General features: G+C 51.4%; 828 protein-coding genes, 4 tRNA genes, 5 rRNA genes, 1 other RNA gene, 36 pseudogenes and 3 riboswitches (2 of these 877 running past the window's edge). Of the genes and pseudogenes, 429 read left to right on the top strand and 445 right to left on the bottom strand.

What is annotated here, in order from left to right:
• The 3 genes from EL645_RS23590 to EL645_RS23585 form a co-directional block, all read left to right on the top strand.
• A protein-coding gene (locus EL645_RS23590; RefSeq protein WP_126552772.1) for an ATP-binding cassette domain-containing protein crosses the window boundary here: on the top strand, nucleotides 1-1,190 show its 3' portion. Its footprint begins 472 nt before the window's first position; 1,190 of the gene's 1,662 nt are visible here — the last part of the coding sequence; its start codon lies off the left edge, out of view; it ends in the stop codon at nucleotides 1,188-1,190.
• A complete protein-coding gene (locus EL645_RS39495) occupies nucleotides 1,187-1,339 on the top strand; it encodes a hypothetical protein (protein WP_161977626.1) in 153 nt (50 codons plus the stop codon). Before EL645_RS23590 ends, EL645_RS39495 begins: the two co-directional genes overlap by 4 nt.
• Nucleotides 1,340-1,496: 157 nt before the next feature.
• The gene (locus tag EL645_RS23585) at nucleotides 1,497-2,357 is read left to right on the top strand and encodes an SDR family oxidoreductase (protein WP_218031984.1); all 861 of its coding nucleotides are present in this window, start codon (nucleotides 1,497-1,499) and stop codon (nucleotides 2,355-2,357) included.
• A 62-nt stretch (nucleotides 2,358-2,419) separates the two neighbouring features.
• Here the strand turns inward: EL645_RS23585 and EL645_RS23580 are convergent, their stop codons facing one another.
• The 3 genes from EL645_RS23580 to EL645_RS23570 form a co-directional block, all read right to left on the bottom strand.
• Nucleotides 2,420-3,457, bottom strand: coding sequence for an MFS transporter (locus tag EL645_RS23580; RefSeq protein ID WP_161977625.1), 1,038 nt, complete (start codon nucleotides 3,455-3,457; stop codon nucleotides 2,420-2,422).
• Nucleotides 3,409-3,702, bottom strand: coding sequence for a hypothetical protein (locus EL645_RS23575; protein ID WP_126552768.1), 294 nt, complete (start codon nucleotides 3,700-3,702; stop codon nucleotides 3,409-3,411). The genes EL645_RS23580 and EL645_RS23575 overlap by 49 nt, the downstream gene beginning before the upstream one ends.
• A gap of 79 nt (nucleotides 3,703-3,781) precedes the next feature.
• Nucleotides 3,782-4,609, bottom strand: a complete 828-nt coding sequence (locus EL645_RS23570; RefSeq protein WP_126552766.1) for a ribbon-helix-helix domain-containing protein — start codon at nucleotides 4,607-4,609, stop codon at nucleotides 3,782-3,784.
• A gap of 268 nt (nucleotides 4,610-4,877) precedes the next feature.
• Between EL645_RS23570 and EL645_RS23565 the strand changes: the two genes are divergently transcribed.
• Together EL645_RS23565 and EL645_RS23560 are read left to right on the top strand one after the other, a co-directional pair.
• Complete coding sequence (locus EL645_RS23565) at nucleotides 4,878-5,744, top strand: MerR family transcriptional regulator (protein WP_126552764.1); 867 nt, start codon at nucleotides 4,878-4,880, stop codon at nucleotides 5,742-5,744.
• Between the two features lie 245 nt (nucleotides 5,745-5,989).
• A complete protein-coding gene (locus EL645_RS23560; RefSeq protein WP_126552762.1) occupies nucleotides 5,990-6,577 on the top strand; it encodes a GNAT family N-acetyltransferase in 588 nt (195 codons plus the stop codon).
• Nucleotides 6,578-6,876: 299 nt separating this feature from the next.
• On the opposite strand, the gene EL645_RS23555 is transcribed toward EL645_RS23560, so the two are convergent.
• From EL645_RS23555 to EL645_RS23540, 4 genes are all read right to left on the bottom strand, one after another.
• Nucleotides 6,877-7,119 carry a DUF2795 domain-containing protein gene (locus EL645_RS23555; RefSeq protein WP_126552760.1) on the bottom strand — a complete coding sequence of 81 codons (243 nt, stop codon included), beginning with the start codon at nucleotides 7,117-7,119 and terminating at the stop codon, nucleotides 6,877-6,879.
• A 161-nt stretch (nucleotides 7,120-7,280) separates the two neighbouring features.
• Nucleotides 7,281-7,793, bottom strand: a complete 513-nt coding sequence (locus tag EL645_RS23550) for a DUF4188 domain-containing protein (protein WP_126552759.1) — start codon at nucleotides 7,791-7,793, stop codon at nucleotides 7,281-7,283.
• 28 nt (nucleotides 7,794-7,821) lie between these two features.
• Nucleotides 7,822-8,388 carry a PadR family transcriptional regulator gene (locus EL645_RS23545; protein WP_126552758.1) on the bottom strand — a complete coding sequence of 189 codons (567 nt, stop codon included), beginning with the start codon at nucleotides 8,386-8,388 and terminating at the stop codon, nucleotides 7,822-7,824.
• A gap of 172 nt (nucleotides 8,389-8,560) precedes the next feature.
• Entirely contained in the window at nucleotides 8,561-9,076 is a 516-nt protein-coding gene (locus EL645_RS23540; protein ID WP_126552757.1) for a hypothetical protein, read from the bottom strand.
• Between the two features lie 501 nt (nucleotides 9,077-9,577).
• Between EL645_RS23540 and EL645_RS23535 the strand changes: the two genes are divergently transcribed.
• The 4 genes from EL645_RS23535 (at nucleotide 9,578) to EL645_RS23520 (ending at nucleotide 13,133) form a co-directional block, all read left to right on the top strand.
• Nucleotides 9,578-9,985: a P-loop NTPase family protein gene (locus EL645_RS23535; protein ID WP_126552756.1), complete on the top strand. Its 408-nt coding sequence runs from the start codon at nucleotides 9,578-9,580 to the stop codon at nucleotides 9,983-9,985.
• Nucleotides 9,982-10,362, top strand: coding sequence for a hypothetical protein (locus EL645_RS23530; RefSeq protein WP_126552755.1), 381 nt, complete (start codon nucleotides 9,982-9,984; stop codon nucleotides 10,360-10,362). The genes EL645_RS23535 and EL645_RS23530 overlap by 4 nt, the downstream gene beginning before the upstream one ends.
• Before the next feature lie 101 nt (nucleotides 10,363-10,463).
• Complete coding sequence (locus tag EL645_RS23525) at nucleotides 10,464-10,892, top strand: PPOX class F420-dependent oxidoreductase (RefSeq protein ID WP_126552754.1); 429 nt, start codon at nucleotides 10,464-10,466, stop codon at nucleotides 10,890-10,892.
• Nucleotides 10,893-10,985: 93 nt separating this feature from the next.
• Entirely contained in the window at nucleotides 10,986-13,133 is a 2,148-nt protein-coding gene (locus EL645_RS23520) for a WD40 repeat domain-containing serine/threonine-protein kinase (RefSeq protein WP_126552753.1), read from the top strand.
• Between the two features lie 71 nt (nucleotides 13,134-13,204).
• On the opposite strand, the gene EL645_RS23515 is transcribed toward EL645_RS23520, so the two are convergent.
• Nucleotides 13,205-13,999: an alpha/beta fold hydrolase gene (locus EL645_RS23515; protein ID WP_126552752.1), complete on the bottom strand. Its 795-nt coding sequence runs from the start codon at nucleotides 13,997-13,999 to the stop codon at nucleotides 13,205-13,207.
• Nucleotides 14,000-14,247: 248 nt separating this feature from the next.
• Here EL645_RS23515 and EL645_RS23510 point away from each other — a divergent pair, with 248 nt between their 5' ends.
• A complete protein-coding gene (locus tag EL645_RS23510) occupies nucleotides 14,248-14,442 on the top strand; it encodes a hypothetical protein (protein ID WP_126552751.1) in 195 nt (64 codons plus the stop codon).
• Between the two features lie 79 nt (nucleotides 14,443-14,521).
• Here the strand turns inward: EL645_RS23510 and EL645_RS23505 are convergent, their stop codons facing one another.
• Nucleotides 14,522-15,340 carry an SDR family NAD(P)-dependent oxidoreductase gene (locus tag EL645_RS23505; RefSeq protein ID WP_126552750.1) on the bottom strand — a complete coding sequence of 273 codons (819 nt, stop codon included), beginning with the start codon at nucleotides 15,338-15,340 and terminating at the stop codon, nucleotides 14,522-14,524.
• A gap of 91 nt (nucleotides 15,341-15,431) precedes the next feature.
• Here EL645_RS23505 and EL645_RS23500 point away from each other — a divergent pair, with 91 nt between their 5' ends.
• Nucleotides 15,432-16,721: a helix-turn-helix transcriptional regulator gene (locus EL645_RS23500; RefSeq protein ID WP_246035450.1), complete on the top strand. Its 1,290-nt coding sequence runs from the start codon at nucleotides 15,432-15,434 to the stop codon at nucleotides 16,719-16,721.
• Nucleotides 16,722-16,998: 277 nt separating this feature from the next.
• Here the strand turns inward: EL645_RS23500 and EL645_RS23495 are convergent, their stop codons facing one another.
• The 8 genes and pseudogenes from EL645_RS23495 to murD all read right to left on the bottom strand — a co-directional run.
• Entirely contained in the window at nucleotides 16,999-18,351 is a 1,353-nt protein-coding gene (locus EL645_RS23495) for a M20/M25/M40 family metallo-hydrolase (protein WP_126552749.1), read from the bottom strand.
• Between the two features lie 265 nt (nucleotides 18,352-18,616).
• A pseudogene (gene pckA, locus EL645_RS23490) lies at nucleotides 18,617-20,190 on the bottom strand (phosphoenolpyruvate carboxykinase (ATP)).
• A 740-nt stretch (nucleotides 20,191-20,930) separates the two neighbouring features.
• Entirely contained in the window at nucleotides 20,931-21,593 is a 663-nt protein-coding gene (locus EL645_RS23485; protein ID WP_126552748.1) for a response regulator, read from the bottom strand.
• Nucleotides 21,594-21,695: 102 nt separating this feature from the next.
• Nucleotides 21,696-22,724 carry a sensor histidine kinase gene (locus EL645_RS23480; RefSeq protein WP_161977624.1) on the bottom strand — a complete coding sequence of 343 codons (1,029 nt, stop codon included), beginning with the start codon at nucleotides 22,722-22,724 and terminating at the stop codon, nucleotides 21,696-21,698.
• Nucleotides 22,664-23,233, bottom strand: a complete 570-nt coding sequence (locus EL645_RS23475; protein WP_161977623.1) for a sensor histidine kinase — start codon at nucleotides 23,231-23,233, stop codon at nucleotides 22,664-22,666. The genes EL645_RS23480 and EL645_RS23475 overlap by 61 nt, the downstream gene beginning before the upstream one ends.
• Nucleotides 23,170-23,490, bottom strand: a complete 321-nt coding sequence (locus EL645_RS23470; protein ID WP_126552745.1) for a hypothetical protein — start codon at nucleotides 23,488-23,490, stop codon at nucleotides 23,170-23,172. Before EL645_RS23470 ends, EL645_RS23475 begins: the two co-directional genes overlap by 64 nt.
• Nucleotides 23,491-23,634: 144 nt before the next feature.
• Complete coding sequence (locus EL645_RS23465; RefSeq protein WP_126552744.1) at nucleotides 23,635-24,165, bottom strand: hypothetical protein; 531 nt, start codon at nucleotides 24,163-24,165, stop codon at nucleotides 23,635-23,637.
• Between the two features lie 216 nt (nucleotides 24,166-24,381).
• Nucleotides 24,382-25,689, bottom strand: a pseudogene (gene murD, locus EL645_RS23460) (UDP-N-acetylmuramoyl-L-alanine--D-glutamate ligase); the annotation flags it as partial.
• Nucleotides 25,690-26,154: 465 nt separating this feature from the next.
• Between murD and EL645_RS23455 the strand changes: the two are divergent.
• Nucleotides 26,155-28,902, top strand: a complete 2,748-nt coding sequence (locus tag EL645_RS23455; protein WP_126552742.1) for a PAS domain-containing protein — start codon at nucleotides 26,155-26,157, stop codon at nucleotides 28,900-28,902.
• A 4-nt stretch (nucleotides 28,903-28,906) separates the two neighbouring features.
• Nucleotides 28,907-29,665, top strand: a complete 759-nt coding sequence (locus EL645_RS23450) for a response regulator (protein ID WP_126552741.1) — start codon at nucleotides 28,907-28,909, stop codon at nucleotides 29,663-29,665.
• A gap of 66 nt (nucleotides 29,666-29,731) precedes the next feature.
• On the opposite strand, the gene EL645_RS23445 is transcribed toward EL645_RS23450, so the two are convergent.
• On the bottom strand, nucleotides 29,732-30,217 hold the full coding sequence (locus EL645_RS23445) for a DUF1349 domain-containing protein (RefSeq protein WP_126552740.1): 486 nt from the start codon (nucleotides 30,215-30,217) through the stop codon (nucleotides 29,732-29,734).
• A gap of 367 nt (nucleotides 30,218-30,584) precedes the next feature.
• On the opposite strand from EL645_RS23445, the gene EL645_RS23440 reads away from it, so the two are divergent.
• Complete coding sequence (locus tag EL645_RS23440) at nucleotides 30,585-31,586, top strand: hypothetical protein (RefSeq protein ID WP_126552739.1); 1,002 nt, start codon at nucleotides 30,585-30,587, stop codon at nucleotides 31,584-31,586.
• Nucleotides 31,587-31,666: 80 nt separating this feature from the next.
• Here the strand turns inward: EL645_RS23440 and EL645_RS45685 are convergent, their stop codons facing one another.
• The gene (locus EL645_RS45685) at nucleotides 31,667-31,807 is read right to left on the bottom strand and encodes a hypothetical protein (protein ID WP_371865754.1); all 141 of its coding nucleotides are present in this window, start codon (nucleotides 31,805-31,807) and stop codon (nucleotides 31,667-31,669) included.
• Between the two features lie 284 nt (nucleotides 31,808-32,091).
• On the opposite strand from EL645_RS45685, the gene EL645_RS23430 reads away from it, so the two are divergent.
• From EL645_RS23430 to EL645_RS23420, 3 genes are all read left to right on the top strand, one after another.
• Nucleotides 32,092-32,619, top strand: coding sequence for a PadR family transcriptional regulator (locus EL645_RS23430; protein WP_126552738.1), 528 nt, complete (start codon nucleotides 32,092-32,094; stop codon nucleotides 32,617-32,619).
• 133 nt (nucleotides 32,620-32,752) lie between these two features.
• Entirely contained in the window at nucleotides 32,753-33,481 is a 729-nt protein-coding gene (locus EL645_RS23425) for a DUF7779 domain-containing protein (protein ID WP_126552737.1), read from the top strand.
• Complete coding sequence (locus tag EL645_RS23420) at nucleotides 33,466-34,017, top strand: tetratricopeptide repeat protein (protein WP_136625273.1); 552 nt, start codon at nucleotides 33,466-33,468, stop codon at nucleotides 34,015-34,017. Before EL645_RS23425 ends, EL645_RS23420 begins: the two co-directional genes overlap by 16 nt.
• 253 nt (nucleotides 34,018-34,270) lie before the next feature.
• Here the strand turns inward: EL645_RS23420 and EL645_RS23415 are convergent, their stop codons facing one another.
• A complete protein-coding gene (locus EL645_RS23415; protein ID WP_161977621.1) occupies nucleotides 34,271-35,170 on the bottom strand; it encodes an NAD-dependent epimerase/dehydratase family protein in 900 nt (299 codons plus the stop codon).
• Between the two features lie 903 nt (nucleotides 35,171-36,073).
• Between EL645_RS23415 and EL645_RS23410 the strand changes: the two genes are divergently transcribed.
• The 3 genes from EL645_RS23410 to EL645_RS23400 all read left to right on the top strand — a co-directional run bounded on the left by EL645_RS23410 (nucleotide 36,074) and on the right by EL645_RS23400 (nucleotide 39,032).
• Nucleotides 36,074-36,604, top strand: coding sequence for a response regulator transcription factor (locus EL645_RS23410; RefSeq protein WP_161977620.1), 531 nt, complete (start codon nucleotides 36,074-36,076; stop codon nucleotides 36,602-36,604).
• Nucleotides 36,605-36,631: 27 nt separating this feature from the next.
• Nucleotides 36,632-36,820 carry a hypothetical protein gene (locus EL645_RS23405; RefSeq protein WP_126552733.1) on the top strand — a complete coding sequence of 63 codons (189 nt, stop codon included), beginning with the start codon at nucleotides 36,632-36,634 and terminating at the stop codon, nucleotides 36,818-36,820.
• A gap of 1,159 nt (nucleotides 36,821-37,979) precedes the next feature.
• Nucleotides 37,980-39,032: an FTR1 family iron permease gene (locus EL645_RS23400; RefSeq protein WP_218031983.1), complete on the top strand. Its 1,053-nt coding sequence runs from the start codon at nucleotides 37,980-37,982 to the stop codon at nucleotides 39,030-39,032.
• A gap of 85 nt (nucleotides 39,033-39,117) precedes the next feature.
• Here the strand turns inward: EL645_RS23400 and EL645_RS23395 are convergent, their stop codons facing one another.
• The 3 genes from EL645_RS23395 to EL645_RS23385 are packed head-to-tail and all read right to left on the bottom strand — an operon-like array spanning nucleotide 39,118 to nucleotide 41,857.
• Entirely contained in the window at nucleotides 39,118-39,372 is a 255-nt protein-coding gene (locus EL645_RS23395) for a hypothetical protein (protein ID WP_126552732.1), read from the bottom strand.
• 14 nt (nucleotides 39,373-39,386) lie between these two features.
• Nucleotides 39,387-41,120 carry an acetoin utilization protein AcuC gene (locus tag EL645_RS23390; RefSeq protein WP_126552731.1) on the bottom strand — a complete coding sequence of 578 codons (1,734 nt, stop codon included), beginning with the start codon at nucleotides 41,118-41,120 and terminating at the stop codon, nucleotides 39,387-39,389.
• 26 nt (nucleotides 41,121-41,146) lie between these two features.
• Complete coding sequence (locus EL645_RS23385) at nucleotides 41,147-41,857, bottom strand: CBS domain-containing protein (RefSeq protein ID WP_126552730.1); 711 nt, start codon at nucleotides 41,855-41,857, stop codon at nucleotides 41,147-41,149.
• 296 nt (nucleotides 41,858-42,153) lie between these two features.
• Between EL645_RS23385 and EL645_RS23380 the strand changes: the two genes are divergently transcribed.
• Nucleotides 42,154-44,526: a S9 family peptidase gene (locus EL645_RS23380; protein WP_126552729.1), complete on the top strand. Its 2,373-nt coding sequence runs from the start codon at nucleotides 42,154-42,156 to the stop codon at nucleotides 44,524-44,526.
• Between the two features lie 97 nt (nucleotides 44,527-44,623).
• Here the strand turns inward: EL645_RS23380 and EL645_RS23375 are convergent, their stop codons facing one another.
• On the bottom strand, nucleotides 44,624-45,115 hold the full coding sequence (locus EL645_RS23375) for a group II truncated hemoglobin (protein WP_218031982.1): 492 nt from the start codon (nucleotides 45,113-45,115) through the stop codon (nucleotides 44,624-44,626).
• A gap of 663 nt (nucleotides 45,116-45,778) precedes the next feature.
• On the bottom strand, nucleotides 45,779-45,994 hold the full coding sequence (locus EL645_RS23370; protein WP_126552727.1) for a hypothetical protein: 216 nt from the start codon (nucleotides 45,992-45,994) through the stop codon (nucleotides 45,779-45,781).
• A 554-nt stretch (nucleotides 45,995-46,548) separates the two neighbouring features.
• Between EL645_RS23370 and EL645_RS23365 the strand changes: the two genes are divergently transcribed.
• The 5 genes from EL645_RS23365 to EL645_RS23345 all read left to right on the top strand — a co-directional run bounded on the left by EL645_RS23365 (nucleotide 46,549) and on the right by EL645_RS23345 (nucleotide 51,455).
• Nucleotides 46,549-47,583, top strand: a complete 1,035-nt coding sequence (locus EL645_RS23365) for a DNA methyltransferase (RefSeq protein WP_126552726.1) — start codon at nucleotides 46,549-46,551, stop codon at nucleotides 47,581-47,583.
• 145 nt (nucleotides 47,584-47,728) lie between these two features.
• Nucleotides 47,729-48,538, top strand: a complete 810-nt coding sequence (locus EL645_RS23360) for an inositol monophosphatase family protein (RefSeq protein WP_126552725.1) — start codon at nucleotides 47,729-47,731, stop codon at nucleotides 48,536-48,538.
• A gap of 129 nt (nucleotides 48,539-48,667) precedes the next feature.
• Nucleotides 48,668-49,801 carry a L,D-transpeptidase gene (locus tag EL645_RS23355; protein ID WP_126552724.1) on the top strand — a complete coding sequence of 378 codons (1,134 nt, stop codon included), beginning with the start codon at nucleotides 48,668-48,670 and terminating at the stop codon, nucleotides 49,799-49,801.
• A 44-nt stretch (nucleotides 49,802-49,845) separates the two neighbouring features.
• Nucleotides 49,846-50,724 carry an alpha/beta hydrolase family protein gene (locus EL645_RS23350; protein ID WP_126552723.1) on the top strand — a complete coding sequence of 293 codons (879 nt, stop codon included), beginning with the start codon at nucleotides 49,846-49,848 and terminating at the stop codon, nucleotides 50,722-50,724.
• A 68-nt stretch (nucleotides 50,725-50,792) separates the two neighbouring features.
• On the top strand, nucleotides 50,793-51,455 hold the full coding sequence (locus EL645_RS23345; RefSeq protein ID WP_126552722.1) for a hypothetical protein: 663 nt from the start codon (nucleotides 50,793-50,795) through the stop codon (nucleotides 51,453-51,455).
• Between the two features lie 6 nt (nucleotides 51,456-51,461).
• Here the strand turns inward: EL645_RS23345 and EL645_RS23340 are convergent, their stop codons facing one another.
• The 10 genes and pseudogenes from EL645_RS23340 to EL645_RS23295 all read right to left on the bottom strand — a co-directional run bounded on the left by EL645_RS23340 (nucleotide 51,462) and on the right by EL645_RS23295 (nucleotide 61,268).
• The gene (locus tag EL645_RS23340; RefSeq protein WP_126552721.1) at nucleotides 51,462-51,707 is read right to left on the bottom strand and encodes a hypothetical protein; all 246 of its coding nucleotides are present in this window, start codon (nucleotides 51,705-51,707) and stop codon (nucleotides 51,462-51,464) included.
• Nucleotides 51,704-52,942 (bottom strand): serine hydrolase domain-containing protein, encoded by a 1,239-nt coding sequence (locus tag EL645_RS23335; RefSeq protein ID WP_126552720.1) that lies wholly within the window; start codon nucleotides 52,940-52,942, stop codon nucleotides 51,704-51,706. Before EL645_RS23335 ends, EL645_RS23340 begins: the two co-directional genes overlap by 4 nt.
• A gap of 102 nt (nucleotides 52,943-53,044) precedes the next feature.
• Nucleotides 53,045-55,933: a hypothetical protein gene (locus EL645_RS23330; RefSeq protein WP_126552719.1), complete on the bottom strand. Its 2,889-nt coding sequence runs from the start codon at nucleotides 55,931-55,933 to the stop codon at nucleotides 53,045-53,047.
• A gap of 29 nt (nucleotides 55,934-55,962) precedes the next feature.
• The gene (locus EL645_RS23325; protein ID WP_126552718.1) at nucleotides 55,963-56,349 is read right to left on the bottom strand and encodes a hypothetical protein; all 387 of its coding nucleotides are present in this window, start codon (nucleotides 56,347-56,349) and stop codon (nucleotides 55,963-55,965) included.
• Between the two features lie 785 nt (nucleotides 56,350-57,134).
• Nucleotides 57,135-57,704: a M3 family metallopeptidase gene (locus tag EL645_RS23320; protein WP_246035448.1), complete on the bottom strand. Its 570-nt coding sequence runs from the start codon at nucleotides 57,702-57,704 to the stop codon at nucleotides 57,135-57,137.
• Between the two features lie 35 nt (nucleotides 57,705-57,739).
• A pseudogene (locus EL645_RS23315) lies at nucleotides 57,740-58,516 on the bottom strand (RNA-guided endonuclease InsQ/TnpB family protein); the annotation flags it as partial.
• 15 nt (nucleotides 58,517-58,531) lie between these two features.
• Complete coding sequence (gene tnpA, locus EL645_RS23310; RefSeq protein WP_126554330.1) at nucleotides 58,532-58,927, bottom strand: IS200/IS605 family transposase; 396 nt, start codon at nucleotides 58,925-58,927, stop codon at nucleotides 58,532-58,534.
• Nucleotides 58,928-59,312: 385 nt separating this feature from the next.
• Nucleotides 59,313-59,705, bottom strand: a complete 393-nt coding sequence (locus EL645_RS23305; protein WP_126552716.1) for a hypothetical protein — start codon at nucleotides 59,703-59,705, stop codon at nucleotides 59,313-59,315.
• A 178-nt stretch (nucleotides 59,706-59,883) separates the two neighbouring features.
• Complete coding sequence (locus tag EL645_RS23300; RefSeq protein ID WP_126552715.1) at nucleotides 59,884-60,696, bottom strand: hypothetical protein; 813 nt, start codon at nucleotides 60,694-60,696, stop codon at nucleotides 59,884-59,886.
• Entirely contained in the window at nucleotides 60,693-61,268 is a 576-nt protein-coding gene (locus EL645_RS23295) for an RNA polymerase sigma factor (RefSeq protein ID WP_161977619.1), read from the bottom strand. The genes EL645_RS23300 and EL645_RS23295 overlap by 4 nt, the downstream gene beginning before the upstream one ends.
• Before the next feature lie 262 nt (nucleotides 61,269-61,530).
• On the opposite strand from EL645_RS23295, the gene EL645_RS23290 reads away from it, so the two are divergent.
• Nucleotides 61,531-62,073 (top strand): GNAT family N-acetyltransferase, encoded by a 543-nt coding sequence (locus EL645_RS23290; RefSeq protein ID WP_126552713.1) that lies wholly within the window; start codon nucleotides 61,531-61,533, stop codon nucleotides 62,071-62,073.
• Nucleotides 62,074-62,091: 18 nt separating this feature from the next.
• Here the strand turns inward: EL645_RS23290 and EL645_RS23285 are convergent, their stop codons facing one another.
• The 4 genes from EL645_RS23285 to EL645_RS23270 all read right to left on the bottom strand — a co-directional run bounded on the left by EL645_RS23285 (nucleotide 62,092) and on the right by EL645_RS23270 (nucleotide 64,113).
• The gene (locus EL645_RS23285) at nucleotides 62,092-62,451 is read right to left on the bottom strand and encodes a type 2 periplasmic-binding domain-containing protein (protein WP_136625272.1); all 360 of its coding nucleotides are present in this window, start codon (nucleotides 62,449-62,451) and stop codon (nucleotides 62,092-62,094) included.
• Entirely contained in the window at nucleotides 62,433-62,936 is a 504-nt protein-coding gene (locus EL645_RS23280; RefSeq protein WP_161977618.1) for a PstS family phosphate ABC transporter substrate-binding protein, read from the bottom strand. The genes EL645_RS23285 and EL645_RS23280 overlap by 19 nt, the downstream gene beginning before the upstream one ends.
• A gap of 62 nt (nucleotides 62,937-62,998) precedes the next feature.
• Nucleotides 62,999-63,562, bottom strand: coding sequence for a hypothetical protein (locus EL645_RS23275; protein WP_126552710.1), 564 nt, complete (start codon nucleotides 63,560-63,562; stop codon nucleotides 62,999-63,001).
• A gap of 284 nt (nucleotides 63,563-63,846) precedes the next feature.
• A complete protein-coding gene (locus tag EL645_RS23270) occupies nucleotides 63,847-64,113 on the bottom strand; it encodes a hypothetical protein (RefSeq protein WP_126552709.1) in 267 nt (88 codons plus the stop codon).
• A gap of 605 nt (nucleotides 64,114-64,718) precedes the next feature.
• Here EL645_RS23270 and EL645_RS23265 point away from each other — a divergent pair.
• The 12 genes and pseudogenes from EL645_RS23265 (at nucleotide 64,719) to EL645_RS23210 (ending at nucleotide 74,476) form a co-directional block, all read left to right on the top strand.
• Nucleotides 64,719-64,991 carry a HypC/HybG/HupF family hydrogenase formation chaperone gene (locus EL645_RS23265; protein ID WP_126552708.1) on the top strand — a complete coding sequence of 91 codons (273 nt, stop codon included), beginning with the start codon at nucleotides 64,719-64,721 and terminating at the stop codon, nucleotides 64,989-64,991.
• A 38-nt stretch (nucleotides 64,992-65,029) separates the two neighbouring features.
• On the top strand, nucleotides 65,030-65,323 hold the full coding sequence (locus EL645_RS23260) for a HypC/HybG/HupF family hydrogenase formation chaperone (RefSeq protein WP_126552707.1): 294 nt from the start codon (nucleotides 65,030-65,032) through the stop codon (nucleotides 65,321-65,323).
• A 36-nt stretch (nucleotides 65,324-65,359) separates the two neighbouring features.
• Complete coding sequence (gene hypD / locus EL645_RS23255; protein WP_126552706.1) at nucleotides 65,360-66,484, top strand: hydrogenase formation protein HypD; 1,125 nt, start codon at nucleotides 65,360-65,362, stop codon at nucleotides 66,482-66,484.
• 20 nt (nucleotides 66,485-66,504) lie between these two features.
• Nucleotides 66,505-67,617, top strand: coding sequence for a hydrogenase expression/formation protein HypE (hypE, locus tag EL645_RS23250; protein ID WP_126552705.1), 1,113 nt, complete (start codon nucleotides 66,505-66,507; stop codon nucleotides 67,615-67,617).
• Between the two features lie 134 nt (nucleotides 67,618-67,751).
• Nucleotides 67,752-68,105 carry a hydrogenase maturation nickel metallochaperone HypA/HybF gene (locus EL645_RS23245; protein ID WP_126552704.1) on the top strand — a complete coding sequence of 118 codons (354 nt, stop codon included), beginning with the start codon at nucleotides 67,752-67,754 and terminating at the stop codon, nucleotides 68,103-68,105.
• A gap of 11 nt (nucleotides 68,106-68,116) precedes the next feature.
• Nucleotides 68,117-68,611, top strand: coding sequence for a bidirectional hydrogenase complex protein HoxE (hoxE, locus tag EL645_RS23240; protein WP_126552703.1), 495 nt, complete (start codon nucleotides 68,117-68,119; stop codon nucleotides 68,609-68,611).
• An 8-nt stretch (nucleotides 68,612-68,619) separates the two neighbouring features.
• A pseudogene (gene nuoF / locus EL645_RS23235) lies at nucleotides 68,620-70,278 on the top strand (NADH-quinone oxidoreductase subunit NuoF).
• On the top strand, nucleotides 70,275-70,982 hold the full coding sequence (gene hoxU, locus EL645_RS23230; RefSeq protein WP_126552702.1) for a bidirectional hydrogenase complex protein HoxU: 708 nt from the start codon (nucleotides 70,275-70,277) through the stop codon (nucleotides 70,980-70,982). Before nuoF ends, hoxU begins: the two are co-directional and overlap by 4 nt.
• A complete protein-coding gene (locus tag EL645_RS23225) occupies nucleotides 70,979-71,509 on the top strand; it encodes an NADH-quinone oxidoreductase subunit B family protein (protein WP_126552701.1) in 531 nt (176 codons plus the stop codon). The genes hoxU and EL645_RS23225 overlap by 4 nt, the downstream gene beginning before the upstream one ends.
• Nucleotides 71,510-71,615: 106 nt before the next feature.
• Entirely contained in the window at nucleotides 71,616-73,037 is a 1,422-nt protein-coding gene (locus EL645_RS23220; RefSeq protein ID WP_126552700.1) for a Ni/Fe hydrogenase subunit alpha, read from the top strand.
• Nucleotides 73,021-73,482, top strand: a complete 462-nt coding sequence (locus EL645_RS23215; protein ID WP_126552699.1) for a hydrogenase maturation protease — start codon at nucleotides 73,021-73,023, stop codon at nucleotides 73,480-73,482. The genes EL645_RS23220 and EL645_RS23215 overlap by 17 nt, the downstream gene beginning before the upstream one ends.
• Nucleotides 73,483-73,618: 136 nt before the next feature.
• Complete coding sequence (locus EL645_RS23210) at nucleotides 73,619-74,476, top strand: DUF72 domain-containing protein (RefSeq protein WP_126552698.1); 858 nt, start codon at nucleotides 73,619-73,621, stop codon at nucleotides 74,474-74,476.
• A 4-nt stretch (nucleotides 74,477-74,480) separates the two neighbouring features.
• On the opposite strand, the gene EL645_RS23205 is transcribed toward EL645_RS23210, so the two are convergent.
• From EL645_RS23205 to EL645_RS23195, 3 genes are all read right to left on the bottom strand, one after another.
• A complete protein-coding gene (locus EL645_RS23205) occupies nucleotides 74,481-76,865 on the bottom strand; it encodes a lanthionine synthetase LanC family protein (RefSeq protein WP_126552697.1) in 2,385 nt (794 codons plus the stop codon).
• Nucleotides 76,862-78,088: a hypothetical protein gene (locus EL645_RS23200; protein WP_126552696.1), complete on the bottom strand. Its 1,227-nt coding sequence runs from the start codon at nucleotides 78,086-78,088 to the stop codon at nucleotides 76,862-76,864. The genes EL645_RS23205 and EL645_RS23200 overlap by 4 nt, the downstream gene beginning before the upstream one ends.
• 154 nt (nucleotides 78,089-78,242) lie before the next feature.
• A complete protein-coding gene (locus EL645_RS23195) occupies nucleotides 78,243-78,611 on the bottom strand; it encodes a hypothetical protein (RefSeq protein ID WP_126552695.1) in 369 nt (122 codons plus the stop codon).
• Between the two features lie 565 nt (nucleotides 78,612-79,176).
• On the opposite strand from EL645_RS23195, the gene EL645_RS23185 reads away from it, so the two are divergent.
• Genes EL645_RS23185 through EL645_RS23175 form a run of 3 tightly spaced genes read left to right on the top strand, consistent with a single transcriptional unit; the run spans nucleotide 79,177 to nucleotide 82,140 of the window.
• The gene (locus EL645_RS23185; protein ID WP_126552693.1) at nucleotides 79,177-79,467 is read left to right on the top strand and encodes a hypothetical protein; all 291 of its coding nucleotides are present in this window, start codon (nucleotides 79,177-79,179) and stop codon (nucleotides 79,465-79,467) included.
• Between the two features lie 13 nt (nucleotides 79,468-79,480).
• Nucleotides 79,481-79,810, top strand: a complete 330-nt coding sequence (locus tag EL645_RS23180) for an ATP-binding protein (protein ID WP_126552692.1) — start codon at nucleotides 79,481-79,483, stop codon at nucleotides 79,808-79,810.
• Nucleotides 79,811-79,842: 32 nt separating this feature from the next.
• Nucleotides 79,843-82,140: a LuxR C-terminal-related transcriptional regulator gene (locus EL645_RS23175; protein ID WP_126552691.1), complete on the top strand. Its 2,298-nt coding sequence runs from the start codon at nucleotides 79,843-79,845 to the stop codon at nucleotides 82,138-82,140.
• A gap of 59 nt (nucleotides 82,141-82,199) precedes the next feature.
• Here the strand turns inward: EL645_RS23175 and EL645_RS23170 are convergent, their stop codons facing one another.
• From EL645_RS23170 to EL645_RS23130, 10 genes are all read right to left on the bottom strand, one after another.
• Nucleotides 82,200-84,800 carry a type 2 lanthipeptide synthetase LanM family protein gene (locus tag EL645_RS23170; protein ID WP_246035581.1) on the bottom strand — a complete coding sequence of 867 codons (2,601 nt, stop codon included), beginning with the start codon at nucleotides 84,798-84,800 and terminating at the stop codon, nucleotides 82,200-82,202.
• The gene (locus EL645_RS42970) at nucleotides 84,704-85,465 is read right to left on the bottom strand and encodes a hypothetical protein (RefSeq protein WP_246035447.1); all 762 of its coding nucleotides are present in this window, start codon (nucleotides 85,463-85,465) and stop codon (nucleotides 84,704-84,706) included. The genes EL645_RS23170 and EL645_RS42970 overlap by 97 nt, the downstream gene beginning before the upstream one ends.
• A gap of 141 nt (nucleotides 85,466-85,606) precedes the next feature.
• Nucleotides 85,607-85,798, bottom strand: a complete 192-nt coding sequence (locus tag EL645_RS23165; RefSeq protein ID WP_161977616.1) for a mersacidin/lichenicidin family type 2 lantibiotic — start codon at nucleotides 85,796-85,798, stop codon at nucleotides 85,607-85,609.
• 24 nt (nucleotides 85,799-85,822) lie between these two features.
• The gene (locus tag EL645_RS23160) at nucleotides 85,823-86,026 is read right to left on the bottom strand and encodes a mersacidin/lichenicidin family type 2 lantibiotic (RefSeq protein WP_126552689.1); all 204 of its coding nucleotides are present in this window, start codon (nucleotides 86,024-86,026) and stop codon (nucleotides 85,823-85,825) included.
• Between the two features lie 102 nt (nucleotides 86,027-86,128).
• A complete protein-coding gene (locus EL645_RS23155; protein WP_126552688.1) occupies nucleotides 86,129-86,314 on the bottom strand; it encodes a bacteriocin in 186 nt (61 codons plus the stop codon).
• A 211-nt stretch (nucleotides 86,315-86,525) separates the two neighbouring features.
• Nucleotides 86,526-87,350: a lanthionine synthetase LanC family protein gene (locus EL645_RS23150; protein WP_246035580.1), complete on the bottom strand. Its 825-nt coding sequence runs from the start codon at nucleotides 87,348-87,350 to the stop codon at nucleotides 86,526-86,528.
• A gap of 32 nt (nucleotides 87,351-87,382) precedes the next feature.
• Complete coding sequence (lanM, locus tag EL645_RS23145; RefSeq protein ID WP_126552686.1) at nucleotides 87,383-89,584, bottom strand: type 2 lanthipeptide synthetase LanM; 2,202 nt, start codon at nucleotides 89,582-89,584, stop codon at nucleotides 87,383-87,385.
• Between the two features lie 147 nt (nucleotides 89,585-89,731).
• Nucleotides 89,732-89,908, bottom strand: a complete 177-nt coding sequence (locus EL645_RS23140; RefSeq protein WP_161977615.1) for a mersacidin/lichenicidin family type 2 lantibiotic — start codon at nucleotides 89,906-89,908, stop codon at nucleotides 89,732-89,734.
• Between the two features lie 215 nt (nucleotides 89,909-90,123).
• On the bottom strand, nucleotides 90,124-92,331 hold the full coding sequence (locus tag EL645_RS23135) for a peptidase domain-containing ABC transporter (protein ID WP_126552684.1): 2,208 nt from the start codon (nucleotides 92,329-92,331) through the stop codon (nucleotides 90,124-90,126).
• 3 nt (nucleotides 92,332-92,334) lie between these two features.
• Nucleotides 92,335-92,922 (bottom strand): hypothetical protein, encoded by a 588-nt coding sequence (locus EL645_RS23130; RefSeq protein WP_126552683.1) that lies wholly within the window; start codon nucleotides 92,920-92,922, stop codon nucleotides 92,335-92,337.
• 416 nt (nucleotides 92,923-93,338) lie between these two features.
• Between EL645_RS23130 and EL645_RS44460 the strand changes: the two are divergent.
• Nucleotides 93,339-94,726: pseudogene (locus EL645_RS44460) on the top strand (FAD-dependent oxidoreductase).
• Nucleotides 94,727-94,970: 244 nt separating this feature from the next.
• Here the strand turns inward: EL645_RS44460 and EL645_RS23120 are convergent.
• From EL645_RS23120 to EL645_RS23110, 3 genes are all read right to left on the bottom strand, one after another.
• Nucleotides 94,971-96,473 carry a peptidoglycan-binding protein gene (locus EL645_RS23120; protein ID WP_281276413.1) on the bottom strand — a complete coding sequence of 501 codons (1,503 nt, stop codon included), beginning with the start codon at nucleotides 96,471-96,473 and terminating at the stop codon, nucleotides 94,971-94,973.
• A 722-nt stretch (nucleotides 96,474-97,195) separates the two neighbouring features.
• The gene (locus EL645_RS23115; RefSeq protein WP_126552681.1) at nucleotides 97,196-97,765 is read right to left on the bottom strand and encodes a hypothetical protein; all 570 of its coding nucleotides are present in this window, start codon (nucleotides 97,763-97,765) and stop codon (nucleotides 97,196-97,198) included.
• Nucleotides 97,766-98,283: 518 nt separating this feature from the next.
• The gene (locus tag EL645_RS23110) at nucleotides 98,284-98,643 is read right to left on the bottom strand and encodes a hypothetical protein (protein WP_126552680.1); all 360 of its coding nucleotides are present in this window, start codon (nucleotides 98,641-98,643) and stop codon (nucleotides 98,284-98,286) included.
• A 351-nt stretch (nucleotides 98,644-98,994) separates the two neighbouring features.
• Between EL645_RS23110 and EL645_RS23105 the strand changes: the two genes are divergently transcribed.
• A complete protein-coding gene (locus tag EL645_RS23105) occupies nucleotides 98,995-100,245 on the top strand; it encodes a WD40/YVTN/BNR-like repeat-containing protein (RefSeq protein WP_126552679.1) in 1,251 nt (416 codons plus the stop codon).
• A gap of 93 nt (nucleotides 100,246-100,338) precedes the next feature.
• On the opposite strand, the gene EL645_RS23100 is transcribed toward EL645_RS23105, so the two are convergent.
• The 7 genes from EL645_RS23100 to EL645_RS23070 form a co-directional block, all read right to left on the bottom strand.
• Nucleotides 100,339-101,460, bottom strand: coding sequence for a winged helix DNA-binding domain-containing protein (locus tag EL645_RS23100; protein ID WP_126552678.1), 1,122 nt, complete (start codon nucleotides 101,458-101,460; stop codon nucleotides 100,339-100,341).
• A gap of 81 nt (nucleotides 101,461-101,541) precedes the next feature.
• Nucleotides 101,542-102,114: a DinB family protein gene (locus EL645_RS23095; protein ID WP_126552677.1), complete on the bottom strand. Its 573-nt coding sequence runs from the start codon at nucleotides 102,112-102,114 to the stop codon at nucleotides 101,542-101,544.
• Nucleotides 102,115-102,539: 425 nt separating this feature from the next.
• Nucleotides 102,540-104,069 (bottom strand): PQQ-binding-like beta-propeller repeat protein, encoded by a 1,530-nt coding sequence (locus EL645_RS23090; RefSeq protein ID WP_126552676.1) that lies wholly within the window; start codon nucleotides 104,067-104,069, stop codon nucleotides 102,540-102,542.
• A gap of 2 nt (nucleotides 104,070-104,071) precedes the next feature.
• The gene (locus EL645_RS23085; protein ID WP_126554328.1) at nucleotides 104,072-104,611 is read right to left on the bottom strand and encodes an RNA polymerase sigma factor; all 540 of its coding nucleotides are present in this window, start codon (nucleotides 104,609-104,611) and stop codon (nucleotides 104,072-104,074) included.
• Nucleotides 104,612-104,775: 164 nt separating this feature from the next.
• Entirely contained in the window at nucleotides 104,776-105,564 is a 789-nt protein-coding gene (locus EL645_RS23080; protein ID WP_126552675.1) for an ATP-binding cassette domain-containing protein, read from the bottom strand.
• Nucleotides 105,564-106,589, bottom strand: coding sequence for an ABC transporter permease (locus tag EL645_RS23075; protein ID WP_218031979.1), 1,026 nt, complete (start codon nucleotides 106,587-106,589; stop codon nucleotides 105,564-105,566). The genes EL645_RS23080 and EL645_RS23075 overlap by 1 nt, the downstream gene beginning before the upstream one ends.
• A gap of 326 nt (nucleotides 106,590-106,915) precedes the next feature.
• Nucleotides 106,916-108,013 carry a sugar ABC transporter substrate-binding protein gene (locus EL645_RS23070; protein ID WP_371865697.1) on the bottom strand — a complete coding sequence of 366 codons (1,098 nt, stop codon included), beginning with the start codon at nucleotides 108,011-108,013 and terminating at the stop codon, nucleotides 106,916-106,918.
• Nucleotides 108,014-108,388: 375 nt separating this feature from the next.
• Here EL645_RS23070 and EL645_RS23065 point away from each other — a divergent pair, with 375 nt between their 5' ends.
• Nucleotides 108,389-110,221, top strand: a complete 1,833-nt coding sequence (locus tag EL645_RS23065; RefSeq protein WP_126552674.1) for a glycoside hydrolase family 15 protein — start codon at nucleotides 108,389-108,391, stop codon at nucleotides 110,219-110,221.
• A gap of 172 nt (nucleotides 110,222-110,393) precedes the next feature.
• Here the strand turns inward: EL645_RS23065 and EL645_RS23060 are convergent, their stop codons facing one another.
• Nucleotides 110,394-111,515, bottom strand: a complete 1,122-nt coding sequence (locus tag EL645_RS23060; RefSeq protein WP_161977614.1) for a DUF3626 domain-containing protein — start codon at nucleotides 111,513-111,515, stop codon at nucleotides 110,394-110,396.
• A gap of 509 nt (nucleotides 111,516-112,024) precedes the next feature.
• Here EL645_RS23060 and EL645_RS39490 point away from each other — a divergent pair.
• From EL645_RS39490 to EL645_RS23040, 4 genes are all read left to right on the top strand, one after another.
• Nucleotides 112,025-112,162 (top strand): hypothetical protein, encoded by a 138-nt coding sequence (locus EL645_RS39490; RefSeq protein WP_161977613.1) that lies wholly within the window; start codon nucleotides 112,025-112,027, stop codon nucleotides 112,160-112,162.
• A 94-nt stretch (nucleotides 112,163-112,256) separates the two neighbouring features.
• Entirely contained in the window at nucleotides 112,257-112,475 is a 219-nt protein-coding gene (locus EL645_RS23050) for a hypothetical protein (protein ID WP_136625271.1), read from the top strand.
• Between the two features lie 353 nt (nucleotides 112,476-112,828).
• Entirely contained in the window at nucleotides 112,829-113,218 is a 390-nt protein-coding gene (locus EL645_RS23045) for a hypothetical protein (RefSeq protein WP_126552670.1), read from the top strand.
• A gap of 412 nt (nucleotides 113,219-113,630) precedes the next feature.
• Nucleotides 113,631-113,834 carry a hypothetical protein gene (locus EL645_RS23040; RefSeq protein ID WP_126552669.1) on the top strand — a complete coding sequence of 68 codons (204 nt, stop codon included), beginning with the start codon at nucleotides 113,631-113,633 and terminating at the stop codon, nucleotides 113,832-113,834.
• Nucleotides 113,835-114,045: 211 nt separating this feature from the next.
• Here EL645_RS23040 and EL645_RS44455 read toward each other — a convergent pair whose 3' ends face one another.
• Entirely contained in the window at nucleotides 114,046-114,177 is a 132-nt protein-coding gene (locus tag EL645_RS44455; RefSeq protein WP_281276355.1) for a hypothetical protein, read from the bottom strand.
• A 226-nt stretch (nucleotides 114,178-114,403) separates the two neighbouring features.
• Here EL645_RS44455 and EL645_RS23035 point away from each other — a divergent pair, with 226 nt between their 5' ends.
• Both EL645_RS23035 and EL645_RS23030 read left to right on the top strand, forming a co-directional pair.
• Nucleotides 114,404-115,276: a methyltransferase domain-containing protein gene (locus EL645_RS23035; RefSeq protein ID WP_161977612.1), complete on the top strand. Its 873-nt coding sequence runs from the start codon at nucleotides 114,404-114,406 to the stop codon at nucleotides 115,274-115,276.
• Between the two features lie 333 nt (nucleotides 115,277-115,609).
• Nucleotides 115,610-116,206, top strand: a complete 597-nt coding sequence (locus tag EL645_RS23030) for an HNH endonuclease (RefSeq protein WP_126552667.1) — start codon at nucleotides 115,610-115,612, stop codon at nucleotides 116,204-116,206.
• On the opposite strand, the gene EL645_RS23025 is transcribed toward EL645_RS23030, so the two are convergent.
• Nucleotides 116,203-117,000: an alpha/beta fold hydrolase gene (locus EL645_RS23025; RefSeq protein ID WP_126552666.1), complete on the bottom strand. Its 798-nt coding sequence runs from the start codon at nucleotides 116,998-117,000 to the stop codon at nucleotides 116,203-116,205. The two genes, EL645_RS23030 and EL645_RS23025, sit on opposite strands and share 4 nt — an antisense overlap.
• 155 nt (nucleotides 117,001-117,155) lie before the next feature.
• On the opposite strand from EL645_RS23025, the gene EL645_RS23020 reads away from it, so the two are divergent.
• A complete protein-coding gene (locus EL645_RS23020; RefSeq protein ID WP_126552665.1) occupies nucleotides 117,156-117,791 on the top strand; it encodes a PadR family transcriptional regulator in 636 nt (211 codons plus the stop codon).
• Nucleotides 117,792-117,798: 7 nt separating this feature from the next.
• Here the strand turns inward: EL645_RS23020 and EL645_RS23015 are convergent, their stop codons facing one another.
• From EL645_RS23015 to EL645_RS23000, 4 genes are all read right to left on the bottom strand, one after another.
• Nucleotides 117,799-118,209, bottom strand: a complete 411-nt coding sequence (locus tag EL645_RS23015; RefSeq protein WP_126552664.1) for a cupin domain-containing protein — start codon at nucleotides 118,207-118,209, stop codon at nucleotides 117,799-117,801.
• 514 nt (nucleotides 118,210-118,723) lie between these two features.
• Entirely contained in the window at nucleotides 118,724-119,566 is an 843-nt protein-coding gene (locus EL645_RS23010) for an AlkZ-related protein (protein ID WP_126552663.1), read from the bottom strand.
• 125 nt (nucleotides 119,567-119,691) lie between these two features.
• Nucleotides 119,692-120,624, bottom strand: coding sequence for a helix-turn-helix transcriptional regulator (locus EL645_RS23005; RefSeq protein ID WP_161977611.1), 933 nt, complete (start codon nucleotides 120,622-120,624; stop codon nucleotides 119,692-119,694).
• A gap of 129 nt (nucleotides 120,625-120,753) precedes the next feature.
• Nucleotides 120,754-122,733, bottom strand: a complete 1,980-nt coding sequence (locus tag EL645_RS23000; protein ID WP_126552661.1) for a YjhG/YagF family D-xylonate dehydratase — start codon at nucleotides 122,731-122,733, stop codon at nucleotides 120,754-120,756.
• Nucleotides 122,734-123,059: 326 nt separating this feature from the next.
• Here EL645_RS23000 and EL645_RS22995 point away from each other — a divergent pair, with 326 nt between their 5' ends.
• Together EL645_RS22995 and EL645_RS22990 are read left to right on the top strand one after the other, a co-directional pair.
• Nucleotides 123,060-123,326 carry a heavy-metal-associated domain-containing protein gene (locus tag EL645_RS22995; protein ID WP_126552660.1) on the top strand — a complete coding sequence of 89 codons (267 nt, stop codon included), beginning with the start codon at nucleotides 123,060-123,062 and terminating at the stop codon, nucleotides 123,324-123,326.
• Entirely contained in the window at nucleotides 123,307-124,086 is a 780-nt protein-coding gene (locus tag EL645_RS22990) for a DUF2182 domain-containing protein (RefSeq protein ID WP_126552659.1), read from the top strand. The genes EL645_RS22995 and EL645_RS22990 overlap by 20 nt, the downstream gene beginning before the upstream one ends.
• A gap of 197 nt (nucleotides 124,087-124,283) precedes the next feature.
• Here EL645_RS22990 and EL645_RS22985 read toward each other — a convergent pair whose 3' ends face one another.
• The 3 genes from EL645_RS22985 to EL645_RS22975 are packed head-to-tail and all read right to left on the bottom strand — an operon-like array spanning nucleotide 124,284 to nucleotide 126,974.
• On the bottom strand, nucleotides 124,284-124,748 hold the full coding sequence (locus tag EL645_RS22985) for a response regulator (RefSeq protein ID WP_161977610.1): 465 nt from the start codon (nucleotides 124,746-124,748) through the stop codon (nucleotides 124,284-124,286).
• A 43-nt stretch (nucleotides 124,749-124,791) separates the two neighbouring features.
• Nucleotides 124,792-125,682, bottom strand: a complete 891-nt coding sequence (locus tag EL645_RS22980) for a sensor histidine kinase (protein WP_126552657.1) — start codon at nucleotides 125,680-125,682, stop codon at nucleotides 124,792-124,794.
• Nucleotides 125,682-126,974: a PAS domain-containing protein gene (locus EL645_RS22975; protein WP_126552656.1), complete on the bottom strand. Its 1,293-nt coding sequence runs from the start codon at nucleotides 126,972-126,974 to the stop codon at nucleotides 125,682-125,684. The genes EL645_RS22980 and EL645_RS22975 overlap by 1 nt, the downstream gene beginning before the upstream one ends.
• 164 nt (nucleotides 126,975-127,138) lie before the next feature.
• Between EL645_RS22975 and EL645_RS22970 the strand changes: the two genes are divergently transcribed.
• Nucleotides 127,139-127,342, top strand: coding sequence for a hypothetical protein (locus EL645_RS22970; protein ID WP_161977609.1), 204 nt, complete (start codon nucleotides 127,139-127,141; stop codon nucleotides 127,340-127,342).
• A gap of 115 nt (nucleotides 127,343-127,457) precedes the next feature.
• Nucleotides 127,458-127,661 carry a hypothetical protein gene (locus EL645_RS22965; protein WP_126552654.1) on the top strand — a complete coding sequence of 68 codons (204 nt, stop codon included), beginning with the start codon at nucleotides 127,458-127,460 and terminating at the stop codon, nucleotides 127,659-127,661.
• Nucleotides 127,662-127,931: 270 nt separating this feature from the next.
• Here EL645_RS22965 and EL645_RS39485 read toward each other — a convergent pair whose 3' ends face one another.
• Nucleotides 127,932-128,069, bottom strand: a complete 138-nt coding sequence (locus EL645_RS39485; RefSeq protein WP_161977608.1) for a hypothetical protein — start codon at nucleotides 128,067-128,069, stop codon at nucleotides 127,932-127,934.
• 161 nt (nucleotides 128,070-128,230) lie between these two features.
• Here EL645_RS39485 and EL645_RS22955 point away from each other — a divergent pair, with 161 nt between their 5' ends.
• Nucleotides 128,231-129,328 (top strand): serine hydrolase domain-containing protein, encoded by a 1,098-nt coding sequence (locus tag EL645_RS22955; RefSeq protein WP_126552652.1) that lies wholly within the window; start codon nucleotides 128,231-128,233, stop codon nucleotides 129,326-129,328.
• A gap of 74 nt (nucleotides 129,329-129,402) precedes the next feature.
• Here the strand turns inward: EL645_RS22955 and EL645_RS22950 are convergent, their stop codons facing one another.
• Entirely contained in the window at nucleotides 129,403-130,659 is a 1,257-nt protein-coding gene (locus EL645_RS22950; protein WP_126552651.1) for a glycosyltransferase family 4 protein, read from the bottom strand.
• A gap of 1,147 nt (nucleotides 130,660-131,806) precedes the next feature.
• Between EL645_RS22950 and EL645_RS22945 the strand changes: the two genes are divergently transcribed.
• Genes EL645_RS22945 through EL645_RS22940 form a run of 3 tightly spaced genes read left to right on the top strand, consistent with a single transcriptional unit; the run spans nucleotide 131,807 to nucleotide 132,473 of the window.
• On the top strand, nucleotides 131,807-132,022 hold the full coding sequence (locus EL645_RS22945) for an alpha/beta fold hydrolase (RefSeq protein ID WP_126552650.1): 216 nt from the start codon (nucleotides 131,807-131,809) through the stop codon (nucleotides 132,020-132,022).
• Between the two features lie 5 nt (nucleotides 132,023-132,027).
• Entirely contained in the window at nucleotides 132,028-132,321 is a 294-nt protein-coding gene (locus EL645_RS45680) for an alpha/beta fold hydrolase (RefSeq protein WP_371865696.1), read from the top strand.
• Nucleotides 132,228-132,473: a hypothetical protein gene (locus EL645_RS22940; protein WP_126552649.1), complete on the top strand. Its 246-nt coding sequence runs from the start codon at nucleotides 132,228-132,230 to the stop codon at nucleotides 132,471-132,473. The genes EL645_RS45680 and EL645_RS22940 overlap by 94 nt, the downstream gene beginning before the upstream one ends.
• Nucleotides 132,474-134,090: 1,617 nt before the next feature.
• On the opposite strand, the gene EL645_RS22935 is transcribed toward EL645_RS22940, so the two are convergent.
• Nucleotides 134,091-135,149: a sugar ABC transporter substrate-binding protein gene (locus EL645_RS22935; protein ID WP_161977607.1), complete on the bottom strand. Its 1,059-nt coding sequence runs from the start codon at nucleotides 135,147-135,149 to the stop codon at nucleotides 134,091-134,093.
• A 94-nt stretch (nucleotides 135,150-135,243) separates the two neighbouring features.
• The gene (locus EL645_RS22930) at nucleotides 135,244-136,758 is read right to left on the bottom strand and encodes a cache domain-containing protein (protein ID WP_126552647.1); all 1,515 of its coding nucleotides are present in this window, start codon (nucleotides 136,756-136,758) and stop codon (nucleotides 135,244-135,246) included.
• 1,031 nt (nucleotides 136,759-137,789) lie between these two features.
• On the opposite strand from EL645_RS22930, the gene EL645_RS22925 reads away from it, so the two are divergent.
• Genes EL645_RS22925 through EL645_RS22915 form a run of 3 tightly spaced genes read left to right on the top strand, consistent with a single transcriptional unit; the run spans nucleotide 137,790 to nucleotide 140,105 of the window.
• Nucleotides 137,790-138,290: a TetR/AcrR family transcriptional regulator gene (locus tag EL645_RS22925; RefSeq protein WP_161977606.1), complete on the top strand. Its 501-nt coding sequence runs from the start codon at nucleotides 137,790-137,792 to the stop codon at nucleotides 138,288-138,290.
• A complete protein-coding gene (locus EL645_RS22920) occupies nucleotides 138,287-138,466 on the top strand; it encodes a hypothetical protein (protein ID WP_161977605.1) in 180 nt (59 codons plus the stop codon). The genes EL645_RS22925 and EL645_RS22920 overlap by 4 nt, the downstream gene beginning before the upstream one ends.
• On the top strand, nucleotides 138,453-140,105 hold the full coding sequence (locus EL645_RS22915; RefSeq protein ID WP_161977604.1) for an FAD-dependent monooxygenase: 1,653 nt from the start codon (nucleotides 138,453-138,455) through the stop codon (nucleotides 140,103-140,105). Before EL645_RS22920 ends, EL645_RS22915 begins: the two co-directional genes overlap by 14 nt.
• Before the next feature lie 110 nt (nucleotides 140,106-140,215).
• Here EL645_RS22915 and EL645_RS22910 read toward each other — a convergent pair whose 3' ends face one another.
• Together EL645_RS22910 and EL645_RS22905 are read right to left on the bottom strand one after the other, a co-directional pair.
• On the bottom strand, nucleotides 140,216-140,746 hold the full coding sequence (locus EL645_RS22910; protein ID WP_126552643.1) for a hypothetical protein: 531 nt from the start codon (nucleotides 140,744-140,746) through the stop codon (nucleotides 140,216-140,218).
• Nucleotides 140,740-141,933: an ArnT family glycosyltransferase gene (locus tag EL645_RS22905; protein ID WP_126552642.1), complete on the bottom strand. Its 1,194-nt coding sequence runs from the start codon at nucleotides 141,931-141,933 to the stop codon at nucleotides 140,740-140,742. The genes EL645_RS22910 and EL645_RS22905 overlap by 7 nt, the downstream gene beginning before the upstream one ends.
• A 566-nt stretch (nucleotides 141,934-142,499) precedes the next feature.
• On the opposite strand from EL645_RS22905, the gene EL645_RS22900 reads away from it, so the two are divergent.
• The 6 genes from EL645_RS22900 to EL645_RS45675 are packed head-to-tail and all read left to right on the top strand — an operon-like array spanning nucleotide 142,500 to nucleotide 146,106.
• On the top strand, nucleotides 142,500-142,886 hold the full coding sequence (locus EL645_RS22900) for a FixH family protein (RefSeq protein ID WP_126552641.1): 387 nt from the start codon (nucleotides 142,500-142,502) through the stop codon (nucleotides 142,884-142,886).
• Nucleotides 142,883-143,971 carry a sensor histidine kinase gene (locus tag EL645_RS22895; RefSeq protein WP_161977603.1) on the top strand — a complete coding sequence of 363 codons (1,089 nt, stop codon included), beginning with the start codon at nucleotides 142,883-142,885 and terminating at the stop codon, nucleotides 143,969-143,971. Before EL645_RS22900 ends, EL645_RS22895 begins: the two co-directional genes overlap by 4 nt.
• 7 nt (nucleotides 143,972-143,978) lie before the next feature.
• On the top strand, nucleotides 143,979-144,710 hold the full coding sequence (locus tag EL645_RS22890) for a response regulator transcription factor (protein ID WP_126552639.1): 732 nt from the start codon (nucleotides 143,979-143,981) through the stop codon (nucleotides 144,708-144,710).
• A gap of 25 nt (nucleotides 144,711-144,735) precedes the next feature.
• Nucleotides 144,736-145,374, top strand: a complete 639-nt coding sequence (locus EL645_RS44450; protein ID WP_126552638.1) for a glycoside hydrolase family 32 protein — start codon at nucleotides 144,736-144,738, stop codon at nucleotides 145,372-145,374.
• On the top strand, nucleotides 145,347-145,898 hold the full coding sequence (locus EL645_RS44445) for a glycoside hydrolase family 32 protein (RefSeq protein ID WP_126552637.1): 552 nt from the start codon (nucleotides 145,347-145,349) through the stop codon (nucleotides 145,896-145,898). The genes EL645_RS44450 and EL645_RS44445 overlap by 28 nt, the downstream gene beginning before the upstream one ends.
• Before the next feature lie 31 nt (nucleotides 145,899-145,929).
• Nucleotides 145,930-146,106 carry a GH32 C-terminal domain-containing protein gene (locus EL645_RS45675; protein ID WP_371865753.1) on the top strand — a complete coding sequence of 59 codons (177 nt, stop codon included), beginning with the start codon at nucleotides 145,930-145,932 and terminating at the stop codon, nucleotides 146,104-146,106.
• Nucleotides 146,107-146,173: 67 nt separating this feature from the next.
• On the opposite strand, the gene EL645_RS22870 is transcribed toward EL645_RS45675, so the two are convergent.
• The 7 genes from EL645_RS22870 to EL645_RS22850 form a co-directional block, all read right to left on the bottom strand.
• Nucleotides 146,174-146,737, bottom strand: coding sequence for a GNAT family N-acetyltransferase (locus tag EL645_RS22870; RefSeq protein WP_126552636.1), 564 nt, complete (start codon nucleotides 146,735-146,737; stop codon nucleotides 146,174-146,176).
• Between the two features lie 12 nt (nucleotides 146,738-146,749).
• Complete coding sequence (locus tag EL645_RS45670; protein WP_371865694.1) at nucleotides 146,750-147,100, bottom strand: IS66 family transposase; 351 nt, start codon at nucleotides 147,098-147,100, stop codon at nucleotides 146,750-146,752.
• Nucleotides 146,997-147,794: an IS66 family transposase gene (locus tag EL645_RS42945; RefSeq protein ID WP_371865693.1), complete on the bottom strand. Its 798-nt coding sequence runs from the start codon at nucleotides 147,792-147,794 to the stop codon at nucleotides 146,997-146,999. Before EL645_RS42945 ends, EL645_RS45670 begins: the two co-directional genes overlap by 104 nt.
• On the bottom strand, nucleotides 147,755-148,234 hold the full coding sequence (locus EL645_RS42940; protein ID WP_246035444.1) for a DUF6444 domain-containing protein: 480 nt from the start codon (nucleotides 148,232-148,234) through the stop codon (nucleotides 147,755-147,757). The genes EL645_RS42945 and EL645_RS42940 overlap by 40 nt, the downstream gene beginning before the upstream one ends.
• A 192-nt stretch (nucleotides 148,235-148,426) precedes the next feature.
• Nucleotides 148,427-148,972, bottom strand: coding sequence for a GNAT family N-acetyltransferase (locus tag EL645_RS22860; RefSeq protein WP_126552635.1), 546 nt, complete (start codon nucleotides 148,970-148,972; stop codon nucleotides 148,427-148,429).
• Between the two features lie 556 nt (nucleotides 148,973-149,528).
• On the bottom strand, nucleotides 149,529-151,841 hold the full coding sequence (locus EL645_RS40350; RefSeq protein WP_126552634.1) for a glycosyltransferase family 39 protein: 2,313 nt from the start codon (nucleotides 151,839-151,841) through the stop codon (nucleotides 149,529-149,531).
• A gap of 270 nt (nucleotides 151,842-152,111) precedes the next feature.
• Nucleotides 152,112-153,440, bottom strand: coding sequence for a sialidase family protein (locus EL645_RS22850; RefSeq protein ID WP_126552633.1), 1,329 nt, complete (start codon nucleotides 153,438-153,440; stop codon nucleotides 152,112-152,114).
• Nucleotides 153,441-154,332: 892 nt separating this feature from the next.
• On the opposite strand from EL645_RS22850, the gene EL645_RS45665 reads away from it, so the two are divergent.
• Nucleotides 154,333-155,022 (top strand): CPBP family intramembrane glutamic endopeptidase, encoded by a 690-nt coding sequence (locus EL645_RS45665; RefSeq protein WP_126552632.1) that lies wholly within the window; start codon nucleotides 154,333-154,335, stop codon nucleotides 155,020-155,022.
• Nucleotides 155,023-155,099: 77 nt separating this feature from the next.
• On the opposite strand, the gene EL645_RS22840 is transcribed toward EL645_RS45665, so the two are convergent.
• Complete coding sequence (locus tag EL645_RS22840) at nucleotides 155,100-155,444, bottom strand: antibiotic biosynthesis monooxygenase family protein (RefSeq protein ID WP_126552631.1); 345 nt, start codon at nucleotides 155,442-155,444, stop codon at nucleotides 155,100-155,102.
• A 102-nt stretch (nucleotides 155,445-155,546) separates the two neighbouring features.
• On the opposite strand from EL645_RS22840, the gene EL645_RS22835 reads away from it, so the two are divergent.
• Nucleotides 155,547-156,482 (top strand): LysR family transcriptional regulator, encoded by a 936-nt coding sequence (locus EL645_RS22835; protein WP_126552630.1) that lies wholly within the window; start codon nucleotides 155,547-155,549, stop codon nucleotides 156,480-156,482.
• A 19-nt stretch (nucleotides 156,483-156,501) separates the two neighbouring features.
• On the opposite strand, the gene EL645_RS22830 is transcribed toward EL645_RS22835, so the two are convergent.
• The gene (locus EL645_RS22830; protein ID WP_126552629.1) at nucleotides 156,502-157,533 is read right to left on the bottom strand and encodes an energy-coupling factor transporter transmembrane component T family protein; all 1,032 of its coding nucleotides are present in this window, start codon (nucleotides 157,531-157,533) and stop codon (nucleotides 156,502-156,504) included.
• A 788-nt stretch (nucleotides 157,534-158,321) separates the two neighbouring features.
• Between EL645_RS22830 and EL645_RS22825 the strand changes: the two genes are divergently transcribed.
• Nucleotides 158,322-158,675: a hypothetical protein gene (locus EL645_RS22825; protein ID WP_126552628.1), complete on the top strand. Its 354-nt coding sequence runs from the start codon at nucleotides 158,322-158,324 to the stop codon at nucleotides 158,673-158,675.
• A gap of 28 nt (nucleotides 158,676-158,703) precedes the next feature.
• Here EL645_RS22825 and EL645_RS22820 read toward each other — a convergent pair whose 3' ends face one another.
• The 14 genes and pseudogenes from EL645_RS22820 to EL645_RS45660 all read right to left on the bottom strand — a co-directional run bounded on the left by EL645_RS22820 (nucleotide 158,704) and on the right by EL645_RS45660 (nucleotide 169,618).
• The gene (locus EL645_RS22820; RefSeq protein ID WP_126552627.1) at nucleotides 158,704-159,492 is read right to left on the bottom strand and encodes a TIGR01458 family HAD-type hydrolase; all 789 of its coding nucleotides are present in this window, start codon (nucleotides 159,490-159,492) and stop codon (nucleotides 158,704-158,706) included.
• Nucleotides 159,493-159,767: 275 nt separating this feature from the next.
• Nucleotides 159,768-160,676, bottom strand: coding sequence for an energy-coupling factor transporter ATPase (locus EL645_RS22815; RefSeq protein ID WP_126552626.1), 909 nt, complete (start codon nucleotides 160,674-160,676; stop codon nucleotides 159,768-159,770).
• Nucleotides 160,669-160,953 carry an energy-coupling factor ABC transporter ATP-binding protein gene (locus EL645_RS41315; RefSeq protein WP_218031977.1) on the bottom strand — a complete coding sequence of 95 codons (285 nt, stop codon included), beginning with the start codon at nucleotides 160,951-160,953 and terminating at the stop codon, nucleotides 160,669-160,671. Before EL645_RS41315 ends, EL645_RS22815 begins: the two co-directional genes overlap by 8 nt.
• Nucleotides 160,920-161,546, bottom strand: coding sequence for an ATP-binding cassette domain-containing protein (locus EL645_RS22810; RefSeq protein ID WP_218031976.1), 627 nt, complete (start codon nucleotides 161,544-161,546; stop codon nucleotides 160,920-160,922). Before EL645_RS22810 ends, EL645_RS41315 begins: the two co-directional genes overlap by 34 nt.
• Nucleotides 161,531-162,283 carry a YybS family protein gene (locus EL645_RS22805; RefSeq protein WP_126552625.1) on the bottom strand — a complete coding sequence of 251 codons (753 nt, stop codon included), beginning with the start codon at nucleotides 162,281-162,283 and terminating at the stop codon, nucleotides 161,531-161,533. The genes EL645_RS22810 and EL645_RS22805 overlap by 16 nt, the downstream gene beginning before the upstream one ends.
• Nucleotides 162,284-162,464: 181 nt before the next feature.
• On the bottom strand, nucleotides 162,465-162,752 hold the full coding sequence (locus tag EL645_RS22800) for a hypothetical protein (RefSeq protein ID WP_126552624.1): 288 nt from the start codon (nucleotides 162,750-162,752) through the stop codon (nucleotides 162,465-162,467).
• Entirely contained in the window at nucleotides 162,743-163,690 is a 948-nt protein-coding gene (locus tag EL645_RS40280; protein ID WP_174845312.1) for a transposase, read from the bottom strand. Before EL645_RS40280 ends, EL645_RS22800 begins: the two co-directional genes overlap by 10 nt.
• Nucleotides 163,691-164,418: 728 nt before the next feature.
• A complete protein-coding gene (locus EL645_RS22790) occupies nucleotides 164,419-164,799 on the bottom strand; it encodes a hypothetical protein (RefSeq protein WP_136625269.1) in 381 nt (126 codons plus the stop codon).
• A 165-nt stretch (nucleotides 164,800-164,964) separates the two neighbouring features.
• Nucleotides 164,965-165,867: a CPBP family intramembrane glutamic endopeptidase gene (locus EL645_RS22785; RefSeq protein ID WP_126552622.1), complete on the bottom strand. Its 903-nt coding sequence runs from the start codon at nucleotides 165,865-165,867 to the stop codon at nucleotides 164,965-164,967.
• Nucleotides 165,864-166,259, bottom strand: coding sequence for a transcriptional regulator (locus tag EL645_RS22780; RefSeq protein ID WP_218031975.1), 396 nt, complete (start codon nucleotides 166,257-166,259; stop codon nucleotides 165,864-165,866). Before EL645_RS22780 ends, EL645_RS22785 begins: the two co-directional genes overlap by 4 nt.
• Before the next feature lie 85 nt (nucleotides 166,260-166,344).
• Nucleotides 166,345-166,884, bottom strand: coding sequence for a hypothetical protein (locus tag EL645_RS22775; RefSeq protein WP_126552621.1), 540 nt, complete (start codon nucleotides 166,882-166,884; stop codon nucleotides 166,345-166,347).
• A 359-nt stretch (nucleotides 166,885-167,243) separates the two neighbouring features.
• A complete protein-coding gene (locus tag EL645_RS41310; RefSeq protein WP_218031974.1) occupies nucleotides 167,244-167,558 on the bottom strand; it encodes a DUF1269 domain-containing protein in 315 nt (104 codons plus the stop codon).
• A complete protein-coding gene (locus tag EL645_RS41305; protein ID WP_218031973.1) occupies nucleotides 167,501-167,737 on the bottom strand; it encodes a hypothetical protein in 237 nt (78 codons plus the stop codon). Before EL645_RS41305 ends, EL645_RS41310 begins: the two co-directional genes overlap by 58 nt.
• Nucleotides 167,738-168,889: 1,152 nt before the next feature.
• Nucleotides 168,890-169,618, bottom strand: a pseudogene (locus EL645_RS45660) (DUF7873 family protein).
• Between the two features lie 151 nt (nucleotides 169,619-169,769).
• Between EL645_RS45660 and EL645_RS22760 the strand changes: the two are divergent.
• Nucleotides 169,770-170,231, top strand: a complete 462-nt coding sequence (locus tag EL645_RS22760; RefSeq protein ID WP_126552620.1) for a hypothetical protein — start codon at nucleotides 169,770-169,772, stop codon at nucleotides 170,229-170,231.
• An 18-nt stretch (nucleotides 170,232-170,249) separates the two neighbouring features.
• Here EL645_RS22760 and EL645_RS22755 read toward each other — a convergent pair whose 3' ends face one another.
• From EL645_RS22755 to EL645_RS22745, 3 genes are all read right to left on the bottom strand, one after another.
• Nucleotides 170,250-170,627, bottom strand: coding sequence for a GNAT family N-acetyltransferase (locus EL645_RS22755; protein WP_371865752.1), 378 nt, complete (start codon nucleotides 170,625-170,627; stop codon nucleotides 170,250-170,252).
• 37 nt (nucleotides 170,628-170,664) lie between these two features.
• Complete coding sequence (locus tag EL645_RS22750; RefSeq protein WP_126552618.1) at nucleotides 170,665-171,297, bottom strand: hypothetical protein; 633 nt, start codon at nucleotides 171,295-171,297, stop codon at nucleotides 170,665-170,667.
• A gap of 229 nt (nucleotides 171,298-171,526) precedes the next feature.
• The gene (locus EL645_RS22745; RefSeq protein ID WP_126552617.1) at nucleotides 171,527-172,066 is read right to left on the bottom strand and encodes a hypothetical protein; all 540 of its coding nucleotides are present in this window, start codon (nucleotides 172,064-172,066) and stop codon (nucleotides 171,527-171,529) included.
• Nucleotides 172,067-172,405: 339 nt separating this feature from the next.
• Here EL645_RS22745 and EL645_RS22740 point away from each other — a divergent pair, with 339 nt between their 5' ends.
• Nucleotides 172,406-173,431, top strand: coding sequence for a CPBP family intramembrane glutamic endopeptidase (locus EL645_RS22740; RefSeq protein WP_161977600.1), 1,026 nt, complete (start codon nucleotides 172,406-172,408; stop codon nucleotides 173,429-173,431).
• A 57-nt stretch (nucleotides 173,432-173,488) separates the two neighbouring features.
• On the opposite strand, the gene EL645_RS22735 is transcribed toward EL645_RS22740, so the two are convergent.
• The 4 genes from EL645_RS22735 to EL645_RS22725 form a co-directional block, all read right to left on the bottom strand.
• Entirely contained in the window at nucleotides 173,489-174,307 is an 819-nt protein-coding gene (locus EL645_RS22735) for a hypothetical protein (RefSeq protein WP_126552615.1), read from the bottom strand.
• A gap of 562 nt (nucleotides 174,308-174,869) precedes the next feature.
• A complete protein-coding gene (locus EL645_RS45655) occupies nucleotides 174,870-175,133 on the bottom strand; it encodes a carboxymuconolactone decarboxylase family protein (RefSeq protein ID WP_174845311.1) in 264 nt (87 codons plus the stop codon).
• 84 nt (nucleotides 175,134-175,217) lie between these two features.
• Nucleotides 175,218-175,421, bottom strand: coding sequence for a hypothetical protein (locus tag EL645_RS45650; RefSeq protein ID WP_174845310.1), 204 nt, complete (start codon nucleotides 175,419-175,421; stop codon nucleotides 175,218-175,220).
• A complete protein-coding gene (locus EL645_RS22725) occupies nucleotides 175,418-175,759 on the bottom strand; it encodes a carboxymuconolactone decarboxylase family protein (protein ID WP_126552614.1) in 342 nt (113 codons plus the stop codon). Before EL645_RS22725 ends, EL645_RS45650 begins: the two co-directional genes overlap by 4 nt.
• 297 nt (nucleotides 175,760-176,056) lie before the next feature.
• Between EL645_RS22725 and EL645_RS44440 the strand changes: the two genes are divergently transcribed.
• Complete coding sequence (locus EL645_RS44440) at nucleotides 176,057-176,275, top strand: FGGY family carbohydrate kinase (RefSeq protein ID WP_126552613.1); 219 nt, start codon at nucleotides 176,057-176,059, stop codon at nucleotides 176,273-176,275.
• 14 nt (nucleotides 176,276-176,289) lie between these two features.
• Nucleotides 176,290-177,351, top strand: a complete 1,062-nt coding sequence (locus EL645_RS44435; protein WP_126552612.1) for an FGGY family carbohydrate kinase — start codon at nucleotides 176,290-176,292, stop codon at nucleotides 177,349-177,351.
• On the opposite strand, the gene EL645_RS39480 is transcribed toward EL645_RS44435, so the two are convergent.
• On the bottom strand, nucleotides 177,318-177,476 hold the full coding sequence (locus tag EL645_RS39480) for a hypothetical protein (RefSeq protein ID WP_161977599.1): 159 nt from the start codon (nucleotides 177,474-177,476) through the stop codon (nucleotides 177,318-177,320). The genes EL645_RS44435 and EL645_RS39480 overlap by 34 nt on opposite strands.
• Nucleotides 177,477-177,572: 96 nt before the next feature.
• On the opposite strand from EL645_RS39480, the gene EL645_RS22710 reads away from it, so the two are divergent.
• The 3 genes from EL645_RS22710 to EL645_RS22700 all read left to right on the top strand — a co-directional run bounded on the left by EL645_RS22710 (nucleotide 177,573) and on the right by EL645_RS22700 (nucleotide 181,917).
• Complete coding sequence (locus tag EL645_RS22710) at nucleotides 177,573-177,941, top strand: hypothetical protein (protein WP_126552611.1); 369 nt, start codon at nucleotides 177,573-177,575, stop codon at nucleotides 177,939-177,941.
• 90 nt (nucleotides 177,942-178,031) lie between these two features.
• Nucleotides 178,032-179,510, top strand: coding sequence for a hypothetical protein (locus tag EL645_RS22705; protein WP_126552610.1), 1,479 nt, complete (start codon nucleotides 178,032-178,034; stop codon nucleotides 179,508-179,510).
• Nucleotides 179,511-179,643: 133 nt separating this feature from the next.
• Nucleotides 179,644-181,917 (top strand): ATP-dependent helicase, encoded by a 2,274-nt coding sequence (locus EL645_RS22700; RefSeq protein ID WP_126552609.1) that lies wholly within the window; start codon nucleotides 179,644-179,646, stop codon nucleotides 181,915-181,917.
• 105 nt (nucleotides 181,918-182,022) lie between these two features.
• Here EL645_RS22700 and EL645_RS22695 read toward each other — a convergent pair whose 3' ends face one another.
• Nucleotides 182,023-182,610, bottom strand: a complete 588-nt coding sequence (locus EL645_RS22695; RefSeq protein ID WP_218031970.1) for a hypothetical protein — start codon at nucleotides 182,608-182,610, stop codon at nucleotides 182,023-182,025.
• 483 nt (nucleotides 182,611-183,093) lie between these two features.
• A complete protein-coding gene (locus EL645_RS22690) occupies nucleotides 183,094-183,576 on the bottom strand; it encodes a DinB family protein (RefSeq protein ID WP_126552608.1) in 483 nt (160 codons plus the stop codon).
• 646 nt (nucleotides 183,577-184,222) lie between these two features.
• Here EL645_RS22690 and EL645_RS22685 point away from each other — a divergent pair.
• The 3 genes from EL645_RS22685 to EL645_RS22675 are packed head-to-tail and all read left to right on the top strand — an operon-like array spanning nucleotide 184,223 to nucleotide 186,977.
• Nucleotides 184,223-185,311 (top strand): ABC transporter substrate-binding protein, encoded by a 1,089-nt coding sequence (locus EL645_RS22685; RefSeq protein ID WP_126552607.1) that lies wholly within the window; start codon nucleotides 184,223-184,225, stop codon nucleotides 185,309-185,311.
• Nucleotides 185,312-185,323: 12 nt separating this feature from the next.
• Nucleotides 185,324-186,190, top strand: coding sequence for an ABC transporter ATP-binding protein (locus EL645_RS22680; RefSeq protein WP_126552606.1), 867 nt, complete (start codon nucleotides 185,324-185,326; stop codon nucleotides 186,188-186,190).
• Nucleotides 186,171-186,977 carry an ABC transporter permease gene (locus tag EL645_RS22675; RefSeq protein WP_218031969.1) on the top strand — a complete coding sequence of 269 codons (807 nt, stop codon included), beginning with the start codon at nucleotides 186,171-186,173 and terminating at the stop codon, nucleotides 186,975-186,977. The genes EL645_RS22680 and EL645_RS22675 overlap by 20 nt, the downstream gene beginning before the upstream one ends.
• A gap of 191 nt (nucleotides 186,978-187,168) precedes the next feature.
• On the opposite strand, the gene EL645_RS22670 is transcribed toward EL645_RS22675, so the two are convergent.
• The 8 genes from EL645_RS22670 to EL645_RS22635 all read right to left on the bottom strand — a co-directional run bounded on the left by EL645_RS22670 (nucleotide 187,169) and on the right by EL645_RS22635 (nucleotide 195,731).
• Complete coding sequence (locus EL645_RS22670) at nucleotides 187,169-187,858, bottom strand: type II toxin-antitoxin system HicB family antitoxin (RefSeq protein ID WP_126552605.1); 690 nt, start codon at nucleotides 187,856-187,858, stop codon at nucleotides 187,169-187,171.
• 101 nt (nucleotides 187,859-187,959) lie between these two features.
• Nucleotides 187,960-188,859 (bottom strand): LysR substrate-binding domain-containing protein, encoded by a 900-nt coding sequence (locus EL645_RS22665; protein ID WP_126552604.1) that lies wholly within the window; start codon nucleotides 188,857-188,859, stop codon nucleotides 187,960-187,962.
• A gap of 368 nt (nucleotides 188,860-189,227) precedes the next feature.
• On the bottom strand, nucleotides 189,228-190,055 hold the full coding sequence (locus EL645_RS22660) for a M55 family metallopeptidase (RefSeq protein WP_126552603.1): 828 nt from the start codon (nucleotides 190,053-190,055) through the stop codon (nucleotides 189,228-189,230).
• A 209-nt stretch (nucleotides 190,056-190,264) separates the two neighbouring features.
• Nucleotides 190,265-190,759 carry a methyltransferase domain-containing protein gene (locus EL645_RS22655; RefSeq protein WP_161977598.1) on the bottom strand — a complete coding sequence of 165 codons (495 nt, stop codon included), beginning with the start codon at nucleotides 190,757-190,759 and terminating at the stop codon, nucleotides 190,265-190,267.
• Nucleotides 190,713-191,009 (bottom strand): class I SAM-dependent methyltransferase, encoded by a 297-nt coding sequence (locus EL645_RS44430; RefSeq protein ID WP_126552601.1) that lies wholly within the window; start codon nucleotides 191,007-191,009, stop codon nucleotides 190,713-190,715. Before EL645_RS44430 ends, EL645_RS22655 begins: the two co-directional genes overlap by 47 nt.
• 184 nt (nucleotides 191,010-191,193) lie before the next feature.
• Nucleotides 191,194-191,661 carry a nitroreductase/quinone reductase family protein gene (locus EL645_RS22645; RefSeq protein ID WP_218031968.1) on the bottom strand — a complete coding sequence of 156 codons (468 nt, stop codon included), beginning with the start codon at nucleotides 191,659-191,661 and terminating at the stop codon, nucleotides 191,194-191,196.
• Nucleotides 191,662-191,844: 183 nt separating this feature from the next.
• The gene (locus tag EL645_RS22640) at nucleotides 191,845-194,346 is read right to left on the bottom strand and encodes a valine--tRNA ligase (RefSeq protein WP_161977597.1); all 2,502 of its coding nucleotides are present in this window, start codon (nucleotides 194,344-194,346) and stop codon (nucleotides 191,845-191,847) included.
• 764 nt (nucleotides 194,347-195,110) lie between these two features.
• Nucleotides 195,111-195,731, bottom strand: a complete 621-nt coding sequence (locus EL645_RS22635) for a class I SAM-dependent DNA methyltransferase (protein ID WP_126552599.1) — start codon at nucleotides 195,729-195,731, stop codon at nucleotides 195,111-195,113.
• Between the two features lie 447 nt (nucleotides 195,732-196,178).
• Here EL645_RS22635 and EL645_RS39475 point away from each other — a divergent pair, with 447 nt between their 5' ends.
• Together EL645_RS39475 and EL645_RS22630 are read left to right on the top strand one after the other, a co-directional pair.
• Nucleotides 196,179-196,340, top strand: a complete 162-nt coding sequence (locus EL645_RS39475; protein ID WP_161977596.1) for a hypothetical protein — start codon at nucleotides 196,179-196,181, stop codon at nucleotides 196,338-196,340.
• A gap of 18 nt (nucleotides 196,341-196,358) precedes the next feature.
• Nucleotides 196,359-197,099 (top strand): aminoglycoside phosphotransferase family protein, encoded by a 741-nt coding sequence (locus EL645_RS22630; RefSeq protein ID WP_126552598.1) that lies wholly within the window; start codon nucleotides 196,359-196,361, stop codon nucleotides 197,097-197,099.
• A 51-nt stretch (nucleotides 197,100-197,150) separates the two neighbouring features.
• On the opposite strand, the gene EL645_RS22625 is transcribed toward EL645_RS22630, so the two are convergent.
• The 6 genes from EL645_RS22625 to EL645_RS22600 form a co-directional block, all read right to left on the bottom strand.
• On the bottom strand, nucleotides 197,151-197,522 hold the full coding sequence (locus tag EL645_RS22625; protein WP_126552597.1) for a DUF4180 domain-containing protein: 372 nt from the start codon (nucleotides 197,520-197,522) through the stop codon (nucleotides 197,151-197,153).
• 244 nt (nucleotides 197,523-197,766) lie between these two features.
• Entirely contained in the window at nucleotides 197,767-199,017 is a 1,251-nt protein-coding gene (locus tag EL645_RS22620; protein ID WP_126552596.1) for a glycosyltransferase family 4 protein, read from the bottom strand.
• 3 nt (nucleotides 199,018-199,020) lie between these two features.
• Complete coding sequence (locus EL645_RS22615) at nucleotides 199,021-200,826, bottom strand: oligosaccharide flippase family protein (protein WP_126552595.1); 1,806 nt, start codon at nucleotides 200,824-200,826, stop codon at nucleotides 199,021-199,023.
• A gap of 3 nt (nucleotides 200,827-200,829) precedes the next feature.
• Nucleotides 200,830-202,281 (bottom strand): O-antigen ligase family protein, encoded by a 1,452-nt coding sequence (locus EL645_RS22610; protein WP_161977595.1) that lies wholly within the window; start codon nucleotides 202,279-202,281, stop codon nucleotides 200,830-200,832.
• 43 nt (nucleotides 202,282-202,324) lie between these two features.
• Entirely contained in the window at nucleotides 202,325-203,986 is a 1,662-nt protein-coding gene (locus EL645_RS22605; protein WP_126552593.1) for a polysaccharide biosynthesis tyrosine autokinase, read from the bottom strand.
• Between the two features lie 32 nt (nucleotides 203,987-204,018).
• The gene (locus EL645_RS22600) at nucleotides 204,019-205,482 is read right to left on the bottom strand and encodes an exopolysaccharide biosynthesis polyprenyl glycosylphosphotransferase (protein WP_126552592.1); all 1,464 of its coding nucleotides are present in this window, start codon (nucleotides 205,480-205,482) and stop codon (nucleotides 204,019-204,021) included.
• Between the two features lie 180 nt (nucleotides 205,483-205,662).
• On the opposite strand from EL645_RS22600, the gene EL645_RS22595 reads away from it, so the two are divergent.
• From EL645_RS22595 to EL645_RS22575, 5 genes are all read left to right on the top strand, one after another.
• Nucleotides 205,663-205,998 carry a DUF2171 domain-containing protein gene (locus EL645_RS22595; RefSeq protein WP_126552591.1) on the top strand — a complete coding sequence of 112 codons (336 nt, stop codon included), beginning with the start codon at nucleotides 205,663-205,665 and terminating at the stop codon, nucleotides 205,996-205,998.
• Nucleotides 205,999-206,590: 592 nt separating this feature from the next.
• Nucleotides 206,591-207,589, top strand: a complete 999-nt coding sequence (locus tag EL645_RS22590; protein ID WP_246035443.1) for a sigma-70 family RNA polymerase sigma factor — start codon at nucleotides 206,591-206,593, stop codon at nucleotides 207,587-207,589.
• 206 nt (nucleotides 207,590-207,795) lie between these two features.
• On the top strand, nucleotides 207,796-209,544 hold the full coding sequence (locus EL645_RS22585; RefSeq protein WP_126552589.1) for a glycosyltransferase family 39 protein: 1,749 nt from the start codon (nucleotides 207,796-207,798) through the stop codon (nucleotides 209,542-209,544).
• Nucleotides 209,545-209,547: 3 nt separating this feature from the next.
• A complete protein-coding gene (locus EL645_RS22580; protein WP_126552588.1) occupies nucleotides 209,548-210,702 on the top strand; it encodes a mannosyltransferase family protein in 1,155 nt (384 codons plus the stop codon).
• A gap of 101 nt (nucleotides 210,703-210,803) precedes the next feature.
• Nucleotides 210,804-211,946: a mannosyltransferase family protein gene (locus EL645_RS22575; protein WP_126552587.1), complete on the top strand. Its 1,143-nt coding sequence runs from the start codon at nucleotides 210,804-210,806 to the stop codon at nucleotides 211,944-211,946.
• Between the two features lie 84 nt (nucleotides 211,947-212,030).
• On the opposite strand, the gene EL645_RS22570 is transcribed toward EL645_RS22575, so the two are convergent.
• Nucleotides 212,031-213,455 carry a glycosyltransferase 87 family protein gene (locus tag EL645_RS22570; protein ID WP_126552586.1) on the bottom strand — a complete coding sequence of 475 codons (1,425 nt, stop codon included), beginning with the start codon at nucleotides 213,453-213,455 and terminating at the stop codon, nucleotides 212,031-212,033.
• Between the two features lie 274 nt (nucleotides 213,456-213,729).
• Here EL645_RS22570 and EL645_RS22565 point away from each other — a divergent pair, with 274 nt between their 5' ends.
• From EL645_RS22565 to EL645_RS22545, 5 genes are all read left to right on the top strand, one after another.
• Entirely contained in the window at nucleotides 213,730-214,431 is a 702-nt protein-coding gene (locus EL645_RS22565; RefSeq protein WP_126552585.1) for a DedA family protein, read from the top strand.
• 266 nt (nucleotides 214,432-214,697) lie between these two features.
• Nucleotides 214,698-216,269: an FHA domain-containing serine/threonine-protein kinase gene (locus EL645_RS22560; RefSeq protein WP_126552584.1), complete on the top strand. Its 1,572-nt coding sequence runs from the start codon at nucleotides 214,698-214,700 to the stop codon at nucleotides 216,267-216,269.
• 217 nt (nucleotides 216,270-216,486) lie between these two features.
• Nucleotides 216,487-218,142, top strand: a complete 1,656-nt coding sequence (locus EL645_RS22555) for an MDR family MFS transporter (RefSeq protein WP_126552583.1) — start codon at nucleotides 216,487-216,489, stop codon at nucleotides 218,140-218,142.
• 92 nt (nucleotides 218,143-218,234) lie between these two features.
• Entirely contained in the window at nucleotides 218,235-218,897 is a 663-nt protein-coding gene (locus EL645_RS22550) for an HlyD family secretion protein (protein ID WP_126552582.1), read from the top strand.
• A gap of 60 nt (nucleotides 218,898-218,957) precedes the next feature.
• Nucleotides 218,958-219,653, top strand: coding sequence for a hypothetical protein (locus EL645_RS22545; RefSeq protein ID WP_126552581.1), 696 nt, complete (start codon nucleotides 218,958-218,960; stop codon nucleotides 219,651-219,653).
• Nucleotides 219,654-219,810: 157 nt separating this feature from the next.
• Here EL645_RS22545 and galK read toward each other — a convergent pair whose 3' ends face one another.
• The 3 genes from galK to EL645_RS22530 are packed head-to-tail and all read right to left on the bottom strand — an operon-like array spanning nucleotide 219,811 to nucleotide 222,575.
• Nucleotides 219,811-221,046, bottom strand: coding sequence for a galactokinase (galK, locus tag EL645_RS22540; RefSeq protein WP_281276410.1), 1,236 nt, complete (start codon nucleotides 221,044-221,046; stop codon nucleotides 219,811-219,813).
• A gap of 44 nt (nucleotides 221,047-221,090) precedes the next feature.
• Nucleotides 221,091-222,005, bottom strand: coding sequence for a galactose-1-phosphate uridylyltransferase (galT, locus tag EL645_RS22535; RefSeq protein ID WP_126552579.1), 915 nt, complete (start codon nucleotides 222,003-222,005; stop codon nucleotides 221,091-221,093).
• A gap of 18 nt (nucleotides 222,006-222,023) precedes the next feature.
• Nucleotides 222,024-222,575: a hypothetical protein gene (locus EL645_RS22530; protein WP_126552578.1), complete on the bottom strand. Its 552-nt coding sequence runs from the start codon at nucleotides 222,573-222,575 to the stop codon at nucleotides 222,024-222,026.
• Between the two features lie 683 nt (nucleotides 222,576-223,258).
• Here EL645_RS22530 and EL645_RS22525 point away from each other — a divergent pair.
• From EL645_RS22525 to EL645_RS22445, 16 genes are all read left to right on the top strand, one after another.
• Entirely contained in the window at nucleotides 223,259-223,570 is a 312-nt protein-coding gene (locus EL645_RS22525) for a hypothetical protein (protein ID WP_126552577.1), read from the top strand.
• Between the two features lie 84 nt (nucleotides 223,571-223,654).
• On the top strand, nucleotides 223,655-224,404 hold the full coding sequence (locus tag EL645_RS22520) for a class I SAM-dependent methyltransferase (protein ID WP_126552576.1): 750 nt from the start codon (nucleotides 223,655-223,657) through the stop codon (nucleotides 224,402-224,404).
• A 703-nt stretch (nucleotides 224,405-225,107) separates the two neighbouring features.
• Nucleotides 225,108-226,091, top strand: a complete 984-nt coding sequence (locus tag EL645_RS22510) for an A/G-specific adenine glycosylase (RefSeq protein ID WP_126552574.1) — start codon at nucleotides 225,108-225,110, stop codon at nucleotides 226,089-226,091.
• 89 nt (nucleotides 226,092-226,180) lie between these two features.
• Complete coding sequence (locus tag EL645_RS22505; protein WP_161977593.1) at nucleotides 226,181-226,999, top strand: PIG-L deacetylase family protein; 819 nt, start codon at nucleotides 226,181-226,183, stop codon at nucleotides 226,997-226,999.
• A 255-nt stretch (nucleotides 227,000-227,254) separates the two neighbouring features.
• Complete coding sequence (locus tag EL645_RS22500) at nucleotides 227,255-228,754, top strand: protein kinase domain-containing protein (RefSeq protein WP_126552572.1); 1,500 nt, start codon at nucleotides 227,255-227,257, stop codon at nucleotides 228,752-228,754.
• Nucleotides 228,751-229,083, top strand: a complete 333-nt coding sequence (locus EL645_RS22495) for a hypothetical protein (protein WP_161977592.1) — start codon at nucleotides 228,751-228,753, stop codon at nucleotides 229,081-229,083. The genes EL645_RS22500 and EL645_RS22495 overlap by 4 nt, the downstream gene beginning before the upstream one ends.
• Nucleotides 229,084-229,188: 105 nt before the next feature.
• Nucleotides 229,189-229,755, top strand: coding sequence for a 2-amino-4-hydroxy-6-hydroxymethyldihydropteridine diphosphokinase (folK, locus tag EL645_RS22490; protein ID WP_218031967.1), 567 nt, complete (start codon nucleotides 229,189-229,191; stop codon nucleotides 229,753-229,755).
• Between the two features lie 322 nt (nucleotides 229,756-230,077).
• On the top strand, nucleotides 230,078-230,437 hold the full coding sequence (rsfS, locus tag EL645_RS22485) for a ribosome silencing factor (RefSeq protein ID WP_246035442.1): 360 nt from the start codon (nucleotides 230,078-230,080) through the stop codon (nucleotides 230,435-230,437).
• Nucleotides 230,438-230,464: 27 nt separating this feature from the next.
• Nucleotides 230,465-230,647, top strand: a complete 183-nt coding sequence (locus tag EL645_RS22480; RefSeq protein WP_126552569.1) for a hypothetical protein — start codon at nucleotides 230,465-230,467, stop codon at nucleotides 230,645-230,647.
• A gap of 176 nt (nucleotides 230,648-230,823) precedes the next feature.
• Nucleotides 230,824-231,774 carry a hypothetical protein gene (locus EL645_RS22475; protein ID WP_126552568.1) on the top strand — a complete coding sequence of 317 codons (951 nt, stop codon included), beginning with the start codon at nucleotides 230,824-230,826 and terminating at the stop codon, nucleotides 231,772-231,774.
• Nucleotides 231,775-231,999: 225 nt separating this feature from the next.
• Nucleotides 232,000-233,370 (top strand): family 4 glycosyl hydrolase, encoded by a 1,371-nt coding sequence (locus tag EL645_RS22470; RefSeq protein ID WP_161977591.1) that lies wholly within the window; start codon nucleotides 232,000-232,002, stop codon nucleotides 233,368-233,370.
• Between the two features lie 285 nt (nucleotides 233,371-233,655).
• Nucleotides 233,656-235,071: an FAD-linked oxidase C-terminal domain-containing protein gene (locus EL645_RS22465; protein ID WP_371865751.1), complete on the top strand. Its 1,416-nt coding sequence runs from the start codon at nucleotides 233,656-233,658 to the stop codon at nucleotides 235,069-235,071.
• Nucleotides 235,072-235,118: 47 nt separating this feature from the next.
• Complete coding sequence (locus EL645_RS22460; RefSeq protein ID WP_126552565.1) at nucleotides 235,119-236,453, top strand: FAD-binding oxidoreductase; 1,335 nt, start codon at nucleotides 235,119-235,121, stop codon at nucleotides 236,451-236,453.
• Complete coding sequence (locus EL645_RS22455) at nucleotides 236,450-237,826, top strand: SAM-dependent methyltransferase (RefSeq protein WP_126552564.1); 1,377 nt, start codon at nucleotides 236,450-236,452, stop codon at nucleotides 237,824-237,826. The genes EL645_RS22460 and EL645_RS22455 overlap by 4 nt, the downstream gene beginning before the upstream one ends.
• Nucleotides 237,827-237,854: 28 nt before the next feature.
• The gene (locus EL645_RS22450; protein ID WP_126552563.1) at nucleotides 237,855-239,420 is read left to right on the top strand and encodes a (Fe-S)-binding protein; all 1,566 of its coding nucleotides are present in this window, start codon (nucleotides 237,855-237,857) and stop codon (nucleotides 239,418-239,420) included.
• Nucleotides 239,421-239,608: 188 nt separating this feature from the next.
• Nucleotides 239,609-240,211 (top strand): hypothetical protein, encoded by a 603-nt coding sequence (locus EL645_RS22445; RefSeq protein ID WP_136625268.1) that lies wholly within the window; start codon nucleotides 239,609-239,611, stop codon nucleotides 240,209-240,211.
• Nucleotides 240,212-240,268: 57 nt separating this feature from the next.
• On the opposite strand, the gene EL645_RS22440 is transcribed toward EL645_RS22445, so the two are convergent.
• The 3 genes from EL645_RS22440 to EL645_RS22430 form a co-directional block, all read right to left on the bottom strand.
• On the bottom strand, nucleotides 240,269-241,288 hold the full coding sequence (locus EL645_RS22440) for an aminoglycoside phosphotransferase family protein (protein ID WP_126552561.1): 1,020 nt from the start codon (nucleotides 241,286-241,288) through the stop codon (nucleotides 240,269-240,271).
• A 318-nt stretch (nucleotides 241,289-241,606) separates the two neighbouring features.
• Nucleotides 241,607-244,566: ribosomal RNA gene (locus tag EL645_RS22435) — 23S ribosomal RNA — on the bottom strand.
• A 274-nt stretch (nucleotides 244,567-244,840) separates the two neighbouring features.
• Nucleotides 244,841-246,321: ribosomal RNA gene (locus tag EL645_RS22430) — 16S ribosomal RNA — on the bottom strand.
• A 473-nt stretch (nucleotides 246,322-246,794) separates the two neighbouring features.
• Between EL645_RS22430 and EL645_RS22425 the strand changes: the two genes are divergently transcribed.
• Complete coding sequence (locus tag EL645_RS22425) at nucleotides 246,795-246,995, top strand: hypothetical protein (RefSeq protein WP_126552560.1); 201 nt, start codon at nucleotides 246,795-246,797, stop codon at nucleotides 246,993-246,995.
• A gap of 63 nt (nucleotides 246,996-247,058) precedes the next feature.
• Nucleotides 247,059-247,175: ribosomal RNA gene (gene rrf / locus EL645_RS22420) — 5S ribosomal RNA — on the top strand.
• A 114-nt stretch (nucleotides 247,176-247,289) separates the two neighbouring features.
• Here rrf and EL645_RS22415 read toward each other — a convergent pair.
• Nucleotides 247,290-248,300 carry a hypothetical protein gene (locus EL645_RS22415; protein WP_126552559.1) on the bottom strand — a complete coding sequence of 337 codons (1,011 nt, stop codon included), beginning with the start codon at nucleotides 248,298-248,300 and terminating at the stop codon, nucleotides 247,290-247,292.
• Nucleotides 248,301-248,569: 269 nt separating this feature from the next.
• On the opposite strand from EL645_RS22415, the gene EL645_RS22410 reads away from it, so the two are divergent.
• Entirely contained in the window at nucleotides 248,570-249,175 is a 606-nt protein-coding gene (locus tag EL645_RS22410) for a hypothetical protein (RefSeq protein WP_126552558.1), read from the top strand.
• A 403-nt stretch (nucleotides 249,176-249,578) separates the two neighbouring features.
• Entirely contained in the window at nucleotides 249,579-251,096 is a 1,518-nt protein-coding gene (locus EL645_RS22405) for a serine/threonine protein kinase (RefSeq protein ID WP_161977590.1), read from the top strand.
• Nucleotides 251,097-251,205: 109 nt separating this feature from the next.
• Here EL645_RS22405 and EL645_RS22400 read toward each other — a convergent pair whose 3' ends face one another.
• Together EL645_RS22400 and EL645_RS22395 are read right to left on the bottom strand one after the other, a co-directional pair.
• Nucleotides 251,206-252,372, bottom strand: a complete 1,167-nt coding sequence (locus tag EL645_RS22400; RefSeq protein WP_136625267.1) for a hypothetical protein — start codon at nucleotides 252,370-252,372, stop codon at nucleotides 251,206-251,208.
• 184 nt (nucleotides 252,373-252,556) lie between these two features.
• Nucleotides 252,557-252,910, bottom strand: a complete 354-nt coding sequence (locus tag EL645_RS22395) for a hypothetical protein (protein ID WP_126552555.1) — start codon at nucleotides 252,908-252,910, stop codon at nucleotides 252,557-252,559.
• A 391-nt stretch (nucleotides 252,911-253,301) separates the two neighbouring features.
• Here EL645_RS22395 and EL645_RS22390 point away from each other — a divergent pair, with 391 nt between their 5' ends.
• Entirely contained in the window at nucleotides 253,302-254,714 is a 1,413-nt protein-coding gene (locus tag EL645_RS22390; RefSeq protein WP_126552554.1) for an ATP-binding protein, read from the top strand.
• An 83-nt stretch (nucleotides 254,715-254,797) separates the two neighbouring features.
• Here EL645_RS22390 and EL645_RS22385 read toward each other — a convergent pair whose 3' ends face one another.
• Nucleotides 254,798-255,706: a class I SAM-dependent methyltransferase gene (locus tag EL645_RS22385; protein WP_126552553.1), complete on the bottom strand. Its 909-nt coding sequence runs from the start codon at nucleotides 255,704-255,706 to the stop codon at nucleotides 254,798-254,800.
• Between the two features lie 103 nt (nucleotides 255,707-255,809).
• On the bottom strand, nucleotides 255,810-258,023 hold the full coding sequence (locus EL645_RS22380) for a glucosidase family protein (RefSeq protein ID WP_126552552.1): 2,214 nt from the start codon (nucleotides 258,021-258,023) through the stop codon (nucleotides 255,810-255,812).
• Nucleotides 258,024-258,310: 287 nt separating this feature from the next.
• Between EL645_RS22380 and EL645_RS22375 the strand changes: the two genes are divergently transcribed.
• A complete protein-coding gene (locus EL645_RS22375; protein WP_126552551.1) occupies nucleotides 258,311-258,919 on the top strand; it encodes a DJ-1/PfpI family protein in 609 nt (202 codons plus the stop codon).
• Between the two features lie 866 nt (nucleotides 258,920-259,785).
• A complete protein-coding gene (locus tag EL645_RS22370) occupies nucleotides 259,786-260,901 on the top strand; it encodes an MFS transporter (RefSeq protein ID WP_126552550.1) in 1,116 nt (371 codons plus the stop codon).
• A 427-nt stretch (nucleotides 260,902-261,328) separates the two neighbouring features.
• Here EL645_RS22370 and EL645_RS22365 read toward each other — a convergent pair.
• From EL645_RS22365 to EL645_RS22335, 7 genes are all read right to left on the bottom strand, one after another.
• Nucleotides 261,329-264,286 (bottom strand): 23S ribosomal RNA (locus EL645_RS22365).
• 419 nt (nucleotides 264,287-264,705) lie between these two features.
• Nucleotides 264,706-266,184 (bottom strand): 16S ribosomal RNA (locus EL645_RS22360).
• Between the two features lie 742 nt (nucleotides 266,185-266,926).
• A complete protein-coding gene (locus tag EL645_RS22355) occupies nucleotides 266,927-267,526 on the bottom strand; it encodes a hypothetical protein (RefSeq protein WP_161977589.1) in 600 nt (199 codons plus the stop codon).
• An 11-nt stretch (nucleotides 267,527-267,537) separates the two neighbouring features.
• Nucleotides 267,538-267,921, bottom strand: coding sequence for a thioesterase domain-containing protein (locus EL645_RS22350; protein ID WP_126552548.1), 384 nt, complete (start codon nucleotides 267,919-267,921; stop codon nucleotides 267,538-267,540).
• Nucleotides 267,922-267,990: 69 nt separating this feature from the next.
• On the bottom strand, nucleotides 267,991-269,235 hold the full coding sequence (locus tag EL645_RS22345) for a cytochrome P450 (RefSeq protein ID WP_218031966.1): 1,245 nt from the start codon (nucleotides 269,233-269,235) through the stop codon (nucleotides 267,991-267,993).
• Nucleotides 269,236-269,283: 48 nt separating this feature from the next.
• Entirely contained in the window at nucleotides 269,284-271,236 is a 1,953-nt protein-coding gene (locus EL645_RS22340; protein WP_161977588.1) for a non-ribosomal peptide synthetase, read from the bottom strand.
• Between the two features lie 273 nt (nucleotides 271,237-271,509).
• Nucleotides 271,510-271,989: a hypothetical protein gene (locus EL645_RS22335; RefSeq protein ID WP_126552546.1), complete on the bottom strand. Its 480-nt coding sequence runs from the start codon at nucleotides 271,987-271,989 to the stop codon at nucleotides 271,510-271,512.
• 574 nt (nucleotides 271,990-272,563) lie between these two features.
• Here EL645_RS22335 and EL645_RS22330 point away from each other — a divergent pair.
• From EL645_RS22330 to EL645_RS22240, 22 genes and pseudogenes are all read left to right on the top strand, one after another.
• Nucleotides 272,564-273,697 (top strand): DegT/DnrJ/EryC1/StrS family aminotransferase, encoded by a 1,134-nt coding sequence (locus EL645_RS22330; protein WP_126552545.1) that lies wholly within the window; start codon nucleotides 272,564-272,566, stop codon nucleotides 273,695-273,697.
• Nucleotides 273,688-274,185 carry a Gfo/Idh/MocA family protein gene (locus EL645_RS22325; RefSeq protein WP_126552544.1) on the top strand — a complete coding sequence of 166 codons (498 nt, stop codon included), beginning with the start codon at nucleotides 273,688-273,690 and terminating at the stop codon, nucleotides 274,183-274,185. Before EL645_RS22330 ends, EL645_RS22325 begins: the two co-directional genes overlap by 10 nt.
• The gene (locus EL645_RS22320) at nucleotides 274,182-274,730 is read left to right on the top strand and encodes a Gfo/Idh/MocA family protein (protein WP_126552543.1); all 549 of its coding nucleotides are present in this window, start codon (nucleotides 274,182-274,184) and stop codon (nucleotides 274,728-274,730) included. Before EL645_RS22325 ends, EL645_RS22320 begins: the two co-directional genes overlap by 4 nt.
• A 2-nt stretch (nucleotides 274,731-274,732) precedes the next feature.
• Entirely contained in the window at nucleotides 274,733-276,142 is a 1,410-nt protein-coding gene (locus EL645_RS22315) for a nucleotide sugar dehydrogenase (protein WP_126552542.1), read from the top strand.
• Between the two features lie 14 nt (nucleotides 276,143-276,156).
• A complete protein-coding gene (locus EL645_RS22310; protein WP_126552541.1) occupies nucleotides 276,157-277,449 on the top strand; it encodes a glycosyltransferase family 4 protein in 1,293 nt (430 codons plus the stop codon).
• On the top strand, nucleotides 277,449-278,138 hold the full coding sequence (locus EL645_RS22305) for a hypothetical protein (protein ID WP_126552540.1): 690 nt from the start codon (nucleotides 277,449-277,451) through the stop codon (nucleotides 278,136-278,138). The genes EL645_RS22310 and EL645_RS22305 overlap by 1 nt, the downstream gene beginning before the upstream one ends.
• A complete protein-coding gene (locus EL645_RS22300; RefSeq protein ID WP_126552539.1) occupies nucleotides 278,086-278,958 on the top strand; it encodes an exopolysaccharide biosynthesis polyprenyl glycosylphosphotransferase in 873 nt (290 codons plus the stop codon). The genes EL645_RS22305 and EL645_RS22300 overlap by 53 nt, the downstream gene beginning before the upstream one ends.
• A gap of 348 nt (nucleotides 278,959-279,306) precedes the next feature.
• Nucleotides 279,307-281,010, top strand: coding sequence for a tyrosine-protein kinase domain-containing protein (locus tag EL645_RS22295; protein WP_126552538.1), 1,704 nt, complete (start codon nucleotides 279,307-279,309; stop codon nucleotides 281,008-281,010).
• Entirely contained in the window at nucleotides 281,000-282,577 is a 1,578-nt protein-coding gene (locus tag EL645_RS22290) for an O-antigen ligase family protein (protein ID WP_161977587.1), read from the top strand. Before EL645_RS22295 ends, EL645_RS22290 begins: the two co-directional genes overlap by 11 nt.
• A complete protein-coding gene (locus tag EL645_RS39470; RefSeq protein ID WP_161977586.1) occupies nucleotides 282,577-282,771 on the top strand; it encodes a hypothetical protein in 195 nt (64 codons plus the stop codon). The genes EL645_RS22290 and EL645_RS39470 overlap by 1 nt, the downstream gene beginning before the upstream one ends.
• A complete protein-coding gene (locus EL645_RS22285) occupies nucleotides 282,720-284,180 on the top strand; it encodes a D-glucuronyl C5-epimerase family protein (RefSeq protein WP_161977585.1) in 1,461 nt (486 codons plus the stop codon). The genes EL645_RS39470 and EL645_RS22285 overlap by 52 nt, the downstream gene beginning before the upstream one ends.
• 44 nt (nucleotides 284,181-284,224) lie before the next feature.
• The gene (locus EL645_RS22280; RefSeq protein WP_246035441.1) at nucleotides 284,225-284,746 is read left to right on the top strand and encodes a glycosyltransferase family 4 protein; all 522 of its coding nucleotides are present in this window, start codon (nucleotides 284,225-284,227) and stop codon (nucleotides 284,744-284,746) included.
• A gap of 98 nt (nucleotides 284,747-284,844) precedes the next feature.
• A complete protein-coding gene (locus EL645_RS22275; protein WP_126552534.1) occupies nucleotides 284,845-286,092 on the top strand; it encodes a lipopolysaccharide biosynthesis protein in 1,248 nt (415 codons plus the stop codon).
• Between the two features lie 63 nt (nucleotides 286,093-286,155).
• Nucleotides 286,156-286,320, top strand: coding sequence for a hypothetical protein (locus EL645_RS39465; protein WP_161977584.1), 165 nt, complete (start codon nucleotides 286,156-286,158; stop codon nucleotides 286,318-286,320).
• A gap of 108 nt (nucleotides 286,321-286,428) precedes the next feature.
• The gene (locus tag EL645_RS22270; protein WP_126552533.1) at nucleotides 286,429-286,959 is read left to right on the top strand and encodes a glycosyltransferase; all 531 of its coding nucleotides are present in this window, start codon (nucleotides 286,429-286,431) and stop codon (nucleotides 286,957-286,959) included.
• Nucleotides 286,960-286,985: 26 nt separating this feature from the next.
• Entirely contained in the window at nucleotides 286,986-287,687 is a 702-nt protein-coding gene (locus EL645_RS22265; protein WP_161977583.1) for a glycosyltransferase, read from the top strand.
• A 142-nt stretch (nucleotides 287,688-287,829) separates the two neighbouring features.
• A pseudogene (locus EL645_RS44425) lies at nucleotides 287,830-288,168 on the top strand (glycosyltransferase family 4 protein); the annotation flags it as partial.
• Complete coding sequence (locus EL645_RS22260; RefSeq protein WP_281276409.1) at nucleotides 288,160-288,822, top strand: glycosyltransferase; 663 nt, start codon at nucleotides 288,160-288,162, stop codon at nucleotides 288,820-288,822. The pseudogene EL645_RS44425 and the gene EL645_RS22260, both read left to right, overlap by 9 nt.
• 12 nt (nucleotides 288,823-288,834) lie before the next feature.
• Nucleotides 288,835-289,560, top strand: coding sequence for a hypothetical protein (locus EL645_RS22255; RefSeq protein ID WP_126552530.1), 726 nt, complete (start codon nucleotides 288,835-288,837; stop codon nucleotides 289,558-289,560).
• Between the two features lie 136 nt (nucleotides 289,561-289,696).
• A complete protein-coding gene (locus tag EL645_RS22250; protein WP_126552529.1) occupies nucleotides 289,697-290,320 on the top strand; it encodes a hypothetical protein in 624 nt (207 codons plus the stop codon).
• Nucleotides 290,321-290,367: 47 nt separating this feature from the next.
• Nucleotides 290,368-290,760, top strand: coding sequence for a hypothetical protein (locus tag EL645_RS22245; RefSeq protein WP_126552528.1), 393 nt, complete (start codon nucleotides 290,368-290,370; stop codon nucleotides 290,758-290,760).
• A 129-nt stretch (nucleotides 290,761-290,889) separates the two neighbouring features.
• Nucleotides 290,890-291,345, top strand: a complete 456-nt coding sequence (locus tag EL645_RS22240) for an endonuclease III domain-containing protein (RefSeq protein ID WP_126552527.1) — start codon at nucleotides 290,890-290,892, stop codon at nucleotides 291,343-291,345.
• A 91-nt stretch (nucleotides 291,346-291,436) separates the two neighbouring features.
• Here EL645_RS22240 and EL645_RS22235 read toward each other — a convergent pair whose 3' ends face one another.
• Both EL645_RS22235 and EL645_RS22230 read right to left on the bottom strand, forming a co-directional pair.
• Complete coding sequence (locus tag EL645_RS22235) at nucleotides 291,437-292,081, bottom strand: hypothetical protein (RefSeq protein WP_126552526.1); 645 nt, start codon at nucleotides 292,079-292,081, stop codon at nucleotides 291,437-291,439.
• Nucleotides 292,082-292,149: 68 nt separating this feature from the next.
• Nucleotides 292,150-293,487 (bottom strand): recombinase family protein, encoded by a 1,338-nt coding sequence (locus EL645_RS22230; protein ID WP_126552525.1) that lies wholly within the window; start codon nucleotides 293,485-293,487, stop codon nucleotides 292,150-292,152.
• Nucleotides 293,488-293,828: 341 nt separating this feature from the next.
• Between EL645_RS22230 and EL645_RS22225 the strand changes: the two genes are divergently transcribed.
• Entirely contained in the window at nucleotides 293,829-294,284 is a 456-nt protein-coding gene (locus tag EL645_RS22225) for a hypothetical protein (protein WP_126552524.1), read from the top strand.
• A 161-nt stretch (nucleotides 294,285-294,445) separates the two neighbouring features.
• Nucleotides 294,446-294,817 (top strand): hypothetical protein, encoded by a 372-nt coding sequence (locus EL645_RS22220; protein ID WP_126552523.1) that lies wholly within the window; start codon nucleotides 294,446-294,448, stop codon nucleotides 294,815-294,817.
• 23 nt (nucleotides 294,818-294,840) lie between these two features.
• Here EL645_RS22220 and EL645_RS22215 read toward each other — a convergent pair whose 3' ends face one another.
• Nucleotides 294,841-295,041 (bottom strand): hypothetical protein, encoded by a 201-nt coding sequence (locus tag EL645_RS22215; protein ID WP_126552522.1) that lies wholly within the window; start codon nucleotides 295,039-295,041, stop codon nucleotides 294,841-294,843.
• 631 nt (nucleotides 295,042-295,672) lie between these two features.
• Here EL645_RS22215 and EL645_RS22210 point away from each other — a divergent pair.
• A complete protein-coding gene (locus tag EL645_RS22210) occupies nucleotides 295,673-296,602 on the top strand; it encodes a serine/threonine-protein kinase (RefSeq protein ID WP_161977581.1) in 930 nt (309 codons plus the stop codon).
• A 591-nt stretch (nucleotides 296,603-297,193) separates the two neighbouring features.
• Here the strand turns inward: EL645_RS22210 and EL645_RS22200 are convergent.
• Entirely contained in the window at nucleotides 297,194-297,787 is a 594-nt protein-coding gene (locus EL645_RS22200; protein WP_126552519.1) for a hypothetical protein, read from the bottom strand.
• Nucleotides 297,788-298,257: 470 nt separating this feature from the next.
• Between EL645_RS22200 and EL645_RS45645 the strand changes: the two are divergent.
• The 4 genes and pseudogenes from EL645_RS45645 (at nucleotide 298,258) to EL645_RS22180 (ending at nucleotide 305,662) form a co-directional block, all read left to right on the top strand.
• Nucleotides 298,258-300,631: pseudogene (locus EL645_RS45645) on the top strand (type I restriction-modification system subunit M).
• Nucleotides 300,625-301,860, top strand: coding sequence for a restriction endonuclease subunit S (locus tag EL645_RS22190; RefSeq protein WP_126552518.1), 1,236 nt, complete (start codon nucleotides 300,625-300,627; stop codon nucleotides 301,858-301,860). Before EL645_RS45645 ends, EL645_RS22190 begins: the two are co-directional and overlap by 7 nt.
• Nucleotides 301,857-304,945 (top strand): annotated as a pseudogene (locus tag EL645_RS22185) (type I restriction endonuclease subunit R). The gene EL645_RS22190 and the pseudogene EL645_RS22185 overlap by 4 nt, the downstream one beginning before the upstream one ends.
• 1 nt (nucleotide 304,946) lies before the next feature.
• Nucleotides 304,947-305,662 (top strand): annotated as a pseudogene (locus tag EL645_RS22180) (M48 family metallopeptidase).
• A gap of 73 nt (nucleotides 305,663-305,735) precedes the next feature.
• Here the strand turns inward: EL645_RS22180 and EL645_RS22175 are convergent.
• Entirely contained in the window at nucleotides 305,736-306,065 is a 330-nt protein-coding gene (locus EL645_RS22175) for a hypothetical protein (RefSeq protein ID WP_126552517.1), read from the bottom strand.
• Nucleotides 306,066-306,112: 47 nt separating this feature from the next.
• Here EL645_RS22175 and EL645_RS22170 point away from each other — a divergent pair.
• Nucleotides 306,113-307,223, top strand: a protein-coding gene (locus tag EL645_RS22170; protein WP_371865631.1) for an IS3 family transposase whose coding sequence is annotated in 2 segments (ribosomal slippage) — nucleotides 306,113-306,391 and nucleotides 306,393-307,223 — 1,110 coding nt in all. Because the reading frame shifts where the segments join, the coding sequence is not laid out codon by codon here.
• Between the two features lie 40 nt (nucleotides 307,224-307,263).
• Here EL645_RS22170 and EL645_RS22165 read toward each other — a convergent pair.
• A complete protein-coding gene (locus tag EL645_RS22165) occupies nucleotides 307,264-311,535 on the bottom strand; it encodes a dsDNA nuclease domain-containing protein (protein WP_126552516.1) in 4,272 nt (1,423 codons plus the stop codon).
• A gap of 496 nt (nucleotides 311,536-312,031) precedes the next feature.
• Here EL645_RS22165 and EL645_RS22160 point away from each other — a divergent pair, with 496 nt between their 5' ends.
• The 7 genes and pseudogenes from EL645_RS22160 to istB all read left to right on the top strand — a co-directional run bounded on the left by EL645_RS22160 (nucleotide 312,032) and on the right by istB (nucleotide 318,327).
• On the top strand, nucleotides 312,032-312,436 hold the full coding sequence (locus EL645_RS22160) for a recombinase family protein (RefSeq protein ID WP_126552515.1): 405 nt from the start codon (nucleotides 312,032-312,034) through the stop codon (nucleotides 312,434-312,436).
• Between the two features lie 351 nt (nucleotides 312,437-312,787).
• Nucleotides 312,788-313,246, top strand: coding sequence for a hypothetical protein (locus tag EL645_RS22155; protein WP_136625265.1), 459 nt, complete (start codon nucleotides 312,788-312,790; stop codon nucleotides 313,244-313,246).
• Nucleotides 313,243-313,875 carry a relaxase/mobilization nuclease domain-containing protein gene (locus EL645_RS22150; protein ID WP_126552513.1) on the top strand — a complete coding sequence of 211 codons (633 nt, stop codon included), beginning with the start codon at nucleotides 313,243-313,245 and terminating at the stop codon, nucleotides 313,873-313,875. The genes EL645_RS22155 and EL645_RS22150 overlap by 4 nt, the downstream gene beginning before the upstream one ends.
• Nucleotides 313,872-315,749, top strand: coding sequence for a type IV secretory system conjugative DNA transfer family protein (locus tag EL645_RS22145; protein ID WP_126552512.1), 1,878 nt, complete (start codon nucleotides 313,872-313,874; stop codon nucleotides 315,747-315,749). Before EL645_RS22150 ends, EL645_RS22145 begins: the two co-directional genes overlap by 4 nt.
• 59 nt (nucleotides 315,750-315,808) lie before the next feature.
• Nucleotides 315,809-316,216 carry a hypothetical protein gene (locus tag EL645_RS22140; RefSeq protein WP_126552511.1) on the top strand — a complete coding sequence of 136 codons (408 nt, stop codon included), beginning with the start codon at nucleotides 315,809-315,811 and terminating at the stop codon, nucleotides 316,214-316,216.
• A gap of 70 nt (nucleotides 316,217-316,286) precedes the next feature.
• Nucleotides 316,287-317,537, top strand: coding sequence for an IS21 family transposase (gene istA / locus EL645_RS22135; RefSeq protein WP_126548761.1), 1,251 nt, complete (start codon nucleotides 316,287-316,289; stop codon nucleotides 317,535-317,537).
• Nucleotides 317,534-318,327: pseudogene (istB, locus tag EL645_RS22130) on the top strand (IS21-like element helper ATPase IstB). Before istA ends, istB begins: the two are co-directional and overlap by 4 nt.
• Here istB and EL645_RS44420 read toward each other — a convergent pair.
• The gene (locus EL645_RS44420; RefSeq protein ID WP_281276353.1) at nucleotides 318,274-318,402 is read right to left on the bottom strand and encodes a hypothetical protein; all 129 of its coding nucleotides are present in this window, start codon (nucleotides 318,400-318,402) and stop codon (nucleotides 318,274-318,276) included. The pseudogene istB and the gene EL645_RS44420 overlap by 54 nt on opposite strands.
• A gap of 3 nt (nucleotides 318,403-318,405) precedes the next feature.
• Between EL645_RS44420 and EL645_RS22125 the strand changes: the two genes are divergently transcribed.
• Entirely contained in the window at nucleotides 318,406-319,014 is a 609-nt protein-coding gene (locus tag EL645_RS22125) for a hypothetical protein (RefSeq protein WP_126552509.1), read from the top strand.
• 103 nt (nucleotides 319,015-319,117) lie between these two features.
• Nucleotides 319,118-320,170: a HEAT repeat domain-containing protein gene (locus tag EL645_RS22120; RefSeq protein ID WP_126552508.1), complete on the top strand. Its 1,053-nt coding sequence runs from the start codon at nucleotides 319,118-319,120 to the stop codon at nucleotides 320,168-320,170.
• A gap of 66 nt (nucleotides 320,171-320,236) precedes the next feature.
• On the opposite strand, the gene EL645_RS22115 is transcribed toward EL645_RS22120, so the two are convergent.
• Nucleotides 320,237-320,716 carry a hypothetical protein gene (locus EL645_RS22115; protein ID WP_126552507.1) on the bottom strand — a complete coding sequence of 160 codons (480 nt, stop codon included), beginning with the start codon at nucleotides 320,714-320,716 and terminating at the stop codon, nucleotides 320,237-320,239.
• A 9-nt stretch (nucleotides 320,717-320,725) separates the two neighbouring features.
• Complete coding sequence (locus tag EL645_RS22110) at nucleotides 320,726-321,385, bottom strand: DUF6304 family protein (RefSeq protein ID WP_126552506.1); 660 nt, start codon at nucleotides 321,383-321,385, stop codon at nucleotides 320,726-320,728.
• Between the two features lie 120 nt (nucleotides 321,386-321,505).
• Between EL645_RS22110 and EL645_RS22105 the strand changes: the two genes are divergently transcribed.
• Complete coding sequence (locus tag EL645_RS22105; protein WP_126552505.1) at nucleotides 321,506-322,072, top strand: hypothetical protein; 567 nt, start codon at nucleotides 321,506-321,508, stop codon at nucleotides 322,070-322,072.
• Nucleotides 322,073-322,335: 263 nt separating this feature from the next.
• Here EL645_RS22105 and EL645_RS44415 read toward each other — a convergent pair whose 3' ends face one another.
• Entirely contained in the window at nucleotides 322,336-322,464 is a 129-nt protein-coding gene (locus EL645_RS44415) for a hypothetical protein (protein WP_281276352.1), read from the bottom strand.
• Nucleotides 322,465-322,910: 446 nt separating this feature from the next.
• Here EL645_RS44415 and tnpC point away from each other — a divergent pair, with 446 nt between their 5' ends.
• Genes tnpC through EL645_RS22090 form a run of 3 tightly spaced genes read left to right on the top strand, consistent with a single transcriptional unit; the run spans nucleotide 322,911 to nucleotide 330,407 of the window.
• Nucleotides 322,911-324,398, top strand: a complete 1,488-nt coding sequence (tnpC, locus tag EL645_RS22100; protein ID WP_126548577.1) for an IS66 family transposase — start codon at nucleotides 322,911-322,913, stop codon at nucleotides 324,396-324,398.
• A gap of 59 nt (nucleotides 324,399-324,457) precedes the next feature.
• A complete protein-coding gene (locus EL645_RS22095; protein ID WP_126552504.1) occupies nucleotides 324,458-327,994 on the top strand; it encodes a hypothetical protein in 3,537 nt (1,178 codons plus the stop codon).
• Nucleotides 327,995-328,022: 28 nt separating this feature from the next.
• Complete coding sequence (locus tag EL645_RS22090; RefSeq protein WP_136625264.1) at nucleotides 328,023-330,407, top strand: hypothetical protein; 2,385 nt, start codon at nucleotides 328,023-328,025, stop codon at nucleotides 330,405-330,407.
• A gap of 284 nt (nucleotides 330,408-330,691) precedes the next feature.
• On the opposite strand, the gene EL645_RS22085 is transcribed toward EL645_RS22090, so the two are convergent.
• Genes EL645_RS22085 through EL645_RS22065 form a run of 5 tightly spaced genes read right to left on the bottom strand, consistent with a single transcriptional unit; the run spans nucleotide 330,692 to nucleotide 335,790 of the window.
• Nucleotides 330,692-333,172: a VirB4 family type IV secretion system protein gene (locus tag EL645_RS22085; protein ID WP_126552502.1), complete on the bottom strand. Its 2,481-nt coding sequence runs from the start codon at nucleotides 333,170-333,172 to the stop codon at nucleotides 330,692-330,694.
• Nucleotides 333,173-333,177: 5 nt separating this feature from the next.
• A complete protein-coding gene (locus EL645_RS22080) occupies nucleotides 333,178-333,558 on the bottom strand; it encodes a PrgI family protein (protein WP_126552501.1) in 381 nt (126 codons plus the stop codon).
• An 11-nt stretch (nucleotides 333,559-333,569) separates the two neighbouring features.
• On the bottom strand, nucleotides 333,570-333,806 hold the full coding sequence (locus EL645_RS22075; protein WP_126552500.1) for a hypothetical protein: 237 nt from the start codon (nucleotides 333,804-333,806) through the stop codon (nucleotides 333,570-333,572).
• Nucleotides 333,807-333,841: 35 nt separating this feature from the next.
• Complete coding sequence (locus EL645_RS22070) at nucleotides 333,842-334,525, bottom strand: CHAP domain-containing protein (protein ID WP_126552499.1); 684 nt, start codon at nucleotides 334,523-334,525, stop codon at nucleotides 333,842-333,844.
• Between the two features lie 11 nt (nucleotides 334,526-334,536).
• Nucleotides 334,537-335,790 carry a hypothetical protein gene (locus EL645_RS22065; protein ID WP_126552498.1) on the bottom strand — a complete coding sequence of 418 codons (1,254 nt, stop codon included), beginning with the start codon at nucleotides 335,788-335,790 and terminating at the stop codon, nucleotides 334,537-334,539.
• 589 nt (nucleotides 335,791-336,379) lie between these two features.
• On the opposite strand from EL645_RS22065, the gene EL645_RS22060 reads away from it, so the two are divergent.
• Entirely contained in the window at nucleotides 336,380-338,368 is a 1,989-nt protein-coding gene (locus tag EL645_RS22060) for a DUF262 domain-containing protein (protein ID WP_126552497.1), read from the top strand.
• Between the two features lie 826 nt (nucleotides 338,369-339,194).
• Here EL645_RS22060 and EL645_RS22055 read toward each other — a convergent pair.
• The 5 genes from EL645_RS22055 to EL645_RS22035 all read right to left on the bottom strand — a co-directional run bounded on the left by EL645_RS22055 (nucleotide 339,195) and on the right by EL645_RS22035 (nucleotide 342,913).
• Nucleotides 339,195-339,542 carry a hypothetical protein gene (locus EL645_RS22055; RefSeq protein WP_126552496.1) on the bottom strand — a complete coding sequence of 116 codons (348 nt, stop codon included), beginning with the start codon at nucleotides 339,540-339,542 and terminating at the stop codon, nucleotides 339,195-339,197.
• Between the two features lie 157 nt (nucleotides 339,543-339,699).
• The gene (locus tag EL645_RS22050; protein ID WP_126552495.1) at nucleotides 339,700-340,065 is read right to left on the bottom strand and encodes a hypothetical protein; all 366 of its coding nucleotides are present in this window, start codon (nucleotides 340,063-340,065) and stop codon (nucleotides 339,700-339,702) included.
• Between the two features lie 155 nt (nucleotides 340,066-340,220).
• Nucleotides 340,221-341,156, bottom strand: a complete 936-nt coding sequence (locus EL645_RS22045; RefSeq protein ID WP_126552494.1) for a WD40 repeat domain-containing protein — start codon at nucleotides 341,154-341,156, stop codon at nucleotides 340,221-340,223.
• A 73-nt stretch (nucleotides 341,157-341,229) separates the two neighbouring features.
• The gene (locus EL645_RS22040; protein ID WP_126552493.1) at nucleotides 341,230-342,396 is read right to left on the bottom strand and encodes a HEAT repeat domain-containing protein; all 1,167 of its coding nucleotides are present in this window, start codon (nucleotides 342,394-342,396) and stop codon (nucleotides 341,230-341,232) included.
• Nucleotides 342,397-342,580: 184 nt separating this feature from the next.
• The gene (locus tag EL645_RS22035; RefSeq protein ID WP_126552492.1) at nucleotides 342,581-342,913 is read right to left on the bottom strand and encodes a helix-turn-helix domain-containing protein; all 333 of its coding nucleotides are present in this window, start codon (nucleotides 342,911-342,913) and stop codon (nucleotides 342,581-342,583) included.
• 391 nt (nucleotides 342,914-343,304) lie between these two features.
• Here EL645_RS22035 and EL645_RS45640 point away from each other — a divergent pair, with 391 nt between their 5' ends.
• The 5 genes from EL645_RS45640 to EL645_RS22010 all read left to right on the top strand — a co-directional run bounded on the left by EL645_RS45640 (nucleotide 343,305) and on the right by EL645_RS22010 (nucleotide 348,458).
• On the top strand, nucleotides 343,305-343,772 hold the full coding sequence (locus EL645_RS45640; protein WP_126552491.1) for a helix-turn-helix transcriptional regulator: 468 nt from the start codon (nucleotides 343,305-343,307) through the stop codon (nucleotides 343,770-343,772).
• Complete coding sequence (locus tag EL645_RS22025) at nucleotides 343,697-346,153, top strand: NACHT domain-containing protein (RefSeq protein WP_126552490.1); 2,457 nt, start codon at nucleotides 343,697-343,699, stop codon at nucleotides 346,151-346,153. Before EL645_RS45640 ends, EL645_RS22025 begins: the two co-directional genes overlap by 76 nt.
• A gap of 252 nt (nucleotides 346,154-346,405) precedes the next feature.
• Nucleotides 346,406-347,233 (top strand): 4a-hydroxytetrahydrobiopterin dehydratase, encoded by an 828-nt coding sequence (locus tag EL645_RS22020; RefSeq protein ID WP_126552489.1) that lies wholly within the window; start codon nucleotides 346,406-346,408, stop codon nucleotides 347,231-347,233.
• Nucleotides 347,234-347,355: 122 nt separating this feature from the next.
• The gene (locus EL645_RS22015; protein WP_126552488.1) at nucleotides 347,356-347,697 is read left to right on the top strand and encodes a hypothetical protein; all 342 of its coding nucleotides are present in this window, start codon (nucleotides 347,356-347,358) and stop codon (nucleotides 347,695-347,697) included.
• A 53-nt stretch (nucleotides 347,698-347,750) separates the two neighbouring features.
• Nucleotides 347,751-348,458, top strand: a complete 708-nt coding sequence (locus tag EL645_RS22010; protein WP_126552487.1) for a hypothetical protein — start codon at nucleotides 347,751-347,753, stop codon at nucleotides 348,456-348,458.
• Between the two features lie 73 nt (nucleotides 348,459-348,531).
• Here EL645_RS22010 and EL645_RS22005 read toward each other — a convergent pair whose 3' ends face one another.
• The 5 genes from EL645_RS22005 to EL645_RS21985 all read right to left on the bottom strand — a co-directional run bounded on the left by EL645_RS22005 (nucleotide 348,532) and on the right by EL645_RS21985 (nucleotide 352,574).
• A complete protein-coding gene (locus EL645_RS22005; protein WP_126552486.1) occupies nucleotides 348,532-349,215 on the bottom strand; it encodes a hypothetical protein in 684 nt (227 codons plus the stop codon).
• 103 nt (nucleotides 349,216-349,318) lie between these two features.
• Nucleotides 349,319-349,609 carry a hypothetical protein gene (locus EL645_RS22000; RefSeq protein ID WP_136625263.1) on the bottom strand — a complete coding sequence of 97 codons (291 nt, stop codon included), beginning with the start codon at nucleotides 349,607-349,609 and terminating at the stop codon, nucleotides 349,319-349,321.
• A 207-nt stretch (nucleotides 349,610-349,816) separates the two neighbouring features.
• Nucleotides 349,817-350,509 carry a hypothetical protein gene (locus EL645_RS21995; RefSeq protein ID WP_126552484.1) on the bottom strand — a complete coding sequence of 231 codons (693 nt, stop codon included), beginning with the start codon at nucleotides 350,507-350,509 and terminating at the stop codon, nucleotides 349,817-349,819.
• Nucleotides 350,506-351,072: a flavoprotein gene (locus tag EL645_RS21990; RefSeq protein ID WP_126552483.1), complete on the bottom strand. Its 567-nt coding sequence runs from the start codon at nucleotides 351,070-351,072 to the stop codon at nucleotides 350,506-350,508. The genes EL645_RS21995 and EL645_RS21990 overlap by 4 nt, the downstream gene beginning before the upstream one ends.
• A gap of 8 nt (nucleotides 351,073-351,080) precedes the next feature.
• Nucleotides 351,081-352,574 (bottom strand): helix-turn-helix domain-containing protein, encoded by a 1,494-nt coding sequence (locus EL645_RS21985; protein WP_126552482.1) that lies wholly within the window; start codon nucleotides 352,572-352,574, stop codon nucleotides 351,081-351,083.
• 56 nt (nucleotides 352,575-352,630) lie between these two features.
• On the opposite strand from EL645_RS21985, the gene EL645_RS21980 reads away from it, so the two are divergent.
• The 6 genes from EL645_RS21980 (at nucleotide 352,631) to EL645_RS21960 (ending at nucleotide 355,786) form a co-directional block, all read left to right on the top strand.
• A complete protein-coding gene (locus EL645_RS21980; protein WP_126552481.1) occupies nucleotides 352,631-352,858 on the top strand; it encodes a hypothetical protein in 228 nt (75 codons plus the stop codon).
• Nucleotides 352,851-353,111 (top strand): hypothetical protein, encoded by a 261-nt coding sequence (locus EL645_RS21975; protein ID WP_126552480.1) that lies wholly within the window; start codon nucleotides 352,851-352,853, stop codon nucleotides 353,109-353,111. Before EL645_RS21980 ends, EL645_RS21975 begins: the two co-directional genes overlap by 8 nt.
• 233 nt (nucleotides 353,112-353,344) lie before the next feature.
• On the top strand, nucleotides 353,345-353,608 hold the full coding sequence (locus EL645_RS21970) for a hypothetical protein (protein WP_126552479.1): 264 nt from the start codon (nucleotides 353,345-353,347) through the stop codon (nucleotides 353,606-353,608).
• On the top strand, nucleotides 353,608-354,609 hold the full coding sequence (locus EL645_RS21965; protein ID WP_126552478.1) for an MvdC/MvdD family ATP grasp protein: 1,002 nt from the start codon (nucleotides 353,608-353,610) through the stop codon (nucleotides 354,607-354,609). The genes EL645_RS21970 and EL645_RS21965 overlap by 1 nt, the downstream gene beginning before the upstream one ends.
• On the top strand, nucleotides 354,606-354,869 hold the full coding sequence (locus tag EL645_RS39460) for a hypothetical protein (protein ID WP_161977579.1): 264 nt from the start codon (nucleotides 354,606-354,608) through the stop codon (nucleotides 354,867-354,869). Before EL645_RS21965 ends, EL645_RS39460 begins: the two co-directional genes overlap by 4 nt.
• Entirely contained in the window at nucleotides 354,785-355,786 is a 1,002-nt protein-coding gene (locus EL645_RS21960) for an rRNA adenine N-6-methyltransferase family protein (RefSeq protein ID WP_126552477.1), read from the top strand. Before EL645_RS39460 ends, EL645_RS21960 begins: the two co-directional genes overlap by 85 nt.
• 467 nt (nucleotides 355,787-356,253) lie before the next feature.
• On the opposite strand, the gene EL645_RS21955 is transcribed toward EL645_RS21960, so the two are convergent.
• The 3 genes from EL645_RS21955 to EL645_RS21945 all read right to left on the bottom strand — a co-directional run bounded on the left by EL645_RS21955 (nucleotide 356,254) and on the right by EL645_RS21945 (nucleotide 361,074).
• Nucleotides 356,254-357,489 (bottom strand): hypothetical protein, encoded by a 1,236-nt coding sequence (locus tag EL645_RS21955; RefSeq protein ID WP_136625262.1) that lies wholly within the window; start codon nucleotides 357,487-357,489, stop codon nucleotides 356,254-356,256.
• A 66-nt stretch (nucleotides 357,490-357,555) separates the two neighbouring features.
• Nucleotides 357,556-358,776, bottom strand: a complete 1,221-nt coding sequence (locus tag EL645_RS21950) for a nuclease-related domain-containing DEAD/DEAH box helicase (RefSeq protein ID WP_126552475.1) — start codon at nucleotides 358,774-358,776, stop codon at nucleotides 357,556-357,558.
• A gap of 363 nt (nucleotides 358,777-359,139) precedes the next feature.
• The gene (locus EL645_RS21945) at nucleotides 359,140-361,074 is read right to left on the bottom strand and encodes a DUF4268 domain-containing protein (RefSeq protein WP_136625261.1); all 1,935 of its coding nucleotides are present in this window, start codon (nucleotides 361,072-361,074) and stop codon (nucleotides 359,140-359,142) included.
• A gap of 492 nt (nucleotides 361,075-361,566) precedes the next feature.
• Here EL645_RS21945 and EL645_RS21940 point away from each other — a divergent pair, with 492 nt between their 5' ends.
• Complete coding sequence (locus tag EL645_RS21940; RefSeq protein WP_126552473.1) at nucleotides 361,567-361,842, top strand: endonuclease III domain-containing protein; 276 nt, start codon at nucleotides 361,567-361,569, stop codon at nucleotides 361,840-361,842.
• A 32-nt stretch (nucleotides 361,843-361,874) separates the two neighbouring features.
• On the opposite strand, the gene EL645_RS21935 is transcribed toward EL645_RS21940, so the two are convergent.
• Entirely contained in the window at nucleotides 361,875-362,207 is a 333-nt protein-coding gene (locus EL645_RS21935; protein WP_126552472.1) for a hypothetical protein, read from the bottom strand.
• Between the two features lie 186 nt (nucleotides 362,208-362,393).
• Nucleotides 362,394-362,969: a TetR/AcrR family transcriptional regulator gene (locus EL645_RS21930; RefSeq protein ID WP_218031961.1), complete on the bottom strand. Its 576-nt coding sequence runs from the start codon at nucleotides 362,967-362,969 to the stop codon at nucleotides 362,394-362,396.
• Nucleotides 362,970-363,268: 299 nt separating this feature from the next.
• Between EL645_RS21930 and EL645_RS21925 the strand changes: the two genes are divergently transcribed.
• From EL645_RS21925 to EL645_RS21910, 4 genes are all read left to right on the top strand, one after another.
• Nucleotides 363,269-364,264 carry an aldo/keto reductase gene (locus EL645_RS21925; RefSeq protein ID WP_126552471.1) on the top strand — a complete coding sequence of 332 codons (996 nt, stop codon included), beginning with the start codon at nucleotides 363,269-363,271 and terminating at the stop codon, nucleotides 364,262-364,264.
• A 386-nt stretch (nucleotides 364,265-364,650) separates the two neighbouring features.
• The gene (gene fxsT / locus EL645_RS21920; protein WP_161977578.1) at nucleotides 364,651-367,269 is read left to right on the top strand and encodes an FxSxx-COOH system tetratricopeptide repeat protein; all 2,619 of its coding nucleotides are present in this window, start codon (nucleotides 364,651-364,653) and stop codon (nucleotides 367,267-367,269) included.
• 449 nt (nucleotides 367,270-367,718) lie between these two features.
• Nucleotides 367,719-368,240 (top strand): Dps family protein, encoded by a 522-nt coding sequence (locus EL645_RS21915; protein ID WP_246035438.1) that lies wholly within the window; start codon nucleotides 367,719-367,721, stop codon nucleotides 368,238-368,240.
• A gap of 114 nt (nucleotides 368,241-368,354) precedes the next feature.
• Nucleotides 368,355-368,888 (top strand): DsbA family protein, encoded by a 534-nt coding sequence (locus EL645_RS21910; RefSeq protein WP_126552468.1) that lies wholly within the window; start codon nucleotides 368,355-368,357, stop codon nucleotides 368,886-368,888.
• Nucleotides 368,889-368,959: 71 nt separating this feature from the next.
• Here EL645_RS21910 and EL645_RS21905 read toward each other — a convergent pair whose 3' ends face one another.
• The 5 genes from EL645_RS21905 to EL645_RS21885 form a co-directional block, all read right to left on the bottom strand.
• Nucleotides 368,960-369,226 (bottom strand): UBP-type zinc finger domain-containing protein, encoded by a 267-nt coding sequence (locus tag EL645_RS21905; protein ID WP_126552467.1) that lies wholly within the window; start codon nucleotides 369,224-369,226, stop codon nucleotides 368,960-368,962.
• 85 nt (nucleotides 369,227-369,311) lie between these two features.
• Complete coding sequence (locus EL645_RS21900; protein ID WP_126552466.1) at nucleotides 369,312-370,142, bottom strand: alpha/beta fold hydrolase; 831 nt, start codon at nucleotides 370,140-370,142, stop codon at nucleotides 369,312-369,314.
• A 111-nt stretch (nucleotides 370,143-370,253) separates the two neighbouring features.
• A complete protein-coding gene (locus tag EL645_RS21895) occupies nucleotides 370,254-371,204 on the bottom strand; it encodes a ring-cleaving dioxygenase (RefSeq protein ID WP_126552465.1) in 951 nt (316 codons plus the stop codon).
• 236 nt (nucleotides 371,205-371,440) lie between these two features.
• Nucleotides 371,441-374,131 carry a helix-turn-helix domain-containing protein gene (locus EL645_RS21890; protein ID WP_126552464.1) on the bottom strand — a complete coding sequence of 897 codons (2,691 nt, stop codon included), beginning with the start codon at nucleotides 374,129-374,131 and terminating at the stop codon, nucleotides 371,441-371,443.
• A gap of 65 nt (nucleotides 374,132-374,196) precedes the next feature.
• Nucleotides 374,197-375,132 (bottom strand): DUF5996 family protein, encoded by a 936-nt coding sequence (locus EL645_RS21885; RefSeq protein ID WP_126552463.1) that lies wholly within the window; start codon nucleotides 375,130-375,132, stop codon nucleotides 374,197-374,199.
• Nucleotides 375,133-375,522: 390 nt separating this feature from the next.
• Here EL645_RS21885 and EL645_RS45635 point away from each other — a divergent pair, with 390 nt between their 5' ends.
• The gene (locus EL645_RS45635) at nucleotides 375,523-375,681 is read left to right on the top strand and encodes an iron-sulfur binding domain-containing protein (RefSeq protein WP_371865750.1); all 159 of its coding nucleotides are present in this window, start codon (nucleotides 375,523-375,525) and stop codon (nucleotides 375,679-375,681) included.
• A 114-nt stretch (nucleotides 375,682-375,795) separates the two neighbouring features.
• Here EL645_RS45635 and EL645_RS21875 read toward each other — a convergent pair whose 3' ends face one another.
• The 3 genes from EL645_RS21875 to EL645_RS21865 all read right to left on the bottom strand — a co-directional run bounded on the left by EL645_RS21875 (nucleotide 375,796) and on the right by EL645_RS21865 (nucleotide 379,260).
• Nucleotides 375,796-376,455 carry a response regulator gene (locus EL645_RS21875; protein WP_126552461.1) on the bottom strand — a complete coding sequence of 220 codons (660 nt, stop codon included), beginning with the start codon at nucleotides 376,453-376,455 and terminating at the stop codon, nucleotides 375,796-375,798.
• On the bottom strand, nucleotides 376,448-378,178 hold the full coding sequence (locus EL645_RS21870) for a sensor histidine kinase (RefSeq protein WP_126552460.1): 1,731 nt from the start codon (nucleotides 378,176-378,178) through the stop codon (nucleotides 376,448-376,450). The genes EL645_RS21875 and EL645_RS21870 overlap by 8 nt, the downstream gene beginning before the upstream one ends.
• Nucleotides 378,179-378,420: 242 nt before the next feature.
• The gene (locus EL645_RS21865; protein WP_126552459.1) at nucleotides 378,421-379,260 is read right to left on the bottom strand and encodes a YhfC family intramembrane metalloprotease; all 840 of its coding nucleotides are present in this window, start codon (nucleotides 379,258-379,260) and stop codon (nucleotides 378,421-378,423) included.
• Between EL645_RS21865 and EL645_RS39455 the strand changes: the two genes are divergently transcribed.
• Nucleotides 379,251-379,406 (top strand): hypothetical protein, encoded by a 156-nt coding sequence (locus EL645_RS39455; protein WP_161977577.1) that lies wholly within the window; start codon nucleotides 379,251-379,253, stop codon nucleotides 379,404-379,406. The two genes, EL645_RS21865 and EL645_RS39455, sit on opposite strands and share 10 nt — an antisense overlap.
• A 316-nt stretch (nucleotides 379,407-379,722) precedes the next feature.
• Here the strand turns inward: EL645_RS39455 and EL645_RS21860 are convergent, their stop codons facing one another.
• Complete coding sequence (locus tag EL645_RS21860; RefSeq protein WP_126552458.1) at nucleotides 379,723-380,103, bottom strand: MerR family transcriptional regulator; 381 nt, start codon at nucleotides 380,101-380,103, stop codon at nucleotides 379,723-379,725.
• A gap of 313 nt (nucleotides 380,104-380,416) precedes the next feature.
• Here EL645_RS21860 and EL645_RS21855 point away from each other — a divergent pair, with 313 nt between their 5' ends.
• Nucleotides 380,417-381,877 (top strand): MFS transporter, encoded by a 1,461-nt coding sequence (locus EL645_RS21855; protein WP_218031960.1) that lies wholly within the window; start codon nucleotides 380,417-380,419, stop codon nucleotides 381,875-381,877.
• Between the two features lie 14 nt (nucleotides 381,878-381,891).
• Nucleotides 381,892-382,485 (top strand): isochorismatase family protein, encoded by a 594-nt coding sequence (locus EL645_RS21850; RefSeq protein WP_126552456.1) that lies wholly within the window; start codon nucleotides 381,892-381,894, stop codon nucleotides 382,483-382,485.
• A gap of 157 nt (nucleotides 382,486-382,642) precedes the next feature.
• On the opposite strand, the gene EL645_RS21845 is transcribed toward EL645_RS21850, so the two are convergent.
• Nucleotides 382,643-382,834, bottom strand: a complete 192-nt coding sequence (locus tag EL645_RS21845) for a hypothetical protein (protein ID WP_136625260.1) — start codon at nucleotides 382,832-382,834, stop codon at nucleotides 382,643-382,645.
• Nucleotides 382,835-383,102: 268 nt separating this feature from the next.
• Here EL645_RS21845 and EL645_RS21840 point away from each other — a divergent pair, with 268 nt between their 5' ends.
• Nucleotides 383,103-383,732, top strand: coding sequence for a P-loop NTPase family protein (locus EL645_RS21840; RefSeq protein ID WP_126552454.1), 630 nt, complete (start codon nucleotides 383,103-383,105; stop codon nucleotides 383,730-383,732).
• Between the two features lie 36 nt (nucleotides 383,733-383,768).
• Here the strand turns inward: EL645_RS21840 and EL645_RS21835 are convergent, their stop codons facing one another.
• Together EL645_RS21835 and EL645_RS45630 are read right to left on the bottom strand one after the other, a co-directional pair.
• A complete protein-coding gene (locus EL645_RS21835) occupies nucleotides 383,769-384,377 on the bottom strand; it encodes a DUF899 domain-containing protein (protein ID WP_126552453.1) in 609 nt (202 codons plus the stop codon).
• Between the two features lie 566 nt (nucleotides 384,378-384,943).
• Nucleotides 384,944-385,126 carry a DUF1731 domain-containing protein gene (locus EL645_RS45630; protein WP_371865749.1) on the bottom strand — a complete coding sequence of 61 codons (183 nt, stop codon included), beginning with the start codon at nucleotides 385,124-385,126 and terminating at the stop codon, nucleotides 384,944-384,946.
• On the opposite strand from EL645_RS45630, the gene EL645_RS42920 reads away from it, so the two are divergent.
• Nucleotides 385,064-385,264: a hypothetical protein gene (locus tag EL645_RS42920; protein ID WP_246035437.1), complete on the top strand. Its 201-nt coding sequence runs from the start codon at nucleotides 385,064-385,066 to the stop codon at nucleotides 385,262-385,264. The two genes, EL645_RS45630 and EL645_RS42920, sit on opposite strands and share 63 nt — an antisense overlap.
• 2 nt (nucleotides 385,265-385,266) lie before the next feature.
• Here EL645_RS42920 and EL645_RS21825 read toward each other — a convergent pair whose 3' ends face one another.
• From EL645_RS21825 to EL645_RS21815, 3 genes are all read right to left on the bottom strand, one after another.
• Nucleotides 385,267-385,920 (bottom strand): NAD-dependent epimerase/dehydratase family protein, encoded by a 654-nt coding sequence (locus EL645_RS21825; protein WP_126552451.1) that lies wholly within the window; start codon nucleotides 385,918-385,920, stop codon nucleotides 385,267-385,269.
• 134 nt (nucleotides 385,921-386,054) lie between these two features.
• A complete protein-coding gene (locus EL645_RS21820) occupies nucleotides 386,055-386,669 on the bottom strand; it encodes a TetR/AcrR family transcriptional regulator (protein WP_126552450.1) in 615 nt (204 codons plus the stop codon).
• Between the two features lie 335 nt (nucleotides 386,670-387,004).
• Nucleotides 387,005-387,634 carry a GNAT family N-acetyltransferase gene (locus EL645_RS21815; protein WP_246035436.1) on the bottom strand — a complete coding sequence of 210 codons (630 nt, stop codon included), beginning with the start codon at nucleotides 387,632-387,634 and terminating at the stop codon, nucleotides 387,005-387,007.
• A 437-nt stretch (nucleotides 387,635-388,071) separates the two neighbouring features.
• Here EL645_RS21815 and EL645_RS21810 point away from each other — a divergent pair, with 437 nt between their 5' ends.
• Together EL645_RS21810 and EL645_RS21805 are read left to right on the top strand one after the other, a co-directional pair.
• Complete coding sequence (locus EL645_RS21810) at nucleotides 388,072-388,749, top strand: helix-turn-helix domain-containing protein (protein ID WP_126552449.1); 678 nt, start codon at nucleotides 388,072-388,074, stop codon at nucleotides 388,747-388,749.
• 89 nt (nucleotides 388,750-388,838) lie between these two features.
• Nucleotides 388,839-389,411 (top strand): dihydrofolate reductase family protein, encoded by a 573-nt coding sequence (locus tag EL645_RS21805; RefSeq protein ID WP_126552448.1) that lies wholly within the window; start codon nucleotides 388,839-388,841, stop codon nucleotides 389,409-389,411.
• Between the two features lie 110 nt (nucleotides 389,412-389,521).
• Here the strand turns inward: EL645_RS21805 and EL645_RS21800 are convergent, their stop codons facing one another.
• From EL645_RS21800 to EL645_RS21760, 10 genes are all read right to left on the bottom strand, one after another.
• Nucleotides 389,522-390,193, bottom strand: coding sequence for a Type 1 glutamine amidotransferase-like domain-containing protein (locus EL645_RS21800; protein WP_126552447.1), 672 nt, complete (start codon nucleotides 390,191-390,193; stop codon nucleotides 389,522-389,524).
• Nucleotides 390,194-390,504: 311 nt separating this feature from the next.
• A complete protein-coding gene (locus EL645_RS21795) occupies nucleotides 390,505-391,461 on the bottom strand; it encodes a zinc-dependent alcohol dehydrogenase (protein ID WP_161977576.1) in 957 nt (318 codons plus the stop codon).
• Between the two features lie 20 nt (nucleotides 391,462-391,481).
• Nucleotides 391,482-391,835, bottom strand: a complete 354-nt coding sequence (locus tag EL645_RS21790; protein WP_126552445.1) for a hypothetical protein — start codon at nucleotides 391,833-391,835, stop codon at nucleotides 391,482-391,484.
• Between the two features lie 76 nt (nucleotides 391,836-391,911).
• Nucleotides 391,912-393,090 (bottom strand): pyridoxal phosphate-dependent decarboxylase family protein, encoded by a 1,179-nt coding sequence (locus EL645_RS21785; RefSeq protein WP_246035575.1) that lies wholly within the window; start codon nucleotides 393,088-393,090, stop codon nucleotides 391,912-391,914.
• Complete coding sequence (locus tag EL645_RS42915; protein WP_246035435.1) at nucleotides 392,994-393,383, bottom strand: hypothetical protein; 390 nt, start codon at nucleotides 393,381-393,383, stop codon at nucleotides 392,994-392,996. The genes EL645_RS21785 and EL645_RS42915 overlap by 97 nt, the downstream gene beginning before the upstream one ends.
• A gap of 12 nt (nucleotides 393,384-393,395) precedes the next feature.
• Nucleotides 393,396-394,007, bottom strand: coding sequence for a helix-turn-helix domain-containing protein (locus tag EL645_RS21780; RefSeq protein ID WP_126552444.1), 612 nt, complete (start codon nucleotides 394,005-394,007; stop codon nucleotides 393,396-393,398).
• 157 nt (nucleotides 394,008-394,164) lie between these two features.
• The gene (locus EL645_RS21775) at nucleotides 394,165-394,539 is read right to left on the bottom strand and encodes a PNPOx family protein (protein WP_126552443.1); all 375 of its coding nucleotides are present in this window, start codon (nucleotides 394,537-394,539) and stop codon (nucleotides 394,165-394,167) included.
• 140 nt (nucleotides 394,540-394,679) lie between these two features.
• Nucleotides 394,680-395,081: a hypothetical protein gene (locus EL645_RS21770; protein ID WP_126552442.1), complete on the bottom strand. Its 402-nt coding sequence runs from the start codon at nucleotides 395,079-395,081 to the stop codon at nucleotides 394,680-394,682.
• A gap of 160 nt (nucleotides 395,082-395,241) precedes the next feature.
• A complete protein-coding gene (locus EL645_RS21765; protein WP_126552441.1) occupies nucleotides 395,242-396,042 on the bottom strand; it encodes a hypothetical protein in 801 nt (266 codons plus the stop codon).
• A gap of 55 nt (nucleotides 396,043-396,097) precedes the next feature.
• The gene (locus tag EL645_RS21760) at nucleotides 396,098-397,099 is read right to left on the bottom strand and encodes a glycoside hydrolase family 113 (RefSeq protein WP_126552440.1); all 1,002 of its coding nucleotides are present in this window, start codon (nucleotides 397,097-397,099) and stop codon (nucleotides 396,098-396,100) included.
• A 33-nt stretch (nucleotides 397,100-397,132) separates the two neighbouring features.
• Here EL645_RS21760 and EL645_RS21755 point away from each other — a divergent pair, with 33 nt between their 5' ends.
• Nucleotides 397,133-397,453, top strand: coding sequence for a hypothetical protein (locus EL645_RS21755; RefSeq protein ID WP_126552439.1), 321 nt, complete (start codon nucleotides 397,133-397,135; stop codon nucleotides 397,451-397,453).
• On the opposite strand, the gene EL645_RS21750 is transcribed toward EL645_RS21755, so the two are convergent.
• The 7 genes and pseudogenes from EL645_RS21750 to EL645_RS21720 all read right to left on the bottom strand — a co-directional run.
• Nucleotides 397,412-397,960: a glycosyltransferase family 2 protein gene (locus EL645_RS21750; protein WP_126552438.1), complete on the bottom strand. Its 549-nt coding sequence runs from the start codon at nucleotides 397,958-397,960 to the stop codon at nucleotides 397,412-397,414. The two genes, EL645_RS21755 and EL645_RS21750, sit on opposite strands and share 42 nt — an antisense overlap.
• 83 nt (nucleotides 397,961-398,043) lie before the next feature.
• Entirely contained in the window at nucleotides 398,044-398,628 is a 585-nt protein-coding gene (locus tag EL645_RS21745) for a hypothetical protein (RefSeq protein ID WP_126552437.1), read from the bottom strand.
• A 170-nt stretch (nucleotides 398,629-398,798) separates the two neighbouring features.
• A complete protein-coding gene (locus EL645_RS21740; RefSeq protein ID WP_126552436.1) occupies nucleotides 398,799-399,371 on the bottom strand; it encodes an ABC-2 family transporter permease in 573 nt (190 codons plus the stop codon).
• 690 nt (nucleotides 399,372-400,061) lie between these two features.
• Complete coding sequence (locus EL645_RS21735) at nucleotides 400,062-400,292, bottom strand: hypothetical protein (RefSeq protein WP_126552435.1); 231 nt, start codon at nucleotides 400,290-400,292, stop codon at nucleotides 400,062-400,064.
• A gap of 225 nt (nucleotides 400,293-400,517) precedes the next feature.
• The gene (gene fumC, locus EL645_RS21730) at nucleotides 400,518-402,026 is read right to left on the bottom strand and encodes a class II fumarate hydratase (RefSeq protein WP_126554308.1); all 1,509 of its coding nucleotides are present in this window, start codon (nucleotides 402,024-402,026) and stop codon (nucleotides 400,518-400,520) included.
• A pseudogene (locus EL645_RS21725) lies at nucleotides 402,023-403,740 on the bottom strand (NAD-dependent malic enzyme). The gene fumC and the pseudogene EL645_RS21725 overlap by 4 nt, the downstream one beginning before the upstream one ends.
• 200 nt (nucleotides 403,741-403,940) lie before the next feature.
• A pseudogene (locus tag EL645_RS21720) lies at nucleotides 403,941-404,171 on the bottom strand (oleate hydratase); the annotation flags it as partial.
• 58 nt (nucleotides 404,172-404,229) lie between these two features.
• On the opposite strand from EL645_RS21720, the gene EL645_RS21715 reads away from it, so the two are divergent.
• Nucleotides 404,230-405,594 carry a GNAT family N-acetyltransferase gene (locus EL645_RS21715; protein WP_126552434.1) on the top strand — a complete coding sequence of 455 codons (1,365 nt, stop codon included), beginning with the start codon at nucleotides 404,230-404,232 and terminating at the stop codon, nucleotides 405,592-405,594.
• Nucleotides 405,595-405,683: 89 nt separating this feature from the next.
• On the opposite strand, the gene EL645_RS21710 is transcribed toward EL645_RS21715, so the two are convergent.
• A complete protein-coding gene (locus EL645_RS21710; RefSeq protein WP_170207740.1) occupies nucleotides 405,684-405,977 on the bottom strand; it encodes an MmyB family transcriptional regulator in 294 nt (97 codons plus the stop codon).
• Entirely contained in the window at nucleotides 405,890-406,870 is a 981-nt protein-coding gene (locus EL645_RS21705; RefSeq protein WP_126552433.1) for a LysR family transcriptional regulator, read from the bottom strand. The genes EL645_RS21710 and EL645_RS21705 overlap by 88 nt, the downstream gene beginning before the upstream one ends.
• A 144-nt stretch (nucleotides 406,871-407,014) precedes the next feature.
• On the opposite strand from EL645_RS21705, the gene EL645_RS21700 reads away from it, so the two are divergent.
• The 4 genes from EL645_RS21700 (at nucleotide 407,015) to EL645_RS21685 (ending at nucleotide 410,983) form a co-directional block, all read left to right on the top strand.
• On the top strand, nucleotides 407,015-407,569 hold the full coding sequence (locus tag EL645_RS21700) for an SDR family NAD(P)-dependent oxidoreductase (RefSeq protein ID WP_126552432.1): 555 nt from the start codon (nucleotides 407,015-407,017) through the stop codon (nucleotides 407,567-407,569).
• A gap of 283 nt (nucleotides 407,570-407,852) precedes the next feature.
• Nucleotides 407,853-408,734, top strand: coding sequence for a TIGR03560 family F420-dependent LLM class oxidoreductase (locus tag EL645_RS21695; protein WP_126552431.1), 882 nt, complete (start codon nucleotides 407,853-407,855; stop codon nucleotides 408,732-408,734).
• A 301-nt stretch (nucleotides 408,735-409,035) separates the two neighbouring features.
• Nucleotides 409,036-409,938 carry an RNA polymerase sigma factor gene (locus tag EL645_RS21690; protein ID WP_126552430.1) on the top strand — a complete coding sequence of 301 codons (903 nt, stop codon included), beginning with the start codon at nucleotides 409,036-409,038 and terminating at the stop codon, nucleotides 409,936-409,938.
• 142 nt (nucleotides 409,939-410,080) lie between these two features.
• Nucleotides 410,081-410,983 (top strand): ABC transporter ATP-binding protein, encoded by a 903-nt coding sequence (locus EL645_RS21685; protein WP_126552429.1) that lies wholly within the window; start codon nucleotides 410,081-410,083, stop codon nucleotides 410,981-410,983.
• Nucleotides 410,984-411,331: 348 nt separating this feature from the next.
• Here EL645_RS21685 and EL645_RS21680 read toward each other — a convergent pair whose 3' ends face one another.
• Nucleotides 411,332-411,970, bottom strand: a complete 639-nt coding sequence (locus EL645_RS21680) for a TetR/AcrR family transcriptional regulator (RefSeq protein WP_161977574.1) — start codon at nucleotides 411,968-411,970, stop codon at nucleotides 411,332-411,334.
• A 475-nt stretch (nucleotides 411,971-412,445) separates the two neighbouring features.
• On the opposite strand from EL645_RS21680, the gene EL645_RS21675 reads away from it, so the two are divergent.
• Nucleotides 412,446-412,796 carry a nitroreductase/quinone reductase family protein gene (locus EL645_RS21675; RefSeq protein WP_126552427.1) on the top strand — a complete coding sequence of 117 codons (351 nt, stop codon included), beginning with the start codon at nucleotides 412,446-412,448 and terminating at the stop codon, nucleotides 412,794-412,796.
• 525 nt (nucleotides 412,797-413,321) lie between these two features.
• Nucleotides 413,322-413,690, top strand: coding sequence for an iron chaperone (locus EL645_RS21665; RefSeq protein ID WP_126552426.1), 369 nt, complete (start codon nucleotides 413,322-413,324; stop codon nucleotides 413,688-413,690).
• A gap of 10 nt (nucleotides 413,691-413,700) precedes the next feature.
• Here the strand turns inward: EL645_RS21665 and EL645_RS21660 are convergent, their stop codons facing one another.
• The 4 genes from EL645_RS21660 to EL645_RS21645 form a co-directional block, all read right to left on the bottom strand.
• Nucleotides 413,701-417,405 (bottom strand): NACHT domain-containing protein, encoded by a 3,705-nt coding sequence (locus EL645_RS21660; protein WP_126552425.1) that lies wholly within the window; start codon nucleotides 417,403-417,405, stop codon nucleotides 413,701-413,703.
• Nucleotides 417,406-417,700: 295 nt separating this feature from the next.
• Nucleotides 417,701-418,975: an MFS transporter gene (locus EL645_RS21655; protein WP_126552424.1), complete on the bottom strand. Its 1,275-nt coding sequence runs from the start codon at nucleotides 418,973-418,975 to the stop codon at nucleotides 417,701-417,703.
• Between the two features lie 104 nt (nucleotides 418,976-419,079).
• The gene (locus EL645_RS21650; protein WP_161977573.1) at nucleotides 419,080-420,249 is read right to left on the bottom strand and encodes an RNA polymerase sigma factor; all 1,170 of its coding nucleotides are present in this window, start codon (nucleotides 420,247-420,249) and stop codon (nucleotides 419,080-419,082) included.
• Nucleotides 420,250-420,498: 249 nt separating this feature from the next.
• Nucleotides 420,499-421,443 carry an AraC family transcriptional regulator gene (locus EL645_RS21645; RefSeq protein ID WP_126552422.1) on the bottom strand — a complete coding sequence of 315 codons (945 nt, stop codon included), beginning with the start codon at nucleotides 421,441-421,443 and terminating at the stop codon, nucleotides 420,499-420,501.
• A gap of 181 nt (nucleotides 421,444-421,624) precedes the next feature.
• On the opposite strand from EL645_RS21645, the gene EL645_RS21640 reads away from it, so the two are divergent.
• From EL645_RS21640 to EL645_RS21615, 7 genes and pseudogenes are all read left to right on the top strand, one after another.
• Nucleotides 421,625-422,008: a DUF2255 family protein gene (locus tag EL645_RS21640; RefSeq protein ID WP_126552421.1), complete on the top strand. Its 384-nt coding sequence runs from the start codon at nucleotides 421,625-421,627 to the stop codon at nucleotides 422,006-422,008.
• Nucleotides 422,009-422,233: 225 nt separating this feature from the next.
• On the top strand, nucleotides 422,234-423,154 hold the full coding sequence (locus tag EL645_RS21635) for a formate/nitrite transporter family protein (RefSeq protein WP_126552420.1): 921 nt from the start codon (nucleotides 422,234-422,236) through the stop codon (nucleotides 423,152-423,154).
• A 127-nt stretch (nucleotides 423,155-423,281) separates the two neighbouring features.
• Nucleotides 423,282-423,881 carry a methyltransferase family protein gene (locus tag EL645_RS21630; protein ID WP_126552419.1) on the top strand — a complete coding sequence of 200 codons (600 nt, stop codon included), beginning with the start codon at nucleotides 423,282-423,284 and terminating at the stop codon, nucleotides 423,879-423,881.
• A 368-nt stretch (nucleotides 423,882-424,249) separates the two neighbouring features.
• Nucleotides 424,250-425,347: an ABC transporter substrate-binding protein gene (locus tag EL645_RS21625; protein WP_246035433.1), complete on the top strand. Its 1,098-nt coding sequence runs from the start codon at nucleotides 424,250-424,252 to the stop codon at nucleotides 425,345-425,347.
• An 11-nt stretch (nucleotides 425,348-425,358) separates the two neighbouring features.
• The gene (locus EL645_RS42910) at nucleotides 425,359-425,598 is read left to right on the top strand and encodes a hypothetical protein (protein WP_246035432.1); all 240 of its coding nucleotides are present in this window, start codon (nucleotides 425,359-425,361) and stop codon (nucleotides 425,596-425,598) included.
• A gap of 99 nt (nucleotides 425,599-425,697) precedes the next feature.
• Nucleotides 425,698-426,636, top strand: a complete 939-nt coding sequence (locus EL645_RS21620) for a carbohydrate ABC transporter permease (RefSeq protein WP_126552418.1) — start codon at nucleotides 425,698-425,700, stop codon at nucleotides 426,634-426,636.
• Nucleotides 426,637-426,638: 2 nt separating this feature from the next.
• Nucleotides 426,639-427,561: pseudogene (locus tag EL645_RS21615) on the top strand (carbohydrate ABC transporter permease).
• Between the two features lie 21 nt (nucleotides 427,562-427,582).
• On the opposite strand, the gene EL645_RS21610 reads toward EL645_RS21615, so the two are convergent.
• A complete protein-coding gene (locus EL645_RS21610; RefSeq protein ID WP_136625258.1) occupies nucleotides 427,583-428,107 on the bottom strand; it encodes a DUF5808 domain-containing protein in 525 nt (174 codons plus the stop codon).
• A gap of 344 nt (nucleotides 428,108-428,451) precedes the next feature.
• On the opposite strand from EL645_RS21610, the gene EL645_RS21605 reads away from it, so the two are divergent.
• The 6 genes from EL645_RS21605 (at nucleotide 428,452) to EL645_RS21595 (ending at nucleotide 432,592) form a co-directional block, all read left to right on the top strand.
• Nucleotides 428,452-429,141, top strand: a complete 690-nt coding sequence (locus tag EL645_RS21605) for a hypothetical protein (RefSeq protein WP_126552416.1) — start codon at nucleotides 428,452-428,454, stop codon at nucleotides 429,139-429,141.
• 960 nt (nucleotides 429,142-430,101) lie between these two features.
• Complete coding sequence (locus tag EL645_RS42905) at nucleotides 430,102-430,644, top strand: MFS transporter (protein WP_246035430.1); 543 nt, start codon at nucleotides 430,102-430,104, stop codon at nucleotides 430,642-430,644.
• Nucleotides 430,560-431,132, top strand: a complete 573-nt coding sequence (locus tag EL645_RS42900; RefSeq protein ID WP_307720584.1) for an MFS transporter — start codon at nucleotides 430,560-430,562, stop codon at nucleotides 431,130-431,132. The genes EL645_RS42905 and EL645_RS42900 overlap by 85 nt, the downstream gene beginning before the upstream one ends.
• 84 nt (nucleotides 431,133-431,216) lie before the next feature.
• On the top strand, nucleotides 431,217-431,471 hold the full coding sequence (locus EL645_RS42895; RefSeq protein WP_246035429.1) for a PucC family protein: 255 nt from the start codon (nucleotides 431,217-431,219) through the stop codon (nucleotides 431,469-431,471).
• Nucleotides 431,472-431,630: 159 nt separating this feature from the next.
• Entirely contained in the window at nucleotides 431,631-432,059 is a 429-nt protein-coding gene (locus EL645_RS39450; RefSeq protein ID WP_161977572.1) for a hypothetical protein, read from the top strand.
• Nucleotides 432,056-432,592 carry a CPBP family intramembrane glutamic endopeptidase gene (locus EL645_RS21595; RefSeq protein ID WP_161977571.1) on the top strand — a complete coding sequence of 179 codons (537 nt, stop codon included), beginning with the start codon at nucleotides 432,056-432,058 and terminating at the stop codon, nucleotides 432,590-432,592. The genes EL645_RS39450 and EL645_RS21595 overlap by 4 nt, the downstream gene beginning before the upstream one ends.
• Before the next feature lie 212 nt (nucleotides 432,593-432,804).
• On the opposite strand, the gene EL645_RS21590 is transcribed toward EL645_RS21595, so the two are convergent.
• The gene (locus tag EL645_RS21590) at nucleotides 432,805-433,488 is read right to left on the bottom strand and encodes a cyclase family protein (RefSeq protein ID WP_218031958.1); all 684 of its coding nucleotides are present in this window, start codon (nucleotides 433,486-433,488) and stop codon (nucleotides 432,805-432,807) included.
• A gap of 443 nt (nucleotides 433,489-433,931) precedes the next feature.
• On the opposite strand from EL645_RS21590, the pseudogene EL645_RS21585 reads away from it, so the two are divergent.
• The 5 genes and pseudogenes from EL645_RS21585 (at nucleotide 433,932) to EL645_RS41260 (ending at nucleotide 439,252) form a co-directional block, all read left to right on the top strand.
• Nucleotides 433,932-435,037: pseudogene (locus tag EL645_RS21585) on the top strand (amidase).
• Nucleotides 435,034-435,948 (top strand): FAD binding domain-containing protein, encoded by a 915-nt coding sequence (locus EL645_RS21580; protein ID WP_126552414.1) that lies wholly within the window; start codon nucleotides 435,034-435,036, stop codon nucleotides 435,946-435,948. The pseudogene EL645_RS21585 and the gene EL645_RS21580 overlap by 4 nt, the downstream one beginning before the upstream one ends.
• Nucleotides 435,949-435,961: 13 nt before the next feature.
• Nucleotides 435,962-436,492: a (2Fe-2S)-binding protein gene (locus tag EL645_RS21575; protein ID WP_246035428.1), complete on the top strand. Its 531-nt coding sequence runs from the start codon at nucleotides 435,962-435,964 to the stop codon at nucleotides 436,490-436,492.
• A gap of 341 nt (nucleotides 436,493-436,833) precedes the next feature.
• Nucleotides 436,834-437,981: pseudogene (locus tag EL645_RS41265) on the top strand (molybdopterin cofactor-binding domain-containing protein); the annotation flags it as partial.
• Nucleotides 437,982-438,145: 164 nt separating this feature from the next.
• Nucleotides 438,146-439,252 carry a molybdopterin cofactor-binding domain-containing protein gene (locus tag EL645_RS41260; RefSeq protein WP_246035573.1) on the top strand — a complete coding sequence of 369 codons (1,107 nt, stop codon included), beginning with the start codon at nucleotides 438,146-438,148 and terminating at the stop codon, nucleotides 439,250-439,252.
• 526 nt (nucleotides 439,253-439,778) lie between these two features.
• Here the strand turns inward: EL645_RS41260 and EL645_RS21560 are convergent.
• The gene (locus EL645_RS21560) at nucleotides 439,779-440,951 is read right to left on the bottom strand and encodes an oxalate decarboxylase family bicupin (protein WP_126552412.1); all 1,173 of its coding nucleotides are present in this window, start codon (nucleotides 440,949-440,951) and stop codon (nucleotides 439,779-439,781) included.
• A 191-nt stretch (nucleotides 440,952-441,142) separates the two neighbouring features.
• Between EL645_RS21560 and EL645_RS21555 the strand changes: the two genes are divergently transcribed.
• From EL645_RS21555 to EL645_RS21530, 6 genes are all read left to right on the top strand, one after another.
• The gene (locus EL645_RS21555) at nucleotides 441,143-442,993 is read left to right on the top strand and encodes an RNA polymerase sigma factor (protein WP_307720583.1); all 1,851 of its coding nucleotides are present in this window, start codon (nucleotides 441,143-441,145) and stop codon (nucleotides 442,991-442,993) included.
• Nucleotides 442,994-443,380: 387 nt separating this feature from the next.
• Entirely contained in the window at nucleotides 443,381-444,391 is a 1,011-nt protein-coding gene (locus EL645_RS21550) for a hypothetical protein (RefSeq protein ID WP_136625257.1), read from the top strand.
• Nucleotides 444,392-444,913: 522 nt separating this feature from the next.
• Nucleotides 444,914-445,627, top strand: coding sequence for a TetR/AcrR family transcriptional regulator (locus EL645_RS21545; protein WP_126552409.1), 714 nt, complete (start codon nucleotides 444,914-444,916; stop codon nucleotides 445,625-445,627).
• Nucleotides 445,628-445,785: 158 nt separating this feature from the next.
• A complete protein-coding gene (locus EL645_RS21540) occupies nucleotides 445,786-446,715 on the top strand; it encodes an ABC transporter ATP-binding protein (protein WP_126552408.1) in 930 nt (309 codons plus the stop codon).
• The gene (locus EL645_RS21535; RefSeq protein ID WP_161977570.1) at nucleotides 446,702-448,351 is read left to right on the top strand and encodes an efflux permease Rv1217c-related protein; all 1,650 of its coding nucleotides are present in this window, start codon (nucleotides 446,702-446,704) and stop codon (nucleotides 448,349-448,351) included. Before EL645_RS21540 ends, EL645_RS21535 begins: the two co-directional genes overlap by 14 nt.
• Nucleotides 448,352-448,662: 311 nt before the next feature.
• Entirely contained in the window at nucleotides 448,663-449,121 is a 459-nt protein-coding gene (locus tag EL645_RS21530; protein WP_126552406.1) for a hypothetical protein, read from the top strand.
• 42 nt (nucleotides 449,122-449,163) lie between these two features.
• Here EL645_RS21530 and EL645_RS45625 read toward each other — a convergent pair.
• Nucleotides 449,164-449,543: pseudogene (locus tag EL645_RS45625) on the bottom strand (DUF4334 domain-containing protein).
• 507 nt (nucleotides 449,544-450,050) lie between these two features.
• Here EL645_RS45625 and EL645_RS21520 point away from each other — a divergent pair.
• The 3 genes from EL645_RS21520 (at nucleotide 450,051) to rbp (ending at nucleotide 452,718) form a co-directional block, all read left to right on the top strand.
• Complete coding sequence (locus EL645_RS21520) at nucleotides 450,051-451,262, top strand: PLL family lectin (RefSeq protein WP_126552405.1); 1,212 nt, start codon at nucleotides 450,051-450,053, stop codon at nucleotides 451,260-451,262.
• A gap of 324 nt (nucleotides 451,263-451,586) precedes the next feature.
• A complete protein-coding gene (locus EL645_RS21515; protein ID WP_161977569.1) occupies nucleotides 451,587-452,147 on the top strand; it encodes a dihydrofolate reductase family protein in 561 nt (186 codons plus the stop codon).
• 250 nt (nucleotides 452,148-452,397) lie between these two features.
• Entirely contained in the window at nucleotides 452,398-452,718 is a 321-nt protein-coding gene (gene rbp, locus EL645_RS21510; RefSeq protein WP_126552403.1) for an RNA-binding regulator, read from the top strand.
• Between the two features lie 110 nt (nucleotides 452,719-452,828).
• Here rbp and EL645_RS21505 read toward each other — a convergent pair whose 3' ends face one another.
• From EL645_RS21505 to EL645_RS21495, 3 genes are read right to left on the bottom strand one after another with little or no spacing between them, the layout of a single operon-like run.
• Entirely contained in the window at nucleotides 452,829-453,632 is an 804-nt protein-coding gene (locus EL645_RS21505; RefSeq protein WP_126552402.1) for an ABC transporter permease, read from the bottom strand.
• A 9-nt stretch (nucleotides 453,633-453,641) separates the two neighbouring features.
• Nucleotides 453,642-454,502 carry an ABC transporter permease gene (locus EL645_RS21500; RefSeq protein WP_126552401.1) on the bottom strand — a complete coding sequence of 287 codons (861 nt, stop codon included), beginning with the start codon at nucleotides 454,500-454,502 and terminating at the stop codon, nucleotides 453,642-453,644.
• A gap of 40 nt (nucleotides 454,503-454,542) precedes the next feature.
• The gene (locus tag EL645_RS21495; protein WP_126552400.1) at nucleotides 454,543-455,625 is read right to left on the bottom strand and encodes an ABC transporter ATP-binding protein; all 1,083 of its coding nucleotides are present in this window, start codon (nucleotides 455,623-455,625) and stop codon (nucleotides 454,543-454,545) included.
• Between the two features lie 668 nt (nucleotides 455,626-456,293).
• Between EL645_RS21495 and EL645_RS21490 the strand changes: the two genes are divergently transcribed.
• Nucleotides 456,294-457,124 (top strand): SGNH/GDSL hydrolase family protein, encoded by an 831-nt coding sequence (locus EL645_RS21490; protein ID WP_126552399.1) that lies wholly within the window; start codon nucleotides 456,294-456,296, stop codon nucleotides 457,122-457,124.
• A gap of 1,000 nt (nucleotides 457,125-458,124) precedes the next feature.
• The gene (locus EL645_RS40265) at nucleotides 458,125-460,347 is read left to right on the top strand and encodes a hypothetical protein (protein WP_174845309.1); all 2,223 of its coding nucleotides are present in this window, start codon (nucleotides 458,125-458,127) and stop codon (nucleotides 460,345-460,347) included.
• Nucleotides 460,348-460,442: 95 nt separating this feature from the next.
• Here the strand turns inward: EL645_RS40265 and EL645_RS21480 are convergent, their stop codons facing one another.
• The 8 genes from EL645_RS21480 to EL645_RS39445 all read right to left on the bottom strand — a co-directional run bounded on the left by EL645_RS21480 (nucleotide 460,443) and on the right by EL645_RS39445 (nucleotide 468,228).
• Complete coding sequence (locus EL645_RS21480) at nucleotides 460,443-461,114, bottom strand: TlpA family protein disulfide reductase (RefSeq protein WP_126552398.1); 672 nt, start codon at nucleotides 461,112-461,114, stop codon at nucleotides 460,443-460,445.
• A 22-nt stretch (nucleotides 461,115-461,136) separates the two neighbouring features.
• The gene (locus EL645_RS21475) at nucleotides 461,137-462,138 is read right to left on the bottom strand and encodes a heme o synthase (RefSeq protein ID WP_218031953.1); all 1,002 of its coding nucleotides are present in this window, start codon (nucleotides 462,136-462,138) and stop codon (nucleotides 461,137-461,139) included.
• A gap of 91 nt (nucleotides 462,139-462,229) precedes the next feature.
• On the bottom strand, nucleotides 462,230-462,958 hold the full coding sequence (locus tag EL645_RS21470; protein ID WP_126552397.1) for an SCO family protein: 729 nt from the start codon (nucleotides 462,956-462,958) through the stop codon (nucleotides 462,230-462,232).
• Between the two features lie 12 nt (nucleotides 462,959-462,970).
• Nucleotides 462,971-463,864 (bottom strand): cytochrome c oxidase assembly protein, encoded by an 894-nt coding sequence (locus EL645_RS21465; RefSeq protein ID WP_161977568.1) that lies wholly within the window; start codon nucleotides 463,862-463,864, stop codon nucleotides 462,971-462,973.
• Nucleotides 463,865-464,171: 307 nt separating this feature from the next.
• Nucleotides 464,172-464,762, bottom strand: coding sequence for a hypothetical protein (locus EL645_RS21460; protein WP_126552395.1), 591 nt, complete (start codon nucleotides 464,760-464,762; stop codon nucleotides 464,172-464,174).
• Between the two features lie 22 nt (nucleotides 464,763-464,784).
• Complete coding sequence (locus tag EL645_RS21455) at nucleotides 464,785-466,740, bottom strand: cytochrome c oxidase subunit I (RefSeq protein WP_126552394.1); 1,956 nt, start codon at nucleotides 466,738-466,740, stop codon at nucleotides 464,785-464,787.
• Nucleotides 466,737-467,516, bottom strand: coding sequence for a cytochrome c oxidase subunit II (locus tag EL645_RS21450; RefSeq protein ID WP_161977567.1), 780 nt, complete (start codon nucleotides 467,514-467,516; stop codon nucleotides 466,737-466,739). Before EL645_RS21450 ends, EL645_RS21455 begins: the two co-directional genes overlap by 4 nt.
• Nucleotides 467,517-467,526: 10 nt before the next feature.
• The gene (locus tag EL645_RS39445) at nucleotides 467,527-468,228 is read right to left on the bottom strand and encodes a hypothetical protein (RefSeq protein ID WP_161977566.1); all 702 of its coding nucleotides are present in this window, start codon (nucleotides 468,226-468,228) and stop codon (nucleotides 467,527-467,529) included.
• Between the two features lie 538 nt (nucleotides 468,229-468,766).
• Here EL645_RS39445 and EL645_RS21445 point away from each other — a divergent pair.
• The 4 genes from EL645_RS21445 to EL645_RS21430 all read left to right on the top strand — a co-directional run bounded on the left by EL645_RS21445 (nucleotide 468,767) and on the right by EL645_RS21430 (nucleotide 472,301).
• Nucleotides 468,767-469,978, top strand: a complete 1,212-nt coding sequence (locus tag EL645_RS21445) for a YncE family protein (RefSeq protein WP_126552392.1) — start codon at nucleotides 468,767-468,769, stop codon at nucleotides 469,976-469,978.
• 559 nt (nucleotides 469,979-470,537) lie between these two features.
• Nucleotides 470,538-471,497: a glycoside hydrolase family 43 protein gene (locus EL645_RS21440; RefSeq protein WP_126552391.1), complete on the top strand. Its 960-nt coding sequence runs from the start codon at nucleotides 470,538-470,540 to the stop codon at nucleotides 471,495-471,497.
• A gap of 152 nt (nucleotides 471,498-471,649) precedes the next feature.
• Nucleotides 471,650-472,012 carry a hypothetical protein gene (locus EL645_RS21435; protein ID WP_126552390.1) on the top strand — a complete coding sequence of 121 codons (363 nt, stop codon included), beginning with the start codon at nucleotides 471,650-471,652 and terminating at the stop codon, nucleotides 472,010-472,012.
• Nucleotides 471,993-472,301, top strand: coding sequence for an MFS transporter (locus tag EL645_RS21430; RefSeq protein WP_161977565.1), 309 nt, complete (start codon nucleotides 471,993-471,995; stop codon nucleotides 472,299-472,301). Before EL645_RS21435 ends, EL645_RS21430 begins: the two co-directional genes overlap by 20 nt.
• Before the next feature lie 23 nt (nucleotides 472,302-472,324).
• On the opposite strand, the gene EL645_RS21425 is transcribed toward EL645_RS21430, so the two are convergent.
• Together EL645_RS21425 and EL645_RS21420 are read right to left on the bottom strand one after the other, a co-directional pair.
• On the bottom strand, nucleotides 472,325-472,678 hold the full coding sequence (locus EL645_RS21425) for a hypothetical protein (protein WP_126552388.1): 354 nt from the start codon (nucleotides 472,676-472,678) through the stop codon (nucleotides 472,325-472,327).
• Nucleotides 472,679-472,903: 225 nt separating this feature from the next.
• Entirely contained in the window at nucleotides 472,904-473,476 is a 573-nt protein-coding gene (locus EL645_RS21420; RefSeq protein WP_126552387.1) for a hypothetical protein, read from the bottom strand.
• Between the two features lie 466 nt (nucleotides 473,477-473,942).
• On the opposite strand from EL645_RS21420, the gene EL645_RS21415 reads away from it, so the two are divergent.
• Nucleotides 473,943-474,254, top strand: a complete 312-nt coding sequence (locus EL645_RS21415; protein WP_126552386.1) for a hypothetical protein — start codon at nucleotides 473,943-473,945, stop codon at nucleotides 474,252-474,254.
• Nucleotides 474,255-474,334: 80 nt separating this feature from the next.
• On the opposite strand, the gene EL645_RS21410 is transcribed toward EL645_RS21415, so the two are convergent.
• Entirely contained in the window at nucleotides 474,335-474,736 is a 402-nt protein-coding gene (locus EL645_RS21410; protein WP_126552385.1) for a class I SAM-dependent methyltransferase, read from the bottom strand.
• Between the two features lie 205 nt (nucleotides 474,737-474,941).
• Between EL645_RS21410 and EL645_RS46340 the strand changes: the two genes are divergently transcribed.
• The gene (locus EL645_RS46340) at nucleotides 474,942-476,111 is read left to right on the top strand and encodes a heavy metal translocating P-type ATPase (RefSeq protein ID WP_281276351.1); all 1,170 of its coding nucleotides are present in this window, start codon (nucleotides 474,942-474,944) and stop codon (nucleotides 476,109-476,111) included.
• Complete coding sequence (locus EL645_RS46335) at nucleotides 476,102-477,346, top strand: heavy metal translocating P-type ATPase (RefSeq protein ID WP_281276350.1); 1,245 nt, start codon at nucleotides 476,102-476,104, stop codon at nucleotides 477,344-477,346. Before EL645_RS46340 ends, EL645_RS46335 begins: the two co-directional genes overlap by 10 nt.
• 323 nt (nucleotides 477,347-477,669) lie before the next feature.
• On the opposite strand, the gene EL645_RS21400 is transcribed toward EL645_RS46335, so the two are convergent.
• From EL645_RS21400 to EL645_RS21370, 7 genes and pseudogenes are all read right to left on the bottom strand, one after another.
• On the bottom strand, nucleotides 477,670-478,467 hold the full coding sequence (locus EL645_RS21400; protein WP_126552384.1) for an MBL fold metallo-hydrolase: 798 nt from the start codon (nucleotides 478,465-478,467) through the stop codon (nucleotides 477,670-477,672).
• Nucleotides 478,468-478,509: 42 nt separating this feature from the next.
• On the bottom strand, nucleotides 478,510-479,748 hold the full coding sequence (locus EL645_RS21395) for a macrolide family glycosyltransferase (protein WP_126552383.1): 1,239 nt from the start codon (nucleotides 479,746-479,748) through the stop codon (nucleotides 478,510-478,512).
• Nucleotides 479,749-479,952: 204 nt separating this feature from the next.
• Nucleotides 479,953-480,108 (bottom strand): annotated as a pseudogene (locus EL645_RS45615) (permease); the annotation flags it as partial.
• A gap of 243 nt (nucleotides 480,109-480,351) precedes the next feature.
• Entirely contained in the window at nucleotides 480,352-480,573 is a 222-nt protein-coding gene (locus EL645_RS21385) for a heavy-metal-associated domain-containing protein (protein ID WP_126552382.1), read from the bottom strand.
• Nucleotides 480,574-480,626: 53 nt separating this feature from the next.
• Nucleotides 480,627-480,893, bottom strand: coding sequence for a metal-sensitive transcriptional regulator (locus EL645_RS21380; RefSeq protein WP_126552381.1), 267 nt, complete (start codon nucleotides 480,891-480,893; stop codon nucleotides 480,627-480,629).
• 218 nt (nucleotides 480,894-481,111) lie between these two features.
• Entirely contained in the window at nucleotides 481,112-481,336 is a 225-nt protein-coding gene (locus tag EL645_RS21375) for a GNAT family N-acetyltransferase (protein WP_126552380.1), read from the bottom strand.
• A complete protein-coding gene (locus tag EL645_RS21370; protein ID WP_126552379.1) occupies nucleotides 481,276-482,097 on the bottom strand; it encodes a GNAT family N-acetyltransferase in 822 nt (273 codons plus the stop codon). The genes EL645_RS21375 and EL645_RS21370 overlap by 61 nt, the downstream gene beginning before the upstream one ends.
• An 867-nt stretch (nucleotides 482,098-482,964) precedes the next feature.
• On the opposite strand from EL645_RS21370, the gene EL645_RS21365 reads away from it, so the two are divergent.
• Nucleotides 482,965-483,930 (top strand): WD40/YVTN/BNR-like repeat-containing protein, encoded by a 966-nt coding sequence (locus EL645_RS21365; protein WP_126552378.1) that lies wholly within the window; start codon nucleotides 482,965-482,967, stop codon nucleotides 483,928-483,930.
• Nucleotides 483,931-483,960: 30 nt separating this feature from the next.
• On the opposite strand, the gene EL645_RS21360 is transcribed toward EL645_RS21365, so the two are convergent.
• Together EL645_RS21360 and EL645_RS21355 are read right to left on the bottom strand one after the other, a co-directional pair.
• Nucleotides 483,961-484,323 (bottom strand): VOC family protein, encoded by a 363-nt coding sequence (locus EL645_RS21360; RefSeq protein ID WP_126552377.1) that lies wholly within the window; start codon nucleotides 484,321-484,323, stop codon nucleotides 483,961-483,963.
• A gap of 142 nt (nucleotides 484,324-484,465) precedes the next feature.
• Nucleotides 484,466-485,398, bottom strand: coding sequence for a helix-turn-helix transcriptional regulator (locus EL645_RS21355; protein WP_161977564.1), 933 nt, complete (start codon nucleotides 485,396-485,398; stop codon nucleotides 484,466-484,468).
• Nucleotides 485,399-485,499: 101 nt separating this feature from the next.
• Here EL645_RS21355 and EL645_RS21350 point away from each other — a divergent pair, with 101 nt between their 5' ends.
• Nucleotides 485,500-486,756 carry a toll/interleukin-1 receptor domain-containing protein gene (locus EL645_RS21350; protein ID WP_126552375.1) on the top strand — a complete coding sequence of 419 codons (1,257 nt, stop codon included), beginning with the start codon at nucleotides 485,500-485,502 and terminating at the stop codon, nucleotides 486,754-486,756.
• A 296-nt stretch (nucleotides 486,757-487,052) separates the two neighbouring features.
• Here EL645_RS21350 and EL645_RS21345 read toward each other — a convergent pair whose 3' ends face one another.
• The 3 genes from EL645_RS21345 to EL645_RS21340 all read right to left on the bottom strand — a co-directional run bounded on the left by EL645_RS21345 (nucleotide 487,053) and on the right by EL645_RS21340 (nucleotide 490,253).
• Nucleotides 487,053-488,087 carry a phosphotransferase family protein gene (locus EL645_RS21345; protein ID WP_126552374.1) on the bottom strand — a complete coding sequence of 345 codons (1,035 nt, stop codon included), beginning with the start codon at nucleotides 488,085-488,087 and terminating at the stop codon, nucleotides 487,053-487,055.
• A 963-nt stretch (nucleotides 488,088-489,050) separates the two neighbouring features.
• Nucleotides 489,051-489,206, bottom strand: coding sequence for a hypothetical protein (locus EL645_RS39440; RefSeq protein WP_161977563.1), 156 nt, complete (start codon nucleotides 489,204-489,206; stop codon nucleotides 489,051-489,053).
• Between the two features lie 294 nt (nucleotides 489,207-489,500).
• On the bottom strand, nucleotides 489,501-490,253 hold the full coding sequence (locus tag EL645_RS21340) for an IclR family transcriptional regulator (protein WP_126552373.1): 753 nt from the start codon (nucleotides 490,251-490,253) through the stop codon (nucleotides 489,501-489,503).
• A gap of 229 nt (nucleotides 490,254-490,482) precedes the next feature.
• On the opposite strand from EL645_RS21340, the gene EL645_RS21335 reads away from it, so the two are divergent.
• The 7 genes and pseudogenes from EL645_RS21335 (at nucleotide 490,483) to EL645_RS21305 (ending at nucleotide 500,129) form a co-directional block, all read left to right on the top strand.
• A complete protein-coding gene (locus tag EL645_RS21335) occupies nucleotides 490,483-491,781 on the top strand; it encodes a formimidoylglutamate deiminase (RefSeq protein ID WP_126552372.1) in 1,299 nt (432 codons plus the stop codon).
• Nucleotides 491,782-491,907: 126 nt separating this feature from the next.
• Complete coding sequence (gene hutU / locus EL645_RS21330) at nucleotides 491,908-493,563, top strand: urocanate hydratase (RefSeq protein ID WP_126552371.1); 1,656 nt, start codon at nucleotides 491,908-491,910, stop codon at nucleotides 493,561-493,563.
• A 124-nt stretch (nucleotides 493,564-493,687) separates the two neighbouring features.
• A pseudogene (hutH, locus tag EL645_RS21325) lies at nucleotides 493,688-495,213 on the top strand (histidine ammonia-lyase).
• Nucleotides 495,214-495,234: 21 nt separating this feature from the next.
• On the top strand, nucleotides 495,235-496,494 hold the full coding sequence (gene hutI / locus EL645_RS21320) for an imidazolonepropionase (protein WP_161977562.1): 1,260 nt from the start codon (nucleotides 495,235-495,237) through the stop codon (nucleotides 496,492-496,494).
• A gap of 221 nt (nucleotides 496,495-496,715) precedes the next feature.
• The gene (locus EL645_RS41245) at nucleotides 496,716-497,942 is read left to right on the top strand and encodes a transposase (RefSeq protein ID WP_218031778.1); all 1,227 of its coding nucleotides are present in this window, start codon (nucleotides 496,716-496,718) and stop codon (nucleotides 497,940-497,942) included.
• Nucleotides 497,943-497,973: 31 nt separating this feature from the next.
• The gene (locus tag EL645_RS21310) at nucleotides 497,974-498,576 is read left to right on the top strand and encodes an HD domain-containing protein (RefSeq protein ID WP_161977561.1); all 603 of its coding nucleotides are present in this window, start codon (nucleotides 497,974-497,976) and stop codon (nucleotides 498,574-498,576) included.
• A 161-nt stretch (nucleotides 498,577-498,737) separates the two neighbouring features.
• Nucleotides 498,738-500,129 carry an outer membrane protein assembly factor BamB family protein gene (locus tag EL645_RS21305; RefSeq protein WP_126552368.1) on the top strand — a complete coding sequence of 464 codons (1,392 nt, stop codon included), beginning with the start codon at nucleotides 498,738-498,740 and terminating at the stop codon, nucleotides 500,127-500,129.
• A gap of 243 nt (nucleotides 500,130-500,372) precedes the next feature.
• Here the strand turns inward: EL645_RS21305 and EL645_RS39435 are convergent, their stop codons facing one another.
• Nucleotides 500,373-500,534 (bottom strand): hypothetical protein, encoded by a 162-nt coding sequence (locus EL645_RS39435; RefSeq protein WP_161977560.1) that lies wholly within the window; start codon nucleotides 500,532-500,534, stop codon nucleotides 500,373-500,375.
• 36 nt (nucleotides 500,535-500,570) lie between these two features.
• On the opposite strand from EL645_RS39435, the pseudogene EL645_RS45610 reads away from it, so the two are divergent.
• Nucleotides 500,571-501,181 (top strand): annotated as a pseudogene (locus EL645_RS45610) (Tm-1-like ATP-binding domain-containing protein).
• Between the two features lie 136 nt (nucleotides 501,182-501,317).
• The gene (locus tag EL645_RS21290; RefSeq protein ID WP_126552365.1) at nucleotides 501,318-502,061 is read left to right on the top strand and encodes a sugar phosphate isomerase/epimerase family protein; all 744 of its coding nucleotides are present in this window, start codon (nucleotides 501,318-501,320) and stop codon (nucleotides 502,059-502,061) included.
• A gap of 12 nt (nucleotides 502,062-502,073) precedes the next feature.
• Here the strand turns inward: EL645_RS21290 and EL645_RS21285 are convergent, their stop codons facing one another.
• The 6 genes from EL645_RS21285 to EL645_RS21260 all read right to left on the bottom strand — a co-directional run bounded on the left by EL645_RS21285 (nucleotide 502,074) and on the right by EL645_RS21260 (nucleotide 508,054).
• Nucleotides 502,074-502,427, bottom strand: a complete 354-nt coding sequence (locus EL645_RS21285) for a YceI family protein (protein ID WP_161977559.1) — start codon at nucleotides 502,425-502,427, stop codon at nucleotides 502,074-502,076.
• Entirely contained in the window at nucleotides 502,411-502,602 is a 192-nt protein-coding gene (locus EL645_RS39430; protein WP_161977558.1) for a YceI family protein, read from the bottom strand. Before EL645_RS39430 ends, EL645_RS21285 begins: the two co-directional genes overlap by 17 nt.
• A 676-nt stretch (nucleotides 502,603-503,278) precedes the next feature.
• Nucleotides 503,279-504,124 (bottom strand): L,D-transpeptidase family protein, encoded by an 846-nt coding sequence (locus EL645_RS21275; RefSeq protein ID WP_161977557.1) that lies wholly within the window; start codon nucleotides 504,122-504,124, stop codon nucleotides 503,279-503,281.
• A gap of 110 nt (nucleotides 504,125-504,234) precedes the next feature.
• Nucleotides 504,235-505,071, bottom strand: a complete 837-nt coding sequence (locus EL645_RS21270; RefSeq protein ID WP_126548740.1) for an IS5 family transposase — start codon at nucleotides 505,069-505,071, stop codon at nucleotides 504,235-504,237.
• A 308-nt stretch (nucleotides 505,072-505,379) separates the two neighbouring features.
• Nucleotides 505,380-506,606: a transposase gene (locus EL645_RS41240; protein ID WP_218031778.1), complete on the bottom strand. Its 1,227-nt coding sequence runs from the start codon at nucleotides 506,604-506,606 to the stop codon at nucleotides 505,380-505,382.
• A gap of 173 nt (nucleotides 506,607-506,779) precedes the next feature.
• Nucleotides 506,780-508,054, bottom strand: a complete 1,275-nt coding sequence (locus EL645_RS21260; RefSeq protein ID WP_126552361.1) for a phospholipase D-like domain-containing protein — start codon at nucleotides 508,052-508,054, stop codon at nucleotides 506,780-506,782.
• Nucleotides 508,055-508,455: 401 nt separating this feature from the next.
• On the opposite strand from EL645_RS21260, the gene EL645_RS21255 reads away from it, so the two are divergent.
• From EL645_RS21255 to EL645_RS21230, 6 genes are all read left to right on the top strand, one after another.
• Complete coding sequence (locus EL645_RS21255; RefSeq protein ID WP_126552360.1) at nucleotides 508,456-508,713, top strand: bacteriocin; 258 nt, start codon at nucleotides 508,456-508,458, stop codon at nucleotides 508,711-508,713.
• 210 nt (nucleotides 508,714-508,923) lie between these two features.
• The gene (locus EL645_RS21250; RefSeq protein ID WP_126552359.1) at nucleotides 508,924-509,481 is read left to right on the top strand and encodes a hypothetical protein; all 558 of its coding nucleotides are present in this window, start codon (nucleotides 508,924-508,926) and stop codon (nucleotides 509,479-509,481) included.
• 5 nt (nucleotides 509,482-509,486) lie between these two features.
• Complete coding sequence (locus EL645_RS21245; protein ID WP_126552358.1) at nucleotides 509,487-511,223, top strand: peptidase domain-containing ABC transporter; 1,737 nt, start codon at nucleotides 509,487-509,489, stop codon at nucleotides 511,221-511,223.
• On the top strand, nucleotides 511,207-511,926 hold the full coding sequence (locus EL645_RS21240; RefSeq protein WP_161977556.1) for an ATP-binding cassette domain-containing protein: 720 nt from the start codon (nucleotides 511,207-511,209) through the stop codon (nucleotides 511,924-511,926). The genes EL645_RS21245 and EL645_RS21240 overlap by 17 nt, the downstream gene beginning before the upstream one ends.
• A gap of 132 nt (nucleotides 511,927-512,058) precedes the next feature.
• Nucleotides 512,059-512,508: a serine/threonine protein kinase gene (locus tag EL645_RS44395; RefSeq protein WP_126552356.1), complete on the top strand. Its 450-nt coding sequence runs from the start codon at nucleotides 512,059-512,061 to the stop codon at nucleotides 512,506-512,508.
• A complete protein-coding gene (locus EL645_RS21230) occupies nucleotides 512,409-514,202 on the top strand; it encodes a protein kinase domain-containing protein (RefSeq protein ID WP_161977555.1) in 1,794 nt (597 codons plus the stop codon). The genes EL645_RS44395 and EL645_RS21230 overlap by 100 nt, the downstream gene beginning before the upstream one ends.
• A 198-nt stretch (nucleotides 514,203-514,400) precedes the next feature.
• Here the strand turns inward: EL645_RS21230 and EL645_RS21225 are convergent, their stop codons facing one another.
• The 3 genes from EL645_RS21225 to EL645_RS21215 are packed head-to-tail and all read right to left on the bottom strand — an operon-like array spanning nucleotide 514,401 to nucleotide 515,712.
• The gene (locus EL645_RS21225; protein ID WP_126552354.1) at nucleotides 514,401-514,757 is read right to left on the bottom strand and encodes a hypothetical protein; all 357 of its coding nucleotides are present in this window, start codon (nucleotides 514,755-514,757) and stop codon (nucleotides 514,401-514,403) included.
• Nucleotides 514,754-515,512 carry a serine/threonine-protein kinase gene (locus EL645_RS21220; protein WP_161977554.1) on the bottom strand — a complete coding sequence of 253 codons (759 nt, stop codon included), beginning with the start codon at nucleotides 515,510-515,512 and terminating at the stop codon, nucleotides 514,754-514,756. The genes EL645_RS21225 and EL645_RS21220 overlap by 4 nt, the downstream gene beginning before the upstream one ends.
• Nucleotides 515,491-515,712: a hypothetical protein gene (locus tag EL645_RS21215; RefSeq protein WP_126552352.1), complete on the bottom strand. Its 222-nt coding sequence runs from the start codon at nucleotides 515,710-515,712 to the stop codon at nucleotides 515,491-515,493. The genes EL645_RS21220 and EL645_RS21215 overlap by 22 nt, the downstream gene beginning before the upstream one ends.
• A 379-nt stretch (nucleotides 515,713-516,091) precedes the next feature.
• Here EL645_RS21215 and EL645_RS44390 point away from each other — a divergent pair, with 379 nt between their 5' ends.
• From EL645_RS44390 to EL645_RS39425, 3 genes are all read left to right on the top strand, one after another.
• On the top strand, nucleotides 516,092-516,631 hold the full coding sequence (locus tag EL645_RS44390; protein ID WP_126552351.1) for a LacI family DNA-binding transcriptional regulator: 540 nt from the start codon (nucleotides 516,092-516,094) through the stop codon (nucleotides 516,629-516,631).
• Between the two features lie 8 nt (nucleotides 516,632-516,639).
• Entirely contained in the window at nucleotides 516,640-517,149 is a 510-nt protein-coding gene (locus EL645_RS44385) for a LacI family DNA-binding transcriptional regulator (RefSeq protein ID WP_281276349.1), read from the top strand.
• A 117-nt stretch (nucleotides 517,150-517,266) separates the two neighbouring features.
• Nucleotides 517,267-517,440 (top strand): hypothetical protein, encoded by a 174-nt coding sequence (locus EL645_RS39425; RefSeq protein WP_161977552.1) that lies wholly within the window; start codon nucleotides 517,267-517,269, stop codon nucleotides 517,438-517,440.
• 14 nt (nucleotides 517,441-517,454) lie between these two features.
• Here EL645_RS39425 and EL645_RS21200 read toward each other — a convergent pair whose 3' ends face one another.
• Nucleotides 517,455-518,600 carry an AI-2E family transporter gene (locus EL645_RS21200; RefSeq protein ID WP_126552349.1) on the bottom strand — a complete coding sequence of 382 codons (1,146 nt, stop codon included), beginning with the start codon at nucleotides 518,598-518,600 and terminating at the stop codon, nucleotides 517,455-517,457.
• 187 nt (nucleotides 518,601-518,787) lie between these two features.
• Between EL645_RS21200 and EL645_RS44380 the strand changes: the two genes are divergently transcribed.
• Nucleotides 518,788-519,186: a beta-eliminating lyase-related protein gene (locus tag EL645_RS44380; RefSeq protein ID WP_218031951.1), complete on the top strand. Its 399-nt coding sequence runs from the start codon at nucleotides 518,788-518,790 to the stop codon at nucleotides 519,184-519,186.
• A complete protein-coding gene (locus EL645_RS21195; RefSeq protein ID WP_218031950.1) occupies nucleotides 519,116-519,883 on the top strand; it encodes a GntG family PLP-dependent aldolase in 768 nt (255 codons plus the stop codon). The genes EL645_RS44380 and EL645_RS21195 overlap by 71 nt, the downstream gene beginning before the upstream one ends.
• Nucleotides 519,884-520,034: 151 nt before the next feature.
• Here EL645_RS21195 and EL645_RS39420 read toward each other — a convergent pair whose 3' ends face one another.
• Both EL645_RS39420 and EL645_RS21190 read right to left on the bottom strand, forming a co-directional pair.
• Nucleotides 520,035-520,175, bottom strand: coding sequence for a hypothetical protein (locus tag EL645_RS39420; protein ID WP_161977551.1), 141 nt, complete (start codon nucleotides 520,173-520,175; stop codon nucleotides 520,035-520,037).
• Between the two features lie 135 nt (nucleotides 520,176-520,310).
• Nucleotides 520,311-520,652: a gamma-butyrobetaine hydroxylase family protein gene (locus tag EL645_RS21190; RefSeq protein ID WP_126552348.1), complete on the bottom strand. Its 342-nt coding sequence runs from the start codon at nucleotides 520,650-520,652 to the stop codon at nucleotides 520,311-520,313.
• Nucleotides 520,653-521,343: 691 nt separating this feature from the next.
• On the opposite strand from EL645_RS21190, the gene EL645_RS21185 reads away from it, so the two are divergent.
• Nucleotides 521,344-521,556 (top strand): hypothetical protein, encoded by a 213-nt coding sequence (locus tag EL645_RS21185; protein WP_126552347.1) that lies wholly within the window; start codon nucleotides 521,344-521,346, stop codon nucleotides 521,554-521,556.
• 122 nt (nucleotides 521,557-521,678) lie between these two features.
• Here the strand turns inward: EL645_RS21185 and EL645_RS21180 are convergent, their stop codons facing one another.
• Nucleotides 521,679-522,644, bottom strand: a complete 966-nt coding sequence (locus EL645_RS21180) for a GNAT family N-acetyltransferase (protein WP_126552346.1) — start codon at nucleotides 522,642-522,644, stop codon at nucleotides 521,679-521,681.
• Nucleotides 522,645-523,031: 387 nt separating this feature from the next.
• Between EL645_RS21180 and EL645_RS21175 the strand changes: the two genes are divergently transcribed.
• The 14 genes and pseudogenes from EL645_RS21175 to EL645_RS21115 all read left to right on the top strand — a co-directional run bounded on the left by EL645_RS21175 (nucleotide 523,032) and on the right by EL645_RS21115 (nucleotide 532,647).
• On the top strand, nucleotides 523,032-523,781 hold the full coding sequence (locus EL645_RS21175) for a pentapeptide repeat-containing protein (protein WP_218031949.1): 750 nt from the start codon (nucleotides 523,032-523,034) through the stop codon (nucleotides 523,779-523,781).
• 448 nt (nucleotides 523,782-524,229) lie between these two features.
• The gene (locus EL645_RS21170) at nucleotides 524,230-524,817 is read left to right on the top strand and encodes an IS4/Tn5 family transposase DNA-binding protein (RefSeq protein ID WP_161977550.1); all 588 of its coding nucleotides are present in this window, start codon (nucleotides 524,230-524,232) and stop codon (nucleotides 524,815-524,817) included.
• Nucleotides 524,818-524,985: 168 nt separating this feature from the next.
• Entirely contained in the window at nucleotides 524,986-525,198 is a 213-nt protein-coding gene (locus EL645_RS21165; RefSeq protein WP_126552344.1) for a hypothetical protein, read from the top strand.
• A complete protein-coding gene (locus EL645_RS21160; RefSeq protein ID WP_126552343.1) occupies nucleotides 525,180-525,665 on the top strand; it encodes an IS4 family transposase in 486 nt (161 codons plus the stop codon). Before EL645_RS21165 ends, EL645_RS21160 begins: the two co-directional genes overlap by 19 nt.
• A gap of 192 nt (nucleotides 525,666-525,857) precedes the next feature.
• Complete coding sequence (locus EL645_RS21155) at nucleotides 525,858-526,085, top strand: SDR family NAD(P)-dependent oxidoreductase (RefSeq protein ID WP_126552342.1); 228 nt, start codon at nucleotides 525,858-525,860, stop codon at nucleotides 526,083-526,085.
• A 170-nt stretch (nucleotides 526,086-526,255) separates the two neighbouring features.
• Nucleotides 526,256-526,599, top strand: a pseudogene (locus EL645_RS42880) (SDR family NAD(P)-dependent oxidoreductase).
• A 29-nt stretch (nucleotides 526,600-526,628) separates the two neighbouring features.
• Nucleotides 526,629-527,224, top strand: a pseudogene (locus tag EL645_RS45605) (3-oxoacyl-ACP reductase family protein).
• A 104-nt stretch (nucleotides 527,225-527,328) separates the two neighbouring features.
• A complete protein-coding gene (locus tag EL645_RS21140) occupies nucleotides 527,329-528,198 on the top strand; it encodes a class I SAM-dependent methyltransferase (protein WP_126552341.1) in 870 nt (289 codons plus the stop codon).
• Nucleotides 528,199-528,317: 119 nt separating this feature from the next.
• Complete coding sequence (locus EL645_RS41230) at nucleotides 528,318-528,731, top strand: hypothetical protein (protein ID WP_218031948.1); 414 nt, start codon at nucleotides 528,318-528,320, stop codon at nucleotides 528,729-528,731.
• Nucleotides 528,732-528,745: 14 nt separating this feature from the next.
• Complete coding sequence (locus EL645_RS41225; protein WP_218031947.1) at nucleotides 528,746-529,114, top strand: hypothetical protein; 369 nt, start codon at nucleotides 528,746-528,748, stop codon at nucleotides 529,112-529,114.
• Between the two features lie 17 nt (nucleotides 529,115-529,131).
• Nucleotides 529,132-529,338, top strand: a complete 207-nt coding sequence (locus tag EL645_RS21130) for a hypothetical protein (RefSeq protein WP_126552340.1) — start codon at nucleotides 529,132-529,134, stop codon at nucleotides 529,336-529,338.
• A gap of 224 nt (nucleotides 529,339-529,562) precedes the next feature.
• Entirely contained in the window at nucleotides 529,563-530,552 is a 990-nt protein-coding gene (locus tag EL645_RS21125) for an SDR family NAD(P)-dependent oxidoreductase (RefSeq protein WP_218031946.1), read from the top strand.
• 206 nt (nucleotides 530,553-530,758) lie between these two features.
• Nucleotides 530,759-531,802 carry a GAF domain-containing protein gene (locus tag EL645_RS21120; protein ID WP_126552338.1) on the top strand — a complete coding sequence of 348 codons (1,044 nt, stop codon included), beginning with the start codon at nucleotides 530,759-530,761 and terminating at the stop codon, nucleotides 531,800-531,802.
• Nucleotides 531,803-531,936: 134 nt separating this feature from the next.
• Complete coding sequence (locus EL645_RS21115) at nucleotides 531,937-532,647, top strand: hypothetical protein (RefSeq protein ID WP_126552337.1); 711 nt, start codon at nucleotides 531,937-531,939, stop codon at nucleotides 532,645-532,647.
• Nucleotides 532,648-532,697: 50 nt separating this feature from the next.
• Here the strand turns inward: EL645_RS21115 and EL645_RS21110 are convergent, their stop codons facing one another.
• Nucleotides 532,698-533,306, bottom strand: a complete 609-nt coding sequence (locus EL645_RS21110; RefSeq protein ID WP_307720563.1) for an ATP-dependent Clp protease proteolytic subunit — start codon at nucleotides 533,304-533,306, stop codon at nucleotides 532,698-532,700.
• 23 nt (nucleotides 533,307-533,329) lie between these two features.
• Nucleotides 533,330-533,611, bottom strand: coding sequence for a hypothetical protein (locus EL645_RS21105; protein ID WP_126552336.1), 282 nt, complete (start codon nucleotides 533,609-533,611; stop codon nucleotides 533,330-533,332).
• 262 nt (nucleotides 533,612-533,873) lie between these two features.
• Here EL645_RS21105 and EL645_RS21100 point away from each other — a divergent pair, with 262 nt between their 5' ends.
• On the top strand, nucleotides 533,874-534,272 hold the full coding sequence (locus EL645_RS21100; protein ID WP_126552335.1) for a helix-turn-helix domain-containing protein: 399 nt from the start codon (nucleotides 533,874-533,876) through the stop codon (nucleotides 534,270-534,272).
• A 272-nt stretch (nucleotides 534,273-534,544) separates the two neighbouring features.
• On the opposite strand, the gene EL645_RS21095 is transcribed toward EL645_RS21100, so the two are convergent.
• From EL645_RS21095 to EL645_RS21060, 9 genes and pseudogenes are all read right to left on the bottom strand, one after another.
• Nucleotides 534,545-535,366, bottom strand: a complete 822-nt coding sequence (locus EL645_RS21095) for a phosphatase PAP2 family protein (RefSeq protein WP_161977549.1) — start codon at nucleotides 535,364-535,366, stop codon at nucleotides 534,545-534,547.
• A gap of 120 nt (nucleotides 535,367-535,486) precedes the next feature.
• Nucleotides 535,487-535,867 carry an ACT domain-containing protein gene (locus tag EL645_RS21090; RefSeq protein ID WP_126552333.1) on the bottom strand — a complete coding sequence of 127 codons (381 nt, stop codon included), beginning with the start codon at nucleotides 535,865-535,867 and terminating at the stop codon, nucleotides 535,487-535,489.
• 19 nt (nucleotides 535,868-535,886) lie between these two features.
• On the bottom strand, nucleotides 535,887-536,603 hold the full coding sequence (locus tag EL645_RS44375) for an IS66 family transposase (protein WP_281276347.1): 717 nt from the start codon (nucleotides 536,601-536,603) through the stop codon (nucleotides 535,887-535,889).
• An 86-nt stretch (nucleotides 536,604-536,689) separates the two neighbouring features.
• Nucleotides 536,690-537,373, bottom strand: a pseudogene (locus EL645_RS44370) (DUF6444 domain-containing protein); the annotation flags it as partial.
• 346 nt (nucleotides 537,374-537,719) lie between these two features.
• Nucleotides 537,720-540,281: a polynucleotide kinase-phosphatase gene (locus tag EL645_RS21080; RefSeq protein WP_126552332.1), complete on the bottom strand. Its 2,562-nt coding sequence runs from the start codon at nucleotides 540,279-540,281 to the stop codon at nucleotides 537,720-537,722.
• 15 nt (nucleotides 540,282-540,296) lie between these two features.
• Nucleotides 540,297-541,790: a 3' terminal RNA ribose 2'-O-methyltransferase Hen1 gene (locus EL645_RS21075; protein WP_126552331.1), complete on the bottom strand. Its 1,494-nt coding sequence runs from the start codon at nucleotides 541,788-541,790 to the stop codon at nucleotides 540,297-540,299.
• A gap of 516 nt (nucleotides 541,791-542,306) precedes the next feature.
• Nucleotides 542,307-545,258: a CHAT domain-containing protein gene (locus tag EL645_RS21070; protein WP_126552330.1), complete on the bottom strand. Its 2,952-nt coding sequence runs from the start codon at nucleotides 545,256-545,258 to the stop codon at nucleotides 542,307-542,309.
• Nucleotides 545,259-545,501: 243 nt separating this feature from the next.
• Nucleotides 545,502-546,314 carry a hypothetical protein gene (locus EL645_RS21065; RefSeq protein ID WP_126552329.1) on the bottom strand — a complete coding sequence of 271 codons (813 nt, stop codon included), beginning with the start codon at nucleotides 546,312-546,314 and terminating at the stop codon, nucleotides 545,502-545,504.
• A gap of 277 nt (nucleotides 546,315-546,591) precedes the next feature.
• Nucleotides 546,592-547,347, bottom strand: coding sequence for an RNA polymerase sigma factor (locus tag EL645_RS21060; RefSeq protein WP_126552328.1), 756 nt, complete (start codon nucleotides 547,345-547,347; stop codon nucleotides 546,592-546,594).
• A 394-nt stretch (nucleotides 547,348-547,741) separates the two neighbouring features.
• Here EL645_RS21060 and EL645_RS21055 point away from each other — a divergent pair, with 394 nt between their 5' ends.
• Together EL645_RS21055 and EL645_RS21050 are read left to right on the top strand one after the other, a co-directional pair.
• Nucleotides 547,742-548,374 (top strand): DUF4388 domain-containing protein, encoded by a 633-nt coding sequence (locus EL645_RS21055; RefSeq protein ID WP_126552327.1) that lies wholly within the window; start codon nucleotides 547,742-547,744, stop codon nucleotides 548,372-548,374.
• 24 nt (nucleotides 548,375-548,398) lie between these two features.
• A complete protein-coding gene (locus EL645_RS21050; protein ID WP_126552326.1) occupies nucleotides 548,399-549,931 on the top strand; it encodes a PDC sensor domain-containing protein in 1,533 nt (510 codons plus the stop codon).
• A 77-nt stretch (nucleotides 549,932-550,008) separates the two neighbouring features.
• On the opposite strand, the pseudogene EL645_RS45600 reads toward EL645_RS21050, so the two are convergent.
• The 5 genes and pseudogenes from EL645_RS45600 to EL645_RS21025 form a co-directional block, all read right to left on the bottom strand.
• Nucleotides 550,009-552,456: pseudogene (locus EL645_RS45600) on the bottom strand (aldehyde dehydrogenase family protein).
• Between the two features lie 15 nt (nucleotides 552,457-552,471).
• Entirely contained in the window at nucleotides 552,472-553,425 is a 954-nt protein-coding gene (gene deoC / locus EL645_RS21040) for a deoxyribose-phosphate aldolase (protein WP_371865748.1), read from the bottom strand.
• 134 nt (nucleotides 553,426-553,559) lie between these two features.
• The gene (locus EL645_RS21035) at nucleotides 553,560-554,570 is read right to left on the bottom strand and encodes a phosphotransferase enzyme family protein (protein ID WP_126552324.1); all 1,011 of its coding nucleotides are present in this window, start codon (nucleotides 554,568-554,570) and stop codon (nucleotides 553,560-553,562) included.
• Nucleotides 554,571-554,875: 305 nt separating this feature from the next.
• Complete coding sequence (locus tag EL645_RS21030; protein WP_126552323.1) at nucleotides 554,876-556,246, bottom strand: cytochrome P450; 1,371 nt, start codon at nucleotides 556,244-556,246, stop codon at nucleotides 554,876-554,878.
• 179 nt (nucleotides 556,247-556,425) lie between these two features.
• Nucleotides 556,426-558,705, bottom strand: coding sequence for a winged helix-turn-helix domain-containing protein (locus EL645_RS21025; protein ID WP_126552322.1), 2,280 nt, complete (start codon nucleotides 558,703-558,705; stop codon nucleotides 556,426-556,428).
• A 183-nt stretch (nucleotides 558,706-558,888) separates the two neighbouring features.
• On the opposite strand from EL645_RS21025, the gene EL645_RS21020 reads away from it, so the two are divergent.
• Entirely contained in the window at nucleotides 558,889-559,686 is a 798-nt protein-coding gene (locus EL645_RS21020) for a ribonuclease HI (protein WP_161977548.1), read from the top strand.
• Between the two features lie 362 nt (nucleotides 559,687-560,048).
• Nucleotides 560,049-560,708 (top strand): DoxX family protein, encoded by a 660-nt coding sequence (locus EL645_RS21015; protein ID WP_126552320.1) that lies wholly within the window; start codon nucleotides 560,049-560,051, stop codon nucleotides 560,706-560,708.
• Nucleotides 560,709-560,799: 91 nt separating this feature from the next.
• On the opposite strand, the gene EL645_RS21010 is transcribed toward EL645_RS21015, so the two are convergent.
• The 10 genes and pseudogenes from EL645_RS21010 to pyk all read right to left on the bottom strand — a co-directional run bounded on the left by EL645_RS21010 (nucleotide 560,800) and on the right by pyk (nucleotide 569,807).
• On the bottom strand, nucleotides 560,800-561,291 hold the full coding sequence (locus EL645_RS21010) for an LURP-one-related/scramblase family protein (RefSeq protein ID WP_126552319.1): 492 nt from the start codon (nucleotides 561,289-561,291) through the stop codon (nucleotides 560,800-560,802).
• Between the two features lie 115 nt (nucleotides 561,292-561,406).
• Nucleotides 561,407-562,108 (bottom strand): hypothetical protein, encoded by a 702-nt coding sequence (locus EL645_RS21005; protein WP_126552318.1) that lies wholly within the window; start codon nucleotides 562,106-562,108, stop codon nucleotides 561,407-561,409.
• Entirely contained in the window at nucleotides 562,105-563,025 is a 921-nt protein-coding gene (locus EL645_RS21000) for a diacylglycerol/lipid kinase family protein (protein WP_126552317.1), read from the bottom strand. The genes EL645_RS21005 and EL645_RS21000 overlap by 4 nt, the downstream gene beginning before the upstream one ends.
• Nucleotides 563,026-563,237: 212 nt before the next feature.
• Entirely contained in the window at nucleotides 563,238-565,103 is a 1,866-nt protein-coding gene (locus tag EL645_RS20995; RefSeq protein WP_126552316.1) for a transketolase, read from the bottom strand.
• Between the two features lie 578 nt (nucleotides 565,104-565,681).
• Nucleotides 565,682-565,924 (bottom strand): hypothetical protein, encoded by a 243-nt coding sequence (locus EL645_RS20990; protein WP_126552315.1) that lies wholly within the window; start codon nucleotides 565,922-565,924, stop codon nucleotides 565,682-565,684.
• Between the two features lie 422 nt (nucleotides 565,925-566,346).
• A complete protein-coding gene (locus EL645_RS20985) occupies nucleotides 566,347-566,577 on the bottom strand; it encodes a hypothetical protein (protein WP_126552314.1) in 231 nt (76 codons plus the stop codon).
• 210 nt (nucleotides 566,578-566,787) lie between these two features.
• Nucleotides 566,788-567,345, bottom strand: a complete 558-nt coding sequence (rimM, locus tag EL645_RS20980) for a ribosome maturation factor RimM (protein ID WP_126552313.1) — start codon at nucleotides 567,343-567,345, stop codon at nucleotides 566,788-566,790.
• A gap of 120 nt (nucleotides 567,346-567,465) precedes the next feature.
• A complete protein-coding gene (locus EL645_RS20975; RefSeq protein ID WP_126552312.1) occupies nucleotides 567,466-567,696 on the bottom strand; it encodes a KH domain-containing protein in 231 nt (76 codons plus the stop codon).
• 45 nt (nucleotides 567,697-567,741) lie between these two features.
• Nucleotides 567,742-568,035 (bottom strand): 30S ribosomal protein S16, encoded by a 294-nt coding sequence (gene rpsP / locus EL645_RS20970; RefSeq protein ID WP_126552311.1) that lies wholly within the window; start codon nucleotides 568,033-568,035, stop codon nucleotides 567,742-567,744.
• Between the two features lie 324 nt (nucleotides 568,036-568,359).
• A pseudogene (pyk, locus tag EL645_RS20965) lies at nucleotides 568,360-569,807 on the bottom strand (pyruvate kinase).
• 384 nt (nucleotides 569,808-570,191) lie between these two features.
• Between pyk and EL645_RS20960 the strand changes: the two are divergent.
• Complete coding sequence (locus EL645_RS20960) at nucleotides 570,192-571,355, top strand: pyridoxal-phosphate-dependent aminotransferase family protein (protein WP_126552310.1); 1,164 nt, start codon at nucleotides 570,192-570,194, stop codon at nucleotides 571,353-571,355.
• A gap of 31 nt (nucleotides 571,356-571,386) precedes the next feature.
• Entirely contained in the window at nucleotides 571,387-573,087 is a 1,701-nt protein-coding gene (serA, locus tag EL645_RS20955; protein WP_126552309.1) for a phosphoglycerate dehydrogenase, read from the top strand.
• Nucleotides 573,088-573,192: 105 nt separating this feature from the next.
• Here the strand turns inward: serA and EL645_RS20950 are convergent, their stop codons facing one another.
• On the bottom strand, nucleotides 573,193-573,534 hold the full coding sequence (locus tag EL645_RS20950; RefSeq protein WP_126552308.1) for a GlsB/YeaQ/YmgE family stress response membrane protein: 342 nt from the start codon (nucleotides 573,532-573,534) through the stop codon (nucleotides 573,193-573,195).
• A 436-nt stretch (nucleotides 573,535-573,970) separates the two neighbouring features.
• On the opposite strand from EL645_RS20950, the gene EL645_RS20945 reads away from it, so the two are divergent.
• Both EL645_RS20945 and EL645_RS20940 read left to right on the top strand, forming a co-directional pair.
• The gene (locus EL645_RS20945) at nucleotides 573,971-575,161 is read left to right on the top strand and encodes a spinster family MFS transporter (RefSeq protein ID WP_126552307.1); all 1,191 of its coding nucleotides are present in this window, start codon (nucleotides 573,971-573,973) and stop codon (nucleotides 575,159-575,161) included.
• Entirely contained in the window at nucleotides 575,136-575,318 is a 183-nt protein-coding gene (locus EL645_RS20940) for a hypothetical protein (RefSeq protein WP_161977547.1), read from the top strand. Before EL645_RS20945 ends, EL645_RS20940 begins: the two co-directional genes overlap by 26 nt.
• Before the next feature lie 47 nt (nucleotides 575,319-575,365).
• On the opposite strand, the gene EL645_RS20935 is transcribed toward EL645_RS20940, so the two are convergent.
• A tRNA-Gly gene (locus tag EL645_RS20935) sits at nucleotides 575,366-575,438 on the bottom strand.
• Between the two features lie 151 nt (nucleotides 575,439-575,589).
• Between EL645_RS20935 and EL645_RS20930 the strand changes: the two genes are divergently transcribed.
• The 3 genes from EL645_RS20930 to EL645_RS20920 all read left to right on the top strand — a co-directional run bounded on the left by EL645_RS20930 (nucleotide 575,590) and on the right by EL645_RS20920 (nucleotide 577,954).
• On the top strand, nucleotides 575,590-575,937 hold the full coding sequence (locus tag EL645_RS20930) for a hypothetical protein (RefSeq protein WP_126549266.1): 348 nt from the start codon (nucleotides 575,590-575,592) through the stop codon (nucleotides 575,935-575,937).
• Nucleotides 575,885-577,114, top strand: coding sequence for an ISKra4 family transposase (locus EL645_RS20925; protein WP_126549265.1), 1,230 nt, complete (start codon nucleotides 575,885-575,887; stop codon nucleotides 577,112-577,114). Before EL645_RS20930 ends, EL645_RS20925 begins: the two co-directional genes overlap by 53 nt.
• Nucleotides 577,115-577,264: 150 nt before the next feature.
• Nucleotides 577,265-577,954: a PspA/IM30 family protein gene (locus tag EL645_RS20920; protein ID WP_218031943.1), complete on the top strand. Its 690-nt coding sequence runs from the start codon at nucleotides 577,265-577,267 to the stop codon at nucleotides 577,952-577,954.
• A gap of 72 nt (nucleotides 577,955-578,026) precedes the next feature.
• Here the strand turns inward: EL645_RS20920 and EL645_RS20915 are convergent, their stop codons facing one another.
• From EL645_RS20915 to rdgB, 5 genes and pseudogenes are all read right to left on the bottom strand, one after another.
• A complete protein-coding gene (locus EL645_RS20915; RefSeq protein ID WP_126552305.1) occupies nucleotides 578,027-578,383 on the bottom strand; it encodes a hypothetical protein in 357 nt (118 codons plus the stop codon).
• A 636-nt stretch (nucleotides 578,384-579,019) separates the two neighbouring features.
• Complete coding sequence (locus tag EL645_RS20910; protein ID WP_126552304.1) at nucleotides 579,020-581,197, bottom strand: molybdopterin-containing oxidoreductase family protein; 2,178 nt, start codon at nucleotides 581,195-581,197, stop codon at nucleotides 579,020-579,022.
• A 19-nt stretch (nucleotides 581,198-581,216) separates the two neighbouring features.
• A complete protein-coding gene (locus tag EL645_RS20905; protein WP_126552303.1) occupies nucleotides 581,217-583,523 on the bottom strand; it encodes an ATP-dependent DNA helicase in 2,307 nt (768 codons plus the stop codon).
• Complete coding sequence (locus tag EL645_RS20900; RefSeq protein ID WP_126552302.1) at nucleotides 583,430-584,287, bottom strand: 3'-5' exonuclease; 858 nt, start codon at nucleotides 584,285-584,287, stop codon at nucleotides 583,430-583,432. The genes EL645_RS20905 and EL645_RS20900 overlap by 94 nt, the downstream gene beginning before the upstream one ends.
• A gap of 57 nt (nucleotides 584,288-584,344) precedes the next feature.
• Nucleotides 584,345-584,958: pseudogene (rdgB, locus tag EL645_RS20895) on the bottom strand (RdgB/HAM1 family non-canonical purine NTP pyrophosphatase).
• 243 nt (nucleotides 584,959-585,201) lie between these two features.
• Between rdgB and EL645_RS20890 the strand changes: the two are divergent.
• A tRNA-Thr gene (locus tag EL645_RS20890) sits at nucleotides 585,202-585,273 on the top strand.
• A 208-nt stretch (nucleotides 585,274-585,481) separates the two neighbouring features.
• Here EL645_RS20890 and EL645_RS39415 read toward each other — a convergent pair.
• From EL645_RS39415 to EL645_RS20860, 6 genes and pseudogenes are all read right to left on the bottom strand, one after another.
• Nucleotides 585,482-585,838 carry a hypothetical protein gene (locus tag EL645_RS39415; protein WP_161977546.1) on the bottom strand — a complete coding sequence of 119 codons (357 nt, stop codon included), beginning with the start codon at nucleotides 585,836-585,838 and terminating at the stop codon, nucleotides 585,482-585,484.
• A 528-nt stretch (nucleotides 585,839-586,366) separates the two neighbouring features.
• Nucleotides 586,367-587,752: a serine/threonine protein kinase gene (locus EL645_RS20880; protein WP_126552301.1), complete on the bottom strand. Its 1,386-nt coding sequence runs from the start codon at nucleotides 587,750-587,752 to the stop codon at nucleotides 586,367-586,369.
• A gap of 174 nt (nucleotides 587,753-587,926) precedes the next feature.
• Nucleotides 587,927-588,475 (bottom strand): DnaJ family domain-containing protein, encoded by a 549-nt coding sequence (locus EL645_RS20875; protein ID WP_126552300.1) that lies wholly within the window; start codon nucleotides 588,473-588,475, stop codon nucleotides 587,927-587,929.
• A 54-nt stretch (nucleotides 588,476-588,529) separates the two neighbouring features.
• Nucleotides 588,530-589,735, bottom strand: a complete 1,206-nt coding sequence (gene larC2 / locus EL645_RS20870) for a nickel pincer cofactor biosynthesis protein LarC2 (RefSeq protein ID WP_136625256.1) — start codon at nucleotides 589,733-589,735, stop codon at nucleotides 588,530-588,532.
• 143 nt (nucleotides 589,736-589,878) lie between these two features.
• On the bottom strand, nucleotides 589,879-590,769 hold the full coding sequence (locus EL645_RS20865) for an RNA polymerase sigma factor (protein ID WP_126552298.1): 891 nt from the start codon (nucleotides 590,767-590,769) through the stop codon (nucleotides 589,879-589,881).
• Nucleotides 590,770-591,111: 342 nt separating this feature from the next.
• Nucleotides 591,112-592,484, bottom strand: a pseudogene (locus EL645_RS20860) (glycogen synthase).
• Between the two features lie 549 nt (nucleotides 592,485-593,033).
• On the opposite strand from EL645_RS20860, the gene EL645_RS20850 reads away from it, so the two are divergent.
• From EL645_RS20850 to EL645_RS20835, 4 genes are all read left to right on the top strand, one after another.
• Nucleotides 593,034-593,444, top strand: coding sequence for a class I SAM-dependent methyltransferase (locus EL645_RS20850; RefSeq protein ID WP_126552295.1), 411 nt, complete (start codon nucleotides 593,034-593,036; stop codon nucleotides 593,442-593,444).
• Between the two features lie 199 nt (nucleotides 593,445-593,643).
• On the top strand, nucleotides 593,644-593,808 hold the full coding sequence (locus EL645_RS39410; protein ID WP_161977544.1) for a hypothetical protein: 165 nt from the start codon (nucleotides 593,644-593,646) through the stop codon (nucleotides 593,806-593,808).
• Between the two features lie 30 nt (nucleotides 593,809-593,838).
• Nucleotides 593,839-594,906, top strand: coding sequence for an alpha/beta hydrolase (locus EL645_RS20840; RefSeq protein ID WP_126552293.1), 1,068 nt, complete (start codon nucleotides 593,839-593,841; stop codon nucleotides 594,904-594,906).
• Between the two features lie 67 nt (nucleotides 594,907-594,973).
• Nucleotides 594,974-596,332 carry a cytochrome P450 gene (locus tag EL645_RS20835; RefSeq protein WP_126552292.1) on the top strand — a complete coding sequence of 453 codons (1,359 nt, stop codon included), beginning with the start codon at nucleotides 594,974-594,976 and terminating at the stop codon, nucleotides 596,330-596,332.
• 54 nt (nucleotides 596,333-596,386) lie between these two features.
• Here the strand turns inward: EL645_RS20835 and EL645_RS45595 are convergent.
• Nucleotides 596,387-597,171 (bottom strand): annotated as a pseudogene (locus tag EL645_RS45595) (crotonase/enoyl-CoA hydratase family protein).
• Nucleotides 597,172-597,656: 485 nt separating this feature from the next.
• Between EL645_RS45595 and EL645_RS20825 the strand changes: the two are divergent.
• Together EL645_RS20825 and EL645_RS20820 are read left to right on the top strand one after the other, a co-directional pair.
• On the top strand, nucleotides 597,657-598,208 hold the full coding sequence (locus tag EL645_RS20825; protein WP_126552291.1) for a phosphate-starvation-inducible PsiE family protein: 552 nt from the start codon (nucleotides 597,657-597,659) through the stop codon (nucleotides 598,206-598,208).
• A gap of 119 nt (nucleotides 598,209-598,327) precedes the next feature.
• Nucleotides 598,328-599,503: an aminotransferase class V-fold PLP-dependent enzyme gene (locus tag EL645_RS20820; RefSeq protein WP_126552290.1), complete on the top strand. Its 1,176-nt coding sequence runs from the start codon at nucleotides 598,328-598,330 to the stop codon at nucleotides 599,501-599,503.
• A 238-nt stretch (nucleotides 599,504-599,741) separates the two neighbouring features.
• Here EL645_RS20820 and EL645_RS39405 read toward each other — a convergent pair whose 3' ends face one another.
• Nucleotides 599,742-600,764 carry a CHAP domain-containing protein gene (locus tag EL645_RS39405; protein WP_161977543.1) on the bottom strand — a complete coding sequence of 341 codons (1,023 nt, stop codon included), beginning with the start codon at nucleotides 600,762-600,764 and terminating at the stop codon, nucleotides 599,742-599,744.
• Between the two features lie 1,048 nt (nucleotides 600,765-601,812).
• On the opposite strand from EL645_RS39405, the gene EL645_RS20800 reads away from it, so the two are divergent.
• The 4 genes from EL645_RS20800 (at nucleotide 601,813) to EL645_RS20785 (ending at nucleotide 606,116) form a co-directional block, all read left to right on the top strand.
• Nucleotides 601,813-602,439: a hypothetical protein gene (locus EL645_RS20800; protein WP_126552286.1), complete on the top strand. Its 627-nt coding sequence runs from the start codon at nucleotides 601,813-601,815 to the stop codon at nucleotides 602,437-602,439.
• Between the two features lie 177 nt (nucleotides 602,440-602,616).
• Nucleotides 602,617-603,798, top strand: a complete 1,182-nt coding sequence (locus EL645_RS20795) for a WxL protein peptidoglycan domain-containing protein (RefSeq protein WP_126552285.1) — start codon at nucleotides 602,617-602,619, stop codon at nucleotides 603,796-603,798.
• 345 nt (nucleotides 603,799-604,143) lie between these two features.
• Nucleotides 604,144-604,770: an FG-GAP-like repeat-containing protein gene (locus EL645_RS20790; RefSeq protein ID WP_126552284.1), complete on the top strand. Its 627-nt coding sequence runs from the start codon at nucleotides 604,144-604,146 to the stop codon at nucleotides 604,768-604,770.
• 11 nt (nucleotides 604,771-604,781) lie between these two features.
• Nucleotides 604,782-606,116 (top strand): FG-GAP-like repeat-containing protein, encoded by a 1,335-nt coding sequence (locus tag EL645_RS20785; protein ID WP_126552283.1) that lies wholly within the window; start codon nucleotides 604,782-604,784, stop codon nucleotides 606,114-606,116.
• A 194-nt stretch (nucleotides 606,117-606,310) separates the two neighbouring features.
• Here the strand turns inward: EL645_RS20785 and EL645_RS20780 are convergent, their stop codons facing one another.
• From EL645_RS20780 to extP, 6 genes are all read right to left on the bottom strand, one after another.
• Nucleotides 606,311-607,552: a cytochrome P450 family protein gene (locus EL645_RS20780; RefSeq protein WP_126552282.1), complete on the bottom strand. Its 1,242-nt coding sequence runs from the start codon at nucleotides 607,550-607,552 to the stop codon at nucleotides 606,311-606,313.
• 375 nt (nucleotides 607,553-607,927) lie between these two features.
• A complete protein-coding gene (locus tag EL645_RS20775; RefSeq protein ID WP_126552281.1) occupies nucleotides 607,928-609,313 on the bottom strand; it encodes a hypothetical protein in 1,386 nt (461 codons plus the stop codon).
• 107 nt (nucleotides 609,314-609,420) lie between these two features.
• The gene (locus EL645_RS20770; protein WP_126552280.1) at nucleotides 609,421-610,401 is read right to left on the bottom strand and encodes a cupredoxin domain-containing protein; all 981 of its coding nucleotides are present in this window, start codon (nucleotides 610,399-610,401) and stop codon (nucleotides 609,421-609,423) included.
• A gap of 203 nt (nucleotides 610,402-610,604) precedes the next feature.
• The gene (locus tag EL645_RS20765) at nucleotides 610,605-611,291 is read right to left on the bottom strand and encodes a Rieske (2Fe-2S) protein (protein WP_126552279.1); all 687 of its coding nucleotides are present in this window, start codon (nucleotides 611,289-611,291) and stop codon (nucleotides 610,605-610,607) included.
• Between the two features lie 24 nt (nucleotides 611,292-611,315).
• Nucleotides 611,316-611,858, bottom strand: a complete 543-nt coding sequence (locus tag EL645_RS20760) for a cytochrome b family protein (RefSeq protein ID WP_126552278.1) — start codon at nucleotides 611,856-611,858, stop codon at nucleotides 611,316-611,318.
• 47 nt (nucleotides 611,859-611,905) lie between these two features.
• Nucleotides 611,906-612,715 (bottom strand): selenite/tellurite reduction operon b-type cytochrome ExtP, encoded by an 810-nt coding sequence (gene extP, locus EL645_RS20755; RefSeq protein ID WP_126552277.1) that lies wholly within the window; start codon nucleotides 612,713-612,715, stop codon nucleotides 611,906-611,908.
• Between the two features lie 507 nt (nucleotides 612,716-613,222).
• Between extP and EL645_RS20750 the strand changes: the two genes are divergently transcribed.
• A complete protein-coding gene (locus EL645_RS20750; protein ID WP_161977542.1) occupies nucleotides 613,223-614,311 on the top strand; it encodes a sensor histidine kinase in 1,089 nt (362 codons plus the stop codon).
• A gap of 57 nt (nucleotides 614,312-614,368) precedes the next feature.
• Nucleotides 614,369-615,019 carry a response regulator gene (locus EL645_RS20745; RefSeq protein ID WP_126552275.1) on the top strand — a complete coding sequence of 217 codons (651 nt, stop codon included), beginning with the start codon at nucleotides 614,369-614,371 and terminating at the stop codon, nucleotides 615,017-615,019.
• Nucleotides 615,020-615,171: 152 nt separating this feature from the next.
• Here the strand turns inward: EL645_RS20745 and EL645_RS20740 are convergent, their stop codons facing one another.
• The 6 genes from EL645_RS20740 to EL645_RS20715 all read right to left on the bottom strand — a co-directional run bounded on the left by EL645_RS20740 (nucleotide 615,172) and on the right by EL645_RS20715 (nucleotide 623,568).
• On the bottom strand, nucleotides 615,172-615,465 hold the full coding sequence (locus EL645_RS20740; protein ID WP_136625253.1) for a hypothetical protein: 294 nt from the start codon (nucleotides 615,463-615,465) through the stop codon (nucleotides 615,172-615,174).
• Nucleotides 615,466-616,048: 583 nt separating this feature from the next.
• Nucleotides 616,049-617,818: a zinc ribbon domain-containing protein gene (locus EL645_RS20735; RefSeq protein ID WP_161977541.1), complete on the bottom strand. Its 1,770-nt coding sequence runs from the start codon at nucleotides 617,816-617,818 to the stop codon at nucleotides 616,049-616,051.
• A 230-nt stretch (nucleotides 617,819-618,048) separates the two neighbouring features.
• A complete protein-coding gene (locus EL645_RS20730) occupies nucleotides 618,049-619,284 on the bottom strand; it encodes an NAD(P)/FAD-dependent oxidoreductase (RefSeq protein WP_126552272.1) in 1,236 nt (411 codons plus the stop codon).
• 324 nt (nucleotides 619,285-619,608) lie between these two features.
• Nucleotides 619,609-620,805, bottom strand: a complete 1,197-nt coding sequence (locus EL645_RS20725) for an Nramp family divalent metal transporter (protein ID WP_161977540.1) — start codon at nucleotides 620,803-620,805, stop codon at nucleotides 619,609-619,611.
• A 256-nt stretch (nucleotides 620,806-621,061) separates the two neighbouring features.
• Nucleotides 621,062-621,748 (bottom strand): metal-dependent transcriptional regulator, encoded by a 687-nt coding sequence (locus EL645_RS20720; RefSeq protein ID WP_126552270.1) that lies wholly within the window; start codon nucleotides 621,746-621,748, stop codon nucleotides 621,062-621,064.
• Between the two features lie 413 nt (nucleotides 621,749-622,161).
• Nucleotides 622,162-623,568: a sugar porter family MFS transporter gene (locus EL645_RS20715; protein ID WP_126552269.1), complete on the bottom strand. Its 1,407-nt coding sequence runs from the start codon at nucleotides 623,566-623,568 to the stop codon at nucleotides 622,162-622,164.
• A 256-nt stretch (nucleotides 623,569-623,824) separates the two neighbouring features.
• Between EL645_RS20715 and EL645_RS20710 the strand changes: the two genes are divergently transcribed.
• The 3 genes from EL645_RS20710 to EL645_RS20705 all read left to right on the top strand — a co-directional run bounded on the left by EL645_RS20710 (nucleotide 623,825) and on the right by EL645_RS20705 (nucleotide 626,798).
• Nucleotides 623,825-625,735 (top strand): serine/threonine-protein kinase, encoded by a 1,911-nt coding sequence (locus tag EL645_RS20710; RefSeq protein WP_161977539.1) that lies wholly within the window; start codon nucleotides 623,825-623,827, stop codon nucleotides 625,733-625,735.
• Nucleotides 625,736-625,776: 41 nt separating this feature from the next.
• Nucleotides 625,777-625,908 carry a hypothetical protein gene (locus EL645_RS44345; RefSeq protein ID WP_281276344.1) on the top strand — a complete coding sequence of 44 codons (132 nt, stop codon included), beginning with the start codon at nucleotides 625,777-625,779 and terminating at the stop codon, nucleotides 625,906-625,908.
• 152 nt (nucleotides 625,909-626,060) lie between these two features.
• Nucleotides 626,061-626,798, top strand: a complete 738-nt coding sequence (locus EL645_RS20705) for an endonuclease III domain-containing protein (protein ID WP_126552267.1) — start codon at nucleotides 626,061-626,063, stop codon at nucleotides 626,796-626,798.
• A gap of 127 nt (nucleotides 626,799-626,925) precedes the next feature.
• Here EL645_RS20705 and xylB read toward each other — a convergent pair whose 3' ends face one another.
• From xylB to EL645_RS20670, 7 genes are all read right to left on the bottom strand, one after another.
• Complete coding sequence (xylB, locus tag EL645_RS20700) at nucleotides 626,926-628,464, bottom strand: xylulokinase (protein ID WP_126552266.1); 1,539 nt, start codon at nucleotides 628,462-628,464, stop codon at nucleotides 626,926-626,928.
• A gap of 565 nt (nucleotides 628,465-629,029) precedes the next feature.
• On the bottom strand, nucleotides 629,030-629,545 hold the full coding sequence (gene crcB, locus EL645_RS20695; protein ID WP_126552265.1) for a fluoride efflux transporter CrcB: 516 nt from the start codon (nucleotides 629,543-629,545) through the stop codon (nucleotides 629,030-629,032).
• Nucleotides 629,546-629,932: a fluoride efflux transporter CrcB gene (gene crcB, locus EL645_RS20690; protein ID WP_126552264.1), complete on the bottom strand. Its 387-nt coding sequence runs from the start codon at nucleotides 629,930-629,932 to the stop codon at nucleotides 629,546-629,548.
• A gap of 69 nt (nucleotides 629,933-630,001) precedes the next feature.
• Nucleotides 630,002-630,082, bottom strand: a riboswitch (Fluoride riboswitch).
• Nucleotides 630,083-630,431: 349 nt separating this feature from the next.
• The gene (locus EL645_RS20685) at nucleotides 630,432-631,184 is read right to left on the bottom strand and encodes a hypothetical protein (protein ID WP_126552263.1); all 753 of its coding nucleotides are present in this window, start codon (nucleotides 631,182-631,184) and stop codon (nucleotides 630,432-630,434) included.
• Nucleotides 631,185-631,469: 285 nt separating this feature from the next.
• Nucleotides 631,470-631,706: an Hsp20/alpha crystallin family protein gene (locus EL645_RS20680; protein WP_126552262.1), complete on the bottom strand. Its 237-nt coding sequence runs from the start codon at nucleotides 631,704-631,706 to the stop codon at nucleotides 631,470-631,472.
• Nucleotides 631,679-631,864: an Hsp20/alpha crystallin family protein gene (locus EL645_RS20675; RefSeq protein ID WP_126552261.1), complete on the bottom strand. Its 186-nt coding sequence runs from the start codon at nucleotides 631,862-631,864 to the stop codon at nucleotides 631,679-631,681. The genes EL645_RS20680 and EL645_RS20675 overlap by 28 nt, the downstream gene beginning before the upstream one ends.
• A 96-nt stretch (nucleotides 631,865-631,960) precedes the next feature.
• Nucleotides 631,961-632,338, bottom strand: a complete 378-nt coding sequence (locus tag EL645_RS20670) for a hypothetical protein (RefSeq protein WP_126552260.1) — start codon at nucleotides 632,336-632,338, stop codon at nucleotides 631,961-631,963.
• A 271-nt stretch (nucleotides 632,339-632,609) separates the two neighbouring features.
• On the opposite strand from EL645_RS20670, the gene EL645_RS20665 reads away from it, so the two are divergent.
• The 7 genes from EL645_RS20665 to abc-f all read left to right on the top strand — a co-directional run bounded on the left by EL645_RS20665 (nucleotide 632,610) and on the right by abc-f (nucleotide 642,237).
• Nucleotides 632,610-633,935: an SWIM zinc finger family protein gene (locus tag EL645_RS20665; RefSeq protein WP_161977538.1), complete on the top strand. Its 1,326-nt coding sequence runs from the start codon at nucleotides 632,610-632,612 to the stop codon at nucleotides 633,933-633,935.
• A gap of 11 nt (nucleotides 633,936-633,946) precedes the next feature.
• Nucleotides 633,947-635,494 (top strand): DUF5691 domain-containing protein, encoded by a 1,548-nt coding sequence (locus EL645_RS20660; RefSeq protein ID WP_126552258.1) that lies wholly within the window; start codon nucleotides 633,947-633,949, stop codon nucleotides 635,492-635,494.
• Nucleotide 635,495: 1 nt separating this feature from the next.
• Nucleotides 635,496-636,620, top strand: a complete 1,125-nt coding sequence (locus EL645_RS20655) for an ATP-binding protein (protein WP_126552257.1) — start codon at nucleotides 635,496-635,498, stop codon at nucleotides 636,618-636,620.
• Nucleotides 636,621-638,933 carry a DUF5682 family protein gene (locus tag EL645_RS20650; protein ID WP_126552256.1) on the top strand — a complete coding sequence of 771 codons (2,313 nt, stop codon included), beginning with the start codon at nucleotides 636,621-636,623 and terminating at the stop codon, nucleotides 638,931-638,933.
• Nucleotides 638,923-640,092: a VWA domain-containing protein gene (locus EL645_RS20645; protein WP_126552255.1), complete on the top strand. Its 1,170-nt coding sequence runs from the start codon at nucleotides 638,923-638,925 to the stop codon at nucleotides 640,090-640,092. The genes EL645_RS20650 and EL645_RS20645 overlap by 11 nt, the downstream gene beginning before the upstream one ends.
• Before the next feature lie 466 nt (nucleotides 640,093-640,558).
• Nucleotides 640,559-640,813 carry an ATP-binding cassette domain-containing protein gene (locus tag EL645_RS44340; RefSeq protein ID WP_126552254.1) on the top strand — a complete coding sequence of 85 codons (255 nt, stop codon included), beginning with the start codon at nucleotides 640,559-640,561 and terminating at the stop codon, nucleotides 640,811-640,813.
• Complete coding sequence (gene abc-f, locus EL645_RS20635; protein ID WP_218031940.1) at nucleotides 640,810-642,237, top strand: ribosomal protection-like ABC-F family protein; 1,428 nt, start codon at nucleotides 640,810-640,812, stop codon at nucleotides 642,235-642,237. The genes EL645_RS44340 and abc-f overlap by 4 nt, the downstream gene beginning before the upstream one ends.
• Nucleotides 642,238-642,321: 84 nt before the next feature.
• On the opposite strand, the gene EL645_RS20630 is transcribed toward abc-f, so the two are convergent.
• The 5 genes from EL645_RS20630 to EL645_RS42830 form a co-directional block, all read right to left on the bottom strand.
• Nucleotides 642,322-643,533 (bottom strand): hybrid sensor histidine kinase/response regulator, encoded by a 1,212-nt coding sequence (locus tag EL645_RS20630; protein WP_126552253.1) that lies wholly within the window; start codon nucleotides 643,531-643,533, stop codon nucleotides 642,322-642,324.
• A 25-nt stretch (nucleotides 643,534-643,558) separates the two neighbouring features.
• Entirely contained in the window at nucleotides 643,559-644,698 is a 1,140-nt protein-coding gene (locus EL645_RS20625) for a sensor histidine kinase (RefSeq protein WP_126552252.1), read from the bottom strand.
• Complete coding sequence (locus EL645_RS42840) at nucleotides 644,689-645,237, bottom strand: PAS domain-containing protein (RefSeq protein ID WP_246035422.1); 549 nt, start codon at nucleotides 645,235-645,237, stop codon at nucleotides 644,689-644,691. The genes EL645_RS20625 and EL645_RS42840 overlap by 10 nt, the downstream gene beginning before the upstream one ends.
• A gap of 62 nt (nucleotides 645,238-645,299) precedes the next feature.
• Nucleotides 645,300-645,593: a PAS domain-containing protein gene (locus tag EL645_RS42835; protein ID WP_246035421.1), complete on the bottom strand. Its 294-nt coding sequence runs from the start codon at nucleotides 645,591-645,593 to the stop codon at nucleotides 645,300-645,302.
• On the bottom strand, nucleotides 645,586-645,828 hold the full coding sequence (locus EL645_RS42830; protein ID WP_371865687.1) for a hypothetical protein: 243 nt from the start codon (nucleotides 645,826-645,828) through the stop codon (nucleotides 645,586-645,588). Before EL645_RS42830 ends, EL645_RS42835 begins: the two co-directional genes overlap by 8 nt.
• Nucleotides 645,829-646,304: 476 nt before the next feature.
• Between EL645_RS42830 and EL645_RS20615 the strand changes: the two genes are divergently transcribed.
• The 7 genes from EL645_RS20615 (at nucleotide 646,305) to EL645_RS20580 (ending at nucleotide 650,933) form a co-directional block, all read left to right on the top strand.
• Nucleotides 646,305-646,384, top strand: a tRNA-Leu gene (locus tag EL645_RS20615).
• A gap of 403 nt (nucleotides 646,385-646,787) precedes the next feature.
• Nucleotides 646,788-647,264 (top strand): aminoglycoside phosphotransferase family protein, encoded by a 477-nt coding sequence (locus EL645_RS45590; protein WP_126552251.1) that lies wholly within the window; start codon nucleotides 646,788-646,790, stop codon nucleotides 647,262-647,264.
• Nucleotides 647,251-647,670 (top strand): protein kinase family protein, encoded by a 420-nt coding sequence (locus EL645_RS20605; protein WP_126552250.1) that lies wholly within the window; start codon nucleotides 647,251-647,253, stop codon nucleotides 647,668-647,670. Before EL645_RS45590 ends, EL645_RS20605 begins: the two co-directional genes overlap by 14 nt.
• Nucleotides 647,671-647,807: 137 nt before the next feature.
• Entirely contained in the window at nucleotides 647,808-648,344 is a 537-nt protein-coding gene (locus EL645_RS20600) for a dihydrofolate reductase family protein (protein WP_126552249.1), read from the top strand.
• 655 nt (nucleotides 648,345-648,999) lie between these two features.
• Nucleotides 649,000-649,866: a hypothetical protein gene (locus EL645_RS20590; protein ID WP_126552247.1), complete on the top strand. Its 867-nt coding sequence runs from the start codon at nucleotides 649,000-649,002 to the stop codon at nucleotides 649,864-649,866.
• A gap of 260 nt (nucleotides 649,867-650,126) precedes the next feature.
• Complete coding sequence (locus EL645_RS20585) at nucleotides 650,127-650,585, top strand: alpha/beta fold hydrolase (protein WP_126552246.1); 459 nt, start codon at nucleotides 650,127-650,129, stop codon at nucleotides 650,583-650,585.
• 21 nt (nucleotides 650,586-650,606) lie between these two features.
• Nucleotides 650,607-650,933 (top strand): hypothetical protein, encoded by a 327-nt coding sequence (locus EL645_RS20580; RefSeq protein WP_126552245.1) that lies wholly within the window; start codon nucleotides 650,607-650,609, stop codon nucleotides 650,931-650,933.
• Nucleotides 650,934-651,343: 410 nt separating this feature from the next.
• Here EL645_RS20580 and EL645_RS20575 read toward each other — a convergent pair whose 3' ends face one another.
• Together EL645_RS20575 and EL645_RS20570 are read right to left on the bottom strand one after the other, a co-directional pair.
• Entirely contained in the window at nucleotides 651,344-652,465 is a 1,122-nt protein-coding gene (locus tag EL645_RS20575; protein ID WP_126552244.1) for a hypothetical protein, read from the bottom strand.
• 224 nt (nucleotides 652,466-652,689) lie between these two features.
• Nucleotides 652,690-653,598 carry a LysR family transcriptional regulator gene (locus EL645_RS20570; protein ID WP_126552243.1) on the bottom strand — a complete coding sequence of 303 codons (909 nt, stop codon included), beginning with the start codon at nucleotides 653,596-653,598 and terminating at the stop codon, nucleotides 652,690-652,692.
• A 185-nt stretch (nucleotides 653,599-653,783) separates the two neighbouring features.
• On the opposite strand from EL645_RS20570, the gene EL645_RS20565 reads away from it, so the two are divergent.
• Nucleotides 653,784-654,584, top strand: coding sequence for a class I SAM-dependent methyltransferase (locus tag EL645_RS20565; protein WP_161977536.1), 801 nt, complete (start codon nucleotides 653,784-653,786; stop codon nucleotides 654,582-654,584).
• Nucleotides 654,585-654,694: 110 nt separating this feature from the next.
• On the opposite strand, the gene EL645_RS20560 is transcribed toward EL645_RS20565, so the two are convergent.
• The 3 genes and pseudogenes from EL645_RS20560 to EL645_RS20555 all read right to left on the bottom strand — a co-directional run bounded on the left by EL645_RS20560 (nucleotide 654,695) and on the right by EL645_RS20555 (nucleotide 658,147).
• Nucleotides 654,695-655,960, bottom strand: a complete 1,266-nt coding sequence (locus EL645_RS20560) for an ATP-binding cassette domain-containing protein (RefSeq protein WP_246035569.1) — start codon at nucleotides 655,958-655,960, stop codon at nucleotides 654,695-654,697.
• 2 nt (nucleotides 655,961-655,962) lie between these two features.
• Nucleotides 655,963-656,472, bottom strand: a complete 510-nt coding sequence (locus EL645_RS42825; protein ID WP_246035420.1) for a hypothetical protein — start codon at nucleotides 656,470-656,472, stop codon at nucleotides 655,963-655,965.
• Nucleotides 656,469-658,147, bottom strand: a pseudogene (locus EL645_RS20555) (ABC transporter ATP-binding protein). The gene EL645_RS42825 and the pseudogene EL645_RS20555 overlap by 4 nt, the downstream one beginning before the upstream one ends.
• A gap of 848 nt (nucleotides 658,148-658,995) precedes the next feature.
• Between EL645_RS20555 and EL645_RS20550 the strand changes: the two are divergent.
• The 3 genes from EL645_RS20550 (at nucleotide 658,996) to EL645_RS20540 (ending at nucleotide 663,006) form a co-directional block, all read left to right on the top strand.
• Nucleotides 658,996-661,539, top strand: a complete 2,544-nt coding sequence (locus EL645_RS20550) for a DUF4012 domain-containing protein (protein ID WP_126552241.1) — start codon at nucleotides 658,996-658,998, stop codon at nucleotides 661,537-661,539.
• A gap of 427 nt (nucleotides 661,540-661,966) precedes the next feature.
• The gene (locus EL645_RS20545; protein ID WP_161977535.1) at nucleotides 661,967-662,794 is read left to right on the top strand and encodes a glycoside hydrolase family 3 N-terminal domain-containing protein; all 828 of its coding nucleotides are present in this window, start codon (nucleotides 661,967-661,969) and stop codon (nucleotides 662,792-662,794) included.
• A gap of 23 nt (nucleotides 662,795-662,817) precedes the next feature.
• Nucleotides 662,818-663,006, top strand: coding sequence for a hypothetical protein (locus tag EL645_RS20540; RefSeq protein WP_246035419.1), 189 nt, complete (start codon nucleotides 662,818-662,820; stop codon nucleotides 663,004-663,006).
• A 521-nt stretch (nucleotides 663,007-663,527) separates the two neighbouring features.
• Here the strand turns inward: EL645_RS20540 and EL645_RS20535 are convergent.
• Complete coding sequence (locus tag EL645_RS20535) at nucleotides 663,528-666,248, bottom strand: RICIN domain-containing protein (RefSeq protein ID WP_161977534.1); 2,721 nt, start codon at nucleotides 666,246-666,248, stop codon at nucleotides 663,528-663,530.
• Between the two features lie 493 nt (nucleotides 666,249-666,741).
• Between EL645_RS20535 and EL645_RS20530 the strand changes: the two genes are divergently transcribed.
• The gene (locus EL645_RS20530) at nucleotides 666,742-667,878 is read left to right on the top strand and encodes a substrate-binding domain-containing protein (protein ID WP_126552237.1); all 1,137 of its coding nucleotides are present in this window, start codon (nucleotides 666,742-666,744) and stop codon (nucleotides 667,876-667,878) included.
• Nucleotides 667,879-667,980: 102 nt separating this feature from the next.
• On the opposite strand, the gene EL645_RS20525 is transcribed toward EL645_RS20530, so the two are convergent.
• The 3 genes from EL645_RS20525 to EL645_RS39400 form a co-directional block, all read right to left on the bottom strand.
• The gene (locus EL645_RS20525; RefSeq protein ID WP_126552236.1) at nucleotides 667,981-670,110 is read right to left on the bottom strand and encodes a hypothetical protein; all 2,130 of its coding nucleotides are present in this window, start codon (nucleotides 670,108-670,110) and stop codon (nucleotides 667,981-667,983) included.
• Nucleotides 670,111-670,189: 79 nt separating this feature from the next.
• Nucleotides 670,190-671,029, bottom strand: coding sequence for a ferritin-like domain-containing protein (locus tag EL645_RS20520; RefSeq protein ID WP_161977533.1), 840 nt, complete (start codon nucleotides 671,027-671,029; stop codon nucleotides 670,190-670,192).
• A gap of 507 nt (nucleotides 671,030-671,536) precedes the next feature.
• Nucleotides 671,537-671,689 carry a hypothetical protein gene (locus EL645_RS39400; RefSeq protein WP_161977532.1) on the bottom strand — a complete coding sequence of 51 codons (153 nt, stop codon included), beginning with the start codon at nucleotides 671,687-671,689 and terminating at the stop codon, nucleotides 671,537-671,539.
• Between EL645_RS39400 and EL645_RS20515 the strand changes: the two genes are divergently transcribed.
• Together EL645_RS20515 and EL645_RS42820 are read left to right on the top strand one after the other, a co-directional pair.
• A complete protein-coding gene (locus EL645_RS20515) occupies nucleotides 671,688-672,062 on the top strand; it encodes a hypothetical protein (RefSeq protein ID WP_126552234.1) in 375 nt (124 codons plus the stop codon). The genes EL645_RS39400 and EL645_RS20515 overlap by 2 nt on opposite strands.
• 463 nt (nucleotides 672,063-672,525) lie before the next feature.
• Nucleotides 672,526-673,053, top strand: a complete 528-nt coding sequence (locus EL645_RS42820; protein ID WP_307720582.1) for a pentapeptide repeat-containing protein — start codon at nucleotides 672,526-672,528, stop codon at nucleotides 673,051-673,053.
• Nucleotides 673,054-673,178: 125 nt separating this feature from the next.
• Here EL645_RS42820 and EL645_RS20505 read toward each other — a convergent pair whose 3' ends face one another.
• Nucleotides 673,179-674,267, bottom strand: a complete 1,089-nt coding sequence (locus tag EL645_RS20505) for a DUF4179 domain-containing protein (RefSeq protein ID WP_126552232.1) — start codon at nucleotides 674,265-674,267, stop codon at nucleotides 673,179-673,181.
• A gap of 271 nt (nucleotides 674,268-674,538) precedes the next feature.
• Between EL645_RS20505 and EL645_RS20500 the strand changes: the two genes are divergently transcribed.
• Nucleotides 674,539-674,937 carry an FHA domain-containing protein gene (locus tag EL645_RS20500; protein WP_161977531.1) on the top strand — a complete coding sequence of 133 codons (399 nt, stop codon included), beginning with the start codon at nucleotides 674,539-674,541 and terminating at the stop codon, nucleotides 674,935-674,937.
• Nucleotides 674,880-677,645 (top strand): ATP-binding cassette domain-containing protein, encoded by a 2,766-nt coding sequence (locus EL645_RS20495; protein WP_126552230.1) that lies wholly within the window; start codon nucleotides 674,880-674,882, stop codon nucleotides 677,643-677,645. Before EL645_RS20500 ends, EL645_RS20495 begins: the two co-directional genes overlap by 58 nt.
• Nucleotides 677,646-677,708: 63 nt before the next feature.
• On the opposite strand, the gene EL645_RS20490 is transcribed toward EL645_RS20495, so the two are convergent.
• Nucleotides 677,709-678,062 carry a hypothetical protein gene (locus tag EL645_RS20490; protein ID WP_126552229.1) on the bottom strand — a complete coding sequence of 118 codons (354 nt, stop codon included), beginning with the start codon at nucleotides 678,060-678,062 and terminating at the stop codon, nucleotides 677,709-677,711.
• Nucleotides 678,063-678,230: 168 nt separating this feature from the next.
• Between EL645_RS20490 and EL645_RS20485 the strand changes: the two genes are divergently transcribed.
• Nucleotides 678,231-678,566 (top strand): hypothetical protein, encoded by a 336-nt coding sequence (locus EL645_RS20485; protein WP_126552228.1) that lies wholly within the window; start codon nucleotides 678,231-678,233, stop codon nucleotides 678,564-678,566.
• Between the two features lie 17 nt (nucleotides 678,567-678,583).
• Nucleotides 678,584-679,021 (top strand): hypothetical protein, encoded by a 438-nt coding sequence (locus EL645_RS20480; RefSeq protein WP_136625252.1) that lies wholly within the window; start codon nucleotides 678,584-678,586, stop codon nucleotides 679,019-679,021.
• A gap of 122 nt (nucleotides 679,022-679,143) precedes the next feature.
• Here the strand turns inward: EL645_RS20480 and EL645_RS20475 are convergent, their stop codons facing one another.
• The 3 genes from EL645_RS20475 to nifJ form a co-directional block, all read right to left on the bottom strand.
• The gene (locus EL645_RS20475) at nucleotides 679,144-679,671 is read right to left on the bottom strand and encodes a hypothetical protein (protein WP_136625251.1); all 528 of its coding nucleotides are present in this window, start codon (nucleotides 679,669-679,671) and stop codon (nucleotides 679,144-679,146) included.
• A gap of 465 nt (nucleotides 679,672-680,136) precedes the next feature.
• Nucleotides 680,137-681,141 (bottom strand): dihydroorotate dehydrogenase-like protein, encoded by a 1,005-nt coding sequence (locus EL645_RS20470; protein WP_126552225.1) that lies wholly within the window; start codon nucleotides 681,139-681,141, stop codon nucleotides 680,137-680,139.
• A 20-nt stretch (nucleotides 681,142-681,161) separates the two neighbouring features.
• The gene (nifJ, locus tag EL645_RS20465) at nucleotides 681,162-684,779 is read right to left on the bottom strand and encodes a pyruvate:ferredoxin (flavodoxin) oxidoreductase (RefSeq protein ID WP_126552224.1); all 3,618 of its coding nucleotides are present in this window, start codon (nucleotides 684,777-684,779) and stop codon (nucleotides 681,162-681,164) included.
• Between the two features lie 538 nt (nucleotides 684,780-685,317).
• Between nifJ and EL645_RS20460 the strand changes: the two genes are divergently transcribed.
• Nucleotides 685,318-686,349 (top strand): universal stress protein, encoded by a 1,032-nt coding sequence (locus tag EL645_RS20460; protein WP_126552223.1) that lies wholly within the window; start codon nucleotides 685,318-685,320, stop codon nucleotides 686,347-686,349.
• A gap of 96 nt (nucleotides 686,350-686,445) precedes the next feature.
• Here EL645_RS20460 and EL645_RS20455 read toward each other — a convergent pair whose 3' ends face one another.
• From EL645_RS20455 to EL645_RS20445, 3 genes are all read right to left on the bottom strand, one after another.
• Nucleotides 686,446-686,922 (bottom strand): universal stress protein, encoded by a 477-nt coding sequence (locus tag EL645_RS20455; RefSeq protein WP_281276342.1) that lies wholly within the window; start codon nucleotides 686,920-686,922, stop codon nucleotides 686,446-686,448.
• 20 nt (nucleotides 686,923-686,942) lie between these two features.
• Nucleotides 686,943-687,485 (bottom strand): universal stress protein, encoded by a 543-nt coding sequence (locus EL645_RS20450; RefSeq protein ID WP_126552221.1) that lies wholly within the window; start codon nucleotides 687,483-687,485, stop codon nucleotides 686,943-686,945.
• A gap of 185 nt (nucleotides 687,486-687,670) precedes the next feature.
• Nucleotides 687,671-688,390, bottom strand: coding sequence for a response regulator transcription factor (locus EL645_RS20445; RefSeq protein WP_126552220.1), 720 nt, complete (start codon nucleotides 688,388-688,390; stop codon nucleotides 687,671-687,673).
• Between the two features lie 290 nt (nucleotides 688,391-688,680).
• Between EL645_RS20445 and EL645_RS20440 the strand changes: the two genes are divergently transcribed.
• Together EL645_RS20440 and EL645_RS20435 are read left to right on the top strand one after the other, a co-directional pair.
• On the top strand, nucleotides 688,681-689,262 hold the full coding sequence (locus tag EL645_RS20440) for a hypothetical protein (protein WP_126552219.1): 582 nt from the start codon (nucleotides 688,681-688,683) through the stop codon (nucleotides 689,260-689,262).
• Entirely contained in the window at nucleotides 689,240-690,934 is a 1,695-nt protein-coding gene (locus EL645_RS20435) for a PAS domain-containing sensor histidine kinase (protein WP_161977529.1), read from the top strand. Before EL645_RS20440 ends, EL645_RS20435 begins: the two co-directional genes overlap by 23 nt.
• Nucleotides 690,935-690,943: 9 nt before the next feature.
• On the opposite strand, the gene EL645_RS20430 is transcribed toward EL645_RS20435, so the two are convergent.
• Both EL645_RS20430 and mgtA read right to left on the bottom strand, forming a co-directional pair.
• Nucleotides 690,944-691,639: a VIT1/CCC1 transporter family protein gene (locus tag EL645_RS20430; RefSeq protein ID WP_126552217.1), complete on the bottom strand. Its 696-nt coding sequence runs from the start codon at nucleotides 691,637-691,639 to the stop codon at nucleotides 690,944-690,946.
• A 155-nt stretch (nucleotides 691,640-691,794) separates the two neighbouring features.
• Complete coding sequence (mgtA, locus tag EL645_RS20425) at nucleotides 691,795-694,368, bottom strand: magnesium-translocating P-type ATPase (RefSeq protein WP_126552216.1); 2,574 nt, start codon at nucleotides 694,366-694,368, stop codon at nucleotides 691,795-691,797.
• A gap of 359 nt (nucleotides 694,369-694,727) precedes the next feature.
• Between mgtA and EL645_RS20420 the strand changes: the two genes are divergently transcribed.
• The 12 genes from EL645_RS20420 to EL645_RS20370 all read left to right on the top strand — a co-directional run bounded on the left by EL645_RS20420 (nucleotide 694,728) and on the right by EL645_RS20370 (nucleotide 705,607).
• Nucleotides 694,728-695,105 (top strand): hypothetical protein, encoded by a 378-nt coding sequence (locus EL645_RS20420; protein WP_126552215.1) that lies wholly within the window; start codon nucleotides 694,728-694,730, stop codon nucleotides 695,103-695,105.
• Between the two features lie 99 nt (nucleotides 695,106-695,204).
• Nucleotides 695,205-696,185: a universal stress protein gene (locus tag EL645_RS20415; protein ID WP_126552214.1), complete on the top strand. Its 981-nt coding sequence runs from the start codon at nucleotides 695,205-695,207 to the stop codon at nucleotides 696,183-696,185.
• A gap of 50 nt (nucleotides 696,186-696,235) precedes the next feature.
• Nucleotides 696,236-697,219: a universal stress protein gene (locus tag EL645_RS20410; protein WP_126552213.1), complete on the top strand. Its 984-nt coding sequence runs from the start codon at nucleotides 696,236-696,238 to the stop codon at nucleotides 697,217-697,219.
• A 151-nt stretch (nucleotides 697,220-697,370) separates the two neighbouring features.
• On the top strand, nucleotides 697,371-697,865 hold the full coding sequence (locus tag EL645_RS42815; RefSeq protein WP_246035418.1) for a hypothetical protein: 495 nt from the start codon (nucleotides 697,371-697,373) through the stop codon (nucleotides 697,863-697,865).
• Nucleotides 697,754-699,403 carry a heavy metal translocating P-type ATPase gene (locus tag EL645_RS20405; RefSeq protein ID WP_307720581.1) on the top strand — a complete coding sequence of 550 codons (1,650 nt, stop codon included), beginning with the start codon at nucleotides 697,754-697,756 and terminating at the stop codon, nucleotides 699,401-699,403. The genes EL645_RS42815 and EL645_RS20405 overlap by 112 nt, the downstream gene beginning before the upstream one ends.
• Nucleotides 699,404-699,563: 160 nt before the next feature.
• On the top strand, nucleotides 699,564-700,568 hold the full coding sequence (locus EL645_RS20400; RefSeq protein ID WP_126552211.1) for a universal stress protein: 1,005 nt from the start codon (nucleotides 699,564-699,566) through the stop codon (nucleotides 700,566-700,568).
• 66 nt (nucleotides 700,569-700,634) lie between these two features.
• On the top strand, nucleotides 700,635-701,510 hold the full coding sequence (locus tag EL645_RS20395; RefSeq protein WP_126552210.1) for a hypothetical protein: 876 nt from the start codon (nucleotides 700,635-700,637) through the stop codon (nucleotides 701,508-701,510).
• Nucleotides 701,441-702,442 carry a bifunctional aminoglycoside phosphotransferase/ATP-binding protein gene (locus EL645_RS20390; protein ID WP_126552209.1) on the top strand — a complete coding sequence of 334 codons (1,002 nt, stop codon included), beginning with the start codon at nucleotides 701,441-701,443 and terminating at the stop codon, nucleotides 702,440-702,442. The genes EL645_RS20395 and EL645_RS20390 overlap by 70 nt, the downstream gene beginning before the upstream one ends.
• Before the next feature lie 37 nt (nucleotides 702,443-702,479).
• Nucleotides 702,480-703,520, top strand: a complete 1,041-nt coding sequence (locus tag EL645_RS20385) for a universal stress protein (RefSeq protein WP_126552208.1) — start codon at nucleotides 702,480-702,482, stop codon at nucleotides 703,518-703,520.
• Between the two features lie 176 nt (nucleotides 703,521-703,696).
• On the top strand, nucleotides 703,697-704,641 hold the full coding sequence (locus EL645_RS20380) for a universal stress protein (protein ID WP_126552207.1): 945 nt from the start codon (nucleotides 703,697-703,699) through the stop codon (nucleotides 704,639-704,641).
• Between the two features lie 226 nt (nucleotides 704,642-704,867).
• A complete protein-coding gene (locus EL645_RS20375) occupies nucleotides 704,868-705,104 on the top strand; it encodes a hypothetical protein (RefSeq protein WP_126552206.1) in 237 nt (78 codons plus the stop codon).
• A gap of 23 nt (nucleotides 705,105-705,127) precedes the next feature.
• Nucleotides 705,128-705,607 (top strand): aminoacyl-tRNA deacylase, encoded by a 480-nt coding sequence (locus EL645_RS20370; protein WP_126552205.1) that lies wholly within the window; start codon nucleotides 705,128-705,130, stop codon nucleotides 705,605-705,607.
• Nucleotides 705,608-705,760: 153 nt separating this feature from the next.
• Here the strand turns inward: EL645_RS20370 and EL645_RS20365 are convergent, their stop codons facing one another.
• The gene (locus EL645_RS20365; RefSeq protein ID WP_126552204.1) at nucleotides 705,761-706,894 is read right to left on the bottom strand and encodes a site-2 protease family protein; all 1,134 of its coding nucleotides are present in this window, start codon (nucleotides 706,892-706,894) and stop codon (nucleotides 705,761-705,763) included.
• 471 nt (nucleotides 706,895-707,365) lie between these two features.
• Between EL645_RS20365 and EL645_RS20360 the strand changes: the two genes are divergently transcribed.
• From EL645_RS20360 to EL645_RS20330, 7 genes are all read left to right on the top strand, one after another.
• Nucleotides 707,366-707,728, top strand: a complete 363-nt coding sequence (locus tag EL645_RS20360; RefSeq protein WP_126552203.1) for a TraR/DksA family transcriptional regulator — start codon at nucleotides 707,366-707,368, stop codon at nucleotides 707,726-707,728.
• Between the two features lie 305 nt (nucleotides 707,729-708,033).
• Nucleotides 708,034-708,264, top strand: coding sequence for an Hsp20/alpha crystallin family protein (locus EL645_RS45585; RefSeq protein WP_126554296.1), 231 nt, complete (start codon nucleotides 708,034-708,036; stop codon nucleotides 708,262-708,264).
• Nucleotides 708,265-708,415: 151 nt separating this feature from the next.
• Nucleotides 708,416-709,450, top strand: coding sequence for a universal stress protein (locus EL645_RS20350; protein ID WP_161977528.1), 1,035 nt, complete (start codon nucleotides 708,416-708,418; stop codon nucleotides 709,448-709,450).
• A 221-nt stretch (nucleotides 709,451-709,671) separates the two neighbouring features.
• Nucleotides 709,672-710,088 carry a nitroreductase family deazaflavin-dependent oxidoreductase gene (locus EL645_RS20345; protein ID WP_126552201.1) on the top strand — a complete coding sequence of 139 codons (417 nt, stop codon included), beginning with the start codon at nucleotides 709,672-709,674 and terminating at the stop codon, nucleotides 710,086-710,088.
• A gap of 399 nt (nucleotides 710,089-710,487) precedes the next feature.
• Nucleotides 710,488-710,976, top strand: a complete 489-nt coding sequence (locus tag EL645_RS20340) for a MarR family winged helix-turn-helix transcriptional regulator (protein WP_126552200.1) — start codon at nucleotides 710,488-710,490, stop codon at nucleotides 710,974-710,976.
• A complete protein-coding gene (locus EL645_RS20335) occupies nucleotides 710,973-712,703 on the top strand; it encodes an ABC transporter ATP-binding protein (protein ID WP_126552199.1) in 1,731 nt (576 codons plus the stop codon). The genes EL645_RS20340 and EL645_RS20335 overlap by 4 nt, the downstream gene beginning before the upstream one ends.
• Nucleotides 712,700-714,628 (top strand): ABC transporter ATP-binding protein, encoded by a 1,929-nt coding sequence (locus tag EL645_RS20330; RefSeq protein ID WP_126552198.1) that lies wholly within the window; start codon nucleotides 712,700-712,702, stop codon nucleotides 714,626-714,628. The genes EL645_RS20335 and EL645_RS20330 overlap by 4 nt, the downstream gene beginning before the upstream one ends.
• 193 nt (nucleotides 714,629-714,821) lie before the next feature.
• On the opposite strand, the gene EL645_RS20325 is transcribed toward EL645_RS20330, so the two are convergent.
• From EL645_RS20325 to EL645_RS20295, 7 genes are all read right to left on the bottom strand, one after another.
• Nucleotides 714,822-715,586, bottom strand: coding sequence for an enoyl-CoA hydratase/isomerase family protein (locus tag EL645_RS20325; RefSeq protein ID WP_126552197.1), 765 nt, complete (start codon nucleotides 715,584-715,586; stop codon nucleotides 714,822-714,824).
• A 45-nt stretch (nucleotides 715,587-715,631) separates the two neighbouring features.
• Nucleotides 715,632-716,831, bottom strand: a complete 1,200-nt coding sequence (locus EL645_RS20320; RefSeq protein WP_126554294.1) for a thiolase family protein — start codon at nucleotides 716,829-716,831, stop codon at nucleotides 715,632-715,634.
• A gap of 43 nt (nucleotides 716,832-716,874) precedes the next feature.
• Nucleotides 716,875-717,396 (bottom strand): 1,2-phenylacetyl-CoA epoxidase subunit PaaD, encoded by a 522-nt coding sequence (paaD, locus tag EL645_RS20315; RefSeq protein WP_126552196.1) that lies wholly within the window; start codon nucleotides 717,394-717,396, stop codon nucleotides 716,875-716,877.
• 20 nt (nucleotides 717,397-717,416) lie between these two features.
• Nucleotides 717,417-718,232: a 1,2-phenylacetyl-CoA epoxidase subunit PaaC gene (paaC, locus tag EL645_RS20310; RefSeq protein WP_126552195.1), complete on the bottom strand. Its 816-nt coding sequence runs from the start codon at nucleotides 718,230-718,232 to the stop codon at nucleotides 717,417-717,419.
• A gap of 5 nt (nucleotides 718,233-718,237) precedes the next feature.
• The gene (locus EL645_RS20305; protein ID WP_161977527.1) at nucleotides 718,238-718,831 is read right to left on the bottom strand and encodes a hypothetical protein; all 594 of its coding nucleotides are present in this window, start codon (nucleotides 718,829-718,831) and stop codon (nucleotides 718,238-718,240) included.
• 35 nt (nucleotides 718,832-718,866) lie between these two features.
• The gene (gene paaA / locus EL645_RS20300; protein WP_126552193.1) at nucleotides 718,867-719,808 is read right to left on the bottom strand and encodes a 1,2-phenylacetyl-CoA epoxidase subunit PaaA; all 942 of its coding nucleotides are present in this window, start codon (nucleotides 719,806-719,808) and stop codon (nucleotides 718,867-718,869) included.
• 334 nt (nucleotides 719,809-720,142) lie between these two features.
• The gene (locus EL645_RS20295) at nucleotides 720,143-720,796 is read right to left on the bottom strand and encodes a TetR-type transcription factor C-terminal domain-containing protein (RefSeq protein ID WP_161977526.1); all 654 of its coding nucleotides are present in this window, start codon (nucleotides 720,794-720,796) and stop codon (nucleotides 720,143-720,145) included.
• Nucleotides 720,797-720,942: 146 nt separating this feature from the next.
• Here EL645_RS20295 and EL645_RS20290 point away from each other — a divergent pair, with 146 nt between their 5' ends.
• From EL645_RS20290 to EL645_RS20260, 7 genes and pseudogenes are all read left to right on the top strand, one after another.
• Nucleotides 720,943-722,436: an aldehyde dehydrogenase family protein gene (locus EL645_RS20290; RefSeq protein WP_218031939.1), complete on the top strand. Its 1,494-nt coding sequence runs from the start codon at nucleotides 720,943-720,945 to the stop codon at nucleotides 722,434-722,436.
• A gap of 54 nt (nucleotides 722,437-722,490) precedes the next feature.
• Nucleotides 722,491-722,787, top strand: a complete 297-nt coding sequence (locus EL645_RS20285; RefSeq protein ID WP_126552191.1) for an EthD family reductase — start codon at nucleotides 722,491-722,493, stop codon at nucleotides 722,785-722,787.
• Between the two features lie 132 nt (nucleotides 722,788-722,919).
• Nucleotides 722,920-724,026 carry a pyruvate dehydrogenase (acetyl-transferring) E1 component subunit alpha gene (gene pdhA, locus EL645_RS20280; RefSeq protein WP_126552190.1) on the top strand — a complete coding sequence of 369 codons (1,107 nt, stop codon included), beginning with the start codon at nucleotides 722,920-722,922 and terminating at the stop codon, nucleotides 724,024-724,026.
• Nucleotides 724,023-724,997, top strand: coding sequence for an alpha-ketoacid dehydrogenase subunit beta (locus tag EL645_RS20275; protein ID WP_126552189.1), 975 nt, complete (start codon nucleotides 724,023-724,025; stop codon nucleotides 724,995-724,997). Before pdhA ends, EL645_RS20275 begins: the two co-directional genes overlap by 4 nt.
• 66 nt (nucleotides 724,998-725,063) lie before the next feature.
• On the top strand, nucleotides 725,064-726,401 hold the full coding sequence (locus tag EL645_RS20270) for a dihydrolipoamide acetyltransferase family protein (RefSeq protein ID WP_126552188.1): 1,338 nt from the start codon (nucleotides 725,064-725,066) through the stop codon (nucleotides 726,399-726,401).
• A gap of 37 nt (nucleotides 726,402-726,438) precedes the next feature.
• Nucleotides 726,439-726,884: pseudogene (locus tag EL645_RS20265) on the top strand (thioesterase family protein).
• A gap of 131 nt (nucleotides 726,885-727,015) precedes the next feature.
• On the top strand, nucleotides 727,016-728,347 hold the full coding sequence (locus tag EL645_RS20260; protein ID WP_126552187.1) for an NAD(P)/FAD-dependent oxidoreductase: 1,332 nt from the start codon (nucleotides 727,016-727,018) through the stop codon (nucleotides 728,345-728,347).
• A gap of 100 nt (nucleotides 728,348-728,447) precedes the next feature.
• On the opposite strand, the gene EL645_RS20255 is transcribed toward EL645_RS20260, so the two are convergent.
• The 4 genes from EL645_RS20255 to EL645_RS20240 all read right to left on the bottom strand — a co-directional run bounded on the left by EL645_RS20255 (nucleotide 728,448) and on the right by EL645_RS20240 (nucleotide 736,325).
• Nucleotides 728,448-728,960 (bottom strand): pyridoxamine 5'-phosphate oxidase family protein, encoded by a 513-nt coding sequence (locus EL645_RS20255; protein WP_126552186.1) that lies wholly within the window; start codon nucleotides 728,958-728,960, stop codon nucleotides 728,448-728,450.
• Between the two features lie 156 nt (nucleotides 728,961-729,116).
• Nucleotides 729,117-731,051 (bottom strand): WD40 repeat domain-containing serine/threonine protein kinase, encoded by a 1,935-nt coding sequence (locus EL645_RS20250; protein ID WP_126552185.1) that lies wholly within the window; start codon nucleotides 731,049-731,051, stop codon nucleotides 729,117-729,119.
• Between the two features lie 40 nt (nucleotides 731,052-731,091).
• The gene (locus EL645_RS20245) at nucleotides 731,092-732,288 is read right to left on the bottom strand and encodes a hypothetical protein (protein WP_126552184.1); all 1,197 of its coding nucleotides are present in this window, start codon (nucleotides 732,286-732,288) and stop codon (nucleotides 731,092-731,094) included.
• On the bottom strand, nucleotides 732,285-736,325 hold the full coding sequence (locus EL645_RS20240) for a HEAT repeat domain-containing protein (protein ID WP_126552183.1): 4,041 nt from the start codon (nucleotides 736,323-736,325) through the stop codon (nucleotides 732,285-732,287). The genes EL645_RS20245 and EL645_RS20240 overlap by 4 nt, the downstream gene beginning before the upstream one ends.
• A gap of 404 nt (nucleotides 736,326-736,729) precedes the next feature.
• On the opposite strand from EL645_RS20240, the gene EL645_RS20235 reads away from it, so the two are divergent.
• The 5 genes from EL645_RS20235 to aat all read left to right on the top strand — a co-directional run bounded on the left by EL645_RS20235 (nucleotide 736,730) and on the right by aat (nucleotide 741,199).
• Nucleotides 736,730-738,277, top strand: coding sequence for a glycoside hydrolase family 3 protein (locus EL645_RS20235; RefSeq protein ID WP_126552182.1), 1,548 nt, complete (start codon nucleotides 736,730-736,732; stop codon nucleotides 738,275-738,277).
• A gap of 11 nt (nucleotides 738,278-738,288) precedes the next feature.
• Nucleotides 738,289-738,729 (top strand): hypothetical protein, encoded by a 441-nt coding sequence (locus EL645_RS20230; protein WP_136625250.1) that lies wholly within the window; start codon nucleotides 738,289-738,291, stop codon nucleotides 738,727-738,729.
• Nucleotides 738,730-738,739: 10 nt separating this feature from the next.
• Nucleotides 738,740-739,861, top strand: a complete 1,122-nt coding sequence (locus EL645_RS20225; protein WP_126552180.1) for an MATE family efflux transporter — start codon at nucleotides 738,740-738,742, stop codon at nucleotides 739,859-739,861.
• Nucleotides 739,744-740,547 (top strand): lipopolysaccharide biosynthesis protein, encoded by an 804-nt coding sequence (locus tag EL645_RS20220; RefSeq protein WP_126552179.1) that lies wholly within the window; start codon nucleotides 739,744-739,746, stop codon nucleotides 740,545-740,547. The genes EL645_RS20225 and EL645_RS20220 overlap by 118 nt, the downstream gene beginning before the upstream one ends.
• 64 nt (nucleotides 740,548-740,611) lie before the next feature.
• The gene (aat, locus tag EL645_RS20215; protein WP_126552178.1) at nucleotides 740,612-741,199 is read left to right on the top strand and encodes a leucyl/phenylalanyl-tRNA--protein transferase; all 588 of its coding nucleotides are present in this window, start codon (nucleotides 740,612-740,614) and stop codon (nucleotides 741,197-741,199) included.
• A 12-nt stretch (nucleotides 741,200-741,211) separates the two neighbouring features.
• On the opposite strand, the gene EL645_RS20210 is transcribed toward aat, so the two are convergent.
• Nucleotides 741,212-742,087 carry a cytochrome c oxidase assembly protein gene (locus EL645_RS20210; RefSeq protein ID WP_126552177.1) on the bottom strand — a complete coding sequence of 292 codons (876 nt, stop codon included), beginning with the start codon at nucleotides 742,085-742,087 and terminating at the stop codon, nucleotides 741,212-741,214.
• A 225-nt stretch (nucleotides 742,088-742,312) separates the two neighbouring features.
• Here EL645_RS20210 and EL645_RS20205 point away from each other — a divergent pair, with 225 nt between their 5' ends.
• On the top strand, nucleotides 742,313-743,464 hold the full coding sequence (locus EL645_RS20205) for a glycerate kinase (protein ID WP_126552176.1): 1,152 nt from the start codon (nucleotides 742,313-742,315) through the stop codon (nucleotides 743,462-743,464).
• Nucleotides 743,465-743,708: 244 nt separating this feature from the next.
• Complete coding sequence (locus EL645_RS20200; protein ID WP_126552175.1) at nucleotides 743,709-743,909, top strand: hypothetical protein; 201 nt, start codon at nucleotides 743,709-743,711, stop codon at nucleotides 743,907-743,909.
• On the opposite strand, the gene EL645_RS20195 is transcribed toward EL645_RS20200, so the two are convergent.
• Both EL645_RS20195 and rnpB read right to left on the bottom strand, forming a co-directional pair.
• A complete protein-coding gene (locus EL645_RS20195; protein WP_136625249.1) occupies nucleotides 743,899-744,123 on the bottom strand; it encodes a hypothetical protein in 225 nt (74 codons plus the stop codon). The genes EL645_RS20200 and EL645_RS20195 overlap by 11 nt on opposite strands.
• Before the next feature lie 238 nt (nucleotides 744,124-744,361).
• An RNA gene (rnpB, locus tag EL645_RS20190) (RNase P RNA component class A) lies at nucleotides 744,362-744,741 on the bottom strand.
• Between the two features lie 608 nt (nucleotides 744,742-745,349).
• Here rnpB and EL645_RS20185 point away from each other — a divergent pair.
• The 3 genes from EL645_RS20185 to rpoN all read left to right on the top strand — a co-directional run bounded on the left by EL645_RS20185 (nucleotide 745,350) and on the right by rpoN (nucleotide 747,680).
• Nucleotides 745,350-745,781: a ribonuclease III family protein gene (locus EL645_RS20185; RefSeq protein WP_126552173.1), complete on the top strand. Its 432-nt coding sequence runs from the start codon at nucleotides 745,350-745,352 to the stop codon at nucleotides 745,779-745,781.
• Complete coding sequence (locus EL645_RS20180) at nucleotides 745,757-746,029, top strand: putative dsRNA-binding protein (protein ID WP_161977524.1); 273 nt, start codon at nucleotides 745,757-745,759, stop codon at nucleotides 746,027-746,029. The genes EL645_RS20185 and EL645_RS20180 overlap by 25 nt, the downstream gene beginning before the upstream one ends.
• A gap of 166 nt (nucleotides 746,030-746,195) precedes the next feature.
• Nucleotides 746,196-747,680 carry an RNA polymerase factor sigma-54 gene (gene rpoN / locus EL645_RS20175; protein ID WP_126552171.1) on the top strand — a complete coding sequence of 495 codons (1,485 nt, stop codon included), beginning with the start codon at nucleotides 746,196-746,198 and terminating at the stop codon, nucleotides 747,678-747,680.
• On the opposite strand, the gene EL645_RS20170 is transcribed toward rpoN, so the two are convergent.
• Nucleotides 747,660-749,642, bottom strand: coding sequence for an Rqc2 family fibronectin-binding protein (locus EL645_RS20170; protein WP_126552170.1), 1,983 nt, complete (start codon nucleotides 749,640-749,642; stop codon nucleotides 747,660-747,662). The two genes, rpoN and EL645_RS20170, sit on opposite strands and share 21 nt — an antisense overlap.
• A 315-nt stretch (nucleotides 749,643-749,957) precedes the next feature.
• On the opposite strand from EL645_RS20170, the gene gmk reads away from it, so the two are divergent.
• Both gmk and glpX read left to right on the top strand, forming a co-directional pair.
• Nucleotides 749,958-750,602 (top strand): guanylate kinase, encoded by a 645-nt coding sequence (gmk, locus tag EL645_RS20165; RefSeq protein WP_126552169.1) that lies wholly within the window; start codon nucleotides 749,958-749,960, stop codon nucleotides 750,600-750,602.
• Between the two features lie 21 nt (nucleotides 750,603-750,623).
• Nucleotides 750,624-751,628: a class II fructose-bisphosphatase gene (glpX, locus tag EL645_RS20160; protein WP_126552168.1), complete on the top strand. Its 1,005-nt coding sequence runs from the start codon at nucleotides 750,624-750,626 to the stop codon at nucleotides 751,626-751,628.
• Nucleotides 751,629-751,735: 107 nt separating this feature from the next.
• On the opposite strand, the gene EL645_RS20155 is transcribed toward glpX, so the two are convergent.
• Both EL645_RS20155 and topA read right to left on the bottom strand, forming a co-directional pair.
• Nucleotides 751,736-752,821: an isocitrate/isopropylmalate dehydrogenase family protein gene (locus tag EL645_RS20155; protein ID WP_126554290.1), complete on the bottom strand. Its 1,086-nt coding sequence runs from the start codon at nucleotides 752,819-752,821 to the stop codon at nucleotides 751,736-751,738.
• A 105-nt stretch (nucleotides 752,822-752,926) separates the two neighbouring features.
• The gene (gene topA, locus EL645_RS20150) at nucleotides 752,927-755,353 is read right to left on the bottom strand and encodes a type I DNA topoisomerase (protein ID WP_126552167.1); all 2,427 of its coding nucleotides are present in this window, start codon (nucleotides 755,351-755,353) and stop codon (nucleotides 752,927-752,929) included.
• An 836-nt stretch (nucleotides 755,354-756,189) separates the two neighbouring features.
• On the opposite strand from topA, the gene EL645_RS39390 reads away from it, so the two are divergent.
• The 4 genes from EL645_RS39390 to EL645_RS20135 are packed head-to-tail and all read left to right on the top strand — an operon-like array spanning nucleotide 756,190 to nucleotide 759,426.
• Nucleotides 756,190-756,351, top strand: a complete 162-nt coding sequence (locus EL645_RS39390; protein ID WP_161977523.1) for a hypothetical protein — start codon at nucleotides 756,190-756,192, stop codon at nucleotides 756,349-756,351.
• On the top strand, nucleotides 756,330-757,868 hold the full coding sequence (locus EL645_RS20145) for a MurT ligase domain-containing protein (RefSeq protein WP_126552166.1): 1,539 nt from the start codon (nucleotides 756,330-756,332) through the stop codon (nucleotides 757,866-757,868). Before EL645_RS39390 ends, EL645_RS20145 begins: the two co-directional genes overlap by 22 nt.
• 4 nt (nucleotides 757,869-757,872) lie before the next feature.
• On the top strand, nucleotides 757,873-758,760 hold the full coding sequence (locus tag EL645_RS20140) for a type 1 glutamine amidotransferase (protein ID WP_126552165.1): 888 nt from the start codon (nucleotides 757,873-757,875) through the stop codon (nucleotides 758,758-758,760).
• Nucleotides 758,761-758,790: 30 nt separating this feature from the next.
• Entirely contained in the window at nucleotides 758,791-759,426 is a 636-nt protein-coding gene (locus EL645_RS20135; protein WP_126552164.1) for a ClpX C4-type zinc finger protein, read from the top strand.
• A gap of 89 nt (nucleotides 759,427-759,515) precedes the next feature.
• On the opposite strand, the gene hpf is transcribed toward EL645_RS20135, so the two are convergent.
• On the bottom strand, nucleotides 759,516-760,130 hold the full coding sequence (gene hpf, locus EL645_RS20130) for a ribosome hibernation-promoting factor, HPF/YfiA family (RefSeq protein WP_161977522.1): 615 nt from the start codon (nucleotides 760,128-760,130) through the stop codon (nucleotides 759,516-759,518).
• A gap of 463 nt (nucleotides 760,131-760,593) precedes the next feature.
• On the opposite strand from hpf, the gene EL645_RS20125 reads away from it, so the two are divergent.
• Nucleotides 760,594-760,872 (top strand): DUF6788 family protein, encoded by a 279-nt coding sequence (locus tag EL645_RS20125; protein ID WP_126552162.1) that lies wholly within the window; start codon nucleotides 760,594-760,596, stop codon nucleotides 760,870-760,872.
• A gap of 83 nt (nucleotides 760,873-760,955) precedes the next feature.
• Nucleotides 760,956-761,486 (top strand): transcriptional regulator NrdR, encoded by a 531-nt coding sequence (nrdR, locus tag EL645_RS20120; protein WP_126552161.1) that lies wholly within the window; start codon nucleotides 760,956-760,958, stop codon nucleotides 761,484-761,486.
• A gap of 94 nt (nucleotides 761,487-761,580) precedes the next feature.
• Here the strand turns inward: nrdR and EL645_RS20115 are convergent, their stop codons facing one another.
• Nucleotides 761,581-762,006, bottom strand: a complete 426-nt coding sequence (locus EL645_RS20115) for a Crp/Fnr family transcriptional regulator (RefSeq protein ID WP_126552160.1) — start codon at nucleotides 762,004-762,006, stop codon at nucleotides 761,581-761,583.
• A 300-nt stretch (nucleotides 762,007-762,306) separates the two neighbouring features.
• On the opposite strand from EL645_RS20115, the gene EL645_RS20110 reads away from it, so the two are divergent.
• The 10 genes and pseudogenes from EL645_RS20110 (at nucleotide 762,307) to EL645_RS20065 (ending at nucleotide 776,058) form a co-directional block, all read left to right on the top strand.
• Nucleotides 762,307-764,556: a tetratricopeptide repeat protein gene (locus EL645_RS20110; RefSeq protein ID WP_126552159.1), complete on the top strand. Its 2,250-nt coding sequence runs from the start codon at nucleotides 762,307-762,309 to the stop codon at nucleotides 764,554-764,556.
• Between the two features lie 432 nt (nucleotides 764,557-764,988).
• Entirely contained in the window at nucleotides 764,989-765,531 is a 543-nt protein-coding gene (locus tag EL645_RS20105) for a hypothetical protein (protein ID WP_136625248.1), read from the top strand.
• Nucleotides 765,532-765,583: 52 nt separating this feature from the next.
• Complete coding sequence (locus EL645_RS20100; RefSeq protein WP_126552157.1) at nucleotides 765,584-766,417, top strand: hypothetical protein; 834 nt, start codon at nucleotides 765,584-765,586, stop codon at nucleotides 766,415-766,417.
• Nucleotides 766,414-767,031, top strand: coding sequence for a hypothetical protein (locus tag EL645_RS20095; RefSeq protein ID WP_161977521.1), 618 nt, complete (start codon nucleotides 766,414-766,416; stop codon nucleotides 767,029-767,031). Before EL645_RS20100 ends, EL645_RS20095 begins: the two co-directional genes overlap by 4 nt.
• Nucleotides 767,032-767,354: 323 nt before the next feature.
• The gene (locus EL645_RS20090) at nucleotides 767,355-769,103 is read left to right on the top strand and encodes a peptide ABC transporter substrate-binding protein (RefSeq protein WP_126552155.1); all 1,749 of its coding nucleotides are present in this window, start codon (nucleotides 767,355-767,357) and stop codon (nucleotides 769,101-769,103) included.
• A gap of 546 nt (nucleotides 769,104-769,649) precedes the next feature.
• A complete protein-coding gene (locus tag EL645_RS20085) occupies nucleotides 769,650-771,374 on the top strand; it encodes a peptide ABC transporter substrate-binding protein (RefSeq protein ID WP_126552154.1) in 1,725 nt (574 codons plus the stop codon).
• Between the two features lie 552 nt (nucleotides 771,375-771,926).
• On the top strand, nucleotides 771,927-772,886 hold the full coding sequence (locus EL645_RS20080) for an ABC transporter permease (RefSeq protein ID WP_126552153.1): 960 nt from the start codon (nucleotides 771,927-771,929) through the stop codon (nucleotides 772,884-772,886).
• A gap of 8 nt (nucleotides 772,887-772,894) precedes the next feature.
• Complete coding sequence (locus EL645_RS20075; RefSeq protein WP_126552152.1) at nucleotides 772,895-774,040, top strand: ABC transporter permease; 1,146 nt, start codon at nucleotides 772,895-772,897, stop codon at nucleotides 774,038-774,040.
• Nucleotides 774,041-774,061: 21 nt separating this feature from the next.
• Nucleotides 774,062-775,039, top strand: coding sequence for an ABC transporter ATP-binding protein (locus EL645_RS20070; RefSeq protein ID WP_126552151.1), 978 nt, complete (start codon nucleotides 774,062-774,064; stop codon nucleotides 775,037-775,039).
• A 15-nt stretch (nucleotides 775,040-775,054) separates the two neighbouring features.
• Nucleotides 775,055-776,058: pseudogene (locus tag EL645_RS20065) on the top strand (ABC transporter ATP-binding protein).
• 37 nt (nucleotides 776,059-776,095) lie between these two features.
• Here EL645_RS20065 and EL645_RS20060 read toward each other — a convergent pair.
• On the bottom strand, nucleotides 776,096-776,491 hold the full coding sequence (locus tag EL645_RS20060) for a response regulator transcription factor (protein WP_126552150.1): 396 nt from the start codon (nucleotides 776,489-776,491) through the stop codon (nucleotides 776,096-776,098).
• Between the two features lie 206 nt (nucleotides 776,492-776,697).
• A complete protein-coding gene (locus EL645_RS20055; protein ID WP_126552149.1) occupies nucleotides 776,698-777,144 on the bottom strand; it encodes a response regulator transcription factor in 447 nt (148 codons plus the stop codon).
• A gap of 362 nt (nucleotides 777,145-777,506) precedes the next feature.
• Here EL645_RS20055 and EL645_RS45580 point away from each other — a divergent pair.
• A pseudogene (locus EL645_RS45580) lies at nucleotides 777,507-778,525 on the top strand (ThiF family adenylyltransferase).
• A gap of 133 nt (nucleotides 778,526-778,658) precedes the next feature.
• Nucleotides 778,659-780,389 (top strand): methionine--tRNA ligase, encoded by a 1,731-nt coding sequence (gene metG / locus EL645_RS20045; RefSeq protein ID WP_281276398.1) that lies wholly within the window; start codon nucleotides 778,659-778,661, stop codon nucleotides 780,387-780,389.
• A gap of 259 nt (nucleotides 780,390-780,648) precedes the next feature.
• On the opposite strand, the gene EL645_RS20040 is transcribed toward metG, so the two are convergent.
• From EL645_RS20040 to EL645_RS20005, 8 genes are all read right to left on the bottom strand, one after another.
• Nucleotides 780,649-781,260, bottom strand: a complete 612-nt coding sequence (locus EL645_RS20040; RefSeq protein ID WP_126552147.1) for a GNAT family N-acetyltransferase — start codon at nucleotides 781,258-781,260, stop codon at nucleotides 780,649-780,651.
• A gap of 65 nt (nucleotides 781,261-781,325) precedes the next feature.
• On the bottom strand, nucleotides 781,326-782,336 hold the full coding sequence (locus EL645_RS20035; RefSeq protein ID WP_126552146.1) for an ROK family protein: 1,011 nt from the start codon (nucleotides 782,334-782,336) through the stop codon (nucleotides 781,326-781,328).
• A 6-nt stretch (nucleotides 782,337-782,342) separates the two neighbouring features.
• Nucleotides 782,343-783,524 carry a tRNA (adenosine(37)-N6)-threonylcarbamoyltransferase complex transferase subunit TsaD gene (gene tsaD / locus EL645_RS20030; protein WP_126552145.1) on the bottom strand — a complete coding sequence of 394 codons (1,182 nt, stop codon included), beginning with the start codon at nucleotides 783,522-783,524 and terminating at the stop codon, nucleotides 782,343-782,345.
• Nucleotides 783,525-783,577: 53 nt separating this feature from the next.
• A complete protein-coding gene (gene rimI, locus EL645_RS20025; RefSeq protein WP_218031935.1) occupies nucleotides 783,578-784,186 on the bottom strand; it encodes a ribosomal protein S18-alanine N-acetyltransferase in 609 nt (202 codons plus the stop codon).
• Between the two features lie 10 nt (nucleotides 784,187-784,196).
• The gene (tsaB, locus tag EL645_RS20020) at nucleotides 784,197-785,018 is read right to left on the bottom strand and encodes a tRNA (adenosine(37)-N6)-threonylcarbamoyltransferase complex dimerization subunit type 1 TsaB (protein ID WP_161977520.1); all 822 of its coding nucleotides are present in this window, start codon (nucleotides 785,016-785,018) and stop codon (nucleotides 784,197-784,199) included.
• Nucleotides 784,999-785,553, bottom strand: coding sequence for a tRNA (adenosine(37)-N6)-threonylcarbamoyltransferase complex ATPase subunit type 1 TsaE (tsaE, locus tag EL645_RS20015; protein ID WP_218031934.1), 555 nt, complete (start codon nucleotides 785,551-785,553; stop codon nucleotides 784,999-785,001). Before tsaE ends, tsaB begins: the two co-directional genes overlap by 20 nt.
• Before the next feature lie 244 nt (nucleotides 785,554-785,797).
• Entirely contained in the window at nucleotides 785,798-786,325 is a 528-nt protein-coding gene (locus EL645_RS20010) for a zinc ribbon domain-containing protein (protein ID WP_161977519.1), read from the bottom strand.
• A gap of 67 nt (nucleotides 786,326-786,392) precedes the next feature.
• Entirely contained in the window at nucleotides 786,393-786,800 is a 408-nt protein-coding gene (locus tag EL645_RS20005; protein ID WP_246035414.1) for a YraN family protein, read from the bottom strand.
• A gap of 495 nt (nucleotides 786,801-787,295) precedes the next feature.
• Here EL645_RS20005 and EL645_RS20000 point away from each other — a divergent pair, with 495 nt between their 5' ends.
• The 4 genes from EL645_RS20000 to EL645_RS19985 are packed head-to-tail and all read left to right on the top strand — an operon-like array spanning nucleotide 787,296 to nucleotide 789,260.
• Complete coding sequence (locus EL645_RS20000; protein WP_126552141.1) at nucleotides 787,296-788,066, top strand: YebC/PmpR family DNA-binding transcriptional regulator; 771 nt, start codon at nucleotides 787,296-787,298, stop codon at nucleotides 788,064-788,066.
• 43 nt (nucleotides 788,067-788,109) lie between these two features.
• On the top strand, nucleotides 788,110-788,652 hold the full coding sequence (gene ruvC, locus EL645_RS19995; protein WP_126552140.1) for a crossover junction endodeoxyribonuclease RuvC: 543 nt from the start codon (nucleotides 788,110-788,112) through the stop codon (nucleotides 788,650-788,652).
• Nucleotides 788,653-788,700: 48 nt separating this feature from the next.
• Nucleotides 788,701-789,072 (top strand): Holliday junction branch migration protein RuvA, encoded by a 372-nt coding sequence (gene ruvA, locus EL645_RS19990; protein WP_126552139.1) that lies wholly within the window; start codon nucleotides 788,701-788,703, stop codon nucleotides 789,070-789,072.
• A complete protein-coding gene (locus EL645_RS19985; protein ID WP_126552138.1) occupies nucleotides 789,045-789,260 on the top strand; it encodes a Holliday junction ATP-dependent DNA helicase RuvA in 216 nt (71 codons plus the stop codon). Before ruvA ends, EL645_RS19985 begins: the two co-directional genes overlap by 28 nt.
• 41 nt (nucleotides 789,261-789,301) lie before the next feature.
• Here EL645_RS19985 and EL645_RS19980 read toward each other — a convergent pair whose 3' ends face one another.
• The 6 genes from EL645_RS19980 to EL645_RS19965 all read right to left on the bottom strand — a co-directional run bounded on the left by EL645_RS19980 (nucleotide 789,302) and on the right by EL645_RS19965 (nucleotide 791,171).
• The gene (locus tag EL645_RS19980) at nucleotides 789,302-789,667 is read right to left on the bottom strand and encodes a thiamine-phosphate kinase (protein WP_126552137.1); all 366 of its coding nucleotides are present in this window, start codon (nucleotides 789,665-789,667) and stop codon (nucleotides 789,302-789,304) included.
• A gap of 5 nt (nucleotides 789,668-789,672) precedes the next feature.
• The gene (locus EL645_RS19975; protein WP_126552136.1) at nucleotides 789,673-789,921 is read right to left on the bottom strand and encodes an AIR synthase family protein; all 249 of its coding nucleotides are present in this window, start codon (nucleotides 789,919-789,921) and stop codon (nucleotides 789,673-789,675) included.
• Nucleotides 789,914-790,129 (bottom strand): hypothetical protein, encoded by a 216-nt coding sequence (locus EL645_RS45575; protein WP_443090042.1) that lies wholly within the window; start codon nucleotides 790,127-790,129, stop codon nucleotides 789,914-789,916. Before EL645_RS45575 ends, EL645_RS19975 begins: the two co-directional genes overlap by 8 nt.
• Before the next feature lie 125 nt (nucleotides 790,130-790,254).
• Entirely contained in the window at nucleotides 790,255-790,908 is a 654-nt protein-coding gene (locus EL645_RS19970; protein WP_371865746.1) for a thiamine-phosphate kinase, read from the bottom strand.
• A complete protein-coding gene (locus tag EL645_RS45570) occupies nucleotides 790,871-790,960 on the bottom strand; it encodes a hypothetical protein (RefSeq protein WP_371865745.1) in 90 nt (29 codons plus the stop codon). Before EL645_RS45570 ends, EL645_RS19970 begins: the two co-directional genes overlap by 38 nt.
• A 4-nt stretch (nucleotides 790,961-790,964) precedes the next feature.
• The gene (locus tag EL645_RS19965; RefSeq protein ID WP_126552134.1) at nucleotides 790,965-791,171 is read right to left on the bottom strand and encodes a hypothetical protein; all 207 of its coding nucleotides are present in this window, start codon (nucleotides 791,169-791,171) and stop codon (nucleotides 790,965-790,967) included.
• Nucleotides 791,172-791,370: 199 nt separating this feature from the next.
• Between EL645_RS19965 and EL645_RS19960 the strand changes: the two genes are divergently transcribed.
• Complete coding sequence (locus tag EL645_RS19960) at nucleotides 791,371-792,045, top strand: antibiotic biosynthesis monooxygenase family protein (RefSeq protein WP_161977517.1); 675 nt, start codon at nucleotides 791,371-791,373, stop codon at nucleotides 792,043-792,045.
• A gap of 91 nt (nucleotides 792,046-792,136) precedes the next feature.
• On the opposite strand, the gene EL645_RS19955 is transcribed toward EL645_RS19960, so the two are convergent.
• Both EL645_RS19955 and EL645_RS19950 read right to left on the bottom strand, forming a co-directional pair.
• A complete protein-coding gene (locus EL645_RS19955) occupies nucleotides 792,137-792,568 on the bottom strand; it encodes a hypothetical protein (RefSeq protein ID WP_126552132.1) in 432 nt (143 codons plus the stop codon).
• A 68-nt stretch (nucleotides 792,569-792,636) separates the two neighbouring features.
• Nucleotides 792,637-793,710, bottom strand: coding sequence for a GGDEF domain-containing response regulator (locus tag EL645_RS19950; protein ID WP_126552131.1), 1,074 nt, complete (start codon nucleotides 793,708-793,710; stop codon nucleotides 792,637-792,639).
• A gap of 1,204 nt (nucleotides 793,711-794,914) precedes the next feature.
• On the opposite strand from EL645_RS19950, the gene EL645_RS19945 reads away from it, so the two are divergent.
• The 4 genes from EL645_RS19945 (at nucleotide 794,915) to EL645_RS19930 (ending at nucleotide 798,905) form a co-directional block, all read left to right on the top strand.
• Complete coding sequence (locus EL645_RS19945) at nucleotides 794,915-795,586, top strand: alpha/beta hydrolase (RefSeq protein ID WP_126552130.1); 672 nt, start codon at nucleotides 794,915-794,917, stop codon at nucleotides 795,584-795,586.
• 42 nt (nucleotides 795,587-795,628) lie between these two features.
• On the top strand, nucleotides 795,629-797,341 hold the full coding sequence (locus EL645_RS19940; RefSeq protein ID WP_126552129.1) for a DNA repair helicase XPB: 1,713 nt from the start codon (nucleotides 795,629-795,631) through the stop codon (nucleotides 797,339-797,341).
• Nucleotides 797,342-797,464: 123 nt separating this feature from the next.
• Nucleotides 797,465-797,800, top strand: coding sequence for a thioredoxin family protein (locus EL645_RS19935; protein ID WP_126552128.1), 336 nt, complete (start codon nucleotides 797,465-797,467; stop codon nucleotides 797,798-797,800).
• A 46-nt stretch (nucleotides 797,801-797,846) separates the two neighbouring features.
• Nucleotides 797,847-798,905, top strand: coding sequence for a type I phosphomannose isomerase catalytic subunit (locus EL645_RS19930; protein ID WP_161977516.1), 1,059 nt, complete (start codon nucleotides 797,847-797,849; stop codon nucleotides 798,903-798,905).
• A 2-nt stretch (nucleotides 798,906-798,907) separates the two neighbouring features.
• Here the strand turns inward: EL645_RS19930 and EL645_RS19925 are convergent, their stop codons facing one another.
• Entirely contained in the window at nucleotides 798,908-799,357 is a 450-nt protein-coding gene (locus tag EL645_RS19925) for a hypothetical protein (protein WP_126552126.1), read from the bottom strand.
• A gap of 180 nt (nucleotides 799,358-799,537) precedes the next feature.
• A complete protein-coding gene (locus EL645_RS19920; RefSeq protein ID WP_126552125.1) occupies nucleotides 799,538-801,526 on the bottom strand; it encodes a glycosyltransferase family 39 protein in 1,989 nt (662 codons plus the stop codon).
• A 7-nt stretch (nucleotides 801,527-801,533) separates the two neighbouring features.
• On the opposite strand from EL645_RS19920, the gene EL645_RS41185 reads away from it, so the two are divergent.
• Nucleotides 801,534-801,812 (top strand): hypothetical protein, encoded by a 279-nt coding sequence (locus EL645_RS41185; protein WP_218031933.1) that lies wholly within the window; start codon nucleotides 801,534-801,536, stop codon nucleotides 801,810-801,812.
• 146 nt (nucleotides 801,813-801,958) lie between these two features.
• On the opposite strand, the gene EL645_RS41180 is transcribed toward EL645_RS41185, so the two are convergent.
• The 9 genes from EL645_RS41180 to ftsH (EL645_RS19875) form a co-directional block, all read right to left on the bottom strand.
• Nucleotides 801,959-802,837: a pyridoxal-phosphate dependent enzyme gene (locus tag EL645_RS41180; RefSeq protein ID WP_218031932.1), complete on the bottom strand. Its 879-nt coding sequence runs from the start codon at nucleotides 802,835-802,837 to the stop codon at nucleotides 801,959-801,961.
• A complete protein-coding gene (locus EL645_RS19910) occupies nucleotides 802,788-803,078 on the bottom strand; it encodes a homoserine kinase (RefSeq protein WP_126552124.1) in 291 nt (96 codons plus the stop codon). The genes EL645_RS41180 and EL645_RS19910 overlap by 50 nt, the downstream gene beginning before the upstream one ends.
• The gene (gene thrB, locus EL645_RS19905) at nucleotides 803,051-803,815 is read right to left on the bottom strand and encodes a homoserine kinase (RefSeq protein ID WP_126552123.1); all 765 of its coding nucleotides are present in this window, start codon (nucleotides 803,813-803,815) and stop codon (nucleotides 803,051-803,053) included. Before thrB ends, EL645_RS19910 begins: the two co-directional genes overlap by 28 nt.
• 600 nt (nucleotides 803,816-804,415) lie before the next feature.
• Nucleotides 804,416-805,594 (bottom strand): 2-isopropylmalate synthase, encoded by a 1,179-nt coding sequence (locus tag EL645_RS19900; RefSeq protein ID WP_126552122.1) that lies wholly within the window; start codon nucleotides 805,592-805,594, stop codon nucleotides 804,416-804,418.
• Nucleotides 805,595-805,787: 193 nt separating this feature from the next.
• Nucleotides 805,788-806,810 (bottom strand): ketol-acid reductoisomerase, encoded by a 1,023-nt coding sequence (ilvC, locus tag EL645_RS19895; protein ID WP_126552121.1) that lies wholly within the window; start codon nucleotides 806,808-806,810, stop codon nucleotides 805,788-805,790.
• Nucleotides 806,811-806,867: 57 nt separating this feature from the next.
• A complete protein-coding gene (ilvN, locus tag EL645_RS19890; protein WP_126552120.1) occupies nucleotides 806,868-807,416 on the bottom strand; it encodes an acetolactate synthase small subunit in 549 nt (182 codons plus the stop codon).
• Nucleotides 807,409-809,199, bottom strand: a complete 1,791-nt coding sequence (ilvB, locus tag EL645_RS19885) for a biosynthetic-type acetolactate synthase large subunit (protein ID WP_126552119.1) — start codon at nucleotides 809,197-809,199, stop codon at nucleotides 807,409-807,411. The genes ilvN and ilvB overlap by 8 nt, the downstream gene beginning before the upstream one ends.
• Before the next feature lie 1,187 nt (nucleotides 809,200-810,386).
• Nucleotides 810,387-810,968, bottom strand: a complete 582-nt coding sequence (gene thpR / locus EL645_RS19880; RefSeq protein WP_126552118.1) for an RNA 2',3'-cyclic phosphodiesterase — start codon at nucleotides 810,966-810,968, stop codon at nucleotides 810,387-810,389.
• Nucleotides 810,965-812,812 carry an ATP-dependent zinc metalloprotease FtsH gene (gene ftsH / locus EL645_RS19875; RefSeq protein ID WP_126552117.1) on the bottom strand — a complete coding sequence of 616 codons (1,848 nt, stop codon included), beginning with the start codon at nucleotides 812,810-812,812 and terminating at the stop codon, nucleotides 810,965-810,967. The genes thpR and ftsH (EL645_RS19875) overlap by 4 nt, the downstream gene beginning before the upstream one ends.
• A gap of 624 nt (nucleotides 812,813-813,436) precedes the next feature.
• Between ftsH (EL645_RS19875) and fdnG the strand changes: the two genes are divergently transcribed.
• From fdnG to EL645_RS45565, 8 genes and pseudogenes are all read left to right on the top strand, one after another.
• Nucleotides 813,437-816,580 (top strand): formate dehydrogenase-N subunit alpha, encoded by a 3,144-nt coding sequence (gene fdnG / locus EL645_RS19870; RefSeq protein ID WP_126554284.1) that lies wholly within the window; start codon nucleotides 813,437-813,439, stop codon nucleotides 816,578-816,580.
• A gap of 18 nt (nucleotides 816,581-816,598) precedes the next feature.
• Entirely contained in the window at nucleotides 816,599-817,597 is a 999-nt protein-coding gene (locus EL645_RS19865) for a 4Fe-4S dicluster domain-containing protein (protein ID WP_218031929.1), read from the top strand.
• 13 nt (nucleotides 817,598-817,610) lie between these two features.
• On the top strand, nucleotides 817,611-818,774 hold the full coding sequence (nrfD, locus tag EL645_RS19860) for an NrfD/PsrC family molybdoenzyme membrane anchor subunit (RefSeq protein WP_126552116.1): 1,164 nt from the start codon (nucleotides 817,611-817,613) through the stop codon (nucleotides 818,772-818,774).
• Between the two features lie 137 nt (nucleotides 818,775-818,911).
• Nucleotides 818,912-820,666, top strand: a complete 1,755-nt coding sequence (locus EL645_RS19855) for an AAA family ATPase (RefSeq protein ID WP_218031928.1) — start codon at nucleotides 818,912-818,914, stop codon at nucleotides 820,664-820,666.
• Nucleotides 820,630-821,598: an ATP-binding protein gene (locus EL645_RS41170; RefSeq protein ID WP_218032057.1), complete on the top strand. Its 969-nt coding sequence runs from the start codon at nucleotides 820,630-820,632 to the stop codon at nucleotides 821,596-821,598. The genes EL645_RS19855 and EL645_RS41170 overlap by 37 nt, the downstream gene beginning before the upstream one ends.
• Before the next feature lie 456 nt (nucleotides 821,599-822,054).
• On the top strand, nucleotides 822,055-822,432 hold the full coding sequence (locus EL645_RS19850) for a hypothetical protein (RefSeq protein ID WP_126552115.1): 378 nt from the start codon (nucleotides 822,055-822,057) through the stop codon (nucleotides 822,430-822,432).
• A gap of 9 nt (nucleotides 822,433-822,441) precedes the next feature.
• Nucleotides 822,442-823,710, top strand: coding sequence for a histidine kinase dimerization/phospho-acceptor domain-containing protein (locus EL645_RS19845; RefSeq protein ID WP_126552114.1), 1,269 nt, complete (start codon nucleotides 822,442-822,444; stop codon nucleotides 823,708-823,710).
• A 13-nt stretch (nucleotides 823,711-823,723) separates the two neighbouring features.
• Nucleotides 823,724-824,244: pseudogene (locus EL645_RS45565) on the top strand (sensor histidine kinase).
• Here EL645_RS45565 and EL645_RS19830 read toward each other — a convergent pair.
• From EL645_RS19830 to EL645_RS19820, 3 genes and pseudogenes are all read right to left on the bottom strand, one after another.
• Entirely contained in the window at nucleotides 824,236-824,760 is a 525-nt protein-coding gene (locus EL645_RS19830; RefSeq protein ID WP_126552111.1) for a hypothetical protein, read from the bottom strand. The pseudogene EL645_RS45565 and the gene EL645_RS19830 sit on opposite strands and share 9 nt — an antisense overlap.
• Nucleotides 824,761-824,908: 148 nt before the next feature.
• Nucleotides 824,909-825,549, bottom strand: a pseudogene (locus tag EL645_RS19825) (protein-L-isoaspartate(D-aspartate) O-methyltransferase).
• Between the two features lie 126 nt (nucleotides 825,550-825,675).
• A tRNA-Val gene (locus tag EL645_RS19820) sits at nucleotides 825,676-825,747 on the bottom strand.
• A gap of 159 nt (nucleotides 825,748-825,906) precedes the next feature.
• Between EL645_RS19820 and EL645_RS19815 the strand changes: the two genes are divergently transcribed.
• From EL645_RS19815 to EL645_RS19805, 3 genes are all read left to right on the top strand, one after another.
• Nucleotides 825,907-826,785, top strand: a complete 879-nt coding sequence (locus EL645_RS19815; RefSeq protein ID WP_126552110.1) for a slipin family protein — start codon at nucleotides 825,907-825,909, stop codon at nucleotides 826,783-826,785.
• Between the two features lie 304 nt (nucleotides 826,786-827,089).
• A complete protein-coding gene (locus EL645_RS19810; protein ID WP_126552109.1) occupies nucleotides 827,090-827,494 on the top strand; it encodes a hypothetical protein in 405 nt (134 codons plus the stop codon).
• Nucleotides 827,495-828,184: 690 nt separating this feature from the next.
• Nucleotides 828,185-828,412 carry a hypothetical protein gene (locus tag EL645_RS19805; protein ID WP_126552108.1) on the top strand — a complete coding sequence of 76 codons (228 nt, stop codon included), beginning with the start codon at nucleotides 828,185-828,187 and terminating at the stop codon, nucleotides 828,410-828,412.
• A gap of 95 nt (nucleotides 828,413-828,507) precedes the next feature.
• On the opposite strand, the gene EL645_RS19800 is transcribed toward EL645_RS19805, so the two are convergent.
• Nucleotides 828,508-830,097 carry a GxGYxYP domain-containing protein gene (locus EL645_RS19800; protein ID WP_126552107.1) on the bottom strand — a complete coding sequence of 530 codons (1,590 nt, stop codon included), beginning with the start codon at nucleotides 830,095-830,097 and terminating at the stop codon, nucleotides 828,508-828,510.
• A gap of 272 nt (nucleotides 830,098-830,369) precedes the next feature.
• On the opposite strand from EL645_RS19800, the gene EL645_RS19795 reads away from it, so the two are divergent.
• Nucleotides 830,370-831,977 (top strand): class I adenylate-forming enzyme family protein, encoded by a 1,608-nt coding sequence (locus tag EL645_RS19795; RefSeq protein ID WP_126552106.1) that lies wholly within the window; start codon nucleotides 830,370-830,372, stop codon nucleotides 831,975-831,977.
• A 170-nt stretch (nucleotides 831,978-832,147) separates the two neighbouring features.
• Here the strand turns inward: EL645_RS19795 and EL645_RS19790 are convergent, their stop codons facing one another.
• Nucleotides 832,148-833,122 (bottom strand): hypothetical protein, encoded by a 975-nt coding sequence (locus EL645_RS19790; RefSeq protein WP_126552105.1) that lies wholly within the window; start codon nucleotides 833,120-833,122, stop codon nucleotides 832,148-832,150.
• Between the two features lie 444 nt (nucleotides 833,123-833,566).
• Here EL645_RS19790 and EL645_RS19785 point away from each other — a divergent pair, with 444 nt between their 5' ends.
• Nucleotides 833,567-835,522: a protein kinase domain-containing protein gene (locus EL645_RS19785; protein ID WP_126552104.1), complete on the top strand. Its 1,956-nt coding sequence runs from the start codon at nucleotides 833,567-833,569 to the stop codon at nucleotides 835,520-835,522.
• A 46-nt stretch (nucleotides 835,523-835,568) separates the two neighbouring features.
• Here EL645_RS19785 and EL645_RS19780 read toward each other — a convergent pair whose 3' ends face one another.
• The 5 genes from EL645_RS19780 to polA all read right to left on the bottom strand — a co-directional run bounded on the left by EL645_RS19780 (nucleotide 835,569) and on the right by polA (nucleotide 844,635).
• Nucleotides 835,569-836,885 (bottom strand): sensor histidine kinase, encoded by a 1,317-nt coding sequence (locus tag EL645_RS19780; protein ID WP_126552103.1) that lies wholly within the window; start codon nucleotides 836,883-836,885, stop codon nucleotides 835,569-835,571.
• A 187-nt stretch (nucleotides 836,886-837,072) separates the two neighbouring features.
• Nucleotides 837,073-837,750 carry a response regulator transcription factor gene (locus EL645_RS19775; protein WP_126552102.1) on the bottom strand — a complete coding sequence of 226 codons (678 nt, stop codon included), beginning with the start codon at nucleotides 837,748-837,750 and terminating at the stop codon, nucleotides 837,073-837,075.
• A 129-nt stretch (nucleotides 837,751-837,879) separates the two neighbouring features.
• Nucleotides 837,880-840,048 (bottom strand): amylo-alpha-1,6-glucosidase, encoded by a 2,169-nt coding sequence (locus EL645_RS19770; protein WP_126552101.1) that lies wholly within the window; start codon nucleotides 840,046-840,048, stop codon nucleotides 837,880-837,882.
• Nucleotides 840,049-840,289: 241 nt separating this feature from the next.
• Nucleotides 840,290-841,390, bottom strand: a complete 1,101-nt coding sequence (locus EL645_RS19765) for an aminotransferase class I/II-fold pyridoxal phosphate-dependent enzyme (protein WP_218031925.1) — start codon at nucleotides 841,388-841,390, stop codon at nucleotides 840,290-840,292.
• Nucleotides 841,391-841,536: 146 nt separating this feature from the next.
• Entirely contained in the window at nucleotides 841,537-844,635 is a 3,099-nt protein-coding gene (gene polA, locus EL645_RS19760; RefSeq protein WP_161977513.1) for a DNA polymerase I, read from the bottom strand.
• 357 nt (nucleotides 844,636-844,992) lie between these two features.
• Between polA and EL645_RS19755 the strand changes: the two genes are divergently transcribed.
• Both EL645_RS19755 and EL645_RS19750 read left to right on the top strand, forming a co-directional pair.
• A complete protein-coding gene (locus EL645_RS19755; RefSeq protein WP_246035413.1) occupies nucleotides 844,993-845,253 on the top strand; it encodes a helix-turn-helix domain-containing protein in 261 nt (86 codons plus the stop codon).
• Nucleotides 845,254-845,675: 422 nt separating this feature from the next.
• Nucleotides 845,676-846,683, top strand: coding sequence for an NAD-dependent epimerase/dehydratase family protein (locus tag EL645_RS19750; protein ID WP_161977512.1), 1,008 nt, complete (start codon nucleotides 845,676-845,678; stop codon nucleotides 846,681-846,683).
• Nucleotides 846,684-846,743: 60 nt separating this feature from the next.
• Here the strand turns inward: EL645_RS19750 and EL645_RS41160 are convergent, their stop codons facing one another.
• The 4 genes from EL645_RS41160 to EL645_RS19740 all read right to left on the bottom strand — a co-directional run bounded on the left by EL645_RS41160 (nucleotide 846,744) and on the right by EL645_RS19740 (nucleotide 849,590).
• Complete coding sequence (locus tag EL645_RS41160) at nucleotides 846,744-847,439, bottom strand: phosphohexomutase domain-containing protein (protein WP_218031924.1); 696 nt, start codon at nucleotides 847,437-847,439, stop codon at nucleotides 846,744-846,746.
• Nucleotides 847,406-848,245: a hypothetical protein gene (locus EL645_RS41155; RefSeq protein ID WP_218031923.1), complete on the bottom strand. Its 840-nt coding sequence runs from the start codon at nucleotides 848,243-848,245 to the stop codon at nucleotides 847,406-847,408. Before EL645_RS41155 ends, EL645_RS41160 begins: the two co-directional genes overlap by 34 nt.
• Nucleotides 848,245-849,243: a nucleotidyltransferase family protein gene (locus tag EL645_RS41150; RefSeq protein ID WP_218031922.1), complete on the bottom strand. Its 999-nt coding sequence runs from the start codon at nucleotides 849,241-849,243 to the stop codon at nucleotides 848,245-848,247. The genes EL645_RS41155 and EL645_RS41150 overlap by 1 nt, the downstream gene beginning before the upstream one ends.
• A 158-nt stretch (nucleotides 849,244-849,401) precedes the next feature.
• A complete protein-coding gene (locus EL645_RS19740; RefSeq protein ID WP_126552098.1) occupies nucleotides 849,402-849,590 on the bottom strand; it encodes a hypothetical protein in 189 nt (62 codons plus the stop codon).
• A gap of 1,321 nt (nucleotides 849,591-850,911) precedes the next feature.
• Between EL645_RS19740 and EL645_RS19735 the strand changes: the two genes are divergently transcribed.
• The 8 genes and pseudogenes from EL645_RS19735 (at nucleotide 850,912) to EL645_RS19700 (ending at nucleotide 862,410) form a co-directional block, all read left to right on the top strand.
• Nucleotides 850,912-851,706 carry a biotin--[acetyl-CoA-carboxylase] ligase gene (locus EL645_RS19735; protein WP_307720580.1) on the top strand — a complete coding sequence of 265 codons (795 nt, stop codon included), beginning with the start codon at nucleotides 850,912-850,914 and terminating at the stop codon, nucleotides 851,704-851,706.
• Nucleotides 851,707-851,797: 91 nt separating this feature from the next.
• A complete protein-coding gene (gene greA, locus EL645_RS19730) occupies nucleotides 851,798-852,262 on the top strand; it encodes a transcription elongation factor GreA (protein WP_126552096.1) in 465 nt (154 codons plus the stop codon).
• Between the two features lie 339 nt (nucleotides 852,263-852,601).
• Nucleotides 852,602-854,083, top strand: coding sequence for a lysine--tRNA ligase (gene lysS / locus EL645_RS19725; RefSeq protein WP_126552095.1), 1,482 nt, complete (start codon nucleotides 852,602-852,604; stop codon nucleotides 854,081-854,083).
• Between the two features lie 161 nt (nucleotides 854,084-854,244).
• Nucleotides 854,245-854,961 carry a ComF family protein gene (locus EL645_RS19720; protein WP_126552094.1) on the top strand — a complete coding sequence of 239 codons (717 nt, stop codon included), beginning with the start codon at nucleotides 854,245-854,247 and terminating at the stop codon, nucleotides 854,959-854,961.
• A gap of 296 nt (nucleotides 854,962-855,257) precedes the next feature.
• Entirely contained in the window at nucleotides 855,258-857,267 is a 2,010-nt protein-coding gene (gene ftsH, locus EL645_RS19715; RefSeq protein ID WP_126552093.1) for an ATP-dependent zinc metalloprotease FtsH, read from the top strand.
• 519 nt (nucleotides 857,268-857,786) lie between these two features.
• Complete coding sequence (locus EL645_RS19710; protein WP_126552092.1) at nucleotides 857,787-858,902, top strand: CPBP family glutamic-type intramembrane protease; 1,116 nt, start codon at nucleotides 857,787-857,789, stop codon at nucleotides 858,900-858,902.
• A gap of 288 nt (nucleotides 858,903-859,190) precedes the next feature.
• Nucleotides 859,191-860,413: pseudogene (locus EL645_RS45560) on the top strand (aspartate aminotransferase family protein).
• 428 nt (nucleotides 860,414-860,841) lie between these two features.
• Complete coding sequence (locus tag EL645_RS19700) at nucleotides 860,842-862,410, top strand: APC family permease (RefSeq protein WP_126552091.1); 1,569 nt, start codon at nucleotides 860,842-860,844, stop codon at nucleotides 862,408-862,410.
• Nucleotides 862,411-862,484: 74 nt separating this feature from the next.
• Here EL645_RS19700 and EL645_RS19695 read toward each other — a convergent pair whose 3' ends face one another.
• Entirely contained in the window at nucleotides 862,485-864,044 is a 1,560-nt protein-coding gene (locus EL645_RS19695; RefSeq protein WP_126552090.1) for a HEAT repeat domain-containing protein, read from the bottom strand.
• 270 nt (nucleotides 864,045-864,314) lie between these two features.
• Nucleotides 864,315-864,402, top strand: a riboswitch (ZMP/ZTP riboswitch).
• A gap of 55 nt (nucleotides 864,403-864,457) precedes the next feature.
• Here EL645_RS19695 and EL645_RS19690 point away from each other — a divergent pair.
• Together EL645_RS19690 and EL645_RS19685 are read left to right on the top strand one after the other, a co-directional pair.
• Entirely contained in the window at nucleotides 864,458-865,993 is a 1,536-nt protein-coding gene (locus tag EL645_RS19690; RefSeq protein WP_126552089.1) for a glycine hydroxymethyltransferase, read from the top strand.
• A gap of 109 nt (nucleotides 865,994-866,102) precedes the next feature.
• Nucleotides 866,103-867,278 (top strand): phosphoribosylaminoimidazolecarboxamide formyltransferase, encoded by a 1,176-nt coding sequence (locus EL645_RS19685; RefSeq protein WP_126552088.1) that lies wholly within the window; start codon nucleotides 866,103-866,105, stop codon nucleotides 867,276-867,278.
• Between the two features lie 117 nt (nucleotides 867,279-867,395).
• Here EL645_RS19685 and EL645_RS19680 read toward each other — a convergent pair whose 3' ends face one another.
• From EL645_RS19680 to holB, 5 genes are all read right to left on the bottom strand, one after another.
• Nucleotides 867,396-868,637 carry an MFS transporter gene (locus EL645_RS19680; protein WP_126552087.1) on the bottom strand — a complete coding sequence of 414 codons (1,242 nt, stop codon included), beginning with the start codon at nucleotides 868,635-868,637 and terminating at the stop codon, nucleotides 867,396-867,398.
• Nucleotides 868,638-868,973: 336 nt separating this feature from the next.
• On the bottom strand, nucleotides 868,974-870,293 hold the full coding sequence (alaS, locus tag EL645_RS19675) for an alanine--tRNA ligase (RefSeq protein ID WP_126552086.1): 1,320 nt from the start codon (nucleotides 870,291-870,293) through the stop codon (nucleotides 868,974-868,976).
• Nucleotides 870,294-870,918: 625 nt separating this feature from the next.
• A complete protein-coding gene (locus EL645_RS19670) occupies nucleotides 870,919-871,857 on the bottom strand; it encodes a hypothetical protein (RefSeq protein WP_126552085.1) in 939 nt (312 codons plus the stop codon).
• Between the two features lie 6 nt (nucleotides 871,858-871,863).
• On the bottom strand, nucleotides 871,864-872,661 hold the full coding sequence (locus tag EL645_RS19665; protein WP_126552084.1) for an enoyl-CoA hydratase/isomerase family protein: 798 nt from the start codon (nucleotides 872,659-872,661) through the stop codon (nucleotides 871,864-871,866).
• A 79-nt stretch (nucleotides 872,662-872,740) separates the two neighbouring features.
• The gene (holB, locus tag EL645_RS19660) at nucleotides 872,741-873,814 is read right to left on the bottom strand and encodes a DNA polymerase III subunit delta' (RefSeq protein ID WP_126552083.1); all 1,074 of its coding nucleotides are present in this window, start codon (nucleotides 873,812-873,814) and stop codon (nucleotides 872,741-872,743) included.
• A gap of 672 nt (nucleotides 873,815-874,486) precedes the next feature.
• Here holB and EL645_RS19655 point away from each other — a divergent pair.
• Complete coding sequence (locus tag EL645_RS19655) at nucleotides 874,487-875,296, top strand: RNA polymerase sigma factor (RefSeq protein WP_126552082.1); 810 nt, start codon at nucleotides 874,487-874,489, stop codon at nucleotides 875,294-875,296.
• 152 nt (nucleotides 875,297-875,448) lie between these two features.
• On the top strand, nucleotides 875,449-877,230 hold the full coding sequence (locus tag EL645_RS19650) for a hypothetical protein (RefSeq protein WP_126552081.1): 1,782 nt from the start codon (nucleotides 875,449-875,451) through the stop codon (nucleotides 877,228-877,230).
• A gap of 91 nt (nucleotides 877,231-877,321) precedes the next feature.
• Here EL645_RS19650 and EL645_RS19645 read toward each other — a convergent pair whose 3' ends face one another.
• The 7 genes and pseudogenes from EL645_RS19645 to mtnA form a co-directional block, all read right to left on the bottom strand.
• Nucleotides 877,322-878,470, bottom strand: coding sequence for an acyl-CoA dehydrogenase family protein (locus EL645_RS19645; protein WP_126552080.1), 1,149 nt, complete (start codon nucleotides 878,468-878,470; stop codon nucleotides 877,322-877,324).
• Nucleotides 878,471-878,646: 176 nt separating this feature from the next.
• Entirely contained in the window at nucleotides 878,647-879,897 is a 1,251-nt protein-coding gene (metK, locus tag EL645_RS19640; protein WP_126554280.1) for a methionine adenosyltransferase, read from the bottom strand.
• Nucleotides 879,898-880,064: 167 nt separating this feature from the next.
• Nucleotides 880,065-880,175: riboswitch (SAM riboswitch) on the bottom strand.
• Nucleotides 880,176-880,476: 301 nt separating this feature from the next.
• Nucleotides 880,477-881,744: pseudogene (ahcY, locus tag EL645_RS19635) on the bottom strand (adenosylhomocysteinase).
• A gap of 268 nt (nucleotides 881,745-882,012) precedes the next feature.
• Nucleotides 882,013-882,732 (bottom strand): PfkB family carbohydrate kinase, encoded by a 720-nt coding sequence (locus tag EL645_RS19630; protein WP_161977510.1) that lies wholly within the window; start codon nucleotides 882,730-882,732, stop codon nucleotides 882,013-882,015.
• Nucleotides 882,733-882,737: 5 nt separating this feature from the next.
• Nucleotides 882,738-882,863 carry a hypothetical protein gene (locus EL645_RS44325; RefSeq protein ID WP_281276339.1) on the bottom strand — a complete coding sequence of 42 codons (126 nt, stop codon included), beginning with the start codon at nucleotides 882,861-882,863 and terminating at the stop codon, nucleotides 882,738-882,740.
• Nucleotides 882,864-882,953: 90 nt separating this feature from the next.
• A complete protein-coding gene (locus tag EL645_RS19625) occupies nucleotides 882,954-883,586 on the bottom strand; it encodes an HD domain-containing protein (RefSeq protein ID WP_126552077.1) in 633 nt (210 codons plus the stop codon).
• Nucleotides 883,587-883,612: 26 nt separating this feature from the next.
• Entirely contained in the window at nucleotides 883,613-884,506 is an 894-nt protein-coding gene (mtnA, locus tag EL645_RS19620; protein ID WP_246035563.1) for an S-methyl-5-thioribose-1-phosphate isomerase, read from the bottom strand.
• 615 nt (nucleotides 884,507-885,121) lie between these two features.
• Here mtnA and EL645_RS19615 point away from each other — a divergent pair.
• The 6 genes from EL645_RS19615 (at nucleotide 885,122) to EL645_RS19590 (ending at nucleotide 891,407) form a co-directional block, all read left to right on the top strand.
• The gene (locus tag EL645_RS19615; RefSeq protein ID WP_126552076.1) at nucleotides 885,122-885,658 is read left to right on the top strand and encodes an RNA polymerase sigma factor; all 537 of its coding nucleotides are present in this window, start codon (nucleotides 885,122-885,124) and stop codon (nucleotides 885,656-885,658) included.
• Nucleotides 885,655-886,098: an anti-sigma factor family protein gene (locus EL645_RS19610; RefSeq protein ID WP_126552075.1), complete on the top strand. Its 444-nt coding sequence runs from the start codon at nucleotides 885,655-885,657 to the stop codon at nucleotides 886,096-886,098. Before EL645_RS19615 ends, EL645_RS19610 begins: the two co-directional genes overlap by 4 nt.
• A gap of 575 nt (nucleotides 886,099-886,673) precedes the next feature.
• The gene (locus EL645_RS19605; RefSeq protein WP_161977509.1) at nucleotides 886,674-888,590 is read left to right on the top strand and encodes a GAF domain-containing protein; all 1,917 of its coding nucleotides are present in this window, start codon (nucleotides 886,674-886,676) and stop codon (nucleotides 888,588-888,590) included.
• A 41-nt stretch (nucleotides 888,591-888,631) separates the two neighbouring features.
• Nucleotides 888,632-889,186, top strand: a complete 555-nt coding sequence (locus EL645_RS19600) for a sensor histidine kinase (RefSeq protein ID WP_126552073.1) — start codon at nucleotides 888,632-888,634, stop codon at nucleotides 889,184-889,186.
• 109 nt (nucleotides 889,187-889,295) lie between these two features.
• Nucleotides 889,296-889,694 (top strand): response regulator, encoded by a 399-nt coding sequence (locus tag EL645_RS19595; RefSeq protein WP_126552072.1) that lies wholly within the window; start codon nucleotides 889,296-889,298, stop codon nucleotides 889,692-889,694.
• Nucleotides 889,695-889,901: 207 nt separating this feature from the next.
• Nucleotides 889,902-891,407 carry a leucyl aminopeptidase gene (locus EL645_RS19590; RefSeq protein ID WP_126552071.1) on the top strand — a complete coding sequence of 502 codons (1,506 nt, stop codon included), beginning with the start codon at nucleotides 889,902-889,904 and terminating at the stop codon, nucleotides 891,405-891,407.
• Between the two features lie 99 nt (nucleotides 891,408-891,506).
• Here the strand turns inward: EL645_RS19590 and EL645_RS19585 are convergent, their stop codons facing one another.
• The 3 genes from EL645_RS19585 to EL645_RS19575 form a co-directional block, all read right to left on the bottom strand.
• Nucleotides 891,507-892,238 carry an IMP cyclohydrolase gene (locus tag EL645_RS19585; RefSeq protein ID WP_246035411.1) on the bottom strand — a complete coding sequence of 244 codons (732 nt, stop codon included), beginning with the start codon at nucleotides 892,236-892,238 and terminating at the stop codon, nucleotides 891,507-891,509.
• Between the two features lie 258 nt (nucleotides 892,239-892,496).
• Entirely contained in the window at nucleotides 892,497-893,930 is a 1,434-nt protein-coding gene (locus EL645_RS19580) for a phytoene desaturase family protein (protein WP_126554279.1), read from the bottom strand.
• 273 nt (nucleotides 893,931-894,203) lie between these two features.
• On the bottom strand, nucleotides 894,204-894,932 hold the full coding sequence (locus EL645_RS19575; protein WP_126552069.1) for a DUF4126 domain-containing protein: 729 nt from the start codon (nucleotides 894,930-894,932) through the stop codon (nucleotides 894,204-894,206).
• A gap of 157 nt (nucleotides 894,933-895,089) precedes the next feature.
• Between EL645_RS19575 and EL645_RS19570 the strand changes: the two genes are divergently transcribed.
• From EL645_RS19570 to mntA, 3 genes are all read left to right on the top strand, one after another.
• On the top strand, nucleotides 895,090-895,338 hold the full coding sequence (locus EL645_RS19570; protein ID WP_126552068.1) for a MoaD/ThiS family protein: 249 nt from the start codon (nucleotides 895,090-895,092) through the stop codon (nucleotides 895,336-895,338).
• Entirely contained in the window at nucleotides 895,338-895,751 is a 414-nt protein-coding gene (locus EL645_RS19565; RefSeq protein ID WP_218031920.1) for a molybdenum cofactor biosynthesis protein MoaE, read from the top strand. Before EL645_RS19570 ends, EL645_RS19565 begins: the two co-directional genes overlap by 1 nt.
• 179 nt (nucleotides 895,752-895,930) lie before the next feature.
• Entirely contained in the window at nucleotides 895,931-896,767 is an 837-nt protein-coding gene (mntA, locus tag EL645_RS19560) for a type VII toxin-antitoxin system MntA family adenylyltransferase antitoxin (protein WP_161977508.1), read from the top strand.
• A 96-nt stretch (nucleotides 896,768-896,863) separates the two neighbouring features.
• On the opposite strand, the gene EL645_RS19555 is transcribed toward mntA, so the two are convergent.
• From EL645_RS19555 to EL645_RS39385, 13 genes are all read right to left on the bottom strand, one after another.
• Nucleotides 896,864-898,309: a tetratricopeptide repeat protein gene (locus EL645_RS19555; RefSeq protein WP_126552065.1), complete on the bottom strand. Its 1,446-nt coding sequence runs from the start codon at nucleotides 898,307-898,309 to the stop codon at nucleotides 896,864-896,866.
• Between the two features lie 249 nt (nucleotides 898,310-898,558).
• A complete protein-coding gene (locus EL645_RS19550) occupies nucleotides 898,559-899,539 on the bottom strand; it encodes a tyrosine-type recombinase/integrase (RefSeq protein WP_126552064.1) in 981 nt (326 codons plus the stop codon).
• Nucleotides 899,540-899,549: 10 nt separating this feature from the next.
• On the bottom strand, nucleotides 899,550-900,296 hold the full coding sequence (locus tag EL645_RS19545) for a hypothetical protein (RefSeq protein ID WP_126552063.1): 747 nt from the start codon (nucleotides 900,294-900,296) through the stop codon (nucleotides 899,550-899,552).
• Entirely contained in the window at nucleotides 900,251-901,039 is a 789-nt protein-coding gene (locus EL645_RS19540; RefSeq protein WP_126552062.1) for a hypothetical protein, read from the bottom strand. The genes EL645_RS19545 and EL645_RS19540 overlap by 46 nt, the downstream gene beginning before the upstream one ends.
• 80 nt (nucleotides 901,040-901,119) lie before the next feature.
• The gene (locus EL645_RS19535; RefSeq protein ID WP_126552061.1) at nucleotides 901,120-901,446 is read right to left on the bottom strand and encodes a hypothetical protein; all 327 of its coding nucleotides are present in this window, start codon (nucleotides 901,444-901,446) and stop codon (nucleotides 901,120-901,122) included.
• A 9-nt stretch (nucleotides 901,447-901,455) separates the two neighbouring features.
• Nucleotides 901,456-902,442 carry a TOTE conflict system archaeo-eukaryotic primase domain-containing protein gene (locus EL645_RS19530; RefSeq protein ID WP_126552060.1) on the bottom strand — a complete coding sequence of 329 codons (987 nt, stop codon included), beginning with the start codon at nucleotides 902,440-902,442 and terminating at the stop codon, nucleotides 901,456-901,458.
• A gap of 94 nt (nucleotides 902,443-902,536) precedes the next feature.
• Complete coding sequence (locus EL645_RS19525) at nucleotides 902,537-903,316, bottom strand: hypothetical protein (RefSeq protein ID WP_126552059.1); 780 nt, start codon at nucleotides 903,314-903,316, stop codon at nucleotides 902,537-902,539.
• Between the two features lie 20 nt (nucleotides 903,317-903,336).
• Entirely contained in the window at nucleotides 903,337-903,669 is a 333-nt protein-coding gene (locus EL645_RS19520; RefSeq protein ID WP_126552058.1) for a hypothetical protein, read from the bottom strand.
• Nucleotides 903,670-903,767: 98 nt separating this feature from the next.
• The gene (locus EL645_RS19515) at nucleotides 903,768-903,968 is read right to left on the bottom strand and encodes a hypothetical protein (protein ID WP_126552057.1); all 201 of its coding nucleotides are present in this window, start codon (nucleotides 903,966-903,968) and stop codon (nucleotides 903,768-903,770) included.
• 21 nt (nucleotides 903,969-903,989) lie between these two features.
• Nucleotides 903,990-904,181, bottom strand: coding sequence for a hypothetical protein (locus EL645_RS19510; protein WP_126552056.1), 192 nt, complete (start codon nucleotides 904,179-904,181; stop codon nucleotides 903,990-903,992).
• Nucleotides 904,182-904,190: 9 nt separating this feature from the next.
• Entirely contained in the window at nucleotides 904,191-904,469 is a 279-nt protein-coding gene (locus EL645_RS19505) for a hypothetical protein (RefSeq protein WP_126552055.1), read from the bottom strand.
• Between the two features lie 23 nt (nucleotides 904,470-904,492).
• Nucleotides 904,493-904,684, bottom strand: a complete 192-nt coding sequence (locus tag EL645_RS19500; protein WP_126552054.1) for a hypothetical protein — start codon at nucleotides 904,682-904,684, stop codon at nucleotides 904,493-904,495.
• A gap of 99 nt (nucleotides 904,685-904,783) precedes the next feature.
• Nucleotides 904,784-904,948, bottom strand: a complete 165-nt coding sequence (locus tag EL645_RS39385) for a hypothetical protein (RefSeq protein WP_161977507.1) — start codon at nucleotides 904,946-904,948, stop codon at nucleotides 904,784-904,786.
• A gap of 199 nt (nucleotides 904,949-905,147) precedes the next feature.
• Here EL645_RS39385 and EL645_RS19495 point away from each other — a divergent pair, with 199 nt between their 5' ends.
• Nucleotides 905,148-905,957 (top strand): helix-turn-helix transcriptional regulator, encoded by an 810-nt coding sequence (locus EL645_RS19495; protein ID WP_126552053.1) that lies wholly within the window; start codon nucleotides 905,148-905,150, stop codon nucleotides 905,955-905,957.
• Nucleotides 905,958-906,194: 237 nt separating this feature from the next.
• On the opposite strand, the gene EL645_RS19490 is transcribed toward EL645_RS19495, so the two are convergent.
• The 4 genes from EL645_RS19490 to EL645_RS19480 form a co-directional block, all read right to left on the bottom strand.
• Nucleotides 906,195-906,818, bottom strand: a complete 624-nt coding sequence (locus tag EL645_RS19490; RefSeq protein WP_246035562.1) for a GntR family transcriptional regulator — start codon at nucleotides 906,816-906,818, stop codon at nucleotides 906,195-906,197.
• The gene (locus tag EL645_RS44320) at nucleotides 906,812-906,937 is read right to left on the bottom strand and encodes a hypothetical protein (protein WP_281276422.1); all 126 of its coding nucleotides are present in this window, start codon (nucleotides 906,935-906,937) and stop codon (nucleotides 906,812-906,814) included. The genes EL645_RS19490 and EL645_RS44320 overlap by 7 nt, the downstream gene beginning before the upstream one ends.
• Before the next feature lie 272 nt (nucleotides 906,938-907,209).
• The gene (locus EL645_RS19485; protein WP_246035409.1) at nucleotides 907,210-907,452 is read right to left on the bottom strand and encodes a thioredoxin family protein; all 243 of its coding nucleotides are present in this window, start codon (nucleotides 907,450-907,452) and stop codon (nucleotides 907,210-907,212) included.
• A gap of 159 nt (nucleotides 907,453-907,611) precedes the next feature.
• Nucleotides 907,612-908,379, bottom strand: a complete 768-nt coding sequence (locus tag EL645_RS19480) for a Bax inhibitor-1/YccA family protein (protein ID WP_126552051.1) — start codon at nucleotides 908,377-908,379, stop codon at nucleotides 907,612-907,614.
• A gap of 164 nt (nucleotides 908,380-908,543) precedes the next feature.
• Here EL645_RS19480 and EL645_RS19475 point away from each other — a divergent pair, with 164 nt between their 5' ends.
• Entirely contained in the window at nucleotides 908,544-908,792 is a 249-nt protein-coding gene (locus EL645_RS19475; protein WP_126552050.1) for a hypothetical protein, read from the top strand.
• A gap of 96 nt (nucleotides 908,793-908,888) precedes the next feature.
• Here the strand turns inward: EL645_RS19475 and EL645_RS19470 are convergent, their stop codons facing one another.
• The 4 genes from EL645_RS19470 to EL645_RS19450 form a co-directional block, all read right to left on the bottom strand.
• A complete protein-coding gene (locus EL645_RS19470; RefSeq protein WP_126552049.1) occupies nucleotides 908,889-909,635 on the bottom strand; it encodes a hypothetical protein in 747 nt (248 codons plus the stop codon).
• Between the two features lie 334 nt (nucleotides 909,636-909,969).
• Nucleotides 909,970-910,233 carry a 4Fe-4S dicluster domain-containing protein gene (locus tag EL645_RS19460; protein ID WP_126554278.1) on the bottom strand — a complete coding sequence of 88 codons (264 nt, stop codon included), beginning with the start codon at nucleotides 910,231-910,233 and terminating at the stop codon, nucleotides 909,970-909,972.
• Nucleotides 910,234-910,400: 167 nt separating this feature from the next.
• Nucleotides 910,401-912,122, bottom strand: a complete 1,722-nt coding sequence (locus EL645_RS19455) for a serine/threonine protein kinase (protein WP_161977506.1) — start codon at nucleotides 912,120-912,122, stop codon at nucleotides 910,401-910,403.
• Between the two features lie 289 nt (nucleotides 912,123-912,411).
• Nucleotides 912,412-913,458: an aminopeptidase gene (locus EL645_RS19450; protein WP_126552046.1), complete on the bottom strand. Its 1,047-nt coding sequence runs from the start codon at nucleotides 913,456-913,458 to the stop codon at nucleotides 912,412-912,414.
• A gap of 366 nt (nucleotides 913,459-913,824) precedes the next feature.
• Here EL645_RS19450 and EL645_RS19445 point away from each other — a divergent pair, with 366 nt between their 5' ends.
• Nucleotides 913,825-914,460, top strand: a complete 636-nt coding sequence (locus EL645_RS19445; protein ID WP_126552045.1) for a YbjN domain-containing protein — start codon at nucleotides 913,825-913,827, stop codon at nucleotides 914,458-914,460.
• 73 nt (nucleotides 914,461-914,533) lie between these two features.
• On the opposite strand, the gene EL645_RS19440 is transcribed toward EL645_RS19445, so the two are convergent.
• Nucleotides 914,534-915,361 carry a QcrA and Rieske domain-containing protein gene (locus EL645_RS19440; protein ID WP_126552044.1) on the bottom strand — a complete coding sequence of 276 codons (828 nt, stop codon included), beginning with the start codon at nucleotides 915,359-915,361 and terminating at the stop codon, nucleotides 914,534-914,536.
• Between the two features lie 35 nt (nucleotides 915,362-915,396).
• Nucleotides 915,397-916,701, bottom strand: a complete 1,305-nt coding sequence (locus tag EL645_RS19435; protein WP_161977505.1) for a serine/threonine protein kinase — start codon at nucleotides 916,699-916,701, stop codon at nucleotides 915,397-915,399.
• Nucleotides 916,702-917,183: 482 nt separating this feature from the next.
• On the opposite strand from EL645_RS19435, the gene EL645_RS19430 reads away from it, so the two are divergent.
• Nucleotides 917,184-918,488, top strand: coding sequence for a DUF1015 domain-containing protein (locus EL645_RS19430; protein WP_126552042.1), 1,305 nt, complete (start codon nucleotides 917,184-917,186; stop codon nucleotides 918,486-918,488).
• Between the two features lie 14 nt (nucleotides 918,489-918,502).
• Entirely contained in the window at nucleotides 918,503-919,795 is a 1,293-nt protein-coding gene (locus EL645_RS19425) for an NAD(P)/FAD-dependent oxidoreductase (protein ID WP_161977504.1), read from the top strand.
• Nucleotides 919,796-919,868: 73 nt separating this feature from the next.
• Here EL645_RS19425 and EL645_RS19420 read toward each other — a convergent pair whose 3' ends face one another.
• Nucleotides 919,869-921,524: a HEAT repeat domain-containing protein gene (locus EL645_RS19420; protein WP_126552040.1), complete on the bottom strand. Its 1,656-nt coding sequence runs from the start codon at nucleotides 921,522-921,524 to the stop codon at nucleotides 919,869-919,871.
• A 423-nt stretch (nucleotides 921,525-921,947) separates the two neighbouring features.
• On the bottom strand, nucleotides 921,948-922,746 hold the 3' end of the coding sequence (locus EL645_RS19415) for a virginiamycin B lyase family protein (RefSeq protein ID WP_136625245.1). The gene runs 1,046 nt beyond the window's last position; 799 of the gene's 1,845 nt are visible here — the last part of the coding sequence; its start codon lies beyond the right edge, outside the window; its stop codon occupies nucleotides 921,948-921,950.

Genomic DNA, 922,746 nt, shown 5'->3' with positions numbered 1-922,746 from the left:
GCATGGCGATTGCGCTGCTCGGCTTGCTGTTCCTCCTGGGGCAACTACAGCCACTATTGCCGCTGCTCCTGCTGCTGGCGGGTATTCCCCACATGCTGGCGGAGCGGCGCAACAGGCGGGCCGAATGGAAATCGATGGCTGATCGCTCGCGGCCAGCTCGTGAGATGGCGATGTATGTGGGGCTACTCACCGAGCCAGCCACCGCCAAAGAGATACGTGTCTTCGGGCTAGGAGATTTTTTTCTGGGCCGCTTCCGAGCACGAGCCGAGCAAGCCCTGCGCGAACTGACACATATCCGGCTCACTCAGATCCGCTATTCCTTGCTCTGCGGCACACTCTACATCCTGGTCCTGGGCGGCGGCTTCTGGTATGTGGCGGCCCAGACGGCGGCCGGTCGCCTGACGCCGGGGGATATCGCCCTCTACCTCAATGCTATCATCCAGGCCCAGGGACGACTGGTCATCGTAGCGGCGGTCGGGGGCGAGCTCTACTCATCCATCCTCTGGATACGCCGCCTGTTTGCCTTTGTGGATCAGGCTCAACCGGCCATCCCCCTGGCCAGCCCCGGGCAAAACGCACCAGATGTTCCTGCGACAGGCATCCAGCTCCAACAGGTCAGTTTTAGCTACTCAGACAAGGCGGCGCCAGTACTACAAGAAATCGACGCCCTGCTACCAGCAGGCAAGCTGACCGCGCTGGTAGGAGCCAACGGGGCAGGCAAAAGCACACTGGTCAAGCTCCTGACGCGCCTGTACGATCCTGCTAGCGGCATAATCCTCCTGGATGGCCAGGACCTGCGCGCCTACCAGCTCGCCTCCCTGCGCAGCCAGATCGGTACGGTCCCGCAGGACTTTACGCGCTTCTCCCTCAGTCTACGCGAGAACATCAGTATCGGCAGTCTGGCCAGCAAACAGCAACCGCTCTCGGTCGAGGAGGCCGCACGCTGCTCAGGAGCCGACGAAGTCGCACGCAAACTAGCGGACAGCTATGATACCCAGTTGACCCGGCTCTTCGAGGGCGGCAGCGAGCTCTCAGGCGGCGAATGGCAAAAGATCGCCCTGGCCCGCAGCTTTATCCGCCAGGCCCCCTGCTCATCCTCGACGAGCCCAGCTCCGCCCTGGATGCGGATGCCGAACACCAGCTCTTCGAGCGCATCAAAACCCTGGCCAAAGGCAAGACCACGCTCATGATCAGCCATCGCCTCTCCACTGTACGTCAGGCCGACCAGATCCTGGTACTGGACAATAGCCGGCTGATTGAAGCTGGCACCCACGACCAGCTCATCGCCGCCAACGGCCACTATGCCACACTCTACGCCATGCAAGCCAGCCGCTTTTAAATATAAACCATTCCTCCAAAAGCAGCGAGGATCGGGAATAGAATGCAAACGGTAACGCTTATTATATGTGGAGTTATACTCATTAATTTATGTAACCATTTTTCAAGCCAGAACGGCACGCACAAACAGTATAAAACAAATAGCGAAAGGATGCACGATGGCGAATATAGATATGCAAGGAAGGGTCTGCCTGATCACAGGGGCCAACAATGGCATTGGTAAGGTAACGGCTCTGGAGCTGGCCAAACGCGGAGCGACCGTGATTATGGTTAGTCGCAACCGGGCCAAAGGCGAGGCCGCGCAGGCCGAGGTCAAGGCACAGAGCGGAAACGATAAGGTGGACCTGCTGACCGCTGATATGTCTTCATTGGCTTCGGTACGCCAGTTATCACAAGAGGTCCATGAAAAGTATCCACAACTGCATGTCCTGCTCAATAACGCAGGCGGCATGAATAATAAACGCGAGGTCTCGGTTGATGGTATCGAGCGCACCTTCGCCACCAACTATGTTGGCCCATTCCTATTAACAAATCTGCTGCTCGACCTGCTCAAGGCCAGTGCCCCCGCCCGCATCATCAACGTGAGCTCAACGGCCCACAAAATGGGGAGCATTGACTTCGACGATCTCCAGAGTGAGAAACGCTATCGCGCCTTCCCAGTCTATGGGACCTCTAAGCTGGCCCTGACCCTCTTTACCTATGAACTGGCTCGCCGCCTTGAGGGAACCGGCGTTACCGTCAATAATTTACATCCAGGAGTTGTAGGAACCAGTTTCTTCGGCGATGGCCTGCTCGGTCGCCTGAGCAAGCTCGTCATGCTCACGCCTGAGAAAGGAGCCCAGACCTCAATCTATCTGGCCACATCACCCGAGGTCGACAACGTCACGGGCAAATACTTTGATAAAAGCAAAGCCACCCCTTCCTCCAAAGCCTCATATGATGAGCAAGCCGGCAAAAGACTCTGGCAGGTCACCGAACAGCTGATCGAACAGAAATCCAATCAGGGCGTCACCGCATAAACATAGCGATAAACCCGAAGGAGCCTCACGCTTATCTGTGCGTGAGGCTCCTTCATGCTTTCTCAAGCCGACTGAACGTCTGGCCGGCTCTCTTTTAAAGCGAACCAACCGTACACACCAGCCAGGATAATCAGGATGCCACTGCCGCTAAAGATCCAGCTGATGGGGAGGAATTGGCCCAGATAGCCTGCCAGGCCAATCGAGACCAGGGTGGCTCCGGCCGAACTGACATCAAGGATCGCCTGGGCACGGCCCATCATCTCAGCGGGCGTGTTACGGATGAAAAGTGGTCCAAAGCCAACCTGAAGTCCACCCTGAGGAGCGAAGATCACAAAGGCAAGGATCAGCGCGGTTATATACCAGGTCTGGAGCGAGTAGATGAAGATGCCCACACCGATCAGGAACATGCTCCCCGTCAACAACCGGGTGGCGCTGATGCGCCGGACCAGCAGGGCAGCCAGCAAGGTCCCACCCAGCATGCCTACCCCCACCGCCGAGTTCAAAATGCCGTAAAAAGCGGGCTGCGCATGCAGGTTCCTGCTCACAAAGACCACATCCAGCGCATTGATGGCCCCGGCCCCCAGCATGGCCACCAGGATCATGATGACCAGGGCCAGCAGGGTGCGCGAGGTCGCCACAAACTTTAGACCCGCCCCCAGTTCCTGGAAGACACTTTTTACGCTGCTCGCGCTCGTGCCGCCTCCTTGCGCGGCATAGGGATGCATAGCGGCACGCGGGGCGCGGATCAAGAAGATACATAGGGCGGAAACAAGGTATGAGACGGCATTGATCAGTAGCGCCACGGAGGGACCAGCCGCGAAGTAGAGCGGCGCCGAGAGGGCTGGTCCAAGGACCAGCGCAATGGCGGCCAACGATTGGCTGATTGAGGAGGCCTGCACCTGCTCTTTCCCTGGAACGATGGCCTGCAAAACGCCACTTTTGGCCGGCATAAAGAAGCGACCAAAGGCCATAATCAGGAAGACACTGGCGTAGATCGCTGGCAGGCGTAGCTCGGCCGGTGCCAGCAGCGGCAGCAGCGCGACGATGGCCCTCACACTATCAGAAACCAGCATAATAGTACGCCGATTCCAGCGATCCACAAACACACCCGCCAGCGGCCCAGCACAAACATCGGGATACTTTCAGCCAGTAGAACTCCACTGACAGCGGCAGCTGATTTAGTCATGCTGAAAACCCAGACCAGCAGCGTCATCGTATATACAAAGTCACCGATATTAGAGATGACCTGGCCGATAGCTAAAAGAGCGAAATTACGATTGATCCAGAATGGAGCCTTTGTCGAGTCATCCGGATGTACGGCTGACGATATTTCCTCGTTGAGCATGTGCATTCCCCCTCCTGTTGGGATGTTCGGCGCTATTTTATACTATTGCTTTTTATTTTTTATAACACAAGCCTGCTTCCTACGAGCGCTTATGCTCCAATACCTCAGCGACGGCAGGCGAAGCATTGAGCTTTCCAACCAATGTCAGCTTCTCAACGGCAAGCTCAGCCAGTTCGGGCTCGACATCGTTAGCGAACACACACATACCCACAACCCAAAGCCTTAAGCGCTTACCTTCAGCCACCAGATTCTCTAGCTCAGCCCTACTATAATGGAGGACGCCAACTACCTGCGATGAAACAATCCTGGAGGCTGCGGAGGTCGTAGCTTTTTCCATCTCAAACTCCCTTTGCAGCTCATTTGACTTTGGATACAACATAAACATTCCCTGCAATACCTCTCCATCACCGTTATTGCCACGATCCTCATAGGGTTGGAGCAAGGCAAAAATTTGCTCGGAGAGCGCGGTCATTTCTTCATGAGTGGCACGCAGCTGAACCAGGCGCAGCAGAACATTATCCAGATCATTCTTCCGTTCCAGGGACTGCCTGGCGCTACGCAAAAAGTCAGCCTTGGACTGCTCAAGCATATCACTTAATAATGAGAACACCTCATCAGGTGGACTGGAGAGCAAGATCTCAGATGAAACGCTAAAATTGCGAGCCACCGGCTGATAGTATTTTTCCAGAATGCCACCCTTTTCACGCGTCTCCACCAGCTGGACCAGGCCCACCCTCTCCAGCTCACGCACATGATAATGCACTTTGGCGGGCGCCAGTTCCAGCCGGTCCCCCAATTGCTTGGTGGTCATGGCCTGGTCACGCAACACATGCAGGATCGTTACCCGTAACTGATCGGAGATGGCCCGCAATTGTTCAAGGCTTCCTATAATATAAGTATCTTCCATATCATCTCTTTTGATCGATTAAATTTTTTTGATCATGTAAATACAATAAACCATACAATATTTTTTGTCAATGCATTTCGTGGGCAATTTTGTCGCTCGCCTCGATATTTGGCAAATTAAACGCTTTGGCGCAAGCAAAACCAGACCAATCAAATTTGCGATATGTTCAAGATACTAGAACAAACGTCTTGACTCTCAAGCCACATTAGGGTTTATACTTTGATCAGTATCAATAAATCGAGACAATACGCATCAAAACAGGTGTGAGATGTTTAAAATTGGTGAATTCTCAAAGCTGGTGCAGGTCCCAATTCCTACGTTGCGCTATTACGATCAAGTAGGCTTACTAAAACCTGTCGAGGTGGACGGCAGTACTGGCTACCGCTACTATGCCGCCAGCCAGCTGCCCAGGTTGCATAGAATCCTGGCACTAAGGGGTCTCGGCTTTTCATTAGAGCAGATAGCTACCGTGCTGGCCGAGGGGTTAACACCCGAACAGATGCGTGGCATGCTGCGCCTGCGTCACGCACAGATTAACCAGCAGCTTGCCGAGGCACAAAGCCAGCTGGTAGAGGTTGAAGTCCGTTTACAACAGATCGAGCAAGAGGAGCAATTATCAACGTATGATGTGATTTTGAAACAGGTCGAACCCTTGCTGGTTGCTTTGGTGCGGTCAATTCTTCCCAACCACAGCGGATGTGGTCCATTATTTAATGAAGTTTACCAGGCATTGGGTCCTCATGCGGGCAAAGCCCTGGGTCCAAAACCAGGCGAAGATGGACAAACACTGGTGCTCTGGTACGATACAGAGTTTAAAGAAACTGACGTGGATGGTGCAGCTGCGTTTATACTGCGCTGCCATGTTCCAGATAGCGGCCGGATGCACGTCTACGAGCTACCTGCCACTATGATGGCTACCACCGTTCATCATGGTTCCTACAATACCATCGGTGCAGCACATGAGGCAGTAATAAAGTGGATCGAAGCAAAAGGCCTTGTGTGGGATAAATGGGAAACGGCGGACGGCGACGCGTTCGGCGCACGCATTGAGTCTTACCTGACCGATCCGGCGGAAGAGCCAGATCCAGCTAGATGGGAAACAGAGGTTGCGATCCGACTGGCAGTTAAGCAGTAATCCAGACAAAACCAGGGCTATGTAATGTTCGTCCAGAGAATGTACATCTTTCAGGTGTGGAGTGTGTATGGTGACGGCCGCAGCCGTCCACCATACACACTCCACACCCCCAACCCGGCGCCGCAGGCGCCAAAGAGAAACATTAAATAGCTCTGAGACAGAACAGTTACAGTTGCAAGGCTGCAACTGTTATGCGATAATCCTTCTAACAGGTGCCGCTGCATATATAGTTAGGAGGATTATTAATGCAAGATAACGCTTTAAAAACCACACAACACATTCTACTCAAAAATAATCTTCAACTCATATTGCGTCCAGCGCGACCAGAGGATGCCGAGCCACTGCTGGCTTTTGTAGAACAGATAGCGGGCGAGAGCGAGAATATCACCTTTGGTCCTGGTGAGTTTGGGATGAGCGTGGAGGAGGAACGGGCCTTTCTGCGCCAGGTCGCCATGACGCCGACCAGCCTCTACCTGATCGCGGAGATCGATGGTGAAATTGCCGGAACCCTGACCTTCAGTACGGGAAAACGTCCTCGCATCCAACATGCAGGCGAATTTGGGATCAGCATCTTACGTAAATACTGGAACCTCGGCATCGGTAGCCAGTTGCTGGCATACTTGATTGCCTGGGCCGGGCGGACCACGATTATTCGGAAGATCAACCTGCGCGTACGGGTTGATAACCTGGCTGCCATTCATCTCTATGAGAAGTTCGGTTTCGCCCACGAGGGCCGTATCAGCCGTGAATTTCATATACGCGGCCAATTTATCGACGCCTACCACATGGGACTGGCGCTCGATCCATCATCTGAAACAGCGACAGCCAGGTAAAGCACAACCGGTACCTGCCCTTCACCATGCAACCAATAACGCGCTCAGCACATTTCCGCATGCGGTGTGGTAGATAAAATTTTTGCATTTATACGTAAATCAGTAAAAGAGAGACGTCGCAAATAAAGAGAGACCTTTTATGTAACAAAGTTTGGGTTACACAAAAAGTCTCTCTTTATCAAAACATCTCTGACTCAGAGCTTCTCTCAGAGACACCAGGTAAATGCATTATTATACATTCACCCGGCACTAACAGAGAAATTTCAGGGATGTACTCAGTTCAAAAGATAGATCAGGGATTAGTGCTGATTGCGTGAACCAGCGCGGTTCTGATCGCCCTGGCCCTGGCTCTGGCTGGAACCGAGAGCACGCACAACTTCGCTAACCGAGTTGTATGACTGATCTGAGATGCGGCGCAACTGACTGACAGCCTGGTCATCAGCACCCTGGCGCTGTGCAAAGGCTACAATCTCTGAACGATTTGCTGGCCATTTCATGTCTTTTAACCAGCCCTCGATATGTGTTGATTCTACGTTAGCCATAGGAAATCCTCCTTGTACAATAAGCTCATTGCTGCGTCATCACACCAACGAGCATCTTCATTTCCTTTTCACTATACTCTCGTAAACAACAACAACATTTCCACGTACGAATAAACAATTTTGGGCTGGTATTATAAAGTTACTAATCGTCGCATTTTGGGTTAGAGGGGTTGGGCGGGTGTTTCGACGGCTGGCTTGTTTTCGCCACCCAGACGCTGGCGGGCCGTTTCGCGGCGACCAACGGCAGGAACATGTTGGGTGGCAGCCGCCAGGCCGAATACAGGCATGTTGCCATAGACCGCTTCGTATTTGCCTGCCTCAACCATATAGGTCTCATGCCAGATACCAACGCTACCATCGGTACCAACGGCTTTGTTGAAGCGCCTCCAGGCACTCAAGTGTGGCTCTTCTTTGGAACGGGCAAAACGTTCCAGATCCTCAAAGGAGCGCCAGTATTGGATCAGCACTGGCCCACGCAAGCTAAAGTAGAACTCAGACCTTAAAAATCCGCTCTCAGGATGCTGATAGAGTGATCTCAACATAGGGCCCATCGCCCGGGCAGTGGGAATCCATTTGCGTAAGGCCAGGAATTTGTTGATGCGCATACCGATTAAGAAAACAACGAAAGGGTGGTCTACTTGAGCCGCAAAGCGTCCTGGAACAACGGTAGCCATAGCGAAATCCTTTCTTTTCGAACAGGTTCTAATCAGGTGCCTCTTCGTCCGCAAGTGCTTGTAAAGCATTTAATGTTTCATCACACCAGTCTAATAGAGCCAGGCAGCGGTGGATGCCATAGCGCACGGTAATCAATGAATAAACCTGATCAGGCTGTTCAGTACATTCGCGTTGGAGATACTCTTCAATACCTCGATATTTAGCCAACAACTCAACATTTAGTTGTCGATAGCGCCGCACATGCTCAAGGTTATCCGCAAGCCGGGCCCGCTGACCAAAGAGCAGTTTCAATAATAGTTCATTCCGCTCCGTGCTATACTCGATCGGCTCGGCCAACCATTGGGTAAGCTCCTGCTGACCGCGCTTCGTCAACGTATACAGATAACGCTCAGGCTTGCCTTCTTGCTTCTCTGTATGGCTGACGGCCAGGCCTTCATCCACCAGCTTTTTCAGCATTGGATAGATCTGTCCATAGCTCTCGTTCCAGAAATTACTGGTACTCTGCTGCATAAACTTCTTGATGTCATAGCCCGAACCGGGAGAGATGCTGAGAATACCCAGCATGGCATATCTGCTCTTATTTTCCTTTGGCATGTGTAACTCCTAGATATATATCTATAAGATATATATCAGATAGTTGGTAAGATGTCAAGGCATTTAGCCTGGATTTTGTGGGGGGAGAAGTTTTAACGGCATAAAAAGAGGAGTACAGCTGCTGCATATATGCAAAACAGCCGTACTCCTCTTTTTATAGAGTTGTTGCCTTCTATTGTTTGTCGCTACCGCCTGTGGGAGGCTCACCACCCGTTTCATTGATATCGGAAGCAGAGACTGAGCCACGGTCACGCGAGTTGACTTCTCCGGCATGGGTGGCGTTCCCGCTACCAGCGGTAACCGTACTATCGCTCGTGCTGGGACCGCCTGTGCTGGCGCCCTGATTTTCCTGCTCGCGTCCAGGCACACCACCAAGATTTATCTGCGTACCCTTGCCTTCGGGACGCTTATCGTCCTGCTGCTGCGCCTCCTGCAAGTTATCCTGGGCAGTATCCGTGACGGCGGTAGCTGGCTGCTCTTGCTCGCCTCTGGGCTCAGGAGTCTGGGGCTGCGCCACCTGCTCCCGATTCTCAGGCATATTATCCGTATCCGCTTCTTCCTCTATAGGTGCGGGAGGCTCTTCTTCGTGGATAGGACTACTAATGCTAGTATTCCTCTTTAAAGCTTCCTCAACATATTTGCCTTTACGAATTTCTTCATCTAATCTATGATTTAAGTCCGACATCATTATCACACTTTCTTAAAAGCATCCAGTAGTCATTAAAGAAACAATGGTCTATTATTCTTTCATCACGGATAGCTATTCCAAAAAGTTTCCCAGTTCGCTAAAAATCGATATTATTGCACTTCTTGACTTTGCGGCTGCTTTTAGATATCCTGTAGACGTAACAAGTATTCTTCATCAAGGAGAGAGATATGCCCGATCATCGCTAACGTATGCCAGAACGTATGGCAGGAAAGCACGACTGTCGCTGTCAAGGACGCGGCAGCGGTTTGTTTTGTCCTGATATTCCATATGGCAGAGCGTTAGCAACTTCTCCACAGAGATCGGCATCTTGTTCTCGCTATCCATCCATCTTCGATCCGCCATTTCCACAGAAGTTGTCACCCGTTGCAGAGCCGGGCGCAGGTGCTTTTTGCATACATTGCTGGCAGTTCTTCAATACTTCCTGTTGATAAGGAAAAGAAACGCAACTATGCTAATAATGAAAAGAGACGGGAAAACACTATGCTCAAAGTACATATTCTTGGTGGCTCTGGTAGTGGAAAGACCACGCTGGCCGAACTGCTCTCCGCCCGCTTCCATATTCCCTCCTACGATCTGGACAAGATTGGCTGGAAACATGGGATGGCACCGCTGGCAGCATATGTAGAGGAAGCACTCGCAATTATCGAGCAACCAGGCTGGGTTACTGAAGGGATCTATCTATTCTGGACCGACGCGCTGATGCATGAAGCTGATTGTATCGTCATGATGGATATCCCCTGGTCCGTGGCCGTCTGGCGCGTGCTGCGCCGCCATGTCGTCAAGACCCTCAACGGGACCAATCCTTATGCCACCAAATGGCTCTGGCCGCTCTTGAAAGGGATGCACAGCTTATATGATCGCGCGGACCTCCCTCCAACGAGTTCGTGACGCGCTACCTGGATCTCTATCGCCAGGTTACAGAGATACCCGCCAGTGGCCTGGGTGGCAATTTCGCGTCACACTACCTGGATCTCTACCGCCAGATCAGCGAACCACCGGACGAGGAATTTGCGCAGTGGTATCAGGAGACATATCCGGACGATACGGCCGCGCCCGCACTCGACTTTTTGCGTATGCATCACAAAAAGTTCAGAGATATGGTCGAGCTCCATTATACTAAGGGTTTCATGTTTAGATACCTCGCAAAGTATCAGGAGAAAGTCTATGTCGTTAAAAATAATGCCGACCGCGCTCGCCTGCTCCAACACCTGAATGAACTCGATCGGCGTCAAACTACAGATAGCGCGAACTTATTCACTGAGTAAACAATCAAAAATATAGTCTGATAGTACCATAATGAGTGCTAGATGGTTTACAATATAAGAAGTTATCTAGCACTCATTAGCAGAAAGGATAGAATTTCGCTATGTCAAATACAACAACTGATTCCATAAAGGATGTCTGGGCGCCGTTGCGCTCTTCCAGAACTGCGCTGCTGACCACCTTCCGCCGCAATGGCCAGGGGGTAGGGACGCCTATCACGATCCTTATTGAGGGAGAAAAAATCTACTTCACCACCTGGACGACGACTGGCAAAGTCAAGCGCATGACCCATACGCCGCGCGTGACGCTGGCAAGCTGCACCCAGCGTGGCAAGGTCACCGGTTCTACCGTCGAAGGGACAGCGCGCCGTCTCAGTGAGAGCGAGAGCAACTATGTCCGCCAGCATATAATCAAAAAAAGTTTTATGGGTGAGTTGTGGCGCCTGATTTATCGGCTGCGCAAGTTGGAGCCGGTAATGTTTGAAATCACATCCATCCCGGTTGAGAATCCAACCGAGGCCACCCCACAATAATTATCGGTCACAACGTTTATTGTCTATCTATGAATGTAGGCCTCAGTACCTCATAAACTCAATTGAAATTAGATAGAACGGATAAACAGCGATATGGCCAGTGTAAAATTACGCTGTGGAGCCTGCGGCGCGGATAATCAGACAGATGCCACCTTCTGTTATCAATGCGGACAGGCGCTCTCTCCCACAGCTACCACAAACAGTCCACAGACGCAGTTATTGCTGGACGATAGCTTGCTAAACGATCGCTACCACATCCTGGATCGAGCGGGCACAGGTGGCTTTGGGGCGGTATATAAAGCAGCCGATACGCGTTTTGGGGGTCGCCTGGTCGCGATCAAGGAGATGGGGCAAAAGGGACTTAGCAACCAGGAATTAGCCGAGGCGGTAGAGGGTTTTAAACACGAGGCCCTCTTGCTGGCCGGCCTGCACCATCCCCACCTGCCACGCATCTATGATCATTTTAGCGATGGCGGCCGCTGGTACCTGGTCATGGATTATATCGAAGGCGAGACGCTGGAGGCCTATCTGGAACAGGCCCCCATAGACCCTGACACGGGCCACAAGAAGCTCTCCGTCGAAGAGACGCTAGCTATCGGCAGGCAGCTCTGCACGGTACTGGACTACCTGCATACGCGCCGCCCTCCCATAATCTTCCGCGACCTCAAACCCGCCAACGTCATGCGCACCTCCGACGGACACCTCTACCTGATCGATTTTGGCATTGCGCGCCACTTCAAGCCGGGACAGGTCAAAGATACGATGCCGCTGGGTTCGCCCGGCTATGCAGCACCCGAACAATACGGCAAAGGGCAGACTACACCAGGCGATATCTATAGCCTGGGTGTGATGCTGCACCAGCTCCTCTCCGGCCAGGACCCGACCCTGACTCCGTTCCGCATGGCTCCCCTCCACCTGACCGGGCAGCCAGCGCTAAGCAGGCTAGAGACGCTCATACAGCAAATGGTGGATATGGATGAGCAGCGCCGGCCCGCCACAGCAGCCGTTGTCAGGGAAGAGCTCGGCCAGATCGCCGCCAACCTGACCAACAACCGGGTCCTGTATGCGCACCCTGAACGACGTAACCAGGACATTTATCATGCCCCTACCGATGAGCACGAAGAGAAGAGGGCACAAGCGGGAAGCCGCCAAAGCATGGCCGAGCCCGAACAACGCGAGCGCCAACGGCCTCGCGGGCCATCGCGCCGCACTTTTATCATCGGTGGCATCGCCAGCCTGGTTGGCCTGGCCGGCGCAGCAGCCTTCACTGGCTTATACAGAAGCAATGACACGACACCAGATAAACATATAATCATCAGGGAGACACCAACTGCAACCGACATAAAAACGCTCCTCTATCAAGATCATAAAGATGCAGTCTACTCGGCCGCCTGGTCGCCCGATGGCCGGAGCATCGTCTCGGCCAGCGCAGACCAGACCGTACGAATCTGGGATGCCAGCACGGGCCAGACGCACTTTACTTATCAGAAGCAGGGCAGCCAGAGCTATCAGGCCCTCTGGTCACCCGATGGAAAATACATTATCTCAGGCGGTCCCATCAGTGTGCAGCAATGGTTGGCCAGCAATGGGCAACATGGCTTCACATATAATGTAGCGCCAGCCCAGCCCAGCCATGACATAGCCCTCTCACCCGACGGCACCTACCTGGCCGTCGCTCCCTATACCGATACAGGTAAGAGTTCAGTCCAGGTATGGAACACCAGAAATGGCAATCTCGTCAACACATACAATACCATCTACGTATACTGCCTGAACTGGTCGCCAGATAGTAAAAGCCTGGCGATTGGCAGTGCAGACACCAATATCCGTATCTTGAACATCACGACCGGAGATACATCCCTGATCCTCACCAACAAGGACATGGGCATGCCACGTGATGTCGCCTGGTCGCCCAATGGACGACGGCTGGCCGCGACTGGCACAGATGGCAAGGTCCATAGCTGGGATACGAACAGTGGCGAACAGCTCCCGACCCTGAACGATCCTAGCACCAATGGCCACATGCACTCCCTGGCCTGGTCACCCAACGGGGCATATATCGCCACCGGCAGCACCAATGGCTCGGTCTACCTCTGGCAGACCGACACAGGCAAGCTACTGGCCTCCCACGGCGGACAGAAGGGCATGATCACCAAACTGGCCTGGTCGCCCGACGACAAAGCCATCGTCTCCAGTAGCCTCGACCACACAGTACAGATCTGGACCATACCTATGCTATAATTGCTTTATATATTGAGAAAGCCGCCCCGCATTTTGCAGGATAATTGTGCTCAATTCTTTCTCTCTGAAGATCAACCAAGGAAGAATTCTTTCAAGGCGGGAGCAAGCACATCGTCAGCCGGGCCGTGGTCCTGACCTTCCAGGGTGCGACGTTGCGCCTCGGGGAGGATGGTGGCAATCTCTTGCGCCCCGTGGTGCATAAACACATGACTTACTCCGCCATCCATTACGAGCGTGGGGACCATGACAGATGCCCATTTCCTGAGCGGCAATGGGTCACCGCGCATGGTGTTTCCCATGATGATGCCGTCGTAAACGATGGTGGGCGCTACTTCCTCTAATCCCGGCCACATGGGAGATTGCCGCATCTGGGCAACCATTTCGGCCGGAACGCCCACAGCATCTACCATGAAGTATTCAACCGCCTCGCCACGGCGATCCGCTGAGATCAGTTCAATGAGGTGCGGCACATAATCCTCTGGTGCAGGAGAACGGCTGTCGTCAACGATAAAGGGAGGCTCGTATAGCGCCAGCTTCGTGATTTTGGTGGGAAGCAGGCGCGCAGCCTCAAGGGCCAGAACAGCACCCGAGGAATGACCAAAGACGAACGCAGTTCCACCAGCTTCGTTGATCAAGGTATCTATATCTTCGACCTCGCGCTCGACCGCGTAAGGCGCTATATCCCCACTATCACCACGACCACGCCGGTCATAGGCGAACACGGTAAAATAGGGTGCCAGGGCCACGACCAGCGAGGTTGCAGCCAGGCGCGTGGAAGTCGCACCACCCACCAGAATGAGCGCGGGACCCTCGCCTGATTGATCGAACGCGATAGGAGTACCATCCTTGGAAATAACTTTTCTCATTATGTTCTCTCTCCTATAGGTCATATTCTGTTTTCCTTTTCTATATAGGAGCAGTTTATCACCCAGAGCAGAAAAGAACTTCTCCTACCTTGCTCTTCTTATCACACAGAACTCCTACCACACGGCGCCAAACGGGCTCTAAGAAAAATGTAGCCCTTCTCTCATCTTATGAATTACTTATATCTTCCTAACACACATTATGGTAAAATACACCTGTATATATTTATGTATGACAAGGAGCTCTATTCATGCAGCCAGCCCGTACACTCAACATCATTAAGAGCTTTGCACAAAAACAGCAAGGCTATCGCTTCTCGATCTCGATGGATAATGGAAAGACGCTGGTGGACACGCCTTTTTATGCAATCGTCATACTACTCGGTGTGGTACTCTTTGTGATTGGTACCTTGATCAAGCTACTGCTGGAATCGGTTATCAATTAAAGGGATTTGACTATCAAAAACGACGGTCAATTCCCTTTTTTCTATCTGCACACCTGTTTCACCCGGCATCGTTGCGGTATTATATAACCGAACGAATCGTGCCGCCATCGACGCGGATAGTCGCGCCACTCACATAATCAGCGATCGGGCTGGCCAGATATGCAACTGCTGCAGCGATCTCCTCAGGCCGACCGAAGCGGCCTACGTCATTGGGGGCGATGTTCTGCGTAGCGTTGTATTCGATTTCCTCCCACGTCTCACCCCAGCCATGAACCTGTGCCAGATGGGTAAACATTGGCCGAGTTGCCTCCGCCAGGATTGCGCCGGGAGAGACGACGTTTGATGTCACGCCGGTGTCCTTTAGTTCACGTGCGAGGGAGACCGCAAAGTTGTGGCGAGCCGCCAACGACGCATTGTAGTCCGGCCCACCAGCCTGAGGCTGTTGCGACAGACCACCACCAATCTGGATCACCCGACCCCAGTGTCGCTCGCGCATCTGCGGTACCAGGCGCTGGATCATCCGCACGCCAGAAATCACGTTGCTGTTGTATATCTGAGCCCAGTCCGCAGCCGTCGCCTCCGTCCATGAGAGGAAGCCGACGACTCCGACATTGTTAAAGACTCCGGCATTGTTGACCAGAATATCAAGAGGTCCGCCAGCTAGCGCTGCGGCGGCAACCGCGTCGGCTCCGGCATCGGTGGTGAGATCACCAAGCGCGAGCTCGGCTTTCCCTCCTCCGGCGCGGATCGCTTCGGCTACAGCGTTGGCCCGGCTTTCGTTGCGACCATGCACCACGACAACAACGCCCTCAGCAGCGAGCAGTTTCACGATCGCCTCGCCTATCCCCGAGCTCGATCCGGTCACCAGTGCCCTCTTGCCTGCTAATCTTAAATCCATGTTGTTATACCTTATCTTTCATTTACTGATTGCGGGCTCTTTACCCGCGTATCTACGATAGATGGTATACTAGAGGAGATCCTAGAACAAGATGAGCAATGATCATAGGAATTCCCCTCCTCTGTTTCAAGAGGTGTTCTTTTCAGATACCAGGATGAAAGGGGTTGGCATGGTCAGCCAGCAGCAACAGCAAGAATATCGTTTACAGGAGCTTGGAGATTTTCTGCGTACGCGCAGGGCAAGGCTTACGCCTGAAGATGTGGGACTGCCGCGAGGAAGCAGGCGCAAAACACCTGGACTCAGACGAGCGGAAGTGGCACAACTGGTGGGGGTGAGCGTGGATTGGTACACCTGGTTAGAGCAGGGACGTTCTATTACCCCTTCAACGCAGGTCTTAGAGCGCCTGGTGCAGACGTTGCGCCTGGATGCGAATGAAAGGAACCATCTCTTCCTCTTAGCCCAGCAACAGGCACCTCCGGCTCTTGCGCCGGAAACCGAGATCGTGAGTCCAGCGTTGCAACATTTCCTTGATCAGTTTGGCACTCGTCCAGCCTTTGTGTCAGGAAGACGATGGGATATCCTGGCCTGGAACGATGCCGGATGCGCAATCTTTGGCGATTACCGCCGGATGACCACCCCCCGCGAACGCAATACCATCTGGGGCATCTTCACCAATCCCCTGTCCCGGCAATTCATCGTCGATTGGGAAGAAGATGCGCGACAGCTCTTAGCACAATTCCGGAGCAGTTGTGGTCGCTATCCTGGAGACGCCCAATTGACCGAGTTGATCCATGATCTCATGCTCGCCAGTCCTGAATTTCGCGCCTGGTGGCCTGATCATGAAGTACGGAGTGGACAAGAAGGGCGGAAAACGCTCAACCATCCACAGGTGGGGCATCTGCTGTTTGAACGTCTCACCTTTCAGGTCTTTGACACGCCAGATCTCAAACTCACCGTGTATACCCCGTTGGAGGGAACAGACACGCTTCGTAAAGTGGAGCAACTGCTGGCGCAGTGGTATCAAAAAGAGGGGCAGGGGCCACATCCTTCCCAAGCGATCCACCAGCTTCCACAGACCCGGCGATCAGGACAAGATGCGGTTGAATTATGGCTGGCAGATTGCGGTAAAAGGGTGGAAGGGGCGTGGGTAGCGAACAGCGACATCATGATCTCCTATGTAAATTGGTGCGAGGCACATGGATACGAACCGAAGAAGGCCAAAGGCTTAGCGCAATCGTTAGCGGCCCATGGCCTGGAGGTCGGTGTTCGCCAATGGGTCTATACAGGTCCAGGGATACGCACAAAAACACGAGGAGTTCGCGGCCTACGTGTACAAGATGGCTCTCAGACGCCGAAAACAAGTGGGGACGAATTGTCATAACTGCACATCTGTCCCCAGCTGTAGATCAGTTTCTCAAGCAAGTTTGCTGCCATTGCGCATTCCTTCGAGGAGAGCACTGGAAAGAGCAGAGAGTTCGAGAAACTTCTCCCCCTTTTTTATTGACACATTATCGGGCTTTCCGGCCCCATCTGTCCCCAGGTCGCTGAATAAATAAAAAGGAACGCGCCGCTGTTGCGTTTGAGTACACCTCCGTATAGCCGGGCAGCCTCTTTAAACGCGGAGGCCGCCCCGGCCGGGCAATCATAGTGGCAAAGGTTTAGGCTGGCTTCTGTGTGGTCCCGAGATCATGGAGGAAGTATGCTTCGGCCAGGGCCGCGCGCTCCAGTTCGGCGGGATCGACGCTCTCGTTGGGGGCATGAATGTTGGCGCTGGCATCCTCCGCACCCCAGAGGATGATTTCGGCCTGTGGGAAGACACGGGCAAAGGCGTTGATAAGGGGGATCGAGCCGCCACTACCGACCTCTGAGGCCTCTTTCCCATAGGCGGCCCGCAAAGCACGATAGGCAGCGGTATAGGCTGGTCCATCGGTCGCGGCCGCGTGGCCTTCACCGGATTCCTGCTCGGAAAACGCAAGCTGTACATTCCAGGGAGCAACCACTTTGAGATGTGCGGTCAACAGTTCCAGGGCCTCCTTCGCGCTGCGTTCAGGTGGAACGCGGACACTGATTCGGGCCCGAGCCACATCGATCAGCGCGTTGCGCGATCCCTGGACCGCGGGCGCATCCAGTCCAACGACATTGATTGAGTAGCTTGAACAGACACGCGTAGCAATCGAGTCGGTACCCATCAGATCGACGCCCGGCAACACACCGGCCAGGTAGCGGAACTCGGCTTCCGAGATATCGGTACCACTCCAGGACTGGCCTTGCATACCAGTGACGGCAACATTCCCCGGAGCATCATGCAGGGTAGCAATCATGCGAATCAAAGCCACCAGGGCATCAGGGGTCGGGCCACCAAAGGCTCCGCTATGCACCGGACCCTGCAGGGTGCGCACCTCAACCACCAGCGAGGCCTCGCCCCGCAGCGTGGTGGTCAACAATGGCTCGCCCACCCGGTTATTGCCAGCATCGGCCACCACCACCACGTCGGCCTGAAACAGGTCTGCATGGTCGAGCAGATAGGCCTCCAGGCTGCTTCCAAACTCCTCTTCACCCTCGACGATGATTTTCAGGCCGACAGGTGGTTGACCGGCAAAGCTACGCAGGGTAGCCAGATGGATCGCGATACCAGACTTATCATCAGCGGCCCCACGGCCATAGAGGCGACCATCTTGCCGGGGCGTCAGCTCAAATGGCGGCGTCTCCCACGCCTCAACCGCTCCCGCGGGCTGGACATCATAGTGAGCATAGAGCAGCACAGTTGGTGTTCCCGCAGGGCCAGGAATCTCACCATAGACAGCTGGATAGCCGGTCGGTATATCTAACAGGCGCACATCCTGAAAGCCGACACGCTGTAAAATATCCCTGGTGGCGTGGGCAGCCTCCAATACCGGCTCCTTTGAGAAACCCTCGGCAGCCACTGATGGGATGCGCACAAGCGTTGCCAGATCATCAAGCGTCGCAGGCATGGCCTGATGCACAGCCTGGCGCAGATCTTCACGAGACATTAGGACCCCTCCCCATAATTCTCTATATATAGAGTGTTATTTCTATGCATAATTCTTGAGAATATACATAGATGTCGTTATACCAGACAGGCGATGGTTGGGTCAATAGATGTGGAGTCAGAAGCAGATGACCATGAGATCTTGCAGGTCATCACGGAAGGGAACGGGTGGAGAGAATGAATGGTAATAACTTGCGGGTAAAGCTGTCTACCATTCCCCATGAGACAACTTTACCCGCAAACACAAAGCAAAAAGAGGGGTCAGTCTAGCGTGGACCCGCCTGCCGAATGTCATCACCAGGTATCTCAAACTGTTCGAAGTTCTTTTTGAAGAGCCCAGCCAGTTTGCTTGCCTGTTGATCATAGGCGGCAGTATCCTCCCAGGTATCGCGTGGCGACAATACCGAATTGGGTACATCGGGACAGAAAGTTGGGACCTGGAAACCGAAGACTGGATCAGCCACCATCTCAGCCTTATCGATTTCACCGCTGATAGCAGCTCGCACCATAGCGCGTGTATAGTTGATATTGATGCGCGAGCCCACCCCATAGGGTCCCCCGGTCCAGCCGGTGTTGATCAGGTAGCAGCGTACATTATGCTTCTCGATGCGCTCACGCAGCAGGTTGGCATACTCTCCTGGACGTCTTGGCAGGAAGGCCGCGCCAAAACATGAGCTAAACGTCGCTTGCGGGGTCGTCACACCTGATTCTGTACCTGCCAGCTTGCTGGTATAGCCCGACAGGAAATAATACATCGCCTGTTCGGTCGTTAACCTGGAGATTGGAGGCAACACACCAAAGGAGTCTGCCGAGAGAAAGATCACGGCGTTTGGATGTCCGGCCATCCCGGAAGTGACCACATTATCAATAAAATCGATCGGGTAAGCCACACGTGTATTTTCTGTCAGCGAGCCATCGGCATAGTCGGGGACGCGCGTCTTCGGGTCCAGAACCACATTTTCATACACAGACCCAAAGCGGGCCGCGTTCCAGATCTGTGGCTCATATTTCTCCGACAGGTTGATGCATTTAGCGTAGCAGCCACCCTCGAAGTTAAAGACCCCATTCTCACCCCAGCCATGCTCATCGTCACCCACCAGCTGGCGACTGGTATCAGCCGAGAGACTGGTCTTACCGGTGCCAGAGAGGCCAAAGAAGAGCGCCACGTCGCCATCAGCACCAACGTTAGCTGAACAGTGCATCGGCAACACGCCCTGGGCAGGAAGGATAAAGTTCAAGACGGTAAAAATGGACTTCTTCATCTCACCGGCATACTGGGTCCTGCAATCAAAACCAGGCGTTCTTTAAAATCAATGATAATAGCGGCATCGGAACGAGTTCCGTGGGTACGAGGATTGGTTTTAAAGTGAGGGACACATAGGATGGTAAAACCAGGACGGTCAGTGGTGAGATCATTCTCGGTCGCACGTAAGAATAATTGACGGGCAAACAGATTATGCCAGGCTAGCTCGGTAATAACTTGAATCGGCATACGGTATTGTGGATCAGCACCGGCCGCTGCGTCTAATACATAGACATCCCTACCCTGCAAATAATCGGCCAGACTTCTGCGCACAATCTCAAACGTCTCAGGTGTCATCGGGTGATTATTCTCGCCCCACCAGATCCGCTCAGTCGACTCTTCATTGGAAACAATAAACTTATCTTTCGGGGAACGCCCGGTATGTACGCCAGTCGTAGCGCTTAAGGCTCCATTGGCCGCCAGTAATCCTTCTTGCCGTGTCAATGCATGCTCGATCAGTACAGCAGGTGAAAGATTCCAATTGATGGTGCCAAGGTTGACCAACCCGTACTCTTCAAGGGCCTTCCTGCTCATCATCATCGTCATAACACATTCTCCTCTGGGGTTTTTCATGAAATCGCGCTGCCCTCAACTTTAAATGGTAAGAAGCTCTTTCGCTGAACTTCATTCAACGCGTCAACCCCGAACAACCGTTAGTTTAACAAACCTGCGCCATATGTGCAACCCACCCTATAAAACATACTCGTACTATGTAACTTTCGAATATATAGAATATTCAATTCAAACCTACATTTTTCAAAAGGCCTGGGATGTTTTAAAGTGCGTATAGTGTCATGGAACTGTTCTATTGTGTCTCTTCATAGATTGTATTGTACCATCTATGCAGTTGAATACCAGCTCAACAGCTATGGTTTTGGTATTTGTTTTATTTATAGCTTAGATAGAAACTGCTGATATAAAGATTTTTATGGGTAGTTGTTATGCTGCCATAGGTTCTCCGTCCTTCCGGGGGAAGGACGGAGAGGGTGGGTGGCGAGGACACCTCGCGCTCCGTCAGGGGCTGCCGCCCCTGCACCCCGCTTTCCCCCTAAAGGACATAGGCCCCTGCCATATCCATTGCGTGCGTGCGATGATGCCCCCGACCTGTTTTTATCAGGTGGTGCGAAAATGCCTTAAACGCATTTTTCGCACCACCTGATAATTTTTTAGGAGAGATCGGCTGCATTTATTTATTTTTTATTTATCTAGACACAATATAATTAATAAATTTCTTTTTTATTTACTGGAGTATTATGTAGTGTACAACGGGTAAAATATTATGGCAAGTCGATCTCATCGATGGAGATAAGGCCTTTTTTGAGGGCATAGATGACGGCCTGGGTGCGATGAGCGAGTTGGAGTTTGGTGAGGATGTTGCCGACATGGGTCTTGATGGTCTCTTCGGTGACGGTGAGGGCTTCGGCGATTTCCCGATTGGTGCGTCCCAGGGCGAGCTGGCGGAGGACGGTCTGCTCACGCTCGGTCAGTTCAGCCTGGGGCTTGTTGCCACGTAGCAGCAATTCTTGCATGAGCGCTCCCGCGATGGCGGGATCGAGCAGAGATTGCCCTTTGGCGGCGGCGCGGATCGAGCTGAGGAGTAGTTCGGGGTCGGCCTCTTTCCGGACATAGCCAATGGCACCGGCACGCAGGGCGGCCAGGACGCGAGCATCATCGGCATAACTGGTGAGGACCACTATTCTGGTATGGGGCAGCAGTAACTGGATGCGCCGGATAGTCTCGATCCCGTCCATACCACCCGGCATCAACATATCCACCACCACCACATCCGGCATCCACTGCTCAATATGCTGCAGCGCCTCCTCACCACTGGATGCGTCGCCCACAACCTGAATATCAGCAAAGGCATTGAGAAAGCTCAATAAGCCACGGCGCACAATCCGATGGTCGTCTACCAGGACAACCTTGATCTGCTCAGCCATAGTGTTTATCCCCACTTGAGATATATTTTATGCATTTCAATAGCGCTCATCGTTGGCGACCACAGGATCATAGCAGGTCACGGGCGCCAGTTTCAACCTTTATCAACCAGATCGAAGCTTAATATCAGCGTCGGAGACCTGGTCCAGTTGGGCCAATGGCAACATTTCACGTTGGAAGTAACGTGTTTCTAATAGTATCAGGCCTCCCCATATCAGCAGGACAATGCCCACGGCATAGTCCAGAATCTGCAGGGGTGCTCTGGGAGGCCAGAGGACACTATGCATACTGACAGTAAAGAGCAGGTAGAAACCTAAACCTAGCAGCCAGCGCTTAAAGCGCATGCGCAAAGTCGCCTGCATGTGCGCGATCTCCCATTGGGCCTGTGCAGCTGGCAAGAGGGCATAGTAGGCCTTGCGCTGGCGGGCAGTAGAGATACGCTCGACAGAGAAGAGCACTAAAAAGAGACAGGCCAGGACAATCAGTAGCCAGGCCACTGATTGATATTGCAAGCCATTAAAGGCCTGCGTGAGATACCAGATGACCAGGGCGGCCAGGCGCAGGGCCCAGAAACGCCAGCCTCGTAATCTGATACGGAGATCCTGCACTTCGAGATCCTGAACGCCACGATAGAATACGACCCTGGTCAGGGCGCTATTGGCCTGCAGAAAACCGGTGGCAGTAGCGCAGATGCCAAAGATCACCAGCAAGATAAAGATGATCGTGCTGCCAAAGCTGTAAAAACTCAGACCGATGATCATCAGCGCAATAGTCATCCAGGCATATAGCTCGCCCGTCTGCACACCACTATAAACGCGCGCGATGTCGCGCTTGACGATCAGGATCTGTTGCTGCTGCTGCGCCTGCTCCTCAGGTGGTGACAACAAAGGGATGCGTACAGAGATAGACGTGCCTGCGCCTGGCTGGCTCTCCAGTGTAAGGGTTCCGTTGAGGGCTGCGGCCCGCTCGGAGAGATTGACTAAACCCATGCCGCGTTGCACGGTGGCGGGATCAAATCCCTGGCCATCATCGCGTATCTCTAGCAGTAGGACGCGCTCTTGCTGCTGCAGGGTCACCCAGATCGCGTGGGCCCGGGCGTGGCGCGCGATATTGGCCAGCGCCTCCTGTACCATGCGAAATATAACTTCTTGCATTGGGCGCGACAACAGGTCGGCGCTCGGTAGCTCACCGAGCGTAAGGTGAACCTGTGCCCGGTACGATAGCCCAATGCTTCGGCCTGCATCCGCAACGCCTCGCGCAAGGTAGTATGCTCCAGAGCCACCGGGCGCAGTTGCTGCAGCAACGCCTGCATCTCTACCTGAGCCTCCCTGGCCGTCTGCTGTATATCCTCAATCGCCTCCATCGCTTCGGGAGCCAGGTGACCAGCGCGCGCATGGGCCCGAGCGGCCGCGGCACTGATACTCATACTAAAAATCTGTTGCTTGATCGAATCATGGAGATCACGAGCGATACGATTGCGCTCCTCCTGGGTCGCCTCTTCGCTGGCCTGCTGCCGCAAGCGGGCCCGATACTCGTTGCCCAGCCGGGCCTGCTCAGCCAGTTGCTCGATACGCTGGCTCAGCGCCTGCAAAGCCGCCTGGAACTGTCCCGATGGCCAGTGAGACCAGCGGCTACCCTGCAATTGGAGGGAGATCCCTCAGCCAGGCGCTGCAGGGCCAGCTCCAGCAAGAACAAGCCATGCTGAATATTCCAGGTTAGCGCCCACCCCAGAGCTCCACCCGCGACGATCGCCACACCAATGATCACTGATAAAGGCAAGCCAAGGGAGAGCAGCCAGGCAGAGATTGCGAGCACGATGCAGCCAACTAAAGCATGGCTCAGCCCTAACTGTAAGGACACGCCCCGATGTGCTAGCTCCACATGTTCTTTCCCAACCATAACACTCACCCTTTCTTTCTTGCCGCTATCAGAATAAAAAGACAAGCGCGTATTTCTCGCTTACCAGTACTATGCACGGCCCTGAATGAAAAGCGGAAACTTCTCATGCCCAATTTTTTCAGACATGCCAAACCCGTTTACAGGCTACCAGCGGACAGACTCCATCGGCGCCGCGACAGGTTCCCCAACAGTTGAGAGAACCTGCATACGCAGATAGACGGTCAGCCGCTCGCCCAGGAGATTTCCCATGAAAAGCGTGGTGCCAACGGCCGTGAATAGCGCCCAGAACAGCGCGTGCTGGTCCCAATTCTGGTAGTATGAAACGATCGCCACGATCCGTATAGCCAGGACACTCAACCAGATCAAGCCACTGAACAGGCTCATCTTGGCATACGTATTCTGTGTCTGCCGATCAAAGCGCAAGCGTGCAAACAGCCCACGCAAAGAGCCAATCCCAGCTCCAGCCCCTAATCCCAAAACCAGGCAAACGACCAGCGTAACCATATCCGCCTGCGGCCGATTGAGCTCGGAGGCAATATTAGTATATGTATAATAAGCAATTAAAATGGGGAGCACCAGGAACCAGCTACGCGTGATTGCCTGCTCCCGAAATTGCCGCACCACCATATAGATTACAATGCCTGCGACCAGCACTAACATAATATATGACGACATTCTAACTCTCTCCTTTTAGCATAAACGAATATATACCGCAGTGTTTCTGGAGGTAAGTGTAGTAGAATGTCGGCATAAACACATCGCTGGGAAGCAGCATTTTTCACTCCCTCTTTTGGGGGAGACAACGCCGGGATAGTCAAGCAATGCGGGAGGAAGAGGGCTGGTTTGACACCTCACAACTTCCTCCCAGAAAGCTCACACTATACAATGCTCTTAGAGGGCGCGCACGTAGGCGACAAACTTATCGCCACGGTCAAACTCGTTGAGAAACATGCCAAAGCTGGTGAAGCCAGGAGAGAAGAGGAAGACGTCTCCAGGCCGGGCCAGTTGGACAGCGGCCGCGAGGGCCTGCTGGTAATCAGTGAAGATACCGCGTACGGGATCGCTGGCTCCCTGGCGCTGCACCTCCTGCTGAATCGCTGGCACTAGCTCATCGGTGCCGCTTCCCGCCAGCAAGATAACGTCTCGGCAGCGCTGGACGATGCGCTCAGGCCAGGCTTCCAGGGGTAGGTGCTTGGTATTGCCGCCGGTCACCAGGACGATGGGGGCATCAAATGCCTCCAGGGCTACCTGGCCAGCTACCGGAGATGTGCTGGCACTGTCATTGATATAGCGTACACCGCCTACTTCGCGCACATCTTCAAGTCGATGGGGGACGCCCTGAAAACGCCGCACCGCCTCAGCAATCACGTCATCAGAGACCCCAAGCAGGCGAGCAGTAGTCGTGGCCAGCAAAATATTCTCTAAGTTATGGCGGCCAGCCAGCGGCGTCTCGATAAAGATAAAGGGATCAACCTGCGTTGAGTTACGGGCAAAGCTGCCGCCCCGTTCCAGGCTGGTAAACCAGGTTTGACCGGGCGCCTCATCCCCAAAACGGCGCGTCCAGGGATTATCATAGTTAAACACGGCCACATCGTCCGGTTTCTGGTGACGGAAAATATTGGCCTTCGCCTCCGCGTAATCTTCCATGCCCGTGTACGTATTGAGGTGGTCAGGATAAATATTGGTCATCACAGCAACGGAGGGACTGATTTTATGGGGGGCCAGCCCTTCAAGTTGCCAGCTCGACAATTCCAGCACCACCAGCGTCTCCGGGGTAATTTGTGGCAGCAGCGAAAGCGTCTCCACACCAGCAACGTTACCACCAATCAGCGTATGGGCGCCGCTGGCACGCAGGATCTCATAGATCAGGCTGGCAGTCGTAGTCTTGCCACGCGTCCCCGTGATACCAATCACACGCCCCGGACAGGCCAGCAAGAAGAGCGCGATCTCCATCTCGATGCGTGCCCCATGTTCTTGAGCCAGGCGGATATACGGCGACGTCCAGGGGACACCAGGATTGCGAATCACGATCTCCGCCCAGCGAAAATCCTCTTCCCGATGTTCTCCCAGGATAAACTCGATCGGCAGACCGGCCAGGGCCTGCACACTGGGAGCCAGCACCTCCGGCGACTTCATATCCGTCACCCGCACCAGCGCCCCCTGCTGGGCCGCATAGCGCGCCGACGCCATCCCCGATCCCTGGAGCCCAACCCCATCACCAGAACTCGTTTCCCACGTAAATCCATCTTAGAGACCTCAATTTCCACAGATTTCACATTAAAAAGCCATACTCTCGAATGGCATAATAGCAGAATTTGAGCCTGGATACAAACAGTTGGGGTTTAGGGGCAGTGCCCCTAACGCCCTTTTTCTTTTTTTGTGCCGCCGAACGGCAGCACAAAAAACCAAAAAACCACAAAGACAGTAATAAAAAAACCAGGTATAATAGTTTTAGACCCTGAAAACGGCGATCATGCTTTTGATGCAAAATTTTTATATAATATATAGAGGGCGCTATCATTTATAGGCAATCTATATAAAAGGCTAAGACATAGTTTATTGCCCCTTGATATTTCAACTAGAAAGATAGCGCAACCAGCATACATCAATGTCTTAAAATTACGACAAATGATACCACGATAGGTATTTAGAAATAGGATAGAGATGGATTCTGGAAACAGTGAACAACTCGAATATATCCTGGACACCTTGTCGATTGGTGTGGTGCTGCTGGATAGCAGCGACTTCCGCATTCGCTATATCAATCCCTACCTGCAAACATTGCTGGCCGCCTTCTGGCAGCAAGCAGAGATCATTGGCCGCACCGCCGCAGAGCTGCTACCCGGTACGGTCCATACTGCGATTCTGCCCCTATTGCAGCAAGTGGCAACGAACGGCAAGCGCATAGAGCTGGCTGAGGTGCCATTTGAGGGCTTTCTAGAGATTCGCGGCCGCACTTATTGGCGCATCGTGATCGAAGAACATAGGGTCAGTGGACAGCCTGGTCAATTACTGGTGACACTGCAGGATATCACAGATGCTGTACGAGCCCAATTGCACATCCAGGCCGTACACGCCATATCATCCGCCCTGGCAGGCCCAAGCTCACTACCATTGGTCCTGGAACGCATTTTAAGCGTGCTACAGGAGACCTTTGGCTCCAAGCGCTGTGCCATCATTTTGCTGGATAACTCGGTACCAGCCATCGAGCCGCGCCTGGCCGATCTAGAGGAGGGTATTCCCGAGAAGAGCGATACCCCACAAACGGCCCGTGTAGTTGCTCAACTGGGGCTGCATGAGGTCTCCCAGAACTGGCAGGCAACCTTAGATGAAAAGATCTTGCTCGAAACGGTGACGCGCCAGCATCGCACACGCATCATCACGGACACCAGTACCACACCTCAATATAACTTCCCTTACCTGAACCACCTGGGAGAGCCGCACCGCCCCGGTTCGGTCCTCTGTGTCCCGATTTTTGAGCCCCATACCGATGATCCACGCAGCCAGGCAGAGGCCAATAACAGCAGCCGCACCGTCTTCGGTGTGATAGAGGTGTATCACTTGCGCGCCCGTGGCTTTCCAGCGGAAGAGGTGTCGCTGCTCGAACAATTTGCCCAGCAGGCGGGGCTAGCCATCCAGAATGCACGTCTATTCCGTCGCATCGACCGCCTGGCCAGGACCGCTAGCCGCAATGTGCGCCAGAAGGAAAACATCATGCAGGCCATGCCAGATGGGGTGATTATTTTTGATCCTCGCTGGCGCATCGCCGATGTCAACCAGGCCGCGCGCGACCTGATGGGCTGGAATGAAAATGTGCTTGGGCAGGGACTGCGCGAGGCATTCGAACAGAGCGACGTTCGCTGGCAGCAGATCCCATGGAGTTACGACAATGTGATTGAGGAACTGGAACAGCGGGCCCTGGCGGGCAATAGTGATGAGATCAAGCTAACCGGCGCCAACGGCAGGGCTTATACCATCCAGACCTCCTATACCCCCATTCGGGATGAACTGGGCGACATCTTTGCGTTTATTGTGATCTATCACGATGTCACTGAGCAGGTCGCCGACCGCGAACGCATCGAGGCACAGGTTATCGCCCGTACCACTGAACTGAAACAGCGCAACCAGGCCCTGCAAGAGGCCCAGGAGGCCCAGGCCATCACCAGTGCCCGCATGACTGTGCTGCTCGAACGCTTGCCAATCGGAGTGATCCTGGTAGCAGCCGAGAACAAACATATCTCGGTTATCAACCGCCAGGCAGTCGAGCTGCTACAACGCCTGGGAGCGCCACTGGCGCCGGCCAATGATCCTGAGGAGGCCGTGCTACGGGCCATCAACCAGGATTGCGCCCAGCTCTTACAGGCGCTGCCGATGCTGGGCCCTTCCGGCTCCCTGGTTCCCTATGAGGAACATCCACTTGCTATCGCACTCATGCAGGGTGAGAGTAACGAAGCCGAGCTGCATATACAAACTAGCGATGGACAGACCATCTACCTGCTACTAAACGCGGCCCCGCTGAGGGCGCTGGATGGGAGCATCGAAAGCGCGATTCTGGTGTTGCAAGAAATCAGCCGCATCAAGCTGCTGGAGCGTGCGCGCGAGGATTTCTTTACCACCATGGCCCATGAGTTGAAGACCCCGCTGGCCAATATTCGGGCCCATTTGAGCGCGCTGCTGGCCCCCGACCTGCACTGGACCAACGAAGCGCAGCTCGACTATCTGCAGACCGCCGATCAGCAGGTTGATCGCCTGGTTGGCATGATCAACCACTTCCTGGATGCTTCGCGCGTCGAAGCCGGGGCCCTACGCCTGGAGCGCGAGCCCATCCTACTGCCAGAATTGTTTGAAGATGTCCAGGAGCGCCTGGAGGCCCTTATCAACTCGTCCCACCGCACACTGCAGATCCAGGTGCCAGAACAGCTTCCCGCCGTCCATGGTGATTATGAGCTGATCATCAGCGTACTCACCAACCTGCTCAGCAACGCCTTTCGCTATGCACCTGATGGAGACGCCGTCCAGTTGCTGGTCGAACCGATCCAGGATGGGCAAAAACAGAAAGCACAAAGCGTTAGAATTAGCGTCATTGACCATGGGCCCGGCATCAGCCAGGAGCAGCAGACGGCCCTGTTCACGCGTTTCAGTACCTTCGCCGCCTTAAATCGCCCCTCGGTTGATAGACCAGGACAACCCGAGCCGGCGCGCCGTCAGAAGGCTACGCGCTGGAGTCCGGCGAGTGGATTGGGCCTCTATATCAGCCGTGGTATCATTGAAGCACATGGTAGTCAGCTTGAATTGGCCAGCAGCCCGGGCCATGGCGCTACTTTCGCTTTTACGCTACCTATCTTTAAGGGCAAGCGCAGGCTCACGCGCCCCACCGAGCCACCAGGCACCGCACTCACCAAGGGAGAGTAAAGACATGTCGACTACAGATAAAAAGATACGCATCCTTTGCGTCGAAGATGATCCACAGATGCGCACGTTCCTGCTCGCGCAACTCAAGGCCCGTGGCTATCACTGCCAGACGGTCCGCGATGGCGCACAGGCTGTGGATATGGCGGCCATCTTTCAACCGCAACTGGTCTTGCTGGATCTCTCCCTGCCCTCGCTGGATGGACTGAGCTTTCTGCGTCGCTTCCGCGAGTGGAGCCCGGCGCCAGTGATTGTACTCTCGGCCCATGATGAAGAGCCTGTAAAGATCAAGGCCCTCGACGTGGGGGCCGATGATTACCTGACCAAACCGTTTAGCATCAATGAGCTCCTGGCCCGTGTTCGCGTCGCACTCAGACGGGCAGAGGAGACCGAGCGGCTGCGCAATAGCGCCAGCAACAAAGAAGGTCAGCGCCCACTCTACCGCTGCGGCGGCGAGAACGGCCTGATCGTCGATTTCGCCCACCGCCATGTCAGCTCAGGCGGCAACGATGTCCACCTCACTCCCACTGAGTATGATCTGCTCTGCGAGCTCACACGCAACGCCGGCAAGGTCCTCACGCATCGCGAACTTCTCCAGCGCGTCTGGGGACCGGACTACAGCGGCGAGAACACCTACCTGCGTACTTTTATGCGCCATCTGCGCCGCAAGCTGGAGCCCGATCCCTCGCAGCCACGCTTCTTACGCAACGAACTCGGGGTCGGCTACTATGTTCCCCCACCCGACACCGAAAAAAGCCTGACCTGAACCGATCAGACGGCCCGCAGCCTCCAGAGCCGAGTGGGCGCCCGATCATCCTGAGAAATCAAGCCGTTAAAGGCTCTGGATACGCAAATACTCAAATTTACTGGAAAAGCCGGACCCCTGCGGGGCGGCGCACATAAGACCAACATCCAGGGTCGGCACGGTAGTCAGGTAAGCCTGGCGTAGGAGCTGATAGTTGCGGCCATCGAATCCGTATGAGATTTCGATGGTCGGACCCTGGCGCTGCACGCGCAACCAGAAGGAAGCCGGGCTATTATGCAGGCGTACAATCGACCAATCCGAATAATCGCGCGTCACCACAGCGCTCGCGTGCTGGAGACCATCCACAAATTCAATGCCGCACTTGATCCAATTGGCCTCATCCAGGCGCACCATCAGGCCAGCCTGATCATACAGCGCCCGGTAATCGCCACTGATTTTCACATCAGCCTGGAAGTCGCCTGTTTGCTGCTGATAATAAAAATGTCCAGTATCATGAACCGTACCATCGTGCGTCACGCGCCAGAAATCAGTGCCAGGCGCCGACTGTATCATCACCACATCCCCCGAGCCGACCATTTGGGAGCTTCATTATACCAGTCCATACCTGCATTCCTTCCTCAGTTGCTTAGAAATGAAGTCGATGCCCTCAGTATAGTGGAGAACCGAGTTTTCGGCAATATGCGCATATCCACCACGACAAAGTACAGTTTTATGTTCAAGTGCAAGACATACTCATCCCCCAAAAGAAAGAGCAACACAACTCTGGCTAAGCCCAAAAGCTAGTAAGTATTGAAATAATCCTTTTCTGTATCAACTACTTGACACAAAGAAACCATGACTGTATCATAAATATGATACAGTCATAAAACGTTTTATAAGCATCTTGTTATCTTCCTCTTCAAATTAGAAGGAAACTACTATGATTATTCTCGAGATATGTCTGACTATAGTAACCAGTATTGCGCTTCTCGGTCTGGGCTTTTATGGACTCAAGCATAATTTTCCATTGATTGCCACTGAAGAGCAGCTACAGAAGAGTCTGAATCGGTGGCAGGTTTTTGCTGAGGTCCAACCGTCACCAAAAATGCTAGCAGACATAAAACAAAGTTGGCGCTATCTACGTGCCATAACGCTAATTGGTGGAGGTCTGGGGCTAATATTGATGTTGATCGGCGTGGTGATAATTTCATTACTAACGACAGGAACAGTAGATGGCAGCGATGCCGGGGATAGTGCGTTTTTTACGGCTATTACCTATGCTAGCCTCTTCGTAGGATTTGGCATTGGAGGCATATTCGCGGTCTGGCGCTTGCGTAAAGCCGCACAAAGCCATATTACCTATGCAGACCTGCATCAGCGACGACTGTCGGACTATCGGAACGGACTCATTCACTGGCTGCTGGCGCTAGGACTGGTCGAAACAATAGCGTTTAGCTGCTTCTTTGCGCCACATCTGGGATCAACATTACGGCTCCTGCAGAGTAATGGTGCCCCGCTCGATATACCAAATAATCTCTGGATCCTCAGTATCGTGCCGGGTGCAATAGTTGTGATATCTATCGTGGCAGAGCTTTTAATGCTACGTATCGCGCACTTATCGCGCTTATTGGTCACTTCTGATCCAACGGTCTCGCAACGTGCCGATGACATGCTACGAGCGAACGTGATAGGAATGGTGCAGATCTATGCGCTAATCACAATATTCTATCTTGGCCTGCTACAAAATACGTTGATCATACGCAGCCTCTGGGCAGCGGGCTACTGGAAGATGAGCGACCGTCCTTATAGTGCAATTTCCTCCCTTTTCTATTTCTTATTCTTCCTCACATTAGGCCTCGGTGGAGTTTTGGTGGCAACTTATGGGCCTCCGAGAGGGAAAAATTCGGGGCGGCCCTGGCAAACGAAACGGATCAACCAATGAGCAACCTGCTGCTGGGAAGCAACCAGCAAGGCCGGGCAGGCAAACCAGGCAGTGTACCTGTCCGACCCGGTGCAAGGCAGTTAGCTGAGAATTTTGCCTGTATAATAAGCAATCTGTCCAGGGGTCTGGGACTGCTCACGACTGGCGCCACCATGGTGCTGCTTGAAGAGATCGTTCTTAGTGTACTCGTCGAGGGCCTCTTTGGACTCCCAACGTGACACAGCCAGGACGGTATTGTCATCGGCCACCCACAACTCCAGGCCAGGAAGCCTTTGAACTGCTTCATGGCAGGAGCGGCATGCTCGAAACCCTTCATCATTGCCTCCTGCTGCTCAGCAGGAACGGTCACTTTATTTACAGCAATAAACATTGAAATTCTCCTTGGTTATTAATCATTACCGATTAGTCGTATACGACTATCTGACAATATCAATCATACAACCTTTGACCAGAATAGTCAAGGTCGACTATAATATACATACAAGAAATGAGGTGGAAAAACAAGATGGACGAAAGAAGCCTGCTCTTGCTGGGCATGTTGAAATCGCAGAGCCAGCATGGTTATCAAATAAATGAATTTATTGAAAAAAATTTAAGTCGCGTCATCAACATGAAGCGCTCTACAGCCTATACCCTGCTCGATCGCCTATGCGAACAGGGCTATGTGGAACTGCGTATGGAGCAGGAGGGCAATCGTCCGGCCAGGAAAGTCTACACCTTGACGCCCCAGGGGGAACAGAAATTTACCGACCTCCTGCGCGAGATTCTGGAACAGGCCGATCCGATGAGCTCACCTTTTGATGTCGGGCTGATGTTTCTGGATCATATCACCCATGAAGAGCTATTGTCAGCCTTGCAACTGCACTTACAGCGCACCAGCCAGCAAGTGGCCGCTTATGAAGCGGCACCAATGCATGGCTTTGGCAAAGGTGTTGATATCGCCATGCAGCATCGCCTGGCCCTATTGAAGGCCGAACAGAGCTGGCTACAACAAATGCTCACCCAACTCCAGCAGAGTGAATCGGCCGTATAAGTCTTCTTCATAGCAATAGACACAAGCCGTTTCAAGAAGAAACCGTTTCAGGCATTTTGATCCACAAAGATCTATACGAAAAACTTGTATGCCAGCAACGTTCATAAGGTGATTCATTGACAAAGGATTGAACATGAAGTTTCGCCTGAAGCATCTATTTTCGCTGGCAATGCTCAAACAAGCGTTTTTGTTTGTGCATCGCCCCCGTCTGCCCCGTCTCTTCAGAAGAATCGTTCATATTCCCTATGAGACCTTGCTGGCCTATAGACAGGCCAGTGGCTATATCCGGATCGCGCCCACCAGTCCAGCAACTTACCGGGAACTCTATCGGGTCCAGAAAAGCAAGCTTGCACAGGGAGAAAATGAGTTTATCAAAGAGCACCTGCTGCTCGCCACCACGACCACGCTGGCCATCGATCGCCTGCGCCAGCGTTATCCTGAGGCCGTTGAGCTGCTCATCCTCTGTGCATTCATGGGGCCCGATGCCATCCCTGAAAAGATTATCTTTCAATGCGCCCACTACCTCCCAACCTCACTACGCACACTCACCCATAACCAGACACGCTGGCGAATGAGTACGGCGACCCTGCGCAACTACGTCCTGCTGCGCCGCCATGCCCACACGGGCACACTCACCATGCCCAGACTTATACAGGAATTGATACGCGCCACCCAGACACAGGCTGAGCAGGTACGCTGGGCCGAATATATTATCAACCTCACGGCCAGCAGCTTCTCCAACGAGCGACAGGCATCCAGCATGCTCAATCGCTTAATCTTCCCCACGCGCTGCAAGCTATCGGCTACATCAAAGACTGGCACTTCCAATCCTTCGAAGCCTGCACCTTGCTCAATAAGATGAGCTTCTACGCGCAAGATACGGGAGATTATGAGACGGCCATCATCCTGGTCAGGTACGCCCTGCGTATCATCGAAGAACAACTGGGGCCCGATCACCCCAATACGGCTGCCATCTTAAATAACCTGGGCGTCCTCTATCAAGAACAGGAAAAGTTTGAGGAGGCCGAGGCCCTCTACTTACAAGCGCTAACAATCATCGAGAATCAACTACACGCGGATAACGCTCTGCTTGTTACGCGCCTGAAACGCCTGGCGCAGCTCTATCAGAAACAGGGCAAGATCGATCAAGAGCTACCAGTGCGCCAGCGCATCCTCTCGATCCACGAAAATACGCGGGGCCTTGAGCATCTGGATACCGCCAGTAGCCTGCATAGCCTGGCTGACTGCTATCAGGAATTAGGGCAACGCCAACGGGCTAGATTTCACTATGAGCGTGCCCTGCATATCCGTGAGCGCCAGTTGGGCTCAGAACATCCCGATACCCGACAATCACGCCTGCAGATAGAGAAACTGCTTCACGATCAGCCCGGCGAATAACGGTGCGGGAAGGATCAATCGCATTAAGAGGGCATATGCAACAATAAAAAAAGAAATGTACGTGCGGGTCTTGTCCCCGCTTTTAATCTCCCCGCTCAAAAAAGCTGCAAGAAGAGGATTTTGAAGCTATTTGATTGAGCGTATAGCATTGTTATTGTTGCTTTTTCGGGCGGGATCGAATTAAGCGGGGACAAGCCCCGCACGTACATTTCTTTGTTATTGATGCTTTTCGGTGCATAGGCTATCTAAACGGTTAGTCGGTGAGGCGATAGCGTGGAGCAAAGCCGAAGGTGCGCCGCGCCTTGTCGATCGAGAGTAAGGATTCACGTCCATGAAAAGGTTGTGTCAGGACGGAGAGCAGATCGGGGCGAAAGCGCTCTAGCAACTGGACGGTCGGCTCAGGGCAGCAGGTGTCGCTGGCACACAGATTATAAGCACCAAAGCCGGGCAGGTCGGCACATTCCAATGCTTGCTCGATGCCTTCGACCGCATCCTGTATGTGCAACCAGCTAAATAAATCGTCATGCCACACGGCCGTAGGAGGCAGAGTGACAAGGGCCCGCTGATATTGCGCTTCTGACCACACATAGGTGAAGCGCAGGGCAGCCGTTGTCATCCCATAAGCGCGATGAAAGGCCGCACAGGTCTCCTCATTCACCAGCTTACTCAAGCTATAAGGATCTTCGGGTGCGGGCGGATAATCTTCATCCAGGGGCAAACGCGTATAAGGGATGGGATGACGCTTCAAGCGCCAGTAAAAGGTGCCAAAGGCGTTGACGCTGGAAGCGCAGATACAGCGCTGGATGCCCGCCTTGCGCGCCTCATCCAGGACCACAAAGGTCCCCAGGGCATTGGTACGGAAGATAGCGGTCCCCTGATCTGGATTGCCATGGGGAATACCACCCAGATGCACAACGGCATCCATATCCTTTACCGCCTGCGCCACTACTACAGGATCGGTGACCTCCCCGCGCACAAACTGCCAGTTTAACTTGACGGCCTGCGTTACAGCCTTATCCTGTATTTGATCAAAGATCGGAACTGCGGCCGGATCAGCTATGTCCAGCAAGCGCAGCTCATGCCCACGTTGTCCAAGATACTCCGTTAAAGCGCGACCAATAAAGCCCAGGGCACCGGTGATCAATATTTTCATGTAATGGCGTCCTTCCATTCTCGGTTTTTATCAGGAAATGCAGACAATGTAGCGCTTATGGAAAAAAGCAGCTTGCTACAGTGCAGCCTCGCGAATATAGGAAAAGAGGGTCATAGAAAAAACAATAAACTTAAAAATGATCAATAACTCTCAATAGCGGAGCATCGCCCGTCAGTGGACGATGATGGCACATGATAGAATGCGAGGGTGCATCCCACCATAAGATCTACATTGATGAAAGAAGACGGCGCATCTCTGGACCAGGGACGTCAGAAATATACATATAGTGTGGGTCCTGAATGTCCAACCTATCTACATTTATATAGTCAGTATACGAATAAGCGGAAAGTATGTCAATAGAGCAATTTAAGCAAGCCTGAGATCTATGATTTTTTATGAGTTGTGGTAGAAAATGTGTAATGCACATTTTCTACCACAACTCATAAAACGGGTTCGGGTGCGGCAGCGCACGTACGCAAATGAGTAAAATAATATTACCGTTTTTGGGGGTTGCCTGAGAATATTATATTAGAAGGTAATGAGAAGTGGCAAGTAATTTCCACTAAAAACACAGCAAAACAAGAAAGATGCAACTGAGTAACTCTTCAGTGACTGAAACAAGATACGCTTTATGCAGTTATTACTGCTGGTCAGACTGTGAAAAATGAGCAAAATGAAAGATTTTCACACAATTTTCACACAACTGCCTGGATATTCACGCGTTTCTCACTCGTAATCGGGTAAGCTGTGCTTATAGAAAAATAGCGTATCATTCTGGACATACTTTCTTTTCTCCGTCGCACCGGCGGCGATCTCAGTCTGAAAAACGCAATTAGTTGTGCAGAGAGCGTTCTGCCCGGCTGGTTGAAAGGTAAGGTAGCTAGCGGAAGCAGGATGCCCGTCATGCATGACCACAGTGCTGCGAACGATCAGTCGTCGGATAGTGGCCAGATGAATAAGATGGATGGGTCGCCTGCTGATGAGCGATCACAGCCAGTACGTTTTTCGGATACTGTCGTGCCCAACCAACAACCGGGCGGAGGGCCAAAACACATATATAATATCCTGGTGGTTGAAGATGATCCAACACTCGCCACATTGGAAACCGATACATTAACTGCGCAGGGCTATACCGTTGTCACCGTACCTAGTGGTGAGCTTGCGATTACAACTCTCCATCATGCGATTCCCGATCTCGTAGTGCTTGATCTTGAACTTACAGGTGAAATTCATGGCTGGGAAGTATTACAAGTAGTGCGCTCACTGGCACCTATCCCTGTATTGATCACTTCGAGTTCAGTCACCCGCGCACGGCTATATATGCGCCAAAGTGGAGAGACGCGCCTGACTTTGGATCATTTGCCAAAGCCATACCCTTTACAGGCACTTCTTAAGCGCATTCAGCGCATGCTGCCAATCTCACCTACTCACTAATTCTTCTTAGTACCAAAGGAGGCACATATGGACCGCTACGAAGATCGTGATATTCTACGTAAGGGTGGATTTGCCGAGAATGAGGTTGTTCAACTAAGCAAACTTCGTAAAGACTATACAGAAAAAGAGAAGAGCCAGGCTCAGATCATCAATCGCCGTCTGGAGTTCATTCGCTGGCTGGTTTCAACCGGTAAGCTTTCCGATCAGATTGCCTAGTTGTTGAGCGTATACGACCTGGAGATCGGGCGTTTATAGCTGCTCTATAAAGATATGATATGGCGACAATCGTACAGGTTGTCGCTTTTTTGTGGTGTGTCGCCCTCAATCCTCAACATATTCACCCCATCAGCCTTCAATAAGTGCATGTCACCACTTCCACACCATCCTACCCACAATGCAATCTAAGACTGGTTAAGAAGGCTCTTTGTCATCATACCAGACGACCATGCCTTCTTGATCTTTGAAGGAGGCTTCGCGCTGTAATTTCTGCATCTGCTGTGGGGATGGCAGTTTTGACACAGCCCCATGATGCGTGCCACCATATCAGCTGGCGGATCGCAATGTTCTAATTTAGAAAATAGTCGATCGACATCCTCAAAATTGTCAGCATCGTCATCGCTTCGAAAATCGACAGGTGAAACATTCTGCATGTGCATTCCCTCGTTTATCATTCGTATCGGCTACAACTATAGTACGGATAATCAGAGAAAGAGGTTTCAGTTTTTTCCAAGCTTTCTTATCTAATTCTTGTCTAAAACGATTATTTCTAAGCAACTGATAATGCTGCTGAAGCATTTTTCGCTAAAAATGTGAGAAAAAAAGCGGCAAGCTATTGCTAGCTCGCCGCTGCCTGTAAATGCAACCGGGCCACGCCCTGGCGCAAATACCGGTTGCACGGCAGATATTTATGTATATACAGAAACTACCAGACGGTGTACAAAATGTTAGCACTACAGCTTGGCACTAAAATGAAGCACACTACGAATTGATGTTCTCTGGTGTTAACAGACCGCTTTGTGACCGCAGTGCTGTTACCTTTTTTATACTTGATATTTCTGTGCGCTTCAAGTGGATTAAAAGGGATAGGGCCGCCTGGGACCTGACAGCAGGCTTACTTCGGCTACGACAAAAGTACCAGACCCATACCCGGAACTTTTGTGGTTACGCTCATACAATGGGATGTATGGCTGCATGATGAATGGGATCAAGATTACAATTTAACACTGCTCTTGACAAAATACATTAGGGTGCCCTAATATCTTAGTAGCCAGGTCGGATATTAGGTTACCCTAATATCGATGTTTATTTTAAAATTTTTTGTGTGGGAGGCATACGATGCGCTCTCTCCGGTCTTGAGCAGAAAGGATTTAACTTCGTGAGGAAGACGCTCTCTTCATCGATAGCACGCCCCACTCTCCTTGCGGGACGAATTGTACTTATTCTTGGTGCGGTTGTGGTAGCGGCGATTTTAGTATGGCAAGGTATTACGGCGAATGGAAACCCCGATCCGGCAGCCGCCCATATTACTCCAGAAGCGGCCATTGTGAATACGGGTATCCTTGTCTTCCGCGAAGGTCTGGAGTGTATTCTGGTTTTGATGGCGATTACGGCCAGTATGATGGGTAAAAATCAGGGTTATCGCCGCCCAATCGCGATTGGCTCGGCCATTGGTTTTGGCGCTGTACTGTTGACGTGGTTCGCAGTGGTAGGTATTTTGAGTGCGCTTTCCAACAACCTGCCGGCACTGGATATCCAGGCAGCAACAGGGCTGCTGGCCATTATTGTGCTCCTGGTGATTATGAACTGGTTCTTCCATAAGATCTACTGGACAGGCTGGATCTCTATGCACAATAAGCGCAAGAAAGAGCTCCTCAGCCAGAAAAATGAAGAGGGTGCTTCACAGTCACGCCTGATGTCTGGTCTGATCTTGCTAGGTTTCGCCTCCGTCTATCGCGAGGGCTTCGAGGTCGTCCTATTCCTGCAGACCCTGAGACTCCAGGTTGGCTCGCTAATCGTGCTGTATGGTGTATTGATCGGGCTCGCCCTGACAGCCATCGTAGGCTCGCTTACATTCGTACTGCACCACCGACTCCCCTACAAGAAGATGCTCGTACTGACCGGCGTTATGCTGGGAGTGGTCCTGCTGGTAATGGTTGGTGAGCAGGCGCAGGAAATGCAGCTGGCCCACTGGATCTCGACGACCCCGGTTAACCTGCCCATTCCTGCATGGATGGGACTCTGGTTCGCCATCTTCCCAACGGTCGAGACCCTGGTCGCCCAGGCCCTGGCCGCCATCCTGGTCATCGGGTCCTACTTCCTGGCCCGCTACCAGACGGTCCTGCTACCACGCAAAAAGGGAGAGAAGCCCGCAGAGCGTCCCGAGGCTCCTCCCACGGCAGTAGCCGAGCCCAGCCAGGCCTCGGCGTAATCCTTTCGGACCATAACAAAAAAGAGAAGAAGCGGCATACATCGCTTCTTCTCTTTTTTGTTTTTAACGCTCCTTTAGTTATCAATCAAAAAGAGGTGAAGGCGGTCGAGCGGATCAGGCGGTTCAGGAATTGGCTGGAGACGCGCTGATCTACGCGATCGCCGATACGGGCCACCAGGACATTGGCGAGCTCCATACTGACATTGGGTTCGGTGGTGGAATATTCTATAAAGCCCTGCGTCCCAAAGAGGTGCTTGATCAGCTCACGGTAGCGGAACGTGGAGATGCCCAGTCCTTCGGCGTCCCAGTGCCAGGAGAGGCCGATGGCGAAGAAGATCATATCTTCTTTAGCATCTAACTCCAGGGCAAAGGCCAGCGCCTCGCGCGCGATCCCAGGCCGCGCCAGTCCGAACTTACCTCGATAGCCACTTCATAGAGATTTTCTACGCCCTCCCACCATTCATCGGCGGGCGCGATAGTGACCTGACCGATGATCTCGCCAGCCGGCGTGTGGGCTACCGTGAGGGCACAATCGGGGCTACGAGCGATATCCAGTAGCAGTTGATGCTCACGCTCAGGCAGACGAGCAAACGAGCTCAGGCCCCGGTCGGCGCGCAGGCGCTCAATCAACGAGGGCGGGCTGAAATCCCGCAGCAAGACTGGACCACGCATTGTCTGTAGCGTGCGGATGCGCGAAGGCGTGGAGGTACGATTAAGGTGCAACAGGTCAAACAGGTCCGAGAGCGGCGAGCGATGGCGGGCAATCGGAAAAGCCTGGCGAATAGAGGACGGAATCAGGAAGTGGCGCACCTGGCCCACGGTCTGCCGATTGGTATAGTTGATCTCCCAGCGCCGAGGCTGGGGCGGGAAAAGCTCTGCATTATCCATGAATGTGGTCGGGAAATCATCATGGCTGAGCTCCTTGCCCATGATTTGTTGGCCCAGTTGCTCACGCTCCAGCGCGGCCTCCCAGACTGGTTTCCAGCGCTCCCGCCATTCCTGCGGCAGCTGTTCAGGGACCGGCTGCTCAGACATCTCAGCCCACAATATACTCCAGGCGCGCGGCACAACGCTGTAGAGGGCGTAGCCCCCACCACCCAGGGCCACCCAACGGCCATTACAGTAGGTGTGGGCCAATTTATGGGCCAGCTTGATTTGCGCGCTAATGCCCCGCATGGTCAGGCTAAGGTGCGTCAACGGGTCCCATGCATGCGTATCACAGCCATGCTCGGTCACGATAACATCGGGCGCGAAGGCCGTCACCAGTTGCGACAGCAGCGGGTCCATGGTCTCGATATAGCTATCGTCCTCGGTGAAGGGCTCCAGCGGCACATTGACCGAATAGCCACGGCCACTACCATTCCCCATTTCAAGCACATCGCCACTGCCCGGGAAGAGATAGCGTCCCGTTTCATGGATAGAGATGGTCATGACGCGCGGATCATCATAAAAGGCACGCTGTACCCCATCGCCATGATGGGCATCAAAATCAATATAGAGGATTTTAGCCTCGCTCGCCTGCAACACATGCGCGATCGCCACCGCCGCATCATTATAGACGCAGAAACCCGAAGCACGGTCGGACCAGGCATGGTGCAGCCCACCCTGGGGATGAAAGACGTGCAGGGGCCGCTCATCTTCAGAGGCGAAGGTGCCACCTTCAGGCAGGCCCATCACCGCGCTGAGCGCAACCAGCGAGCCACCCGCGATTACGGCCGAGACCTCATGCATCTGCGGGACCGCCGGGGTATCGCTATCCCCGAAACCATAACGTTGCGCCAGCTCGCGCCGCTCCGCCTCCTCCTCAGGACTGATGGTGGGCGAAGGCGGTTCACTGAGCCGCTGCACGGCCGCAATATAAGCGGGATCGTGGATCAGGCTCAGGTCATCAAGCGAGGCCGGGCGCAGATTCATGCGCGTCTGCTCATCGTTGGCATCCCATAATTCACTACATCCCAGCAGATCTACCAGCGCACGCAACCGACCGGGATTCAAAGGATGTTGCTCACCAAAGTCATAATTCAATTCCATCGGATCAAATATCAGGCGAGCTCGGTGATTTGGAAATGAAGGATGTTGCTCAGTCATATCTTAGCGACCTTCTCTCTGCTTACTCAATTGGACGCCAGTAGGGGACTGCCAAACGAGTACTGAATGCCTTCTTCTTTCAGGCGGACCAGTAAAGGTGTGGGGTTGATGGTACCCAGGCGCATCGTGGCCACGGTCAAAGTACCGTTGCTCTGTGGGGCCGCCAGCACACTACGAATATGGACACGCAGCTCCGAGGCCAATAAGAGCGTACGAGCCAGGGGTGTCATATCACTATTGGGGAGCGCAATATCTAGCTGCATACCCGGTTCAAAGGCACCCATCGAGCGCGAGAGCGCAATCAACAGGTCGCTGCGGGTCAGCAGGCCAACCAGGATGGCCCGTGTCTCGCTCTGCACTAACTTATATTCCACCACAGGCAAACAATTTAAACCACGCTCAACCAGCAATTGGGCCGCAGCCGCCACACTGGCCGTAGGCGTCACACGAACAGCGGCGCTATGCATAACCTCCACCACACGCCGTTCCTGCCAGGGCTGCTTGCGCTGGTCCTCTCCCTCCGCCACCGCCGCCGCCAGGTCGATATCCTGGGCATACAGTAGCCCTTCACACGTCAACAACGTCACCTGCACCCCCGCACCATTCGATTGATGGACCCGGCGCGTCACCGGCAAATGATGAAAACCATACTGACGAAACAGGTTTGCCGCATGGGCCAGCGTATCATCGGGCTCAACTGTCGTTAATTTTGTGGACATAATTTCGCGTACAATCATGGATCACCTCCCAGAAAGCATCATGCATCTGGCAAATTCCAGAAGCGAATGAACCCAGAGACTATAGCTGGAGCTGATTGTATGATAGCACATTATACTCATGAATTGCCTCTTAACGATGGGGTCCGCAATACAAACAACCATTACACTTGTCCCCTCCTGTCGAGCACGACACGCGCAACACAGCATAGAGACACCCGGAGGGTGTATTTCCAAACCTATATTCCATCTGGCGCGTATAATTTTGTGTAAGATCAACACAAAAATTATACTCTATTGTATTGAAGGGATATGTTATGAGTACGCTAGAGAACGAAGAACCAACCACACAACGACCCCAGGCCGTGGAACAGGATGATGAACCTACGACTCAATTTCCATCCCAGCCCTCCCAACATCCTGACGCTCCCAAGGCGCAAACGCCAATCGAGCAGCCAGGCGATAAACAGACAGCAGAGGAAGCAGCCGCACAGCCCCAGCCTGCCCCAGCAGAGGCGGAGACTGAAACTGCAGCGCAACCACAAGAGACAGTTGGGCCTGCCAGCCCCGATGAGCAGATCCCAGAACAGGAGCCCACCAGCCCCGATGAGGCCACGGCAGAGCCCATTGCGCAGCCTGAACCAACGTTTCCAGGCACGCAGGCCAGTACCATCCAGGTCCCGATTGAGCAGCTGCCACCCCGAGTAGCGCAATCGGCCCCGTTAGAGGCGAGCATCCCGGTGATACCTCCGATGGAGCCCGAGGACCTGCTGTCGCTGAAGATCGCCGCCGATCCACAGATCTCACCCGACGGCCGCTTGATCGCTTATACGCTCCTGGAATGTACTACCGAAGACAACACAACCCATAGCGCGATCTGGCTCGTTGAAAGCGCTGCCGGCAAGGCGGCCGCACCCCGAAAACTGAGCAGCGGCAGCTATCACGATAACATCCCTCGCTGGTCGCCTGATGGACAGAGTCTGGCCTTTCTGAGTAATCGTTCAGGCATATCCCAGATCTATTTATTAACGTTGAATGGCGGTGAAGCCCAGCAGGTCAGCAACCTACCACAGGGTGTCACAGAATATAGCTGGCATCCCAATGGCCAGATTTTGCTGGCCCATAGCGCCTGGAAGCCACAGGACGAGCAGATCGGCGCAGCCCCCGAACGTTTCCTGAACGTCTATACCCGACTGGGAAACCAATGGGATGGCGCAGGCTACAACCATGGCCGCCACCAGCAACTCTGGCTCATCCCGCTCAGTGGTAACGCGCTGCGCCTCACATCCGAACCTGTCGATCTTGTGCAGTCCTGCTGGTCGCCCGATGGACAAGAAATCGTCTTCTGCGCCAATCGCCGCCCCAACCCGGATTTAAGCGTGAGCATGGCGCTATGGGTCCTGACCCTTTCAAGCGGGCAGATGCGCCGCCTGACGCCTGAAGAAGGGCTGGCCCAGAAGCCTGCCTGGTCACCCGATGGTCGCCAGATTGCCTATCTCTATACCCCGGATCAGACCGAGGCTGGAAATATCGTGCCCTGGATCGTCGATGCACAGGGGGGCACGCCCCGGCTCGCGGTCCCTGGTGCCGACGCCTACACGTGTCAATCCTGGATCATCGACGAGCTGCGCGACGAATATCTGACCGCGCCTCAATGGTATCCTGATAGCCAGGCCCTGCTCGTACCGGTACAGGAGCGCGGCCAGCTCCACCTCTACCGGCTCAATCTCGGTCAGCAAACAAGTGAGCGCCTGACCAATGGGAATGGACGCTATATCAGTCCCCAGCTCAGTGAAAACGGCCAGGCCATTGCCTTTGTGCGCGCCGACTGGTTCACGCCCGGCGATATCTGGTGCATGGATAGCACGGGCAAACAGCCACGCAAGCTGACCCGCGTCAACGACACTATCCTGCAAAGCCACCGCTTGAGCCGCCCGAAACGTATCCACTGGCAAAGCTTCGACGGCCTGGAGATCGAGGGCTGGCTCTATCTGCCCCAGTTGCCCGAAAACGTCAAAGCCCCCTTGATCGTATGCCCGCATGGTGGTCCCTCGCTGGCCTGGGGCGATAGCTATGTCCACGAATTCCAGGTACTGGCTGGGCATGGCTATGCCGTGCTGGCCCCCAACATTCGCGGCAGTGCCGGCTATGGTGAGGCCTTCACCCGCAGCGTCCTCAACGACTGGGGCGGAGACGACTTCAAGGACCTGATGGCGGGCATCGACCATGTCATCGCCACCGAGGCCGTCGATGGCGAGCGCCTGGGTATCAGTGGCCTCAGCTATGGCGGCTACATGACCAACTGGAGCATCAGCCAGACCACACGCTTCAAGGCGGCTGTGAGTCGCAACGGCATCAGCTACATACCCAGCGCCGCCCTGCTCTCCGACCAGACCATCTGGTTCAACCTCTCTATGAAAACGTGGGCGCGCCAGCACGAACGCTCCGCCCTCACCCGAGTCGAGGCCATCGAGACGCCGCTCCTGCTCCTGCATGCCGAAAACGACCTGCGCTGTCCCTTCAACGAGTCGCAACAGCTCTTCGTGGCGCTACGCAAACGCAAGCAGCCAGTCGAACTGATCGGCTACCACGAAACCAGCCACCTGATGGACTGGCCCGCAGTCGGGGCACCACAACAACGCCTTGATCGCCTGCGCCGAACCATCCAGTGGTTTGAGCGCCTCATCTAATAGATACCAATTTGCGGCAGCCCGGTGGCAACTTTGGCCGGGCTGCCGCAAATTTACGTAAAAATGAGTAGATCCGGGTATGCTCTAGTTAGCATAATTACGCAGGCTCTTCTATTTTAGCGGTGGCATATTCTGGAGGGATAGCCTGGCCCCAGCCCCAGTGGGGCATCGGTTCAGGCTTTTCAGGGAGTTCCATGCCCGGCTGCGACATGATCACAGCAATGCGCGTGCCCCATTCGATATAGGCCACGAAGGCCGAGCGAAACTCAGGATCGGTGGGCAGGCCAGCCTCATCGGCGGCGGCGGCAATCATATGCGTCCAGCGCACACGCTGCTCCTCGGTCAGGTGACGGCCGAGATGTTTCGACATCATAGACTGGTGGCTACCGCCATATGGGCCGGTATAGGCGGCAGGTCCTCCAAAGACCTCGGCCAGCCACCAGGCCACATGTTGCGGATGGTCGGCTGGCATATTGGCAAAGATCGGCTGCAACAAAGGGTCTTTTAGCACGTGCTGGTAAAAAACAGTCGTCAGCCGCTCGATAGCTGGCATTCCGCCTGCCCATTCGTAAAGGGTTGGAACTGGCATTTCTCCTCCATCTCTCATATCTATGGGATTCAAATCGCTCTTGTGCGGACGTGCGCTGCCGCGCCCGCACCCGTTTTATTATAGGTTGTATAAAATGTGCGCTGCACATTTTATACAACCTATAATAAAAATTATGAGCTTTCACGCGCAGGAACTCATACAAATTTTCTGGTGTGGTGCAAAAGTGCACACTATTTTCATCACACACATGAGTAGAAGATTTCTTGAGCATCAAAGGCGCTCAAGATTTTTTCTGGTGTGGTGCAAAAGTGCGCCGTGCGCACTTTTGCACCACACCAGAAAAAAAGCTCGGGCGCGCCAGCGCACGTCCGCGCAAGAGCGGCACGCATCCCATGATGATGGGCATCAGACGCACTCGAATATCTAGCAAGCTTAAAATGCTCATGTAATTAAAAAGCGCGTAAAAATAATCCTATACCACTTTTATAACATATCATTTGTAGTTTACAGCCCATATAAACTACTTGTTTCACCCTGTACATTCCTACAGGTTTTTGCGAGGGGACAGTCCTTAGAAACGATGGATCAGGGTGATTGAAGAAGATTATTCTTTCGAAGAACAAGTATAGTGGATGCGAAAAGGAGCCCGCCTACATTCACATATAGACGGGCTCCTATTTAAAATTGAAGAGGAATAGCGCTTTAAGCTACAAAGAGTTGAATCATATAGTAGACAGCGGCAACAGCCAGGCAGATACAATAAATGCCTGCCACGATCTGAGAAATCTTGTTGGTACCAGCCGCATACCTGGGACGCAGACTGAACATGGCCAGGCGAGCCGTGATCAGCAGTACCCCTATAAGTAAGAGAAAATCAATAATTTTAATGACAATATTCGCATTAAAGACTGCATACATAATGACAATGCCCCAAAAGAGAGGATGGCCCCAAGAATATCGGCGGCCGCAATCGCCATAAACAACCCCTCATCATAGGATCGTGCAAGCAACATTGGCGTTGTCTTTAACATAATGTACAGTCCAGCGATGTATCCGATTATACTGAATAAGACCCATAGAACATTTGACATGTACTTTTATCCCCAAAAAAAATTTTTGAGCACGCACTCTCTCCTGCTGCCCATGCAAGATACACATAGCGTACTGATACAAACCTGATGCAGCGTCTGCGTTACCTGCGCCATCATTATACCATGCTATTCAATCATCTAAGCGAAACCACCGGAAAGATAAACGGCGCCCGCGAGCGGAAATAATTAGCATTTATTGTTGCTTTTTCGGCCGGCGAGGAAGTAAGCGCCCGCAAGGGGCGCACGTACAGTGGATATTTTAGCTTGCATATGCTACGAGGAAGTAAGCGCCCGCAAGGGGCGCACGTACAGTGGATATTTTAGCTTGCATATGCTACAGTGTGCGCAAATAAAAACTCAAGCAGGGGGTGTACTGAGCAGATGGTTGAATTGGTTTGGAAGGGGAAGATGGTACCGGTTTACGATCCTGCTGGAGTGGCGTTGGGTACGGATGCTTGCTATGAACCTGGGGACGTTGAGGCTCGAACGCCGTCTGTGGCCGGGCTTGATGGCTGGTATAATCGCTTGATCCATGCTGATAGAGGGCTGGCTCTACCGCAGTTGTTGCCTGAATTCAGGGGCGCCGCCAATTTGATCTATATCGACCCACCGTTTATGACGGGACGCACCTTTAAGGCCGGGGCGCAGATTCTGACGGTGGACGGTATCTCCTATCGCGATATCTGGAATAATAATCTCGACACATATCTACAATGGCTGTATGAGACATTTCACTATCTCTATCAATTGCTGGCCGAGGACGGCAGCCTCTATGTCCACCTCGATTGGCGCGCCACCCACTATGCGCGCATACTACTAGATGAGATTTTTCAGGACGGCCCGCGCCATAGTGGGGCCGGGCTCAAAAATGAGATCATCTGGCATTATCAATCCGGGGGTCGAGCCCAGAAATCCTTTGCCCGCAAGCACGACACGATCCTGCTCTACACAAAATCACGGCACTATCACTTTCATGCTGAACGCGTAGGAAAAGTCAGGGGCCATGAGAAACGCAACCACATGCGCAAAACCACCGGACCCGATGGGCAGCCCGCCTGGACGATCCGCACGGGAGGGAAGATCTATACTTATACTGCCGAGAGCTTGATGGCCCTGGACGACGTCTGGAGCGACATTAGCCATCTGCACCAGAAAGATCCGGAGCGCACCGGCTACGCGACCCAGAAGCCTGCCGCGCTCCTGGAACGCCTGCTCCTGGCCTCATCCGAGGAAAACGACCTCGTACTGGACTGCTTTTGTGGGAGCGGTGTCACCCCTGTGGTGGCGGAAAAGCTTGGTCGGCGCTGGCTGGCCTGCGATCAAAGCGAGGTCGCCATCTCTGTCACGCGCACACGCCTCCTGCAGCAGGTTCGCCGCAACATTTTTGCATTGCAAAGCGTTAAGAAAGTAGAATAAGAAAGATTGCAACGAATGCAAGACAAGAAATGTGGCATTCAGAGACCCAGTGCAGGTAAATCTTTGCATGTACCGCAGAAATGCTGATATGATACATCTATAACCCATTTTTGGAATGTATTATCAGAGATAGGCGAAAACAGCAATGTTAGAACTTCTAGAACAACTCTTTCGACAAGTCCGAGCATATACACAGGCAGAACGTTACGATCGCAAGCAGGTCTACGCCCAATCATCCAAGCACACAACCATGCAATTTGACCGTGATGCCGAGGATATAATTATCAATGGTCTCTCAGAAAGTGGCCTGGGGTTTGAAATCATTACAGAAGAACGTCCAACCTTCGCCACATCCGAACATCCGCAATATTGTATTGTGGTGGACCCCATCGATGGCTCAACCAATGTCGAACGAGGCATCATGGTTGCCGCAGTCGCCCTGGCCGTCCTCCCGATCGATGCACCTGTCCTGCCAGAAAATGTGCAGTGGGCGCTGGTCGGCGAACTGTTTACCGGGACCGTCTTTGAAGCCCAGAAGGGCGGCGGCGCATTCCGCAATGGTCGCCGTTGCCAGGTGAGCACGACCAGCCATATTAAAAATTGTGTGGCGGGCCTCAACCTCGATGGCCGCAATGGCGATACGCTGCGTTCATTGCTGACCGAGAGTCCACGCCTGGGTTTTGTACGGCGCACCGGCAGCTCGGCCATCGATAGCGTCTATGTAGCCAGCGGGACTTACGATGCCTACATCGATATTGGCGATGAGATTACCGGTGAGTCTTTCCTGGCTTCAGCCAGTATCGTTCTGGAAGCTGGCGGTATTGTCACCGATCATGAAGGCAACGCCCTGCGCCCCATCACCACGCTCAACGATAAATTTTCCCTGGTAATGGCCGGTAACAAAAAGCTGCACCAGGACATTTTGGCGAAGATCCAGAAGGGTGGCCTGGCATAAACGAACTGGATATTTGACAACTACGCGGGAGGATATATTATTATAATTTGTGCAGGAATAAATAAGGCGTTATTACACAATCATCCATAGAAAGTGCTTGTCACCATTCAACAATAAAGGACTTTATCTATGCATACGACGCGGAGCACATCCACCTCTTCTATGCGGCGCGTACGGCTGCCGTATCTGCTGTGTGCTCTGACATTCTGCTTGCTTCTCAGTGGGTGTCAGGTGCCGGGTTTCGGCGGCAATGCCAGCACGAACAGCAATACAACGCAGGTCCCGACACCGACACCAACACCAGAGATCAGCGCCAGCCTGAAGAACCAGGGGAACATGGAGCTACAGACCCTGCAGCAGTGGATCAGTACGCTTAAGCAATATGGTGGCCAGGCTGATAGCTATCAGCAACAATATACCAGCGACCAGCAGGCATTGCAGAATGCACATAGCGCTGATACTTATCAGGCCGCACTCAATACTACCCGCGACCATGTCAATACCATTAAAATGCCTGCCATCAAACAGGAACAACAAAGCCTGCAGCAACAATTACAGCAACAGGCATCCGATTGGGAAAATACCCACCCCCATTTAGATACATTTAACAATAAAACCTATAAAATGGGCTTTGAATACGACGATCAGACCGGTATCGGCACCTGGATTAAGGATGACCTTAGTACCGCCAAAACCTTTGCCGACTATCAGCAGATCGTCGAAAACACCAATATGTTTATGATCAACCTCAAAGCTATGATGGAGAACGCCAACGACAAAACACCTTACAACCAGCCGCACCAGGCCGATCTGAAGCTGCTACAGACATATAACAAGACCGATAAGCTGGTCATGGTTGTCTCGCTGAGCGAGCAAACGATGCGCATCTATGACCATAGCAAGCTGATCAAGACCTTGCTGGTAACGACTGGCCAGCCGGAGAAGCCAACACCGCCTGGAAGCTGGTGGGTGGAGAGCCATCAGACACACATAACCTTTAAGTCTATCGCCCCCAAAGGCGATCCTTACTGGTATCCCGATACCCCGATCAACTTTGCCATGCAGTATCACAGCGACGGCTACTTTATCCATGATAGCTGGTGGCGCGCCGAATATGGTCCAAATACACAATTCCCCCACCAGGATGTCACCGGCGACTCGGGTGCGGATGTGGGTTCACACGGCTGCGTCAACCTCTCGAAGAGCGACGCTCAATGGGTTTATGATCATGTCCAGCTCTTTACCGGCATTATCATCTATTAAGCGTGCGGATATAATATAAAAAATATACAAAGGAATAAAAGCGGATGGTACAACAATTGTCATTCACGGAAGAAGAGATTGTTTACCCGGGTGATGGGATACAGCTAGCGGGCACATTATTATTGCCAGCCACGTCACAGCCCTGCCCCGCAGTAGTCTGTGTGCATGGGTCAGGACCCGATACGCGCACAGGATATCGCTGGATCGGAGAAAGCTTTGCCCGCCAGGGGATCGCCGCCTTGATCTACGATAAACGCGGCACCGGCTTATCAGGCGGCAATTGGAAACGGGATAAGTGGTCCTTTCGCGAGCTAGCCAACGATGCGCTGGGCGGGATTCGCTACCTCAAACAACGCCCAGAGATCGATGGCCAGCAGGTGGGGCTCTGGGGCATCAGCGAAGGTGGCTGGGTCGTCCCCATGGCCGCAGCCTCCTCACAGGATGTCGACTTTGTCATTACCATCTCGGCGGCAGGCATAAGTCCACTCGAGCAAGAACGCTACCGGCGGGGTCTACAGGATCGCGAGAGCAGCCATTCGGCAGTAGAAAGACTATGGAAACAAACCCTCACCAACCTGCTCTTCATGACCCTGGCTCTGCCTCCCTTGAAACTACTGTCCGGCATCCCTGGCTTTAGCGCCCGTACGTTTCCGCATGATCCGCTACCAGACTGGCGAAAACTTACACAGCCCGTCCTTGCCATCTGGGGAGAAGCCGACAAGGCCGTCCCGCCACAGGTTAGCAAAACGATGGTTGAGCAGGCACTCAAGGCTTCGGGACACCATAACTATACCCTGCGCACCTTCCCAAACGGTGACCATGGCCTGGGGTATATGAAAGCCGAGGGAACGGGAGAACCCGTCTGGACACATGTGCCAGGCTATAGCGAAGCCCTGACCGACTGGATACACAACTTAACATAAGACCAGATACACTCGAAGCTTTTGCGAGCAACAATGAAGTTATTACATACAAAGAAGGTATGATAGAGATGCAAGAGTTCAATATAGACTTTATACGTCATGAATGGGAGTACATTAGAAGGCGTATCAGGACCGTCCCAGGCGGAGCCAAAGTCGCGGCCCTGCTAGCAGGCTGTAGCCTGATCGACCTGGACGAAAGCTATGTTCCCCCACTCCTGATTATTCGTGCGCAAGCAGATTTTCATTACCGTAACCTGCTACCATTTATCGAGGAAGACGTGCTAAGCTGGGCGATAGAGATGACGATGGGCGTTCCCTGCCAGGTCAACCTACTCCCGCCAGCCAGCAAGCCTGCTACAAAAACGGAAACGGGGATCCAACCAGCAGACGGACAGGTTATCCCTTTCACACAGGAGGTGATTAAAATTCCTCCCGCCAGGCCCCTGAACTGGTCGGAGCCCCTAAATCTGTTGCGCATTCAGAAAGAATGGAAACAGATTAAAGGGCGGGTCCGTGAGGAGCATGATGGGGTTGAGATTGCGGCAGCGCTGGCTGGTTGCCAGCCGATCGCGCTGGAGGTGGATGAGTATCCGCCAACGCTGGTCTTGCAGGCAATCAGCCCAACCGACCAGACAACGCTAGCCAGCTATGCTCTTGATGGCAGCTTGATGCTGGCCATGCTCAACGCGCTCGGCCATGTCTGCCGCATGAAGATCCTGGCCCCCGGCTAAATTATTTCAAGGCTCTTTTCTCAGCTCGGTCCAGTAGCTCAGGGCATTGCCTACGCGTCCCCCCTGAGCGCCGCCGCCCCGATCATCAAGGGTAAGCGCGACGGTGGCGCCGGTGAGTACGTCTTCCCGTAGCTTGAGGTCCAGGTGCAGGTAATGAGGATAGCGATTCGCATCTGGTGTGCCGATGGTTCCCAGCATATTGCCTGTCAGGGACTGTTGCTCAAACTGTGCCTCATTGAGCAGGGTCTTCAACTGTGATCCAAGCTGAGCATGGATATCACCGCTCTCTTTAAACCAGAGAGTAAGGGGGATATCACCCTCGTAGGTGTGCACATGCCCTCCCACTGTCCCAGCAGATGCGCGTCGGGCCGAAAGTCCGCTTCAGACTTGTCGGCCTGCGCTTGCTGCCGCTGCTCTTCGGCCCGGGCACGTTTCTCGCCATAAGCAGGCTGCAGGACGGAGAGGATATCGACCGCGACCTGATTCACCAGGTGTGTGGGGGTCTCACTGGTATTGGTGAGCACCACGACCACGGTCTGTGACGCGGGCAGCATACGCAGCAGGGTACTGACGCCACCCATGCCACCACCATGGCCGACAATATAATGATCAGGAATACCATCATAGATACTCCAGCCAATGCCATAGCCATCGACGTCGCTCGAATGCGCGCTGGCCACCTGCATCTCATCCAGGGCCTCATCCGAGAGGATCGCTTTCTGGTCGGCCAGATGCTGCTTCAGGTGAAACATGCCAAAACGCAGCAGGTCATGGGCGCTACAATAGACAGACGATGCGCCGGGATGGTCGCAATCGTAAAACGGATAGAGCGATCCATCTGACTCGTAGCGCCGGGCCTGAAACTCCTCTAAACCGGCACCGATATCGACGGACGCCCTCAGCATACCAAGCGGAAGAAAGACCTCCTCGCGCAGAAAGTCCGCGTAGCTTTTCCCGGAGAGCCGTGCGATCACCTCGCCAAGGATGCCGTACCCGAGATTGGAATACTGATAGCGCTCACCAGGCTCGGTCACCAGGTAGCCATAGCGCCGAATCGTCTCGTCCATTGAGGGCGGCAGATACGGTTCATCTTGATAGAAAAATTGATAATGGAGCGGCAAGCCTGCAGTGTGATTGGCCACACGGCGCACGGTGGCCTGCTCGGGACTGCCCGCGCCGGCCCGCAGCTTGCTATCGCCCAGGTAGTCGTTGATGGGATGATCGAGATGGAGCAGACCGCGCTCCTTGAGGATCATCAGCCCGGTGGCAGTGATGGGTTTGGAGATAGAGGCCAGTGAATACATGGTATGAGGGGTCGCCGGAATGCGGCGCTCGCGATCAGCCCAGCCAAAGCTCTCTTCCCACAGAATCGTCTGTCCCTGTGCCACAGCGACCGAGAGCGAGGGAATATTATGCTCAAGCAGGTCCCGCTCAATACGCCCTCGCACCCGATCAAAGCGTCCATGTTCTGACGATGTTTCAAGCATAACATTCCTCCTTATAGTTGAATATCTATATAACCAAACACTACTATAGTAACGCACTAAATTCTTAGTATCACCCGATCAATTGCTATGCACGCCTGCCCGTTACGCTTCTCGCGGCTCAGGGAAGATGGTAAGGGCAGCCTCAAGGACCAGCGGCGATGGATCAGACTGGTATCTGTACAGGCGCGCGATTAAAGCTGGAGTCCAATTGCTGGAATAATGTTGTGCGTGGGCCTGGGCAGTGAGGGCCGCCAGGGCCACACGCCGGAGCCGCTCATCAGGATGCTCAGCCAGCGCAGCCTGCACAGCTTCCAGGTCATCCGTGGTCACTGTACGTGAATGCTGGAGCCGCTCACAGGCATCCACCAGGACTTCGGGGTACAGCTGGTCGGCCTCGGCAAGTTGCTTGAGTACCTCGATGATATCCGCCATTGATAGGAGCTTAAATGCGTTGTCCAGGCGTACCTTACTGGTGGCCGGGTATTCGGCCAGCACGGCCAGCAAGGCCAGGGCCAGCTTGCGCTTGCTTTTTAATTTGCTAGCTGAGAGATCCCGGTAACGGTGATATCTCGGTGAGCTCCATAACGAGAAACAAGGCAACAGTTTAAACAGACGGCGGCGGTCGCGGCAGAGGATGCGCACGTTCTCCTGCAGTTGAGGGATATCCCGATCGGTACAGATAGTCATGAAGGCGGTAATCGCGCTCTCAGCCTCGGCCGTGGTTGGAGAAAGCATCGCGCTCAACAAGGCGGGCGTCAGGATACGTTGCGTATCGCGCAGGGTGAGTCGCGCAATATTTTGCAACAATTCCAGCCGCGCCTCCGACGTTGCATGCTGCAATGCCGTGTGGAAAAGCCGCAGCAACTGTTGCAGCTCCTGAGGTGCGAGCTGCTCGGACAGGATATGGCCGATCTTGAAGGCCGTACTACTGCTGGCGGCGCGAGCGGCCTGCTGCAGGATCTCCCAGGTCTGGGGCCGGTCCAGGTGATTCCAGAGCGCCCGCACTCCTGCCGCTTGCAGATCGGGATGCAGTTCGGGCCGCGTTTGCAGTTGTAAGAGATACTGATAGGCCGCGTCCAGAGATAATCGCCCGATCAAAAATGTAATCTCTTTTTGCAGCGTCAATTGCGTAAAGGTATGCGAGGTCAGGAGCCGAAAGGCCTCAGCTTCGGGCATGCGCCGCAGGGGTCGCCACAAGGCAGCCATAAGAGAATGCCCCATGGAGGTCGCGCCATCTTTTTCCGCCTGCTCACGCAACAAGGAAAAAATGGTCTGCGCCGCCAGCGAGGTATCCAGCTTTGACAACGCATTGATGGCGGCCTGCCGCTGATAATAATTATGTTTATCCTGATCCTGGATGAAGGTCAGCAGGCGTTCGGGCAAGATAGCCGGCAAGGCAGCCAATTGCAAACCTATCTTCTTGGGAACGCGACGCCCGCGCTCACCCACCATCGCCTGTTCCAGGCGCCCGGCATAGCGCTCTTGCTGGGATTGGGTCAAGCTAAGAGGAGATTCAACCTCGAGCAGAAAACTGGTCTCTTCGAGGCTGAAACGCCCCTGGATCGTGGTTCGCGCCAGAAAAGCAGCCAGCAGATCCTGGCGATAGCGCTGCAGATATTTTTTAACGGCCGGGGCCAGTATCCAACTAGGATCTTGCTGCACCAGCGTGGGGATGAGGGTGTTGGTAAGCGCCGGCTGCCACCTGACAAGCAACTTCAAAATGCGCTGGCCAGCTTCGATTGTCTGCACCTTCGGCAAAGCCTGGGCAAGTAGCTGCGCCAATTCGGGGAAGCTACGGAGCTGACTAGCGAAGGCCTCCGCGCAGTCCATCAGGGCCTCATACTTATCCTGCTGCAACCAGGCGCTCAACACTGGCAGCAAAAGCGGGGCCATGCTGCGAATATGCTCTGCCCGCAGGTACTCTTCGAGCGGCGAGACGCCATAAAAGTACACAGAGAGTGGGGAAGTGCCGTGTGTCTGTAAGATAGCGGCTATCTGCTCAGCGGCCCATTGGGGATGGAAAGCGGCGAGACGAATCAAAAAGCTCACGAGATGCACTAATGTCCCATGCGAGAGGTCGCTCGCCTCTAAGCTTATGCGCAGCAATTCGGCCAGCCCAGGTAGCTGCTCAGTCCGCCAGGCGCTGGGTGGCAGCTCCTTGAGACCATCAAACATGGATAGGCGCGCTGGATCTGGCTCGTTGCGATGCTCCAGGAACAGTGCCAGCAGCTCCGGCAGGCGCTCGCGCTGATAAGCCACCACGCCAGCCAGGATCTCCAATGCCTGGGCACGCCGCTCTACATCCGCGTGATGCAATTCATAGTCCAGCTTCTCAAGCGCCTCCGGCCAGGGCAGCAAACTTGCATACTGGCGACGTAGCTCCAATTGATGCAACGAAAGATCGGTAAGAGACCAGACACGCCGTGCCTCCTGCTCACGCTGCTGCCGGGGTAAGAGGTCCAGGATATCCAGTGGCACAAATCCCTCGGTGGCCATATGTTGCAGTTGCGCCTCAAAAAACGCCACCCGCTGCTCAGGCGACAGTATCTTCAACCACTGATCGATTGAAGCATTTATGTTATATTGTCGTGCTAGAAGAGATAAATGCTCGGGAGTGAGACGACGATAAACAGCGTACTCATCCAGGTCGATACGGACGTGCGTCGCGAGCACCAGCTCAAGCAGATCATCGGGGCGCTGGCGCCAGAGTTCTTTCAGTTCAAGACTGGCCAACAGATCAACCAGGAGGGGCGAGCGCAATAAGGCCAGCAGGGCATCTGGACGCGACCGGGTCAGGATGGGGATAACGGCATTAAAGTGACGAATGAATAAATCTTCCTGCTCAGCCAGGTTGTCCAGACGCTGTTGGAGGGCCGCCAGCGCCAGATCCGGCTGTAAGCGGGCCAGGCGCCGCCATTGAGCATGATTAAACTTCTGCGAGACCTGCGGCAAATACAGTGCCACCAGTTCAGGCGAACCAAACGCGAGCAAGCTGGCAAACGATCTATCAGCCTGACTGGCTAGCTGATGTAAGAAGACATCAATGGGGCCTGCAAATCGTGGTGGAGCAGCGAACGAATGAGCGAGGCCCGCAGCTCACGCGGCACAACCTGTAAGGCCTGCTGCTGCTGCTCCTGATTACACGTCAGCGCCACCAATTTCACAGCCAGGCGACGCATACAGGCCGATGGATCTGACAAAGAGGTGAAAACCAGCGCTCCATCACGGCTACCGTAGCAAGCCTGTAGAGCCAGGAAACGCTCATAAAAAGGACCGGCCGCCAGATCGGCCAGGGTCTGGGCCAGCTGGGGATCAGTTAGAGAAAGACGACCAAAGTCAACCATCCGACGAGAACATTGCGCGAAGGTAAGAGCTTCCACTTCCTGGAGAAGTTGTGCTTTATTCATGCAGAAAAGAGCGCCCTATATTATTTGGCACGGGCAACATGCACATGTTAGAGGATTAATGGGGTGATTCCAACTATTTCATCTACTACCAGACAGAGTATAATCGATGAAATTGCACCTGTCAACTCTCTGAAATATAATGCCAGGGTCGCTCCGCTTTCTCCCCTCCTGCTCGAAAAATTAGCAATAATAGAAATTTGTACGTGCGGGTCTTGCCCTAATGCCGTTGAGATACGAAGAATTTGAGCTCAAACATGGGATTGGGGGCCTGCTCCCCCTTTTCCCTTCCTGTACGAAAAAGCGACAAGAAAGACGGTGCTCATAGGTTCGGGCCTCAGCGCCCGATTGCCGCCCCGGTAGGGCGGCCCGGTCTCCTCGCCGCTCGGTCTCTTGTCACCGATCCCTCGACCTACGCGGTGCCCAAACGCATGGTCCGTGTTTGGGCACCGCGTGAAGGAAGGGCAAATACCACGGGGTGCCTCAGCGCTAAGATACCGGGCCGCCCTACCGGGGCGGCAATCGGGCGCTGAGGCCCGAACCTATGACATCTCTTTTCTTGTTGCCTGGTCGTATGGGAAAGGGAGGGAGGGCTTGTCGTCCGATCGCAATCACCATGTTTGAGCTCAAATTCTTCGTATCTTAACGGTATTGGGGCTTGCCCCCGCTTTTTAACCTTCCCGCTCGCAAGAGCAGCATTATTATTATTGATTTTTCGAGCAGGGACGGATGAAGCGGGGGCAAGCCCTGCACGTACAATTCGTTATTATTGTTGCTTTTATGCGTGGTCAGGCTTGCAGCTGGGTTAGCTGTTGCAGGGTGAGGTCGCGCACAAGTTCAAGGATTTGAGTGTTGCCTGTGAATTTAGCGCCGGCGGCCTCGTAGAGCTCTGGTAGACTGCGGGTGGCTCCGAGCGAGAGGGCGTGGCGGTACTGCTGCAGGGCACGCTCAGGGTCGCGCAGATAGTTATTCCAGACCTGGTAGGCACCGATGGCCGCAAAGGCGTATTCGATATAGTAGAATGGCTCGTCAAAGAAGTGGCCGATCCAGAGCCAGCCCATGCCCAGTTCGTCTTCGAGCCCGCTCCAATCGATAGCTGGCTGATAGCGTTTGGTCAATTCAATCCACTTTTGGGCACACTGGTCCGGGTCCAGGGCCTGCTCAAAGTTCTCATACGCCCAGTGCTGGAAGGCATCGCCACGCATAATCGTTGGTAGATAGCCTGTGAGCATGTTCTCCAGGTGCTGGATGCGCAGGAGGCGCGCCTCTTCTTCGCTACAGAGTCCGGCCTGTTGGAGATGCATGGAGCCGATAAATTCCATACTGGTCGAAGCGACCTCGGCAAACTCAATCGGCACAGCCCCTCCTGGCGCTGCTGAATATAGGGAAGCGCAATCGTTTCAACCTGTTTGCGGGCAAAATCTTCACGCTGCCTTTGCACTTTCAAATGGGCCTTGGCCAGCCGCTTGCGAGCTTTCTGGCGGTTGTTGCTCTTCTTCTGCGTACGAGAAAGACGACGGTGGAGATGCTTCAATCGCTTCTCGGCTTTGCGGAGATAGCGGGGGTTGTCAACCGTGTTGCCGTTGGAGTCCGTGGTGTAGGCGTTCAGGCCCACATCAATGCCCACGATAGCACCCGTTGGGAGATGTTCAATCACCCGATCCGCTTGTACACAAAACTGGATGTAGTAACCGTCAGCCCTACGCAGGAGCCGGACGCGCTTGACCTGCTTGATCGGGAAGGTTTCAATCGCACGTGTCCCGATCAGACGTAATCGGCCAATGCCACAGCCATCAGTGAAGGTGATATGGCGGCCATCCGACGCTAATTTCTAGCCTGACTTTTTATACTCGACACTCCGTGTCTGCCTGGCGAATTTCGGGCAGCCTTTCTTACCTGGTTTCTTGGCTTTGCAGTTGGCGTAGAAGCGGGAAATAGCAGTCCAAGCGCGGCCCGCCGCTACTTGACGAACAGTGGAATTGAGGTGATCGGCGAACGCGTATTCTTTGGCAAGGACAGCACAATACTTCTGCAAATCATTTTGGGATGCGTGATCATCCATCCAGAGACGCACACACTTGTTCCGAATGAACTGACACACACGAATCGCTTCATCAATGGCAGCGTATTGCGTTTTCGAGCCATCCAGTTTGTATTCGTAGATCAGCATGGCGTCATTGCCTTTCTATGATGTTGATTGTCGCTCGATATAGCGGCTGATGGTTTCTTGACTGACGTGCCCGGCAGTCGAATAGAAGGTCGAGCGGGTCCACAACGAAGGCATTCTCATGAGGTGCTCAAACTCTTCACGCAACACATGCGAAGAGCGTCCCTTGAGAAGACGGGCAATGTCGGTCGGTGCTGTGTAGGGGTTCGTCTGAAGGAACAGGTGCACATGATCGGGCTGAATGGCGAGACGTTCAATATGCCACGCGTGTTCCTCTACCACCGCTTCAATAATCTGCTTGAGACGGTCATGAACGGGACCAACCAGTATCTTGCGCCGTCGCTTCGGACAGAAGATGATGTGGTAGAGAATGTGGTGAACCGCATGTTGTTCATGAATATAGGTGTCGCTCATGTAGGTAATTACAGTCGATACGAGATAGGTTGTCAACACTTTTCCCAGTGCCTCGGCTCCCAACAAGGAACGGCGATTCATCCCCGTTTGAAAACAGGGGGCTTTCTCGCTCGATTTCTGTAATGTTATTCGCTATTCCATCTGATATTGCATCGATTATAATTGATAAAATTGCACCTGTCAATCATTTTAATGAGGCCCCAGGGCTATTTCATGTTTCTCTTTGGCGCCCGCGGCGCCGGGTTAGGAGTGTGGAGTGTGTGTTGGGCGGCCGCAGCCGCCCAACACACACTCCACACCTGAAAGATGTACATTCTCTGGACGAACATTAAATAGCCCTGATGAGGCCCGTTGCGCCACCACAGCAAGGAAGGGAGCGGGCGCTTTAAGCGAGCGCCCGCATATCGTAGACTTCGAGATCAGCGGCGAAGTGACGACGATAAATGTAGACTTCGTTGACGATATAGGTCAGGGGCAGGACCAGGTATTCTACGGAATCCTGTGTGCCGCTGGGACGAGCACTGAGCGTGCCATGCTTGCACAGGTGCATCGCCAGCAGTTCGTCAGGATCAATGATCCCGATATGGTGATAATCATGATAAATGGACCAGGGCACGGCGGTCGTATTGCGCAACAGGAGCAGATCATCATCGCTCCCCAGGTCAAGGCCAATGCGCGGTCGCGGTTTAAGCGACCAACCGCCACGCTGCCGTCTGGGTTCGGTCCTGGTGGGCTCGACAATCGGGTCATCAACTGCGGGTAAAAGTATGCGCGACATCTTTCTCACCTGATGGATACTAAAACAGGATATCGAATACAACTCACTCAACACAGCATATTTAAGCACCGGGACGAGCTGCTACACGCCTTACGATTATAAACGCACTATGAATAACAATAACATATTTTTCAGCTCTATCATAGCTAAAAAAATTAAGACGTGCGTGACTCAGATACTAGCGAGCCGTGGTTAGCCGTTCAATATCAAGCGACACGGGCAGGTTGCAAACGCGCCGCGCACGAGCGGCCAGCGAGGGCTCTCCCCAGCCAGCTCGCCTGGGATGGGCGCTGCGAGCCATCAAGCCATGTAGCCCCTGGCAGGTACGCTCGCGTCCCAGCCAGTGGGCAACCTCGGCATCGGCCAAAAACGCCAGCCGACATTTGTGCCAGCCAAGCAGCACCAGAGAGCTCAACGTCACGGCGAGGGCGAGCCAGAACAGCCAGGAGAAGGACTGCCGCCAGGCCATCACTACCAGTGAGAAGCTGGCGACGAGGGCCAGCAAAGTACATAGCCAGGAAACAATACGCTGTCCAGGCTTCAGGTAGTAGAGATAGCGTGCCAACCCGCTGGCCAGCACAACATCCAGCTCGTTCTGGTCCAGGATACGCTCAAAACTGCGATTGGCGGTCACGTGAATAGCGGAGGGCCACCAGAGCGAGACGCTCGTGGTCGGCAACATTCGGCGCCGACGCGGATGATAGCGCAAACGAGGATGAGGGACGCGACTCTGAATGTGGGCCTCCCGGACGACATTGCTCAAAGCCTCTTGCAGATAAAACGGTACGGGGCGAGCCGGGCGACGTCCACGCGCCAACCAGCTCGAAGCCGACCAGCGCCGCTGCCGCGACAGTTGCTGCTGCACATGCATCCAGGACGTAGCCGACAAAGGCTGCTCCTCAAGAGGAGGACCATAATAGTCTGTGAGCAGCTGCTCCAGATCGCTAACCGGCTGCTGTTTAGGCGAGTTGTCAAAAGAATTATGCGTCACAGACTGCTCCCTCCTCTGGTATCATCTAAATAGCACCGCAGCTGCTCGCGGGCACGATTTAAGCGCGACTTGACCGTCCCAATCGGCCAATCCAATACGTTGGCGATATCGCTCTCAGTTAGATCGGCACCATAGCGCAGAGCAATCACGCGGCGCTGCTCGGCATTGAGGCGAGCCAGCGCCTGGCGTACCTCTTCACGCTGCGCCACCAGCTCCTGCAGATCGCGCTGCTCCTCACCATATCCCATCCCTGAAAGGGATTCCTGCTCCAACACATCGTGCAAGGGGAGCGGCTGCAAATGCAACCGCTGCTTCTCCATCACATCCAGGGCATGGCGATAGAGGATGCGCATCAACCAGGGACGAAACGGGCTACCGGCCTGAAAGCGAGGCAAACCACGCCAGGCCAGCAAAAAGGCGCCCTGGGTAATCTCTTCAGCCAGCGGCCGCTGATGGCACATCCTGAGTGCCGCAGCCATTGCCACGCCATGATGCAGCTCCCATAATTGCTGGAACGCCCGCTGGTCCCCATGGCTCGCCTGCTCAACAAGGTCAGCTTCACAGATAGACACACCATTCCTCCCTTCTAACTGATACATACGGGAGGAGCATGCCAAAGGGTTCCACCAGTTCAACTATCCGCGCAAACGCCTGTAGGTCAGCCATGATGATAGTGGTCAACAAGCCAACACCACGCACAAAAACAAGACATTTAGATGCTATAATAATAGAGTATGGTGCAAGCAGAAAGCTCTTTCGCCATCTATTATAACGAAAGGATGCGCCAGACTCTATTTATCGCATAGATGTCGGCGAATATAAAAAATACTCTTTATGGCCCTGGCAACATGGTGGAGAAATGATCCACTACCCGAGCTCCCCGCGCTCCCACAATTTACTGCCAATCGAACCACAGATAAAGCATTAGTGGCACAGGTAGCGCAGTTAACCGAGCAAGAAGTGACTACGCGTATCCAGACGGGCAGCGAGCCATATATCGCCTATCTAGACCAGACGCCGGTGGCCTACGGTTGGATAGCTTCACAGGTAGGAGAAGTGGTCGAAATTATGCTGCGCTTCAGCCTGCCGCCGCGCCAGCTCTACCTGTGGGACTTCGCGACCCTGCCCGAATGGCGCGGAAACAGCATCTACCCCCATCTCTTACAGGAGATAGTGCGCCAGCACATGGACAGGATAGAGCGCTTCTGGATCCTCTACGCCCCCGGCAACGCCGCTTCAGAGTCTGGGATTCACAAAGCTGGCTTCCAGTCGGTCCTCGACTTCAGCATCGAAAACGCATCCTTCAGCGGCCACCCCCTGGTCGACGATGAACGCGCGAAGATTGGCGCGGACCTGCTGCAGATCCCGCTGGTTTGATCATAACTCTAACCAGACTTAGAGATGTTTTCGCAGGATGCTGGCAGGAACATCATCATAGCTAAGGTAATATTTCTCGTCCTTCACCTTTTTCTTGACATAGGACACAAATGATGTGGCCAGCGCACTACTATCCTTTGGCGTATACATGTATTCGACCGCCCAGAAACGATAGCGATCCGTCTTAATATTATCCAGGGATGCCTCTGCATTATCAATTTTGATGATCTTAAACTGTGACTCGGCAATATGATCCTGGGCCGTCTTCAAATCCACATAGCCAATAGAGCCTGCCGTCTGTTGCACCTGAGTAACGACGTTGTCGGTAGTATCAACGGCTATAATATCAGGTCTCAGTATCAGGCCAGGCCCCAGCACAAATTGTTCAAACGCGGTACGCGTACCAGAGGATGGCGAGGCACGCCCACCGCCTTCACCGGCAGGTCAGGCCCATTCAACTGCTTCCAATTAGTTACAGAACCTGAATAAATTTTCTGCAATTGTGTAGAAGTGAGACTGTCGATACCCACAACAGCCGTATGTACAATGACGACAAAGGGAATAATCCCGATCGATGTGGCATTCAGATCGGTTTTGGCCAGCTGACGCGCCTGGGCAATCGGCAGTTCAGCGTTCGCAATCTGAATTTTGCCATCGACCAGGTCATTGATGCCTTTGCCACTACTATCTTCTTGCAGGCTAATGGCGGCAATGGGACAACTGGCCTGATAATCCTGGGCCGCCGTGGTCGCTGTGGCATTGAACGCACTGGAGCCACCAACGGTGATCGAGCCGAGCGCGCAATCGCCATGCACAAACGCTCCGATCGGCGAGATGGCACGCGAAAGCAAGAGGCCCGCCACAAAGAGACCCACACCGGCCAGCAGCCGGCGGCGCGTCCAAAAACGCTGGGTTGGCTTCGCCTCTACGATCGTGCCCCCGTGATGCGGCCCGTCACCTTCATCGGCACCCGGCGCCGGATCACGATCTTCATCGTAATCGAATCCCGTGGATTCAACATCAAGGGCGTCAGCTCCACATAGCGTTGCTTCAGTGGATCAATGCTTAATGCCGTCTTCCAATCATCGACATCTATCAATCCAGGCGGGTTGGTGGCCTGGATACCGCAACGCAATACCGTATGTGGCTCAAATTCAAAACGAAACTTATAGATCTCATCGATATCAATTGGCGCATTACCGATATGCACCAGGTGTATCACCAGGATACGCGCATCCTGGGCCGCCTCGCCATCCTCCAGGGTAACCGTGATCCGTTCACCAAAGTCTTTCACCACATTCACAATCGAGGCATTTGAGAGCAGTTCGTAGCTAAGCACTTTCTTTTGCTTGCCACGCAAATAGAACCAGACACTGAGTATCAAGCTAATGACTGCGATCAGTAACGAAATCACACCGATCCAGAACTGACCCTGCGGCTGAGTCGGGTCGAAGGGGAATATGTCGGCGAGAAAATTTATGCCAAACACTGCCGTTAATGTCCTCTCATTGTAATATACCAGGTCTATTTAACAGTGACATTACACTTATTTAACATATAATTAACTTTATTGTTATGTGGTATTTTTATAGCTCTATAAATATCCTATAATTAATTTATACCCCAAAAATAGTAAAACTACAACAGAAAAACAGGCGTATTATTATCGCCTATAGAAACAGAGTAAAACAGAGAGTGAGATGCAATATAAAAGGGCACCTGCCTTGATGGGCAGGTACCCCTTTAGTCGTTAAAATGTCTCTGTCGTATCAATTAGATGTGGTCATCCACGGCTGAGGTAATATCAACGATCGCCTCAACATCGGCCGCCCTCAAATTGAGTGATTCTTCTTCTTCCTGCACTTCTGCCAGCACCATAGCATCATAGCCAGCCGGAAGTGGCACGAGTTGAAATTGAAGCACCTTGATCACTTTATAGCCGGGCTGGCCGGGAACCTCTCTGCCAATGAGATCGTTGGCCCAGGAAGCTACATCCAGAACCGTTTCGGCACGTTCGTGACCTAGCAAGCGTGTTTCCATAAAACAAACCTCCATTGACCCTGAGGAGAGAAGAGGCCCACGCCAGGTATTCATTATAAGGTTGATAGCTCTCCCCTATCCCGTACAGTACCTATAAAACACCTGCACCTGGTATAGAGAGTCGGCGCGACCTCAAATCTCCTGCTGCCTCCAGTAATATATATAACACGATGCTGGCGCCACTAAAGATCCCGCCCGCCGCCCTACTGGATATTTAATGCTTTCTCGTTCCTGGCAATGCTTGCTTGTTTATATTAAGATAAAAATCGGGTATAATTCTTCTTAGAAGCATAAGAAGAAAAATATAAATGCCAATGATGTACAGGCATCTAAGTGTGCCTTACGCCCATCAGCATGGGAAGCGTGCTGCTCTTGCGCGGACATGTGCTGGCGCGCCCGCGCTTTTTTTCTTGTGTGGTGCAAAAAGTGCGACTGCGCACTTTTTGCACCACACAAGAAGGCTTCTTGAGTCAAACACCTCTTCGATATCCAGCCCGAGGGCATCGTGCCCGATCTCCACAAGGTCCCACCCAACGATGGTGGATTGAGTCTGGGTCAAGCTTTAATAGGAGCAGCTCGACTGCATATAGATCAGGAGGACAACAATGTGTCTTGGCATTCCAGGTCAGGTTGTAGAAATCGTGGATGAAACATTGCAAATCGCTAAGGTAGATGTTTCCGGCATCAAGCGCGGTGTGAATATCGCGTTGCTGGCTGAGGAGGGTGTCGCGCCCGGCGACTGGGTCCTGATCCATGTTGGTTTTGCGATGAGTAAGATCGATGAGCACGAGGCCCAGGAGACCATGCGGATGTTAGAGGCCATGGGCAACACTTATACCGATGAGCTAGAGATGCTGCAGCAAAGCCAGATTGAATAAGATGCTGTAAATTGAACAGCATATTGGGGAGAAACGATATGAGGAAGTCACAGCAGGAACAATCGAGGGCAGAGCGCCCCGCAGCATTACCCATCAGTTCCGCCCGCACGGACAGCTACGTTTGTAGCCATGAGGAGGATGGAGGTTGCATCACATGTTCTGATCAGGCGATCTCGGTCAAGGTTTTGCGCATCAATCATGAGGCTGGTCTGGCACTGGTGACAGCGGGCGAGGAAACGGAGGAGATCGATATCACGTTGGTGGAGGAGGTCACGCCCGGCGATATGTTACTGGCACATGGAGGGGTCGCGATTGCGCACCTGAATAGATGAGAACGGCAATTATGGATACACCTTGGAGCAAAGCTCATGAAATTTGTTGATGAATATCGCGATGCGGCGCTGATCAACAGTCTGGTGAAGGAAATTACTCGACTGAGTGAGGGGCAGTCTATTAAACTGATGGAGGTTTGTGGCGGGCATACCCATACTATTTATAAACACGGCATCAGTGACTTGCTGCCAGACACGATTGACCTGGTACATGGACCTGGCTGTCCCGTATGTGTACTGCCGATGGGGCGTGTCGATGACGCCATCGCTATCGCACGTACCAAAGACGTCATCTTCACCACCTTTGGCGATATGATGCGTGTGCCCGGCTCTACCGGTAGCCTGCTTGATGCGCGCGCGGATGGAGCTGACGTGCGTTTTGTGTATTCACCCCTGGATGCGCTCAAGATGGCCCGCCAGTATCCAGAGCGCCAGGTGGTCTTCTTCGCCATTGGCTTTGAGACGACCGCACCTTCGACCGCGGTGACGCTGTTACGAGCACAGGCAGAAGGTATCAAAAACTTCTCTATCTTCTGCAACCACGTCAACGTTATCCCTGCGATTAAAGCCATTCTTGATGAGCCTGACCTGAGCTTGAACGGCTTCGTCGGACCGGGACACGTTAGCATGGTTATCGGCACGCACCCCTATACCTTCATCGCCCGCGAGCACGCCAAACCTATCGTTATCTCCGGCTTCGAGCCACTCGATATTATCCAATCTGTGTATATGCTGGTGAAGCAGCTCAGCGAGGGGCAGTCGGAAGTAGAGAACCAGTATACACGTGTGGTACAGCCCGCGGGCAATGTGAAAGCGCTGCAGGCGATGGCGCGCACGATGGAATTACGCCCCATCTTCGAGTGGCGCGGCATGGGCTTTATTGCGCATAGCGCGTTGAAGTTGCGCCCAGAGTTTGCTGAGTGGGACGCTGAATTACGTTTCTCCGTTCCGGGCATTCGCGTGGCCGATCCGCAAGCCTGTCAATGCGGCGAAGTGTTGAAGGGGGCGATCAAGCCCTGGCAGTGCCAGGTCTTTGGCACCGCCTGCACACCTGAAACGCCCATTGGAACCTGCATGGTTTCTTCAGAGGGAGCTTGCGCGGCTTATTACAATTATGGCCGCTTCCTACGGACAGCCAGGAGCGGCGAAGTGCCAGTGTAATCACCGGAGGAGAAACCCTTATGGACCCAGACACAAACAAGCCCAACGGACAGGCTGCACAGGCGCTGGAAAAGATTGTGCGCGTACGGCAAGCGCGCCGCAATAAATTCTATCTGCGTGAAGAACGTATTACGCTCAGCCACGGCAGTGGCGGCAAGGCCACCCATAATCTCATCGAAGGCATCTTCGCGCCCGCCTTCGCCAATCCTTTGCTTGATCGTATGGATGATGCCGCCACGTTTACCACCGGTGCTGGAACACAACGGCTGGCTTTTACCACCGATACCTACGTGGTGAGCCCGTTGTTCTTTCCTGGCGGCGATATTGGAAAACTGGCTGTTCACGGCACCATTAACGACCTGGCCATGGCCGGGGCCGAGCCTTTGTATCTCTCGGCCGGTTTTATTCTGGAGGAAGGCTTTCCTATCGCTGACCTGCGCAACATCGTTGCCTCTATGGCTGCGGCGGCCAGAGAGGCAGGCGTCATGATCGTGACAGGTGATACGAAAGTCGTTCAGCGAGGCAAAGCCGATGGCCTTTTCATCAATACTAGCGGGATAGGTCTTGTTCGCGCGCCGGGAACACTGGGGCAGGACCAGTTGCAACCGGGTGACCAGGTCCTGCTCAGTGGCCCGATTGGTGATCATGGGATCGCCATTATGCTGGCCCGCGAAGCGCTCGATATCGAGAATGACATTCAGAGTGATAGCGCGCCACTGCACACGCTGGTCGCCAGCATACTTGAGGCGGCAAAGCAAAACGTCCATTGCTTGAAGGACCCGACACGTGGCGGCGTAGCTACGGCATTGAATGAGATGGCTATCGCCTCTGAGATCGCCATTGTGCTCGAAGAAGGAGCCATAGCGGTGCGCCCCCAGGTACGTGGCGCCTGTGAGATTCTCGGGCTCGATCCGCTGACGATTGCTAATGAGGGCAAGCTCGTGGCCGTCGTCGCTCCAGCAGCAGCAGAGGCTGTGTTGCAAGCTATGCGCGCGCATCCTTTAGGACGGGAGGCCGCCATCATCGGCTCTGTGCAAGCTGAACCACGATCGATGGTTTTTGTGCACACAGATATCGGCGGCAAACGTGTATTAGATATGCTGGTGGGCGATCCATTGCCGCGCATTTGCTGATGCTATTTTGTTATGTCATTGTGACATTTTCCAGTATGTTTATGATGCTCCTGCATGGTAGATAATATATACTTTCATGTGGAAGATGCACCTCTTCCATTCAGAGGACAATAAAGAAGGCAGGTTTATAATACATGCATGAAGGAGCTGTAATGCAAGGAATCGTTCACACGATACTGGCTTCTGCCCAACAGGCGGGTGCGGTCCGTGTGACCAACGTGCAACTGGAGTTGGGAGTCTCCGGACATTTCACAGAAGAGGCTGTGCGCCAGTATTTCCAGATTCTGACCGAGCATACCGCCATTGAAGGGGCTACGCTGACACTTTCATGGCTTCCAGCCGCCTACCAATGCCTATCTTGCCAGCGGCGTTTTGAGAGCACCTCGTCGGCGGCGACATGTCCTCAATGTGGCGATGTCGCATTGGAAATCTCTCACCAGGATGAATGCTCCATCCGTGCGATTGACGTGGTTCTGCCAGATCAATAAGGAGCTTTACAATGAAACCATCCGCACCCCCGCTCTCAGCAGATGAAAAAAGACGGCGCATGATCATTGGGACGATGCGCAAAAATGGCTATGCACCAGATGCGCTCATCGAGACATTGCACACGGTACAGAATGTGTATGGCTATCTAGACACTGACGCGCTGCGTTTTGTGGCCCGCGAGCTACATGTTCCCACCAGCCAGGTCTATGGAGTCGCCACATTCTATCATGCGTTCACCCTCAAACCGGAAGGACGCCATCGCTGTGTGCTGTGCCAGGGAACCGCCTGCTATATCAAAGGTGGTCAGGCTATCCTGAATGCAGTAACAAAGACCTATCACATTGCCCCCGGAGAAACCACAGAGGATGGCGAACTATCGCTCCTGACGGCTCGCTGCCTGGGCGCGTGCAGCATGGCTCCCGCCGCTATCATGGATGAGAACGTCGTTGGCTACCTGACGCCTGAACGTACACTCTCAGCATTAGATGGATGGACAAAATCATGACGCAACATATGCTACAATCTCTCACCCCAGAGGATCTGCCCAGGGTAGCTGAAGCTGAAAGCGCGGCAGCCGCAACCTTTGAGCATACAATCCATGTCTGCGTGGCGGCAGGCTGCCTATCGCAACACAGCGATCAAATCAAACAAAATCTAGAACAGCAGCTTCAAGAAGGAGGCTTGAAACATTGCAGCGTCAAAGGGGTTGGCTGTATGGGACTCTGTAGCGCTGGCCCCTGGTATCCGTTCGCCCAGAAAAAACGCTTTATCAGCTGGTTACCCAGAGGACGCGCCGGCCATCGTTGGGAGCCTGGGCGCGCAACCAGTGGAGCGCCTCGTCTGCCCCACCAATCGACCATTCTTTACCCAGCAAACCAGGATTGTGCTGGCCAATTCAGGCGAGATCGATCCCGAGCGCCTGGAAGATTATATTGCCGTCGGCGGTTATCAGCAATTGGCCCATGTGTTGAATGATTTGACCCCGGCTCAGGTGGTTGAGCAGGTCTCCCGCAGCGGCTTGCGCGGTCGTGGCGGCGCGGGCTATCCCACCGGCTTGAAATGGGGCACCGTCGCCAAAGCCAGCGGACCAGGGAAATATGTCATCTGTAATGCCGATGAGGGCGATCCTGGCGCTTTCATGGATCGCAGCGTGCTGGAGAGTGACCCCCATCGCGTGCTGGAAGGCATGGCTATCGCCGCCTATGCCGTTGGTGCCAGCGAGGGCTATATCTATATTCGCGCCGAATATCCTCTGGCCATCAAGCGCTTACAAACAGCTATCCACCAGGCGGAACGAGCGCAGCTATTGGGAAAAAGTATTCTGGGCACTGCCTTTGCTTTCCATATTCACATTCGCTTAGGTGCGGGGGCCTTCGTGTGCGGCGAGGAGACGGCACTTATTGCCAGCATCGAGGGCAAGCGCGGTCAACCCCGCCCACGCCCACCCTTCCCGGCCGAGAGCGGACTCTGGCGTGCTCCGACGCTGATCAATAATGTTGAGACGTATGCAAATGTGGCACCCATCCTTGCGCATGGGCCTGAATGGTTCGCGGGCATTGGCACTGAGCGCAGCAAAGGGACCAAAGTCTTCGCGCTCGCAGGCAAGATCGTCAATACCGGCTTGATTGAGGTACCGATGGGAACCCCCCTGCGCACTATCATCAATGAGATCGGTGGGGCATCCCAGGAGGGTTTCGCTACAAAGCGGTCCAGACCGGCGGACCAAGCGGTGGCTGTATCCCAGTCGAGTATCTGGATACGCCCGTCGATTATGAATCACTTACCGCTCTGGGATCGATCATGGGCTCAGGTGGGATGATCGTGATGGATGAACATTCGTGTATGGTCGATGTGGCTCGCTACTTTATGGAATTCTGTATGTCTGAGTCATGTGGCAAGTGTGTACCTTGCCGGGTGGGGACAGCGGAGATGTATGAGCTACTCTCACGCATCGTACAAGGGCGAGCCAATAGCGCCGATATGGCGCTACTGCAGGAGTTGTGTGAGGTGGTCAAATATACGAGCCTGTGTGGATTAGGACAGGCCGCTCCCAACCCCGTACTGAGCACCATAAAATACTTCGAGCCTGAATATCTGGCCCATATTGTTGATCATGTCTGCCCGGCTGGACAATGTCAGTTCGAGGCTGTAATACAGGAGGTACAATCATGACCGTGAAAACGCTCATCATCGATGGCCGGGATGTCAGCGCACGCGAAAACGAGACGCTTCTGGAGGCAGCCCAGGAAGAAGGCATCTTCATTCCTACCCTGTGTCGTTTGGAAGGATTGTCTGAAGTCGGTGCCTGCCGCCTCTGCCTGGTTGAGGTTAAGGGGGTCAACAAATTGCTGCCTGCGTGCGTGACCAGAGTGGAAGAAGGCATGGAGGTGAATACACACTCCGAACGGCTCGATCGCTATCGACGCACCGTGCTCGAATTTTTGTTTGCCGAAGGGAACCATATCTGCGCGGTCTGTGTCGCGAATGGTCACTGTGAGTTGCAATCAATGGCGCAACGACTGGGCATGGATCATGTACGCGTCCCCTATCTCTCACCGCGCCGCCAGGTTGACGCTTCACACGCACGCTTCACGTTCGATGCCAATCGCTGTATCCTCTGTACGCGTTGCGTGCGCGTCTGTGATGAGATCGAAGGCGCGCATACGTGGGATGTCATGGGACGAGGTATCGCGAGCCGCGTCATTACCGATCTGAATGAGCCGTGGGGAGATTCGACGACATGCACCAGTTGCGGCAAGTGCGTGCAGGTTTGTCCCACAGGGGCATTGATCGAGAAAGGGAAAGCGGTCTCGGAATCCGTGAAGCATCCAGAGTTTCTGCCTTACTTGAAGAGAATGCGAGGGCGCCAATCATGAGCACACAACCCACCACAAAAGTCTCGGTCGCGACCGTCTGGCTGGACGGCTGCTCGGGATGCCATATGTCGTTCCTCGATATGGATGAGCGCTTAATCGAACTCGCATCCTCCATCGATATCGTGTATAGCCCTCTTGTGGATACGAAGATATTTCCAGAGCAGGTAGATCTGACGCTGGTCGAGGGCTCGGTCAGCAGCGAGGATGATCTGGCTAAGATCAAAAATATTCGTGAGCATACCCGTCTGCTGATATCCATGGGTGATTGCGCCGTGACCGGCAATGTGCCCTCCTTGCGCAATCCATTGGATCCCGAGAGAATGTTGCGGCATATCTATCTGCAACATGCCCCCTCCGAGATCGTCCCCAGGATGTTGCCGCGTGTGCTGCCAGTCCACCAGGTCGTGGCTGTTGATGCGTTCTTGCCTGGCTGTCCACCTTCTGCCGATGTGCTCTACTTCGCGCTGACAGAACTCCTGGCCGGTCGCCTGCCCGATGTCCATGCTCTTACCCGCTTTGGCAAGTAAGAGCCAATCAATTATTTATAGTGTCCGTTTGGTTCAGGAATCTGTATAACGGATACGCTAGCTAAATCGGTCCCCGCGACGGTTTGCCCGTGAAAGTGAGGAAGCGATGTCACAACACATTACAATAGATCCGGTTACACGCATAGAGGGCCACGCCAAAATTACGCTGCAACTAGATGAGGCAGGGAAGGTGCAAGATGCCCATTTTCATGTGACCCAGGTGCGAGGCTTTGAAAAGTTTTGTGAGGGACGCCCCTTTACTGAGATGCCCTCACTGATGGCGCGCATTTGCGGCATCTGTCCTGTCAGCCATCTCATTGCCTCTAGCAAAGCATGCGATGCCCTGCTGGCCGTAAGCATTCCGCCGACAGCCATCGCATTGCGCCGCCTGATAAATCTTGCGCAGATCTTGCAATCACACGCGCTCAGCTTTTTCTATCTGTCCGCCCCCGATCTGCTCCTGGGCATGGATGCCGATCCGGCTGAGCGCAACCTCTTCGGCATCCTGGCACAGCATCCTGAAATAGCGCGTGGCGGCATTCGGCTGCGCTCAGCCGGGCAGCAGATCATCGAGTTGCTAGGCGGCAAGCGCATTCATCCTGCCTGGGTCGTGCCCGGTGGGGTAAGCGAACCTTTGTCGGCGGAAAAGCGCGACCTGATGCTGGCGCTGCTCCCGGAGGCCAGGGAGACCACCCTGCGCACGCTGGCATGGTTCAAGCACTCATTGACGCAGTATCGCGAGGAGATTGCCAGCTTCGCGAATTTTCCCTCGTTATTCCTGGGATTGGTCAATGATGCGCATGAGATGGACACGTATGATGGCTCCTGGCGCATCGTCGACTCAGATGGACGCGTCGTCGCTGACCGGCTCGATCCACACCAATACCAGACATATATTGAAGAGAAGGTCGAAAATTGGACGTATCTCAAATCACCCTTTTATAAACCATTGGGCGAACAAGAGGGAATGTACCGCGTCGGGCCTCTGGCTCGCCTCCTGGTCAGTGAGCGCTACGGCACGCCCGAGGCAGATCGTGAGCGCGCAGAATTCTTGAGTACATATGGCGAGAGCCGCACCAGTTCGTTTTTCTATCACTATGTACGGCTCATCGAGATCCTGTATGCTTGCGAGAGTATGGAAATGTTGTTGAATGATCCGGATATCCTGAATCCACGCGTGCGCGCACATGCTGAACCGAACCAGTTGGAGGGTATTGGCGTCGCGGAAGCGCCACGTGGCACCCTTATCCATCACTATACCATTGATGCCAATGGCTTGATCCGTTCGGCTAACCTGATTATCGCGACCGGCCACAACAACCTGGCGATGAATCGTGGTGTGCTACAGGTGGCACAACATTTCATTAAGGACGCACACGTGACGGATGGCATGCTCAATCGCATTGAAGCTGTGATACGTGCTTTCGATCCGTGTTTGAGCTGCTCCACACACGCGCTGGGTGAGATGCCACTACATGTGCAAGTATTCAATGCAGCTGGAGCGATGGTAGATGAACGCGTCCGCTAGGCTTCATGCGCTGATCATTGGCATTGGCAATCCGCTGCGGAGCGATGATGGATTGGGATGGGCCGTAGCGGAACAGCTTTCCCAGGACGGCGACATGGGTAGCGCGATCCATACAGTACACCAGTTGACGCCAGAGCTGGCGCAGTGGATTGCGGCCGCAGAACTGGTTGTCATGATTGATGCCAGCCACGAAGGAGAGCCAGGCGAATTGCACATTCGCCCCGTCTCTCTTTGCGCCCAACCTGGCGCGGTAGGCTCTCATCACACGACCCCAGAAGAACTTGCGGCGTTGACCGCAGGCCTCTATGGTCATTGTCCACCCATAGCGGTTGTCACTATGACCGGCGTAGACTTCAGCCTTGGCGAGCAACTCTCAGCACTTGTCTCCCAGCGACTCCCCCTGGTGAGCAAGGCTGTACGCCAGCTATGCACTCACGGCCTTTGATTCATTTCAGGAGAATAGTGTCTCACTTGTGAGCCTCAGCAAGCTTGCTGGCTTTTGGTAAAATAGAAGAACCACCTGGAACACAGTTTATCATCGTTTACCTGGGATGATATTGGCAGAAGGAGCACCATACGCGATGTTTTATATCGGTTGCCCGATGTGGGGATATAAAGAGTGGCTGGGAAATTTCTTCCCGGCCCGTACGCCCGCGAACGATTTTCTGCGGCTCTACAGTCAAAAACTGACGACCGTCGAGGGCAACACGGTTTTCTACGCCCTGCCCTCGGCGGAGACGGTGGCGCGCTGGGCGCAGGAGACGCCGGACAGCTTCCGCTTCTGTCCCAAGGTGTTGCGCAGCATCAGCCACGAGGGATTGCTCTCGCAGCAGAAGAAGGAGACGCTGGCCTTTATCGAGCGTATGCAGGGCTTTGGCGAGCGCCTGGGACCAATCTTCTTGCAACTGCCACCATCCTTTGGCCCCTCGCAGATCGATCAGCTACAGGCGTGGCTGGACTTCTGGCCTGAAGAGGTGCGGCTGGCCGTCGAGGTGCGCCATCCTGACTTCTACCAGGAACCGCAGGCTAGCGCGCTGGATCAACTGCTGCGGGAGCACCGGGCCGCCCGCGTCATCATGGATACGCGGCCGATCCGCACCGGGCCGCCAAAGGAGCAGAAGGAGCTGCAGGCCCGCGAACGCAAGCCCCATCTGCCCGTGCACATCAGCACCACCAGCGACTTCGCCTTTGTGCGCTACATCGGCCACCCCAAGATGGAGGTCAACGAGCCATTGCTTGATCACTGGGCGCAACAGCTCGCCGACTGGTATAAACAGGGCTTAACGATCTACGCCTTCTGCCACTGTCCCTACGAGGTGCACTCGCCCGAGATCTGCTACCAGCTCTACCAGCGCGTACGCGCCCTCATTCCCCTGCCAACCCTCAACTGGCAGCCCGAAGAGCCAGACGCAGGACCCGAGCAGATGCGCCTCTTCTAATTATTCACTCCTTGCCCCAATCATGAATAATTGACTCGAAAAGTGGCATGGCTGCTGTCAATGGATGCTTGAGATCCTCGGTAAGTACGGCTACCCCGACAGCACCTTTATACAGTGAGTCCAGAAAAAAGTGCTCCGATGTATCAACGGCCGCGCGACGCGTAACGGTACGAGCACGTTCTAGCCAGCGTTGCGAGCCTGTGACTCGATATGCTGCCAGACAGGCATAGCCGATACCAGCTAACCCACAGCAGAGGCTTCCTAGCCGTGTGTCTGTTACCCAGGCGCATTCAGCTGCATGCTGAACAAGTTCGGCAAAGTACGCTTCGTGAAGAACATCGTACGCCAATGCAAAGAGGAGCGCATAACCGGCGGTGCCGTTACACCAGCTATCCATAAATCTTGGGGGTCTTGTCGCGTTGTGCACAGGCCACCATAAACCTCCTCCGTGTGGCTCCGCCAGCGATGCAAGTTCGTGGAGTTTTTCGGCTATAATGCTCTGTGGTTCTGCTTTTGTCGCCCTGCTCCAGCGCAGAAGCGCAAAAAGGATGCCCGCCCATCCATGGGCTATGCCAAGGGATGGCATGCTCGTTGACGTGTCAATTGTGCTTGATGCAAGCATCTGGAAAAGTTCATCCGCGAGCTCCGCGCCACGGCTTCGTATCATCTCAAGGCTACTGTGCCACTCAATAGGAAACGCCTCGACGAGTTCGGCACAGCCGATAAGCAGACTCGCAATCCCAAGCGTTGCATCCGCGCTTTCACAAGGGCGCTGTGAATGGGCGACAAATGCGTGCATTGCGAGATGACTGCCATTTCTGTCCCCAAACGCCATGCTAACAAGGGCGCGCACACAATGCAGGCCAGATAGCGAATGGAACAGGGACACTTCTCCGGTAACCTGCGGCTCAACCCCCAGATCGGGATTATGGAAAGCCTGTTCATGTGACGAGAGCGCGTATGCTTTTTGTATCCAGATATCGGCAAGCGCGAGAAGATGAGCATCGCCTCGCCGTTGTGCTATCCGATAGAGTGCATAGGCTATGCCTGCAGCGCCGTAGTTGATGGAAGCAAAAGGAGCATTCACCAGACCTTCATGTAGGCCAGCCGCGCCAATCTCGTAGCGGCTCAATACACGCTGGAGCACATCTTCTTCATAAGCATGCTCGTTTCCACGCTCCATTGCCTGTTGAGTGCGCATCTGTGCTGCTGGTAGGAGTTCACGTAACGCTTGAGCGAAGGCTTCCATACTTTCAAACCGGCATTCAGGTCTTTTGTGGAGCGCACGACGCAACGTTTGCTCAAGCGCGGACCAGGGAGGGATACGGCGCGTGGCAAATGGCATGGGTTCCTCCGCTATAATTTGATGGAGCATCTCATTGCGTTCAAGCTTCCAATCAACATAGTGAGCTCCCGTCCAGAGGTGATACAAAAGTGATGCAACAGAATATTGCTCTCCCGCCGCAGTGAGCGGCGCGTGCTTATTGCGTAACAGCGCTTCGGCCAACTGGGGATCGAAGTAGAAAGCCACACCTCCGCGAGCGCCAGAGCTCTCTGCCTGTTGCTCAATATCCTGTGCAAGCCCGAAGTCGATCAGCCGTACGCGGCCCGATGGCTCTAAAAGGATGTTGCGAGGATGGACGTCTCCATGGAGAACGCCAGAGGCGTGAACTTCCGCAAAAGCATTCACGACCTCAATGCACAATGCGAGGAGGTGTTCCTCATGGCGTGGTTCACGTCGACCACGTATACCCTCGGCGGCGTTCGCAATATCTAATCCAGATATCCATTCGCTCATGAGCGCGAGACCTCCATCGATAGGAGTCTGGCCCAATACCATAGGTGCTCGTTGGCCCCGGATACGGCGCATCATCCTTGCCTCGTGTTTGATCGCCTGCATCACATGCGTATGGCCTGGATGACAAAATTTTACCGCTACATAAGCACCAGCAGCATTGCACCCAAGAAAAACCTCTGTGTCTTCGAGCGCCTGAATGCAACGCAGAAGCCGAACGTCTCCCACGGTACTGCCAACCTGCAACATACTCTCGATCTCATTTGTGGCGACGCTATCTGAGGCAGTCAGGAGCCGGGTCTCCCAGAGCTTAAAGAGCAAAGGATATGCCTGTTCAAGCGTCACTTCAGGATCGCGTTCATGCTGATCGGCGAACGCCAGAACCGCGTCAACCAGGCGCGTCGGTGTGCGAAACAAGGTGAGCAAAGCGGCACTATCCTGATCGATGATACGTGAGGGAGCACGCGATCGCAGCCGTGTAAGCGCGTAATCATCCCCTGGCGCACTCAGGCCGGCACGAATATGGGGAGCGAGGTCACGTACAGGGACAATTTCGACCTCAGGAGATAAGACGAGCGGTGCATCGAGCTTCATATGGCCTCCTCCAAAGCTTCAACACGATCCCGCCAGATGGCAAGGTTGGGGCTCCACGTGAGCGTGTCAACCCCATCCATTGCCAGGCGCCGATGCACAAACGCCGTTATGTTTTTTGTGCCATCTTCCCTGGCGGAGACAAGATAAACAGCGATGCGCTCGGTGATCCATTGTCGCCAGCTTTGCGCTTTCTGCGTTCCGGGCAGAGGACCAGGCAGCGGTGGGTCCATTCCCCACGACAATAGCCCCTCGGCATCAATGGCCGCCGTAAAGGGAACACCATGGGCTGGTAGACCAGCGATTGAGGACTGAAGCTGCTCCGCCGTTCGTTGTAGATCTTCAAAGCATGCGAAGTAGGCCACAAACTTGTCAGGACGAAGCAGTCCAAAGGCGGTCAAACCAACTTTGAAACAGGGACACTTCGTACGGGCCAACACATCGACCGTGAGGCGAAACGTCTCTGGGAGCGCATCTATCGCCGGACTAATATAGAGCTTAAACGCATATGACGAATGGCTCTCTGGCATACGCCATTTGAACCAGGCGCCGCCCTGGCTCAGCTCACCCACCCAATGCGAGGCAAGCTGCTGTATGCATGCCGAGCTTCCGGAAAGGTAGGCGATAATCTGTTCATTCTCGGCGAATCGGCACTGCAGGGATGGAGAGCCGGGAATACGATTGAACAGGTACAGACGGGTAGCAACCTCGGAGACAGCGAGCCCCTGCAGTTCGGAGCCATATTGAATAGCACTGTTTGAGAGTCGAGCGATATGGCAAGCTGCCTCACCGCTAACTCCTGCATCTTGCCGCAAGGCAGATGTACCAGAGAGAAATTGCCTGTCAATCTCGACCTCCAGAATGCCATCGAGGATGAGTTGCTGAACCTGAACCTCGGCATGTGAGCCGAACAGGCTTTTTAATAAATGAGGGACGCGGCCCGGATCTCGTAGTCTCTGAAAAAGGAGCGCCGCGTCCCGCGATACAGACTTTACCGGGAGGGCCGAATCAGGAGGTGGTATGAGCACACCATAGAAGTCGGGCTCTCTGCTGAGCGACTCAAATGGCTGCCGCTCCGAGGCGTCAAGCTCGTCGAAGGAGAGCAGGCGAAACCGTGAACTGGAGCGGAGACGCGCCTCACAGAGGGCACTGGTGGAATCTCCCGGCATGGGTCTTTCAGAAACGGTTGTTTGCCTACTATAACGATACTCATGTATGGAATCCATGGTAGCTATCCTCTTCTCAGTGAGATGCTGTACGCAACACTCTATTCTGTTGTCATCTCATATGGACAGCCGCACCTCCATTCAAGATGGAGGTGCGCTACACGATTAATACTATAACGAGGAGATCTCGCATGCACCAGAAGTTCGGGGTACACTATTCCCCGCTACTCTTCTTGAGTTGCTCACGTTCCCCACGCACCTCCTCGAGGGCACCTTGCAGATGCTTCTCAAGGAGATCGAGTTCCTGCGCACTCCTCTGCGGCTCTGGAATGCTCGCGATGGGCTGTCGAGGTCGCCCCTGTAATGCAAGTCTGAGTTCAGCTCGGAGCAGTAGCAGTTGAGCGGCCTGAATATCCGCCTGCTGTTCCGCAAAGTTATTGGTAGGATAGTTTGAACACTGAACCCTGCTGCAACCGGCATCACATGTATTTGTACAACCGACACATGAGTACTGATTTCCGCAACCGCCGCCACCGCCACCACCATCACCACCACCATCACCACCACCACCATCCCATATCATCGTATCAATGCACCATGCGTCTGGTTTTATCCCCCCGCGGGAAGGACAGTGATCAAAAGATCCTTGATCCGGAAAGCCATCATTACCCTCCAAATTTAATGAATGGAACATAGAACCTGGTCGCGAACCGAGCTGGGAATACTTCTCCAACTGGCCGATAGGTCCTGGGATACCGCTCTAACCAGGCGGGTACCACTCGTATCTATAGCGGCCGTCAAATCGTTCGCTATCAAAAGTGTAAATGATATCGTTGCAATTGTGACCTGTATCATTACAGGTATATATACAACCAGGTACACCTGAGAAGATGCCAGATACCGGTATTTCTACAGGATATGGAAGGAGCGAAACCAGGACAGAACTTCTTCTTCGCCTCCTATGGGGACGCGTCTCTTTATCCGCTCCGATCCATTGCTAAGGTGTAGATGAGGAAGCAACTGCTCACGAGTTTTCTGGCATTATCTAACGCATGGGCGAGAAATTATCGTCTGGCTCGTTTAAAGCTATATATAATCAATCGTCAATACTGAGTGAGGGACACTTCTATTTAAGAAAGGGAATTGCTATGTCAGAGCCGCAGAAACAAACCTCTTCTCGTAAAGTGGGTGTTAAGGGCGCGGTGTATACGTGTCCGGTATGCAGCGAGCAGATCCTCGTCATCAACGTGAATACGCTCAGCTATCTCAGCTCCCATGTTGTTGCCACACAGGATAATAATGGAATGACCACTCTCACGATGCAACACCCTCAGATCCAACCCCAGACCGGGGCCTATCATCCCGGAGAAATTAACCGACCGCCATTTTTTGTCGTTGAATCTATGTCGATTGAGACTGTCGATCCTACCGATAAGTAAGGCGAATGATGCCATGACAGAAGATACTACTTACCAGCATGCCATAGGCGCGGGTGTCACCCGTAACGTGGAATCCACTGAGACCGTCTGGAAGGTTCCATCGTATCTCACTTCGCTGATCGGTCGTGAAAAAGAGGTACATGATATTTGCGTACAGCTTCAACAACACGATACACGTCTCCTTACCCTGTTAGGATCTGGTGGCGTCGGTAAGACGCGAATAGCGTTACAGGTGGCACATCAGCTCAAGGGTAGGTTTCTTCATGGTATCTACTTTCTCTCATTCTCTATGCTTCAAGATCCCGGGCCGTATTTTCGCATCTCGCGCATGCACTCGAAGTAAGGGGCCGGGACGAATACTCTTTTTTTGAGCAGGTGAGGACATTTCTTGAGCAAAAAGAGTGCTTACTGGTACTGGATAACTTTGAACATGTAGCGGCGGCGGCTCCAGAGCTTGAGCATCTGCTCCTCTGCTGTCCCTCGCTGCGCCTGCTAGTGACCAGCCGCAGCGTCCTTCATCTGCTGGGCGAGCATCAGTATCCCGTTTCCCCTCTCCCTGTTCCAGGGCAGGGTGAACAGATAGATGCAGAAGAGATCGCTCGCTTCCCCTCGGTGATGCTCTTTCTGCGCCAGGCGCAGGCGGTCTTGCCTGGCTTTCAGATTACAGAGGAAAACGCGCGGGCAATCGCGGATATCTGCATCCACCTGGATGGTCTACCGCTGGCAATTGAGCTTGCCGCGGCACGCATCAAGCTCATTCCACTGCACACGATGGTCAAAGAGCTGCCACGACGCCTGGATTTCTTAACCAGCAGGGTCTCCTCGTACCCTGTCCGGCAACAAACGCTGCTGAATACCCTCAACTGGAGCTATGACCTGCTCAATGAGCAGGAGCAATATCTATTTCGGCTCCTCTCCGTCTTCGCGGATGGCTGCACTATAGAGGCGGCCGAGAGCGTGATGCAGGGCATGTTGCCCGGCGCGGGTTCCACTATAGATACAATCGACATACTCGATATACTGGCGGCGCTGATGGACAACTGCCTGCTCTACCAGGTAGTGGATCAGGATGGGCACCCCCGCTTCTATATGCTGGAAACCATACACGTCTTTGGCCGCGCATGCCTGGAGAAGCAGGGGGAGATAGAGAAGGCTCAGCGCGCGCATGCCGGGTATTACCTGGCGCTGGCAAAGGAGGGAGAGGGCCAGCTCAAGGGACCTCAGCAGATCAGCTGGTTGAGGAAGTTAGAGCAGGAGCATGAAAACTTCAGGGACGCGCTGCAGTGGCTGCTCGACCACAACGAGGGTGAGATGCTGCTCCAGTGTTGCCGGGCCCTCTCGCGTTTCTGGTTCCTGCGCGGCTACTGGAAAGAGAGCAGGACATGGATGCAGGCCGCGCTGGATCTCTCTGCTGATCAGGCAGAGACGGCGCTACGCATGCAGGTCAGACAACGGCTTGGTGAATTGATTTTTTATCAGAATAACATCGACATCGCCCGGCGCTCTGTGGACGAGTGGCTGGCTCTTCCCATCTCGCACACGCTGGTGGCGGAACGTATCCAGGCGCTGTGCTGCCTGTGTATGCTAATGCAGAAACAAAATGAGGGCGAGAAAACCTTTCAGCTGCTGGAAGAGGCTGAAAAGCTTTGTCGTGCCGCCTCCATGCAATGGGAACTTTCACATGTCCTGCGCACTCGCGGTTATATTGACTGGACGCACAACGATGTGCCGCAAGCGGAGGCGTGCGCGCAAGAAAGCCTGACCATTGCTCGCCAGGTAGGAGATCAGGCATTGATCGCCAAGATTCTTTCCCTGCTGGCGGCCGTGGCCATGCAGCAAAATGCCGCCAGGCAGGCCATCGTGTTCAACCAGGAGATTCTGCGCATCGCCCGACTGCTTGAAGATAAATACCTGCTGGCGACAACGCTCCAGAACCTCGGATACCTGCTGGCGTATGAAGAGGAGTTCGCCGAAGCCTTGACACTGACCCAGCAAGGGCTCAAATTATTTCGCGAGCTGGGATACACCCTGCTCACCTGTAACACCCTGCACACCCTCGGCTATATCGCCTTTCAGCAGGAAAACTACGTCCTGGCATTTGACTCTTTTCAAGAAGGATTGGCGCTGGCACACGAGCTGAACAACAATCCCCTGACCGGCTGGCATCTGATCGGCCTGGCCAATCTGGCCAGCGTGCAGTCAGAATATGCACGATCAGCGCAGCTGCTGGGAGCGGCTTCCCTACGGTTAGACGCGGATAAGCACATGAATAACGCCGAGCGCATCGAATACGACAACCTGCTAGAGCGGGTACGCCAGCAGAGTAGGAAAGAACAGTTCCAACTGATGTGGAAAGAGGGCCAGAAAGTACCGATCGAGCGATTTTTGTCTCCATGGGACGACAAGGCTCCCCCGTCTCTCACCAGAGAAGATGAGCAGCCTCTTCCAATACCGGAAAGACACACGGAGGACCTGCCATATCAATTGACGAAGCGTGAACTGGAGATATTGCAGCTGGTCGCTCGGGGCTTAACGAATACTCAGATCGCGGCAGAGCTGGTGATCAGCGCGCGTACGGTGAATTGGTACCTGACCAATATCTACAGCAAGATACAGGTTTCATCCAGGAGCGCGGCAACGCGCTTCGCTTTTGAACACCATCTTTTGTCATAGCGAAAAAAGCCTCTTCGTCCTCACCCCTGGGGGTGAAGACGAAGAAGCAAGAACGTGGATCACACAACAGGCGGGGCCAGCATGAGCACCGAGGGCACACGTTCTGGTTCCGCGAGGCGCAATAGTTGGTAGCCGATACCCGCCAGTCCCATCATCAGTCCAGGGGTCTCGACGTTGAGGGGCACGCCCATGCGCCATCCGTGCTTATCGATACTGTCCAGGAGCTGCGCGGTCAGACGCTCCAGGTGTTCACGGTACGTTCCGGCATCAAGCTCGCGCGTCGCCAACAATAGCGCCTCCAGGTTGCCACAATCACCGTGGTAGAGGGAGTGATTTGGACCGCTATGGTCGTGATTGTACGCGAAGCCCTCGGCAATGGTTGTCCGCAATGCCGCTTCAATCTCCTCGCGGATCGTGGCGTCATCAACATGTGGCAGTGACGTGATCCTACCGATGGCGATGCCCGGCGCACCATAGCTCCACGACATACCACCGCGTAGATCCACGCTGCCCGGCTTCACAGGCGAAAACAGGCGACGTTCATATGTCAGTGCCGCCGCAGCTGCCTGCTGAAAGCGCCCTTCTCCACTCACAGCGGCCAGGCGCAGTAAACTCCAGGCAATGCCGGTTGTCCCACGCCCAAATCCCTGCGGGAGCATTTCATGGCGGGACGTTCTCCAGGCCATCCCCTGTTCCATGGCCTGCGCGCTGGCGAGCAGGTGATCGCCACATCTGATCGCGGCGGCTAACGTCCGGGAGGAGGGAGCAACCGTGTAGAGGCAGAGCAGGCTCGCGATACAGCCGGCGGCACCATCCACGATATCAAACATATCATCCTTCTCGATATGCTCAGATAGCAGTACTACCAGCGCCTCAGCCTCGTCCAGCCAGGCGGACTCGTGCCAGAGCGCCGCCAGATGGGAGAAGAGGTAGATGCACGATCCCAGCATATTGCAGATGCTCATACCGCTGGTAGCGGCCAGGTCAAGATGAGTCTTGAGCTGCTCCAGCTCCCCGTGCAGTGTCTGCATGGCCGACTTCGCCAGCGCGAAGTCGCGAGTATCTTTTGTGAGCTCACCCAGATAGCTCAGGAACAGGATGATGCCCGGAAGACCACTCTGCAAGTCCAGGCCGGCGGGCGTGACCCTCCACTCGCGCTCCTTCACCCACGTCAGCCCATACCAGTCAGCCGCATTTTCATGCCTCAAAGCGCTCTTACACAGCTGCTCACCGACCGCCTGTGCGGCTGAGATTAAACGCGCATGCTCCACGGTGACGCCTGCGGATAGTGCGCGAGTCGTATCTTCAGGCACGTCGATGGCAGGTAATGATACACTCGCAAACGCAGCCCGTATCATCCAGATCTGCCGCTGTAAGTCCTGCTCGTCCAACAGCTGGATGCGCTCCCCGGCCAGTTTCAGGCTCGGCTCATCGAAAAAGTCGGGGATGCGCTTGCCCTCGCTGGTAAACAGATCACAGCTATCAGGATAGGTTGTGAACAGGGGTATATCGCCCCGCAGGAGATCTTCCCGTTCCGCTGGAATGAGCCGCGTGAGATAGGGTTGCTGCTTGACCGCCATCCATAGACGGTCAAAGAGGCGCTCACGCTTCAAGGCATCGCGGAGCATATTCGGATGGAAGCTTTCCACGGACAGCGTGGCGTAGGTCCTGGTCGCGCGAGCAATGAAGCGAATTTCATCGTGGGCGAAACGCGGCAGGAGCGCGGTCAGGAACTCCTCTCGCCGCGCGCACAGCAGGCGGTAGAGCGAGGTGAAACCCCTCACAATGCTGCTGATGTAGTCGACGGCCTGGACATACTGACCATTGAGCTTCGGGCAGTTCAGGTGGCCCGGCAGCGTGACGCGCTCACGGATGATCTTCATCTCATCGGTGCCAACGCCCTGCCAGGTAGGAACGGCGTGCGGGCTGAGCTGACCCTGAGCGTTGCCCAGGCCGCTCATATCGACCCCTTCAAACTGATTGGTGGACCAGAAACGCTGCGGGAGCAGAGCAATCTGCATCACAGAGTCGGCAACCGCTCTGGTGGCCGGGCGCTCTGCCATGGACAGCTTTACCCTGACGTCGGGATGGAACAGAGCTTCCAGGTCAACCAGCATGGGGTCATCGCCGGCCGCGATGATGTTTTCGGCGTGGAAATCAACGGCCTTGAGGGCATAGAGCAACGCCAGGTATGCCCCCTGCCGCTCATAGAAGCGTACCACCTCTTCCTGCGAGGTGCATTCGGAGGCGACCACAAACTCCGTCCACCCATATGTCCCCCGGTCGATCAGCCGCAGGGTACGGAACGCGGGCCGCTGCCCATGCTCGTTGAGCCAGGTTAGCAGATCTTGAAAATGGCGATCGACGGCCAGGGAGCGCGGCTTGTAGACCAGCTGCAGGCCCGCATGGAATCTCAGCAGCATCACGCTGCGTCCCCCGCGATGGGTATCACCGGCACCGGCGCTCGCTTTGACGAGCAAGCCGGGATGCTGGCCGGGGGTGAACAGGCTCAGGATGCTCTCCCAGTCCGCGCAGAGGTGGCGCAAGAATTCCAGGCTCACGTCTACCCAGAGGTCGACGGCCACCAGGATGTGCCGGGCCAATATGCAATACTCCTCCAGAAAAGGCACAAGGTTTTCGCGCTGCCGTAGGAGGCGCAGGTATCCCTGAAAACGCTCCTGGGGCGTCTCGCCCTGCAGGCGTCCCTGAGCCGCGCCACGTTCAGCTCAAGCACCAGCGCCCTTTTCACCTCAGGCAGGATCTGCTGCGCGAGATTGGGGAAGAGCAACGCAAAGACCGCCTGTGGATCGAAGGGCAGCTCGTGATGCTCCCGCACGAGCTCCGCCACCCCCGCCTGGAGGCGATCTCTTCCATCCTGGATCAGAGGAGAAAACGGCTGCAGCAGACTATAGGCTTCCTGGTTCTCGCCCAGGTCCTGGAGGGAAAAGGGGATGTCAGCGGCGGCGGTGTCTCCGGCGAAGATCCGGGCGAGGCGCTCCAGCCAGTCCGGGGGCTCCGGCGACAGTGAGCGCGCCTGTAACGCCTCGCTGGGCTCGGCGAGTAATGCCAGCAATTCCTGTTCGCTGATCGCATCCTGCGCCAGGCGGTCCGCGAAGTAAGCATCCTTGTCGAAGGGATACTGCTCCTTCCACTGCCGCAATTTTTTCTCTGCCCGCTCCCGGCTCTCTCCATCTTCAAGGGCGCTGATCACGTTCTCGGGCCGCAAGGTCGCGATACGTTCGCTGAGGGTAAGGGCGTGATACCAGCGTGGCGTCCGCCATAACGCGGGCGTGGGCTGAAGGGTTTCTGTTTGTTGCTTTTCCATTTTTGTCCTCCCGGTCTGGGGTTGTTTTGTCGGGGCTAACCGGCCGGCCACCCGGCAGGCCAGCAGATATGAATATATCTAGCTAGCTCCGCTCAGATGGCCCTGGAAAGGGCGCTCGCCCTCGCCATTGATCAGTGGGAATTACACGAGTACGGATTCGTCACACGTGGTGTTGCCATGGCAGCCCCAGTAGCAGGTATAACCACAGAGCATCCCTCCGGTGATCTCTCGGAGCTCCTCGTCGGAAAGCTCCTCACCGGCCGGATTTACCAGCGAATCATTCTCAAGCGTCTCGCCGGACTTCCACGCCTTCACAATATCTTCAATGCTCATACCAGGCATTCCTTCCTTCTTTGCTTAGATCGCGCCTGTATTACCTACGAAGTAACAAAAGACCGAGCACGTCCAATCCTCGTCGCATGTACGCGCACATACCATGCCACCCGTAACCTCTTGAAGTTGCTGCTCGGAGAGCTCCCTGCCGACTGGATTCTCAGGCATTCCGTCATCGAGGGCCTGCTCCTCAGATTTCCAGGCTTTGATAATCTCTTCAATATTCATGACTATGCAATCTCCTCTTTCCCTCACAAAGCAGTTGTCATATTATCCTGCTCTTGAGATATGCTTACAACAACCTACTGATTATGGTCTCTTCTTTTTTGGCTAATTCGTGAAAAGGCACGTCGTGTGGCAAGACCACTCCTGGTAACAGGTGATTATACATGGGAAGCCACCGCTGACTTCTTGCAGTTCCTCCTCGGAGAGCTCTTCCCCGACCGGGTTGATTGGCGAGTCAGCTTCGATCTTCTCCTCGGACTTCCAGGACTTGATAATCTCTTCAATGTTCATGTGGGTATTCCTTTCCCCTCGTTATGATTGATTGTTTCAACTTGCTGCATAACGCACTACAACAAAATTCGATCTATGGCCACGGTCAGACGACTATCTGTACCTTCGTATCCCTTGTCCGTATGGCAGGCAAGAGCTGCATACGTGACTTTCTTTCCTCTCAAGAAAAGGGTACCTCTTGTCCAGACCGAAACGCCCGATGTTAAGACCATTACATCCATAGCAGTACGGAAGGAAATTCTTGTGGATCAGCCATGCGCAGGAACTGATAGCCAATGCCTGCCGCGCCATGAAAGAAATTGGGAATGGTGATACCAGGGAAGGCTCTATGGAAGTTAAACCTGCCCTGTGACCTGGCGCGAGTGATCAATTGCCGGGTCTGGTGCAGCCCCTCGTGCGCGAGCGCGGGGCGCTCTAGTTGTTGGGACGCGGTGAACAAGAGATCCACACGTCCTAGATTGCCACAACACAGGAAGTCGGGATAATCCAGGGGGATGCGCTGTGTGGTGTGCAGGGCGGCCTCGATGTCGGCGCGAATACGGGCGGAATCCAGCGCCGGCAGACCGCCGAGACGGGCCAGGCCGATGCCGGGCGCGCCATGACACCAGGTGGACATGATGCCTGACTTGCTGCCGCCGATGACATCAGGCCAGTTGCCAATTTCGCTGACAAATGCGCGGTCTTCATACAGCAGCGCCTCGCGCGAGACGGCCAACAGCTCACTATCCCCCGTGACGGCGTACAAACGGGTCAGGGCATAGACGATCCCTGCTATCCCGTGAGCAAAACCGGTGTTATGTTCGCCGCCCAGCGTCGGCCACGCCAGGCAGTCCCCTTTCCCCCGGGTCCGCGAGCGCAGCAGGTGCCGGGCACACATGATCGCCGTGTCCAGAATCCGCTGATCGTGCGAGGCATCGTACAGAGCGAGCAATCCCAGCAGCGCACCCGAGGAGCCAGCGATAATATCCAGCCCGTGATCGCCGTGGATGCTTTCTGGCGTAATCAGGCTGGCAAGCAGGCTGGCGTCTGCGAGCAGTTGCGGCTCGTCCAGGAACTGGCCGGCCTTCGTCAGCGCGTAGACGACCGAACCCAGACCGATGCCGCCCCGATCCCCATCTCCCTCATCAGCAGGTCCGCGTCGTCGCGGGCACGCTGACGCAGGGGACGCACAGCCGCCAGCGCCAGCTCACGATACCGATCTTCTCCGAAGGCGCGGGCCGCGGCGGCCAGGAACAGGGCGACACCTGAGACGCCGTCGAAGAGGCTAAAGCCCATCGGCTGCAGGTGATAGTGCTGAGAGCGCAGCAAGAATTTCGTCGTCAACCACGTAGCGGATTGATCCGGCAAGCGGATGGCCTGCTGGACAAGCAGCTCGGCTATGCGCCGGGCATCTTCCTCCAGGAGAGAGGCCATGGCTTCATCTGAAAGGGGCTCTGAATCCGTCTCTTGCTGAGCGCTTTGCGGCGCTCTCGCCAGGGATCGCGAAATCACCAGCGTATTGAGCGTCTGCTGAATGTAGCCAGCCTGCCCGGTCATGTCGGCCAGGCTCATGGCGTGCAGGCGTGCCAGCATCAGCTCAAACGCCGGCTGATGGAAGCAATGCTCGATCTCCTGGTCGTCACAGGTGAGGGTGGTCGCATCCGTATAAGCTGTGAAGAAGGGAATATCCCCCCGCAAGAGGGCCTGTTGCTCATGGATGCATGCCTGCTCCCACGCGGAAGAGGCACTCTTCTCCCACACGTGGTACTCGCTGGGGACGGCATCGCGGCACAGAGGCCCCAGGAGCGCAGCGCGATCACCCTCGCCGCGCAGGTTCTCAGGGGCGATAAGGTGTGGAAGCACGGAACTATACGCCCATCCTGGTCGATAGATAAAGCGGGCCGGCTGGCGCTTGAATTGTTTCAGGGGACCGTCCGGTTTGAACATGGCCTCCCGCTGCGCCAGCAAGAAAAGGTAACAGTCTTGGAAGCCCGCCACAATATCTTCTTGATACGCTTCTGCCGCTGACAGCGCATCCCCAGGCACAGGAACATTGAGGTGCTCACGCGATCTGATAAAGCCATATTTCAAAGCGATAGAACTGCTGTATAAGCCTTTTTGTGCATCATCAGAGCGATTTGATCTGTCTGTATACGGAATACCACAAACACTGATGTCGGTGGCACGCGGGGAGTTCAGCAGTGAGAGCCAATTGGTCAGAAAACCAGTGTGCAAGACAGAGTACGCCTGCGCTTCCCAATCGGAGCAGCGCTCTCGCTTCCCCGGGTTCAGGTGATCGGGACAGGGATAGGCGTGGAAGAGCAGCCCGGCATCGACCAGCATGGGATGTTCGCCATGCGCGATGATGTGCTCATGGGTGCCATTAAAGCCGCCGAGCAGGTAGACCAGGCACAGGAGCATGCCAGCCCGCCGGTAGTAACGATGAACGGCCAGCTGATCCTGGCACGGCTCAAATGCCACAAACTCCATCCAGCCATAGTGCATCCGCTTCACGATCGTCAGCACTTTGAAACTGGGCGCCATTCCCCGCGCATTGCACCACGAGAGAAGATGGTAAAAGCTTTCTTCCATGCCGACATTTCTAGGTTTATAGACCAGCTTATAACCAGATTCAAAGGTGAGCGCCATCACCATGCGGCGTCCATTGTGTGGCTCAGAGAGCGCGGGCTGCAACATCATCACCGGTCCCGCGATCTGATCGGCTCCAAAGGTCTGCTGCAGCAAGAGCCAGTCGGCATCCAGGCGCGTGAGAAATTCACAGCCGGCCTCAAGCCAGTGGTTGCTCGTGGTAGCCAGCAGCTCGGCGAGCGCTGGATAGCATCCCAACAAAGCGGCCAGCCCTCCCCGGTACATCTGCTCGATGAAGCGCGCGTAGAAGCTGCGTTCATCCAACTGCTGCCCGGTCGCCAGGGAACGTGCCTCGGCATAAGCTCTGGCAAACTCGGCGTGCAAGGTGGGCACGGATAGAGAGGTAAGCACCTGCAGCAAATGGCGTTGCAGGATCAGGTGGGTCTGGGAAGCCAGTCGCGTATACGCGCAGCCCGCGCGGTCCTGGTAGTGCTGATGCGCGATAACGACGAACGGAGCGAGTAGCTCTTCAAAAGGATAAGGAACATCAGCATCAATAAATGCCCACTGCTTTTTGTCAGGATCGCCAGTTTCACGCGCCAGTCGCGTCAGGTAGGCCAGAACCTCGCGCAGCGTCGCTCCCCATGCCTCTGCCCCCTCGTGCTGAAAATTGATATTTACCTCTTCATTATCAATGAGCATTTCATTTACCTGCCTCTTCGTCGTAATATCCGCATTGTCCTGCTCTCATAAAGGTTGATGTGAGAATGCACCGCCACGCCCGAGCCTTTTTTTCTGTGGCACAGGCGCGACAGCTCATACGCGCAAGGCGCTATGGAAGCGGGGCTTTTATAAATTGCCGGTCCAATTTGTCAAGCATTTTGAGATGATAGGACAGGGGAAGCCGCCGCTGACCTCCTGCAGCTCCTCGTCGGAGAGCTCCTCTCCAACCGGGTTGGCGGGCATGTTGACGTCGGCGGTCTCTTCTTCGGATTTCCAGGCTTTGACAATTTCTTCGATGTTCATGGCAGTGATCCTTTCCTGTCGGGTCCACAGCATGTGCCCCGACCAATAACTCATCAGAACGTTAAATCATTTATGACGACGGCCGCATATCCGTATGTCCTTTCGTCAGTGCTTCCTAACTTATGAGGGATGGCGAGTTTATCGCCTGTAGCCTCCTCAATGCAATGACTGGATCGTACGCTATACAGTCCGGAACGTCCATGTGAAAGAGAAATTTATTCGCCGCATAGTTCACCATTGGCCAGTTGCCGCTGAATCAGCTGCGCGTAGTAGCCCTGCTGCTGCAACAATGCTTCGTGTGAACCGCGCTCAACGATGCGACCCTCATCCAACACCAGGATGACATCCGCGTTGCGAATGGTGCTCAGGCGATGGGCGATAATGATCTGGGTGCAGGCCAGGGCGCGCAGATTGTGCTCAATTACTTGCTCGGTTATGACATCCAGTGAGCTGGTCGCCTCGTCCAGCAGCAGCAGAACGGGCTGGTGAACCAGTGCCCGCGCCAGGGCCAGGCGCTGGCATTGCCCACCCGAGAGCGCGTTGCCATTTTCGGACACATACGTCTCGTAGCCCATCGGCATGCGCGTAATCTCATCATGGATGGCGGCCAGGCTGGCCGCCCTGACGACCTGCTCCATATCCACATCCGGATTGCTCAAGGTAAGGTTGTCGCGAAGAGTGCCACTAAAGATACTCACATGCTGGACGACCACCCCGAACTGAGAACGTACCGCCCGGTAGTTCAGCGTCGATAAGGGATGCTCATCATAGCAGATGGTCCCTTCGGTCGGCAGATAGAGCCCCAGCAATAGATTGCCCAGCGTGCTCTTGCCCGAGCCGGTTCGGCCGACAAGCGCGACGCGCTGGCCAGCCTGAATATCCAGGCAGATGTCATGCAGGACCTGTGGAGCATGCACATCATATTGGAACGAGACGTGCTCCAGGCGCACATGACCGCTGAGCGCGGGCGGCAGCATCACCTCATCCGGCTGCTGCTCAGGCTCGGCCTCCAGCACATCGGCGATCCTCTCCAGGTGCGAATGAATAAGTTGCAGACTCTGCCCACTCGCCATCAGGGTCGCCAGCGGAGTCAGGAGCGATGCTCCCAGGGCATTCAGGGCCAGCATCACGCCCACCGACATCGTGCCATTGAGCACCTGCCAGGTGCCAAACCACAAGAGGATCAGTGGCGCGCAGGTGCGCAAGAGCGCCTGTACGGCGGCCAGGAGCGTAGAGAGATAGTTCCGCCGTAGCGAGACATTCATCTGCGCGAAAAACAGGTTGGACCAGCGTTCCAGCGCCCGGTGTTCCGCTCCCATAGATTTTAGTGTCGTCATGCCTACCAGGGCCTCCGCCATATATCCCTGCGCCTTGCCCTGCGCCGCCAGTTCCTGGCTCGAAAACGCGTGCATCAGACGCGTCGTCCCTAGCAGTAATCCTATCTGCAGCGCGCTGATCAGCAAGACGAGCAAGCTGAAGGACCAGGACTGCGTGAGCAGGATGACAAAATAGATCAGGACAAAGCTGCCGTCGAGTACCGTTGAAATGAGCTGGTTGCTAATCGTATCGCGAATAATGAGATTGCTATTCATGCGCGCCAGAATGTCACCGCTCGAGCGCTGCTGAAAAAAGCGCTGCGGCAACAACAACAGATGCTCGAAAAAGTTGAGCATCATGCGCATGTCGATGCGTGCCTGCAAATACAGCAAGAGAGAGCCACGTAAGAGCGTCACAATAAACTGCGCCAAGAGCAACACGACCAGGCCACCACCAATGACGAACAACAGATCCTGCATCCCCTGGGGAATAACGTGATCCATCACAATAGCTGTAACCAGAGGCATCGCCAATCCAAACAGTTGCAGCAACAACGATGCCCCGAGAATCTGTAGAAAGGCCAGAGGAGCCTGGCGGATGTAACCGGTGGCATAGGAACGCAGCGTGATTCGATCGGACCCGCGGCGACGTTGAAAGTTGACGCCGGGTTCAAAGGTCAATACAACTCCGGTAAAGCTCTGCCGGAACTCATCCATCGTCACCTGCCTGCGGCCAGAGCCGGGATCGACCAGGGCGACATATTTTGGCGTCCAACGCTCAACCACCATAAAATGGTTAAAATTCCAATGGATGATGGCTGGGAAAGGAACGAAGCGAAACTCGCGCTCGTCAACTGTGATGGCCCGCACCCGCAAACCATAGGAGCGGGCCACGTTCACCAGGGCCAGGGCCGTCAACCCATCGCGTCCAACCCCACAGCGTTCGCGCACCTCGGCCACACTGGTCTTGCGGCCATGATACGTCAGGATCATCGCCAGGCAGGACGCCCCGCACTCCATTATCCCCATCTGCCTCTGCGCCTCGACGCGCCTGCGCAGCACGCCCTTGCCCTGCTGACGCCCATTGGAGGATTTTGCTGTGACCATGCGCTATTCACCCCTGACCATGTTAGAACCTGACAACAACGAGATGACACTCTGCGTATCAATCGGCACCTGTACCTGCAAGCGACTCCCCGCGTAGCGCCGCCAATCGCCCTCCAGTTGTAGCTGTATGACAAAAGAAGGAGCCACAATGAGCTGAGCCGCATGGTCATCGAGCGCATAGCGCTGCTGTATCTCCTCAGGCGCCAGCGCTGACAGCTCGACACGCCCCACCACCGCCTTCAGCGTCCCCTGATCCGCCGTAGCCAACCGCCAATGAACCTGGCTCCCGACGTGTAGTGAGCGCAGCTGACTGGCACGTACCACGTCAAGCGGCAGAAAGACTAGAGCCTGTGTATAGGATGAGCTACCTGTCTGATTGGGGTGCTGCGTAATCACACCCACCCCCGCCGCATAGACGGGAACGCGGTACAGACAGGCACCACCCATTGCCAGCACGGCCAGAGCGGCCAGCAGCCACAACATCAGCAGCACCGGAGGAGCCACCACACGCGGCAGAATAGTCTGCTCTTTGTTCTGGAGATAAAATTCCAGCGCCTCATGGCGAAAAATTGTCCGCTTGGACCCGTCCATGCCGTAACTGTACCTTTCTCAAACTACATCAATTACTTCATCGCGCTCACAATTAAAGTCTACAAAAAATCACCGCGATTCGCGCCTGTAAAAGTACGGGATCTGTCCATGAACAACGAACAGACCGACCCCGGTAATTTTACTGGGGTCGGTCTGTTCGTTGTTGCGCCTGGTCGGTCTCCGCCCTTAGCATACGTACTGCGCTACCCACCAGTTCGCGAAATGGAGGGGCGCCACGGTTGTGACAACAACTTCCACGTGTAATGTGGCATTTGTCTCCAGTTTAGGGCTGATGTCGTGATTGATTATACGCGACAAACGTTACACGATGTCATCAGCAATGAACAGGTGTACAGGTTTTAAAAAAGATACTGGAGTAGTCTGCGAACCTAATATTTATAAGGAGGACACGATCCATGCAGACACAGCAATTTGACACACTCATCATTGGTTTCGGCAAAGGCGGCAAGACACTTGCCAACTTCCTGGGAAATAAAGGGCAGAAGGTGAGCATAGTAGAACAATCAAAGGATATGTATGGAGGAACCTGTATCAATATCGCCTGTATCCCTACCAAGGCACTCGCTCTGGCCGCTGAACATGCGTCCAGCCATCATCCCAACACGCATGAAGAGAAGCAAGCCTACTACGAAAGTGCTATCAAGGAGAAACAGCGACTGGTCACCACGCTACGACAAAAAAATTACGACACTTTGCACAACAACCCCAATGTTAATGTCATAGATGGTCTTGCCAGCTTTGCCGCACCCACGAGGTACAGGTCGTCCTCAGTGATACCCAGGAAGTGCTCAAGATTCAGGCTGAAAATATTATCATCAATACGGGCACAAAGCCCTATGTCCCCCGCTTACCGGGTCTGGAAGAGAGTCAGCGTGTCTACGATAGCACGACCCTGATGCAATTAAAACATTTGCCTCGTCACTTAATCGTGATTGGTAGTGGCTATGTGGGCCTGGAGTTTGCTTCCATATATCGGGCCTTTGGTGCAGAGGTTACCGTCTTAGAACAGAATGGCACCTTCCTGGCCGCGCAGGATCGCGACATTGCGGACGCCGTATACCAGACGATGCAACACCAGGGGATCGTCTTTCACTTTCATGCAAAAGTGCGCCAGATTCAAGATGAGGCTGATCGCACTTTCGTTGAGTACACCAACGAACAGGGACAAACCCACAGATTGGCTGGAGATGCAGTCCTGGTCGCGGTAGGACGAGCAGCCGTGACAGATGAGCTAAACCTGGAAAAAGCTGATGTGGAAACCAACGAGCGTGGCTTTGTGAAGGTCGATGAGTATCTGCGTACCACGATCCCTCACATCTGGGCTATCGGAGATGTCAACGGGGGACCACAATTCACGTATATCTCGCTGGACGATTTTCGTATTGTGCGTGATCAACTGTATGGAAAGAACCAACGATCCACACATACACGCCAACACGTGCCCTATTCTATCTTCATCACTCCAACCCTCTCCCATGTCGGGCTCTCAGAAGAAGAGGCAATCCATCAGGGATATGAGATCAAAGTGGGCAAACTGCCAGCGGCTGCCAGTACGCGGGCGCAAATGATGCAAGAACCTACGGGCCTTTTAAAAGCGATCGTGGATGCTCGTACCAATAAGATTCTCGGCTGTACTCTCTATAGTGCTGAATCAAATGAGGTCATCAATACGGTCGCGATAAGCATGCATGCGGATATGGGTTACCAGGTACTGCGTGATAACATTTTCACCCATCCAAGTGTCTCTGAAATCTTAAATGACCTTTTTGGTCTCATTTCATAAAAAAATTGAAGGCTCAAATTCACACTAGAGGGATGTAACGCTTCTCTGGCAGAGGGAGGGAGCTCAAGCTCAGGCAAACTGTGGAAAAAGACGCACCTCAGATCTATGCGCCCCAGCCCGTGAGATAATAGATGAGCTCCCAACACAGCTATCATGGGAGCTCAGCATACGATGGACAGAGAGAAAGAAACGACGATCACAGTTTCTCTCATCGACACCCTTTAAAATATCGGCAAGCCGGTTGTTACCAGAGTGGAACCGAAGACTGAAGCTCGTCAGTGTCGATGTTGACTGAACCGTTACCCTGTAACCCATACTGCCAGATACTGGTATGGCCACCAAGATTCTGGCCGTTACAGAGCAGTCCTGTCGGTCCAAATGCGGGTGCGCTGGATGCGGGTGTCCGCCCGGGCGATGGCTCGCTGGAATACAGAGTCGCATTGGCGACCGCCGAGTCGCTAGCGATGGCCGAGCAGAACGCGCTGTTAAATCCGCTGCTGCCGGGTAGCGGATTCTCATAATAGCCAACAGTGTAGCCCGCCGCAGCGATGGTGTTGTTCCAGCCCTGAATATAGCCCGAGTCCACAGACGAACCGGACTCGATATCAACCACCAGAATGGTGCCTTTCGGGATGCCCAGCGCGCTGGCTTTCGCCAGGGCATCATTGGCACGCGAGACACCCTTACTGAAGCCAGTATCACCACCAAAGTCAGAGAGAATGGGCAGGATGTGAATGCCCTTGCTATGGATGTACGAGGCTTCGGAGGCCGATATTGGTGAGAAGGAGATGGCATCGATGTAGCGCCCGATAAACTGCGGGGTCCCATAATTGTTCCCGACAACGCTGAGGAACGATGAGTTGACAAGGCTCGTGGTATCTACACCCCAGAGGATCTGGCCGGGGGGTGGCGGTGGTGGCGGTGGTGGCGGTGGCGAACCGGCCGTGCTGACCAGGCTGCTCCAGGTTTGCTGCCCGGCCATGCCATCCACACCGATACCATGGCTACTCTGATAGTTCTTCACAGCTGTCTCGGTCGCCGGACCAAAACTGCCGTCCACCGTCAGCGAGGCGCCATGCGCGTTCAACTGGCGTTGCAGCGCTGTGACCGCTGACCCACTGCTCCCCTGACTAGTCGTAATAATCAAGACCGGCCACGTCTGCGGTCCTACAACCCCGTCGGCCGACAGACCGTGGGCGGATTGAAAAGCCTTGACGGTCGATGTCGTCTGCGGACCATAGCTCCCATCAGCGGACAGCGAGTATCCATGAGCCTGCAGCATCAGTTGAATGGAAAAGACGTTTTCCCCTGAAGCTCCCTGGCCTACATCGGGCCAACTGTATGCCTGTGCACCCTTCACCCCGACCAGGGCGGCGTTCCAGGTTTGCGGACCGGCGATGCCATCCACACTGAGACCGTGGCTGCTCTGCAGGCTCTTGACCGCAGTCTGGGTCGCCGGACCAAAACTGCCATCCACAGTCAAAGATGCTCCATGCGCGTTCAACTGGCGTTGTAGCGCCTTGACCGCTGACCCACTGCTCCCCAGGCTGGTCGTAACAATCAAGGCCGGCCATGTTTGCGGTCCCACCACCCCGTCGGCCGACAAACCGTGAGCCGACTGGAAGGAGACGACGGCGCCGGTCGTCTGCGGCCCATCGACGCCATCGATGGACAACGAATATCCATGGGCCTGCAGCATCAATTGGACGGAAAAGACATTTTCGCCCCTGGCGCCTGGGCCGACCAGCGGCCAGGCAGACGAGGTGGCCGCGCGCGAGGGGCAACGGACAAAAAGAACGTGGAACCAACTGCTATGCTTAACACGAGAGCGAGAAGTAGTCTGCGAAAGAGGAGATGAAATCCCTTTCTGCTATCCATGCATTGGACTCCTTTGTGTTCCGAATGGAGGCGGATGAGAGTTCGATCGTCATTTTTGCTTCTTCTCTGACATCACACCAGCAGGGGCCTTCTTCTTCATCCACAAGAGAAAGCTCCTGCTGATATTATATCACGATTAGATATCTACTAAACGAGAACAATAAGCACAGACCGATTTATGAAAAGGTTTACTAATCTACGGCATCCTCTCCTTTTGCGCTAGATTTCCGCTTTTCGTGCCAAAAATTCAGAGGGAAATTTTTTTCGTGCGAGATCCGCATACCGGACTTACTCGGAGACGAGCGGCACGCGGCTGAATAAGCGGCCAGCGAGGTCTACTCCCACGACCACGCCATTCTTGTCACGAGTGAAGAAGCCACGCTGTCCCTTGAACGCGCCGTTGGTGATGATGCACGCCCTTTTCCTTTCCATGAACGCCACGGGACATGCGGCCTCCGCAGCGACTTGCCTTTCTGTAAGGTATGCATGGAGTATAGGGCATGTCTGGGTAACAACTCATCCTTCTGTGGAGTGATTGAGCGGGTGATCTTAAAGTAGCCTTGTTTATGATAGCGTTGTAAGAATACTATATCAGCGCTTAATATACCCCCACAGGAGCATGTTCCCCGTGTGCCCATCATAGACGACATCACCTACCTCTGGTTGTTTAGTTGGTTGAGTAGTAGACATCAAATGAAGGCGAGTTGTTTGAAATGGGCCCTGGACTCGGACGTAGCAAACCAGATAATTATCCGGTCGATCAACACTTTCACCACCCATCAATACACTTGCTTGTTGTGCTGTGACAAATTTTATCGTTAAAATTTTTAAGTGGGCACCAGGAACGAGAGGCCCCGCATAAAAATTTGTATCATCCCGTAATAAAAATGCTCTGACATCTTGTTCGGTAAAAGCGGGAGCCATGGAGGTATCAGCATAATTGGGGATGGCGCTACTTTTCCCACTAGAGATGGTATGAACTTTAATACTTGGGACTCCGTCTGGATATCCTACCTGTGTGGAGGATAGGTTGCCTGTAGGTGTAGGATGGGCTGGTCCTACATTTGAAGCAGACACGTTCTGGCTTACTACTATTGCGCCAACAATGAGTAAGATGATAACGAGAAAGCCTGCACGATATACCCATTTGATGTGTCCCATTTTTCTGGCATCCTTTCCGATGAGGTTTTCCTATAAATAAGGACGATCCTTACTCCTTAAATGTTCCATAGAACATGAATTAATCGTACGTTTCGTACAAGCCACCCTCATTGCCAGAACAGGAGCAAGGTGCTGCGGACCAGAAGCCATCAGGAGACGGGGTAGCGCTATAAGGGCTCGATCCAGGACAACCCTTCGAGCTTTTCACTTTCGGCTTTTTCCAACACACTTCCATCCCAGAGACACAGGACTCGCTGACCCTGAGCCCAATACAACTCACTTATCAACCAGGCAAGCAATTGAACGCAACAAGAAACACGATCAGTACGTGCGGGGCTTGCCTCCGCTTTTACCCTTCAAGCATGAAAAATAACAGTAAAATCGATTTATATTTTTAGCATATATATTCTCAAAATTCTATGTATCGATCTTTTTTCTGTCTTTCGTACATGGATGGCAAAAGCCCCTCATGTACAATTCATATTTCTTTGGGCCCTGAACCTGCATGATGCGCACTCTTACTGAGAATCGACTGCATCCATAGATGTAGAAATACACTTCGTTAATTCGCTTTCCTTGGGATCGATAGCTGCTGTATCTTCTATAATCTTTTTCTTTCTTTGCTCAAAAGATTCGTTGATACTCACTTCTTCGCCGAGTAACTCATGCTGGTGATTCGATAATTGCCTGGCTGGCGATATTAATTTTGTATCAGTTGGATTCACACCCTGGTCGAATGCGGTTTGAAATTGTTTAAGGGCTTCATTCCACTCAGAAAGTATTTGAAGTGTTCTTTCATGCCCAATTCCCTGCTGTCTCTGAGCAAGATATTTCTGCTGCTCAGAAGTAAAGTAGCCAGAACGATCAACATTCATCATAACTTCTTGTTGCTTTTCGAGCAGGAAGATTAAAAGCGGGGGCAAGCCCCGCACGTACTGATCTTTATTATTGCTGCATTCATTTCTATGAAGCGTTAATTGAAATGTATTGGGGCTTGTCCTCGAACCTATGCTGCATTTTATTTTTCAACAATCGGTCCTTGTTTTTTCTGCCGTTCGTTTTTTCTTCTGTATAGAAGATCACATATTTTTTGTGAACTGGCTCCTATTTTTCCACCTTCCAGTGCTCTACACTATCTACATCCGATGAAATCGCGCCGAGCACATCCCGCAATTGCCGGAACCGAACCTCGCAGGTAAGCGCGATCGATCAAGGAAGAAGGTATCAAGATGCAAAAAAACTATAGTAAAAAAAATTATATTACGCGACTGTCAGCAGCAATGGTAATGGTCGTTTTCCTTTTATTGAGCATGATGTTGACCGCCTGTCAGAATGGCGTATCCGCATCTTCTAATACAGGAAGTAATGGTAGCACATCCGGTTCCACAAGTAGTTCGTCGGCAGGAAATAGCGGCTCTTCCAGCGCGAATACAAACACCAGTAGTAATTCGACAACAGCAGCGCAGAAGCCGACGATCCCCTTCGTCACTATCCGTATGCTGGATGGTGACCACGGTTGGGCTCTGACTCGTCAATCAGTACTCAAAACGGTCGATGGAGGCGCTCACTGGACACAGGTCGAAGCTTTCCATCTGGGATCGATAGCGCCAGCCGCAGATTTCATGAACGTCAACTACGCCTGGGTCGCGTTCCACGGGGCCAGCGATCCGCTGGGTACCTATAAAGTTATTCGCACCAGCGACGGCGGCGTCAGTTGGAACATCACCACCATCACCCTTACGGACGCCGATCAGGGCCAGGCTGGTATCGACCGCCCACATTTCATTAGCCCTACCAACGGTTGGATCAGCATCGGCAAGGCCGAAGGCATGCAGCATTCGAGCATGACCATCTTCCACACCAGCGATGGAGGCGCGACCTGGACACAACTGGCCTCCAGCTTTTCACAGAGCAGCGGCCTGCCCATGAGCGCTGATAAGAACGGCATCTCGTTCGCCAACAACCAGGACGGCTGGGCGACCGCCGAATATCCCGGCTCGACCCCGTGGCTCTATGTGACCCATAACGGTGGCACAACCTGGCAGAGCCAATCGATCCCACAACCGAATGGTCAGCAGGCTGGCACCTTTACAACCACGCCGCCCGTGTTCTTCGGCCAGAACGGCATCCTGCCGACACAGGTCTACTACAACTCACCCAATATCGATCTCTATGTTACGCATAACGGTGGCGCGACCTGGACATCAACGACACTGGCCAATTATAATGCCGACACCTTTTCGGCCCTGGACACCCAGCACGTCTGGGCCACCCAGTCGAATGGCACGGCCATCTACTCCACCACCGATGGTGGTACAAGCTGGCATGCCATCGGCAACACGCCCCAACCCATAAGCGAACTCAGCTTCGTCGATCCGCAGAACGGTTGGGCCATCGGCCAGTCCACCAGCACCCCGCAGCTCTATCACACCATCAACGGCGGTGCCACCTGGACCCAGATCAACTACACCATCTCCTAACAAGGGAATGTACAACTAACGCGCCTCCTGTTTGTCAACGCACGTTGACAAACAGGAGGCGCGCTGTCTATCCCCTCTCGGTCAGAGGAAGGCTTACGCATATTCCAGCACAATCTCCTTCCCCAAGAGGAGACTGAGCCGTTCGGCTTCGATCTCGATCCCCTGGCGGATCGAGGCGGTGGCCGGGGAGAACAGGCTCACCTTGACGACGGTGTGCGCGCGTCGACTGGTAGAGCTCCAGATTCCCTGGATGGAGCCGTTGACCAGAATGACCGCGAAGGTCCAGCCCTGAAGATTAAAGACCTTACGCTTGTGGGCCTGCGCGAGCAGAGCTTCGCAACCACGCGGCACTCCCAGCGTATAGGCATCGAATAAGGGGAGCAGGTGGATCTGCTCCGCCGGTTCAATGCTCTGCATGAGCGGAAGGGTCGCGCGCAGGACAAAGGCTCGCCATCCTGCTACCTCGACTTCTGCCAACTCGGCTGCTAACGATTGGAAGAGTTTTCTGGCCTGCGTTTTCCCGATTCCCCACCAGAAAGCAAAATCCTCCGCAGTCGCCGGGCCATAGGCCCACAGATAGCGGCGGGCTATCTCCTGCAGCGCCAGCTGTGGCTCGATGGGCTGCCATTGACCAATCCATGTACGGGGATTCATGAAGGTGGCCGTCTTCCCCTGGCCTGGGCCAAAACAGAGCTCCCCGCGATAGGCCGATGGCTTCAAGGGAGATCCCCAGCTCTCAGAGAGGATCAAGTCACGCGCGCGGGCCGCGCCCGTGTGCTGCGCAACAGCTTCTGCGAGTTGCAAACGCGTCAGTGGTCCCTGCTCCAAAACATACGGGATAGCCAGCAGCAAGGCCTCCTGTTGCGCCCTTGAGAGGTCAAAGGTAGCGAAATAATTCGACCAGCTCGCACTATGCTGCCAATCGCGTGCCGCTACATACAGAGGGAGTTCGCTGGCAGGGAGCAGGTGTAGTGTGCCACGCATGGCCCAGGTCCTCACCAGGGTGTGATCCTGGAAGAGAGCGGATTGGACATCACGGGGAGAGAGTCCTTCCACACGGGTACACAGCGCCAGCTCGGCCGCCGACATCACCTGTGCCTGAATCCCAGCCGTGCGCGTCACGGCCTGAACGAAATCCTGAGAGGAGAAACGCGGGGAGAGGCCATGTTGCGACAAACGCCAGGCATGCACCTGCTGCCATTGCAATGCTGCCAAGTACTTCGTTCCTTTCAATTCAATCAATGCTTTTCCACGATTCTTCACTCGCAGAATACTGCTTCATGCGCGCGGCATGCCTCAGCTACCACGTTCCTCCCCCGCCTGCGGAACCCAGTCGAGCGCCTCGCCTGGAACGCCGTGTTGACCGAGAAAGAGGCTCAGTTGGGCCGCATGCTCCTGCACGTGGCGCAGAGTGTAGAGCTGCAATTCCAGGTAACTGATGAGCTGCCCACCTGACCAGGGATAGGAAACGGCCTGGCTCTCCTGCTCGTCCGAAAGCTGGAGAAGCCGGGTATGGCACTTCTGGCGCGTCGCCACCAGATAGGCGTGCAGCTCCTCCCTGGTATAGGGCCGTTCGGGCAACGCCTCGACGGAATCTAACTCCCCCTGGGCAAATGGGGCCGGGGGAGCAAATTCCTCCTCCGGGACGCCTGACACATGCAGGTCGAAAAAGACAAGCGTATGAAAGGTGACATACCAGAACTCGGCGAACTGCGGCGGGAACCCCGCTGGTGGCGAGGCGCTCCAGAGGCGCTCTCTCCACAGCGAGGCGGGACAGGCCAACAGGGCGTTCTCAAGCATATCGGTGGCCGCGCCCAACTGCCTCCACAGAGCGGTGTAGAACATCGTCTTTATCGGTTGCTCAGCCATAAGCATTCCTCCTTGTTTCTTCTTTTCTTACAGCCTACCACCAAAAGCGGTAAAAGCACGCCCTAATAGCGACGGTCCCGCCCGAAAACGCAACAACAAACGCGAATTGTATAGATTCGAACCTGTAGGTGCGACCCTCTGCGGTCGCTTGCCGCCCCGGCGGCCCCATATCCCAGCGCTGAGGTTCCTCGTGGTATAACCCCTTCCTCCACGCGGTGCCCAAAAGCATCGTCCGTGTTTGGGCACCGCGTGGGCCGAGGTGTCGGCGATAAAGCGACGGAGCGGCGAGGATACCGGGCCACCCTACCGGGGCGGCAATCGGGGACAAGCCCCGAACCGATACGATTCGTTGTTCTTGTTGCGTTTTCGGGCGGGAGCGGCTAAAGCGGGGAAAAGTCCCGCACGTACATGGCGCGTTTTTTTACCTAGGGGTTTTGTTCGCTGGCGATTGTTTTGTGCCAGAGCACGCTGCCTTCCACCAGCGCGTAGATATCGGATGCGTTGAGCCCGCTCATCGAGTCGTTGACGAAGACGACGCCATGTTGCGCGACCGGCGGCTGGAACATGTGTCCGGCCTGCTTCATAGCCTGGACGCTCGCCGGGTATTGCCATTTTGTGTGTCCGTTGCTGATGTCCAGCGCGACGATACCGATCGGCTGATAATACATTCTGGGGTCTTCGGCGCTGATATAGAGCGTATCGCCGTCCAACTGGGGGGCCGCGGCACCGCTAAAGCCGATGCCGGCCAGCGCTTTGCTCCAGCGCACAACGCCCGTTTTCATATTGTATGCCGTTACCGCGCCATTGGTTGCGCCAATGTAGATGACATTATTGGCGATGGCGATATCGGTGACATTGCCCTGGATCGGGCTGGACTGCCAGATCCCGTCGCCGCTGTGGGTGTCGAAGGCCTTAATATAGCTTGTGCTGCCTGGATCAACGGTGAGCCAGTTCTCATTGCTAGAGGCGACGGTGTAGATGACGCCGTTGACGACATGGGGAATACCGAGCGACTCATTGAGCGATTTATACCAGATCTGCTGCTTACTGGCCAGGTTGATCGCGCACATGTCGAACGAGCCAAAGGCGTAGAGGGTATCGTTATCGATGGCGATGCCGACCATATTGGTGTTGAGGACCGGCTTGTAGCGCGAGAGTATCGCGCCGTTGCTGGCGTCGAGCTTATCCACTTCCATGAAGACGACCGAGATATAGATCGCGTTTCCGGCCAGCACGGCGCGGGCCTTGCTGGTGGGATACGGCGAGATCTGTGAGGCGAACGTGCGTTTCCAGACGAGTGCGCCAGTCTCAGCATTGATGGCGTAGATGCTATCCTGCGACTCGGCGTAGACGAGTCCATTATTACCAATGATGGGGCTGCTAGGCAGGCCCAGCGAGTAGTCTGGAATGGGATAGGCCCAGTTGACCTGTCCCGTTTTGCCATTAACGCTCATTACCCCCTGGACCGTGCTCATATAGAGGTCGTGTGTGGGGAGTCGCGCCTGCGTCTTCTGGATCAGGTTGGGCGCGGAAGTGGAATGAGCGTTAAATAACACAGGCATGAGCGCAAGGCTGGCGATGATCAGGAGCGCCACGATTTCCGCGCAGAGCAGGCTCAGCCGCTGCAGGCGCCGCTTGCGCCGCGCCGAAATTGTGTGCTTGCTCGACTCGTGCCACTGCTGTCGTAGCTCTTCCTCCTGCCAGCGCTTCTGCTGGTAGGGTTGGATATCGACGACATTGGATGAAGGGGCGCGGCTTTCCTCGCGCGCTCGGATGGAGAGACGTTCCCAGATGTGCTCTAGCCTGCTCTCGTCCTCACGATAGAGCTGCTGAAGGTCGCGCACCATCTGTGCCTCGGGCACCGGTGAGGGGAACTGTGGATCGTCGCCATGGCTGAGCTGCTCAATCTGCTCATCGATGGCCTTCGGGTTGAAGTGCATATCCTTACGATCCATGGCTAGTCTCCCTCCTGTTTATAGATACTGCGCAAGAGATTCAGCGCACGTGAAAGCAGCACACGCACAACGTTATCACTTGTGTTGACGATTTGAGCGATTTCTTTTGTGCGCAGATCATGACCAAAACGCAGGCGCACGATCTCCTGCTGCAGCTCGGTGAGCTTGACCAGGTGCTCGCGCAAGCGTGTATGGTCTTCGTTACGCAGCGCCATCTGTTCTGGCGAGCAGTATTCGTCCTCGTAGAGGGTATCGAGCGCGTCATCCAGACCCACTGATGGACGACGCGCGACCCGCCGTAGATGATCAACAACCTTGTGATGCGCCACGCGCCGTAGCCAGGCCAGCTGTTCTTCATCGTTCCAGTCTATCCAGACCTGGTTGTCCAGCGCGACAACAAATACCTCTAATACCAGGTCATCGGCATCCTCCTTTGATACGATATAGCGATGCATATAGTGCAATATCGTGTGCGCGTGACGTTGATAGAGGGTTGCAACGGGCGAATCATCGAGCGTTTCTTTGCTCTGTTGTTGATACATCAATGTGTTCCCCCCCATGCGCATTAAGACCTCGCTTCTTGCTCCATAGGTAGTGGCGCGAACAGGAGACGCTTAGCCGCTCCTATCGGCCCCATTATGTGTGTCCTTGCGTCAAACGGATAAAACAGCCAGACGATGGGGAAACGACTGAGACGGGCATGAAATTATGCCTGTTGATGAGTACTACCAACGCGGTACTCGTTCATAACGATATTATTCAGCTCCTCCAGCAGAGATGGCTCGACCTTCTTGTCGAACGTGATCTCTCCATGCTGCAGCATGTTGACACGATCACAGATCTCCAGTACCTGGGCATAGTTGTGCGCAATCATGATGATCGATATATCACCACGCGCGCGCAGCGTACGCAATAGATTGAGTATTTGCGCCCCTTCGCGCGCACCCATCGCGGCCAGCGGCTCGTCCAGCAGGAGAATCCTGGCGTTCGAGTAGACGGCACGCGCGATGGCGATAGCCTGGCGCTGGCCACCGGAGAGCATGGCGATCGGCGTATCGACCGAAGGCAGGTGGATGCCAATGTTGCTAAGGTGCTCGCGTGCCAGCCGGCGCATCTCGCGGTTGTTCAACAGCCAGAACGGCTTCTGGACCAGTTCGCGCCTCAGGAACATATTGTGGTAGACGCTTAACTCGTTGACCAGGGCCAGATCCTGGTAAACGGTCTCGATACCAAACGAGCGCGCCTGCACAACCGAGCGTATTCTGATCGGCTCACCATTGATAAAAATCGTGCCGGCATCCGGCTGTATATAGCCGGTGATAATTTTGATTAATGTCGATTTACCGGCGCCGTTGTCCCCCACCAGCCCCAGGATCTCCCCTTTTTTGACGTGCAGGTTGATATTGCGCAGGGCTTTGACCGGGCCGAAACTCTTGGCGAGGCCCTCGACGCGGATCGCGTCCACGCCCTCGACCGGGGCGGTCTGCTCTTCCATTACTGATTCCCCCCTCTACGCAATATCTGGAGACGGATATTGAGAATCATGGCGATGACGATAACAACGCCCAGGATGATGTCGAAGGTGAAGGCGCTGACACCCACCAGGGTCAGACCATCTTTGAGGATCTGCAGCACCAGCGTGCCCAGGAAGGCCCCAACAATCGTACCGGAACCGCCTTGCAGGGCCGTCCCGCCGATGACGGCTCCCGAGACGGCCTCGAACATGATATTCGCGCCACCCGCCGATGGGTCGATAGAGGTCACACGGAAGGCCAGCAGGATACCGGCGAAACCCGCCAGCAGAGATGCCAGCGTAAAATTGCGCAATTTGATCAGGTTTACATTGATACCGACCTCACCCGCGCCGATCAGGTTACTGCCAACCGCGATGGTGTGCAGGCCCCAGCGGGTCCGTGAGAGCACCAGCTGCATGATCACAATGAATAAGACGGCCCACAAGCTCTCCCAATAAATATTGTTGCCCAGCACGCCGTTCCAGAAGGTCCCGACATCCGGCGTTGTGTTCGGGAAGGCATTAGAGATGGTCAGGGTCAGGCCGTTCAGGTAGAAATAGGCGCCCAGCGTCGCGATGAAGGACGGTACCCTGAAGAAGACCACGACGGCGCCATTGATCAAGCCAATCAAGGCGCTGCCCAGCAAGGCCAGGATAATGCCAACGAAGAGAGGCAGGCCATTGCTATAGGCGATATACATAATAAAAGGGGCCAGTGCGTACGTAAAACCGACCGAGAGGTCAATCTCGCCCATGATCAGGATCATTACCTCACCCACGGCAATGATCGCGGTCTCCGCCGTATATTCCGCCAGCGTCTTGACGTTGCCCAGAGTCAGGAAATTGTCATTGGCGACCTGGAAACAGATCAGCAAGACAACGGCGATCAGAAAGATGCTGGCCTCACGCCTGCGTAAGAAGAAATCAGTAATGGCGCTCAGGGATGACCTCTTATCCGGCGGCGCCACCACTGACTGCTCTTGTGGAGTGGTATCAGCTTTAGCCACTGTATACTCCTTACACTAAATCGATGATCTTGCATTTATAGATGCCGCCCGCCCTAGCGGTAGGGGCTCGGCGCCAATACATTCAACTTAAAAACATGCCAAAAGAGAAAAGAACACAGTACGTGCGGGGCTTGCCCCCGCTTGCTTGCCCCCGCTTGCTTGCCCCCGCTTGCTTGCCCCCGCTTGCTTGCCCCCGCTTGCTTGCCCACTGGTTGCTTTTTCGAACGGGAAGGGCTTAAGCGGGGGCAAGCCCCGCACGTACTCTCGTCATATTTTTTTTCGCATTCTCTAAAGTCGAATGCATTAGGGCAAGCCCCGCACATATGCTATTTGCCGACAACGAGTTCTTTATCCGAGCTGCCCTCGAAGCGTGTCTGTGTCTTCAAGTAGGCCTGCACATTGCTCTTGGTCACAAAGAGCAGGCCTGTGTTGGTTGAGGAAGGCTGTGAGAGGCCACCAGACAATTTATACAGGAAAAGCTGTACAACCGGCAGGAATCCCTGTAAATATGGCTGCTGATCGACCGTGAAGTCCAGGTTCCCCTTGCTGATCTCTGAAAGGGTAATTGGTTGCAGGTCATAGCCACCGCCATGGATGCCCTTGGAGGCCAGTTCGTACTTCTCCATGATCTGACCCACGCTTTGCGTACTGCCGCCATCGACGGCGAACATACCTTTGACATTCTTGTGGCCCAGATAGTAGGCCTCAACGGCCGCCAGTTCGTCATTGACCGCCGCGCCAGTAGCGATCTCAGAAAAGTTGATCGGTTTGCCCGAATTTTTGATCGCGTCATGGATGCCATCGATGCGCGGCTGAATGTTGAGTGAGCCAGGGGTAGCGATAAAGCCAACCACATCGCCGGAAGGAACCAGGCTCAGAATGTGCTGTCCCACCTGCAGGCCAGACTGGTAGAGGTCCTGCCCGATGTAGGCCAGGCGTTTATTGGGACTATTGGTCGGAACATCCGCGTTGTAGCTCAGGACGGGGATGCCAGCGCTCAGGGCCGCTTCAGTCGGTGCGTTGAAGGCGGTCGGGTCGATCAGGGCGACCGCGATACCATCGGCCTTGGCGGAGATGGCCGCGTTCATCGTATCAACCATTTCAGAGACCTTACTGGTCTCCGAACCAACCCATTGGTAAGTGCAGCCCAGCAAGGCGCAGGCGTCCTCGATCCCATAGCGTGTCGGGGTGAAGAACGCGTTGGTCGTGACGTGATTGACAAAGACAAATTTCCATTTAGGATGCGAAGGAAAATTCCCTTCACTACTGCCCGACGCTGAAGGGGTGCTGCTGCTCGCGTTGCTGGCACAGGCCGCCAGGGCGGAGAGTCCGGTGGCACTCAGTGCGGCGCTAGCAAGCATTCTACGTCGACTCATTGTCCAGGGCTGTCGCTGCGCTGAGGAGTCTGTTTCTTGCATCTTCATTGTTACCTTTCGACTCTATTTTTTGATGATGACTCCGATGAGGTCAAATAAATGGTCAACGATCTGATCAGGCAACCTGTGCCGGCAGGCACGAGAATAGCCAGTGCGCTTCTCCCTCTATTAACAGCCAGAGGGCATAGTATCTTTTTGGGAGACACTGGCCTGACTAAAAGAAACAAGTATGTGTGAGCTCCACATACAGTAATTCGCTGCAATGGTTCAGAATGTTAACAAAGATAACGACCAAAGGATGGTGTATGATAAAAATACAGGAATCTGTGCGTGCATTGTATCGATACCGTCCGGATGCCAGAAACTTCTGCCTTTCAGAGTATTGACCATATGACTGCGACGGAAGATCCGAGGAGAGAGAACATGAGCAACTTACCCATCGCCGACTATGCCCTGTTATCAGACTGTCGCTCAGCCGCGCTGGTAAGCCGCGCTGGCTCCATCGATTGGCTATGCTTCCCTCGATTTGATGGGCCATCGGTCTTTGCCCGGCTACTGGACGATCAAGCGGGACATTGGTCCATGGTTACGGTGGGTCCCTCCGAGGTGAGCCGCCGCTACCTGGAGCGGAGCATGGTACTTGAGACGACTTTCCACACCCCAACGGGCAGAGCGGTACTGGTCGATACTATGGCAATCGGGCACCATGAGCGCGGGCACGAACTGGGTGCCAACTCGCCTGGCATGTTGCTACGTGCAATCTCATGCGTGAATGGTAGCGTGGAGGTAGAACTTGAATACGCTCCCCGGTTTGAATATGGCCTTATCTTTCCGCAACTCTGGCCAGTTCGAGGAGGCGTCATGGCCCGTGGTGGAGCGGTTGTCCTGCTGTTATCCTCATTGCTGGATTTACCCATTGAAGGCTCGCTGGTACGTGCTCGTTTCACCCTCCAGGCTGGCCAGCAAGCACGCTTCGCACTGCAGTACCGTGCAAGCTGGGAGAGCGAGTTACAGGCGTGTTCATCAGCGGCGATTAGCAGGTCTATACGCGATACGCTCAGAGGATGGCGGACCTGGTCAGATCTGCACCAGACGTATCAGGGACCATGGCGGGAACTGGTTCACCACAGCGGCCGTGTCTTGCAGGCATTCATGTTCCGTCCCACGGGAGCAATCGTTGCCGCGCCAACCACCTCGTTGCCCGAGTCCATCGGAGGTGAACGCAATTGGGACTACCGCTACACCTGGGTGCGCGACGCCTCACTGACGCTGGAAGCGCTGTGGGTTGCGGCCTGCCCTCATGAAGCGTTTCGCTTCTTCAACTGGATGGCCGGTGCGGTGGCAACACACATGCAGCGCAGTCCAGGACTGCAGATCATGTTCGGAGTCGGAGGCGAGCACGATCTCAGCGAGCGCACGCTCAGCCACCTCTCCGGATGGCGGGGTAGCCAGCCGGTGCGCATTGGCAACGGCGCCTGGAAGCAACGCCAGCTCGACATTTATGGGGAACTTCTCAGCGCGGTACGCCTCCTGCGCGGCGAGCTTGAGAAGATCGACGAGGCCACACGCCAATTTCTGGTCGAGGTCGCTGACGCCGCCGCGGCACAGTGGCGGGAACCAGACCAGGGGATCTGGGAGGTACGAGGAGAACCAAGGCACTTTCTCTACTCAAAACTCATGTGCTGGGTGGCACTCGACTGCGCCATCGCGCTCACGGATCTGCTGAGAGCGCCCGACCGCGTTGATGGATGGACAGCGACACGTGAACAGATCCGGGTCGCAATGCTCGAACATGGTTGGAGCGAGAAAGCCCAGGCGTTTACGCAGGCATTTGGCTCCGATGAGCTGGACGCCTCCACACTCATGATGCCGATTGTGGGGTTCCTGCCCGCCACCGACCAGCGGATGCGGGCAACCATTGATGCGATCGCCGAGCGGCTCACCGATGGGCATGGCCTGGTCTACCGTTACCGGGCGCCTGATGGATTCGCAGATGAGGAAGGGACCTTCCTGCTCTGCACTTTCTGGCTAGCCCACGCACAGGCGCTGGCCGGCGAGGTCGAACAAGCCAGGGCGACCTTTGAACGAGCAATTGCCTTTGCTAATGATGTTGGATTGCTCGCCGAGGAGGTAGACCCGTCAACCGGCGAGTTGCTGGGCAACTTCCCGCAGGCATTCAGTCACATCGGTCTTGTGAATGCCGCCTGGGCCATCTCACAGGCAAGAAAAAGCACGTCCTCTTCTTGTTCCTGGTGAGGCTATTGGGGTAACTCAAGGAGACGAGCCAGGCCCGCACGGTCTTTCTGGTGTAATGAATACAAGAAAAACGATGGGGTTGCGGGCCGTATCCTTTTGATGTTATGTTGCACTAACCTGACCGAAGCATGCATGTGAAAGGATATCCAATACGGCACAAATGAGGCAGCCTTCACACGCTTTTTTGATAATCAGGAAGAGGTTTCGATTTGCCATAGACCACAAGGATATGCCACAAATACTTTATGTGTTGGAGCGTGTCTTCGGGTGACCCCCAGTCTTGCCACTGCTCAGGGTTAGCCACAACCGAAACAGCGGCTAACCCAATAGTTGCGGCATCAAGATAGCCATTTTCTGGCGCGTGATTTTCCAATACGCGCTGAGCAAGGGCTGGCATTTCTGGTCCACGGAAGTCGCTCGGCACCTCTTCTAAGGGAAGCTCAAATCCTTCGTGCCATTCAAGGGGAAAGCCATACTTCTTAGCGGTCACAGCCAATAGTTCGCCGGTGGCCGTGTTCTGGAATGACGGGTCTGCTACAAGTGCATCTATATCATCTGCCATACGAAGATCGCCATGTATTTGTGCCTCAATATAATGATCAAGAGCACGCCCCTGCGACCGGTGAAAGAAACGCTCCCTGGTATTGCCAGCATCAAGTAAGGCACTGACAAACGTTGTCACATCTACTTCCTGGCGCCCCAGCGCATTCCCATGAGTCTTGATTTCTTCCAATAATCCTGCGAGAACCGGCTCAAAGGCGTTTAACAACCCTCTATCCTGAGGATCTGATACGCTATCACCAAAGACAAGTGTGGCACGTCGCAACACGTGTTGCTTTAAGCGGAAATGACAAGAACCAAAGCGAGGGCAGGCCCCATCGCTGTAGTTCATCAGATTTAAGCCCCCATACTTGGGACGTTCCGCCTCAGTGACTCCCGGAGCCTGGTACGCCCCACCGAGCATCGTCTCCTCCCACTTATCTCGGTCTCCACCAGCAAATGCAGTGAGCCCACCATTAGAGATTTTGGTTTCAAACTGGCTGCGGTATATTCCTTCTTCGTAAAGCGCGGCAATCACTGAACGACCCTCTGTAAGTAACCGATCCGGGTGAAAGTTGATCGTAAGGTGTGATACATCACAGATCGCGTTTACGAGGTCAGCGATACTACATCCAATCTCATAGAAAGTGAGTATCTTTTGTATCCTTTCTGTGTCCTGCCTCTTATTCTGAGTCGCTTGCTGATACACAAAATCAAGAGCCATTTGTTGAGCGTTGGTGAGGTTGAAAGCCATCGTGCAAATATCCTCTTCCTGTTCAGTTTGATGTTCTTTTACTTGTTTAAACGAACCATTCATTCATGCGAGTAACGCTTACGAACTGGCCGCTTGTCCGCTTTGGCTCGTAAGCGGTGCTTGAGAGCTAACCTGGGCAGCAAGAGAATTACTGGTCGTGCACCTTTTAGGCACCAACCAGTAATACATTGCATCCTATGTGACATAGATCACTTCAAACATGTGATATGCATCATGGCAGCTCATCCACATTCAGGGTAGACTAAGCACATAAGAGAAAGACGTCGAGACCTCCAAGAGATGAGCGAACGACGTAAGTAGTGAAAAGACAAATTAAAAAAACAAGTAACAGAACAAGAGAAAAAAACACAACAAGAAAGAAAGGGATCCACTCATGAAACTTTTCCGCTCCAACAACAGCAACCGCGAGACCGTCCAGAACACTAACGATGTCGAACTGAACGAGCAAGAGCTGTCCGCTATTTCCGGCGGCTGCGGCGACTATGACTATGACGACTGCGATCATGATGACGACGATTGCGATTATGACTGCGATCGTCACCATCACCACCATCATCATCGCCATCATCACCATCACAGCTTCTAAGCCGGCCATACAACAACCATCGGTAGAGCACACAATCTAAACGAAACAATAAGCCAGATCACCATAATAACAAACAAGCGAACAGAAAGAATACAGAGTGTATGCATCTCAGCGTACAGAAAGGGTATCCAATCATGAAATTCTTCCGCTCTTCCAACAGCAGCCGTGACGAGGTCCAGACCCGCGAAGTTGAGCTCAACGAGCAAGAGTTAAGCGCCGTTTCCGGTGGCAGCGGCGGCGGCGACTATGACTATGACGACTGCGATCATGATGACGACGATTGCGATTATGACTGCGATCGCCACCACCACCACCACCACCATCATCGCCACCATCGCCATCACAACTTCTAAACGATCAATTCCCAATAAGAACCAGAGACAAGTGACATGCTCGGACGGACGGCTGAAAGTGAAAGAATCGCTTAGCTGTAGGGTATCCGTCAGAGCATGTCACTATCTATATACTTCACCATCCCTGATTAGCGGAAAGTAAACTGGTAATAGCTCGTTATCTCCCCGAATCGATATGGCAGTGCTGCTATAATGGTGTCTATGAGAATGTGTCCTATTATCCCTCATCATCATGGGATGCGTGCCGCTCTTGCGCGGACGGGCGCGCAAACGCAGGCGTGAAGAGTACGGTGATCATGATGAGGGAGTAGGACACATTCTGAGGAAGGATTGATACCCAAGGAGGGGAGCGTATGTCGGAACAGCCACAACAAAGCGCGGACCTGTCTCTACCGGAACAGAAGGTGACCGAGGGATACAAGAAGGAAGTGGATCGCTATTATAGCCTTACGATATCGATAACACCTGTCGGATCTATTTTTCTGTGTGAAGAATATGAGTACTTAGCACGAGGCGGCGGCGGAGGGCGCGAATATAAATACACCCTTATTATCCCTGCCACACATGCCGAGCCTTTTTTTGCGCGCCTACAGCAGGAAGCCAATATCGAAGTGAATCTCTCTCCAAGCGGGCGACAGGCAAACCTGGCAGCACTGTTCGCCCAACTCTCCAGCAGCAAAAGCTCGCAACGGCCGCAACCGCTAGCGCGAAACAAAATCTCAACACTTTTAAATCCTGGCTAGAGCAAGACCATATTCCTTATGAGGAAGACACCTGGTCATGGGTCTCCTCCGACGACTAATTCAATTTCCCTGCAGCGATAGATAAAGCGAGCTGGCAAACCACGGAGCTTGCCAGCTCGCTTTATCTATCGCCAGAGTGGTGCGCTTATTTTCCCTCTCACTATCATGGAAATCCATCATACCCACCAAGATCTACATGCTACATTCCTTGTGATATAGATCACCTTAAACATGTGATATGCATCATGGCAGCTCATCCACATTCAGGGTAAGACTAAGCAAACATAAGAGAAAGACGTCGAGACCTCCAAGAGATGAGTGAACGACGTAAGTAGTGAAAAGACAAATTTAAAAAACCAAGCAACAGAACAAGAGAAAAAACACAACAAGAAAGAAAGAAAGGGATCCACTCATGAAACTTTTCCGCTCCAACAACAGCAACCGCGAGACCGTCCAGAACACTAACGATGTCGAACTGAACGACAAGACTGTCCGCTATTTCCGCGGCTGCGGCGACTATGACTATGACGACTGCATCATGATGACGACGATTGCGATTATGACTGCGATCGCCACCACCACCACACCATCATATCATCGCCACCATCGCTCATAATCCGGCCATTCAATACTATCCATAGAGCATACGATCCAAACAGAACCAGCAAGCCAGAACAGCAAGAGTAGCAAGAAACGAACAGAGAAAAATACAGAGTGTACGCATCTCAGCGTACAGAAAGGGTATCCGATCATGAAATTCTTCCGCTCTTCCAACAGCAGCCGTGACGAGGCCCAGAGCCGCGAAGTTTGAGCTCAACGAGCAAGAGTTAAGCGCCGTTTCCGGTGGCAGCGGCGGCGGCGACTATGACTATGACGACTGCGATCATGATGACGACGATTGCGATTATGACTGCGATCGCCATCACCATCATCACCACCATCATCGCCACCATCGCCATCACAGCTGCTAAACGATCAATTCCCAATAAGAACCAGAGACAAGTGACATGCTCGGACGGACGGCTGAAAGTGAAAGAATCGCTTAGCCGTAAGGATATCCATCAGAGCATGTCACTATCTATATGCTTCACAATCATTTATCGGGGTCATAACATTTTTTGTGCACGCTTTTCCCAGCTAAGGCTTGAAAGATTCAAGCAAAAAGTTAAGAAGAGGTGGGATCCAATGTCGACATCGCAAGAAAGCAAAGTCGTCGCATACTATGAAGCAGCGGGAACAGACTATCGGCGCTACTGGTTTTCTCCGGCCAATTTAGCAATGCACTTCGGCTATTATGACTCCACAGTGAAAAGCCACGGAACCTCGCTTTTGAAGATGAACGAGGTCCTGGCAAGTTTTGCTGCGATTTCTCCTGATGATCAAGTGCTGGATGCAGGGTGTGGCTATGGCGGCTCTGCTATCTGGTTGGCGAAAAACAGGGGATGCCAGGTGGTAGGGATTAACCTGGTGCCCGAACAAGTGAGTGCAGCCAGGCGGTTCGCGAAAACGTCAGGAGTCGAGGATCGCGTCAGCTTTGCTGAGATGAATTTCACGGCAACCACTTTTCCAGATGAATCCTTTGATGTCGTCTGGGCATTGGAAAGTTTAGTACACTCAGATAAGAAGGAAGCGTTTTTCCGCGAAGCCTACCGTCTGCTACGTGGTGGTGGTCGCTTGATTATCGCTGACTATACCTTACGAGAATCCCCCGCCCTCTCATCAGACCAGAAAACCACGCTTACGCCCTGGCTGAAGGGCTGGGCTCTGGCTGACTTGCTTGCAACCTCAGAATATATCCAGGCATTACAGGCCAGTGGGTTTCAAAAGGTGGAAACCCGTGATATCACTGAGCAGATCCGACCGAGCGTGAACTGGTTAGGCAAGTTGCACCTGCCAACATGGCCGACAGCTGATATCGTGGCCGCCATAGGCCGAGTAGCGTGCCGGATTGGCCTGTACAATGACATTCGTCTACATGGAATTGAAGCTGGCATCTGTCAGAATCGAGCCTTACGAGCAGGATTATGGAGATACACGCTCCTACGAGTCCAGAAATAAGCTGCCACACTTTCATCATTGCCACTAAGAATGTGTCTTATCCTCATGATCTCCGCAATCTTCACGCCTGAGTTTGAGCGCCTTTGGCGCACAAGAAGTATTCTTGTGTGGTGCGAAAAGTGCGCCTGGCGCACTTTTCGCACCACACAAGAAAAAAAAGCTCGGGCGCGTCAGCGCACGCCCGCACAGGAGCGACATGCTTCCCATGATGATGGAAGTAAGACACATTCAAAGAATATAGCTGCAGTTCTCCCTGATCTAAAGGTTGCTTTTCTAACGCATACGGGTGATACTACTGAGCAAGAAGAAAATGCAAATGGAGAGGGAGGGTTGATGAAAATTTTGCGTCCATCGGTGATGGCGGCGCGCGAGTGGTTCAAGGAGCGCGATCCAGAGGAATGGCGGAGGATTCGAAAACAGGCACTGGAACGGGATGGCTATACATGCGTCTATTGCGCCCTCAGTTGTCGCCGCTTCATGCAGGTAAATCATATTGGGGCCGAAGACGATCATCGCCTGGAGAATCTGGAGACGGTGTGTCCGGCCTGCCATAGCGTGATGCACCTGGGTATCAACACGCTGCAGGGCGTTATCACACTCTTTGAATGCAAACCTGCGCTAACGAATATGGCAGAAATTGTATGTGCCACCCGCTCAATGGTTAATAAAGGCTATGATTGGGACGAGATAGAGGTACACACATATGGCCAGTTTCGGCGCACGGCGGGAAGAATATATGAAAAAGCCGACTCACTCGCCATCGCCAACCAGCTGGTCAGCTCCATCCAGGCACCTGACTTTCGTGCATATCTGCCGGAGGGGCTGGCCGTAGTTTTTCATGAAGAAGGGACATGGAATAACTTTCTTGAGCGCACGTGGAAATGGCAGTGCATCACCGGGAGCCGCTATCGTAAGGAGCCGCGCTCTTAAGCAAAGAAGCTCTCGAGGCGCTGCGCTACGATCTCAGGGGCCTCAAGGGGCAACCAGTGTCCGTTCTCAGGAAAATGCTCAACGTTACTGATGCCAAAGCTTTCAGCATATTCTGGCGTAATAAAAGGATCTTTATCACCCCACAGGACCAGCCCGGGCACGCGTGCCGTCAGTTCATGCAGGCGCTCTTCCCAGCCAACGAAATCTTTGGGATTGATCGAGCGATAGAGTTTGAGCATCATGCGCCGCGTCTGCGCCTTGCTCAGCGAGAGCTCATAGGAAGAGCGCACATAGTCAGGGCTGACCAGCGGCGCGTTCTGCTTCATCATCTTCTCCTGAGCCGACAAACTAAGCGTAGCCATCCCAAGCTCACCCAGCACGGGGGTGCGCAACAGGCGGGCGTTGCCATGCCATTGATAGCGCGAAGAAAAGTTGGAGCCACCCACAATTGCCAGGTGAGCAACTTTCTGGGGATGGGCCGCCGCCCAGGCCAGGCCGTACGTGGCACCAAAGTCCATTACCACCAGGTTAAGTGGGGTGGCAATCGCGTAGCGCTCGATCAGCTGGTCGATAAAGCTGGCCATGTAGTCCAAAGTGGCCTGAAAATCAGCTGGCACCTCCGAGCGGCCAAAGCCCGGCAGGTCCGGCGCGTAACAATGATAGCGACCATCCAGGCGCTCCATCACCCCATTCCACATCTCACCACTATCGGGCGCACCATGCAGAAACAAGGTGGAAGCCCCGGTACCCCGTTCGATCATATGAATAGCAATATCCTTAGCTAATAAGGCCATGATCTTTCTCCTTTATATTTTGACCACATATGACTTCCTATCATATGTCTACAAAGAGTATAATGTTTATGGCAGGGATTTGTCAAGAAGTCATATGACGTGATATCATAGTGCTCAATTAGCGATCGCCACAAAAGCAGAAAAGAGCGAAAAAGATGGATCGACCTGAAGCCTATCCAATCACCTATGGGGTACTGGGGCTCCTCGCTTATTGGGGGCCTCTCTCCGGCTATGATCTGAAGCGCCTGTTTGATCATGTACTCTCATCGATGTGGTCGGCGGCCCACAGCCAGATCTACAATGAGTTGCGACGCATGAAGGAGCTCGGCTGGGTGGAGATGGAGAGGGAGGAACAGGAATCGCGGCCCGACCGCAAGGTGTATTCCATTACGCAGGCCGGGCGGGAGGCGCTGGAGGTCTGGCAACAACAGCCGCCAGCGGTCCTGCAGCTGCGCGATGAGCTGCTATTGAAAATGACCTTTGGTTCATTCGCGCGCCCCGCCGCCATCGCCGAGAATATCCGCGCCGGCATTGCGATGCATGAACAACGCCTGTTGCAATACAGGCAGAACACCCAATATCTTCCAATAAGAGACCAGCCCCGACAGGCCAGCGGGCGGCCCAATCCCTACGCCAGCGATGGCGAAGAGGATCTCTATTTCCGCCTGGTTTCACGCTTTGCCATTGATTTTGAGCAAACCTATCTGAACTGGCTCTATGAGGCCCTGGAGATCGTAGAAAAAGATGATGGTCGATCTTCGCATGAAGAGGCAGATGGAGATCCTTCTTGAGGCAGCCCTAGACTTGGTCTGACCAACCCTCAATAGCGATAGCCTGCAGTTCGGAGCCCTCCGTCCACACCTTGTGGTCGAGATGGGCGGGCCAGAGCAACGCATCACCGGCCTGCACAGCCTGCGTCTCTCCCTGAGGTCCGCCAATACGCACCAAACCTTGACCTTGCAGGACCATGAAGAGGGTCGGGTGAGGGGCGCTATGCTCGTCCAGGGTGGCCTGGGCCTCAAAGTACATCACAACCACATTGGGGGCACCCGTGCTGAATAGCGGTAGGCCATTGACTTTGCGTGCAAAAGCCTCCAGGCGCTCGGCAGGAATATGGCTACCATCCTGTAGCACAGGTACCGCGTAGAGGCCCGCGTGCCCACCCGGCACCTTCGACTTTACATCAGCACTAAAACGTCGTACTTGCATCAAGAATCCTTTCTTAGAACGAGAATAAGACAACAATTCAGGCATAGTGTACAACATTTCCAGCCCTATGCTGATGACAGGCTAGCCAATACATGAACGCAACAATAACAACGAATTGTATAGGTTCGGGGCTTGTCCCCGATTGCCGCCCTCCGCAGAGCCGGCGGCCCAGTATCCCAGCGATGGAGTGTCTCGTGGCATGATCCTTTCCTTCACGGGGTGCCCACACACGGACCATGCGTTTGGGCACCCCGTGGGTCGAGGTATCGGTGACGAGAGACCGAGCGGCGAGGAGACCGGGCCGCCCTACCGGGGCGGCAATCGGGCGCTGAGGCCCGAACCTATGACATCTCTTTTCTTGTTGCCTGGTCGTATGGGAAAGGGAAGGAGGGCTTGTCGTCCGATAGCAATCACCATGTTTGAGCTCAAATTCTTCGTATCTGAACGGTATTGGGACAAGCCCCGAATCTATACAATTCGTTGTTATTGTTGCGCCATGGACCGGGTTGATGATTTACCTATTGACGGTCGCTGTGTCGCGCCAGTGATAGCCGATATTTTTACCGTCCTGGGACAGTTGGACAACCTGCTGGCCGCTCAGTAGCTCTTCGAAGGCTGCATTCAGGGTGCTGAGGGGCAACTTGAGATCTTTAGCCAGCGATTTGGGATTGGCATAAACGGCCTGGGGCAGGTAGCTGTGCAAGAAGTTGCGCAGGGCCTCCGGCTGTGAAAGACGCTCGGCGCTGGCAACGTGCTCGGGATAGTGCTGGCGCACCAGGACGTGATACATGGTATTGCCCTCGTCCGGGAAAATCTTGGCCAGTAGCATCAGAGCCTCCAGTTCCTCGACCGCTTTGAGATAGAGGTTGCGTGAGGCAGTGCCACGTGGAAAACCAGCCTGCTCGCGCAGCTCACTGGTAGCAAGAGGTTCAGTAGCAGCTTCCAGGGCCTCGATGATCTGGTAAGCCGGCGCAGAGAGCTGACCGGTGTGATAGAGCTCATGGGGGCTACGCAGTTCACCGCACAGACGCAACATGGAGGGAAGCAACGACCAGGAGATCCAGGTTGGCCGCCGTCGAATCAAGGCAGAGTAGTAGGCGACCGCCTGGCGGCCCAGCGTCCAACGCCAGGTATAGAGCTCGCCACTGGGTGTATCCCAGCCGGAATCGGTTTTGGCGTTGGGATCACCAACATAGGCTGAAAAGAGATTGGGAAACTCCGGCGAGGCGGGATAAAGGGTGGCGATGCCCATGCGCTCGATAAAGTCCGGTGCCTGCTCGCTGCCTGATAGATGGGCGGCAGGCGTCTGACACCAGTTGTGCAGGCGCTGCTGCTCGTACGTGGCTTCAACCATCATGAAAACTCCTTCTACGCAAAAGATGGACTGCCTGGCAACCAATAAGAATGAGTTTACAGCAGCAATGGTGACAACCTTATGTCACCATTAGTCGATATTTTTTGGTGCAAAACACTGATGGGCCATCAGGGATAACGCTGGGCAATCGCCAGGGCGGCCTGGCGCAACTGGCTTTTCAGGCTGGTGGGAGCCAGCACTTCAGCATCAGGGCCCAGACTGAGCAGGGTGCGAAGCAACCAGGGATATTCAGAGGGCGGGCAGCGAAAGCGGAGCAGGCCTTCCTCGTCCTCCATAGCTTGAATAGCATGACCCAGGTGGGGATCACGCTCCATCATCATCACCCCATAAGCGGTCAGGCGGATGCACACTTCGGGGAGTGAGGGATGTCCGTAGGGAAGCGACGCCGTTGCCGGGGCTGCTGGCGCGGTCGCTGTTGGTGCGGTCGCCGGACTGACACTGATGAAGCGATCCACGCGATAGGTACGCTCCTCCTGCCGCTCGTGTGAATAGGCCTGACAATACCAGAAGCCGCCGGCTGAATAGAGGCGGATCGGGCGCAAAGTCTGCTGCGAGGTACGTTGTCCCGAACGATAGACAACCACTAGCCACTGTCCCGTACGGGCGCTGGCAATCAACTGCTCGATAAACGGCGTAGCATAGTGCCGAGTCGGAATATCAAGTTGAATGGTCCGCAACAGATGCTCGGCCTCATCCGAGTGCTGCTCCGGCATCAACGCAGCTAACTTGGCCAGCAACGACTCGCGCTCCTGCTTGAAGGGTGTATCAGCCAGTTGCGAGACACTACTGAGTGCCAGCCGCAGCAGAAAGGTCTCACTGGCCGTCAGTTGCAAGGGAGATAAGGTGTAATCTGGCATCAGGCTATAGCCACCCAACGGACCAGAGGTTGTTATAATGGGGACCCCCATCTCGCACAAAGACTCGATATCGCGAAATACCGTGCGCCTGGAAACTTCAAAGCGCTGCGCAAGCTCGCGGGCGGTCCGTTGTCCGCCCTGCAACAACATGACGATGGCGGTCAACCGATCAACACGATTCATAGCCTGCAACTCCTTCAGCATAGGTTCTCTTGTTATTTTATCGAGCAGGAAAGGCAAAAGCGGGGACAAGCCCCGCACGTACATATCATATTTATTGCTGCGTCCGAGAGCAAGCTCGGTTGCTATTTATTAGACGTTCAGGGCTTTCCTGCCGGCTTCAATAATCTCGATAATGCGATCCACATCATAGATAGCACCACGCCAGACGCCGCCGCTGGCCGATTGCAGGGCCGCCCACAGCCTGGTATCATCCGGTAGTTGTGGGTCGGGCGCCAGGTCTGGATGGGGCAGGCGCTCTTTGAGCAGGATTGCTCCCTCCCCGGGAGTAAACCTCCTGATCCCATCGCCGATCACATTGAGCTCGCCATGGAGATGCTCGCGATCCAGGATGATCTCGATAATATCGCCATCACGCACTTTTCCAATCGGACCTCCAGTCAGGGCTTCTGGCCCCACCAGGCCGATACAGGCGCCAGTTGAGACGCCAGAGAAGCGGGCATCGGTCACCAACGCCACATGCTTGCCAAAGGACAGATGCTTAAGCGCGGCGGTCAATTGATAGGTCTCCTCCATGCCGGTCCCGGCAGGGCCACGACCCATCAGCACGATAATATCGCCCGCCTGGATTGAGCCATCTTTAATAGCGGTCATCGCCTTACGCTCAGTCGTAAAGACACGAGCCGGGCCAGTGTGCCGGTAGACCCCATCCTCATCAACCACGCTAGGATCAATCGCCGTAGCCTTGATGACAGCACCCTCGGGGGCAATATTGCCGACTGGAAACATAACCGTCGAGGTCACACCACGCGCCCGGGCAGTCTCCGGGTCCATGATCACATCATCTGGATTTACCGCATCGGCCTCCAGCAGGCGCGCGCGCACCTTCTGGCGCCGCTCAGACTGCTCCCACCAGTTGAGCGCATCTTCCAGCGTATGGCCGGTACAGGTCTTGACGCTAGTATCGAGAAGGTCGAGACGGCGCAAGTGGAGCATGACTTCAGGCACCCCGCCGGCCAGGAAGACCCTTACAGTGGGGTGATCCACCGGTCCATTGGGCAACACACTCACCAGGCGCGGCACCAGGCGATTAATCTCCTGCCAATCGGCCACGGTCGGGATGCGCAAGCCAGCGGAATAGGCAATGGCGGGAATATGCAGCAGTAGATTGGTAGAGCCGCCGAAGGCGGCATGTACCACCATCGCATTGCGTACAGAAGCATCGGTCAATATATCTTGCATCCCCCAGCCCAATTGTATCTGGTGCAGCAAAGCGCGCGCCGATTGGGTCGCCAACGCCTCCCAGATCGGCTCGCCCGAAGGAGCCAGGGCCGAATGAGGGATGGCCATACCAAGCGCTTCCGCCACCACCTGCGCCGTGGCGGCCGTGCCCAGGAACTGGCAACCACCGCCGGGAGTAGCACAGGCCCGGCAACCAAGCTGTGCCGCATCCTCAAGCGAGATCTCACCATGCACATAACGCACACCAATCGACTGAATCTTTCCCGCATCCTCTCCATGCTCCGGGGGCAGGGTCACCCCTCCTGGAACCAGGATACCCGGCATCTGGCGCAGTGAGGCCAGGGCCATCATCGTCGCGGGCAGGCCTTTATCGCAGGTCGCCACACCCAGCACAGCCTTGCGCGTGGGTAGCGAACGAATCAGGCGCCGCATCACCATAGAGGCATCGTTACGGTAAGGCAACGAATCGAACATACCAGGCGTACCCTGGGTACGGCCATCACAGGGATCACTCACATAGGCGGCATAAGGGACCGAGCCAGCATGCTTAAACTCAGTCGCCGCGGCGCGCATCAAGCGGCCGACCTCCCAGTGTCCGGTGTGATATCCCAGGGCAATCGGGCTGCCATCCTCGGCCCGAATGCCACCCTGGGTACTCAACATCAAAATATGTTTACCGGCCACTTTCGCAGGCTCCCAGCCCATCCCAACGTTCTGCGACAAACCAAATAGATCGCCACTGGCCCACTCGCGCAACATTTTGGGGGTAAGGGGGAGCTCGCCCTGCGGTCCCCGGGCATGGGTTGGAATTGTATAGAGCTCAGGCTCCTGTGCCTGCAACAATGTTGATAAAACATCAAATTCTTCCATCGTTTTTCGCCTTTGTCTAACCGTTCACGACATAGTTGAATGCCAAAAGTATACATGGTTAAAAAATCATGCGCAATATCATTTGTCGCAACTGCGACAAATGATATTGCGCATGATTTTTTAACGGGGACTCTATGCCTGCGGCGCCCAGAGTTTTTTTATACAGGAAAAATAGGTAGATATACTGATAGACATCTATCGCTGTTTTAATTTATACTTATGATAATACTCTTCCTTTGATGAGAGCAGCACGTGTAGGCGATCCTTGTAGGTTGGTTGGGAATGTAGAGTTGAAATGCTGATACTACAAAGAGAGGAAGATTGGTATGTCTTACCAGCAACATTTTTTGGTTGAGGATGTAACCTGTGAGAAGTGCGATGCGCGCATTCGCAGCGCATTGGAGTCCCTGCCGGGAACCGAACAGGTTGAGTTGACGCGGACCCCACACGATGAAGCCTCGGTGGTGTTGACCACCAGCAAGCCTATTCCTCCAGAGCTGATAGAGACCGCGATTATCGGGCAATCAGTTGGTACAACCCACAATTACCAGGTGCGCTGGGATACCGAGAAGCATGAGCCTGACTCCAATTAGAGGCGCCCATCAGGCAAATACGGCGGGACAAAATCCAGGCATTGCGGTGTCATGGCACGCATTTATATTGCCCTGGCTGCTATTGGCTGCCAGTTGGGGATTACTGGGCATTGCGTTCTTGACGGGACACAATGCCTGGCTGGACCATGATTACCTGATCAGGGCCAGCCATTGGCCCTGGCTGCTGGCCTTGCTGGTCTTTTTGCTGGGCTGGCAGGTTATGCTACTCGCGATGATGATCCCGGCCTTATTCAGCCAGTTGCTCCTGCTTCCACATAACGACAGGCGACCCTACTGGCCCACTCAGGCCCTTTTTATGGCAGGCTATGCCGCGAGCTGGACACTCTTTGCTGGCGCGGCTTTTGTGGGTGATACCCTGCTCCATGGTCTGGTGAATCAGTGGTGGTGGCTCTACCTGCATCCACAATGGATTGCGACACTACTCTTTTCAGTGGCAGGGATCTTCCAATGGAGCCCTGTCAAACGGCTCTGTTTAATGCATACCCGTGACAACAACCAGGAGAGCACAACCACAAGCTGGCGGCAAGGATACCGCTATGGCCTGTGGTGTGTGGGCAGTAACTGGGCCTTAATGCTGCTCATGGTGGGCATTGGTATGCGTAATCTGTTGATGATGGCTGGCCTGGCACTGCTCATGTGGCTGGAGCGCGAATTCTCTGTGGGTAACCGGCTCCGCTTCCTGACCGGAGGTGCGTGCATGCTGTGCGCGTTGCTCACGCTCCTGGCCCCAACCCTCTAGAGTTCATAGGAAGCGTGCCGCCCCTTTACGGGTGGGCACTCTGTCCATATGCTTTCACACCTGCGGTGCTCAAATTTGTTTTTATAATGTAGTGTAGAAAATGCACTGTGTGCATTTTCTACACTACATTATAAAAAGGCTCGGGCACGCTAGCGCACGTCCGCACAAGGGCGGCACGCTTCTAATAAGGCAGGTACCTACTCTTCATCAGCGAGGTCAGGTTGAGGAGAGATCGCGATACCAAACCAGTATTTATTGAGAGTCTCAACCACATCTAGCAATTGTTTCATATTCATAGGTTTTAGTAGATAGCTATTTGCCCCCAGGCGAAAACTCACCTCAATATCCTTCTGGTTCTCCGAGGAGGTCCAGATAATTACCGGGATCATGCGCAGATCGGGATGACTCTTCACTTCCTGCAAAACATCGTTGCCATCCATCGAAATCAAATTTAAATCCAACAGGATCAAAGCGGGGCGCGGAGAGGTCCCTTCGCGTGCAAACTCTTCACGGTGATAGAGATAGTCCAGTGCCTCATCGCCATCGATGCAACGCACAATAGGAATAGATAACGACAATTTCTTCATCGCCCACAGCACAACTTCAAAATCGTCATCATTATCCTCCACAAATAAAAGAGGACTTTCGGCTACTGTAACCATCACTGTTATCCTTTGGTACACATCCCCCCTGAAAGAAAATGTGCTAATCACGTGCAAGAGGGAGCGTGAACCAAAATGTTGATCCCTGACCTGGCTCGCTCTCGATTCCCACCTGCCCAGCATGTTGCTGGATAATATTCTGACAAATATAGAGACCCAGGCCTAAACCACCGGCCCCGCTATGAACATGCCGGCCGGGCGTCTGATAAAAACGCTCCCAGATGCGGCGCTGCTCCTCTTTCGTCAATCCTGGTCCTTGATCCCGGACAGCAATATAAGCCTGTTGCTCTTGCACCTCCAGGGTTACCTGGATCGGCGCATCAGCAGAAGAATATTTGATAGCATTCGTTAGATAATTGGTTAATACCTGACCCACACGATCGATATCCACGACGACCGGAACCATATCGTCCTGCGGCAAGAGTATATCTATAGTACGCGTGTGGGCGAGGGAAAGTTGATCAGCTACGACTCTTTGTACTAAGTCTATTAAGTTACAAAACTGAATTTTGAGTTCTAATTTATGTTCTAAGATGCGCGAAACATCCAATAAATCATTCACCAGCCGAGTCTCGACGGAGACCTGGCGCTCGGCCCGCTCAACCAGATTCTGAATGCGGGCCGCAACATCGGCGACAACGGTCATATCTCCCTCGAGGCGTTTAAGCTGGCGCCGAATAAGCTGCAGGCTGGCCTTCATAGTGGCCAGAGGATTGCGCAACTCATGATTGGTCATGCCCAGAAAGGCGTCCATCTGCTGTCGAGCCTGCTCACTGGCTAACTCGGCGGCCTGTGCCTCGGCATGTTGATCGATTAAGCGCTCGCGTTCAACCATCAGCGAGGCCAGCTTGCCGATGGCGGCGATAAAACTAAACTCTTCCTGGCGTGAAAATCGATGCCTGGCAGTACCATAGTTAAGGGAGAGAAATCCCACTAACTGGTTATGTAAACGGATCGGCGCCCCAGCACCTGCTCGATACCAAAGGTAGGCGCGACTTTTGAGGGAGCCTGCGCCAGATTGAACAGCACAGGTTCACCACGCTGCAATCTTACCAGGTCAGGCGCATTAACATAATCGGATAAACGAATAGTCGGTACTATATCCCAGAATTGCTCCCGTAGCTCTGGAGGCAGGCCCACACCCGCGATAGGCTGTATCAACCCCGTTTCAGGGTCAAGGTCGACCATACTCGCCATCTGACAACCGAGCAGGTCACAGGTCAGGTGCAATATCTCCTGGGCGGTTTCGCGCCTGGAAGTATGCGATGGACGCGCATCTGATAACGGCAGGTGCACCAGCGCCTCAGCCATAGACAACAGGGTCTCCAGTGCCTTGGTGGTACGCCACTGCTGAGTGCGGCGCGCCGTCACATCGCGACACACCAGCACAGCACCGATCAAATCCCCCATCGCATCATATATAGGGGCCCCACTCACACTGACCGCGAGTTGACGATCAGCCAGGGTCATAATCCAGACATCTTCGGCAGTGGTTCCCTGCAGCGTCTCCCCCCGTAAAATACGATATAGGGGCACCTGATCCAGGGCCAGAGAACCACCTTGCACATTCTTTATATGCATGGCCTGAGCACGCTCCTCCAGTGACAGGAGGGTGTATTCAGAACATCGATCAAAACCCAACAGTTCGCGGGCCGCATTATTATACTGTTTTAACCGGCCTTCATGATCATAAATAATCACCGCATCCGCAATCGACTCAAAGGTAACAGACAGGCGCTGCTCCATCTGAAAGCGCAACAACTCCGCCTGCTTACGCTCAGTAATATCGCGCACAATGCCATAGACACGAAGCTCAGAGCCACGCGGATCATCACAGATCGCATGGCAGGTATCTTGCAGCCAGCGCACACCACCGCTCTTCGTCAGCACGCGCCACACACGCGTATCCCGCTGCCCCTGGCGCATCGCCTCAATACGAGGCTGAAGCATCCACCGATCATCGGGATGTTGTAAATATTCCCAGCCGCGCTGATCAAACTCTTCAGGCTCAAAGCCAGTAATCGTCGTAAAAGCTTCAGTAGTCCACTCGCGCCGAATCGAGTCATCGGGCAGCAAGCGATACATATAGGCGTAATCTGATGTAAGCTGTAAAAGAACCTGGCCCCGCTCCTCGCGCTCACGTACACGCTGCAACTCAGCCTCAAGTTGTTGCATACGCTCCCTGAGGTATTTATTCTCCTGCTCCTGATCTGTCACGTGCTCCATCCAGAAAGGCCCATCCTTATTAATTCAAACAAAACCGTCATTATCCTCTACTACCCGAAGCCACAACCGGCTCCCTAATGCGCTCAAGTATGCACAATAACCTTGCAGCGCGCCCCGGCAATTCGCACCATGCACTCTATTATATCAGATGCTGAGTTTGGCCAATGCGGGGCAAAGCTAATTCTACTAGCCAAACTGGCCATCAGACACGTTTTATTCAGCGGCCATCAGGTCGGCGGGCCATTCCAGCACGTCAGCGCACACATGCACCTGAATTTGATGGTAATTTCAACGCTGTCAATGATCGTCACCACAGGCCTCGCCAGCAGCCCCAGCGCCATCACCATCAGCGCCACCATCATAGCTAAAGCCCGCTGACAACAGTGTTCATGAGTAACATTCGCCGTCCAGAAACGTGCCCATGTATGGATGGACATTTGCCATACTTGAACCGTTCTCGCTGGACCAGAAAGGGGAACTACAATGAAACTGTTTCATTATGACACTGCTGATCAGTCAAACGAGTGCATTGAACTAAACGACCAGGACCTGGCACAAGTATCCGGTGGTCATGACACTGGATATGGAGACGACGAGCGCGATAGAGACAAATGCTATTATGATAAAAAACGGCACCGCCGTTATTGTTATGACCGTCATGGTCATAGGTACGAGCCACATCATTAATCACGGCAGTCACCATTAGGGCCAGATGTCCATTCTAAATTCACAACATCACAACTACCGCTTGAATGCTTCCCCAGACTCAGTGTCTGTGGGGAGTATTCATTTTTGCATAACAGCAAGAAAACAGGGCTTTTTCATGTTCGTCCAAAAATCACAAGCAAGCACTACGATGCCCATTCTTTCAGGTCAGGAGTGTGGTGGTGGGCGGCCGCAGCCTCTTCCCTCCGACAAACAGGGAGATCACAAGCAAGCCATACGAGGCCCATTCTTTCAGGTCAGGAGTGTGGTGGTGGGCGGCCGCAGCCTCTTCCCTCCGACAAACAGGGAGATCACAAGCAAGCCATACGAGGCCCATTCTTTCAGGTCAGGAGTGTGGTGGTGGGCGGCCGCAGCCGCCCACCACCACACTCCTCACTCCCAACCCGGCGCCGCAGGCGCCAAAGAAGAACATAAAAAAAGCCCTGACAACAAAAAAGAATGCTGAAGAGCATATTATGATATAGTTGAATAAGTTTATAGGCCTCTTACAGAATAGATCCTGGCAGATATGCTAAAAAGGGAGTTCAGGCATGGACAAGCAGCAGCAAAGGGGCTCCTGGCCAACCCTGGCATGGAAGACCGCCACTCCACAGAGCTTAAGCATGGATATTCAACTGTTAAAGCAACTAGACGAGTACGCCCGGCAGACAGCATCCCTCCTCAGTATAGTAATTGTGCGTTCCGGCATCATTATTTTTGAGGAATACTATCATGGCTGGGGTCAACACCACTACCACAACATCAACTCGGTTACCAAAAGCGTCACCTCGGCCCTGGTCGGGATTGCCTTGCAGGAAGGTTTTCTGCACAGCCTCGATAAGCCACTGCTCTCATTCTTTCCAGAATACCACACCAGCCAGCCAGATCCACGACGAGAAAGGATCACACTCCGACACATGCTAAGCATGGCCAGCGGCTATGCCCTGGCTCCAGGTGGGATCGAGACCTTTCTAGAGGACACAGCTTCAGTGGTAGGGATGTTAGATCGTCCACTTGAGCATGAACCAGGCACACACTACAATTATGATGATATGGGGGCGCACCTGGTAGCATTGGTGCTGGCGCGCTGTACAGGCATGCCCCTGCACGAATTTGCCAGACAATATCTTTTTGATCCCCTGGGCATCTGGCAAAATGATGAGCGCATACGCGATCCCTGGAAGACTGGTGAGGCCAGCGCGGAAAAACCACATCACTATGGCGTATGGTCAGACCAACAAGCGGGATTGTGGAGTAATGATCTCCAGGGCAATCAGATCGGCGGCTTTGGACTGCAGCTCACCACACGCGAAATGGCACGGCTCGGCTACCTCTATCTCAATCAAGGCATCTGGAATGAACAGCGTATCCTGCCCGCGAACTACATCAAGGACTCCTGGCAAGCACACAGTATCACCAACCGAGGAGAGAAGTATGGCTTCTTCTGGTTTCTATCAGAATATCATGGCAAACGCGTCAATTGCGCAATTGGCTATGGAGGGCAGTTGATCGGGTTCATACCCGAGCTCGATATCGTCGTCGCCTCCACCAGTTCGCCGGAGTCGGGGCCACCATCGAACAGAATCATCCTCAACAACTTTGTCATCCCGGCCATGCAGGTTGAGCCAGGTTTCAATGATATCAAGTAAGCGCTCCATCCTTTTCCCTCGCCGCCGCTGGCGGCGAGTGGAAGAGTGATGATGTGAGAGGAACAAGAAAACAGCTACTGTAACATTTCCGGATCAATCTCACGGCTCTGCTGAGGCAACAGAGAAAGGGGATAATTGGTCGTCAGAGGCTCTACAGTGGGCATGAGGGGAGAGGTTGACGCAACTTTGGGCAACTTTGTCGACAATGTATCCATAACCGAACGCTTGAGCGCGGCGCTCTTCATCAGCTCAGCGGTGCGGACCTGTTGATAAATACGTACATATTTTTCAACCATGACGCGGGCTGAGAAGTTCTCTTCTACATGTTGACGTACCAACTTACGGTCAAGCTTATCAATCTGACCCAGGGCACGCTTCATCTCCTTAAGATCATTTACCAGGAAGCCGCTCTTGCCGTGAGCTACGACTTCGGGGGCCGCGCCACGGGCAAAGGAAATGACCGGACAGCCTACCGACATAGCTTCAATCATGACCATCCCAAATGGCTCTTCCCACTCAATTGGATTCAGGAAGACGCGAGCACGACTGAGGAGGTCAATTTTTTCGCGGGTGTTGACCGGGCCGATATATTTGATGTTATGTCCATCCAATTGTGGCTTGATAACGTTCTCATAATAATGGACCGAGGTCTGTACATGGCGATCAATAGTACCTGCCAGGATCAATTGGAGACCGGCGGCTTTGGCCAGATGAATGGCGTGATGGGCCCCCTTTTCAGGGACAAAGCGCCCTAGCCAGACCAGGTAATTCTCGGGCTGCTTGACAGTTGGCTTAAACTGCTGCATCGGCAGGCCATGATGGACCACGCCAGCAAAGTGCAGAGGATACTTAATCTCAGACTTAGCGTTCTCGCTAATCGCGATCATCGGCACATGCTTGATCCATTCCAGAAAAAAATCATCGGCATCGCCAGTCCAGTTTTGGACGCGGTCGAAGGGGAAACGACTATGCAAGGTTGTCACATAGGGAGTGTTCAATTGCTGTGCCAGTGGAAAAGTGTACATATCGGCGCTGGACGAGAGATGGGTATGCACAATATCAAAATGGTGCTCTTTTATATATTCAATAGACTTATAGGTATGAAAGTATGCCTTCAGGTGCGCCTGCCAGGGTACACCTGCATCGATTAAAGAACGAGGAAAAAATGAAACCAATTTCGCAGAGGTATGGGCATCTCCAGGTGCAAACAATGTAACGTCATGGCCCTGGGCTACCTGTTCCTCGACGATGTTATATATGACATTCTCAGTCCCACCATAATTTTTTGGCGGAATAGTAATCCAAGGCGGTGCAATATGTGCTATTTTCATACTAAACCCTTCACTCTATACTATATACCCCACGCTACATGTTGTTCTACAAACGATACAGGCCACTCCCTGCCCAATAGTTACACGATTAGCGGGAAAAAAAAAGTTACATACGATGAAGCCGGGTGCTCAGCAAGAAATAGGTGTCGCATCTAATACAAGCTAAAGATATACCGTAGCAATTGTTGGATACGCACACATATTTTGACCATATAAAAGGATAATATACAAATAAATACTACAAGTTGCTATAAAGAGGCACAATTAAGTAAGGCTCGAACGAGATTTATTCAGTGACAGCACAAAACAACTCACGTTAGTCAATTAAAAAAGAGGTCCTCAGGTTCTTACAACCAGCAATGCACGACGGCATCTGCCTTTCCTTTTCAGGGAAAGAAGCGATAAGCATGTGTATGATAAGGAGCAAAGATAGTGCTTTCCACAACGTCATTGGGTCAACCCGGGTCTAAAATACCCTTGATCACTAAATATAGTATACACTATAGATACCATTTTTGTCCAAAAAAACAGGAAAAGCATAAAAGATAAAAGGGAATTAAACAGTAAAACTGTATTAATTCCCTTATAATAACAATTTGTGATGTTTTTTACCCCCTCCCGCCTGCGGCGGGAGGGGGTGGAGGGGAATGGGCGGGGACTGTCATGCCCCCAGCATGCCTGCCACCGCCCCCGGCAGGAGGCCTGGCCGGCCCTCCTGCACCTCCCGCTTTTCGCTTTCCTTCGAGCGGGGCACTTCCTTTGGGGCGAGGTGGGAATGGCGCGGAGCTTCCTTCGAGCGGGGCACTTCCTTTGGGGATCGCAGGGGATGAGGCGGGGCTTACAGGTATCGTTTTTTTGGACGCACAACATTGTCCAGCGGGGATGCAAGGGGCGGCGAGCCCCTTGACTGGGGGTTTGGGGGCTGTGCCCCCAACCTCCTCCTTCCCCCTGCCGCCTGACGGCGGCAGGGGGCTTTGGGGAGGCTTTCTTTATGGTACACTATCTATTGACGAGGGATCTGTCAATTATCGATAAATGCTTCGTTTCGCCTATTGGGTACGGGAAATGGGGCACTGGCATTGAACTGTATGGGTCCATGTTAACGATCAGATACAGGAAGCTTGTATGCATTAGAATAGGTAACTGTATGTTTCTTACTTCAACTGATGGCACAAAGATTGCCTATGATGTACAGGGCGAGGGTCCGCTACTTCTCCTCCTGCAGGGGTTTGACGAGCCACGACAGATCTGGCATGAGATCGGCTATGTCGAGCGATTACGCCAGCATTTTCGGGTTGTTACGATGGATCGCCGGGCATTGGTGAGAGCGATAAACCAACTCAGCCTAAGGCGTATCGCTTAGAGCAGATGCTCGCGGATATTTTTGAGGTGGCCGATGCCTGTGAGGCTGAGAATTTTCTGGTCTGGGGCCATTCTTTTGGGGCTTCGCTCACCCTATTGCTTGCATCGCGCTCATCACGCATCAGCCGGGCCGTTGCGGCTGGTAGTTTCTTTGGTCGCGTCTATTTGAAGAGCGCATCAACCAGATTGTTTCGGAACTGGGCATCATGTACAAAGCACAGCAAGAGGGGACGCTCAAGCAGCTGGGCTTCGACAACGAAGATGTACGCTGGATTGAGCAACGCTCACTGCCCGCGCTGATGGCTTGCTGGCAAGCGACAGTCTCCTGGCCGGTGGTCCAGCCCCACGAGATCCGTTGTCCACTCTACATCTATTCGGGCTCAGATGATCGCCGCGATCACTCTAAACACCTTCTGGCGCACCAGTCAGGAACCGAGTATCAGAACAGCTGACTCCACAACATAAGAGCATATATTTTGACCATCTCCCTGTGTTCACGCTCTAGTCGCATGGATAGGTGCTCGAAGGATCATTGTCTTGGAGATGGATCGTTGTCTAACCTCGCCTTAGCACTATGATCTTGTCTCGTGCTGCACAATACGATCGCCCGATGAAAAGCAAAGTATAAATTATCCTTCACGGCAATACTGCCAGAAAATTGTGGCCAAGACCGCGATATAGAATATGACGAGAGTCGGCACCATTAAACGAAGAAAGCGCTTTAACTCGATAAGATGATTCTGGGCCGCTACTTAGTAATTAATGGCCATCCTCGTGGGTATCCATCAAGACACGAAAGATCGTCAAGGCGAAGTGTGGTTCCACATCCGCCGTGGGCCAAACGATCGGATGCGAGTTTTTGGCGCGTGCTGGCAATCGCTAGCTCCTCCCCAATTTCAGATATCCGATGAGCGACCGGCGAGCAGGTTCCGTCGAGGGCAAAAAAGTGGCCTGGCGGTCACACGTATGCGATATACCTCACCACTGATTCAGGCAGTTCGGCAGTGCTTACAGACGGCACTAAATAGCCATTCCAGTACTGGCATGGATGGGGCGAACAGATGTAAGAATGTTTTGTCTCGAGATGTCAGCAGAATATTTTCTTAACAAATCTGGTCCGCCCTTACAGGATCCCTTTTGTCGAATTTGGGCTATTGTAATTTTAAGCTGGGTACCGAAGCTCGGTATACCCTTCTCATAGAACTATAGCAAAGGGATAAAAAGCAGCTCGGTCTGGATAGATCCACCGAGGATTTTGCCGCACTGGGGTGCGTACGTCGCGACAAGGCGCGGACATGCTTTGACTCTCTCTGGCAAGCACGCAGCACGACCATCAAATCAGTATATCTGCTCTCTCGCTGCCTAATCTAAATCCCAACCGTTTGCCAGCTTGTTCAAGGATATCTACACTCATGATTCTACCACAATAGATTCTCATGTCAAATATGTATACTAGATAATGGCTAACTACTACATTTCTTATTTTAATTGCTTATTTTTCATTGGCTGGTATCAATCCAAAAGCCAAGTGCGCAGGTTAATATTACCTGTCTATCAAATCAAGCACTCTTATCTCCACCAAGTGAGCGCAGGACGTGGGGCGCACCCGTGATAGTTTGTTCTGAGTAAAATTGGTAATCCTCTCTGGACAGGGCCTTGCTATCCCATCAAAATGGTTCATTGCCGTCGCCGGTCTGTTACTCATGTTAGCTAAGGGATTTGCAATCTACTTCCAGAGCATTTAGTGTCGCCACCCTGCCATCCAAGTTATTAAACAGCTAACTACTAATGTGCCGTGCGGCTGCATTGGTTGTCATAAGATAATCCTTTCTTGATAGAGCAAGACATAGCTACACAATGCAGTTATGTCTTTATCTACTCAACAAAATTGTATAACGAAAATCCCGCTGGCGCTAGCAGCATATCTATCGTAGAAGGATTTTGACTATGATTTGCATGTATATACACCGGGGCAACACAAGGAAACAGCCCTGGAACATACAATTTGTGGAGTGCGGTCTACTGGCCGCACTCCACAAATTGTATGTTCCAGAAGAGATCGCGCACGGTTAGCAAAGATTGCCAGTACCGGGGCGCAGGTTAGCACAGAGGTCTTTTTTGCTGACAAAACCATCCTTGATAACCGTTTGTTTGATATTATGGATATCAACCGAGATCGGATTATCCAGAATCGAGGGGATATTGCCACCATTGTAGGTTGGTGTCGTAGCTCCTCCCGTCAACCCCTTCACATCTTTACCATCGTGCAGCGCCTTGACCAGATCACCAACCGACTGAGCCTCTTTAGCGATCGGCTTATAGACCGTCATGTTTTGTTTGCCCAGCAAGATATTGCGCAGCCCGGCAACGGTCGCATCCTGGCCAGTCACCAACACCTTCCCTGAAAGTCGGGCACTATCCAACGCCGCAATAACGCTATTAGCCATCCCATCATTCGCCACATAGGCAATCTGGACATCATCTTTCTGGTCCGCCAGCACAGACTCCATCTCAGTCTGGGCCGTTGGATTACTCCAATCAGGTGTAAAGACCTCATTGATGATTGACAACTCATGCGTGGCCAGCAGAGGATCAAGCACGGTATGGGCGCCAATACTGAAGAGCAGGGCGTTGGTATCGGTCTGAGAGCCACTGATCATCGTCAGGTTGACCTGTGCGCCTCTTTTGTACGTCAAATAATGGTCTGCAATATATTGCGCTTGCAGGGCTCCGACCTGGATATTGTTAAAGGAGACATAATAGTTGACATCCGTTGATTGCAGCAGGCGATCATAGGCAATAACCGGAATATTGTGGGCCTTTGCCAGCGTCACAATCGATGCCGCAGCGATACTATCATGCGCGGCCACCACCAGGATACAGTCGCCGTCCTGCATCCCGGTCGTAGCCTGGGCCATCTGGGCATCGGTATCGCCATTGGCATTGTGATAATCAACATGAGCACCCGGAATCGCCTTAGTGATGGCGGCCTCCAGCAAAGGATGATCATCGTGTTCCCAACGATCAGAGGTCGTCCTATCCGGTAGAAAGACACCGACCCGATTACAATCTTTTCCCCATTGCCGGATGGGATATTGTTCGTTCCCGAGGTATCGCCAAAGGCGCACGAGCTCAGCAAGAAGCTTGAGAGGATAAGGGCGCCAGCCAATTGATACCAGAGACGAATCTGTTGAGTTGAACGTTTCATGACTGCACTTCCCTTCATTTGTTATCTCCCACCACCTGGCGCAATTGCTTAATTACTTCCTGCAACTGACCTGAAGCGGCGCTAGCCGAGGTCGCGCCCTCAATCAGCTGATCCGTTACCTGACCCGCGATACGGATCGCCGTTGCCAGGCTCTGGTTGCTCTTCTCCTGGTGGACGGCAACCTTCTCAATATATTGTGCGACCGCCAGTACATCATTTAAGCGTTGGAGCACCATTTGAGGATCATTGCGTTCCCAGTTACGCTTCAAATCATCAGCAATCTCGTCCAGCTTACGCGCAGCCACACTGGTAGCTTCTGTATAATACTGCACCGATTGCAGGGCGGTTTGCGACGACTCCACAATCCATTTTTGCTCGGTTGCCGTTACCTGTTCGCGCGAGGCCAGGGTGTTCAACATCTCACTACTGCTCGTCAACGAACTCACGGAAGAAAGGATCGGCCGCGTAATAGTTCCACCCACCAGCATACCCACCAATCCAGCAAGCAGCATAACAACGGCCGCGATCACATACAGATAGAGGTTCTGCTGGTCGGCGGCTGAAGTAATAGTGCTCATCGGGCGCAGCACAATATAGGTCCAGGGCACGACATGGGTTTTGACCTGGTAAGCCTCATACTCTTCACTCTTAGTCGCAGGCGTAAAGCTAAATGATGCATCAGAATTCGGGTTCTGCTGTAAACTCACTAACTGTGGATCAGGCATCGTCTGTACAGCATTCATCGTATTGCCATAGAGATTCTCATCCTTGACACGCTGCTGTATATCACCCTGGAGGGGTGCGACCGCCTTAAATAGTGGAGCGGGCAAGGTCGTCAGGGTCTTATCAGGATTGGTATAGGCGATACGCACCCCGTTACCATCCAGGATCATGGCGTAGCTACGCGGGGCCGCGCTGTTTTCATTGTTGACCGCAGTCCAGATATCATTCAACAAGAAGGTTGCCCGGCCAAAGCCCACCAATCTACTATTAGATAAAATAAGGGTGTACATATCTACATAAGCCATCTGGGTACGCGTATCCAGGTGTACATCTGAAATCAACGAATTATTGTGATTCTGTAATCTACTCAAAATAGACACTGGAACTTTATCCTGACCACGATCCAACGTACCAGGATAAGAGAGCAACAGGTTGCCGCTAGCATCAAACAATGTCCAGTTGCCATAGTGGGGGTCCAGGTGATTGCCTACCGACAGTTCCTGGCGCGCCTGGTCGCGGTAAGCCTCATCACCAGATATATAATTCTGGATAGCTTGATATTGGCAGATGTACTGTAGATCCTGTAAACGCGCAATCATCAACGTGTCAATGGCCTGAGCATGGGATGTTGCGTCAGTCCCCATCTGATCATTTGCCTGGGCAATCAATGTCGGGCGCAGGAAGAACTCACTGGCCACAACCGTAATTATCAAAGGGATAACCACGGCAAGAACGAGCAAGCCCGACACCCTGGCGGTCAGCGAAAATTTTCTGCGCGGGGACAATACATTCTTGGATAAGACCATACGCTATTTCCTTTTGAAATGCTATTTGATGCAACCGTAAACGCCGCTCACTCGCTCCGCTGCCACTAGCTCAGCCATTCGCATTGATCCGCAGGCAGGAACACCCTGCCAGTTAGACCGCTGCGCTCATACGATTGAACGACATCATGCTATCACAACAGAAACCTTCATCAGATGAGCGGCTAAAGCTGGTTCTTTAGAATAGGTTGATCTGTGTACAGCAAATAGTATCTATATGTGTGGGGTAATGTAAATGATGCATAGAGGTGCTTTTTAGCAGCAACAAACAGAAAAGAAATAAATACGCAACCTTCGCGTCACTACTTAATGCAACAAAGCACTCTACACACACAATTGATTACCTACAACTATGTAGAAAAAAATATGCTTACGGTATAAAAACTGGAAAACCATCATTGGTTCCGTTAGATTTTCCGCAATCTCGCCTTCCTCCGCTTAAAAGGAGGAAGACTAGATTATTAGTTTAATGACTATAGAAAATATCTTGTATACAATATACATCAGATCAGCTTACTCGTATAGTATGTAGTGGTAAAAATAGGACTATTCAGTATATATTGCCAGGATCTTGCTAAAATTGAGCGTTCTTGCTATGCTATGAAATGATATTATCTACTTTTTTATCAATATATGTCTTTATAATTTTAGGTGCGGCTCTATTCCCTGAGTTCAATATTAAAGTGTATATCCTTTTATACCGCCGGGAAGTGTAAAAGGGTTATGCACTTTGACTCGATTTTTTTTGTGGGCCAGCCACCGTGGCTGCTGTCGCTTCGCGCTTCCAGCGCTCAAAAGGGTTTATGGGGTTGCCGAATGCGTGCCTGGCACGCATTCGGCAACCCCATAAACCCTTTTGGATAGGCGCGCCAGCGCACGTCCACACAGAGGCCTTCTTTTCGATGTGTTTTAGCTCGAGAATTTCATGTGGGGCTTCCTTGACAATCCCCACATGCGGTGCTATTCTTTTTCATAAAACGGTACCGTTTAGTTTTATCAAAGGGAGGAAGAGGATGGAAATAGCATCGGAGAAGGAAGGGGAGCGGGCACGGGTCAAGCGTGAGCAGGTGCTTACTGGAGCGCAGCGCGCCTTTTTGCGCGAGGGTTTCGCGGCGGTGAGCACGGATACCCTCGCCCGCGAGGCAGGTGTCTCTAAACGGACGCTCTACACCTATTATCCCAGCAAGGAGGAGCTTTTTGTCGATGCCCTGCGTGGACTCACCATTGAGCAGCCAAAGACACGCGTGCTCGACTTCATACGGGGAATAGCCCCGAGCACTGTTCAAGAACTGCATGAGGCGCTCGTCGCGCTGGCGGAAAGGATTATCGCGGCCACGATGAGCCCGGAATATCTGGCGTTGATGCGTACGATTATCGCCGATTCGCACCGCTTCCCCAGCTTACCGAGGTTCTTCGCTCTACAATTCCCGAATTGGCCCTCCAGGAGATTGGGGACATGCTCCAGCGCGCACAGGAGAACGGAGTCGCTCTCCATGGCGATAGAGAAGCTATGACACGCATGTATTTAGGTCCGCTTTTCAGCTACACACTGCTCGATGGTCTGTTACGGCCAGTGAGTCAGCCACAGCCGCCCGATACAAAGAAGATTCAGCAGATAGTTGACCTCTATATGAAGGCGATTTCAGCGGATGAGAACGCCAGAAAGGCAGAAAGCAATGACAGCAAATAAGACAGACGTGCTCGTGATCGGCGCAGGACCCACGGGCTTGACGATGGCGAATCTGTTGACTCGTAGCGGGGTGAAGGTCAGGATTCTGGACAAAAAGGCCGGACCCACCCAGGAGACTCGTGCGATCGTGGTACACGCAAAAATTCTGGAACTGCTGGACAGGCTTGACCTGACAGACAAGGCTTTTGCAGAGGGCGAGCAGTTGCGGTCCGCTCAATTTTTCACTCAAGGCAGACGAACAGGCAAGCTTACTTTTCTCAATGGCAACGGAGCCAGGCGCACGCCTTATCCCTTCGGCCTGATTTATGGGCAGGACCAGACCGAACATCTCCTGCTCCAGAGCCTTGCCGAAACCGGAGTCCTGGTCGAGTGGAATACTGAATTGCTGATGCTAGACCAAAATCCAGATGGCGCATGGGCGCGGGTTCGCGTAGCCGATGGAAGCGAGGAGACAATTGAGGCGCTGTGGATCGTGGGCGCGGACGGGGCGCACAGTCCCGTGAGACATGCCCTGTCGTTAGGCTTCGAGGGCCAGACCTACTTGCAGACCCTGTTCGTGGCGGACCTGGACATGGAGTGGGAGGCGGGACCCCGGCAGGGCGGCATGGATATGGTGCGTCAGGGGTTCTTCTTGTTTATTCCGATGCACGGCGAGGGGCACTTCCGCCTGTTCGGGTCACTCCCTCCAGAGATGGCTAACCGGGACACGATTACCCTCGACGATGTACGGCACCTCGTTGATACTCAAAGTGGTCTGCGCGTCAATATTCTGAAGGCGCGCTGGATTTCGATCTATCGCACGCATCAACGCCTCGCCGAGCGCTTCCGCGTCGGGCGTGTCTTCCTTGTGGGGGACGCCGCTCACATTCATAGTCCCGCTGGTGGACAGGGCATGAACACAGGGATCGGAGATGCCTTCAACCTCGCATGGAAGCTGGCGCTCGTCGTTAAAGGAGAAGCCCATGACAGGCTACTCGATTCCTACGAAGCCGAGCGCATCCCGTTTGCCCGTTCCATCCTGCGAGGTTCGGACTGGGGTTTTCAAATCCTTGACGCGACCAGATCAGACTTGCGATGGTTCAAGCTTTTTGTACTCCCCCGGCTCTTCCGCCTCATATCACCGCTGCCAATTTTCCAGAGACGCGTCTTCTGGCTCTTTTCTCAACTCTGGACCAGCTACCGCAACAGTCCGGCAGTCGCGGAAGCTGAATCAGGCAAGCGGGAACCAATGGCTGGCGACCGCGCTCCCTATGGTTTTTTCGAGGGCGGGGCGGACGCCGGGAAGAGCATCTTTACAAAGCTAAGAGACCAGGATCATCACCTGTTCCTCTTCGAGGGGAAGCGATCAGCACAATCACAGACAGATTTCCCCGGTCTGGAAGAGCAAGTACAGACCCTGCTCAATGAATATCATGTACCCATCCATCTGCACGCGCTCTCAGCGGAGAATCACAGCCTTCATAACCTGTACCGTGCGGATACTTGCACCCTATTCTTAGTGCGACCCGATGGCCACATTGCCTATCGCGGCAAAGCCGAGAACCTGGCCAGTCTGCGCTCCTATCTCGACGGGCTGTTCAGCAAAAGCACCAACTCGATACGAGATTCCGCGACACCGCAGGTAGCCTCGGGCAGCTAATAGGCGTCACGTATGGGAATGGCAAGCGAGAGGAGAAGCGTAAAACGAGAGAACTTGCCAGGGCATAAAGAAGGCTCCCAGTCTTATGTGATTGGGAGCCTTCTGGTTGATTATTTAGCCATATAGCGATAGAGGACGTAGTTGTCTATCACGTAACGCTTATATTTGCCAGGTGGCTGCCTGGCCATTCTTTGTTCAAGCCAGGGCAAGCAATCATACTGGGGCGTGGTGAGATTGGGGTCCTTAGGACACAGCCAGGAGGCGTTTTTATCGTTATGTACGATGGTGTAGTATGGCGGATAACGGTTATGATCAGGATTGAGGTGGTGATTGATAACACCACAAATCAGTTTTTCGTGACTTTCAAAAATGAAGCTATAACAGCTCCAGTAATCAGTATAGAAATGGGTGATCCCCATACCTTCCAGCTGCGCAATCAGGTCGCTACGCTGCTGATCGGCGGCCTGCACCCTGGGAACCTCGCTAAAGGCGATAACGGTGCCAGTAATTAAAATGGCGGCGACCGCAGCTAGAATGAAGCGGCTGCTATAGACACGGATACGGCGCCAGAGCTCCTGAGGATGCAACTGGCTGGCGGCGCTCCACAAAGGATCAAGCAAGGCAGGCAAGATAATCAACAAACCGATAAGATAGCGAGCGTGATATCCCGGCTGATTGAAGGGCCAGTACTGCGCATAAAAACTACCACCACGCCGATCGCGGCACCAACCATCAAAAGTTGCGCGATACGGCTCACCAGCACGTTATGACGCTCTTCATCGCTAAGGGTTTGCTTATTGCGAATGAAGCGCTGCAAAATGAGGAGGGTAAAAATAAGGGCCGTAAGAATGAGGAGAAGGTAGCCACCCCCCCAGGCGGTCTGGATGATCCCACACTGCAAAGTACGAGGAGTATTGTCGCCCAGGAAAGGATACTCGATCACCGGACAAAAAGGGAAGCCGGTCGCGGTTGGAATCGTTACCTGCACAGTCTCGACGATATTATGCCAGAGACTGATGGTGACGGTCGGATCAATACTTCCCGTACCATGCACCAGGTTAAAGAGAGTCACAAAAGGATTCCGGCCTTTGTGCATGCCATACCAGATTGAGGGAAAGAGGCCAACCAGGACGCCAATACCGCCGAGCAGCCAACCTCCCCAGATCAGCAATTCACGCCAGCAAAAGACGAGTAAGAGGAGCCCTGCCATCGCGAGAAATGGCAGTACAATCATATCGCTCCACATACCCAGGCCAGCCACCAGACCAAAGGCTCCATATAGAGGAAGGCGAGCCAGCCGCGTACGAAACGAGGCATGGCGACGATAGGAACGCGCCAGCCATGCAGCAATCAAGAAGGACAACGAGCCAAACAACAGGGTCTGTGAAGAGCCACCCGTCGCAATAGTCTGGCGCGTCAAATATGGGATTGAGCCCACACTCAGCAGGGCCAGAGTCACCAGAGCCAGTTTTTTTGAAAAGAGCAAACGGGTCAACCAGTACATACAGACAAAGAACAGGCCGACCATCAGAACCACGCCTAAGCGCAACGCGGTCAAGGAGGGTCCACCAAAAATATGAAAGAACATGGCGCCCAGGTAAGCCTCGATCACCCCCATATAATCCTGACCATAAAAGGTCGTGGGGTGCTCGCCATGATAGGCAATATTATAGGCCATAGTTGCCATAATGCCTTCGTCACTATTTGTTGGCGGCCAATGCAAAGCTAATAAAATAACGCGCAAACCGACCGCAAACGTAATGATTGCTGTGGCAGCCACGCCATAAGTATTCTTTTTTAGATACTTCAAAATACGTACACCCGGCACAGGTGCCTCCTCAATTGAAATAGTATAAGAAGGGCATACATTGCTTCTTTTATTATGTAAAAAGACAACTAGTCATACTGCAATTAGTTATCATTTTACAGATGAGTAAAATAGGCGTCAAGAATTAGGTCTAGTTAGTAGTGAAATGTGCTATAGCACAAGAAGGGATTCCCTTCCTAATCTACTATACCAGATTAAAATATGCCTATGTTATTTAGCTGGACCTTAGGGGATTAAAATAGGGGTTTGTCCGTATGGACGTTATTTATCTTTTGGGAGTATGCTGTGATGGGTTCAATAAATATTTTTGAGGGTCATGCCTCTTTGCACATCGCCTACGGTGGCGACGTGCAAAGAGGAGCAGAGCTAAATTTCATGTGTGGAGTGTGCCTGGTGGACAGCCGCGGCCGTCCACCAGGCACACTCCACACTCCCAACCCGGCGCCGCAGGCACTAAAGAGGAAAAGTAAAAAGCCCTGCCTGGCAAGAAATATGTATTGTCAGAAATATAGATTCCGAATACAATGTCGAGAGAAGAAATTCAGCTCAGAAGATAGCGGAGAAATATGCGCATCAGACCTTTTTTCTGGCTCATCCTGGGGATGGCTTGTGTGAGTGTGGTGGTGCTGGCTTTTCTCTATCAACCATATGCTCCGGCGTTTCTGCAGGTTCAGATGGAGCAGAAGCAGTTTGTGGCAACGGGGACTTCCAGGCTGGAGTTGCATCTAACCGATCCGGATGGGCTACCAATCGATCAGGCCCAGATTATCCCTAGCGCACACATGACGAATATGGATATGGCGGCGCTACATAATCATGTGGTGCCACATGGACATGGTGTCTATGAGGTCAATATGGACCTCTACATGGCTGGTCCATGGTCAATTACCATTCAGACCCAGGCGCAGGGCTTTACACCACAGCAGCGAACCATAAAGGTTACAGTACTGTGAATAAGGTTGTCCGTGTTCTAACTGCCTGGCTTAAAAGTTGGCACCTCTCGCTATTCGAGAAGGTCATTCTTGTCAACAGCATAATGTTGATCGGGGAGGCGCTGGCTGCGCTCTGGGTTACCAGCCATCAACTTGAGGTTCATCACTACCTGATCGACACCATCTTTATCGTGATGGCCGCCCTCTTTACGCTATTTGCCAATATTATTCTTTTGCGCGCCAGTTTCCGACCCCTCTTTGAGTTGCTCAAGACGATCAGGGCAGTAGGCTCCGGGCAGATGCAGGAACGAGCCAGGGTCTCGGCCGCCTCCTGGGAGATTGGTGAGCTGGCCCAGGCTTTCAATAGCATGCTTGATCGCCTGGAGTTGGCCCGGCGCGAACGAACACGCGTGATTCTACAAGCACAGGAGAATGAGCGGCGGCGCATTGGTATGGAGCTGCACGATGAAACGGGCCAGAATCTAACCGCCTTGCTGATCCATACGGAGGTCCTGCACCAGCATTTTCAGGTCCTTGCGGCTGCTGGCCTTACCGAGCAAGCGAAAAAACAACTGGATAGCGAGCTGCTGCAGCTCACCCATCTGACACAGCTATCACTGGAAAATGTGCGGGTGCTGGCCCAACAGTTGCGGCCAAGCGTGCTGGACGATCTGGGCCTGCTGGCCGCGTTTCGCTGGCTGGGAGAAGATAGTAGCCAGCGCCTGCGCCTGCAGGTTGAACTGGATCTGCAGCAGATCGAACCCATGGTCAAGGAGCTTCCCGCCAGCTATGAAACCGCCCTCTTTCGCATTGCCCAGGAAAGCTTAACCAACGTAGCCCGCCACGCCCACGCCCAGAATGTGTTGATCTCCCTATTTCCTAAACATACTGCTATCTATCTAACCATCCAGGATGATGGCAATGGCTACCGGCCAGAGGACCGGAAGGCGGGTACAGGCATTTTAGGGATGCGCGAGCGAGCGACCTCGTTAGGTGGTACGCTGACCATTATCAGCAATGGCCAACAAGGAACGACGGTCCAGGCGGTTCTGCCTGCACCGACAGCCAGAAACCAATTAGCTATCATCGAACAGAATAAAGGATAATAAGATTATGTCTGGGGAGAAGACAACGCAGGAGAAGATTCGCATCCTCCTGGCCGATGATCATGATCTGTTGCGGCAGGGTCTCAAGCTACTCTTCGAGGCTCAACCTGACATGCAGGTCGTCGGAGAGGCGCGCAACGGGCGCGAGGCCATTGAGCAGACAAGTGAGCATGCACCCGACGTGGTGATCATGGATATCAGCATGGCCGAGATGGATGGACTGGAGGCCTGCCAGCGTATCCGCAAGCTCCATCCGGGCGTCCAGGTGCTGATCCTGACGATGCACGAGAGTGAAGAATACTTCCTGCAGGCCCTGCGCATCGGCGCCGCAGGCTACCTGGTTAAGAAGGCGGCCCCGACAGAACTGAGTACAGCCGTTCGTACACTAGCACAAGGAGGAGCCTATCTTTATCCCGGCCTGGCCAAAACCTTGATTCGAGCATACATCTCGACCCACAATCAGTCCTATGCATACATCAACAGCCAGAAGAGCGGTAAAGAGAAAAATTCCTCCCTGGGCCATGCCCTCGATGTACTGACACCGCGTGAAGTTGAGGTGCTCAAATACGTCGCGGAAGGCAAGACCAATCAGGAGATCGCCGATATGCTGGTGATCAGCATCAAGACGGTCCAGGCCCACCGCGCCAACGTGATGGATAAACTAGGGCTCCACGATATTACACACCTGGTGCGCTTCGCCATCCATCACGGCCTGATTGCAGCCGAACCATATTTATAGTTCGATTGATTTCAAGGATGATGTAATGCAGCACAAACATAGTAACGACCATCAGCGGACCGCCTACCATTTTCAATCACCCTCCAACTGGATGAATGATCCAAATGGGCTGGTACAATGGAAAGGCAACTATCACCTCTTCTACCAATATAATCCATCTGGCCCCCTCTCGGACAAGATCCATTGGGGACATGCCATGAGCCCGGACCTGCTCCACTGGACCCATCTGCCTATCGCCCTATCCCCTACGGAGGGTGGGCCCGATGAGGATGGTTGCTGGTCTGGCTGCCTGGTCAATAACAATGGCACACCCACACTGGTTTATAGCGGCAATGCGCATGGTCGTCAGCTGCCATGCATCGCCACCGGTTCTGATGACCTGCTCACCTGGCAAAAACATCCCGGCAATCCCGTCGTGGCGGACTGGCCGGCGGGCCTGGATATCGTTGAGTTTCGCGACCACTGTGTCTGGCAGGAAAGCGAGCTGTGGTACCAGGTCATTGGCTCAGGCTTCAAAGGTGTTGGCGGCGCCGCCCTGCTCTACCGCTCAGTGGACCTGCTTACCTGGGAATATCTACAGCCTTTGTGCGTCGGCAACAAGGACGAGACAGGCACCATGTGGGAATGTCCTGACTTATTCCCACTCGGGATAAACATGTCCTGACCATCTCATCGATCCCCTCTGGCCTGGTCTACTATTTTATCGGGACTTATAAGAACTTTACCTTCACACCCGAGAGCCAGGGCATCCTGGATGGGGGCAAACACTTCTATGCTCCACAGTCGATGCGCGATGAGCAGGGGAGACGCGTGATGTTCGGTTGGCTGCGCGAGGGACGCCCTGATGAGGCATTACAGGCCGCCGGCTGGGCCGGGGCCATGTCGCTGCCACGCATCCTCTCACTACAACCAGACGACACACTCAAGATCGAGCCGGCCGCAGAGCTCACCCAATTGCGCCGGCGCCACCTCACCGTCGCCCCACAAGCGGTCACAGGCCAACGCACGGTAATTAACCAGCTGTCCACCAATGCCCTGGAAATAATACTGGAGATCGAAAGCAACGCGGCAACCAGCTGCGGCCTGGAGATTCAGGATAGCGCCTATCCACAGGAAGGTATCCGTATCAACCTGCAAGCGACAGAGCTGAGCATCGAGCAAAGAGGGGAAGAGTGCGCAACAGCCTGAGCGCTGCCCGCTTGCCCCTGGCCGCCACGCCCTGCACATCTTCCTCGACGGCTCGGTCCTGGAAATATTCATCGATGGCCGGTCCTGCCTGACCGAACGCTTCTACCATTCGGCGCCGCAGCAACTCAACCTGAGCATCTTTGCCACCGACGGAGAAACCACCCTCCATCGCCTGGACGCCTGGGAACTGGCCTCGGTCTGGAATTGAACAATGCAGGCTCTCCGTCCTTCCCCAAAGACGGAGAGCCTGCATTGTTTTTATGATTGCTTTTTGTTCATTGCTTCATACTTAATTGTAACCATTCTTCGCGCAGGATCGCATAGAGGTATTCGTCGCCCCATTTCCCTTTAAACCAGATGTTCTGGATAAAATGGCCTTCACGGCGCAGGCCCAGGCGCTCCAGCAGGGCGACAGAGGCGCTGTTCTCGCAATCGGTAATTGCGATGACACGGTGCAGGTTGAATGTCTGAAAGGCATAATTCAGCCAACCGGTGAGCGCCTCAGTGGCATAGCCCTGCCCCTGATAGGCACGCGCCAGGCTATAGCCAAGCTCAGCCTGCCACGGCTCCTGGGCATCCAGCTTAAAATAGCAATCGCCCAGCAACGCCCTGCTCTCTTTATGCTCGATCGCGATCTGCATCCCTATCCCGGGTACACCCGGCAGAAGATCCTGCTGCTCACGCAAAAATGCCCGCGCCTTAGCCTCGCTGATGCCCTCCCAACTCTGATACCTGGCCACTTCAGGATCATTGCGATAAGCCATAAAGTCCACCAGGTCAGTATCTTTGAAGCGCCGCAAGCGCAACCTACTCGTCTCAAGTATCGTAAAATCATCCATATTGTTTCGTAACTACTCAGTAGCCCATGCAATGGGGAAAGGAGAACCAGCAAAAACCGCAGCAATGGCAGCAAGCATTGAGCGCCCCTGCTTGCGCATGGTTGAAAGATAGCTGCGAATGATGCAAAAAGCCGTAGCTCCATCGTCACTGCGGAAGGTTCCGGAAATCTTTTGCTGCACTTTCACCATGCGTAAATCTCGTTCGGCGAGATTGTTGGTAAAAGGCACAGACAGGTCCTCCAGAAAACCCAACACTTGATCAGCTCGCTTTAAGAGCGCATCGAGCAGATTCTTGGAGGCTTCCTGTTTTTTGCGTCCTTGTCGTTTGGGCTGCAGACTTCCTGGGGAGGGCTTGAGCGGCATGCGTGGCAAAGCCAGCGGCCAGAATGGCAAAATACTGGGCAAGCCACTGCTCCCGTTCGGGGGTGGGGACGGCGCTCGCTCCTTGGAGGCGCCAGCGATCAGCGGCTTGCTTCATCGCCAGCAACAGATCGAACATGGCTTGTCCCCAAGGCTGCTTCTCCTGTTCGGCGACATACAGGCAGTCGCGTAGCAGGTGGGCTCCGCAGAGGCTATGGGTACAGAGGTAGCGATCATAGCTGGACCAGCGATCATGCATGGAGCGGCCCTGATAGTGTGGCCAGATCCCAATCTGCTCCAGAGCCTGATGCCCTCGTTTGCGATGCCAGGAGTACAGGGTGAGCCAGGGAGTCGCATTGAGATGCATCCAATGCAAGATGCCTTTGACACGCATCCCCGTTTCGTCAGCATGTTGCAAGGGGCTGGCCAGCAGTAAGGTTTTGATCCGCTCGATGCTCGACTCAAGGGTCTTGGCTGCCTGAGCAATCCAACGGACCAGCGTGCCTTCGGACAACTGACACCCGCACAGATCAGCAAGAGCTTCACAGGTGCGTTGCAGTGGCACCAGTTGAAAGTGGGAAAGATAGACCGCCAAGGCTTGGACCTGCGGGCCATACTGGACAGCAGCATCGACGCCTGCCGGAAAAGACGCCTGCGTCACATGCTGGCAATAGGGCAGCAGATTGCTTGTCGGCAATGCTCCTCGACCAGCAAACGCCACGTGGGCAGATCGTGGACTTGACGGCGTTCGTTGGTGATAGCTGCCTCCTGCTCAAGAGGGTACTGACATGCTTCACAGTGCGTTGGACGATGAAGCACGACGCTATCAGGAGTCAATGCTTGCATCAGGGTATGACCGTGGTGACCGGCTTGTCCACCGGAAGTCTTGCCGCTTTTGCGCCGCTGTTTGCCAGGTTTGCGACCCAATCCATCACTGGAAGGAGGTTTACTACTATTATGACTATCTTTTCCCAATCGCCGTTCAAGCTCTTCAATGCGCAACAAGGCACCTATGAGCAATCCTTCGAGCTCTTCGATCCTGCGATCTTTCTGCTCTGCTTGCTCTTTGAATGCCTCTGCTTGCTCTTTGAGCTCTCGGTAGGCTTTCTGAAGATTTCTCACTTCTTCTTCTGTCATGCTCTTAGTTTATCAGCTTTGTCCAGCTTTTCTCAAGGTACTGAGTAGTTACATTGTTTCAATCTTTTCTTGCTTTTTAAATATTATAATATTAATTTTTAACATTATAACCGAAATTTCGGCGAGAAAAAGCGTATATGAAGAGTGCACATGCATACCCGCGAAGAGAGCACATGCATACAAGAAGCGGTTTTAGCTAGCTGCTTGCCTGGACCAGGCGATGCGGGTCAATTCATAGACGCATTGGGGGGCATCCCATTTGACGACGGAACGTGTATAGCGCATCCCTAATTTTTCCAGCACATGCCGTGAGGCTTGATTGGCCTCTTGCGTCACCCCAAGCAAGTGATCCACCGTAAAGAGCTCAAAAAGATGATCCACCATCGCCCGCGCGGCCTCGGTCGCGAAGCCGTGTCCCCAGGAGGACGGAAAATACTTATAGGATAGCTCAAGCTCGCCCTCAAATAGTCCTGGCCCACAGATCCCGATCGGCTGCTCATTCCCACGTACGCACACCGCCCACATCCCCAATCCATGTTCCTGCCAGGAACGCACCACATCCAGGCCACACTGCGCGGCGCTTTCAGGTGTACGCTTGCCGCCCAGATAACGCTGTGTTCGCTCATCCAGCCATAATCTTCCCAGGTACGCCGCCTCATCCATCCTGGGGCGACGCAATAGCAAGCGCGCAGTCTCCATAGACTCACGAATCTGAGTTGCATCAGGAAAATCTAACATAGCTGTGGCATCCTTTCCATGCAAACAACTAATTCCAAAAACATCATTATCCTTATACTATAACGTGCAGCATACTCTATATAAACATAGGCTATGTGGCCTTTTTAATTTTCCTCTTTGGCGCCTGCGGCGCCGGGTTGGGGGTGTGGAGTGTATGTGGTGGGCGGCTGCGGCCGCCCACCACATACACTCCACACATGAAAGAATATCGCCTGCTAGTAATCTCTGGCCGCCCACCACATACACTCCACACATGAAAGAATATCGCCTGCTAGTAATCTCTGGCCGCCCATCACATACACTCCACACATGAAAGAATATCGCCTGCTAGTAATCTCTGGCCGCCCACCAAGCACTCCACACCTGGAAGAATGGACTTCTTCTCGCTTGCTCGTGATCTCTGGACGAACATCAAAAAGCCCTGATGTGGCCATCAGATAGATGCAGTGCTAAAGATTACAATCGCTCCGTTGGTTACCGCTATAAATAATGGAGCGACCCATCTCGATGAGATAGGCCGCTCCATCGGCTTGTATAGTCAGGTTACAGCTAGCAATCAGGAACGGGGAGAGGCACAGTCATAGAGCTGGTTGCCTGCCTGCTGGCTGCTAGTAGAGCCGCTTGTTTGCCATGAACTGGCTGGTACGACGCTACAGTGGCCGGTAACCCAGGTGGCGGCTTGATTCTGGCGTCCAAATCCACCAAACCCGCCAGCATCCTCCAGGAATTGGCGGAACTGCTCTGGCACCTGATCAATATTAAACTGACCACCACCGCGCCCGGTTCCAGTTGACATCCAGAAGTAACGGACCGTTCCGTTCTGGATTAAATTCTGTAGGTCGCTGGTGGTCAGGATGGGATCACCGCCGCTGAAACCGCCCAGGGCCATCACCGGCTTATTGGTGGACAGAATAATTGAATCGGCAGTATTGGAGCTCGGGGTAGCAACCAGGAACTTTGAGCTGCCTTGATGAGCTTCCAGGTATGAGATCAGGGCAGGATCAGCGTTACCACCCTCACCGAAGCCAAAGCCACCGCCCCGCTGCGCATTGCCCAGGTTATCGCGGGCAGCCGCATTATTACCACCTGTGCCAGTTCCGGCGCCACCCGCTCCCGGGAAGGCCAGATCAGCCTGGGCATTGGGTCCAGCGGTCGGAGCCGACGACTCGGTATTACGCAATACCGAATAGCCAGACCAGATGGTTGGCGCGATCAATAAAGCTAGCAGGCCAACGGCAACCGCGCTGCCAGCCAGGCGTGGTAGCGACAGTCCCAGGTTCAAGCGTGGATACAGGCGTACCAGGACCAGGACAATCAGTCCCAGAATGGTCAGGACACCAATGATGGGGCTTAACCAGATGGCCCATGAGGGATAGCTGGCCAGCATATACAATTGTGCGACCGCGGTTAAGGCCAGGGCAATCGGCAAGAGCCAGCCGCTCCAGCTACGTCCGCGATAAGCCTGCCACATTACCACCGCGCCAATACCAACCATAGCGCTCAGGCCAGGCGACAGCTCAGTCATATAATATTGATGGAACGAGCCATCAACCGAGAAGAAGATCGCCATCGTCAACAGCCAGATCCCCCAGAGGATCAAGGCCAACTGCTGATGATCAACCTGGAAGCGGAAACGGCGCTGCACCGCCAGGGCGATAATCGCCACCAGCGCAAAAGGCAGCAACCAACCAATCTGTCCACCCAGGGTCACCCCAAAGAGGCGGAAAGGACCCGCAGCACCGGTCTGAAAACCGCCTGCGCCTCCCTGGAACTGACCAGCTGCGCCATTGCCATTGCCGCCAGCACCACCAGTACCGCCATTGCCAAACCGGCCGGTACCGCCATTGCCAAACCGGCCAGTGCCGCCATTGCCAAACCGGCCGGTGCCGCCATTATTACCACCACCGGGAAATGGGGTCTGCTGAGAAGTGGTGCTATTCTGACTGGTGCCAGTGCGCGGAGTGGTCTGACCGGGGAAACCATTGCGATTGCGGCCACCACCAAAGCCATTATTGCCACCAATGTGCAAGCGGTTCAGGCCATTATAACCAAAGGCCAGGCTCAACTCCGAATTATCCTGTGTCGAGCCGACATAGGGACGCTGCGCAGCCGGCGTTAAATCAACCGCCAGGGCCCAGGAGAGCGAGAGTAACAGCATCACCAACAGGGCCAGAGCCAGGTGCCAGATACGCGTCCAGATCGTGCGTGGCGCGCACAGCAGGTAGGTCAGTCCCAGCGCAGGCACGACCAGGTAAGCCTCGGCCATCTTCACATTGAAACCAATACCCACGAAGACCGCGCTCAGGAGCAGCCAGCGTAGCTTGCCACTTTCCGCGGCACGGATAACAGCCCAGGCCGAGAGCAGCAGGACCAGGGCCAGCGTTCCATCGATCGTATTATTGCGGTTGGTTACTACGCTGATCGGCGTCACGGCCAGCGCCAGCCCTGCCACCAGGCCAGCAACCGGCCCAAAATGGCGCTTCACCAATGCATAGAGCAACCAGACCGCCAGCACGCCACACAATGCCTGTGGCAAGAAAATGCTGAACGGCGTAAAACCAAAGATCTTTGTACTGAGCGTCTGCAACCAGAAACCAAGCGGGGGTTTATCAATGGTCACAAAGCCACCCGGATCAAATGAAACAAAGAAGAAATTATGCCAGCTATCCGCCATACTGCGCACACCAGCGGCATAATAAGCATTGCCGTAGCCATTCTGGCCAAGCTGGAAAAAGTCCATAAAGACAGAGAGCAATAAAACCGCACCCAGCGCGATACGGTTCCACAAACGCGGCATCTCTGTCCTACCCACTTTCGGAGGTGTGGTATCTATGGGCGATAATGTCGAGGCATCAGCGATATCTGCCATGGCCTATCTATCTCCTTAATTGGGAGTTCTCTTCGCATTTTATACTCTTCAGGAAAAGAGTTATCAAATTTTATGCAGCATGCATCTAAGCAGGTGCGAATTCCTTTATGAACATAAGTATAGAGGAGAATTCTCAACAAAGGGACAGGCAAATGTAAATAAACTTTAAAATAATTGGAATTCCAATTAAAACGAATATAGGTATTTTCTGACGACCGCCCACGAATATAGGAAATTGTGATATATCCGCGAGGCGGGCCGCCAGCAGGCTTAGAGCTGCATGCGCGCTACTTCGTGCCAGCTCTGACCACCATCTTTAGTCTGTAAAAGCACGCTGACATCGCCCTTTCGCAAACCGCCTCCAGGCTCAGGCAAAGGTGGATGATTGATATTCATAGCAATTACCCAGCCAACATCAGCCGTCACAAAATCAAGAGAGCTATAGCGATTGAAGTGGCTTGGGAAAGCATGCTTAAGCCAGTTCCGACCACCATCAGCGGTCGTATAAAACAAGCGATCGCTGGTATTAGCCTCCTGGGTCCAGGCATGCTGCAGATCCACAAAATTATTAGTCATGAGTTGAAATTTCGTGCTCACACCGCTCGGTTGCCAGCTCTTTCCACCATCGTGGGTGATATAAGGCCGAGCGGTTGGCGCAAAGGCGGGTCCGGGGCCAGTGGTCGAGGCTAGTAGCAGACCGGTCTGAGCGGTAAAGAAAAGCGGTTGACTTAGAGAGGTTGCGGCACTTTGATTGGGAAGGGTGAACAGGTGCCAGCTATTACCAGCGTCATGGGTAGTATACAACCAGCCCTGACTGCTCGTGCCATGATAGGTGGTGCCAGTCAGCCAGCCTGTCTGCGGTGAAGTAAATTGTAAGCGGGCATTGGCGGCCAGCGGCGCCACCCCGTAGGCATCATCGCTGGTCGTGGGCAACTGCGAGGTTGACGGACCACTGACAACACGCTGCCAGCTCAGACCACCATCAGAGGTGCGATAGAGCGCGATCCGACCACCGATATAAGAGCTACCAGGATCGAGACCCGGAAAATGGTCGGTCGCCAGAAACCAGCCGTGATCTGCATCTACAAAAACCGGGGGCGTCTCCAGATAACGCGCATCGACGACCGAGCTCTGCCAGATCAAGCCACCATTGCTGGTATGATAAATACGCGAACTGGAGACTCGCGTCTTCTGATCATACAGAGGCGCCAGCACGGTCGCGACAGTCGCTGAATGGAAGTCAGTAACACAAGGGACCACAAAAGCTTTGCCCGCCGCCTGAGTTGACAGACAGTTTAACATTACCCGCCAGTGGGCTCCGCCATCGCTGGTACGTAAAATACTATAACTACCCGATCCAGGCACACTCTGGCTTACCGCCCAACCACTCGTGGTCGTGAACATGTGCACGGAACCAAGCACACCTTTCAAGGGTGGGGCTGGTTGCACGCTCTCTTGCGGGCCCGTGCTCGTTTTATCCCCGTTCGCACCACAACTTGTAAAGAGGAAGAGTATCACACAGAAAATCGACAACAAACAATAAGAGACGGGCCGATAGTAATGGGTATCCCGGCGCAACATCCGTAAGAAGTGCAACATTATCTTGTTCCTTTATTTTTATTTGGAGAGCCTTATCTATAGCCTGTACCTTAAGAAACGTTTTGCCCCTCCAGTTTGTTGCACTTCAAGTGTCTTGAAGACACGAAATAATTAATATTGTCTATGGAGTAGTTATTTTAAAGGAGAATATGGCCCTACAAAAAACAATAAGGAGGAATCATATTGACTCCTCCTTTATTGTTCCCCAGAGAGCAAGGACCCCACGAAGGAACGAAAGAGGTCCAAGGGACTCTGCGACTCGCGGATGCTCACAATAAAACATTCCCCCCGAAATGTTTCAGGTAGCATACAAATTGTTCGTGGAACGATCTTACAGCAAGACGGTTGCCCAACAGACTATGCTGTAGATGTCCCCATTCCTGTTTCATCCAGATCCGTGCCTATGCACCAAACAAGCAGATCTGTCCACAGGCGTTAGTTTCCACTGAACAGACGCGGTACCATGCCCGTAAAGTTACACACGGATTATTAGCTCCCCCAAGCCTCATCCTGGTAACGACATTTCCCCATAGATGATCATACTGGATCACGAATAAGATGTAGTTGATAATGCGTTAAGATTTTGTGGAGATCTACCTGAATCGAAGTTTAAGGGTTAAGAAAAACACATGTCATGAATATGACATGTGTTTTGTGTTTTGGGGTTATCTACTGGCTGTCTGCGGCGTCAGTAGAGGGGAGAGGCTTTGCGAGGTCTGGCATGCCCATATCCACATAGAGAGGCAAGCGCCACTCATGACGGTGAGCGGGGATGCGTAATTTAGGACTTCGTTCTCATCAATCGTGATTTTGTTGACAGTATCGATGATTAAAGAGTAAGAAGAGGATAGAGCACTTTACAAGCGGCTCAAGAATTGTGGAGCAGAGACACATGGATATAAAAGCAAGATCCCTTTCTGAGGAGAAGGTGAAGACAAAGTACCTTTTTTCTCCTTTCATCATCTATCTTATCCTCTTTTATGGTTTCTGGATTGGATGGGTGTATTTGATCTATCCGCATATGCAAGAGTTAGGCACGACAACGTTGGTATATGCGCTCGCCAATCTCGTTACGAGATTGCTGCTCTGGGTGATCCCGGTGTTTCTTTACTTGCGCTATATTGATCATGTCGATCCTATAGCGTATTTGAAACTCAATCAATATTGGAAAAGGGGCATGCTTATAGGCCTTGCGCTTTCTGTGCTGAATTTTTTAGGGATGCTGCTACGTTTTGGGCCACCACATCCCAGTATACAATACGTCACATGGAATGGTGTCCTCAACACCTCAATCCTGATCGGATTTTTTGAAGAAATTCCTTTCAGAGGCTTTATTTTACAGAAGCTCCAGGAGAAGTTTCCTTTCTGGCTCTCGAATCTTCTTTCGTCTCTGTTGTTTCTGGGCATCCATTTGCCAGGCTGGATTTTGCTACACACACTGACATGGTCGAATGTGATCTCCATTTTTGTGCTTGGAAGTATTTTCGCCATCATTTTTTACTACTCTAAATCACTCTGGAGCAGTATTATCACGCATAGTCTTAACGATTTTCTTTCCTCCGTCCTTTTTCACATCTCATAGAGAACAGTTCACATTCCCAGGCCAGCGCTCCAGATTTAGAGCATTATACAGAGGCATGAACTGTTCTCTATGAGCGCCTAGTGGTGAAAGTTCTGGCTGTCGAGGGGGGCCTGGTCACGATCAAACATGCCATAGTCACGTATGACGCCGGCAATTCTGAGGCGGTAGTCGTTGAAAATGGTATCTCGCCCAGCGGTTTGGGCGGCTCGATGCTGCTCGATTTGCCTCCAGGTCTCGATGGCTTTCTCATCGTTCCAGAATGAGAGTGAAAGGATTTTGCCAGGAGTGGTGAGGCTTTCAAAGCGCTCGATGGAGATGAAGCCGTCGATTTCATCGAGCATTGGACGCAGTTGAGCGGCGATGTCGAGATATTCTTGCTTGCGCTCTTCCTTCGGCGACACTTCAAATATTACTGCAATCATAACAACATGTCCTTTCTGATCTGTTCCCATTTATATGTTTATTGGGCAATAAAGCCAGTATACGGGCGCACTATTCATATGTCTAATAGATAGCTTTTATGCTTGTCATCAGTTATACTGATGGCTATGGAACTGAGTGAAATTGAAGCATTCATTACAATCAATCAGGTTGGTGGCTTCACCCGAGCGGCTGAGTTATTGCATCTGTCACAGCCAGCTGTCAGCCGACGTATTGAGCTGCTAGAACGCGAGTTGGAGGTTCTTTTATTTGAGCGCCTCTCATCCGGCATTCGCCTGACGGAGGCTGGCCGTGCATTTCTGCCACATGCACAGCAGGTAGTGGCCGCCATCGAGGATGGAAGAGCCGCTATACATGCGCTCGAAAAAGAAGAGAAGGGCGACATTACGCTGGCGCTGGTGGGTACGCTGGCCAGCACACGGCTAACGACACACTTGCAAGCATTCCACAAAACGTATCCCCAGATTCATCTAAGGCTGCATACCGCACGCAGTGACGAAGTAAGCACGCTTGTCCAACAAGGCCAGGCACATTTAGGCCTGAGGTACTTCGCCGATCCACGACCCGATATCCAATCGCTGCCTGTCATTAACGAGCCCCTGCTGGTCATCTGTGCCATGCAGTCGCGCTTTTTCGCGGATGAGCCAACGGAGCCCGCAGCGCTGTTTGGCATCCCATGGGTAACTTTTCCACTCAATGTTGGATCATCTGGTGAGCCATTTGCTCGCCTGCTTCAACAACAGTTGCAGCGCTATGAGCTGGATACAGCAGAGCGCATCGTCATAGACAGTTTGACCGCCCAAAAACGCTTGATCGAGGCCGATTTTGGCATCGGGCTCGTGCCTGCCAGCAGCGTTGAAGAAGAGCTCCGAATCGGGACAGTACGCGTACTTCCAGTGGCAGGCCTGACAACCAATGTACCTGTGATGGTGATCCACCGCAGTCAAGCTTATCTGAGCCGCGCTGTTCGCCTCTTGCTAGAGACGTTAACAGCACAAATCGTCGAAGAGGACCGCTAACCACATAACTTCCACGCAACTAGAGGAATAGAGGAATAGTCGTAACGAGGATAACGAGCCCAAGGGCCAGATAATCGAGACGGCCGAGAGGTTGTTCGTACAGCAGGGTCCGTGGACCATCACCTCGGTAGCCACGGGCATCAAGGGCTGTGGCAAGTTCAGAGGCACGCCGCAAGGTACCTTGTACCAGTGGGACGAAAAACATGGCCAGACTCTGGAAGCGTTCTCTGCCGGTGCCGTGGACAATATCGGCTCCACGGGCCGCCTGGGCTTTCAGCAATTGGTCAGCTTCTTCAATCAAGGTAGGGATAAAACGCAAGGCCAGCAAGAGCATGAGGGCAAAATCATCAACGGGCAATTTCAGACGGCGCAGTGGCGAGAGTAGCAGGGTCAGACCTTCGATGAGTGCAATGGGTGGGGTGGTCATCGTGAGCAACATAGATGAGATAAAGAGGACACAGAAGACAACAAAGGTCACGAGCGACAACCACACTCCTTGCTGCGTAATAACAAGTGGGCCGATAGTCATCAGGTGGTTGGCTGCAAAACCACTGGTTAGCCAGAAAAAGAAGGGGATCGCCAGGAGAGTTAGCAGCAACAGGTTGCGTATAAAGCGCAGCCAGAAATGGCGCTGACACCAGTTACGCAGCGGTGGTAGCCAGCTCAATATAAATGCAAGCAGGGAAATACCTCCCAGCCATAACAGGTCACGGCTCAACGCAGCATAAGTGGGCAGCCATGGCCCTAGCTGCCAGATCACAGGGCTATCACCAACACTGCCAAAGACCGACAGGAAGAGGCTAAAAAAAACGACTAGCGCCAGAAACCAGAGGCGCCGCCCAAAGTCTCGTAGCGATAGGCCCGACAAGGCCATCCCACCAAGCACTAGCAGCATAGTTACGATATAGGAAGCAAAATGCCATTGTCGGTGGTTGGCGATCAATAAAGTACCCACCAACCAGACGATGATGAGTAGTTTGGTGCGTGCCTGCATGCGATGTAGCACGCTGTTACCAGGATAAAAGATCCCGAGAGAAATATTTTTTAGCATAAGAACAACCTGATCTATAGCACATTATGTGTGTTCTGTGGGGCCGCCGCAAGCGGCGCCACGACGGGGGGAAGGAAGAGGTTGGGGCACAGCCCCAAACCCCCAGTCAAGGGCTCGGCGCCCCTTGCATCCCCGCTTTATGGGCGAGATATCGGAAAACGTTTGAGCCACAGCCCACCATCCCCGCCAAGGGGCTCACCGCCCCTTGCATCCCCGCTTTATGGGCGAGATATCGGAAAACGTTTGAGCCACAGCCCACCATTCCCGCCAAGGGCTCACCTCCCCTTGTATCCCCGCTTTATGGGCAAGATATCGGAAAACGTTTGAGCCACAGCCCACCATCCCCGCCAAGGGCTCACCGCCCCTTGTATCCCCGCTTTATGGGCAAGTGGTCAGAAAATGTTTGAGCCACAGCCCACCATCCCCGCCAAGGGGCTCACCGCCCCTTGTATCCCCGCTTTATGGGCGAGATATCAGAAAACGTTTGAGCCACAGCCCACCATTCCCGCCAAGGGGCTCACCGCCCCTTGTATCCCCGCTTTATGGGCGAGATATCAGAAAACGTTTGAGCCACAGCCCACCATTCCCGCCAAGGGCAAGCTCACGTGTCTAATTCATCGTCGGTATAAGTCAGTATATCATTGCAGGCGAGCACCCGGGTTTGTAGATAGTGGAGTTTGTGTGCGAACTCACTACTTTTTATGCCTGCCACTATCGATTTGAGCCGTTAAAACGTATACTGTATATGGGTGCGCTAGATATATTGAGATAGAGGAGGAGCTTTTGTTATGGTAGAGACACAATCACAACAGGTAGGGCGCATTAGCCAGCAGTTGGATGAAACTAAGGCATACCTGGAACAGGACCTGGCAGCGGCCACGGATATTACATTGAAACGGATTGAACTTGATGCGGCAACCGTAGTCACGCTGACGCTGGTTTCAGAGTTATTGCCAGAGCAGATACAGAAACAGGTGAAAGAGCTTATCACCCTGCACGAGCAGGTCTGGAATATGGATATGCCACCGGTGGCAGGGACGACTCCCCGTAAACCATTGGGTGAGCGCCTCTTTCATCGTTTCGCGTTTTTTCTGCATGGATCACCAAACCGAGGAAATACGTCCGGCATCCCCATCATCTGAGTCGAGTAGTGTGTGCGACAGATAGGCACTACGACCCTTGATGCTGGAGCCACTGTGGAAGATCTGCCAACGCTGGCAAGATCGCCTCTGGTTGAACGTGCGCAAGCAATAGAGAGTCGGCTTTGTGTTTTCCAGTACAAACAAGAATGCCGCGCAGGCCCGCCTTCTGAGCTCCTCCAACGTCATTTTCAATATCATCACCAACCATGATGGTCGCGCTGGCCTCACAACCGATGGCACGCAACGCCTGCTCAAAAAAGGCCGCCGTCGGCTTCCCAAGCACAATTGCCTCCTTGCCACTGGCAATCTCCAGTGCCCGCACAAAGGGGCCACTATCCAATTGCAGTCCATCCTGGGTTTTCCAGTAGAGATTCTTATGCAGGGCCAGCAGGGTCGCGCCCGCCATCAAACTTCGAAAGGCCTGATTCATCGCCTGGTAGGTCAAAAGCTCTTCCGCCCCACCGATCACTACCACATCAGCCTGCTGATCCTGCTTCACCAGATTGATGCCCGTGAAATCCATGGCAGTGTCGCCTTTGGTTAATAGCCAGCAACGCTTACCAGAGAAATGCTGGCGAATATACTGGGCAGCCGCCACCGGAGCCGTGATGATGCGCTGCTCAGCAACCGGGAGGCCGATCTGTTGCAAACGCCTGGCCAGGGTAGCGCGCGCCATCGTCGTGGTATTGCTTACAAAATAGGTAGCATAACCCTGTCGCTCAAGCCAGGATAGCGCCTCAACAGCGCCTGGCAGCGGCTGCATACTTACATGCAACACACCATCGATATCTAACAAAACACCGCGTATCGGCCGCATGCGTATCTCCTCTTTCATCATGTTAACGCAAAAAAATAAAAAACAGCAGCAGTGATAATCTGTACTGAGTACGTCCTGAAAGCATACACCTGTTGTGATGTTGTATAATACAAATGTTCGAATATTCGAACGATGCAATTGTCTGCTCAACGAATGCGGCCTGCGATCGTTTGCTAGTATGACTGGTGCGTTCCAGTTCGTTCGCACTGTCATGCGGCTTGCCAGCGCAGGGAAAAGCAGAGAACGAGCAGCAATCATATTCAGGTCAACCGACTCTAGCGACGAGGTTGCTCTGCCTCAGCTTCCGAGTTGCGTACTCGGAAGCTGCTTTTCTGTCTGTGCGCCTGCAAAAAAGCAAAGGCCTCATCGACGGTTAAAATGTCTGTGGGGAGCGCGATCCCCTGACGGCGTAAATCGGCCAGCAGCGCATGCAAGGGAGGTACAGCCAGATCCCAGTTTTGGAGCTGCTCGCTCTGGGCAAAGACCTGGCGCGGTGTCCCCTGCATCACCAGATGGCCCTGGTGCAGGACATAGAGCCAATTGGCCATGCTCGCCACCTCTGACATATCGTGTGAAACCAGGACAATTGTCACGCCTTGTTCTAAGCGCACTTTCTGTAAATAGGTATAGAACTCCTGGCGCCCCTCACCATCCAGACCCACGGTTGGCTCATCCAGAATTAAGATGTGTGGCGACATCGCCAGGACGCCAGCCAGGGCGACACGACGCCGCTGGCCGCCGCTCAGGTCAAATGGAGAACGGTGACCATATTTCTCATGCGGCAAGCCCACACTGTCTAATGCCCCCTTCACACGGGCACGCACCTCGTGCCGCCCCAATTTCATACGCTGGGGACCAAAACTCACATCCGCATAGACTGTGGGGGCAAAAAGCTGGGACTCAGGGAACTGGAAGAGCATGCCCACCCGTTGCCGCAATGCCCGCAGGTCCAGTTTGTGATCCCCGACATCAATACCATCCACCACCACCGAGCCCGAGGTAGGACGCAACAGGCCATTAAAGTGCTGCACCAGCGTCGTTTTCCCCGAGCCATTAAAGCCAATCAAGGCCACGCAATCCCCACGCGCAACCTGCAGACTCACATCATCCAGCGCCTTTTTCCGCACCGGGGCGGCTTCATAGACATGGGTAAGATGTTCAACTTGAATAATAGCATCATGCATTGGCAATCTCCCTGGCAATCTCTTCATTTGTTACCGCCTGAGCCGCAATAGGAAAACCGGCCTGACGCAAACGAGAGACCAGAGAAAGCGGATCGGGAATAATCAACTTCAAGACACGCAAACGTTCCAGGTCTGAAAAGATCTGCGCCGGCGTACCCTCCTCAATCACACGACCCTGTTCCATCACAACGATACGCTGGGCATAGATCGCCTCTTCCAATAGATGGGTGACCTGGATAATGGTCAGGCCCAGCTCTTGATGTAGCCGGGCAAACAATTTAGCCAGTTCCTGGCGCGAAAAAGGGTCCAGCATCGAGGTAGCTTCATCAGCAATAATGCAGTGTGGTTGGAGGGCCAGAATGCCAGCAATGGCCACACGTTGGCGCTGCCCCCGGACAATTTATGGGGAGGTAGCTGGCGCAAATGAGCGATCCCAACCGCTTCCAGGGCAGCAGAGACCCGCTCACGAATCTCGGCAGCCGCACAACCTCGAACGGTCAGACCCCAGGCCACATCATCCTCTACCACTGTCGCGATCAATTGATTGTCAGGATTCTGAAAGATCATCCCCACCCGCTCACGAATGGTACGCTGCTTGGCAGCTTCGCGCGTATCCATGCCGGCCACCAGCACACGTCCCTGATCTGGCAACAGCAACGCATTGCAATGGCGCGCCAATGTCGACTTGCCGCTGCCATTATGTCCTAGCACGGCCACATACTCACCCGCATGAACCTGCAAACTGATCTGCTGCAACGCTGGAACTGCCTGTATCGCCTGGCCTTCTGGCCCCTTTTGCTGCTGTCCGGGATAGGTATACGTCACCTGCTGGACATCGATCAAAGGAATGGTCCCTATGCCTTGTTCCATCGTCGTACCCGTGCCTTTCTTTTCAAGATAAGCGTCACTACACGGTGGCGTGCACGGTGAACCCAATGACCAACTTTGCCTTCCAGTAAGGGACGCACATTATAGCCAAGCATGCGGACAAACGAATTGTCCGCAGCATAAAGAACCAGAATTGCCGGGATACAGACGAGCAACAACAGGACATAGAAGGTCACCAGCCAGTAGGTAAAGATCCATTGCGAGAGCGACGTCACCAGAGGATAGAGGTTGTGCTGCCAGAACGCGCCCAGTCCTAGCCGTTGAGCAACCAGTGCCACAATCGGCAAAACGAGATTATAGGCACGGTGAATACCGCGAATATACGTCGCAAATGGCACACCAGTCAACCAGGCAACACCAATAGTCAGCCCAAACAGGTAGATGGAAGCAGCCAGCGCGCCCAATAACACAATCAGGAGATGTGGCAACCGATACTTCATGGCCAAACCCAGAAAACCACCGGCCAATCCATCAGTGAACAACGAGGCAGCGCCGTGCGGGCCAACGAGGATACAGAGCAAAAAGATGGCGGTAGCAATACTCAACGCACCTACGTAAAGACCTTGCCGCAATACTAAAACTGTAAAAACGATTATATTCAGCATTGTAAAGAAACCACCACCAACCGGTAAGATGATCACTAAAAATTGAAAAGCTACAGCAATATCAGCCAGTAGCGCACCTTCTGCAATCTCGATCGCACGTAAATTTCTAAACATTCCACACCTTGCTCGCGCCAACATTCTCAAAATTAGTATGACTTTATTTTATCGTCTAATTATAAAAAGAAACAACCAGTTGAATCAGGGCTTTTTCATATTCCTCTTTGGCGCCTGCGGCGCCGGGTTGGGAGTGAGGAGTGTGTGGGAGGCGGCTGCGGCCCTCTTAGGTGTAGGTTTTTCAACAGGAGTTGAAAAAGCCCTCTGCGAGCGGCAAGTCAGGCCCCTGAGGCCAGGGCTCAGCGGGCAAGAAGAAGCGTAACGGTTCCTGTAAGCGCCAAATGATACGCGCTGCCAAGCGACACCCCCGATTGAAGCAACTCAACTTGCGCCTTTGATGCTGCTTTCGGTCGGGCTTGGCCGTGCGCCGAGCAATATGCGTGGGAGGCAGGCGTTCCAGGCAAGGCGCCTGCTCCTGCACCTCACGCTGGGCTCCCATCCCTACGGTGAGCAGAGTCGCTACCGCCATGGCCAACCAGAGCCGTTCCACCCGTGAAGGGATCTCACACCGACAGCGTTGCCAGTTCCACCCCCTCGTTTCCCATCTTTGAACCCACATTCGATCCAAGGGCGCAGCCCGTACCAGCAAGCTTGGGCCTCTTCGACGGGCAGATCCGTCACCACGAACCAGGGCTCCTCATAGCCTTCATCCCAGCGCGCCAGCAAGCGACAGCGCAGCCGAGCATGCCGATCCGAAAAGCACATCACGTCCCCACTCCATTGGGTTCCCGCGCTGGGAACGAGCGTTTTGATCTCTCGGAAGTCCCCCACCCGATGACTGCTGGCTGGACGGGCCTTGCTGCCGCTGCGAATACGCAAAAAGGGATGCCACCCACACGCCACGATTTTTTGATACAGCCAGCGAGCGTAGAGCCCTCGATCTGCCATCACCAGGACTTCCCATTGCGCAGGAACGGACCCGCGCAAGCTCTCCAGTAGGTGCAGCCAGTGCGATTTGTGTTCTCCTTTCACTCCAGCTGGCACGATGTGCCAGGCGACCGGGATGGCACAACTACGCAGCACCACGGAGATGGAAAGGATCACGAAACGGTCACTCACGTTGGTAGCGTCGACAACGAGCACCAGACGGTGGCTGCTGGGATCCCAGCAGGATAGGATCCAGGTCAAGAGGGGCGCGAAGCAGGCCGAAACGTCCACCTGCTGCCGATGAGAACCCCGTTTGGCACCCGCTTCATTGCGCCATTCCCGCAGGCGTTGAAAGACGGTTGGTTGCGTTTGCCCCAACACTTCTGCCAGGCTGTCGGACACCTGGGTCAAGCCGCAGGTTCCTGCTATGACAATCCCCAGGCTGTAGCAGGCCAGCACCTTGGCTTGGGGCCAACTCAGATGAGGAAAGCGTCTTGCTACTTCTTTGATCCAATGCCATACTGTTTCTGGATACGACATGGTTTTCTCCCTTTCGATCGCCTTTGTTTTTGACGGTGGTCTTATCGTAACAGAAAACCGTGTCCTTTTTCTTGTTCCCTTTCAAAAAACCTACACCTAAGAGGGCTGCGGCCGCCTCCCACACACTCCTCACAGGAAAGATGGTCCAGCGTCTCGCTTGCTCGTGATCTCCTTTTTTTGCAGGTGGGTGGGTGCGGCCGCCTCGCCACACGCGCCTCACAGGAAAGATAGTCTAGCGTCTCGCTTGCTCGTGATCTCCTTTTTTTGCAGGTGGGTGGGTGCGGCCGCCTCGCCACACGCGCCTCACAGGAAAAATGGTCCAGCGTCTCGCTTGCTCGTGATCTCCTTTTTTTGCAGGTGGGTGGGTGCGGCCGCCTCGCCACACGCGCCTCACAGGAAAGATAGTCTAGCGTCTCGCTTGCTCGTGATCTCCTTTTTTTGCAGGTATGCGGGCGGCTGCGGCCGCCTCCCCACACACTCCTTACAGGAAAGATGGTCCAGCGTCTCGCTTGCTCGTGATCTCCCTACGCTCTCTGGGCAAACAGTAAAAGCCCTGCCGTTAGATTGAGCAATCCCTACCAGCCAGCATCCATCGCTCTATTGTAATATATGACATCCGTTCAGACACGCACTCAAGTGCAATCAACGATGTTATCATAACCGCTGCTATCGACACCAGGCATGGTACCAATGGCACGGGACTGCGCTTGCAGCCAGTCAGATATGGATCAATGAAACACAATCGCAGGCAAGCGAGAGTCGCTAAAGGTCTGCTGCTTAGGAACATAGTGATAAACACCTTCCCCCACATGCAACACATGAGTGTAAGAGGTATTGCGATAGCGACAGGCCTTCTGCAAAATCGCATGGAAGCCGACATCACTTAAATGCAACTGGCCTTCCAGGCGTTCAAACAACACACGCATGCGCCGATCAACATAAAATTCCCACATATTTTCCAGTGCCATGTAGCGATGTACTTTGAGGGACTTACTGGTAGGATTGGCCACAAAAAGGCGAATCTTCCTGACAACGGTGGAACGTTCAGTATGATTGAAGCCATCCAGAGCATGTACAAAGCGTTCAGTACATGGAATCATCAAAAGCACCTGCAACCTCCTTCAAAACAACCCGTTCTACTCCCCACACCTCTACAATACCTTTACGCAAACCAAAAACGGAAGTTGCAGGAAGCGAATATATAATTCATGACAGGCAGCATAAAATTGGGCAGGCACTTAAGACAAGGTAGCAAAAGGCCAGGTAAGAGGACACTATACGCTCTGGCTGTACGCGGCTGTAGCGGGGACAGGATTCTCAGAAGGGATGGCAACAGTTTTGAGGTTGCTCCAGTCCGCTTTCCATAAGAGAACAATACCTAGAATGATCAGCACCAGGGTGGCCCACAAGCTGGTTATGAAGCCAAGCCCGATAGTGAGTGTGAGTGAATCGCGCATACCATCATAAGCGGCATGATAAACGCTGGAAACAGCCAGGCTATGGTAACGGGTCCAGATGTAGGCAAAAACGACGCCGTGCAGGATCGTTGGGATAGCACTCAAGATGACGGTAGCCGCAACCACAATGGCAACGGTCAAACCAACCGGCTGAGCCGTTAGCTTCGCGCTAGCGATGCCGCTCGCGACCGCTCCGCCAATCAGGATGGGCAGATGCCAGGACCACCAGATGGCAGCATGTAAGAGGGCAGCTCTGCGCACACTCATACGTTGAGCCAGGCGCGGAAGCATGTAACCACGCCAGCCAAACTCCTCGCCAAAGCCAGGCAGCAGCGTGCCGAAGAGCAGCACAGGCACCCAGATGATCTGTATCGAAGTGAGTTGGGCAGGTAGTTTCAGCGTCTTCAAGGCCAGATCGATAAGGGTTGGAACCACCCACAAGAACAGCGCCAGGCAGATCACCGCCAGGTAATAGCGAGCTTTGCCCCAGCGCCAGCCAGCATTGGCAAAACCATCGCGAAAGACATAGCGCCCAGCAATAAATGTGCCAACAGTAACCATAATCATAGCCGCGCAATTCAGCACATAGACCCGCAGCAAGTCTGTGCCGCCCCACACAGCACTCGCGATCTGAAACGGCCATGAAAGCCCGAATACAATTAGCAGGTACAGACCCAATGAAAAGGAACGTCTCTGTGGCGTTGCGATATGCGTGCTCATTTTTGTCCTCCCTTTTCGCTATTACTATCTTCACGCTGGAAGCTCTGCTGCAAAGCCGCCATACGCTCCCAGTACAGGGCAAATGCCTTTTTGCCTGCGACCGTGATGCGATAACCAGTTGCCGGTATCTTGTTTTTGTAGTACTTGCGAATCTCGATGTAGCCCGCCTCTTCGAGGTTAGAGGCCTGGCGACTCAAGTTCCCTTTTGTCAGACCAGTCACCATCTCCAGGAACTTGAAATCAACCTCCTCTGCCTTGCTCAGCGCAGCCAGAATAACCAGCCGCGCAGGCTCATGAATGATGCGATCAAGTTCAAACACCCGCTGTAGATCACCATTCATTGTTGCCATCAATAGGGGCACAACAGCTTCGGAATCATCCCTTGCGGTCATGCTTCATCCACCATCTGGTACACCCGCAACTGAGTTGCTAATTTGCCAAATCTGCGATGCTCGATAATGCCCATATATAACATAATCAACGCGAACAGGCCGACCCACCACCAGCCGATGAGCCCGTATGCGCCCCCATACTGGTTACAGCACAGGCACAGAGAAAAAAGACGCCCACGACAAATTCGCTGGTGGTGCGCAGGTAGCGCCAAGCGATCCACGGCATGGATGCAACAAAAAGCAGGTACAACCATCCCTGTGGTTTCGCAAGACCACCGAACGCAATAAAAATGATCCAGACAACGATAACGACCAGTATCAGGAAGGAAATCGCCCAGCGATGCCAGCGACGTGCCGCCGGCGACCAGAGCTCCCGTGCCTCACCAAATGAGCGATAGACCTTTCTGCGAATGACCTCCTTGCCAACCAGCCAGCAGATAGTGAATCCGATGGTGAGGATAGCGGTCAACAGGCCAGGGCCAATCACCCCGTTGGCAAACACAATGGCCAGGCCAGCGACCCCACCAAGTACATTTCCCAATCCATTCTTGCTCTGCGAATAGCTTGCATACTCCTGGGTAAGTTTCTGCACCTCTTCAATGCTGCGCAGAGGTGTATCATTCATAATGACCTCCTCAGGTCAATACACAGATTGCTCTAACCATATAAACAGGTTTATGATATAAACCTGTTTATATGGTATCCGATCATGTGAGTATTGTCAAGGAAAAACTGCATTTTTGAGTGGAGGAGAATAAAGCGAGCGCGGAGCTTGAATCTATCAGGATGGTTATTCTGGTTGCATTTCAGAACGGGGAGGGGAAAAGGAGGGACAAGCTCCACATGTACAGGTCTCATTCTGGTCTGGCATACAATATAGACGAGCAGATCCGCTCCAGGTGCTTCTATAAGCCTTGTTAAGTTGGGATACTGGAACGAATCTGCAATAGATTATCATGCTGGATCGGCCAGCACGCACGGTTCTTAGGGGTTTGTTGGGGTGGAGACCATGTCACGCAATTTCTGTTCATTCTCGTTAGAAAGTGAGGTGCGCAGAACCTTAAATTGGAAGTTTTTCAGTTCGGGCAGAACTTTATCCGCGACTTCGTTGCTGGTCATCAGAAACAGGGCGCTTTGACCAGGTTGAACGGTATCACCGATCTCTTTAATAAATTTATCATCAATGCCGATATCGGTGAATTTTCCGGCCATGGCGCCTGCGCCCGCGCCAATGGCAGCACCTAGCAGGGGGGATAAAAACAAGAGGCCGACCAGGAGGCCCCAAAAAGCACCACCCATGGCTCCTGCTCCAACCAGGTTATGGAGTTGTCTGATTCTGGGCTTGCCATTGGCTCTTTTGTGTATATGGCGGCATCATCCAATTTGATAAGCTGCTGTTGCTGCAACCGCTTCAAGGTCTCTACTACTTTTTGGGCACTGGTTTCGTCGTTAAACTCAAGTACGAACAGATGACTCATTGAGAAAACTCCTTACTACTTGTCTCTAACCCCGACTAAACCGGTAACGTAAAGGGGCGAGGGAACAAAAAACATCACAGAATAACGATGCACATTGCTTCAACGTCTCGAATTAGCTCTTTGTTACAGCTTAATACGCTCTCAAAATGAGAGGGGATCGTGCTACTTGAGAAGTAAGTCAATAGGGGGATTGGGGGAGCGCGCCGCTTCACGACAGGCGGGGTGGGAAGAAAAAGCAGGGCCCGGAACGTAGCCTGTTCCGGGCCCCTATGTGCCGTCCATTTGCACACACCAACACGTTTAAACGAACGCTTTAGTTTGAAGAACGCCGTGTTCTACTTAGTAAACTACCGGTCCATGAGAGATGGGCGGGCCGGGCTAGAATTGCACTAGCGCCTCGACGTTTATATCGTTCGTGATCGATTTGGCGTTCGACAGCGAATGTTGAGATTGGAGTAATAATCTCATTCTGGGTGGTTCCAACGTTGCCTCTACCAGCTGGGCTACCCGCCGCGAATGGCGGGTGCAGGATTTGAACCTGCCCTTTACGTTTTCCCCGTTACAATTGAAGTTTAGTTTAAGTTTGTACTCCAAGATGGGATTCTACAGCATTTCCGGCTAAAAAGCAATAGGGCATCCGAAGATGTGCTATTTGCCGCCTGCGGCGGCAGGCGGGGGGAGGGAGGAGGAGCTGGGGGCACAGCCCCAGACCCCAGTCAAGGGGCTGGTCGCCCCTTGCATCCCCACTTCTCGGCCGGGGGTCGAGGGGGGAAAACTACCAGGCAAGGGGCTGGCCCCTCTTGTATCCCCACTTCTTGGGCGGAGATCGAGGGGGAAAGCTACCCCAGACAAGGGGCTGGGCGCCTCTTGTATCCCCACTTCTTGGGCGAGGATCAAGGGAGAAAGCTACCCCAGACAAGGGGCTGGGCGCTCCTTGTATCCCCACTTCTTGGCCGGGGGTCGAGGGGGGAAAACTACCAGGCAAGGGGCTGGCCCCTCTTGTATCCCCACTTCTTGGGCGGGGATCGAGGAGGATGGCCACCCCAGGCAAGGGGCTGGGCGCTCCTTGTATCCCCACTTCTTGGATGGGGATAGGGGAGGAGCTGGCCTGGGTGGTGGGCGTAGGCCGAGCCCCATTGAATTTTGGGGTTGTTAGCTGAAGAGGTAGTTGAGGATGGCTGAGCCTACTTTTTGTTCGGTGATGTCGTGGTTGTTGGCCTCTTCGCGTGCGAATTTGACGGCCTCTTGCAGTTTATCGACGCGGTTGAGCAGTTCGTTGACACGGCGAGCAGGCAAGGCGCCTGAGAATTTGATGGTGCGCCAGTTGCCAACTACGACATCTTCATAATAGACTTCGACCTGGGCCGGGTGCTTCTCGGTGGCCTCGGCTTTGACGTGGTTGCGAGGGATCTTCTTTGTTTTAATGGTTTGCATGGGTTCAGTAGCCCAGCAGTCAGCCGAGGATCAAAGGTCCATAGCTCGGAGGAGTCCAGAACGGGCAATTTCTTGATGAAGGTATGCACATCGACCAGCTGCTTCTCCAGGAAGAGCAGGTATGTGGCGGGTACCTGTGATAGCAGTGTTTTTGCCATCGACAACGATATCGGCTTTAGCCTCGCAGTTCGCCCAATCCTTGGTGGCAACAACATCGAATAATTTCGTTAAGGTCTCGGCGGTGGCGCGGATCACTTCCTCGGCGCGCACCTGCACACGAGTGGATTCGGGAGGAAACTGTTCGCCCTCTTCATCCTTTGGCCGATAGGTGCGTGAAATTCCAGCCAGCAGGGTGGTTCGCTGCAAATTATGATGAGCCTCCGTCAAATCCTGTAATGATCGGCTCTTCGTCCCCTTTTCAATGGCAATGACTTGATTTAACTTCATACTATTTAACTCCACAGAGATGATGTATTTTTAATTTCAGCAATATTTCATTGTCTAGTATACATATACATGTCAATATATATATTCAGGCAAAAAAATAGTGCTAATCTTGATATCAATTAGCTAGCGAAATGGAAGGAAATGGGAACAAATGACAGTTATCACGTCATGCCTGGTGTGTCAGGCGGCAGAGCTTGAGCGCTTAATGCTTGTGACAGAAGAGGGAGTCGCCCCGCAAGAGTTCGAGCATAATTTTAGTTATGCCAACACTCTACTACTAGTCTGCCAGCAATGCGGTAGTGGAATCCTACAAAAATACTCGCACGATCCCAGTGGTAACGTGGAAGATGATGGCTGGGACATGTACTGGTGGTATGTATTGGATCTGACAGACATGCAGACCATCCGCCAGCTACTGGAGACATGTCCCACCCCACAGGACCCGACATGTAACTGCGCGCTACATCACCTCCTGCGCACGAGCGAAAACGTTGATGGCAGCATAAAGCATATGACCACACCCACCTCGCACGCTGACTTTGCCAGGCTCACGCTCGCTCAGGATGGAGATAACAGCACATTGCAACTGGTGCATAGGGATAATATAATATAGGGCGCTTGTTGATCGGAGTCACCCCTCAGAACGTTCAGGATAGTGACGCTGGTAGGTGCGCCAGAGCGGCTGAAAACCCATACGCGGCCAGAACGGACTGGATAGAGGATTGGCAGGATTGAACCATAAAATATAGCCATCCAGGTGCATATGTGCGAAGGCATCAAAGGTCGCTTGAACCAGCAAGCGGCCAAAACCCTGACCACGTAAATCCTGCCGCACCCCCATATTATTGATATGCCCATAGCGACCGGGCAGCATAAAATCAGGCCCATCCTCATCTTCAGCATCAATCATATACAGCTCATTTTCCGACATCGCCACAATCTGGCCATCCCTTTCGATCACCACGACAATTGGCGCGCCCTCTTCAGCACGCTGGCCCGACCATAACAGCTCCAGGCGATCCGGAACGCGCGCTCAATCGTCAAGGTCATACGCACAAATGGGGTATAAGGCTCATGAAAGAGCAATTCCTCAGTAAATAATGCCACCAGAGCCTCTTCATCATCGGACGTGCCGGCCGAATGACGACATGCTCGGGAAATGGACGCGACTCCAGCGTTGGTGGATGCACCTGGTAGGCCAACGCGCTATCGAGCAGAAAGCCCTGCTTATGCACGACCTGGTCAAGCCAGAGATCGCAGCACGGCCAGCGTACCATCTCACCATGGGCCTGGTGCTGACTCCACAGATGCGTTAAAGTAGAAAAAAGCGCCGTTGCCACCCTGACAGCTATAGGGTTAGCCGGGTCCGGCAAGGTCAGAGCTTGCGCCATGCCATTGCGCTCGGTAAAAAAAGCCCGTAACCCATCCTCTGGCTGCAACTGCCAGATCGTTGGCCGGACATAGCCACAAACGCGCTCATGCCCATCCAAAGCGACCACTGGCGAGAGTTCCCGCGTGCGATCCCGCTGCAACATCGCCTCTACCTGCTCAATTGAGCGCGCAGCGCGTAGCCGGGGATCAAGCCTGTACCAGCGACTCTCTTGCGCCCGCACAAGCTCCACAATCTCAGGGATATGCTCATCCTTCACAGGTACAACCATTATATGCTGGACAGTCATAACATATTTCTCCCGCGCAAAAATATCTTCTTCACAAATGTATTCTATATTTTTATATTCATATTATACATATTTTGCATGCTGTGTGAAACAGCACAATATAAAATATGTGTAGTCAAAATAATGTGTTAAACCGCCTGTAAACTAAGATGTGAAGGACTGCTAAAGATTACTCCCCAGTTATAAATAGTGTCGGGCCGGGCCTGGGGGCTATGATAGGCAAGCGTAATCAACATATGGCGGCGTAATGGGAGATGATAAAAATCGTCAGAGGCACGCTGTCCATCCACATAGATCTGCCAGCCAGGTAACCCAGTTGATCTGGATAGCCATGACTATGAAAACGTTGCTGCCAGATACGCAAAAAATCCCCTAATTGAAAAGTATGACTGGTAGGAGACTCAACGTGTAAGACACCACTGGTATCATGAGTGTGAAGCCAGTAATAACATGTATGTCCCTGCTTCGTAGCAATACCCGTATTTTTAGGGATCACTACTGGATGATCATCCACATATATAGAAATATGTAGATGTATATGCGTCACCACTTTTGAGAGGGAGGTACAGGACGTATTGATATCACTGTAATCTATCTCGGAATGGCGAGCGCTAATATAAGAATAAGTTGCAAATAGGCCCACACCCAGTACCGCCAGCATTGCCAGCAAACCGAAAACCGGCCTGCGGCGACGTATCCAGCCTCGTCTTTGTGGTAGCTCATGCTGAGCAGGAGGCGGCTCAACATGCTCAACATTATTGTCCATCATAGCGTCAATGTATCCATTCCTGTACATACTTCTTGTTACGTTCGATTGCGAGCCTTGTTCCTAAATGAAAAATATTGGATTTTACCGCCACTTCTCTTTATCATGGACGCCTCTCAATCCAGGTATAGATACAATTGTTGATAAACTGAAAACCATAGTACCCGAAAGTCATACGATGATACATTTTGATTATCCATATTGAATACAAGTATCTTTCTATTTACAAAATAAATGAGACATTTATGCGACAATTCTATGACATTTAAGCGACAGTCATATTTTATGATAGTATAGTCGAAAAAATTTTTGATGTGGAACGATATACTGAAAGGACTCGGTATGAAAAACTTATTTTGGAATCGCGACGAGCGACGCTTACGAGCAGGCTGGCGACAATTGTTGCTCATATTGCTTCTGGGACCAATTATTTACGCGACAATTTATGCTATCAATTTTCCATTATATATACTGCTAAGCTTGATAGCGCACCATCTCTACTTTGTATGGGCCATCAATATAAACCATTTCCTGCTGATTCCCAATAATGGCTTTCTCAGTGCCTGTGCGACAATAGTGCTAAGCTGGTTCATTATGCACTTCATCAACCGAGAGCGCCTGGCAAATCTAGGCTATCGTTTGAATTGGAACTGGTGGATGGATTTTCTGTTCGGTTGTCTATTAGGTCTAATATTGAACTGCACCCTGGTCTTAATTGAGTATGGAGTTGGCTGGCTCAGCCTCAAACAGATGTTTATCAGTGGAGCAGGAAACGAGCATGCTTCATTCGCAGTACTGCTGCTTGCCTGGTTCATACAGTTTCTCTATGTTGGTATCTTTGAGGAAACACTGGCCAGGGGCTACCCGATCCGCAATTTTGCCCAGGGGTTACGCAATAATAAGGTGAAGGATAGCACAGTTATCTTGCTCTTGTGGTTAACGACATCCATCCTCTTTGGTGTAGGGCATTACGGCAATCCACATATCACGGTAATGGAAATAATCAACCTGTGTGTCGCCGGGCTGGCACTGGGATTGGGCTATATCTTGACTGGCAGTATGGGTCTCAGCATCGGCCTGCACGCAGCCTGGGATTTTGCCCAGGGCAACCTCTTTGGCTTCGCGGTGGCCGGACAACAACCAGTCAACATGACCAGGTTGTTCGCATTTCAACAGCAAGGTCCAACCTGGTTGACTGGAGGGGCAGCTGGTCCCGATGGTGGGCTATTATCCACATTTATGTTTATATTAGCAATGCTGATCATTCTGGGCTACATGCGCTGGCGCTACGGAAAAATCAGGATCGAGACAGAGCTCAGTCATTTTGAGCGACATCAGAAAGAAATAGATAAGGCCGAGCTCGCTTAAAATTTAAGCAGTATGGTGGAGAGGCGGCTGTCTCTCCACCATACTGTACAAACGAAATTAGATGCCGGCAAACCCCATGCCACCACCACCACCACCACGCGTACCATATTTTTTATCCTGTAACAGGGTACGCAATGAGCGCACAGTTTGCTCAACGTCGGCATCTCTGGCATAGGTCGTAGCCCCCACGGACTGGCCGCTGGAGACCCGCAATTCAAATTGCTGTAGGGTATAGACGAGTGTTTCGAATTGTTGACCATAAGTGGTGGTTTCGACCCCCACAATATCATCATAGAAATAGGTCTGGGTTGACTCTGAACGCAACGGATGCAGAGCATTCACGTGTCCCGAAAAGACCGCAATATAGTGCTGGGTGGGATAGAAGAATGTAAACTTATTAATGCTGGCATGTAAATTCCCATCCTTCCCGCGCAGCACACGCACCGGACACCCATGGGAGTGATAGTACGCAGATTCCTGGGTATGAAACCAGATAATCCCACGTACGAACAGCGGCGCGCCAAGGATCTCGCCTGGCGCCAACCCCAGGCGTTGCATGCCATACTTCTGCATGCCGGGCAGCCAGCTCCTTACCCAGGCCTCATACTGTGCATCAGTTGGCTTAGCTTGAACATGGTACCAGATAAGACGCACAATGGCGATATCGAAGGGCAGGCTGGCCAGAAAAAGCAGAAATAAGCCCGTACCAATCATACCAGGCGCGTTAGAAGTCAACGTCGACAAGGTACAGAGTCCAACGATACTCATCAGGATCAGACCAATAAACAACGATCTTGCTACTTTAGGAGGATACGCGAAATAGCGTTGCAAATCTGCGCCAGATAGCAATTGCTGCTGATTATCGATAACTTGCATTATCTAGAGCCGCTCTCTTTCCTGCCTCTTTTGAGGTTTTCTTACAACAAAAATCAGGTCCCGAAGCCAAATTACAGCGGTCAGGAAAAATATTGAAGGTATGCGTGATAAAGTGAGCTGGTTGGATTAGCAGCCACAAAAAGAGCCGTAAAAGGCTGCCTATGCTGGTACCACTCCATCTTCTCATTCTCTACATAAACGTTATACTAAGCCATATAGCTGCCCAAAATACGAGTACTTGCCAGTGACATTTATTGATGTGGGATATAGCATTTATTATAATTTGGTGCCACAAATTTGTATCTGTTTATGCAAGTTTTTAGTACTTTTAGAACAGCACAACAAGCTCACAAAGCTACGCCAGGTCGAGCTATGAAGCAGCTACCAGTCCATGGGAATGTTGACGTGCAGCCAACATTTTCTAAACAGCCAGACAATGGCGGGCGCGGGTTGATTGCATATAAGCAAGCACAGGCGGCGTAATATTCCTGCCTGTGCCCGCGCTGCCAGAAATAAATAGCGAATTAAATGAGATTAGCTTCAGTCTGTGTGTAGTTCAAGCTCAAGATGGAGCGCGATAATAGCCACGCTCAAGCCTACTCTTCGCGCTAAGAGCAAAAACTGCGGGAGGTGGAACGGCCACGTCAAAGGAGTCAGCCAGCCGATTCATGATCTGAAAGATAGCGCCGACATACAGAGCATCCTGGATCGCCTGCTCGCTGATGCCGATCACCAGCAAATTTTGCATATCCTCCGGCACGATCTCGGCTGGCCGCAAGGTATACTTCTCCAGAAAACCCAGCATCGCCCGCAACTTCTCATCCACCGGAGCGGTCCGCCAATCAGCAATCACAGCATTAACAAGTTCAGCATCTAAAGCGGTAGACGCAACTGCGCCATGGGAGCCCAGTCAAAAAGGGCAACGATTCAGCGCGGAGGTAAAGGCGGCAAAGAGCTCACGCTCGCCCACCAGCCAATCGGAGGGGCCGCGCAACACAGATTGGGTCAGGATGGACATAGGGGTGCCAAAAAACTCTGATCGGTAGCTAAGTACACGCTGAATATCAGAGACACTCTCCCCCTGCAAAACTTCATCGAGACAATGTAATCTCATTCAGTCGCCTCCTGCAAAGCATGTAAACCACGCTCAAGGCGCGCCTGGGCGGTCCCCATAGCCACGCTAAGCGTGATTTCAAACAGCGCATCATCAGAATAGCCAGCCTCACGCAAGCACGAGATATCCTCATCCAGCACCTTATAGGCATGAAAGGTCACCTTGCGCACATATGCCACTAACTCCGCCGGCACATCCAGTGGAGCGGCCCCAGCATCCAGGCTCAAACGCCTGGCATAGGCTTTAACCTGCTCGCGCAAAGCCGGAGTGGTCACGCCCGCTTGCGTTGCCACAGCATCAAGCATCGCCCCCATTTGTAAAGCATGTCGATCATGCATTCCGCTTTTGCCTTTCTTCAAAGTATCGTTATCATTAGGAGGGTGATTAAAAAATGAGCATTTTTGTTGGGATATCCCCAGGAGAAATTTGGATAAACAACCTCCAGTACGACATGACGCTTATAAGTATATTATAATTGATGGATAAGAAAAATAGTATAAAAACCATATAGCCAGTAGCCAAAAGTGACAGCCACCATATTCTGAAGGGCTGTGCAATACAGGACAGGCATATTTCAGGGAATAACATTTGACAGCAGGTTAGTTGGGACGTTCTTCTTGAAGAGAAGGGGATGAATGATGGCATTTTTAGGAATCGATCTGGGAACAAGCTCAGTAAAAGTATTGATACTGGATGAGCAGGGCCGTACTCTGGGTACTACTAAAGTGGACTACACGGTGCGATCTCCCCAAAACGGGTGGGCGGAAAGTGATCCCACTGACTGGTGGCGAGCAACAGTAGAGGCCGTGCGAGGTATACTCACCCAGGTTCCACAGGCAAAAATCAGGCGCTAGGTCTATCAGGTCAGATGCATGGGGTAGTTCCAACCGACGAACGGGGGCAAGCGGTACGGGCCGCCATGTTGTGGGCGGACACGCGGGCCGAGGCCGAATTATCCCACTATAGCGCGCTAGCCAAAGGCACTCAACTACGCCTGGCGAATCCGCTGGTGCCGGGAATGGCAGGGCCATTGTTATGCTGGCTGGCCCGGCATGAAAGCGCAGCCTACCAGGAGATGCGCTGGGCTTTGCAGCCAAAGGACTGGCTACGCTGGCAATTAACCGGTCAGGCCGCCACTGACCCAAGTGATGCCTCAGGTACCTTGCTCTACGATCTCCCCAAAGATCGTTGGGCCGAGGATGTCATCTCAGCTCTGGGGCTAAAGCGCACCCTCTTTCCCGAGATTATCCCCTCAAGTAGTCAGGCGGGAACGCTCACCACGCAGGCGGCGGCAGAGCTGGGGCTACCTGTCGGACTCCCTATCGCTACAGGGGCCGCCGATACAGCCGCAGCGGCCCTGGGCACGGGCCTGTTATCGCCTGGCACCCTGCAATTGACCCTGGGCACGGGCGCTCAGCTCATCCAGCTGCACGCCGAGCCTGGCGCAGATAAAAGCTTGCGTACCCACCTCTACCGAGCCGCAGATGGGGCTCACTGGTATAGCATGGCGGCCGTGCAGAACGCGGGCCTGGTACTGGATTGGGTAAGGCAAACGCTCAATGCCAGCTGGGAGGAGATGTATACCAGCGCAGCCACTATTGACCCAGGAGCTGATGGCCTGATCTTTCTGCCAGATATGACAAAAGAACGTGCCCACCAGCCAGCCAACCACCATGGCGGAGCCTTCCTGCATCTGCGCCTGAACCACCAGCGCGCACACCTGCTGCACGCGGCCCTCGAAGGAGTGGCCTTTGGCATTCGCCAGGCTTTTGAGGCGCTACCGGGTGCGCAAGAAAGTAGCAGCATACGACTGGCCGGTGGTGGTAGCGTCCATCCCGCCTGGCGCCAGATGCTCGCCGACATCCTTAACCGTGACCTATTACTGGTCGATCCGCCTCAGCGCGCGGAGCAGCCCTGCTGGCAGGAATAGCCAGCGGGCACTGGTCCAATGCCCAGGCCACGGCCGCAATCGCCCCGGGCATCCAGGCCAACGGCATCCCCAATCCAGAGCAGGCCAAAGCCTATCAGGATAGTTATCAGCATTTTCTTAAACATGCTCAGGCGGACCTGTAAACCACCGGCAGGTAAAGTGTTTATGTAGATATCTATAAATTACAGGATGTAAAGAAACAGTGTAAAGGGTTACAAGAGATGTATAGCTTGATTCTACTGGTAGGGTTGTTATGCCTGCCGGCTGCGCTACTCATCATAGTCAAACAAAGGGAGCACTATCGCATCCGCCAAAGCGGTATACGGGTGATGGCTAGAATCATTCAGGTAAATTCATGGCAAGAGCCCGCAGAAACCAACGGTGTCCTGGGCCAGATGAACATGATACCTCAAATGTGGATGGGAGGTCCAAAGTGGGGTTATGAGATTATCGCTGTATGCACAGACCCCAGCACACATGAAACCTACACGCTCTCAAGTGGGAGAAAAAAAGGGCTGGCCAGCTATCGGCGCGGTGAATATCTGCCCGCTTATATCAGTTCAAAAGGAAATTATCTAGAAATTTCCTGATTGGCAAGAAAAAATGGAATAGTGAAGGTAGCGGAGGAAAAAGATGAAACCATAATAGCAAGCAAGGAATAAGAAGAGAGGTAAAAGATCATGCACTATCCACTCTATTTCACCTGCGCCATACAGAATCAGCAAACGTTGTTAGATCAGGATGGGATGAAAGGATGGCTACTAAAATTAGTGGCGTCGGGATATCGGCTCGTAACAGCGGAAGAGAGGGGCGAGAGCTTTGCGGCCTGGTGGAATATCAAGCGAGGTGAGTATTATAGAGAGCTGACAACTGAAGAGGAGGCCTGGCTACCCATCATGCGCGAAGCGGGAATGACAGAGGCACTACAATCCAGGCTGGGTTCCTATTTAAACCAGGACAGCTCGCAGCTAGAGCTACGCGCCTATCATGTCGAGCACACGCTAGAATTTGATATAGAATTATCCGAAGCAATGGCCTGGTCGTACAATATTTCAGTAGATCGCGACTATTTGACTGGTACTTATGAGGGCAACAATATCCAGGCTTATGAACTCTGGCTAGATGCCATCAAGCTCGCCTATCAGTATATGCATCCATACTATGGCTCACTCTACGATATAGATTTTCCAGATCGAAAAGAGCCAACGGAATGGCTGGATGCGTTGATGGGAGAGATCAAAGGTCTGACGCTGGTTAATATCTTTGGGCCAGAGTTGGTACAGCGTTTTGGGCACGAACGCCTGCTGAGCACACCTGCCTGGCGCTGTGAAACGTTAGACGATGGTGGAATACTGCTACTCCCCGAACCATACTGGTATGGTTATGCACCGACCTGGCGCGCAGCCTCAGAGCACCTGGGCTTCTCAACCACGCACTACCGCTATGTGGCCCATATTGCTTACTTATTCCAGAAATTTGGCTTATTCCCATCCCCACCGGATGTAAATCTGCTCATCAAGGCGACAGAACAGACATGCATCATGGAAGTACTCAAAATCTTAATACCCACAGAGCGCATCTGTGTTGAGGAGACACACTGGGAGAGCGGAGAAGAACTTGATACGCTGATCCGACGCTATGCCGCCCTCACGCAGGGCGAGTGGCAGCCGGAGAATCTGAAAACAACGCTTAGCGACCGCTGGCCCATAACCGAATTTGATTTTCAAGGCCAGCACTTCATCTGGGATTATCAAGGAACATACATGTCTGCAGAGCTGGACCCCTGTAAACAATTCAACCTACTTTCCGCGCGCTTGAGCGGCCTCTTCGTGAGTATGCATGGGTATATTGCCTATCTACCGGCGGAACTTCCAACGATAATGCATAATCTATTCCCGGCGCTCAAAAGCGGCTGGCCAGCACGCGCAGAGCTACACTGGCTCTTTCCAGACATTCCAGAGCAAACATGGAAGCAGGCAGTACCAGATCCGCCCTGGCAGCTTGAGATCAAAAGCAAACAGAAACAGGACACGCATTCTTGTTGCGAAGCCCATCGTATCGAGCTATGCAGCTTTGTGCGCAAAGGCATGACGGGATGTAGGGGTTGGACATCATTTGAAACATTGCAGCCGCTACGCGCTCAAAATATGCACGCATAGAAACGTATTAAAAGCCAGGAAAAGAGGCCTATGAGCAAAGTACGTACACTTGTTCTCTGCCTTTGAAACTGCTATAGTACAGGTCGAAGCATCGACTGATCAGGATAATTAACTTAGGGAAGAAAGTTGTAGTATGACCACTCAGGGAACAAGACAAAAGACAAAAACACGAACAGGTACCGCACCGTCATTTAGCGCCAATCCACAGCAAGCGGCCGCAATCGCTCACACCGATGGACCAGCGGCTTTTATCGCGGCCGCTGGTACCGGCAAAACGTCGATTCTTGTACAGCGTCTGGTCCGGTTGGTGGCAGATGAGGGAGTCGCGCCTGAGTCGCTGCTCTGCGTCACATTTACCCGTGCCGCCGCCGATGAGATGGAGAAACGCGCCTCCAAAGCGTTGCGGGCCCGTGGCATGACCCTCAAAGAGATCAAGCCACTACGTGTGGTAACCTTCCATGGTCTGGGTCACCAGATGTTACGTGAGAAACTCGAACTGACACCTCAGCAGCTTAACCAGAAACTGATCAGTGGTGATCCACGCCAATGGCTGGCCGAAGATATCATTCGGCCCTGGCGTAGCAATCGCAGCCGTGGCATGAACTGGGACGTCGAGATCACCGATGCCCTGGCTGCCATCGACCGCGCCAAAGAAGCGATGGTCCAGCCTGAGGGCTCCGTTGACTTCTTCCGTACAGATATGAGTATCGATGTAGAGCTGGCCGCCCGCTACCAGGAATTCTTCCTCAATTACGAGCAGACCAAAAAGAAAGAGAAGCTCTACGATCTCTCAGACCTGATTTATATCCCGCTCAACTTACTGGAGAGCAGTCCCAAGTACCGCAAATCCTGGCAGGGCCGTTATCAGTACCTGCAAGTGGATGAGACGCAGGACACCAATCCATCACAGTATAAGCTGATCCAGTACCTGGCCGCGCCCAAGCAGAACGTGGTGGTAGTGGGAGATCCAGACCAGGCCATTTACCAGTTCCGTGGCGCCAGCCCGGAGGCCTCGATCCTCTCCTTCAAAACCATGTATCCGAAGGGGAAAATCTATCGCATTGAACATAACTATCGCTCAACGCCACAGATTCTCGAAGCCGCCAACAAACTGATCAGCCACAACGATATCACGCCAGGCTTCGAAAAGCTGCTGCGCTCGACCCAGCCCGATGGCGCGCCCGTCTGGGTAACTGCCTATGAGGATCAAGAGATGGAGGCCGAAGGGATCGCTGAGCGCATCGATCGCCTGCAGCGTACCTGGAAAGAGCATCAGGAGGCGCTGTCATATAAAGATATCTTTGTACTCTCGCGCACCAACCATCACCTGGCCTCGCTGGAGATCGCCCTGGCCCGCAAACGCATCCCCTATCGGGCAGCCGGTGGTTCATCCTTCTTCAAACGCAAAACCACGCGCGACATCCTGGCCTACCTCTCGCTGATCGATGGTGTACGCGTACACAATGATTTCCAGGCCTCGCGCAATGGTCCCGAGCCCCAAAAGTGGGATGATGTCTTTACGCCGGTACACTGTGGAGAGCAGAACACAGCCTTCCGCATCGTGGCCAATATTCCATCGCGCGAATTCTTTGCCAGCACCGGCAAGACCTCGCACCGCTTCAACGCCACCTTTTATGGTACCCTGACCGCCCATGCCAGCGGACGGCCGCTCCTGCAATATTGCGAAGAACATCCCTACACCATCCCCAAAGAGCACCAGTTGGGTGTCAAAGACCTGGTCGCCCTGATCAAACGGCTGTGGTCCAAATCCAATAACAACCCGGCCGAAGCCATCAAACAGATCCGCCAGCTGGCCTACGATGTCCACCTGCGCCACTATGATAGCAAGCATAAAGAGAACGCGGAAGAAGAATCGGAGGCCCCGACGCATCACGAAGAGGTCAAGCTCGAAGCCCGCTATGACGAGCTCGAAGAGCTGATCCAGATCGCGCAGAAACACCATACGATCCGCCACTTTCTGCAGGCCATGACCAAGCTCAAAGAGCAGGCCGAGGACAACAACAAGAATAAACGTGATTGTGTCAGCTTGATGACCATCCATAAATCCAAGGGGCTGGAGAGCCCGGTGGTCTTTGTGATGGGCATGACCGAGGGCATCTTCCCACACCGCCGCTCGTATACACTGGCCGAGGACGGACCTATCTCAATGACCGGCATGGCCGAGGAGCGCCGCCTGGCCTATGTCGCCTTTACACGCGCCCAGAAGCAGCTCTTCCTGAGCTCGCTCCTGCGCTATCGCGGCACCGACGCCGTCGCATCCCGCTTTATCGACGAAGCCGAGCTCACCCCCACCAACGAAGACGGAGAGCTCAATCCTTATCTCTTCAAACACGACGGCACACCGCGCAAGCTGAGTCCGCTGGTGGAAACGCCAACGCTCTTCTAAACGACCAATTATTGGCTAAGCACTGTCGTCTGAATGGCTGCTACATTGCTACAAATTACGACTGGCGGTCTTCGATCTCCCAGATGTGGTCGATGACATGCCAGCTCATGCGCCGCAACGTGTAGGCGGGGGGCCAGCCTTTTGGGACCAATGGAGTGCCGTCGGATGGCTGGCGCAAAGCTGCTGCCAGCTCTTCACGGAACGCAGCCAGGGCAATAAGGTCAGCGGGGGAAATGGTTTGTGGCGCACGCCAACCTTGCGCGCATAGGTGCGTTCGACCTCGATAACGTGACGCAATATTTCGTCCCGCTCACGGCCACCGCCGCGTGGGCCCTTGCGCAGCTCGTTTGGGGCGGCGGCAACCACCTCATCCAGGGTCGCCCACGCCGCCCAGAGCAGCGCCACGCCCCGCGCAGCCGTTTCAGCATCCGTCGGCTCAGAGTCAGCAGGAGTGATGATAGAGGGAGCGCCAAAATTGGTAGTCATATCGCCGGGCACACGTTCAACCACAACAGGATCACGAGGTTCGAACTCAAGGCCAGCGCGGCGCACGATCAACTCGTAGCGCGCAGCCGAATCAAGCAGTGCCTGTATAGCATCGGCCTCAGTTTTCCCGCAACGGCTCCAGCCAGGCCATACATACGAACAGGCGAAAACCTTCTTCTCGCCCACTTCCAGATAGATAGGAGTCATAGACATTTTCCTCACATGAATTTATACGAGATAAAAAATGTAGCTTGCATTAATAGCCATGACCGTACACTTCAGCGAAGCGTGTAACCACGAACATTTCTAGTGTACTTCAAATTCAGGTTAAAAACGTTCCTTTTTTAGCGAGCTCTAACTGGTTCTCCGTCCTTCCGGGGGAAGGACGGAGAGGGTGGGTGGCGAGGACACCTCGCGCTCCGTCAGGGCTGCCGCCCCTGCACCCCGCTTTCCCCCTAAAGGACATAGGCCCCTCTAACTACTCTCAACCGCATTTCTTCCAATTATTATCTATATAGATGCACATCAAATGCTATCTAAGCACGAGGGACAATATTTTTCTTGCTCGAAAAAGCGAAAAGCAACACGAATTGTATCGGGTCGGCCGCTGAGGACCGATCCGATACAATTCGTTGTTCTGGATGCCTAGTTATAAGTCGGACACATGCAAGATGTTAATGAGACACAGCGCTATTTTTCACGCAGCGCGTCATTATATCCCCAGCTATCGAGGGCGGGTAGCTCGATGCCCTGCAGGCTCAGCAGGGTGGCGATCTGCGAGCGATGATCGATGCCATGGTTGATGGCCTGGATCGCCACAATGACGGCCTGAGCCTCATAGGTACCCCCGTCAAGGTAGAATGTCTCACTCAAGTCCCTCTGCTCCGCGATGGTGATCAGCTCTTTTCCTGACCGCTCCGCCCGCCGCCGCAGTTCGTCGAAGCCGACAAAAGTGTTGAGCTCCTTCAGTGGAGGGGTTGGGGTTGTGCCAGTAAAAGACTTGACGTAGCCTTCTTCGGATGCGAACAGATGCATGAGGGTCTCACGCACACTGCCAAATGTTCCTATCATAGTGGCGTCCAGTTGCGCGTCGGACAACTGAGCACATGCGTCGAGCAAACGCAGGTTCGCCCAGAGGTTATACTGAAAAAATTCGGAAAGTCCAGTAGTCATCGCTTTAATCTCCTTTTATGAGCTGTTTTCTAATAACGCAGCGAGGAAACGATGGGGCAGAAAGAGGGTGGAGTTAGCGGCACACTGGCATAAACATCAAAACCTCCAAAAAATGAGTGAACAATTTCCATAGAATTATACAGATTAAGAGATGCTGCTGTCAAGAATGCAATAGATCATATCAATAACATGGGGCGATCCAAATGATAACGATTTTTTATGAGTAAAAGATACACGGAAAGATAGGTACGCATAGATAAATTTTCTATTGATGACTAACTTCATCAAGAAAATCAACAAAAAAGATTGACTTCTGATTCAAACTTATGTAAGCTCTAAACAATGTCGTAACTGTGGTTTCATATTTCCAGATGTTCATAGCTAGTAGCAGCGAAAAATGTAATTATTGTTACATTTCTTTGGTTAAGCGCAACTGTGACAGCTCAAAAAAGAAAAACATCAATCTCACTGGATGCACGAATATTTTCCACTATGAGGATGGGCTCATACACCAAAGCTGGATGGGAAGGTATTTCGTTTTCGACTGACAGTCCTTAAAAAGGACCCACGAGACCAGCGCTTGAGACACAGTACCGAAGCATTCATACATCTACTCTGAATTAGGGACGAAGGAGCAGTATTTTTTATGAAGGCATCATCCCATCGCATTCCGCGTATCCTGGCATTCCTGTTGCTCCTGTCGCTGGCTCTGGCAGCCTGTGGCAGTGACAGCAACACCTCAACCAATAGCAGCAATGGTGGAAGCAGCCAATCCAGCTCCCCGGTAACGGTTCACCTGGGCTATTTTCCCAACATCACCCACGCAGTCGCGCTGGTCGGGGTGGCCAATGGGACATTTGCCAGGGCGCTAGGCAATAACACGCTGGACGCCTCCAAGACATTCAATGCAGGTCCCGCCTTGATGGAGGCCCTGACCGCTGGTGACATCGATATCGGCTATGTCGGCCCCAATCCAGCCATCAACACCTATGTAACAACTCATGGCGACGCCCTGCGCATCATCGCCGGAGCATCGAGCGGCGGCGCCTCCTTCATTGTCCGTCCGGGCGCAAACATCAAGACCGCCAGCGATCTCAAGGGCAAGAAACTGGCCACACCGCAAAAGGGCGGCACCCAGGACATCGCCTTGCGCCATTACCTGCAGATAAACAATCTGAAGACCACCGACAACGGAGGCGACATCCAGATCCTGCCAACCGACAACGCCAATATCCTCAACGAATTCAAACAAGGGCAGATCGATGGCGCCTGGGTACCAGAGCCATGGGCATCGCGCCTGGTCAATGAGGCCAATGGCACTATCTTCCTGGATGAGCGCAGCACCTGGCCCAACAACAAATTTATTACCACCCTGGTAGTGGTGCGCAAAGACTTCCTGGACCAGCATCCAGATATCGTGCAGAAGTTCCTGCAGGCCCATGTAGAGACCGTGCAGTATATCAACAATAACCTGCCCGCCGCCGAAAAGGTCGCCAATGAGCAATTGAAAAAGCTGACCGGCAAAGCATTATCAGCCAAAGCCATTGATGGTTCATTCAAGCGACTGGACATCACCTATGATCCATTGGCCTCAACCCTGTTCAAATCGGCCGACAACGCCTATGCACTGGGCTTCCTGGGTCATAGCAAACCCGATCTCACCGGCATCTTTTCTCTCGATCAATTGAACAGCGTACTCAGCAGCAAGGGGCTGCCGAAAGTTACAGCCTCATAAGGGGGAACCGCTATGAGTCAATCAACAGTCAATATACGAGGTTCTATTGAAGCGACCAGTGGGGACGAGCTGTCCCCACGCGCTGGCGGAAACTCACTACGGATCGAAGGTGTAAGCAAGACGTTCGTGGATAGCGAACGGGTAGTGGAGGCATTACGCCCTGTTGATCTGGTCATACAACCGGGCGAATTTGTGTGCTTTTTGGGGCCTAGCGGTTGTGGTAAATCCACCTTGCTGAGCATTATCGCGGGCCTGGAGCAGGCGAGCGGCGGAAACATCTTCGTCAACGATAAAGAAGTGCAGGGACCCGGCACCGATCGTATCCTGCTCTTCCAGGAGGCGGCGCTCTTCCCCTGGCTGGATGTGCAAAAGAACGTCGAGTTTGGGCTGCGCCAGGCGGGTATGCCCGGCAAGCAGCGCGCAGAGATCGCCCGCCACTATCTCAACACCGTCAACCTCAACGGCTTTGAACACAGTTATCCACACCAACTCTCAGGAGGTATGCGGCAACGCGCCGCCATCGCTCGTGCGCTGGCTATTGATCCCGAGATCCTCCTGATGGATGAGCCCTTTGGTGCCCTGGATGCATTTACCCGCGACAAGCTCCACGCGCAGGTTGAAGCCATCTGGCGCGAGACACGCAAAACCATCCTTTTCGTCACCCACAACGTTCGCGAAGCGGTCGCGCTGGGAGATCGCGTCATCGTCTTTGCGCCGCGACCCGGACGCATTATCCGCGATTTCCCGATAGATCTACCACGGCCACGCAGCCTGGAAGATTATCAACTGGTCGACAAAGCAGCAGAGATCCTGCAGGTCCTGCGCAGCGAGATGGAGAAGCAAGAACAGGAGGAAGAAGTTGGCAGCACCGTCCATTAGTATCAGCAAAAAACGTATTGGCACCCCATGGGTGGGCAAGTTGCTACGTCAGCTAGCCTTCTTCATCATCTTGCTTCTACTCTGGCAAGGACTGACCGTCGCCCATGTCTGGAAAGACTATCTGTTTCCAGGGCCAGTGACTGTCCTGGACAGTTTAAAAAGCATGGTCCAGGACGGCTCCCTGCTGACCGCGATCCTGGTCAGCCTGCGCCGCCTGGCGCTGGGCTACGGCATCTCGCTCGTCGTCGGATTGATCTTCGGCCTGCTAATCAGTAGTAACCATTATATCGAAGAGACGCTGGGCTCGCTCGTGTTAGGCTTGCAGGCCCTACCCAGCGTGTGCTGGATTCCGCTTGCCCTGCTCTGGTTCGGCTTGCACGAACAGGCAATGATCTTTGTCGTCGTCATGGGCGCACTCTTCTCGATTACCCTGGGCGTTGACGCCGGCATAAAAAACACGCCGCCCGTCTACTTAAAAGCGGCCCGCAACATGGGTTCACGCGGCATTGCCCTTTCAACCCAGGTCATCTTGCCAGCCGCCCTACCATCGATCCTGACCGGACTTAAACAAGGCTGGACCTTCGCCTGGCGCTCATTGATGGCCGCCGAACTACTCTACACCACCGTGAGCCTGGGCGCGCTACTCGAAAACGGGCGCGACTTCGGAGATGTCGGCCAGGTCTTCGCGATCATGATCGTGATCGTGATCATTGGCGTCGCCATCGACAGCCTGATCTTCGGGCCGCTTGAACGCATGGTGCGCAGGCGCTGGGGCTTCGCTCGCTAGCCAGCTAGCTCATCGATTACACGAATGAAGTAAAATAACGCTTTCACGGCAGTTTGCATAACAAGTATTATGCTATATAACACTTTTTGTGGCAGTTTTCATGATGTATGCGAAGCGCATATCATGAAAACTGCCACAAAAAATAATTCGGGCGCGAATGCGCACGCAAGTAGTGGATAGCAGAGACACTCTTATGAAAGAGTCGAAAGCTGGCGAGCAAGTCCCTGCATCCAGGGATAATACTCACGCAAATAGCGGGTCAGGCGACGTAAAACCTTGGCCGCAGTCCACTCTTCTCCACCGTGAGTATAGACATGGGTACGCTGCTCAGGTGTCAGGTCACGCAACAACGTCTCATAATCCATCGCATTCTCCACAAATGTCCTGAGAAGATCCTCCTCGGCGATGGCGGGAATTGCTGACTGCGGCTGATCGCTCAAGCAGGCGATGTAACGCACTTCACCCAGCAGAACATTCTGAAGGTGTTGCGTAAGTGAGCCCACGCCTGGCCTGGGCTCGCGGCCTCTCAGATCCGCGGGAGCAGCATCATACAGATCGATAAGCTGAGCACGTGCGGTCGCGGCAACGTTCAAAGCATTATCGATCTCCTGATCAGTGGGAGCAGGCAGATCGGCCTCAAAGCGCGGCCCCACACGATCCGTTCGCAGCTGCTCACCGAGCACAACCTCAATCGATGTGATCTCATCCTCGAAGAAGAAGATATCATTCTGCTTCAGCCACTGCAAATAGGCAGCGATCGTCTCAGGGGCTTGCTGGATAGCTTGTTCGGCGGTGGCTGCTTTAGCAAAACAGCCTGGCAACTCGCGAAATGTAACAATGCACTCGTTCGGCCACTCTTCAACCAATGCATGAAATTCCATGTATTTGCGCTCCTGTTGTCACTTTATAATAAAAATAAATAACGACGGTATATACATACAATCGAAGAACAGAGTCATCAAATCGTGCCAGGCCAGCATAATTACGCCGGGCTCTCGGCTAAAGGGAAAAGGAAAGAAAAAAAGGCCTGGGCGGCGCGGGATAATTGCTTATCGGGCCGCTGAATAAAACTAAGTTCAGGTTGTAATTTCATATCGGCCAGAGGGATCTGCACCAGATCGCCGCTAGCCAATTCACGCTGAACGGTCAAAAATGAAACCACAGCTGCCCCGACACCGCTAATGACCATTTGCTTGATCGCTTCATTATCCGTCAGGGTTAACAGCGGCTTCAGGGAGATATCGCGGCAGGCCAGTTCACGCTCCAACATGTCCCGCACCCCGCTACCAGGCTCGCGCACCACCAGCACATTATCCCCCAGTTCCGCCGCGCTAATTTTTTCATAGCCACACCAGGGATGACCGGGTGGCACCACCAGGATCAAAGTATCGCGAGTAAAGAAGCGTACATTTAAACTTTCGGGTAACTGGCTCGCCTCGCCCTCAACTATACCGAAATCTAGCGACCAATCCAGGATATGATCAATAATATCTTGTGAATTTAAAATAGAAATATTGAGAGCCACCTGCGGATATAGTGAACGGAAACGCGCCACAATCGAGGGCAGCAAATAGACACCGGCCGTTGTATTGGCGGCCAGCTTGATCTCGCCACGGTGAACATCACGCAGAGCGGCCAGGGCATCATCCATCTCGCGTTCAAGGGAAAACATCTGGCGGGCATAGGTCTGCAGCACACGGCCAGCATGGGTCAGCACAATACGACGCCCCTGACGCTCCACCAGTTCCAGGTGCGCCTCCTGCTCCAGACTCTGAATAATTTTGGTTACCGCCGGTTGCGTCAAATGCAACTCTTCGGAGGCGCGCGTAATATGCTCCAGCTCCGCAACTTTCAAAAAAACGCGTAAATTCTGCAGATTCATGCTACTTAACCCGCCTTACAGAACGACAACGATGCCAGTGACAATACCTGGCTTTCTCAACCTCTGCATCATACCAGAAAAAGTCTACCACCTCCTAGTAGTCAACGCGGTAGATAGTTAGATTTTCAGGTCCACTTATTGTATTCATATTCTCCATCATGCGTAGTAGGGTCGAGGGTCAATATCTTTCATATAAAGCTTCATGACGACTAAAACAATAATAATGATATGCATCGAACAAAATATCTTTGTAGCGCTATTATTGTTAATTTTCGAGCAGGAAGGTTAAAAGCGGGGACAAGCCCCGCACGTACATAGCTTGATTCTTATTGCGTTCGATTGCTTGCTTTGTTGCTGAAACCAGCTTGTTAGCGATCAACCAGGGAACGGGTCAGGGTGACGATGGTGACAAATGTGCGATAGAGTTCAAGCAGGTTGGTGCCAATTACTTTTACTGTGCGGGGAGCGACGCGCTCTACGCCGCGAATCCAGCAAGCCATTTCGGCCATGTCGGCGACCAGGAAGGTGATTTCCAGCGTGACGGGCAAGGTGAAACCGGGCAGTTGCATGTTTGCTAGTTGTTCGACCGCCCGCCTGGCACCAGCTTGCAGCAGCTCGCAGGCAACATCTGGATGCAGGTGCGAGGCGGCAAAGCGGCCCAGCGACTGCTTGACAATGATCTTTTCAGCCTGTGGCGCGATCGTCTCGGCTTCGCGGGCCGTAGCCTCATCGCCGCTGATAAAAATAATCGGCACCTGATAATGAGCCGCCACCAGCGCATTGATGCCCGACTCGCCGACGATCTCCCCATTAATACGTACCTCCCAGATCGCCCCTGGATTATACGTATGCGAGAGGATGGCATGCTCAGCACCAATCGAGCCATGATAACTGACAAAACAGATACCATCAAAGCTAGCGTCCAGACCCTCCATCATGTACAGCGGCTTATGCTTGCCGGTGATCAGCGTGGCCCGACCCAACAGATCCTGGGGATGCAGGTTGCGCATCGCGTGGTGGGCGTCATTCACCACAAACTCGGACACACCAGCCTCCAGCGCGCCTGTGATCACGGCATTTACCTCATTGGTTAACAGGAGACGCCCCTGCTCATATTCAGCATTGCCCTCGATAATCTGCTCCCAGGCCACAATCCCACTGGTACCTTCAAAATCGGTAGAAAGAAATAGCTTCATAGTGCCATACGCCCCTATCAAAAAATATGTGCCGTAGCTGTAAACTATATCCTCAATTGTAACATCTAAATAAAAATAAAAGCAGCACCTGTCAAACCTGATCAAGTACTGCTAGAACTTAGTGCACAATTATTGCTAGCAAGGGCTAACCTTCTACCAGCTTTTTCAAGCCAGTCAGTACACTATTTTCTTGCTCTTCAGCCTGTTATTTACATCGGCTTGCGGGAGATTGCGACCAGAATGGAAGGGACCTCAGACCAAACTGGTCTATTCACGCGCGAGAAGGATAGCGAAGCAGGGACAGCGGAAGGAGGGCCCGGTTCGCTCAGGCGCACAAGCTGTAGGCCGGCATCGGTGAGCGAGTTTACATAGGTCGAGAGCGTACGATGGTACGCGCCCACTTTCCCAGGAGGTCCTGGCCGGGTATCCGACCGCCAATGGCCCTCCGCAAAATACCTGCGAATGGTCCGCACCGTTCCCTCGGGAGTGTCTAGCTCGCCCGACTGGGGGGTGTGGAAGCAGGGGTGAAGAATGGAGAAGGCAAACCATCCACCAGGCCGAAGTATACGCGCGACGCTGTGCAGTGTTGGGGCGAGGTCCTGAATATCCATCAAGGCCATCGAACACACAACGCCATCGAACATGCCGAGCGTGTTGTCAGTCATCGAGGCTGCGCGCGTCAGCTTGCATATACTCGATCCCACGCGGCTCGACCTCCTCATGGTGACGCGCGATAGCAAGGAGCTTGACGGAGAGATCAACGCCAACGACGTGTGCGCCAAGTTCCGCCAGGTGGCGTGCCGCCCTGCCCTGCCCACAGGCGAGGTCACAGATACGCTGTCCCGAGACCTCGCCCATAAGCGCTTCTAGTGCTGAAAAGAAGGGATCCTCACGCATCGCGTGGGCGCCAATCCATTGATCATACCATTCAGCAATGTCATCATATGTCTTCATAGATACTTTCTACCTTCCGATCATATTTTGCTTGCATCCATAACAGATTCCAGAATATCACAAAAACGATCATCGTTGGTAGAAATGCCCCAGGACCAGCATTTATTGAGGTGAGGACGTCTCATATAACATAATATATAAGCTAACATAACAATATATAAGCGCAAGCCCATCAAGGACAAAACTAGCTGTTGTTCACCACGCGGAAGACCGGAAAGGCCACCGCGATCTTTTCGAATTCCACAATTGGTGCATCCTTATCCACGGGTACATGGGGTCGCGCTCCCGGTGCTCGCCGCAGGTACGCCTTCAAGATGGGAGCACGCTGGTCGGCGGGCACCTCTTCAAGACAGACCTCCTCACGACCGCCTCTGCGGAATGCCGCTCTTCCGCCAGCAGCACGTACGTTCTGAACCCAGCGCACATTCTCTCCAAGCATAGAGACCAGGTAGCGCTGTCCATCAATGACCGTCACTACCATCGGTAGCGAGACTACGCGCCCGGATTTTCGTCCCGTCACCTCCAATGTCACCATATAATTGGGTGTGACACTCAGGGAGGCCATCGTAGCCCCCGCCCTATTGAGTATCCGCGCGAGCCAGTTGGGTCGCTGCCCACGGTACATCCAACGCAATAAGTCACCTTGAGTCATCGCAATCCCCTTTCTCTATGGTTTCTCATTTCCTTTTGGGAAAAACATACCATTCACCCGTCACGACTGTATCACGATGTCAAATCAGCTATCTCTCTTCAATCACAAAATACAACACGCGGATCGCCCGCTGTAAGCAGACGACCCGCGTGTTGCAGGGTGTGGAGGTATCGTAAACGTCGCTCAGTCGCGGCCAACCTCGCTCAGAAGATTGAGTGGCAGGTTACTTTGTGGCAGGACAAGTTCAATGCGCAGTTGTGATAATAGCTCCGAGCCAGCAGCAGGCGCAAGCAGGAACCCGATTGTGCGGGCGCGAGTAACGCTCTGCAGGTCGCTTTGAGCTGACTGTAAGATTGGCAAACCGGAGGCGCTGGTCGTGATACGTAACGCCTCCAGGGCACCACCAACTGAGAGGCCCAGTTCTGCCTTCTGACGGCGGACCGAGCGCAAAATCTCGATCAAGAACTTGCCCGCCTGCTCAGCCTCCAGATCGATCCAGTTCTCAGGCGCGACCGGCCAGGAAGAAGTATGAATCGAGTCCGCCCCATCCCATTGCTGAAAGAGTCCCAGATAGATCTCTTCCGTGATAAAGGGCAGGTAGGGTGCCAGTAACTTGAGAACGCCGAGCAAGGCGTGGTAGAGAGTCCACTGCGCGACCTGGCGATCAGCGCCCGCTTCTTTATACAGGCGCGACTTGGCCATTTCCAGATAGTTATCACAGAGATCCGACCAGAAGAAGCGCTCAACTTCCATACGAGCAGCAGCAAAATCGCCCTGCTCAAGCTCTCTAGTAGCGAACGCGATCGTCTGCGCCAGGCGCGAGAGCAGCCAGCGATCGGTCGGCAGCATTTCCGCCGGGAGGGTTGCCAGAGAAGAGGCATCCAGGTCCTGCAGGCGGCTCTCAGCAAAGCGACAGGCATTCCACAGTTTGGTAACCAGGCGGCGCCCCATCGCAATCGTCTCGGGATTAAAGGGCGTATCCTGTCCCGGCTTGACCGAGGTGGCCCAGTAGCGCAGGGCATCGGCCGACTCCTGATCGATGAGAGCCTGCGGATCAAGCGAGCCATTGCCCTTGGACTTCGAGATCTTGCTGCGCTCGCTCGATAGGCCATGACCAGAGATCATTATCTCCCGCCAGGGAGGCGTATCACAGTGATAGATGGCCTTGACGATAGTGTAGAAGGCCCAGGTACGAATAATATCGTGGGCCTGCGGCCGCAGGCTGGCCGGAAAATGCTGCTGGAACCAGGCCGGATCATCCAACCAACGCCCGATAATCAACGGCGAACACGACGAGGTCGCCCAGGTATCCATGACATCCATCTCTGGTTCAAAGTCAGTAGAGCCGCAACTGCAGGCACGGCCAGGAGCGGTCTGGCGAGGATCAATCGGCAGCTCATCCTGGCTGGCCAGCAACAACGTACCACAGGCACGACAGGTCCAGGCCGGAAAAGGAACGCCCAGGAAACGCTGGCGCGAGATACACCAATCCCATTGCAGATTCTCAACCCAATGCTCATAGCGAGTCCGCATATACTCAGGATTCCAGCGAATCTGGCGTCCCGCCGCAATGAAACGTTCTTTCTGATCCAGAACGCGAATAAACCACTGCCGCGTCTGCAGATACTCAACCGGCGTGCCACAGCGCTCATGAACGCCGACCGTATGCTCAATCGTTTCCTGCTGCAAGATCAAGCCCTGCTCAGCCAGATTATGCAGGATCTGCTTACGAGCAGCCGTTATAGGCAGGCCAGCCAGTGGTCCTGCCAGAGCAGTCATACGACCGGCCCGATCAATGGCCGCCCGCAGCGGCAACTGATGGGTGCGCCACCAGCGAACATCGGTCGAATCGCCAAAAGTACAACACATGACGGCACCGCTCCCCTTGGCGGGATCAACCAGCTCATCGGCCAGAATAGGGACCTCGATGCTTTCCTGCTGCGAAAAAGCCGCGCTGGCAATATGCGCGGACGACCCCAGCAGGTGAGTATAGCGCTGATCCTGAGGATGAACAAAAATGGCAACGCAGGCAGGCAAGAGCTCGGGCCGCGTCGTCGCGATCGGCAACGTCTGACCATCTGGCAGTTGAAACGCGAACGTCGTAAACAGAGTCGGCAACGTCTTATCGTCCTGTTCAGCCTGAGCAATCGCCGTCTGACAGTCAGGACACCAGAGGGTGGGCGCAACCTGGTCATAAGCGCGACCGGACTGGTAGAGTTGGATAAACGAGGCCTGCGAGGTGCGCTGGGCCTCGGCCGACAGGGTCGAGTAGCGATACTTCCAATCGACACTCAGGCTCAAACGACGCCACAGCGCTTCAAAGCGATCCTCAGTCTCCTGCGTCAATCGCAAACAATGGGCCAGGAACTCAGCGCGATCCATCTCAGTTGCCTTGCGCTTGATCGTCTTCTCAACAAAGCGCTCGGTTGGTAAGCCATTATCATCAAAACCCATGGGATACAAGACACGTCGGCCACGCATGCGCTGGAAGCGCGCAATAACGTCTGTCTGGGTAAATGAGTAGCAGTGTCCAATGTGGAGCTCCCCAGAAACGGTGGGAGGGGGAGTATCGATGGTATAGATCGGGCCCGATCCAGCTGGATCAAAGGCATAGGTAGCAACATCCGCCCACAGGCGGGCCAGGCGCGGCTCAGCGTCGCGAAATTGATAACGGTTGGGCAGCATAAGGTAGTACTCCTTTATCGTACTAACAAAAAACGTTGCCACATCCCAAGGACGAGGGCAACGCAACTCGTGGTACCACCTTGTTTTGACAACTGACCCGCCCAACCTGGCCATAGTCAGTTATCCTCAAACAGCGCTAACGGGCATTCCCGGAATACTTAATGCTGACCGCCTCTTCTATACATAGAAAATGATGATCAGTTCAGATATTCGACTTCCGAGCCACGTTCAAGAGACGTAATCGAAGGAGGCTCGCACCCGGTGACCCCCACTCTCTGGCGAATCGTTTCTCTCTACTCCGCTCGTTCAGTGTCATTGTACTATTTTCTATTGTCCACCCTATGATAACAATTAATGCAAGCTGCTGTCAAGCCCATGACTTTATCAACTATCCTGTCCTCTCATGCACGAACATCCTGATAGCCTATTGCTAAACATAATTATCATCAACAGCCTGAAACATTCCATTCATGAAGCACCTTTTTCTCTCACATTCTTGTATTTCATGTTACGACTGCAATGAAAGTTCTGTGCAACTTAAATATGAAATCATCACATAAAATCGAGCATAATTTCAATAAGAGAATGCCCCAATCGAGCGCCAACCAATGTGATATTGCGCATTACCTCTTTGGCTATCTGTGGAACAGAATAGAAAAACGATTATCTAGATAAACCGGTGAAACCCATGTGGGAAACGTTGTGGAATGAAGGATGAATGAGCCGTATACGTTTCCTTTCATTGTCACGCTCTGTACTCTAGATCATTCCGATCGCCTTCGAGATTGAGCAAGCCAGACGGTCCGTCCGCCAGCCGTTGGGTCTTCAACCATATGCGCTACCAGGGCAAAACCAGAGCGGTCGAGCAACTGCTGATATTCTTCGGGATCAAGGCTCGCATGATAGAGTGGTTCTCCCTGATAGTCGCCCAGGATTTCACCCTGCGTGGGACCGGTATTGAACAGCAGGAAAGCGCCAGGGGCGGCGTGAGCAGCGAACACCGTGAACATGGTTCGTTGGTGATCAGGGGTGAGGTGGAAAAAGCTGTCCCAACTGAGAAGCCCATCAAAGCGCTGAGGAAGCGCGAGTGATTGCATCGCTGCCACGATCCACTTGTGTTCTGGCATGCGCTGGCGGCACAGGGTGATGAGCGTTGGAGAAGTATCCACCCCAGTCACACGCAGTCCATGTTGGACAAGATGAAACGCGACGGGCATTCCTGACCCGCATCCCAGGTCAAGGACCCTGGCTCCTGGGGTGAGACAGGCGAGGAATCGATCATGCCAGCTCTTGTCATTCCATGTTCCGCGACTGCGGTCAGTATCCCATGCAAGAGCATGTCGTTCGTAGAGCTGGGGAATCTGTTCAGCGTGATGATGTGTCATGGTCTCTGCATCCTCCGAAGCATCTTACGCGGCTAACCAGGCCACCGAACGAACAACATCAAGGCGAGCTGTGAGATCCTGGAAAAACATGGTAACGGCCTCAAGAAGCCGATCAATAGTCTGGAAAAGGCATTATGCATCATCTCTTTGAGCATCATTTTGCGCTTTCATACTACAATGTTTCCCGCATGGGTTTCACCGGCTTATTTAGAAATTATATAATACTAGTCAGCTAAAAACGCTAGCTTTTCTTATAAATAAATACTTTCAAAATCAACATGGATGGATCAATGCCTTGTACAGCGGCATCAAGATTCCCTTGCTGCCTGCCAAACCATGTTGCTATAAAGCGCACAAAAGCGCAATATTGTATGGATCTTTCCACAAGATGAGCAATGAATTTTTAACAGACCAGTAAATTTCTTTTGAAATGAAGGAGTCCTTTTGATGTTTGCCCTGCCTGAAGATTTTATCCAATTTATGCGCGATGTTCATGGCACAGAGGCGGCCAATGCCTGGTTTCAATGCCTCCCCACTCTCTTAGAGGAATACGCGGAGCGCTGGCAACTGAAACTCTTGCCCCCGTTTGAGCATCTCTCATTGCACTAAGTAGCACCAGCGGAACGTGTGGATGGCACCCCCGTTATCCTGAAGACGTGCGCGCTGAGCGATGAATTTGAACATGGGCTGGCCGCGCTGCGTATCTTCAATGGGCAAGGAATCGCTCGTCTGCTAGAGTTTGACGAGGAGCAGAAGGTGATGTTGCTGGAACGTTTGCAACCGGGAACCATGCTAGCATCACTTGTGCCGGAACACGATGAACAGGCCACATCCATTCTAGCCACGGTCATGCGTCAACTCTGGCGACCGGCACCCACCGAGCACACCTTTCCAACAGTTGAGCATTTAGGACAAGGATTGCAGCAGCTCCGTGCACACTATGCTGGCGGATATGGTCCGTTTCCTCGGCGCCTCGTCGATGAGGCAATGGATCTTTTTGCGTCGTTAAGCACCTCAGCGCCCCAGACGATGCTACTACACGGCGATCTACAGCACTACAATATTTTGAGTTCGCGTGATGCATGGCTGGCGATCGATCCCAAAGGCGTAGTTGGTGATCCGGGTTATGAGGTGGGAGCCTCGTTCTATAATCCCATGCCTTGCATCCTTGAGGTACCCGATCTGAAACAGATGCTGGTCCGGCGCATCGCCCAACTGAGCGAGGAATTGGGAATGGAACGGGCACGTATACGCGGCTGGGCGCTGGCACAAAGCGTACTCAACGCTTGGTGGACCGTCAAGCTAAACATGTACCCGCCGCACGGAATACTCAGGTGCGCGGAAATCCTTGCGCGCCTCAACTATTGACACTCAGCGCCATCTTGCTTGTGCTTCCATTATTACGTGCTAACGATAGTATCATTGAATGCGCTTCAGTCGTCCTTCAAGCTCTTGAAGATTTGCCAGGAACCATAAGTCGTTGCCACGATTCGCTTCGTACACAAAAGCTTTAAAGGACGAGCTCTGATCCAGGTATTGAGAGATGTCGCCCAGCACCACAAGGCGCTGCTGATAGTTCACAAATTTTTGAATGATCTGCCCGGCGAGGCGCGTCTTGAGCTGGAAGAAATCATTAGCAAGCCGCTCCACTGGGACAACGACAATCCTGGTACCATGATAGAAAGCCTCGCCAATCAGGTCTAAAGCATCCTGTTCGCTCATTAACTTTTTCCCATCCGGCGCACAGACAAGCACAGGCATATCATGAATAGTTGTAGGCGTATCAGCCATAATTATCCCCCCAATGCTTATTTTACATAAAATCAACCAGGAGGCTTTGTAATAAAAATCCCACCAGATTATTTTTGCCTCTTTACAGTATTCTGGTTTTCCATAGTATAACATGATTTCTGCGCAGCACAAAAGTGCCTGCAATATTGTGCACAAAGGTATGTGACACAAAGCAGAGTATGATAACAAACACCGATGAACACACAATACATAATCCATCATTCGCAAGCACAACGACTGAGCATCAGGTAGAATAGGGAAAGGCCCATTTTAGCGGACGATTGGCATGTTTTAAAATGATCTGCTGATATAAATGGATCAGTTTCGTAGACTCTTCTTCCCAGGTGAGGCCATGCGCGCTGGCTGAGAGCGCGTTAGTGTGCATTGTGTGCCATTGGTCAGCATCATCCAGCAAGGCATTAATGGCCTGGGCAATATTGGCCGGGGTTAACTCATCAAGGACCTGGCCGACATCGTATTGATGAATCATGTCGGAGATAGCGTCCAGGCGTGATGAGAGGATCGGGAGCCCGGCCATGAGATATTCAAAGAACTTGTTGGGCAGGCAATATCGAATGCTCAGCGAGTAGGCAGGTGGCAAAAGCAGCAGCCCCAGGTCAGCCGAGGAGGTCCAATCCAACAACTCGCTATACGGAACGGCTGGAAGTATTTTGATGCGATCCGCGAGCTGCTCACGCTGAATAAGCGCAGCCAGTTCACAGATCGTCGCATCATAGCCATCCCCCATCAAAACTATGACGATATCAGGGAAGAGATACGGGGCGGCACGCAGCAGGAGATCCAGGCCACGATCAGCCTGAATATAGCCCTGGTAGAGAGCAATGCGTGTGTGGGCAGGCAGCCCCAACTTTTGTTGTAAACGTGTATTCCTGACAGGCTTATGTTGAGGCGGAACATGGCGTAGAAGTTGCACGTGAGCGGGCGCATAGAGCTCTTGCAAAATTGAGATATAGCGCGGCGATCCAGTAATATAACTATCACAGGAGCGCGACATCCAGCGTATACAGCATACAGCCAACCAGCGCAAACGCGGCCAGCGCAGAATAGATGGACCATACATAGTCAGCTCAGGCGTATCAAAGATGAGTCCTTTCTTACGCAACCGAGCGACCAGGTAAGTCGCTGGAAAAGCATGCTCAACGTGGGCATGATAGATATCGGCTCGCACACCAAACAAACAGACAATACATCGGAGCATGAGAACGAAGAATTTCAGCAGGAACAACAGCTTAAATCGCGCTGGAACAAACCAGCCAGGAGCACATATATGCCGAATGTGCATACCATCCAGCATTTCAGTGGCCGCTTGCGGATCACAGGCCGCGACCACATCAACAATCGTCACCTGATAGCCCGCCATCTGTAAAGCCCGAGCATCATTCATCACGCGATAATTTGAACGAGCAGGCCCGAGCAGATGCATACAAACTTTGTGCCAGGGGTGATGATGATGCGTTAAAGATCGAGAATCCATGTCTTACTTTGTCCTTTCTGCATGCGAAACGCGGGGATATGTCTCAACATACTCATGCTGCCCGGCCTTCTTCACACTAATGCGGTTCAATAGCCATAATGAAGCCGCATAGCACGCTAGCATGCCAGAGCAGAATAACCAGTGCAATAATTGATTTTGTTGAGGAAGTAAGCAACGATAGAAGGCATAATAGATAGCGCCCAGGAGCAGTCCCCAGCAGCATAGTTTGAGATCAAAAGAAACGGAATAGAGACGTTGGTTGACCAGGTAGGCCAGCAGTGCCAGCACAGCATATGCCAGCAAGGTTGAGATAGCCGCCCCCATAGCACCATACATTGGGACCAACACGCCATTGCAGCCCAGATTGACGAGCGCAGCCAGAGGAAGCAGAATCAAATTGAAGCGCAGCTTACCCCGCAAGGTGATCCCCAAATTGAAGAGCTCAAAAAGTCCGAAGAACAGGTTGGAAAGCGCGATCAAAGGGATAATCGGGGTCGCCAGCGTATAGGACGGAGGGAAAAAGGCGTGCAAGACATCATCCCCGAGCAGGGAAACCCCAAAGACCATCAACAACAGGAGCATGCAATACCAGCGAAAGATCAGGGCAAAGAGCTCGCGAGCGCGTGTCTTCCGAGCAATAATATGTAATGCTGAATACCAGGCCAGCGAAAAAGGCGCGATGACAAGAGGACCCAGGATATTGCCCAGCGTGTAGGCGATCGAATAGCTAGCAGTCTGTGTCAGCGCACCAAAGGCCAGCAAGAAGTAGCGGTCAGAGGATTGCAACACCCAGACAGAGATTAACCCAGGCAAGGTTGATAAGCCGTAGGCTAGTAGCTGCCAGGCCAGTGACCAGCTTACACGCCAGTACAAACAGCTACCAAGCAGTGGCAACGAGCAGAGAAACACACTGGCATAGCCTCCACAGGCCGCCACGAGCACACCGGAATTCCCCCACTGCCAGCTACCTACCAGTAAGAAGGTCAACGCAAGATTTACCAGCAGATTAAGCAACGCCAGCGCAACAAATGCCAGGGAACGGCCCTGGGCGCGCAACCAGGTAAAGCCAGGAATGGTCATATTCTGTAGCAATAAAAGCAAGGCAGCCTGGCGGAATAGATCTTCATAGCCCGCGCTATGCAATAACAGTTGAGAGAGCCAGGGAGCCAGGAGCGCCAGCAGAGTGGACATACAGAGAGAAAAGGTGGCCAGCAAAATCAGCAAGGTCGTGAACAGAATATGACGCTCACGAGGCCATGCCGTGCATTGATGATACAGGCGAACAAAGGCCGCTCCAAGCCCAAGCTGTGCCAGCGGCCCCAACAAGGCCAGGGTAGTATTCAGCAAGGTCAGAATGCCATAATCCAACGCCGTAAGATGGCGCGTCAGGAAAGGCGTTAAGAGCAGCGAGAAAAAAGGTGCCATGCACGAAGCGATAGCATAGACGCCAGAATGGCGCAGAAGCGTGTGCAAGAGAAACGGGCGCACCGCTCCCGTTTCTAGCGGCATAAACATATGTTTGAGCCGCTCCAGATCGGCAACGGCAGGGATCAACCAGGTAGGCTGTTGATCAAAAGCAAACTCCTCATCAGTCGAGCGCAGAGGGCTGACAACGGACGCTGGCTTATCTTTGGCGACTGCAATATTGTGGGCATTAGAGGGGCTGACCGTCTGTGGAGAATCCGTAAACAATATCGTCGGATCTTTCAAGAGAGCAGCACGTCGGCGAGGCAAACCACCAGATCGCGACCATGGATATCCTGAGTCTATCTCATACTTGTGGGGCATTTCAGGCTGTTGCATCGGCATCCACTACTCCTTTACAACCGGCAGAACACCTGTCTGCACTTTTGCGGTACGCAATAATGGAGAGGCCACAGCCCCCAACAATAACCAGCCCATCGGGGCCAGGGCGAAATGGGTCCAACCATTAATACTGATGCTATTGATGCTCAAAGTACCGATGGCAGCAATACCGGCACCCAGCAAAGGGCGTCCAGTCAGGCTGGTGCAACTCCAATTGCGCCACGCCTGTCCCAGAGCAGTCAACAACAAACCCAGAAACACACATAAAACCGGCAAACCCGCCATGGCCGCCCATTCCAGGTAGGAATTATGTGGATGTGAGAGCAAGACAAACTGCTCAGGAACGCGATAAGCATCAGAATTGACCAGATAGGCTTGATGGCCCAATCCAACGCCAAGCCATGGGTGAGCTTGAATCACACGTAGCGCGGTACGCCAGACCGCAACGCGGAGCGAGAGCTCATTGTCCGCGTGCGCATGCTGCCACTGCAAAGCAAGCTGAGCGGGAAAGAGCCAGGTCAGCAAGCCAGCAGAACAGGCAGCGATCAAGACCAGGCCCAGGCGATAGCGCGTGTGACCAACAAAGCAGAGAAATATAACCAGGCCCGCCAGAAAGGCCAGCCAGGCGCCGGTGCTATAAGTGCACATTAAAGCCAGCACAAGCAGTAACAGGGCAACGATGTAGCAAGCTTTCTGCCAGTAGCGCGTGCCAGACAACAGCAGACCCAGTGGGAGAAAACAGGCCAGAGCAAAGAAGGCCCCATTCCAGTTAGGATCGATGAAAAAAGAGCCTGCTCGGTGTGCATTGCTGTCTAGAAGCTGGTAGTAAGCCACATCTGTACGCGACAAGAAATCATCCACGCGCATTGAAGCGAACAGAATAGTGCCCGTCATGCTCTGGAAGAGTGTATGGAGCGCCAACAACACCGCCAGAAGAGTGAAAAATTGGAAGAAACGGCGCAGGCTAACCAGATCATGGGCGACCAGGAGACCCAGCCAGTACATCAACAAAGCCCCCAGGATATCACTGGGATAGAAAGAAGCAGCATCGTACAGCATCAACGCACCACCCTGGAAGGCGGGATAAAGCGTCAACACAAGAAAAAGGCCCCACAATCCGAGCCAGCGCGGCTGCGTCCAGGGATGGCAGCCAGTGCGCTGAAGATAGAAAAACAACAAGAGAGCAAGGGCCAGTACAGGCACAACAATATGCAAACCCAGATACCAATCCAGGTAGAGATGGAGCGCAGCCAGCAGCGTAACCACCAGAGCATCTAAACGCAACGCAACCACCATCCCCATCAACAAACCACCGCCAGCTACCACAAAGGCCAACGGACCCAGCCAGGCCAAAGCCGCCGCAACAACCGGCGTAGCCCAGAATAAACAGAGCCAGGGAACCATTGGAACACTGCGAGAAACAACTACATTCCAGGACCACCACCCACGACTACACATACAACCTCCCACAAACTTCCTTACCACACACAAACAAACAACCTTAACGGGTCGAGACAGGATGCCGTTGACGCACAACCCTGGCATCCATAGGTTTCCCTGGTCGCAACTGTTCACTGGAACGATAGCGTGCATAGAGAGAATATGGAAGATAGCTACCGCGCCGAGGATATTTATTGATCACGCACCCAACCACACGCGAGCCGGCCTGGAGAAGACGCGACCGGGCCTCGCGTAGCTGTGCTTTATGCGCAAGCTTGAGATCAGTCACCACAATCGTGCCATCCACCTTCGCGGATAAGACAATCGACTCTGAAAGGCCAGACAGAGGAGAAGAATCAAAGATAATTACATCGGCGCCATGACTATCCAGAGTCTGGAAGAAACGCTGCATGGCACGCGACTCCAGCAGTTCAGCAGGGTTTGGTGGCAAGGGACCAGACGACATCACGCGCAGATTAGGAATGCCAGAAGGATGAATATAAGGGTCCAGCGAAATGGAGCGTGCATCCACCACAGTGTGATACACACGTTGCGGCTGCGCCTGAAAATCAGGCATGCCGCAGGCAAGGATAGCGTTGCTCAATCCAGGCTTATCAGGAGGAAGATCAAACATTTCATGCAAGGTAGGACACAAAAGATCTGCATCGATCAACAAAGTGCTCTTACCAGCCATGGCCATAAAGATGGCTAGATTGGCCGCAACAGTACTCTTACCCTCACGTGGGAGAACACTGGTTACCATTAAGTGTCGTAAAGGCTTATCCACACCAGCAAAGCCGATGCTGGAACGCAAGATGCGGTAAGCTTCCCCATTGGCCTCATTGGCCGCCGGTTGGAGTAATGACTGATGCGGCCGTGCAGGCCAGATCAACGCCAGCACAGGCCAGGACCAAAGCTGCTGTAGCTCCTCGCAGCTATATACGCGCTGATCCACCTGAGACAAAAACAAGATCAAACCAAAACCACACAAGAGGCCCAGCAGCAATCCAGCAGCAGTATTCAGCATAATATCTGGCTGAACCGGCTCAGTAGCGACCTGCGCGGGCTGCACAATCAACAAGAAATTGCTACGTTGAGCCTCAGAGAGCTCTAACTGGGCCAGGGCTGACTGCCACTGATTGTAATGTTGCTCAAGGGTGGTCAGTTGTTCAGCGGAACTAGCAGCCTGTAAACTGTTTGTAGAGGCACCTTGACGCTTCACCAGAGTAATCTGACGCAGAGTAGCCGTAATCTCCTGCTGCAACTGCTGCTGAGATGCCTGATTTTCTTGCTGCCGGGCTCGTTCTTGCTGGCGAATAAACGTCTGAGCCAACTCATTAGCCAGATTGGCGCCACGATGAGCATCAGTATCCATAACTGTAAGCTCAAAAAGCTGGGTATTTAATTTAACGCTGGAAGAAACCATCTTACTCAGCTGGGCAGCTGTCAGACCGGCATGATGGCTCACAACCTCCTGCACAATCGGATTACTGACTGCCAGTTGAGACTCGGTCTGTACCAATTGATTGCTTGCCAGTAAATCATTAATATCACTCTGATTATCAGTACCAGAATGAATAGCAACCTGAACCAGCACCGAAGAGCTATAGACCGGGGTCATAAACAAACTGGCAACTAAAGAACCAGCCCCCATTAAAGCCAGGCAAAGCAATACCAGCGGCCAACGCCGCACCAGAATCATCCAATACTGCTCAAACGTCATCACAGCCCCCTTCACATACCATCATCAACTGGCTAACGACCAGAACACCACAGTACCGCAACAATAGTTTTCAACAGGATCGATATATCCAACACAAACGATTGATGCCGGATATAGTAGAGATCATATTGTAATTTCACAGCAGCCGCAGCATACGAGCTGGCATACGGAGCCTTTACCTGCGCCCAACCGGTCAAGCCAGGTTTAACACCCAGGCGACAGCAAAACGCGGGAAGGATCTGTTCCAACTGAAGCTCAAACATCGGTCGCTCAGGGCGAGGTCCAATCAAGCTCATCTCACCCTGGAGAATATTTATTACCTGAGGCAACTCATCCAGGTGGGTCGCACGTAAGACGCGTCCCACCCGTGTCACTCGAGCATCGCCTTGACTGGCCCAGGTCGCTCCACAGGGTTCAGCGTTCACACGCATCGAACGAAACTTCAGCAAACGAAAGCAACGCCCATGGTATCCCACCCGTTCCTGCCAATAAAAAACGGGGCCAGGCGAATCCAGATAGATGCAGACCGCAAGCAGAGGCAACAACCCGAGCAAGACGGCCAGGCCAACCACACCAAAGCAGAGATCCAGGAGCCGACGCCAGCAGTGATATCCCACCGACAGAGCACGCCGATGAGCTTGCTCCATCAACATATGCAAGCTAGTACCATTCAGTAGAGGATATTTTCCAGACGTACACTCATAGAGATCTGGTAAAGAAAAAAGCTGCACCCCCTGAGCCATGGCCTGCATTAAGACAGGATAGAGGGTAGGATCAACATAGCAATCGGGGGCAACAACCAGAAGATCAACCAGATCAGCCTGGACCAGAGAATGGAGAAGTACATTCCCCCCCAAAACAGGCCAGGACAATAAAGCTGGATCAATATCACTATACTCGTCAATATATCCCAGCATAATTGGCGCAGGCTGCCCAATCTGACATAGCTCAGTCAGCATGGCATCAGATAAGCTATCCGCCCCCACGACCACGGTCAGCGGCTGAAACAGGAAGAACTTCAACAGCGAAACATAACAGGCCCGCCACAGTCCAAAGATCGGAAAGAGAACAACAGCAAAAGGAAGCAAAATCGATAGACACGCAAAGAGATCACCCTGAAAAAACGTATACAGAAACAGAAGCCAGCATGCCAGCATTGCTCCCAGAGAGCAACAGATGGTTAGCACACCTCGGCAATAAGAAAGCGCATGAAAACGAGCATAAGGGCGTGCCAGGCGCAGGCTGACCAACCAGGCCAGACCACCCAGCACCTCCCAACAGAAAAAGGAGCGCCAGCCCGCTAACGGCTGATCATAAACTATACGAAATTCATTCCAACCACTAGTAGAGGCGAGAAACAGTACATAGAAGAGGGTAAACAAAAACACCAGCGTATCTCCACCCGCCAGCACCCAACGCCAATGCCTGGCGGTCCAGCGACGCTTACGTGGCAACAGGTGATCATCATAAAAAGGCACAGAGCGGCTAACAATCATCCACAACCTCCCCGAAAAACTGCATTTTAATTTTACGTGCTCACCCAAACGATACCTTCAAGTATACCAAAACCGGAAAAAAGGCTTGTGAGTTTTCGGGGAGGTTTGCATTGAAACTTTCTAACAAAGCAAGACGTGAAAGCGAATAGATAGGTCATTGGACTTAGAAAGAGGAAACATATGCCAGCATTCACACAACAAAATGTGCGTAAACATATGACAGTTTATTCGTCAGATAACAATAAATTGGGACATGTAGGCGAAGTGTATGAGGATTCATTTTTAGTGCACAAAGGATTTATCTTTAGTAAAGATAGTTACATACCCTACAGTGCCATTCAGCAAGTTGATGGTGATACCATCCACCTCCAGTTATCGTCTGACGAAGCACAGGCGAAAGAATGGAGCAAACGACCTGATTATGAGGATCATCTAGGAGACCCTACACAGTTATTCTATGACCGTGGCCATGGTGTTCATGATCCCTTTGATGAGGAAAATCCTGATAAAGCCTGAGTTTATACTTCCCTTAGAAAGCACAATCGCGACGCCTGGGACCATGCAATGGGTGTTTTTTTACACGCAACGGCAAGGTGAACAAGCGTCGCCGCAACATATATGCTCCTTTTTTATTTAGATAAACTCAAATAAAGCAATACAAAAAAATACCTCCATAAATAAAACTATCCTGGATCAACTTTCTATAAACAAGCCATCCACCAGGCGAAAAAATACATACAGGTGAACAGAATATACAGTCAGAACCTGAGACTATTTAAGGTGATCACCTGATGTGACTTAATCACAATATTCTATAAAATAGAGCTAAAGAGAGTACAGAAAGATGGACACGTACGCGCAACACAGAGAAACATGTATCAAACCATGTGTACAGCGCTGCCTGTGAGTACTAACCACGAGGCCATACGGAGTCCGACGCTGATTTTGTCGGTGAGTTTCCTCCTGAAGGGAGCGTGGATTTATGGCAATAATAAACCCTGTCAGAGAAGACCAGAGGACCATGCATACCGCATATACCACAACAGTGGAACGATTCACCAGACCCCGTCCGTCCAAGCGTAAAATCAATAAAGACTCGTCGCAATCGATGATCGAGCGACGCACAGAGCCTCTAGGAGAGATTGATTTAGTGTTGGATGAGGAAGAGGATGTAGCTACCCTGCTCGAAGATGAAGAAGTAGAGAGTAGCGAAACGGAAGTTCTGGAAGAGGTTTCCCCTCGTCGTCGAGAGGGTGGAATTACAGGAACGAAGAGCGCATCCGGGTCTGAAGATGCTTTTCAGAGCTACCTGCGAGATATTCGTCGTCATGGTCTGATTACGCATGAAGAAGAGATTGATCTAGCGCGCCGCGCCGCCGCTGGAGATGCTGACGCGCGCAGTATTTTGATTGAATCCAATCTGCGCTTAGTCATTGCTATTGCCAGGCGTTATACAAGCACCGGAGTTCCCCTGGTTGATCTAATCCAGGAAGGTAACATGGGGCTTATGCGTGCTGCTGAGAAATTTGATTATCAGCGCGGTTGCCATTTTGGCACCTATGCTACCTGGTGGATACGTCAGGCGGTCAGCCGTGCAGCTGGCGAACAATCACGTATGATTCACCTTCCAGAGCATGTGGCAACCCGGCTGCGCAAAGTACGCCGTATAGCTGCCCAGCTCTCCCAGGAAAATGGCCTGGATCCGCTGCCAGAAGATATCGCGGCTGCCTGTAATATAGAGGTCAATGAAGTTGTGGATCTGCTTGGTGTAGTGGAGCAGCCAGTCTCACTGGACGCACCCGTCGACGACGAAGCCCGTTATTCACTGGCCGATACGCTCGAAGACAGCAACACACCAGCACCCGCGGATACCGCATCACAGCATCTACTAGGTGAAGAACTCCATAGAGCGCTTGCGTTTTTGACACCCCGCGAACGTGCCGTAATCACATTACGTTACGGTATTGGGGATGGTCGGAGCCGTACACTATTAGAAGTGGGCAAAGAGCTCGGCATCTCGCGCGAACGGGTCCGCCAATTGGAAGTTGTCGCGTTGATGAAACTTCGAGGCATGAGCGCCAGTCTTTCACTACGCGAGTGCGTCTGATACACCCAACCAATGGGAACCTATGTTTAGGTTCCCCTTTTTTATCGCCTGGCATCATTCCTCACAACTTCCTCACAAGATGTGCAGTACTAGATTGCTCGACGCCCTTCACCTCGTTATGATATACTAGCCCGCGATCACAAGAAATATTCCAACATCTTGTACACGCATATACATACCTGCCCACTACACTCACCGGGGGAAATATGGATACCAGGCTAGATCTCACAACTGGAGACAACGTACCTCAAGCATCGGGTCCAACGCCAGCACCTGCGTCAACAACAGTGCGCCGTACCTCCACGCTCGATATACTTTTCCTGATTGGACTGGCTATTGTAGCGTTTATACCGCGCCTGATCCTGGCAAGACAACTGGATGTAGTGACCGACGAGGTTGTCTATATTTTAGGTGGCAAAGTCTACCTGCCACTGATTACACATGCCAATATCACCTCAAGCCAGTGGGTGACTTTTAATTATGAACATCCACCGCTGGCTAAAATTTTGATGGGCTTCTCACTCGCCTTCAATAATATTCTGGGGCATCCGCTAAGTGAGTTGCTAGCAGGACGCGTTCCCAGTATCCTGATGGGAACGTTACTGGTAGCCGCTATTTACTGGCTAGGGCGTGCGCCATTTGGCCGCACAATCGCACTCATCGCGGCGCTAAGCCTGGCAGTCAGTCCATGGCTGGTCTATTTCAGCGCACTTGCCTATCTGGACATGACAATGACAACTTTTGTGACGATCGCCTTCTTAACTCTATGGCACGCGATTCGTCGACCCTGGCTCTTTCCGATAGTGGCCCTGCTCGTCGGGCTAGGAGCCGCCAGCAAATATACAGCCGTCCTGGTCATACCTGGTATTGTCTTATTTACAGCTTATTATTATTTCCTGTTACGTCCAACGATACCCGTTGAGCAGCGGCCGGCCCTCCCCTGGAAATGGTGGCTGGCAGCGATCCTGATCGCGCCGCTCGCTTTCTTTATTGTCGACCCGGCCATCTGGCTCAATCCGATTGGGCGGCTGGTCCATAGCTTCACCTTTGAATGGAACCACTCCGCCAACGGGCACCCAACCTTCATCGCCGGCCAATATTACACCCATGTACCTCACTGGTCCATCATCTACATTATCTTCACCAAGATGAGCGCCTTCCTGACCATTCCGGCCGCACTCTTTGTGATCGTGGCCCTGGTCCAGCTGGTACGCTTCCACCTGCGCAACATACAGATGGAGACCGAGAAAGCCGCCAGTGATGCCTACCTGGTTATCTGGCTACTGAGCGTCCTGGGCATGTTCAGCGTCCTCAACATTGTCGTTGGCACCCACTATCATCTGCCGCTGGCCCCATCGGTGGCCATCGCCGGTGTCAGCGGACTGGCAATGATCATCGGCGCAATCACTCGCCTGGTGAGTAGACAGAAAGCAACCCGGACAGAAACCGTTGCCACACGCCCGGCCATCAGCAAGCCAGCCATTATTATTCCGGTCGTCATCCTCGCACTACTCGCCATTGGTCCTCATCTGCTCGGACTCACAACGGTCTACGGGGCCGAGGGCTATACCAATGAGTTCTTCCAGAACGATGAAGACACAACCATGCAGGTAGCATATCCAGCTTATCGCGAGGCATTGCAATGGCTGGAGACATCGGCGCCGGCAAAGGCAAAAGTCGGCCTGATCGGGAGCAGTCTTGAAGGATATAGCAAGGATACCAGCTGGTTTAGCTATAATACGGCCCTTGATCAGCGTTTCCAGCTGCAGCAGATCGATGTGACCGCCCAAGATTTCACAACAAAGGGAGACCCGAGCTTCCATGGGTATCAATACCTGGTCTGGCCCAAGCACCTGGTGCAGCGCGGCTATCCTTTACCGGCCAATACCAGTGTGATGCATACCATCATGGGAGGCAACACGATCTACTGCTATATCCTGAAGGTCAATCAATAACATATGCAACAGCAGCGCCCAACACGAGATATACTCTGGCTCTTCGTGGCCACCCGGGTTCTTTTAGTGGTCATAACCTATATAGCTTACATTTTGCTGACGGCCGAAAAGTATTCAGATACGCCAGTCAATATAGCAGCCCTGTTCAGCTCGTGGAATCACTGGGATGCGGCCAACTACGCGCATATTGCGCAGTTTGGCTACCAGAGTACCAATGATCTGGCCTTCTTTCCTTTTTTGCCATTGCTGATCTCAGGCGGAGCCCGCCTGCTGGGGGGAGGGAACTGGAGCTATATCTTTGTGGGCATGCTTATCAGCAATATTGCGCTGCTCGGGACACTCTTCATCGTCTACTATCTGGCCCTCGAACTAGTGGGGAAGGAGCTTTCACAGCGCACATTGCTCTACCTCTCCATCTTTCCCACCGCTTTTTTCTTTTTTGCAGCCTACAACGAAAGCCTATACCTGCTCTTTGCTGCAGGAACATTCCTGGCACTGAGGCGACAAAAGTGGTGGCTGGCAGGATTACTGGGTATGCTGGCTGCGCTTACACGCTCAGTTGGTATCTTACTGGTAATCCCTTATCTTTATGAGCTCTGGGAACAGAGGGCCTATATACTAACACGACGTATTACGCTCTTTATCAGCCTGGGGGCCATCATTTTGATCCCGGTGGGAACCCTTCTTTATGCTGGCTACTGCTGGTATGCTTTTGGCGACCCATTAGCATTTGTCAGCGTACAGGCCCACTGGTCGCGCCACACAACATGGCCCTGGATGGGCATCTTCCAGGCCTTCTGGGCACTTTTCTTCTATCACCAGCAGGGCTTTGGCTCATCCAATCAAGCGCACTTGTTGCTGGACCTCAGTGCAACGCTGGGTTTCATCGCGCTGGTCATCATTGGCTGGCGCAAATTACCGAAGAGCTATAGTCTCTGGATGGCAGTTTTCTTACTGTACATCCTGGTCAACCCGGCTCAGAAACCCGATATATTGCTATCAAACCAACGTTTTGTGCTAGAAATGTTTCCAGCCTTTATCACCCTGGCAATACTAAGCAAGCGCTCACCGTATCTACATTATGCCTTGATGCTACTCTTTCCAACCCTACAAGCAATACTAGGAATTGCCTTTATCATGAACCACTGGATTGTTTGAAAACAGCACAAGGTAAAAAGCATGGCAGCTTGACTTTGCAAGGATAGCTTTTTAAAATAGCGAGAAACACAATGCTCACTCTGGAATAAGGCTTTATTTTTATGAAACGTGCTCCAACACGAGATATACTCTGGCTCTTCCTGACTACTCGCCTGCTCTTGATACTAGTCACCTACTTTGGCTACATCTTGCTCACACAGGAGAAGTATTCGGGCGCCCCCATCGCATTCAGCACATTTTTAAATACCTGGAACCAATGGGATGCCACACGCTATATCCACATTGCGCAATCAGGGTACCAATTACCCTATGATCTGGCCTTCTTCCCACTCTTCTCACTACTTATTGCCATTCCAGGCCATCTCCTGGGTGATTGGAGCTATCTCCCGCTGGGCATGCTGATCAGCAATGCGGCCTTGCTGGGGTCACTCTTCGTTATCTACCAGATTGCCGCTGAGGCAGGTGGAGATCAGGTAGGGCGCCGCAGCATATTGTACCTGTGCATTTTTCCCACCGCCTTCTTCTTCTTCGCAGCGTATAACGAATCGCTCTTTCTGCTCTTGAGTAGTGGAACCTTGCTGGCACTACGGCGTCAACGCTGGTGGCTAGCAGGGCTTCTTGGATTGCTGGCGGCCCTGACACGCAGCGCAGGTATCATGTTAGCGGCCCCATATCTCTACGAGCTCTGGTTAGCCCGAGAAAGCGTTTTAGCCAGTAAAGGAAAAATGCTTGCCAGCCTGCTACCTATTGTGCTGATCCCGCTGGGTCTGATTCTCTACAGCATCTATTGCTGGAAACTCACAGGAAACTTCTTAACCTTTGTGAACGTCCAGGCCCACTGGTCACGTCAAACAAGCTGGCCCTGGCAGGGCTTCATCCAGACTATCTTCGAGCTCTTCTGGCACCAACCATTTGGCTCATTCAACCAGGTACATATCCTACTCGATGCCACTGCAACCGTGACATTTATCATACTGGCCATTATTGGGCGCAAAAAGCTCCGTCCCACCTACACACTCTGGCTCGCCCTGCTCCTACTGAGCATCCTCATTTCATCCAGCATCGGGCAGCGAGATCCATTTATTTCTAATCAACGCTTCGTACTGGAAATGTTCCCGGCCTTTATCACCCTGGCCATGGTCAGTATTACACGCCCACGCCTCCACCAGGCCTTGCTATGGATCTTTCCGGCCTTGCTAGCGACCCTTAGTCTGCTCTTTGTGATGGGAAAATGGATGGTCTGATAGAGAAGTAGCTAATGAGCGCCAAAAAAGGAGGGAGACGCGGCCTGCAAAAACCGCATCTCCCTCCTTCATTATAGCGAATCATTATCCCTGTGTAGTTGCAACCGGAGAGGTACGATTAAGATCAGAAGTCTGGGGCTCACCCATAAAAACCGTTTGCTGTGAACGATTATAGGTCGCGACATGCAGGACACCCAGGACAAATGCCGCCAGCAAGAAATTCCGGATCGTGGTCGCGGGAAAGAACGGCGGCAGATAGGGTACCTTCTCTATATCATGGGTCATAATATAGATATATGGGTAGATCCAGGTAGTTAACAGGCCGATCAGCCCCCAACAAATCACCCACCAGCGGCGATCCTCACCAATGTAAGCCACCAGAGGAATAACCCAGATCAGGTACTGAGGACTAAAGACCTTCCCCGTGACCATCACCACCAGCAACGTCAAGAGGCTCGTGGTGGCCAGATCGATCTTGCCACGCCATTGCAGCCAGAAGACATAGACAACGCCAACAAGTTCCGCCAGGGTCGCCAACAGCGATAACACCGTTGCGCCCGAGGCCAGAATATTTAGTGACCCAAACGTGTAGGCATAGTGAGCAGGCTTCGACAGAACCAGGCTGAGAATCCAGAGCAACGAAGCAGGCAGCGATTCAACCTGAATTGGACGCGTTGTGAAATAGCTAAAGGGAGAGAGTGTGCCCTCGACACTTAACAGGAGCGAGATCCCCATTACAACAACACAGACAGCCACAAATAATCCAAGCGGGATCAAGCGGCGCCAGGATTTCCAGGGCAACGCCGAGTCCTTCTGTTGCGCGATCAGGAATGGCAGCAGTAAGACGACTGGATAGAATTTGAATAGCACCGCGAAAGCCAACAGGACAAACGCCCAGTTCCAACGCTTCTTCATGGCGCAAATAACGCCAAAGAGGGTCAGCGCGGACGGAATTATATCAAAGCGACCAGCTACGGTTCCCCAGCCACCAACGACCAGCAGAAAAGCATATACCAGCGCCGCTTTGCGGGAACGCCATTTGAGCAAGACCAGATAGACCAGAGCCGCCACCACCAGCATCCAAAACGCGAAGGCAACCTGAAAGAGATTCATTGGTACCAGTAACGAAAGGGTAAATGGTATCAGTGTCAACATTGGATACTCGTAGGGCAGGGCATGAAAAGGCTGATCCGGTAATTGAGCATCAACGAAATGGACCAGACCAGCAGGCAAGCCAAAGTCTGACATTTTTTTCACCAGCTCAGCATGTGGAAGTGGAATAAGTTGCTTGCTAGGATGGATCAGAAAATTGCATTGGCCCGGTGGTAGGGTATTCAAAGCAGAGGTGCCATGCCAGAAGGCGCGCGTATAACATTGATATCTTGCTGCATCTGTATGGATTGCAAAGATTTGCCAGGAAGCGCCATAATACAGCAATCCTGCCATGATAAAGATCACAACAATATCTAAGATCGAAATACGTTTTTTGCTTATGCTGGATGCGATCATCTTTAAGACCTACTCTATAGTTTTACGCTCATTGCTAGAAAGAAAAATACGATTATTGTATGTTGTTTGGAACGTTTCCATCACTCAAATGTCACAGTGATAGCCAGTACGTTCAAATTTCCAGTCGCGAGCATATCAATCACCAGTATAGAGAGGTAAGAGTTGCCGTGTCAATTAAACCTGACCGTTGTCGCAGAGCCGCCTTTATAACAACTACGGCCAAACGTATCCGTTTTCGTATGTCTCACAGTATTAGAACAAGGAGGAAATTTACATGCGAAAACTGCCTATACTCATCTTACATTATCTATCGATTAAACCAACTATGGCGCTGGCCAGTTTTAATATTCTACAACTGCTACAAAACCTTCTACACAATCTTGGGTATCCAGCAGTCGTATTGTTTGTGATGATTGAAAGCTCAGGCATTCCATTCCCAGGCGAAACGATGCTCTTACTGGCTTCATTTTATGCTGCCGTCTACCATGATCTATCACTACCAATTGTCATTGCCTGCGCCGCCGCTGGAGCCATTATCGGTGATAATATTGGCTATGGAGTTGGACGCACAGGTGGAAAAGCATTCATCGAGCGCTATGGACGCTACTTTTTCCTCAAGCCTGAACGACTACAGAGATCAGAAGAATTTTTCGCCAGGCACGGCGATAAAACCGTCTTCTTCGGCCGCTTCGTCGCCATCTTACGCGCCTTCGCAGCCTTTCTAGCTGGAGTCAATAAGATGGCCTGGCCAACCTTCCTGGTCTACAATGCCGCCGGAGGTATCCTCTGGGCCATTGCCTATGGATTGATTGGCTACTACGCAGGCCGCATCTTCCACGACAATTTTGGGCAGGTCGAGCACCTTGCTGGCTATATCAGCTGGATTTTGGCGGTGATTATTATCTTAGGGGCAATAACTGCTTTTATAATTTATAAAAAGCGCAAAGATAACGAACACCAAGCCACCAGCAAATAGAAAAGAATCCAATCATCCGGCATGCTATTGAAATAGCAATCGTAAACGCCACTTGGACGCGGCTAGCTCCGCTGCCACTGGCTCAGCCATTCAACTTGAGCAGCAACGAGCAAACGGGGGCGCCTGTCAGGCAGCTGCGCTCATACGATTGAAAGGCAGGCCATGAAAAACACAACTATTCCTCTACAAGACTACACTGAAACAGGTCGATATGGTACAATAGCACGCAAATGAAACATGTTTTTGAGTCAAAATGAGGGTAGAGAATGCACACACTGGAAGAAGGTCAAAAGTTTGAGCGCTATCGCATCATACGCCCTTCAGGAAATGGGGCTACCGGTGTCAGTTATGAAGTCGAGGATACGCGCCAGCAACGCACAGTACTACTCAAAATTATTCACCCCTGGACTCTTCTTCCAGACGCAGCCCGGCGTCAGTTCTTTCGTGAGATGCAGGCCATCAGTGGCTTAAAACATCCACAACTGGCACCTATTCTCAATTATGGAGAGTGGCATGGACAGCTCTTTGTGAGCCGTATTTATGCTGAATACGGCTCCTTGCTCAATGAATATGGTCGCAATCGGTTTCGGCCACCACTACTGGTTGAAGACGCAGTGACCTATGCTACCCAGATTGCCAATACACTCACCAATATTCACCATCTTGGATATATTCATGGATCGCTCACATTCTCAAATCTACTCATTAACCAGGAACCTACCCCTTCCCAGCTCGATACGCTTTTAATTGCCGATGCGGCCCTGGCTACCTTTGTACGGCGAATGGGACAATCACCAGTCGCCTTCTTTCCCATGAGCGCCGCCCCAGAACAATTCGAGGGACAAACCACACCAGCCAGCGACCAATATGCCCTGGCTGTACTACTATACTTCTGGTTAGCAGGACGCCCCCCATTTCTGGGAACACATGAAGAGATTCGCAACCAGAAAAGTCAGGGAATAATCCCCTCGCTTTTACCATTTAATGCCAACGTCACTTATGGCCTGGAAAATATCATTCGGCGCGCTCTCAGTGCTAACCCCGGTCACCGCTTCGCCAACGTGAATACATTCGTTCAAGCGTTACGTAGAGTTTTGGAGGTTGATGCTATGCGATCACCTAAACAGGACGCGATCATACTGACAACCGCGACACAACGACCAACCGAACCTGACACCGAGCCAGTACGACGTATTGAGCCTGATGCCCCCCAACCACATCCTGAGCCCAAACTACCACCCACACCCAGGCCAGAACCAAACTCAGAACCCCTCCCCGAGGGTCCAATACCAACGACCCCAGATCCACTGCCATCAGGTCCACTCCCACTCGAACCAGATATAGCACAGCCAATTCCTGATGCCACGCCATTCGCGCCACCCGAGATTGAGCCCGTCAAACCAACGCGACCGGAACCCTCGCCAAAGAAAGAGAACCTGACCGATACGGAACCCCTACCAGCGGTAAAGCTACCACCACTCCCAGCCAATGATACCTACCTGGTAATTACACCCCCAATTACCCATGAACCAATCACCTATCCACTCACCAGCCCGGAAACCAGTCTGGGACATGCAGGCTCTAGCGATATATTGCTAGACCAGGATGATAGTACATCAAGGCACCATGCCTTAATTCGCATGGAAAATAGTCAGCATCGCATCTATGACTGTAACAGTGCTAGCGGTGTTATTGTCAACGGACAAAAATTAGTACCCGAACAAGGTCAACAATTGGATAATGGCGACAAGATCCTGATTGGTAATTATGTACTGATTTTTTATAGCAGCCAGCCGGTCTCATATAATGCCCAACAAAAAGAACACGTTCTCTCCTAAGAGATGAGCTCGGCAGAAAATACAGAAAAAGGTGTAGAGGTATATCTACACCTTTTTCTGTATTTTCTGCCGAAGGTCCAATTACGCCTTGACACATACAAAAGCCTTGATTAAACTAGTGCTTGATATCACACGACACACAAAACATGTTACATAAAATTCAAACTTCAATGTGCGATTGATTGACTATAAGGGCAGGGGTGGAGAGGGGGCAATAATGGCAGTAGATCGGGCGGGGATCAATCTAGTAGAGCCGGGTAGCGCACAGATAACGCGACATAGCAGCAGGATCAGCTATAAATGGATCGTGGCGATGGTGGTCATAATCGGGGTTTTTATGAGCATCCTGGATCAAACTATTGTAAATATCGCTATTCCGCGCCTCCAGCAGGCCTTTGGCTCAGATATCCACAGTGTGCAGTGGGTATTAACGGCGTACATACTGACCCTGGGAATAGTCACTCCCAGCGCGGCCTATTTCTCGGATAAATGGGGAATCAAGCGCTTTTATATTATTTCACTGGCTGCCTTTACCGCAGGCTCGGCATTGTGTGGATTGGCCTGGAGCCTCCCGGTCTTGATTATTTTTCGCATCTTACAAGGGATTGGTGGGGCCGCCCTCTTTCCACTCTCAATCACCCTCTTGTTTCGTGAATTTCCACCTCAAGAGAGAGGGATGGCCATGGGTTTCTTTGGCATTCCAGCCTTGCTGGCACCTGCCCTGGGACCGACGCTGGGAGGATATCTCGTTACTTATGCTAACTGGCAATCTATCTTTTATGTGAATGTCCCGGTGGGCATTGCGGCAGTAATTCTGGCCAGCATCCTGCTGCACGAGGCCAATGCCGATAGTAGTGTACGTTTTGATTTCTCTGGCTTCTTGCTGGCCGCACTCGGCCTGGGTGCTATCCTCTATGGACTCTCAGATGCCAGCACAGATGGCTGGGGATCAATCAAGGTTGAGGGATTTATACTGGGTGGGCTGCTTATCCTTCTCCTGTTTGTCGTGATTGAATTATCCATTGCCAATAGTGGTGGAAGCCCATTGCTAGACCTGCGCATCTTTAGCAACGGGCCATTTCGCAATAGCTCAATTGCCAATATTTTCGTTACATTTAGCCTGTTTGGAGGTATATTTCTCTTTCCCATTTATCTGCAAGATCTACGGGGCCAGAGCGCTTTCCAGGCCGGTCTGACACTTTTACCGCAAGCCCTGGCCTCAATGCTAACCGTGCTGATAGGAGGCCGACTGGTTGATCGTATAGGGGTGCGGGGGGTGATGATTCCCGGGCTGGTAATCCTGACTATTGCCACCTGGTTGCTCTCATTTCTAACCCTGAGCACACCTATCTGGTGGTTACAATTTCTCTTAATCGCGCGTGGACTGGCCCTGGGAGCCAGCGTTCAACCGCTGACGGTGGCCGGGCTTTCACAGATCGGACCACGCCAGCTGGCTCAGGCCTCGGCCCTCAATACCGTTACGCGCTCAGTTTCCAGTTCGCTAGGTATTGCTATCCTGGCAACACTGGTACAGACACAGAATACATTACACTATGCCCACCTGGCCGAACAGGTCACCGCAGACTCAGAATTGGGACGACTCTTGTTGCGCCTGCAAGCACAATTTGTAGCCCGGGGTGCCAGTATAATGGTGGCCCGCTCCGCCGCCGCTGGCTATATTTCTCGCATTATCCAGGAGCAAAGTTACGTATTAGCATTGCAAGATTCTTTCTTCTTTACACTTATAATCATTATTTTTGCTATCATAGCAGTCTGTTTCGTCAGTGATAAACATAAGCCAGCGAGCATTTCGCCAGGTGCAAATCAAGAGATAGAGCCTGGCAAGAGGCATATCCCCATCTTTAGCGAATAATTTGGCCGATTAGCTCCAGACCATCAACACTGCTCGACCATTCGACCGAAGAGATTTCACAACGAATAAGCATAAAAGGATAAACATAGCTCATGCGACGTATTATTCTCATTCCAACGCTCACGGTAATAGTATTTCTAGCCATTATTGGCGGAGTCAGCTATTACGTCTACCAGAGCTACCTCTACTACCAGACCGACGATGCCCGCATCACCGGCAATATCGTCCCTATCCAAACGCTATCCAGCGGTCAACTCAGCTCATTTACAATCAAGCAAGGCGATACAGTCACTGCGGGTCAGGTTATAGCATTGATTACGCCAGTGCCAACCGGGACCAGCAGCAAGGCCCCACCAACACAGACGATTACCAGTCCAATTAGTGGAACAATTATCTCCACCACAGCGGTACAGGGACAAAACGTCACCCCGGGTCTTACGCTGGCTCAGATAGCGAACCTCAATACTCTCTCGGTAACCGCCGATATAGACGAGAATGCCATAGACAACATCAAAGCGGGACAAGATGTAGATATCCATGTGGATGCCTATGGTGATAGCACATTCACAGGTAAGGTACAGCAAAAAGTCATGGCGACCTCAAACTCCTTCGCCTTACTACCTACCCAGGATACAGCCAGCAGCAACTTCACTAAAGTTGGCCAACGCATTCCAGTTATCATTTCACTGGATGGGGCCGGTGGCAAAGAGATCGTACCTGGCATGAGTGTTGAGGTAAGTATCCATATTCACTAAGGTGGGGGCGAACACAGCATACATATATTATGCGGATCTTATGATGGAAGAGGGTAAAAAGTGAATATTTTAATTCTTGGTGGCTTCTTCGGTATAGCGATTATTGCCCTGGCTGGCCTGATCTTTCTGGTGCGCAATGAAAGCAACAATACGAAAGCTCGCCATAATATAGCAACCAATCAAAATACACCAGATCCCATGCGCTCAACTAACGCCGCAACTTTTGAGTTCGAAGAACAAGAAGAGGGACGTGTTTCAGCCAACACAATGCCCATGCAGGCAATCCGAGTGCCCAATGAGCATGAACAGATGAGCATGAGTGGCCGCATACCGGTGGTGCGACCAGCGGTTGCGAACGAGCAGATGAGCATGAGCGGCCGCATGCCGGCCATTCATGCTTCCGAGACAAACGAGCAGATGCCCACAGTGCGACCTGCTATGGATAATGAACAGATGAGCATGAGCGGCCGTATACCAGTAGTGCGACCGCCAATTGCAAACGAGCAGATGAGCATGAGCGGCCGCATACCGGCAGTACGAACAGCGCGTGAAGATGAGATGGCATGGTTTAATGGGCAACTCAGAGAATTAGAAGTAGAGGTAGATCTCCTCAATAAGCAGGCTGAAGACTTTATCAGGCGCTTCGATACGCTGAAGCTTATCCTGATACAGATCAAACGTGTGCAGAAAAATCAGCAGGAGCAAGCCGAGGCGCATAATCAATTGAATCAAGGCATAGAGGAAAACTTACTCTGATCACCAATTGATATGAACAGGATCAGCAACAAGTTAACAATGCCTTTGACTTTAAAGGGCAAGCAAACAGGGGCTCGGCGCAACTGAATATGCCAGGCAAAAGCATCATTCAGCGCTACCTATCCCCTTTATATCTTGCTGTCACATAACAGGTTGGCTAGTTTAAAACAACGTGGCCCGGGCCAGCGGCCGCCCGACAGATATCGATGCTGGCCTCGCGACCCGCGCGCTCAGGATACTGTTGCTCAACAGCCTGGCGCAAGGCATCAACGGCCTCATTACGAACCAGGTTGATCGTACAGCCACCGAAGCCGCCGCCCATCATACGAGCACCCAGGACGCCAGGAACCTCATGAGCGATATCGACCAGCGCATCTAACTCGTTACAACTCACCTCATACTCATCGCGCAAGCCCGCGTGTCCAATCCAGAGGATCTTACCCGCCTCTTCGATCTTACCCTCTTCCAGCAACTTCACCACCTGCAACACACGCTCATTCTCAGCAATCACATAACCAGCCCGCTTCTGCAGCACTGCAGGCAACTGAGCTTTAAAACGCTCAAATTGCTCCGGAGACACATCGCGCAGCTCTTTAATCGAACGGGCCTGCTCATTCTCTGGTTCAACCTGCACAATCAAATCACGCAGACGCTGTGTAGCTTCCTCACACTGCTGGCGGCGCTCATTATAAGCAGAAGTCGCCAGTTCACGGCGCACCCCGGTATCAATGACCACCACCGACACATCAGGATCTTCAAAAGGCAGGTAGCGATAATCCAGAGATCGACAATCCAGCAGCACAGCCTTACGTGGCTGTCCCAGACAGGATGCGGCCTGGTCGAGAATACCACACATCAAACCAGAAGCGATCTGCTCGGCCCGCTGACATAGACCGGCCGTCTCGATAGGCGTCAGGGTCGCATCCTTTTCACCAATTGAGAAAGCATGGTCAGAGAAAAGAGCGTAGGCCTCGGCTGAAGCGATTTCCAGCGCGGCAGAAGAGCTCATACCCCCACCAAGAGGGACATCACCGCTGACGACCGCATCAAAGCCCTTCAAAGCGATATCGGAACGGGTCAATTCCGCGGCCACACCAAGCACATAACGAGCCCAGCCCGGCAAGTTCGCACGCTGCTCATCAAAGGTCTCAGGTAAACCTTCCAACGAGAACTGCGCGTAAGCTTTAAAATGGGTTGACCAGAGACGCACCGTCTGATCTTCACGGGTGCGACCAGCGAACGCCGACACACGATCGACCGCCAGAGGCAGGACAAAGCCCCCATTATAGTCTGTATGCTCACCAATCAGGTTCACACGCCCTGGAGCCCAGGCAGCCCCTAAAGGACTGCTATAGGCTGTTTTATCATCAAAAACACGTGGAAATTCTGCCAGCGCCTCTTTTACAGGGGCAACAACGTCGTTGAATCCATTACCTTTTATTTTCCTTTAACTTGTTCAATCGCCGCACGCAACTCCTGAGCTTTCTGAGCGGGAGCTGAGTCATTGGACCACAATCCCCATACCGACTCGGAGGATGCAGCATATTTGAGTTTACCTGGAGCTCGTCCAATGGCCAGAATCTCGACATGGAAATGGAAGCGCTCATCAGCCAATTGATGAAGACCCAACAAATAAGGCATAGGAGCCATCTCCCCATCATTAAGCGCATTATAACCACGAATGACCTGCAACAGCAACTCAGCCAGGTCGCGCAGCTCATCATCTTCCATCAAACCAATATTTGCAACGTGGCGCCGTGGATACAGGTGCGTCTCATAAGGATAGCGTACATATGGAGGCAAGAAAGCCTGCCAGGTTGTATTGGCAGTTACCTGCTGCTCACCATCGCTCAATTCCTCGCGTACACGACAGAAAGGACAACCACTACCGGCTTCGTAGTCCAGGATCACCGTCTCAAGCTCACGCTCCAAGATTGAAGGGATCACAGAAACACCGTACGCCTGTCCATGAGGATGATTCTGGGTCTGACCGATTGAAGCCCCGCTATTCTCAAAGATCATCACAGTTGGATAGCGCGAAGACATATCGCGATACAGATCACGCCAGAGCTTAGTGACCGCAAATACTTCATCGACAGTCAACTGGGTAAAAGTACGATTATGGTCACGGTTATAAATAACAACCTGCGCCTCCCCAACAGGAGGTTTCAAGGGAGGAAAATCATTAGGATGCAGCCAGACCTGCGTATCTGGCCCAACAAGGCCATTGGTAATATCGGCACAAAAAGGGCACTCGTTGGTCCCCTCACGCCGATTCATGCGATGGGCAGCATTCACAAGATATTGTCTCAGAATGGGATTCCAGACAAGTGGAGTAGTATATTCTGGCATAAAGCAATTCCCTACTTATTAATGATGATGAGGATGATGAGTAACCTGACTGCCCAGCAGTACACAACGCCCCTGTCGGGCCAGTGCTGCAAGCGCCTCACCTTTATCGGTGGGCTGCCCATCAGCGTCAGCAGCCAAAAGCCATTCATCCCAGGTGGTTTTATCAGTAAAAAGGGCCCAGGCCACCGGAGCAACCTGCCCTTTTGTAACACGTATCAATTCCTGTGCATGGATATAACCAGGCTCCAACTGTGCAATCGCTGGTAAACGAGAATCTTCTAGCGCGACAAATGTACGCAGCGAGCAGACGGCACCATCAACTACCTCACAAATACATCCCAACCAGAGTGTTTCTTGCTCTTGAGCAGCATCAACCTGCCAGACACCCAGCATTAAAGAGCAATGGGGCGGCAATTTCTGTAGAAACGCGTCGATGGAAGCCTTATTCCAGCCATGCCATAAGTATGAGTCGTCCTGTTGTTCTATTCGTAATGCAATATCCAGGAATGGACGTGCGGCATTCCACAAAGGGGATGTAGCATCTACAACAACAAATTCTTCAGCAAACACGCATTATGCTCCTCTATAAACGCAAATCGCATGAAAAAGAGGGCTGATAAATTTATTGTGGATAAATAACATCTGGTCTGGCTCCTTTATAACAACCACTTATCATAGTCGATTATCAATAGAAAGGAGCAAGCATTGTGAAGTCCTCTTTCTCACCTGCAATCAAAGTATACAATACCTGGCTACCTCATGCATATATATCCGAATTGATATAGCGGCATGTAAAAAGCATTTGGAAACGCCGCCTGTCAGGCAGTTAGGGCTTTTTCATGTTCGTCCAGCGATCGCAGGGAGATTACGAACAAGCGAGAAGATGTCCATTCTTTCAGGTGTGGAGTGTGTGTGGTGAGCGGCCGCAGCCGCTCACCACACACACTCCACACTCCCAACCCGGCGCCGCAGGCGCCAAAGAGGAACATAAAAAAAGCTCTGTCAGGCAACTGCGCTCATACGATTGAGCAGCATGCATGCTATTGAAATAGCAATCGTAAACGCCGCTTGGACGCGGCTAGCTTCGCTGCCACTGGCTCAGCCATTCAACTTGAGCAGCAGCGAGCAAACAAGAGCGCCTGTCAGGCAACTGCGCTCATACGATTGAACGGCATGCTATAATTTTTAAGGGCCGTCTTCTTAGGATCACTTGTCTTATTTTATGTCAAGTTTTAGATGCGAGGGGCGATGGAATGAGTAACGGATCGCTAGCAATCTGCCTGACACTTTTTGGCGCCCTGGGTCTCCTACTACTTTCAATAACCCTGATGCGTGTTTTCTGGTATTATCGTAATTGCCGCCCAGGCACTTTTCGCTGGCATACGCGCAACCATTATCTCAAACAGATTTTTGCGATTACTTGTCTCTTTTGCCTGGCCATGGCAGCCAGCTATGGAGTTTTATGGCAGATCTGGGCGGCCCTCTATTTAATTATTGGCATCAAAATCGGCACGTGGTGGCTACGCCTGGCGCTCGAACAGCGCGATTGGAGAGATTCGCCTTAGCCTGTTCTTACCACGGTAAACGGAAACGGCCAATTGAAGCGTTCATTAAAAATAAAGGGCGCATCTATTTGAGGAGGAAGCGGCATGGGTGAAACTCCGTGGTATGAAACATTTTTCAATGAAGACTATGTTCGTCTTTATGCACCATTTCTACCGCCAGCAAGGACAGAGCAAGACGTCGAAGCAATCATCAAACTACTAAATCTACAGCCTGCGGACCGGGTGCTGGATCTCTGCTGCGGCTATGGTCGTCATGCCCTGGCACTGGCACATTATGGATGCCAGGTAACGGGACAAGATTTAAGCCCGGCGCTGTTAGAGAAAGCCCGGGCCAGTGCCACTGAACAAAAAGTTGAGGTACAATGGCTGCAAAGCGATATGCGCACTATTCCATTTGAAGAAGAATTTGATGCGATCATCAGTATGTTTACTTCTTTTGGCTACTTCAGCAGCGACGAAGACGACCAAAAAGTCCTACAACAGATTGCGAAAGCCCTGAAACCAGGGGGCTACTTTTTGCTAGAAACGATTCATCAACCCCGCGTGATGCGCACCACCGCGCCACACAGTATTATCCGTTATCCCGATGATCTCATCGTGCTTGAGGAGCGGCATGTTGATCTCCTCACCAGCCGCAATGAAGTCCGCATCAGCCTGATACACCCCGATGGCAGGCGCAACGAACACCGCCAATCCATTCGCGCCTATACACTCACCGAGTTGATAAAAATGCTCAACGCAGCAGGACTGGAAATGACAGCCTATTATGGCGGACTTGATGGGAGTCCTTTGAGCATTGAAAGCCGGCTAGTCCTGATCAGCCAGAAGCAATAAGCACAGCCATAAAGGTGCTACCAATCAGCCAGGCGGCGCATTACCATTGGAGCCTGCAGCAGAACATATATATATATCTCTCTACCATATCACAAAGCCCAAACCTCAATGGAAAAGCTCTATTTCTATAGACTCATGGTCTCCAAATGCGCTATAATGAGCAAAGCTACCAGAAATTTTTTAGACACTCCGTCAGATCGTACATGCGGAGGGCATAAAGAGGTAAGACCAGGTCCACGAGTGCCGGGGCTGCAAAGTCCATGCAGGTACACAAAAGAGAGAATGGGTATGATTTTATAAAAAATAGAACCGTCTCCAGTGGAACTGTCCCACTCGCTGCTAAGGGTAGTATTTATAATACAAGGTCTATTTTATCATTATAAATGCATAAGGAAGGTACATAACCGTGCCCTGGTGTAGATTTTTTATTCCGAAGATTGCTTCACCCAGAATTAAGCCGGGTGATCCTGACTTAAACGAACACATCTCATATGCAAAATGCGTCAAAGGCCATGTGCTACGCGATGCTAATGATTGGGTTCAATGTGAAAATTTGCCGGCAGCTGATGCCAAATGCTGGCAAGAGGGCGGTGATACGCTCTTTACCTTGACCGTCCGTCGGCGTAACGAGGAAAAGGAAGCTTCCTCGAACGTTCAGACCCAGGAAGGGCCTAAGACGCACGCAAGTAAGTCCTGAGGTTTCATGGGTAAACGCATATCGTCCTCGACAGTTTCTTCTCAACCGGCACCAGATCATATCGCACAGGTGCAAAGCACGTTACTCTCATGGTATGAACGGGAGCAGCGCGATTTGCCCTGGCGTCTAACCGATGATCCATACGCGATCCTGGTTTCTGAAGTGATGCTTCAGCAAACACAAGTTGACCGCGTCTTGCCAAAATATCAGCAGTTCCTGGCTGCGTTCCCAACGCTAGCCGACCTGGCAACGGCCTCGACCGCCGATGTCATAGCCGTCTGGGTTCCGCTGGGATACAACAGGCGTGCAGTGAGCTTACAATCAATTGCACGGCAGGTGCTGGCTGAATACGATGGACGCATTCCCGATACCATTGATGAGCTACTGAAGCTCAAGGGCGTCGGCCGCTATACGGCAGGGGCCATTGCCTGTTTTGCTTATCACAAACAGGTAGCAACAGTTGACACAAATATTCGCCGTGTATTGCATCGTGCGTTTCTCGGCCTGGAACATCCAGATCCCAAAGCCAATGACGCTCAAATGCTCACGCTTGCTGAACAGGTGCTTCCAATTGGCCATGCCTATAACTGGAACCAGGCACTAATGGATATGGGAGCAACCATTTGTACCAGCGGTAATCCCCTGTGTGGAGACTGCCCACTGCAACAGCAGTGTGTTGCCTATACGGACATGAGTCAGTATAGCCTCTTTCCATCAGGAACAGTATTACGTCAACTGCGCAAGGTAGCCGAGAAGAAAGCAGGCTACCAGGCAAAGCCTTTTACCAGTACCAACCGCTATTTTCGAGGACGCATCGTCGATTTACTCCGCTCAACACCAGCTCGTCAACGTATTCCTCTAGCAACATTGGGGCCACAGATCAAGCCAGAGTTTTGCGAACAGGATCATGACTGGTTAAAGAAAATCATTGATGGCCTGGTCAAAGATGGTCTACTCGATGCTAACGAGGATGGTGTGCGTTTACCTTAAAAAAGGGCTCCGCTTGTTCATATCGTGTATACTTAGGCTATATTTTTCTTGGCTGCCTAAAAAACCATATGTATGGAGGAAATAAAGCGTTGCGACTCACAAGCACTAACGATATAACGAAACACTATCGACATATTTTTCTGGCGCCACATCTGGATGACATCGTCTACTCATGTGGAGGCACCCTGGGTGTCCAGGTCAGCTCTGGCCTGCGTCCTTTAATTATCAGCGCGTTTGCGGGCGCACCCGCGACCAACCAGGAGCTCAGCCCACTGGCACTGCAGGTCATCCGCGATTGGGGCGCCAGCGATGCACAGAGCGCGATTCGCGTCATGGAGGAGCGCCGCAAAGAAGATAGCGCGGCCCTCGACTACCTGCAGGCCGATTACCTGTGGCTGGATCATCCAGAGGCTATCTATCGGGGTAACCCTGGCTATTACACCAGCAAAGAGCAGTTGATGGGTGGAGAAGTTCACCCTTCCGATCGTCCCCTGGAAAATGAGCTGGGCAAAATGCTGGTAGAGCTACATGACCGCTTGCCAGATACCGCCTGGTATGCGCCTCTGGGCATAGGTCGCCATATTGACCACCAGATCATCTGTTCAGCAGTTGACCGCCTGGTCCAGCGCGGCGCAAAGGTCTATTTCTATGAGGACTTCCCCTATGTGCAGCGCGATCCAGGCGCACTGGAGGCTCGGATACAGGAGCTCGGCAGCGACTTCGAATACACACTGGTTGAAATCTCGGAGATGATGCCATTAAAACTAGAAGCGGCCGATATGTATCGCTCTCAGATCGACTCGAACTTTGGCAGCCGGGAAGCCATGCACAAGGCGATCGATACCTATGCTAAAAATATCCGACCGGTCGAAACTATTCGGCTAGAGCGATATTGGGTTACCCGTTAATAGTTGATGGAAAGAGGCTGAGAGCAAGGAAGATTCCTTTCTTCGTTTATTACAGCGGACGACCTGCTCTCGCCACTTTTCAATTATAATTACTGTTAGCGGAAACTATAGAGAGATCACAAACAGACACTGGCCCCAGAGGTCAGTGTACACAACGCGAAGCAAGCAACAAACGCTAAACAATCCCCCCATCACACCGATGGGCCACAGCAAAACTGACCTGGGCGGATGAGGTAAAAGTAGGAGTGAGGATCAATGAAAGGGTTAGAAGGCTCAAAGTTAGGGCGATATGAACTACGGTTCCGGGTGGCCCAGGGAGGGATGTCTGAAGTCTATCTCGGCTATGATCGCCGCGTCAAACGCTATGTAGCAGTCAAAGTATTATATGGCAGTGATGAACCATTTGTACGCCGTTTTGAACGCGAGGCCCGAGCGGTAGGCACCCTCTCACACGATCATATCTTGCCACTCTATGATTTTGGTGAACAACGGCCCTGGTATTATTTAGTGATGCCTTTCGTAGAAGGTGGAACGCTACGCGATTATTTGCACAAACGTGAGCGCTTAAACCTCGATGAGGCCGGTAGTTTCCTTGAACAAATTGCATCGGCACTCCAACATGCCCATGAACATGGAGTGGTTCATCGCGATGTAAAACCATCCAATATCTTACTCAGACTGGATGGACATGCTTACCTGGTTGATTTCGGCCTGGCCAAGGCAAAGATCGAAGCCGAATTCCAGACCCATTCAGGGGCCATGGTTGGTACACCTGAATATATGGCACCCGAACAGTCGGATGGGCGCAACGACTTCCGCAGCGACATTTACTCCCTGGGTATTATTCTTTATCAGATGCTTACTGGCCGGGTTCCGTTTATGGCCGACTCACCCGTAGGGGTTACGCTCAAACATATTCAGACCCCTCCATTACCACCCAGCCAGTTGAATAGCGAGATTCCAGCCGCTATTGAGGAGGTGATGCTAAAAGCGCTGGCCAAGGCACCCGAAGATCGCTTCCAGGAAGCCGAGGCGTTTGCCCTGGCCTATAAGATGGCCCTGATTCAGAAACGGACCCGTGATCTCGGAGAAGAGGCACTGGCCTGCGTCTTCAGTGGAGAGAGTGAAGTGGAGTATGTCCAGAACGCTCAGCAACATACCGATAGCACCATGGCAGCCATTGAACAGATTACAACTCAGCTCAACATCCCATCAACCAAGCCACAGCTCTTTCCGCTGGAGAGAGATAAATCTTCGTTTATCCCCTATACATCTGAAATGTTCAAAAAGAAAAAGCGCATCAGCCCTGTGAACACCGTCTTGCTCGCATTTATCCTGATCTTATGTATCACATTGCCATTATTGCTGGCCTGGGAGACACGGCCAGTTCCTAAACTTCGGCCACGCCCTACCCACATGCAACCAGCCAGGTGCCCGCGACAGTCACCGAAATCGCTCATATACATGCACAGGCAACCCTGGCAGCCCAGGCGCGCATTCAGGCAAGTACAGGCATCACCACAGCCATCGGAGCTGGTAAGATACTCTACTACAATGATATGGATCAAAAGGGGAGTGGTTGGATCAATGATGGAAGCCAGTGTTATTTCACCCCCCAGGGCTATCATGTCCATACGGGCCTGGCGCATGCCGTTGCCTGGTGCTACTCCAATCAGCAGAGCTTCGCCAACGCCGTCATGTCAGTCCAGGTCAAAATGCTCTACGGAGACTTTTGCGGACTGGTCTTTCGCTTGAATCCCTATAGTAAGTCCTTCTATGTGCTGGAAATTAATAGCTATGGAGGATATCGCCTCCAGCGCGCACTGGGCAATGATCCCGCCCGCTGGCTAACCCTGATCGACTGGACGGATACCGGTGCTATCCAGCCAGGCTATGGGCACTTCAATACGATCCTGGTAGTGGCATCGCAGGCGCGCTTCCAGATTTACATGAATCAACAACTGGTAGTTTCAACTTTCACTGATACTACATACAATACGGGTCTATTGGGCTTTCTGGTAGGAGGTGACAGTCGCTATGGAACTGAAGCAATATTCAGGCGCCTGGCGGTCTTCCAAAAATAACGACACGGATATGGTTACGAAAAGCAAGCTGACTTTATAGTAAATTTCTCATAAAATCGCAACAAAGGGGTAAGGATATTCGTCTCAACTACAGATAGAAGTTTAATGTTTGAAGCGAGGTCATTGTCGAGCATGGGTCCTGATAACTACGCCGCAAGAGAGGGTGAAGTGCTTTCTGAGCGACCAGAACATTGTGTCTACCTGGCGCTGGGTTCTAATCTTGGAGATCGGCAGGCACAATTGAAAGCGGCCCTGGGGGAGTTACGCCAGGTGATAGATATCCAGAAGGTATCGTCAGTCTACGAGACAGAACCTGTTGGATATCTGGATCAACCACCTTTCTTCAATATTGTGTGCTGGGGATATACCCATATGACAGCGCCAGAACTTTTGAAACGAGCCAAGGACATTGAGCGGCAGCTTGGCCGACAGCCAACTGTACGCAATGGCCCACGACTGGTAGATATTGACATCCTTTTGTATGATACCCTGGTATACGCGAAAGATAATCTGATCGTTCCGCATCCGCGCATGGGCGAACGAGCATTCGTATTGATACCACTGGCTGAAATCGCTCCTGACGTACAAGAGCCGCGCAGTGGTCATACAGCACGAGAACTTTTACAGAACATTTCTCAGCGGGGCGTCACCAGGACATCCGTCCTGCTGTAAATCGTTTGCGCTGCATAGATAGAGAGGAGGGACGGCCAGCAATAGATCGCTGAAGGACAAATTTCCTGGGTCATTTGCCTCTTAACAAGAGGTGACCGATCATGCTATAATGCGGATACGACAATTAACACAATTTGTTACGGACAAATTTCAGCACATCATCAGCTATTAAATGCAATTGGAAACGCCGCTGAAACGCGGCTTGCATTGCCGCCACATCTTAGCAATTACTGCCAGGCAGAACGAGGAGATCTATTCACCTCTCAGGCGGCCGCATCCATCCGATTGAATGGCATGAGATGTGAAATACATAGGAGCACTCGTGGAGGGAGTTCTGTTAGATATAGATCAGCTAGCAAAGGCAGCCGCAGATATCGCGTCTGACAAAAAAGCATCCGACGTTCTCTTACTTGATATTCGAGATGTGAGCGTCATTGCTGACTACTTCGTTATCTGTAGCGGCAGCAATACTCGTCAGATCCAGGCCATCGCCGATACCATTGACGAAGATTTAGGCAAGCAAGGAGCTGTACTGTTTCATCGCGAGGGGAACGCTGACTCCGGTTGGATACTCCTCGACTTTGGAGACGTTATCGTACATATCTTCGGGCCAAAGGAGCGCGAATATTATCGACTTGAACGCCTTTGGAGTGAAGCAAAAACAGTTGTATACCTACAATAGTAGTTATGCTTAGAAAAGGTGGCGACGATGACATTTTTTCGTAATCGTTTGTTTCTAGAGGGAATCGCCCTGGGTGGCATTTGCGGCATTATCATCGGCTCCGTGATCGCTTTTACTCTTGGTGAAAGCAGCGTAGAAGCCGTTCGCCGTGCTATGCAGGATAAGTTTCCCGGCAAACGCGAAGTGCCTTTTAAATATCTCTCGCAATAATATACGAATGCTGCGAGTATACCCGAGAGCGCTTCTAAAAAAATATCGTTAAATCATCACAATTGGTCACGTTCTCAATAGACTATATAAACAATCCAGTATGACACTCTAATGCTCATGCTGACCGATTGAATGGCATGGTACGAGTAAAGTTGCTAAGATGAAGGGGTGGTGTTGTGCGGTTTTTATTCATTACTTGTCTTACCTGTCTGCTTGTGAGCGTGGCCTTTTTTGCTGCCATTTCCCCCTCACTGCAGATGGCGCATGCCCAGGAGTGCGCGCCAGGAGCACTCTCTACAACACCGCAGGCCACACCGCCTGCGCTACCGACGCAAGGATCCATTGTGATAAATGAGGTCTTGCTGACACCAGTGAAGGCTCCATTGTACTGTACGCCGACGCCTGGCTTACCCAACACAACCAACGCTCCGCGTATCGAGCTTTATAATGCCTCTCTCCAGACGCTCCAATTGCCTCACGCAGGGCTCGATAGTGGTCCAAATACAACCATTTATAATTTTCTGCTCAATCCTATGCCAGCACATAGCTTCATCGTTATATTCTTACCCGCCAATCAAGCGACAGAGATCAGCAAAAACGCGTTGCTCCGGCTAACGACCAGTGGAACGACCATTGATCAAGTCTCGCTACCTGTTCTACTTCCTGACACATCCTATGCTCGCACCCCTGATGGTGGCGCCAGCTGGCATATCACCCAGAACCCTACCATTGGTGTCAGTAACGTACCAATACAGGCGACCGCTACGGCCACGGCAAAGACAAAGAAGCCCACCGCCACGCCAAAGGCACATCGCCCCCGGACACCGACCACCCGTACTCAAGCACAAGATCAAGCCAAGGGCGATACGGTTAGCCAGTCCGCTGATCCGACACAAACAGGTGACCAGCTGCAGCCGCAGGGAAACTATATGCAGGCAAACTGGAAGGACGTGCATATACCAACGCCAGAAAATAGTGCGGGCACGGCAAATTCGCCACCAACAGCCGGTCCGGTGGAGGTTCCAGCAAGCAACGGAAGTATAGCTCAAAAAATTATCCTCTCAGTCTTAATTCTGACTCTTATCTGTGTGCTCTGGCTATGTCGCCGACTCTTCTTTAAATCGTAATACGTAACTATTAGGGAATATAAAAAAACACCGCTTGCTCGGCGGTTGCGGCGAAGCGGATTATAAAGAAGCTTTTCGACTATACAGGCAACTGAATTCACCCGGGTAAGTGATTTTGTAGAGAGATAAGGTAGGATATATCAGCGCTGATATAGCAGGTCTTGAATAGATATTCTCTATTATCATTACAGACTAGAGAATATGAGTAAAGTGAGATTCAAATTTATGATGCCACAGAATAACACAACAGACAATTCAGCGCGTCCGAACTATAACGCAAAGATCGCCATTATTGGGGGTGGCAGTCTCCATTGTGTTGGCTTCATGCAAAACTTGATTCAACATCCCGATGCTCTGCGCGGATGCCAGATTACGTTGATGGATATTGATGAAGAACGTCTCAACCTGACCTACACAATCACAAAAAAACTATTCGAACGCTATGGGGTTGAGATACAAATCGAGCAAACAACCAGCCAGGAAGAGGCTATTGAAGATGCCAATTTCATCCTTATTACCTTCCGCACGGGAGGACTGCAAGCCCGCGTCCTGGATGAGAAGATTCCGCCCCGCTATAACCTGGTTGGACAGGATACTATTGGTGCCGGAGGCTTCTTTTACGCGTTGCGCACAGCGCCAGTGATTGCTGGGATCGCGGCAGAAATTGAAAAGCTCGCTCCCAGGGCGTTCTTGCTCAACTATACCAGCCCGAGCAATATTGTGACCGAGGCAATCGCACACTATAGCGGTATTCGTGTTATCGGGATGGAAGATCATCCTTATCCAGAAACAGAGCGCATCCTTAAATATACAAGCGCCCCTCCACACCGTCCCAGGCGTATACATCCACGCAAAGTTGGGCTCAGTCATGGAAATTGGACGACAGCCATCTGGCGCGATGGCGAAAATATTTTGCCTGAGGCTATTCAGCGCTATGAAGAATTCTTGCGCGACAATCCAATCATGACGGAGGAAAATCATCCATTTATCTTACTGGCAAACCTGGCGCTCCAGTATAAAGCCATCCCATCTTACTATATGCACTATTATTATTATTCCGATATTGTGCTTGAGTATCAACACAAGCGAGCACTGACCCCGACCGAAAAACTGATTGCCCGCATTCCCCGTTTGATTGAAGCTTACAAGCAAGAAGCGTCGAAGGATCATCCCGATATCTCGCAGCTATCAGGGGTGGGGGGAGATCTAGGATTGAGCAATTTCACGCTCTCTGTCATCCATGCAATCCTGGATGATACTGGAGAGGAGCTCGTCTTGAATGTTCCCAATAACGGGTCGATCAATTTTCTCGCTGATGATCGGGTCGTCGAACTACCCTGTCGTGTCGATGCACGTGGTGCGACCCCTCTCACCCAGAAGGATGGTGGCTTGAGTATTGATCAACGCGGACTGATCGCGGCCCTGGCCGAGTATGAAGGCGCGACCGCTCGTATAGCCCTCTGGGGCAATCGTAAGGACGCCATTAAAGCACTGGCTTCCAATCCACTTGTATGGTCCTATAGTAAGGCGGAAAAGGTCTATGATGAACTGGCTGCGGCTCACAAGCAATACCTCCCGGAGCGATTGCTCAAGTGAGCGTTCCGCCCGCTTATCCTTAACATTTCCGAATGTGCATGGTATCATCAGTATATTAGAAATGTTCATCATTGTTGAATACGTTTGTAATAGAAACAATCGTAAAGGCCACTTATAAGGTACCTGGTTGCGCTATTATAATTTAGCAGTTACAAACTACGAGACATAATTGGCGCAATATCTTAAGTAGCGGGCGCACGATTGGCGAAGACCCAAAGGAGGGGACGAGCGATGAGCATTGTAGAACAACCACTCACCACAATTGCCGAGCCGCTCTATGCAAGGATGACAGACACAACAAAGGCCCTCGTAGTACAGGAACTGCAGCAGACGCTGGGGAAAGCTCATGTGCTCCATACGCCCTATGATGTGGCCCTCTATGAGTATGATGCTTCGATCGAGCGTGCACGACCAGATATTGTCGTGTTGCCCTCCAACAATCAAGAAGTTGCGGCAATTGTCAAAATAGCCAGCCGTTACCAGGTACCGGTCGTGCCACGAGGTGCGGGAACGGGCCTTAGTGGAGGGGCCATTCCAGTCTACGGTGGCATAGTCATCGCCTTCGCCCGTATGAACCGTATTCTGTCCATTGATTATGACAATCTACGAGCAACGGTCGAGCCGGGGGTAGTCAACATTCATCTCAGTCAGGCGATTAATCCCCATGGCTATGCCTATATTCCCGACCCGAGCAGCCAGCGTTCCTGTACCATCGGGGGCAACGTTGGAGAGAATGCGGGGGGGCCACACACCCTGATATATGGAGTCACAACCAACCATGTGCTGGGATTGGAGATCGTGACACCAGAGGGAGAAATTGTAGAAATTGGCGGCGAGACCTATGATATGCCCGGCTATGATCTCACTGGACTGCTGATCGGCTCCGAGGGCACGCTCTGTATCGTTACTAAAATTATTGTGCGCATAGTGCCGGTGGCGGAGGCGGTCAAGACGATGATTGCCGTCTTTGATGTAATGGAAGATGCTTCCAACACTGTCTCTGAGATCATCGCTACGGGAGTGATTCCAGCTGCCATCGAAATGATGGATCAGATGATTCTACAGGCAGTCGAGGCAGATACACATGCAGGCTATCCAATGGATGCGGCTGCGGTATTATTGATGGAGACAGAAGGGCTACGGGAGAGCGTTGATGCCCAGCTAGAACAGATCGTCGCCATCTGTGAAAAAAATCATGCGCGCGTGGTGCGGATTGCCGCCGATGAAGCTGAGCGGCAGTTGTTATGGGCGGGGCGCAAAAATGCCTTTGGCGCGGTTGGGCGTATCAGTCCAGAGTTCTATGTACAGGATGGCGTGGTTCCTCGCACCCAGCTGCCCTATGTACTACATTGCATCAGCGATATTTGCCAGCGCTATAATCTGAAAGTAGGCAATGTTTTCCATGCCGGTGATGGCAACCTGCATCCGCTTATCCTCTTCGATGCCCAGGTTCCGGGCGAGATCGAACGGGTCCGCCTGGCAGGACACGAAATTCTAGAAATCTGTGCAGCGGTCGGGGGCTCAATCACCGGAGAACATGGAGTAGGCATCGAAAAACAGGCTGAAATGGCCTTGATCTTTAGTGAAGCAGATCTGCGCATCATGCAACAGGTGCGTACAGCCTGGAATCCCCAGCAACTTTTTAATCCAGGCAAGCTCTTCCCATTACCAGGCCGGTGCGCTGAAATGAGACAGCTCTGATTGCGTGACCGCGAGAGACACTTGAAACTTTCTGGGGAGGATTTATCATGGCAGAGATAGCGCCATTTGTACCATTAATCCAGCAGCAGTTTCCGCATACACCGATCATTCTTGATCCGGTGCAGTTGCTTGACTATGCCGTTGATGATCGTTTGCCGGGGCTCCTCATTCAACCTCAGAATATTGAGGAGGCAGCACAAATTGTTCGCTTCCTCAATGAGCAACATTTAAGTGTGCTTCCACGCGGAAATGGTACACACATGAATACTGGAGATCGGCCTGAACATATTGATGTATTGCTTGAAACTACGTCCCTCAATCGTATGCTGGAGCATGAGGCCCCCGATCTAACCTGTCATGTTGAAGCCGGGATCACTATGGGAGAGCTGCAGGCACGGCTCAAGGCCAAGGGGCAGCGCCTGGCGATGGACCCTCCAGACGGAGACGCCACCACGATTGGTGGGATGCTGGCCACCAATGCCAGTGGACCCAAACGCCTGCGCTATGGGAGCGCCCGTGACCAGTTGATCGGGCTACGCGTCATCCAGGCAAACGGTGAAATCAGTCGCAGTGGGGGTAAGGTCGTCAAGAATGTGGCTGGCTATGATCTCAACAAGCTTTACATTGGCTCCTTTGGCACCCTGGGCATCATTGTCGAAGCCAACTTTAAACTTAGTCCGCTACCACAGGCAGAACGTAGCTTGCTCTTTACCTTTGAGCGTGTGGAGGATGCCATGCAGATGACGCAGGCCTTGCTCGCGTCCCCACTGACACCCAGCGCCATCGAACTGATCGCCTTGCATGGACCCAAAGATGCCTCGCCCTTCTTCGATTTCCCGCTGCCCGACCATGGCTACACATTGGCAGTAGACTACGAAAATAGTACAATAGCCATTACACGTCAAATCAATGAAACGCTGAAGATTGCACAGGCCTATCACGCTTTCCTGCGTGAAGAGCTGACAGGACAGGAACAGGATCGATTCTGGCAGATGGCAAGCCTGCAAATGCAGAGCGCGCTCAGCTGTAAGATCAGCATACCGGTCGCTCGGATGGCTGCTACAGTGCGACAAATAGAAGAAACGTGCCAGAGTCAGAACTTAATCGCCAATATTGTGGCCCATGCGGGCAACGGCATTCTCTACGTTGAATTAGGTCCCTATGATGCTGAAACTCGCCTGACTGATGCCATTACCGAAATGCGCAACTACGCACAAATGAGCAAGGGGAGCCTTATCCTGGAGCGCTGCCCAACACGCTTGAAACAACGCCTGAGTGTATGGGGTGAACCCCGAGCAGATTTCTATCTGATGAAACGGCTCAAGCAACAATTTGATCCACAAGGACTATTCGTGAGAGGGAGATATTTAGGAGGATTGTGAGTACAACTGAAAATTTATGTCTGGTGACTGCACAGCCAGAATTCATCGATGCAGCACTGGCAGAGCTACAGGTTATGGACCCGAGCCTGATCATGGAAGAAGAAATCGCGCCCGGAATTTTGCTTTGCCGCGCCCAGGATGCGGCGCGGTTTATGACGATCACGAGCAAATCCCGTCCAACATTCGCACGCCACATCGCGCCCGTGCAAACCATTGTCCCATTGGAAAATAATGAGGATGACCTGGGTGAGATAGCCCTGGCGACGGTGCAACTGCCTGGCTTTGCCCAGTTGGAGCGCGGCGTCCATTTCGCTGTGCAAACACGCCTGATCCAGACCGATAAAAGTAAGGGCGAGCGCGCCTATAGTGGTGGGCAGATCAATAAAGCGCTGGCGGAAGCGCTAGCGGAGGAGACTGGCGCACTCGAGGATATTAAAAAGCCACAGGTTATCATTTCGCTACTTGGCACCATGGACAAAGGCTACCTCGGCATTTCAACGACCGAAGAAAATCTCAGTGCGTGGCCAGGTGGTGCTCGTCACTACGCCCAGACAGATGAACAAATTAGCCGCGCAGAATTCAAGTTACTTGAAGCACTAGAAGTGTTTGGTGTTATACTACCATCAGAGGGAAAAGCATTAGATCTTGGTGCGGCCCCCGGAGGTTGGACACGGCTGCTGCTAGATGCTGGCCTACAGGTGGTAGCGGTTGACCCGGCCAGGCTAGATCCACGGCTGGCCAATCGGCCAGGACTGGAACACTATCGAGGCTATGCCGAAGATTATCTGGAAGAGGCCGTTCAGCACCGTCAGCAATATGATCTGATTGTAAACGACATGCGCATGGACGCGAGGGAGGCAGCCAGGTTGATCAGCAAAGCCGCAGCCTGCTTAGAGCCAGAAGATGGTTTGATGATCAGTGTCTTCAAACTCCCCCATGCGACATTGGAAGTCGATCCGTTTGTAAATCTGAAGGAAGCACTGAACATACTCAAGAGAAGTTACACCGTTGTGCAGGCGCACCAACTCTTCCATAATCGCCAGGAGATCACTGTGGTTGCGGCCCAACCCATTCCTCAACCAAGAGGACAACAGTATGGTAGCAGGCCGCCTCAGGCAAGGAACCAGCCACCTCAGCGGGCGGCAACGTTCCAGTCGCGTGGTCCTCAGGCACGACCACCGCAAACGCGTGGTCCACAGCCACGACCATTCCAGACACGTGGCCCTCAACGAACTGGTAATGATCGCTCGTCTGGTCCACAGCAAGGAAGACCATTCCGGCCCGCAGGCCCACCAGCGCGGCCTACGCAGTCGCGCGGCCCACAGCAGCGCAGACCCTACCAATCTGGAAGGCCACGACCGGAAGATCATTAATAATACTAGCAACGAAGGTAGGTAAAATATGAACCCGGAGTATACACAGCCACGAACAGTGCAGTTCATCCCACCAACCGAGGGACCGCTACGGCGACACACGCATACGTATGACTTGATGCGCCAATGTATTCACTGTGGATTCTGTCTACCTACCTGCCCGACCTACGCCGTGCTCGGGGTAGAAATGGATTCGCCCCGCGGGCGTATTTATCAAATGCAGGCCGTCGCCGATGGCAAGCTAGATATCTCGGACGACTTTATTGAGCATATGTATTGCTGTGTCGGCTGCCGAGCCTGCGAAACGGCCTGCCCCTCAGGCGTGCAATTCGGCAAACTCATTGAAGCGGCCCGCGAGCAAATCCAGCTCACTACCAGCGATGTCGCCGCCCAGGAAGGTCCGGACGCCCACGCGCAGGTTGAGTATAGCGAGACTGCCACCCCAACGGTCACCAGAGCCAAAAATAGCGTGGCCGCCACACTCTTACGGCACTTCTTCTTTGATGCGATGTTGCCCTCGCGTACGGTGCTCTCAGTCGTGTTTGGAGGACTGAAAGTCTATCAGCGCAGCGGACTGCAGACCGTCGTGCGCGGCACGGGCCTGCTGGATGCGGTCAATAACCTGCCCACACCATTTCAGGGTAAACTCAAACTGCCCGAAGAATTGATGGCAAATGCCGGGGGCGCCATTGTTCCCAGCCAGCTTCCCGAAGTCACGCCAGCCATCGGTGAGCAGCGCTATCGTGTTGGCGTCATCAGTGGCTGTATCATGGACCAGGTTTTCCATGATATCAACGAGGCTACCATCCGCGTCCTGGCTGCCAATGGCTGCGAAGTGATCACACCGCGCCAGCAGGGCTGCTGTGGGGCGCTGCATGTACATGGTGGAGAGGCGGAGAAAGGGCGCGCACTGGCCAGGCATAACATCGACACATTCGAGCGCTATGACTGCGATGCCATCATCATCAACTCAGCAGGCTGTGGCTCAACGCTCAAAGAATATGATCACCTGCTGCGCGATGATCCCAACTATGCCCAGAAAGCCCAGGAGTTCAGCGCGAAGGTCAAAGATATCAGCGAATTCCTGACCAGCATCGAGCCAGTACAGCAGATGGGCGAGGTCCACCACACCGTCGCCTATCATGACGCCTGTCACCTGCTGCATGGACAGAAGATCAAGCAGCAACCGCGCCAGCTACTCAAAACCATCCCTGGCCTCAAGCTGGTCGATCTGAAAGAGTCAGATTGGTGCTGCGGCAGCGCGGGCATCTATAACCTGACCAACCAGGATATGGGACGTGAGCTGCTGGAGCGCAAAATGAACAATGTCGAGGCTACGGGTGCCCAGATCATCGCCACCGGCAATCCCGGCTGTATGATGCAGATCGCCATGGGCATGCGCCAGCGCGGCCTGCAAATGGAGGTAATGCACCCGGTTCAGCTGCTCGATGCCGCTTATGAAGCGGGGGGAGTATATATGAAAACCAGCAACGACAGCGTCACCAAACAAACGCCCAAACCAGTTACAGCGCTGGCGGCTGCGCTCGCCCTCCTGCTCGCGATCCTCCTGCTCAAGGGCCGCCGTCGCAAATAGCAGAACAAACACACAGCAATCCCCTCATCGAGCAAGCTCACGGTGTAATGTTCTACACCGTGAGCTTGCTCGATGAGGGGATTGCATTATATCATTCACGCGGACTTAAGAATATAGGCAAGAGCAACAAGCCTTTAAAATGGTGCGGCATCCCTGCACTCATCAATACAGAAAGTAGATCACGTTCATTGAACAATGATATTCCTCACCGCTCATGGCAGGTTTTATTGCTTGGAGGCCCTTCTGGAGTTGGAAAAACCAGCGTCAGTTACCGGTTGGCCCATCACTTCGGAATTGGCATCACGGAAGTTGACGATTTCCAGGTGATTCTCGAACGCATGACAACTCCTGCAGAGCAGCCAGTTTTACACTATTGGCGTACCCATCCCGAAGCCGGGAACCAGCCGGCAGAGGAGATTGTTAAACAGACGATTGCCGTTGGCCAGGTGATGGCTCCTGCTTTGGAAGCGGTGATTGCCAATCACATTGAGAGCCGAGCGCCTGTTGTTCTGGAAGGGGATTTCATCCTCCCTATGCTAGCCACTGCTTTTTCAGACAGCTCGCTTCGGGTCCAGGTACGAACGCTCTTCCTGTATGAAGACAATGAAGAACAATTCTGTCACAATTTTTTGCAGCGTGAGCCCGAACACGGCCTGCAAAAAAAGCGTGCACAGGTGAGTTGGCTCTATGGACAGTGGCTCAAGCAGGAAGCTCAGCGTGCGGGCGCTCTGACGATAGCTGCAAGACCATGGGATAACCTTTTTGAGCGCATATTGACAGCTCTCAAGTAATCCAGCCGATGAGCGAGAGACAAATATGCGCATGCTTTAAACTATAAGAAATGGGTATCAGCCAGCCAGTGCGCGCTGGAGCAGGTTTAAAAGACGCTCGCGAGAGTCGGCCTGGCTTTCAAAGCCCCACTCATCGTACACATCTGTTCCACCATCAACGGGTATCCCCTCTTGCAGGATGCGCAGACAGCGCAGAGCAAGGCGTGGGGCGAACTCAGTGAATGAGAGGTGCTGCCGCTCCAGATAGCGTTCGACAATGCCTGCTCGATCAAAGGGGTCCCAACAATGGACCCAGTACATGGCCATACCAATATGCGGATCCTCAAAACAGGGATCGGTGAAGTCGATGATGCCAGTCAGCTGATCCTCGGCAAAGAGAAAGTTCCCCTGATTGTAGTCGCCGTTGGAAAAGGCCAATGGGGTTTGAATGGCGTTTAAGCGCGGCATCAGGATAGTAACAGCCTGCTTGAAGCGCGGGTCTTCAAACCAGGGACCCGCCTTTGTAATCACCGCTTGCAATTCTGAATGCAGGGTCCTGTGAGGCAGAAGATTGGCGATAGGCTCACCGCTCAGTGGCTCTGTAACAGCATGAAGCTTCTCAATGCCCTGCAGAAGCAGGCCTATTGCCCATTCGATCTGAGTTGGAGTAGCGCTGCGGCCCCACGTCAGAAAATCCTGGCCCGGTAAGACATTCAGGATCGTCATGGCTCCGGCTTCTGGTTGCGTGGGATCAATTACAGGGCCTGCAAGCACTTCAGGGACTGGAACACCAAGCTTCGCCAATTCAGGAAGGATGGCAGCCTCCTTCTCAATTCCTCCATGGATGTAGTTCATGCGTAAGATGAGTCGCTGATCTTCTCCAGTGGGCAGTTTCAGGTCAACCCAGATAGGGCAGGGCAACTGAACTGTGCGATGAAACCTTGCCGAGAGGATACGGGTCCCCGTTGGGCACACGGAGAGCACAAAAGCTTCCTGAAAAGCGGTCAATGGATGGGCCATATCGACAGGTGGAGTCCAGCTTAGACTCGAGCCTGCAGGCGTAGAAAAAACGTTTTTTTCATCTGGTGAAAGAGACAAATCCTGATCCTTATTTGATGTAACTTTTCCAAATAGAATGATAAAAAGTCTTCAATTCAATATATTATACTATAGATACATCGATTCAAGCGATCGGGACAATACAGGAGCGTTACAGTGTGCTTAATTAAACGGGAAGAAAACAAAAACAAATAGCCAAACAAACAAAAAAGACCTTACTCCTGATGAGTAAGATCTCTCTGATCTCAACAACTGCAGTAGCATATATCCTCAATTTTGCCGAGCGCCAGATCAGCCTGTGCTGAAGCAGCGGACTCGCATCCTCAGAATGCCACGATGAAGATACCAACGAGTAGGTGAAACAAGCCGTACGATCATTAGGGCGACTTCGCTGCACCTGTTACCAGGCGTCCACGTGTCGTCTATCTACCAGGTCGTCTTCCTGGGATCTTGATCCTACGAATAGGATGGGAGAACTCGTCTTGGGTGCGGCTTCGCGCTTAGATGCCTTCAGCGCTTATCCCTTCTCAACATAGCTATCCAGCTCTGGCCCGGGCAGGCCAACTGGCACACCAGCGGTTGAGCCATCTCGGTCCTCTCGTACTGGAGATGACGCCCCTCAATTCTCCTACGCCCACGACGGATAGAGACCGAACTGTCTCGCGACGTTCTGAACCCAGCTCGCGTGCCGCTTTCATGGGCGAACAGCCCAACCCTTGGGACCTACTCCAGCCCCAGGATGCGACGAGCCGACATCGAGGTGCCAAACCTTGCCGTCGATGTGAACTCTTGGGCAAGATAAGCCTGTTATCCCCGGGGTAGCTTTTATCCGTTGAGCCACACTCCTTCCACTCGGGAATGTGGGATCACTAAGCCCGACTTTCGTCCCTGCTCGACCTGTCCGTCTTGCAGTCAAGCTCCCTTCTGCCTTTGCACTCTTGCGGGTGATGTCCATCCACCCTGAGGGAACCTTTGGGCGCCTCCGTTACTCTTTGGGAGGCGACCGCCCCAGTCAAACTACCCGCCTGATCCTGTCCACGTCCCGGCTCACGGTGACGTGTGAGAAACAAAACACAACGAGAGTGGTATTTCACTGCTGTCTCCCCTACCCCCACAAGGATAGGTTCTCCAACTCCCACCTATGCTACGCACGCTCTGCCTCGTTTCGAGGTCAAGGTGTAGTAAAGCTCCACGGGGTCTTTTTGTCCTGTCGTGGGTAACCCGTATCTTCACGGGTACTTCAATTTCGCCGAGTCCTCTGTCGAGACAGTGCTCAACTCGTTACTCCTTTCGTGCGGGTCGGAACTTACCCGACAAGGAATTTCGCTACCTTAGGACCGTTATAGTTACGGCCGCCGTTCACCGGGGCTTAGATTCGCAGCTACGATCACCGCTCCTCGTAACCTTCCGGCACTGGGCAGGAGTCAGCCCCTATACTTCCGCTTTCGCGTTCGCAGAGACCTGTGTTTTTGGTAAACAGTCGGTTGAGCCAATTTCTTGCAACCCCCTCACGCCATCCCGAAGGACATCGCTACTAGGGCACCCCTTCTTCCGAAGGTACGGGGTCAATTTGCCGAGTTCCTTAACAGAGGGTCGCTCGATCACCTGGGGAGAGTTCCCCCTGCCTACCTGTGTCGGTTTGCGGTACGGGCGGAGTACACTCTGGCGAGAGGCTTTTCTTGGCGGCCTAGGGGCCGATGACTTCCGCGGACTGACGTCCGCTCGCTGCACGTGTCATGCACAGGAAACCGGGATTTGCCTCGGCTTCGCACTTCACCGCACAGACCCATCCTGTCCATTCGATGGGCTCACCTTCCTTACCGCGTCCCCCCATTGCTCATAACGAGCTACTCCGGTGCAGGAATCTCTGACCTGCTTGCCATCGCCTACGACTATGACGTCCTCGGCTTAGGACCCGACTTACCCTGGGACGATTGACGGTGCCCAGGAACCCTCAGGCATTCGGTGTGTCTGGTTATCACAGACATGACGCTACTCATTCCGGCATTCTCACTTCTGCACGCTCCACCAGTCCTTACGGTCTGGCTTCTCTGCCCGCAGAACGCTCCCCTACCAATCCATCTTGCGACGGATTCCATGGCTTCGGTACCTCGCTTGAGCCTCGATACGTTGTCGGTGCCACTACACTCGACCAGTGAGCTATTACGCACTCTTTAAATGGTGGCTGCTTCTAAGCCAACATCCTGGCTGTTTGGGCGTACTGACTCCCTTTGACACTAAGCGCGGATTTAGAGACCTTAGCCGATGGTCTGGGCTGTTTCCCTTTTGACGACGAAGCTTAGCCCCCGCCGTCTCACTTGCATGCATGCTGTCCTGGCATTCGAAGTTTGGTTGGGTTTGGTAACCTGCACGAGGCCCCTAGCCCATTCAGTGCTCTACCTCCAGGATAGTGTTTCATACAGCTGTACCTCAATACATTTCGGGGAGAACCAGCTATCTCCGTGTTCGATTGGAATTTCTCCCCTATCCACAAGTCATCCCCCAGTTTTGCAACACTGGTGGGTTCGAGCCTCGACGGACTGTCACATCCGCTTCACTCTGCTCATGGATAGCTCACACGGTTTCGGGTCGCATCGCCGCAACGTTCGCCCTCTTCAGACTCGGTTGCCCTATGGCTCCCCAACTTTAACGTTGGTTAACCAGGCTACGACGATGCACTCGCCGGATCATTCTACAAAAGGCACGCCATCAGCCCTTGGTTCCTCCTGGAACAGTGGCCTCTGACTGCTGGTGAGTACGTGGTTTCAGGGTCTCTTTCATCCCCCTCTCGGGTGCTTTTCACCTTTCCCTCACGGTACTTGTTCGCTATCGGTCGCTGAAGATGTGTAGCCTTGGAGGGTGGTCCCCCCAGCTTCCCACAAGGTTTCACGTGCCTCGTGGTACTCAGGATACCGACCCACGTTAACAAACCGTCCTCTACGGGACTGTCACCCGCTCTGGTCACGCTTTCCAACGTGTTCGAGTAGTTCGTCATTGTTTGTTGTCGGTCCTACAACCCCAACCGTCCCGAAGGATGATTGGTTTGGGCTGGTCCCGGTTCGCTCGCCACTACTACGGGAATCTCGGTTGATTTCTTTTCGTCGGGTTACTGAGATGTTTCAGTTCACCCACTGCCCCCCGTCACTGCCTATGTGTTCAGCAGGCGGTCTCCAGACATCACTCTGGAGGAGTTGCCTCATTCGGAATCTCGGGTTCATCGCTTGTATGCAGCTCCCCCCGAACGTTTCGCCGGTCTCCGCGTCCTTCTTCGGTCTTCAGCGCCAAGGCATCCACCTCGTACTCTGTGTAGCTTGTTCTCTTCGTTCAGATCTACATCATGTCTCTGGAATGCTTTGACTTTTTCTTAATCGAAAAAATCGATCCTCTGCTTCAACTCTGGCTGACCTATAAATCGCTCAGCAAAATTGAAGATATATGCTATTGAGTTGTCAAGGTGCAAGGGGCCTTAACCCCTAAAGAGTGGAAACCAATCCAACTGCTGGCGTGACTACGTACCGATTCCTGGTCGACCTGGAAGTGGGATGAAGTATAGACGTTCTTCTGTGAAGAACCTTCATCCAAGCTCCCTAGAAAGGAGGTGATCCAGCCGCACCTTCCGGTACGGCTACCTTGTTACGACTTCACCCCAATCACTGACCCCACCCTCGACGCTTGCCTCTCTTGCGAGTTAGCCCAGCGGCTTCAAGTGTTGCCAACTTTCGTGGTGTGACGGGCGGTGTGTACAAGACCCGGGAACGTATTCACCGTAGTGTGCTGACCTACGGTTACTAGCAACTCCAACTTCATGGAGGCGGGTTGCAGCCTCCAATCTGAACTGAGGCCAGGTTTGACGAGATTAGCTCCCCCTCGCGGGTTCGCAACTCTTTGTCCTGACCATTGTAGCGTGTGTGTCGCCCAAAGCGTAAGGGCCGTGCTGACTTGACGTCATCCCCGCCTTCCTCCGTTTTAAAACGGCAGTTTCGCTAGAAAAATCCAACTAACGACAGGGGTTGCGCTCGTTGCGGGACTTAACCCAACATCTCACGACACGAGCTGACGACAGCCATGCAGCACCTGTGGATCCGCCCCGAAGGGACAGCCCGTTACGGCTGGTGCAAATCCATGTCAAGCCTTGGTAAGGTTCTTCGCGTTGCATCGAATTAAACCACACGCTCCGCTGCTTGTGCGGGTCCCCGTCAATTCCTTTGAGTTTTAATCTTGCGACCGTACTCCCCAGGCGGACCACTTACTGTGTTAACTACGACACTGAAGGGGTCGATACCCCCAACGTCTAGTGGTCATCGTTTACGGCTAGGACTACCAGGGTATCTAATCCTGTTCGCTCCCCTAGCTTTCGCACCTGAGCGTCAGGTACTTCCCAGGACACTGCCTTCGCCATCGGTGTTCCTCCGGATATCTACGCATTTCACCACTCCACCCGGAATTCCGTGTCCCTCTGAAGCCCTCAAGTCAGACAGTTTCCATGGTCCTTCGTCGGTTGAGCCGACGACTGTCACCACAGACTAACCTGACCGCCTGCGTGCGCTTTACGCCCAATAAATCCGGACAACGCTTGCCCCCTACGTATTACCGCGGCTGCTGGCACGTAGTTAGCCGGGGCTGATTCCTCTGGTACCGTCCGTTCTCGTCCCAGAGAAAAGCAGTTTACGATCCGAAAACCTTCTTCCTGCACGCGGCGTTGCTCGTTCAGGGTTGCCCCCATTGACGAAAATTCCTCACTGCTGCCCCCCGTAGGAGTCTGGGCCGTTCTCAATCCCAGTGTGGCTGATCGTCCTCTCAGACCAGCTATCGATCGCAGTCTTGGTAGGCCATTACCCCACCAACCAACTAATCGAGCGCAGGCTCGTCCTCAGGCGCCCTTGCGGGCTTTGCTCGTTGCCGAGCCTATGCGGTATTGTCGGCGATTTCTCGCCGGTATTCCTCACCTAAGGGTAGATAACCCACGTGTTCCTCACCCGTCCGCCACTCCCTTATTACTAAGGGCGTTCGACTTGCATGTGTTAGGCACGCCGCCAGCGTTTATCCTGAGCCAGGATCAAACTCGCCATCCAATGTTTTTATAGCTACATATCCCTGCAGGATATGTAAAAAGCATGGTAAGTTGCGATCATGGCCAATTTATAACATTGGCTCTAGTTCGCAGATTATTGTGGTCGCCACATCGGAATGATATGGGACCGAATTGACAGGAACTGGTTTGTGTATTCACTTGGTTCCAGTTGCTGTTCTGCTTTCCACTCTTCAGTTGTCAAGGTACCGTGCGAAACAGTTATTTCGCATTTTAACAAGCATGTGTTGTTTTTTCGTTCGCTTGTCTCATGTGCTGTAGTATCGCATATCCGTTGTGCTTTGTCAAGCATTTTTTGGAGCAATTTTTGCTCGGCTCCGAAATCTCGTTTCTCACCTTCCAAGGTTTTCCCTACAGAAACAGTCGTCAAAAAAAGCCCATAAATGGCCTATGAAGCGGCTGTAGAGAGAAAAACTCAGGAGAGAAGCAGTGTTCTCAGAGAGGAGCCACATTAACGTGGCGGATGCGAAGGGACAGGAGCACACGTTCCAAATACGTCTGGGATGGTGTGATTGTCTCTTTTTTGACAGCTCGATGATTATGCCACAACAGGATAATGTTGTCAAGTACTTCTATGATAATTTTGATGCCTCCCCCAAAATTCAGGCCATTGGCACTTATAAAATTCAGGCAAAAACATTAGAGCCAGGGTATTGACAAGGGACAATTGCCGTAGTATTATACTTCCTGTTAGAAAAAACCACTTGTATGTGCAGGTGAGTTGGTGACTGTAGAGAAGAGGGCACACCCGTTCCCATCCCGAACACGGAAGTTAAGCTCTTCATCCCCGATGATACTGCGTGGGCAACTGCGTGGGAAAATAGGAAGTCGCCGCCTCACCCGCCCACACGGGTGGTTTTTCTATAAGCAAAACAAGAGGAAGCAGCCAGGGATCAGATTATAAATGACATGATCCCTGGCTGCTTCCTCTTCATATCTGAGAGACTTTTTTTATGGGCGATGCTCCGCGCCCAGCATTTGTAGTACTTCACCCTCATCTTTGCTGGTAGCAACATAATCAGGAGCGGCTTTCTCTATCCTCCAGATAGCGCCTTTCAAGATGACATAACGCCACTCAAGATTAGGGCTATTATTGAAGTCGGCCGGAGTAGCGGTCTTCAGCAAATCCAACACATCATCGGGTACGGTATCATGAATATCGACAGCACCACTCTGAACCTGTTGAATATAGCCTGGAATCAGGCCCTCAGGATCTTCACGATAAATGACACGATGTAAATTCTGTAAATTGCTCAAACCAGCTTCGCGGTGTTCCGGTATAGCCAGATCATTGATGATGCGACGGCGCAAGGCCTCAAAAAAGCTATATTGCACCAGGCCGCTACAAATGAAGCGCAGCACGGATTCGGCGGAGGAATCCCTTTCGTCCCATTTTTTAAACAGGTTTGCCACGCTGGCTGCCGCATCCGCAACTTGCGGAATTGCGCCAAGGTGACGCCGGGCCACACGTTCAGCATAGAGGGCGCTCAACTCATAAACGGTCTTATGATCATACAGACCATTAATCTGGTCAATCGCTATTCCACGCACATGTCGGAGGTAGCCAATGCCATGAATATCCTCAGGGTCACGCGGATTATGCATTGATTTCTCGTAGGGATTTTCAACATACCAATCCAGACAGGGGCGCTTAATGCCTACAGTAAATTCGTCGAAAGGAATGACTTCGTTGCGCCAGCTGGCCAGTCGGATGCCTTTAGTTTTGGCTTCCACCAGAAACGTATTGTTGAAGCCTTGATGAGGGTCACTGATAAGATATAGGATAGCAGAATGGCTCCATTTGCTATCCGTAGCCATGCGAATTAGATGAGCAAAAACCTCTTTAGGATCTTTGTTTGCCCGTAGCATGACATCTGCTACTTGTAGAAATGGTTCACCTGTTTCAGGTTGCAAAAAATAGCTGAGTGGGTCCTGCTCAATGCGGCTAGCTCGATATTTCATAATACATGCGTTCCTCAAAATAGAGTGATACTCTTCTACTTTAATTATGCAACTAACGTTGAGTTCACAGCAAGATGGGGCAATAAAAAAGGACTAACTAGTAGTCCGCGAGAGTTTTCCAAGCCATGCAGTATATCCCAGTATGCAGCAATTGCTAAATAAAACCCGACAAAAAACCGACTTTCTTATTTATGATGGAAAAATCATCACTATAAACACTATAGTCGCCTTATATTCTTATGCATATTAAGAGATAGGAAAAATGCGAAATGGCATATCTACCTAAGACCTTTACAAGCTTGCTGGGAGCATGCACACTTCTTATCATGCTTTCAGTTCCTGGTTTTGCGGCGACACGCACGCCCGCTACACAGACAACGCCCCACATCTCCACACAGGGAAAGTGGAATATTAACAATGATGCCTTCCTGCGCATACTTGCTACGGCCAATCGCATGGTGCTAGCAAGCTATCCAGAGGCGCAGTTCTATGAAGCGGAAGGCACCCCACAAAATAATAGTGGTATGACAGCCCAGGACGTCAATCAATGGCTTTTCATCTTTAACAACCCGGCAACGACTCCAAATAGTACCCTGGAACTTCCCTACCAGAATGGACAGTTTGGGGCGATAAAATCTGTCGCGGAACCATTTCTGGAAGACCTGGTAATCACACTTCCACCGGCCACGGGCCTTAACGAAGCTGTTAAGTTGCTGCGACAACACTATACTGCTCCGTTCACGGCGGTCACCTTACGATTTCCGTTAGGCCCCACGCAAACTGAACCATTCTACATCTTCTCTCTTCCTGATGAGCACGTCTGGGTTTTTGTTGGCACCAATACCCACACCATCTCTACCGAGCCAATGGCTTAACCATAACCAACAAGTGCTTGCAACCTGCGCGATTGCAAACACTTGTTGATGCTCCCTGACCGCATCTTTGAGGTTTCACCATGTCAGAGTTTCATGATCCCTACGAACAGTAGTTCTGGTCGAGATCAATTGTCTATGTCGGCAAGGCCCTTTTCTTATCCCCATAAAGACCAGGATAGATAATATGCTAGCTATTTTTAGCCATTTACCAGTATTTATCTGGTATCCTTGTTATAATGGGCGAGCTAGTAATATATATTAATGTGTGGGTGTTATAGTTAACAAAATAATTGTAGTGAGCGCGATTTGATCGTGGCAGGTTGAATACAGTATAGCAACTTCTCACATGCGTATGCTCACATCATCAACTAGCAGGCTGGCACCGGTCAAAGGGAGGAAAGGCGTGCAAGGAGCATATACACATCTCCTCGTGGGAAATACTGTTTTAGATCGCTATATAATTGAAGATCAACTTGGTCAGGGTGGATTTGGAGCCGTCTATAAAGTTAGAGATCAACAAGATATTGATAAAGTCTTTGCACTTAAAGAAGTAGCCATCACAAATCAAATTGAACGCAATCTCTTCACATTTGAATCTGAGGTACTTAAACGACTGCGACATCCAGCATTACCGCGCATTTATTATTCGTTTGAAAATGAGCAGACTTCGCGAGCATATATGCTGATGGACTATATCGAGGGTCCAAATCTAGAAAACTTGCGTCAGCAACGCACTATGAAACGTTTCGCTGCCACTGAAGCGATTACTCTTCTAACCCCTATCGCACAGGCCATCCACTATTTACATAGCCAACAACCACCCATTGTACACCGAGATATCAAGCCATCGAACATCATTCATCCTATTGCTGGTAGTGGCGCGATGCTGGTCGACTTTGGAATTGCCAAGGCCTATGAGCAAGATGCGACAACCAGTGTAATGCGTATGTGCTCCCCTGGTTATGGTGCCCCTGAACAATATGTGGGAGGAACCAACCCACGTACCGACATCTATGGCCTGGCAGCCACGCTGTATGTCCTGATCACTGGTGAAGTGCCGGTGGAAGCTATTCTTCGGCTCACCCAATTAGGTAGCAAGCTACGCGACCCGCTCAAACCGATCAACGAATTGGTTCCAGGCGTGCCTGCGCATATAGCTAATGCTATCCATCAAGCCATGGCATTGAATAGCGAAGAGCGCTTTGCCTCGGTTGAACAATTCTGGCAAGCACTACAGGCATATACGCCTGCTTATACCACGCCGGGCCGCGTATTACCCTCAACCGTAGCAGCGAATCCATGGGACAAAACCACAGTTTTTACACCACCAGCGGCACACAATTCAACTCCCAGGGCAACCGTAACGGCTAAAAAATCCTCTAAACGCGTACCTATTCTGGTGGGCCTGGTACTCCTGGTCCTTGTTGCTGGTGTACTTATAAGTAGTAATCTGGGTTTTTTAACCTCAACTAAAGCTCACAATGCTTCCAATACGACCATCCCAACCGCGACACCTGCCATTATCTCAACAACCGGTGTCTATCCTCATCTCCATGCTTATTATGTAGGGAAAATATCTTCTTCGGTGGATACATTCTATAGTGCTGAACTTATCCTATCAAAAGTTCAACAAAAAGAGGCGATCATTAAAGGTATCCTCTACATCAAGAACGTAAAAAAAGCAAGTGCTTTTGAAGGAACAGTCGCAACCGACAATAGCATCCATTTTACGGTACCAGGAAAAGAGGTCCTCCGTTTTCAAGGCCTTGTCAGAACTAATGGTGTGCTTGCCGGTACTTATTGCCACCGTATAGACGCAATCACCTGCCCATTTATGGGCACCTGGGACGCCACACCTTCCAGAGTAACCACCGATCAACCGGGAGCCGGGCCCCAAAAAGCACAGGATGGAAATGCTTAGAACATGATACTATTTCCAGCACAGCCACCTATTGAACACGAAGGATCACAGCCCTCCGCATAAATAGTTGGAGGGCTATGCTTCTCTCTATATGAGCACGCTTTAGTACCTATTGCCAATCTGCGCTTTGCCATTTGCCGTTAGAAAAGCCTGTTAGCTCATGCACATGTTGATTGACATCCACAAACACAACTTCTTTCGTGCCCTGTAAGGACCAACCAAATCCTACCAGGCCACTATCGCTCACCAGAGATGTAACCGCCTGCAAGGTAAGATCGGTTCCCTGCCAACGATCATAAGGCGGTAGGGAGAGCTCTTGCAGATGCTTATTCTCATCCACATAGATCAAGACCCGCAGGTCTCCTTGCTCCCAATCATATCCAGCCAGAGATTGTCCGCTGGCCGGAGGCCGGTTAGAGAGGTTGGTTAAGTTACTTACAGCCCAGACAGTAGCAAGGGACCGCGATAGCTCTTGAATATTCTTCTGGTTATCAATATAGTCGATTATGATGCTGCCTGTGACACGCCATTCATAGGCTACAACCACGTGGCCATTGGAGAGGGGCGCTCCATACTGTTGCGTCAGGTCATCTGCCTGCCAGTTTCCATCAGGACTAGAACTCAACTCCTGTAGATGCTTAGCAGTATCCACATAGACAATATGGTTGCTTTCATCTTTAGACCAGACAAAAGCTGAGAGCGTGGTGCCATCAGCAAGGGCGGCATGGGTTAATTTCGTAATATCGGTCGCCTGCCAGGTAATACCATCAATACTGGCCAGGTCTTGAATGTGCTTCTGCTGATCGATATAGACAATATGTTGAGAGCCATCTGATGCCGCTTCATAATTGACGAGAATCACACCATTAGCCAGAGGAGCATGAGCCTGCTGGGTAATATCTAAGACCTGCCAGTGTCCATCTTCACCTGCCCAGAGGACATGAACATGACCCAGGGTATCAATAAAAGCTACTTGCTGGCTATCACCCTTATCCCAGCTATAGCTTGTCAGTGCCTTCCCATTGCTAACTGCTGAATGTGTGAGTTGCGTCAGGTCCGTTTGCTGCCAGGTACGGCCATCTTTACTGCTCAGTTGTTGGATATGACTATTCGCATCTATATATACCGTCTGGGTGGTTCCAGCGTTAGACCACTGTGAGGCAGCGATAGCACCTCCCTGTACGGGCAACGTGTGTAGCGCTGGCGGGATAAGGGTAGATGTTGTAGCAGAACTCGCCATAGTAATCGCGGGTCGGTTGCCATTAGCATGGGTCATTGGCAAACCGAGATAATAAAATGCGCTCCCCCCCCTAGCAACAAAATAATCGCCGATGCCAGAGGAAGTGCCACTTTTTTCGTTCGTGCACGTCGACCTTTACTGGTGATTGCCCATGGCCGCCGTGTCATAAAACTTGGCGAGCTTTGCTTACCTGTTTTTTTCTCTGTGTAGCGATAAGAAACTACATGCATTTTGCTGCTGATAAAGGGTGCGATAGGGCTATACTGCTCTGGCTCACGATATACAGGGCGGCAGAGTCCATGATCGGGGAACTTATATCTGCCTTGCTAAGAATAAGGGTTGGCTCTAGATCAGCCTCTGAGGCCTTTGGCCTGGCATGATCCATATTGGAAAAGGGAGCCAGGTGACCAGGCTTGGAGTTCTGTCCGCTGGAGATTAATATACGTTGCGTTTCTTCTTCTTCGTCTCCGTTTTGACCCTCTTCATAATTTTTTTTAGCTTCAGAACCAAATGAAGAGGCATCATCTTTTCCCTGGGTAGATTGTGATGAGGCATTTTGTAGCTTCGGTTCCATTATGTTCTCCCTTAACAAAGTACTCTCTCAATATCATTTATCTTCAATCACAATAAGTAGGAGTGATATATGTATAAAAAACACCTCCCTATCTTCCACACCTGAATAACGCAATGAAACCATCAAACAATGAAAGTTATGTAGTATATTCCTATTCTTCAAAGCTCTATTAATATACATCTTCACATTAACATATTACAATATCTTTTTGTTAAAAATCTTTCTTTTTCAGTAAATTTTTGCGCAAGATCATAAATTTACATAAATTTAAGGTGAGCAATCAAAAATTTAGATACATAATTTTTGGGAGTGTAATCAGATCTTTGAAAATCTGGTATACTCCCAAAAGATATAAACATCACCTACCCAGGTAAAGGATGACCATCGTTTTATGACAACAGAGATTCAAGAACAGGGCTATACCCGGCACGGCGGCGTACTGACGCCTATGGAGCACTTTCGCTCAGCAATGAATAGTGTATATGGACTGACATTGTTACGTGGCATACTTGCTCAAGACGCTGGACAATCCGTTTTGCACTTACTCAATGAGTTGCTGGCAGCCGAACCAGATCCTGTAACGACAGCCAGGGCCTATAGCGAGGCCTTTTATCAGCTTGCCGCGGCGCTAAATAATGATAGAGAAGCACAGATCACAGATGCATGGCAGGCATATCTTATTAATCGCTTGATTGATGATAGCAATCTTTGGAGTACCCAGCTAGAGAATGCAGGCGGCTCCCGTATTCCATCAACCCTCCGCGCCCAGGCCAGGCGCGATCTGCGTGCGTTGCAACGTCTCTTTGAGTTGGATGCTCAGTTGATCTGGGAAACGACATGCGCGGTCGTGACACCTGCGCTGCCTGAGCTGCGTGAGGCCTGGGAACCATGGCATAATCTCCAATCAACCAGGAATGAAAAGCTGCATCCTGTGCGTGCTACATTGACGCAAACAATCGCGACATGTTCCAATTGGGAAGATCTAATTACCCCGCTTGAACAGTACTGGTCCCGCTATGGCACAGGTCCGCTCGCACGTTATCAGGTCCTGCGTTGGGAAGGACTCACCAAAGAACTGGTTGGCATCCAGCATCCCGATCCTATTCAATTGACCGGCTTGATCGGTCATGAGCGCCAGCAATCCAGGCTAATCGCCAATGTAGAGCGATTTCTGGCTGGCTTGCCTGCCCACAATATGCTCTTATACGGACCGCCTGGAACTGGCAAATCTTCTACCCTTAAGGCCATTGCCAATACCTATGCCGAGCAAGGTCTTTGCCTGGTCGAAGTGGGAAAAGAAGCTATTGCAGATCTCCCCCAGGTTGTTACTGCCTTGCGTGGCCGGGCACCTCACTATCTCCTTTTTATCGATGATCTTTCTTTTGAGGATCACGATACTACCTATAAGACCTTGAAAGTATTACTGGAAGGCACAGCTGAGGCACGGCCAGCTAATTTGCTGATTTGTGCAACCTCAAATCGCATGAACCTGGTTAAGGAAAACTTCAGTGAGCGTGGCAAGCCGACTGAAGATGTCAACTGGCGCGATACAATGGATGAGAAGCAGTCGTTGGTGCATCGCTTTGGCCTGCGCGTTAGCTTCATTACACCAGATCAAAAGCAATATCTACATATTGTGCGTGCATTAGCCCAACAACGTGGCCTCGTTATTGCTGAGGAAGAACTCCAGACACGAGCATTACAGTGGGAACGTCAACATGCTGGTCGTTCTGGACGCAATGCGCGACAATTTGTCGATGACATCGAGGCCGAATTAAAGTATCAGCAAACACAACACGCCTAAAACTAAAAATTTGTCCAGGCTAGAAGAAATTAAAAAATAAGTATTGCGCCAGAGTGATATACCTGGCGCAATACTTATTTTTTCTAGAAGGTTCTTTGCCCATATGCGACATAAAAATTAGAATAGCTTTTGTATTGTTCGTACTCTTTAAAGGTTTTTTCGGCCAGTCTGTCATACTCTTGTGTGGTGATACCCGCGTGCGCGGTTACAAACGGGCGTGTAGCTTGCGTTACAGCTATCATATCCTGTAACATCATACTGCCAATACGTCCACCCCACAGGCCAACTGGAAGAGAGACTTTATGCGTCGAGACATTGGTCAGCCCCACCTGCTTAAGATTGGTTCCTAATCGTTGTGGCAATGAGGGGTCGATGCCTCTTTGCACTTTTAATTCATGGACCCATTGTGCTAAGCGTGTCGTCTCTGGCCCCAGGCGCTGACAGGTAAGATTGGTGTCCACGATTTCAATCCAGCCTCCAGGCCGCGTTACACGGTAAAGATCATATAATAAACGAGGCCAGGCGCGGGCTTGAATCCCTAATATGAGAAGACGCTGATGCACAAAATCAAAGGTTTGATCGACAAAAGGTAGTCCATCAACGACATTACCTTGCGTAAAAACACACTTTTTAGGGAAAGCCAGCGACGATTTATCCACTCTGGGAGGAACCAGATCGATACCCATAATATTGGCCTGCGGAAAGGCCTGGGCTTGCTCAAACATCCAACGTCCCGTACCACATGCCACATCTAAAATATCTTTGGGCTGCTTGATTGGAGCCAGATAATTTCCTTTAAAGGCATAGCGCAACATATAATGCTGAAAATCCAGGCGCTGCACTTCGGTCAGGTCACTTGGTAGCATATAAGGCACATTGGCGACATGCCGCCGCCCATCATCCCAGCGAAAATCTGGCTCATCATTATGAGCTGCTGGCATAAATACATTTAGATTATCGGGCTTTTTAGAATCTTGATTGAATGGCTTCATTTATAAGCTACTCCCTGCTTGCTTTTATGCGCTCTTTTATCTAAGTGTATGTTTTGCTACGGAAGCAAGTCAAGCAGCTACCTGGGAAACAGGCGATCCAGGCTTAGAGCAGTGTTATCACGATTCGCGAACTGGAGGCACTCACAAAACGCAAGATACCATCTGAGCCTGTGGTGGCTTCTTGCGTGCGCTCTTTGGTCTGAATACGATAACTGGCCTGAGGTAGCACATGATAAATTGTAAAACGTCGCTCGCCAGCTTCGGGAAGGGACAGATAGATAGAGCGCGGCGAAAAATCGACCTGGATATTGCCGATCTGATAGTGATAGTTCGTCTGTGTATAGGGGTGGATCACGACCTCACCCAGCTGGAGCCGAATACCGAATACAACTTCACGTAACAACATAACCAGGACTTCGGGATACTCGTGGTAAAAAGGGCTACGCACATTATAGCCCTGGCAATCATAGCGTTCAGCCAACCAGGTAGCAGAAAAGAGGTCGGAGCGCAAAGGCTCAATAATCTTTTGCTCCAGCGTATCAATATCGCCGACCGCTCCTCTGGCGTGTCCATCCGCCCAACCGATGCGCCCCATTGTGATGCGGGAGTCGCCAGTATTTCCCAGATAGCAATCCTCGGGACCATAGTAGCGCTCCGATACATAGGTGGCACGGCTGTGCGTGCAGGGTCCGGAGTCGATACGCGCCAGGATGGCGGCAGCGCGCTCATCTATAGCGATCCCAAAGGCGACCGCCAGCAAGTTAGCATCGTAATCCACAAAATCGCGTTCACTTCCATCCACAGCGCGCTGCGTAATGTAATGGTCGCCCGACCATAAATGGGCGTTCATCCCTGCAATAATATTGTCAGCCAGCGTGCGCAGCTCCTGCGCGCATCCCGGTTGCCCCAGAAAGTCCTCGGCGTCTGCCATATCCCTGAGCAAACCAACCATAAACGCATTGGTATCTGAGGCATAGTCGTGGCGGATAAAGACATCGATCCACAGCGGACCGGGAGCATTGATAAGCTGTACCCTCGCATCATAGCGATCGAGCAGAAAGGTGAGGGCCCGCTCAAGCTGAGACATCTGCGCTTGCAGCCAGGCGCGATCACCACTGACCTTAGCATATTGCAGGGCTGCCGAGATCCAGAAGATGTTAGGACCGGTCTGTATAGCCCCGCTGATCGCCTGGTACAGAGGTTCATCAGCATTAAAATGATGGGGAATCTGGCCCGATGGCAACATCGCGGCCCCTGAACGTTCTATCAACTTGCGTGCCTCGTTCTGAAGGTATGGATCACCTGCATAGAGGAGGACGCAGACGGACTCCCAGGCATCAGGGTCAAAAAAATTAAACAAGGAGGCATATCCATGCTCAGGAGCGGCCAGCGTTGGAGAGACTTCTCCCTGAAACTCGTAGGAGACCAGGCTGCCCACGGTGGTTGCGTAGATGGCTGTGTAGAATGTGCGTAGCTCGGCAAAAGGCATGCGCGTTGCTAGCGGCAGATGTGCTACAGGAAAATCATAATTATTCGCGCCAATGCGCGTGCTCGCCTGCCATAGCTGGCCCGGTTTAATAGATAAAGGTTCGGCCAGGGACCAATCGTTGGGACTCCACTGATCACAGGTGGGAAAGGTTCCGGCCAGCACTTGCTGTAGGCCGGAGGAGTAAAAAGCCTGGTCTGCATTCAATAAGACGACTTTTTGCTGCTCTGGCGTGATTATATCTACACACCCGCCTTTGCCCAACGCATAAAAATAGTGCAAGCGATCCATAGAGGCAAAGCAGGCTAACGGACTCTGCATACGCTGCACCACACCGCGCTCAAAGAGTCCGTAGACGGATGGCAGCGAGAAATAACTGGTCAGGCAGATACCCGCGATGGTAAGTTCACGCAACGGCTGCACCGAGATATCAAGCTGGAAGCTTCGCTCAGCCTCAGCTAACGTTAACCGCCAGCTTGAAGTCAGCAGGGGCTCAGCAAGATCATCGACGATACCAGTGATGCTTACCACAACTTTCGCAGCCGTCTGCTCAAGAATGTTAATAGTCAATGGCGCCGCTATTCCAAGCGAGGAGGCATAACCTGCGCTGGGGATTCCTGGATGCTGAATATCATAACGCTCCAGCACAATACCTTGCCGCGAAAGCGCATCCTCACCCTGGGCCGCTAGATTTCGACCATACGAACCAGTTCCAGTAAAATCTGCTTTAATGACATCGATCTGAGGATGCAGACAATTAAACTCGATCTGAATATAGCCGTTAGAGAGCGTAAGCCGCTGAGCGGTTTGAGAGAAATTTACCCTTGCCACGTTACACAATCCTTTCTAATTAGAGGACCTGCTCATCTTCTATAATTCCTGCTACGCGCATGACACAAGCAACCACAAAAACACCTTATCTGTCATGAACTTTTTGCTAGCAAAACTGATAGTAACATAACTATGTCTTCTTTAAATGTACTTGTCAAATAGAATAAAAAAGCTATACTCTTGATTGAACTGAACTCTATTGCTAACAGCAGGCTACATCAGCAAATAAGATATGCTATTTTCTTAGTAGATCCTACTAAAAATATCGCTTGAAAAGGATAGAGGCTATGAGTGAGCTACCATCATTAACCGTGGGTATCCTCATTTTTGATGAGGTTGAAGTTTTAGATTTTTGTGGTCCCTTTGAAGTCTTTTCAGTTGCGCGCCCGGTCGGCCAGCATAGCGATGCCGCGCAAATGTTCCGCGTCTTGACCATCGCTGAAACAGATAATATTATCTCTTGCCGGGGTGGTTTATTGGTCAAGCCACACGCGACAATCGAAAATCATCCCCCACTGGATATCCTGGTCGTGCCGGGTGGTCAGGGGACACGCAAAGAGATGTATAATCTGCGCTTGATCAACTGGATTAAACAGCAGGATCAACAGACACAATTGACAACTAGCGTGTGTACAGGTGCATTTTTACTCGCTGAGGGATCTCTATTAGATCAACATAAAGCAACCACGCATTGGGGGAGTATACAGTGGATGCAAGATACTTATCCTCAAATTACCATTCTCGACGATGCACGTGTTGTTGATGAAGGGCGTATCATTACTTCGGCTGGCATTTCAGCGGGCATCGATATGAGTCTACACGTAGTGGAGCGCCTTCACGGTCAAGAGTCGGCTCGCTGGACGGCGCGACGTATGGAGTATGATTGGCAGCGCTAAAAACGGCTGCGCTGGCAAAAACTTGAACAAAGAAACTGATGGCCAGGTTAACCTATGTCACCGACTCTATCCCATTGCATGGAATAAAAACATCAAAAACTTAATGGTGGACAGGATTTGACCTGGCATAGTTATTTTACCTTATCTCTGCGTAGAAATATAGTGAGTAATCTATTCATATTCCACACATAGTTATGGCTATCCAGTTATTTCTTTTCTGTCCTAAGAATGTGTCTTATTCCTCATGGTCTCCGCGATCTTTACGCCTGAATTTGAGCGCCTTTGGCGCTCAAGAAGCATTCTTATGTGGTGCAAAAAGTGCGCCAGGCGCACTTTTTGCACCACATAAGAATGCTTCTTGAGCGCCAGCGCACGTCCGCACAGGAGCGACATGCTTCCCATGCTGATGGGAATAAGATATATTCTAATCTCAATATATTCTATTATTCAGAGAAGGCAAAAAATCGTATTTGACATACCATAATGGTTATGGTACTTTATTTATCCAGATTAATTTACACAATCTAATTTTCCAGCACAGAATATAGGAAAGGAATAGATATGGCTAGCGCGACGACAAAGTACTCCAATGGGTGGTACTTTGGCTCCCGAGGAAGTGTAGTCCACGCATTTCGTGTCGCCCAGGGCCGTATTGTGCCTTTTTTTGGAGTAGATATTGACACGAAGCTGGACATAACATAGCCAAACGTCAAATCGCAAAGCCGTGGGTGATATACAAAGGTCTCGCCCACGGCTTTTTTATGCCATCTCTCATTGAAAAGATGGCCGCCGGGCTGAGAGCCAGCTATGCTCGCGGCTTTTTTGTGTGTCCTCATAAGACATTTGAGAATGGAGCTTGAGTACTGATGAAGTCTGATAAACTCGAAAATAATTCCTCGCCACTGTGGCGCAATCGCAATTACTTGCTTTTGCAAGGTGGGCAGATTGTTTCGTATGTTGGCAATCAACAACAATTTATTGCCTTACCGCTCCTGGTTCTGGCTCTCACGGGATCGGTCATCCAGGTAGGCATAGCAGTGAGCTTGAGCACTATCGCGGTTATTGTATTTAGCCCGCTGGCAGGCGCGCTCACGGATAGATGGGACCGCAAAAAGACCATGCTGATCTGTGATGCCGGGCGTATGTGCCTCATGCTGACCATTCCTCTGGCCTTCTGGTTTCATGTTCTGAGTATGCTACAGATCTATGTTGTGGTGGCGATTGGGGGTGTGCTCGGCACACTTTTTAGTGTCGCGAATACTGCGGCGCTACCTAATGTAGTGAGGCGTGAACAGCTACCAGCTGCCCTTTCCCAGTCGCAGGCAGCCTACAGCACCATTCGCACCCTGGGATCGCTCCTGGGTGGCGCACTGTATAGTATCGGGAGCGTCTTCCCTTTCCTGGTAAATGCGATCTCCTTTGGCGCTTCAGTGTTTTCACTGGGCCTGATTCGTGGGAAGTTCCAGAGTGATCAGAAAGGTCCACATCAACCGCTACACACTACCATTTCCGAAGGCTTTTCCTGGTTATGGAAACAGCCATTACTCAGATTTCTGACTATCATAAATGGGGCTGATAGTCTGCGCTATGGTGCAGGCTACCTGGTTATCCTGATTATAGCCAGGGAACTACATACGTCACCTGGCGGCATAGGTGCGATCTTTACGGGGGCGGCTGTGGGCGCACTCATCGGTAATCTGGCCAGCAGTTGGGCGCGGAAACGCTTTCAGTTTGGGAAGATCGCTATTATCATGCTCTGGCTCGAAGCGCTGATGTTTCCGCTCTACGCGGTTGCACCCAATGCTCTTGTCATGTGCTTTATCGCGGCCGCGGAAGAGCTGGTTGGCCCCATTTATAACATCTCGCTTGATACCTATCGCCTCACGGCAACGCCTGATACTATGCGTGGGCGTATGAGTAGCACGGTACAACTAGTGATCCAGGGAGCCCAATCAGTAGGGCGATCCTTGGTGGAGTCTTGATTCAAGGGATCGGAGCGAAAAACAGCGCGCTCGTATTAGGAATCTGGCTGCTGCTGCTAGCAGTCGCAGCCACCTCAAACAAGCGGCTTCGCCACGCCACGCTCCTGACTTCGGAGGAATAGCCCTCCCCTGCATAGCAGGTCCAAATACACACAGCAAAGCAAAATTGTGATTGCAGGTCTACATGATTTTATGGGTCATGTGGGCCTGCAATCACCCCCCATTAATGGGTATAGAGTAAATTTATTAATGCCTTTGAACAAACAAAAAAGACTTTACTCACTACAAGTAAAGCCTGTCTGTGTGCTTGAAAGCACGAACCACTGGAAATAGTATTCCCTCAATTTTGCCGAGCGCCAGATCAGCCTGCGCTGAAGCAGCGGACTCGCATCCTCAGAATGCCACGATGAAGATACCAACGAGTAGGTGAAACAAGCCGTACGATCATTAGGGCGACTTCGCTGCACCTGTTACCAGGCGTCCACGTGTCGTCTATCTACCAGGTCGTCTTCCTGGGATCTTGATCCTACGAATAGGATGGGAGAACTCGTCTTGGGTGCGGCTTCGCGCTTAGATGCCTTCAGCGCTTATCCCTTCTCAACATAGCTATCCAGCTCTGGCCCGGGCAGGCCAACTGGCACACCAGCGGTTGAGCCATCTCGGTCCTCTCGTACTGGAGATGACGCCCCTCAATTCTCCTACGCCCACGACGGATAGAGACCGAACTGTCTCGCGACGTTCTGAACCCAGCTCGCGTGCCGCTTTCATGGGCGAACAGCCCAACCCTTGGGACCTACTCCAGCCCCAGGATGCGACGAGCCGACATCGAGGTGCCAAACCTTGCCGTCGATGTGAACTCTTGGGCAAGATAAGCCTGTTATCCCCGGGGTAGCTTTTATCCGTTGAGCCACACTCCTTCCACTCGGGAATGTGGGATCACTAAGCCCGACTTTCGTCCCTGCTCGACCTGTCCGTCTTGCAGTCAAGCTCCCTTCTGCCTTTGCACTCTTACGGGTGATGTCCATCCACCCTGAGGGAACCTTTGGGCGCCTCCGTTACTCTTTGGGAGGCGACCGCCCCAGTCAAACTACCCGCCTGATCCTGTCCACGTCCCGGCTCACGGTGACGTGTGAGAAACAAAACACAACGAGAGTGGTATTTCACTGCTGTCTCCCCTACCCCACAAGGATAGGTTCTCCAACTCCCACCTATGCTACGCACGCTCTGCCTCGTTTCGAGGTCAAGGTGTAGTAAAGCTCCACGGGGTCTTTTTGTCCTGTCGTGGGTAACCCGTATCTTCACGGGTACTTCAATTTCGCCGAGTCCTCTGTCGAGACAGTGCTCAACTCGTTACTCCTTTCGTGCGGGTCGGAACTTACCCGACAAGGAATTTCGCTACCTTAGGACCGTTATAGTTACGGCCGCCGTTCACCGGGGCTTAGATTCGCAGCTACGATCACCGCTCCTCGTAACCTTCCGGCACTGGGCAGGAGTCAGCCCCTATACTTCCGCTTTCGCGTTCGCAGAGACCTGTGTTTTTGGTAAACAGTCGGTTGAGCCAATTTCTTGCAACCCCTCACGCCATCCCGAAGGACATCGCTACTAGGGCACCCCTTCTTCCGAAGGTACGGGGTCAATTTGCCGAGTTCCTTAACAGAGGGTCGCTCGATCACCTGGGGAGAGTTCCCCTGCCTACCTGTGTCGGTTTGCGGTACGGGCGGAGTACACTCTGGCGAGAGGCTTTTCTTGGCGGCCTAGGGGCCGATGACTTCCGCGGACTGACGTCCGCTCGCTGCACGTGTCATGCACAGGAAACCGGGATTTGCCTCGGCTTCGCACTTCACCGCACAGACCCATCCTGTCCATTCGATGGGCTCACCTTCCTTACCGCGTCCCCCATTGCTCATAACGAGCTACTCCGGTGCAGGAATCTCTGACCTGCTTGCCATCGCCTACGACTATGACGTCCTCGGCTTAGGACCCGACTTACCCTGGGACGATTGACGGTGCCCAGGAACCCTCAGGCATTCGGTGTGTCTGGTTATCACAAGACATGACGCTACTCATTCCGGCATTCTCACTTCTGCGCGCTCCACCAGTCCTTGCGGTCTGGCTTCTCTGCCCGCAGAACGCTCCCCTACCAACCTTTCAATAGAAAGGTTCCATGGCTTCGGTACCTCGCTTGAGCCTCGATACGTTGTCGGTGCCACTACACTCGACCAGTGAGCTATTACGCACTCTTTAAATGGTGGCTGCTTCTAAGCCAACATCCTGGCTGTTTGGGCGTACTGACTCCCTTTGACACTAAGCGCGGATTTAGAGACCTTAGCCGATGGTCTGGGCTGTTTCCCTTTTGACGACGAAGCTTAGCCCCCGCCGTCTCACTTGCATGCATGCTGTCCTGGCATTCGAAGTTTGGTTGGGTTTGGTAACCTGCACGAGGCCCCTAGCCCATTCAGTGCTCTACCTCCAGGATAGTGTTTCATACAGCTGTACCTCAATACATTTCGGGGAGAACCAGCTATCTCCGTGTTCGATTGGAATTTCTCCCCTATCCACAAGTCATCCCCAGTTTTGCAACACTGGTGGGTTCGAGCCTCGACGGACTGTCACATCCGCTTCACTCTGCTCATGGATAGCTCACACGGTTTCGGGTCGCATCGCCGCAACGTTCGCCCTCTTCAGACTCGGTTGCCCTGGGGCTCCCCAACTTTAGCGTTGGTTAACCAGGCTACGACGATGCACTCGCCGGATCATTCTACAAAAGGCACGCCATCAGCCCTTGGTTCCTCCTGGAACAGTGGCCTCTGACTGCTGGTGAGTACGTGGTTTCAGGGTCTCTTTCATCCCCCTCTCGGGGTGCTTTTCACCTTTCCCTCACGGTACTTGTTCGCTATCGGTCGCTGAAGATGTGTAGCCTTGGAGGGTGGTCCCCCCAGCTTCCCACAAGGTTTCACGTGCCTCGTGGTACTCAGGATACCGATCCACTCCTCTCGCTCGTCCTTTACGGGACTCTCACCCGCTCTGGTCACGCTTTCCAACGTGTTCAAGTAAGCAAAAGTTGTTTGTTATCGGTCCTACAACCCCAACCGTCCCAAGGGATGGTTGGTTTGGGCTGGTCCCGGTTCGCTCGCCACTACTACGGGAATCTCGGTTGATTTCTTTTCGTCGGGTTACTGAGATGTTTCAGTTCACCCACTGCCCCCCGTCACTGCCTATGTGTTCAGCAGGCGGTCTCCAGACATCACTCTGGAGGAGTTGCCTCATTCGGAATCTCGGGGTTCATCGCTTGTATGCAGCTCCCCCCGAACGTTTCGCCGGTCTCCGCGTCCTTCTTCGGTCTTCAGCGCCAAGGCATCCACCTCGTACTCTGTGTAGCTTGTTCTCTTCGTTCAGATCTACATCATGTCTCTGGAATGCTTTGACTTTTTCTCATTTATCGAAAAAATCGATCCTCTGCTTCAACTCTGGCTGACCTATAAATCGCTCAGCAAAATTGAAGGAATACTATTTTCAGTTGTTCAGGTGCACTATTGGTGGCATGCGCCACACGCATCGCCGCCTGCGGCGGCACGCGCGAGAGGAGAGGTTCGTGGGGACACCCCACACCCCGGCAGTGGGACTGCCGTCCCCCTGCACCCCCTGGTGCGTTGATTTGCGTGTTGCGGTTGTTGTACCCCAACAGCTCAAGAGTGGAAACCAGCCCAACCATCTGGCGTGAACACGTACCGATTCCTGGTCGACCTGGAAGTGGGATGAGACTGAGATGTCATGGGATCCATGACGCTCATCCAAGCTCCCTAGAAAGGAGGTGATCCAGCCGCACCTTCCGGTACGGCTACCTTGTTACGACTTCACCCCAATCACTGACCCCACCCTCGACGCTTGCCCCTCTTGCGAGTTAGCCCAGCGGCTTCAAGTGTTGCCAACTTTCGTGGTGTGACGGGCGGTGTGTACAAGACCCGGGAACGTATTCACCGTAGTGTGCTGACCTACGGTTACTAGCAACTCCAACTTCATGGAGGCGGGTTGCAGCCTCCAATCTGAACTGAGGCCAGGTTTGACGAGATTGGCTCCCCCTCGCGGGTTCGCAACTCTTTGTCCTGACCATTGTAGCGTGTGTGTCGCCCAAAGCGTAAGGGCCGTGCTGACTTGACGTCATCCCCGCCTTCCTCCGTTTTAAAACGGCAGTTTCGCTAGAAAAATCCAACTAACGACAGGGGTTGCGCTCGTTGCGGGACTTAACCCAACATCTCACGACACGAGCTGACGACAGCCATGCAGCACCTGTGGATCCGCCCCGAAGGGACAGCCCGTTACGGCTGGTGCAAATCCATGTCAAGCCTTGGTAAGGTTCTTCGCGTTGCATCGAATTAAACCACACGCTCCGCTGCTTGTGCGGGTCCCCGTCAATTCCTTTGAGTTTTAATCTTGCGACCGTACTCCCCAGGCGGACCACTTACTGTGTTAACTACGACACTGAAGGGGTCGATACCCCCAACGTCTAGTGGTCATCGTTTACGGCTAGGACTACCAGGGTATCTAATCCTGTTCGCTCCCCTAGCTTTCGCACCTGAGCGTCAGGTACTTCCCAGGACACTGCCTTCGCCATCGGTGTTCCTCCGGATATCTACGCATTTCACCACTCCACCCGGAATTCCGTGTCCCTCTGAAGCCCTCAAGTCAGACAGTTTCCATGGTCCTTCGTCGGTTGAGCCGACGACTGTCACCACAGACTTACCTGACCGCCTGCGTGCGCTTTACGCCCAATAAATCCGGACAACGCTTGCCCCCTACGTATTACCGCGGCTGCTGGCACGTAGTTAGCCGGGGCTGATTCCTCTGGTACCGTCCGTTCTCGTCCCAGAGAAAAGCAGTTTACGATCCGAAAACCTTCTTCCTGCACGCGGCGTTGCTCGTTCAGGGTTGCCCCCATTGACGAAAATTCCTCACTGCTGCCCCCGTAGGAGTCTGGGCCGTTCTCAATCCCAGTGTGGCTGATCGTCCTCTCAGACCAGCTATCGATCGCGGTCTTGGTAGGCCATTACCCCACCAACCAACTAATCGAGCGCAGGCTCGTCCTCAGGCGCCCTTGCGGGCTTTGCTCGTTGCCGAGCCTATGCGGTATTGTCGGCGATTTCTCGCCGGTATTCCTCACCTGGGGTAGATAACCCACGTGTTCCTCACCCGTCCGCCACTCCCTTATTGCTAAGGGCGTTCGACTTGCATGTGTTAGGCACGCCGCCAGCGTTTATCCTGAGCCAGGATCAAACTCGCCATCCAATTTTGTATATCATAGTCACTCAGCGAGCAACTATTCATTGCATGTGAAGTGCGATCATGGCCAAGTCATGATAACATTGGCTTTATTTCGCAGATTATTGTGGTCGCTCAATGTTGCCATCAAGCGTCCGAATTGACAGGAACTGGTTTGTGTATTCACTTGGTTCCAGTTGCTGTTCTGCTTTCCACTCTTCAGTTGTCAAGGTGCCGTGCGAAACAGTTGTTTCGCGTTTCAACAAGCATTGATTGTTTTTTCGTTCGCTTGTCTCATGTGCTGTAGTATCACATATCCGTTGTGCTTTGTCAAGCGTTTTTCCGATCAGTTTTTTGATCGGCTCCGAAAGTCATGTTCTCGTTGGTCGCGGTAGCAACCATCCCTGAAACAGGGCACAAAATGCCCTTCACACAACCATTTGTTGGGAATTTCAGGGGAGAAATGATCCTCCCAGAGGAGCCACCTTAGCGTGGCACAACTGATGCAAAAGGACAGGTGCGCCCGCTCTACAAGAGATCAGGTGATTGTCGCTTTTTTGACAGCTCGATGATTATGCCACAACGATCGAGGCCTGTCAAGCATTTTCTTTATTGCGCTAAAAGTACTTCCTGGGAGCTTATTCCGTTTCACAAAATGCCTCCTCCAGGTCTATCACATGACAGGTTCACACCTTTTTAGGGGCGCAACAAAGCCAACATAATGACCCGACCCTATCGCGCAAAAGAGCCTGGGGAGGAAACACAACCATCAGACACGCACAGACACGGATTTTTGGGCAGCTTGCAGACTGCTATGAAGGGTTGCCACGAAGCCATCTAGATAATCTGTGCGGCAACTATGATGGGAACCACGTAAAATGTGCGTCTCTACCTGGTCGTTTTTGCTGGCCACGATCGTGCGCCAACCAGCTCGGCGCCAGAGGTCTACTTCATCCCAGAAAAATACTATCTTGCCTGGATAGAGGTCTGTGGGATAATATCCCAGGCCCATCCACTCATAAATACCAGGCCAGTCTTCGCGCAATATATTGGCAGTTGGAAAGATTACTGCGCGCGGAAGAATGGTTAGGACTGGTCGCGCCAGCTGCGCTTCCACCTTATCCCCCTGCTGTCTGGCCTGGTGTTCGGCTACTTTTTCATGTCGATAACGGGAGAAGCGCAATAATCGATACAGGTGGCGAATCTGCAAAAACCACTCGAGCGGCTTTTCTGGCCCTTGCTTTAAAGCCTGGCAGCTCGCCACAATGACTTTGCGGAAGAGCTTACGTAACCCGGGCGCCGGATAATCAGAATCGAATAAAGCCAGTAAGGCTACCTGTTGACCCGCTGCATGTAGTTGCCGGGCCATCTCATAAGCAATCAGTCCTCCATTACACCATCCCCCAGGAAATACGGTCCTGTGGGTTGAATTGCGCGCATGGATTTGACATGGGCTGCGGCAACCTCTTCAAAAGGCGGTGGACCGGGCAAGCCATCGAAGTCGTATGGCTCCAGGATATAAAAGGGCTGGTCATCTCCTAAGCCACGGGCCAGGGGGAAACAATAGAAGGCTTGCCCCTTCCAATCACCATGCAGGTAAAAGAAAGGGGATTTCGTTCCACGAGCCTGTACAGCAACCGCTCGTTCGCGCGAAGCCTCAGTTGGAGGAACAGGGATAGGTTGCTCTGGAGGCTGAACTTTGCCGCTCAGATATTTTTCCAGTAAAGCTCGCCGGGCTTCCGATATATCAGGCGTATTTGACATATGCTCTCCCATCCATTTCGTAGCTAACAAAACTGCCAGTGCGGTTGCTATCCTGGTCCATTGATTGCATTAGAAGGTTACAGGAAGCGCGGTGAGTCCACGCAGGCCAAGATTTTCGCGCCAGCTAATTGGCCCTGGCTGCAACTGCAATTCTGGCATACGACTCAGCACTGAAGCAAAGACAGTCTGGCCTTCGATGCGGGCCAGGGGCGCGCCAAAGCAAAAATGGCTGGCCCAGGCAAATGCCAGATGGCGATTATCTTGACGACAAATATCCAGTCGATCAGGCTCTATAAAGCGCTCTGGATCTCGATTGGCAGCTCCCATCACTGCAATTACAGCCTGACGCTTACGGATCTTTTTGCCGCCCAACTCTACATCATCCGGTGCCAGGCGAGCAGTATGCTGGCTGGGACTTTCATAGCGCAATAGCTCTTCAACGGCTGATGGTACCAGTGTGAGGTCGGCTCTCAGTTTCTCAAATTGGTCGCGCTGCCTCAAGAGGGATAGAAAACCGTTGCCAATCAGATTTGTGGTGGTCTCCTGCCCACCCACCATGGTAACAATCGTATTGGCAATAACCTCTTCTTCCGTAAAGCGGTCTCCGTCTATCTCGGCATTCAAATAAGCGCTGATCAAGCCATCCTGTGGATGGGCACGTTGCTCACGGATGGCGGCTTTGAAGTATGTGATCATCTCTTCCAGACTGCGAATGACGCGCGCGGCGCTATCAGGATTATGTTGAAAGTTTCCTAACACCTGAGCAAAGTCAGCCGACCAGGCGGTCAGTTGACGCCAATCGCTGGTTGGCACGCCCAGCATCTCGGCTGTGACAATGGCTGGTAGCGGATAAGCCAGGTCGGCAATAATGTCCATCTGCCCCTTATCCTGTACCGCATCTAATAAGCTCGTAGTAATCTCCTGGATATGGGAACGCAATAATTCAACGCGCCGGGGAGTAAATGCTTTAGAGGCCAACCCGCGCACCCGACCGTGATTAGGAGGATCAAGGAAAAGCATTTGCCGCACCATAACCTGGGCCAGGGGCGTCAGTGCTTCGAGTCCCAGGGCTTTAAGTTGTTCAGGTGTAGGGGTACGATTGGCCGAGAAACGCTGAAATACACTCACGACATCCGCATAGCGGGTCACCACCCAGGCATGTAGAAAAGGGTCCCAATGTACTGGATCTTCGGTACGCAATTGCTGATATAGTGGATAAGGGTTTGCGAGTATAGCTGGATCAAGTAAGTGATAGAGGCTCAAAGGAGCTTTCTGCTTACCTGCCACCGAGCGGGCTCCCGATTGCATTGTCATCGTCTTACTTCCTCTCTCGAAGGGACCTTAATATCTACGCTTGTGCTACTATCCCTGCTCTAACAGGCGCAGTACTTCGTCCTCACTCATCGACTCTACTTTTGCCAGTACACGCTGTTCTACTTCGCCGGCCAACAGTTGAATGGTTGGAGCTTCGAACAGGGTGCGCAACGGCAGGTCGATAGAAAATTCTTTGGAGATATGCGCGATAATCTGTGTACCCAGCAGTGAGTGCCCACCAAGCATAAAAAAGTTCTCATCAATACTGATCTGTTCCAGTCCCAGCAGGGGAGCAACGATATTCGATAGACTTACTTCGGTAAGGGTAGCAGGCAGAACGAGCTCGCCATCGCGCAGAGTATTGGCCTCATCAGGTACAGGAAGTTGCTTGCGATCAATTTTGCCATGCGCTGTCATTGGGAGTTTCTCCATTTTTATAAATACAGTCGGGATCATATATTCAGGTAAGCGTTTGCTTAAAAACTCATACAAGCTGCTTATTACAATTGGCTCGTTTGAGAACAGGACGACATAAGCTACCAGATGTTTATCGGAACTAGCATCCTCGCGTGCAATGACAACGCTTGATTGAATCGCGGGATAACTATTTAAAACAAATTCGATCTCGTTGGGCTCGATACGGAAGCCACGAATCTTGATCTGATCATCAATACGCCCCATAAATGCCAGTTGCCCATCAGGTAAGAAGCGCGCCAGATCCCCGGTCTTATAGAGTCGCACGCGCGATCCATCATGCAGCGTTCGCTGGACAAATTTTTCCGCGGTCAGCTCTGGTCGATTAAGATAGCCGCGCGCGAGCCCGATGCCGCCAATATGTATTTCACCAGGCTGGCCAATCGGCACTTGATGTCCCTCTTCATCCAAAAGATAGAGCTGCGTATTGGCAATCACACGTCCGATGGGCGGCAATTGCGTGCTATCGGAGGTAGGGAGGATGTGACCCGAGGTGACCAACACGGTTGCCTCACTGGGACCATAGTTGTTTACCAGCATAAAAGGCAGCGTTGCAGGCGGATAATAGTGCAAGATGTCTGCGCCGGTCAGCATGTAGCGCAGGGATGTTGTTGCTGGCCATGATAAGAGCAGGGCGTTTTCGGCCAGGGCAGTGGGTAAAAAGGTGATCGTAATCTGTTGCTGTACCAGCCAATCACGCAACTGTGGAGGTGAGGTACGCAACCCTTCATCCACCAGATAAAGACTGGCCCCGGCCGCCAGGTAAGGCCAGATCTCCCAACCAGTCGCATCAAATGCCGGGCTGGTCAGATGTGTAGCCCTGTCAACAGCGGTTACACCAAAGGCCTGCTGGTGCCAGTAAACAAGATTAAGCAGGCTCTTGTGCGTGATCTGTACACCCTTTGGCAGTCCGGTTGAACCTGAAGTATAAATCACGTAAGCCAGATCTTCAGCACTTATAGAAACAGCCGGATCATCCGATGATTGCTGCGCTATTAATACTTCATCTTTATCGAGCGCAATCACCTGGAGATCGGGAGGATTTATACGCTTCAGAATATGTTGCTGACTAATCAGTACATGAGCACCAGCATCCGTCAGCAGAAAATTTAATCTTTCAGTGGGATATGCGGGGTCCAGTGGAATGTATGCTCCTCCAGCCTTTAAGATACCCAGTAAGGCAATCAAGAGCTCTGGTGTCCGTTCCAGGCACAGGGCTACGGCTACTTCAGGTCCTACACCTAGTTGCTGGAGATAGTGAGCCAGCTGATTGGCACGCTGATTAAGCTGGCGATATGTGATTGTGCGCTGATCGGCCACGATGGCCGGGGCATCAGGACAGGCAGTGGCCTGCATAGCGATTAATTGTGGAATACATTTATCAAACAGCAATGTTTGCTGTGTAGCGTTCCAGGCAGTAAGCTGTTGCTTCTCCTCATCAGATAACAACAGATCTATAATAGAGGTTTGATCATTTATTAATTGGTTGTCGTCAGACATGGTACCCTCGCGATCAGCACTATACACAACCCATACCTCCTGATCATCAATCAGGAACACACTACAAATAGCCTGAACTTCAAAGCAACAAGCACAAGTATACCTAACAGTCCAGTTAAATACTTCTACCTGATGGCTAACTTTATGGCAATTGATAACCGACTTTTGAGGATATAAATACCTGTATATCAGAAGCAATAGTATCGTTACATTGCGGCTATCATGACCATATTCAAGCGTAAAAAGAAGAGGCATGTGAGGGTCTGGCAATGCCTCTTCTTTTTGCCGCGTCTTATTAACTCAGTGCTCTTTGGGAAATGCAGAGGATGTCAGGCTCGTAATACTACATCCACGCTCGCGAATGGTCGATATTTCGAGATCAAAGCTGTGGAGCTTGCCTCGAATTGACGAGAGCGCTCGCCTGATTGGTCGCATCTCTTGATGCCAGGTGTCGTTGTTGAGGGCATCCTGCAAGCGTTGGCGGCATCGTGCAACGGAAGTTGAAGTTACACTATTGGAAATAATATACGATAAAAGCACTTCATAGGGACAATAGTGAGGATAAGATTCCATAATTGGAACCATTACCCGTATTTCATTTACACTAAATTGCTGTTCCATAATTTGCTGTGGTCCATCTACTAAAAGAGAAAGTGTACGTGTGTTCAAGTTAAGAGCTAAAATTTGATCTTCTGGTAGTAGACCTGGCAAACGGAAGTGAACAATGTTTGGCTCTGCTTCTTTCTGACGCTTAAGACGTATAGGCTGAGCCTTTTGCATAGACACTCCTCTATATATTATAGCAGTTCCATAAAAACAAGGCATATCATGACGTCATCAATACAACAGAAAACATGAGATTTTTTGTAACCTAGATCTTCTTCTGTATACTAACACAATAAGCATCACATTGTAAATTAAGCAAAGTTAGGCTAAATAGCTATACACATGCAATTTTGTCTTAAACGGGACGAAAAACAAGATGACCAGATAATGGCTATTTAAGCTCAGTGTAATGCTTTTTGCCGTAAAATTGCGGCCATAATGACCGCTTTTATGCGGTAATAAATACCACATCTCAATATATGATTACATGCAAAGTCGGTTATCACGTTCAGTAAAGTTAGACTTCTCGCAGATACATTTCATACTATTGTTGGGTATACTCACCGATGAAGACCATCCTGTAAATCAAGTCGGAGAACTATCACCTCCACAAACTCATTCCAAACATCCACTTCATTGATGTTGCACTTAAAAGCATTTAGCATTCTCGATTGCACTGGATGTTCTGTAAAAGCCATTGGAAACGCCGCTCGCTCGCGGCATCATGCGCGTGGACGAGGTAATTTTTATGATCGATATTGCTCATCCAATAATGGGGGTTGAGGAGGAAGAGGCTGTTCGACGTGTGCTCGCCTCAGGCAAGCTAGCTCAGGGAACAAACGTTGCAGCTTTTGAGCAGTGTTTCGCTGAACTTTGTCACGTTCGTGAAGCTATTGCGGTTTCTTCTGGCACATCCGCTTTGCTGCTGGCTTTGCTGGCCCATGATATTGGACCAGGCGATGAAGTCATTACATCTGCTTTTAGTTTTACTGCTACCGCCAATGCTATTTTACTGGTCGGGGCAATACCAGTTTTTGTAGATATTGATCCAGAAACATATACGATTGACCCAATACAGGTTAGAGCTGCGATTACCAGGCGCACTAAAGTTATTATGCCAGTCCACCTATATGGGCATTTGAGCGATATGCAGCAACTGCAGATCATCGCACAAGAGCATTCATTGACCATAATAGAGGATGCGGCCCAGGCGCACGGCGCAACGATGCATGGATGCCTGGCAGGTAGCTTTGGCACCGGCTGTTTTTCTTTTTATGCGACTAAAAACATTACGACGGGGGGCGAGGGAGGCATGATCACTACCAATGATACAACGATCGCCGAGAAGGCTCGTCTCTTGCGCAACCACGGCCAGGTCTCTCGCTATAATCAGGTCGATCTTGGCTACAACATGCGTATGACTGAGATACAGGGTGCGATTGGTATCGCCCAGGTAAAAAAATTGGAAGACCTTACCCAGAGGCGCATCGCCAATGCACACTATTTATCGGAACAGCTACAAGATGCAGTGCAGACACCCGTTACCAGGCCTGGCTATCGCCATGTCTATCATCAATACACTATTCGTATTACGCGCATGGATCGCAATCAGTGTGCAATAAAATTGCGTGATTGCGGAATCGAAACAACGGTCCATTATCCTTTGCCTATTTATAGACAGCCATTCTATCGTCGCACAACTTCTCTTTATCGCATTTTTACTTCTGAGAAGCGCAAAAGACAGAAAGATGGCGATCTACCAGGTCACCTTCCCGTGACCGAGCAAGCTACCCAGCAGGTCTTATCGTTGCCGGTTCATCCTGCCTTGAGTCCCGAGGACCTGGCAAAGATTGCGAGAGAGGTATTAGCACTATGCAAATAAAGGTTGCGGTGGTGGGTGCTGGTTCAATGGGCATGAACCATTTACGAGTCTTAAAGGATTTTGACGAGGAACAGCTACAGCTGGTTGGTGTGGCGGAGTCCTATGCACCTGTCTTGAAACAGGCGGTAGGTCGCTTTCATATCCCTGGCTTCGCCGACTATCGTCAGATGATCGAGCAGTTGCGCCCGGACCTGGTTGCGGTGGTGGTTCCAACCCACCTGCATTTTGAGGTCGCTGCTTTTGTGCTGAGTCAGGGTATCAATGTCTTGATTGAAAAACCCTTCACCCAGACTATCGAGGAGGGTCAGCGTTTACTTGAGTTGGCCCGCATACACAATGTAAAAATTGCTGTTGGGCACGTTGAGCGCTTCAATCCAGCGGTGGTAGAGCTCAAGCGACAGCTACAAGCTGGGGCGCTCGGGAATATGTTTTATTTACATGCCCGCCGCATCGGTCCTTTTCCTCCCGCATTCGCGATGTCGGGGTGACACTGGACCTGGCCTCCCATGACATCGATGTGATGCGCTACGTCGCCAATGCCGATGTGGTGCATGTCTATGCGCAAACCCAGCAGCAAATTCATAGTACCCATGAGGATTTATTGCTCGGACTACTGAGCTTTAAAAACGGTGCCATTGGGGTGCTGGATGTCAACTGGCTCACGCCAACCAAGGTGCGTGAACTCTCGGTCACCGGCGAAAAAGGAATGTTTCTGGTGAACTATCTGACCCAGGAGGTCCTTTTCTATGAAAATGACTATACGCCAACTGATTGGGATGCCATGCGCTCGTTGAAAGGGGTTAGCGAGGGGACTATGACGCGCCTGAAGGTGCAAAAAGCTGAGCCATTACAGCTCGAATATAAAGATGTGCTTGCTGCGCTTACCAATGATGTGTTGCCAACCGTTTCGGGTGAGGATGGGATTGCTGTGCTGCAGGTTGTACAACAACTGGCTGCCAGTAAACAGGCGTTGAGTGGGTCCGCTCTACCTGATCAGCCTATTCAGCTTACCGCCATGGAGGTCGAGATATAGTTATGCCTCAATCTATACCATCCTCATCGTTAGCGCCCGTTGCTGTCATTGGCCTGGGTAAGATCGGTCTGCCCCTGGCAGTACAGTATGCACTGCATGGCAGGCAGGTGATCGGGTGCGATATTAACCCTCGGGTGATTGAGTCTGTGAAAGCTGGCATCTCCCATGTTCAAGGTGAGCCGGAATTAAGCCAGAAGCTGGCTGAGGTGGTGGCCAGCGGACATCTGGACGCGACGTGCTCAACCAGTGAAGCAGTCAAACAGGCGGGCGTGGTGGTTGTGATTGTGCCTGTGGTTGTCAATGAGGATCATGAGGTCGATTTTAGCTCTATCGATGCCGCTACGGTCGCGATTGGGAATGGATTGCGACCCGGAACGCTGGTGATCTATGAAACGACCCTTCCGGTTGGGACGACTGCGGGCCGCTTTGCACACATCCTGAGCCAGCAATCAGGCTATCAGGCAGGCCAGGATTTTCAGCTGGCCTATAGTCCTGAGCGGGTCTCATCTGGCTGCATTTTTCGGGATTTGCGCATCTATCCCAAGGTTGTTGGTGGTATCGATGAACAGAGTACGGCAGCGGTCAAGGCTTTCTATCGCTCTGTGCTGGATGATTCAACCGAGATCCTGGTGATGGATTCCGCGGACGATGCTGAACTGGTTAAGCTGATTGAAACGACCTACCGGGACGTCAATATCGCTCTTGCCAATGAGTATGCGCGCTTTGCCGATGCGCGTGGCCTCAATATCAATGCTGCCATTGTGGCGGCCAATACTCAACCTTACTCACATATTCATACGCCAGGAGTGGGAGTGGGCGGACATTGTATCCCGGTCTATCCTTACTTCCTGCTGGCTGGTGCGGCGGATCTTCCTTCTAACGCGGCGTTTCCACAGTTGACCCTACCGCGCCTGGCGCGCCGCATCAATGATAGCATGGCTGAATATGCCGTCCAGCGCATTGAAAATGAACTGGGCTCCCTGGCAGGACGATCCATATTGATCCTGGGAGTAGCCTATCGGGGTAATATCCAGGAGGTCGCCTTTACCAGCGCGCAACTGCTCCAGAGTGCCCTCGTTGCTCACGGGGCCGAGGTCTATGTAGATGATCCATTGTTTAGCGCCGAGGAGTTACATGCTCAGGGCTATGCCCATATCTTAATCCCTGAAGATGAGAATAAGGTGTGCGCCATTATTCTGCAAGCAGCCCATCAGGAATACACTACACTGGCAAGCGAGCTGGCCCATGGGCGATTTGCCCATTGCCAGGTCATATTAGATGGTCGTAACGCGTTGCCGCGTGAAGCGATTGAAGCACTGGGGCGACGTTATATAGCCATTGGCGATGGTCAACCAGGTACAACCGAGCGTCTACGTAGGGAATATGAGATCACGTCTCCGCTGACCAGCTAGGAAAGACAATACCCATGACGCATATTTTGATTGTTTCACGCTATTATCCACCCGAGATTGCGGTGACGGGAGTATGCTTGAGCGAGGTGGCCAAACGTCTGGTAGCGCTGGGACACCAGGTGACGGTATTGACGACGGTTCCCAGTTATCCAACTGGCGTTGTACCGGCTGAATATCGGGGTCATCTGATACAGAATGAGGAACGCGATGGCGTGCGTATTATCCGTACCTGGTCCTATGCCGCTGCTAATCGAGGCTTTTTTAAACGCGTCCTGGCCCAATTCTCTTTTGGTTGTCTGGCTCCTATTCTGGGCTGGCGCGCGGTGGGTCGGCCTTCAGTGGTCATTGTGAGCTCACCTCCGCTGTTCAATGTCATTGCAGGCCGCCTGCTGGCCTGGCTGAAACATGCTCCACTGATCTTACGTGTGGCCGATCTCTGGCCTGAGTCGGCTGTGCAGCTGGGAATGTTGAAAAATCCGCTGCTGATTCGTTTGGCGGAATGGCTAGAGTGGTCGACCTATCAACAGGCAAGCTTTGTCTGGGTGGTCACTGAGGGTATTCGCAATCGCTTGCTGCAGCGTGGCCTCCCTCTGGAAAAGATCTGTCTACTTACAAATGGGGTGGATACCAGCACGTTCGCGCCCACCTCCCAGGCTGCTGCGCGCGCCGAGTTGGGTTGGGACGACCGTTTCACGGTGCTGTATGCGGGAGGACATGGTATTTCCCATGGACTGACTAACGTTCTGGATGCTGCGGAACAGTTGCAGTCAGATACACAAATCCGCCTGGTACTGGTTGGGGATGGTGCTGAAAAGTCACGCCTGGTTGCTGAGGCCGAGCGGCGACAACTCACGAATGTAACCTTTCTGGCGGCCCTGCCACATCACGACATGCCGCGCTTGCTAGCCGCTGCGGATGCCTGCCTGGTACATGTACGAAAAGTTCCGCTTTTCCAGGGCATGCTGCCCGTCAAGATGTATGAGGCTATGGCTTGCGCACGTCCTATCCTCTTAGCTGTAGATGGTGAGGCACGCCAGCTGGCGGCACAGGAGGCAGGAGCCGCACTCTATGTTGAACCAGAAAATCCGGCAGCCCTGGCAGCAGCGATACGGCAGTTGCGGGACTCACCTGCATTGGCCAAAACGCTGGGCGAGCGTGGCCGCGAGCTGGTTGAGCGCCGCTTTGATTATGATCAGTTAGTACAAACCCTGAATGGACGCATCGCGATGCTTCCAGATCACAAATTACGCCGGCCCCTGAGCGCATCAAAAGCAGCTAATGTGAGTAGTGATAGAGGAGATAGGTGATGGATGTTGAGCAACATGGGCCAGCGCTATCGCTAGCCAGCGCGAATGAAGTTGTAGCAGTGACGCCCCGGGATAGCCAACCTGCACGAACGCCACAGAGAAAAAAAATATCACCTCCTATGTGGAGACTGGCCTTGATGGTGGGTGACTATCTTTTCTTGCTGCTGGCACTGGCCTCATTGCTCTTGCTGGTCCCGCTCTTTCATCCCCAGCTACGCATTACCTGGAATGATCCAGGCACCTGGCAAACAAAGTTGATCTGGGTCTGTATCGCCTTGATCTCCTGGAGTATCGCGGTCACCATCACACAGGCCCAGGATCTGCGCCGGGCCTCGAATCGCTTTAAAAGTCCTTTGCGTGCGGTACTGGCGCTGCTATTGATGGCCATATGCTGGCTGGTGTTAATCTATCCCTTTATCGCTGATCGACTGGCAATCTATACGACGGCGCTCGTGCTTTTTCTGCTGGTGGCCATTCCCCTGCTAGGACTCTGGCGCATTGGGCTGGCCGATATTATGAACCTACCCATCTTTCGACCGCAGGCGGTCATTATTGGCACGGATATCATCAGCAATGCCTTGATCGCTGAGCTGCAAAACGCCAGGCGTCCACAGGTAAAGTTCCTCGGTTATATCAATGAAGTCACCCCAGCAGGTACTCAGCAGCAGGCTACCCATCCTGGGTGGTAAGATGGCGCTGCGCCACCTGGCAGAGACAGGAACGATTGATACTATCATTATGGCCACCGACTATAAAACGAACCGTGACCTCTTTCTAGAGGCGATCGAAACAACTCAGCTTGGCGTTTCGATTATACCTATGGCCACGCTCTATGAACGCTCGTTCGGCAAGATACCGGTCGAGCATATCGACGATCAATGGTATGCGGCCCTGCCGGCGGAACATGGACAGTCTGTTACACCACTCTATCTGGTCTGGCGCAAAAGTATAGATCTGCTCTTCGGACTGTGTGGGACCTTCCTGCTCTTACTTATCTTGCCTCTAGTGGCCTTGCTCATTCGACTTGATTCACCCGGGCCAATCTTTTATAGCCAGCCTCGGCTCGGCTATCGCGGGCGCCCCTTTTTGATCTATAAATTTCGTTCGATGTATATCGATGCAGAACAGATGGGTAAGGCACTCTGGAGTCGCAAACACGATGTCCGTATTACGCGCATGGGACGCTTTATGCGAGCCACCCATTTGGATGAGCTACCGCAGGTTATCAATATTCTCCGCGGTGAGATGAGCCTGATCGGGCCTCGACCAGAACGAGAAGAGTTCGTTGTCGAGTTAGAGCAAAGCGTGCCTTTTTATCGTTGCCGCCTGATGGTTACACCCGGACTTACCGGCTGGGCCCAGGTCAAATATCACTATGGTAATACTAATCGGGATACGCTGGTGAAACTGCAGCATGATTTGTATTATATCAAGCATCAATCAATAACGTTAGACATATTTATTATGCTGAAAACGGTACAGGAAGTGTTATTATATCGAGGTATATGATTTTTTGTGGTTGTATCGCACCTTCAATTGGCGCGTAGCAACAAAGAAGTGCCTAACAGTACTCAAAAAAGGTGGACAAAGAGAGGCATAAGTTGGCGCGAAATATACCTCTTTTTGCTAATTGACGCTCAAGAAAATGCGTTCTAGAATAGCGCTAAGCCATTCACTTGAGCGAGCAAATTGATTAAGTGATCGCCGAAACCAATAACGTAACATCGGCCAGTGGACTTGATCTCAATCTAAAAATACACCCGGAATTGAGACAGTTGGGATTGAAGCAGTACAACGAAAATCTATGAATCCGTATGTTTGCATACGTCTACCTATGAAAAGTGGAGCGGATTTTCAATGATGATAGAACAATATTGGAATATTTTTTTAAAACGCTGGTGGATTATTCTGGCTTGCATGCTTCTGGTGGGAAGTGGGGCCTATATTGGAAGCAAGCTGATGACGCCTTCATACAAGTCGTATACACTTGTGCAGATTACGCTACGCACAAATACCAGCCAGACGGATATCAATAGCTTGCTGGCCAGCGATCAGCTAGTGCAGACGATGACGCTCCTGGCGACTGGCGATCCCGTACTCCATGAGGTCGCTTCACATTATCCACATATGAGCGCGGATAAACTGGCAGGCATGGTCAGTGCCAGCGTTAAAACTAACACGCAGCTCTTTGAAATTGATGTACAGGGTCCCAATCCACAACAAAATGCCCAGATTGCTAATGATGTGGCATCCACCTTGATCCAACAACAACAACAGGCAACCCAGCAAAGTAATCAGCAGGCCCAGGCTCAGTTTCAGCAGGAGATCGATACCACCCTGGGCAATATCAATACCCTCTCACAGCAAATCGCTGACGCTCAAAAAGGTGCGCAGATCACAGCCTTGCAATCTCAGTTAAATGGCCTGCAGCAACATTATAACGAGATGCAAACAACCCTGGCACAATTAAAACTGACTCAGGCTCTCAATAGCAATATCCTGACTATCGCCCAACCAGCTCAACCATCAAGCAAGCCTGTACAACCTAATACTTTCCTCAATACTGCCGCTGGCCTGCTCTCAGGACTTTTCCTGGGCTTTTTGCTGGCGCTCTTGCTGGCCCAATTTGACACACGCCTGCGCCTGCAGGATCTTACCCAGATGGTCGATTGGCCTGTACTGGGGACTATCTGGAATAGTCATGCATCTAACTACAGAAATCTTATCTATCCCAATGGACCGGCGATCAATAGTGAGGCTTACCGCATCTTACGTACCAATATAGGGCTCTTGCGTGTCGATAATCCTATACGCTCTCTGTTGGTGTCCAGCAGTACGGCGAGCGAGGGAAAATCTGTTACCTCTATCAACCTGGCGATCTTTATGGCCAAATCTGGTCACAGTACGCTCTTGATCGACGCGGATCTACGCAATCCTTTATTGGATGAAGCCTTCGATCTGCCCGAAGATGTGCGGGGCCTGAGCAACGCGGTGCTGACCATGGGCACCCCGGTGACGACAAACTCCGGCAAGCTCCTCCAGGCTATTCCCCCACCCCTAGAGGACATTGAGGAACAGGGTTATTCGCCAGTCACAGAGAGCATGCTGAAACCATTTATACATCCTGTACCAGATGTTCCTAACCTGTGGATTATGCCAACGGGCCCGCTTCCCCCTAACCCACCTGAGTTGCTGGATTCGAGGGCGATGCAAAAGTTGCTGGCAGCCATACACGAGTGCGACTTTGAAATGATCATCTTCGATACGCCACCACTACTTGGCCTGTCTGATAGCAGTATCCTGGCGGCGAAAATCAAAGATCTTTTACTGGTCATTGATATTAAGAAAGCCAGGCGAACTCAGATTGAGCGAGTCAAGACACTGACTCAGCAGGCAGGCATTACAGTGCTTGGCTATGTGATCAATAAACAAACGCAAAAGTATGCCGATCTTCCCTATGGCTATCGCTATGGGCATAAAAAACAGAAATATCATCAGAGCTTGCCAGAAATTCAGGCGGCGGCTGTCTCGATGGATAGGGGAAGCCGCGATGCCAGGTAGATACTGGATGGCATTGCTGCTTGTGGCGGCGGCGGCGGGTCTGGTGCTCCTGGGCATAACAGGCTCGTTGGCCCCATCGCTGCTCATCACGCTCTTGCCTGCGACCTCAACGGCCCATACCTTCGCCTCGCTGTTCTGGGGACTCATTATTGGCGGCATTTTGTTTGCCATCCTGCTGTTCTTGCGGCAATATACGCTGCTGGCGACGATTGTTGTTGCTCTGCATCTGTATGTGGATTGGTATCTGGGGCTGCTGGCGATGGCCCAGGTGATTGCGCTGTTGCTGCTGCTGATCTTTTTTATGGCCCGCTCGCCCGACTATCCCTGGACGGAACCGCGCTTGCTGTGGCTCTGGCTACTCTATCTCGGCCTGGGCCTTTTCCCTGCTATCCAGGGTTCGCGCATATTGAAGGATTTCTTTTTCTACTATCCAAATACGATTGTGGGAGCTCTGTTGATCTTCTGGCTTGGACACCTGGTGGCACGCGATATTGCCAGCCTGCGCACCCTGTTTCAATTTCTGACCAGCTTTGCTGCTTTGCTGGCTCTCCACACCATTATATTGGGTCTGACCGGGAAGTTTCTCCTTTCGTCAGGCTCGGTAGATGCTTATGTGGCGCAACAGGGCAATTACTTCTCCAATGATATTGGGGTCAATCGCTATGGGGGCTTCTTTATCGATCCTAACTGGAATGGCACGTTCTTTGCGATGATGATCTTTGTCTCCTTCGGGCTCTTGCTGCAAAGCTCATCCTGGCCAGGAAAATTATTCTATCTGGGTACAACGCTAATAATGTTGCCGGCCCTGCTCTTTACCTATAGCGCAGGCGCGCTGCTGGCGACGGGCGCGGGCATTCTCTGTTTTATCATTCTGGCCGGAGATGCGCGCTATCGTATTCAAATTCCTTTTTGCCTGTTGATGGTAACTAGCTTTGCCGTCTTTATCTTCCCTGACCAGGTTGGACGTATTTTGCAACGCAGTAGCGGTGGGAATCTGCCTTTACGCATGGGAGCCTGGGAGACTGCGCTGGCGGTAATCGCGGCCAATCCATTGACTGGCGTAGGGATCGGGCTGACCAATTATCTGCTGCGTGCTGAACCCTTTCGGGTGGCCGCCCAGTATATCCCACTGGACCATCCACACGAATCTTATTTAGAGATGGGAGCAATGGCGGGCCTGCCATTTCTCTTTGTCTTCCTGCTCCTGCTTACTTTTGCTGTTCGACAGGCATTGCGCTACTGGATGGCGGCGGATAAATCGACCCGCACCTTGCTAGGAGGTGGAATAGCGGCCATCGTAGCACTCAGCGTCAATAGCCTGACCATCAATGCCTGGACCCTACCACCGATTGCGGAATTAGGCTGGCTCATACTAGGAGCGCTGTCGTCGCCATTGCTGGCTCGCTATATCGCGCCAATTAAGTCACAGAAGGACGCTAATTCTCTGATCAAAACACAAGTACAGTCCACTAAAGAGAGGACCGTGCTCACCCAGCCCCTCTCTTTTTCGGCTGCTACTCTAAAAACTCAAACATCGCGACAGGCGCAGAGAAAGGATGAGATGTAATGCCAATTGAACAGCAGAAGCCGCGCGCGGCACATGTTGCGTCGCCCTTTCCGCTCGATCTATCCGCATTCCTGGCCAACCCATTCTCAGAGGAGGACACTGCTAAACATGACATACCTCCCTGGATGTGGCGCGGTATGCATTGGCGCATTGGAATCTCTACCTGGCAACCGAACAGGACAGTGAGCAGCTAACCATCTTTTTGCAGCAAGCGGACTGGTTTGTGTCCCATGAAACGCGCATTGGCCCCGAGGCTGGTGGCTGGCCGGTTGCGCTTCCATCCACTGGCATCTATGCTGGAAAACATGCGCTCTCAGCACAGGTGCAGGGCTATGCGCTGGCGATTTTGCTGCGCGCCTACCACCTCACTGGCCAGGAGCAGTTTCTCCTGGTTGCCCACCGGGCTGCGCACACCTTCGAGCTGGATATCCTGGACGGCGGAGTCAGTGCTCCACTTGGACCTGATGGTGTATGCTTTGAAGAGCTGGCACTTTATCCTGCAAGCCATGCCCTGGCTGGTTGGATAATCGGCTTGCTGGGTTTATCTGATTATCTGGCCGAGACACACAAAGACTCTATCGAGCAATTAATACAGCACACCCTGATGACGCTCCAGCACATGCTGCTGGCATATGATACCGGCTTCTGGACCTATCATGACCTGCTTCAACGCGCCCTTACAACTCCTGGGCAGCTTGATGGCCAGATCGCGCTTCTCGAAAGTCTCTCTATCTACCCTGAAGCGGACTTTTGTAGCACATGGGCCAAACGCTGGAAAGGGTATCTGCATGCGGTTATTGGGAAAAAACGTGCCACAATTACACGCCGCCTGACAAACATACAAAGCGCGCTCTGGCAAATGGGCCGTAAAGCCTTATTTCCGCGTACAGCTGCCAGGAATCCCTTGCGAGTCTGCGTTCCAATTCCGGCATTCCCTTTTACAGGCGGTATGCTCACGGTGCTGGAGAAAGTGAGCCTGGTGACTCAAGGTATATGGCAGATGGAGTACCTGACCCGTTCGGTGGGCGAGCAGACGGCGGGCATGACCATTCGGCGCTTCGGTACCCCTAGAATGTCACCGGCTCATCTACCTTTTGCGCTACTCTATGTCACCACTGGCTGCTCGAAATTGCTTGCACTGCTGCGGCAGGGGGCCAACTATCATGTGGTTATGCCCCAGGATGGAGCATATACGGCGGCTTTTTCTGGCCTGGCCGCCAAAATTGCGGGCGTCCGCGTTGTGTGCATGGATCATGGCCACCTGACGTTGCGGCAGAATCGCGCCCATCGTGCCGAGCGCTTACAGGCCCTGGCACATAGAAGCTGGTTGCGACGTGCGCTGATCGGTCACATAGAAGAGGCATGCTACTGGCCATTTTATGCAGCGATGACCCATATAGCGGCGCGGGTCACCGATCATTATCTGGTTCCAGGTCTACCTGGAGATGGTGTTGAAGCGGCCTGTGCGCGCCTGGGCGTGCCTCTTGACCGCATCACACGCTTTGACAGCATGGTGGAAATTGAGCGTCACTTTGTTCTGGACCTGCTTGCCAGAACACACGAACGGCAAACACGTCATATCGCCCCGATGCCATCCTGGTGATTATGGTCTGTCGCTTAAATCCCGCTAAAGGCATTGAGGTCGCTTTGCATAGTCTAAGCCAAGCCCTCCAGCGCCTTCCCAGCGAGCTCGCCGGACGCGTACGCCTGCTCATTGCCGGGGATGGTCCATTACGTGAGGAGGTTAAAGCTACTATCCAGCACTATAAACTGGAACAAGCCTGTCTGCTCTGGGGTGATACGCCAGCCTCTGAGGTCCTTTCATTGCTTGCTATCAGCGATATCTTTCTCTATACCAGTACGCGCGGAGCCTGCTTCTCGATGGCGATGCTGGAGGCCATGGCTTCTCGCTGTGCGGTTATTGCCTCAACGGAACCGCGGGCCAACGCACAATTGCTGGCCGAACAACGCGGAATTGCGGTCGCGGCCAATGACGTAGAACAGACCAGCGCGGCCCTGGTACAACTCATCAAACAACCAGAGCTATGCCAGCAAATGGGGGCAGCGGCGCGCGCTTACGTTGCCCACCACCATAGCACCAACATGTTCAGGCGCACCTTGCAACGCACTACCTACTGGGCCGAACTGGATACATTATTGAGCGAATAAGAGGAAAGAAAAGCAAGATCCATAGATGCGGGACTCGCGCCCAATTTTTCCCGCTTGAAAAACAACAAATATTGGTCGAAATCTTGAAGGATGTTGAAATGGAATCATCGCTCCCAATCCCGGCGGCGGTCGAAAAGAAAAACGAATATCTGCTCCAGCTGCGCTCACTACTTAAGAGCTCCGGCATCTATGCGCTGGCGTCACTGGCCTCGCCTTTGATCGCCCTGGTCATGTCTCCATTTCTGACACATACACTCTCCCATGACGATTATGGAGCGCTGGCGGTGCTCACGACGGTCATCGCTCTGGCTGCTGGCATTTCTCAGCTGGGGATGGGGAGTGCCTTCTTTCGTACTTATAGCTATGATTATGAGTCACCACAGGATAAACTCAAGGTGTTGTCAACCACGGTCACTATCTTGCTGCTGACCGCGCTGCCGCTGACGATCCTGATGTTTCTATGTGCTCCCTGGCTCTCACAGCTCTTGTTTGAAACAACTCTATACGCCGATCCAATCCGCTATGCAGCCGTGGTAATTCTTCTGCAAAACATGTCTATCCCAGGCTACTCATGGCTACGGGCTGAGAACAAGGCCCTGGCCTATTCAATACTTTCGATCGCCTATTTGTTACTAAATCTACTGGCTACCGTGATACTGGTCGGTCCCTTGCATGCCGGGATCAGCGGGGCTCTCCTGGCCAGCGGCCTGGGTTACGCGCTGGTCGTCCTTTTAACAATACCGGTGATTATTTTCCGCTCCGGCCTACTACTCTATCCCAGAATGGCGGGAAACCTGCTCTCCTTTGGCTTACCCCTGGTCTCCAATTTCGTCTCGGTCTGGATCTTGCAGCTCTCGGATCGCTATCTGTTGAGCCATTTCGGCTCGCTCTCCGAAACTGCTAGCTATTCAGTGGCCTATACGCTGGGTGGAGTTGTCAGTGTGGTGATCCTTTCGCCGTTCTCGCTGGCCTGGCCAACAACGATGTATAGTATCGCTAAGAAACCTGCGGCGCGTGAAACGTTCCAGGTTATTTTTCACTGGTTCAGTATCGTCTTGCTGCTAGCGGCCTTTGGGCTCTCTCTGCTCTCAACCCTGCTACTCACTTTCTTTTTTCCGACCGCCTACCATGCGGCCGCCCTGGTCATTCCCATTATTTCCGCCTCGTTGATGTTCTATGGGCTCTACACCATCTTTAATATTGGCGTGTCACTCAAGCGCAAAACCTGGTACGCAGCACTCTTTACCTGTAGCGCGGCCATTTTAAATGTGGTCCTGAACCTGGTGCTGATTCCGCGTTATGGTGCAATGGGGCGCGGCCTCGACGCTACTGGCCTATGCCTTTGACTGTATCGCCTATCGGTAGCTTTTTGACCTTATCGCTATCGGGTAAATCAGCGGCTCTACGCGGTGCCATTTCACAGCGGACTCTTTCTCTGCTCCTTTGCACTCGGCGTGCTGATCTATATCGGAGCGACCCTGCTGACCCGGCCGCTGGGCGGCATCGCGCTGTGTGCCGTCTACCTGGGGCCTTTATTCTATATGCCATTGGTCTGCTTTTTCTTTCACCACTGAAAAGCCCACTAGCGCTACTGCGTGTAGCAAGGAGGATGTTCTCTCGTGAAGATCGAATCACGTCCTGACATTCGAATAGAGCACGGCAAGCTGGAGGGCCGTGGACGCGTGCATATCTGTATGCATGTACTGGCCAATGCGCGCGATGATGTTCGAGTCATGCGCGAGGCCACTGCACTGACCGCGGCCGGCTACCAGGTAAGCGTGGTCGACGTGGTCTCTGCACGGCATGGACCCGCGCAAGAGACGATCCAGGGCATCCTCATGCGACACATTTACCTGGAAAGCTGGTCCACGCCCTCACGCATAAAAATCGGGTTCCTGTTCAAGATGCTGTATGTGATCAGTGCCGCTATGCTCCTCCTGATCCGCTCCCGGGCCAACATCTATCACGCCCATTCGGACTTCCGCGAGCTGCCCGCCTGCTACCTGGCCTCGCTCTTGACGCGCAAGCCGCTCGTCTTTGACGCTCATGAGCTCCCCCTCTCCGATCCAGGCCTCGACCGCTGGTCGCTGCTGAAGCGACTGGCCAATGGCCTGCTCAAAATCATGCTGCGACACTGTATAGCCATCATCACGGTCTCGCCCCCCTGGTCGATGAGCTACACAAACGCTATCCCGGTCCCCGTGCCACCTTGATCCGCAACATCTTGCCCTACCAGGAAGTGACACCCGGTAAGCGCTTCCATCAGCAGCTAAATCTACCTCCGCAAACACAGATAGTGCTCTACCAGGGCAATATCCAGGCCAATCGTTCGCTCGAACGACTTATCTACGCGGCACGCTTTCTGGACCCCGATATCGTCATCGTGCTCATGGGACGCACCAGGGGAAAGATACTCACGCAATTGGAGGCATTGATTGCCCAAGAAGGAGTGGCAGATCGGGTAAAAATCTTGCCGCCAGTGCCCTATGCGGAGCTTCTAAGCTGGACCGCCTCAGCCGATCTGGGGCTGACCGTCTATTCTCCGGGCTATTCAGATAATGTACGCGTCTTCTTGCCGAATAAGCTATTTGAGTATTTCATGGCCGGGCTGCCGGTTCTCTCTGCTCCGCTTGAAGCAGTCACCGAGATTATTACTCGACATGATACTGGTGTGATCCTCTCCTCACTGGAACCAGAGGATGTCGGTAGTACCATCAATACCCTGTTAAAAGATAGCGTGGCCTGGAACGGATGCATCAGCACGCCTTGCGAGCCGCCAGTGAACAGTTGTGCTGGGAAAAAGAAAGTCCTCGACTCATTCAATTATATGATGAGCTATCTGTTACGCGGCAATCAAGAAAAGCTGCGGCTCAAGCAACGGGTAAAATCGAGCATATCTGCATGCATGTACTGGGTAATGCAAGCAACGATGTGCGGGTGATGAGGGCGGCCACTGCCCTGCTCGCGGGAGGCTATAAAGTCTCGGTCGTCGACGTTGTAGAGGCCAGCCGGCGGCGAGCAGCCCAGGAGAAGGTCCGTGGAGTGCAGATCCAGCATGCCCAGGGTCGCGAGCCTTTACTGCGACCCGCTTTGAGCGCTGGACCCTACTCCGCGTTGCCTGGATCTTTATGCGTAGTACATTCTTACTTCTACGTACGCCAGCTGACATCTATCATGCCCATGATGTCTCAGGACTGCCAGCCTGCTATATCGCCGCCTGCTTGCGCCGCAAACCATTGGTATTTGAGTCCCATGAGATGCCCTTGTTTGAGCGTCCTTTGTCTGAGCTAAATAGCAGCCGGAGATTCTTACGCACAATCCTCGCGCTGCTCCTCAAACGCATTGTGCCCCGTTGTGCTGGCGTCATTACCGTCTCGCCTCCCATCGTAGAAGAGATACGACGTCGCTACCATGTGTCCAGGATCGCGCTGCTGCGTAACCTGCCCGAGTATCGCGAGGTTCCCAGGAACAATCGCCTGCGCGAGCATTTACAGCTAGCTGCCAGCACGCGCATTGTACTCTATCAGGGCAATATCCAGCCCAACCGCGAATTAGATCGGCTGATTCACGCTGCCAGCCACTTTGAACCAGGTATTGTGCTGGTCATTATGGGCAAAGATATGAAGGGCACGGTCAGTCAACTCCACTCCCTGATCGAGCAGCAAGGGGTTGCTGGCCAGGTCAAAATCTTGCCGCCAGTGCCCTATAGCGAGCTCCTGACCTGGACCGCTTCGGCCGATCTAGGGGTCACCATCTATTCACCCGACTACTCGCTCAATGTCAGTATGTTTCTACCCAACAAACTCTTTGAATATCTGCTGGTCGGCGTGCCAGTGCTCAGTTCCAACATTGGACCTATCGTAGAAGTCATTCAAAAATACGACGTCGGACAGATCATTGCATCATTGGCACCCGAGGATATCGCGGCTGCGATCAATCTACTCCTGCACGATAAAGAGGCACTGCAACGCATGCGTGCCCATGCACTCACAGCCAGCCGCGACGAACTATGCTGGGAGAAAGAAAGCCCGCGCTTGCTGCAACTTTATGCTGAAATTGCTCACAAAGAGTGTTAGAAGGGAGACACCATGCATACATTCTCGCTGGCAGCTTATCGGGACCTGCTGCTAAACCTGAAGGAGGCAGGCTATGATTTTGCTTTCTACGAGGAGAGTGAACAACGCCTGGCCGCTAAAAAGCCCTTTGTCATTCTGCGCCATGATGTAGATATCAGTTTAAGGGCCGCCCTGGAAATGGCGCAGGTAGAGCATGACCTGGGCCTACGCGCCGTCTATTTCGTGCTTTTTCGCTCGCCCTTCTACAATCTGTTGAGTCGTCAGAATGCAGAAATCATGCAACAACTCCATAATTATGGGCATCAGCTAGCCCTGCATGTAGACCTGGCTGCCTACGATGAACATTGTGAAAAAGCCCTGTTGGAGATCGAACTGCTCTCAAAGTTCTTTCCCTTTGTGAATACCGGGGTTGCCACACTGCATAGCCCGGTACAGATCGAAAACCTTCCTATCGAACTTTTCCAGCCACTCAACGCAGTCTATGGCCTGACCCTACGCAAAGGCGAGATTGCTTATATTAGCGACTCAACCGGTCGCTGGCGCTATGGACATCCACTCGATTCAGAAGCCTTTTTTACGCGCAAACCCATTCAACTATTAACCCATCCAATCTGGTGGGTACAAGAAGGAGAAACGGCCACCGCCAAATTAGAGGCCTGGTTCTACCAGGACTACCTGCATACCAGCGAGTTGGCCAAAACATTTCTACCCAAACTCTATAAAGCCCAGCAACGATAAATCTCTTCTCTTGCACAACTCCTGAAAAAGTTTGATTAAAAGGCAAGTGGGATGCAGGGACAGCAATCCGGGAGAGGCCAGAAAAGGGAAACCGAGTAGATAAATGCAGCAAGTAATGAAACAAAAGGTGAAACCGATGCCAAAAATAGTACGGGTTCTTCTCCCTATAATCCTTATTACCCTGTCCATCCCACTCTATTTCCTTTACGTGGATCAAAACGCCCAATCGATCGCCCTACCCAACATTACCGTTGCCCAGGACCTGTATAAGTCCCACATCCTGGGTGGTTTCAGTCTATCGACACCCGACATCATCCAGAACGCCCACAGCAATGGCATTCAAGTAGAATTCAGGTATGGCGGAGCCCCCAACCCAACCGATGCGCAGGGACAAAAACTCAAGGCGCTCAACATGAAAGTCATCGATGGTTTTGTTGCCAGCTACCTGGAGTACTATGAATGTCATCGCACCAAAACAATCATCCCCCCACCCGCTGGACAGGGCCAGTACTGCCGCCAGGATAGCCATCCCGAATTAGCTAACGAGCAAGCGCTCCTCTCAGCAATCGAGCAACACCTCAAAGCGGTACAGAATAACCAGCTGGTAATAGGCTACTGGATCCTCGATGACTGGGTCCCCTGGGATACTGGCAGTGCCAAAGCGCTACTCAGCAAGATTCACGACCTCATCCACCGTTATACGCCCACGCGGCCCGCTATCTGCGGCTTTGGGCAGCCCTCGACGGCCCTGGACAGATAAATTGGAACGATAAGCTGGCTGACAACTTTTCTCCGCAAGGCTGTGACATGGTTGGTCTCTATATTTACAGCTCTGCGGGGACGCGTCCCTTCTGGATCGGACCAGATAGTATAGACTGGTCGATGACAACCCTGCTGCCAGCGATACTCAGAAGTCTAGGGCAGCGCGGCTGGCAAATAGGGCAGCAGCCCCTCATCGGCATAGTCCAGGCCTTCGGCGGTGCCAAAGCCAACACAGGCACATCCTGGCTTACCCCCCGCCCACAAGATATCGAAGCACAAAGCAAAAGCTTCTGCGCCCACGGAGCCAGCGGGCTGGCCTTCTATGGCTGGGACGACTCGACCTTTGGCCCGGACACCCAGACGCCCATGAACAGCCGAGCCATCCAGGCAGGCATCCGCCGAGCCATCCAGGCCTGCCAACAATACTGGCATACCTGACCATGACCAACAGCCAATTTCTCCTTGATTACCCATAAGGGGCACCTATTTTACAAGCGGGAGCCGTCTAACTACAATAAGAACAACAATACCAACACAAAAACTGCTAGAGGGGATTCAGGGAGAACAATGAGCTCAACCATCACACCATCGATCCATCTAACCCGTGTCTACGATATCCTGGTCGACACCTACGGCCAACTAACCAACGAGCCTGACTACGATCCACTGGGCGGGCTCGTCGGAACCATCCTGTCACAACACACCTCCGACATCAACTCGGGCCGCGCCTATCGCCAGCTTATCAAAACATTTCCAACCTGGGAAGAAGTTCGCGATGTCCCTACCCATCTGGTAGCCGATGCCATCCGCTCTGGCGGACTCGCCAACGTCAAAGCTCCCCGCATCCAGGAAGTCTTGAACACCCTGACCTCACAACAAAAAGCCAGCGGCAGCAACAAGCCTCTAACAGCATATCTCTATGATGAAATCAAGAAACGCACGCCCGAAGAAGCCTGGCGCTACCTAAAAACCCTTCCAGGCGTAGCCCCAAAACCGCTTCCTGCGTCATGCTCTTCAACATGAATGAGCCTATTATGCCGGTCGATACAGAGGCGTCCAGTTAGTGGTTGTACACGTTGGATCTATACCAGCCCCTTTCATAAAGTTGAGATCCTCACAGGAAAACCCAGATGATTATCCCCTTCGCGAGTTGAATGCCTGCTTTACCCTGCGGCCTCTTCAATTTGAGCTTCTGTGCCCTAACATGTATCGAACTCCAGGTCCTCTTCGGGAGCCGCCTCATGATATCCGTCTTGGGCGCCGATCCGTACAATTCAATCAGCACTAGATCCTCTTCTTCACACCAGAGGCTCTGTCCCCTGTGATAGCCAAATACGTAGATGTACTCGCACCCCCAATCTGAATGCAGCCATTCAACCTCAATTCTAGTCCAGTGGGGAGAGGCAACGTCCACCACCACTTTTTTGATGAGGAAATTAATCAACGTTATGCGGCGTTCAAAGGGATAGCGCGGCCAGTTTTGCTCCAGGTCACGCAACTCCTCTTCGAGCTTCTTCAGGACAACGCTATTTTCAGCTTTGAGTTGCTCATGCGTATTCATCAACTTCTTGCGCTCGGCCTCCAGGAGTTCGAACTGTTCCTCAAGCATTATCTGTAATTTCTCGCTGCTCGTCTTTCCCATGCGAGCGGCCAGGTTCTTCTGCTCTTCATCGATCTGATGGATGCTATTTTCAATGCTCTTCAGCTGTCCCGCTTTCCTCGCATTCTCTTCCGAGCGCTTGCGATCATACTGCTCCATATCCCCTATCTGATGTATGTGTTCCAATAAGCGGGCCACGACAATATCATCGATGCGCTCCGCTAGGCCTAGTTCAATATTCCCCTTCTCACTAAAAAACGTCTCCCTGTCCTCAGGCTTATCGCATAAATGCACTGGCGAGCGCCTGTCCTTTGATACTTAAATCTGGCATATACGGGACCAAGGTGAGAATTGACGCGGTCCTTTAATAGTGCCTGCTTTATCTCATTTTCAGCATTGGCCTGAAGTGTCGCTTGCTGGTAGTAGCGTTTAGCTTTCTGTTCGACCTCTTTCTGTTGCCCGTCCAGCGTTTGTGAGGATAGGCGATTGAAAGAAAAATCAAAAACATCGCGCGCTACAATCGGCTCGTGGTTGTCATACCTAACAATGACTCCCTTCACAGTCCAGGCTCCGATATAGTGAGGATTGGTGAGGATAGACTCGACAGCGGTCCTCGTACGTATACGATACCCCGCCGCCGATAACTTCAGCTTGCGCTTGGAAATATTCCGATAATCTAGATTCTCATCGAAGACAGGAAAATAAACAGGATTGATACCAAGTTCACGGTAGAGTTTTCCCTCATCACCGCCTAACTCCATATACCGATCGAATAGCCAGCGGACAATATCAGCGTGAGGATCGTAGGGGACAAACTTTTTGTAGTTGGAACTGTGAGAATCGAAATCGACAATATATCCCATAGGAAGATCACCGTATCCGGCCCACAATCCCCTCATTGCCGCGCGCTCACGTGCAGGCAACATCCAACCCTTCACCTGTCTGCGGATAAACTCAGCGGCTTCCTTACACTTCCAGCGGAACATCTCAGTGAGAAAATCATCGCGGAAGTCATAGAGCATTGTATATGGAGAGACAACGATCACAACAATATCGTGATCTTTGCATTTCTGAATAAACTGGTTGTAGTAAATCTGCGTCTCATCACGGAATAGCCTGGACTCCTGGTAGCAGACAACAGATCCATGGTCATAGATACCCTGATCAATGTTATCGAACAGGCGCAACATATCTGGACGCTGATCTGGTCGTAAAGTTCCGCTCAGGCCGAGATCAGCGTGATAGGGATCTAAAAGGTCTCCAGTCCACCCTTGCTTCAGGCACCACTCCATCAAGTCGACGGTCTGCATCTCCTTTGACTGCACATTTTTTGTGGGTGCCTTGGGGTCCGACTGCCTAGCATAGGCCGCGACACGCTTGTTAGTACGTAATGTTGGCCTTACGTCATTAGCGAAATGAGTATTTTGCGTTTGTGGCGGATCTTTCTTACGCTCATTTAGAGTCCTTTCACCGTTCCAGTATATTCTCGGGTTACGCCTGTCAGGATTTGCCAGAAACAAATCGATCAGCAGTTTGCATAGTATCTCTTTCTCTCGCTCTGTCATTCACAGCTCCAAATAGGCTCTCGTTAGACAATACATTCACAAGTGCCGTGCCATGATAACAGGTACCAATAAGCAAAGAAGAGAAAGTTTTCCCGCGCTTTTTCCCCCGCTATTAGCGAATAATCACGAAAAACAAATAAAGATATCTAAAATTATTATAACAGAATTGTATTTCATTTAGCAATTCTTTTTGAAATACAAAAAGAAACACAGAAACAAATAGAGGTCGTACGGTGTCCTGCCGTTGATTTCGCGGCCAGTATTGCGGCTGTGAAACACAAGCCATATAATTACATGAAATACAAATTGGTTTACTCTCTTGAAAGGATCTTCTCAAAGAATTGAAAGCAGAACACCAGGAGATTATTGATCAGACGCTGCTGGATATTACCGGACGTGAAAATGAACGCACCAGTGCGGTAGGGGCAGTTGCACGTAATGATCTATCTATCGAAGAGCTTCGCCAGAGCATATTGGGGCAGTGGCTGCGTCAACTGATAGACGTAGCTGAGAATGGGCCGGGAACCACCACACCAGCAGACGCCAGAGCGATGCTGGAAAATGTCTATAAGATATTATTTCAGGCGCCGGGTCAATCTTATCCTCTCATCCCGCCCAAATTCGACAAGACGCCGCTTGGAGTCCTGCTAAACGCGGTAAGAATATACACTTTGGGATTGAACGATATCGTCAGCGTCGCCGAAGCCGCCAGGCTCACCCAGATTCAACGAGCCCAGATATACTATCTTATTTTCGGGGCGTGCTACACCCAATCGAAATCAATGGCAAAGTCATGATCGAGCGCCGCGAGCTAGAGCGCATCGAGGAATACAAAAAGCAGGGCGCCTCTAGCGTATTTAAACTTTCTCTTGCGAGAATTACCCAGCAATCGAGATTCTAACAGTCTGTATACAGAGGACACACGTTACGTAGTACGGAGTATGGATAGGAAAGAGTAATGACAGCATCGATTATCCCGAGCATCCACCTGACCAATGTCTATAATTTGCTCATTGATACCTATGGCGAAATGCATAATGATCCAGACTATGATCCTCTGGGTGGACTGGTGGGCACGATCCTCTCGCAACACACCTCCGACATCAACTCCGGAAGAGCCTACCGCAAACTCGTCGACACCTTCCCGACCTGGGAAGAGGTACGCGATGCTCCCACTGAACTGGTAGCCGACGCAATTCGCAGCGGGGGCTGGCTAACGTCAAAGCTCCGCGCATCCAGGACGTCCTCTACACCCTCACCAACCAGCAAAACAAGAAGGAAGGCAGCAAAACCCTGGGCGAATATCTCTCCGACGAACTCGAAAATTTAACGCCCGAAGAAGGCTGGAGATATCTACAAAAGCTGCCCGGAGTAGGCCCCAAAACCGCCGCCTGCGTCATGCTCTTCAACCTTGGACGCAACGTCATGCCAATCGACACCCATGTCTGGCGTACCAGCAAACGCCTGGGACTCATCGGCCCCAAGGTCAACGCCGACCAGGCCCACGTGGTCTTCGCCAAAATCGCCCCACCCGATTGGGTTTATGCCCTCCACGTAGGCCTCATACGCCACGGCCGCCAGATCTGCCATGCGCAACGGCCAAGATGCAGCGAATGCACCCTCTACCAAGAATGTGCCTACGTCGGCAGCGTCAACCCTCAAGAAACGGGTGTGTCTTAGACTAGTAGTCAGCGTGGAAAACGTTACCAGAAGCAAAGTCGCATTCAGGTTGATCTAATAAAGAATGAATGACTATTTATAACATTTTGCTAGCAGGCAGATTTCATTCCTCATAGCCATTTTTTCGTGTTTTCTTGTGTATATCAATGCAAAGAGCTACACTCATAATTAGACACGAATTATTAAATCTTGCGAGCCCTCTCAGCAGCATAAATAAGTATATCAAGCGAGGCCCATATACTGATACCTATATACACGTGGTCGACCTTTTTCTTCATTTAGCTACAAACAGAAATTTGGCGATATGCTTATTCAACTATGTTCAGGGCATTAAAATCATCATTCTTTAAGATCTATTCACGTCTCTCCAGTCTTAATGCAGGGGACGTACAAATAAGCTATGGAACATCTTCTTGTTTACTAATCGCGCTGTTTGGATTGACCTTGTTTGAAAGTGAGATACCGTTATGAATACCCGCATAGGCTGCAAATTGGGAACTATCGATTGAAGCAGTTGCTTGGGCAGGGAGGATTTGCAGAAGTCTACTTAGCAACACACATCAACCTTAACTCTTACGCAGCAATAAAATTGCTGCTTGGTCAGTTGACAGCTCAATCTGTACAAGATTTTCGCAGAGAAGCACAAACGATTGCAACCCTTAAACATCCTCATATTGTACGTGTTCTCGATTTTGGTTTTGAACAAACTCGTCCTTTCCTAGTGATGGATTATTTACCTGGCGGAACATTGCGAAATCGCCATCCTGAAGGATCTACCATTACGCTTTCCACAGTGGTAACTTACGTTCATCACATTGCCTCAGCTCTCGCCCACGCGCACAATCATAGGCTGATCCATCGGGATGTCAAGCCAGAAAATATGCTTATTGATACAGATGGAAAGATTCTGCTCTCTGACTTTGGGATTGTAGCTACTGCTCATAACACTATATCAATGAAAACATTAGATGGGGCAGGTACAGTTCCATATATGGCACCTGAACAGCTTAGAGGGAAGCCCCAATCTGCTTCCGATCAGTATGCTCTTGCCATTGTTGTATACGAGTGGCTTTGCGGAGAACGACCTTTTTTAGGGAACACGCCCATAGAAGTTGCGCTAAAACACATCAATGAGAAACCATCCTCTCTTCGCTCAAAAGGATTAAAGATCTCCACTAAAGTAGATCAGGTCATTCTAAGAGCTCTTGCCAAAGATCCCCAACAACGATTTCCCGATATACTGGCTTTTGCCAACGTATTAGAACAAGCCAGTCAGTCGACGAAGGGAAACCTGCTTACTACTTTGTTGCCTGTTTTTTCACAGAAGCAAGCAATTCCTCTAACACAGCCAGCCAGGCCATTTGTTATTCAGAAAGAGAACTCTGCTAGGGTATCAGTAGAAGAAGAAATGCTTCTGTCTTACATTCAATCCTGAGTAACGAAATTCATTCTGAAGAAGCTAAAGATGCCCAAGATACAATAATATCTATTATCAACAAATATGCACAAATCCTTCAACAATCAAGTGGGGTAGAAAACATATTAATAGCTTTTAATGAAGCGCTTAATAAGACGTCTAGTAGTTTTGGAGGTTCTTACGCTCGTCGTGCCCTTGCAACCTGTAAATCATCTTACCTCAGCCTCTTCGGGCAATATGAAGAGATGCTTATTACTTGCATCTGGTCTTTGAGTTTTGAAATACATTCCGAAGAAGCTAAAGATGCTCAAGAAGCGATAATGTCTATAATTAATAAATACAATCATTTCCTTCAACGATCAAGTGATAAAGAAAGAATATTAATGGCTTTTAACCAAGCGATCGATAAGTCATCCAGTAGCTTTGGAGGTTCTTATGCGCGTCGCGCTCTTACAGACTGCAAAGCATCTTATCTTAGCTTATTTAGCAACTATAGAGCTTACTAAAGGTTGCCTTCATTTTGCTTTAGTTATTCCACAATTCCTGTCATCTTTGGCACGAAAATTTGCTTCTTTTATGTTTCATTCTGTATCTTTTTAGCTTTTATTGTTACATTTCCTGCAAGATAACTTTATCAGGATTATCAAGATAACGTAATTCTAAGCTCTGCAATTTATTGGGTATTACTTGTAAAGTCACTAATCTTGCATCTTTGCTTATTTCTTTTTCCAATGCTTTGCCTTTTATAAAAAGTATTTCTTTTATACTTTCAGAAAGAATGGAGGTTTCAATGCACGTTAAACCAACATTATTCGGACGAGTTTTAGGTTTGAGCAAATAAAAACTGTCAATAGTTTCTCTATAATACGGATTGTGAGGTACCCACCCCTTTCTTACACACCATTGAAGAACAATAGGGTTTTTTATACATTCCAAAAATGTCATATCAAAATTATGCATTTCGTGAGCACTAGACATAAAATCATTAAATAAACCTTTTTGCCTGTAGCGTTCTGAAACCCAAATATTGGCAATATCAAGGCAAGTCAAGGATAAACTAGAGTGCCTTGATACGGAACGTTCTGCTTTACGCATATACACTTTTATGCCTGCGTTTTCGATCCATCCATTATACCGTTCCGATCCTAAAAAACTTTCTAACTGCTGAAGAATATTCGAAAGATATTGTTCTTTTCTTGTCATAACCACACTCCCAAAAGTCTTTGTTATTTATAATGTAATATAGCAAAAATTATAAAAATTGCAAATTGCGGTTGAATACGACGAAAAACAAAAAATAAATTTATCTGATTATAGTATTATGTATCATTATATGTATTACATTTACTATTTTACAAATATTAACTAGCAAAAGAAACTCTATGTTCAGACTACAGAGCAGCGATGTGATCCTAAGCTTTTGTTAAAACTCTAACGTGTTTAGATCTGAAATGTAGAGGATAGCTAGAAGTAAGAGATACTTGCGCTAGAGCCGGTTCTTACGCTAAACTTGAGATAATCTTTATATCCTTGCCGCTGGTATCCCTATTTATTTGAGACAGAGCCTGTTTTGTGGCCTAATTCGCGCATGATGTGCATGCAATCTTGACCGGAGCAAGGAGTTACATATACAATTTCATTCTTTGCGAAAAGTAGATAGAGAAGTTTTTTTTATGGCGATTAAGAAAAGTGAGCTGTATAGTTCGCTCTGGAAAAGCTGCGATGAGCTCCGGGGCGGCATGGATGCTTCACAGTACAAGGATTATGTGCTGGTCCTCCTCTTTGTGAAATATGTCTCCGATAAATATGCTGGTCGCTCGGATGCGCTGATTGAGATTCCGGCTGGTGGTGGCTTTGCCGATATGGTGGCACTGAAGGGTAACATTGAGATCGGCGATAAGATGAATAAGATTATTGCCCGGCTGGCTGAGAGCAATAACCTTAAAGGTGTGATCGATGTCGCTGACTTCAATGATTCGGATAAGCTGGGTAAGGGCAAGGAATGCAGCAGCGCCTCTCTAACCTGGTGGGAATCTTTGAGAATCCGGCTTTGAATTTTCGTAATAATCGGGCCGAGGGCGATGATCTGCTGGGTGATGCCTATGAGTATCTGATGCGCCACTTCGCTACTGAGTCGGGTAAGAGTAAGGGACAGTTCTATACGCCGGCTGAGGTTTCGCGTATTATCGCCAAAGTGGTAGGCACCAGCAAGGCGAAAAGCCAGCATCAGGCTATTTATGATCCGACCTGTGGCTCCGGCTCCCTCCTGATTAAGGCGGCCGATGAGGCACCGAACGGCCTGACGATTTATGGACAGGAGATGGACAATGCGACGTATTCACTGGCCAAGATGAATATGATCCTGCATAGTCACATTACCGCTGAAATCCATCACGATAACTCGCTTTCGCGCCCGTACTTTAAAGAGGATGATGATAACGATACGGCCAGCAATGATCTGAAGCGCTTTGACTTTGTGGTCGCCAATCCTCCGTTTTCTAATAAGGCCTGGAGCAATGGCTTTGATGCGTTTAATGATGCCTATGACCGCTTCAAACTTGGGACGCCGCCACAAAAGAATGGCGACTATGCCTTCCTGCTACACATCCTGCACTCGCTCAAGAGTAGCGGCAAAGGCGCGGTCATCCTGCCCCATGGTGTGCTCTTCCGGGGTAATGCCGAGGCTGAGATCCGCGAGAAGCTGATCCGCAGGGGCTATATCAAAGGGATCATCGGGCTGCCTGCCAACCTGTTCTATGGCACTGGCATTCCAGCCTGTATCATTGTCCTGGACAAGGAGAATGCGACCAGTCGGACGGGTATCTTTATGCTCGATGCCAGCAAGGGCTTTATGAAGGATGGTAATAAGAATCGCTTACGCCATCAGGATATCCATAAGATTGTGGATGTGTTTAATCGCCAGCTTGAACTGCCAAAGTACTCGCGCATGGTCAGTGTCAGCGAGATCGAGGAAAACGCCTACAATCTGAATATTCCGCGCTACATTGATAGCACCGAGGCCGAGGACATCCAGGATATCCAGGCCCACCTGCTGGAGGTATCCCTGATCGCGATATCGAGGCTCTAGAGGACTACTGGCAGGTCTTCCCAACCCTGAAAGCACAGATCTTTGCCGCCGGCGCACGTCCAGGTTATAGCGAGTTCCGCGTGGATGCTGGACAGATCAAGCCAACCATCCTGACCCATCCTGAGTTTGTAACCTATACCCAAACGATCACGGACCTCTTTGAGCAGTGGCGCACAAAGCATACCCCTACCCTGAACAACATCACCATCGGTAGCCATCCCAAACAACTGATCGAGGAACTCGCCGAGGATATCCTGCAGATCTTTGCCACCGCCAGATTGATCGACAAGTATGATGTCTACCAACACCTGATGAGCTATTGGAGCGACGTCATGCAGGACGATGTCTACATGATCGCCCAGGATGGCTGGAAAGCCAACAACGATCTGATCCCGGCCCAACTGCTCATTAACCGCTACTTTAGCAGCGAGCAAAAACACATCGAGGATCTGGAAGCCGCCAGAGAAGCCATCAGCAGCCAGATGCAAGAACTAGATGAAGAACACGGTGGCGAAGGTGGCCTACTCGAAGAAGCTAAAAACGACAAAGGCAAGATCACCAAAGCCAGCATCAAGATCCGCCAGAAAGACCTCTTCGGCGAACCCGACACCGAAAACGAGAGCGCGATGCTCAACCAGTATCTAGACCTGATCGAACAGGAATCAGAGGCCAGCCGCAAAGTCAAAACCGCCCAAAAAGCCATCGACACCAAAGTCACTGCCAGATACAAAACACTCAACGAAGACGAAATCAAAACCCTCGTCATACACGACAAATGGCTCGCCACTCTTGCCAATGTCATCCAGACTGAAATCAACCGCATATCCCAATCTCTAACTGGGCGTACCAAAGAGCTTGCCGAACGATATGGCACCCCACTGCCAAAACTAACTGAAGAGGTTGAGAGGTTGAGCAGCAAAGTAAATGAACATTTAAAGAAGATGGGTATGGTATGGTAATCGAAACTAAAAATACCAAATTAAAACAAGAGCTCATCCAGAATGAGAATGACAATGCGATCATTGATTGGTCAAATAAAACTATAGGTGAACTTTCCAATTTCTCTAATGGCTATGGTTTTCGCCCTTCTGATTGGTCAAAAGAAGGTTTACCTATAATTAGAATACAAAATTTAAATGGTTCAGAGGAATTCAACTACTTTAATGGAATCCCGGATGAATCCTGGTTGGTTGAACCAGGAACAATTCTTTTCGCTTGGGCAGGTACACGTGGCGTATCTTTTGGTCCGACAATTTGGAATGGTCCAAGAGCTGTTCTAAATCAGCATATTTACCGGATTATCCCTCGTAAAGGTGTAAATTTCCTATGGCTCTATAGAGCCCTTCAATTTGCAACTAAAGAAATTGAGCAAAGTGCACATGGATTTAAAGCAACACTTTTGCATGTTAGAAAAGAAGAAATTACTAGTCAAGTAATCCTATTCCCCCCTCTCGCTGAACAAAAAGCCATCGCCACGGCCCTCTCCGATGTGGACACACTGATCACATCGCTAGACAAACTCATCGCCAAGAAGCGCGATATCAAGCAAGCAACAATGCAGCAACTCCTCACAGGAAAAACACGGCTGCCCGGGTTTAGTGGTGAGTGGGAGGTCAAAAAACTTGGAGAAATTGCTGAAATTGATAATGATAATCTAAACAGCAATACACCTTCAGATTACTCATTCAAATATATATCACTTGAAGATGTTGATACTGGTGTTTTGCGAAAATACGCAGAGATTAACTTTCGTGATGCACCATCGCGAGCTAGAAGAAAAGTTAAAAAGAATGATATTTTGTTCTCGACAGTTAGGCCTAATCTAAAATCTCACTTGTATATTATCGATGACATGTCTAATTTGGTTTGCTCTACGGGATTTTCTGTCCTACGATGCTACCAAACTATTGTTGACTCTAGTTATGTATATTTTCATCTGTTTGCAGATGAAATCGAGAAACAGATTGAGTCACTGCTTACAGGCTCAAATTATCCAGCAATCAATAGTAGGGATGTGAAGACATTACAAATTCCGTTTCCTCCATTACCAGAACAACAAGCCATCTCTGCTATTCTCACAGACATGGATGCTGAAATTACTGCACTAGAGCGGAAGCGTGATAAGACTCGCGCTTTAAAGCAAGGAATGATGCAGGAGTTACTCACAGGGAAGACGAGGTTGATATGAGTACAGTCGGTCAGCGTGAACGGGCTACGCAGGATCGAGTTGTTAAGTTGTTTCGTAAATCTTTAGGCTATGACTATCTGGGTAAGTTGGATCACCAGGACAATCGGAATATCATAGATACAGCACTGCGCAGCTTTCTGGAGCGGCAAGGCTATACTAAGACGGTAATCGACAAGGCTTTATTTGAGCTGAATAAGGTGGCAGGCGATCAGGTCAGGAGTCTCTATGATCTTAACCAGGAGGTCTATACGCTGCTGCGCTATGGGGTCAAAGTCAAACCAGATGTGGGCGAGAACAATGTGACGGTCTGGCTGATCGATTGGAAAGAGCCACTCAATAATGATTTCGCCATCGCGGAAGAGGTGGCAGTCAAGGGCAAAAACAATAAGCGGCCCGATGTGGCCATCTACGTCAATGGCATCGCCCTCGGTGTGCTGGAACTGAAGCGCTCAGTAGTTTCGGTAAGCGAAGGCATACGCCAGAATATCATCAATCAGAAGCCAGACTATATCAGGCACTTCTTTACCACTATGCAACTGGTCATGGCTGGCAGCGACACCGAGGGCTACGCTATGGGACCATTGAGACGCCTGAGAAATATTATCTGACCTGGAAAGAAAAGAGTAGCATCGAGAGTCCGCTGGATCGCTCATTGACACAGCTCTGTGAGAAGCAGCGCTTCCTGGAGATCATCCACGATTTTATTATCTTTGACGCCGGAACCAAGAAGTTGTGTCGTCCCAACCAATATTTCGGGGTACGTGCAGCCCAGGAGCGTATTCGCAAGCGCGAGGGCGGCATTATCTGGCATAGTCAGGGAAGCGGTAAGAGCCTGACGATGGTCTGGCTCGCCAAGTGGATCCGCGAACACGTCACGGATTCACGGGTCTTGATCATCACCGACCGCACCGAGCTCGACGAGCAGATCGAGAAGGTCTTTCTGGGCGTCGATGAAGAGATCTATCGCACCAGTAGCGGCAAAGACCTGCTAGCACAACTCAACCAGACCATTCCCTGGCTCATCTGCTCACTGATCCATAAATTCGTCGGCAAGAAAGAACTGACGGCAGAAGATTTTATTGAGGAGCTTAAAAGCAACCTGCCTCCGGACTTCAAGCCCAAAGGCGACATCTATGTCTTTGTCGATGAATGTCACCGCACCCAGTCCGGCGCGCTCCACCACGCAATGAAGGAGATCCTGCCCAACGCCATGTTCATCGGCTTCACCGGCACCCCACTCCTCAAAGCGGACAAAGAGACCAGCATCGAGACCTTCGGTACCTACATCCACACCTATAAATTTGACGAAGCCGTCAGGGATCAAGTAGTCCTGGACCTGCGTTACGAGGCCCGCAACATCGAGCAAAGCCTGACCTCACCCAAAAAGATCGACCAATGGTTTGCCGCCAAAACCAAAGGCCTCAATCCCGCCGCCCTCACCAGACTCAAACAGAAGTGGGGCACCATGCAAAAGGTGCTCAGCTCACAGTCCCGCCTCGAAAAGATCGTTGCCGATATCCTACTCGACATGGAACTCAAAGAACGCCTGGAGAACGGCCGAGGCAACGCCATGCTCGTCTCCGGCAGCATCTATCAGGCCTGTAAACTCTATGAACTCTTCCTGGCACGCGGCTTCGACAAATGCGCCATCGTCACCTCCTATAAACCCTCGCCCTCCGATGTCAGCAAAGAAGAGACAGGCGAAGGCCAGACCGAGAAGCTCCGGCAATATGAGATCTATAATAAGATGCTCGGCAACCAGACCCCGGAAGCGTTCGAGAAAGAGGTCAAGAAAAAATTCATCGAGACACCAGGTCAAATGAAGCTGCTGATCGTGGTGGACAAACTCTTAACCGGCTTCGATGCACCGTCAGCCACCTATCTCTACATCGACAAAAAGATGCAGGACCATGGACTCTTCCAGGCCATCTGTCGCGTCAATCGGCTCGATGGTGAGGACAAAGAATATGGCTACATCATCGACTACAAGGATCTCTTTAAGAGCCTGGAAAACTCCATCACCGACTACACGTCAGAAGCGCTGGAGGGCTATGAAAAGCAAGACGTTGAAGGACTCTTAAGTGACCGCATCAAGAAAGGTCGTCAGAAGTTAGACGAGGCCCGTGAGAAGATCAAAGCCCTCTGCGACGAAGCGGTCGATCCTCCCCAGGATACCCTCGACTATCTACGCTACTTCTGCGCCAACGGCACATCTGATCCCACTGGCCTGCAAGACACCGAGCCCCGGCGCGGCATGCTCTATAAACTCACAGCTACCCTGCTCCGCAGCTTTACCAATCTCGCCAACGACCTGCCCGAAGCCGGCTACTCACCCCAGGAAATCGAGATCCTGAAAAAAGAGGTCAGGCACTATGAAATGGTCTGTGCCGAAGTCAAAAACTTTGCCGGTGACAACGTCGACCTCAAAGTCTACGAACCAGCTATGCGCCACCTGATCGACACCTATATCCGCGCCGAAGAGAGCGAGACCCTCTCCGCCTTTGAAGATATCTCGCTGATCGACATGATCGTCAACCAGGGTATCGGCGCACTGGAGAAAAAGCTCCCCAAAGGACTGACCACCAACAAGGGAGCCATGGCCGAAACCATCGAAAACAACCTGCGCAAAGTCATCATCAACGAACAGCCGCTCAATCCAGCCTACTACGACAATATGTCCATCCTCCTCGACAACCTGATCAAAAAACGCCAGGAAGAAGCCATGGACTATAAACGCTATCTGGATGAGCTCACCAACCTTGCCAACAAAGTCAAAAATCCCAATGACAACACCGACCGGCCCTATCCCGACGCGCTCAAAACACCAGGGCAAAAAGCCATCTATGATCAACTGGCAGCCTATGATTCACGTACTACCAATCAAGAGGCGATTGCCAAAGCATTGGATAGCGCCGTACGGAATATCAGAAAGGATAGTTGGCGCAACAATTATGCTAAAGAAAAAGAGGTCAGGATTGAGATTCGCAAAGTCCTGCGCGCAACATATAATGGTCAGACAAACGAGGAATTAGAACCATTGGAAAACCAGATTTTCCAGGTAGTGAAGAAACAGAAAGAGTACTAGGATGCACCAGATCATCGTCAATGGTTTTGTAGTGGATGTGTTTCGGAAGGACATCAAGAATCTCCATCTTGGTGTCTATCCACCGAATGGGCGGATACGGGTGGCGGCACCATTGCGCGTGAATGATGAAGCGGTACGCCTTTTTACGATCTCGAAACTGACCTGGATAAAGCATCAGCAAACCCGATTTGCCAGCCAGGAACGCCAATCCAGCCGTGAGTTTGTCAGCGGCGAGAGCCACTACTACCAGGGAACTCGCTACCTGCTCAACGTCATCTACCGCGAAGGCTCACCCGGCGTGAGCCTTCGCAACAACAAAACCATGGATCTCAACGTACGACCTGGCAGCGATACCGCCACCCGCGAACGCGTCCTCCACGCCTGGTATCGCCGCCGCCTCAAAGAAGAGATCGCCCCCTACTCACCAAATGGGAACCCATCATTGGAGTACACGCCAGCGACTGGGGAGTTAAACAAATGAAAACCAAATGGGGAACCTGCAACATCAAAGCGCAGCGCATCTGGCTCAACCTCGAACTCGCCAAAAAGCCTGCGCACTGCCTGGAATACATCGTCGTCCACGAACTCGTCCATCTACTGGAACGCCACCACAACGAACGTTTCATAAACTATATGAATACCTTCATGCCCCAGTGGACCCACTACCGCCAGGAACTGAACCGCGCCCCCCTCGGCCACGAAAGCTGGGACTATTAGACGCGCACATTCTGAGCAACTACAGCACATCCTCAAAATTTTTTGCTAGCAGAGAAAATGCTCACTAATTTGTCTATTCTAGCAACCGATCGATATCTGAATTAATAAATTTGCCATCTGCTTTTAATGTAGCATAGTTTTCCATAGCAGCATTTAAAATGCTACCAGAGTATAGCTTTGAATTGCTTAAAATAGAAACTAAAAACGGTTGCCAGCATGTGTTGTCAGGCTCTATTTTAGAAATGTTCGATAAAAATTTAACCCAAAATCCCACTTCATTTCTTTCGCTTGCCTTTGACACTCTATCACATAACCAAGCAAGATAATTATCTTCTTCTATTGGGAAATTTGAGATAGTTAAAAGCGCAATCCCTATGATGGTACCGGAATCCTGGACAGGCAAATAAGATAAAATAGCTGTATCAGAATGAGTGCAAAAGGAGAAAGATTATGGCAGGACCACGCAAACGATACAGCGCAGAATTGAAAGCAAAAATAGCACTCGAAGCCATTCGCGGCAACAAAACCGCCAACGAAATAGCGGCTGAGTATGGGGTTCATCCAACACAAATTGCTCAATGGAAAAAACAAGCGCTTGACGGATTACCTGCCGTGTTCTCGACACGCGGTCCTGGCCAGGAAAAAAGTGAGGAAGACCTCACAGCGCCCTTGTATCAACAAATCGGTCAGTTGAAAGTGGAACTGGACTGGTTGAAAAAAAAATCAGGCCAGCTCCGTTGAGCACAAGCGCCAACTCATCGATCCTAACGATCCGCAGCTTTCCATTGGACGCCAGTGTGAACTGCTGGGGCTTGCGCGTTCGAGCTACTACTATCAACCCGTTGCAGTCAGTGAGGAAGATCTCATGTTGATGCGCTTATTAGATGAGCAATACACGCGGACGCCGTTTTATGGCACACGAAAAATGACAAACTGGCTCAACCAACAAGGCTATGGAGTCGAACGCAAACGGGTCCGTCGCCTGCTTCGCACGATGGGTTTAGAAACGATCTATCCTCATCCGCGCCTGAGCCAGCCTGGAGCTGTGGAGCAACGATTTCCCTACCTGCTGCGCAATGTGGAGATCACCACTGTGAACCAAGTGTGGAGCACGGATATCACCTATATCCGCCTGGCACGCGGGTTTGTCTACCTGGTCGCTGTGCTGGATTGGTGGAGCCGCTACGTGCTTTCCTGGGAACTCTCCATCACCTTAGATACGAGTTTTTGCCTGGAAGCCTTGGAGCGAGCTTTGAACCAAGCGACGCCAACCATTTTCAATAGCGATCAGGGGGTCCAATTTACGAGCACAGAGTTTGTGCAGCGATTGCAAGCCAATCATATTCGCATCAGCTGGGATGGGAGAGGAAGAGCCTTAGACAACATTTTTGTGGAGCGGCTCTGGCGCTCTCTGAAATATGAAGACATTTATCTCAGGGAGTATCAAAACGTTAAGGACGTAAGGAACGGAATACAAGCGTACTTTGAATTTTATAATCACCAGCGTTTGCATCAGTCACTTGACTATCAAACGCCAGCTCAAATCTATCGGCAACGTTGATAAGCGTAACGTAAAATACTCATTCTCATGTTGCTGAGTTTTATCTTATTTGGGCCCGTTTTTTGTCTTGACAAACGGTACCGCTATACCCTATAGCATTTTCTGATCGATTAGAGCTTTCCAATAGAGGTGTTACCGCATTCCAGTCAATTCTAACATTTTTCAACCTCGAAAAAATTGTATTTTTTCCTGATCTTAATCTACTGGCGTTATTGTTAATAATTATTCCAAATAAGAATAACACTCCTCTTCGCAGTTTCTCGTTTTGGAAGCTAGTAAGAGTCAGAATATAATTGATTGTTTTAAAAGATAATCCATCTACGTAAACATCTATTGAATATATTTTGCTAAGATCACAATCTCCCAACGCATTCAAAACAGCAGGCAACATCGTTGATAATTCCTGGTCGTATGCTAATAATTTAAAAAGTAGATTCACTGCCGGCTCAAAATAATTATCATTAGATTCCATTTTTCCCAAAAGCATTACTACAAGCTGTTTTCCTTTCTCAATGAGATTAGAATCTATAACCCACTTAAGCCTCACAGCCTGCCAGGTAGTACTTGTCACATAATCTAGATCATTAATATTTTTTCCCAAAGAATTCAAAATAAAATAACCTGAATCTAAGGAAAGCCTTTGGCGTTCATCAATGGTACTTATTACAAACAATTCAACTAAATGAGCTGAACTTATATCCAACTTATCAAGGACATCAGATATTTCCCGCAAATTTTCTTCCTTACTTATATCTAAATAAATATTTAAAATATTTTTATCTTTAGTTTGCTTATTCCTTAATATAACTTTAGTAATATTATTTATCTTATTATCTATTAATAACTGTTGAGTTGATGTCAAATAATATAATATATCATCTGTTACTATCCTTTCCTCTATCCTGTTTTTTGCAAAAACAGGCAAAAATAAAGGCCAAGACCATCTTAATGATCTTTCAACAAAATCATTATTAAAAACTTCTGGAGAACAAGTAACTTCAGAAAAAAATTCTCTTAAGTTAAAATCATTTGGATCATGAGTGAGCCAATATAAACACCATAATGCCATGCGTACTCGAGGAAGAAAATCTTTACGCAATAAGAATTTTTCAACGGCTTCACTCAGCCCATATTCGCCCGCCTTTTTATAACGTTTGTTTCTAGAAGCTTCAAGATTTAAATGAGCTATACTGCTTTTTGGGCTTATTGAAGAGTAACTAAACCTAGCGAGAAAGCCTATAGACCAAATACATTGAAGGAATAAAAAAACTTGTTCAGCAGCATTTTCAACTTTTTCAGGTAGTTTAACTCTTTCCCCTTGCATATAGGGAATAAAATAAAATATATCTAATAATTGACAAGCTTGTTCAACTGATAAATCTAAAGCATATATTACCTTTTGTGAATGGCTATTACCAAGCTCAAACCACTTCCAAATATGAAAATTTTGTTCTTTATCCAGCCAAAGTTCCCAATTTTCTTTTAACTGCTTAACTATCCAAATTACATCTAACTTAAAACCAAAAGCCAGGTCCATAGCGTGAAAAAAACTATCTTTACTATTATCCGAAACCAATAGTTCTAGCCCCTGCATCAATTCTTTTTTATTGTCTATAAACAGAGCATGTATCCTTAAAACTTCTGGTAAAAGGGAGGTAGGAAGCATAAGTAACTTCGGACCAAGTAGTTTACTTAAAATATCTCGCCGATCTTCTGGTGACAGACGTTTGATAGATGCATCTAAATGCGATCTATCTGTAAGTGTTATTCCAGTGTCAAGAACATTTAAAGCATATTCTATAGCACTGTATTGCAAATTACGATTTGTAGCAAATACACCATCAGCTGCTATGTCCAAAGATAACCATGAACCACGCCGCAAATAAACATCTGGCATTTCACGGTCAATAGGCCTACACACTAATTCAAGTATATTAGCTGATTCACCACTAAAATCACGTATAATACGTCCTGCAAAGAATAAAACTACATTCCTCCAATGTTCCGATCTGGCAATAGCTTTCAAACGTGCAAACCTTTGGATTGTATCCTGAGCGGTTTGTGCTAAATAGGCACCTGCAAAAAACTCTTGTAAAGATCTCAATTCAAAACCAAACAAATCTGGCTCTGGCTCTACTAGTAAAACCAAACGGTTTTTAGCCTCTTCGACCATTTGCTCTGCTCTTTGCCTTAGAATGTCGTCTGAAGAAACTCTATCATTTGACTTTAAAAATTTATACACTAAACTCTCAAACTCTTCTTTCTGGAGTAAAGAGCGAACGTTTTCAGATGCTGATTTAGTATGTAAAAGATAACCTAAATATGCGTGCAAATTAAAGAGTAATGTATCATCAGTGCGAATAACTCCTCTGGCTTTTGATTTTTCACGCCGTAGTATAGTAGTCCAGTAATGTTGAAAAAGACCTTCTCTTTGAGATGGCGGACGTCCACCGTCTTTTATAATTAAAAGAACAATAGTAACTTGCAAAGGGGTAGTTAATAATAAGCGCGTATGCTCTTCTTGCAAACACTCCTCCAAAGTATCTTTAACTCTTCGGCGCTCTTCTTCAGAAGGCACTTTGGCTTCTGCCCAACGAGATGTGTATTCTTGTACAGTCGTAGTAGCCATTGGTTGTAGTTCTAGGTGCCAAAAAATAGCTGGGTTAAATTGATCACTATAGCCTGTTGGACGTGACGTAGCCATAAGTTGCACATCCATATGCAACAGTGATATACGGTCTAAAAAATCTTCTATAAGATCAAGAACTCGTTGTCTTAACTTAACTTCTGTTACTTCATCTAGTCCGTCAAATATCACAAGAGTCTTTTTAGAATGCATTATCTCTTGAATATCAGAAGAGTTTATTTTTCCTTGTCTTGCAGAAGCTTTTCCTACCTGTTCTGCAATATAAGCTTCGACATTATCTACATCTGGCTTATCAGAAAGCCACTGTGCAAAGTATTTTAAAACAATACGAAATGGAACTCTAACATTTTTAGGTTTGATCTCTTTTTCATGAGCTTTCTCAAGAACATTGAGATGCGGTAGTTCATTTTCACGTTTAAGCAGTAATCCTCTATGAACTTGAGCGATATATTGTCCCAATGTAGATTTACCCTGCCCAGGTCCACCAATGAGCACAATTTTTAAGTAAATTTCTTTAAAAAAACATTCTACTGCTGAAAGTGACTTATTATTACCCCTATAAATATCTAATTTTGGCCCTATTTCATCGAACAACGTTAATTGCCCTTGTTGTAAGTGGCTGTTCCTTTGTAAGTCATTTCGTGGTTTGAGATCCAAGTCTACAAAAACTTCACGCAAGAGAGTAGACTTATCTAGATCTGTTTCTCCAGCTTGGTCTAGCTTAGCAAACTGATCTTCTTTAAACATTTTATTTAAATAAAGATTAAGAGCTTCAAGGATCTGCTCATTGGGAATATGATTGTTTCTTTTTCTTCTAGAGCCACTAACATTAGTTTGAAAAAAGTTTAAAATATCATTAATGCTAAGTTCCTTAGCTTTAATCATTGGATCGATAGAACTTTTATCATTAATATCAAACCAGTGGCGGCTAGGATCATCAGAAACTAAAGAAGAGGCCTGATACACACGTCCAATTAACCACTCTTTAATTTCGGCTAGCTCCTTAGCAGAGCAATCACTACATTCTGGTATCATTGGCAAATGTTCCTGAGCTATAACAGCTTCAAAGCCATCAAGATCAGGGCCGACTAATAACTTCAGTTTTCGAAAAACAACAACCATAACTGATGCATCACATGAGCAATAACTCATCAAAGCTTCAAAATACTTCTTTGCTGCTATATCTAAATTATCGGGGAAAGATTTGTCTTGCACCTGCTGTAGCATTCGGGAAACACTACGCCCAGCTTTCCTTTTAGCATTACTATCTTCATAGCCCATATTAGACACAAAAATAAACTTATGAAATTTTTCTGGATAGAGGATTTGTAGCATCACAAAGCGTTTAATACTATGCTTTAAAGCTTCATCTGTCAAATTCCAAAGGCCGTAGCTTGGATGTCTTGTTTTTATTTGATATGCATCATACAGGCCATCGTTCCTCTCACCAAGTAAATCTTCATAGTGTTCACACCAAATCGATTTATAGGACTTTTTGCCTGATGCAGCTGCTAATAACAAAATAACTCCGTAAGCATGCTGGTATCTATATCTCCGTTGAGTATCATCACCCGGATCATAAATAGCACTGACTTCAGAATTTTCACTCAATACTATAATATCCTTAACCTCATTATCCTGATCTTCTTTATTCTTCTTACTCATATATCACCCAATTAAATCAGTATTCAAATTAGTAAAAGTTAGAAGGCCACTTTAATTGATGCTTTTGCTAATATTACAAGAAAAAACCCTTGATATCAAGAGTGTAATAAATATAATTCTAAGCATTATCTATAGCTAATAATTTTCAATATCATTTTCTCAAAATATTGCCCCATTGCTCACGATAATCTTATTTATCAGGTTCTTCCCACACAGGAATGCTCACTAACTCCAAACTTCATGAAACAGAGGGTCTTCCAAGGTACCGTTAGAGCTTTTTAGCCTAAAGCGCTATGGCTTTGAAAGCAAACAGAGAACAGTATAAAAATGAGGCATATTAGTCATGAAAGTACTAGTTACTATCATGATAATTTAACTGAAAAGTTATTAAAAATATTTCGCCACTCCTCCAGGTCCAGGAATGATAGCATTGCTCTCGTCACTGAGATGAAACACAGTCATCTCAAGATAATCACAATGGTGAAAGGGATATGGAATGCAACTTATTACGGCGCGGGCGGCTCTTTATTCGGTTTATGCAGAGGAGAAAAGCGATGTTCTGCAAGCGGCAGAAACATATTGCACGAAGCATGGATATTTTCTAGAAGCGGTCTACTATGATATTGACTCTAGCAAGACAATGTTTGCTGATTTGAAGGATGCAATAGATCGGCAGGCGTTCCAGGTGCTGTTGCTGCCTTCGTTTGATCATATTTATAAACATCATCTGGGCCATGTGTTGAATTTTCTCATTGATGCGCTGACCGCTGGTATTGAGGTTATTTGTCTGGATCCACAACCAACAAAATTATGCCAGCAAGGTCTGATGATTGTTCCCCATACGCAGACGCCACAGGCGGCAAACCTGGAGGAGATTGTGCACTGTCTGCGCTCACGTTAACCATGCTTCAGGGCTTCTCTTCTTGTTCGCAGGAAGAGAAGCTTCCTCCTGATACTCCATCAAGCAGGTAACCCACCATACAATGAGCGCTATTTCCAACGGGCAACCTGCTATCTCAGGCACATAAAATCCCGCAGAGTTGAGGTGCATAACGAACAGAGCAGCACCCCGAGCGCAGGGTCTACCACGCTTGCGAGCGGGTAGGCAAGATAAAGGGAGCTCCGCTCCCACACTCGAGTAGCACTGTTGACTCCAGGAAGGGCTTGTGAGGAGGAACGAGGAAGAGCGCTATGGGTGTCGGCGAAAAACGCGGAGTGTCATAGTCACACTGGTATGAAATCGGAGAAAGAGATGAAAAAAGAACGGCTCAATATCTATCTGGATTCTGGATTACGGGCAGCGATCCGTGATCTGGCTGGAAGCGACGGGCATAGTAGCCAGGTCGCGGAAGAGCTACTGCGTTTAGGGTTGGGATTGAAGAAAGGTGAAACGATCGAGCAGCAATCTTTGCCAGTCATTCGCGATCTCCTTCAGTATGAATTGCGCAGGTCTTTGTCGCAGTTGCGTACGGAGATGCGGGAAGATATGCAACTTGAGATCCTCAATGAAATGAAGGCTGTAGCACGCCGAAGCGATGACCGTCTGGCATCCTTGATTGTGCGCGCTATTCGCGAAGGGGGATTGAGTCGGCGCATGGTCTATGCGTTGCTGGCCAGGGATGATGCCCAGTTTGCGTTGCATGTTTATGACGATGCCAGGGCCAAGGTAGGCAAGGATCTCGCTGCGCGTTCAGGTGATGGACACGCATGATTGCGAAAGGGACAGGTTTTGTAAAGGGGAAGAAACAGGTGGCAGGCAAAAAGCTGGCCTACCATCTGAAGTATCTCCAGTATCGACCACGAGGATCAGAAGAGACACGCGAACAGCGCTTTTTCTTTAATGCGGCTGAAGATCATGTGGATAGAAAGATGATCCAGGAAGAGATTATGGCCCATACCTCTAGAGCGGTCAGCTATCACCGTTTTGTACTCTCCCCTTCCCAGGAGGAGCCGATCCTGGATTGGATGGAGTGGACACGTGCCGTGATGCGCGACCTTGAACACTATAAGGGACAGGCACTCCATTGGTATGCCATTCACCATACCAATACAGATGATCCGCATATTCATATCGTGTTGGCCGGGAGCGGAGAAGACCGCCAGACTGGTCAGCCAGGTCCAGTGAAAATGTTGACGAAAGATAAGTCTCCCAATGGCCATGATGATTGGGAGTTTTTACGGGCACGAGGCAGAGAGCATAGTGAGTATGAGCACTATCAATATCTGCAAGAGACGCTGAAAGAGCTCGATAGAGAGGATATGTTACCTCAGCAACTACACAGAAGCCTGACAGTACAACAACATGAACAGAACTCTATACACAAAGGTCTGGAAAGATGACACGACGTCTATTACTTATTGCCTGCCTCGCTATGGCAGGATTTTTCCTCTGGTTTTCGGGATTATTTCTGCATGGCTTTCATAATGCCATCCTGACATTCGCATTTCTAGCAAACTATCTTACACCCCAGCAGTATCACGCCATGGCGATTGATCAAGCCTGGCATCAGTGGTGGCGGATAGGAGACCTGCAACGCTGGGACATATATCAGCATGATAGAGCACTCCAGCTAGTGACAGTAGCCTATGCCCAACTCGCAGGTCTAGGGATCATCATCGCGGGTGCCCTACTGATGCCATGGCACAACATGAAGCTGAAGGCATCCACCGTTCATGGTTCAGCACATTGGGCAAGCATCAGGGAAGCGCGCACACTCCTGAAGGATCGCGGCCAGAAAGCGGTCGTACAAAGTCAACTACCGATAGGAGTCTATAAAGGTCAGCATCTGGCTCTAAAAGAAAAACAACTTGAAGAGCATGTCCTGATTGTTGGTCCGAGCGGCAAGGGCAAGACCGCAGGTGTAATTGCGCCAGGCATTTTATCTGAGCGTGGGAACCGTTCACTTGTCATCATCGATCCCAAGCAGGAACTGGTTAAACTGACAGCCGGAGCAGTCTCACAATCGATGCAGGTCTGGCTCTTTGCGCCGACACAACCAGAACAGAGCCATCGCTATAATCCACTGGCCCATATTTACACGATGGAAGATGCAGAGGAGTTTGCTACTTGCTGGGTCTCCAATACAGGCAGAAGTAGCGATCCCTTCTGGGATAGGAATACGGAGCTGCTGATCACAGCTATCGTGCTCCACCTTCGAGATGCAGAGCCGAATGCTCCGTTTTCTCGCCTGGCGGATATCCTTACAGGATCGTCATTTGCAGACATAGAAGCACTCTTTGAGGCAAGTCCATCAGTCCAGGCGAAGAAGACCGCCGCAGCGTTTCTCAAAAATCTCAAGTTGAATGAGAAGACCGCCGGAGGCGTGATGACGGATATAGCTGGACGCTTTTTCCGCCTGCAAAATCCAACCCTGGCGGCGGTTACCACATCAAATGATATTGACTTCAACGCCATGATCAAGCAGCCGACAGCCTTCTATCTCTCGATCCCAGCCAGTGCAGCCGAACGGATACAGCCACTCACAGCCTGTTTACTCATGCAAATGTTCACGGCATTTGTGAACCGGGCAGAACAAGATCCACGAGGACAGCTACCACGCGGGATTACCTGCTATCTCGATGAATTTGCCAATGCAGGCAAAATCCCACAGATGGCGCAAAAGATCAGTATGTTGCGCAGTACAAAAGTCGGGCTCATCCTGGCCATCCAGAACTATGCACAGCTCGACGCTCTCTATGGTTCCGAGAGCAAAGAGACAATCCTGAGTAATACTACCACCCATATCGTGTTACCCGGAACTGGCCAGGACGAAGCCGAATTCTATTCGCGCCGCATCGGAACCGCAACCGCTATTGGCCAGAGTATCAACAAAAATGCCCAGCAACAAAGCGAGAGTTGGAGCCAGGGACAACAAGAAATCGGGCGCAGGTTGATTATGCCAGAAGAGATCCGCACTATGAAAAAAGGCGAGATGCTACTCCTGACAGATACCATCGCGCCCATCAAATTCCGCAACATTCCCTATTATCAATCGCACCTGATCAAGCGTGCCAATCTCCCATTCCAGCATCCAAGAATGCTCATAGAAAAACAACACACAGATCAGACACCCACGAAACCTGATGGGAACCGCCAGAAAGAGGATGCGGAACCCATCCATAAGACACCAATAGAGTTGGGAACCGAACAGCCAGGGATGACATTAGAACAGGAAAAGCACGCTCCTAACCATCCAACATTGTCGCCTGATTAAAAATTATACGAAATAGCATAGGCTTATTCAGTATCATATAGAAAGATCAGAGTAGCATTATGAAAGATCAGCAGACCCGACTTCAAGCCTTCGCATCACTCTCCTGGTATGAAGAAACGATCAAATTCATCTTTAACTTTATCACCAAGACCAGTGAACTCCTGCTTGCAGCAGGCATCGTCATGAGCACAGCCAACTTCTTGACCGACGGCGATATCATGAGCCAGAACAAGCCCCTCTCGGATGCCTGGTCATGGGCACAAGCCATCGCGATTGATAGTAGCCTCGGCATTGTCTTTATGAACGCCTTTCAAGCCGTCCGCGAACGAGAGAAGATCAAAGCCATTATCTTCTTCACCCTCGCTGGCCTGCTAGCCACAGTCGCAGGCCTGATCACCCACTTCGACGCCCTGGCACACGCCGCAGGGCTCCCCGTTATTAAGGACGGTGTATACTCGAGCCGGTGAAGAATTGACCGACCCCAAGAAGGCGGTAGACTGAGGATATAAACACAACAATATTCTCAGGAGACCGACCATGCTTAGGAGTCAGACAGTGCTAACAATACACGATCTTTACACACAGGGGAAGAATGTACAGGAAATTGCTCAGGAGTTGGAGATCTCACGCACAACGGTACGCAAATACTTGAAACATCCCGAGGCGGTGATCCCGAAACCGCGTCCGGTGCGTCCCTCCAAGCTTGATCCATTTAAAGAACAGATCAAGAAGTGGGTCATGGAAGACCATTGCACCAATTGCGAGGTGATCTTCGAGCGGTTACAGAAGATGGGCTACACCGGCAGGATCAGTATCCTCAAGGAATACGTGCAGCCGCTGCGGGCTGCAGTGGCTGGCCACGCGCCCGTACAACGATACGAAACCAATCCAGGAGAGCAGGTTCAATTCGATTGGGGCGAGTTTGTATACGAGCATGAGGGTCAGATGCGTAAATTTTATGGATTTACGGCTATCCTTGGCTATTCACGCATGCGCTTTGTGACCTTTGTGAAGCGTTGCGACACACCCACGCTCATCCGCTGCTTAATGGAGGCATTTGAGTACTTTGGTGGCTTAACGAAGGTTGCGCTGACGGATCGCATGAAGAGCGTCCTCTTAGAAATGGAGGAGAACAAGCCGCGGTGGAATCCCCGCTTTGCCGATTTCATGGTTTCCATTGGAGTTGGCGCACGCGTCTGCAAGCCGTACACACCACAAACGAAGGGCAAAGTCGAGCGTACAGTCAGCCATGTCAAGAAGAGTTTATGGGGTGGGGTCACCTTTACCGATCTGGATGATCTCAATCGCCAGGCGCATGCGTGGTGCGAGCGTATCAACTCCCGTGTGCATCGCACGACCCATGCACGGCCCGTGGATCGCCTTGCCGAAGAGAAGCTGCTGCCCTTGCCCCAAGACTTTGCTTGGGAACGCTTCGCCACCGAAGAGCGCAAAGTCACCTGGGATGGCTACGTCTCCTACGATGGCGTGCTGTATGGGCTGCCAGGGACGCTGCAACTGGCAGGCAAACAGGTCCAGGTACGTGAGCGCAAGGGCTTGCTCACCGTCTGGTCGGCTGGCACTCAGGTGTTTGCTATCGAGAAGCGACCGCGCTCGCAAGAGAGCGTGCCGCACGCGGACCAGTGGAAGACCGTCGCCTCCGTCTCAGCTACCCGCCGTGCGCCCACGCCCTTAGGCCATTTGCAGCCTGCCCCGGACGTCGAAAGCCGTCCCCTCCAGGAGTATGATCAGTATTGTGGAGTCGTGACCATGCAGGAGGTGGTCGCATGAAGAAAGGAGTATACAAACAACTGAACTTAACGCACTTGGAAGCAGCACTGCCACACGTCCTAAATGCGGCCCGGCACGAGCAGTGGACCTATGAGATGTTGCTGGAACGAGCTCTGGCTGCGGAGTTAGATGGACGTGAGCAGAAGGCCATCGCTCGGCGGCTCAAAGCGGCGCGCATTCCTGGAAAAAAGACCTTGGATGGGTTCGATTTCTCCTTTCAGCCGACCCTTTCCGAACGGCGACTGCGGGAACTGGCGGATCTCTCGTTTGTGCGAACCTGTACCAATGTAGTCTTCCTCGGCCCTCCGGGGACAGGCAAAACACACTTGAGCTTGGCGTTGGCGGATCGAGCGCTCGCAGCAGGGCATTCCGTGTTGTTTACGACCCTGGCTGAGCTCGCACAGGCCCTGGAAAGTGCATCGCATCCTGGCCTCATGCGGCAGCGTCTGCGGCGCTATATCGCGCCCAGTCTGCTGGTCATCGACGAAGTCGGCTACACCAAGCTGTCACAGGAGCAGGCGCACCACTTCTTTGAGTTGGTGACGGCACGCTATGAGCATGGCTCGATCATCCTGACCTCCAACACGAGCTTTGCTCAATGGGGCGCTCTCCTGGGGATGAAGTGCTTGCCACAGCACTGCTCGACAGGCTGCTTCACCATGCTGAGGTTATCCCCATTAATGGGCGCAGTTATCGCATGAAGGAGCGTCAGACCGAGCGTACGAGCCTCTCAGCCTCACCGGAAGTGGCTCTCAGCGCCACCGGCGGCAAATCTACCGGCGTTCGGTAAGCGGCGTTTGTGCGCCGGCGTTGGGATCACTTGATTCTGGCGCAGTTTGGTCGGCATTTGTTCGCCGGCGCTCATGGAATGTTGTTCTTTGGAGTTCGTTTCACTAGGGCGGCCAATTCTCAATCGGCTCGTGATTACACCGGCCTTGACACCGTCACCGACACCCACGTATCCGGAGTCATCCCACTCTGGATTATGACTGCCCTCCGCTCAGTCGCCGTGATTGGCTTTTTGCTGGCATCCAGACTCAAAGACTTCTCATTCAACCAATTACGCGACGAATGGACGCAAGGAAACTCAAGAAAAAATGACCTTGATCGAGAACCCATAAAGATACAGATTGATTATCGATTACTCGCCCGCGCTATTGTCGATACCATGCAACAAACAGAAACCCCACAACAAATCAATATTGAGGAACTAGCTGAGAATATGGCCGCATTGCCCAGACCATATTCAAACGAGAATGGGAACCAGCGGGAACCCGAGTCCAATCAAGAAGATCACAAGCAAATATCTGAGCAACAGGAAGACGTAACACAGAAACCCACACATATCGAAGAGAAGCTACAAACTGCCTATCAAGCACTACTCCACGAAGGCGAAAAGATTACCGGAACCAATTTGAGCAAACGGGCAGGTGTAAGAAAACAAACCGCCCTGGAGTGGCTCCATCGGCACGAATAAATAGCGGCCAGCAAATTGACGGTACAGAAGTATTAAATTAAAATAATGAGAATACTTCGATAAACATATCTCTAAAGAGTACACTTGTGAAAAAAGAGGATACGTGAGTCATATTGAAAAAGCCCAAGAGATAGAGAGCCTTATCAATGCATTAAATAATCGGCATTGGAGAACACGCAACGAAGCAGCTGATGCATTGATCCAAATAGGTTTGCCAGCAGTCGAGCCACTCATGGATGCAATCAGAAACTCGCGGTTTGGATACCACTACTTATCAGAAGCGGCACGAGCACTGGGCAGCATTGGAGATAAACGCGCGGTAAACCTGCTGATTGACGTTTTGGCTAGCGACCATGTTCATGCAGCTCAAGAAGCTGCCAAAACGCTTGGATACATAGGTGATCCAAAGGCTGTTGAGCCACTCATTAGCGTTTTTCGCCATGATTGGGATGACGAAGAAACAATCACAGCATGGCAAATGGCATCAAAAGCGCTTGCTGATATTGGTCAGCCTGCACTTCCAGCACTACGGGTAGCACTCAAAGATGAAAACTGTATTGTACGCCAGTATGTCGTTTATGCATTGGGTCAATTTAAAAATGTGCAGGTCATACCTGATCTCATCGGTATGATCCAGGACAATGATCGCCTTGTGCGCGCCACTATGGCTGAAGCGCTAGGTCATGTAGGGGAACAGCAAGCTATCGAGCCTCTTGTTACTCTGCTCACAGACAAAGATGCATATGTACGACAAAGAACATGCTATGCCATCGGTAAGCTTGGAGGATTAAAGGCATTTGATCCTCTCATCAACGCGCTAAGTGACCCGGACCCAGCCACGCGTACGGCTGCCATTATCAATCTAGTGAAGATAGATAAGAAGCAGGATGCTATTCCTAACTCAAAGGAACACCATATTGTTACTGAATATCTGAGCCAGGAACAAAAAGAGCGCATACTTACTCTTCTCCTTGAAGCTTTGCAGGACTCCACTGGTATAGTTCGTGCTGCTGCCGCTTATGCATTAGGCCAGCAAGGTGACCAACGAGCATTGCCCGCACTATACCAGCTGCAGCAAAATGATACAGAGTATGCAGGTGCAGATAGAGTTTGTGATTCCGCACTGAGAGCAATTCAATCTATTCAAAAATGTTAACACAGAATGTGGGGCTCAAGGGCTTGTTCTTCGATCTCCCAATACATATTATATAAAAGCCCAATTCTATGAGGCATCAGAGGCTTGCATTCCACGGTTCGCATACTCGAATGCCTGGATAGCCTTTTGAAGTTTCTGATGCTCATCAAGAGGAATGGTCAAATCACCATCCCGATACTGCAGTTGACCCAATTGATGGAAAAGCCTTTTAGCAAAGGATAGTAGATCGCACTCCATCCGCAGAACAGTTTTCCCTTTTTCATCCGACCAGTCGGCAATGTCCCGAAACCAGACAATATGGATCAACACCTGTTCTCTCTGGCGTACAAACAACCAGCGATATTCTCCCGGCTCATTCCACCAGGAGCATTTAGCATCACTTGCTCCCAATAGTAATAAGCGTACCGCCCAGAGCAAAGGCTCTAATGGTGGTGATGGAATAGAGGAAGCTGTAATGATTGCTTTCTCTATTCCATCACCGAGCACGGCGACCCAGCTATCCTTGTAGAGCTTTTGAAGGGTAAAAACCAACTTTCCGGCAGACATATATATCCTTTATCCGCGATAGCCAGTCCCAGGCTTACGCAGTTCAAATTCATCACAACGATAAGTCTCTTGAACATACTCAGTATGTGTATCCCAGAGATCCAGGATATCGCGTTTTGTTTGTGCTGCCAGATACACTTGTTTGTTTCCACGAAAACAAGCCATACACCCAAACAACCCATTTCCATACGGGCTATAATCTGAAAAAGCACATGAGAAACATATTTGCATGGTGACATCGTTGGGAAGCTGCTTTTGCAAATCAAGGAGTTCATCTTCAAAGTATCCACTCTTGCCTTGAGAGGAGAAGCAAGTATTCATAATATTTAATGTCAAGGCAACAATTTCTCGATCAGTGCCGCCGTTAGAAGTAGGCACGCCAAGTACAAAAGAAATATGCAGGATACCTTGCACCTTTTCTTTCTGAAAAAGCATCGGAATTGGCATATCAACTTCAAGGCTAAAACCACGAAGCTCTCCACGATCAAGGGTAAAGGACTGCAACGCTAACGCATCAACGCTACTAGTCGGCATCCAATCATCAAACATAGTACTTATAAACTCAACATCGCGTAGCACCATACGTAGCTTTTTGCCATCATTTCGTATTGTTGTGGACACCTCTCCCTGAGGATCACGGTACAGGGCTGGATACGTTTCAGCAAACATCGGAGTTCCTTTCAAATTTGATGTAAATGGACCGTTTAAATTAGATATGCGATACTTTTAATATCAGCATTATTTAAAGTCAGCTTTGTAAGTTTTCCTTTAGTACATTGTAGAGGAGCAATGATGAGCTTTTATGAACGATATCAACAAGGATATCATCAGGCTGTATATGATGCCTTGTTCGCAAAGCAAGATCAAATTCGCGAACCCTCTCTTTATGAGGATGCATCAGATGTCATGCGCTTGATGATGCAAAGAGTACGCATCAATATCGAAATGATTATACAGCGCCTGCCAACAATTGGATATGAACATCACAAAGGATTATGCAGAGAGTTCTACACACAGCAAGAGAGAGAGATGTACGAAAAGGAAATACCTCTTTTCCAGACTCCGGCACCACATGTGCATGAACAACTTGCAACATTAGACCAGCTCAGTGGATCGCTACCGCTCTCCCTGCGCTATTTTTATCAAGAAGTCGGATGTGTCAACCTGGTTGGTGCATTTTCATCAATGAAAGCCAGCCATGGATACAAATTAGATCCTCTTTGTATTTGTCCTCTGGACATTGCACTCATACAAGTTACGATGTTTGGCGAGAACTGGAAGGAAGATCCAGATTATTGCTTTCCGGTGATTGTTTCCATAAGTATGAATATAGTGGCGGTGGAACTTACGACATGATACTTCCCTGCAAAGCGATCGATACCATTTTCGTTGGGGAACCACACAACATCACTTTTATAAATTATTTAAGGCTCTGCATTCTCCAATGGGGCGGCTTTCCAGGATTAGAGCACCATGCATTTTTATCACAAGAGCAATTACATTACTTGACACATAATTTACTCCCTTTTTAGTAACATGATTGATTGCATATAAAAATCATGTGCCTCATCCTAAACCGCCTCATTGGTCTGCTGTCCAACGTCGCATGCGTTATCTACCTACTTCAATACCACGGCGCATGCCACCACCAACACACGTATACGATGAATCATGATCGCCCTCTGCTCAATCGCAGTGATTGGCTTTTTGAGGGAACCAGTCGGAACCCGAGGCAACTCAAGAGGCACACGAACAAACTCCTGAGCCAAAGGAAGTCATAGTGCAGAAATCAAATGTAAGGAAGAAGTGATGGTCGCTTTCTGAACTCCATCTGAGAGCATGATACTCCAAATCTCTTGGGAAGCTTCAAGAAATAACATTCTGTTTTACTCATCCACTCTAAGAAAAGATTAGTCCTTCGTCATTTTTTGCAGGAAAAGTTACACTCATAGAAACCCTTCTCATTATGCTGGTTGAGTAACCCCGCCTTCATAATCACAAAATCTTAATGAAATCATTATCTTCTGAGTACTTAAAAGTATTTACAAAACAATCCCAAGACACTATTATCTTTATACATGCGCAATTGACTCTTGTGTATGTATAAAGATAATAATACAAGTATCAAATTAAAGATTGATTGTAACTACTCAGTACCTTGAGAAAAGCTGGACAAAGCTGATAAACTAAGAGCATGACAGAAGAAGAAGTGAGAAATCTTCAGAAAGCCTACCGAGAGCTCAAAGAGCAAGCAGAGGCATTCAAAGAGCAAGCAGAGCAGAAAGATCGCAGGATCGAAGAGCTCGAAGGATTGCTCATAGGTGCCTTGTTGCGCATTGAAGAGCTTGAACGGCGATTGGGAAAAGATAGTCATAATAGTAGTAAACCTCCTTCCAGTGATGGATTGGGTCGCAAACCTGGCAAACAGCGGCGCAAAAGCGGCAAGACTTCCGGTGGACAAGCCGGTCACCACGGTCATACCCTGATGCAAGCATTGACTCCTGATAGCGTCGTGCTTCATCGTCCAACGCACTGTGAAGCATGTCAGTACCCTCTTGAGCAGGAGGCAGCTATCACCAACGAACGCCGTCAAGTCCACGATCTGCCCACGTGGCGTTTGCTGGTCGAGGAGCATTGCCGACAAGCAATCTGCTGCCCCTATTGCCAGCATGTGACGCAGGCGTCTTTTCCGGCAGGCGTCGATGCTGCTGTCCAGTATGGCCCGCAGGTCCAAGCCTTGGCGGTCTATCTTTCCCACTTTCAACTGGTGCCACTGCAACGCACCTGTGAAGCTCTTGCTGATCTGTGCGGGTGTCAGTTGTCCGAAGGCACGCTGGTCCGTTGGATTGCTCAGGCAGCCAAGACCCTTGAGTCGAGCATCGAGCGGATCAAAACCTTACTGCTGGCCAGCCCCTTGCAACATGCTGACGAAACGGGGATGCGTGTCAAAGGCATCTTGCATTGGATGCATCTCAATGCGACTCCCTGGCTCACCCTGTACTCCTGGCATCGCAAACGAGGGCATCAGGCTCTGGAGCAGATTGGGATCTGGCCACACTATCAGGGCCGCTCCATGCATGATCGCTGGTCCAGCTATGATCGCTACCTCTGTACCCATAGCCTCTGCGGAGCCCACCTGCTACGCGACTGCCTGTATGTCGCCGAACAGGAGAAGCAGCCTTGGGGACAAGCCATGTTCGATCTGTTGCTGGCGATGAAGCAAGCCGCTGATCGCTGGCGCCTCCAAGGAGCGAGCGCCGTCCCCACCCCCGAACGGGAGCAGTGGCTTGCCCAGTATTTTGCCATTCTGGCCGCTGGCTTTGCCACGCATGCCGCTCAAGCCCCTCCCCCAGGAAGTCTGCAGCCCAAACGACAAGGACGCAAAAAACAGGAAGCCTCCAAGAATCTGCTCGATGCGCTCTTAAAGCGAGCTGATCAAGTGTTGGGTTTTCTGGAGGACCTGTCTGTGCCTTTTACCAACAATCTCGCCGAACGAGATTTACGCATGGTGAAAGTGCAGCAAAAGATTTCCGGAACCTTCCGCAGTGACGATGGAGCTACGGCTTTTTGCATCATTCGCAGCTATCTTTCAACCATGCGCAAGCAGGGGCGCTCAATGCTTGCTGCCATTGCTGCGGTTTTTGCTGGTTCTCCTTTCCCCATTGCATGGGCTACTGAGTAGTTACGATTGATTTACGGTTAATAGATCCCTCAACTAAAGGAAAAGATTGGAGAATTCAATTGAGCTATATAGAATATTATCATCGAACTATCCAACAGCATGAAACTGGTTTAAAATTTGTATTAGGGGGAACAGGTCTGGGAAAAACTAGCAGTATCCGGAAAGTTATCAAGTTACCAGAAAATCAAGAACGCAAGTTCATCTATCTAGCCAATCGAAAACAACTTGTCGAGGGAATGGGGCAGGATCTCGACCGAGAGAATCAATCTTCCCAATATGTAATTCTACACCGTGATTTAGATGTAGTCCTTAATACCCTGAAAAGACAACGCTCCGCTTTTTACGAGTTACTAGAAAGCGCTTTTTTTATAGAAAAAGTCAAACGTTGGAATGATAGTAACCTTCGAAGGCGAATTGATCTTCCCACCGTTCGGCGCTCATGTAAGACACTTGAAGAAATAATTACAACGCAGGTAGTACTCCCTTCAATAGTTGAAGAACAGCTACAACCTCACGCTCGAATAGTGCTTGAAGCATTTAAGGCTGCATTATTAGGTGCAGGAAATAAGCGTGATACAAGTCCCGATTATCAGAAATTGGCGGATCACCCAATTATTCAATCTCTTTTTCCATTCGTAGCATTTAAACGTCGTCCAGAAATTCGTTTGTTAATTGCCACTATCCAAAAAACCTTTTATGGCTTCTTTGATGGGTTAAAGAATATAAATCTCACACGTATGAAAAAAAAGGATGGTGGTTATATTATTTTCCTTGATGAATTTGACTTTCTAGAAAATGATCTCGTTGGCTTAATCTGTCGAGAGCCACATGTTCGTAATCCATTCTGGGTAGATGAGTTATTCTATCGAGCGATGAAGCGGCATAAACTTCCTCTAGAAACCTATCCTATTCCAGGTGATATTCGTGAACGTATCAAACAGATTAATCTCATTATCGATCATGACATCATTGATCAGCAAGGCTTGCATTTCCCAGATATTAATCAATTCACTAGTAATATCTCACATCAGCGACCGAAGAGAAAAGGAGAAAAGACACGTTTATCCTCGGTGATTTTCCGAACACTGCATACGATCAGCACAGATAACCTCTACCTAAAAGAGACCAATCGTTCTTTTGAAATCATAACTAGTCCAAACAACCTAATGGACCAAACGTTACACCGTGCATTGCCCTTTTTTGAAAAGGTAAGTCTAGCATGTGAATTAATCCTGCTGCTATTTAAAGAACTAGAACGAGGAGATGATGAAGTTATTTACCACGAATTAGTGCGACACTGCTTCCAAGATACTATTTTCCCAGAAGAATTAGCTCTAATTTCTCAGTTCTCATATCCACGTAGACGCATGAGTGAGCAATCATCTCTAGATGCTTTATTGGAGAGTGGTTATAGCCTATATGATATTCATGATCTCCAACAGAAGACAGACGAGGAGGAGGTAGAAGTTCGTCACTATGGTATGTTGACCACACCAGAAACCTTGCTGGAAAATCTTGCTCTGCATAACCTTGTTTTTGGTCTATCAGCTACAGCCGATATCCAGCGGCACGTACATCATTTTAATATTAATTGGTTACGTCAAAAATTAGCTAAAAATTGGATTGAAGTCGATGAGGAAGACAAAAAAATTATCCATGATTTAAATAAAGAAAAAGCACAGATTAGAAACAACGAGATCGATCTCGTTGTTCTAGACGCTCTCAACCAAGAAGATATATATCAACAACGGCTTTTTGAATTTATCTTAGCAGTCGAAAAAGACGAAGATTTTGGAAACGAAACCCACGAGGGACATCTTAAACAGCGTATCCAACTTTTCTTCTCTTCATTGATCTGGTTAGGAGTTAATGCAAAAAAAGATAAAAACGCAACCTGCCTATTATTCCTCACAACTTTCCGACAAATCAAACTCATATTTGATCGTTATCCCACACCTGACGAGAACCTGTTTGTCGTCAATCGACGCGATAGAGATAGCAATCCCTGGTTCGACGTTTACGAGATTCTCATCCAAGGTCAAATCTTTATCATAGTTTTTTACAATGCTCAGTTAGGAGCTACTGTTCGGCAAAGGCCAGAGGCCCAAAGCAAGTTCGATGCACTCTTCTGGGAAGGTAAACCGGTGATAGTCGTTACACAATATCTTTCTGCAGGGAATGGAGTCAATCTCCAATATTGGTCCTCACCCACGAAGACAGAGCAAAAAGATTTTACCTATATAGGTTTGCTTGAAGCACCCTACTTCTACTTTAGTAAGCCAGATAATGATTTGCCGTATAGTGATAAAATCGCTGCATTAAAAGAGAATATTTGGTACCAAGCAAAATTGTATACAGAAAATATTATTACTGAACGCCGTTTCAAACAAATACTTAGTACATTAGATGATCCCTGGGAATGGAACAATCGCTATCTGGAACATCCCGATACAAGCGCTGATGCATTGTTTAATCATATGGCAACATTCATGCAAGCTTTAGGGCGTATCGAACGAATCTGGGGTAAAATGGATGATCAGACAGTATTACTAAGTCAAAGCGTCCATCAACATTTTTACCGTTTCAGCAATCCTGAATTCGATCAAACAAGACAAGAACGTGAACCTATTATCTCTCATAATCTGCAACGCATCTTTGAGAAAATTCATGCTGAACGAGCGCCAAGAGAACGTGAGATAAGCCGCTACAAGGATGGGCGTTTGGAAGGTAAGAATGAGCGCAGTCGTCAAAAAATCCTGTTATTACTCAATCGTTTGGAAGGATTACGCAACGGAAATGGTGATAGAGAAGCACGTAAAATCTGGCTTCATATACGTCAAGAAGTATTGCGACATAACTTCCAAGATACACAGCTCCGAGGTTATGCATGCGTTGCGTCATCATCATATTACCATGATGCAACATTACATCTTACGCTTCAAAATGAAATTATTCCTGCACGCCTTGTCCAACATGATACTTATAATTGGCATATGAATGCCCTCTATTCAGTAATAAAAGATAACATTGTTGTTCGTGACTATTTTTTATCACAAGATTACAAACTAGCATTTGATCCAAATTGCCCATCATTCTTTACTCCATATTGCTATCAAGCAATTCTGACCGGGGCTATTGGTGAAGAGGCAATCACAGCTTTACTTCAAGAGGAGAAAATATCTTTAGAAGATGTACCTGATGAGGTTTTTGAGTTAGCTGATTTAAAGGTTCAAGATTGCCCATGCTACATTGATGGGAAATATTACAACGAACACACGCTAGAACGCTTTACCATTCCACCAGAGGATCCAAGAAGCCACCCAAAATTGAATGAAGCTCACTTTAAAGATAGTGCGCGCCACAAAGTAGAAAAACTTCGTGCATATCATGGAACGCCTGTGAAACTCGTTTACATTAATTTAATCAGCAGCCATCCACGTCCTTATGGTTGCTACAATGATGATTTTGAAGAAGTGGATTTTTCGACAGCCTCTATCATCATCATTCAAGGAGCTCTACAAAGGAAACATCCAAATGCCTACCACAAAGCATTCGAATATTTCCTTCAAGACTTACAATCCCTTTTAGCGCTATAAACTCTTTATTAAGAAAGAAGATATATACGTGGTGAAAAGCAAAGTTACAGAACCAAGACCGACGTCGACAACAACATTGATTGTTACAAAACCCACCGATTTCAGCTTGTTAGAAGCGCACTATCAACTTATTAGATACATATTACCAAAAGATTTACGTTATCGGGCTAAACATGATAAAAATACGTATGGGCGAATGCACAACTGTCTTCGCGATCAACTTAATTGCCCATATAAAACTTTCATGTACGATACAATTGATGGATCACAAAAATGGGTAGTATACGCTCTTTATTCACGCCCAGTGAAACCTGGCACGCTCATTGATGTCAAACTTCCATTTGTTTCTGATATTGCTTTAGAAAAACGAGAAATATCCTTCCGAGAACTGGAGCTACATAATTTATTAAAGCTCCTGCAAATTGCTTACATCCGCGGAGACCAAACAAACCGTTTTGTTGGTCAGGATTATTGTTATGTCTATGCAAAGAAAGATACCAAGGAAGATGATGCCTTGGTCTGTCTACGCATTGATCTTAATGGGGATATTCGTAATCAAAAGGAGGATATAGAGCAAGAACTAAAAATCACTGGTCGAGCTTGCCTATTCAAAAAGGTCAATTATCCAAGTGACACATTACCTCCTTTTCCCTACTTTGGCAACAAACCAACACAAGATAAGAGGTACTTAATACATTTAAAACGTGATGAAATTGAAAATCACAAAAAAAACAACCTACCCCTCTATGGGATACGAACACGAGCGGATAAGCGAACCACTCTCGATTACCATGATCAATATCACATAGACGCGAGTAGAGGAAAGTTGCTATTCGACTTCATCAACGACTTCAGATCGTTTCTCACACAATTTGACATCTCCTGTCGTATAAAAGAACGTCAATTCATGATGTTTGACCCACTATCCGAAGACCAAGCCAGCCTTCCGCTTTGTCTACTCGATCCGATCAAAGTGTTTGATAATCGGCTGAACAAAACGCATTCACTACAAAATTACCTTGAGATATTTGATCAAATTTTCGACGAGCAATCTGTTCATTTTGTAGACATAGAAGATCTTTCTATGGCCCTGAATGAACCAGCACTCATTCTCCAAGATCATAATAAAGAAGACTTTTTGGAAGGTGGGATACTCTTTGGACAAGTTGACCCTTATAAGCAGGTCTATGATACATATGCTCACATCGCAAAACAATCATTCAATATAAATCAAAACAAAGGTGTACATAGTAATCTGGACATGTATCTACACTACGACTTACCATCAGCCAATAACAAGAGTTTTCGAGTAAAGTTAGAAGCTGCACTTGAACAACTTTACCTAAAAAATGTGGTCTTAAACGAACTCAGTGTGCAAGCCTATCTACCGCACATGCCTATAAATCAAATATTCATCCGCAAAATGCGCACTATTGCTAACCAGGCTCCTTATGAAACGTTACTTTATGTCGAGAATGATCGCTTACGCTTCGTGGATCTTCGCGACCCGGCCCAAAAAATTCTGCGAGATAAATTGCTAGGTCAGTTAGGAATAGATTGGTGCGAACAAGAAGAACATATGCTCCATAAATATCGGAAATCAAAACAGGACAATGGCGAAAATGAGAGTGCTCTAGCTAAAGAAGATCAAAGTGGCATGCCACATTATAATTGTATTGTTGGGCCAGGATTTTTTGCCGAACTAGAAGAACTCGAGGAACGTGTTCTATACAATTATAAAGAGATTATTAGGCGACAAACAGAAGTAAAAACAGCTTTACCTATTGAGAGCTTTAAGTTACTACCTCACTACGATAAACTCCGCAATAAACCCTACCTTTCATTTGAACAACTTGAAGCCCAAGGATTGTTAGAAGGAAAGGTGCTTCCCAAAAAAAATAGTAATCAGGAAAAATCCCTAAACTTTTACAGACAGCTAGAAGCATACGACGAGTATTTAGATGAGCTATTAGTAGAAAAAGATGAAATCTCTTTTAACGAGCTCTGGGATGGCGATCAAAAGGAGAGAATAATCTCAATTTTTGGCTTCAAACCTGACAAAAACAACAAATATACAAGTCTTCTCTTTAAAGGATATTATCAAAGCTTGGGCTGGTTTACTAGCGACAAAGCAGAAGATGTCCACATGTATAGGGGTATTTGGTATGATAATAAACAATGTTATATGGTTGGTGCACCACAAAGATTGAAAGATCGGCAACCAAGAGCACACCTTATCCGTTGTTTCGACGTCTATCAAGGAGAAGATAACTTTGATATACGCCCATTATTATTAACAACCAGCGTACAGTTTGTGCGTCATGATCAATATACAGTATATCCCTATCCTTTTCATCTCATTGACGTGTACGTAGAGAGCTTCCTACAATATCAGGAAGAGGGAATCGACTAAATTATTCGAAAAGAGCATGTGCTAGTTATGAGAGGAAATATGAAAGCTAGATTGCACATGCTCTTTTCGAAACTCTAGCATTTAGAGTACAACATTTATAATAACAGGTTATATTTATCACTCAACATCTATATAGCACTTAATAGCGGATCGTATATAGATCATTGAAAATCCATGTATGATCCGCTATTCTTTCACTTATATCACGTTGCACCTCAAATCTGAATTTGAGGTGCAGTCAACAAGATAATGTTATTTATCATTATCTTGTATCGTATTCCTTCTCATACTCCATTCTCCTCCACCAATACTTCCTGTGGACCAGATACGGCCAGACTGTGTTCTATGGGGCTGGCTACGACTTTCATGGGAACAGAGAGTCCTTTGGCGAAGTAGAGACCTTCGCCTTTGGCACAGCCCAGTAAGAATTTTCGGGCTCCCTGGCTGAGTTGAAGGGCCTCAGAGACGGCTTCGATGGTGGTGTGATCCTGTTTCATAGCGTATTTGATCTCCGATTGTTGGATGATGGTCATGCCGTGCTCGTTTCTGACGAAGTCCTGGACGTTCTGCGTGGTAACGCGCAGGCAGAGGTTGTATTTGCGGGCACGGCGAGCCAGGCTCGATAAGAAGCGACCACCTTCGTCGAATTGCAGCAAAGCCCAGGCTTCGTCAACGGAGAGGATGCGTGGGACTGGATGCTGTTCGCTCCTAACTTCAGTCCAGACGGCATCGGTGGCCAGAAAGAGGCCGACGGGGCGCAGCTCGACGTCGAGATCGCGCAGGTTGAAAACGACAAATTGATGCTGGCCCAGGCCGATGGATTCATCAGGAAATGAAGAGACATGCCGCTGCAGGCGGTCAGCCAAGCCAAAGGTGTCTGGTCCGCAGGTCTGCTGACGCAGCAGGTGATAAAAATCGCGCATCGTGGGTGGCTTTCTGGTATGGGTCGCGGGATCGGCGGTGATACCGCACTGCTGATAGAGCTGGCTCATACAGACGTTGAGATAGGCCTTCTCGCGCTGCGAGAGGGTACCCGATGCCCGTTCCCCCTTTTCTGCCAGGAGGAGATCAAAGAGCACATGCAGGCTCTGATATTTTTCCTCCAGGAGGTTGCGCCCTTGCTTCTCCGCCGTTGGCAGGAGAAACGGATTGATCTGGAGCGATCCAGGCGAGAGGCGAATGTTGGTGCCACCGAATCTCTCGCACATGCGCCGGTATTCGTCCTCGGGATCAAACACGATCACTTTATACCCGCGCTGCAAGCAGCGGCTCAAGTAGACCTTCTCATGATACGATTTCCCGGCGCCCGATTTAGCGAACTTGATAGCGTGTCCGTTCTGCAATTCGTCGCTGAGCGGATCAACGATGACCAGGCTGCCATTGGGCATCACGCCCTCTAGGATGCCGTGCTCCATCGAGAGGCTGGTACTGGCAAACGGAAATGCCGTCAGCAGAGAACTGGTGTCCAGGATCTTTTTCCGCTTTAGGACGTCACGACCATCTGGCAGCGTACAGAGCCAGCCGCGATGGTGCTCCAGTGAGAGCGCAACCGCCTTCAGTTCCAGGCTCTTGAGCACCGACAGCAGGCGTTCAGAGCGCTCGTTGAGCTGCAGACGCGATGATGCGCGCACGAGCAGGTAGAGTGAAACGCCAAAGACCTGCTCATCTTGCGCGACCAGCTTTTCACGCAGGACCTCGACCTGCTTCAACGCCTCGTGGATATAGGGATCGTGATCGCGCCCACGGCGCTCTTCCAGCATGCGCGTCGCACGGTAGCCCGTCAACTTATGCGATAGGCGCGCCGTATACGTCGCCGCTTCCAATGGCTGGATATGCATCACAACCTCGATGGAAGGCTCATCGATCTGGACCAGCCGATCAAGCCATCCCGGCGAAACCCGAGACGGATATCCAATGACGGTATAACATCTGAGATATTCATCACGATCGTCATGATGAACACGCACATACTTTGGCTTGATATCCAGCAAACCAGGAGCCAATAACTCGGGCAAGTTGATTGTATTGGGATACTCTTTGAGCGGCGACTGCAATGCAATAGTAGTATGTTTGTGCTCAGACAATTCCGTGTTCAAGTTCGTCACTGCCTTATTCTTGTCAGGCCGAACAGGAAGATCGGTTGCCTCTAGTTGCTGCTCAGTAAGAGGAAACGCTTTAGCGGCCTTCGCATGCAAGCAGGATTGATAGTAGTGGACAAGTTCCGGACGGTTCAATCGCCTGGCATGTAATCCCATACGTTCAAGGTCCTGGAGAATATCGATACACCGGCGTTCCAGTTCACTCTTGGAGAGATCGGCAATCTCTGATCGTGACTTGCCTTTGATTTTGAGACGATCAGCAGCCACAATGAGATAAAATTTTCGCTGTAATAAGGCCCGCACAGATGCCAGATTATGCACAAAATGAATATGATCATCAGTCACTTCATTGATGGCAGAAGTGTGTGGGGCCTGGCTCCGCACCGTAGCAAGATCGGCCAGATATGATGACAATTCGTACGGTTCGATACGAATATGGATCATCAGTGAAAAGGAGAGGCGCGCCAGGAATACACGAAAGCCTTCCAGCACCGCTTCTTGCTCGGTCTCAGACATCAACGAGAAATTGACTGGCTGTGTTTCTAACACTGCTTTATATTCGCGCTCATGCGCTTTCTCAGTACGGAGACAGAGGGTGTTCCCCTCTATCTCACGGACAGCAATCATATCAATCATATTGCCAGGTTGGTAGCGTAGTTGTAACATACTTTTTATTCATCCTCCTCTTCACGCTCAAAAACAGGTGTCTTAGTGTGCGCTACTGGAGCCAGAATTTCATCGGGCAACGGATTCCAGAGATAGATCTTTGGGGTCAAGATATAGAGCAGCCAGACCATTGCCCACTGTTCCAGGCCGCGTGCGGCAGGCTGCAGAAAAGCTGCAGCCATGCCGATAGCAACAGGAACCAGGGAACAGAGCATGTTACAAATCATGCCGATATCGCTGCTATTGAGAAAAGCCAGCGAGTTCCACAGGGTATAGCCGAGTGCTATGCCCGAGCCAATCAAGAGGAGCTGGCGCACCGTTAAGCCCAGGATGATATGATCAGCCACTTCCAAATGGATCGGGATTTTATGCTTATAGTTGCTCATAAAGCCTCCAACTAGCCAAAGATGCGTTGTGCAATCGTCTGAAGCACCGGCCCCCCAACGATAAAGGCAAAGCCAAAGACGGCACACCAGGCCGCGGCTTTGGCCAGCATCCCTTTGCGCTCACTACCAAAGGATGTCATCAAGATCATGCCAATAATGCCCAGGATCGAGATAAAAAGCCCGATGCCTAATGCATGAATAAAATCGCTAAATGCGTTCGTCCATTTGGTGATTTCAGGAAATTGCATAGCTGCTCGCTTTCTCTATTCATAAAGATGTCGATTCAGGAAACAGGGCGAATAAATCCCTGAACAGTAAAGGCGTCCCAGTATCCGTTGTGCGTGTTCACGCTGCCATCCCGATTGCGAGGCAACGTTTGAATAGGCATTTGTGCATTCGCCTGCGCAAATGTAATGGATTGAGCATCGGCGGCAAGCACAATACTGACATGCCCAAAAGGACCGCCAGCCCAGGTCATAATGTCGCCAGGCAAAGGCTGCTGGCTTTCGATCCATCCAGGCCGATGGGCAAACAGATTCCAGAACTGGTTCGCATTTTCATTCACAATGGGCAGTGGCCTGACATTGATATAGCTGGCAATGACAAACACCACACATTGAAAATTGCCATTCTCCCAGGCCGCGCAGCCCGGACAATGGACAGCCGCCCATTGAATCACCTCCTGTGGAAATCCAGCATCATACCAGGCATCTAGAGCGATTCCAAGGCGAGGATCATTGCAGTCCAGACCCAGCTTTGGATCTGGCTGACAGTGCAGATGCTGCGCCATCTTTACCGCCATTTGCACCACAGCATTGTTTGAATGTCCGATGACCGGGGTAGGGCTCGTATTTACCTCTCCTTGCAGCGCTATCGTCGTGAGTGTCCCGTAAGATATCACCACCACAATCAAGAGAAAAAAGAAGATTATCGTACAGCATCCAAAAGCCCTCCTGAAACTCTTCATACGTTATCCTTCTAGGCTCTTCCTCGGATTGATGAGCCAGCCTCGGCCGCTCCAGATACGGCCGAAACAACCGCCGTTCCTCCCGCAGAGACAGGAACAAGCATCCAATGTCGGAGCATCTCGGGGATAACAAAAGCTATAAACAAAATGCCAATCCCGATGAGAAGATTGAGCAACTCGGCGCCTGGATTATTTTGCAGTACCGCAGCTGCCAACATGCGGCCACCCACAGTGATGGTTAACACTTGGAGAAAACGCATCAGGCAAAGCGCCACAAGAATCCGGAGCCAGGTATGCGCAATCTGCTGGGTATCCGCATGAAACAAACACAACAGGCACAGCGGTCCAATGGTAATTGCAATGGCCACACCAGCGATCCCAATAGCGGCCTGAATCACGACCAGAACATTCATCAAACCATGCAATACCTGGAGAAACGCCGCCAGAAAGACTGGCGCATCTTTCCCGGCGTTTCCTAAAGGAATTGGAGACATACCAACGTGATTGACCAGGACATCGCACAGCGCATTGTTGAAGTCGATCAAGAGTTGCGCGATCTTGAGGCTGCTATGAGCAAACACCAGTGTCAAGAAAAGGCGCGGCACAACATCAACAACATCCGCATAGCTGACGGCTCTACTCCCAGCGGTCAGGAGCCGTAGACCAATCCAACAGAACGCAACGATCACCAGGCCATCGGTGATATGAACCATCACCTGCCAGACCGCAATCACAGCAGGATTTCCATAGGTAGCATCAGGTGGAATACGCTCGGTCATATGCTGAGATTGCGCAATCAACCAGTTCGCACCGTTGTTAAAACTGTCAGCAATCCACTGCATAAAACCAACAAAGGCATCACAATAGTGAATAGGAGCAAACGGATTATTCGGTAGAGCCGAATCCAGGGGACAATTCCCTACTGTGGCCGATGGTGGCTGATGAGCCTTCGTACACACCACCTGGTTCGCATATTGCTTTGCCAGCAAATCAACAGGCCAACCAATCCTCTGAAACAAATCCGCAGAACGCAAACAGGTCGTCGCGGTGAGCGCCAGCAGCTGATCATCACACAGGGTTGTGTTGCGATATTTAGGCGTAAGAAACGAAAGGTTCCACCCAAATTCCTGCTGAACAATATCACCAACCTTACCAGGATGCTTACAAGCAGGCGCGGACGCATCAGGTGCAACCTGAGCCATAGAAACAGCAGGTCCACCACGCAACCCTCCAGCATAATGCGCCGCATCCGAAGCTGATCCCATACTTACAGTACTAGATTGGAATCCAGCCTGTGCAAGTATGGTCAACCCCACTGCAATAGGTAACCACAGCGGCCAACGCCACCTACAAAAAAAACGAAACATCACACCTCACATTTCCTAGCAACATACATTCATGCTTATCTCTAAGCGAGGAAGATGATACCAAGGAATCAAGGCAACAATTGGCGAAGTATTTTGCTGAATTTATCCCGTAGGAGAAAGGAGAAATACAAAATTATTTTGGATAGTGGTCAGTAAAAAAAGAGAACCGTTTTTTACTGTGTATACAGGAGGGAAGGAAGTATGTTATTCAAAGGCAACAACCCTCTTGACAATGAAAAATGGGTCTGCTTGAGCGTCGAACTTCTATTGTTTTGGAAGGTAATTTCAACTCTTCTCGTCATAAATCACTTGCGATTCATTATTTGTATTCTATTGCAAGAAATAATGAGATAGGTTAAACTCTTAAACACAGAAAGTGCATTTCAATATTACGTCGCAGATAGCGATACAAAGAGTCGGAAAACAACACATAAATCTCATTGGTTATTTAAATTATTAGAATTATCTAATTAGAGGTAACAGAAATATGAAAGCATCAGAAACCAAGCTCCAAGCACTCATCGAAGGTACAAAACAATATATTGTTCCTCTTTTTCAAAGAGCATATAGCTGGGACAAAAAAGAATGGGAAATGTTATGGAATGATCTTATGGAATTATATGATACGGATAATCCACGTGCACATTTTATTGGCTCTATAGTAACAATGCCAACCACCTCTGTGCCAGAAGGTATTGCGAAGTATTTACTTATTGATGGTCAACAACGTCTCACAACAATCTTTATTTTACTTGCCCTGCTACGTGACAAGGCAAAAAAGAATGATCAAGAAGAACTGGCCGAAGAAATCAATGACACCTTACTAGTAAACCGATATAAAAAAGGGTCAGATTATTATAAACTCCAACCAACCCAGGTTGACCGAGAATCATTTCATAATCTTATACACTCAGATACCAAACAAGTACAAGACAAAATCACGGGTGCATATCATTTTTTTGATAGAAAGCTGAAGCGAAACGACATTGATGGAGAAAGTCTAAAAAAAGTAATATCCAGTAATGTTTCAGTAGTTAGTATAGTGCTCGAACAAGATGACGATCCATACTTGGTTTTTGAAAGCCTCAACGCTAAAGGACGTCCCCTTACACAATCTGATCTCGTTCGCAACTACTTCTTCATGAAAATCCACACTAAAGAACAAGAGGATATTTACGCACGATATTGGGAACCAATGCAAACTAAGCTCGGAGATAGTTTGACAGAATGCATTCGTCACTATCTCATGATAGACGGAGCGTTTGTAAAACAAGGTGACGTTTACTACTTTCTAAAGCAACGCCTTCTTGAAGGAGAACCATTAAAGCATCTTAGCGATTTGACTACATTTGCTACGTACTATCACAAACTACTTGATCCTAAAGAAGAGCCAGATAAGAATATCCAAAAAGCACTACAGCGCATCAGGCGCTTCGAAATAACAACAAGTTACCCTTTCTTATTAAACTGCTACCATGATTACCATCAGAACAAGTTGTCCGCAAACAATTTCGTTAAGGTCCTTCAAATACTCGAAAACTTCATAATACGTCGATTTGTTTGTAATGTAACTACTAATGTACTTAATAAGATGTTCCCAGCTCTTTATATACAAATCAAAAGCAAAAACCCAACTAATTTTGTTGACGGTTTAAAATCAGTTCTCCAAACTAAAGGGTATCCTAAAGATTCAGAGTTTAAGTTACGCTTCATGGATTCCAAGTTTTATGGAAATGGAGATCGCGCAGTCAAAACTAAGCTTATTCTAGAAGCCATTGAAGAATCATATAACCACAAGGAACAAATTAACTTCGAAGGTCTTACAATTGAACATATAATGCCCCAAATGTTAACGGATCAATGGAAAGAACAATTAGGAGGTGATTATGAAATTACCCACGAGTTATTATTACATACAATTGGAAACCTTACTCTCACAAAATATAATCCAGAGCTTTCCAATCATAGTTTTAGCAGCAAGAAAGAGCATTTCAAAAGCAGTCACATTGAGCTTAATAGATATTTTACTGATCTAGACTCTTGGAAAAAAGAGGACATAGAAAAGCGATCGGCTCTCCTTACAGACATAGCACTTTCTATCTGGCCATACTTTGGAAATGAAGAAATCGAACCTAATGAACAGAAAAGAGTTACAGGGACAACACCCAAAACTATGAATATTCTCGGTCAACGCTTCGAGGTTCAATCATGGCGAGACGTCCTTGAAAGAACAATGAATACCATAGCTGAACTAGAGCCAGAAAAATTCGGACTAATCATGAATCAATTCCCACGTTCAGTAGGACGAGACAAGAAAAAATTTAACGAAACAAGAGAACTAAGTAATGGAACATTCATAGAAGTCCAAAGATCAGCAAAAGATATTCAAAGATTCTGCTTCCAAGTGCTAGAGGCAGTTGAATTATCATCCGAAGATTTACAAGTTGAAACGATCAAAAAATTGAGCGCAATCTAATTCTGAGGCAATGCTTTTGATACAAAAATAATGGGTAACTCTCTGCTGATTAGCAACAATTCTGAGAGTGAAACAGCTTAAACACTATGAAAAAGCTTAGGCAAATTTATACAAGAAGAATTTGCCAATCAGCATGAGAACCCCATCGAAGCAAGAGCAAGCCACCTCAGAAAACGGACTTTACAGACTTCAATTCTCCCCAACTCCACCAACCATAGCAGCTAGAAGTGGTAAGGTTAAACCGCTTCTAGCCTCGTTTTATGTCATCTCTATCTACGCATTCAAGATGGATATTTAACCTGCAGTTACAATATTTGACTACAACGGCTCAAAATTGATGTGAAAAATGCCTCAAATTGGAATGCTGTAAAAAAAATGAACGATGAATATTTTCTAATCAATTGCACTTTCCATTCGAGCCTTGAGATGCAGAAGGTGTTGTCGCACAAACTCATTTCCGAAGGAACTCGCCCCTTTTATAACGGGGACAACCTCATTTGCGGGCATGATCCTCGCCGATCCATGAAGGGCGGCCTCATTTACAGCAAATTTACCACCCATAGCAGATACGAGCATGAATGGTATCGTAGGAAGCGACTGCGTATAGGTCATACTGGTTCTTTCTTGCTGAGTTTGGAAACCCAGATGATGCTCTGTGGGGAAAAATCCTGTCGATGTGAATGCGAAAAAGATGAGAGGGACGGATTGGGTGATAGTAATAGAACCTCTGGCATGATTCAAATCAATGTGACACTTTGAACAGTAGCACCATGCCGTAAAAAGGCTTTTTGAGCCTGATAGTGATGATCTTTGACTTTCCAAACTGTCACATTCTTTTAAGCTCACCCTGAACCATGCCTCTAGTCCCAGGATATCCACCCATTCGAGATGCTTTAGACCAATCTTTCTCTTTCTCGCTCCTCATATAATGAAATGTGGTTCCGACTTGGAGCGTCGGTGTTGAAAGCTCGTCGATCTCAATGTCTGTTTCAGCTCGCGCCAAAAGCTGTAGCTTGTTGATTCGTTCGATCAATTCTGGAGGGATAGCCCCATTGCTAATGATGTCATTGTTAGGATCCCTCGTAATCAATTGAACGAGTTGGTATGGTTGAAACATCCAGCGAAAGACGTGCTCAATCGGGCGTTCAATCACGATGTGAGCCGTAAATTTCATCTTCACTCCTTCTAAGAGACTTCTACTGTGAGATCATCTTCTTTCTTAATAATCTCAGCAGGCCCAGACAATCCTTTCCCATGCACCAATAGCAAAGCTATTCATTATGTTTCATATTTAGGCTCTCTAAAAAGTTGCTTTCTAAAAACTCTCTGGATCACCTGCTATCTTTCTGTCTTTCCTCGACCAACACATCATTCATCGTTGCGTGAAAAAAACCCATGCTTTTGAGTGTCTCTAAACCTTGAGGAACACGAGGCCTGGATTCAATGTCAGTACCTAACTCTTCACCATTTTGGAAAAGAGCAGCCGTACAGCCTTCCCAGGCATACACGGTGATCTGATTCACACCATACTCAACTTCAACAGTATGTGGAGAAGAAGGAGGAATGAGGCTGCAGAAACAGACCGTCAACTTCGTATGAGGTTCCATACGATAGATTTCGCCCCACGGCTCTAAGATAAAAGAGGTTGCGGCCTCCCTTTCGTTTGAGAATGTGAGCGATACTTCATACTCTGACATTATCCCTCCTTCAAAAGCCATACGCATCTTATTTTTAGAACACTGTTTTTAACTTCGCGATCCGTATCAAATCTGAGTGTAAGCCAAATAGTTGTACAGGCTTCGCTATTGGAATATACGTTTACACATATATTATTTTCGCTCTATTTATGCGGTTACAGTGTGTACTGCAATTTTCCACTTGCCACATTCCAGATCGAGACGTCACCATATGATTCCATTGTGGTAAGCAATCGTCCATTTGAACTAAACGAGCCCGTCAAAATATCACTATCGCCAGAAAATTCATGCAAGGCACGCCATGTGTTCATCTCTAATATTTGCACTGTCCGTAATCCAACGGGACCAAAATGACCAACGGCAAGAGACAACCCATCTGGTGCAATACTTACTCGATTTGCCCACAAATCTCCCGTCGGCTTTGATATTTCTTTCCTCTGTTTTACATCCCACCCATAAAGACCATAAAATCCATATCCAGCAAAGAGTATTGTTCCATCAGGACTAAATGCTAAATCATGGGGACGATCCTTGCAGCCAGGTTCCCAGGTATTGAACAGGTGCCCATTATCAAGATCCCAGAACCAGACCTTCCCATTATTAAAGCTTCCTCCAACAAGAAAATTGTCCGAGGGGTGAAATGCAAGCGTTGTGATATCATCATTATCGCCAGTTTTCAATGTTTGAAGAAGCCGCCCATCTGTTATATCCCAGAGTGCAACCAATGCTTCCAATTCACTTTCCATTCCTGCAGCCAGTATACGCCCATCAGGACTTAAAGCAAGACCACCTGGGCTGACCTCATAAGGTAAACCATCACGGGTATAGGTCAAGTGATGTCTAATACTCCCAGTATGTACATCCCAAATGGCAAGAGAGGTTTCGAGATGGCTGGTACTTTCCTCCGGTGATAAAACTACTACGTTATTCTGGCTGTCGAAGGCGAAATTAAATGAAGAACATTCAATGTTCCAAAGCCGCTCCTGGGTCGGTAGATGGTGGAATGCTACTGAAGATCGGGTATGCAGCATGAGATAGTCACATCCGATAAGAACTGCATGCCGATTATTCCGCTTGGACGATATTGTCATTAAAGCTTCCCCTCATAACAGTTTAAGAAACACCTGAATAAAAAGCGCAGGAACGATGAGGCATAAAAATTTACTAATGCGTTGCCATAAACTTTTGCAAACCACGGCGAGTACCGGGAAACCCCATACATGATAACGCCTCAGCGCCAAAAAACTCATTCTCCTCGTTCATAACATGGGTCATTTCTTTTGCTTCAAGCGTTCGCAACACGGCTTGTTGTAGCGGGTCAAGATCATGAAATGTGTAATGTGGCTGGAAGCAAAACTGCTTCTCATAGAAGGCCACGCGAACAAGCAAATCAGCACAGTCGTAATCGACATGGTCATCAAGGGTAGGGAAAAGTTCAATCAAGCGTTCTATAATCCATGTTCGATGCGGAGATGAGGTAAGGAGAGACAAATAGTAAAGGGCTCTCGCATGAATCCACCCACTTCCCCAGACTGGGGAGAGTCGCTCATACAATGGTTGTAGCGTATATGGGTCTACAAATACCTCCAGTAAGATCTGAACAGCCTTTTCTGGTGTTTGGTCTTTCAGGAAGGCACACAAAGCATTGGCAGCAATAAATTGAAGCAATGGGGTTTCCTCGGCTTCCAGGTAGAGACAAAGAAGCAGAGAAGTATCGAGCGTAGATGGCAAGAAATATCCGAGGCTGAGAAGAAGAGAGCACTGCACATATGCATTTTGCTCAATTTGGAGTTGGGCAATAATTGGCGGCAAGAGCATGGAATGTTCTTCTGGAAAGGCCGCCAGTAAAGACGCAATCTCCTCACGTATGGCTGGATCAGAATCAGAGAGCAAAGGCAAAAAAACAGGTAGCCCTTCCCGGAAGGCTCGATGAGTATCATCATGCCATTGTTTATAAAGATCTCTTATCACTTGAAAAGGGATGGGATCGTTTTTCTCAGCCATTCTTTGATAATATTGGGCTGGTAGGTCTTGATACCGATTCGCGAGATAGAGGCCGCCGCAATCAAGATGTACTAAAAGATAAACAAGGTCACGTTTATCTGGAGTCTGTGGGTCAGCCAGAAGGGTCAGAAGAAAAGGAACAGCAAGAGCAGTTGCTTCATAGACGGAACCCTGGTGCTCCAGTGACACCCAGAGTGTTGCGAATGCACTTTCCCTCATGCTGGCATTTACTGAGGCGAGTCCTCGTATTGCAACTAGAATTTCATCCAAACTATAAGAACAGCTCGCAACATTGGACCAATCAATCGTATTGAGTGCTTCAAGCATGGAAGTATCCTCTCAAATGCTTCTTTATCATGTGTATACGTTTTCCTGGTTAGTAAATACAAAGCTGTTAGAGCCATTTTATGAAAAAGGATGACTCTGACAGCTTCAGTTCTCATTCAGTAACTACGTGGTACTTCCAAACAGTTGCTATTTGAATTGATATTCTAATTCTAGATCTAATTGCCTACTTATGTGGTGATTTCGGCATCAACATGTAGCCAAAGCTGGATAGGCGTAGAATGTGAAAATCAACGTAGGCTTTCTTCAGCTTTCGCCGGGCGTTTTCAATGTGCTTTTCCAGTGCCTCTTTTGTCCACATATCTAGATTGCTATTGAAGATATTTTTCACAATCTCGTGATCGGATACAGGGCGTTCGCATAATAGCTGGAGCATTACCTGGTATTCAATGGGAGAGAAGCGCACTTGCTTGGATCCAAAGATAAGGACCCGCACATCGTCTAGATGATAAATCTCGCGGCCATTAATAGTGAAGACTGCATCTTGATTATTAAACATGAAATAAAGCTCTGACTTTCTAGATCAAATAAGACCAACCTGAAACAGGTTACCAATAATGACTATTTTGCAAAGCGCCATGGAATATTTTGTCCAAAGCACTTGCCTACACTATGCCAGTTTTGAGCTCCACAGCACAGATACAACACCCATACATTAGCTATACAGTACCGATACAAGACCCATACACCACCAATACAGCCAGTTTTTCGGCGGTATTGCTGAGACAAACGAGGGGTGTTATTGAGGGAAAGCCATGCTTGTGTTATGATCGCTTATATAGGATGATGTAATTTGAATCAACTTGCATCATCCTGTTGTATTTCTAATTTACGTGATCAAATTCAGCATACTTTCTGTATATGTTGCTAGGATATATTTACTTTTTTAAATGAATGAGCCCTTACACACAAACGAGTTGATACAACGTGCTCGCAAGGAACGAGGATATACTCAACGCAAGCTGGCTAGAGAACTTGGAGTTGACGAACAAACCGTAGGGAGTTGGGAGCGGGAATACGATTTCCGTCGCTCGAATTTCATCAATCTCTCTGTACAGTCCTGGCGAAATCCCCGGAAGAACTTGGATTGCACGCATCTCAGGATGAACAGCCAACGCCAGAAGAAAAGAATGACAACCTCATTGATTATTCTGAGCCCGAAGTATCTCGCACAAAAGCACACGTCGGACATCTCTATCATCAGGAAGTCTTGCCTACCAAAAACCTCGCTCCCGTGGCAACAATTGCGGGGGGACAACAGACTGATGAAAATCGCTTGCGCATGCTACGGCGCGTTCGTTCTCGATGGATTACTGGCGTCCTGGAACATATCTCTAGCGGTCACCTGCTCACATTAAATTTACAAGCAAAACCGGACGCCGTTGGACATCCATGGAAAAGCACGATTCGAGAAAACTATACGGCAAAAAAAGACCGCACAGAAAATCTTCATATTATGCAGGTCTATCATGATGCCGACGGCGAACTGCTCATTCTAGGGGAACCAGGGGCAGGCAAGACAACGCTGCTCTTAGATCTGTTGCGCGAATTGATTAAACGTGCCGAGATCGACAGCACACTTCCAATCCCGGTTATTTTCAATCTCTCTGCCTGGGCCGAAAAACGACCACCGTTTGCAGATTGGTTGATCGAAGAACTAATGACGAAATATCAAGTTCCCCAGAAGCTCGCGGCAGAATGGATTCAATATGACCACATTGTTCCATTACTCGATGGGCTAGATGAAGTAGAAGAGGCTTTTCGTACAGCCTGTATTGAAGCCATTAATGGCTATCGTCAGGAACACGGATTGCTCTCTATGGTTGTGTGCAGTCGAAAAACAGATTATCTTTCGCAATCAGCACGTATTATCCTGAATAGTGCAGTAGTCGTTCAGCCACTTGCAGCACAGCAAATTGATAGCTACATTTCACAGGCAGGACCCGAACTCGAGGCCATGGACTATGCCCTCAAACATGATACCCATCTACAGGAAATGGCCTCAAACCCACTCATGCTCACAATTCTCGCACTGAGCTATCGGGACATGCCTCTCGAAGAGGTCCTTGCCATGAAGTCGCTGGAAACAAGTCGCAATGCCATCTTTGAAAAATATGTGGAGCGGCTCTTACTTCAGCAGAACACCACTGATGAACACTTCACGCCACAGCAGACAAAGCGGTGGCTGGGCTGGCTAGCCGAACAACTGACACAGCATAGCCAGACAGAATTTTACATTGAGCGGATGCAGCCAGACTGGCTATGTAACGACACTATACGGCATCATTATCGGCACGTCGTTGTGCGCCTCATATTCAGCCTGGAAATCATCATTATCTCAGCCCTCTTCTCGCTCCTGCGTGGCGGTCGAATTGGACCCATCAGCGGCGTCGGTGTTGGTCTCCTGGGCTGGCTAGGATCGGGGCCAGGAAATAGTGCACTCGGATGGATGGCTCCAGGGCTGGGAGGTGGGTTAGAAGGTGGCGGAAGTCTCGGCATTATTATCGCCACCGTGACATTACTGGTCACGCTGCTCATCGACCGGCCCATCCCCAAACTATCGTGGCGCATGTTCTGGCATAGCCTCTCGCAAGGGATACAAAAAGGGCTATTCATCGGAGCCGCTGTCGGCATAGTGTCCTGCGTGCTCTTTGGGCTCGATAGCAACTGGAACAACGGTCTGTATCGAGGTATGGGAATGGGGCTTTTTAGTGGTCTCTTGATTGGATTAATGACTGGCTTAATTACAGGCTTACGTTATGACAGCCAAAGAAAACCACATCCACAAAATGCGCATCGATCGTATCGTATCTCTCGCGCTGCTATCATAGATACCTGGATATTTGCACTCTGCGGAATGATCGGCTTTGGCGCCATCAATGCGCTCCTGGTACGAGGTATAAACGCCTCGGTTATCATCTATGCCCTGATTATGGGGATTTTCTTTGGCATCGCCTTCGGTATCGGCGGTGGGACCAGACTCATCCGAGATATAGGGGTACATATCCAACCAGCCGAAACCGTTGCCTGGTCCTGGCGGGAAATCGGCCGTAACCTCACCACCAATATTCAAAAAGGGTTAGGCATTAGCATCATTATTACCCTAAGCACTATCGCCATCATCGCTGGAGCCAGTGGATTCTTCTATGGACTCCCATATGGCCTGCGCTATGGACTCATCTATGGCATCATCATCGGACTGGTTAGTGGTGTCGCCAGTATTTTGACAGGAATACTTCACAGCGGCTGGTCAAGTACCATCCTTGAAGAACATCAACTAACCCATGCAAACGAAGGCATCCGTCGCTCCTCTCGCAACGCCCTGATCGCCGCCGGCTTTTTTGGTGTTGTTGGAGGCATCGCCAGTGGACTCGTATGTGGCATTGCCTTTGGCTGGATTGGACAACTCCACCACTGGCCAACCATCGGCATTGGATTTGCCTTAATCTGCGGAGCAATCTTTGCCCTCCAAGCAGGCATGCTCAACGGCGGAATCGCCTGCATCGAACACTATATGCTACGTCTTTATCTCTGCAAAGCAGGCCACATCCCCTGGAAGTATCGCCGCTTTCTAGATTACGCGACCAAACATATCCTACTGCAAAAAATCGGAGGAGGATATATGTTCTCTCATCGCCTTCTCTTGGAGCATTTCGCATCATCGCATTTGTCAGCCTCTCATAAAAAGCTGCTTGAGATAGAAAGGCTAGAGGACAAATGTAAAAAAGTTATCGAATAAAAATATCCTGTATTTTCACTGGCAAATCACAAAGGATCAAACATTAGCCACAACCCCACTCTTCATAAAATCACCAATATAATCTATAATTACATTTCAGGAACTAAAGAAAAGCTCTTTTACCAATCACAGCAATGGACCGACAGACCCACGATAGACAAAGCGAGAACGATCAGAGCAGTACTTGAAAGTAAAAAAATCAATATTGTAGAATGAAACCTTAAGAGGGATAAAGATGCAGTAGGTGATCTGATGAATGTCATTAAACTTTTTTTGAGCCATGCCCGCCAAGACAAGGCTCTTCATAATCAACTTCTCCTACACTTGAGTCGATTGATACAAACAGGTCAAGTGATCCTATGGGATGAGGATGAGCTTCTTCCAGGAGTGGAGTGGAAGCAAGAAATAAACAAACGCCTGAAAACTGCTGATATCATTGTGCTCCTTATCAGCCCAAACTTCATATCTTTCGCCTACGAAGAGATGCAGGCTGCTCTAAGACGACACGAAGCAAAAGAAGTCCAAGTTATTCCAGTTATTTTACGTCCCACAGATTGGAAAGAAACTCCGCTTGGGAATTTACAGGCATTACCTACCAACGGGAAATCAGTTGTTGAGTGGCGAGATCGTGATCAAGCGTTCCAAGATGTGGTCAAAGGTATTATTAGAGTAGTAACCTCTCTTTACGAAGCTAAAATGACGCCTCCCATTCGGTTTCCAAGGCCAATGGTGAACCCGAATCCTCTATCACCTTCTGAAGTGGAGAATGCGCTCCAACGGCTTGTCGGCTGGAAAGTTCTTCCTTTCTTCGTCCCAGGCGCGGAGCCAAAGAGCGGGATAGAGATGGTGAAGACCTACCAATTTGCCAATTACGATGTCGCACTCGGTTTCATAAACAAGGCATCCGAATATATTGCTGTCTTGTCGCATCATCCAACTTGGGAAATAACCTGGGGAACTGTCAGAGCTCGGCTAACTACCTGGGACATCGGACACCAGCTCTCGCACTACGATTTTGATCTGGCCAAGTATCTCGACAACCTTTCCAGTGAATACCCCCCACTCAAGCAAAAGAAATAATACCACATTATTCGCTGGCGATTCTGTCACCCTACCCGACACGTGAGGAAACTAGTAAGATCACAATTTTTGATGTTCTGGCAAGTCAACCGTGCAACCTGAATCAGACAGTGAGGCTGAACATGGCAGTAAAAAAAGAACAGCAAGGCTATACCATTTGGATTGAAGCAGAAGAATGGGCACCTGGCGAATGGACGCCTGAGGACGATAACACAGATGTAATTGTCACGTACCAGGATGGTCGCCGTTGGGTTGCCACATTCTTCACCTATCAGAATATTGCGACGCTAACAGAAAAGAACAAGAAGACAGGTGAATGCTTTTCTGGCGCATACTTTTGGGCAAGTGATATGGTCCTCATTGATGTTGTGAGTCGCCAACGGATTGAAGAGGTGATTGATTACCTTATAAAAGAAAATGAGTTTGAGTGCACCTTCACACTGATTCTTCCAGAAGACGAGTAAAGAAGTGAAATGGGTTATATTCCCTGGGAAAAGGAAGGAGCCGCTTTCTACCAATGCATTTTTCACCAGCCTTTTTTGATCTGCAACTTCGCTTTGCTGATTCTATTGCTCAGATATATCACCTCAATTTTGAGGATGCCTTGCTTCAGTATACGAATCTCTATATGCAATTCATTGGCCGCTCCTTTGATCCAGGTCATCCTCTCTGGCAAGAGTACCTTACTGGCCTACGCCAGGCTCCAGACAAAACGATGTGGACATCGTCTTATTATCAACGCACAAGGGAGACTCAATCACCGTCTTCTTACGGCTGCTTTTCCTACAGTTATCTTCCAGAAGAGCATATCATCCGCTATCACTTTGTGAACGCAGATACCTCTAACTCAGGACCGCTTAGCAAGGAGCGGATGCCCATGCGATTACAAGAACTCACAAAGATGTTTGCCGAGATCAAGAAACAATTTGGTGATACGTCATCTGTTCGAGGCAATTCATGGCTCTACAATATCAATGCCTACAGGCGATTGTTTCCTCCTCAGTATACGCAAACGATGCAGACCGAAGATGATGAATTGCAGTATATGTCTTTGTGGGGGCAATTTTTGAGGCACGATGGTCGTGTTCATGAAGAACGCGCCGCTTCACTACTCTCGTGCGCGCAGCAGCAGAAAAGCCTGAACAGCCTCGTAAAGTGTTTTCCTTATCAAGTACTTTCGCCTCAAGGCTCCATTGCTTCATTTTATGATTTTTATGCAGTCTGAGCGTTACAGTCAAAAAAAGCAATCTACTTGCAAGAGAAGTAATGAAAACCAGTGTTTATACAGAATACATTAACTAGAGTTGAATGCCAAAGAGATGAAATGTCAACACGGTCACAATGATAGCCAGACAGGTGCCGGCAATGGCTTGCAGGACGGTATGGGCACGCACCTGCCAACGTGCCCAGCCAACCAGGAGCACGAGAGGAGAGAGAGCCAGCCAGCGAGGGCCAAAGAGGAGAACAAAGACGGTCACCGCACCCGCCATGCCAACCAGGTGCAGGCTAATCTTCCAATAGCGCGTCACGATAAGCGAAATGCCACAGGCAACGATCACCGCCACCACGGTAGCAATCAGAATGGGAGATGCATGCAAGGCGTAGAGACAAGCAAAACTGAGCAACATACACGTCAGGCCAAAGAATAGCGGCACAAAACGCTGCTCACGTTGACTGACATGGTGATCCGTCAGCTTCCCTTTTCGTACTCCCTGCCAGATAAAAAGAAACGGGGCCACAGAAATACCTAGAATAGGAATGATCCACCAGAGGAAAGCATGCGCAACGTCAGGCGCTGTCACAAGTGCAATCACCAAAAATGTCGGGAGGGCAACAAACAAGGGATTTGAAATCTCGGAAACCACCCGTGCCAGCTGCTGTTGAAGGGTCCTATTCTCTGAGGCTTTTTCCATCTCTTCTTCTTTACGTACCTTTCTCAATACCAATCTACCTGCAGCCACACCACAAAGAATGACTACCATATGAGGCAGCTTTTACAAAACCGCCTTCTTGCTAACCCTTAGTATATCGCAATCGCACGAATCCACATACCCTTCAGTACAATATGGTCCGTGGCACAATTACTCAAAGGAAAAGGGTCGGCTCTTGTAAGCGCCTCTCTCTCATGATATCCGCGGTCATCTGCCGCGTTAAAACAACGGGATCGCTCTCATGAAAATAGAGCACACTCGAACGCCATTTTTCCATGCAGGCATATGCGAAGGAAAAAGCAAGCAAATAACTGTCGCGATGCCCACTAATATCGATCGTTATTACCGATTGTGGCTTGCTAGGGAGTGCGGTGCATACATATTGAAAATCTTCCAGATAATCTTCCCTTAAGGCAGTAATAAACTCGGCTTCAGGAAAAATCATGATGTAACCATGGGTTGAAAACGTAAGGTGGCTCACATTCGGATTCTCATCTCCAGACCCCCCAGTGCCAAAACAAATGCCCTCAAATCCTCAGGTACGACATCTTCCTGAGCAATAAATACACTCATTACTGATCCCATATATGCTCCTCAAAGAAAAATATGTGCAGGCCAAATTTATCAGATGAGATCTCGCGTTTTACTATCCTTAGCGGAAATAGTAGTTACGCGTCGTTCGGAGTTCTAATTGGTGTTGTTGAATGTAGTCCAAGTAATTCTTATACAGGTGCTGGTGGAGGAGATAGTCTCGATAGCCATGAAAATGTACAAAATAATACTGAATATCTGCCTCGCGGTCAATCTGAAGTTTCTGACAGGTCATCTTATACTTTTCTAAAAGCGTGAGTAACTTCTGACATTCCTCAGGGGTAGCTCCATCTCTCCCAGAGAGAACACCCAAGGGCAATTCGTGCAGCGTATAGTACAAGTAATTGTTGAGATACGCCTCCCTCTTTAGAAGCATTTCGCGGTCTTCAGGGTCATATTGCAAATAGCGATTGACCAATGCCTCTGCATTATATCCACTCAGATGCGTTTTCTTCAAACTATTGTACTCAGAAAGTAATTGCGGATATTGTACGAGCACCTTGATAGCTTGCATATTTCCCGACTCGATTTCGCGTGCCAGTACTGGATAGATCAACCGAGCAAAGAGAGGAACACGTATCTGTGCTTTATTGCTTTTGAGCTGATCCAGAATGAGAAGGAGATCATCAAAGGAGATTTGCTCAAGGTTGGGGTACCGGTCCAGCAATTCAGCCAGCAACCGAGTGCGTCTGTGATGATATCTGGGATTGTTTTCTATTTCACTATATTCCTTCGTAAATGCCTGCACATTCATATGTTTTTCTGTTGACCTTTCAGCATCTTTTCTTCACAAGCATGGTATATCAGATGTAGTTCAGCGAGGATTTCCTGCCAGGGTACCATTTGAGGGGATTTGTAGCGTTCTGGTTCGTGCAAGATGCGGACGTTGCAGTCGCGCAGTAGAGCGATACTTCTAGCGAAGGCGGGGTGGCACACGAGGTCCATTTTAACGCAGGGAATGAGAAGGATGGGGATCTGGCCATTGCCGAGGGCCTCACAGAGGAGGCTGACCGCCAGATTGTCTCCAATACCAGCGGTCCATTTGTTGATGGTGTTGAAGGTAGCGGGTATCACGATGATGGCGTCAGCTTTGGGAAGAGGATCGTCTTCTCCAGGCAGTTTGTAATCAACGCGAACAACATGGCCGGTGATTGCTTCCAGGGCCGGTTTATCGATCCAGCGCGTGGCGTGGGGAGTGGCAATCACGCAGACATCCCAACCAGCCCGTTGGACCTGTCGAATAAAATCGTCGATTGTTTGAGCGGGGGGAGCGGCACACACGATCATGTAGAGAACCGGTTTGCGAGCAACGACCATAGCACTCCTTAGAGCAGTGAAGCGACAGGCTCCGCTGTGATTTCTTTGTAGACCTCGTGAATATGGTGATCCAGCTCATGCACCCATGCTGCCGTTTCCCAGGGTTGAAGAGCCGTACGTAAAGCATAAATGCGTTGCAGGGAACTCAATGATCGCACATGGCGAACAATGGTTAATGATTGACAGGCAGCCTCATAGGCCTTCTGAGCGTCGCCGAGGCCAGCATATGCAGTTCCCATATCAGCCAGTATAACTGATTTGCGCCGCAAAGAGGAAGAGTTCAATAGAGATTCGGCGGTTTGCAGCGCACCAAGCGCCAACTCAGCCTTCTTCAACTGGAGATATCCCGAGCCCTTATAACCGGCCAGACGTGAGGGGTTGAAACCTGTCGCGTATCGATCATTGCCAGAAACCACATCTGGAGCGATGCCCTCCGCTCGTTCAATCGCCCGGGTAAAAGCCTCAAGGTCCTCCAGCTGTGAATGGGCCTCGGCCTCGATGCAGGCAAGCCAGGCACGGGTCCCGTTCTGTTGGACAGCGAGCTTCTGACTGGCAACTAAGAGAGTAAGGGCATCTTGCGGTTGATGCTTCTCTATGCGCAATAAGCTCATGCGGCCAAGGCCTACAGCCCACAAATCAGCGTTGCCCGCAGCCTGGGCAGCACTGAGGGAGAAGGCATAATAGGACCATGCCAGGTCGTACTCGTGAAAGTCAAAGAGGATCTTCCCAATAATCTGAGCCACTTCCCCGGCGATCTCAGAAAGCCGCTTTGCCGTGCTTACAGGCTGCGAGCGGTGTAAGAGCGCGGTGACCGTCTGAAAGTGGCCGACCACGCCGCTAAAGACCTCAAATGAAAAGTTCTGGCTAAGCTTCCAGTAGCGTTGCGTGACGTCATCAAGATCGTCTAAAACGCTCATATCCACTACGGAAGAGCGCGTGAGATGATACTCGAGTTGATGCTGCGCATCGGCGTGGAGCATGGCATATGGGGAAAGGACCAGCGTCGTACAGGCAACCTGGAGCATACCTTTCAATACATGCCGACGAGAAAGATCCAAAACAGGTCCTCCAGTTTCTCTCGGTGTGTCGCCCTGCGATTGATCTCGTGCTGCTACCGGCAGAGCTGAAGGCTCTGGCTGGGAGGCGAGAGATCCTCCAGCCGTTTGTGGCGGATCTAGAAAGCCAAGCTCAATAGTGGAGAGCTGAAATAAAGCGCAGAGCTTTTCCTGATAAAACCTGGCCGGTGCTCTTTCTCCCGTTTCCCAGCGGCTTACCATCTCTTTACTGGTCCCAAGGCTCATGCCGATCTTCTTCTGCGACCAGCCACGGATCTCGCGCTGATATTTCAGCTTCTCATTGGGCTGTTTTGCTTCACGACTCATCATTTCCACCTCATGTTCTCTATCATAAAGAGGAGTGTAGCACAAAATGACGCATAAAACAGCCTGTATCACGAAAAAGGCAACTTCTGGCATCAAAGCGCTATCTACTTGCACCACCATCCCGGGTATCCTCTACACAGAGAACACAATCAATACAAAGCAAAGGAGGTTTTCCCATGGCAGGAAGCCAGGTTGCAGTGTTACGGCAGCAGATCGAGTCGATTTGCTTTTCTATGAACCGGGGACTTTCAGGACTCGCGTCGGGGACAGCCAGGCACACCTTTATTGTCCACAAACATATGGAGCTGCAGAGTGCCCAGGAACAGCTAGCCCATGTGATCGGTGATGAAAAGTCGATTGTGACCATGTGTGAGATCTATGAGCGGAGCGTAGTCGATGGATAAGCACGCCAGCAAACCAACGCTGCTCGAATTGCGCAGGAACACCACCATCACATCCGAACAATTAGCACATGAATCAGGTGTGACCCTGGCCCAATCGTACGCGGTCGAAATCGGCGGTTTCGTTGACGAGCACGTTGCCCGCACAGTCATGAGCACATTCTCTCGCCTGACACACCAGCACGTCACCTTGAACGATATCCGGTGGAGGCATCCCGTTGCCTGGATACCATCGTCCAGGCGCAGGGCACAGTGAGGAGGGAAAGAACAGAACGTGAGAGGATACACGACACAGCCGTCACATGGAGTATTCGCCACCTCCAACCCCTGGCCACCATACTCCATGTTGTGTCTGTGTTCCCAGTGGATGTTGTCGCAGTCTCCACCCCAACCCTTGCGACAACATCCACCGGGAAGGTCACCTTTGATAAGCAACTTTGTAGCGCATCCATCATAGAAAGAGACAATAGGCAGATTGGAGTACAAGAGATGAACACAACGCTTCCAGCATCATCGGTTCCAGTTGAAACAAGCGATTCCGTTGAACGGCCGCTACCCTTTAGCCTGCTCTTCGCCGAGACCCCACCCTGTTTCGGTCCACGCGACGAGTCCATTTATCCGACCGCCTACAAAAGCAATCGCGACGGCAAAGAAGAGGATGATGAGACCGACGATACCGATGATCCAGATGAAATCCCGGATCAAACCGGGCTTATCGCTGACTCCAACACGCGAGAGGATGACGACTACTAATGAAGAGCCACGTGTTGATCCTCACACAGCCAACCGATGGCCACGCCACCATGATGATTGAGGAGCTACAGCATCGCGGTGTTCGAGTCACCTGCTACAATGTCGCCGATTTTCCAGGTAGCATCACCACCTCATGCACGCTTGATCAGCAAGGACAGTTGGAAGGAACACTCGAGTATCAAGGGCAGGTCATTGCCCTTGATACCTTGACCAGCATCTGGTGGCGCCGTCCCACGTTCTATAAAGCGCCTCCTGGATATACCGCCGGCGAGCAAAACTTCCTCGAACTGGAAACCCAGCGAGGCTTTCTGGGCATCCTGGAAAGCGCCGAGGTACAGGATACGTATACGCTCTGGGTCAGCCGCTATCATGCTATCAGAAGAGCCGATCTCAAACCACTCCAGTTGACAGCCGCCCAACAACTTGGCTTGCGAATTCCTCACACCCTGGTCACGAACGACCCCCAACGGGTCAGAACCTTCTATGAAACCAGCCAGGGTCGCGTCATTCTCAAGTCGGTTGCTCGCGGCGTTATCGAGGGCAACGACAAGAGCTACCTGTATACCAACGAAGTAGGCCCGGAATACATCGACGAGCACACCCTCGAGCGTGTACGCGTCACGGCCCACCTCTTCCAGGAGGCCGTCGTGAAAGCATTTGAGCTGCGCGTGGTCATCATCGGGCAACAGATCTTCGCGGCAGAGATCCACTCCCAGCACACAATACATGGGCGCATCGACTTCCGGCGCGATTACCCAAACCTGACCTATGGCGCCCACCAGTTGCCGGATGACCTCGCACAAAAGCTCTTCGACCTGGTCCGCTTCTTTGGGCTACAATACTCGTCAATGGACCTGATCGTCACACCCGCGGGCGAGTATGTATGGCTTGAATTGAATCCTAATGGACAATTTTACTGGCTCCAAAAAGAAGTGCCACAACTCCACTTAAAGGAAGCCATGGCCAATCTCTTATCACAACCAGAGGAGTATCGCCTATGAATACCTCACCCTTCAACAGCACCACGCAGTCATCTGCAGAAGCACGCCAACACCTGGTCGATGAACTCGTGAGCAAAGGCGCCATCAAAACAGCAGCGATCCGCAAGGCCTTCGAAGCCATCCCCGCGAGCGTTTCGTCCCCTTTTTCTACGAACGAGACGAGGCGCAAAAGCGAATGGCATGGACACGATACGATGCAGCAACTACACAAGACTATACGAAGATCATTTATAGCGATGGTGCGCTTGTTACACAGGTAAATGAGCGCGGCTGGCCCAGTTCGTCCAGTTCGATGCCAACGGTCATGGCGCTCATGCTCGAAGCACTCGCTATCCAACCAGGGCAACGCATCTTGGAGATAGGTGTAGGAACGGGCTATAATGCGGCCATCATGACCATGCTCACCGGAGATCCACGTCTGATTACGAGCATCGAAATTGACAAAGGGCTGGCCCAACAAGCACAACAGGCGCTGCTGGGCACAGTTGGACCCGTCAATGTCGTCGTAGGAGATGGCTATCAAGGTTACCCCGAGCACGCTCCATATGACCGTATCATCGCCACTGCCAGCGTCCCTCTCATACCGCCAGCCTGGATCCAGCAACTCGCCCCAGGCGGACGTCTCGTCACTGACCTGCATGGCTCGCTCGCCAGCGGATTCCTGATCATGGAAAAAACGCAAGACGGCAGCATAAGCGGATATTTCCAAGAGCAACCGCTACACTTCATGCCTCTGATCACAGAGCAACTGCCCCAAACATCATTTAGTACAATTAAAAATCTGCTCCAGGAGCCACGACGCGAGCTATTCCCCCTGGACAACAACTCACCTTTTCCAGGCATCCTCGAAAACCACTCTTACCGCTGGTTCCTGCAGTGGTTCCTCCCAGATACCCATATCAGCCGGCAAATCCAGGGTGATGCAGAATACATCTATCTCTACAACCCAAAGCACTGTACCATCCTCCGCTTCCAACAACTGAACGGCAAATGGGCTGGTGACGTCCACGGCGCCTATCCTCTCTGGCAGAAAGTCCAGGACGCCCACGCCACCTGGAAAGCCTTGAAAAAGCCTGCACCCCAGCATTACCGCCTGGAGATAAACGCTCGGAACCAGACTATCCTATATGTAGGAACACTGAGTTTACTTGTTAATGCGCCTCAAAGGCACCCTTAAATAGATCACAAACCTTTTTTTACTACTATGAGATTGTGAAATTATTAATATAATCTCATAGTAGTAAATTATCTTATTATAAGCATCTTAATTTCAGAAAAAAGTTAAATTGAGAACGCATACAGCAACTAGAAGTGGAGTCAGACGCAGAGAAACAATCAGAACAACACAACTCTCAGTTGTCATCAACTTTCTGTAGAGGCAAATCCTGGGTCTGTTCGACCTGTACATCTTCAGATAAACTTTTCACTCATCAAAACTATAAAAGCCCCATTTTCATGTCATTCACCACGTGTACCAGAATGATAGCTCTCGGTTAGGAAGGCTCAGAAGAAAAGGGGGCTCTAACTCACACCACGCCTCGCCTACGCCCTCAGAGTTATAGCATATTTAGGTATATACATTCTTAGTTACTTGAGTTATGGTGAGAACCCGTTCCATCCTTCCAAGAACCGAATAAATATGACCTATTCTTTTTGATGAAGAGTAAGATATACACCTTTTTCTTTTTTCTGTACCCACCGTCTTGTCAACCACGTCCCCATACATGAAGCAACCGCTTGATTCCAAACAGTTCGATCAACATTTTCTCCTAACCATGGACATTGCTCCCAAAAGTGTTGCTGAAGGTAAGTGTTTTCTAATTGTTGCCCTGGCTGAGCTGTTATTATTTCAATACCAGTAAGAAATCGAGCAATACAAAGTGGGATATTGAGATCAACCCATGAACAATAACGAGTAAGTTGTTCTCGCTGTTTTTCATTCAACAACGACCACCGATGTAAACTATAAGAAAATGGAGTGATCGGTTCTGGCAACAAAGATTTATTTTCAGCCAACGCAAGTGCTAACTGAACATAGTGCTGGACCATTTCAGAAGAAAAATGGGGAAGCTCAAAAAATAAATCCATTTCCCGAGAGCACTCCAAACAAATCCATTCATCTTCAGCATTTTTCATTACCCTAGCCCACTGCTTACACGATGGACACCAAAGAAATGGTATATCATCATAAACAATTCCTTTTGACAATTGTTCAATAGAATACTTATTCATGCGATGATAAGGATTTAGCACTTTAACCTGTTCATCTTTCCCCAAATACACAGGGAGAAAGGATGTATAGAGAATATGAAGAAGCCATAATATTAAAAAGGGATCAACTTGCTCACCAAATTTCAGCAAAACCCATCCATGCCAATAATCAGACCAGTAGAGATTGATTCCCTGCACATCTATAGGAGTAAGGTGCCACTTATCAAGTGACGGCCATGCCATTGTTGTTTGCAACTGTTTTATGCTAGGATGTTCCGTCATTAAAGCTGCAGCAAATTGACTGTTTGGCAAGTCAATAAATGCCAGTGAATCATAAATGGCAATACACCGACTTGTTGCACGACTATAGGCACAAGAGAGCATCACATCATTATCAATACACCGCCCAGCTAACACAATAACAACAGGAACCTCAAGACCACGACACTTATAGACAGAAATTGTTCTATCCTCATATTTGCGATATTCAGGTTGATAATTTGGAGGATTTTGAGTCAAATAAATAACCAAGATATCTTTTAGTAGAATCTTTGCATTCTCCAGATCTTGGAGTGTTTTTTGAAGCTGTTCCATCGGATTATCAGAAAATAACTCTTCTAAGGAGTCAGGATCATCCTCACGTGTTGAATCTTGCTCATAAGATGACACAATTACTTGTTGAAGACGCTCAAAAACCGGACGGGGTGATCGCATATTTCTAGTTAATGTGAAAACCTAGCTTGCATGAATAGCATTACCTATCTCTTCAGCAGTAGTCTTATGTTCATAAGAAAACACTTGTGTTTCATCACAACAGGCAAGAATTGGCTTTTCCTTTAACCAATCATATAAAGTCTTTAACCAATCACAATGAAATACCTGAGCTTCATCAATAATCAGCGCATCATAGGCTGGCATACACTGTTTTGCTACAGCTTCCTTTAAAGCATTATGTGCTTTTTCTTTATACCATTCTTCTTTATCCCATGTATCCATTCTTCTCAACGAGCGCACAGCTGCTCGACACAACTCGTGAAAATTCATAACCTCTGCACGTGGTGAATCTGGATGTGATTGATTAAACGAACCTAATTCTACTTGGATATCCTCTAATAACGCAACATTATAAACAAGGAAAAGGACTTTCATTCCTCGTTCAATAAGCTGAAATGCTCGTTCAATAAGCTGAAATGCTCGTTCAATCGCAATAAGGGTTTTCCCCGTTCCACTTCGACCTGTGAGAACATACCTGGAGTGTTCATTAATTTGTTTTAATCGATAAGATTGCTGTACAGTAAGTTGCAAATGGTTTTGATTTATAAGAGAAATACGTTCCATCCATGTCGGAGTAAAATCGGGATCTGGCACAAGGAGATTAATTATTTGATTGATCTGACTAGATGAAGGTATTTGATTTTTATATGCATGTTTCCAATAAGTCATCAATTGAATAATTTTTTGGCCTAAATTGTTAAGATCGCTTTGATCTAAACAAAGGCATTGTCTAGTCTCATAGGTAGCATCATAAAAGGCAGGAGGAAGAGTTCGTCCTTTTACTAAGCTTTGTGGAAAAACAACAGCATACCCAAATTTACAGAAAGGGCCACCAGCATTAACTATCCACTTTCCAAGCGAAAAAATACCACGCTTCATTTGGCTAAGAGGGTCTTTCCGCCCACCATTCCCAAACACCACGTAATTATTGTCTATCTTTACGTGTTCTCCTTTAACTTCTAATACCAAAATTCCCAGCTTGGGATGTGAGATAAGAAAATCTATTTCTCCCAGGGGGACAGCACGCCCGTCAATCTCTTTAGCTACCTGCGCTAACCAAGGAAGACTATGTATTACAAAAAAATCATCATTAAGTTGGGTGGCCAGAGCGCGATACACAGCTGGTTCTGCAATATAACTGCTATTTTTTGTTGGACCACCTTTAGGATACATCCTTGCCATAATTTCCTCCAAAGTCCTATATCCAGCATTCAAAAATTTTAGAATGAAATACAGGGGAAAAGTATACCCTATGAATTGATGAGTGTATAGAAGCAAACCTCATTAAGAATCGATATCCAGCACTAACATGCTAGAAACTTGTCACACAGCCAAGTGATCTTAACAGATAATCTTTATTTCATAATCTGGCACAACATCGATGTCGAGACATTGAAGGCTTGTTTTACTCCTTTGTAACATCTCTAAACTTTTCATTCTAAGCACCATGTGACTTCATGTCACCACAGTCTTTGGCTAGTATTCTGGCTATCATTCGTACTTGGGGTTCCCAATTGGAATCGTCTTGCTAGGATGAGCTTGAGCTTATAGACTTTTTATTCGCTTTTTAAAAACATCTGCAAATTTTATCATAGTTTCTACAGCCCATTTCTTTGTATGCTCTAGCTCCTCTATAGGAGCATCGATTGTTGCTAACCTCAACAAAAAAATGTGACTCTCTTTTCCCTCTAATCGATCCCAAATTAACGATTGACCAAACTCCTTTTCAATCGTTGCTCGCTGTTCATAAAGAGTATCGAACGCCTCTTTGGTTGCAGCACGATTACCAGGGACATTTATTATCAACTCAGTTTTTATACCATTTTTAGTAAAAGCCCAGTTGAACATATACCCTGTTTTTCCAGCTCCGAAGAAGCAAAAGTTCTCTGGTTGTGTTTTCTTTGCATTAGTAATCCCAGGACGAGCTTCTCTTAGACGCTCTAGTAATTCAGCGAAGAAGAGCTGATACAAAATATTTCGATGTCCGTTTGCTTGATTTCTGTTAATACTTGAAATCGATTCCTTATCCTTTGACCTCAATAAGTCGAAGAAATCCACAGTAATAGCTCTAGGATAAGCCAAATACACCCATGATTTCTTATGGTGGTCATAATCAAAGGTCTGAGCATATTTATGTCCGAAACGATCATGATACGTTAGGGTAAGGCGCGCAGAGTGAAATGGAAGGCTAGGATTGTGCATTACATCATATAAACTTGGCTCTTGAGGAGCATAAAGCTGATAATCACCTAGTTCCTGTTTACCGTCCAATCTATCTCTATGACGCACCAAGGTAAGAGTTAACGTATCTCCAGGCTCAAGTGGACAGCCAGAATAGTCTCGCCAATGGAACCCCTCAAGATCAATTCGTTTTTGAGGCATTGTGTTAGGCACAATATATGTCTCGCACCCAAATAGTGCTGCATAGATATGATAGGCATTTTCTTTTCCAATATTTTTGATCTCGATACGTTGTCCATTGGCATTCACGTCTATCCAGTTCTGAGCATTTGTCTGGAATACGGGCGGTGTTAGGATTTTAAAATCCGGACTGTCGCCAGTAAATATATTCTGTGTTTTAAGTTGGCTCTTTCGCCATTTTTCATTCCATTGCTCTACGGAACGACGACCGGCCAGAGTGGGGCGAATTGTCCAAGTCCCGAAAACTTTGATGGCCTCTAACAATTCCTTTTGCTCCAACATCGTTACTGCAGCAAGCACAATACTGCGTGCTTCTGAGATGTGAAATTGTGAATTGTGGGGAAAATCTGGCGAGATGCCTAGTTCATCAGCAAGACATTTTGCGAGGTCAGCCTCGCTAACCCCCGAGCCTAAAGGCAGTGGATAAGGCCCTGTTAGAGCTACCAGATGGTAAAGCACACGATCTTCAAAGTGAGGGGAAAGCGTCAATTGGGGTGGAGGAGTTCTCGTAAAATTGTTCTCAGTGGGCATTTCTGCTTTCTCTTCATGAGGAGAATGAACTTGCTGATTATTTGTCAAATTTGATTCAGCACTCTGTACATACGCTTGTTTTGTTTGTATCTCTCTAATCATTGCTGCGAGTTTTGCCCATAGCTCTTCTCTCTCAGAGCGCCTCATTAATGTTACTGGTTTCAAATGGTGGTTTACTGCCTGAAACTTTGAAATACTTTCAGGTAAGGTACATGGTCGAAGAACTATAGGGAGTATCTTTACTCCTTTGGTCTCGGCAGCAGCTAAGAGTGGAGGAAGCTCACTATCTGCGATAAATGGAGAATTCAAAAAATCTATACTCAACAGTAAAACGGCTATCTTGGTAGAGACGAGTGCTGCCTCTATTGCCTCCTTCCAGTTGTCGCCTGGACAGATTTTCGTATCTGACCATAGATCTATGAGTTCATTTTTCTCAAGATAGCTCAGATGAGGGAGTAGTTCATTGAGAAACCTAGTGTCTTTATGGCTATAGCTTATAAAGATCTTTGTACGATTAGAGGATATCATCTCCAACTTATCTCCATTAACATCTAATAAAAGTGATGCGACTCATTATCAGAGAATAGTTTGAAGTAGAAGTAATAATGTGCCCATAATTATACGCCAGCTCATTCCCAATAGCAACTATAGAGGACCTTCCCACCTTGATAAATCGTGACATAATTACTCAAAAACTTGTTTCATCTAAATATAACGCTATAGCCCATCCGATAGACTCTTAAAAAGGTATATATATGAAGCATTTAGGGCTTTCCGGCGTACTTTTGATTTACGATACTGGTTCATAGGAATAGTTACCATAGCCAACTTCACTGATGAGGCAAAATTGGAATGGGGAAAGAATATGATTGGTGATTTTCAAACAGGTAGATAATAGGGCGCTATCTATCTACCTATCGATCATTCTCATCCGATGCTACGTCTCTCATAGACAAAGGAGAGACGATATATCATGCTAGACCAGCCTCTTGAGGGCGTTGATGATATCCAAGAGACGATGTGAAGAACCCCCAACTGGAGGTGTGTGTAGACACCCATGTCTGGCGGGTCAGCAAGCGGCTCGGCCTGATCGGCCCCAAGGTCAACGCCGACCAGGCCCACACCGTCTTCGCGAAGATCGCTCCGCCCGACTGGGTCTATGGCCTGCACGTCGGCCTGATCCGCCACGGCCGCCAGATCTGCCACGCCCAGCGGCCCAAGTGCGGCGAGTGCCCACTCTACTCGCAGTGCGCCTACGTCGGCAACGTCAGCCCGCAAGAAACCGAGATCTCTTAAAATGAGGATTCAACTGTGCATACAGCATACGTTTACATGCCACGGTTTGTCTGTTCGAAAGTATGGATAGCTTCTTGAAGTTTTTGATGTTCATTACGCGGAACAGTATGATCACCATCGCGATACTGCAGTTGGCTTAATTGATGGAAGAGTCTTTTGGCAAAGGGAAGCAAATCACAGACTGTGATCAAAACAATCTCACCTTTTTCATCTGACCAGCCAGCAATGTTTCGAAACCAGACAATATGGATTACGAGCTGCTCTCCCTGGCGTGTGAACAGCCAGCGATACTCACCCGATTCATTCCACCAGGAGCACTTCGCGTCACTGGCGCCCATCAATAGCAACCGCTTCGCCCTGCTCACACCAGATCTCCACTGGTATGCAATAGGAACAGGACTGGTCATGATAGAATACAGTGAGCAGGACATACATGAGTGGAAGATTCAATCCCAAAAAATTTTAGAAGCTCATCGCCATGATATCCTGGTGGGAGTTAATCGAAGTAATTCATGGGAACTCCTTGTATCGAAGGAAACAAAGGTACATCTTTAACGTAATCCACGCAGGATTAAATCAAGCAGACGTTCAGCCTGCTTGAGGCCAGCTTGATCCTGCGGAACACGCCACAACGCACCAGCTACTAACAGGACGTCGTCAGGTATGATGTTGGACCGGATCTGTCCTGCTTCCTCAGCTTTTTTAAGGAGGCAGGACAGCGCCAGGATGACCGGCTGGTACGTCCGCTGAACTACGTTGCTTTCTGCAGCTTTAGTTAACGCCTCCCCGAGACCATGCTTCATGCGTGCATAGACGGCAAGCTGCTCAATCCAAACACGCAGCGCGGCAAGCGGTTCCATTTCCTGGAGAAGTTGGTCAACTGTGTCGGCGTGGCGCTGTACGTCATGGCAATACAGTTCGAGAATCAGTTCTTCTCGCGTCGAAAAATGCCGATACAGTGTCCCATTGGCCACGCCCGCCTTCTTTGCAATCGCGTTCAGTGAGACAGTTTCGTGTGTTGACAATAAGTCATGGGCAGCCGCTAAAATAGCTGCCCGATTGTGTTGGGCATCCACTCGCTGATCTTTTGGATTCAATGTCTTGTCACCACGCAGACTCCTTGACAAACGGGGAGTTCCCCGTTTATAATAGGCACTAACAAACGGGGAACTCCCCGTTTAATGGAGCCATCAGGAAAAAGTTTCCATGCTCAATAGTATTAAAATACAGCAGGAGAAATTATGCAATATGTCAAACTCGGGGCGACCGATCTTGATGAGTATGGCAAGAATTCGTTCCGGAGACAGCCATTTAGAACCGGAAAAAAAGGCTTCTTGTCTCCAGCCAATTGCTGCACATCCTGATGAGCAGTTCATGAGCACTTCGATAAGGCTACGAGAGAGCATTGAATTGGAGGACAGAATTTATGACGTTGGGCAAACGAAAACTTGGCAGTCAGGGGCTGGAGGTATCCGCGATCGGTCTTGGGTGTATGCCTATGAGCCAATCCTATGGCCCCGCAGATGAGAAAGAATCGATCGCGACACTGCACCGTGCCATCGAAATAGGATGCAATTTCTTCGATACAGCCCAGGGCTATGGTCCCCTTACCAATGAAGAGCTCCTCGGTCGTGCTTTCAAGGGACGGCGCGACCAGGTAATTATCGGCACCAAATTTGGCTTTCGTTTTAAGGACGGCAAACAGGTTGGTACCGAAACAGCAAGCAGGCCCGAGTATATCCGTGAGGCCGTAGAAAGCTCACTACTCAGGCTTCAGACAGATTACATTGACCTTCTGTATCAACACCGTGTCGATCCAAAGGTGCCGATGGAGGATGTCGCCGGGACGGTTGGTGATCTCGTCAAGGAGGGCAAGGTCCGATTTTTCGGTCTTTCCGAGGCTGGTATAGCCAACATCCGCCGCGCCCATGCCGTGCATCCGGTCTCTGCACTCCAGAGCGAATACTCGCTCTGGGAACGGAATCTGGAGCCGGAGATTATCCCGGTTCTGCGTGAGTTAGGCATCGGCCTTGTCCCCTTTTGCCCGCTTGGCCGAGGCTTTTTGACCGGCGCAGTCAAGCGTGCTGAAGAGTACCCTGAGGGTGATACTCGACATATCGATCCGCGCTACCAGGGCGAGAATTACGATGCCAACGCGCAGGCAGCGAAAGCTGTATTCGAGATCGCCACAGCAAAGAACATCCCTCCCGGACAGGTTGCACTTGCCTGGATATTACAAAAGGGCGATTTCATGGTGCCGATTCCTGGCACGAAGCGCCAAACATATCTGGAAGAGAATGTGGCCGCAGCTACTGTCCACCTTGATCCTTCCGAGATGAAGGTGCTTGACGATGCTCTGGTACCGGAAAAGGTCTCGGGGCAGCGTTATCCCGATTGGGTCATGGCAACGATCGATCGCTAAACTCCCCAGTTTCCAGGGTTGATGCTCCGTTTATCAAAATGAACGCATTCGTCATGGAATCCGGCAAACTACAATGCCTCAGCAACTGTAGCACTTTTCGTCCAGCGCTACAGTTGCACTTTTTAATCTGAATAATAATCCCGTTCATTTCTTTGCACGGATCAACATGCGAAAAATCAGCCGGGTTAACGCTATCTCCATGCAATCCATCTCCATGCCAGGCAATTGTCTACATTTCAATACGTGTGATACCATGTGCACGTACGATACCAGGCACCAACATTGCGTGATGATTGACCCAGGCATCGTTCCTGAACATAACGCGTGCAGGGCAGCTATTTACTGTGATCATTTGCTGCTGGTCGATCTCGAGGAGGGGGGACATATTGAGAAATGAGCGTTTGCGTCGGCAGCGTGTTTTGCGCAACTGGCGGCAACAGGATGTCGCAGATCAAATAGGCGTCTCAATCGTTACGTATCAGCGCTGGGAACGCGGCAACCAGCAGCCCAGTGCCTACTATCGCATCAAGCTCTGTTCTCTTTTTGATGCCAGCCCCCAGGAGCTTGGCTTGATTGAAGATGCTCTCCCTGCCACCTCCAAAGATCTGTCCACTTCCACGTCCAAGGGCTCTCCCTCTTCTCCCGCCGAAGAGAGCGAGGAGGCAACGGCGGAGCAGCCAGCCAGCACGCCCAACGAAGAGATTATGCTCTGGACCGTACCATACACGCGCAACCCCTACTTTACCGGGCGCGAAGAGATACTGGCACAATTGGAGCAGCAATTTGCCATCTCCCATAAGGGCGACATTCACCAGCCCACCGTGGCGCAACTGCTGGCGATTACAGGGTTGGGTGGGATTGGGAAGACGCAGATAGCCGTTGAATATGCGTATTGCGCTCGGACAGAGGGACGCTATGTGCATACTATCTGGGTGAATGCATCCAGTGAAGAATCTATTATGACCGATTTCATAGCACTGGCAGCGCAGATTCCTGAGTTCGCGGCCCAGCATGAGGCGGATCAGCGCCAGCTTACTCTGGCGATCATTCACTGGTTCGAGTATTGCGAGCAGCCCTGGCTGCTGATTGTAGATAACGTCGATGACCTTTCCTTTATCTATAACTACCTGCCACGACGCGGCAACGGCAACATATTGCTGACCACACGCGCCAGCGCGGTGGGCTCACTGACTATCCCTATCTCTCTGGAGACCATGAGCGTAGATGAGGGGACCCGCTTCTTACTGCGACGCGCGCGACGTCCGCATACGCTACCGGAGGAGGTCGCCGAGGCGGAAAAGATCGTTACCGCGCTCGGGCAATTTCCGCTGGCCCTGGACCAGGCGGGCGCGTATATTGAGGAGACCGCTTCCAGGTTCAGTGATTATCGGCTGCTCTATGAGCAGCATCGTCATGCGTTGTTATCTCGCCGTGGCTGGCAGAGCATGCGCTATCCAGAATCGGTGGCCACGACCTGGTCCCTGTCTTTCCAGCGTATCGAGCAGAGCAACCCGGCGGCCGCGGAACTATTAAACCTGTGCGCGTTTCTCGCTCCGGATGATATTCCAGAAGAGTTGCTCATCAACGGCGCGAGCCAGTGGCCACCTGCGCTGCAGAAGGCGGTGTCAGACCTCTTCACCTTCAACCAGATGCTGGAAGAGTTGCTCTCCTTTTCTCTGGTGAAACGCCTGACCGAGCATCGTCTGCTCAGCCTGCATCGCCTGGTGCAGGTGGTGATCAGAGCACGCATGTCAGCTCAGGAACAATGCCAGTGGACAGAACGCATCGCGCGCGCCGTCTGGCTGGCCTTTCCCGATAATCCCAGAGATAATGTCGCCGTCTGGCGCAAGTGCCAGCGCAATATGGCGCAGGTTCAGGCTCTGGATGCACTGGTACAACAATATCAACTCCTGCTGCCAGAGGCGGCCGAGATGTTCGACCGCACCGCGACGTATCTCGGTGAGCGGGCCATGTACAGACAGGCCGAAGCGTTCAATAAGCGGGCACTGCATATCTGGGAGCGGCTGGTCCCACCGGATTACCTTAAGCTGGTCGCTTCCTTGAATGGCCTGGCGCAACTCTATTATGAACAGGGAAAGTATGCCGAGGCCGAACCTCTGCGCCAGCGGGCGCTACAGATTCTGGAGCAGCAGGTCACAGCCCCGCAGCCCTACCTGATGACGATTACCCTGCATGGATTGGGCTTCTTGTACTCCGAACAGGGCAGGTATGCTGAGGCCGAGCCAATCTACCAGCAGGCTTTGCGCATATGGGAAGAACAGGTGGGATCAGAACAGCCCCACCTGGCATACCTGCTGCATGGGCAGGGGTTCCTCTACTCCGAACAGGGTCGCTACGCTGAGGCCGAGCCACTCTTTCTGCGCGCCCTGCGCATCCGCGAGCAACAACTGGGTCCAGAACATCTGCGGACAGCCTATACCTTGCATGCGCTGGCGGTTCTCTATACGCAGCAAGGTCGCAACGCTGAGGCCGAGCCGCTCTTTCTACGCGCCCTGTGCATCCGCGAGCAGCAACTGGGTCCAGAGCACCTGAAGACCGGCATCGTACTGAATGGAGTAGGTCTGCTCTATTACAAACAGGGCAAGTATGTAGAGGCCGAGTTATTTTACCAACGAGCACTGCACATCTGGGAGCAGCAGGTACAATCAGCACATCCACAGGTAGCGATTACGTTGAATGGACTGGCGAACATCTATCACATACATGGCAAAGATGCTGAGGCTGAGAGACTGTATCAGCGTGCCCTGCACATCCACGAATCATACCTGACGCCGCAACACTACAAAACAGCATGCGTACTGTATGATTGCGCACGCTTCCAGCAAGACCGGGGCCGCCTGTCGGAAGCCCGTTCCCTCTACCAGCAAGCCCTGGAGATACAGCAACACGTGTTTGGCGCGGACCATCCAACAACCATGGCAACCAGACAGCATATGCACGATGTACAGGCTGCTCTGCAGCCAAAAAAGGGAACGCAGCATTAAAAAACGCGCGACGCTCTCTCCCTGTCTTTCCGAGAGGGCGTCGCGCGTTTCCCCCCCCATCCCACCCAAACGATGGATAGACGATAGGTAACGCTCTCCGCATCCAGCGAGCTCGAAGGTATGCTTTCCCTAGGACATAAAGATCGGTGCGTCACCGCTAGTGCGCTGCGTTTTCCTCCGGTCAATGTACCTGATTTCGGGCCACGATCGCACCATCCAGCCAGAGGCCGAGCACTTCATGGCCAAGCGCATCGGAGCCACCACGCGAGAGGCCACTTCCAGACATGCTTCTCCGGTCTCCCATCCGTACGAGGTCGCTGAGCCGATTCTCGAGGCAGCCCGGGGCATTAATCGCTAGCAATACTTGATACAAGTACGGCGTACTCATCCGAGCGTCAATGGATACCCGGACGAGTACGACGTACAAACACACAGCAAGGAGAGACGGTGTGGGAACAACACATAAAAAGACAGCGGAAAAGCAGACGTCCGCGACGTATCTGACAACCGAAGCCGACATGACGGAGCTGCAGATTCAGGCGGTAAGCGAGATCCTCAATCAGACGCTCGCTACGGTGACGGCGCTCTTCATCAAAACCAAAAACTACCACTGGCACCTATCGGGTCCCCACTTTTACGAATACCACCTGCTCTTTGACTCCCAGGCGGAAGAGCTTTACGCCACCATCGACATCCTGGCAGAGCGGGTGCGGCGCATCGGCGGCAAGACCATTCGCAGCGTTGGCCACATCAGCCAGTTGCAGCGGATCGAAGATGATAATGAGGACGGCGTTGATGCCCTGGATATGATCCTGCGCTTACTGCTGGATACAAAAATCCTGGCCCAGTTGCTGCGCGAAGCCCATACCATCAGCAGCGAATGCCACGATATCGCCACCACCAGTGTCCTGGAGAACCTGCTGGACCAAACCGAGAAACGGCGCTGGTTCCTGGCAGAATTGTCAAGGTAGGTTCGGGCTATGAGTCATCCCGGATTTTTCAAAAATCCGGGATGACTCATAGCAAGGTAGCTCGACAATGGAGAGGAGCAACGAAGGGATGCATAATAGAAAAGGACACAACGAGTGACACAGGAGTATACATACCTCACGATACCGATCAACGACCTGGATCACAGCCAGGGACTGGCCAACGCCCCCATAACGCTGGTCCAATATGGTGACTATGAATGTCCATATACACGTCGATCAACTGTAATTGTGCGCGCACTTCAGCAACAACTAGGCGATCGGTTACGCTTTGTATTTCGCAATTTCCCACTCACCGAGATCCATGCCCATGCACTGCACGCGGCATTGGCCGCCGAAGCAGCCAATAACCAGGGCAAGTTCTGGCAGATGCATGATGCCATCTTTCACCATCAGCACGCCCTGCAGGATGCGGAACTGGCGCAACTGGCGGAAACGGTGGGACTTGATCTTCATCAGTACTCAAGCGACATGGCGATCCAGCGCAACCTGGAACGCATCGAGGTAGATGTGGAAGGAGGCGAACAGAGCGGCGTGCAAGGAACACCGACGTTCTTTATTAATGGACGTTTGTATAACGGTTCCTGGCAACAAGACGCTCTCTTGGCCGCGCTCACAGCCATACAATAATAAAAAAATATGTCGTCATGATGATAGTAGAAAGCAGGGCTTGCAGACGCAAGCCCTGCTTTCTACTATCATCATGACGGGTCCAGTCCTACCTGGTCGATATAGCACCATCCCCAGTCTTCCCCTGGTTCAGAGGATTGGATAATGGGGTGATTGGTCTGGTGAAAATGCCGGGTCGCATGCCTGTTCTTCGAGGAATCGCAGCACCCGACATGGCCGCAGATAAGGCAGAGGCGCAGGTGTACCCAGCTATCGCCCGTCTTGAGGCAATCCTCGCATCCACGGCTCGATGGCGTCACATCTTGTATCTGATCCAGGTGTGTACAACCTCTAGTCATCTTTTCTCCTTTAAGTGAAGTGGAGAGAGCCAGCTTCCCGGCTCTCTCCACTTAAACGTCCGCCATTGATAAGATGGTTGCTGATCTACTTCGCCTGCAGGAAGGAGAGCAGATCGGCGTTAAACTGATCTTTATGGGTCAGGGTCAGGCCATGTGAGGCGCCCTGGTAGACCTTCAAGGTGGCGTCATTGACCAGTTTGGCGGCCTGGTAGGCGGAGGCCTCGATCGGCACGATCTGGTCGTCATCGCCATGCACGATCAGCGTCGGCACATCGATGCGCTTGAGGTCTTCGGTCAGGTCGGTCTCCGAGAAGGCCTTGACGCAATCGTAGGCGGCTTTGAGTCCCACCTGCATCGACCAGAGCCAGAAGGCATCCTGCAGGGCCTGCGAGACCTTGGAGCCGGGTCGGTTGGCGCCAAAGAAGGGGCTGCTCAGATCCTGGTAAAACTTCGAACGATCACCCGCAACACCGGCACGAATGCCATCGAATGCTTCGATCGGGGTGCCCTTGGGGTTGGCCTCGGTCTTGAGCATCAGCGGGGTGATCGCTCCCACCAGGACCGCGCGGGAGGCGCGGGAGGTGCCGTGGCGACCAAGATAGTGCGCGACCTCGCCGCCACCGGTAGAATGGCCAACCATGGTAATATCGCGCAGGTCGAGGGCCTCAATCAGTTCGGCCAGATCATCGGCATACGTATCCATGTTGTTGCCATCCCATGTCTGGCTGGAACGGCCATGACCACGGCGGTCGTGCGCAATGACGCGATAGCCATGGGAGGCCAGGAAGAACAACTGGTCGTCCCAGGCATCGGCGTTGAGCGGCCAGCCATGGCTGAACGTGACCGGCTTGCCAGTGCCCCAGTCCTTGTAGAAAATAGTCGTGCCGTCTTTGGTAGTAATTGTGCCAGTACCCATAATCTTTTTTCTCCTTGTTTGCTAATATCTTAACTTACTTCTAAATCAATGGTGCGGGATGTTCCCCACAGGTGCCCTCAAGGGGTGTAGGACCCTCCTGCACCTCCCGCTTTATTGTTGATTTTTGTAACGCAGCGGGGGCAGTGTTTGCTCGATGAGTGGCCGCTGCTCTTCCAGCCAGGGTGGCAGCTGCAGGCTGGAGCCTAGCTGCTCAACCGGCTCGTTGATGGCAAAGCCGGGCGGGTCGGTCGCGATCTCAAAGAGCACGCCGCCGGGTTCAGGGAAATAGATCGAGTGAAAGTACTCACGATCCAGTATCGGCGTGACGTTGACATCGTGGGCGTCGAGCTGCTCCTGCCACTGCTGCTGCACCTCATCGTTGGCGACGCGCCAGGCAACGTGGTGGACCGTGCCAACAGCGGCCGATCCCGACCAGAAGCCCTGGGCATTGCGTACATCCACCCTGGTGCCTGATCCGCCTGCCCCAAGCTCATAGCGGAAGGTCTGCTGATCCTCCGCCGCCAGCCGGAAACCCAGGGTATCGGTCAGGAAGCGGGCGGTCTGTTCGTGCCCATCTTCCCACAACGTTACACTGGCCAGGCCGCGAATAGCGTGTTCGGCGGGGATGACGCCGTTGTCCCAGCCGGGAGGTTCCTGTTCGCCCAGGTGGGCCACCAGTTCGAGGACCAGGCCGTCGGGATCGCGCAGCGTAAGAACCTGTTCACCAAAGCGCAGCGTTGGCCCCTGATGCTGGATACCATGTTCGTGTAAGCGATTGATCCAATATCCCAGAGAAGCCTGAGGCACCGAGAAAGCAGTCGCGTTGATCTGTCCCGTTCCCTGGCGCCCTCGGGGCGCACCCGGCCAGGCGAAAAAGGTCATAATCGTGCCTGGACGCCCCTCCCGATCACCATAGTACAGGTGATATGAAGTAGGGTCATCAAAATTCACAGTCACCTTGACCAAGCGTAGTCCCAGGAAACCGGTATAGAAATCGACATTGCGCTGCGGATCACTCGTGATCGCGGTAACGTGATGGATACCGAGAAGACTATGTTGCATTCGCAGTTTCTCCTTTCTACAATAGCTCGCTTCAGGCTTCCTGCACCTGAGCTCCTATCGAATTGCGATTTCATTTAGAGTATATCTGCCAGAGCTCCGTTCTCAGAGATCGTTACCTATCGTCTAGCCATCGCCTGATCATTGTCACATGGGAGCTTAGATGAAAAAGAGGTTGGGTGGGGATTTGAGCATGCTTCCAGCATGCTCAAATCCCCACCCAACCTCTTTTTCACAAGTCAGAGGAGTTTCGCTGGCTGCGCAAGCTCTTGCATGCTCTGCGCGGTAGCCATCGTCAAGGGGTTATCGGCTCCCAGGGTCCGTTGTTGTATTCGCAAGGCGCGTTGATACAGTTCAGTTGCTTGCTGAATACGGCCCTGCGCCTGTCGGAAGCGCGCCAGGTGATAGAGCGCCTCCGCCAACCTCTCATCCTCCAATCCCGCTACTTGCTCACGCAGATACAGGAGTTGCTGAAAATAACGCTCGGCCTCTTCATCCCTGCGCTGTTCAGCGTACAGGATGGCCAGATCGATGATCACATCGCTCACCAGGAACTGATCATGATTCTGCAATTGTTCACGAATCCTGAGTGAGCGTCGAAAGCATTCTTCTGCCTGCACATATCTTTGCTGTTCGCGGTACAGGATCCCCAATCTATGAAAAGAGTCAGATACCTGGCGATGGTCAGGACCCAATTGTTGTTCACGAATCTTTAACGCTCGTTGATAGCAGTGTTCGGCGTCTTCATATTTGCCCTGCTTTTGATAGAGCTTTGCCAGTTCATGCCAGACAAAGGCCACGTTAAAATGCTCGCTACCCAGATGCTTTTCACGAATGCTTCGTACCTGCAGAAGGATTTGCTCGGCCTCTCCATAGCGTCCCATCTCCACATATGTCACTGCTAATATGATCAAGGGATTCGCTATGGCAAGACTGTCGGGCTCCAGATGCTGCTTGAGCAGGTCAGCTGATCGTAAACAGAGCGCTTCAGCCCGTGCATATTTACGTTGCTCCACGTATACGTATGCTAATCCGTTCAACGGAAAGCTTAGATCACGATATTGAGGGCCGAAACGTTGTTCATAAAAGTCGATTGCGCGCAGGTAAAGGGCTTCGGCCTGGACATCCTTGCCCTGATTATTATAGAGATTGGCCAGGCCACGCATCGCATCTGCGACCCCGCTATCGTCCCGGAGCTCGGGTCGTTCATAGAGGGACAGCGCTTGCTGATAAAACTGTTCGCACTGTCCATATTTTCCCCAATTATGATAGAGCTTTGCCAGGCGCGCCAGTTGCCTGGCGGCGAGCAAGGGATTGCTCTCCTGCGAAGGCTGCCATATGCGCAGCGCCCGCTGCTGCAATGTCTCAGCCTGGGCATACACCGCGCGTTCTTGCAGATATGTGCCTGCTCGACTCAACAGATCCGCTGCCTCGGGCAAAAGAAACTGATAGTCCTGGATCAGTCTGTCGCAGGCCTGTACCTGATCCAGATAGCGCTGGCAGAGCGACCAGTTCTCTGGCTGATCGGCGTGCTCAGGGAAAACGGCATGCATAGCCAGCACCAGGCGCTGCGCCCACTGGCGCTGCTCCACTGGCTGCATGCCTTCCAGGTGCACGACCTGGACCAGGCGGTGGATGCTCAGCAGGTTATCTTCTGTGAGACGCTTGATGAGGGAAAAGGAGAGCAGGGCCTCTAGCATCTGATTCAGTGTAAAGCGGGAAGCGACCGCCTGCCCAAGGAGAGGCGGCCAGTAGGGCGCTCCCTGTTCGAGCAATTCTTCTGGAATGGTGTCTGGAGCGGTAAAGGCGCACAGTTCGAGCAGCATGATCGCCGCCGGATTAGTCTGTTTCACCTTCTGCAGCGAGAGGGACCAGGTGGTAGCGACCGGGTCGTGATAGCCCGCGACCTGCCGGCCACGGCGCGCGAGCAACCTGGAACGATGCTGCTGATAGAGCAGACGATAGTCGTGAAAGCTACAGCCGGTCTCTTCGATGTAGGCGGCCGCCTGGTCGAGCGCGAGTGGGAACTGCCCCAGTTCGATGGCGACATTGGTGGCCTCATCAGCCTCTTCGGGAGAGGCGCTCTCCAGGCGCCGGGCGCGCTGGAGCAAGAAATGGGTGCTTTCGACCAGACCCATCATGTCGATGGCAAACGAGAGGGGAATCATGCCCACCGCATTGGCGCGCGTGGTCAGCAGCATGTCGCCCTTGCCCCGTACCGGCAGAAAAGGCTGGACCAGCGCCAGATCATCCGCGTTGTCCACGATCAATAACCAGGGATGCTGGCACTCCTCCAACCAGCGTTTGACGGCGGCGATCAGTTTTTGCTGGTCCTTTTCATCAGCGACCAGATCACCGGGGAGCAGGCGGGCCAGCGCCACAAAGCTGGCCTGGATCGACTCTTCGCTGGCGGCCGAGATCCAGAGCGTATGGGTGTAGCGCTTCTGCTCCAGTGCGCGATAGGCGTATTCAATGGCGATCTGCGTCTTGCCGATGCCGCCCAGCCCCTTGATCGCCTGCGCCTGGGTCAGGGCGACCCGGCGCAGCCCGACTGGCTGCGCTGCCTCAGCAGAGAAGAACTGCTGCGCGATCTGCCCGAGCAGGCTGTCGCGCCCGGTAAAATGGGGATTGCGAGCATAGGGAATGGTCCACAGCGGTCGCTCTACAGATGAAGGAGCTACTGCGGCAGGCGTATCACCTGACGGCGGCGTGGTGGCCGTGCCGTCCTCCGCCTGCTCATCCAGGCCCAATTCACCCACGCCGAGTTCAAAGATTTCGCAGAGTTTGACGCGGTAGTAGGCGCTGGGCTGCTGGGTACCACGCTCCCAGCGCTGAATCGTAATCACAGTCGTCCCCAACTGATCGGCCAGGTCCTGCTGGCGCCAGTTATGCAACATGCGCTGCTGGCGCAAAAGCATATTCTTCGGCATGCGCTCTCCTTCCTCATCTTCTTAGCCATAGCGACGCGATCAAGATACCGCCCATTAGATAGGGTCTACACAGTCTCTGTACGCTCCAGTGCCGCCCGATCCCACCGTCCCAGCGTCGCCCCGGCTTCATAAGTACTTTGGAAAAACTCCAGCAGCGTCTGTTCGGGATTGGCGCTGCTGTGTACGTCTTCATAGCGTAGCACAAACTCGCCCAGCGCGGGATAATAGAAGGCAGCGTCCGGGCGCACGGCGGCCTCGCGGAATCCCACCGGTTCTGGGGCGCTATAGGCGTAGAAGACCGGCTCCGGAGAAGCGCTGTCGCCGGGCCAGAAACCGCAGCTACTCACCTCGTGGGAATAGGCTTCGCGCGTCATGAGGTCCGCGCCCGGCCGTGCGGGGGCGCGCCGACCCGAAAAGCGGGTCACCGCCAGGTCAAAGCTGCCCCAGAAGAAATGGATCGGGCTGGCCTTGCCGATGAAGCCGCCACGGAACTCCTTCATCACGGCCTGGATATGCAGCAGGACGCGCCAGAAACGCTGGGCCGACTCGGCATCATACGAGTCATGAATATCATCCTGGTCGCAGGGGATGGGATGCTGGATCTCACTGGGCAGCGGATTGATGCGCACCTCGATGCCCAGAGCGTGCAGCGACTCCATGAACTCATGGTAAAACTCCGAGACCGAGCGTGGAATGAGCGGCAGCGTCTTGCCTGTCCCTGCACTGGTCTGGATCAAGAGCTGGTGATCGATGAAGTCAAACAGGACCTCGAAGATCTGCCCCGGCTGACCCGGCACAGGGATGGATGAGGTGGTGAGCCCGCGAGCGGTCAGATACAATGGGACCTGCCACCAATGGTTGATATAGGGACTGAGTTCCAGGCGCACCTTGCCCACGACCTGCATCCATAGGTGCAGCGTTTCACGCGTCTCCAGCCAGGGCGTCACCAGCGGCAAGGCCGGCCACGCTTCGACCAATACATCCTTCTTTCTCTGCTCCATACCTGTTCCTTTCGGTTTCAGTTTCCGTCTCTAGCCAATACAATTTCCTATTTTCTAGAGAAGTATAGCGCCCGAGGCCCGGTGTTTAAAGAGCGTTACCTATCGTCTGACTATCGTTTTCCATGCGCTTTGGCAGGATGCTTCTTTGCCAGCCTGTAAATCGTCCCGATTGTCGCGAATTCTGCCGTTGTTTCTGCCCAATCAAATCCTCTGGCTCAATCCATTGAACCTAAATCAGCCTATGGAGCGCATTGACGATATCGCGGAGGTGATGTGAAGAACCCCCAACTGGAGGTGTGTGTAGACACCCATGTCTGGCGTGTCAGCAAGCGTCTAGGCCTGATCGGCCCCAAAGTCACCGCCGACCAGGCCCACACTGTCTTCGCCAGGATTACACCATCCGACTGGGTTTACGGCCTGCACGTCGGCCTCATCCGCCACGGCCGCCAGATCTGCCACGCCCAGCGGCCAAAGTGCGGCGAGTGCCCACTCTATTCACAGTGCGCCTACGTTGGCAGCGTCAATCCCCAGGAGACTGGGGTGTCTTAATTGGAATGGTGGCTAAGCCATTCTACGAGATGTCATATCCCATCTCTTGCGTGATGGCAGAATGCCCTGGTTGTGGAATTTGTCGTGATGCTGTCCTCCTTCCCTTTTCCAGGCTCACGGCAGGTCAATCTCATCCAGAGAGATCAGCCCTTTCTTCAGAGCGTAAATCACCGCCTGGGTGCGGTGAGCCAACTGCAGCTTGGTCAGGATGTTGCCCACATGGGTTTTCACGGTCTCGTTGCTGACCATCAGGACTTCGGCGATCTCCTGGTTGGTGCGACCGAGTGCAAGCTGGCGTAGCACTTCTTGTTCGCGCTCGGTCAGTTCCACACCGGGTTTGCCCACGCGGGTCAGCTCTTGCATGACCAGCCTGGCTATGGTGGGATCGAGCAGAGATTGACCACATGCAGCCGCACGAATGGAGGCGAGCAGATCCTCCAGACTGGTATCTTTGCGTACATAGCCAATGGCCCCGGCTCGCAGTGCCGCACCCACCAGCGCGTCATCGGTGGAGCTGGTCAGGGCGACAATGTGTGTGTGAGGGAGTAACGCGCGAACCCGTTTGATCGTCTCGATGCCATTGATGCCGCCAGGCATGAGCAGGTCCATGACTACGACATCGGGCATCCACGCCTCAATCTTTTGTAGTACCTCCTCACCGCTGATGGCCTCACCCACCACCTCCAGATCCTCAAACACCCTGAGGTAGCTCTGCAGGCCATGGCGCGCGACCTGATGATCGTCCACAAGAACCACACGAATCGGTTCAGCCATTGTTCTCTTCCCCCTTTGCTTGAGCTAATTGGTCGTTTATGCACCGGCTCAGTTGCTGTTTCAAGAACCGGATGAGCCGATAGTTCCACACAGTGCTCGCTGCGCCCAAAAGCAAGATGAGCGCCATCCCATCTGCGTTTTGCTGCGCCGGGGTGATTGGAGGCAGCACGAATAAGGAACGGACGAAGATTAGACCGACCACGCCGGCTATGCTCCAGATGATCAGTGCCCGGACAAACCATTGTTGGCGTCTTTCCAGTTCCCTGACAAGTTCCTCAGGAGAGAGCAGGCGGTAATACCGCTTCATCCCTTGCACATAGTGCCAGAACAACACCTGGATTGGGCCTCCCAGGCAGAGCACAGTGCCAGCGAAGAGCCAGAGGGTCGGAGTGGTCCCCAGAGGTCCAACGACTCTGACGAGATAGAGGACTCCCAGGGCAACTGGGAGCAGCAGACCCAGGCTCACACGATAGTGTTCCGGCACGAGTTCCAACGCGGTCTGACTCTCCCGACCCGCGCTCGACGTCACTCTGGTACGATACCATATGCCGCGGGCAAAGCCAACGAGCGTTACTAGAAACGCCCCTAACACGCTCAGACCCAAAAAGGTGTTCCACCACCCGTTGATGATACTGACCCATCCCAAGGCCGTTCCCAGAAAGGAGGCGATTGCACAGAGCCGATAGCCACGCCTGGCCAGTTCCTCCGCACGCGCCAGTTCGTACCGCTGGTGGGCCTCTTCCTCAGGGCTGCGCAAAGCCTCCAACAATGGGATGGTGATCAGCACACTCGTGCCTTGACCTGGCTGGCTGTTGATTTCCACGCTCCCATGCAACGCGCGCGTTCTCTCACGCAGGTTTACCAGTCCCATACCGCTGCGCACGCGTGCCGGATCAAAGCCCTGACCATCATCGCGTACCGTGATACACAGTTCCGGTCCAACCGTGCGCATTGCGAGCCAGATCGTTTGTGCTCGCGCGTGTCTGGCAATGTTCGCGAAAGCTTCCTGGGCTAAGCGGAAGATTGCATCCTGCCCGGCACGCAGGATGCAATCTTCCGGTAAGGCGGCAAGATCCACCTGGACCTGCGCTCCCGTGCGGAAACCGAGGGCCTGTGCCTGAATATGCAGTGCTTCAATCAGACTGGTGTTCTCCAGTGGCGCAGGACGCAGTTGTTGTAAGAGCGCTTGCATTTCCACTTGCGCTCCTTGAGCGCTACGCTCGATATCCTCAATGGATGCACGCGTCCTCTCCAGGTTCTCACGTTGCCAGTACGCCTTGGCCGCTGCCGCACTGGCGTTGATCCCGAAGAGATGCTGTTTGATGGAATCGTGCAGTTCTCGGGCAATGCGGTTGCGTTCTGCCAGGGCTGCTGCTTCGCGTGCTTGCTGCAGGGCTTGCTCGCGCACATCGACCGTGAGCCGTTCATTAGTGCGGTAGCGCTGAATACGCTGCTCGACCTCTCGCGCGCGCAGGAACAAGTGGCCGAGCGGCCAGCGTGCGAGCCATGGGAGGTTATCGCGCTCATCACCTGTCAGGTGAAGCCGATCGTGGGCGAGACGTGAGAGCGTCAGTTCGAGCAGATAGAGGCTGTATTGAAGATTGAGCGTGCAGAGGAACCCGCAGACAACTGCTGTTGCCAGGGCGATGAGCCCCGCGGAGAACAGCGGGACGCGCAGGTGAGCCAGCCAGGAAAAGAATCCCAATGCCACTGCGCTGGTCAAAAGAGAACTCAGGCCTAGATAGAGAACGGTGCTGAGCGGTGAACTCGCTGTGTCCAGTGCTGTAGTAGAAATCGCTGTATTTGTGCTGGTGTGCTGTCTTATGCATCGTGTTTTCCCGTCTATGCCGGACTTGTTGCAAGATTCAGTGATGGTGTCTCCAGAAAAAATCTATCTCTTGATCATATCCTTCTCCTGGTCGCTTTGCAAACAGGCCCCTCCAATTTGGAGATGAATTGTATGAATTAGAAGGGTATGCTCTCTTCTTCCGCACGGGCCTGATTCGATGGTTCGCGCAAACGCCAGATAATCCATATCCCAATGACCCCGAACACACAGAGTATTCCATTGAGTACCAGTTGGATAGCGGTGCTTTGACCAAATGCCTGTGGAAGGGCAAGGGTGAGGAAATCAATCAGGGTATGGAAGAGAACGGCCAGAAAGAACCAGCGTCTCTGGCGCTGGCGAAACACTTGCAACACCATCACGGAAAGTGCTACCTGCAGCGGAAAACTCCACAGTCGTCCCCAGGCTACCAGCAAAGGAGACCAGAAGGGCATCGCATTGACAGACGCAATCTGTTGGATGGCGGCCTGTCTCGAAGTCTCTGGCAGACTGTTGAGATTGATGGTAGAGAGGAGGGCAACACTGAGAAGCGGGAGTAGTATCTGGAGCCCTCCCCCAAGCAGCGCCGATTCCAGGCCCTCGTGTCCCAGGCCATACATCACCGCTTTCACCCAGGTCTTTGGCTCCCGGCTCATGAAAAGACGATATCCGATGTAGCGTCCACCTTCCTCGAAAAGTCCAGCAGTCATAGCCTGGATCACCACCCAGATCCAGGTGAACGTAATCGAGGTGTGCAACAAAGGGGCCAACACCGTATTCTGGAGTACTTCAATCAGGGGCACACGCATCAGCGGTTGGGATACCAGCATCACAAGAGCACCAAACCAGAAGTATTTCCAGCCGACAGCAAATTTCTTGTGAGCAATGCTCCCGAATATGAAGGGAAGCACAATAACAAAGATGGCTACCACGGTAGCTATCACGAAGAGGGCAGGTGAAACATGCAACGTTGACGACATATGTTTTTCCCTTTACATTAGATGAGCGGCAGACGGTGCAAGCGCACGAGCAACCGCGTCCCCTGGTTCCAGGTGCCTACCAGATCGCGACGACGATCCCACCGATCCCGGTGGGTGAACAGTGTTTTGGCCGTACAAAAGAGTGAGAAAGATGGTCAAGGTGAATATTAGGCTCTGGTATACTGCTCCTTTCAAGGCACCATTCACAAGAGGGCAAATGAGGTGTGCATAGTGGATCTGCTTCGCTGCATATGATACCGAAAGACGAAGTGCGTGCCATCACCTGAGCATGGGATTTTTGTTCTCCCCCAATTGGGGGAGAACTCCTGTCGAGGGGGCTTCATCGGTACGTGTAAAAAAATGCAAATACTTAGATTATATCGTAATACAATTAAAATCCGATAGAAAACAGGAAGGAGCACTATCCATGGAGTGGAAAAATCTCTTAGAGCGCACTTCCGCTCAGTGCCATTCGCCCGCGTCTTTGTTTCGTCTCCTTGCCGCTATAAAGCGTGCATAGAGTTGGTTCAGCTCATTTTGAATGCACCGCAATTCGACTTGCTTCCTGTCGATCTCTTCCATTTTTTGACGAAGAAGCTCCAGCTTCTTGTGGTGATCATTGGCTTCCTTTGCCTGGAAAAGTGCTCGGAGTTCGGCGAGCGTAAATCCTGCTGACTGAAGCCGTTTGAGCGTGAGAAGATGCTCAATGGCACTCTCATAATAGAAACGGTAGTTATTGGCTTCTCGTCGAAGATGTCGTTCATCGAGGAGTCCTTCCTTTTCATAAAAGCGAATGGTGGGAGCTGTCAATCCCGTTTGTTGGACAAGTTCGTGAATTTTCATGGATCTCCTCAAAAAGACTTGACCTTCAAGTACCCTTTAGAGTTTATACTCTAAACATCAAGCGGCTCCCTGTCAAGAGCTGGCAGGGTTGCGAAGAAGAGACTCGAAAAACAGTGGTGCAAGGTATTGATGGCCTCTCTTTCCTCGTCGGATTGCCTCTTCTGTATAGCTTGAGATGTTTACCTATCAACCCGAAGACCGGATTTCTAAGGCAGAGTGTATCCACCTGGAATACTTTTCTGGTCAGAGACAACGGAGAGGCCATAAACTCTCTACTCAATAAACCGTATAAGGAATGAACGGAATTATCAACATGGCAAAGACACGCAAACAACTCCTCCAATTACTTCAACAAAAGCCTGACAAACGTTCAGATAGCTTTGACCGCAAGCTCATCACGCCGATGATCGTCGGGTCTGTCTTGAACCCGGTAAATTCATCAATCATCGCAGTCTCACTCGTGCCCATTGGTACCGCTTTTGGTGTTGGCCTTTCAAGCACAACCTGGTTGGTATCGGGACTGTATCTGGCGACAGCACTCGGGCAACCAGTCATTGGCAAACTCGTGGATGTCTACGGACCAAGGCGCTTGTATCTGGCTGGCGCGATCTTCACAGGAATAGCTGGACTTCTGGGCGCTCTCGCCCCGAGTTTCTGGGTCCTGATTGTGGCCAGAGTAATTCTGGGATTTGGCACATGTGTTGGATATCCATCAGCGATGTATTTGATACGCAGTGAAGCCAGACGCACCGGTCATGAGAGTCCAGCTGGCGTGCTGACGACGCTGGCAGTCTCCGCCCAAACCATCGCCGTAATAGGGCCGCCACTTGGTGGCGTATTAATCAGTCTTGGCGGCTGGCGTACCACGTTCGCTCTCAACATCCTGCTCGCATTGGCGTGTCTCTATTATGGCTTCCGACGCCTCCCTTCAACGACTCCTTTGCGAGAAGTGCCAATAGACAATTCCGAGAGTCATTTAGATTATCCCGGTATGTTGCTTTTTGCAGTGATGCTCGTTTCGTTCCTTTACTTCCTGATGAATCCGCAGATTTCCCAGCTGCTTTTGCTCGTTATAACGGTTCTTTCGGCCATCGGTTTCGGGTGGAGAGAGCTTCATTGTGCCGCGCCGTTTCTTGATCTGCGTGTATTTGGAGGAAATAGACCGCTACTTATAACATACATACGGAATGCCCTGGCGATGACGGTCGGGTACGCCTTTCTGTACGGTTTTTCACAGTGGCTACAAGACGGTCGAGGGTTGAATGCGGCAGCCACTGGCGTGATCTTGTTACCGTTATCACTCGTCGCCATTGGGGTATCGAGCATTACTGGAAGACGGAAAGAGATACGCATAAAACTGCTGGCAGCTGCCATTGCCCAGATAATCTTCTGTCTGCTCTTGCTCGTGCTGTCTTCCGCAAGCCCTCTCTGGTTGCTTGTTGTAGTGATTGCCATTGCAGGCATTCCACAGGGTCTGGCGAGCTTAGCCAACCAGAATGCCGTGTATTACCAGGCCGACCCGACGCGTATGGGGGCCTCTGCTGGCTTGTTACGGACCTTTACCTATCTGGGCGCACTGCTCGCGTCGGCTGCCAACAGCCTATTTTTGCAGAGAACCGCTGATACAGCGGGGTTGCATCGGCTGGCAGTTTTCATGCTTCTCATTTCTGCTCTGTTTGCTCTTCTGACCGTGGTTGATCGGTCGTTGGGCAAGGTTGGCGTTCCGAACCCCGATCCAACAGAAAAACATGTAGAGACCGTTGAACAACAATAAAAGGAGTTTCTCTTATGCCATTAACCACCATCGATAACAAAGTTGCTCTCATTGTCGTTGATCTACAAAAGGGTGTGTTAACCTTACCAGCTGCGCATCCAGTTGACCAGATCATTACACGATCTGCGGAACTGGCCAGAGCATTTCGGGCTCGCACATTTCCGGTTGTGCTCGTCAACGTGATCGGCAGCGCTCCGGGTCGCACTGATGCCTCGCAATCCGCCCGGACAACCGGGCACTCTCGCCCAACGCCTCCACCACAATGGGCCGATCTGGCAGATGAGCTTGATCCCCAACCAGACGATCACCGGATCACCAAGAAAACATGGGGCGCGTTCCATAACACATCGCTGCATAAAGAACTCGGCGTCACACAGGTTTTTCTGACTGGCGTGGCAACAAGTATCGGGGTCGAGTCAACCGCTCGCTCGGCGTACGAGCATGGCTATCATGTCGTGCTGGTGACTGATGCCATGACGGACGTGGATGCGCAGGCCCACCAGCATAGTGTGGAGCGAATTTTTCCACGGCTCGGTGAAACCTCAACCACTGAAGAGGTCATAGCTCTGCTGAAGGAGAGCGCAGAAGTTTCCGAGAAAAAGGAGTGACACCGCCAGCCAGCTAAGCGAAAACGACGAAGAGTGGAGGTTTTCTCTGGTCATTGAGGGAGGGAGAGATGCTTGCAACTGATGGGAACAGGCGTCTCTCTTGTGGCGAATGAGAAGATGTCAAGCCTCTTTACTTTTTGTTCGACTTTCTGTATGCTTACAGAGCAAAAATACATTTCAATAAGGAGAGGTTATGCCCAACCAGCGCTAACTCATGCCAGAGAATGTGATTGAAGCAGGATACTGTCGCCGTGACGCGACAGTGATTTATTGTATCCATCACAGCAATATGGTCGTGGGTTAGCACTTCTCCGTCCAGGTTGGTAGCCTTCTCAACACGCTTTTTCATTCCAACCTCTTTTTGAAGTTGCCTCACCAAAGTTGCTTCATCATCTGTACCACAGCGTCGGTATTTCTCTGTGCTCATTTCTGGCATCACCATGTGTACCTGTTTTTCATAGATTACTTGTGGTTGTTTAACAACATGTTCAGAAGTTCGAGAAGAACTATCTGTCTAGCCATCCAGCACGAGTGACATCAGATGATTTAGAACATGTTGTTTCGTAGTACATACATTCTCAGAAGAGAATATGTTGCCTCAAACGAAAGGACATCGCATGCTCAAAATACAAATTCTGGGCGGGCCTGGCAGCGGGAAAACGACGCTAGGAGCCGAAATAGGCACCAGATTCGGTCTCCCCTTTTACGAAATGGACGTCCTTGGCATGAAGAATGGGACCAAACACACAGCCTGGATTGAAGATGCCTTCGCAATCATCGCTCTCCCAGGCTGGGTTATAGAGGGTGGAGCTATGATTTGGAATGATCCCATTCTCGATCATGCTGACTATATCGTCTTGCTTGAGGTTCCCTGGAGAACGGCTGCCTATCGCATTGTGCGTCGTCACATCATCAAAAGCCTGCGGGGCATCAATCCCTATCCAGGGATCAAATCACTCATCTCGTTCTTGAGGAATAGCCGCCGGTACTATTTAAATCAGTGTCGCCCGGATCTCGTAGAGAGAATGAACCGATGCCTCGAAGAGCAAAGAACGCTCCCAGCGTCGCTTGACCCTGAACAATTGCTTACGCGCTGTGAGACCTATGGAGTAGAGATTATCCAGGCACCTACAGCAACATTTAGGCGTCAGTATCTCGAAAAATACACGCAGAAACTCATTGTTGTGAGAAACAACGCTGATCGAGCACGCCTACTTGATTTACTGGCACAGGAAAGGGTTCATTGAAAACGTTACATGGAAACCTCATATCTGGCAAATGAATTACTCTTCCCAATCTTCTTGTCGTCCAAGTGGAGTCAGATCGAGATAGTTATACGTTCCCAGAAGGATATCGACGCCGCGCCCGTTAGTCGAGTACGTGTGATAGATGTCCTCGCCATTGTGCAGGAAAACGCTCAACCCAGGCATCTCACCTTCATCATTCGTGACGCCGAAGTCATAGTTGAAATCGCTCTTATACGAGGAGAACCAGGGAACAGTCCAATTCATGCGCTGTTTATAGGATTCAAGCTTCTCCAATGGAGCACGTGAGATCACGACTAATGAGGTGTCGCTGGCTCGTATACGGGCCAGGTTGCTGGGGAGATTGTCAACCAGGTTTGTGCAACCCGGACAGCCATCTTCCCAGCTTGGATCAAACATAAAATGGTAGATAATCAACTGGCGACATCCGTCGAAGAGGTCAGCTAGCGTCACCTGGCCGTCTGGACCATCGAAGAGGTATTCCTTGTCCATCTTCACCATCGGCAGTCTGCGACGTTGAGCATTGAGTCGGTCTCGCGCACGGGTGGCTTCCTTTTCCTTGACGAGTAGTTCAGCGCGCGCAGCGAGCCACTCATCTCGTGAGACAACTTGTGGAAGGGGTTTCATGGTGGTGTTCTCCTCTGCTTGATAATCGATTTGCTCTGCTTTCGCCGCTCCACTCTCCTCTAGAGGGTGCGTACAGAGAGTTTGTATAGGCAGTTTAGCAAAGATTGAAGGGAGAAACTTCTTCTATCTTGCGCTTTTCCTTGTAAAGGAAGCGGTTAACTTGATTCTGTGAGTGGTCCTGACAACGGATTTGCCTTCATCTGCGGAGCAATCTTTGCCTTGCAAGCGGGCATACTCAACGGAGGAATTGCCTGTATCGAAGATTATATGCTTCGCCTGTAAGGAACGCATAATATGCGCTTAGTACTTCGTCGAAGGTGAAGAGATTGCTCATCTCGTGATTTTGGGCCAATATGGCAACGAACGCTCGCCAAAGTGCTTCCTCGCGCGTATCTCGGACTGGAAATGATTGATGGATCATTTCCAGTCCGAGATACGCGCACACAATGTACAATTCTTGGGAAGTGCATATCAGAGAGAAAGCAGTTTTCCAGGCTTATTAGAGAAGATTCCTCTGTTTCACGCTGATTTTCCAGGTTTCACCTAAAAATCACCGAACATTCATGCTATTTACTACTCGCCTCTTGCATCAGTTGTGCTATGGGTATGGGATGGGGTCCAAGCAGGTCGGAGAGAGCCTCCGAGAGCGTGGGAAAGCGAAACTGAAATCCGGTGGAGAGAGCCACTTGTGGCACCGTGCGATGGCTATCGAGAAAGAGGTCTGCACGCTCTCCCCACGCCAGCTTCATCATTCCCCTGGACATGGGAAAGAGCCTGGGGCGCTGAAGGGTGTGCGCGAACACTTTGGCGAACTCGCGACTGGTAACTGGATTGGGACTGGCGCTGATGAAGGGGCCTGTAATGGTTTCCTGATTCAAGGCGTGTAGGATCAAGCGAACGGCATCATTGATATGAATCCAGGAGAACCATTGTCCCCCCGGACCAAGTGTGCCGCCAAAGCCGTTGCGATACACGGGAGCAGGGCAGCTAACGTTCCTCCTTCTCGTCCCAGCACCAGGCTCTGGCGCAGCAGCACCAGCCGGGCGCCAGTTTCGTGCACGCGCTGCGCTTCGGCTTCCCACACCTGGGCCATTTCTGCAAGGAAGCCTCCAGTCCCAGGGGCCGCCTTCTCATCGACCTGCCGATCTCCAGTATCGCCCGCGTACTCTACGGCAGTGGAAGAAATAAAGATGCGTCCTTCTCCTCCGATCTTGCGAATGCCCTCCACAAGCGAGCGGGTCGCAAGCAGTCGTGTTTGGGTGAGCTCCTGCTTGCGTGCCTGACTCCAGGGTCTGGCAAAGATGGGATCGCCCACCAGATTGACCACCGCGTCGGCCCCATCGACTGGTGCTACCGGATCACTGGCCTGCCATCTCCGAATCTCTACAGCAGATGGGAAGTTATGTGCCGAAGGCTGGCGCACCAGCGCAATGACCCGATCCCCTGAAGCTTGCAATGCCTCCACCAGGTGGTGCCCGAGCATGCCGTTAGCTCCTGCGATAGCTACGGTACGGGATTCATCAACTCTCGGTCTTGTCGTCATCGTCTCTTCCTTTCAAATTCTCTATATGCTAAATGTATAAGCACTTTTTAAGTTTTCTTCTTCTCTATTTTTCTTCTAAACTTAACCAGCGGATATTTATTGACCAATGGTAAATAATGTGCAAAAAAAAGTCGTCACTGAAACTTTGTGCGCCAGGCTGCCGAGAAGCGCTCGCTGGTGGAAACAACCAGTTCCGTCGCTCGTTGCTTATCACCAGCCAATCGTCCAGCCATAGAAAGCGAGACGAGACCATGCAGCGCAGCCCAGAACATATCAACTTCACGATTCACATCGATACGCGAAAGATCGGCAGACTGTTCAAGGACGCGTGCGACAGCATCTCGTAGCTGGGCAAAGGACTCTCGCGCCTCAGTTGGTGTCTGAGCCGTCCCGAAGGGAACGCCATCCAGGCCATTCATCACCTGGTACAACTCAGGGTGTGTGTGCGCGAAGTTCCAGTATGCCAGTGCGGTGCGCTGTAACACAACTTCTGGCGCATCAGGAACGCTTTGTGCCCTTCGCAACTCATCTCGCAAAAGCGCGAAACCCTCGATCAAAAGCGCAAAAAGAATAGCTTTTTTATTGTCAAAGTAGGCATAGATAGCTGCATGACTGTATTCAATACGCTCTGCTACCTTGCGGACGGTGACAGCCTGCCATCCTTCCTGACTCGCTATTTCGCGTGCCGCTAGCAAAATTTGCTGGCGTAACTCTGCACGTTCACGTTCACGTCTCTCTTTCGATGCCACATTGCTACCTTTGTTTATTTATTTACCAATGGTTAAAAATAGTATATAAGATAAAAACATCCCTGTCAAGACTTTTTACTGGGGCAGTTGCCAGGTCGAACCACTTTTAACTGACAAGGGAGTGTAACGCCTACAAAACCGCCTTCTTGCTAACCCTTAGTACATGCAATCGCACGAATCCACATACCCTTCAGTACAATATGGTCCATGACACAATCGCGCAAAGAAAAAGCAAGCAAATAACTGTCGGGGTGACTGACAAATAATAATTTTTGGCCTGATACTCCAGTTCTCGTTCGTGATCTGACGGTTGGTGATGCAACGAGTGCGTTGCATCAGCGGAGCTCACAGATGTAGGATATAGCTGGCTTGCCGTTGAGCGTGAGCTCACCGACGGCGACGAATCCGTTGTGTTCAAGCACCTTGCGCGAGGCCGGATTGTCCAGCGTGACCCTCGCGCGCAACCTGATGAGTCCGTACTCTGTGGCGGCGAGTTCGCGCACCTTGCGCACCGCCGCTGTGGCCAACCCCTGCCCCACGGCCTTCTGCGCGATCCGGTACCCGAGTTCCGCCGACCCGTCTGCCACTTTGACCAGGTTCACCCGCCCCACCACCTCGCCGCGCTCGGCCACTAGCAGGTGGAAGTAATCCGTTCCGGCGGCCTGCCACTCGAGCAGTTGCGCATGCCGCGTGTCAAACTCGGTGAAGAACTCGTCCCCCCGATCCGGTATTATGGCCGCGAAGTATGTCCGATTCTCCCGCTCAAACGCAAGCAGGGCTGGCGCGTGGTCGTGGCGGACCAACTGAAGGTCTGGCATGGGGAGTTGGAGGCGCGGTGTCGATTCCAACCTGGTTGCCCTGTCCTCTTTCGATTCCGTGTGGGTGCGTTTGCCGCCCACAGTCTGCCTATCGATAAAGGAACATTCACCGACTTCTGACGCGTCTCGTTCGTCTCGTTTTTCCATGTGTTCCTCTCTTTACTCAATGATGAATTGATATAACGTGCCCGTTGAGTACTACACATACTATATCACTCTGTGGCAACACTATCTGTGAACGCCGATTGAAGTCCACTCATGCTTCAACAAATCGTAGAGCAGAATATTAATTATTTTCACCATTTCTCCTTGCCTCGCAACGGCACGCAGCACACTTTCTGTTTTCTGGGAGAGATTTGTTGGGCTGATCAAACCGGGCTTCGCGGATGTCGCGGCTAAAGAGCAAGATGCAAGAAGTTTTTTCTGCGCATGTATGGTAAATTGTTCGTGCTCACGGCATGTGTGGCGCAGAACGTACCCTCAGAGACCGGGTGTTGCCGCATTCCGCACGCTCACTCTGGGCCTCGTCCATACTCGAAACAAGAGGGAATGTTGTTCACGTCTGATCCATCGGAGGTAGAAATATGAGTTCTTTCTTTGAGGGAAGGGAGTCTGACTCCCCGTATATAGAAGCGGTCTGGCGTGGTCTGGCCGGCAGCGACTATGCTCCTGTTTGCCCAGCCTCTAACCGTTGGCATCTGCTCTTCCTCAGGCAGAATGGAAGGGTCAACGTCTCTGTGGAGGGACCATTGACCAAAGCGACTCCTGTCACCCAGGCCGAGGGGACCGAGTGGTTTGGCGTCACTTTTCAGCATGGCACCTTTCTGCCCTCTGTGTCTATCAGAAATCTCCTGGATGAGCGGGCCATTTTACCTCTCGCCGCGAAAACATCCTTCGAGCTTGCCGGATCGAGCTTCCAATTTCCTGACTATGAAAATGTCGAGACGTTTGTCGAGAGGCTGGTGCGCGAGGATTTGCTGGTTGCTGATCCAGTCGTGAAGGCGGTCTTAGCTGGCCAACCGCCAGAGATGTCGTTACGCACGGTGAGGCGTCGTTTCTTATTAGCAACCGGGTTAACGTACAAAGCTCTATCGCAGATCGAACGCGCGAAGCAGGCGGCGGATCTCCTGGAGCAGGGCGTTTCGCTCCTTGATACGGCGTATCAGGCTGGCTATGCCGATCAGTCGCATATGACCAGATCACTTAAGCATTTCATCGGGCACACGCCTGCTCAAATCGTTCAGATAAGGAAGCCGAAATAGCTGTCCATTTTGTTCAAGACACGATCCTTTTGCTGGGTTATCATAGAACCGTTGAAGGTTCTCAATAATTCCAATAAAAGGAGTATATTATGAGGAAAGTCATTTCATTTATGCATGTCTCACTCGATGGCTTCACGACAGGACCAAACGGAGAATTGGAGTGGGCTATCGTGGACGAAGAACTGAACCCTTATGTCGACGGTCTCTTCAGGAACGTGGACACGGCTCTTTATGGACGTGTCACCTATCTGCTCATGCAAAGTTATTGGCCAACAGTGCTCACGGATCCAGATGCCTCGCCACGCGACCTGGCACACGCTCACTGGGTCGAGAATACCTCCAAAATCGTGTTTTCAAAAACGCTCTCTCGTGTGGAATGGAAGAATTCAAGGCTGGTGAAAGACCAGATTGCAGAAGAAATCGCATCACTTAAACAACAGCCTGGCCGCGACCTTATGATCTTCGGGAGTCCCAGATTGACCCATACGTTTATCCATCTGGGCTTGATTGATGAATATCGCCTCTTTCTCAATCCGATTGTCTTAGGTGGTGGAATCCCGCTCTTTCAAGATATCAAGGACTGGACGAAGCTGAATCTGCTCGAAGCAAAGGCGTTCCAGTCAGGGGTGGTTGGACTTCACTACCAGGCAATCAGGCCATAACCGACGCTCGAAAGACGAATGGGAAGTGCATGATGGGTGAATATTTACCTGCGCTGCACGTCACATCAGGGGGTTGCCCATCTGGTGGCCTGAATTTCGGCAACCCCCCATTAGGGAGTAAATCGTTTCCAATGGCCTTCGGAGACAACTTCGACGACACCATCAACCACTTGTATGGCGGTTTGATCGTCAATCGCGTAGGCCGGCACCGACATGCCGGCGGCCCATCTTTCTGCGTAGGCCATGGTGTTTTCCGGCAGATCTTCGTGATCCAGGTGCGGAAATATCGAGAAATCAACTATGCCCAGCGTTCTATCGCCGCCGGTGGGCGGCTTCCAGTGGACAAAGTCCTCCCCGATGTTGGGGGTCATCACCATGCTCCCGGCGCTCAGTCCCACATAAACCCTCTCGCGCCCAAGCTCCGGCAAGAGGTCGGCCAGTCCGGATTGCCGCATCCAGTAGCACAGATACAGGGGATCGCCACCGTTCACCAGCAGGACGTCAGTCTCTTGGACCATGGGGACCCAGAGCTCTTTATCTATGCTGGGCAGTGCGGTGAGCTCCAGCACTCCCAGGGACTTCCATCCCAATTCGCACATGGGAGTTCTGGGTTCTCGTCCGCTGATGAACCGCCATGCGTGGTCGGCACCGCCGAGCTGGGCGTAGTTCGCAGTGGGGATACAGAGGGCGCTGGACTCGGCAATCGGTTTGCCCAGTAGGCCGACCAGCGCGTTGTGGATGCTCGTGTTTTTGATGCCAGCCGAGGTGAGAAGAAATTTCATGATGCCTCTCCTTGACGATTTCATGGGAGCCGAAAGGCTTCTCCAGTCCCTCCCGCAAGAGACCGAAGCAGAACGACCCCAGAAAGTCACGAATGCGTTTCTCCCAACATGAGTCGTATGCTCTCGCTATCGGTCTTGTACACAAAGGTCTTCCGCTCCCTCATTGCATACAAGACATTCTACAGTCTTACAAAGCAAAAAACTTCTCCTATCTTGCTCCTTTGGCCATGCAGAATTACCGCCGCGCATTCCAAAACAGTAGTCTGGACCACTTATGAAATTGACCCATATCATGTCTAAGTTTTTTTGAACTATATTGTGTCGGAAACGTCAGGTATATGGTTATAGGAAACAAGCACTTTGATCGGATGCATGCCACCCTTGGCCAGTTGTTCAAACGTCGAGATCAGCTCATCGCGAGCTATCCGCAACTCAAAAAGCTGCTCAAGGTGCGTTGGATGTCGCTGCACCTCGCGGAAATACCACGCAGCATGCTGGTGATAATCCCAACCGTCACTTGATCCAATGATCTGCAATTCCTTCTCATGAAAATCAGGGGTGAGCACAAACGGCTCTATATTCCCGTCGGCAGTGATGCAGATGCGCCCTTGCTGCTGAACCTGCTTCTGCAAGAGAGCAAATGCCTTGTTCTGGCTGGAACACTCAAAAGCCACAGCATATGCTCTGCTCTCGATGGGTACATCCTGTGGATGCCATACATTCCGTGCTCCTAGCAGGCGAGCCAGAGAGTGCCTCGCTGCAAGTGGTTCGACCACATCAACCTGAGCCACACCATAAGCGCGTACAATAAAGAGGGTCAGCAGACCAATCGCGCCAGCGCCGGTGATCAATATTTTTTCCTCTGGCCTGGGGGAGAGCTTACGCACACCTTTGGCGGTATCACAGGTTAAGATGCTCAAAATCGCGAGTGCATCAGAGATCCCATCAGGCACTACGATAACCCGCGTTTCTGGCACTACTGCGTGAGTATAATGTCCATAAAACGCCACAACGCGATCTCCGCATTGTACTCGTTGCACTGCGAATCCACATGCCACCACAATGCCCACACTCTCATAGCCCATGCTCCGTGGATACTGGGGAGGATGAACCGCACGCGAAGTGCCACCATACACGGGCAACTCACTGCCGATGCTGATGGCTGCCGTCAGGGTCTTCACCAGTACGTCGTGTGGGCCTAAGGATGGCAGCTCTTCGGTGATCCATGTCAGGCTCCTGGGGGCAACGAGATCAAGACGCTCAGTCAAACGTACTCTGTTTATTGATATCATAAAGGGATTTTTCTACCTGTCTCTTTTATCGTGTCCCGAAAAAAACCTATGTTTTTGAGCGTTTCTAAACCGTGAGGAACACGGGATCTGGGCGCAGCCCCGGCTCCTAATTCTTCCCCATTTTGGAAAAGAGTCGCGGTACAACCCTCCCAGGCATACACCGTGATCTGATCCACGCCATACGTCACTTCGACAGTATGTGGAGAAGAGGGAGCAATATGACTACGAAAATAGACAGTAAACTTCGTCTGGGGTTCCATGGGATAGATCTCGCCCCAGGGCTCTAAGATGAAAGAGATCGTGGCCTCCCTCTCATTTGAGATCGTAAGCGATACTTCATGTTCTGGCATTATTGTTCCTTCAAATGTCAATTTGATCTTACCCTTGTCAAAGGAAGCACCGTCGTTCTCTCCATGGTCAGCGCTCCTACCCCCGTGAAAGCTCTGCCGCGTGGCGTATACTCTCCAATAAGATCCTGAGATCAGCCGGGGTTGTGCCATCGTGAAGGATGCATGCACGCAACGCAAAGTGACCGCGAAGGACAGTACCAGTGAGAAAGGCTTCTCCTGCCAACTGGAGCAAGGGAACCAGAGCACGGTTCATCTGCTCAATACCCTCCTCATCGCCTTTGAGCTCGGGAGGAAGGTAGCGGAAACAGACGATAGAGAGCGTCACCGGAGCGACGCGCTCAAAGTCTGGAGCGGCATCAATCAGCGATGCCAGATGCTGCGCAAGCGCATTGTGATGCTGGATACGCTGCACCAGACCTTGACGTCCCGTGGTTTGTAAGACCATCCACACCTTCAGCGCGCGAAAACCACGTGTTTGCTGGAAACCATACTCGGAGAACCAGGGGAGATTCGCAAAGCCTTTGCCTTCTTCAAGCTGCAGATAGGGAGGAACAAGGCTAAAGGTTTCTCGAAGCAATTGTTTATCGGAAACTAAGGCACAGCCACATTCGACAGGGACAGAGAGCCATTTGTGTGGGTCGATAGCGACCGACTGCGCGCGTTCAATTCCCTCAAACAGGGGCGCAACCCGCGGGTCCACTTTACCGACCGCGCCATAGGCCCCATCCACATGCAGCCAGAGGTTCTCTTGCGCACACAGATCCGCCAGGAGAGACAAAGGATCGATGGCCCCGGTATTGACGGTTCCAGCACTTGCCGACACACAAAAAGGCTGCCGGCCCGCAGCTCGGTCCGCTTGAATGGCCACCCGGAGCGCATTCACATCCATCTGAAAGTCCGCATTGATTGGGACCAGGCGCAAGGCGTTGTTCCCAAGACCAAGCATCTCGGCCGCTTTGCGAATGCATCCATGCCCTTCTTCCGAGAGATAGAGGACCAGATCTGGCTGCTGCGCTTGCAGCCCTCGTTCCCGCACATTCCATCCCGCTTCTTTGGCTGCCCAGAAACGCGCTGCTGCCAGGCAGGTCAACGTTGCCATGGAGGCCCCACTCACGAAAAGCCCCATACTTTGCTCCTGAGGAAAACCGATGAGTTCCATCAACCAGCGGATGACGCTATGCTCCAGATAAATGGCCGCATGATCTCCCCCGGCACAACTGGGATCGAGGGCCGCCGCCAGGAATTCAGCAAGAATACCAGGAAGGGCAGGAGGCGAATTGACCCAGCCGAAAAAGCGGGGTGCCCATTGCCCATAGGATGGGTAAAAAGACGATCCCGCACAGTGGCCAACAGTTCTTCTGGCGGTATGCCCTCTTCAGAAAAATCCAGGGTGAGCAGTTCCTGACGCTCATCAGGGGTCATTGGGACAAACACGGGGCGCTCACGGAGAGTTTCCAGGTAATCAGCGACGACATCGACCGCAAGATGACCGAGTCGACGAAATGTGGCCAGATCATCGACAAGCGGGGAAACAAAGGGATCAGACATACATCAACCTCGCTATCTATGATACACGTGTGGAACGGGAGAGGGTGGAATCTCCATGACAAGGTAATACGTGCAGGGTTTCTCTCCAGGATTGGCGAAAGCGTGCTGGCAGTCTCCAGCATAATAGACACTATCTCCCGCCTGGAGGAGATAAACTGTACCGTTCAAAGTCAGTCGCAAGGTTCCTTCTTCGATGGCGACATATTCGCGTGAGCCTGTAGCGTGAGCAAGAAAGACGCCCGCATCGACCCCTGGCGAGATGGTGGTACGCATAAATTCAAACTCCACTCCGGGCAAGACGGGAGAGAGAATGCGCCGCTCCCAACCAGACGGATCCTGGACTACCTCTTGCTCCCTATGACGCAGAACAATTACCTTTGCCTGTTGTTCTTCTTCCAGCAGCCGAGCGAGACTGGTTCCCAGCGCTGTTGCAATCGAATCGAGTACCAGGACGGATGGGACTTTTCTGCCGCGCTCAATGTCGGAGAGCATACTACTGCTCACTCCAGATCGCGAAGAAAGGACCTCAAGAGAGAGATGCCGGAGGAGCCGTTCCGAACGAATCCGTGTTCCTAAGTCAGTCAGATCAAGTCCACTCGCCAAACGCGGCGTTGGTGCATCCATAAAAATCACCTCCATAGAGGAATTATATTCTCTATAGAGGAATTTCACAAGGGTGAGAGTGATTGGTTTTCCCTTTCACCGCTCTACTAAATCTGTCCGAGTTGTAAAAAAAAATAACTCACCTTTGTTGAATGCGTGATAATTTGCCCGGATGCACTTACTGAACCTTCATCTTCACAAAATCGCGCGCGCCCAATATCCGCAGTGGAAATCTTAAGATGGCGGGGAAGGCCCGCAGCCCTATGTCAGCATCAATTATCTCAAACGTATCGCACCCATATTCTCGCCCATGCCAGAGGATGGTACAGTGTCCCGCCGCCACCACATTGCGATACCAATCCACCGCAAATCCATATGTCAACTCGATCACAAAACCGCCCGCAACCGGCACGAGCAACAGTGGAGTCGCATAAGCTCGCCCACTGCGCCGCCCAACATGACGAACGACCGCAATTGGGCTGTGCGCCGATCCCGCAAACCTCATCACCACCGGATTGACAACCCGCTTGCTAAAAAGCCGTAGGCGCTCCATGAATGGCCCTCTATTTCCCAGAACTAAAAAAAATACCTAACTGGAATAGTAAACAGCGGAAGTGGAGCGCTATGAACTTAACAGCACGATACCGTTGGCGGGAACCTGGGTGAGCAGACGATGATCCTGCTGCTGCCTGGTTATAGCAGCGGGTTGGAGAGCCAATTCACCGCTAGTTTCACGCTGCTTCTCACTATGCGTGTACATCGTAAGCGCGCTCGGTTGCTCCTTGTCAACCGCAATGATAGGGCTATATTTGTAGCCCTGTCATTGCGGTTGACAAGGAGCACCGACCAGTGGGCGCTATCTTGTCCATCTGTACCCGGCAAGTGGGCCGCCAGAACGCGCATATTGGAAGGATTCGCGGGTCGATAGATAGTGGCATTGGAAGGAAAGTACTTGCATAATAATGACCAGGAATAAAACCAGGGCCGGGGTGGGGTATCCTTAAGAATATTCCACATTCCCCAGACTTTATTATGCATAGCGTCATCCAGGTCCCAGGCACTCCCACCTGATACGCCTGCGCGTGCCAGTTGCACAGCATAATCTACTATGTCTACTGCGTACTGGTAATTTTGAACCTGGTACTGATTATCATTAGCGCCCTTCTGATATCCCCACCCATTTCACCGATCAGCACCGGCTTGTTGCCAGGGTCCGCATTGACCAGTCGGTCGACCAGGGGTTTAAAGTTCTGTTCTACCTGCCCTGCTGAATATCGCAGCACGTATTGATATAGTTATGCCACTCGTAAGCACCCAGCATCGTTTGTGCATTCCAGGGCAATCCACTATTGGTAATCCAACCATTGGTCTGTGACGTATCGGGGCCTATGAGCGCAAGTTTATCGTACAAGCCGCGTTGGTTTAAGGATATGGAGATCGCATGGGCAAGATTTTCCCAATCTCCAAACGAAGACTGCTTCGTATCGGGTTCATTCAATCCGCTTACGTAGCGAATATTGTCATAACCCTGCTTTTTAATTAAATATTGTGCCAGGTCACCCAGGGCTTCAGCGTAGTTGTTCGAGCCAGAAGCCCAGGGGCCATAGCTCCAGGAGCCAATGACAACGGTGATATGATGAGAACGAGCATAGTCCAGAATAGGATACCAGGCACGCATCTCAGGACTATCAAAAGTATAGTTGCCGACCTGGCCGCTAGGACAAAACCATTGCATGTCAAACATGCTACGTATCCAGTTCGGATGCAGCGCATCGACGCGTGTGAACAGAGTTTGCCACTGCTTCTGGGTAAGTGGCAGGGGCTGGTTATCGTTATTTTCGATATCCCATTCTATACCGAAGCCAAGCCAGGGACGTTTAATGGCATCGCTTTCTGCTATTGATACTGGTGTTGTCGTTGCTCCGCCAGAAAGCTTGAATGTCGGCAACGGCCCCGGTGACTGTTGTTGTTGCTGTGTTATGCAGGCTTTCAAGACTAAGAGTGAGATTAACAGTACAGTACATACCAGGAGAATTTTCGCCTGGAACGTCTTCATGAGGATAGCTCCTGTCCATTTCTGTGATAATTAATACTTTTATATTCCCCTATATCTATCGTAAAAATATATCATACCAGTTATGAATAACTTTTGCGGCCGGGGTATAATTGGGCGCGAACGGTGGTTTGGACCAGGCCCACACAAAGACGCCATCGATAAGTTTGTCTTTCGCGATGTTCTGGAAGGCTGCATCAAACAATGCGGACTGCATTGCCAGATCTTTCACGCCGTCATCAGTATCCTGGTAGGGAAGATAGCCCGCGTAGTTGGTATCTCTATAACCGAGTTCAGAGATAAACACAGGTTTGCCTAGCGCGTGTGCCATCTCATCCAGGTGTGATTGGACGCGGATCTTCCATAGACCCGGCAACTGCCGTTTTGCAACGTTCGTTTCAGTATCTATAAGCGAATAGTAGCTGGAGAGACCCACCTCTGACAGGAGGGGATCTTTCATCCATTGCGGGATAGGATATTTGAGCTGCGACGAGAAATTCCTGCTGTACACGATTTGTCCGGAGTACACGGAGTGAACGCGTGTAATAAGTTGGTGCCAGTAGATATCTGGTGATTGTTCCAATCCCTCATATTCGTTGCCAATAGAGAAACGATCACACTTCGCTTGCTGACACGCCAGTAAAAAAGGTTTGAGCTGCTGCCAGTAATTATCAAACCAGGCCTGATTGTCCGCGTCAGTATCATATTTGATGTATCCGCCCCAGGCATGCACATTATTGAGCGTGATAGCGGGAAAGACATAGACGCGATAGCCCATTTTATGCGCCATCTCGACCCCCGCCTTCAGGCCAGCCGGAGTCTGGCCATCATTGGCAACATGCACATTCGTCGTAAATTCTGAGTCCTGGTGAAATTGGAGATAGAGGCCGAGCCAGTTAGCTCCAGTCTGCGTCCGAATCTCTTTCACGCCAGGCTCCCAGTTCTTATCAGCAGTGGTATAGGACCTGGGTCCCCACTGCGGAAAGATCATCCCTGCCGCGAAATTTGGACGCAGCGGTGGTGGAGTAGGTGTTTGGCGTAACGGACGGAGTCGATACATGACTCTGAGTTCCTCTGTTCGATTGCGCAGATTGTGCCTGCGACAAAAGTTGCGCTAAAGCTACCGGCCTTACAAGTAAATACGAGCCAGCAGCATCCCCAGGAGAAGCACAATTATCGCTATCCAGATTATGCGAACTTTTTTCATTGCGCTCCTCCCTTCATAATGGAAACTTTGTCCGCAGCAATGGTCTTTGGGGTCGGTTTCCAGGTGACGCGCGATTACCACTCATCCATTGAACGACGGGCCCAGAAGGCTGCTGAGCTTTCCATGATGCCCGCGACCGGCGCTATCGCGATTACCTTCCCCATTTCAGCAATAGCCTCGGCGAGAGGCAGTGCGCAGAATAGTTGAAATGTTTATACCAGGCTCCGATAAAGATCGAATTAAGCCCATAGAAATCCCGCCAGGATCATCCAGAACATGAGCAATAGAGGCAGGGGTGTGCATGTGGTGACCAAGGAGAAACTGTGCGTATTGCACGAGTAAGTAGAGCGCCGAGATCGCCCCTGCCGGCAACCCCAGTGCGAAGGTCGAAATGCGATAGCGCGTTCCCCAGGTCAGTTGAAAGCGTAATTTACGAGGAAGCTGATAGAACGTTGGTAAACGCTTCATCATCTCCATACCTTGTAGCACTCCAATAATCCAGCGATAACGCTGGCGGAAGGCACTTTTGAAGGAGAAGGGGTGTTGCTCCAACATCGCACTTCCGTGCCAGCCGAAAATGGAGGAACCATAGCGCAGATAAGCATTAACGCCGAAAAACGTAATCTTCTGCAATAAAGGGCTGTCCATCGAGATTGCCAATATCCCAACCAAGCTCGTTTTCCAGAGCCTCATCAATGACCAGGTTCGAGCCATGCAGGTGCAGGGTACACCTTTTTCCATCACATCACGGCATTCAAAACAGCCAATAGGTCGATTGGCCTCCATCGCGCGGCAGATTATGCTGGCATCCTGATATTCCAGTGGATAGTAGATCGGCCCTCGGTCAATTTCTTATCGGTTAAGGCCAGAAATCGGAAGAGGCGGCGTAGCTCCAATGGCTCCATGACACTCTCTTCATCGTAATGCACGATAACTGTGCGCCCATGCTTTCGATTGAAGCCCTGTCTTCTTAACTCAACCATGTAGTGCAAACCGCGTGCTTTCAACTGGGTATTGCCAGGCGTCTGATAGTCTTTAGGCAACACAATAACAGAGACCGGCACGGGATAGGAAGCGAACTCGCGCTCAAATTGGTGTTTTTGCTCTTCCGCTTCAGTCACAATTTCAATGCTAAGATAATGCCCGTAAAATGTAGGCGCCTCACGCGCCAGCCGCATAATGTATTCAATGCCACGCCTGATAACCTCAGTGCTTCCCTGGCTTCCACGCGTCGTAGTCTGAATTTTGATAAACGGCATCGGCAGCTTCTGAAGATCCTCGGTTGTGACGTCCTCACGCTGACGATAGCGTGGCCAGTGAAAGAAAAAACTGTGGAAGTACGAAAGAAAGCGGATATTGATCAGGCTGATAAGGGCTACCATGAATATAGCCCAGCACCCCTCCTACATTCGCAATAATAGTTATAAAACTGGTCATGAAAACGAGTATTCCCCTTATAGTAATGAACCTGCTGGCCTGCTTTTCCTTCCTCTTGCATGTAAGGGAAGGTCGTGAAGAATGAGATACACCAGCAAGTATTGCCTACTGAATTTTAATTGACAGGCACCTCTTCCTGTGACCGAGTGGTGGGCTCCTCATCTAAAAGGAGATCGGAAGGCCTCAATACTGGTTTATCTAGCAAATGTTTAAGCTGGGACATATGCACTGTAGTCGCATTGGCAATCTCGTCGCTTGAAGGAGCTTGAGCTTCAATTTCTCCACTTTTAAGCGCAGCTACATGCACTGTGGGTGCATTGACAAGTTCATCAAATGTCACCATATGCTGATCATTTTCTTGACCTTGCCTGCGAACCTCGTGCTCAGTATGCTTCGTCGAATGGGCAACTTTTGTCGCTTTAGAAGTTTTAACCAGGATACTGAATACAAGAAGTTCTCCAATGGTCAGGATAAGAACCGCGCACAGCAATTGCGTTATCCAGTCCTGAAAGATATTCAAGAAGATCATCAGGGGAATAACGAGGTAAAGCGCAATAACACAGCATGCGCCTCCCAGAACGAGAAGTGTTAGAAATTTGTGGAACAGTGTATCTGTTTTTTTCAGTGCAGATGTACTCATTTCCTGTGTAGGATGTTCATGCAGTTCTACTTGTTCGACCGTGCGCATAGTGCTTACAACTCTCCTTTTATGATTACCACACTACACAAGTGTGGATGGATTATTAAAGATAAGCGGTTGCATTATGCATATCACTCCTTTAATAAAAAATATCTATATCCATACAAAAATTCGTATCGATTAATAATATATTTTATACTATACAGGCAAAATGCCTGGATGCAAATTAGTACTTATGGGGGGCTTCTTACACAAGTAAAGGGTTTTTGGCTCATCGCCAGGAAAGCGGGAATGCAAGGGGTATTTCAAAAACTCGGGTTTTGAGTCTGAATCAGTATCAGAGAATGGTGGTTGCTCAACGAGCAAGTCCACATCCCTTCCTGGTTTCTCTGCTTGAACAGCACTATTTTGAACTTCAGTAGCGACTTTACGATTACGATCTCTAAACACCATACGAATTACCTTCAATCTTACACAGCTGGATGGTACTTATCCACATTCAGATGACTATGAGGCTGCACTTCGCAGTAACCTGAATGCAAAGAAGTGCCATATACGACACATGACAATCGTTATATTTGTATCTACAAACTTTAATCAATATCTCCATCTTGAGTCAAATGATCCACCAAAATATAGGACTATATAACTAATTATATTTTATACATCAATAATTATATAAAGTAGAATAAAGCTTCTTCTAAAGCTAGCGAAAGAGAAAAAATATTATTCAACGAATTATACAGAAGAATAAATTTCGAAGCTGCTCTGGACGAACCCACTGCCGCTCTTGACCCGCACACCGAGTATGAAGCCCTGGAAGTATTTCGCCAGATAGCACAGGAAAAGACGGCGATCATCATCAGTCATCGGCTCGCTCTGGCACGAATCGCGACCAAGATCATTGTAATGGAGCGCGGTCAGATCATCGAGCAAGGGACCCACGACGAATTGATGAAGGCCGGCCAAAACTATTGGTCGATGTTCACTCGCCAGGCTTCTAGTTATCTTGAGTCGAATGCGTCGGCCTAGTAAACAGGAGCCAGGAATTTCTTACAGCATCAGAATGACAGATATTGGGAGCTATCTGGAATAGCAAAACGTGCGAGCCAGGCCAGGAGTCTGGCTCGCAGCTTGTCTGTTAGCACGGTACACTCCACATAGTCAATGGGACAGGCGATGACCGAGAGCGTCTCATTGCCTGAGCACGTTACGGGTTTCCTCCAGGTCCTTGTGGGGATCGCCGACCATATGGGCGGGCACCACGATCGTATCAAAATCATTGGCACTGATGTAGCCACTCTTCAGTGCCGCTTCACGCAAGGTAGTGTTGTCGTCAAGCGCTTTGTGCGCGATCGCCGAGGCTTTGTCATAACCAATTACCGGGCTCAGCGCTGTCACTAACATCAACGACTCATTGACATATTTGCTGATCTTGTCTTTGTTCAGCGTGGTCCCTTCAATGCTGTATCTGCGCAGTTTCTCGCAGGCGTCTCCCAAAATGCGAGCAGAATGCAATACATTGTTGATGATGATCGGCCGCATCGCATTGAGCTCGAAATTACCCTGTGATCCGGCAATTGCCACGGCCGTGTCGTTGCCGATGACTTGAATACAGACCATGACCATCGCTTCTTCCTGCGTCGGGTTGACCTTGCCAGGCATAATCGAGGAGCCCGGTTCGTTGGAGGGCAGATTGAGTTCGTGAAAGCCTGCACGAGGACCACTGCCGAGCCAACGGATATCATTGGCAATCTTCATGAGCGCCACCGCCAGCGCGCGCAGCGCCGCACTGGCATTGACCATGGCATCGAGGGACCCCTGCGCGGCAAATTTGTTGGGCGCGCTGACAAAGGGATGACCCGTCAGATGCGCGATCTCCGCTGCGATCTTCGGCCCAAAGTCGGGTAAAGTATTGATCCCGGTACCCACCGCAGTGCCGCCCACGGCAAGCCTGGAGAGGCCATTCATAGACTGTTTGACGAGATCCAGAGCGTCCTTGAGTTGGATCACATATCCTGACCACTCTTGCCCAACGGTCAGCGGGGTAGCATCTTGCAGATGGGTGCGTCCAATCTTGACAACGTCCATCCATGTCTTAGCCTTCTCCCACATTGCGTGGATGAGCCCCTCGACATTCGGGATGAGGCGATTCGTCAACTCCAGCACCGTCGCGATATGCATCGCTGTGACGAAGGTATCGTTGGAGGACTGCGACATGTTGACGTGATCGTTGGGATGAATAGGATCTTTACTCCCCAGGGTCCCACCAACGAGTTGAATCGCGCGGTTGGATATGACCTCATTGACATTCATATTTGATTGGGTACCCGAACCGGTCTGCCACACATAGAGGGGAAACTCACTGTCCAGCTTGCCTGCGATCACTTCATCAGCCACCCTGCTAATCAGGGTTGCTTTGTCCCTGGAAAGTTTGCCTGTCTCGGCGTTGACAATAGCCGCCGCCTTCTTCACGTACCCATAGGCATGGTAAACTTCCCTGGGCATGTGATCATCTCCAATGGAGAAGTGGATGAGTGAGCGTTGCGTTTGCGCCCCCCAATACCGCTCCGCCGGAACCTCGATGGTTCCCATGGAATCGGACTCCTGGCGTGTGCCTGTCGCTTTGATGCCAATGGGCAGGTCGCGTATTGTAGCGGCCTGCCCCTCTTTCCTGGTGGTGTGCTTACCAGATGTGGTCATACCTTGACCTCCTGTTTGATCTGAAGCTGTGGATACACTGGTTGCCACATCGCATCCTGTACCTGCTGGACCACATTGGTGAGTTTCACGCGCGCGAGCCCTTCTTTCGCGGCTGTTTTCGCAACCTCTACGGCCACGGTTGCCGAGACTGCCCGCAGATTTTCTACCTGTGGCAGCAGGGATGCGCCAGGAAGGTGTGCATCGACCAGACCGGCAACGGCTCTGGCGGCTGTCATGAGCATGCCATCACTGACGCGACGTGCCTGTGACACAATCGTTCCCAGCCCCAGGCCGGGATACAACAGTGCGTTATTGGCCTGGCCGATCACGTAGGTGATGCTCTGATAGGTCACTGGTCGCGAGGGAATTCCGGTGGCGATGAGGGCTCGTCCATCTGTCCAGTGAATAAGGTCAGGAGGCGTGGCCTCCATCCGCGAGGTAGGATTGGACAATGGGAAGATGACTGGACGCTCAGTATGGGCTGCCATGTCTTTGACAATGGCTTCCGTAAAGGCTCCTGGAACGGTTGATGTTCCAACCAGGATTGTAGGATGGATCTGGCGCACTACCTCTGCCAGGCTGATGCCTCCATTGGGCATGTCATGTTTCCAACTGCTGACTTCGCTGGCTGGACGTGCATAGGGTACCTGAAAGTCTCGTAGTGTGTTTCCCATGTTGTCAGTCAGTAAACCCTGAATATCGACACACCAGAAGTGTCGTGTCGCCTCTTCTTTCGACATGCCCTCACTGATCATCGCGGCACGGATCTGATCGGCATTACCAATACCCGCCGTACCTGCGCCAAAGATGACTACCCGCTGATCACGCAACGATTGTTCAGAAATCTGCATTGCAGAGAACAGGGCTGCCAGGGTAATTGCTCCAGTTCCTTGCATGTCATCATTAAATGTACAGATCTGCTGGCGATACTTCTCCAGGATACGTCGTCCGTTACTGGGTCCGAAGTCTTCCCAGTGCAGCATGGCATGAGGGAACAGTTTCGTCGCTGCCTTGACATAGGCATCGATGAAGGCATCGTAACGCTCTCCTCGCACCCTGGCATGTCGATTCCCAAGGTAGAGTGGATCATTGAGCAAGGTTTCCCGATTTGTCCCCACATCGAGCATCACCGCAATCACGCGTGTCGGATCGATCCCGGCAGCAGCGGTGTAGACAGCGAGTTTCCCAACGGAGATATCGATGCCTCCCACACCCCAATCTCCAATGCCAAGAATCTCTTCCGCATCGGTAGCCACAAGCAGCTCAATCTCATCAGATTCAGCACTGAAATCATGCAGTGATTGTTCAATATCCTCTGGATGATCAATAGAGAGATAAACACCCCGTGGATGCCGGTATTCGTGGCTATATTGCTCAATGGCGCGAGCAATCGTGGGTCATAGACTACGGGAAGCATCTCAGTAAGGTGTTCAGAAAGCAGGCGGTAGAATAAGACTTCATTGTTGTCCTGTAAAGCGGTCAGAAAAATGTTTTTTCTTAGATCATCCTCTATCTCCTCGTACTGAGCATACGCGCGCTTGACCTGTTCCTCCAGGGAGGTGACGACGGGTGGGAGAAGGCCAACCAGGTTCAACGCCTTGCGTTCCTCGAAGGTGAAGGCGGTCCCGCGATTCAACATGGGATCGCTGAGTAGGGCCTTACCTGTAACCCGAGGTTCCAATTGCCAACGTCCAGTGGACTGACCGGGATGCATAGGGTGATTTTTCATTATAGATCCCTTCCTTTCACATGACACATGTGGAATATAATGACCAGTCAAACTCAGGAGTACAGTGACACAGCATGAAACGGAAACATCCCCCAGTGAGGATATCTTTTGTATACTTCTGCTGTCAAGCAGAAATATACAAAAGATATCCTCACTGGGGGATGTCCCATGTGATCTAATTTCGGCTATTCGGAGATCAGGTGGAACTCCTTCAAGAGTTCGCTGATCTCGGTGTTGTCGATCTTGCCGAGCAACTGATAGGCGGCCTCCATTCCTGTGCGCACAGAGTACTCGGTTGTGAAGATGCAGTCGCGGGTCGTTTCGGCGAACTGGCCGATGAAGGCGAATTTCACCGCGCCCTCGGGTACGACAGCGGGTCGGTCACCGGCCTGGCGTGGCATGAAGAATGAGACAATCTTCGCTTACCCATTTATGCCTGTATATATTATAATGGTGGAATTTGAGGAGGGTATCATGCACTTGATTTCGAAAAACTCATTTCAGCGGGATCTGGGGGATGGATTGGTGTTGCGCTGGTCGACTGCTGAGGATATTGAGCGCATCGCGACACTGCATAGTTTCATTCATCGCAATAATGCCGCCGAGGCACCAAATATCAATGCCATCAGGATTATTCGCGCCCACATGAGCGGTGACTACCCATTGATGGGTCCACTGGATTTTGCTCTTGTCGAGGATACAACGAAAGAGGATCGCCCAGTTGTCGCTACGGCTTGCTTATGGAAACAAACATGGTCCTATGAAGGTATTCCATTTAGCGTTGGCCGACCAGAGTGGGTAGCGACTGATCCTGCTTATCGCAATCGTGGACTTGTGCGTGTGCTTTTCGAGCAACTTCATGCTCGCAGTGAGGCTGATGGAGACCTTGTCCAGATCATTACCGGCATTGCTTATTTTTATCGTCAGTTCGGCTATGAATATGCTCTTGAGCTGGAAGATCGGCGGTCTACTCCTATTGTGCTGATCCCTGAGCGATCAGAAGAGGGGCCTGAGCCATTGACCTTGCGGGAGGCAACCCCTGCCGCTATTCCAACCATCGAGGCACTCTACCAGCGACGCCAGGCAAACTCTATTGTGCGGGATATGCCAACGCGCCAGCAATGGCTCTACGAGATTGAAACCTGGAAAAAATATCCTGAATTGCGACATACCTTTGCTTTCCAGATGCTTGTCAGCGCTGCTGGTGAGACCATAGGCTTTCTGGCCAGTAATGCCTATCGCAGTGGCAAGACGCTGGTGGTCTGGTTGCTAGAGTTTGTGGATGGAGTAAACATCCACAGTGTTATGCCTGCTGTGTTGCGGGCGTTGCGGGCTTATGGTCACGCGCTCGAATCCACACAGCCCAACATACCAGCCTTCCAGGAAATCAGCTTTTCACTGGGAACCACCCATCCTGTCCATGCTCTGCTGGGCACAGCCTTAGATTATCCCAGGGAACCTGCCTATGCCTGGTATATCCGCGTAAAGGATCTCCCCGCCTTTCTCAAGCATATTGCGCCGGTACTTGAACAACGGTTGGCACTATCACCGGTAGCGGGATATAGTGGCGAGCTTACCATGGATTTTTATCGCGGCGGTCTCCGTATGCACTTTGAACATGGACGATTGCTAGATGTCGAAGAGTGGCGGACCACTCTCTACGGTCCTGAGGCGAACAGCGCATTCCCACCCCTGGTCTTCTTGCAGGTCCTCTTCGGCCATCGTAGCATCGATGAGCTCCGCCATATCATTCCTGATATCTGGGTCAGTGCTGAAGCCAGACCACTCCTGCTGGCACTCTTCCCCACACGACCCTCGTGTGTGTTTACCTGGAACTAAATACTTGCCAGCAGAAAATTGCCGGATCGAACTTATGTCGATCCGGCAACCATCTTCTCATAGAAGAGTACGTCCAATTATAATGTTCCTCATCGAGAGAGCGACGAACCATTGGCATGTCGGACTCCAGTGGCCAGAAGCCGCTCGATTTTCTCGGCGGTCCCAGAGTTGCTACGCGGCGTGTAGATCATCAGCCGCAGTTGCTCCGCATCGGCCGTCTGGAGAAAGCGAAAATCAAAGGTCAGTTCTCCGACCAGCGGATGATGCATCGATTTCCATCCTTCTCGCACACCCCCTAGCTCGTGACGGTCCCATAATTCCCGAAACTCCGGACTGATTCGGGAGAGTTCAGCGATCTGTTGGGCCCACCAGGGATCTTCGATGAACCAACTATATTTTCTTGTAGAGCGCTCAAAAAATGCTGAACACTGTTTGATGGCTTTAACGGATACAGCATCCCATATGGAATCGTGTACGCCCAATCGATAGGAATAGTGACCAGAGAGGGGTGGACATCTTTCCATCTGTCTATCGTAAGCAGAACTGCACCGTTTTCTTCACAGCGATTGAACAAACCAATATCATACTGATGGGATACACCTTTGATCTGGATTTCCTGGTGTTCCGTTAATAAATATCCCCGTATCTCGTCAATGAGCGGGCTGGTGCCGGGCTTTACCATAGCAAGCCGCTCTCCATATAAATCGGTAACCGAAAGCCTTTCCTTTCTGGCTAATGGATGTTCCCGTGATACTGCGACACAGAAGCGATACTCCCCCAACTTGAGAGCCTGAAAAGAGTCAGACTCATTCGCTCTCTCATACGCCCCGACCATAACATCAAAATCCTTGCCAATCGTTCGATAGACAGTGGGCCAGGATGCAGCATCATCATCCAGGGGAACAATCTTCATTTTGAACTGCGGATAAGTATGGCTGATGGTGTTCCATACATCTAAGAGTTCTTTACATGGGTTCAGCAGTGAATTGCCAATCCGTATCAGGTGCGGATTTTTATTGGCGGCTTGACGCGCTCGTATAATGGCTTTTTCTGAATATTGCGTCAGAAACTTCGCATCATGATAAAAAGAATTTCCAGCGTCGGTGGCTCTTATACCATGATTCGTGCGGATTAAAAGTTGCACGCCAATACGCGCTTCTAATACATTCATTTGTTTCATGAGCGCGGTTGAGGATATATATAATTTCTCGGCCGCCTTTGAAAAGCTGCCAGAATCTATGACTTGTATGAAGGCGTTTAATAAGTCATTTACCATAACATCTCCCTTTGCATAAACCCCAGGTTCATACCATGGTAACTTTTTTATTCTTCCCTGTCAAGCACGCGGCTACTATACTTACCCTTGCAAGTAGCAACTACCGGACAAGCTTCTTGTTAAAGCGAAAGGAAATTTCTTCTTATGGATATTCAGGATAAAGTCGTTATCATTACAGGCGCATCTGGAGGCATTGGCCTGGCTACCGCACGTCTCTTTGCTCAAGCAGGAGCAAAGGTCGCACTTGCGGCTCGCTCTGCCGATGCCCTTCGTACCATTGTCAATGAGCTTCATGAGCAACATCGCGAGGCTATTGCGGTTCCCACCGATATGAGTAACCAGGATGCGATCGAGACTATGGTGGATAGCGTTTTTCAGCAGTACGGACGAATTGATATTCTCATCAATAATGCGGGGCAAGCCGTGAGCGGCAAGGTCGCTGATGTCGATATCGATCAGTTTCGCCAGATTTTTGAACTCAATGTGCTTGGTCCCGTAGAAGCGATGCAGGCGATAATCCCAAAGATGCGTCAAAACGGCGGAGGTCTGATCATCAACGTTGGTTCGATCGTTTCAAAAATGACCATTCCCGGCATCGGTATATACTCCGCGACAAAGGTTGCCCTCGATAAGATCTCTGATACTGCACGAGAGGAGTTAGCTGCAGATAATATTCGCATCAACAATGTTCCCTCGTAAAACGGCAACGAATTTCGGCAAAAATAGCTTATCACATACAAGTCAGGCTGCGCAGCCAGCACAGAGCGGACCAGCAGGCGATAGTGCTGAAGCTGTGGCCCAGAAGATTCTCGAGGCGGCACGCAATGAGCCGCACGAGCAATATATGGATCGTTAAGCGATCTTCACATGGCGCTCTACTTACATATATATGTAAGCAAAGTTCCTTATTGATGTGAGTAATGCTTTACCGCTTTCCCCCAGGAAACGATTGGACGCTCGGAAGAAGAGAAAGAGAGAATCGATGACCAACCAGTTACACTTCGGCATTCAAGCTCCGCAACAGCATATTAGCTACCAACAACTCCTTGAGATCTGGTCAGAGGCAGACCGTGAACCCCTGATTGACCATATGTGGCTCTTCGACCACTTTATGCCTTTGGGGGGCAATCCAGATGGTCCTTGTTTTGAAAGCTGGACCATGCTAGCCGCACTTGCCGCAAAAACAGAGCGGGTGCGTATAGGACATATGGTGACGGGCAATACGTATCGTCATCCCGCCATTCTGGCCAGACAAGCCGTCACAGTGGACCATATCTCGCGAGGGAGGCTCAATTTTGGCATAGGAGCTGCCTGGCATGAACAAGAACATCAGGGCTATGGCCTGACCTTTCCGAGCGCCGCCGAACGAGTCAGACGGCTGGATGAAGCCTGCCAGGTCATCCAGCTGCTTTGGACGCAGACCAACCCGAGCTTTGATGGTCACTACTATCAATTACAGCAGGCCCATAGCGAACCGAAGCCCCAGCAAAAGCCGTTTCCTCCGCTCATGATTGCTGCAGGAGGCGACCAGATGCTGCGGGTCGTTGCCAGACATGCGAACATGTGGTGCTCCACCTCTCAAACGGCCGAGGATTTTCGCGAGAAGAGCGCTCGTCTGACGCAGCACTGTGAAACCATCGGGCGTGACCCCAGCACGATTGAGCGCCTGGCCTCCTTTCTGATCAGCCCGGCTGATACGACTTTTCGCCAGGCACGTGAGACGGCACAAAACTTTATTGAGGCCGGGGCAACCCATATTGTCTTGAATATCGCTGCATTCTACCACCAGGAAGGGGTCATCCCACGCCTGCTACATGAAGTCATCAAACCGCTCAAGCAGAGCGATGCACAGAAAGATGAATAACCCCACATCTCCCTTCTCGTCGATGCGCCTGCGCACACAGGCGCATCGACGAGAAGCTCCATCTGCCGGATAGATGACCTCTGTAGCCTGCATATCTTTCATAGAAAGCATACCACCAACTGCTGCATGATTGGAGAACGTTACCTATCACCTGACCATCGTTTTCGGCGCGGTAGGAACATAGAGCATCAGAAAAATCTGACTGAACCAGGCCACTTCCTCTCCTGTATAAAAAGTAGTAACACATCTTGATTGAACGTACAACAGAGACGAAATACTACAAACAGAAGCTGGAAGAAGGATGATTACAAGCGAAGAACTCTTCCGAGCATGGCAACAGGGAAATGCGGCGGCCCTGGAGGTCATTGTACAGCGCCACCATGCTTCACTGGTAGCGCACCTCTATCGCATTATTGGGGAGCAGCACAGTGCAGAAGATCTCGCGCAAGAGACCTTTCTGCGCCTGATACAGCACGCCCATGCCTATTGCTATCCTCGTCCATTTCTTCCCTGGCTCTATACCATTGCGCGCAATCTTGCCTTCAACTATCACGAAAGCGCGTATCAGCGCCATGTGCACGTCGGAGAAGAGCTGCCCGAGGCATACGCATCTGATCTGGAACCTGGAGAATGGCTTGATCGCTGGGAAGAGATTCATCATCTCCAAAAAGCATTGCAAAAGCTTAGTTTTGAACAGCGCGGTCTACGTGTGGGGCAAATATCTGGCCGCATTACTGATACTGCTCGGATTGGCCTGCCTGCAGGTCCTCAGCTCAATCATCGCCGATGCCATCATTACCTGGCCGACGTGTCCACCACTGGGTGCCGTCAGCTACCTGGAAACCTGGGGCTGGTTAAGCCTCCTCTCACTGGGTTTCACGGCCGCGCTTCCATTGTTCCTTACCACCGTGACCAGGGGGCAACGGGCCGTGAGCTCTGTGGTGGTCCTCCTGATCTGGCTGATCCCGCTTTTCTTGCAGACGATTCCCGGCTTTCTGGTGGTCTGGGGCGCAAGCGATACGGTCCAGGACCCGGCGGCTCGTCTGGTCCCACCACAGAACAAACTCACGCCAGAGCTGGCAAGACAGCTTGTTCAGCAGATTCAGTCCTCGCTCATCCCGGCTCATCTGACACCAGTGTTCTTGTTGAATCGAGCGTTTTTCCTGGGGCTGGCCGTCCTGCTCATCCTGGCCACCGGCTATAGCTTCCAGCGACAACGAAGATCTCACTAAGCGGTGTGGCTGGATACAGAAAAAGAAGCAAGAAATCTGACAAGCAAGAAAGAGATGCGTCTCTACCAGGAGATAAACAGAAATAGTTGCTGAAGGCTAAAGGAAAGAGAAGCGATGGCGACATTGATCATAGATCTGCTGAGTAAACGCTACGAGAAACAGCGCTGGGCACTGCAAGATATCTCACTGCAGCTCGATGCCGGTATCTGGGGATTGATCGGCCCCAATGGAGCAGGCAAGACGACGCTACTGCGTATTCTCGCGACCCTGTTAACCCCAACCCGGGGAAGCGTGACCTGGAATGGGACAGATGTCTTGCGCCACCCTCAGGTTTTACGCCATCATCTGGGCTATCTACCGCAGGACTTTGGCGTCTATCCACAGCTCACGGCACGAGAGTTCTTGCATTACATCGGAGAACTCAAAGGGCTGCAAACATCAGCCTTAAAAAGACGCGTCGACGAAGTCCTGGAGGTCGTTCATCTCACTCGTGACGCGGACCGCCGCCTGAAATCGTATTCGGGCGGCATGATCCGCCGCGTTGGCATCGCTCAGACATTGCTAAATGATCCCCAGGTCCTGATCCTTGACGAGCCGACAGTCGGGCTAGACCCGGCGGAGCGCGTTCAGTTCCGCGAAACCATCACCACGCTGGGGGAGGAACGTATCGTCATTCTGTCAACGCACATTATCTCGGATGTCGAGGCGATGGCCAGCGACATTGCATTGATCCAGCAGGGCCAACTCCACTGGCGAGGAACCCCCGAAGCGCTACTGGACGATGCGGCCTCTGTGGTCTGGTCAGCAACCCTCAATAGCGCAGAATTTGAACACATACGAAAGCAGTGCCAGGTCAGCCAGGTCATTCGCAGAGGCGCGCTGGTCGAGGCGCGCATGATAGCACCGGTTCAACCTCATCCAAAGGCAATAAACATCAGACCAACCCTGGAGGATGCCTATCTCTATATGCAAGGAAATACAATAGAGAATCAAGAACTGCTCACTCCGCTATCATGATGCGCCATAGCTACCTGATAACAACATGACGGCCATTCCTTAAAGAAGAAAAAGCCCAATAAAAAACGAAATGTACGTGCGGGGCTTGCCCCCGCTTCATCCGTTCCCGCCCGAAAAAGCATCAATAATAATGCTATGCGCCCAACCAAATAGTTGCAAAATTATCTTATTGTTGCTTTTTTGGGCGGGGAGGGTAAAAGCGGGGGCAAGCCCCGCACGTACAGATCGTGTTTATTGATGCGTTCAATTGCTTGCCTGATTGCTAAATGAGGTGTATTGGCCACCGGCTCCTCTGACTCTAAGGTTACATAGGTGTTCTCTCTGACTCATTATGGCAGTGCAGATTCATCACTTCTTCCGTGGGTTAGGAGCTTGATATCCGAGTGCAGCGAGATAGCCGTAAAACGCAAAGCGGTGAAACCAGGTGGCCATTTGTCGGGGCGTGTAGGGCTTTTCGCTCTCCAACCACCAGACGATGGTGCCAATCAGGACATGGGAGAGTTGTGTAAGTGGCAGTTCTTCGGGCATGGCTTCATCGACCTGTGCACCTGGCGCCACCTGTTGTTTCAAAAATCTTTCGCCCTCAAGCATGAGCTTTATCGTGTGCTCACTAATCCTGGCTGCAAACCACGGACTCCCGTTTTTCCCCAACATCGCTTTGTACAGTCGGTCATGTTCAGCAACATGCTTGAAGAACTGGACCCAGATCTCTGGCGGGTTCTCTGCCTCTTTCTTAGCAGGATCTTTGTGGATGGGATTCATGTTCTCCATCAGGTAATTAGCTGTTTCCTCAAAAATCCTGGCCACCAGATCATATTTATCCTGATAATGGCGGTAGAACGTGGCTCGGTTGATCATGGCCCGTTCGGCGATATCACCCACCGTGATGGCGTCGAAGCCTTTCTCGGTAATCAGTTCAATCATCGCTTCTTGCAAGAATTTTTGGGTGCGCCGAATGCGCAGGTCAGTCTGTTCTGCGTGCGACATTTTTCCCTCTGTGTTGCATAAGTAACAAGCGACAAACATTGATGCTTGTTCTGTAACTATTGTCCAAACCACACTGTCTATTGTAACAAAGCGCTGCCTTTGCAACAAGGTGTTGCTCAATCAGTAGCATCGACAACCCAGACATAAATGGCATTCGACGGTTGGAAATTCACAGTGAAGTTTCTCCATAGGCTGACTGAAAAGAGGCTGAAGCATTGAATGAAAATGGCCCATTTGTAGAGAAAATAGTCATTCTTTCCTGATTGACACTCTTCCATATCATTGCATATACTGAGGAAAGACGAATGTGTGGTGCGCCGAAGCGCGCAGTACTCTGGCTTCATCAATCTCTGAGGAGGAGAGGTTGGACGCTTGAGTGACTTTCAGCGGACCTCGCCTGGGACAGTTCCTCATATGATGTGGAAACCTGCTCAGAGCATGAGCCCAAGTGGGCCAGATAAACAAGAGAAAACCAATGAACGAAGCTCACACGACTCGCCATCCCCAGCCACCCCGGCCAGTCCGCATCTTAATCAACACAGTAGTGACGACCATCTTGCGTTCCCGATGGCATAGCATAAGGAGCAGCCAACTCCTGCTTCTTACGTTTACCGGGCACAAGAGCGGGAAAGCGTTTACGACACCGATCCGCTACGCTCAGGAGGGCGAAATCTTACGGATGACGGTGATATATCCCTGGTGGAAGAATCTAGTTGAGGAGGCTACAGTACACGTCCTGCTACGTGGACAAATGCGCACCGGCATCGCCGAGGTGCTCCCTGAGAAAGATGGAGAGGTCGTGATCAAGATCCATCTGCAAGGGTAAATAGCCACTCTCTATTATGAACCGGAAGACGACGCGAAGCGCCTCGCGTCGTCTTCATTGCTTTTTGGTCGTCGTCACATAGACCCAAGGCTCAATACTTTGGTCAGCACACTGTTTGACGAAACTCGCCGCCTGTTCGCGGACGATTGGTGGCCTTACGGCATCGCAGCGAATCACAAGTCGATCGACGCTTTCTTGCGCTATCACTTCGAGCAAGGTCTCTCAAAGCGGCGCCTGACGTGTGAGGACATCTTCGTACCAGAGCTACGCGAAGCGTAATGCAAGCTACAACAGCGTCACGTGTCCTGCGCGTTGAAAAGCTGAAAGAAAAAAAACACGCGGTTCATCTTTTTTATGAGAGAACCGCATGTGTAGAAAGGCATTGGGACAAGATGGCAAGCTGCGAGAAGTTTTTTCCTTTTCAGCATGTTACACTGATCGCATGAAGCGTTTGGATGAGAACTAGCGCCTGGCAGGCAATCAAGTTACGAGGCCGAATATATTGACAAGGAAAGAGATACACTCATGACAGACAAAAAGCGCGCCGCGACTATTGACGAATACATCAGTAACTTTCCGGCGGATATCCAGGTCATCCTTGAAAAGGTGAGGCAGAGAATACACAAAGCGGCGCCAGAAGCCACGGAGACAATCAGCTACACGATACCTGCCTTCGACCTCAATGGCAAACATGTCGTGTTCTTCGCTGGTTGGAAACGCCATATCTCCTTGTATCCGCTCCCAGCGGGCGATGAAGCTTTCCAGCAAGCAATAGCGCACTACAAAAGAGCAAAGGGTTCCATACAATTCCCCTTAGATCAACCGATCCCTTATGATTTAGTGGAGCAAATCGTAACTCTCCTCATCAAGGAAACGGCAAGCCCACGTATATAAGAAATGAATATCAGCTTATAATTTTCCATACCCTGATGCCTTGATAGAAAACACTGGTCGCCTTTTGCCTGTCAAAAATCGCTAAACCAAATGAGCCATTGGTGTAGCGGCTGTCTTGAACAGCATTGAGTTGGTATCCGTTGAGAAAGAGCGTGAGCGTATTTCCCCGCGCCACGAGGGCCAGTTTATTTATCTGCAGGAGCGCAGTCGGCAGTGAGGTTGAAGGGATCAGATCTTTTGAAGGTGCCCGGTCAAACTTTTGCAGCAGGCCATAGGTGTTGTTCTTACAAAGATAGAAGAGATATCCCGTATCGCCTGTAAGATTGGTACGCAGGGCAACGCCGCCACAGTCACCGGTCAGGATGTTCATGCTGACGCTGATAGCGATGTCGCTCATGGATTCATCATAGCCACAAAAACTGCTCGTGTTCAGGCCGGTCTGGGCTACAAGATAGCCTTTTTTTTGCGGCTGACAGGCAGCACCAGCATAAGTAGGAAGATTGATATCATGAGCATGAAGAGAACTATCTACAGAAATAGTTCCATGACCAGGAAAATTGGTCGGATACACGAGCGATTGATTATAGGTGGTTATGCTCTGCACTAGCGCGGTTTCGCCCGCGTGTAGATTGTCAGAGGGGAGAGTAGCTACATGGACCAGATTGACAAACAAGACTGAGAACACCAGAAGACAGACCATTGCCAGCAGCGCTACGATACGCCTCTTCGTGGCCAACTGTGCTAATCGTGTATTGCGCACACCGGCACGCCGCAAAGGAGTCCTCGCAGTAGCTGATCCGGCGAGTTGTTCCTGTTGCGCGGGCGCAAGCGCCGCGAAGTAATCGAGGAGGAAACGGTGGATAAACATATAGCTACCACCAACCCTGCGCAGGAAGAGACGCTCGGCCATTTCATCCAGGAAAACCACAATATTCCAGGGCAGGTAATCGAACAGCCAGAACCAGAAACGCAGGGTATAGTGCTGGAAGAAGGCGTTAAGGCCAAAGTATAAGCCCAGCGAGAGTCCAATCGTCAACCCTAATTCTAACGCCATCGCCATAGACTCCGGTGTCCTGAATGAGAACCACAGAGCCAGCATCAACGGCAAGCAAAAACTGGCAGTGAGAATAAGTCCCAGCAGCAAGCCATTGCGCCCGGAACGTTTAATACCTTCATTAGGGCGAAAACGGACACGTTGGAGTTCCTGCCCACTGGAGATCACCTTGAAAACCATAATGATCATCCCTATCGGTAGACCGAAGATGGTCCCAACCTCCACACCTAGCAACCAGGTGATCCATCTGATAAAGAGAATAGTCGCAAGCACCCAGAAAAGAACGAAGCAGGCTTTTCTTCGGCGTTCGCCGACCCTTATGCTTCTATTGGTAACGGTTGCGAACCAGGCTGTCACCTCACCATAGAAGAACGTAAATACACAGCCCAGAAAAAGAAACAAGGTAAGGGCAACAACGAACGGCGGCGCGGTAAGCACGCTAACCAGGGGCCCGGCCACCGCTGTCCAACTTACACCAGAAGAGATGCCATAATTTAGTGCACTCGTCACGCCTGGCAGCCAGGTGATCAACCTGATAAAGAGGGCAGCCGCAAACATCCAGAAAAGGACGAAGCGGACTTCCCTCCGGCGTTCGCTATCCCCTGCACCTCTGCTATTGAATACATATGATAACCACAACGCCACTCCACCATAGAAAAACATCAGCATACAGGCCAGGGCAAGTAAGAAGATAATTCCGAACGGCGGCGCGACCAATAAAATGTTAAAGGGTCCGATAACCATTGCCCAGCCTAAGCCAAAAAGAACATTTTTCCACGACCAATCCCAGGTCATGATTTCTCTGGGTTGTATGTCCAGCATGCGTCGTTGAGGAGCGTGCGCCATCGCACTGTGATATGGCGCAGGCATGTAAACGGTTCGACCGCCAATTCGCGTGCTATAGGTAAAGATAGGAACCGCGTTGCCACCATCCTGTCGTAATAAAAACAACCAGGAAACAATCATGGCAGGAATCATAATGATTATCGCAGGCACGCCCCCTCCCTGTACCAGGGAGGAGAAAAACCAATCGAGGGGCAAACCACGCTGGACCTCGACCAATCCCCATGCCAGGCCGGAGATGAGTCCCACAACCAGGTAAAAGGTCAGGCCAACCCTCAGTGGAGTGCTCAGGCGAAAGAATAACTTTTGCCTTTTCGTCAGGCCGTCCGGCTGCAGCGTCTCAACCGAGAAGACTGTTTGCTCGTAGTGACGCATCTGTTTCGCCAGAAAGGTGAGTTGCTCAATCGCCTGTTTTACGCCCGCCGTGCGCAAGACGCCACGGCGGGAAAACATGCGCCGGATATAGGTGGCGAAGAGGATCTGGAGCGTTTCTTCACGTGACAGCGCCAGGGGGAGATCTCCCGATTGGGCATCTATATACGCCAGGACAAAGACGCTCAACAACAGTGGGGTCCGCGCCATCTCGGCCAGATTTGGGTCTGTGCGTAGTGCCTGCCGCAAGGCATCAACACGCTCCCCCCCTTTTTGCAGGTAGCTCTCTACCTGCTCTTTAGATAAAGGGAGGATGCTCACCGCTTTCTGTAAGGTGACACGCGTGGAGAGGTTCATGTATTCGGCGCGGCGACAGGCAACCACGATCGGGATATTCTTCTGATCGAGATACTGCTGGATATAAGCGTTGATGGCCTGCACACAGGCTACACGTACGTTAGCCGCCACTTCATCCAGACCATCCAGTACTGGGATAATCTGTTGCTCATCGAGCAGGCGTTGCGCGATGGCGGGCGGAATGTGATAGCGCACCTTCAGTTCATCAACTATCCAGGTGGCAAGCGCCTGGCGTTTGCGCGCCCATGACGAGAGCACAAAGACCACCGGGAGAGGCTGAAGTATATCGTTGTCTGCCCGTTCAAGCAGCGTGCGCGTAAGCTGCAGCAGCGACGTGGTCTTACCCGCACCCGGCTCACCCAGGATGAGCAGTCGTCCATCGGCCTGGTCGTAAACCTGCACAATCGAGGTTCCGGCTGGTAGCGGACGCGGCTCACGATTGAACTCCTGCACCAGCATCTCCCAGGGATTATCGAGCGCGTCCGGTTGCTCTTGCAGACCCACCGTGAGCCACGTCGCCTGGTGCAGCGAGTGCTCCAGGAAGCCTTCAATCCACGTGGTGCGCACGCGCTTGATCAGGCGCGCGCGATTTTCACGCTGCGTGGCAGTTAAATGTTGGGCGGACGGGCGCGCGCGTTCAATGACTCGCCGCAATCCCTGAACCACATTAAGAAAGGCTTCATCCTGGTTGTTCCATAGGGTAATCGCCTTTCCATCAAGGGGTAAACATTCGAGAAAAGCAAATGGCGCATGCTTCCAATCGCAAGGACGCAGGATGATGGGGATAACCCGTGCCTCCCCACGCTTATGGCGTTCCAGCGCACGCTGCATCTCAATTTCATAGCAGTAGTCAGAGGCCAAAAAATCGGGACTGACAAGCAGCAGGACCACCGAAGCCGTTTCCAGATGCGCATCGATCTCCTGAGCTCGATTCTCTCCCGGCAGGATCATGCGATCCCACCATGTCGAGATCAGGCCCTCGCGGCTTAACTGACGCAAATGCTTTTCGAGCTCAGCTCGCAACAGTTCATCTTGTTGCGCGTAAGAATAAAATAAAGTAAGAGGCGTTCTCGCTTGCTCTCGCTTCATACACTCCTCAGATACATTTTTTATGGATCGCGCAGTGGAATAAGGTGATAGATTTCACGCGACGTTTCAAATTGTCTGCTTATGTTGATAATATATAGTGATGACTATTCTATCAGCAATGCGCCTCAAAAGATAGATTAGAACGATTATTTAACATTGTTTGATATAGATTGAGTACGACAGGTAGCAAAGCGTTTTCCCAAAAGACGATTTTTCAATGGGGCCTCTTCAGATTTCTATTACTTCCATCACCGCCAAAAGGGATACGCAAACGCATCCCTTTCAATATAGATCCCTACGAGCGCACGCCGGAGTACTGTCGCTGCAGCATCTTACCCAGCGTAAACAGGGCCAGGACGCCAGTGAGAAAGTAGGCGCTACCCTGGATATTGAGCAGCAGCACGGGCCCAAGGCGATCACCAAGCAAGCCAGCTATGATGATACCAGCAAGCAGCATCAGCGCGCTCACAGCCTGGATCGCACCAAAGACGCGTCCGCGCAAGCAATCCTCAACAAGTGTCTGAAACAGCGTTTGTCTACTCACCTGCGCTCCAGCGCCCGGAACACCAACCAGAACAAAGAGCAATCCGACCAGCAATACACCGCCCTTCACAAACAATGGCAGATCAATAATCAGCAGATCGATCAGGCCAAAAAGGCAGGTACACACAGCGAACAAACGCGCCGGAGTGACACGTTTGCCAAACTGTCCCATTACCAGACCACCCAGCAGGCTGCCAATTGCCTGGACTGCAAGCAATATTCCATAGACTGCTGATCCTCCGCTCAACACCAGCTTCACAAAAACCACCAGCATAATACCAAAGACTCCCTCACCCAGGCTTTGCACCGCCAGTATCACAAACAGCACAAGCAAGGGGGGCTGACGCAAGATCAAATGCATACCGTCCAGCCATTCAGCACCCAGCGTGCGCCAGTTCAGCAACCTTGATGCCTCCTTCTCGGTGGCAAGCCGCTCAGCCGTGCTCTCCGCATGAACTTGTGCCGGCAGCTTCATCAGCGAGAGCATAATCGTGACAAAGAAAAAAGAAACAAGATCAAGCCAGATGGTGGTGTGCAGGCCAAACAGGCCGAAGAGAATACCACCCAGCGCGCCGCCAGCCAGGCGCGAGACGCTTGAACTCACTGAGTTCAGCGCATTTGCCGTCACCAGTTGCTCCTTGCTGACCAGGTGGGGGATCAGCGCGTTTTCCGCTGGCGCGATAAATTGTGCGACAATTGCTTCAAAGAAGAGCACCGGATAAAGTATCCAGAGTGAGCTTTTATCGTGCATGAGCAGCAGGGGTAACAGACCAAGAGCCATCAGCAGATTGCCAATCAGCATGGTGCGACGGCGATCCCAGCGGTCCACCAGGACGCCCGCCACCGAGCCTAAGAGGATATTGGGCCCAAAGGAGATGAGAAAGAGGATACTGGTGGCCAGGGCTGAACCGGTGAGCAGGTAGACATAGACCGGCAGTCCAACCTGCAGCAGCCAGTCCCCGGTTTGGGAGATCAGGCCACCCAGCCAGAGCAGAATAAAATTGCGTTGACGTAGAACCGCGAACATGATAAAACCTCTTCCTTAAGTAACCAAAAGTAGGCAAAAAAACATGCAGGGGCCTGTAGGAATAGGCCCCTCAATGAAGTGCAAAGTGTTGGGAATATCTTTATCTAGCAGGTTGTCTCGTGAATACCGAGAATCTTCAGCGTGTCCCGCTGATAGACCACATCGAGCCGGGCAGAGTCACCCGCACTCTGGAAACCACTGAGCAGCGCGGGCTGGCCAGCATAGTCAATTTCGCGCTCAGGCAACCAGGACACGCGCGCATGCTGGCGCCAGAACTGCTGGGCCTCCGGTAGATCGATGGTCAGGTGCGGTAGTGAATTCACATCATCAAGCAAGCAAGCGTTGCAATGGATAAAGACACCATGATACCCGTTGTCACTGTATTGGTTGCCAGGTGCATTCGGCAGATTCAGGGAAGTCAGTATGCGTGCCTCACAGGGTTGTCCACACAGCAAACACCGGGCCTCTCCAGAGTTAATGGCCGACCAGTAGAACGAACTTAAAGCGGCCAACTGACGATTGAGAATAGAGCGGGGACTATGCAAACCCTGCCAGATTTGAGTTTGTGAGTGCCCGGCAATGTGCCAGCAACCGGGGCAGCTAAAGCCAGTCATCCCAAGAGCCGGTACATAATACTTGATAAGCCTGCGCTTATTGCACATGGGACACCAGATGCGCGTCTCCTGTTCAAGCGGCTCCTCGCCTGCTCGTCGTGGGTCAACCAGGCCATAGGCTGCGGCCTCGGCATATAGATCCGCCTCCATTACGCGGCGCAGGGCCAGTTTGCCACGATAGAGTCGCTGCACAAGCGCGTCCTCGCTCAAGCAGAGGCGCTCAGCTATTTCAGCATGTGGGGATTCGTGGATGTAGCGTTCGATCAGTACCGCGCGCGTCGTGGGCGGGAGCAGGGCCAGGGCGCGATCGAGCAGTTGCGCGAGTTCACTCCGCTCCAACTCGACCTCCAGATTATACGCATCCGAGGGGAGATCATCAAGATCCAGTTCCTGCTCTCCTTCGTCCGCGGCGGAGAGCGTATACGGCGCCAGGTGAGCGAGATCGCGGCCATAGCTGCGCCCCCAGCGCAAGCAGACATTGCGCGCAATCGCCGAGAGCCATTTTGTCCGGTTCGTCGAATTGGTGAGATCCTCTTCAGAAAGCTTGTGCCGATTGCGCCACGCCTCTAACAGCGTCTCCTGTGCCAGATCTTCGGCGGCGCCAGGATCGCCGGTCAGGCGGGCGCAGAGCCGCACCAGGCGTGCGCGTTCCTCCGCCAAAAGCTCCTTAAAAGAGCTTGTGGATAATCGCGAATTGATATCAGGTTTTCCTTGCGCAATCATAGTGCCCCTTCTTTTCTCCTCAATAGTTTATGAAGCATTTTCTTCTCCGAGGAAGGCTGCTACATATGGCTTATCGCATCCCGGCGCGAAAACCTGACACGTTTTTTTTGAGAATTTTTTGAGGTCCGGAGAAGCAGCAATCGATAGCGAAAGTTAGCGGCTAGCTTGCGCGTGCTTTCTGGCGCATCAACCGATGCTTTCCCTGGTGGCTTCCCGCAGGCGCTGTACGTCGCGGATGGGTGGGACACCAAAGAGGCTTTTGTACTCTCGGTTGAAGTGGGAAGCATCCTGGTACCCCACGCGATAGGCGGCGCTCGCCGCGTCGAGGTCTTCGCTCAGCATCAGGCGGCGAGCCTCCTGCAATCGCAACCGCTTCTGAAATTGTAAAGGGCTCATCGCAGTGACGGCCTTGAAGTGGTGCTGCAAACTCGAGACGCTCATGCCCAGTTCATGCGCCAGGGTCTCAATGCGAAAGGGCTGGTCAAAGTCTTGGCGCAGCCGCTTGACGGCTGTAGCGATATGGGGCGTGTAGCCACCCTCCATCACCAGGTGACGGAGCCGGGCGCCTTGCTCTCCCATCAGGAGCCGATAGATAATCTCCCGTGTGATCAGCGGCATCAAGACCTGCGCTTCATCAGGGGCATCCAGCAGCCGGACAAGGCGCACGAAGGCATCGAGCAAGTGGCCATCCACGGGACTGACGTCGATTGCCCTTATATCGGTATGCTCCCTGGGTAAGGAGCGAGAGGCATCGACCATGACCGCGCTAACGAGAGTAGGATCGAGTGCCAGGCGCAAAGCGAGGTAGGGCCGCTCTTTGGACGCTTCGAGGACCTGACTGATGCGGGGCATTTCGACGGTAGTGAGCAGATAGCGTGAGGAGTCATAGTGGTAGCGGTTGTCACCCAGCAGGACCTCTTTGCTGCCCTGGACAATCACAGCCACCGATGGCTCTACCACGCTATGAACTCGCTTGCGCGGTACCGTGGTACGAGAGAGATGAAGTCCTGTGAGCGGCTGAATGGTCCCATCTTCGCGGATGGCCTGTGCTATGCGCCAGACCAGTTCTTCGCGATTGGCTTGCATGCGTTGTGCCTCGCGTTGTGCCTGCTGATCATTTCCCATATCCATCGCGACCCTCTTCTTTCGTCACCACTCATCGTGAAATTTTGCAGAATTTGCCAATCATTTTCCGCAATCATTCTATCACCCTGTGCGTAAAGACGTCTATAATACCTCTCAGAGATAGCTAAGCGGGTCGGAAGAGTAGAGAGGAAGCAATAATGAAAAGTCATACGAGGGAGGTTCTGCAATGACTGACTGGCCAAAGAATGACCTCGAACGAATTGGGGCGGCAGATGAACTGCAGCTTACATCCATCAAGCAGGATGGCACGCCGCGTAAACCCGTCACTATCTGGGTCGTTCGTGTCGGTGATGATCTGTACATACGGTCCTATCGTGGCAATGCGGGTGCCTGGTACCGCCATATACAACTGCGGTCCGAGGGACACATTTCAGCTGGCGGAGTGACGAAGGACGTGACGTTTGTGGATACCAGCGCTGATGAGGCGCTCAATAACAAGATTGATGCTGCCTTTCAAGCAAAGTACCAGAAATACGGCGCAACATATATTGATCCGATGATCGCACCACAGGCGCGCGCGACGACACGAAAGCTGGTGCCAGCTGCGTAAAACATCAGGAGCAAGATTCTTTTAATAACGCATATCTTCAATCGCTCTCAAACCATGGCTCCTATGTCCATGTATGCAATGGACATAGGAGCCATGGTTTGAGAGTCACATTTTTGTTCTTTTATACGTACTTATCCAGATAGGTTTAATTTTAAGGGGTGGATGCGAGGCATAATGGCCTTAATCACAATGCATAAAAAAAAACTGATCGTAGGGAGGTTTTCTATGGAGGATGAACAGCAAATCTCGCAGACAAATGAGCAAATCGAAATTGATACGGTGACATCCGAGCCAGAATTAGTGGCAGTATCGTCACCTGTCGTGCCATCTTTAAATACCGGTGAGCGGAAAGAAGTTGTTAAACGTAGTCGCCTTAGTGCGGTCGTGGTTCACGAAACGATTCGCGAGGAAGGGGAGCGTGAATTAAAGCGTTCTCCAGCCGCCTTAGCCATCTCGGGGCTGGGAGCAGGACTTTCGATGGGTTTCTCACTGGTGACCCAGGGGCTCATTCACGCTTATCTACCACCAAATGCCACCTGGAGTCCGTTGCTAGAAAACTTCGGCTATTGCGTTGGTTTCTTGATTGTCGTGTTAGGACGGCAACAACTCTTTACCGAAAACACCGTGACGGCGGTTTTACCTTTGCTCGCACACTTTGATCGGCGCACCATCTTAAGCGTTGTCCGCTTATGGGCGGTAGTGCTACTTGCCAATCTTTGTGGAGCACTGATCTTCGCCTGGGTGATTGCCCATACCGCGCTATTTGCGCCCCCCATTCAACATGCCTTTATGCAAGTTTCTCTCCACTCGCTGCGCGGTGACTTTGGCCTTGTCGTTCTACGAGGTATTTTTGCTGGTTGGTTGATTGCGCTCATGGTCTGGCTACTGCCAATCGCTGGCGATAATCGGCTACACGTGATTATTCTGATCACCTATGTGGTAGCGCTTGGCAGTTTCGCTCACGTTGTTGCTGGTTCTGTGGATATGCTCTACCTGGTCAATCGTGGGGTCATTTCCTGGCTCCCCTACCTTGGTGGCTTTCTGACTCCCACACTCATTGGCAACATTATCGGTGGCGTCTCACTGGTGGCGGTTCTCAACTTTGCCCAGGTCGCCTCTGAAAAATTGGGCAATGGATACAGGTAGTGCAAAAAACCTATATGCAACAAGAGAGTGGCATTTTCCAGCCAGGCTGGTTCTCATACAATATCTGGTATACTGTTCATAAGCATTGAAAATGAGGAAATCGACACTAACGGAAAGGTCGTAGAGCATGCAGCCGCTTTTCGCGCACCAGCCTGTGCTACTGGGTGTCCTGGTGGCTAACCTGTTCATCTGGCGAGTGATGGAAGCGGGCGTGGATATCAGGACATTCAAACGCCTCCGTGCTGGCGCCCGGCGCCAGGATAAAGGATCACATGCGGTCCTCATTGGCATGCTCACGCTCGGCATTTTCTTCGGCCTGCTGGTAGCATTGAAGGTTCCTGCCACCGCCATCACGAGCGCTCGCATATTTCTCTTCTGGCTGGGCATACTGCTCATCAACGCGGGAATCGTGTTCCGTTTCTACGCCATCCACGTGCTCGGCACCTCCTTCACAACGACGGTAGCGGTCGCCCCCGAGCAGACCGTGGTCGAAGCGGGTCCCTACCGACTCATTCGTCATCCCTCCTATACCGGCGTGCTCATTATACTATTCGGGCTTGGGCTCACCTGTACGAACTGGTTGAGCCTGGTGGTCTTGATGGGATGCGCGCTACCTGGCCTGAGCTACCGTATTCATGTGGAAGAGCACGCCCTGCAGGAGCATCTGGGCCAACAGTATCAGGAGTACATGCGGCGTACAAAACGGCTCATCCCTTTTGTTGTATAAACTCATCAGTGTACTAAAAGCTTAGCATTGACTCATTTCTATTAATCTGGTATAGTTTACGTATTCTGTATTTTATGTTCAACGACGATGTTGTCAACGTATTTTGTCGCTTCATCCACGGTGTCCAATACTGGTGGAGGTCTACATGACGGCGATCTACAATGTTTTGGCTGGTTGCCGCCACTTTACAACCAGCGCCTGTCACAATCGGTGCCCGGCTCAGCACTACCTCAGCGAGCCACCCCTCGTCATGTGGATAGCACATTTTTTATCCTAGAGACCCCTTTCAACAAGAGTCCCCAATCATGATATGCATCATCTCATCGTAATTCAAATTGCCCTACGCTTGAAGGTGAAAGGAGATCACCATGCCAGATCGCTTTACATTTTCGAAGGTGAAAGTTGTACCACTAGTGTTACTGGCTGCGTTATTGCTCGGAATGCTGTCCGCGTGTGACAGCAGCCCGGCTTCCAATACCAGTCCTGGGTCAAACACTACTGGTAGTAGCTCATCGGGAGGTCCGGTTACCCTGACGTTCTGGAACTGGGTTACCGGCGTCGACAAGGCAGCAGCCGAGTTCAATAAGCTCCATCCAGATATACACGTGAATGTGATCAACTTAGGCGGCGGCTCAAACGAATATAACAAGCTCTACACGGCGATCAAAGCCAATAACGAACCCGACCTGGCACAGATCGAGTACCAGATCCTACCGACCTTTGAAACAACCGGTTCACTGATCGACCTTTCCAAATATGGCGCAGGTGCCCTCAAAGATCAGTTTGTGCCCTGGACCTGGAACCAGGTATCGCTGGGCAATTCGGTCTACGCCATCCCGCAGGATACCGGCCCCCTGGTCCTGTACTACCGGGCTGACCTCTTCCAGAAATATAACCTGCCCGTTCCTACTACCTGGGCTCAATATGCCGATGACGCGGCAAAACTGCATGCCGCTGACCCCAAATCATACATTACTGATTTCCCCGCCAGGGACCCGGGATGGTTCAACGGGCTCGTGTGGCAGGCTGGCGGCCAGATGTTCAACATTGATGGCCAGTCCTGGAAAGTTGCCATCAACAATCCCCAGGCACAGAAAGTAGCATCTTACTGGCAGGATCTGATTAGCAAGAACCTTATCAAGGCCGAACCGGACTTCTCTGATGCCTGGTATCACGACCTGGACACCGGCACCCTGGCGACCTGGATTTCAGCGGCCTGGGGCGCGGGTACTATCAAGCCCAATGCTCCGCAGACGGCTGGCGACTGGCGTGTGGCACCCCTGCCACAGTGGCAGGAAGGCGAGTACAACAATGGAAACTGGGGTGGCTCTACTACCGCAGTGTTCAATAACACTAAACATCCTAAAGAGGCTGCCGAGTTCGCCATGTGGCTCAATACCAATAAGCAGGCCGTCGAAGAGATGATCAAAGGGAACGCTATTTACCCGCCAGTCAGGCAAATTTAGACTCGCCCCTCGTGAACGGCCCTCAGCCTTTCTTTGGCAATCAGAACGTCGGCGCTTTGTTTAAAGTTGCCTCGCAACATGTGAATGCCAACTACCAGTGGGGACCTACCATTAACCAGGTTTACAACGACTTTGGTGACAGCTTTGCCGGTGCTGTCAATAATCAGGATACTCTGACGAACGGGCTGAATTCAGTTCAGCAGAGCACAGTCCTGTTTATGAAAAACCAGGGCTTTAATGTCAGTTCCTAAGCAAGGAACGCTACAAGCCAGCAAACAACCGGTGCGCCTTCGCGCTGCCTGCTTCAGCAGGATGCGAAGGCGCGACAAACAAAGATAGGAGAAAAAGCAATGGCGCTCGCAACAAGCTCCCGCGCGTCCGCTCGCGGAGTCACACGTTCTATTGCCTGGAAACGGGTACTGACACCCTATCTGTTTATACTCCCCTTCGGAGTGCTTTTCATTCTGTTTTTTCTCGTCCCCATCCTCTATGCTATCGTCCAGAGTACCTTCCATTTCCAGCGTACAGGTCTGGGACTGAGCGGGGCGACCGTTGGCTTCAGCGGCCTGAGCAATTATGCGACGGTGCTCAGTGACGCGAAATTCTATGCCAGCATCGGCCGCATGTTACTTTATGGCATCGTACAGGTCCCGATCATGCTGCTGTTAGCACTTATAATAGCTCTTCTGCTGGATTCAACGGTGGTGCGTCTCAAGGCCTTCTTCCGCCTGGCCTTCTTCGTGCCCTATGCTGTCCCGGGTATCATCGCTGCTCTGCTGTGGGGCTATCTCTATGACCCGGCCCTATCTCCCATTGTCAAGGGATTGCAGACGCTGAATTTACCGGCACCGGATTTCCTGGGCTATAGCACCGTGCTGTGGTCAATCGCGAACATCGCCATCTGGGCCTGGACAGGCTACAATATGTTGATCATCTTCGCGGCCCTGCAGGCCATTCCCCAGGAAATCTATGAGTCAGCCCGCATCGACGGCTGCTCGGGCCTCCGCATTGCCTGGTTCATTAAAGTGCCCCTGGTTGCCCCGGCCCTGGTTCTGACGGGCGTATTCTCGATCATCGGGACCTTGCAGCTGTTTGCTGAACCACAGGTGCTCTCGGCGATCTCAAACAACATTTCAACGTCTTTCGCACCGGTGTTATACGCCTATAATGCCGCTTTTGCTTACAATAATTACTACTACGCGGCCGCGATATCGGTAGTGCTGGCCCTGGTGACCTTCGTCTTTTCTTTCGGCTTTTTACGCGTGACCCGACGACAGGCAGGAGTGTAAAAATGAGTCAACAAACCACTTCGGTTCCGGTATCTATCAGTGGGGAAAAGGCAGCCACACAGGCCAGAAGCCCAATTTCCCGCCAGTTTTCCGGCAGCAGCGTGGGGGCTATGACCTTCCTGATCATCTGCACGCTGTATTTCCTGATCCCTTTTTTCTGGCTGGTTGTTTCAGCGACCAAGAATACGGGAGATCTGTTCAACACCTTTGGTCTCTGGTTCTCTCCCAGTTTTAACCTGTGGAGCAACCTGCAGCAGTTGTTCACCTACAGCGATGGCCTCTATGTACGCTGGCTGCTCAATACGTTGCTCTATGCGGGCGTGGGCTCAATCGTAGGCACGTTCCTGGCTGCTATGGCTGGCTACGCTCTGGCAAAGTATAATTTCCATGGCCGCGACCTGATCTTCGCAATGATCCTGGGGGCCATCCTCATTCCGGCCACAGCCCTGGCGCTACCATTGTATCTAATGATGAGCGGCGTGGGCCTGACCAACACAATCTGGTCGGTACTCTTACCCAGCCTTGTCAGTCCCTTCGGCGTCTATCTCTCACGCATCTATGTGGCATCTTCCGTGCCCGATGAGCTGCTGGAGGCGGCCCGCATCGACGGAGCTGGTGAGTATCGCACCTTCTTAACGGTGGCAATGCGGCTCATGGCTCCCGCACTGGTAACGATCCTGCTGTTCCAGTTCGTGGCGATCTGGAACAACTACTTCCTGCCATTGATCATGTTGAGCAACCAGAATCTCTTCCCGATCTCGGTCGGCCTGGAGACCTGGAATATCACTACGGGTGGAGCGAATAACTTCCTCTATCCCTGATCGTAACTGGAGCCCTGGTCTCCTCGATCCCGCTGCTGATCGGCTGTGTCCTCCTGCAGCGCTTCTGGCGCAGCGGCCTGGGGGCTGGCAGCGTCAAAGGGTAAATGATGGAGGGGCTGGTAGCTCTAGCTCTGGCGACCACGCCCCTTACTCCACAGGCCGCGACCGGGCACGCAGGACCTCTCTGCGCGCCCGGTCGCGCCTGCTTGCTCCGCAGGCGACCCCGTCGACAATGGGAGTATCAATGGACTTTCCTCTTGAAGCTCTTCAATCCCATTTCTATGGCTGACATCCAAACGTGTGGCATCCGATACTATTCCCCCAAAAAGTGCCACCGCCAGAGGCGGTACCAGCATTAACACAAAGAGCATCACTAACAGAGTGATCACGAACAGCCTGGCCCGGGGGTGGCCGAAATTCAGGGTCCACCCGAAGCCGAAACGCCTGGGGACAAACAGTTCGGGATCATTGGGGTTGCTGTAAAAAAAGCCTGCATACCAGTACTGATCATCATCACGGGAAGCAACAGGAATCGGTGGACGATCAACACGTGTATCCACTTTTCTCTGCCAACGCGGAAACGGCAGGAACAGGACCAGGACGACGGCGATCAGGATGGCACAGATCACCAGGAGTTGAAGTGCATTCATAGCTTTTCCTTCTTCAATGCGAGAGGCGATGTTGAGAATCAAACGTTTCATGCTGGAGAACGCGAGCCTCTAACGCTTCTCACATTACAAGAAAGTACAGCTTCTGTCAATCACCATCCTGACCTCTTTTCAGTATTTATCGACCTATTAAGTGTATATATCAAAAAGTATTATGCTCTTCTGCTAAAGCTGAGAACGCTCCACTCTTCTAAATCGTCTTCAAGAAACGGTCGCGAACACGCTTGAGGAACGTTGCATACCATACACTCTTCTTAGATGAACAACATTGATGAACAACATTCGATCTTAGTAACGAGCATAATTCAGATAAGGAGGCTCATCTGATGATCTTATCCACACAGCATGCAGAACAAACAGCAGCGGCATCGTCTCTTCCGGCCTATCGCCGGGTCCAGAATCGCTTACTCGCCATCTGCATTCTTCTTGCGCCACTGACCCTGACTGTCTACCTTATGACCTGGATCAACGTCAATGCCCATGGCTCTTCTCTCGACTATAGCCAGAGCATTGCAGCGCTGGGTCCGGTTCTCAATTACATCCATATGATCTCTGGCATCCTTGCCACCATCTTCCTTCCACTTGGTTTCCTGGGAATGGCATTGCTGGGAATGAAGCGTGCGCCATGGCTGGCGACGATCTCGGCAATCTTTGCTCTCGTGGGCTGGGCTCCCTTTGGGGCGATTATCAGCCTTGACATTCTGGCTTACGATGTCGCTCGGGTAGGGAGCATGCCACAACTCGTGACCTTATGGGGACAATTTAATGGCGACCCATTCATCATGACATATCAATACATCTACATCGTAGGTCACATGATAAGTGCGATCTTGCTAGGCATTCTGCTTGGTCGGACACGGCTTATTCCCGTCTGGACAGCCTGGGCCTTTGCATTAAGCAGTCCTGTGACCATGCTTCTCTTCGCGTTCCACCAGGTTCCACAACTCGTATGGATCGTGTGCGTACTTTTCATCATTGGTGCGGTGCCTGCCGCCCTTGCTCTGTGGCGCCAATAGGCGCTCAGGGCTGTCCTCAATACTTTTCATTGAAGAACAAATCGATGCATCAAAAGCATTAATAAACACGATCAGTACGTGCGGGGCTTGTCCCGCTTTCTCCGTTCCTATCCGAAAAATCAAGAATAATAATGCTATGCGCTCAAATAAATAGCGGCAAAATCATATTTTTATTGTTTTTTCGAGCGATTAAGATTAAAAGCGGGAGCAAGCCCCGCACGTACTGATCTTTATTCTTGTTGCATTTATTTCCAGGTAGCATTAATTGAAATGTATTGACTTCACCGGTAGTGAGGCCCGGTCTCCTCGCCGCTCGGTCCCTCGTCTCTAACACCTTCCTCCTATCTGGCTTCTTGACAGGTCACCTATCCAGAGGCCGGTGAAGTCATCTGGACTGACTCGGCTGGTATCACCTGCCGCCGATGGAACTGGCGACAGGGACGCCGTACACAACTGACAGAAGATACTCAAGCAGCCTACTTTGTATTAGACCGTCTTGCACCTTATCCGAGTGAAACGCTCCAAACCGCCGGAGAAGAATTGAAAGAACATCTGCAGCGCTGGTTTCCATCATGTACCGTCACCAGCGAAGTATTACAAAGATCATGAGCGGGTAATTCCGCTTGCCACATGATTTATTCATATTCTCATACCGTTCTCCTGGTCTGGCTGCCTTCCAGGAACCGGTGGCGCTGCCTTTCCACTGTGCTCCTGACTCTGGCTGGGGTCGCTTTTAGCGTGGATCTGAACTTCTGGCATCTGTTATGGTTGCCCTGATTACGGAACCTTGACCAATGATTCTGATATCAGGGAAAAATTTCCTTCTTGCATACTAGCGGTATAAGCTTTACAATAAGCGTGGGAAATGAGCTAGCGAAAAGAGGGACTTTTTTGTTGGTCTTCTCTTGTCGCATCAAATAATGGAACGACTGTATCTTCTCTGAAAAGGATATTCTAAAGATGAAGATTTCAAAGCAGCCCGCCGGCATCGATGGTGATGCCGTTGCCAGTCCCGTTCAGCGTCCACTCTCCTCCTTCGGTATGGTAAACCTGAATCTCTTCTGGTTCGCCAACCAGTTCCACTGGCAGGCATTGCTGGCCGTGGTGATCCCCAGTATGGTTGCCAAGTTCCTTGATCCCGCACAGAAGAGCATCAACCTTGCCCTGGTGGTCAACTGGGGGACACTGGTGGCCGTGGTTGTTAACCCACTGGTTGGTGCGCTCTCCGATTACGCTGGCTTCCGCCTGGGTCGGCGTCGTCCATTTATGCTGATTGGGACCGTCCTCAATGTTGTGGTTCTGCTCATTTTTGCTTTCTCGCCGACGATTTTTCCACCGGGTCTGCTGCTAGCGGCCTTCGCGCTGTTGTTTGTACTGCTGCAATTCAGCAATAATTTTGCCAACTCCCCTGGAGCGCTATTATTGCCGACAATGTACAGCCGCAACAGCGCGGCCTGGCCTCGGGCTTCAACGGCCTGTTCAACTTGCTGGGAACGGTCGTAGGATCGATTGTTGCTGGCGTGATCATCAACAAGAACGATCCTCTGCCCCTGTACCGCAACCAGGTCGTGCAGATCTTTCTGTTGATCGCATTGGTACAGAGCATCGTGGTCATCTATACGATCCTGACCGTGAAGGAGACACCTTTGCCTGTTAGTGGACGCCCACCCTTCAATCTGCGGCTATTCCTGCGCAAATTCTTCTTCAAACCCTCTACCTATCCCAACCTCTCCTGGGTCCTGCTAGCGCGCTTTCTGGTCATGATGGGCATCTGGAGTGTCTATTATTTTCTGCAATACTATTTTGACGATGTGTTAGGTGGGCACGCCGTCAAAACCATCATTTTCAACAACTCATTCTCGGGAGAATTTTTCAACGGCACCCTCTTTCAACCAGCGGTATTGCTGCTGGCGTTGCCGATGTCACTGCTGGCAGGCTGGGCCTCGGACCATTGGGGCGCAAGAAACTGGTCTACCTATCGAGCGCCATGATGACACTGGTCTGTTTTATTTTCATTGGCTTTCAAAATCAGTATGCCGCCCTGCTGGCTGGTGCCTGTTTTGGGATTGGTTACGGTGCCTATACCAGCGTCGACTGGGCACTCACCACCGATGTATTACCTGCTCACCGACGAAGCCGGCAAGTTCATGGGCATCTGGTCCGCAGTGGGTATATTGCCCCAGGTCGTGGGGATCACAATCGGCGGCATAATCCTGCAACTGCTGCGTACCATCCCCAATCATTTCGGCTATACCTCACTTTTCCTGCTTACCGTCGTCTACCTGGTACTGGGCACCCTGGCCATTCAACGCGTGCGAGGGATACGTTGAGCCCGTACGCACATTTCGTATTTCTTGTTGCGCTCAGTTGCTTGCCTGGTTTGTGCGGCGCGTATATCTACCACTTGATACAATATCCAGTCATAAGTATACTTATTGATGAGTTACATAACATAACATCAAATTTATGGTGCGAAGGGATACGGAAGCATGATGCGCAGTCTCTTTTTGACCTCAGACGGAAGGATTGCCTTGCTCTGGAGGCTATTTTTAGCATTTATTGGTACCTTGCTGATCTATTTGCTTTTTGACCTTGCGGCTGGTCTTTTTCTCTACCTGGGCCTTCATCTCAACTACAGCTATCTTAACAACATCTACTCTCTCGCCTACAATATGGATCTTCGCGTGGTAGGCGCCTATACCCTTGGCTACGTGCTGATTGCCGCGGGAACAGTCTGGTTTCTCCACTGGTTCCGGCGCAAAATTGACCGTCGTTCTACTGCAGGCCTGGCCTGGACCGGATTGAGCGGTCACTGGCGCGATATGCTATTGGGAGCACTGCTTGGTGCAGGCGTGCCACTGCTAGCTGTGGGTATTGGCAATGCCTCGGGCTTGTTCACCCGCATTTCGCCCGGTTGAGTTGGTGGGGACTGATCATTATCCTGCTCTTTAATGTGATTCAATACACTGCAACCGCTATACGCGAAGAGGTCTACTACCGTGGCTATGTCTTTCAGAACCTGGGCGAAAGTATGGTGCTCTGGCTCAATGTGGTGTGTGCCGGCGTGTTCTTCGTGTTTGCTCACCTGTTAAATGGCCTGAGCTATGTGTCCTTATCTTTTATCATCGCAAACCTGATGTTAAGTACGATCTGGATCTGCGCACGCCTTCTAACCAGGTCGCTCTGGTTTAGCATCAGCATGCACGCGGCACTTGATAGCTGCTCATTCTTGATAGGCATCCTGCTTTTCAGTGGCCACACCAACTTGAGCATGATAGCAATGAGCTTGCTCTGGCTGGAAACTCCTTTTTTTGCTCTCGCTCTGCTCGTGCTTTTAGGCTGGAATATTTGGGGAAAGCGCTACATCACTGGAATGGCCGCCTCAAAGAAAATGGAGACTTGCTTTCTCATTGAGGCAATGGTAGCACTTATTAGAATGTCCAGCCTCTAAGTAGAGGCGAGGCTGCCCTCAGTACATCTCACTTAACCGTTCTTATTGTTGCTTCCGAGTCGCGGCGCGTTCTTCTGTGTTTGCTTATTGCTGATGCTCGACAAAGGCTACGAGGCGACAGAAAGCCGCTTCACCGCCGCTGAACTTCCAGGGGAAGCAGCCGATCCATATGCGCTGGTCGAGTACTTCATCGATCATGCCACCAGCGTTCTCTACGTGGAAGATGCCATGCGGGAACATCGCATAGTGCATGAGTTGCAGATCGTCGTCGGGCCAGATCTCTTCAAGGGTTGGCCCAGTTTCTGCGCGCACTTTACAGCCAGGTCGGGTCGCACTTTACGAATGACGGTATTCATGGGATGATCCATCGAACCGGCGTCGATGGCGAACCAGGAGATCTGGCGCTCTAAGACCCAGTTGGCAAACTCGCGGGTCGGTCCAGGATGCTTGATGAAGTAGCGCGTCTCATCTGGTTGCGACTCACCATACCAGTTGCTGGGATAGTATTTGTGATAGCCGGTGTGCACGACAACGATATCGTGGGGCTGAATGCGCTGTCCCGTTTTGCGCTCCCATTCCTCAAAATGGGCCGCCGTATAATAATCGTAGTCACCGATCCCCAGGGCTTCAAGATCCACAACGACCGCTGGACCGACCAGTTTATCCAGGGGAATGCTACCAATATCTTGCCCATTGGTTATAAAATGGAGCGGCGCGGTCAGGTGTGTTCCAACGTGCAGCGTGGAAGAAATATGCTGACCACCTACCTTGTCAAAGGCGACCCGTTTGATCCATTTAATCGTTGGTCCTTCGTAGGTGGCAAAGCCTGGTGTATGCATATCCCAGTTTTGTGAGAGATCAAGCACGCGCATGTTACTCAGATCGATCGGCTTCATCTCGTGCCCTCCTTTGGCATAGCGCTCAGGCGCATGGAAACGTTTTTTAGCATTGTGTTCCACAATACAAATGGTATACTTATTATTATATCATCTCTATTATTCTTTTTTATTTTCCTATTTATCAATTTACTTCTATAAAATATCTTAATCAGCTCTGCACGCGCATATCCGCTTTTGATCCTTTGTATGCTAGATATAAGTAGCGAAGAGGAGGCTAGCCCTTGATTCTTTCCACATCCTACAGCAACCGCATCTGCACTGCGTAGTGGGCAGTTAGATCCGTTTGCGTATATCGATACCATCTGTGAGCGGCTCGATATGATTGATCCACAGTTGCACGCGTTCCTTCCTGAGAAGGACCGTCGAGACCGCTTAAAAGCTGAAATAGCGGCTTTACAACAGCGTTTTCCTGATCCCCTGAACCGTCCACGCTTTATGGGATTCCTGTTGGGGTCAAAGATACCTTTCGGGTCGATGGTTTCCCGACCAGGGCGGGATCGCAGTTACCGGCGGAATTATTCGCGGGCGCCGAAGCTTCGTGTGTAGGGATGCTCAGGGCGGCCGGGGCCTGTATTCTTGGCAAGACTGTTAGCACCGAATTTGCCTATTTTGAGCCGGGGAGACACGCAATCCACATAACGTGAAGCATACTCCTGGCGGCTCCAGTAGCGGTTCAGTCGCGGCGGTCGCAGCGGGACTTTGTCCGCTGGCGTTGGGTACGCAGGTTATTGGCTCGACTATTCGGCCGGCGGCCTTTTGTGGCATTGTTGGTTTCAAGCCGACCTATGGTCGTATCCCTATTGATGGCCTGGTACAATGTGCTAACTCGGTGGAACATATCGGGTACTTCACGCAAGATGTGGCGGGATCTGCCTTTGTGGCGCCACTGCTCTGCCGAGACTGGCGCAGTGAGGGCCGCGTCCCGGCTGAGTCTTTACCTGTCCTGGGTGTCCCTGATGGACCCTATCTTGCTCAAGCCTCCGCTGAAGCCCTGGCCGCCTTCGAAGACCAGCTCACGCTACTGAAAAAGTCTGGCTATCGCATCTGTCGTGTCCAGGTATTCTCCGATATCGAGAGGATCAATCGTCTGCATATGCGTATGGTGTTCGCTGAAATGGCTCAGGTGCATGCCCCCTGGTTCACGCGCTATGAAACGCTCTATCGACCGCGTACGCTAGCCGCGATTCATGAAGGGCAGACGGTGAGTGACGAAGAACTCGCGCAAGGGCGTGAAGGGCGTGCCAGGTTGCGCGAGACGTTAGAGGCTCAGATGAAAGAGATGGGCATTGATCTCTGGGTCAGTCCGGCAACGCAGGGTCCGGCCCCCGAGGGATTAGACTCGACCGGGAGCCCGCTTATGAACCTTCCCTGGACCTATGCCGGGTTACCCGCGATTACTATTCCGGCCGCGCTGGCGGCGAATAAGTTGCCGCTCGGTTTGCAGTGCGTGGGCGCGGCGATGGCAGATGAGCAGGTGCTGGCATGTGTCGCTCCGATGGCGGATATATTGTCCAGCCATTGCGGTAGCCAGGAGTACAAAGCATGAAACCACCGCAATTTCAGTACTGTGCGCCAGGGATACTGGATGAGGCGCTCAGGCTATTAGCGCAATGTGGCACAGACGCAAAGGTGTTAGCGGGCGGCCAAAGCCTGATCCCGCTCTTGAATATGCGCCTGGCCGCCCCGCTCTACCTGGTCGATATCAACCGTGTGGCTGCGCTGGATTACATTGACGCCAGGGAGAGCTACCTCGCGGTCGGGGCCACTGTGCGTCAACGCAGCGTTGAGCAATCCGCAGTAGTACAGCAGCGGCACCCACTCCTGGTAGAGGTCATAAAACATATCGGGCATATGCAGATCCGTAATCGGGGCACCCTGGCGGGCAGTATCGCCCATGCCGATCCTGCCGCGGAGTTGCCTGCACTGCTTAGCTGTCTGGATGGTGAGGTGGTGGCGCGCAGTAGCGCTGGTGAGCGGATCATCAAAGCCGAGCAGTTTTTTACCACTTACCTCACGACCGCCCTGGACGCCCAGGAGATCGTCACGGAAATTCGTTTCCCCTGGCTCCTTCCGCAGGCTGGCTGGGCCTGTATTGAGTTCTCGCGTCGGGCTGGCGATTATGCGCTGGCGGGAGCTATCGCGGTCGTGCTTCCTACTCATGAGGGAACGTGTCTGTCAGCGCGTATCAGCTATTTTGGGATCTCCGCGACACCTGTACGCGGGTATGAGATTGAGCAGATGCTTGCAGGTACAACACTTGACGACGCGGTATTGCAAGCTGCCGCACAGGCGGCCGAGCGGCTGGTCGATGCTGAATTAAACGATATCCATGCGACGCCCGCCTATCGTCGCTCGCTAACGGCAGAGGCGACCAGGCGGGTACTGAGAAGCGCCTGGCAACGCTGCAATAGGTTCGACCCTCGCGGTCGAATATCTCAGCCACTGAACGATGCCTAAGGAGGTTTTGTCGATGGTTACGATCAAACAAACGCCCTTGCCTGCCTTATGTGATATGTGCTCGCTTAGCCTGACCGTGAATGGTCAGCTCTATGAGCGGCGTGTGCCAGCACGCTTACTGCTCTCAGATTTCCTGCGTCACGAATTAGGCCTCACCGGGACGCATGTCGGATGCGAGCATGGTGTCTGTGGCTGCTGTACAATCCTCCTCAATGGCGAGCCCGTCCGTTCCTGCCTGATGCTGGCGGTGCAGGCCGATGGGATGGATCTCACGACCATTGAAGGTTTCGCCGGACCACAAGAGCCGCTGCATCCGATTCAAGAGGCGTTCCGGGAGAAGCATGCTCTGCAATGCGGCTTTTGTACGCCTGGCATCATTATCTCGGTGCACGCGCTGCTACGTGAGCATCCCATGCCTACAGAGGAAGAGATTCGGCACGGACTCGCCGGGAACCTCTGCCGCTGTACCGGATATCAGAATATCGTGGCGGCGGTCAGATATGCGGCCGAGCACATGGCTGAGCAAGGGCAGGATGAAGAATAAGTTTGTTGATTTTTCGAGCTTGAATGTTAAAAAGAAACAAGATCAGTACGTGCGGGGCTTGCCCCGCTTTTAATCTTCCCACTCGAAAAATCAACAATAAGAATGTTTTGCAGCTATTTGTTTGAGCGCATAGCATTATTATTGTTACTTTTTCAGGCAGGAACGGAGCAAGCGGGGGCAAGCCCCGCACGTACTGATCTTGTTTATTTTTTCTTTTTCAAGCCTGAATAAATAAAGGCGGATCAAATAACTTAACGCATAAATCATATTTATGATTGCTTTTTCAGGCTTGTTGCGTTCTCAAGTTAAATGGATCGGATGTTGAGGTCCTTTTTATCCGCATGAAGGGAAGGGGAAACATGGCGACACGTTGGTTTGGCGCTCCTGTTCAGCGTAATGAAGATCCGCGTCTTCTTCGTGGGCAGGGCGTCTATGTCGATGATATTGACCTGCCGGAGATGCTACACGCAGCGGTTTTACGCAGCCCTTATGGGCGCGCTAAGGTTGTGCGTATCGATACACAGGCAGCCAGCAGCTTGCCGGGCGTGCAGCTGGTACTTACCGCCGCCGACCTCGGTGATGTGCTGGAGCCATCGCCCCTGCTGATACCACATCAAGCTCTAACGCAGCCCCGTACCCAGCTTCCCCTGGCACTTCACGAGGTGCGTTATGTGGGAGAAGCCGTCGCTTTTATTGTGGCGGAGAGCCGCTATCTGGCCGAAGATGCGCTGGAGTTAATTGAAGTGGAGTATGAGCCGTTGCCCGTCGTTCATAGTCTGGAGATAGCCTCTGCTCCCGCTGCCCCGCTCGTCCACGAAGACGTCCAGGGCAATGTCGCGGCCCACCTGGTACAGAGCGTTGGCAAGCCAGATGAAGTGCTGGCCACTGCCCCCCATGTCATACGTGAGACGTTCCAGATGGAGCGCGGAGCGGCCATGCCGATGGAGTGTCGCGGCATCGTTGCGCGCTGGGATCGCTATGAGCAGATGCTTACCTGCTGGATATCCACACAAGCACCCATCCCTATCCGCAATGGCCTGTCCGCGATCTTCCACCTGCCAGAGCACAAAGTACGAGTGATTGCCCCGGATGTTGGTGGTGGCTTTGGCGCGAAAATCATGCTCTTCTATCCTGAGGAGATCCTGGTTCCATTTGCCGCCATGCGGCTGGGCAGGCCTGTCAAGTGGATCGAGGACAGGCGGGAGAACTTTATCTCGACCAACCAGGAGCGCGGTCAGCTGCACGAAGTGGAATACGCCTTCGATGACCAGGGCCTGCTGCTCGCTGTGCGCGATGCATTTCTACACGATACGGGAGCCTATACCCCTACGGCATTATCGTCCCCATTATTACTGCCTGCTCATTGCCAGGGCCCTATCGGCTACAAAACTATGCCAGCGACTGCCAGGTCTTATATACCAACAAGGTCCCGGTGAGCCCATATCGGGGCGCGGGTCGTCCGCATGCTGTTTTTGTGATGGAGCGTATCATGGATCGGATCGCCCTTGAACTGCAGTTGGATCGCCTGGAGGTACGCTCACGCAACTTCATTCGCCCCATGAGTTTCCCTGGGACGTTGGCTTTGTCTACCAGGATGGCGGACCCACACGCTACGATAGCGGCGATTACCAGGCCGCCCTTGATAAGCTCAAGCTGGCACTCGATTATGACACCTTTGCGACACGACAGGCACAGGCCCGCTCGCAGGGGCGCTACCTGGGACTCGGGATCGGCTACTACGTCGAGGGAACGTCGATTGGTCCCTACGAGGGGGCCCACGTACGTGTCGAGCCCGATGGCCATGTCTTTGTCTCCACCGGAGTGACCTCACAGGGACAGGCCCACCAGACGGTTTTCGCGCAGATCGTGGCCGATCAACTTGGCATTGAGCCGCAAGCTGTCCTGGTCACGGCCGGAGACTCGCAGGCTTTCAACTGGGGTGTCGGAACCTTTGCCAGCCGCGCCGCCACGGTCGCTGGTTCGGCGGTCCATCTGGCAGCGGTCAAAGTACGCGAAAAAGTACAGGCGCTGGCTGCTGAGCTATTTGAAGCTTCAGCTGAAGATATAGAGCTGGCTGCCGGCAAGGTCTTTGTCAGGGGAGCGCCGCAGCGATCTCTGACATTGGGACAGATGGCCATTAAAGCGAATCCGTTGCGCTATACCTATGGTGACAACGCACGCACGCTGGCGGCGATGAATCTGGCCGCTGCCCGGCCTGGTCCCGCCCTACCGCCAGAACGTGACGCCCCCGGACTGGAGGCCGACGGCTTCTACAGTCCACCGCATGGCAGCTTTGCCAGTGGTGTGCATGGCGCCATCATCGAGGTCGATCTGCCCACCGGCATGGTCTCATTCGTGAAGTACGTCGCGGTCCACGACTGCGGACGACTGATCAACCCAATGGTAGTAGAGGGACAGGTACATGGTGGTGTAGCGCAAGGCATCGGGGGTGCCTTTTTTGAGCGCCTGGTCTACGATGACACGGCACAACTGCTCAGCTCCACCTTTATGGACTATCTCATCCCGACCGCCGCCGAGATCCCTGACATCACCGTCGAGCATATCGAGACGCCATCGCCGCTCAATCCCCTGGGCATGAAGGGGGTCGGCGAAGCCGGCGTCATCCCTGTCGCGGCGCTCTTCGCCTCGGCCCTCGATGACGCGCTTTCACCCTGGCACATACGCATCCGCGAGATGCCCCTGCACCCCTGCCGCTTGCACGAAATCCTACAACAAGCCAGGGGAGTACCAAATAACTAGCGGCATGCAAGCAAAAGCGAAATAAATAAGATCTGTACGTGCGGGGCTTGCCCCAATGCCGTTGAGATACGAAGCATTTGAGCTCAAACATGGGATGGGAGCTTGCTCCCCCTTTTCCCTTCCTGTACGAAAAAGCGACAAGAAAGACGATGCTCATAGGTTCGGGCCTCAGCGCCCGATTGCCGCCCTCCGCAGAGCTGGCGGCCCAGTATCCCAGCGATGGGGTGTCTCGTGGCATGATCCTTTCCTTTACGCGGTGCCCAAACACGGACCCTGCGTTTGGGCACCGCGTGGGTCGAGGTAGCGGTGACGAGAGACCGAGCGGCAAGGAGACCGGGCCCCACTACCGGTGGGGCAATCGGGCGCTGAGGCCCGAACCTATACAATTCGTTCTTCTTGTTGCTTTTTCGTATGGGGAGGGTAAAAAGGGGGCAGGCTCCCATCCCATGGTTCTGATCTCAAATGCTTCGTATCTCAATGGTATTGGGGCAAGTCCCGCACGTACTGCTTTATTTTCTCTTTTTACCTAGCGTACAATGATGGGTTTGTCCTTGCGCAGGGCGGCGATCGTCTGCTGGTCCAGGTTGAGGTGGGCCTGCACCAGCTCGGGCGGCGTCAGCGCCATCCATTGGTTGAGCGATACGTCCATGAAGCGGGGGCTGCGGAACATCTCCAGGAAACGTAGCGGCTCGTCGCCCAGGTTCTGGACGTAATGGGCCATCGCGAAGGGCACGTAGCCGACATCGCCCGCTTGATAGTCGAAGGTGCGCGCCTTGCCACCGGACGCGAACACGGTCATGCGCGCACGCCCCGAGATGTAGTACTGCCACTCGTCTTTGGCGTGCCAGTGCAGCTCGCGCATCGCGCCCGGCTCAACATTCACCAGCGCCGCCGCAATGGTGCTCGCAGCCGGAAAATTGGTGGAGTCGGTGATGCGCACCCAGCCGCCCGCCGCCTTGATTGGTTCCTGGTCCATCATATGATGGCTGAAGGCCTGGGGCACGATACCCGCCCCCGACTGGACGATGTCATTAGCCATCGGGCCAGGTACCTTCCCGGAGAAGATATACCGCTCGTGCTCGATATCAGTCGGGATGTTAGCGAAGGCGGTCTCTGGGACGCCAAAGTTCCTGGCCAGCACCTCGCGTGGGATATGCTTGAACAGGTCAGTGATCAGGAAGGTCTCGTTCTCCGAGAAGTTGCCGTTGTCGAACACCAGCAGAAACTCACAACCCTCTTCCAGACCCTGGATCGAATGCGGAATCACCGACGGGAAGTTCCACAGGTCGCCCTCGCCAACGTCATCGATAAAGGTGCGCCCTTGCTCATCGACGGCGGTGATGCGGGCGCCCCCCGCCAGCATGTAGGCCCATTCAGCCTCCTTGTGCCAGTGCATCTCGCGTATGCCCCCGGGTTTGAGGCGCATGTTGACCCCGGCCAGTTCGGTGGCAACCGGCAGTTCGCGCACCGTCACCTCGCGGGCCCAGCCACCTGTGACGAGGCGGTTGCGTGCCGTGGTGAAAGAGAACTTGAGGTTGGGGATCGTGCCGGAATCGGTATAGGGAGAGGCCAGCAGATCGGGGTTCTCGCGTTCCAGGGGCACATTGCGCGGCCCCATGATGGTCGCGCCAGCACCATCCCTGATCGGCTGCGGTGCCTGGCTCGACTCATCGCCGGATTGTGGCGAAGTCTTCTGCATGTCGGGTTTCCTTTCGTATTTTTGTAGCAATCGACACCCCTCAAAGGGAATATCTATTGTGGGACCTGCTATCAAGCAAGCTGAAACATAGCTCTCATACAATAAGTAATCGCCTGGGCCTGAATTGTGACCAGCTAGTTGAAAAGGCCAGCACCAAAAGCAACCTCCAAGTCCCAAAATGACTCTTCTATATAAGAGAGATAAAATGCTCAAGGAGAACCGATGCAGCAGAGGACGGATGCAGACCTGGTTATGCTCGCCTGTATGGGCAACCGGGTGCCAGCAATGAATTAATCAGACGCTATCAAGCGCAGGCAAAACGGATTGCCCTGAAAATAGTCAGACAAGAAGAGCTGGCCTACGAAATTACGCAGGAGGCTTTTCTGGCGGCCTATCTTTCGCTGGATCAGCTACGAGATCCAGCACGTTTTGGCGGCTGGCTCAACAGTATCGTGCGCAACTTTGCTTTGAGTGTTGTGAAAGAGCGAGGAAATAATCCCCTCTCTTTGGAACAGCTGCTTCAGGAACATCCCCCCACTGGGCTAGAAGTTTACGCTCCGCAGCGCATTGATCCAGAAGCACACGCCGAAGAACATGAGCTGCAACAACTACTCCTTACCGTTATCTCAACGCTCTCTGAGAAAGAACGCAGTGCCGTACTGCTCTATTACTATCAGCAACACAGCATCCAGGAGATTGCCACATTGCTGAACATCTCAGAGACAGCCGTCAAGAGCCGCCTCTTCAAAGCCCGCAGAACCTTACGTGGCCAGCTCGCGGCTGAATACGAACTCAGGTTCCCTCAAGTAACAAGCTCGAAAGGAAAAAAAATAATGGCAGAAGAGAAACAAGCCTGGCAAAGTGGTCGGCCCGTTCCACCGAAGTTCAGCCAGGCTATGATACGTGTCATCACACTAACCTATACAGAGGCGAGGCTGCTTGACCAGCCGTTCCTCGGGACCGAACATCTCCTCCTGGCCCTGCTGCATACAGAAATAGGCGAGGCTGCAGAATTGCTGTCGCAAGCAGGCATGAACCTGGAGCTGACCAGGGAAGCAGTGAGAACGGTGAGTCCTCACCTTGAAGGTGAGACTGCCCGTGGGATGTCACAAGATACGATTAATGTACAGGCAGGTGCTATAAAACTGGCACAACACTTCCAGCACCAGGAACTACAGCCAATCCATGTACTTCTTAGCCTGCTCCTGCAAGAACAGTCTGTTGCTCAGCAGGCTTTACAGCAGCTACATATACAGCCCGAGCAACTGCGGGATCAGGTGCTGCGGCATCTGTCAGGGACAGGGACAGAGTCAGCGTTAGATGTCACAACACTTCAACAAGTCATTGTTTTGGAACAACCGCCTGTGATGCCTCCTCAGGCAGACCAGAGCAAGACCAGAACGATTGATACACGCACGGAAAGTGGCATCGAGCTGGATATCGATAGAGCCGCGCAGACCCTCCAGGAAACACAACAAAAGTTGCTCAAGAAATATCCGGCAGGTGATCCTCAACATGAACGTCTCAAGCAGGTTTTTGAAAATTCCCAGCGGCGCCTGGCGCTGACCAGACGACCGGATTCACCCAACGGTAGGGCCCGTGTTAGTGTCAGCTACACAGATGTACTCATGCATGCAAATACAATCAGATTGCATTTTGATCATTCTCACGCCGCTCCAGAGCACCTGCTGTATGGTATTCTGCAACTGTCCAGTAGTCAGGCACGGGCGGCGCAGATCCTCGACCGCTTACAGATTGAACGTTCCACTATGTTGCAAGCGCTAGAGCAATTTCTGAGTGAGCAGAGCTATGAGCTAACTGGCACTATCAAAGGGCTCACGACAACGGCAGCCAGTGAAGCTATAAACTATGCCTATGAGGAAGCCCACCAATTGGGACACAACCTTATCGGCGCGGAACATCTCATGCTCGGCCTGCTGCGTCAAGAAGAGGGATTCAGTGCCAAACTGATGCGAAAAGCAGGTCTCGACACCGCCAAAATTCGGGATGAGCTGGCCCGGCTACCCGATCCAGTACTCTGATGCTAGATAGCCTCCAACACTCATCCCCCATCGGATGATATCAGCATCATTCCAGCTTCTATACTGGAATGATGATCTTTTATTTGATGATCCAAGGCAAGCAGAAGTCTATATTTGCCCATCTCGTTCAAACGACGAAAAACGAAGAGTGCCCGTTGATATCCGAATGAAACTTGATGATAGGCAGAGCTAAAATTTAGGAGCATGTCAACTATATAATCATTTCTTGCCTTTTGTGCCGCCGCTGAAATAGAATGATTGATTCTGAAGCATGTGAATAGTGGGCAGAACTTTTCCCCTGCTATTGTGTTTTAAGAGCTTATACTATAAAATCATCTATGAATGAATTGTATTAAATCAATAAAAAACATGGCAAGGATTTATATTATGGAATATTCTCTGATATTGTGTTACGTGTGTAGGACACAAAACACGCTCCATAGTAAGTTTTGTAGTTCTTGTGGAGCAGATTTATCGCAGCAATATGCCACTACTTATGATATTCTCGGAACAGCAAATGCCGTCAGTTCTGCATCCAATCAGGAAGGCACAAACCCTGGCGCAAGGAATTTAGTTATCCCCCCATCTGTGCCGCCGCCACCGCCACCACCACTACCGCCATCATACCAACCTCCTACTGAATATGCTTCATCATATCTTCCGCCTACTGAATATGCGCTACCATATCCGCCACCTACTGAATACGCTTCAGCAGGAGCAGGAGCGCCGGGGCAACCACAGACGCCGCTCTCATCCGTGCCCAACGCGCCAATGAACGCGACGGTGCCTGGCATTTTGAAGGTTTTCGGTGTTTTAGGTACTGTGGTCAGCGCTGGCCTGCTATTTATTGGCATTATAGGTTCATTTGCTTCCTTCACATCTTTCTCAGCTTATACTTCATTTGCTACTGAATTATGGGTGGGGGCTTTTACCATCATACTGGGATGGATCTTGTTGCGCATATCCCTGTGGCCGTTTCATAAGCCACTGAAGAGCGATGGTACACCCGCTTCTTTTTGGCGGCATGCTGGTATGGAAGGTGGTATCTTTCTGGGAGGCGCGATGGTGCTGACCAGCGTCGTATGTACATTCCTCATCATATATATGTACTACATAGTAAATCATCAAGCTGATTTATACAGTGCCGGTGTTGGTGGTAGCGTACTCTACGCAACGAGCGGCCTGTATATTATGTTCAATTCCAGGCTCAAACCACCCAGAATTGACTTCTCGCAACGCCGCCAGGCTATTGCGCTCACAGGAAGCCTGCTCGGCGCCAGTTTCGGGGTCCCTGGCTTATTGATGATACTGTCCTTTGGAGGAGGAACGATGGTTCCTGGCGCTATTTTATTAGTCATCGGCGTGTTTTTGACTTTTATCACACGCATACGCAAGTAAGTTCACGACATAGAAGCCTTATGCTCAAGGTCGCCGAAACGTGGACCCCGGCGTGCTCCCCCTAATATTTTTCATAAAAAGATTCAAGGGAATGAAAGCAACAATAAATACGATCTGTACGTGCGGGGCTTTTCCCCGCTTTTACCCTTCGAAATCAAATAATCAACAATAAACACGATTATAATATTTTCGCTTCTTACACCCGATCCTTGTGAGCCCAAAAGATAAAAAGAAAAGCCTTATGCAGATATTTAAATTGAGGCATAGCATTATTATTATTTGTTTTTCGAGCGGGAAGTTTTTAAGCGGGGACAAGCCCCGCACGTACAGATCGTTTATCTTGTTGCATTTGATGATATTATCGCTTAAAAATCATCTAAAAGGCGATACCAGCAGCAAAACAAATCTTCCATCATACCTCTTGCAGGGAACATACTAATTTTCAAGTACAGCTCTTGACAAGGGAAATGCAGGGGTTATAATTAATAAAGAGACCGTCTATTTATTAATCAAGGGGAAACAATGGCACGTCCTGTTAAGCATGAAGCAGTTGCTGCGAAGCGCAGAGAGATTCTAAATGCCACCCAACGGTTGGTGTTTACCAAAGGATTTGAGGAGATGTCGATCCAGGATATCCTGGACGAGGTGCAGATTTCCAGTGGGGCGTTCCACCACTACTTCGATTCGCGTGGGGCGCTCCTGGAAGCGTTCGTCGAGCAGATCAAACACGAGACGGAAAAGCCGCTCCTACCCATCCTCCATGATCCGAAGCTTTCTGCCATCGAGAAATTCCAGGGCTTCTTCGATACGCTGGACCGCTTGAGAATCGCCCACAAGGCTGATGTGGTCGAGCTGGCGCGTGTCTGGTACACCGACGCCAACGCCATCATCCGCATGAAAGTCGACGAGGCGATTTTTCAACAGCGCGCGCCATTACTCACCGAGATCGTACGCCAGGGGATCAGGGAGGGCAGCTTTACGATCGCCTATCCTGACAACGCTGGCGAGGTCATTATGGCTCTGTTAGAGGGTATGGGCAATGCACATGCCAGGCTGTTGTTCTCACCAGGGCAAGAAAGCATCGATCTGAGCCTCATCGAAGAGATCGTTGCTATTCATTCCGCCTATATGGATGCGATAGAGCGTGTGTTGGGCGCGCCCCCACATTCATTCACCCGCATCAACAGCGCAGCCGTGGATGTCTGGGTAACGGCAACGCAAGAAAACCATGTATAAGGCAGAAGGGCATGGAGCTCATCCCACCCATGAGAGAACCATGACGCTCTGCAGAAAAACTTAATGAAGAATATAGGAAAGACAGGCAAGCACCATCTTTTCCCTGCATTCATCGAGAAGATCGCTTTATAGCCTCAAAAGTGAAAAGGGATTTTGATATGACAGCGATTATTGAAGTAGACAAGCTGACCAAGCGCTATGGGAACAAGCGCGGCATCACTGATGTATCCTTCCAGGTGGAAGAGGGTGAAGTCTTTGGCTTTCTGGGCCCCAACGGGGCAGGCAAAACGACAACGATTCGCCTGTTAATGGCGCTGCTGCGTGCCAACTCGGGCACGGCGCGCATCGCCGGGCTGGATGTCTGGCAAGGCTCGGTAGAGATTAAGCGGCTGGTCGGCTATCTACCAGGCGAACTTGCGCTTGATCCCGGGCTAACCGGCGGGCAGATCCTGGAGTATTTCGGGCATCTGCGCGGTGGCGTCGATCAGGCATATCTCAAACAACTGATTGCCCGCATGGACCTCGACCCCAGCCGTAAGTTCCGGCAGTATTCCAGCGGTAATAAGCGCAAGATCGGCATTATTCAAGCCTTCATGCATCGTCCACGCCTCCTAATTCTGGATGAGCCGACCAGCGGGCTGGACCCGCTGAATCAGCAGGAGTTTGAGCGTATGGTCCGGGAAGTGCGCGACGATGGGCGTACCGTCTTCCTCTCTTCGCACATCCTGACCGAGGTGGAACAGACCTGCCATCGCGTCGCCATTATCCGCGATGGCCAGCTTGTGCGCGTGGGTTCCGTAGAAGAACTGAAGGACATCAAACTCCAGGAAATTACGATCACCTTTGCCAGTGCGGTCCCCATCGAAGCATTCAAGGACCTGGAGGGCGTAGAACAGGTGGACATGCTTTCCGATGGGCGTACCGTGCGCCTATCTGTGCAAGGCCAGGCGGACGCAGTGATCAAAGCTGCGGCCCAGCATTCCGTGCTTACCCTGACCAGCCACCAACCCAGTCTGGAAGACATCTTCCTGCGCTACTATGAAGGCGACGGCGTGGCCGCCAAGGAGGTCAGTCATGTGGTTCAATAGCGTCTATCTCAAAACCCTGCGCGAGGTCCGCATCGCCATTCTGGGCTGGGGCGTGGGAATGGGACTGCTCCTGTATGCTGTGCTGGCCGCGGTCCCCGGACTTATTGCCACACCAGCGGCAAAAGCCTCGCTCATCAGCCTGGCAGGCTCGTTCGCCTGGCTTGCCGAACCGGTCGCCCTAGACACCCCCGGCGGCTACGCAACCTGGAAATACGGTCTGACTATCCTGATCCTGGCTATCTGGCCACTGATGGCGGGCAGCCGCATGCTGCGGGGCGAAGAGGAACGTGGTGCCATGGATGCCCTGCTCTCGCTGCCACGTGGACGCGGGCGTATCGCGCTGGAAAAACTGGCGGCGATCTGGACCGCCCTGCTCTTGATGGGCCTGATCATCGCTCTACTGGCTATGGCGGGTGGCAAGAGTGCCAACGCAAGCTTTGGTCTGGGCGATGCCTTGTTGTTTAGTCTGAATTTAGTGCTCATCTGTGGCTTCTTCGGCTCGCTTGCCCTACTACTCTCCCAGTTCACCCTGGAACGCCGCACAGCCTCCGGCCTGACGGGAGGCTTGCTACTAATCTTTGTCGTACTGGACATGGTCCATCGCGTCTTCTCCAATACCGATTGGATCAGCCGCCTTTCCCCGGTCTACTACTACAATTTGAACAAGCCCCTGGTGCCAGGCTACAGCGTCAATGTGGGCGCGCTCCTGGGACTGGTGGCCCTGAATATCCTGCTGAGTGGAGCAGCCATCTGGCTCTTTGTGCGACGCGATGTTGGCAGCACAGTGGCACTGCCACGCTTGCTGGAGCAGAAGACACAGGTCGCGCAGCCCGTGCGCGCACTGCCGGTGAATGACTGGTCGCTGCGCTCGATCTATACCCGTGGCCTGCGCATGGTCGCGATCCCTACTTTCTGGTGGACCCTGGGCATCGCTGGTTTCGCGGCATGGATGGTTGTGGTCACCAAACAAGCGGAGACGGCGCTATCCACCCTTTATCAGAGCTCACCGCTCTTGAAAGTCTTTATCACTAAAGTCGGCGGTAGCGATCTCGCAACCAACGCCACCATGCTCAGCGCACTCTACGTCTTGCTGCCCGTGATTCTAATGGCCTTTACAGTCACACAGGCCAACAACTGGTCTGCGGATGAAGAGGAAGGACGGCTGGAACTGGTACTATCTACACCACAGCCACGCTTACAGGTGCTGCTGGGACGTTTTGCCGCGCTCACTACCGCGACCGTCTTCATTGGAGTAATAACCCTGGCCGCTACGGCGATAGCCTCGGCGGCGACAGGCCTGAAACTTGACGGGGGAAATCTGGCCGCCGCCACGCTCTCGATTATCCCCCTGGGACTGCTGGTAGCGGCCCTCGGCTATCTGCTGTCCGGCTGGCTGCGCACGGCTCTGGACACCGGCATCTTGAGCTTTTTGCTCGTCATCTGGTTTTTCATCAGCTTTGTTGGCCCGGGATTGAACTGGTCGGACGCGGTCCTGCGGCTCTCCGCCATCTACTACTATGGCACCCCGCTACTGCATGGCTTGCCCCTCCTGGATACGATTAGCATCCTGGTCGTCGGCATACTAGCACTGACACTGGCCTCGATGCGCTTTGTACGCAAAGACATCGGACGTTAAGCACAGACACAGAAAGAGAGCCGCGCCAACCTCCTTTTGAAGGTTGGCGCGGCTCTCTTTCTGTGTCTGATCCCTGCTCCTATCTGGACCTTGTAGCTTGCCACACTTTCCTTTTTTGAGCCCCGAAAGCACAAAAATGTAAACAAGATCATGGCAGTGTTAATAAGTATCAGGCACATTATTAAAAAATTCTCTTTTTATAAGAAAATGATTTATAAAACATTGAAAGGGAATGATTTTATAGAAATTGACAGCAGATGCGAGTAAAATCTATAATAGATAAAAAGGGATTGATATAAGGAAGGACCTTCATGAAGGATTATTGGTATGCTGGCGATAATACACGATTGACACGCTGGCTCTATATCATCGCGGGGATACTTTTATTTGGGCCAGCAATAATCTCAGGTTTAGCAGAGACTTTGCATATGGTTTTCCTAATCTGGCTGAACTACTTCATTCAATGCGTTGGTTTCTTCTGCTGGGGTATGGCTTCTTGTATAGTGGCGCGCGTGCAGCATCGTCGCGAACCACACATTCCTATCTATACACAACCACGGCTCTGGTTTGGTCTGCTTGGCTTTGCACTGATTCCTAATGGCATAATATTAGGGCTAGAAAATAGCCATGTGCAAGCTGAGAACATCGTATTGGACGCAATAATAGCAGTTTCAGTAATCGCAGTCCTGGTCTGCCTCATATTAGGAGTGTACTTCTGGTGGCGCAAAACCAGAAGAATTACGCAGAGCCAGACAGCTCGGAAACGATGAAATAAAATTAGCAGGTGAACACAATCAGCACGTTCTCTCTGCCTATTTGTCACGGTGCAGCTTAAAGAAGAAGGGTTGCTCCATCCCCTTGTAATCCATCACGCCCAGGAGCGTGTCGGGGTCGATGAGGCGAAATGTGTCATAAATCGGCAGGTTGTCATAGATCATGGAGGCGCTGACTCTGCCGCGATACTCGACCATGCGCAGCCGCGCCTTCGCCTGGCGGGTCTGCAATCTGAAAATAATAAAGGATGGACATGGTCACGATCAATAAACTCTTTACCATACCAGCCAAATGTCGCCAGCAGCCCATCCAGCGGATTATTCGTAGAGATCTCGCTCCCATGCCACCGGCCCATCAGGGTATCGATGTCAACACACGGAAGTGTATCGCACAGCGCAAGAGCCTCTTGCAGGCTCATGTGATCCTGGTAAGCGCGCTCACGCAGCAAATCTACCTGCCTCGCATCTGACATAGACCTACCTTCTCTTTTTACGCTAGCTGTATCCAACCACGGACTCCTATCCTCACCCGATCTCAACACATCAACCCACATCTATTATACATTTCATTTAAGAATCAAACCATGCATAGGACACAGCAATAACAACGATCTGTACGTGCGGGGCTTGCCCCGCTTCTTCCTCCCCCGCATGAAACGAAGCAATAACAATGATTTGCTGCTATTTTATTTGCAGCAAATCTATTCTATTTCTATCTTTCGAGCTCGGAGGTTAAAAGCGGGGGCAATCCCTGCACGCACAGATCGTTGTTATTGCTGCGTTCAAGTGTTTGTCAGGAGGAAGGCAGGGGTCTTTGAACTTTGAAATGTGAGCTCGATTTCATTGCATAAGTAAAATGACAATAGTGCATAAACACTATATAAAAATAAAATCTTCTCTGAGGATTTTAGGAGGAATGAATTATAATGGATTCAACAACGCATGATAAGGGTACTTCTTTAGAAACAGGGATGCAAAGAGAGAGCGCTCCAGAACGCAACAAGGTCGACCCGGAATGTTTATCGCAATCAATTGCGCGCCGGGCTCTTTTCGCTAAAGGGCTGGCTATCGGGGCGAGCGTCATAGGACTGAATCTTTTAGAGGGACAACCATCGGCCTCGGCGGCTATTGTAGCCGCCTTGAAGCCATCACCTGCCAGGCTTAGCACCCAAAGTACGACGCAGCTACATTTCTGCGGTAGGGCCACCAATGGAAGGCTTTTCCACACCATTCGCTTTCCCGGTGGTTCCTGGCAACCTTCCTTCGGCGACGTCAATGCCCAGGAAAGCAATGGCAACACGCTCCACTTCACCGATGTCGATTGCGCGGGCATTGTTGATAACCTGCAACTCACAGCCCTTGGGAGAGATGGCATCATCTGGCATACTATCCGTTTCGCCAATGGCACCTGGGCACCTTCCTTCGGCAATGTTAACAACCAGGAGAGCAATGGTAGTTTCCTGCGTTTCAACCATCTGGGCTGTGCGGGAACCATGAGCGGGAAATTGCAACTCACAGCCATTGGGAGAGATGGCATCATCTGGCATACCATCCGCTTCCCCAACGGGACCTGGGCACCTGCCTTTGGCAATGTCAATAATCAGGAGAGCAATGGTGGTTCCCTGCGCTTCATAGATGTCGATTGTGCTACTATCGGTGAGGATCTCCATGTCACAGCCCTTGGGAGAGATGGCATCATCTGGCATACTATCCGCTTCGCCAACGGCTCCTGGGCACCTGCCTTCGGCAACGTCAATAATCAGGAGAGCAACGGTGGTTCCCTGCGTTTCACTGATGTAGGATGCGCTTCTATTGGTGGCAACTTGCATGTCACGGCCCTGGGAAGAGATGGCGTCATCTGGCATACCATTCGTTTCGCCAACGGCTCCTGGGCACCTGCCTTCGGCAACGTCAATAATCAGGAGAGCAACGGTGGCTCCCTGCGTTTCACTGATGTTGATTGCGCCAATGTCGCCGATACGCTCCATGTTACAGCGATTGATCAGAGTGATATCGTCTGGCATACCATCCGCTTCGCCAACGGCTCCTGGCAATCATCCTTTGGCGATGTCAATAACCAGGAGAGCAATGGCAGTTCCCTTAGTTTCACTGCACTTGGCGCGGCTGGCGTTGTATAACGCTACGGCTGAACACATCCATAGCCAAAAAGGTCTGGCTGGCCCCCACCCGGGGTCAGCCAGACATGATTACCAGGCCCCCAGAGCCCTTGGGCATTTGTCCTGGTCTCCCGATAGACACTTTCTCACAACCCCTACTCCATAATTATAAGACAGCGGGCAGACATGCATACTATACCAATGTCGCACTGCAGGTATTTCGGATCGTGTGACCGGGAAGGGCAAAGAGCAAGATCGAAGAAGTTTTTTCGCAGCCCAGCGAGTATAGTATGCTCAGGTGTCAGATACAGCCTAGACTATCATCCACAAAGACGGGAGAACCCAATGGGAAAAGTTATGTTTGGCCTTTCGGTATCGCTAGATGGATTTATCGCTGATAAAAATGATGACGTCTCACAAGTATTCGCATGGTTTGCCAACGCATGGGAAAATTTCCATGAGGTCGTAGGCGATACACTCAACGAGAACGGTGTGGTGATCATGGGGCATCGGAGCTTCGATCAGATTTACGGTGAGAATGGGTGGGTCTTTCCTGATGGCACAGCCCCCGACTGGCCTGTGATCGTCCTGCAATCACAAGTCCGAGCACCAGTAAAAAAGGGCAAGACGCAATTCTACTTTGTCACAGATGGCATTGAAAGCGCGATCAAGCAGGCACAGGAGATCGCGGGCGATAAAAATGTGGCCCTTCATGGTGCCAGCGCGGTCCAACAAGCCTTGAAGGCTGGTCTGCTCGACGAATTCCACATGGATGTTGCCCATGTTCTCCTGGGTGAGGGTGTTCGCCTCTTCGATCATCTCGGCTCCAGGTCTATCTCATTGGAACATATACGAACGCTTGAAACCCCGGGAGCAACCCATCTCTCGTTTCGCGTAGTGAAATGAAATAAGATCGACGCGCAGCCCACCAAATAGACATGAACATTTTGAGCTAGTAAGTTCCCTCAAACGTCTGTGCATGCCGCTTGAGTTTTTTTATTTAGAGGTTTGCAGCAGTTAATTGAGCGGGGGAATAAGTGGGAGGGCAGGCGTGTTTATATAGGTGTATGACATCACAAAGAATTGGATCGCTTCTGTGGGAAATGGTTTCTCCGAGCATCAATGGGTTGAGAGATGTTCACACAGGAGTATAAAAATGAGATTATATGTAGGGGGACTCCCTTATCGAACGACCGAGCAAGAGCTTGTTGATCTTTTTTCACAGTCAGGTGAAGTGACACAGGCTTCGGTCATTATGGATCGTGAGACAGGCCGCAGCAAAGGCTTTGGCTTTGTCGAGTTGAATAACGACCAGGATGCACAATCCGCCATCCAGCAGTTGAATGGCAGCCTGCTCGGAAATCGGACGATTACTGTTAGTGAGGCGCGTGAGCGTCAGGCAGCAGGAAGCCGAGGATTTCAGAGTAGAGACCGTTATTCAAACACGAATGACTACTATCGGAGCGACCGCTACTAATTTTCAATAGTTAAGTAGTATAAAACGTTCAGACAAAAAAGAAGGCTAGCCAGTTGGCTAGCCTTCTTTTTTGTCTTTGCGCTATTTAAACATGTGGGATAATGTCTATCCTACATCTGGGCGCCCATCAGGTTGCCGCTTTCGTAACGGCGCAAACCTGCTCCGAAGAGGGCAACAGCGCCCAGCGTGAACGCCAAGACCGCGCCCAGGAGGAGAGCCAGCAGCGGCCACGAAAAATGGTGTAACAGCTGTAGCGGCACAAACGAGACGAAGCCTGCTGGCAACACAGTGAAAAGTATTACGCGTACAAATCCGTTAAAGATATCCATCGGATAGGTGCTGAACGAGATCAGGGCACCGAATAGCTGCTGGGCCAATCCTTCGGTGTTGCCGAGAAAGAAAGCCAGCGAGCCGAGCAAGACCATAAATGAGGTATAGATGAGTGCGGTCAGCGGCACCATGATGATGAAGAGGGCGATATGACCTGGATCTGGATGCACCAGGAGCAGGTATGCGCCGATGGCAAAGATGATATCACCCCAGGCCGATGGGTCGGTCGCCGCGATACATACATGTAGCAGGGCATAGCGAGGCATCCCCAGGTACGCGTCCAGCCCGCCGTTCATGATCAGGGCGGGAAGCTGGCGCGCATTGCCGAATATGACGACGCTGGCACCAAATCCACAGGCGGCAACCGACCATAAGATGACGATATCCGTGCCTTGCCAGCCGTTGACCAGCGGAAATTGTTGAAAGTAGTTCCACCAGAAGAAGAGCCAGAGCGAGTTGTTGGCGATCATAGCAACCACCTGCACGATGAAGGCGGCGCGATATTCTAGCGCGGCCTGCGTGTTCGCTAGCGCGTAGGCCAGGATCAACCGGACTTCAGAGGCGCAACGTTTGGGCCAGTTCATAAGATCTTCCTACCCTCCATTGATGTTGACGCGGCGCACGGCGGCGTGATAGATGGCCAGCATAATCATGATACCCACCAGCAGGGTCGCGCATTGTTGTACGAGCAGAGCACCCAGGCGCGCAGCCTCGAAATGGACCAGTGTGCGCGCTGGCCCGTAGAGGATGGCGCTGAATGGCAGTGCTTGCGCGATACTGCGCAATGGCTGCGGAAAGATTTCCAGTGGGGCCAGCACGCCTCCCAGCACAAGCGTGAGCCGGCTGAAGATCAGCGAGAACGATTGCGTCTCTTCACTCCAGAAGGCCAGCAGGCCAATGCTAAAATGCATCACGAAGTCGATGCTGAGCGCGAGAAAGGCGACCAGCGGCCAGGCCAGCAAGCCCTGCCAGGTAAAATGCGGTACGCCGGCCATGACGAGGGCGAGCAGCGAGCCGATCAACGCGTTCATCAGCAGGCGGACCAGGCGCTCGCCCAGGTAGTGCGCGTAATTATAGAGCACATAGCTGGCCGGTCGTCCCAGCAGATAGGCCAGTTGTCCGGAGCGTACCTCCTGGTCGATGCGCCGGGTAAGAGCAGGCAAGCTCAGGGCGATGGTCTCGGCGGCCACCAGGTACCAGATCATATCGGCGATGCTAAAGCCGCTCAGCACACGGGTTCCGCGCAGGGTAAAGGTCGTTTTCCAGAGCTGAGTCAACACAAAGACCAGTATGACCAGCAGCAAAGCCCGAAAGAAAACCTCCATAATATAGGCCAGGTTGTTCAGGATACTAACGCGCAAAATGGCCAGGTATTTTAAGCTGGAGAGCCGAGCACGTTTCTTGAGACGCATGACAAGTCCTGGTCGCTGCGCCGCTCCAATATCGGTCTGCATAGACTAATCATCCTTTCATCAACTTGTCTATTTATCCACCCTACAGGCTGACATTTTCAGCTTCGACTGGCGGCTGTACGGTACCCTGGCTGCCATAGATCGCGGCGATAATCTTCTCCATCGGCGGATCTGAGATCGTCATATCCAGAATATGCTGCTGCTGCATGATGGATGCGATCACCGGCTCCAGCGGACAGCTGGTCGTATCGACCTCCAGCCGCAAACTATGTCCCTGCGCCTTGAGCACCTGTATACCCTCCCGCTTCAACGCCGGAGCGGCCAACTGAAGCTTCAGGCGCGACTGCCGGTCTCCCACCTCGTCTGTAAGCAGTTCCTCGACGGTACCACCCAATTGCAGATCGATAGTTTTCGCCTTCAAGTAGTCGCGTTTCAGGGTCGCGACCGACTCGTCCAGGATGATCTCACCGTGGTTGATGACAATCGCGCGGCGGCAGACCTGCTCCACGTCGCCCGCGTCGTGGGAGGTCAGGAAGACGGTCACGCGCTCCTCGACGTTCAACAGTGCGATTAGATCGCGGATGCGCTGTTTGGCAATCACATCCAGGCCAATCGTTGGCTCATCGAGGAAGACGATGCGCGGCTTGTGCAGGAAGGTGGCGGCCAGTTCACAGCGCATGCGTTCGCCCAGGCTCAGTTTACGTGCTGGCGTGCGGATATATTCAGCGATATCAAAGACCTCGATCAGAAAGTCGCGTCGCTTACGATACTCGGTCATATCCAGCTCGTAGATGCGCGCCAGCAGATTGAAGGTATCCTGTGGCGGCAGGTGATACCAGAGTTGTGATTTCTGGCCAAACACGCTGGCGATATGATAAGCCAGCTGGCGTCGTTGCTGCCATGGCGTGAACCCGAGCACGCGTACCGCGCCAGCCGTAGGATAGAGGATACCAGTCAACATCTTAATGGTCGTACTTTTCCCGGCCCCGTTCGGTCCGATAAAGGCCAGCACCTCGCCAGCATCAAGCGCGAAGCTCATATCTTTCACAGCTTCACGCGTCCGATAGCGCGGCAGCACAAACGACCGCATGCTCTCAGCGATCCCGGAGGCACGCTCCCGGCTCCGAAAGGTCTTCGCTAAATGTTCCACCTCGACGATTGACATACGCATGCTCCTTTGACTGGAAAACTGTCCCGCAACGCTCGGCAAAGCCAGGCAGGCTGGATAAACATGTAGCGTATAACGCAAAAAAGGAGAGACGCAGGTGTGTCACCTGCGCCTCTCCCTTTATCTCAACCTGTCTATACTGACAGATGCTGTGTCACGGTAAGCTCATGGCTAATGTGGAAGAAATTAGAGGACAGCGACACCCGGCCTGAAGATAGCCCATACGAGGCATACAACAGGTAATGGAGGCAAACATGGTATAGGTATCCCAAACTACTTTTGCCTGCATGGTGTTCATCGCGTTCCTTCCATCCTGGAATGATTTTTACAGTAAAGAACTTCTAATAACACAATGGTATTTACATAAAAGCACATACCGTATGTGCATAGTGTAGCGGCAAAATTTGTGTTTTGTCAAGTAGCATGATTCGAAAAGTTGAGCTCCTGAAGTGGTTTTTGTGCTAAAAAGCCTGCAGTTAATTTAAAGAGCGGGCATCTTATTATAGCGCAATATTATATTTATAGACTCTAAAAGCTTGTAATTTCACTCTTTCATGCTTATACTATGAAGTGGGTGCCTACATTTATCTTCTCCTCAGCGTTATTGCCACTTGAATGATCTACATTGAAGTGGTCGTCTGGTATATTTTTTCAAGGAGGAAAATATGCTCAGAAGCATGATGCAACCTCTTCTCCGCATCGCTGCGCCAGTCGTTTTAGTATTTAGCTTGCTTCTCTTATCTGTCCCACCAGCATTTGCCGCCACCCACGCCGCTGTGGTCGGCCCTAAGGCCAATTACCTGGCGGTCGGTGATTCGCTGGCCTATGGTTTCCAGCCCAATCTTAATTTGAACCATGGCTATGCGGAAGATTTTTACGCCAACCTCAAGAGTCATGGTACGTCAAGCTATGCGAATATGGCTTGTCCTGGTGAGACCACGACGTCGATGATCAATGGAGGTTGCACGTACTCGGTTTTGCGCAAATTCCCCTACATTGGTTCTCAGCTCAACGCGGCTGTCTTATATCTAGAATTAAACGCAGGCCGTGTAAGCCCGGTAACCCTGGATATTGGGGCCAACGACATGCTTCACGACATCAATACATCGACATGTACGGTCAGCTCAAGTTGGAACAGTGACCTGGCGACAATGGACGCCAATCTGACACAGGTTATCTTGCCCAAATTGTCCGCTGCCATGACGGTGAACGGACAGCGCAGCGGTGACCTGCTGCTGATGAACTACTACGATCCTTATCAAAATATCTGCCCGACGATGGTATCATATTCGCAGGAGATCAACCAGCATCTGGCAGCGGATGCCAACGGCTACGCGACTCTTGTCGATGTGTTCACGCCTTTCGGCGGCGCGGCAACCCCCAATCCCAATATCTGCGGCTATACATGGATGTGTAGCCTATTCAAGGATATTCACGCGACCTCGACCGGCTACAGCGTAATCGCCAACGCATTTGAGCAGACCGCCGGCTACTAGAGGTTGGATTGTGATATCTCAGCAGAGTAGAAATGTAAAGCTATAGCTACGTACGGCCCGGTCAGACCAACGAGGAGTGGTGTACGCATCCGACCGGGCCACACAATCAATCTCACCTCACCCATCTTTCACCTGATCCTCCCATTGCCAGCTCCCGCTCTACACCTCAACACTCTTCACTTTCACCTTCATGCAAACATTTATCGTGAGATGTCGCAGGTGCGCAATGCGCGCCTGCGACATCTCACGATAAATGTTTGCGGGCGCGCATGCGCACGCCCGCAAAGAAGTGACCCAATTTCCTTAAACCACGGAAAATGGATCACTTCCCACGAGATTTTTAGACAGGTTAAAGCATTACTTTATAAGACACTACAAAATTAGCCACATACCTACAGATATACATCATGAGCAGCTACTTAATTGAAGCAAAAATAGCCAGCACACACGACGCTTACACAAAAGAAAAATAAAACCTTGTCTTATGTAATTTTTTGTGCGCCAAAGAGCTTCCAAAAATTTAACACTGACAACCAGTAAGCTGAATACAGAAAAGGACATTCTCATCTAAGATGCAAAGCATTCAAAAGCGTAGATAAAATTGAATGCTTTATTTCATGCTCTCCTCACCCATATTGTATTGCTGCATATCAAAGCGCCCCGCATATCCCTTTAATATATAACCATTTCACTTAGTATAGTTAGATGGCAACATATAATCCAACAAATAACTTTATAGTGTCACCGAACTATCTTTATAAAGCCCTTGTTATGCTTTTCTCGGCGCATAAAAGTCTTATACAATCCTTTTACTGGTCAGTGACTATTCTTATTTCTTGCCCAGATATTATGTAATTCAAGTCGAAGCCATTGCAAAGGTCTTAATCCTATACTTACATTAAATGACGGTAGGAAATGAGTGCCAACATCCTACTTACATTCCTTAATTATGTCCGCCAATAGAGAAACGTTTCTTTTGCCTCAAAAAAGGAGTTTATTTGTGCAGAAACGAGTGATGCGATTTTTCTCTCTGACGGTTTTCGTGCTGATGTTGTCGCTTGTGACGCAAGCAAGCGCTTTTGCGGCTACAACATCCACGGATGGCGCAAGCAATGCTGCGGGCGTCAACCCTTATTCCCCGGCCAGCCAGCACAGCTATCGTCATGGTGTTGTTCCTACTATTTCACAGAACAACAAAATGAAGGCATACAGCGTAGTGCACCCTGCAGCCACCAATACCCTTGCCTATGGTGGCGGTATTGATGGCATTGGCGTGACCAGTGGCCACGAAAAAGTGTATTTAGTTTTCTGGGGCACACAGTGGGGATCTCAGAGCACCGATGGCAGCGGTAATCTGACCTTCTCTGGTGATCCTGATAGTGGCGCACCTTTGATCCAGAAATTGTTCAAGGGACTGGGTACAGGTGAGCAGTGGTCTGGTACTATGACCCAGTACTGTGATGGTTCTGGTGTTTCAACCGGCGCGACCAGCTGTTCTGGAAGTGCTGCCCACGTTGGTTATCCAACCGGTGGTGCTTTTGCTGGTGCCTGGTATGACAATTCTGGCGCATCTCCAAGTGCGGCCAGCGGTAACCAGATCGCCAACGAAGCCATTAAAGCTGCCGCGCACTTTGGCAATACCTCAGCATCTACTAATCGTTATGCTCAGTACGTTATTCTATCTCCTACCGGTGCCAATCCAGATAACTACAAAACTGGTGGTTTCTGCGCCTGGCATGACTACAATGGCGACAGCTCATTGAGCGGTGGTCCTGCTAGCTCACCTTATGGCGATATCGCATTCACCAACATGCCATATGTGATGGACCAGGGTTCCAGCTGCGGTCAGAACTTCGTGAACTCCAATGGCACGGATGATGGCTATACCATCGTTGAAGGCCACGAGTATGCTGAAACCGTTACCGATCAGAATCCTGCCGGCGGTTGGACCAACACCTCCAGCGGCCAGGAAAATGGTGACGAGTGCGCATGGATCAGCTCTGGTCAGGGTGCTTCAGCCAACGTAAGCATGAGCACCGGTACCTTCGCAATGCAATCCACCTGGTCCAATGACACCAATCGCTGTGATATCTCACACGTAACCGTTGGCGGCGGCGGCGGCGGCAACGACTTCTCAATCAGTGCGAATCCTGGCAGCCTGTCAATCGCTCAGGGCGGCAATGGCTCAGCCACCATCTCAACTGCCGTTACCAGTGGTTCAGCCGCTACCGTTAGCCTGACAGCCAGCGTTTCCCCTTCTGGCCCAACAGCGTCTCTTTCACCAACCTCCGTTACAGCTGGTGGTTCTTCGACCCTGACCGTTTCGGTCGGCTCAAGCGTTGCCGCTGGTACCTACACCGTAACCGTCAATGGTACCGAGGGTAGCGCTAACCATAGCACATCTGTCACAGTGACCGTCACTTCCAGCGGCGGTGGCAACAACTTCTCAATCAGCGCGAGTCCTAGCAACCTATCAATCGCTCAGGGAAGCAATGGATCATCTACCATCTCTACCGCGGTTACCAGTGGTTCAGCCGCTACCGTTAGCCTGACAGCCAGCGTTTCCCCTTCTGGCCCAACAGCGTCTCTTTCACCAACCTCCGTTACAGCTGGTGGTTCTTCGACCCTGACCGTTTCGGTCGGCTCAAGCGTTGCCGCTGGCACCTACACCGTAACCGTCAATGGTACCGAGGGTAGTGCTAACCATAGCACATCTGTCACAGTGACCGTCACTTCCAGCGGCGGTGGTGGTGGCAATGTCATCACCAATGGTGGCTTTGAGAACGGATCTAGCTCCTGGACGGAAAGCTCTTCAGGCGGCTACGAGATTGTAGACTCAAGCAACCCACACAGCGGCAGCTATAGCGCCTACCTCTGTGGATACGACTCTTGTAACGACTCAATCTACCAGACCGTTAGTGTGCCATCGACCGCTTCAAAGATTACACTGACCTATTGGACATACATCAGTACCAACGAGTCAGGTAGCACATGTTATGACTACTTCTACGCTCGTCTGCGCACAACTTCTGGTGCGACCATCTCAACACCACAGAAGCAGTGTAATGCGAACACCCATGGTTGGACACAGTATAGCTTTGATGTAACATCCGCCCTGTCAGCCTACAAAGGCAAGCAGGTTCAGGTATACTTCCTTGGTACGACCGATTCATCGCTCCCCACCAACTTCTATGTTGATGATGTCGCGTTGAATATCAACTAGTACACAGGAAAATAATTTCTGGCACTCACTGATCGGGATGGCAGCAATGCCATCCCGATCTGGTTTTCCTCACAGTAGCTTATCGCTCCCCTTGCTCAGTGTGTGAGCTTGCCCACTTCGAGCTGTAATCCCTGCGCGTTAAGCGGGGAGACCCAGTGCGCCACCACCTTTCCCTGGCGATCAATAAAGATGGTCTCGGGCAGACCGGCTACATTGTAGTTAGTGGCGGTAGCAGCGGTTATGGTGTCCTGCACGTTGGCATAGGAGATCCTGTAGCGTTGCATAAAGCCAAGGGCCGCGCTACTCTTTTCCGCACTGTCGATCCCGATCAGGACGATGCCACGACCTTTGAGGGTTGGCCAGGATTTCTGCAAGAAGATGGCTTCGTCGTTGCAGGGAGTGCACCAGGAGGCCCAGAAGTTCAGAATGACGGGCCTGCCCTTAAAGGCGGCCAGGTGCAATACTGGTCGAGAGCCACTGGCAACAAGGACAGGCAAGGTAAAATCTGGCGCGGGCTTGCCGAGCAGTGGACTCGCGAGATCACCGGTGCTGATACTGCTGTTGCTGGCCTGCGTAGCACTCTGGGCTGGCTGGTGTGCCGGAGTCAAGAGTTGCGTCCAGAGCAGCACGAGCAGCCCCACGTTGCAGACACACACCAGTACAAAGGTCGTTATACCGCGCTTACGTGAGCGAAAAGGGGTTGTCCCCTTCTGCTGCTCCGAAGGGGACAATGATTGGCTGGCTGCGACATTCTCAGATTCCATCATACAGCGTTCCTGTCTCGTCTAATCAGTGTAGCAGTACGCGGTCGATTACCATCACCGCGAAAAGGACGGCCAGATAGCAGTTTGAATACCAGAAAAGTGTACGCGCCCATTTCTTGGTGTGATCCATCAGCAAGCGTAGCGCCATATAGACCAGGATGCCACCCAGCAGCACGGCACCAATGAGATACAGGATGCCCATTCTCTGTGTGACATAGGGAAGCAAGGTAATCGCCAGCAGCAGGATCGAATAGAGAAAGACCTGCCTGCGCGTTTCGTGCTCTCCCTTTACCACGGGCAACATCGGAATATGCGCCCGCTCGTAGTCCTTGTGGATCAGCAGGGCCAGCGCCCAGAAATGGGGCGGCGTCCAGAAAAAGATGATGGCGAAGAGCAGGATAGCGGTCAGCGAGAGGCTATTGGTGACCGCCGCCCAGCCAACCAGCACCGGGACCGCGCCAGCGGCCCCACCGATCACGATGTTCTGCGTTGTGGTGCGCTTCAACCACATTGTATACACGACCACATAGAAGACGATGGCCGCTGCGGACAGCACGGCACTTAGCAGGTTGACGAAGAGGGTCAGGACCAGGAAGGAGCCAATGCCTAAGGCGAAACCAAATAGCAGTGCCTGGCGCGGCTGCACACGTCCCGCGGGCAGCGAGCGCCGCTGAGTACGGCTCATCACCTGGTCGATATCACGATCGATGTAGCAATTGATGCAGTTAGCGCTACCGGCCGCCATGGCCCCGCCCAGCAGTGTCGCGATAACCAGGCCTAACGCGGGCAAACTTCCGTGCACGATAACCATCGCGGCCACCGTGATGCCCAGCAATAGAACAGTTACATGTGGCTTCATTAGATTGATATACGCCGAGATCACCTGGCGCAACGGAACGCTTACTACTGGTACTCCCTGGTCCCCTGCGACCGGGACATCTAATGTTCCACCATGCGTCGTAGGAACTATAGGAAGAACATATGCCGGGCTAATCTTCATCCATGCAGGTCGATGTAGTAATTTCATAAAGTGAATCCCTCATGCGAAACCTCAAAGCAACAAGCGTTACAATCTACAATGAACCACGCTGCTTCTGGTGGGATGGAACATGGTTGTATCAAAGTTGTGGAAGCCAATGCCGCATGCCAGCCAGCAAGCCATTCTCCTCGCTACTAAGATCGGCCTTGAGACTGGAATCGAGCGTCTCGTAATAGAGCTGCGAGCGCCCCTGAGCATCGATGATGAACATGGTTGGATCGTGCACTACGGCAACATTGGTGCTGACCTGGTCATAAACATTGTACTGATGGTAGATCGCTTGCAGTTGTTGCGACGTACCAGTGAGAAATAGCCATTGGTGCAGCATGCCGTGTTTGATCGACCAGGATTGAACCTCGGTGACGCTGGTCGCGGCAGGGTTGGCGTTGACGGCTACCAGCACAACTTTACTGGCCTCGGCAGGCTTTAGCTGAGCCTTCGCGTTATACATAATCTCAGCCGTCAACGGACAAAGCGTTGTGCAGCGTGCATCGATAAAGGCCAGCACCACCTCGCGTCCACGCAGGGTTGATAGCGTGACAGGCTGATTGAACTGGTTGACCAGCGTGAAATCTGGCGCGGCCTTACCCGGTAGCGGAAAACCGCCCAGAGAATTGATGGCCTCGGCAGTCGGCGCCTGGTTACGAGCCGCAAAAAGCAGTCTGGACCCCCAGAGCGCACCGAGAAGCATAATCAACACAAACGTAATTGAAAAGGATAGCAAGGTCAGTGTGCGCACCCGCCCTCCCTGCACGCGCACCGCAGTATCCTCAGTTGGCGTACGTTCTTTATTCTCTACATTGCGCATGGCCAGTTCCTTTCAGTGCTCCCCCAGCGCTACATTGGTGCCGATATCATCGGTGTGCAGGATCAGCCAGCGCTGCAAAAGGACGCTGAAAGCCACGCCAAACGGCACATCCCCAAACGTCCACATGATGCCCGCGCCAAACTGCTGATCCTGTAAGGCTGAGAGTCCTCCCGGCCACTGCACCATATGCGCGTAAGGAGCGTAGATAGGATGGGGAGCGAACCCGATGAGAATAGCCAGCACCACATTTTGCGCTATCGCCACCCCGATACAGCCCATCTTGCCCAGATAACTGGCGCGCGAACGCAGCGGAGGCGATGGGATTATCTGTGTCCAGAACAGGACGCTTACCGCGATAAAGATCAGATGCTCGCACCAATCGTGAATAAGATCGTTGGTCAACGCCAGGTCATAGAGAGTGGGCCAATGCCAGATCCAGATACCGGCCAGCAGGAGCCCACACGAGATAGCCGGCTGGCGCAACCAGTATCCCAGGCGGGCAACGGCCCGTCCCAGAGGCCAGCGAGCCAGCACCTGCAACCAGGCGCGCAACGCTCGCGGCAGCCCCCACCACAGCGGCAGCAGCGGGGCCCCGGCCACCAGTAGCGGAGCCATGACCACCAGCAACAGCAAGTGTTGCACCATATGGACCCAGAACAGACTGGCGGAGAGCGTATCTATCGGCGCGCTGGCGGCAAGCAGGAACGTAAATATCGCAGCGGTAAAGAAGGCACCGCGCCAGAGCCAGGCCGGCCATGGCTCCCCAGCCCTGCTGCCAGCGTCCCGTACCTGCTCCCGATTGACAATCACAGACCAGCCCCGCAGGTACAACGTCTCACCAACCAGGCAGATCAGCAGCACCACAGGCGGCACCGGCCACCCATTAGCATCGAACCAGATACCCATCGCCATCCCTCCAAACGGAAATCAAGCGCAACCAAAAACACCCATCATCATAGGCACCCCACCCCCGTAGGCGCCACCCCCCGTAGGTGCCACCCCCGTAGGTGCGAGGCTCAGCCCTCGCTTGCCACCCCCCGTAGAGCGGCGGCCCAGTATCCCCGCGCCTAAGTACCTCCTAGCATGACCCTTTCCTCCACGCGGTACCCAAACGCTCGGTCCACTTTTAAGCACCGCATAGGCCAGTGTGTCATCGCCGCTCGACCTCTCATCGCTGATACCAGGCCCCACACATACGAGCTCCAGGCGCCTATCACATCAATAATGAGGCAAAGAGCCACATGATCAAGGCCGCGATAACAGTGTAGTACCACCAATAGCCAACCGAGGTCACCAGGTAGCTATAGCCGGCCACACGACCACGCAACAGTCGCCCCAGCATGAGCGCACCAACAATCACCGTCAGCAAGAGATGGGCCGCCGCGTACCAGGTAAACAGTAGCATCAAGCTCACATAGGCGTGGAAAGGAGCGGCATAACCCAGGGTCGCACCGATCCAGATCTGCCCGACCAGGCCCAGCACCATCAAGACCAGGGCAAGGTAGAAGAAAACCTGCTGCCCACTACCATCATCCTTACGCACTGAGCGCTCCCACCAGTAGTAAGAGAGCCCACTCAGTAGCAGCCCGATAATCAACAGGAGTCCAGGCAGGAAGGCCGGGGGATGCTCGCCAGAGAGCCTGTACTGGTTCAGCGTGTCGAGCGCACTCAGGTAGCCACCGGCCGCCATGATAGCCACGATAGACAAGGCATCCGATAGAATGAGCAGTAGCACGGCGGCACGCGCCCGCACCACGCGCACCCGTGGCTCAATCTCGTGCATCTGCTCCAGGGCTGTATTCATAACATGTCTCCTATCAAGGCTATCAATTCTCCAACGGTGTCTCCAGGGACGTGCCTGGTGCATCGCCATCGGTACTGGTTGCTACAGGTAACACATAGTCGCGTGGAGTAGAAGGCACCAGGGTAGCCGCAAGCTCCGCGGCACCATTGACCGGAATAGGGGACGAATAATCATAGGGTAATCCCTTCACCTCGGGCAAATGCTCAAAGTTCTCAAGCGGCACCGGCGTCGGCACAGTCCACTCAAGCGTCCTGGCGCCCCACTCATTGGCCTGCGCAGGCTCTCCGCGTATCACCGATAGCACTACGTTATAGACAAGCGTGAAGACAGAGGCCGCGATCAAGATAGCAAACAGGCTGGCAATCAGATTGGCCACCGCATAGGAAGGAGCAACATTGGCTGACCAGCGCGGCTCGCCCTGCAAGCCTGCATAGAATAGCGCCAGAAACGTGCCCAGGAAACCGATCTCAAAGAGCCAGAAATGGAGTCGTCCCAGGGTAGGATTAAGGCGCCGGCCGAGCATCTTGGGAAACCAGTAGTAGAAGCCCGCGAAAAAGCCAAAGACCATGCTCCCAACCAGGGTGAAATGGAAATGCGCCGTCACAAACATGCCGCCGTGCAAGATCTCATCGGTCGGCAGGTCCGCCAGGTAGATGCCGGTTACACCCCCGATCACAAAGTTGACCAGCATGCCAACCACAAACAGCAGCGGTACCGTCATCCAGACCTTGCCACGCCAAAATGTTCCGATGATGCCCAGGAAAAACAGGCCGGTCGGGATAGAGATCAGCTCGGTATCAAGCATGTAGGGGGCATCCAGCGCGGAAGCCGAACCACTGGTATAGAGGTGGTGTCCCCAGACCAGCACGCTCAAGATGCAGATGCTCACCAGGCCGCCGATCATCATACGATAGCCGAACACCGGCTTACGGGTAAAGACCGAGGTCACTTCGGCCGCCACGGCCATCGCGGGCAAGGCAACCACATACACCTCAGGATGTCCCATAAACCAGAACATATGCTCATACAGCCAGTTGCTGCCCCCGGAGGCGGCGATAAAGAAAGAGGTCTGGAAAACCCGGTCCATCAAGACCATGATCTGGGACATCATGAACGACGGGAAGGCCGTCAGACCCAGCAAGACCGAGAGCAACACGCCCCACACAAAGATCGGCAGCCGTCCCCAGGTCATGCCCCGGGCGCGAAACACCAGCACGGTCGTCACGATATTCAGGGCCGCAATCGTCGTCGAGATAGCAAAGAGTATGATCGTGAAGCAGTAGGCATCCATCCCGGGCGTCAACTCCTGCACCGCGAGCGGAGCATAACCGGTCCAGCCGGTTGGGAAACCGCCAAAGGCCAGAGTCGAAAAGAAGACCGGAATAGCCGAGAAGAGCAGCCAGTAGCTCAAGGCATTGAGGCGTGGGAACGCCATATCGCGCGCCCCAATCATGATCGGCAGTACAAAGTTGCCAAATGGGCCACTAACCATGATGATAGTAGCCACAATCATCAGGATGCCATGCAGGCCCACGATGGTATTGTAGGTCGAAGGTGTCAGGAAGATCGCACCTGGCCTGGATTGTTCCAGCCGGATCAGAAAGGCACCCATAGAGCCAAGGAAAAAGAAGATCAACACAGTGGCCAGGTATTGCATCCCTACAACCTTATGATCGGTCGTATAGCGGAAGTAACGCCAGAGCCCCTGATCCTTGCCAGCCAGTTGCAACTCCTCGGCCGGCGTTGCATCACGGCGGCTAAAGCCCCACCGTCCCACGCCATTAAAGGCCCCGATACCAATAAAGAAGAAAAGCACCCAGGCTGTATAAGCGGCTACCAACTGCGCATCATGATTATCTGGAGCCCAGATGCCCAGCAGCACCCACGCGATAACGGCTCCAATGACGCCAAGCAGCACCCCGGAGACCACGCTGGGGAAAAGGCTTTGTAGCAGACTTGCGCGCTTGACCTGGCTCATAAGTGTCCCCCCTGACTGACAATCCAGGAGTTAAACGACGAACTACTCACTACATCTACCGATGACCACATATAGGAGTGATAGAGTCCACACAGTTCTACGCAGGCGACGCTGTAGCTCCCAATGCGCGAAGGCGTCACGATCGTGGTCGTGGTCACCTGTCCGGGATTAGCATCTACCCGTATCCCCAGCGAACGGATCGCAAAACCATGCAGCACGTCTTTCGAGGTGACTTCGAACACTACCGGACGATTCACCGGTAGCTCAATCAACTGCCCCTGGGTGGAAGCACCGTATTCTGGATAATTAAAGTTCCACAGCCACTGCTGACCCGTCACCTGGACGACCAGTGGATTAGCTGGTGCGGCCACCGTCTGCTGATAAGATGCAAACAATCCCCAGATCACCAGGAAGAGGCACAGCAGGCCGGTAATTCCCAGCCAACCAATCTGTAGTCCCGTCGTTGGCTGTAAAGGCACGGCTCCCTCAGTTGGTTGTTCTTTGACCCGAAAGGCCAGCACACTATAGCCCAGAAAGACAAACACAAAGAGGGCCACCGGTACGGCCAGCGCGGTAAAAAAGACCAGGGTCCCGTTATCAACCGCGTCAATATCGTCCGCGGCCACGGGAAGCACCAGGGGAGCCAGAAACACGACAGCCACAATGCCGATGATGGAAAGCACCGCCCAGATAATCACTGCACGGCGCAAATGATGCGGATCTCGACGCGCAGGCAAAGCGCCCTCAGTATTTTCCTGGATATTCGCCTCAGACATCTTGCCTCCCTTAATAATTTGTGACTTGCAACGTCCCGGCCATAAATCCAGTTGTCGACATCGCGCCACTGAAACCATACGGAGGCACGCGGTCAGCACCACAGGGATCATAGCAATGCCAGATGTAAGTGCCTGCCGGACCAGTGCGGAACTGGAACGAGATAACATTGGGCCTGGGATATTGATTGCCAGCAATCGTTACAGCGTCAGGGGCATCATCAGGAACCGCTACGATAGGCACACTGACGAATAAAGGATGGACCTCCTCAGGCGTCGATTGCAAGGTAAAGGTGTGCGAGATGTTGTCCGCGCTCACCTGGCTCATAGGTTTGTTGTTGACCATTTCAACGCCGCCAACCGTTCCCTGCACCTGCCGAAAATAGGGGTTGACCAGCTTGGTCGCGCTATCATAATTGTTGATGACGACGGTAATCAGACTATTGGCAGGAACTTCGAGGCTGGTAGTAGGACAATAGCTTACCCACTCGATCTGCTGGGCATTGGCATCCTGGTGACATACCTGACTATCGGGGAAGGTTGAGAGTGAGATGGTCGCCTCATTTGTTCCGGTTTTAGAAGCCTTCAGCACACCAGGCTCGTAGCCAAGGCCACCAATGGCATTCACCCCCTGCCATATCGCGGCAAGCACGGCGAAACCGAGAACGATCGCTCCGACGACACCAAGAACAATACCAGACGCACGCTGCTTCAATGTAGTCCTCCTCGTTCGTAAGTGTGACGCAAAAGTTGGACTCTGTACTGATCAATGTGGTGACATACATTACATAGGTTGGATACTTGATGGAGGCTTTCTAGCTATAAAATAACAAATAACAGCATCTTAAGGCGTGGATACCATAAGGCACTGTAGGTACTGGATAGCAGAGAAAGATCAAAAAACGATAAAAGGCCTGGCAAGCATTAAATGTACTGGTTGCGATTTGAGTATACCATAAAAACATGTATTTGTATAGATGTATTTATATATGTGCGGCGCGGCGTATTTAAAGATATATGTTTTTTTAACTTTAATCGGTGAGTAAATACGAGTCCTATCAAAAAACGAATGCTGGCATAATTTCTTTACACTATTGAGCGATCTACTTTTGCTCATGCTTAATAAATGGATCAGTTAAATACTGATTTAAGAACTCAATTTTCTTTTATTCTCAGCCATTCTTCGTCTTTATATCAAGACTGGCTTATAACACAAATTCACTTAGCGATACAATAGAAAGAGGAACACAACTATGGAGGGAAACACGCGCACACAGCGCAATATTGTTATTTATGCATTCTTATCCCTTATTATGTTTGTATCGATATTATTTATATGTTTGTGCCCCTCGTCCGCGCGTGCTGATGGTGGCGCGCCCCAGCTTGCCTATGTGGCTGGAGGGGGACAAGGTGTCAGCGTGATTGATATCGCCACCCAGCGCGTGAGGCGTACGTTTACAGAAACTGGAGGGCCGAGCGCGGTCCTGTTGAGCCTGGATGGACAGTCGTTCTACCTCGCCCAACCAGCCCTGGGCCGGGTCGCGATCATTAATGCCAGCACTGGCCAGCTACGCTGCGCGGCCGCCCTACCGGGACAACCAGCGCTAATGGCGTTGAGCCTGGATGGCAGCGTCTTGTACACAGCCGGACAGGGAGATAGTAGCGTGCGTGCGCTTAATCCTCAAAACTGTGCCATCGAAAAAACCTTCCCAACCCGGCAGCCTATTTATGGACTGGCAGTCACGGCGGCGACTGCGGCCAACGCCACACCTGACACCCCTAACCAGCTCTGGATCAGTGGCACCACGTCCCTTAGCATCTTTGAGGTCACCGGCCACGCACTCGGCACGATACCCATGGAGCAAGGACCACGCAATATCAGTATTCCTGGTGGCTTCACCGCCTACATCACCACGCGCCAGGGAAGCGTCATCGCCATCGATCTCAACACCAGGCGCCTCCTGCGCACGCTGCTTACGGGAGGGCAGTTCGGCCCCATGGATTACGATGCCACCACCGGGCAGATCTATGTCCCCGATAGCCAGCACAAGCAGCTCGCTGTACTGAACCCCGTCACCGCCGGCAGCCGGGAGCAGCCACGTGAGCCAGCGCATATTTTTCAGCTCAACAGCGCCCCACAAGCGGTCGCTATCACGAACGATGGACAACTGGGCTTCGTCGCGCTGGCCAATGGCGAGGTCGTAATGCTGGATATTCCTGCGCGCAACATCATCACCAGTATTCACGTAGCTGGAACGCCACACTTCATCGTCACAGGACTCTATCCGCCCGCCAGCGCCCATGCGCCACTCCCAGCCAGCACCACGACCACAGCCACCCCAGCGACATTGATCAACAAAGAAGTACTCACAATCATCCTACTTATCCTGTTCATTGGGGCTTTACTGTGGATCGCGTTCTGGCTGTACCAGCGGTACCGACAGCACCGAGATAACCAATCATGAATCAACTCTTACTATCAAATAGCGTTCCACCTGCCTGGTCTCCAGTAACAAATAAACGTGCACCCAATATGCAGTCTGGAGCTTCAGCCATATTCCCATTACATCGAAATAAATCAATCTAAATCAAATACAAGCCCTTCCTTCCATCGAAATAGCACATATCCCGAGGGCACATGTAATGAAAATAGCTCGCTGAAAAAAGCTTTTCAACCAGATAATAATACCCGGCGCTCTACACGTGTGTAGAGCGCATTTCTATCAATAATCAGGTAAATTTGCTTAAATAATCCACTATAATTATTACCTGGGAGATTCTCACAATACATATACATTATCTTCACAAATGTGTATTGATCAAAAACACATTTGTAAACAGATGGCCTGGTAAATGGAAAAAGCAGGATAAAATCTACCTTGACAGCAAATTTATTGTTGTCTATACTTCACGCACAAAATATATGATCGCGCAGAAAACTTACAGCTAAGTTCACTAATCAACACAAGAAAAAGCTTCTCTGGGTAAAGATGTGAACTTGAAAGCGTTTAAGAGGTGAAAGGTATGTTTGCTCCAGGGCGCATCTGGAACGATCTGAATGGCCAGCCCATTCAAGCTCATGGAGGAGGAATACTCTATGAGCAGGGAAAATATTACTGGTTTGGTGAAAACAAAAATGGTCCGACCCTACCGCAGGGAGGCCGGGTCGATGTGATCGGCGTTTCCTGCTACTCTTCTAGCGATCTTTTGCACTGGCAAGACGAAGGCATCGTGCTCCCGGCGGTCCAGGATAATCCGGACCACGATCTTGCGCCAACAAAAATCGTTGAACGCCCCAAGGTCATCTACAATCGAGAGACGCAGAGCTATGTAATGTGGATGCACATCGACACAGCCGACTATACGTATGCCCGCGCCGGAGTTGCCGTCAGCGCGACACCGACAGGTCCCTATCGCTACGTTGAAAGTGTAACGCCTTGCAACACCGATTGCCGCGACCTCACAGTTTTTCAGGATGACGATGGCGCCGCCTACCTGATTTTTGCATCGGAGTACAATCGCAACATTACGATCGCGCAGTTGAGTGATGACTACTTAACCATCAAAGATGTATTCACGAAACAATTTTCTTATCCACGCCGTCACGAAGGGCGCGAGGCCCCGGCAATGTTCAAGCACGCTGGAAAATATTACCTGATCACCTCTGGCTGCACAGGTTGGGCAGCCAACGCGGCCGAGTGCGCGGTCGCCTCATCGCCGTTCGGTCCCTGGCAAGTTGTGGGCAATCCCTGTACAGGACCCCAGGCGGAATACACCTTCAATGCGCAAGGGACATTTGTGCTTCCGCTGCCAGGACAGCAAAATGCCTTTATTTTTCTGGCCGACCGCTGGAATCCACGCGACCTTAGCGATTCGCGTTATGTCTGGCTCCCCCTGCAGGTAAAAGCCGGCATCCCGGAGATTCCCTGGCACGAGACATGGGACCTCACTATCTTCCATGATCCTGATCCACATAAGGAATAACGACGAGGAACTGCCAGGCAAGATCGGGCTCGATCAATGCCATGAAAAGGCTGAAAACCCGAAGACGAGCCAAAAGGAGCGTGGAGTGTGTTTGGTGGGCGGCCGCGGCCGCCCACCAAGCACACTCCACACATTAAATAAGGAATAATTTAGTGATAGAGAATCAAAATCAGGCTGTGATCAAAGAAGAGCTAGCAGAGACCAACCCATCGACTCCTCTGTGGCGTCACCGGGACTACCTGCTCCTCTGGAGTGGTCAGGTGGTCTCACAGACTGGCTCACAAGTGTCGCAACTGGCCTTTCCACTGCTGATCCTCGCGCTCACCCATTCACCCGCCCAGGCAGGGATCGCCGCCGCGCTGCGTACCCTTCCTTTTCGCCGTCGCAGGCATCGCCGGTGTGCTAGGGTCACTGGTAGCGCCACTACTCGGTCGTCATCTGAGCTTCTTTATGATCACTATCAGCACCTTGTGGGCACAGGCACTACTCGTACCTTTGCTGATCGTAGCTCCTAACCTGCTCATGCTCGGAGCTATCCTCGCCCTCATCTTTTTCCTTCTTCCCATCTTTGATGTCTTGCAGCGGAGCCGGCGCATGGCTCTGATCCCTGATGCCTTGCAAGGTCGCATCAATAGCGTATACCGGCTGATTGTCTTCAGTAGTAACCCTGTGAGCGTAGCGCTGACGGGGCTCCTGCTCCAGAACGCCGGGACAAAGCTCACCATCCTTCTGATGACAGGCGGCCTCATGTTTATTGCCCTCTCAGCCACACTAAATCCGCACATACGGCGGGCAGGTGCCTGAAAAACATTTGTTTGAATGATGGGTTAGTTATTATTTTTGGATGCTGACTCCTGGTCGTTCTTCTTGTTGGGGGCAACGATACTCTCCAGGGCTTTTTGCAGTGCGGGTGCAAGAGCTTTGGTGAGCGCAGGCATCAGGGCTTCAGCAAGCGCGGGTGCCAGCGCTTCGGCCAGCAATGCGGTTTCAATTGGCGACTTCGGCAACATAGGACGCGCTGAGGGAAGCAGGGATGCCATTAACTCTTCGGTCAAAGCTGCTTTGATAGCACTATTCGCGGTTTTCGTATGTGGCGGATTATCGAGCAGTTCTTTAATCAATGCCTCAACCATAGGGTCCATATATCCCCTGGTTTTTGCCTGTTCAGAATTAGTAGTCATAATGATGTTTCTTCCTTTTTCATCTCTCTAGCAAATAAAAGTGTTGTACGCGCAGCAACTTCAACAACGACAGCAATCAACATGCCTGGAAGGGGTTAATATGCATGGGGTTTTCGGCTCGATGTTCGCACCGAAAACCCCATGGCTTGACCCAAAAAGCGTGCAGCCTCTCATTTTCCTCAGCCCTTATCAAGGGGTAGCGATAAAAGAAACGGCTGCGCTGGGCTAGACGGTCTCTTTTTCGCGCTCTTCTCGGCGCGCCATCAGAGCGGCTAACAGCAGTGGATGGATACCACGCTCTTCGCGCTCCTCACGACGAGACATCAAGACGGCCAACAACAACGGATTGATGCCTTCGCCACGCTCTTCTCGGCGCGCCATCAGAGTGGCTAACAGCAGTGGATGAATACCACCTTCGTGGTGCTCTTCTCGGCGCGCCATCAGAGCGGCCAATAGCAGTGGATTGATGCCTTCTGGGCGCTCCTCGCCCTCCTCGTGCTCCTCTCGGCGCGCCATCAGAGTGGCTAACAGCAGTGGATGAATACCACCTTCGTGGTGCTCTTCTCGACGAGACAGCAGGGTCGCCAGTAGGAGAGGATGAATACCACCCTCGCCACGCTCCTCGCGGCGCGACATCAAAGTGGCCAGCAGGAGAGGATGAATACCTTCACCGTGCTCTTCATGCTCCTCACGACGGGCCATCAGGGCAGCTACCAACAATGGCATCCCTTCGACAACACCTTCTGTGCCCATATGCTCGCGGACCTCAGAAGCTCGTTCACGTACAGCAGTTGGCATAAAAAATCTCCTTTCGAGATATCTGTTACATATATCAAGATTCTCTATCTAAGAGAGAACGATGAGAAATACAAGAAAACTGGAACATTATTTAAAAGAGGTCAGGACCTACGAATAGTCATCTGTATTCCCTTCGTCATTATAAAAGCCGCCTGCCTAATAGTTCTTTAAATATATTGGTTTTATAAACTGCTAAAAGAATGCTGCAACCAGGTGCGAAGCCCGCTAAACGAGTTCAACTTTTCTAACGTATACAATGAAAGGTAGTGATTTTATAGATCAGTTATTGTACAATATGTGGAACCACCATACTTATCGATACGTGTTTTTGCAATAGTGACGCTATAAAAACATTTTAACTCTCACTATTGTTATTGTGATTCGCTGTCTTTAGATAGATGAATGTATATGTGTGGTATGTCTGCAGTTAGAAGTAAACATGCGAATTGCCGCGGGAGAAAGAGCGATGTCAGACAAAAGTTTTTCACAGGCCGTGCAAGATCTACAGAATAGGATAACCAGCAATTTACAGGATTCAATGAATCACATGCTTCGCTATCACACAACTGCGACCGCGGCTACCTTGAATATCGAGGATGAGAAGGTGCGGACAGTCGTCACCAACGAGCTTATTACTGATCAGCTCATCGCCCTGTTGACCCTGATGAAAAAATTGCACATGATCAATAAGGAACAGCATGATGAGTTCACAGACTACCTGCTGCGTGCTCTGGCGGCCCAGCATAGCGATATCACCAACTGGAACACCCCTGGCTAACGCAATTACACTATAGATGTGTGTCACAAATGAGATCACTCCCTGACTTCTTGCTGCATAGAGCGACCATGGTGTTTTCATTATATATTGTAGAATCTATATTCTGATACACGATAAGTCTTGTTGCGCCCAGATAGGGTCAGGTCAAATGACCCTTCTTCAAATGGTAAGACAAGCGCTGAGCCTTCGAGTAGGGAAACATGGTTGCTCTCGATATGCTTTTTATTGCGCCGTGTCGCCTGTCGCACCATCAGTGGCGAAGCATCGATGCCAGCGACGAAGGCGCCCGGAGCCTGCGTCGCCATCGCATGGATGAGCGCGCCAGGGCCAAAACCGACTTCGAGAATGCGTTCGTCGGGATGAAGATCAAGAAGCGAGATCGTCCACAGGTTGCGCTGCTTTGTGGCACGGCCCATAATCATGGCGCAGATGCGACCGGCAAATCCCTTTGGATGCGCAAATGCCGAATCAAGCAAATCCATTAAGCTATCCTCCTTCTGTTCATTTCTTGCACCTTCTTCATTTACGTAAAGCCCCTCTTACGGTTATAAACAGATACTTCTGATCACCATATAGTTAAAGCGGCAACTGTCCAGGCGGTTGACAGCCAGGATGCCATGACATATACTCTCTACAGACCCCAGGCGGGGGGTATGGGTAGAGCATAGAAACGATGTGAGAAACATTATGACGATAGATGTGAAGCAGGCTAAAGAACAAGGGCAGGCCATGGGCCACGCACAGGACCCTTCCCAGAGTCAGGCGACCTTCGCCATTGAGGGGATGACCTGCGCATCCTGTTCGATGCGCATAGAAAAAGGGCTGAAGAAGGTGCCGGGCGTGCTTGATGCGCAGGTGAACCTGGCGACCGAGCGAGGCGTGGTAACCTATGATCCAACGCAGACCGGACTGGATCAAATGGTGCAAAAAGTCGAGGCGCTCGGATATAAGGCAGAACCGATAGCACAGCCTGTCCAAGAACAGGTTGAGGTGTATACTGATGTGGCTTCAGCCGACAACGAGACGACGGAAGCCCCGCCAGCGGTCAGCCAGGAGGACGAACGGGCACAACGAAAACAGGCCGAACTCCTGCGCAAGCGGAACCTGCTGATCCTGAGCGTCGTGCTCTCGCTGCCAGTAATGATCCTGAGCATGTTTTTCATGGACCGTTTTGCGGGCGAGAATATCCTCTTGCTGATCCTCACCACTCCCATCTGGGCCATTGTCGGCTGGGAGTTCCATCGTGGCGCCCTCAAGACGCTACGCCATGGCAGCGCCAATATGGACACACTGGTCTCGCTGGGTTCAAGCGCATCCTATCTGTTGAGCGTGGTGGCCACATTTTTTCCACGGCTCGTGGGTGGCGTCACCTTCTATGATACGACGGCCTTGATCATCACCTTGATCTTCCTGGGAAAATATCTGGAGGCGCGTGCGAAGGGGCAGACCAATGATGCCATCAAAAAGCTGGTCGGCCTGCAGGCCAGGACCGCGCATGTGCTGCGCAATGGAAGTGAGGTGGAGCTACCGATTGAGCAGGTGCAGGTTGGCTGGACCCTGCTGGTGCGCCCTGGTGAGAAGATTCCAGTGGATGGCGAGGTGCTTACGGGCCGCTCGTCCGTCGATGAGTCGATGATCACCGGCGAAAGCATCCCGGTCGAGAAGCTTCAGGGGGATGCGCTGGTGGGTGCTACCGTCAATCAGCAGGGCCTGCTCCAGATGCGGGCCACAAAGGTGGGCTCCGATACGGTGCTGGCCCATATCATTCGCATGGTGGAACAGGCTCAGGGCTCCAAGGCCCCATTCAACGCCTGGCCGACACTATCGCGAGCATCTTCGTCCCGATTGTGCTGGTGATTGCCGCCCTCACCTTTGTCGCCTGGGCCATTATCGGACACACGATTGGCATTCCAGGCACCGGCATGAGCATGATGGATGCCAGTAGTGGCAATGCCTGGATTACGGCCATCGTTGCGGCTGTGGCAGTGCTAGTGGTGGCTTGCCCCTGTGCGCTTGGTCTAGCCACCCCGACCGCCATCATGGTCGGCACAGGCAAAGGCGCCGAGCAAGGCATACTCATCAAAGGGGGAGAGAGCCTGGAACGGATTCAGGCTGTACGGGCCGTGCTGCTGGACAAGACCGGGACGATTACCAAAGGCAAGCCAGAGCTGACCGACCTTGTCGCGCTGGCTGACCTGCCCGAAAATGAGCTGCTGCGCCTGGCCGCGCGCGCCGAACAGGGTTCGGAGCATCCACTGGCGGCAGCTATCGTCGAGGGAGCCAGAGCACGTGGACTTGCGCTCAGCAACTATCCTGAACAGGTGACGGCATTGGCTGGCCGTGGTCTGCAAGCAGTGCTCGAAGGGCATACGATTTTGATCGGCACCCGGAGCCTGCTGCGGGAACACAATATTGAGTCAGCCGGAGCGGAAGAGCAGCTGACACAGTTGGAGGCGCAGGGCAAGACAGCGATGCTAATTGCGGTAGACGGAAAATGCACCGGCATCGTCGCGGTCGCCGATACGATCAAGGCTGGCTCACGAGAAGCCGTGAGGCAGCTCCATGCCCAGGGATTGCAGGTATGGATGATCACAGGAGACAATCGAAGGACCGCACTGGCAATCGCGGAAAAGGTCGGTATCCCGGCTGAACATGTGCTTGCGGAGGTCTTGCCGGAGGAGAAGTCGCAACAGGTCAAACGGCTCCAGGAGCAAGGGATGATCGTCGCCTTCGCGGGCGATGGCATCAACGATGCGCCCGCGCTGGTGCAGGCTGATGCCGGCATCGCGATGGGAACAGGCACCGATATCGCCATGGAGGCATCCGATATCACGCTGGTCAAGGGCAACCTGCAGAGTATTGCCAGCGCGCTCGCCCTCTCACAGGCGACCCTGCGCACCATCAAGCAGAACCTCTTCTGGGCCTTTGCCTACAACGTCATCCTGATCCCGACGGCGATCCTATCTCCGTTGATCCCGTTCTTGAAAGAGCAGGCGCCCATCTTTGCGGCGGCCGCCATGGCGCTCTCATCGGTAACGGTCATCAGCAACTCTTTGCGCCTGCGCCGCTTTGGACGCTCATGCCAGGGCTAAGACACATTGGGACTGGAACGAAGCCAGCAGGTTTCAGTTCCAGCCCATCAGCCCATCTATAAATCGCCAGGAGCAATCGAAGGGAGATCACCATGCAGATCATCAATAGTCTTGGGCAGGCCCTTTTCATGGCCCTCAGCATGTTCTGGGGAGATCCTGTGGCCCGCTGATCCTTGGTTTCACGCTCTCTGGCATCCTCCAGGCCGTGGTGTCGCATCGCTCGATCGCCAGAGCACTGGGCGGTGATGAGCCGAAGCATCTGGCCCTCGCACGTTGACTTGTGTATAAGGAGTCAGGTATTACTTTTCACTTGATAAACTATCTCAGACATTGAGGGCAACAGTTTGGCCAAAGGGAAGGAAGCGTAATCGTTGCGTTAATCCCGCCGCAGCAAATGCTTGCTCAATCTCGGGACGTCCCTCGGTTAAGTGTGACCAGCCCTCATAATGGATCGGAACAATGGTCGCCTTCGCAAAGAGATTTGCGCACGCAACTCCCGCTTGCCCTGTGAGCGAAAGGGGATCTGGGCCAAAGAGATCAACATGAGAGGCTCCAAAGTGCAGGAACGCAGTCCCAACGTGATAACGCTGACCAATCTCTACGATATCTTCATACAAGACCGTATCCCCCGAAATGTAGAGCGCGCCATGCTGCTGTCCTTCCCACTCAAGCATCCACCCGGTGACATCGCCAATGGCCGCCTGCATCGCTGCTGGACCATGACGTGCGGGCATCGCTGTGATCTGGATATGCAGACCATTGGGCGCGGTAAGTTCGGCTGTTTCCCAGGTCTTCATGCCGCGAACCTGACCCTCCAGGTTCTGCGCGCTAGTAGGTGTGGTCAGAATCTGGCCAGCTTGCGGGAGATACGCACGACCTGCACGATCCAGATTATCAAAGTGTTGCTCGTGGCTAAGGAGAATGGCATCGATCTGTCCAAGCTGAGCAACAGAGATGGTTGGATCAGCGGTTTTGACACGGGGTGCCGGTTTACTGGCATAGTGAGATCCAGCCGGGTCAAAGGTTGGATCAGTGAGCAGACGGAGTCCGCCGATTTCAAGAAGAACCGTTGGACCACCACTATGGGTGACCTGTACTGGACTGGCTGCTGGTTGTGGCATGGTTTTTCCTTTCGTTCATCCTCTCCGCAATCCGTCTTCTGGTCAGGCATTGACTGTGTGATGGGTACGCATATGGTTGAGAATCAGATGGACCGCCGCCTGCACCCCACCTGCATTAGCGATGGTGTCTTGCATGTGCTTGACGCGCAGACGAATGTCAGGATGATGAACCACGGTGTTGACGGCCTCTCGGAGCGTCTCAGCATGCATATGTTCAGCATCCAGGGCCATGCCGAGACCGAGTTCCTCGACGCGGCGTGCGGTATGTGTTTGTTCAATCGTTTGGGGGACCACGATCAGCGGAACCCCGAATGAGAATGCCTCCATCGTACTATTCATGCCACCATGCGTGAGAAAGATGCTTGTGTGAGCCAGAACATCGAGTTGTGGTACAACGGCATGGACAAGGAAGTTCTCGGGAACAGGGTCCAGATCCTCAAGTCGTACGTGTTTCCCAATGGACAACACGACCAGCGAGGGGAAATCAGCAAAGGCGCGGAAGCATTCATTATAGAAATCTGGGCGATTATTGAAGGTGGTCCCAAGTGAAATATAGAGTACCGACTGATTGTGCAAGCGTTCAAGGGGAAAAGGTGTCGCATCATGGCGTGGTAAGATGCAGGGACCAACAAATTGAAAGCGGCTATCAAAGGTCTCACCGGCATATTGAAAGGCACGTGGAAGCATCATGAGCGTCAAAGGTTCAGCCAACGAGAAGATGTGCAAAAAATCGAAAGGCTCAATCGCATAATCCATACAGAGTTGTCTGACATGTGCATTGAGGGAAGCTCTCCGTTGCGCGAGGGCTTCGGCCTCTTCTGGCAAGGAAGATTGCGTAATCACATCAGGAAAAAGGTGAAACTGCTCATTGGTGGCATAGGTTGTACGGATCAAGATCCCAGGAACATGGAGGATCTTTGCCAGCATGCGACCCCAGGGTGCACTTTGTCCATAGATGATGCCATCTGGCTCTTGTCCCTCCATGTCTTTGAGGACCATTGGCAGCAATTGCTGACAATCCTCAAACAGCATCTCACTGAACTGTAAAAATCGTGCACCGTTCGAGCTGCTTCCTGCATTTTGCGTGGTCATATCAGGGCCACTGTTCAGATGGGATTGATAGCCACGGAAGCTAGCTCCCGTTTCCTCAATCGGCTGGCGAAATGGTTCGGTGAGGTAGCAGATAGCCCGCTCACCACGTGCCACGAGTTCCTGTACGATGGCGAGCATTGGGTTCAGGTTGCCCTGCTGTGGAATCGTAAAACACAGATAGGTTGACATGGAAGAAATCCTCCTTCACAGAAAAAGCGCGCTGTTTTTCACCTTCTTACTTCTAGGAATAGTATAAGGCTGTGTTGCAAACAATCTGATCAGTCTACGAACGAAAGACAATCATCTCGCGCTCAATACCTACATCAACAAACGCAAGCTTCGCGAGTTAGGCTTATAGATGGTCATTCTGTCATCATTTTACAAACTCAGCAGTTAGCCTCCGTTCTGAAACGGTCTCGCTGGCTCGTTCATCATTCTGAGCATTGCAGCGCCACCTGTTCGGAAAAACCTGATTACTAACACAGCTGCCACGACGAGGAAGATAATATTAAGCACCGTCGTATAGTTCCACTGAATGCCTTCCGTGATCGCAACGACGTTGCGGTTCTGAGGAATAATACACACCACCATCCTCAATATCATCTTCCTGGTGCTAGCAGCCCTGCTTGTGATCCGCTTTCTGCGCACCGGTGGCCGCTCCATGTTAAAAATGATGGATAAGCCCTTTAAAGAATAAAAGCAACAATAATCAATTATTGTTGCTTTTTCATGCAGGAGAGAAAAAAAGCGGGGACAAGCCCCGCACGTACAGATCGCTATTATTGTTGCTCTTTAGGCGTGCTCTGGCGAGACGGTATAGCCGACATCGTCAAGGGTGGCTTCGATCTGTTGCAGCGAGAGCTGGGCCGGATCAAAGCGCAGGTGGACGCTTTTGGTTGGGATATCGGTCGAGACCTCTTCGACTCCAGCCAGAGAACCTAAGGCGCCATTAATGGCCTTCACGCAATGCTCGCAACTCACATCGGGAACCGAAAGTGTAATATCCTTCGTCATCACAATTTCCTTTATTCAAGTACAAGTTATCAACCGTACAATAATATATCCAGTTAGCGATTGCCCGCCAGATTATAGAGCTGGACGAGTTCCTGAATGATCTCGTCTCCTCTTCCCTCTGCGATGCCTTCGGGGACACATGTATGCAGGTGGCTATCGACCAGCAAACTTTCGAGTTTCTCAATAGCTTTACGAATGGCGTAGGTCTGGCGCAAAATGTCTACACAATACTTATCTTCCTCAATCATCTTCCTCACACCACCCAGATGGCCCTCAATATAATTTAAGCGCTTGAGGACATCTTGTTTATCTGCCTGCATATGTCTCTTCCTTCCTCTCCCCTACCCACCCGGGAGGGGTATAAGCAGAGTGTAACACACAAATATCGTCATTGCAAGCTGTAGCCCTCCCTGGAGGCCGGCGGCGCCGGGCCAGGTGTGGGATGTGTTTGGTGGGCGGCTGCAACCGCCCACCAAACACACCCCACACCTGAAAAAATGTAGCTTGCTCGTAATCTCCCTGCCAGCTACATACAATATTATGGCTGCGGGGTTGCGGCATTCAGCTCCCAGATCTCAATGGTACGGATCGGCTTAAATCCCATCGAACGATAGAGGGAGACAGGGGCGACGGCCCCGCCATCCACGCCGAGCGCAATGGAGACAGCACCCTCCTGGGCGCTGAGATAGTTTAGGGCCACAGTCAACAGCATACGTCCCAGCCCTTTACCGCGCTGGGAAGGATCGACGGTAAGGTTAGAGATCCAGGCGTAGGGTTGACCATCCGGGTTATGCCCGCGCGATCAAACAGCGCATGAACCGTGCCAAGAATATGAGCATCATCCGCTTGATCAACGGCCAGAAAGAAGCTATCGTGGTGGCCTTCCAGATCGTCGAGCAGGGCCTCCATAGTAATTGGGTGGAAGTTCCAGGTGTTGGCCCAGGCACGGTTCAAGGCTGCCAGCAATGAAGGCTCCTCGCCTGTGCGCAAGGAACGCACACGAATGCCATCAATCTCACGAACCGGTAGCGGCTCAGACAGCGCAGGGCGCGACATCATATGCGCGTTACGCAACAAAGAGAAAGCTCGTTGCTTTAAGGCCGCGCCAGCCCAGGTTGTATTACCCGAAGCGACGATGCGCAACTGTGCTTTCTGTCCCGCCCGTGCCATTGAACGGGCATGATCCACCAGCAACAACGCAAGCGGCGACTGCCGGTAATCGGGCAGAAGAGCAAGCCGGGCCTCGGCAGCCTCTTTATCCTGAGCAATGTGGACAGCGGTCACCCCGACCGGCACCTCATCCTGCAGCAACAGCCAGCTATCGGTAGCCCAATTGTGTAGCGACCACCAACCATCATCTGGCTTGAAAGCTGCCTCATCGGCATCTTGCGATGCACCCCAGATGCGCTCAAGAGTAGCAATCTCGCTCTCCGTTGAAACATGCACTATCCGCAATCCATCTTGCTCACGTGCCTGTGCCGAAATTCCAGCTCTATCCTCAAGGCCTTTTGACGCGCTATCCATTTCTGTTCGTTGCTCCTTTATATTAGCTTTTCATTGATAACTATTTTTATATCCCACCGCCATTAAAAAACCACGCGGCATATAAATTATATAGTAAATCGACATATAAAGCTTTCTTTCCCTTTTAACCCATACCCCATGGGGTGGGTATAGTCAACATATCACAACCCCATCGAAATGACAAGGTATAAGAAACTTCCACACCTGCGGTACTCGACATTGATTTTATGGTGTGGTATAGAAAATGCGCTCAGTGCATTTTCTATACCACACCATAAAACCTGCTCAGACATATTCTGCGCATGTCCGCACGAATGTGTCTGATCCATATGATCACCGCAATCTTCACGCCTGAGTTTGAGCGCCAAAGGCGCTCAAGAAGTTTTCTTGTGTGGTGCAAAAAAGTGCGCTGGGCGCACTTTTTTGCACCACACAAGAAAAAAAAGCCCGGGCGCGCCTGCGCCCGTCCGCACAGGAGCGACTTGCTTCCCATCCTTATGGGAAGCAAACACATTCTGAAACAAATATAACTTTTTCAGCATTATATGTAATAAGTAAGAAATGACTTATTGTTTGATTGTTTTTCTAGCGCAAAGGCCGGGCAATGAAGATGTCTCATAAAAAATTAAATTCAGTCCGCACAGGCATGTATCGACAGCGCTTCTTTTCTTTTTTTACCATTGTTTCTGCTCTGTTACTTAGTTTGCTGATCATCCTGTCTGGTTGTGGGTCCCAGGATGCGGGTCAGAGTCAGCCAAAAACAGCCGTCACAACGTTGCCTCAGAGTCAGCCAAAAACGGCCATCACAGCAGCGAAGTTTCAAGGTCTACAGGCTGTCCGAATGACAGGTGCCAGCAGTGGTTGGCTATGGACCAAGACACGCGTGGGCATACCTCAGATGGAGGGACGAGCTGGCAGGATGTCACACCAGCGCAGGCGAGTGGGACAATCCTGGGAGGTTACGTGTTCAATGGTCTCCAATTGCTGATCGCAAGCGCAGATCCCAACAGCACGGCCCCTGCCACCATCTCGCGCACGACTGATGGTGGATACACATGGCAGAACAGTGCGTTCCCCGCGCAACATCTCCTCCCCGATCCACGCAGGATGAGCTTTATCAATGATCACGAAGGCTGGGCAGAAGTCCCGTTTCAAGGTGCCACCGGCAATGATCTGGTCGCTATCTTCCATACCACGGATGAAGGTCAGAGCTGGCAGCCAATCTCCCAGACCCCGCTAGGACCAGCCTTGCCAGTGCCCAGGACATTCCCGTTTGCCCATCATAAATCGGGTCTGACCTTTGTGAATAACTCCACCGGCTGGGCAACCGTGTTTACTGATGGCATCTTACAGCTATATGCCACCCATGATGGAGGTGCCACCTGGCAAGGAAAGACGCTCTCACTCCCGGTGCCTGATGTAGGATCATCTATGCTCCCGCCCACCTTTTTCAACAGCAACAGTGGGATCTTGCCAATCGATCTCCAGGCATCCACCGGTTCAGGGAAGATGTTTCTGCTAAGCCATGATAATGGAGCTACCTGGCAAGCTACCACGCCCGTCTCTGCTTACGGCGGGCCGGCGACTTTCACCGATATGGCCCACATATGGGTTGCAGATCCTCAAGGGACCACTCTTTATAGTAGCAACGACGGAGCCCAGCATTGGAAAAAGATAAACCCAACCATCCCGACCAGCATCACCAGCTTCACACAGTTGAATTTCATCTCACCCACCACCGGTTGGGCAATCGGGCAAACCGGTGATGGGGCTAATCCACAAACCATCCTATTGAAGACTACTAACGGTGGCCAGACCTGGGCCAGCGCATAGATCTCGTATTGACACACACGAAACGCATCATTATGGTTGTTGGCGGGTGGACAGGCCGAGGTGGTTGCCGGCGGGATCGGCGAAAATCGCCCACCAGCCAACATGGGGGATCTCCGTTCTGGGGACGATGGTTTTTCCTCCATTCGCCTCTATGATGGCCAGGGTGGCATCGATATCATCACAGGCCAGATAAACAAGCAATCTGTCCGGCTTGTAGGAGGGCTCAGCGGGTCCCGTAAAACCGCCCCGCAGGCCGCCTTCGGATTCGAAGATGACGTAGTTGTGCTCCACGTTGGTTTTGGTCTGCCAACCAAAGACATCGCTATAAAAGGTGCCGGACGCGGCAGCGTTCTCGGCGGGAATCTCAATATGTGCGATTGGATGCTGTGCCATGCTTGTTTTCCTTTCCTGGAACGAGTTAATCTAGATCGGAGATGCTCGCTCAAGCGAAAACGGAAGGGCTTTCCTCTCCGCCTCTCTCGCAAGGATCATCAATACCAGGAGAGTATAACAAGTGAATGGCGACAACCTTATGTCATAATTGGGCACAATGCGCAGCAATTTTCTCAGCCGCTTGCTGAACACGTACACGCAATTCAGCCGGTGCCAACACCTTCGCATCGGTACCAAGGCCCAATAAGATACCGACGAGCCAATTGTAGTCAGCCAAGCGCAAATGTAAGCTGAGTAGTGCTTCTCCGTCCTCTTTGTGCTGGAGGCACGACGCCAGGTGCGGGACGCGTTCCAGCTTCATGACACCCCGCGCCGTCAGGTGGATGCGTACCTCAGGAAATGAGGGATGGACATGGCGAATAGGTGAGGAGACCGGGCGTTCCACTTGCGGCGGCTCCGGGACTGCGCGCACCGCCAGAAAACGATCAACACGATAAACGCGTGTCTCCTGGCGCTCCAACGAGTAGGCCTCACAATACCAGAGGCCCGCCGAGGTACGCAGGTGCTGCGGCAACAGCGTTTGCTGCGAGGCCCCTTTCTCAGAACGATACTCTACCGCAACCCACTGCTCCTTGTTAGCGCTCGCCAACAGGTAATCGAGGAACGGAGTCGCATAGGGTCGTGAAGGCACATCGAGCGAAAGGGTCTGCGTAAACTGCTCAAGATGCTCGCTCTCACGGCGCGGCAGCAGGGTCTGAACCTTGGCCAGCAACGTCTCCCGCTCCTGCTTGAATGGCGTCTCGCCCAATTGAGAAAGGCCGCTCAAGGCCAGGCGTAGCAGCAGGGCTTCATGCAGGGTCAGAGCCAGAGGAGGCAACGAATAATCGGCTGGCAGGGTATAACCGCCTGAGGCCCCCAGATCGGCCGCAATGGGGATCCCCATCTCACACAGAGCATCGATATCACGCTGAATCGTACGCCGAGACACCTCAAAATGCTGGGCAATCTCGCTGGCAGAGCGCTTCCCACCCTGCAAAAGCAAAAGAATAGCCGTCAAACGATCAATACGATTCATCGTCTCCATCTTTCGTTAGATTACAACAAATGCTTTAATAATATTGAGGCCTGATCTTCGTTATTATAGTATAGCTACATCATTTATGGGAAGGTGATACGATGACTGCAGGCACAGATCCATTGAAGTTATTCTATTGTTACGCCAGGGAAGATAAGGTGTTTCGGGATGATCTGGATAGGCATCTGAGCGGCTTAAAACGCGAAGGGCTCCTCACTACCTGGCATGATCTCATGATTACGGCCGGTGAAGAATGGGAAGACGCCATTAATACCCATTTGAACGAAGCAGATATTATTGCATTGCTCATCAGCCCACATTTTATGGCATCTGATTACTGCTACGGCAAAGAGATGGCCCGGGCGCTCCAGCGGCATGAGAGAGGAGAGGCACGTGTCATGCCTATTTTGATCCGCCCGGTGGATTGGACAAACGCGCCTTTCAGTAAGATCAATCTATTACCCTCAAATGCCATTGCTGTCACACGCTGGGAGGACCGGGATAGCGCCTTTGAAGATGCTGGTCGTGGCATTCGGGCCGTGGTCGAGAAGTTAGTGGAGCGCTTTAAGCAAAAGGAGTTGCAAAACAGTAAAAAACAAGCGACGCTCATACAATACAATGAGAATCTGGCCCTATGTGAAGAGGCAATTCGTAATGATCCAACGGATGCGGTAGCCCATGGAGCCAAAGGCTATGTTCTTGTTGAGCTTGACCGCATGCAAGAAGCACTTGATCCTCTTGATGAAGCTATTCGCCTTGATCCAACCTACGCAAGCGCATATTTTAATAAAGGCAAAGCCCTCGCTGTTTTAGGTCGTCTTGATGAAGCGCTGGTAACTTTAAATAAATCCATTCGCCTGACCAGGCTAAGAGAAAGTGATAGCTGGAAAATGCCTATCATATATCAGACAAAGGCATATGTACTTTCTGCACTTAGCCGCAACGAAGAAGCTCTTATGGCCTTCCAGGAAACCATTCGTCGCGATCCAACCGTCTCGACATCACATTCAGGAATCAGCGCGGTCTTTTATGCGCTTAATCGCTTTGAGGAGGCGCTCAAGACTGCAGAAGAAGCTCTTCGCATCGATCCTGATAATACTGCCGCCTATAGGCACAAAGGAAATGCCCTGCTGAAATTGGAACGCTACAAGGAAGCTGTAGCGGCTTTTGATCGCTTTATTTATATTGATCAAACATCGGCAGAAGTATACAACAATAAGGGAGTTGCGCTAGCATTGCAAGGCCAGTTGCAAGAGGCACTCACAACCTATGATAAAGCGATCCAGCTCGATCCCACCAACGCAGGAATGAAACAGAGAAGGCAATATATAATTGATGCGCTATACAACAATGATTAAAATAACGCTTGATTATGATGATGAGTTCGATCTATTCTACCATAGAGTATGTGCATTTGTGTGAAAGCAGCGTGTCGTACGCCAACCGGGCGGCATGCACCAGGCCCAATACACCTCATTTAGCAACCAGGCAAGCAACTGAACGCAGCAATAAATACGATTTGTACGTGCGGGGCTTGCCCCCGCTTTTAATCTCCACGCTCGAAAAAGCAACAACGATAGGATTTTGCAGCTACTTGATTGAGCGCATAGCGTTATTATTGTCGATTTTTCGGGCGGGAACGGATAAAGCGGGGTCAAGCCCCGCACGTACAGAGGGCGTCGCGGATCTCCTGGATACGCTGGTAGGTCTGGCGGACCCGCTCGTGGCTTTGGCGCCGCTGGAGTTCGATGCGGGCGTCGCAGAAGCTCATGGCGTGGTAGACATGACTGCGAAACTGTGCGCCCGGATCGGGTTCCGCGTCCGCGTAGGTCTGCCAGAAGGCGCGCGTGCCCGCGACGACTTTAGGATCGGGACTCTCAGTAGCTCTTATGTGCAGCAGAAACATGGTCCAGTCGGCCAGGGGATCGCCCCACCAGCAGCGGTCAGAGTCGAGGACGGCGCTAATGGTTGGGACATGCTGCGCGGGATCACGCTTGACCAGTACGTTGAAGGTCCAGAGGTCGCCGTGCAACAAGCGGGGTCGGTCGATCTGGTCGAGCAGGTCGAGATGGGCCATTACCAGGTCGAGGAGCGCTCGGACATCGGTGGCGTCCAGGGGGATAGCCTCAAGATCGCGAATGGAGCTCTCAAGTTTATGAACGACCAGCGAACTCCAGCGGTCAAAAGTGTGACCAACCAGGGGCTGGCCGAATGTTTCGCCTTCGACACCGTGAATTATTTTTGTGAGCTCGGCCAGCTGACGATAGAGGGCCAGATCCTCTTCCAGTGTCAATTCATGCTCGATATCCGACCATAACTCCCCTTCCATAAAGGTCTGGAAGATATAGTCGCGCTTGATCAGTTGATGGGTGAAATCGACCATCAGCGTTCTGGGCATCAGGGGCGCGATCGGGGCCAGGAAGGGTTGCATATATTGCTCGTTACGCATCAGATTGAGCTCGTGTTGCGCCAGATGGGGACCATGCGCCGGGGAGACACGCAGGATCACCGGGGGCATAGCGGCAAGCAGAATACGATAGGTGTTGTTGTGTCCCCCACCCGCGAGCTCTTCGATAGAGAGGATGGATCGATCCTTGCCAAACGCTCGCTGACACATAGCCTGGATCTGCTCTAATGGGACGGGCTGCTGAAACGCAGCGGGAGCGCGTTCAATTATTGTATATCTCACCACAGGAAAGCTCCTTTTGTAGCTGTAGATGTTACGTTTCTAAACATTCAGGCGAAAAAAGAGAGGAGCTTGTGGCCAGGGTTGCAGATGGGTGCGCTTAGCACCTCAAAAAAGCCAGACCACAAGCATAGTATCATACCTGCGGCTTACGGATATACGAAATCAATGCGGATACCTACCTGACGAGGCACGTAACTGATCGAAGAGCTTAAAAGCCTGCCTGATGATGACTACCAGTTCCTATATCTAGCTATAAGCGAGCGGCATGATATGATTTGTTGTGTATAGATGATTTTCATAAGCCACCTCCTATAGATAGATAAAAGCTATTTCACCATTTAAATGCACTACTAAATTATGCGCTTACGTCTCAAATATTATAGCTGAAGCTGTCAAGTAAAAGATCCTTAGTTGATTATCTGTACATAGAAAGAGACCCGCCACAGATAAAGAGACGTATGGTACAATATATCGGGTTAATGAGCTGAAAAAGAAGGAAGAACATATGCCAGAAAGCGAGCATCCTCCATAGGTACGAGCAGTTCGTGCCAGATTGGAGGAACAAGTGTATTCTTATTTTCGCAACATTCGACATATCGGAAGCATCCGCGCCTGGTATGCGGCAAAGGCTGATCGAACCAATTGGGATGAGGAGGGGTATGCGCCTCCCCGGAGATGCGCCATCCTGATCCAATTCTGTTTGCAGGATCATGGGCGGATATAAAGCCATCCTACGTTCGCGTCAATCGTCTAAATTACGTACGCGGCAAGGTGATCGAGACGCAAAGAAAAGTCAGGCGTCTCCACAAAAGACGCGTCGCGCGCAAATATCGGATTTACCAGCGGGAAGCAGAAAAATAATATGTCTCAGAAGAGAAGGCGTGTGTACATGCCTTCTCTTTTCCAGCCAGAAACAGGCAACGCTCCAGGTTCAGGTACACTAAACGAGCACGCATGGCGATACTACAGGCCGGTCTCGCGGCCTTCGATACTGAAGAGGGTTATTTCGTCTTTCATCCAGGGGTGCCCATCTAGTTTATCAATACGCATCGACAGGTAGCCGGGAATATATCCTTTTCCCTTCCTGTACGAAAAAGCGACAAGAAAGACGATGCTCATAGGTTCGGGCCTCAGCGCCCCACCGGTCGTGGGGCCCGGTCTCCTCGCCGCTCGGTCTCTCCTCGCCGCTCGGTCTCTCGTCACCGCTCCCTCGACCCACGCGGTGCCCAAACACGGACCATGCGTTCGGGCACCGCGTGAAGGAAGGGCCAATACCACGGGGGCTTGAGTGCTGGGATACCGGGCCGCCCTACCGGGGCGGCAATCGGGCGCTGAGGCCCGAACCTATGACATCGCTTTTCTTGTTGCCTGGATGCGAATTTCAACGAGGTTGGCGGAGGGGATGGGAGTGGGTCAGGCACCGTTGGAAGCGCCAAGGGCAAGGGAGATCTGGTGGGCGTGCTCGGCGACGAGGGTGCCGATATGGGTGAGCTGTTCGTCTGAGATGCGATAGGTGGGGCCGATGATGTTGATGGCGCCGACAACGCTGGTGCTCTGATCATAGATGGGGGCGGCGATCGATGAGACATCGGGCTCGACGGCATCGCGACGGGCGATATAGCCGTTGCGCTCAACATGGCCCTGGATGGCGGCTCCGATGGCGGTGTTGCTGACCGGCACGGTTTTACCCACCCACATGCCGGCCTGGACCGCCTGGCGGCTGGAGACCTGGTCAACATAGAGCACGCTACCTTCACCCAGCAGGATACCCAGGTGGGCGCTTTCACCGGTCTCTTCGGCCAGTTGGCGCAGGTGCGGACGAGCAATCTCATACAGCGACATGTCCTGCAGCGCGGCCAGGCCAAGTTGCATGACCTGCGGGCCCAGGCGATAGAGGCGATCGGGTCCCCGGCGGATAAATTCATAGCGCTCCAACATCCTGAGCAGCCGCGTGGCGGTCGCCGGCGAGAGATTGGTCATCTTCGCCAATTCGGTCAGCGATAAGCCATCGCTATGGGTTTGAAAACAGATGAGGAGATGAAGGACTCTTTCGACCGGACCAACGGCCTGGGTCATATCCAGGGCTTCTTTCAATGTGCACTCCTTATTGGGCGAGCAGGGGGACGCCAATAGTAGATCGCGCCACTTATCCGATGAAAATAGCATGATTTTCACTGAGTGAAAAAAAGGCCTCAGCCCCGGCAATATAGCATATATTCTCTAGCAGCGTCAAGAAAGCGGTCAATCTACCCGACTATATTATGCAGACGCTATGTCTACTACCTTGACACACGCTTTCCCTTCATGTTAAATTTTCATTATATGATATTCACTTTCACTCAATGAAAATCAAATTTGAGCGGGCAGCTACAATATTCTCCCATGGAGTTGTGCTATGAAGGGTCTTGCCCCAGATTATGTCTATACGCCGCAAGGCTTGATACCTGACCAGGTTGTGAGTGTCTCCGATGAGGGTGTAATCCTTGCGATCGCTAATCGCGATAGCGGGGTAGCGATCACCGAGGAGCTGCCGGGCATGGTGTTGCTGCCCGGTTTTGTCAATACGCATAGCCACGCCTTCCAGCGAGCACTGCGCGGCCATACGCAGCGTCGGCTCTCAGCCAATGATACGTTCTGGACCTGGCGCAATGCGATGTATGCGGAGGCCCAGCGCCTGACCCCCGAACTGATCTATGAGCACAGTAAGCAGGTCTACCACGAGATGCTGGCAGCCGGCTACACGAGCGTCGGAGAGTTCCATTATGTCCATCACCAGCCCGGCGGGCGACCCTATGATAATCCCAATATCCTGGCCGAAGCGGTAGTGCAGGCCGGACGCGATGCGGGCATCCGCGTGGTCTTACTGCTCACAGCCTACGCCCAGGGCAATTTCAAGCAGCCGCCCGATGCTCATCAGCTCCGCTTCTGCGATAGATCGCTCGACGCGTATCTGGCGCGAGCCGAAACGTTGCGTACGAGCGGCATCCCCTTCGGGGTGGCACCCCATTCGGTACGGGCCGTCCCCGCAAAATGGCTCACAGCCATCGCGGACTATAGTCGCCAGCACCAGATCCCATTTCACATTCATGCCGATGAGCAGCGGGCCGAGATCGAGCAATGCCTGGCAGCCGAGGGCTGTACACCGATCGAGCTACTGCAGCGCTGCGCGGCCCTGGGCCCTTTGACCACGGTCGTACATGCCACCCATGCCAACGCCCGGGAGATAGAATTGTTGGCTCAGACAGGTGCCACCATCTGTGTCTGTCCCACCACCGAGGGCGACCTGGGAGATGGCATCGCCCCCTATGCCGAGCTGCGCCAGGCCAATATTCCCCTGACCATTGGCTCAGACAGCAATACACGCCTCGATCCCTTTGAAGAGTTGCGCTGGGCTGAATATTCCGCCCGCATGCGCTATCAACGCCGCCGCGTGCTGGTCTCCGACGAGATGGCCTCGCCTGGTCCCTTACTGTTTGCATATGGCACCCGATACGGTGCCCGAGCATTAAGGCTCCAAAGCGGGCAGATCGCCCCCGGACTGGCGGCCGATTTTATCGCCGTCGACCTCAACACACCTGCGCTGACTGGTTGGACGCCCGAAGATTTATTGGATGTCCTCTGTTTCGGCACCGCCGCCAGCCAGGTCATCAAGCAAACATGGGTACAGGGCCAGAAGGTCTGGTCGTATATTTAAAGTTTTTTATGCTGCAAGTTGAGAAAAATTAAATTGTGTACAATTTAGTTTTCCTCAACCTGGCCTGAAAATAAAACGTTTATATCCACATCGTTCGTTATGCATCGGTGAAAGGAAGCTGGAAATATGTCACAAAGAAAGCAGATTCGCGCACCCCGGGGTACCACCCTTAGCTGTAAGGGCTGGCAACAAGAGGCGGCCATGCGCATGTTGATGAATAACCTGGACCCCGATGTGGCGGAACGTCCAGAGGACCTCGTGGTCTACGGTGGTTCGGGCCGCGCCGCGCGCTCCTGGGAAGCCTATGAGGCCATTGTACGCTCATTGCAACAATTGGAGAACGATGAGACCCTGCTGGTGCAATCGGGCAAGCCGGTCGGGATTATGCGCACCCATACCGATGCGCCACGCGTGCTGATCGCCAACTCGAACCTGGTACCACACTGGGCCAACTGGGAAGAGTTTCGCCGCCTGGAAGCGCTGGGCCTGACGATGTATGGGCAGATGACCGCTGGCTCCTGGATCTATATCGGCTCACAGGGTATCCTGCAGGGAACCTTTGAGACCTTCGCGGAGGCGGCGCGCCAGCATTATGGTGGCTCGCTTAAAGGTAAATTTGTGCTGACCGCCGGCCTGGGCGGAATGGGTGGCGCCCAGCCACTGGCCGTGACCATGAATGATGGCGTCTGCCTGGCCGTCGAGGTCGATGAGTCGCATATCCAGCGCCGCGTGTCCACCGGCTACTGCGATGAGATCGCCCACACATTGGATGAGGCACTGGCCCGGGTACGCGAGGCCTGCGCCCAGGGCGAACCGCTCTCCATCGGCCTGGTAGGCAACGCCGCCGAGATCTATCCAGAACTGGTGCGCCGCAACATTATCCCGGACATGGTTACCGACCAGACCTCGGCCCACGATGCCCTCAATGGCTACATCCCGGCCGGACTCTCGTTGGAGACCGCCGAGGACCTGCGCAAACATGATCCAGAGACCTATATCCGGCGTGCTAAAGAGTCGATGGTCACGCATGTACGGGCAATGCTGGACCTACAGAAGCGTGGCGCCATCGTCTTTGACTATGGCAATAACCTGCGCGGCCAGGCCTTAGAGGCTGGTGAAACGCATGCCCTCGACTTCCCTGGCTTTGTCCCAGCCTATATCCGCTCGCTCTTCTGTCGCGGCAAAGGACCATTCCGTTGGGTGGCACTCTCAGGCGATCCAGAGGATATCTACCGCACCGACGAGGCCTTGCTGGAACTTTTCCCCGAGGATGAACATTTGAAACGCTGGCTCACCATGGCCCGCAAGAAGATCCAGTTCCAGGGACTGCCCGCCCGCATCTGCTGGCTTGGCTACGGCGAGCGCGATAAAGCCGGCCTGGCCTTTAATGAACTGGTAGCCAAAGGGATCGTGAAGGCCCCGATTGTGATTGGTCGCGATCACCTGGATAGCGGATCGGTAGCCTCACCCTATCGCGAAACCGAGGGCATGAAGGACGGGAGTGATGCCATCGCTGATTGGCCGCTCCTCAATGCCCTGGTCAATACCGCTTCTGGTGCCACCTGGGTCTCCCTGCATCATGGCGGTGGTGTCGGCATCGGCTACTCGATGCACGCCGGACAGGTAATCGTGGCTGATGGCACGCCAGAGGCGGCGGCACGGCTCACCCGCGTCCTGAGCAATGATCCCGGGATGGGGGTCATTCGCCACGTCGATGCTGGCTATGAAGAAGCCTTGACACATGCGCAAAAATATAATGTAAAGATCCCCATGCAAGGATAATCTCCGGTCAATGGCGATTACCAACCCGACCAGGGGCTATGCTATCGAGCGCCCCTGGTCATTCACAAGCAACCGTATCAGTGTCAGAAAGGACGTTCCGTTGAACGCAGATTATCTTTCAGAAATGCCAACTCAGGTTATTATCAGTGGACAGGCATTGAGCTTCGCCGATGTGGTGGCGGTAGCCAGGCAACACGCGCCCGTTAGCATCAGCGATGAGGCCCTGCAAAACATCAAGGCCGCCCGCGAGGTCATCGACCGGCTGGCCGTGGATGATAGCAAGAAGGTCTATGGCATCACGACCGGCTTTGGACACCTGAGCAAGATGCGTATCTCATCCGATCAACAGGTCGAGCTACAATATAATTTGATTCGCAGCCATGCCGCCGGCGTCGGTGAGCCACTCGCAGAAGAAGTCACGCGCGCCATGATGGTCTTGCTGGCCGCCAGCCTGGCCCGGGGCCACTCCGGCGTCCACGCCGAGATTGTCCTGACCCTGGCCGCCATGCTCAACGCGGGTATTTGTCCCGTGATCCCCTCGCGCGGCTCTGTAGGCGCCAGCGGTGACCTGGCTCCCCTATCACATCTCGCCCTGACCCTGATCGGCGAAGGCGAAGCTATCTATCAAGGTGAAAAGCTGAGCGGGGATCAGGCATTGCAGCGGGCCGGGCTGGAAGCGATCAGCCTGCACACCAAAGAAGGGCTGGCCCTGATCAACGGCACACACTTGATGGAGGCCATTGCGGTCCTGGCCATTGTCGATGCCCAGGTAGCGGTACGCAGTGCCGAGGTGGCCTGCGCCATGAGCCTGGAAGGACTACTGGGGAGCCATGTACCACTGGACCCACGTATCCACCAGCGCCGGGGACAGGTAGGACAGATAGAGAGTGCAAACCGGCTCAGGCAGTTGGTACGCGATAGCGAGCTCAATGCTAGCCACCAGAACTGCGCACGCGTGCAAGATCCTTATACCCTGCGCTGTGCCCCCCAGGTCATCGGCGCCGTACGCGATGCTATTGAGTATTGTGCCACCATATTTGAGCGCGAACTACATGCGGTTACAGATAATCCCCTTATTTTCCCTGCTGAGGGCGATGTGCTCAGCGGCGGCAACTTCCACGGCCAGCCACTGGCCCTGGCCCTGGACATGCTGGCGATTGCCCTGGCCCAGTTGGCCAGCTTCTCCGAGCGCCGCGTCTACAACGTCATTGGCCCACACGACTGGGAAGAAAAGGGGCCGAGACCACACTATTCCTCACCCCTCATCCCGGCCTGCACTCAGGCCTGATGATCGCCCAGTATGTCGCCGCCTCGCTGGTCAACGAAATCAAAGTTATGGCCCATCCCGCCAGCATCGACTCGATCCCGACCTCGGCCGGCATGGAAGACTTTGTCAGCATGGGCGTCACCAGCGCCCATAAGCTGCGCCGCGTCATCGAACAGACCCAGCAGGTCCTGGCCATCGAGCTCCTCTGCGCAGCCCAGTTGCTTGACTTCCGCCTGCCACTGGCACCAGGCAAAGGGGTCGAGCAGGCCAAAGAGCTGGTGCGTGAGTATGTCACGACCCTGAAAGAGGATCGTGTGCTCTCTCACGACATCGAGAAGCTCGTCCAGCTCATCCAATCCGGCCAGGTGGCCGAGATCGAATAAGTAAGGAAGGGGATACTCAAAGTGGAACAGCAGCAGATACAGGCCCGGGCCATTGTACGCAATATCGGGCAGCTGGTGAGCGTTGCGCAGGCCCCCATCGCCGGGGCCAGCGGCCTATTACAGGTGCTCAGCAACGCGGCTATTATGGTCGATAACGATGGTAATATCAGCTGGATCGGAGCCGATCAGGAAGTAGATGAAATGCTGGCATGTTCTGAGCAGGGGCATGTGAATATCGTGGATGCCTATGGCTGTGTGGTGACACCGGGCTTTGTGGACTCTCATACGCACCTGGTGTTCGCTGGCGACCGGGCTGAAGAGTTTCATCTGCGGCGCGAAGGGACCAGCTATGGCGAGCTGCTCAGACAGGGACGCGGCATCTTGACGACGATGAACGCAACCCGCCATGCCAGTTCAGAGATGTTGTTAGACCTGGCAATGGAACGCCTGGCATCTGTGCGCGCGCATGGCACGACAACCGTTGAGATCAAGACCGGCTATGGCCTGAACCTGGAGGCCGAGGAGCGCTGCCTGCGCATCATCAACGACCTGAATTGTAGTCCCTCCCTACCCCACGAACATGTCCGTATCATACCTACCTTCCTGGGCGCGCATAGTGTGCCCCCCGAATACCACGGGCGGCGCGCAGCCTATGTAGACCTGGTGGTCGAGGAGATGCTGCCGGCCTTTGCCGAACTGGCCCGCTTCTGCGATGTCTACTGTGAGCGCGAAGCCTTCTCTGTGGCCGAGAGCCACCGCATCCTGACCCGCGCCAAAGAGCTGGGCTACCAGCTCAAGGTCCATGCTGACCAGCTCAGCCCATCGGGCGGCAGCCAGCTCGCCGCCGAACTGGGAGCCGTCTCGGCCGATCACCTGGATTATGCCAGCGATACCGACCTGGAGGCCATGCGCGAAGCCGGCGTGGTCGCTACCCTGCTACCCGGTTGCTCTTACACCTTGCGCAGCCCCTATCCATCGGCCCGCCGCCTGCTCGACCATGGACTCAAGGTCGCCCTCGCCAGCGACTTTAATCCCGGCACCTCATACAGCGAAAACATGCAAATGATGCTAGGGCTGGCCATGTCCGCCATGGGGATGAGCCTCGATGAAGCATTAAGTGCCGCCACCATCAACGGGGCCCGTGCCCTCGCCCTCCAGGACGAGACAGGCAGCATCGAGATCGGCAAGCGCTGTGAACTGGCCCTCTGGTCCATCCGCGACTACCACGAGATCGGCTACCACTTCGGCACCAACCTCATCCAATCTATCCTCGTCCTCTAAAACCAAAAAAGCAACAATAACAACGATCTGTACGTGCGGGGCTCTTCCCCGCATATTCCTCTTATGCCCGAAAAATCATAAAAAGAGCAATTTTATGTGGAGAAGGGTAAAAGGAGGCCTCTTAGGTGTAGGTTTTTTGAAAGGGAACAAGAAAAAGGACACGGTTTTCTGTTACGATAAGACCACCGTCAAAAACAAAGGCGATCGAAAGGGAGAAAACCATGTCGTATCCAGAAACAGTATGGCATTGGATCAAAGAAGTAGCAAGACGCTTTCCTCATCTGAGTTGGCCCCAAGCCAAGGTGCTGGCCTGCTACAGCCTGGGGATTGTCATAGCAGGAACCTGCGGCTTGACCCAGGTGTCCGACAGCCTGGCAGAAGTGTTGGGGCAAACGCAACCAACCGTCTTTCAACGCCTGCGGGAATGGCGCAATGAAGCGGGTGCCAAACGGGGTTCTCATCGGCAGCAGGTGGACGTTTCGGCCTGCTTCGCGCCCCTCTTGACCTGGATCCTATCCTGCTGGGATCCCAGCAGCCACCGTCTGGTGCTCGTTGTCGACGCTACCAACGTGAGTGACCGTTTCGTGATCCTTTCCATCTCCGTGGTGCTGCGTAGTTGTGCCATCCCGGTCGCCTGGCACATCGTGCCAGCTGGAGTGAAAGGAGAACACAAATCGCACTGGCTGCACCTACTGGAGAGCTTGCGCGGGTCCGTTCCTGCGCAATGGGAAGTCCTGGTGATGGCAGATCGAGGGCTCTACGCTCGCTGGCTGTATCAAAAAATCGTGGCGTGTGGGTGGCATCCCTTTTTGCGTATTCGCAGCGGCAGCAAGGCCCGTCCAGCCAGCAGTCATCGGGTGGGGGACTTCCGAGAGATCAAAACGCTCGTTCCCAGCGCGGGAACCCAATGGAGTGGGGACGTGATGTGCTTTTCGGATCGGCATGCTCGGCTGCGCTGTCGCTTGCTGGCGCGCTGGGATGAAGGCTATGAGGAGCCCTGGTTCGTGGTGACGGATCTGCCCGTCGAAGAGGCCCAAGCTTGCTGGTACGGGCTGCGCCCTTGGATCGAATGTGGGTTCAAAGATGGGAAACGAGGGGGGTGGAACTGGCAACGCTGTCGGTGTGAGATCCCTTCACGGGTGGAACGGCTCTGGTTGGCCATGGCGGTAGCGACTCTGCTCACCGTAGGGATGGGAGCCCAGCGTGAGGTGCAGGAGCAGGCGCCTTGCCTGGAACGCCTGCCTCCCACGCATATTGCTCGGCGCACGGCCAAGCCCGACCGAAAGCAGCATCAAAGGCGCAAGTTGAGTTGCTTCAATCGGGGGTGTCGCTTGGCAGCGCGTATCATTTGGCGCTTACAGGAACCGTTACGCTTCTTCTTGCCCGCTGAGCCCTGGCCTCAGGGGCCTGACTTGCCGCTCGCAGAGGGCTTTTTCAACTCCTGTTGAAAAACCTACACCTAAGAGGATGGATACCCTCGTGACCCGCGCTTTTTTGCTGGCCTCCGAACTGCATGCAAGGCAGACACGTAAAGCCTCTCTTGTGCCCAACACCCCTTATATGGGGCATCTGATGGAAGTCGCTGGTATCGTGCTATCCAATGGAGCCCCTGAGGTTGCGGTGGCGGCAGCCTTTCTGCACGATGCCATCGAGGATCAGGGCGATCACACACGTCCTTTGATTCAGGCACAGTTGGGGGATGAGGTGCTGGCGCTGGTTGAGGAATGCACCGAACCGGGCACGGGTGGCGCTGCCAAAGCTCCCTGGCGTGAACGCAAAGAAGGCTATCTACAGCAAGTAGAATCAGCTTCGCTCTTCGCCCTCCTGATTAAATGTGCCGACAAGCTTCAGAACGCCCGTGACCTGCGCAAACAGGTGCTGCTAGACGGCGCGCAGGCCTACGCGGTATTCAGCACCGGTAAAGTCGAAAAGCTCTGGTTCTATAATGCCTTTGTACAGGCCGCGCGCCAGCGCCAATCCATCCTGCAAGCCCAACAACCCGTGGAACCCCTGCTCAAAGCTATCACCTACCTGCTCAACGAAATACAGACCATCCTGCACGACCTGGAAACATTATCCTAGCAGCTTGAGATACAGGGCTCTTCTGATTGTGATAGCAGTTGGATATCTCTAAAATTTTGTTTTTGCTGTATTTCAGGCTGTTATTCTTTCTTAAAGTATGCGATGATATTGTATATATATGTGATATCTTATTAACTGGCGATGTTTATGGGAGAAATTGTATGGATTATAGACCTGAACAGCAGCAACGCGATCAGTCGGATATTGAAGTTGAGATTACCGATCTTGATGCTGAGGAGGCGGGTAATCGAGCGGCCGGAGCAGCAAGGTTTGAGTCAATACTTGCTTCCTTTGTACGCCATGCTCGTCTCTGGTCCGCGTTAGTGATTCTTGTAGGATGTGTTATTATTGCTATCCAGTTCTTTCCCGCTGTTGCATCTTTTGTAAAACCTGCGGCTCCCTCTTCGACTACGATAGCTCCTGGCGTTAAGCCTGAGCTGTTTAGTACGGCGGCTGGTGCTGATAATGTGACGTTCGCAATGGGATGGCGAGCTGTGGCTACAACGACGACGGCTGTCAGTGTAACAGCTTATGACACCCAGAATGGCGCTTTGCTCTGGCATGGTCCACAAACTCAATCATCCACGACTACCTATGGATTGGTAGGAAATCAAGATAGCTATGCGTCTAACATCTATGCACTACGTTCGGATGGTCTGGTTTCTCTGCTGGCTCCTCGTACTGGTAAAGTTATCTGGAGCTATAAACTACCCTCGTCTAATATCAGCCCGCATGCTATTGAGCAAGCTAATGTGCTCTTTTTTAGTGATTCAGATAACTCATTTTACGCTGTCAAGGATGGTCGACTATTATGGCATAATGTCAGAGCGGGAACTTTATTGACGATTGAAAATGGGGTTGTGTATAGCTATAATTCCGCCCAACAAATCTATTATGCTCTAAAAGAGGAGAGTGGTGCTCGCCTCTGGTCATATGCAGTGCCACACTCAACTCCATCACCTTCGCAGACCGTACAAGGACCAACCATAGTGAATAATATACTCTATGTGCAAACGTTCGATAACAAGCTGCTGGCTATTCAGTCGCAGGATCATGTTTTGTGGTCCCATAATTTTAATGGTCCTGTTACCCTTCAATCAGATGCCCATCACCTTTATGTCATCGATCAAGTGGCAGATACAATAGATGTTTTTAACCCTCAAACAGGGAATATCGAGCGCACATTTCCCCATGAGGCAGGTGCCATAAATATCGAAGATATCCAAAATAACATGTTGTATATCCAGGCTGATGAAGGTATGAGAGCGGTTAACGCAGAGACCGGGAAAATAGTCTGGCGCAGGGCTATCGATGTAAACCAACCAAAGTGGATCTCCAATGGGGTTATTTATATGTATCCATTGCAAGGTAAAGGTTCTATACAAGCTATCAACGAAAAAGATAATACTGTGCTCTGGTCAGCAGCAATAAAAGGCCAGGTGTTTTTAGGTGGTGATGACAATGTATTAGACCTGGTGTCTACTGATAACAGTACCCTATCAGTACTGCGCTTGAGCGATGGGAAAATACTCTGGAGCAAGCATATAAGCTAATGTAGTGGCACTATTATTATAAGGTAGACTACGTTGCTAACCGTCTACCTTATAATAATGGTGCCGTGCCAGCCTCTGCCAGCTTGATATAGCATGCCCACAGGGCTTTTTCATGTTCGCCCAGAGATCACGAGCAAGCGAGACGATGGACCTTCTTTCAAATGTGAGGTATGTTATATACTTACTATGTGTAATATTGTTGCAGGCTGTGCATCTTGAATGCTTTTCTCATTATCTATGGAGCTAGGATGCCACAGCGTGTTTCGAAAAAGCTTGTTCCCGGGTGATGACTGAGTAGCGCTGTTGCGCGTGTGACGCATCATTGTCACGACCACCAGGACTGGCGGACGAACGGAGTGGTTCTTGACCAGCCATCAGCGTTTGCCGTGCTTTGGCATCGGCCAAGCTGGTCCTTATACTTGTAAGTAAGGAAGTGTACAGATGACGACAGTTGTACTGCTTGGAACACTGGATACTAGAGGACCGGAGTATGCCTATGTGCGTGAGCGCATCCAGGCTGCTCACTGCAAAGTCATTTTGATGGATGCTGGTAGCAAAGGCGTGCCGCAAATCCAGCCCGATATTTCCAGGGAGACAATTGCGCAGGCGGCCCATATCGATATTGCTCAACTCGAACATACAGACCAGAACACAGCTATCAGGTTGATGGCGCAAGGGGCGACCGCCCTGGTGGTCGCGCAATTCGCGCGCGGACGCCTGCACGGTATCCTGGCCTTGGTGGCGGCGGCGGCTCCAGGTTAGCGACCAGCGCCATGCAGGCCCTACCGCTGGGTGTCCCCAAACTCCTGGTCTCTTCATTGGCTTCAGGCGATGTACGTTCCCTCGTTGGCGCGATGGATATCTCTATTATGTATTCGGTCGTCGACCTGACCAGCCTCAATGTGGTCACCGAGCGTATCCTGAGCAATGCGGCCGCCGCCATCGCCACCATGGCCCATGCCTATAATGATTTTGAGCTCTCCCCACGAGCACGCTTGCATCCCTACCTCACGCAAGAGCCCCCTGATCGACTTTCGGCCAGCTCATATTAAAAGAGGTTAGTAACAGAAAAAATACATTAGCAAGCTTGTATAATTGGATTATTGCTACAAGGAAAAGCTCTGATGGGCTTTTCCTTGTATATGCGCAGTAAGAATTTAGCGCGTTTTTGTTCAGGGAAGAGGAGCTATGTTGAAGCATAAATTGGGTGCCCAGACATATATATTTAGTAAAAAATATCAACTGGATAAGGATATTGATCTACTATTAGAAGGATTGGCCAGCAGCGGCTACCAATTTATTGAGGGTGGGCCAGAAGATGCGGCTGCTTATGCTTTAAAGCTGCGGCAATATAATTTGCGGGCTTGCTGCCAGCACGTTTTGACGGCGACGCTGTTAGATCTGCCACCACTGATACGCTATATCCATACTTTGCAGGCACATGATATTACCGTCAGTGGGCCCCTCAAATGGTTTGGACGCAGTGAGCAGGACTATCGTGAGGCTGCCCGTGTGTTCAATCAGGCCGGGAAAGTCTTGCGGGAAGAAGGTATTTACCTCCACTATCATAATCATGATTTTGAGTTTGCGCCGATCACTGGTGAGCAAACTGCCATGGATATCCTGTTGGAGAGCCTGGATTTTTCTGCCGTGGATCTCTGTGTGGACCTGGGTTTTGTCTGGCTGGCAGGCATAGATCCTCTCGCTTATCTTCAGCGTCATGAAGATAAGGTTGCTTATATTCACCTGCGCGACTTTGCCGGTAAAACCTCTACCGAACTGGGTAGGGGTGAGATGCCGCTAGCCGCACTGGTTGCTCAGGTTGAGGCGATGCCTGCCATTCGTTATGTGATTGTTGAGCAAGATCCGGTAGTTGATGATCCAATGGCCAGTATGAAGCAGAGCCTGCAATATATACGCAGCCTTGGCTGAGCCTGGATATCACTACGACATCTGGATGGCCTCGATATAGATCTCGATGCGCGTCTCATTTCCTATCGCTGCGATCCCATCGATCAAGCGGCTGTTAAAGACCATGCCATATTCACGCCGATCGATGGTAGTGTTTGCGGCCAGGCCGATACGCCAGGCATTGGTCAATGGGTCTCGATTGGTGCCTGTATATGTAACCTGGAAGGTGATGGGGCGCGTCACCCCATGCATGAAAAAATTACCATCGAGCCAGCAATGATTCTGGTCTACCAGGCGGATACGCGTACTCTCAAAGCTCATGGTGGGAAATCTAGAGATATCAAAAAAGTCAGCTGAGCGCAGGTGGGCATCACGTTGGGGGGGCACCGGTATAAATACTCTCCGTTTTGACCTGTGCCTGGATAGTGGTTTTTTCTGGCTGCTGGGTATCCAGATGTATGGTGCCATGGACCTCAGAAAAACGCCCCTTGACCACACTGATCTTTAAATGCTGAACACTAAATTCTACTAAACTATGTAATGGATCGATGGTAAACAACATACAAAACTCTCCTGTAAAGGCGTATGGCCTTCTGGTGCACCGTGTAAATACTGGAAATACTATGGAAAATAACCGGGCCGCGCATTGAGTAGTAATAGAAACTTGCCGGAAATTATGATTGGAATTATAACATGCGGTTGTTCCTCTGTACTGTTGTAAATGCCAATAAAGGTTAAATATTAACATTTTCTAATGAAGCGCCAGGCCGGGTGGGAATATGTCTTATCCCCATTATCATGGGAAGCGTTCGGACGTGCGCTGGCGCGCCCGAGCTTTTTTTCTTGAGTGGTGCAAAAAGTGCGCCCGGCGCACTTTTTGCACCACTCAAGAAGACTTCCAGCTTATCGGACAAGCCATGGAAGGACTCTCCACTGCCCGGGCGCACTTTTTTGCACCATACAAGAAGATTTCTTGAGCGTCTTTGGAGCTCAAACTCAGGCTTGAAGAGCACAGAGATCATGAGGATAAGACACATTGTGAGGTCGAAGACTGCCCGCATAAATTACTTGAGCTTGAATTACACACACAATGAGGAGCTAGCAGTAGTCGTAGTGCGAGCCAGTGCGGGTTACTTCAAAATATGAGATATCCCGCGCTGGCTCGCTGTTGAGTTAATCTGCTCTGTGTCGCTCTGTGTTAGAAGGAATGGTGAGATGTATTGAAGAATGACGATATATTAATATGCGATAACTAATGGTGTTCCTATGGTGGCCCAGTTGTAGAACCAGGCGGAATTGTCGACCGACATCTCGACGCAACCATGTGAGCCGGTCATCTGGCTACCGTTGGCCGCAGTATGTGGCACATTGGTGCCAGGTCCAAAGTCAGTGCCGCGCCAGGTGGCGTCATGCAGGAAGAGCAAGGTCCCCTGGAAACCTAAGGCATAGTTGATATTTAGCGGCGCGTAGTAATAGGGTGAACCTTTGGGCCAGGGTGAGTAGAAGGTAGCTGGATGCAATTTACTGATAATCTGGAATGTACCGGTTGGCGTCAGAAGATTTGGCTGTCCACTGGTGATCAAGTTTTGATGTACCAGGGTGCCATTATCATAGGCTGAGATAGTCTGGGCAGTCAGATTGACTTTTATGATCTTGCCCGGAGTTGCGGTCGGCCCGGTGGTCACCACTGGTACAGGTTTAGTGGTGCTGACCAGTTCACTATAGATATACTCCGGTGTGCTGTTTTGATCTGAGATGCGATACCACAATGCGCCATTGCTCAAGATCTCCCCATTGACCGTGCCATAAACAGTCAGTGTCTGGGCGGCGGCCAGCGTTTTGATAACGTAGCCGCTGGTAAAAGGGATATTGCGTACATTGGCTGTGCCAACTGTATAGATCGTTGAGGGAGCGCTGTTCCAGGATATTGTCATGGTTTTAACCGGGTCAGGTGTTGGCGTAGGATCTGGCGTGTTCTGGACCGTCGGAGTAGCCGTTGGCGACGGTACCATATCCACATTCGCCACACTCTGCGCCATGCGCTGTCCCTGATTGGGCGTGGCTGCCGCCGGCGTTACTGACACAGTTGGATTTCCACAAGCAACCATAACCAGTGAAAGAAGAAAAAAGATGCTAATCAGCGAAAAGAGAGACGACCGTTTCATATAATTTAACATAGATCTTATCCGAAAACCTAATGATGAGAAGCATACTGAAAACAAATGAGTCCGCAAGCCAGCTGCAAGAACGCTTGATACGTTTGACCAAGCTTTTCCCAGCGGACCAGCAAGCGGCGCCACCGATTGAGCCAGGAGAAAAAGCGCTCGACCACCCATCGACGCGGCGTTTTTCCTGGTTCCAGGCTGTTGGCTTCTTCCTGGGGAGGCTGATACCACGTGTGGTACTTCCGGTTGAGCCGCACGTGTGGTTCATAGCCTCGTTCATAGAGCTCACCATAGATTGCCTCATGATCATACGCCGCATCCAAGCACAGGTTTTGAGGATGCTCCACGGTGGGTTCTGGTTGTTCAGCGACGAGAGCATCCAGGGTGGAGAAAAGCAGCTTGCTATCATGGCGGTTGGCCCCATCAATGCACAGCGCCAGGGGCAAGCCACGGCGATCACACAGAATGCTCCGTTTGGTTCCCTGTTTGCCGCGATCGGTGGGAGCGGGGCCGACGGCGGCTCTGGCGAAAGGGGCTTTCACGGTCGAGCTGTCGGCGCTCTGCCAGTCCCAGCTGATGCCGACCAAGTCGTCATAGTGTTGCAGGCCAGCCTGCCACAAGCGCTCAAAGACGCCTTGGGCTTCCCACTCGCGGAAGCGGTCATAGACGGTGCTGGATGCTCCCAACTCACGAGGCAGGGCGTTCCATTGAATGCCGGTTCGCAACACATAGACGATGGCGGCAAACATCTTGCGATCATCGGCTGCAGGCCTTCCGCCTTTGGGATGCGGCGGCCGTTCTGGGATCAGGGGGCGTACGCGTTCCCACAGTTCATCGCTGACTTCCCACGGTCGTGTTCGTACCATCGTTGTTCACCTCATCGTTTTTTGTCTGTATTGTATCACTGGTTTTCGGATAAGGTCATATATATCCTCTAGAAACAAATATTGCTGCGCTTATCTAATATATAATAATTCATATATATAAATCAATGAAATAGGAGATAAAGACAAAAATAGAAGGTAAACACTCTATTTTCAAAAGAGTTTTAAAGATTGGCGCCATATCGTGCCAGTCCCTTTCCTGCTGATTTTTCGATTCTCGCATAAAAATAGCAAGAAATCCCCCCTGTGCGTGTGGGGCCTGCCTCCTTTTACTCTTAGGTGTAGGTTTTTCAACAGGAGTTGAAAAAGCCCTCTGCGAGCGGCAAGTCAGGCCCCTGAGGCCAGGGCTCAGCGGGCAAGAAGAAGCGTAACGGTTCCTGTAAGCGCCAAATGATACGCGCTGCCAAGCGACACCCCCGATTGAAGCAACTCAACTTGCGCCTTTGATGCTGCTTTCGGTCGGGCTTGGCCGTGCGCCGAGCAATATGCGTGGGAGGCAGGCGTTCCAGGCAAGGCGCCTGCTCCTGCACCTCACGCTGGGCTCCCATCCCTACGGTGAGCAGAGTCGCTACCGCCATGGCCAACCAGAGCCGTTCCACCCGTGAAGGGATCTCACACCGACAGCGTTGCCAGTTCCACCCCCCTCGTTTCCCATCTTTGAACCCACATTCGATCCAAGGGCGCAGCCCGTACCAGCAAGCTTGGGCCTCTTCGACGGGCAGATCCGTCACCACGAACCAGGGCTCCTCATAGCCTTCATCCCAGCGCGCCAGCAAGCGACAGCGCAGCCGAGCATGCCGATCCGAAAAGCACATCACGTCCCCACTCCATTGGGTTCCCGCGCTGGGAACGAGCGTTTTGATCTCTCGGAAGTCCCCCACCCGATGACTGCTGGCTGGACGGGCCTTGCTGCCGCTGCGAATACGCAAAAAGGGATGCCACCCACACGCCACGATTTTTTGATACAGCCAGCGAGCGTAGAGCCCTCGATCTGCCATCACCAGGACTTCCCATTGCGCAGGAACGGACCCGCGCAAGCTCTCCAGTAGGTGCAGCCAGTGCGATTTGTGTTCTCCTTTCACTCCAGCTGGCACGATGTGCCAGGCGACCGGGATGGCACAACTACGCAGCACCACGGAGATGGAAAGGATCACGAAACGGTCACTCACGTTGGTAGCGTCGACAACGAGCACCAGACGGTGGCTGCTGGGATCCCAGCAGGATAGGATCCAGGTCAAGAGGGGCGCGAAGCAGGCCGAAACGTCCACCTGCTGCCGATGAGAACCCCGTTTGGCACCCGCTTCATTGCGCCATTCCCGCAGGCGTTGAAAGACGGTTGGTTGCGTTTGCCCCAACACTTCTGCCAGGCTGTCGGACACCTGGGTCAAGCCGCAGGTTCCTGCTATGACAATCCCCAGGCTGTAGCAGGCCAGCACCTTGGCTTGGGGCCAACTCAGATGAGGAAAGCGTCTTGCTACTTCTTTGATCCAATGCCATACTGTTTCTGGATACGACATGGTTTTCTCCCTTTCGATCGCCTTTGTTTTTGACGGTGGTCTTATCGTAACAGAAAACCGTGTCCTTTTTCTTGTTCCCTTTCAAAAAACCTACACCTAAGAGGGGTATCCATCGGCATCCATTCCCTTCTGAACTATAGCTATAGACATATCGTATGCGCCGGCCAGGCAGATTAGAAAAATGGTCGGAAGGTATAGAGCATATACTCGCCAAGTTTCCAGTAGAATGGGCGCTTCTCCCATTGTTTTAGTGTAAGTTCATGGGCACGAGAGCTATCATAAGCGAAGATCTTCTCCATCTCCTCGGCCACATCTGTATCATAGAACTCCATATTAACTTCAAAGTTGCCGAACATGCTCAGGCGATCCAGATTAGCGGTTCCCACGGTAGACCATTTACCATCTGCAGTGGCTGTCTTTGCATGTATCATAGCATCTGAGTACAAGAGTAAGCGAATACCATTTTTGAGACACTGGGTATAGAAACCGTGCGAGAGCCAGTCGGCAACGATATGATTTGAGAGCGCGGGAACAAGCACCCGCACGTCAACCCCACGCTGGGCTGCCTTGGTCAGAGCATACAGAATGCCGCGATCCGGAATAAAGTAAGCGTTGGTAAGATAAAAACTTTGCTGTGAGCGATCGATGCTCTCCAGATACATATTGCGTATCGGAAACATAAAAAGTGTAGGATCATTGCGCTGCACAGTCAGGGTGGTATCCCACCCACGATTCCTTACATCGGGCAGTTCGGCCTCATCCTTCTTTCTATGCTCATTCCAGAAATCGATAAAAGTATTTTCGATTTCCAGGGCCCCTGGCCCAACGACGCGCGCATGGGTATCACGCCAATGCCGCGCATAGGCATCTCCAATGTTATAGCCGCCAATAAAGCCTATCTGGCTATCCACGATCATCACCTTGCGATGGTCACGGGCATAGGACCTGATCGAAAATAGCTTGAATGGAAAGGAGAATAAAGGATAGCTGAGGACATGGATGCGGGGATCGAAGGCAAAGAAGGCGGCTGGCACGACAAGGTTGGCGAATTTATCGTAGATGATATAGACCTCGACGCCACGTTGGGAAGCCTCGGTCAGGGCATTTTTAAAATGTGTACCGATCTCATCATCTTTCCAGATAAAGGTCTCAAATAAAATGCGTTGCTGCGCATGCTGTATCGCCTCCAGCATAGCCCGATAGAGATCGTTGCCATAGGTATAGAATTGCACCTCAGTCTGCCCAACAGAGACAGGGGGCTCATTACGTAAACTCAAGAAATGTCCCTGAGAATGCTTATGCTTGCGGATAATATCCACCAGCACCAGAATGGCACTCACCAGCAGGGGTGGAATAAATGCCAGTGCCAGCAACCATCCAACTAAGCGCTGCACCCGTATATGCGGAAGAGCTCGCCACATAGTCCCTTCGCTCCTAATCCTAGCCATAAAGCCACACACCCCCTTTTAATAAGAAGTATCGGTCTATTTGCTGAATTTGTCACCCTTCTAAAGAATGATTTTCCATTTCATTGCTAATGAACATCCTTAAACTCAAGCCTCGCGCCTTCGGCGCTTGCTTGTTGTTTGTGATGTGTGTGGTGAAAAGGCGGTCGTGACCGCCTTTTCACCACACACATCACAAATATAGCACGTTTTTAGCAGTGAATAACACAAAAACAAGCTCTTCATTTTATAAATAGTGGATAGCTTCACAGTGAAATTGTGAAGTGCAAGATTGTCAGCTAGCTTGCTTGCGGCTAAACTACCTACATAAGATACTTCTCCATGAGGAAGTGTCGGATGCGTAACAACCAGAAGACGAGAAGAGAAAAGAAAGGAACAATATTATGAATTTAGCCAACATTTTCGCTACCTTAAGCGCACGCAACGAACAGGATACCCTTCAACCCGTAGCATTGGAACAAAATAAATTGGAACTCAATGAAACAGAGCTACAGAATATCAATGGTGGCTGGGGAGGACATCATTACCACCACCACCATCACCGCTATTATCGCTATGGCTATGGATATTACTATGATGATTGTGGCTATGGCTGTGGTGGCTGTGGTAGCTGTGGTAGCTGTGGTGGTGGCTGCTGGTAAACTATAAGAACCCGTTGCCAGGCTAGCACGGTTAATGAGCGCCTTTGAGGATAATAGTTAGCCTTAATGTTTTCTCTATAGCGTAGAACTAGCAGGTGTATGGCGATTTCTTTGCAGGGAAGTCTCCATACACCTCTCATTATTTTAAAAGAAGAAAATCTCTACTCTACATATATACAAGAAGAATAATATAAGGAAAGGAGTTTCGCTATGTCTCCTCAACGGCGCCCGATCTTTCGGCAACGGGCAATGCAGCACTACATCCAGAAAAAAGAAAAAGACATCTTGCCACGCTTTACCTCTCCATTATTACTGACCTGGCTCTGGCTCTTTCTACTTCAGATTAGCCTGCTTGGATTATTGATCTTTACCATACCACTCCCCTCCTATACAACTATCCCTGGCGTTATTCTTCCAGCGGCTAGCAGCGGTCATGGTCAGACCACAGTCGCACTCTTTGTGCCGCAACAGATGAAGCAGGCGATGCACATTGGGGAGACTATAGCGCTCACATTGCATAGCGGCGATGCTCAGAAGCAAGCAAAGATTGTTGCCATTGCCCCCAATATCAGTCAACCAGAGGATATTCAAAGACAGTTTGCCTTAAAGGCTGATAGTGCGACTACGCTCACAACGCCAGTCAGGGTCGTGCAGGTCACATTGACCACCGTTACCGCGCCGACGAAGGGCAGCGAAGTACTGGCACAGCTTCAAACCGCCCTCAACCGATCCTCTCAATTTAATTTACAGGACCCCACCTGGAGGTGATAACAATGAATAAGCTACAAGAGCAAACCACCATCTCACCAACGGCAATAGAGGAACGGCGGAAATTAGCACAGCTGGCGGAGCTCGGTCGTATCAGTCACCAGGCGTCAGCGCTGGTGAACGCTACCGTGGAACAGCGTGAAAAGGCCATGCAGAAATATAGCCGTGAATTAGCCCCGCTGGCCGCGAAGGCTCATACAGAGAAACCAGTCCTGCAAAAACCGGCCGCCCTGCTTAGAATGTTACAGGTAGTCTGGCTGGCCCTCATTGAAATGCGTAGTGCATTGTTTCGGCGCCGGGTCCCAGTACTATTACAAATGAACGTCGTCGAGTGCGGCGCCGCCTGTCTGGCCATGATCTTACGCTACCATGGACGCCAGACCAGCATCTCTGAGATCAGTAATCAGGCCGGTGTGGGTCGCGATGGCCTCTCAGCCCTGGATGTCGTAAAGACGGCGCGCAAATATGGTTTGCGGGTCAGGCCCATCTCGCTACAGGACAACGATTTTCGGTCTGTCGCCCTGCCAGCCATCGTCCACTGGCAATTTAACCATTTTGTGATCGTGGAACGCTGGACCCCGCGAAAGGTTGATATCGTCGATCCCGCCTCTGGCCGCAAACGCATCTCCGCCGCAGAATTTGAGGATAGCTTTACGGGTGTAGTTATTATGCTGGAGCCTGGTGTACAATTCGTGCGCCACACAACGGCATCTCAGGTTAGCCTGCTAGGCTATACCAAACAATATGTGAAGCGCGCCCCCATTATCCTGCTGCAAATTTGTGCGGCCACCATCCTTCTACAATGCTTTGGCCTGGCCCTGCCATTAGCGACCAGCTTCGTCATCGACTCAGTGATTCCCCAGGAACAAATGGGACTACTGCCGGTCCTGGGAGCGGCCGCGCTCATCGTGCTGCTAGCCGAGTTCGTGACCTCACTCCTACGCAATATCCTGTTGACCTACCTGCAGACCCGCATCGATCTCACCATGCTCCCCAGCTTTTTTGAGCATATGCTATCGCTCCCACATAGCTTCTTCCAAAAGCGGACCAGTGGCGATATCATGGCCCGCGTCAATAGCAACGCCTCCATTCGCGATATCATCAGTAACCAATTGATCTCAACTTTTCTAGATAGCTGTACCATCATCATCTCGCTGGCCATCTTATTCTGGTTCTCTCCCACCTTTGGCTTCTGCGTACTGGGCATCGGTCTCCTACAGGTCATCCTATTACTATGTACCAACCATAAGATGCGTACACTCTCCAGACAGGACCTGGAGAGCGCGGGCAAATTGCAGGGCTATGTGGGCGAGATGCTCAATGGCATCGGCACCTTAAAGGCGGCGGGCGCGGAACATCGAGCCTATGAGCAGTGGTCCAACCTCTTTGTCGATCAGCTCAACATCTCGATCCGCCGCAACTACTTCACCTCGACCATCTCTACCTGCCTGGTCAGCTTGCAAGCTCTGGCCCCACTGACACTGCTATGGCTGGGAGCTCAGCAGGTAATGAGCCATCAACTACTGGTTGGCGCGATGGTCGGACTGAGCACCCTGGGGCATACGTGCTGTCGCCGCTCTCATCGTTGGTGCGCAGCGCACAGCAGATCCAGATCGTCCATTCCCATCTCGAACGTATCGCCGATGTGCTCGACGCCCAACCCGAACAAAACGTCCAGACGGTACAGCAGCCCCCCGTTTAACAGGTCGTGTAAATATGGAGCATGTGAATTTTCAGTATGACGCCAACTCGCCACAAATACTCAAAGACATTTCACTACAAATCCAGCCCGGCCAAAAAATCGCGATCGTAGGTCGTACTGGCTCGGGCAAAAGCACCCTCGGCAAGCTCTTACTGGGACTCATCATCCCGACCGCCGGTGAGATCAGCTACGATGGCCTGCCGCTACGCTTCCTGAATTATCAGGCGGTGCGGGCACAATTCGGAGTAGTAATGCAAGATGCCAGCGTGTTCAGCGGCACCATCCACCAGAATATCGCCTTCAACGCGCCCAACATCAGCATCGAAGCAATTATCCAGGCCGCGCAACTGGCCGACCTGCACGAAGATATCCTGAAAATGCCAATGGGCTATGAGACCTTTGTATCCGAGGGTGGTAGCGCCCTATCGGGTGGACAACGCCAACGGCTGGCCATCGCCCGAGCCCTCGCCAGCATCCCAGCGATCCTGCTGCTGGATGAAGCCACCAGCGCACTCGACGTAGTCACAGAGCAACACGTCGAACAAAACCTGAATGGTCTACCCTGCACCCAGATCATCATCGCCCATCGCCTGAGCACCATCCGCAACGCCGACTGTATCCTGGTCCTCGACGACGGCGCCCTGATCGAACAAGGCACCCACCAGGAACTCCTACGAAAAAATCGCTACTACGCCCACCTGATCCAAAACCAACTGGCCAACGGCGAAGTCAAAGCCAGCTAGCAAAATTCTAAATAGGAGAATCATAAAGCATATATGAGATAAAAACTTGACGTACTTGCTCCATTTCTTTACAATTGAGCCAACAAATGAAGCATGCGGGCAGACAGCGCATACATATAAGAAGGAGCAAGGATGGCCGATCGCATTGGGCAGCGACTAGGAAACTATACAATTGTACAACTCCTGGGCCAGGGCGGCTTCGCCGAAGTCTATCTCGGTGAGCACCTCTACCTGAAGTCACAGGCTGCCATTAAGATACTACAGACGCGACTCTCGGGTTCTGACGATACAGATAGTTTCTTGAAAGAGGCACAGACCATTGCACGTTTAGCACATCCCAATATCGTGCGTGTAATGGATTTTGGTATCGATGGCGAGACGCCTTACCTGGTCATGGATTATGCCCCCAACGGGACCCTACGCCAGCGCCATCCACGTGGCACGGCACTTCCCTCGCGACGATCCTTCCCTATGTCACGCAGGTGGCAGATGCACTGCAATATGCCCATGATGAGCATATTATCCATCGCGATATTAAACCTGAAAATATGTTGGTGGGGAGACGCGGTGAGATCCTGTTGAGCGACTTCGGCATTGCGCTGGTGGCACAGAGCTCACGCTACCAGGGTACACAGGATGTGATCGGCACGGTCGCATATATGTCGCCGGAGCAGATTCAAGGCAAGCCGCGACCAGCCAGTGATCAGTATTCCCTGGCCATTGTGGTCTACGAGTGGTTGACCGGCGACCGTCCATTCCATGGCTCGTTCACGGAAATGTGCACCCAGCATATGTTTGCTGCGCCGCCACCCATCCGCGAAAAGCTCGCGCAGGTTTCACCGGAAGTCGAGCGCGTGGTCATGCAGGCCCTGGATAAAGATCCCAAAAAGCGCTTTGAAAACGTCAAGTCCTTTGCCGGTGCTCTGGCGCAGGCAGGACAGTCCAACCAGACCGAATTGATGGCTAACACGGGAACATCAAATACCTACAGCACAGTCGCCATGCCGACGGGCTCGAATATACCACCCCAGACACCCAACAATACTGCGTTTCCGCCTGCCCCCCATACGGTCCAGCAATCGCAGCCCTTTAACCCTTTAACCAGCAGCCCATCCAATAATACATATGGGACGCGACAGATGGGGACGCAACAAAACAGCCAGCCGGCGCCCACCGGCCGTGAGAATACTACCGGCCAGGCAGCAAATCAAGGCCAGGCGCCAACGATGCACTCGTCGACCACGATGGCCCAGACCAACAACATGCAGAGGGGCAATAATCCCAATAGCGCATACCCCCAGCAGCAGCAACAGGGACCTGGAGCAGGCGGCGGCCAGTCTGGTCCGGCCAAGATGATTCTACCTGGTCAGGCGCCCCAGAGTGGACCAAATAATGGGCCACGCCCGCCATTTCCTGCTAATCCACAGCAGTATGCCCAGCAGCAACAACAGCAGCAGTATCCGCGACCACCGCAGCAGCAATATCCCAACATGCAACGTCCGCCACAGTCATATCCTGGTTATAATAATGGGCGGCCGGAAGCACCCTATCAGGGGCAGCAGGGATATCCGCAACCACAAAATCGGCAGAACCAGTTCGAGCAGCAGCAAAGCATGTCCCGGCAGCCTTCCTATAATAATAGAACTGACCGTGATTATGATGAGCCCGCCGCGCGCTCCACGCCACGCACACACCAAGAGATGCCCAGAGAGTCAATGGAAGATTGGCTGGGACCACTGAATGCCTGGAAATGGCCGATCCTGGCCACCATCGTCGGTATCATCCTCTTCTGTGTCCTGCACAGCTTCATGCCCGAGATTTATAACCGGAATATTCCGGTACTGCTGGTTTTGCCGCTATTCTTTGGAGCCGCCTTTGGTCCCATCGTTGGCATACTGGTTGGAGCGGGAGGAGCGATGGTTGCCGACTTCATGTACCGGGGCAATGATTCGCTAACCACAACCTTATTTCACAATGCGAACTTCGGCCCGCAATATCACGCCTGGTGGTTCCCGCTGGCCTTTTATGGGGTCGCGGGCCTGATCACCGGACTCACGATGCTGCGACGCAGGAAGTTCCCCAGCATTGGCTCATCGATCCGCGCCAGCCTGCTGGCAGTGATCGCCCTGGCAGCCATCGTTGGCTTCATCCTATACAACGCCAAAGAGCTACGACTCTTCCCAGAGCTTGGCCTGATCGTGCTGATCAACATCGCCATCAGCCTGATCATCCTGGTTGTCTACAGCATCATGGGTCGCCTGATCGATCCCGCTTAATCGCTCAAAAGCGGCAATAATAGCGAAATGTACGTGCGGGGCTTGTCCCCGCTTTTTAACCTTCCTGCTCGCAAAAACAACAGCGAGGGCGCTTCCCGGACCGCATAATTCGTTATTCTTGTTGCTTTTTCGGGTGGGGAGGGAGGAAGCGGGGACAAGCCCCGCACGTACATTTCTTTTTTATTGTTGCTTTTTCGTTTATTTTGGGGAGGCGGTTGTTGGTTTTTTGCGCGGCCTGGGAGTTGGCTTCGCTTCTTTCTCAGAAGATGCGGTCGATTTCTTCTTCGCTGTGGTGGTCTCTTTGCTGGCTCGTGGGGCTGGGGCTTTGGCTATTTCCTCGCTCCTCTTTCTGGTAGGGGCTTTTTTGACGGCGCTACTAACTGGCTTCTCGCTACTGGTCCGGGCAGGGGCCTTTTTGGTGGGATGACTGGCGGGTGGATCGCTCTTAGCCCGCGCAGGAGCTTTTTTGGTGGTGGTAGCCGCTTTGGTAGTGGTGCGACGCTTGCGCGGCGTTGCGGGCCGATCAGAAGCGGTCACGGTGGACTCGCCGTTCATGGCGACGGTGGCCTCGTAGAAGATGCTGTCGTCCTGGGCCGCTTTTTTAGCGGTTCCGGGGCATGCAGGATCAGGCGTTTCCCATGCTGCGGGGCAGTCGCCGGCGCGGGCCAATCAGGAAAAGAGGCTTCGGAATGCTGTTGCGAGTCAATGGCATGCACGAAGGTGGCCACATCCTTAAAACGGGCCGTATATTTTTTCTCCATGCCACGCAGGATGGCTTGCTCGATATGCTGGGGCAGGCCCTTGCATAACTGCGAGGGCGGCACCGGCGCTTCATGGAGGTGCTTCTGCTGCAAGGTAGCAAGATCTTCCCCTTCAAAGGGACGTTTGCCGGTCACCATTTCGTAGGTCATGCAGGCCAGGGCATATTGATCGCTCTCACAGCGCACCTTGCCCTGGAATTGCTCGGGGGCCATATAGGATGGCGTGCCACCAATATTTATCCCCTGCGTCTTCACCGATTTAAGCACGCGCGCAATATCAAAATCCGCAATCAGGGCTTCGTCATCGGCATTAAATAAAATATTTTCCGGCTTCAGGTCACAGTGCACAACATTATGCTCATGGGCAAATTGCAGGCCATCACCGATCTGGCGCACCAGTGATAGTGTCTGCTTTAAAGGGAGAGGATGGCCATGAAGTTGGCGCAAACGATCGCGCAGGGAGCCGCCAGGGGCATACTCTTTGACGATATAGGGGGCTCCCTCGTGGGTCCCAAAATCTATCAGCGCTAAAATATGGGGATGGCGCAATTGCTCAAGGATATGGGCCTCTTGAGAGAGGATATCATGCTCAGCCCCGGATCAACAAAAGTTGTGTGCAATATCTTGAGGGCTACCATGCGTTGAGACAAGAAACTATGGGTCGCTTTATAGACATAGGCATAAGCTCCCTGCGCAATCTCGCCGACGATGCGATAATTACCGACTTTCTGACCTATATGGAGCTGCATAAGAACACCTCTATTCGTTTTATTTCTTAAAAGAAGTCCTGTCGCCACCGGGCACAATGAATACAAAGGCACATTATAGCACGTCTCATCTCCACTTGTAGAGCATTTACCTGTCCAGTCAGGGCTTTTTCATTCTCCTCTTTGGCGCCTGCGGCGCCGGGTTAGGAGTGTGGAGTGTGTGGTAGGTGACCGCAGCCGCCACCACACACTCCACACATGAAATACTTGAGCCTGGGCTTACAAGTATTTGCGGCACAGGGAGAGAAAAAAGTATCAAACCAAAACAACATAAATTGACAAGATATATAAACTTTGCTAAAGTGCGAAAAGAAAATGTTTTCCGTTTCTATCGATTAATTTATGAGTAGTGAGAAAACAGATGGGCGCAGAATCACCTTCTATCATCGATGTGGCAAAGAGGGCAGGGGTCTCCGTGGCAACTGCCAGCCGGGTCATGAGTAGTTCAACCTATCCTGTGAGTGAGGGTACGCGTGAGAAAGTATTGGCGGCCGCTAAAGAGCTGCATTATATACCCAACTCGCTGGCACGCAGCCTGAAGGCACAGCGCAGTAAACTGATTGCCGTTCTGGTAGGCGATAACGCTGATCCATATTTTGCGCAGGTTGCTCGCGGTGTCGAAGAGATTGCTAATGCCCATGGCTACCTCACTATTATCTGCAATACTGAACGAAATCTGGCTCGTGAGCTCTCTTACCTGCAGACGCTTCAAGATTATCGCGCCGATGGTATTATTTTTACCAATAGTGGCTTCAACGAAACCAACGAACCCGAGCAGGTAGAGATCGAGGAGATGGTTGAAAAGATTCAACGCCGTGGCGCGGCCATTGTCAGTCTCTCCCCCACAGCATCCAGGCTCCTTCGATCCAGGCCGATAACCTCAATGGCGCATATGACCTGACCTCATACTTGATTTCACTGGGACACCGGCGCATCGCCTTCGTGACTGGTCCACAGAATTTGACGGTCGCCAACCTACGTCTACAAGGGTATCGCAAGGCCCTGACCGACGCTGGTATTCCTTTCGATGATGCATTATTGATCCGGGGCAATTTCACGCAGGCTGGCGGCAAACAGGCAGCCGAAATTCTGGCCGGATTGCCACAGGAAGCGCGACCAAGCGCCGTTTTTGCCTGCAATGATGAGACCGCCTTTGGCCTGATGTATCGCTTGCGCGAGCTGGGCTGGCAGCTGCCCGAGGATATATCTATCTGCGGCTTCGGCGATCTACCAATGGCCCAGATGGTGACGCCCGGTCTGACCACGGTCCATATTGCGCTACGGGAACTGGGGCGCGCAGGCGCGCAAAAGATACTGGCACAACTACAAAACAAACAAGATCCCACCCATGAGATGTTTCCCACAAGCGTTGTGAAACGCGGCTCAACCATACCCCTCGAACACACCTCCAACGTCTAAAAACTATGTATGGGTAGCCAGAAGACCAGGCATAAACGTGGTATGTATGAAAGGGACAACTTTCGATACATAAAAAGAAAGCAGCCGCAAGAAAAACAGCAGGAAGGGAGCATAATCATGATATTAGAGGCATATCTGGCATATAGTTTGATTCCGCTTTTCTATATATTGCTTGGGATTCTGATCTACCTGGTCTTAAGGTCCAGCCGCAAGCCAGAAGAAAAGCAGCAAGAGGTAAGTCGGCCACAGGTTGCTGTGCAGCAAAAGGCTTCAGGTAACAAGCAGGCATAACAACGAGCAGGGTGTCAGCCACTACCCTGCTCATCTATCGTGGCTGGCTGGGAAGGCTCCTGAGCGTTCCGGCTAAAATGTTGTGGGTGGGTACGACGCCACTCGATCCAGAATGTTACCAGGAGCGCCTGCAAGACACCGGCGATGGGAGAGGCCAGCAGGGCCCCCCAGATGCCAAAGAGCTGCGAGCCCGCAATAACGGCGGCAATAGAGACAATCGGATGCAGCCCCACCGCCTCCCCTACAATGCGGGGACCGATAATATCACCTTCAAGGATATGCACCACAATAAAGTAGATGAGCACACCCAGCGCGATCCATATTCCCTGTGTCAGCGCGATCAAGGTACAGATCAGGCCCGAGATCAACGAGCCCAGGATGGGGATAAACTCCAGGATGAAGGCCAGCACGCCAAGCAAGAGGGCATAGGGTACATGAAACAGGGCCATGCCAATACCAACGAAGAATCCCACCAGGGTCGCCAGGATGAGCTGGCCACGAATATAGCCTCCCACCACGCGCTGCAAGGTATCGACCAGAAAGTTTGGCCGGAGCGTATCCGGCAGATTGCGGCGGCACCAGCGCACGATGCGCCGCCCATCTATTAATAAATAGATGGTGATGACCGCGACCACTACCGTATCAAGCAAGACATCCAGGATGCTGGTAATCAATGGCAAGGCACTACTGACGAAGCTCTCGCCCCGGTTCACCAGTTGCGTACGCGTCGTCGCGATCTGCTGCTGCGTAATACCAAAGGAGTGCAACGTGCTTTCCAGCGGCGAAGGCCTACCGTTGCTCGGAGTCAGCATAACGGACAGCGAGCGCGATAAGGCGACGAATTGGTGCAAAGCGGTAGCCGCCACAAAGTAGAACAGGACGCTCAAGATAGCCAGCGTGATCAGGCACATGCTAACAATAGCAAATGGACGAGGGATAAACTTTTGCAGCCACTTCACACCCGGAGACAGCGCATAAGCCAGGAGCGCCGCCACAATGATCAGCAATAGCGCCCGCATAATATGCGAGGCACCCCATAGCACAACAGCAATTACCCCGATCCAGGCCAGTATCGCCAGAGGAATATCCCGCCGCCTCTGCCATTTTGCATCAACCTTGCTGCCAGTTAAGGCCCGAGGCTGATCACTTGTCGCAGACATAATCCATCGCCCTTCTACTCATCAGCTAACGCTTACCTATGTTTAATGAAAGATGCGAATTTCTATGGTATGCATAATACAATATAGATTATTCATATTGATAGCACGACAAATGATGAAAGGCTTCAAACTAATATGCAGCTTTGCGCCGATAAGCTATACTAAGGATGCTTGTAGAGAGCAGTTCATGCACAAACTGAAAGGTAGAGACCTGATTATGTATATTGATCTACGCAGTGATACTGTTACCCACCCCACCGCCACGATGCGCGAGGCCATGTACCGGGCCGAGGTGGGCGATGATGTCTATAGTGAAGATCCGACAATCAATCGTTTACAAGAGATAGCGGCCACAATGACCGGTAAAGAGGCGGCGCTTTTTGTGCCCAGCGGCACCATGGGTAACGCGATCGCCCTCCTGACACATGCAGGCAGGGCCAGGCAGTCATTGTCGGAGATCAATCGCACATTTATCATTATGAGGCCGGTGGCGCCTCGACCCTGGGCGGCTCCCCATGTATGTAGTCCCAACCCATCCCAATGGTATGCTCGATCTGGACGCGGTCAATATCGGCATCGCGGATGAGAGCGATGAACACACGGCCGCAACGGCCCTGGTGTGTATTGAGAACAGCCATAATCGCTGCGGAGGCACGGTCCTGAGTGTCGAACAGGTGGAATCAATAACCTCGCTGGCACACAGCCATGGAGTCGCGGTCCATATGGATGGAGCACGCGTATTCAATGCAGCCACCGCCTTAAATATACCGGTAAGTACGCTGATAAGCAGCGTTGATTCGGTGATGTTCTGCCTCTCCAAAGGATTGAGCGCGCCGGTCGGCTCTATGCTGGTTGGGGATAAGGAATTTATTCGCAAGGCACGGCGGATGCGCAAGGTGCTGGGTGGAGGTATGCGACAGGCCGGGATACTGGCAGCCGCAGGTATTGTGGCCCTGGAGCAGATGGTAAAGAGGCTGGGAGAGGACCATGAAAACTGCGAGCGCCTGGCTTATGGTCTGGCGGACTTGCCGCAGGTACGTATACAACCAGATCAAGTGGTCACCAATATCTTGCTCTTCTCGCTCCAACATACGGAACAGCAACCGTTTACAGAGAGCGAGATCGCGCTCTTCCTCAACAAGGCGCGCGAACAGGGCGTACTCTTGAGCCGCATGGGAGAAAAGAATATCCGCGCGGTTACACATGCAGGCATCGAGGCCCAGCATATCGAGCAGGCTCTGGCCGCTATCAGACAGGCACTGCAGGAGATGCAGCGCTCCTAGACCTGATACTTGAGCAGATCGTCAGCGGCAATACAGGTTCATCGCTACGCTGCACTTGCTTATTGCCGCACGCTCACCTGCCAGAGGTCGCGACCCGCGATGCCGCGACAAATCAGCTTAAAAATAGGCTGCCCGGTTGGTTATGGTATTTTTAGTGCGAAAGGGCATTAGTAGCAAAAAACGCCAGGACCAGCAGGCCACTGACCACCAGGGCAAAAATAATGCGTAAGACCCAACGCGATGTCCACAGACTAGAGCGCCTCGATCCAGGCGGACGCCTATACGAACCCATATCAATCCTCCATCGTTCTCAGTAGTTATTTTGAGCTTAGTACAGTCCAGGAACTCAATACTCCTTTTAGAGGATACTAGCCTCATTCCACTACCTACAACGATGTATGGATTGAATACTAACAGACCCTATTTTTTACAACCGTTTCTTCCTACATTCATCGCATTCACACATGGCACGCAATTTTTCGTAGGTATAGATACCAGTTTTATGTCCATCTTCCCAGACCGGGGTCAGACCATAGCGCCCCACTGGCTCAATATTGATCAGGGTCGTCTCTTCGCGGCTCAGGCTTTTCTTGCTGGCAAGTACTCCTGGAACTCCACCCTCACCAGCGCACCAGGCGCAGGGGCAGGCCCACCGCAACCGCTCCCAATCATGGACACTCTCATGCTCATCACTCCATGATAAGTAGAGCGTGCGTTTCTCCTCATCCAGGAAAAAAGAGGTGGGAGTAGGATGATTATATTGTGACATAGAAGGCTCCTCTAGTGAATTTTAATCTCTAAGTTTTCTCTTGCAACGCTATTATAATCCTTTCGCCTGACACAGGTCTATACAAGCGAGCATAATTATAAGTCATTTCGATTCTCCTCTGTGCTGAGAATATGTCTTATCCTCATGGGCATGGGAAGCGCCTCGTTCCCTTGCGGGCGGGCGCAGGAGCCAATAAAGCGAAGACGAGAGGAGAAAGCCCCAAAAACACGATCTGTACGTGTGGGGCTTGCCCCCACTTCAGCTGCTCTTGCACGAAAAAGCAACACATGCCCAAACACGGACCATGCTTTTGGGCACCGCGTGAAGGAAAGGATTATACTATGAGGAGCCCAATCGCTGGGATACTGGGCCGCCGGTTCTGCGGAGGGCGGCAATCGGCCGCTGAGGGCCGAAATTATGCAAATAGTTCTTTTTTCTAATTTTTCGAGCATGAAGTATAAAAGCGGGGGCAAGCCCCGCACGTACAGATCGTGTTTCTTGTTGCGTTCAATTGCTTGTTTGATGGCTCAGTGAGGTGTATCGGGCGTGCCAGCGCACGTCCGCAATATTTTGAGAAATGAAGCAAAGCATGAACACTAATGCTTCATGAACTGAGAAAAACAGCTCATCATCTGGTATACTTCTTCTAGAAATTGTAAATTGTGTCCGTCGAAAGGAAGAGGGACATAAGATGCTTCGCAACAGAAACTATTGGACCTACAGCGCTGGCCTCGCTATCGTCTGGGCAGTTGTTCTCACACTTACACTGATAATCCGAGGCAGCGACAAGGCACAGATCATCCTACTGGTCTTTTCCGGCTTCTGTATCGGCTGGGTGTCGACGACGATTGCTCGCTACGTTTATCCGCCACCAAAGCGTTGGAGGGTTAACCACGGGGAGTGATCCTTAATCGGCCCTCCATCCAGTTACTTTTTCTGGCAATACAACAAAGGAAGTAGCTCTGGCTCAGCGTTTGCTTGCTAGCCAGAGCCATTTCATGGCCACGTTGCCCAAAGCGGCCAATATTATTGGCAATCCAGTTGCTTTTCACACGTGTCATGGCGCTCCGCGAGATGCATTCCTGCCCGTTCATAGAGGCGCGCCGCCCCCGTCACATTCTGGAGATCGACGGTCAGGCCGACATTACGTACGCCATGTTGGTAGAGCGTATAAAAAGACTGGCGCAATAAGTGTAGGCCCAATCCCTGCTTTCTCCAGGCTTGAGCGATGGCCAGTTGATAAATCCATGCCCCACCATCCGAAAAAGCGTAACACCAGGCTACTCCAATGGCCTCTGTGCCACTCATGACAACAGGGATGAGGGCAGGGTTAAAGGGACCCCGGTGGAATGCCCATGCTTGCCAATCCTCAAATGATTCATATTCATAGTCTTGCAAGTCTTGAAAAGCATTCTGTATCAGTTGATGGACAACCTGCTCATCCTGACCAGCAACAAAAGGGCGAACAGTGATCCCTGCAGGCCAGGTAAGTGGGAGTGGGGATTCGTGGAGATCAATTTCCATACGCCATTCAGTGTTGACGGACCGATAGCTCCTCTGTTCAAGCAGCTTCAACCGCTTCTCATCAGTGCTAATAGTCCACACAAGCGACGAGAGCGTCGCATCTTCTTTAGCGCTCGTTATACGCTGGCAGGCATATTCCTCCGCCATTTCAAAGAGCGCGTCTTCGAGATTGAGATGGCGATAGTTGGGATGGATATGGGTCAAGGCGCTAATATAGAGGCCCCCTCTCGATGGGCAAAGGTCAGTATAGCCGATAATCTTTTCATCAGGAGTGATAAGAACAATTGCATCTGTAGCCAGATTGAAGTTGGCGCGTTGCCAGTTTTGCATTAATTCATCTTCAGAATAGTCTGGTTTCCCCATGTCAGCGATATCGCATGTGATAATCAAATCAGTAACGGCAGTCAGATCAGCCATCGTCACCTGGCGCGTTCGCAAACATTCTGGGAGGGGGTGGTGGATAAACATATCTTTTCCTCCACTCTAACGAGCGTACTACCGGACATCATCAAAAATGAGTATAGTCAATTGATCAGCATTTGTAAATGTCTAGCTCAACCTCCTCAGGGCTTTTTACTGTTCGCCCAGAGATCACGAGCAAGCAATACAATGTCCATTCTTTCAGGTGTGGAGTGTGTGGTGGGTGGGCGCGGGCGCCAAAGAGGAAATTTAAAAAGCCCTGCAACCTCCTGGTGCGGGCAGCAACCGACTGAGCAAGAATAATACATCCAAACATATAAATTAATGTTCTTACACACAAGACAGGAAATAAAATACAGTATATTATCAAGCTTTTAGTTACTCTTATGCACCTATCCGCGTTCTACGAAATAGAACACCTTGGGGGTGAGAAGGATGAGCGAAATTATAATTCTTGGCAGCATGATTGGCTGTTGTCTTATTATTCTTTTTCTGGCAATTACAATCGTAACGGCCCAGAGGCGGGCAGTCGAACGACTGCAGCATCAGGTACAGGCCTGGGAAAAGGCCCAGGGAGTGCGCAGGAAGCGCTGGGAGGAACGTATCGAGAAAGACATGGTCACGATGGAGCAACGGTTAATTGCTCATCTTGATCGCTTACACTTCGAGGAACGTAGACGTACATTGCAGGCAACGGAGCGCGTAACCTACGAGCTCGCCCACCTGCCACGCATCGAGGACACGCCACTGCCAGGGAAAATTCAAACGATTGATCCCGGGCAGCAGATCCAGCAATTGCCGCGCAGTTTTCAAGGCGCGAACCTATCAGGCTACGACCTTTCCTATCGCTATCTACGCTACGCCGATCTACGGAACGCTGATCTGTCGCACGCCAATCTCTTCATGGCCGATCTAACCGGAGCCTGCTTAAGGGGTGCCAGAATGGATCAGGCCGACCTATCAGCGGCAAACCTGACGCACGCAGACCTGACAAGCGCGGACCTGACGGGGGCAAACCTGCTGGTCACAGACCTCTACGACGCCCTCCTGGTAGGTGCTACGCTCCTCCAAACGCGCAACCTGAGCAACGAACAGATTCGAGGAGCCATTATCGATCGCAACACCCAGCTAGATCCAGGCATCGACATCACACTACCACGCATCCCGCGCATCTCATTGCAATAACCCATTGCTTGCGCCAGCAAAAGGATTGGTAGCATCTTTAAGCAAGTAAACAACATCGATAATTTCGAGGCAGCTAATCACTCGGCAGCCCAAAAGCGCCTCGTTCCCTCTTTTAAGCCCGGCCTCAATCAACGCAGGAGGTGCAGGAGGACGGCTAGTCCTCCTGCCGAGGTGCGGGGTGTCCTCACTTCTTCTTTTTAAGTTAAGCCCGCCCTCAGCAGGAGATGCACGAGGACAGCTAGTCCTCCTACCAGGAAGCGGGATATCCCGCTTCTTCTTTTTAAGTTAAGCGTGGCCTCAACGGGAGGTGCAGGAGGACGGCTAGTCCTCCTGCCGGGGTCTGACTTTTTATCACATTTTTAGTCGTTGAATCGTGGAAGCAGAAAAACCACGGTTCTTGGTGCACATGCCATTGGAACGACCAAGAACGAAAAGAAAGGAGAAGGTGATGTTGTCTCCAGCAATCTTGTTGTCGTCTCAGCAGTGGGCTCAAGCCACCTTTGGCTCGGTCCAACTGGGCGATCCACGTCGTGTGCAGCGTGCCGTCGATCTTGCGTTCCACCTTGCGCAGCATCCACAAGCGTCTCTGCCCGGTGTGTTGAGCCCGGCGGGCTTGGAAGCGGCCTATCGATTTGTGCATTCGTCGCATACCTCGTATGAACATCTGGTTGCTCCCCACCTGCAACACACACGGCAAGCATGCCACCAGCAGGCACAGGTCTTGTTGATTCAGGATACCACAGAGATGGATTACCAGGCTCATCCTACGACGCGTGGACTGGGGCCCATTGGCAACGGAACGCATCACGGCTTTCTGTTGCAAAGCGTCCTGGCTGTTGTACCTCAGCACGATCAGTTGTTGGGATTGGCTCATCAAGAACCCTTTTTGCGCCAGCCAGCCCTGAGAAAGAGAGCAAGCAACAACGCTGGAAACGCGAACGGGAATCGGAGGTATGGGAGCGCAGTGTGCGCATCCTGGGCTCGCCTCCTGCTGGCAGTGCAGTCAATGGATTCATATGGGCGACCGCTACAGTGACATCTTTGCGTTCATGCGCCAATGTCGAGAGCAGGGGTGTGATTTTCTCGTCCGGGCCTATGAAGATCGCTGTATTGATCTGTTGGTGGAACAAGGAGAGACACCGGTGCCCCACGATCGCATCATCATCGTAGCCCCACGCTGCATTTGCTGGAGGTGGTCAAGCAGATGCCCATTCGGTCGAGCATGTGGCTGGAACTCAAGAGTAGCCAGAAACACCCGGCCCGCAAGGCCCTTTTGGCCGTGAGTTGGCAGCCCGTGCGTCTGTTGCCTCCCCGCACACGGGAAGCCAACCAGTGGCGTCCGCTGGTGATCTGGGTCATCCGTGTGTGGGAACCTGATCCCCAGAAGGGGTTGAAGCCTTGGACTGGATCTTGTTGACCTCGGTCCCCACCCACACGGCAACTCAAGCCCAAGAGCGGGTCGAGTGGTATCGCAGGCGTTGGATTGTTGAGGACTATCACCAAGGTCTCAAGACGGGATGCCATATGGAAGAACGAGAGATTCGGGATTACGAGGGGTTGCGAACGTTGCTGGGCATCATTGCCCCCATTGCCGTGCGCTTGTTGCAATTGCGTGTGCTTTCGCGTCAATGTCCTGACGAGCTGGCACGGGCAGTGATACCCACTGATATTGTCCTGGTGGTGGCTCATTTGAGTGGGCATCCAGCAAAAACCATGACGGTGCAGCAATGCTGGCATGGCATTGCACGTCATGGTGGCTACTTGGGTCGCAAAGGCGATGGCCCACCTGGATGGAAAACCTTGTGGTTGGGGTGGATGTATATCCAGAACGTGTTGCAGGGAATGCAACTCGCTTCCCTCCTTTCGAATCAACTAGATTTGTGATAAAAAGTCAGGCCGGGGTGCGGGGTGTCCCGCTTCTTCTTTTTCCCCCGGCCCGCCGCCGCAGGCGGCCATGCATAAGGTTCAAGCTCCCAGCCCATACCAAAAGGATATTTGGTATGGGCTGGAGCAACTATGCTATACTACAACAAGCCTAAGAGCGACAAATACTATTTCTATTGAAGGAACAAATGTATGTCACAAGAACATCCTCTTCCACTCGCGGGAAAAGTAGCCCTGATTACAGGGAGCAGCCAGGGCATTGGCCGGGCCATCGCCCAGAGGCTGGCCCAGGCGGGTGCAGATATAGTAATCAATTATCGCAGCAATAGCGCTGCTGCCGCAGAGGCAAAGGCCAGCATTGAAGAACTTGGGAGACGTTGTATCGCCGTTCAGGCCGATGTTAGTAAGGAGAAGATGTAACCCGACTCTTCGCGGAAACAGTCAGCGCCCTGGGACCGGTAGCCATTCTGGTCAATAACGCAGGCACACACGCGACAAACTGATTCTGCAGATGTCGCTGGCGATTTCGAATATGTGATGGATACCAACCTGCGAGCAGCTTTCTCTGCACCAAGGCCGCCCTACGCGGCATGATGAAAGCGCGCTGGGGACGTATCGTGAATATCGCATCGGTAGCTGGCCTGATGGGCCCGCCGGACAGGCGAACTATGGTGCCTCAAAAGCCGCGATTATCTCCTTAACCTTGAGTACCGCACGCGAGATGGCGAGCCGAAACATTACATCCAATGCGCTGGCCCCTGGCTTTATTCCAACGGAACTGACCTCCATCGTCACCGAACCACAGCGCAAATATATGTACAACAACGTCGGTCGCTTTGACAACGATGAAGTAGCTGCCCCCGCGTCCTCTGCCCAGAGGCGGCTATATTACGGACAGGTACTCAGTGTCGATGGTGGCATGTCAATGCAATAGTAAACTTGCCGATAGATAGTGCAAAGTCAGTGAACAAGCTACGCACTGAACTTGTATCGCCGTTCAGCCGTTATAGGAAGAATGTAACCCGACTCTTCGCGGAAACAGTCAGCGCCCTGGGACCGGTAGCCATTCTGGTCAATAACGCAGGCACCACACGCGACAAACTGATTCTGCAGATGTCGCTGGCCGATTTCGAATATGTGATGGATACCAACCTGCGAGCAGCTTTCCTCTGCACCAAGGCCGCCCTACGCGGCATGATGAAAGCGCGCTGGGGACGTATCGTGAATATCGCATCGGTAGCTGGCCTGATGGGGCCCGCCGGACAGGCGAACTATGGTGCCTCAAAGCCGCGATTATCTCCTTAACCTTGAGTACCGCACGCGAGATGGCGAGCCGAAACATTACATCCAATGCGCTGGCCCCTGGCTTTATTCCAACGGAACTGACCTCCATCGTCACCGAACCACAGCGCAAATATATGCTGGACAACACACCGCTCGGTCGCTTTGGTACAACCGATGAAGTAGCTGCCGCCGCCGCGTTCCTCTGTTCACCAGAGGCTGGCTATATTACCGGACAGGTACTCAGTGTCGATGGTGGCATGTCAATGCATATGTAAGTAAACGTTGCTCGAATAGATAGTGCAAAGTCAGTGAAACAAGTTACCACTGAAATTGATCTAACTCTTTAACAAACAGTTTGGTCAAGGAGGATTAATTTATTATGGGTCTTATTGAAACTGATGAGACAAATCTTTATACATTCGAGCCGTTTGCAGCCCATGCTTTCTATACAGAGGTGAACCGCGCACTGGTCAAACAGACGCTTGCCCATCTCAAGCCACAAACAGAGGGCGAGACACTGACAATTGTGGATATGGCCTGTGGAACAGGCGCGGTAACACGTCTTATCGCCGAAGAATTAGTGAAGCAGGGTCGTGTAAGTAACATTAAGCTAATCGGTGTCGATCCCTCTGCCGAGGCTCTACGCCGAGCGCAGAAAGGCATGGAAGAGGCTGGACTCCCAATTCATGCCGAATTTCTCCAGGGAGAATCCGAAGACCTACCACGCATCGTACAAAACGTCGATGCCGCCTTCTTCTGCAACGCCATTCACCTGGTACCAGATAAGCTAGCAGCCTTCAAACAGGTATCCTCTATCCTATCGCCACGCGGCATCTTTGGCTGCAACAGCGCCTTCTATGAAGGCACCTATGTTCCAGGCACAGAGCGCTTCTATCGTCTATGGACCCGGCGCGCAGTGGGCTGGCTGAAACAGGAGCATCCTGAAGCACGCCTCTCCCGCGAAGCCAAAGCGATGGCAATGCAGTGGCTGACCAGGGACGAATATATCCAGGATCTCAAGCAGAGCGGTTTTGTCACGGTCGACACCCAGCAGAGCGATGCGATTATTTCGTTAGACGGCTGGCGTGATCTGGGACAATACTGGCTCTTCATTGAAGGGGCCCTGCCAGGGATTCCACTGGCACAAGGTGCCAAAGCCCTGGAAGTAGCCGTCTATCAAGCGGGCGAAGAACTGGGACTCAAAGAGATTCCCCGCACCTGGCTGCAGATGGTCGCCATCAAGGAATAACAACGATACATGCATATGGTGTGCTACAATAGTCATGGGAGCCTTTAGTAAGGCTCCCATGACTATTCCTGTATTTAATCTCTAGCAATGCACATTATAACTGGAACAGGAGCACATACATGCAATGGGCAGTTATCACAGGAGCATTTCTTGCTTCTGCAGTTGAGTTCGTCGAAGCCTTTACCATCGTCCTGGTAGTAGGAGTCACGATCAACTGGCGCAGCTCTCTCTTAGGAGCCGTTGCCGCCGCCGCCACCCTCGCACTCATCGTAGCCACCTTTGGGGTCGCCATCGTCCGCTTCGTCCCACTCGACATTCTACGCTTAATCATCGGAGTACTGCTGATCCTCTTCGGCCTGAAATGGCTCAAGAAAGCTATTTTACGCTATAGTGGACTCAAAGCGCTGCACGATGAGGAGGCCATCTTTGAAGAGACCATGGCCGAAGTCAGGGCTCGTGGTGAGACCGTTTCCCCACGCATTCAGCCCTTTGGCCTGGCCCTTTCATATAAAGCGGTGCTACTGGAAGGCTAGAAGTAGCCTTTATTGTGATCACCTTTGGTAGTAACGCGGTCACCAATTCCTGTACGCAGGCCTGTGGCATTGGCTCGGCAGCCATTGGAGCAGCCGTAGCCGGCATACTGGTCATCTTAATCGGCGCATTTGTACGCGCGCCATTGACCAGAATTCCCGAAAACACCCTCAAGTTTGTAGTTGGCATCATGCTCACCACCTTCGGCACCTTCTGGACCGGCGAAGGACTGGGCATCAGCTGGATCTTCTCGGATGCCTTCCTGCTGATCCTGGCCGCCCTCTACCTGGTCACAACGCTGGCCCTGATTGGCTGGCTCAAACAAAGCAAACAACAACGGGCCACGGTCGAGCCTGCCGAGCCAGCAGTACTTGAGCATAAGTAAGTTAGGAAGAGGTAGCCATGAATATCATCAAAGCCATCTATAATTTCATTGTCGGCGACATGATCATCCTCGTCGGCGTCCTGATTCTACTGCTAGTGCTGCTCCTGATCAACAACATAGCAGCCCTGGCCTCGATCCGCATCATAAGTGGGCCGCTCTTGATCATCGCCCTGCTCGCCATCCTGGTGACCACCCTGCTGCGCGAAACAAGACCAAAAGCCTGATCGATTCTTCCCCTGATCGGAAAACACAGCAGAAAAGCATGCTGCCCTGCCAGGTAGCATGCTTTTCTGCTGTGTTTTTCGATTGGTAAGTGGTTAAATAAAGCGGCCAACGGGTGATGCCAATCGTGTAAATAGCAGTCAATGCATTTTATCTGTATAGTTTTAGCGTTACATGAGAGGCAGAAGGGATCGGCTGTATAGTTTATGAATATATTGCAAAGAAATTGGAAGTTGCTGGCGGGCTGGTGGGGATAGGGATTGTGGGGCGCGTGCTGCAACGTCAGCAAAAAATAGATATTCAGGGAAAAGTGGTGTTAATCACGGGTGGGTCGCGCGGCTTTGGGTTGGCGATGGCGGAGGAGTTCGCACGTGAAGGGGCCAGGCTGGTACTCTGCGCGCGCGATGAAGAGGAATTGCTACGCGCGCAGAGCCAGATCAAACAGTTGGGAGCAGAGGTCATCACGTTCCCCTGCGATGTAGCGCAGCCCGCCGAGGTAGAGCAGGTGATCGCCCAGGCGACAGCCCACTTTGGAGCTGTCGATGTGCTGGTAAATAACGCCGGCATAATCAGTGCTGGCCCCTGGCAAACGCTGACCCGCGCAGATTTCGAGCAATCAATGAACATAATGTTCTGGGGTACTTACAATATGACCATGGCGGTCGTGCCGCAGATGCGTGCACGTAAGAGCGGACGCATCGTCAACATTACATCCATCGGTGGCAAGGTCAGTGTTCCCCACCTCCTGGCCTACTCAAGTGCCAAATTCGCCACGGCAGGCTTCTCAGAGGGCATGCGCGCCGAGCTGGCTAAAGATGGGGTGTGCGTAACTACTGTAGTGCCTGGATTAATGCGCACAGGCTCCCAGGTCAATACGACCATGAAGGGCGAGAGTCATCGAATCGAATACTCACTCTTCACCCTGCTTGATACCTTGCCACTCTTCTCGATCAGTGCCCAGAGGGCCGCCCAATATGTGGTGCAGGCCACAAAAAAGGGTAGCGCGGAAATCATTATCACGCTGCCGGCCCAGTTACTGGCGCGTCTCAATGGCGCCTTCCCGGAGCTCGTCGCACCGCTCATGAGCCTCTCAACGCGCTTCCTGCCCTCCGGAGACGGCAAGGGAACAGAATCCTATAGCGGTCGCGAGAGCGAGACAGCAGTTACGCGCTCGTTCATCACGAGCCTGGGGCAAAAGGCCCTCACGCGACTATAATGAAACACCACAGGCATAAACTGATCAGTACAAGCCAGGGGATGCAAAGCAGACATTCGTCTCAATCCCGTTCTCTGGCTTTTTTAAAGCATATTAAAAATTCTTTATGGCTGTGAATAAATTCCTGTTGACGTTGTAGATGCTAACTGGTATTATGATCAATACCGGGTGCTTTTGGTAGCAATTTCAGCGATAAGGTAAAAAATATGCAAGAAGCACGGACGTGGCGCGAGTTATTAGGGCAGATTCTTAGTGATCCTAAAGAAAGGCAACATTTAATAGAGACGCTGAATATTACGCCCATAACATTTACACGCTGGGTCAGTGGCGAATCTGACCCCCGCCCACAAAACCTCCGCCAGCTCATCAACGCACTACCACAGAAATACCAGGAACAGATGCGTAAGCTGGTCAAAGAAGAAAAAGGGGTTGGTGAGATTGCAGCTACCCCTCAAGAAACGTCGCTGAAAGCTATTCCTGCTGAGTTTTATGCCCGCGTGCTGGTGGCACGTGCATCCACAACTGAGAATTTACGCTTCTGGTCAACCTGTCATCTCATCTTACAACAGGCGATTGGACAACTCGATCCAGAGCGCCGTGGCATGTCGATCTGGGTGGTACGCTGTATGCCACCATCTGGACCATACAAGAAGGTGCGCAGCCTGCGCGAAAGCGTTGGGCTGGGAACAGCACCCTGGATCGGGAGCCTCGAACAAAATGCCATGTTTCTGGGGGCCGAATCGCTGGCGGGCAATGTGGTGACCCTGTGCCGGCCGGGTGTGATTCAAAACCTGGATAGAGAGCACAACCTGATGCCAGCGTCGCGTGTCGACTACGAGAAAAGCGTCGCTATCTATCCTATCCTGTATGCCGGTCGTACCGCCGGCGTGTTACTGGTGTCAAGCACGCAGGTCGACTACTTTCTATCGCAGACCCGCACCGACCTGGTCCAGCAATACGCAGATCTGGTGGCGCTGGCCTTTGAGCCACAAGACTTCTACATGCCAGAAGATATCGCCCTCTGCGTCATGCCATCACATAAGCAACAGAAAGAGTACTTTGCGAAATTTCGCCAGATGGTGGCAGAAACCATGCTGCGAGCCGCCACCAAGAATCAGCCCGTCAACAATATGCAGGCCGACATGCTGGTCTGGCAAAAACTAGAGGAAGAGCTCTTACAGATTCCCGCCCGCCAGACCGTGCGCGACTATTCAGAGACCCCGGCCGTCAGCATAATTAAATTATACTGAAGATTTCCGAGGACAAAACTACGCGACAGACACCTTTTAGCGACGATTTCAATCATGAACAAGAGATCAATCCACACTGGACACAGACCTGCATAGGTACAGGCTCGCTCCAGCTAGAAGCATCCACGCTACAGATGAGGCTACCAGACAATCCTGCTGGCGACTATGCTGATGCCCAGATCGATGATTATGGCAAACTGGCCCGCGCCCAATTTCCCTGGCGTCCCCCTCTGCGTATGGAGGTGCGAGCACGCGCTTCCCATCCAGCAGCGACAGCCAGCACGGAGGCTGGCGACATGACGGTCCTGCGCGGAACGGCCGGCTTTGGCTTCTGGAATTATCCCTTCTCGGTGCGCGGCGATGCCCTGATGTTGCCCGAGGCAGTCTGGTTCTTTTATGCCGCGCCGCCATCAAATATGGCGCTTGTGCCGGGCATACCCGGCTGGGGTTGGAAGGCACAAGTCATCCATAGCATGCGCCCGGGAGCCTTGCTGGCGACGGTTCCCACGGCCCTGGCCACTGGTTGGGGACGCCTGAGCCGCAATAGCGCGCCGGCGGCACGCTGGCTGCAGAGATTGAGTGGCGCCCAGGAGGCGCTGGTAGAGGCAGAGCTGACAACATGGCACACCTATACCCTGGAGTGGAGGGCTGGCGAGGCCCGCTTCTGGGTCGATGGTATCCAGATCCTACGAGCCCCACACCCCCCAACGCGCCCACTGGGATTTGTCGCCTGGCTCGATAATCAGTATGCGGTTGCCACTCCCCAGGGGATACTGCGCTTTGGCGCCACCCCCACCGCCGAACAATGGTTCGCCATAGACCACATCAACATCCAGCCATTATAACAGGCACGAACCTTGCGGCCGCATAGAAAGCAACCGCAAGGATACTGCAGCTATTCTTTGTCGGCCAGGGGTAAGACCTCGTCGATGATGCCATACTCAAGCGCCTCTGAAGCGCTCATAAAGTAGTCGCGCTCGGTATCATGGCGGATGCGATCCAGGCTCTGTCCGGTATGCTTCTGGATGATGCCATTGATGACATCCCGGGTATACAGGATCTCCCGCGCATGGATATCGATGTCAGTGGCCTGACCGCCGATCCCACCCTGAATCAGGGGCTGGTGCATATGGATACGCGCATTGGGCAAGGAGCGGCGACGCCCTTTATCGCCAGCCAGCAGCAGGATAGTGCCAAAGCTGGCCGCGTATCCAACGCAAGTGGTACCGATCGGACAGGGCAGAGAGCGCATGGTATCATAAATGGCCAGGCCAGCCGAGATGACACCACCAGGCGAGCTGATATACATATTGATCTCACGCTCTGAATTCTCAGCTGCCAGGAACAAGAGCTGGGCCACAATCAAATTCGCCATCGTGTCCTCAACGGGACCATTGACCATAATGATGCGCTCTTTCAGCAAACGCGAATAAATGTCATAAGCGCGCTCACCACGTCCAGTATTCTCTAAAACGGTTGGAACCAACACACTAGAGTTCATCATCTATTTTCTCCTTCAAAAGCTTTTTATGCTTCAATATTTTGTCGTACAAAGTAGTAATGAACACGAGAGCCGCTGCCTGACGCACGCTCATCCAACACACTCACCATGATCCAGCCATCTTTTCCCAGCTTATTCAGCTGCTCCGCATCGGCCAGGGCATCTTCTTTGGTATTAATGGTGAGCGTATGATACTCCCACTGCGTCTGCTTAACGGGCGGACGATCATAAACCGTCGGAATTGGTAAGTATGAGCGGACCTCCGGACCTTCTAACTTCGGTGAATGAGAATGTGGTGAAAAAAACATAAACTTCTCCCCTTTGCTAACTCACTATTTCCGCGTAAACACGTTTCATATTTTTTAAGAGGTACGATGCGCCACCTGTACACCCGCACACTTGACCTACCTTGAATATATCAGGCTCATAGCCTATACTGATAGGGTATAACTATGCTGTTAGCATAGGTGAATTTTTGAGCAATGCTCTCAGCATAGGTAAAAAACATTTACGCCACATTTCTGAGGATAGAATAAAGATAAATTACTACTACAAAATGAGGTATATGCCATGGCTGATCTACAAGAAACCATTGGGCGCGTCGTACGTCAGGAACGCCAGTATCGGAACCTGACGATCAAAGAACTGGGTGAAAAAGCGGGCTTATCCGAGATTTATGTTGGTGAGATTGAGCGCGGCCAGAAATATCCATCAGCCAAGGTGCTGGAGAGCCTGGCCCATGCCCTGGGACTGGATATTGCTGAACTTTTAGAGCTAATGGCGGAAGAGATTCGGCGTGAGCGCGAACCTGAATATACTCGGGTGATTGGTTTTACCGTGCCGACGACTCCCGGACAGCCACGGCGCACAGTCGTCAAACGTATCGTCAACCTGCTGGATGATGGCGAGATTGAGAGCGTGGCTAATTTTAGTGCCTTCTTGCTCTCCAAACATCTCACCCCTCAATAATGTTAAGGGGGCAGGATTCCCATGGTTATGGGAATCCTGGTGTTTGTTTGCGTACGTGCGCTACGCGCCCGAGCCTTTTTATAGAGTTGCAGCCCCATGTGCTCCGCACATGGGGCTGCAACTCTATAAAAAGCTTCTTTATGCACTGATCCTGGTAACCAGCCAGGTGCAGCAGGTAGGATAAAAGCTGCAACTCTATAAAAAGCCTCTTTATGCACTGATCCGTTTTTGTTTTAAGGCCGCGAATTATTCAGCTGGCTGGAATGGTGGATTTAGGCGATAACGGTAGGGGTGCCTTGTTTCTTTGCACGCCATTTGGCCAGCATGGTAGTCGCCCAGCGATAGAGGAAGATGAAGAAGAACAGGTAGACTGCTCCTTCAAGATAACCTCCCAGGACATCGGTAAACCAGTGATCACCTTCCAGGATACGTGAATAACCGATCATCAGGATATCATAGACTGCGTAAAGTTGCAGCGGTAAGAGGAACCAGCGATAGCGCCACTCACGGACAGGTTTGGTGAAGCTCAGGTAGAGCAAGAAGCCATAATAGGCCATATCATGCTCAGTATGACCCGAAGGGTAGGTCGGGAACGGCACGATGGGCCCAAAGACATGGATATGATCGGTATGGGGATTGGGTCGTGGGCGACCAACCAGATCGTCGGCTACCACGTTCAGGCCAGCCGAACTCATCACGGTAACCACCAGAAAGATTGCCGCCTGCAACCAGGTCAATGGCGACTTGCCACGCAACCTGGTAACCAGCGCCATAATCAGCATAAAAGCCAACCAGAGGCCTAAGGCCACTTCAGAAGGCACTGGATTATTCAGGATACTGGGAAAAACGAATATCGCATTGACAAAGGCGGGTACATGAAAGCCCTGGATGGTCTGAGTTAAAGTCAGATCAATAGGATATGGCTTAGGGTGTCCATGCATAATAAAACAGGTAATAATGAACACGATAAGTCCAATGCACCAGATTACAAACTGGATACGGTCACGCCTCCTGGCGTCCCCGCGATCTTCGCCACCGGCAGTTCGTCGTGCCGTAGGCTGTTGTATGCCCTGGGGATTAGTAGTTGTACGCATTGTAATCCTCATCAGTTTTTTTTATGAATAATATCTATCTGCATAGAGTACGTATGGCTAAGCTCATGAGGATACAGTGTATTACAGTTAAAAAAATTTAATACAAGCAACGCAATATTTTCAGGCTGTAACCAGTTGATGCCCGGCCTGTTTCAGGGCCGTAATTGCCTGCTCAAGCTGGAATTCTTTGATCAGAATATAATCGGTATCAAAGGTAGAAATGGCAAAGATCGAGACTCCGGCCTGGGCCAGCGTATGCGACAAAGAGGCCAGAATTCCGACCAGCGCGAAATCCAATGGCCCCACAACCTTAAAGGCGCGCCAGACCTTCTCGCTACGTACACCCTGCGGAACAGCAGCGGCCTGACAGACCAGAGACAATTCATCCTCGGTCGAGGTAATCGAAAAGAAACCCGTTGGCTGCATAGCCCATATGGGTATGGGCTCCCCGGCAGCCAGCCGACACACAGCCAGTGCCACCGGCAACAAAACAAGACGCATCGCAATAAATTCTCCGTAACTACTCAGTAGCCCATGCAATGGGGAAAGGAGAACCAGCAAAAACCGCAGCAATGGCAGCAAGCATTGAGCGCCCCTGCTTGCGCATGGTTGAAAGATAGCTGCGAATGATGCAAAAAGCCGTAGCTCCATCGTCACTGCGGAAGGTTCCGGAAATCTTTTGCTGCACTTTCACCATGCGTAAATCTCGTTCGGCGAGATTGTTGGTAAAAGGCACAGACAGGTCCTCCAGAAAACCCAACACTTGATCAGCTCGCTTTAAGAGCGCATCGAGCAGATTCTTGGAGGCTTCCTGTTTTTTGCGTCCTTGTCGTTTGGGCTGCAGACTTCCTGGGGGAGGGGCTTGAGCGGCATGCGTGGCAAAGCCAGCGGCCAGAATGGCAAAATACTGGGCAAGCCACTGCTCCCGTTCGGGGGTGGGGACGGCGCTCGCTCCTTGGAGGCGCCAGCGATCAGCGGCTTGCTTCATCGCCAGCAACAGATCGAACATGGCTTGTCCCCAAGGCTGCTTCTCCTGTTCGGCGACATACAGGCAGTCGCGTAGCAGGTGGGCTCCGCAGAGGCTATGGGTACAGAGGTAGCGATCATAGCTGGACCAGCGATCATGCATGGAGCGGCCCTGATAGTGTGGCCAGATCCCAATCTGCTCCAGAGCCTGATGCCCTCGTTTGCGATGCCAGGAGTACAGGGTGAGCCAGGGAGTCGCATTGAGATGCATCCAATGCAAGATGCCTTTGACACGCATCCCGTTTCGTCAGCATGTTGCAAGGGGCTGGCCAGCAGTAAGGTTTTGATCCGCTCGATGCTCGACTCAAGGGTCTTGGCTGCCTGAGCAATCCAACGGACCAGCGTGCCTTCGGACAACTGACACCCGCACAGATCAGCAAGAGCTTCACAGGTGCGTTGCAGTGGCACCAGTTGAAAGTGGGAAAGATAGACCGCCAAGGCTTGGACCTGCGGGCCATACTGGACAGCAGCATCGACGCCTGCCGGAAAAGACGCCTGCGTCACATGCTGGCAATAGGGGCAGCAGATTGCTTGTCGGCAATGCTCCTCGACCAGCAAACGCCACGTGGGCAGATCGTGGACTTGACGGCGTTCGTTGGTGATAGCTGCCTCCTGCTCAAGAGGGTACTGACATGCTTCACAGTGCGTTGGACGATGAAGCACGACGCTATCAGGAGTCAATGCTTGCATCAGGGTATGACCGTGGTGACCGGCTTGTCCACCGGAAGTCTTGCCGCTTTTGCGCCGCTGTTTGCCAGGTTTGCGACCCAATCCATCACTGGAAGGAGGTTTACTACTATTATGACTATCTTTTCCCAATCGCCGTTCAAGCTCTTCAATGCGCAACAAGGCACCTATGAGCAATCCTTCGAGCTCTTCGATCCTGCGATCTTTCTGCTCTGCTTGCTCTTTGAATGCCTCTGCTTGCTCTTTGAGCTCTCGGTAGGCTTTCTGAAGATTTCTCACTTCTTCTTCTGTCATGCTCTTAGTTTATCAGCTTTGTCCAGCTTTTCTCAAGGTACTGAGTAGTTACAATTCTCCTTCTAAAGCGTACCTCAAAACATATTCAGCCTTATCTAACGCAACAATAAAAACGATCTGTACGTGCGGGGCTTGCCCCGCTTATAACCTTTTAGCATGAAAAAGCAGCAATAATAGGATTCTACATACATTCAATTTGACTCATATCGTTATTATTATTTCTTTTCATGCGGGTAGATATAAAGCGGGGGCAAGCCCCGCACGTACAGATCGTTTTTATTGTTGCATTTGGTGCATTGCTTTGTTCTTAAAGTAAAAGCATTGGGGGGCAGCCGCACGTACATTTTTAGAGGCGCGGGTCGACGGGTTCGCTCTCTAAGGCTATAACGCCGAAGACGCATTCGTGGACGCGTCTGAGGGGTTCATTGTGCACGAAACGTTCCAGGGATTCGATGCCCAGGGCGAATTCACGCATGGCCAGGGATCGCTTCGCTCCCAGGCCGCGCGAGCGCAGGCGGTTCAGGTTTTCCGGCACATCGTATTCCAGGCCATAGATGATGCGCAGGTACTCGGATCCACGACACTTGACGGCCGGTTGCAGCGCGCCACGTGGGCCAGAGGCGATGAACTCAAAGGGCTTCACGACCATACCCTCGCCGCCGTGGGATGTGAGTTCCGTCCACCAGGAGATGCCCTTCTCAACGCTAGCGGGCTCGTTGACATCGACGACCAGGAAAGGAGTCGCCAGCAGCAGGCGCTCATCAGCGCGGCAGATTTCGGCCAGGGTCTCCATATGCCAGACATGGTCTTTGTCGATATGCACGGTCCCCTCCGTTGCCAGGATATGGAAAGGGGCCAACTTGAGATCATCCAGGCTATTGACCGGCCAGCAATATTGGCGATAGGCGTTGACATAGCGTTCAGCCAGCCGCTGCCGCTGCTGGTAGGTATCCAGCAGCGCAGCAACTTCTACGCCGTGCTGGCGGGCCTGCTCCAATACAGAAATGGCCTGGCCCAGAGCACCACGAGAAGCAGCCCCAACCGCAGCATACTGCTTTAAGACCAGCGACTGCGCTTTAACAGACCAGGGGAGCAGTTCACAATCCAGGCACACCCAATCGGTCTCGAAACGTTCCCAGAAACCGGACGCTGCCAATGCCTCTTGTACACGCTGCAATAAAGCGGCCTCAAGCTGCGCATCATCAAAGAAACGCCGGCCAGTACGGGTATAGCAGATGCCGATGCCCTCGTTGATGACGCCGAAGCGTTTCTGAGCCACCTGCTCATCACGACAGACCACCACAATGGCCCGCGAACCCATATGCTTTTCCTCGCACACCACGCGCGCCACGCCCTGCTTACGATAATAAGCGAACGCCTCCTCAGGGTACTCCAGGAAGCCTGGTTGCTTACTGGTTTCGCTAGGCGACATAGTTGGCGGCAGATAGATTAACCACTTGGGATTGGCGGCAAAGCGGCTCATCACCTCCAGGGCGGCAATCGCATTCTCCTCCCGAATAGTCACTTTACCCTGCAGACGCGTCTCCACCAGGCGCTTCCCGGTATAATCCTGCACATCTAACAGCTCGTCGTGCTGCTGCTGGATCGACAACACAGGCTCAACCACCGGCTGCAATGGGCGCACCGGATCACAATAGGTACGTTGGGCCGCAACCGAGACCAGCTGATTTTCAGGATACTGCAGAGCTGTCAGCCTACCACCGAAGACACAGCCAGTATCGATATTGATGGTGTGGTTCAGCCAGGTAGGCTCAGGGACAGGCGTATGCCCATAGACCACCATAGCTTTACCCTGATAATCGGAGGCCCAGTTATAGCGTATCGGCAGGCCAAACTCGTCGGTCTCACCGGTCGTCTCACCATAGAGGGCAAACTCGCGCACCGCCCGCGAACCACGTCCCTGCATGGGTGCCGGCAGACCCGCATGGGCCACCACCAGCTTCCCATCATCCAGCACATAGTGGCTGATCAGCCCATCCACAAAGGTCTCGATGCGCTGCTTGAAGGCTGGCGACTCCTGCTCCAATTGCTGCAAGGTCTCAACGATGCCATGCTTCAAAGACACATCATTCCCTTTGAGCTTGCGTAAGAGTTTGACATCATGGTTGCCCGGCACACAGAAGGCATTCCCGGACGCGACCATATCCATGGCCAGCCGCAAGACGGCAGGGGTCGCCGGCCCCCGATCGACCAGGTCGCCCAGGAAGATCACCTTACGACCAGCGGGATGGGTGACCTGAAACTGCGGCTCCTGCTCGCCCTGTTTCTCTACCACATAGCCAAGCTGCTGCAACAATACTTGCAGCTCATCAAAACAGCCATGCACATCGCCAATGATATCGAAGGGACCATGCTCATGCTTCAGATTATTCCAGAGCGGCTGGCGCTCGATCTCCACCTCTGCGATTTGCTGCGGCGAAGAGAGCGTCACAATATGTCTGAAACCCTCAGTTTTGAGACGACCTAACGACTTGCGCATCTGGGCTGCTTGCATCCGAATAACGTGAGGACCAAATTGCCGGTCCGCACGCCCATGATTGCGCTCATGGCACAGGCTCTCCGGCACATTAAAGACGATGGCGCTCACCAGGCAGTGATATTCCCGGGCCAGGGCCATCAAAGCCTTGCGTGCCTCGGGCTGGACATTGGTGGCATCGATGACCGTCAACCTACCAGCCGCCAAACGTTTGGCGGCGATAAAGTGCAACACCTCAAAGGCATCAGGGGTCGCCGACTGATCATTTTCGTCGTCGGCCACCAGGCCACGACAATAGTCAGAGGAAATGACCTCGGTCGGCTTGAAATGCGTACGGGCAAAGGTAGATTTGCCAGAGCCAGATGGACCAATTAAGACTACCAGCGAAAATTCTGGGATTGTGATCTTCATCTAAGTACCTCGAAGCTATGCGACGGATTCATGACGCGAGAAGACACCCATTTGCGAAGGGGCGCCCACCTCAGCATCCTCGGGACCAACAGGAGAGAACTGGACCTGATAGCCGAAGCGCTCGGCAATCTGGCGCGACCAATCCTGAAACTGTTCGCGCGTCCATTCAAAGCGGTGATCCTGGTGGCGAAACTTGCCGGATTCAAGGGTCTCGTATTTAACGTTATACTCGGCGTTAGGCGTGGTAATCACTACCGTAGCGGGGTGGGCAAACTCAAACAACACCCGCTCAAACGCACTGAGTCTGGATGGGTCCAGATGCTCAATCACCTCAACCACGGCGGCCGCGTCATAGCCTTCCAGGCGCTTATCTCGATAGGTCAGGGCTCCATGCGCCAGCGTAATGCGCTCACGCTGGCGCGGCGACATGCGTGCCAGGTGCAAACGCTTCTGGGCCAATTCCAGAGCCTGATAAGAAACATCCAGCCCCAAAATATGCTCAAAGCTCTTCTCTTGCAGCAGCTTCTTGAGCAGGCGCCCCTCGCCACAGCCCAGGTCGAGCACACGCCGGGCTCCACTCTGCTTAACCACCTCAAACGCGGCCAACAGGCGCTGCTCATGCAAGTTCACGCGCTTTTTCGTGCTCTTCTCCTGACCCGTTTCAGAGCCAGCTTGCTCTTCCAGCACCTCAGTTGCAGGGACAGACTGTGTCTCTATAGCCTCGGCCTCGCTCGTCTCTTCGCTCACGGCCTCTATCTCGCTAGCCTCTTCATCACTCTGGGCCGCCTCAATCACCAGGCGCTCCAGGGCCTCCTGTGTCAGATCATGCTTGTGGCGCAGATAGTTATAAGCAATACGCCGGCGCTCAGGATGCTTTTCGAGCCAGCCCTGGCCGCGCTGCAACAGCTTATTGACCTCATCATCGCCGATCCAATAGTGCTTGGCATTATCCAGCACCGGAATCAAGACATAGAGATGGGTCAACAGCTCGCTCAACCGACAGGTAGCGCTCAAGGTCACTGTAAAATAAGGGCTATCCCCCCATTCCGGATGGAGCTCATCCAGGGGATGCTGGACCACCTCCACGGTATAGCCCAGCGGCTCGAATAGACGTCGCAACCACTCCTCACCATCACGACAAGGGACGACCGCGAGTTGCGCCTGGAGCGGTAGCGGGGTCACAACCAGCTCAGGACGCTGCTTACAACGTCCATTGAGGGCCGTACCAAATACATCAGCCAGCGCCACACTCAGGAATGACGACGCCACATAAGGCCGATCATTGACATACTGATCCATGGCCATCGCGTTACCCTTGTTACGCACAAGATTTACCGCATCGATATCTAATAGTAGAGCAGCCGTGCAGCGCTGCTCGGTGGCTTCAGGATAAAAAACATGGGCCTGGCCAAAATTCAAATCAAAGCTCTGCACCCGTGCGGGATTCTTATGCAGCAGATAGCCAAGCTCGGTAGCGGGCTGATACGTGGTCGAAATTGTCAGCAACATAGGCAGGTATCCTTACCCATTTCTACGTACACCATACAGTGGTTGAAGTATAATTTTGCGTATAGATATACACATGAGATTATTGCATTATAACAAAATCCAATTTATGCGTATAGAGGAACATTTACCTGAAAGGACAAACAAAGACCGAAACGATAAGCAGCAAGAAAAGCGAATCGCATAGGTTCGGGGCTTGTCCCCGATTGCCGCCCTCCGCAGAGCCGGCGGCCCCATATCCCAGCGATGGAGTTCCTCATCTTATGATCCTTTCCTCCATGTGGTGCCCAAAAGGATGGTCCGTGTTTGGGTACCGCGTGGACCGAGGTGTCAGAGACAAGCAACCGGCTGGTGAGGATACCGGGCCGCCCTACCGGGGCGGCAATCGGGGACAAGCCCCGAACCTATACGCGTCGTTGTTATTGCTGCGTTGACGGGTGGGGAGGTTAGAAGCGGGGCAAGCCCCGCACGTACATTTAGAGGAGGGGGCCGGCAGGTCTTAGGAGGGGCCGGCAGGTCTTAGGAGGGGCCGGCGTCACCTATGAGGTGGAAGGCGGCCCAGAAGTAGGGGTGGACACGATAAGGGTGGGCGGAGGCGCGGGCACGGGCGATGAAGACGCGCTGGGCATAGGCGAGGGCGGTCGATTTGCCGGCTCCGCCAAGGAGGGCCTGGTAAAAAAGCTCCATTAGTTCGGCGCTACTGGCATCGTCTACCTTCCAGAGCGTGGGTAGCAATGAGGCGGCTCCAGCATAGAGGAAGCCACGGCCCAGACCAATTACTTCGTCGAGTCCGCCGACGACCGCGCGGCCGGTTTCACAGGCGCTCAAGACAAGCAGCGAACATTGGGCGAGATTAAGATTAAAGACTTCAATGGTACTGAGCTGACGATCAGCCAGCTGGATGTGGGAGAAGTTGGGCGCATCCAGGCGGAAGAGGCCATGGGCGGCAATATGCACCACAGGGCTAACAGGACCGCGTTGCCAGAGCAGGGCAGCCGTGGCATCCTGGTTGAGCGCACAGGTGACCTGGAGCTGGCGTGCCACCGTTTGCGCCTCCTGAATAGCATATCCCAGACGGCCACTATCCGATAACCCCATCACCAGAGATTGCTGCAGAGGAATATGCCGTTCCAGAACCGATTGTCCACGGCGCCGACAGATATCCATCAGGGTCGCGGAAGGCAGGTAAGAGATCTCCGCCTTCTCAATCACAAAGCGCGCGCCATCATACAGGCAATGAAAAGGGATATAGTGCAGCATGCCATAAGGGACAATCACCAGGTGGCGGCAGGACTGCAAGAGATCAGCAAGTGGGAGCAAGAGCAGATCATAGAAACGTTTAAGCAGGCCCAGACTATTGTCTTGCAGGCTCAGAAAAGCCTGGGCCTGATCGGCCGTGTTGGCCGCCTGCCCGGAGAGATCCAGGTTGGTACGCCAGAGTGAATAGAGCCGCTCCAATTGGGGGACCGCCCCCGGCACGCTACGCATAGTCATACCACTGGCAGTGAGATAAAAGACGTAGAGATCCTGATCCGAGAGATAGTATTCGAGCAGAAAGGTACCGGGCGGTAATTTCTTGCCCAGCGCAGAAGCATCTGCATGCAGTAAATTGGCGCGTGGACGCGAGACGAGCGAGCCCGCCGAACGCAATTGTATCTGCTCAAATAACTGCTCGATACGCCGCTCACGCTTTTGCATCTCCTGGCGAGCCGTAGCGGGATCAACCGAGCGAATACGCATAATCGCCGTATCACTCAGATTAGACTCATCCTCAGTATGGTAGACAATCGAGCTAAACCAGGCCTGCTCCTCACGGGCCTTGACCAGAGCATCCAGAATATCCTCGCTCATACGATCATCGGCGCGCACGCGAATATCGATATTATGGCGCAGATAATCGCCCAGGACGCGGGACTTAGCCTTCTCAACATAGGCCAGGGCCTGTTCAACCCGGCCACGGTGCAAGGCAAGCACAATCGCCCGTTGATAAATATCGCGCTTATTCTCCAGGAAACTGGTACGCTCATCCAGCACCAGGCGGCTCTGCACATCATCGATACCCTGGATGGCCCGATCATAATGGTCAGCGGCCCCATCCAGATCCTCGCGGCGCTCGGACAACTGTCCCAGCAAATCAAAACAGCGATACTGTAGCTCCAACAGACCCTGACCCTGGGCCACATCCAGGGCCTGGGTACATAGATCCTGGGCCATCAAGATATCGCCGCGCGCATCCGCGATGCGACCTTGCAGCAAGATCGCCTGCGCCAGGCGCGGCAGATCTTCTTGCTCAGCAAAGATATCCGCCACATGCTCAACCTCACGCGCACTGGCGTCGACCTGCTGATCAGCAAAATATAATTCAGCCCGCTGCAAACGGGCCAGGATCGCCAGGCGATGAAAGCCACCCTCCTCTAACAATTGGCTGGCTTCATGCAACATCTCTTCCGAAGCCCGCATATCATCCAACAGAATGGCCGCGGCAGCCTTATGCATCAGGGAACGAGCAAGATTGTGGCGTTGCGAGGGCGAGGAACGGAAATACTCAATCGTCTCACTGGCCAGATCATACGCCTCACGGGCACGATTAAGCCGTACAAGACACAGGCACATCTGCTGCGCTACTTCATAGGCCGCAAAAACAATCTTATGGCGTTGAAAACGCTCGCGGCTCTGATTATAGAGCAAGAGCGCCTGGCTATAGCGACCCTGTGCCGCATAGATATCCGCGATATTTAATTCTTCGCGGGCCACCGCGATCTCTTCCCTCTCACCATAGCGGGCAAAAGTTGTGCGCGCCTGTTCATGGAGAGCGACCGCTTCACGGAACTTACCCTGGGCCGCCAGGGTAAGGGCTTTATTTCCCTGCGCACGAGCCAGGTGAAGATCAACCTTATCACCATGCAACACATATGTCTCAATGGCCCGATCAAAAAGATGCAAAGCCTGCTCATAGCGACCAAGCTCAAAATTAATGATCGCCGCATTAGCATCGATCTGACCGGCCCGCAACAACTTCCCATGGCGCATAAAAATGGCCCGCGCCTTCTCAGCATCCTGGAGCGCCTCGGTAGTGCGATTGAGGCCCAGGCAAGCATTGATACGCCCAAATCGCGTCCTGGCCCAGCTCACCTCATCGCTGATTGAAATGAACTCCTCGCCAGCAGCATCAAAAAACGGCAGCGACTCCTGATTGCGACCCAGGCGGCGTAAGGCATCCCCACGCGCCATCAAGCCCAGGGCATGGTAATACGTATTTTTAGTGCTATCGCCGATCAGCAAAAGATAGCCCGAGAGCGTAAGTGAACGCTCGGCATCCACATTCCAGCTCCGGTCGGTCTCTTTCTTCAGGGTATAGACCAACCGATCCAGGGCCGGCGTACTAAAAAAGGGGAGGTGTGCCTGCAACAATTGTCGGCCTTGTTCTTCATTCATGCCGACCAATGCCGCGACCAGATCTTGAGGAGTCATAGTATTATCAACTTATCTAGTGTCGCTGTGTGTGTCCCCTATGATCTTCCATTTTAAAAGAGGTTGTTATACCTCTTCAATTCCCGCCTTCGGCGGGAGGAGGGAGAGAGGTTTGTTGGGGACACCCCAAACCCCGGCAGGAGGGGCTAGCCGCCCCTCCTGCACCTCCCGGCTTTTATTTGTCGGCGGAAGGGGGGATTTAGCCCTCCTGCACCTCCTGGCTTTACGGCCCTGCGAGAGTAGCTACGGCACCGCTAGCGAATCGATGACGACGATACCGTCGGGTAAGCGTAACTCCATAGTGTAGGTGGTGGGTTGCAGGACGGGAAAGATGATATTTCCCAACTCATCGATATGCTGAGTCTGCACGACACCCTCACCGGTCAGGAGTCGGGCCGGCATGCCCTGTAAGGCATCAATCGCTTCGCCCTGGCGCGTGACCAGTCCAATCAACTGCAGGGCGCCTCGCTGCCTGGCGCTACTTTCAAGCTGCAACGAGATACTGACATCCTCGGCCAGGTAATTACGCGGCCAGGATAAGCCCGATTGAGCCACACTACGCTGATAGGCAAAGCCCGGTTGCGCTGGCTGCAATAGAGCAGCGATACGTCGTACGCCCTCAAATGTCTGCTCACGTACTTGCTCAATGCTGCGCTTGATATGTTGTACCGGCTGATACAGATGGCGTGGCATGTGCATAGGCCTGACCTCAACCCGCGCACTTGCCACAGGTAGTGGATCAGTAGCCAAAAAGTTGGTAAGCGTCACCATTTCGGCAGAACAAAGCACACACATATCCAGGTGCGTTTGAACGCTTACGGCCTGATCATTATCTAACAGCCCTAAAGCAAAATCACCGAGCACCTGGTTGGGCGGGCAATCCCAGCGATACAGTTGATGGGTCAGCTTGCGCTCCATACCGCGATATATTGCCAGCTGCGAAGAACATTTTTGACAGCGCGCAAGGTGCTCTACGACCGCGGGCCGCACTTTTTCGCCCTCTAGGTAGGCAATGAGCTCTTCACTGCTAATAGCACCTGGTTCACGACACTCCATGAGCTTTTCCTCTATATCAACATAGGCTACAGGTTCAGCACATTTCTCCCTCCCCCAGCGGGATCGTCCGTATATAGGTAGAACGGTAGAGACCACGTATGCGAATACAAGATATATACGCCAATGCTCCCTACAAAGCTGAAAAACCTGGAAGAAGACCTTTTGTCTGTTACTTCATCAAAATAAACGAGCCTGTTCGCACTTTTCGGACCCGATTTGAGGTCCACTTTTAGATTCATTTAGAAATGTATCTAAGAACTCACAATTATTGTAAATTCTAGCGATGAAAAAGAGCCCGCAGGCGTCGATTGCGACGCAGGCGTTCCAGAACATTACGCTTAATACGGTATACATCATCGACCGATGTAAAAAAGCGTGGATGCTGCGCACTTATCTCCCCTGGTTTCATACCATGAACATAGGCCTCATATATAAGTATACGCTCATCCTCGCTACGTACTTCTTCAAGAATAATCTTCCAGAGATCTTGTGCTGAGAGATTGGCAACCACATCTTCAGCGGGATCGTCACTGGCCGGCTCATGCTCGATAGACTCCAGCGTATCTTCATACTGGCGCGACTGGCGTATGCGAACCTCATCAGCAACCACGCTATGTACACACATTTTAAGATATTTCAATATAGCAGCTAATGAATCAAAATTGCCAATTTTGGCCGGGGTCAACGCCTGCGCGAACTTGGCAAAAGCCGCATTAACCAGTGGGGCCGCGCCATCCTGGCCTAAAATTGGCGTGGCACTCTGGTGTTGCGACACCCAGGTCAGGACAAGAGGCGCATACTGTTGATAAATGCACTCCCATGCTCCTTCGTCTCGATAGATAATCGCGCGACGAAATAATTCAAGGCAATAACGATCATTAGAGACGCTCTGCTTCAGAAATTTGTTGGTCTCCTCTGAGCAATAACGAGCCAGCTCGTTAATTGAAAGTAGCTCAGTTTGTGGCGCATTGTCACCCTGTCCTCTCAGATCAGACTGTGAGTCAGATGGCTGAGAGAGGTTGTGAGACTCCATCGGCAATAGCTCCCTGCTTCCAGACTACTACATATTTTACGGCTACAGACTGCTACACGCGTCTATGAGCATAGTACCGGATAAATAAGGTTACAAACCTGTGATTGGTCAGCAATACATCTCTAAGATGTTTTCACTTATTATCGCACGTTTGAGGGTCTATAGCCACACGCTGATGTTATATAATGTTTATTCAAAACAGAATATGCAAGATTTATTGTCTACAACTTAAATTACTCAGCAAATAAAGGATAATAGTACCGTTTATTAGGTGATTTTGCTCAACAAAATGAAAAAATTGTCACAATTTTCGTTCTTTATGCTATGCTTGTATAATCTTTCAATAGATACGACCTTTAAGGTTAGACATGCTTAGAGACGGAGCAAGACGCTCATGGCATCACGACGTGGCATCGCAACAGATCAATTAATGAATGTAATTCAGGTTCTTCAGCTCGGGCGCAAAACCGGGCAACTCTCCATTGAGCGAGGAGAAGAACCACAAAGAGAGTGGGGAGAGATCACTTTTTCTCAGGGTCATATCACATCCGCACAAAGTGGACAGCTTGAAGGTCAGACTGCACTGGATTGGCTCAAAACCTGGGGCCCATGCCGTTTTATCTTTGTTAATACTAACACAGATAAAGGTACCGGGCCAATGGCCAACATTCAAATGTCCCCGGCAACCAACCCATCATTACCAGCGGTCCGCCCATCCATTACTCAACCATTACCCGGCGACTTCCGACAACGTCCAACGACCGGATCGATGCCCGCGATACCAGTAACACCAGGAGCTCCGTCCATACCTGTTGGTCCTGGTGATCCTCGTCGTACCTGCTCAGCTGAAGAAGGCATGCGCAGATTAGCCCGGGCCAATCTTCCGCGTCACTACCGTCACTTATACCTATTGATTGACGGAAATAGATCATTCATTGAACTCGTTCGTTTGACGGGACGGCCGCCTGGAGAAGTGCAGCAACTTCTTCATGATCTAGAACGCATTGGCATTATTTACTTATCGTAGTTGAAATAAAGGACATAATACACCATGGCACAGAAAGACATACAGGCAAAAAGGCAAGGAGGGCTTCCATTATCTCTGCGCATCTCGATCGGCTATGTTTTCGCTGCGATCATACCGCTCGTGCTAGTGATTGTATTTATCCTGGTACAAACACGCCCAACCTTGCTCAGGCAAGCTAATGACACGATGACCAGTGACTCACAAACACGTGTGCAGTTGATTGACACTTATTTTAATGAACGCAAGCTGGATGCCCTGGCCCTCACGCAGGTGCCCAGCGTCCAGACCTTTATGGCACTTGATCCTGCTACAACCCCACCTCTGATATATAAAGACGGCCTGATACACGCTACGTTTGCCTTGCAAGCAGGCTTGAGCCGCAGTAAGGACTATAGTTACTGGGCGCTCTTTAATACAAAGGGCAACTTAATTCAATCCTATCCCAAAGGAACGCCCAAACGTGGTGATACATATATTACGCCCGATCAGCTAACAAGCATTAAAACGGGCAACACAATTATTTCGCCGGTCTACTATGATCCCGGAGCCAAAGTCGCATCCGTTGATATCTATGCTCCTATTACTTCTTTTCCCACACCCAATGTCAAAACCCAGTTTGTGGGTTTTATGCGCGCAACGCTGAAAATGGATTACATCTGGAAAGAGATCGTGCAAAAGGATGTCGGCATCCATGGCAAGGGCAGCTACGCCTTCATCGTGGATGAGAATGGCGTGATCATTGCCGATACCAACCCGGACCGCTTGTTTACCAGTATCAAACCGCTGAGCCAGACGGTGCAAGGACAGATTATGCAACAGCAGCGCTATGGCTCACAATCACAAATAAACGGACCCTACGATACGGCCATCGGGGACCATACAAATAACCTGAACACCGCCGAAATATTTCAGGCTAAACCGGCGGGACAGCAAGATGACTTTGAAATCGTGCGCCAGCCAACCACGGTGGTGCCCTGGCAATACTTCGTGCTGAGCCCGGTCAATAGTGTTACTGACATCGCCAATCAGCAGCGAGATAATATTTTCTGGCTGGCTGGCCTGGCCGCCCTGGTGGTAGCTATTGGTGGTTTATTCGTCGGCCTGGGCATCTCACGCCCAATTATGCGTGCGGTAGAACGCCTGCGCGAAAACAGCCAGGCACTAAACATCCTGGCCCAGAGCCAGCAAGATGCCGCCGGTGAGCAGGTCTGGGTGGTGGATTCCTCACAGGTCGGCTTACAATCGGTACAATATTATACCGATGCCGCCAAGGTGGCCTCGGAGAAGCTAACCAACACCACTATGTTGCTTAAGCAGCACCGAGGACAGTTGCCACCAGCGCAGGCTGACCAGGCACTGGATGAGATCATGCGCTCGTCGCAATACCTGGTCAATGCACTGGAATACCAGAATGCCAGCAACCAGAAGCTAGCGACCGCCCTCAAAGTAGCGACCCAGGTAACCGAGCAGTTGCAGACCGGTGCAACCTCAGCTACCGATGCCGCCGAACAGCTCGAACAGGTCGTACAAGAACTACGCTCGGTGGTCGGACGTTAATTAGCCGGACATGCTTTTCAGACAAAGAAAACCCCCTCCTCGCGATAAGCGGGGAGGGGTTTTCTTTGTCTGGTTGTTTATTCGCCGTAGGGAACCCAGATGTTCTTTACCTGGGTTGCTTCGCGCAGGAATTCCTGGCCTTCGCCCTGGATGCGTTCCAGCCAGTTGCGGGAACGGCCGTAGTTGACCCAGGTGCGCTTCATGTTGCTGGTGGAGGCCAGCTCGACGGCTTTCGAGCCTTCCGCGCTACCAAAGTACCACATAGAGTTAACGTCATGGTGCTCGGCCAGGACCTTGCTGAGCACTTCACGATCGCCAGTGACGATGTTGATGACTCCCGCCGGGACATCTGAGGTCTCAAAGATCTGGTAGCAGTCGGTGGCACTGAATGGCGCACGTGACGATGGGATGGTGACGACGGTATTGCCCATAGCGATCGCCGGTGCCACCAGCGAGATAAAGCCCAGCAGCGGGTATTCGTCCGGACAAGCCTGACCAATCACGCCAATGGCCTCTTTCATCGCCAGCACCGCGCCACGCATTGGCGGCAGGTGAACGCTCCCCTCGAACTTATCGGTCCAGGCCGCGTAAGTAAAGAGGCGGGAGAGGCTGGTCTGAACCTCATTGAGGGCATCGGCATAGCCGCGACCGGTCTGGGCCACGATGCGCTGCGCGAACTCGGTCTCACGCGCCCCCAGGTTCTCAGCAATATAGTAGAGGATCTGGGCACGATTATGCGCCGAGCTGCCACTCCAACCACTGGCCTTGTGCGCAGCCTCAACGGCATTACGAATATCTTTGCGATTCCCCTCGCCGACCTCGCCCAGCACACGGCCCGAGGGCGCGGTAATCGTCAGGCTATAGCCGGAGTCCGGGCGCGCCTGCTTACCACCAATAAACAGCTTGGGTGTACGATCAATGGGCGGGAAACCATGCTCATCGCGCAGGTCCACGGAGGTAAATTCCTCCAGGGCATCCGTGTGCACAGCTCCATTAGCGCTCGCCTGCCGCTCTTCCGCGCTGGCCGCTTTTGAGCCAACGGAGTGACCATGAGCACCGAACCATGCCGGCTTCACATACTCATAGAGGCCCTCTTTACCGCCTTCACGGCCATAGCCACTCTCTCGATAACCACCAAAACCACAGCTGGCATCGAACAGATTGGTGCTATTAATCCAGACACTCCCGCTTTCACTTTAGGAGCGATATCTAGCGCCAGATTAATGTTGTCGCTCCAGATACTGGCAGCCAGTCCATAGCGGGTATTGTTGGCAATCTCAACCGCTTCTGCGGGTGTTCTGAAAGTGAGGGTTACCAGAACCGGGCCAAAGATTTCCACCTGAGCAAGCGTTGAGGCAGGTGAGACATTGGTAAAAAGGGTGGGCGGGAAGAACGAACCATCGGTCGGGCAACTGGTGGACGGTTGCCACAACTGGGCCCCCTCTTTCACACCAATGTCAACCAGGCTCTGAATCTCCTCACGCTGTCCCGGTGAGACAATTGCTCCAATATCCATGGTCTTATCCAATGGATCTCCGATGCGCAAGTTCTCCATGCGGGCCCGTAGCTTCTTGATCAGGCGCTCGGCGATATTTTCCTGCACCAGCAGACGAGAGCCGGCGCAACAGACCTGGCCCTGATTGAACCAGATGGCGTCAACCACACCCTCAACCACGCTATCCAGGTCGGCATCATCAAAGACGATAAAGGGAGACTTACCACCCAGTTCGAGCGAGAGCTTCTTACCGCTACCGGCGGTAGCCTGGCGGATACTGCGCCCCACATCGGTCGAGCCGGTAAAAGCGATCTTATCGATATCGGGATGATTGACCAGCGCATCGCCAGCCTTGGAGGCCTCACCGGTAACGATGTTGACAACCCCGGCGGGCAGGCCCACTTCCTGCATAATCTCGGCAAACTTCAACGCGGTCAGCGAGGTATAGCGGGCAGGCTTCAGGACAACGGTATTGCCCATGGCCAGGGCGGGCGCGATCTTCCAGGCCCAGCATCAAGAGAGGGAAGTTCCAGGGGATGATCTGTCCCACCACGCCGACCGGCTGATAATCAGGCAATTCCGCCTCCATCAGCTGGGCCCAACCGGCATGATAATAAAAGTGGCGAGCCACCAGGGGAATATCGATATCGCGCGTCTCACGAATGGTCTTACCATTATCCAGCGCCTCCAAGACCGCCAGCAGGCGGCCATGCTTCTGGATATGGCGCGCAATGGCGTATAAATAGCGGGCGCGCACATGGCCCGGAGTCTTGCTCCAGGAAGTAAAGGCCTTACGGGCTGCCGCCACAGCTTTATCCACATCGGCCTTATCGGCCGCAGCGATCTGCGTTAAAGCCTTACCGGTGGCAGGATTCCTGCTCTCAAAATAGGTCTCATTAGCCGGCTTGACCCATTGATTGTTGATGAACAACTGAAATGGCTGATGCTCTTTCATCCAGGCCAGCGCAAGGGAAGAGGCCTCTGGTGCCGGACCATATTCCATCGTCTCAAAAATTTCCATGATACTCATACTTTATCTCCCAGGCTAAACCATTGGATTTTCATAGGCGGCAGCATACTGGCCGGTCGCAAAGTGCGCCAACTGGCGCTCAATATCGGATAACAGACCACTGGCACCAAAGCGGAACAGCGTGTTATTCAGCCACTCGTTGCCGAGCTCTTCTTTGATCAGGGCCAACCAGTCCAGCGAGGCTTTGGCGGTACGAATGCCACCGGCAGGTTTAAAACCAACCTTATAGCCGGTCTGCTCATGATAATCGCGAATGGCGCGCACCATCACCAGGCCAACAGGCAAGGTGGCATTGACCGGCTCCTTGCCGGTAGAAGTTTTAATGAAGTCGGCCCCGGCCATCATACAGACCAGGCTGGCCATACCAACATTGCGCAGCGTCGCCAGTTCATGGGTCGCCAGGATCGTTTTCAGGTGGGCTTCACCGCAGGCCTCACGATATGCCTTAACCTCGTCATACAGCGCCTGCCAGTCTCCGGTCAGCACATGGCGGCGCGAGATCACAATATCGATCTCTCTGGCTCCGGCTGCCACCGAGGCCGTGATCTCCTGCAACTTTTGCTCAAAGGCATTCAGACCAGCAGGAAAACCAGTAGAAACCGCAGCGACAGGGATATCAGTGCCACGCAGAGCATCAACAGCCGTCGACACAAATTGATGATAGACGCAGACAGCCCCTACATTCAAATGTTCAAAGCCCAGAGCACTCAAGAGCTCCTGCCGTACCGGCTGGCGCGCCTTCGCACAAAGACGCAGCACATTGCCAGGGGTATCATCTCCCGACAACGTCGTGAGATCCAGGCAGGTAATTGCCCGCAAAAGCCAGGCCGCCTGCCATTCTTTTTTTACAGTCCGGCGTGCTGGCAATGTGGTGGCCCGCCGTTCGATCGCACTGCGATTGATATGTACGCGACTGACCCACCCCATATCCAGGGACATGCCTGGATTACGTACCAGGGTTTCGGCCATAGCTGGCTGTGCGCCAGCTACTGACTCCGCACGCGCTTTAGTCGTGGTCATGGATTTTTCCTTTGACGGTTAAAATAAAAAGACGTTGACGGTAAAATGAAAGACATCATTTCTGATTACGCTAAGAGGTCGGGCTACTGGCAGGCATCGACCAGAGCGGCCCAGGATGCCGCATTGGTCGCCAGGGTACGCAAAATAGGTACTGTGTTGGATGTCTCACGTATACCTATCAATTTTTCTTCTTCATTGGTTACGCATTCACCGAGGGAGCGGCGCATATTGAAAAGCAGCCAGCCGAGCCAGCTACCCATATAGGCATGGAGCGCCGCCTGGCCGGAATCCTCTATCTCTCCGCCGGCGCTGCGATAGCCCTGCAGGACAGCAGAGAAACGTGCTTCGCCCGCTTGCCCCAGCAATAGCCCGCTCCACGTCAGGGCGGCCCCAACGAGTTCCATGGTTGGATTGATCAGGCCGGCCGCCTCCCAATCGATCAGCCAGGGCTGCGTTGGGGAGCTCCAGATGACATTGGAAGGGTCACAATGGGTATGGCTGATCACCATACGCTGGCTCAATACTTTCCCAGCCTCTTCATAGGCTCGCGTCCATTCGAGCAAGCGAGGCAGGAGTGAGCGCACAGGATTAGCCCAGGGAAGGTTCAAGTCAGAGGCCTGAAAGGTCAAAATATCCCAATCCTCATCCTCAAAATGGGTCCATTCTAACGGAGCCACCCCTGGTAGCTGCAGGTGCAGGGCATGCATGCGTGCCAGCAAGGCCCCTATCTGCGCGGCCTGCTCGTGCGTCACGGATTCCACCGGCAAAATTGTGCCATCAATCCATTTATATACAAGCAATGTCAGATCATCTAGCTCATAGATGACGTTCCCTGCACTATGCGCCAGCGCCGCAACGGCGGGAATGCCTTGCGCAGCCATAGCGCCCGCGATATTTTCAGATAAACGATAGGCCTGCAGAACACCTGGCTTTTGCAAAAGTGCCGAATTTAGTTGCTTCAGCGCAAACGTGCCACCGGTGGTCGTGAGCCGCCACACACGATGCAGCAGACCGCCGGAGGCCGCCTGTGGCTCCTCCAGTGGCTCGCCCAATCCCGCCATAGTGCATAGACGCATGACTTGCGTAGTATTCATTAACAAAAAACCTAATCTATACTGCTGCTTCTTTCAGCGCATCATATTATGCATGAGGTAACATACAAACACAACACAATTCTATCATAAGCGATCCATACTGTGGATAAGCTGGAAGATATTTCTAGAGTTTTGTTGTTTGCTTGTTTTTGGATATTAAAAAAACAGGAGGGAGAACACCTGGTGTCTCCCTCCTGTTGGCTCTTCCTTCCGAATCCTCTTCACTCACCAAAGATGAAGCACGAACGCAAGCAGATAAGCCCTGTAGCCTCACAACACATCTGGTACATTCACTATAAAAGGCGTCATGAGCGCGGTTCTATGTGAACGAAGAGGCCTCCTCTGGGGCGCAGAGTCACCAATTGCTCGGCGATGACCTGATTATCGGGCAAAGGGCATACGCGGTAGCGCCCGGCTATAGTGGCCAGGACGAGCGTGGCCTCCATCAGGGCGAAGGAGTTTCCGATACATTGGCGCGGCCCACCGCTGAAGGGGAAGTAGGCGAATTGTGGTCGGTCTGCCGAGCGTTCAGGAGTAAAGCGCTCTGGGTCAAACTGCTCGGGATGCTCCCAGTACGCAGGATGGCGATGTACAACATATGAGCTGGCAACCATGTTGGCTCTAGCGGGAATACGGTAACCACAGATCTCGTCGTCTGCGATACAGGTGCGGGGAACACCAGTCGTGGGAGGATAGAGACGCATGGTCTCGTCAATGATCATACGCGTGTAGGTCAGTTTCGGCAGGTCTTCAAAGGTAGGGGTACGCCCGCTGAGCGCACTCTCAATCTCTTCATGCATACGCTGCTCGGACTCGGGATGTTGTGAGAGCAGATACCAGGCCCAGGTAAGGGTAGTCGCGGTCGTCTCGTGTCCAGCCAGCAACATGGTCATGATCTCGTCGTGGAGCTGCTTATCGCTCATCCCCTCGCCAGTATCGCTATCACGCGCCTGGAGGAACATGGAGAGCAGGTCGCCCTTATCCTCGTCCGAATTTCGCCGCTCGGCGATCAGCTTATAGACAAAGCGATCCAGTTGTCCTCGTGCCTCCTGATACTCACGGTTGCGCCTGGTTGGCACAAAGAGTGGAGGCATAATATGAGAGAGGCTGTGCTGGAGGTAGCCAAGGGTGCTCCCAAAGGCAGCCCCAATCTGATCGGCATCCCGTGTGACATCGATGCTAAAAAGGGCCTCCGCGACAATCTGGAGGGTAATCCTCATCATCTCATGCAGAAGCTCAAAGCTTTCTTGCCTGTTTTCGTACTCCTGCCAACGCTGGACCGTCTGTTCTGCGGCACGGGTCATCATAGGTGCCAGGGCGGCGATGCGCTGGCGGTGGAAGGCGGGCTGAGCCAGGCGGCGCTGGCGTAGCCAGGACGGCCCATCAATGGTGAGCAGACCTTCATTTCCCAGCAGCGACTCAAAGGTTTTATGCGCAGTGGCCCGCGCATAGTTCTGGCTATTGCGGCGTAACATGTAGTCAATCCCATCAGGATCCGAGATCATGTAGACATAGATATTTCCCAGCGCGCGAAAACGCACAATGTCGCCATACTCGCGAAACATACGCATAAACAGGCTCAGACTATCTCTCTGTAGCTCGCGCATATACCCACCAAAAGCCCCATCCTGGGGACCCGGTGCCTCTTTCAAGCTCACACCCTTCGTTTGTGTCATTATATGTATCCCTTTCTTTCTTCCTACCCATTCCTGGAAGGCTTCTGTCTCTTGTTGGGGCCTGCCCTTTTCTCCTCATCCACAGCGTTTCTCTTCCGCGAGAACGTCTCAGCTCACGCGGGACCCTCCACCATTCTAGCAAGTAAGCTGAGACTTGAGACCCTCCAAAGGAAGGGTTTTCAGGGCTTGAGCAGATGGAGCCGTTGAGCCTGGTGTACGATCTGGAGCCTGGTATGGACGCCAAGCTTGAGAGCCAGGTTTTTCAGGTGCCACTTGACGGTATTCAGACCAATGAAGAGCTGTTGCGCAATCTGCTGATTGGTCAGACCCTGGGCCAGGAGGTGGAGCACCTCCTGTTCACGCGCAGTCAAGGCAAGATTCTCATTCAGCATTCGCTCAGGGCCACCGCCTCTCTCCAAAGAGGATACGATCTCAAGAAGGAAGTCCCGCCCCACGGACGAGAGGGAGGTCTGCTGCTCAGGGAAGTGAGACAGGCGTATCAGGATAGGTGCAAAGACGCGCCGCTCCTCTAGAAAGGGCGAGAGGTAACGCTGAGGAGCCGCCAACTCGATGGCTGCGTTTACTAGCTGCTGCACCTCGTGGTGCGCTCCCATTTTGCAGAAGAGAACGATCCGCGCAACCGTAATATCGATGCGGCTCTTGTGGCGCTGGGCCTCGTCGGCGGCAACCAGAAGGCGCCCATTGAGGTGCAGAGCCTCGGTAAATAGTTTGTTCTCACCCAATACCCTGCAAGACAAGAGAGCCAGGGGTTCGTCCAGGTAGGCGGCAGACTGTGTATACCTGGGGTCAGCATGTTCTGCCCAGGAGAGGGCCTGCGTAACTCGCCCTTGATCCAGCAAGAGACGGGCCTGGAGCCCCTGCCCATACAGTACGGCACGCGACACATGCGTCTGCCAGCCCAGTTGTTCCAGTTTCTCGGCCAGCTGCTGAGCCTGATCGATGTCTCCTTGTACACGCAAGAGGCGAGCCAAAAGAGCGTAAGCACGTATACGCAGATTGATATCGCTCCAATGCTCACTCAGCTCTACACCTCGTCGCAGCAGAGGCTCGGCCTTCTGAAGATGTCCCCACGCGTACTCAATCTCACCCAGGACAATATAGGCCATGGCGATAACTGGATCTGGCAAGGTCGTGCCATCCCTGACCTGGTCGATGATGTGTGTACAGAGAGTAGCAGCCTGCTGGAAAGCGCCCTGCTCCATCAGCATATAAGCGCGGAGGCTCTTGCCCATCACCTCAAGATAGAGATACTCGACCGCTCGCCCGGCATCCTGTGCCTGCACCAGCTCTTTCATCCCACCAGCCAGGTCGCCGCTGAGGATATATGCCGTGGCCTGGATACCAAAAAGAGTACTACGCAGATACTCATTCCCTGGAGGTAAGAGCGTCGCTACCTGGCGGCTCAAGCGTATGGTCGCCTCGACATCGCCCCGGTAGGCAGCCAGCGAGGCCCGCGTCATAGAGAGCTCGCAGCGCACCTGTTCTGGCGGGAGATCGATCTGCACAGCAGAGTCACCCTGGTCCAGCCAGGGAAGCAATTGCTGCTCCGCCCTGCGCAGATACCGCTCAGCCTCTTTCACATGGCCCGTTATCGCCATGCAGACAGCATAGTAGAGGAAGAGGCGTGGGCGTGCCCTCAGCACCTCTTCGGGCAGTTCTGAGAGAAAATGCTGAAGAGTCAGGAACTTGCCCTGCTTCATCAGTGGCTCACAGTTGCGCTCAAGCACCTCCCCCGCCCGCCCGAACTCCCGAGCTGTCAGGAGATGATTCATGCCCAGAGACAGGTTTCCCTGCTGCTCATACCACCCGGCGGCCTTGAGATGAATCTCACGTACCACTTCAGAAGCCGTCTGCTGTAAACGCGCGCGCAGAAAGTCGCCAAACACTTTATGGTAGCGATACCAGGTATGGCTCTCGTCCAGGGGCAGCAGGAAGCGATTGCTCTGCTCTAGCGAGAGCAAGATAGCCTCACTCTCCTGAATGTCCAGGACAGCATCGCATAAAGGAGCGGTAAAGTGCTCCAGTTGCGCGCTATGAAGGAGGAAACGCTGTACCAGGGCTGTTTGCTGAGAGAACAACTCCTCAAAGAGGCGCGTCCCTTTCTCACCACCTTTAGACTTCTCAGGTTTGGCAACAGGCTCAAGCGTCAAGCGCTCAGAGAGTTTGCGGGCAATATGATCTAACTGGGCATTCTGCAGGTCCTCCGAGCGCCCAAGATAGCGCTTGGCAAGCCTACCCTGCTGCTTACGATAGGCGTACCAGTAGTGCTGCCCTTGTCTGGCCTCGCGGCGGGCCGTAAAGGAGTGCGTGCCATCCAGATAGCGAAAGGTCGTCGCATCCCCCCCCAGCCAGCTCCACCACGGCTCGCTCTCCACCTCAATCGCCTGCTCGCCACAATACAACACCCCTCCACGCACATACGGAGTCCGAAAAGCCATAGACCCTCCTCAGTAAAAAGTTACCCATCTGATTATACCTCGCCTATGGGTAACTTTTGCAACCGCTCCTACTACCCCAACTATAGAGGGCTCCCGGTGCTATTCAGGGGGGTGGCAACTATGCTAAACTGCACCATACACAGAGCATCGATTAGTATCATCAGCTATGGAAAGGTCGTTGGAGTGAGCGAAATTCAAGCTTCCTTAGAGTGGGATTCGATCCTTAAAGCAGTTCTGGATGTGGATGTGCGGGCCGCGTTGCCGGGTCTGGACAAGACCGGTGTGGTCGCGTATACCGATGGAGCATGTATTAAAAATCCTGGTGGGCCGGCCGGTTGGAGCGCGCTGTTATGGGCCGCCACCGACGCGATCGATGGGCAGCTTCCTGTGCAAGCCCGGTGTGTAGAGTGCTATGGGCATATTCCCCGCTCCAAAACGACCACCAACAACCGGGCCGAAATATCGGCGGTCCTGGCCGTCCTCTCAATCGCTCCCCCGGTGCTCCCCCTGACCATCTATAGCGATAGCGAGTATACCATCAAGGTCGCCACCGGCGCCTATCAGATGAAGGCCAATCCCGATCTCTGGGAGATCTATCGCAAAATGCTAAGCTATCGCAAGACCCCACCTAAATATATCTGGGTGCGTGGGCACGCCGGGCATGAACATAATGAGCGCGCCGACTACCTGGCCGGGCTGGGAGCCTGGGATAGCAATGAAGAGGCATTCGAGCGCTGGCAACAATCACAGACCCCCGAGGCGCGCAGCGGCCTCTCTTCGGCGGAGATCAGCAAGATACGCAAACAGGTCCAGCAACTCCAATCCTATATCGACACCATCGACCCCAATAGCTCCCGGGTCAGCCTGCAGGAGCGCAAATTCATCGCCGATATGACCAAACGCCTGCGCAAAAATACCTTTGTACCATCCGAGAAACAGAGTAGCTGGCTCCAAAAACTGGTGGTCAAGTATCGCCTCTAAGTGAGGCTTAAAGGGATCAACACGGCTCTCCACCTACATCTATACAATTGAGAAAATAACATCACTACCGCTTCACAAAGTCCTGGCAGACTTTGTGAAGCGGTAGTGATGTTATAGGCCTATCTTGTGATCTATATGTGAGACAAAAAACTTATTATACAAATGTAAGAGATACAGAGAGAACAACAAAGGAGAGAGCCAGGAAGCACATTAGCAAAGAAAAATATTCATATCTATCCCTCTTTGCTAACCAACCCGGACATCTCCCGGTTCTACCAGATGCGCTCGATGATAGCGAGCAGGTATTGTAAAGCGCAATTATATATCAATATATGCGATAGCATCGAAAAGGAGTTTCGATCATGCGTCAGTTTCAATCAATTCAACCAAGCAAAGCCACCCAGATTGCAGAGCCTCCGATTGCTAAATTCTTGTTCGCCGATACGCGTATGGCCTGGCTGTGGCTTATCGTCCGCCTGTATGTAGGATATGAATGGATCACAGCCGGCTGGGAAAAGATGACCGGTCATTCAATAGCGATTGGCTCATTTGGCCAGTCTACTGGTAACCCGTGGGTGTTTAGTGGACACGACGGCGCGGCCATCAAAGGCTTCGTCGCAGGTGCGCTGACACAGGCAAGTGGTGCACATCCCGCCGTACAGAGCTGGTATGCCGCCTTCCTGCAAAATGTAGCACTACCGAATGCAGCCCTATTCGCCTACCTGGTCACCTTTGGTGAGATACTGGTCGGCCTGGGCTTAATCTTCGGTGCCCTGACAGGTATCGCCGCCTTCTTCGGTGTCTTTATGAACTTGAACTATATCCTGGCTGGTACCGTGAGCACAAATCCAATCCTTGGATTTCTGGCACTCTTCCTGATCCTGGCCTGGCGGATTGGTGGCTACTACGGCGTAGATCGCTGGCTACTGCCACTGCTCGGCACACCCTGGACTGGCTCATTAGCTAAAGAGGAAAAGCAAGTAGAAAAGAAGGTCCCCAACAAACCTTCGCTAGCGAGTTGACACACAAACAACCACAAAGCGCAGTAAGAAGCGGGCTGTCGAATTAGTTCGGCAGCCCGCTTACTGTTGTACTCCAGATGATAGAGAAAAATTAGTGCTCTTCTTGATGATCTTTGACCATTTCCAGTACCACGGCCAGCGCGATAATAAAAGGAGCGTCCACACCCTGAGCCACATCGACGGCATAACTTTCATGGAAGAGCGAAAGTTCACGACCCACCTGGCCCAGCAGGTTTCCGCCATTATCGCTGATCGTAAAATTCCAGCGCCAGACGCTACCATCGATATGAAAAACCATCCCATTCTCACCCTGGACCTTAAAGCGCTCACCGAAGAAATGGAACTGCTCATGCACATTGGCCCAATGCTGGCCATTACGATAAATGTCATAACTGGGTCGCAAAGAGATGAGCCGCTGCTTGATCTGAATCAACTCCTGGCCGGTATAGCGATCCCGCATAATCAGGTTATCGCCCACATGAAAAAACTTACCATGGATCTCAAAGACCGCATTGCCCGCATCATCGCGCACGGTAAAGGTATCAGTCAGACCCCAGGCATGTTCCCGCAAATGATAGCGCATTGGTTTGAACTCCTTTCAAAAAAAGCATGCCTGAAAAGCGCTTTCCCTGGATGGGATCGGCGAACATACTTCTCAGACATGCCAGTCCTACAAACAACCGATTGAATAGATTAGCTTATGGCAATACAAGGCGCTTCGCCTGGACCACATTGCGCTTGCTACGCTTACCCTCAACAATCACCACTTCTCCCTCGTTCAGGTCCTGCATAGCGGCCGCTAGCTTAGAGACACGATGTCCATGATGATCAAAGATCGCCGTCTTCTCATTAACTACGACAGCTCCTGGATCAGACTCACCGGAACTCTTCTGGATAGCGCCAGCGATCACATAGGTATTGCGCTGAGCAGCGTTAGGCGCTTTCCCGAAGATAGCCACTTTTCGTCCATTCGAGGCCAGCGAATCCATCACATCGGGCAATTCCTTGCTCAATTCTTTAACATGCTGCTGCTCTTTATCCGATTTATCCTCGTCAGAGTGCATCTCAGAATCTGCCAGCGTCTCTACCGCGGATGTATGCTTCTGGGAAACGGTCTCAACGGGATCATCTTCTTTACGTGTGCGATGGAAGAGGCCCTGTTTGAGCCGCTGAGCAGGAACAGGATCTTTCTCATGCTCGCCATGGCCATTCGCCTCTGCGTTAGAAGGATGATATGCATGCTCAAACAGCTCCTCGTCATACGTGCAGGGAATAGTGACGGGAAGAGCCTGAGGCAACGTATCGATCCTATATGTAATAAAGACGTTATCCAGAGCCTCTTTATCAAGGTGTTCCAACTTTTTATAGTCGCTGGCACTCAGATAATCTTTAAGTTTCACCGAACTACCATCTGCAGAGGTGCGCTGGCAGGAACTTTAATACGAATATGGGCGCCCTTGAAGTATTCGGCCGTCGCATTATCTGGCTTCTGGCGCAGGAGCAGCGAAGTAATTTGTTGCACTGTCGTCAAAGGATTGCCGGCGGTAATCACGCAGACATCGATGGCGCCATCATCCACATAAGCATTAGGCGTAATGCGCTCAACTTTAGCATAGCGCCGGGTATTACCGAGCACCACTTGCATCGCTTCACCCTTCCACAACGAATCACCAGCCTCGCCTGTCTGAATCTCAATGGGGAAAGGATGCTGTTCAGGCAATTCCTTGGCAGCGGACAGACCAACAGCAAATGGTCCGATCTGATACTTCAAGGGCTTAGAGACCCCATTCATGATCGCCGCATCCAGGCCGATACCAGCCATCAAAAGGAAGTGGTGGCGCACCTTATCGCTCTCCAACGAAGCTTTCTTGCCAGCTTTAGACGGAGTAACGGAAGGCTGATCTTCACCGGGGAAAGAGATAGACTGCACGGAGATACGGCCCACATCTACTTTGCGGGTCTCGCTATTAATAAGGGTCAATGCGGCCTTAACGGGGTCCGTAGGGATACCAATCTCGCCCGCCCATACATTGGCGGTGCCTCCAGGAATCAGCCCGACCGTTGGACGCTTGCCCTTCACGCTCATCACCCCATTGACCACCTGGTTAAGCGTACCATCACCACCATAAGCAATCACAAGATCCTTCTTATCATCCGCCGCCTCGCGCGCCAGTTCCATCACATGCTTACCATACTCTTTTAAAGCGATCTCTGTTTTGTAACCGCCGGCCGCTAATACCGCCAGAATATCTGGCAATTTGGCAGTATTCTCGCCCGCCCGGGGATTGATAAGAAAAGAAGCAGTTTTATTAGACATCGAATACCCCCTCGCAGAATAATTTAAAAAGTTATCTATTTCTCATAGAACACGAGGAAGGTAGTAGTTCAGTTTCAAAAGGAGGACCTGTTGGCTTGTTACGCGCGCCGCATGCGGCGCGCGTAACAAAAAGAGAAGTTATGGGGACGCCCCACCCCGGCCATGGGACTGGCGTCCCCCGGCACCCCCTCCCCAAAGCGGGAGGTGCAGGCTTATTTGACCAGGGTGCGGACAGCCTGGGCAATGTCGTGGGCACTGATACCGGCAGCTTCAAGCAGTTCAGCGGGTTTGCCAGAGCTAGGCATCGATTGAACGGCCAGTTTAACAACCTGGGGCATGGGCGCGTCAGCCTGCGAGAAAGCTTCCAGGACTGCCTCACCCAGACCACCTTCAGGCCAGTGATCTTCAACCGTGATGATCTTGCCACCAGCCTCTTCAGCTGCGGCCAGTAAGGTTTCATCATCGATTGGTTTGACTGAGTAAGCGTCAATGACGCGGATATTAATACCTTCGCTCTTAAGCTGATCGTATGCCTGCAGGGCTTCATGCAGTGTGATACCAGCCGCCACCACAGTCGCCTGATCCTTAGCGGATTGGCGTACCACCTTACTACCACCAATCGAGAAGGTCTCGTCCGGACCATAGATGACAGGTGTTTTTTCGCGCGTGGTGCGGATATAGGAAATGCCACCATGATTAGCCATGGCCGCCACCAGTTGGGCAGTCTGGTTCGCATCGGACGGATAGAGTACCGTACTGCCAAAGACGGCGCGCATCATAGCCAGGTCCTCTAAGGCCATCTGTGAAGGGCCATCCTCACCAATCGAGACACCAGCATGTGAGCCGGAGAGACGAATATTGGCCTGCGAAACGGCAGCCATACGAATGAAATCATAGGCACGGCTCAGGAAAGCCGCGAAGGTCGAGGCAAAAGGAATCTTACCACGAACCTGCGTACCTACCGCAAAGGCCACCATCTGCTGCTCGGCAATATATTGCTCAAAGTAGCGCTCTGGATATGCTTTGGCGAACTCGTTCGCGTAGGTAGAGTTGCTGACCTCACCATCCATGGCTACAACTTTTGGATTGGCCGCGCCCAGGGCAACCAGCGCATCACCATAGGCTTTACGTGTCGCCTCAGAGGAATTGAGATCATAGCGTGGTAGCTCAAGCGCTTTCTTAGGAGGCTCTGGCGCGAGTGTGCCGGCAGCTGGTTTCTGCACCGGATAGACCATGCTACGCGCAGCGGGCTTCAGCTCATCAATCGCCTGCTCAGCCTGCTCGGCGCTCAAGGCCTTACCATGCCAGCCTTCTTTGTCCTCAAGGAAGGAGACGCCCTTACCCTTAATGGTTTTAGCGATAATAAAGGTCGGGCGATCAGTGGTCTGAGCGGCCTCGCGATAAGCCTTATCGATCTCATCATAATTATGGCCATCAATGATGATAGCGTTCCAGCCAAAGCCACGAGCACGGGCCGCATAGGCCTCGGTATTCCAGCCCAGCTCGGTCTCGCCGCGCTGGCCCAGACGGTTGCAATCGAGGATCGCCACCAGATTATTCAATTTGTAATGCTCAGCCAGGTGGAAGGCCTCATAGTTCGAACCCTCGGCACTCTCACTATCACCCAGCAAGACCCAGACCTTATAAGGGAGCTTATCCAGGTACTTACCGACGGCGGCAATGCCGACACCGATAGGCAGACCCTGTCCCAGGGAGCCGGTTGCCACATCCACCCAGGGAAGTTCAGGGGTAGGATGGCCAGCCAGACGGCTACCAAACTTACGCAGTGTCAACAATTCCTCATCCTCGATAGCCCCACCTGCTTTAAACATCGAATAGAGCAATGGAGAGGCGTGGCCTTTAGAGAAAATGAGGTGATCATTATTTGGATTTTTGGGATCGTCGTAGTCGTAGTGTAGATGGCTCAACATCAAAACCGACATCAGGTCGGCCGCCGACATCGAAGAGGTAGGATGTCCAGAGCCTGCTGCGGTCGTACAACGAATACTATCAACGCGTAATTGTTGGGCAAGATTTGTCCATTGTTGTACCTGGGAAGTAGTTTCTGCGGTTGTCATAAGTACTCCTCACTATTACGAGTATCGTACGCTCTATATCTGAAGTTTCTCGCGTTTGCAGGTAGCTGGTAATGAACAGAAGAGACGTGGTGCTCTGTCCTCCTCTTGGGGAAAAGATAAAACAAACGCTCAAGCTGCCTATCCAGAAAATCGGAAATATCAACTACCCATTATTCCTGTATAGAGTTACAACAAGGCCGGAAGCATACGCTGAAACGGTCCTGTCAATTTTCTCACCACCATCTCTATTATAGCCCATGGTGTGCTATTAACAGCATTTGGGAATGTCGCTCAACAATTGTTGTGTCACAGTATAAAAGAGGCCAATCCGCCTCTCAGGCGGCTGCGCACAAAAGTGCTGAGTTGAATGTATATGGTATTGCTACTATTGCGACTCTCACAATGCAGTCACAACAATTTCTAACACGAATTGGCGCGGACCAATAGTTTCAGAATAGAGGGCTCACGAAGAGCGCGGAAGAGGGTAAAGGAGAAGGAATCTACAAAAAATATATGAGACATACACAAACTTATGCGAAGAAAGATGTATGTCTCATTATGATGCGTGAATAACCGGATTAGTGCTTGGACCTGGGTGCCATTGCCCAGAACAGAAGACCTGCCATGACAAAAAACAGCACCAGCATGAATCCCATTACGGGATCGACCACACCGGTCACTGGGAATTGGAAAATTGCGGCTAAGAGCAAATAGAGCAACCACAATCCGCCCAACACAGGGAAAACATATAACCAGTTAAAACGCGCACGGGGATTCGGTTCACGAACTACGACTTCATAGTCTGAATTAAGTGGCTCCATACGATACCTTTCCTTCAAGACCGCATGTAGCGTATAGCAATACGCCCTGATTGCAAGCGGTCGTGAGACACATCTCTTCTAGATAATAATCAGAAATATGCCGGGTCGAGCAAATCTTAGATGATATATATTCGGTAGGTCGTTTGACGACCTACCGAAATTCAAGTCATATTATAGTCGTTCGCTTCCAACAGCGCAACTTTCTCAGGCCTGAAAGGGAGATTTCGCATCTCTTCTTTTGCCGCCTGCGGCGGCAAAGAGGTGGAGAGAATTTGTGGGGACACCCCACACCCCGGCAGTGGGACTCTCGTCCCCTGCACCCCCTCCCTCGTTAGACAGGGGGGCAAAGCTCGCAACGTGGGACTCTCGTCCCCCTATCCCCATTCACTCAGATCAGGCCCGGTAGTTATACAAAAAAGACCCTAGCGGCCAAAGCTGCAGAGGTCCAGGTGGGTGGAGTCGCGGGTATCGGAACAGGCGGACGAGAGCATTTCTTCTAGGAATGAAATAGTGGGAAGGGCATGACGTTTGTTAAAGTGGCGGCGCAGTTCAAACGCACTTACCTGGTACATAGAGCCATCAGAGGCTGCAACGAGACGTCCTTCGGCAATTGCACTACAAACATCAGCAAGAGTCGGGATGTGGTCGGACATGAGTCTCCTCCCCTACAAATATACTGTGGCGTGTCATACAATCGACGCAACAACAGTTGAAAACAGAGGTACCAATTACTGACACGACTAAAAACACAAATTCGTTTCATAGTGTCATCCCAGGGATAATAGCCACTGATCTACCTTTATTAGCTTTTGCACCTCATAGCTGTGAAGCTTCTTATCCCTCTACCTGGTACATTCGTCTGGTTATTCAACCTCCTCTTGATTGGGATCATCCATTACCGCCTCATCATCCAACAAACCCTTCATAGGATCAATATACATCACATGCCGGATCAGGTCAATCTGTTTGATGACCTCTTTTATGGCAGGGATCAGAAATTGCTGTCCTTGCGTCCCCTTGATGACATAGACATCGTTGCCGCCGGTGGCCCAGATATCGACGATGGTGCCAACTTCTTGACCATTGAGGCGCACTACCTGCAAACCCAGAATATCATGCTGATAATAAGAATCGGGAGGAAGCTGGGCCAGCTCATCCAGAGGAATCACAATATCGCGGTTCCGCAATTTCTCGGCCGCGTTCGCATCATCGATGCCCTTAAATTTGAGCAGCAGCATCTCGCCCTTATAAGGGCGCACACTTTCGATTGGATAGCGTACTTGATCGGGTGCCAGGTAGATGGCCGTCAGTTTCACAAAACGGTTGGGCACATCACTAAGAGAAAAAACCTTAACCTCGCCCCGAATACCAAAAGGGGCCACTATTTTTCCGATAGTAGCCCATTCTGTCGTGTTTTTCATTAGCACATAGCTCTATTTCTGTCTGACCAGCCTGGGGAAAAGCTCCAGCACGCCACACCTGGGGTTAAGACAAGTATGGGCCGGGCAAATAGACTTATGCTGCCGCTGGCACACAATAGTTTATTGAATATCAAGTGAGGTATGACGACCTTCACGCGTCCCACCTGCGCGTAGCAGTGTGCGCATGGCCTTAGCAACACGCCCTTGACGGCCAATTACTTTACCAAAGTCATCAGCCCCCACATGCAATTCCAACACGAGCGCATTACGGTCATTGCGAACTTCACGCACCTGGACAGCCGAGGGATCGTCTACCAGTGACTGCGCTATGTACTCAATCAATTTCCGCATATAGTATCCTTACTTCAGATACGACATTGCCTGTGTAGAACTTTTCTACTCAGCAGCAGGAGCAGTTTTAGCTGCAGCTTTTTCCTGTGTGAAACGGTCCAGGATTCCAGCGCGCTTGAGGAGCAGAGTAACGGACTCTGTGGGTTGCGCACCGTTTCTCAACCAACCGAGAGCTTTTTCCTCGTTAATATTGATTGCGGAAGGCTCGACACGTGGGTTGTACCAACCGATATTTTCGATGATGCGGCCATCTCGAGGAGAACGTGCATCAGCGATCACAACACGATAGCTTGGGGCTTTCTTCATCCCCGTACGTTTTAAGCGAATTTTGACAGTCATGCTTTCTTAATTCCACCTCTGCCCCACACAAAGGGGGCTGTATTTTCAGCAGCGCCATGTTTTCACAGCACCTAATAGTGCCCCTAAATTACGGCTTGATTAGAATAGCACGGCGTAAGGGAATTGTCAATGTTAAAGAGGTTGGGCATGGGCCAACCTCTTTAACATTGACGCTTAGAATGTGTCTGATCTTTATGATCTCCGCGCTCTTCACGCCTGATTTTGAGCGCCAGCGCACGTCCACACAAGCGTGGAACGCTCCCCATGATAATGGGGGTAAGACACATTCCTAGAACTCTCTATTGCATGCGATGAATGTGAAGGTTATGATAGGGATTTTTCGCCGATATGGTGTAGATGGACGAAATTGGTGCGGGCACGGCTGGCAAGGGGCATGCCGCCCATGACAACGATGCTTTCGCCGGCCTGTATCTCGTGCTCATCACGCAGCTTTTGCTCCACTACCTCGATCAATTCTTCGGTTGAGCCTGTGAGTGGTACCATATGTGGCCAGACGCCCCACCAGAGGCAGAGACGATGGTAGACATGCTCGGACGGGGTATAAGCCATGATAGGGGTACGAGGGCGATCCTTAGAAATAAGCTGGGCCGATGTACCACTGCGCGTAAAGACGGCGATATATTTAACGCTGGCCTCTTCGGCCAGGGCTTTAGCGGCATGACAGACCGCGCGATCCTGGGTCAGCAGCGGCACATGGCGAGAATATTCCAGCAGTCCTTCGGCCTCAACCTGGCGCGCGATACGATCCATCATTTGCACCGCCTCAATGGGATAAGCCCCGGAAGCCGTCTCGGCGCTCAACATAACGGCGTCAGTGCCATCTAAAATAGCGTTGGCCACATCGCTAGCTTCAGCGCGCGTCGGCCTTGGATTGGTAATCATCGATTCAAGCATCTGGGTCGCGGTAATCACGGGCAGATCCAGATCATTACAGCGCGCAATGATACGCTTTTGGATCAACGGCACACTCTCAGGAGCCATCTCCACACCCAGGTCTCCACGAGCCACCATTACCCCATCAGTCACGCGCAGGATCTCATCCAGACGCTTCACTGCCTCCGGTTTCTCCAATTTCGCGATCAAAGGTACCGAGCCATAGGAATAATCGCGTCCCAGTTCAGATTGAATCAGCTCAATCTCCCGCCGTGCCGCCAGAATATCCTCTGGCTTACGCACAAAGCTCAGCGCCACAAAATCAACGCCATGCTGCAAGCCAAACCTCAAATCATCTAAATCCTTGGGCGTCAACGAAGGAGCACTGACCGCGACCCCGGGCAGATTGATCCCTTTATGTTCTTTGAGTGGGCCACCATGCACCACCACACAACGTACATCGTCCTCATCGACGCTCAGCACCCGCAACTCCAGCAGGCCATCATCCAATAAAATACGGTCGCCAACCTTCACATCCTGGGGAGCTGTTGATAGGTAGTAGAAATACATTCAGCCGTCCCCAGCACATCGCGGGTCGTAATAGTAACCTGGGCACCATCGACCAGCCGCACCGGCTTACCATCCTGTAACAGACCCGTACGAATCTTGGGACCCTGTAAATCTTGCAGGATCGCCACAGGGATATTCAGCCTGGCGGAAATAGTTCGAATATGTTCGATAACCTGGGCATGTCCTTCCTGAGTTCCATGGGAAAAATTCAGCCGCGCAACATTCATACCGGCCAGCAAGAGCTTTTCAATCTGCTCTTTTGTATTGGTAGCTGGCCCAATCGTACAGACAATCTTTGTGCGTCGCATATCTCTATTATTCCTCATATAAAAATCGTGCCCAAGAAAGGTCATATGGCACTCCCTGCCCCTTTTCAACTGAGCGTGAAGCCATGGGAAAGCCAGAAAAAGAAAGCTCTCCCAGGCAATTGTAGCATTGAAAAAATCATCCTGGCAAGCATAAATCAAGACCAGGCGACCATATAGCCACCGCTGAATGCTGAGCTACCGCTGTTTCCTACCCTACCCTGAAGTGGATATGCTATACTTTGAGAAGAATACCCCTAAAGATCGCGGCGGATAACAGAGTAGTTAGCCGCCGCATGTCATTGCAATGTGGCAGGCATAGAGGAATATCATGGTGATAAACACGTTGGTATTCAAAACAGATAGAGAGATGGAGTAATAAAAGCAATGACCATTCAGGAAAGAAAGGCGATTCCAATACCCCAGGTAGAGGCAAGAAAACCTGTTCCCCGGCAAAATTTGCGCGTTCCAGGTCCCACTCCTGTCCCTCCGGAAGTATTGGAAGCCCAAGCCGCCCCAATGATCAACCATCGTGGACCTGAGTTCTCAGCAATCATGAAGAGAGTCACACCACGACTACAATACTTCTTCCAAACAGCATCCCCTGTACTCACATATCCCGCCGCCGGCACAGGTGGTCAGGAATGCGCCGTCGTCAACGTATTCTCTCCCGGTGACCATGTCGTATCTATCATCATTGGCAACTTTGGTAAGCGCCTGGCCCAGATCGCTGAAGCCTACGGTTTAAATGTCTCACGCATCGAATTCCCCTGGGGTGAGGCCGCCGATCCAGCCATCATTGAAACACGCTTAAAAGAGCTGGCTCCTTACAAAGGTGTCCTGATCACGCACAACGAGACCTCCACCGGAATAACCAACGACGTCCAGGCCCTGGCCGCGCTTGTGCGCCGCCTCAGTCCTGATGCCCTGGTCGTAGTGGATGCCGTCAGTTCGCTGAGCAGCGTTCCCCTGGAGATGGACCCCTGGGATCTGGATGTAGTATTTACCGGCTCGCAAAAGGGCTGGATGATCCCTCCAGGTATTATGATGATCGCGGCCAGTGAACGCGCCTGGCAGGCCCATAAGAACGCAAAGCTACCCCGCTTCTACTGGGATTGGACCTCGACGCGCAAGCACCTGGAGACCAGCTGGCAGCATCCCACCACACCACCGGTATCGCTTTTCTATGCCCTGGATGTCGCGCTAGAAATGATGCTGGCAGAAGGTCGCGAGGCCATCTTCGCACGCCACGTCAAGGCCGGTGATTATGTACGTGGTCGCGTACAAGCCATGGGACTCAAGCTCCTGGCCACCGATCTACGCTACGCATCCAATACCGTCACAGCCATCCAGGCGCCCGAGGGTATTGAAACCAAGGCGCTCCTCAAAAAATTACACGATGAGGACCAGATTGTGCTGGCCGATGGTCAGGATCATATGAAGGGCAAAATGTTCCGCATTGGTCACCTCGGATATTTCACTGAGGCCGATCTGCAGCAGGCCCTGGATGCGGTTGAACGGCATCTGAAAGAGCTGGGATACCAGGCATAGGCCCGGCAATAAGCAAGAGGAGAAAACAGCCATGGCAGAAGAGGTCGCACATCCCGAGGTACCGGCAGATACCATTAAAGTTCTGATCACTGACCGCATCGCACGCGAAGGCGTCAACTTCCTGCGCGAACATTTGCCAGACGCCCAGATTGATGAGCGCCCCGGACTCACTCCGGAACAATTGAAGGCGATCATTGGCGAGTATAGCGCGCTGGTCGTACGCAGCGAAACGCAGGTCACCAGCGATATCCTGAGCGCAGCCACAAAGTTAAAGATCGTGGGCCGCGCAGGCGTCGGCGTCGATAATATCGATACGGCCGCCGCCACCCGGCAAGGCATTATTGTGGTCAACTCGCCGACAGGCAACATTATCGCTGCCGCCGAGCACACCATCGCCATGCTGATGGCGCTGGCCAGGCACGTGCCAGCCGCCGACGCCAGCATGAAAGCCAATAAATGGGAAAAGAGCCGCTTCCTGGGCATCGAGGTACGCAACAAAACACTGGGCGTCATCGGACTGGGAAAAGTGGGCATGGCGGTCGCCAGGCGAGCCCAGGGACTCGAAATGCAGATCATCGCCTTTGATCCTTTCGTCTCTCCCGAACAGGCACGCAAATCCAATGTTACGATGATGAGTCTGGAAGAAGTGTTACAGCAGGCAGACTTTGTTACCCTGCACACGTCCCTGACCAGTGGGCCCAATGGCACGCGCGGCCTGATCGGTGAGCATGAGCTACAATTGATGAAACCCGGCGCACGCCTGATCAATTGTGCGCGTGGTGGCTTAATCGACGAGGAAGCCCTGCTCAAAGCACTGGATGAGAAACATATCGCAGGCGCCGCGCTGGACGTCTTCAGTCAGGAACCGGTGCGCGACAACGCCCTCCTACAGCGCTTGATCTCACATGATCATATCATTGCCACCCCTCACCTGGGAGCCTCAACCGAAGAGGCGCAGGTCGGAGTAGCAACCGATGTGGCCGAGCAGATCGTCTCCGTCGTGCGCGGCGGCTTCCCAAGGGCAGCGGTCAACGCGCCCCTGATCTTGCCCGAAACACTGAAGATCCTGCAGCCCTACATGACCCTGATTGAAAAGTTAGGGCGCCTGTATACCCAGCTACAGCCGGAACCATTGCGCAAAATTGAGCTCACATACAGCGGTGAGATCGCCAGCTATGACCTGCGTCCGCTGCAGGCAGCCCTGGTCAAAGGATTGCTGGAATCGGTTTCAGAAGCCCATGTAAACATGATCAATGCGCAGGTACTGGCCAAAGAATGGGGCATCGAGATTGTCGAGCAAAAGACCACCACGCCAAGCGAGTTCGCCAACCAGGTGACGCTACGCGTGATCAGCGATGGTGCTAGCAGCGAGAGCAACAAAGACAATTTCGTCAACGTGCTCAGTGGAACCGTTATGCATGACGAACCACGTATCGTACAGGTTGGCCCCTACTGGACTGAATTTGTGCCTGAAGGCCCAATCCTCTTCTGCCGCAATATTGACCAGCCAGGCATGATCGGCCTGGTCGGTACTGTACTGGGCAAAGCTGGCGTCAATATTCGCCATATGGATGTCGGCCCCAGCGTACGCAAGGCACGTTCCTACGATGCCAATCGCCCCACAGACTCAGCCCTGATGGTAATCCTGGTCGATAACCCCATTCCAGAATGGGCCCTCGACGAAATCAATCAGGCTGGCAATATCTTTGGCGTCAAGATGGTTACTTTGTAAGACCGCACAAAAAGACAAAAAAAACGCTCATCTTCAATGACCCGTGAAGATGAGCGTTGCGGTGGCAAAGCGGGCAAGGATTAGTATGCTACTCGCTTTACCCTGCTAAGCCGCGCGATAGCGACGGCGGCGAGAGCCGAAGCCTGCAGTCACTAAGTGCCAGAGACCAATCAAGATGATCGCGCCGATCAAGCCACGAAGGATAGGGACTCCGAAGAGATAGAAATCTCCGATGCCGGTAATGTTGATAACTTTGGTCATTAACCAGACGCCGATAACACCAGCAATGATAGCGCCAATGATGCCGAATGGTACGCGCCAGCCTACGATCATTTCCGCAATAACGCCTACGATAGCAGCAATGACGATATACATGATAACGTCCAAACCAAAGGACCAGACATTATGACCGATTGCGATTGTTACTCCATCTGCCAGAACTTGCATAGCAATCTCCTTTACGCCTTTTCTCTCTTTGTAGCTTGCAAAGAATGATGTGGATCTGGATATAAAATTCCGTTGGATAGATAAAGGTAGAGCAGCTTAATCACGCTATAAACAAATATGCTCTTCTCTATCTATACGTACTAACCCTACCATAAAGTTTCGAAAAGTGGAGTTAAAAAATAAAAGATGGGCGCAGCAGCGCCCGAGCTTGTTATTTATGTGTTGCCAGCAGTGCGCCGGGCGCACTGCTGGCAACACATAAATAACCCTTTTGAGCGCCGAAGGCGCGAAAAGATAGGGATGAGGTTACTTTTGGGGGAGGACGCTGTACAATGTACAACATAGAGTATACGGCTTACGTAGCTTTGTAAGGATGGTTTTATTTCTTAACTGTGACTATATAGGCAAATAACGAAAGGGACAAAGGCGCTCATTCATGAATACTGCAACCTCCTCCACGGTTGAACAGAAACGTTTCACGAGACCCACAACATCACAGGCTCGTTTTGCATTTATTGTTCTACTCATTATAAATATTCTCAATTATACAGATCGCTCTATTCTGGCATCAGTACAAACCTTGATTCAGCAAGATTTCCATCTGACTGATATTGAACTGGGTTTACTTAATTCTTCTTTTCTCTTCGTCTATGGATTAGCAACGCTGCCGATCGGTATCTGGGCTGATCGCGGTACGCGTAAGAATATCGTTGCGCTCTGTGTGGGTGTGTGGAGCGTAGCCACGGCGTTAAGTGGGCTGACGCTCAATTTCATCCAGCTCTTCCTAACCCGCTCGGTTCTGGGCATTGGAGAAGCAGGCTATGCTCCTGCATCGGTATCGCTGATCGGCGACTATTTTCCAAAAGAGCGACGTGGCTTTATGCTCTCCGTCTGGTCCATAGGTAACTTGATCGGGACCGCCCTGGGGCTGATACTCGGAGGAATCATCGCGGAAGCCCTGGGATGGCGCTGGGTCTTCTATATCGTCGGACTGCCAGGCCTGCTGGCCGCATTTCTGATCTGGCGCGCGGTAGAGCCCAGGCGTGGTGCCTTTGATCGCGATGAGGATAATGGGGCGGAGGAGGCAGGGGCTACCCATGGCAGTATTGGTAGCGACATCTTCAGAGTGGTTAAACAGTTAGGAAAAACACCCACGTACTGGGTGCTGGTGGCCGCCTTCATCTGTAGCTTCTTTATCATCGGGGCCGCACTTTCCTGGGTACCCACTTTTCTGCACCGCGAATTCCATCTCACCATCGCCAGAGCGGCACCCTTTCAGGTGGCGTCCTGGCGGGGGGCAGCCTGGTGGGAACGCTCATCGGTGGCTGGCTGGCAGACTTCCTGCAGAGACGCCTACCGCAGGACGTATGATCATCACGACAGTCGCCTTCCTGGCAGGAGCTCCCCTGACCTGGATCGCACTCTCAATGCATCAGTTGAGCGCTTTTATCGCCGTCTTCACACTGGCGATCGTCTGTCTGAGCTTCTGCCTGGGTCCTATCCAGGCCATTATTCAAGACATTACCACGCCCAACATTCGCTCCACCGCAGTAGGGCTGGCGCTCTTATTGGGACACCTGCTGGGAGATGCAGCCTCGCCATTGATCGTCGGGGCCATCAGCGATAGCACACATTCCCTGGGTTTCGCGCTCCAGACTACGGGTCCTACCTGTCTCTTACTGGCAGGCCTGATCTGCCTTATTGGTATCAAAACCGTAGCCGGGGATATTGAGCGCGCCCACAAGCGCATCAACCAATCCAGCCGGGAAGCACATAGCAAGTAATAGAAGAAGAAGCCGCCTCATAAGAGGCGGCTTCTTTTAAATGAAAAAGCGGGTTACGGGGATCGAACCCGTGATCTCAACTTTGGGAAAGTTGCATGTTAGCCACTACACCAAACCCGCATCGTCGTTTTACTGACAGAGTGAAGTATAGCCGATCTACAGAGGGTTGTCAAGGTTTTTTTCTGGCGTGGGTGTCATTCATTTTTTTGCAGAGCCAAAATGGTAAGATAGAAACAGCTCAAACGCAAGGAAGAGAAAGGTGGGCACGATCATGAAGTCAGAAGACCTGGAGCAACGCTGGCAGCAACAAAGTCAAGAAGCCTTTCATACGCTTGCTCAATGGCAGAAGGAGCATCCCAAAGCCACCCTGGCCGAAATTGAAGCCGCCATTGATGCCCAACTCGATCAGGTACGGGCTCGCATCATTGAAGAGATGGCCCAAGCAGAGAGGGAAACCACCCAGCAGGGGCCACGATCGTGTCCGCAATGCGGCACACGCATGCATCAACGAGGGGCACGTACCCGAACCTTTCAAACACGAGGACAGCAAGAAGTGAACGTGAGCCGTGACTACCAGAGCTGTCCCGCCTGCGGATACAGCTTTTTTCCCCCTCGATGAGCAACTGCAACTGCCTCCCACCGCGTTGTTACCTCACGCCCATCAAAGTCTGGTGCGCTTAGGAACGCATCTGCCTTTTGGGCAAGCCGCCAAAGAAGTGCAGGCGTTGCTTGGCATTCGCATCAGTGAGGCTAGCGTCCGGCGCTGTACCTTGCAGGCAGGACAGATCGCCGAGGCGATCCAGAGCGAACAAGCCCATCCCGAAGCCGCCCGACCTCGTTTCCCTCTTCCTGCCGCTCCAGTGGTGGAGCAGATGGCGATGGGCAGTGATGGCGGGATGGTGCCCTTGCGCGGTGGGATCTGGGGTGAAGTGAAAATGGCCGTATTTGCTCAGGTGAACCCCTCAACAGCGAAAACCGAGCAGCATAGCTACTTTGCGCGGTTGGCGGATGCATCAATCTTTGCGGATCTGGCTTCGGCGGAAGTGACGCGGCGAGGGATCGCACAGGCCAGGCAGGTATGTGCCATCCAGGATGGCGCCGAGTGGCTGCAAGGCTTTGTGGATGGACATCGCCATGATGCGGTGCGCATCTTAGATTTTGCCCATGCTGCCCACTACCTTGGTCAGGTCGCCGAACAGGGACAACAGCAGGGTTATCATGTCCCTGCTCGCTGGCTCAATGTGGTTCTTCATGAGCTCAAACATGCGGGGCCAGAACGCATCATGAGGCATCTGCAGTGGTGGAAACGTGCTCGGCCGTTGCCCGCGGTCACCGATGCGCTCCGTTACTTCGGCAAGCGTTTGGCGCAGATGAACTATCCGCAGTTTCAAGCCCAGGGATGGCCCATTGGCTCAGGAATGGTCGAAAGCGCCAACAAAGTGGTGATGCAAGCCCGTCTCAAGGGAGCAGGAATGCATTGGGAGCCGGGCAATGTCAATCCCATGCTCGCCTTACGGGGAGAGATGTGTAACGAGCGCTGGGAAGAGAGTTGGCAGTATCAGCAACGCTGGCGCAACGATCATCACCATGGCCAACGACAGCAGCGAAGTCTCCAGCGACGCGCTCGCTGCGCGCAAGAACTGCGAGCGCTCATTCTGCACATCTGTTTGCGGTTGCCTTCCTCTACGTTTGCTCCACAACCTTCTTCTCGCAAAGGACGAACCGAGGGACAAAAACGCTGGGGAAGGCAAACCTTTTCGCATCGCATGCTTCAAGATGGCTCTGCAAAAAAATGAATGACACCCTTCTGGCGTTTTCCTGAATTTATAACGCAGACAGAAATCATATCAAGTATGATATGATAGAGATAAAAAAGCAACGTAATTCTTCTCCAGACGTATAATGTTGCAGATTATACTCGAACTTATCTTTATCGGGAGGGTTATATGGGACTTTTCGCTCGCCTCGCTACCCTGTTTCGCATCCGCGCTAATTCAGCCCTGGATAAGGCCGAAGATCCTGGACAGGTGATGGATTATTCCTACAGTAAGCAGCTTGAACAATTACAGCAGTTGAGGCGCTCGGTGGCGGATGTAGTCACCCAGGAGAAACGCCTGGAACTGCAACAATCTCAGCTGGTAGAAAAATTGAATAGATTAGATGCGCAGGCTCAGCAGGCGCTGCAGGCTAACCGAGAGGACCTGGCCCGCATGGCGCTGCAGCGCAAAGAGACTCTGGTCGTACAGTTGAGTGGCTATGAGCAACAGATCGCCCAGCTAAAAGCCCAGGAAGAGAAATTAATTACGATGGAGCGTACCGTCTCGGCGCGCATTGAGACATTCCGCACCCAGAAGGAAATGGTGAAGGCCCAATATAGCGCAGCCCAGGCCCAGGTAAAGATTAATGAGGCGGTGACTGGAATTTCTCAGGAAATGTCAGAAATGAACCTGGCTATGCAGAGAGCGCAGGACAAGGTATTGAATATGCAGGCGCGGGCCAATGCGATGGATAGCTTGATCGAGCAGGGTACGCTGGGGAACAGGGGTTGCTGGGGGCAGGAAGTGGCGACACGCTTGACCGGGAGTTGCAGCAAATTGCCGCCCAGCAAAATGTGGAAGCACAATTGCAGGCTTTAAAACAACAACTGCAACTCGAAGGGCCAAACACTCAACAAAAACAAATTAAAGGGCCAGCTACTGGAATGTAGTCTAGCCCTTTTTCTGCTCTTTTTCCTTGCGTGCTTTGTCCTTATAGAAGGATTTTGGCTTTGGACGGCGCTCGGTGTCTACATAGGCAGCTGGAGCAGCATCCTCGCGGGCAGCGATTTCTACGTCATCACGCTCGCTGATGAGCTCTTGCAGATCATTATAGACATTATAGTTATCGAGCGTTTCAGGCATGCGCAGCATATGACGCAGCACTTGTACCTGCGAGATACTGGTGCGGTCATTTCTGGCAGCTTCAGCCTTTGTCAACAACTTCTCAACAAGGTCCATGCTATCGTCATGCGCTCCAATGCCTTCGAGCCGCTCTCTCACTACCAATAACTGCTCATATAAGTTCATGTTAGCACTCCCCTCATAATAGCAGATTTCAAAAATCCACTTAGGGTTATGGTAACATAGAGCACAAAACCCGTCAAATTAAAGTGGATAGTTAGTACATTGCAGGTGTTGGTCTGCAATGTGTCTTTTTTTGGGTTGTGTTTTTCTGGGGGAGGTGGTGCCGCCTGAAGGCGTCACCGATGGGGAAGAGGAGAGAAGCTGGGGCACAGCCCCCAGACCCCAGTCAAGGGGCTCGCCGCCCCTTGCATCCCCGCTTGCGATAGGTTGAGTGGGCTGGGCCTCTTCAAGGGGCTCGCCGCCCCTTGCATCCCCGCTTGCGATAGGTTGAGTGGGCTGGGCCACTTCAAGGGGCTCGCCGCCCTTGCATCCCCGCTTGCGATAGGTTGAGTGGGCTGGGCCTCTTCAAGGAGCTCGCCGCCCTTGCATTCCCGCTTGCGATAGGTTGAGTGGGCTGGGCCTCTTCAAGGGCTCGCCGCCCTTGCATTCCCGCTTGCGATAGGTTGAGTGGGCTGGGCCACTTCAAGGAGCTCGCCGCCCCTTGCATCCCCGCTTACAGTGGTTGGGGAGCTGGGCCTCTTCAAGGGGCTCGCCGCCCCTTGCATCCTCGCTTTCTCTCAGAAAGATGGTGTTTCTTTTTCAGGCATTTTTGGGGATGAAAATGCCGAGGGGTTCTTCTTGTGTGGAGGGTTCGTTCATTTCTAAGGGCTGGACTGAGACCAGGTTAGTGTAGAAGGTGCTACCTCCGTTAAAGTCGGCCAGGCGATCTGAGGTGGTCCAGTTGATGTTGCGCTGGTCGGGGCTGAACTTTGGCCACCAGACGGTCGTGGTTGCCAGGACACCAGGGCGGACATCTTCCGATATCTCGGCAACCAGGCGGCACCAGCCACGCTCATTGCTGACGTGCACCAGTTGTCCACTGCGAATGCCACGCGCCTTCGCATCCTCGGCATGAATACGCAGGGTAGGGGTGCGCTCCTTGGAGATCAGTGTCTGCTGATTGGCAAAGGTTGAGCTGATAAAATGGTGGGCCGCCGGACAAAGCAAGGGCAACAATTCATCTTTGGTGGCCGGGCGCAAGGGTTCCGGACGCGCCTCGACCTCTGGTATCCAGTCGGGGACAGGATCATAGCCCTTGGCGACTGCTTGCTCAGAATAAAATTCGACTTTCTTAGAAGGGGTACGAAACACACCATCCTGGAATGGCACACGCTCATGGTCAGGGATGGTCAAGGGGATCGAGCCCTCAGCTTTAAAGCGTTCCAGGGTCAGGCCTTGTAAGGTCGGCTGCTGGGGAGCCGTCGCCTCCAACACTTCCTGAATAATGGCATCGGCATCCATGTGCAGCCAGGGCTCTTCAAAGCCCATCGCGCTCGCCAGCGCGCGCATCACATCCCAGTTACTGCGTGCCTCACCCAGCGGCTCGATGGCGGGCGTATTATATTGCAAAGATAGGTGGCCATAGGGTTTATGGAGATCCACCTGCTCCAACTGGCTGGTCGCCGGCAGAATGATATCGGCATAACGGGCGGTATCAGTCTCAAATAACTCGTGGACAACGGTAAAGAGATCTTCACGCTGCAAGCCCTCAACCACCTTGCCCGCGTTAGGCGCAGAGGCAACAGGATTGGCATTGTAGACATACAAAGAATAGACGGAAGGATCGGCCTCTCCGGTCAGGATGGCTCCCAGGCGATTCATATTCAGGCTACGCGTCGCCGGTGGGCAGACCGCTTCCTGGCTATGGCCGACGGCCGCCTTATTCCACTTCAACCAATCGCTTGTGCTATACATCAGGCCCCCACCGGCGACGCCATATTGTCCCACCAGCGCGGGCAGGCAGACCAGGGTACGCACCGTCTGGCCGCCGTTGGTATGTCGATTGATGCCATCAGAGATACGCAACATAGCAGGGCTGGTCGTAGCATAGGCACGCGCCAGGTCCACAATCGTCTCGCGCGCCAAGCCGGTGATGGCGGCGGCCCGCTCAGGCGGATACTGCATGATGCGCTCGCGCAACTGCTCCCAGCCAACCGTGTGCTGGGCGATCCATTCAGCATTGTGTAGCCCTTCAGTCACCATCACATACATCATAGAGAGGGCCAGGGCCGCATCCGTGCCCGGCAAGGGTTGGATATGCTGGTCGGCCGAGCGAGCCGTCAGGGTACGAATAGGATCGATCACGATGATGCGCGCGCCCTTACGTTGCGCCTCGCGCAGGAAAGGTACCACATGAGGGGCGGTACTGGCGGGATTGCTCCCCCAGATCAAGATCAGTTTACTGTGTAGCAGATCTTCGGGAGCCGGGGCCAGGCGACCACCTATCGTAAGCAGGACAGCATCTTCAGCGGCATAGCCACAGATTGAGCGCTCTAACTGGCTGGCCCCGAGTCGATTCCAGAAACGACTATCTGTCACGCCGCCCTGCACCAGGCCCAGCGTACCCGCATAGCTATAGGGTAGGATACCCTCGGCACCATGCTGCGCACTGATATTCTTCCAGCGCTCAGCAATCTCAGCAATCGCTTCATCCCAGGAGATACGCGTAAACTGGCCGCTTCCCTTGGGGCCACTACGGCGGAGAGGATAGAGCAAGCGCTCAGGATGATAGACGCGCTCCAGGTAGCGATTCACCTTGGCGCACAGCCAACCGCGCGTAACGGGATGGTCGGGACGCCCACGCACACTCACCGCGCGGCCACTTTCATCCACACGTGTCTCTAGTGCACATGTATCAGGACAATCGTGTGGGCAAGCCCCATAGACCACACGTAGATTACGACGTTCTTCTTTTTGAATTGGCGTTTTCAACGACATACAGCCAGTATCCTTTCAATCAGGAGTGATCTTCCTCCCAGGCCCCTTCCCCGGTCAGCCAGTCCAGCATAGCCTCGGGCATCAACGAAGCCGCCCCCTGGCGCTGCGAACAGCGAGGCAGACTATGTAAGACGGTTGCACCATACTCTTTTGAGGTCACGCGGCGGTCAAACAACACAACAGCATTACGCTTATTATCGCCCCACATAAAACGGTCGATGGCCCGACGCACACGCAGTGTAGCCATGGGCACCGTCAACTGATGCAATTGATCCGAATATTGTTCCGCCCGCGCCGCCAGCGGGGGATCATTCAGTACAGGCATAGGCAAGCGAGCAATAAAGAGGCAGGCCGGCGAACGCACAATCTCATCAGCATTATCCCAGAAGCTCCCCGTACCCAGTAGCACCACGCGCTCCTGTGACTGGAAGACCTGCCACAACTGGCGCGGCGAGCCATCGGCCCCCTGTCCCAGGACAAGAATATTGCGCGCCTCCAGGATCGGCTTAATAGCCGTATAGGTGCTACGTAACGCGGCATGGGAAGTAAAGAGGGCCACCACCTGTCCATCCAGGGCCGTCGCCAGATTGACCAGGGCATCATCCAGATGGCGCTGATATTGCGGCGCATTTGGCTCAGGCACATCATTAGGTAGATAGATAAGGGTCTGCTCCTGGTGTTCAGCCGTAGCCGAACAGACAGCCACGGACTCCTGCTCAAGACCCAGACGCTGGCGAGCAAAGGCGAACGAACCATCCACCGAGAGAGAGGTCCCCGCAAAGATATTACTGGCCTGATCCTTAAATAACAAGCGCTTCAGCATACTAGAGGTATGGATAAGCTGTGAATAGAGGATTGGTGCGGGATCGATAGAGATCATACTGGAACCAGGCTCTGAAGCTTTCCTCGCCACATGCTGCTGGGACGCAGCCAGAGGGGTAGGTGGCATACGCAGCCAATAGACAAAATTGCTCTCACCCAGAGACATCGCCTGCTGGACCATCTGTAGCTGCTCGGTTAACTGATAGGCGGCCGCCACCAGCTCAGAAGCAACCGAGGTATCCTCTCCACTTCCCTGGTCAGCACGCCGACGATTATTTTGTTTAGAAAGAATACTCTTCTCAGCCTCATTAGCCAGATCGATCACCGTACGTAAACGCTGCGACGCCTGTTGCCAGGCCTGCTCTACCTCATTCCAGGCACTGAGATGACGAATACTGCCCGTTAGCCGCAGCGGCTGATCTGGCCGTTCATGACCACGGGGATGCGAACGTTGCTGACCATCCGAGCGCCCTTTATCACGGCCACCTTGCTGAACAGAATCATCGACCAGGCCAGAAAAAGCCAGGAAGAGACGGCCCACAGCCATACGGGCCTGGCGCAGCGTCTGGAACCACTGCAGCAAACGCTGATCAAGCTCAGATTTAGGAACCGTCGGCGTCGTAGACAGGCCACCCGGTCCATTCTCACGCAATGAAGGGGCCGCCAGGGCCAGCAAACCCTGATAGCGACCATCCGCCAGCTCAGCCCCAATGGTATTGAGTACCCGGAGCACCCGAAGCTGATCAAACTCAGAGCCACCCCAGCGAATATTCTCCTCCTCAATCAGATCAGCATCCAAAATTAGACGCCGATCGATAGAGGCCAGCAAAGGCTGCTTCAGAGAGAGATCATCGAACAAGCCTGCATGCGTCGTCACCACAATCTGGGCCGCCTTCACGCGATCCTCAGCCAGGCTCACAAAGCAATAGCCCTTACGGCGATAAGTACAGCGCTGGTACGTCTTATCAAAACGCTCATCCACCGACCGCTTCTGCTCAAAGTCAGACGAGATGCGATCCCAGGCCGTAATCTCCTGCTGCAACAGAGTCAGCTCACTACGATCACCTTGCAGGGTTTCATGCGTCCATAGGCGCAGCTTGGCCAGACCCCGAGCCTGCTCGGCCGTCAACTCTCCACTGGTACGCCGCATAGCAGCCCCAAACCAGCGATGGGTACAGAGATAGCCCCCGTGTTCAGCCAGGTAAGCAACCGAAAGATTAGAATTCACTTTTTGTTGGAGGAGCGGCAAGGTCGTATCGATCAAGCGCCGCGCACTCTGCTGATTAGCACAGGCAATCACAAGCCTGCGAGGAGAGGACTGCGTGGCAAGCTCATCCTCTGGCTGCGCCGCCAACCACTCTAATACCGCCAGCAGAGCAGCCGAATAATCGTGTCCGCCCAGCGTGAGTTCTAATAGCAAAGGTTCACGCTGCTCCAAAGATTGAAAAATGGCCTGACGGGCAACCGTATTGCCTCTGGGTGACCGCACCTCGGCGGCAGGCATAACCTCAAGGCCCTCGGGAGGAGGAGGGGTACAGGAGGGATAGAATTTTCTGGTGGACGACCAACAGCGAAAGACAGCACACGGGGGTCCATTCCCAGCTGGGCGGCGAAGCGATCACCGAGGCTACCGCGTGAAAGCCTGCCTACCACCCCCTCACTCTCTTGTCGCTCGCGCAATTCCTGACGAAAAAATTGCAGCAAAGGCCAGGAACGCGGCGCATCCAGATTGGCCAGGTCATTCAAGACATCCAGATCCACAGCCTGTAGACGCTGATGCAAGGCATTAAAAACCTCCATTGCCAGCACCGTATCAACCATCGCACGATGGCGATCATGCGGCACACGCACCCCAAGGGTCTCAGCAACCTGGCCCAGATTATAGCTCACCTGGGAAGGCAACAGTACAGTCGCCATCTCAAAAGTATCGATAAGCGGATTTGAACGAGCAATACCGCGCAGGCGCAAAAAGCTCACATCAAAAGGGATACTGTGTCCGACAATGGGAAGGTCACCAAGGAAGTACTGTAATTTCTTTGCCACAGCAGAAAACGGAGGAGCACCAGTCAAATGTTCTGGTTTAATACCAGTTAAACGCTGCACACGATAGGGAATCGAACGACCGGGGGTCACAAATGTTTCTAATGTATCGATTACTTCGGTCCCTTGAAACTTTACAGCGGCAATCTCGAGAATCGCATCTTGCTCGGGATGTAAACCAGTTGTTTCTAGATCAAGGGCAACACGAATGGCAGATCGTTTCGCCATAGATTATCCGTTCCTCACGTCTCTCTCGACTATTTTCAACAAATAATATCCCCACCACTATTCAGGAGGAAAAGGGGATGGAGGCCAATTTTCGAGCAAGGTCCGAGCTTTGAGAGCCGCCTGCCCACGATGGCTAATTTTATTTTTATGCTCTGGTGTAATTTCAGCGGTTGTCTTTCCTAATTCAGGGACCAGGAAGATAGGATCATAACCAAATCCATAAGTACCACGAGGGGGTCGGTAATCAAGCCTTCGATCGACCCTTCAACACTCTGATGATAACCAGAAGGTTCAGCAATGGTAATCACACACTTGAAGCGGGCTGTACGCTCTTCTGGTGGAACACCATGCAGGCGATCAAAGAGAATGGGGAAACGTTCCTCATAAGGGGTATCCACACCAGCAAAACGGGCAGAGTACACGCCTGGTGCCCCTCCGAGGGCATCAATTTCTAAACCAGAGTCATCTGCGAGAGAGAGTGTTCCCGAGGCACGCGCGTATGCCAGGGCTTTTAATTCTGCGTTTTCTTGGAAAGTTGTTCCGGTTTCTTCAACATCAAAATTGAGTTGGAGGTCATTGAGTGAAAGCAATTGATAAGGTAGATCAGAAAATATTGCTCGATACTCTTCCAACTTATGACGATTTGTGGTTGCAACCAATAGGACGCGCATAAAAGACTCCAAACTAGGCAGGACCGAAACATTGCCACTTATTCTACCATACGCTAGTAGAGTTGTCGAGGCAAAGATTTCTGTATTTAATTACTCTAAATCACAATGAAATACATCAATTGAAAATGCTAAAATCTAAGGGCATAAAAAATCCTGGGCAAAAATGCTTGACATAGCACGGGTTTACATGTATAATCCGCAATGTTAAGAGAAGAACACGCGTGATTCTCTGAAACCATACCCGCCGATGTAGCTCAGGGGTAGAGCAACGCTTTCGTAAAGCGTCGGTCGTCGGTTCAATTCCGACCATCGGCTTTTTTTTATGCCTAAGCCACCTTAAAACCGCTTCTAGTGGGGCTTTAAGGTGGTCTTATTTTTGCCTCTACATCAGATCTTTTTTCAGATCATTCTATGCGCCGTGTCATCTAAAGATTTTGTGCCTATACGTGTTTAAGTAAGGAAATAAGGTAGTTATCACAAAACTACCTTATTTCCTTATCGTATTTATAGGTTATCCTCGCACTTATCTGAGATTAACGACCACCACCACCGCTGCTACCGCCACCACCGCTGCTACCGCCACCACCCTTACCGCCACCCTCGTTACGACCGCCACTTCCACCACAGTTGTCACCACTACAGCCGTTACCACCATCGCCACCTGGACCCTGGCCAACATTGCCACTAAGATGGAATGGGATGGAGGGGGTGTGTTCAATGATAACAACGACCCAACGCTTTGCTGAACACCAAGAGTTGGGGATTGTAATGCATGGAAAACCTGCGTGTTAGCACTATATCCAGCGAAGCCAAAGAGGCTGCTGATGAGGGCGCTACCAACAATCAGACCTTTGAAAAGAGGTAATTTTGGTGTAAGCATGCTTATTACCTTTCTGGCTCATAAACCGAGCATATTACTGCAGATCAGGGATACGACCTGCGCGAAATTCGCGCCTACGGCGATAGAGTCCAGGAGGATCATCTACCCACATGACATTGATGAGAAACACTACAAGGGGAAAGAGCGAATGCGGTTGTCCAAAGGGATGAATGCTACATTGACGAGCTGCAATCGCTTTCAGCCTCAAAATTAAAACGCACAACAAACAGCTTTTGTTTATGAAGAGACAAAGGAGAGAGATCCCGCGTATGCCGGAAGCCATCAGTATTTCGGTGAGGACAAAAATACACACACCTGAGTAGAACCGCTGGCCATGCTGTCAAAACTCCTATATACAGCCAGGAGCATGAGCAGGATCGAGATCGCGTAGCCCAAGAGATATCCGTCGAGTCACCTGCTTCTAGAAGGTGATCATACCTAAAACGGCAAAGCAATCCAGAATCCGCTTATCAAGTGGATTCTGGATTGCCATAATTTTGCCTCTATACTACTACTGTAGCACCAGTATTATTTTTTGGGTCCGGCATGAGGCTTACCCTTTGGGGGTGCGGCTTTAGCATGAGGCTTACCCTTTGGGGGTGCGGCTTTAGCATGAGGCTTACCCTTAGGGGGTGCGGCTTTGGCGGCTGGAGCGGGAGTATTATCCGAGCTAGTAGCATTAACCGTATGGGTAGACTTAACAGGAGTATTGGATCGGCTGTTATGGGTGGATGGCGTGGTTTTTCCTGGCGTGCCTGATCGCCGGTTATTGGCAGGCGGCGTGGTTTTTCCTGGCGTGTTTGATTGCTTGTTATTGGCGGGTGGCGTGGTTTTGACGACTATGGGGGTGCTTGCACCAATAGTAGCATGCGCCTGGATAAGGCTATCCGCGGTAGCACTGACAGGTCTGATATTACCACCGGGCAACGCAAATGAAGATAATCCCAACGTCAATAAGGCTACGGAAGCCAGCACGACTGGTAGCGCGACACGTCGAGGTGGTTGGCGACGCAGAGGAGAGACTACTACGACAGGTGGCGCGGCGGGCAGAACGGGGAGATGCTGGGTTGTCTTAGCTTCGTTTACAGATTGCCGTGAGTAAACATCGAGGGCCTGCTGATACGCAGCGGCAAGCTCAAGCGCTGATTGATAACGACGCGCCGGCTCTTTCGCCAGGGCGCGCAGCACAACCTTATCAAACGCAGCCGGAATGCCTGGATTGACCAGAGAAGGGCGCGATACTTTTTTCGAGAGGTGCTGCATAAACGTCCCCACCGGAGTTGAACCTTTGAAGGGCACATCCCCGGTAAGCATCTGATAGAGCACAATCCCCAGGGCATAAATATCACTGAGATGAGTTGCATCCCGCTCCGCCAGTTCGGGGGCCATATACTCGGCGGTACCGACTAAAAAGCCGCTCTCGGTCAGGCTTTCAGCGACACTACGAGTATTCTTAACCAGGCCGAAGTCGGCCAGATAGACGAAATCGCGATCGCGCATCAATATGTTTGACGACTTGATATCGCGGTGAACGATACCTTGTTCATGGGCGTAATGCAGAGCGGAAGCGACTTGATCTAGATATTTGCCTGTATCTTCCAACGTCAAAGGGCCAGCCTGAACAAGATCACGTAAGGTACCATTGGGGACATAAGGAGTCACCAGGTAACACCAGGGGTCCACCTCACCATAGTCCAGGGCTGGCAGGATATGCTTATGGCGCAGGGTAGTGATGGCCTGAGCTTCACGCTGGAAGCGTAGACAGTAATCGTGATTGCCTGAATGAACCAGTTTGAGCGCAACTTCCCTATTAGAAGTAAGATCACGCGCCAGATAAATATCAGACATACCGCCCCTGGCGATGTGCCGGACGATAGTATAATGTGAGATAACGGTATTCAACAAATCCTGCATAAACTTCTCGCTCTTCCTGCCATAAAAAATACGCCAGCCACAGTTAGTACACGCATCAGGAGCCAGCTTCGTGACATTAAGTACTTTTTACGTACCACACCATGTATTAAGTCGCAGGAGAGCAAAAGCAATAAGAAACACAGGATGTTCCCTCAAAATTGAGGGAACACCTTTTTAGCGTTCGAAGAGGGGGCATTGCTGGCGGAACTCGGCGACCATCTCACCCACCTTCAAGATGGGTTTGTGTAGTGAGGACGGGGCCGAGACATTCAGGGTTAAGATTTTGCTGTTGATACGACGTAAGGCTTCGTCGTACTCGGTGGCAGCCTTCTCTACGGCGGCATTGAATCTGCGCTTCTCGCTCTCAAAAGGCGCAATCTTGCGGGCAGACAGATGCTTGCGCTGCGCAATCAGGTAGCGAATCTCCCGACCCGCACGCTCAATATCCGCATCAATCTGTTTTTGAAGCTGGATCTCAAAAGGCACATAGTCATTGTTCTTCAATATGCCATAGGCCATGCTATTATCGTCTGTCTGATGGGCATCCAATTGGAGCGGCTTGCCCATACCCTTTAAGTGATCGAAATCCCCACGCTCTTGAGCTTTGCGGATCATCTCTTCTACATAGTCGCCCATACGCCGTCCGCGGTAGGTCGACGGCCGATTCTCTTCCGTATCCAGTTGGGGTTTTTCTAAGCGCTTGCGCCAATCCACAAAATCCATGCGGCATTCTCACATTCTTTCTTTCAAAGCTACGTCGTCATTTTCCTTTCTTTGTTATCCTATTATAACGCTTTTGATGGCATCCCTGGCAACCTCATAAGCGGCCGCCAGGGGAATATTGTGCGCTCTCGCCACCCGCTGGCACTCCTCATATTCGGGGGCCACGTGAATTACCTGTCCACCCAGGCGCTTCACCTTGACCAACATCGGTCCCAGTTCAGTCTCGACCTGTATCTGCTCACGCTGTGCCTTGAGGCGACGAATATGTTGGATCCGCACCCCCAGAGTCGTCGTCTCACGCAGCAAAAGCAAGGCCAGCTGTTCTCCAAGATCAAGAGGAGAGATGACAGTCAGCAAGGTAGCAGGCCGATTCTTCTTCATCTGGATCGGGGTATAAGTTACATCGAGCGCCCCGGCGGCAAAAAGTCGTTCCATCAGACCACCCAGCAACTCGCCCGTCATGGTATCGATATGCGTCTCAATCACGGCCACCCAATCGGTATCCGCGCCCTGTCCTGACTGGATAAAATCAGGCTCGGCCACAGTTTGAGCCCTGCCAAGATAGATACGCAGTGCTCCCGACCAATTCTGCTCCGTCTCACCCAGCCCAGAGCCGGTGCGTTCGATAGATAGCACAGGAGGATCGAAGCGGGCAAAGGTAGCCAGCAGGGCAGCGCCAACGGGGGTCACCAGTGCAGTGGATAAAGTAGACGGCTTCCAGGAGACGGGATGGGGGCGCAGGATCTCCAGGCTCACCGGAGAAAGAAGGGGAAGCAACTGCTGTTCTTTCTCTACAAATCCATGGGTAAGGGGTAAAGGGGAAAAATAGAGTGCCATCAATTTTAGCTCATGCAGACCCGCGACCACTGCCAGTAGCTCAAGCACAGTGGCGGATGACACACGCAGAGTAGCCACGGTAGTGTTGGAGACAGTTGCTTCAGCTTCAAGCAGGCACTGCAGACAGCGCAGCGTGTTCTCGCGTACAGGCACAGGCAGAGTCGCAACCTGTAGTAAATGGTCCCGCCACTCAGCCAAAGAGCGTTGCGCCCCTGTATCCTGGACTGCAAGCGAGAATGCGCTTCCACTGAGGCCTGGACGCTGTACTTTGAGCGGTTCTATGCAATACGTACCTGGCATAGCCACTGTCGTAAGGACATCCTGCAAGCGTGCCAGGGAAAGACCAGCATCCAACAAAGCACTGAGCAATAGATCACCGCTCACACCCACTGAGCAATCTACATAAGCAATCGTATCCATCATACATCCATTCTGATCCAGAATATAGAGTTTCAACCTGACCTATACATTCTGTAGTTAGCAGTATGACATATCAACCTGCTACGGGCAAGTTTCCGGGTTGTGGCCCATGGCCGTGGGCCGCAACCCGGAAACTTTACATATATTTATTTGTATTCACTAATCAAAGACAGATCACTGAGCATGCTTATTAAACAAGAGAGGATGCTCGCCAGCACCTGCATAGTCGACGGCCGGGTATCAGAGACATAATCGGATTCATGAATAAGGCATTCAGACAGCTTATGGATGGCATCATTTAAACGATTGCGCACCGTGCGATCAGAGATCCCCAACGTTTTGGCTGCATCTTTTTCAGTCTTATCCGCCCAATAAATCAGCAGCACCACTGAACGCAAGCGTTCAGGAAGACGTCTGACCACATCCATCACGATGCTTGAATCGACAGAGCGCAGCATCATATACGCTTGCTCATCCTCAATTTCAAATGGATTATACAAATGATCGGAACATGGAGCCATATGATCCAGACTCAATATCAAGCGACGAGGGATACGGCGCCCTTTCTCTATCTGGGCGGTACTGATCCGCCCTTCGCGCAGCATAAAGGAGCGATAAACGTGCATACGCTCGTAGCGTACACAATGGACAAAGTTCTCCTCCCAAAAGCTACGCATTGGATCAAAGATGGCCTTTAAGATCGCTTCATTCAAATCTGAGCATAAATCAAAACTCATATTGCGCTGCTCATCCCAACCTAGTTCATAACATTTTTGAGCCACGCTATTGGCCCAGAATTCATTTTTGTCCAGCGTGCGAGCCATGATGACTTCTGAAATACGTCCACTACCCAACTCATCTTGCATGCGACGGGCAAAACGCAAAGTCTTGACCAGAACCTCGCGTGGCAATTCCATCTGCTCCACGTGACGCCAAAACTCTAATGAGCCATAAGGAGGAAGCTCATTAAACATTTTGATAATATGCAGGCGCCGCTGTTGAATATCGGTACTATATTTTTTTCGGGATGCCCCCACAACTTCCACCTATTCCCTAAAACTATTTAAGCACAAAGAACAATCAAAGGCTTTTAATGCATTCTTCTTGCTCAAAACACTTATAACCGTTAATATACACCAGAGAACAAAACACGTCAATGGCTCTTATGATTATTTTCTCCTTGTCATATATAATACCGAGAATAAAAAGGAAACCGGAAAGCTTATCACGTAAACTTTCCGGTTTCCTTTTTATGTATAATATCTAAAAAAAGCGCAAATACAGCTATTTTCCAGTTTTATGGAAAGCCAGCGCATTACGATACACCTCAACGTAGCGTAGCGCCGAAGCACGCCATGAATGGTCCGCCTCCATGCCGCTCAACTGCAGGGTACGCCAGATATCCTTAAATGGATAAAGGGCCAGGGCACGCACAATGGCTGCGAAGAACTCCCAGGCATCATAGTTCTTGAAGACAAAGCCATTCCCCTCGCTACTGTGCGGATTATACTCCTGAACCGTATCGGCCAATCCCCCACGTGACGCACAATCGGCACACACCCATAGCGCATAGCATACATCTGATTGGTACCACAGGGTTCAAAGCGCGACGGCATCAGCAACATATCGCTACCAGCATAGATCCGTTGTGCCACCTCAGTATTAAAGGTCAGGAAAATGGCGACCTGGTCCGGATAGCGCGCGGCCAGATTCTGGAACATTTCATGATAATGCTGGTCGCCGACGCCCAGCAGAACAAACTGCACGCCTTGAGCCAGCAAAGGATGAATAATCTGTGCCAGCAGATCGAAGCCTTTTTGATCGGCCAGGCGCGAAATCATAGCCAGCAACGGCACATCCGGCTTAATTGGAAGGTGCGCCTGCTCCTGCAGAGCTGCTTTATTTTCCGCGCGCTTCTCCAGGCTTAGAGCATCATATTGAGTATGGATATGATTATTAAGCGTAGGATTATTCTCTTGATAATCCACCCCATTTAAAATGCCAAAGAGCCGATCGCGGCGCGAACGCAACATATGGTCGAGTTTCTCACCAAAGGTTGGCGTCAAAATCTCTTGCGCATAGCGTTCGCTCACCGTCGTCACCGCATCGGCGAACAGGATACCACGTCCCATGATATCAACAACGTTCGCCAGCTCCGCAATCTGAGGGTACACAAACCCATTTGCAGCCACGCCCGCAACCTCAAGAAGACGATAGCCAAAGATGCCCTGGTAGGCCAGATTATGGATAGTATAGACCGACGCCGTATTAGCAAAGAATTCATCGCTACGATAGATGGTATGTAACCAATTGGGCACAATGCCAGTATGCCAATCATTACAATGGACAATATCGGGCGACCAATCTAAGGACCGTACCGCCTCCAACGCCGCACGGCAGAACAAAATAAAACGCTCACCATCATCTGTATAGCCATAAATATTTTCGCGATCAAAGTACCGGGGAGCATCAATCATATATACAGGAATATGATTACCAATTTCAGCCTGCCGCACACTGGCGGAGACCTGAAAATTCCCCATTGGCACAGAGATCGAATCAAGGATTGTCGTCAACTGAAAATGCTGAGCATCAACCTGGCGGTAACGCGGCATAACCAGGCGCACATCATGCCCAGGGCCTGTAAAGCCTTAGGTAAAGCACCAACAATTTCTGCCAGACCACCTACTTTGACAAACGGCTCTATTTCAGCAGCAAGGATCAGAACCTTGAGAGGTTGTTCAGACTGCATACAAGTTCCCTCCCACTCACGAAATGTACCTCATTATAGCATGTTGGCATGGCAGGGCGTAAGGTAACCGGGTCCGTACAAGCTCAAAATCCGCCGCGATTGATCTGTTGTGGTCGGCTAGAATCTGTTATTAAGAGTTGGAGAATACGGATGTGGAAAACATTAGATGTGGATGTAGCAGGTGATATAGTCAGGGAGATCGAACGACATGAAGAGGCGTAATCCGAAGAAAGAGGTGTAGTTTGGGGTACATCGGAGCATTATAATTGGAGCAGAAGTAAATTTAGCCATATGTAAATAATTTTGGGCGTAAAAAATATATAAAAATAAGAGGTAACAGATAAATTTCTATTGAACACAAAGTGGAATATAAGTATACTAAGCAAAGGGATAGATGAAGTTGTATAGAAAGAGAGGAACGTCCATGCCTCCTGATCTCCCACCCCACACCAATATAGCTAATACGTACATTCTCGATCCAGAAAGTGCTGCTGAAATGGTACGCTTGATCAAGCTCGATCACATGACCACAAAAAGCATGGGGGGCACCTGGCTGGCCTGCCTGTTCTGCCAGACCGAGCAAAGGTGCTCGATATCGCCTGTGGTCCTGGTGGCTGGGCCCTTGATCTGGCCTTTGCACGTCCAGATATGGAAGTGATCGGCATTGATATCAGCCAGACTATGATTACCTATGCAACCGCAAGTGCAAATTCACAAGATCTTCGCAATATCTCCTTTGATGTCATGGATACTACACAACGCCTCGATTTTCCCGATCATTCATTTGATCTGGTCAATGGGCGCTTGCTCAGCTCATTTCTCCGCAAAGATGCATGGGTGGGGCTTTTCCAGGAATGCAAACGCATTCTACGACCAGGAGGAGTACTGCGCATTACGGAAACCGATAACGGCGGCATTACAGCAGCCGGCTTTCGACCAGTTAAATACTCTCCTATTTAATACCATGCATCACATGGGCTATGGGTTTTCTCCCCATGGAACGACACTTGGCATTACGCCAATACTCGAGCGTTTATTTTCCCAGGCTGGCTATACATCTATTCAGTCTCAGACCCATTCGGTCAATTTTTCCATTGACGCAGAGGCCTGGAGTGACTTCTATCGGAATACTGAAATTGTATTTGATGGTGCATTACCTATGCTTCGAAAGGCAAACCCGAATCTGCAAGAAGATCTCACAGCCCTGTATCAACGTATGCTCCTGGAGATGCAAAAGCAGGATTTTTGTGGCAGGTGGTACTTACTGACGGTGTGGGGAACAACGCCTGCGACTACTTCGATGGACCCTGACTCTGCAATGTAAGCAGAGCGTTAGCAATACAAAGGAGTTTTCATGCCACTTCATCATCGTGCTGTACTTTTCTTCCTCCTGATAATACTTGTGCTATCTGGTACGATGCTTGGGCCTCGCTCAGCACACGCGGCAACACAGACAGATACGTGCCAGGCATTCAATGTACCAGTAACTCTTGACGATATACTGTCGACTCCCGCTACTATCTATGGCGAACTCTGTAATCCAGCGAGCGGTGCAAGCCACACCGTCCAATTACTTGTTCCAGGTGGGACCTACGGACATATCTATTGGAACTTTCCTTACCAGCCCCAGAACTATTCCTACGTCCATGCTCTCACAGCCGCAGGGTACAGTACCTTTAATATCGACCGCATTGGCATAGGCAAAAGTTCGCATCCCCCCATTGGCCTATTGACCGTGTCCATGAATACCAATGCCTATGTCGTCCATCAGATTATTCAGGCCTTACGCAGCGGAAACATCGGCAATCAGCCGTTTGATCGGGTACTGCTGGTGGGCCATTCACTCGGCTCGGTCATCTCCTGGATAGAAGCAGGCACCTATCACGACGTTGATGGGGTCATCATTACTGGACTGCTGCATCATCTCAATGCGACGAGTCTGGCTGGAGTCGTGGCCACGCTTTACCCTGCTACACTAGATCCACGTTTCGCGAACCAATTGCTCAATCTGAATTATACGGGCTATCTGACAACGGAACCTGGAACACGGGGAAGTGACTTTTATTACGTGCCTGGTGCCGATCCCAATGTTCTCGCAACCGATGAGGCGACAAAGGAAACCGCGACACCTGGAGAATTCGCCAGCTTCGCGACGCCAATTGTAGATGGCATCTCGCTGCAGATCAATGTACCCGTGCTTGTGGTGGTCGGGCAGAAAGATGCTTTGTTTTGTGGCCTTCTCGCGACAGATTGCACCAGTGCGGCCACAATCCAGCAGGCCGAAGCACCATATTACTCTTCGCAGGCCCAACTACAGGTGGCAGCTATTCCTGAGGCAGGTCATGATATTAACCTCCATAAGACTGCTCCCTCCTGGTTCGCTATAGCCAGTGCATGGGCCAGCCAGCACGTCGCTCCCTAAAACAGATCTCTCGCCAGAAGCATGACCATTAGAGATATTTTTCACAACTGAAAGGAGCATCTCACTTATGGCCAAGGCGATGCCTGGTTCCTTTGGATTGCCTTTACTTGGGGAAACTCTCTCCCTATTTGCTGATCCGCTCACTTTTTTCGCCAGGCGACAGCAAAAATATGGTCCAGTATTTAAAACACATATTCTAGGCAAACCGTCGGCTGTTTTATTTGGGGCTCATGCCCAGCAACAGGTGTTTCTGGCGAGCGGAGAAGAGACGCCGTTTCGTTCTCGCGATGGCTATAGCTTCGCAGAACCATTCCTTGGCTCTTCGCTCTTGCAAATGGATGGCCTGGTACATCAAACGCAACGCAAGCTTATTACTCCGGCTTTTCAAAGTCACAACTATACAGATTATCTGGCACGTATCAACCGTGCCTACGACCAGGTTGTTGCCACGTGGCCAGACCAGGGAACACGAGTCTTTTATCAGGATGCTCGCACAATCGCCTTTCGGGTTTCGGCCTCTCTCATGCTGGGAGTCGAGGATCACACGACGCTCACTGACCTGAACACTCTCATCCACACACTCTTTGAGGGCCCTATGTCTCCAGTGCGCCTCAACTTACCTTTCACCAAATATGGCAAAGCGCTGGCCGTAAAGCCACTCATCGATAGCCGCTTGCAGGAAATAATAGACCAACATCGAGCACATCCGACCTCTGATGTGCTCTCCCTTTTCCTACAAGCGCGTGATGAAGATGGCCAGCCTCTCACAGATGAACAATTGATCGCCCATCTCAAGTTGCTGCTCTTTGCTGGTTACGATACTACCACTACCACACTGGCCTGGAGCCTGCTGGAACTCTTGAGCCATCCAGATCTGTACGAGCAAGTGCGTGCAGAAGTCAAAGCAGAAGAGGTAGAAAGCGCTAAGCCTGTTACGGTCGAGGATTTGCGAACAATGCCTTTGCTGGATGCCTTTTTGAAAGAAACGCTCCGTTTACACCCGATCGCCGCCTTTCTCCTGCGAGGTGTCAGAGCCACATTCGAGTTCGAGGACTATGCCATTCCCGCCGGCTGGCAACTGATTCTTCCTATCAGCTTTACGCATCGCTCACCAGCGTATTTTGCCAATCCCGAACAATTTGACCCGCAACGTTTCCTGGCTCCACGTGAAGAAGACAAAAAAACGCCGTATGCCTGGCTGGCATTCGGAGGCGGCAAGCATATGTGCCTGGGAATGGGGATTGCCCAGATTGAAATGAAAACCGTGCTCACCCGTCTGTTACGCCAGTTTGATCTCCAACTGGTTCCAGGCCAGGATATTTCGCCGAACTATATTCCAGTAAATCGTCCAAAAGGCGGGGCCGTGATCTCTTTTCAACGCAGATTCACCCGGAGCAGTAGCTCCACTCTAGTTGAGGCCAAATAGCTCTTCTTTGAAGCAAACCAAAGGAGAGCTAAGATGAAATGGAGGTCGCATAGATCAGCTATCGCCGGTTTCTTCATTCAGAGTAAAGCTGCCATGGCGGCCGGCGCCGCTGGCAAACTTCTGCGCGCCAGTGGCACCTTCGACTTGCAGTACATCAACTCCGTGTTGGAATTCGTTGGCCAGCGCTTCCTGGAAGCTTAGATCAAATTGTTCGTAGGCCGAGAGGCGGTCACTGCGCATGCAGAGCTGGGGGAAGCGGCTGATCTCTCTGGCCAGTTCCTCAGCGGCCTGGCGCGCCTGACCGTGCGGCACAACGCGGTTGACCAATCCCATGGCCAGCGCTTCCTGCGCCCCAACGGGTCGGCCGGTCAGGATCAGATCCAGTGCCCGGCTCAGCCCGATCAGGCGTGGCAGACGGATGGTGCCGCCATCGATAAGGGCACGCCCCAGCGGCGGCAAAAGACTCCCAGCACGGCGTCCTCTTCTATGACGCGCAGGTCGCACCACAGTGCCAGTTCCAGTCCACCAGCCACGGCGTAGCCGCTGATGGCGGCGATGACCGGCCTGGTCAGCAACATGCGGCTGGGCCCCATCGGCCCGTCACCATCTGGCTCGACGCGATTGCCCGCGCCCGACGCGAAAGCTTTGAGGTCTGCGCCAGCGCAGAACTGGCCGTGATCGCCCATCAGCACACCCACCAGCGCCTCGGGATCGGCCTCGAAAGCGCGAAAGGCATCGGCCAATTCCTGAGCGGTCTGGCGATCGACCGCGTTGCGCACCTCTGGCCGGCTCAGTATCACCGTGGTGATCGGCCCATTGCGCTCAATTCGAACGGACATAGTAGCATCCCTCCTCTTGTGCGGCTCAACCGCTTAAATGGGGCGTTCGCGTCCCTGCCAGAAAACCACTACCCGGCCTTCAGCATACTGATCTGATCAGTGTAGCAGAAAAAAGAGTGCCTCTACAATGCAAACGGCTCCTTAACAGGGCTTTTTCATGTTCGTCAGAGATCACGAGCAAGCGATACGATGGACATTCTTTCAGCTGTGGAGTGTGTGGGGTGGGTGGCCGTAGCCTCCTACCTCCTGCAAATATGGAGATCACGAGCAAGCGATACAAGGTCCATTCTTTCAGGTGTGTTTGTGTGGGCCGCCCACCACACAAACACACTCCCAACCCCACGCCGCAGGCGCCAGAGAGGAACATGAAAAAGCCCTGGAAAAAAGTTGTATTGCAGAAACAGAGAGATCCTGATAAGCTCTCTCTAGATATTCTTAGAAGAGCAGAAAAGTAAACAATACTCATCACAAAGGACCAGATTGATATGGACGAAAAAGACACAAGAAATGCGTCTCAAGAACCATTTGAAATTGTGCCTGAAGAGAAAGATCTATTTGCAGGCTATCCTGGTAAGGTGTTAGATCGTATCGACACCATCATATATATCATTGTTGGTGGAAGTTTCATCCTTGCAGCCATTCTGGCTCTCATCTATAGCTACTTTGACCTGGAGATCACACTCACAAGCGCGATCCGTTCGGCCAGCCTACCGGCGGCGGCTCAATCCGTGATCGGTTTTGTCTCAGGATTGCTACTGGTGCTTATTATTATGGAGGTCTTGAGCACGGTGATTCATTATCTGAGATCCCACACGACCTCGTTACAGCCATTCCTCTTTATCGGCATTATATCCGCCACCCGCAGTATTCTCTCCATCGGTGCCAGGCTTTCCATTGAAGGGGCATCACAGCAGGGAGCGGTCTTCATAGACGCCATGATCGAGTTAGGTGTAAGTGCTCTAGTCGTGCTTGCTCTCGGAATTACCTTGATGCTCATTGGTAAAATGGCCGAGGTCAATACACATGAGGAACACTAGAGTATAGAATCAAGAAAAATTGGAAATCTGGTTGCTGCTGAAGGTATCATTGATAGATACTGACCTCTCGTGCTAGAGCTAGCGAGAAGGAATGCAGAGAACGAAAGGTACTTTTTCTTATGAGCTTTGTTGAGCTACCAGTCGCGGCGGAACAGTTTCAGGTACGCCGAGATATTACGTTTTTGAATCATGGCAGCTTTGGGGCGTGTCCCCAGCCGGTTTTTCATGCCTATCAACAATGGCAGCGGGAGTTGGAGTCCGATCCCGTTGAGTTTTTGGGGCGCCGCATTCATGGCTTGCTAAGCGAGGCGCGCGAACCCCTGGCCACTTATTTAGGAACGCAGGCCAACCATCTCGTATTTGTGCACAACACAACGGTCGGGGTGAATATCGTGGCGCACTCGCTCGCGCTGGGGCCCGGCGATGAAGTGCTGGCGACTGATCATGAGTACGGAGCGTCGGACCGTACCTGGAGATTTCTGTGTACGCAGCGCGGGATGCGCTATATCAACCAGCCGATTCCACTGCCGATTGAGAGCGAAGAGGCGATGATCGAACACCTGTGGCGAGGTGTGACGCCACGCACAAAGGTAATCTTCATCAGCCATATCACCTCACCCACTGCGCTGATCTTCCCGGTGGCGAAAATATGCCAGCGGGCACGCGAGGCGGGCATCATCACGGTCGTCGATGGAGCGCACGCCCCCGGGCAGATCCCACTCAATCTTGAAGAGATCGGCGCGGACTTCTATATCGGCAATTGCCATAAATGGCTCTGCGCTCCCAAGGGTGCGGCATTTCTCTATGCGCGCCCAGAACGACAGGAGCTGTTACAGCCGCTGGTCGTCAGTTGGGGATGGGAGAGCCTGACACCGAGTTCCTCGAGATTTCAGGACTATTTTGGCTGGCTCGGCACCGATGATCCCTCGTCTTACCTCAGTGTCCCTGCCGCTATCGTGTTTCAGCGCGAGCAGCAGTGGGACGCGGTGCGGATCGCCTGTCATGAACTGGCGGCGTCCGCGCGCCAGCAGGTCTGCGAACTGGTGGGGACGCGGCCGATCTGTCCCGATAGCTGGTGGGGACAGATGTGCTCGATCCAGTTGCCTGCTGGCGACGCAGCGGCATTACAGCGCAGTCTGCGTGAGCAGTGGCGCATCGAGATCCCAGTGATCGCCTGGAACAATCAGCGCTTCATGCGCATCTCGATCCAGGGCTACAACAGTCCCACCGATGTCGAGCACCTGCTGACAGCCCTGCGCACTATCTTCGCGGCTGGTGAGCATACACATTCATAGGTTCCCAACCCATGAGGATACGAGGTTAGGACGAGAGCAGACCATGCGACAAGGCCTCCAAAGAGGGCTAAATGGTGGTTGATCCATCTCCATTCAGCGTATCTTTGGAGGCCTTTTTGGCAAGCTCATCGTTCTTCAAAGCTCAAGAAAGCTCTAAATAACTCTAAAAAGCTCTAAATTAAAAATGCGAGATATCCCATCTGAGGGGAAACTATCTGGAATGGGCATCGATCAATATCTATGGATGCCAGATAAAAGTAACGCCAGCGCCGGGATGGAATGTCCAGTAACTTACCTGGTCCCAGCCACCGTTCCAGTTCATATTGCTGACACTCACGCCATTCGCATTGGCGCTCGCCGCGCTCACACCTGACTCGACAACGCCTACGTGCCCATATCCACCAGCACCTTCTACACCCGGTTGCAACACAATAATTGAAGGTCCGTTTGGATTAGGCTCAGCCGAAGTAATCCAGCCATTAGAGGCAGCCCCACCAGCCCATGCATCCGCGTTTCCCAACCACTCAACCCACCATCCAGTCAGGCCGTGGTAATGGATGTTTGCCCAATAGGTGCACTGACCAACAAAGAAACGGGCCGAACTATCAGCATTGCCGGCAACATTTGTTACCGGAGCCGGAGCCGGAACCTGAGCCTGCACAGGGGCCGGAGCTGGAGCTTGAGTCGGAACGGGGGGCGGAGCCTGCACCGGAGCTTGAGTCTGTTTCACACCGGCATAGGTCACATTGCCTGGATCAAAGCCGTCTTGAGTTACAGCAGTTGCAGTCGCAGCCTGGGCGGCGATCAATGCTGTATTATTCTGCTTTGAGGTAACCTCACTCGTCGACGGATCGAAGGGCATACCCAGTTTAAATGCCTGGCTACTTCCGGTTGGAAGTACAGCCATTAATGCTCCCGCCACGACAACAATGAGCACCAGTGCGACACCAGCATGGACAACCATACTTCGTCCTTGTGGAGGACGCATCTTACCTGAGCTCTTTTTCCCATTTCCAGGAATAACAACGGGCATACGTACCGAGGTCGTCGTAAGCTTGTTCTGTGTCGAGCCTGGCATCATCGAAGAGTTTAGAGCAGTAGAGGCTGGTGCAGGTGCAGTTCTAGTAGGAACAGCCATTGCTGCATCGGTATCGGGAAATGGTAGTTGCTCAACGAGCAAGTCCGCATCCTCACCCTTTGCTGGAACAGCGCCATATTGAACATCAGTAGCAACTTTACGATTACGATCTCCAAACAACATACGAATTACCTTCCATATTACACAGCTGAATTCTACTTATTCATATTCAGATGACTATGAGGTTGTGTTTCACAATAATCTGAATGCAAGGAAGTACCACATACGACACATGACAATATTTAGTACTCACATTAACAAACTTTAACCAATAGCGAACAATGAGTCAAATAATCTACCAAAATACAGGACTATATAACTATTATACTTTTGCATATAAAAATATACGGAGTATATTAAAACTTCTTTTGCACAGGTAAAAAAGCTAAAGATTATATTAAAATCTGGCAAATCTGGCAAATCCACCATCTTCGATGTCGCACCGTGTATCAACTTTTGCCACACTTCGTGGCACCCTCTTTCCCTGCTGGCCCGGTGCCAGCACTACGGCATAGCGCGCATCTTCACCTTCATCATGTAGCAAATTATGGTCATATCATTGATGAAAGATATTCCAGATACTTTTGGCCAGCCAGCGCATTAGAATCGGACATATTTATTCATATACATTTTATTTCCTCTAAATTATATTTTGTTCACAAATAACTATGATTCATTAAATAAGTATCATCGGTAGAAAGAAAAAATTTGTTGTAAGGAGAAAACGCGAAGATAAAAAGCAGCAAAAAAACAATAAATATCTGCTATTCAGGGTATTTTTTGCATATTTCTCTATTTTTTATATATTAAAATCTATTTTCCAGTTATTATTGGTTATTATAATTTACTGTATATATCACAGGATGAGTATATATAGAAACTTCATAGTAAATAAAAGATTATAATATGTTGGTGAACATATTTAACCTTTTGTCGTTGTAAAAGACCTATACCGTTAACTATTAATTAGTCCCGATTTCATATGTTTTGCGCGCAGGGCGGGATAGCATGGTATCTCTTTTAGCTGGTGTGATACTGCCACGGTTACTATACGAGAGGGGGCAAGAGCCTGCTTTTCTTAGTAAGCGTAACGGGCAGCAGATCGCCGAGAACGAGAGCGGGATCTGACGTGTTCGAGTGTCTATTGTGTTCAAGAAAGGACATAAAAAGTATGCACATTCGGAAAAGCACTCTGCTCAAAATGGGCGGAAGTTGCGTATTGATGCTGGGCCTGATGCTAGGATCGTTCCAGGCACTGACCCATTCGGCTGGCGCCGCTCCGTTGATGAATGCTATGCCAGCGGCAACTTGTATCGTTGGTACTCCATGTAGTGCCGCCACACCACCAATCATTGGAACAGGATCGTTGTCTGGATCAACCAGCGCACCTGTGTTCAATAATGGTGCACCGATTACCCTGGATGGGGATCAGTCTATCCCCTTCAGATTTCAATCCTCGGTGAGGGATACACGTGGTTCAGGTGCTGGTTGGACTGTAACAGCCTCAACAACACCACTTACATTTAGTAATGCGATCACAACGGACTTCATCCTGGACGATGCAAGCCCCCTGGTGATTACCTGTGCCGGTAGCTGTACAAATCCTGGAGCTCTGACAACAGCGGCTCCTGGAACAGATATGGTAACAGCATCACCACTTCCGCTGGTAACTGCAGGTATAGGCACAGGTCTGGGAGGCTATACCATTGGAACTCAGGGCAATTTCCTGGTGCCCTCGACTGCTGGATCTGGTGCAACCACCGGGGGAGCCGTGACAATAACAATCTCGACCCCATAAAGAGTTCATAGTCTATGCGGCGAAAGGGAGGGGTTGCTACAGTCAGCCCTTCTCTTTCTTGCTGATTTTTTTCTGGTGATGGCTGAGGCCGAGAGCGGTAAAGGCAGAACACCAGAACGGATGTGATGTGGAGGATATGGGAGGTGTATCTCTCATGTGGTACAAGAGGTGGTGAAGATGAAGATGGTGTCTAACTTGCTAGCCAGTGGAACAGTGATCCGGAGTGGAGCCCGAGTTCTGCTGCTGGTTTTTCTGTTGATGGGGATTGTCCAATGTGTGTCCAGGCCTATGGTGGGCGCGGCAAGAGCTGATAAAGAGCCCTTTGCGTTTGATGTACAGCCAGTATTTTCTGATCCGCTGAATCCTGTCACGAAAGCCTATTTTGTGATGAACGCCCAGGTGAAGGGACAAGTACAAAATGGCCTCTTGATTACAAATACCAGCGACACAAGTGGTGAAGTGATAGTGTATCCATTGGATGCCATGACTGGTGAGAGCGGAGGTTATGCGTACGGGTCCCATCAGGCTAAGCTGCATGATGTGGGTGCCTGGATCACCTTAAGCCGTCTGCAGGTAAAATTGGGACCGGGCCAGAGCCAGGTGGTGCCATTTCAAATAAAGATTCCGGCCAATGCGCGCTCAGGCCAGCACGTCGGCGGCCTTGCAGTCGAAGACATGACAGCAGTACAAACATTTCGCTCTAAAAATTCTATGTTTCATGTAGATCTTATTCAACGCAAAGTACTGGCTGTCCAGATCACCTTGCCCGGAAAACCGAATGAGCAATTGGCAATCACAGGTGTAAAGTTTGATAATAGCAGTCGTTATCAACGCCTGCTGATCGGGTTACGCAATAGCGGCAACATGCTGGTTCGAGCCCTCGGGAAGCTGAGCATCACAGATCTTCAAGGAAAAAATGCGCGCACACAAACAATCCAGATTGGAACTTTTGTACCACAAACGACGATAGATCATTCTGTGTATATAATACATAAGGCGCTACCAATTGGACGCTATAAGGCCCTGCTGACGCTAAGCTATGGGCATCAAAAACAGTTGAATTATACGTCGGACTTTATAGTAACGACGACAAAGAAGTCACTCCCGAATGCGTTAAATACCTATGTGGCGCTGGGAGATACGCAGGGATTTTTGAGCCTGCTTGCCCCATGGCAAATTATTGTTGGCGGCTGTGTCATCTTGCTGGTACTGGGCGCCCTGATATTCTGGTGCTATAAACTGGTGTTATTTTTGTTGCGCAAGACGCGAAAAAACAAGTCCAGGGAAGAGAAGATACCAGTTTCTGTTGAACCTACCATAAGCAATACACGGGAACAAAACAACAAGACAGAGGTATAAGGAACCCACTAAAAGGCTGTTTTGAGTTTTAAATACGTTCCAATACGCGAACGCTTATACATAAGCATTCGCGTATTGGAACGTATTTTTTCCTTGTGAAAGGCATACTTAGGTTGAATAGGATACCTGTTTTACAAATCCAACATTACACATTACACATTACACATTACACATCGCAAATCATAAAATGCGTGGAAGGCTGGTAGAGCGAGGTTAACGAGAGCCTGAACGTGCTCAAATGGAGATATGTATCTCTATTATATTTTTATCTGCTGTAATCTTGCTTGAAGCAAGCTGTTTGACTGCTCCACGCCTATGCTTTAATAAACAGCGAGGGAGACTTCCATGTTTCACACAAAACGTATCAGCATAATTATGCTGATACTGATTGGTTTTGGGCTATGTGGTATAGGTGTGATGCCATTACTGTTTTCCAAACATGGACATATGGCATATGCGCTTGCTTCTACGTATGCCCCGCCAGTAAATTATGCGGTTGGGAATGTTCCCTTCGGTGTGGTCGCGGGCAATTTCACCGGACATGGATCGCAGGATATTGCAGTGGCCAATAATTATGACAGTACGGTAAGTATCCTGGAGAACAATGGTCATGGTGTCTTCACAGAGCAGATAGCGCATATTCCTACTGGCGACAATGGAAATCCTGTAGGGATTGTAGCTGGCAATTTCATGGGCAATGGCTATCAAGATCTGGCCGTCACGAATATTGGCGATGCTTCGGTAGGTATCCTGGCCAATGATGGCAACGGCAATTTTACCTTGCAACCCCTGATATCGGTTGACTTTCAAACCTACGGGATTGCAGCTGGCGATTTTTTTGGCCATGGCTACCAGGATCTGGCCGTCACCAATCAAGGAGATGGTATGGTGACGGTGCTAGAAAATAATGGTCATGGCACCTTTACCCCACATACACCGATTGCGGTTGGAAGTGCCCCCGAGGGATTGTAGCTGGTGATTTTATGGGCAATGGACGTCAAGACCTGGCCGTCGCGCTTTCTGGGAGTAATACGATTCATATCCTGGCCAATAATGGTCATGGAGACTTTCCAGCCCAGATAGCGGTGGTAGCTGGAAGTCACCCACGTGCCATTGTGGCGGGCGATTTGTTTGGCAATGGACGGCAAGACCTGGCCGTCGCGAATTATATAACCAGCGGCACCGTCAGTGTACTGAAGAATAATGGCGGAGGATCATTTATACTGCAGTCATCAGTTCCGGTTGGTAATCATCCAGCGGCAATCACCATAGGCGACTTCACGGGTTTAGGGCATCAAGACCTGGCGGTCACTAACCTGCTTGATGGCACGATCAACCTGCTAACGAATAATGGGAGTGGAACTTTTACGCCGCAGCCTGCAATAACCATTGGTGCGAACCCGCTAGGGATTACGGCTGGGAACTTTACTGGTATAGCGCCCCAGGAGCTTGCCATCACCAATCAGGGAGATGGTAGCTCTCTTGCTGGTTATGTCAGTTTACTCTTAAATCCAGTCCCCACTCCCACACCTACTCCTACTCCCACCCCACCTCCGACACCTACTCCTACCCCTACTCCCACCCCACCTCCGACACCTACTCCTACCCCTACTCCTACCCCTACTCCGACACCTACTCCTACCCCTACTCCAAGTCCAAGCCCAAGTCCAAGCCCAACAGGGACACCTTCCCCCCCGTTTGGTACCCCTGATATCGCGGTGACGATACATTCGCGTAATGGTCAGCGTGCGAATATCGCAGATAGCGCAACCTATGTGATCGATGTGTCCAATGTTCCAGGTGAAGAGATGATATCAGATCCTTCAGTTATCTCTATTAAAGAGATCTTGCCAGTTGGGCTACGCAACATCAAAGCGGCAGGCAATCTCTGGAGCATCCAACAAAGTTCTGCCCAGGGTGTCACAACAATCATTGCACAATTTACTGGCCATGATCCATTGCCAGGTGGTACATCACTTCCCTCACTGGTCATTACGGGTGAGTTGACCACGGATGCGTCTCCTGCGTATACCACAACAGCGTATGCCAGGCTGGCCGGTGATATTAATCCGGACAACAACCTGGCAACATTTACAACTGAGGTAAAGGGAAAGAACCTAAGCAACTGCCAGCAATCGCAGAACAATAATCAGGGAGAGAGTCAGAATCATCAAGGTGGTCATGATCAGAACAATAATCAAGGCGAGAGCCAGCATCATCAAAATGGCCATGACCAGAATCAGGGAAATAATGGAGCAACTAATTCTCATGGAGAGGGGGAACAAACGATTATGGTGGTTATCCGCAACTCCCATTGACAGGAGGACAGCCATGATTGTACGCAATACTTCTCCATTGCCAGAGACAAAGCCGAACACAGAGCTAAAAACGTGCCTTCCCTCAAGGTAATTGGGTCCACTGTAGCCATGAACAGGGATGCTGGAGGCGCTAGCTTCCAGCATCCCTGTTCATGGCAGATGGTTTACGCTATAACAGGAACGTAGCGCTGCGCTTAAAAGGCTACAGGTAGGGCACGCAGACCCATGATAAGCGCGCCCGGACGCCAGACGAGGTCTTGCTCGGGAACGGCAAGCTGCAGATTGGGATGGCGCTGCAGCAGGGTACGGATCGCGATCTGACCTTCCAGGCGGGCCAGCGGCGCTCCAAGGCAGTAATGGATGCCCTTGCCAAAGGCCAGGTGCGCATTCTCTTTGCGCGTCACATCCAGCAGTTCAGCGTGATCAAACTCCTGAGAATCATGGTTGGCAGAGGCCAGCACCACAATGAGATAATCACCGCGCTGGATCTGCTTACCACCAAGTTCAAGATCTTCACGCGCCCAGCGCTGGGTAGCGGTCATCAAGGGTCCATGGTAGCGCAGGAACTCCTCGACCGCGCTTTTGATCAGGGTAGGATCGTTCAGCAGCTTTTCTTTCTGCTCCGGGTACTGTAGCAAGGCCAGCGTTCCATTGCTGATCAGGTTAACCGTCGTCTCGTGACCAGCAATCAAGAGTAGCGAGACCATCGAAATGAGCTCTTCTTCCGTCAACTTATCACCCAGTTCCTCGGTCTCGATCAAGTGGCTGAGCAGATCATCGGCAGGTTGAGCACGTTTCTTTTTGATCAGGTAATAAAGGTAATCGCGAAACTCACGAATCGGCTCGGCGCGACTTTGTGCGTCTTTTGGATTGCCCGAAGACTCAATGATTATATTCGACCACTGCCGAAACTTCAGTTGATCTTCAGCAGGCACCCCCAGCATTTCCGTGATAACCGTCATAGGGAGAGGAAAAGCAAAATCATTAACCAGGTCCATCTGTCCCTGCGCCTGCACCGCATCCAGCAGGGTATTGGCAATCTCCTGGATACGCTCGTTCCAACGCTCAATCATACGTGGCGTAAAAGCAATATTAACGAGTGCGCGCAAGCGCGTATGGTCGGGCGGATCTGAATTGAGCAGATTACGACTAAATATCCTGGCCGGCTGATGATCCCCACCCTGCTCTTGAGCTTTGAGCCAGGGAAACTCACGCTCCAACTGTTCAGTACTGAACGCCCGCCGAGCATCCTTCACAAAACGCTGATCGCGTAAGACACGCTCCGCATCCTCATAACGTGTAATCAACCAACCCTGCCGTTGTCCGGGCAGCGTCACCCGGTGCACGGGATCTTCTGTACGAATACGCTCAAACTCTTTATATGGATTAGCCTTCAAGGCTGGTGATGAAAGATCAATATATGGTGCCTGCGACATAAATAGACCTCGCCTCCAGAGAGAAAATATTGCTGAAAAGTCTCCATGCTGCCGGGGATGGCATTATTCCTCTGCATTTATTTATAACAGACGTTCGATATACCTATAATATACCTTTCTGGTACACAAAAAAACAAGGGGCAAGACTTGACAACATGTTTCTCTTTGGCGCCTGCGGCGCCGGATTGTGGGTGTGGAGTGTGTGTGGTTGGGCGGCTGTGGCCGCCCAACCACACACACTCCACACCTGAAAGATGTACATTCTCTGGACAAACATGAAATAGCCCTGGCCTGACAAAGCAAGTTCATAATAAAAGGAGGACCGATGTCAGTGATCGGTCCTCCTGATTGCTATTTTCTGGTAAACCAGACTGGTTAGACGCGGTAGCGATTGCGGGCCAGGAAGAAGAATTGAATCGCTCCCAGAACCGCGAAGAGCGCAAACATAACGAATGCATCGGTAGCGCCAGCGGTGTTGATGGTATTCGGGATGTTTGGTGGTGTCTCTTCTGCCGCGAAGTTAGCCATCGAGAAGAAGGCGAAAGCGGACAGGTAGACGAACAAACAGGTGCCCATAACCAACCATTGACCCAGACAGCCCAGATTGCTCTCACCGACCACCGCAAACTCACGGCGGGCAGTGATGGTCCAGACTGTAGCCAGGATCAAGATACCGGCACACAGCATCATAGCCGTTGGCAATGCGGAGGCAGAGGTATGCATGACCAGAGCGGTCAAGGCAATCACAGCCGTAATGACAACGCTACCCACAACGACCATGTTACGATTGGACTTCCAGGCCCAGATAGCGGCCAGCATAGCACCAAAGAAGCTGGAGGTGATGATAGCATCGACGATATAACCGGCGTCCTGCGAGAAAGAGCAGCTACCAGGAATGACAGTCGCGCGTGTGCAGTTGGTCAGGTATGGTCCCAGCACTGGCAATGGATGTAGAAACGCCAGCAATGGATAGGCAACAAACCAGAACAGCAAGAGAGCAGCGCCAGTCTGAGCCAGGCCAAGCGCGCCAACCGCGTAGAGTCCAGGCATAGTCTGTTTACGTACCGGACGCATCAGATAATGCAGGCGCAACGCGAAAGCACCCAGAGCCAGAAATACAGACACACCCAGAACGACGTTTTGGACAATGGCAGGAGCCGCATTATAGTTGTAGCAATACAGGAACACAATCAGCAGCAGACTAGAGGCAATGAGCCCCCAGCGAATAACTGGTGTTGTGCCCAGATCGCGACGATCCGGATTGCGCTTCTCGCCCAGAGCCAGCACGCTATAAAAAACGGTTGCCAGGCCGACAAAAAGGATTATCAGGCCGACAGCCACCAGGTCAATTGCATTGGGCTGGAACCAGAGGAACTTACCACCCAATACCGACACGAGATTCGTATTCTCGGAAGGGAAAGACTGGTAGCCAGTCAGTGAGACCGCCACGGTCACAGCCAGACCAACAATTGCAATAATGCCACCGACGCCAGCCAGCAGAGCTGGTGGTATCACCGGTTTAGGATCAAACAGGAACTCAATGACCATGATCACAGCAAAACAAGCCAGACAAATCAGACCGAGGCTGAATGTGCCACGCTCAAATTCCACCAGGCTCGATGCAGTCATTGCATTATAAACATATCCGGGAATCTGCCCAACGAGAATCGCAGCTAGCAAGAAAAAACCAATGGCAAAGACCATTGCGCGCGCCCACGACATTCGTTCCGGCAATTCACGTTTTTGCGTTACTTGTTGCATGAATCGCAATTCCTTTCGACATGCCGTTCATCATCCATCGGAACAGCATGAGCAGCGATCAGAATCTGGAACAATATCGCGCCTCACATGAGGCGCGATACGAATACTTACTGAGAGATGACGAGTTGTGCCACCATATCCGGATGGATCGAACAGTAGTACAGTAAGCGATGCGTGTCGGAATTGAGATTATAGGCATCTTGAGTAACTGTATACGTGAACGACTCACCTGACGCAATCTGCTTCTTGGAGTCAAAAATCTGGCTAGCCGGTTTCGGCTGCGCGATATCCTGACCCTGAACAGCAACGATCGTGTGCGCAAGCTTCGATTTGTTAACCCAGGTAATCTTTGTGCCAACTTTTATCTGAATATTGATTGGCGTAAAGCACCCTGACTGGCTCTGACAGGTAACCCCGTTCGTACCAGGATCAACAATATTGATAGTAACGTTGGACTGCTTGGTCATATCCTGGGCGGCTCCAAACTGACCTTCTTTGCCGTAGGTAACCGCGGCATTATAGAGGGTCGTGTTATTGGCCTGAAGGTAGTCTGGCAAGCCATCGAAACCATTCTTCTCATGATTCTTTGGATCAGTAGAACGAATAAGAGCCATCAAATAATCGATATCATTGCTTAACAGCGCACCGCCATAGGTATCGGCCTTTGGAATGGCATTGGCATTCGCAGGCTGATTAACGGCCTTTGGATTATACACACCACCACTGATAATGCGGCGTAGCTCATCATCAGTTACCTTAGTAAAGTAATCCATGGTATAGCCATTGTAGGTGGGATTTTGCACCTTATTATTCACAATGGCAAAGCAGTTCGCCGTACAGACCTGGGCATACGTCTGCATGCCACGTTGAATGGCCAGATTCTGCTGATTCGTTGTGGCCTGTGCCTGATTTCCACCCTCGACAATCCAGAATACAGGGATCATCAAAGCGACCAGGGCAAGCATAATCAGCGACCCGAACCCCGTCTTCTCCACTGCATTTGTCTTTGAGTAGAATATATACAGCAAGCCACCGACGACTACCAGCAGGATGATGATACCCACCGCAGCTTGTACTAAATTCACCATAATACACACCTTTTGATATGCATCCTATCGGTCCCTCGCCCATGAGAGCGTTAACCTCAAGGTGTTCTCACCGCTATTTATTTGCCTGCAGAAGCAAACTGCCTCTTCCGATACTTCTACAGTGGCCATCAGAGACAGTTGCTCATAAGGTATTGGCTTACGAATGCATATCTGACGCGAGTCAGAATATCATGCACAGCGCGCTATGCAGAACAATCCACACCTGGCGCAGCAACCAGACGCGTTGTAGCATCCGGGTGTGCGACGGTTGCGTTAATAGCACCTGTGTTTACCACAATATTATCGCCATCGATCGACAACTGGAAGCGGTCAAGGCTACGAGGAGCCGGACCATCCAGGAACTCGCCAGTGACGTTATAGTGTGAACCATGACAGGGGCATTTGAAGCTCACACAGTTATCGCGGAAAGGCACAGTACAACCAAGGTGCACACATTTCTGATACAGCGCGATCCAGTAAGAGCCATCCTTATCCTTCACCACATTCTCAGAGCTGAGCTGGCTCTTTAAATCATCGCCCTTCAGCAAGAATTGTGTTGAAGCATCCAGATGAATGATATATGTACGAGCAACAGGGCGATGATAGACGCCCTGAATTTCTAGCTTGAACTCTGATGGCTTCGATGCTTTGAATTCGCTGACCTTACCAACTGTCAGAACGGAACCAAAGCCGCCCGACAGGTTCGGATACAGGTAGAACAAAGCGCCAGCCACCGCAGAGGTCGCCGAAACACCCCAGACAGCCAGCATTGACCGGCGAAGGAAACGTCGGCGTGAGATACGCTGCTTCGCAAGCTCGGCAGCTTCTGCACCACCACCGTGCAGCACTTCATACTGCTGCGGTGAAATGGGAGGTGTATCAATACTCATAGTTAGTAATCCTCTTTCCTCAGCCTATAGATCAAAGTAGACATGCTGCCATGGCCAGACCCAGAGCCAACCGGGTCCACGGAAGAAGCTACCAGCTAGCGTAATCACCGCCCAGAAAACCACAAACATAGTAAATGTTACAATTGCAACCTTACGATCAGCATACGCGCGGCTTGGATTACGGTCTACATACGGTAGAATGGCCAGGGCTGCCAGCGTAAAGCCAGGGACCAGCACACCAGCCGTTGTCGGCGGGAAATAGTGCAATAGTTCCTGCAAGCCCAGGAAGTACCATGGGGCCTTAGCCGGGTTTGGCGTTGAGTTAGGAGTTGCCGGTTCCTGCAAAGGAGCATCGATAACCAATGAGAGCAGCGTAATCATTACCATTAAAGCGGTAGCCGCAAAGAACTCACGTACGAGCAGATGAGGCCACACGAAGACCGAGTCTTCGAGTGGCTTCTCTACACGCGTAATCGCCTCCTGCTTGACAACTGCCAGGGTACGATAGCGCCTCTGCGTTGCTGCCGACGACGGTTGTACCCTCGGTTCTTTCTGTTCAATTGACATAGAGGTATCCTCTCATGGCACCGTAGATCATACTACGGGGCGCCTCGTTATCCGCGTGCACCAGACACTGTCTGCTCACGCTCTGCACGGGCTTCCAACTCTCGACGTGAAGGAGGAGGAGGACCCGCCTCGCCACCATCTTTACGAATACGCCAGAAGTGGACAGCCATCAGAATGGCACCAGCCAATGGCAACAGGATTACGTGACCGACATAGAAACGGATCAACGTAGCCTGACCAACGGCACCACCACCAACCAGGACCTTATAAACAGGATTGCCCAGCAATGGTGTGTAAGGAGCCAGGTTCGTGCCGACCGTGATAGCCCAGATAGCAATCTGGTCCCATGGCAACAGGTAACCGGTGAAGCTTAAGAACAGTGTGACAAAGAATAGCAGTACACCCACCACCCAGTTGAACTCTCGGGGTGGCTTATATGCACCATGATAAAATACACGAATCATGTGTAGGGTTACCGATACAACCATCAAGTGGGCCGCCCATCGATGCATATTGCGCACAAGATGGCCAAAAGAAACAGCACTACTTAACTGATTAATATTCTGATAAGCAACCGTAGTATCAGGTACATAATAGAACATAAGGAAAACGCCGGTAATTGTTAGCAGCAAGAATAAGAAAAATGAGATGCCGCCCATACACCAGGTGTAAGTAATCTTCATTGCCTGCCGGCTAACTTTAACCGGATGAAGATGCAGAAATACGTTACTCATCATTACCAGAGACTGGTTCAATGGAGTATCTGGATAGCCATGACGGAAGATGGAACGCCATACCTGGCTCTCGACGATCTTCTCTGTGGCCGCGTCGAGCAAGCTTTTATTAGTAGAGCTCACTGTGCCTCCTCAAAAGAATCAAGCCTGAAAAAGGGAGAAAGACTTGATCAGGTTGGAAAGATATCATCGCAAAAGTTCTTCTTGTAATGTGTCGCTGATTATAGCATACGAGTCTCAACACTGGTACCCCTCTAGCTGACATTCCCAGTCAGCATTCCGATTCTACTGAGTTTTTTGCTAGCGCCCAGCAAGTTCCAGAAGAAGGATGAGTTTAGAACTTTTGCCCTCTTTACCATAGATTATAATGGATTGTCTAGAGGAGATGGAAGAGAAACGGATTATTGTCCCAAACGTCTCACACCTTCCATTAGACATGTAAACCTAAGATACCCCGGCATCCAGGTAGAGACATCAGGTGTGTACCTGATTTTTTTGTGGGATATACCTGATTTTACAATGCCTGCTGGCGCATTGAGCTTGTTTGACGTCCAGGAGAATAACCGATACAATTACCATAGAATCAATTGTTACCTTCAAAAATCTGTGTATGTAGAAGAGATTTGCGCGATGTCTGATGCCCAAACACATGAAAATGATGCGCCCAAAAGTCATAGGATGCTGGGAGCGCTAAACGAATTGCCCGTTTTCTACCGCGTGCTACTCGCCAATAGCGCGATTATCTTTGTGGGAGCAACCGGGGGTACCTGGCTGGCGACCAGGCTCAATACTTTTTCCTATGTCCCCTTGATTATTTTTGTGGCCGTTGGCTGGCTGGTCAGTATCGCCCTCAACTTTGTCCTGCTGCAATTTGCGTTCCGCCCACTCTTAGATCTGGGTAAGGTCATGAACCGCGTCCAGGCTGGTGAACGCACATTGCGCGCCCCCTTGACCGGGACCGATCCACAGGCCGACCAGCTGGCCCGCACCTTCAATATGATGCTTGAGGCCATCGATGAGGCGAACCGCCACCGGGCCGCGCAGATCATTAATGCTCAGGAAGAGGAACGCAAGCGCGTGGCGCGCGAGCTCCATGATGAGACATCACAGGTACTGACTTCTTTGTTAATCAGCCTGGCCGTCCTTGAAGAATCCATCACCTCGCCAGAGGCACGCGACCGCATCGCCGAGACACGACAGCTGGCCCACCAGACGCTGCGCGCTATTCGCAGCCTGAGCATTGATCTGCGCCCCAGCGCATTGGATGATCTGGGCCTGATGCCAGCGCTGCGCTGGTATATTAAAGAGTATCAGCAGAAAACCGGCATAGAGATCGATTTTCAGACTACAGGCTTAAAGGATCGTCTAACCTCCGAGACCGAGACTGTGCTATATCGCATCGTACAGGAAGCTCTGACCAATGTTGCGCGTCACTCACATGCACAAAAAGTAAGTGTTATTTTACGAGAGCATGATAATGCCATCGACGTCACCATCTCAGATAACGGGGATGGCTTTGATGTTGAGAAACTGAAGAAAAAACCAGCCATCGGGCAGGAGCGCGGCTGGGGATTGGTGGGAATGTTTGAGAGGGCTCAACTCCTGGATGGCTCACTAGATATCGACTCACAGCCCGGCAAAGGAACAGTTGTGCGCGCCCACATACCTATCCAAATGGCGTCATCCGACAATGCAGTCACCACCTGGGTAGCTGGATAACACAACATTGACTGTTGAAACACTATTCCATAGAAACGCTATAGGATCATAAAAAGCATGAAGATACGCATACTCTTAGCAGATGACCATACTATTTTACGCGCTGGCTTAAAAATGATGTTGAATGCACAGCCTGATATGGAGGTCGTAGGTGAGGCCCAGGATGGTCGCCAGGCGATCCAGGAAGCGCAGCGAATTCAGCCCGATGTAATTCTGATGGATATTACGATGCCCGATATCAATGGGATCGAGGCTACCAAACAGATCAAGCGCCTGTTACCGGATGTCAGGATTCTGGTACTGACCATGCATGAGCATGACGAATACGTTTTTCAAGCCCTGCGCGCCGGAGCCGCGGGCTATATGCTCAAAGAAGCCGCCGACACTGAGCTCATTACAGCTATTCATGTCATTAAAAGCGGGCAATTTTATCTCTCTCCGACCGCCCAATCGGTAGTAGTTGGCGATTACCTGCAACGAGTACGCACAGGTGAGGAACGCGACAGCTATAGCAGTCTGACGGAGCGCGAACGAGAAATTTTGAAATTAGTGGCTGAAGGCCACACCAATAATCAGATTGCCGAGCGCCTGATTATCAGCCCCAAGACAGTAGATACCCACCGGACACATATTATGGACAAGCTGAATCTGCACAGTCGCGCCGAACTGGTCAAATATGCCATGCGCCGTGGCCTGTTAGAGGATTAAACGCGACAATATGTATGGGCCACAGAGCAGCACTCTCCATGGCGCGGTCCCATCAACGTGAAAAGGCACAGCCCCCCATGTTAGATCTTGCTTAAAGGGTTCTGTGCCTTTTATAGGCCACTTTTTCTCTACACATCCCGTCCCGACCATCGCTAAATGGAGGGATCATCCTCATCATCAAAGTCGAGGGACTCGTTATTTTCTTCAGCAAAGTATTCATCGCTATAGAAACCGACATCTTTACCAACGTAGACACTCACCAGAAAATCATCACGCGGCATATCGGCCGAAAGCACCAGATCCTCGTCAATCTGCTCGATCAACTTTGTCAGATCGGCCTCCTCCAACTCACGTTCTAAAATAAGCGTGCCATGCACTGCTGTGGTGGTAAAGTGAATATCCACCGTCCCCAGACGATTATTGCTCTGCAGGTTATTACCCTGCATAATGTAATAACCCTCTGAATAGGGAGTGCGAAAATGACGTTCAAAATGAATATCGTCCATGTGTTCTGTGTATAGCGTAGTAGCGATGCTGCTACGCGCTCCTTTCTCCAAATAAGTAGCGTATATATCACACAGGTATACAGGCGCGGCGATAGCCGGCTCTAGTATGCCTGTAACAGCCATACAGGATGATCAACCCGTGCTAGCCGGGCCGAGTGTCATTATATCATACAAGCCAGTCCAAACGCCTTGCAGGATCTCTCTAATATTTTCTATACCACATCCCAAAAATTGACCCGAGAGATAACATGGCGCCATGTTATCTCTCGGGTCTTCTCCTTACGTGCGCATCCGCGCCCGAATCCTTTTTTTATGTTGCAGCAAGTGCGCATCCGCGCACTTGCTGCAACATAAAAAAAGGATGAGTACTGCTGGTGTGAGAACTCATACGCGCAGCAGGCGGTGATTACGGGGATAAAGCAATCTTTTAATGATTTATTGCAGCAGGTGCACATCTGTGCACCTGCTGCAATAAATCATTAAAAGATTGGGGGCGTCAGCGCCCCAGGCTGGCAAAACTCGTTTATTGAAGGTGCAGGCTTGAACGTGCCGGAGCAAACACAAGGGTCTCTTCATCATGGAAGACATTTTTGGGCGCGATCTGAGTCCAGGTGTAAAGATGGTTATTGTGGGTACCAACATAGATGGTGCCAACATAGCTGGCCCCCGACAACAGAAAATCACCACTGGTCTGCTGCCAACTGGTGCCAGCAAACGTAGTGGCACTACCCGTCTTTGCATCGGTCAACCCCAATTTATTTGCTTGCTGCTGGAGATACTTAGCCGGGTCAACTGAACCAGCATCAGACATGACGATCGACACCTGAGCGGTGTTACTACTATCCGCTATTTTCAGCGTAGTACCACTCTGGCTGCTACTCCATCCCTGGGGATATTCCATCGAGAGCCCAAGCGTGCTGTTAGTAACGGACTGCAGTGGATTTGTGGCTGGCGAGATCGTGAATGGCTGCGCCAGAGCGATCCAACTGCCAAGAGCCACCACACAGATCAGGACGATAGCGGCAACAGCAATCAGTAATGTGCGCTTTTTGCCCATACCCGCTGGTTTTGACTTTGATGGCACTGCTGGTTGCAGCAGTGCTTCTCTGTTGCGCGGAACTGGCGTGGCAAGATTGGCTGGCGCCGAGCTGGGCGCAGACTTTACACTGGGAACCGGCGGATACGAGCTCAACGCATTAAATCCTGGCGCAGAGATATTTCTAGCCACACCAGGAGAACTGGCCGGGGATGGCGTCTTCTCTCTAACAACCTCAGGCGTCTGCCATTGAGCGGTAGGCAACTGGTCGATATGCCCATCCCGGGGCGTGTCTTGAGATAGAGGAGTCTCGGCCTGGCGGTCAGCCGCTGGCTGAACGGGTGAGGAGACAGATTTCAACTGTGCAGTCGGCAGATGGGTAAGGGTGGTTTCGGTAAGCGTCTCTTCATCAGCCACAGAGCTGGCAGCCGCCAAAGGTCGAGTCGGCAGGTATTCAACCTCATCGTCCTGCGACTGGGACTGCGGCTCAGGCTGACTCACAGCTGGCTCTCTGGCTACTTGAGAAGGCTCGGCGGCGGCTGGCTTATCCGCGTCATCCCATATTTTTACATGCAGGTCACGGGCAGGCGGAGGAGTCGAAGGAAGGATAGGAAACTCATTTTGCTGCACATCCTGGCGCACCTGCGCTTTATCGTCGCCAGTCATAACATGAGTCAGCGGTCCCGGCCAGGCAATATTGGCAGATGGTTGCTCGGCGCTCCCTCTACGGGGCAGGCGCGACCCTGAATTTAACCTGCGCGCATTGGAAGGTCCAGCGGGAACATTATTCGCATCAACTGATCTTTCAGGCGTCGATTGCGGTACATTCTGTTCAGGAGTCGCTTCAGCCGCTGGCCTGTCAGCAACAGGTGATTCAGCAGCGGACAACGGGCCAGGAGCCTTTCCCGGCTCACGTGCCTCTGACCGGGCCGTTGGAGCGGGAGATTGCATATCATACCCCTGGATACCCAGCCAGGGCGTTACATTTGTAGCATCGTGTCCCTGGATACCCAGCCAGGGCGTTACATTTGGATTGGCAGGCTGTTTGGAATGGGCGGACGGCTGCTGGGCCACCTGCTCAGGCAAGGCGAATTGCGACCCTGCGATATCATTTTTCTTTACAGGCGCATCATTGTTTACTGCCATACGCGCATGAGGACTTAATGGATGATCAGGGACCAGGGTACCACAATTATTGCAAAACCGCGCGTCCTCTCGCGGTAGCTCTGTCCCACAATGAGTACATACTGTCGCCACGGAGCATCTCCTAATAACTAGCTCTTAACGCACCTTACGTTAGCTGAAAAGCAGCAAACAGTCAAGTAACTGGATCATACATAGCACATATATACAATAATATATATGTAATCGTCGCAAATTCACAAGGACAATACAAAGCTGGAATAAGCAGCCAAAACGACGAACCGTACCTGCACACACAGGTACGGTTCGTCGTTTTGGCTGCTTATTCCAGCTTCTCTGGATATTTATTTCAGGGTCAAGAGAGCTTCGCGCTCGGCGGCACTGGCAAAGGGCTGCTGGTTCTTTACGATCTCAACCAGTTTTTTGCGTCCCTTGGGGCTGCCAATCATCAACACACCCACCAGTTTGTTCTTTTGGAAGAAGAGGCGGCGATAATTCTCATTGCCTTTTTCACCTGGCTCACGCAGAGCAATTGTCTCCATTTCGGGGTTATTTGATTCAGCACTACCAACCACGGCAATGTTGACATCAAATAGTGGGCTGGTGTAGGTAGGAACATCGACATAGGCCTGCTTACCACCGGCCATATTGATGGCCGCGACCTGTCCATGGGCTTTCGCATTATCCCAGGTGCCCATGGTGTGATGGCGATTGACGGTAGAGTCATAAAAGTTGGCGACGTCGCCGGCTGCATAGACGCCTGGCACGTTTGTCTCCAGGAATTCATTGACGACCACACCACCATTCACCTCGATGGGTGAGCCCTCTAAAATCTGGGTGTTCAGCGTAATACCCAGGCCCACACCAATCATATCGGCCTGAATCTCACGGCCCTTCTTGGTCTTGACGTAGCTGGGCACACCATTGGAGGGGATCACCGAATCGATTTCATCACCGTGAATCACCTCGACCCCAAATTTTTTGGCAATGTTATCCACAACTTCGCCGCCATCGGTATCCAGCGAGTTACGCAACCAGTAAGGGCCACGCATCATCCAGACGGTGTCGAGCTTGCGCACCGCAAAGCCATCGCACAGCTCATAGGCGATGAAGCTACCACCATAAGCCAGGGCCGTACGCGACTCCAGCATGCGCTCAACAATGGTTTTGGTATCGTCAAGGGTGACAAAGTTATAAATATGTTTAGTATCCTTGGCGCCCGGAACATTGAGGGGATTGGCCCAGCCGCCGCTGGCAACCAATAAAGCATCATAGGGGAATTCACGCCCATCCTCTGTGCTGACCACACGCTCTTCAGTATTGACGCCTGTCACCAGAGTCTCTGTGATCAGATGAATGTTACGCTGCTCATGCCAGGCAAAGTCGCGGATCATGACTTTCTGCTCCACGATCACGCCCTGCAGGAAACGTGGCAGAGACACACGGTTGTACAGTGGATAGCGCTCGTTGGTTAATAGATGGATGCTGCAGTTGGGGTCATTCTTACGCAGCGTCTCGGCAGCAGTCGTACCGGCAACGCCATTGCCGATGATTACATATCGTTTCTCGTGAGTTGCCAAAAAGTCTCTCCTTGTATGAAATATCATTCTCGTCTGCTATAGAAAGCATGAGATAAACTCATTTTTTATGCCAGGTAGCAAAATATTAGCACAGTCAACCTGTAAATACCATGGTTGAGTATGCTATAGCATGCATGGAGTTCTATCAAAAAATCTCCACCTGTGACCTCCCCATATTCTCACTCGCGGGAAGTGCAATGCGCCGCTGGATGACCCTATTATAAACTATCCCGTAAGCTTCATTAGCTTGAACGCAACAGCAACAAGAACAGCGATTTGCGCTGTTTATGCAATGCATATCGTTGTTCTTGTTGCTTAAAGGTGTTACAGGGGTAGGTAGCTAAAAATGAGCCATACGTTGAGGGCCGTTACCATTAATGCAAGCAGGATATGGATGGTGGTCAGGTAGCGTGGGTTGGTAAATTCACCCAGGAGGTCACGGCGGCAGGATAGGACGATGACAGCTACAATAGTAAAGGGCAGTTGTAAGCTTAAGACCACCTGGCTGATCACCAATATCTGTACAGAGGATACCCCCATAGCGGTTACTACCAGGGCCGGGATCAAAGTAATAATGCGCCAGATCCAGACCGCGACCGGCTTATTGAGAAATCCCTGTAAGACTACCTGGCCGGCCAGCGTTCCTGTCATGGAAGATGAGAGGCCCGAGGCCAGCAGTCCTACGCCAAAGGCAATGCCCGCAAACACGCCCAGCACCGGAATTAAAGTAACGTAGGCGGTCTGCAGATCCAGGTTATCGGCATTAACATGATGGTAAAAAACGGCCCCCGCCACTACCAGCATGGCGGCATTGACAAAAAAAGCGACATTGAGGGCGGCAATCGTATCAATTTTTGAGAGCTGCAAAACCTTACGCCGCTCGGCCAATGAGGCCTCCGGGCCACTAAGACGTTGATGAGAGAGGTATGAGTGCAGAAACACATTATGCGGCATGACGGTCGCACCAAGAATACCAACGGCAACCAGGACACTGCCAGTAGATAATTGCGGAACAATGACATGAAAACCAACACCACCCCAATCAGGATGGAGCAAGGCAGTTTCATAGACATAGGCCAATCCAATGATCGAGACAAAGCCAATTATAATGTATTCAATCTTGCGAAATCCCCAGCGGCTTAAACCAAGCAGCCCCATCACGATAATCCCGGTCAGAATGGCCCCGAGCACCAATGGGATACCAAAGAGAATCTGGAAACCCAGGGCCCCACCAACAATCTCGGCCAGATCGGTTGCCATAATGGCAATAACAGAAGTTGCCGCAAAACAATTGACGATCGGGCGTGGAAATTGCTCGCGCACAAGTTGAGCAAGATCTTTACCAGTAGCGATACCAAGTTTGGATGAGGCAATTTGCAGGAAGATAGCCACAATATTACTGACGAGGATAACCCATAAAAGCTGATAGCCGAAACCAGCACCAGCCGCCAGATTAGTCCCCCAGTTGCCCGGGTCCATATATCCCACACTAATCAAAAAACCGGGACCCAGAGCCTTCAAAATCTCTCGTAAGCCCAGTCCCCAACGATTATTGCCAGTCCATAAATGCTTCCCCTGGCAGAGCAGGCGAATATGTATGGGGCCTCATACTCCACTTTGCTACGTGATTTTGATAATAATGCCATACGCTATTTTCCTCATCTACAATATGTATGCGCAATAATGTATTCAGGTATTAAGAATGACCATTGCAGCAATTTTATGTATATTGCTTATACGATCAACTCCAATCATTTCGAGACGTACTACTCGGTTGTTACGGCAGAACCGTGACGATTATGTGCTCGGCCAGTTCAAATCCCAACATATAATCCGCCATCGCCGCCTCCTCGCCAACACGGATATGCAAAGGCCCTTCAAATGGGGCACGCGAGAGAAGCTGAATGCGGCTTTCAGGATAGAGGCCGAGGCTACCCAGGTAGCATAATTTCTCAGGATCCTGGTCGCTAACGCGCAAAATCTGTGCGCTCGTTCCCTCAGGCAGTTGAGATAGTTTTATGCCCTTACGCACAACCATCACACCGTCTTTACTGGGAATAGGATCTCCATGGGGATCGACTGTAGGATAACCCAGCAACTGATCGAGCTTCTCTTCAAACTCCTCTGAGATCACATGCTCTAAGCGATCAGCCTCTGCATGCACTTTATCCCAGCTATAGCCTAGCTCACGAGCCAGGTAGAGCTCCAGCAAGCGGTGATGGCGAATCACTTCCATCGCCTTCTGCTCGCCGAGGGGTGTTAGACGAACGCCATGGTAAGGAACATGCTCAACCCAACCTGCCGAAGCAAATTCTTTAAACATCATTGTCGCGGTGGCATCGCTTACTCCCAGCCTCTCGCTAACTGCGGAGGTTGATACTTTTTGATTGCGCTCCTGGAGTGCATAGATGACCTTGAGGCAATCGCTGATGCGCGGAGCAAGCTCTTGAATAGGTTTCTGCACTTTTTCCTCTCCTCAAAAATCCATTTTTTAGTACCATAAAAATAAGGTTACCACACAACACAAACCTGGTCAAGAAGGAGTAAAGGAAAATGTTATGATAGCTTATAGTTTGTTTGCGGGCGTGCGCTGACGCGCCCGATCCTTTTTTTCTTGTGTGGTGCAAAAAAGTGCACTGGGCGCACTTTTTTGCACCACACAAGAATACTTCTTGAGCGCCAAAGGCGCTCAAACTCAGGCGTGAAGAGCGCGGTGATCATGAAGATCAGACACATCCTTAATTAATTGGTGCAAAGAGCAATTTTTGCACCAATTAATTAAGGATGTGTCACATCATAAAACATGCATTAATATAAATCAGCAGGCTCCCGGTCAAAAACCGGGAGCCTGCTGGGGTGGTGAGTATTAGTGATGCGCTAATGGGTTGGTCGGAAGCGAGCCTGGGCGGTGGTCGAGACCCAGCGACGCCCGTTGTTCCAGTAAGCTTCGATCTGCTCCAGGGTCTTGCCTTTGGTCTCAGGCACCAGGCGCCAGCAGAAGATCAGAGCGATTACGCCGATCGCGGCATATAACCAGAATGTACGTGCGGTTCCAATGGAACCAATCAGGCTCAAAAAGGTGACACTGACAATGAAATTCGATACCCAGTTAGCAAACGAACAGACACTGGCACCGGCACCGCGCACGTTAGTCGGGAAGATTTCGGCACTCATCAGCCAGAAAACCGGCCCCATGCTGATTGCGAATGAGATGATATAAACCATCAACGCCAGCAAGGTCAGGAGGCCAGCGTTAGCAACACCACTCGCAAAGATGATGCCCAGCAAGATCAGCCCGATGATCATGCCGATACAGCCAGTGATCAGGAGAATACGTCGCCCGGCTCGGTCCACCAGGAACAGGGCCACGATGGTCGCCAGCACATTGACGACACCAACAACACTGGTCGCCAGGATAGCGCTACTCGCCGACGCAACACCTGCCGATTGGAAGATGGTCGGTGCATAGTAGATAACGGTATTGATACCAACGAACTGCTGGAATACCGCCAGACCAACACCAACCAGAAGCGCCATACGAATCCCAGGTCCAAACAGATCGCGCAGTTTACCCTGTCTCTTATCCAGACTTAGAGAGGAGTGAATCTCTGACAATTCGAAATCGGGATCGGCTCCCTCGATGCGCTCCAACACCTGTCGCGCTTCATCCCAGCGTCCCTTGCCAGCATACCAGCGAGGAGTTTCCGGGCTAATAAGCATGCCGACGAAAAGCATGATACCTGGAATAGCCGCCGTCGCAAACATCGGCGCCCAGCCCATACCTGCATGGGCAAAAGCCAGGTCAACCCAGTAGGAAACCGCGATACCAATCGTAATGGCTAACTGGTTAAAGGTTACCAGTTTGCCGCGCATCTTATAAGGAGACATTTCTGAAATGTACACGGGAACTACGCTGGCCGCGGCTCCAATGGCAAGACCAACCATAGCACGGAAGAAAAGAAAGAGCGTGTAAGTTGGTGACAGAGCCGTCAGGATGGCTCCCACCGTAAAGATAACGGCCAGAAGGATCAGGGTCTTTTTTCGTCCCAGGCCATCATTTACTTTTCCGGCGACGATAGCACCGATGATAGCACCAATCAGGACAACACTGACCGCGAACTCTTGTTGCTGTGGATTAAGTGAAAACGTTTTGACGAGGAAGAGCTGAGCACCAGAAATGACGCCTGTGTCATAGCCAAAGAGCAATCCTCCCAAAGCAGCAACGCTAGTAATGAAGTAAACGGACAACTTTCTCGGCGCATGAGGAGTGGTAGCTTTCTGCATAGAATACCTCCCCCATCATGGGAAAGAAACCAGCCAATCCAATAGCCTTTTTCATTGTAACTGATTACAAACACAGCATTTAAATATTCACCCGCGGAAAAACAATCAGACAACTGGTTAGTACTCAGTATCTATCACGTCTCAAGAGGAATAATGTGACAGCCACTCGGATTATGATACTCTTCTTAATAGAAGACAAATCGTATATAATTCTATTCAACAATATCAGTATAGTTTCTCGGTGCAAAGGATGCGTATGGTGAAGGACGAATTAATAGGAAAGCAACTGGCTAGTTATATCCTCATGGAGTCATTGGGGCAGGGAGCATTTGGAAGTGTGTACCTTGGAAAACACTTTCTTCTGACCCAGAAGCCACCTGTCGCGATTAAGGTGCTGAACACGGCTTTGAACTCGCAAGAAGAATTTGATCGCTTCTTCCAGGAAGCTGTGATTCTGGATGAGCTGACTCATCCCAATATTTTGCCGATTCTGGATGCCAATTTATATGAGGGATATCCATTTTTTGTGGCCGAATATGCACCAGGAGGCTCGTTAAGGGATCGCCTGGATCAATTGAATGGCAGTCCAATGGATACGAATGAGGCCGTACGCATTTTGCAGCAGATTGGCCGGGGTCTTCAACATGCCCACGACATGGATGTCGTGCACCGAGATCTTAAGCCTGCCAATATCCTCTTCAATGCGCGAGGAGATGCCTTGCTGGCCGATTTTGGCATTGCCTTGCAGATTCAGAAGACGCGCCGTGTCGATGAGATTGGTACCCCGGCCTATATGTCGCCGGAACAGTTTAAGGGCAAGATCAGTAAAAAAAGCGATCAATATGCCCTGGGCTGCATCGCCTACGAAATATTTACGGGACAACAGATTTTCATGGCGGACGATCCTTATACAATCGGTTATAAACACATTTATGAGGCCCCGATCGAGCCGCACGATCTTAATCCAGCGATTCCTGCAGCGATTGAGGAGGCATTGCTCAAGGCCCTGGCCAAAGAGCGCGACGATCGTTATGAAAGCGTCGCCGATTTTATCCAGGCGCTGCTGGATGCGACCCCAAGCGAGGCTCCAGCGAAGAAATCTAATCCGCCTACGCAGGCAAAAAAAAATACGTCTCGTAGCGGCCAGCCAAAGCCAACACAGGTGGAGTCCAGGGAAGTTCATCATCATGTCATTGAAACAAATCCCCCTACGCGGGAGAGAAGAACCAACCAGCCTGAAGAGCCCGTAACGCTACCAAAGTTTCTGCAGAAGCGTGGCCAGGCACAGGCGCCAAACCAGACCACCAGGCATGTTACCCAGTTACGTCCAATGTGGAGCACCACCAGTGGGCTGGCGCATGTCTATTATTCTGAGCCCACCGTAGCCAATGGAATTATTTATGCCGGCACCTATAATTCAGTCAATTGGAGTACCGCCAGCCCCAGACATCTACGGGCACTGGATATCTCGACCGGCGAACACCTCTGGTCGTATAAGACGCAGTCTGGCATCTTTGAGGCCCCTGTATTTGCCGATGGCATCATCTATTTCTGTTCTGGCAACCTCGACAATGGCGGCAAGGTCTCTGCCCTGGATGCGGATACCGGTGAGCTTTACTGGTCCATCGAAACAGAGGAATACCTCAAGGCGACCCCCATTGTGCTCAATGATATCGTGTATGCCCATTCCAGCCACGCCGTCTATGCACTGAATGCAGCCACCGGTCAGCAATACTGGAATGTGACATTGAAAGCACAGTTACAGGGACGACCAATGATCGCCAATAATGAGGTCTATATCGCTACCGAACGCGGGCATTGCTACGCAGTTGACGCGGACCGTGGTCAAAAACTGGCCACCTATGCTGATGTCGGTCGGGTATATGCCGCAGTGACCTTTGACGAGCATATCGTCTGCATCTGCGTCAATAATGGTCAGCTCTACGCCCTGGATATGCAGACGGGCGAGACCTACTGGTCTATTCCACTGGAAAACGAGCTCGCCCACGAGATGGAGATCGTCAACGGCATCGCTTATATCAATATGCAAGGAGTCTTCAGCAACAGTACCGCCCGCACAAAACTATTTGCCCTCGATCTGGCTACGGGTAAACAACAATGGGGCGTCTACCTCAAAAATGAGATTGATGCGACCCGCTGGTCGTAGATGGCATTGTCTATCTCACCACGAAAAGCATGGAGCTCTATATGCTGGATGCCCAGCACGGCAAACTTATCCATTCGATTAAAATGAATGGCGAAAAAATGAGTCGTCCCTATGTGGCCAATGGCTGGATCTTCATCACTAACAGTGAGATCAATGCCTTTCAGTTGCTTTAGTTGATATGGTTGCAATACATGGGTTGCAACCATATCAACTAAAGGGCTCAGGCCCATCCGCAGGCAAATAGCTGGAACGTCTTCCCCCTGCATGTCCGTATATACAGTAACAGCATCGAATCCTGGATATGTTCAGTAGAAAGATGGGAAGAATGGCGAAACAAACTACAAGACCGGCACGAAATAGCGCCGACTATGGGTACCCCTCACCTGACATGATGGCACTTTCCGCCAGGGCGCTGGCGGTCTCACAACGTCTGACAGAGAACTATGGAGTGTCTACCTGGTCAAAAAAAGATCCTATGAGTATGCTGGTTGATATCATTCTGTCGCACCGCACCAAAGATGAGCAGACGGCGGCCGCCTATGACAGCCTGCTCAAGAAATTTGGTTCCTGGGAGGCGGTACGTGACGCTCCCACCAATGAAGTACAGGATGCCATCGCCAACGTCAACTGGCCTGAGGTCAAAGCGCCGCGCCTGCAAACGATTATGCGCCAGATCACCGAGGAGCGCGGCAATCTCGATCTTAATTTCTTGCGCGAGCTACCAGTCGAGGAGGCGGCCGCCTGGCTCAATCGTTTCGAAGGTGTAGGACCCAAGACCACGGCCTGTGTACTCCTCTTTAGCTGTCAGCTACCACTATTACCGGTTGATGTGCATGTCCACCGCGTCTCGGGACGCCTGGGGCTGATCGGCAAGAAGGTAACGGCCGATGCCGCGCACAATCTATTGCAGGCATTACTCCCTAATGACCCCAGGAGCATCTACAATTTCCATAAGGCCCTGCTGCGCCACGGCCAGAGGGTCTGCGTCTATGAACACCCCCGCTGCGGCAAATGCGCCATCACCGATCTGTGCGACTACTACAAAACGGTGGTGAAGGCCTGAGCTTTACAACGGAGCACATTTGCTGCAACTCACCATAAAACCAAGGTGGGCGCGGCAGCGCACGTACGCACAGGAGCAATTTGATTCTCATAGGTATAGAATCAAATTGTCCCTGTGCACAAAAAGGTTAGAGGGGGCGGCTGATGATAGGCTTTAGAGCTGGATAGAGGGCTTTATATACTTCATACGCCTGCTCGTAAGCTGGCGCGAGCGCGGTATCTGGCGCTGTCCTTTGCACTACCTGAACCGTGCGGGCACATGCCTCCTGCACCGTGGAGTAGGCTCCTCCGGCGACGCCAGCCAGCAGGGCTGCGCCAAAAGCTGGCCCTTCAGAAGCATTGGTAACGACCAGTTCGACACCCAGCACATCAGCGATAATCTGTCGCCAGAGAGGGCTCTTGGCGCCACCGCCGGTTGCACGCACCTGGTTTAATTGCAGGCCCTGCTCTTGAATAATGGCATAGCAATCCTTCAGGCTAAAGGCCACACCCTCCAGGACCGAACGGACCAGGTGGCGACGATCGTGGCTGGCGGTGAGGCCGATCCAACCACCACGGGCATAGGCATCCAGGTGAGGTGTACGCTCACCCTGCAGATATGGCAAGAAAATCAAGCCTTCACTGCCAGCGGGAATACTTTCCGCCTCTTTCGCCAATAGCTCATAAGGGTCGATGCCGGTCCAGCGCTCCAGGGCCCGCTCAGGCAGACCAATATTATCGCGCAGCCAGCGGAAAGAGAGGCCAGCTCCCTGGGTGACCCCCATCAAATACCAGGCATCAGGAACAGCATGATTAAATGTATGCACTCGTGGCACGGGACCAGAGGTATCTACCTGGGGCGAATTCGAATGCGCTAAAACGATGCCACTGGTGCCAACCGAGACCAGGGCCAGTCCCGGCTCAACCACACCATTGCCGACCGCGCCACAGGCATTATCCGCCCCACCACCAGCCACCGGTGTCCCGGCGCGCAAACCCGTAAGGCCAGCCACCTCTGCCGTAATACTGCCACTGGCCGCATCCGCTGGCACCACAGGAGGAAGAAGGGAGGGATTGAGCTCAAGGGCCGCCAGGACCTCCTGAGACCAGTTGCCATGTTTAACATCCAGCAGACACGTACCGGCCGCATCAGAGATCTCCATCGCCAGCACCCCCGTCAGGCGATAGCGAATATAATCTTTCGGCAATAGCATCGTCCGGGCCTGCGCAAATATCTCAGGCTCATTGTCGCGCACCCAGAGGAGCTTAGGGGCCGAAAAACCAGTTAAGGCTGGATTGCTGACATATTGAATCAAGTTACTGGCTCCAACCTTCTCTGTGATCCAGCGACATTGCGCATCGCTCCGCTGATCCGCCCAGATGATGCAGGGCCGTAAGACATGTTGATTGCTATCCAATAGCACCACACCATGCATCTGACCTGACAGCCCCAGACCACGTACATCTTCAGCCGCGGCACCTTTACTGGCACCTTCCTTCAAACACAGCCGGATCGCCGAAATAGTGGCCTCCCACCAATCAGAGGGATTCTGTTCGGCCCAGCCAGGATGAGGATGAAATAGAGGATATTCAAAGAAGGCATCAGCTATGACATGCCCATCCTCAACCGCGAAGAGGGCAGCTTTTACACCAGTAGTACCCAGATCGATACCTAACAGAGTTTGCATACATACTGCCTTTCAAAACGTGGTAAAACGTATTGATTTCTGCCTCCCTCCTCTCGATAGGCTTCAATAGCCTTACGACCGAGATTGAGCAGGCAGCACACCGCACTCGTGAGAGTGTGTGGCCCTAGCCGGGCAAGAGACCGTGAATCGTATCTCATTTTAACTGATTACACCTGTTCCCAGGTATGAATGGTTCTTTCAACCGCTTCATGTTTTACGTAATCTGAAATACATTTTACCACTTTTTCATCATTTTTCAAGAGCTGTTATCAAGCTCCTTTACGACGGAATTGTGGCCAGGTACTTACAGCAATGTAACCGGGCGCACTTCTACTGTCCATCCACAAACCTACATTTCAATAGGCAATTGAAGGGATTTGTTGTTAGTTTGATTGTACGCTAAATTTCGCCTCTTTGCATTGCAGGTAGTGTCGCCCCAGGGCTTTTTACTGTTCCTCTTTAGCACCTGCGGCGCCGGGGTGAGAGTGTGGGTGGTAGGCGGTTACGGCCGCCCACCATGCATGAAAGAGGGTCCATCGTATCGCTTGCCATGATCTCCCTGCGATTATAGCCGCTCTTCTTCTTGTAAGGATTCAATGCTGGCCGAGGGCGCGAGCATTTCTGAGGTTTCAGGCTGTTCCGCATTTTCATCTGCCACACGCACATAAGGAGCTCTTACGCGCTGGATGATGCGCAGGCCAATCAACTGGCCGAGAAGGACGGCGATAATACCACCACAGATGCTACAAAACAGGTAGAGCAAGGCCAGCAGGGCTTTCTGGCTGGTCAGCAGCGTCATATCGCCTAATGCCAGGCTACTAAAGGTGGTGTATGCGCCCAGGAAACCAACGTTGAGGAAGAGGCGACGAGCCGGATTGATAAACAGGGTCGCATCGGCCAGCGTTGACAGCAGTGCCAGCACAAATGCACCACTGATATTGATCAATAGAATGTCATAGGGCCAACCATTTCCCAGTGCCCCCTGAATAGCATGGCTGAGGAGATAGCGACTGATGGTACCTAAAAATCCACCACAGAAAACAATTGCCAGGCCCTGCCAGTTAAAATGTTTTTTTTGCATTTATAGCCACCATCCCGCCGCAATGCCCAGAGCGACAGCCAGTATACCCAGTATGACATTTTCACCCAGGTATAATGCACTTGCCCACAGCTTGCCACCACGAGCCAGCTGCACACCTTCCCAGGACATAGTACTGAAGGTGGTATAGCCACCTAAGAAGCCAGTGGCCAGGATGAGTTGTAAGGCGGGGCTAACGATATGCCGGGCCGTCAAAGCAAAGACCAGGCCAATCAAAAAAGAGCCACTGACATTAATAATGAGTGTTCCAAAGGGAAAAACGGAACCGGCACGACGGGTAATCATATATCCCAGCATATAACGTGCTACGGCTCCCAGAGCGCCTGCACATCCGATACCTACTAATTGCGCTAGAGAAGATACATTCATACTGCTTTCTTTACCTACTTTTTCAGATCTTGACGCAAAAAAACTCCTGACGACGCGATTAATATCTGTGCGCCATCAGGAGCCATCAGCTTCTCTGCAGTTCAGTCAAAGTAATGTATTGACCAGGTGAGCTCCATCACCAAATGGATTTTTGTTTATGTCATATCATCATACCATATTCGGTGCTGAATGCAAATTCTTTCTTTTGCCGCCTACGGCGGCGGGTTGGGGGTGTGGAGTGTATGGGGGGCGGTTGCGGCCGCCCCCATACACTCCACACCTGAAAGAATGGACCTCTTATCGCTCGCTCGTGATCTCTGGACGAACAGGAAAAAGCTACGCGTCTGCGGTGCTCAAGGAGTCATTCTGCAGTGGTGCAAAAAAAATGTGCGGGCGCGCCTGCGCCCGCCAGAGAACGAGATGCTTCCCATCGCCATGATGGATAAAACACATTACGAGATTTGTGAAAAGGAAAGGAAAAAGAATGTTGTACATGGAGTTAACTGATACAGCTCAGGCGCCAGCGAATCTGGGCAGCATTGCGCGTCAAACGCTTAAAAATATTGTGGCGCAAACGATAAATTTCTTGTACATCGTCAAATTCATCCGGGCAAAATTGGACAATCTCTCGGGCCTTTAAACCACAATGAAAATGTAAATATGCCAGGCGAATCTCACGCTCACCGCTCAAAAAAGAATGAACGGCATGCCACAACTCATCATGATCCTCTACTTCCTCAGCCACCAGATCTCCACTATAACCCGGCTCATTCGCGTCTGGCAGTGGTACTTCATTTACATGCGTGTAGACCCGTAATGTATCCATAATTGCACCATTCAAACTGGCGCGTAAATAATTTAAGGCCGAAGCCAGAGACGTAAACTTAAGCTCAGTATTATTGATGCTGGCCTGCCAGAAACGGGTAAATGCCTGGGCGACATAGTTCTCCTCACTATCCAAGGCATAAGCGCGCTCCCGTTTGGAATGGCGGCGCATCCAGGTATGTACGATACCAGAAAAACATTGCTGCAATACATCCCAGGCCTGAGCATCATGCAACTTCATAGCGCGCCGAAAAATTTCTAAAGCATAGCGATCATCCGCCACCTCACCACGACAATACTTACGCATCTCTTCTTTACAAAAATAAGCTAATTCCGCCAGACTCAGTGAGCTAACAGAAGACACATAACAAACCGTTAGCACAGGCGAGGATAAGTCAGCAATAGCCGTTGTATGTTGCATCGACATACATTCCACCTCATTTATCTATCATTCAATATAGAGAGAGACCTATACGCTAAAATATTCCGACATAGCACGAAACCACTCATAACATTTCTATATTGAAACATATAATAGATAAAAAGAATAGAGGTTGGGCAGAAGTTTAAGAAAACTTTACCAACGTTTAATTTTCTTAACCTGCTTGCCGACAATGGGGGAGAGAACACAAAAATTTATGCCAGCTGCACCCTGGCGAGCGCAGCTGGCATAAATTGTTTTCTGGGCAACGAGACTAACAAAGAGACACAGCTACGGAGCGGCATGACCCGAATTGCCAGTACGGCCACCACGATCTGTCGCAATCTTCTGCAGCCTTAAAGTCGCGGGCTGCATCTGCTGACTCAAAGGAAAAGCGATAACCAGTACGCCATTGCCGTAATTCATATTCGCATGAATGCCATCGACCACATCAGGTAAATCGATATCCCGATAGTAGCCGCCTACGCTCCACTCATCAATCAAAAGCTCTTTGACATCTTTGAGCACACCACGCAGGTCCCCTGGATCACCAGATGCCCGCTCTCAGAAACCTGGGCAGTAATATCCTCTGGCTGGAGTCCCGGCATAGGAGCAGCAATCATTAAACGATCAGCAGTACGATAGACCTTCACAGGAATATGCTGGATCTTAGCCTTCTCTTGCATACCGCCTACCTTTCTGGGTGATTATACACTCAACTGAATAGCTTGTAAGCACCGCTTAAGCGTGGCGAGCTCCGCTGTCTGCCAGCCAGGAACGAACTATTCTGCAGGATTCTTCTGGTCGAAAGTATCTCTCAGGCTACCCATCTGCTCCTGAGAAGACCAGGCAGTACCTTCGTCACGACCTGGTGTTTGCGTGGGAGCGCCCGGCTTATTCTGTGCATGGCGCACACCGCTATGGGCAGGATCATAACCTTCGCGCTCATCACGCTGTGGCTCAGCGGGTTCTTCTCCCTGGGTCATCGCATAACCGTCCACCATTCTATGGCCTGGCTTCTGGCCGGGGACCGCACTGGCCTCCTGCTGAAGTTTCTCAGGAGTCGTACCTTTAGCGATAGCTTCTTTATTTAATTCTTCAACACTTTTCTTATGGGAACTATTTTCAGTTTTATATTCTTGCTCTTGGTGAGCATCCATTCTTTTTCCTCCATTCCTATCAGAAAGCACATACCACCCTTTCCGCACTGCGCCAGGGTGGATTCGCTTGAAAAATCAGCAATTCATGATAAGTAAGTACATATCACTCTCACGTATCAGGTAGGGGCGCAAGTTTCAACCCGGGTATAGCCAGCTGCCTTTATTCTGACTGACAATGCGGAAGGTCCTGATAAATAGGCTTTTCCGCATTGGGGGCGCCTGGAAAGAATATAATAGCAGAACAAAAAACTTCTTCGGGGGAAACGCACTCGTGGAATTACATATCACAACAGACCAGGTCAGCCAGATGGCGCCCGATGCCAGCGCGGTAAAGGCCGGCAAGAAGCTGGCGCAGACAAAATTCTGGCTCAACCTGGGCCACAACGAGCAAGCGATCTGGGGAGAATGTCAGGGAAGCGGCCTCTATCAAGTGCGCATGGAACGCGCAACGTTCACCACCCAGTGCAGCTGTCCCAGTCGTAAACTTCCCTGTAAACATAGTCTGGGCCTGCTTTTTCTGGCCGCCGCGACCCCAGAGGCACTACCAGAAAGCGAGCCACTGGAATGGGTCAGCAGCTGGTTAAAGAAGCGCGCCGCCCAACAAAAACGCCAGGAAACATCCACGACTAAAGCCAGCCAGGAGCCCACTGAAGGGAAACAGAAGAAAAGCGCAGAGAAGCGCCAGGAGAAGATACAACAGGGGATCGAACAGTTAGACCTCTGGCTCAATGATCTAATCCGCAATGGATTAGGCGGCCTGGAAACCCAGCCAGCCTCGTTCTGGGAGCAGCAGGCGGCCCAGATGGTGGATGCGCAGGCCAGCGGACTGGCTGCCCGCATCCGTGTACTGGCAACCATTCCCAATGCCTCGAAAAACTGGACGACCAGACTACTGGCCCAACTGGGTAAGCTGGCCTTATTGACAGAGGCATACCAGCACCAGGAGCGTTTTGAGCCGGATGCACAAGAAAATATCCGCCAGTTGGTCGGCTGGTCACTGAAAGAAGCAGAGGTTCTTGAGCATGGTAGCCATGTCACTGACGATTGGCTCTTTCTCGGACAGACGCGCGAAACTATCGAGCGAGGTCGCACGCAGCGCACCTGGCTACGTGGCACAACCACCGGACACGACACATTCGTACTACAATTTTCCTTCGCCGGCACCCCATTTACTGAACACTATCCCCTGGGAACCCATCAGGCGGCCGAACTGGTCTACTGGCCCGGAGTGGTCCCACAACGTGCTTTGTTCGCACAACGGCAAGGGGTCGGCCAGCCAATTCAAGAACAACTGCCAGGAGTAGCAAGCATTGAGGATTTTCTAGGTGGAGTAGCCAGGCAACTTGCACGCCATCCCTGGCAGGAACAGTTTCTTTGTGTGATACAAAATACCCTCCCCATCTATGAAAAAGAGAGCAAGCGCTGGTATTTGCGCGACCGGCAAGGGCAGGCCTTACCTCTGGCTCGGACCCAGGATGAACACTGGAAGCTCCTGGCACTCTCGGGCGGGCACGCCGTAGATTTCGCAGGCGAGTGGAACGGCGAAACGCTCCTGCCGCTTGGTGTGCTGGTCGATCATACCTATCACTTGCTTTAGAGAGGGACAGAATGGACACATTTTTACGCACTGCCGTGGTGGGGACCGCCCAACAAGGCTCACAGATTCCGGCGACAGAGACAGCCCTCGATGAGCTGACACAGCAATTGCCAGCCGACAAAGGCGAGCGCTCTTTCCTGCTGGCAGCCGGTGCCCAGGCCATTTACTCACAGGCTGGTATGATCGCGGCCAGCGCACCAGAACCATTGGCCACGGCCGGGCCAGAGACATGGGCTCCCTGCTCAACACGCGTAGCACGGCTGATCGAGGGGCTATTCCAACAGCCAGCAAATATCTTGCTGCCAGAGGCTCTGCAGCACTTGCAAAGACGGCAATTGCGCTTGCCCTATGAAATGTTGCCGCAAAGCATCACCTATGCCACCACCCACCAGGAAATCCAGGCCGCAATGGTACCAATACTTGGGGAGCGTGGTCGCTGGCTCAGCCAGTTTGTTCCAGCATGGAGCTGGATTGAGCAATCCGAACAAACCCAGCATCTACCAGCCGACGCCGAAAAAATCTGGCAGGAAGGCACGCTCAAACAGCGCCAGGAGATATTGGGTCATATGCGTACGCAAGATCCAGCCAAAGCTCGCGACTGGTTGGCGGCGGCCTGGAAACAAGAGAAGGCCGAGGTACGCGAAGCCTTACTGGCCCAACTGCAAACCGGCCTCTCGCTCGCTGATCAAAGCTTTCTAGAGCAAACCCTTAGTGATCGCAGCGAAGGCGTGCGCCAGCAAGCCGCCGACCTTATGCTGTCCCTATCCTCCACACCATTGACCCAACGCTTTCTAGCCGCAGCAGAGGGTTTTCTAAACTATAAGAAGAACTGTTTGACGATCGAGCTACCCCAACAACTGGATGCAGACAGGAAAGCAGCTCTGGCACTGACACCATACTATTCAGACAAACTAAACACAGAAGGCTGGCTGCACCACGCCCTCAAAAGGGTAGCACCACAACATTGGAGTGAGCGCTTCGCCCTTGCGAAGGAGGCGTTTATTGATCTGGTGGAGGAAAGCCCACACGGTTACGCGCTAATGACGGACCTGCAACAGGCAGCCTGGCGCTATCAGAATGTTTCCTGGTATCAGCCATTGCTGGAACGCTGTATACGCTACCAATTGCGGGCCAACAAAAGTTTCGATAGCGACCTGTGCCACAAAATGCTGGCGCAACTGCCACAGGAGGTCGCTGAAAAGCTGATAGAGCCACTTATACGGCACAATGATTTCTGGCCAGCCGGTATTATCATTGCGCCCGCGTCCTGGAATCGATCATTCAGCTTGCTATGTCTACAGCAACTGCGCCTTTATTATCAAGACTCAGTCGAATATTATAAAAGCTCAGGCTCAAACTTAATCAACCACACTACCTGGCAAAACACATTCTCAACAGTAGCCAGGGCTATCCACCCCGACTGCCTTGAATTAGCCCGGCAGCCATGGGAGCTTCCAGCGGAAGACGTTTCCTGGTATGCGCAGCAGCGCCAACAACAGATGTCCACTTTTCTAGAACTTATTGAGATACGTAAACAACTTTTAGAGGAGATTGCATAATATGACAACCAGCCAGAGCACAACCAGCACCGCCATCGACACGAAAATCGAAGCCGTTCTACGCCAGCATGCCGAACAACAATTCGCCGCAGAACTGGCAGAGTTGAGCAAGATCGATACGCGCCAGCGTCCACCCAACTGGAAGCTCTCTCCCTGGGCAGTGCGCACCTATCTGATGGGTGGGCAGCTCGACAATGGCTTTGTGGTTACGCCGAAATACGTTGGCAATGCTCGCTTGATGGAGATCGCCATCGCTACCCTGGCCACCGACCGCGCTCTTCTCCTCTACGGTATACCCGGTACTGCAAAATCGTGGGTGAGCGAACACCTGGCAGCGGCGATCGCTGGCGATTCGACCCTGCTGATTCAGGGAACGACGGGCACCGATGAGAACGCGATTCGCTATGGCTGGAACTACGCTCGTTTGCTGGTAGAGGGTCCATCAGAAAAGGCGCTGGTCGTCAGTCCGATGATGCAAGCGATGCAGGACGGTAAGATCGCCCGCATCGAAGAATTGACCCGTATCGCCAGCGAGGTACAGGATACCCTGATTACCATCCTATCTGAAAAAACGCTGCCAGTACCAGAACTCAACACAGAAGTACAGGCCCGCAAAGGGTTCAATGTGATCGCCACTGCCAACAACCGCGACAAAGGCGTCAACGAGCTCTCCAGCGCGCTCACCCGCCGCTTCAATACCGTTATTCTGCCCCTGCCCAGCAGTATTGAAGAGGAGATCCAGATCGTAGATCGCCGCGTGGCCAGTCTGGGCAAAGCCCTGGAACTTCCCGCCGAGAAGCCCGCGCTCGAAGAGATCCGTCGCGTGGTGACGGTCTTCCGCGAACTACGCTCAGGGAAGACGATCGATGGCAAAACAAAAATCAAGTCGCCCAGCGGCACCCTTTCTACCGCCGAAGCTATTTCGGTGATCAACAATGGACTGGCCATGGCCGGCTATTATGGGGATGGCGAGCTACACGCAGGCGACCTGGCCGCCGGCCTGACAGGAGCCATCGTCAAGGACCCGGTTCAAGATCGCGTGGTCTGGCTGGAATATCTACAGACCGTAGTCAAAGAACGTGAGGGCTGGAAAGATCTGTATCGAGCGTGCCATGAGGTGCTATAGATGAGTAGTATACATGTCTTTGGCATTCGCCATCATGGTCCGGGGTGCGCGCGCAGTCTACGCGCCGCCCTGGAAAAACTCAAGCCAGATATCCTGCTGATCGAAGGGCCGCCCGACGCACAAGAGGTGCTCCCATTTATGGAACAGGCAAAGATGAAGCCCCCGGTCGCCCTGCTCATCTATGCGCCGGAACAACCAAAGAAAGCGGTCTACTATCCATTCACACAGTTCTCGCCTGAATGGCAGGCACTCAAATATGCCCAGAAAGCAGAGATCCCGGCGCGCTTTATGGATCTCCCCCAGTCCATCCAACTGGCACGGCTAGAGGAGGGAGAAGACGCAGAGGCAAACGAACCTGGCAGGCCGACCGCACGCAATAAGGCGAAGAAAGCACTGCGCCAAAACAGCACGGCCACGGTCGTAGCGCCTGAAACAGACGAGCAAACATTACTACAAGAAGACCCGCTCACGCTGCTCGCCCAGGCCGCAGGCTATACTGACCATGAGCTGTGGTGGGAACGCCAGATCGAGCAGCGACAGAACGTCGTTGACCTGTTTGAAGGTATCCTGGAAGCCATGACAGCGCTCCGCGCCGATGCCAGAGCGCCAAAAGCGGAAGAGGCACAGCGCGAAGCCTATATGCGCCAGACCATACGGGCCGCCCAAAAAGAGAACTACCAGCGCATCGCCGTCATCTGTGGCGCCTGGCACGCGCCGGTACTAACCAATCCAGGACCAGCGCAAGAAGATACAGAGCTACTCAAAGGGCTGACACAGATCAAAGTAACGACAACCTGGATTCCCTGGACCTACTCGCGCCTCTCCTCGCGCAGCGGCTATGGCGCTGGCATGGAGGCTCCCGGCTGGTATGCTCACCTGTGGACCGCTCCTAAACAGTTAACTACACGCTGGATCACCAGGGCCGCGCATCTACTGCGCGAACACGGACTGGACGCCTCGTCCGCCAGCGTCATTGAAGCGGTACGGCTGACCGAGTCACTGGCCGCCATGCGCGATCTCACCCAACCAGGACTGGCGGAGCACAACGAAGCCATCATGACCGTGTTATGCCATGGCGATATGGCGCCGATGCAGCTTATTCGCGACCAGCTAGAGGTGGGTGACAAACTTGGAGAGGTTCCCAAAGAAGCGCCAGCGGTCCCACTACAGCATGATGTGGAATACTGGCAACAGCGCCTGCGCCTCAAACCATCCACCGAAAAGACAAAGCTAGAGCTAGACCTGCGTAAAGACACGGATCGGGCGCGCAGCCAGCTACTGCATCGCTTACAGCTCCTCTCGATCCCCTGGGGCAAACAGGTGCGCGTCAGCGGAAAAGCAGGTACTTTCCACGAGCACTGGCAACTGCAATGGAAGGTCAATTTCGCCGTCGCAATCATTGAAGCCAATATATGGGGCAATACAGTAGCAACTGCGGCCACCAGTTATGTCACCGCTAGTGCCAGCAAGCAGACCGAACTGCCAGCACTGACAGAGCTATTACAGCGCGTGATTCTGGCGGAACTGCCCGCCGCCACCGACCAGTTGCTGGCTATCCTGCAGGAACGGGCCGCGCTTTCAACCGATGTGCGCCATCTGATGGACGCCCTGCCGCCATTGGCGCGAGTCGCACGCTATGGCGATGTGCGTCAGACCCGAGCCGAACGCATACTACCCATCATAGATGGACTCTTCGAGCGCAGCCTGATTGGTTTACCAGGAGCCTGCTTCTCGCTGGATGATGACGCGGCCCTCGCAATGCTGAAAAGTATCGATAATGTGCAAGATAGTATTCAATTATTGGATAATCCGCAACAGCGCCAGGTCTGGCAGGAAAGGTTAAAAACGCTGGCCGAGCGCGACAATATTCATGGCTTGATTCGTGGTCGCTGCTGCCGCCTGCTCTTAGACCAGCAGGCACTCACCGAGGCAGAGATGCAACGGCTAATCCAGCTGGCCCTATCACCTGCCGTGCCACTCACGCAGGCCGCCGCCTGGATAGAAGGCGTGATACGCGGAAGCGGGCTACTCATCCTGCACCAGGACGACCTCTGGCGCGCCCTCGATCAATGGTTAAGCGTATTAAGTTCCGACAACTTCATCCAACTGCTACCTATCCTGAGGAGGGCATTTGCCAGCTTCCAGGCGCCGGAGCGCCGACACATGGGAGAAAAAATCAAACGGCTTCATCAACCAGTGCAGAATAGGGTCAGCACGCGTGGGCAGAACGAGCAGGTAGCTTTAGATTATGCACATGCAGCCCACGTTTTACCCGTGCTGGCTCAATTAATGGGGGTGAAAAATGGCAATTGATGAGAAAGAACGGCTACGCCGCTGGCGGCTCATCCTGGGAAAACAGGACGCCGAGCAGACAAACGAAGAGCCGGCCGATAATCTGGAGGGGAGAGACATCGACATCGACCAGGCGCTGGAGGCACTCTATAACGCAGAAGAGCGCACCGGCGGCCTGGGCGGATCAAATCCGGGCGTAGCACGCTGGCTGGGAGATATTCGCTCTTACTTTCCAAGCTCGACGGTCCGCATCATGCAACAGGATGCCCTGCAGCGTCTCAACCTCACGCAGATGCTTTTAGAGCCAGAGATGCTTGAACAGGTCGATGCCGACGTACACTTGGTCGCCACCCTGCTCTCATTGAGCCGCGTCATTCCAGCAAAAACTAAAGATACGGCACGCCAGGTGGTACGCAAAGTCGTCAACGAGCTAGAGCGCAAGCTGGCCAATCCACTGCTACAGGCCGTACGAGGCAGCCTTAATCGCTCAACCCGCAGCTATCGACCGCGCCAGAACGAGATCGATTGGGATCGCACTATCCGCCTCAACCTGAAAAACTACCTGCCCGAACAGCGGACAGTCATCGCCGAACGCCTGGTGGGACACGGACACAAACGCTCCTCGCTGCGCGATATTGTGCTCTGCGTCGATCAAAGCGGCTCCATGGCCTCCTCAGTAGTCTATTCAGGCATCTTCGGTGCGGTACTGGCCACGCTCAAAGCCGTCAGCACACGCATGGTCGTCTTTGACACCGCCGTTGTCGATCTGACCGATGACCTGCAAGATCCGGTCGACCTATTGTTTGGCACGCAGCTAGGAGGAGGAACCGACATCAACCAGGCCCTGGGCTACTGCCAGCAGGTAATTACGCGGCCCTCCCAGACCATCCTGGTCCTGATCACAGATTTATATGAAGGAGGAGACAGGCAAGGTATGTTGCGCAAAGCCGCTGAACTGACCAGCGCCGGGGTCCAGGTGGTGTGTTTGCTTGCATTGAGCGATCAAGGAGCGCCATCCTACGATAAACACAACGCCGCCGCCCTGGCCCAACTGGGTATTCCAGCCTTTGCCTGCACACCAGACCTCTTTCCAGATCTGATGGCCGCCGCTATCCAACGGCAAGACCTCAACCTGTGGGCCGCCCAAAACGATATTGTCACCAGCCGGGCAGATATATAAAAGCTATTATTTGTTGCTAAAGTCCTTTGTGTTATGTACAAAGGACTTTAGCAACAAATAATATCAAAGTATATAAAAAATGTACAAACGAATACGTCCTTGACTTTCTGAAGACTTTCAGGTATACTTTATTTATATCAAATTTCCTCAAGGAGATATCTACGTGTAGCATGAGCATACCACGCCACTGATAGCAATTCACCAGGTAACTTACCACCTTTAATAATGCTTGCTTTTTAGCGCCCTGGTTTTTATTGCTACCAACCTCCAATGCTCATGGATCATCCCCCTTCTACCTATGTTGCATTCTTGTAGCTTTTTGTGCTGACAAGCCCTTGCCTGCCGCCAAATTGCAACTTCCGATGAAGTGCTGTGTACCTCATGAGCAGATTACAATTTCTCTAAGCGCGAGAGGCACACTACCCCCTCTTGCTACTCCAGCGGCAGAAGTGAGGTGCTCTACTCTATGTTATTATCATGCAAAGAACTGACTAAATCCTACGGCAACCACACGGTTTTACAGAACATCGCATTCGTGGTCAACGCCAGCGAACGCATCGGCATTGTTGGCCCCAACGGGGTTGGCAAATCAACGCTGTTGCGCCTGTTAGTCAGACAAGAAGAGATCGATAGTGGAGCGATAACGTATGCGCCAGGCATCGAATTCGGCTATCTTCCACAAACCACCCTGACTTCTACGGACAAAGTATCCAGGATTTGATTCTGGCCTCGGTTGGCAATCTCAAGCTACTAGAGGAACAAATGCATGCCCTGGAAGCAGCCATGGCCAATGCTGACGCGGAACAACTCTCCTCCCTGATGGACGAGTATGCAACGCTCTCAACGCGCTTCCAGGATCGCGGTGGTTACGAGCTTGATTACAAGATAGACCTGATCATGGCAGGGCTACGCCTGAACTACCTCGAACGCACCCGTGCCATCGAAACCTTATCAGGTGGCGAAAAAGCGCGCGTTGGACTGGCAACCTTGCTACTATCCTCACCAGAGATCCTGCTCTTAGATGAGCCCACCAACCACCTGGATTTTGTCAGCATGGAATGGCTTGAGAATTATCTCTCCTCATACCAGGGAGCCGTAGTCATGGTCTCACACGACCGCCAATTTTTAAATAAAACCGTGAATACCATGTTTGAGATTGATGAGTATAGCCATCAACTCAAGGTATACATAGGGAATTATGATGCCTATATCGCCGCCAAACAGGCCGAGCGCAAACGCTGGGAGAACGAGTATGAACAGCAGCAGGAAGAGATAAAAGAGCTGCAAAAGCGCATTCGCACAAGTGGTCGCCAGGTCGGGCACAGCAATCGGGGCACCCGGGATAACGATAAATACGCACGCTACTTCTTTAGTCAGAACGTAGAGAGCGCCGTGGCCCGCAACGTGCGTGCAGCGCAGATGCAGCTAGAGCGGATAGAAGCGGATCCCATCCCCAGGCCGCCCGAGCCGCTACAGGTAAATTCGCAGTTCCAGGCCGAGCCATTGCAATCCCAGCTGATCATCCAGTTGGAACAGATCAATAAAAGCTTCGGGCAACGTGAACTCTTTAAACAGCTCAACCTGACCATCGAGCCACAAACCCGTATCATGCTAACAGGTCCCAATGGCATGGGAAAGACGACCCTGCTCAAACTCATCAACGGTGATGAATCTCCTGACAGCGGCTCAGTGCAGATCGTTGAGGGGGCACGCATCGGTTACCTGGCCCAGGAATCCGTCTTCCCCGACCTGGAAAAGACAGTGCTTGAGGTCTATAAGTATGACCAGATTGGGTATGAAGGAGAATTTATCGGGCGCTTGCTTGGCTATGGCTTCTTCCGCCTGGAGGATATACACAAGAAAGTTGGGCAACTCAGTATCGGACAGAGAAGGAAACTAGAGATTGCCTGCCTGCTGGCCGCCAGACCCAACGTACTGCTGCTCGACGAGCCGACCAACTACATTAGCCTGGACGTACTCGAAGCGGTTGAAACAGCACTGCTACACTTCAGCGGCCCGATCATCGTCATCTCACATGATCGCTGGTTCATCCAACGCTTCGGCGGCACGATCTGGCAGCTGGTCGATGGTCATCTCAAACAGCGAGCAGAGGATGAGCAGCTAACGCGCTCCTCAGCCGAATAAGATCCTGGCTATCACATTACAACGAGCTGTCCCTTATCTTATATAGCAGTGAGGGACAGCTCCATTTATAAAACGCAGCAAAGTTCAGGATTTATGTGAAGGAGCTTCGATACTGGCATCAACCGATGTAGAACCAACGGGAAGGGGTAATATGATCGCGAACAGGCTACCTTTATTAGGAATGCTTTCCACCTCAATACGGCCGCCATGGCGCTCAATAATAAGCTTGGACATATACAGCCCCAGGCCAAAACCCACGCTCGAACCGGTTTGAACCTCAACACCGGGTGCGCGATAAAAACGTTCAAAAATAAAGGGCAGCATATCGGGCGGAATGCCCACCCCCACATCATTCACACTAATAGAATAGGTCTTTTCCTGCACAGCCAGCGTCACATCAATGGGCGAACCGGCCACAGAATATTTACGCGCATTGGATAATAAGTTTATTATCACCTGGCCCATACGCTCCACATCCACCTCAGCCTCAAAGTCTTGCGTGGGCATATGTGTATGAACAACCGGACGTGGATTGGTCCCAGATACATATTCATCAACCAGGCGCTGCACCAATTCAATAATATTACAGCGCTGACAATGGAGGGCAAACATACCAGTCTCAATTGAGGAGATATTTAAAAGGTCATTAACCAGCACCTCAATACGGCGAATAGAATTCTCCATACTGACCAGGCTAGAAACCTCGGGAGAGCTAGAGCGGATCAAGCGGCGATGTAATAGCTGGGTCATCCCCTTCAAACTTGAAAGAGGGGTTTTTAATTCATGCGACGCCATATTGATAAACTCATCTTTAGCCGCATTAGCCTCGATCAGTTCGCGGGTGCGTTCCTGCACGATCAACTCAAGCGATTTGGCATGTTGCTCCAGAGCTTTCTGCTGTTCCGTGACCCGTCGGCGCAACTGCCGCGTCTGGGTTGCCCGGCGCAAGGCCGCAATAAAATACTCACGGTCAATTGGCTTCTGAATAAAATCATATGCCCCACCGCGCAGCGCCTGAATAGCTAGATTGTGATCCCCATGGCCAGTAATTAAGAGCGTAGGCGTATCCGGTCGGGTTGCCTGTATTTTTGAGAGAAGCGCCAGACCATCCATACCAGGCATCTTGATATCGCTTACAATAGCATCGTAATCGTTGGCCTTGATCAACTCCAACGCTTCCATAGCAGTATCAGCGGTATCAACCTTCACCCCAGGCATACGCAGATACAATGCCTGGGGCAACGCCTGTAGCAAGGCGGAATCATCATCAACAATGAGAATATACGCTTCGATCATAACAACAAATCACTCACTTCACATCTCATGGCGGCAGCTGGATCAAGAATGTAGCTCCCTCGCCAGGACGATTCTCAACCAGAATAGTTCCTTGATGCTCCTTGATAATGCCATATGTAATAGACAAACCCAGGCCAGTTCCCGCTCCAACATCTTTTGTCGTAAAGAATGGATCGAAGATACGCTGCTCAAGTCCTTCAGGAATGCCAGGGCCAGTATCACAAATGCTAATATCAACTGTCTGATCGTTAACTTCGCAGGAAATCGTAATCACCTTATGGGACACATCACTCAGAGCATCCCGGGCATTGGTCAACAAATTGATAAAAACCTGCTCTAGCTGAATGGCATTACCATTAACCACTACATCCTGTGGTGGGAAATGAATAATAGTCTCAATCTGACGTAAGCGCAATTGCTCTTGCATCAAAGAGATCGAATTCTCAATGACCTCAGTAATCACAACTGGTTCACGGCTCACCGAAGCGGCACGCCCAAAGGTACGCAGATGAGAAATAATCTCGGTCGCCTTACGCACCTGCTGCATAGCATTATGGAGTTCCTGCAAAATGCGTTCAGAATCGGTATCAGCCATGCCTAATTCTATCAAGTCAATAGCATTGCCTACAAATAAACCAATATTATTGAGTGGATTATTCAATTCATGCGCAACACCAGTGGTTAGCTCTCCCAGCGTGGCCAGTTTTCCCGCCTGAACCAATTGCTCCTGCTTTTCACGTAATTCTAACTCGCGCCGCTGCACTTCCTGTGAGGTCTCTTTAAGATCGCTCATGATATGGATCATCGCTTTACGGCTATTCTCCAGGCGCAGATTAGATTGGTGAGCATCCTGAAGAATATGCATCAAGGCACGACGTGAATTATGCAAACGCTCCGTCTGCCTGGCCAGGCGACTACGATCATGCTCATAATCAGCCAGAATATGGATCATCGCCTTCCGTTGATCATTCAACTTACGATTAACCATATTCAGATCGCTTAGAATATGCATAAAAGCGCGACGGCGCTCCTCGCTCTTAACGATGCGCATCTCAAGCGAAGTATTTTTTTCCACCAGATTTTGATAAGCCTCGCGCAATTGCTCAAGGTTCATATCCTGATAATCGGAGACAGCAGGCGGCGTATGCACAAGCACTACGTCCATTTGCTCTGACCTCGTACCTTTTCCAGTTCGCGCCCCAGATTCTCAATCTCTTTTTCCAGAGCGATCATTTTCAGCTCACGACCCACCACCACTTCCTCAAACTTCTCAAGGTCCAAAATCTTCTCTTGCAATTCCGATTTTGATTCCTGCAGATCCTGCAAAATCTTCTCGTATGCGCGCATATCGCGCAGGATACCAATCGCGCCGATCGCCTTGCCATCTGAATCACGCAACGCCGAAGCATTCAGGGTCGTCGGAATCACCTCACCCGAAGCGGACCGTGGATTCAAACGCGCATTACGTGTGGTGCCGCGCTCGATCACCTCTTTAAGGGCCGCCAGGAACTCACGCGTCTCCTCTGCACTAATAAAGCGTGACAACGATTGCTCCAGGACTTCATCTGGCCGGAAGCCCAGCAGTTCATAGACCGCATCATTGGCCTGCAGGATCTTGCCCTCCAGGTCCGAGACGAAAATGGGGTCTGGCGCATTCTTAATCAAGCTATCGGCCAGCGCGCGAGCCTTATCCAACTCACGCATATCGCGCAGGATACCAATCGCGCCGATCGCCTTACCATCTGGATCGCGCAGGGCCGAAGCATTCAGGTCGTCGGAATCACCTCATTCGATGCGGACCGCGGATTCAGACGCGCATTACGTGTCGCGCCACGCTCGATCACCTCTTTGAGGGCCGCCAGAAACTCACGCGTCTCCTCTGCACTAATAAAGCGTGACAGCGATTGCTCCAGGACTTCATCGGTACGGAAACCCAGCAGTTCATAGACCGCATCATTGGCCGACAGGATCTTGCCCTCCAGGTCCGAGACGAAAATGGGGTCTGGCGCATTCTTAATCAAGCTATCGGCCAGCGCACGAGCCTTATCCAACTCACGCATATCGCGCAGGATACCAATCGCGCCAATTACTTTCCCATCTGGATCGCGCAGGGCCGAAGCATTCAGGGTCGTCGGGAATCACCTCACCCGAAGCGGACCGTGGATTCAGGCGCGCATTACGTGTCACGCCCCGCTCAATTACCTCGCGCAAAGCAGCCGTAAACTCACGTGTCTCCTCCGCACTAATAAAGCGCGACAGCGACTGTTCCAACACCTCATCATTCCTAAAGCCCAACAGTTCATAGACCGCATCATTGGCCGACAGAATCTTACCTTCCAGATCAGAAATAAAATGGGATCGGGCGCATTCTTAATAATGATATCAGCATCAAGTGAAGCAAGCGACTTACCACCTGGCTGTTGTGAGGTCGGAGTAGTCGAAGTAACATTATCGAGCATGAAGTCCTCCGCGCAATAACTAAAGCCTTGTATCAACAAGCCACGTCCGAACCACAACGCTCTGCCGCAGCCGTAGAGAGATAATTCAGCCGTTCATGGCAATTAGCATTGCCAAACGATATTGGAAAGTATAACAGAACTTTTTCCCAAAGTGCAAGAGCGGCCTACGCCATGAACTTCGCCCTGCGCCACGCGCCTGCACCCCATGCCGAGAGATCTACCACAACACCAAAATTACGCCCCCCGCAAAAAAGCCCAAAAAACTATTGACTTCTGCATATAGATGCGGTATTATACATCCCGTCAGAACAAGCCGGTGTGGCGGAACGGTATACGCGCTTGTCTCAAAAACAAGTCCCGCAAGGGTTGAGGGTTCGAATCTCTCCACGGCATAACCCCGCTTCTGGAGTCCATCGAGGTCTATCCCGTGCTCAAATCCCCTCCCAAAATCTACTGGTTTCCACGAAAATCCCTGGTCGTCTCCCCCTTTTCCTGTCAACTTTCCTGTCAGGATTCGGAACTTGAGACGTGCGTAAATTAAGGTAAGAAAACAGCCCGCTATCAGCTAGCAGACAGAAAAGCAGGCCATCACGAGAGAAGACTTTTTCTCGTGATGGCCTGCTTTCTACATATGACCCATTTATAACTCAGGCAAAATACAATCCATATGATAAGCTATCATCATGGATAAAGCTGATCATATACGCAGTATTGTTGTACCTGAGCGAGTTCGGCTGAGGGCCGAGCAATCAAGCTCCCAGACAAGACAGTGGCTTAAAGACCTCCCTAGTCTTATTGCCGAACTTGAGCAAGAATGGGAACTTAGCATTGGGCCAACCGCTTTCCGGAGGATCTTCGGCATACGTAGCGCCAGTAAAAACTGCAAGCGGAAATGCGGTCATAAAGATAGATATGCCGAGACCATACGGCTTTCAGCAAGAGATAGACACTATTATCCGTGCGAATGGCCACGGCTATGTTCGAGTGTTAAAGTTTGACTACGAGCGACGTGCCTTGCTTCTAGAGCCGCTCGGACTATCCATGCAAGATATTAAATTGGAGCCTAAGCAGGCAATACGATTGCTATGCAAAATACTTAGACAAGCATGGCTTGTACCATCTGGTGCGGATCAGACTATTAACGCCTTGGAGTACAAAGCGCAGACATTGGCTCAGCTCATAAGCGAGCTATGGGTCAAACTTGAACGGCCATGCTCTGAGAAAATTATCTCTCAGGCCTTGAGTTTGCGTGCGGCGCATGGATGCTTTTGACCGCGAACAATGCATAGTCGTACATGGAGACCCCCATCCAGCAAACGCACTTCAGGTACTTGCCCCACGTGCTGGAGCTGAGTCGGGCTATGTCTTTGTTGATCCAGAGGGCTTCCTCTGCGAGCCAGAATATGACCTTGGGGTGGTCATGCGGGACTGGAATGAGGAGTTGCTTGCAGCAGCCGATCCTCTTAGTTTAGCTCACGAATATTGCGAGCTACTCGCCAGGGAATCTGGCCTCGATGAAGCCACTATTTGGGAATGGAGCTTTATCGAGCGTGTATCAACTGGTTTATATATTTGCGCCTACGGCTCAAGCGAGCATGGCCAGCCATTTTTCAAACAGCACAACACTTGCTGGGATAGTGCGAGATCCATTATCTCTCCTTTGATTTCCTTATTGTAGTATCAATTTTTCTGGGTACGTTACAATACTATCTGCAACAGCTTTACCGTTTTTGATTGGCTACGCGGGAATAGTATGGTGATAATACTTGCAATTTACAAGTAAATTACTGCGACATTCCTTTTAAGGAGAAAAACGTGAGAAAATTAGTTGCTTCGATGCTCATGGCGATGGATGGTGTTGTTGAAAATCCACAGTGGACTTTTCAATTTAGAAGTGAAGAATCACAACAATATAAATTCGACGAGCTTTTTGCCAGCGATGCACTCCTACTGGGACGCAGAACCTATCAGGAACTTTCAGCCGCCTGGCCTGGTGCTACTAGTGCATATGGCGAAAGAATAAACAATATACCCAAGTATGTTCCAACCACAACGTTGCAGGAAGCTGAGTGGAATGCCACCCTTATCAAGAACAATGTTGTAGAGGAAGTAACCAGATTGAAACAGGAGTCTGGTCAGGATATATTGATATTTGGGAGCGTTGAGCTCATTCATTCGCTCATGCAAGAGGATCTCATTGATGAATACCGTCTCATGGTCTTCCCCATTGTCGTAGGAAACGGGAAGCGGCTTTTCCACGGTGAGAGCCAGCAAAAGGGATTCAAGCTTGTTCAATCGCAACCATTCGGCTCTGGTGTCGTGGTCCTCACATACGAGCCACATCGCAAATAAAGAGGAGGTGAGGGTCCTACCTTATATTTGTGCATTCCCTGTTTGGCGCGAGTTCTCGCAGTATCGATGAGCACCGCGAGCTTACAATGCCCAGGCGTATCATCCAGTTCATGCAGGTGATACAATGAGCATCAGAGACAAAAGGAATGGAAGACAGAAACGCCAGGGAGTCATTGAGGCAGCAACAGAGCATATTATTGCTCCCATAAAGAACGCTACCAGGTAAGGAGAAAAGATCCGGTGCCTCCTTCTGTACACACAACGATACCACTTGAGTCAAAGGCGATACGCCAGCACATTCGCGCGCTGATTCGCCTGCAGTATCGCCTGCATCCACAATATAAATGGAGCCAAAGCATCCTACTATCAGGCCGCAGCAAACTGGCTCACGAAAGCGCGTACAGCCTATCACCTATTAGGACAAGATGACACATGGCACGCCTACCTCGCGGATCTGATAGAAGGGCATCAATACAAGTCGAAATTATTGCCACTCTTGATGGCATTCGCATGAATGGCATGGTCAAAAGGTTTGTCAATAAAGTGAAGTGGATCAAGCGCAGCTCGTATGGACAAGCTGGATTTCTACTGCTGCAACACCCTATGCTGCTTCATCCCTCTCACAGAGATGCTTCTTGCAAAGATCAGATGCGAGATGCCTCTTGAAATTGCCTTTCGCAAAGCAAAAAGAGAGGATGAGGTCATCTTTCCGAAGAGGTGTAAGACGGTGATGAAGAAGAAAGAGAGCGGTTTTCGCTACTTAGAACGGTATCAAGAAGGCCAGCATAGAGCAGTATGGGATGAGTTAGTTCAACTGGGCCCGGCAGTCTTTGATGATCAGCTCCACGCAGAAGCATTGGCAGTTACACGAGCGATGATGAGGCGTGTACGGGTGAATATTGAAACGCTGATTGCAAAATTACTTCAATGCGGATTTGTCTTTGGGTATGACGTTCGCCTGCACGAGCAACTAGTCCATTCATTAACTTCACCTCAAAACCGGAGGCAGTATCAAGAGATGAGGGACTGGGTCCATGAACAACCTCCTGTTTTCTTGCCGGCGAAACAGCGAGAAGAGGAGATTGCTGAAACTGAACAGTTTCTTGCACAGGACCCCTCGCTCGCAATATTTGTAGATGTGGGCGAATTAGAGCAGGAAAAAAGGCGCTTACAGCAAACAACATGCTCTATCGATATATTGGAGCAAATTGTGGGGCCAGTGCCTCTTGCCGTACGGGCATGGTTCGAGGAGGTTGAAGCGGTGAATTTCTTTGGGTATCATCCACAATGGAGCAAGCTGGTCCCTTCTTTTCATGAAATGCCTTCGTGGAAGCACATAGTCTCTGATTCTTATTTGATGTCTTCCTGCGATCCTTTCCAGATCTGTGCATTGAATGAGCAAAAAATCGCATCTTTAAAAGAAAAGTATCTATTAAATAAGGCCTGTAGTTTTGAATTTGCTCCAGATCGGTACTTTAAAGATTACTGTGGTGGGAGCAGCACACCCTATACATTCGGTTGATCCTTGCGTCGCCAGGCGTTGGTCTACCAGGGATGCATCATCGACTGATCCTTTCAATCTATGATAGAGAATGAGAGTTTGGCTATGAGCACACATCGAAAAAGAGGAAAAGGCGAGCGAGCAATGCTATCAGCATACTTTTTTCCTGGTGCCGATCTTCTCGGCAACATATACTGAGGAAGCGTTGTATTGAATGATACGCTGGTCTCAGTCACAAGCTAGCAGTCACAAATACGAAAGAAAAGGAAGTTCCCTAATATATGAAATGTATCGTCCGTGATGTTCATCTCTTCTACGAAACCTATGGAACAGGTACTCCCATCATTTTCTTGCATGGGTTTTCCAGTGACCACCGCCAGATGGAAGGCTGCATGGAACCTCTGTTTACCCAACAGCACGGATGGCAGCGGATCTATCTCGATCTGCCCGGTATGGGGCAGACACCTGGCAGCTCGTCTATCCAGGGGACCGATGACATCCTCGATGTGGTCGTCGATTTTATCGATGCAGTCATCCCTGAACAACCGTTTCTTCTGGTGGGAGATTCGTATGGTGGATACCTGAGCCAGGGGGTGACCTTACAAGATCACGAACTCTTAGCGTACGGTTGGTTCAGCCTCGAATCGCTTCAATTAATGCAAGATAAGCTCCGGCTCCCAATCCTGTTAGGGCATGCTCAAGAGCTGCTTACATCTCTTCCACTCGCCGCAGACAGATAAGAAGACAGGCGAAGTCAACTATTGCCTGGCTCAAGAGTAGATCAACAACAGACACCTAAAAAGTATTACGAGGACAAAGGCTACAAGCCCCAAGATGTTGCCTTTGCTATTATTGGTGCTGGACTAGCTAATGCTATTGCTTTGGTTGCTCTCACTACCCCGTTTACCCTCTGGAACACGATTGTTAGTATCATTATCCTTTGCATCCTTCAAGCCTATGCTCCCGCTCTTGACTCCAGTCGTCGTCTCAACCGCGCTTACGCTGCTACTTGGTCCATTTCCTTCCTCGTACAGCCGCCTGAGGGGTTTTTATTTCTCCGCTTTTCGGCAACCTACGGCAATTATTGAATCTCAACATTTTAGCACTTCAAATCCCTAGTAAAAAGTTACACAGTTTGGAGAGTTATCAGAATAGTTTCCATAAAAAATTGTCTATAGACTGTTAATCTCGCCTGGCATGCTAAAGAACAGCAAGACATTAATTCGTGTTTAACTATTACACCTTCCTTTTCTCTGCCGAAATGCTGCGTCCCTCTTTGTGGCTGCACTTTCCCAGCATAAAGCAAGTATAGGCAGACAGAAATACCCTGCATATGAGACAGTAAACAAGAAACCTGTAATTTCTCTCACTTTGAGCGCCGAAACACTAAGGAACGATGTGATATATTGAAAGAAAAGATGGTAATGTAGGCAGCACGGCCTACTTAATTTTCCCACCACCATCGGCCCACAGAACCACAGTAATGCACTTATTTTGGTTATGATATACTGATTGAGATCAATCGATCATAGCGGCCGGTTCGGCATTGTAAAGCGAGCCTTTGATTATGAGCATGGTAAAGAATCTTCCAGCCCTCTGTTTTCAATGCGATAAATCTTTGTGCGGCCGCAAGGGCCTCTTCTGGGGTGGAGAAGCCGACATTTTCATCTTTTTCGAAGTAGATACCTGAGACATCTCTAAATTGCACGCCTGCTAACCATCCTTTATGCCATGTCTCTATCAGCTGGATATACACTTTATTAAAGTTGACCAGGGTCGCTCGCTTCGCCTGATAGAGTTGTCCCTCACTGATCTGCTTTTGCCACACAAAGTCTATCTTATTGATGAGTAAGGGCAGTTTTGCTGTCATAAGTGCCTCACCATAGTGTCTTATAAAGATGTTATCTTCCGGGCCAAGCTGTTTGAGTTGTTGAACGAGGTTGCGCACATGTTCTTCCTCTTTGCAGAATACAAGCAGCGTTTTCAAGGCATGCTCGGGCGTGAGAAAAAGTTGATCAACAGCCGGTTCAAATATCACGCTACGCGCACCCGAAAAATGTAAGACGGATTGCCAGCCCTGGCCATAGCTATGGCCCAATTTTAGAGTAGCCTCAATCCCTACCACTTGCCTGCGTTCCCACGATCGGTAGACGGCCTCGGTCTGTGTGAGATGGTACAGAGTAAAAATGGTTCCATCCACCTCCAAAAGGTCAGGCGAAAAATAATTCTCTGGATCAACATCTACAGATCTGGGTGGCACATAAGAAAAGGTTTGCAGATCTTGCTTGCGCTCACGCATGGCCTCCAATACTTTACGTACATTGTGTTCATCAGCAAGAAATTCTTCAGTTGCTTGAAGAGCAATCTCTGGAATAGGGAAGAGTGTGCGTGCAGCAAGCTTGAGCTGGATGCGAAAACGGCCATTCAGGCGTAGACCTCCCCACCAGCCTTTATCAGGAACATGCTCAAGAAAGAGATCAGCCTTGATATCTCCAAGAGTACGTGGCTCGGGCGCCTGGTACAAAATATAATCTTTGCCACCAGAAAGCTGGATAAAGGCACAACCATTAATGTAGAGGCGAAGCTGCTCGCCGTCCTTGTTTTCCTGTTTGTTATCCATGCCAATAAATACAACTCACTTCTTACTTTAATGCATATATATTTATTATACCTGCAATAAACGCCTTTATACAATGTTGTTTTTGGAAATACTTTTCGTATCCAGATAACAAACTTTAACTTACATATTCTGTCTAAGGTGCATAACAGGCATTCTCTGACACGCATCTGTATGTTCGAGCTAAGCTGGCTCTTTTATGACTACGATTTCTCCTTGCCGCTTGATTATAGCTGTATGTTCTTCATGAGCTGATGAGAGATACCGTTGATGAACTCGCGAGCTGCACGTGAGATCGAGCCGACGCGGCGATAAACGAGGGCAAAGATAAACTCTTCTGGTAAGTCGGTGATCGGGAGCAGTAGCAGGTCATTGCCAACCTGTGACGAGCGTATTAAGGCGGGAAGTGTCAGGGTCACACCGATACCCTGCCTGACCATCTCTTTGAGTCCCTCAACCGATTCGATCTCAACCAGGGGCTGTATTGATAGCCCACGCTGGGCAAAGATGCGCTTGGTGATCTGTCCCATGCGGGAGGTCTGGTCCAGCAGGAGGAGCTGTTCACTGGTGATGTGTTCCAATGTGACGGCTGGCACATTCATGCGGGCCAGTTGATGTTGTGAGGAAACGAGCAGGTGGAGCGGCTGGCGAAAGAGCTCTTTGACGATCAGCAGTTCTGATTGCAGATGTGGATCGAGAACCAGCCCTAGCTCTATCTCTCCCTGCTCTACCATGCTGATCAATTCGTCGGTATGGTTGACACGTACTTTCAAGCGCACCTGCGGGTAATGCTGATGAAACGCGGCAAAGAAGGTGGGCAAAAAAGCGCTTGCCAGCGATTCAACGCAGCCAAGGCGAATTGTGCCGCGCTGCCCACTGTGTAATTCGGTTAACCATTGCTGACCCTCCTGCAACTGTTCCATGGCGTTTCTGACGTAGAGCGCAAACTCCTGGCCCTCGGGCGTCAACACGACGCGTTTCTTGTGGCGCGTAAAAAGCTCGACCTCTAGCTCTCCTTCCAGTGCCGCGATCTGGCGGCTCAAGGCGGATTGCGCGACGAGGCAGAGTTCAGCGGCTTTACGAAAGTTTTGTGTTTGCGCCGCCGCCAGGAAATAGGTGAGTTGATGAAATTCCATCCTGCTCCTCTTCGTGGGTTGATCTCACTGTGAGATCAACAATATATCAAATAAGTGTTGGACGTATCAACTACTCTCCCCTATACTTTGTGTATGAGCATTCTAGCGCAAACCCTTCAAGGAAGAAGGAACGAGAGCCATACTCGTCAGAGTTAAGCAGGCTCATGAAAAGAGAGGAATATTTAATGACAGCTGATTCATCGAATACAAGTGATATTCAGAAAGCGCAGGTACAGGCTTACTTTAGTCGTACAGCGGCTAACTATGTCACCAGTTCGTCTCATCGCACGGGTAGTGATCTGCAACGTTTAATTGAGCTCGGCGAATGGGATGCTGCTCTGCACGCGATCGATATCGCTACGGGCGGGGGCCATACCGCCTTAGCAATCGCTCCGCATGTTGCACAAATCACTGTGACTGATCTCACGCCAGCCATGCTCGAACAAGCTAAAGCCTTTCTTACCGGGCAAGGGGTAACCAATGCTCAATATCGTATCGCCGACGCCGAACAGCTTCCTTTCGCTGACAATTCATTTGATCGCGCAACCTGTCGTATTGCGCCCCACCACTTCCCCAATGTATCTCAAGCGGTGAACGAGATTGCCCGCGTACTCAAAACACACGGTCTCTTTCTCCTCATCGACAGTTGCGCCCCGGCTGATCCAGAATTAAATGCCTTTCTCAATGGCATAGAAAAATGGCGTGACAACTCGCATATCTGTTCTTACACCCAGGAACAATGGCAAACCTTCTTTCAGGAAGCGGATCTGGAAATTGAGCGTGCTGAGATGTTTCGGCGTACCCACAACTATAGAGAGTGGACAACGCGCTCGCAATTGTCCGCAGAAGAAACTAGTCAACTTGAAGCGCACATCTTATCGCGTTCTCAGTCAGTGCAAAGCTATTTTGAGATCGTCAAAAACGAGGCAGGACAGCTCATCAGCTTTTCAGCAGATTATATCTTGCTAAAAGGACGCAAAAAGTAGCCCTATAAAAGATAGAGAGCCTGTAACATATAGTGCAATACTATAAGGTATGGGCTCTCTATGGTGTCTTCAGAGAAGATTGCTATGTTCTTCTCTGAATGATAAGGCATCTATTCATGCCCATCTCCATAATCTCCCTGCCACAACCTCCTCATCTCTTCGTTGGTCGCGAGCAACTCGTCCAATGTCCCTTCTGCGTCGACCCTACCATCCTTGAGGACTATGATGTGATCGGCACGTTGCAAGGGGGCACGTCGATGCGTAACGACCAGGCAAGTGACATCTGCGCGCTCAAAGATGCGTTCCCAGAGGGCCTGTTCGGTCTCGACATCCAGCGCGCTGGACAGGTCGTCGATCACCAGCAACTCGGCGCCCCGCACCAACATGCGCGCCGCCGCCGTGCGTTGTACCTGCCCTCCTGAGAGCTTGACGCCACGCGTGCCCACGGACGTCTCCAAGCCGACCTTCAACTCCTGTACGTCATGTTCCATAACGGCACCCCGCACGGCGACGGCCAGGGCCGCAGGGTCGTCGGGTAGCCCCAGCAGGATGTTCTGCTTCAGCGTCTCGCTGAACAGGCGCGGCACCTGGGCTGTATACGCCGCATGGGGCGGCACCAGGAAGGATGCCACGTCATCCACAATGTGGCCGTTCCACTGAATCTTGCCCGCCTCCTGGGGCAGCAAGCCCAGGAAGGTCTGCAGGAGCGTTGTCTTGCCCGCGCCGACGCGCCCCGTCACCACCGTCAGGGTACCACGCGACAGGCACAGGTCCACCGAATCAATGCCACGTCCCGATTGCGGGTGGCGATAGGTCAGCCCGCGCACCTCTAAGAGAGTCAACCGGTCGGTCGCGCTACGCGCTGGAGGGGGCACCGTGGGTAGAGGTCCGCGCAGATGCAGCGGGATGTGTTCCACCAGCGCGGTTGGTGGTGCATCCCCCAACAAGACACCCATACGTGTGAAAGCGACGCCAGTTTGTTTGTAATGGGCCAGGAACTGGCCGACCCCGGAGGTAAAGTCGGCGATGAAACCCAGATACAAGACAAACATGGCAAAGTCACCCACCGTCAGGCTTCCGTTACCCAACCGACCGGCGGCCAGCAGCATAATCAGCGCGGTACCCACACTCACCGTATTGGACGTGATGGCATTCAGGGCCTGGGTCGCCACACGATCGACCAGCATAGCTTTACGGCGCTGCTCGTTCAGCCGTCGGAAGCGCGCCATGATGCGCTCTTCGGCGCCCGCGGCCTGCATGGTTTGCGCCGCCGCCAGGATATCGCCGATAGCTCCGGTGACCTGGCTGGTGGCCTCACTACTGGCTTCACGGCAACGGCCCAACGCCGTGCTCGCCCGCCGCGCTACCAGCGCCACGATCACGAGGGCAGGATGGTAATCAGCGTCATGCGGACATCGATCTGCAGGAGCATCAGGAATGCCACCACGGCAAACAGGCCCTGGCCCGTAATCTCATCGCTCCAATCTATGCAATCCTCAGCCTGATAGGCATCGTCGCGAAAGCGGCTGATAGTCTCACCCACAGAGTAGGGCAGGGCATAGGCGCCCGGCCGCTGCAGGACAAGCCGCAGCAAATTGCGACGCAACAGTCCACTCATGGTGAAACGCATGGTGATCTCGACAAAGCCGGCAGTGAGCCACAGGACCACACGACTTGCTGCGAGCACTACCAGCAATAGAATTAGTCCTGTCGTGTCCATGGGCACGTGCGCCTGGCCGGTAAGCGTATCGAAGAAGGCACGGGCGATCAGCCCGACCAGGAGTATCAACACGTTACCCATTCCCCACAACAACGCGTGGGACAGGTAGAGCCACGGCTTATAGCGAACCATTTTTACCAGGTAGCGCCAGGTTGGGAGTTGCTTCATAGGGTCACCTCCTCAGTAGCGACCCGCAGCAACCCGGCAAAGCGCGAGTTGGGATCGGCAGCCAGGGCAAACCGCGATCCATACTCGCGCACCTGCCCGTCCTCCATGACCAGTATGTCGTCGGCATAGGCAATCGTGTCCAGCCGGTGCGCCACAATGATGCCGGTACGGCCATCGAGCAACCGGCCCAGCGCCGTTTGCACCAGTCGATCTGTGGCCGGGTCCAGGCGCGAGGACGCCTCGTCCAGAATCACCAGGTCGGGATCGCGCAACAAGATGCGCGCGCAGGCCAGCACCTGTGCCTGCCCGGCTGAGAGTCCAGCACCACCGGGCAAAAGTGGGGTGTCCAGCCCACACGGCAGTTCTCGTAACCAGGCGACCAGACCCAGCGTTTCTAGCACCGCCATAATGCGCTCATCCGGCACGCCGTCATCGAACAGTGTCAGATTATCGCGTACGCTGGCATGAAAGATGTTCACCTCCTGGGTAACCAGACCGATGCGCGCACGCACCTGCGCGAGATTCGCCTCACGCAGGTCCACGCCCCCAGGCGTACGGCGCCCACCTGAGGATCGTAGAAGCGCAGCAGGAGCCGCGTCAGCGTCGTCTTACCGCTGCCAGTGCGTCCCACCACACCCAGCACGCGGCCCGGCGCAAGCGACACGCGGACATCACGCAGAACCGGAACATCCTCTGCATAGCCGAATGAGACGCCATCCCACTCCACCGCCAGCGGACCGGATGGCAGTGCGACACCGGGACCATCGACCACGCGCGGAACCGTATTCAATAGCGCCTCGATACGCGCTATACTGGCGTCCGCCTGCTGTAGATCCTGCATTTCATTGCGGATCTGCTCAGTCGGCTGGCGCAGCATCTCGGTACACTGAAAGATCAGGTAGACCATGCCGAGGGTTAGCGCTCCAGACCTGAACAGCATAGCCCCCAGGGCAAAGGCGGCCGCCGTGCCGAGTGCGAACAGCCCCTGACTAGTGGCGACCATGCTGTAACCCCACATCTGCGCCTTGCGCGTCACGGCCAGCCACGACCGCATCATCTCAGCACAGCGACGCAGCACAAATGCCCCGGCCCCACTGGACTTGATATCCTGCAGCCCGGCCAGATATTCACCCAGGAAACCATAAAAATCGGCGCTGGCCTGGCGATCCGCGGCCCAGGAAGGGGTTGCAAGTGCACGGATACGCAGCATGGCGATCAAGGCCAGCACGACAAAAGCGCTCATGGCCAGCCCTACACGCCAATCCACATGATAGAGCAAGCCAAGTACACCCAACAGCAAGATCGCGTTGCCGAGCACATAGACCACAAACCGTGAGAAGAAGCGAGCCAGCGTGGCCACGTCACCGTCCACGCGCTCAATCAACTCGCCCGGCGTATGGGCCGCATGAAACGAGGCATCCAGCCGTAGCAGATGAGCGACAAGGTCAGCACGCAACGCATTGGTGGCTGCCCAGCTCACATTCTCGGCCACATAGGTTTCGGCGACCGCCAGACCCTGTCCCGCCAGGGCCAGTCCCATGGTTAGCAGCGCCAGAATAATCAGATAGTTCATAGCCCCACCAGAGGTAGCCTGGTCGATAAAGTAGCCCGCCAGTAGCGGCGTGCTTACCTGAACACAGATGGTGGAGAAAAGGATCACAGCCAGCAGGCACATCCACACCCACTGAGGGCGCAAATAGTGAGCCAACAGTCGCCAGTAGCGGTTCAATGGCTGGAAGAGATTAGTGGTCAGTAAGCGCCAATAGCGTTTAAACTGAACATGCATAAAACTATTTTTTCCTTTCGGGAAAGAGCACACATGTGTATTTTGAAACATGAGCGCACACGGCATGCGTATGCAGCACATTCTCTGCTCAAAAAGAAGAGAGGATGATAGCCCACGATGAAGTAAGGCTATGGGTGGTGGAGAGCTGTAGTGTTGAACGGGAAAGAATTTGCCGCCATTCGTGCTAAACAGGCAGGCAAAAATAGCCCTGAGAGGCCAAGTGGACTGGTTATGAAGGGCGAAAAAGAAGCCTACAGAAGAATACTTACCTGTAGTCTATCTACGAAAGGATATGGCCGTACTTAATAGCAGCGTAATCATAGCGATGATCCGCATAAAAACGACCTTGCTCAGTGGTAGACACAGCTCACTTAGCTTAACAACACCTTAGCTGTGAATAAGTGCATGATAAATGATACCTCCGCAAATAAGATAAATGAATAATAAATTATCCCTGCCCGAAAGTCAAGCCCTGACATGAAACGCCACTCAAAATCCATCCGCTCGAATAAAACTGTTTGCTGCAAGGAACCATATTACTTTGCATCGGTGGAGAGAGATTTGCTTAAAGCTTTATCGCTGCCATGAATAGACAGAGATAAATGGCCCATTTACGTAAACCATTAATACTAAAAGCGATATTATCACAAGCTCTTATGCGATTATAATACTGTATGGCTCATGAGTATTTCTGTGTTATATATTTATTAAATTCAATGTTTATTATGGAGGCTTAAATGCCTGAACCACCTGGGCAAAAAGTTTTTCGTTCACCTTATCCATCTGGTCAGCTATCGCAACATCCTGGTCAGTCTTCACATGGACAGCAGCCGATAGGGGGGAACCATCCTAATCCAGGTATAGGGACGAATAACAATCAACTCGCTGGCACACCACAGCCAAAAATGCCATCACCGTATATGACCAAACCATTATCAGGTGCGCAGTACGGTGTACAGAATCCTCCTATCCAGAATAATGGGTATGCGTCAGGAACGGCATTTCCACCACAGCTCCCCAGCAATATACACGCCAACCAGAACAGGGGATTGCCACCAGATGTAGCTTCTCGCGCGAAAAAGAGAAGATTGATCCACAGGGTCCGCAATAGATATCAGCGACTCTCACTGCCTGGAAAAATCATGGCGCTTGTACTGATTTTTGTTATTTTGCTCCCATCCCTTTTAGGGGTGCTTGAGGCAATCAATGGAGTCATACTTTACAGTCAGGTAAGAAGTGGCGTCGGCCATTTACAAGCGGTCCAGGCTATTTTTAGCGGTGGTGCTAAAGGGGATTACTCAAAATATTTTGATCCTGATAAGCTTAAGCAGGCTCAGGCCGAGATTACTGCTGCGCATAGTGATTTTGCCACGCTGAGTGACGAATTTGATCATGATGGCTCGATTGGCTTTGCCAGTTCATTGCTGCCAACGCAGATCCATGCAGCCCGCTCACTGACACATATTGCCACAGATGCCACCATAGTAGGGGAAAAACTTATTTCGACTGCGCTTCAACATTCTCCCTCGATAGTGCAAACACTGCGCGCCAGTGCCGCGGATAAAGACACGGCCCACCCCAAGCCCTATGTCACCCAGGAAGTGTTTACAGCCCTTAATCAAGATCTGGATACGCTCTTACCAGTTTTTCAGGATATGAGCAACTACGCGCAAGGCGTATCCCTTGATGGTTTGCCACTCAGCGCAAGTCAAAGCCATATGATTTCATCACTGTTACCGTTGCTGCCAACCGTCACGACCCTCCTTGAGCAGGGGCCGGGCGTACGCGATGCACTTGGTTGGTTGATTGGTGTCGATCAGCCGCGCACATTTCTCCTGGAACCAATGGACAGCGCCGAGCTACGTTCTACCGGCGGCTTCACAGGACAATTTGGTGAGCTGACCTTCAATGGTGGTCATATGGCCAAACTTCAAATGAAGAATATTGGGGCCTACGAAGAAGATCATTCCAATAATCACGGTGGCTCTCCACCGATTGACAGGGCACTATATAACAAGGTCACACAGCAGAACGCGCCACCTCCATATAATGCCTGGTGGCCGATCGCCAATTTTGGTGTGCGTGACGCCACCGTCTCCGCCGATTTTCCGACCACCGCCAAAGTCATTATGCAGTATTATCAAGGTGAGTTCGGTACACATCTGAGCGGTGTGATCCTATTTACGCCACCCTTAATCAAACAAGTTTTACATGTCACAGGACCGATCACCATTCCTCAATATGGGGAAACAGTGACCGAGCAAAATCTTGAAGCCAAATTGCATTATTACCAATTGGATAATAAGGGCATCTATCGCGAGCAAATGATTGAGCATATACCTGACGCTGAACTCGCGCGTAAAGCCTTTACACAGCACGTCACGCAATCACTGATGGCGACCGTTATGCATCTACCGCTTACGCAGTTAGCTCCCATGGGTGCTCAAATGTTACAGGCAATGAAGACAAAAGACCTTCAAGTGTATGTGGATAATCCACAACTTGAAGACCTGGTTGCTAAATATGGCTCCACGGTATCGATGGATCGTTCAAACTCGCATGATGGCCTGTACGTTGTGCAGGAAAATTTGAGTGCCAACAAGGCGTCGCAGTATGTCTCAACCTCAATCAAGGATACGGTCACGCTGGATCAGCAAGGCAATGCCACCCACGCTCTAACGATGGTGCTGGATTATCAAAATCCGAAAAACGATACTGTCTACGGACCTAATACATATCGTGACTATATGCGTGTGTATGTACCCAAAGATAGTACACTGGTCAGTGGAAATGGTTTCTCACAACTGAGTCAGGGAGCATATTGTGGATTACCGTCAGAAGGTTTCCCGGCTTGCCAGCAGAATGTCTACGGCGATGGATCGCCGCTCGTCTGTAGCTCCTCAACGGTTGGGATTGATGATGCAACATTTTATTTATCTGGTCTGGGGGTAAATCCTGCTGCCGAGCTATACCCAATTGGAGGTCCTACCAACACAACGAGAAGCGACGAAGCAGGGCGTGCGATGTTTGGGGGCTGGGTGGTTATCCCACCCAATTGTAAAATGACGGTAACACTTTCGTGGACAGTACCTGCCTTGAGCCAGGGTGGTTATAATCTGATGTTCCAGCCCCAGGCCAGTGTCAACCCACAGGTGGATCTAACCGTGAAATCTACAGCATGTAGTTCTGGCGACGCACATTTCACTGGTACTATGAATGGCCAGGATACTATGTTCAGTCTGAAACAACAGGGGGCAAGTTGTTCTCTGCAGCATAAATAATGACTATGCCTCAAAACGGCAATCATGGCCCATATCGTATATGGGCCTCGTACTCAAGCCGGGGAACATAGTTCCCTGGCCCCCAACTAAAATGGCTACATATTTTTAATAACTGAGCAATAGCGCGCTTATTGCTTTATAATGAATGGCGTCGACTAAAATATTTTGAGCGTCATGGAGCTGTGCAATGCTAAAGGGTAGTGCAGTACACAAAAAGAGGTCAATCCTCTACTCCTTATTTCTGCTTAGTTGCATTTGTCTATTAAGCAGCTGTTCTCCATCTTTAAACGTATCTTCCAATAATAGTTCTTCCAATAGTAATTCTACAGGTGATAGTAGTCACGCTATAGTAAAAGCAACCCCAACACCTGATCCGATAAAAGATCAGGCTCAACTCATACTAAATAAAATGAGCCAGAATGACAAATTGGCCCAGATGATAATGGTTGAATTTATAGGTAGTGACTATACGGCCAGTGGGCTCCAACAAATGGTAGCCCAACAGCATGTAGGTAGTTTTTTATATCAGGATAGTGATCAGAATTTTACCTGGCCCAACAACACGCTGGATGCCATACATGCGTTTTCTGCCAAGGCCACAGCCGATGCGCCCATCCCCCCACTGATTGCTCTCGATCAGGAGGGTGGAACCGTTAGTAAAACATCCACCTTTTTCGGACCAACGCCTTCAGCGGAACAGTTAACGCAGTCAGGTGATCCAAATACAGCTTATAATCAAGCTAAAACAGATGTCTCACAACTTAAACAAATGGGTGTGAATACAAATCTGGCGCCTGTCGTCGATGTTGGCCCTGACACAACTATATACGGACCCCGTATATTTAGTGATAATCCTGACACGGTAGCAACCTATGCGGGTGCATTCATTAAGGGTCTACAAGACAATGGGATACCCGGAACACTGAAACATTTCCCTGGCCTTGGATCTTCCGATGGTGTAGATCCTCACGTTGGATTGCCGTCTGTTACAAAAAGTATAGATGATTTGAAGAAGGTCGATTTTCTGCCATATCAGAAAATCATCCAACAGGATAACCCAGCCATGGTTATGACCACAGATGTGGCAAATCAGGCGCTAGATCCCAATGTGCCGGCTGAGCTTTCTCCTAAAGTTATCAGTTATTTGCGCCATACACTTAATTTCAATGGTGTCATTATTACCGATGGACTATATATGGAGGGCTTATACAACGGTATTGCCCGACCGACGATCAACTCTCCCAGGTATGTGTAAAAGCAATCGTAGCAGGTAATGATATGATCGAAGGTCCATCTACACCCGCTCAAATTAGCGCTATAGAAGCGGCTCTGAATTCCGCCATCCAGGATGGCTCATTATCACAGTCACAGGTCGATCAATCAGTGATGCGCATCTTAATGATGAAGATAAAATATGGAATTATCAAACAGGCTGCCCCCCAAAACCTGGGCCAGGCCCTAAAGTAAAACAAAAAAGAAGCCCCAGGCCGCATTTATAGCGGCCTGGGGCTTCTTTTTTGTTTTACTCATTTCTACATTATTTATGGGAGGTGTGTCGATCCCGTGCGGGCGTGCGCTGACGCGCCCGCACTTGTTTTATAGTGTGTACTGTAGAAAATGTGCGCTGCACATTTTCTACAGTACACACTATAAAACATCATGAAACACAACACAATCACTAAAACAATCCTCTCTTATGGGGTGCAACACAATCACTAAAACAATCCTCTCTTATGGGGTGCAACACAATCACTAAAACAATCCTCTCTTATGGGGTGCAACACAATCACTAAAATAATCTTTTCTTATGGGATGCAAAAAGTGTGCAGAGCACACTTTTTGCATCCCATAAGAAAACAGGTGCGGGCGCGCCAGCGCACGCCCGCACGGCTGCAAGAAAAGTGGAGGGTCTCTCATTCGCAAGATGAGAGACCCTCCACTTTCCCTTTCTAATTCTAGAAGGCTAAAGTTTCTAGATAGAGGTCGGGTCACACACCGGTTGGCAACCACTGCTCGTTAGATCCACCAGTGTGGGAATATTGAATAATAGTGCCACCATTATCCTGCGACCAGAGATTGTCATTTAAGAGTTTGCCACTATTTTTATTAACGATGTCGTAGTAGCCACTATCTGTTGGTACTAATTGCCAGAGCTGATCGTCAACGCCGGTGTAGTTTTGCAACACAGCGGCTGCTCCATCGCTAGTGGAGGCCCCATCGATATCGAGTGCTAAACCGTTGGCATCACAGGTAATCTTGTAGTAGCCGCCACCAACAGAGGTAAAGGTCCAATGCTGATTGGAGCCACCATTGTCCGCCCACTGTTCCTGATGGGTACCCGCACCACCAGCGCTAGTATCATCCAGCACAAGATTACTGAAGCGATTGGACAGTTTGTAATGACCATCGGGTATAGGCTGTGACCCGGTAGGGGTCGAGGTCGCGGTTGGTGTTCCCGCGGGCGTGGTTGCTGTCGCGGTCGGTGTGCCGGACCCGCCAGATTGCGTATCGCCATAGACAAAACCGTTGCCAGTAAAGCCTACATAGACACGTCCTGGAATGTTCATATCACCATTAACCACATTGATTACATCATAGATGCCGAGAGGGTTGGCCGAGACCAGATCCCAGGTGACACCTTTGTCGCTAGAACGCCAGACACCCCACTGATCATTGATTTTAGCATTCGCATAGACGGTTGGATAAGAAGATCCGGGCAGCGGGGCACCAAAGCCAAAGGAATGTGATTCCTGGACGGCGCTGATTTTTGTCCAGGTATCGCCTTTATCTTCGGTATAGGCAAGCCCTCCCTGTGCGGTACTGGCCCAGACGCTACCAGCATGACCAGGAACCGCGTGGATCTGGCTGAAGACCCAGGCATCACTACCACCAGCCGGAGCACCGGCGGCCTTTTCCCAGGTCTGACCACTATTGCTTGAGCGATAGAAGGCTCCACTAGAGCTATAGATGTAGAAGGTCCCATCTACCTTATCGGAAGCCAGTAGCTTCAATTGACTGAGATAATACTGAACGTGTAAGCCTGTTACCCCATTGAAAGAGGTGAGCTCATGCCAGCTGGCGCCACGATCGGTCGAAACATAGGGATTGCGACCATAGGTTGGCAGCCAGACAATATTATTAGTATCAGTCGCCGAGACCGCGATATCGCCAGCAAAACGGTCATTGGAAGTGCTTGTCGCACTGAAAGGAGTCCAGGTCTGACCGCCATCGGTCGAATAGCCGCTATAATCCGGATTAATGAAACGATGATCAGAGATCGTAGCCACCAGGAACTGCGGATTGTTGCCACTATAATCCAGATCCCAGCCACTGGAAAACTTGTCATTCACCAGCTCTTTTTGTGGATACTGATCAGGATTCGCATGATAGAAGCCCTGGCGATCCCAGTTAGTGTTGACGGGTTGACCACCTGGCGGAGCAACAATATCGGTCGAGACCATCTCCTCGATCCCTTTACTCACAAAGTTCCAGGTAATCGTCGAGCCGCTAAGGCCATCAGCACGCCAGACACCAGTGCCCTGACCAAACCAGAGACGATCTGGAACCTGGGGATCGAAGATGATATTACCCACACTCAGCCAGTTCCCTTCATCCGTATTCGTAATCCAGGGGATATCGGCTGAGGCCAGAGAAACATTGAGGGTATCCCAGCTAGCACCCCCGTTGGTCGTGCGCCAGAGGTGTCCACCGCTGACCGGACTTGTCCCAACGATTATGCGTTGTGGATTAAAGGGATCAACGCTCACCGTCAGGTAGTTAGGATTACCACTTGGACTGACATCCTTCCAGGTATTGGTAGAAGGAGTATAGCGTTGCAGGTGACCATCGGTGACAGAAAAGTAAGCATTGCCATCGCTACCTACATCCGCAGCCTCGATCTCACTAGTGGTAGGATAGATATTGGTCCAGGAGTCACCACCATCTTTAGACTCATAGATACCGGAACCAGTAACGCCAGCATAGATAATATTCGTGCGACCATTGGTGGTACCACTGGTAGGATCAAAGACCACAAATTTGATGCCAGCCGGGCTGTTATCGCCCTGAGTATAGACGACGGGAACCATACTGCTAGAGATCTGAGACCAGGTATTGCCACCATCGGTTGTGCGCCAGAGTCCCATATTGCGCGACCCGAAGTAGACAACATTCTCGTTATTTGGGTCGATGGCCAGACGCTCACTCTCCTGGCGGTTATCCGAATTGCCAGAAATTTTCCAGCGCTGACCGTTATCGGTCCAGGTGCGACCCTGGTCGGTGCTCTTGAGGATACGGCCAGCCGGGGTATCAGTCGTGAAATTGTAGGTGATGCCGACCGCCGCGTACACAAGCTGGTTATTGGTCTTGCTAACCGCGACACTCTCCACATTATAGTCTGAAGGGGTCGGGTTGGGGACAGCACCAGCTACAAAAAGCTGGGTCCAGGTCTGTGTTGACTCATTCCATCGATATAAACCGCCAACATCAGCACGACCGTACAAAAGGCCAGGGGTTGTGGGCTGCGCGACAATACCCGTGATCCAACCACCGCCACCAATCTTGAGCTGGTTCCAGTTATAGCTCTGGGAGATATCAGCGGCATGAGCATTCTGATTAGATGCTCTGAAAGTAAAGAAAATGGAACACACTACTAAAAGTAGAGTTGCAAGCACTCCAAATAAGCGGGGCTTTGCACGTCCTTTGTGCATAATCAAATCCTCCTTAATATGATGTGGATACATGTTGGATACAATCCGTTTCTGCTACATTGCGTCCATTGCAGTAAGCAAATGAAGATTGCTTTGTAACACTTACATGTGAGAAAATCCTGTTAGTAACATCACCTCCTTTAATATCAAAGGAAAAGAAATAGGATAATTTCACAATAGGGAGAAAAATAAACTTAATTATTTTTCTTACATATGTTAATATAAGTATACGGAGGGGGAATATACCTGTCAAGCACTTGTATGGCATTAGGACATTTGGTACTAATCTTCCATGGTCAAGCTTAAATCGAGAAGAAAAAGGAGTGAATAGTGAGCTTATCAAGAGGATATATGGCTATTCTAGAGTAGCAACTAGACTAATTTCCAAGTATATACATGAGAATAAATAGTACTAGAAGTCGTATATATTAACATAACACCGAGAATATTTTTTTCAGGAAGTTGCAAGCGAGGAAACGAAGGAGAGATAATAGTGACACCGCGACACCTGCGAGCCGACACACGTGTAGAGGAACTCTGCAAGAGCTTACGTAAGTTGGCCTTTGAAAAAGGTCCTGGCGCACAGCTACCAACTGTAAGCACACTATGTAAAGATTTAGCGGTCTCCAGTGTAACTTTAAGAGATGCATTAGACCTCTTAGAAACTGAGCAGATCCTGTATCGTAAACGAAGTCTGGGGATCTTTGTTTCACCCAATATTTATCGAAAATCCATCCATGTTTTATTTGCGGCAGATAAATTGATTTCAGAGCTACTCTCTCCCTTCTGGGCCTTATTATGGCTACATCTTGAGCAAGAGGCGCAGCGGAGAGAGGGTTTTAAAAATGAAAGATACACCTTCCAGCTTGTGACGCAGATACCAGATATGGAAAATTCATTGCCAGAAGAGATCATACATATGTTGCAAAAAAAGCGGGTGGATGGAATATTAGCGATAGGCCTGCATACAGTAGGGATAGGCAAGGAAACAGAGCCAGCCATCCCATGTATTACATTTGCGGGTGGTGGAGATTGGCTGGTTATCATGGATACGGCAGAAGCAGGACGCCTGGCAGCAGGAGAACTGATACGACAGGGTTGTAAGAGACTGGCCTGCTGGCTGCCAAATATAGCCTACTTTAGCACTCCCGGGTGGAATGTTGGAGAGATACCACATCTTGAGATGGAGAATATGGCGGCCTTTACAAATTTTCGTCAGACTCTGCTTGAGCAAAAGATGACTTACTATCCTGAATTCATGCGGCAACCGCACCTTCCAATGTCCATGAAGGCTCTATCAGCGCAAGAGCAGGGATATCTCTTAGCAAAAGAAGTATTTGGAGAACAGAACAAACACAGACCAGATGGTTTATTTATTGCGGATGATTTAATTGCGGATGGGGCACTGGCGGCGTTGGAAGAATTAGGGATTCGTGTAGGTAAGGACATCAAGGTTGTCGCACAGAGAAATACTGGCTCACCCATCTTGTTCGGTCACCTACGAAAACTAACAGCGCTAGAGTTCAACCCGGTCGACATTACGCAAGCCATGTTCTCAATGCTTGATACGCTCATGAGCGGCCATAACTCGCCAGAAGCCATTACATGGATACGGCCTCATCTAAGCTAGAGATCACACCACTTGAACGTGGCACCAAAAAGGATACACGAGCATTGCAACCAATGCGCAGAGCACATTGGTTGCAATGAAAAAAGGTTCACTATGTGATGATTAGTAATGGTGTTTTCTTTTCGGCGGCTGGTTTCCTTGCGTGCCTCCTGTATTGTTCTGCCCACCATTGGCATTCTGGTTACCTGTACCTTGCGTACAAGCAGTGCTAGCTGGTGTTGTGCCCGCGACTGGTGTCGCGCCCGCTGCTGGTGTCGCGCCCACGACTGGTGTTGTACCCACTGCTGGTGTCGCACCCGCTACTGGTGTTGCAACTGGCGTTGTGCCCGCCGCTGGCGTGGTAGTATTACAGGCTGCGGCAACAGTACCTAATGTTGCCGTCCCGGTCGTGCCATTCGCGGCAACGGAACCACAGCCAACCACCATGTTGTTCTGGGCAGGATCAGTTACCGTGAAGAACCAGTTGTTAGGTATGGCTTGCACCCCCTGCAAGTTGTTTATCACAGCATTAGCCATGTTTTGACTATTGCCATCGGTATTTTCTTGCTGCGTAAAGATAGCCGTACCCATACAACTGTTTGTCACCACATTCACATTAATGGATTGGTTGGGATGATTTGGATAGGTGATATTCAATGCCACTGGTGCATTGCCGGCGGCCGTATCCAGATTAATAGTTGCCCCTCCTGTTGCGACCTGCTGGACACCTCCGGCACCGTTGCCTGTATTGCCGTTACCATTTCCTCCATTCGCCGGGAGTGGTTTTGCCGTAATGGTCGCCGCTGTTACAACACCATTACCATCTGTGGTAAGCGCGACTGGATTCTGAATGTTCAATGCACCAACGCAGTTGAGTCCTCCAGCACCCAGCGTCGTATTCAAACGATTGGCAAGGAAGGTAAACAGACTATTGGCTGTCGCACCGCCATCGGGTGATGGCACATTCTGGAATGTCTGCATATCCAGGTTCAAACGAGGTAGCGCCACATTGACGATATTCTGACAATAGGTGGTTGTGCTGGCATCGTTAAGGGTGGCAGCTGGATTCTGGTCAACACCCACACGATAAGCATTGATCTTATTCAGGTTGGGTTGGCCATTCACAAGTACAAAATCATCCATGGACGGGATCAAGGCGATAGGAGCTTGCTGATCAGCGGCTGCCTCCATCTCGTCCGTTGCCATTGTGGCTGTTGGGGTAGCCGGGTTTACCTGATCAGGGATGGTAAATGGCGTGCAACCAAGGGCAGGATCAATAATCTTGGAGACCAGGGCATTATCGCTGGGATTTCCAAGTGTCGTGGAGCCCTGTAACTGGGCCTGATTGGCCGCATTGAGCTGGGCTGTCTGACCATTGGCCGTGGCAAGATACTGTGTCTGCACATTGTCGCTTTGGTCCATATCGACAATACCGAAATCACGGGTTGAGGGACATGTCATGCCGTCTTTGGCCGTACCGAGCGCGGGAATGGTAATCTTTCCTGCCGCGACCAGCTGATTAGCAACCCTGAAAAAGTTGACGGCATTACAATAACCAAACTGTCCAAAGGGCGAATTCCCGAGACCATTCACACAGTTTCCAGCGTTCATGCCCCGTCCGCCAACACGCATTCTAACTTTTTGTGCGGCATTTTGGGCCTGCGCAGGGGTTTGTTGCTGCGCCTGAGCAGCGGCCGCATTATTGTTTTGCGCGGCGGCAGTCGTGTTTTGTGTCGCAGCATTATTGTTTTGTGTGGCGGCCTGCGCATTTTTTTGCAGCGTCAGGACTGTACCGTTGTCGCCAAACCAGATACCAACAACTGCTCCTGCTGGTAACTGAGGTACGACCGGGGCGACCGCTGGTTGCGTACCCTGGTCGACGACCAGTGGCTCATAAGCAGACATCTTGCCAGTCTGGGGGTCCAGAATGACTGCCTGCACAAAGGCGGACTGATTGACATTAGCTTCGTGGCAGGCTCCTTGTGCAGGATCAGTAGCCGCGAGTTGATAAGGGGTCGCGAGTCCCTGGGCTGTTAATGGATTAGCCGGGATCATCAGGGTGCAATTCATATTAACCGGCGCGGCCGCATGTGATCCCAGGCGAGGGATGATGACAAATACGCCGACGCCAATCAGCATGACAACGGCTGTTACAGCAAGGCCAATCAGCATCAGAGGCGAAAAACGCCGTTGCCTGCGCATATGCGCGGAATTTCTTAACATCTTTGCTGGATCACGTGGTTTTGTCAACATATATGTTATGAACCTCTTTCAAGACTGGTGGCAGCTTGCGTTCAACAAGCCGCCTTCAAAATCTCTTGTCTTCAATGTCCTAAAATTTCAAGTGCGGTGCACCCGCTACAGGAGTAGCTGTTGTAATAGTTGTATTTGTCGATGCTTGAACCATTGCAGCAGGCATCGTCATTGTGACACCGGCTCCCACCGTGGAAACCGCGTGGAAATCGAAGCTGTTGTCTTTATGAGGAGTAAGGAAGCCGGCTCCCTTTAGAAAGGCTGGTGCTGCGGCAACATTTTTGAGCAAGAGTGGAGGGAAGGCCTCATTGTCAATAGGCAACATGGCTCCGATTACGCGTCCCACGACGCGGTGCTCTGCCTCGACAGCCGCCAGTTGGGCAGCAATCTGAGCCAGGTCCGGGCGCCCTAATTGCGCCAACTCTTTTACAGCCGCCAGGTACGCGGCTACAAAAGCCGATTCTAATAGCTGCTGCGTCTTGAGGAAGAGTTCAAGATTCTTAAAAGTATCGCGGCCATTGGGAAAACTGAAGGTCCTGGCCATGGACTTTGCTCCTTGCTTATTGAGAAATTGGAGGTGGAGCTGTTCCTCAACCAATGTGGCTTTGATATTCACGCGTGTGGCTGGTTTGAGTCCCAGGTTATCGGCGTGGGAAAGGACCTGTGAGTAGAAGACAACTGCCAGGGTTTCCGCCGTCGCCGCAATGTTGAGAATAGCACCAATGGCTTGCTTTGTTGCAGCCGGAGTAGCCGGATTAGGGGCTGCTGCATGCGCTCCCTTGTTCTGCTGCTCCGTGAGCAATACCCCTGCACCTGCAACACCACCGGCAAACGCCAGTCCAGTTACCCCGACGATTGTCCCTTTCAGGGCGGAACGACGCGATGGACTATATGTTGATGTTTTCAAGCTTGGTTTCATGCTTCTCAATCCTTTCTTCGTGTGAAGAACAAATACTTTTTCTGTTATCACAAACAGAGCCATATAATTTATGCACCGCCAACCTGTTATCTGGTTGACTGCATAACAATCACAGATGTCGTAAATATCTGTGCTCTGACACATGTGCCAGACTGTATCAATCTGTCATCCGGTGACTTGTGAGAAGCATAACATAAATAAAAGAGCTCCTCTATCAAAGAGTGCATGGACTTATATTAAAGTACTAATATGACATTGAGAAAATTTAACCGCTTTTTATTATTTGAGGGGTAATAGTACTAGGAGGTCGGGTTCTGGTAAAAATCAACTTCTCTAAACGTGAAGGGTCATAACAGATACATTGGAGGGCCTAAATAATGCCTACTTCGTTTAGATAGCTCGTCCTGATTTGAAAGATATATGCCAGCAAAGGTGGATAGTTCCGCCTTTGCTGGCATATATCTTTCAAATATTGTAATCGAAGCTCTGAGGTAAAAAGCTACTGCTTTAATCTGCGTTATACGCATAAGCAGGCTCGGTATAGGCCACCTGTACCAGGGTAGGCGGGAGTTTCTGTTGTACCAGGGAGCCACGGCCAGCTGGCTGTTGAGAGGCAGCATAGCCATGCATGATGCGCCCCTCCTGGGGATCACCACTCATGATTAAAGTGGCCGTCCCCATCTCGCGCAGACGCTGCAGGGCTGGCTCAAACGAGGCACGCCCATACCACCGACGCGACGCGCCAGGACAAGGTGAAAGCCAATGTCTTTGCCTGATAACAGAAAATCTACCAATGGGCCCAATGGACTATTGCTCGGTGAAGATGAAGTTGAATCAGATACACACAGATGCTACTAAAATCGTGGCAAATCCTAATGACACAGATAGCCTGAATGATCTGTATACACAGAGCAGCAACGCCTATGATGGTCAATTCAATCCTGCCACCGGCAATCGTGATGGTGGCGCGATCTGGCTGTACGACCATATACAACACCTATCCAGTTTCACTGTCAGAGTATACGGCTCCTGATGGCATATTTCCCGTTTTTGCATCGTTAGTGCTCAACTGTCCCATACGTTTTCACACCTCTGGTACCCAAATGGGTTGTGTGGTGAGTGGCGGCTATCTGCGGAGTAGATAGCCGCCACTCACCACACAACCAGTACGGGCGCGGCTGCGCCCGTATGCAAAATCATACCAATCCCCTGATTAAAAAATAGTGAAAATATAGAAGCCATTCGATTATTATTTATATATTGCATTTTTTTAAAAAATAATGTATACTTCAAAAGTATCATGACTCTCTCATAAACCTTGTCTTCTTTCATGTATGGCGCTCACTACCGATCTCCTTTATGAGAGTGCCACAATTCACTACTTCTCACCTTTTCCCTGCTTGAGGATGAAAGCAACTGAGTTAGTATGCTGCTTTCTCGCATGTCCAGGCTTGTGCACAATCACAACCTGTTCGAAGGTTTAGAAGTATTAAACTATTACTGCGTATATTAAAAGAACAAGCAACATAGAAAGTAGACAAATATGGCTCTTCAAAAACACCTGGATCTGCTCGCCTCTGGCAGCAAAAGTTGGAACAAATGGCCGACGCGAACACTTTGATGTTCAGGCGTTAGAGCCAAATCTTCATGGAGCAGACCTGCGCAACGCTAATCTGCGTGGTATTGATTTTCATGGAGTTGATTTGACCGAGGCGAATCTTGAAAACGCAGACTTACGAGAAGCAGATCTGGAAGGCTCAGACTTACGGCACGCGAATATAAGCGGGGCAAATTTGAGCGATGCCAACCTCCGCAATGCTCATTTGAATGGAGTTGATGGCACTCATACCTACTTCTGCCGGGCTAATATGAGAGGCGCTGATCTCACGAACATGGACCTGCGGGGAGCGGATCTACAGGGTACTAATTTGACGCGGGCCGTCATTGGTAACAACACAAAATTCGATGCCGTGCATACCGCAACCACATCATCTCCAGCTAAGCCCGTAAAGGCTCTCCCTTAAGCATTAAAAGAAGAGATCTTATTTTTAAGTTGGAAACGAGAGGTCCCATCCCGCTCTAAGGGGATGGGACCTCTCGTTTTCTCTTCTTTTCTGGACTTTGCTATTGCTCGCTATTTAAAAGCGTGCTACTTGATGGGAACATTGTAGGTGTAGCCAACGTCTTGTGTCTTTTTTCCTGTACTATCTCTATAAATTGCCCAGTGCAAGGACCACTGACCAGACTGGTTAAAGAGCGGCTGAAAGTAGAATAATTGAAAGACAGGTGGCTGCTTTTGCAATAGCTGGTCCATTACATATTGCTTATCTGTCACGTGCTGTTTCCCAAAGAAGACTTGAAACATATCCACCCATTTTTGACCATCGGGCTCGACATATCCATTCATATCATTGCCTCTCAAGCTGATCCCTGACATGATAAGGCGTGTCGCGCTCGGAGTCACAATGATGCGCTGCCAGGTTAGATTCCCTTTAGATTGTTCACTCCCTTTACCCTCTACAGCTTGCGTCTGATTTACTTCAATGACTTTATATTCCGGCTGTATCTTGATGGTGAAGTTGAAGGCAACCGTATGTTTTTCCAATAATGTTAATCCGTCTGGCTGTTTAGCAGTTGGAGTAAGATACTTAAAAAGTGACATCTCGTCGATAAAGTGCAGGGAGAGGCTGCCACTCCGCCGGGTCAGGTTGGCGGTCTCAAAAGTCATAATATTTTCATCAGCATTCGTCCCTGCTAACTTCACTGTACCACCGTTAATGCCTGGAAATTGCAATCCCTGGCCAGTGCTGAGCTGCGGATAATCACTAAGAAGATAGAGCTTTTCATTGATGGTTGGCATATGTGTATATTTGATAATCGCACGATTGCCATCAATGTAGGCACTATCAACAGTAAATTTCAAAGCGCCATGGGTACTGGGCTGGATAGTCTGACTTTGCTTGATGGGCTGGTCATAATGATGCTGGCAGATCGTCATCCAACCCGCATCATTGAAGGACGGGCAGGCGGGATCGGTGGTCCTGGCTGGCTGAGAAGCTGGTGTGTGAAAAGATAGTTGACTACTGATGAACCAGAAGGTGCTTGTGATAAGCAAGATTGCCGCCAGTGCCACAAATATCAACTGCCAGCGCTGCAGCAATAGCCAGTAGCGCTGGTAAAGCTCCTCGATTAAAATATGTTGCGGCGAATTAGCATGTATATGCTCAGGCTCATACACTATTCGGCCTCCTCTAAAATGTTCTCGTATTGTAGTCGTAAAATCGTAGAGAATGTTACACCTATCTTTTTATGTGTTACGATAAGAAGAGATATTTTCTTGTCTTGCACTCTTAGAGAATGTAGCGATGGCAGTCAAAGAACAAACCATTTAAACAGAATTAACCTCATGTCTAAATAAGAGCTGTGCGCTCGTTCATAAAGCATGGGATACACTCTGAAGTATATGTCAGCATTTTTGCTGCTAGTATAGTGCGCAAGGAGTGATGCTGTTGGAAGCAGTACAGAAGCCCTTTGCAGAGGCTGCGGTACGTTTTTTAAATGGGCCCCTGACAGGAAACATCTTTTTTTTCCAGGGAGCAGTCGTTACACTTGGTCGCGAGAAGCAAAATAACATTATTGTGCCAGACCCAGGTATTTCCAGATATCATATTCGCATGAGCTGGCTTGGGGACGGATGGAATATTGAAAATATTTCGCAGGGGAATTTGCTGGCTATCAATGAGCAGTCAGTACCACAGAGCCGCCTGCGCCATAATGATGTGGTAAAACTTAGCTCGACAATCAGCTTTGTCTTCCTTTTACGCTATCCAGAAATGCCATCGGGCTCCCTGTGTCCCCTTCCCACGCAGAAGCGGTTCAAGGCCAGCCACAGCCATCAGGGGCGATAACCCCTCCGTATCTGGAGGCTAAGCCTGGAAGTGAGCCGATAGTACCCATCAACACGAAGACAGAATGGCCGGAAAAATTACGCACCAGCAATTCTCCCGGTGAAACGCTGCTGGCACACCTCTCGATCCCGAATGTCCCATCCTTGCTTGTCAGCAGCAATACGAATAGTGAGCGCCAGGTATATGCGCTCAACCAGAGAATCACCAACATTGGGCGCGACACAGACAATGAAATTGTGATCAATACACCAATTGTCTCGGGCAAACATGCTCAGATTGTACGGGAAGAGGATAAGCTGTTTTTAGTTCACCCCCATCCTCTGCGTGGGAAAACGTTGAATGGATTGTGGTATAAGGGACAACACATCAGGGGAGATCAGCCATTTCGGCAACAACTACAAGCAGGCGATATTTTTCGCGTTGGTGATGAGCACGGCACACTGGTAACACTGGCCTACGATACGGGAACAGAGGCTCCTACCGAAGATTTGCCAGAGATGTCCGAGATCGTCTTGCATGAGGAAACATTAACGATTGGACGCACCCCCAATAATATGGTTGTGCTCAATCATCCTCAGGTGTCTGCCCATCATGCACTTATAGAAAAAGTCGCCGGCGGCTACCGTCTGCTTGATCAGAATAGCACGAATCATGTCTATGTAAATGGAGAGCGTGTCACCCATCAGTTACTTAGAACCGGCGATGATATTCGTATCGGCCCCTATAGATTGACGTACACCGGGACTGCACTACGCCCATACGACGAAAGCAACCATATTCGTATTGAGGCACTCAACCTGAAAAAGTCAGGTAACAACAATGTCGTCCTGCTCAATGATATTTCGCTGGTGATTCCGCCACGTAAATTTGTCGCACTGGTAGGCGGCTCAGGGGCAGGTAAGTCGACATTGATGGATGCGCTAAATGGTCTGCGTCCCGCTCAGGAAGGAGTGGTCCTCTATAACGAGGTCGATTATTATCGCAACCTGGCCGCCTTCAATACACAACTGGGGTATGTGCCTCAGGATGATATTGTGCATCGTGACCTGACCGTTGAGCGCGCGCTCTATTACGCGGCGAAACTGCGCTTGCCGGGCGATTTCACGAAAGAACAGATTGCCTGGCGCATCAACGAAGTGCTCGAAGATGTTGAAATGACAGATCGGCGGCACTTGCTGGTCAGTAAACTCTCCGGTGGCCAGCGCAAACGCGTCTCAATTGCACTTGAGCTACTGGCAAATCCAGGCGTCTTCTTTTTGGATGAACCAACGTCCGGTCTGGACCCCGGCCTGGATCGCAAAATGATGACGCTCTTACGCCGCCTGGCTGATCGTGGACGCACTATCGTACTGGTCACCCACGCCACCAACAATATTAATAGCTGCGATTATGTCTGTTTTCTAGCCCAGGGTGGACGCCTCGCTTACTTTGGCCCTCCAAACGAAGCCAAAACCTTCTTTGAGAAGACAGATTTCAGCGAGATCTATAGCGCACTGGAACCGACCAGGGACCAACCAGATATTCCTCAACTGGCGGAAGAACGTTTTCGCAACTCCGAGGACTATCAGCGCTATATCATCAAACCATTGCATGAGCATCAAGCCCAAAAGCAGTTAGCGGAGGCAGAGCAGGGACGGCCAAAGAAAAAGCAATATTCCAAACAGCGGGGTAAAGGCTGGTCGCAATTTACATTGCTCTCAGCGCGCTACCTGGAATTGCTCAAAAATGATGTTGGGAACCTGCTTATCCTGCTACTACAGGCACCCGTCATCGCGATCATGCTGGTACTCATGGTACGCTTTGAGATAGGTGTCGGAATCTTTGACGCCAACAAATTAACCCAATGCCGAACCCAGATTCTTACCTCGTCAGGACCACTGGCACTGCCACAGGCGCAGCATACAGATTTAATTGATTGCCAGCAGGTACTCCATTTCCTGGGTACAGATAGCGCGGCCAAGGCTTTTGTGCAGCAAAAAGGCAGCATTGCCCAGGCCCTACAATCTTTTCTGATCCAGGGTCCTGGTACTGATGCGCAAAAAGTACTTTTTATCATGGCCTTTGCCACTGTTCTCTTTGGCTGTATCAATGGGGCCAGAGAAATTGTAAAAGAGGCGGCAATTTATAGGCGCGAACGGACGGTGAATCTGGGCATCATACCCTATATGTTCTCCAAAATTGTCGTGCTGGGCCTGCTGTGCCTCTTTCAAAGCGCTATTCTGACCCTGGTCGTTGAAATTGGAGAACCATTACAACAAGGCATCTTTCTGTCTCCCATATTGGAGACCTATATTACGCTCAGCCTGACGTCCATAGCCGGCTTGATGGTTGGCTTAACGATCTCGGCCATTGCACCCAACAATGATCGGGCCATTAGCCTGGTGCCGATTATTTTACTCCCACAAGTCATCTTTTCAGGAGCGATTATCCCCCTGAAAGATTGGGTGACACAGATTATGGCCACGATCTTTCCTACCCGCTGGGCCATGGCAGCATTAGGTTCATCGATTGGATTACATGCGGATACGACGGGTGGAGACAAACTCTTCGGCGATGACTCTACCTATCATAGTACCCTCTTCTCAATTTATAGCCAGAGTGATGCACTCCATCGCCTCTTACTCTCCTGGATAGCTCTGGGCCTGATTATTGTGGTACTCACAACCATTATCGGCATTTTCCTAAAGCGCAAAGATACACGCACGTAATATAAACCTGGGGGCCTGGGGACAATACCTCTCGATGTACATTCTTTCAGGTGTAGAGTGTGTTTAGAGGGCGACCGCAGCCGCTGCCTGCCTGCAAACATAGAGATTACGAGCAAGCGATAAGAGGCCCATTCTTTCAGGTGTGGAGTGTGTCAGGTGGGCGGCTCTGCGGCCGCCCACCTGACACACTCCACACCTGGCGCCGCAGGCGCCAAAGAGAAACATGAAATAGCCCTGCAGGTTGATCAGGGCTATTTCATGTTCGTCCAGAGAATGTTCATCTTTCAGGTGTGGAATGTGTGTGGTGGGCGGCCGCAGGGCCGCCCACCACACACATTCCACACCCCCAACCCGGCGCCGCAGGTGCCAAAGAGGAGCATGAAAAAGCCCAGCAGGTTGATACTCATGGCTAGACATTGACATAAATCTCTGTTAAGATGCAGGTATGGAATTAGTTAATGTAGATAATACTTTATTCGCATTATCTATCATTTTTTACACATCTAGAAAACTAGAAATGCCTCCCGCGCGCTATTGCTCAGATGGGCGCTGGTATTTTGCCGATATGAAAGGATCGATCATTCCATGAATGTACCGCCTCAGCCTCCATTGGGAGAGGAACCAGAAAAACAGTCAACCCTCCACCCTGCAGAGGAGACCTATGTTCGGCCAGAGCCCAACGCTGAGACTGTTTCGGAAGGGGCAGAACAGCCAACGCCACCTGCCACCACTGAAGAAGATATTCCTACGCAGCCGGTCTCGTTTTCTGAATCGCAAGCCGCAGCCACACCTGGATTAGAAGAGCACGAGGCATCCACCTTACCTGGAGATGAAACATACGCAGAGGATGGAGAGTTGGAGGAAGAAGATCTAGACCCTCCCACGATCGCTCGGGTGTATTCATTAAAAAAGGCGTGTTGATTGGTGCGGTCTGTGCAGTGGCACTTGTAGCCTTGCTGGCTGCACTACTGGTATTCGTCAATCGCCCTAAAGATCCACCCTCTGATTGGATCTCAAGTTTTACTCCTCCTGCAGGCACGAGTAGCGCCAGCAAAATACTCTATTACCTGCACTGGACCAACGAGAATGGCGAATTAAAGGGCCAGCTGCAATTGTCGGCGGTTGCCAATGGCGCGCCACAATCCCTGACAGCCCCGGCCACTGGTCTGTATAATCGAGATAACCACATTATCTATGTGGTCATTACGATCAATGGTCAGGCAGGCACACTCATGGGTAAAATCAACGATGCCAATGATACATTGACCTTAAACCAGGTCGGAGCAACCAGCCAGGCAAGCCAGCTGGTATTCCATACTGGTAGCGCGAACGATTACAAGCAAGCCACGCAGAAGTTGGCGCCCGCTAAAAAATAGCTGGCTGGCATCCATGCCATTGCCGCAAAAATAATACAGAGAAAAGCGCACGTCTGACCGGGCCATTCTAAGTCCAGTCAGGCGTGCGCTTTTGCGTTGATTTAATACAGTATAGTCAAATTTCAATGGTTGGACAAGTGTTGCTGCAGCGCGGCCTTCAATTTAGTTAAGATGGCAACCTGGGCAGGCAAGAGCGGAATTTGAAAGACTGCGTTGGTTAATTGCAGAGATGAAGTTTTTGAGTCGAAACCAAATGGGCCGTTGCTAGAGGCAAACAAATTCTGAAACGTGCCAACGCTAGCACGGATATCAGCCACATCGATCTTTACACCGCGCAAGGTAAGCGTTTTTATGTTCGCGGGAGCATTGGGCTGTAAGGCTCGCACAATAAAGGGATTATGAATAGCAATATCAAACGTCGTCTTAAAAACAGGAATTTTCTGACCGGTGCCAAATGTGCCTAGCTTAAAATCTACGTTGGTGGCGGCAAATGTTTTTACGGGAATAGTAACCAGCACGAAGCCTGGATTGGGTGGCTTTTGTTGAGCATGTGCGGCACTACCAGGTAGCATAAAAACCCCTGCAAGTGTCAGCTGGATAGCCAGCAACAACAAACATATGCTCAAACATTTTCGATAGTGCAGAGCCATATGATACCTCTCTGATCTTGCAACACTATGGCTTTAGATAAAGGACACCGGACATCATGCGTGCCCGGGCACCTCTTTAAGACCACCAGTGCTCAAAGACCTTCCCTCCAAACAACAAAGTTCTTCTATCTATCTATTCGGAACATAGGTCCATCCTCACTATAGGTTTTTGATCATACCCGAAGAGGTCGCCATAAGCATGAAATGTATAGGTCCTGGTTACTTTTGCATACAAGGAAGAAAAAAGCCCAAAGAAACACGATCTGTACGTGCGGGTCTTTCCCCCGCTTAATCCGTTCCTGCCTGAAAAATCAACAATGATAATGCTATGCGCTCAATCAAATAGCTGCAAAATTATCTTATTGTTGCTTTTTCGATCGTGAAGATTAAAAGCGTGGGCAAGCCCCGCATGTACAGATCGTGTTTCTTGTTACGTTCAAGATATCTCTTGCATGACTAGATTTATTAATGCGCGCCAAAGGAATCCAGGACGCGCATGTAATTGGCCCGCTCAAAGGCCGCTGGCTCGGCGACGGCTTGCTGGCTCATACTGCCACGCATCAGATCTAACGAGGAGTATTCATGTTCCTCCATCCACAATTGGATGCCGGCAAGGATGTAGGTAAGTTGATCAACACCATTAGCCAGTAAGGTTGAGGCCATCATGGCAACGTTGGCACCGGCCATCATGGCTTTCAATACATCCTGGGCGCTGTGTACCCCACTCGTCAACGCGAAATCGGTCTGGATGCGGCCATAGAGCAAAGCGATCCAGCGCAGCGGTAGCCGCAATTCATGCGAAGTGCTGAGTTCCAGGTTGGGCACGACCGCAAGATTCTCTAGATCAAAGTCAGGCTGGTAGAAGCGGTTAAACAGGACCAATCCATCGGCCCCGGCTTCGACCAGGCGGCGGGCAAATTGTGGCAGCGCCGAGAAAAATGGGCTAAGCTTTACGGCAATGGGCAGTTGGACGATAGCGCGGATATCCCTGACCAGTTGCACATAAACCTCTTCTAGATCAGTGCTACTCAAAAAGAGATCCGTTGGTAGATAGTAGATGTTCAGTTCCAGGGCATCAGCGCCTGCTTGCTCGATCAGGCGTGCATACTCGATCCAGCCGCCAGAGGAAACGCCATTCAGGCTGCCGATCACAGGAATGGAGACCGCCTCTTTTAGGCGCGCGAGATGTTCCAGGTAGCGATCGGGTCCAACATTATAGTGATCCAGATCAGGAAAGTAGCTCAGCGCCTCCGCATAGGTATCAGTACCATGACTGAGATAATGATCAAGCTGGTGGCTCTCATGGGTGATCTGCTCCTCGAACAATGAATACATGACAATAGCTGCCGCGCCAGCATCCTCAAGCTGGCGCGCCGTACTGACCCTTCTGGAAAGGGGCGAGGCAGAGGCAATGAGAGGATTCTTGAGCGCTAAACCTAGATAGGTAGTTTGCAGATCTGGCTGGGTCATAATATTTATTCCTCTCTTTCCTACTTGCCATCCGTTGGGTGATAATAGTGGGTCTGGCTCTCCTGCACATCTTTTTCAGCCAGGTGCAACAGAGAGGCTGCCCGGGTCTCGTCACTTTGTAGCAGCATGCGGAAACGGGCCTCATTATACATAAAACGTGACAGTGGTAGCGTGGCTTCTTTGGCATCCATGATCAGCGGGTTCTTGCCTTCCTCAAGCAAGGCTGGATTGTAGCGATACAACGGCCAATAGCCCGTCTGGACCGCCAGCTTCTGCTGCTCCAGACCCTTGCGCATATCAATACCATGGGCGATACAATGACTATAAGCGATGATCAGGGATGGTCCATCATAAGTATCGGCTTCCATAATGGCATGCAGCGTTTGTTGATCGTTGGCTCCCATGGCGATATGCGCCACATAGACATGCCCATAAGCCATCGCCAGCAGGCCCAGGTCTTTCTTTGGCAACGCTTTCCCCTGCGCGGCGAACTTGGCAACAGCAGCGCGCGGAGTGGCTTTTGAGGCCTGTCCGCCAGTATTTGAATAGACCTCTGTATCCAGCACCAGGATATTGACATTGCGACCCGAAGCCAGCACGTGGTCCAGGCCACCATAGCCAATATCGTAGGCCCAACCATCGCCACCAATAATCCACACAGTTTTGCGCACCAGCGCATCGGCCAGCACTAACAGCTGCTGGCAATTCGTATCTTCAGCAGGCCGGGAGCTTAAGAGTTGTTTGAGCAAGACAACGCGCTCACGCTGAGCCCGCAGCCCTGCCTCATGCGTCTGATCGGCATGCAGGATAGCCTGCACCAGGCTATCACCAATCACACCGGCACAACGCTGCAACAGCGCCAACGCCTGCGCCTGCTGCTGATCCAGTGAGAGGCGCATCCCCAGACCAAACTCGGCATTATCTTCGAACAGGGAATTAGACCAGGCGGGACCCCGGCCCTCGGCATTCGCGCTCCAGGGAGTGGTGGGCAGGTTGCCACCATAGATGGAGGAGCAGCCTGTCGCATTAGCCACGATCATATGATCGCCAAAGAGCTGAGAGACCAGTTTGATGTACGGTGTCTCGCCACAACCTGAGCAGGCACCCGAGAATTCAAAGAGTGGCTGACGCAGCTCGGCGTTTTTAATCGCCCCCAGATTAAGCTCGGTAGTATCCACTTCAGGCAGGCGCAAGAAGTAGTCCCAATTTATTTTCTCACTCTCGCGTAGCGGCGGCTGGGGCACCATATTGATCGCTTTATGGCCAACCCGGCTTTTATCTTTAACGGGACAGGCCTCCACACATAAGCCACAGCCGGTACAATCCTCGGGAGCTACCTGCAGGGTGTAGTTCATATCTGGGAATTCTTTGAAACGAGCAGGCGTTGTCTGAAATGTCTCAGGCATATCGCGCAGTTCAACGGGATCATAGACCCGGGCGCGAATAACGGCATGTGGACAAACCATTACACATTTATTACATTGAATACAGATGGCCGGGTCCCAGGCCGGAATCTCTTGTGCTATGTTGCGCTTCTCCCAACGGGCGGTACCAACTGGATAGCTCCCATCACAAGGCAGGGCACTAACAGGAAGGTTATCGCCCTCACCCACCAGCATTGGACCAAGCACATCACGTACAAAAACTGGTGCCTCGGCCGCGACAGGTGCTTTTCGACTAAGCATCGGGAGCGCGACGGGAACCCGTGAACGTATGGCAACCGCAGACTGTACTGCAACTGGCATCGGCATTTCATCCGTCGCCGGGATGGAGACGCTATAAAGCTGGGCCAGCGTATCATCGACAGCCTGGTAGTTCTGCTGCACAACCACCTCACCACGTTTGCTATAGGTCTTCTTGATGCTCTGCTTGATCTGAGCTATAGCCTGCTCTGCCGGTAGGATGTTACTGATCGCAAAGAAGCAGGTCTGCATCACAGTATTGATGCGCCCTCCCATACCCACATGTCCCGCCACCCGATAGGCATCGATAACATAGAAGCGCAACTGTTTCTCACGGATCACCTGTCGTACTTCAAGCGGCAAATGTCCCCAGATATCATCGGGGCCATACTGGGTATTGAGCAGAAAAACTGCGCCAGGCCGTGCATATTTCAAGACATCAAAACGCTCTAGCTGGGCAAATTGATGGCAGGCGACAAAATTTGCCCTACCCACATCAATCAGGTAGGGAGCAGAAAACGCATGTGGTCCAAAGCGGAGATGCGAAATGGTCACAGAGCCAGATTTTTTAGAGTCGTACACAAAATAGCCCTGAGCATAGTTCTCCGTCTCCTCGCCAATCATCTTGATCGAATTCTTATTCGCCCCTACCGTCCCATCCGATCCCAGGCCCCAGAAGACGCATTGTACGATATCTTCTCCTTCAATCGTAAATGCAGGATCATATGGCAGACTGGTATAACTGACATCATCATTAATACCGATAGTGAAATGATTTTTGTACTTCTCTCCAAGCATATGATCATAGATACCTTTGACCATGGCCGGGGTAAATTCCTTAGAAGAGAGGCCATAGCGTCCACCGATCACATAAGGGCTATTGGGAAACAAGCCCTGCTGCCTGGCTTCATTCAAGGCGGTAACAATATCTACATAGAGGGGCTCTCCGGCGCTACCGGGATCCTTGGTGCGATCAAGCACAGCCAGTGTTTTAACACTCGCGGGCAAAGCCCTCACAAAATGCTCAAGCGCAAAGGGTCGAAACAGGTGAACCTTGAGGACCCCGACCTTCTCGCCACGCTTGACCAGGTATTTCGCCGTTTGCTCAGCCGTCTCCGCGCCAGAGCCCATCATCACAATCACGCGCTCCGCATCGGGTGCGCCAACGTAGTCGAACAGGTGATAATCCCTACCAGTCAGGGCGGCAAAATCATCCATCGTCTGCTGCACAATTTCCGGGCAACGCTGATAAAAGGGATTGACCGTTTCGCGAGCCTGGAAATAGACATCGGGATTTTGTGCTGTACCACGAATCACAGGATGATCAGGGGAGAGGGCCCTGGCTCGATGGGCATTTACCAATGTATCGTCGATCATCGCACGGATCACACCTTGCTCTAACAACGTGATTTTTGCTATCTCATGCGATGTACGGAACCCATCAAAGAAATGGACGAATGGGATACGTGCTTTTAAAGTTGCGGCGTGGGCGATTAAGGCAAGATCCTGCGCCTCCTGGACCGAATTTGAAGCCAGCAGCGCAAAGCCGGTTCCGCGCACAGCCATTACATCTGAGTGGTCACCAAAAATGGAGAGTCCTTGCGCGGCCAGTGAACGGGCCGCCACATGAAAGACTGCCGCGGTCAATTCGCCCGCGATTTTATACATATTTGGAATCATGAGCAACAGGCCCTGCGAGGCGGTAAATGTGCTGGCCAATGCTCCTGTTTGCAATGCTCCGTGCAGGGCACCCGCGACGCCACCTTCTGATTGCATCTCGACAACCAGTGGCACGCTCCCCCAAAGATTGGCTTTCCCATGGGCCGACCAGGCATCCACAGATTCGCCCATCGGGGTTGATGGCGTGATGGGATAGATCGCAACGACATCGCTGACGGCATAAGCAACGGCCGCCGCGGCTTCGTTACCATCCAACATAGCCTTGATATGTTCCATAAGACATCGCATCTCTTTCTGCTTTTCAACGTATGCTCCTGTAATAGGAAGATACTGCTTGCTTATCACAGGGCCATCTCGCCCTCACGAAGCAATGTCTCAAAGAAATCACAGAACAAAGGCAGCATAATAACGAACAGTATGCGCTCCCCTTGCGAGCGCTTCATGAGCTTCACGCATGAAAAAGCAAGCGGAGATTTTATTCGACATAATGCTAAGCATGCTCGGCAGGTTGGGTAGAACAGCATCTGTGTCAGAACATAAAAGCGCCGGATCTCAATATAATCACTGGCCCCTTGCCATACATCACAAACCTGTCACAACCAGCATTTGTCACATACATAGTGATCAATTTTTTTTGTGATTACAATGAGAGATGAAACCCCGGCCTGTGACCAGCTTGTGATAAAGCAAGATTAAAGTTTAAACAATGAAAATGGAAGTGAAGAGCACTCCTTTCTCCTGGCAAGTAAGCATCGTATGACGTATTGGAATAACCTTTGCATCAAAAATCCAAAGCTTGAGAAGGAGCTTTAACATGTTTACACGTATCCTGGTGCCTCTTGATGGATCTCCAGCGGCAGAAAAAGCACTTCCCATAGCGGCACGGCTCGCCCTTACAGCTCAAGGAACACTCGTACTTATTCGTGTGATTACTATGGGTACCCATTTCAATGGAAAATCCATACTAACCTCAGAAGCATTACAGAGCCTGGTCGAAACCGAAAAACAAAAAGCCCTCGATTATCTCATAAATATTGCGACCTCACCAATTTTAAACGATATTGAGGTTGAGATGGATGTCAGTTGGGGACAGGTGGCACCATCTGTGTTTGAGCAGGTAAAGAACCATCAATGTGATCTAATTTTATTAAGTCGCAAGCACCATAAGGGCCTTAAACATCTGTTGCCAGGAAGTGTCGCCGAACGCGTTGTAATGTACGCACCGGTCCCGGTCTTCCTGATACACGAAAATGGTCCGTTGCCCATCTTCCCATATATAGCATTGGGGCAGCCGACCTGCGTATTAATGGGAATTGACGACATTGCACAAACAAGTCCCGTCATAAAGAGCGCATCTGCATTGCTGGCCGGTCTGGAAGCCGGGGCACAGCCAACTATTCGCCTGGCTCGCGTCATCTCACCATACACGGCAGCCCACCAGCAGGGTCCACAGGCCAGTATGCTCGATATAATGAATGTGGTAAAAGAGCATCAGCTCAAACACGTACAGGAGTTTCAGGATATCGATGAGAATTCAATGGAAATTATTTCCAGCGCCTGTATGAGTGAGTCAACCCTGATAGGGACCGATTATGCGAATGCTCTCATTAAAGAGGCAGAAACCAACATTCCCGAAAATGGAGACCAGAACGAAGCCCATTTTCATTTGCTGGCCATCTCCTCAGATTTCGGCAAGAATCAGCAGGCTCCGCACCTGGGAAATACAACCCTGGAGCGCATCACCCACGAGACCCAGCTACCAGTACTGGTTGTGCCAGCGCTACCAACGGCACACATCCCACCTACGGCACAGGCTATCGAGACACAAATACTGGAAACCCTCTAAAGGCTCACTGAGCGCATAAACGTCCACGAGAAAAGGAGCTAGGATTATTTCCAGCTCCTTTTCTCGTGGACGTTTATGCGCTGCCCTTAATTGTTATTAAAACATAGCAAAGGGATGATACTCCCCTTCCGGATGTTCGGTTCCTTTGACTGCCGCATCGCCGGCAATTTCGGTATCTTTGAGCTCACTGGCCTGCTGATGCACGATCAATAGAGGAAATGATGAGTGGCTCAGCACATGCTCTGTCACGCTGCCAAGAAGCCAGCGAGGTATACCATGCCGGCCATGGGTCGCTAAGGCGATACCACCAGATGGGCCGACCATACGCACCTCATCCTCACGTGCGGCCTGCATCAGGGTAGTGGCCACATCCTCATCGCTGCGAATCGACGTAGTGATATCGAGCAAGGTATCAGGCATCATCTGTAACAACAGCTTCTTCGTCACAGCCTGCAGATAAGCATCCGCGGCATCCATTGCCTTTACGTTGGCCTGAGCAACGGTATCACTACCATTTTTAGAGACGCTATAAATGGGTTGGACCACACGTAACAGGTGCAGCTTACCAGGCAACGGTGCCGAGAGAAGCGCACTCAGGTAGCGGCCGGTTTCAAGACAGATTCCGAGAGGGGAGAGCCATCGAGCGCCACAATAAATTGAAATGGCGTTCCTTTACTCAGTAAGGGCTGCCCTTGCCTTTGCTCTTTTACTATCAGCACCGGCACATTGCAATGCTGAACAATCTGCTGCGCCACGCTCCCTAACACCAGACGCTTGAACCCGACATCACCATGGCTACACATCACCACCAGATCAACGCGTTCTCGCTCAATAGACTGAGCCAGCTCCTGCACCGGAAAACCAGTGAGCACAGAGGTTTGCACATCCAGTTCCCGCAAGAGTTCGCTCTGCTTCAACTGTGCCAGGTGCTCTTCCGCCTCTTGCTCATCACGCTCCATCAAATTGGCAGGAACTGGTCCAGACCACATGGGATAGGCATAATACTCCGAAGGAAGAGCTATAATCGTCATCAGTGTAATTTTGGCATCAGCGCCACGAGCAAGGCGCGCAACCAGCGGGAGAACCTGTTCGTCACGGTGTGAACCATCCAATGGTACAAGAATATGCCCCAACATGGCTGGACTCCTTTCACCCACATCTTCAGGTAGGCACTTGAGTTTATTTCTTTTGATACCTGTAAGATACAGCCATGGAATCACAAACACTTCTCAAATCCCTACCTGACAACACAAGCAGATCACAGACATGCGGGATCATCTCTAAATTTAGTTCTTTAATATGGGGCAGGTGAATTATACAACTACACAACTTTGGGTTGCGTGGCAAGCTGGTAGCCAATGCCGATCTTGGTATGTATATAGGTTGGATGGGCGGGATCAGGCTCAATCTTACGGCGCAAGCGATTAATGCTAACCTGTAACATATGGCTTTCACCCAGGTATTCCTGGCCCCAGATATGCTCCAGTAAGAGATCCTGGGTTAGGATACGGCCAGCATTCTGCATCAAATAGGCCAGAATACGATATTCGGTCGGGGTTAAGACCACTTCTTTGCCATTCACAGTCACCAGGCGCTGCTCAAAATCGATCTCAATATCCCCGATGGTCATTTTAGACCTGGCAGCCTGCGACTGCTCTAGCGTCACAAATTGTGAACGCCGTAGTACCGCGCGCACCCGTGCCACCAGCTCTTCAATACTAAATGGCTTGGTCAAATAATCGTCGGCCCCCAGATTCAAACCTCTGACTTTATCATCATCGCGCCCACGTGCGGTAATAATAATAATGGGAATTTGTGAAAACTCTCTAATTCTCTGGCAAGCCGTAAAACCATCCATATGAGGCATCATCACATCCAACAACACCAGATCGGGAGGATTGGCCTCAATCATTACCAGAGCCTCCTCGCCATCTCTAGCATTCAGGACATGAAATCCTTCTAACTCAAGAGTACGCGTCACCAGACGCAGAAGCTGAGGATCATCATCCGCGACGAGGATAGTTTGTTTCTTTATCGTCATCTTAACCTCCCTTATCCACCTTGATCACAGCAATTAAGCCAGAGCAGGCACTTGCCAGATTGCCTTTTTGCTTTTATCATAAAGGATAGTTCATTATAATTCAAATAAAAAGCACCCTTAGCAGGGCTATTTAATGTTCGTCCAGAAAATGTATATCTTTCAGGTGTGGAGTGTGTGGAGTGGGCCGCCGCAGCGGCCCACTCCACACACTCCACACCCACAACCCGGCGCCGCAGGCGCCAAAGAGAAACATGAAATAGCCCTGCACCCTTAGAAACCGGCGGTGACCGATGAATCCAGGCGAGGTGCGTAAACCGCTAACCGAGAGCGAACGCTTTGCAGCTTTAAATTATATAGGTGCAGCCCTCCTCAGTGAGCGAAACGAGCAGCAATTATTACAACTCATTGCACAAACTGCAACTGATGTGATTGGTGCTCACTTTGCCGCATTCTCTTTGCGACCCACTAATGAGCAGGGGGAGTTCCTGGCACCCGCTGAGGGCAACCTTTTTCACCTGGCGGCAGTGGTCGGTGTGACAGAAAAACAAAAAGAGCTATTCAGGCGCATGCCCCTGGGAGGTGAAGGGCTGCTAGCCCCCATATTTCGCTATGGCGTTCCGGTACGTATCGCCGACGTGCAAAAGCTCAGATCCCAACAAAAAACCAGGAAGGGTCTTCAAACAGAGGAACAAAGAAAAGCAGAAGCCCGGCAATTAGCATTAGAGTATGCGCACGGACACATATCATCTGAAGAGCTACTAGCTATCGATATTCCAGCAGGTCATCCAATAATGCGCAGTTTCCTGGGGTGCCTTTGTTGGATCGAGCCAGACATGTACAGGGGGATTGTTGCTGGGGCATCAGGAGCCTGACTACTTCCAGGATAAAGATGAAGAATTACTGGCTGGATTAGCGACGCAGGCAGCCATCGCGATCGAGAATGTACGCCTCTACCAGACCATCCATACGCGCGCCCAAGAATTGGATACGATCTTCCAAAGCATCCAGGATGGGGTAACGTTGATCGATCCGCAACAGCATATTGTGCACGAAAATAAACAGGCCTACCTCCTACGCACCCGTCTAGAGCAATCTCAACAGAGCCAACCAGCGCTGGAAGCATTGTTATATACCCCGGCCCGCTACGCCTTGACCGGCCAGGGAAATCAAGATATTCCAGTTACGATCGTCAATAAAAATGATGAGCAAGCAGAATATCTGGTGACGGCCTCCCCTTTATATCAGCAGCAATCGACGCGACAAGACACAGACACCGTTGAAACACAAGCAATCAGTGGTGCCGTGGTTATCTGGCATGATGTGACAGAGATACGCGCCCTCTTGAGAGAGAAGCGTTTCTACGCTGAAATCGAGGCACGCCGCTCATTGCTGCAACGTATTCTGGATGAATTGCCAACCAGTGTCTACCTGGTCCATGGACAGGATGCACGCCTCATCCTCGCCAACCAGACCGCCGCAACCGTCTGGGGAACGACATGGTTACCGGAACAGCCGATGATAGATTTCTTGCAACAAAACCAGATCCAGATCTTTCGCAACGATGGGCGTAGCTTGCCAATGGAAGAACTGGCCACCTTACGGGCGGTCCAAAGTGGAGAGGTCATCTATCAACAACAGGAAATTATTCGCCATGCCGACGGCTCTTCATTACCTGTACTCGTAAATGCCATCAGGCTGGACACAAAAACATCTCCACTCAGTCACCCCACTACCTGGCAAAATGAGCAGGAGCCGGTCGCCATCGTCGTACATCAGGATGTCTCCGCCTTAAAAGAGACAGAGAACCTTAAAGATGATTTTATCGGTATCGCGGCCCACGAACTGCGCAATCCGCTGGCCGCGCTACAGGGGTTCATCGAACTGTTTCAGGCCCAACTGCTGTTGCAACCGAATAACAATCTGACGCCCGAACAACAAGAATCATTAGAAAATATCGATCAGGCAACCCAACGACTGGTAGTGCTCACCAATGATCTATTGGATGTCACGCGCCTGCAGGCCGGACGGCTAGAATTGTCCCAGGAGATCACAGACCTGGTTTCGCTGGTTAAGCGCGTCACCCATCGTCATCAAATCATAAGTAAGCGGCACCAGTTGATCATTGATACCCAGGTCCCATTCTTGATTGTTTCTATCGATGTGATGCGGATTGAACAGGTACTGACCAACCTGCTCAGCAATGCCATAAAATATAGTCCTTGTGGTGGACAGATCCAGATCAAGCTTGAAGAGTTAAAAGCGAGCCGGCAGGCCCTTCTCAGTATCAAAGATTCTGGCATTGGCATTCCAGCTTACGAGCAAGCACGTATCTTTGGCCGCTTCACGCGCGCCGATAACGCACTGAGCAATGGCATTTATGGTACAGGACTTGGGCTCTACCTCAGTCGCGAGCTCGTCGAAAGACACGGAGGGAATATCTGGTTTCAATCGCAGGAAGGGCAGGGCACAACCTTCTTTGTGTCCCTGCCGCTGATCGCGCAACCTATCGATGATGAGTCCGAGGCTGAAATTGCAGAGATATAACTGGCGTGCTTAAGAAATCATACGCGCGATAAAGAAGGCTACAGCCGCCGCCAGCCCTCCAATTAGCGCGGTCTGTATACCACTGCGCACAGGATTGGTGCCGGTAAAGTGTCCTTTGACATATCCAAAAATCAGCAGTGCCAGCAAGGTCACGATGACCGAGACAAGCAGAGCTGTTCTGGCGACAGGTAGCAAGATATACGGGCTCAAAGGTATCAGGCCACCAACAATATAAGAGAGCGCGATAGTAATGGCGCTACTGAACGCACGCTTAGGATCAGGCTCCTCCAGGCCAAGCTCGAAGCGCATCATAAAATCTATCCAGGCGTCTGGCCGCTTACTCAGTGCCTCAACCACTGGCTCACTCTGTTCAGCGGTCAGGCCATATTGTTGGAAGATGTCGCTAACCTCAGCCTTCTCGGCATCAGTTTTTTCCTTGACCTCCAATTGTTCGCGCTGACGCTCGCTGGCATAATGTTCCGCGTCACTTCTAGCGGCCAGATACCCGCCCAGCCCCATTGCAATCGAGCCAGCGGCAATCTCTGCCAGTCCGGCGGTTACCACGATATTGGTAGAGCTAACAGCACCCGAAAGGCCAGCGGCCAGCGCAAACGGGACTGTAAGCCCATCAGACATGCCGATCACGATATCGCGCACCAGTTCACCCGAGGTAAAATGCTTTTCCACATGCGGCGTTTGGGGCATAACTTCACAACTCCCTTTTCAAAAGTTCGGCTGGCGATAAAAGCTAGCCAGCGTCTTATATAGAGACGCAACAGGACACGATGACGGCTCAATATTTAACTAACAGACGGCTGGTAGCCAGCATAGTCCTGATATCCTCTTGTAACAGAACCGAGCTAATGGGCAAGTCTCTTCATCAGTTGTACTTTGACAAGTTGTACCATGAACAGATAGATGGCCACCATAACCCACAGGAAGAAAAAGTAAAGCGGTGGGAGCGGTGTAAAACCCAGCGGCCCTGCCAGAGGGGTAAAAGGGAGAACCAGGCCAATCAGGACAATCAGGATAGTCGTGGTGAGCAGTGGGATACTTGGCCGACTGCGGAATGGATTGCCTGCGGTACGGATGACAAAGAGCACTAAGGTCTGGGTCGCCAGCGACTCAACGAACCAGCCAGTATGGAAGAGCACGGCACTGGCATGGAAAACCTGCAGCATCAAAAAGAAGGTCAGGAAGTCAAAAATTGAGCTGATAGGGCCAATAAAAATCATAAAATTGCGGATCAGCCCGATATCCCAATGCTGTGGCTTCTTGACATAACTATCATCGACATTATCGGTCGGGATAGTAATCTGGGCGCAATCATAGAGGAAATTATTCAGCAAGATCTGGGTTGCTAGCATGGGCAAAAAGGGCAAGAAGACATAGGCGCCGGCCATACTGAACATATTGCCAAAGTTAGAGCTGGTCCCCATCAAGAGATATTTAATCACGTTGCCAAAGGCTTTGCGCCCCTCCAATATGCCTTGATGCAAAACCTGCAAACTTTGTTCAAGCAAGATAATAGAGGCGGCATCCCTGGCAATATCAACCGCCGAGGCAACTGAAATGCCAACATCGGCAGTATGCAACGACGGGGCATCATTAATACCATCACCCATATAGCCCACGACATGCTTATTTAGCTTGAGCGCATAGATAATTCTATTCTTCTGGGCAGGCGAGACACGCGCAAAGATATTCACTTCCTCCGCCACATGAGCCAGCGCAGGATCTGTCATATGCTCTAGTTCCTGCCCCAGAACGATACGAGGGCTCTCCAACCCTACCTGCTCACACACATGCTGAGTTACCAATTCATTATCCCCGGAGAGAATTTTCACCTGCACACCATCACGCTTGAGGTCCAGGAGTACCTGCGCCACATCATCCTTTACTGGATCGGCAAAGATCAAGAAACCCAGCAGTGTCAACTGTTGCTCATCAGCCAGCGTATACTGCGATCGCACAGGGAGCGCGCGATATGCCACTGCGAGCGTTCGATAGCCTTGCTCACTCAGGTGGCGATACATGTTTATGGCTATATCGCACTCCTGTCCGCTAGAACGATCCAGCACGATTTGCTCCCCATTGAGTTCATAGGCCGCGCAAAGCTCCAGAACACTCTCAGGGGCGCCTTTTGTAATAAGTAGCGCCTGATCTGCATGCTGAACAACAACAGAGAGGCAGCGGCGTTCAAAGTCAAAGGGGATTTCGTCCAGTTTGTGATACGCCTGAATATCCGGGGCAGGTTCGCTCAGAATAGCTTCATCCAGTGGACTCTTAAAACCGGTTTCACAGGAGCTATTCAAATATCCCAGTAAAAACACCTGCGGTGAGGGCTGCTGGTCAAGTCCTAATGCGGACTCCAGGTGGGTCTGGCCGCTAGTAATGGTACCTGTTTTATCGCTGCACAGTACATCGATACTGCCAAAATTCTGGATGGCTTCCAGGTGTTTGACTATCACCTTATGCTTCGCCATGCGCATCGCACCCTGACCCAGGGTTACAGTGGTAATCATAGGCAGGAATTCAGGCGTCAAACCAACGGCCAGGGCAATGGCGAAGAGCAAGGTTTCAAAAGGTGGATGCTTACCAATAAAACCAACCAGTACGATAAAGATCACCAGGAAGAAGACGGTTTGCATAATCAGGAACCCAAAGCGGCGGATTCCTCGTTCAAACTCTGTCTCAGGCGGGCGCTGCACCAGATGGGCCGCGATATCACCAAAGGTAGTGCGAGGTCCGGTCGCGACAATAATCGCCTGCCCGCTACCACTCACAATCGATGTGCCCAGGAAGATACCACCAGGGATCTCGACCAGATTGGCGGTCGGCGCAGCATCGCCATCAACCTGTTTCTCAACCGGCAACGACTCACCGGTAAGGGCGGCCTGTTGTACGTGCAGATCCTTAGCCTCGATCAGGCGCGCATCCGCTGGCACCAGGTCGCCAGCATGTAATTGAATGATATCGCCGGGTACCAGCACATGGCGCCTGATCTCCTGCCAGCGTCCATCGCGCAGCACAGTAGCCGTAGGAGCCACTTCGGCGCGCAGATTCTCCACGATGCGCTGTGAACGAAACGTCTGGGTAAAATTCAAAATATTGCTGAGCAAGACAATGACAATGATAATAATCGCATCGATGCGGTCCCCCAGCACAATTGAGATCACACTGGCGCACAAAAGGATCAAGACCAGAGGGTTAAGAAAGAGGCGCAAAAATTGAATGGCGAGGGCATTCTTACCAGCTACAACTGGCTCATTTGGGCCATACAGGCGCAACCTCTCAGCGGCCTCCTTGCTACTCAAACCATCCTTATCAGTCTCTAAACGAACAAATATTTGTGGTATGGACAAACGCAACAATCCGTCAGAAGACTGCTCGTTGGTCTCATCCGTGGTAGGTGCCTGCAAGAGTGATTTCATATGCCCTTACACCTCTCTAAATCAATTACTTGTGCCGGTATGAAAAGAATAAGTCTGGCATATCACTGTGCGATCTCACCCTCAGAGCAAGTTATCACAAAACAGTCACAAAGCAGAGCATCAAATAATATAATCAGATATTTTGAATTTATGCATTTACAAACGAAAGAAAATGCATCAAGTACACAGCATAAATTGTGATCTCAATGAGAGACAAGGGCCGAGCATGTGAGCACTTTGAGACATCGTTGCGCTATGGTAAACATAGAGATTTCGGTACATCCTTGTAGAAACTGCGATGTTGAGCTGGTTTAGTTTTGATATGCATGACATGTATTCAGATACAGGAGGGGCCATTTATGCACCTACACGATAATCTACAAATCTGCTTATATGCGCTGGATAACCGCTATCCCAACCATATTGTGGATATCAACAAGGGTATTATCGCGTCAAAAGAGATACCATTAACAGGCTGGCGAGCACTCGAACTGGTGGAGCTACTCCTATTGACCGCCCCACAGTTGCTACAGGCGGAAGCAATCATGGTCATCGATTATGACGAATGCTCCATTTATCTGCCTGCCATCTCAGAGATAGTACCGCTCTGCACTATCCATTGCCATGGAAAGATTCCACCCCATGTCGCAGATGGTGTGCGCTGGCTTAAACATAAACCAATCCAACCTGAAGAACCAATCACTGCGAGCGATGGTCCTCCTATCTGTCAACTCTAGCCAGGTAGAAAATATGTAGAGTAGCTCGCATCTGGATAGAAAAATCTCAGTATACAATCGCCTGCCTCAGACGGCATTGATAAGCAGAGGAGCATAATAATGTTTAAGCGCATCCTTCTTCCACTCGACGGCTCACATCATGCTGAGCGCGCAATTCCGATCGCGCTACGACTGGCACGCACCTACAACGGAACAATTATCTTGCTACGGGTGGTTAATCCAAGCTGGTTTTCAAGCACCCAATCTGGCTTTACCCAGGACCTGCCGGCCCATGCCAGATTCGAGGCTGAACAGTACCTGGTCAAACTGACAAAAAAAGCTGAATTTCAGAACATACAGACCGAGATCCGAGTGCCCGAGGGGAATGAAGCGTCCACCATTCTTGTAACCGCGGAACGACAGGGAGCAGACATTGTTATTCTCAATTCTCATGGCTACACTGGCCTATCGCGTTGGACAATGGGGAGCGTGGCAGAAAAAGTAACCAGGTATGCCGAGATGCCGATCTTGTTATTGCGCGACCAGAGTGCGCTACCCATCGGCCCCCATCCAGATCCAACCCAACCGTTACGCGTACTTGTGCCCCTGGATGGCTCAGAGCATGCCCTCGCGGCACTTGAACCTGCGGCCGAATTCATTTATGCGCTGGGCACGCCTGCATACAGCACGATCCATCTCGTACGTGTCATCGACAGTGTAGACATCCTATCCGCAGCCAGGCTCTATCTTCAGACCATAGCAACCAGGATCAAGCAAGGCGAAGTTGCGCCCTTCATTGAGCAGCAACAAATTCCTGTTACCTGGTCGATCGCGGTCAGTAGAGATGCCGCCGACTCAATTATTCGCGTGTCTGAGAATGGTGAGGATGCTGGAAATAGCGGCATATTTGGAGGCTGCGATATGATCGCCATGTCAACCCATGGTCTCACAAGCCATCCACTCTGGGCGCTAGGCAGCACCACCGAGCGCGTACGTGCTGGCACAAAGTTGCCGCTACTGATCATACGTCCCCCGGCAATAAGTAAACGACCAGAAGCCCACCAGTATGAACCGGAGGTAGCAATCAGCGAAGCCCAATAGTCGCTAACAAGCAATTCCATATTGGACCCCTTCAAAGGAGAAGCTATACCATGTTTAAACACATACTGGTTCCACTGGATGGCTCGCCAAGGTCAGAACAAGCATTAACGCTGGCCACGCATATCGCGCAATACGATCACAGTAGTCTGCTTTTGCTCCGCAGCGTCGAGATCATGAGTATTTATAGCATGCAAACCATAGGAATGATGGAACGTATCCAGAACCTTGAACAAGAGGGGGCGCAAAAATACCTGGATAGTGTAAAAAAATCAGCATTATTGGAGCCAATTCCGACCATGACAAAAGTTTATGTTGGGGATGCCTCAGCAGCAATCTTGCGAGCAATTTCACAGCAAGACATTGACCTGGTGGTACTATGCAGTCATGGCTATACAGGTCTGAAACATTGGGTACTGGGTAGTGTGGCCCAAAAGATCGCACGCGCTTGCCCGGTGCCGGTATTGATCCAACGCGATGAACATCCACTCCCATTCGGAGTTGACGGCGAGGGACAGCCCACATTCAGGATCTGTATTGCGCTTGACGGCTCACCACAGGCGGAGGCTGTCATCGAGCCAGCAATCGCAATCGCGGCAGCCTGTGCCCCGGCACAGCGGGCAGAGATACACCTGCTCCGTATCATCGAACCGCTGAACCAATCTGATGAAGACGCCTTCAGAGAGATCTATCAGTTCGATCTGCAAGAACTCGTGCATCAGCACGCACAGGCCTATCTACAAGAGGTCGTTAAACGCTTCGAGCCAGCAATAAAATCCTATGAAGGGCTCAAGATCATTGGCAGCCTGAGAAGCGGAGCAGATATTGCCATGGAGATAATCCAGTACGCAGAGAGAGGCAACTCCGGCCCGGACCCCTCCTGCCAGTTATTAGCGATGACCACCCATGGACGCAATAAAATGGATCGCTGGATCTTTGGGAGCATCGCAGAACGGGTACTTAATCGAACCAGGCTACCGCTGCTCATCGTGCGACCACCACAGCAAGAGGTGACGACCCAGCCCCGGCCCGTGTAAACAACATTTTCTCTTTCTTGAAGAGAAACACAGATGATAAGTACGGCTGATTGAACATACATATAGCTCAACCAGCCAGAAGCCAATCCAACCAGTCAGGAACCTGTTCTATGAACGGGGAAGCGACTGGTTGGGTTGCATAGGTGAGTGTATGGCGAATAACAGAATAGAACAAACCCAGGTACAAACCATCCAGAATCAACCGCTTCCACCAGCAGCGCCCCCACAATTCGAAAAGACAACGCAGCCAGCCTGGTATAGACAATGCTGGTCAATGATAAAACGCTATCCAATTCCGGCAGTCGCACTATCCTTACTACTTGTCAGCGCGCTGCTCTGGCTGGGCCGACGCAGTGAGCTTGCTAACTGGGTCCTGCTGGCGATTATCGTATGGGGCGGTATTCCTTTGCTTTGGGAAACCATCAAGAGGCTCTGGCACAGGGAATTCAGCATCGATGTGATTGCGGTCATAGCCATCATTGGTTCACTCTTGCTTCATGAATATCTGGCGGGAGCAATCGTGGTCTTAATGTTATCAGGGGTGAGGCACTGGAAGCCTATGCGCTACGGCGCGCACGCAGCTCACTCTCAGCGCTGGCCGAACGGGCCCCACGCACCACCCATATCTGGCAAGGGAAACAACTAGTAGATATACCGGTGGAAACGGTACAGCCTGGCATGGTTGTCGTGATTAAGCCGGGAGAACTGGTACCGGTAGATGGTGTTATAGTACAGGGCTCATCAAATGTCAGCCAGGCCGATCTAACGGGTGAGCCGATGCCGGTACGAAAAATAGCTGGCATGGGGCTCTTGTCTGGCAGCGTCAACCTGGATGGTATTCTGGAGGTCCGTGCCAGCAAGCCCAGCTCAGAGAGTAAATACGCCCAGATCGTGCGGCTGGTGGCCGAGGCCCAGGAACAGAAAGCACCGATTCACCGCCTGGCGGACCGCTACAGCATCGTCTTTACGCTCCTCACCCTCGTGCTCGCCACTGCGGCATGGCTTATGTCTGGCAATCTGGTATACGCCCTGGCCGTCCTGGTGGTTGCCACTCCATGTCCACTGATCCTGGCAACCCCGATCGCGATTATGTCTGGCATCAATATCGCCGCCCGCCATGGTATCATCGTCAAAAGTGGTTCAGCCATTGAACAACTGGGAGAAGTAGATATCGCCGTTTTCGATAAGACCGGGACGCTGACGCTGGGCATGCCAAAGGTCACCTCCATCTTGCTTGCCACTGAAGGCCAACGGAACAGTCTGTACACTGAAGATGAGATCCTGCGCTATGCGGCCTCGGTTGAACAGCTCTCGACCCATATCCTGGCCACCGCCATCGTTAACGCAGGCCAGGAAAGACATGTCACCCTCTATACCGCCAACGGCTTTGAAGAAACGTTTGGAAAAGGTGTTTGCGCCACCATTACCACCAGCCAACCAGAGGAGCCGCATTCCCAATCAGACCCAAAGAGGTGTACAGCAATCGCCGTTGGCAACCGCACCTTTATGCGCATGCTGGATATTCCTCTGCCCACATATTTCTTAGAAGAGAGAGAACGCAGGCGTGCCCTGGGCCAGATTTGCAGCTTCGTAGCGCTCAACGGAACGATTGAGGCAATCATCATTATGGAAGATGTGCCACGTCCAGAAATCAGGCAACTCTGCCCCAAACTTAAACATGAAGGCATTAAACAAACCATCTTACTCACTGGTGATAGTGAAATGGTGGCCCAACAGATCGGGCAACTGGCCAATATAGACCGCATCATCGCTCGCTGCTTACCCGAAGATAAAGTGCGCGTAGTGCAAGAATTAGAGGCCAGGGGACATAAAGTGTTGATGGTCGGCGATGGCATCAATGATGCTCCGGCCTTAGCAACAGCAACAGTAGGAATGGCGCTGGGAACCCAGGGTCTGACGGCCGCGGCCAATGCCGCCGATACCGTCTTGCTCTCAACCAGCATACTGGGTGTAGATACAGCGGTCTTCCTGGGTCGCCGGGTTATGCGCATCGCCAGGCAAGGCATCTGGATCGGGATGGGCTTGAGTGGCCTGGCAATGATCTTCGCAGCCTTGGGTTATATTCCGCCAGCAGCGGGAGCCATCCTGCAGGAAGGGATCGATGTGCTGGTTATCTTCAACGCGCTACGTGTAAGCACTATTCACATCAAAAAAGACCGCTAAAAGCCACTTCAAAGGTCATTGTGATAATTTTGAGAGGTTAGCCAGATCACAGTGACATGTTCGAGACATCTACGCTTTACTGTTTCTTCTATAGAAGTAAATAACGATAAAAACCCGTAAGAAAACAGCTCTTCCTTCGTTCGGAATAAGGAGAAATGCGATGTTTCAAAAAATTCTAGTCCCGCTGGATGGTTCAGAACGTGCCAGGCTCGCTCTACCCATCGCGGCTCGCGTAGCCAGATCCACAGGGGCCTCTCTCATCCTGGTACGCATTGCTTATCCAACGATTGAATATAACCGCTATCCACGAGTACTGGTTACCCTTGAGGAGCTAGATCGACAGATTGCTGATGCGGAGGTTGAGCTGGCCCGCAGCTATCTACACCAGATCGCGATATCCGAGCTTCTGGCCGGCATCGAGGTTGAAATACAGTCAACGGTCTCGACCGACATTGCACACGCCATCCTTGAGATCGCTAAGACAGAAAAAGCTGACCTGATTATCCTGTGCAGTCATGGCTATACTGGCCTGAAGCGCTGGGCGCTGGGCGGCGTGGCACACAAGCTAACGCGCAGCAGTTCTATTCCAACCTTTGTACTACACGAGGAAGATGAGAGCCATACCCACATCTATGCAACGAAACCACAATCCCTACAGATCCTGGTCGCACTGGATGGCTCCGTAGTTTCAGAAGCGGTACTGGAGCCCACAATACAACTGGGTGTCGCCCTGGCTGTCCCTGAAGCGGCCATTCTCCACCTGGTCCAGGTACTACCATTTCCAGAAAAACATAAACATTCCGTTACCCATCAGGCCATCGAGGAAGCCAGAAAACGCATCATCGCCGACACACATCTTTACCTGGAAGAAGTTAAAAAGCACATCTTGAGCAGCAATCTGGCCTATCGCAATCTACAGGTCACGACCTCTGTACTGGTGCATGAAGATGTAGCAGGAACGCTGGTTGAGGTGGCGAAAAATGCGGAAGGCTGGGGAGGGAAGCTCCAGGCGACGGATCACATCGACATGCTGGCACTGGCCACCCACGGTCGTAGTGGACTAGAACGCTGGGCCCTCGGCAGCATCACCGAGCGTGTGCTGGATACAACAAAACAACCCGTACTCATCGTGCATACAGGCGCTAATCAAGCACAACCAGGCTGAGTCCCGGCGAAAGGAGAACAACGCCAGCGGGCACAAATAAGTGCGTACAAATGAAAGGAAAAGCTTATGCCGACCCACTCCTCCGCCCACAAGAATAGCGAGTACGATACAGAACATGTATTCGCGCGTATACTTCAAGCACTGCTCAGGCGGCAGGCTTTTCCTTTTGCTTACGAAAATGCTGAAGATCCATATCTAATCCAGACGCATGCCTCGGCGGTTATTATTACACCTGACTATGTCTATAAGCTAAAAAAACCGCGCAACTTCGGCTTTTTTGACTACTCGACAATTGGGCTACGCCAGCATTTCTGCCAGTTGGAGGTACGCTTAAACGCTCCGCTGGCAGCCGGTATCTACCTGGGTGTGGCTCCGGTCATTCAGGCGTTAGATGACACGGTATCCTTTGGAAAAACCTATCCCCCCGCCAGTGAACCGGCACCTGGTCGCATCAATGGGACCGGGAGGGTCATTGATTATGCAGTTGTCATGCGCCGCTTACCCGAAAGTGCCACGCTCCATGCTTTGCTGGAGGCAGGCAAGGTTACCCCAGAATTAATGATCAAGGTCGCACACGTGGTCGCGCAGTTCCACACCAGTACAGCAGCTAATGATTCCATTTCAAAAGCTGGCAGTATAAACGTAATTCGTGAGAACTGGGACGAAAATTTTCGGCAGATGCGCCCATATATCGGGCGTACCATCTCACGCAAAACCTATACAGCCCTGCAACACTATGTCTATCAATTCCTTAAACATGACAAAGAGTTGTTAAGGCAGCGTTTTTTGCATGACCACATTCGAGATTGCCATGGCGACCTGCGGCTCCAGCACATCTATGTATTGCCTGAAGATGGGGGCAGCGCATCATATTGCTTGACCGCATCGAGTTCAATGAGCGCATCCGCTATGGTGATGTCGCCAGTGAAGTGGCATTTCTAGGCATGGAATTGGATCTCGCCCAACGGCCCGATCTGGCCTATACCTTCCTGACACAATATATAACCGAGACCGGCGATTCCTCACTTACCAGGCTTCTCCCATTCTATAGCTGCTACCGCGCTTGCGTACGTGGCAAGGTCAACTCGTTTCTACTGGATGATCCAGAGGTCAACCCGGTCCAGGGTGCAAAGGCCAATCTGGAAGCGAGCGAGCTATTCAAATTAGCGCTCGGCTATACCAAATGTTCATCCCGACCACTCTTGATCATGGTAGGCGGCGTCATGGGTAGCGGAAAAAGCTCTATCGCGCACGAGATCCAGGAAGAACATGCCTGCCGCTTACTCTCAACCGATAACATTCGTAAGCAGCTGGCCCATCTGCATCCAGCTCAACCACAGGCCGAGCAATTTGGTGCCGGCATCTACAATCCAGCCTGGACCAGGCAGACATATGCAGCCCTGAACGAGCGGGCCCAGGCCTATCTACGCCAGGGCTACTCGGTCATCCTGGATGGTACCTTCTCGCGCCGCACTGATCGACAAAAGATCGCCCAGGAGGCGCTACAGCACGGTGCCCGCATCATCTTTATTGAATGTATCTGTCCACGCGAGCTCACACTACAGCGGCTGGCGCAACGCTGGCAGGCCCGCATCGCAGGCGAACCAGCAGCGTTAGCGCCCGGTGCACTTAATACCTCCGATGGCCGCCCTGAGCTCTACGATACCCAGATGGCTCAGTGGGAAGCATTCGATGCCAGGCAGGAACCCTCAATCAAGCATATTGTTTTACCCACCACGACCACCGCGCATGCCGCTATGAGCGCCCTACAGCGTAAATTACAGCCCATACTGGCAAAGACGCCAGAGGGCGTGAACTACACATTTAAAACAGATTACAGCGGTAATGCTGCGCAATTACCACCAAATATGTAGTATAGAGCCTTAGCTGTTTGTAGAAGAGGAGAAAAACATGAATTCGCAGCAGAATAGTCCTCGCTTTAAAAAAGTTCTTGTCCCGCTGGATGGGTCACCACTGGCTGAGGAGGCAATCTTACTGGCAGCCAATATTGTTCGTGCTAACAAAGCAGAGCTACTGCTCCTCCGTGTCGTTCCACCATCGAGCTGTGTGCCACTCTACCCGGTTACACCGATGGATCTCACAGAGCCAATGAAAGAAGCAGCCTTTACACGGGCCCGGGACTACCTGGAACACGTTACCGCCTATGAGCATCTCGACACCCTCAAAGTACAAACAGATGTTCTGCTGGGAGGCGCGCCCACCACGATCGTTGATTATGCGCTACAGCAAGGGGTAGATCTGATTGTCATGCGCAGTCATGGAGAAACGGGCCTCACGCGCTGGATCATGGGGAGTACAGCCCAACAGTTGGTACGCAACTGTCCGATCCCGGTACTGGTAATCAGCAAACCACAAAATCAGCCGATGACCTTTTTGCATTCTCCACGCGTCCTGGTCACCCTGGATGGCTCCGCATTAGCAGAGGAAGCCATCAAACCAGCAGCGCAGCTTAGCGCCTCCCTGGCATATCCTGGCAATGGCGCGATCCATCTGACACGTATCATTGAGCGCCTGCAGCTTCATGAACACCAAACAAAAGAACAGCAAGAGCAGTTCAACAAGGAGCAGCGCGAAGAGGCCGAGGCTTACCTCCAGAACATAAAACAACGCATGCTCACAGGAGAGTTAGCGCCACTCAAGCTGAAGATTACAACTTCAGTTGTGACCTATACAGATGTGCAAGACATCACCAGGCGTATTCTAGAAGAAAGCTCATGCATCGGCGACGCACCTGGATTTACAGGCTGTGACATTATCGCTATGAGCACGCATGGACGGCATGGTTTTCAGCATCTATTACTGGGTAGTTTCACCGAAGAGGTGATTGACGCGGCCCAAAAACCCTTGCTGGTCGTTCATGCCTCAAGACCAAAAGAACCCACACCAGAAAAAACCAGCAGCGGTCAAAAGATTGATGTGCCGATCTTATAAACTATCTTCTTTAGCATATACACCTCAAGCATAGGGGCCTGTCAGACTCATCTTGCCGGAGTAGAAAAGACAGGCAGTTATGTACCAGTTGAAGGGCAGCCCAGACACAGGCTCAGGTTGCTGCCCTATCAACATAAAACAGAAAAGCAAACTAAAAAACTCAAGAGAGAAAAGCCATGTTTAAGCATATCCTGGTTCCGCTGGACGGGTCAATGAGGGGAGAACAGGCGCTGCACGTAGCGGCGCGCATTGCACGCGCAAATCAGAGCTCGCTATTATTGTTGGAAGCGATCGATCCGATCGATAAAATGGGCCTGTCCACCCTTCCAAACGAACGTTTGCTGTTGGATATGGAGAATAGGTACCTGCAAAATATTGCGCGTGGTCCAGAGCTAGCAGGCATAGAGGTAACGATACAGGCTTGCATCGGTATAGCGGCGGAACAGATTCTGCTAGCGGTCGACAATAATCACATCGACCTGGTTGTCATGTGCAGCCATGGGCGGACCGGTTTGAAACGTTGGACACTGGGCAGTGTCGCTCAAAAGATTTCTCGTTACTGTCCCGCGCCGGTACTTGTGCTCAATGAGCACGATCAACTCCAACAGCAATTACAAACTCAGATCCCCTCCCCCGTGCGCATCCTGGTTGCTCTGGACGGCTCAGAGCGAGCAGAGACATCGATCGCCCTGGCCGCCGACTTGAGCATGGCACTCTCAGCTCCAGCCAGAGGCGTCCTCCAATTGACCTATGTCATTCACCTACCATCCTCATTTGAGTATGGGCAGGAAGATAGTGTAGCCAGAGCACTCGAGAAAGAGACGCCACCGGCCCAGGCCTATTTACAGGCAGTCAAACAACGACTACAGACAGGTGAGCTCAAGCATAGCAACCTGGAGATTACAACCGTACTGACCCATGATCTGGACGTTGCCTCTAAACTGATCAAAATAGCTGAATGGGGAGAAAAACAGGATGGACATAGCTGCTGCCAGATGATCGCGTTGACCACGCATGGGAGAAGTGGGCTGCAGCGCTGGATCACAGGTAGCATAACCGAACGCATCCTATCAAAAGCATGTATCTCTTTGCTTATCACCAGGCCAGCATCAGATGAGTAGGAATGCTGATTGAGAGAGGATACTTGCCAACACCAGCTAGCAAATTTTGCCAGCACCGATAGATCCCTTCTATTCTTTTGTGATGATTTTGAGACATACACACGCATCCAGAGATATCAGTGAGAGACAGGCGAGCTATGTTTCTAACGATGAACGCTATTAGTAGACAAACCGGAGAGCCAGAACAAAGGGGAAGCTTTCGAGCATCCCGAAGGAGAAAGTCATCATGAAGCCAGAAGAGGTTACATCCACCTGTAATGAATACTATGATCTAATCAGCGTCCTCTATCACATGCTGGAAGGAGCCTGGAAATACGATAACTTTCGTAGGGATGCGGAAAAGTCTGGTGATCAACAACTCGCACAATTTTTCCACGAAGCGCAACTAGAGGAATGCAAACGGGCCGCGCAAGCCAAGGAGCTATTGAGGGAGCGCATTGGGATAAAGGTACCCGCTAGATAGCTTCACTAAGAGGAGATTGAGCGATGCAGTGCAAAGAAAAAATGGAAACATATCTCCATGAACACCAGGTGCCATTTAAGGAACAACATCATACACGCACATTCAGCGCATTGACAATTGCCGAGAGCGAGCATATACCCGGCAAGAAAATGGCCAAAACGGTTGTCATGCAGATAGATGGACAGATGATGTGCTTTGTCTTACCAGCAGCATATTATGTCGATCTGGATAAAGTACGAGCCATCATGGGTGCCAAAGAGGTTAGCCTGGCCCATGAAGACGAGTTCGAGCTGACATTTCCCGACTGCGAAGTAGGAACCATGCCTCCCTTCGGGAACCTGTATGGCATCTCGGTCTATGTAGATAAAAGTCTGGCCGCAGAAGATATGATCACCTTCGCGGTCGGAACATACACAGACACCATGAGCATTAAATATACTGATTTTGAACAGCTCGTACATCCACACGTCGCCGTATTCGCCAGGTCGCAAGTAGATCTGTAAAAGCATGTTTCCGCTCAGGAATTCATATCTGCACGTGCTTAACATGAATAAAACCGGAATGATAATCATATATCATTCCGGTTTTATTCATGTTAAGCACGTGCAGATCACCGAGCACGGCAATGCATAATAATATTACGATTAAAAAACAGGCTAGGCATTCACTTGATCGAGGCCCAGGCTACGCTTGATCTCAACGAAGCGCATGATATCCTCACGATTGATAGATCCCAGCAGATGCCCCTCCTGAACCACTGGTAACTGGTTCAGGTCCTGACCAACCATCAGGGGTAATACATCATTGAGACTTTGTTCTGCGGTAACTGTATGCAAGCGGGCCAGTGGTATCATAACAAAACCTACAGGGGTCTGGGCCCATTGTGCACGTGGGATATGGCGGATATCGCTAAGGGTGATCAAGCCGACCAGTTCGTCTACCTGCATCACAAAAGCACTACGCCAACCATGGGGTAACAAAAAATCATCCACTAGTTTTTGCAATGAAATGTTGGCCGGCACAGTAGCAGGACCGCGATTCATTACATCGTCCACATGCACTCCCTTGAACATCGTCTCCAGCATGCTCTGGTTATTCGCTGAGACCGCGCCCATCAGCAAGAACCAGCCAATAAAACCGATCCATAAACCATTCAGGTAAGCACCCCTGAAGAAAGACATCAGGCCAAAGAAGATAAACAAGTACGCGAAAAATTGTCCTACCCGGGTAGCGATACGGGTAGCGACATGTACATTGCCACGCAATTTCCAGATGATGGAGTGCAACACCCGGCCTCCATCCAATGGGAAACCCGGAACAAGGTTAAAGATCCCCAGAAAGATATTAGTCAGCGCCAGGTAGCCAAGAATAGCACCCACCGGAGAGGTTTTGCTGCCAATGACAAGCAGGAGCAGTCCACAGAGGCCGCCCAGTGCCAGGCTCGTCAGAGGTCCGACCAGTGCCATCTGGAACTCGATATCTGGTGCGGGAGGTTCCTGTTCGATATTAGAGACACCGCCAAAGATAAACAGGGTAATACTTTTCACGTGTAAACCACGCGCACGTGCCACCAGGGCATGTGCCAGTTCATGCAAGAAGACCGAGAGGAAAAGCAGCAGGGTCGCCAGTATGCTAACACTCCAATAGGCCCCAACAGACCAGCCAGGATAGTTTACAGAGAACCATCCTGTCTCCAGCGTCCAACTCAGAAGCACCGCAATAATCAGCCAACTCACATGAAAAGCGATATCTATGCCCCAGATTTTCCCGATACGTAAAGAACCTGGCATAATGGCGCTCCCTTCTATTGATAAGAGCTTGCACTTCACCGCATCCTTGCAAAAAGCTTTCCAGGTCTATCTTAGCCCTGCACTTTTACCTGACATACTTCATCATTAAATGATAGCCGTTGTCTCTCTCATTTCTTTCTCAAACAAGCAGTCATCATCTCAGAGAGATCACAGAAGCCACTGAATATCCATAGTTGGTAGAACGAAAAGAGCCATAGCAACAGCCGCCTGCTTGAATGTAGCGGGAAATGTCACTAGCCGTTGAAGGTACACAAGCAAAACTTTGTGATGCATTTGAGATAAATACAGGTCGCCTGGTGATGAATTTGTGCCAACCTGACGCTATATGTAAGAAACAACAACGCATCTTACTATTTCGATGCAGTTATTTTTTGTTGTACTCACCAGTACTTCACACCCCAATATAGTTTAAGCCACTGTCCACATTGAGGTGATTTTGGAGGAAAAGGTATGCTGTTGACCGACATAAATGCCAGACGTATGTTTCTGGAGAACAAATTGGCAGCTCTACAGAAACGCCTGGAGGAACTGCGCATCAAAGAAAAAACAGAGCTCGCCGAAGAAGATCTCGAAGAATCGGCGACCCGTGCTTCAGATACAGAACTCGAGGAAGCCATGCTCACTGAAGAGATGAAATTGGTCCGTGACATCAAGAACGCGCTAAAACGCATCGATGAAGGAACCTATGGCTACTGCCGCGTCTGTGGGCAGCCTATTCCTGCCAGACGCCTGGAGGCGCTACCCTGGGCTGAACTATGCGTAAAAGATCAGCAAGAGAGTGAAAAATTCCAACATCATAAGGTCACGCTATAGGCGAAGACAAAGCTGAACCAGCAGTTCGGGAAGGCCATTTGTGATTTATCTGTGATCCAAATGTACTTCCTGAGACACTTTTGAAATATCCAGAATCTATAACTGGATACAGGTAAAGAAGTAGAAAGAAGAAGTAGTGTCAGCTTCGTATTTCTTTGCCAACTCAACCGAGTTTCTAATCCACAACTACAAGTGAACAAACCGCCTCGTATTGCAATCTCATTGATAAGTAAGATAATCGATTGTTTCCTCGGTCATCGAGAACAAAAAAGGAACTCTGATATGTCAATAGCGCCACGTGATCCATCGAGGGCAATACGATTCGCATTCAGGCAAGTAAGAAGGAGGAAAAAGAGCATAAAGAGAGGGACAACTATATAACGCACGAACGTTACAGCAGCGAAATGGATCGCATAGTTATGCTTCCCACACATATTGATGCCAATAAAATCGAGGCCACCTACGAAAATGGAGTACTTACCCTACGGGTTCCAAGAAAGAAGAAGCTAAAGCAAAACAGATACCAATCAAGGTAAAAGAGGCCGCCGCAGCACACTAAAGCAGATGTTCATTGTTCACAGCAACCAGACATACAAACGACTGGAAAAGGCTCATATTTTTTCCAGTCGTCAGGGTAGAAAAGTAACAGGTACGCAGTACAACTACTTTCTGCAGGATGATAGCAATATGTCACGAGTAGCATACAACTACTTCTGGCAGGATGGCCATAGCAATATTCCGAAAGCGAGGATTCCCATGTTTAGACGTATTCTGGTTCCGCTGGATGGATCACCTCGTGCCGAACAAGTCTTACCACTCGCAGCACACATTGCCCGAACGTATAATAGCACCATCGTGCTGACGAGAATCGTCGATATCTTCGAAACGATTGGAGCCTCTACGATTCAAGCGGCCACATTGACAAATGAGATCCGGGAAATTCAAGAGAAGGAAGCACAGCAATATCTGCAACGGGTACTTAGTGACAAAGCCCTGGAACAGCTAGAGACATCTATTGAGATCCATTCCGGCGATGTCGCGACGACACTGCTTGAACTTATCAAAAGACAACCAATTGACCTGGTGGTTATGACGAGTCATGGTTACACAGGCTATAAGCAATGGATGCTGGGTAGTGTGGCACAAAAAATGGTGCACGATAGCCCTACCCCCGTGTTAATACAACGCGATAACTATCCTTTGCCTTTTGGTACGGCAGCCCGGGACCTCAAAATCTGCGTCGCCCTCGATGGCTCTGCGTTGGCAGAGACCATCCTTGCACCGGCTTTGTACCTCGCAGCTGCCTGCGCGGAACCCCGGCATAGAGAAGTGCACCTGTTGCGCATAGTTAAAACGCTGGAAGCAGATCGAGTCGAGGCATTTCTGAAGATCCACAAACTCAACCTGCAACAATTTCTTTATGATGAGGCCAGTAACTACCTGAAAGAGATTAGCGAGCGCTTGAATAAGGATACCGCGACACAGCTAGGCGTCAATGTGACGTGGTCGGTCAGCCTGGGGAGAGATATCGCGCAAACTATTATACGCGAGGTGGAAGGTGAAACGCCCGTACAGCATACACCACTCCCTTATAATTTACTCGCACTCGCAACCCACGGGAGAAGCGGCATCGCCCGCTGGGCCGTGGGTAGTGTGGCAGACCGCATCTTCCACCATAGCAAACTTCCTTTGCTTGTCATCCATCCACCCAAAGCAGGCTAAACAGCCTGCTCAGTGACAAGCCTCCCTTTCATCGAGCGCCAGGTTCCTCTTTTTGAGAGGAACCTGGCGTTTTCATGTCTAAACAGGAATATCAGACATATCGCTGACGTTATCATAAATGGCTTCAATGCTACTATCAATAAAAATAAACATGGGTAACCCCAATCATATATGTTGCCCATCTGTATCGCTGGAGCGGTACTGTTTAATAAGGAGATTTTATGGCAAATACAAATGACTGGAATAGTCAAATCATCAGCGAATTTCGCGCCAACAATGGCAAAGTCGGTGGCCCATTTGCTAACGCCAACTTATTGCTGCTGACAAGCACTGGTGCAAAAAGTGGTCAGCCTCGCACAACTCCTCTGGTCTACCTGCCTGATGGTGATCGCATGGTTATTTTTGCATCCAAAGCAGGTGCCCCGACCAATCCCGATTGGTACCACAACCTGCTTGCTAATCCAGAAGCTACCGTTGAAGTTGGTGCAGAGACCATCAAAGTGAAAGCCACCGTCGCTGGCGCTGAGGAGCGCGACCGCCTGTACAATACCCAGGCTGCGCTGGCACCAAACTTCGCCGAATACCAGCAAAAAACCACCCGCAAAATCCCCGTAGTTATTCTGGAGCGCCTGGGATAATTTCCCTCTCGATATTCGCGGAACATCCTTAAATACATACCAGATATGGCATTTCTCGTTTGAGGCATATGGTGGGGCGGCTGCGTCCACTCCACCATATGCCTCAAACTTTGCATAGATGTTTATAAATACAAGCTTTCAAATCAAAAACTCACACATGGCATTTATTAAGTAATTACCGATGATTAATATAAATGAGAATGTGCCTCGAAATGTGTATTAAAAAAACATGTCATAAGTGGTCATAAATATTTTTTTGTGGGTCCTCTATAGATAACGACACTAGCCACAAAGATAGAAAAAGATGATTGACAGAACAATAAGAGGTCAGATATAATTAGGTTACCAAATTAATTATCGACAAAATTATTTGCTAACCTATATAAAGGAGGTGAGCAAATGTTTATACAGGATGAAGCAAAGGCGCAAAGGCTGCTACGGTCTTTTATGCAATTTGATAAGGCTGAATGGCATGAGAGATCCATTGAAGGATGCAAACCTAGCGAAATAAAAGTGCTGCTCTGTATTAAAAGACATATGAAACTGACGTCTCATGAGATGAAGGTATCTGAGATCAGCAGGCTACTGCATGTAACATCTCCAGGTGTAACCCAGTTGCTTAAGGGTCTGGAAGCAGATGGGTTGATTGAAAGAAAAATCGACCACTTAGATAGACGAGCGGTAGGCATTGCGCTCACAAAAAAAGGTGAGCAGATAGCCGACAAAGCGATTGAAGCTCTTTTCACTTCTTTTAATGGTTTAATCGATTATTTAGGAGAAGAACAGAGCAACCAGCTTGCAGAGCTTTTAACGAAGGTATATACATACTTCAACGAAAGAGAAGCCAGTATGCTGCAGGCATACCGGCGCGGAGACGAGGAAGCATGATCAAGTTATTTAGATTTTTAAGGCCATATCGATGGTATGTGGCGATAATCCTGGTCCTTGTCCTTTTGCAATCCCTTTCCGACCTCTATCTGCCAACATTGATGGCGGATATTGTGGATACAGGTATCGTAAAGGGAGATACGAATTACATCATACGTGTGGGCGGTTTCATGCTGCTGATCGCGGTTGGTGGCGCACTATGTACAGTCGTGGCCAGTTACTTTTCGGCCAAGACTGCGATTGGCTTTGGCCGTATTGTGCGTGCCAGGATATTCAATCGCGTGGAGCAATTTTCGCTGCATGAGTTTGATAAAGTTGGTACGGCCTCGTTGATTACACGCACAACCAATGATACAACCCAGGTTCAACAGGTCTTGATTATCATGTTGCGCATGATGATCAGTGCGCCAATGATGTGTATCGGCGGCATTATTATGGCATTGTCACAGGATGTGCAACTCTCCTGGGTGTTTGTGGCCTCTATTCCAATTATTATCCTCACCATCCTGATCATCACGGGTCGAGCGATCCCGCTCTTCAAGATCATGCAGGGCAAGATCGACAAGCTCAATCTAGTGCTGGATGAAGGCCTGACCGGTGTGCGTGTCATTCGCTCATTTGATCGCATCAATCTTGAGGAAGAGCGCTTTGATCGTGCAAATCTGGATCTCACCGACACCGCCATTAAAGTCAACCGCACCATTGCGGCCTTGATGCCAATGATGATGCTGCTCTTAAACTTTACCTCGATTGCTATCTTCTGGTTCGGTAGTATCCGCATCAACAACGGGGATATGCAGGTAGGCTCATTGATCGCGTTCCTGCAATATGCTATGCAGATTATGTTCTCGCTGATCATGGTCTCGATGATGTTTGTGATGCTGCCACGTGCCTCGGCTTCAGCGGAGCGCATCAATGAAGTGCTGGAGATCAATCCAGAAATTGTGGATACCTCCAACCCTCAGTTGGCGGAGGATCAGCGCGGCTATGTCGAATTCCGCAATGTCACCTTCAGTTATCCCGGTGCCGAACAGCCTGCACTCTCCAATATCTCATTTAAGGCTAATCCGGGCGAAGTGACCGCGATCATCGGTGGAACTGGCGCAGGTAAATCTACCCTGGTGGGCTTGCTGCCACGCTTCTACGATATCGATGATGGTGCCATCTTGATCGACGGCGTAGATCTACGTGAATTGACGCAGGAACATCTACGCTCAAAGATTGGCTTTGTGCCACAGAAAGCGGTACTCTTCTCAGGCACGATCGAAGAAAACATTCGCTATGGCAAAGAAACGGCCTCGTTTGAAGAGGTAGAGTATGCCGCGCGCATAGCACAGGCCACTGAATTTATCTCTGAGATGAAAGATGGCTTTAACTCTATCATCGCACAGGGCGGCAACAATGTTTCTGGTGGACAGAAACAGCGTCTTTCAATCGCACGCGCCCTGGTGAGGAAACCTGAGATCTACGTCTTTGATGATAGTTTCTCAGCCCTCGACTTCAAGACAGACGCCAAATTGCGGGCAGCACTCAAAAATGAGACCCGGACCTCAACCGTGTTCATTGTAGCTCAGCGTGTGAGCACTGTGATGGACGCCGATCGCATTGTCGTATTGGATGAGGGAAGAGTCGTCGGCATCGGCAATCATCGCGAACTTATGAAAACCAGCACGGTATATCGAGAAATCGTATCCTCGCAGCTTTCGATGGAGGAGATCGCATCATGAGCGAAGCACGCGGAGCAAGAAGGCCTCAACAACCCCAGGGAGGCATGGGCATGGGCCCCGGCGGCCGACCTGGTATGGGCATAGGCATGCCGGTTGAAAAGGCTAAAGATTTTAAAGGGACGCTCAAAAGGCTAACAGCCTATTTGATGCCACATAAATTTCTGCTGGCGGCCGTCTTTATTGCTGCCATTATCAGTACGATTTTCAACATCCTCAGCCCCAAAATTCTGGGTCAGGCAACGACCAAGTTGTTCGATGGTCTGATCGCAAAGTATCGAGGGGTACCAGGAGGGGGTGTAGATTTCGCCGCCATCGAGCAAATTCTGATATTCCTGGCCATCCTGTACATTATCAGCTCGGTCTTCAGCTATATCCAGCAGTATATTATGGCCAGCGTGGCCCAGCGGACCGTATACGATCTGCGCAAACAGGTCGAGGAGAAGCTCTCACGCCTCCCGCTGAAATTCTTTGACTCCCGCACCCATGGAGAGATCCTGAGCCGGGCCGTCAATGATATGGATAATATCAGCAGTACCTTGCAGCAGAGCCTGACACAGCTGATTACTTCGCTGGTAACTATTATCGGTGTTATCGTTATGATGCTGACCATCAGCCCGCTGTTAACGCTGGTATCGTTGATCACGATCCCACTCAGCCTGGTTGTAACCATCGGCGTCGCCAAACGCTCGCAGAAACACTTTGTTGGTCAGCAACGAGCATTGGGCAATCTGAATGGCCATGTCGAAGAAATGTATACTGGTCATAAAATTGTGAAGGCCTTCGGCTTTGAGCGGCGTGCCATAGATGAATTCGATAACTTAAATGATAAGCTCTATGAATCCGGCTGGCGAGCACAATTTATCTCCGGTACCATCATGCCACTGATGATGTTCATCGGTAATCTGGGATATGTGTTTGTCTGTGTCATCGGCGGTATCCTGGTCACCCAGAAGGCGATCCAGCTTGGCGATATCCAGGCCTTTATTCAATATTCACGCCAGTTTACAATGCCGATCACGCAACTGGCCAATATCGCCAATATCATTCAGTCAACCATCGCTTCTGCCGAGCGTGTCTTTGAGTTGCTGGATGAGCAAGAAGAGATACCCGAGGCGGTCGAGGCCAAAGTTATCGAGGCGCCACAGGGTGCTGTGGCCTTCAATCACGTTCAATTCGGCTACAAAGCCGATGTGCCTTTGATTGAAGACATGAACATCGATGTCAAACCGGGACAGACCATCGCCATTGTGGGCCCGACGGGTGCCGGCAAGACTACACTGGTCAATCTGCTGATGCGCTTCTATGAGCTCAATGGTGGCCATATCCTGGTCGATGGCGTAGATATTACTGATCTGAAGCGTGGCAATCTGCGCAGCATGTTTGGTATGGTGCTACAGGATACCTGGCTCTTCAACGGCACCATTCGTGAGAATATCGCCTATGGTCGTGAAGGTGCAACAGAAGAGGAAATCATTCAGGCGGCTAAAGCCGCGCACGCGGACCACTTTATCCGTACGCTACCTGACAGCTACAACACCGTCCTGAACGAAGAGGCGACCAATATCTCGCAGGGTCAGAAACAATTGCTGACCATCGCCCGCGCGATCCTGGCCAATCCTTCCATTCTGATCCTGGATGAGGCAACCAGTAGCGTCGATACCAGAACCGAGATCTACATCCAGAAAGCCATGAGCGAACTGATGCATGGCCGCACCAGCTTTGTGATCGCTCACCGGCTCTCAACCATTCGGGATGCCGATCTGATCCTGGTAATGAACCATGGTAGTATCATCGAGCAAGGTACCCATGAGGAACTGCTGGCACGGCATGGCTTCTATGCCGATCTGTACAATAGCCAGTTTACCGGGGCACACCGGATACTGTGGCCCAGGAACAGGAAGCTTCCAAGGCCGCAATTTAAATAGCTAAATGTGTGTGATTCCCATAGGTATGGGAATCACATCGCTCCAGTGCGGACGTGCGCTGGCGCGCCCGAGCAGTTTTTATAGTGTGGTGTATAAAATGCTCTGTGCGCATTTTATACACCACACTATAAAACAATTTTGAGCACCGAAGGTGCGAAAACGTATGCAAATCAAACACGAGCTATGATGCTGGTTAATTTCCGGTGAAGCGGGAAGGGCGCTTTTCAAGGAAGGCCTGGATGCCTTCATGGTGGTCCTGGCTCTGGCCAGCACGGTCCTGCATTTCGGCTTCGTAGTCGAGCATTTCTTCCAGGGTGGCGCTGGCGCTTCTGCGCAGTAGCTGCTTTGTCAGGCCAATGGCCAGGGTGGGTCCTTGCGCCATCTGCTGGGCAAAGACACGCACATCGTTCTGGAAAGATTCGGCCGGGAAGATACGATCAACGATACCCAGTTCAAATGCCTCTTCAGCCGTAATACGTGGAGAAAAGGTCATTAGATCGAAGGCTTTGTTCCAGCCGATCATGCGTGGCAAAAAATAACTCATACCACTGTCAGGCACCAGTCCAATGCGACTAAAGGCCGGGGTGAAAAATGCATTTTCGGAGGCCAGGCGGAGATCACAGGCCAATGTCAAAGAGAAACCGGCCCCGGCCGCCGCCCCATTGATGGCTACCAGCACAGGCTTTTCCAGTTGTTGCAGCAACTTGATCACACGATTATAGTGGCGCAAGTGGTCTTTAAAGGATTCGGTACGTACCTGAACCTCTTTGAGATCCTGGCCAACTGAAAAGGCACGTCCGGCCCCCACCAACAGAACCACACGTATGGCCGGATCTTGTGCCTTCTCAAGGGCATGCGCTAATTCTACCAGTAACTCGGTCGTGATGGCATTGAGCGCCTCGGGTCGATTTAATGTCAGTGTCAGCAAACCTGCTTCCTGGTGTTGGGTGATAACCATATGTAATCTTCTCCCTGGTAACATAAATCAGCTAAACAAGCGGTATTACAATCTCTCGATGATGGTAGCGATACCCTGACCGACCCCAATGCACATACAGGCAAGGCCATAGCGACCTTCACGGCGGTGCAATTCATGCAACAACGTCGTCAGGATGCGCGCGCCGGATGCACCCAGCGGATGCCCCAGGGCGATAGCTCCACCATTAACGTTGAGTCTGTCAATTGGAATCTCTAGCTCACGCATACATTGTATCGATTGAGATGCAAAGGCTTCATTCAACTCAACCAGGTCGATAGCAGCCATACTCAAGCCAGCACGCTGCAAGGCTTTACGGGCAGCCGCGATTGGGCCCAGTCCCATATAGGCAGGGTCGACACCAGCAACGGCGGTGGTGACAATGCGTGCCAGCGGCTGGAGACCATGGGCGCGGGCGTAGTCATGGGAGGATAGAACCAGGGCGGCAGCCCCATCATTAATGCCTGCCGAGTTCCCGGCAGTAACGGTCCCATCTTTTTTAAAGGCAGGTTTGAGCTTAGCCAGTGCTGCTAATGAGGTATCGGCCCGTGGATGTTCATCGCGCTCAACAGTGATCGGCTCACCCTTTTTTTGTGGCACCTGCACATTGACCAGTTCATCGGCAAAACGCCCCTCGTTGATAGCGGCAACGGCCCGTTGATGGCTGCGCAACGCGAACTCATCCTGCTCAGCCCTGGCAATGTTATACTTGCTGGCAACATTCTCTGCCGTCTCGCCCATGCTATATGGATGGTGGAGTTCGGCCAGGCGTGGATTGGTGAAGCGCCAGCCGATGGTGGTGTCATACATGGTCAGGTTGCCACGTGGAAAGGCGGTCTCGGCCTTGCCCATCACAAAAGGGGCCCGGGTCATGCTCTCCACGCCACCAGCCACAAATAGCTCGCCCTGTTCGCTCCAGATCGCCTGGGCGGTATCATTGACTGCCTGCAGGCCGGAGCCACAGAGACGATTGACGGTCTGACCCGCGACGGTAACCGGCAGGCCAGCAAGCAAGAGGGACATACGGGCAACGTTACGATTGTCCTCACCAGCCTGGTTAGCACAACCCAGCACGACATCCTCAATCTCAGCGGCAGAAATATTGGCCCGAGCAATGGCCTCATGAATAACAAGCGCCCCGAGGTCATCGGGGCGAACATCTTTGAGTACCCCATTATAGCGTCCAACCGGGGTACGAACAGCCGAAAGAATTACGGCCTCCTGCAACATACACTGCTCCTTCCCGCAACATTGTGGGCTTATTCCGTTGTTAAATCGGTTTAAATTGTTCGAATGGCTGATGGCAATGTGTACAATAGGCGATGGCGCGACATGGTGTGGGGCCAAAGGGATTTTCTAACGCGGTTTGCTGTGAACCACAGTAGGGACAGGTCAAAGCCTGCTGTGTAAGCATCGGCAACAAAGGGCCACGCCCAACATGTGGTGGTGGGGCAATTCCTACCCCTTTGAGCTTCTGCCTGGCGCCCTCGCTTAGCATATCGCTGGTCCAGGGTTGCTGCATCGACACAACCACCTCTACATCAGAGACGAATGCCAGCAGACATTGTTTAATCTGCTCTCGTATCTGGCTTAAAGCGGGACAGCCAGCAAAGGTCGGGGTAATGACTATGCGAATTGACGAATGGGCTGCATCAATCTCGATCTGGCGGATAATCCCCATGTCTACCACCGAGATGGCAGGCAACTCAGGATCTGGTACATGCTGTAAAGCTTCCCATACCTGCTGCTCATTAAGCGAATCACTACTTGATTGTGCAATTATCTCGGACATGTAGATCCCTCTTTCCGCAGCTACCAGCTCGCCTGTGGGTCCAATCGATAGACCATCGTCATCTGATCCCAGAGTTCAGTAAAGTCTGCTGTATGCTGTCCCTGACGCCCTCCTAAACGCGCTACTACCGTTGGTTGAAACAGATCAGTCGTCTTCTGAATTGGGAGCGGAAGCTGCAGGCGTTCAAATAAGGGGACGATGGTACCCAGCCAACGTTGCTCTAAAGTAGCTGAGGGGTCAGGTAAAATGCCGGCCGTCTGCAAGATATCCTCGGCCGGAAATGGCTCAAAAAGTGCCAGCGCATCTGGCCAGAGCTGCTGCAAGGCCTCAGACAATAACTGATAGGACTCGGGCGTGCCAGTCGCCAGGCGCTGCAGCCAGGCGTTACTATGCATTTGATGATAGACCTCTTCACGCTGAATTTTGCTAATAGCCTGCGCCAGCGGTAGATAGGTCGAGTTACGCAAACTGTCCAGGCGCACTTGATCGGCGGCTTCATAGAAGATCCGGCGAGCACAGGTAAAAGCCCAGTTACCACGATGGCGCTCAACAAGCTGGACCTGCCGATACTCGCTCGTCTTGCGATTATAAGCGATCTGATCTGGAGTCGAGTTGGTCAAAGCAGCCACTTCCTGATAGAAGAGCCTGGCATGTCCGATCTCATCCTGCGCAATCGAGCTGCAGGCCACATCCTCCTCCAGTGTTGGGGCCACCCCGGTCCATTCGGAATCCCAATAACCGAGAATAAATTCATCATCGGCCAGTGATAGCAACAGATTGCTCAGGGGCTGTTTCAGGTCGAGCGGTACCATAGACGCATCGGTAAATTCTTCCATCAGTGCTACCTCTCTTCTTGCGCCCTGACACGTTGACGGGCAAGCTGTAATTTCTCACGAATATCGTAGCCATCGAGGCGTCGATATGAACGATCAATAGGTGGCTGCAACAAATCTGGATTATCCAGCACAGTGATAGCATCGAGCGGGCAGAGCCAGAGCCGCAAGTAGGCTCCGTCTCCTTCGCGCAACAAGTTTAATGCCTCTATCTGTGCCGCAGCTTGATTGTTGGCGGTCAGGGTCTGTAGCCAGATCAGTGGACGAGCTGGCTGCTGCTGGGCAAAGACCTCAAAAGTCACTGGTTGCGCAGCGACCGAGGCTGGCTGCGGTTCTGGCTGAGAATTCTCGGACAGAGCCGGATCATAGCGTATCTCAAGTAAGCTAACACGAGGAATGATCCAGAGCTTCAGGCTTTCCTGGCGCCGTCCATAGAACTCTCTGGCGTAGTGTATGGCCAGCTCACGACCACTGGCGCGCAGATTGCCGCCATGGTGAGGAAACGCATCGCGTGGCCCCTGTTGAAAGATCTCAAAAACCTCACCCTCGTCAACAGAACTTGCAAGTGTAGCAAGCAGAGGGCTTTCTGTGTTATCCGTCATTGGCATCCACCTTACCCATTATGATTAAAGGCACGTCATGCAATATTGGCTGCTCTGAGCGCGGCCTGTTGCTTGTGCATTACGTCGCGTACCCACTGACCATCTTCGTAGGAGAGACGACGAAAACCGATGCGCTCCGCAGAGGCCGGGCCCTGATTACGGGAAATCGCCCGCAGGTCATCCCAATTGGGCTCACTGTAGAGCCAACAACCCTGTTCGGCGTCATAGCGCAGCTCAGGATCAGGAAGGACCAGGCCAACCTCGCGCAGGCGCGGTACCTGGACATTCAGGAACTCCTGTCGCAGCTCCTCGTTAGCCTTTGCCTTAATCCGCCATTGCAGGTCTTTATCCTTTTCAGCCGGGGTAGCGGGTCCGTGGAACACCATCAGGGCTGGCCACCAGCGATTAAGGGCCTCCTGAACCATTTCACGCTGTGCGTTCGTGCCGTTCATCATGGTGATGATCATGTCGCGGCCATGCATCATATGGAAGGATTCCTCCCAGCAGATTTTTTGCATGGTGCGGGCATACGGGGCATAACTGCTATCGCGCAAGGCATGCTGGGAGACGATGGCGGCGGCATCGACCAGCCAGGCAATAATGCCTACATCGGCCCAACTCTTCGTAGCATAATGGAACGTATTGTGGAATTTACCTTTACCGGCGATCAGATCATCGAGGCAGGCGCTACGCGGCTTTCCCAGGTCTTCGACCAGGCGGTACAACAGCTCGGCATGCCCTACTTCATCCTGAATTTTAGCCGTCAGGGCCAGCTTACGATGAATAGTGGGGGCACGCATAATCCAGTCGCGCTCAGGAAGGGCACCCATGAGCTCAGAATTGGCGTGCATTTCTATAAAGCGGATTAAAGACTGCCGGTAGCCATCTGGCATCCAGTCGGTTGCTTCGACTTTGCCTCCTGCCGCGAGGTAGGCTCGAAATTCTACTACTCGTGCGTCTTCGTTTTCCTGAGTCATGGTCTCTACCTCTCTTCACCCAAAGCTCTACATAAATAAAAGAGAGCTATAGCGATTCTCTTATATATTTTTACCGTATGGTAAAAATATATAAGAGAATGCGGTAAAAGTCAATGCACAGGGAAAGATTATTTTACCGATCGGTAGAATAATCTTTGTTCCCTCCTTCGGCGGGAGGGGAAGAGGGAGTTTATTGGGGACACCCCAAACCCCGGCAGGGGGACTGCGGTCCCCTTGCACCCCCTGCATACTGAGGGAGACATTTATTGGGGACACCCCAAACCCCGGCAGGGGGACTGCGGTCCCCCTGCACCCCCTATATGTTGTTAAGCAATTATTCGGGAGCAAGAAGGCCGCCTTCGATCATGGAGAGGAACATGGTGGCGATTTGCTGGTGGGTGTAACGACCGGATGGTTTGTACCAGTGGGAGAGCCAGTGGCACATACCTAACAGGCCGAAGGTGATAATTTTAGAATCGAAGTCTGGTTTGAAGGCCTCTTTGGCGATGCCTTCCTGGATGATTTGCTCGAAGTAGCGTTCGTAGTCTTTTTCACGCAGGGCGATTTCGCGGGCAAATGGGCCGGTGAGGTGGGCCTGTTCACGATAAAAGACCGTTACGGCTGGTGAGGAGTTGGCCGTGACAGCGATATGGTGCTCGATCGCTTGCTGCAGCTTGTCGCGCGGCGAGAGATCAGATTCGACGATACGGCGTAGTGGCTCCTCAGCGATATTGAGCACGGTCAAATACACCAGGCGCAGGATCTCCTCTTTATTTTTGACATGATAGTAGAGAGCAACTTTGGTTACTCTCAGGGCATCGGCGATATCATTTAAACTGGTTGAACCAAAGCCTTTTTGGGCAAAGAGTTCGGCCGCCGTTTCTACGATAGCTTTCTGGGTCAGACGTGTTCGCTTAACTGTATCGGTTTCGCCATCTTTTTTGCGGACTTTTGGATGTGCGACTGCTTCGGGTTGATTTTGCTTCATATGCATATTTCCCTGCGTGTGTTGGCCAGAATAGAATACCAGTATTTTACCATAGAGTAAGTTGCGCATAAACAAGCATTGACTTTTAGCAGTGTGTTAGATATATTTTTACCATGTGGTAAAAATGTTAGGAGGAGTTGGCGACAATGGTCGAACAAGCAACAGAGAAAATGCAAACCGCATTTTTACAGCAGCAATCAATGAAGATGCTGATCGGAGGCCAATGGGTTGAGGCCGCCAGTGGAAAGACTTTTGAAACGATCAATCCATCCACAGGGCAAGTATTAGCAAAGGTAGCAGAGGGCGATACCGAGGATATAGATAGGGCGGTCGCAGCGGCGCGACGAGCTTTTGAACAAGGTGCCTGGCCCAAACTTACTCCCGCTAAACGTGCCCATCTTCTTTTAAAGCTGGCTGATTTAATTGAACGCAATGCCGAGGAACTGGCGCAGCTGGAGACCCTGGATAATGGAAAACCTATCAAGTACTCACGCGGCGGCGATGTGCCACTGACGGTTGAGCACTTCCGCTATTTTGCTGGTTGGGCCACCAAGATCGAGGGTGAAACGATACCAGTCTCGGTTCCCAATATGCTTACTTACACTTTGCGCGAGCCGCTGGGTGTAGTCGGTCAAATTATCCCCTGGAACTTCCCACTACAAATGGCTGCCTGGAAACTAGCGCCAGCCCTGGCATGTGGCAACACCGTTGTCCTGAAACCGGCCGAGCAGACCCCACTGACAGCCCTGCGCCTCGGTGAGCTGATCTGTGAAGCTGGCTTTCCTGAGGGAGTCGTCAATATCGTGCCCGGCTTTGGTGAGACGGCAGGGGCGGCCCTGGCGGCGCATCCAGATGTGGATAAGATCGCCTTTACGGGTTCGACGGAGGTGGGAAAGAAGATTGTCCAGGCCAGTGCAGGCAACTTGAAAAAAGTAACCCTGGAACTGGGCGGGAAATCACCTAATATTATTTTTCCCGATGCCGATCTTAAGTATGCTGTGCGTGGTGCCCTGAATGCCATTTTCTTCAATCAGGGAGAGGTCTGCACCGCTGGCAGCCGCCTTTTTATCCATCAATCCGTCTATGATGAGGTACTGAGCGGCCTGACCAGCATGAGCAGTAAAATGAAATTAGGGCCTGGCATGGATGCAAGTACTGATATGGGGCCACTGGTTTCGCAGCAACAGTTGGACCGGGTCACGCACTATATCGAGACAGGAAAACAGGAAGGCGCGAACATCACCACTGGTGGCCAGCGAGCCGGCGCTGAGCTGGCGGAAGGCTACTTTGTTCAGCCAACCATCTTCGACCAGGTCTCGGATCAGATGACCATTGCCCGCGAAGAGATCTTTGGTCCGGTCGTGGTGGCAATGCCATTTGAGAGTGTAGAGGATGTGGCCGCGCGCGCCAATCAATCCGCCTATGGCCTGGCCGCAGGCGTATGGACCAACGATATTAAGAAGGCACACAAGATGGTAGCCGCCCTCAAATCCGGCGTCATCTGGGTCAATACCTATAATCAATTTGATGCTGCGGCTCCCTTCGGAGGCTACAAACAGAGCGGCTATGGCCGTGAAATGGGCCACGCCGTCCTGGATGCTTATACGCAGGTCAAAACAGCCTGGATCAACCTACGCTAATCAGAAACAGCAACTGCTTACGGCAGTTACAAGCGCAATAAGGAGAGTTTGACAATGGCAGTCACTATGATCGCGCTCTACAAAGAACCGGCCGACCGTGAGAAGTTTGAAAAGCATTACTTTGGGACCCATATTCCTCTGGTCAAAAAGATACCGGGCTTGCAAAAAGTCGAGGTCAGCCGCTTCACTGGCAAGGATGCCCCCTACTATCTGATGGCCACCCTTTACTTTAACAGCAAAGAAGAGCGCAAGGCTGGCTTAAGTTCACCCGAGGGACAGGCCACTACCGCCGACGTGCCCAATTTTGCGACGCCAGACATCATCACAATCGCATTTACAGAGCTTGTCTAAACAGCCGTAATATCATCTACTATAAGTACATGGCAGTCTATGCAGTCAGACAGGTGTAGATATATCTACACCTGCCGCAACGAAGCGGCGTTCTGACAAGAACTACAATGATTAGTAAGCGCAGGAAGAGACATGACAAGTACGCTTCATGAGCATGATATCCGACCACCTGAGCCAATTAGAGTACTGGCTCCCGATGGTTCGCTTCAACCTGGAATGGAGATCGAAGAGCCGGCAGAGCTGTTACTGGAAATGTATCGCTGGATGACATTTGGCCGTATCTTCGATGCTCGACTGATTAATCTCCAAAGGCAAGGGCGACTCTGCACATATGCGCCTGTGGCAGGTCAGGAAGCAGCCCAGGTTGGCGGCAGCCTGGCCCTTCAGCAAGACGATTGGTTATTTGGTTCTTACCGCGATGGCCTGGCCTGTATTGTGCATGGTCTACCAGCTGAACATATCCCTCTCTTCTTCAGAGGTCATCCAAAGGCCGGCATGGTCCCGCCTGATGTCAATGTTTTTGGACAGCAGATAGGGATTGCCGAGCAGGTTCCACACGCCGTTGGAGTGGCCTGGGGCATGAAGCTGCGCCGAGCGAAAACGGCGACATTGACATTATTTGGCGATGGTGCAACTTCAGAGGGAGCCTTCCATGAAGGCATGAACTTTGCCGGTGTCTTCAAGGCGCCAGTAGTATTGATCTGCCAGAATAATGGCTGGGCCATTTCAGTGCCTCGTTCAAGGCAAACGGCCAGTGAAACTATTGCCCAGAAAGCCATTGCATATGGCATACCAGGAAGATTGATAGATGGCAATGACGTGCTGGCAATGTACCGCGAGACACGCGCGGCATTGGAGCGAGCACGCAATGGGCAGGGTCCAACCTTCATTGAAGCCGTCACCTACCGCTTTGGTCCGCACTCAACCGCCGACGATCCGCAGCGCTACCAACCGGCAGGCGAGCTGACAGAATGGAAAGATCAGCGCGACCCGATCACGCGCCTGCGCGTCTGCCTGGAACATCAAAACCTATGGGACGATACCAAACAGCAGGCATTAGAAGAAGAATTACGCGAATATATTTCCCGCAGCATCACAGCGGCCTTGACTGAGCCCATTCCTGCACCAGAAACCATGTTTGACCAGGTCTACGCGGAGCCAACGCCAATCCTGGAACAACAGCGCCAGGAAATGCTGGAGTCACTCAAGCTATCCCAAAAAGGAGTTACCTTTCCATGACCCAGCGTAACCTGATTGAGGCAATTAATGATGCCCTGAGTGTAGCGATGGTCGAGGATGAGCGGGTCATGGTGATGGGAGAAGATATCGGCCGCAACGGTGGCGTCTTTCGGGCCACCGATGGCTTGATCGAGCGCTTTGGCGAGGAACGCGTGGTAGATACCCCGCTGGCCGAGGCAGGCATTGTAGGCACCGCCATTGGTCTGGCAACCTACGGACTACGGCCAGTGGCTGAGATCCAATTTCTAGGCTTCTCGATGCAATCCTTTGCCCAGCTCCTGCTCCAGGCCGCCCGTATCCGTGCCCGCTCGCGTGGACGCTTCACCTGCCCACTGGTATTACGGGCCCCATTTGGTGGTGGCGTGCGCGCATTTGAGCTGCATGGAGACGCCTTAGAGGCCCATTTTGTACATGCCCCGGGCCTGAAAGTGGTGGCCCCGGCGACCCCTTATGACGCCAAAGGCATGTTACTGGCCGCCGTCGATGATCCCGATCCAGTGGTTTTCCTCGAACCACTGCGTGGCTACAGGGCCGGGCGCCAGGATGTCCCGGATGGTCATTATACGATCCCGCTGGGGAAAGCCAGGATCGCACGCGAGGGGACAGATATCACCATCGTAGCCTGGAGTGCCATGGTCGCAACCGCGTTGGAAGCGGCGGAACTGCTGGCCGAGGAAGGCATCTCAGCCGAGATTATCGATCTGCGCACCCTCTCACCATTCGATGCCGAGACCATCATCCACTCAGTTGAGAAAACCGGCCGCGCCATCGTGGTTCATGAAGCGCCAAAGACAGCGGGGGTAGGAGCCGAAATAGTCGCCACCATCAATGAGAAGGCCCTCTTCTGGCTGGAAGCTCCTGTTATGCGCGTCACCGGCTATGATGTCGTCTCACCCGTTATTTTAGAAGATTATCATGTGCCCAGCGCCACACGCATTATCCAGGCAACCAGAGCCTTGATGACGATATAACAACGCCTGTTTGACCAATGCAGCCTCATGCGTTGGTCAAGCACAGGCTCTTGAGGAGTATATAGTATGACAGTGCCATTTCACCTTCCAGACCTGGGAGAAGGGATCACTGAAGCCGAAATAGTCCGCTGGTTCGTCAAGCCTGGAGATAGCGTGACGCAGGATCAAGAAATCGTGGCCGTACAGACCGATAAGGCGGTAGTTGAACTGCCTTCTCCGGTAGCGGGGACCGTAGTTGAACTGGCGGTGGCAGAGGGAGAGATTGTAGCGGTGAAAAGTGTCCTGCTGACCCTGGATGAGATAGCGGATAAACAAACCCCGGCCCTGGCCAATAGCTATGCAGGCCAGTCTCAGGCAGTACCAGCCAACCAGGGGGCGACAGTAACGCATCAGGCGATATTGCCAGCCATCAAAACCAATCTGAGCAATGGTATCCATAAAGAAACTGTGTCAGCCAGGCATCCACAACGTGTGCTGGCCACGCCGGTCGCGCGCCGCATGGCGCGTGAGTTCGGCATCGATATCGCCACCATCAGCGGCAGTGGACACGCCGGCCGGGTGCGTACCGAAGATATACAAAAAGTTATCGCGCATCTGAATACCCAGACGCAGGCACCTGCGACACCTGAGCTAACCCAGGCGCCACCGGCAGTGACAAATATTCCTGTCCAAACAGGATCAGCCACAAAGCCCGGGACAGAGGAAGAGGAACGTATCCCTCTGCGTGGCCTGCGCCGGCGCATAGCAGAGAACATGGTACGCTCGGTCAGCACGATTCCCCAGGTTTCCTCACTGGTCGAAGTAGATGCCACCGGCCTGGTCGCCCTGCGCCAAAGTCTGCTCCCCCTGGCCGAGTCAGAGGGTATCAAGCTTTCATATTTACCCTTGATCATCAAAGCCCTGGTACATACGCTGCAACAATACCCTTATATCAATGCCATGATTGATGATAACAGCCAGGAAATTGTGCTCAAACATTGCTATCACATTGGTATCGCGACCGCGACCGGCGATGGCTTGCTGGTACCGGTCCTGCGCCATGCGGATCGGCTGACCATATTGGAGATCGCGCGGGAGATAACACGACTGGCCGAGGCTGGCCGTGAACAGAAGCTCAAATTAGAAGAGTTGCGGGGTAGCACCTTCACCATCAGCAACTATGGGACCGTTGGCGGCTTCTTTACCACCCCCATTATCAACCCAGGGGAAGCCGGTATCCTGGGTCTGGGTCGGATTAGCAAACGCCCCTGGGTGGTGGAAGACCAGATCGAGGTGCGCCCGGTCCTGCCACTATCCTTTACCGCCGATCATCGTTTGATCGATGGTGAACTGGCCATGCGCTTCCTGAACACGTTGATCGAGCTACTCGAACAGCCACAGCGCCTGTTGCTACATATGCGCTAATCACAAATCGGCTCATCAAGCCAGGGAAAAGGAAGCCATGCAACCAATTCCGCTCGACCAGCAGGCAACATTTAAAATCAGAGTTAGCAACCAGATGACGGTACAGTTCGAGGAACTGGGCGCGGTCCACCCAGTCTATGCTACTTATTGGATGACGAAGCATATGGAACTGGTAAGCCGCAAACTCTTACTGCCGTTTCTGGAACCGGGTGAAGAAGCGATTGGCCACGAAGTAACGGTGTGCCATATCGCTTCCGCACTGCCGGGCATGCAGGTAAGGATCACGGCCCACCATCTAAAGACCGACAGGAGCCGCATTTATATGCGTTGCCAGGCTTACAATGAGCTGGGCGATCTGATTGGCGAGGGTCAGACCACGCAGGTGCTACTCCCCTGGAAAAACTTGAGGCCAACTTCCAAAGGCTACAAACACGCTGGGAGCAATACAAGCAGACATCCCCTGGCTCTATCACCAGAGAATAGAGCTCAAATGCTTGCTCGCCTGTCCCCGTTTAGCCAGAAAGACTCGTGTAGTACAGTAACATGATAGAGACAAGATCCATACCCAGACTTTAACTTCAACGATACTCCATGTACGAAAGGCGCACTTTCTCATGACTGTACAGGATAAAACTTCGCCTGGTACGCATCCACATGTTGTTATTATTGGTGGTGGCTTTGGTGGTCTGCAGGCTGCTCTCGCGCTCGGCAAGAAAGAGCCAGCATTACAGCTCACAGTGATTGATCGGACTAATCACCATCTATTCCAACCCCTGTTATATCAAGTGGCCACAGCGGCCCTCTCGCCCGCCGATATCAGCACCCCGATCCGGCATGTCTTACGCAAGCAGAAAAACACGGTCGTGATCATGTCCGAAGTAACGGGTATCAACATGGACGAGAAGCGTGTATACTTGCGCCACGGCAACATCAGCTATGACTATTTAATCGTCGCCACCGGTGCCCATGAGAATTACTTTGGCCATACCGAAAGCTGGAAACCACTGGCGCCAGGACTGAAATCTATCGAAGACGCCCAGGAGATCCGCCGCAAACTACTGCTGGCTTTTGAGAAGGCAGAGATTGAAACCAATCCAGAGCGCATCCAGCAGCTACTGACCTTTGTAGTAATTGGAGGAGGCCCAACCGGCGTAGAACTGGCCGGAGCCATCGCTGAACTGGCCTTTAAGACACTTATTCCCGAGTTTCGCCATATCGATCCAAGCAGGATTCATATCCTGTTGATCGAGGCCCTACCCAATATCCTGAACGCCTTTCCAGCAGAGCTTTCCAGCAAAGCCAAACATGAACTACAACGCCTGGGTGTAGATATCCGCGTCAACTCCCCGCTGGAAGAGATGACAACCGACGGCGTGATTGCCAGGGGAGAATGGATTCCCTCCGATACCGTCATCTGGACCGCAGGTGTGCTGGCTTCATCGGCAGGCAAATGGTTAAATGCAGAGACCGACCGGGCTGGTCGTGTCAAGGTGCTGCCTGATCTTTCACTACCCGAACATCCAGAAATATTTGTGCTGGGAGATACGGCTACCTTGATGCAAGATGGCAAGCCGCTGCCAGGCATTGCCCCGGTAGCGATGCAACAGGGGAGGTATGTGGCATCCGTGATTGGACAGAGGCTGACCAATAGTCAGCCGATCGCGCCATTTCGCTATCATGACAAAGGCTATATGGCTACGGTGGGACGTGCCTTCGCGATCGTAAACGTGGGTAAGATCCGCTTCGCGGGTTTTCTGGCCTGGATACTCTGGTTAGCGGTACATATTGTCTATCTGATTGGCTATGAAAACCGGGTGATTGTCATGCTGCAATGGGGCTGGTCCTATCTACGCTTTCAACGCCGGGCAAGGATCATTACGCGCTCGGCGTGGCTCTCCATTCCCCACCAAAAGAAAGCGTCGCAAAGCAAACATAATGGCGCTTGAAGCGAGGTTACTGAGCGCAACAAGAAACACGAAAAGTACGTGCGGGGCTTTTATGAAATAAGCTTGAAAAGCGCCTCTTGTAGGCGCTTTTCAATTGGGGTTATTGCATGTTTAATTTTACGTCTTCGCCGGCCTGTTTTTCGCCATGGGTAGTTAAACCTTTGACGATGGTGTACAGGAGGCCCATTTTGCCAGATGGGGCATCCCAGTACTCGGCACTCTGGACGTGGACTTTCAGGAGTACGATGTTGGGATCATCTTCGCCATTGGGGAACCAGGTTTTGAAGAAAGGATTCCAGAGATCTTTGATTTTCTGGCGATCTTGTACGATCTGGGCAGTACCTGACACAGATACGAACAGGTTATCACCAGGCTTGCTGTAGCTTAAATTGACCTGCTGATGCTGCTGCACGTCCTCCACCTTTGGGGAAGTAACATAGGTCAAAAACCAGAGATCACCATCAAACTCTAGCGCTTTAAAGTCCTGGGTGGCCATCGGTCGGCTATGCAGGCTTCCGTCTGGCTCGATCGTTGTCATCATCGCCATACGGATATCTTTAATTTTTTCACTCAAGAGTTTAGTATCGCTTTTATTTTCAGTATGTGCACTCATAAAACACCCTCCAATCTATTTCTACATGCAAACGCTCACAGGGAACGCATCTACTTTTTATGTACTTTTAGACTTGATGGATACAATTGGTATACGCAGGAACAAGTTAGGAGGATACAATATGAAACCCCTGGCAGCTATCTCTGAGGGCTGGCCCTATGCGTCTTCGGACCAGATTGTAAGTACGTTGGGAGCCTGGTCATCCAGGGTTGCCAGCTCATTTTTGACAGGCGACCAGGCGGCCAGGAGTTGGCCAGGAATCGTTAGCGAGGGATGGGAAGATTGGGCAGAGCCAATCAATAAACGCTTTTCGCTGGAGACCACAGTGATACGCCCGCGTGGAGAGAGCGTCAATAGGCGTGGTAAGGCAGGCAGGTGCTCCCAGTGCAATAGCTCGGCATGGGTTTGCCCATCCCAGCCCAGCACACGGCGATCTTTAGTCGCTACGACCAGCAGCGAACCGTCCCGTGACCAGCACAGGCATTGAATCTTCTGGCCCAGGGCCGCCACATGCCATACTGCCTGCTTTCCACCAACGGGCCAGCAGACCACTTCTCCATGACTGGAACCAGCAGCCAGGCGCGTACCATCCGGTGACCAGCTCAGGGTGCCAGGATTATCGCAGCGCATGGTCCCGGTAGAGATGTGCTGTGGCGTCAAGGGCCGTGCTTGCTGCAAACGCGCACGAGGGAGATGGTAAATCCAGATCGAGGCGTCGATCCAAATGGCTAGCTGATCCAGTATAGACCAATCCATACCCAGCGGCGCACTCATCGTCAGTTGCAAGGCATGAGGTAACAGGGTAGCGCGAGTGACATGCCAGAAGTATACCTTTCGATCGCCAGCCACGGCCAATACCTGGCTATCCGCCGACCAGTTCACGACACTGGCATGACCAGCGTTCGGAGTAGACACCAGTTGCAAATCATGGCCTGGCTGGTAGATATAGACAGAACCATAGAGTACACAGGCCAGGGCCATACCATCCGGTGACCAATGGAGGGCTTTAGGGCGCGAAGGAAGCGTCACACGAACAGGTCCTTGCAGAGGCAACGGCAAAAGTGCCATCCCCTCTGAACGTTCAAGCGAGATCGACTTAGGAGGCTTGATAGGCAGAGGCTCATCAAGCACGCGACCATCTTCACTATCAGTTAGTTCAAGGGGCAGAGAAAAACGAGGTGTTAGCGAGGCCGGGCCAGGATCTGGCTCAGTCTGGTCCTCACCATACGTATAGATCGCATGGCGCAAAGCCTGGGCAAAGGCCAGAACAGTGGGGAAACGGCGCTCAGGCCGCTTCTCCAGGGCTCGCAAAAAAACATTATCCACCAGCGCTGACTGTATACGCTCAGGTGATAAAACGCTGGGAGGTTGCGGAGGCGTATAGAGGTGGGCCTCCAGGTAGTACTGGCGGTTCTGGTCAGTGGTCTGGATCGGGAACTGTCCTGTCAACAAAACACAGGCCATGACAGCCAGCGCATACTGATCCGAGGCACAATTAACCTGCTGCTCAATCTGCTCGGGAGCCATAAAGGCGGGCGTCCCTACAATCTCACTGGCCATTTCAAAGGATTGATGCTTATAACGCGAAATACCAAAGTCAAACAGATAAAGGTAGACAGCGCGCTCAGGGACATTCACCGTACGATAGAGAAAATTGCCTGGCTTGACATCTTCATGCACTATTTGTGGATGGTGGCAATGTAGATACCACAGACAGTCCGCCGCCTGCAGCACAGCATCCGCCACCTGGCGTAGAGACCAGGATTGCCAGGGAGGGCGCTGGTTCATCAAAGTGGCCAGCGACCCTTCAGGAATATAGGGTGAAACCAGGTAAGGCACATTGCGCTGCTTATACAACATGTAACCAGAATCCAGCAAGGGCAAGATCTGAGGATGGCTCAGATCTTGCAGAATCGCGATTTCGCGCGCGAAACGCTCTTCGGTTTTCTGGTTACGCTGCTCATCACCCTCATGGACCCGCATGATCTTCACCACCACATCCAGATCCTTCTCATGATCATAGGCCAACCAGACCTCACTCATATGTCCACTCGGCAAGGTCCGCTTCAATTCATAGCGCTCGGCCCCCATTGACCCTCCCTATCAAAGCAAGCGGCCACGAGGACCGCATTTATGGATGTGAGCGTTGCGACTGGCTACTGCTGCTGGTTGGGCCTTTAGGCAACTGGCGCTGCATAGCCTGGTAACGATCAATCAGCTCACTCTTATCGTCCTCTAACTGCTCCACCTCCAGGCGTAAACGGTTGCGCTCTTTGGTCAATTGCTCAACCATAGCCTTGAGCCCATCTTTCTCGCGCAAAGCCTTCTTCAGTTCGTCTTCGTGCACGCCATGCGCATCGTTGACCTTCTCCAGTTCCTCTTCCAGGCTACTGATACGCGTCTGCTGCTCAGCCATCTTCACAGTAGAGGCCAGCAGGTCTTTCTTGAAGTTTTCGCGCTGAAGATCGTTCTCTTGCTGCAATTTTAGCAGTTGCGGCTCATAACGCCAGCCAAGCAGAACATTGGCAACCTCGCGCAAAGCGCCTTCTTCAGACTTATCTTCGCGCAACTCCTGTAGCTTACGCACATCCCATTGTCCACTGACCAGCAGACCACCCAGGGCACGCAAAGAGACGGAGAGCTCTTCAGGATACGGAGAGCCAGGTCGGCGATTCGCGATACCATAGCGATCAATATTATAAACGTAGTCTTTGACATCTTCTGGAGCAATAGTCATGCTCAACAGCGAGGCGACCTCAGCACGCAGAGCGGCAGGAGAATCGGGATCGTCAAACACCTCCAGCAATAGATGTTGCGTCTTGGGGCCAAGTAATAAGAAGAGATAGACCAGTTGTTTGCGCTGGAGCGGATTATCAATCAGCGCCTGCACCATATGATCGATAACTGTCTGCTCACCCAGCAACAGTAGCAGGGCCATGATGCGCAGGTTCGTCTCCTGCACAGTGCTGGTCTGCACAAATTCAATTAATTCTGGCACCATCACATGCTCTTGATACGGCAACTTGGCCTCTTCATGAATACGCTCCAGGAGGAGAGAGACAGCCATCGCAATATCATCCCGGTCATCCCCGACGAGCAATGAAACCAGCTCATTTTTGATCACTTCGGGTGGCATACTGCGAAAGACTGCCATCGCAGCCTCACGCCGCGCCAGATTGCTGCGATCACTCTGAGCGCTCCAGATAAAGGAGAGGGCCGGCACGCCAATCTCACTGAGAATAAACTGGGCCGACTTGGCCACGGACGGATTGGAATTGACGATCAGATCGCCCACACGCGAGACGACCAGGCCACCATTTCTGATCAAGGCGATCTCCGCCCCTGGCGACGCTCATCATTGAAGAGCGCATTCACCAGTTGATCCAAAATGGCCTCCTGGCGCGCGGGTTTGCGGGCCAGGCGCACAAAGGCTTCGGCCACATCTTCGATCAAACGCGCATCCTCCAGCCCATCCAATAGCGCAGGCATACTCACATCAGCCAGGGTCTCGGTGAGGAGCTCTAACAGAGCCTCGCGCGCGTACGGGGGCAAGGTCGGATGGAAGAGGCGCACCACTTCAAGCAGAGCACGTTGCTGCTCATCACCCTGCCGCTGGCGAACCAGGGCAATAATCACCCGCTGCGCAGCCTCCCGTGTACTGGCACGCTGGTCATTTAATCCGATCACCAATGGTCTGAGCACCGCCAGGCCATAGCGTGGCAACAGATCCGCGACCAGGACGCCACGTTCATGCTCACCCAGCAGACTCACCAGCGGCGGAATAGCTTCCTGAGGATACTTCAACAATAAGGCGCTGACCACATTGCGGGTCGCTGGTTGATCCAATGCATCCAGCAGGGCAGGCACAACGGCATGTCCAGGCATCTGCTCCAATGTCAGATGAATATATTCGCGCACCGACTCATCGCGATGGAGCAAGTTTTTCACCAGCATAGGAGCGGCATCCTTCCCCTTATCGCGCAAGACAGCGACTACCTGCTCGGCCTGGGCAACGCTGCGTCGCTGCTCTAGCACTGCTATCAGTTGCTCGCCCGGAAACGGCTCCATCATCATCAACGCACGTCGAACACGCTGCGTGACCACGGTTTCATTATTGGTATCCAGCGTTGCCACCAGGCCAGGGAAAGCCACCATTCCTAACTGACTGAGAGCCTGGATAGCTGCTTCATAGACCATAGTATGGCTCATCGACAATAGATTGAGTAGAGGAGCAACCACGCGTACATCTGAGAACTGACAGAGGGCTCGGATAATAGCGATGATCACCAGTTGCTCAAGCCGGGGTTGATCCAACAGATGGATCAAAGCTGGCACGGCCCGCACATCACGCAAATGCTCTAAGACCTGAACCAGGAAACGGGTACGGCCCGAAACAGCGGTGGAGAGGGCCTCAATAACCGGATCAACCACACTATCTCCGATCGATTCCAAAACAGTAGAGGCGCGCTCGGCCACCACATCATCGGCATCGGTTAAGATGCGCTCGATCAAGCCGGGAATGCTTTCAGGAGCATAGACCTGCAGGGCATGAAATACTTGCTGGCGCACCGACGGCTGGGGATCAGCCAGCAAACGCAGCAGAGGCTCCAGCGCACGGAAATCACGCTCTTCACTCAGGATCTGCACCACCCGTACCCGCACCACCTCAGAAGAATTATTCAAGCGCTCAATCAAACGTGGGACAGCCGAGGAACCAATCTCCTGTAGAGCCTGCACCATATTCTGGACTGCGGTAGCATCTTGTGACGACAGATAACCCAGTAAGGCATCAATCGCCTTTTCCCAGCGCCGCTCGCGACCTCCAGCAGCCGAAGAGCTCTTCCCCTGCTTGACAATAAATTCGCGTGCAACCTGCTGAGTCTCGGGCTCAGACTGATAATTCGAGGACAGCATGGGTACCACATGCTCAAGGATATGCTGATACTGCATCAGGGTTACCTGATATTTAGAACCATCTTGATCATCCAGAAAACGATCAATAATGGTCAGTAGAGCCTGGTGTACGCGCGCCTGGAAGGGGCCAGGATGGCGATTTTCTAATTCCAGCAAGGCACGATTCAAGATAAGTTGTGGTCCCAGCCGAATTAATGCATTGGTAGCACGCTGAGCAATGAAGAGATCGCTATCGCGTAAGCGCTCAATCAAGGGTTCAACCGCGCCACTCTGACTGGTCCAACCCAGGGTATTTACAGCGGCAGCCCGTAAGCGTAGTGAGCGTTCAGGAGCAGGCAAACTGAGATCAACGGCTCGCTCAACCACCGTTTCACCAAACCGTCCCAGCACCCGTACAATGCGCTTTACCTGCTGCTCATACGCCATGTCATCCACAGCATCCTGTAATTGAGTAAAGAGCAGATCTGGCACGACATTGCGATCCAATAAGGTCAACAATTCATCCACGCCGTCAGCCGTAATCAGTGGCAGTAGAGAACGATAGACCTCCTGGCCACCTTCTTCAGCGCAATGGGTGAAAATCAAGGCCAGTTCCTCGCGGGCCGCTTTATTGCGAACGGCCACCGAGAGCGCCTCTTCAATACTGGGCGGCAACGCCACACGATACTGGATCTCAGCCTGTGGAGGCGTCCATAGCACACCAATACACACCAGTCCCAGGGTAAGGGCCTGCAACACGTAGGCTTGATTGCTCAGGCCTAACAAGCCAAAGCATTCGGCCAGTTCTAGAGGATCATCCAGCAAGCCAGCCCAGATAGCGACCGGCTCACTCCAACGCCCAACATCCTCTAAGAGCTCTTCACGAATCGTCAGGGAGTTCTGTAAACGTGGCGCGCTGGCAACGAAATATTCCGCCACCAGGTATTCCGCAATCAACTCATGGCGAAAACTTAACACGCCATCCGGGCTAATCTCAATCAGGCCCGCGCCCTGCGCAAACTGCAGTAGCAGTGAGAGATCGTCATAAGGATCAGAACCAGGCTGGTTGTCAACGACAAAGGGTCCTTGCGCCGGATGCTCGTCTAACCAGAATTTGAGTTCATCGCGCACCTCATCGAAATTATGGGTAGAGCTCGAATTCCCCAGGGGAGTGACCGATAATTGGATCGCATTGCGGTCCTGGGCCCAGCGGGCCGCGCAGGCTACCTCGCTCAAGAAACGCACCACATCCTGTTCGGCCGGCGCACCACTGCCCCATTTTTCAATTTCCTGCTGCAACAGTTGCCGCACAGACTCACGCAGCAGGCGCCCACGCGTATCGACCTGCTTGCCACGCTCCACACCGATCTTATCAATAATCCCCATCAGAGTGAATAACATCATCGGATTAGTGCAGTGGTAACGCAAACGGCTACGGTCGATCACCGTCATAATCTGATCGGCGCTATGCTGCCACTGGGCATCTTGCCTATCCACATAGCGAGACACAAACTCCGCCACCTGCTCAGGCTGTAGAGGATACACCAGGACGCGCGCGGCCTGCCCATCCTCAACCAGCTGGGCAAATTCAGCCTGCTCGCGATAATCCACTTCACGACAGGTCATGACCAGGCGATTCTGCCCCTGGCGCATAATCTCAACCAGCTCATGGCTGACATGTGGGATGTAGCTACTATCCACCTCATTCAGTCCATCGCACAGTAATAATAGTCGACCCTGCGCAAACAGTGTAGGTAGATACGAACGCAAAAACCGCATCCCTGGCAGATCATTTTGCGTGATATAAGAAAGGAGAGAGGCAGTAGAATTAACACTATTCTCTTCATCGGGATTGTCAGATAAAGAAACATTAAGTTGTTGCTGTTTCAGAAACAAACTATAGTTTTTCATCGGCACATAGACCGGGATCTTGCTTTTACTGATAGCCAGACCCAATGTCTTTTGGGACGAAATATATTGATAGACCCGCAGAGCCATAGTTTTACCGGCACCCGGCACACCAAGTATTAATAGATGAGAGCGCTGATTCTCTACTAACTGCAGGATAGAAATCTGTTCATTGCGCTGCACCGCCCCACTTTGATCCTGGGCCTGCGCAAGATCGGTGGTCTGGCGAATATTCGTCAGAGCAGTTAGGGGCGTATATAAATCATGGTAGGCTTTTTGAGCTTCATGCACTGCACGGAGATAACGAGTAATAGCCAGGGGTCTGGCAACCAATAGAGAGATGCCGGTAAAGATACAGAGTTCTGGCAAAGCAATAATAAGAACAAAAGGCAGATTAGAGAGGAAATGGAAAGGAAAAAGGATACCAAAAACAATAAGTAAGGTGAGCAGGCAGGTTATGCCCAATCCTACCAGGAAGCAGAAAAGGATGCGCTGTGGCACCATAGGGGCCTGGCGCCCTCCGCTTATGCCCAGGGAGATAGTATTTTTTTGTACTTGTTTCATTTAGCATACCCCGGATCTGTTTTTATAAACATAATAAAAACAGTATATCGCAGTCAATCCATCTCAACAAGCAATTAGATATTTGTTCAGGGCTTTTTAAGACTCTCCGTCCTTCCGAGGGAAGGACGGAGAGGGAAGGTATGAAAAGCCCTGATATTTGTTCTTTGCGGGACATCAGTCCCATGGCGCCCCCTTTCTAGATGGTATGAAAGGATAAGTTATAGGGAGTGATTGGTTTTTTTGTAGGATATGTGTATTACTTTGATAGGATTGTCAATAAGATACTTGAATATATTGTGCTTATAACTCAACAATGTAGTGTGTTTAGCTCAATAAGCTCTAACAATTTTCCTATCATTTATATGTAAATGCGGTAGTTTTTTTTCTTTTTAAGGGGGTCTTGTATGGAGCCAACTGCTCCTTTATCAGCGCACAAAGCCGAGCAGGAAGATACATTACCAACCGACCAAGCACATAAACAAGTAGATACTTCTGAAGCTTCTATTGCGCAACCCGATGCAGAAAATTCTCGGCTTCCTCCATTCCCCACAGATAAGGAGAGCTCAAGTAGCACGAAAGAAGAGCTCTCAGAGAATGTTGATAAACAGAACCAGATACCTGTATCACGACCTGATTATAGAGGTGCCAGGACGAAACCATCCAAACAATTAAGCAGAAAAAAAGCCGCCGGGCTGATCCTTATACTTATATTTCTGGTCTGGCAGGCCGTTGATCTGGGACAGCCTCAATTTATTGGGTCACAAGGCTGGGCCAGCATACTCTACCCATCCAATTCAATAGCAGGTACATCTGGGGAGGCGAACGACGTTCTCTCTGGATTAACATCCAGTACGACTAATAAGGCCCACCGCAGCGCAAAACAGCCAGCAATTACACCCCAGGAATATATTAATCTCATCGTCGACAAGTTGTCCATGGATCAGAAACTAGGGCAGATGATGATGGTGCAATTTGTCGGTGCGACTGACGGACTGCAGCTCTCGACCATGATCAACCAATACCAGGTTGGGTCGGTCATCCTCTTTTCCGCTAATGGCAACATCATCGATAAGCCTCAATTTGAAACCCTGACACAGGCGATCCGTGATACCAGGATCGACCTACCGATTAGCATGGCGATTGATCAAGAGGGAGGCAATGTCGATCGCTTACAGCAACTGGATGGACCTCGTCCCTCGGCCGCCGCGCTGGGGGCTACAAATGATATCCAGAAAGTCACGGCAGCCGGGATACAGGATGCGCAGGATCTCTCTTCCTACGGTATTACGCTGAATCTGGCACCAGTGGTGGATGTAGACAACTCGGTCTCCTCAGAAATGCATCAGGATATGCGCACCTTTGGAACAACACCCGAAGTGGTCTCGCGCATGGCTGGAGCCTATCTACAGGGATTGCAACAGAGTCAAAAAGTAGTTGGCACGCTCAAACATTTTCCTGGCCTGGGAGATGCCACAGTCGATCCCCATGTAGGCTTGCCGAGTATCCAACGTACTAAAAGTGAGCTAGAAGCAATTGATTGGGCCCCCTATCGTACCCTGATTAAACAGGGGCAGGTACACGCCATTATGGTAACGCACGAGATAGTGCCCGCCATTGATGCCAGCAAGCCCTCTTCCCTCTCATCCAAACTGGTAACGGGCATATTGCGCGATGAGATGGGGTACCAGGGCGTAATTATGACAGATAGCTTAACGATGGCAGGCATCACAGCCTATTACACACCTGATCAAGCGGCCGCCATGGCAATTGAAGCTGGCTCGGATATCATTATGGGAGCTGCAAGCCCTAACGATGTCGCACAGATGATCAATGGTATCAAGCAGGCACTAAATAATGGAGGGATCCAACCATCCCGCATTGATGAATCTGTGCGCCGCATATTAATGATGAAATATCAAATGGGATTATTGCCCATCCCTAATAATAAATAGAAAGGCCAACAATGCTCTATCTACGCCTCATGCAACGAAGGACCCTGAATTATGGAGAGATTGCGCTCGGGGTCGCAGTGGTGCTGGAGACGCTGCTGGTTGCCAGCGCCCTGGTACCAGCGCAGCTCTGGACGCGCATCATGCCGTTCTCGGCCAATGCTGCCTTGAATGGCCCTTATCCGGCCAGCATTGCGCCCTTGATTACTCTGCTATTATATTTACTGCCAACCGCTATCGGTTTTAGCTGCCAACACTGGCAAAAAGCACTGCTGCTCGCTACACTACCAGCATGGATTGGTCTGGGCATCTTTCTGGTGGCGGCCACATTTAAAGTAGGCGCCTTCTATATGGTATCCCCTGACCATATCACGGCCAACGTGAGTTTACTAGAACTCTTCGCTGGACTAGGATCTATTGGCTGGTTAGCAAGATTTTTGTTTAAAATAAGTTAAAATACAAATTATGCAGAAATTGCCTTTACGGCCATTGCGATTAACACGCGTTGCCCAACAATCTGATAGAGAAGCAGTTGAGGTTAAGGTTGAAGATGGAAGGGATCGGCACACTACTGAGACGGTCGATTACTCTGTAGAAAGTATGGCAGGGCACAGTGTTCTCCCTGAAAAACATCTGCACCTGGAAAAATCAACTACTATGATACAACCTACATCTAATGAAAAACCGTCGCATGGAGATACCGAAGCACAACGGTTATTGAAGCGCGCCCCTAATAGCTATCTAATCAACCAGGTCTATAACTTCTGGTTCTTTCTCTCATCATTCCTCTTTACTGTACTGATTACACGCGCGGTCACCACTGATCAGTATGGGATCTATGCGATTATCCAGACCACGATCAATACCATCATCTACCTGGTAGCCCTGGGAATCGAGGACGCAACGGTCACCTTCTTACCCCGCATCATGGCAGAAGAGGGTAGGGGAGTGGCGGCCAGGCTGGCCAGATATTTGCTGGCCTTCCGTGTATTAATCCTCTTTGCCAGCGTGGCCCTGATAATCTTTGGTCTGCCCCTGCTAGCCAGAGGCTTCCTACTCATTCCTATTCCTGGTAGCGCCAGTATCGGCCAGAGCCTCCAGAATCCATTATTGGTCAAATATAGTATTCCAATCGCCCTCTACGTCTTTGGTACAGGCATCGCCAATCTATTTAACGCATTCTGCGCGGCCCAGATGCGTATGCACATCGTGCTGATCATTGGCAGTATCACCCAGGGTGCTATGTTAGTGGCAGGTTTTGTCCTACTATCACTGGGTTGGGGCATAGAAGGCATCCTATGGTTGCAAGCACTGGTAGCCCTCCTGAATGCGGTGACATTCGTATGTTGGCAGGCGCCATTCTTATTGAAAAGTGCCACGGATTACAAACTACCCTTTAAAAGTATCTGGCTGCTCAGTATTTCAGCCTGGCTAACGAACCTGGCAACGGGCGCCCTCTTCAAACAGATATCCATCATTCTGCTGGGCATCTTCATGATCTCGGTAGCGAACATTGGTTACTTCAACCTCTCGTTCCAACTGGCGGATGCTGCCAACCTGCTTCTGGTGGCTGGACTGGCCGGGTAGGAGGATCAGCACTGGCCGCAGCATTTGTGGGCCAGAATCATCAGCGCCTGGGGCAGACCTGGCAGGCATTGATTAAAGTCGAGACCCTGTTGGCCGCGCCGGTCCTGGTCTTCTGCCTCTTTAACGCAGCCAATATCACCAACATCCTGTATGGCAGCAAGTACGATCCGGTCTGGCCACTACTAACCATCTTCCTCTTCTTTAATCTCCTGGTACGCATCCTGGGTACCACGATCCACCAGGCCAGCCTCTATGTGCTGGGCAAGCCCCGGCAGGTGGTGCTCAGTCAATGGCTGGGCATCGTGATTGTCATTGGCGGCGGCATCATCTGTATTCCCTTGTTTGGAGCGGCCGGAGCCCTGATCGCTGATGGCTTAGCCAAAACCGTCGTGGGGGTCCTGCTCTTGCTATTCGTAGTGCGCCATATTCCAGCCACCGACCGACGCGAATTATTTGTTTTCACCTGCCGCTTTATGCTAGCGCTGGCGTTAGCGGCCCTGCCCTGTTTACTCTGGCACCCTAAAGATCGCATTTTGTTAGGGGCATCGGGTTGTCTATTTATCGTTTTGTGCCTGGGACTTTTAATATGGATCAAACCTTTGAGTGGAGCGGATCTGGCAATGCTTAAAAGCATGCATCCACGTCTGGGCAAATATCTGAGGTTTTTTAGTCGCCGTCAGGCATAGAGTCAGGTTAGCCCTCCTGGCACTTGCTCAAGAGATATGATGTAAGAAAGGAAATCCCAACGCCATGCGCCGCGTCACTCCCGAACCACTTGATCCAATCCTGGTCGTCCAGGCCTACGCCCAGGGGATTTTTCCCATGGCCGATCATCAAGGGAGAATTGACTGGTATGCGCCAGATCCGCGCGCCATTCTGGAGCATCGGCACCTGCATATCTCACACTCATTGAGGGCAACGATCCGTAAACAAATCTATGAAGTGCGCATGGATACCTCGTTTGAGGAGGTCATGCGCTGCTGTGGGAAACGTGAAGACACCTGGATCAATGAGGAATTTATCAAAACGTATACGTATCTGCATCAACATGGACTGGCCCACAGCGTCGAGGCCTGGCGCGCCGGCAAACTGGTGGGAGGTCTCTATGGAGTCGCGCTGGGGGCGGCTTTTATGGGTGAAAGCATGTTCTCATTCGCCACCGACGCCTCTAAAGTTTGCCTGGTCGCATTGGTAGAACATTTACAAACTCAAGGCTATATCCTGCACGACACCCAATTTACCACCCCCCATCTGATCACACTCGGGGTAACCGAGATACCTCGCCATGAATACGAACGACGATTACAACAGGCTCTACAGCTACGCTGCACCTGGTAAAAACATCCAGAGCTAGATAGCCTCGATCCCTACATCTTCATCCTCTTCGTCATAATCCATCGCCTCAGCCTCAGCTAAACGGCGCAGGTCAGCCGCGCGCGTCTTATGCTCAATCTGACCCATCCAGCTAATAAAGAGCGGCGACAGAACCACCAGGTCAATCAGGCCGGGAAGCAAGAGCAAGGCACCGGCGGCAGCCTGGTCGCCAAAGGCGTTGAGTCCCGTTTGCACCGGAATGCGATAGAGGGTATAGAGAGGAACTCCGCTATAGACCAGGATAAAAGCAAAGATATCGACCGGTTGCCCATCTAAAATCACATACAGCATCTGCAAGGGATAGCCATGCTTCTTCAGTTCGGATAAAGAACCAATCACCGGCCACCAGTTGAGTAAGGAGGTCAGGAAGATACACAGCATCATCGTATTGTAGAGCGAGACGTTGGGCATGGCGGCATTATAAATCTTAGGGGCATGCCAGAGCAGGAAAGATGCGTTGAAGATAATCGAGGTCACAATCGGATTGGTCAAAAAGCGCACAACCGTGCTGACAACCGGGATCTCTAATATCGGGCGCAAGATGACTTCCGAGCAACCACCCAGCAACAATGGAGCGCACAGGGTAGTCAAAACTACTACCTCGGCCATGTGGACGGAAAACAACTGGGTACGACCAATAGTATGGACCGGAGAAAAGAAAAGGGCCGCAAACAGTAGTAGACCAATAAAGAAAGAAGCAACACGGATCTTACTGACGGTAGGAGCCTGTGGATCTCTTTGACGCAAAATATATACCTGCCGTAGTCGCAGAAGATAGAGCAAGGCCAGAATGATAAAACATAGCAAACCACCCGGACTCCAGGACCAGGCAAGAGATAGACCACTCAACATAGAAAGACTCCACAAAAATTTTTGGTACCAACAACTAGAACTCTGTTATGTAGTATAGAGCAGGAACGTTGAACGTGCAAATAACTATGACGCTAAAAAGTCACGGGGAATGCCGCTCTCATATGGGAAGATGAAGATAGTGCTTCTGCCGAAATGGAGGTCCATGGCTATTTGATATAATGCAAACAAAACGATCAATATAGAGAAGATAAAAGGAGTGATACCATGCGTATTCTCATTGCTCCCCAGGCGTTGAAGGGTAGCCTTAGCGCCGCCGAGACGGGGGCAGCCATTGCGCAGGGAGTGCTTAGCGTTTTCCCTGCCGCCAACCTGACCATCATCCCGATCGCCGATGGTGGCGAAGGGACGGTACAGGCCCTGGTAGACGCGACCCATGGACAACTCCACAGGCAAACGGTTACCGGACCACTGGGTGAGCCAGTAGAAGCCTTCTATGGTTTAACAGGAGATGGCCAGACGGCCGTAATTGAAATGGCGGCCAGTTCTGGTTTACCGCTGGTGGCCGCCGAGCAAAGGAATCCATTGCTAACAACCACCTATGGTGTGGGAGAACTGATCACAGCCGCCCTGGATCAAGGCTGCCGACATTTTATCCTTGGCATTGGCGGAAGCGCCACGAACGATGGAGGGGCAGGCATGGCCCAGGCATTAGGGGTCGAGTTCCTGGATGCCGACAGTGCCTCCTTGCCATTTGGCGGGGCCGCCCTGGCCAGGCTCGCCCGGATCGATACCAGCAAACTGGACCCGCGCATCAAAGAATGTGCTTTTGACGTAGCCTGCGATGTCACCAATCCCTTGTGTGGACCCACAGGAGCCTCCGCGATTTATGGTCCCCAGAAAGGCGCCACACCAGCCATGGTGGAGGAACTGGATGCCGCCCTGGCCCACTATGCGCACATTATCCAACACGAACTCAAACAAAGCGTGGCGGATATTCCCGGCTCCGGTGCCGCTGGAGGCCTGGGCGCTGGAATGCTGGCCTTCCTGGGTGCCAATCTGCGAGCCGGCGCTCAGATTATTTTAGAAGCGTTGCGTGTCGAAGAATATATGAAAAACAGCGATCTGGTGATTACCGCTGAGGGCCAGCTCGATGAGCAGACCGCCTATGGGAAAAGCGTCGGGGCCATCGCCGGACTGGCCAGAGCCTATAAATTGCCAGTGCTGGCAGTGGCAGGAGGATTGGGAAAGAATTATAGAGGTATTTACGATCTCGGTATTGATGGCCTTATAGTATTACCCACTGGTCCTATGTCATTAGTCTATGCAATGGAGCATGCTGCATCATTGACGAGCCAGGCAGCCGAACGAGCACTGAGACTCTTCAATATGGGAAGACAATTCAAAGGCGAAGCATAGTAAGGTCAACTGTTATTCCTTCTCATACTGAACGTTTATTCTATTGATAGCAAAAATTAGTTTGGTGAAATCTTCTTTTGTACAGATGTTCGTAGCGCAAGAAATAATTCGCGAAAGGAACACGTTGTATATAGAAAGAGGCTTTCATGCGCCTACGTGTCACGCAGTCCGCTAGAGGTCTCGGCAACAGCTCAAAAAATACTATGTAGTTTGTTCGGTTTTATACTAAAGGGAGCTTGTCATTATGCCAGAATATTCATATGCGGCCGAAAGAGCTGACTTTCAAAGTTTACTCTCCATGGGATTTTCAGAAATTGAAGCAGCGCAACTTGTTCATATGAAAGATCATGTTACCGAGCAGACTGAATATCGTGAGATTCTTCAGGAGAGCCGCCGTTTAGATTTTATTCGTTGGTTGATTGATCACGATCGTATTAGAAGTTAGTGGTTTTCGTGCCGCCTGCGGCGGCACGAAAATGGAGGAGGTTGGGGGCACAGCCCCCAGGCCCCCAGTCAAGGGGCTGGCCGCCCCTTGCATCCCCGGCTGTGACAGGTTGCCTGCACCTGATAGAGGTTGGGGCATAGCCTCCAGTCAAGGGGCTGGCCGCCCCTTGCATCCCCGGCTGTGGCAGGTTGCCTGCACGATAGAGGCTAGCCACCCCTTGCATCCCCTCTGTGCACGATAGAGGCTAGCCACCCCTTGCATCCCCGCTGTGGCAGGTTGCCTGCACGATAGGGGCTGGCCACCCCTTGCATCCCCTCTGTGCACGATAGAGGCTAGCCACCCCTTGCATCCCCGCTGTGGCAGGTTGCCTGCACAATAGAGGCTGGCCACCCTTTGCATCCCCGCTGTTAGATTTATTTTAAGGGTATTGTTTTTTGGTGGGTGGTGTGGGTGGTTTGAGGAAGCCGTAAGCCGAATTTTGTACTCACTCAGGCTTGCGCCTGAATGGGCGGTAATCATCTATCTAGGACGATGGTTACCCATCGCCTCAAGCGACCAACCCGAAGGTTAACAGGCGAGCAACCTGCCTGGTCAAAGACCAGTCCCTTCTGTTTAGTCTTGCTCCAGATGGGGTTTGCCCAGCCAGCCAGTCACCTGGCTGCTGGTGAGCTCTTACCTCACCATTTCGCCCTTACCCGAGCATAAACCCGGGCGGTATGTTTCTGTTGCACTTTCCTTGAGGTCACCCTCACTGGCCGTTAGCCAGCATCTTCGCTCTATGGAGTTCGGACTTTCCTCGGATCAATTGATCCGCGATTACCTGTCTTCCTCAAACCCACGCCCATAGAGTATCATATCTCGCTGGAACAGTCTAGCCACAAAGCATTCAGGGTTTTTACTGTTCGTCCAGAGAATGTACATCTTTCAGGTGTGGAGGCGGCTGCGGCCGCCTACCACACTCCACACCCCAACCCGGCGCCTGCGGCGCCAAAGAGAAACATGAAATAGCCCTGCAAAGCTTTCATGCGCATATATGAGCAGAAGATCGAATACGTTCTATTCGCTCTTATACAACCGGATATTCCTAGATAGGAGCGTTGCGGTTCCATCCAAAACGCGTTACAATGACGGCTACAAACAAAAATACAATAGATCTTATAGAAAGTTTCATATCTAAATGTTCTGCTTGAGATTCTCTGTTTAATTAAGACGATGAAATATCTGAAATGCTATGAGGCAAGCAGCAACACGTTGAGACATATTAAGACGAGGATGAGCGTTAAACACTCTGGGATACTCATATAGCTGATGGCAGCCTGCGCGCTATCGATCCGGCACTCCTGGTCAACACTTGTGGCGCTGGACCCAGAAGTAAAGTTCTGGCATCTCAATGAGGTATATTATCTCTGACGGGACCAGTGTAACAGTAGAGGTACATTGATGCATGAACAATTAGAAGAGATTTTAGGGGTAAAGTTTCAGGACCCTAAACTCCTGAGATTAGCCCTGACACATCGCTCATATATTTATGAAACGCCAGGGGTAGGTCAAAGCTCAAATGAGCGCCTGGAATTTCTGGGCGATTCAATCCTTGCTTTGATCAGTGCGGACTTCCTCTATCGCACATTCCCTGATTTAAGTGAGGGTGAATTGACCGATGTTCGTGCAGTGCTGGTGAGGACAGAGACGCTGGCAAAGTTTGCGAACGAGATCAATCTGGGCAAGTTCCTATTAATGGGAAAAGGCGAGCAGCATAGCGGGGCGGACAACGTGTGCAAGCCTCAGCCTTTGAAGCTGTGCTGGGCGCAATCTATCTGGATCAGGGCCTGGAGGTGGCACGACAATTCTTGTTACCGCGCCTGGATCCATTAGCTCATACCATTATAACCAAACGTCTGTTTAAGGATAATAAATCGTTATTTCAAGAATTGGCACAGGCCCACGAAGGGATTACCCCTTCTTATCGCCTGGTCAGTCAGGAAGGACCTTCACACAATCGAGAGTTCACGGTTGAAGTCATGCTAGGAGATCGCGTGGCAGGCCGGGGGCAAGGCCGCAACAAACAAACGGCAGAACAAGAAGCCGCGCGTGGTGCCCTTGTCAGCCGTGGCTGGATTTAACCGCTATGCCATTCAATCGGATGAGCGCAGTCGCCTGAGAGGCTAAACGGTCTTATTCATACTACTATGCAACACGATTGAGCGGCGCTGACGATTGTTTTTTACAAAAAAACACAAAAATAATACAAGTACAGAGGCGCGAAAAGGGGATAGGTAGGGTAAGTGTATGCGATTGGAACAAACGCCAAGAACCGACCAGAACGTCAGAATAAGTGCTCGGCTCGTCACATCGAGTACGATACTCCATCTCTCATCAGATGAGCTTGAGCGCACCATCAATCAAGAACAAACGGAGAATCCCGCGCTCGAAGTAACAGAACAGCGCATCTGCCTGTTCTGCTCCACACCCTTATATGGGCCATCTTGTACAGTCTGTGGCCGCATCATACAAAATACGCCACAGCTGGCATTTACACCTGAAACTCCTCCCCAGAACATCACTTCAGAGAATCAATGGGAGCAACAACTTTTCTTCTACGATAGTGATAACTACGGCTTTACAGAAGCCGATAACGATGATGCATATGATCCCATGGCCCTCATACCGACCAGCGAAACATTAAGCGAAAATCTGTTACGCCAATTAGAGGCGCTGGTAGCACCCGAAGACGGCTTGATCGCCGAGCAACTGGTAGGCAATCTCAATGGCAGAGGATATCTGGAGATAAGCGTGCAAGAGGTTGCCGAACATCTACAGGTTCCACTGGAGCGTGTAGAGTATGTACTTAGCCAGTTGCAAACGCTAGAACCGATCGGGATAGGCGCCCGCAATCTACGTGAGTGCCTGCTGCTCCAACTCGCAGCCGTGAGTGAACAACATCCCCCCCATCACTTGACCCATATAATTATCGACCAATACCTTGAACAACTTAAACGCAATCAATTGGCAGAGATCGCCCGCAAACTAAAAGTTCCTGAATCTGAGGTGCGCCAGGCAAGTGACTATATAGGCAACATGCTGCATCCCTTCCCCAGCTACATCTATCATTCAACCAATAACGATACCCCTCTAGGCAGCAGCACCTCTTACATCCATCCCGATATCATCATTCGCCAGGGTGAAAACGGCTTTGAAGTCGAGTTGATGGAGGAGAAACGCTATAACTTCCGCATCGAGACCCACTATCCAGATCAAAACAATCAGGCAGTGCGCGAAACAAATAAAGATGTCCAAAAGTATATGTATCAAAATCGCGACCGGGCCAAGTTCTTCGTGGACTGTATTCATCGCCGCTGGCGCACCCTGAAACGGGTGGCAGAGATCGTCATCAGCCATCAAAAAGACTTTCTAGAAAAAGGGATCCTGTATCTCTATCCACTGACACGGGCCGAAGTTGCCTCGATCCTGCATCTAGATGAAGGCACCGTGAGCCGGGCGACGGCCAACAAATATGCCCTGCTTCCCAATGGCAGCTTGATTCCCATCGCCGATTTCTTCGACGGCTCATTACGCATCAAATACATATTACGCGAGCTCATCCAGGCCGAAAACCCCAAGCACAGGTTAAGCGATGAAGAACTGGCCCATATCCTGACGGCTCGCGATATTCCGCTGGCGCGGCGCACCATTGCGAAATATCGCGAAGAAATGGGGATCGGCTCATCGCGTGAGCGTGGCTCGGGCCAGGGCTCATGCCTTAAGCAAGGCTAGCGCCTTATCCGGCTCAATATAGATGGTATGCTCACGCTCATAGATCACCATACCGGGTCCGCCACCCTTCATATGGCGAACATGCCGCTGTAGCGTATAATCGACGGGCGCGCTGGTCGTCCCACGAGCCTCACTATAGTAGGCAGCCAGGCTGGCGGCCTGATCGATTGTACTGCGTGGAATCTCGCGGCCAGCGGCCTTGATGATCACATGGGCACCAGCCACGCCACGAGCATGCAGCCACATATCATTGGAGGTCGCCTGGCGGAAGGTCACTTCCTCATTCTGGCGGCTATTTTTACCTACCAGCAAAGTGAAACCCTCGCGGCTCTGAAAATGCAGAGGGACACCACCACCAGGGGCCGTAGGTTTCCCTTTAGTAGCTTTGCCCCCCTTGCCCTTTTTAGCCGCTTTGAGCGCCTTCTTATCCACCGCAGCCTTACCACGGATATAACCCGCAGCCTGTACTTCAGCCTTAACGTGGGCGATCTCAGCGGCATTCTCCGCCAGTTTGAGATCCGCAAAAAACTGCTCCAGGGTAGCAAGCTCAGTATCATTCTGCTCAATTTGTCCCGGAACTAGCTCGAGCGCACGGCGTAGCTTATGATACTTATTGAAGTTACGATTCGCATTCGTCACCGCATCAAAGCGCGGGTCCAGAGGTACCGTCACCTTCTGCGTATCCCCTGTGGGATCCTGCTCAAAGTAATTATCCAGCACAATACTGGTCGGCCCCTGCTCAACCTCATGTTGATGGGCCAGGAGCAACTCGCCATACAAACGATAGCTGGCAGCCTCCGCCGAATTAGCCATCTCTTGCTGCAGTAGTTCAGCTTTGCGTTTACAGCGCTCAATATTGGTTTGCAGGATCTTCCGTAAAGGAGCCCGTAGCGTATCCACGGCATCGCGCCACTCAGCACGGGCAAAATACTCATCCAGCAAAACATTGATTGAAGGTGACTCCCGCAGACGTATATCTGGCCGGGCGGCGTACTGCTCAAGCACATAGGCAGCAAAGGCCAGGGGCACATAGCGCTCCTCGCCCGCGATCGCAAACGCGTTCTGTTGCTCATCGACCGACAGGCGCCGCTCAATCAACTGGGGCTGCCAGCGATGATTCTCATAAGTGGCAGTAAGGTCTCTCACATTCCAGGCCAGCTCTTCCCAGACAGCCTGCTCAACCTGCGCCAGCGGCGTCTCAGCATCCTCAGTAGTGCGGAACACGGCCTCACGTGCCAGCAAGGGGCTGCAACCAAGCACGTGGTGGGACAATAATTGCCAGAGCTTGGGCTGTTCAGGGGCTCGTTTACGCTTTTTAGGTTGGGGTTGCGTCTCTTCCGGAGTCGTCTCATCAGCCGCGCAGATAGCCAGTTGAGCAGCCGTAACGGTGGTCGGCTCCAGGCGAGGCAACTGCTGACCAGCCAACGTTCGCTGCTGAGGTGGGGGCGGCACATAGGGCAGGCCAGCGGCCACCACACGATAGCGATTAACATCAGAGCCCACACGCTTCAAGCTGCCCAGGATCATTCCCTGCTCATCGCAGAAAATAATATTGCTAAGCCGTCCCATGGCCTCGATAATGATACGGAAACGAATACGCTCCTCACTATCGGGACTCTTACGATAACCAGCAACAATCTCCAGCACACGTTCCCAGCGTGGGTGGCCAATCGACTCGATACGAGCGCCCTCCAGATGTTTACGCAAAAGCATCACAAAAGCGGGAGGTTCACTGGCGATCCTCTGCGGCTTTAACGCCGTAATATGGGCACGAGCAAACTGGGGGTGGGCGGAGAGATAGATCCAGCGATTTTTTCCTCCCTCACCCTGAGCCCCAGGCGCATAACATTGCAGGGCTACTGCATGTTCGGTCGGCTGAATAATCGTATCAATACGCGCCCCTACCAGCAGTTTACGCCATTCATCAGCAACGGCAGCAAGAGTTATAGCATCTACATACATAGCAACTTCCGATCTATTTCCGCACCCGCCTACGGCGGGAAAGAATGGGTGGGGGAAAACTCAGGGGACGCTCCCCTGACCCCCGGCAGGCGGCACCACGGGGCGCCAGCACCAGGTGTATTTGTAAAACTCGACTTTCGAGATACCCTGCAGTGTTGTACAATAGTAGTGCAAGCACGCACTGACTCAAACTTTCTGAGATTCATGTGGCTTTTCTTTGCCATTGTGCTCGCAGACATAAATTAAAGTATAACAAAGAGATGTTTGTTCGTACACTAATCCTCTCTCTATTTGAGCAACAGCAGGAAGAAAAGCATGCAACTTGAGACTCAATCACCATCGTCACAATCAGACCAGGCTGAAGCCAAAAAGCCAGGATTGCTCTTTGTCCTTTCCGCCCCATCCGGTACCGGAAAGGACACCGTAATCAACGCCCTGAAGAAAAAAGGACTTGATTTCCACGTGGTCGCTTCGGTAACAACCAGAGCGCCACGGCCCGGTGAAAGCGAAGGCAATCCCTATTATTTTGTCAATCATGAACAATTTGAGGCCATGATTGCACAGAACGAACTCATTGAGTACGCACAGGTTCATGGCAACTGGTATGGGCAACCTGTACAGCAGATCGCGGACAATTTACAAAAAGGACGCGATGTATTACTCAAAATTGATGTGCAGGGCGCGGCGACAGTGAGAGAGAAGGTCCCAGGTGCTATCTATATCTTCCTTGTTCCGGGCTCAGTTGAAGAACTTGTCGAACGCCTGGCACATCGCCAGACAGAGACAGAGGAAGAGCGAAAACGCCGACTCACTGACGCGCAGCACGAGTTGGCACAGCAAGAACACTATGATTACGTCATTGTGAACCGCCAGGGGCGTCTCTCCGAAGCTGTAGAGCGCCTGCAAGCGATTATGCAAGCAGAGCATTGCCGCACTCGCCCGCGATACGTACAAATATAAAACACACAAAGGGATTTTACAATGTTATCAGAAGAGGAACGTTTTGAACCTTCGCGCACGATTGAGCGCAATTTAGGAATGGAACTTATCCGCGTGACCGAGGCGGCCGCCTTGAGTGCCGGTCGTTGGATGGGTAAAGGCAACAAAGAGATGGTCGACCAGGCAGCAGTGGACGCCATGCGTCATGCGGTCGACGGCGTGGATATGCATGGTGTGGTGGTAATTGGCGAGGGTGAGAAAGACGAAGCGCCTATGCTCTATATCGGTGAAGAGATTGGCAATGGCAATAAGCCTGAAGTAGACGTGGCGGTAGATCCAGTCGATGGGACGCGCCTGCTGGCCCTCGGTCTGCCGGGTGCCCTGGCCGTCATCGCGACAGCCGAGCGCGGCAGCATGTACTCAGCCCCTCCGGGAGTCTATTACATGGAAAAAATTGCCGTCGGGCCCGCCATGAAAAACGTCATTGACATCAATGCTCCAGTCGCAGTCAACCTGGATCGTATCGCACGTGCCCGTCAATCGCGCATCGATGATCTGACCGCAGTGATTCTGGATCGTCCACGCCACCAGGACATCATTCGCCAGGTGCGCGAAGCCGGTGCTCGCATTCGCTTGATCACCGATGGTGACGTGGCCGCAGCTATTCAGGCCGCTATGGAAGATTATCGTGGCATCGATATCATGCTGGGTATTGGTGGAGCGCCAGAAGCAGTGCTGGCCGCCGCCGCCTTAAAATGTCTGGGTGGTGAGATTCAGTGTAAAATCTGGCCACGCACAGAAGAGGAGCGCGCACGCTTCAAAGCTGACGGTATCGATATGGACAAGGTTTATCGCACCGAAGACCTGGTAAGCAGCAACGATGTCAGCTTTGCCGCCACCGGAATTACCAGCGGTGACCTGCTCGACGGCGTGCAATACTTTGGCTGGGGCGCTCGCACATCCTCCATTATGATGCGCTCACACTCAGGTACCGTCCGCTACATCCAGGCTCGCCACAAATGGCGCAAAGGCGTCGTGCAGGGCTAAATAAAGCAGGCCATTTGAGACACCCGATACTGATGTCTCTGAAACACAAAAGACGAGAATGCGTCAACTATTCTGCAAATAGCTGGCGCATTCTCGTCTTTTATCAGTTACAGACAACGTAGACGTTCAATGACTGCATCGGCAACTTGAGATGTACCCACCGCTGACGGATCATCGGGACGCGGCTTCAAATCATATGTTACTGATTTCCCTTCGGCTAATATCTGCATCAAAGCCTTTTCTAAGCGATTAGCGGCTTCTCTCTCTTCCAGATGGCGTAACATCATCACGCCAGAGAACATCATCGCCATCGGGTTAACTTTATTTTGACCGGCATATTTAGGAGCGCTACCATGAACTGGCTCAAAAACAGCATAATTATTGCCAATATTTGCGCCAGGAGCCACGCCCAGGCCGCCAATTAGACCTGCAGACAAATCGGAGATAATATCACCATAGAGGTTGGGAAGAACCAATACATCATATAGTTCAGGCTTTTGTACTAACTGCATGCACATATTATCAACAATGCGGTCCTCATATTGAATATCTGGATATTCTTTGGCTACCTCATGGGCGGTCGATAAAAACAACCCATCTGAGAGTCGCATAATATTAGCCTTATGTACAGCGGTCACCTTACGCCGCTTATTAGCACGAGCATACTCAAACGCGAACTTCACAATGCGCCGGGTCGCAGCAACGGAGATATACTTAATACTCATCGCGGAATTGGGGTCGATCTGATGCCCCGTCGTACGGCCGATCAGCTCTAGCAGTTCTTCATATTCAGGGGTTCCACGCTGGAATTCAATACCAGCATAGAGATCTTCAGTATTCTCACGTACAATAACCAGGTCAATATTCTCATAGCGAGAACGAAGACCTTGATACGTTTTGGCGGGACGCAAATTGGCGTAGAGATCAAGCCTTTTACGCAACGTAACATTAGCACTACGCTGCCCTTTGCCTACGGGAGTCGTTATCGGCCCCTTAAGCCCAACTTTTGTGCGCTTGATAGACTCAATCACCTCATCTGGCAAAACAGTCCCTTGTTTTGCCAGCGTTTCCACTCCTGCCTGCTGCATATCCCAACTGAACTGTACACCAGTCGCCTCCAGCACACGACAGGTCGCCTCAGCAATTTCGGGCCCAGTTCCATCGCCGGGGATCAGCGTCACTGCATGCGGCATGTAATCCTCCATAATAAGCAGAACTCCCCTTGGTTTGGGATTTGGAAGAGAATAAATTATTTTCCGATTATATCACACTTTCTGCTAATCGTTCTGCTTTTTTGATTACTTCGTAGCCTTTGTTTGCCGACCTGCAGTGCTTGCTGCTTTCACAGCCGTTGTTGCCCGACGTGCAGGTGTCTTGGTCGTGCGCGTACTGGAAGTGGCGCGTTTCGTCGTTTTCTTTACCGCAGCCTTCTTTTCTGTACCATTTTTAGCTGGCTCAGCAGCTTTTTTACGCGTGGTACGCCTGGTTGTGGTAGCCTTCTCAGCGGTCGCCGCTGTTTTCTTACGGCTGGCGCGCGCAGGAGTAGCGGTCCCATCTTGCAAAGGCTTCTCCTCAGCTCCACGCTGAACGGCAATCACCTCGTTATAGCAAACCGGCTCCTGGCTGCCCTTTGGAACCACCATCAAACCACCGCAGTTAGGACACAACTCGGGTACCGGCCGCTCCCAGATAGCAAAGTTGCAGGTTGGATAGTTACCACAGCCATAGAAGAGACGCTTTTTCTGACGCGTCTTGCGTTCAACCAGATCGCCGCCGCACTGAGGACAAAGCGCACCCGTCTTGTTCACCACCGAGCGACGATAGCTACACTCCGGGAAACCTGAGCAAGAGATAAAGCGTCCAAAGCGACCGGTCCGAATAACCAGATTGCGGCCACAATCCGGGCACACCTCATCAGTTTCTTCTAGCGGCTTCTGAACCCGGTTCATCTCCGCCTCAGCTTTTTCCATCGTCGACTTAAAATCGCCGTAGAAAGTGCTCAGGAACTCAATCCAGGAACGCTTACCATCCTCAACATCATCCAGTTTACGCTCCATATCGGCCGTAAAGCCGGTATCCACGATATTTGGAAAATGCTTATTCATTACTTCATTGATCGTCTCACCCAACCAGGTTGGAACGAAACGCCGCTGCTCCTGGTCAACATAGCCACGATCCTGGATCGTACTAATAATCGGAACATACGTACTTGGGCGGCCAATGCCCAGCTCTTCCAGCTCTTTAATTAAGCTTGCCTCAGAGAAACGGGGTGGTGGCTGAGTAAAATGCTGTTCTGGCTTCAGGCCATGACAATTCAAGCTTTCATTAAGCTTCATGACCGGCAGCAACTTCTCATCTTCTTCACGCGACCAGACAGCATAGAAACCCTGAAATTTAAGGTTCGAACCGGTAGCCCGGAACACATATTGTTTGGCCACGATATCGGCACGTACCGTATCAAAGATAGCCGCCGTCATAAAGCTAGCGACGAAACGGCGCCAGATCAGATTGTACAGCTTAAACTGATCAGCCGAGAGATGTGACTTCACAATCTGTGGCGTCAGAGAAACGTCGGTTGGACGAATAGCCTCGTGCGCATCCTGTGTCGTAGCTTTAGACTTACCCACACGCCCTTGGCCCACATAGGGATCACCAAAGGACTGCGCAATATGCGCCTTGACCATCTCCTGGGCCTCATTGGAGATACGCGTTGAATCAGTACGCATATAGGTGATAAGGCCTTGATGGCCACGCTCACCCAGCTCCATACCTTCATACAACTGCTGTGCCAGGCTCATCGTCTTCTTCGGCTTAAAGTACAAGCGCAACGACGCATCCTGCTGCATAGTACTGGTGGTATAAGGCAGAGGTGGCTGACGGCGCTGTTCACGCTCATCATACTTCAGCACATTATAGCTAGCGCCCTGCAAATCCTGCAGAATTGCATCGGCCTCTTCCTTAGAAGAAATCTTAATACGACCTTTATTTGGCCTGGCCGACTTCGCGCCATTGGACCCGTTGGTCTCAGTCGCTGCTGGCTCCTCCCCATCGGCAGAAGCATCCTCACTGTTCAAAGCATCCACATCTTTGAGGCGCGAAATCAACGTAGCCTCAAAGCGCTCTTTTTGCTTCTGCTTACTCAGGGTCGCAATAATACTCCAGTATTCCTCTGGCACAAAAGCGCGCACCTCCGCCTCACGATCACAGATCACACGCAGAGCAACTGACTGAACGCGTCCCGCGCTCGTCCCAGATTGAATACGCCGCCAGAGCAAAGGGCTAATTTTATAGCCCACCAAACGATCGAGAACACGGCGCGCCTGCTGAGCGTTAAAGAGGTCTTCATTGATCTGCCGAGGCTTGCGAATCGCCTCCTGGACCGCGCGTTTAGTAATCTCATTAAAAACAGCGCGACGAGGATTCTGCAATTCCAGAATATTTTTAAGCGACCAGGCAATGAATTCACCTTCACGGTCAGGATCGGGGGCCAGGTACACTTCATCGGCACGTTTAGACGCAGCTTTTAGCTCGTCGATCAACTTGTCTTTCTTCTCGATAACTTCATATTTAGGAGCAAAGTCTTTGCGCGTATTGACACCCAGCCCTTTTTTGGGCAGATCAATGATATGGCCCATGGAAGCACGGACCTCAAAATCGCGACCAAGAAACTTCTCGATTGTTTTTGCTTTGGCCGGTGACTCGACAATTACCAATTTTTTCGCCATTGAGTTGTTACCTGACCTTCGTTACTGAACAAAACCCGCACATATTTCATGAGTGTTCGTCTTAATGGATAGAATAGCATATCTTGACAAGTAGGCATTCTATCTTAAATTACATCTAATCAAACTCTTTGTCTGTAGCCAATCATCAATCCTCCCAACATAGCCACACCTCAATTTGACATGTCGCCAGGAACAATGTTCCAGAACCCCGCTCAGAGTACGACGTGCGGGTTCTCATCCCAAGCAAGGTGAAGGAGCGCATCAAAAATTTCTTTTGAAGCATACCATATATGGCAAGAGTTGATTTTTATTAGCATATATATCATTATCACACTAAGACAAGAGTACTCTACTCATCAATGAGTCTCTCTTTACCATACATTTGACCTGGGACTTTCCAATTCCCTCTTTGGCGCCTGCGGCGCCGGGTTGGGTGTGTGATGTGAAGAGCTGGTGGCCGCAACCGCCAGCTCTTCACATCACACACCCAAGAAAACGATTGATTCCCATCTCATGGGAATCAGTTTGCTCCCGTGCGTACGTGCGCTGGCGCGCCCGAACTGGTTTTATGGTGCGTTGCAGCAAATGTGCTCCGAACATTTGCTGCAACGCACCATAAAAATCATTTGAGCACCGAAGGTACGAAAACGCACGCAAATCAAACACATTCCGAGAGAGAGTAAGACTCACTGGTCTAACTGCTTCATTGCGATGCCATTGGTACCTCCTGCTTGAGGATTAGAAAACCCTACACTTGACCACGCAAGGCTTGCATGCTATGCTGCATTCATCTACTATAGAGGATAGAAGCAGAAGCGCCGATGCGGAGGAACAGCATGCAAAAAGAACAACCATCTCAGCCACTCTCGTCCGAAACAGACCAGCCACCTCGAGATAGCGAGATGGAGGCCGCGCCGCTTCCCCCCCAGATGAAGAGGCCACGAGGAAGCCACAATCCAGGCGCCAGCAGCGCTCAATGCGCGCTGGCGTTGCAGTAATGGCAGGGCGTACCGCCGGTGCCATCAGTCGCCGTCTCCATATTGGAGGCGGTACCAGTATCGTGGGCGTAGTCGCGCAACGCGTCTACCCGGATATTGTAGAACACCTGGCGACCGAGCTTGAACATGGAAGCGTCATGGTCACCGGTACCAACGGCAAGACCACTACCAGCAGTTTTATCGCAGCCATTCTCAGAGATGAAGGGCTACGCGTCTGGCGCAATCGCGAAGGCTCCAACCTGGTTGGGGGAGTCGCCAGCTCGCTGGTAATTCGGGCCCAGCCCAATGGACATCTACGCCGCGCAGGCCAGGCCATCTCCATTTTAGAAGTTGACGAAGCGGCCTTGCCGCAGGTTGTACGCTCGATTCCTCCCCGCGTAGTTGTCTTCACCAACCTGTTCCGAGATCAACTGGATCGCTACGGGGAAGTAGATAGCGTCGTCACCAAATGGAAGCAGGCCATTGCCCAGTTACCCAACACCACCATACTGGTATTGAACGCAGACGACCCAACCATCGCCCAGCTCGGCGAGTCCTTTCAAGGTCGTTGCCTCTATTATGGCATTGACGCAAACACGCTTGAGACCGGGCAGGACGATGCAGAGGCAGAACGCCACCAGGTACTCGATGCCCGCGTATGCTCTAATTGCGGTCACGAATACGAATATGATCTTCATTTCTATAGCCACATGGGACATTACCATTGTCCACAGTGCGGCAAACAGCGGCCAACACCAGATGTGAGCATTACCCATGTGCAGGTCGATAGCTTTGACCGCATCCGTCTCCAGCTGCGAAGCGCCGACCAGCAAAAAGAGCTCATCGTACCCCTGCCAGGGCTTTACAATATCTACAATGCCCTGGCAGCCACGGCTGCTTCTCTGGCCCTTGGCGCCAGCTGGGAACCTATCATTAGCGGCATTGAGCAATCCAAACCCGTCTTCGGACGCGGCGAACGCATCCAGGCCGATGGCAAGACCATGCGACTGCTACTGGCTAAAAATCCTACGGGCTTCAATGAAGTGCTCCGTACACTCTTTAGCGATGGCACCACACGTCATATACTCTTCATCCTCAATGATAACATCGCCGATGGGCAGGATATTTCCTGGATCTGGGATGTCGACTTCGAACGGGCACTGGGGCAGACCCAGACCCTGGTCGTCAGTGGAACTCGCGCGTTCGACCTTGCGCTCCGCCTGAAGTATGCCGGTATCAATGAAAATGAGATGACGATAGTTCCACCTGCCCGCTTAAGGGCACAGAAAAATACACAGACGAGCCGTTCCAGGCGCATGAAAAAGCAGCGACTTCCAAACGAAGGCGACACACAACAACAAACCACCCTTGAAGAACGTATATATGGCATAAAAAATGCGTTAGACAGCGCCTTGCAACAAACACCCGCTGGCGAAACTCTCTTCGTGGTACCAACGTATACAGGGTTACTGGAAGTGCATCATGAATTAGAACAGCGCGGTTTTACCCCACATTATTGGGAAGGAAGAGACGCTTAAAAGTATGGCACAATATCGAATACAACCGCTCACGCTCACGCTGGGCCATTTATATCCAGATCAACTAAATTTATATGGAGATAGAGGAAATATATTAACCCTGCGTAGACGTTGTCAATTGCGGGGTATTGAACTACGTGTGGTGGGACTGGGAGTAGGTGACGCACTGGCTCCAGATGAATATGATATGCTATTTATTGGTGGAGGACAGGATAAGGAACAGGCTCCCGTAGCGCAAGATCTTTATGAAATGAAAGGCATTGGCCTGTGGGCCGCCATCGAAGATGACATGCCTGTTCTGGCAGTATGTGGAGGCTTCCAGCTCCTTGCTCATTACTATCGTCCAGCCGAAGGCCCCGATATGCGCGGCCTGGGCGTATTCGATGCATGGACCGAGCACAAAGGAGCACAGGTAGCACGATGTATAGGCGATATTGCCCTGCGTTGGAATGAACAAACACTCGTAGGCTTTGAAAACCATGGAGGTCGCACCTACTTAGGAACGGCCAGGCCATTGGGGAAGGTACTCAAGGGGTATGGCAACAACGCCGAAGATCAAACCGAAGGCGCCATTTACCGCAATGCTTATGGAACCTATCTCCATGGCTCTCTTTTACCTAAAAATCCTCATTTTGCAGATCATTTAATTGAGCTAGCCCTTCAGCGTAAATATGGGCTTCAAGCGGATGAAGAACCTCAAGTATTCAATGGAGATCATGCTAGTGTTGCCTCTGAAAATGGTTCGACTGTGTTAGAATTACAAAAAACAAATGTGTTGCCACTACTTACACCATTGGAAGACTCGTTAGAATGGGAGGCACACGCCTCTATACTTGAGCGTCTAGGATTGTATAGTGAGGCTGCGGCAGTCTTGCGCACTCACAAACGCTAATTCGCAGGTTTAACTGATGGGGAATATGCTATGAGTTTTGATCGGTCAATGGCTCGCTGCTCATTCTGTGGTCGTCACTCATCCGATGTACGACGCATGATCGCTGGCCCTGGAGCAGCCTACATCTGCGACGACTGTCTACAGTTGTGTAATGATATTCTCCGTGATCCAGCACCATTTTCACCTAAGGCGCTGGAACTGGCATCGCGTCCTCCCGTAGTCGTTGCGGCACCACCCCTGGGACAAGAACGCACAGAAAACGCCGGTTCGCGTGAGCCCTTGCGTACGGTCACCCTGGAACTCGAACAGAAGCAACAGGGCATGACATTGATTTTGCATCGCATTCTTTATTATCAAGATTTCTTTGAGATTCAATATCTATGGATTCGACCACCATTTACAGCGGGCTTCGCCTTTGTACCGCGCATCATTTTTTTCCTCAAAGATAATACGGGGACCCAATGGACCGGCGATCGTGGCGGCATGATCCTGGCCCGGCCAGACCTGGCCAGCGGCCCCAATAACGCAGTCTATCAGGGGACAGCCCGTTTTCGTCCTCGCCCAGCCACGGAAGCCAATACACTAACGATTCGTGCCGCAGACCCATTGGGACAATTTGAAGCCCTGCCACCCCAGCCATGGCAATTTGAAATTACGCTCTCATAATAAACGCAAACGCAATTAAGCCTCCTGTCATAGAAATTGACAGGAGGCTTAACTTATGGCCATTTTCAGCGCTTAACGAGTCAGGGCTTTTATTCTTGTGCTGGAACCAACAATCCGTACCCACCATTCTCCAGCTTATACATTACGTTCACGCTATTGGTCTCTTCATTAAAGAATGGATAGAACGAGTTTCCACTTTTCTCCATCTGCTCAATTACTTCATCATCGGTCATAGGCTTCGTAGGCAGACGGCGAATTTCGAGCACTTTAGACCAGATCTGCTCATTGTGCTCATCAGCCACCGATGCTGAGGACACATCAGTATCTTCATATTCTTCATCAAGTGATGAAAGCACACCGGCGCGAGAAAGAGATAAGATTTTAATGGGGGTGGCATGTTGGCGCCGCTTCGTCTGACGGTCTTTTTGACGTCCAAGCTGCGCAACAACCTTATCAAGAACCAGATCGAGGGCCGCGCTTGCACTTAAAGCGCTGACCTCGCTATGAATAGCATGGGCATTGCCGGCCAACGAAAGATTCACACAGTAACGATCACTGGCACTGCGCGTCTGCTCTTCCGAGACAGTTACCTCTACGCGCGAATCTTCATTAAGCCAGCGTGAGAGGCGCTGAACCTTGCGCTCAATCCGTTGGCGCAATTGTGGGGTAACCTGCATCTGTCTGCTTTTAATAATAACTTGCATAGTTCGCTCTCTTTCCAATCCAACAACACAGCGTAACGAACAAAGCAGATGACTCTTCGCTGAAAAAGCGGGTACAGTCACCATTATATCACCATTCCACAAACGTAGGGGCGCATCCGAGGCCGATAGAGCGTAAACACACCCAAAATACCTTTTATGCGCATCACAGAGCTATCACAAAATATATTTATGGGTAAAAACACCAACATTGACAAGCAAAAAGAGAGAATTCGGTAGCCATGTAATTTCTCGTTCGCTAAAACAGGTAGCCAGCACGTTTTTTTTCGTATGAAAAAGGTGTTATATAAAAGTACATTTGCACAGATCAAACAGGCCAGAATATTAACAATGTTTAATCCTTTGCTGCATCAAGTTCATAAAATGTTCATACAATGATGGTATGATAGTAGTATCTTTTAAGGTCACGTTGACATGTATAGATTTGTGGAAGGGTACGTGGTTCATGACAGAGATACCTAGCGATCAGCATATCACCTATCAGTTACAATATCGTAAGTGTGGGAAGGCATCGTGTAGCACCTGCCGCAACGGTCAAGGGCATGGACCCTACTGGTATGCTTACTGGCGCCAGGGGTCACGTTTGCGTTCAGGTTACATCGGGAAGGTGCATCCGCATTTTCAGAAGAATCAGACGCCGGTCGCAGCAGAAAGCAGGAATGTCGCGCCGACCATCAATTCAGAGGAATATGTAGCGGCCACTGCTTCAGCCGCACTCATATAGAATAAAGCCACTGCCTCCAACAGGCTATATATATGATAGAATGTTCCTAAATTATATTCAGAGCAAGGATTTGGGGACCAGGGATGAAATGTCCTTTTTGTGGAGGCACAGAGTCACGAGTTAAAGACTCTCGTGATATTGGAGACGCTATTCACAGGCGTCGGGAATGCGAACAGTGTAAAGGTCGCTTTAGCACCTATGAACGGGTCGAAAAATTTTCTTTGATGGTAATCAAGCAAGACCAGAGGCGCGAAGCATTTGATCGTCAAAAGCTCTATGTTGGCATTCGCAAAGCCTGTGAAAAACGTCCCTTACCGGCGGGGGAGATCGAAAAAGCAGTTGAAGAGATCGAGCAAGAGCTCTACCGCTTTGGGAAGCAAGAGATACCCAGCAATGTCATCGGAGAACTTGTCATGGAACATTTACGACGGATGGATAAGATCGCCTATATTCGCTTTGCCAGCGTCTATCGATCCTTTGGAGATGTCGAGACAATGTTTGAAGAGATCCAAAAATTGCTAAATCGAGAGAAACCAGACTCCGACAGCCTCAATCATTTAACAGTCAGCGATAACCTGGACGACCTGGATACTTATCATCCAGACGATTTATAAGCCAGGAAATTCGCGCTCGCTACAAAAAAAGAGTATCCCTTGTGGACAGAGCATGGCTCTGTAGCGGAATACTCTTCTTTTTCCTACCTGAAAACTATTCTGGGCGTGTATTTTCGGCTTTGCGCAAACGGCGGCTCAAAACGACCAGTAATTTCAGCGCCACATCTGGATGATTGCGCAAAAAGGTGCGGAACTCCCAGACGGGTACCAACAAGGCCTTCACATCATCAACCGCGGTCACGGTAGCAGAGCGGGGTAAATCATCCAGTAGAGACATCTCTCCCAGCACATTCCCCGCACCTAGCTCTCCTAAATCCTCCGCGTGCCCACCCTCTTTGGTCTTTGAAATACGCACAGTCCCGCTTGTAATGATATAAAGGCCGACGCCGCTATCTCCCTGGTTAATCAGGGTCGCACCAGCATTGTACGAGCGTTCCTGGCAACTTTTCGCAAGGGCCTGAAGTTCTTTTTTATCTAAGGCGGAGAAAAGATCTACCTGTGCAAGAGCGTCTTCATACATAATAAGAACTGCCTTTCAAAAAATACTAAACGTCCAGCTGCTCTGCGCGTAGTGTACGCAATAAGAGATGTGAGCATCCCAGCAAAAACAGTGGCTAATGCAAAAGCATATGCATATAGCTATCGCTATAACATTCTCTGCCATTATAACACTACCAGGCTGCTCTGTCTGTATTTTTTTTGCCAGCTTGTGTTAGAGTTTTTTGACTTTCGAAAGCCAAGGAATATACAATGGAGCAAGAACTCAAAGCAATCACAACATGAACGCTCAATCAAACATGAGTGTAAGGAATATATCGTTATGACGACATCAGAAAACGAAAAGAAAGAAAAAGATCGCCAACAGGCTGAAAAGCGCTTGCAAAATGGCTTTACGGCCTATAATGATGGGAAATTAGATCAGGCTACAGAGGCCTTTGGGGATGCAGAGATCCGTTTCCGCCTGAGCGGCGACTTCAAGCAGGCCGGTGATTGCCGGGCCATGATCGCGGATATCCAGGAACAAAATAACGCACTGGAACAAGCAGTTAATAGTTATCAACGTGCCCTTAAGCACTATCAGGAGGCCGACCGTCCTTTACTGGTAGCATCCAGCTCGCTCTCGATGGGACATGTCGAGCGCCGCCTGGCCCACCTGGATCGTGCTCAGGACGCCTATCAAAATGCTCAGCAGATCTATCGTAAACAGCAAAATCTTAAAGGTCTGGGCAACGTAGAATTAGCCCTGGGGCATATTGAGCTGCAGCGCGCCAATACGAACTATGCAGCCGAACATTATCAGGATGCTATTCGCTACTTTAAAGAAGCGAATGAAACGACCAATGAGGCAGATGCCAGTCGCAGCCTGGCCGATATCCAGCGCTTAAGTCGGCAGTTTAGCGAGGCTGAAGCCGCTTATAAGCGAGCATTGGAAATCTATCAGCAGAGTGGCGATAACTATGGTATCGTGGATGCTCAGGTTGGCCTGGGATATATTTATATCGATCAGGAACGCCTGAATGAGGCCACCACCCTGCTGGCTGATGCCCTCAACAGGGCCGGGCTGATCGAATACGAACTGGGACAGGCAGACGCAAATCTAGGTCTGGCAGAGATCAACTTCCTGCAATCTCAGATCGATCAGGCGCTGATCGCTGCGCAATCCGCGCTCCAAACCTACAGCGATCAACACAACGCGTTGGGTACAGCCAACGCGGGGCGTATCCTGGGCGAGATCAATCTACGGCGTGGTCAGCTCTCTTACGCCAACTCAATTATGGAGCGCTCATTGCGCACCTACCAGGCTGTCTCTTACCGCCTGGGACAGGCAGAGACAACGGTGGGCCTGGGATATATTCAATATCGCCGAGGATTTTTGAGCCGCGCCAAGAAAACCCTGGAAGATGGACTGAAACAGGGCCATACCCTCAACAATCCAGTGGTCGAAAACCGCGCCCTGCTGGGTCTGGGCTATGTACATAAACAACAAGGAGAGCTGGGGCCGGCCAAAAATATCTTTACAGACGCCCATGATCTGGCCGAAAAAGCGGACAGCTCTATTGGCAAGCCAACCCTGGCCGCGGCCGAAATAGGTCTGGCACGCCTGGCCATTTTAAGCGGTAATATGAAAGAGGCCGAAACCCTTCTGGAGACAGCTGAAGCGGCAGCCAGCGGCAATTCACAAAATTTACAAACCGGCCAACTGCTGCCCGAAATTTTAGCTGTACGCGGCCAACTGCGCCTGGCCGAGGGAGACTTTACAGAAGCCGAGGCACTATATAGCAGTGCCCACAATCAGGCTGAAGCCCTACAACAACCAGAAATAGCGGTTGAAGCCCTGCTGGGTCAGGCCCAGGCCCGACTATCGCGAGGCGAGTTGGAGGCCGCCCTCAACACATTCTACGAAACCGGGCGCCAATTCCAGCTACTTGAAAACACAGATGGCGATGGCCTGGCCGTACTCGGCGTCGCCCAGGTTCATATTGGACAACAACAATGGGACGAGGCATTAGAGAATTGCGAAGCCGCGTTGGTACGCTTCAGGCAGTCCGATGACCAGACAAATGAGGCAGATGCATTCCTGACCCGCGGCCTCACCTATCGCTCAAAAGAAGAACTGGATACCGCCCTCAACGATTTTGAGCAGGCCCTGCGCCAGTATCATCAGCAGCGACGCCCGCTGGGAGTTGCCGATACACGCTTCGCACGGGGAGCCATCTTCTTACTGCGTGGAGACTTCGCCCGCGCCCGCGACGAGCAGAGCAAAGCCATCATCCAGGTTGAACGTGTTATGAATAGCATCAATTCTCCTGAGAGGTGGGGGACATTCCTGCGTCAATATGCGGAGCAGTATGCGGAGACCGCCATCACAGATTTACGCCAGAATAATGATGCCCAGGCCCACAGCTTGCTACAAAACTTCGTACAAATTGCAGGGGCAAAGGAGGTCAAGCAGCATCTTCAAACCTATGAGGAAGCTATTCCAGTTGGAGGAGAAGAGCTCTCGGCCGACGAGGTACAGATCAATACCGACCTTGTCAAACGTTTAACCCAACTACGTCGTACTTTATAATAAGGCAGAAATATTGCTATCAATGATATACTAGAAGGCGTGTCGCGTGCCCCCTGCAGGGCTAACAAACGAGAGCACATTCCTTCCAGGGAGAACACGGGTAGCAGCTAAAAACCTGTGAAAAACAAATACAACCAGGCAAGGGCGAGCTTGATTGCCTCGCCTTATGCCCTGAAAGTTGAAGGGACACTTCGTTATGGGTATACAATTCTTACGTGGAAATCCACAAGCCCCTAAAGGGCATGCTATTTTCATAGCAAGAAGTAGAAGCAACTCACGGGTTGTCTATAGTACCTATTGTCTCGTACCACCAATACCCATGTCTATCGCGAAGTATCTACCTCCGCTCTTTGCCGCTCAGATTTCGTCAGAAGAACTACAGGGCGCTGAGAGTATCGCTGGCATGCCCATTCCCCCATGCTAGAAGAAGGAATGAGCCTTGAGCAGTTAGAAACACTGGCAGAACGCCGCGAGGACGATCTCTGCGATATAGGTTCTACCTCTTCCGAAGAAGTAGAACGTATGCAAATGGCCACCATGTGTAGCCAGGAATATGCGCAGCTATACGCAAATTATATTTCTCAAGCAGGCCAGATAGACAAAGCTCCTGCAACAACAGCGATTCCTGAAGCAACCCCGATCGATGAACTGGATGCAGAAGAACTCTTATTGCAAACATTATCTGAACGGCAAAAACTGGCAGAAGTGGGAAAGTTGGTCGGCATGGCACGCTATGCACTGGAAGGACACGATACCAACCTCCTCCAGGATACAAAACGGCGTATAGAGCGCCTTGCTCGCTCTTTGCCAGAAAAATATCGTGGCACAGAGATCGCCAGGGCAGCCACCGCTCCCAATGAGCGCGGGGCTAAATTGGCGGAGCTTTATTTGAGCCGAGCTTACAAGTTACTGGATGAAGAATACGCAGAAATTCCCGGCATAGAAAATGCGATTCGCGAACTAAAAGAAGAATAGCATCACTATGCATGTTCTTATAAATACGTACTTACATATGTAGGAGTCATATATGGCTGCAGTAGAACTGAGAGTGGATCTCTCAACGCTGATTGACGCAGTAATCAGCGGAGATAATACCCGCATTATTTCAAGCGCCCGAAGCTTGTTGGAACAAGAACGCAACGCCGATGTATTACTCGGCCGGATCGGTATGCTGGCCACCAAAGGTGATCCAGAAGGTCATGTCAGTATTACTATCGCGGCAGCGGCAATGCTGGCGCGATTTCTACGTGCGCGTCCAGCGCCATTGGACACAGAGGTTCCGCCACAAACACGCTCCCTGCCGCTGTTTGCGCGCGCCCTGATCACCGCGGCGCCAGCGGTTCGGAATGGACAGAACGCGACATATGAGAAGCCACAGCCACTCTTCCCAAGTGCCTTTCTGGATGAGAATAAGAGCGTCAACGAAGTACTAAACCAGGCAATCCAGCAGAACGATGCCCTGCTGACTGAACGCATCCTGCTAGGTTTATATGGAACGGGTGCCGACTATCGTACCCTGCAAGTACGAACCTATGAAGCCATCTCAACCACGTTCGCCAATGGCGGACACGCATTGATTGATGCCGTACGTGGTTTCCAGTTACTGGATGCAGTCGAATGGGGAGAATATGTTCCCACCTTGCTGCACTGGCTGGCTCCCCACCTGCCCATTCAACCCAATAAGCCAGAAGCGGCCTGGATTGAGCCCGTGCGTGGATTTATCGCCGATCCAAAGCATAGCATCGCCAGCATACGCACACGTCTCTCGGCCCCAAAAATGCAAACGCACTACCATTGCAGCAGATCATCCTTAGCAATGCAGAGACCACTGAGGTCTGTCAGAGCGTCTATGACGCTTTGATCAAGGGAGAAGCCCATCCCCGTGCCGTAGCGGCCGTTATCGCCCTGGCAGCAGCAGAAATCGTACAAAAAGTAGGGGACGAAGATCGGGATCTATTTATACGTGCCTCGCATGGTCTGCTGTATGCCTCAGCAGCCCACAACGTCTTCAGCCAGGTGCAGGACGAGGAAGTATATAATCTGATCTTCACAACCGCTGCTTATATCAATGTCCTTAATAAAGAGCTGTCCTCACAGGCTCAGGGAACGTCCCAACCCGCCGCTGCGCCCGCCGCATCGACAACAGTTGGTGGTGGCTTGATCGCAGTCAACCAGTTGGAAACCTTAGAGGCCCAATTGAAAGAGAAAGACCTGCGCGGAGCCTTCCATACAGCCCAGCGCTATCTAAAACTGGGACATGATGCACGGGCACTCTTCGGTACCATCAGCCTGGTGGCAGCCTTGAATGATACAACGATCGATCAGGGCCATTCACTACAAATCGTGCAGGCCGCAGGTGAAGAATTCATCAGTTGGCCGAGAGATCTGGCAGGAACCGATATCGACAACTACCTGCATATTGCTTTACGCGCCGCTGCCCTGGGCAAACGCGACACACTCATTTCTCAATTATAGTAACTGATAAATGAGTAGCCATGTACCTGTAAGGTTCTAGTGCCACTTCGGTACATGTACATTGACAACATACTGATGGAAATGCCGCTCGCTTGCAGGTAACGCCTCGATTGAGTGGCATATGCTGGAAATGCAAAGCTCAAAGCAGTGGTATCTCGGGTAAGAGATGCCACTGCTTATGTCTTGTTTATACACCATGTTGGTCTATGGTATTGAGCGTAACCGGCTTCCCTGAGATATATTGTTGTAATCAAACACATACTCCCCATCTCATGGCACAGATACATGGATATTACTGATGCACTTGAAGGAAGAAGGCCTCTATGCCTATCGAAAGCACATATTATAGTAAACGCGGGCCCAAAGCGCTACATGTTCTTTTAGTGCTTGGCTGCCTGATCCCCCTTGTGCTGGCTGCCTGTAGCAATCCATTTGGAGGGGATAATAACACGACTACCAGGCAACTAACAAAAGCGCCACGCGACAAACAGACCTATAGCGCTCCCCTGGTAGGAATTACAGATTTCGACACGCTAGATCCCGCCCTGGCTCATGATCCGGCCTCGATCCAGGCGATCCAAATGATGTATACGGGACTGGTCCAGCTTGACGACAAGTTACAGGTGCAACCACAACTGGCCCAATCCTGGCAACAGCAAAGCGACGGCGTTACCTGGACCTTTAAATTAAGGCCACACCTCACATTTAGTGATGGCACCCCTCTCACCTCGGCAGATGTCGCCTACAGTCTCAATCGTGCCCTTCAGCCAGCCACAAAATCAACGGTGGCACCTATTTACTTGCGCTTGATTAAAGATTCGGATCAACTACTGGCAGGGCGCATCTCTACCCTCTTAAACGATAGTATCCTGACGCCAGACCCGCAGACGGTAGTGATTGTTACCAACAAACAGGCGGCATATTTTCTATCTATGCTCACCTACACCTGTGCTTATGTAGTAGAAAAAAAACTGATTGATGAATATCAGGGCAGCTTTACCGATCATTTAAATGAGGGCGGCGGCGCTGGCCCATTTAAAGTAGGGACATATACCCATCGCGCGCGCATCGACTTTGTACCCAACGCCCACTACTACAGCCATCAACCACAGCTACAAAAAGTTTCCTACATCTTTTATCATACCGCCCAGGAAGCTTACCAGGCCTACGCAAATAACCAGATAGACATGACAGGTGTACCATTAAGTACGCTGGCCAATGATAGGAAGCGCCAGGACTATCATCAGGTGCCTCAGCTCTGGATCAATTATTATACGATGAACTATCTGACCAAACCTTTCGATAATATCCACATTCGTCAGGCCTTCGCACTGGCCATTGATAAGACAGCCATTGCCAGGGATGTGTGGAAAGACACCGTTATAGCAACCAACCATATCATACCGTCCGGTATGCCCGGCTATAATCCACAGGTGACTGGACCCGATGGCACCAGCAATTTAAAGGGTAACCTGAAGAAGGCCCAGGCATTGCTGCAACAAGGATTACAGGAAGAGAAAATAAGCTCGGTTGCCGGGCTCCCACCTATCCAACTAACCTATGTCTCGGGTGTGGATAGCTTCGATCAAGAAGTAAAAGCGCTGGTCAAGACCTGGCAACAGGCACTCAACATTCAGGTTACGTTAAATCCAGTCGATTACAATACGCTGCTTGATAAGGTCACGGGAGCCACTGGTAATGCCAATGGTATCCAGATGTGGGGATTGGCCTGGGTAGGAGAATATCCTGATCCGCAGGACTGGCTCTCCCAGCAATTCGCCAAAGGATCAATCAACAATAATCTCAATTACGGCCAGAATACCAGTACCACCGCAGCCCAACAGCAGCTCTTACAGCAAAAACTTGGAGAGGCCGATGCCAATCGCAACGCTACTGAGCGCCTGCAAAGCTATCAACAAGCCGAGCAACAACTCATCAATGATGTCGCCTGGCTACCAATGGAACAGGTAACCGAGACCTTTTTACGTAATCCCAACATTATTGGCATCACAGATAACGCCCAGGGCAATATTGCGCCTGATGACTGGGCGCATATCTACCGCGTCCAATAACCTGCTCCTCTATACCTTTGTATCACGATTGGTGGGTATGCGCCTCAGGGCGCATACCCACCAATCAGCATAAATCCACGCGCGCGCCGCATATGTGAGATTTCAGATTAAGAACTTGCCCATAGTGGTCGATAAATAAAAATAGGAAATACGCTCCCTTACTCTCTTTTTTAAGGTCTCCCGTCTTACCAGATTCAAGCACTTTTCTTTTTCTCTATTTTAATTAGTCAATTTGTGTGAGATTTGTCTAAGGTCCGACGTAATTACTATACAAAGACCAATAATCACAGATATTTACACTGATGAGATAGCCATTTATTTCTAGGCTGGCATCTCATAATGAGCACTGTGAATGGTTAATGTATGCATGATCATGGAAGATCATCTTTTCAAGAGTAGAATGAAAAGTATTCCATGAGAAGGGAAAAGTATTTTGCAGGCGCCATCAAATCCAATCTATATATCACTACAATTTGATGGTAAATGTAAATTGACAGCTTCCCAATCAATCATCTTTATTCCTTAACGTGACAAGGAGAAGTCTTCATGCGATCGACAAAGAAATCGGCCTTTGGGATTATTGCAACCATGCTAATCCTGATGGCAACCGTGCTGAGCGCCTGTGGTGGCGGCAGTACAACTGGTACAACCACCCCTAACAGTGGTGGCAAAGCGCCAGCAGACAAGCAGGTATTTAACTGGCCTCTAGTAGGCATTGCGGACATTAAAACGTTCGATCCTGCTATGGCTACCACCCAGACATCTTTGCAGGCCATTAACATGGTCTTCACCGGACTTGTCTCTCTGGACAATGACCAGAAAGTCGTTCCCGAACTGGCCGATAGCTGGACAACTACAGATAAGGGTCTGACATGGACATTTAAACTGAAACCCAACCTGAAGTTCAGCGATGGTACCCCATTAACATCAACTGATGTGGTTTATAGCCTGGACCGCGCTCTGCAGCCTGACCTTGGTTCTCCAGCTTCTCCTAGCTACCTGAACCTGATCAAAGACTCAGACAAATTGCTGGCCGGCAAAATCAAAACCATCATTGGCGATAGTGTGTTGGCTCCTGATCCAAGCACGGTTGTCATTAAAATCACCCAGCCTGTTGGCTACTTCCTGGCAACCCTCACCTACTCGACCGCTTATGTGGTAGAGAAAAAGCTGATTGATAAATACGGCAACAAAAACTTCACAGACCATCTGACCGAGGGTGGCGGCTCCGGTCCTTTCAAAGTCCAAGAGTATACTCATGGCAAACGCATCGTCTTTGTACCGAATGATAACTACGTCAAAGCCAAACCAATCATCAAAGTTGTCAGCACCTTCTACAAAGATGCCGCAACCACCTACCAGGCCTACAAAAATGGCCAGGTTGATCAGGCCGCTGTTCCAACCGACTACCTGAGTGAGCAGCAGAACAGCCCAGAGTATCATAAGGTTCCAGTTCTCTCCATCTTCTACTATGGTTTGAACTTCCTGGCTAAACCATTCGACAACCTCAACATTCGTAAGGCTTTCGCGCTGGCCCTGAACAAAGAAGAGATGATCAAAGTCGTCTACAAGAATGTTGAAGTCGCAACCAACCACATCGTTCCAAGTGGTATGCCTGGCTACAACCAGAACCTCAAAGGACCTGATGGCACAACCAGCACAGCCGGTAACCCAACCCTGGCCAAGCAGTTGTTCACCAAGGGTCTGCAAGAAGAAGGTTATGCCAATGCTGCCGCACTGCCAAAGATTAAATTCCAGTATGCCAGTGGTAGTGCCGACACAGAAAAAGAGATCGCAGTCGCCGTCCAGCAGTGGAAAGACGTGCTGGGCGCCACCGTTGAGGCTACCCCAACCGACTTCGAAACATTGAGTGCTTCTCTACCTAAGACTGTTGGCAACAGTAGCGTGCAGATGTTCGAAAGTGGCTGGGGCGATGACTATCCTGATCCACAGGACTTCCTGACCCTGCAGTTCTCCAATGGTTCCCCCAATAATCAGACAAACTGGGGCCAGAACAAAGCGGCTGACGCTGCTACTCAGGTCCAGGTACAGAACGCATTAAATGCTGCTGATGTTGAGCAGGACGCCACCAAGCGCATGCAGGCTTACAACGACGCTGAGCAGACTCTGGTCAACGACGTTGCCTGGTTGCCAATCTTCCAGCTGGCTCGCTCCCGCGTACTGAAAAGCTACGTCGTGGGTCGTACCTTCAATGCTGGTGATTTCACCCCACCATTCGTGTGGTCTTCAGTCTACATCGCTAACCACTAAGAAATTAGTGCTACTGTAGCAGGGCAAAAGTAGCTTCGGCATCAATGTTCCGCTACAGTAGGCAGGGATAATGAACGGGAAACCGCTCATTATCCCTGCTCATATTCGGTCCCAAAGTATGAAGAAATAGAATCAAATTTAAAGTATACGTAAATGGATTGTTGTAGGGTATAAATACTTACTATCAGGGGCATGGCCAACAGGATACATATTGTAGCCAATTACCTTGACAATAATAGCGCCCTCACATAAAATAGCAAAAAATCAGCTCATGTATCGATCATCTGTTGTCAACATACTTCAATGGATATCTACCGAAAGGTGCCTCGCGTGGATAGATCCATCAGGCAGCGGAATAAAGCATACACGAGCAACCGTCCCTTACAGTTCTCTTTGATGAGACGACAAGAAACATTTGGCGTGCAAAACCGAAGTATTGTGACCCAATCCAGAGTATATTTTTTGATTCTATCATTGTATACCTTGTGTCCGTTTCTTACGCACGACCATTGTTACCCCCCAGGTGTTCGACAAGGGAGTAGAAGGTTCAAGATGGCTCAATTTCTAGTTAAAAGGCTCATTGGCCTTGTCTTTGTCCTTGTGGGCGTGACTTTTATCACGTTCATCATTGGATATGCCGCACCAGGCGATCCAATCCAGGAAATGCTCGGGAACCATTTCAATGCATTGCAGTATGCACGTCTCAAGCATGAATACGGTCTCGATCTACCTTTGCTTCAACAGTATTTTAACTACGTGATCCGGCTCTTACATGGCGACCTGGGTACATCTTTCCAGACAGCCAACCGCCCGGTCTGGGACATTTTGAAGGATGGAGTTCCCACATCGGTTGAACTTGGTTTGTGGGGATTAATTGTACAGTTGGTAATTGGAATTCCACTGGGAATTCTGGCGGCCCTCAAATCAGGTACCTGGGTCGACACTACCAGCATGGGTATCGCTATTTTCTTGTTTTCCGTACCCTCCTTCATTCTGGCCTCTCTTTTCCAGGTAACCATTGTGTATCTCCACATCTCGTTTGGGCTCAGTTGGCCGGTAGCTGGCTGGGGAAATACATGGCAATATACCCCATCGGACCTGCAATATAAGATTGGCCCGATCATCGTCTACGCAGCCATTGGCCTGGCATATTTCGCCCGCCTTACGCGCACAAGTACGTTAGAAGTGCTGCGCCAGGACTATATTCGTACCGCACGCGCGAAAGGCCTCAAAGAGCGAATCGTCGTTTACCGTCATGCGATGCGCAATGCCTTGATCCCGATTATCACAGTCCTGGGAGTCAGCCTCGGCTTCCTGGTGACAGGTGCTTTCTTTACCGAGAATGTCTTTAACATCAATGGTATTGGCTATATCACTATCCAATCCATCACCACGCGTGACTATCCAGTTATTCAGGCAACGACGGTGCTGCTGGCGACAGGTGTGGTACTCGGCAACCTCATATCTGATCTGCTCTATACAGCCGTAGATCCTCGCATTAAGGTTTCATAGGAGAAGAAATGGATACACATGATCAAAAAGCGGAAACAAATGCGCCTGGGTTTATAGCTCCAAGTTCAAATGTTGCTCAGCCTGAGTGGGAATTGCAGACGTTGCCTGGTCATCCAGAAGGCGAGGGGGCACCGTTTATTCCCGAAGAGGCAATCATTGCTGAGACCGCTCCAATCGTCAATCGTAAGGACCAGAAGGCCCGCACGCCGTTTCAGGAGTCACTCAGACGCTTTCGGCGTGATAAGCGAGCGATGATCAGCCTGGGTATTATTATTTTCATGGTAGTGATATCCTTGATTGGCCCCTTCATCTACCAACATATCGGGGGTCCATACAAAGGGCCATTCAGTACCCAGGCGATCGGCCCTGGAGTTTATCATACCTATGATCACCAGGAGCTCGACCGAACCCATGAATTGCCTTCAGCACAATACTGGCTGGGTACAGACGGCATCGGGCGCGATTTGTTAGCACGCCTGCTGCAGGGTATGCTCATCTCTATTGTGCTGGCCATCGTGGTTGAGATTGTGGATATTACGCTAGGTATCAGCATTGGTGTGCTGGCCGGTTACTATGGCGGCTGGATCGACCAATTGCTGGCCCGCATAGCAGACCTGCTATTCGCCTTCCCAGGCCTCCTATTCGTCATCCTGCTTGCCGGTATTCTGGGTACCTGGGCCGACGATCATCTCACCTCGATCCCTATTGTAGGGCCCAACGGAAACGCTCGCCTGCTGCTTGTCTCACTGGGGCTGGCCTTCACCGCATGGCCATTAATGGCCCGCTACGTTCGCGGTCAAACCCTACAATTGCGTGAGCAACAATTTATTGAGGCCGCTAAGACCGCAGGCACCAAAGACATCACCATCCTGGTCCGCCACATCGTTCCCAACCTGTTCAGTATCGTGATGGTTGCCTCAACCTTGAACATCTCGGGAACAATCGTAGGCGAGGCAGGCATCAGCTATCTTGGCCTTGGCGTACAACCACCGGGATCCAGTATCGGTCTGATGATCGCCCAGGCCTCACAGTCGCTGACGGCCTATCCATGGGAGCTTTTAGTCCCATCCTTGACACTTGTCATCATCGTGCTATCATTCTCATTTATAGGTGATGGATTGCGCGACGCTTTCGATCCTCATTCAAAAGACTAATTAGTAAGTGGAGATAGATATATGGCAGCAAACTTGCTGGAAGTCAATAATTTAAAGACCTACTTCTACACGAGAGGAGGCGTGGTCAAAGCCGTCGATGATGTCTCGTTCATCATGAAGCCAGGTCAAACCCTGGGTGTGGTAGGTGAGAGCGGAAGCGGCAAAAGCGTCACTGCCCTGTCAGTTATGCGTTTGATCGCGACCCCACCCGGAAAAATCGCTGGCGGCGAGATTCTCTTCAACGGAGAAAATATTTTGGATAAGAGTCGGGATGAGCTGACCGAATTGCGCGGTAGCAAAATTTCCATGATCTTCCAGGATCCTATGACCTCGCTCAACCCGGTATTTACGGTTGGTTATCAGATCGCTGAGACAGTTAAGCGGCATCGCAAAGATGTCAGTAACGACCAGGCATGGCGCCGCGCCGTCGAAATGCTCGACCTGGTGCGTATCCCTGATGCCAAGAGACGCGCGAAGAACTATCCCCACGAATTTAGTGGTGGTATGCGCCAGCGTGTGATGATCGCTATTGCTCTGGCCTGTAACCCTCAACTGTTGATCGCCGACGAGCCAACCACCGCTCTCGACGTAACCATCCAGGCTCAGGTACTCGAGCTGATGAAGGGTCTGTCGCAAGAGTTTGGCACCGCAGTGATGATGATTACCCACGACCTGGGTGTTGTGGCTGGAACATGTCAATACGTCAATGTTATGTATGCGGGACACATCGTCGAGTCGGCTCCAGTCAAACAGATCTTTGAGACGCCCGCCCACCCTTATACAGTGGGTCTCCTGCAATCGATCCCGCGCGTCGACGACGTCCGTGGTGCAAGGCTTACCCCTATTGCTGGTCAGCCACCCGACATGGTGAACATCCCCAAAGGATGCCCATACGCCATGCGTTGTCCGAAAGTACAGGCTCGCTGTCGTCAAGAGAGACCAGAGCTTCAACTCGTTGGTCGTGGCGAACAGACTGCAGCATGCTTCTATCCAAACTAGCATAAGAGGTAAACTATGGTACAAGAAGTTCAGACGCCCAAGGCGACAGGAACCACACTCGTTGATGTCAAAGGACTCAAAGTCCATTTTCCGGTTAAAGGTGGCATTTTAGGTCGCACCGTAGCCCAGGTAAAAGCGGTCGATGGTGTTGATCTCTTCATCCGCCGCGGTGAGACACTTGGTCTGGTAGGTGAAAGCGGTTGTGGTAAATCAACCACTGGCCGCGCCATTCTCCAGTTGATCAAGCCAACCGCAGGCACCGTCAAACTGGATGGTGTCGAGCTGACCACGCTCCCAGCCGGTGAAATCCGCCGTAAACGCGCTGAGATGCAGATGGTGTTCCAGGATCCTTATAGCTCCCTGGACCCACGTTATACGATCGGGCAAATTATTTCGGAGCCATTGGAAAACTTTAATCGGGGCAACGCCAAAGCGATTCAAGAAGAAGTGGCCCATTTGATGGAGACGGTCGGACTCAATCCATTCTATGTCAATCGTTTCGCTCATGAGTTCAGTGGTGGCCAGCGCCAACGTATCGGTATTGCCCGCGCCCTGGCCCTGCATCCATCATTTGTGGTAGCAGACGAGCCGGTTTCGGCGCTGGACGTCTCGATCCAGGCACAGGTATTGAACCTCTTGCAGGACCTGCAAGGTAAATTCGGCCTGACCTACCTGTTCGTGGCCCACAACCTGTCGGTTGTGAAACACATCAGTGATCGTGTCGCGGTAGTTACCTGGGTCGTGTAGTTGAATTAGCGAAGAGCGAAAGCCTGTATGAGACACCATTGCATCCATACACCCAGGCATTGCTCTCAGCTATTCCTGTGCCAGATCCTGAGGTAGAATTACGCCGTAAGCGCATCATCCTGGAAGGTGACGTGCCCAGCCCGGTCAATCCTCCCAGTGGCTGTAACTTCCATCCTCGCTGCTGGAAAGCACAAGCGATCTGTCGTGAAGTCATTCCGGTACTGGAAGAGAAGCAGTCCAACCACTACGCAGCCTGCCATTTCCCTGGTTAGTCGCTGAATAGAGGAAAAGAAAGCAAGAATAAAGCGTCTAGACGGTGGTACGCCGCTCTAGACGCTTTATTCTTGCTAATAATCTGATACGCGCCACCAGATGGTGGACGTCAAATGGTTTCACGACATAGTCATCCGTTCCTGCTTGAAAACCCGCCACCTTGTCCTGCAAGGTCGCCATCGAGGTCAACAACATAATCGGAAGTTGTCGCAGTGAAGGTATACTACGCACGTGGCGGCATAGATCTAAGCCACTCTCCTGCCCTACCACGACCTCAGAGATCAGAATATCGGGCCGTGATAAGGAGAGAGACTGTTTAGCCTCAGGAACAGACCCGACACATTGTACTGTAAATTCGCCACCCAGCGCTTGTTTTATCTTATCATGTATATGTGGATCACTATCCACAAAAAGAATATGTAACCTACGCACTACCTGTAGCTCACATGCGCGCTAGCGCTTTTAAATAAATAACAGATAAAAAAGAAACACATATTTTTTTGTTGATGCCAGACAACAAAGTTAGCATGTGCTTTTAAAAGATTTAAAGATGAATAATCATAGATACATGCTTCAAGCAGATTGTAGAAAGAGTCTGGCCAGTGCTCTCAAAATCAGCTCGAAGCTTATTTTACTGACTAGTCACGCTCTGCCTGGGTCTGTACCAGGGAGTCCGTACGGCGTTGGCGCTCGGCGGGTGTCAGGCGGAGCACACGTTCGATTGCTGCATTCAGAGCAGTTGGCTTAAAGGGCTTGGTGAGATACTCGTCTGCGCCTGAGAGCAAACCCGTCATCTGGTCTTCTTCGCGCGTCATGGCACTCAAAATGATCAGAGGAACGTTCGCGGTGCGCATGTCACCACGCAAACAACGCACTAATTGATACCCATCCATTTTGGGCATTTTGACATCAATGATGACGCAGTCTGGTTGCTCAACAAAAACACGCTCGAGGCCCTGGACCCCATCATATGCGACCACAACCTGGTACGAGCCCTGGAGATTCACCGCATATTTGATGAGCTCCACAATGGTCGGGTTGTCGTCGATAACCAATACCTTCTTGATTGCATTCACGCTGCTCATATGGCTGCCTCTCGTAAAGAGTCGCACAATGTACTGGTTACAGATTTCCAGAAAAAGAGTATCACACTTCTGGCATTGTAACACAGTTATGCTCTGCTGCCAACTTTCACCATTTTCTGTCCTAGATAGAGAGTTTTATACACAATTTCCTGCCATATGGCAGGAAATTTGCTGGATACACCTTTTCCTTTACGAGCATAGGTTTTCAGGGGCATTGGCCCTTTGACCCGGGTGGTGCCGCTCCTTGCATCCCCGCTTCATGTGGTAGAGTATAAGGAAAATGGAGGGAAAGCTCTGTTGATTGTGGGGCGTGCTACAATACAAGGGATGGCTATCTGTATCATGGATAAGGGGGATAGGCGATGCTTGAGCGCTATTCGCGACAAACTTTGTTTGGTCCGATTGGTAAAGCAGGACAGGAGCGACTTCAGAAGGCAACCGTGACGATTGTTGGCTGCGGAGCATTGGGAACGGTACTGGCCAATAATCTTTGCCGCGCGGGAGTGGGACATCTGGTGATCGCGGACCGCGATTATATTGAAATGAACAATTTACAACGACAGATCCTTTTTGATGAAGATGATGTAGCGCAACATATTCCCAAGGCAATTGCCGCCAAACAGAGGCTTTCGCGTATTAATAGCGAGGTTGAGGTGGAGGCCCTGGTGGATGACATTACGGCCGATGGTATTGAGTCCCTGGTGCAAGAAACCGATCTCATCCTGGATGCCACCGATAATTTTGAAACTCGTTATATCATTAATGATGCCTGTATTAAGCATCAGCGTCCCTGGATCTATAGCGGCGTGATAGCAGCCTATGGCGTTACGATGAATATCTTGCCCGGGCAGACCGCCTGCTTACGCTGTGCGTTTCCTGAACTCCCCCGCCTGGCAGTACACCAACCTGTGATACAGCAGGGGTACTCAATGGTATCGTAGGGGCAATCACCGGTATCGCTTCCACTGAGGCCCTGAAGATTCTGCTCAATAGCGATAAGATTAGCCGGGATATGACGTGGCTGGATCTGTGGGAAAATACGTTTGATCGAATCGAGTTGCCCCGCCAGCCCGATTGTCCGGCCTGCGGAGAACATCATTTTACGTTTCTGGAAGCGAGCGGTAACTCCAGCACCAGTCTGTGTGGTCGCAACGCCGTACAGGTACGCAACATTAAACGCGAGCAGCAGCAACCGCTGGATTTTTTGAACCTGGCTGAAAGGCTACGCGTCGTTGGTGAGGTCAACTATAATGCTTATTTATTGCGTTTTCAGGTTGACAGCTATGAATTAACCCTCTTTCCCGACGCCAGAGCAATCATTAAGGGAACAGATGATGAACAGGTAGCGCGTTCAATTTATGCCCGCTACATAGGAATGTAAAGGGGACCACGGGGGAGGCAAAGGGCCAGGCAAAAAAATGGCGCTTGTACTCCCCCCTCACACTTGTTATAATAACCCATGGTTCATCTCCTGTTTTTCTCTGGCATTGGCAATGAGATACGCAGAAGGTTGAATAAAACCCTCCCCGCACAAAACACAATCCTTCAAGCCTGAAAGGGAGAACATATATTACATGAATGAACATATACTTGTCTGCGTAGCCTGGCCGTACGCAAAAACCTCGACCCACGTTGGGCAGGTCGCCGGAGCATACCTTCCCGCTGATACATTTGCGCGCTATCACCGCATGGCCGGAAACCAGGTATTAATGGTTTCGGGCAGTGATGAGCATGGTACCCCCATCCTCGTTGAATCCGAGCGCCTGGGCATTACCCCACGCGAGTTTGTCGCCAACTATCACCGCCAGATCTGTGAAGTCTGGGATCAACTGGGCATGTCCTGGGATCTCTATACCGAGACCGGGACCGCCAACCATTATCGCATCACGCAAGATTTCTTTCTCACGCTTTACGATAAGGGATATATCTTTAAAGATAGTATGCAATCTGCTTTTTGTCCCACCGATCGCCGCTTCCTGCCAGATCGCTATGTAGAGGGCACCTGCCCACTGTGTGGCTATACAGGGGCCCGTGGTGACCAGTGCGATAATTGTGGTCACACGCTCGATCCAGTGGACCTGATCGACGCGAAGTGCCGTCTGTGTGGCAGTAAAAACAGTAAGTTAGAGATGCGCATGACCGAGCATTTCTTCCTGGATCTCCCTAAATTGCAAGAGCCACTACAGGCCTGGCTGGAAGAGAGCAAAGAGCATTGGCGCCCCAATACCCTGGCCTTTGCGATGAACTGGCTGAAAGAGGGGCTGCGTGCCCGCGCCATCACCCGTGACCTGGACTGGGGTGTTCCTATTCCGCTGGAAGGCTACGAGGATAAGCGTATCTATGTCTGGTTCGATGCCGTCATCGGTTACTTCTCGGCATCTGTAGAATGGGCCGAGAAACGCGGCACACCGGAAGCCTGGAAAAACTGGTGGGTGCCCGGCCTGACGGACCCCGCGGTCAAACCCTACTACTTCATTGGTAAAGATAACATTCCGTTCCACACCATCATCTGGCCCGCCATGCTACTGGGCTATGGCAATCGCAATCTGCCCTTTGACGTACCGGCCAATGAGTTTATGACCATGAGCGGCGCCAAGGCATCCAGTAGCCGCGGAAACGTCATCTGGACCAGGGATGTGTTGGAGAAGTACGGCGCCGATACCCTGCGCTATTATCTCTCGGCCACCGCGCCGGAAGGACGCGATACCGATTTCACCTTTGATGAAATGTTACGTCGCAATAATGACGAGCTGGTAGCGACCTACGGCAATGTCGTGCATCGTACCCTGACCTTCTTACAGAGCAAGTTTGGTGGAGTGGTACCGCAGCCACAGCCATTACGTGAGGCCGATAAAGAGATCCTGGCAGAGCTGGAACGTGGCTTTACAAAGGTTGGAGAACAGATCTCCCAATGCCATTTTAAAGAGGGCCTGAACTCAGCCATGATCGTTGCCCGGGCGGCCAATCGCTACCTGGATGAGCAGGCTCCATGGAAGCAGATTAAAGTGGATCGCGAGGCTGCTGGCACCACTATCTATGTGATGCTGCAAATTATCAGTGGGCTTCGTGTGCTCTTCAGTCCCTATCTGCCATTCTCGTCCCAGCAACTGCATGGCTACCTTGGCTTTGAGGGTGAGGTCAGCAAGCAGGGCTGGCAGCCAACAGAGATCCCTGCGGGGGCAACCCTGCCTAAGCCTGCTCCCCTCTTCCCCAAAATTGAAGAGCCGGTAGCTGCTGAAAAGTAGGGGGGCTGCTTCCCATGGTTATGGGAAGCAGGCTGTTGCTTTGCGGGCGCGCCAGCGCACGCCCTCATATTATTACGAGGTGGTGAAACAGGTGCTGCGCACCTGTTTCACCACCTCGTAATAATATGAGGGCGGGAAGGTTTATGACCAGGGGATGCCTATAACAAGGGGAGCTCCCTTAGGTTTGTAAACAGGGGTGTGTTTTGCTGTAGACAAGCAGGATACCGTCGCAGGGGCGGCAGTATCCTGCTTGTCTGGTTTATGATTCAGAAGTGGATGAGAGGCGTTTGCCCATAAAGATGGCCACTTCGTGGGAGAGTTCGCCGGGTGGGTAAAAGTGACGATTGATACTCCAGATTTCCAGGCCATTGCGTAAATAAAATTGAATGGCAGGGTAATTGGTATTCTGTGTCTCAAGTACAATTGCCCAGCATTTCTGCTTACGAGCCCAATCGGCGGCACAGCTGAGTAGTAGAGAGCCAACACCATAGCGCTGAAATTGGCGAGCCACAATCATATTTTGAATACGAACCACCGAGCGGTTATCCTCCACCATCAAGAAAATGCCGCCAACCACGTTCCCATCCACCAGGGCAACAAAGCCACCTTCCGTGGTTTGTAGAAGAGTTTTAATCTTCCCCAGAGAATTCTCACTGCCATGAAAATTTTTATAGAATGGTGGGTCAACCGCCGTTTCCACCAGTTCAAAGGCAAATGCAGTCCCGCCGCCTTCACCCGAATTTGTATGATTGTGAATAAGATGATTATGCACCTGCAGTGTATAAATGCGATCCGTTTCAAAATCAAAATCGAGTTCGTGCAGAGCAGGAGCATCGCTGACATGCACAGCACGCACTTCAATGTGATCCATGCAAATCCCTGCTTTCTTAGCTCTTATCTGTCAGCTTTAGCAACGCACATGACCAGAGCAGCCGCTCAGTCTTTGGAATTGACTTTATAGCCAGTGGACATCGCACCCAGCGCTGCTGCGCCGACGACACCCGAGAAATCGCCCAGCTTCGCACGGACAATCGGCGTTTTCTTAGCTGAGGCCGAGAGCGCCACGTTGCGGGCGCGATAAACGGCGGTTTCAAACAGCAAGTCAACCGCTTCAATAACACCACCACCCAGAATAATGCACTCTGGATTATAAAAGTTCATCACCGAGCCGAGCCCATAACCGAGGAAGTTAGCGGCCTCGGTCACAATTTCCGTGACCAGTTCATCTTTTTGCTGAATCGCGTTGGCGATGATGCCAGAACGAATAACTGTATCGCCCTCTTTTAATTGGCCCAGGGCGTCATCAGCCAGGATAGAGGAACGGCCATGGTGCATCTCAGCCAGAATTGCTTTAGTGATCGCGGTACGGGATGCATATGCCTCCAGGCAACCACGGGAGCCACAACCACAGATACGGCCGCCCGCCTGAATCGTCACGTGACCGACTTCGCCGGCGGTACCCGTCAAACCTGTATACATCTGACCATTTTGAACAATACCCGAGCCGATGCCGGTTCCAACGAAGATACACACAAAATTATTGTAGCCACGGCCAGCGCCATAAAGGTATTCTCCCATGGCGGCCACTTCAACATCATTACCAACGACGACAGGCAATCCAAAACGCTTATTTAAAATATTGCCCAGCGGCATATTACGGACACCAAGATTTGGCGCATCCAACACCACACCTGCTTTACGATCAATTTGCCCGGCCGCACCCACACCAATAGCTACTAACTCAGCGTCTTCGGGAAGCTTGGCCGCAGTTAGCGCGGCGGTTGCCAGCTCGATTGTGCGCTGCGATACAAAATCCTGACCACGCTCAGCGCGAGTACGCTTGCGCGCAGAAGCCACCACACTTCCATCGGAAAGATCAACCACTGCAGCGAGGGTCTTCGTGCCCCCCAGATCAATTCCCAGTGCATATGTCTTTGACTTTGGCATAGGATCTCACTTTCTAAACGGCAGGCTTAATCCAGGTTGAACATCCAGATCCATTCCGTGACGTTCGCCCAAACTCAAGTGGAAAAAAGCTGCACTCGCAATCATTGCGGCATTATCCGTACAAAAATCGATGGGTGGATAGCTCAGGCGAATACCAAGTGGCTGTAGCTCCTGGAGCATGCGTGCCCGCAGGCTGAGATTGGCAGCAACGCCGCCCGCGAGAATAACCTGCTTGACTTTATACTCCTGCGCGGCCATACGCGTCTTTACAGCCAGTACATCGACAATCGCCTCTTGAAAACCGGCCGCCAACAGAGCTACATCAGGAGCCCCTTCTTGCGCTGCCTGCTCCCCCATACGTGTATAACGCGTGTACTGGGTTGAAGGCTTCCCATCCTCATGTGTACGGACAGCGTCCGTAGCCCCTTCCGCCAGGTGCAACATCGCCGTCTTTACGCCGCTAAAGCTAAAATCATAGGTGCCACGCAGCCAGGCACGTGGCAAACGATAAACGCTACGTGCTTTCTTGACCGACTTTTTTTGCTGCACATAGGCATCTTCCGCCTGCTGAGCCATACGCTGAATGGCCGGCCCGCCAGGGTAGCCCAATCCCAGGACTCGCGAGACCTTATCTAAAGCTTCGCCAGCTGCATCATCCCTCGTGCGTCCAAGCAACTCATAATCGCCATGGTCACGCACCAGCACAATCTCACTATGGGCCCCAGAAATAACCAGGCAGATCAATGGGAACAAAGGATCGCCAGACTGGTGTCTCCATTCCTCTTCAGGGACAGGGGAAGCAGTAGCAGCATCTGACTGTGGGCGCAGCCAGTTGGCATAGAGATGGGCCTCCAGGTGGTTAACACCTAGAAAAGGCAACTCACGAGCCAGCGCGAGGGTCTTACCTACCGTCAGGCCAACCAGCAAAGAGCCAGCCAGCCCCGGCCCATAGGTTGCCGAGATCGCATCAATATCTTCCCAACGGCAAGACGCCTGCGCCAGAGCCGTCTCCACCACCGGAATAATGGCGGCAATCTGTTGCCGCGAGGCCACCTCAGGCACCACCCCACCATAGCGATTATGAATCTCAATCTGAGAGGCAACCACATTGGAAAGCAGATAACGGCCATCGCGCACAAGTGCGGCCCCAGTCTCATCACATGAACTTTCAATACCAAGTACAAGCATAAATTACATCCCCAGCAATGCGGCCGCGACCAGGAGAGACACCGGCCAATGCACTACTTCGCCTCCAACTTTTGTAATAACGCAGCCTTTAATGCTAAAAATTTTTGTTTATAGGCAGCAGAGTTGATCTCATCGGTCCACATAATTAAAGCATCTTCCTGGTTATCGCTATAATAACGATGGCGCACACCCGCTTCCTGAAAGCCATATTTACGATACAGATTCTGGGCAGTATGATTCGAAACGCGCACCTCTAAGGTAACCCATTTGGCCCCAATATTATATGAAATATCGATCAAGCTCACTAATAGCATCTCACCCAGACCGTGTCCCCGATAATCTGGATGCATAGCAATAGTTGTAATATGTGCCTCATCTACCATCAGCCAGAGGCCAGAAAAACCGATAATGGATGCAAGATCCGGCGATGGTGCAGTAACAGCAGGCCTGCTAGGTAGAAGTGAAAGCGGAAACGGGCGCGTCTTACGCGCTTTCTCCGGCTCAGCAGGAACCGAGCTCTGCTCTTCAAGGATATGCTTATCGCGTAACACGATATAGTGCGCCCACCGATTATCTTGTAGTTCCTTGCGATAGGCGCTCGGAGGCCACGTTGATGGATAGGCCAGACGCTCAATTTCAATGACGCGAGGCACGTCCGACATCGTCATTCTATCAATGGCGTAACGCACCCTGTTCCCTTTCTGTCGTATCATGATCGTTAGATCTTAGGAGAGCGCCGCCCAGCAAAGGTTGCTTGCGGGTACTCTTGGTAATGGATGGACGCCGTAAATAGAGAGGTTCCACCACCAGTGGATCATCTGCCTTGCCGTCCTGTAGACGTTGCAGAGCCAGCTGAGCCAGCACAGAAGCGAACCTCGTAGATTGGATAGCATCTCTCAACACACCCTGCTCCGCCATCCCCTGGCGCAAAGCCTGCCGAGATATAGCCTTAATCTCACCACAAAAAAGCACTGGTGCGGACAGTGCAACCGGCCAGTTGGACAGTTGTGATTGGATCTCTTCCACCAGCTGTTGTGGCGTACCTAAGAAATAAGTGCCGACCTGCTGTAGATGATAGCTTACCTCACCATCTGTCGATTTGAGTTCAGCAGAAAAATAAAGGCCAGCATACAATTCAGAGCGACCGGCTTCTAACACCGCACAGATGGGGCCACGCCAGAGCTGTTGTTGGGCGGCAATCACATCCAATGTACCAACGCCAACTAAAGGCTTTTGTAAGGAAAACGCCAGTGCTTTGGCTGAGGCCAACGCCACACGCACACCATTGAAGGAGCCAGGGCCTAGCGCCACCGCGATCGCATCAAGTTGCTGCAAAGAGATCTGTCGTTGCGCCATAATACGCTGAACACGATCCAGCAAATCTACACTATGGTTATTTTCCGAGAACCAGGTATATTCACTCAACAACTCGTTTTCAGAGCATAAAGCCACGCTCGCATAGCGAGTCGAAGTATCAAGAGCGAGTAATAGCATACATATTCTTCTGAAACTGCCGGAGCAGTTCGCAATAGCGCGGACCTGATGCCACAAACAGCAGACGGCGCTTCGTTTCATCTACAGAGCTCAAGCGAATGTCCAGTCGATCTGCCGGCCACAGCTCATCAGCGTTGCCTGCCCACTCGACCACACACACCCCCGAGCCATAAAAATAATCTTCAAATCCCAGATCAACAATCTCATCGGGATCTTCCAGTCGATAGAGGTCAAAATGATAGAGGGGAAGAGCCTTGCCTTCCTGTGATGCCGACACACCCTGGTACTCTTTTAGCAGCGTAAACGTCGGGCTATTCACCACGGCCGTCACCTGCATGCCCTTTGCCAGGCCTTGAGTAAAAGTTGTCTTGCCCGCCCCGAGCTGTCCATCCAACAAAATCAGATCACCCGCCTGCAACAACGCGCCCAGGGCCATGCCTAAACGCTGAGTCTGAGTTGCCCGTTGACTGACTACCTCTAGAGAACAGATCCCATCCTGGACTAACATACCTGCATCACGCCCCGCATCACGCACTGGAAGCCTCCATACAAATGCTGATAAGCACCGCATTCACGGCACCTGAATATCTACTCTCATCCAGCAAGATCAAATGAAGAAAAAGGGCCAGATTTCCTGACCACAAAGAGAGAATAGTGAATAACATTATAGCATACAAGGAACTTTGATGGGGATAATCCATCCCGCCGTTAGCGGAGTGGATTATCCCCATCAAAGTTCTAGCCCCTGCCCCCTGCTTTTACCTTATGTCTACACGAAACTAGCGCAGTTTCGCGCCACAGTTACGGCAGTAGAGGGCATTAGAGCGCAATGGGTTACCACATTGAGGGCAACGAGCATCAGCTGCTGGATTGGGCGTTGGCTGAGGTTGAGCATAGTTAGCATTATTGTTGTTATTAATGTTATTCATCGATGGATTCGGTGGTGGGGTCGCCATATTGGAAGGCGCTGGTGGCGCATAGTTCATGGTTGGTCCAGGCGCAAACTGATCGACAGGATAGGCCTCATTTTTAGCATCCTGCAACTGCGTCTCACGCGAGCGCAGATCGTGGTCCAACTCAAAGATACTGGCACAGAGACGTGAGAGTTGCGAGTCGGTAAGCGATCCCTGCTGATAGAGATTCATTGCCACCTGGCCAAGCTCTTCCATCAAGTGCTGTCGCTGCTCCAGCAACTTGTCGATTTCACTTTGTTTGTTGCGCACTCGAAGTTGCTTTTGCGCCTCCCAGCTGGTGCGACTGACAGCTGAATTCACAAAATTTTTGGCGGATGACAGAAAATCACTCATTCTTTCTTTGCCTCCATATAACTCTTTTGAGGTATACACTATATGCATCAATAGCATTTTTAGTAGCTTATTCGCTAAACGCGTGCTGGTAAATGCGAATTTCTTCCAGCCGTCCAGTTGTACTGAGCTGGACAGCCACAACATCCACACGCCACGAACGCGCAAGATCAGCATTATTGACAAACAAATAGTATTGACCTACTTGTATGATTTTTTGTTGCTTACGCCGATTAACAGCCTCTTCCGGTAAGCCATGGGTGAGTCCACGGCGCGTTTTAACTTCGATAAAGACGAGATCAGAGCCATGTTCGGCCACCAGATCTATCTCGCCATAGCGGCAACGAAAATTACGTTCTAGAATAGAATAGCCTACCTGTTCCAGGCGCTCAGCGGCCAGACGTTCACCCGTCCGACCCAGCCCCTGACGAGCCGCATTCCCAGAGCTGCCAATACGCTGCTCTTTCACCTCAACCACTCACCCTCTCTGTATCTATGTACGCTTTGTAAGCCACTATGTTGTACAAACATCTAGCAAGCAAACATTCGGTTAGATAGAGCTTGTTTTCTAGCCTGGCAAACTGAATAACTGGAATAGAAACAATGATGATAGGTATTTTCTAGCCGCTATTATCTCAACAACAGGCGGGCCAGATATTTATTTTAACATAAAAAGCTAGCGCGACAAAAAGCACAGGTTTTTATAGCAATCACCGGGAATATGATATCATTGATATGTTTCAATTCATGTTGCGCCATGTTGACAATAAAAAGAGGTAGAGAGGCTATCATGGGGAGCAAATACGCATCTAGAAACAACCCTCTCGACGCTCTATACCTGTTCGTGTTAAAATAGGCCCGACAGCTATTTACAAGAACACAGCAACATGTCAAGAACATAACAACATGTAATATATGCATAGCGCATATTTTATACTAAAGAATCGTCTGATTAGACTAGGGGAGCAACGATATGTCAGGACATTCAAAGTGGGCACAAATTCGCCGCTCAAAAGGCGTCAATGACGCACGCCGAGGCCAATTGTTCACTCGGCTAGGACGCGAGATCGTTGTCGCGGTACGTGAAGGGAACAGTGGTGACCCAAACATGAACTTCCGCTTGCGCATAGCAGTACAGCGAGCACGCGATGCCAACATGCCAATGGACAACATTGACCGCACAATCAAACGCGCCCTGGGTGGTACTGAAGACAACAACCTTGAAGAGATCACCTACGAAGGCTATGGTCCTGGTGGCACAGCAATCCTTGTGCAGACACTGACCGAGAATCGCAACCGTACCGTCGCTGAGGTACGCAACGCCTTTAACCGCAACGCCGGCAACATGGGTGAAAACGGCTGCGTCGACTGGCTCTTTGAAAACAAAGGTGTCATCGAAGTTGAGCTCAATGGGAAAGATGCCGATGAGCTTTCACTGGAAGCGATCGACTTTGGCGCCGACGACGTCGAACCAGCTCAACCTGGTGACGAGGTACTGGTCATCTATACCGATCCCGATCACGAAGTACTGGAAAAAGTGCAGCACGCACTTGAAGAGAACAACTATAAGGTCCTCAAGGCCGAAAGCACACTGGTTCCAAAGACGCGCATCGAGCTAAGCGAAGAAAAAACAGCCCACCAGGCTATTCGCTTAATTGAGAAACTGGAAGATCTAGATGACGTCCAGAACGTCTACACCAACGCAGATTTCCCGGAAGCATTCGCGGCTTCATACAACGCATAATTTTTTACGCGCTAGCCGCTAATGCCAGAAGGGAGTGTGGCTGATGGAAAAAGATCTCATGCCGCCTCCGCCTTCAGATGCGCGTATCGCGCTCGGCATTGATCCAGGCACCGCAATCGTTGGATACTCAGTGGTAATGCTACGGGGTGGTGAGCTGAGCATGCTTGCATGTGATGTAATCACCACCCCGGCCAAGATGCCGCTGGCCCAACGCCTGCAAATTATTTATGAAGGTCTGAGCAAACTGATTGTAACCTACAAACCGCAAGAAGCGGCGATGGAGGAGCTTTTCTTCGCGAAGAACGCACGCACCGCGATGACCGTGGGACAGGCGCGCGGGGTTGCAATGCTTGCTCTCGCCAATGGTGGTCTCTCCGTAGCGGAATACACTCCAAAACAGGTGAAGCAGGCCGTTACCGGATATGGTGGGGCCGATAAGAACCAGGTAGGAGAGATGGTACGTATATTGCTCAAGTTGACCGCGATTCCCAAACCAGATGACGCCGCTGATGCTGCCGCAGTCGCTATTTGTCATCTGAATACAGCTACCTACGCCGCCAATCTTTTACGCTATAATCGTTCATAGCAGCAATACAGCAGAGAAAAATAAAACAGAAGAGGTACAAGCGGGGCGATGATTACCAGTATTCACGGCACCCTTGAAGCAACGGGGGTAGATTACGCACTTATACGCGTGGGCGGATTTGGAATACGTGTTTTCGCGCCGTCTTCCACCCTCCAGCGTCTAAGCGAGCCAGGGATGGAAGTATCTCTGGCCACCCACTTTCATATGCGTGAGGATGGAATCTCGCTGTATGGATTTTGGACCGATGCCGACCGCGATGCTTTTGAGCAATTGATCGGCGTAAATGGAGTCGGTCCGAAAGTCGCGCTGGCAATTCTTTCAATCATGGATGCCCCTGCATTCTACCAGGCCATCGCCGATGAAGATCAGCAACGCCTGGATTGGCGAAAGGGGTGGGAAAGAAGCTGGCAGCCCATTTGATCCTTGAGCTCAAAGGTAAGTTGCCCTCGCTGGCAGGACTGGCCAGCAATGGGGCCGCGCCAGTGGCAGGCAATATCAAAGCTGAGGCGATGGAGGCCTTGATGGGCTTAGGCTTCTCCAATGCCGAAGCCCAGGCAGCGCTGTCAAAGATCCCCAGGATCGCCCTATGTCATTGGAAGAGCAGGTAACATTTGCCCTGCGTTCCTTCTCGCGCTAGCTATCTAGTTACTTAACCCTGTGACTTCAAATGATCCCAGCTGCGCGCCTGTAAAGCTTTTTCCTGTCCATCGGGATAGAGCAAGGTCAGACCCGCCGCCGCAGGCTGGATCTCGCCGATCACGGTGATAGGAGTCCCAGATTGTTCGAGCAGGGTGGCCCACACGGTCTCCAGAGCTTCTGGCGGTACTGTAAAAAGCAACTCATAATCTTCACCGCCATGAAGCGCCCAGTCCAGGGGGTCATGCTGCAAGGCTCGTGCCACATTCAAGCATGCTTCTGTAAGGGGTAAAGCAGCCAGCTCCACCCGTGCTCCGCAGCCACTACGCTCGCACAAATGCTGCAGATCTCCGCTTAAACCGTCACTGATATCCAGCATCGCGCTTACCTGTCCACTGTAAAACTTCCAAGTAACTGACCCTCATGGACACGTGGTAAGGGTGCTGTATGCCTTTCACGGACCGCCTGTACATCGTGTTGCGAAATATTAGTAGTTGGACGCAGGAAAGTTTGCAAGCCCGCTGCAGAGTCTCCTAAAGAGCCCGTGACACATAACAGATCGCCCACCTTTGCTCCACTACGCAGAATAGCATGGCCACGTGCTACAGTACCCAGCAACGTAATATCAATCACCAGTTGTTGGGCGACGCCCGTGCCAGAGATATTGCCACCACAATAGTCGTTGCAAAGCGCTGCGCCTCAGCCCGCAAGCCAGCGTAAATCCCATCCAAGACATCAACCGACAAGTGTGGAGGAAGCAGCAGCGAAACCAGGGCATAGCGAGGCCTCCCCCCATAGCGGCAATATCGCTCAAATTGATAGCCAGAGCCTTATGCCCAATATCCTCGGGGGATGAGCTTTGCAGGCTAAAATGGACCCCTCAACCTGGGTATCGCAAGTCGCCAGCAAAAGTTCATTACCGCCCAGATCCAGCAGGGCGCAATCATCCAGGCTGGATCTCGCCGATCACGGTGATAGGAGTCCCAGATTGTTCGAGCAGGGTGGCCCACACGGTCTCCAGAGCTTCTGGCGGTACTGTAAAAAGCAACTCATAATCTTCACCGCCATGAAGCGCCCAGTCCAGGGGTCATGCTGCAAGGCTCGTGCCACATTCAAGCATGCTTCTGTAAGGGGTAAAGCAGCCAGCTCCACCCGTGCTCCGCAGCCACTACGCTCGCACAAATGCTGCAGATCTCCGCTTAAACCGTCACTGATATCCAGCATCGCGCTTACCTGTCCCACTGTAAAACTTCCAAGTAACTGACCCTCATGGACACGTGGTAAGGGTGCTGTATGCCTTTCACGGACCGCCTGTACATCGTGTTGCGAAATATTAGTAGTTGGACGCAGGAAAGTTTGCAAGCCCGCTGCAGAGTCTCCTAAAGAGCCCGTGACACATAACAGATCGCCCACCTTTGCTCCACTACGCAGAATAGCATGGCCACGTGCTACAGTACCCAGCAACGTAATATCAATCACCAGTTGTTGGGCGACGCCCGTGCCAGAGATATTGCCACCCACAATAGTCGTTGCAAAGCGCTGCGCCTCAGCCCGCAAGCCAGCGTAAATCCCATCCAAGACATCAACCGACAAGTGTGGAGGAAGCAGCAGCGAAACCAGGCATAGCGAGGCTCCCCCCCATAGCGGCAATATCGCTCAAATTGATAGCCAGAGCCTTATGCCCAATATCCTCGGGGATGAGCTTTGCAGGCTAAAATGGACCCCCTCAACCTGGGTATCGCAAGTCGCCAGCAAAAGTTCATTACCGCCCAGATCCAGCAGGGCGCAATCATCCCAATCCCAACTTCGCTGGCACCAGGGATAGTCAGGCCAGCGGTTAAGCGCGCAATTAATTCAAACTCGCCCAGGGCAGAAATGTCCATACACAGTCCTCTACTTGGTACAATTTGATGTTTTACATATGAATACGTTCTATATCACACCAAGGATATTTATTCACAAGTTCTGGCTGTCAGTATAATCGATCTAAAAAGCATAGGCAATAATCCTATTGCGCAGTGTGAATGCCTATGCTATTCTAGTCTGCGTTCTAACGCTTATGCAAAAAGTTGAGGCATTACTTTGCAGCACAGTACGGAGTTATTGGTTGTTACACTGGCTCATGTCCTTCCAGGAAAAGACACCGAGGCGCGAGCACGCATACGCTCTATCGCAGAGACGTTGCGTAGCGCTCCCGGACTCATCTCTACCCGGCTTTATCGTGGCCGCCATAATGGCATTGTCTATCTTCTCCTGACCACCTGGGAAGATGAACAGAGCTGGCTAAAAGCTCAGGAACGCCATATGCCCAAACAGCTACTTTTAGCAGCCACAGACATTCTGGCCTCAGATCCAGAACAATGGCTGCTCTACTACCTGTGGGGTTATAGCCGTCCCACGGCATCAGCACAGCTTTCCTCCGCGCACATAATGACTCTGGCACCACAGAAGATCGGGCTGATCCAAAAGCAATGGCTGATGGCTTTACACCAGCCGGAACTACAAACAAGCCTCACCTTTGCGTTCTTTGCACGTGGCATCAACGATACGCCCACAGCGAACCGAATGGCTACAGTTGTGCATACGGGCAGCTATCGAGAAATCTTTGCCCAGCAAAGCTCGCTACTCTTTGGCTTTTTTAGCTGGGCCAATGAAATGGAACGCGAAGACTTCTATGCCCAGCCAATTTATCAGCAAGTAAAAAAGTTTGTTGAGCGCGAAGGGCCCAGCAACATACTCTCGCTTGAAATGCTATGACAAACACGTTCGGGCAACAAAAAAGGTACCCGAGAGAAAGGTCAAGTTGCCACTTCTTCTCTGGATACCTTTACATCAGCAGGCGCGTAACTCAGTCGGCAGAGGACTCTGCCACCGGGCGATCATAATATTTCTTTAACTCGGCTTTCAACAATTCTCGATCTGACCACATCGTACTGGTAAATGTATGATATTCACCATCGCACACAGGGGCTGCCTGAGCACAGGTACGATGGGGGTGCAGGCGAAACAGAATAGAGCTACCGCGCACCTCAATCCACATATGGCGGCGCGTTGATTGCGTGCCCCAACGGAAGAGCACCAGCGAGTCATACTCCTCAAAGCGTCCACGACCTTTAAGAAGATTTTTATTAATGCTCTGCAGCATTTCGGCTAAACCACTCTCGCGCAATATATGTTTCGCATTCTCACGCAGCGCCAGGCGGCGCGCTTCACGCTCTTGTTCGTATAAATCATCATCTCGCTCAGGCGAGAGATCAGGATAATCCTGGCTAGTAGACATGATAACCTTCCAGCAAACATCGATAAAAAACAGATAATGCACTCAGCATAGCACAAAGAGGCAAGGGGTCACCGCACCACAACCACAGCAGACTGAAAAGGTAGCCTGCAACCTCTACTTAAACCTGGCCAGCACATCCTCTTCAGCAAAGTGAAAAAGGTCGCGCCCAACATTTCCGACCAGATTAAACGTAGCTGGTGTATGCGATACCTGAGAGGGAACACCCATTGAGGAGAAACACGAGAGACATTATTAGAGGATTGCTTCGCCAGGCGTTTCGCCTCAGCGGTCAGGGTGCTCACCTCATTCATGGAATGCGAGCATTTTAACTGATCACTCACCACACCAATTGAGAGCGAAACAAGTGGAAACTGGTAAGGCCGGCCTTTACGATCAACGCCATTAATCGATCCGCGCTCAATATCTTCGGGTCGATAAAAAGCCATGCTTTCCTGTTTATAGCGAGCCAGGATATGGCGGCACAACAATTTTTCGCGATCAGGGGTGGTAACAATGACAAAATCATCGCCCCCCACATGCCCCACAAAATCATCCGCATTGCCATACTCATACACAACACGTTGGCAGACATGGCCCACCAACAAGATCATATCATTGCCCGCCACAAAGCCATAAGCGTCATTAAAAGCCTTAAAATTATCGAGATCAAGGTAGAGGACACTCCATGGATCTGAGCCACGTAGCTTATAATCAATTGCTCGTTCGAGCTGTAGACCACCGGGAAGGCGTGTGAGAGGTGAAAGAGTGCTTTGCTGCATGCGTCGCAGCTGCCTACGAATATGAGCCAGGAGTTCATCAGAACAGCATGGCTTTGTAATATAGCTATCAACACCTAGCTCGTAGGCACGGACCTTATCAACCAGCGATGTATATGCACTCATCATAATTATGGGAATATGCATACATTTGGGATGGTCTCGTAATTGTTGAATGACTTTATAACCATCGACACCTGGAACTTCAACATCCAGAATAGCCAGGCTTGGTATCTCACGCATGGCAAACTGTACAGCATCTTCGCCGTTTAAAACCTTAACAGCTTGATATCCTTCGTCCCCAAAATGATCCCTGACTAATTGTGTGATGACACCTTCATCTTCGACGACTAGAATGCTGGACATATATGCTCCTACCTCTACATTTCACTATATACACCGTGTATACCTTAGAAGACTCACATCTCTCTTGTATACGGATAAATAGCTTGAAGCGTATAAAGTTTTCAGTGAGTCAAAGTTACTATTGTTGTGCGGTTTGCTATAGGTACACCACCGTAGCACAGCAAACACCTTATGTTAAATACATCGTATCAGTATCATTGATACAGCAGAAATACATAAATTGTTCTTGAGCCATCAGTGTATAAGTAACATTAAATACGCAATTTGCGTATCAAATGACAAAATCACCTCCTGATGAGAGCCCACCAAATGGGAGAGAGAGGGCATTGAGCCAAACGGGAAGCCGGTGTAGCACAACACCTGGTATGTGCAAATATAGGACCAGGTCGTCCTCTAGTGTACATATCATACCTACAGTAACAAAAGTAAGTATACATATGTCATAGTTAGTATAACATCCTTCGGGCTACATGCAAAGGTTTTGTCTAACAAATCGTAGCAGTTCGTCACAAATTGCTAAAATGTCACAACACCGTGACTTTTAGGGGCATCCATACCATCCGTACTACCAGCTAACACAATACATGTGAGCACTTACATTAATAAAGACGATCAACTGGTAGTGATCATGAGATAATTCGTCGCTAAATATTTTGGGAGTTTCATTCTTATGGTTGGGGAAAGCGTGTCCGCTCTTGCGGACGTGCGCAGTCGCGCCCGAACTGGTTTCATCGTGAGTTGCCGCCAATGTGCGGTGCACATTGGCGGCAACTCACGATGAAAAGAGGATTTAGGTGCAGATGTGCCTGCTTGCACTGGCCAGCGATACGATGGACTTTCTTTCAGGCGTGGGTGTGTTTGGTGGGTGGCCGCAGCCTTCTCCCTCCTTCAAACATGGAGATCAGGAGCCAGCGATACGATGGACTTTCTTTCAGGTGTGGAGTGTGCTGATGGGCGGCCGCAGCCGCCCATCAGCACACTCCACACACCCAACGCGGCGCCGCAGGCGCCAAAGAGGAAAATGAAAAAGCTATGGGCAAACAAACGAGAATATTGACGCTTGAGTCTGACTGAGATAATATTTAAACACAAGGCATATTTTTAACCGCAATTGTCAACGCCGTGCGTTCACTCACGGCTAGCCTGTGCACCTTCGTTCATCTGATAGAATGGCAGTAACATAACAGAAGCAGAAGGATAAGCGATGACCTTATCAGTACAAGCTGAGCGACCCATTACATTCCATAGCAAAGGCCAACCAGCCTTTCTTCTTGAAGGAGTCGTGCATACTCCCTCAAAGGCGGAGCAAGCGCCTGTCATTATTCTCTGTCACCCTCAGCCAGCCAGCAGCGATATGAATGATGCGCTGAATGTTGCGCTGGCACAGCATCTGGCGGAAGAAGGAATGGTAGTGCTCCGCTTTAATTTTCGCGGTGTAGGTCGTAGTCAAGGCCAGCAGACAGATGGACGACTTGAACCACTTGATTTAGCGGGTGCCATTGATACAGCGCTAACCTTTCCAGGCATCAATCCTGCCAAGCTCTGTGTGATCGGGCACGGCTTTGGCGCATATACAACCTTGCTGTATGCGCCTTTCGACATGCGTATCCGCACCGTGGTAGCAATTAGCCTACCGTTGTTCCGCGCCAATAGTGGTTTCCCACGCCAATTCGAGCGACCAAAATTGTTTGTGACAGGTGAGTTTGATGAGATATGTCCTCTCTTTAAACTAGAACCTTTTGTCGAACAACAAGCCGGTCCAAAGGGCATTAAAGTAATCGTAGGGGCCAGGCATCTAATGCGAGGATATGAAGAACCAGCTATTCAAGCTATCTCAAAGTATATTAAAACATGGGCAAGTATGCCCGGGGTCTAAACAAGATTCTCATACAGGAGTTGGAAGAAGAGGAATATTATAATGAATCAAGGAAACCCCATTATCGTCCAGAGTGATCGTAGCATCTTGTTAGAAGTGGATCATCCTTTACATGAAGAGGCACGCGACGCACTGGCACAATTTGCTGAACTTGAAAAATCGCCAGAACATATTCATACCTATCGCTTAACCCCTCTATCACTCTGGAACGCGGCCGCCGGCGGCATGGATGCGCCCACAATTGTAGATCTATTAACAAGCTATAGCAAATATCCCCTACCCTCCAATATCACTACTGAAATACAGACGTATATTCATCGCTATGGACGGGTCAAACTCCTGCGCGAAGGTGATGAGCTATTATTATATTCGGACGATCATGCATTGATGGCGGAGATCATTAATCACAAAAAGATGCTGCCATATATCCAGGAGCAGATTAACCGCAATACTATTAAGATTGATCCTTCCAGGCGTGGTCATGTCAAGCAGGCGCTGATCCATATTGGTTTCCCGGCAGAAGACCTGGCTGGCTACACCGAGGGCTCTCCCCTACCGTTACAACTGCGTGAGCTTACCCTGCAAGGCAAGCAGTTCGAACCGCGCCAGTATCAGCAAGCAGCGGTATCAGCGTTTCACGCTGGCGGAGCACCCAGCGGAGGAAGCGGGGTCGTCGTCTTGCCATGTGGCGCAGGCAAGACCATTGTCGGTATTACAGCGATTGCCACCTTGCAGCGCGCCACCTTGATTCTCACCCCGAACACCGTCGCGGTACGCCAATGGATACATGAAATCCTGGACAAGACCGATATTCCACCCGAAATGATCGGAGAATACACGGGAGAACGCAAAGAGATCGCACCCATCACGGTTAGTACCTATCAGATTTTGACCTACCGGCGCGCGGAGGCTGGCAATACCAGCGACGTTGGTCCAGCCACCTACCCACACTTCTCGCTCTTCACTAATTATGACTGGGGGCTCATCATCTATGATGAAGTACACCTGCTACCCGCTCCAGTCTTCCGCTTTACAGCAGAGATCCAGGCCCGTCGCCGGCTTGGGTTAACGGCCACCCTGGTACGGGAAGATGGCTGTGAAGCTGATGTCTTCAGCTTGATTGGTCCCAAGAAATTTGATGTCCCATGGAGAGAGCTAGAGCATCAGGGCTGGATCGCAACGGCAGAATGCCATGAAATCCGCGTAGGCTTCCCAAATGAGGATGATCAGCTCAATTATGCAATGGCAGAGACACGCGAAAAATATCGCATCGCCGCCGAAAATCCGGCCAAACTGGAGATAGCACGTCACCTGATAGCCCGGCATGCCGATGACCAGATTCTAATCATTGGACAATATCTTGATCAACTCAAATTATTAGCTGAAGAGCTAGCTGCGCCAATGCTAACGGGGCGTACAGCCACGGCCCAGCGCGAAAAGCTCTATGAGCAATTTCGCCGTGGAGAGATCAAGCGGCTGGTCGTCAGTAAAGTTGCTAACTTTGCCATTGACCTGCCAGATGCAAATGTAGCGATTCAGGTTTCCGGCACATTTGGGTCACGCCAGGAAGAAGCCCAGCGCCTGGGACGTATTCTGCGCCCAAAGGGTGATGGTGGCAGCGCCTATTTTTATTCGGTCGTAACCCGCGATACCAGGGATCAAGAATTTTCCGCTAATCGCCAGTTATTTTTAACTGAACAGGGCTATCGCTACCTCATCGAAGATGCAGAAACCCTCCTGGCAGCCCAACAATAATACAAATATCATCGCCATTTCACAGGTAGGTACAATAGCCGCGCTTTTCTTGACATACGCCTGCATAGAGTGATACTTTGAGAAGCAAAAGAGTAATTTATTTACTGACTACAAGAGGATGGCATGGCAGATAACTATAATGAGGTAACACCTGATACTTTTGCTGAAAAGGTACTGCAAGCTTCCCAACTGGTGGTCGTCAATTTCTCGGCACAACAGAGCAATGCCTGCAAAATACAAGAGCCAGAAATCGAAGCGATCAGCAAAGAATATCAAGGTCGCGCCACCTTTACCAAATTAGATGTCACAGGACAAGAGGATCTGACCAACCAATGGAAGGTCGAAGGTATACCTACTTTGATTTTCTTTAAAAGTGGGCATGAAATTCATCGCATTACAGGTATTGTAATGCGCGATAAACTGCGCCGTCAGCTTGAAGGCGTCTTGCTTGCTGAATAAGCAAGCCTATTTTTTTTCACTATCATTAACCATTAGGAGCTGTATTTTGTCACACATATATCCTATCCGACTCCGCTCGTCATTGCATGAAACAATCTGGGGCGGCCGGCGCTTAGAACGAGATAACTGGAAAACGTTGCCATTAGATGATAGTCTCATTGGAGAGTCATGGGAGACCGAAGTCAGTAATGTTGTTCTGAATGGAGCATACGAAGGGAAAAACCTCGCAGAAGTGGTCGCGGAAGCAGGGACCTCATTCTTAGGAGAACAGGCCGTCGCTATTTTCGGCCAGCGTTTTCCACTCCTCGCCAAATTCATTGATGCCAACGCCCAACTGTCTGTACAAGTCCATCCCGATGATCGCTATGCCGCTGAATTTGAAGGTGGCAAATTAGGCAAAACCGAGTTCTGGTATATTTTGAGTGCAGAGCCGGGTGCCACCATCGTCCATGGCTTTAAAGCTCCAACCGACCCCAACGCGGTCAGAAAAGCGATCGAAGAGGTTCAACTCGAAGATTTAATGCATGCAGAACCGGTAGAAGCCGGGGATATAGTACTGGTGCCAGCAGGGACCGTACACGCCATTGGTAGCGGCATCATGCTCTACGAGTTGCAAGAATATTCCGATGTCACCTATCGCATGTATGACTATGGCCGCCTCACCGCTGCGGGTACCCCACGTGAGCTGCATATCGAGCGCTCCCTGGATGTATCCCATTACACATCCTCACAACAGATCAAGACACGCCCCGTATCCCTGGCAACGACACCAGATTATGAAGAGCGCTGCCTGGTAGCCTGCCCCTATTTCCTGACACGTGAACTTCGTCTTAAAGGTGGAGTCAAAGAGGGAAAAACAGAGGGGAGTTGTATTATTCTCACATCACTGGGCGCGGAAATAAGCATCGCTTATGGAGAACAGCTAGCTCACAGCGAAACGCTTAGCCGGGGTCAAACATTAGTATTACCCGCATCATTGGGGAGTATCGTATTGAAGGAGAGGGTTCACTGCTCTTCTCATATGTACCCTCAACCAATGATCCAGCCTGGCAAGCCTGGAAGGCCGAGAATCCCAAGAGTGCTCTTTAGAGCACTCTTCCCTTAAAATCATGGCTCACGGCGGCGCTTCTGCCTCTCTTCATCCAGGTCTGTGATCGTCCCCTCCACAATGCGCTCTTCCTGCTCGCCCCTATTGCCCATAAAAGGTGAATACGCTTGACGCAAGAAATCATTCTGCTGCTGCTGCATGCGCTTCATATCTGAGACGACCTGTGAAATGCCCGTGCTGACCTTGAGCACAATTAAAACGCCATACAATACAGCCCATACGATCAAACCAACGATTAATGTGAACACGCCACTGACGATACCATTAAAAATGCCACCAACGACCCCATTACTATAGGTTTCATAGATAACCATTAGAATGATGGGGACCCAGAAGAAATGCACCAGTACCTGCACGAGCCAGTAAAAAAACCACCAGATGGCTTTAACTGGATCAGAAGGCATGTTCCAGGGCGGGATTAACGCACGGAAACGCTTGATTCTGTTCACATCAGACCCTCTTTAGTCTATATAGATCTATACATATATATTGTAGCAGTCAGGCGCGCTGGTTACCAGTGGCATAGAATAACATTTTGACCTTACTACATCACAAATGAAAAGAGGAAGCGATCCAACTGGATTGCTTCCTCTTCTAAAAAAGCGCAGGCTCAATAGCAGAGCCGCACATCACAGTTTTTTGGGTAAGTGAACGGGAATGTAATCCAGACCACTCTTCGACTGCAACATTTTCCTGGGTGTATCATACCGTTGAAACGTGTCAAACTGAAGTGGGAAGGCACCTAAAAGATTATACGAGAGGATTGTCGGCAAGGTTGCAAAGGCGGTTACTTGCATTCTCGTCGGTGGCTGCGCAGGATTGCCCAGAGGCACGATCACCTGATCACCCGCACGCATAGCACTGAAAGAGCAGGTACGGCTGGCCGGGGCCGCATTTGAGCCCTGAACAAGGTTCTCAAATGTATAATTATAGCTGGTTCGGTAACCAGCTGGAGCCGAACGCAACAGTTGCCAGCGCGAAGCCAGTATATTGCGCTGCCCATTATTAAATGTCCGGATATCCATAAAATTCAACTCTTGCGTGAAATTCGCATTCCCCTGCAGAGCTGACGAACCGGGTTGCAACACATACAAGTTAAAAGGTGGCCCTCCTGGATGCGGCGAGGTAGCAACTTGAGTGGCATGCGCATACCCCCTGATGAGATCCAGGCGATGACTGTGAGGAGCCGTCAGCAGGATAGCCGCCCCATTTTGAGCACCAGGTACCACCAGGCAGCTATCATCAACCACGCTAGTAGGAGTCTTCATCTGTCCGGCCAGGTAGAGGAAAGCTACCTGGGTTCCCAGATCCGCGCTGACATAGACATGATTGAGGTGTCGCTGCTGAGCCAACTGGTCCGCATCTCGCATTGAGGCCTGTAGCGAGGCAAGATCACTATAATACTGCCCCGACCAGGTGGTATCTACATAACGACCATGAGAAGCGTCATATACATAGCCAAACGCGAACAGGAATTGGGCGCCCACCAGCAATACACAGACCACCAGCCAGCCGAGACGTACAAGCTGCAGGCTAACCGAGCGCAGACGCAACCAGTTAAAAATCTGTGCCAGGAAAAAACCAACCAGAATAAAGGGCCCCGGCATAAACATAATAAAGTAATGCAGGTGCAACACAATATCATGGCGCGTCAGATAGAGCAATGGCACAATCTGCCAGATCAAAAGGATCAAGAGGCCACAGCGAAAAGGTGACTGGCGCAAGTCAGACCACCAACGGCCGATTCCGGCGAGGAAAGAGGGCCGGGTCACAACCACTGCTTCAGAACGGCGCGGTTTGAGGGCCAGAACCAGGGCCAGGACGGCGCCGCCAATTACCAGCAATACCACAAGTGGCTGCAACCATGAAAACGCACTCATATAAGGATAGACGAGGGATAGCTTATTGGTGATAGGATCAGGCAAGGGGCCTAAAAATTGTAGATAGAACAGCAAAGCCTGCGCATCAATCAGTGTCTTTCCTTTAGCGGTATGGAGAAGTGTATAGATATCTTGAAAGTGCGTCTGAAAGAGCCAGACGATATAGGGTGCATAGATAAAGAGTAGACCAGCAATACTTAAAACGATATCATACCAGCGTAGTGTACGCCGTGGAGCCAGGACTAGAGCCACCAGGAGAGGAGCCACCAGTACAATACTTGAAGCATGGAACTGGACCAGCAAGCCAATCAGAACTACTGATGGGAAGAGCCAGAAAGCCCGGCGGGCAACGGCACCGCGAAATAAGAACCAGATCAAGAGTGGAACTAAAAATAAAAGCATATTCTGGTTCCACATAAAACGAGAGTAGAAAACTGGCACTGAGGCCGTCGCATAGAGAAGGGCTGCCAGTGTAGCAGCCAGGCGGCCATAATAACGGCGCGTAAAGAAATAGGTCAAGAGCACAGCCGCGATAGCCAGCAGGGCGGTCAAAACCGCTCCCCAGACTGGATTGGCACTGATCGAGGCGGCACCATCAACGCATAATAATGGCAAAAAAAAAAAAAAAAAAAAAAAAAAAAAAAAAAAAAAAAAAAAAAAAAAAAAAAAAAAAAAAAAAAAAAAAAAAACAACATTAGATAATGGCGGGAGGATTAAAAATTTTAATTGAGGCCACATTAACTGGTTGCGGAAGCAGGCTCCCAACCAGCACGTCGATCACCGCCTTGGCCGCCAGAATCTCGGCATCGCTAACCTGCTCAACGATGCCATCACTCTCCTCAATTACGCGGCGTGCACGGGTATAGCTGACAGGATTGCCAATCTTGATAGCGGTCGCTACGGTATCGGCCTGAACAGTTTCGCGCTTAGCAAAGCCTTGCGTAAAACTCTTATAGAAAGGATTCGCGCCAGCCGCCTGGATAGAGGCGATACGAGGATATGGCTGATCAAAGACAGGTTATAAGCCTGGCGGAAAGCCTTACCAATGGCCGAGGTATTACCGAGATTTCCTGCCGGTAAAACCAGCCAGTCAGGGGCCTGCCAATCCAATTGCTGGAGCAGTTCAAAGCCGATCGCCTTCTGACCCTCAACCCGAAAGATTCAGGGAATTCAACAGGTAGATGCCAGTTCGTTACAAACCTGCTCAACCAGGCGCATCGCATCATCGAAATCGCCCTCGATCTGCACGGTTCTGGCACCATAGGCCAATGATTGAGCCAGCTTACCACCCGCCACATGTCCGGCAGGTAGAAAGACAATACCCTCTAAACCAGCCTGTGCCGCATATGAGGCCAGTGAGGCTGAGGTATTACCTGTTGAGGCACAGGCAACGGCCTTAGCACCTAACAAATTAGCCATCGTAACCCCAACGGTCATGCCACGATCCTTAAAGCTGCCGGTGGGATTTTCTCCCTCGTGCTTTAAGAAGAAGCGCTCCAGGCCGGCATAGGCACCGATCTGACGATGACCAATACGGCCCACCCCGCAGTTCTCAATGCCAACAGGATATAAACTGGTATTCCCTTCAGGACGAGTAACAACAAAGCGCTCAGGGGCTGGCAAAATCAGTTCGCGATAGCGCCAGACGCCACTGCCATCGAGCAGCATCTTATCAGAACTAATCGACCAGATAGGCGGGTTAGCGGCACGCTCATCAAATATCTGGCGCCAGGGAGAGCCAGCAGAAGGGGTGCCACCATCCAGTTCTGAGTCAAAGCCATAAAGCATCGAATCCACTTCTGAGTTCGATGCTGCTGCTTGCTGTGGTAACTTAAACTCGGTCTCAACATCCAGCACCCCCCCACAATCACAGCGATAGCGTGGCGGCTGACCCATTTCAAGAGCAGGGTAAAGAGCAGAACATTCGACGCACCGCAGTGAGGTTGAAGACAAAGCTTCAACCGCATCCGGAGCAAGGGTAGAGAGCGAACGATGTTGATTACCGTCCGCTTCCCGGTCTGGCTGGAGACCAGTAGAATTGATCGCCATAACGCGCACTGACTTCCTTTCGTATGCGACTACGAGGTGTACTAATAACCCGCGCCCCATTCTGATCCGCACGTAAAATCATGCCTTTTCCTTCCACGCCAGCAGCGCGAGCAGTATTTTGCATAGCACGTAAGATGTCGTGGAACTGGGAACTGGCAAGTGCGATAAGGGATGAACCACCTCCAGAAAGGCAAGCGCCATGTGCTCCCGCTGTCACAGCAGCATTGATGATATCGGGCATAGCAGGGAAGAGTGCCTGACGATAGGCTGATGGAGTCGATCTTGCATAGCTTCGCCGATCAACTCGTAACGACCCGTTTGTAACGCGGTTAACAGCAGAGCGACACGTCCAGTATTGAATGTCACATCTGCCTTTGGATAATTGGCAGGCAACAACTTGCGGCCCGCGACCGTATCCATGGGGAATGAAGGAGTAAAGATGACCGCCCTCAGAGAATTTGGGAATTTGGTCTTAATGGCATGGATTTTTCCATCGACGTGTGTGGTGGCGACCAGTCCACCAAGCAGAGCTGGAGCGACGTTGTCAGGATGATTGCCAGCTTCTGCCTCTACTGCCATTTCTAGTAATTCTTCCTTCGGGACAGCCAGGCCAAGTGCACGCACCCATTCGTTGGCCGCCATAAGGCCGCCTACAACCGCGGTAGCACTGCTTCCAAGGCCACATCCATGAGGAATATTGATTGTCATACGAATACGAACAGAAGGGATGGGCACCTGCAGCCGTTTTAATAGCAGCATAAAAGACTGGAAGAACATGTTGTCCGGTCCAGTCGAGAGGCCTTCTCCAAGCGCGCCTATCACTTCAATTTTTGGATGATCGGGATCACTTCCCCACTCTTCAACCTCGAAACGGTTATAAAGCTGTAATGCTAAGCCCAAACTGTCAAAGCCTGGTCCTAAGTTAGCGGATGTTGCTGGGGTTAAGACTGTAACCATAACAGGTAATACCAGTGCCATCGCCGGCTACCTGCCTTTCTGATGATGAATGCATGGTTCATCCTTTCTTTAATTCACCTATTCTATCATGTTCTGCAATGTTCAGGCTAACCTGAAGACAAAAGTAATCTGGTTTTTCTGTGCTTAGATAAATAGATAGGTTTCTTTATTATACATGTTTCTATATTTTGTTTTTTTGTGCCGCCTGACGGCGGCAGGGTGGGGAGAGAGAAGGGCAGGGGACACCCCTGTTACCCCGCCAGGGGGCCTCGCCGGCCCCCTGGACCCCCGCTTTTTCCTTCTTTCCCCTTGAGCATTGCCACCTGACGGCGGCTGCGTGGGGAGAGAGATAGCAGGGGACGCCCCTGTTACCCCGCCAGGGGCCTCGCCGGCCCCCTGGACCCTCCGCTCTTTCCTACTCCCCCTGAGCATTGGTGGGGGAGAAGGGATGGGCAGGGGATACCCCTATTACCTCGCCAGGGGCCTTGCTGGCCCCTTGACCCCTGCTCCTTCAATTCTGCCGCCTGACGGGGAAACAGGGGTGCCTCCCTTCTTGCCCGCTTTGTCTTGTTACCTTTCCTTTGTTGAGGGACTTTATGGGTCCCTGGGTGAGATGGGTGGTTAGACAGCGGCGGGCGTCTCTTGTCCGCTTTCGATGATATAGACAAGGTCGGCGTCGTTGATGTTTTTTTTCTGGTCGGCCAGGGCAACAAAACGTCCGTAGGCGGATTGGAGTTGCTCGGCGTTGAGCTTGTGGCCTAGCTTGCGCAGCCGTGCGTCAAGTCCATGACGGCCTGAATGTTTGCCCAGGACAAGGTTGGTGTCGTTCCAGCCCACCGATTGGGGCGTCATGATTTCATAGGTTGTGCGGTTCTTGAGCATACCATCCTGGTGAATACCCGCTTCGTGGGCAAAGGCATTCATGCCTACAATGGCTTTGTTGGGCTGCACAAGTATACCGGTCAGCTTGCTTACAAGCTGGCTGGTGGCCAGGAGCTCTTGCGCATTGATATGGGTATCAACTCCACCAAAGGTGTCAGGGCGCGTGCGCAAAGCCATCACAACCTCTTCTAAAGCGGTGTTGCCAGCACGTTCTCCCAGTCCGTTGACGGTGACTTCGACCTGGCGAGCCCCTCCTTTAATGGCAGCCAATGTATTGGCGGTTGCCATACCCAGATCATCATGGCAATGAGCACTTAATGTCACCTGCTCCATTCCAGGTACACGTTCACGCAACATACGGAAAAGTGCTTCATACTCGTGCGGGAAGGTGTAGCCAACGGTATCAGGGACATTAACCGTGGTGGCGCCAGCTTGGATGGCCGCTTCAAAAACCTGGCACAGATAATCCCGGTCACTGCGTGTCGCATCCTCGGCCGAAAATTCTATGGTCGGACACAGGTTGCGTGCATAGGCGACCATGGTTCGCACACGTGCCAGAGCCTCTTCACGGCTAATACAAAGTTTATGTTGAAGATGGATGTCGGAGGTGGCAAGAAACACATGGATAACAGGTAATTCAGCATCGCACACTGCTTCCCAGGCGGCATCAATATCACCCTTAAAGGCGCGCGCAAGGCCAGCTATAGCCACACCACGCACCGAACGAGCGATCTCTTTGACGGCAGCAAGATCTCCAGGAGAAGCTGCTGGAAAGCCTGCTTCAATAATATCAACATTCAAACGGCCAAGCTGTTGGGCGACTTGAAGTTTTTCAGCAGTGGTCAAAGTTGCGCCAGGAGACTGTTCGCCATCACGCAGAGTTGTATCAAAAATTTTAACTACCGCAGGATCTCCCATGGTTTGTTCCCTCCTTATGACATGCTATAAAAAGCATTTGGAAACGCCGCTTGGACGCGGCTAGCTCCGCTGCCACTGACTCAGCCATTCGAATTGATTAGTATCAAGCAAACAGTTTCGCCTGTCAGGCAGCTTCGCTCATCCAAATGAACGGCATGACCATATCCTAGATGAGGCCAAATGGCCTCATCCGTTATTTTGTTGTCTCAGCTTTTTCTGATTTTTTCGTGTTCAGCCAGGGCATCATAGCGCGCAGCTCATGACCAACCTGCTCGATCTGGTGGGCGGCATGGGCACGGCGCATCGCCTGGAAGCCAGGACGGCCAGCCTGATTTTCCAGGATAAAGTTTTTCGCAAAGGTGCCATTCTGAATTTCTTTCAGAATCTGGCGCATCTCGGCGCGCGTTTCGTCGGTGACGATACGTGGGCCGGTGACATAGTCACCATATTCAGCGGTATTACTGATGGAGTAGCGCATATAGCTGATGCCCCCCTGATACATCAGGTCTACAATCAGCTTCATTTCGTGCAGACACTCAAAGTAGGCCACTTCGGGCTGATAGCCTGCATTGACCAGGGTTTCAAAGCCAGCCTGGATCAGGGCGGATACGCCACCACAGAGTACGGCCTGCTCACCAAACAGGTCTGTCTCGGTCTCTTCAGCAAAGGTGGTGCGCAACACGCCGGCGCGGGTTGAACCGATACCGCGAGCATAGGAGAGGGTTAAGGCTTCAGCCTGTCCGGTTGCATCCTGGAAGACCGCCCAGAGCGAAGGGACACCTGCACCCTCTTCGAAGACGCGACGTACCATATGGCCCGGGCTCTTAGGAGCAACCATGGCGACATCGATATCAGCTGGTGGCACAATCTGTGAGAAATGGAGGCTAAAACCATGGGCCACCATCAACATCTTGCCAGGTGCCAGGCCGGGACGAATATCGCGCTCAAAGACCTCGCGATGCGTCTCATCTGGAATCAAGATCATGATGACATCGGCCTGCTGCGCAGCATCAGCCGGCGTCAGGACACGCAAGCCATTCGCTTCGGCCTTCGCACGGCTCTTGCTTCCGGTTGGGAGACCAACCACCACATCACAACCATTATCTTTCAGATTGAGGGCATGCGCATGGCCCTGGCTACCATAGCCAATGATAGCGATACGCTTCTGTTGAATAAGTTCTAAGTTCGCATCTGCGTCATAATAAATATTAGGCATGAGTGTTCAACTCCTTAAAAAATGTAAGTTACAGGGTCTCACAAGAGAGACCCATTACTACTTTGTAGTAGCAGCACGTGTAATTGCGACGCAACCTGAGCGGGCAACATCACGGATGCCATAAGTTTGGAAGGCAGCCAGTGCCTGCGCAATCTTTTCCGCATCGCCAGCCACTTCAAAGGTGACCGCCTCGGGATTCACATCGATGACAGTGGCACCAAATTGCTGCACAGCCGCAACAATGATATTACTATCTGAATTCGTCGTGCCAACCTGAATCAACGCCAGCTCGCGGTTAATGGCTTGCTCAGAAGTCACATTAGCCACCTCCAGCACATCAATCACCTTGCGGATCTGGGCCACCAGGTGATCCACGACAACCTCAGCATCTTTCACCTGGGCGGTAATCCGGAAGACATCACTCTGGGTACTGGGCGCAAGCGCCAAAGATTGCAACATCGAGCGCCGGCGGCGGAGCACGCCAACCACACGGTCAACGGCTCCCGGACGATCCTGTACCACAATAATTAATGTATGTGTTTGCTCGGTCCCCTGCGGCGCATTTGTATGATGCGCGCGGGTCGTAGTAGTTGCGCTATTACTCATGTTTAGGATTCTCCTGCCCCGTTTCCTCGATCATCTCAGTGATTGCCTTACCAGGAGCGACCATAGGATAGACATTCGCCTCTGGCTCAATGATAAATTCGACCACCACGCTCCCCTCAGTCTCCATCGCTTCCCGAATAGCGGGCTCGATATCTTCACGACGCTTGACCCGAATGCCCTTCAAACCATAGGCATCAGCCAGCTTCACATGGTCTGGTCCAGTCATTGGCGTCTCAGAATAGTTGCGAGAGTGGAAGAACTGCTGCCACTGGCGCACCATGCCCAGGTAGCCATTATTCATAATCGCCACCTTAACCGCGATCCCCTCTTGCTGCAAAGTAGCCAGCTCCTGGATATTCATCTGGATACCACCATCACCGGCCACCGCCCATACAGGAGCATCAGGCACGCCCATCTTGACGCCCATAGCTGCCGGCAAGGCAAATCCCATCGTACCCAATCCGCCAGAAGTAATATGGCTGTTCTGGCGCGTCCACTGGTAGAAACGCGCGGTCCACATCTGGTGCTGACCGACATCAGAGATTACAATAGCCTCGCCATCAGTCACCTTATGAATAGTGCTCAAAATGCTAATAGGATCGGGTAAAGTATCATCACGCTGAATCTGTTTACCACGCTCATCGTTGGCCGTTTCCCAGGAGCGAATCTCTTGCAGCCAGGAACTATGATCGCCAGGAGCGATCGCTTCGGTCAGGGCCGCCAGGGCCGCACGGGCATCCGCCACAATCGGCACGGTTGCTACTTTTACTTTATGCATCTCTGAGGCATCGACATCAATGTGGATCAGCTGAGCGTGGGGAGCGAACTTCGAAACATCGCCGGTTACGCGATCATCAAAGCGCAGGCCAACGCCGATAATCAAGTCAGAAGCGCCAATCGCATGATTGGTATGGGCGGGACCATGCATGCCAGGCATACCAATATGCAATGGGTGGGTATCCGAAAAAGCACTCAAACCCAGCAAGGTAGTAATAACTGGTACAGAGGCCTTTTCAGCAAAAGCTTTAAATTCTGTATATGCGTTTGACAGGATGACACCATGTCCCGCCATGATCACTGGACGCTTTGATTGAGCGATCAGTTCAGCGGCCCGTGACAGGAGATACTCAGATGGAACCTCTGCCTGGGCAGAGATGGCATCCAGATATTCATCTGAAGTCAGATGCTCAGAAGAGCGATAGGCGGATCTGGCAAATTGTACATCCTTCGGTACATCGACCAGGACAGGACCGGGACGACCACTGCGGGCCACACGGAAGGCCTCATGCAAGACAGGAGCCAATTCCTCAACATTACGGACCAGGAAATTATGCTTGGTGATTGGCTGTGTAACTCCCAGTATATCTGTTTCCTGGAAAGCATCGCGGCCAATAAAGTTGCGCGCTACCTGGCCAGTAATGGCGATGAGCGGAATAGAATCCATAAAAGCGGTCGCCAGGCCGGTCACCAGATTTGTCGCTCCGGGGCCACTGGTGGCAACGCAGACGCCAACCTTACCTGTGGCTCGTGAATAGCCATCGGCAGCATGCGCTGCGGCCTGCTCATGCCTGACAAGCACGTGGTGCAGAGCAGGATAAGATGTAATTGCATCATAGAACGGCATGATTGCCCCACCCGGGTAACCATACATTAAATCGACACCTTCGCGGATCAAAACCTCACAAATAATCTCACTTCCGGTTAACTCGCGAACCTCATCTTCATGTTGACTGGTCTGATAAGCCGTGCCCGTCTTCTGAATATCCTTTGCAGCGATTGCCATAATTCCTCCTGAAAAATTTTGATTATAAAAAAAAGAACCTCCCATGCTGGGAGGTCCTTTGTCAGGATACCTTCTTTGGATTGGGTGGCTTCGTTGCTCCCGTTCTAATCTCCCTGTGCACATCTTGTGGCTTTTCCAATGCTTCGCCCTACCAGACCCTCGAGCCTCACGAGTCCGGTAAGGCCGGTAAGGAGGAGGTTAATAAGGAGAAGGCTAATAAGGACCACAAGCCCCACCACAAGGGAAACGGGAACTAGTAAGTGAACAAGCACAAACAAAGAAACCGACGTAATCACGTCGGTTTTCAGGCTGTTGATCATTGCGTTTGCGCTTGTAGCGGCGCCACACGCACCCATACTTTGTGCAGGCATAGAAAAGGGCATATGTCGAGAGGGACGTTGATTGGCATTCATCGCCATCTCCATTCCATATGACATAGCCATCATTTTTCTCTCCATTCACAACAAAACATGTGGTACAAGTGTAATATACTTTTTAAGAATTTTGTGTAATTACAGATCCACCATTAGCAACTTTGCCAGATCATTCTGCAATATCTCTTTGTTGTTTTCGAGGATACACCACCTGGTAAATAGTTGTCAAGCCAATCCGGGCTGATGTCAACATGTTTGGAGAAAGCATACAGTAAAATTGGTTGGCTATGTATGTTTATCACATACATATGGCTTTGCAGAGCTTGCTTATACTGCGGATTCTATGGTATACTGAATGGATATATATCCAAATAGGAATAATAAATTTCGAGATCGGTGTGCCGATCTCGAAAAGTTGATTTTGGGGGTGCCCCATCCTTCATTCATGACTCCCGCCTGCGGCGGGAGGTGGGGAAGAATTTAGCGGGACACCCCACACCCCGGCAGGATGGGCTTGCCGCCCCTCCTGCACCTCCCGCTTTCTCCCAACTTTATTTGTCAGAGGTGAGGGAGAGAATTTAGCGGGGACGGGCATGCCCCCAGCATGCCTGCCACCGCACCCCGGTAGGAGAGGCTCACCGCCCCACTCGCTTGATCGCGGGGCGCCTGCACCTCCCCGCTTTCTCCCAACTTTATTTGTTATTGGCATGCGGTGAGAGGTGAGCGGGGACTGTCATGCCCCAGGCAGGCGGGCATGACAGTTCCGTCCGCTTGAACGCGGGGGCACCTGCACTTCCTCGCGTTCAGGCAATTTTATTTGTATTGGAGGGGGTATTTTTGCAGGCAGGTGTAGGTTGCTCCGCTACGGGAGAGTTCGCTTTTCATGACATGGATATGTTTGACTGGATATGGGCCCGCCAGGATGGCATTGGGATTTTTCTGGGCGAGAATTTTTTGCAGCGTGGCCTGCTCGGTTGCGTTGAGAGGTGCCTTGCCACGGGCCAGCGTGAGATGAGGTGAGAAAGGACGCGTTTCTGTCTCAAAATCGCTTTGCTCAAGTTCTTGCTGCAACAGGCGATGCAGCCGTTTGAGGGAGCCCGAAACTTCTTCAATACCCATCCATAAAACTCGCGGCTGACGAGGTGAGCCGAAAATACCGGGCTGCGTTAAACTATAAGAAAACGGGGTGCAGAGTTGGCTCGCCTTTTGGGCTGCGGCAGAGGCACTGGCGAGCCGTTCATCATCTAGTTCGCCCAGAAATGCCAGCGTTAGATGGATACCTTGAGGATCAACCCAGCGCAGGGTAGGAAGCACAGGCGCCACCTGCTGTATAAAACCATTCAGGTGGCGCTGGATATTTGCATCCATTTCAAGGGCAATGAACGTTCTGGTCATGCTGCAAATAACATCCTATCCAATTCTTCGCCATCAATTGTTTCAACCTGGATCAGATGCTCAGAGATAAGCATGAGCTTCTCTTGTTTCTGGCGCAGTATTGTCAGGGCGGTTTCATAAGCCTGATCAATAAGGACCGAGACCTCTTTATCGATGCGAGCAGCCATCTCAGCACCCATCATAGTATTGCCTTCGGGGTCAGCTTTAAGAGCAACATTGCCAAGCGGAGACATACCAAACTCACATACCATACGACGAGCGATATTTGTAACATACTCGATATCCTGACTGGCTCCAGTCGTGATATCTCCAAAGATAATCTCTTCAGCCGCTCGACCACCCATGGCTCCAGCCATCTTCGAGAGCAATTCAGAGCGACGCATTAAATAGCGATCCTCTGCCGGTGATTGCACAGTAATACCCAGAGCCTTACCACGGGCAATGGCAGAGACTTTTTGCACGGGATCAGCATTAGGCATTGAACGCATAACAATAGCATGACCGACTTCATGGTAAGCGATGATCGCTTTTTCGGCTTCCGTAATCACACGGCTCTTGCGCTCAGGTCCAGCCATCACACGTAAGATAGCCTCATCCAGATCCAGCTTACTAATTTGTAGCTGTCCCTTGCGCGCTGCCAGCAATGCGGCCTCATTCAAGAGATTGGCCAGATCAGCACCAGAGAAGCCTGCGGTCTGACGAGCCAGCTCAACCAGTGTCACACCTGCTTCAAAAGGCTTATCAGCGGCGTGTACTTCAAGGATGGCCTGGCGACCACGAATGTCGGGATTGTCCAACATGACACGGCGATCAAAGCGTCCTGGACGCAACAAGGCGGGATCTAACACATCAGGACGGTTGGTAGCAGCAATCACCACAACATTGGCATGCTTATCAAAACCATCCATCTCAACCAGTAGCTGATTTAAGGTTTGTTCACGTTCGTCATTGCCACCGTTGCCAGAATTAGTACGCTGGCGACCAACGGCATCAATCTCATCAATAAACACGATACATGGTGAATGATCTTTAGCTTCTTTAAATAGATCGCGAACACGGGCAGCGCCAACGCCTACGAACATCTCAACAAATTCTGAACCACTCACACTATAGAAAGAGACGCCTGCCTCACCGGCTACAGCACGCGAGATCAGTGTCTTACCGGTACCGGGAGCACCGACGAGCAGGACACCCTTCGGTGTACGAGCACCCATCGCGGTAAAACGCTCAGGGCTTTTCAAAAACTCTACAATCTCTTGTAGCTCAGCTTTAGCTTCTTCAACCCCGGCAACATCTTTAAACAGAACCGAGGGACGAGACTCAGAAAAACGCCTGGCTTTCGAGCGAGCAAAAGGCATAGCCTGGCCACCAAGGCCATTACGCCGCATAAAGACGAATGTCAGGCCAACCACGAGCAAGACAAGTAGTAATCCTGCTACCCCCTGCAACCATTGACCACGTTGATTGTTGTCAATGTTGACTTCCACCCCATCACGCCGAAATATCTCAGTCACAGACTGACCATCTTCTTTAACTGCATGGTACTGTTGACCTGTTAAGCCGGTTGCATTGACATCATTTCCATTGAGAACAACCGATTTCAGATGGTGCTGATCAGCCATATCCAAAACGCTGCTAATCGGTCTCTCTTGTACTGTCGATCCACTTAACGAGACAGTAATAAATTTTGCTCCAACAATTCCCAGGAGGAGTACACCCACCACGATCAAAGCAATAGGAATACTGTAGCGGGCAACAAAGCTACGCTTGCGCGTTGTCTTGGGATTAGAGCTACGTGAATCTGACTTTGTTGTTTTTTGGTTTTCCTTTGGAGGCATTTCCATGCGCTAACATTAGACCCTTCTATATTTCTCCTGATGTACTGACTACCAAACCTGTATCAAGATGTCTCGCAGCATGTTTTTACTGCTCATGAAGATACTTGAGGCTAGTATAACGTATAAGAATTAGTTTAGCAAGATAAGTATATGCTTAGAAAGCTTAGAAAAATTATAATTAGTACCAGGGTATGAGCTGACACAAGGTATACTGAATGGCATTCAGACTATTTATTCTCGCTTTTTGTCAACTGAAAATGGTACTACACACGAGGTAGACCCAGCCTTTATTGCTAATGAAAAAAGTACCTTGTGCTTGTCGATAGCAGCCAGTCTCTACGTATTAAAGTTAGTATATTAGGAGATGAAACAAAGTACCATATCTGAGTAATTTTCATTTTTCAGGGTGGTGCAATAGAAGCTATTACCATATCTTACCCATGGACATGGTACAATAACATCCACTATAGAGAAGAAGAAACCGGCGTTATTGCTGAGATCGGGAGTATGATAGACTGAGAATCCTGCCCGGCAAAAGCGCTCTGCTCAGGATCTGTATTATCATTTGCTTTGCTAGAAGAGGAAACAGCGATGCAAGAACAAGCAAATGAACCAACCAGAACATCAAATATGCTATCAAAAATGATGGAGATTGGTTCTAAAGTTCAACCATTCAGCAAGGAGAGTCGAGACAAAGCCCCACGCATTCGTGACGCCAAAGTAGTACATAGCGTCTGCCCCTATTGCGCCGTCGGCTGTAGTCTCAACGTCTATGTCAAAGACGGAAAGGTAATTGATATCGAGGGCAACCCCGATAGCTTTATCAACCACGGCACACTCTGCCCTAAGGGTTCCGCCACCTTTCAATACACCATAAATCCAAGTCGGCTGACTAAAGTTCTCTATCGAGCTCCCTATAGTGACCACTGGGAAGTAAAATCTCAGGAATGGGCGATGGAGCAGATCGCGCAGCGTGTCAAGAAGGCGCGCGATGAATCATTTGTTGAGCGTCTCGAAGATGGTCGCGAGGTCAACCACACGCTGGCGATGGCATCATTAGGTGGTGCGACGCTAGACGTTGAAGAGAATTATGTCATCAAAAAACTCTTCAACGCTGGCCTTGGCATCCTATCCATCGAGAACCAGGCCCGTATATGACACAGTTCTACAGTGCCCGGTCTGGGTACAACGGTAGGACGTGGCGGTGCCACAACATTTCCACAGGATCTCGTTAATAGCGACTGTATCCTGATCATGGGCAGCAACATGGCAGAAGCCCATCCCGTTGCATTTGCCAACGTGGTAAAAGCCAAGGAGCGCGGAGCTAAAATCATTCATGTCGATCCGCATTTCTCGCGCACCTCGGCCCTGGCCAATCTTTATGTACCAACCCGTGCCGGGTCAGATATCGTGTTTTTAGGAGCAATCATTCGTTATCTGCTCGAAAACAACGCATACTTCCATGAATATGTAGTCAACTACACGAATGCAGCCATGCTGGTGCGGGAAGATTTTAAAGATACCGAGGAGCTGGATGGTCTTTTCTCAGGCTTTGATCACGAAACGAATACTTACACGGATCAGAGCAGTTGGGACTATCAGAGGGATGAGAATGACAAACCCCTGACAGATCCGACCTTGCAGCATCCACGCTGTGTTTTTCAAATTATGCGCCGACACTTCGCGCGCTACACGCCGGAGATGGTTGAGACTGAATGTGGAGTACCACAGGAACTCTGGCTCAAGGTAGCACAGACCCTGGCTGAGAATTCAGGGCGTGAGCGAACAGGGGCGTTGTGTTATGCCGTAGGCTGGACACAGCAATCCAAAGGCGTACAGATCATTCGTGCTGGCGCTATCATCCAGCTATTGCTTGGAAATATCGGGCGTCCGGGGGGAGGAGTACTGGCCCTACGCGGTCACGCTTCCATCCAGGGTTCAACCGATGTACCAACCCTATACGATCTGCTCGCAGGCTATATGCCGCAACCCGCTGAGATGCTCTCACCTAAACCGGAAGCGCAACATAGTCCCAACGCGACCACCTGGGGCGAGCGTAAAGACCAGCATGTCCATAAACGCACCCAGCAGACACTTGAGGAATACATTGGCACGGCAGGGATGAAACTTGGCTGGTGGTCGAATGTACCAGAGTATATCGTCAGTCTGCTCAAAGCCTGGTATGGAGATGCCGCAACTAAAGAGAATGATTGGGGCTACCACTGGCTGCCAAAGATAATTGGCGACCATTCCCATATCAACACCAGTTACGATATGCTCGACGGGAAGGTCAAAGGCTACTTCCTGCTGGGACAAAATCCTGCGGCGGGCAGCACAAACTCTCGCATGCAGCGCAAAGCCCTGGCACAACTGGACTGGATGGTAGTACGGGACCTCTACGAGGTAGAATCGGCCGCCTTCTGGTACAAGGGTCCAGAACATGGAGATCCCAGCCAGATCAAAACCGAAGTCTTCCTGATGCCAGCCGCGGCTTCAACGGAGAAAGAAGGCAGCTTTACCAATACCCAGCGTTTGATTCAATGGCGTGATAAAGCCGTCGATCCACCCGGTGATGCCCGTTCAGATCTGTGGTTCATCTATGATCTGGGGAAACGCCTCAAGGCGCTCTATGCTGATAGTACCGATCCCAAAGATCAACCAATCCAGGCCCTGACCTGGGATTATGAGCGCGCGGAGCCCGAGCCAGGTTCACGACTGCTGGATGAGCCAGATGCCGAACTGGTGCTGAAAGAGATCAATGGTTTCTATGTAAGCAAAAAAGATGATAGCGGTACGGTCAACACGTATGGCATTCATGATGCACCGCATGTACCGGCCTTCACAGCCCTCAAGTCGGATGGAAGCACGGCCTGTGGCTCATGGATCTATAGTGGCGTCTATCCAGAACCAGGAAAGAATCTGGCGGCATCGCGTATCAGTGATGGCTATATCAATTCCCAATGGGGCTTTGCCTGGCCGGCCAATCGGCGCATCCTTTACAACCGCGCCTCGGCAGATCCAGAAGGGAAGCCATGGTCTGAACGCAAGAAATACATCTGGTGGGACGAAGAAAAGAAAAAGTGGACAGGTAAGGACATTCCAGATTTTCCAGTAGACAAAGCACCGGACTACCAGCCTGCACCAGATGCCGTTGGAATGGATGCCATCTCAGGCATCGATCCATTCATCATGAAACCGGACGGTAAAGGTTGGCTCTATGCGCCACTCGGCTTAAAGGACGGGCCAATGCCCACCCACTACGAAGCCATCGAGTCACCAGTCCATAACGCCCTTTATACCCAACAGAGCAATCCGGCCGCCAAATATCACAAGGACCGCAAGGACAACCCATTGTCCCCGGTTGGCGATCCCAATTATCCGATTGTGATCACCACCTATCGACTGACAGAACACCATGTCAGTGGTCCAATGACGCGCTGGATGCCCTGGCTCAATACGCTACAGCCTTCGCTGTTCGCAGAGATCAGTCCAGAGCTGGCTGCTGAGAAGCAGATCAAACATGGCGAATGGATGGTGCTGTGTACACCACGAGGCGAGATCGAAGCACGAGCAATGGTAACCAGACGTATCCGGCCGCTACAGATTCGCGGCCGCATGGTGCACCAGATCGGGTTGCCTTTCCACTGGGGCTTCCAGGGCAAGAGTACCGGCAGTATCACCAACGATCTGACCCACTCTGTGCTTGAACCCAATGTGAGTATTGAAGAAGCGAAAGCTTTCACCTGTAATGTGCGTCCTGGACGCCTTTCATAACGAGAGGGAACACAGGAAATGATAGAAGAACGTGGGCGAGACAAAGTCTCGTCCATTTCCAGGGAGGCTAAGCAGTTACCACAACTGCTTAGCCTGCTCAAAAAAGAGCCTCCACTGCCCGAGCAGCCTGCCATGGGCTTTTTTACCGATACCAGTCTTTGCATTGGTTGTAAAGCCTGCGAGATAGCATGTAAGCAGTGGAACCAGTTGCCGGCCACCACGCCAGAGTGGACAGGCACCAGCTATGACAATACGCAACACTTAGGGGCCACTACCTGGCGCCATGTGCAATTTATTGAGCAGATTGAGCGTCGCAAGCCATCAACGGCAGGCACAACAATACCAGCATCAGGCACGAAGCGGCCCGAGTTGCCACTGCTCCAGCCAATGAATGCCGCAGCCCAGGATGTGATTCCCGCCACACCGCCGGGTACCGCCCTGCCATTTTTTAGCAGCGACCGCTGGCTGATGCATAGTGATGTTTGCAAACATTGTGCCAACGCTCCCTGTCAGGAAGCCTGTCCTACGGGCGCTATTATTCGAACCGAGTTTGATACCGTCTATGTGCAACAGGATATCTGCAACGGTTGTGGTTACTGTGTCGTCGCCTGCCCATTTGGGGTGATTGCCCGCGATACCGGGGGTGATGGACAGGCCCACAAATGTACCCTCTGCTATGATCGCTTAAAGGACGACATGAAGCCAGCGTGCGCCAAAGCCTGTCCCACAAACTCAATCCAATTTGGCGATGTGCAGACCCTGAAGCAACATGCTCGCGAGCGTGTAGGTGAATTGAAGGAACACGGAGTCGACAGCGCACGGCTCTATGGCGCCGACGATACCATTCTTGAAGGTGGCCTGAATTCATTCTTTTTATTGTTGGATGAACCAGAGGTCTACAACCTGCCCGCCAACCCATCCCGTCCCAGCACCCATGTACTTCCCACATCATTGGGAACCATTATCGCCGCGATCCTGATGGGCCTGATGAGTATCTTCTTCTTCAAAAAAGAATAGAACGAGGAGCACTATGGACAGTACACGTGCCTCCGAGAGGGAGGCGCTACGGATACCAGATCTAACTAATGGACAAGATCCGGTTAGCTATAAAACAATACAACAAGAGGGCCTGCTTGCGACCCTGGCACGCCTGACTACTGGTTACCGGCCTGATCCTGACCGGGAACTACAAGAAAAAACCTATTATGATTATCCAGCGCTTAAAGCACCGGTCTGGAGTTGGGAAATCATCTGGTACTTCTTCATGGGAGGACTGGCCGGTGGCTGCTATGTGCTGGCTACCATTGCATCACTCTTTGGTTCCAAAGAGGATAGGATTGTAGTGCGCGTCGGTTATTATGCTTCGCTCCTCGCGTTACTGCCATGTCCACCACTCTTGATTAAAGATCTGGGACGCCCCGAAAAATTCTTAAATATGCTGCGGGTCTTTAAATTCAAGTCACCCATGTCGATGGGCGTCTGGGGCCTGCTAAGTTTCTCATTATTTAGTGGTATCACCGCGGCAATCCAGGCAGCGCGAGATGGCATACTGGGAAACTGGTGGGGCGCGCGCCTCCTGGCACGCTTCCCCCAAAAGTTACTGGCCGTGCCCGGCAGCTTGTTCGCGGTCTTCCTTGGCGGCTATACTGGTGTGCTGCTTGCCTCAACCAGCATCGCCGTCTGGTCGCGCAGCAGAATGCTCGGGGCCCTATTCATCTCGTCAGCCTTTTCAACCAGCACGGCCTTGATTTCGTTTATACTGCGTATCATAGGTGCACCGGTCAAAACGTTGCATAAATTGGAGCGCATCGAATGGATGAATATGCTGATTGAAATGATAGCACTACTCGCCTACCTGCGCACATCGGGACGGGCCGCCAAAGCCCTGGTAGGAACCGCCCCACCGAGCAAGGCCCACCTTCTGGCGCGCCATGTTTGGTGGTGGATTAGTGCTGCCCTGGTTAGTACAAACCTTCCTGCTAACCCAAAAGCAGAAAGCCTCGACCCGGCGCAAAAAACGTGGCGGCATTGGCATGTTCGTTTCGATCCTGGTGCTAATTGGAGGCTACTTCCTGCGCCGCACCGTCGTCAAAGCCGGACATGTATCCAGTACGGATGCGCGCACTACACTATGGAACGCCAGGCATTAGTTAAGGCATCCAGGCACAAAGCCAAACACGATAAAGAGCGATAGAGTTAGATCAAAGGCCAGGACCAACATATAGGTCCTGGCCTTTGATCTAACTTTCTTCTAACTCTCTCGTACATGTTGATGCATCCAAAGTGGTGTTAACAAGCTACCCTTACATGCTAAGGAAAAGAGAGGGATATATGGAGGAGCCACGTACTACTCCCAATACAAATACACAGAATTCCGACAAAGCGACGCAGGTGACAGACAGGCTTGCTAATGAAGCCCCAAAGCACACCACAGCCAAGCTCGTTGCCGACAATTCAGGCGAGACGACCACACAGACAAATGGATCGGCGCCAGAGGCGTCTAAAGAGCCGGTAGAGGAGCGTTTACAGCTCGTCGTCGTCGAAGGCTTCCAGGTGGGGCGTGGCGCCGCGCGTATCGATCCCAGCGATATGGCACGCCTCGGCTGTCAATCAGGTGATATTATCATGATTGAAGGGGCTCGTACCACAGCTGCCAAGGTAGTTCCAAGCGCCATGGTCGACCGTGGGCAACAGGCAATCCAGATGGATAGCCAGGTACGCCAGAACAGTGCATCTGGACTGGGCGAGCATATTCGCGTCCACAAAGCCAAAGTCAGTACCGCCGAGAAAATCACCTTACTTCCCTTGAGTGGTGGCGCACCAATTCAGGAGAGCGACCTGCAATATATTGCCCGCTACCTGGTTGGACTCCCCGTAACGGTCGGCGACCTGTTGCGAGTTGGCACCCCGGGCACAGCACCACGGGAATTTTTGATCATTGGCACCAATCCAGCCACGCCAGCTTATACGCTGCAGAGCCGGAAAACTGGCGAATTACCAATTGTAGAGAACCATGGACAGGGAAGCGAAGTCGAAGCGGTTCTGGTACAGCCCGGCACCGTTGTGCGTGCGCAGGCTCGAGGTGCCAACAATGGTGCCCCCAAGCGCGTCGGCTACGAGGATATTGGTGGGCTGGGCAAAGAGCTACAACGCATTCGTGAAATGCTAGAGTTGCCGCTGAAATATCCAGCTGTCTTTGATCGCCTGGGCGTCGAACCCCCCAAAGGTGTCTTGCTCTATGGACCTCCGGGAACTGGTAAAACACTGATCGCGCGCGTGGTGGCAGCCGAAACCAAAGCCACATTTTTCATCATTAATGGTCCCGAAATCATCAATAAATTCTATGGTGAAAGCGAATCACGCCTACGTTCAGTCTTCCAGGAAGCCCAGCGCAAAGCACCCAGCGTCATCTTTATTGATGAGATAGATGCGCTGGCCCCTAAACGTGCAGAGACCGGTGGAGAAGTCGAACGCCGCATCGTGGGACAATTGCTAGCCTTGATGGACGGTCTGGAATCACGCGGCCAGGTGGTAATTATTGGTGCCACTAACCAGCCAAATGCCTTAGACCCGGCCATCCGCCGCCCTGGACGCTTCGATCGCGAGATCGCCCTGCGCGTTCCTGATATGCACGGCAGAATGGAAATCTTACAAATCCACAGCCATGATGCAGCCCTGGCCAATGACGTAGATATCCAGCGCCTGGCTCATCTCACCCCCGGCTTCGTCGGGGCCGACCTGGAATCGCTCTGCCGTGAAGCTGCGATGATCGCGCTCAGGCGAGTGCTCCCATACATCGATTACCAACGTGGCTACATTCCATACGAAACGCTCGTCAACCTGAATATCACAATGGCCGATTTTCAGGCAGCCCTGCGTGAAATCGAGCCTTCAACCACCCGTGAAGTCTATGTCGAGGTCAGCGATACTTCCTGGGACGATATCGGAGGTCTCGAATATACCAAAAACATGCTCACAGAGAGCGTAGAATGGCCATTACGCTATCCAGAAATTTATGCTAATGCCAAAGTCGAACCCCACGGGGCGTCATCCTCTCCGGCCCTCCAGGATCGGGTAAGACACTGATCGCACGAGCCCTGGCCAATCAATGCGAAGCCAGCTTCATCTCCATCAAGGGACCAGAGCTGCTCTCGAAATGGGTCGGTGAATCCGAGAAAGGGATCCGTGAAGTCTTCCGCCGCGCCAAACAGGCAGCGCCATGTATCATCTTTTTTGATGAATTGGATGCGCTGGCTCCCCGACGTGGTGGTGGTAACGATGGCAATGTTGGAGATCGCGTAATCGCGCAGTTACTCACCGAAATGGATGGTATCGAAGGGCGCGAAGGTGTGATTGTCCTGGCCGCCACCAATCGCCCGGATATGATAGATCCCGCCCTGCTACGTCCAGGACGCTTTGACCTGGGCGTTGAACTACAATATCCAGATGAAGAGGAGCGACGCGCCATCTTCGCGGTCCACCTGCGCGAGCGCCCGATCGCTCCTGAAGTGACCATCGAAGAACTAGCTCGCATCACCCCTGGACGCAGTGGTGCCGACATTGAAGCCATCTGTCGTCGAGCGGCCCTGTTCGCCTTACGAGAGTGGATCGCACCAAGGCTAAGTCTGGGACAGGTCTCAGTCACACCGGTCCTTGAGGCCCCTGACACAAACATGGGCACTATCGCTACCACACAGGAAACAACCGAGACAGCTGATGGCGCATCGGCCATTACAGCCGATGAAGGTCAAGTCAGCACGCCGCCCAAACGCTTTGTAATTCGTGCCGAGCATTTTGCCCGGGCCATCGACGAACAGCAGGCTCGCTACTCGATTCAAGAAGCGGCCGAAGAAGAGCGTGAACGGCAAGAAAAAGGCCGACAACGCCTGATTGACATGGCCGCCGACTACAATTCGAAAGAGAAACCGCCATTGAGTGGCTTCCGCCTATGGCTGGCACGCATCTTCGATTGGTTATATACTGACATCACGAATTACCGAAAAGAGTGGGGACGCTGACGCCCCCACTCTTTTTTCAGGTGTAGTAGCAAAATGTGCACGGCTGTGCACATTTTGCTACTACACCTGAATTTTTTTTGTACCTGCAGTGCTCAATATCGTTTATACACCACACAAGAAGGCTTCTTGAACGCCAAAGGCGCTCAAACGCAGGCGTGAAGATCGCGGAGATCATAAGAGTAAGACACACTCTAAATACATACAGTTAAACTGAAGCAAAAGCTGTATAAAAAAGCACAGGAATAAAAGGCACTGACAGATTTGTTGCAGCCTTTATTGTAATTATTGATTCTAAAAAAATCCCATATACACTTGCATATATGACATGAAAAACGTTATAACCGCATGTATACATAAAACTAAGTTCTTATGTAGGTACTATACACTTACAATATATAGGTGGCTATGCTATAATAAACAACGGAGAACATTACCAGTAAGCGAAGGGAGGGAACAGTGTTACCCATACATGACAACTCCTCTTCCGTCTCCCGTGAGCAAGTTACAGAGGCGTACCTGAAGGCCATTGGGTTGATTGATGAGCGAGTAGCTCCCTATTTAGGGAAAGCGACCACTCGTGTTCTCGTACAAAGTGCCGCCAAACGTATTCAAGACATTTATCCGTTTCTTAACTGCTTAGTCAACCGTCCTTATACAGATATTGTTCCGTCAGTCATCCATGAGCAACTTGGTGGCATTACTGCATGTGAACTCGCAGAGGGGCTTAACGCCTTATTAGATGAGTGCTTCGCAGGATTGCGTGAACTTACCGGTGATCTGATAGTTCCACCCCTTCATGACGAAGTAGCACATCAATTAAGGCATTTGCAGTAAGGGGGCCGCATGGAGAGCAGTGTACAATCCGAGTCACAAGCCGCAGATATCTCCTATCGCTCTCCGCATGGACCGAGCGCAGATCGTTTAAGCGCGCTTAAACGAGAGATGGAATATCTCAATACAATCGGAAAACAGTTTGTTGCTGCATTCGATCGTTTTCAAGTTCATCGTGCTCTACTGGCAGCCCTACAAGACCTCTACAGTTTTTCAGCCTGCTGTATTCTTCTGACAGGCGATCCATTCGACCTTTTTATTATTCCTTGTTATCCACTCAATGGGTCTTTTTTAGAAGCCATGATTCAGCGTATTGCCAGTGCTGCCAATGCGCTCAACTTTCCAACTGTTACTCCAGAACAGCTAGCACGCACGGCTTACTTTGACGCACCAGACGAGCTGGCGCAGCACCGTGACCAGGGAGAAATATCCAGTACCACCATTGGTTCTGGTCTAAATATACCTCTTACCGTTGAAAATCGCATTATCGGCATACTCAGTCTTTTTGACGAAAAACCCGGAACGTTTGATGCTGATCTGCTGCAACTGACCACCATGATCGCCGATTACGCGGCAGTGGCATTGGACAATGTACGCCTGCGCGAGCGCGAAAATGCTCTCTGGCGTGAGGCTGAACTAGAACGGATGCGCCTGGAATTAATTATTGGCAGTATGGCGGAAGGGCTATTGATTACTGATGCCAAAGGCGCCATTACTTCCCTTAATACCTCAGCGGAACAACTGCTGACTCAGGCTCAAACAGAGTTCACGCCCGGCGTGCCGCTACGCAAGCTGGCGGAGACCAGTAGCGTACCATGGCTTCCACGGCTGGCCGATATTATTCAGCAGGCACTCGATGGCCATACCGTCAAAAACCAGGAATTAGTAGCCGGGCAAGAAGATGCACGCGTCCCACTTACCCTCAATATTAGCGCAGCCCCCTTACACGATGCCAGCGAGTTCGCGACCCGACCAGTTGGTGTGGTCGCAGTTGTCAACGATGTTACATCGAGCAAACAGGTAGAAAAGCTAAAAGATGACTTTGTCTCAGTGGTCTCGCACGAATTGCGCACGCCCCTGACCGCCATTAAGGGATACACCCAGCACCTGGTGCGGCGCGTCGAACGACGGCTACACAAAATACGCGCAAGTACAGAAGAGGCCAATCCGAGTACCAGAAGACTGCGAAAAAACAAAGTAAACCAATGGAGTACAGAGAACAGGATGCAATCTGAACATCAAAGTCAAACGAGCACCTGGAACGCTGGTAACGATCTCTGACCTTTCACAGTACATGGGCAGATCACTCACTGGCACGTTTGATCTGCCAACCGTTCTGGCCGATCTTGTACGTTCAGTGCAGGCAAGCGCAGAACAACATAGTCTGATGCTTGAGACAACAGAGCCAGAAGCCAAAATAGTAGCGGATCAAGCCAGAATAGAACAGGTCATTGGCAACATCCTTGATAACGCGGTCAAATATTCACCGCATGGAGGGCAGGTCATTGTACGCCTGCACAGACAGGGGCCAATTATCACATCAGCGTAAAAGATCAGGGAATAGGGGTGAACCCCGAGCATTTTGATCACATTTTTGAGCGCTTCTATCGTATTCATAATACCGCCAGCCAGCATTATGCAGGGATCGGACTGGGGCTCTATGTGGCCCGGGCAATTATTGATCGCCACGGTGGACATATCTGGTTGGAGAATAACCAGGGAACTGGCTGCACTTTCCACGTAATCTTGCCCATCGTTCCACCGCCAGATCAACCATCAGAGGCTGCGCCCAGGAGCGATGCAGTTCTAGAGTGAAAGAATCTGCAATAACTCAGCTGGATTTGAGCCAAAATGGGTGCGCAAATAAGAATGGCCAAAAGAAGTAAAGTGAATCTTCGACCAGTTCGCACGCAAGAACTGCATAGTGCGCAAAATACGCGCGTCGCCCCATAAAGGATAACGTAAGTCTCGTAGTGCACTTATCAGGTCCGCGGTACTGGTGATCAAAACGCCACAAGCGATCATAAAAACCTTGACCAACTGATGGCCAGGGAAGGTTATGGGGCTTAAAGAGGTAAAAAGTCCGATTGCCAGTACACAACCAGATACAATCGCAGGCACCAGCACATCAAGCCAGATAGAGATAATTGATGGTTCGCGTAGAGCCATCAATGTGAGCCCAAATGGGCCGACAGCCCAGCCTATCAAAGGCTCATGGCGCCAGAGCAACACTATTACATGGGTTAATTCACAGAGGATAATCCAGAGCACCAGGAATATTACTAATCCCAAAACGTTAGTAATATGGATACTATCTAAAAAACCTGGCATGCAAAATTCCTCCACAGCAGCAACTGTCTTCCAGAGAACACCTTCTATTACTCTTTATTATAAAGCAACAATTCACCATCACGCAATTGGACAGCCAAAATAGACTTCCATCAATGTTTTTCAAGTTAAAAAGGAATGGAGCGAAGGATTAACGCCAGCCGCCCTCGCCGATGAGAGGGACAAAAACACAGCGCCCCAGCGACTGTGTGTGCGTGCCCCACTGTGTTCTCTGAACTATTTGCAGTTCTTGCTGAGATTGATCACCGACGGGTACGACCAGTAACCCACCCATGTTTAATTGCTCCACCAATTGAGCAGGGACACGAGGGCGGCAGCCGTGACCAGGATACGATCGTAGGGGGCATGTTCAGCCCAACCAATAGAGCCATCGCCAATCAGGAGCGACACATTGGCACAGCCAAGACGCTCCAGACGCAGAGCAGCCTGATCGGATAACTGTGGATAGCGCTCTACACTGTAGACATAGCGAGATAGCTGAGAAAGAATCGAGGTCTGATAGCCAGAGCCGGTTCCAATCTCTAATACATTTTCGGTGCCGGTGAGTTGAAGGGCCTGCGTCATCAAGGCCACCATCAAGGGTTGAGAAATTGTTTGTCCCAACACCAGAGGCAAAGCCTGATTGGCATAGGCCATAGGCTGAAAGGAAGAATCAATGAAGAGCTCACGAGGCACCATAGCAATGGCCTGCAGCACCCGTTCATTGCGTATACCGTTTTGTTGCAACTCTGATATCAATTGTTGACGCTGAATAGAAAAATCTTCTGACATATGTATCCAATGGGTATCTATTGATTTTGTAAAAACTTATAAATTTGTGGAACTAATTAACAACTACAACAGGGGAAAGATCGTAATAGCATTGAGATGTGGGAATATGTTCTCAGGAGAATAGGGTGGGCGCTACTGGTATCGAACCAGTGACCTCTTCCGTGTGAAGGAAGCGCTCTACCACTGAGCTAAGCGCCCTATTTGCTGACGGGGATAACTATAGCATTAGTACATCAGATTGTCAAGTAATTTGATCACAAATTTTCGCCTCCTATTTCTTTGATCAGGTAGACTATTTAGCGTCTCTCATTGTAGAAGAGAATTTCCATTCTCATTAGCAACAGAAGGAGACAAGTCATGGGATTTATCATACTATTCATAGTACTGGCATTAATTGTACTCTTCTTTATACTTCCAGGTTTCCGCGTTGTACAGCAATATGAGCGCGGCGTCATCTTTATCCTGGGAGCACTCAAAGGGGCAAAGGGGCCAGGTGTCTTCTGGGTACCTCCAATGATTACCCGGATGGTCAAGGTTGACCTGCGTATTGTCACCATGCAGGTGCCACCTCAGGAAATTATTACACGCGATAACATCACGATCCGTGTAACAGCCGTCGTATATTTCCATGTCGTTAACCCCGAAGCCTCTGTCACCAATGTCGTAAACTTCATTGATGCCACCATGCAGATCGGCCAGACCACCCTGCGTAACGTGCTGGGCCAGTCCGACATGGATGAGCTACTGGCGCACCGGGATCGTATCAACCAGAACCTGCAAACCATCATCGATGAGTACACCGAGCGCTGGGGCGTTAAGGTGACAGCGGTTGAAGTAAAAGACATCGAGCTACCCGCCAGCATGCAGCGTGCCATGGCCAAGCAGGCAGAGGCAGAGCGCGAGAAACGCGCCAAGATTATCCATGCCGAAGGTGAGTTACAGGCCTCGACCCAACTGGCACAGGCAGCCAGCGTCATTGGCTCACAGCCCAGCGCATTGCAATTGCGCTATCTACAGACGCTCACAGAGATCGCCGTTGAGAAAAACTCAACGATCATCTTCCCACTGCCAATGGATATCATCGAGCCATTACTCAAATCCCTGCCCAAAGCAGCCGAGGAGAATCATGAGCGGCCATCGGTGCGTCCAGTCGTGGAACAGCCAACGCGTCCGGCACCGATCAATGCCTATGTAGATCAAACAGCAAACCGCCCGCTGACAATGAAAAAAGACTGAGTATAGCTCTGCGGCAGCATCCATGTCTTTACAACCAGGCAGAAAAAACCGCGTATATGATCTTTAAAGTGGGTGGGGTGATGCACCCCACCCGGTTGAAAGGAAAAACGAATGAAAAAATTGGTGGCAAAATGGGTTGTGAGCGTGGTCGTGTTGCCCGCGATTGTGATGGTCTTACAAAAGCGCATCTTCCAACAAATCGATAAACATCTATAAAACCATGAGCCTTTACCATGAGCAGTGGTTCCGCCATATGGTATACTGAGGGACGTAGTCACAATATACGTTCTTCAGGAGATACCATATGGACGAAAAGACCTTAAGCTCCACGGCGGAACCAGCTAAGAACACAGCATCTCAGAATACATCAGTGCAAGCAACTGCGGCCTCAGCGGAGAGAGCGAGCAGCGAACACCGACAGGCCTATGGTACAGCGAAGACTGAAAACTTACGCGACTCAGGGATCTGGCGCGTTTTACTCCCAGCTGTTGTAATCATCTCTTGCGCAGCATTGCTGATTATTCCTCTGATAATTTTAATCCCATTACTTTATAATTCCATTCATGCCTTGAGCACCAATGACGTCAAAGAGTCACAACTGATCTGGGTATGGATCACAATGATTGTAGTGGAATTAGGTCTATTTTTTCTGATTTCGCGCGGCATCATCAAAGTTTTTCTGACCCAGGCCGGAAATTACCGTAGCTAACGCCGGCACATATAAGAATATTTAAGCGGGACTTTGCCTGTAAGCAAAGTCCTTTTTTTATCCTTTCAAAGGATAAGTTATTAATAGCTGCTAATTCAGGTTCTCACAGCTGTCCTCAAGTCTATTTGCAGATAAGATAGAAGTCCCGCACAAACACACCAACATAGCAATATCCGGCTAATCGACACAGTAGTCCAAAATGTGGGCAAAAAATATCTTGACAATTATGCCACTGCCAAGTACACTCATTAGCAGTTGGTAGACGTTCCTTTGTCGGTATATAGTAGATATGGGATCGCAAATTTTTCCTGGAGGTGGGTTCTATGAAAAGTACACAGATACTTGCAGAACATTGTGAGCGAAATGCTAGAACTCATCCGGCCACTAACAAGAATGCGTAATCGATGCAGATAGCAGTTGTGGCTCGTGTTAATCCGAGCGTCATTTTTTCTCACCCTCAGCATTCCTCACGCTGTAGAAACATTCCTCACGATGATAAAGAAGATACTTCATTGATAGAGAAAGTGTATGTTGCACCCAGTGGTTGTATTCTTCAAAACTGAAGCATTCCATCCAATACATAGCCAGCATTATTTTTGCTGTGCAGGAGAACTAACAGGTGTTTAGTCCATTATTTATGCATGCGTTGTCGCATAATAAATACCACCTCAAAGGAGAGGAGGTGATAGCATGAGAGGAAAATTACGCGATAAAAACTCTACAAATAAGCGCGACACGTTCCGTCGTGGCGCTGAAGGTGAGATCCGTCGCCCATACAAGCGTGATACACGCACAGCACACTGGATCGATCAGCAAGTAGAGGATAATGACGATAATTACGAAGAAGATGAAGAGCTTGAAGAAGAGACAGAAGAAGTAGAGCTCAATCCGATCATGAAGGTCACAGCAAAAAAGTAAAACAGGCATGGTGAGATAAGACAGGGATACAATCATAATCATATCCCTATCCTATCTCACCAACAAAAAATGGCGCGGGAAAAGTCCAGATAGCGTTATTTAGATAACAAGGAGAAAAGCGTTTTTGGCAACACAAATTCATACTCTTCTCCTAACTGTTCCATGACCTGTGCGACCAGTGAAGGAGTCATTTTCCAGGCAATCAGGTACACGCTCAAAAAGAGTGGACGCCGACGAAACAATAGAGATGAGAGACGGATAAGCCTGACAGTACGCTCAACACTATCAGTAAAACCAAGATGGTGATAAATAGCCAGCTCGCCCACTTGCTTCCAGCGCGCAATCTTCCCCGTAAAACCGGCCCCGCTTAAAATATTTTTCACCCCGTAGGGAACCAGTTCATGGGCCAACAGATGCTCCAGACGAGCTTCAGAGAGCTGCATCCCCTTTAAACTCAGCGCAGCCACCAATGGCAGTCCTGTACGGTAGACAGGATCGACATCCAGCACATCCAGCGTGGTCATCTCCAACGCCTGCATTAAGGCGCCAGTCTGCTGGAAGAATGGCTTGAGGAGATGTTTGGGCCAACAAGAGGGATAGATATAGCCCAGGCCACTCGGGCCAGCGATCAACTCATCATACGCTGTCGCCGTACTGGTATAGTAAGCGGCCAGAGCTGGTGCTGCCTCAGGAAGCAAGGGAGGGAATGTCCATCCCAGCGGCAAGGTACCACGCGCAGGATCATTCCAGATCGTTCTGAGGCGATGCTGACAATACTGCAGATTATCCCCATCGCTCATAGTAAAGGCCACATAGATCTTCTTACGCGGCCGATGAGGCCTGAGCTTTGTCGGAGGCAACGCGGGCATAGGCATGACTGGACAAGCCATCCATACTTCCAGGTTCAGCACATAATCAGAGGCCACCACAGCCATCCCGACGGCAGAAGCCATGGCGACAGCGCTCTGCTCATGAATCACCCACCCCATGTGCACAGATCCAGGTGCATAGAAAGCCAGCAGTTGTTGCAGCAGGCTGCGCTCAGAGAGTTTATCGCCCGCCGCTGGCAGGTATTTGCGCGAATCCAGCCAGTAGACAAAAGAACGCGTCGCCACCACGAAAGAGCGCAAGCCACAAAAAGCCCCTGGATCTAAACCCGCCAGTAGATGGACCGAGCATTGCGGCTGCAGATGTTGCCGGGCCCATTGATAAGCCTGTAAGCGTGTCTGCCATGCGTAGCGGCGCAGATCGTCCAGCACAGGCAATGGAGAGTCCGCTAGTAATGCTTCAGCCACTGCAGGCGAGACAATGATAGCATCCTGCAAGCCAGCCATGGTCGTAGCGATATTAATAGTATCAGGCAGGGCTGGATTATAAATAACCAGACCTTTGAAGTCGGATAGATGCATGTTCAACAGCTCAATGAGAGCGGCAGAGCCATATGACGCCGCCCAATCTTGAGGGATACGCGCAAAAATTTGCTCTAGCCAGAAAGCATCATCATCGCTGGTGATTAAATAGACCTGCACCTGCGCGCGATTGACGATGCCAGCCGCAACAGTAGCAGTAATCAGTTCATCACGAGATGCGCCGCGTAAATCATAAATAGTAAGCTGAACGGGCGCCTGAAACGCTGGCAGAAAACGCTTATCGAACCATTGTAATCCAGAGCTATTGCTGTTCATTGCTACCCTCCATTTTTATGCTACCTTCCAGCCTGACTGACGCCCTCAATACCTGTTTTTTTGGTACCGACAAATCACAAAAAAAGCGGGCGAGCGTGCTTCTCATCGCTAGCTTTTCAATTAAAGCTTGACCTTCCCGTGAAACGAAGGTATGCTACAATATACAAGCAAACTAGCGTATGCAAACCGGTCACTTTAATCCAAACAGACCCGCAGTCCTGTAGTAATTTTCTGCTGCTCACAGTCGAGTTTATCCAGAAAGGACGCCTGGCATGTCGAATAAAATGTTTGCCCCCGAACTTTTCCGGCCACCAATGGATTTCCCAGACATCCCTTACGACCACCTTCTCCGCAAAGCCGCCGAAAATAATCCTGATCGTCCCGCCATTATCTACCATGATCTCAACTTCACCTATCGAGAAACAGTTTCTATGGTAAATGGGATCGCTAATGGTTTGTACGAATTAGGGCTCCGTAAGGGCGACCATATTTGTCTGTATATCACCAATCGACCAGAATATATCATCACATTTATTGCTGCCGCCTCCATTGGTGTGGTGGTAAGCCCGATGAATCCCTCTTATAAAGAGCGTGAAATTAGCTATCAATTATCTGATTCAGAAGCCAAAGCTATTCTCGTGCAAAGTGAACTGGTACCAACGCTAAATCTGGCGCTCAGCCAGAAAGAATTCCCTCATCTGCAACATATTATTGTGACCGGGGCGCGCAAACCCGAATCACTGCCCAATGCCATTCTATTTGCCCAATTATTACGTCAATCATCCCCCAAAAAACCACCCCATGTCGATATCACGGGTGATGATCTACTGGCCTTACCTTATTCATCGGGCACCACAGGGCTCCCCAAGGGAACCATGTTGACCCATCGCAATCTGGTAAGTAATAACCTCCAATTTATAACCGCTCTCAGTATCAATCTATCAGACGTCGCCCTGCTCTTTCTACCGTTCTATCACATCTATGGCGTTATGCTCACCGGTAGCTTTCTGGCTTGTGGCGGGACCCAGGTGATCATGGAGCGTTTCGATCTGCTGAAATCGTTGGAACTATGTGAAAAGCACAAGGTAACCTACTACTTTGCCGTCCCCCCTATCATCCTGGGACTGGCCAATGCGCCAATAGATCTCAGCAAAATGAAGTCGGTGCAATACATCTTCTCCGGTGCCGCCCCCCTTCCAACTGATCCGGCCCGGCGACTGCAGGAAAAGATACCGGGGAGAGTGGTCCAGGGCTATGGGTTGACAGAGGCCTCACCTTTGACACATTCACAGCCACGCGATCCCGAATTGATACGGCTAGGCAGTATCGGCCTCCCGGTACATAATACCGAATGCAAGATTGTGGATATCGAGGACGGAACACGCGAGCTGCCGCAGGGCGAGCAGGGAGAACTACTGATACGTGGTCCACAGGTCATGCAAGGTTACTGGCACGCCCCCGAGGAGTCGGCGCGCGCGCTACAAGATGGGTGGCTGCATACCGGTGATGTGGCTTATGTAGATGAGGATGGTTACACCTATATAGTGGACCGCAAAAAGGAAATGATCAAATACCACGGTTTTGGTGTCGCGCCCGCGGAGATCGAGGCCTTGCTGCTTGAGCATCCAGCCATTGTTGATACAGCGGTTATTGGTGTGCCCGATGATGAAGCGGGAGAATTGATCAAGGGTATTGTGGTAAAGAGAGCCGATACGGCAATAACCGAGGAAGAGCTCCTGGCATTTGCCAATGGGAAACTGGCTGGCTACAAACGTATCCATCTGATCGAGTTTATAGATGTCATTCCCAAGACCGCATCCGGTAAGATTCTGCGCCGAGAACTGCAGGAGCGTGAAAAGGCGCGCTTGCGTGGACAGTAAATCAAAATAGATGCGGACGTGCGCTGACGCGCCCAAACTCATTTTATAGCATCGGAATAGCAAAAAAATGAGCAAAGTTCCCGAAAAGCATGTAATACACGCTAACACAAAAAGAAGGATATCAAATTGATATCCTTCTTTTTGTGTTAGCGTGCTTGCCAGGAGAGAGCTTACAGTCCCCCTACAAACAGGCCACGTGCCATGATTTCACCTGCCAGCGAACAGACCACAACCAGATAGAGCATGCCAGTAGCCGACTGGAAAGAGCGATCGCGAATCAGTTTCCAGGCCAGGCCACCCAGCACGAGAGGCATGATATAGCCGACCAGCACGCGAATCCAACTGATAGCATCCGGACTCAGGGGAGCCACCACAGGGGCGCCTTCCGGCTTGACCTGATTAGAAGGGACGGGAGTCGCCTGCGCGGTCACTGCAGGTGTGCTAGTATGTGTCTTATTAGCATAGGTTGAGGCCGGCCCACTAATGGCAAAGAAGATTACCTGTGCCGCAACGGCAACCAGCACCAGGGTAGTTGAAAACTGTAAAGGCCGCTCAGACAGCGCAGGAGTCACCAGATACCAGTGTCCAAGCCACATAGCTGTCATTACACCACCCAGGGCAAAAGCGGCCGCAAAGAAGCCCGCAACGGTAAAGAAACCACCTAAGCTCCCGGTGGCCAGAGGACGATAGATCATCGCCATAACAAAAAGTGTAACCAGACCCGCCAGCACAGTGGCAACTCCACTGAGTAGGCGCAAGACACGAACAGGGGTATTTTTGCGCGAAGCATCAAGCACAACCTCGCCCTCTTTAGCGCCCCCCTTCTCCTGTACACCTGCAGTTTTATCCATCAAGAGAAATAAACTATAAGGAATGAGCAAGAGGAAGAAAAGTAATAATGGAAGGGACTGATAACCAGTCCAGGCCTTATCAAGTTGAGGATAGGTATTGAGTAGTTCTGGAGTCGAAAAGCTCTGCTGAAACCAATAGGTTAAACCAGCCAGGACAAGATAAATCAGAGCATATGAGACCAGAAAACCACGCTTGACCTCGTTACGCCAATCTAGAAAAACCAGAACGCTTACGGCGCCAATTGAGACCTCGGTCATGACAATGAAGAGAACTAACGGTAACGTTTGTAGCATGATATCTTTTTATCCTTTGAGTGCGTCAATCAGTGTCTGGGACATGAAATCTTCCACGACCATTCAGATTATAGCGCTGTCGATAGCTATCGACAACGTCTTATGAGGGCCTAAAATAGCCTGGGGCTCTTTTGTGTAGCTACTTTGTTGGCCCTGTCCAAATGGATAAGAACAGGACTATTGCCTGCAATCATGGCCATATTTTATCTACCATAGGTGGTAAGGCCGCACGCGGGTGGAGGGTGTGGAGTGTGTTGCTGGGCGGCTGCAGCCGCCCAGCAACACACTCCACACCCGGCGCCGCAGGCGCCAAAGAGAAACATTAAATAGCCCTGGAAAAGCATCTCGTTTATATTGACAGATACAGGTCATTCATCTAAACTGAAGAGAGCATATGATCCCTAAAATCTTCAGTCACATCTAGCAACCATTGAGAGAAAATGTATGCCGTCTTGCCCAAATCCTCGCTGCCAGACCGTTTATGCGCCCGGAACAACGCAATGTACCAATCCATATTGTAAGTGCCTCTTACCAGAAGCATTTGTCGCGGGACGTTATCGTATTGAGACATTAGTTGGTATGGGAGGGATGGGCGCAGTCTATCGGGCCAGCGATACTTTTGAAAGTATGCAGATCGCGCTGAAAGTCTTAACGCTCTCCCCTAATAATCTGGATGTCGATACGGCCATTGAACGCTTTCGCCGCGAGGCGCGCTATGCCCACCAGCTACATCATCCCAATATCGTCTCGGTCCTGAATTTTGGACAAGATGGTCCCCTGCTCTACATTGCCATGGATTTAATTACTGGTGGCACACTGAAAGCGCTCTTAAAACCAGAGAATCCGCTCCCCATCGAACTGGCTCGACGTTATGTCAATGAATTAGCCGCCGCCATCGACGTCATCCATCAACATCCCCAGCAGATCATTCACCGCGATATTAAACCATCCAATCTACTGATTCACCAGGACGATCAGCGCCTGGTGGTAGCAGACTTTGGTATCGCCCGGGCTATGCAGCAGGAAAAACCCTTGACCCAGCGAGGGTGGGCTCTGGGAACGGAACACTATACAGCACCGGAACAAGAACAGGGCAAAGCCGAACCGGCCAGCGATATTTATGCCATGGGCGTGGTTGCCTACCAGATGTTTACTGGCCTGCTCCCATTTCAAGCCGTAATCAAAAATCATGCCACTGGCTTACCCACTCCAAGTAGCCTGAATCCGGCACTGCCGCCTGAGACAGACGCCATCATCATGAAAGCGATCGAGACCGATCCAAGCCAGCGCTATGCGACGGGCAAAGCTTTTGCGGATGCGCTCAATAGTATCCTGGACCAACCAGGCATCTGGTCTGAACCAACCATTACCATGAATAGCGCGGCAATGGCCACGCTAGTTGCCACCAACGATGACAACGCCATTGTACGCATGATCATTCCAGAAAATCCCTGTGGCAATTGTGGACGCGAAAATCGCCATATCTCACGCTTCTGCCGTCACTGCGGCCATAGTCTAAGTGATACCTCACCGCTCGTGCACGAGGTATGCCAGGTTGGTTATCTAAGCGATATTGGTCACCACGCCCAAAGGAATGAAGATACCCTGCTGATTGTGCAAGGACTCTGCATCAACCTATCACCACCACCACGCCCGTTTGGTTTATTCGCCGTGGCAGATGGTCTCCGAGGAAATAAAGGGGTTCAAGCCAAGGGCCATGAAGCCAGCCGCCTGGCTACTGAGACGCTGGCGGATATTCTATTGCCATTATTAAGTACCCCCATCACGCATTCCGCGCAGCACAGCTATAACACACCCGCGGGCAAGAGAGCAGCGAATAACCATACGTTCCGGCAATCCCCACCTCCAAATGAGGCGATCCTGGAACAATGGATACGCGATGCCGTCAGACAAGCCAACCAGGTCATCTATCACTGCAATGCGGACTATGATGCCACCATGGCCAGCACCCTGACGATGGCATTGATGTATAAACGGCACCTTTATATTGCCAATGTAGGGGACAGCAGGGCCTACCACTATACTCCCGCGGCAGGGCTGCGCTGTCTCACAAAAGATCACACTATTGCGGCAAGCCTGGTAGACGCCAACTTACTCGATCCTGACGATGTGGCCAGGAGCCCTAAACGTAACCAACATTATCGCTACCTGGGCCAGAATTACACGATACCAATTGATATTTTTCAATGTAAAGTTGAACCCAATGATTTAATCTTGCTCTGTACCGATGGACTCTGGCATATGCTGCCCGATGAACGGATACGTAAGATTCTGGATATGGAGGAAGATCCACAAAAGCTAGCGATGTTGCTGGTAGAGGCAGCCAACAGTTCAGGGGGAGAAGGAAATATCAGCGCTATCACGATTCGCGTTCAATAGTCGTCATGGAATGGTGCACAATTAATGAAGCTAGAAAAGCCGGGTGCTACTGAACATTAGCGCAGGGAAGGATCAAAGTAAACGTAGAGCCTTTTCCAGGCTCACTCTTGACCTTGATGACTCCTTTATGGGCCCGCACTACCCAATCAACAATCGAGAGTCCCAGGCCACTCCCGCCAACCACCTTCGAGCGAGCCGGGTCGGCGCGATAGAAGCGTTCAAAAATATGATCGATATCCTTAGCTTCAATGCCAATACCAGTATCCGTCACATGCAGATAAGTATAGGACTCGCGCACTTCAACGGCGAGGGTGATCATACCGCCAGCATTGGTATAGTTCAAAGCATTATCAACCAGGCTCATAATTACCTGTATCAGCCGTGCCGCATCTCCCAGAATGGTCGCGGGCATTAAAGTCTGGGTATGCAGGGCAATCTGGCGCTCTTGCGCTAAGGGCTCCAGGCTATCCACCACATCAAGGGCCAGAAGATCCAGGCGCACCGGCTCGCAGTCCAGATGGATTTGCCCCTCATCGGCCCGAGCCAGCACCAGTAGATCATTTATCAAATGTCCCAGATGTTCAGATTCCTCATTGATCTCGGCCAATACACGGGTGTACTCAGCAGCATTAGCAGGCTGTGACAGCGCCACCTCGGTCATATTGCGAATAACGGCCACCGGGGTACGTAATTCATGTGAAGCATCCGCTACCAGCCGGCGCTGCTGAATAAAAGCCCGCTCCAGACGCGCAATCATTTGATTGAAGATAATGGAGAGGTCCCGCACCTCATCTTTGGCAGCCGGCACCAGCACACGTTGCTTCAAATCGTTAGCATTAATCTCGCGCGCAGTCCTGGCCAGGCGCTGAATCGAGCGAAATGCACGACCAGAGAGCCAGTAGCTACCCAAAGAACACATCGCCAGAGACAACAACATCAAGACAAAGAGCACGAGTACAATACGATCCAACGACTGATTCAGCGTCTCCAGGGATTGACCGACCTGGACCACGCCAATGATGGTATTGCCATCCACCAGCATGGTGCTATAGACACGAATGGAGGGTTCAGGGCCACCGCTCATTGTCTCACGCCATGGCTTACCCGCAAGCGGTTGAGACACGCTGTCATCTGGCATCGCCATATCGCTGGCCTCGCCAGAGGCATAAATCTCATGCCCTCGTTTATCTAAAACACGCACCAGGACAAGATCGTGACGAGAAGACTGCGTGTGGTTCGTTTGTCCGGATGAGTCGTTGCTATTATCGATATAAGAGTTAGATGAATCGATCACAGCTGCAGGAGCATCTAATTCTGGAATTTCTTGAGACATATCATCGACATAGAGTTTGCCATTATCCACACCCACGCCTTCGGCAACATGCTGGGCGCGCTGCTGAAGCGCGGAATCAAAGCTATTGAAGAGGATCTGTTGGAGGTAGAGTAAAACGCCAGGCAGAAGATAAGCATAAGGATAACCGAGACAATCGTATACCAGAGAGTCAATTGCATACGCAAGCCGGGTGGAGATGGGTAATGCAAATGCTTGATCATATCGGTGGTTCCTTTAGCTGATAACCCGCGCCGCGGACAGTGAATATAACATCTGGCTCGTTCTGCTCACACAACTTACGGCGTAGATAACGGATGTACACATCAATAACGTTTGACAGATGCTCTGTGTCGCTATCCCATACATGTTCAGCAATCATGGTACGGCTTAAAACCTGATGTGGATGCCGCATAAAGAATTCGAGTAAAGCATACTCTTTACTACCTAATATAATCAAGCGGTCACCCCTATAAACCTCGTGGGTACGGGTATCAAGAGTGATGTCCATAAAGCGCAATACAGGAGTTCTGGTGGGGCCCTTACGCCTGAGGAGTGCACGCACACGGGCTTCAAGTTCGCTAAAGGCAAAAGGTTTGACGAGATAATCATCTGCCCCCAGGTCCAGTCCTTTAACACGGTGGTCTACCTCTCCCAGGGCTGTGAGTAGCAGTATAGGCATGCCCCGCCCCTTCTCGCGCAACCGTTTGCACACCTCAAAGCCATTGAGACCCGGCAATAAGATGTCCAGCACAACAAGATCGTATGCGGTAGCCAGCGCAGCCAGCAAGGCATCTTCGCCGTTAGCCATGAGATCAACGGCATAATGATTGCCTTCCAGACCTTTTTTCAGGCTCGGACCCAGACGTGGATCATCCTCGACAACCAGAATTCTCATACTGCCTCACTAATCTGTCTATGCATCAAAAAATGCAGTGCATTGGCTACCGTTCTACGACTCCAGTAGTAAACAGCAGCCAATGCCACGAACATCAGTCTAAAGCTGTTTCATTAGAATAAGATGAAATCAATGCATGGAATCGCGTACAAGTAACCAGCAACGTAAAATCTCAGCCACACTCCAGGCCTGCGCGAAACAACCACCATTGATAAATGGTGGTTCTGGCTCAGCCAACTCGCTAATCGTACCCAGGCAGGTCGACCAGAGTTGTTGCGCAAAAGGTTGAAGTAAGGGTAACAGGGCCGCTGGATCATTATGTACCCGCAAATGCACATCAACATAAGGTCCGATCAACCATTGCCAGACCGCTCCTTGATGATAAGCGCTATCGCGCTGTTTCTGGTCACCTGAGAAACGGGATTGATAGGCCGGATCATCCGGGCTAAGGGAGCGTAAGCCCGCGGGTGTCAGCAGATGTTCGGTCACCTGCTGGAGCATACTGGCCACCTGCTGCTCTGAGAGTAATTCGTGGGTCAGGGCAGCAGCAAAGAGCTGATTTGGTCGTAATGAGGCGTCGTTGCGGCCCGCCACCCCTTCCACATCCACAACATCATAGAGATAACCACCCTCAGCATACCAGAAGCGCGCGGCAAAATGCTGGCGTACCAGCGCACGTAGTTGTCCATATTGCGCAGCATCGGTAGATAGCCGCACCGCCCAGGTTTCCATGGCCGTCAGGGCATAATACCAGAGCGCATTAATCTCCACCGGCTTACCAAAGCGTGGCGTCACTACCCAATCGCCCACCTTGGCATCCATCCAGGTAAGTTGCACACCCGGTTCACCCGCCTGCAACAACCCATCGGACGCATCCATCTTGATACCATAATCAGTGCCTGTAACGTGCCATTGGATAATTTCGCATAGAGCCGGAAACAATTCCTTGATTAAAGACCAATCGCCAGTGGTCGTAAAATAATAATCCAGCGCACGGAACATCCACAAAGTAGCATCAACGGTATTATAAGCCGGCTCACAGCCATCATCGGGAAAACGATTGGGAATCAAGCCATTGTGGGCAAAAGAGACAAAAGCCTTAAGCAAGCCACGCGCCTCACTATAACGTCCAGTGCAAAGAAGCAGACCAGGTAGAGAGATCATACTATCGCGTCCCCAATCAGTAAACCAGGGATAGCCGGCGATAATGGTCTTGCGATCAGGCGACATGCGCACCTCTTGTGGCTCGGTTGTGGGATGAGAGTAATCTGGACGTGCCACGATAAACTGGTCTGCCGCCAGGACCAGGCGCGCAAAGAGAGGGTCTCGTTCCGGCAAATTATCTATTGAACGTTCCGCCACAGTGAGTATCTGCTGTACCCGTCGGCGATGGCGCATCAAGGCCTGCGCGACCAGTTCCTCATGCCGTGGACCACCATAGCCCCATGAGCACGCTGTCTCAGTTTCAGCGGCCAATACCAAAGTGGTACGCATACCTGGTACCAGAGACAGACGAAAAGTGCCCGGCTGATAGACGTCTTCTTGATCCGGGAGCCCTCGTTCATGATCGCGGCGATGCCAGATATGCCAGTACCACAGGCCAGCAGGGCTAAAAGTAGCGGTGGGGTCAGCAATAATATGATAGGCGGGGGCACCCTCGTAGGCGCGGATGCGGCACCGATGACCTTGATCCTCTACCAGGAAGCGCCAATCGGTAGCCCCGGCAGTTACAGCATGATAGTCACGCGAAAGGCAAAACGGCGCCACATCCAGCGTCAGAACAGTTGGATCCTCCCCATCGCCAGTCTTCTCACCAGCCTCATCAAAAGCGCCGCGCAGTATATATTGAACATAGGTAGTATTCTGCCCATACTCCATCCAGATACGTTTTTCCAGGGTTAAGGTCTCAGTCAATGCATAGTAAAAACAAGCGATATCCCCATCTAATGAAACGGATTGCAATAATTTATAACCTTCGGGCGCAATCGTTCCCCGTACATACTCATTCACACCTAGCTCAATTTTTTCTCCTGTATGAAGAGTAACAACTTCATCCAACTTCGCCACCAGCACAGTGCGCTTAACAGGAGGCTGAAGAGCAGCCACGAGTAGGCCATGATAACAACGTGTTGTCGCACCGACAAGAGAGCCCGCGGCATAGCCCCCCAATCCATTAGTAACCAACCACTCATGGTCAAGTCCAGATTGGAGATCATGACAGAGTTCTGAGCCTATCTGAATATGCCAGGGATTCATTTGCGCATGATCAAACAGAGATGCATCTTGCTTCAGGGCCATAATCCATATCCTCTTATCATTGATGACACACTATTTTAACGACATTTTCGGAGATCAAGACAAGTTCCACACACATTGACTGCCACAAAAACAAATTATTAAATACAAACGGAAACGCCGCTCACGTGCGGAGATAAAGAAGGCACCTACAATGAGGTGCCAACCAATACTCATTTTTATGCTGACTGTAACGCTGCATGCATACGCCGCAGAGCTTCGCTTAAACGTTCCTCACGCTCAGTCATAGAAATGCGTACATAGCCTTCGCCGCCGGCCCAAAGTTTGTACCAGGCGTCACAAAGACACCCGTCTGATCAAAGAGCCAGTTCGCAAAATCGCGTGAAGTATATCCCTGAGGCACATGAGCCCAGACATATAATCCAGCGCGGGTCTTCTCCGCTCTCATACCAAGTGCATTACAACCCTCAACCAGGATATCTCGCCGGCGCTGATAAATAACATTCCGTTCAGCCAGCCAGGATGGCGGCAATTGGAGCGCTTCAATAGCAGCATATTGGATCGGTCGAAAGATGCCGCTATCAATGTTACTCTTTAAGCGCCCTACGGCATCTACCAGTTCAGGATTGCCCACCAGCATGCCGATGCGGAAACCAGCCATATTATAGGTCTTGCTTAACGAATGTAATTCGACCGCCACATCGCGAGCACCCGGTATTTGTAATATACTCATGGGACGAAAATCGTCAAAATAGACTTCTGCATAAGCCATATCGTGGATAATCACGATATCATGGCGGCGAGCAAAATCCACGACACGCTCAAAAAATGCCCGATCAGCGCAGGCCGCGGTAGGATTGTTGGGATAGTTAAGCCAGATCAGGCGCGTGCGAGCCAGGACATCGGCTGGAATATTGCCTAGATCTGGTAGATACTGCTGCTCTTCGCGCAACGGCAGCAGGAACGGCTCGGCTCCTGGAGTGGTCGTACCTGAAATATATACAGGATAATAGGGATCTGGCACCAACGCGATATCACCGGCATTCAAGACCGAAGTCGCGGCATACGCCAGACCTTCCTTGGAGCCCAACAACGGCAAGATATCATGTTCAGGGGTCAGTTGAACCCCGAAACGCTGCTCAAACCAGGCCGCAATCGCTTCATGTAGGGCACGCATGCCTCGATATTCTGGATAGCGATGATTTTCAGTAGACTGCATAGCAGCACAAAGACGCTCAACCACAGCGGCGGGAGCAGGGAGATCGGGATCTCCCATTGAGAGAGAGATAACATCAACGCCAGCCGCCTGGCGATCTAAAATTTTTTGTTTCGCATTAGCAAAATGATAGGGGGGCAAACTATTAATCAGATTCGACAATCGCACGGTCCAAACTCCTCGTCCCAGATAATATAACAGTGAACAGTGATATTTCCCACCACCTACCTATGTTATACCATGCGATTACCAACTTTGCCGCCACGAGCCTGAAAGAAAAAAAGCGCCCCCTCAGGGGCGCTGGCAACTCTCCTTTAGACCATGGGTTCGGCTTCGTACCAATTTTTGCCCATTTTCATCTCCACTTTAATAGGAACATCCAGGGTAGCCACCCCTTCCATCATCTCACGGATCATAATACGGACGCGCTCAAGTTCCTCGACCGGGACCTCAAAGACCAGTTCATCGTGCACCTGGAGAATCATACGCGTCTTCATGCGTTTCTCTTTGAGGGCATGGTGTAGTCGAATCATGGCAATTTTAATGAGGTCCGCATTGGTGCCTTGAATTGGCATGTTGATGGCCTCACGCTCAAGAGCCTGGCGCTCCGTATGCGAGAGGGCGTGCATGTCGGGGAAGAAACGCTTGCGCCCATAGAGCGTGTTAACATAGCCCTGCGTCTTTGCCTGCTGCAAAGTGCTATCCACATACACTTTAACATTGGGGAATATTTCATGATAGTGCTTGATAAACTCAGCAGCCTCGGAGGTAGACATGCCAGTGACATTAGCCAGACCATAGGCCGACTGCCCATACAACACCGCATAGACGACGGTCTTGGCCAGCCGACGCTGATCCTTCGTCACCTGCTCAACAGGCACGGCGAACAGGGTGGAGGCGGTAATCGTATGAATATCTTCATTATGGCTAAAAGCTTCCACCAAACGAGGCTCATGCGTAATATGGGCCAGAATACGTAACTCAAACTGCGAATAATCAGCCGTCAGCAAGACATAACTAGGATCAGCAATGAATGCGCGACGAATCTGACGACCAAGCTCGGTACGCACCGGGATATTCTGGAGATTTGGATTGCTGGAAGAGAGGCGGCCGCTGGAAGCGATAGTCTGATTAAAAGACGTATGCACACGCCCACTATGTGGCTCCATCAGCGTTAACAGGCCATCGACATAGGTAGATTTGAGCTTGCTAAGCTGGCGATACTCGAGCAGGTAATCCACAACCTCATGTTTACCGCGTAGATTTTCAATTACATCCGCGCTAACCGAGAAACCAGTCTTAGTTTTCTTACCGGTTGGCAACTGCAACTCTACAAACAGCACATCCGCCAATTGCTTGGTTGAATTGATATTAAAACGATGGCCAACCGCCTCATAAATGGTATTTTCCAGCCCCTCCAACTGATCCTCAAGCGTCTTACCAAACTCGCGCAGAAAGGGTACATCCAGGGCAACCCCATACAGCTCCATCTGCATCAACACATTGATCAACGGAAGCTCAATACGCTGATACATATCCATTAGACCATGCTGCTGCAATTCTTCCTGAATAGGCTCAACCAGGCGCAAGGTCATATCAGCATCGGCCCCGGCATAGTCAGCGGCCTTGCGAACTGGCACCTGGGCCATACTGATCATTTTACTGCCAGTACCAATCAACTCGCTAATAGAGGTCATCACGATACCCAGCCGCTGGAAGGCCTGATCTTTTAAGCCCACGCCACGCCTGCCAGGCTCGGCCAGGTAGGCTCCCAGCATAGTATCAAAAGCCAGACCTTTCATATCAATGCCATAGCGCAAGAAGATGGCCAGATCATACTTGGCGTTATGCATATATTTCAAGACATGCTCATCTTCCAGGACCGGCTTCAGCTTCTCTAACACATAGGAGCGCGGCAACTGCGTATCTGGTTCCTGCCCATCAACAGTTTTTGTATGGCCGACGGGCAGATAATAAGCCTCACCCGGCGCCATCGAGAGCGAGATACCTACCAGATCAGCATGCCGTGGCTCATCAGAGGAGGTTTCCGTATCAATAGCAAAGCGTCCCGCGTCGGCCAGGCTCTTAACCAGAATGCGCAACCCCTCTTCACTATTCACAATCAGCGTATTGGTCTGCTTAGCCGCCTCGCGGTCCTCAAGCAAAGCGCTCCCCGGGCTCGGCATACCGGGTAAACGTAGCTTATGCACCACCTCTTCATGTGGCGTCTCTACTTCAAACAGGCTCAGTTGAGCTGGATCTTCTTTAGTAGCCACCGCCACAGAAGCTGGCTGGCTGGCTGCAGCCTCGTGCGCAGGAGTCAATACGGACAATGGCTCCAGCACATCCTGCGCGACCGCAGTCTCCTCACCAGGAGGCAAAGGAGGAAGCAAAATAGGCACCACGCCCATCGGAGGGGCAAACTGTGGATCTTCACCGGGCGCGAAGGCAGGCTCACTGTCACTGGTCTGAGAGGGAGCCGCAGCCGCAGAAGATGAAGAGGCGGCACCATGCGTATCAGATACCGTCACACCCAGTTGTTGGAAAAGCGAAAGGGCACGCTCAATCAGCGTACGGAACTCTAATTGGCGGAAAAGGGTCATCACCTTTTCGCCATCCACATGCACCATCTTACAGGCATCCAGTTCCAACTGTACGGGAGCATCCAGCACAATCGTCGCCAGATATTTACTCTGCCGTGCCTGCTCAATGGCAGCGCCAATTAATTTCTGCTCTTTAGGCTTCAGACCATCCAGGTGCGCAAGGATACCCTCTAAATCCCCATACTCACCAATCAGGCGACTGGCAGTCTTCTCACCAATACCAGGTACCCCGGGAATATTATCTGATTTATCTCCCACCAGACCCTTAAAATCTGGTAGCTTTTTCGGCTCAAAGCCATAGCGCACCTGGACCTCGTGTTCATCATAATCCGTCACATCGGTAATGCCACGCTTGGCCACCTTCACAGATACATGCTCATTGACCAGTTGGAGCGTATCCATATCACCGGTATAAATAATAGTATCCACCCCACCCTTATTTGCCTGTACTGATAAGGTACCCAGGATGTCATCCGCCTCAAAACCATCTTTCTCATAGATCTGGATACCGAAAGATTCTACCACTTCACGAATGCGAGCAAATTGCGGCTTCATATTATCAGGTAAAGCTGGACGATGCGCTTTATAAGGAGTGTATTCCAGGTGGCGAAAAGTGGGTGATGGGCGATCAAAGGTCACAGCGATATAATCGGGCCTCTCCTCTAGCAATGCCTTCATCAGCATTGACGTAAAGCCGAAGGTAGCATTGACTGGCTCCCCTTCGCGGGTAGAAAGATCCTCAGGCACCGCATGAAAAGCGCGGTGAATAATAGCATGCCCATCTATTAAAACTAATTTTTTACGTTTCATCTCTATGGTCATTTCCTTTTTCAATCCATCTACTCTCTATTTATCTAATTCCAAACCCTGGGGTCAAACGCGGTAATGAGATGACATGCTCCAGCTAACTAGCTGCTTATCGATAGAAACTGTACCTTTCTCACCGGGTGGCATTTGCTCTTGCTGTATTTTAATATGTTTGGGCCGAGATGTATAGTATAGTTAACTGGCAAGCAGTGTTGTAGCCTGCTCATGTCGTAGCAGACGAGCGCAGGCCCACAAACAGAGAATAAAGCAATTCCAGCAAGAGCACTTCCTGTGACATGACCGGTCTTTACGATGTCATGAAGACTGTCTTATTCTGCATAAACAACCAAAGGGGACTATATGCCGCAGCGTAATGTTGTTTTAGACAAAAATCAACCAGGTGTAGGAGAGCATAAGATGGCAGAGGAGAAGAAAGACGAACTATTAACTGTGCGTGAAGTGGCGCGTCGCTTACGGGTTGACGATACCACGGTACGCCGCTGGATTAAAAGCGGGGCCCTCGAAGCAATTACGTTACCACATAGAGGGAAACGACAGGCCTACCGTGTCAAACGATCAACGCTGGAAACGCTCCTGGATGGTGCATTACCGGCCGTCTAATCCCTTTGTCATCTTCTCATCTACTCTGTACTAAAAACTACTTGCACCATATACCAACCAGTTCCAACCCGTAGCTATCTATCGTGTGCATAAGGGATGCATGAAAATGCAGGCGGCTACGGGTTTTTCATCTCTGTTTTATTAAAACAGTATACCTCTATATACTAATCACCAATGACAGATGCGCAGACGTCAATAGGGCAAATGCATACACTTAAAGAAGAGGGGTATAGAGAGACATCCTCTCGTCACTGTGCACTGTGCGCGTCCATGCTTCAACAGTTTTAGTCATTTCGACAGACATTCAAACGTTGCGGAAGTATAGACAAAGAAAGAGCCAGTCGCACATCAGCCTCTCACCGGCGCTCAAACGCATCATAGCCAATAAAAATAAGCCTAAAAAATACATGGAGAGGCCCAGTATGAAAATAGCTATCACCGGTGGAGCGGGCTTCGTCGGAAGCCATCTAACAGCAGCATATCTTAACGCAGGGCACGACGTTTTTGTCATTGACAGTCTTGCGACAGGTTCACGAGAAGCAGTTGATCCACGAGCACGTTTTTATCAAGTCGATATACGTGATGGAAAATTGCAGCAACTATTGCAATGTGAACGCCCGGATATCGTTAGCCACCACGCAACTCAACAGCACGAAACAGGAACGGGTGCCCATACCCTGACGGACGCAGATGTCCACGTGAGAGGATTGATCAATGTCTTGGATAGCTGTGTCAACGCCTCAGTAAGACGCATTATCTTTGCCTCTGGCGGCAATAGCATGTACGGGCGTGTCCATGCCGATCAATTGCCGGTACAAGAAGATACGGCGCTCTACCCACGAAGTGCTCAGGATATCAGTAAGGTCGCAGGAGAATGGTATGTCCGCTATTATACCCAGCAATACGGTCTGACCCACACCATCCTACGCTATGCTGACATCTATGGAGAAACCAACAGCACCACGCTGCATCATCCATTAAGCTACTTTATCCGTATGCTCATGGAACAGAAACGCCCCATTATCCGTGGCAGCGGAAATGAAATGCGAGATCACATCTTTATCGATGATGTCATCCAGGCCAACCTGCAAATTCTTAAAAATATTGAGCGCGGAGAAAATCGCACCCTCCATATCAGTTCAGGGCAGGGATACACACTCAATCAACTGTATCATATGGCAGCGATTATTGAGGAGAGCAATATCGAACCCATTTATCTCTCCAGCCCATACCTTGATAGCCCCTCAATCATTATGGACAACACGCGGGCCCGACATCTGTTAGGCTGGCAACCAACCACCACCCTATCGGAAGGCATACGCCAGGCTATCGCACAATTGTTACCACAAAAAGCCATGCAGTTCCAGCATAGTGAACTACGAACTCCCCAGATTGTGCTGGCAGCCGAGGCTACTTTAAGCAGAGCCTGAGCTGAGCGACAAAAAAAGGACTGCTTGAGGATCCTCAAGCAGTCCTTTTTTTGTCGCGCTTTATTGTTGCAGGCCACTGACAACACGGGCATATTTTTCCGCCAGAGCTTGCGCCTGCTCATTAGAAACAGACTCGGCAAACACATGGAAGAATGGACTATCCGCATCGGGTAAGACCAGCACCCACTCCTTGCCCAGATCGATCTTAATACCATCGATTGGCTTGGCACGTCGCTCACGGTACTGCTCACTGAGAATGCGCATAACCTTACCTTTATGTTCCCAGGGGCAGGTCACACGCGCGCTACTCATATAGTAAGCAGGCAGATCATCGACCACCTCAGAGAGGCGCATATCAAAGGTCGCCAGCAATTCCAACAGTTTGGCGATAGCCAGCATGCCATCAAAAGCAGGATGCATTTCTGGAAAGGCAAACTGGCCACTACCATCGCCGACCAGAACCACGCCCTCGCGGCCAGCCGCCGTCATCAAGGCATGTGGCAACACTTTAGTATGCTGGATATACCCTTCGTAGCGCTGCGCAATATGCTGCAACGCACTGGGTGCTGTAACCGGCGCGGCCACAGTCCCATTGCGATGGCGACGTAAGAAGAGACTGGTCATAACAGCCAGAATCTTCATCCCATCCAGGATACGGCCGCGATCATCCACCACCGAGATGCGCTCGCCACTGGGATCAATGCGAATACCCATATCGGTATTCAAAGCCGAACTAATGGTAGCCAGGCGCTGCATATCTTTATTAAATTCATCCGGGGTACGCGAAGTACTGGCCTCCTCCACACCCGAATTGAGCACAATAACTTCGCAGCCCAGATCATTGAGAATCTTAGACAACATCTCAACGGTACTACCGTGGCATAGTCAACTACCAGCTGGAACTTACGCTTACGTACAGTCTCATAATCCACTGCATGATTAAAGCCTTCCAGGTAATGGCCAATCACATCAGTATTGCTTAAAACGTCAATTGCACCAATATCATCGAGATAGACACGACGGAAATCTTCACGGAAGTACAAATTTTCAATCTTGCGCTCAGTAGTTTTATTAATATCCAGGCCATTTTGATCAAAAATTTTAATTTCCACGACACGTTGATCTACAGGAGACGTACTGACATGGACACCACCAGCTGCTTCAGTGGTACGAATAAAGTAGCGTGCCACCGGCAAAGGTACCTGGTTAATATCATGCACATCGATACCCGCGGATGGTAGGCCAGCGTTAATGCCACGCTTAATCATCCGTGACGTACGATGGGTATCGCGATTCAAGCAGACCACAGAGCCCTTAGGAAGGATACCGCCATAGGCCGCACCCAGCTTGGTGGCAAACTCTGGTGTCAGATCCACATTCACCAGGCCAGTTACGCCATAGCGACTAAAGAGACCGCGCCGACCCTGTGATCCCCAGATGATACTGGTATTGACCACAGCTCCTGCCTCAACCTCTTTATCAGGCCAGATCTTGACATTTGGTTGGATAATCGCGCCATCCTGGATAATCGAGTTATCGCCGATAACAGATCCCTCAAACATCACCGCTTTACTCTTGATATTTGAGGAAGAACCAACGATGGCTCCCGCAGTTCGGCGCGATCGCCGATGTACGAATTATTCCAGACAATACTGCGATCCACCTGGGCCCGCTCATCCACGATCGAATAGCTACCAATCATGCTTGGACCATGGATAATAGCGCCAGCGCGCACCTTACAATCACGACCCAGATAGACAGGACCATAGAGCTGGGCATCCTCATCTATCTCAACGCCCTCTTCGCACCAGATATTGTTACCAATATTTTTGGCCGGTATCTCCAGATTAACGTTATGCTGTAGCATATCCGCGTTAGCGCGCATATACTCGCTCAGGCTACCGACATCACACCAGTAGCCCTCAGGGGCCACATAGCCATAGATAGGATCGCCCTGCTTCAACATCATCGGGAAAAGTTCCTGGCTGAAGTCGAACTGCTTATCGCGCTCAAAGTAGGTAAATACCTTGGGGTCAAGGACATAAATGCCCGTATTAATAGTATCGCTAAACACCTCGCCCCAGCTTGGTTTCTCCAGGAATTGCGTGATATGACCTTCTTCGTTCGTGATAATAACACCATATTCCAGAGGATTGTGCACATGGGCAAGGAGGAGAGTAGCGAGAGATTTCTTTTCGTTGTGATATTTAATCAGTTCAGTCAAATCGTAATCAGTAAGGGCATCCCCACTAATTACGAGGAAAGGCTCAGTCAATTGATCTTCGGCATTTTTCACACTACCGGCTGTACCCAGAGGCACGTCTTCCCGGGAGTAGGTAATACGCATTCCTAACTGCGAACCATTGCCAAAGTAGTCTTCAATGTTGCTCGCCAGATACTGAACCGTGACGACGACCTCGGTGATGCCATGACGCTTCAACAGGTTAAGTATATGTTCCATCACAGGTTTGCCTACGATCGGAACCATTGGCTTTGGCCGTCGAATCGTCAATGGTCGTAGCCTCGATCCTTCCCCTCCGGCCATTACAACCGCTTTCATAGAGGCCTCCCTTGAATCAAGGGCGACTTGCATAGTCACCCGAGTTGTTATTGGAAATACAAGGACGGCGTAGCAATGCCACGCCGTCCCATCTGCTCCGCTAGTTTTATTGTACAACATCCACGAAGAGCGCCGCAAGGTCACTTTTCGCGTTAATATCAGACACTACTACCACTCACTAAACCGCCATGTTCTACAAGCCAGCGTACAAAACGATGATGATTTGTCTCTTCAGTTGCCTTGCGCTCCTCATACTCCTGTTGGAGTTGAATGAGCCGCTGAGCTTCGTCTACAGTAAAACCCTCATCCAGGAGGGCATCGATGAGCAGATCCACATATTGCTGCATAAAAAGTCCTCCTTCCTTCGCTTCTACAACTTTACCAACCAGGCGAAGCACCGGACACTTTTACCCGACGACGGTGTTCAGCAGTACAGTCTCCATCACTGAGCCCTGATTGCCTAGATGAACACACATCCTGGTTCGATCAATCGGACGGGAAAGCATGAAGTGCTACTGTCGGTCGGAATACAGATTGCTATCTCTTCCCAATACAGATGAGTTCGGATGAACCACACACATACAGACAGAATAGATTGGGAACAGACAGCACTGTTTATGCAGTTACCGGATTATAGTATCCATAATCATCACGATTATCACCGCTAACTAGATCCAAAATGACCTGTTAGTACAAAGACGCATTGTTCGGCATTAATGGACCACATCATGAGGAAAAGAATGCCGATTGCGCTACTTTGAAACAGATCAACAGTGATACAATGACGGCATGGAGTGCTGATGTAACAGCCACTAGCTTCTTACTACACTACCCTCTTAGCTGTTACTTACACTAGTATAGCATATGGTCGTTCTGTTGTGCCACTTTCTTTACCAGAAGAGCCAGAACAGCCTGCTAGTGTCTCACACGATAGCAGATCGAGCTCACAGGCGAGATAACACACCGGCAGAAATAATCTTCAATAATAGATCTTTCGAGCAAAAACTTATGCATTTTCACATAATATTCACAGGGTACAGTAGAGCATGAAGGCTCATGACAAGCCATTTGTGCGTATCGATCTCTACAATGCCCTGAATGAGTTTTGAGATAAAGCTTGACAACAGTTAAATACCGATGGTACAATATCGTCATCGAAAGGAGGTGGTGTGTAATGGACGAACGTATTCGCTGCACAGGCAGCGGTGTTAAATCCCACACCTTCCAGCAGAGAGGAATTGACCGTTAGGTCGCCTTCTCTCGCACCTGGCTTTGGAGCTTGGTGAGGGTTAAAAGAACACACACTGGCAGGTAGTGCATTACACCTGTCTGTGCAGCACCCCCAGAGCATTGGCGAAAAGACTAATTTGCCCCTGCTCTGGGATTTTTGTAGATCCCGGCAACTCATCAACTAATCGGGCACGCAGACACGCTTCCGTCACGGCTGGTTCCGGTCTATGCGCTTAAATAGCCTGTTCACAAACTAAATACAAAATTTCACATGTTCTCTGTTATCAGGGCTAACAGTGCGTGCTTACTTCCAGATTACTCTATTTTCAATGCGCTTTGGGAACGAAATACATAGATAGAAGTGGTAGAGCTTGGACAACATTGAAAACACCAGATCCAAACCATTAGATGTCGATCAAATTCGTCATCATCTAGGCACTGATACTAGGAACCGGCAAACACCTTGTCTATATCCCGACGGTCGATTCGACAAACTCTGTGGCGATGAACCTGGCTCGGGAAGGGTCAGAAGAAGGGGTAGTGGTACTTACCGACAGTCAAACAGCCGGTAAGGGCAGACAGGGAAGACGCTGGGTGGATGTAGCCGGCTTGAATGTGTTGTCATCTACTGTGCTTCGACCATTATTTCCACCGTACCAACTAGTAATGATCGCCTCACTAGCGGTCGTCGACACTATTGCTGATATCTGTAATATTACTGCAACAATCAAATGGCCAAATGATGTTCTGATTGGTGGGCGCAAGGTCGCTGGTATCCTCATCGAAACCAGTCATGATCATAGCGGCCAGCTTGTTGCTATTCTGGGCATAGGCGTAAATGTCAATGGTCGCGTCACACATTTCGCTACGGAACAACCCTCGCTACAGACCGAACCAGGGCTTTTAAAATTAGCCACCACACTTGAGGTAGAGAGTGGTCATGTAGTGAGTCGTGAAATGTTTATCACTCGCTTGCTATACCAGATTGAGCACCGCTATCTGGCGCTACAGCAAGAAGCACACAAGACCACGGCCAATGCGCATGGGCCCATCTCTCGCTTGATACGCGAGCAATGGCGTAATCAACTTTCGACACTGGGCCGTACCGTGCAGGTACGCCAGGGCTCGAAGCTACTCAGCGGCGTGGCTGAGGACGTGAATGACCAGGGAGAGTTGTTACTCCGCAGTCATTCTGGTGAATGTATCGCTATTACCTGGGGAGATATTGAGTAACCCACTTCACTCTGCTTCTCAGGCCTTGGAGAGATGAACAAGTTAAGTCGGAGGCAGCCCCTCCATCGTACAAAACGAGAGGATACAATATATGGAGTCACAGGAAATCTTCCTCACTAATGACGGATTACAGCGTGCAGCCCATCAACTCGAGTTCTTACGCACCGTCAAGCGTGCTGAAATCGCGCAATATCTTCATGATGCTAAAGAATCAGGCGATGTCATTGATAATGCAGCATATGAAGAAGCCAAAGGTCAGTACGCTCGGCTCGAAGGTCGCATCTCGGAACTAGAAGAAATGCTGGCCCGCGCACAACTCATTGATGATGTACACAGCGACGTCGTTTCTCTCGGCTCCGTCGTCCATCTAGAGGCAAACAATGGTCGTTCCTATCGATACAAACTGGTAGGCGCTTTCGAGGCTGACCCTGGCTCAGGGCGTATTTCGAATGAATCACCTGTCGGCAAAGCATTGCTGGGTCATAAAGCAGGCGACATGGTCATTGTCTCCACCCCCGGTGGTGTCAAAGAGTATACCATCATCACGATCGAATAACACAGGGCAACTTCAAACCCGACCTCGATTATAAACCTACGACCTGATTGGTAGAGAAATATTACCAGCAGGTCGATTTTTATTGCTGAAATACATTTATAAGGAAAACAATGCTACAATAAATCAAGTGTGCCAGCATTACAAGCTCTTGCATCCAGGCTAAGAATGTGTCTTATCCTCATGATCGCCGCGCTCTCCACGCCTGCGTTTGAGCGCCAAAGGCGCACAAGAAATAAAGCTCGGACGCGCCAGCACACGTCCGCACAAGAGCGGCACGCTTCCCATGATGATTAGGAGGAAGACACAGGCTAAAATAAATTTAGAAGGTTAGAGATCACGATGGCTGAAGAACGAGACATACGTATCCAACACTTAGAGGCATTAAGAAAACTGGGCATTAACCCCTATCCCAATGCAGTTGAGCGTACACACTCCATTGCCGACGTAATCAAGGACTTCGATACGCTGGCCGGGCCCGACAAATCTTACACCCTGGTCGGGCGCATACGTTTACTGCGCGAAATGGGAAAAGCCTCCTTTGCTCAAATCGAGGATGGGACAGGTCGTATCCAGGTCTATATACGCATTAACGATATAGGGGCCGACACCTATCAACTCCTCAAGCTGCTCGACCTGGGCGATTTCATCCAGGTAAGTGGCTTCCTGTTTTATACGCGTACCGGCGAAAAAACTCTGCATGTACAATCATTACGTGTCCTGTCCAAAAGCCTGCGCCCCTTGCCAGAAAAATATCATGGTCTGGAAGATAGAGATACTCGCCAGCGCAAGCGCTACCTCGACCTCATTGCCAATGGGGATGAGATCAAAAATATCTTTGTCACGCGCAGTCGCATGATCACAGCCATGCGCCAGTTTTTGGACAATGAGCATTTTGTCGAGGTCGAAACACCTATCTTACAACCACTCTATGGCGGGGCTAATGCGCGTCCATTTACTACCCATCACAATACATTGGATCGAGACTTATTCTTACGCATCGCTATTGAGCTCTACCATAAACGCCTGCTGGTTGGCGGCTTTGAGCGCGTGTATGAGATCGGACGCAACTTCCGTAACGAAGGCATCGACCGGAGCCACAATCCAGAGTTCACAATGATCGAGTTCTACATGGCTTACGCCGACTACAATCACACGATGGCACTGGTCGAAAATATGCTGGCATTTATCGCCCAACAGGTCAAAGGGTCAACGCATATCACATATCAAGAAACCGATATAGATCTCGCGCCACCCTGGAAACGCTATCCGCTATTGGATGCCATTCACCAGTTTACAGGCATCGATGTGCGCAAGTATCCAGACCGGGATAGCCTGGCCGCCGAGATGCGGGCCAGACATTTTGAGGTAGATCCCCGCTTGGGATATGGACGCCTGATCGATGATCTCAAGAGCGCGATGTTCCGCCAGGGTCACCCAGAACTGCGCCAGGCACTCTTCCTGGTTGACTATCCCGAAGATGTCTCGCCGCTAACTAAACAGCATCGCTCACTTCCAGGATTAGTGGAGCGCTTTCAACCGTTTATTGGTGGCCTGGAATGTGGCAACGCGTACACAGAATTAAACGATCCCTTAGACCAGCGAGCCCGTTTTGAGGATCAGGCTCGCCAGCGGGCACAGGGAGATGATGAGGCCCAGGTATTGGATGAAGATTTCCTGGAAGCACTTGAGGTAGGAATGCCTCCTACCAGTGGAGTTGGCCTGGGCATTGATCGGCTGGCCATGCTGCTGGCTAATCAAGAATCGATTCGCGATGTCATCCTCTTCCCCACTATGCGCAAGACCGCCGAAGAACAATCATAAGCAACCAGATAGCAAGAAAGGCGATACGCACAGGTTCGCCTTTCTTGCTATCTGGTTGCTGCTCTATTTCCGCTTTTGGCTTTCTTCATAGCATCTTTTTAGCAGATCATACTCTTTATATTCTGGTTAAGATAGAGAGTTATTTATGGGGAGGTAGATAGATGTGGGGCGACATAATACGAGGGTCCTGCCAGCAATTATTAGATATCCTTTTCCCCCCGCAATGCGTACAGTGTCAGACCAGCGGTGCGATACTTTGTCCACGTTGCCTCGCCAGCATTTCCTGGTTCATGCCACCCCTATGCCACACCTGTGGCTTACCACAAAGCGGTACAGACCTGTGTACGCGTTGCCAATATCAACCTCTGCAGCTAAATGGTGTGCGAGCAGTTGGCAGCTATCAGGAACCTCTCCGCTCTAACATACGGGCGCTTAAATACCAGGGCAATACCCGTCTGGGCGAACCACTGGGTAAACTGCTGGCACAGGCTTACATCAAACACGGGATACGTGCCGATTTGATTATTCCATTACCACTCCATCAGGAAAAACTGCAACAACGCGGCTATAATCAATCTCAACTATTGGCAGAATCTTGCGCACGTCAGTTACAATTGCCACTACAAACTACACTGGTACGCCGTATCCGCACTACACCGGCCCAGGTAACATTAACAGCCCGGCAACGACGCGCAAATTTGCAGGGAGCATTTTGTTGTGCCCCGGATCCTACAACCCAATCATTGTTTAACCGTAGAATTCTTGTCATCGATGATGTCTGCACCACAGGAGCGACGCTAGAAGCCTGTGCAGCACCACTCTTTGAGGCTGGAGCACGAGAAGTGTGGGGACTGGTACTGGCACGACCGACAAGGTAAAGTGCTAACAGAAAAATAGCCATAAGGACAGCCGTACTTCCGTGCTATATATATCCGTAAAGAGATAAAATTTACTATACTACACAAGGATGATTGATTTATACAAGCATTTATTGAGTCAAACATAGTGTTATACGCAACGATTTTTTTTAAAATGTTCTGCAAGAGATTGACGACCAAGTGTGCTATAATAAGACACACAAGAGTTCCAAATGCAATGCCAGGTAACCTGAGTGCCAATGCTACAGCTATCTCAGGTATTACCGTTGCATACTCATTCTTAGAGAGGAGCCCCCATGTTGACTAATGGAAAATGGCTCAGAACGAGCGTTTTCTGGCTCCTGATCTTGCCAATCGCTGTTCTGATCATTGTCTTTATCTTCCGTCCACAAACTTATGTAAAGTCAGTTCCGGTCTCAACCATCCTGAGTCATCTAAAGACAGATGTTGCAAGCAAGCAACTTGATACACTCACTGTGACCAACGGAACGATTACTCTGATCAGGGGACAAACAGCGAATGCTCCACAGGAAGCAGCGACCATCGACAGCACTTTTGATGTCACGCAAGTGCTTAAAGAGAATAATATTGACTATGCCAATCCTGAGTTACTTAAATTACAATTTGAGTCTCCGAGCCCCATCTGGGGTTGGCTCGCCGCAATAGCAGGCTTTATTCCATTCATCTTACTGGGTATCATCCTACTTCTGATGTTCCGCCAGGCACAGGGAAATAATAATCAAGCAATGTCCTTTGGCAAGAGTCGTGCACGTATCTTTATGGGTAATAAGCCTTCAGTCACCTTTACAGACGTAGCTGGTGTTGAAGAGGCCAAACAAGAGTTACAGGAGATTGTCGAATTTCTGAAATTCCCTGAGAAATTCGCGGCCCTGGGGGCACGTATTCCCAAAGGTCTACTGCTGGTTGGACCTCCTGGAACTGGAAAGACGCTGATCTCACGTGCTGTTGCCGGTGAGGCCGGGGTCCCATTCTTTAGTATCAGCGGCTCAGAATTTGTGGAGATGTTTGTAGGTGTAGGTGCCAGCCGTGTGCGAGATCTCTTTGAACAGGCCAAGCGCAATAGCCCCTGCATCGTCTTCGTGGATGAGATTGACGCGGTAGGTCGCCAGCGTGGTGCCGGCCTGGGCGGCTCCCACGATGAGCGCGAACAGACCTTAAATCAAATTCTGGTAGAGATGGACGGTTTTGATACCAATACTAATGTGATTGTGATTGCCGCCACTAATCGTCCAGATGTGCTGGATCCAGCATTATTGCGACCTGGACGTTTCGATCGGCAGGTAGTACTGGATCGTCCCGATATTCGTGGTCGAATTGCCATTCTACAGGTGCATGCCAAGGGAAAACCCCTGGACTCCGATGTATCACTGGATGTGCTGGCCAAGCAGACGCCCGGCTTTTCTGGTGCGGATGTGGCCAATCTCTTAAATGAGGCAGCCATCCTGGCCGCACGGCGCAATAAACGAAAAATCGGCATGAGCGAGATGGAAGAGGCGATTGATCGCGTGGTAGCTGGTCCGGCTCGAAAAAGTCGCATTATCAGTGAACGTGAAAAGTCCATTACGGCCTATCACGAGGTGGGGCATGCTCTGGTGGCCCGTATGTTGCGCAATACCGATCCGGTCCATAAAGTCTCCATTGTGGCACGTGGCCAGGCGGGTGGCTTTACAATGTTGCTACCCACAGAGGACCGCTACCTGTGGAGCAAACCTCAATTTGAGGATATGCTGGCTTACGCCCTGGGTGGACATGTGGCCGAGTTGATTACCTTCGGGGAGGTAACCACTGGCGCATCGAACGATATTGAACGTGTCACAAAAATCGCACGCTCAATGGTCACCGAATATGGTATGAGCAGCCGCATCGGTCCAATGGCCCTGGGGCACAAAGACGAACTGGTATTCCTGGGTCGCGACTTTGGTGAGCAGCGCAATTATAGTGAGCAGACGGCCCGCGAAATCGATGAAGAGATCCGGCGTATTATCCAGGAAGCTTTTGATAAAGCTTCTAGCATTTTAATGCAGAATAAAAGTCGCCTGATTATGATCAGCGAGCGTTTAATTAAAGAAGAAACGCTTGAGGGTCCTCTCTTTGAATCACTTTTCAATCAGCCTTTAGCTGAGGATATGCAGGATGATGGGCAGGCTATCGAGACAACTATCTACGATGGCCGCTACTCAAATGGCAGTGATCAAAAAGGATTGCCCCAGCCAAGGAGCTCCTATCCCTTACCACCACAGCTGCAGCCACCATATAGTAGCGATACTACAAATACTTCACTCTAAAAAAGAAAAAGAGGCGGTCTGCCTTTACTACGAGAGTAGGCCAGATCGCCTCTTTTTTATGCAACAACATATGAAATTTTTGGGCGCTACAGGCACGAACCGTCAGGGATTACAGGCCGAACAGCACGTTATTCAAATCTATTTCCAACCCTAAATTCGACTTGAAATAGCTCCCCCAAAGTCGACAATTCTGGTACAATCATCTCATTAACCTCATAAGTTTTGAGGCTAGTTAGCTCATCTGTTTAAGCGGCATTTAAATGCCTGCCATTAATTTAGAATGTGTCTTACTCCCATCATCATGGGAAATGTGCCACTCTTGCGTGGACGTGCGCTGGCGCGCCCGAGCTTTTTCCTTGTGTGGTGCAAAAAAGTGCGCTGGGCGCACTTTTTTGCACCACACAAGAAGACTTCTTGAGCGCCTTTGGCGCTCAAACGCAGGCGTGAAGATCATGAGGATAAGACATATTCTTATACAAATAAATATGCAAGTTTATTAATAAACGAAAGGGAGCGCGCATGGTTAATGTGGGCATGGGAGAACTTGTAGAGATTATTCTACCAGTCCATGATATGAATCTACAGGTTGCATTCTATCGCGACATACTAGGACTACATGTCTATGAGCCAGAAGGCGTGCAAGATTTTCGAGACTTTTATGATGTGAAGTTATATACAGGTACCTGTATGTTAGTCTTACACGTCGTCCGGGGCGAGGAAATTGTAGGCGAGAATGCACCAAAGCTTGTTTTTCGCGTAGCTGATCTACGCCAGAGCCGTACATTGCTGCTTGAGCAGAATATCGAGATCAGCGAGATCCGCTCACCTGAGATTGGTCAGTTAATCTGTGATGGCAAAGATCCAGAGGGCAATATTTTTTCTCTGGAGAGCAGTGATCAAACCGCGCAACTACCCATTCCAGTAACATCGCAACCCGGCCGCGCTCCTACCTATGTTTCGATTAATTCACATCGGGGCCGCAGCATCACTTTATTGCGGGATAATAAGATACTTATCGCCTTAGAGGTGCTGGGCATCATGTTGCTAAACATTGCCAGGACATCATTTAATCTGGTCAGTTTTATGACTATCTTTCTGGTCATTATGGCCCTGCTCTGGTTGCGCGGCAGCAGTTGGAGCCAGATGGGGCTACGCACACCACTACGCTGGCGCTTCACTATCCTATCAGGCTTGATCGGTGGCCTGATCTTATTTGCGATCAGCACACTGGTGGTTGGACCTATCGTTACCGCCATCACCCACACCACACCAGATACCCAGGTATTCAATACAGTGCGAGGTAATCCTGGAGAATTATTTACAACGCTCATCAGTATATGGAGTACCGTTGCCTTTGGAGAAGAACTGGTCTATCGCGGCTACCTTTTCAATCGGATCGCCGATATATTTGGCGGTGGAGGCGCAGGTTGGACCATTGCGCTCTTTGGGCAGGCCATCATCTTTGGGTCCTCACATATCTATCAAGGGATGGCGGGAGTACTGCTAACCGGAGCCTACGGCTTTCTATCTGGGATATTCTATCTACTCTATAAACGTAATCTCTGGCCATGTGTAATTGCCCATGGCCTGATTGACACCATTTCTATTGTGCTTACATTCCTTGGCTGGGCTTAGTGTTACCGTTAAAGCATCTGGCAGGGGGTTGTCCATAGAGATCACCTCATAGTACAATGGGAAGAGTAAAGAGTTCCAGGTACTTCGTCCCTTTGGCAGGCAACATACATCCGGGAACCGAGGTATTGACCTGGAGCTTTTTCTATTGCCGTTGGTGTTCTGTTCTTCCAGGCACATGACACATGCACGTATACCTGCATTTTCTCAAACACGTTCATCTATTTCAGAAGCAAGCACATATACAGAACATCATTTATTAATGATATATTGGATGAAGAGGAGCGGTCTATGACAACAACAGAGCTGAATCAACGCGACTGGGTCACCCTTGAGCAAAAATATTATCAAGGCACATTTAAACGCCACCCGATTACACTTGTACGCGGTGAAGGCACACGTGTATGGGATAGTGAAGGCAAGAGCTATCTCGATTTTGTGGCTGGGATTGCAGTCAATGTTCTGGGTCATTGTCATCCTGCTGTTGTCGAAGCTGTTCAACAACAGGTGACACAACTTGTACATGTTTCTAACCTCTACTATAATGTGCGTCAGATTGAGCTGGCTGAGCTACTGGGCATTCAGAGCGAGGGTATGCGCTCATTCTTCTCCAATAGCGGTGCCGAAGCCAATGAGGGGGCAATAAAACTCGCTCGTAAGTATGGTCGCTTGCACCGTAACGGGCCTACGAGATCATTAGTATGGAGAATAGCTTCCATGGGCGTACCATGGCAACCACGGCCGCGACCGGCCAGGCTGCTTACCAGGCAACCTGGGCTCCCCTACCAGATGGTTTTAAACAGGTTCCATTTAATGATCTTGAAGCGATTAAACAGGCGACCAGCGACAAAACCGCGGCTATTCTGATTGAAGCGGTCCAGGGTGAAGGCGGCATCTGGCCAGCATCCCAGGAATTCATGCAAGGCTTGCGGGCCTGGTGTGATGAACAGAACCTCGTGCTCATCTGCGATGAGGTCCAGGCTGGCTCAGGACGTACCGGGAAATTCTTCAGCTGGCAACACTATGTACGCCCTGATATTGTCACTATGGCCAAGGGCCTGGCCGGTGGCGTACCGATAGGTGCTATGCTAACCGGTCCACGCACAGATCTGTTTGTGCCAGGCGATCATGGCACCACTTTTGGTGGGAATCCTATTGCCTGTGCCGCCGGCATTGCCACCGTCAAGACGATCACCGAGCAAAATTTACTCGATAATGCAACCAGAATGGGCGAATACTGGAAAGAAAAACTAGAACACCTCTGCGCTAAATACCCATTCATCGATAGCCCACGCGGTATTGGTCTGATGCGGGCCGTCAATGTAAAACATGGCCTGGGACCTGTGATTGTACAAAAAGCTATGGAACATGGGCTGCTCCTCAATAGCACCAATCCACAGACCCTGCGCATGATTCCGCCTTTGATCTTGAACACCGCCGATATCGATGAGGCAACCGAACTGCTTGACACCACCCTGGCAGAAGTAGCAGAATTGCCTGCCGCCCAGGCTTAAATCCAAAAGAAAAAAGATGGATGACACAGTTGTGTCACCCATCTTTTTTCTTTTACAGACTCCGAGCTATATCCTACCATCTCTCGTTTGTGGTGTGAGAAGATGTCCATTCTTTCCTGTGTGTAGTGTGTGGTGGTCGGCCGCAGCCGACCACCACACACTACACACTCCCAACCCGGCGCCGCAGGCGCCAACGAGGAACAGTAAAAAAAAAGCCCTGTATAAATCGGGATATATTTTGACACATAATTATATGCAATGCTATAATTATGTGATTATATTCTCCTCAACCATATCTAAAGTTCAGATATTGCAGGGTTGTGGCACAGCGTCGTGCACAGGTGGATGGGCAAGAAATACTTCAATAACCATTCAGCTTTTTCTACTGGCAGCAAATATTCATTATCTACTATGTGCAGGAGTTCTTTGTGAATAGCGATAGACAATCTTCAGTAATGCCTTCTATTATGACGGAAGAAAAAAAGAAAATTAAACGCGATTTCCGCTTCATAGATATGCTTTTCTACACCATCGCAGCCATTCTTGGTATTGATACATTGGGAGCCGTCTCTTCCTATGGTGGTCAGGCGCTATTCTGGATTCTCTTTTCGGCCATCACATTTCTCCTTCCCTACGGGCTTTTAGCGGCAGAGCTAGGAAGTGCCTTCCCACAAGAGGGAGGGGTATATGAGTGGAGCAGCCGGGCCTTCGGACGCTTTTACGCGGCGCTAACCACTATGTTCTACTGGATTTCAAATCCACTCTGGATCGGTGGCACCATGTTTGTTACGGTGATTACCTCCATTAAACTCTTCTGGTTCGGCAACATCAATACGTTACTGGGTGGCAATAAAATCACCGACACAGTATTCACTATTTTGATCTCACTGGTGTTTATCTGGGGCACTATCATCTGTGTACTCTTGCCAATGCGTAGTGGGAAATGGCTCTCGATCATCGGCTCGATCCTTAAACTGGCCCTACTGGGACTCTTTGTCATCCTGGCGTTAGGGCTGCTGCTCCAAGGACATGCTCCAGGTGCACATTTGCAAGCACGAGACTTTATGCCCACCGGCGATTGGAGTCTGATTATCAGCGGCATACTTCCTCTGCTCATTTTTAAATGGACCGGCTTTGAGGTACAGAGTGGCGCGGGTGAAGAGATGCACAATCCACAGCGCGATGTACCACGCTCACTCCTGGGAGCTGGTAGTGTGGCACTGGTTGCCTATACAATCCCGATTGCGGTCATTCTACTGGCACTGAATAAACAACAAATTGCCAATTCAAGCGGCTTTTTGCAGGCTATTAGCAATGTATTTGTTATCTTGCCTGCTCCGTTGATGATTGTGTTAAAAATCATCCTGGTTCCCGCCATCACGATTACCATGGCCTCAAGTGGCGCTACCTGGATGGGTGGTGCTAACCGTACTTATGCCATCGCGGCCCTCGATCATGCCGCGCCCAGAGCATTAGGACGCTTTAGCGCGCGCTATGGCACCCCAATAACAACAACAATTTTGTGCGGAGTTATCGCCACGATAGCAATGGTAGCCACGGTCCTGATCACTACTTTTGGTGATGGTTCCGTGCAGTCCCTCTTCGCCCTGGTACTCGGCTTCACCGTATCAATCAATATCCTGTCCTACCTCTTCATCTATCCAACCTTCCTGGTATTGCGCTATAAATATCCTCAAGTCAAGCGCCCTTATCGCGTGCCTGGAGGAAAGATTGGAGCCTGGCTGGTCACCATACTCACGACCGCATATGCCTTGGTCGCGGTCATCTTTATGCTGTTCCCCACGAATGAGGTCATTCAGCTTTCAAACGTGGCACGCCTGCCATATGAAGCCACCCAGTTAACCGCGCTGGGAGCCATCGTCTTACTGGCGATTGTCTTCTACTTCTGGGGCAAACGTGAACAGAAGCAAGAAGAACAGCAAGCCCAGCTATCTGCTACGACCACTGAAAAGTCGCCAGTAGCTGTTATTGATTAAGATTTCTAGAACCATAAGCAGAAGACCCCCACGCTTCCCAAAGGAGGCATGGGGGTCTTCTGCTTATGCTCTGTTTAGCTACGCATAGCAATACGGGTAATTGCCATACTAGCCACCTCTTTGACTGTTCTGCGCCGTAGATCCGGCTTATCAGCCGAAACGGGTGTTTCATCGGCTTGCAGGAGGGCGAGTTGCGGCAAGGCTTGTTGTGCTCCCAGAAAGCCAAGGGCTTCGGCGGCATTGGCTCGCACATGACTGTTATCATCGCTGAGTTTGCTCAACAGCGGGACGATAGCCCGCATGTCTCTGCAGCGTCCAAGAGCTTCTGCTCCCATTGCACGCACCTTCGGATGTGGATCAGATAAGGTATGGATCAGAGGTATGACAACGCTGCTGTCAGGCATATCAGCCAGGGCCAGGGCGACATGCCAGCGCACATAATAATTGTCATCAGCCAGTTGGCCTAGTAAAGGCTCAAGGGCACGCCTATCACCAAACCGGCCCAGAGCCGTTGCAGTTGCAGCCTGGACATAGTGGGAGAGCCCCTGACTCTTATCAGATAACCAGGGGAGTAAAGCCAGCAGGATACAGGAGATATGCTGCACATGCTTGCATCCAAGTATTCCCAGGGTTTTAATCATGTATGAGCGCAGAAAACTGTCAGAGGTGGTCGTCAGGGCTCCTACTAACGGCTCGATAGCTCGCTCATCACCCAGGTGACCCAGGGCGATAATAGACTCCTGGCGGACACGTTCCTCATCATCCTGCATAGCTCGTTGCAACAACGGCTCTACGGCCTGGAAATCATTTAAAGAGCCCAGGGCCTCGATGATCTCGATACGTTCATAATACTGGGATTCTGGCAGCAAGGTCAGCAAGGGACCAACCGCGCGGCTATCCCCCAGCAAAGCAAGCGCATGGATAGCTTCCACGCGCACACGTTCTTTTTTATCGTTAAGGGCCAGGATGAGCGGCAAGACAGCGCGCTGATCGCAGAGGAGTCCAAGGGCTTCCGCAGCATGACAACGCGCGTCTGTATACTCATCGTGTAGCATAGAAATCAAAGGTTCTACGGCCCGATAATCACCAAGTTTTCCCAGGGCTTCGGCGGCCTGGGCGCGTATATATCTATCTTCATCCCTGGTGGCAATAAGCAGTGCGACCACGGCACGCTTATCCCCGAGCTCTCCCAGAGCTTCAGCCGCGCAATAGCGCATATCCGATGATTTACTGGCCAGGGCGGCCAGCAAGGGTTCAAGGGCGGCCTGGCCAAACGCAGCCAGTGTCTGGCTAGCTACCAGGCTGACCTCGCCCGTCTCATTCTCGAATAAAGCTATCAGTGAGCTAATTGCGCGCGGATCGCCCAACTCGCCTAAAGCATAGATCGTTTCCAGGCGACGTTTCTGTTGCGGGTGATGAAGTGTGGTTAGTAATTCTTGCAAAAGACTGTCATCATGGGACGACAAAGCAGCTTGAACAGAGCTTGCCTCAACATTGAAAGCTACTGCCACAGGCTCTCCGCCCTCCTCACCATCGCTATCCCGGCGCTCGCTACTGCTATGAACCGGAACAATGTCATCGTCACTATTTAGATCGGCAAGGAACCGCTCTAAAGAATGCCTTATATCTATCATAATGTTCCTTAAATTCTCTTTACATAGAAAAGGGGTAAATTTATGCTGCGATCATATCTACCTATACAAGTAATGTACGATTGCAACATATTCCACTAACACTACGTCCTCTGACCTGCCACCCCTCACAATATTATCCAAAAATCGATAAATTAAACTCTGCGATTAAGATGCTGATGAACTCACCCCTTGACTCTCTTCCACAGACTGTTATACTAATATGTGTGGAAGATATCAAATAAGGATACTCTTTCAACACAAATGACAGCTTGTTCTTCTGGCAACTGGCGATAGAGTGGAATAACCACGAGGAAGCCCGGAGAACTGAACACAACAGTCGCTCGCCTGGGCTGGATATATGAAGAAACGTCTCATGACGTTTTTGGAATATTGACAGCAAAGGAGTAGCGACGATGTCTACAATCGCCACAGAACAGTCTCTGCTGGTTCGCTATCTAAACAGCCTCAATGGTCAAACTCCCAACTCTGCTGCGGCGGCTTTTTATGCTTCTCTTGACCAGATCAATAGCATTTCGCCCACCATCGCGACGGGAATTATTCAAGAACTACACGATCAGCGCAGCAACTTGAAAATGATTGCCAGCGAAAATTATAGCTCGCTTGCCACGCAATTGGCAATGGGTAACCTCTTAACCGATAAATATGCTGAGGGCTATCCTAACCATCGTTTCTATGCTGGCTGCGATAACGTGGATGCCATTGAGTCTGAGGCGGCCCAGCTGGCCCAGGAGCTCTTTGGCGCGGATTACGCCTATGTGCAGCCACATTCCGGAGCCGATGCTAACCTGGTTGCCTTTCTGGCTATTCTCTCAGCTAAAGCACAAAAACCGGTCCTAGCAGAATTGGGACAGGAAGATCCATCCAAGCTGTCGCGAGAAGATTGGAATAAGGTCCGCGAAGTCGTGCACAATCAGCGCTTACTTTCCCTGGACTATTATTCTGGTGGACACCTCACCCATGGTTATCGCCATAACATCTCCAGCCACCTCTTCGATGTCTATACGTATTCTGTCGATCCACAGAGTGGCCTGATCGACCTGGATCAACTGCGCAAACAGCTGCATGAAGTCCGACCATTGATCCTGCTGGCTGGTTACAGTGCCTATCCTCGTAAACTGAATTTTGCCCGCATGCGTGAGCTGGCGGACGAGGTGGGGGCCGTGCTGATGGTAGATATGGCCCACTTTGCGGGTCTGGTAGCTGGCAAAGTCTTCACAGGCGATTTTGATCCTATTCCGCATGCACATGTAGTTACATCCACCACCCATAAGACATTGCGTGGACCACGTGGTGGCCTGGTGCTGTGCAAAGCAGAGTTCGCCGAATGGGTTAACAAGGGTTGTCCCGCCATGCTGGGTGGTCCCTTGCCCCATGTGATGGCCGCGAAGGCGATTGCTTTCCGCGAAGCCTCAAAGCCCGAGTTCCAGACCTATGCCCAGAAAATCGTCGAGAACTCGGCGGCCCTGGCCGAGGCCTGCGTTGCCGAAGGCTTGAACGTCCTTACGGGCGGCTCAGACAACCATCTACTCCTCATCGATGTCGCCAAAACATTTGGTCTGACCGGTCGGCAGGCCGAGTCGGTTCTGCGCGAATGTAAGATTACCTTGAACCGCAACTCCCTGCCATTCGATGCTAATGGCCCCTGGTATACCAGTGGCTTGCGCATTGGCACACCAGCAACCACCACCCTGGGCATGGGACCTGATGAGATGCGCGAGATCGCCAGCATTATCAAGCTCGTCCTCAGCAACGTCACAGCGGCGAAGGCCGCCAGTGGCAAGAAGAGCCTGACCAAATATATTCTGGATGAGCAGATTCTGGCCGAGGCTCAGCAGCGTGTACAGAGCCTGCTGGCTCGCTATCCACTCTATCCCGAGCTGAATCTTGATCTTGTTCAGTCAGAAGCGCCCACGATCAGCACACACTAAGCACCCACTAAGATGTGAACTGCTACTACTCACGGTAAAATGTGAGTGGTAGCACAACTTTGCAGACACAGATACAAGCCCATAGCATCAGAGGAAAACAGAGCAAATCATGACAAACAACGAATTGACCCTGCGATATGGATGTAACCCACATCAGAAACCTGCCCGCGTCTTTGCGAAAAATGGCGAGCTGCCTTTTAGCGTTCTCAATGGCGCTCCCGGCTATATTAATCTGCTGGATGCGCTCAACTCGTGGCAACTGGTGAGAGAGCTCAAAACGGTACTACAATTGCCTGCCGCCGCCTCTTTCAAGCATGTAAGTCCTGCCGGTGCGGCCGTTGGCCTGCCTTTGAGCGATGAGCTCAAAAAGGCATATGACGTGGATGATCTGGAGCTCTCCCCGCTGGCCACCGCCTATGCCCGTGCCCGGGGAGCCGACCGACTCTCATCCTTTGGAGATTGGGCCGCCCTCAGTGATGTGGTGGATGTGCCAACCGCGCGCCTGTTAAACCGTGAGGTCTCTGATGGTGTGATCGCGCCTGGATATGAGCCAGAAGCCCTGGAGATCCTGCGCAAAAAGCAGAAGGGGCGCTATATCGTCCTGCAGATCGATCCAAACTATGAACCAGCAGAGTTCGAGCAGCGCGAGGTCTTTGGTGTCACCTTCGAGCAGAAGCGCAATACCAGCCTGGCCAGTCCCGAATGGTTTAGCCATATTCCCACTAAAAATACTGAGTTACCCGAGGCAGCCAAACGCGATCTGCTGATCTCTTTAATCGCGCTCAAATATACCCAGTCGAACTCGATCTGCTTCGCGGTAGATGGACAGTGTATTGGCATCGGAGCGGGCCAGCAGTCGCGCATCCAATGTACACGTCTGGCAGCTTCAAAGGCCGCTATCTGGTACCTGCGCCTGCATCCAAGAATCGCCGAATTGCGCTGGAAACCCGGCATCAAACGCCAGGACCGCGTCAACGCCATCGATCTTTATCTGCGCGATGATGTGACACCAATCGAGCTCGAACAGTGGAAAGAGAATTTTGAAGAGGTGCCACAGCGCCTGACCGCTGACGAGAAACAGCAGTGGTTGAAGACCCTCACCGGGGTAGCTCTGGGATCAGATGCCTTCTTCCCTTTCCGCGATAGCATCGATTGTGGAGCGATGTATGGGGTGAAGTATATCGCCCAGCCCGGTGGTTCGCTGCGCGACGATAATGTTATCGAAGCCTGCGACGACTATGGTATGGTCATGGCCTTTACTGGAGTACGCCTCTTCCATCACTAGACCACCCGGATTGATGTCACAACACTAACCAGGCGCCAATCAGACAAAAGAGAAGCTGCTGGATCAGCAATACAACTGATCCAGCAGCTTCTCTTTTGTCTGATAAATTTATAACAATTAAACTTTTTCTGGATAGGCGGCCTGTTCAGCATCCACAACTTCTACTTTTTGCGCCGGGGTCTTGCCAACCACGCGACCAAGCAGGAAAGTAATCAGGCACAGGAACACCACAAAACCCAGGCCAATACGGAGGCCAAATCTATCGGAGACAAAACCAATCACCGGCGGGCCAATCAGAAATCCCACATAGCCACAGGTTGAGACGGTAGCGATAGCGATCTCGGCCGATCCAGTAGAGCTCCGACCAGCGGCACTTAGGACGAGTGGGAACAATACAGCCAGTCCTAAACCGACCAGGCCAAGGCCAACGATCACAACCGGGGTCCAGACAAAGAGTAAGCCCAGGCCAAGGCCCAAAGCAGCCAGGAGTCCACCCAGACACACCAGGAACGCTGGCCCGAGCCGCGCTGCAATATAGTCACCAACGCCGCGACCTATGGCCATACATAATGAGAAGACCGCGAAGCCAGCAGCAGCCAATCCAGCCCCCGAGTGCACAGTACCGGAGAGATAGACGGCACTCCAATCGGACATCGCTCCTTCACTGATTAAGGCACAAAAGGCAATCGCGCCCAGTGCAATCAAGGTACCTGAAGGTCGCGCAAACAAGGCTTTCTTTTTGTGCGGCTCGGCCTTCCCTGCCTGCTCACTGACAGGAGATGAGGGCAAGAGGAAGCGCGAGGCCACCAGGACCTCAATAACGGCCAGGATAGCGATCAGTAAGAAATGAGTCAGAGGGCTAACATTATATGAAGCAAAAATACCACCCACAAAGGCACCAGCCAGTGCACCAACGCTATAGCAGGCGTGAAAAGAATTAAAGATAGGTTTTCCATATTGCTGTTCGACGGCTGCCCCCTGCAGGTTCATGGTGACATCCATCGATCCATTAAAGCCACCCAGAAAGACTAATGCTACACTCAGCCAGAGTAAATTAGGGGCGACAGCTAACATTGGTAGTGTAATACATAAACCAATGGCGGATAATGTAGTAATAAGGGCACTACCAAAGCGCACCGAGATACGCCCGGCCACATTCATAGCCAGCAAGGCTCCTACAGCCGCACCAAGCAGAGCAATACCTAACTGGCCGGGCGGCAAATTCAATTTTGTCTGGATAGCAGGAATACGTGTTGCCCAGGTAGCAATCACTGTTCCATTGCTGAAAAAAAGAGCGATAACGGCTGCCCGCGCAATAAGCACCCTGCGCCTATCTACCTGCTTATAATTTGAGACCATATCAACCTTTCATTCTCAACACATTGTTCACTTTAAAATCATCCATATACCACCCCATCTCCCTCTACAAACCCGCATCAAATTGCAGTACTACTTCTATAATAACCGCATAAATGCGCAAAATCAAGGAAAATATTGCGTTTTTCTGCGTTAACATAGCGTAAAATCGCATGGCAAGCCTTATGATAAGGCTAAGTAAAAGGTAAAAACCATAATTTGGCACAGAATAACATGTGATCATCAGGGATCAACGAGCTCAAGTGACGATTTTTTGCCAGCCAATCATCACCTGAGCACTCTAAAAAAGATGTATAAAACTATAAGAAATCAGATGGCTTATTTGAATGCTGCATGCTGGCGGGAACGTTGCTGCTGTTTCAAGCGTTCTTCCTCATAAGCCTGCATACTGACACTCAGGCCACGCTCCGCCAGTATTTTCTGGGTCAGATCAAGTGGAAAACCAAAGGTATCATACAGCTTAAATGCCTCAGGACCTGGTAGTGTGCGCTGGCCAGCTTGTGTCAATTGCTGGCACACCTCCTCCAGAAAACGCAATCCTCTGCTTAAAGTGCGCTGGAAACGTTTCTCTTCAGCCGTTAGAAGCGCCTGAATATCAGCACTACTTTGCTGTAGTTCAGGATACTGCTGGCCAAGTATATCGATACTCACCTGCGCGACCGATGCCAGAAAGGGCTGCTCCAGACCCAGGGTACGTCCCATATACGCCGCCCGCCGGATCAGGCGCCGCAAGACATAGTCGCGACCATTATTGCCAGGAACGACATGATCCGCAATCAAAAACGCCAACGACCGGCTGTGATCCGCAATCGCATTATACGTTGGCTGATGTTGTTGATAATGTGCATTGCCTTGCCGGTTGAGCTCCAGCAAACGCTGCAAGATGGGTAGAAACAGATCGGTCTCATAGCTGCTCTGAACGCCCTGTAGCGCCGTTGTAAGGCGTTCCAGACCCATGCCGGTATCGACAGAGAATGCGGATAAAGGGGTCAGGCTTCCCTGCTCATCACGATTATACTGCATAAACACCAGGTTCCAGATCTCCATATAATCATCGTCCGCAGAGTTTACGCCTTCGGGACGCTGCTTACTCGGGTCTGAACCACGATAATAGTGGATCTCGGAACACGGGCCACATGGGCCAGTCTCACCCATAGACCAGAAGTTATCCTCATCCCCAAAAGGCAGGATGCGCTGGCGCGGCACACCAACCTCTTCCCAGATGCGCGCCGACTCCTCATCATCCTTATATACAGAGATCCAGAGACGCTCCACAGGCAGCTGGTAGACCTGGGTCAAAAGCTCCCACGCGGTATGAATTGCCTCTTGCTTGAAGTAGTCTCCAAAGGAGAAGTTACCCAGCATCTCAAAAAAGGTATGGTGTCGTGGAGAACTGCCCACACTCTCTAAATCATTATGCTTGCCTGAAACGCGCAAACATTTCTGGCTACTACACACCCGCGTATACGGCAACTGTTCCTGGCCCAGGAACACATTTTTAAAGGGCACCATACCTGCATTCACAAACAACAAGCTTTTGTCTGACGACAAGACAAGCGGACTGCTTGACAAGTATTTGTGCTGCTTGTGCTGAAAGTAGTCCAGAAAGGTGTGCCGAATCTCATTGCTCTTCATCATTTTCTCCTTATTTCTCTCATGATCTGTTTACTATCTAGCGCCCTCACTGCTCAATTGAAGAAGGGCGAACCACCTACGATACCATGCACAGCTACTTACAAGTGGTAGAAAAGAGAGATAGGCGCACCGCAAACCAAACAAAAAGCCCGCCCCGAGTTATAACTCAGGGCGGGCTGATAGTTCTTTATCAAAACCCGTGGTACCACCTGTATTGGAAGCCACGTTGTATATGCGATTTCCCTCTTATCAGACACGGAATGCATAGCTAGCTAGCTATAAAAAGCATCAGCTATTCGAATTGGTCAGTTACAAAAACTGATTCGCCTGTCAGGCAGCTGCGCTCATACGATTGAATAGCATTGTATTCGATGTCCTGCCCCTGGATAACGGAGGGCGACCGGCAAGAATTACTGACAACCTGTGTTGTGTTCGTCCCGCATCGCGATCCAGCTTACACCGGATCAGAGGGGGGCATTCCATGAGCTTGCTGAGATATCGGACTCTCACCACTTCCGACTCGCTGGCGCTCAGAGCAACATGTACTCGTCCCTCGTAACGATTTCTAAGTATTGTACAGGCAGTATACCTAACCCACAAAAATGTGTCAAGCACACCATGAACTTGTTTATCCTTGATGTGATTGGGGTTTGAGGATATAACCGGCGATCTCGTAGCCACGGCCCGGACGTTCCTTGTCGGGCAGGTCGGTGAGCCATTCCCATTGGGCTTCTTCGACGATCTCAAAGGCATTTTTGACGAGGTCGGGAAAGATACGTGGTACAAGAGGTAAGACGCGACGATGGGTGGCATCGTGGTCGGTGCCGTATACGTCAAAGGCGAAACCACGAATGTCGGTTAACAAGACGACTACGCCACCCAGGTCGAGCAATTCACGCAGATAGTGAAGGTGCGCATTGATAACACGGATACGAAAAGCCTGGGCCGCATCCTGATAGCGTCGATGGCGCTCTTGATCCACCATTAGCTCTGGCGCTACCTGCTGGGCACGATCCAGGATATCCAGGAGTGGATAGCTGAATAGCTGCGAGAGCACAATCGAGCTAACGACCAGGCCAAAGTCACCTGAGCGCAGGGTATGGATCACAGGTGGATCGGGCACAACACTTTGCTCAAGGCACTTTGCGGCGGCATCAAAGAAAGCCCGGCTACCTTGAGCAGCCAGGGCTTTCCAATCTTCGCGGCGCAGCAGGCGCGTGAGATTGCTGCTCACGCCACCACTGATATCGCACTGCACAAAACGGACACGTTTGCGTAGCGAGGCCGCCAGCAGTTCATCCCTACCACGCTGCATCGAATTGAGATCCAGATCGGCCAGCACCACCTCATCGGAGGAACGGGCGATATCGGATAACGGAACCTCGGTACAGGCTCCCGCCCCTAGTACCAGGCTACTCCTGGAGGTACCTACGGAGCGCTGCAGCAGGCCGCGTGAAACGAAGGTAGCACAATTTTTGAGATGCTGCGGCGCATGCTGGCGAAACCATTCGCGCCGCTCCTTGCCTTGCATCTGGCTATTATAAGAAGAAAGAGTATCAATACGCACGATTTGCTATTTCCCGCTATATCTGGGGGGACGTTTCTGCATAAAAGCCTGAACGCCCTCACGATGATCGGCAGTGTTAATTGCCCTGGATTGAAAGTCACCCTCTAATTGTAGCACGGCTGCCAGATCTTTATCCTGCGACTCATGAAATAGTTGCTTGATCAAGCCATAGGTACGTGTTGGTCCATGGGCCAGGCGCCGGGCCAGCAGGATAACAACCTCTTCAAAGTCTGCCAGCGGAACACACTTGTTGACCAATCCGATGCGCTCGGCCTCGGCACCATTGATCTCTTCTGCCAGCAACGCCAGTTCTAGAGCCTTAGCCGAACCTAGTAAACGCGACAAGAAGTAGGCACCACCACCATCGGGAACCAAGCCGATACGCGCGAATGCCTCTGAAAGGCGGGCATTATCGGCAGCGATACGCAGGTCGCATGCCAGGGCGATATTAAGCGAGATGCCGGTAGCTACTCCATGGATAGCCGCAATCACAGGCTGGGGAAGTTGCTGCAGGCCCATAACCAGACGATGATAGGCACGTAAATGTTCATGGGCAGTCGAGGCACTCTCTTCAGTTTGAGCATTGGCAAAGAGCGAAAGATCCTGACCAGCGCCAAAAGCGCGACCCGCTCCGGTCAACACCACACAACGGATCTCCTCATCCTGTGCGGTCGCCTCCACAATCTCGATCATTTCTTGCAACATCAGATCATTAAAAGCATTTAAGACCGTTGGGCGATTCATTGTAATCGTCAAAACACCAGCATCGAATTGAACCAGCACATGTTGAAAATCGCTGCGCATAGCATACACCTCTTCCTTGAATGGTAATGGATAGTGCGATCTAATTGAAGCTGAGGGATAGTGGAGTAGAGAGTACTGATTACAGCTTGATCGTCGGTGTATCCAGCATCAGCACTTCGAGGGCCACCCGTGCGTTCACATTTTGATCCAGGGACTCCTGAGTTTGGAGAATAGCACGCACCATACGCTCAGCCTCATGGGTCCCAACCTTAGCGGATTGCGTCTTTAATAAATCGCGCATATCGACGTTAACGGTAAGGTCAAGACAACCATTTGCTGCCAATACCATATCACGCCACCACAGCAACCACAACTCAAGCATATGTCGCAGTTTCTCGCCATCGGTCCCTAAGCGCTGAACAAAATCAAAGCGCTGCACTTTAGTCACGGCTGGCAGCTTCGTCAATACATCCAGTTGAGCTTTACGCTCATCCAATAGGTCTTCCTCTTCCACAGCCTGCACAGCCCAGCCTAAGCGACCAGCAGCCAGGGCGGAAACCAGAGTAGCCTCTTCCGGCTCTACCTCCCACTGTTGTTCAAGGGCCTGCTTGATCTGCTGTGAGGTCAGCAGTTGCATCGGCACCTGCTGGACACGGGAGAGGATTGTTGGCAGGAGTAATCCAGTATCTGGAACGGTAAGCAACAGGACCACATCCGCCTCTGGCTCCTCAAGGGTTTTTAAAATACAGTTCGCGGCCTGCACATTCATATCCTGGGCATTCTCAATAATGAAGATATTGCGTCGCCCTTCTAACGTACGGCGCGAGGCATCGGATTGCAGGGCGCGCACCTGCTCGATCAGGATAAATTGCTTATCGGCAGCTTTTGTAATCACATGCACATCGGGATGATTGCCATGCATGACTTTACGGCAGGAGAGACAGCTATTGCACGGCTCCTGAGGAGAGATATGGGGGTCGGGCCCACCAGTACATAACAGGGTCTGGGCGAAACGCAGGGCCAGCGTACTTTTGCCGATTCGAGCCGGGCCCGCGAATAAATAAGCATGGCGTACCTGCTGTGCCGCCAATGTACGGCGCAGGATATCCACAGCATGTCCGTGGCCAACAATATTCCAACCTGGTGTTTGTACCTGATGGCTTCCCATGCCAACATAGTAACAAAAATGCTCTACAATGGCAAGCTCTTGCAAGCAATCATCAGGGCTTTTTCATGTCCGTCCAGCGATCACGAGCAAGCCATACGATCTCCTTTCTTTCAGGTGTGGAGTGTGTCTGGTGAGCGGCCGCACGAACAAGCACTGGCTTGCTTCAGTGCTTGTTCATGTTCCTCCAGAGCTCGCAGGGAGATCACGAGCAAGCGATACGATGGACCTTCTTTCAAGTGTGGAGTGCGTGGTGGGCGGCCGCAGCCGCCCACCACGCACTCCACACCCCCACCCTGGCGCCGCAGGCGCCAAAGAAGAAAATCAAAAGCCCTGAGCAATCATCAGTATACTCTCGTATGGATGAGTTAATAAGGTTGAGCGGTAAGCCCTTAAAAGCCGAGAAAATGCTTGGTATTCTTTAGAGTAGCAATTTATTCCAGCAAAAGCGACAGGAGCAGCATCAATCTCAAGAGATATATGGTATACTGTCCCCTGTAAGTGCTCGTGGTTACTACGCTTAGAAATCTCGCAAGCAACTCTTATCCCAACCACAGACAAAAAATGTTTTACCTTTTACCGAGAGTGGTGTAATCCAATATACGGAAACGTCTATTAGCTCACAGCATACGTAATTATAATATGCTATGCTAACAATACACCTGTGTACTCTCTTAGAAGTATGTAAAAAATCTGCATTATACAAGGCCGATGTAACCGATGGATACCTCTATACGTTTCTACAATACGAATAGCAAATTGAGTTCATCAGCAAACGATGAACAAAGCCGTTCGACTATTCCTATGTCAGAGGATGAAGACGGTGGCGAGGAGAGTGCCTTCGAAGAAATTGAAGCTTCGGAGCAATCCCAGTCGGAAGAACAGGCACCACCAGAGCAGGTAAATGTCGCCGATTTTGAGGCTATTTTTACCCGTTTTCAAATGCCAATTACCAACTTCATTTATCATCTGATAGGCAATAGAGAACAGGCTTATGACCTTGCTCAAGATGTATTCGTAAAGGCCTACAAAGCACTTTTAGGAGGAACGGTCGTCCAACCCGGGGCATTATCGGCGTGGCTGTATCGGATAGCGGCCAACACGACAACAGATTCCCTGCGACGTAGACGCTTGATTTCCTGGCTACCACTTTCATTGTTTAATGAGGATCGCGGCATTGGCGCGGGCATGGTTTCAGATTCCGGAGGGACTTCGGGAGAGGGCTTTAATAACAATGAAGAGAACGGTGGCGAGGTACGTTCCAGCTCAGTTAGTTCTATGTATGAGCGCAATGGGTACGACGGCGGACGCTTTGAAAGTCGAGTAGCAGATCGAGAAATCGTTGAACGGGTTTTTCGACAGCTACCACAGAAATATTCAGTGTGCCTCTGGCTTTACGAAAATGATGGTTTATCTTGCGCAGAAATTGCCGAAGTACTAAGTATTAGTTCTTCAGCAGTAAAGATGCGTTTAATGCGAGCAAGAGAACGATTTATTGGATTGTATCAAAAAGAGGTCGGTGAAGATTGAACTGTCGTCAGGCGCGGGCATTGCTCGCCATATATCGTGAACAAAAGCAAGATCCGACGGATACGCCCGAATTAGAACATCATTTGGCGCATTGTGCAGATTGCAAAGACGCATACGCTCAATACCAATTTGTAGGGGAGCGCATACGTTCGATGCCAGCGATTGAGCCATCTCAAGATGCTCATAGCAAGCTGATGCAGGCGTTAGCGGCTGAACATGTGCGTTTCCTGCAACGTACCCCTGCTTCAGCTTCTTCAACGCCTACACCAGTATTTCTTGCACCTTATCTTAAAGATCTGGCTAAACAAACAGAGCATGCTGATTCATTAGCAGCGTTCTCAACCGCGGATACGGGACCACTCCCGATAATTCAAGCCACGCGGCCACGCCGGTCGCGTCAGAGCCAGCATTTTGCCATTATTGGCCTGGCAGCCTCTTTCCTGGTCGTTGTCATGTTAAGCGGCCTGATATCGCTCCTGTTTCTAGCCAATCAAGGACAGCAGGTTGTTCAGCTCCCATCCAACCCGGTAATTATCTCGCGCGTGGAGATAGCTCAGGCGGATACAGCCACGACGTCGACACAAACGAGCTATGCACATGTGGCCAGTGCCATTACCAGCAATAATACTATTTTTTACTCGGCCTATAATGAGGACGGCTCCAATTGGATGCTAGAAAAGTTTGACACTACTGGCGATCCCAATACGAACCATGAAAGCATTCCTCTACTTGCCACGCCCAGCACACGACCACTGATTCTTCTGGGCGGCAACAAAGACTGGTTATTGTGGTTGCAGATGGAGACCCCAAAGCGCATCACAGGTAGACACACTCACGCGCAAACCACCCAACAGGACACACAACCAGGAAAACTAACAGGTTCCTGGAGCCTTAAAGCACTCTATGTGGGCCAGGACCCCAATGCGCAAAACACACAGGCGCAACAAGATGCAGCAACAGATTTCGCCAAACCATTGACCATCCATAGCGACATCTTCAATAGCTCAACGGTGGCGGATTGGGTAAACACGCCAATTCAAGGGGTCAGCTTCTATAATGACCATGCGCTGGTAGCCTTGATTGATAACAAGGGAACATCACATCTACTCAATTACCAATTTGCGCAAAACACGTTGGCAAAAACGACAGAACTGGCTACAGCCCAGGATCAGCACGTACTGACTTCGCCAGCCGCTAGCAGTGATGGCAATAACATTTATTGGGCCGATGAGTGGCTGAACACTAATCATCAACTCAATAGCAATATCTGGACCCAACAGATTGTGGAAGCGGCTCCGTCCAAAACGGGACGCTGGATTCCTCATCCTCAGGCACAGACCTATCTCTATCGCGATGATAGTGCTTCATTCAGACCCCAGATGGTCGATGATACGCTTTTCTTCTTAAACAGGGATAATAGTACGGCCAGTGCGACCAGTACAACGACTCCCACACCAGGAGTAACAGCGACTGCGGCCGACAACACGGTAACACCCACAGCTACAGCAACAGCGCAGGCAGACGCTACCACAACGCCACAGGATGTCTCAAAACTGCTGGGCAATCCTACTGAGATCGATCCTACCGTGATTACCCCACAGGTCGATGCAGAAGCCACGGGCAAACTGCTGGCCTTTACAGCCAATGGTTCGGCCCCGGTAAACACAAATGTCAGTGATAATGAGATCCTCACTGGACTACAAAGTGGTGGTCTATTCTTGATCTGGCAGAACAGTAGCACAAAAGAGTTCAAGATGTACGATACCCGGGCCAAGGTAATGGTCAATGGGATCAACACTATTGATAAGAGCAGTACAGCATTTGTCTCAGTGAATGACACAACTGTCATCTGGACCAAATACCTGGCACCTGATCCTAACAATGCGAACTCAGAGTCGGATGTGACCTTCACAACCCTCAAATGGCCTAAATAATAGGACGCCTGCGACGCGGGCATAACAAAAAGAAGTGGTGCTGGTAGGGCAATCGCTCCTACCAGCACCACTTCTTTTTGTTATGCTAAGGCTAACAGCCAAGTTGCTTGGCAATTAACATGCGCTGTACTTCGCTGGTACCTTCACCGATCTCATTGATCTTAACACTGCGCCAGTAGCGCGAGACAGGATACTCATCCATATACCCGTAGCCGCCATGAATCTGAACCGCCTGATCGGCGGCGCGTTTGGCGGTCTCCGAAGCGAACAACTTGGCCATTGAGGCTTCGCGCGTATAGGGTTTCCCCTGCATATGCAACCAGGCAGCTTTATAATACATCAGGCGAGCCAGTTCTATCTCCATATCCATATCGGCCAACTTGAACTGGATAGCCTGGAACTTACTGATTGGTTGTCCAAACTGTTTCCGTTGCCGGGCATAGCTCAGGGACTCATCCAGGCAGGCCTGGGCCAGTCCAACTGATAGCGCGGCAATAGCGACGCGACCGGCATCCAGGATGCGCAGAAACTGCTTAAAACCATCGCCTGGCTGTCCCAGAATATTCCCTTCCGGCACCTGGCAGTCTTCAAAGGCCAGAGGACGCGTATCAGAGGCCCTCCAACCCATCTTTTTGTAAGCTTTACCAATGACATAGCCCGGCGTACCTTTAGGCACAATAATATTAGAGATCGCATTGCGTCCCTGGGAGGTACGGCCAGTGATGGCTGTAATGGTAACGCCGCCAGTCATCTCGGTCCCGGCATTCGTAATAAAGGCCTTGGTGCCGTTAATATGCCAGTGACCATCCTCCAACACGGCCCGCGTCTGGGTACCACCTGAATCAGAGCCAGCCTCTGGTTCAGTCAAGCCAAAGGCCCACAATTGCTCACCACGAGCCAGTGGAACCAGAAACTGCTCTTTCTGTTGTTGAGAGCCGAAAAGGAAGAACGGCGTCGCGCCTAAAGAGGTATGGGCCTCCATCGTAATACCAACGGAAACATCTCCACGAGAGATCTCCTCAATAGCCAGACAATAGGAAAGGAAGTCTGCCCCTGCCCCACCATATTCTTCGGGGAAAGGTAATCCTAATAGCCCTAGCTCGCCCATCTGGCGAACCACGTGATAGGGAAACGAACCGGTGGCATCTATTTCTTCAGCAATGGGCTTAATTTCTTGCTCAGCAAATTCCCTGCATGTCTGACGAATGGCCATCTGCTCTTCATTGAGTGAAAAGTCCATCTAGAGGGTGATCCTTTCTGCACACTATGTATGTAATCTATGATCAGTACAGACAGTCTGTACTCCACACATTATAGTAGATGGGGCAAAGGATAGCGAGGGGTAAAAAATACCAGAAAAACACAACAAAAAAATCCTCCACCCCGAAGGATGGAGGAGAAGTAACCTACACCAGATTACTGTGAGACAACCTCATTGGTTTCTACACTGGCGCCAACGCCTTTACGCAGCATAGGAACTTTATCCAGGGCCTCCCATGGCAGAGCAACATCAGTACGGCCAAAGTGACCGAAGGCGGCCGTTGGCTGATAGATGGGGCGGCGCAGATCCAGAGCCTGGATGATGCCAGCAGGGCGCAGATCAAAGTGCTCATTAATCAGGCGCACAATCTCTTCATCCGCGACTTTGCCGGTCCCAAAGGTCTCAACAAACAGCGAGAGTGGACGTGCTACGCCGATAGCATAGGCGATCTGCAATTCAACGCGGTCGGCCAATCCAGCCGCCACAATATTTTTCGCAATATGGCGCGCAGCATAGGCAGCCGAACGATCAACCTTCGTGGGATCTTTGCCGCTGAAAGCACCGCCACCATGGCGAGCCATACCGCCATAGGTATCGACGATAATCTTACGACCGGTCAGGCCAGCATCGCCCATTGGACCGCCAGTAACAAAGCGGCCAGTTGGATTGACATAGATCTTAGTCGCATCATCGAGCAGGTGGGCAGGGATCACCGGCTTAATGACATAATCAATTACATCCTGGCGAATCTGCTCGCGATCCACATAATCAGCATGCTGCGTGGAGACCACGATTGTATCCACACGAGTAGGTACACCATGCTCATATTGAACCGTAACCTGAGCCTTGCCATCGGGACGCAAATATGTCATCGGGCCCTGGCCACTCCAGGATTTGCGGCGCACCTGTGACAGCTGGCGGGTCAATTTATGGGACAGACTAATCGGCATCGGCATGAACTCAGGGGTCTCGTTACAGGCGAAGCCAATCATCATACCCTGGTCGCCAGCGCCGATACGCTCTAATTCATCATCGCTCAATTGAACGACTTTATCGCCTTTGGCCTCCCAGGATTTGCTAACACCCATATCAATGTCAGGTGACTGCTTACCAATAGAAGTGGTTACGCCACAGGTGCGATAGTCAAAACCATAATCGGCATTGATATAACCGACCTGTTCAATCGTCTGGCGTACAACCGCAGACATATCGATCCAGGCTGAAGTTGTAATTTCACCAGCAACCAGAACCAGCCCTGTCGTTGTAGCCGTCTCACAGGCTACACGAGCCATAGGATCCTGTACCAGGATCGCATCCAGAATCGCATCAGAAATTTGATCGCACAGCTTGTCCGGGTGACCTTCCGTCACCGACTCGCTGGTAAAAAATGTTTTAGGGCTGCGCATGAAACTCGTCATGGGCCATTCCTTTCTCGAAAAAAATTTGTGACACATGCATATGTATGGCCATGTTTATTACAATTATTCTATGCTGAAGGTGAAATGAGAATTTGCTTGCGGGGCTTAGACATAAAAAAAACCCCTTTTTAACAGGGGTGTGGCATTGCACATTCCCCTCATCTTGCGGCATAGCATAGACCGCCGGAATTGGCACCCTTCCTGTTAGGAACAGGCGGGTTGCCGGGCTTCATCGGGCCGTTTCCCTCCACCTCTCTTGATGAGAGTGATTACACTCATGTATTTATTTGTCCATGTAGCAGATGGTTATACAACCATCTATGCGCGTATCATCATTCTTGATTGTACGCTACAGATGTGCCAAATGTCAATGTGTATTACATTAAAGGGACACAACATGATCGCAAAAGAACGATAAATACTACATTTGACAGCAGAACGCCATCAATTCGTCATAAGCATGCATGGATAGAGTACATTGAGGCAGCGAGAGAAAGAGAAGCGTTGGCTAGCCAGCTACTGACCATTAACCAGTAGCTGGCTAGCCGGCCTCACAGGGAGCACAAACTAGGTGCCCGACTCCCATGAGTTAAGGTACTTCTCTTGCTCAGGTGTCAGCGTATCAAATTTGATGCCCATGGCATGCAATTTGAGTCTGGCAATTTCTTTATCGAGTTCCTGTGGCAAGGTGTAGACCTGGGGCTTCAACTCTTTGGCATGCTCGAGCATATACTCTGAGCCCAATGCCTGGTTAGCAAAGCTCATATCCATCACGCTGGCGGGATGGCCCTCGGCAGCGGACAGGTTGACCAGGCGGCCCTCAGCCAGCAGGTGCACATGGCGTCCATCGGCATAGGTATACTCGTCAACAAAGTCGCGCACGCGGCGCTTGTTCACGCCAAGTTTCTCCAGGGCAGGAATGTTGATCTCGTCATTGAAGTGACCAGAATTAGCGATTATTGCCCCGTCTTTCATCTTCTCCAGATGAGCCTGATCGATCACGTTGATGTCACCGGTAACCGTGATGAAGATATCGCCCAGAGCGGCAGCCTCAACACCAGGCATGACACGGTAGCCATCCATAACGGCCTCTAAGGCACGCGTAGGATCAACCTCACAAACGATGACATTGGCGCCATGGCCATGGGCACGTGAAGCGACGCCACGACCACACCAGCCATAGCCAAAGACCACGATGGTTCGGCCAGCAAGCAGGACATTGGTAGAGCGAATAATGGCATCCAGTGTGCTCTGACCTGTGCCGTAGCGGTTATCAAACAGATGCTTGGTATCAGAGTCATTCACAGCCAGAACAGGGAAACGCAGTACGCCTTGTTTCTCCATGCTGTGCAGGCGAATTACACCCGTTGTGGTCTCTTCCATACCACCAATGATAGTAGGGATCAGATCGGTGCGTTTCGTATGCAGGGTCGAAACCAGGTCACAACCATCGTCCATCGTCATCTGAGGATTGTGATCGAGCACAGAATTGATATGGCTATAGTAGGTTTTCTCGTCCTCGCCTTTGATAGCATAAGTAGGGATACCATACTCGCTAACCAGGGCAGCAGCCACATCATCCTGAGTGGAAAGAGGATTTGAGGCACACAGAACCAGGTCGGCGCCACCCGCTTTTAAGGTGATGGCCAGGTTAGCGGTCTCAGTCGTAATATGCAAACAGCCCGACATACGCACGCCTTTAAGAGGCTGCTCTTTAGCAAAACGCTCACGAATGAGGCGCAATACAGGCATATCTTTGGCAGCCCACTCAATACGGTCTTTACCGCGAGGGCCAGGGAGAGATCTTTCACATCTCCACGGGTTGAAGTTGTCATGTATCTAAAACATTCCTTCCGTTGAAGCACGATTGCGATGGCCTTGGAAAACGTTCTCTCGGGAACATTCCAAATCATTCTACAACATTTCTCAAGACACACTCATGACCTGAAAGACACACGAGGGTACGTAGAGATTTGCTGCCAACCGTCACAACCATACAAACAAATAATTAATGAACCTTCTCTGAATTCCAGGTTGGATCAAAATGAGAGTAGCGGACCAGTTCATTATAGCGCGTTGCGATGTCATCAAGGGTCAAGGGGGTCAAGCCACCAATACCAAAATCCGCACAGGCAAAAGATCCAATAATATTCCCATGCACAACCGCGCGCTTAAGATCATCAATAGCATAGCGTCCCGCAGCATCTGGCTGAACCGTCGAGAGATAGCCAGGAAGCCACCAGCAAAAGAATCGCCAGCCCCGGTTGGATCTACCACTTCTTCCAGCGGATACGAGGGTGCGCTAAAGTAGGTCCCATCGGCGCCAAAGAGCAGTGCTCCATAGCTACCCAACTTAACCACTACATATTTTAAACCAAGCGTAAAGAAGTGCCGCACCGCCGTCAAAATACTCGACTGGTTGGTATATTGTCGGACCTCTTCCTCGCTCATCAAGAGCACATCCACCTGTTTCATAACCTCGGTCAATTGCGCACGAGAAGTGTTTATCCACAGCTCCATGGTGTCCAGAACGGTAAATTGAGCTCTGGGCATCTGCTGCAATACCTCTAGTTGCAATTCGGGCTGAATATTGGCCAGAAAGACTAGCGGGCTATGTGTATATTCTTCTGGCACGACCGGGTGGAAATCACCAAAGACACCCAACTGTGTATCGAGGGTATCACGGGCATTCATATCCATATGATAGCGCCCATGCCAGTGGAAAGTTTTACCATCCTGAATTTGGAGACCATCAAGATTAACAGAGCGATTGCGCCAGAAGTCCAGATGTTCACGAGGAAAATCACTCCCCACAATCCCCACAAGGTTTACCTGATCATAAATGGATGCAGCAGTCGCAAAATATGATGCGGCTCCCCTAACACGCCATCCATCCTGGTAAAAGGAGTTTCTACTGTATCCAGGGCTACTGAGCCCACAACAAGAATAGGCAAGTTTAGCCTCCATAAAAAATGTCTCAGAAAGTAAGAGAGAGTTCTCTCTCACAAAGTTTCATTTGATCGTACTAATTTTTCCTGGTGCGCTTAAATTGGAGTCGCATCGCTCAGATGCTCAATGACTCCATCCAGAAAAGCCAGTGTATTATTGAACTTGTCGCGCGCCATGTTACGAGCGGGAGCGGTATTCAAAGATTGGTACAGCTCGATAAAACGCTCCTCAACGTGGCGTAAAATAGCCGCCAGTACCTCACCGGTAACGGCTCTATTGGGGTAGCGAGCCCCAAATTCGATCAGTGAGGTCACGACAGCAAGCCCACTCAAGCGACCGAGCTTATCGGCATCGTATAAAATACGACCCTCGGTCACCGCTTCGTCGGGTTGATCGGGTACAGCAACAATGGTATGGGTTAAAATAGCCTGCTCTACTTTTTGCACCAGCTCTTCCGGTGCCTCAAGCTTGCGCAAGAATTCAACCGCCATCTCAGCTGATTTAACCTGGTGATCCTGGAAACCATGAGTTACGGTTGAAATGTCATGAAGATACCCGGCGATAATCAATGCATCAGTATTGATGGCAAAGGCCTGGTCTTCCTGAGCCTCTAATTCGAGGGCCAACATCTTACAATTTGCGACCACCGCGCTCACATAGCGAAAGCCCTCGCCGCCCATAACCTCTTCTGCATATTGAGCAGCCGCTTGCACGACATCTGCATCCATTACTAATCAATACCTTCCGTATAAGTCTAGTGCTCCGTATGGATACCGCTCAGGGTTTCTTGATACGGAGGTCGAACAATCCCTTTTTCTGTAATAATAGCAGTTATATAGGGATGAGGCGTGACATCAAATGCGGGATTAGCAACTGCAACACCAGCCGGGGCGATCGGGGTCCCATATAATGTCGTTACTTCTTCAGCTTTACGCTGCTCTATCGGAATGTGCTCTCCTGACGAGAGTGCCAGATCGATAGTAGAGCAAGGAGCAACCACATACAGCGGAATATGATGGGCGTGGGCCAGCACGGCCAGGCTATAGGTGCCAATTTTGTTCGCGACATCGCCATTGGCGGCAATCCGATCAGCACCAACAAAAACAGCCCGAATCTTCCCCAGACGCATAAAATGACCCGCCATATTATCGGTGATCAGGGTCAGTGGCACACCCTCTTGTTGCAGCTCCCACGCGGTTAAGCGCGCTCCCTGGAGGATTGGTCGTGTTTCATCCACAAAGACATGGATACGCTTTCCAGAGCGAGCGGCGACATAGATAGGTGCCAGCGCGGTCCCGATTCCTGTTGCGGCCAGAGCTCCTGCATTACAATGCGTCAACAGGGTATCGCCATCGGCAATCAACTCCGCCCCATACACACCCATCTGCCAGCAGGCCTGCACATCTTCAGCAGCAATCGCCTGAGCCTCAGTTTTCAGAGCAGCCACTACCTGCGGGACAGAACTGGTCTCCTGACAGGCCTGTTGCATACGCCGTTGCATACGCTCAGTAGCCCAGAAGAGATTCACGGCGGTCGGTCTGGTACGACAGAGGAGCTGGCCAACGTCATACACATGCGCCTCCATATCAGCCAGTGTGAGCTCTTGCTGGCGCGCCAGACGCTCTTGCTGGAAACGAGTCGCGGCCAGGGCAATACCAAAGGCAGCGGCGACCCGATAGCAGGAGCCCCCCTGACTTTCAAACTGGCGATAGCCTCAGCTACCTGCTGTTCATGTTGTAGATGCAGAGTTACAACCTGGCGCGGCAAAAGAGATTGATCCAGCAGGCCAACACTTATGCGATCAGGTGAGTCTTCCTCCCACCACACAGTCCGTACCTGCGAGTGGAACATCATATTATCCATGGGGCATAGCCTCCTCTAAATCTTGCCATCCCACGATGAATGGAAAGACGTTTTGGGCATAATCCCCGATATGTAACGAAGGGGTAACGCGAGCTGCGCGTTTTTCACCCAATAGTACTAACCCATAAGCTAATGATTGCGGTAAATCCACCAGAGTATGCTACCATGATAAACGATACAACACTCAACAGCAAGTATGCATGACTACTCTATCATGTTACTGATAGCGTTAGTTGTCCGTTCCACTAGACAGAAGGAAAAAGCGTTTCCATACGCGCCAGGGTTGCACACGCTCTAGCGATGCGCATACCTACACACATACATGGCCTGGAGACTGCTACTCATCCTCTTGCATGGAACGGACAAGAGAACACAGTAGCTATCGAAGGGATTGTAGCGCATGGTCCGGGTGGAAACCAAGGAAAACTCCTGGTCTTTCGAACAAATTTACGACGAATATAAGACACCTATTTATAACTACGTCTATCATTTGGTAGGGGATCGCGAACAGGCAGACGACCTGACGCAAGATACCTTCCTGAAGGCTTTTCGTGCCCTGCCAAAAATGGATGCAAACTTGAAATTATCGGCCTGGCTGTATCGTATTGCCACCAATACCGCATACGATGCGCTGCGTCGTCGCAAGCTGATTGCCTGGTTACCCTGGCAAGATCTCGACCACGAGCCAGCTGATGTTGAAAGTGCAGATCCACAAGAGATATACGGAACGACTGAGATGGTGCGTGCGGCACTACGCCGTATGCCTCAGCAATATAGGGCGGCACTGCTATTATATACACAGGAGGGTTTCTCCTATAGCGAGATTGCGCACACCCTGAACATTGCTGAGAGCGGTGTCAAAATGTATCTTTCGCGTGCACGTCAATCATTTCGAGAGCATTATCGGTCCCTGGAACAGGGAGGAGGCGCTAAATGAACTGTGAGCAGGTCAAGGATTTGCTCAGTGCTTACCTTGATGATCAGCTCACAGCTTATGAGCGTCAGAGCGTTGCCGCACACCTACCATCGTGCTTGCAATGTAATGCCATTCTGGCCGATTATCGTCGCTTTGATACCCTCCTCTCCCAGGTCCCGAGGGTCTCTCCTCCACCTGATCTACGATACCGCATCCTGGCCACAACTGGCTCATTCGTAGATTGTGGGCATGTGGATTATTCAAGCTCCTATGGCTACCAGTTACAATGTATGCCCGCTTGCTTCCGCTCAACGAAACTGTTTCCGCGCAGCCAGTTACGCTCTTCACTCAGATGCCCCGCCAGGGACACCCAAAATCATATCCATCACCTACCTCTTCAGTTCTACTCAGCGGTCACACAAAACGTAGTTTTTTCAACCTCCAACCAGCATCTATGTTGATAATCTTGCTCTTAACCAGCTGCATCAGCCTCCTGCTTATTCATTGCTTCTGGCAAAAACGCCATTAAAAGGGGATCATGAAATAATCTTGGGTGGTGCAAAAAGCGCGGGCGCGCCAGCGCCCGTCCGCGCAAGAGCGGCAAGCTTCCCATGATGGGAGTAAGACACATTCTAAATAGGCCGGTGCTTTTTTCCAGGCATAACAAAAATAAGGAACCGTACATGCTATACCGTTCTCATATATTAAAATTAAAGAAAAAAGAAAAGTGCGATATAATACATAAAGTATTCGTAAAGAATTCACAAACTGGCATTAAACCTGTTTACTTTGATTGAGATCATACGTTATAATACATAGGCTTGGGATGGATGGCGGGATGTGCGTAGGCAAGCAGATCCACCTCGACGAGCAGCTTGTAGCGGACATCTAAGATTTACGTGCAACCTTTTCCCCATGGGGTTCGCACGCGCACCTCCTGGAGTTTCGCGTCGCGCCAGAAGCAGACGCGCGGTAAGGGGAGGACGAGCTGGCACCCCGTCCTCTCTTTGCTTTTACCATGGGTAGGAAGGGTCGCATGCAATTCACAGTACGATCACTAGGCGGAAAGCTGATAATTGTTGCGACGTTGACTCTTTTGCTTTGTATGCTCCTCTTTTCATTAATATCCTGGGGCATATTCAGGTTCTATTCAGAATATCAAGCCAAGAGGGACGCGCAATCACATCTTTCTCAGATACAGGTAGCCTATCAAGATCATACCAGGACTTTCATACAAACTGTTAAACAGATCACACAGGATAAACAAATTACTACTACGTTCGCGCGCCCTCAGTCGGCGAACAGTAATAGTTCAGTTCGTACACTCCTTGATCAGTACACGACCAGCAACTTCCTGCACTCACTGGATCTCTTTGATGGTCATGGCCATGCCTTAACGCCCGCTACGATAGCGTTAACAGGTCCAGTACAACAACTTATCGCTCAAGCAAACAAGGGGCAAACAAAGCTACTGCTCCAGCCGGTTACATCGAGCACACCCGGCGTACAAAGTAAGCAACAATGGCTATTGATTGTGGCCTTGCCTGCGCCAGCACATACCAGTGGAGCTATCGTTGCAGCCCAGCCAATTGATAGCCTTTTCATACAAGATATCAGCCAGCGAGCAGGAACGAAACTGCTGGCCTGCGTACAAAATCAATTTCAGGGAGCCAGTGAGCTGGATTTTTTGCAGCCAACCACACTTAAAAATATCTCCCAGCAAGAGCTTTGCCAGCTTAGCGAGCCGCGCACCGTATCAAGCAACCAGCCGTATCTTGTACAGGCACACACGATGCAATTGTCCCAGCAAATGCCTGGTACACCAGAAATGACCCTGGCAGCCATTGAACCACTCTACAATTTGGGCACCCATCCTAAGCGTTCGATGCTCTTAATTATAGGGACCGGTTTATTTGTATTATCGCTAGGCATTATTCTCTACACATTCTTTACCAGTGTTCTACTGATACGGCCACTGCGCCGCCTGCAGGCTCATGCCCAGGTGCTGGTAACGCAGAACACAGGTATTCAGCTAGAGCTACCACGCACCCGTGAATTACAGATGCTGGCCTATTCTTACCAATTGTTAAACGAATCGCTCTATAATGAAAGCCAGGCCCTGATCGACCAGACCCACAACCTGCTGGTGATGAGCGACGCCTTGATGTCCACGCTCAATCTAGAACAACTGCTGGGTGAGTTCGTATCCCGCATGGGACATATCATGAAGGTGAGACATGTTTCGCTACTGCTTTACGGACGCGAGAGCATCGCCCCCTGGGCGGTCGCCCAATGGTCAGGAAGCCTTGAGGAGCAAGCGGAACAGGGATCATCCAATCCAATAAAAGCGGTTACCGTCTATACTGATCCAGATAACGATATTACTATGACTGCGACCAGTAAAATGGCCGCCATTCCTAATCCACACTCGCTAACGCCCAGTGCTAAACGGGCGGCCATTCGCACCAGCAAGCCCGTACAGGGGACCGCTATCCGGCCATCCCGCATCCCAAACCATGCGCTGCGTGAGCTCGATATGACGCTGGCCCGTATGGCTGTACATCGCCAGAAGATCGTCTATGGTGAAGACATTACAACCATCTATCAGAAGCGGCAGGAACATTGGGCGCGCCTGGCATTAGAGGCTGGCTACTGTTCGGCAATTGCCGTACCTTTTCTGCTACAAGACCAGGCTATCGGTGCATTTGTACTTTATACTGAAGAGTCACATCCCATCAGCAATCGCGATACATTCTTACTTAGTACAGCGGCACTACAAACATCGATGGCCATCGAAAACGCGCTCTTATTCGCAGAAGTCAAAGATAAGAATGCAGAACTTGAACGCGCCAACCATTTGAAATCCCAGTTCCTGGCCAATGTTACCCATGAGTTACGCACCCCGCTGCATAGCATTATCAGCTATGGGCGCTCATCCTGGAGGGATTTGTAGATGGAACGCTTACAACAGAGCAGGAACAGCATATTCAATTCATGGTACGCCGGGCGGAGGACCTCTCGCACCTGGTGGATGATATGCTGGATCTCTCCAAAATCGAAGCCGACCGTATCGAGGTAAAACCTGAACCACTTGATATGGCGGTCAGCCTATCCGAGGTGGTTGAACAATTGAAGCCACTGGCCAATAATAAAGAGCTTTATCTACGCCTGGAGATTGAGGAAGGTCTACCGAAGGTCGCAGCTGATGGACACCGTTTACGCCAGGTGGTCATCAATCTGGCCTCAAATGCCCTCAAATTTACAGAAAAAGGAGGCGTAACTATTCGTTGCAGGCACTTCAAGCAGCAAGGAATGGTGCAGATCTCCGTCACAGATACAGGCATTGGCATTTCACCGGCCGCCCTTGGCTATATCTTCGAGGCATTCCGCCAGGCGGACGGCAGTACAACCCGGCGTTTCGGTGGCACCGGTCTGGGTCTCACCATTGCCAAAAAATTGATTGAATTGCAAGGTGGTGAGATTGCGGTGGAAAGTGTTCCGGGGGAAGGCTCCACATTTTCTTTCACATTACCAATCGTTCTGGCCTGACATTAGCTACTACACACGCTGATAGGTAACACTGGAACTTTCTATGCTCGCTTTGCGTGTCGTCAAAAGATTTTTTATACAAACATATTAACAAGATAAGAGAAAGCTCATGAATACACCAACCCATAGCGTACAACAGCCAACTATCATGGTGATTGAAAATGAAGTATCCAATCGCCTCTTAATTGAACGTGTATTGTCTACACGTGGCTATCGCTGTATCTCCGCATCCAACGGACGAGATGCGTTGGAAATGTTGGACAAAGAACACGTAAACCTGGTTCTAACAGATCTCTCAATGCCTGTACTGGATGGGTATCAGACCACACAATTGATTCGAGCACGCCCTGGTATGAAGGACGTTCCAATTGTCGCTGTAACCGCTTTTGCGCTCAATGATGAAGGTGAAGCGGCCAGGCAAATTGGCTGCACAGAGTATCTGACCAAGCCTTTTAAGCCGCGCCAACTCCTCGAAGTAGTTGAGCGCCTACTTAATCGATCCGCCTAAAGCAAACTTGTTCTATCTCTGGATGATGTGCCATACTGAAGAAAGAGATCACAACCCAGTGTCCTGATCGATCAGAGATTGCCTGGTGCGCCATACATAGGCCTGAGACCAGACAAAAATCGGGTCGATTAGTGTATTTTCGTGCTAAAAACAGCTATAGTATAACACTATCAGCCTCTACAGTACGTCCAAAGGAGATTTTTCGTAATGGATATCAACCTGACAACACAAGAAATAAGCAAGATTTCTTGTGATGCATTGATTGTCAGTGCGGCACGCAAAAGCTCTGCCTCGGGGGTAGAATTATCAACCTCTGCAGCCGCTGTCGATACAGCCCTTGCGGGACTCATTGCTGAGCGTAGCGCAGATGGGGAGTTCAAAGGCACAGCCGGCGAGCTGCTCACCTTGCATCCCAGCGGTAAGCTGGCGGCCAAACGTGTGATTGTTGTTGGTCTGGGATCACAGGATAAACTCGATACTCAGTCTGTACGGCGAGCGATCTCTATTGCTGCACGCCATGTGCAGAAAACAGGAGCACAAAAGATCGCGGTAGCCGGTGGCCTGGCAAGCAGCAAATTTAGCGCAGCACAGGAGACACAGGCTGCTATAGAGGGCGTCCTGTTAGGATTGTACAGTTTCCGTGCTTACCAGAGCAAAGAAAATGGCAACAACGTCAATCAAGTGCTCTTTGCTACTCCTGAAGAGAATAAGGCTGAGTTTGAACAGGCACTGCAGCAGGCACAGGCGCTGGCCGAGGGAACAAACTTTGCCCGCAGCCTGATCAACGAGCCACCCAATGTCTTAACCCCAATTGAACTGGCTAATCGTGCCAGCGCCATGGCCAAAGAAGTTGGCCTGGAATGTGAAATTTTCGAAAAAGAAAAAATCCAGGAGCTGGGTATGGGCGGCTTACTGGCCGTTTCCAAAGGTAGTGCCAATCCACCTCGCTTTATCATTCTACGCTACCGTGGTGGCTCAGAGGGTGATAAAGGTATGGCGCTGGTTGGCAAAGGTATTACATTTGATACTGGCGGCATCTCAATTAAGCCTGGAGCCGGCATGGATACCATGAAAGGCGATATGGGCGGCGCAGCGGCAGTCCTGGGCGCAATGCAGGCAATTGCACGCATCAAACCAGCCATCAACGTAACCGCTTTTGTACCAACCTGCGACAACATGCCCAGCGGTAGTGCCTATGTACCGGGCGATATTGTACGCATCTTAAATGGCAAGACAATCGAAATCGTCAATACAGATGCGGAAGGACGCCTGATCCTGGCCGATGCCCTCTCCCTGGCATCTCAGGAAGGCCTCTCACCTATCCTGGATCTGGCAACCTTGACCGGCGCGATGGTGGTAGCTCTCGGGCACAGCATGACAGGTTTCTTCAGTAATGATGAGCAGCTGACCCAATCTATTATCAGTGCTGGACAGGCGGCCGGCGAAAAATACTGGCCAATGCCCCTCGACGAGGAATATGGCGAGTATATCAAAAGCGACATCGCCGACATTAAACAGACTGGTGGCCGCGAAGCTGGTGCAGTCACGGCTGCAAAAATTCTGGAGAATTTTGTGGGCACAGCAAAATGGGCCCATCTGGATATCGCCGGTACCAGCTATGTTGATAGCGTCAAAGCCTATCAAGAAAAAGGCGGCACTGGCGTAGGTGTACGCACACTCGCCGAGCTAGCTCTCCAGTTAGCAAAAAAATAAACATTTTTTGCATTGCCGGGGCGATATAATATCGCCCCGCTCAGCCTGCTCGTAAGTGTGCAAACTCCAAACATGATACAGCCGCCAGGGAACCGACTACTATTGAGCAGTAAAACGATTGCGCACCAGCAAACGACTGGTTCCCTCCTGCACAGAAACCTGCTTGACAGCGATAGCCACGCGATTCTCAGCGTTTAAAGCATTCCAATAAGTGTCCAGAACCGCCTCGGCCTTGCCAGCACACGGCAGCAACAAGGGATCACCACTAAAACTGGGCAAAGGATTGCCATCCCCACGATAGGTGGTCAAACCAACCCCAAAACCACGGGGTGACTTCCCCGGTCGATAGGTAAAGCGATCTGTATTAGCAGGATTAGCCTGATTGGCCTTCAAGATGCTTAAAGTAACCGTCCCGGGAAAGTTCTGCAGATCTAACATACCACTGATGCGAGGAGTATAGTGAGGCACATCAGGTTCACGCTCTCTTTTCTCAAGGGCCGAATCGAAGGAGCCACCAGCTAACAATGCATCATAAATGGTGCGCGTTTGATCGCCGTTACTTACCAGGTAGATACTGGGAAGTTCCAACATGGCATCATAGATCAACAGCTCAGGATTATCCATCTGGCGCGTATCAATCGGCTCGGTGCGCAGCCTGTTGCCTACTGCGACAAATTTGCGATTGCGACTCGAAGCACTACGCCCCATAATCCAATAAATCATCAACCAGGCATCTTCTACGGAAGAACGACCAATCACCAGGCCTCTTCCTGGATAGGGATTGTTCCGTAGTTGTTCAAAATTTGCCGTTGCCAGCGCATTTGCATCCATTATATATACTGTCTCCCTTTTATGTTTTTGTGCTTTGGTGTAGGCCGGGCATTTCCTTATAGTAAACAGACCTTAGAGGGAGTATACATGAAAACCCTCTCGCTGTAAAAAGCATTTGGAAACGCCGCTTGGACGCGGCTAGCTACGCCGCCACTAACTCATATTTGAGAATGGATCAGTTTCCAGAAACGAAGATGGCTTCCCAGGCGACTGCGCTCATCCAAATGAATGGCATTGCCGTAAAATATAAACTTATCATTATGTATGCTCGACCAATAATCTTTTTTTCAGAGCTGACCGGGCCGCAAAATATCCGCACATGCCATGCACGCCACCTCCAGGCGGTGTGGATGATGAGCAGATAAAAATATCTGGAGCGGAAGTTGTATAGGGATCGATACGCGCGACCGGGCGCGTAAAGAGTTGCCGGATATCTTCCACACCACCATTGATATCTCCCCCGATATAGTTAGCATTATAGTGTTCCAGCGCGGCCGGGTCCACCACATGGCGGGCCAGAATACGCTCCCGGAAACCAGGGGCAAACCGTTCTATCTGCGCCTCAATGCGCTCGGTCATGTCAAAGGTTGAGCCATTGGGAACATGACAGTAGGCCCACACGGTATGTTTTCCCTCTGGGGCACGGCTCGCATCTACCAGACTTTGCTGGGCTACCAATACATAGGGACGCTCAGGAGATACTCCACGCCTCACATCTCGCTCGGAGGTAGCAATTTCAGCGAAAGTACCACCCAGATGGACCGTACCGGCCCGCAAACAATCCTGAGCGGTCCAGGGGATAGGGCCATCTAAAGCCAGGTCAATTTTAAAGGACCCGGGTCCATAGCGGTAGCGCTGCAAAGCTCGTTTATAATTATCAGAAAAACGCTCGCCTGCTATGGATAACAATTGGCGTGGCGTGACATCAAAGAGATATGCCCTGGCCGCCGGTAGATCATCCATATGCTGCACCTCAAAGCTCGTTCGAATCTCACCACCGAGAGAACGGAAGTACGCGGCGAGGGCATTAACAATACTTTGGGAGCCACCGCGCGGCACTGGCCAGCCAGAGACATGAGCGGCCGTAGCCAGCAAGAGCCCCGCCGCGGCACTGGTCATTTCCTCTAAAGGAAGCTGAGAATGGGCGCAAACGCCCGCCAGCAGCGTACGCGCGCGTGGTCCCTTAAAAGCCAGTTGTGTAAGCAAACGGGCCGATGAGAGCGCGGCCAGACCAAAAGGTACGAGCGCAACAGGATGCAACATTGGTCTAACCCGCAACGGGCCCAGGAAGGCTTGAATAATAATCGACCAATGCTCAACATATGGACGCATCAAAGCCTGATAGGCATGCGCATCCACCCCTAACGTTTCAGCGGTAGCAGCCACTGAATGGTGTAATAACATAGCCGAACCATCATCCAGGGGATGGGCAAGAGGAATTTCCGGCTGCAACCATTCAAGCCCAAACTGCTCCAGCGGCAAAGTCTGAAAAAAAGGAGATGCAATGCCCATTGGATGTACAGCCGAGCAAACATCATGCACAAATCCTGGCAAGGTCAGCTCCTGAGAGCGTGAGCCGCCACCAATCGTCTCTTTTGCTTCCACCACCAACACATGCTGTCCTGCGCGGGCCAGAGCCACCGCCGCGGCCAGACCATTTGGACCAGAGCCAATCACAAGTGCATCATACATATATTGCTCACTCACGTTCTACAGATTTCCATCGATCCACTATTCGCCCTCCTACAAAACCACACACAACACTATTTACCCATACTGTACTAAAGATAGCAACAGTCCGCCACCCTGGGTAGAACAATTGGAGACAAATAGTCAGACTCTTCAACTACGAGACGGAAAAGAGACCAAGAGCAAGCGCAAGAAAAACACTAAAAGCTGACAAAACAAAGCACCTGGCATATAGGTCCAGGTGCTTTTAACCCTCATTAAATGACATCTATTTTCTCAAGAGCGCATCAGACCGGAGATGCCCTGAACGGTGCGTATAATGCGGCGGAAGAGCAGCAGGAAGAGCAACACGAAGAGAATCAGGCAGACGAACATCACCGCGGGCGCAAGCAGCGCAAGAATGACACCCAGTACAGTTATGATATCCTCGATAATGCTCAGCACAATGCTGGAGAGGTCCGCAGTGAAGAGCGCCGCGCCCCCGCGAATGCTCATCTTTGTGAGATGCACAGCCCCGGCCAGGAGGAAACCAGCCACACCCATCAGGAAAACCAGTATTCCAGAGCTACTGGCTTGATTGATGACACCAGCGACGATAACACCTACCTGGAGTCCCATAAATGCTCCCATATGCCCACCAACCAGGACCGGCTGCGCTCCCTGAAATCCCCCAATGATTCCCTGATTGGTCACGGCGGCCGCGATGAACGCACCAGCGATAGGTCGTATGACTGTGTGGATCGCGTTCCAGAGGTGGTTGCCGATCAGGACCTTGTCCATTACCAGATCCGCAACGGTCAGGATGGCCATGGCGATGATAAACCAGTCCTGCCCGATAAACGCAAAGTGGGGATTGATCGTACAGAGATGGAACCAGCGATGCGCGCACGCCAGGATGAGCAGCGGCATATAGGCATTGATTCCGGATATCCCGGCCAGCCCCAGCGCGGTCCCGAGCGTGGTAGTGGTCAGTGTGGTGAGGCCGGATGCCGAGCAAATATTCATATTTGTTGATCCTCAACCTTTTGTATTTCTACTCTTCAGTGAGTTAGTCCTTGCTTTATATACGTTCCTATGCTGGTGGATCGCCAATGTTTGTGAGAGAGGTTGCCGCCCGCGGTGGTGGGTACAAAACACTCATTGTTTGTGCTATACTCAAGTCATGAAAATTAGAGTTCGCTATTTTGCTTCATTACGTGAGATTGTAGGGCAGGGCGAAGAGTGGCTGACGTTAGCAGATAACGCGCGCGTGGCCGATGTACGCACACTCCTACAAGAACGCGATCCACGCTTACAGCCAATCATGGATCGCTCGCTTAATGCGCTCAACCATCGCTATGTATCCGCCGAGACACTTCTCCATGAAGGAGATGAACTCGTCTTTATCCCACCCACAGGAGGAGGATGCTAGTGGAACCTATCATTCAATTAACACGTGAACCGCTCAATCGAGATGCGCTGATAGCAGCTGTCAGCCATCCCAGCATTGGTGGCATCGTCATTTTTGAAGGCGTCGTCCGTGATAATGCCCGTGGAAAACAGGTACGCTATCTGGAATATGACGTGTACGAAGAGATGGCGCAACAACAAATCGCGACGATCATCGCCGAGGCCCGGCAACACTGGCCCATCGAGCGTGTCGCCATCGCCCATCGCTTCGGACGCCTGGAAATTGGTGAGGCCAGCGTCATCATTGTTGTCGCCACTCCCCATCGTGGCGAAGCCTTTGAAGCCTGCCGCTATCTAATTGATACCCTGAAAAGCACCGTCCCCATCTGGAAAAAAGAAGTAGCCACGAATGGAGAAGAATGGGTAGAAGGCTAAATGTGCTTTTTCTACCCACATTTCCCGCCCTTCTGAAAATGAGTTCTTTTTCAAGCTATAGCTTCCACACTTTTTATGGTATACTTGCGAATAAGCAAGTATAGTTCCCAATAAGTGTGTTTCCTTGCATGTATCAACCAACGATCTGGGCAGATCCAGGGTTTTCTCGGAGGTCGTTGATGAACTTATTCGAAAAGCAATCCCGCCTGAATCAGTTTTTTGCACAAAGCCCGGTTAATGCCGCTTATCTGGCTGGCTCGCTCTCTAATCGAGCCACTTTTGGTCAGCTCAGCGATGTCGATATCGCGGTCCTCTTGATGGATCAAATCAAAGCCGACCAGTTTCTCGATTATCAGCTCTACTTCCTCAGCGAACTGACTAAACGCCTGGAATCAGATACGATCGACGTGGTGATCTTAAATCAAGCCTCCCTACTGCTAAAATTACAGGTCATCAAGTATGGTCAGATTCTTTTCAGCCGTAACGAAAAACGGCGTGTGACCTTTGAAACACGGGCCGTGATGGATTATCTCGACTTTAAAAAGTTTGATGAGATCCAGAACCAGGCCCTGGGCCGGCGCCTGTATGGGCATATGTTGCCAATCGATAAAGATTTAGTACAGAATCCTTTGCAGCAGTTGCGCGCGGCCGTAGCGATTCTACAGGAGCTCGGGCAACATCCCCGCGCAGAGTTCACCGCTGATTATCATCTTTACGCATTGGGGGAACGCTACCTCCAGCTGGCTATTGAAGCCTGTCTTGCCACTTGTGGCACGCTGATAGCCGCCTTTGGGTTAAAGCGGGCGGAAAACTATCATGAGCTCCTCAGTAACATTGCGGCCCAGAACATCATCCCACGTGCACTAGCGTATCGTTTAGAAGTGTTGACCAACCTACGTGATGACCTGGTACATGAACCGGCCGCGCTTAACCGTGACCTGCTCTATGACTATCTCCAACACAACCTGACCGATCTATTAGAGTTCGCCGATACCATTGAGCACAAACAATCCTAGTGGGCAAGCAAATCATAAAAGCGGATGGTAGCATAAAAAAAAACTGGTATCTTGTCAAAAGATACCAGTTACACAACGAAATGCGTCCGCCATTGATTACTCTGAAACTGAGCGTAAAGCATTGGCCTGGCTCATTGCCTCAGCAGCCTCATCGGCACGTCCAGTCGCCTCATAGATTTGTGCCATCGTTTCATAAGCCAGAATCATCGAGGGGTCCATTGAAATTGCCTGCTGTACAGTATCCAAAGCCTCATCATAGCGCTTGACTTCACGCAATGTATCGGCCAGATCATTGTAATAATCAGCGTTCAAAGGATCGCTCTCGATGGCGTTTTGATAATTCTCAATAGCCTCAGGATAGCGTCCTAGAGCGTCATATGCAGTTGCCAGCTGGTAATACCCCTCTGGATCATCCTCAGAGCGTTCTAGCAGCTTCTCAGCCGTTTGTATAGCCTCTTCATAGCGCCCCAGAGAGTTATAGGTCTCAGCCAGGCCAGCATAGGCCGCCGCCAGATCATCTAACTGCAGTTCGCTACGATCAGCGCTCTCAACCAATCCCTGATAGATCGCCAGGGCTTCATCGTAGCGCTCGCTCTCTAAATAGGTCTCGGCCAGGCTAAAGCGTGTTGTGGCGCGTTGAGGATCAATCTGGATGGAACGATTATAGGCCTCAATAGCCTCATCATTATTGCCCTGAATAGAACGCCAGGTTCCCAGGTGCTCCCAGGCCTCAGCATCTTCAGGATCAATCGCTACGATCTGACTATAGATCTCAGCCGCCTGATCGCGCTCGCCCATCTGCTCATAGATAGATGCCAGCGCATCATAGCCAATGCGTCCCTCTGGATCCAGTGTCAGAATTTGATTAGCAGTCGACAGAGCATCATCATAGCGGCGCATATCCAGATAGATGCTCGACAGTTCGGAATAGCGAGCGGGATCGGTCGGGTCCTCATCGATCTTATGCTCTTGCTCCATCACACGGCGCCACTGATCATTGACCCTCTCACGAACATCAAGCAGATTATTGCTAGCTGATGCATTATCAGAATTGAGCATCAGCGTCTGGCGATATGCTTGAATAGCATCTTGATACAAGTTCTGCGTACGATATGCATCGCCGACGCTCAAATAGAGCTCATCATTTTCAGGATCCAATTCAATCGCCTGCTGGAAGGTTTCCAGGGACTCCTCATACAAACCAAGTTCCCCGTAAAGATTTCCCAGGTTGATATAGGCATCGATCAACTGTGGATCTAGATCGATAGCACGGCGATAGCCAGCAATCGCGGTCTCGACATCCCCCAGATATTGTTGGGCCAGTGCCAGATTATAGCGGGCACGAGCATTGTTGGGACTAACTTCAACCGCCTGCGCAAAAGCCTCTGCTGCGGTTTCGTAATCCCCTTCCTGAGCGGCTGTATTACCCCGATCGGTCCATGACTGCTCATCACGAGCCATATCGCTACGCTTCACAAAATGCATGGGTACGCTACTACTATTATTCGTATTTGCATTAGGTTCATCTTGCATGTTACTCATACATGGCCTACTTTCCTCTATACTTCACATTGTACTGTTCGCAGGAATACACGGTAAATCCTTGCGTAGTATAGCACATATACACCTTTTTCACTCACGAAAACCGCCTCATACACATACCCACGAACCAAGGACACGAAACGATCCAACGCGAATAGCCATCAAGGTTTTTATCCCCCAGTGGCTTGTTTTTGCCCCTAAAACGGGGATTAGTATATCACCTCAAAACGCCCTCACAGGTGCTATACTTCACTTTTTCGGTTTCTTGTGAGAACGCAATTTTATGCTATTAATAGGTGAATGCGAGTCATGTTGCAGACGCGCCCTTTTACTTGTGAAACTTCTCAGATAGCGTTCAGTTGTTTTTATATCTGTATGACCCATTTCACGAGAAAGACTGAAAACATCACCACCCGCATCCAAATACATACAGGCAAACGTATGCCGGAATGTGTGAGCCGACAAGCGCACGTCATCAATACCAGTCGCAGCCTTTAACCGCCTGATTAAAGCATTCATGCCACCACGGCCAAACGGCATACCAACCCGGCCACGGCCAACAGAGAGGAAAAGAATAGGCTCATCCCCATCAGCTGGACGGCGATACTTATGGATGTACTTCCACAACAGGTTACTTATTTCGGGATGAATGCCGACCTGGCGCTCTTTACGGCCCTTGCCAAAGACCCCGATATACGTATCATGCACATCCTCTACCCGGAGGGTAGCCACCTCAGAGCGGCGAATACCAGTATCCAACATCAGCAGCAAGATAACATAATCACGGAAACCCTCAGGGGTGGAGAGATCAAAAATGCTGATCATATGCTCAATCTGGTTCACAGTAAATGCATCAATCATCCTCTCATCAGTCTTCGGATATTCCAGGCGAGTACCGGGATTTTTCTCTATGAGATCCTCGCGCTGACACCAATTAAAGAAGGTCTTCCAACGGCGGATATAATCGCACACGCTACCAGCTGACAGAGTAGAGCCATTCCCAGGAGGCCGACGCGACTTCTGGACCTCAACAGATTCAGTCAGAAGGTGCTGCACACACTGACGAAGGTGAAGCACTGTAACCCGCTCCAGATCGGTCACACCGCATATATCCGCCAACAATCGGACTAGGAGCGCAAGAGCGTGGCGATATGCCAGCTGAGTATGAATAGAAAGACGCCGGGTTATCAGGCTACGTAAGTAATGCTCAACAGTCTCATCAAGTCTCATAGAACACCCCCTATGCTATAGATTCAACAATGTGATAGAGCACCCGTTTTTTACGGACAGTTTCAGCAAAATCTTTCTGTCGCTGCAACATGTAGGTTTCTGCTAATCGGTAGTAGACCGACAAGGTATCCGAGAGATCAGCATGCACACCACCAGGTAAGCGATCGTCGGAATGCGCCCGCCAGGCTTCAAAGGTCGACATGCACCCGGTCAGCTGGGCCACCATCCGTTCCATATGCACATGCCGTTTCCGTTCCCGAATGTAAGGAGCCAGGTTAAAATGGAGCGGATCAACTACAGGAGCAACATAATCAGGTCGTTTCACCACAGACTTTTTTCTCTTCCTGACAGGAGGAGTAACATCTTGCCAGGGATGCTCTTCCAGGTAGGCATCAACCTCAGATAGCAACTCTTCTTTTTCCCGTTCCTCACACTCATACTCAGACTCTTCCAGCTCAGGAACCGCAAAGGCCGATTGAATGACCTGCCAATCTGGATGCACTTCCCAGCGAGAGCGGTTGACATCTGTCTCACTAGGAATCACATAGCGGAGCCAGCCATCAGGAAGGCCATCCGCACCGCCATCGACATGACCGACCGCATACCCCCATAGACCAGCAATGTAGGTTTCAAGCAGAAACGCATCTTCAATCCCATGAAACAAGACTTCTTCATGCTCTTCGCCATCCTTGACGACCTGGGCGACCTGCTTCATTTCCCGCAGAGCCGGACGCCGGAAGCGCATTTCATGACGCATGACCTGCATATCTTCGCTATACTCAAAACCTTGAATACGCGCAGACTCACCCCAGAGATCAAAGAGCCAGGACTTTTCAGGAGAATGATATTTAATCTCGTGCGTTTTATCATAGATAATGCCAGAGATAGCAGCTCCACGAGCACCAAACGGCAAGCCAGTAATCCGCCCCACCGACGCTTAATGCGGTCAGGGCCATCAACAAAACAATCAGCCAGGTTGGCCGGGGCTTCTTCCGACAATTGCGCACGCGAGATAAAGCACTCTTTAATATCTTCCGCAGAAGGCAGTTGAAAATTGATGACATCTACAGCCAGGTCAAGCGCCGACACCTGAAGACAAATCTGTTGTCCAAAGACCTGAGTAGCAAAGAAAAATACTTCATTAACGATCGCGCTAATATCCCGCCTTTTCCAGAGGTATTCCGACGAACAACGCACCTGGGCACACAGATTCATCTTCGAGCCACGGTTGACGCAGAAATTGATACTCTCATTCTTTAAGATCCAGTTAAAACCCTCACTCCCCTTCATCATCATAAGCAATGGTTTGCCATCAAAAGAAAAGCGTGTCGGAATATTTTCCTCATCCTCTTGCGCCTGCTCTTTTAACTGCTGCAACTCAAGCTTCAGCTCATCCGACAGTTTTTTCTTGACCACCTGAAAATTGGTATCCGTTTGATACACATTCAGATAGAGCGTATCTAAAAAAGCTCCTAAAATCCGCACAATACTCTCATTCATAGGCCCATCCTTTCACCAAGCAACCAGTGATGTATTTTGAGCGGTCCGGTTTACTTACGGGACCGCTCAGAGCCAGCACGCTACCACTGCACCGAGCGCAGCAGGGCATCAAACTCAGAATCCCAATCGTCCTGAACCGCATCCATGACCACGAACACCTTATAGGCTCGATAGCAGATCGACCCATCCAACGCACGCGCACACGCATAGCCCACACGAGGAAGCCCATAGTACCGCATGGCGTCTTCTATTGCCTGGTAAGCTGTCAACGCCTGCATATACCCCATATGGAGCGGAAAACGGTTCTCTGCCAGCCCATACGACCAGAGCGCCACATCAAACCAGCCTGCCATGCTTTCACCATCTTCAGGGCCACAGTCCCGCAATGGTTGTCCATAATTCGGCATACATCCCCCTTACACATGCGCCCCGGCCTGAAGCCGATGCCACAACTCACGAGCATCCAACTGGTAGTACAGGCGCAGAAAGTCAAACACGCTGCCGCCTTTTCCCCAGGCGTAGCAGTACCAACACATACCGCCGGGCGTGGAGGGCTGAAACACTTTGAAGGAACAACGCCGATCCTCGCCATCAGCATGATGATCCTCAAATGGACAATGCCCCATGCCCTGCCGGTTCAGCTCAACATAGTGTCCGATGAGCGCGAACGGATCTTGACGCGCACACCAGTCGGCAATGTTGGCGTACGGCGAGCGGGATCGTAGGGCAGCAGGTTGGGTCATCGATTTTTTTTTGTTGACGGCTCCGTGCGTGGATCGTTGTGAGCGAACAGTAGTGATATCGAACGTGGGCGCGTCGACCTGGCGCACATGCCAGAGCCAGCGCAACATGTCATGAAACGTTGGAGCCACCGGCACCGTCCGATCACCGTCCAGGGTGATGAAGGGATAGCGGCGACCTGTCAGCAGATGGATACCCAGGGGCACCCGGATCAGCGATCCATACCCGTCCGTCTGATCCTGTTTTGGGAAAAATTCCATGTCCTCAGGGCAATAGGGGCGCAGCCACCACCGGACTGTCGCGGCGGGAGCTGGCTGTCGGAGGAAGATCCAGAGATGCCCCTCACGATGCGACTGCTCCAGATACGAAGGAATATCGTCAGCAGCAAGCGCCTGTTGCGCCTGGGCCAGCAGCCGCAAGCCGCCCGGTTTATCGGCATCCATCACCGCGAACGAGCATGACCCATGTGTATTGATGACATAGGTCCCAATAGTGCAATCCCCTTGCAAATGCGCATGAAGCACTTCAGAGGTAAGAGGGCGACCTGCACGCCGATATAAGCCGTTGGGGCATTGAAGCGCATAATCATCAGAGCGACCGACAAACAAGGCAGCAAACCGAGTGTAAAGAGAAGGAGAAATCATACTATGTGCTCCTTTCACTGAAAGCCGGAGCCTGTCCCCAGGCGTCCGGCAAGTGGCGTTCTACGGTTGGCGTTCTACGGTTGGCGTCATTCTTAGACCATCGACCAGGCACCTACCGCCAATCGGCCCAATCTTGTTGTGCTGGCCGAGGTTCATCAGCCGGCCACACGGTCCCAGGAACCTCTTGAACGGGAGGTTCAATTTGCCTGACGGAAGCCGCTTGAGCAAGTTTGTCGGTGTCATGCGCAGCCGTGTGAGCACCAAAGGTCAAATCACCATCACGCGCTTTGTCGACAAAGGTTTGAGCACGATCTTCCGCAATCTCTTGATACTGTTCTTGAATAGTCCCCTTCTGGACCCGTTGTGCTTTGAGGAAAGCGGTCCGATGCATACGCCGTTCATCGGAAAGCATCGCCTGGTTATCCAGGTGATCTTGATTAATACTGTGCTCAAAGAAGTGATCCAGGTCGACCAGGGCAATAGCGAGCAGGGAAAGTGGGAGACACACAGCAAGAGAAAACTCATACGCTCGGTAGAGTGGACTACCAGCGCCCATCATTTGACTCAGAGAGCCAAGCACACCAGCCATTTCATGCCCAGAGAGCACCCACCCCAGGTTATTGACCGCACTGACATAGGTGATGCTCAGGGAAACCATAGCCATAATGAAGGAGCCTGTTTTGTTTCCCTTGCGGTACAGCAGAAACGCCTGACGAGCACAAATGTAAATGACCAGATCAAGAAACAACCCACGCAGGAAGCCCACGAAGTTCCCACCGTACACCCACCCATTCGCGATGCTGGACTCAAGAATGAGTCCAGGCACCACGAGCGCACAGAGGGCAATTTCAAAACGCTTCCAGAGCAGATGTAAAGCAATTGCTATGCGCATAGTCGGTATCCTTTCCAGAACTAACGGGACGCAGGTTGCGCAGCCGTAGAGAACAAGACTTTCTTGATGAAGAAGCGCACCGTTGGTGTTTCCTGGCCGGTGTTTTTGTCTTTTTTCGTGCCAGGGAGGCAGCGGCGAATGATGACCTTAATGGGCTGATCGATCAAGGTTTGATCGCGATCGCAAAGCTCTTTAAACTGAGGGCTATCCGAACTCATCTGTAAAGGAATACGCTCACCCTCGTCAGGATCGAGGACAATCAGGGAAAAGAAATCGTACGGTTTACCAGAGCCTTTAGCCTCGCCTTTCATGCGACGAGCGTATTTAACAGTACCAGTTAATTCAAAAGCCATAAGACACCTCTCTTTTTTCTTTAGCCTGGAGCACTGTGCCCAGGGCGAACAAACGAACATCAAAACAAGTGGTTGAACATATCGAAAAATCACAAGCCTTATTCGTGTTCCAGCTCATCAAGAGCATTGCGAATGTCATCCTCAAAGAATTGCAGCCGACTGAACACAATGGATAAGAGAGACGCTTCCACCAATTGATCCCGAATCAAGCGTTTCAATTTGCGTTCAATCGCAATCCGATCAAGCAAAATCTCTCGAAGCACGCTCACTGCAATTGCCTCTTTCCGTCCTCGTGCCATAATGTTTCCCTCTTTTCTCAGTTATGAGCGGCGACGCCGAGCATCTGGACGGTCTGAATCATTTGGAAGCACGCCGTTGATCTTGTGGCCTTGCCGGAGCAGCCGATCCATTTCTTGCCGAGCCTGGTGCTCATTCTCGACATCGGTGCGTACCAGCTCTTTCGAGCGAGGGCTGGACCACGTTTGTTTACTGCTAAAGATTGAGTAACCCATGTGATGCTCCTAACCTTCAACCCAAACGTGAGATGGAACCAACCACCCACTTTGACATTTGACTTGGAGCACACCGCGCACCGTTCGCGCATGAAAAACACGATGCACCAGATGTACATACGAGCAATTTTTTTCACCATTGAGAGAGCAATAAACCCCATAGTTGCCACCATTCACATTGCGATCGATCGCTTTGTTAATATCGCGAACCGTCTTCAATGGTGTGCGAGGAGCAACCGGCATAGGAGCACGAACCAGGTTACGAGCACGTTCATTGCTGTACGACATTGTTACCTCCAGTAGTTTCTCTCCTAGCGATGCGCGAACACGGTAAAGAACTGAACTACAGGGACTTGAAATTTCACCAAGAACAGAACAGCCAGGGCGACAACGGCCACCACCAGCAAGGAACGCAGCTTCATCGCCCGAAAGATCAAAGACGCAAGTACCAGGGCACCGAGCACTAGAAGAACTTGCATAGGTGACAAAATGAATGTTGTCATAGGAAAAGCTCCTCTCTTGACGTATCCAGCCTCAGCCCGCATACTTACGAACATGAGAACTGGTCACTGTACACACACAAACTAATCTCATACGCTGAGCTAGTGGCGGCAACCACTAGCCAGCACTCCTACAATTGCCAGAAAACCAGCAGCGTTAATAGCACCTCCAATAATATTTCCTACAGAGAAACAGTAGAAAGCCCCTACACCAAAGATCAGTAACACCAGTAAAAATGTGAAACTAAGTGCATGTCTACTTTGCAAGAAATCTTTCTCCTCAAATCTTCTCAAGACTCAATACTCAACACTCATGTAACTATTATGTACCATTAAAATCATATTGTCAACAAAAATCACATATGAGTTTAAGACTCAAAAATCACTAGACAAATTGAGCCAAAAGACTTACAATATCAATAACTCTAGTCGCAAAAATCAAAAATCACTAGAAAAGGAGGCGGCAATGGAGGAGCGATACTATTCGCCTGAAGAGGTTATGAAGCTGCTTGGCATATCCAAAGCAACGTTAAACAGGAGAGCGGAAGACGGAACAATACCAAGTGAGTTAGAACCAGGAAAGAAGAGAGGCAGGAAATACCCAAAAGAAGCCATCAACGCGCACGTAAAGCTACAAAAACGCAAGGATCAACCCAAACTCACATTCGGTCCAACAACCAACAGCGAGCTATGGGCCAGCTATCAAAACCACTTCAACCTGTACGAACCTGAAGACATTGTTACATACGATCGGCTCTTAGAGTGGAAGGATGCCAACAAAGATATATTCATGTCGGCCAGGGAGAACGGGAAGAGAGTTGGAGGTGTAACAATCATGCCATTGGCAGAAGATGTCATCAAATCGCTGATAGATGACAGAATCAAGGAGCAAGATATAGAACCCTGGTCCATAAGAAAATGGTCAGACAAAGACCTGGCGGCCTATATACCGAGTATATCGATACACCACACAGGTGACAAGCAGAAGGACAAGGACAGAGGACTCTACATCATCAGGAATGCCTTAAGATGGGCTATCTCACTCGACAAACACTATGACATCAAGAAATGGTATGCGATCGCTGCAACCCCAGAGGGCAAAAAACTGGTTGAACACCTGGGATTCAAAAAGCTTGAGGGAAAGAGGGATGCATACATACTAACAGATCTCAAAAGCGCGACCAGACCCATACAAGCATTTATAAAACAAATGGAGCAAGAAGAAGAACCTCTTGTTCCATCATTGAAAAACAAACGTCTAAAGCAGGAAGTATAGCACCTGGGAAGCAAAGAAAGAGCGTGAACCAGCCTGTAGAGCCAATCCACGCTACCCAATAGTTGCGTAGTATAGCACATATGGCTGGATTCACCCTCATAACAAGCACTCTATAAAACTACTCACGAAATAAGGACTGAAAACGATCCAACAAGAATAGCCATCAAGGTTTTTATTCCTCAATGGCTCATTTTTTAACCATAAAGTGGTATTAGTGACGCGCAACATCTCGCGTTTCTATTTTGTAACACGCAAGGTTAAACGGAATTCATACAAACTCGCTGGGAAAAAAGACTCCGTGTACTCTATAGGTGCCCCTGTCTCATCAAAGGCGGTGCAAAACAGGCGTAGGCCAGACTCTTTCTCAGAAACACGCAACAACTCGGCTTCACGGGCAGATGCGCTATCGGCCTTAATCGACTGTTCAGCAATATAAGGTTGCAATCCTTCCGAGGCCATCAAGTTGTAGAGAGATCCATCTGCTGTTTCTTTCGCCCGCTGATAGACACCAGCTGCACGTGGATATGGCAGGTAATCCACTTCATAGGCGACCGGCTGATCATCAGCAGTGCGCAAACGCTCTAAACGAATTACCTGTTCCTCGTCGGTCAAACGCAGCTGTTCACGAACCGTTTGTGATCCACGAACCAATTCACTTACAAATAGCATTCCACCCGGACGTTTCCCACGACGACGTAATTCTTCAGAAAGGCTTGTTAGTTCACTAATGGTTTGTTGCTGTACACGCGGCTCACAGACGAACGTGCCACGTCCATGCTGGCGATATAGAAGGCCTTCATGGACAAGCTCGGTAAGAGCCTGACGCACGGTTGCACGGCTTACATGATACTGCGTTACCAGTTCTGGTTCAGAGGGTATGGCGGTATGAGGTGCAAGGTGCCCGCACGAATCTGCTGCTTCAGCACTTCTTTTAATTGATAGTAAAGCGGTAGAGGATTTGAGCGCTCTAATATTGGCATATACGGTTCCCCTTATGTCCATACAACAAATTTTTGGATATGTAACATTATGGGAAGAATATATCACAAAAAGAGAAGAGAGTCGAGGGGGTAATAGAATAAATTTGAATAAACACGAAATATGACCTGGTAAATTCGAGAATATACCAGGTCATATTTTAAATTTTAGGCGACTTGAATGCCATTTTCGGCCAGAACGCGATCAATTTCACTTTTCAAGCGACTGGGCTGTGGACCAACAAGACGACCAATAGCCTGACCATCTTTGAAGATCAACAAGGTTGGAATAGCCTGAATTCCAAGGCGTGATGGGTCAAACCGTGCTCATCGATATCCATTTTAGCGAATTGCAGCTTGCCCTGATACTCAGTGCTCAAGCGCTCAAACACAGGGGCGATGTTGCGGCAAGGACCACACCAGGCAGCCCAGAAATCAACAATAACAGGGGTTGAAGACTTCAAAACCTTGGTATCAAAATCCTGATCGCCAACGTGAAACAGATTAGCATTCTCCATAGTACTTCTCACTCACTTTCCAAACAAATCTATCCTGATGTCTAACATCAAGTACAAGTAACTCTTGTTATCTTTACCTTACTATAGAAGAGAACACAAACGGAAATAGGTTTATTCCGTTCCGTCCCCTTCCATTTCACAGTCTTTTGTGCTGCGGTATTAGCGCCGCCGATTGCCACTCATAATTGAGAGAATCTGTAAGATGTAAAGAAACAGGTTTAACACGGTGATAAAAATCGAGACGGTCAAACCAATCGCATTCGGCAGGGTATCGGCCATATATTTGGCGCGCTGGACATAGAACAGCACATACCCTGAAAAGATTGCGACACCAAAGAAGGATATCACAAGTGCAAACAGGGTACTATGGAAAAAAATGCCTATCAGCCCTGTTACCAGCAAAAGAATCACCCCAAAAAAGAGGTAGTCGCCTAAATGCGAGAAGTCGCGCTTTGTGGTCCAGGAATACAATCCCAGGCCGAGAGAAGTCAAGGCCGTAATCACAAACGCCTGGCCAAGAATATTTCCAAGACCAGCACTCAAGTAAGCCCCCACCAGCGGTCCCAGTGCCAGACCCTCTAAGAAAGTAAAGAGATAGAGCAAGAAAAGGTTCAGTCCTGGTTTTTGAATTAACATGTTCAATGCGATCAACACAACCAGGCCAGCAATCGCAACGATCCAGTAGGTCCCATAAGAGAGGCCTATTGAAAGACCGACCACAGTCCCCAGGGTCGCGAAGACGAACGAAAAGGCCAGCAACCCCATCACCTTACTGATCAAACCGCTGGGCGAAACGCCAGCGCCCTGATAGCCATAAGGCAGCGTTTGATACTGGTAGCGAGAGCCAAACGGACTATCGCCCTGGGAACGGTTATTATAGGGATTATTCCCGTAGGGATAATTATTGCGCGGATTAGGATTAAACATAGCAAACCTCAGCTTAAAACACGAGTCAATTGACCAGGTGCAAATTTCGAGAGGTACCGTTTCTGGCAAGACCCTCTTTCTTGACGTATATACGCGCTACCTCAAGTCATGGTTGCAGGTGACACAAGCAACATTTGACCCCCTGGTAAGATGAAACAATACCTGTGGTTACATCCACTCCCTATCATCCTCATCAATCGGCCTTCGTGAACCATCTTCACAGCATTTGGAAACGCTGCCTGGATACGGCCAGCTGCGCCACCACTGGCTCATCTGGTAGCATGGATCAGTTTCCAGGAACAATCATGGCTTTTCAGGTGGCTACGCCCATCCAAATGGATGGCATAATACAAATTAAAGGGCACAGCAAAGAGAGAGCATATCGCTTCTCTCCTACCCTGGAGGCACAATAACTTTGCGCAGCTTCATCCTTCAGGCCAGATGCACATTAATGCACGTGCATACTAGCAATGTGCAGGAAGCAAGCGTCATGCAGTCATCAGAAATGACTACATGACGCTCCATACACCACAAATCTCGCAGAACGCAATCCCAACTTCACCGAAAGTTTTGCTACGGGTATTCCAACGATCATACACAATTGCCAGGGAGCCACAGCTCCAGCAACGAGCACGACCGCCAGCTTTACTCTCATTAGCAAGTTTTTGTAACAGGGCACTACGAGCCTCATCTGATCCCGTATAGCCTGGATTATAGGCAAGATGCAGCAAATTGCCCAGAGGCAAGCTGATTTCATGAGATGGTGCCTGCAACGGAGCGGCGGCAGCGGGTGCTGTTGGCTGTGCTGGTGTGCTTGCCGGAACCTGCGGTGGGCGACGGAACAATTCGCCACGTGAAGTACGCCGACCGCCTTCGATGGAAGGCGTATAATCATGGCGCTCATGCCGATCCTGACGCTCAGCACGATCCATACGTGAAACACGCTCGGAACGCTGAGATTGAGGCGTGGGTGGCACATCATTACTTTCCTGGCGCTGCTCACCATTCAAAACTGGTGTGATAGGAGGCTGAGCCGCCGCAAAAGATGGTGGGTAAGCAGGTGCAAGTGCGTTTTCTGGGCGAGCAGGTGCAGGTGCCGCTGGACCAGATGATGGCTGTCCTTCTACTTCCGGTAAGGACTCTGGTGCGCGCGTAGGAGCCGCATTGTCAGCAACTTGTTCTGTTTGCTCAGCAACAACATTCGTCTGTTCTGGTTGCTCAGGTGGATTAGCGCGTCTTCGTCGGGTAATTGGCATAAGAGGTTTACTCCATAAGAAAAGAAGTTATATGTGCATGCTAAGTAAAGCGCAGCACATGTATTATATCACATCGTGAAGAAAAAAGAAAAAAATACCGAGGTAAGTCTTCATTTCAAACCTGGAACGAGTGAAGACTTACCCTCTGTAAAAACCCTTCGAGATCTATTTCAGCGCGATCCCGAACAAGCGATAAAATCAACCAGAAACGCCACTCATCCTCAGCCAGCAATGACTTCATCGCTCAAAAAAATCGAGCACAAAAAGCACTACCTTCTCCTGATGGACCTGCTCTCTCTCTATAGTTGAGTGGCATTGAATAGTGGCACCTGGATTACTGGCCCGTGAAGAAATCAGCGTTGACTTTGATATAGCTTTTCCACTCTCCAGGCACTGCTGACTCTTCAAAGATCGCCGTTACTGGACAGGCAGGCTCACACGCCCCACAATCGATACACTCATCGGGATTAATATAGAGTTGCTCGGCCTCTTCGAAGCCAGGCTCATTTGACGATGGGTGGATGCAATCCACAGGGCAAACATCTACGCAGGATGCATCTTTAACGCCAATACATGGCTGGGTAATCACATAGGTCATTGTTCTAGACATCCTCCTCTTGGCACACTATGCCCCACACAGGCACATAGAAGCAAAGTTCTGTTTTAGACCAACTTCAGTATAGAGGGTTGTACAGATGATGTCAAATGCCTTACAATCCCGCTTCTGCTCTGATTTAACAATGGGATGCGCTTTCTCAACAAGCGTTATTTGAGGGTTTCAACGTAGAGCCTGGAGAAGGTAACTTCCTCACCCTGATTTTCCACGTAGAGCCCGATCTGGCCGGACTTCACCTCAGTTGTAAAAGGATCAGTAATGGGCTTATCTAGCAAAGGTACGCCGTTAACTGTGAAGAGAAAAGTGTTGCCACGAGATTCTATCGTGATCGTATTGCTTTTTCCATCCTCACTGATAATAGCTGAACTTCTATTACTTTTGATCGTTCGCCAGGGTTGCTGCTTATCCGTACTGGAGAAACGCAAAAAGGCGTACTGTTGATTGTCCCGTGGTGAAATCTCAAAGAGATAGTAAAACGATTGATCTGGAGCAACCCGAAAAATCACTCCATGATAATCAGGACTATCTTTTTTGCTGGACGTCTCAAGCATCGTTACAGATAACTTGAAATCCTGTACCTGGTAATCCTGAAAAGGCGCTGGCATGGCATTGTTAAGCTGGTTATTAATAATATGATACTGGTGGTTCTGATCAAAAAAAGCATTTGCTCCATGCGGCCAATTTCCAATGATCGTGAAAGGATTCGTGGGCATAGGGGCCTGCGTCGGAGTGGCTGTGGGTATTACCACCACCGTCTGGGGTGCTTCAGGATGCCGATTCATAAAGGATACGGTAAAACCTGTGGTAACCACGATAATGATCAAAGCAGCCAGAATGTAAAGCAATCGTCTTAGCTGGAAGCCAGGCCATGTGCTGGCCCACATAGGTTTGACACGTACAATAGGACGAGGACTAGCAATAATAGGCGGTGGATTGGTGTGATCCTCTTTTTCATCAAAAAGGGCAAGCGCAGAGGGGCTCAGGGTGGCTGAGCGAGTCTCACTGGCAACTACCGCCGCTGAAAAAGCTCGACTTAATTCCTGTGCCGTTTGAAAACGGTCTTCAGGCTCTTTAGCCAGGGCTTTGCGTACCACTCGATCCAACAGAGGCGTAATATCAGCTCGAATCAACGCCAGGGATGGAGGGGGCTCATGCACATGCAACAATGCCAGCGCAATCGTTGAATCGGCTCGAAATGGTAAGCGCTTAGCCAGAACAAAAAAGAGGGTAACCCCCAGCGAATAGACATCGGAACGACCATCTAAGACACGTCCCAGGGCCTGCTCAGGCGAGATGTAATCTGGAGTCCCCATAACCGCCTCAGCATGTTTAGCCTCGCTTTGCTCTGGTTCTATTTCAGATTGCGCAACCCGAGCAATACCAAAATCGGATAAGATGACATGGCCATCACTATCCAATAGAATATTAGCAGGTTTAACATCACAGTGGACACAACCATGCATATGGGCAAAATCCAGGGCCGCCGCCAGTTGTTCAAGGTACCACTGAGCTTCCTTTAAAGAGAGTGGGCCACGCTTAGCCATATATTCCGCCAGAGTTCCACCTGGCATATAGGGCATCACAATATATGGCAAACCATCCTGCTCACCATACGAAAAAATTGGTAGGATATTTGCATGCTCCAATTTACTGACCGCTTCTGCTTCTCGTAAGAAACGGCGATAGAAATCTCGCTGCATCCGTATATCCATACCTGATCGCGGTAGAAACACCTTCACAGCTACCTTCCGCGCAGGATTTTGCTGCTGAGCAAGAAAAACTGCACTTGAGCCACCATAGCCAAGTACTCTTTCCAACACACACGAACCGAGCACCTTCCCGATAAGATGCTGTCCCCTACTTGCAGCCACGTTGAAGCTCCTCTCTAGCTCCCTTAGAGATGTGATGTTCTAGCTCCCTTAGAGATGATGTGCAATAAGTGGAATGCATTGATTTTCCATGGTACGTGTAGGAACTATAACCAATTTTAATCGCGCGCTATCTCCACTGTCAACTTTCAAACCATGATATCCATAAATTATCCCAAATCATCCCTGGCACATGTAAATTCGCAGGTCAGGCGGGTATAATTCTCATCTAATGCAATTACTGGCATACGAATATACTACGCACATATGCCAGCAACACATCATACCTCAGTTAAAGAACAAATTGTCCATCGCGCATAATAATGCGACCATCCACCTCAATTGTACAGTTAGTTGGGATAACATCCACATGCACGCGTGAATCCCAGTCTGCGCCAGTGAACTCAGGATAAGGATTACCAAAGGCGACATGCAGGCCCGGCAACTTTTCATCTTGCAACAAATTACCAACCAGGCGCTTAAGACTGGTCAAAGTACCAATCGCAAATTCGCCGGCACGATTTCCATTGGGCACGGAGAAGAGATAATCGTGTACTTCCTGAGCCAGCGCGGCATTTTCGCTGTTGATCTCGGTGATATAGCCATCTTTGACAGTGATTACCAGTGGCTGCTCCAATACTCCATATTTCTCGGAGAAGAAGTCACCCAATACCTCGCAGACCAGTACGCCATCAACGGTGGCAGGGGCGGTATAAACCTCGCCCTCAGGAAGATTGCCCCACGCCCCCTGTTTGTTATAGCGGCCATGACAGGGCACCCATTTCCACTCAGGATGGAAGGTAGCCGTTACATCGCTCCCTTTTTCAGACGTGACGTGAATCGTGCGCGCATGTTTGACAATCTCATACACACGATTGGTGATAGTGTAGACTTCATCATAATCCGCACACATACCATCCGTCATCAAGGTATCATCAATACCGATCATATGGCCGTGGCGAACCTTGAGCTCATTGACGAGGAAAGGCAACAAGGGAATACGAAAAGCAATCTCGCCTGGCTGGGCGGTCGCGATATAGTATGAGACAGTCGGGCGAGCAGTCAGAAAATCGTTGCGCAACGTATCAGGGAAGACAGTCAATGGACGCTCACCGTAGTGTTCCAGGAAACGCACAGTAACATCGGCGTGGCGTGCCAGAGCAGCGGAAGCCACACGCTGAGCAATATGCTGGCGCGCAAAATCCGTCAGAATAAACACACGATCCTGGGCTGTTACGCCCATACACAGCAGAGCATTCTCGGCGCCCAAATGCATGCGCTCATCAAAAGTCAGGGATTGAAGATCTTGTTTATCTGATTGGTGTGTTACATCTGTCATAGGATGTATTTGCTCCTTTATTTATATAATGCCATCACTGTTACCAGTATAAGTACAGGTAGTATATAGAAGCAGGATATCTATACGCACGAAGAAACGCCCACTCTACATAACACCAATCCCCTCAAAATCCAGGTATTCTTCATAAATACAATCGCATATACGAGCCTTATACAGCAGGAGTAACATTGATCGAGCCGAGTAATACTTTTGGTCAGTACCCGGGCTAGTACATCCTGGGGATTAATTGGAGATAACTTCACCTATACCCATTAATTCTATATCATATGTTATACTTGAACAATATTTTATAGATGGGCTACGGCCCAATAACGCTTAATCACCTTCACTAGCAAGGAGAGCTTCATGACAAATAGCTTTAGCATCCTCCAGGTGGCTGAATATCTGAAGCGACTGGGGTTAAAGATTTCACAGGTTGATCGCTCTCAGAATACAATCGAGCTGGCCTTCCATGATGAACATGGGCAGTGGCAGATGATTGTAGGTATTCACCACAGTGGAAATGCCAGTAAGCTGATGCTCATTGTGCCGCACATCGGCACGGTCACCGAGCAAAAACGTCTGGAGTGTCTCGAAGCATTACTTGCTGTCAATTATCGCATTGCTCTTGGAAAATTTGGCCTGGATCTCGCTGATGGAGAGGTGCGGCTAGAAGAATGTATTCCTCTGGCTGATAAAAGCATTCCATTTGAGCAGTTTCGCCTGGCTTTTAGCGCTATCATGCAGACCGTTTCAATCTATCATGACTTATTGCCTAGAATTATCTATGGCCATCAATCCGCAAAGGATGCGTTGCAAGATTGTGAAAATGAGTTCTTTGCCCAGACCCATGATGAAACCGATTTTAGCCTGCCAGCTATACAGACACAAGTAGTCGAGACATCAACTAACAATGAAATGCTACAGATGGAAGAATCTGAGCTTGACGTAAACGAAGTACTGGAAGAGGTTGCACGCCTGCTGGGAAAACATCAGGAATAGCTCTAAAGATAAAAGAAGAGCGGTGGCCTGGCGAAATTTTTCACCAGGCCGCCGCTCTTCTTTTATACTAATTCTACACAGCAGTGATTGTACCATCACCATTCACATTGATCTTAACGGGTGGCAAGGGGGTATCAGCGGGCCCCTGTAACACCTGTCCACCATTAGCAGGATCGAAGATCGCCCCATGCGCAGGGCAGACTAGCTTGCCGGTACCCGGGTCATAGTTGACTTTGACTCCTTCATGGGTACAGGCTTGCTCATAGGCTGCAAACATGCCACTGGATAAATGAACCAGCAAGCTTGCCTGATTATCGGCAGGATTATTAAATTTAATGGCCGAATTAACCGCCTGAGTTTGTGATCCAATCACCGTTCCCATGTGCGCAGGCTGTTGAGGAGCCTGTGTTGGCTTCGGATTATTAGCAGGTGGTTGATTGGTCGTGCCACCATTGGTCTTAGGTGGTTGCTTCTGCGTCTGGCCAGTATTCTTTGCTGGTTGCTGCTTCGTTTGTGTCGTCTTATTAGCTGCAGGCTTAGTGGTAGGGGCGGTTTGTTGTAAAGCCTGTTGCGGGGCAGGCGCTGCTCCTAGCTTGCCAAGGTTAAAAGCGATACCCACACCCGCGGCAGCGACGGCACCTGTAGCCAGCACGGCGATCACATTGCGTCGCGTCACCTTACGGCCCGGCTGCCCCAGAGAAGAGGTAGAGCTACGCTTTTTCTTTTGCAGCGGCTTAGAGGAGGACGCCGAGGCATCCAATCCCCAATCCAGGGCATCCATTCTGCCGCCCACCACTGGTTCTGCCACAGTGGGTGCGTTATTATTTTGAGCCTGCTTAGAGAACGTCTGTGGGGCGGCCTGCAATGGCTCTGCTGGTGACCACCATTCATAAGCTTTCACCAGATCAGCATCTGATGCATGAGTTCCCGCGAGCGTTACCCCGGAGGTGGTAACTGTACAATATCTTCATCAGCCAGCTGGCGTTTCGTAGGAGCAGGAGCAGGAGCGGCTTTCTGCTGCGGCATTACAGGCGGCTGCTGCGGCGCTATAGGCGGTAGCGTTGGCTGGACAGGACTGCTGCCGAGCGCCTGGCTCTTTCTGCCCAGTGAGGCGGCCTGGGTCAAACCTGTTGCAGGTTGAGAGGCGCGAGGAGTCGATGCGGTGTTGCGGTCCGCAGGCACAACCAATCCCGTTTTAGTTGTCTTTATTGCAGGCAGATGGCCAGTAACAATAGGCGGTACTAATTGCCAGCTACCAGTAGCAGTACTAATACGTGGAGCAGCTTGAAAAGGTACGGCTGGCGCGGCCGGAGCTTTAGACACCTGGCTCATATGTACTGCTGGCAAGGTCTGGGTCGCGCCGATAGAGGCCTGGGTAAAAGCCTCACCTAACTCACGTACACTCTGGAAACGGCCATCTGGATCACGGGTCAGCGCCTGACTAATAACCGAACCTAGAGCAACAGGGATTTCCGGGCAGAGCTTGCGTAAAGGTGTAAAGTTCTGGTTGACATGCATCTGAGCCACTTCAAGTGGATTATTGCCTGTAAATGGAGGTTTTCCACTCAGTAACTCATACAAAATACAACCCAGAGCATATATATCTGAACGCTGGTCCACCGATTGGCCCTGCACAATCTCAGGTGCGACATACTCGGGAGAGGCAAGAAAAGTATCGGCAATGCTGAATAGGTGAGCATTAGGCATGGGAGTTTGATCAACGCCTGCACGCTGTAAAATATGCATCAGACCAAAGCCAGCTACCTGTACATTCTCATCATCATAAATCACAATGTTTGAAGGCTTCAATGTACCATGGATAAAACCTTTACCATGGGCATAAGCCAGGCCATCTACTATTTGATGTAAAATAGTAGTTACAAATGTATGATCGCAGCGTCCTTGATGCTTAACGATATCTGCCAGAGAGCCATTCGTTGTATAGGGTGTAATCAAATAGGGATAGCCAAGTATCTCGCCATGCTCATACACAGGCAAAATATGTGGGTGATGTAACGAGGTAATTAAGGCTGCTTCCTTATGGAAACGCTGCAGAAAAAAAGTACGAGCCTCGTTTGAAAAATGCGTCGGCATAGGATAGAGTGCAAGAGCATCAACACGTTGCGCTACCTGATGCCGCGCCAGATATACAATATTTAAACGTCCCTTACCGACCAATCTCTCTATGCGATATTGCCCGAGAACATGGCCAACCAGTTGATCCTCTGATAATGTTTGCATCCAACTCTCTCCAATGTACGAACTACATACAGTAAACGACATATGTTTCATCCATTATCCTGGCTATTCTGTTGACCAGATGAAGATAACTTATGTTGTTACACTATAGCGACCAATTCTTCTACATAATTACGGCTCTCTCATGCCAGAATAGCTAACCGAGATCCAGAAGCAATGATGCGATAAAAGCCGGTTTTTCCTTGTCTACACAGATGAATTTACACGTTGTATCAAATTGAGTCAATTTGACGAGCACAAAGTAGGACTTGTGGATTAAAAAAAATCGCATAATCTCAACCAGCCCGGTTGGTCCCACCATTTTAACTCACCCTATGCAAAAATGATACAATGAGCGCAGATTAACTTTCAAAAAGAAAAACGAAGGCCTGAAACAGAGCAGGCCTGGCGATAGAATTCATTCCGCCAGCATTGGCAGCCCAGAGCCACATAGATGTTGGGGAAAAGGATCGGAGAATTGTTGTATGGCAGATGTCCAACCACTACGTGGATTTCGATATGCAAAAGAGAAAGTCGGCGATCCGGCACAAACAATTACACCACCATTTGATGTTATCAGTCCTGACGCCCAGATGCGCTATTATCAGCGCAATCCTTATAACATCATTCGCCTGGAATTAGGGCAAAGCAATCCAACGGATAATGGGCTGAACAATGTCTATACACGAGCTGCCAGAACACTGGCAGAATGGCGCCTGGATGGCATCCTGCAGCAAGAGACAGATGCCTGCTATTATCTTTATCAACAACGCTTTAGCCATAACGGACAAGCCTATACGCGTACCAGCCTGCTAGCACGGGTCCGACTGGAACCCTGGGATGCCCGGGTGATTCTGCCACACGAACATACACGCACGAAAGACAAAGAAGATCGCCTGCAGTTGCTCCGCGCTTGCGCGACTAACTTCAGTCCCATTATGTGCATGTACGATGATCCACAGGGTCGTGTGCGCCGGCTGATTTCAACGTATGCCGAACAGCCCGAGATCCAATTCGTAGATGAGAACGGGGAAGAGCATCTTTTACAACCCATTTCCGATCCCCAGCATACTGCCTTGATCCAGGATTTCTTCGCGCAACGTCAACTCTATATCGCGGATGGACATCATCGCTACACAACCGCCTTGAATTACAGGGACGAACTGCAAAAGCAGAGGCGCGGCCTGGATGCTCAGGATGGAGCGAACTTTATGTTGATGGCACTGATCGATGTCGATGATCCAGGTATGCTAGTATTACCCACTCACCGGGTATTGTTCGATCTTACTGAAGAGCAACTACACAAACTCACAGAACAGCAACTTGCACGCTACTTCTCCGTAAAAAAAGTAGCAGCAGCTACCGATGAAGTTATGCTGGAAGAATTAGCCCGGGTGGGCAGTCAGCAACCTGCATTGATCATTAAAACAGCTGAGCAAGCACTACTACTCACAATCAATGCGCAAGGGGAACAGTTGATGAAAGAGAGTGGGCATTCCGAAGCCTGGAACGCCCTGGATGTAGCGCTGGTCCAACATTTGATACTTGAGACGCTACTCCACATCACTGCGGACGACGTTGCCGCAGGCAAATATATTCGCTATATGCACGATACCCAGCAAGCTCTTCAATCGCTTCATACGCAAGAAGCACAGGCAATCATTTTACTTAATGGTATTCCCTTTCGCCAGGTACGTGATGTGGCGCTGGCAGATGATCGCATGCCACAGAAATCTACGTACCTCTATCCAAAGCTCATCACCGGTCTGGTGATAAATCCTTTATGGTAAGGAGCAGATACAGCATGATTATCATCGTCGGCGCAGGTCTAGCAGGCTTGACCTGCGCAAAATTGCTAGCCGAAGCCGGGCAAGAAGTACTCGTTTTGGAGGCCGCAGACCAGGTTGGAGGCCGTGTAAGAACTGATTATCATGAAGACGGATATCGTCTGGATCGTGGCTTCCAGGTTCTATTTACCTCGTATGAGGCCGCTGCGCATCATCTCAATTATAATACGCTAAAACAGCGTAAATTTAATCCTGGCGCCATTCTACTCAAAAATGGTAAGCAGCATGAGATTACTGATCCTTTACGCGAACCAACCCATACCTTCTCAAGCTTGATCAATCCGCTCATTTCCACAGCCGATAAGCTACGTATTGTCAAATTGCGCTTACAATTGCAGCGCATCTCAAATGCCGATATCTTTGCGGGCACACAACAAAAAGATGGGCAAGACGAGTCAACAGAGGCCTATCTCCGTCGACAAGGGTTTTCGGATAAGATTATCGATAATTTTTTCCGGCCCTTCTATGGCGGCATCTTCCTGGATCGTTCACTACAGACCAGCGCGCGTATGTTTCAATTCACTTTTAAAATGCTGGCCACAGGCGACATTATTCTCCCGGCTGAAGGTATCCAACGTATTCCTGAACAACTGGCAGCCAGCTTACCCAGAGGATCTGTACGCTGCAATGCACGCGTTGCGGAGGTCCTGATCAGTAACGGGCAGGCACGCGGTGTACGGCTGATTAACGGCGAAGAGATCAAGGCTGAGACCATTGTGGTAGCGACCTCCAGCCCAATTGCGGAAAAATTCGTTCACCAAACATTGCCTGACAAACCTGTCAGCGCGGTCTGCCTCTATTTCGCTGGCGATGAGCGCCTGTACAATCAACGCAAAATTCTGCTCAATGCAGATCCACATGCCTATGTGAATAATGCGGTACTGGTTAGCAATATCGCTCCAACCTATGCCCCACCACGTAAACATCTACTCTCAGTCACAGTTCTCGGAAATCCTAAAGAGGATGATGAGGGCATTGCTGAGCGTAGCAAGGCGGAAATAGCGGGTTGGTTCCCCAATCATGATCTGAAACACTGGCAATTGCTGGCAGTATATCGTATTCCCTTTGCCCAATTTCTACAGGCGCCGGGTGTTTATGATACACTTCCGGGCAATCGCACAGATGTTAATGGTCTTTATCTCGCGGGGGAATATACACAGTCGAGTAGTATTCAAGGGGCAATGCACAGCGGTGAATGCGCAGCTAGAGAATTGCTAAAGATAAAACAATTGGTACCAAGCCAATCATAAAAAGTAGCAAGAAAAAGACTGCTAGCCAGACAGGGCTCAAACTTTCCCATTATTGAGGAAGTCTGGGCCCTTGTTAGTCCTGCTGAAAAAATTCAACCGGGAAAGAGCTAAGGCTACCACTACGCAATGACTCTACCATCAAGCGCAGAGGGCCCTGTTCAATGGATACATGCAATAAGGTCCTTGGAAACACCTGCTCTTGCAAAGCAATCTGTGATTTAGGGTCTAGCAGGGCCGCCGTCGCACGCAAGACAGGCACATACTCGCTTTGTCCGACCTGTTGCAATAATGCCGCCTGCCGCAGTAAGCGCATAACATAGGTAGTACGCCACTTATCATCAATCAACTGTTCGAGGGCATCCATTACTAATTCTTCAAGCAGACTCTGCTGCTCTTGCAACTTTAATTTATTCTTACGCCGACCATTGGTAGAAGATGAAAAAACATTCTGGGCCGTCCAGTAGCGACTAATAAATGGCTCGATGCGCTCAATAGGCTCATATAACCAGGATGAAAATTCTTTCAAATGATAGAGATCATCAGCGCGTCGTGCCAGAGCAATAGTCTCTGAATTTAACGGCAAAGGCTCCAAGGCCGTGGCAGGAAGTTTTGCCAGTGCTTTTTTGTCCCGCAGACCCGCCTCCGTTAAGGGACGCCAGATAGAATAAGCAATAGGTAATTTCGTACGCGTACGCCTGTTGAGGGCCCTGGCTTCCATTATCACTGCACGAGCATATTCGAATGAAACGCCAAAGCTACTAAAACCCTGCTCATCCAGATCCCCCACCAGGGCTTCCCACTGCTCCACATCCATTTCATCCACCCCATAGCAGTCCTTGATCCCCTTTTGATCCTGGTATAAGACATTGACACCTTTAATCAAGCCATCTGGACGGAGCCAGGACAGCATAATGAGCTGGGTGCCAGAGCCATCAATTGAACTAACCCGTGCCTGGTAAGCGGTATATTGTTGCTGACGAGCCTCCATCATAGCAGCATCTTCTGATCCTAGCATGGACTGCATGGTCAAACGTCCAAGCACAGCCCGAGCTTGCTGCTTCAATTGCCGATTGGAACTGGTTGCAATTAGATGATTCAGAGCTGGTATCGTCTGGTTAATAGCAATCGGACCAAGTTGCTCCAGCGCCTCAATGACAGCCATCACAACCTTACCGGTTTGATTCTCAAGTAATGGAATCAACAAATTGGCCGCACGGGGATCGTTACTATTTCCCAACCAGTTGATAAAGGCAAACCGACGTTCAACTGGCATAGAAACCACATCCTCAAGGATAGTCTCTACACCCATTTCATTCTGCCCCACCAACTCAAGCAGCCTCATCTGCATCTGCCGAATCGCCCCGGCTGGATCATTCAGGTACTCAATAATGCCATCATCGGCCATCTCTGATCCTAATTCTTTCAGGATGGGAGAAAGAGAAAGCTTTGCCAGATCACTTACAGTAGGATCAGTCACAAAATCCTCAAGTCCCTCCAGGTCAAAGTCGGTTGCTAATTCTGATAGGATGCGCAAGGCCGCGGCCTGTGCCATAGCATCGTTGCTTCTCAGCAGATGCAACACTTTTTCCCGTGCCCCTTCAGCCCATTCTTCATCCAGGCGATCAAGGTAATGGGACATGGTATCGGGATCGATATCCTCACGCCGACTTATCGCCAGTAAAATACTATCCACACTCTCTTGAGGAGACCCCTTGCGTCCTCTTGGCATAAGCGTTCGCTCTCCTTTTATGGGAGTAATAAGCACACCCTTCCTGGGCGAGCACCAATGCAAGAAATTGTACCACGTTGGACTAGAGGCGTCGAGATCACTCCCCAGATATGCACAGCGCTCATGTAACGTATCTGCTTACTCAACAGTAATTCTCAGGCAGGTCTGCTCTATACCCTATGACAAAGAACGCTTTAAACATCCTACTCGCTTCAGGAATTTAAAAACCACTCATGTATAAAGAGACTGTGTATGATCTAGCAAAACTAGCTGGCGCCGATATACGCCATAGAAAATATCCTATCCTGCCCGTAATAATTAAGCGGTCGGCAACACTAACTAAATATGGCTTTACCAGGTATATTACTCGTGAGATATACCTGGTAAAGGGACTAAACTTTACTATCTATCCGGTCAGTCTTATTATTCAGCCAGGGCCTTAAATGAGGTAATATTTGCCACAGCGCCATTTTGGATCAACATCCGCAGGCCGCAAAAGCCACTATGGAAGGTGTTATCAGTGGTAGTCACAAACCAGTGGAATGGTTCAGGGCTACCCGTGGACCACACTCGAGCCTGCAATATATTGCCATCGATACGAAAACGCAGCGTATATGTATGGTGGGCGCTGGCGATGAACATATAACGGCCTAAAATTGTCGCGACACCATGTACTTTCTTTTGCACAACCAGGTTATTACCATCGATATACGCCTTATACCAATCATTGCCATCCGACCAGCGTAACACAGCTCCCAGGTTGGTATCCTTAAAGTTGCTGATGCTACCTGAAAAAACCACCTCGGCATCTGCGAGACGCGGACCCAGAACAGCGGAATAGTTGGTGCCACCATGTGAAACTATGCCACGTTGAGCAAACATAGAAAATGTATTTGAGGTATTCGCATCACCGGCCCAGGCATGCCCATCAGAAGCACGGCCCCAGAACAGTTGGTTGTGATGCTGAAACGTATCCTCAGCAATGATACGGGTAGGGATCGGTGGTACATGATCTTTCGATCCTGATCCCGATCCGGAAGGCCCTGTTGGAGGGACAGGTGTAGGATGAATATGACCACCAGTTGGGGTGGGGCTGGCTGGTGGTTCACCAGGATTTGTAACAGGAGGTGTCTTTGTTGGCACAGGATCATTCACTGGCACGGGCGGCTGAGGCACCGTCTGGGAGATATACCCCAGGTTATTACCAAACTCTTCTGTAAAC

The organism is Dictyobacter kobayashii (assembly GCF_003967555.1).
Lineage (GTDB): Bacteria > Chloroflexota > Ktedonobacteria > Ktedonobacterales > Ktedonobacteraceae > Dictyobacter > Dictyobacter kobayashii.
This window is presented reverse-complemented; position numbering and strand designations above follow the sequence as displayed.

What these genes read in the sequence shown, in the direction of transcription:
- EL645_RS23575 (WP_126552768.1), bottom strand. Translation starts at nt 3,702, where the DNA reads ATGCTCAACGAGGAAATATCGTCAGCCGTACATCCGGATGACTCGACA.
- EL645_RS22860 (WP_126552635.1), bottom strand. Translation starts at nt 148,972, where the DNA reads ATGTTAGATTTTCCTGATGCAACTCAGATTCGTGAGTCTATGGAGACT.
- EL645_RS23335 (WP_126552720.1), bottom strand. Translation starts at nt 52,942, where the DNA reads ATGCTTGAAACATCGTCAGAACATGGACGCTTTGATCGGGTGCGAGGG.
- alaS (WP_126552086.1), bottom strand. Translation starts at nt 870,293, where the DNA reads ATGATGAAGAGCAATGAGATTCGGCACACCTTTCTGGACTACTTTCAG.
- EL645_RS23455 (WP_126552742.1), top strand. Translation starts at nt 26,155, where the DNA reads ATGGATTCTGGAAACAGTGAACAACTCGAATATATCCTGGACACCTTG.
- EL645_RS20135 (WP_126552164.1), top strand. Translation starts at nt 758,791, where the DNA reads ATGAGTTTTGATCGGTCAATGGCTCGCTGCTCATTCTGTGGTCGTCAC.
- EL645_RS21515 (WP_161977569.1), top strand. Translation starts at nt 451,587, where the DNA reads ATGGGAAAAGTTATGTTTGGCCTTTCGGTATCGCTAGATGGATTTATC.
- EL645_RS19955 (WP_126552132.1), bottom strand. Translation starts at nt 792,568, where the DNA reads ATGTCTACTAGCCAGGATTATCCTGATCTCTCGCCTGAGCGAGATGAT.
- EL645_RS22915 (WP_161977604.1), top strand. Translation starts at nt 138,453, where the DNA reads ATGACAGCAAATAAGACAGACGTGCTCGTGATCGGCGCAGGACCCACG.
- EL645_RS21660 (WP_126552425.1), bottom strand. Translation starts at nt 417,405, where the DNA reads ATGAAGCGAGAGCAAGCGAGAACGCCTCTTACTTTATTTTATTCTTAC.
- EL645_RS23370 (WP_126552727.1), bottom strand. Translation starts at nt 45,994, where the DNA reads ATGTATGCAGTCTTTAATGCGAATATTGTCATTAAAATTATTGATTTT.
- EL645_RS22105 (WP_126552505.1), top strand. Translation starts at nt 321,506, where the DNA reads ATGATGAGCTTTTATGAACGATATCAACAAGGATATCATCAGGCTGTA.
- EL645_RS23195 (WP_126552695.1), bottom strand. Translation starts at nt 78,611, where the DNA reads ATGATATGGGATGGTGGTGGTGGTGATGGTGGTGGTGATGGTGGTGGC.
- EL645_RS21995 (WP_126552484.1), bottom strand. Translation starts at nt 350,509, where the DNA reads ATGAATGTGCAGGCATTTACGAAGGAATATAGTGAAATAGAAAACAAT.
- paaC (WP_126552195.1), bottom strand. Translation starts at nt 718,232, where the DNA reads ATGGAAGAATTTACCGATGCGTCTATGGTACCGCTCGACCTGAAACAG.
- EL645_RS21395 (WP_126552383.1), bottom strand. Translation starts at nt 479,748, where the DNA reads ATGTCAACCTATCTGTGTTTTACGATTCCACAGCAGGGCAACCTGAAC.
- EL645_RS22985 (WP_161977610.1), bottom strand. Translation starts at nt 124,748, where the DNA reads ATGGTTACAGTAGCCGAAAGTCCTCTTTTATTTGTGGAGGATAATGAT.
- EL645_RS19785 (WP_126552104.1), top strand. Translation starts at nt 833,567, where the DNA reads ATGCCGTCTTGCCCAAATCCTCGCTGCCAGACCGTTTATGCGCCCGGA.
- EL645_RS20460 (WP_126552223.1), top strand. Translation starts at nt 685,318, where the DNA reads ATGTTTACACGTATCCTGGTGCCTCTTGATGGATCTCCAGCGGCAGAA.
- EL645_RS20185 (WP_126552173.1), top strand. Translation starts at nt 745,350, where the DNA reads ATGCATGAACAATTAGAAGAGATTTTAGGGGTAAAGTTTCAGGACCCT.
- EL645_RS19570 (WP_126552068.1), top strand. Translation starts at nt 895,090, where the DNA reads ATGAAAATTAGAGTTCGCTATTTTGCTTCATTACGTGAGATTGTAGGG.
- EL645_RS19690 (WP_126552089.1), top strand. Translation starts at nt 864,458, where the DNA reads ATGTCTACAATCGCCACAGAACAGTCTCTGCTGGTTCGCTATCTAAAC.
- EL645_RS21950 (WP_126552475.1), bottom strand. Translation starts at nt 358,776, where the DNA reads ATGGCAAGGATGTATCCTAAAGGTGGTCCAACAAAAAATAGCAGTTAT.
- EL645_RS20285 (WP_126552191.1), top strand. Translation starts at nt 722,491, where the DNA reads ATGGCAGTCACTATGATCGCGCTCTACAAAGAACCGGCCGACCGTGAG.
- EL645_RS39440 (WP_161977563.1), bottom strand. Translation starts at nt 489,206, where the DNA reads ATGAGCATCGTCTTTCTTGTCGCTTTTTCGTACAGGAAGGGAAAAGGA.
- EL645_RS22645 (WP_218031968.1), bottom strand. Translation starts at nt 191,661, where the DNA reads ATGACTCAAGGTGACTTATTGCGTTGGATGTACCGTGGGCAGCGACCC.
- EL645_RS22615 (WP_126552595.1), bottom strand. Translation starts at nt 200,826, where the DNA reads ATGCCGATGCAACAGCCTGAAATGCCCCACAAGTATGAGATAGACTCA.
- EL645_RS44340 (WP_126552254.1), top strand. Translation starts at nt 640,559, where the DNA reads ATGTTATTATCATGCAAAGAACTGACTAAATCCTACGGCAACCACACG.
- EL645_RS21140 (WP_126552341.1), top strand. Translation starts at nt 527,329, where the DNA reads ATGGGTCTTATTGAAACTGATGAGACAAATCTTTATACATTCGAGCCG.
- mgtA (WP_126552216.1), bottom strand. Translation starts at nt 694,368, where the DNA reads ATGAAATCACTCTTGCAGGCACCTACCACGGATGAGACCAACGAGCAG.
- EL645_RS20535 (WP_161977534.1), bottom strand. Translation starts at nt 666,248, where the DNA reads ATGCACAAAGGACGTGCAAAGCCCCGCTTATTTGGAGTGCTTGCAACT.
- metK (WP_126554280.1), bottom strand. Translation starts at nt 879,897, where the DNA reads ATGCGCAGCCCTAAAACATTTTTTACCAGCGAGTCGGTGACGGAAGGT.
- EL645_RS21465 (WP_161977568.1), bottom strand. Translation starts at nt 463,864, where the DNA reads ATGGGTATCTGGTTCGATGCTAATGGGTGGCCGGTGCCGCCTGTGGTG.
- EL645_RS20515 (WP_126552234.1), top strand. Translation starts at nt 671,688, where the DNA reads ATGATTAAAGTGGCCGTCCCCATCTCGCGCAGACGCTGCAGGGCTGGC.
- ruvC (WP_126552140.1), top strand. Translation starts at nt 788,110, where the DNA reads ATGGAAAAAGATCTCATGCCGCCTCCGCCTTCAGATGCGCGTATCGCG.
- EL645_RS22955 (WP_126552652.1), top strand. Translation starts at nt 128,231, where the DNA reads ATGGACAAGCAGCAGCAAAGGGGCTCCTGGCCAACCCTGGCATGGAAG.
- EL645_RS21520 (WP_126552405.1), top strand. Translation starts at nt 450,051, where the DNA reads ATGGATTCAACAACGCATGATAAGGGTACTTCTTTAGAAACAGGGATG.
- EL645_RS19795 (WP_126552106.1), top strand. Translation starts at nt 830,370, where the DNA reads ATGTCGAATAAAATGTTTGCCCCCGAACTTTTCCGGCCACCAATGGAT.
- EL645_RS21180 (WP_126552346.1), bottom strand. Translation starts at nt 522,644, where the DNA reads ATGTTTATCCACCACCCCCTCCCAGAATGTTTGCGAACGCGCCAGGTG.
- EL645_RS22975 (WP_126552656.1), bottom strand. Translation starts at nt 126,974, where the DNA reads ATGGAGCACGTGACAGATCAGGAGCAGGAGAATAAATACCTCAGGGAG.
- EL645_RS20930 (WP_126549266.1), top strand. Translation starts at nt 575,590, where the DNA reads ATGAAGTCAGAAGACCTGGAGCAACGCTGGCAGCAACAAAGTCAAGAA.
- EL645_RS21885 (WP_126552463.1), bottom strand. Translation starts at nt 375,132, where the DNA reads ATGGAGCAGAGAAAGAAGGATGTATTGGTCGAAGCGTGGCCGGCCTTG.
- EL645_RS21475 (WP_218031953.1), bottom strand. Translation starts at nt 462,138, where the DNA reads ATGAAATTACTACATCGACCTGCATGGATGAAGATTAGCCCGGCATAT.
- EL645_RS23560 (WP_126552762.1), top strand. Translation starts at nt 5,990, where the DNA reads ATGCAAGATAACGCTTTAAAAACCACACAACACATTCTACTCAAAAAT.
- EL645_RS21110 (WP_307720563.1), bottom strand. Translation starts at nt 533,306, where the DNA reads ATGATGAACTCTAGTGTGTTGGTTCCAACCGTTTTAGAGAATACTGGA.
- EL645_RS20605 (WP_126552250.1), top strand. Translation starts at nt 647,251, where the DNA reads ATGGATGCTTTTGACCGCGAACAATGCATAGTCGTACATGGAGACCCC.
- EL645_RS19980 (WP_126552137.1), bottom strand. Translation starts at nt 789,667, where the DNA reads ATGCTGGATATCAGTGACGGTTTAAGCGGAGATCTGCAGCATTTGTGC.
- EL645_RS22250 (WP_126552529.1), top strand. Translation starts at nt 289,697, where the DNA reads ATGCCAAAAATAGTACGGGTTCTTCTCCCTATAATCCTTATTACCCTG.
- EL645_RS21575 (WP_246035428.1), top strand. Translation starts at nt 435,962, where the DNA reads ATGGTTACGATCAAACAAACGCCCTTGCCTGCCTTATGTGATATGTGC.
- EL645_RS21810 (WP_126552449.1), top strand. Translation starts at nt 388,072, where the DNA reads ATGAGTTCTTTCTTTGAGGGAAGGGAGTCTGACTCCCCGTATATAGAA.
- EL645_RS22970 (WP_161977609.1), top strand. Translation starts at nt 127,139, where the DNA reads ATGCGGGGCAAAGCTAATTCTACTAGCCAAACTGGCCATCAGACACGT.
- EL645_RS22235 (WP_126552526.1), bottom strand. Translation starts at nt 292,081, where the DNA reads ATGGAGCAGTATGATCGCAAGCGCTCGGAAGAGAATGCGAGGAAAGCG.
- EL645_RS20825 (WP_126552291.1), top strand. Translation starts at nt 597,657, where the DNA reads ATGGACGAAAAAGACACAAGAAATGCGTCTCAAGAACCATTTGAAATT.
- rpoN (WP_126552171.1), top strand. Translation starts at nt 746,196, where the DNA reads ATGCGATTGGAACAAACGCCAAGAACCGACCAGAACGTCAGAATAAGT.
- EL645_RS20915 (WP_126552305.1), bottom strand. Translation starts at nt 578,383, where the DNA reads ATGAACTTATATGAGCAGTTATTGGTAGTGAGAGAGCGGCTCGAAGGC.
- EL645_RS21225 (WP_126552354.1), bottom strand. Translation starts at nt 514,757, where the DNA reads ATGAACGGCGAGTCCACCGTGACCGCTTCTGATCGGCCCGCAACGCCG.
- EL645_RS19655 (WP_126552082.1), top strand. Translation starts at nt 874,487, where the DNA reads ATGGATACCTCTATACGTTTCTACAATACGAATAGCAAATTGAGTTCA.
- EL645_RS22025 (WP_126552490.1), top strand. Translation starts at nt 343,697, where the DNA reads ATGCTACGGCGCGTTCGTTCTCGATGGATTACTGGCGTCCTGGAACAT.
- EL645_RS22590 (WP_246035443.1), top strand. Translation starts at nt 206,591, where the DNA reads ATGATCGAGCGACGCACAGAGCCTCTAGGAGAGATTGATTTAGTGTTG.
- EL645_RS21665 (WP_126552426.1), top strand. Translation starts at nt 413,322, where the DNA reads ATGACAGACAAAAAGCGCGCCGCGACTATTGACGAATACATCAGTAAC.
- EL645_RS21905 (WP_126552467.1), bottom strand. Translation starts at nt 369,226, where the DNA reads ATGACTAGAGGTTGTACACACCTGGATCAGATACAAGATGTGACGCCA.
- EL645_RS21495 (WP_126552400.1), bottom strand. Translation starts at nt 455,625, where the DNA reads ATGTCAATCGTCGAGGTGGAACATTTAGCGAAGACCTTTCGGAGCCGG.
- EL645_RS23365 (WP_126552726.1), top strand. Translation starts at nt 46,549, where the DNA reads ATGGTTGAATTGGTTTGGAAGGGGAAGATGGTACCGGTTTACGATCCT.
- EL645_RS19910 (WP_126552124.1), bottom strand. Translation starts at nt 803,078, where the DNA reads ATGCCCGATATCATCAATGCTGCTGTGACAGCGGGAGCACATGGCGCT.
- EL645_RS23390 (WP_126552731.1), bottom strand. Translation starts at nt 41,120, where the DNA reads ATGACTGAGCAACATCCTTCATTTCCAAATCACCGAGCTCGCCTGATA.
- EL645_RS23430 (WP_126552738.1), top strand. Translation starts at nt 32,092, where the DNA reads ATGGACGAAAGAAGCCTGCTCTTGCTGGGCATGTTGAAATCGCAGAGC.
- EL645_RS21800 (WP_126552447.1), bottom strand. Translation starts at nt 390,193, where the DNA reads ATGAAATTTCTTCTCACCTCGGCTGGCATCAAAAACACGAGCATCCAC.
- aat (WP_126552178.1), top strand. Translation starts at nt 740,612, where the DNA reads ATGCGCCGCGTCACTCCCGAACCACTTGATCCAATCCTGGTCGTCCAG.
- EL645_RS22460 (WP_126552565.1), top strand. Translation starts at nt 235,119, where the DNA reads ATGGCAGAGATAGCGCCATTTGTACCATTAATCCAGCAGCAGTTTCCG.
- EL645_RS22585 (WP_126552589.1), top strand. Translation starts at nt 207,796, where the DNA reads ATGGATACCAGGCTAGATCTCACAACTGGAGACAACGTACCTCAAGCA.
- EL645_RS40280 (WP_174845312.1), bottom strand. Translation starts at nt 163,690, where the DNA reads ATGTCGTATCCAGAAACAGTATGGCATTGGATCAAAGAAGTAGCAAGA.
- EL645_RS21825 (WP_126552451.1), bottom strand. Translation starts at nt 385,920, where the DNA reads ATGACGACAAGACCGAGAGTTGATGAATCCCGTACCGTAGCTATCGCA.
- EL645_RS20240 (WP_126552183.1), bottom strand. Translation starts at nt 736,325, where the DNA reads ATGAAACAAGTACAAAAAAATACTATCTCCCTGGGCATAAGCGGAGGG.
- EL645_RS22550 (WP_126552582.1), top strand. Translation starts at nt 218,235, where the DNA reads ATGCGACGTATTATTCTCATTCCAACGCTCACGGTAATAGTATTTCTA.
- EL645_RS22060 (WP_126552497.1), top strand. Translation starts at nt 336,380, where the DNA reads ATGAAAGCATCAGAAACCAAGCTCCAAGCACTCATCGAAGGTACAAAA.
- EL645_RS22580 (WP_126552588.1), top strand. Translation starts at nt 209,548, where the DNA reads ATGCAACAGCAGCGCCCAACACGAGATATACTCTGGCTCTTCGTGGCC.
- EL645_RS19755 (WP_246035413.1), top strand. Translation starts at nt 844,993, where the DNA reads ATGCCGCAGCGTAATGTTGTTTTAGACAAAAATCAACCAGGTGTAGGA.
- EL645_RS22890 (WP_126552639.1), top strand. Translation starts at nt 143,979, where the DNA reads ATGTCTGGGGAGAAGACAACGCAGGAGAAGATTCGCATCCTCCTGGCC.
- EL645_RS22810 (WP_218031976.1), bottom strand. Translation starts at nt 161,546, where the DNA reads ATGGAACAAGGCATAGGGACCATTCCTTTGATCGATGTCCAGCAGGTG.
- EL645_RS21505 (WP_126552402.1), bottom strand. Translation starts at nt 453,632, where the DNA reads ATGAACTGGCCCAAACGTTGCGCCTCTGAAGTCCGGTTGATCCTGGCC.
- EL645_RS23505 (WP_126552750.1), bottom strand. Translation starts at nt 15,340, where the DNA reads ATGGATTTAAGATTAGCAGGCAAGAGGGCACTGGTGACCGGATCGAGC.
- EL645_RS46340 (WP_281276351.1), top strand. Translation starts at nt 474,942, where the DNA reads ATGACGATAGATGTGAAGCAGGCTAAAGAACAAGGGCAGGCCATGGGC.
- EL645_RS22295 (WP_126552538.1), top strand. Translation starts at nt 279,307, where the DNA reads ATGATGATAGAACAATATTGGAATATTTTTTTAAAACGCTGGTGGATT.
- EL645_RS40350 (WP_126552634.1), bottom strand. Translation starts at nt 151,841, where the DNA reads ATGGCAGATATCGCTGATGCCTCGACATTATCGCCCATAGATACCACA.
- EL645_RS22735 (WP_126552615.1), bottom strand. Translation starts at nt 174,307, where the DNA reads ATGCAAGTTATCGATAATCAGCAGCAATTGCTATCTGGCGCAGATTTG.
- EL645_RS19855 (WP_218031928.1), top strand. Translation starts at nt 818,912, where the DNA reads ATGGAGGAGCCACGTACTACTCCCAATACAAATACACAGAATTCCGAC.
- EL645_RS44345 (WP_281276344.1), top strand. Translation starts at nt 625,777, where the DNA reads ATGCTGGATGCCCAGCACGGCAAACTTATCCATTCGATTAAAATGAAT.
- tnpC (WP_126548577.1), top strand. Translation starts at nt 322,911, where the DNA reads ATGACAGAAGAAGAAGTGAGAAATCTTCAGAAAGCCTACCGAGAGCTC.
- EL645_RS21545 (WP_126552409.1), top strand. Translation starts at nt 444,914, where the DNA reads ATGGCACGTCCTGTTAAGCATGAAGCAGTTGCTGCGAAGCGCAGAGAG.
- EL645_RS22400 (WP_136625267.1), bottom strand. Translation starts at nt 252,372, where the DNA reads ATGACCCATGCTAATGGCAACCGACCCGCGATTACTATGGCGAGTTCT.
- EL645_RS22775 (WP_126552621.1), bottom strand. Translation starts at nt 166,884, where the DNA reads ATGAATGATACACCTCTGCGCAGCATTGAAGAGGTGCAGAAACTTACC.
- EL645_RS22045 (WP_126552494.1), bottom strand. Translation starts at nt 341,156, where the DNA reads ATGACAATATCGTCCAAGCGGAATAATCGGCATGCAGTTCTTATCGGA.
- EL645_RS21900 (WP_126552466.1), bottom strand. Translation starts at nt 370,142, where the DNA reads ATGGGTACTGGCACAATTACTACCAAAGACGGCACGACTATTTTCTAC.
- EL645_RS23425 (WP_126552737.1), top strand. Translation starts at nt 32,753, where the DNA reads ATGAAGTTTCGCCTGAAGCATCTATTTTCGCTGGCAATGCTCAAACAA.
- EL645_RS22560 (WP_126552584.1), top strand. Translation starts at nt 214,698, where the DNA reads ATGCACACACTGGAAGAAGGTCAAAAGTTTGAGCGCTATCGCATCATA.
- EL645_RS19495 (WP_126552053.1), top strand. Translation starts at nt 905,148, where the DNA reads ATGGAGGAGCGATACTATTCGCCTGAAGAGGTTATGAAGCTGCTTGGC.
- EL645_RS21855 (WP_218031960.1), top strand. Translation starts at nt 380,417, where the DNA reads ATGGCAAAGACACGCAAACAACTCCTCCAATTACTTCAACAAAAGCCT.
- EL645_RS20775 (WP_126552281.1), bottom strand. Translation starts at nt 609,313, where the DNA reads ATGCAACAAGTAACGCAAAAACGTGAATTGCCGGAACGAATGTCGTGG.
- EL645_RS20905 (WP_126552303.1), bottom strand. Translation starts at nt 583,523, where the DNA reads ATGCCTGCCGCCGAGGTGCGGTCACCCAGAGGCAATACGGTTGCCCGT.
- folK (WP_218031967.1), top strand. Translation starts at nt 229,189, where the DNA reads ATGTTTGAAGCGAGGTCATTGTCGAGCATGGGTCCTGATAACTACGCC.
- nrdR (WP_126552161.1), top strand. Translation starts at nt 760,956, where the DNA reads ATGAAATGTCCTTTTTGTGGAGGCACAGAGTCACGAGTTAAAGACTCT.
- EL645_RS19900 (WP_126552122.1), bottom strand. Translation starts at nt 805,594, where the DNA reads ATGGGAGATCCTGCGGTAGTTAAAATTTTTGATACAACTCTGCGTGAT.
- EL645_RS21705 (WP_126552433.1), bottom strand. Translation starts at nt 406,870, where the DNA reads ATGGTAAATGACTTATTAAACGCCTTCATACAAGTCATAGATTCTGGC.
- EL645_RS23160 (WP_126552689.1), bottom strand. Translation starts at nt 86,026, where the DNA reads ATGAATATTGAAGAGATTATCAAAGCCTGGAAATCTGAGGAGCAGGCC.
- EL645_RS19940 (WP_126552129.1), top strand. Translation starts at nt 795,629, where the DNA reads ATGAATCAAGGAAACCCCATTATCGTCCAGAGTGATCGTAGCATCTTG.
- EL645_RS22040 (WP_126552493.1), bottom strand. Translation starts at nt 342,396, where the DNA reads ATGCTTGAAGCACTCAATACGATTGATTGGTCCAATGTTGCGAGCTGT.
- EL645_RS20780 (WP_126552282.1), bottom strand. Translation starts at nt 607,552, where the DNA reads ATGTCGCAGGCACCATATATTGATCTTTCATCACCAGCCTTGAAGGCT.
- hypE (WP_126552705.1), top strand. Translation starts at nt 66,505, where the DNA reads ATGGACCCAGACACAAACAAGCCCAACGGACAGGCTGCACAGGCGCTG.
- EL645_RS23325 (WP_126552718.1), bottom strand. Translation starts at nt 56,349, where the DNA reads ATGAATAAAGCACAACTTCTCCAGGAAGTGGAAGCTCTTACCTTCGCG.
- EL645_RS19510 (WP_126552056.1), bottom strand. Translation starts at nt 904,181, where the DNA reads ATGGGTTACTCAATCTTTAGCAGTAAACAAACGTGGTCCAGCCCTCGC.
- EL645_RS20440 (WP_126552219.1), top strand. Translation starts at nt 688,681, where the DNA reads ATGAATCCAGGCGAGGTGCGTAAACCGCTAACCGAGAGCGAACGCTTT.
- EL645_RS21015 (WP_126552320.1), top strand. Translation starts at nt 560,049, where the DNA reads ATGCGTCAGTTTCAATCAATTCAACCAAGCAAAGCCACCCAGATTGCA.
- glpX (WP_126552168.1), top strand. Translation starts at nt 750,624, where the DNA reads ATGTTATCAGAAGAGGAACGTTTTGAACCTTCGCGCACGATTGAGCGC.
- EL645_RS19540 (WP_126552062.1), bottom strand. Translation starts at nt 901,039, where the DNA reads ATGAATGAGAGTATTGTGCGGATTTTAGGAGCTTTTTTAGATACGCTC.
- EL645_RS23210 (WP_126552698.1), top strand. Translation starts at nt 73,619, where the DNA reads ATGTTTTATATCGGTTGCCCGATGTGGGGATATAAAGAGTGGCTGGGA.
- EL645_RS44380 (WP_218031951.1), top strand. Translation starts at nt 518,788, where the DNA reads ATGCACAAACTGAAAGGTAGAGACCTGATTATGTATATTGATCTACGC.
- EL645_RS23545 (WP_126552758.1), bottom strand. Translation starts at nt 8,388, where the DNA reads ATGCCAAAGGAAAATAAGAGCAGATATGCCATGCTGGGTATTCTCAGC.
- EL645_RS20385 (WP_126552208.1), top strand. Translation starts at nt 702,480, where the DNA reads ATGAATTCGCAGCAGAATAGTCCTCGCTTTAAAAAAGTTCTTGTCCCG.
- EL645_RS23000 (WP_126552661.1), bottom strand. Translation starts at nt 122,733, where the DNA reads ATGGAAGAATTTGATGTTTTATCAACATTGTTGCAGGCACAGGAGCCT.
- rpsP (WP_126552311.1), bottom strand. Translation starts at nt 568,035, where the DNA reads ATGACTGTCAAAATTCGCTTAAAACGTACGGGGATGAAGAAAGCCCCA.
- hoxE (WP_126552703.1), top strand. Translation starts at nt 68,117, where the DNA reads ATGAAACCATCCGCACCCCCGCTCTCAGCAGATGAAAAAAGACGGCGC.
- EL645_RS20345 (WP_126552201.1), top strand. Translation starts at nt 709,672, where the DNA reads ATGGCAAATACAAATGACTGGAATAGTCAAATCATCAGCGAATTTCGC.
- EL645_RS21985 (WP_126552482.1), bottom strand. Translation starts at nt 352,574, where the DNA reads ATGGTGGTGCAAGTAGATAGCGCTTTGATGCCAGAAGTTGCCTTTTTC.
- EL645_RS21685 (WP_126552429.1), top strand. Translation starts at nt 410,081, where the DNA reads ATGGCGACATTGATCATAGATCTGCTGAGTAAACGCTACGAGAAACAG.
- EL645_RS21860 (WP_126552458.1), bottom strand. Translation starts at nt 380,103, where the DNA reads ATGAAAATTCACGAACTTGTCCAACAAACGGGATTGACAGCTCCCACC.
- EL645_RS39450 (WP_161977572.1), top strand. Translation starts at nt 431,631, where the DNA reads ATGATGCGCAGTCTCTTTTTGACCTCAGACGGAAGGATTGCCTTGCTC.
- EL645_RS22570 (WP_126552586.1), bottom strand. Translation starts at nt 213,455, where the DNA reads ATGATCGCATCCAGCATAAGCAAAAAACGTATTTCGATCTTAGATATT.
- EL645_RS23540 (WP_126552757.1), bottom strand. Translation starts at nt 9,076, where the DNA reads ATGATGTCGGACTTAAATCATAGATTAGATGAAGAAATTCGTAAAGGC.
- EL645_RS19575 (WP_126552069.1), bottom strand. Translation starts at nt 894,932, where the DNA reads ATGAATATTTGCTCGGCATCCGGCCTCACCACACTGACCACTACCACG.
- thrB (WP_126552123.1), bottom strand. Translation starts at nt 803,815, where the DNA reads ATGGCACTGGTATTACCTGTTATGGTTACAGTCTTAACCCCAGCAACA.
- EL645_RS19710 (WP_126552092.1), top strand. Translation starts at nt 857,787, where the DNA reads ATGGTTAATGTGGGCATGGGAGAACTTGTAGAGATTATTCTACCAGTC.
- EL645_RS19920 (WP_126552125.1), bottom strand. Translation starts at nt 801,526, where the DNA reads ATGTGGCCTCAATTAAAATTTTTAATCCTCCCGCCATTATCTAATGTT.
- EL645_RS22990 (WP_126552659.1), top strand. Translation starts at nt 123,307, where the DNA reads ATGAGCCTGACTCCAATTAGAGGCGCCCATCAGGCAAATACGGCGGGA.
- EL645_RS23350 (WP_126552723.1), top strand. Translation starts at nt 49,846, where the DNA reads ATGGTACAACAATTGTCATTCACGGAAGAAGAGATTGTTTACCCGGGT.
- EL645_RS23345 (WP_126552722.1), top strand. Translation starts at nt 50,793, where the DNA reads ATGCAAGAGTTCAATATAGACTTTATACGTCATGAATGGGAGTACATT.
- EL645_RS22410 (WP_126552558.1), top strand. Translation starts at nt 248,570, where the DNA reads ATGGCATATCTACCTAAGACCTTTACAAGCTTGCTGGGAGCATGCACA.
- EL645_RS19720 (WP_126552094.1), top strand. Translation starts at nt 854,245, where the DNA reads ATGTGGGGCGACATAATACGAGGGTCCTGCCAGCAATTATTAGATATC.
- EL645_RS22140 (WP_126552511.1), top strand. Translation starts at nt 315,809, where the DNA reads ATGAAAGATCAGCAGACCCGACTTCAAGCCTTCGCATCACTCTCCTGG.
- EL645_RS20520 (WP_161977533.1), bottom strand. Translation starts at nt 671,029, where the DNA reads ATGAAACCAAGCTTGAAAACATCAACATATAGTCCATCGCGTCGTTCC.
- EL645_RS21130 (WP_126552340.1), top strand. Translation starts at nt 529,132, where the DNA reads ATGAATATCATCAAAGCCATCTATAATTTCATTGTCGGCGACATGATC.
- EL645_RS42825 (WP_246035420.1), bottom strand. Translation starts at nt 656,472, where the DNA reads ATGAAGCAACTCCCAACCTGGCGCTACCTGGTAAAAATGGTTCGCTAT.
- istA (WP_126548761.1), top strand. Translation starts at nt 316,287, where the DNA reads ATGCTTAGGAGTCAGACAGTGCTAACAATACACGATCTTTACACACAG.
- EL645_RS19935 (WP_126552128.1), top strand. Translation starts at nt 797,465, where the DNA reads ATGGCAGATAACTATAATGAGGTAACACCTGATACTTTTGCTGAAAAG.
- EL645_RS22660 (WP_126552603.1), bottom strand. Translation starts at nt 190,055, where the DNA reads ATGAAGCTATTTCTTTCTACCGATTTTGAAGGTACCAGTGGGATTGTG.
- gmk (WP_126552169.1), top strand. Translation starts at nt 749,958, where the DNA reads ATGCAACTTGAGACTCAATCACCATCGTCACAATCAGACCAGGCTGAA.
- EL645_RS20145 (WP_126552166.1), top strand. Translation starts at nt 756,330, where the DNA reads ATGCGCGCTGGCGTTGCAGTAATGGCAGGGCGTACCGCCGGTGCCATC.
- EL645_RS20740 (WP_136625253.1), bottom strand. Translation starts at nt 615,465, where the DNA reads ATGCAGGGTAATAACCTGCAGAGCAATAATCGTCTGGGGACGGTGGAT.
- EL645_RS20210 (WP_126552177.1), bottom strand. Translation starts at nt 742,087, where the DNA reads ATGTTGAGTGGTCTATCTCTTGCCTGGTCCTGGAGTCCGGGTGGTTTG.
- EL645_RS21460 (WP_126552395.1), bottom strand. Translation starts at nt 464,762, where the DNA reads ATGAATACAGCCCTGGAGCAGATGCACGAGATTGAGCCACGGGTGCGC.
- EL645_RS21605 (WP_126552416.1), top strand. Translation starts at nt 428,452, where the DNA reads ATGATCTTATCCACACAGCATGCAGAACAAACAGCAGCGGCATCGTCT.
- EL645_RS22685 (WP_126552607.1), top strand. Translation starts at nt 184,223, where the DNA reads ATGAAGGCATCATCCCATCGCATTCCGCGTATCCTGGCATTCCTGTTG.
- EL645_RS22870 (WP_126552636.1), bottom strand. Translation starts at nt 146,737, where the DNA reads ATGGATGATTTTACGATACTTGAGACGAGTAGGTTGCGCTTGCGGCGC.
- EL645_RS44320 (WP_281276422.1), bottom strand. Translation starts at nt 906,937, where the DNA reads ATGCCAATATTAGAGCGCTCAAATCCTCTACCGCTTTACTATCAATTA.
- EL645_RS23355 (WP_126552724.1), top strand. Translation starts at nt 48,668, where the DNA reads ATGCATACGACGCGGAGCACATCCACCTCTTCTATGCGGCGCGTACGG.
- EL645_RS23570 (WP_126552766.1), bottom strand. Translation starts at nt 4,609, where the DNA reads ATGGAAGATACTTATATTATAGGAAGCCTTGAACAATTGCGGGCCATC.
- EL645_RS42835 (WP_246035421.1), bottom strand. Translation starts at nt 645,593, where the DNA reads ATGCGTGAGTTGGATAAGGCTCGTGCGCTGGCCGATAGCTTGATTAAG.
- EL645_RS41230 (WP_218031948.1), top strand. Translation starts at nt 528,318, where the DNA reads ATGCAATGGGCAGTTATCACAGGAGCATTTCTTGCTTCTGCAGTTGAG.
- EL645_RS22155 (WP_136625265.1), top strand. Translation starts at nt 312,788, where the DNA reads ATGAAAAAAGAACGGCTCAATATCTATCTGGATTCTGGATTACGGGCA.
- EL645_RS22220 (WP_126552523.1), top strand. Translation starts at nt 294,446, where the DNA reads ATGACAGCATCGATTATCCCGAGCATCCACCTGACCAATGTCTATAAT.
- EL645_RS20785 (WP_126552283.1), top strand. Translation starts at nt 604,782, where the DNA reads ATGGGCAATGGACGTCAAGACCTGGCCGTCGCGCTTTCTGGGAGTAAT.
- EL645_RS42905 (WP_246035430.1), top strand. Translation starts at nt 430,102, where the DNA reads ATGAAGATTTCAAAGCAGCCCGCCGGCATCGATGGTGATGCCGTTGCC.
- EL645_RS21675 (WP_126552427.1), top strand. Translation starts at nt 412,446, where the DNA reads ATGAACGAAGCTCACACGACTCGCCATCCCCAGCCACCCCGGCCAGTC.
- EL645_RS22390 (WP_126552554.1), top strand. Translation starts at nt 253,302, where the DNA reads ATGACAACAGAGATTCAAGAACAGGGCTATACCCGGCACGGCGGCGTA.
- EL645_RS19810 (WP_126552109.1), top strand. Translation starts at nt 827,090, where the DNA reads ATGGACGAAAAGACCTTAAGCTCCACGGCGGAACCAGCTAAGAACACA.
- EL645_RS20070 (WP_126552151.1), top strand. Translation starts at nt 774,062, where the DNA reads ATGGCAGCAAACTTGCTGGAAGTCAATAATTTAAAGACCTACTTCTAC.
- EL645_RS42815 (WP_246035418.1), top strand. Translation starts at nt 697,371, where the DNA reads ATGGCGAATAACAGAATAGAACAAACCCAGGTACAAACCATCCAGAAT.
- EL645_RS20330 (WP_126552198.1), top strand. Translation starts at nt 712,700, where the DNA reads ATGAGCGAAGCACGCGGAGCAAGAAGGCCTCAACAACCCCAGGGAGGC.
- deoC (WP_371865748.1), bottom strand. Translation starts at nt 553,425, where the DNA reads ATGGCCGAAACCCTGGTACGTAATCCAGGCATGTCCCTGGATATGGGG.
- EL645_RS20235 (WP_126552182.1), top strand. Translation starts at nt 736,730, where the DNA reads ATGGAGCCAACTGCTCCTTTATCAGCGCACAAAGCCGAGCAGGAAGAT.
- EL645_RS21835 (WP_126552453.1), bottom strand. Translation starts at nt 384,377, where the DNA reads ATGAAACCCCTTCCACAAGTTGTCTCACGAGATGAGTGGCTCGCTGCG.
- EL645_RS22840 (WP_126552631.1), bottom strand. Translation starts at nt 155,444, where the DNA reads ATGATTGCAGTAATATTTGAAGTGTCGCCGAAGGAAGAGCGCAAGCAA.
- EL645_RS23495 (WP_126552749.1), bottom strand. Translation starts at nt 18,351, where the DNA reads ATGTCTCGTGAAGATCTGCGCCAGGCTGTGCATCAGGCCATGCCTGCG.
- EL645_RS19420 (WP_126552040.1), bottom strand. Translation starts at nt 921,524, where the DNA reads ATGCCAAGAGGACGCAAGGGGTCTCCTCAAGAGAGTGTGGATAGTATT.
- EL645_RS23485 (WP_126552748.1), bottom strand. Translation starts at nt 21,593, where the DNA reads ATGGCTGAGCAGATCAAGGTTGTCCTGGTAGACGACCATCGGATTGTG.
- EL645_RS19445 (WP_126552045.1), top strand. Translation starts at nt 913,825, where the DNA reads ATGACAAATAGCTTTAGCATCCTCCAGGTGGCTGAATATCTGAAGCGA.
- EL645_RS22240 (WP_126552527.1), top strand. Translation starts at nt 290,890, where the DNA reads ATGAGCTCAACCATCACACCATCGATCCATCTAACCCGTGTCTACGAT.
- EL645_RS19845 (WP_126552114.1), top strand. Translation starts at nt 822,442, where the DNA reads ATGGAGAGCAGTGTACAATCCGAGTCACAAGCCGCAGATATCTCCTAT.
- EL645_RS20260 (WP_126552187.1), top strand. Translation starts at nt 727,016, where the DNA reads ATGACTGTACAGGATAAAACTTCGCCTGGTACGCATCCACATGTTGTT.
- serA (WP_126552309.1), top strand. Translation starts at nt 571,387, where the DNA reads ATGGCAGAAGAGGTCGCACATCCCGAGGTACCGGCAGATACCATTAAA.
- EL645_RS22745 (WP_126552617.1), bottom strand. Translation starts at nt 172,066, where the DNA reads ATGATGGACAATAATGTTGAGCATGTTGAGCCGCCTCCTGCTCAGCAT.
- EL645_RS21990 (WP_126552483.1), bottom strand. Translation starts at nt 351,072, where the DNA reads ATGGTCGTTGCTCGCAAACCGGTTCTCTACATGATCGTGTGTGCCGCT.
- EL645_RS23180 (WP_126552692.1), top strand. Translation starts at nt 79,481, where the DNA reads ATGACAGAAGATACTACTTACCAGCATGCCATAGGCGCGGGTGTCACC.
- EL645_RS22145 (WP_126552512.1), top strand. Translation starts at nt 313,872, where the DNA reads ATGACACGACGTCTATTACTTATTGCCTGCCTCGCTATGGCAGGATTT.
- EL645_RS21410 (WP_126552385.1), bottom strand. Translation starts at nt 474,736, where the DNA reads ATGGATTTGCTTGATTCGGCATTTGCGCATCCAAAGGGATTTGCCGGT.
- EL645_RS21760 (WP_126552440.1), bottom strand. Translation starts at nt 397,099, where the DNA reads ATGTATCGACTCCGTCCGTTACGCCAAACACCTACTCCACCACCGCTG.
- EL645_RS22830 (WP_126552629.1), bottom strand. Translation starts at nt 157,533, where the DNA reads ATGCTAAAAAATATTTCTCTCGGGATCTTTTATCCTGGTAACAGCGTG.
- hutU (WP_126552371.1), top strand. Translation starts at nt 491,908, where the DNA reads ATGTCACAAAGAAAGCAGATTCGCGCACCCCGGGGTACCACCCTTAGC.
- EL645_RS23375 (WP_218031982.1), bottom strand. Translation starts at nt 45,115, where the DNA reads ATGCCAGTTCCAACCCTTTACGAATGGGCAGGCGGAATGCCAGCTATC.
- EL645_RS22035 (WP_126552492.1), bottom strand. Translation starts at nt 342,913, where the DNA reads ATGTTTAATAATCAAGATGCAGTCTTCACTATTAATGGCCGCGAGATT.
- EL645_RS20590 (WP_126552247.1), top strand. Translation starts at nt 649,000, where the DNA reads ATGCCTCTTGAAATTGCCTTTCGCAAAGCAAAAAGAGAGGATGAGGTC.
- EL645_RS22750 (WP_126552618.1), bottom strand. Translation starts at nt 171,297, where the DNA reads ATGACTGTCCAGCATATAATGGTTGTACCTGTGAAGGATGAGCATATC.
- topA (WP_126552167.1), bottom strand. Translation starts at nt 755,353, where the DNA reads ATGGCGAAAAAATTGGTAATTGTCGAGTCACCGGCCAAAGCAAAAACA.
- EL645_RS21355 (WP_161977564.1), bottom strand. Translation starts at nt 485,398, where the DNA reads ATGAATCGTATTGATCGTTTGACGGCTATTCTTTTGCTTTTGCAGGGT.
- EL645_RS23440 (WP_126552739.1), top strand. Translation starts at nt 30,585, where the DNA reads ATGATTATTCTCGAGATATGTCTGACTATAGTAACCAGTATTGCGCTT.
- EL645_RS19590 (WP_126552071.1), top strand. Translation starts at nt 889,902, where the DNA reads ATGGATATCAACCTGACAACACAAGAAATAAGCAAGATTTCTTGTGAT.
- EL645_RS19485 (WP_246035409.1), bottom strand. Translation starts at nt 907,452, where the DNA reads ATGGAGAATGCTAATCTGTTTCACGTTGGCGATCAGGATTTTGATACC.
- EL645_RS23385 (WP_126552730.1), bottom strand. Translation starts at nt 41,857, where the DNA reads ATGATTGTACGCGAAATTATGTCCACAAAATTAACGACAGTTGAGCCC.
- EL645_RS21425 (WP_126552388.1), bottom strand. Translation starts at nt 472,678, where the DNA reads ATGACTACTAATTCTGAACAGGCAAAAACCAGGGGATATATGGACCCT.
- EL645_RS45665 (WP_126552632.1), top strand. Translation starts at nt 154,333, where the DNA reads ATGGATATAAAAGCAAGATCCCTTTCTGAGGAGAAGGTGAAGACAAAG.
- EL645_RS21580 (WP_126552414.1), top strand. Translation starts at nt 435,034, where the DNA reads ATGAAACCACCGCAATTTCAGTACTGTGCGCCAGGGATACTGGATGAG.
- EL645_RS21490 (WP_126552399.1), top strand. Translation starts at nt 456,294, where the DNA reads ATGCTCAGAAGCATGATGCAACCTCTTCTCCGCATCGCTGCGCCAGTC.
- EL645_RS23185 (WP_126552693.1), top strand. Translation starts at nt 79,177, where the DNA reads ATGTCAGAGCCGCAGAAACAAACCTCTTCTCGTAAAGTGGGTGTTAAG.
- EL645_RS19580 (WP_126554279.1), bottom strand. Translation starts at nt 893,930, where the DNA reads ATGTATGATGCACTTGTGATTGGCTCTGGTCCAAATGGTCTGGCCGCG.
- EL645_RS22335 (WP_126552546.1), bottom strand. Translation starts at nt 271,989, where the DNA reads ATGCAAAAGGCTCAGCCTATACGTCTTAAGCGTCAGAAAGAAGCAGAG.
- EL645_RS20630 (WP_126552253.1), bottom strand. Translation starts at nt 643,533, where the DNA reads ATGATCGAAGCGTATATTCTCATTGTTGATGATGATTCCGCCTTGCTA.
- EL645_RS21630 (WP_126552419.1), top strand. Translation starts at nt 423,282, where the DNA reads ATGCAGCCGCTTTTCGCGCACCAGCCTGTGCTACTGGGTGTCCTGGTG.
- EL645_RS21255 (WP_126552360.1), top strand. Translation starts at nt 508,456, where the DNA reads ATGAATTTAGCCAACATTTTCGCTACCTTAAGCGCACGCAACGAACAG.
- crcB (WP_126552264.1), bottom strand. Translation starts at nt 629,932, where the DNA reads ATGAATGTATCTTCTCTAGCGCAATTAGTAGGTATCGGATGTGCAGGC.
- EL645_RS20565 (WP_161977536.1), top strand. Translation starts at nt 653,784, where the DNA reads ATGACAGCTGATTCATCGAATACAAGTGATATTCAGAAAGCGCAGGTA.
- EL645_RS22575 (WP_126552587.1), top strand. Translation starts at nt 210,804, where the DNA reads ATGAAACGTGCTCCAACACGAGATATACTCTGGCTCTTCCTGACTACT.
- EL645_RS20975 (WP_126552312.1), bottom strand. Translation starts at nt 567,696, where the DNA reads ATGCGGAAATTGATTGAGTACATAGCGCAGTCACTGGTAGACGATCCC.
- EL645_RS21060 (WP_126552328.1), bottom strand. Translation starts at nt 547,347, where the DNA reads ATGGAGTCTCACAACCTCTCTCAGCCATCTGACTCACAGTCTGATCTG.
- EL645_RS21290 (WP_126552365.1), top strand. Translation starts at nt 501,318, where the DNA reads ATGTTGAAGCATAAATTGGGTGCCCAGACATATATATTTAGTAAAAAA.
- EL645_RS23220 (WP_126552700.1), top strand. Translation starts at nt 71,616, where the DNA reads ATGTCACAACACATTACAATAGATCCGGTTACACGCATAGAGGGCCAC.
- EL645_RS20035 (WP_126552146.1), bottom strand. Translation starts at nt 782,336, where the DNA reads ATGCCAAAGTCAAAGACATATGCACTGGGAATTGATCTGGGGGGCACG.
- EL645_RS20420 (WP_126552215.1), top strand. Translation starts at nt 694,728, where the DNA reads ATGCACCTACACGATAATCTACAAATCTGCTTATATGCGCTGGATAAC.
- EL645_RS20475 (WP_136625251.1), bottom strand. Translation starts at nt 679,671, where the DNA reads ATGGCTCTGCACTATCGAAAATGTTTGAGCATATGTTTGTTGTTGCTG.
- EL645_RS19585 (WP_246035411.1), bottom strand. Translation starts at nt 892,238, where the DNA reads ATGGATGCAAATGCGCTGGCAACGGCAAATTTTGAACAACTACGGAAC.
- EL645_RS23245 (WP_126552704.1), top strand. Translation starts at nt 67,752, where the DNA reads ATGCATGAAGGAGCTGTAATGCAAGGAATCGTTCACACGATACTGGCT.
- EL645_RS23205 (WP_126552697.1), bottom strand. Translation starts at nt 76,865, where the DNA reads ATGAAGCTCGATGCACCGCTCGTCTTATCTCCTGAGGTCGAAATTGTC.
- EL645_RS21215 (WP_126552352.1), bottom strand. Translation starts at nt 515,712, where the DNA reads ATGCAGCTCCATATAGGTCAGAAAGTCGGTAATTATCGCATCGTCGGC.
- EL645_RS22165 (WP_126552516.1), bottom strand. Translation starts at nt 311,535, where the DNA reads ATGAGTAAGAAGAATAAAGAAGATCAGGATAATGAGGTTAAGGATATT.
- EL645_RS20140 (WP_126552165.1), top strand. Translation starts at nt 757,873, where the DNA reads ATGGCACAATATCGAATACAACCGCTCACGCTCACGCTGGGCCATTTA.
- EL645_RS21050 (WP_126552326.1), top strand. Translation starts at nt 548,399, where the DNA reads ATGGCACAGAAAGACATACAGGCAAAAAGGCAAGGAGGGCTTCCATTA.
- mntA (WP_161977508.1), top strand. Translation starts at nt 895,931, where the DNA reads ATGAACTTATTCGAAAAGCAATCCCGCCTGAATCAGTTTTTTGCACAA.
- EL645_RS21500 (WP_126552401.1), bottom strand. Translation starts at nt 454,502, where the DNA reads ATGCAGACCGATATTGGAGCGGCGCAGCGACCAGGACTTGTCATGCGT.
- EL645_RS20550 (WP_126552241.1), top strand. Translation starts at nt 658,996, where the DNA reads ATGCCTGAACCACCTGGGCAAAAAGTTTTTCGTTCACCTTATCCATCT.
- EL645_RS23200 (WP_126552696.1), bottom strand. Translation starts at nt 78,088, where the DNA reads ATGGATTCCATACATGAGTATCGTTATAGTAGGCAAACAACCGTTTCT.
- EL645_RS21750 (WP_126552438.1), bottom strand. Translation starts at nt 397,960, where the DNA reads ATGGCTCGAACCTGGTCATTGATGAGGCTCTGGAAAACGAGCTTGGTT.
- EL645_RS23130 (WP_126552683.1), bottom strand. Translation starts at nt 92,922, where the DNA reads ATGGACGGGTCCAAGCGGACAATTTTTCGCCATGAGGCGCTGGAATTT.
- EL645_RS22415 (WP_126552559.1), bottom strand. Translation starts at nt 248,300, where the DNA reads ATGAAATATCGAGCTAGCCGCATTGAGCAGGACCCACTCAGCTATTTT.
- EL645_RS20920 (WP_218031943.1), top strand. Translation starts at nt 577,265, where the DNA reads ATGGGACTTTTCGCTCGCCTCGCTACCCTGTTTCGCATCCGCGCTAAT.
- EL645_RS20360 (WP_126552203.1), top strand. Translation starts at nt 707,366, where the DNA reads ATGCTGTTGACCGACATAAATGCCAGACGTATGTTTCTGGAGAACAAA.
- EL645_RS39390 (WP_161977523.1), top strand. Translation starts at nt 756,190, where the DNA reads ATGCAAAAAGAACAACCATCTCAGCCACTCTCGTCCGAAACAGACCAG.
- EL645_RS21195 (WP_218031950.1), top strand. Translation starts at nt 519,116, where the DNA reads ATGTATGTAGTCCCAACCCATCCCAATGGTATGCTCGATCTGGACGCG.
- EL645_RS19625 (WP_126552077.1), bottom strand. Translation starts at nt 883,586, where the DNA reads ATGGATGCAGATGTCGTGCAAGCGGCTGCTCAATATGCAGAAGAGGTT.
- EL645_RS21340 (WP_126552373.1), bottom strand. Translation starts at nt 490,253, where the DNA reads ATGCTATTTTCATCGGATAAGTGGCGCGATCTACTATTGGCGTCCCCC.
- EL645_RS23410 (WP_161977620.1), top strand. Translation starts at nt 36,074, where the DNA reads ATGCATGACCACAGTGCTGCGAACGATCAGTCGTCGGATAGTGGCCAG.
- EL645_RS21010 (WP_126552319.1), bottom strand. Translation starts at nt 561,291, where the DNA reads ATGCGCTATCATTTGCGGGAACATGCCTGGGGTCTGACTGATACCTTT.
- EL645_RS23065 (WP_126552674.1), top strand. Translation starts at nt 108,389, where the DNA reads ATGAGCAACTTACCCATCGCCGACTATGCCCTGTTATCAGACTGTCGC.
- EL645_RS21185 (WP_126552347.1), top strand. Translation starts at nt 521,344, where the DNA reads ATGCTTCGCAACAGAAACTATTGGACCTACAGCGCTGGCCTCGCTATC.
- EL645_RS23500 (WP_246035450.1), top strand. Translation starts at nt 15,432, where the DNA reads ATGAGCAATGATCATAGGAATTCCCCTCCTCTGTTTCAAGAGGTGTTC.
- EL645_RS20170 (WP_126552170.1), bottom strand. Translation starts at nt 749,642, where the DNA reads ATGTATGTAGATGCTATAACTCTTGCTGCCGTTGCTGATGAATGGCGT.
- EL645_RS44455 (WP_281276355.1), bottom strand. Translation starts at nt 114,177, where the DNA reads ATGGCGATGGTGGCGATGATGGTGGTGATGATGGTGATGGCGATCGCA.
- EL645_RS23265 (WP_126552708.1), top strand. Translation starts at nt 64,719, where the DNA reads ATGTGTCTTGGCATTCCAGGTCAGGTTGTAGAAATCGTGGATGAAACA.
- EL645_RS21640 (WP_126552421.1), top strand. Translation starts at nt 421,625, where the DNA reads ATGACTGACTGGCCAAAGAATGACCTCGAACGAATTGGGGCGGCAGAT.
- EL645_RS21845 (WP_136625260.1), bottom strand. Translation starts at nt 382,834, where the DNA reads ATGAAAAAGCGTGTTGAGAAGGCTACCAACCTGGACGGAGAAGTGCTA.
- EL645_RS20305 (WP_161977527.1), bottom strand. Translation starts at nt 718,831, where the DNA reads ATGACGGATAACACAGAAAGCCCTCTGCTTGCTACACTTGCAAGTTCT.
- EL645_RS23045 (WP_126552670.1), top strand. Translation starts at nt 112,829, where the DNA reads ATGTCGGAACAGCCACAACAAAGCGCGGACCTGTCTCTACCGGAACAG.
- EL645_RS22075 (WP_126552500.1), bottom strand. Translation starts at nt 333,806, where the DNA reads ATGCAATTTCCTGAAATCACCAAATGGACGAACGCATTTAGCGATTTT.
- EL645_RS19615 (WP_126552076.1), top strand. Translation starts at nt 885,122, where the DNA reads ATGGTCCGGGTGGAAACCAAGGAAAACTCCTGGTCTTTCGAACAAATT.
- EL645_RS22595 (WP_126552591.1), top strand. Translation starts at nt 205,663, where the DNA reads ATGCCAGCATTCACACAACAAAATGTGCGTAAACATATGACAGTTTAT.
- EL645_RS19790 (WP_126552105.1), bottom strand. Translation starts at nt 833,122, where the DNA reads ATGCTACAAACGTTACCGTTAGTTCTCTTCATTGTCATGACCGAGGTC.
- EL645_RS23465 (WP_126552744.1), bottom strand. Translation starts at nt 24,165, where the DNA reads ATGTCGTCATATATTATGTTAGTGCTGGTCGCAGGCATTGTAATCTAT.
- EL645_RS22940 (WP_126552649.1), top strand. Translation starts at nt 132,228, where the DNA reads ATGTACAAAGCACAGCAAGAGGGGACGCTCAAGCAGCTGGGCTTCGAC.
- EL645_RS20995 (WP_126552316.1), bottom strand. Translation starts at nt 565,103, where the DNA reads ATGACAACCGCAGAAACTACTTCCCAGGTACAACAATGGACAAATCTT.
- EL645_RS23360 (WP_126552725.1), top strand. Translation starts at nt 47,729, where the DNA reads ATGTTAGAACTTCTAGAACAACTCTTTCGACAAGTCCGAGCATATACA.
- EL645_RS23010 (WP_126552663.1), bottom strand. Translation starts at nt 119,566, where the DNA reads ATGATGGTTGAAGCCACGTACGAGCAGCAGCGCCTGCACAACTGGTGT.
- EL645_RS23080 (WP_126552675.1), bottom strand. Translation starts at nt 105,564, where the DNA reads ATGGAAGAGCAGACCGCCCCGGTCGAGGGCGTGGACGCGATCCGCGTC.
- EL645_RS19775 (WP_126552102.1), bottom strand. Translation starts at nt 837,750, where the DNA reads ATGAGAATTCTGGTTGTCGAGGATGATCCACGTCTGGGTCCGAGCCTG.
- paaA (WP_126552193.1), bottom strand. Translation starts at nt 719,808, where the DNA reads ATGACTCAGGAAAACGAAGACGCACGAGTAGTAGAATTTCGAGCCTAC.
- EL645_RS20470 (WP_126552225.1), bottom strand. Translation starts at nt 681,141, where the DNA reads ATGACCCAGCCAGATCTGCAAACTACCTATCTAGGTTTAGCGCTCAAG.
- EL645_RS23380 (WP_126552729.1), top strand. Translation starts at nt 42,154, where the DNA reads ATGAGTACGCTAGAGAACGAAGAACCAACCACACAACGACCCCAGGCC.
- lysS (WP_126552095.1), top strand. Translation starts at nt 852,602, where the DNA reads ATGGCTGAAGAACGAGACATACGTATCCAACACTTAGAGGCATTAAGA.
- tsaD (WP_126552145.1), bottom strand. Translation starts at nt 783,524, where the DNA reads ATGCTTGTACTTGGTATTGAAAGTTCATGTGATGAGACTGGGGCCGCA.
- EL645_RS20255 (WP_126552186.1), bottom strand. Translation starts at nt 728,960, where the DNA reads ATGAGTGCACATACTGAAAATAAAAGCGATACTAAACTCTTGAGTGAA.
- EL645_RS21975 (WP_126552480.1), top strand. Translation starts at nt 352,851, where the DNA reads ATGGATAAGCACGCCAGCAAACCAACGCTGCTCGAATTGCGCAGGAAC.
- EL645_RS39400 (WP_161977532.1), bottom strand. Translation starts at nt 671,689, where the DNA reads ATGAGTGGTGATCCCCAGGAGGGGCGCATCATGCATGGCTATGCTGCC.
- EL645_RS20200 (WP_126552175.1), top strand. Translation starts at nt 743,709, where the DNA reads ATGCCAGAATATTCATATGCGGCCGAAAGAGCTGACTTTCAAAGTTTA.
- EL645_RS20820 (WP_126552290.1), top strand. Translation starts at nt 598,328, where the DNA reads ATGAGCTTTGTTGAGCTACCAGTCGCGGCGGAACAGTTTCAGGTACGC.
- EL645_RS22805 (WP_126552625.1), bottom strand. Translation starts at nt 162,283, where the DNA reads ATGTTTAGAAATTTACGTGCGATCGAGATTGCAGAAGGTGCGCTACTG.
- EL645_RS20525 (WP_126552236.1), bottom strand. Translation starts at nt 670,110, where the DNA reads ATGTTGACAAAACCACGTGATCCAGCAAAGATGTTAAGAAATTCCGCG.
- EL645_RS20250 (WP_126552185.1), bottom strand. Translation starts at nt 731,051, where the DNA reads ATGGGGGCCGAGCGCTATGAATTGAAGCGGACCTTGCCGAGTGGACAT.
- EL645_RS20325 (WP_126552197.1), bottom strand. Translation starts at nt 715,586, where the DNA reads ATGGTTATCACCCAACACCAGGAAGCAGGTTTGCTGACACTGACATTA.
- EL645_RS22125 (WP_126552509.1), top strand. Translation starts at nt 318,406, where the DNA reads ATGTTGTTCTTTGGAGTTCGTTTCACTAGGGCGGCCAATTCTCAATCG.
- EL645_RS21415 (WP_126552386.1), top strand. Translation starts at nt 473,943, where the DNA reads ATGTCAGACAAAAGTTTTTCACAGGCCGTGCAAGATCTACAGAATAGG.
- rimM (WP_126552313.1), bottom strand. Translation starts at nt 567,345, where the DNA reads ATGAAAAACACGACAGAATGGGCTACTATCGGAAAAATAGTGGCCCCT.
- EL645_RS20660 (WP_126552258.1), top strand. Translation starts at nt 633,947, where the DNA reads ATGGACACATTTTTACGCACTGCCGTGGTGGGGACCGCCCAACAAGGC.
- EL645_RS19550 (WP_126552064.1), bottom strand. Translation starts at nt 899,539, where the DNA reads ATGAGACTTGATGAGACTGTTGAGCATTACTTACGTAGCCTGATAACC.
- EL645_RS19695 (WP_126552090.1), bottom strand. Translation starts at nt 864,044, where the DNA reads ATGATAGATATAAGGCATTCTTTAGAGCGGTTCCTTGCCGATCTAAAT.
- EL645_RS39405 (WP_161977543.1), bottom strand. Translation starts at nt 600,764, where the DNA reads ATGTTGTTTGGAGATCGTAATCGTAAAGTTGCTACTGATGTTCAATAT.
- greA (WP_126552096.1), top strand. Translation starts at nt 851,798, where the DNA reads ATGGAGTCACAGGAAATCTTCCTCACTAATGACGGATTACAGCGTGCA.
- EL645_RS23445 (WP_126552740.1), bottom strand. Translation starts at nt 30,217, where the DNA reads ATGATACAGTCGGCGCCTGGCACTGATTTCTGGCGCGTGACGCACGAT.
- EL645_RS20225 (WP_126552180.1), top strand. Translation starts at nt 738,740, where the DNA reads ATGCAGAAATTGCCTTTACGGCCATTGCGATTAACACGCGTTGCCCAA.
- thpR (WP_126552118.1), bottom strand. Translation starts at nt 810,968, where the DNA reads ATGACCAGAACGTTCATTGCCCTTGAAATGGATGCAAATATCCAGCGC.
- EL645_RS41155 (WP_218031923.1), bottom strand. Translation starts at nt 848,245, where the DNA reads ATGTTTGAGGGATCTGTTATCGGCGATAACTCGATTATCCAGGATGGC.
- EL645_RS22705 (WP_126552610.1), top strand. Translation starts at nt 178,032, where the DNA reads ATGCACTATCCACTCTATTTCACCTGCGCCATACAGAATCAGCAAACG.
- EL645_RS22815 (WP_126552626.1), bottom strand. Translation starts at nt 160,676, where the DNA reads ATGCATGATGCTATTATTCAAGTTGAACATCTTACCCATGTCTATGAA.
- EL645_RS21780 (WP_126552444.1), bottom strand. Translation starts at nt 394,007, where the DNA reads ATGGATGCACCAACGCCGCGTTTGGCGAGTGGACTTGATCTGACTGAC.
- EL645_RS41180 (WP_218031932.1), bottom strand. Translation starts at nt 802,837, where the DNA reads ATGGCGATCAATTCTACTGGTCTCCAGCCAGACCGGGAAGCGGACGGT.
- EL645_RS23415 (WP_161977621.1), bottom strand. Translation starts at nt 35,170, where the DNA reads ATGAAAATATTGATCACCGGTGCCCTGGGCTTTATTGGTCGCGCTTTA.
- EL645_RS19425 (WP_161977504.1), top strand. Translation starts at nt 918,503, where the DNA reads ATGATTATCATCGTCGGCGCAGGTCTAGCAGGCTTGACCTGCGCAAAA.
- EL645_RS21610 (WP_136625258.1), bottom strand. Translation starts at nt 428,107, where the DNA reads ATGAATGCACTTCAACTCCTGGTGATCTGTGCCATCCTGATCGCCGTC.
- EL645_RS23480 (WP_161977624.1), bottom strand. Translation starts at nt 22,724, where the DNA reads ATGGTACAGGAGGCGCTGGCCAATATCGCGCGCCACGCCCGGGCCCAC.
- EL645_RS23450 (WP_126552741.1), top strand. Translation starts at nt 28,907, where the DNA reads ATGTCGACTACAGATAAAAAGATACGCATCCTTTGCGTCGAAGATGAT.
- EL645_RS21170 (WP_161977550.1), top strand. Translation starts at nt 524,230, where the DNA reads ATGTTGTCTCCAGCAATCTTGTTGTCGTCTCAGCAGTGGGCTCAAGCC.
- EL645_RS20575 (WP_126552244.1), bottom strand. Translation starts at nt 652,465, where the DNA reads ATGGATAACAAACAGGAAAACAAGGACGGCGAGCAGCTTCGCCTCTAC.
- EL645_RS20675 (WP_126552261.1), bottom strand. Translation starts at nt 631,864, where the DNA reads ATGCAAGAGAAGGCTAAGATCCAGCATATTCCTGTGAAGGTCTATCGT.
- EL645_RS19815 (WP_126552110.1), top strand. Translation starts at nt 825,907, where the DNA reads ATGGGATTTATCATACTATTCATAGTACTGGCATTAATTGTACTCTTC.
- EL645_RS21260 (WP_126552361.1), bottom strand. Translation starts at nt 508,054, where the DNA reads ATGGCTAGGATTAGGAGCGAAGGGACTATGTGGCGAGCTCTTCCGCAT.
- EL645_RS22690 (WP_126552608.1), bottom strand. Translation starts at nt 183,576, where the DNA reads ATGACTACTGGACTTTCCGAATTTTTTCAGTATAACCTCTGGGCGAAC.
- EL645_RS21470 (WP_126552397.1), bottom strand. Translation starts at nt 462,958, where the DNA reads ATGCGCAATGTAGAGAATAAAGAACGTACGCCAACTGAGGATACTGCG.
- EL645_RS22920 (WP_161977605.1), top strand. Translation starts at nt 138,287, where the DNA reads ATGACACGCATGTATTTAGGTCCGCTTTTCAGCTACACACTGCTCGAT.
- lanM (WP_126552686.1), bottom strand. Translation starts at nt 89,584, where the DNA reads ATGCTCATTGATAATGAAGAGGTAAATATCAATTTTCAGCACGAGGGG.
- EL645_RS21400 (WP_126552384.1), bottom strand. Translation starts at nt 478,467, where the DNA reads ATGCCACAACCAGCAGCCAGTCCAGTACAGGTCACCCATAGTGGTGGT.
- EL645_RS22900 (WP_126552641.1), top strand. Translation starts at nt 142,500, where the DNA reads ATGCGCATCAGACCTTTTTTCTGGCTCATCCTGGGGATGGCTTGTGTG.
- EL645_RS19605 (WP_161977509.1), top strand. Translation starts at nt 886,674, where the DNA reads ATGCAATTCACAGTACGATCACTAGGCGGAAAGCTGATAATTGTTGCG.
- EL645_RS19645 (WP_126552080.1), bottom strand. Translation starts at nt 878,470, where the DNA reads ATGGACTTTTCACTCAATGAAGAGCAGATGGCCATTCGTCAGACATGC.
- EL645_RS45630 (WP_371865749.1), bottom strand. Translation starts at nt 385,126, where the DNA reads ATGAAGCTGGCGTGGGGAGAGCGTGCAGACCTCTTTCTCGATAGCCAT.
- EL645_RS22375 (WP_126552551.1), top strand. Translation starts at nt 258,311, where the DNA reads ATGAGTGAGCTACCATCATTAACCGTGGGTATCCTCATTTTTGATGAG.
- EL645_RS23515 (WP_126552752.1), bottom strand. Translation starts at nt 13,999, where the DNA reads ATGAGAAAAGTTATTTCCAAGGATGGTACTCCTATCGCGTTCGATCAA.
- EL645_RS23105 (WP_126552679.1), top strand. Translation starts at nt 98,995, where the DNA reads ATGCAAAAAAACTATAGTAAAAAAAATTATATTACGCGACTGTCAGCA.
- EL645_RS22785 (WP_126552622.1), bottom strand. Translation starts at nt 165,867, where the DNA reads ATGAGCACGCATATCGCAACGCCACAGAGACGTTCCTTTTCATTGGGT.
- EL645_RS21105 (WP_126552336.1), bottom strand. Translation starts at nt 533,611, where the DNA reads ATGTTTTTTTCACCACATTCTCATTCACCGAAGTTAGAAGGTCCGGAG.
- EL645_RS22345 (WP_218031966.1), bottom strand. Translation starts at nt 269,235, where the DNA reads ATGACAATGCAATCGGGAGCCCGCTCGGTGGCAGGTAAGCAGAAAGCT.
- EL645_RS20445 (WP_126552220.1), bottom strand. Translation starts at nt 688,390, where the DNA reads ATGACGATAAAGAAACAAACTATCCTCGTCGCGGATGATGATCCTCAG.
- EL645_RS19950 (WP_126552131.1), bottom strand. Translation starts at nt 793,710, where the DNA reads ATGTCCAGCATTCTAGTCGTCGAAGATGAAGGTGTCATCACACAATTA.
- EL645_RS23260 (WP_126552707.1), top strand. Translation starts at nt 65,030, where the DNA reads ATGAGGAAGTCACAGCAGGAACAATCGAGGGCAGAGCGCCCCGCAGCA.
- EL645_RS22640 (WP_161977597.1), bottom strand. Translation starts at nt 194,346, where the DNA reads ATGCTGCCCAACCGTTATCAATTTCGCGACGCTGAGCCGCGCCTGGCC.
- EL645_RS22950 (WP_126552651.1), bottom strand. Translation starts at nt 130,659, where the DNA reads ATGAAAATAGCACATATTGCACCGCCTTGGATTACTATTCCGCCAAAA.
- EL645_RS21945 (WP_136625261.1), bottom strand. Translation starts at nt 361,074, where the DNA reads ATGATATCCTCTAATCGTACAAAGATCTTTATAAGCTATAGCCATAAA.
- EL645_RS21030 (WP_126552323.1), bottom strand. Translation starts at nt 556,246, where the DNA reads ATGACACAAACGAAGGGTGTGAGCTTGAAAGAGGCACCGGGTCCCCAG.
- EL645_RS39460 (WP_161977579.1), top strand. Translation starts at nt 354,606, where the DNA reads ATGAATACCTCACCCTTCAACAGCACCACGCAGTCATCTGCAGAAGCA.
- EL645_RS21535 (WP_161977570.1), top strand. Translation starts at nt 446,702, where the DNA reads ATGTGGTTCAATAGCGTCTATCTCAAAACCCTGCGCGAGGTCCGCATC.
- EL645_RS22555 (WP_126552583.1), top strand. Translation starts at nt 216,487, where the DNA reads ATGGCAGTAGATCGGGCGGGGATCAATCTAGTAGAGCCGGGTAGCGCA.
- EL645_RS23215 (WP_126552699.1), top strand. Translation starts at nt 73,021, where the DNA reads ATGAACGCGTCCGCTAGGCTTCATGCGCTGATCATTGGCATTGGCAAT.
- EL645_RS20270 (WP_126552188.1), top strand. Translation starts at nt 725,064, where the DNA reads ATGACAGTGCCATTTCACCTTCCAGACCTGGGAGAAGGGATCACTGAA.
- EL645_RS21000 (WP_126552317.1), bottom strand. Translation starts at nt 563,025, where the DNA reads ATGTCTAATAAAACTGCTTCTTTTCTTATCAATCCCCGGGCGGGCGAG.
- EL645_RS20230 (WP_136625250.1), top strand. Translation starts at nt 738,289, where the DNA reads ATGCTCTATCTACGCCTCATGCAACGAAGGACCCTGAATTATGGAGAG.
- EL645_RS45680 (WP_371865696.1), top strand. Translation starts at nt 132,028, where the DNA reads ATGCTCGCGGATATTTTTGAGGTGGCCGATGCCTGTGAGGCTGAGAAT.
- EL645_RS20395 (WP_126552210.1), top strand. Translation starts at nt 700,635, where the DNA reads ATGCCGACCCACTCCTCCGCCCACAAGAATAGCGAGTACGATACAGAA.
- EL645_RS20795 (WP_126552285.1), top strand. Translation starts at nt 602,617, where the DNA reads ATGAAGATGGTGTCTAACTTGCTAGCCAGTGGAACAGTGATCCGGAGT.
- ilvN (WP_126552120.1), bottom strand. Translation starts at nt 807,416, where the DNA reads ATGAGTAATAGCGCAACTACTACGACCCGCGCGCATCATACAAATGCG.
- EL645_RS21655 (WP_126552424.1), bottom strand. Translation starts at nt 418,975, where the DNA reads ATGTTCGCGGTTCTACGTCAACGCAATTTTATTCTGCTCTGGCTGGGT.
- EL645_RS19680 (WP_126552087.1), bottom strand. Translation starts at nt 868,637, where the DNA reads ATGGTCTCAAATTATAAGCAGGTAGATAGGCGCAGGGTGCTTATTGCG.
- hoxU (WP_126552702.1), top strand. Translation starts at nt 70,275, where the DNA reads ATGACCGTGAAAACGCTCATCATCGATGGCCGGGATGTCAGCGCACGC.
- EL645_RS20375 (WP_126552206.1), top strand. Translation starts at nt 704,868, where the DNA reads ATGAAGCCAGAAGAGGTTACATCCACCTGTAATGAATACTATGATCTA.
- EL645_RS20570 (WP_126552243.1), bottom strand. Translation starts at nt 653,598, where the DNA reads ATGGAATTTCATCAACTCACCTATTTCCTGGCGGCGGCGCAAACACAA.
- EL645_RS21055 (WP_126552327.1), top strand. Translation starts at nt 547,742, where the DNA reads ATGGCATCACGACGTGGCATCGCAACAGATCAATTAATGAATGTAATT.
- EL645_RS22330 (WP_126552545.1), top strand. Translation starts at nt 272,564, where the DNA reads ATGATCGATATTGCTCATCCAATAATGGGGGTTGAGGAGGAAGAGGCT.
- EL645_RS20295 (WP_161977526.1), bottom strand. Translation starts at nt 720,796, where the DNA reads ATGAAGCAAAATCAACCCGAAGCAGTCGCACATCCAAAAGTCCGCAAA.
- EL645_RS20875 (WP_126552300.1), bottom strand. Translation starts at nt 588,475, where the DNA reads ATGGATTTTGTGGATTGGCGCAAGCGCTTAGAAAAACCCCAACTGGAT.
- EL645_RS19450 (WP_126552046.1), bottom strand. Translation starts at nt 913,458, where the DNA reads ATGACAGATGTAACACACCAATCAGATAAACAAGATCTTCAATCCCTG.
- EL645_RS21025 (WP_126552322.1), bottom strand. Translation starts at nt 558,705, where the DNA reads ATGGCTTTTCGGACTCCGTATGTGCGTGGAGGGGTGTTGTATTGTGGC.
- EL645_RS23020 (WP_126552665.1), top strand. Translation starts at nt 117,156, where the DNA reads ATGGATCGACCTGAAGCCTATCCAATCACCTATGGGGTACTGGGGCTC.
- EL645_RS22450 (WP_126552563.1), top strand. Translation starts at nt 237,855, where the DNA reads ATGAACCCGGAGTATACACAGCCACGAACAGTGCAGTTCATCCCACCA.
- EL645_RS19430 (WP_126552042.1), top strand. Translation starts at nt 917,184, where the DNA reads ATGGCAGATGTCCAACCACTACGTGGATTTCGATATGCAAAAGAGAAA.
- ilvC (WP_126552121.1), bottom strand. Translation starts at nt 806,810, where the DNA reads ATGCCTAATATTTATTATGACGCAGATGCGAACTTAGAACTTATTCAA.
- EL645_RS21270 (WP_126548740.1), bottom strand. Translation starts at nt 505,071, where the DNA reads ATGGTACGAACACGACCGTGGGAAGTCAGCGATGAACTGTGGGAACGC.
- EL645_RS21965 (WP_126552478.1), top strand. Translation starts at nt 353,608, where the DNA reads ATGAAGAGCCACGTGTTGATCCTCACACAGCCAACCGATGGCCACGCC.
- EL645_RS21960 (WP_126552477.1), top strand. Translation starts at nt 354,785, where the DNA reads ATGGCATGGACACGATACGATGCAGCAACTACACAAGACTATACGAAG.
- EL645_RS21190 (WP_126552348.1), bottom strand. Translation starts at nt 520,652, where the DNA reads ATGTCACAATATAATCATCCTACTCCCACCTCTTTTTTCCTGGATGAG.
- EL645_RS42840 (WP_246035422.1), bottom strand. Translation starts at nt 645,237, where the DNA reads ATGCGTGAGTTGGATAAGGCTCGCGCGCTGGCCGATAGCTTGATTAAG.
- EL645_RS23395 (WP_126552732.1), bottom strand. Translation starts at nt 39,372, where the DNA reads ATGATCTTCTTCGCCATCGGCCTCTCCTGGCACTGGGACGCCGAAGGA.
- EL645_RS19865 (WP_218031929.1), top strand. Translation starts at nt 816,599, where the DNA reads ATGATAGAAGAACGTGGGCGAGACAAAGTCTCGTCCATTTCCAGGGAG.
- EL645_RS20100 (WP_126552157.1), top strand. Translation starts at nt 765,584, where the DNA reads ATGGCTGCAGTAGAACTGAGAGTGGATCTCTCAACGCTGATTGACGCA.
- tsaB (WP_161977520.1), bottom strand. Translation starts at nt 785,018, where the DNA reads ATGCTATTACTCGCTCTTGATACTTCGACTCGCTATGCGAGCGTGGCT.
- EL645_RS20110 (WP_126552159.1), top strand. Translation starts at nt 762,307, where the DNA reads ATGACGACATCAGAAAACGAAAAGAAAGAAAAAGATCGCCAACAGGCT.
- EL645_RS44440 (WP_126552613.1), top strand. Translation starts at nt 176,057, where the DNA reads ATGATGGCATTTTTAGGAATCGATCTGGGAACAAGCTCAGTAAAAGTA.
- EL645_RS22925 (WP_161977606.1), top strand. Translation starts at nt 137,790, where the DNA reads ATGGAAATAGCATCGGAGAAGGAAGGGGAGCGGGCACGGGTCAAGCGT.
- EL645_RS20380 (WP_126552207.1), top strand. Translation starts at nt 703,697, where the DNA reads ATGTTTAAGCATATCCTGGTTCCGCTGGACGGGTCAATGAGGGGAGAA.
- EL645_RS20750 (WP_161977542.1), top strand. Translation starts at nt 613,223, where the DNA reads ATGTCTGATGCCCAAACACATGAAAATGATGCGCCCAAAAGTCATAGG.
- EL645_RS23525 (WP_126552754.1), top strand. Translation starts at nt 10,464, where the DNA reads ATGTCAAATACAACAACTGATTCCATAAAGGATGTCTGGGCGCCGTTG.
- EL645_RS23085 (WP_126554328.1), bottom strand. Translation starts at nt 104,611, where the DNA reads ATGTATCAACAACAGAGCAAAGAAACGCTCGATGATTCGCCCGTTGCA.
- EL645_RS21115 (WP_126552337.1), top strand. Translation starts at nt 531,937, where the DNA reads ATGAGGCTACCAGACAATCCTGCTGGCGACTATGCTGATGCCCAGATC.
- EL645_RS39470 (WP_161977586.1), top strand. Translation starts at nt 282,577, where the DNA reads ATGCCAATTGAACAGCAGAAGCCGCGCGCGGCACATGTTGCGTCGCCC.
- EL645_RS39480 (WP_161977599.1), bottom strand. Translation starts at nt 177,476, where the DNA reads ATGTTTAAGAAAATGCTGATAACTATCCTGATAGGCTTTGGCCTGCTC.
- EL645_RS21890 (WP_126552464.1), bottom strand. Translation starts at nt 374,131, where the DNA reads ATGCCGAAGAATATGCTTTTGCGCCAGCAGCGCATGTTGCATAACTGG.
- EL645_RS22665 (WP_126552604.1), bottom strand. Translation starts at nt 188,859, where the DNA reads ATGAATCTGCAGAATTTACGCGTTTTTTTGAAAGTTGCGGAGCTGGAG.
- EL645_RS20350 (WP_161977528.1), top strand. Translation starts at nt 708,416, where the DNA reads ATGTCACGAGTAGCATACAACTACTTCTGGCAGGATGGCCATAGCAAT.
- EL645_RS19830 (WP_126552111.1), bottom strand. Translation starts at nt 824,760, where the DNA reads ATGCCAGGTTTTTTAGATAGTATCCATATTACTAACGTTTTGGGATTA.
- EL645_RS22005 (WP_126552486.1), bottom strand. Translation starts at nt 349,215, where the DNA reads ATGGTAGTCATTCTTTGTGGTGTGGCTGCAGGTAGATTGGTATTGAGA.
- EL645_RS20745 (WP_126552275.1), top strand. Translation starts at nt 614,369, where the DNA reads ATGAAGATACGCATACTCTTAGCAGATGACCATACTATTTTACGCGCT.
- EL645_RS23095 (WP_126552677.1), bottom strand. Translation starts at nt 102,114, where the DNA reads ATGGCTGAGCAACCGATAAAGACGATGTTCTACACCGCTCTGTGGAGG.
- EL645_RS22310 (WP_126552541.1), top strand. Translation starts at nt 276,157, where the DNA reads ATGACGCATATTTTGATTGTTTCACGCTATTATCCACCCGAGATTGCG.
- EL645_RS21850 (WP_126552456.1), top strand. Translation starts at nt 381,892, where the DNA reads ATGCCATTAACCACCATCGATAACAAAGTTGCTCTCATTGTCGTTGAT.
- EL645_RS21635 (WP_126552420.1), top strand. Translation starts at nt 422,234, where the DNA reads ATGGAGGATGAACAGCAAATCTCGCAGACAAATGAGCAAATCGAAATT.
- EL645_RS22605 (WP_126552593.1), bottom strand. Translation starts at nt 203,986, where the DNA reads ATGACGTTTGAGCAGTATTGGATGATTCTGGTGCGGCGTTGGCCGCTG.
- EL645_RS21540 (WP_126552408.1), top strand. Translation starts at nt 445,786, where the DNA reads ATGACAGCGATTATTGAAGTAGACAAGCTGACCAAGCGCTATGGGAAC.
- EL645_RS22825 (WP_126552628.1), top strand. Translation starts at nt 158,322, where the DNA reads ATGGTAGAGACACAATCACAACAGGTAGGGCGCATTAGCCAGCAGTTG.
- larC2 (WP_136625256.1), bottom strand. Translation starts at nt 589,735, where the DNA reads ATGATGGATACGATTGCTTATGTAGATTGCTCAGTGGGTGTGAGCGGT.
- EL645_RS21370 (WP_126552379.1), bottom strand. Translation starts at nt 482,097, where the DNA reads ATGGATAGCGCGTCAAAAGGCCTTGAGGATAGAGCTGGAATTTCGGCA.
- EL645_RS22620 (WP_126552596.1), bottom strand. Translation starts at nt 199,017, where the DNA reads ATGGATTCTCGATCTTTAACGCATCATCATCACCCCTGGCACAAAGTT.
- EL645_RS20400 (WP_126552211.1), top strand. Translation starts at nt 699,564, where the DNA reads ATGTTTCAAAAAATTCTAGTCCCGCTGGATGGTTCAGAACGTGCCAGG.
- xylB (WP_126552266.1), bottom strand. Translation starts at nt 628,464, where the DNA reads ATGCAAACTCTGTTAGGTATCGATCTGGGTACTACTGGTGTAAAAGCT.
- EL645_RS21740 (WP_126552436.1), bottom strand. Translation starts at nt 399,371, where the DNA reads ATGCGCACGGTCGAACAAGTAGAACTGCATGAACATCCTACACAGGAA.
- EL645_RS22385 (WP_126552553.1), bottom strand. Translation starts at nt 255,706, where the DNA reads ATGAAGCCATTCAATCAAGATTCTAAAAAGCCCGATAATCTAAATGTA.
- EL645_RS22600 (WP_126552592.1), bottom strand. Translation starts at nt 205,482, where the DNA reads ATGATTGTTAGCCGCTCTGTGCCTTTTTATGATGATCACCTGTTGCCA.
- EL645_RS21690 (WP_126552430.1), top strand. Translation starts at nt 409,036, where the DNA reads ATGATTACAAGCGAAGAACTCTTCCGAGCATGGCAACAGGGAAATGCG.
- EL645_RS22315 (WP_126552542.1), top strand. Translation starts at nt 274,733, where the DNA reads ATGCCTCAATCTATACCATCCTCATCGTTAGCGCCCGTTGCTGTCATT.
- EL645_RS23155 (WP_126552688.1), bottom strand. Translation starts at nt 86,314, where the DNA reads ATGAACATTGAAGAGATTATCAAGTCCTGGAAGTCCGAGGAGAAGATC.
- EL645_RS22370 (WP_126552550.1), top strand. Translation starts at nt 259,786, where the DNA reads ATGAAGTCTGATAAACTCGAAAATAATTCCTCGCCACTGTGGCGCAAT.
- EL645_RS21715 (WP_126552434.1), top strand. Translation starts at nt 404,230, where the DNA reads ATGCACTTGATTTCGAAAAACTCATTTCAGCGGGATCTGGGGGATGGA.
- EL645_RS21480 (WP_126552398.1), bottom strand. Translation starts at nt 461,114, where the DNA reads ATGATGGAATCTGAGAATGTCGCAGCCAGCCAATCATTGTCCCCTTCG.
- EL645_RS23510 (WP_126552751.1), top strand. Translation starts at nt 14,248, where the DNA reads ATGCAGCCAGCCCGTACACTCAACATCATTAAGAGCTTTGCACAAAAA.
- EL645_RS19595 (WP_126552072.1), top strand. Translation starts at nt 889,296, where the DNA reads ATGAATACACCAACCCATAGCGTACAACAGCCAACTATCATGGTGATT.
- EL645_RS19535 (WP_126552061.1), bottom strand. Translation starts at nt 901,446, where the DNA reads ATGCCGAATTATGGACAACCATTGCGGGACTGTGGCCCTGAAGATGGT.
- EL645_RS23290 (WP_126552713.1), top strand. Translation starts at nt 61,531, where the DNA reads ATGGCCCTGGCAACATGGTGGAGAAATGATCCACTACCCGAGCTCCCC.
- ftsH (WP_126552117.1), bottom strand. Translation starts at nt 812,812, where the DNA reads ATGGAAATGCCTCCAAAGGAAAACCAAAAAACAACAAAGTCAGATTCA.
- EL645_RS20115 (WP_126552160.1), bottom strand. Translation starts at nt 762,006, where the DNA reads ATGTATGAAGACGCTCTTGCACAGGTAGATCTTTTCTCCGCCTTAGAT.
- EL645_RS22500 (WP_126552572.1), top strand. Translation starts at nt 227,255, where the DNA reads ATGAAAGGGTTAGAAGGCTCAAAGTTAGGGCGATATGAACTACGGTTC.
- EL645_RS23470 (WP_126552745.1), bottom strand. Translation starts at nt 23,490, where the DNA reads ATGGTTGGGAAAGAACATGTGGAGCTAGCACATCGGGGCGTGTCCTTA.
- EL645_RS21980 (WP_126552481.1), top strand. Translation starts at nt 352,631, where the DNA reads ATGGCAGGAAGCCAGGTTGCAGTGTTACGGCAGCAGATCGAGTCGATT.
- EL645_RS22290 (WP_161977587.1), top strand. Translation starts at nt 281,000, where the DNA reads ATGCCAGGTAGATACTGGATGGCATTGCTGCTTGTGGCGGCGGCGGCG.
- EL645_RS20945 (WP_126552307.1), top strand. Translation starts at nt 573,971, where the DNA reads ATGAATACTGCAACCTCCTCCACGGTTGAACAGAAACGTTTCACGAGA.
- EL645_RS19945 (WP_126552130.1), top strand. Translation starts at nt 794,915, where the DNA reads ATGACCTTATCAGTACAAGCTGAGCGACCCATTACATTCCATAGCAAA.
- EL645_RS23585 (WP_218031984.1), top strand. Translation starts at nt 1,497, where the DNA reads ATGGCGAATATAGATATGCAAGGAAGGGTCTGCCTGATCACAGGGGCC.
- EL645_RS21695 (WP_126552431.1), top strand. Translation starts at nt 407,853, where the DNA reads ATGACCAACCAGTTACACTTCGGCATTCAAGCTCCGCAACAGCATATT.
- EL645_RS44435 (WP_126552612.1), top strand. Translation starts at nt 176,290, where the DNA reads ATGCATGGGGTAGTTCCAACCGACGAACGGGGGCAAGCGGTACGGGCC.
- EL645_RS22230 (WP_126552525.1), bottom strand. Translation starts at nt 293,487, where the DNA reads ATGACAGAGCGAGAGAAAGAGATACTATGCAAACTGCTGATCGATTTG.
- EL645_RS21075 (WP_126552331.1), bottom strand. Translation starts at nt 541,790, where the DNA reads ATGTTGCTGACAATTTCGACCACGTATCAGCCCGCTACCGAGCTTGGC.
- EL645_RS23225 (WP_126552701.1), top strand. Translation starts at nt 70,979, where the DNA reads ATGAGCACACAACCCACCACAAAAGTCTCGGTCGCGACCGTCTGGCTG.
- EL645_RS19600 (WP_126552073.1), top strand. Translation starts at nt 888,632, where the DNA reads ATGGTACGCCGGGCGGAGGACCTCTCGCACCTGGTGGATGATATGCTG.
- EL645_RS20365 (WP_126552204.1), bottom strand. Translation starts at nt 706,894, where the DNA reads ATGCCAGGTTCTTTACGTATCGGGAAAATCTGGGGCATAGATATCGCT.
- EL645_RS20335 (WP_126552199.1), top strand. Translation starts at nt 710,973, where the DNA reads ATGATCAAGTTATTTAGATTTTTAAGGCCATATCGATGGTATGTGGCG.
- EL645_RS19800 (WP_126552107.1), bottom strand. Translation starts at nt 830,097, where the DNA reads ATGAACAGCAATAGCTCTGGATTACAATGGTTCGATAAGCGTTTTCTG.
- EL645_RS20655 (WP_126552257.1), top strand. Translation starts at nt 635,496, where the DNA reads ATGACAACCAGCCAGAGCACAACCAGCACCGCCATCGACACGAAAATC.
- EL645_RS20685 (WP_126552263.1), bottom strand. Translation starts at nt 631,184, where the DNA reads ATGTCGATGCAACATACAACGGCTATTGCTGACTTATCCTCGCCTGTG.
- EL645_RS19470 (WP_126552049.1), bottom strand. Translation starts at nt 909,635, where the DNA reads ATGCCAATTACCCGACGAAGACGCGCTAATCCACCTGAGCAACCAGAA.
- EL645_RS21815 (WP_246035436.1), bottom strand. Translation starts at nt 387,634, where the DNA reads ATGGAAAAACGAGACGAACGAGACGCGTCAGAAGTCGGTGAATGTTCC.
- EL645_RS22010 (WP_126552487.1), top strand. Translation starts at nt 347,751, where the DNA reads ATGCATTTTTCACCAGCCTTTTTTGATCTGCAACTTCGCTTTGCTGAT.
- EL645_RS23040 (WP_126552669.1), top strand. Translation starts at nt 113,631, where the DNA reads ATGAAACTTTTCCGCTCCAACAACAGCAACCGCGAGACCGTCCAGAAC.
- EL645_RS21445 (WP_126552392.1), top strand. Translation starts at nt 468,767, where the DNA reads ATGGAGGGAAACACGCGCACACAGCGCAATATTGTTATTTATGCATTC.
- EL645_RS22670 (WP_126552605.1), bottom strand. Translation starts at nt 187,858, where the DNA reads ATGGAATTTCATGCATTGGTTGAAGAGTGGCCGAACGAGTGCATTGTT.
- paaD (WP_126552196.1), bottom strand. Translation starts at nt 717,396, where the DNA reads ATGTCCGAGATAATTGCACAATCAAGTAGTGATTCGCTTAATGAGCAG.
- EL645_RS19555 (WP_126552065.1), bottom strand. Translation starts at nt 898,309, where the DNA reads ATGAGTAACATGCAAGATGAACCTAATGCAAATACGAATAATAGTAGT.
- EL645_RS20585 (WP_126552246.1), top strand. Translation starts at nt 650,127, where the DNA reads ATGAAATGTATCGTCCGTGATGTTCATCTCTTCTACGAAACCTATGGA.
- EL645_RS20650 (WP_126552256.1), top strand. Translation starts at nt 636,621, where the DNA reads ATGAGTAGTATACATGTCTTTGGCATTCGCCATCATGGTCCGGGGTGC.
- EL645_RS22355 (WP_161977589.1), bottom strand. Translation starts at nt 267,526, where the DNA reads ATGGCCCGGCAACTACATGCAGCGGGTCAACAGGTAGCCTTACTGGCT.
- EL645_RS21095 (WP_161977549.1), bottom strand. Translation starts at nt 535,366, where the DNA reads ATGCGTACAACTACTAATCCCCAGGGCATACAACAGCCTACGGCACGA.
- EL645_RS41305 (WP_218031973.1), bottom strand. Translation starts at nt 167,737, where the DNA reads ATGAGTCATCTGTTCGTACTTGAGTTTAACGACGAAACCAGTGCCCAA.
- EL645_RS19515 (WP_126552057.1), bottom strand. Translation starts at nt 903,968, where the DNA reads ATGGCACGAGGACGGAAAGAGGCAATTGCAGTGAGCGTGCTTCGAGAG.
- EL645_RS21365 (WP_126552378.1), top strand. Translation starts at nt 482,965, where the DNA reads ATGGACCAAGACACGCGTGGGCATACCTCAGATGGAGGGACGAGCTGG.
- EL645_RS21745 (WP_126552437.1), bottom strand. Translation starts at nt 398,628, where the DNA reads ATGGTAGCCCTTATCAGCCTGATCAATATCCGCTTTCTTTCGTACTTC.
- EL645_RS21680 (WP_161977574.1), bottom strand. Translation starts at nt 411,970, where the DNA reads ATGTCGCACGCAGAACAGACTGACCTGCGCATTCGGCGCACCCAAAAA.
- EL645_RS44395 (WP_126552356.1), top strand. Translation starts at nt 512,059, where the DNA reads ATGGCCGATCGCATTGGGCAGCGACTAGGAAACTATACAATTGTACAA.
- EL645_RS22740 (WP_161977600.1), top strand. Translation starts at nt 172,406, where the DNA reads ATGAAAAACTTATTTTGGAATCGCGACGAGCGACGCTTACGAGCAGGC.
- EL645_RS41240 (WP_218031778.1), bottom strand. Translation starts at nt 506,606, where the DNA reads ATGTCGTATCCAGAAACAGTATGGCATTGGATCAAAGAAGTAGCAAGA.
- EL645_RS20415 (WP_126552214.1), top strand. Translation starts at nt 695,205, where the DNA reads ATGTTTAAGCGCATCCTTCTTCCACTCGACGGCTCACATCATGCTGAG.
- EL645_RS21350 (WP_126552375.1), top strand. Translation starts at nt 485,500, where the DNA reads ATGACTGCAGGCACAGATCCATTGAAGTTATTCTATTGTTACGCCAGG.
- galT (WP_126552579.1), bottom strand. Translation starts at nt 222,005, where the DNA reads ATGCCAGAATATACTACTCCACTTGTCTGGAATCCCATTCTGAGACAA.
- EL645_RS23405 (WP_126552733.1), top strand. Translation starts at nt 36,632, where the DNA reads ATGGACCGCTACGAAGATCGTGATATTCTACGTAAGGGTGGATTTGCC.
- EL645_RS20670 (WP_126552260.1), bottom strand. Translation starts at nt 632,338, where the DNA reads ATGGATGCTCACCAAGAGCAAGAATATAAAACTGAAAATAGTTCCCAT.
- EL645_RS21440 (WP_126552391.1), top strand. Translation starts at nt 470,538, where the DNA reads ATGTTTGCTCCAGGGCGCATCTGGAACGATCTGAATGGCCAGCCCATT.
- hpf (WP_161977522.1), bottom strand. Translation starts at nt 760,130, where the DNA reads ATGCAAGTTATTATTAAAAGCAGACAGATGCAGGTTACCCCACAATTG.
- EL645_RS21200 (WP_126552349.1), bottom strand. Translation starts at nt 518,600, where the DNA reads ATGTCTGCGACAAGTGATCAGCCTCGGGCCTTAACTGGCAGCAAGGTT.
- EL645_RS45650 (WP_174845310.1), bottom strand. Translation starts at nt 175,421, where the DNA reads ATGAGATTACATTGTCTCGATGAAGTTTTGCAGGGGGAGAGTGTCTCT.
- EL645_RS22080 (WP_126552501.1), bottom strand. Translation starts at nt 333,558, where the DNA reads ATGAGCAACTATAAGCATAAAATCCCGATCCATTTGGAAGTGGCTGAT.
- nrfD (WP_126552116.1), top strand. Translation starts at nt 817,611, where the DNA reads ATGGACAGTACACGTGCCTCCGAGAGGGAGGCGCTACGGATACCAGAT.
- EL645_RS22710 (WP_126552611.1), top strand. Translation starts at nt 177,573, where the DNA reads ATGTATAGCTTGATTCTACTGGTAGGGTTGTTATGCCTGCCGGCTGCG.
- EL645_RS22150 (WP_126552513.1), top strand. Translation starts at nt 313,243, where the DNA reads ATGATTGCGAAAGGGACAGGTTTTGTAAAGGGGAAGAAACAGGTGGCA.
- polA (WP_161977513.1), bottom strand. Translation starts at nt 844,635, where the DNA reads ATGAAACGTAAAAAATTAGTTTTAATAGATGGGCATGCTATTATTCAC.
- EL645_RS20105 (WP_136625248.1), top strand. Translation starts at nt 764,989, where the DNA reads ATGAGCCTTGAGCAGTTAGAAACACTGGCAGAACGCCGCGAGGACGAT.
- EL645_RS20010 (WP_161977519.1), bottom strand. Translation starts at nt 786,325, where the DNA reads ATGAGTGATTTTCTGTCATCCGCCAAAAATTTTGTGAATTCAGCTGTC.
- EL645_RS23140 (WP_161977615.1), bottom strand. Translation starts at nt 89,908, where the DNA reads ATGAACATCGAAGAAATTGTCAAAGCCTGGAAATCCGAAGAAGAGACC.
- EL645_RS22190 (WP_126552518.1), top strand. Translation starts at nt 300,625, where the DNA reads ATGGTAATCGAAACTAAAAATACCAAATTAAAACAAGAGCTCATCCAG.
- EL645_RS21155 (WP_126552342.1), top strand. Translation starts at nt 525,858, where the DNA reads ATGTCACAAGAACATCCTCTTCCACTCGCGGGAAAAGTAGCCCTGATT.
- EL645_RS22065 (WP_126552498.1), bottom strand. Translation starts at nt 335,790, where the DNA reads ATGGGATCAGCTTCGGATGCGGCGCATTATGCTGGAGGGTTGCGTGGT.
- EL645_RS20370 (WP_126552205.1), top strand. Translation starts at nt 705,128, where the DNA reads ATGCAGTGCAAAGAAAAAATGGAAACATATCTCCATGAACACCAGGTG.
- EL645_RS21035 (WP_126552324.1), bottom strand. Translation starts at nt 554,570, where the DNA reads ATGAATACTACGCAAGTCATGCGTCTATGCACTATGGCGGGATTGGGC.
- EL645_RS23070 (WP_371865697.1), bottom strand. Translation starts at nt 108,013, where the DNA reads ATGAAGATGCAAGAAACAGACTCCTCAGCGCAGCGACAGCCCTGGACA.
- EL645_RS39420 (WP_161977551.1), bottom strand. Translation starts at nt 520,175, where the DNA reads ATGGGTTCGTATAGGCGTCCGCCTGGATCGAGGCGCTCTAGTCTGTGG.
- EL645_RS22110 (WP_126552506.1), bottom strand. Translation starts at nt 321,385, where the DNA reads ATGTTTGCTGAAACGTATCCAGCCCTGTACCGTGATCCTCAGGGAGAG.
- EL645_RS23115 (WP_126552681.1), bottom strand. Translation starts at nt 97,765, where the DNA reads ATGGGACACATCAAATGGGTATATCGTGCAGGCTTTCTCGTTATCATC.
- EL645_RS21620 (WP_126552418.1), top strand. Translation starts at nt 425,698, where the DNA reads ATGGCGCTCGCAACAAGCTCCCGCGCGTCCGCTCGCGGAGTCACACGT.
- EL645_RS20835 (WP_126552292.1), top strand. Translation starts at nt 594,974, where the DNA reads ATGGCCAAGGCGATGCCTGGTTCCTTTGGATTGCCTTTACTTGGGGAA.
- fumC (WP_126554308.1), bottom strand. Translation starts at nt 402,026, where the DNA reads ATGACCACATCTGGTAAGCACACCACCAGGAAAGAGGGGCAGGCCGCT.
- EL645_RS23035 (WP_161977612.1), top strand. Translation starts at nt 114,404, where the DNA reads ATGTCGACATCGCAAGAAAGCAAAGTCGTCGCATACTATGAAGCAGCG.
- EL645_RS20990 (WP_126552315.1), bottom strand. Translation starts at nt 565,924, where the DNA reads ATGGAGCCACTTAATTCAGACTATGAAGTCGTAGTTCGTGAACCGAAT.
- EL645_RS41160 (WP_218031924.1), bottom strand. Translation starts at nt 847,439, where the DNA reads ATGCAGCGCCTGGCTACCATTAGTTCGGCTTTGAATACCGATATGGGT.
- EL645_RS23135 (WP_126552684.1), bottom strand. Translation starts at nt 92,331, where the DNA reads ATGGTCACAGCAAAATCCTCCAATGGGCGTCAGCAGGGCAAGGGCGTG.
- EL645_RS20275 (WP_126552189.1), top strand. Translation starts at nt 724,023, where the DNA reads ATGACCCAGCGTAACCTGATTGAGGCAATTAATGATGCCCTGAGTGTA.
- EL645_RS23165 (WP_161977616.1), bottom strand. Translation starts at nt 85,798, where the DNA reads ATGAGCATTGAAGATATTGTGAAGGCGTGGAAGTCCGGCGAGACGCTT.
- EL645_RS23520 (WP_126552753.1), top strand. Translation starts at nt 10,986, where the DNA reads ATGGCCAGTGTAAAATTACGCTGTGGAGCCTGCGGCGCGGATAATCAG.
- EL645_RS22305 (WP_126552540.1), top strand. Translation starts at nt 277,449, where the DNA reads ATGGATGTTGAGCAACATGGGCCAGCGCTATCGCTAGCCAGCGCGAAT.
- EL645_RS22470 (WP_161977591.1), top strand. Translation starts at nt 232,000, where the DNA reads ATGATGCCACAGAATAACACAACAGACAATTCAGCGCGTCCGAACTAT.
- EL645_RS22050 (WP_126552495.1), bottom strand. Translation starts at nt 340,065, where the DNA reads ATGTCAGAGTATGAAGTATCGCTCACATTCTCAAACGAAAGGGAGGCC.
- EL645_RS22020 (WP_126552489.1), top strand. Translation starts at nt 346,406, where the DNA reads ATGAATGTCATTAAACTTTTTTTGAGCCATGCCCGCCAAGACAAGGCT.
- EL645_RS20000 (WP_126552141.1), top strand. Translation starts at nt 787,296, where the DNA reads ATGTCAGGACATTCAAAGTGGGCACAAATTCGCCGCTCAAAAGGCGTC.
- EL645_RS21875 (WP_126552461.1), bottom strand. Translation starts at nt 376,455, where the DNA reads ATGGCTGAACCGATTCGTGTGGTTCTTGTGGACGATCATCAGGTCGCG.
- EL645_RS21120 (WP_126552338.1), top strand. Translation starts at nt 530,759, where the DNA reads ATGCAAGAAGCACGGACGTGGCGCGAGTTATTAGGGCAGATTCTTAGT.
- EL645_RS23555 (WP_126552760.1), bottom strand. Translation starts at nt 7,119, where the DNA reads ATGGCTAACGTAGAATCAACACATATCGAGGGCTGGTTAAAAGACATG.
- EL645_RS22300 (WP_126552539.1), top strand. Translation starts at nt 278,086, where the DNA reads ATGAAGTCACCCCAGCAGGTACTCAGCAGCAGGCTACCCATCCTGGGT.
- EL645_RS22275 (WP_126552534.1), top strand. Translation starts at nt 284,845, where the DNA reads ATGGAATCATCGCTCCCAATCCCGGCGGCGGTCGAAAAGAAAAACGAA.
- EL645_RS20960 (WP_126552310.1), top strand. Translation starts at nt 570,192, where the DNA reads ATGACCATTCAGGAAAGAAAGGCGATTCCAATACCCCAGGTAGAGGCA.
- rimI (WP_218031935.1), bottom strand. Translation starts at nt 784,186, where the DNA reads ATGTCGGACGTGCCTCGCGTCATTGAAATTGAGCGTCTGGCCTATCCA.
- EL645_RS22070 (WP_126552499.1), bottom strand. Translation starts at nt 334,525, where the DNA reads ATGAAGAGTTTCAGGAGGGCTTTTGGATGCTGTACGATAATCTTCTTT.
- hypD (WP_126552706.1), top strand. Translation starts at nt 65,360, where the DNA reads ATGAAATTTGTTGATGAATATCGCGATGCGGCGCTGATCAACAGTCTG.
- EL645_RS23270 (WP_126552709.1), bottom strand. Translation starts at nt 64,113, where the DNA reads ATGGAAACACGCTTGCTAGGTCACGAACGTGCCGAAACGGTTCTGGAT.
- EL645_RS41150 (WP_218031922.1), bottom strand. Translation starts at nt 849,243, where the DNA reads ATGAAAGCGGTTGTAATGGCCGGAGGGGAAGGATCGAGGCTACGACCA.
- EL645_RS21100 (WP_126552335.1), top strand. Translation starts at nt 533,874, where the DNA reads ATGGCTGATCTACAAGAAACCATTGGGCGCGTCGTACGTCAGGAACGC.
- EL645_RS19650 (WP_126552081.1), top strand. Translation starts at nt 875,449, where the DNA reads ATGCCAGCGATTGAGCCATCTCAAGATGCTCATAGCAAGCTGATGCAG.
- EL645_RS39475 (WP_161977596.1), top strand. Translation starts at nt 196,179, where the DNA reads ATGTTTGCCCTGCCTGAAGATTTTATCCAATTTATGCGCGATGTTCAT.
- ruvA (WP_126552139.1), top strand. Translation starts at nt 788,701, where the DNA reads ATGATTACCAGTATTCACGGCACCCTTGAAGCAACGGGGGTAGATTAC.
- EL645_RS21080 (WP_126552332.1), bottom strand. Translation starts at nt 540,281, where the DNA reads ATGAAGATCACAATCCCAGAATTTTCGCTGGTAGTCTTAATTGGTCCA.
- EL645_RS22695 (WP_218031970.1), bottom strand. Translation starts at nt 182,610, where the DNA reads ATGACTCCTATCTATCTGGAAGTGGGCGAGAAGAAGGTTTTCGCCTGT.
- EL645_RS20430 (WP_126552217.1), bottom strand. Translation starts at nt 691,639, where the DNA reads ATGCCCCAAACGCCGCATGTGGAAAAGCATTTTACCTCGGGTGAACTG.
- EL645_RS19610 (WP_126552075.1), top strand. Translation starts at nt 885,655, where the DNA reads ATGAACTGTGAGCAGGTCAAGGATTTGCTCAGTGCTTACCTTGATGAT.
- EL645_RS20900 (WP_126552302.1), bottom strand. Translation starts at nt 584,287, where the DNA reads ATGGCGAAACGATCTGCCATTCGTGTTGCCCTTGATCTAGAAACAACT.
- EL645_RS22820 (WP_126552627.1), bottom strand. Translation starts at nt 159,492, where the DNA reads ATGCGGCCGATACGCGGTGTTTTGTTAGATATCGATGGTGTGTTGCAT.
- EL645_RS22610 (WP_161977595.1), bottom strand. Translation starts at nt 202,281, where the DNA reads ATGTGTAGTCGTGGGTGGTGGTCCTGGAATGTAGTTGTTTCTCGCAGT.
- EL645_RS21925 (WP_126552471.1), top strand. Translation starts at nt 363,269, where the DNA reads ATGACGTTGGGCAAACGAAAACTTGGCAGTCAGGGGCTGGAGGTATCC.
- EL645_RS21065 (WP_126552329.1), bottom strand. Translation starts at nt 546,314, where the DNA reads ATGGAGTGTCGTGAACCAGGTGCTATTAGCAGTGAAGAGCTCATTGCC.
- pdhA (WP_126552190.1), top strand. Translation starts at nt 722,920, where the DNA reads ATGACAAGTACGCTTCATGAGCATGATATCCGACCACCTGAGCCAATT.
- EL645_RS19525 (WP_126552059.1), bottom strand. Translation starts at nt 903,316, where the DNA reads ATGCGCATAGCAATTGCTTTACATCTGCTCTGGAAGCGTTTTGAAATT.
- EL645_RS20950 (WP_126552308.1), bottom strand. Translation starts at nt 573,534, where the DNA reads ATGCAAGTTCTGGCAGATGGAGTAACAATCGCAATCGGTCATAATGTC.
- EL645_RS21165 (WP_126552344.1), top strand. Translation starts at nt 524,986, where the DNA reads ATGCCCATTCGGTCGAGCATGTGGCTGGAACTCAAGAGTAGCCAGAAA.
- EL645_RS19500 (WP_126552054.1), bottom strand. Translation starts at nt 904,684, where the DNA reads ATGACAACATTCATTTTGTCACCTATGCAAGTTCTTCTAGTGCTCGGT.
- EL645_RS22525 (WP_126552577.1), top strand. Translation starts at nt 223,259, where the DNA reads ATGAGTAACGGATCGCTAGCAATCTGCCTGACACTTTTTGGCGCCCTG.
- EL645_RS21625 (WP_246035433.1), top strand. Translation starts at nt 424,250, where the DNA reads ATGCCAGATCGCTTTACATTTTCGAAGGTGAAAGTTGTACCACTAGTG.
- EL645_RS20790 (WP_126552284.1), top strand. Translation starts at nt 604,144, where the DNA reads ATGTTTCACACAAAACGTATCAGCATAATTATGCTGATACTGATTGGT.
- EL645_RS20080 (WP_126552153.1), top strand. Translation starts at nt 771,927, where the DNA reads ATGGCTCAATTTCTAGTTAAAAGGCTCATTGGCCTTGTCTTTGTCCTT.
- EL645_RS23015 (WP_126552664.1), bottom strand. Translation starts at nt 118,209, where the DNA reads ATGCAAGTACGACGTTTTAGTGCTGATGTAAAGTCGAAGGTGCCGGGT.
- EL645_RS23090 (WP_126552676.1), bottom strand. Translation starts at nt 104,069, where the DNA reads ATGGATCGTAAGGATATGCACTTCAACCCGAAGGCCATCGATGAGCAG.
- EL645_RS22325 (WP_126552544.1), top strand. Translation starts at nt 273,688, where the DNA reads ATGCAAATAAAGGTTGCGGTGGTGGGTGCTGGTTCAATGGGCATGAAC.
- EL645_RS22520 (WP_126552576.1), top strand. Translation starts at nt 223,655, where the DNA reads ATGGGTGAAACTCCGTGGTATGAAACATTTTTCAATGAAGACTATGTT.
- EL645_RS22465 (WP_371865751.1), top strand. Translation starts at nt 233,656, where the DNA reads ATGACAGACACAACAAAGGCCCTCGTAGTACAGGAACTGCAGCAGACG.
- EL645_RS22000 (WP_136625263.1), bottom strand. Translation starts at nt 349,609, where the DNA reads ATGATTTTTCCTGAAGCCGAGTTTATTACTGCCTTAAGGGAAGATTAT.
- EL645_RS23110 (WP_126552680.1), bottom strand. Translation starts at nt 98,643, where the DNA reads ATGATGAATGTTGATCGTTCTGGCTACTTTACTTCTGAGCAGCAGAAA.
- EL645_RS44430 (WP_126552601.1), bottom strand. Translation starts at nt 191,009, where the DNA reads ATGAAGACATATGATGACATTGCTGAATGGTATGATCAATGGATTGGC.
- EL645_RS45640 (WP_126552491.1), top strand. Translation starts at nt 343,305, where the DNA reads ATGAATGAGCCCTTACACACAAACGAGTTGATACAACGTGCTCGCAAG.
- EL645_RS45670 (WP_371865694.1), bottom strand. Translation starts at nt 147,100, where the DNA reads ATGCCGCTCAAGCCCTCCCCAGGAAGTCTGCAGCCCAAACGACAAGGA.
- ftsH (WP_126552093.1), top strand. Translation starts at nt 855,258, where the DNA reads ATGTTGACTAATGGAAAATGGCTCAGAACGAGCGTTTTCTGGCTCCTG.
- EL645_RS20085 (WP_126552154.1), top strand. Translation starts at nt 769,650, where the DNA reads ATGCGATCGACAAAGAAATCGGCCTTTGGGATTATTGCAACCATGCTA.
- EL645_RS19480 (WP_126552051.1), bottom strand. Translation starts at nt 908,379, where the DNA reads ATGTTTAATCCTAATCCGCGCAATAATTATCCCTACGGGAATAATCCC.
- EL645_RS20985 (WP_126552314.1), bottom strand. Translation starts at nt 566,577, where the DNA reads ATGTCCGACCACATCCCGACTCTTGCTGATGTTTGTAGTGCAATTGCC.
- EL645_RS22395 (WP_126552555.1), bottom strand. Translation starts at nt 252,910, where the DNA reads ATGGAACCGAAGCTACAAAATGCCTCATCACAATCTACCCAGGGAAAA.
- EL645_RS20765 (WP_126552279.1), bottom strand. Translation starts at nt 611,291, where the DNA reads ATGAGTATTGATACACCTCCCATTTCACCGCAGCAGTATGAAGTGCTG.
- EL645_RS23005 (WP_161977611.1), bottom strand. Translation starts at nt 120,624, where the DNA reads ATGAATCGTGTTGATCGGTTGACCGCCATCGTCATGTTGTTGCAGGGC.
- EL645_RS22945 (WP_126552650.1), top strand. Translation starts at nt 131,807, where the DNA reads ATGTTTCTTACTTCAACTGATGGCACAAAGATTGCCTATGATGTACAG.
- EL645_RS39425 (WP_161977552.1), top strand. Translation starts at nt 517,267, where the DNA reads ATGATATTAGAGGCATATCTGGCATATAGTTTGATTCCGCTTTTCTAT.
- EL645_RS19770 (WP_126552101.1), bottom strand. Translation starts at nt 840,048, where the DNA reads ATGGCCCTGAAGCAAGATGCATCTCTGTTTGATCATGCGCAAATGAAT.
- EL645_RS22015 (WP_126552488.1), top strand. Translation starts at nt 347,356, where the DNA reads ATGGCAGTAAAAAAAGAACAGCAAGGCTATACCATTTGGATTGAAGCA.
- EL645_RS20910 (WP_126552304.1), bottom strand. Translation starts at nt 581,197, where the DNA reads ATGTCGTTGAAAACGCCAATTCAAAAAGAAGAACGTCGTAATCTACGT.
- EL645_RS23565 (WP_126552764.1), top strand. Translation starts at nt 4,878, where the DNA reads ATGTTTAAAATTGGTGAATTCTCAAAGCTGGTGCAGGTCCCAATTCCT.
- EL645_RS44450 (WP_126552638.1), top strand. Translation starts at nt 144,736, where the DNA reads ATGCAGCACAAACATAGTAACGACCATCAGCGGACCGCCTACCATTTT.
- EL645_RS22680 (WP_126552606.1), top strand. Translation starts at nt 185,324, where the DNA reads ATGAGTCAATCAACAGTCAATATACGAGGTTCTATTGAAGCGACCAGT.
- EL645_RS20075 (WP_126552152.1), top strand. Translation starts at nt 772,895, where the DNA reads ATGGATACACATGATCAAAAAGCGGAAACAAATGCGCCTGGGTTTATA.
- EL645_RS19435 (WP_161977505.1), bottom strand. Translation starts at nt 916,701, where the DNA reads ATGCAAACATTATCAGAGGATCAACTGGTTGGCCATGTTCTCGGGCAA.
- EL645_RS22760 (WP_126552620.1), top strand. Translation starts at nt 169,770, where the DNA reads ATGACAGTTATCACGTCATGCCTGGTGTGTCAGGCGGCAGAGCTTGAG.
- EL645_RS20155 (WP_126554290.1), bottom strand. Translation starts at nt 752,821, where the DNA reads ATGCCGCATGCAGTGACGCTGATCCCCGGCGATGGAACTGGGCCCGAA.
- EL645_RS20040 (WP_126552147.1), bottom strand. Translation starts at nt 781,260, where the DNA reads ATGGATCACATTGAAGTGCGTGCTGTGCATGTCAGCGATGCTCCTGCT.
- EL645_RS44390 (WP_126552351.1), top strand. Translation starts at nt 516,092, where the DNA reads ATGGGCGCAGAATCACCTTCTATCATCGATGTGGCAAAGAGGGCAGGG.
- EL645_RS20340 (WP_126552200.1), top strand. Translation starts at nt 710,488, where the DNA reads ATGTTTATACAGGATGAAGCAAAGGCGCAAAGGCTGCTACGGTCTTTT.
- EL645_RS23025 (WP_126552666.1), bottom strand. Translation starts at nt 117,000, where the DNA reads ATGGCCTTATTAGCTAAGGATATTGCTATTCATATGATCGAACGGGGT.
- EL645_RS20645 (WP_126552255.1), top strand. Translation starts at nt 638,923, where the DNA reads ATGGCAATTGATGAGAAAGAACGGCTACGCCGCTGGCGGCTCATCCTG.
- EL645_RS39490 (WP_161977613.1), top strand. Translation starts at nt 112,025, where the DNA reads ATGACGACTGCGATCATGATGACGACGATTGCGATTATGACTGCGATC.
- EL645_RS22255 (WP_126552530.1), top strand. Translation starts at nt 288,835, where the DNA reads ATGCATACATTCTCGCTGGCAGCTTATCGGGACCTGCTGCTAAACCTG.
- EL645_RS20290 (WP_218031939.1), top strand. Translation starts at nt 720,943, where the DNA reads ATGGTCGAACAAGCAACAGAGAAAATGCAAACCGCATTTTTACAGCAG.
- EL645_RS22565 (WP_126552585.1), top strand. Translation starts at nt 213,730, where the DNA reads ATGCGAAAACTGCCTATACTCATCTTACATTATCTATCGATTAAACCA.
- EL645_RS23050 (WP_136625271.1), top strand. Translation starts at nt 112,257, where the DNA reads ATGAAATTCTTCCGCTCTTCCAACAGCAGCCGTGACGAGGTCCAGACC.
- EL645_RS22055 (WP_126552496.1), bottom strand. Translation starts at nt 339,542, where the DNA reads ATGAAATTTACGGCTCACATCGTGATTGAACGCCCGATTGAGCACGTC.
- crcB (WP_126552265.1), bottom strand. Translation starts at nt 629,545, where the DNA reads ATGCAAAAAAAACATTTTAACTGGCAGGGCCTGGCAATTGTTTTCTGT.
- EL645_RS21590 (WP_218031958.1), bottom strand. Translation starts at nt 433,488, where the DNA reads ATGAAGCCGATCGATCTGAGTAACATGCGCGTGCTTGATCTCTCACAA.
- EL645_RS21700 (WP_126552432.1), top strand. Translation starts at nt 407,015, where the DNA reads ATGGATATTCAGGATAAAGTCGTTATCATTACAGGCGCATCTGGAGGC.
- EL645_RS21805 (WP_126552448.1), top strand. Translation starts at nt 388,839, where the DNA reads ATGAGGAAAGTCATTTCATTTATGCATGTCTCACTCGATGGCTTCACG.
- EL645_RS22480 (WP_126552569.1), top strand. Translation starts at nt 230,465, where the DNA reads ATGACATTTTTTCGTAATCGTTTGTTTCTAGAGGGAATCGCCCTGGGT.
- EL645_RS21895 (WP_126552465.1), bottom strand. Translation starts at nt 371,204, where the DNA reads ATGCAACATAGTCTTCTCGGTATCCATCACGTTACCGCGATCACGAGT.
- EL645_RS21305 (WP_126552368.1), top strand. Translation starts at nt 498,738, where the DNA reads ATGGATTATAGACCTGAACAGCAGCAACGCGATCAGTCGGATATTGAA.
- EL645_RS19460 (WP_126554278.1), bottom strand. Translation starts at nt 910,233, where the DNA reads ATGACCTATGTGATTACCCAGCCATGTATTGGCGTTAAAGATGCATCC.
- EL645_RS21865 (WP_126552459.1), bottom strand. Translation starts at nt 379,260, where the DNA reads ATGTCGTCAACGTTGCATGTTTCACCTGCCCTCTTCGTGATAGCTACC.
- EL645_RS22965 (WP_126552654.1), top strand. Translation starts at nt 127,458, where the DNA reads ATGAAACTGTTTCATTATGACACTGCTGATCAGTCAAACGAGTGCATT.
- EL645_RS21530 (WP_126552406.1), top strand. Translation starts at nt 448,663, where the DNA reads ATGAAGGATTATTGGTATGCTGGCGATAATACACGATTGACACGCTGG.
- EL645_RS23060 (WP_161977614.1), bottom strand. Translation starts at nt 111,515, where the DNA reads ATGGCTTTCAACCTCACCAACGCTCAACAAATGGCTCTTGATTTTGTG.
- EL645_RS21645 (WP_126552422.1), bottom strand. Translation starts at nt 421,443, where the DNA reads ATGGATATGGGAAATGATCAGCAGGCACAACGCGAGGCACAACGCATG.
- EL645_RS19520 (WP_126552058.1), bottom strand. Translation starts at nt 903,669, where the DNA reads ATGGCTTTTGAATTAACTGGTACTGTTAAATACGCTCGTCGCATGAAA.
- EL645_RS20880 (WP_126552301.1), bottom strand. Translation starts at nt 587,752, where the DNA reads ATGCAGGATTTGTTGAATACCGTTATCTCACATTATACTATCGTCCGG.
- EL645_RS20490 (WP_126552229.1), bottom strand. Translation starts at nt 678,062, where the DNA reads ATGTCTAGCCATGAGTATCAACCTGCTGGGCTTTTTCATGCTCCTCTT.
- EL645_RS22725 (WP_126552614.1), bottom strand. Translation starts at nt 175,759, where the DNA reads ATGCATGATCGACATGCTTTACAAATGGGGGCGATGCTTGATGCTGTG.
- EL645_RS21775 (WP_126552443.1), bottom strand. Translation starts at nt 394,539, where the DNA reads ATGGAGCGCCTACGGCTTTTTAGCAAGCGGGTTGTCAATCCGGTGGTG.
- rbp (WP_126552403.1), top strand. Translation starts at nt 452,398, where the DNA reads ATGAGATTATATGTAGGGGGACTCCCTTATCGAACGACCGAGCAAGAG.
- EL645_RS20205 (WP_126552176.1), top strand. Translation starts at nt 742,313, where the DNA reads ATGCGTATTCTCATTGCTCCCCAGGCGTTGAAGGGTAGCCTTAGCGCC.
- EL645_RS21790 (WP_126552445.1), bottom strand. Translation starts at nt 391,835, where the DNA reads ATGCCAGAACATGAAGTATCGCTTACGATCTCAAATGAGAGGGAGGCC.
- EL645_RS19545 (WP_126552063.1), bottom strand. Translation starts at nt 900,296, where the DNA reads ATGCGTCATGAAATGCGCTTCCGGCGTCCGGCTCTGCGGGAAATGAAG.
- EL645_RS20125 (WP_126552162.1), top strand. Translation starts at nt 760,594, where the DNA reads ATGACAGAGATACCTAGCGATCAGCATATCACCTATCAGTTACAATAT.
- EL645_RS39415 (WP_161977546.1), bottom strand. Translation starts at nt 585,838, where the DNA reads ATGCTTACACCAAAATTACCTCTTTTCAAAGGTCTGATTGTTGGTAGC.
- EL645_RS22780 (WP_218031975.1), bottom strand. Translation starts at nt 166,259, where the DNA reads ATGACCGCAAGGGATGATTCCGAAGCTGTTGTGCCCCTATTGATGGCA.
- EL645_RS19750 (WP_161977512.1), top strand. Translation starts at nt 845,676, where the DNA reads ATGAAAATAGCTATCACCGGTGGAGCGGGCTTCGTCGGAAGCCATCTA.
- EL645_RS22625 (WP_126552597.1), bottom strand. Translation starts at nt 197,522, where the DNA reads ATGGCTGATACGCCTACAACTATTCATGATATGCCTGTGCTTGTCTGT.
- EL645_RS19685 (WP_126552088.1), top strand. Translation starts at nt 866,103, where the DNA reads ATGACAAACAACGAATTGACCCTGCGATATGGATGTAACCCACATCAG.
- EL645_RS20450 (WP_126552221.1), bottom strand. Translation starts at nt 687,485, where the DNA reads ATGTTGGGGCATATTCTTGTACCATTGGATGGTTCACACCGTGACGAA.
- EL645_RS21560 (WP_126552412.1), bottom strand. Translation starts at nt 440,951, where the DNA reads ATGCAGAAGACTTCGCCACAATCCGGCGATGAGTCGAGCCAGGCACCG.
- EL645_RS20710 (WP_161977539.1), top strand. Translation starts at nt 623,825, where the DNA reads ATGGTGAAGGACGAATTAATAGGAAAGCAACTGGCTAGTTATATCCTC.
- EL645_RS19665 (WP_126552084.1), bottom strand. Translation starts at nt 872,661, where the DNA reads ATGCGCAGCGATTTTCAACATGTGCTGGTTCAATTCGATGCTGGTGTT.
- EL645_RS22700 (WP_126552609.1), top strand. Translation starts at nt 179,644, where the DNA reads ATGACCACTCAGGGAACAAGACAAAAGACAAAAACACGAACAGGTACC.
- EL645_RS21970 (WP_126552479.1), top strand. Translation starts at nt 353,345, where the DNA reads ATGAACACAACGCTTCCAGCATCATCGGTTCCAGTTGAAACAAGCGAT.
- EL645_RS22510 (WP_126552574.1), top strand. Translation starts at nt 225,108, where the DNA reads ATGGGTAAACGCATATCGTCCTCGACAGTTTCTTCTCAACCGGCACCA.
- EL645_RS39410 (WP_161977544.1), top strand. Translation starts at nt 593,644, where the DNA reads ATGCTTCGAAAGGCAAACCCGAATCTGCAAGAAGATCTCACAGCCCTG.
- EL645_RS44375 (WP_281276347.1), bottom strand. Translation starts at nt 536,603, where the DNA reads ATGCATCTCAATGCGACTCCCTGGCTCACCCTGTACTCCTGGCATCGC.
- EL645_RS20625 (WP_126552252.1), bottom strand. Translation starts at nt 644,698, where the DNA reads ATGGACGTAGTGCTTGTGCATACGCCGCCTGCTGTCTCCGATTATCAG.
- EL645_RS22245 (WP_126552528.1), top strand. Translation starts at nt 290,368, where the DNA reads ATGGTTGGTCTCTATATTTACAGCTCTGCGGGGACGCGTCCCTTCTGG.
- EL645_RS44420 (WP_281276353.1), bottom strand. Translation starts at nt 318,402, where the DNA reads ATGAGCGCCGGCGAACAAATGCCGACCAAACTGCGCCAGAATCAAGTG.
- EL645_RS19805 (WP_126552108.1), top strand. Translation starts at nt 828,185, where the DNA reads ATGAGAGGAAAATTACGCGATAAAAACTCTACAAATAAGCGCGACACG.
- EL645_RS19965 (WP_126552134.1), bottom strand. Translation starts at nt 791,171, where the DNA reads ATGGACATTTCTGCCCTGGGCGAGTTTGAATTAATTGCGCGCTTAACC.
- EL645_RS39495 (WP_161977626.1), top strand. Translation starts at nt 1,187, where the DNA reads ATGATCAGCCATCGCCTCTCCACTGTACGTCAGGCCGACCAGATCCTG.
- EL645_RS23305 (WP_126552716.1), bottom strand. Translation starts at nt 59,705, where the DNA reads ATGTCGCGCATACTTTTACCCGCAGTTGATGACCCGATTGTCGAGCCC.
- EL645_RS22800 (WP_126552624.1), bottom strand. Translation starts at nt 162,752, where the DNA reads ATGGCGGTAGCGACTCTGCTCACCGTAGGGATGGGAGCCCAGCGTGAG.
- EL645_RS21385 (WP_126552382.1), bottom strand. Translation starts at nt 480,573, where the DNA reads ATGACGAAGGATATTACACTTTCGGTTCCCGATGTGAGTTGCGAGCAT.
- ilvB (WP_126552119.1), bottom strand. Translation starts at nt 809,199, where the DNA reads ATGGCAATCGCTGCAAAGGATATTCAGAAGACGGGCACGGCTTATCAG.
- EL645_RS23535 (WP_126552756.1), top strand. Translation starts at nt 9,578, where the DNA reads ATGCTCAAAGTACATATTCTTGGTGGCTCTGGTAGTGGAAAGACCACG.
- EL645_RS22995 (WP_126552660.1), top strand. Translation starts at nt 123,060, where the DNA reads ATGTCTTACCAGCAACATTTTTTGGTTGAGGATGTAACCTGTGAGAAG.
- EL645_RS20540 (WP_246035419.1), top strand. Translation starts at nt 662,818, where the DNA reads ATGATCGAAGGTCCATCTACACCCGCTCAAATTAGCGCTATAGAAGCG.
- EL645_RS22200 (WP_126552519.1), bottom strand. Translation starts at nt 297,787, where the DNA reads ATGACAAGAAAAGAACAATATCTTTCGAATATTCTTCAGCAGTTAGAA.
- EL645_RS21380 (WP_126552381.1), bottom strand. Translation starts at nt 480,893, where the DNA reads ATGCAGGCAGATAAACAAGATGTCCTCAAGCGCTTAAATTATATTGAG.
- EL645_RS20090 (WP_126552155.1), top strand. Translation starts at nt 767,355, where the DNA reads ATGCCTATCGAAAGCACATATTATAGTAAACGCGGGCCCAAAGCGCTA.
- EL645_RS21335 (WP_126552372.1), top strand. Translation starts at nt 490,483, where the DNA reads ATGAAGGGTCTTGCCCCAGATTATGTCTATACGCCGCAAGGCTTGATA.
- EL645_RS22115 (WP_126552507.1), bottom strand. Translation starts at nt 320,716, where the DNA reads ATGTCTGCCGGAAAGTTGGTTTTTACCCTTCAAAAGCTCTACAAGGAT.
- EL645_RS22160 (WP_126552515.1), top strand. Translation starts at nt 312,032, where the DNA reads ATGCAACTTATTACGGCGCGGGCGGCTCTTTATTCGGTTTATGCAGAG.
- EL645_RS23030 (WP_126552667.1), top strand. Translation starts at nt 115,610, where the DNA reads ATGAAAATTTTGCGTCCATCGGTGATGGCGGCGCGCGAGTGGTTCAAG.
- EL645_RS19740 (WP_126552098.1), bottom strand. Translation starts at nt 849,590, where the DNA reads ATGCAGCAATATGTGGATCTGCTCATCGATGCCCTCCTGGATGAGGGT.
- EL645_RS21360 (WP_126552377.1), bottom strand. Translation starts at nt 484,323, where the DNA reads ATGGCACAGCATCCAATCGCACATATTGAGATTCCCGCCGAGAACGCT.
- EL645_RS20715 (WP_126552269.1), bottom strand. Translation starts at nt 623,568, where the DNA reads ATGCAGAAAGCTACCACTCCTCATGCGCCGAGAAAGTTGTCCGTTTAC.
- EL645_RS41310 (WP_218031974.1), bottom strand. Translation starts at nt 167,558, where the DNA reads ATGGGTGGTGCTTTTTGGGGCCTCCTGGTCGGCCTCTTGTTTTTATCC.
- EL645_RS20410 (WP_126552213.1), top strand. Translation starts at nt 696,236, where the DNA reads ATGTTTAAACACATACTGGTTCCACTGGATGGCTCGCCAAGGTCAGAA.
- EL645_RS42970 (WP_246035447.1), bottom strand. Translation starts at nt 85,465, where the DNA reads ATGGAAAAGCAACAAACAGAAACCCTTCAGCCCACGCCCGCGTTATGG.
- EL645_RS22930 (WP_126552647.1), bottom strand. Translation starts at nt 136,758, where the DNA reads ATGGTCTTATCCAAGAATGTATTGTCCCCGCGCAGAAAATTTTCGCTG.
- nifJ (WP_126552224.1), bottom strand. Translation starts at nt 684,779, where the DNA reads ATGGAACATATCAAGGCTATGTTGGATGGTAACGAAGCCGCGGCGGCC.
- EL645_RS20705 (WP_126552267.1), top strand. Translation starts at nt 626,061, where the DNA reads ATGGCGAAACAAACTACAAGACCGGCACGAAATAGCGCCGACTATGGG.
- EL645_RS22635 (WP_126552599.1), bottom strand. Translation starts at nt 195,731, where the DNA reads ATGACACATCATCACGCTGAACAGATTCCCCAGCTCTACGAACGACAT.
- EL645_RS39430 (WP_161977558.1), bottom strand. Translation starts at nt 502,602, where the DNA reads ATGTTGTTTACCATCGATCCATTACATAGTTTAGTAGAATTTAGTGTT.
- EL645_RS21245 (WP_126552358.1), top strand. Translation starts at nt 509,487, where the DNA reads ATGAATAAGCTACAAGAGCAAACCACCATCTCACCAACGGCAATAGAG.
- EL645_RS22085 (WP_126552502.1), bottom strand. Translation starts at nt 333,172, where the DNA reads ATGTTACAACTACGCTACCAACCTGGCAATATGATTGATATGATTGCT.
- EL645_RS21450 (WP_161977567.1), bottom strand. Translation starts at nt 467,516, where the DNA reads ATGTCTGAGGCGAATATCCAGGAAAATACTGAGGGCGCTTTGCCTGCG.
- EL645_RS20485 (WP_126552228.1), top strand. Translation starts at nt 678,231, where the DNA reads ATGAATGTACCGCCTCAGCCTCCATTGGGAGAGGAACCAGAAAAACAG.
- EL645_RS21765 (WP_126552441.1), bottom strand. Translation starts at nt 396,042, where the DNA reads ATGAAGACGTTCCAGGCGAAAATTCTCCTGGTATGTACTGTACTGTTA.
- EL645_RS20800 (WP_126552286.1), top strand. Translation starts at nt 601,813, where the DNA reads ATGCACATTCGGAAAAGCACTCTGCTCAAAATGGGCGGAAGTTGCGTA.
- EL645_RS42940 (WP_246035444.1), bottom strand. Translation starts at nt 148,234, where the DNA reads ATGACAGAAGAAGAAGTGAGAAATCTTCAGAAAGCCTACCGAGAGCTC.
- EL645_RS41245 (WP_218031778.1), top strand. Translation starts at nt 496,716, where the DNA reads ATGTCGTATCCAGAAACAGTATGGCATTGGATCAAAGAAGTAGCAAGA.
- tnpA (WP_126554330.1), bottom strand. Translation starts at nt 58,927, where the DNA reads ATGAGCGACACCTATATTCATGAACAACATGCGGTTCACCACATTCTC.
- EL645_RS22850 (WP_126552633.1), bottom strand. Translation starts at nt 153,440, where the DNA reads ATGTTGCACTTCTTACGGATGTTGCGCCGGGATACCCATTACTATCGG.
- EL645_RS21070 (WP_126552330.1), bottom strand. Translation starts at nt 545,258, where the DNA reads ATGACTCCTCAAGATCTGGTCGCGGCATTGGTCGGCATGAATGAAGAA.
- EL645_RS23550 (WP_126552759.1), bottom strand. Translation starts at nt 7,793, where the DNA reads ATGGCTACCGTTGTTCCAGGACGCTTTGCGGCTCAAGTAGACCACCCT.
- EL645_RS21455 (WP_126552394.1), bottom strand. Translation starts at nt 466,740, where the DNA reads ATGAGCCAGGTCAAGCGCGCAAGTCTGCTACAAAGCCTTTTCCCCAGC.
- EL645_RS20840 (WP_126552293.1), top strand. Translation starts at nt 593,839, where the DNA reads ATGCCACTTCATCATCGTGCTGTACTTTTCTTCCTCCTGATAATACTT.
- EL645_RS21175 (WP_218031949.1), top strand. Translation starts at nt 523,032, where the DNA reads ATGAGCGAAATTATAATTCTTGGCAGCATGATTGGCTGTTGTCTTATT.
- EL645_RS21090 (WP_126552333.1), bottom strand. Translation starts at nt 535,867, where the DNA reads ATGCGTCTTGTTTTGTTGCCGGTGGCACTGGCTGTGTGTCGGCTGGCT.
- EL645_RS21250 (WP_126552359.1), top strand. Translation starts at nt 508,924, where the DNA reads ATGTCTCCTCAACGGCGCCCGATCTTTCGGCAACGGGCAATGCAGCAC.
- EL645_RS19505 (WP_126552055.1), bottom strand. Translation starts at nt 904,469, where the DNA reads ATGTCGTACAGCAATGAACGTGCTCGTAACCTGGTTCGTGCTCCTATG.
- EL645_RS22350 (WP_126552548.1), bottom strand. Translation starts at nt 267,921, where the DNA reads ATGTCAAATACGCCTGATATATCGGAAGCCCGGCGAGCTTTACTGGAA.
- EL645_RS20760 (WP_126552278.1), bottom strand. Translation starts at nt 611,858, where the DNA reads ATGTCAATTGAACAGAAAGAACCGAGGGTACAACCGTCGTCGGCAGCA.
- EL645_RS21420 (WP_126552387.1), bottom strand. Translation starts at nt 473,476, where the DNA reads ATGCCAACTGCTGTACGTGAACGAGCTTCTGAGGTCCGCGAGCATATG.
- EL645_RS21550 (WP_136625257.1), top strand. Translation starts at nt 443,381, where the DNA reads ATGGAATATTCTCTGATATTGTGTTACGTGTGTAGGACACAAAACACG.
- EL645_RS42915 (WP_246035435.1), bottom strand. Translation starts at nt 393,383, where the DNA reads ATGTCTGATCCCTTTGTTTCCCCGCTTGTCGATGATCTGGCCACATTT.
- EL645_RS20055 (WP_126552149.1), bottom strand. Translation starts at nt 777,144, where the DNA reads ATGAGCAGCGTGAATGCAATCAAGAAGGTATTGGTTATCGACGACAAC.
- EL645_RS20770 (WP_126552280.1), bottom strand. Translation starts at nt 610,401, where the DNA reads ATGGTGAATTTAGTACAAGCTGCGGTGGGTATCATCATCCTGCTGGTA.
- EL645_RS21840 (WP_126552454.1), top strand. Translation starts at nt 383,103, where the DNA reads ATGCTCAAAATACAAATTCTGGGCGGGCCTGGCAGCGGGAAAACGACG.